This window comes from Zhengella sedimenti (assembly GCF_046506625.1).
Classification (GTDB): domain Bacteria; phylum Pseudomonadota; class Alphaproteobacteria; order Rhizobiales; family Rhizobiaceae; genus Zhengella; species Zhengella sedimenti.
In genome coordinates, this window is record NZ_JBKFFP010000001.1 from 385,459 (window position 1) to 1,149,093 (window position 763,635).

General features: G+C 65.3%; 726 protein-coding genes, 7 tRNA genes, 1 other RNA gene, 4 pseudogenes, 3 riboswitches and 1 other annotated feature (1 of these 742 only partly in view). Of the genes and pseudogenes, 360 read left to right on the forward strand and 378 right to left on the reverse strand.

From position 1 onward, the window contains the following. The 13 genes from ACLB6G_RS01980 to ACLB6G_RS02040 all read right to left on the reverse strand — a co-directional run. On the reverse strand, positions 1-427 hold the beginning of the coding sequence (locus tag ACLB6G_RS01980) for an ActS/PrrB/RegB family redox-sensitive histidine kinase (RefSeq protein WP_410354427.1). The gene continues 908 nt to the left of window position 1, outside the view; the window shows 427 of its 1,335 coding nt (coding positions 1-427); it begins with the start codon at positions 425-427; its stop codon lies beyond the left edge, outside the window. Positions 428-484: 57 nt separating this feature from the next. Further along, positions 485-2,953 carry an ATP-dependent helicase HrpB gene (gene hrpB / locus ACLB6G_RS01985; protein WP_410354428.1) on the reverse strand — a complete coding sequence of 823 codons (2,469 nt, stop codon included), beginning with the start codon at positions 2,951-2,953 and terminating at the stop codon, positions 485-487. Then, positions 2,946-3,599: an ATP-binding cassette domain-containing protein gene (locus tag ACLB6G_RS01990; RefSeq protein WP_410354429.1), complete on the reverse strand. Its 654-nt coding sequence runs from the start codon at positions 3,597-3,599 to the stop codon at positions 2,946-2,948. Before ACLB6G_RS01990 ends, hrpB begins: the two co-directional genes overlap by 8 nt. Before the next feature lie 16 nt (positions 3,600-3,615). After that, a complete protein-coding gene (locus ACLB6G_RS01995) occupies positions 3,616-5,286 on the reverse strand; it encodes an ABC transporter permease (RefSeq protein ID WP_410354430.1) in 1,671 nt (556 codons plus the stop codon). 43 nt (positions 5,287-5,329) lie between these two features. Further along, positions 5,330-6,550, reverse strand: a complete 1,221-nt coding sequence (locus ACLB6G_RS02000; RefSeq protein ID WP_410354431.1) for an ABC transporter substrate-binding protein — start codon at positions 6,548-6,550, stop codon at positions 5,330-5,332. 88 nt (positions 6,551-6,638) lie between these two features. Then, positions 6,639-7,580, reverse strand: coding sequence for a hypothetical protein (locus ACLB6G_RS02005; protein ID WP_410354432.1), 942 nt, complete (start codon positions 7,578-7,580; stop codon positions 6,639-6,641). 2 nt (positions 7,581-7,582) lie between these two features. Continuing rightward, on the reverse strand, positions 7,583-8,326 hold the full coding sequence (locus tag ACLB6G_RS02010; protein ID WP_410354433.1) for a TSUP family transporter: 744 nt from the start codon (positions 8,324-8,326) through the stop codon (positions 7,583-7,585). Positions 8,327-8,333: 7 nt separating this feature from the next. Beyond that, positions 8,334-9,644 (reverse strand): TRAP transporter large permease, encoded by a 1,311-nt coding sequence (locus tag ACLB6G_RS02015; RefSeq protein ID WP_410354434.1) that lies wholly within the window; start codon positions 9,642-9,644, stop codon positions 8,334-8,336. Between the two features lie 6 nt (positions 9,645-9,650). Then, positions 9,651-10,184: a TRAP transporter small permease gene (locus ACLB6G_RS02020; protein WP_410354435.1), complete on the reverse strand. Its 534-nt coding sequence runs from the start codon at positions 10,182-10,184 to the stop codon at positions 9,651-9,653. A gap of 85 nt (positions 10,185-10,269) precedes the next feature. Further along, entirely contained in the window at positions 10,270-11,244 is a 975-nt protein-coding gene (locus tag ACLB6G_RS02025) for a TRAP transporter substrate-binding protein (protein WP_410354436.1), read from the reverse strand. Between the two features lie 62 nt (positions 11,245-11,306). Beyond that, the gene (locus ACLB6G_RS02030) at positions 11,307-12,566 is read right to left on the reverse strand and encodes an NAD(P)/FAD-dependent oxidoreductase (RefSeq protein WP_410354437.1); all 1,260 of its coding nucleotides are present in this window, start codon (positions 12,564-12,566) and stop codon (positions 11,307-11,309) included. Between the two features lie 77 nt (positions 12,567-12,643). Beyond that, the gene (locus ACLB6G_RS02035; protein ID WP_410354438.1) at positions 12,644-13,768 is read right to left on the reverse strand and encodes an enolase C-terminal domain-like protein; all 1,125 of its coding nucleotides are present in this window, start codon (positions 13,766-13,768) and stop codon (positions 12,644-12,646) included. Beyond that, positions 13,768-15,474 (reverse strand): thiamine pyrophosphate-binding protein, encoded by a 1,707-nt coding sequence (locus ACLB6G_RS02040; RefSeq protein WP_410354439.1) that lies wholly within the window; start codon positions 15,472-15,474, stop codon positions 13,768-13,770. Before ACLB6G_RS02040 ends, ACLB6G_RS02035 begins: the two co-directional genes overlap by 1 nt. A 101-nt stretch (positions 15,475-15,575) precedes the next feature. Here ACLB6G_RS02040 and ACLB6G_RS02045 point away from each other — a divergent pair, with 101 nt between their 5' ends. The 5 genes from ACLB6G_RS02045 to ACLB6G_RS02065 all read left to right on the forward strand — a co-directional run bounded on the left by ACLB6G_RS02045 (position 15,576) and on the right by ACLB6G_RS02065 (position 21,660). Continuing rightward, complete coding sequence (locus tag ACLB6G_RS02045) at positions 15,576-16,280, forward strand: GntR family transcriptional regulator (protein ID WP_410354440.1); 705 nt, start codon at positions 15,576-15,578, stop codon at positions 16,278-16,280. Beyond that, positions 16,277-17,005 carry an aspartate/glutamate racemase family protein gene (locus ACLB6G_RS02050; RefSeq protein ID WP_410354441.1) on the forward strand — a complete coding sequence of 243 codons (729 nt, stop codon included), beginning with the start codon at positions 16,277-16,279 and terminating at the stop codon, positions 17,003-17,005. The genes ACLB6G_RS02045 and ACLB6G_RS02050 overlap by 4 nt, the downstream gene beginning before the upstream one ends. A 153-nt stretch (positions 17,006-17,158) precedes the next feature. Continuing rightward, complete coding sequence (locus ACLB6G_RS02055) at positions 17,159-17,359, forward strand: YgaP family membrane protein (RefSeq protein ID WP_410354442.1); 201 nt, start codon at positions 17,159-17,161, stop codon at positions 17,357-17,359. Between the two features lie 39 nt (positions 17,360-17,398). Further along, entirely contained in the window at positions 17,399-18,361 is a 963-nt protein-coding gene (locus tag ACLB6G_RS02060; protein WP_410354443.1) for an efflux RND transporter periplasmic adaptor subunit, read from the forward strand. After that, entirely contained in the window at positions 18,358-21,660 is a 3,303-nt protein-coding gene (locus tag ACLB6G_RS02065) for an efflux RND transporter permease subunit (protein WP_410354444.1), read from the forward strand. The genes ACLB6G_RS02060 and ACLB6G_RS02065 overlap by 4 nt, the downstream gene beginning before the upstream one ends. A gap of 77 nt (positions 21,661-21,737) precedes the next feature. On the opposite strand, the gene ACLB6G_RS02070 is transcribed toward ACLB6G_RS02065, so the two are convergent. The 6 genes from ACLB6G_RS02070 to gndA all read right to left on the reverse strand — a co-directional run bounded on the left by ACLB6G_RS02070 (position 21,738) and on the right by gndA (position 28,415). Then, entirely contained in the window at positions 21,738-22,790 is a 1,053-nt protein-coding gene (locus ACLB6G_RS02070; protein ID WP_410354445.1) for a sn-glycerol-3-phosphate import ATP-binding protein UgpC, read from the reverse strand. A gap of 2 nt (positions 22,791-22,792) precedes the next feature. Then, positions 22,793-23,629 (reverse strand): sn-glycerol-3-phosphate ABC transporter permease UgpE, encoded by an 837-nt coding sequence (gene ugpE / locus ACLB6G_RS02075; protein ID WP_410355150.1) that lies wholly within the window; start codon positions 23,627-23,629, stop codon positions 22,793-22,795. Between the two features lie 32 nt (positions 23,630-23,661). Next, a complete protein-coding gene (gene ugpA, locus ACLB6G_RS02080) occupies positions 23,662-24,543 on the reverse strand; it encodes a sn-glycerol-3-phosphate ABC transporter permease UgpA (protein WP_410354446.1) in 882 nt (293 codons plus the stop codon). A 72-nt stretch (positions 24,544-24,615) separates the two neighbouring features. After that, entirely contained in the window at positions 24,616-25,929 is a 1,314-nt protein-coding gene (gene ugpB / locus ACLB6G_RS02085; RefSeq protein WP_410354447.1) for a sn-glycerol-3-phosphate ABC transporter substrate-binding protein UgpB, read from the reverse strand. Between the two features lie 153 nt (positions 25,930-26,082). Beyond that, positions 26,083-26,961: a LysR family transcriptional regulator gene (locus tag ACLB6G_RS02090; RefSeq protein WP_410354448.1), complete on the reverse strand. Its 879-nt coding sequence runs from the start codon at positions 26,959-26,961 to the stop codon at positions 26,083-26,085. 38 nt (positions 26,962-26,999) lie between these two features. After that, a complete protein-coding gene (gndA, locus tag ACLB6G_RS02095; RefSeq protein ID WP_410354449.1) occupies positions 27,000-28,415 on the reverse strand; it encodes an NADP-dependent phosphogluconate dehydrogenase in 1,416 nt (471 codons plus the stop codon). 284 nt (positions 28,416-28,699) lie between these two features. On the opposite strand from gndA, the gene ACLB6G_RS02100 reads away from it, so the two are divergent. Next, positions 28,700-29,173, forward strand: a complete 474-nt coding sequence (locus ACLB6G_RS02100) for a gluconokinase (RefSeq protein ID WP_410355151.1) — start codon at positions 28,700-28,702, stop codon at positions 29,171-29,173. A 20-nt stretch (positions 29,174-29,193) separates the two neighbouring features. On the opposite strand, the gene ACLB6G_RS02105 is transcribed toward ACLB6G_RS02100, so the two are convergent. From ACLB6G_RS02105 to ACLB6G_RS02155, 11 genes are all read right to left on the reverse strand, one after another. Beyond that, positions 29,194-30,453, reverse strand: coding sequence for a glycerate kinase type-2 family protein (locus ACLB6G_RS02105; RefSeq protein WP_410354450.1), 1,260 nt, complete (start codon positions 30,451-30,453; stop codon positions 29,194-29,196). 99 nt (positions 30,454-30,552) lie between these two features. Continuing rightward, positions 30,553-31,227 (reverse strand): class II aldolase/adducin family protein, encoded by a 675-nt coding sequence (locus ACLB6G_RS02110; RefSeq protein ID WP_410354451.1) that lies wholly within the window; start codon positions 31,225-31,227, stop codon positions 30,553-30,555. 70 nt (positions 31,228-31,297) lie between these two features. After that, entirely contained in the window at positions 31,298-32,350 is a 1,053-nt protein-coding gene (locus tag ACLB6G_RS02115; protein WP_410354452.1) for a glycerol-3-phosphate dehydrogenase, read from the reverse strand. Next, positions 32,347-33,885 carry a xylulokinase gene (locus ACLB6G_RS02120; protein ID WP_410354453.1) on the reverse strand — a complete coding sequence of 513 codons (1,539 nt, stop codon included), beginning with the start codon at positions 33,883-33,885 and terminating at the stop codon, positions 32,347-32,349. The genes ACLB6G_RS02115 and ACLB6G_RS02120 overlap by 4 nt, the downstream gene beginning before the upstream one ends. A 15-nt stretch (positions 33,886-33,900) precedes the next feature. After that, positions 33,901-34,707: an HAD-IIB family hydrolase gene (locus ACLB6G_RS02125; RefSeq protein WP_410354454.1), complete on the reverse strand. Its 807-nt coding sequence runs from the start codon at positions 34,705-34,707 to the stop codon at positions 33,901-33,903. Between the two features lie 3 nt (positions 34,708-34,710). Next, on the reverse strand, positions 34,711-36,048 hold the full coding sequence (locus ACLB6G_RS02130; protein WP_410354455.1) for an iron-containing alcohol dehydrogenase: 1,338 nt from the start codon (positions 36,046-36,048) through the stop codon (positions 34,711-34,713). 12 nt (positions 36,049-36,060) lie between these two features. Continuing rightward, positions 36,061-37,131: an ABC transporter ATP-binding protein gene (locus ACLB6G_RS02135; protein ID WP_410354456.1), complete on the reverse strand. Its 1,071-nt coding sequence runs from the start codon at positions 37,129-37,131 to the stop codon at positions 36,061-36,063. Positions 37,132-37,141: 10 nt separating this feature from the next. Next, positions 37,142-37,867 (reverse strand): SDR family oxidoreductase, encoded by a 726-nt coding sequence (locus ACLB6G_RS02140; protein ID WP_410354457.1) that lies wholly within the window; start codon positions 37,865-37,867, stop codon positions 37,142-37,144. Between the two features lie 87 nt (positions 37,868-37,954). Then, the gene (locus ACLB6G_RS02145) at positions 37,955-39,445 is read right to left on the reverse strand and encodes an ABC transporter substrate-binding protein (RefSeq protein ID WP_410354458.1); all 1,491 of its coding nucleotides are present in this window, start codon (positions 39,443-39,445) and stop codon (positions 37,955-37,957) included. 29 nt (positions 39,446-39,474) lie between these two features. Further along, the gene (locus tag ACLB6G_RS02150) at positions 39,475-40,359 is read right to left on the reverse strand and encodes a carbohydrate ABC transporter permease (protein ID WP_410354459.1); all 885 of its coding nucleotides are present in this window, start codon (positions 40,357-40,359) and stop codon (positions 39,475-39,477) included. Continuing rightward, the gene (locus tag ACLB6G_RS02155) at positions 40,359-41,234 is read right to left on the reverse strand and encodes a carbohydrate ABC transporter permease (protein WP_410354461.1); all 876 of its coding nucleotides are present in this window, start codon (positions 41,232-41,234) and stop codon (positions 40,359-40,361) included. Before ACLB6G_RS02155 ends, ACLB6G_RS02150 begins: the two co-directional genes overlap by 1 nt. Before the next feature lie 144 nt (positions 41,235-41,378). Between ACLB6G_RS02155 and ACLB6G_RS02160 the strand changes: the two genes are divergently transcribed. Further along, positions 41,379-42,392 carry a sugar-binding transcriptional regulator gene (locus ACLB6G_RS02160; RefSeq protein ID WP_410354462.1) on the forward strand — a complete coding sequence of 338 codons (1,014 nt, stop codon included), beginning with the start codon at positions 41,379-41,381 and terminating at the stop codon, positions 42,390-42,392. A 32-nt stretch (positions 42,393-42,424) separates the two neighbouring features. Here ACLB6G_RS02160 and ACLB6G_RS02165 read toward each other — a convergent pair whose 3' ends face one another. The 12 genes from ACLB6G_RS02165 to ACLB6G_RS02220 form a co-directional block, all read right to left on the reverse strand. Further along, positions 42,425-43,285 (reverse strand): MaoC/PaaZ C-terminal domain-containing protein, encoded by an 861-nt coding sequence (locus tag ACLB6G_RS02165; RefSeq protein ID WP_410354463.1) that lies wholly within the window; start codon positions 43,283-43,285, stop codon positions 42,425-42,427. Beyond that, positions 43,285-44,085: an SDR family NAD(P)-dependent oxidoreductase gene (locus ACLB6G_RS02170; RefSeq protein WP_410354464.1), complete on the reverse strand. Its 801-nt coding sequence runs from the start codon at positions 44,083-44,085 to the stop codon at positions 43,285-43,287. Before ACLB6G_RS02170 ends, ACLB6G_RS02165 begins: the two co-directional genes overlap by 1 nt. A 2-nt stretch (positions 44,086-44,087) precedes the next feature. Continuing rightward, entirely contained in the window at positions 44,088-44,804 is a 717-nt protein-coding gene (locus ACLB6G_RS02175) for an ABC transporter ATP-binding protein (RefSeq protein ID WP_410354465.1), read from the reverse strand. Next, positions 44,801-45,526, reverse strand: a complete 726-nt coding sequence (locus ACLB6G_RS02180; protein ID WP_410354466.1) for an ABC transporter ATP-binding protein — start codon at positions 45,524-45,526, stop codon at positions 44,801-44,803. The genes ACLB6G_RS02175 and ACLB6G_RS02180 overlap by 4 nt, the downstream gene beginning before the upstream one ends. After that, complete coding sequence (locus ACLB6G_RS02185) at positions 45,523-46,569, reverse strand: branched-chain amino acid ABC transporter permease (RefSeq protein ID WP_410354467.1); 1,047 nt, start codon at positions 46,567-46,569, stop codon at positions 45,523-45,525. The genes ACLB6G_RS02180 and ACLB6G_RS02185 overlap by 4 nt, the downstream gene beginning before the upstream one ends. Beyond that, a complete protein-coding gene (locus tag ACLB6G_RS02190) occupies positions 46,556-47,446 on the reverse strand; it encodes a branched-chain amino acid ABC transporter permease (RefSeq protein WP_410354468.1) in 891 nt (296 codons plus the stop codon). Before ACLB6G_RS02190 ends, ACLB6G_RS02185 begins: the two co-directional genes overlap by 14 nt. Before the next feature lie 71 nt (positions 47,447-47,517). Further along, positions 47,518-48,741 (reverse strand): ABC transporter substrate-binding protein, encoded by a 1,224-nt coding sequence (locus tag ACLB6G_RS02195; protein ID WP_410354469.1) that lies wholly within the window; start codon positions 48,739-48,741, stop codon positions 47,518-47,520. Positions 48,742-48,785: 44 nt separating this feature from the next. Then, positions 48,786-49,208 carry a Zn-ribbon domain-containing OB-fold protein gene (locus ACLB6G_RS02200; RefSeq protein ID WP_410354471.1) on the reverse strand — a complete coding sequence of 141 codons (423 nt, stop codon included), beginning with the start codon at positions 49,206-49,208 and terminating at the stop codon, positions 48,786-48,788. Further along, complete coding sequence (locus ACLB6G_RS02205) at positions 49,205-50,329, reverse strand: thiolase family protein (protein ID WP_410354472.1); 1,125 nt, start codon at positions 50,327-50,329, stop codon at positions 49,205-49,207. Before ACLB6G_RS02205 ends, ACLB6G_RS02200 begins: the two co-directional genes overlap by 4 nt. Further along, complete coding sequence (locus ACLB6G_RS02210) at positions 50,329-51,528, reverse strand: CaiB/BaiF CoA transferase family protein (RefSeq protein ID WP_410354474.1); 1,200 nt, start codon at positions 51,526-51,528, stop codon at positions 50,329-50,331. The genes ACLB6G_RS02205 and ACLB6G_RS02210 overlap by 1 nt, the downstream gene beginning before the upstream one ends. A 1-nt stretch (position 51,529) precedes the next feature. Beyond that, complete coding sequence (locus tag ACLB6G_RS02215; RefSeq protein ID WP_410354475.1) at positions 51,530-52,303, reverse strand: enoyl-CoA hydratase/isomerase family protein; 774 nt, start codon at positions 52,301-52,303, stop codon at positions 51,530-51,532. A 3-nt stretch (positions 52,304-52,306) separates the two neighbouring features. Next, positions 52,307-53,500, reverse strand: coding sequence for an acyl-CoA dehydrogenase family protein (locus tag ACLB6G_RS02220; protein WP_410354476.1), 1,194 nt, complete (start codon positions 53,498-53,500; stop codon positions 52,307-52,309). A gap of 283 nt (positions 53,501-53,783) precedes the next feature. Between ACLB6G_RS02220 and ACLB6G_RS02225 the strand changes: the two genes are divergently transcribed. Further along, positions 53,784-55,805: a hydantoinase/oxoprolinase family protein gene (locus ACLB6G_RS02225; RefSeq protein WP_410354477.1), complete on the forward strand. Its 2,022-nt coding sequence runs from the start codon at positions 53,784-53,786 to the stop codon at positions 55,803-55,805. Continuing rightward, on the forward strand, positions 55,805-57,556 hold the full coding sequence (locus tag ACLB6G_RS02230) for a hydantoinase B/oxoprolinase family protein (protein WP_410354478.1): 1,752 nt from the start codon (positions 55,805-55,807) through the stop codon (positions 57,554-57,556). The genes ACLB6G_RS02225 and ACLB6G_RS02230 overlap by 1 nt, the downstream gene beginning before the upstream one ends. Before the next feature lie 126 nt (positions 57,557-57,682). On the opposite strand, the gene ACLB6G_RS02235 is transcribed toward ACLB6G_RS02230, so the two are convergent. Beyond that, positions 57,683-58,099: a PaaI family thioesterase gene (locus ACLB6G_RS02235; protein ID WP_410354479.1), complete on the reverse strand. Its 417-nt coding sequence runs from the start codon at positions 58,097-58,099 to the stop codon at positions 57,683-57,685. Beyond that, complete coding sequence (locus ACLB6G_RS02240) at positions 58,096-59,391, reverse strand: CaiB/BaiF CoA transferase family protein (protein ID WP_410354480.1); 1,296 nt, start codon at positions 59,389-59,391, stop codon at positions 58,096-58,098. The genes ACLB6G_RS02235 and ACLB6G_RS02240 overlap by 4 nt, the downstream gene beginning before the upstream one ends. Before the next feature lie 197 nt (positions 59,392-59,588). Here ACLB6G_RS02240 and ACLB6G_RS02245 point away from each other — a divergent pair, with 197 nt between their 5' ends. Beyond that, entirely contained in the window at positions 59,589-60,341 is a 753-nt protein-coding gene (locus tag ACLB6G_RS02245) for a FadR/GntR family transcriptional regulator (protein WP_410354481.1), read from the forward strand. Positions 60,342-60,363: 22 nt separating this feature from the next. On the opposite strand, the gene ACLB6G_RS02250 is transcribed toward ACLB6G_RS02245, so the two are convergent. From ACLB6G_RS02250 to ACLB6G_RS02270, 5 genes are all read right to left on the reverse strand, one after another. Continuing rightward, a complete protein-coding gene (locus ACLB6G_RS02250; protein WP_410354482.1) occupies positions 60,364-61,092 on the reverse strand; it encodes a FadR/GntR family transcriptional regulator in 729 nt (242 codons plus the stop codon). 84 nt (positions 61,093-61,176) lie between these two features. After that, positions 61,177-62,757 carry a class I adenylate-forming enzyme family protein gene (locus tag ACLB6G_RS02255; RefSeq protein WP_410354483.1) on the reverse strand — a complete coding sequence of 527 codons (1,581 nt, stop codon included), beginning with the start codon at positions 62,755-62,757 and terminating at the stop codon, positions 61,177-61,179. A gap of 102 nt (positions 62,758-62,859) precedes the next feature. Next, positions 62,860-64,092 carry an acyl-CoA dehydrogenase family protein gene (locus tag ACLB6G_RS02260; protein ID WP_410354484.1) on the reverse strand — a complete coding sequence of 411 codons (1,233 nt, stop codon included), beginning with the start codon at positions 64,090-64,092 and terminating at the stop codon, positions 62,860-62,862. Between the two features lie 27 nt (positions 64,093-64,119). Continuing rightward, complete coding sequence (locus tag ACLB6G_RS02265) at positions 64,120-65,142, reverse strand: phosphotransferase family protein (RefSeq protein WP_410354485.1); 1,023 nt, start codon at positions 65,140-65,142, stop codon at positions 64,120-64,122. A gap of 130 nt (positions 65,143-65,272) precedes the next feature. Continuing rightward, complete coding sequence (locus ACLB6G_RS02270; protein WP_410354486.1) at positions 65,273-66,055, reverse strand: enoyl-CoA hydratase/isomerase family protein; 783 nt, start codon at positions 66,053-66,055, stop codon at positions 65,273-65,275. A gap of 229 nt (positions 66,056-66,284) precedes the next feature. Between ACLB6G_RS02270 and ACLB6G_RS02275 the strand changes: the two genes are divergently transcribed. From ACLB6G_RS02275 to ACLB6G_RS02335, 13 genes are all read left to right on the forward strand, one after another. Then, positions 66,285-67,121 carry an enoyl-CoA hydratase-related protein gene (locus ACLB6G_RS02275; RefSeq protein WP_410354487.1) on the forward strand — a complete coding sequence of 279 codons (837 nt, stop codon included), beginning with the start codon at positions 66,285-66,287 and terminating at the stop codon, positions 67,119-67,121. Between the two features lie 523 nt (positions 67,122-67,644). Further along, a complete protein-coding gene (locus ACLB6G_RS02280) occupies positions 67,645-68,889 on the forward strand; it encodes a tyrosine-type recombinase/integrase (RefSeq protein WP_410354488.1) in 1,245 nt (414 codons plus the stop codon). Between the two features lie 55 nt (positions 68,890-68,944). Further along, positions 68,945-69,868, forward strand: coding sequence for a hypothetical protein (locus ACLB6G_RS02285; protein ID WP_410354489.1), 924 nt, complete (start codon positions 68,945-68,947; stop codon positions 69,866-69,868). Positions 69,869-70,077: 209 nt separating this feature from the next. Further along, the gene (locus tag ACLB6G_RS02290) at positions 70,078-70,209 is read left to right on the forward strand and encodes a hypothetical protein (RefSeq protein WP_410355152.1); all 132 of its coding nucleotides are present in this window, start codon (positions 70,078-70,080) and stop codon (positions 70,207-70,209) included. After that, positions 70,155-70,640 carry a hypothetical protein gene (locus ACLB6G_RS02295; RefSeq protein ID WP_410355177.1) on the forward strand — a complete coding sequence of 162 codons (486 nt, stop codon included), beginning with the start codon at positions 70,155-70,157 and terminating at the stop codon, positions 70,638-70,640. The genes ACLB6G_RS02290 and ACLB6G_RS02295 overlap by 55 nt, the downstream gene beginning before the upstream one ends. A gap of 154 nt (positions 70,641-70,794) precedes the next feature. After that, positions 70,795-71,847 (forward strand): tyrosine-type recombinase/integrase, encoded by a 1,053-nt coding sequence (locus ACLB6G_RS02300; RefSeq protein WP_410354490.1) that lies wholly within the window; start codon positions 70,795-70,797, stop codon positions 71,845-71,847. A 73-nt stretch (positions 71,848-71,920) separates the two neighbouring features. Then, positions 71,921-73,522, forward strand: coding sequence for a class I SAM-dependent DNA methyltransferase (locus tag ACLB6G_RS02305; RefSeq protein ID WP_410354491.1), 1,602 nt, complete (start codon positions 71,921-71,923; stop codon positions 73,520-73,522). Continuing rightward, positions 73,515-74,840, forward strand: a complete 1,326-nt coding sequence (locus ACLB6G_RS02310) for a restriction endonuclease subunit S (protein WP_410354492.1) — start codon at positions 73,515-73,517, stop codon at positions 74,838-74,840. Before ACLB6G_RS02305 ends, ACLB6G_RS02310 begins: the two co-directional genes overlap by 8 nt. Continuing rightward, positions 74,837-75,646, forward strand: coding sequence for a coiled-coil domain-containing protein (locus tag ACLB6G_RS02315; protein WP_410354493.1), 810 nt, complete (start codon positions 74,837-74,839; stop codon positions 75,644-75,646). Before ACLB6G_RS02310 ends, ACLB6G_RS02315 begins: the two co-directional genes overlap by 4 nt. Positions 75,647-75,760: 114 nt before the next feature. Then, positions 75,761-76,168 (forward strand): hypothetical protein, encoded by a 408-nt coding sequence (locus ACLB6G_RS02320; protein ID WP_410354494.1) that lies wholly within the window; start codon positions 75,761-75,763, stop codon positions 76,166-76,168. Between the two features lie 2 nt (positions 76,169-76,170). Beyond that, a complete protein-coding gene (locus tag ACLB6G_RS02325; protein WP_410354495.1) occupies positions 76,171-77,196 on the forward strand; it encodes an SIR2 family protein in 1,026 nt (341 codons plus the stop codon). Further along, complete coding sequence (locus ACLB6G_RS02330) at positions 77,189-79,015, forward strand: DUF262 domain-containing protein (protein ID WP_410354496.1); 1,827 nt, start codon at positions 77,189-77,191, stop codon at positions 79,013-79,015. Before ACLB6G_RS02325 ends, ACLB6G_RS02330 begins: the two co-directional genes overlap by 8 nt. Next, complete coding sequence (locus ACLB6G_RS02335; protein ID WP_410354497.1) at positions 79,012-82,149, forward strand: type I restriction endonuclease subunit R; 3,138 nt, start codon at positions 79,012-79,014, stop codon at positions 82,147-82,149. Before ACLB6G_RS02330 ends, ACLB6G_RS02335 begins: the two co-directional genes overlap by 4 nt. A 72-nt stretch (positions 82,150-82,221) precedes the next feature. Here ACLB6G_RS02335 and ACLB6G_RS02340 read toward each other — a convergent pair. From ACLB6G_RS02340 to hisB, 8 genes are all read right to left on the reverse strand, one after another. Further along, positions 82,222-82,298: transfer RNA gene (locus tag ACLB6G_RS02340), tRNA-Arg, on the reverse strand. Between the two features lie 143 nt (positions 82,299-82,441). Beyond that, positions 82,442-83,401 (reverse strand): type I pantothenate kinase, encoded by a 960-nt coding sequence (gene coaA, locus ACLB6G_RS02345; RefSeq protein WP_410354498.1) that lies wholly within the window; start codon positions 83,399-83,401, stop codon positions 82,442-82,444. Between the two features lie 41 nt (positions 83,402-83,442). Next, positions 83,443-83,790 (reverse strand): phosphoribosyl-ATP diphosphatase, encoded by a 348-nt coding sequence (locus tag ACLB6G_RS02350; RefSeq protein ID WP_410354499.1) that lies wholly within the window; start codon positions 83,788-83,790, stop codon positions 83,443-83,445. Continuing rightward, the gene (gene hisF, locus ACLB6G_RS02355) at positions 83,783-84,565 is read right to left on the reverse strand and encodes an imidazole glycerol phosphate synthase subunit HisF (protein ID WP_410354500.1); all 783 of its coding nucleotides are present in this window, start codon (positions 84,563-84,565) and stop codon (positions 83,783-83,785) included. Before hisF ends, ACLB6G_RS02350 begins: the two co-directional genes overlap by 8 nt. A 153-nt stretch (positions 84,566-84,718) precedes the next feature. Further along, positions 84,719-85,498 (reverse strand): 1-(5-phosphoribosyl)-5-[(5-phosphoribosylamino)methylideneamino]imidazole-4-carboxamide isomerase, encoded by a 780-nt coding sequence (hisA, locus tag ACLB6G_RS02360; RefSeq protein ID WP_410354501.1) that lies wholly within the window; start codon positions 85,496-85,498, stop codon positions 84,719-84,721. 120 nt (positions 85,499-85,618) lie between these two features. Continuing rightward, the gene (gene hisH / locus ACLB6G_RS02365) at positions 85,619-86,266 is read right to left on the reverse strand and encodes an imidazole glycerol phosphate synthase subunit HisH (protein ID WP_410354502.1); all 648 of its coding nucleotides are present in this window, start codon (positions 86,264-86,266) and stop codon (positions 85,619-85,621) included. Continuing rightward, positions 86,266-86,739: a DUF2628 domain-containing protein gene (locus tag ACLB6G_RS02370; protein ID WP_410354503.1), complete on the reverse strand. Its 474-nt coding sequence runs from the start codon at positions 86,737-86,739 to the stop codon at positions 86,266-86,268. The genes hisH and ACLB6G_RS02370 overlap by 1 nt, the downstream gene beginning before the upstream one ends. Positions 86,740-86,743: 4 nt before the next feature. Beyond that, a complete protein-coding gene (gene hisB / locus ACLB6G_RS02375; protein WP_410354504.1) occupies positions 86,744-87,343 on the reverse strand; it encodes an imidazoleglycerol-phosphate dehydratase HisB in 600 nt (199 codons plus the stop codon). Between the two features lie 187 nt (positions 87,344-87,530). Here hisB and hslV point away from each other — a divergent pair, with 187 nt between their 5' ends. From hslV to ACLB6G_RS02395, 4 genes are all read left to right on the forward strand, one after another. After that, positions 87,531-88,088 (forward strand): ATP-dependent protease subunit HslV, encoded by a 558-nt coding sequence (hslV, locus tag ACLB6G_RS02380; RefSeq protein ID WP_410354505.1) that lies wholly within the window; start codon positions 87,531-87,533, stop codon positions 88,086-88,088. Between the two features lie 21 nt (positions 88,089-88,109). Next, complete coding sequence (locus ACLB6G_RS02385) at positions 88,110-89,285, forward strand: hypothetical protein (protein ID WP_410354506.1); 1,176 nt, start codon at positions 88,110-88,112, stop codon at positions 89,283-89,285. A gap of 3 nt (positions 89,286-89,288) precedes the next feature. Further along, positions 89,289-90,593, forward strand: coding sequence for an ATP-dependent protease ATPase subunit HslU (gene hslU, locus ACLB6G_RS02390; RefSeq protein WP_410354507.1), 1,305 nt, complete (start codon positions 89,289-89,291; stop codon positions 90,591-90,593). Between the two features lie 114 nt (positions 90,594-90,707). Continuing rightward, positions 90,708-91,673 carry a DUF1402 family protein gene (locus ACLB6G_RS02395; RefSeq protein ID WP_410354508.1) on the forward strand — a complete coding sequence of 322 codons (966 nt, stop codon included), beginning with the start codon at positions 90,708-90,710 and terminating at the stop codon, positions 91,671-91,673. Positions 91,674-91,724: 51 nt separating this feature from the next. Here ACLB6G_RS02395 and ACLB6G_RS02400 read toward each other — a convergent pair whose 3' ends face one another. From ACLB6G_RS02400 to ACLB6G_RS02415, 4 genes are read right to left on the reverse strand one after another with little or no spacing between them, the layout of a single operon-like run. Continuing rightward, positions 91,725-92,105, reverse strand: a complete 381-nt coding sequence (locus tag ACLB6G_RS02400) for a helix-turn-helix domain-containing protein (protein WP_410354509.1) — start codon at positions 92,103-92,105, stop codon at positions 91,725-91,727. Then, the gene (locus tag ACLB6G_RS02405; RefSeq protein WP_410354510.1) at positions 92,102-92,650 is read right to left on the reverse strand and encodes a Smr/MutS family protein; all 549 of its coding nucleotides are present in this window, start codon (positions 92,648-92,650) and stop codon (positions 92,102-92,104) included. Before ACLB6G_RS02405 ends, ACLB6G_RS02400 begins: the two co-directional genes overlap by 4 nt. Further along, complete coding sequence (gene mltA / locus ACLB6G_RS02410) at positions 92,647-93,750, reverse strand: murein transglycosylase A (protein ID WP_410354511.1); 1,104 nt, start codon at positions 93,748-93,750, stop codon at positions 92,647-92,649. The genes ACLB6G_RS02405 and mltA overlap by 4 nt, the downstream gene beginning before the upstream one ends. A gap of 24 nt (positions 93,751-93,774) precedes the next feature. Further along, on the reverse strand, positions 93,775-94,479 hold the full coding sequence (locus ACLB6G_RS02415; RefSeq protein WP_410355153.1) for a Tim44/TimA family putative adaptor protein: 705 nt from the start codon (positions 94,477-94,479) through the stop codon (positions 93,775-93,777). A 177-nt stretch (positions 94,480-94,656) separates the two neighbouring features. On the opposite strand from ACLB6G_RS02415, the gene ACLB6G_RS02420 reads away from it, so the two are divergent. Together ACLB6G_RS02420 and secB are read left to right on the forward strand one after the other, a co-directional pair. Further along, a complete protein-coding gene (locus ACLB6G_RS02420) occupies positions 94,657-95,133 on the forward strand; it encodes an FxsA family protein (RefSeq protein WP_410354512.1) in 477 nt (158 codons plus the stop codon). Between the two features lie 121 nt (positions 95,134-95,254). Next, positions 95,255-95,752 carry a protein-export chaperone SecB gene (secB, locus tag ACLB6G_RS02425; protein ID WP_410354513.1) on the forward strand — a complete coding sequence of 166 codons (498 nt, stop codon included), beginning with the start codon at positions 95,255-95,257 and terminating at the stop codon, positions 95,750-95,752. 67 nt (positions 95,753-95,819) lie between these two features. Here secB and dnaQ read toward each other — a convergent pair whose 3' ends face one another. From dnaQ to ACLB6G_RS02450, 5 genes are all read right to left on the reverse strand, one after another. Continuing rightward, positions 95,820-96,539, reverse strand: a complete 720-nt coding sequence (gene dnaQ, locus ACLB6G_RS02430; protein ID WP_410354514.1) for a DNA polymerase III subunit epsilon — start codon at positions 96,537-96,539, stop codon at positions 95,820-95,822. 88 nt (positions 96,540-96,627) lie between these two features. Beyond that, positions 96,628-97,221, reverse strand: coding sequence for a dephospho-CoA kinase (gene coaE / locus ACLB6G_RS02435; RefSeq protein WP_410354515.1), 594 nt, complete (start codon positions 97,219-97,221; stop codon positions 96,628-96,630). Next, positions 97,218-98,066: a shikimate dehydrogenase gene (locus ACLB6G_RS02440; protein ID WP_410354516.1), complete on the reverse strand. Its 849-nt coding sequence runs from the start codon at positions 98,064-98,066 to the stop codon at positions 97,218-97,220. The genes coaE and ACLB6G_RS02440 overlap by 4 nt, the downstream gene beginning before the upstream one ends. Beyond that, positions 98,059-98,658 (reverse strand): Maf-like protein, encoded by a 600-nt coding sequence (locus ACLB6G_RS02445; protein WP_410354517.1) that lies wholly within the window; start codon positions 98,656-98,658, stop codon positions 98,059-98,061. Before ACLB6G_RS02445 ends, ACLB6G_RS02440 begins: the two co-directional genes overlap by 8 nt. A 33-nt stretch (positions 98,659-98,691) precedes the next feature. Further along, positions 98,692-99,522 carry a pyruvate, water dikinase regulatory protein gene (locus ACLB6G_RS02450; protein ID WP_410354518.1) on the reverse strand — a complete coding sequence of 277 codons (831 nt, stop codon included), beginning with the start codon at positions 99,520-99,522 and terminating at the stop codon, positions 98,692-98,694. A 413-nt stretch (positions 99,523-99,935) separates the two neighbouring features. On the opposite strand from ACLB6G_RS02450, the gene hemE reads away from it, so the two are divergent. The 8 genes from hemE (at position 99,936) to ACLB6G_RS02490 (ending at position 108,704) form a co-directional block, all read left to right on the forward strand. After that, positions 99,936-100,964, forward strand: a complete 1,029-nt coding sequence (gene hemE / locus ACLB6G_RS02455) for a uroporphyrinogen decarboxylase (protein ID WP_410354519.1) — start codon at positions 99,936-99,938, stop codon at positions 100,962-100,964. Beyond that, a complete protein-coding gene (gene hemJ, locus ACLB6G_RS02460) occupies positions 100,964-101,515 on the forward strand; it encodes a protoporphyrinogen oxidase HemJ (RefSeq protein ID WP_410354520.1) in 552 nt (183 codons plus the stop codon). The genes hemE and hemJ overlap by 1 nt, the downstream gene beginning before the upstream one ends. 154 nt (positions 101,516-101,669) lie before the next feature. After that, positions 101,670-102,935 carry a transcription termination factor Rho gene (rho, locus tag ACLB6G_RS02465; RefSeq protein ID WP_410355154.1) on the forward strand — a complete coding sequence of 422 codons (1,266 nt, stop codon included), beginning with the start codon at positions 101,670-101,672 and terminating at the stop codon, positions 102,933-102,935. Positions 102,936-102,993: 58 nt separating this feature from the next. Beyond that, complete coding sequence (gene mnmE, locus ACLB6G_RS02470) at positions 102,994-104,316, forward strand: tRNA uridine-5-carboxymethylaminomethyl(34) synthesis GTPase MnmE (protein WP_410354521.1); 1,323 nt, start codon at positions 102,994-102,996, stop codon at positions 104,314-104,316. Positions 104,317-104,455: 139 nt separating this feature from the next. Continuing rightward, positions 104,456-106,327 carry a tRNA uridine-5-carboxymethylaminomethyl(34) synthesis enzyme MnmG gene (gene mnmG / locus ACLB6G_RS02475; protein WP_410354522.1) on the forward strand — a complete coding sequence of 624 codons (1,872 nt, stop codon included), beginning with the start codon at positions 104,456-104,458 and terminating at the stop codon, positions 106,325-106,327. Then, positions 106,324-106,959 carry a 16S rRNA (guanine(527)-N(7))-methyltransferase RsmG gene (rsmG, locus tag ACLB6G_RS02480; protein ID WP_410354523.1) on the forward strand — a complete coding sequence of 212 codons (636 nt, stop codon included), beginning with the start codon at positions 106,324-106,326 and terminating at the stop codon, positions 106,957-106,959. The genes mnmG and rsmG overlap by 4 nt, the downstream gene beginning before the upstream one ends. A 45-nt stretch (positions 106,960-107,004) precedes the next feature. Beyond that, the gene (locus ACLB6G_RS02485) at positions 107,005-107,793 is read left to right on the forward strand and encodes a ParA family protein (protein WP_410354524.1); all 789 of its coding nucleotides are present in this window, start codon (positions 107,005-107,007) and stop codon (positions 107,791-107,793) included. A gap of 32 nt (positions 107,794-107,825) precedes the next feature. Next, a complete protein-coding gene (locus ACLB6G_RS02490) occupies positions 107,826-108,704 on the forward strand; it encodes a ParB/RepB/Spo0J family partition protein (protein WP_410354525.1) in 879 nt (292 codons plus the stop codon). 69 nt (positions 108,705-108,773) lie between these two features. Here ACLB6G_RS02490 and holA read toward each other — a convergent pair whose 3' ends face one another. Both holA and ACLB6G_RS02500 read right to left on the reverse strand, forming a co-directional pair. Then, positions 108,774-109,823: a DNA polymerase III subunit delta gene (holA, locus tag ACLB6G_RS02495; RefSeq protein ID WP_410354526.1), complete on the reverse strand. Its 1,050-nt coding sequence runs from the start codon at positions 109,821-109,823 to the stop codon at positions 108,774-108,776. 163 nt (positions 109,824-109,986) lie between these two features. After that, positions 109,987-110,061, reverse strand: a tRNA-Gly gene (locus tag ACLB6G_RS02500). Positions 110,062-110,273: 212 nt separating this feature from the next. Here ACLB6G_RS02500 and ACLB6G_RS02505 point away from each other — a divergent pair. The 5 genes from ACLB6G_RS02505 (at position 110,274) to ACLB6G_RS02525 (ending at position 113,423) form a co-directional block, all read left to right on the forward strand. Further along, positions 110,274-110,783: a prolyl-tRNA synthetase associated domain-containing protein gene (locus tag ACLB6G_RS02505; RefSeq protein ID WP_410354527.1), complete on the forward strand. Its 510-nt coding sequence runs from the start codon at positions 110,274-110,276 to the stop codon at positions 110,781-110,783. A 42-nt stretch (positions 110,784-110,825) separates the two neighbouring features. Next, complete coding sequence (gene trxA, locus ACLB6G_RS02510) at positions 110,826-111,785, forward strand: thioredoxin (RefSeq protein WP_410354528.1); 960 nt, start codon at positions 110,826-110,828, stop codon at positions 111,783-111,785. A gap of 86 nt (positions 111,786-111,871) precedes the next feature. Next, positions 111,872-112,540, forward strand: coding sequence for an LON peptidase substrate-binding domain-containing protein (locus ACLB6G_RS02515; RefSeq protein WP_410354529.1), 669 nt, complete (start codon positions 111,872-111,874; stop codon positions 112,538-112,540). A gap of 9 nt (positions 112,541-112,549) precedes the next feature. After that, the gene (locus ACLB6G_RS02520) at positions 112,550-112,747 is read left to right on the forward strand and encodes a Trm112 family protein (protein WP_410354530.1); all 198 of its coding nucleotides are present in this window, start codon (positions 112,550-112,552) and stop codon (positions 112,745-112,747) included. Positions 112,748-112,844: 97 nt separating this feature from the next. Beyond that, a complete protein-coding gene (locus tag ACLB6G_RS02525; protein WP_410354531.1) occupies positions 112,845-113,423 on the forward strand; it encodes a TetR/AcrR family transcriptional regulator in 579 nt (192 codons plus the stop codon). A 163-nt stretch (positions 113,424-113,586) separates the two neighbouring features. On the opposite strand, the gene ACLB6G_RS02530 is transcribed toward ACLB6G_RS02525, so the two are convergent. Genes ACLB6G_RS02530 through ACLB6G_RS02540 form a run of 3 tightly spaced genes read right to left on the reverse strand, consistent with a single transcriptional unit; the run spans position 113,587 to position 119,418 of the window. After that, positions 113,587-116,919, reverse strand: coding sequence for an error-prone DNA polymerase (locus ACLB6G_RS02530; protein WP_410354532.1), 3,333 nt, complete (start codon positions 116,917-116,919; stop codon positions 113,587-113,589). Positions 116,920-116,933: 14 nt separating this feature from the next. Further along, positions 116,934-118,457, reverse strand: a complete 1,524-nt coding sequence (locus tag ACLB6G_RS02535; RefSeq protein ID WP_410354533.1) for a Y-family DNA polymerase — start codon at positions 118,455-118,457, stop codon at positions 116,934-116,936. After that, the gene (locus ACLB6G_RS02540) at positions 118,408-119,418 is read right to left on the reverse strand and encodes a hypothetical protein (protein WP_410354534.1); all 1,011 of its coding nucleotides are present in this window, start codon (positions 119,416-119,418) and stop codon (positions 118,408-118,410) included. The genes ACLB6G_RS02535 and ACLB6G_RS02540 overlap by 50 nt, the downstream gene beginning before the upstream one ends. Positions 119,419-119,677: 259 nt before the next feature. Between ACLB6G_RS02540 and ACLB6G_RS02545 the strand changes: the two genes are divergently transcribed. Beyond that, positions 119,678-120,100, forward strand: coding sequence for a metallopeptidase family protein (locus ACLB6G_RS02545; RefSeq protein ID WP_410354535.1), 423 nt, complete (start codon positions 119,678-119,680; stop codon positions 120,098-120,100). Between the two features lie 146 nt (positions 120,101-120,246). Continuing rightward, entirely contained in the window at positions 120,247-120,627 is a 381-nt protein-coding gene (locus ACLB6G_RS02550; RefSeq protein ID WP_410354536.1) for a response regulator, read from the forward strand. A 12-nt stretch (positions 120,628-120,639) separates the two neighbouring features. Here ACLB6G_RS02550 and ACLB6G_RS02555 read toward each other — a convergent pair whose 3' ends face one another. The 10 genes from ACLB6G_RS02555 to ACLB6G_RS02600 all read right to left on the reverse strand — a co-directional run bounded on the left by ACLB6G_RS02555 (position 120,640) and on the right by ACLB6G_RS02600 (position 127,985). Beyond that, the gene (locus ACLB6G_RS02555) at positions 120,640-120,990 is read right to left on the reverse strand and encodes an SH3 domain-containing protein (RefSeq protein ID WP_410354537.1); all 351 of its coding nucleotides are present in this window, start codon (positions 120,988-120,990) and stop codon (positions 120,640-120,642) included. 76 nt (positions 120,991-121,066) lie between these two features. Further along, positions 121,067-122,218 carry an amidohydrolase gene (locus tag ACLB6G_RS02560; protein ID WP_410354538.1) on the reverse strand — a complete coding sequence of 384 codons (1,152 nt, stop codon included), beginning with the start codon at positions 122,216-122,218 and terminating at the stop codon, positions 121,067-121,069. Next, a complete protein-coding gene (locus ACLB6G_RS02565) occupies positions 122,212-122,418 on the reverse strand; it encodes a DUF1737 domain-containing protein (RefSeq protein WP_410354539.1) in 207 nt (68 codons plus the stop codon). The genes ACLB6G_RS02560 and ACLB6G_RS02565 overlap by 7 nt, the downstream gene beginning before the upstream one ends. Before the next feature lie 12 nt (positions 122,419-122,430). Then, positions 122,431-123,303 carry an HpcH/HpaI aldolase/citrate lyase family protein gene (locus ACLB6G_RS02570; protein WP_410354540.1) on the reverse strand — a complete coding sequence of 291 codons (873 nt, stop codon included), beginning with the start codon at positions 123,301-123,303 and terminating at the stop codon, positions 122,431-122,433. A 180-nt stretch (positions 123,304-123,483) separates the two neighbouring features. Continuing rightward, positions 123,484-124,263, reverse strand: coding sequence for a succinate dehydrogenase iron-sulfur subunit (locus tag ACLB6G_RS02575; protein ID WP_410354541.1), 780 nt, complete (start codon positions 124,261-124,263; stop codon positions 123,484-123,486). Between the two features lie 11 nt (positions 124,264-124,274). Further along, positions 124,275-126,104, reverse strand: coding sequence for a succinate dehydrogenase flavoprotein subunit (gene sdhA, locus ACLB6G_RS02580; RefSeq protein ID WP_410354542.1), 1,830 nt, complete (start codon positions 126,102-126,104; stop codon positions 124,275-124,277). Between the two features lie 13 nt (positions 126,105-126,117). Beyond that, the gene (sdhD, locus tag ACLB6G_RS02585) at positions 126,118-126,501 is read right to left on the reverse strand and encodes a succinate dehydrogenase, hydrophobic membrane anchor protein (protein WP_410354543.1); all 384 of its coding nucleotides are present in this window, start codon (positions 126,499-126,501) and stop codon (positions 126,118-126,120) included. A gap of 12 nt (positions 126,502-126,513) precedes the next feature. Beyond that, positions 126,514-126,924, reverse strand: coding sequence for a succinate dehydrogenase, cytochrome b556 subunit (gene sdhC / locus ACLB6G_RS02590; RefSeq protein ID WP_410354544.1), 411 nt, complete (start codon positions 126,922-126,924; stop codon positions 126,514-126,516). 227 nt (positions 126,925-127,151) lie between these two features. Beyond that, positions 127,152-127,478 (reverse strand): hypothetical protein, encoded by a 327-nt coding sequence (locus ACLB6G_RS02595; protein WP_410354545.1) that lies wholly within the window; start codon positions 127,476-127,478, stop codon positions 127,152-127,154. Positions 127,479-127,523: 45 nt separating this feature from the next. Continuing rightward, positions 127,524-127,985 (reverse strand): GNAT family N-acetyltransferase, encoded by a 462-nt coding sequence (locus ACLB6G_RS02600; protein WP_410354546.1) that lies wholly within the window; start codon positions 127,983-127,985, stop codon positions 127,524-127,526. 173 nt (positions 127,986-128,158) lie between these two features. On the opposite strand from ACLB6G_RS02600, the gene ACLB6G_RS02605 reads away from it, so the two are divergent. Next, entirely contained in the window at positions 128,159-128,536 is a 378-nt protein-coding gene (locus ACLB6G_RS02605) for a hypothetical protein (RefSeq protein ID WP_410354547.1), read from the forward strand. Between the two features lie 3 nt (positions 128,537-128,539). On the opposite strand, the gene ACLB6G_RS02610 is transcribed toward ACLB6G_RS02605, so the two are convergent. Both ACLB6G_RS02610 and leuC read right to left on the reverse strand, forming a co-directional pair. Beyond that, the gene (locus ACLB6G_RS02610; RefSeq protein ID WP_410354548.1) at positions 128,540-129,691 is read right to left on the reverse strand and encodes a hypothetical protein; all 1,152 of its coding nucleotides are present in this window, start codon (positions 129,689-129,691) and stop codon (positions 128,540-128,542) included. A gap of 229 nt (positions 129,692-129,920) precedes the next feature. Continuing rightward, complete coding sequence (gene leuC, locus ACLB6G_RS02615) at positions 129,921-131,330, reverse strand: 3-isopropylmalate dehydratase large subunit (protein WP_410354549.1); 1,410 nt, start codon at positions 131,328-131,330, stop codon at positions 129,921-129,923. Positions 131,331-131,537: 207 nt separating this feature from the next. Between leuC and ACLB6G_RS02620 the strand changes: the two genes are divergently transcribed. Then, on the forward strand, positions 131,538-132,935 hold the full coding sequence (locus tag ACLB6G_RS02620; protein ID WP_410354550.1) for a DUF418 domain-containing protein: 1,398 nt from the start codon (positions 131,538-131,540) through the stop codon (positions 132,933-132,935). Positions 132,936-132,999: 64 nt separating this feature from the next. Here ACLB6G_RS02620 and rplS read toward each other — a convergent pair whose 3' ends face one another. After that, the gene (gene rplS / locus ACLB6G_RS02625; protein ID WP_410354551.1) at positions 133,000-133,527 is read right to left on the reverse strand and encodes a 50S ribosomal protein L19; all 528 of its coding nucleotides are present in this window, start codon (positions 133,525-133,527) and stop codon (positions 133,000-133,002) included. Positions 133,528-133,778: 251 nt separating this feature from the next. Here rplS and ACLB6G_RS02630 point away from each other — a divergent pair, with 251 nt between their 5' ends. After that, entirely contained in the window at positions 133,779-134,525 is a 747-nt protein-coding gene (locus tag ACLB6G_RS02630; RefSeq protein WP_410354552.1) for a sulfite exporter TauE/SafE family protein, read from the forward strand. Here ACLB6G_RS02630 and trmD read toward each other — a convergent pair. Further along, on the reverse strand, positions 134,507-135,199 hold the full coding sequence (trmD, locus tag ACLB6G_RS02635; RefSeq protein ID WP_410354553.1) for a tRNA (guanosine(37)-N1)-methyltransferase TrmD: 693 nt from the start codon (positions 135,197-135,199) through the stop codon (positions 134,507-134,509). The two genes, ACLB6G_RS02630 and trmD, sit on opposite strands and share 19 nt — an antisense overlap. Further along, positions 135,196-135,750, reverse strand: a complete 555-nt coding sequence (gene rimM / locus ACLB6G_RS02640) for a ribosome maturation factor RimM (protein WP_410354554.1) — start codon at positions 135,748-135,750, stop codon at positions 135,196-135,198. The genes trmD and rimM overlap by 4 nt, the downstream gene beginning before the upstream one ends. 68 nt (positions 135,751-135,818) lie before the next feature. On the opposite strand from rimM, the gene ACLB6G_RS02645 reads away from it, so the two are divergent. The 3 genes from ACLB6G_RS02645 (at position 135,819) to ACLB6G_RS02655 (ending at position 138,232) form a co-directional block, all read left to right on the forward strand. Further along, on the forward strand, positions 135,819-136,763 hold the full coding sequence (locus tag ACLB6G_RS02645) for a tyrosine recombinase XerC (RefSeq protein ID WP_410354555.1): 945 nt from the start codon (positions 135,819-135,821) through the stop codon (positions 136,761-136,763). 63 nt (positions 136,764-136,826) lie between these two features. Next, the gene (locus ACLB6G_RS02650) at positions 136,827-137,897 is read left to right on the forward strand and encodes a TraB/GumN family protein (RefSeq protein ID WP_410354556.1); all 1,071 of its coding nucleotides are present in this window, start codon (positions 136,827-136,829) and stop codon (positions 137,895-137,897) included. Between the two features lie 104 nt (positions 137,898-138,001). Then, positions 138,002-138,232 (forward strand): hypothetical protein, encoded by a 231-nt coding sequence (locus tag ACLB6G_RS02655; protein ID WP_410354557.1) that lies wholly within the window; start codon positions 138,002-138,004, stop codon positions 138,230-138,232. A gap of 74 nt (positions 138,233-138,306) precedes the next feature. Here ACLB6G_RS02655 and lpdA read toward each other — a convergent pair whose 3' ends face one another. The 11 genes from lpdA to ACLB6G_RS02710 form a co-directional block, all read right to left on the reverse strand. Then, on the reverse strand, positions 138,307-139,713 hold the full coding sequence (gene lpdA / locus ACLB6G_RS02660; protein WP_410354558.1) for a dihydrolipoyl dehydrogenase: 1,407 nt from the start codon (positions 139,711-139,713) through the stop codon (positions 138,307-138,309). A gap of 34 nt (positions 139,714-139,747) precedes the next feature. Further along, the gene (locus tag ACLB6G_RS02665) at positions 139,748-140,500 is read right to left on the reverse strand and encodes an SDR family oxidoreductase (protein WP_410354559.1); all 753 of its coding nucleotides are present in this window, start codon (positions 140,498-140,500) and stop codon (positions 139,748-139,750) included. Next, complete coding sequence (locus tag ACLB6G_RS02670; protein WP_410354560.1) at positions 140,497-140,985, reverse strand: hypothetical protein; 489 nt, start codon at positions 140,983-140,985, stop codon at positions 140,497-140,499. Before ACLB6G_RS02670 ends, ACLB6G_RS02665 begins: the two co-directional genes overlap by 4 nt. A 23-nt stretch (positions 140,986-141,008) precedes the next feature. Then, on the reverse strand, positions 141,009-142,259 hold the full coding sequence (gene odhB / locus ACLB6G_RS02675; protein WP_410354561.1) for a 2-oxoglutarate dehydrogenase complex dihydrolipoyllysine-residue succinyltransferase: 1,251 nt from the start codon (positions 142,257-142,259) through the stop codon (positions 141,009-141,011). A gap of 30 nt (positions 142,260-142,289) precedes the next feature. Continuing rightward, positions 142,290-145,283, reverse strand: a complete 2,994-nt coding sequence (locus ACLB6G_RS02680; protein WP_410354562.1) for a 2-oxoglutarate dehydrogenase E1 component — start codon at positions 145,281-145,283, stop codon at positions 142,290-142,292. 139 nt (positions 145,284-145,422) lie between these two features. Beyond that, positions 145,423-146,328, reverse strand: coding sequence for a succinate--CoA ligase subunit alpha (sucD, locus tag ACLB6G_RS02685; RefSeq protein ID WP_410354563.1), 906 nt, complete (start codon positions 146,326-146,328; stop codon positions 145,423-145,425). A gap of 5 nt (positions 146,329-146,333) precedes the next feature. After that, a complete protein-coding gene (sucC, locus tag ACLB6G_RS02690) occupies positions 146,334-147,530 on the reverse strand; it encodes an ADP-forming succinate--CoA ligase subunit beta (protein ID WP_410354564.1) in 1,197 nt (398 codons plus the stop codon). A gap of 13 nt (positions 147,531-147,543) precedes the next feature. Further along, positions 147,544-148,509, reverse strand: a complete 966-nt coding sequence (gene mdh, locus ACLB6G_RS02695) for a malate dehydrogenase (RefSeq protein ID WP_410354565.1) — start codon at positions 148,507-148,509, stop codon at positions 147,544-147,546. Positions 148,510-148,578: 69 nt separating this feature from the next. Continuing rightward, positions 148,579-148,794 carry a hypothetical protein gene (locus ACLB6G_RS02700; RefSeq protein ID WP_410354566.1) on the reverse strand — a complete coding sequence of 72 codons (216 nt, stop codon included), beginning with the start codon at positions 148,792-148,794 and terminating at the stop codon, positions 148,579-148,581. 77 nt (positions 148,795-148,871) lie between these two features. After that, on the reverse strand, positions 148,872-150,038 hold the full coding sequence (zapE, locus tag ACLB6G_RS02705; RefSeq protein ID WP_410354567.1) for a cell division protein ZapE: 1,167 nt from the start codon (positions 150,036-150,038) through the stop codon (positions 148,872-148,874). Between the two features lie 46 nt (positions 150,039-150,084). Then, positions 150,085-150,633 carry a protease inhibitor Inh/omp19 family protein gene (locus ACLB6G_RS02710; RefSeq protein WP_410355155.1) on the reverse strand — a complete coding sequence of 183 codons (549 nt, stop codon included), beginning with the start codon at positions 150,631-150,633 and terminating at the stop codon, positions 150,085-150,087. Positions 150,634-150,874: 241 nt separating this feature from the next. Here ACLB6G_RS02710 and ACLB6G_RS02715 point away from each other — a divergent pair, with 241 nt between their 5' ends. The 5 genes from ACLB6G_RS02715 to ftsY all read left to right on the forward strand — a co-directional run bounded on the left by ACLB6G_RS02715 (position 150,875) and on the right by ftsY (position 155,837). Beyond that, entirely contained in the window at positions 150,875-151,036 is a 162-nt protein-coding gene (locus ACLB6G_RS02715) for a DUF1328 family protein (protein WP_410354568.1), read from the forward strand. Positions 151,037-151,123: 87 nt separating this feature from the next. After that, on the forward strand, positions 151,124-152,206 hold the full coding sequence (locus tag ACLB6G_RS02720) for an MBL fold metallo-hydrolase (RefSeq protein WP_410354569.1): 1,083 nt from the start codon (positions 151,124-151,126) through the stop codon (positions 152,204-152,206). An 80-nt stretch (positions 152,207-152,286) separates the two neighbouring features. After that, the gene (gene dapF / locus ACLB6G_RS02725) at positions 152,287-153,168 is read left to right on the forward strand and encodes a diaminopimelate epimerase (RefSeq protein WP_410354570.1); all 882 of its coding nucleotides are present in this window, start codon (positions 152,287-152,289) and stop codon (positions 153,166-153,168) included. After that, positions 153,168-154,448, forward strand: a complete 1,281-nt coding sequence (mtaB, locus tag ACLB6G_RS02730) for a tRNA (N(6)-L-threonylcarbamoyladenosine(37)-C(2))-methylthiotransferase MtaB (protein ID WP_410354571.1) — start codon at positions 153,168-153,170, stop codon at positions 154,446-154,448. Before dapF ends, mtaB begins: the two co-directional genes overlap by 1 nt. Positions 154,449-154,478: 30 nt before the next feature. Further along, positions 154,479-155,837 (forward strand): signal recognition particle-docking protein FtsY, encoded by a 1,359-nt coding sequence (ftsY, locus tag ACLB6G_RS02735; RefSeq protein ID WP_410354572.1) that lies wholly within the window; start codon positions 154,479-154,481, stop codon positions 155,835-155,837. A gap of 16 nt (positions 155,838-155,853) precedes the next feature. Here ftsY and ACLB6G_RS02740 read toward each other — a convergent pair whose 3' ends face one another. Next, positions 155,854-156,525 carry a hypothetical protein gene (locus ACLB6G_RS02740; protein ID WP_410354573.1) on the reverse strand — a complete coding sequence of 224 codons (672 nt, stop codon included), beginning with the start codon at positions 156,523-156,525 and terminating at the stop codon, positions 155,854-155,856. 291 nt (positions 156,526-156,816) lie between these two features. Between ACLB6G_RS02740 and ACLB6G_RS02745 the strand changes: the two genes are divergently transcribed. After that, a complete protein-coding gene (locus ACLB6G_RS02745) occupies positions 156,817-157,470 on the forward strand; it encodes a septation protein A (protein WP_410354574.1) in 654 nt (217 codons plus the stop codon). Positions 157,471-157,483: 13 nt separating this feature from the next. Here the strand turns inward: ACLB6G_RS02745 and ACLB6G_RS02750 are convergent, their stop codons facing one another. From ACLB6G_RS02750 to ccmA, 7 genes are all read right to left on the reverse strand, one after another. Continuing rightward, positions 157,484-157,927, reverse strand: a complete 444-nt coding sequence (locus tag ACLB6G_RS02750; protein WP_410354575.1) for a hypothetical protein — start codon at positions 157,925-157,927, stop codon at positions 157,484-157,486. A gap of 175 nt (positions 157,928-158,102) precedes the next feature. After that, entirely contained in the window at positions 158,103-158,645 is a 543-nt protein-coding gene (locus ACLB6G_RS02755; RefSeq protein ID WP_410354576.1) for an NUDIX hydrolase, read from the reverse strand. A 50-nt stretch (positions 158,646-158,695) separates the two neighbouring features. Further along, positions 158,696-159,283 carry a DsbE family thiol:disulfide interchange protein gene (locus tag ACLB6G_RS02760; protein WP_410354577.1) on the reverse strand — a complete coding sequence of 196 codons (588 nt, stop codon included), beginning with the start codon at positions 159,281-159,283 and terminating at the stop codon, positions 158,696-158,698. A gap of 7 nt (positions 159,284-159,290) precedes the next feature. Further along, positions 159,291-159,446, reverse strand: a complete 156-nt coding sequence (gene ccmD, locus ACLB6G_RS02765) for a heme exporter protein CcmD (protein WP_410354578.1) — start codon at positions 159,444-159,446, stop codon at positions 159,291-159,293. Between the two features lie 13 nt (positions 159,447-159,459). After that, positions 159,460-160,227 carry a heme ABC transporter permease gene (locus tag ACLB6G_RS02770; RefSeq protein ID WP_410354579.1) on the reverse strand — a complete coding sequence of 256 codons (768 nt, stop codon included), beginning with the start codon at positions 160,225-160,227 and terminating at the stop codon, positions 159,460-159,462. Between the two features lie 71 nt (positions 160,228-160,298). Continuing rightward, positions 160,299-160,964, reverse strand: coding sequence for a heme exporter protein CcmB (gene ccmB / locus ACLB6G_RS02775; protein ID WP_410354580.1), 666 nt, complete (start codon positions 160,962-160,964; stop codon positions 160,299-160,301). After that, on the reverse strand, positions 160,958-161,575 hold the full coding sequence (gene ccmA / locus ACLB6G_RS02780) for a heme ABC exporter ATP-binding protein CcmA (protein WP_410354581.1): 618 nt from the start codon (positions 161,573-161,575) through the stop codon (positions 160,958-160,960). The genes ccmB and ccmA overlap by 7 nt, the downstream gene beginning before the upstream one ends. Positions 161,576-161,872: 297 nt before the next feature. Between ccmA and acnA the strand changes: the two genes are divergently transcribed. The 3 genes from acnA to ACLB6G_RS02795 all read left to right on the forward strand — a co-directional run bounded on the left by acnA (position 161,873) and on the right by ACLB6G_RS02795 (position 166,224). Further along, entirely contained in the window at positions 161,873-164,566 is a 2,694-nt protein-coding gene (gene acnA / locus ACLB6G_RS02785) for an aconitate hydratase AcnA (RefSeq protein WP_410355156.1), read from the forward strand. 194 nt (positions 164,567-164,760) lie between these two features. Then, the gene (locus ACLB6G_RS02790; protein WP_410354582.1) at positions 164,761-165,510 is read left to right on the forward strand and encodes a DUF1223 domain-containing protein; all 750 of its coding nucleotides are present in this window, start codon (positions 164,761-164,763) and stop codon (positions 165,508-165,510) included. Between the two features lie 330 nt (positions 165,511-165,840). Continuing rightward, on the forward strand, positions 165,841-166,224 hold the full coding sequence (locus ACLB6G_RS02795) for a DUF2794 domain-containing protein (RefSeq protein WP_410354583.1): 384 nt from the start codon (positions 165,841-165,843) through the stop codon (positions 166,222-166,224). A 23-nt stretch (positions 166,225-166,247) separates the two neighbouring features. Here ACLB6G_RS02795 and ACLB6G_RS02800 read toward each other — a convergent pair whose 3' ends face one another. The 4 genes from ACLB6G_RS02800 to ACLB6G_RS02815 form a co-directional block, all read right to left on the reverse strand. Further along, positions 166,248-166,775 (reverse strand): GNAT family N-acetyltransferase, encoded by a 528-nt coding sequence (locus ACLB6G_RS02800; protein ID WP_410354584.1) that lies wholly within the window; start codon positions 166,773-166,775, stop codon positions 166,248-166,250. Between the two features lie 109 nt (positions 166,776-166,884). Further along, complete coding sequence (locus ACLB6G_RS02805; RefSeq protein ID WP_410354585.1) at positions 166,885-167,625, reverse strand: Bax inhibitor-1/YccA family protein; 741 nt, start codon at positions 167,623-167,625, stop codon at positions 166,885-166,887. A 214-nt stretch (positions 167,626-167,839) separates the two neighbouring features. Then, entirely contained in the window at positions 167,840-170,386 is a 2,547-nt protein-coding gene (locus ACLB6G_RS02810) for an ABC transporter permease (RefSeq protein WP_410354586.1), read from the reverse strand. Between the two features lie 10 nt (positions 170,387-170,396). Further along, positions 170,397-171,101: an ABC transporter ATP-binding protein gene (locus ACLB6G_RS02815; RefSeq protein ID WP_410354587.1), complete on the reverse strand. Its 705-nt coding sequence runs from the start codon at positions 171,099-171,101 to the stop codon at positions 170,397-170,399. Between the two features lie 63 nt (positions 171,102-171,164). Here ACLB6G_RS02815 and ACLB6G_RS02820 point away from each other — a divergent pair, with 63 nt between their 5' ends. The 8 genes from ACLB6G_RS02820 to ACLB6G_RS02855 all read left to right on the forward strand — a co-directional run bounded on the left by ACLB6G_RS02820 (position 171,165) and on the right by ACLB6G_RS02855 (position 176,856). After that, positions 171,165-171,824: an arylesterase gene (locus ACLB6G_RS02820; protein WP_410354588.1), complete on the forward strand. Its 660-nt coding sequence runs from the start codon at positions 171,165-171,167 to the stop codon at positions 171,822-171,824. A 108-nt stretch (positions 171,825-171,932) separates the two neighbouring features. After that, complete coding sequence (locus ACLB6G_RS02825; RefSeq protein WP_410354589.1) at positions 171,933-172,289, forward strand: hypothetical protein; 357 nt, start codon at positions 171,933-171,935, stop codon at positions 172,287-172,289. 78 nt (positions 172,290-172,367) lie between these two features. After that, positions 172,368-172,943, forward strand: coding sequence for a sigma-70 family RNA polymerase sigma factor (locus ACLB6G_RS02830; protein WP_410354590.1), 576 nt, complete (start codon positions 172,368-172,370; stop codon positions 172,941-172,943). Continuing rightward, positions 172,940-173,623 (forward strand): hypothetical protein, encoded by a 684-nt coding sequence (locus ACLB6G_RS02835; protein ID WP_410354591.1) that lies wholly within the window; start codon positions 172,940-172,942, stop codon positions 173,621-173,623. Before ACLB6G_RS02830 ends, ACLB6G_RS02835 begins: the two co-directional genes overlap by 4 nt. Before the next feature lie 73 nt (positions 173,624-173,696). Then, the gene (locus ACLB6G_RS02840) at positions 173,697-175,112 is read left to right on the forward strand and encodes a S8 family serine peptidase (protein ID WP_410354592.1); all 1,416 of its coding nucleotides are present in this window, start codon (positions 173,697-173,699) and stop codon (positions 175,110-175,112) included. A 239-nt stretch (positions 175,113-175,351) separates the two neighbouring features. Next, positions 175,352-175,951: an RNA 2',3'-cyclic phosphodiesterase gene (gene thpR, locus ACLB6G_RS02845; protein ID WP_410354593.1), complete on the forward strand. Its 600-nt coding sequence runs from the start codon at positions 175,352-175,354 to the stop codon at positions 175,949-175,951. Positions 175,952-176,057: 106 nt separating this feature from the next. Beyond that, positions 176,058-176,345 (forward strand): 4a-hydroxytetrahydrobiopterin dehydratase, encoded by a 288-nt coding sequence (locus ACLB6G_RS02850; protein WP_410354594.1) that lies wholly within the window; start codon positions 176,058-176,060, stop codon positions 176,343-176,345. Positions 176,346-176,427: 82 nt separating this feature from the next. Then, the gene (locus tag ACLB6G_RS02855; RefSeq protein ID WP_410354595.1) at positions 176,428-176,856 is read left to right on the forward strand and encodes a YkvA family protein; all 429 of its coding nucleotides are present in this window, start codon (positions 176,428-176,430) and stop codon (positions 176,854-176,856) included. A gap of 15 nt (positions 176,857-176,871) precedes the next feature. Here ACLB6G_RS02855 and ACLB6G_RS02860 read toward each other — a convergent pair whose 3' ends face one another. After that, positions 176,872-177,432 (reverse strand): sigma-70 family RNA polymerase sigma factor, encoded by a 561-nt coding sequence (locus ACLB6G_RS02860; protein ID WP_410354596.1) that lies wholly within the window; start codon positions 177,430-177,432, stop codon positions 176,872-176,874. Between the two features lie 367 nt (positions 177,433-177,799). Between ACLB6G_RS02860 and ACLB6G_RS02865 the strand changes: the two genes are divergently transcribed. The 3 genes from ACLB6G_RS02865 to ACLB6G_RS02875 all read left to right on the forward strand — a co-directional run bounded on the left by ACLB6G_RS02865 (position 177,800) and on the right by ACLB6G_RS02875 (position 180,183). Continuing rightward, entirely contained in the window at positions 177,800-178,303 is a 504-nt protein-coding gene (locus ACLB6G_RS02865) for an invasion associated locus B family protein (RefSeq protein WP_410355157.1), read from the forward strand. A 178-nt stretch (positions 178,304-178,481) separates the two neighbouring features. After that, positions 178,482-179,711 (forward strand): 23S rRNA (adenine(2503)-C(2))-methyltransferase RlmN, encoded by a 1,230-nt coding sequence (rlmN, locus tag ACLB6G_RS02870; protein ID WP_410354597.1) that lies wholly within the window; start codon positions 178,482-178,484, stop codon positions 179,709-179,711. A 7-nt stretch (positions 179,712-179,718) separates the two neighbouring features. Next, the gene (locus ACLB6G_RS02875; RefSeq protein ID WP_410354598.1) at positions 179,719-180,183 is read left to right on the forward strand and encodes a hypothetical protein; all 465 of its coding nucleotides are present in this window, start codon (positions 179,719-179,721) and stop codon (positions 180,181-180,183) included. On the opposite strand, the gene ACLB6G_RS02880 is transcribed toward ACLB6G_RS02875, so the two are convergent. Together ACLB6G_RS02880 and ACLB6G_RS02885 are read right to left on the reverse strand one after the other, a co-directional pair. Beyond that, positions 180,155-180,796 (reverse strand): LysE family translocator, encoded by a 642-nt coding sequence (locus ACLB6G_RS02880; protein ID WP_410354599.1) that lies wholly within the window; start codon positions 180,794-180,796, stop codon positions 180,155-180,157. The genes ACLB6G_RS02875 and ACLB6G_RS02880 overlap by 29 nt on opposite strands. A 118-nt stretch (positions 180,797-180,914) precedes the next feature. After that, complete coding sequence (locus ACLB6G_RS02885) at positions 180,915-181,124, reverse strand: hypothetical protein (RefSeq protein ID WP_410354600.1); 210 nt, start codon at positions 181,122-181,124, stop codon at positions 180,915-180,917. A 289-nt stretch (positions 181,125-181,413) separates the two neighbouring features. Here ACLB6G_RS02885 and ACLB6G_RS02890 point away from each other — a divergent pair, with 289 nt between their 5' ends. The 4 genes from ACLB6G_RS02890 to ACLB6G_RS02905 all read left to right on the forward strand — a co-directional run bounded on the left by ACLB6G_RS02890 (position 181,414) and on the right by ACLB6G_RS02905 (position 185,929). Next, positions 181,414-182,637 carry an argininosuccinate synthase gene (locus ACLB6G_RS02890; protein WP_410354601.1) on the forward strand — a complete coding sequence of 408 codons (1,224 nt, stop codon included), beginning with the start codon at positions 181,414-181,416 and terminating at the stop codon, positions 182,635-182,637. Positions 182,638-182,672: 35 nt separating this feature from the next. Further along, positions 182,673-183,845, forward strand: coding sequence for a hypothetical protein (locus ACLB6G_RS02895; RefSeq protein ID WP_410354602.1), 1,173 nt, complete (start codon positions 182,673-182,675; stop codon positions 183,843-183,845). Next, the gene (locus ACLB6G_RS02900) at positions 183,842-184,429 is read left to right on the forward strand and encodes a protein-S-isoprenylcysteine O-methyltransferase (protein ID WP_410354603.1); all 588 of its coding nucleotides are present in this window, start codon (positions 183,842-183,844) and stop codon (positions 184,427-184,429) included. Before ACLB6G_RS02895 ends, ACLB6G_RS02900 begins: the two co-directional genes overlap by 4 nt. 186 nt (positions 184,430-184,615) lie before the next feature. Further along, complete coding sequence (locus ACLB6G_RS02905; RefSeq protein ID WP_410354604.1) at positions 184,616-185,929, forward strand: TAXI family TRAP transporter solute-binding subunit; 1,314 nt, start codon at positions 184,616-184,618, stop codon at positions 185,927-185,929. Here the strand turns inward: ACLB6G_RS02905 and ACLB6G_RS02910 are convergent. Together ACLB6G_RS02910 and ACLB6G_RS02915 are read right to left on the reverse strand one after the other, a co-directional pair. Then, on the reverse strand, positions 185,895-187,076 hold the full coding sequence (locus ACLB6G_RS02910; protein WP_410354605.1) for a multidrug effflux MFS transporter: 1,182 nt from the start codon (positions 187,074-187,076) through the stop codon (positions 185,895-185,897). The two genes, ACLB6G_RS02905 and ACLB6G_RS02910, sit on opposite strands and share 35 nt — an antisense overlap. Positions 187,077-187,110: 34 nt before the next feature. Further along, the gene (locus tag ACLB6G_RS02915; RefSeq protein WP_410354606.1) at positions 187,111-187,572 is read right to left on the reverse strand and encodes a MarR family winged helix-turn-helix transcriptional regulator; all 462 of its coding nucleotides are present in this window, start codon (positions 187,570-187,572) and stop codon (positions 187,111-187,113) included. Positions 187,573-187,592: 20 nt separating this feature from the next. Between ACLB6G_RS02915 and ACLB6G_RS02920 the strand changes: the two genes are divergently transcribed. Beyond that, complete coding sequence (locus ACLB6G_RS02920) at positions 187,593-189,764, forward strand: M3 family metallopeptidase (protein WP_410354607.1); 2,172 nt, start codon at positions 187,593-187,595, stop codon at positions 189,762-189,764. Positions 189,765-189,848: 84 nt separating this feature from the next. Here the strand turns inward: ACLB6G_RS02920 and ACLB6G_RS02925 are convergent, their stop codons facing one another. Together ACLB6G_RS02925 and leuB are read right to left on the reverse strand one after the other, a co-directional pair. Continuing rightward, on the reverse strand, positions 189,849-190,883 hold the full coding sequence (locus tag ACLB6G_RS02925; RefSeq protein WP_410354608.1) for an aspartate-semialdehyde dehydrogenase: 1,035 nt from the start codon (positions 190,881-190,883) through the stop codon (positions 189,849-189,851). 376 nt (positions 190,884-191,259) lie between these two features. Then, complete coding sequence (gene leuB / locus ACLB6G_RS02930; RefSeq protein WP_410354609.1) at positions 191,260-192,372, reverse strand: 3-isopropylmalate dehydrogenase; 1,113 nt, start codon at positions 192,370-192,372, stop codon at positions 191,260-191,262. A gap of 134 nt (positions 192,373-192,506) precedes the next feature. Between leuB and ACLB6G_RS02935 the strand changes: the two genes are divergently transcribed. After that, positions 192,507-193,505 carry a M23 family metallopeptidase gene (locus ACLB6G_RS02935; RefSeq protein ID WP_410354610.1) on the forward strand — a complete coding sequence of 333 codons (999 nt, stop codon included), beginning with the start codon at positions 192,507-192,509 and terminating at the stop codon, positions 193,503-193,505. On the opposite strand, the gene ACLB6G_RS02940 is transcribed toward ACLB6G_RS02935, so the two are convergent. The 5 genes and pseudogenes from ACLB6G_RS02940 to ACLB6G_RS02960 form a co-directional block, all read right to left on the reverse strand. Next, positions 193,489-193,884: a hypothetical protein gene (locus ACLB6G_RS02940; RefSeq protein ID WP_410354611.1), complete on the reverse strand. Its 396-nt coding sequence runs from the start codon at positions 193,882-193,884 to the stop codon at positions 193,489-193,491. The two genes, ACLB6G_RS02935 and ACLB6G_RS02940, sit on opposite strands and share 17 nt — an antisense overlap. Positions 193,885-193,894: 10 nt before the next feature. After that, positions 193,895-194,261 (reverse strand): annotated as a pseudogene (locus ACLB6G_RS02945) (RidA family protein). A gap of 25 nt (positions 194,262-194,286) precedes the next feature. Then, a complete protein-coding gene (locus tag ACLB6G_RS02950) occupies positions 194,287-194,523 on the reverse strand; it encodes a DUF2798 domain-containing protein (RefSeq protein ID WP_410354612.1) in 237 nt (78 codons plus the stop codon). A 20-nt stretch (positions 194,524-194,543) separates the two neighbouring features. Then, complete coding sequence (gene leuD / locus ACLB6G_RS02955) at positions 194,544-195,149, reverse strand: 3-isopropylmalate dehydratase small subunit (protein ID WP_410354613.1); 606 nt, start codon at positions 195,147-195,149, stop codon at positions 194,544-194,546. A 114-nt stretch (positions 195,150-195,263) separates the two neighbouring features. Beyond that, positions 195,264-196,433 carry an NAD(P)/FAD-dependent oxidoreductase gene (locus ACLB6G_RS02960; protein ID WP_410354614.1) on the reverse strand — a complete coding sequence of 390 codons (1,170 nt, stop codon included), beginning with the start codon at positions 196,431-196,433 and terminating at the stop codon, positions 195,264-195,266. A gap of 198 nt (positions 196,434-196,631) precedes the next feature. On the opposite strand from ACLB6G_RS02960, the gene ACLB6G_RS02965 reads away from it, so the two are divergent. Then, the gene (locus ACLB6G_RS02965) at positions 196,632-197,273 is read left to right on the forward strand and encodes a YceH family protein (RefSeq protein WP_410354615.1); all 642 of its coding nucleotides are present in this window, start codon (positions 196,632-196,634) and stop codon (positions 197,271-197,273) included. Between the two features lie 93 nt (positions 197,274-197,366). Next, positions 197,367-197,711, forward strand: a complete 345-nt coding sequence (locus tag ACLB6G_RS02970) for a carboxymuconolactone decarboxylase family protein (RefSeq protein ID WP_410354616.1) — start codon at positions 197,367-197,369, stop codon at positions 197,709-197,711. 2 nt (positions 197,712-197,713) lie between these two features. On the opposite strand, the gene ACLB6G_RS02975 is transcribed toward ACLB6G_RS02970, so the two are convergent. Next, positions 197,714-198,148, reverse strand: coding sequence for an OsmC family protein (locus ACLB6G_RS02975; protein WP_410354617.1), 435 nt, complete (start codon positions 198,146-198,148; stop codon positions 197,714-197,716). A gap of 186 nt (positions 198,149-198,334) precedes the next feature. Here ACLB6G_RS02975 and msrA point away from each other — a divergent pair, with 186 nt between their 5' ends. Both msrA and ACLB6G_RS02985 read left to right on the forward strand, forming a co-directional pair. Beyond that, on the forward strand, positions 198,335-198,973 hold the full coding sequence (msrA, locus tag ACLB6G_RS02980) for a peptide-methionine (S)-S-oxide reductase MsrA (protein ID WP_410354618.1): 639 nt from the start codon (positions 198,335-198,337) through the stop codon (positions 198,971-198,973). A gap of 106 nt (positions 198,974-199,079) precedes the next feature. Next, on the forward strand, positions 199,080-199,523 hold the full coding sequence (locus tag ACLB6G_RS02985) for a DUF302 domain-containing protein (RefSeq protein WP_410354619.1): 444 nt from the start codon (positions 199,080-199,082) through the stop codon (positions 199,521-199,523). Between the two features lie 42 nt (positions 199,524-199,565). Here ACLB6G_RS02985 and ACLB6G_RS02990 read toward each other — a convergent pair whose 3' ends face one another. The 3 genes from ACLB6G_RS02990 to ACLB6G_RS03000 form a co-directional block, all read right to left on the reverse strand. Continuing rightward, on the reverse strand, positions 199,566-200,624 hold the full coding sequence (locus tag ACLB6G_RS02990; RefSeq protein ID WP_410354620.1) for a Leu/Phe/Val dehydrogenase: 1,059 nt from the start codon (positions 200,622-200,624) through the stop codon (positions 199,566-199,568). Between the two features lie 240 nt (positions 200,625-200,864). After that, positions 200,865-201,467, reverse strand: coding sequence for a DUF3726 domain-containing protein (locus ACLB6G_RS02995; protein WP_410354621.1), 603 nt, complete (start codon positions 201,465-201,467; stop codon positions 200,865-200,867). 22 nt (positions 201,468-201,489) lie between these two features. Next, the gene (locus tag ACLB6G_RS03000; RefSeq protein ID WP_410354622.1) at positions 201,490-202,719 is read right to left on the reverse strand and encodes a ubiquinone biosynthesis hydroxylase; all 1,230 of its coding nucleotides are present in this window, start codon (positions 202,717-202,719) and stop codon (positions 201,490-201,492) included. A gap of 64 nt (positions 202,720-202,783) precedes the next feature. On the opposite strand from ACLB6G_RS03000, the gene ACLB6G_RS03005 reads away from it, so the two are divergent. The 9 genes from ACLB6G_RS03005 (at position 202,784) to xth (ending at position 213,954) form a co-directional block, all read left to right on the forward strand. Then, a complete protein-coding gene (locus ACLB6G_RS03005) occupies positions 202,784-203,356 on the forward strand; it encodes a glutathione peroxidase (RefSeq protein WP_410354623.1) in 573 nt (190 codons plus the stop codon). An 84-nt stretch (positions 203,357-203,440) separates the two neighbouring features. Further along, positions 203,441-204,316, forward strand: a complete 876-nt coding sequence (tesB, locus tag ACLB6G_RS03010; RefSeq protein ID WP_410354624.1) for an acyl-CoA thioesterase II — start codon at positions 203,441-203,443, stop codon at positions 204,314-204,316. Positions 204,317-204,530: 214 nt separating this feature from the next. Continuing rightward, entirely contained in the window at positions 204,531-204,869 is a 339-nt protein-coding gene (locus tag ACLB6G_RS03015) for a P-II family nitrogen regulator (protein WP_410354625.1), read from the forward strand. An 18-nt stretch (positions 204,870-204,887) separates the two neighbouring features. Continuing rightward, complete coding sequence (locus tag ACLB6G_RS03020; RefSeq protein WP_410354626.1) at positions 204,888-206,210, forward strand: ammonium transporter; 1,323 nt, start codon at positions 204,888-204,890, stop codon at positions 206,208-206,210. Positions 206,211-206,494: 284 nt separating this feature from the next. Next, positions 206,495-207,814: an ammonium transporter gene (locus tag ACLB6G_RS03025; RefSeq protein ID WP_410355158.1), complete on the forward strand. Its 1,320-nt coding sequence runs from the start codon at positions 206,495-206,497 to the stop codon at positions 207,812-207,814. Between the two features lie 212 nt (positions 207,815-208,026). Then, the gene (locus ACLB6G_RS03030; RefSeq protein WP_410354627.1) at positions 208,027-209,256 is read left to right on the forward strand and encodes an ammonium transporter; all 1,230 of its coding nucleotides are present in this window, start codon (positions 208,027-208,029) and stop codon (positions 209,254-209,256) included. 219 nt (positions 209,257-209,475) lie between these two features. Further along, the gene (locus ACLB6G_RS03035) at positions 209,476-212,229 is read left to right on the forward strand and encodes a DNA translocase FtsK (protein WP_410354628.1); all 2,754 of its coding nucleotides are present in this window, start codon (positions 209,476-209,478) and stop codon (positions 212,227-212,229) included. 134 nt (positions 212,230-212,363) lie between these two features. Next, positions 212,364-213,029 carry an outer-membrane lipoprotein carrier protein LolA gene (locus tag ACLB6G_RS03040; RefSeq protein ID WP_410354629.1) on the forward strand — a complete coding sequence of 222 codons (666 nt, stop codon included), beginning with the start codon at positions 212,364-212,366 and terminating at the stop codon, positions 213,027-213,029. A 118-nt stretch (positions 213,030-213,147) separates the two neighbouring features. Then, entirely contained in the window at positions 213,148-213,954 is an 807-nt protein-coding gene (xth, locus tag ACLB6G_RS03045) for an exodeoxyribonuclease III (RefSeq protein WP_410354630.1), read from the forward strand. A 23-nt stretch (positions 213,955-213,977) separates the two neighbouring features. On the opposite strand, the gene ACLB6G_RS03050 is transcribed toward xth, so the two are convergent. Beyond that, the gene (locus ACLB6G_RS03050; protein WP_410354631.1) at positions 213,978-214,433 is read right to left on the reverse strand and encodes a cyclic nucleotide-binding domain-containing protein; all 456 of its coding nucleotides are present in this window, start codon (positions 214,431-214,433) and stop codon (positions 213,978-213,980) included. Positions 214,434-214,487: 54 nt separating this feature from the next. Then, positions 214,488-215,171, reverse strand: a complete 684-nt coding sequence (locus tag ACLB6G_RS03055) for a response regulator transcription factor (RefSeq protein WP_410354632.1) — start codon at positions 215,169-215,171, stop codon at positions 214,488-214,490. Between the two features lie 116 nt (positions 215,172-215,287). On the opposite strand from ACLB6G_RS03055, the gene ACLB6G_RS03060 reads away from it, so the two are divergent. Next, positions 215,288-215,875 carry a L,D-transpeptidase family protein gene (locus ACLB6G_RS03060; protein WP_410354633.1) on the forward strand — a complete coding sequence of 196 codons (588 nt, stop codon included), beginning with the start codon at positions 215,288-215,290 and terminating at the stop codon, positions 215,873-215,875. On the opposite strand, the gene ACLB6G_RS03065 is transcribed toward ACLB6G_RS03060, so the two are convergent. Genes ACLB6G_RS03065 through tsaD form a run of 5 tightly spaced genes read right to left on the reverse strand, consistent with a single transcriptional unit; the run spans position 215,844 to position 219,401 of the window. Continuing rightward, a complete protein-coding gene (locus ACLB6G_RS03065) occupies positions 215,844-216,572 on the reverse strand; it encodes a class I SAM-dependent methyltransferase (RefSeq protein WP_410354634.1) in 729 nt (242 codons plus the stop codon). The genes ACLB6G_RS03060 and ACLB6G_RS03065 overlap by 32 nt on opposite strands. After that, positions 216,515-216,952 (reverse strand): EVE domain-containing protein, encoded by a 438-nt coding sequence (locus ACLB6G_RS03070; RefSeq protein WP_410354635.1) that lies wholly within the window; start codon positions 216,950-216,952, stop codon positions 216,515-216,517. The genes ACLB6G_RS03065 and ACLB6G_RS03070 overlap by 58 nt, the downstream gene beginning before the upstream one ends. A gap of 11 nt (positions 216,953-216,963) precedes the next feature. Beyond that, complete coding sequence (locus tag ACLB6G_RS03075) at positions 216,964-217,257, reverse strand: YciI-like protein (RefSeq protein WP_410354636.1); 294 nt, start codon at positions 217,255-217,257, stop codon at positions 216,964-216,966. A gap of 45 nt (positions 217,258-217,302) precedes the next feature. Beyond that, entirely contained in the window at positions 217,303-218,295 is a 993-nt protein-coding gene (locus ACLB6G_RS03080; protein ID WP_410354637.1) for an NAD(P)H-dependent glycerol-3-phosphate dehydrogenase, read from the reverse strand. Beyond that, positions 218,292-219,401 (reverse strand): tRNA (adenosine(37)-N6)-threonylcarbamoyltransferase complex transferase subunit TsaD, encoded by a 1,110-nt coding sequence (tsaD, locus tag ACLB6G_RS03085; RefSeq protein WP_410354638.1) that lies wholly within the window; start codon positions 219,399-219,401, stop codon positions 218,292-218,294. Before tsaD ends, ACLB6G_RS03080 begins: the two co-directional genes overlap by 4 nt. A gap of 70 nt (positions 219,402-219,471) precedes the next feature. Here tsaD and hemC point away from each other — a divergent pair, with 70 nt between their 5' ends. The 6 genes from hemC to ACLB6G_RS03115 all read left to right on the forward strand — a co-directional run bounded on the left by hemC (position 219,472) and on the right by ACLB6G_RS03115 (position 225,927). Continuing rightward, entirely contained in the window at positions 219,472-220,401 is a 930-nt protein-coding gene (gene hemC, locus ACLB6G_RS03090) for a hydroxymethylbilane synthase (protein WP_410354639.1), read from the forward strand. Positions 220,402-220,403: 2 nt separating this feature from the next. Beyond that, entirely contained in the window at positions 220,404-221,120 is a 717-nt protein-coding gene (locus ACLB6G_RS03095; RefSeq protein ID WP_410354640.1) for a uroporphyrinogen-III synthase, read from the forward strand. 109 nt (positions 221,121-221,229) lie between these two features. Then, positions 221,230-222,765 carry a COG4223 family protein gene (locus ACLB6G_RS03100; protein ID WP_410354641.1) on the forward strand — a complete coding sequence of 512 codons (1,536 nt, stop codon included), beginning with the start codon at positions 221,230-221,232 and terminating at the stop codon, positions 222,763-222,765. A 14-nt stretch (positions 222,766-222,779) separates the two neighbouring features. Continuing rightward, positions 222,780-224,663, forward strand: coding sequence for a heme biosynthesis protein HemY (locus tag ACLB6G_RS03105; protein ID WP_410354642.1), 1,884 nt, complete (start codon positions 222,780-222,782; stop codon positions 224,661-224,663). Positions 224,664-224,738: 75 nt separating this feature from the next. Further along, the gene (locus ACLB6G_RS03110; protein ID WP_410354643.1) at positions 224,739-225,203 is read left to right on the forward strand and encodes a tellurite resistance TerB family protein; all 465 of its coding nucleotides are present in this window, start codon (positions 224,739-224,741) and stop codon (positions 225,201-225,203) included. Positions 225,204-225,213: 10 nt separating this feature from the next. Continuing rightward, on the forward strand, positions 225,214-225,927 hold the full coding sequence (locus tag ACLB6G_RS03115; RefSeq protein WP_410354644.1) for a glutamine amidotransferase: 714 nt from the start codon (positions 225,214-225,216) through the stop codon (positions 225,925-225,927). A 24-nt stretch (positions 225,928-225,951) separates the two neighbouring features. On the opposite strand, the gene ACLB6G_RS03120 is transcribed toward ACLB6G_RS03115, so the two are convergent. Beyond that, the gene (locus ACLB6G_RS03120; RefSeq protein ID WP_410354645.1) at positions 225,952-227,190 is read right to left on the reverse strand and encodes an MFS transporter; all 1,239 of its coding nucleotides are present in this window, start codon (positions 227,188-227,190) and stop codon (positions 225,952-225,954) included. A gap of 224 nt (positions 227,191-227,414) precedes the next feature. Here ACLB6G_RS03120 and ACLB6G_RS03125 point away from each other — a divergent pair, with 224 nt between their 5' ends. From ACLB6G_RS03125 to ACLB6G_RS03135, 3 genes are all read left to right on the forward strand, one after another. Further along, positions 227,415-227,738 carry a 2Fe-2S iron-sulfur cluster-binding protein gene (locus tag ACLB6G_RS03125; protein WP_410354646.1) on the forward strand — a complete coding sequence of 108 codons (324 nt, stop codon included), beginning with the start codon at positions 227,415-227,417 and terminating at the stop codon, positions 227,736-227,738. 57 nt (positions 227,739-227,795) lie between these two features. Then, on the forward strand, positions 227,796-228,986 hold the full coding sequence (locus tag ACLB6G_RS03130; protein WP_410354647.1) for a cytochrome P450: 1,191 nt from the start codon (positions 227,796-227,798) through the stop codon (positions 228,984-228,986). 70 nt (positions 228,987-229,056) lie between these two features. Then, positions 229,057-229,503, forward strand: coding sequence for a thermonuclease family protein (locus ACLB6G_RS03135; RefSeq protein ID WP_410354648.1), 447 nt, complete (start codon positions 229,057-229,059; stop codon positions 229,501-229,503). Between the two features lie 41 nt (positions 229,504-229,544). On the opposite strand, the gene ACLB6G_RS03140 is transcribed toward ACLB6G_RS03135, so the two are convergent. Further along, positions 229,545-229,620, reverse strand: a tRNA-Ala gene (locus ACLB6G_RS03140). A gap of 152 nt (positions 229,621-229,772) precedes the next feature. On the opposite strand from ACLB6G_RS03140, the gene ACLB6G_RS03145 reads away from it, so the two are divergent. The 3 genes from ACLB6G_RS03145 to ACLB6G_RS03155 all read left to right on the forward strand — a co-directional run bounded on the left by ACLB6G_RS03145 (position 229,773) and on the right by ACLB6G_RS03155 (position 231,039). Continuing rightward, positions 229,773-230,063 carry a YggT family protein gene (locus ACLB6G_RS03145; protein WP_410354649.1) on the forward strand — a complete coding sequence of 97 codons (291 nt, stop codon included), beginning with the start codon at positions 229,773-229,775 and terminating at the stop codon, positions 230,061-230,063. Further along, on the forward strand, positions 230,060-230,377 hold the full coding sequence (locus ACLB6G_RS03150; RefSeq protein ID WP_410354650.1) for a DUF167 family protein: 318 nt from the start codon (positions 230,060-230,062) through the stop codon (positions 230,375-230,377). Before ACLB6G_RS03145 ends, ACLB6G_RS03150 begins: the two co-directional genes overlap by 4 nt. Positions 230,378-230,439: 62 nt before the next feature. Then, a complete protein-coding gene (locus tag ACLB6G_RS03155) occupies positions 230,440-231,039 on the forward strand; it encodes a hypothetical protein (RefSeq protein ID WP_410354651.1) in 600 nt (199 codons plus the stop codon). Positions 231,040-231,112: 73 nt separating this feature from the next. Here ACLB6G_RS03155 and ppa read toward each other — a convergent pair whose 3' ends face one another. Both ppa and ACLB6G_RS03165 read right to left on the reverse strand, forming a co-directional pair. Beyond that, complete coding sequence (gene ppa, locus ACLB6G_RS03160) at positions 231,113-231,640, reverse strand: inorganic diphosphatase (protein WP_410354652.1); 528 nt, start codon at positions 231,638-231,640, stop codon at positions 231,113-231,115. Positions 231,641-231,751: 111 nt separating this feature from the next. After that, positions 231,752-232,258 (reverse strand): GNAT family N-acetyltransferase, encoded by a 507-nt coding sequence (locus tag ACLB6G_RS03165; protein ID WP_410354653.1) that lies wholly within the window; start codon positions 232,256-232,258, stop codon positions 231,752-231,754. Between the two features lie 138 nt (positions 232,259-232,396). On the opposite strand from ACLB6G_RS03165, the gene pdxY reads away from it, so the two are divergent. Genes pdxY through ACLB6G_RS03185 form a run of 4 tightly spaced genes read left to right on the forward strand, consistent with a single transcriptional unit; the run spans position 232,397 to position 235,210 of the window. Then, positions 232,397-233,269, forward strand: coding sequence for a pyridoxal kinase PdxY (gene pdxY / locus ACLB6G_RS03170; RefSeq protein WP_410354654.1), 873 nt, complete (start codon positions 232,397-232,399; stop codon positions 233,267-233,269). Further along, positions 233,266-234,027, forward strand: a complete 762-nt coding sequence (locus ACLB6G_RS03175) for a DUF429 domain-containing protein (RefSeq protein ID WP_410354655.1) — start codon at positions 233,266-233,268, stop codon at positions 234,025-234,027. The genes pdxY and ACLB6G_RS03175 overlap by 4 nt, the downstream gene beginning before the upstream one ends. Positions 234,028-234,083: 56 nt before the next feature. After that, the gene (locus ACLB6G_RS03180; RefSeq protein WP_410354656.1) at positions 234,084-234,770 is read left to right on the forward strand and encodes a carbonic anhydrase; all 687 of its coding nucleotides are present in this window, start codon (positions 234,084-234,086) and stop codon (positions 234,768-234,770) included. Between the two features lie 29 nt (positions 234,771-234,799). After that, positions 234,800-235,210 (forward strand): nuclear transport factor 2-like protein, encoded by a 411-nt coding sequence (locus ACLB6G_RS03185; protein ID WP_410354657.1) that lies wholly within the window; start codon positions 234,800-234,802, stop codon positions 235,208-235,210. Between the two features lie 84 nt (positions 235,211-235,294). Here ACLB6G_RS03185 and ACLB6G_RS03190 read toward each other — a convergent pair whose 3' ends face one another. Further along, positions 235,295-236,104: a lytic murein transglycosylase gene (locus tag ACLB6G_RS03190; RefSeq protein WP_410354658.1), complete on the reverse strand. Its 810-nt coding sequence runs from the start codon at positions 236,102-236,104 to the stop codon at positions 235,295-235,297. A 380-nt stretch (positions 236,105-236,484) separates the two neighbouring features. On the opposite strand from ACLB6G_RS03190, the gene ffh reads away from it, so the two are divergent. The 3 genes from ffh (at position 236,485) to rpsP (ending at position 238,840) form a co-directional block, all read left to right on the forward strand. Beyond that, complete coding sequence (ffh, locus tag ACLB6G_RS03195) at positions 236,485-238,041, forward strand: signal recognition particle protein (RefSeq protein WP_410354659.1); 1,557 nt, start codon at positions 236,485-236,487, stop codon at positions 238,039-238,041. 7 nt (positions 238,042-238,048) lie between these two features. Further along, positions 238,049-238,378: a chorismate mutase gene (locus tag ACLB6G_RS03200; protein WP_410354660.1), complete on the forward strand. Its 330-nt coding sequence runs from the start codon at positions 238,049-238,051 to the stop codon at positions 238,376-238,378. 66 nt (positions 238,379-238,444) lie between these two features. Further along, positions 238,445-238,840 (forward strand): 30S ribosomal protein S16, encoded by a 396-nt coding sequence (rpsP, locus tag ACLB6G_RS03205; RefSeq protein WP_410354661.1) that lies wholly within the window; start codon positions 238,445-238,447, stop codon positions 238,838-238,840. A gap of 65 nt (positions 238,841-238,905) precedes the next feature. Here the strand turns inward: rpsP and ACLB6G_RS03210 are convergent, their stop codons facing one another. Both ACLB6G_RS03210 and ACLB6G_RS03215 read right to left on the reverse strand, forming a co-directional pair. Further along, a complete protein-coding gene (locus ACLB6G_RS03210) occupies positions 238,906-240,291 on the reverse strand; it encodes an MFS transporter (protein WP_410354662.1) in 1,386 nt (461 codons plus the stop codon). Between the two features lie 36 nt (positions 240,292-240,327). Continuing rightward, a complete protein-coding gene (locus ACLB6G_RS03215) occupies positions 240,328-245,103 on the reverse strand; it encodes an NAD-glutamate dehydrogenase (RefSeq protein WP_410354663.1) in 4,776 nt (1,591 codons plus the stop codon). A 212-nt stretch (positions 245,104-245,315) separates the two neighbouring features. On the opposite strand from ACLB6G_RS03215, the gene ACLB6G_RS03220 reads away from it, so the two are divergent. Then, complete coding sequence (locus tag ACLB6G_RS03220) at positions 245,316-245,885, forward strand: peroxidase-related enzyme (RefSeq protein ID WP_410354664.1); 570 nt, start codon at positions 245,316-245,318, stop codon at positions 245,883-245,885. A 17-nt stretch (positions 245,886-245,902) separates the two neighbouring features. On the opposite strand, the gene ACLB6G_RS03225 is transcribed toward ACLB6G_RS03220, so the two are convergent. From ACLB6G_RS03225 to htpX, 9 genes are all read right to left on the reverse strand, one after another. Continuing rightward, positions 245,903-246,556 (reverse strand): CatA-like O-acetyltransferase, encoded by a 654-nt coding sequence (locus ACLB6G_RS03225; protein WP_410354665.1) that lies wholly within the window; start codon positions 246,554-246,556, stop codon positions 245,903-245,905. Continuing rightward, positions 246,553-248,379 carry a translational GTPase TypA gene (gene typA, locus ACLB6G_RS03230; RefSeq protein WP_410354666.1) on the reverse strand — a complete coding sequence of 609 codons (1,827 nt, stop codon included), beginning with the start codon at positions 248,377-248,379 and terminating at the stop codon, positions 246,553-246,555. Before typA ends, ACLB6G_RS03225 begins: the two co-directional genes overlap by 4 nt. A 104-nt stretch (positions 248,380-248,483) precedes the next feature. After that, on the reverse strand, positions 248,484-249,662 hold the full coding sequence (gene dxr, locus ACLB6G_RS03235) for a 1-deoxy-D-xylulose-5-phosphate reductoisomerase (RefSeq protein WP_410354667.1): 1,179 nt from the start codon (positions 249,660-249,662) through the stop codon (positions 248,484-248,486). A gap of 79 nt (positions 249,663-249,741) precedes the next feature. Continuing rightward, entirely contained in the window at positions 249,742-250,725 is a 984-nt protein-coding gene (locus tag ACLB6G_RS03240) for an aldo/keto reductase (protein ID WP_410354668.1), read from the reverse strand. 121 nt (positions 250,726-250,846) lie between these two features. Next, positions 250,847-252,415, reverse strand: coding sequence for an alkaline phosphatase D family protein (locus tag ACLB6G_RS03245; RefSeq protein WP_410355159.1), 1,569 nt, complete (start codon positions 252,413-252,415; stop codon positions 250,847-250,849). A 288-nt stretch (positions 252,416-252,703) separates the two neighbouring features. Next, positions 252,704-254,320: a bifunctional phosphoribosylaminoimidazolecarboxamide formyltransferase/IMP cyclohydrolase gene (purH, locus tag ACLB6G_RS03250; RefSeq protein ID WP_410354669.1), complete on the reverse strand. Its 1,617-nt coding sequence runs from the start codon at positions 254,318-254,320 to the stop codon at positions 252,704-252,706. Positions 254,321-254,433: 113 nt separating this feature from the next. Continuing rightward, positions 254,434-256,152, reverse strand: coding sequence for a heparinase II/III family protein (locus tag ACLB6G_RS03255; RefSeq protein WP_410354670.1), 1,719 nt, complete (start codon positions 256,150-256,152; stop codon positions 254,434-254,436). A gap of 96 nt (positions 256,153-256,248) precedes the next feature. After that, a complete protein-coding gene (locus ACLB6G_RS03260) occupies positions 256,249-257,640 on the reverse strand; it encodes an RsmB/NOP family class I SAM-dependent RNA methyltransferase (protein ID WP_410355160.1) in 1,392 nt (463 codons plus the stop codon). After that, complete coding sequence (htpX, locus tag ACLB6G_RS03265) at positions 257,631-258,653, reverse strand: zinc metalloprotease HtpX (protein WP_410354671.1); 1,023 nt, start codon at positions 258,651-258,653, stop codon at positions 257,631-257,633. Before htpX ends, ACLB6G_RS03260 begins: the two co-directional genes overlap by 10 nt. 121 nt (positions 258,654-258,774) lie before the next feature. Here htpX and ACLB6G_RS03270 point away from each other — a divergent pair, with 121 nt between their 5' ends. Continuing rightward, the gene (locus ACLB6G_RS03270; RefSeq protein ID WP_410354672.1) at positions 258,775-259,026 is read left to right on the forward strand and encodes a DUF1674 domain-containing protein; all 252 of its coding nucleotides are present in this window, start codon (positions 258,775-258,777) and stop codon (positions 259,024-259,026) included. A gap of 102 nt (positions 259,027-259,128) precedes the next feature. Next, a complete protein-coding gene (locus ACLB6G_RS03275) occupies positions 259,129-259,566 on the forward strand; it encodes a thermonuclease family protein (protein ID WP_410354673.1) in 438 nt (145 codons plus the stop codon). A gap of 404 nt (positions 259,567-259,970) precedes the next feature. On the opposite strand, the gene ACLB6G_RS03280 is transcribed toward ACLB6G_RS03275, so the two are convergent. The 4 genes from ACLB6G_RS03280 to ACLB6G_RS03295 form a co-directional block, all read right to left on the reverse strand. After that, on the reverse strand, positions 259,971-261,746 hold the full coding sequence (locus ACLB6G_RS03280) for a sodium:solute symporter family protein (RefSeq protein ID WP_410354674.1): 1,776 nt from the start codon (positions 261,744-261,746) through the stop codon (positions 259,971-259,973). A gap of 11 nt (positions 261,747-261,757) precedes the next feature. Then, the gene (locus ACLB6G_RS03285) at positions 261,758-262,021 is read right to left on the reverse strand and encodes a DUF4212 domain-containing protein (RefSeq protein ID WP_458543554.1); all 264 of its coding nucleotides are present in this window, start codon (positions 262,019-262,021) and stop codon (positions 261,758-261,760) included. A 242-nt stretch (positions 262,022-262,263) separates the two neighbouring features. After that, positions 262,264-264,219 (reverse strand): acetate--CoA ligase, encoded by a 1,956-nt coding sequence (acs, locus tag ACLB6G_RS03290; protein WP_410354675.1) that lies wholly within the window; start codon positions 264,217-264,219, stop codon positions 262,264-262,266. 178 nt (positions 264,220-264,397) lie between these two features. Then, positions 264,398-265,072: a YggS family pyridoxal phosphate-dependent enzyme gene (locus tag ACLB6G_RS03295; protein ID WP_410354676.1), complete on the reverse strand. Its 675-nt coding sequence runs from the start codon at positions 265,070-265,072 to the stop codon at positions 264,398-264,400. A gap of 134 nt (positions 265,073-265,206) precedes the next feature. Here ACLB6G_RS03295 and leuS point away from each other — a divergent pair, with 134 nt between their 5' ends. Next, positions 265,207-267,813, forward strand: coding sequence for a leucine--tRNA ligase (leuS, locus tag ACLB6G_RS03300; RefSeq protein ID WP_410354677.1), 2,607 nt, complete (start codon positions 265,207-265,209; stop codon positions 267,811-267,813). Beyond that, positions 267,800-268,366, forward strand: a complete 567-nt coding sequence (locus ACLB6G_RS03305; protein WP_410354678.1) for a hypothetical protein — start codon at positions 267,800-267,802, stop codon at positions 268,364-268,366. Before leuS ends, ACLB6G_RS03305 begins: the two co-directional genes overlap by 14 nt. Before the next feature lie 12 nt (positions 268,367-268,378). Here the strand turns inward: ACLB6G_RS03305 and ACLB6G_RS03310 are convergent, their stop codons facing one another. Both ACLB6G_RS03310 and fsa read right to left on the reverse strand, forming a co-directional pair. Next, positions 268,379-270,652, reverse strand: coding sequence for a response regulator (locus tag ACLB6G_RS03310; protein ID WP_410354679.1), 2,274 nt, complete (start codon positions 270,650-270,652; stop codon positions 268,379-268,381). Between the two features lie 102 nt (positions 270,653-270,754). Then, positions 270,755-271,411: a fructose-6-phosphate aldolase gene (fsa, locus tag ACLB6G_RS03315; RefSeq protein ID WP_410354680.1), complete on the reverse strand. Its 657-nt coding sequence runs from the start codon at positions 271,409-271,411 to the stop codon at positions 270,755-270,757. 90 nt (positions 271,412-271,501) lie between these two features. Here fsa and ACLB6G_RS03320 point away from each other — a divergent pair, with 90 nt between their 5' ends. Further along, complete coding sequence (locus ACLB6G_RS03320) at positions 271,502-273,685, forward strand: primosomal protein N' (protein ID WP_410354681.1); 2,184 nt, start codon at positions 271,502-271,504, stop codon at positions 273,683-273,685. A 93-nt stretch (positions 273,686-273,778) separates the two neighbouring features. Then, entirely contained in the window at positions 273,779-274,540 is a 762-nt protein-coding gene (locus tag ACLB6G_RS03325; RefSeq protein WP_410354682.1) for an ion channel, read from the forward strand. A 48-nt stretch (positions 274,541-274,588) separates the two neighbouring features. Here the strand turns inward: ACLB6G_RS03325 and ACLB6G_RS03330 are convergent, their stop codons facing one another. Next, the gene (locus ACLB6G_RS03330) at positions 274,589-275,005 is read right to left on the reverse strand and encodes a DUF6746 family protein (RefSeq protein ID WP_410354683.1); all 417 of its coding nucleotides are present in this window, start codon (positions 275,003-275,005) and stop codon (positions 274,589-274,591) included. Between the two features lie 141 nt (positions 275,006-275,146). Beyond that, positions 275,147-275,371 (reverse strand): DUF2061 domain-containing protein, encoded by a 225-nt coding sequence (locus ACLB6G_RS03335; protein WP_410354684.1) that lies wholly within the window; start codon positions 275,369-275,371, stop codon positions 275,147-275,149. A gap of 123 nt (positions 275,372-275,494) precedes the next feature. On the opposite strand from ACLB6G_RS03335, the gene ACLB6G_RS03340 reads away from it, so the two are divergent. The 8 genes from ACLB6G_RS03340 (at position 275,495) to ACLB6G_RS03375 (ending at position 282,871) form a co-directional block, all read left to right on the forward strand. Beyond that, the gene (locus ACLB6G_RS03340; protein ID WP_410354685.1) at positions 275,495-276,337 is read left to right on the forward strand and encodes a helix-turn-helix domain-containing protein; all 843 of its coding nucleotides are present in this window, start codon (positions 275,495-275,497) and stop codon (positions 276,335-276,337) included. A gap of 70 nt (positions 276,338-276,407) precedes the next feature. Beyond that, on the forward strand, positions 276,408-277,142 hold the full coding sequence (locus tag ACLB6G_RS03345) for a hypothetical protein (RefSeq protein WP_410354686.1): 735 nt from the start codon (positions 276,408-276,410) through the stop codon (positions 277,140-277,142). Between the two features lie 114 nt (positions 277,143-277,256). Continuing rightward, complete coding sequence (locus tag ACLB6G_RS03350) at positions 277,257-277,652, forward strand: DUF4345 domain-containing protein (RefSeq protein ID WP_410354687.1); 396 nt, start codon at positions 277,257-277,259, stop codon at positions 277,650-277,652. A gap of 239 nt (positions 277,653-277,891) precedes the next feature. Continuing rightward, entirely contained in the window at positions 277,892-278,452 is a 561-nt protein-coding gene (locus tag ACLB6G_RS03355; RefSeq protein ID WP_410354688.1) for a F0F1 ATP synthase subunit delta, read from the forward strand. Next, positions 278,452-279,981 carry a F0F1 ATP synthase subunit alpha gene (atpA, locus tag ACLB6G_RS03360; protein WP_410354689.1) on the forward strand — a complete coding sequence of 510 codons (1,530 nt, stop codon included), beginning with the start codon at positions 278,452-278,454 and terminating at the stop codon, positions 279,979-279,981. The genes ACLB6G_RS03355 and atpA overlap by 1 nt, the downstream gene beginning before the upstream one ends. 19 nt (positions 279,982-280,000) lie before the next feature. Continuing rightward, positions 280,001-280,882 (forward strand): F0F1 ATP synthase subunit gamma, encoded by an 882-nt coding sequence (locus ACLB6G_RS03365; RefSeq protein WP_410354690.1) that lies wholly within the window; start codon positions 280,001-280,003, stop codon positions 280,880-280,882. A gap of 21 nt (positions 280,883-280,903) precedes the next feature. Continuing rightward, positions 280,904-282,382 (forward strand): F0F1 ATP synthase subunit beta, encoded by a 1,479-nt coding sequence (gene atpD, locus ACLB6G_RS03370; protein WP_410354691.1) that lies wholly within the window; start codon positions 280,904-280,906, stop codon positions 282,380-282,382. 81 nt (positions 282,383-282,463) lie between these two features. Continuing rightward, positions 282,464-282,871: a F0F1 ATP synthase subunit epsilon gene (locus ACLB6G_RS03375; RefSeq protein WP_410354692.1), complete on the forward strand. Its 408-nt coding sequence runs from the start codon at positions 282,464-282,466 to the stop codon at positions 282,869-282,871. Between the two features lie 80 nt (positions 282,872-282,951). On the opposite strand, the gene ACLB6G_RS03380 is transcribed toward ACLB6G_RS03375, so the two are convergent. The 13 genes from ACLB6G_RS03380 to ACLB6G_RS03440 form a co-directional block, all read right to left on the reverse strand. Continuing rightward, positions 282,952-283,479, reverse strand: coding sequence for an RNA pyrophosphohydrolase (locus tag ACLB6G_RS03380; protein WP_410354693.1), 528 nt, complete (start codon positions 283,477-283,479; stop codon positions 282,952-282,954). 31 nt (positions 283,480-283,510) lie between these two features. Beyond that, entirely contained in the window at positions 283,511-284,710 is a 1,200-nt protein-coding gene (locus tag ACLB6G_RS03385) for a divergent polysaccharide deacetylase family protein (RefSeq protein ID WP_410354694.1), read from the reverse strand. A gap of 94 nt (positions 284,711-284,804) precedes the next feature. Next, positions 284,805-286,139, reverse strand: coding sequence for a S41 family peptidase (locus tag ACLB6G_RS03390; RefSeq protein WP_410354695.1), 1,335 nt, complete (start codon positions 286,137-286,139; stop codon positions 284,805-284,807). Then, complete coding sequence (locus ACLB6G_RS03395) at positions 286,129-287,493, reverse strand: murein hydrolase activator EnvC family protein (protein ID WP_410354696.1); 1,365 nt, start codon at positions 287,491-287,493, stop codon at positions 286,129-286,131. Before ACLB6G_RS03395 ends, ACLB6G_RS03390 begins: the two co-directional genes overlap by 11 nt. 59 nt (positions 287,494-287,552) lie before the next feature. Further along, on the reverse strand, positions 287,553-288,035 hold the full coding sequence (gene rlmH, locus ACLB6G_RS03400; protein ID WP_410354697.1) for a 23S rRNA (pseudouridine(1915)-N(3))-methyltransferase RlmH: 483 nt from the start codon (positions 288,033-288,035) through the stop codon (positions 287,553-287,555). A gap of 31 nt (positions 288,036-288,066) precedes the next feature. Continuing rightward, complete coding sequence (rsfS, locus tag ACLB6G_RS03405) at positions 288,067-288,495, reverse strand: ribosome silencing factor (RefSeq protein ID WP_410354698.1); 429 nt, start codon at positions 288,493-288,495, stop codon at positions 288,067-288,069. Positions 288,496-288,594: 99 nt separating this feature from the next. Beyond that, positions 288,595-289,233: a nicotinate-nucleotide adenylyltransferase gene (locus ACLB6G_RS03410; RefSeq protein WP_410354699.1), complete on the reverse strand. Its 639-nt coding sequence runs from the start codon at positions 289,231-289,233 to the stop codon at positions 288,595-288,597. Beyond that, on the reverse strand, positions 289,233-290,570 hold the full coding sequence (locus ACLB6G_RS03415; protein ID WP_410354700.1) for a glutamate-5-semialdehyde dehydrogenase: 1,338 nt from the start codon (positions 290,568-290,570) through the stop codon (positions 289,233-289,235). Before ACLB6G_RS03415 ends, ACLB6G_RS03410 begins: the two co-directional genes overlap by 1 nt. An 11-nt stretch (positions 290,571-290,581) precedes the next feature. Further along, positions 290,582-291,703, reverse strand: a complete 1,122-nt coding sequence (gene proB / locus ACLB6G_RS03420) for a glutamate 5-kinase (RefSeq protein WP_410354701.1) — start codon at positions 291,701-291,703, stop codon at positions 290,582-290,584. Between the two features lie 10 nt (positions 291,704-291,713). Next, positions 291,714-292,748 (reverse strand): GTPase ObgE, encoded by a 1,035-nt coding sequence (gene obgE, locus ACLB6G_RS03425; protein ID WP_410354702.1) that lies wholly within the window; start codon positions 292,746-292,748, stop codon positions 291,714-291,716. A gap of 141 nt (positions 292,749-292,889) precedes the next feature. After that, positions 292,890-293,486: a GNAT family N-acetyltransferase gene (locus tag ACLB6G_RS03430; RefSeq protein ID WP_410354703.1), complete on the reverse strand. Its 597-nt coding sequence runs from the start codon at positions 293,484-293,486 to the stop codon at positions 292,890-292,892. A gap of 122 nt (positions 293,487-293,608) precedes the next feature. Next, on the reverse strand, positions 293,609-293,878 hold the full coding sequence (rpmA, locus tag ACLB6G_RS03435; RefSeq protein ID WP_099307432.1) for a 50S ribosomal protein L27: 270 nt from the start codon (positions 293,876-293,878) through the stop codon (positions 293,609-293,611). Positions 293,879-293,963: 85 nt separating this feature from the next. After that, complete coding sequence (locus ACLB6G_RS03440) at positions 293,964-294,569, reverse strand: 50S ribosomal protein L21 (RefSeq protein WP_410354704.1); 606 nt, start codon at positions 294,567-294,569, stop codon at positions 293,964-293,966. A gap of 348 nt (positions 294,570-294,917) precedes the next feature. On the opposite strand from ACLB6G_RS03440, the gene ACLB6G_RS03445 reads away from it, so the two are divergent. Further along, positions 294,918-295,007, forward strand: a tRNA-Ser gene (locus ACLB6G_RS03445). A gap of 239 nt (positions 295,008-295,246) precedes the next feature. On the opposite strand, the gene ACLB6G_RS03450 is transcribed toward ACLB6G_RS03445, so the two are convergent. The 8 genes from ACLB6G_RS03450 to ACLB6G_RS03485 form a co-directional block, all read right to left on the reverse strand. Continuing rightward, positions 295,247-295,771 carry a peroxiredoxin gene (locus ACLB6G_RS03450; protein ID WP_410354705.1) on the reverse strand — a complete coding sequence of 175 codons (525 nt, stop codon included), beginning with the start codon at positions 295,769-295,771 and terminating at the stop codon, positions 295,247-295,249. Between the two features lie 10 nt (positions 295,772-295,781). Beyond that, positions 295,782-297,518, reverse strand: coding sequence for a thiamine pyrophosphate-binding protein (locus tag ACLB6G_RS03455; RefSeq protein WP_410354706.1), 1,737 nt, complete (start codon positions 297,516-297,518; stop codon positions 295,782-295,784). Between the two features lie 35 nt (positions 297,519-297,553). Continuing rightward, the gene (locus tag ACLB6G_RS03460; protein WP_410354707.1) at positions 297,554-299,110 is read right to left on the reverse strand and encodes a class I adenylate-forming enzyme family protein; all 1,557 of its coding nucleotides are present in this window, start codon (positions 299,108-299,110) and stop codon (positions 297,554-297,556) included. Positions 299,111-299,124: 14 nt separating this feature from the next. Further along, a complete protein-coding gene (locus ACLB6G_RS03465) occupies positions 299,125-299,814 on the reverse strand; it encodes a GntR family transcriptional regulator (protein ID WP_410354708.1) in 690 nt (229 codons plus the stop codon). Positions 299,815-299,923: 109 nt separating this feature from the next. Then, a complete protein-coding gene (locus tag ACLB6G_RS03470; RefSeq protein ID WP_410354709.1) occupies positions 299,924-300,685 on the reverse strand; it encodes an SDR family NAD(P)-dependent oxidoreductase in 762 nt (253 codons plus the stop codon). Further along, positions 300,682-301,611, reverse strand: a complete 930-nt coding sequence (locus ACLB6G_RS03475; RefSeq protein ID WP_410354710.1) for an SDR family oxidoreductase — start codon at positions 301,609-301,611, stop codon at positions 300,682-300,684. The genes ACLB6G_RS03470 and ACLB6G_RS03475 overlap by 4 nt, the downstream gene beginning before the upstream one ends. Continuing rightward, positions 301,608-302,504, reverse strand: a complete 897-nt coding sequence (locus tag ACLB6G_RS03480; protein WP_410354711.1) for a bile acid:sodium symporter family protein — start codon at positions 302,502-302,504, stop codon at positions 301,608-301,610. The genes ACLB6G_RS03475 and ACLB6G_RS03480 overlap by 4 nt, the downstream gene beginning before the upstream one ends. Continuing rightward, the gene (locus ACLB6G_RS03485; RefSeq protein WP_410354712.1) at positions 302,501-303,820 is read right to left on the reverse strand and encodes a flavin-containing monooxygenase; all 1,320 of its coding nucleotides are present in this window, start codon (positions 303,818-303,820) and stop codon (positions 302,501-302,503) included. The genes ACLB6G_RS03480 and ACLB6G_RS03485 overlap by 4 nt, the downstream gene beginning before the upstream one ends. A gap of 59 nt (positions 303,821-303,879) precedes the next feature. Between ACLB6G_RS03485 and ACLB6G_RS03490 the strand changes: the two genes are divergently transcribed. Beyond that, a complete protein-coding gene (locus ACLB6G_RS03490) occupies positions 303,880-304,599 on the forward strand; it encodes a TetR/AcrR family transcriptional regulator (RefSeq protein ID WP_410354713.1) in 720 nt (239 codons plus the stop codon). Here the strand turns inward: ACLB6G_RS03490 and ACLB6G_RS03495 are convergent. Then, positions 304,545-306,476 (reverse strand): FAD-binding monooxygenase, encoded by a 1,932-nt coding sequence (locus tag ACLB6G_RS03495; RefSeq protein ID WP_410354714.1) that lies wholly within the window; start codon positions 306,474-306,476, stop codon positions 304,545-304,547. The two genes, ACLB6G_RS03490 and ACLB6G_RS03495, sit on opposite strands and share 55 nt — an antisense overlap. 143 nt (positions 306,477-306,619) lie before the next feature. Between ACLB6G_RS03495 and ACLB6G_RS03500 the strand changes: the two genes are divergently transcribed. Next, positions 306,620-307,066, forward strand: coding sequence for a MarR family winged helix-turn-helix transcriptional regulator (locus ACLB6G_RS03500; RefSeq protein WP_410354715.1), 447 nt, complete (start codon positions 306,620-306,622; stop codon positions 307,064-307,066). 14 nt (positions 307,067-307,080) lie between these two features. Here ACLB6G_RS03500 and ACLB6G_RS03505 read toward each other — a convergent pair whose 3' ends face one another. The 3 genes from ACLB6G_RS03505 to ACLB6G_RS03515 form a co-directional block, all read right to left on the reverse strand. Continuing rightward, positions 307,081-309,858 (reverse strand): cation-translocating P-type ATPase, encoded by a 2,778-nt coding sequence (locus ACLB6G_RS03505; RefSeq protein WP_410354716.1) that lies wholly within the window; start codon positions 309,856-309,858, stop codon positions 307,081-307,083. 117 nt (positions 309,859-309,975) lie between these two features. Next, positions 309,976-310,461: a bacterioferritin gene (gene bfr / locus ACLB6G_RS03510; protein WP_410354717.1), complete on the reverse strand. Its 486-nt coding sequence runs from the start codon at positions 310,459-310,461 to the stop codon at positions 309,976-309,978. A gap of 103 nt (positions 310,462-310,564) precedes the next feature. Continuing rightward, entirely contained in the window at positions 310,565-310,873 is a 309-nt protein-coding gene (locus ACLB6G_RS03515; RefSeq protein WP_410354718.1) for a (2Fe-2S)-binding protein, read from the reverse strand. 363 nt (positions 310,874-311,236) lie between these two features. Here ACLB6G_RS03515 and ACLB6G_RS03520 point away from each other — a divergent pair, with 363 nt between their 5' ends. Continuing rightward, a complete protein-coding gene (locus tag ACLB6G_RS03520) occupies positions 311,237-312,568 on the forward strand; it encodes an MmgE/PrpD family protein (protein WP_410354719.1) in 1,332 nt (443 codons plus the stop codon). A gap of 38 nt (positions 312,569-312,606) precedes the next feature. On the opposite strand, the gene ACLB6G_RS03525 is transcribed toward ACLB6G_RS03520, so the two are convergent. The 5 genes from ACLB6G_RS03525 to ACLB6G_RS03545 form a co-directional block, all read right to left on the reverse strand. Beyond that, on the reverse strand, positions 312,607-314,577 hold the full coding sequence (locus ACLB6G_RS03525) for a putative bifunctional diguanylate cyclase/phosphodiesterase (RefSeq protein ID WP_410354720.1): 1,971 nt from the start codon (positions 314,575-314,577) through the stop codon (positions 312,607-312,609). Between the two features lie 196 nt (positions 314,578-314,773). Next, positions 314,774-316,600, reverse strand: coding sequence for a putative bifunctional diguanylate cyclase/phosphodiesterase (locus tag ACLB6G_RS03530; RefSeq protein WP_410354721.1), 1,827 nt, complete (start codon positions 316,598-316,600; stop codon positions 314,774-314,776). A 107-nt stretch (positions 316,601-316,707) separates the two neighbouring features. Continuing rightward, positions 316,708-318,123, reverse strand: a complete 1,416-nt coding sequence (locus ACLB6G_RS03535; protein ID WP_410354722.1) for an ATP-binding protein — start codon at positions 318,121-318,123, stop codon at positions 316,708-316,710. Between the two features lie 74 nt (positions 318,124-318,197). Further along, positions 318,198-319,538, reverse strand: a complete 1,341-nt coding sequence (locus tag ACLB6G_RS03540) for an aminotransferase class I/II-fold pyridoxal phosphate-dependent enzyme (RefSeq protein WP_410354723.1) — start codon at positions 319,536-319,538, stop codon at positions 318,198-318,200. Between the two features lie 267 nt (positions 319,539-319,805). Next, complete coding sequence (locus ACLB6G_RS03545; RefSeq protein ID WP_410354724.1) at positions 319,806-321,257, reverse strand: sensor histidine kinase; 1,452 nt, start codon at positions 321,255-321,257, stop codon at positions 319,806-319,808. 320 nt (positions 321,258-321,577) lie between these two features. On the opposite strand from ACLB6G_RS03545, the gene ACLB6G_RS03550 reads away from it, so the two are divergent. The 4 genes from ACLB6G_RS03550 (at position 321,578) to ACLB6G_RS03565 (ending at position 325,252) form a co-directional block, all read left to right on the forward strand. Further along, on the forward strand, positions 321,578-322,378 hold the full coding sequence (locus ACLB6G_RS03550) for an outer membrane protein (protein ID WP_410354725.1): 801 nt from the start codon (positions 321,578-321,580) through the stop codon (positions 322,376-322,378). Between the two features lie 617 nt (positions 322,379-322,995). Then, complete coding sequence (locus tag ACLB6G_RS03555; protein ID WP_410354726.1) at positions 322,996-323,736, forward strand: LuxR family transcriptional regulator; 741 nt, start codon at positions 322,996-322,998, stop codon at positions 323,734-323,736. A 14-nt stretch (positions 323,737-323,750) separates the two neighbouring features. Next, a complete protein-coding gene (locus tag ACLB6G_RS03560) occupies positions 323,751-324,230 on the forward strand; it encodes a PAS domain-containing protein (RefSeq protein WP_410354727.1) in 480 nt (159 codons plus the stop codon). 527 nt (positions 324,231-324,757) lie between these two features. Then, the gene (locus ACLB6G_RS03565) at positions 324,758-325,252 is read left to right on the forward strand and encodes a DUF421 domain-containing protein (RefSeq protein ID WP_410354728.1); all 495 of its coding nucleotides are present in this window, start codon (positions 324,758-324,760) and stop codon (positions 325,250-325,252) included. A 66-nt stretch (positions 325,253-325,318) separates the two neighbouring features. On the opposite strand, the gene ACLB6G_RS03570 is transcribed toward ACLB6G_RS03565, so the two are convergent. The 3 genes from ACLB6G_RS03570 to ACLB6G_RS03580 all read right to left on the reverse strand — a co-directional run bounded on the left by ACLB6G_RS03570 (position 325,319) and on the right by ACLB6G_RS03580 (position 328,199). Continuing rightward, on the reverse strand, positions 325,319-326,455 hold the full coding sequence (locus ACLB6G_RS03570) for a mandelate racemase/muconate lactonizing enzyme family protein (RefSeq protein WP_410354729.1): 1,137 nt from the start codon (positions 326,453-326,455) through the stop codon (positions 325,319-325,321). Positions 326,456-326,466: 11 nt separating this feature from the next. Continuing rightward, positions 326,467-327,375 carry a 5-dehydro-4-deoxyglucarate dehydratase gene (kdgD, locus tag ACLB6G_RS03575; RefSeq protein ID WP_410354730.1) on the reverse strand — a complete coding sequence of 303 codons (909 nt, stop codon included), beginning with the start codon at positions 327,373-327,375 and terminating at the stop codon, positions 326,467-326,469. A gap of 83 nt (positions 327,376-327,458) precedes the next feature. Beyond that, a complete protein-coding gene (locus ACLB6G_RS03580) occupies positions 327,459-328,199 on the reverse strand; it encodes a FadR/GntR family transcriptional regulator (protein ID WP_410354731.1) in 741 nt (246 codons plus the stop codon). Positions 328,200-328,387: 188 nt separating this feature from the next. Between ACLB6G_RS03580 and ACLB6G_RS03585 the strand changes: the two genes are divergently transcribed. After that, complete coding sequence (locus tag ACLB6G_RS03585; RefSeq protein ID WP_410354732.1) at positions 328,388-329,185, forward strand: NAD-dependent epimerase/dehydratase family protein; 798 nt, start codon at positions 328,388-328,390, stop codon at positions 329,183-329,185. A 24-nt stretch (positions 329,186-329,209) separates the two neighbouring features. Here the strand turns inward: ACLB6G_RS03585 and ACLB6G_RS03590 are convergent, their stop codons facing one another. Genes ACLB6G_RS03590 through ACLB6G_RS03640 form a run of 11 tightly spaced genes read right to left on the reverse strand, consistent with a single transcriptional unit; the run spans position 329,210 to position 340,213 of the window. Next, on the reverse strand, positions 329,210-330,151 hold the full coding sequence (locus ACLB6G_RS03590) for a sugar kinase (RefSeq protein WP_410354733.1): 942 nt from the start codon (positions 330,149-330,151) through the stop codon (positions 329,210-329,212). A 9-nt stretch (positions 330,152-330,160) separates the two neighbouring features. Beyond that, positions 330,161-331,549 (reverse strand): FAD-binding oxidoreductase, encoded by a 1,389-nt coding sequence (locus ACLB6G_RS03595; protein WP_410354734.1) that lies wholly within the window; start codon positions 331,547-331,549, stop codon positions 330,161-330,163. Positions 331,550-331,552: 3 nt separating this feature from the next. Further along, positions 331,553-332,521 (reverse strand): 2-hydroxyacid dehydrogenase, encoded by a 969-nt coding sequence (locus tag ACLB6G_RS03600; RefSeq protein WP_410354735.1) that lies wholly within the window; start codon positions 332,519-332,521, stop codon positions 331,553-331,555. Positions 332,522-332,555: 34 nt separating this feature from the next. Further along, entirely contained in the window at positions 332,556-333,308 is a 753-nt protein-coding gene (locus tag ACLB6G_RS03605; protein ID WP_410354736.1) for an SDR family NAD(P)-dependent oxidoreductase, read from the reverse strand. Continuing rightward, a complete protein-coding gene (locus tag ACLB6G_RS03610) occupies positions 333,305-334,153 on the reverse strand; it encodes a fumarylacetoacetate hydrolase family protein (RefSeq protein ID WP_410354737.1) in 849 nt (282 codons plus the stop codon). The genes ACLB6G_RS03605 and ACLB6G_RS03610 overlap by 4 nt, the downstream gene beginning before the upstream one ends. Before the next feature lie 24 nt (positions 334,154-334,177). Next, on the reverse strand, positions 334,178-335,977 hold the full coding sequence (locus ACLB6G_RS03615) for an IlvD/Edd family dehydratase (RefSeq protein WP_410354738.1): 1,800 nt from the start codon (positions 335,975-335,977) through the stop codon (positions 334,178-334,180). A 48-nt stretch (positions 335,978-336,025) separates the two neighbouring features. Then, complete coding sequence (locus tag ACLB6G_RS03620) at positions 336,026-336,775, reverse strand: SDR family oxidoreductase (RefSeq protein WP_410354739.1); 750 nt, start codon at positions 336,773-336,775, stop codon at positions 336,026-336,028. A gap of 51 nt (positions 336,776-336,826) precedes the next feature. Next, on the reverse strand, positions 336,827-337,813 hold the full coding sequence (denD, locus tag ACLB6G_RS03625; protein ID WP_410354740.1) for a D-erythronate dehydrogenase: 987 nt from the start codon (positions 337,811-337,813) through the stop codon (positions 336,827-336,829). 18 nt (positions 337,814-337,831) lie between these two features. Beyond that, the gene (locus ACLB6G_RS03630) at positions 337,832-338,746 is read right to left on the reverse strand and encodes an NAD(P)-dependent oxidoreductase (RefSeq protein WP_410355162.1); all 915 of its coding nucleotides are present in this window, start codon (positions 338,744-338,746) and stop codon (positions 337,832-337,834) included. Then, complete coding sequence (locus ACLB6G_RS03635; protein WP_410354741.1) at positions 338,743-339,507, reverse strand: SDR family oxidoreductase; 765 nt, start codon at positions 339,505-339,507, stop codon at positions 338,743-338,745. Before ACLB6G_RS03635 ends, ACLB6G_RS03630 begins: the two co-directional genes overlap by 4 nt. A 34-nt stretch (positions 339,508-339,541) precedes the next feature. Next, positions 339,542-340,213 (reverse strand): GntR family transcriptional regulator, encoded by a 672-nt coding sequence (locus ACLB6G_RS03640; RefSeq protein WP_410354742.1) that lies wholly within the window; start codon positions 340,211-340,213, stop codon positions 339,542-339,544. Between the two features lie 275 nt (positions 340,214-340,488). On the opposite strand from ACLB6G_RS03640, the gene ACLB6G_RS03645 reads away from it, so the two are divergent. The 4 genes from ACLB6G_RS03645 (at position 340,489) to ACLB6G_RS03660 (ending at position 345,701) form a co-directional block, all read left to right on the forward strand. After that, positions 340,489-341,517, forward strand: coding sequence for a TRAP transporter substrate-binding protein (locus ACLB6G_RS03645; protein ID WP_410354743.1), 1,029 nt, complete (start codon positions 340,489-340,491; stop codon positions 341,515-341,517). A 105-nt stretch (positions 341,518-341,622) separates the two neighbouring features. Continuing rightward, the gene (locus ACLB6G_RS03650) at positions 341,623-342,429 is read left to right on the forward strand and encodes a TRAP transporter small permease subunit (RefSeq protein ID WP_410354744.1); all 807 of its coding nucleotides are present in this window, start codon (positions 341,623-341,625) and stop codon (positions 342,427-342,429) included. A 6-nt stretch (positions 342,430-342,435) separates the two neighbouring features. Further along, positions 342,436-344,067 carry a TRAP transporter large permease gene (locus tag ACLB6G_RS03655; protein ID WP_410354745.1) on the forward strand — a complete coding sequence of 544 codons (1,632 nt, stop codon included), beginning with the start codon at positions 342,436-342,438 and terminating at the stop codon, positions 344,065-344,067. Between the two features lie 122 nt (positions 344,068-344,189). After that, entirely contained in the window at positions 344,190-345,701 is a 1,512-nt protein-coding gene (locus ACLB6G_RS03660; RefSeq protein ID WP_410354746.1) for a UxaA family hydrolase, read from the forward strand. A gap of 62 nt (positions 345,702-345,763) precedes the next feature. On the opposite strand, the gene ACLB6G_RS03665 is transcribed toward ACLB6G_RS03660, so the two are convergent. Continuing rightward, a complete protein-coding gene (locus tag ACLB6G_RS03665) occupies positions 345,764-346,960 on the reverse strand; it encodes a mandelate racemase/muconate lactonizing enzyme family protein (protein WP_410354747.1) in 1,197 nt (398 codons plus the stop codon). Between the two features lie 101 nt (positions 346,961-347,061). Between ACLB6G_RS03665 and ACLB6G_RS03670 the strand changes: the two genes are divergently transcribed. Continuing rightward, positions 347,062-347,955 (forward strand): phytanoyl-CoA dioxygenase family protein, encoded by an 894-nt coding sequence (locus tag ACLB6G_RS03670; RefSeq protein WP_410354748.1) that lies wholly within the window; start codon positions 347,062-347,064, stop codon positions 347,953-347,955. Positions 347,956-347,969: 14 nt separating this feature from the next. Then, a complete protein-coding gene (locus ACLB6G_RS03675) occupies positions 347,970-348,863 on the forward strand; it encodes an NAD(P)-dependent oxidoreductase (protein ID WP_410354749.1) in 894 nt (297 codons plus the stop codon). Positions 348,864-348,876: 13 nt separating this feature from the next. On the opposite strand, the gene ACLB6G_RS03680 is transcribed toward ACLB6G_RS03675, so the two are convergent. From ACLB6G_RS03680 to ykgO, 3 genes are all read right to left on the reverse strand, one after another. Continuing rightward, positions 348,877-349,971 carry an alpha/beta fold hydrolase gene (locus ACLB6G_RS03680; RefSeq protein ID WP_410354750.1) on the reverse strand — a complete coding sequence of 365 codons (1,095 nt, stop codon included), beginning with the start codon at positions 349,969-349,971 and terminating at the stop codon, positions 348,877-348,879. Between the two features lie 46 nt (positions 349,972-350,017). Then, a complete protein-coding gene (locus ACLB6G_RS03685; protein ID WP_410354751.1) occupies positions 350,018-350,575 on the reverse strand; it encodes a tetratricopeptide repeat protein in 558 nt (185 codons plus the stop codon). Between the two features lie 97 nt (positions 350,576-350,672). After that, positions 350,673-350,798 (reverse strand): type B 50S ribosomal protein L36, encoded by a 126-nt coding sequence (gene ykgO, locus ACLB6G_RS03690; RefSeq protein WP_099307297.1) that lies wholly within the window; start codon positions 350,796-350,798, stop codon positions 350,673-350,675. A gap of 257 nt (positions 350,799-351,055) precedes the next feature. On the opposite strand from ykgO, the gene ACLB6G_RS03695 reads away from it, so the two are divergent. After that, a complete protein-coding gene (locus ACLB6G_RS03695; protein ID WP_410354752.1) occupies positions 351,056-351,781 on the forward strand; it encodes a DUF1013 domain-containing protein in 726 nt (241 codons plus the stop codon). A gap of 61 nt (positions 351,782-351,842) precedes the next feature. On the opposite strand, the gene ACLB6G_RS03700 is transcribed toward ACLB6G_RS03695, so the two are convergent. The 4 genes from ACLB6G_RS03700 to ACLB6G_RS03715 form a co-directional block, all read right to left on the reverse strand. After that, the gene (locus ACLB6G_RS03700) at positions 351,843-352,562 is read right to left on the reverse strand and encodes a helix-turn-helix transcriptional regulator (protein ID WP_410354753.1); all 720 of its coding nucleotides are present in this window, start codon (positions 352,560-352,562) and stop codon (positions 351,843-351,845) included. 4 nt (positions 352,563-352,566) lie between these two features. Continuing rightward, positions 352,567-352,962: a VOC family protein gene (locus tag ACLB6G_RS03705; RefSeq protein ID WP_410354754.1), complete on the reverse strand. Its 396-nt coding sequence runs from the start codon at positions 352,960-352,962 to the stop codon at positions 352,567-352,569. Between the two features lie 114 nt (positions 352,963-353,076). Continuing rightward, positions 353,077-353,673 carry a rhodanese-like domain-containing protein gene (locus ACLB6G_RS03710; RefSeq protein WP_410354755.1) on the reverse strand — a complete coding sequence of 199 codons (597 nt, stop codon included), beginning with the start codon at positions 353,671-353,673 and terminating at the stop codon, positions 353,077-353,079. Positions 353,674-353,729: 56 nt separating this feature from the next. After that, positions 353,730-354,524 carry an SDR family NAD(P)-dependent oxidoreductase gene (locus ACLB6G_RS03715; protein ID WP_410354756.1) on the reverse strand — a complete coding sequence of 265 codons (795 nt, stop codon included), beginning with the start codon at positions 354,522-354,524 and terminating at the stop codon, positions 353,730-353,732. A gap of 135 nt (positions 354,525-354,659) precedes the next feature. Here ACLB6G_RS03715 and ACLB6G_RS03720 point away from each other — a divergent pair, with 135 nt between their 5' ends. After that, on the forward strand, positions 354,660-354,821 hold the full coding sequence (locus ACLB6G_RS03720) for a hypothetical protein (protein WP_410354757.1): 162 nt from the start codon (positions 354,660-354,662) through the stop codon (positions 354,819-354,821). A 10-nt stretch (positions 354,822-354,831) separates the two neighbouring features. On the opposite strand, the gene ACLB6G_RS03725 is transcribed toward ACLB6G_RS03720, so the two are convergent. From ACLB6G_RS03725 to ACLB6G_RS03745, 5 genes are all read right to left on the reverse strand, one after another. After that, a complete protein-coding gene (locus ACLB6G_RS03725) occupies positions 354,832-355,767 on the reverse strand; it encodes a vacuolar protein sorting family 37 protein (RefSeq protein ID WP_410354758.1) in 936 nt (311 codons plus the stop codon). Positions 355,768-355,771: 4 nt separating this feature from the next. Next, positions 355,772-356,911 (reverse strand): hypothetical protein, encoded by a 1,140-nt coding sequence (locus ACLB6G_RS03730; protein WP_410354759.1) that lies wholly within the window; start codon positions 356,909-356,911, stop codon positions 355,772-355,774. Positions 356,912-356,995: 84 nt separating this feature from the next. Then, complete coding sequence (locus tag ACLB6G_RS03735; RefSeq protein WP_410354760.1) at positions 356,996-358,537, reverse strand: cryptochrome/photolyase family protein; 1,542 nt, start codon at positions 358,535-358,537, stop codon at positions 356,996-356,998. 109 nt (positions 358,538-358,646) lie between these two features. Beyond that, the gene (locus ACLB6G_RS03740; protein WP_410354761.1) at positions 358,647-360,836 is read right to left on the reverse strand and encodes an HNH endonuclease domain-containing protein; all 2,190 of its coding nucleotides are present in this window, start codon (positions 360,834-360,836) and stop codon (positions 358,647-358,649) included. A gap of 226 nt (positions 360,837-361,062) precedes the next feature. Beyond that, on the reverse strand, positions 361,063-361,944 hold the full coding sequence (locus tag ACLB6G_RS03745) for a LysR family transcriptional regulator (RefSeq protein ID WP_410354762.1): 882 nt from the start codon (positions 361,942-361,944) through the stop codon (positions 361,063-361,065). Positions 361,945-362,112: 168 nt separating this feature from the next. On the opposite strand from ACLB6G_RS03745, the gene ACLB6G_RS03750 reads away from it, so the two are divergent. Continuing rightward, positions 362,113-363,612, forward strand: coding sequence for a CoA-acylating methylmalonate-semialdehyde dehydrogenase (locus tag ACLB6G_RS03750; protein ID WP_410354763.1), 1,500 nt, complete (start codon positions 362,113-362,115; stop codon positions 363,610-363,612). Between the two features lie 200 nt (positions 363,613-363,812). Then, on the forward strand, positions 363,813-365,399 hold the full coding sequence (locus ACLB6G_RS03755) for a serine hydrolase (RefSeq protein ID WP_410354764.1): 1,587 nt from the start codon (positions 363,813-363,815) through the stop codon (positions 365,397-365,399). 94 nt (positions 365,400-365,493) lie between these two features. On the opposite strand, the gene ACLB6G_RS03760 is transcribed toward ACLB6G_RS03755, so the two are convergent. Beyond that, positions 365,494-366,159: a GntR family transcriptional regulator gene (locus ACLB6G_RS03760; RefSeq protein WP_410354765.1), complete on the reverse strand. Its 666-nt coding sequence runs from the start codon at positions 366,157-366,159 to the stop codon at positions 365,494-365,496. Positions 366,160-366,243: 84 nt separating this feature from the next. Between ACLB6G_RS03760 and ACLB6G_RS03765 the strand changes: the two genes are divergently transcribed. The 10 genes from ACLB6G_RS03765 to pyc all read left to right on the forward strand — a co-directional run bounded on the left by ACLB6G_RS03765 (position 366,244) and on the right by pyc (position 379,582). Continuing rightward, positions 366,244-367,137: a dihydrodipicolinate synthase family protein gene (locus ACLB6G_RS03765; RefSeq protein WP_410354766.1), complete on the forward strand. Its 894-nt coding sequence runs from the start codon at positions 366,244-366,246 to the stop codon at positions 367,135-367,137. A gap of 10 nt (positions 367,138-367,147) precedes the next feature. After that, on the forward strand, positions 367,148-368,395 hold the full coding sequence (locus ACLB6G_RS03770) for an NAD(P)/FAD-dependent oxidoreductase (protein ID WP_410354767.1): 1,248 nt from the start codon (positions 367,148-367,150) through the stop codon (positions 368,393-368,395). Positions 368,396-368,404: 9 nt separating this feature from the next. Further along, complete coding sequence (locus ACLB6G_RS03775; RefSeq protein WP_410354768.1) at positions 368,405-369,406, forward strand: 4-hydroxyproline epimerase; 1,002 nt, start codon at positions 368,405-368,407, stop codon at positions 369,404-369,406. A gap of 314 nt (positions 369,407-369,720) precedes the next feature. After that, the gene (locus ACLB6G_RS03780; protein ID WP_410354769.1) at positions 369,721-370,656 is read left to right on the forward strand and encodes an ABC transporter permease subunit; all 936 of its coding nucleotides are present in this window, start codon (positions 369,721-369,723) and stop codon (positions 370,654-370,656) included. Next, the gene (gene livM, locus ACLB6G_RS03785) at positions 370,656-372,095 is read left to right on the forward strand and encodes a high-affinity branched-chain amino acid ABC transporter permease LivM (RefSeq protein WP_410354770.1); all 1,440 of its coding nucleotides are present in this window, start codon (positions 370,656-370,658) and stop codon (positions 372,093-372,095) included. The genes ACLB6G_RS03780 and livM overlap by 1 nt, the downstream gene beginning before the upstream one ends. 2 nt (positions 372,096-372,097) lie before the next feature. Further along, complete coding sequence (locus tag ACLB6G_RS03790) at positions 372,098-373,513, forward strand: ATP-binding cassette domain-containing protein (RefSeq protein ID WP_410354771.1); 1,416 nt, start codon at positions 372,098-372,100, stop codon at positions 373,511-373,513. After that, positions 373,510-374,244 carry an ABC transporter ATP-binding protein gene (locus ACLB6G_RS03795; protein WP_410354772.1) on the forward strand — a complete coding sequence of 245 codons (735 nt, stop codon included), beginning with the start codon at positions 373,510-373,512 and terminating at the stop codon, positions 374,242-374,244. The genes ACLB6G_RS03790 and ACLB6G_RS03795 overlap by 4 nt, the downstream gene beginning before the upstream one ends. A gap of 47 nt (positions 374,245-374,291) precedes the next feature. Continuing rightward, on the forward strand, positions 374,292-374,642 hold the full coding sequence (locus ACLB6G_RS03800; RefSeq protein ID WP_410354773.1) for a DUF6867 family protein: 351 nt from the start codon (positions 374,292-374,294) through the stop codon (positions 374,640-374,642). 188 nt (positions 374,643-374,830) lie between these two features. Further along, positions 374,831-375,928, forward strand: coding sequence for a branched-chain amino acid ABC transporter substrate-binding protein (locus tag ACLB6G_RS03805; RefSeq protein WP_410354774.1), 1,098 nt, complete (start codon positions 374,831-374,833; stop codon positions 375,926-375,928). Positions 375,929-376,120: 192 nt separating this feature from the next. Continuing rightward, positions 376,121-379,582 carry a pyruvate carboxylase gene (gene pyc / locus ACLB6G_RS03810; RefSeq protein WP_410354775.1) on the forward strand — a complete coding sequence of 1,154 codons (3,462 nt, stop codon included), beginning with the start codon at positions 376,121-376,123 and terminating at the stop codon, positions 379,580-379,582. Between the two features lie 10 nt (positions 379,583-379,592). On the opposite strand, the gene ACLB6G_RS03815 is transcribed toward pyc, so the two are convergent. Beyond that, a complete protein-coding gene (locus tag ACLB6G_RS03815; protein WP_410354776.1) occupies positions 379,593-380,489 on the reverse strand; it encodes a LysR family transcriptional regulator in 897 nt (298 codons plus the stop codon). Positions 380,490-380,587: 98 nt separating this feature from the next. Here ACLB6G_RS03815 and ACLB6G_RS03820 point away from each other — a divergent pair, with 98 nt between their 5' ends. Beyond that, the gene (locus tag ACLB6G_RS03820; protein WP_410354777.1) at positions 380,588-381,544 is read left to right on the forward strand and encodes an NmrA family NAD(P)-binding protein; all 957 of its coding nucleotides are present in this window, start codon (positions 380,588-380,590) and stop codon (positions 381,542-381,544) included. Between the two features lie 6 nt (positions 381,545-381,550). Here ACLB6G_RS03820 and ACLB6G_RS03825 read toward each other — a convergent pair whose 3' ends face one another. The 6 genes and pseudogenes from ACLB6G_RS03825 to ACLB6G_RS03850 form a co-directional block, all read right to left on the reverse strand. Beyond that, positions 381,551-381,943, reverse strand: coding sequence for a GFA family protein (locus tag ACLB6G_RS03825; protein ID WP_410354778.1), 393 nt, complete (start codon positions 381,941-381,943; stop codon positions 381,551-381,553). A 23-nt stretch (positions 381,944-381,966) separates the two neighbouring features. After that, entirely contained in the window at positions 381,967-382,116 is a 150-nt protein-coding gene (locus tag ACLB6G_RS03830) for a DUF3309 family protein (protein WP_410354779.1), read from the reverse strand. Positions 382,117-382,478: 362 nt separating this feature from the next. Next, positions 382,479-385,568 (reverse strand): annotated as a pseudogene (locus tag ACLB6G_RS03835) (efflux RND transporter permease subunit); the annotation flags it as partial. A gap of 12 nt (positions 385,569-385,580) precedes the next feature. Next, a complete protein-coding gene (locus tag ACLB6G_RS03840; protein ID WP_410354780.1) occupies positions 385,581-386,732 on the reverse strand; it encodes an efflux RND transporter periplasmic adaptor subunit in 1,152 nt (383 codons plus the stop codon). A 247-nt stretch (positions 386,733-386,979) separates the two neighbouring features. Further along, positions 386,980-389,223 (reverse strand): xanthine dehydrogenase family protein molybdopterin-binding subunit, encoded by a 2,244-nt coding sequence (locus ACLB6G_RS03845; protein WP_410354781.1) that lies wholly within the window; start codon positions 389,221-389,223, stop codon positions 386,980-386,982. A gap of 2 nt (positions 389,224-389,225) precedes the next feature. After that, positions 389,226-389,684 (reverse strand): (2Fe-2S)-binding protein, encoded by a 459-nt coding sequence (locus ACLB6G_RS03850; RefSeq protein ID WP_410354782.1) that lies wholly within the window; start codon positions 389,682-389,684, stop codon positions 389,226-389,228. An 86-nt stretch (positions 389,685-389,770) separates the two neighbouring features. Between ACLB6G_RS03850 and ACLB6G_RS03855 the strand changes: the two genes are divergently transcribed. Further along, positions 389,771-390,343 carry a TetR/AcrR family transcriptional regulator gene (locus ACLB6G_RS03855; protein ID WP_410354783.1) on the forward strand — a complete coding sequence of 191 codons (573 nt, stop codon included), beginning with the start codon at positions 389,771-389,773 and terminating at the stop codon, positions 390,341-390,343. 25 nt (positions 390,344-390,368) lie between these two features. On the opposite strand, the gene ACLB6G_RS03860 is transcribed toward ACLB6G_RS03855, so the two are convergent. After that, a complete protein-coding gene (locus tag ACLB6G_RS03860) occupies positions 390,369-391,157 on the reverse strand; it encodes a 3-hydroxybutyrate dehydrogenase (protein ID WP_410354784.1) in 789 nt (262 codons plus the stop codon). A 193-nt stretch (positions 391,158-391,350) separates the two neighbouring features. Here ACLB6G_RS03860 and ispG point away from each other — a divergent pair, with 193 nt between their 5' ends. After that, positions 391,351-392,604, forward strand: a complete 1,254-nt coding sequence (ispG, locus tag ACLB6G_RS03865; RefSeq protein ID WP_410354785.1) for a flavodoxin-dependent (E)-4-hydroxy-3-methylbut-2-enyl-diphosphate synthase — start codon at positions 391,351-391,353, stop codon at positions 392,602-392,604. After that, a complete protein-coding gene (locus ACLB6G_RS03870) occupies positions 392,588-393,457 on the forward strand; it encodes a lytic transglycosylase domain-containing protein (protein WP_410354786.1) in 870 nt (289 codons plus the stop codon). The genes ispG and ACLB6G_RS03870 overlap by 17 nt, the downstream gene beginning before the upstream one ends. A 9-nt stretch (positions 393,458-393,466) precedes the next feature. On the opposite strand, the gene ACLB6G_RS03875 is transcribed toward ACLB6G_RS03870, so the two are convergent. Together ACLB6G_RS03875 and ACLB6G_RS03880 are read right to left on the reverse strand one after the other, a co-directional pair. Then, complete coding sequence (locus ACLB6G_RS03875; protein WP_410354787.1) at positions 393,467-395,974, reverse strand: hybrid sensor histidine kinase/response regulator; 2,508 nt, start codon at positions 395,972-395,974, stop codon at positions 393,467-393,469. A gap of 107 nt (positions 395,975-396,081) precedes the next feature. Next, positions 396,082-396,993: a polyprenyl synthetase family protein gene (locus tag ACLB6G_RS03880; protein ID WP_410354788.1), complete on the reverse strand. Its 912-nt coding sequence runs from the start codon at positions 396,991-396,993 to the stop codon at positions 396,082-396,084. Positions 396,994-397,110: 117 nt separating this feature from the next. Here ACLB6G_RS03880 and mtgA point away from each other — a divergent pair, with 117 nt between their 5' ends. The 4 genes from mtgA to ACLB6G_RS03900 all read left to right on the forward strand — a co-directional run bounded on the left by mtgA (position 397,111) and on the right by ACLB6G_RS03900 (position 400,324). Beyond that, entirely contained in the window at positions 397,111-397,857 is a 747-nt protein-coding gene (gene mtgA / locus ACLB6G_RS03885) for a monofunctional biosynthetic peptidoglycan transglycosylase (RefSeq protein ID WP_410354789.1), read from the forward strand. Positions 397,858-398,002: 145 nt separating this feature from the next. Further along, a complete protein-coding gene (gene rpmF / locus ACLB6G_RS03890; RefSeq protein ID WP_410354790.1) occupies positions 398,003-398,182 on the forward strand; it encodes a 50S ribosomal protein L32 in 180 nt (59 codons plus the stop codon). Between the two features lie 144 nt (positions 398,183-398,326). Next, positions 398,327-398,728, forward strand: coding sequence for a hypothetical protein (locus ACLB6G_RS03895; RefSeq protein ID WP_410354791.1), 402 nt, complete (start codon positions 398,327-398,329; stop codon positions 398,726-398,728). A gap of 9 nt (positions 398,729-398,737) precedes the next feature. After that, positions 398,738-400,324, forward strand: a complete 1,587-nt coding sequence (locus ACLB6G_RS03900; RefSeq protein ID WP_410354792.1) for a gamma-glutamyltransferase family protein — start codon at positions 398,738-398,740, stop codon at positions 400,322-400,324. 104 nt (positions 400,325-400,428) lie between these two features. Here ACLB6G_RS03900 and phaR read toward each other — a convergent pair whose 3' ends face one another. Beyond that, positions 400,429-401,049, reverse strand: a complete 621-nt coding sequence (gene phaR / locus ACLB6G_RS03905) for a polyhydroxyalkanoate synthesis repressor PhaR (protein WP_410354793.1) — start codon at positions 401,047-401,049, stop codon at positions 400,429-400,431. 282 nt (positions 401,050-401,331) lie between these two features. Here phaR and ACLB6G_RS03910 point away from each other — a divergent pair, with 282 nt between their 5' ends. The 8 genes from ACLB6G_RS03910 (at position 401,332) to ACLB6G_RS03945 (ending at position 410,154) form a co-directional block, all read left to right on the forward strand. After that, the gene (locus ACLB6G_RS03910; RefSeq protein ID WP_410354794.1) at positions 401,332-402,510 is read left to right on the forward strand and encodes an acetyl-CoA C-acetyltransferase; all 1,179 of its coding nucleotides are present in this window, start codon (positions 401,332-401,334) and stop codon (positions 402,508-402,510) included. Between the two features lie 121 nt (positions 402,511-402,631). Then, entirely contained in the window at positions 402,632-403,354 is a 723-nt protein-coding gene (gene phbB, locus ACLB6G_RS03915) for an acetoacetyl-CoA reductase (protein ID WP_410354795.1), read from the forward strand. Between the two features lie 132 nt (positions 403,355-403,486). Continuing rightward, positions 403,487-403,852: a hypothetical protein gene (locus ACLB6G_RS03920; RefSeq protein WP_410354796.1), complete on the forward strand. Its 366-nt coding sequence runs from the start codon at positions 403,487-403,489 to the stop codon at positions 403,850-403,852. 191 nt (positions 403,853-404,043) lie between these two features. Further along, entirely contained in the window at positions 404,044-407,061 is a 3,018-nt protein-coding gene (locus ACLB6G_RS03925; protein ID WP_410354797.1) for a helicase-related protein, read from the forward strand. Positions 407,062-407,094: 33 nt separating this feature from the next. Continuing rightward, on the forward strand, positions 407,095-407,502 hold the full coding sequence (locus ACLB6G_RS03930) for an RNA-binding S4 domain-containing protein (RefSeq protein ID WP_410354798.1): 408 nt from the start codon (positions 407,095-407,097) through the stop codon (positions 407,500-407,502). Between the two features lie 171 nt (positions 407,503-407,673). After that, positions 407,674-408,015 (forward strand): ferredoxin FdxA, encoded by a 342-nt coding sequence (fdxA, locus tag ACLB6G_RS03935; protein ID WP_410355163.1) that lies wholly within the window; start codon positions 407,674-407,676, stop codon positions 408,013-408,015. Between the two features lie 369 nt (positions 408,016-408,384). Then, positions 408,385-408,957, forward strand: a complete 573-nt coding sequence (locus ACLB6G_RS03940; RefSeq protein WP_410354799.1) for a CarD family transcriptional regulator — start codon at positions 408,385-408,387, stop codon at positions 408,955-408,957. A 336-nt stretch (positions 408,958-409,293) separates the two neighbouring features. Beyond that, positions 409,294-410,154, forward strand: coding sequence for an RNA polymerase factor sigma-32 (locus ACLB6G_RS03945; protein WP_410354800.1), 861 nt, complete (start codon positions 409,294-409,296; stop codon positions 410,152-410,154). 38 nt (positions 410,155-410,192) lie between these two features. Here the strand turns inward: ACLB6G_RS03945 and ACLB6G_RS03950 are convergent, their stop codons facing one another. From ACLB6G_RS03950 to thiB, 4 genes are all read right to left on the reverse strand, one after another. Further along, on the reverse strand, positions 410,193-411,704 hold the full coding sequence (locus ACLB6G_RS03950; protein WP_410354801.1) for a M48 family metalloprotease: 1,512 nt from the start codon (positions 411,702-411,704) through the stop codon (positions 410,193-410,195). A 134-nt stretch (positions 411,705-411,838) separates the two neighbouring features. Then, positions 411,839-412,555 (reverse strand): thiamine ABC transporter ATP-binding protein, encoded by a 717-nt coding sequence (locus ACLB6G_RS03955; RefSeq protein WP_410354802.1) that lies wholly within the window; start codon positions 412,553-412,555, stop codon positions 411,839-411,841. Then, positions 412,552-414,177: a thiamine/thiamine pyrophosphate ABC transporter permease gene (gene thiP, locus ACLB6G_RS03960; RefSeq protein ID WP_410354803.1), complete on the reverse strand. Its 1,626-nt coding sequence runs from the start codon at positions 414,175-414,177 to the stop codon at positions 412,552-412,554. Before thiP ends, ACLB6G_RS03955 begins: the two co-directional genes overlap by 4 nt. A 22-nt stretch (positions 414,178-414,199) precedes the next feature. Beyond that, complete coding sequence (thiB, locus tag ACLB6G_RS03965) at positions 414,200-415,192, reverse strand: thiamine ABC transporter substrate binding subunit (RefSeq protein WP_410354804.1); 993 nt, start codon at positions 415,190-415,192, stop codon at positions 414,200-414,202. Positions 415,193-415,240: 48 nt separating this feature from the next. Further along, a riboswitch (TPP riboswitch) is annotated at positions 415,241-415,354 on the reverse strand. A 104-nt stretch (positions 415,355-415,458) separates the two neighbouring features. Between thiB and ACLB6G_RS03970 the strand changes: the two genes are divergently transcribed. From ACLB6G_RS03970 to ACLB6G_RS03985, 4 genes are all read left to right on the forward strand, one after another. Continuing rightward, positions 415,459-416,103: a thiamine diphosphokinase gene (locus tag ACLB6G_RS03970; protein ID WP_410354805.1), complete on the forward strand. Its 645-nt coding sequence runs from the start codon at positions 415,459-415,461 to the stop codon at positions 416,101-416,103. Positions 416,104-416,116: 13 nt separating this feature from the next. After that, on the forward strand, positions 416,117-417,937 hold the full coding sequence (locus tag ACLB6G_RS03975; RefSeq protein ID WP_410354806.1) for an ABC-F family ATP-binding cassette domain-containing protein: 1,821 nt from the start codon (positions 416,117-416,119) through the stop codon (positions 417,935-417,937). 4 nt (positions 417,938-417,941) lie between these two features. Further along, positions 417,942-418,997, forward strand: a complete 1,056-nt coding sequence (locus ACLB6G_RS03980) for an NAD(P)H-dependent flavin oxidoreductase (protein ID WP_410354807.1) — start codon at positions 417,942-417,944, stop codon at positions 418,995-418,997. A 149-nt stretch (positions 418,998-419,146) separates the two neighbouring features. Then, positions 419,147-419,371, forward strand: a complete 225-nt coding sequence (locus ACLB6G_RS03985; protein ID WP_410354808.1) for a hypothetical protein — start codon at positions 419,147-419,149, stop codon at positions 419,369-419,371. Positions 419,372-419,414: 43 nt separating this feature from the next. Here the strand turns inward: ACLB6G_RS03985 and ACLB6G_RS03990 are convergent, their stop codons facing one another. Both ACLB6G_RS03990 and ACLB6G_RS03995 read right to left on the reverse strand, forming a co-directional pair. After that, entirely contained in the window at positions 419,415-419,774 is a 360-nt protein-coding gene (locus ACLB6G_RS03990; RefSeq protein ID WP_410354809.1) for a cell division protein ZapA, read from the reverse strand. Positions 419,775-419,805: 31 nt separating this feature from the next. Continuing rightward, positions 419,806-420,078 carry a DUF4164 domain-containing protein gene (locus ACLB6G_RS03995; RefSeq protein ID WP_410354810.1) on the reverse strand — a complete coding sequence of 91 codons (273 nt, stop codon included), beginning with the start codon at positions 420,076-420,078 and terminating at the stop codon, positions 419,806-419,808. A gap of 325 nt (positions 420,079-420,403) precedes the next feature. On the opposite strand from ACLB6G_RS03995, the gene tkt reads away from it, so the two are divergent. The 5 genes from tkt to ACLB6G_RS04020 all read left to right on the forward strand — a co-directional run bounded on the left by tkt (position 420,404) and on the right by ACLB6G_RS04020 (position 426,038). Next, complete coding sequence (gene tkt / locus ACLB6G_RS04000) at positions 420,404-422,398, forward strand: transketolase (protein ID WP_410354811.1); 1,995 nt, start codon at positions 420,404-420,406, stop codon at positions 422,396-422,398. Positions 422,399-422,685: 287 nt separating this feature from the next. Next, entirely contained in the window at positions 422,686-423,696 is a 1,011-nt protein-coding gene (gene gap / locus ACLB6G_RS04005; RefSeq protein WP_410354812.1) for a type I glyceraldehyde-3-phosphate dehydrogenase, read from the forward strand. Between the two features lie 97 nt (positions 423,697-423,793). Further along, positions 423,794-423,937 (forward strand): hypothetical protein, encoded by a 144-nt coding sequence (locus tag ACLB6G_RS04010; protein WP_410354813.1) that lies wholly within the window; start codon positions 423,794-423,796, stop codon positions 423,935-423,937. Between the two features lie 96 nt (positions 423,938-424,033). Then, positions 424,034-425,230 (forward strand): phosphoglycerate kinase, encoded by a 1,197-nt coding sequence (locus ACLB6G_RS04015; RefSeq protein WP_410354814.1) that lies wholly within the window; start codon positions 424,034-424,036, stop codon positions 425,228-425,230. A gap of 10 nt (positions 425,231-425,240) precedes the next feature. Continuing rightward, entirely contained in the window at positions 425,241-426,038 is a 798-nt protein-coding gene (locus ACLB6G_RS04020; RefSeq protein WP_410354815.1) for an SGNH/GDSL hydrolase family protein, read from the forward strand. Here ACLB6G_RS04020 and pyk read toward each other — a convergent pair. Both pyk and ACLB6G_RS04030 read right to left on the reverse strand, forming a co-directional pair. Then, positions 425,982-427,418: a pyruvate kinase gene (gene pyk / locus ACLB6G_RS04025; protein WP_410355164.1), complete on the reverse strand. Its 1,437-nt coding sequence runs from the start codon at positions 427,416-427,418 to the stop codon at positions 425,982-425,984. The two genes, ACLB6G_RS04020 and pyk, sit on opposite strands and share 57 nt — an antisense overlap. 109 nt (positions 427,419-427,527) lie before the next feature. Next, complete coding sequence (locus ACLB6G_RS04030) at positions 427,528-428,001, reverse strand: DUF1036 domain-containing protein (protein ID WP_410354816.1); 474 nt, start codon at positions 427,999-428,001, stop codon at positions 427,528-427,530. A 198-nt stretch (positions 428,002-428,199) separates the two neighbouring features. Between ACLB6G_RS04030 and ACLB6G_RS04035 the strand changes: the two genes are divergently transcribed. The 3 genes from ACLB6G_RS04035 to ACLB6G_RS04045 all read left to right on the forward strand — a co-directional run bounded on the left by ACLB6G_RS04035 (position 428,200) and on the right by ACLB6G_RS04045 (position 429,718). Continuing rightward, the gene (locus ACLB6G_RS04035; protein ID WP_410354817.1) at positions 428,200-429,018 is read left to right on the forward strand and encodes an N-formylglutamate amidohydrolase; all 819 of its coding nucleotides are present in this window, start codon (positions 428,200-428,202) and stop codon (positions 429,016-429,018) included. Further along, on the forward strand, positions 429,015-429,323 hold the full coding sequence (locus tag ACLB6G_RS04040; RefSeq protein WP_410354818.1) for a DUF1244 domain-containing protein: 309 nt from the start codon (positions 429,015-429,017) through the stop codon (positions 429,321-429,323). Before ACLB6G_RS04035 ends, ACLB6G_RS04040 begins: the two co-directional genes overlap by 4 nt. Before the next feature lie 137 nt (positions 429,324-429,460). Further along, complete coding sequence (locus ACLB6G_RS04045; RefSeq protein WP_410354819.1) at positions 429,461-429,718, forward strand: DUF2312 domain-containing protein; 258 nt, start codon at positions 429,461-429,463, stop codon at positions 429,716-429,718. A gap of 48 nt (positions 429,719-429,766) precedes the next feature. On the opposite strand, the gene ACLB6G_RS04050 is transcribed toward ACLB6G_RS04045, so the two are convergent. Both ACLB6G_RS04050 and ACLB6G_RS04055 read right to left on the reverse strand, forming a co-directional pair. After that, the gene (locus ACLB6G_RS04050) at positions 429,767-431,809 is read right to left on the reverse strand and encodes an acyltransferase family protein (protein ID WP_410354820.1); all 2,043 of its coding nucleotides are present in this window, start codon (positions 431,807-431,809) and stop codon (positions 429,767-429,769) included. A 56-nt stretch (positions 431,810-431,865) separates the two neighbouring features. Beyond that, complete coding sequence (locus tag ACLB6G_RS04055; RefSeq protein ID WP_410354821.1) at positions 431,866-433,056, reverse strand: vWA domain-containing protein; 1,191 nt, start codon at positions 433,054-433,056, stop codon at positions 431,866-431,868. Between the two features lie 176 nt (positions 433,057-433,232). Here ACLB6G_RS04055 and ACLB6G_RS04060 point away from each other — a divergent pair, with 176 nt between their 5' ends. Together ACLB6G_RS04060 and ACLB6G_RS04065 are read left to right on the forward strand one after the other, a co-directional pair. Continuing rightward, positions 433,233-433,553 (forward strand): hypothetical protein, encoded by a 321-nt coding sequence (locus ACLB6G_RS04060; RefSeq protein ID WP_410354822.1) that lies wholly within the window; start codon positions 433,233-433,235, stop codon positions 433,551-433,553. A 3-nt stretch (positions 433,554-433,556) separates the two neighbouring features. After that, on the forward strand, positions 433,557-433,880 hold the full coding sequence (locus tag ACLB6G_RS04065) for a helix-turn-helix domain-containing protein (protein WP_410354823.1): 324 nt from the start codon (positions 433,557-433,559) through the stop codon (positions 433,878-433,880). Between the two features lie 113 nt (positions 433,881-433,993). Here ACLB6G_RS04065 and minE read toward each other — a convergent pair whose 3' ends face one another. The 5 genes from minE to metA form a co-directional block, all read right to left on the reverse strand. After that, entirely contained in the window at positions 433,994-434,257 is a 264-nt protein-coding gene (minE, locus tag ACLB6G_RS04070; protein WP_410354824.1) for a cell division topological specificity factor MinE, read from the reverse strand. Then, positions 434,254-435,069, reverse strand: coding sequence for a septum site-determining protein MinD (minD, locus tag ACLB6G_RS04075; RefSeq protein ID WP_410354825.1), 816 nt, complete (start codon positions 435,067-435,069; stop codon positions 434,254-434,256). Before minD ends, minE begins: the two co-directional genes overlap by 4 nt. A gap of 30 nt (positions 435,070-435,099) precedes the next feature. Further along, positions 435,100-435,816 (reverse strand): septum site-determining protein MinC, encoded by a 717-nt coding sequence (gene minC, locus ACLB6G_RS04080; protein WP_410354826.1) that lies wholly within the window; start codon positions 435,814-435,816, stop codon positions 435,100-435,102. 103 nt (positions 435,817-435,919) lie between these two features. Continuing rightward, positions 435,920-436,381: a GNAT family N-acetyltransferase gene (locus ACLB6G_RS04085; RefSeq protein WP_410354827.1), complete on the reverse strand. Its 462-nt coding sequence runs from the start codon at positions 436,379-436,381 to the stop codon at positions 435,920-435,922. A gap of 13 nt (positions 436,382-436,394) precedes the next feature. Continuing rightward, positions 436,395-437,327, reverse strand: a complete 933-nt coding sequence (gene metA / locus ACLB6G_RS04090) for a homoserine O-acetyltransferase MetA (protein WP_410354828.1) — start codon at positions 437,325-437,327, stop codon at positions 436,395-436,397. A gap of 59 nt (positions 437,328-437,386) precedes the next feature. Beyond that, a riboswitch (SAM riboswitch) is annotated at positions 437,387-437,465 on the reverse strand. 147 nt (positions 437,466-437,612) lie between these two features. On the opposite strand from metA, the gene ACLB6G_RS04095 reads away from it, so the two are divergent. Next, entirely contained in the window at positions 437,613-438,614 is a 1,002-nt protein-coding gene (locus ACLB6G_RS04095; protein WP_410354829.1) for a fatty acid desaturase, read from the forward strand. Here ACLB6G_RS04095 and ACLB6G_RS04100 read toward each other — a convergent pair. The 4 genes from ACLB6G_RS04100 to ACLB6G_RS04115 form a co-directional block, all read right to left on the reverse strand. Beyond that, positions 438,592-439,305, reverse strand: coding sequence for a DUF2161 domain-containing phosphodiesterase (locus ACLB6G_RS04100; RefSeq protein ID WP_410354830.1), 714 nt, complete (start codon positions 439,303-439,305; stop codon positions 438,592-438,594). The two genes, ACLB6G_RS04095 and ACLB6G_RS04100, sit on opposite strands and share 23 nt — an antisense overlap. A 4-nt stretch (positions 439,306-439,309) precedes the next feature. Further along, positions 439,310-440,152: an AAA family ATPase gene (locus ACLB6G_RS04105; RefSeq protein WP_410354831.1), complete on the reverse strand. Its 843-nt coding sequence runs from the start codon at positions 440,150-440,152 to the stop codon at positions 439,310-439,312. Positions 440,153-440,283: 131 nt separating this feature from the next. Further along, on the reverse strand, positions 440,284-440,547 hold the full coding sequence (locus tag ACLB6G_RS04110; RefSeq protein ID WP_410354832.1) for a hypothetical protein: 264 nt from the start codon (positions 440,545-440,547) through the stop codon (positions 440,284-440,286). A 47-nt stretch (positions 440,548-440,594) separates the two neighbouring features. Continuing rightward, complete coding sequence (locus tag ACLB6G_RS04115) at positions 440,595-440,858, reverse strand: hypothetical protein (RefSeq protein WP_410354833.1); 264 nt, start codon at positions 440,856-440,858, stop codon at positions 440,595-440,597. 305 nt (positions 440,859-441,163) lie between these two features. Between ACLB6G_RS04115 and ssrS the strand changes: the two genes are divergently transcribed. The 3 genes from ssrS to ACLB6G_RS04130 all read left to right on the forward strand — a co-directional run bounded on the left by ssrS (position 441,164) and on the right by ACLB6G_RS04130 (position 442,900). Continuing rightward, a non-coding RNA gene (gene ssrS / locus ACLB6G_RS04120) (6S RNA) lies at positions 441,164-441,321 on the forward strand. A gap of 61 nt (positions 441,322-441,382) precedes the next feature. Then, entirely contained in the window at positions 441,383-441,988 is a 606-nt protein-coding gene (locus tag ACLB6G_RS04125) for a 5-formyltetrahydrofolate cyclo-ligase (RefSeq protein ID WP_410354834.1), read from the forward strand. A gap of 90 nt (positions 441,989-442,078) precedes the next feature. Further along, complete coding sequence (locus ACLB6G_RS04130; RefSeq protein WP_410354835.1) at positions 442,079-442,900, forward strand: TIGR00282 family metallophosphoesterase; 822 nt, start codon at positions 442,079-442,081, stop codon at positions 442,898-442,900. A 6-nt stretch (positions 442,901-442,906) separates the two neighbouring features. Here ACLB6G_RS04130 and ACLB6G_RS04135 read toward each other — a convergent pair whose 3' ends face one another. Both ACLB6G_RS04135 and ACLB6G_RS04140 read right to left on the reverse strand, forming a co-directional pair. Then, positions 442,907-443,773: an MBL fold metallo-hydrolase gene (locus tag ACLB6G_RS04135; protein WP_410354836.1), complete on the reverse strand. Its 867-nt coding sequence runs from the start codon at positions 443,771-443,773 to the stop codon at positions 442,907-442,909. A 121-nt stretch (positions 443,774-443,894) separates the two neighbouring features. Beyond that, positions 443,895-444,365, reverse strand: coding sequence for a GFA family protein (locus ACLB6G_RS04140; protein WP_410354837.1), 471 nt, complete (start codon positions 444,363-444,365; stop codon positions 443,895-443,897). 120 nt (positions 444,366-444,485) lie between these two features. Between ACLB6G_RS04140 and ACLB6G_RS04145 the strand changes: the two genes are divergently transcribed. Beyond that, the gene (locus ACLB6G_RS04145) at positions 444,486-445,235 is read left to right on the forward strand and encodes a YebC/PmpR family DNA-binding transcriptional regulator (protein WP_410354838.1); all 750 of its coding nucleotides are present in this window, start codon (positions 444,486-444,488) and stop codon (positions 445,233-445,235) included. Between the two features lie 15 nt (positions 445,236-445,250). Here the strand turns inward: ACLB6G_RS04145 and ACLB6G_RS04150 are convergent, their stop codons facing one another. After that, positions 445,251-445,817: an acyltransferase gene (locus tag ACLB6G_RS04150; RefSeq protein WP_410354839.1), complete on the reverse strand. Its 567-nt coding sequence runs from the start codon at positions 445,815-445,817 to the stop codon at positions 445,251-445,253. Positions 445,818-446,010: 193 nt separating this feature from the next. Next, positions 446,011-446,232, reverse strand: coding sequence for a 50S ribosomal protein L31 (gene rpmE, locus ACLB6G_RS04155; RefSeq protein WP_410354840.1), 222 nt, complete (start codon positions 446,230-446,232; stop codon positions 446,011-446,013). Between the two features lie 230 nt (positions 446,233-446,462). Here rpmE and ACLB6G_RS04160 point away from each other — a divergent pair, with 230 nt between their 5' ends. Continuing rightward, positions 446,463-448,268, forward strand: coding sequence for an ABC transporter transmembrane domain-containing protein (locus tag ACLB6G_RS04160; RefSeq protein WP_410354841.1), 1,806 nt, complete (start codon positions 446,463-446,465; stop codon positions 448,266-448,268). Positions 448,269-448,270: 2 nt separating this feature from the next. Here the strand turns inward: ACLB6G_RS04160 and ACLB6G_RS04165 are convergent, their stop codons facing one another. Next, complete coding sequence (locus tag ACLB6G_RS04165; protein WP_410354842.1) at positions 448,271-449,917, reverse strand: FAD-binding dehydrogenase; 1,647 nt, start codon at positions 449,915-449,917, stop codon at positions 448,271-448,273. A 225-nt stretch (positions 449,918-450,142) separates the two neighbouring features. Here ACLB6G_RS04165 and ACLB6G_RS04170 point away from each other — a divergent pair, with 225 nt between their 5' ends. Both ACLB6G_RS04170 and ACLB6G_RS04175 read left to right on the forward strand, forming a co-directional pair. Beyond that, on the forward strand, positions 450,143-451,345 hold the full coding sequence (locus ACLB6G_RS04170) for a TMEM43 family protein (RefSeq protein ID WP_410354843.1): 1,203 nt from the start codon (positions 450,143-450,145) through the stop codon (positions 451,343-451,345). A gap of 62 nt (positions 451,346-451,407) precedes the next feature. Next, positions 451,408-452,709 (forward strand): leucine-rich repeat domain-containing protein, encoded by a 1,302-nt coding sequence (locus ACLB6G_RS04175; RefSeq protein ID WP_410354844.1) that lies wholly within the window; start codon positions 451,408-451,410, stop codon positions 452,707-452,709. A gap of 52 nt (positions 452,710-452,761) precedes the next feature. Here ACLB6G_RS04175 and ACLB6G_RS04180 read toward each other — a convergent pair whose 3' ends face one another. The 7 genes from ACLB6G_RS04180 to ACLB6G_RS04210 all read right to left on the reverse strand — a co-directional run bounded on the left by ACLB6G_RS04180 (position 452,762) and on the right by ACLB6G_RS04210 (position 459,512). Then, a complete protein-coding gene (locus ACLB6G_RS04180) occupies positions 452,762-454,093 on the reverse strand; it encodes a mechanosensitive ion channel domain-containing protein (RefSeq protein ID WP_410354845.1) in 1,332 nt (443 codons plus the stop codon). A gap of 95 nt (positions 454,094-454,188) precedes the next feature. Further along, entirely contained in the window at positions 454,189-455,220 is a 1,032-nt protein-coding gene (locus ACLB6G_RS04185) for a peptidoglycan -binding protein (protein ID WP_410354846.1), read from the reverse strand. Between the two features lies 1 nt (position 455,221). Then, positions 455,222-456,229: a MotA/TolQ/ExbB proton channel family protein gene (locus ACLB6G_RS04190; RefSeq protein WP_410354847.1), complete on the reverse strand. Its 1,008-nt coding sequence runs from the start codon at positions 456,227-456,229 to the stop codon at positions 455,222-455,224. A gap of 93 nt (positions 456,230-456,322) precedes the next feature. Continuing rightward, the gene (locus ACLB6G_RS04195) at positions 456,323-457,114 is read right to left on the reverse strand and encodes an inositol monophosphatase family protein (RefSeq protein ID WP_410354848.1); all 792 of its coding nucleotides are present in this window, start codon (positions 457,112-457,114) and stop codon (positions 456,323-456,325) included. Between the two features lie 40 nt (positions 457,115-457,154). After that, the gene (efp, locus tag ACLB6G_RS04200; RefSeq protein ID WP_410354849.1) at positions 457,155-457,718 is read right to left on the reverse strand and encodes an elongation factor P; all 564 of its coding nucleotides are present in this window, start codon (positions 457,716-457,718) and stop codon (positions 457,155-457,157) included. A 151-nt stretch (positions 457,719-457,869) separates the two neighbouring features. Then, positions 457,870-458,853: a tetratricopeptide repeat protein gene (locus ACLB6G_RS04205; protein WP_410354850.1), complete on the reverse strand. Its 984-nt coding sequence runs from the start codon at positions 458,851-458,853 to the stop codon at positions 457,870-457,872. Then, complete coding sequence (locus tag ACLB6G_RS04210; RefSeq protein WP_410354851.1) at positions 458,850-459,512, reverse strand: thiamine phosphate synthase; 663 nt, start codon at positions 459,510-459,512, stop codon at positions 458,850-458,852. Before ACLB6G_RS04210 ends, ACLB6G_RS04205 begins: the two co-directional genes overlap by 4 nt. Positions 459,513-459,703: 191 nt before the next feature. On the opposite strand from ACLB6G_RS04210, the gene ACLB6G_RS04215 reads away from it, so the two are divergent. The 3 genes from ACLB6G_RS04215 to rcdA all read left to right on the forward strand — a co-directional run bounded on the left by ACLB6G_RS04215 (position 459,704) and on the right by rcdA (position 463,109). Beyond that, a complete protein-coding gene (locus ACLB6G_RS04215; protein ID WP_410354852.1) occupies positions 459,704-460,474 on the forward strand; it encodes a sulfite exporter TauE/SafE family protein in 771 nt (256 codons plus the stop codon). 104 nt (positions 460,475-460,578) lie between these two features. After that, complete coding sequence (locus ACLB6G_RS04220) at positions 460,579-462,219, forward strand: acyl-CoA synthetase (RefSeq protein WP_410354853.1); 1,641 nt, start codon at positions 460,579-460,581, stop codon at positions 462,217-462,219. A gap of 368 nt (positions 462,220-462,587) precedes the next feature. Further along, positions 462,588-463,109 carry a protease adaptor protein RcdA gene (rcdA, locus tag ACLB6G_RS04225; protein WP_410354855.1) on the forward strand — a complete coding sequence of 174 codons (522 nt, stop codon included), beginning with the start codon at positions 462,588-462,590 and terminating at the stop codon, positions 463,107-463,109. Between the two features lie 6 nt (positions 463,110-463,115). Here the strand turns inward: rcdA and ACLB6G_RS04230 are convergent, their stop codons facing one another. Next, positions 463,116-463,859 carry a TSUP family transporter gene (locus tag ACLB6G_RS04230; protein WP_410354856.1) on the reverse strand — a complete coding sequence of 248 codons (744 nt, stop codon included), beginning with the start codon at positions 463,857-463,859 and terminating at the stop codon, positions 463,116-463,118. Positions 463,860-464,031: 172 nt separating this feature from the next. Here ACLB6G_RS04230 and ruvC point away from each other — a divergent pair, with 172 nt between their 5' ends. From ruvC to ruvB, 3 genes are read left to right on the forward strand one after another with little or no spacing between them, the layout of a single operon-like run. After that, positions 464,032-464,547, forward strand: a complete 516-nt coding sequence (ruvC, locus tag ACLB6G_RS04235; protein ID WP_410354857.1) for a crossover junction endodeoxyribonuclease RuvC — start codon at positions 464,032-464,034, stop codon at positions 464,545-464,547. Position 464,548: 1 nt separating this feature from the next. After that, complete coding sequence (ruvA, locus tag ACLB6G_RS04240) at positions 464,549-465,163, forward strand: Holliday junction branch migration protein RuvA (RefSeq protein WP_410354858.1); 615 nt, start codon at positions 464,549-464,551, stop codon at positions 465,161-465,163. A 44-nt stretch (positions 465,164-465,207) separates the two neighbouring features. Then, complete coding sequence (gene ruvB, locus ACLB6G_RS04245; RefSeq protein WP_410354859.1) at positions 465,208-466,245, forward strand: Holliday junction branch migration DNA helicase RuvB; 1,038 nt, start codon at positions 465,208-465,210, stop codon at positions 466,243-466,245. Between the two features lie 22 nt (positions 466,246-466,267). On the opposite strand, the gene ACLB6G_RS04250 is transcribed toward ruvB, so the two are convergent. After that, a complete protein-coding gene (locus ACLB6G_RS04250) occupies positions 466,268-467,524 on the reverse strand; it encodes a glycoside hydrolase family 5 protein (RefSeq protein WP_410354860.1) in 1,257 nt (418 codons plus the stop codon). A 66-nt stretch (positions 467,525-467,590) separates the two neighbouring features. On the opposite strand from ACLB6G_RS04250, the gene ybgC reads away from it, so the two are divergent. The 15 genes from ybgC (at position 467,591) to ACLB6G_RS04325 (ending at position 484,161) form a co-directional block, all read left to right on the forward strand. Continuing rightward, complete coding sequence (gene ybgC, locus ACLB6G_RS04255; RefSeq protein ID WP_410355165.1) at positions 467,591-468,061, forward strand: tol-pal system-associated acyl-CoA thioesterase; 471 nt, start codon at positions 467,591-467,593, stop codon at positions 468,059-468,061. 245 nt (positions 468,062-468,306) lie between these two features. Further along, on the forward strand, positions 468,307-469,029 hold the full coding sequence (gene tolQ, locus ACLB6G_RS04260; RefSeq protein ID WP_410354861.1) for a protein TolQ: 723 nt from the start codon (positions 468,307-468,309) through the stop codon (positions 469,027-469,029). 23 nt (positions 469,030-469,052) lie between these two features. Further along, on the forward strand, positions 469,053-469,505 hold the full coding sequence (tolR, locus tag ACLB6G_RS04265; RefSeq protein ID WP_410354862.1) for a protein TolR: 453 nt from the start codon (positions 469,053-469,055) through the stop codon (positions 469,503-469,505). A gap of 3 nt (positions 469,506-469,508) precedes the next feature. Further along, positions 469,509-470,555, forward strand: a complete 1,047-nt coding sequence (locus ACLB6G_RS04270; protein ID WP_410354863.1) for a TonB family protein — start codon at positions 469,509-469,511, stop codon at positions 470,553-470,555. A gap of 97 nt (positions 470,556-470,652) precedes the next feature. Next, complete coding sequence (gene tolB, locus ACLB6G_RS04275; RefSeq protein WP_410355166.1) at positions 470,653-471,936, forward strand: Tol-Pal system beta propeller repeat protein TolB; 1,284 nt, start codon at positions 470,653-470,655, stop codon at positions 471,934-471,936. Positions 471,937-472,116: 180 nt separating this feature from the next. Next, positions 472,117-472,623 carry a peptidoglycan-associated lipoprotein Pal gene (pal, locus tag ACLB6G_RS04280; RefSeq protein WP_410354864.1) on the forward strand — a complete coding sequence of 169 codons (507 nt, stop codon included), beginning with the start codon at positions 472,117-472,119 and terminating at the stop codon, positions 472,621-472,623. Between the two features lie 164 nt (positions 472,624-472,787). Continuing rightward, positions 472,788-473,654, forward strand: coding sequence for a tol-pal system protein YbgF (gene ybgF / locus ACLB6G_RS04285; RefSeq protein ID WP_410354865.1), 867 nt, complete (start codon positions 472,788-472,790; stop codon positions 473,652-473,654). Next, a complete protein-coding gene (gene tilS / locus ACLB6G_RS04290) occupies positions 473,641-474,771 on the forward strand; it encodes a tRNA lysidine(34) synthetase TilS (RefSeq protein ID WP_410354866.1) in 1,131 nt (376 codons plus the stop codon). The genes ybgF and tilS overlap by 14 nt, the downstream gene beginning before the upstream one ends. 135 nt (positions 474,772-474,906) lie before the next feature. Further along, positions 474,907-476,841, forward strand: a complete 1,935-nt coding sequence (gene ftsH / locus ACLB6G_RS04295) for an ATP-dependent zinc metalloprotease FtsH (protein ID WP_410354867.1) — start codon at positions 474,907-474,909, stop codon at positions 476,839-476,841. Positions 476,842-477,066: 225 nt separating this feature from the next. Further along, positions 477,067-478,419, forward strand: a complete 1,353-nt coding sequence (gene glmM, locus ACLB6G_RS04300) for a phosphoglucosamine mutase (protein WP_410354869.1) — start codon at positions 477,067-477,069, stop codon at positions 478,417-478,419. A gap of 228 nt (positions 478,420-478,647) precedes the next feature. Continuing rightward, complete coding sequence (locus ACLB6G_RS04305) at positions 478,648-479,535, forward strand: outer membrane protein (protein WP_410354870.1); 888 nt, start codon at positions 478,648-478,650, stop codon at positions 479,533-479,535. Between the two features lie 205 nt (positions 479,536-479,740). Further along, positions 479,741-480,592 carry an outer membrane protein gene (locus tag ACLB6G_RS04310; protein WP_410354871.1) on the forward strand — a complete coding sequence of 284 codons (852 nt, stop codon included), beginning with the start codon at positions 479,741-479,743 and terminating at the stop codon, positions 480,590-480,592. Positions 480,593-480,795: 203 nt separating this feature from the next. After that, on the forward strand, positions 480,796-481,971 hold the full coding sequence (locus tag ACLB6G_RS04315) for a phosphoserine transaminase (protein ID WP_410354872.1): 1,176 nt from the start codon (positions 480,796-480,798) through the stop codon (positions 481,969-481,971). A gap of 83 nt (positions 481,972-482,054) precedes the next feature. Further along, on the forward strand, positions 482,055-483,647 hold the full coding sequence (gene serA / locus ACLB6G_RS04320; protein ID WP_410354874.1) for a phosphoglycerate dehydrogenase: 1,593 nt from the start codon (positions 482,055-482,057) through the stop codon (positions 483,645-483,647). Positions 483,648-483,822: 175 nt separating this feature from the next. Beyond that, a complete protein-coding gene (locus ACLB6G_RS04325) occupies positions 483,823-484,161 on the forward strand; it encodes a hypothetical protein (protein WP_410354875.1) in 339 nt (112 codons plus the stop codon). Positions 484,162-484,262: 101 nt separating this feature from the next. On the opposite strand, the gene ACLB6G_RS04330 is transcribed toward ACLB6G_RS04325, so the two are convergent. After that, positions 484,263-485,159 (reverse strand): DMT family transporter, encoded by an 897-nt coding sequence (locus ACLB6G_RS04330; RefSeq protein ID WP_410354876.1) that lies wholly within the window; start codon positions 485,157-485,159, stop codon positions 484,263-484,265. A gap of 214 nt (positions 485,160-485,373) precedes the next feature. Here ACLB6G_RS04330 and ACLB6G_RS04335 point away from each other — a divergent pair, with 214 nt between their 5' ends. Both ACLB6G_RS04335 and ACLB6G_RS04340 read left to right on the forward strand, forming a co-directional pair. After that, positions 485,374-486,666, forward strand: a complete 1,293-nt coding sequence (locus tag ACLB6G_RS04335; RefSeq protein ID WP_410354878.1) for an adenylosuccinate synthase — start codon at positions 485,374-485,376, stop codon at positions 486,664-486,666. Positions 486,667-486,849: 183 nt separating this feature from the next. Next, positions 486,850-488,691 (forward strand): hypothetical protein, encoded by a 1,842-nt coding sequence (locus ACLB6G_RS04340; RefSeq protein ID WP_410354879.1) that lies wholly within the window; start codon positions 486,850-486,852, stop codon positions 488,689-488,691. A gap of 79 nt (positions 488,692-488,770) precedes the next feature. Here ACLB6G_RS04340 and rpoH read toward each other — a convergent pair whose 3' ends face one another. Both rpoH and ACLB6G_RS04350 read right to left on the reverse strand, forming a co-directional pair. After that, on the reverse strand, positions 488,771-489,664 hold the full coding sequence (rpoH, locus tag ACLB6G_RS04345; RefSeq protein ID WP_410354880.1) for an RNA polymerase sigma factor RpoH: 894 nt from the start codon (positions 489,662-489,664) through the stop codon (positions 488,771-488,773). 189 nt (positions 489,665-489,853) lie between these two features. Beyond that, positions 489,854-490,861, reverse strand: coding sequence for an RluA family pseudouridine synthase (locus ACLB6G_RS04350; protein ID WP_410354881.1), 1,008 nt, complete (start codon positions 490,859-490,861; stop codon positions 489,854-489,856). A 70-nt stretch (positions 490,862-490,931) separates the two neighbouring features. On the opposite strand from ACLB6G_RS04350, the gene ACLB6G_RS04355 reads away from it, so the two are divergent. Together ACLB6G_RS04355 and ACLB6G_RS04360 are read left to right on the forward strand one after the other, a co-directional pair. Continuing rightward, positions 490,932-491,327, forward strand: a complete 396-nt coding sequence (locus ACLB6G_RS04355) for a fimbrial protein (protein WP_410354882.1) — start codon at positions 490,932-490,934, stop codon at positions 491,325-491,327. Positions 491,328-491,419: 92 nt separating this feature from the next. Next, a tRNA-Glu gene (locus tag ACLB6G_RS04360) sits at positions 491,420-491,494 on the forward strand. 80 nt (positions 491,495-491,574) lie between these two features. On the opposite strand, the gene ACLB6G_RS04365 is transcribed toward ACLB6G_RS04360, so the two are convergent. The 3 genes from ACLB6G_RS04365 to ACLB6G_RS04375 all read right to left on the reverse strand — a co-directional run bounded on the left by ACLB6G_RS04365 (position 491,575) and on the right by ACLB6G_RS04375 (position 494,091). Beyond that, entirely contained in the window at positions 491,575-492,663 is a 1,089-nt protein-coding gene (locus ACLB6G_RS04365) for a tyrosine-type recombinase/integrase (protein WP_410354883.1), read from the reverse strand. Then, positions 492,660-492,923, reverse strand: a complete 264-nt coding sequence (locus ACLB6G_RS04370; RefSeq protein ID WP_410354884.1) for a helix-turn-helix transcriptional regulator — start codon at positions 492,921-492,923, stop codon at positions 492,660-492,662. Before ACLB6G_RS04370 ends, ACLB6G_RS04365 begins: the two co-directional genes overlap by 4 nt. A 283-nt stretch (positions 492,924-493,206) precedes the next feature. Beyond that, positions 493,207-494,091 (reverse strand): LysR family transcriptional regulator, encoded by an 885-nt coding sequence (locus ACLB6G_RS04375; RefSeq protein ID WP_410354885.1) that lies wholly within the window; start codon positions 494,089-494,091, stop codon positions 493,207-493,209. A gap of 92 nt (positions 494,092-494,183) precedes the next feature. Between ACLB6G_RS04375 and ACLB6G_RS04380 the strand changes: the two genes are divergently transcribed. Beyond that, positions 494,184-494,882 (forward strand): hypothetical protein, encoded by a 699-nt coding sequence (locus tag ACLB6G_RS04380; protein ID WP_410354886.1) that lies wholly within the window; start codon positions 494,184-494,186, stop codon positions 494,880-494,882. A gap of 132 nt (positions 494,883-495,014) precedes the next feature. Here ACLB6G_RS04380 and ACLB6G_RS04385 read toward each other — a convergent pair whose 3' ends face one another. Next, complete coding sequence (locus ACLB6G_RS04385) at positions 495,015-495,944, reverse strand: LysR substrate-binding domain-containing protein (RefSeq protein WP_410354887.1); 930 nt, start codon at positions 495,942-495,944, stop codon at positions 495,015-495,017. Between the two features lie 116 nt (positions 495,945-496,060). Here ACLB6G_RS04385 and ACLB6G_RS04390 point away from each other — a divergent pair, with 116 nt between their 5' ends. Beyond that, positions 496,061-496,990, forward strand: a complete 930-nt coding sequence (locus tag ACLB6G_RS04390; protein WP_410355167.1) for a DMT family transporter — start codon at positions 496,061-496,063, stop codon at positions 496,988-496,990. A gap of 69 nt (positions 496,991-497,059) precedes the next feature. Here the strand turns inward: ACLB6G_RS04390 and ACLB6G_RS04395 are convergent, their stop codons facing one another. From ACLB6G_RS04395 to ACLB6G_RS04410, 4 genes are read right to left on the reverse strand one after another with little or no spacing between them, the layout of a single operon-like run. Then, on the reverse strand, positions 497,060-497,773 hold the full coding sequence (locus ACLB6G_RS04395) for an ATP-binding cassette domain-containing protein (RefSeq protein WP_410354888.1): 714 nt from the start codon (positions 497,771-497,773) through the stop codon (positions 497,060-497,062). Positions 497,774-497,782: 9 nt separating this feature from the next. After that, positions 497,783-498,955: an FtsX-like permease family protein gene (locus ACLB6G_RS04400; protein ID WP_410354889.1), complete on the reverse strand. Its 1,173-nt coding sequence runs from the start codon at positions 498,953-498,955 to the stop codon at positions 497,783-497,785. Continuing rightward, on the reverse strand, positions 498,952-500,178 hold the full coding sequence (locus tag ACLB6G_RS04405; protein WP_410354890.1) for an HlyD family efflux transporter periplasmic adaptor subunit: 1,227 nt from the start codon (positions 500,176-500,178) through the stop codon (positions 498,952-498,954). The genes ACLB6G_RS04400 and ACLB6G_RS04405 overlap by 4 nt, the downstream gene beginning before the upstream one ends. A 58-nt stretch (positions 500,179-500,236) precedes the next feature. After that, the gene (locus ACLB6G_RS04410) at positions 500,237-500,488 is read right to left on the reverse strand and encodes a hypothetical protein (RefSeq protein WP_410354891.1); all 252 of its coding nucleotides are present in this window, start codon (positions 500,486-500,488) and stop codon (positions 500,237-500,239) included. A gap of 225 nt (positions 500,489-500,713) precedes the next feature. Here ACLB6G_RS04410 and ACLB6G_RS04415 point away from each other — a divergent pair, with 225 nt between their 5' ends. The 6 genes from ACLB6G_RS04415 (at position 500,714) to ACLB6G_RS04440 (ending at position 509,772) form a co-directional block, all read left to right on the forward strand. Next, entirely contained in the window at positions 500,714-501,733 is a 1,020-nt protein-coding gene (locus ACLB6G_RS04415) for a hypothetical protein (RefSeq protein WP_410354892.1), read from the forward strand. A gap of 128 nt (positions 501,734-501,861) precedes the next feature. Next, a complete protein-coding gene (locus tag ACLB6G_RS04420; RefSeq protein ID WP_410354893.1) occupies positions 501,862-503,385 on the forward strand; it encodes a type I restriction-modification system subunit M in 1,524 nt (507 codons plus the stop codon). Further along, positions 503,382-504,689 carry a restriction endonuclease subunit S gene (locus ACLB6G_RS04425; protein ID WP_410354894.1) on the forward strand — a complete coding sequence of 436 codons (1,308 nt, stop codon included), beginning with the start codon at positions 503,382-503,384 and terminating at the stop codon, positions 504,687-504,689. The genes ACLB6G_RS04420 and ACLB6G_RS04425 overlap by 4 nt, the downstream gene beginning before the upstream one ends. Next, positions 504,689-505,528 (forward strand): DUF3800 domain-containing protein, encoded by an 840-nt coding sequence (locus ACLB6G_RS04430; protein WP_410354895.1) that lies wholly within the window; start codon positions 504,689-504,691, stop codon positions 505,526-505,528. Before ACLB6G_RS04425 ends, ACLB6G_RS04430 begins: the two co-directional genes overlap by 1 nt. A 30-nt stretch (positions 505,529-505,558) precedes the next feature. Further along, positions 505,559-506,707, forward strand: coding sequence for a DUF4268 domain-containing protein (locus tag ACLB6G_RS04435; RefSeq protein ID WP_410354896.1), 1,149 nt, complete (start codon positions 505,559-505,561; stop codon positions 506,705-506,707). Further along, positions 506,695-509,772, forward strand: a complete 3,078-nt coding sequence (locus tag ACLB6G_RS04440; protein ID WP_410354897.1) for a type I restriction endonuclease subunit R — start codon at positions 506,695-506,697, stop codon at positions 509,770-509,772. Before ACLB6G_RS04435 ends, ACLB6G_RS04440 begins: the two co-directional genes overlap by 13 nt. 59 nt (positions 509,773-509,831) lie before the next feature. Here ACLB6G_RS04440 and ACLB6G_RS04445 read toward each other — a convergent pair whose 3' ends face one another. Both ACLB6G_RS04445 and ACLB6G_RS04450 read right to left on the reverse strand, forming a co-directional pair. Then, a complete protein-coding gene (locus tag ACLB6G_RS04445; RefSeq protein WP_410354898.1) occupies positions 509,832-510,875 on the reverse strand; it encodes a hypothetical protein in 1,044 nt (347 codons plus the stop codon). 558 nt (positions 510,876-511,433) lie between these two features. After that, entirely contained in the window at positions 511,434-512,261 is an 828-nt protein-coding gene (locus ACLB6G_RS04450) for a DUF3102 domain-containing protein (RefSeq protein WP_410354899.1), read from the reverse strand. A 683-nt stretch (positions 512,262-512,944) separates the two neighbouring features. Between ACLB6G_RS04450 and ACLB6G_RS04455 the strand changes: the two genes are divergently transcribed. The 6 genes from ACLB6G_RS04455 (at position 512,945) to ACLB6G_RS04480 (ending at position 517,640) form a co-directional block, all read left to right on the forward strand. Next, the gene (locus ACLB6G_RS04455; RefSeq protein WP_410354900.1) at positions 512,945-513,418 is read left to right on the forward strand and encodes a DUF411 domain-containing protein; all 474 of its coding nucleotides are present in this window, start codon (positions 512,945-512,947) and stop codon (positions 513,416-513,418) included. Continuing rightward, positions 513,415-513,879, forward strand: a complete 465-nt coding sequence (locus ACLB6G_RS04460) for a c-type cytochrome (protein WP_410354901.1) — start codon at positions 513,415-513,417, stop codon at positions 513,877-513,879. Before ACLB6G_RS04455 ends, ACLB6G_RS04460 begins: the two co-directional genes overlap by 4 nt. Positions 513,880-513,986: 107 nt before the next feature. Next, positions 513,987-516,335, forward strand: coding sequence for a heavy metal translocating P-type ATPase (locus ACLB6G_RS04465; RefSeq protein ID WP_410354902.1), 2,349 nt, complete (start codon positions 513,987-513,989; stop codon positions 516,333-516,335). A gap of 27 nt (positions 516,336-516,362) precedes the next feature. Continuing rightward, positions 516,363-516,731, forward strand: coding sequence for a hypothetical protein (locus ACLB6G_RS04470; RefSeq protein ID WP_410354903.1), 369 nt, complete (start codon positions 516,363-516,365; stop codon positions 516,729-516,731). 94 nt (positions 516,732-516,825) lie between these two features. After that, a complete protein-coding gene (gene cueR, locus ACLB6G_RS04475; RefSeq protein ID WP_410354904.1) occupies positions 516,826-517,221 on the forward strand; it encodes a Cu(I)-responsive transcriptional regulator in 396 nt (131 codons plus the stop codon). Next, on the forward strand, positions 517,218-517,640 hold the full coding sequence (locus ACLB6G_RS04480) for a c-type cytochrome (RefSeq protein WP_410354905.1): 423 nt from the start codon (positions 517,218-517,220) through the stop codon (positions 517,638-517,640). Before cueR ends, ACLB6G_RS04480 begins: the two co-directional genes overlap by 4 nt. A 168-nt stretch (positions 517,641-517,808) precedes the next feature. Here the strand turns inward: ACLB6G_RS04480 and ACLB6G_RS04485 are convergent, their stop codons facing one another. Next, positions 517,809-518,264, reverse strand: coding sequence for a hypothetical protein (locus ACLB6G_RS04485; RefSeq protein WP_410354906.1), 456 nt, complete (start codon positions 518,262-518,264; stop codon positions 517,809-517,811). A 191-nt stretch (positions 518,265-518,455) separates the two neighbouring features. Here ACLB6G_RS04485 and ACLB6G_RS04490 point away from each other — a divergent pair, with 191 nt between their 5' ends. Continuing rightward, positions 518,456-519,319, forward strand: a complete 864-nt coding sequence (locus ACLB6G_RS04490) for a DUF305 domain-containing protein (protein WP_410354907.1) — start codon at positions 518,456-518,458, stop codon at positions 519,317-519,319. Between the two features lie 887 nt (positions 519,320-520,206). On the opposite strand, the gene ACLB6G_RS04495 is transcribed toward ACLB6G_RS04490, so the two are convergent. Both ACLB6G_RS04495 and ACLB6G_RS04500 read right to left on the reverse strand, forming a co-directional pair. After that, positions 520,207-520,353 (reverse strand): ubiquitin family protein, encoded by a 147-nt coding sequence (locus ACLB6G_RS04495; RefSeq protein WP_410354908.1) that lies wholly within the window; start codon positions 520,351-520,353, stop codon positions 520,207-520,209. Further along, positions 520,350-520,793: an XRE family transcriptional regulator gene (locus ACLB6G_RS04500; protein ID WP_410354909.1), complete on the reverse strand. Its 444-nt coding sequence runs from the start codon at positions 520,791-520,793 to the stop codon at positions 520,350-520,352. Before ACLB6G_RS04500 ends, ACLB6G_RS04495 begins: the two co-directional genes overlap by 4 nt. Positions 520,794-521,062: 269 nt before the next feature. On the opposite strand from ACLB6G_RS04500, the gene ACLB6G_RS04505 reads away from it, so the two are divergent. Then, positions 521,063-521,395: a hypothetical protein gene (locus ACLB6G_RS04505; RefSeq protein ID WP_410354910.1), complete on the forward strand. Its 333-nt coding sequence runs from the start codon at positions 521,063-521,065 to the stop codon at positions 521,393-521,395. 142 nt (positions 521,396-521,537) lie between these two features. On the opposite strand, the gene ACLB6G_RS04510 is transcribed toward ACLB6G_RS04505, so the two are convergent. Next, on the reverse strand, positions 521,538-523,118 hold the full coding sequence (locus tag ACLB6G_RS04510) for an oleate hydratase (protein WP_410354911.1): 1,581 nt from the start codon (positions 523,116-523,118) through the stop codon (positions 521,538-521,540). 329 nt (positions 523,119-523,447) lie between these two features. Here ACLB6G_RS04510 and ACLB6G_RS04515 point away from each other — a divergent pair. The 3 genes and pseudogenes from ACLB6G_RS04515 to ACLB6G_RS04525 form a co-directional block, all read left to right on the forward strand. After that, positions 523,448-523,735, forward strand: a pseudogene (locus ACLB6G_RS04515) (arsenate reductase ArsC); the annotation flags it as partial. A gap of 114 nt (positions 523,736-523,849) precedes the next feature. Then, positions 523,850-523,972, forward strand: a complete 123-nt coding sequence (locus tag ACLB6G_RS04520; protein WP_410354912.1) for a hypothetical protein — start codon at positions 523,850-523,852, stop codon at positions 523,970-523,972. Further along, positions 523,969-524,319, forward strand: a complete 351-nt coding sequence (locus ACLB6G_RS04525) for a RidA family protein (protein ID WP_410354913.1) — start codon at positions 523,969-523,971, stop codon at positions 524,317-524,319. Before ACLB6G_RS04520 ends, ACLB6G_RS04525 begins: the two co-directional genes overlap by 4 nt. A 205-nt stretch (positions 524,320-524,524) precedes the next feature. On the opposite strand, the gene ACLB6G_RS04530 is transcribed toward ACLB6G_RS04525, so the two are convergent. After that, positions 524,525-525,388: a universal stress protein gene (locus ACLB6G_RS04530; RefSeq protein ID WP_410354914.1), complete on the reverse strand. Its 864-nt coding sequence runs from the start codon at positions 525,386-525,388 to the stop codon at positions 524,525-524,527. Positions 525,389-525,544: 156 nt separating this feature from the next. Here ACLB6G_RS04530 and ACLB6G_RS04535 point away from each other — a divergent pair, with 156 nt between their 5' ends. Further along, the gene (locus tag ACLB6G_RS04535; protein WP_410354915.1) at positions 525,545-527,266 is read left to right on the forward strand and encodes a cation:proton antiporter; all 1,722 of its coding nucleotides are present in this window, start codon (positions 525,545-525,547) and stop codon (positions 527,264-527,266) included. A 145-nt stretch (positions 527,267-527,411) separates the two neighbouring features. Here the strand turns inward: ACLB6G_RS04535 and ACLB6G_RS04540 are convergent, their stop codons facing one another. Continuing rightward, complete coding sequence (locus ACLB6G_RS04540) at positions 527,412-529,910, reverse strand: cation:proton antiporter (protein WP_410354916.1); 2,499 nt, start codon at positions 529,908-529,910, stop codon at positions 527,412-527,414. Positions 529,911-530,149: 239 nt separating this feature from the next. On the opposite strand from ACLB6G_RS04540, the gene ACLB6G_RS04545 reads away from it, so the two are divergent. The 5 genes from ACLB6G_RS04545 to ACLB6G_RS04565 all read left to right on the forward strand — a co-directional run bounded on the left by ACLB6G_RS04545 (position 530,150) and on the right by ACLB6G_RS04565 (position 534,765). Next, complete coding sequence (locus tag ACLB6G_RS04545; protein WP_410354917.1) at positions 530,150-530,683, forward strand: hypothetical protein; 534 nt, start codon at positions 530,150-530,152, stop codon at positions 530,681-530,683. Beyond that, positions 530,680-532,038 carry a GAF domain-containing protein gene (locus tag ACLB6G_RS04550; protein WP_410354918.1) on the forward strand — a complete coding sequence of 453 codons (1,359 nt, stop codon included), beginning with the start codon at positions 530,680-530,682 and terminating at the stop codon, positions 532,036-532,038. The genes ACLB6G_RS04545 and ACLB6G_RS04550 overlap by 4 nt, the downstream gene beginning before the upstream one ends. Before the next feature lie 216 nt (positions 532,039-532,254). Next, positions 532,255-533,637 (forward strand): FAD-binding oxidoreductase, encoded by a 1,383-nt coding sequence (locus ACLB6G_RS04555; RefSeq protein WP_410354919.1) that lies wholly within the window; start codon positions 532,255-532,257, stop codon positions 533,635-533,637. A 143-nt stretch (positions 533,638-533,780) separates the two neighbouring features. Beyond that, positions 533,781-534,137, forward strand: coding sequence for a hypothetical protein (locus ACLB6G_RS04560; protein WP_410354920.1), 357 nt, complete (start codon positions 533,781-533,783; stop codon positions 534,135-534,137). 64 nt (positions 534,138-534,201) lie between these two features. Continuing rightward, complete coding sequence (locus ACLB6G_RS04565) at positions 534,202-534,765, forward strand: L,D-transpeptidase (protein ID WP_410354921.1); 564 nt, start codon at positions 534,202-534,204, stop codon at positions 534,763-534,765. Positions 534,766-534,950: 185 nt separating this feature from the next. Here the strand turns inward: ACLB6G_RS04565 and ACLB6G_RS04570 are convergent, their stop codons facing one another. Both ACLB6G_RS04570 and ACLB6G_RS04575 read right to left on the reverse strand, forming a co-directional pair. Beyond that, the gene (locus ACLB6G_RS04570) at positions 534,951-535,124 is read right to left on the reverse strand and encodes a hypothetical protein (protein ID WP_410354922.1); all 174 of its coding nucleotides are present in this window, start codon (positions 535,122-535,124) and stop codon (positions 534,951-534,953) included. Then, complete coding sequence (locus ACLB6G_RS04575; RefSeq protein WP_410354923.1) at positions 535,121-536,725, reverse strand: FAD-dependent monooxygenase; 1,605 nt, start codon at positions 536,723-536,725, stop codon at positions 535,121-535,123. The genes ACLB6G_RS04570 and ACLB6G_RS04575 overlap by 4 nt, the downstream gene beginning before the upstream one ends. A 91-nt stretch (positions 536,726-536,816) precedes the next feature. Between ACLB6G_RS04575 and ACLB6G_RS04580 the strand changes: the two genes are divergently transcribed. Then, positions 536,817-537,512: a helix-turn-helix transcriptional regulator gene (locus ACLB6G_RS04580; protein WP_410354924.1), complete on the forward strand. Its 696-nt coding sequence runs from the start codon at positions 536,817-536,819 to the stop codon at positions 537,510-537,512. A gap of 73 nt (positions 537,513-537,585) precedes the next feature. Here the strand turns inward: ACLB6G_RS04580 and ACLB6G_RS04585 are convergent, their stop codons facing one another. From ACLB6G_RS04585 to ACLB6G_RS04595, 3 genes are all read right to left on the reverse strand, one after another. Next, entirely contained in the window at positions 537,586-538,023 is a 438-nt protein-coding gene (locus ACLB6G_RS04585) for a hypothetical protein (RefSeq protein ID WP_410354925.1), read from the reverse strand. 102 nt (positions 538,024-538,125) lie between these two features. After that, positions 538,126-538,980 (reverse strand): universal stress protein, encoded by an 855-nt coding sequence (locus ACLB6G_RS04590; protein ID WP_410354926.1) that lies wholly within the window; start codon positions 538,978-538,980, stop codon positions 538,126-538,128. 13 nt (positions 538,981-538,993) lie between these two features. Then, the gene (locus tag ACLB6G_RS04595) at positions 538,994-540,484 is read right to left on the reverse strand and encodes a SulP family inorganic anion transporter (protein ID WP_410354927.1); all 1,491 of its coding nucleotides are present in this window, start codon (positions 540,482-540,484) and stop codon (positions 538,994-538,996) included. A 64-nt stretch (positions 540,485-540,548) separates the two neighbouring features. Then, positions 540,549-540,605: a sequence feature (sul1 is cis-regulatory element that is thought to sense ions involved in sulfur or methionine metabolism; They are found in Alphaproteobacteria), on the reverse strand. A 154-nt stretch (positions 540,606-540,759) separates the two neighbouring features. Here ACLB6G_RS04595 and ACLB6G_RS04600 point away from each other — a divergent pair. The 4 genes from ACLB6G_RS04600 to ACLB6G_RS04615 all read left to right on the forward strand — a co-directional run bounded on the left by ACLB6G_RS04600 (position 540,760) and on the right by ACLB6G_RS04615 (position 546,987). Further along, positions 540,760-542,055 carry an efflux RND transporter periplasmic adaptor subunit gene (locus ACLB6G_RS04600; protein ID WP_410354928.1) on the forward strand — a complete coding sequence of 432 codons (1,296 nt, stop codon included), beginning with the start codon at positions 540,760-540,762 and terminating at the stop codon, positions 542,053-542,055. Further along, on the forward strand, positions 542,052-545,180 hold the full coding sequence (locus tag ACLB6G_RS04605; RefSeq protein ID WP_410354929.1) for an efflux RND transporter permease subunit: 3,129 nt from the start codon (positions 542,052-542,054) through the stop codon (positions 545,178-545,180). The genes ACLB6G_RS04600 and ACLB6G_RS04605 overlap by 4 nt, the downstream gene beginning before the upstream one ends. A 73-nt stretch (positions 545,181-545,253) precedes the next feature. After that, positions 545,254-546,240 (forward strand): isopenicillin N synthase family dioxygenase, encoded by a 987-nt coding sequence (locus tag ACLB6G_RS04610; protein ID WP_410354930.1) that lies wholly within the window; start codon positions 545,254-545,256, stop codon positions 546,238-546,240. A 3-nt stretch (positions 546,241-546,243) separates the two neighbouring features. Then, positions 546,244-546,987 (forward strand): alpha/beta fold hydrolase, encoded by a 744-nt coding sequence (locus tag ACLB6G_RS04615; protein ID WP_410354931.1) that lies wholly within the window; start codon positions 546,244-546,246, stop codon positions 546,985-546,987. A 20-nt stretch (positions 546,988-547,007) separates the two neighbouring features. Here the strand turns inward: ACLB6G_RS04615 and ACLB6G_RS04620 are convergent, their stop codons facing one another. From ACLB6G_RS04620 to ACLB6G_RS04640, 5 genes are all read right to left on the reverse strand, one after another. Continuing rightward, positions 547,008-548,006 (reverse strand): isopenicillin N synthase family dioxygenase, encoded by a 999-nt coding sequence (locus ACLB6G_RS04620; protein ID WP_410354932.1) that lies wholly within the window; start codon positions 548,004-548,006, stop codon positions 547,008-547,010. 152 nt (positions 548,007-548,158) lie between these two features. Then, positions 548,159-549,523 carry an amidohydrolase family protein gene (locus tag ACLB6G_RS04625; protein WP_410354933.1) on the reverse strand — a complete coding sequence of 455 codons (1,365 nt, stop codon included), beginning with the start codon at positions 549,521-549,523 and terminating at the stop codon, positions 548,159-548,161. Next, entirely contained in the window at positions 549,523-550,311 is a 789-nt protein-coding gene (locus tag ACLB6G_RS04630) for an ABC transporter permease (RefSeq protein ID WP_410354934.1), read from the reverse strand. The genes ACLB6G_RS04625 and ACLB6G_RS04630 overlap by 1 nt, the downstream gene beginning before the upstream one ends. Before the next feature lie 7 nt (positions 550,312-550,318). Further along, on the reverse strand, positions 550,319-551,092 hold the full coding sequence (locus ACLB6G_RS04635; RefSeq protein ID WP_410354935.1) for an ABC transporter ATP-binding protein: 774 nt from the start codon (positions 551,090-551,092) through the stop codon (positions 550,319-550,321). Positions 551,093-551,100: 8 nt separating this feature from the next. Further along, positions 551,101-552,099: an ABC transporter substrate-binding protein gene (locus ACLB6G_RS04640; protein WP_410354936.1), complete on the reverse strand. Its 999-nt coding sequence runs from the start codon at positions 552,097-552,099 to the stop codon at positions 551,101-551,103. Positions 552,100-552,547: 448 nt separating this feature from the next. On the opposite strand from ACLB6G_RS04640, the gene ACLB6G_RS04645 reads away from it, so the two are divergent. The 14 genes from ACLB6G_RS04645 (at position 552,548) to ACLB6G_RS04710 (ending at position 565,417) form a co-directional block, all read left to right on the forward strand. Beyond that, positions 552,548-553,039, forward strand: a complete 492-nt coding sequence (locus ACLB6G_RS04645) for a nucleoside deaminase (RefSeq protein ID WP_410354937.1) — start codon at positions 552,548-552,550, stop codon at positions 553,037-553,039. Positions 553,040-553,082: 43 nt separating this feature from the next. After that, positions 553,083-553,682 carry an NAD(P)H-dependent oxidoreductase gene (locus tag ACLB6G_RS04650; protein WP_410354938.1) on the forward strand — a complete coding sequence of 200 codons (600 nt, stop codon included), beginning with the start codon at positions 553,083-553,085 and terminating at the stop codon, positions 553,680-553,682. An 18-nt stretch (positions 553,683-553,700) separates the two neighbouring features. Beyond that, positions 553,701-555,035: an 8-oxoguanine deaminase gene (locus ACLB6G_RS04655; protein WP_410354939.1), complete on the forward strand. Its 1,335-nt coding sequence runs from the start codon at positions 553,701-553,703 to the stop codon at positions 555,033-555,035. Between the two features lie 12 nt (positions 555,036-555,047). Next, positions 555,048-556,010: an isopenicillin N synthase family dioxygenase gene (locus ACLB6G_RS04660; protein ID WP_410354940.1), complete on the forward strand. Its 963-nt coding sequence runs from the start codon at positions 555,048-555,050 to the stop codon at positions 556,008-556,010. A 329-nt stretch (positions 556,011-556,339) separates the two neighbouring features. Next, positions 556,340-557,455, forward strand: coding sequence for a BMP family ABC transporter substrate-binding protein (locus tag ACLB6G_RS04665; RefSeq protein ID WP_410354941.1), 1,116 nt, complete (start codon positions 556,340-556,342; stop codon positions 557,453-557,455). A gap of 81 nt (positions 557,456-557,536) precedes the next feature. Further along, the gene (locus tag ACLB6G_RS04670) at positions 557,537-558,643 is read left to right on the forward strand and encodes an ABC transporter permease (protein ID WP_410354942.1); all 1,107 of its coding nucleotides are present in this window, start codon (positions 557,537-557,539) and stop codon (positions 558,641-558,643) included. Next, positions 558,640-559,560, forward strand: a complete 921-nt coding sequence (locus ACLB6G_RS04675; protein WP_410354943.1) for an ABC transporter permease — start codon at positions 558,640-558,642, stop codon at positions 559,558-559,560. Before ACLB6G_RS04670 ends, ACLB6G_RS04675 begins: the two co-directional genes overlap by 4 nt. An 11-nt stretch (positions 559,561-559,571) precedes the next feature. Further along, a complete protein-coding gene (locus ACLB6G_RS04680; protein ID WP_410354944.1) occupies positions 559,572-560,588 on the forward strand; it encodes a formamidase in 1,017 nt (338 codons plus the stop codon). A gap of 5 nt (positions 560,589-560,593) precedes the next feature. Then, positions 560,594-561,307, forward strand: coding sequence for a biuret amidohydrolase (gene biuH, locus ACLB6G_RS04685; protein WP_410354945.1), 714 nt, complete (start codon positions 560,594-560,596; stop codon positions 561,305-561,307). Beyond that, positions 561,307-562,872, forward strand: coding sequence for an ABC transporter ATP-binding protein (locus ACLB6G_RS04690; RefSeq protein WP_410354946.1), 1,566 nt, complete (start codon positions 561,307-561,309; stop codon positions 562,870-562,872). Before biuH ends, ACLB6G_RS04690 begins: the two co-directional genes overlap by 1 nt. Position 562,873: 1 nt before the next feature. Further along, positions 562,874-563,551: a cysteine hydrolase family protein gene (locus ACLB6G_RS04695; protein WP_410354947.1), complete on the forward strand. Its 678-nt coding sequence runs from the start codon at positions 562,874-562,876 to the stop codon at positions 563,549-563,551. After that, on the forward strand, positions 563,548-564,318 hold the full coding sequence (locus ACLB6G_RS04700) for a 5-formyltetrahydrofolate cyclo-ligase (protein ID WP_410354948.1): 771 nt from the start codon (positions 563,548-563,550) through the stop codon (positions 564,316-564,318). Before ACLB6G_RS04695 ends, ACLB6G_RS04700 begins: the two co-directional genes overlap by 4 nt. Continuing rightward, positions 564,315-564,698 (forward strand): oxalurate catabolism protein HpxZ, encoded by a 384-nt coding sequence (hpxZ, locus tag ACLB6G_RS04705; RefSeq protein ID WP_410354949.1) that lies wholly within the window; start codon positions 564,315-564,317, stop codon positions 564,696-564,698. The genes ACLB6G_RS04700 and hpxZ overlap by 4 nt, the downstream gene beginning before the upstream one ends. Before the next feature lie 29 nt (positions 564,699-564,727). Further along, a complete protein-coding gene (locus ACLB6G_RS04710; protein ID WP_410354950.1) occupies positions 564,728-565,417 on the forward strand; it encodes a GntR family transcriptional regulator in 690 nt (229 codons plus the stop codon). On the opposite strand, the gene atzF is transcribed toward ACLB6G_RS04710, so the two are convergent. Beyond that, on the reverse strand, positions 565,378-567,123 hold the full coding sequence (gene atzF / locus ACLB6G_RS04715) for an allophanate hydrolase (protein WP_410354951.1): 1,746 nt from the start codon (positions 567,121-567,123) through the stop codon (positions 565,378-565,380). The genes ACLB6G_RS04710 and atzF overlap by 40 nt on opposite strands. Before the next feature lie 259 nt (positions 567,124-567,382). Then, positions 567,383-568,036: an alpha/beta family hydrolase gene (locus ACLB6G_RS04720; RefSeq protein ID WP_410354952.1), complete on the reverse strand. Its 654-nt coding sequence runs from the start codon at positions 568,034-568,036 to the stop codon at positions 567,383-567,385. 133 nt (positions 568,037-568,169) lie between these two features. Here ACLB6G_RS04720 and ACLB6G_RS04725 point away from each other — a divergent pair, with 133 nt between their 5' ends. The 7 genes from ACLB6G_RS04725 (at position 568,170) to phoB (ending at position 578,645) form a co-directional block, all read left to right on the forward strand. Further along, a complete protein-coding gene (locus tag ACLB6G_RS04725) occupies positions 568,170-571,877 on the forward strand; it encodes a response regulator (RefSeq protein WP_410354953.1) in 3,708 nt (1,235 codons plus the stop codon). A gap of 553 nt (positions 571,878-572,430) precedes the next feature. Further along, positions 572,431-573,468, forward strand: coding sequence for a substrate-binding domain-containing protein (locus tag ACLB6G_RS04730; protein ID WP_410354954.1), 1,038 nt, complete (start codon positions 572,431-572,433; stop codon positions 573,466-573,468). 106 nt (positions 573,469-573,574) lie between these two features. Next, on the forward strand, positions 573,575-575,038 hold the full coding sequence (gene pstC / locus ACLB6G_RS04735) for a phosphate ABC transporter permease subunit PstC (RefSeq protein WP_410354955.1): 1,464 nt from the start codon (positions 573,575-573,577) through the stop codon (positions 575,036-575,038). After that, positions 575,035-576,366: a phosphate ABC transporter permease PstA gene (pstA, locus tag ACLB6G_RS04740; RefSeq protein ID WP_410354956.1), complete on the forward strand. Its 1,332-nt coding sequence runs from the start codon at positions 575,035-575,037 to the stop codon at positions 576,364-576,366. Before pstC ends, pstA begins: the two co-directional genes overlap by 4 nt. Positions 576,367-576,434: 68 nt before the next feature. Further along, positions 576,435-577,211, forward strand: a complete 777-nt coding sequence (gene pstB, locus ACLB6G_RS04745) for a phosphate ABC transporter ATP-binding protein PstB (RefSeq protein WP_410355168.1) — start codon at positions 576,435-576,437, stop codon at positions 577,209-577,211. Between the two features lie 26 nt (positions 577,212-577,237). Further along, the gene (phoU, locus tag ACLB6G_RS04750; RefSeq protein WP_410354957.1) at positions 577,238-577,939 is read left to right on the forward strand and encodes a phosphate signaling complex protein PhoU; all 702 of its coding nucleotides are present in this window, start codon (positions 577,238-577,240) and stop codon (positions 577,937-577,939) included. A 16-nt stretch (positions 577,940-577,955) separates the two neighbouring features. Next, positions 577,956-578,645 (forward strand): phosphate regulon transcriptional regulator PhoB, encoded by a 690-nt coding sequence (gene phoB, locus ACLB6G_RS04755; RefSeq protein ID WP_410354958.1) that lies wholly within the window; start codon positions 577,956-577,958, stop codon positions 578,643-578,645. Between the two features lie 43 nt (positions 578,646-578,688). Here the strand turns inward: phoB and ACLB6G_RS04760 are convergent, their stop codons facing one another. The 8 genes from ACLB6G_RS04760 to ACLB6G_RS04795 are packed head-to-tail and all read right to left on the reverse strand — an operon-like array spanning position 578,689 to position 585,608. Further along, entirely contained in the window at positions 578,689-579,585 is an 897-nt protein-coding gene (locus ACLB6G_RS04760) for an energy transducer TonB family protein (RefSeq protein ID WP_410354959.1), read from the reverse strand. Beyond that, on the reverse strand, positions 579,582-579,986 hold the full coding sequence (locus ACLB6G_RS04765) for an ExbD/TolR family protein (RefSeq protein WP_410354960.1): 405 nt from the start codon (positions 579,984-579,986) through the stop codon (positions 579,582-579,584). Before ACLB6G_RS04765 ends, ACLB6G_RS04760 begins: the two co-directional genes overlap by 4 nt. Beyond that, positions 579,983-580,405 (reverse strand): ExbD/TolR family protein, encoded by a 423-nt coding sequence (locus ACLB6G_RS04770; protein ID WP_410354961.1) that lies wholly within the window; start codon positions 580,403-580,405, stop codon positions 579,983-579,985. Before ACLB6G_RS04770 ends, ACLB6G_RS04765 begins: the two co-directional genes overlap by 4 nt. Further along, on the reverse strand, positions 580,402-581,019 hold the full coding sequence (locus ACLB6G_RS04775; RefSeq protein WP_410354962.1) for a MotA/TolQ/ExbB proton channel family protein: 618 nt from the start codon (positions 581,017-581,019) through the stop codon (positions 580,402-580,404). Before ACLB6G_RS04775 ends, ACLB6G_RS04770 begins: the two co-directional genes overlap by 4 nt. Next, positions 581,016-581,807: an ABC transporter ATP-binding protein gene (locus ACLB6G_RS04780; RefSeq protein ID WP_410354963.1), complete on the reverse strand. Its 792-nt coding sequence runs from the start codon at positions 581,805-581,807 to the stop codon at positions 581,016-581,018. Before ACLB6G_RS04780 ends, ACLB6G_RS04775 begins: the two co-directional genes overlap by 4 nt. Beyond that, positions 581,804-582,766, reverse strand: coding sequence for a FecCD family ABC transporter permease (locus ACLB6G_RS04785; protein WP_410355169.1), 963 nt, complete (start codon positions 582,764-582,766; stop codon positions 581,804-581,806). The genes ACLB6G_RS04780 and ACLB6G_RS04785 overlap by 4 nt, the downstream gene beginning before the upstream one ends. 17 nt (positions 582,767-582,783) lie before the next feature. Continuing rightward, positions 582,784-583,659, reverse strand: a complete 876-nt coding sequence (locus ACLB6G_RS04790; RefSeq protein ID WP_410354964.1) for an ABC transporter substrate-binding protein — start codon at positions 583,657-583,659, stop codon at positions 582,784-582,786. A 5-nt stretch (positions 583,660-583,664) separates the two neighbouring features. Continuing rightward, on the reverse strand, positions 583,665-585,608 hold the full coding sequence (locus ACLB6G_RS04795) for a TonB-dependent receptor plug domain-containing protein (protein ID WP_410354965.1): 1,944 nt from the start codon (positions 585,606-585,608) through the stop codon (positions 583,665-583,667). A gap of 123 nt (positions 585,609-585,731) precedes the next feature. After that, a riboswitch (cobalamin riboswitch) is annotated at positions 585,732-585,948 on the reverse strand. A gap of 199 nt (positions 585,949-586,147) precedes the next feature. On the opposite strand from ACLB6G_RS04795, the gene ACLB6G_RS04800 reads away from it, so the two are divergent. Continuing rightward, positions 586,148-587,209, forward strand: a complete 1,062-nt coding sequence (locus ACLB6G_RS04800; protein ID WP_410354966.1) for an AbrB family transcriptional regulator — start codon at positions 586,148-586,150, stop codon at positions 587,207-587,209. Here ACLB6G_RS04800 and ACLB6G_RS04805 read toward each other — a convergent pair. Further along, positions 587,203-587,466, reverse strand: coding sequence for a hypothetical protein (locus ACLB6G_RS04805; protein WP_410354967.1), 264 nt, complete (start codon positions 587,464-587,466; stop codon positions 587,203-587,205). The two genes, ACLB6G_RS04800 and ACLB6G_RS04805, sit on opposite strands and share 7 nt — an antisense overlap. A gap of 224 nt (positions 587,467-587,690) precedes the next feature. Here ACLB6G_RS04805 and ACLB6G_RS04810 point away from each other — a divergent pair, with 224 nt between their 5' ends. From ACLB6G_RS04810 to ribB, 6 genes are all read left to right on the forward strand, one after another. Next, entirely contained in the window at positions 587,691-588,731 is a 1,041-nt protein-coding gene (locus ACLB6G_RS04810) for a BMP family protein (RefSeq protein WP_410354968.1), read from the forward strand. A 54-nt stretch (positions 588,732-588,785) separates the two neighbouring features. Then, entirely contained in the window at positions 588,786-590,339 is a 1,554-nt protein-coding gene (locus ACLB6G_RS04815) for an ABC transporter ATP-binding protein (RefSeq protein ID WP_410354969.1), read from the forward strand. Next, positions 590,329-591,378: an ABC transporter permease gene (locus ACLB6G_RS04820; RefSeq protein WP_410354970.1), complete on the forward strand. Its 1,050-nt coding sequence runs from the start codon at positions 590,329-590,331 to the stop codon at positions 591,376-591,378. The genes ACLB6G_RS04815 and ACLB6G_RS04820 overlap by 11 nt, the downstream gene beginning before the upstream one ends. A 4-nt stretch (positions 591,379-591,382) precedes the next feature. Next, positions 591,383-592,327: an ABC transporter permease gene (locus tag ACLB6G_RS04825; RefSeq protein ID WP_410354971.1), complete on the forward strand. Its 945-nt coding sequence runs from the start codon at positions 591,383-591,385 to the stop codon at positions 592,325-592,327. Positions 592,328-592,331: 4 nt separating this feature from the next. After that, positions 592,332-593,615 (forward strand): amidohydrolase family protein, encoded by a 1,284-nt coding sequence (locus ACLB6G_RS04830; protein ID WP_410354972.1) that lies wholly within the window; start codon positions 592,332-592,334, stop codon positions 593,613-593,615. A gap of 105 nt (positions 593,616-593,720) precedes the next feature. Continuing rightward, entirely contained in the window at positions 593,721-594,836 is a 1,116-nt protein-coding gene (gene ribB / locus ACLB6G_RS04835) for a 3,4-dihydroxy-2-butanone-4-phosphate synthase (protein WP_410354973.1), read from the forward strand. Positions 594,837-594,865: 29 nt separating this feature from the next. Here ribB and ACLB6G_RS04840 read toward each other — a convergent pair whose 3' ends face one another. From ACLB6G_RS04840 to ACLB6G_RS04855, 4 genes are read right to left on the reverse strand one after another with little or no spacing between them, the layout of a single operon-like run. Continuing rightward, complete coding sequence (locus ACLB6G_RS04840; RefSeq protein WP_410354974.1) at positions 594,866-595,711, reverse strand: metal ABC transporter permease; 846 nt, start codon at positions 595,709-595,711, stop codon at positions 594,866-594,868. Next, the gene (locus tag ACLB6G_RS04845; RefSeq protein ID WP_410354975.1) at positions 595,708-596,565 is read right to left on the reverse strand and encodes a metal ABC transporter permease; all 858 of its coding nucleotides are present in this window, start codon (positions 596,563-596,565) and stop codon (positions 595,708-595,710) included. Before ACLB6G_RS04845 ends, ACLB6G_RS04840 begins: the two co-directional genes overlap by 4 nt. Beyond that, positions 596,562-597,455, reverse strand: a complete 894-nt coding sequence (locus tag ACLB6G_RS04850; protein WP_410354976.1) for a manganese/iron ABC transporter ATP-binding protein — start codon at positions 597,453-597,455, stop codon at positions 596,562-596,564. The genes ACLB6G_RS04845 and ACLB6G_RS04850 overlap by 4 nt, the downstream gene beginning before the upstream one ends. Beyond that, positions 597,448-598,350, reverse strand: a complete 903-nt coding sequence (locus ACLB6G_RS04855; RefSeq protein ID WP_410354977.1) for a metal ABC transporter substrate-binding protein — start codon at positions 598,348-598,350, stop codon at positions 597,448-597,450. The genes ACLB6G_RS04850 and ACLB6G_RS04855 overlap by 8 nt, the downstream gene beginning before the upstream one ends. Before the next feature lie 128 nt (positions 598,351-598,478). On the opposite strand from ACLB6G_RS04855, the gene ACLB6G_RS04860 reads away from it, so the two are divergent. Together ACLB6G_RS04860 and trxC are read left to right on the forward strand one after the other, a co-directional pair. After that, complete coding sequence (locus tag ACLB6G_RS04860) at positions 598,479-598,919, forward strand: Fur family transcriptional regulator (protein ID WP_410354978.1); 441 nt, start codon at positions 598,479-598,481, stop codon at positions 598,917-598,919. Positions 598,920-598,985: 66 nt separating this feature from the next. Further along, positions 598,986-599,420, forward strand: a complete 435-nt coding sequence (trxC, locus tag ACLB6G_RS04865; RefSeq protein ID WP_410354979.1) for a thioredoxin TrxC — start codon at positions 598,986-598,988, stop codon at positions 599,418-599,420. A 19-nt stretch (positions 599,421-599,439) separates the two neighbouring features. Here the strand turns inward: trxC and ACLB6G_RS04870 are convergent, their stop codons facing one another. The 3 genes from ACLB6G_RS04870 to ACLB6G_RS04880 form a co-directional block, all read right to left on the reverse strand. Further along, positions 599,440-600,396, reverse strand: a complete 957-nt coding sequence (locus ACLB6G_RS04870; RefSeq protein WP_410354980.1) for a cation diffusion facilitator family transporter — start codon at positions 600,394-600,396, stop codon at positions 599,440-599,442. 103 nt (positions 600,397-600,499) lie between these two features. After that, positions 600,500-601,225 carry a class II aldolase/adducin family protein gene (locus tag ACLB6G_RS04875; protein ID WP_410354981.1) on the reverse strand — a complete coding sequence of 242 codons (726 nt, stop codon included), beginning with the start codon at positions 601,223-601,225 and terminating at the stop codon, positions 600,500-600,502. A gap of 35 nt (positions 601,226-601,260) precedes the next feature. Continuing rightward, positions 601,261-602,178, reverse strand: a complete 918-nt coding sequence (locus ACLB6G_RS04880) for an EamA family transporter (RefSeq protein ID WP_410354982.1) — start codon at positions 602,176-602,178, stop codon at positions 601,261-601,263. Between the two features lie 219 nt (positions 602,179-602,397). Here ACLB6G_RS04880 and ACLB6G_RS04885 point away from each other — a divergent pair, with 219 nt between their 5' ends. The 3 genes from ACLB6G_RS04885 (at position 602,398) to ACLB6G_RS04895 (ending at position 605,971) form a co-directional block, all read left to right on the forward strand. Next, on the forward strand, positions 602,398-603,387 hold the full coding sequence (locus tag ACLB6G_RS04885) for a TAXI family TRAP transporter solute-binding subunit (protein WP_410354983.1): 990 nt from the start codon (positions 602,398-602,400) through the stop codon (positions 603,385-603,387). A gap of 95 nt (positions 603,388-603,482) precedes the next feature. Further along, positions 603,483-605,402 (forward strand): TRAP transporter permease, encoded by a 1,920-nt coding sequence (locus tag ACLB6G_RS04890; protein WP_410354984.1) that lies wholly within the window; start codon positions 603,483-603,485, stop codon positions 605,400-605,402. A 62-nt stretch (positions 605,403-605,464) separates the two neighbouring features. Beyond that, the gene (locus ACLB6G_RS04895; protein ID WP_410354985.1) at positions 605,465-605,971 is read left to right on the forward strand and encodes a MarR family winged helix-turn-helix transcriptional regulator; all 507 of its coding nucleotides are present in this window, start codon (positions 605,465-605,467) and stop codon (positions 605,969-605,971) included. A gap of 14 nt (positions 605,972-605,985) precedes the next feature. Here ACLB6G_RS04895 and ACLB6G_RS04900 read toward each other — a convergent pair whose 3' ends face one another. From ACLB6G_RS04900 to ACLB6G_RS04915, 4 genes are read right to left on the reverse strand one after another with little or no spacing between them, the layout of a single operon-like run. Further along, positions 605,986-606,417, reverse strand: coding sequence for a hypothetical protein (locus tag ACLB6G_RS04900; protein ID WP_410354986.1), 432 nt, complete (start codon positions 606,415-606,417; stop codon positions 605,986-605,988). Between the two features lie 25 nt (positions 606,418-606,442). Then, positions 606,443-607,435, reverse strand: coding sequence for an ABC transporter substrate-binding protein (locus ACLB6G_RS04905; RefSeq protein WP_410354987.1), 993 nt, complete (start codon positions 607,433-607,435; stop codon positions 606,443-606,445). Further along, positions 607,432-608,631 (reverse strand): Gfo/Idh/MocA family protein, encoded by a 1,200-nt coding sequence (locus ACLB6G_RS04910; RefSeq protein WP_410354988.1) that lies wholly within the window; start codon positions 608,629-608,631, stop codon positions 607,432-607,434. The genes ACLB6G_RS04905 and ACLB6G_RS04910 overlap by 4 nt, the downstream gene beginning before the upstream one ends. Beyond that, the gene (locus ACLB6G_RS04915) at positions 608,615-609,565 is read right to left on the reverse strand and encodes a PDR/VanB family oxidoreductase (RefSeq protein WP_410354989.1); all 951 of its coding nucleotides are present in this window, start codon (positions 609,563-609,565) and stop codon (positions 608,615-608,617) included. Before ACLB6G_RS04915 ends, ACLB6G_RS04910 begins: the two co-directional genes overlap by 17 nt. A 127-nt stretch (positions 609,566-609,692) precedes the next feature. Here ACLB6G_RS04915 and ACLB6G_RS04920 point away from each other — a divergent pair, with 127 nt between their 5' ends. Next, positions 609,693-610,973: a Rieske 2Fe-2S domain-containing protein gene (locus tag ACLB6G_RS04920; protein WP_410354990.1), complete on the forward strand. Its 1,281-nt coding sequence runs from the start codon at positions 609,693-609,695 to the stop codon at positions 610,971-610,973. 121 nt (positions 610,974-611,094) lie between these two features. Here the strand turns inward: ACLB6G_RS04920 and ACLB6G_RS04925 are convergent, their stop codons facing one another. After that, positions 611,095-612,189, reverse strand: coding sequence for a CaiB/BaiF CoA transferase family protein (locus tag ACLB6G_RS04925; RefSeq protein WP_410354991.1), 1,095 nt, complete (start codon positions 612,187-612,189; stop codon positions 611,095-611,097). Then, positions 612,189-613,349 (reverse strand): acyl-CoA dehydrogenase family protein, encoded by a 1,161-nt coding sequence (locus ACLB6G_RS04930; RefSeq protein WP_410354992.1) that lies wholly within the window; start codon positions 613,347-613,349, stop codon positions 612,189-612,191. The genes ACLB6G_RS04925 and ACLB6G_RS04930 overlap by 1 nt, the downstream gene beginning before the upstream one ends. Positions 613,350-613,477: 128 nt before the next feature. Between ACLB6G_RS04930 and ACLB6G_RS04935 the strand changes: the two genes are divergently transcribed. After that, positions 613,478-614,413 (forward strand): LysR family transcriptional regulator, encoded by a 936-nt coding sequence (locus tag ACLB6G_RS04935; RefSeq protein WP_410354993.1) that lies wholly within the window; start codon positions 613,478-613,480, stop codon positions 614,411-614,413. Between the two features lie 30 nt (positions 614,414-614,443). Here the strand turns inward: ACLB6G_RS04935 and ACLB6G_RS04940 are convergent, their stop codons facing one another. The 5 genes from ACLB6G_RS04940 to ACLB6G_RS04960 are packed head-to-tail and all read right to left on the reverse strand — an operon-like array spanning position 614,444 to position 619,496. Further along, positions 614,444-615,250, reverse strand: coding sequence for a sugar phosphate isomerase/epimerase family protein (locus tag ACLB6G_RS04940; RefSeq protein WP_410354994.1), 807 nt, complete (start codon positions 615,248-615,250; stop codon positions 614,444-614,446). An 8-nt stretch (positions 615,251-615,258) separates the two neighbouring features. After that, the gene (locus ACLB6G_RS04945; protein WP_410354995.1) at positions 615,259-615,876 is read right to left on the reverse strand and encodes an NIPSNAP family protein; all 618 of its coding nucleotides are present in this window, start codon (positions 615,874-615,876) and stop codon (positions 615,259-615,261) included. Further along, the gene (locus ACLB6G_RS04950; RefSeq protein ID WP_410354996.1) at positions 615,848-617,608 is read right to left on the reverse strand and encodes an FAD-dependent oxidoreductase; all 1,761 of its coding nucleotides are present in this window, start codon (positions 617,606-617,608) and stop codon (positions 615,848-615,850) included. Before ACLB6G_RS04950 ends, ACLB6G_RS04945 begins: the two co-directional genes overlap by 29 nt. Then, positions 617,605-618,423 (reverse strand): IclR family transcriptional regulator, encoded by an 819-nt coding sequence (locus ACLB6G_RS04955; protein WP_410354997.1) that lies wholly within the window; start codon positions 618,421-618,423, stop codon positions 617,605-617,607. Before ACLB6G_RS04955 ends, ACLB6G_RS04950 begins: the two co-directional genes overlap by 4 nt. Further along, positions 618,420-619,496, reverse strand: a complete 1,077-nt coding sequence (locus tag ACLB6G_RS04960; protein WP_410354998.1) for a Gfo/Idh/MocA family protein — start codon at positions 619,494-619,496, stop codon at positions 618,420-618,422. The genes ACLB6G_RS04955 and ACLB6G_RS04960 overlap by 4 nt, the downstream gene beginning before the upstream one ends. A 224-nt stretch (positions 619,497-619,720) precedes the next feature. On the opposite strand from ACLB6G_RS04960, the gene ACLB6G_RS04965 reads away from it, so the two are divergent. From ACLB6G_RS04965 to ACLB6G_RS05020, 12 genes are all read left to right on the forward strand, one after another. Next, positions 619,721-621,463, forward strand: coding sequence for an FAD-dependent oxidoreductase (locus tag ACLB6G_RS04965; RefSeq protein ID WP_410354999.1), 1,743 nt, complete (start codon positions 619,721-619,723; stop codon positions 621,461-621,463). After that, entirely contained in the window at positions 621,460-622,368 is a 909-nt protein-coding gene (locus ACLB6G_RS04970; protein WP_410355000.1) for an NAD-dependent epimerase/dehydratase family protein, read from the forward strand. The genes ACLB6G_RS04965 and ACLB6G_RS04970 overlap by 4 nt, the downstream gene beginning before the upstream one ends. A 205-nt stretch (positions 622,369-622,573) precedes the next feature. After that, complete coding sequence (locus ACLB6G_RS04975) at positions 622,574-623,380, forward strand: shikimate dehydrogenase family protein (protein WP_410355001.1); 807 nt, start codon at positions 622,574-622,576, stop codon at positions 623,378-623,380. A gap of 20 nt (positions 623,381-623,400) precedes the next feature. Continuing rightward, entirely contained in the window at positions 623,401-624,528 is a 1,128-nt protein-coding gene (locus tag ACLB6G_RS04980) for an ABC transporter substrate-binding protein (protein WP_410355002.1), read from the forward strand. Positions 624,529-624,607: 79 nt separating this feature from the next. After that, positions 624,608-625,486 carry a branched-chain amino acid ABC transporter permease gene (locus tag ACLB6G_RS04985; RefSeq protein ID WP_410355003.1) on the forward strand — a complete coding sequence of 293 codons (879 nt, stop codon included), beginning with the start codon at positions 624,608-624,610 and terminating at the stop codon, positions 625,484-625,486. Next, positions 625,483-626,457, forward strand: a complete 975-nt coding sequence (locus tag ACLB6G_RS04990; protein WP_410355004.1) for a branched-chain amino acid ABC transporter permease — start codon at positions 625,483-625,485, stop codon at positions 626,455-626,457. The genes ACLB6G_RS04985 and ACLB6G_RS04990 overlap by 4 nt, the downstream gene beginning before the upstream one ends. Beyond that, on the forward strand, positions 626,454-627,200 hold the full coding sequence (locus ACLB6G_RS04995; RefSeq protein WP_410355005.1) for an ABC transporter ATP-binding protein: 747 nt from the start codon (positions 626,454-626,456) through the stop codon (positions 627,198-627,200). Before ACLB6G_RS04990 ends, ACLB6G_RS04995 begins: the two co-directional genes overlap by 4 nt. A gap of 3 nt (positions 627,201-627,203) precedes the next feature. Further along, positions 627,204-627,926, forward strand: a complete 723-nt coding sequence (locus tag ACLB6G_RS05000) for an ABC transporter ATP-binding protein (protein ID WP_410355006.1) — start codon at positions 627,204-627,206, stop codon at positions 627,924-627,926. Between the two features lie 23 nt (positions 627,927-627,949). Beyond that, positions 627,950-629,125, forward strand: a complete 1,176-nt coding sequence (locus tag ACLB6G_RS05005; RefSeq protein ID WP_410355007.1) for an acyl-CoA dehydrogenase family protein — start codon at positions 627,950-627,952, stop codon at positions 629,123-629,125. 26 nt (positions 629,126-629,151) lie between these two features. Continuing rightward, the gene (locus tag ACLB6G_RS05010) at positions 629,152-630,663 is read left to right on the forward strand and encodes an acyl CoA:acetate/3-ketoacid CoA transferase (RefSeq protein WP_410355008.1); all 1,512 of its coding nucleotides are present in this window, start codon (positions 629,152-629,154) and stop codon (positions 630,661-630,663) included. Positions 630,664-630,692: 29 nt separating this feature from the next. After that, positions 630,693-631,133 carry a type II 3-dehydroquinate dehydratase gene (locus ACLB6G_RS05015; RefSeq protein WP_410355009.1) on the forward strand — a complete coding sequence of 147 codons (441 nt, stop codon included), beginning with the start codon at positions 630,693-630,695 and terminating at the stop codon, positions 631,131-631,133. A 17-nt stretch (positions 631,134-631,150) separates the two neighbouring features. Further along, on the forward strand, positions 631,151-633,046 hold the full coding sequence (locus ACLB6G_RS05020) for a bifunctional sugar phosphate isomerase/epimerase/4-hydroxyphenylpyruvate dioxygenase family protein (RefSeq protein ID WP_410355010.1): 1,896 nt from the start codon (positions 631,151-631,153) through the stop codon (positions 633,044-633,046). A 19-nt stretch (positions 633,047-633,065) separates the two neighbouring features. Here ACLB6G_RS05020 and ACLB6G_RS05025 read toward each other — a convergent pair whose 3' ends face one another. Then, the gene (locus ACLB6G_RS05025) at positions 633,066-633,926 is read right to left on the reverse strand and encodes a MurR/RpiR family transcriptional regulator (RefSeq protein ID WP_410355011.1); all 861 of its coding nucleotides are present in this window, start codon (positions 633,924-633,926) and stop codon (positions 633,066-633,068) included. A gap of 162 nt (positions 633,927-634,088) precedes the next feature. Here ACLB6G_RS05025 and ACLB6G_RS05030 point away from each other — a divergent pair, with 162 nt between their 5' ends. The 7 genes from ACLB6G_RS05030 (at position 634,089) to ACLB6G_RS05060 (ending at position 641,793) form a co-directional block, all read left to right on the forward strand. After that, a complete protein-coding gene (locus tag ACLB6G_RS05030; protein WP_410355012.1) occupies positions 634,089-634,853 on the forward strand; it encodes an N-formylglutamate amidohydrolase in 765 nt (254 codons plus the stop codon). Continuing rightward, positions 634,850-635,416: a TRAP transporter small permease subunit gene (locus tag ACLB6G_RS05035; protein ID WP_410355013.1), complete on the forward strand. Its 567-nt coding sequence runs from the start codon at positions 634,850-634,852 to the stop codon at positions 635,414-635,416. Before ACLB6G_RS05030 ends, ACLB6G_RS05035 begins: the two co-directional genes overlap by 4 nt. 2 nt (positions 635,417-635,418) lie before the next feature. Then, positions 635,419-636,744 carry a TRAP transporter large permease gene (locus ACLB6G_RS05040; protein WP_410355014.1) on the forward strand — a complete coding sequence of 442 codons (1,326 nt, stop codon included), beginning with the start codon at positions 635,419-635,421 and terminating at the stop codon, positions 636,742-636,744. A 55-nt stretch (positions 636,745-636,799) separates the two neighbouring features. After that, complete coding sequence (locus tag ACLB6G_RS05045) at positions 636,800-637,834, forward strand: TRAP transporter substrate-binding protein (RefSeq protein ID WP_410355015.1); 1,035 nt, start codon at positions 636,800-636,802, stop codon at positions 637,832-637,834. Positions 637,835-637,900: 66 nt separating this feature from the next. Continuing rightward, positions 637,901-639,265, forward strand: a complete 1,365-nt coding sequence (locus ACLB6G_RS05050; protein WP_410355016.1) for a glutamine synthetase family protein — start codon at positions 637,901-637,903, stop codon at positions 639,263-639,265. Positions 639,266-639,269: 4 nt separating this feature from the next. After that, the gene (locus ACLB6G_RS05055) at positions 639,270-640,646 is read left to right on the forward strand and encodes an aldehyde dehydrogenase family protein (RefSeq protein ID WP_410355017.1); all 1,377 of its coding nucleotides are present in this window, start codon (positions 639,270-639,272) and stop codon (positions 640,644-640,646) included. 1 nt (position 640,647) lies between these two features. Further along, positions 640,648-641,793: an iron-containing alcohol dehydrogenase gene (locus ACLB6G_RS05060; RefSeq protein WP_410355018.1), complete on the forward strand. Its 1,146-nt coding sequence runs from the start codon at positions 640,648-640,650 to the stop codon at positions 641,791-641,793. Positions 641,794-641,855: 62 nt separating this feature from the next. On the opposite strand, the gene ACLB6G_RS05065 is transcribed toward ACLB6G_RS05060, so the two are convergent. From ACLB6G_RS05065 to ACLB6G_RS05085, 5 genes are all read right to left on the reverse strand, one after another. Continuing rightward, positions 641,856-641,932, reverse strand: a tRNA-Arg gene (locus tag ACLB6G_RS05065). Between the two features lie 96 nt (positions 641,933-642,028). Then, positions 642,029-643,174 carry an osmoprotectant NAGGN system M42 family peptidase gene (locus ACLB6G_RS05070; RefSeq protein WP_410355019.1) on the reverse strand — a complete coding sequence of 382 codons (1,146 nt, stop codon included), beginning with the start codon at positions 643,172-643,174 and terminating at the stop codon, positions 642,029-642,031. A gap of 112 nt (positions 643,175-643,286) precedes the next feature. Beyond that, positions 643,287-645,083 carry an N-acetylglutaminylglutamine synthetase gene (gene ngg / locus ACLB6G_RS05075; RefSeq protein WP_410355020.1) on the reverse strand — a complete coding sequence of 599 codons (1,797 nt, stop codon included), beginning with the start codon at positions 645,081-645,083 and terminating at the stop codon, positions 643,287-643,289. After that, positions 645,080-646,855 (reverse strand): N-acetylglutaminylglutamine amidotransferase, encoded by a 1,776-nt coding sequence (locus tag ACLB6G_RS05080; protein WP_410355021.1) that lies wholly within the window; start codon positions 646,853-646,855, stop codon positions 645,080-645,082. The genes ngg and ACLB6G_RS05080 overlap by 4 nt, the downstream gene beginning before the upstream one ends. Positions 646,856-647,045: 190 nt before the next feature. After that, on the reverse strand, positions 647,046-648,215 hold the full coding sequence (locus tag ACLB6G_RS05085) for a M20 aminoacylase family protein (protein ID WP_410355022.1): 1,170 nt from the start codon (positions 648,213-648,215) through the stop codon (positions 647,046-647,048). Between the two features lie 153 nt (positions 648,216-648,368). Here ACLB6G_RS05085 and ACLB6G_RS05090 point away from each other — a divergent pair, with 153 nt between their 5' ends. Next, positions 648,369-649,559 (forward strand): D-alanyl-D-alanine carboxypeptidase family protein, encoded by a 1,191-nt coding sequence (locus tag ACLB6G_RS05090; protein ID WP_410355023.1) that lies wholly within the window; start codon positions 648,369-648,371, stop codon positions 649,557-649,559. A gap of 11 nt (positions 649,560-649,570) precedes the next feature. After that, positions 649,571-650,719, forward strand: a complete 1,149-nt coding sequence (locus ACLB6G_RS05095) for a CobW family GTP-binding protein (RefSeq protein ID WP_410355024.1) — start codon at positions 649,571-649,573, stop codon at positions 650,717-650,719. Positions 650,720-650,743: 24 nt separating this feature from the next. Here ACLB6G_RS05095 and ACLB6G_RS05100 read toward each other — a convergent pair whose 3' ends face one another. The 5 genes from ACLB6G_RS05100 to ACLB6G_RS05120 all read right to left on the reverse strand — a co-directional run bounded on the left by ACLB6G_RS05100 (position 650,744) and on the right by ACLB6G_RS05120 (position 654,463). Next, entirely contained in the window at positions 650,744-650,977 is a 234-nt protein-coding gene (locus ACLB6G_RS05100; protein ID WP_410355025.1) for a sulfurtransferase TusA family protein, read from the reverse strand. Continuing rightward, positions 650,967-652,154 carry a L,D-transpeptidase family protein gene (locus ACLB6G_RS05105; protein WP_410355026.1) on the reverse strand — a complete coding sequence of 396 codons (1,188 nt, stop codon included), beginning with the start codon at positions 652,152-652,154 and terminating at the stop codon, positions 650,967-650,969. Before ACLB6G_RS05105 ends, ACLB6G_RS05100 begins: the two co-directional genes overlap by 11 nt. Positions 652,155-652,353: 199 nt before the next feature. Continuing rightward, a complete protein-coding gene (locus ACLB6G_RS05110; RefSeq protein WP_410355027.1) occupies positions 652,354-653,304 on the reverse strand; it encodes an acetyl-CoA carboxylase carboxyltransferase subunit alpha in 951 nt (316 codons plus the stop codon). 107 nt (positions 653,305-653,411) lie between these two features. Next, complete coding sequence (locus ACLB6G_RS05115; RefSeq protein WP_410355028.1) at positions 653,412-654,317, reverse strand: site-specific tyrosine recombinase XerD; 906 nt, start codon at positions 654,315-654,317, stop codon at positions 653,412-653,414. Next, positions 654,314-654,463, reverse strand: coding sequence for a histidine kinase (locus ACLB6G_RS05120; protein WP_410355029.1), 150 nt, complete (start codon positions 654,461-654,463; stop codon positions 654,314-654,316). Before ACLB6G_RS05120 ends, ACLB6G_RS05115 begins: the two co-directional genes overlap by 4 nt. A gap of 166 nt (positions 654,464-654,629) precedes the next feature. Between ACLB6G_RS05120 and ACLB6G_RS05125 the strand changes: the two genes are divergently transcribed. From ACLB6G_RS05125 to ACLB6G_RS05135, 3 genes are read left to right on the forward strand one after another with little or no spacing between them, the layout of a single operon-like run. Then, entirely contained in the window at positions 654,630-655,217 is a 588-nt protein-coding gene (locus ACLB6G_RS05125; RefSeq protein WP_410355030.1) for a shikimate kinase, read from the forward strand. Positions 655,218-655,222: 5 nt separating this feature from the next. Continuing rightward, the gene (gene aroB / locus ACLB6G_RS05130) at positions 655,223-656,353 is read left to right on the forward strand and encodes a 3-dehydroquinate synthase (protein ID WP_410355031.1); all 1,131 of its coding nucleotides are present in this window, start codon (positions 655,223-655,225) and stop codon (positions 656,351-656,353) included. After that, positions 656,350-657,627, forward strand: a complete 1,278-nt coding sequence (locus ACLB6G_RS05135; protein WP_410355032.1) for an HlyC/CorC family transporter — start codon at positions 656,350-656,352, stop codon at positions 657,625-657,627. Before aroB ends, ACLB6G_RS05135 begins: the two co-directional genes overlap by 4 nt. 21 nt (positions 657,628-657,648) lie before the next feature. Here ACLB6G_RS05135 and ACLB6G_RS05140 read toward each other — a convergent pair whose 3' ends face one another. Next, on the reverse strand, positions 657,649-657,951 hold the full coding sequence (locus tag ACLB6G_RS05140; protein ID WP_410355033.1) for a BolA family protein: 303 nt from the start codon (positions 657,949-657,951) through the stop codon (positions 657,649-657,651). Positions 657,952-658,110: 159 nt separating this feature from the next. Here ACLB6G_RS05140 and ACLB6G_RS05145 point away from each other — a divergent pair, with 159 nt between their 5' ends. The 4 genes from ACLB6G_RS05145 (at position 658,111) to ACLB6G_RS05160 (ending at position 662,705) form a co-directional block, all read left to right on the forward strand. Then, positions 658,111-658,722 (forward strand): J domain-containing protein, encoded by a 612-nt coding sequence (locus tag ACLB6G_RS05145; RefSeq protein ID WP_410355034.1) that lies wholly within the window; start codon positions 658,111-658,113, stop codon positions 658,720-658,722. 71 nt (positions 658,723-658,793) lie between these two features. Then, entirely contained in the window at positions 658,794-659,780 is a 987-nt protein-coding gene (gene cobS / locus ACLB6G_RS05150) for a cobaltochelatase subunit CobS (RefSeq protein ID WP_410355035.1), read from the forward strand. Between the two features lie 13 nt (positions 659,781-659,793). Continuing rightward, a complete protein-coding gene (cobT, locus tag ACLB6G_RS05155) occupies positions 659,794-661,710 on the forward strand; it encodes a cobaltochelatase subunit CobT (RefSeq protein WP_410355036.1) in 1,917 nt (638 codons plus the stop codon). Further along, positions 661,707-662,705: an esterase-like activity of phytase family protein gene (locus ACLB6G_RS05160; RefSeq protein WP_410355037.1), complete on the forward strand. Its 999-nt coding sequence runs from the start codon at positions 661,707-661,709 to the stop codon at positions 662,703-662,705. The genes cobT and ACLB6G_RS05160 overlap by 4 nt, the downstream gene beginning before the upstream one ends. Positions 662,706-662,739: 34 nt before the next feature. Here the strand turns inward: ACLB6G_RS05160 and ACLB6G_RS05165 are convergent, their stop codons facing one another. Continuing rightward, positions 662,740-663,366 carry a queuosine precursor transporter gene (locus ACLB6G_RS05165; RefSeq protein WP_410355038.1) on the reverse strand — a complete coding sequence of 209 codons (627 nt, stop codon included), beginning with the start codon at positions 663,364-663,366 and terminating at the stop codon, positions 662,740-662,742. A gap of 100 nt (positions 663,367-663,466) precedes the next feature. After that, entirely contained in the window at positions 663,467-663,760 is a 294-nt protein-coding gene (gene rpmB / locus ACLB6G_RS05170; RefSeq protein ID WP_410355039.1) for a 50S ribosomal protein L28, read from the reverse strand. A gap of 250 nt (positions 663,761-664,010) precedes the next feature. On the opposite strand from rpmB, the gene ACLB6G_RS05175 reads away from it, so the two are divergent. From ACLB6G_RS05175 to ACLB6G_RS05185, 3 genes are read left to right on the forward strand one after another with little or no spacing between them, the layout of a single operon-like run. Further along, positions 664,011-664,796 carry a DUF3108 domain-containing protein gene (locus tag ACLB6G_RS05175; RefSeq protein ID WP_410355040.1) on the forward strand — a complete coding sequence of 262 codons (786 nt, stop codon included), beginning with the start codon at positions 664,011-664,013 and terminating at the stop codon, positions 664,794-664,796. Positions 664,797-664,841: 45 nt separating this feature from the next. After that, positions 664,842-665,732: an aromatic amino acid exporter YddG gene (gene yddG, locus ACLB6G_RS05180; RefSeq protein ID WP_410355041.1), complete on the forward strand. Its 891-nt coding sequence runs from the start codon at positions 664,842-664,844 to the stop codon at positions 665,730-665,732. Further along, positions 665,729-666,415 (forward strand): lysoplasmalogenase family protein, encoded by a 687-nt coding sequence (locus ACLB6G_RS05185; protein WP_410355042.1) that lies wholly within the window; start codon positions 665,729-665,731, stop codon positions 666,413-666,415. The genes yddG and ACLB6G_RS05185 overlap by 4 nt, the downstream gene beginning before the upstream one ends. Before the next feature lie 26 nt (positions 666,416-666,441). On the opposite strand, the gene gloB is transcribed toward ACLB6G_RS05185, so the two are convergent. After that, positions 666,442-667,209 carry a hydroxyacylglutathione hydrolase gene (gene gloB / locus ACLB6G_RS05190; protein WP_410355043.1) on the reverse strand — a complete coding sequence of 256 codons (768 nt, stop codon included), beginning with the start codon at positions 667,207-667,209 and terminating at the stop codon, positions 666,442-666,444. 103 nt (positions 667,210-667,312) lie between these two features. Here gloB and ACLB6G_RS05195 point away from each other — a divergent pair, with 103 nt between their 5' ends. The 3 genes from ACLB6G_RS05195 (at position 667,313) to ACLB6G_RS05205 (ending at position 670,260) form a co-directional block, all read left to right on the forward strand. After that, positions 667,313-668,089: a class I SAM-dependent methyltransferase gene (locus tag ACLB6G_RS05195; protein ID WP_410355170.1), complete on the forward strand. Its 777-nt coding sequence runs from the start codon at positions 667,313-667,315 to the stop codon at positions 668,087-668,089. Between the two features lie 94 nt (positions 668,090-668,183). Beyond that, the gene (gene hisC, locus ACLB6G_RS05200) at positions 668,184-669,296 is read left to right on the forward strand and encodes a histidinol-phosphate transaminase (RefSeq protein ID WP_410355044.1); all 1,113 of its coding nucleotides are present in this window, start codon (positions 668,184-668,186) and stop codon (positions 669,294-669,296) included. A gap of 13 nt (positions 669,297-669,309) precedes the next feature. Then, a complete protein-coding gene (locus ACLB6G_RS05205) occupies positions 669,310-670,260 on the forward strand; it encodes a prephenate/arogenate dehydrogenase family protein (RefSeq protein ID WP_410355171.1) in 951 nt (316 codons plus the stop codon). A 9-nt stretch (positions 670,261-670,269) separates the two neighbouring features. Here the strand turns inward: ACLB6G_RS05205 and ACLB6G_RS05210 are convergent, their stop codons facing one another. Beyond that, positions 670,270-671,271, reverse strand: coding sequence for a DUF2125 domain-containing protein (locus ACLB6G_RS05210; RefSeq protein ID WP_410355045.1), 1,002 nt, complete (start codon positions 671,269-671,271; stop codon positions 670,270-670,272). 44 nt (positions 671,272-671,315) lie between these two features. Here ACLB6G_RS05210 and ACLB6G_RS05215 point away from each other — a divergent pair, with 44 nt between their 5' ends. Next, positions 671,316-671,855: a gamma-glutamylcyclotransferase gene (locus tag ACLB6G_RS05215; RefSeq protein WP_410355046.1), complete on the forward strand. Its 540-nt coding sequence runs from the start codon at positions 671,316-671,318 to the stop codon at positions 671,853-671,855. An 11-nt stretch (positions 671,856-671,866) separates the two neighbouring features. Here ACLB6G_RS05215 and ACLB6G_RS05220 read toward each other — a convergent pair whose 3' ends face one another. From ACLB6G_RS05220 to ftsE, 4 genes are all read right to left on the reverse strand, one after another. Then, positions 671,867-672,670, reverse strand: coding sequence for a lysophospholipid acyltransferase family protein (locus tag ACLB6G_RS05220; RefSeq protein ID WP_410355047.1), 804 nt, complete (start codon positions 672,668-672,670; stop codon positions 671,867-671,869). Between the two features lie 79 nt (positions 672,671-672,749). Further along, on the reverse strand, positions 672,750-673,457 hold the full coding sequence (locus ACLB6G_RS05225) for a YdcF family protein (RefSeq protein WP_410355048.1): 708 nt from the start codon (positions 673,455-673,457) through the stop codon (positions 672,750-672,752). A gap of 88 nt (positions 673,458-673,545) precedes the next feature. Continuing rightward, positions 673,546-674,583, reverse strand: coding sequence for a cell division protein FtsX (locus tag ACLB6G_RS05230; RefSeq protein WP_410355049.1), 1,038 nt, complete (start codon positions 674,581-674,583; stop codon positions 673,546-673,548). Beyond that, positions 674,576-675,235, reverse strand: a complete 660-nt coding sequence (ftsE, locus tag ACLB6G_RS05235) for a cell division ATP-binding protein FtsE (RefSeq protein WP_410355050.1) — start codon at positions 675,233-675,235, stop codon at positions 674,576-674,578. Before ftsE ends, ACLB6G_RS05230 begins: the two co-directional genes overlap by 8 nt. A gap of 197 nt (positions 675,236-675,432) precedes the next feature. Here ftsE and ACLB6G_RS05240 point away from each other — a divergent pair, with 197 nt between their 5' ends. From ACLB6G_RS05240 to ACLB6G_RS05250, 3 genes are read left to right on the forward strand one after another with little or no spacing between them, the layout of a single operon-like run. Further along, the gene (locus ACLB6G_RS05240) at positions 675,433-676,086 is read left to right on the forward strand and encodes a hypothetical protein (RefSeq protein WP_410355051.1); all 654 of its coding nucleotides are present in this window, start codon (positions 675,433-675,435) and stop codon (positions 676,084-676,086) included. Beyond that, the gene (gene hpt / locus ACLB6G_RS05245) at positions 676,086-676,628 is read left to right on the forward strand and encodes a hypoxanthine phosphoribosyltransferase (RefSeq protein ID WP_410355172.1); all 543 of its coding nucleotides are present in this window, start codon (positions 676,086-676,088) and stop codon (positions 676,626-676,628) included. The genes ACLB6G_RS05240 and hpt overlap by 1 nt, the downstream gene beginning before the upstream one ends. A gap of 10 nt (positions 676,629-676,638) precedes the next feature. After that, on the forward strand, positions 676,639-677,004 hold the full coding sequence (locus ACLB6G_RS05250; RefSeq protein ID WP_410355052.1) for a response regulator: 366 nt from the start codon (positions 676,639-676,641) through the stop codon (positions 677,002-677,004). 95 nt (positions 677,005-677,099) lie between these two features. On the opposite strand, the gene ACLB6G_RS05255 is transcribed toward ACLB6G_RS05250, so the two are convergent. From ACLB6G_RS05255 to argH, 4 genes are all read right to left on the reverse strand, one after another. Beyond that, positions 677,100-679,706, reverse strand: coding sequence for a TIGR02302 family protein (locus tag ACLB6G_RS05255; RefSeq protein ID WP_410355053.1), 2,607 nt, complete (start codon positions 679,704-679,706; stop codon positions 677,100-677,102). 124 nt (positions 679,707-679,830) lie between these two features. Continuing rightward, entirely contained in the window at positions 679,831-681,096 is a 1,266-nt protein-coding gene (lysA, locus tag ACLB6G_RS05260; RefSeq protein WP_410355054.1) for a diaminopimelate decarboxylase, read from the reverse strand. Between the two features lie 31 nt (positions 681,097-681,127). Continuing rightward, positions 681,128-681,340, reverse strand: a complete 213-nt coding sequence (locus ACLB6G_RS05265) for a hypothetical protein (RefSeq protein ID WP_410355055.1) — start codon at positions 681,338-681,340, stop codon at positions 681,128-681,130. Positions 681,341-681,414: 74 nt separating this feature from the next. Next, complete coding sequence (argH, locus tag ACLB6G_RS05270) at positions 681,415-682,815, reverse strand: argininosuccinate lyase (protein ID WP_410355056.1); 1,401 nt, start codon at positions 682,813-682,815, stop codon at positions 681,415-681,417. A gap of 32 nt (positions 682,816-682,847) precedes the next feature. Here argH and tlpA point away from each other — a divergent pair, with 32 nt between their 5' ends. Then, the gene (gene tlpA / locus ACLB6G_RS05275) at positions 682,848-683,516 is read left to right on the forward strand and encodes a thiol:disulfide interchange protein TlpA (RefSeq protein WP_410355057.1); all 669 of its coding nucleotides are present in this window, start codon (positions 682,848-682,850) and stop codon (positions 683,514-683,516) included. Between the two features lie 19 nt (positions 683,517-683,535). Here the strand turns inward: tlpA and ACLB6G_RS05280 are convergent, their stop codons facing one another. The 9 genes from ACLB6G_RS05280 to ACLB6G_RS05320 form a co-directional block, all read right to left on the reverse strand. Further along, a complete protein-coding gene (locus ACLB6G_RS05280) occupies positions 683,536-684,693 on the reverse strand; it encodes a carboxynorspermidine decarboxylase (RefSeq protein WP_410355058.1) in 1,158 nt (385 codons plus the stop codon). 25 nt (positions 684,694-684,718) lie between these two features. Further along, positions 684,719-685,969 carry a saccharopine dehydrogenase family protein gene (locus tag ACLB6G_RS05285; RefSeq protein ID WP_410355059.1) on the reverse strand — a complete coding sequence of 417 codons (1,251 nt, stop codon included), beginning with the start codon at positions 685,967-685,969 and terminating at the stop codon, positions 684,719-684,721. Between the two features lie 187 nt (positions 685,970-686,156). After that, positions 686,157-687,035 (reverse strand): 3-hydroxybutyryl-CoA dehydrogenase, encoded by an 879-nt coding sequence (locus ACLB6G_RS05290; protein ID WP_410355060.1) that lies wholly within the window; start codon positions 687,033-687,035, stop codon positions 686,157-686,159. A 177-nt stretch (positions 687,036-687,212) separates the two neighbouring features. Then, positions 687,213-688,142, reverse strand: a complete 930-nt coding sequence (locus ACLB6G_RS05295) for an electron transfer flavoprotein subunit alpha/FixB family protein (RefSeq protein WP_410355061.1) — start codon at positions 688,140-688,142, stop codon at positions 687,213-687,215. A 25-nt stretch (positions 688,143-688,167) separates the two neighbouring features. Beyond that, entirely contained in the window at positions 688,168-688,917 is a 750-nt protein-coding gene (locus ACLB6G_RS05300; RefSeq protein ID WP_410355062.1) for an electron transfer flavoprotein subunit beta/FixA family protein, read from the reverse strand. Positions 688,918-689,124: 207 nt separating this feature from the next. Then, positions 689,125-689,901 carry a rhomboid family intramembrane serine protease gene (locus ACLB6G_RS05305; RefSeq protein WP_410355063.1) on the reverse strand — a complete coding sequence of 259 codons (777 nt, stop codon included), beginning with the start codon at positions 689,899-689,901 and terminating at the stop codon, positions 689,125-689,127. A gap of 28 nt (positions 689,902-689,929) precedes the next feature. Continuing rightward, positions 689,930-690,511, reverse strand: a complete 582-nt coding sequence (locus ACLB6G_RS05310) for a cob(I)yrinic acid a,c-diamide adenosyltransferase (protein ID WP_410355064.1) — start codon at positions 690,509-690,511, stop codon at positions 689,930-689,932. A gap of 28 nt (positions 690,512-690,539) precedes the next feature. After that, the gene (locus ACLB6G_RS05315; protein WP_410355065.1) at positions 690,540-690,734 is read right to left on the reverse strand and encodes a twin transmembrane helix small protein; all 195 of its coding nucleotides are present in this window, start codon (positions 690,732-690,734) and stop codon (positions 690,540-690,542) included. A gap of 54 nt (positions 690,735-690,788) precedes the next feature. Continuing rightward, positions 690,789-691,622, reverse strand: coding sequence for an SDR family oxidoreductase (locus ACLB6G_RS05320; protein ID WP_410355066.1), 834 nt, complete (start codon positions 691,620-691,622; stop codon positions 690,789-690,791). Positions 691,623-691,694: 72 nt separating this feature from the next. Here ACLB6G_RS05320 and ACLB6G_RS05325 point away from each other — a divergent pair, with 72 nt between their 5' ends. Beyond that, positions 691,695-692,552 carry a YihY/virulence factor BrkB family protein gene (locus ACLB6G_RS05325; RefSeq protein WP_410355067.1) on the forward strand — a complete coding sequence of 286 codons (858 nt, stop codon included), beginning with the start codon at positions 691,695-691,697 and terminating at the stop codon, positions 692,550-692,552. Here the strand turns inward: ACLB6G_RS05325 and ACLB6G_RS05330 are convergent. Further along, entirely contained in the window at positions 692,506-693,402 is an 897-nt protein-coding gene (locus tag ACLB6G_RS05330) for a DMT family transporter (protein ID WP_410355068.1), read from the reverse strand. The genes ACLB6G_RS05325 and ACLB6G_RS05330 overlap by 47 nt on opposite strands. Before the next feature lie 146 nt (positions 693,403-693,548). Between ACLB6G_RS05330 and ACLB6G_RS05335 the strand changes: the two genes are divergently transcribed. Next, a complete protein-coding gene (locus tag ACLB6G_RS05335) occupies positions 693,549-693,839 on the forward strand; it encodes a hypothetical protein (protein ID WP_410355069.1) in 291 nt (96 codons plus the stop codon). A gap of 5 nt (positions 693,840-693,844) precedes the next feature. Here the strand turns inward: ACLB6G_RS05335 and gluQRS are convergent, their stop codons facing one another. After that, a complete protein-coding gene (gene gluQRS / locus ACLB6G_RS05340) occupies positions 693,845-694,720 on the reverse strand; it encodes a tRNA glutamyl-Q(34) synthetase GluQRS (protein ID WP_410355070.1) in 876 nt (291 codons plus the stop codon). A 74-nt stretch (positions 694,721-694,794) separates the two neighbouring features. On the opposite strand from gluQRS, the gene ACLB6G_RS05345 reads away from it, so the two are divergent. Continuing rightward, a complete protein-coding gene (locus ACLB6G_RS05345) occupies positions 694,795-695,439 on the forward strand; it encodes a DNA-3-methyladenine glycosylase family protein (protein ID WP_410355071.1) in 645 nt (214 codons plus the stop codon). Positions 695,440-695,563: 124 nt separating this feature from the next. Further along, the gene (locus tag ACLB6G_RS05350) at positions 695,564-696,121 is read left to right on the forward strand and encodes an HNH endonuclease (RefSeq protein ID WP_410355072.1); all 558 of its coding nucleotides are present in this window, start codon (positions 695,564-695,566) and stop codon (positions 696,119-696,121) included. Between the two features lie 15 nt (positions 696,122-696,136). Here ACLB6G_RS05350 and ACLB6G_RS05355 read toward each other — a convergent pair whose 3' ends face one another. Both ACLB6G_RS05355 and ACLB6G_RS05360 read right to left on the reverse strand, forming a co-directional pair. Beyond that, a complete protein-coding gene (locus ACLB6G_RS05355; protein ID WP_410355073.1) occupies positions 696,137-696,643 on the reverse strand; it encodes a disulfide bond formation protein B in 507 nt (168 codons plus the stop codon). Positions 696,644-696,659: 16 nt separating this feature from the next. Continuing rightward, the gene (locus ACLB6G_RS05360; protein ID WP_410355074.1) at positions 696,660-697,241 is read right to left on the reverse strand and encodes a YqaA family protein; all 582 of its coding nucleotides are present in this window, start codon (positions 697,239-697,241) and stop codon (positions 696,660-696,662) included. 178 nt (positions 697,242-697,419) lie between these two features. On the opposite strand from ACLB6G_RS05360, the gene ACLB6G_RS05365 reads away from it, so the two are divergent. Next, positions 697,420-697,504: transfer RNA gene (locus ACLB6G_RS05365), tRNA-Leu, on the forward strand. 23 nt (positions 697,505-697,527) lie between these two features. On the opposite strand, the gene ACLB6G_RS05370 is transcribed toward ACLB6G_RS05365, so the two are convergent. The 12 genes from ACLB6G_RS05370 to ACLB6G_RS05425 form a co-directional block, all read right to left on the reverse strand. After that, positions 697,528-698,454 carry a hydroxyacid dehydrogenase gene (locus ACLB6G_RS05370; RefSeq protein ID WP_410355075.1) on the reverse strand — a complete coding sequence of 309 codons (927 nt, stop codon included), beginning with the start codon at positions 698,452-698,454 and terminating at the stop codon, positions 697,528-697,530. Beyond that, complete coding sequence (locus ACLB6G_RS05375) at positions 698,451-699,467, reverse strand: aldose epimerase family protein (RefSeq protein ID WP_410355076.1); 1,017 nt, start codon at positions 699,465-699,467, stop codon at positions 698,451-698,453. Before ACLB6G_RS05375 ends, ACLB6G_RS05370 begins: the two co-directional genes overlap by 4 nt. Then, the gene (locus tag ACLB6G_RS05380; RefSeq protein WP_410355077.1) at positions 699,464-700,561 is read right to left on the reverse strand and encodes a Gfo/Idh/MocA family protein; all 1,098 of its coding nucleotides are present in this window, start codon (positions 700,559-700,561) and stop codon (positions 699,464-699,466) included. The genes ACLB6G_RS05375 and ACLB6G_RS05380 overlap by 4 nt, the downstream gene beginning before the upstream one ends. Positions 700,562-700,563: 2 nt before the next feature. Next, positions 700,564-701,946 (reverse strand): L-fucose/L-arabinose isomerase family protein, encoded by a 1,383-nt coding sequence (locus ACLB6G_RS05385; RefSeq protein ID WP_410355078.1) that lies wholly within the window; start codon positions 701,944-701,946, stop codon positions 700,564-700,566. Between the two features lie 3 nt (positions 701,947-701,949). Beyond that, positions 701,950-702,981: a tagatose 1,6-diphosphate aldolase gene (locus tag ACLB6G_RS05390; protein ID WP_410355079.1), complete on the reverse strand. Its 1,032-nt coding sequence runs from the start codon at positions 702,979-702,981 to the stop codon at positions 701,950-701,952. Then, positions 702,972-703,865: a PfkB family carbohydrate kinase gene (locus ACLB6G_RS05395; RefSeq protein WP_410355080.1), complete on the reverse strand. Its 894-nt coding sequence runs from the start codon at positions 703,863-703,865 to the stop codon at positions 702,972-702,974. The genes ACLB6G_RS05390 and ACLB6G_RS05395 overlap by 10 nt, the downstream gene beginning before the upstream one ends. A 209-nt stretch (positions 703,866-704,074) precedes the next feature. After that, positions 704,075-705,133: a TRAP transporter substrate-binding protein gene (locus ACLB6G_RS05400; RefSeq protein ID WP_410355081.1), complete on the reverse strand. Its 1,059-nt coding sequence runs from the start codon at positions 705,131-705,133 to the stop codon at positions 704,075-704,077. A gap of 33 nt (positions 705,134-705,166) precedes the next feature. Beyond that, positions 705,167-706,660, reverse strand: coding sequence for a TRAP transporter large permease (locus tag ACLB6G_RS05405; protein WP_410355173.1), 1,494 nt, complete (start codon positions 706,658-706,660; stop codon positions 705,167-705,169). Next, entirely contained in the window at positions 706,660-707,259 is a 600-nt protein-coding gene (locus ACLB6G_RS05410) for a TRAP transporter small permease (protein ID WP_410355082.1), read from the reverse strand. The genes ACLB6G_RS05405 and ACLB6G_RS05410 overlap by 1 nt, the downstream gene beginning before the upstream one ends. A 97-nt stretch (positions 707,260-707,356) precedes the next feature. Next, positions 707,357-708,130, reverse strand: coding sequence for a DeoR/GlpR family DNA-binding transcription regulator (locus ACLB6G_RS05415; RefSeq protein WP_410355083.1), 774 nt, complete (start codon positions 708,128-708,130; stop codon positions 707,357-707,359). Between the two features lie 118 nt (positions 708,131-708,248). Continuing rightward, the gene (locus tag ACLB6G_RS05420) at positions 708,249-708,653 is read right to left on the reverse strand and encodes a universal stress protein (RefSeq protein WP_410355084.1); all 405 of its coding nucleotides are present in this window, start codon (positions 708,651-708,653) and stop codon (positions 708,249-708,251) included. Between the two features lie 11 nt (positions 708,654-708,664). Beyond that, positions 708,665-709,693 carry a LacI family DNA-binding transcriptional regulator gene (locus tag ACLB6G_RS05425; RefSeq protein WP_410355085.1) on the reverse strand — a complete coding sequence of 343 codons (1,029 nt, stop codon included), beginning with the start codon at positions 709,691-709,693 and terminating at the stop codon, positions 708,665-708,667. A gap of 119 nt (positions 709,694-709,812) precedes the next feature. On the opposite strand from ACLB6G_RS05425, the gene ACLB6G_RS05430 reads away from it, so the two are divergent. The 15 genes and pseudogenes from ACLB6G_RS05430 to ligD all read left to right on the forward strand — a co-directional run bounded on the left by ACLB6G_RS05430 (position 709,813) and on the right by ligD (position 727,939). Continuing rightward, positions 709,813-710,040: a hypothetical protein gene (locus ACLB6G_RS05430; RefSeq protein ID WP_410355086.1), complete on the forward strand. Its 228-nt coding sequence runs from the start codon at positions 709,813-709,815 to the stop codon at positions 710,038-710,040. Further along, complete coding sequence (locus tag ACLB6G_RS05435; protein WP_410355087.1) at positions 710,040-711,188, forward strand: TRAP transporter substrate-binding protein; 1,149 nt, start codon at positions 710,040-710,042, stop codon at positions 711,186-711,188. The genes ACLB6G_RS05430 and ACLB6G_RS05435 overlap by 1 nt, the downstream gene beginning before the upstream one ends. A 112-nt stretch (positions 711,189-711,300) precedes the next feature. Further along, on the forward strand, positions 711,301-711,816 hold the full coding sequence (locus tag ACLB6G_RS05440; protein ID WP_410355088.1) for a TRAP transporter small permease: 516 nt from the start codon (positions 711,301-711,303) through the stop codon (positions 711,814-711,816). Positions 711,817-711,829: 13 nt separating this feature from the next. After that, positions 711,830-713,161, forward strand: coding sequence for a TRAP transporter large permease (locus ACLB6G_RS05445; protein WP_410355089.1), 1,332 nt, complete (start codon positions 711,830-711,832; stop codon positions 713,159-713,161). Between the two features lie 11 nt (positions 713,162-713,172). Continuing rightward, a complete protein-coding gene (gene hisD / locus ACLB6G_RS05450; protein WP_410355090.1) occupies positions 713,173-714,480 on the forward strand; it encodes a histidinol dehydrogenase in 1,308 nt (435 codons plus the stop codon). Between the two features lie 3 nt (positions 714,481-714,483). Beyond that, positions 714,484-715,251: an SDR family NAD(P)-dependent oxidoreductase gene (locus ACLB6G_RS05455; protein WP_410355091.1), complete on the forward strand. Its 768-nt coding sequence runs from the start codon at positions 714,484-714,486 to the stop codon at positions 715,249-715,251. Next, the gene (locus tag ACLB6G_RS05460; protein ID WP_410355092.1) at positions 715,248-716,243 is read left to right on the forward strand and encodes a zinc-dependent alcohol dehydrogenase; all 996 of its coding nucleotides are present in this window, start codon (positions 715,248-715,250) and stop codon (positions 716,241-716,243) included. The genes ACLB6G_RS05455 and ACLB6G_RS05460 overlap by 4 nt, the downstream gene beginning before the upstream one ends. Positions 716,244-716,255: 12 nt before the next feature. Further along, the gene (locus ACLB6G_RS05465; protein ID WP_371275847.1) at positions 716,256-716,546 is read left to right on the forward strand and encodes a UxaA family hydrolase; all 291 of its coding nucleotides are present in this window, start codon (positions 716,256-716,258) and stop codon (positions 716,544-716,546) included. 11 nt (positions 716,547-716,557) lie between these two features. Further along, positions 716,558-717,739 (forward strand): UxaA family hydrolase, encoded by a 1,182-nt coding sequence (locus tag ACLB6G_RS05470; RefSeq protein ID WP_410355093.1) that lies wholly within the window; start codon positions 716,558-716,560, stop codon positions 717,737-717,739. 62 nt (positions 717,740-717,801) lie between these two features. Then, complete coding sequence (locus ACLB6G_RS05475) at positions 717,802-718,812, forward strand: YeiH family protein (RefSeq protein WP_410355094.1); 1,011 nt, start codon at positions 717,802-717,804, stop codon at positions 718,810-718,812. A 29-nt stretch (positions 718,813-718,841) separates the two neighbouring features. Then, positions 718,842-719,864 carry an Ldh family oxidoreductase gene (locus ACLB6G_RS05480; RefSeq protein WP_410355095.1) on the forward strand — a complete coding sequence of 341 codons (1,023 nt, stop codon included), beginning with the start codon at positions 718,842-718,844 and terminating at the stop codon, positions 719,862-719,864. A 474-nt stretch (positions 719,865-720,338) separates the two neighbouring features. Then, positions 720,339-720,539, forward strand: coding sequence for a dodecin family protein (locus tag ACLB6G_RS05485; RefSeq protein ID WP_410355096.1), 201 nt, complete (start codon positions 720,339-720,341; stop codon positions 720,537-720,539). Between the two features lie 80 nt (positions 720,540-720,619). Further along, positions 720,620-723,103, forward strand: coding sequence for a vitamin K epoxide reductase family protein (locus tag ACLB6G_RS05490; protein WP_410355097.1), 2,484 nt, complete (start codon positions 720,620-720,622; stop codon positions 723,101-723,103). A gap of 77 nt (positions 723,104-723,180) precedes the next feature. Beyond that, positions 723,181-725,418 carry an acyl-CoA dehydrogenase gene (locus ACLB6G_RS05495; protein WP_410355098.1) on the forward strand — a complete coding sequence of 746 codons (2,238 nt, stop codon included), beginning with the start codon at positions 723,181-723,183 and terminating at the stop codon, positions 725,416-725,418. Positions 725,419-725,457: 39 nt separating this feature from the next. Next, positions 725,458-727,939: pseudogene (gene ligD / locus ACLB6G_RS20830) on the forward strand (DNA ligase D). Positions 727,940-727,956: 17 nt separating this feature from the next. On the opposite strand, the gene ACLB6G_RS05510 reads toward ligD, so the two are convergent. The 6 genes from ACLB6G_RS05510 to ectA form a co-directional block, all read right to left on the reverse strand. Further along, positions 727,957-728,961 carry a CHAD domain-containing protein gene (locus ACLB6G_RS05510; RefSeq protein ID WP_410355101.1) on the reverse strand — a complete coding sequence of 335 codons (1,005 nt, stop codon included), beginning with the start codon at positions 728,959-728,961 and terminating at the stop codon, positions 727,957-727,959. Positions 728,962-729,078: 117 nt separating this feature from the next. Beyond that, complete coding sequence (locus tag ACLB6G_RS05515) at positions 729,079-730,563, reverse strand: aspartate kinase (RefSeq protein WP_410355102.1); 1,485 nt, start codon at positions 730,561-730,563, stop codon at positions 729,079-729,081. A 16-nt stretch (positions 730,564-730,579) separates the two neighbouring features. Then, positions 730,580-731,512 (reverse strand): ectoine hydroxylase, encoded by a 933-nt coding sequence (gene thpD / locus ACLB6G_RS05520; RefSeq protein ID WP_410355103.1) that lies wholly within the window; start codon positions 731,510-731,512, stop codon positions 730,580-730,582. Positions 731,513-731,565: 53 nt separating this feature from the next. Beyond that, positions 731,566-731,958: an ectoine synthase gene (locus ACLB6G_RS05525; protein ID WP_410355104.1), complete on the reverse strand. Its 393-nt coding sequence runs from the start codon at positions 731,956-731,958 to the stop codon at positions 731,566-731,568. Between the two features lie 6 nt (positions 731,959-731,964). Then, a complete protein-coding gene (gene ectB / locus ACLB6G_RS05530; protein ID WP_410355105.1) occupies positions 731,965-733,254 on the reverse strand; it encodes a diaminobutyrate--2-oxoglutarate transaminase in 1,290 nt (429 codons plus the stop codon). A gap of 50 nt (positions 733,255-733,304) precedes the next feature. Beyond that, complete coding sequence (gene ectA / locus ACLB6G_RS05535) at positions 733,305-733,838, reverse strand: diaminobutyrate acetyltransferase (RefSeq protein ID WP_410355106.1); 534 nt, start codon at positions 733,836-733,838, stop codon at positions 733,305-733,307. A gap of 185 nt (positions 733,839-734,023) precedes the next feature. Here ectA and ACLB6G_RS05540 point away from each other — a divergent pair, with 185 nt between their 5' ends. After that, positions 734,024-734,503, forward strand: a complete 480-nt coding sequence (locus ACLB6G_RS05540) for a MarR family winged helix-turn-helix transcriptional regulator (protein WP_410355107.1) — start codon at positions 734,024-734,026, stop codon at positions 734,501-734,503. 30 nt (positions 734,504-734,533) lie between these two features. Here ACLB6G_RS05540 and ACLB6G_RS05545 read toward each other — a convergent pair whose 3' ends face one another. Then, positions 734,534-735,826, reverse strand: a complete 1,293-nt coding sequence (locus ACLB6G_RS05545) for a GNAT family N-acetyltransferase (protein ID WP_410355108.1) — start codon at positions 735,824-735,826, stop codon at positions 734,534-734,536. A gap of 1 nt (position 735,827) precedes the next feature. After that, a complete protein-coding gene (locus ACLB6G_RS05550; protein WP_410355109.1) occupies positions 735,828-737,240 on the reverse strand; it encodes a lipopolysaccharide biosynthesis protein in 1,413 nt (470 codons plus the stop codon). Positions 737,241-737,471: 231 nt separating this feature from the next. Between ACLB6G_RS05550 and ACLB6G_RS05555 the strand changes: the two genes are divergently transcribed. Continuing rightward, complete coding sequence (locus ACLB6G_RS05555) at positions 737,472-737,918, forward strand: hypothetical protein (protein ID WP_410355110.1); 447 nt, start codon at positions 737,472-737,474, stop codon at positions 737,916-737,918. A 79-nt stretch (positions 737,919-737,997) separates the two neighbouring features. On the opposite strand, the gene secA is transcribed toward ACLB6G_RS05555, so the two are convergent. Beyond that, positions 737,998-740,727, reverse strand: coding sequence for a preprotein translocase subunit SecA (gene secA, locus ACLB6G_RS05560; RefSeq protein ID WP_410355174.1), 2,730 nt, complete (start codon positions 740,725-740,727; stop codon positions 737,998-738,000). 257 nt (positions 740,728-740,984) lie between these two features. Here secA and ACLB6G_RS05565 point away from each other — a divergent pair, with 257 nt between their 5' ends. The 6 genes from ACLB6G_RS05565 to ACLB6G_RS05590 all read left to right on the forward strand — a co-directional run bounded on the left by ACLB6G_RS05565 (position 740,985) and on the right by ACLB6G_RS05590 (position 745,152). Beyond that, a complete protein-coding gene (locus tag ACLB6G_RS05565; RefSeq protein ID WP_410355111.1) occupies positions 740,985-741,842 on the forward strand; it encodes a peptidylprolyl isomerase in 858 nt (285 codons plus the stop codon). A 41-nt stretch (positions 741,843-741,883) separates the two neighbouring features. Continuing rightward, entirely contained in the window at positions 741,884-743,125 is a 1,242-nt protein-coding gene (gene argJ, locus ACLB6G_RS05570) for a bifunctional glutamate N-acetyltransferase/amino-acid acetyltransferase ArgJ (protein WP_410355112.1), read from the forward strand. A 28-nt stretch (positions 743,126-743,153) separates the two neighbouring features. Continuing rightward, positions 743,154-743,921, forward strand: a complete 768-nt coding sequence (locus ACLB6G_RS05575; RefSeq protein WP_410355113.1) for a GNAT family N-acetyltransferase — start codon at positions 743,154-743,156, stop codon at positions 743,919-743,921. Next, positions 743,918-744,334: an 8-oxo-dGTP diphosphatase MutT gene (gene mutT, locus ACLB6G_RS05580; RefSeq protein WP_410355114.1), complete on the forward strand. Its 417-nt coding sequence runs from the start codon at positions 743,918-743,920 to the stop codon at positions 744,332-744,334. Before ACLB6G_RS05575 ends, mutT begins: the two co-directional genes overlap by 4 nt. A gap of 44 nt (positions 744,335-744,378) precedes the next feature. Further along, positions 744,379-744,864, forward strand: a complete 486-nt coding sequence (locus ACLB6G_RS05585) for a hypothetical protein (RefSeq protein ID WP_410355115.1) — start codon at positions 744,379-744,381, stop codon at positions 744,862-744,864. Positions 744,865-744,987: 123 nt separating this feature from the next. Then, a complete protein-coding gene (locus ACLB6G_RS05590; protein ID WP_410355116.1) occupies positions 744,988-745,152 on the forward strand; it encodes a Flp family type IVb pilin in 165 nt (54 codons plus the stop codon). A gap of 7 nt (positions 745,153-745,159) precedes the next feature. Here ACLB6G_RS05590 and ACLB6G_RS05595 read toward each other — a convergent pair whose 3' ends face one another. Further along, complete coding sequence (locus ACLB6G_RS05595; protein ID WP_410355175.1) at positions 745,160-746,032, reverse strand: methyltransferase domain-containing protein; 873 nt, start codon at positions 746,030-746,032, stop codon at positions 745,160-745,162. Positions 746,033-746,124: 92 nt separating this feature from the next. On the opposite strand from ACLB6G_RS05595, the gene ACLB6G_RS05600 reads away from it, so the two are divergent. The 4 genes from ACLB6G_RS05600 to ACLB6G_RS05615 are packed head-to-tail and all read left to right on the forward strand — an operon-like array spanning position 746,125 to position 748,479. After that, complete coding sequence (locus ACLB6G_RS05600) at positions 746,125-746,892, forward strand: ComF family protein (protein WP_410355176.1); 768 nt, start codon at positions 746,125-746,127, stop codon at positions 746,890-746,892. A 24-nt stretch (positions 746,893-746,916) separates the two neighbouring features. Next, the gene (gene grxC, locus ACLB6G_RS05605; RefSeq protein WP_410355117.1) at positions 746,917-747,186 is read left to right on the forward strand and encodes a glutaredoxin 3; all 270 of its coding nucleotides are present in this window, start codon (positions 746,917-746,919) and stop codon (positions 747,184-747,186) included. Between the two features lie 13 nt (positions 747,187-747,199). Beyond that, the gene (locus ACLB6G_RS05610) at positions 747,200-748,057 is read left to right on the forward strand and encodes a carbon-nitrogen hydrolase family protein (RefSeq protein ID WP_410355118.1); all 858 of its coding nucleotides are present in this window, start codon (positions 747,200-747,202) and stop codon (positions 748,055-748,057) included. Further along, entirely contained in the window at positions 748,054-748,479 is a 426-nt protein-coding gene (locus ACLB6G_RS05615) for a DUF1178 family protein (RefSeq protein ID WP_410355119.1), read from the forward strand. The genes ACLB6G_RS05610 and ACLB6G_RS05615 overlap by 4 nt, the downstream gene beginning before the upstream one ends. A gap of 41 nt (positions 748,480-748,520) precedes the next feature. Here the strand turns inward: ACLB6G_RS05615 and ubiG are convergent, their stop codons facing one another. Then, positions 748,521-749,267, reverse strand: coding sequence for a bifunctional 2-polyprenyl-6-hydroxyphenol methylase/3-demethylubiquinol 3-O-methyltransferase UbiG (gene ubiG, locus ACLB6G_RS05620; RefSeq protein WP_410355120.1), 747 nt, complete (start codon positions 749,265-749,267; stop codon positions 748,521-748,523). 225 nt (positions 749,268-749,492) lie between these two features. Here ubiG and ACLB6G_RS05625 point away from each other — a divergent pair, with 225 nt between their 5' ends. The 5 genes from ACLB6G_RS05625 (at position 749,493) to ACLB6G_RS05645 (ending at position 756,180) form a co-directional block, all read left to right on the forward strand. Beyond that, complete coding sequence (locus ACLB6G_RS05625) at positions 749,493-750,767, forward strand: aspartate kinase (RefSeq protein ID WP_410355121.1); 1,275 nt, start codon at positions 749,493-749,495, stop codon at positions 750,765-750,767. 150 nt (positions 750,768-750,917) lie between these two features. Beyond that, complete coding sequence (ptsP, locus tag ACLB6G_RS05630; protein WP_410355122.1) at positions 750,918-753,185, forward strand: phosphoenolpyruvate--protein phosphotransferase; 2,268 nt, start codon at positions 750,918-750,920, stop codon at positions 753,183-753,185. 13 nt (positions 753,186-753,198) lie between these two features. Beyond that, positions 753,199-754,275: a peptide chain release factor 1 gene (prfA, locus tag ACLB6G_RS05635; protein WP_410355123.1), complete on the forward strand. Its 1,077-nt coding sequence runs from the start codon at positions 753,199-753,201 to the stop codon at positions 754,273-754,275. 2 nt (positions 754,276-754,277) lie between these two features. Continuing rightward, a complete protein-coding gene (gene prmC, locus ACLB6G_RS05640; RefSeq protein ID WP_410355124.1) occupies positions 754,278-755,132 on the forward strand; it encodes a peptide chain release factor N(5)-glutamine methyltransferase in 855 nt (284 codons plus the stop codon). Between the two features lie 352 nt (positions 755,133-755,484). Beyond that, positions 755,485-756,180 (forward strand): DUF4167 domain-containing protein, encoded by a 696-nt coding sequence (locus ACLB6G_RS05645; RefSeq protein WP_410355125.1) that lies wholly within the window; start codon positions 755,485-755,487, stop codon positions 756,178-756,180. Between the two features lie 82 nt (positions 756,181-756,262). Here the strand turns inward: ACLB6G_RS05645 and ACLB6G_RS05650 are convergent, their stop codons facing one another. Next, positions 756,263-756,589, reverse strand: a complete 327-nt coding sequence (locus ACLB6G_RS05650; protein WP_410355126.1) for a YnfA family protein — start codon at positions 756,587-756,589, stop codon at positions 756,263-756,265. Between the two features lie 208 nt (positions 756,590-756,797). On the opposite strand from ACLB6G_RS05650, the gene clpB reads away from it, so the two are divergent. From clpB to ACLB6G_RS05665, 3 genes are all read left to right on the forward strand, one after another. Then, on the forward strand, positions 756,798-759,407 hold the full coding sequence (gene clpB / locus ACLB6G_RS05655; RefSeq protein WP_410355127.1) for an ATP-dependent chaperone ClpB: 2,610 nt from the start codon (positions 756,798-756,800) through the stop codon (positions 759,405-759,407). A gap of 70 nt (positions 759,408-759,477) precedes the next feature. Then, on the forward strand, positions 759,478-759,843 hold the full coding sequence (locus ACLB6G_RS05660; RefSeq protein WP_410355128.1) for an MmcQ/YjbR family DNA-binding protein: 366 nt from the start codon (positions 759,478-759,480) through the stop codon (positions 759,841-759,843). Positions 759,844-759,921: 78 nt separating this feature from the next. After that, positions 759,922-761,229 carry a L,D-transpeptidase gene (locus ACLB6G_RS05665; protein WP_410355129.1) on the forward strand — a complete coding sequence of 436 codons (1,308 nt, stop codon included), beginning with the start codon at positions 759,922-759,924 and terminating at the stop codon, positions 761,227-761,229. 21 nt (positions 761,230-761,250) lie between these two features. Here the strand turns inward: ACLB6G_RS05665 and ACLB6G_RS05670 are convergent, their stop codons facing one another. Beyond that, complete coding sequence (locus ACLB6G_RS05670; protein ID WP_410355130.1) at positions 761,251-763,194, reverse strand: peptidoglycan DD-metalloendopeptidase family protein; 1,944 nt, start codon at positions 763,192-763,194, stop codon at positions 761,251-761,253. Positions 763,195-763,635 lie beyond the last annotated feature (441 nt).

The window sequence follows — 763,635 nt, forward strand, 5'->3', positions numbered from 1 at the left end:
GCTCGAAGACGAGCAATGTCGCGGCGAGCAGCACGATCAGGCCGAGCAGCAGCGTGTGGCGCACGGGCAGCGAAGCAGCCGAGATGATGACCGGCACCATCAGCAGCATGGAAAAGGGGTTCGTCATGCCGCCGGTCATGTAAAGCAGGCCGGCCAGTTGCAGCGCGTCGAAGGCAAGGACGCCGAGAGAGGCTGCCTCGGACAGGCGGAACGTCGGCGGGAAGCGGACCGCGAGGAAGATGTTCAGCCAGGCCGAACAGGCGATCAGGGCGAAGCACAGCAGGATGGGAAAGGGGAAACCCAGCCAGAAATGGACCACGATGACGGCGATGGTCTGACCGCCGACGGCTAGCCAGCGCAGGCGAATCAGCGTGTTGAGGCGCAGGCGGCGGGCAGTGACGGGATCATGGGCGGCGACATCTTCCATTTTTCCTATATGCCCCGCGGACCTTGCATAGCCAAGACCCTTGAGCGTCGGCTCCGGTCATGTTCCGCGCGGCTTGGCGCGGCTGGTCGCCTGCGCCTGCGCGGGATTTTCCGGCCAGAGGTGGCGGGGATAGCGCCCGCGCATCTCGGCGCGCACATCCTTCCACGATCCGGCCCAGAATCCGGGAAGATCGCGCGTCGTCTGTATCGGCCGATGGGCCGGGGACAGCAATTCAAGGGTCAGCGGCACCGTGCCGCCGGCAATCGCGGGATGGGCAGTCAGGCCGTAAAGCTCCTGCACCCGGACGGCAAGGACCGGTCCGCCGGGCTCGTAGCGGACCGGCACCCGGCTGCCCGATGGCGCATCGAAATTGGTTGGCGCGAGACGGTCGAGCTGGCGATGGAGATCGTGGGGCACCCGCGCCAGGAGCGCCTGGTGGAGGTGGGGCCTGAGCGCCGGCAGCGAAACCGGTCCGGTGACGAAGGGGGCGAGCCAGCCTTCGAGGTCCGAAAGCAGCGCCGCGTCATCCATCGCGGGCCACGGTTCGCCCAGGCCGCGATGCAGCCAGTCAAGGCGGGCGCGCAGCGTCAGCGCCTCCTTGCTCCACGGCAGGATGTCGAGCCCGTTGTCGCGGATGGCGGCGAGCAACGCCTCCACGGCCTGCCCGCCCGTTGGCGAGGCCAGCGGCTTCTGCGACAGGACGATGGCACCGAGTGCCTCCACTGTCCGGGCGCGCACCGTTCCGGTCGCGGTGTCGAATTCGGCACCGGTACGGCTTTCGATCCGGCCGGCCAGCACCGAGCGAATTTCCGCCTCGCTCACCGGCGCGGCCGCCAGGATGCGGGCATTCTGCGCCGTGCCGGTGATGTCGGCGACCACGAGAAAGGGCTCGCCGGCCAGCGGGTCGGTTTCATCCAGGCGCGCGCCGCGGCCATTGGCAAGCACGAAGCGGCCACGCGCGCCGCGGGCCCTGGCCACCCTGTCCGGCCATGCATGCAGGAGAAGCGCGCCGGCGCCCGGAGATTGCGCGTCCACGCCATCGGCATGCGCGGCGCGGACCGCCTGCCGCGCGATCGAGGATGCCAGCCTGCGCGCCGCGACAGCGCGGGCCGAGCGGTCCCGCCCCAATCCTTCCAGCCGCCGGTCGAGGTCGGCGGCGTTGCCGCCCAGCCCGCGCTCGGTCAGCAGCACGGCGAGCGCCGCCGCCTGACCGGCCGCGCCTTCGGCTGCGGCCATGACCACCATGTGCGCCAGCCGGGCCGGCAGGGCGAGCGAGCGCATGGCCTTGCCCGTCGGAGTCAGTTGACCGGCTGAATCCAGTGCCTCCAGCGACATCAACAGGCTGCGCGCCTCGGCGAGTGCCGGCGCCGGCGGCTTGTCGAGGAAGGCGAGGCGCGCCGGATCGGTAACGCCGAAGGCAGCGCAATCGAGCAGCAACCCGGTGAGGTCGGCGGCGAGGATCTCCGGCGGATCGAAGGCGGCGAGCGCGCCCGTCTGGCCCTCGTGCCACAGCCGGACGGCAACGCCCGGGCCGGTGCGCCCGGCGCGCCCGGCGCGCTGGTCGGCGCTGGCACGCGACACCTTCACCGTCTCAAGCCGCGTGATGCCGGTGGCCGGTTCGAAGACCGGCTGGCGGGAGAGGCCGGAATCGATGACGATGCGAACGCCGTCGATGGTGATCGACGTCTCGGCGATGGACGTGGCGAGCACCACCTTGCGGCGGCCAGGAGGCGCGGGGCGGATAGCCATGTCCTGCGCCTTTCCGTCCATGGCACCGAAAAGCGGCACGATGTCGACGTTGGCAGGAACAGCGCCCTCCAGCCGCTCGGCGGTGCGCATGATCTCGCGCTGGCCGGGCAGGAAAGCCAGCACGCTGCCGGTCTCGGCGGCGATCGCCCGGCGGATCGCTGCCGCCATGGCATCCTCGACCGGCTGGCCGGGATCGCGCGCCTCATGACGGATGTCGACAGGATAGGCACGGCCCAGGCTCTCGATCACCGGCGCACCATCCATCAGGGCAGCGACGCGCGCGCCGTCCAGCGTCGCGGACATGACGAGGAGACGCAGGTCCTCGCGCAGGCCGCCGGCGATGTCGAGCGCCAGCGCCAGGCCGAAATCGCCGTCGAGCGAGCGTTCGTGGAACTCGTCGAACAGCACGGCGGATATGCCGGCAAGTTCCGGATCGTCCAGCGCCATGCGGGCAAACACGCCTTCCGTCACCACGAGGATTCGTGTCCGGGCCGACTGGCTGCTGTCCATGCGCATTGCATAGCCGACCGTGCCGCCCACCTCCTCGCCAAGCAGGGCGGCCATGCGCCGCGCTGCTGCGCGCGCCGCCAGCCGGCGCGGTTCCAGCAGGATGATGCGGCCATCGCCCGCCCAGCCGGCATCGAGCAGATGCAGGGGCACCAGCGTGGTCTTGCCCGCGCCGGGCGGGGCGACGAGCACGGCAGTGCGGCCGTCTCTCAGGGCGTCGTCGAGGGCGGGAAAAGCCTCGCAGACCGGAAGCACAGGCAGGTCAGGCATCGGTGCCCACCCGGATCACGGCGCCGCCGGCGGCCTCGGCATCGGCCGCATCGTGGGTGACGAGGATGACCGGCAGGCCCGAGGCCCGCGCGGTGGCAAAGACGAGATCGCGCATCTGCCCGCGAAGGCTGGCGTCAAGCTTGGAAAAGGGTTCGTCGAGCAGCAGCATGCGCGGCGCCGACAACAGCACGCGAGCGAGCGCAACGCGGGCCTTCTGGCCACCCGACAGGGTGTCGGGATGGCGGGGGCCGAATTCTTCCAGTCCGGTCCGGGCCAATGCGGCCCGGGCCATTTCCCGGCGGGCAGCGCGCCCCGCGACGGAAGCCGGGATGGCGAAGAGCAGGTTCTGCTCGACGTTCATGTGCGGGAACAGCAGCGGGTCCTGGAACAGGATGCCGGCATGGCGCGCCTCGGGGGGCAGCGCCGTGATGTCGATGTCGCCGGACAGCACCCGCCCGGAGGCCGAGAAGGCGGGATCGAGAAAGCCGGAGACATAGGCGAGCAGGGTTGACTTGCCGGAGCCGGAGGGACCCATGACGGTCAGGACCTCGCCGGGTTCCACCCGTGCGGAAATCGCCAGCAGGCATGTCCCGGCAAGCACGATGCGCACGTTTTCCAGTGTCAGCGGTCGGGCGGTCGTGGTCATCGCGTTTCCCGTTGCGTCAGGCCGAACGCCTGCGCCATAGCAGCGCCGGAACGAGGCTGGCAATGGCGAAGCCCGCGGCGGGCAGCATCATCTGGAGAAAGGCGTAGACACCGATGACGCGGCGATTGCCCCCCGAGGCCAGTGCAACGGCTTCCGTCGTGATGGTGGTCAACCGCCCGGCGCCGATGAGCAAAGTGGGCAGATACTGGCCGACGGAAACGGCGAAACCGACAGCGGCGGCGGCCAGCACGGCGCGGGCCATCATGGGCATGCGCACACGCCAGAAAGCCTTCAGGCGCGAGGCGCCGAGACCTGCAGCGACGGTTTCGTAGCGGCGGTCGAAGGCACGCCAGGGATCCGACAGGGAAAGGAAGACGTAGGGCATGACGAAGACGAGGTGCGCGAAGACGAGGGCCGGCAGGGACGGCTCGGCGTGGACGCCGATGAGCAGCATCTGCAAGCCGAACAGGAAGGCGGCCTGCGGCACGATCAGCGGCAGGTAAACCAGCCAGAGCAGGCGGCCGGGCGGGGCGCGGGTTTCGTCCTCGCGGCGCAGGCAAAGGATCGCCAGCACGGTCGCCAGGGCTGCCGCGAGGATGCCGGTCGCCAGCGTGGTCCAAAGCGGTCCGTCCAGCCGCGGCAAGGCGCGCTCCCAGCTTCGCAGGGAGAAGCTGCGCGGCAGCGCGTCGGGAAACTGCCAGAGACCTGCCACGGACCACAGGGCCAGAAGCAGCAGACCCAGGAAGACGGTACCCGCGGACAGGCCGGGCAGGACGCCGCTGATGGCGCGCAGGCCACGGTCATGGGCGAAGCGGCGGCCACGGTCACGCAGCCGGGCCAATACCACATGGCCGAGCCGCTCCAGTGCGAGCCAGACGACACAGGCCAGAGCCGTGATGCCCAGTTGCAACAGGGCGCCGGCGGAGGCGAAGAAGCGCATTTTGAGGTCCGGATCATTCATCCAGCCGACGAGGCGCACGGCCAGCGGCGGCGGCGTGACCGGGCCGAGGATGACGGCGACATCCACCACGGAGGTGGAAAAGGCCAGAACGGCGAGCACGGCAAGGCGGATCTGGCGATAGACGGGCGGCCAGGCGAAGAACAGGAAACCGGCGACGCGGCCATGACCCATCGATGCCGCAAGGCGGCGGGTCTCGGCCAGCCGGACCTGAGGCATCGCCGCCAGGGCGACCAGCAGCAGGAAGGGAATTTCCTTGACGACAAGGCCGGCCGTCATGGCAAGGCCGAAGGGATCATGCACGACCAGCGCGTCGGGCGGCGCGGTCCAGCCGGTCAGTTCGGGCGAGACGAGCCGGACGAGCCAGCCCGAAGGCGCAACCAGAAAGGCCAGACCGAAGGCCGCGGCGGCATGGGGCACCGAGAGCAGCGGCGACAAAAGGTGCTGAACCCGGTCGAAGAAGCGGCTGCCGGCATGGGCCGCCATGAACAGGGCGACACCGGCCAGCGCGACCAGCGTCGCCGCCAGACCGGACAGCAGGCTGATGAGACAGGACCGGAGCAGGCCGGGCTGCGCCAGCAGTTCGCGAAAAGGGTCAAGCGAGACGCGGTCGCCACCCAGCGCTGGCAGCCAGCCGAAGGCCGGCAAGAGCGTTCCCGCCAGACCGGCCAGGACAGGACCGGCCAGCAGACCGACGGCCAGCGGCGGGCCGAAGCGGGCGAAGCTCATCCCGCGCCTGGCCCTTCGCCGCGGCCACGGGTGGAGACCCGTTTCAATTGGCGACGCCGTAGCGGCGCTTCCACTCTTCCTCCAGCCGCGTCATCCAGCTTGCATGGGGTTCGGCGATGGCCGGGCCAAGCTTCTCGGGCGGCAGCGTGGCCACGCCGAGGTCCAGCGCCTCGAAGCGGGCCCTGTCTTCCGCCGGAAGCTTCGCCATGGCCAGCACGGTGGGATCACCCCAGACATCCGGGTCCTGCTTGCGCGCCTGTGCCTCCGGGGAAAGAAGGAAGTTGGCGGTCACGAGGGCGCCGGCCTTCGCATTCGCGTTGAACGGGATGGCCACGAAATGCGTGTTGGACAGCGTGCCCTCGGAGAAGACGAAGGAGCGCACCGTGTCGGGCAATTCACCGTCGGCAATGGCGGCGGAGGCCTCGGCCGGGTTGAAGGCGAAGATGATCTCGGCCTCGCCGTCGGCCAGCATCTGCTTCATGGCCGGATAGTTCTTCGGAAAGGCGCGTGCCTGGCGCCACATCAGCGGGTGGAGCTCGTCGAGATAATCGAAAAGCGGGCGCGCGACCGTATCGAAGTCGCCTTCCACCACCGGCTTCTGCAGCACGGCGGGATCCGCGACCAGTTCGCTCAAAACCTGCTTGAGGAAGCTGGAACCGATGAAATCCGGCGGCTGTGGATAGGAAAAGCGGCCGGGATTGGCCTTGGCCCATTCCAGCAGTTCGCGCGTATTGTCCGGCATGGAATCGGGCGCGGTGCGGGCGCTGTCGTGGAAGAAGACGAGCTTGGCCATGCCCCAGGGGCTTTCCAGGCCATCGGTGGGGATGGTGAAATCGACCGTGATGGTGGGCTTTGTCTCGTGATCGACAAAGGACCAGTTGGGCAGGCTGTCTGCCCAGCCGGGCGCGAAAAGCAGGTCCTGGCTTTTCATGGAGGCGAAATTCTCGCCGTTGATCCAGATGAGGTCCACCGTCCCGCCTTCCGTCTTTCCGGCCGCCTTCTCGGCGACGACGGTGGCGACCGCGGTCGCGGTGTCCTCAAGCTTCACATGCACGAGTTCGACGCCATGGCGGCTTCGCAACTCCTCGCCGGCCCACTCGATATAGGCGTTGATGTTTTCCGATCCGCCCCATGCGTTCCAGTAGACCGTCTGGCCGCGCGCCGCTTCCAGCACGCTTTCCCAGTTCTTCGGATCGGGATCGGAGGCGATGGCCGGGGCAGCGCCCAGAAGGGCGGCCAGGAGCGGGAGGACAAGGCGTTTCAAGGGACGGCTCCGTTTCTGTCGCGCCGGGGCGCGTTTCAATCTCCGGCTGTTGTCGCGCCGGACGGCGCCAAGGTCAATCACACCCGGGTCACTTGCGCGTGACGCTGCGGGCGTAGAAGCGGCCAAGGAGCAGCGGCGTCAGATACATCGGGATCTGGTAGCAGCCGATGAAGAGCAGCAGCGGATCGGTGACGGCGGCGGGCAGGGCGACGAGAAAAAGCGCGATGTTGCGGTTGCCGGCGATGATGGCCAGCGGCACGCGTTCGGGCGCCAGGGCGGTGCGCCCCAACAGGGCGTGGGCGGCGACCTGGGAGCCGAGATTGGCCGCGCAGGCGACCATGAGCCAAAGGGCAAAGCCGCCCGGATCGGTGCGCAATGCCGGACCGACAGCCGACATCAGGCCGACGACGACCACGGCCATGGCGATGGCGGAGAGCCCGTCTATGGCGGCGATGGTGCCCGGTGCCGGGTTCCGGATGATCCATGCGCGGATGGCGAAGGCGATGGCCGAGGCAATGGCGATGACGGCAAGCAGGCGCGCCGATGCGGCGGACACTTCCGCCGCGCCGCCCAGTTCCGGCAGGAGCGCGAAGACGGGAATGGCCGTCAGCGGCAGGATCGCGGTGCCGAGCACCAGCAGGCGCAGGGCTGGCGCGGGATCGTGCCCGGTCAGCACCGCCAGGTTGGGGCTGCCGGAAATCGACGAGGCCGACAGCATGAGCAGCAGAGACATGGCCAGGGCGGACGCCTGCAGCCCGAGGGCGGCAAACAGGGCGAAGGCGGCGAGCGGCAGGGCTAGCTGATAGGCCAGCGCCAGGGCCAGCGTGCGCGGAAAGGCGCCGAGCGTGCCAAAGGCCTGACGCGGGCCGATGCGCAGGGCGGCGAAGAACAGCAGGCCGGCGACCATTTCCTGAAGCCATGGCCGCATGGCCAGCGCGAGATCCGGCAAGGCGATCCCGGCGACAAGCCCGGCCACGAGGATCATGCGGCCATGGCGGGCGGCCATGGCGAGCACTGTCAGCAGGCTCACCCTCACGACAGGCCCCGGATGACGAGGATGACGGCGGCAATGCCGGCAACGGCGAGCAGCGCGGGCCGGTAGCGCCTGTCGAAACGGCCGGCCAGCAGGCGGGCGATGATCCAACCGGCCAGCATTCCGGGAACCATGATGAGTGCCAGTGCCAGGTCGCGCAGGCCGGCCCAGCCGGACAGGTAGAGAGCGGCAAGCGACAACACGCAGCCGATGGCGAAGAAGGCGGCCAGTGTCGGCCGCGCCTGGGCGGCCGGCCTGTCCTGGTAGACGATGGCCAGCGGCGGAGCACCCACCGAGGTGATCGTGCCCATGAGGCCCGAAACGGCAGCCATGGAGAGAAGGCTGGCGCGCCCGAAGCGCAGCCGCCAGCCTGCCACGGAGAGGATGACGGCCAGTCCGACCATCAGGCCGAAGACCAGCGAGAAGGCCTTTCGGTCGGAAATCCAGACCAGCACGGCCGTGGCCACGAGAACGCCGGCAAGGCGGCCGATCGCCGCCGTCCAGACTTCCGGCCAGACGATGGCCCGGCGTTCGTCGAAGGCGGTCCAGGCCGAAGCGGCGAAGCCAAGATAGAGTGTCGAAACCGGCACGAGTTCGGGATCGATGAGGGCGAGCAGCGGCGCCGCCGTCAGCCCGAAGCCCATGCCGAGGCCGAACTGCACCACGGCCGCCACCGTTGCAATGAGGACCACCGCGGCGGCGACCCAGGGCGCGGCCGCGACATGGGCAAAGGCATCGTGCATCGGCGCCTCAGGCCGGCCGCTGGCGGATGTTGTCGGGCAGCCATGTCGCCAGTTCCGGGAAGGCGATGAGAACGAAGACCATCAGCACCATAATGAGGAACATCGGCAGCGCGGCGCGTGCGATGAAGTTCATCTCGTGATGGGTCATGCCCTGGAGGACGAACAGGTTGAAGCCGATGGGCGGCGTGATCTGCGCCATTTCCACCACGACGACGATGAAGATGCCGAACCAGATGAAATCAATGCCGGCCTGGCGGATCATCGGCTCGACCACTGCCATGGTCAGAACGACAGAAGAGATGCCGTCCAGGAAGCAGCCGAGGATGATGTAGAAGACGAGCAGCGCCATGAGCAGTTCGAATCGCGTCAGTTCCAGCGAGGCGATGAAGTCCGCCAGCCCGCGCGGCAGGCCGGTGAAGCCCATGGAGAGCGACAGGAAGGCCGCGCCGGCCAGGATCAGCGCGATCATGGCGGAGGTGCGCACCGCGCCCATCAGGCTTTCGGCGAAGGTCGACACGCTCAGCGAACCCTGGGCAGCGGCCAGCACGAGCGCGCCGATGACGCCGAAAGCGGCAGCTTCCGTCGCCGTGGCATAGCCGAGATACATCGATCCGATCACCACGAGGATGAGGCTGATCACCGGAATGAGGAAACGCGAGTTCCGGATCTTCTCGCCGAGGCTCATGCGGTCTTCAGGGTCGGGCGCGAAATCCTTCGAGACACGCGACATGATGGCGACATAGGTCATGAACATGCCGGCCAGCACCAGGCCCGGAATGACGCCGGCCATGAAGAGCTTGGTGATGGATTCGTTGATGGTCACGCCATAGACGATGAGGGTGAGCGATGGCGGGATCATCAGGCCCAGGGTCGCGGCGCCGGCCAGCGTGCCGATGATCATGTGTTCGGGATAGTTGCGCTTGCGCAGTTCGGGAATGGACATCTTGCCGACCGTGGTCAGCGTGGCGGCCGACGAGCCGGAAACGGCGGCAAAGACCGTGCAGCCGACGATGTTGGTGTGGACAAGGCCGCCTGGCAGCGGGGCCATCCAGGGCGAGAGGCCGCGGAACATGTCCTCCGACAGGCGGGTCCGGTAGAGGATCTCGCCCATCCAGATGAAGAGCGGCAGGGCTGTCAGTGTCCAGGAGGAGGACGCGGTCCAGATCGTGGTGATCATGGCGTCGCCGGCCGGACGGCTGGTGAAGAGTTCCATGCCGACATAGGCCACGCCGAGCAGCGACAGGCCGACCCAGACGCCCGAGCCCAGCAGCAGGAAAAGGACGAAGAGGAAGATGGCGATCGGAGCGAGCTGTTCCATGGCGCGTCACTCCGCGTGGCTCTGGCTGACGGCATCGGTGGTGATGCCATGCTTGCCGGTGAAGACGAGGCGGACCAGATGGTCCCAGAAGGCAATGGCGAGAAGCACGGTTCCGGCCACCATGGAGATTTGCGGGATCCAGACCGGCGTGGCGTCGAGTCCCTGGCTGATGTCCTTCAGCTTCCAGGACCACCAGGCGCCGCGCACGGCATACCAGGCAAAATAGGTGGCTGCCGCGGTGCCGATGGCGAAACACCACAATTCGCCCCAGAACCGCTTTTCCCCGAGCGCGTGGAGAAACAGCGAGACGCGGATGTGCGAGCCGTGGTTGAGCGCATAGGCAAAGGCGAAGAAGGACGCGCCCGCCATGCAGTAACCGGCATAGTCGGTCGCGCCGGGAAAGACATTGCCGGTCCAGCGCGCCAGCATCTGGAGGACGATCAGCACGAGGATGGCCACGGTGAAGAAGGCGGCGATGATCCCCCCGGCCAGGTAGAGTGCATCGAGAATGCGGCGAAGCGCGCGGCCTGCGGCGAGCATGGCTGTCCCCCCTAGCGCAGTCGGCTTGTCTGGAGCGTGAAACGGAAAGAAAGGGCCGGCGGGCTTGTCCGCCGGCCCTTGCCGGTTACTGGTTCTTGTAGGCCTCGACGATGGCCTTGCCGTCGTCACCGGCCTTTTCCAGCCATTCCTGCGTCATCGTCTCGCCAATGGCCTTGAGACCGTTCATCAGGTCGTCGCTGGCGCGCTCCACGGTCATCCCGTTTTCCTTCAGGCCGTCGAGCGTGAACTGCGTGTAGTCCTTGGAGCGGGCGAGACCCTGCTCAGCCGCCTTGGCGGCGCAGTCGTTCATCGCCGCCTTGGTGGCGTCGTCAAGGCCGTTCCAGGCGTCCATGTTGACGAAAACGGCGTTGCGCGGCAGCCAGGCATCCACTTCGTAGAAATTGGAGAGTTGCTCCCAGACCTTGCGGTCATAGCCGGTGGCGCCCGACGAGATGAAGCTCTCGGCCACGCCGGTGGCCAGCGCCTGGCTCAGTTCCGCGGCCTCGACCTGTACCGGCAGCATGCCGGTCAGTTCGGCCATGCGCGCGGTGGCGGTGGAATAGGAACGGAACTTGACGCCCTTGAGGTCTTCCACCGTGCTGACCGGCTTGTTGATGTAGAGGCCCTGGGGCGGCCACGGCACCGAATAGAGATAGTGCAGGTTGTCGTCGGCAAGCACCTTGCTCACATAGGGCTCGGCAATGGACCACAGCTTCTCGTGCTGGTCGAAGGAGGAGACGAGGAAGGGAATGGAATCCACCTCGTAGAGCGGGTTCTCGTTGCCATGGGCGGAAAGCAGGCGCTCGCCGATATTGGCCTGTCCGGTCTGGACCGCGCGCTTGATCTCGTTGCCCTTGAACAGCGAGCCGGAGGGATGGGTGACGATCTCGAGATTGCCGCCCGTGGCTTCGGTCACGCATTTGGCAAAGTCGGCGCCGACCTCGGAGTGGAAATTGGTGGCCGCATAGGCCATCGGCATGTCCCACTTTTCCGCTTGTGCCGCCGTGGCGGCGAAGGTCGAAAGGGCCGTGGCGGCCATCAGTCTGGCAAGTGTCTTCATGTCATTCTCCCATTCTGGTTGATGTTGATCGTTTTCTTGTTCTTGTTGTTTCCGTCCGGCGCCTATTCAAACCGCGATGGCGAATAAGGCGCAAGGTCCATGTTGGGCGTTTTGCCGGCAACGAGCTGTGCGAGCACCCGTCCGGTCTTCGGTCCTCCGGTCAGGCCGACATGGTCATGCCCGAAGCCGAGGAAGGCGCCCCTGACCGCGGGCGCCTCGCCGATGACGGGGATGGAGTCGGCGATTGCGGGGCGGTGGCCCATCCATTCGCGCGTTTCCTTCCATTTCAGGCCCGGGATCGCGGCCCGGACATTGCTTTCCAGGAGCCGGAAGGGCGCGCGCGATGCCGGCGCTTCCAGTCCGCCGAATTCCACGATGCCGGCCAGCCGGATACGCCCTTCCATGGGCGTGACGACGAACTTGCCGGAGGCGACCGCGACAGGCGAGCGCGGCGTGATGTTCGGCTCCCACAATTCCAGATGATAGCCGCGTTCGGTCTCGATGGGCACCTTGACGCCCAGTTTCGCGGCCAGAGGGCCGGACCAGACACCGGTCGCAATGACGGCGGCATCGCAGGCGATGGTCTCACCGCCGGCGCGGATGCCGGTCACCTGGCCGTTTTCGCTCACGATATCGGTGACATCGGCCTTGAGGATGCGCGCGCCGTTGCGTTCGGCATGGGCGGCCAGGTCCCTCACATATTGCCCGGGATCGCGGATGACCCCGTGATCCTTCAGCCGGATGGCGCAATCGAGTTCCGGGCCGTAGGCGGGATCGTAATCGGTGAAGTCCTTGCCTTCCAGGACATCCCAGTTGAAACCGTGGTCCTTGCGGATCGACCAACCGAAGGCGTCGCTCTCGAAATGGGCGCGGTCATTGTAGAGGAACAGGTAATCGGAAGGCTGGATCCATTTCTCCGCGCCCGTTCCCCGTGCCAGGGCCTGATGGTCGGCAAGGCTGTCGCCGATGATCGGATGAAGCGCGGCAGCGCGCCGTTTCACCGCTTCGGCATTGGCATGGCCCAGATAACGGATCAGCCATGGCAGCAACCTCGGCAGGTAGCCCCATTTGAGAAAAAGCGGCTGGCGCGGATCGAACAGCATGCGCGGCGCCTTGGCGATGAGACCCGGTACCGTGACCGGCACGACCGAGCAGGATGCCAGGACGCCGCCATTGCCGAAGCTCGTTCCCTCGCCCGGTCCAAGCCGGTCGACCAGGATGACATCATGGCCGTCACGCTGGAGCCAGATGGCCGTCGAGACGCCGACAATGCCGGCGCCAATCACCGCAACGGTCCTGCCTTTCCGGTCGCTGGCATCCATTCCTGTCCCGTCCCCTGCATTTGCCTCGACGCGATGGTGACACACGTCTAGAATTTGTCAATAAATTATCGATGTTCTTAAGCCGTCACGCTGAACCGCCGGATTTTCTCCATGTCCGGATCGATCCCCAGCCCCGACCCCGGCGGCAGGATCACATGCCCGTCCCGGACGGGAAACGGCGTTGCCAGAAGGTCCTCGGCCAGGAAATACCGTGCCTGGTAGAATTCGCAGCCCAGCGTGATTTCCGGCGTGGCGGCGATCATCTGCGCGCCGGCGAGATGGGCAAGCCCGGTTTCGAACATGTCGCCGCCATAGGCCAGGAGTCCGGCCCCGACCGCCATGCGGGCAACGTCCTGCGCGCGCCTGAGACCGCCGGTCTTCATGATCTTTACCGAGACGCCATCGCATATGCCCTCGCGCAGGGCGCGCGCCATGTCCTCCGGGCCGAAGACGCTTTCGTCGGCCAGCAGGGGCAGGTCGAGCATGCCGCGCAGGTCGGCCATCGTGGCCCAATCCCCGGCGGCGACCGGCTGTTCGATGAAATCGGGCTCGAAGCCTGCAATTTCCGGCACCTGCGCAAGCGCCTCTTCCCGGGTCAGGCCCTGGTTATAGTCGACGCGGATGCGCATTTCCGGATGGCGCGTGCGGATCCATTCCAGACGCATCAGGTCGAAGGCATGGCCGGTGAAACCGGTCTTCAGCTTGACGATGCCGACACCATCGGCGGCGAGGCGCTCCAGCAAAGCCTTGTCGTCCTCGAAATCCGGGTTGGCGATGGAACAGGACAATGGAATCGGCGCGGGATCGCCGCCGCCCAGCAGGGCGCAGACGCTCCGGCCGGTCAGCTTTCCGGCCAGATCGTGCAGGGCGGTGTCCAGGGCGGCCTTGGCCTCGGTGCAATGCACGACGGCACGGGCGGCATCGGCAAGGATGGTCTCCATTTGCGCGACGGGGCGGCCGACGACATGCGGGCGCATGTAGCGGTCGAGCGCGGCGAAGCTGGCTTCCGGTGATCCTGTGAACACCACCCATGGCGAAGCCTCTCCGAAGCCCTGCGTCCCGTCTTCGACGGTCAGGCGCAATATGATCACCTCGATCTTGCCGGCCACGGCGCCGATGCCATGGTCACGCCTGCCGGTAACCGGCAATGCGCAATGCCAGACATCGAAACCGGTGATCGGCTGATCGAGGCCGCCGGCCATCAGGCGACCCATTCGGAGACGGGCGCGGCGGCATCCTGCAGCGGTTGCGCGATCACGTCGACCAGCGCCGGGCCGTCATGGGCGAGCGCCTGTTTCAGCACGGCTTCCAGTTGGCCGGGGTCTTCCACCCGCCAGGACTTCACGCCGAAGGCGCTTGCGACGGCCGCATGATCGGTGCGGGAGAAATCGACATTGTGATAGCGCCCGCCAAAGCCGGATTTCTGGCCGGCCTTGATCCAGCCGAAGACCGAGTTGGAGAAGACGACAGAGGTGATGGGCATGTTGTAGCGGCAGATGGTCTCGAACTCGCCGCAGCAGAAACCGAAGGAGCCATCGCCCATGACCGCGACGGTCTTGGAGGCCGGGCGGCCGACATGGGCGCCCATGGCAGCAGCGAGCGCGTAACCCAGCGCGCCATGGGCGCGGTTGGTGATGAAGTGGCGGCCGGCCTTCGGCCAGCGGTAATGGGCGGAGAAATAGGGGCAGGGCGTGCCGGGATCGGCGACGATGATGGCGTCGTCATCCAGCAGGCGCTGCAGCGTGGCGACCACGCGTTCGGGCCGGATGGGCCTCTCGCCGCTTTCGGCCAGCGGCCGGAAATCCGACAGCTTTGCCTGCCAGGCGCGCGCGGCGCGCGCCGTGCCATCCTGGCCGTTGCGATCCGCCCGCGCCGCGACGGCCTCGACGAGGGCCTCAAGCGCAAGCCGGGCATCGGCGGCAATGGCCACGTCCGGCCTGTAATTCGCGCCAATCACCTCGGGGTCGCTGTCGATATGGATGATGGTGGTGCCGGTTCTTGGCGAACGCCAGCGCTCGGTTGTCACCGAACCGGCGCGGCAGCCGATGAAGAGCACGAGGTCGGCCTCGTCGATCACGGCGCGGGTGGCGGGCACGCCGCCATTGGAACCGGTGACGCCGACGGCATGGCTATCGGTCTCGGCGATGATGCCCTGGCCGGAAACGGAGGTCGCCACGGGCAGGTCGAGCAGGCCGGCCAGACGCTTCACCGCATCGAAGGCGCCGGCGATGACCGGGCCCCCGCCGCATATGGCGACAGCCCTGCGGGCGGCGCAAAGCCGGTCGGCCGCCTCCTCGACGGCACTCGCATCCGGGGCGGCCGGCAAGGCGGGAAAGCGGTGGTGATTGGGATCGGCCCAGATTTCGGCCGGATCGACGGCGCCCTTCTGCGTATCGAAGGGCAGCGCGAGGTGGGCGGCGCCCGGACGGCCGGTGGTCATGGCGCGGAACGCCGCGCGCACCTGCGCCGGCAGGCGCGCGGCATCGTCCAGCGAGGCATTCCACTTCGTCAGCGGGCGGAACAGGGCCACCTGGTCCAGCTCGGTCAGGGGATAGCGTCCGCGCGAGGCTGTCGAGACATCCGTGGTGATGGCAAGGACCGGAACCGAACTTTCATTGGCTTCAACGACGCCCGGCAGGATGTAGGTCGCACCACCGCCGGACGGGCCTTCGCAGACACCCGGCCTGCCGGTGACGCGCGCATAACCGTCGGCCATGTAGGCGGCATGGCGCTCGTCACGCGTCAGGATATGGGTCATGCCGTGGTCGAGCGTCGCCATGGCGTCGTAGAAAGGCAGCGAGGTGTCACCGCACAGGCCGAAGACATGGCGCACGCCGTGAACCTGCAGCATGCGCACCATGGCCTCGGCGCCCGTCAGTTCGTTCGATCCGTGTTCCCTCGGTGTCATGCTCCCGCCTTGTCTGCGCACATATCTGCATACAGTTCTGTATCTTGCGAAGGCGCACACGCTGTGTCAAGAAGGCGGAACGCGTGGAGGACAGGCGCAGCATGAGCGAAGGCCGGGTCGAGGCGCTCTACCAGCGGCTCAAGGAAATGGCGGTCAATTTCGGCATCCGGCCCGGTGAGCGGATCAACGAGGTGCAGCTTGCCCGCGACCTGGACGCCAGCCGGACGCCACTGCGCGAGGCGCTGAACCGGCTGGTTGCCGAACAACTCATCGATTTCCAGCCGGGCAAGGGCTTCTTTTGCCGCGAACTGGACGCCCGGCAGATCTATGAGCTGTACGAGATGCGCACGGTGCTGGAAACCGCCGCCGTGCGCATGGCCTGCGAGCGCGCCAGCGATGCCGGGATCGCCGCCTTGAAGGAAGCGCTCCATGCGCGCGGTCTCGACCACGAGGGAAAGACAATCCGCGAGGTCGTCGAACACGACGAGGCCTTCCATACGGGGATCGCCCGGCTGACCGGGAACGCCGAGATCTTGCGCCAGCTTGTCTCCGTCAACGAGCGCATCCGCTTCATCCGCTGGATCGACATGAGCGCGCGCGTGCTGCACACCAAGGGCGAGCACAGGCAGATCATGCAGGCGCTGGAAGCGCGCGACGCCGGCACGGCGGAAGCGCTGATGCGCCAGCACATCGTCAAGCGCATGGACCAGATCGTCGCGGCGGTGAAGGAAGGCTTTTCGAGCATCTATGTGAGCGGGCCGGAGGAACTCTTCGAGCGCCGCATCGACACGGGAGAAGGAACATGACACGGGTCAGCGGCGGCAAGGCGATCTATGGCGCCTCGGTCGGCATCCTCATGCTCGATGCGCGCTTTCCACGCATTCCCGGCGACGTGGGCAATGCCCTGACCTGGTCCTTCCCGGTGCATTACCGCATCGTGCGCGACGCGACACCCGACCGCGTCGTACGCCGCGGCGCGGCCGGAACGCTGGACGCCTTCATCGGCGCGGCACGCGATCTCGTCGCCGACGGCGTGGACGGCATCACCACCAATTGCGGCTTCCTGGCACTCTTCCAGGACGAACTGGCCGAGGCCACGGGCGTGCCCGTCGCCACCTCGTCGCTGATGCAGGTGGAGGCGGTCAACCGGTTGCTGCCCCCCGGCAAGCGCGCCGGCATCCTGACCATTTCGGCCTCCACGCTGACGACGCTTCACCTTGAGAAGGCGCGTGTGCCGGAAGGCACGCCGATCGGCACGACGGAGGGCGGGCGCGAATTCACCCGCGCCATTCTCGACAACGAGATGACGCTGGACGTGGAGGCAGCGCGGGACGACAATGTGGAGGCTGCGCGGGCGCTCGCGGCGGCGCATCCCGATCTCGGCGCCATCGTGCTGGAATGCACCAACATGGTGCCCTATGCGCCCGACATCCGCGCGGCGACCGGGCTGCCGGTCTTTTCCATCCACAACCTCGTCACCTGGTTCCAGGCAGGGCTGACACCGGCGCGCTTTCCGCCACCGGCGGGATAGGCCTGTCCGCTACGCCTGCCATTCACGGCGTTCCGGCCAACGGGCCGGTATCCTGCTCGAAAACTTTCGGCGGGGCTTGAAAGGTGCATTGCAATATCGAATTCACTTCTATATATGAACATGTGTAGATATTAACAACCCGGAGTTCCTCCCATGTCCCTCGACCGTACCGTCCTTGCCTTTGCCGGTTTCATGGTGCTTCTGTCCGTCCTCCTGACGGTCTATGTGTCGCCGCTGTTTGTCTGGTTCACCGTCTTCATCGGCGTCAACATGCTGCAGTCCGCCTTTACCGGCTTCTGCCCCGCTGCCATGATTTTCAAGAAGCTCGGCGTCAAGCCGGGAAGCGCCTTCTGAGCAAGGCGACCCCAAGCTGAAACGACAAGGAACGACCCCATGCGCGCACTTCTCCTGATCACCGGGTTCCTGGCCGCGACTTCGGCCGGTGCGGCCGAGTACAAGGCCGAACCGGTCCCGGTTCCCGAATGGAAAGCCGTCTATGGCCGGGTGGAAGCCCGCGACACCATTCCGGCACGGGCGCGCATCGGGGGCGTTGTCGTCGACCTCATGGTCACCGAAGGCGACAACGTGACCGCCGGGCAGACCATCGCGACCGTGCGCGACGACAAGCTGGATTTCCAGATCGCCGCGCAGGATGCCCGGCTCAGGGCGCTCGCCTCGCAGCTTGAAACCGCCGAATCCGAACTCAAGCGCGCGCAGACACTGGTCGAACGCGGCGTGATGACGCGCCAGCGGCTGGACCAGCTTCAGACCGCCGCCGACGTGGCGCGCAACGAGATTGCGGCCACGCAGGCGCAACGTCAGGTGCTGGAACAGCAGGGCGCGGAGGGTGACGTGCTGGCGCCCGCCGCCGGCCGCGTCCTGACCGTGCCCGTCACCAAGGGTGCGGTGATCATGCCGGGTGAACCGGTGGCGACCATCGGCGGTGGCGGCTTCTTCCTGCGCCTCGCCATCCCCGAGCGCCATGCCCGCTCGCTCATAGCCGGCGCCCAGATCCAGATCGCGGCGGGTGGCCAGGAAACCGCCGGAAAACTCGCCAAGATCTATCCGCAGATCGAAAACGGCCGCGTCATCGCCGATGTCGAGGTGGAGAAACTGCCGACCGACTTCGTCGATGCGCGCATTCTCGTGCAGGTTCCGGTGGGCACGCGCGAGGCGCTGCTCGTTCCTGCAACGGCATTGACCATCCGCTCCGGACTGGAATTCCTTTCCGTCGTGGAAAACGGCGAAGCGGTGGAACGTGCCGTCGTCACCGGCGAGACCGTCCGGCATGACGGCGCACCGCATGTTGAAATCCTGACCGGCCTGGAAGCCGGCGACACGGTAATCGTGCCATGAGCGTTCACAAGACACCGCTGGGGATTGCCGGCGGGCTGACGAAGGCATTCATCGTCTCCCCGCTCACGCCCCTTTTCCTCATCGCCGCCTTCGCCTTCGGCCTGATCGCGCTGATCACGCTGCCGCGCGAGGAAGAGCCGCAGATCTCGGTGCCCATGGTCGACATCATGGTGCCGGCGCACGGGCTCAAGGCGGCCGACGCGGTCAAGCTGATCTCGGAGCCGCTGGAGACGATCGTCAAGGGCATCGACGGCGTCGAGCACGTCTATTCGCAGACGGCCGACGACCGGGTCATGGTCACCGCCCGCTTCCTGACCGGCACCTCGTCGGACACGGCGATCCTGCGCGTGCATGACAAGGTGAAGGCCAATTCGGACCGCATTCCCGTCGGCATCCCCGAGCCGATGATCGTCGGGCGCGGCATCGACGATGTCGCCATCGTGTCGCTGACGCTGTCGCCCGTGCCGCAAGCCGCCGACCGCATCACCGCCAACGACCTGACCCGCGTGGCGCGCGAATTGCGCACCGAACTGGCCAAGATCCAGGATGTCGGCCTGACCTATCTGGTCGGCGAGACCGGCGAGATGATCCGCATCGCGCCCGATCCGGCACGGCTGGCGCTCTATGGCGTCACGCTTCAGCAGCTTGCCGGCAAGGTCCAGGGCGCCAATACATCCTTTCCCATCGGCAATGTGCGCGACACCGGCGAACAGATCACCATCATCGCCGGCGAGACGCTGAACTCGCCCGCCGAGATCGGCAACCTGCTGCTGACCACGCGCGACGACCGTCCGGTCTATGTGCGCGATGTCGCCGACGTGTCCTTCGCCACCGACACGGCCGACCTGATGGTCTCCACCGTCTCGAAGGGCGAGGACGGCATCACGCGGGTGCCTTCGGTAACGCTGGCCATCGCCAAGCGCGCCGGTTCCAACGCAGTGACGGTGGCCGAGCAGATCCTGCACAAGGTTGAAACGCTGGAAGGCACGCTCATTCCGCACGACATGGCGGTGGAGGTGACCCGCGACTATGGCGAGACGGCCAACGAGAAGGCCAACGAACTGCTGTATCACCTGGGTCTTGCGACGGTGTCGATCATCCTGCTGGTGTGGCTGTCCATCGGCCGGCGCGAGGCGCTGGTGGTCGCCATCGTCATTCCGGTGACCATCCTGCTGACGCTGTTCGCCTCGCGGCTGATGGGCTACACGCTGAACCGCGTGTCGCTGTTCGCGCTGATCTTCTCCATCGGCATTCTCGTCGACGACGCCATCGTCGTCATCGAGAATATCGCGCGGCACTGGGGCATGAAGGACGCGCGCGACCGCAAGCAGGCGGCCATCGAGGCGGTGGCAGAGGTGGGCAATCCCACGATCATCGCCACGCTGACCGTCGTGGCCGCGCTGCTGCCCATGCTGTTCGTCTCCGGCATGATGGGCCCCTACATGTCGCCCATTCCGGCCAATGCCTCGGCGGCGATGATCTTCTCCTTCTTCGTTGCCGTGATGGTGACGCCCTGGCTGATGCTGAAATTCGCCGGCAAGGCGCCAGTGCACAGCCATGGCGACCATCATGCCCATGGCGGCGTGCTGGGCTCGATGTACACGGCGGCGGCAAGGCCGATCCTGTGGAGCAAGGCGACGAGCTGGCTGTTCCTGATCGTTGTCGGCATGCTGACGCTCGGCTCGCTGGCGCTGTTCTACACCAAGGACGTGACGGTCAAGCTTCTGCCTTTCGACAACAAGTCGGAACTGTCCGTGGTGATCGACCTGCCGGAAGGCTCGTCGGTGGAAAAGACCGACGCGGTGGCCCAGGCGGTCGCCCGCAGCGTGCTGGAACTGGACGAGGTGAAGTCCGTCCAGACCCATGCCGGCACGGCTTCTCCGTTCAACTTCAACGGGCTGGTACGCCATTACTACCTGCGCTCGGAGCCGCAGATGGGTGACGTGGCGATCAACCTGAAGGGCAAGGACGAGCGGACACGCTCCAGCCACGAGATCGCGCTCGACATCCGCGCGCGCATCGCCGCCATCGACGTGCCGGAAGGCTCCAGCCTGAAGGTGGTGGAACCGCCGCCCGGACCGCCTGTCATGGCGACGCTCCTGGCCGAGATCTACGGACCGGACGCTGAAACGCGGCGCGCCGTGGCGGCCAAGGTCGAGGAAGCCTTCAAGTCGGTCCCGTACGTGGTCGACGTGGACAATTCCTACGGCCAGCAGGCGCGCCGACTGCGCACCACGATCTCCACCGACGACCTCGATTTCTTCAAGGTCCAGGAAGGCGACGTGCTGCAGACACTGTCGATCCTCAATTCCGGCACGACGGTGGGCTATTCCCACAAGGGCGAGGGCCGCCATCCCGTGCCGATCCGCGTGGAACGGCCGAAGGGCGAGCGTGTGCTGGACGAGGCCTTCCTGACCACGCCCATCCCTGCCAACGTGCTGCCCGGCGCGCGCGGCGTCGTGGAACTGGGCGATGTCATCCAGGTGGAAGAAGAAAAAGCATCCTACCCGATCTTCCGCCACAACGGACGGTTCGCGGAAATGGTGACGGCGGAACTGGCCGGCGATTTCGAGGCGCCGCTCTACGGCATGCTTGCCGTGCAGGAGGCCATCGACGCGCAGGACTGGACCGGGCTGGAGAAACCCGTGATCTCGCTTCACGGCCAGCCAGAGGACGAGACGAAGCCCGTGCTGCTGTGGGATGGCGAATGGGAGGTCACATGGGTGACCTTCCGCGACATGGGCGCGGCCTTCATCGTCGCCTTGCTGGGCATCTACATCCTCGTCGTCGGGCAGTTCGGCTCGTTCAAGGTGCCGCTGGTCATCCTGACGCCGATCCCGCTGACCTTCATCGGCATCCTGGGCGGCCACTGGCTGTTCGGCGCGCCGTTCTCGGCAACCTCTATGATCGGCTTCATCGCGCTGGCGGGCATCATCGTGCGCAACTCGATCCTGCTGGTGGATTTCATCCGGCATGCGCCGCGCGAGGTACCGGTCGGCGGCGAGGAGCATGTCGCGGAGACCGAAATGGCCATCGTCGCGGCAGACGAAGACCAGCCTGACGTCGCGCCCGGCACGCCGATGCGCAAGCGCGACCTGACCGAGATCCTGATCGAGGCCGGCGCCATCCGCTTCAAGCCGATCCTGCTGACGGCACTGGCGGCCATGATCGGCGCGGCGGTGATCCTGACCGACCCGATCTTCCAGGGCCTGGCGATCTCGCTGCTGTTCGGCCTGGCGTCGTCAACCCTGCTGACGGTTCTCGTCATCCCGGCGATCTACCGGGTGCTGCGCACCTGACAGGCGCCAGCCTCACAAGCGCAGAGGCCGCGGTTTCCCGACGGAGACCGCGGCCTTTCACTTCTCCAGTGCCGCCATCAATCGATGCGCCGGCCGGTCTTGCTGTCGAAGAGGTGAACGGCGTCCGGTGGCACAGACAGGCGCAGGCGTGTCCCTGCCTCCAGCCGGTGGACCCCGGGAAGGCTGGCCGTAAAGTCCTCATCCGTTCCGGTCAGCTTGCCATGGAGCAGGGTGGTGGCGCCAAGCGGTTCGGCAATGTCCACCGTCATGTCCAGCGGCCCGTCATCGCCCGCATGGAGATTCTCGGGCCGGATGCCCACCGAAGCCGGGCCTTCATGGTGCGTGGCGCAGGCGATCTCCGCCCCGCCCGGCAAGACCGCCCTGCCCGCGCGCAGCGTGCCGGAAACGATGTTCATCGCCGGGCTGCCGATGAACTGGGCGGCGAACAGCGTGGCGGGACGCTCATAGACCTCCAGCGGCGTGCCGATCTGTTCGGCGCGGCCGGCATTCATCACGATCATGCGGTCGGCCATGGTCATGGCTTCCACTTGGTCGTGGGTGACATAGAGGGCCGTGACGCCGAGCTTGGCCTGCAACTGGCGGATTTCCAGGCGCATCTGCACGCGCAGCTTGGCATCGAGGTTGGACAGCGGCTCGTCGAACAGGAACACCGACGGTTCACGCACGATGGCACGGCCCATGGCCACGCGCTGGCGCTGCCCGCCGGACAGTTGCTTCGGCTTGCGGTCCAGATAGGGTTCAAGCTGCAGCAGGCGGGCGGCATCGGCCACCTTGCGCTCGATTTCGGCCTTGTCCATGCCGGCGATCTTCAGGCTGTAGGCCATGTTCTGGCGCACCGACATGTGCGGATAGAGCGCGTAGTTCTGGAACACCATGGCGATGTCCCGGTCCATCGGTTCCTTCTCGTTGACCCGCTCGCCATCGATCTCGACGACGCCCTCCGACACGGTTTCAAGGCCCGCGACCATGCGCAGCAGCGTGGACTTGCCGCAGCCGGACGGGCCGACGATGACGATGAATTCGCCGTCCGCGATATCGGCGCTGACGCCGTGGATGACCTCGGTCGGGCCGAAACGCTTCTTCACATTCTTCAGGCTGACGGTCGCCATCGTCACTTCTCGCTTTCGACAAGGCCGCGGATGAACAGTTTCTGCATCGACACCACGACGAAGACCGGCGGAATCATCGCCAGGATGGAGGTTGCCATGATGACCGGCCAGTCGGCGGTGTCGTCGCCGGAGGGGAACATCTGCTTGATGCCCATGACGATGGTGTTCATCGACGGATCGGTGGTGATGAGCAGCGGCCAGAGATACTGGTTCCAGCCGTAGATGAAGAGGATGACAAACAATGCCGCGATGTTGGTGCGGCTCATGGGCACGACGATGTCGATGAAGAAGCGCATGGGCCGGGCGCCATCCACACGCGCCGCCTCGGCCAGTTCGTCAGGGATGGTCAGGAAGAATTGCCGGAACAGGAAGGTCGCCGTGGCCGAGGCGATGAGCGGAAAGATCAGGCCGGAATAGGAATTGAGCATGCCGAAGCCCGCGATCACCTCGTAGGTCGGCACGATGCGCACCTCGACGGGCAGCATCAGCGTCAGGAAGATCATCCAGAAGAAGGCGTTGCGGAAGGGGAAGCGGAAATAGACGATGGCAAAGGCCGAAAGCAGCGAGATGACGATCTTGCCGACAGCAATGCCCACCGCCATGACGAGCGAGTTGAGCATCATGGTCGCGACCGGCACGTTGACGCCGGAAAAGAGCGCGCGGCTGTAGTTTTCCCAGAAATGCGGCCCGGGCAGCACCGGCATGGGCGGACTGACGATTTCCGGCTGGGTCACGGTGGAGGCCACGAAGGCGAGCCAGATGGGAAAGAAGACGACAAGGATGCCGAGGACCATCAGCACATGGCTCAGCCAGAGCGCGTGACCGCGTTTCTCGACCATGCCGCCTGTATCGCTTGAGGGTGTGCGCGCCATCAGTAATGCACCCTTCGCTCGATGAAACGGAACTGGATCACGGTCAGCGCGCCGACGACGACCAGGAGGATGACGGACTGGGCGGCGGAGGAGCCGAGATCCTGGCCGACAAAACCGTCGGCATAGACCTTGTAGACCAGGATGGTGGTCGCCTGCTGCGGGCCGCCGGAGGTGATGGTGTGAATGACGCCGAAGGTCTCGAAGAAGGCATAGACGATGTTGACGACCAGCAGGAAGAAGGTGGTCGGCGACAGCATGGGGAGCACGATGGTGAAGAAGCGGCGCCAGAAGCGCGCGCCGTCGATGGCCGCCGCCTCGATAAGCGAGCGCGGAACGGCCTGCAGCGCGGCATAGAAGAACAGGAAATTGTAGCTGATCCGCCCCCAGGCGGAGGCGACGACGACAAGGCCCATGGCCTCATTGGGATTGAGCACATGGTTCCAGTCGTAGCCGAGCTGGCCCAGATACCAGGAGACGACGCCGACCCGGGTGTTGAACATGAACAGCCAGAGCACGCCGGCAACCGCCGGGGCAACGGCATAGGGCCAGATCAGGAGCGTGCGATAGGTGCCCGACCCCTTGACCAGCCGGTCTGCGAGCACGGCGAGGAACAGCGCCGGAACCATGGAGACCAGCGTGACGAGCGTGGAGAAGATCGCGGTGGTGACGAAGGAGGACCGGTAGTAAGGGTCCGACAAGAGGAATTCGAAATTGCCCAGGCCGACGAATTGCGACGACAGGCCGAAGGGATCGGGGATGAACATCGACTGCCAGATGGCCTGGCCGGCGGGATAGAAGAAGAAGACCGCCGAGATCAGCGCCTGCGGAAAGACAAGGGCGAGCGGCAGCAACCAGCCCTTGAACGTCACCCGTTTTTCCATGCCATGCCCCTCGCCTGCCAATGACGGAACCGGCGGCGGTTGATCCGCCGCCGGTGCCTTTCGGAAAGCCGCCTAGCGGTTTGCCTGCTCGAAGCGGCGCAGAAGCTGGTTGCCGCGCTCGACGGCGGTGTTCAGCGCTTCCTCGGCCGACTTGTTGCCGGACCACACCGCTTCCAGTTCCTCGTCGATGATGGTGCGGATCTGGTCGAAGGAACCGAGGCGCAGACCCTTGGAATTGGCGGTCGGCTCCTTTGCGGTCATCTGGATGACGGCGATGTCGGTGCCCGGATTGGCCTCGTAGAAGCCGTCCGCACGCGTCTTGTCGCCGGCTGCCTTCGTGATCGGCAGGTAGCCGGTGTCCTGGTGCCACTTGGCCTGGACGTCGGTGGAGGAGAGGAAGTTCAGGAACTCCGCCACGCCCTTGTATTCATCGGCTTCATGACCGGTCATGACCCAGAGCGACGCGCCGCCGATGATGGTGTTCTGCGGCGCGCCTTCCACGCCTTCCCAATAGGGAAGCGGGCGCACGCCGAAATCGAACTTGGCTTCCGACTTGATGCCGGCATATCCGGCCGAACTCTCGGTGAAGAGCGCGCATTCGCCGGCGCGGAAATTCGCGCCACCCTCGTTGCGGCGGCCGGCATAGATGAACTTGCCGTCCTTCGCCCAGTCGCCCATCGTCTGGATGTGCTTGACCTGCAGGGGCCCGTTGAAAGCCAGTTCGGTGTCAAAACCGGCAAAGCCGTTTTCCTTCGTGGCGAAGGGAACATCATGATAGGCGGACAGGTTTTCCAGGTGAATCCAGCTCTGCCAGGCGGTGGTCATGGGGCAGGTGGAGCCCGATGCCTTGACCTTGTCGAGCACCTCGCCGACCTTTTCCCAGGTCGAAAGGTCGACGTCCGGATCCACGCCCGCGGCCTTCAGCGCATCCCTGTTGACCCAGAGGACCGGCGTCGAGGAATTGAAGGGCAGCGACAGCATCCTGCCATCGGAGGTGGTGTAGTAGCCCTTGACCGAGCCGATATAGGCATCGGGATCGAAGGTGGCGCCGGCTTCCTCCATGACCTCGTAGACCGGCTTGACGGCGCCCTTGGCGCCCATCATCGTGGCGGTACCCACCTCGAACACCATCAGGATGTGCGGCTGCTCGCCTGCGCGGAAGGCCGCGATGCCGGCGTTCAGGGTTTCGGAATAATTGCCCTTGTGGGAGGCGACCACCTTGTAGGCGTCCTGGCTGGTATTGAACTGCTCGACCTGCGCGGCGACGAGATCGCCGAGGCGGCCGGTGAAGGCGTGCCAGAACTGGATTTCCGTTTCGGCCAGCGCGGCGGCCGGCGACAACAGGACGGTAGCGGCGGACAAGGCGCCAAGGACAGTTCGTTTCATGAAGCGTCTCCCTTTGGATGTGCATTCGCCACGCTTTGCGCGGTCGCTCTTCCCATGCGCGAGAAATGCTACAGGCATATGATAGCCATCGCTCAAAAACAGAGCAGGCGGCAATTTCTCGCCGGCTAAGCTACTCCGCGATGCATGGATGGATCAATGCCTGCGCGCCAGATGTTGCAGGAAAGCGGCGATGGCGGGCGGGCGCAATTCCTGTTGCGATGCGACGGCGCCAACGATCTGGGCGCCTTCAGGGCTGGTCAGCGGGATGGCGCGGATGCCGCCGCCCCCGGTGAACATGGCGGCGATCCTTTCGGGCAGGATGCCCGACCACGGGCCGGCGGCGACATGGGCAACCAGGGCGATGATCGAATCGGTCTCCAGCACGGCACGGATCTCGGCACCGGCCATGTCGAGATGGCGGTTGACGATGCGCCGGTTCTGCATGTCCGGCGTCAGCAGGCAGAGCGGCTGCCCGTCCAGTTCGGCCCAGGCAATGCGGTCTCGATCCGGGAAAGCCTGCGCATCAGCCGTGACGAAACAATAACGCTCTTCATAGAGCGGGACCGACACCACGTCGCCCAGCGGCTCGTTGTCCAGGTAGGTGATTCCGATATCGGCCTCCAGATGGCTGACCATGTGCAGGATCTCGGCCGAGGTGCGGGACAGGACGGTGAAGCTGACCGCCGGATGGGCGCGGCTGAATTCCGTCGTCAGGCCGGCCATGGTCGCCAGTGCGGTGGGGATGACCGCAAGCCGGATCTTGCCGGCAATGCCCGTGCGGGCCGCGCGCATCTCCTCGCTCATGGCGCGGCAGTCGGCGACGATCCGGCGCGCCCATTCCAGCACGCGCTCACCTTCCGGCGTCAGGCTCTGGTAGCGCGCACCGCGCTTGACGAGCGGCACGCCAAGCTGGCTCTCCAGTTGCTTGATCGCGGAGGAGAGCGTCGGCTGGGAAATGTTGGCCGCCTCGGCGGCGCGGCCGAAATGACGTTCACGGGCAAGGAGCATGAACAGTTCGAGCTTGTCGATCATGGGCGCCGGGTTCCCTCGTTCATGCCATCGGGGCGGCCTCAGCCTTCCCCGTCCGCCCAAGGGCCATGGCGCACACCCTCGCGGCCTTCGACATGGAAACCGTGACGGCCGAAATAGTCCCGCTGGCCCTGGATCAGGTTGGCCGTCGAACGCGCCTGGCGCAACTGGTCGAACCAGGCAAGACCGGCACCCAGGCTCGGAACCGGATGGCCGTTGGACACCGCCGCGCCAACGACCGCACGCAGGCTGTCCGCCGTGCCGGTCAGAAGGTCCGCGAAGCGCGGGGCGAAGACGAGGTTTTCCGGCCGTTCCTCCAGCGCGGTCGCCATGTCGTCCAGCATGGCGGAGCGGATGATGCAGCCGGCACGCCAGACGCGGGCAATGTCGGCCATGGGCAGCGCCCAGCCGTAATCGGCCGCGGCGCGGTCGAGCATGGCGAAGCCCTGCGCATAGCACAGGATCTTGCCGGCGATCAGCGCCCTTTCCAGTTCTTCCGTCCGGGCCTCGCCCGGGAAGGGACGGGCGGCGCGGCCGAACCGGTCCTCGCCGGACCGGCGAAGCGCGGCCGCGGCGGACATGTTGCGCGCGGCCACGGCGCCCTCGATCACCGGCACCGGCGTGCCCAGGTGCTGGGCTTCGATCACCGTCCAGCGGCCGGTGCCTTTCTGGCCGGCCTGGTCGACGATCACGTCGAGCAGTGGCGCGCCGGACTCCGGATCGGACGCCCGGGCGACATGGGCGGTGATTTCGACGAGATAGGATCGCAACGGTCCTTCATTCCACCGGGCGAACAGACCGGCCACCTGCCCGGCATTCCAGCCGTGACCGTCGCGCAGCAATCCGTAAATCTCGGCGATCATCTGCATGTCGGCATATTCGATGCCGTTGTGGACCATCTTGACGAAATGTCCCGCACCCCCCTCGCCCATGAAGCCTGCGCAGGGCGTGCCGTCGGTATGCCTGGCGGCGATAGCCATGAAGATTGCGGCGGCCTCGTCCCACACGGCCCTGTCGCCGCCGGCCATCATCGAGGGGCCATGGCGCGCGCCCTCCTCGCCGCCCGAAACGCCGACGCCCAGGAAGCGCCATGGCTTCGTTTCCGCCATGGCGGCCCGGCGGTTGGTATCGGCGAAGTTGGCGTTGCCGCAATCGATGATGATGTCGCCCTCGCCGAGCATCGGTTCGAGGATGGCGATCTGCTCGTCCACCGGCGCACCGGCCGGGACCATGAGGATGATCTTGCGCGGGCGGGCGATGGACGCGACGAAGGCCTCCAGATCGGTCGAGGGCACGATCCGGGAGGCCAAGGCGCCGGCGCCGGCCACGAATTCGCCGGTGCGCGCGGCGGTCCGGTTGAACACCGCGATGCGATGTCCCTTTTCGGCGATGTTCAGCGCGAGCGCCGCGCCCATGGTTCCCAGGCCGATCAGGCCGATTTCTGCGGTGTCGTTCATCGGGCGCGTCTCTTGTCTTTTTGATCGTGACGGAATGTCTCCGTCGCGGCGTTCGTGCCGCCATTGAAGGTCTGATACCATCATCGGCGCGCCGACGGTAGGCGCGTGACCACGGCGCCATGGGATGACAAAGCCGGCCGAATTGACGTCGTGGCGCGGAGCCGGTAGATCGCCAAGGCAGCGTGAGGGCGCGCCCGCGCGCCCCCGGCGGCCGCATTCACGGGCTTCGGCCCTGCCTCTCGCTACAAGGAAAGCCGATACCCGTGGACAGGAAAATCGTCATCATGGGCGTGGCCGGCAGCGGCAAGACCACAGTGGGCGAGATGCTCGCCGCGGCGACCGGTTTTCCGTTCATCGACGGGGACAGCCTTCATCCCCCGGCCAATATCGGCAAGATGTCGCGTGGCATCCCGCTTTCCGACGACGACCGCTGGCCCTGGCTCGATGCCGTCGGAGGAACGCTGCGCGATACTGCCGGGCCGGTCATCATCGGCTGTTCGGCGCTGAAGAAAGCCTATCGCGACCGAATCCGGGCCGCTTCCGGCAAGGACACGCTGTTCGTTCATCTCGCGGGAAGCCGCGCGCTGATCGGCGAGCGGATGCGCGCCCGCCAAGGCCACTTCATGCCGGAATCGCTGCTCGACAGCCAGTTCGCCGCGCTGGAGCCGCCGCAACCGGACGAAAACGCCATCACGGTGGACATTGCCGCGCCGCTCGAGGCCACGATTGCAGGCCTTGCCCGGCAACTGGCCGGCTGAAGCGCTCCGGCCTCTCCGCGTCAGACCACGAGGATGGCACGGAAGTCGTTGACATTGGTGCCGGTCGGACCGGGAACGAAGAGGTCGTCCAGCGCATGGAAGGCCGACCAGGCATCGTTGGCGTCCAGCATGGCCCGGGGATCGAGGCCGAGATCACGCAGCCGCGCCATCGAATTGCCGGAACAGAAGGCGCCCGCATTGTCCTGCGAACCGTCGATGCCGTCGGTATCGGCCGCAAGGGCGAAAATGCCGTCCACGCCTTCGATCGCCTGGGCAAAGGACAGCAGGAATTCGCTGTTGCGGCCGCCCTTGCCCTTGCCGCGAAGGGTGACGGTCGTCTCGCCGCCGGACAGGATGAAGACCGGCTTCTCGAAGGGGCGGTTGCGCAAGGCCACCTCGCGGGCCAGCGCCGCATGGAAAAGGCCGGCCTCGCGGGCCTCGCCCTCGATGGCATCGGAGAGGATGACGGCTTCGAAGCCGTGCGACCGCGCCCTTTCGGCGGCTGCTTCGAGGGATACGCCGGCCGAGGCTATCACCCTGACCTCGTCGTCACGGAAATCCGGATCACCCGGATCGGGGCAGGCCGACGCGTCGCTTGCAATGAAATCCACCACGCCGGCGGGAAGCGCGAGACGGTAACGTTCGATGATCCGCAGGGCCTCTTCCCGTCCGCTCCTGTCCGGGACGGTGGGGCCGGAAGCCACCTGAGCGGGATCGTCGCCCGGAATGTCGGAGACGACAAGCGAAACGCATCTGGCCGGCGCGGCGGCCTTGGCCAGCCGTCCGCCCTTGATGCGCGAGAAATGCTTGCGCACCGCGTTCATGGCGGTGATCGGCGCACCGCATTCGAGCAGGGCCCGGTTCAGCGCGATCTCGTCGTCCAGCGAGAAACCCTCGGGCGGGGCGGGCAGGAGGGCGGAACCGCCGCCGCACACCAGCGCGATGACCAGGTCGTCGGGCGTCAGCCCTTGCACTTCGCGCATAAGGCGGGCCGATGCTTCCAGCCCGGCTTCGTCGGGCACCGGATGGGCGGCTTCGAGCACATCGATGCGCTCGCAGGGCACGGCATAGCCGTAGCGCGTCACAACCGCGCCTGACAGCGGTCCGTCCCAGGCCCTTTCAAGCGCGGCGGCAAGCTGCGCGGCGCCCTTGCCGGCGCCGACGACCACGGTCCGGGCGCGCGGCGCGGCGGGCAGGTTGCCCGGCACGACGAGGGCCGGATCGGCGGCGGCCACGGCTGCGTCAAAGAGCGAGGTCAGGAAGGCTTTCGGATTTTCCAAGGCGCCGGCACCGTTTTCGCATTGTTCGGGACCGGCAGGTTAGACCATTTCGCCGCCCCGGTGGAGCGGCGAAGCAAAATCCGCTGGCGCGTGTTCCTCTCAGTGCCTTGCGGGCTTGTCCTGCAGGCCGTAGCTGGAAAAGCCGGCCATGGTCTCGGCGATCTGCTCGTCTGTGAGGACCACCGGGCCGCCGATCTGCAATGCCTGCCAGTAGAGCCGCGCCAGCATTTCCAGTTCGACGGCCAGCCACATTGCCTTTTCCAGCGACGGGCCGACAGCGATCATGCCGTGATTGGCCAGCAGGCAGCCATTGCGCCCTTCCAGCGCCTTCACCGCCTCATCCGACAATTCCTTGGTGCCATAGCGGGCATAGCCGGAGCAGCGGATGGTGGACCCGCCGAAAGCGGCGATCATGTAATGGCCGGCCGGGATTTCCCTGCGCGCCAGCGCCAGCGTCGTGCAATAGGGCGCATGGGTGTGCACGATGGCGTTGACGTCGGGCCTGGCACGCATGATGTCGAGGTGGAATCGCCATTCGGTCGAAGGCTTGAGCGGACCGTCCCAGCTTCCGTAATCGCGCTCCAGCGGCATGGCCGCGATCATGTCGGGCGTCATGTCCTCATAGGGCGTGGCGCTTGGCGTGATCAGCATGTGATCGTCGCGTCGCACGGAAATATTGCCGGCGGTGCCGTGGTTCAGGCCGCTGGCATTCATGCCCAGGCAATGGTCGATGATCGACTGGCGGATGGCAGTGTCTTCGTCGGAATGCGTCATGTTTTCCTGTTTCCGTATTTCCTGCGTCCCGGCCGGTCCGGCCGGGACAAGGCGTGCAGACGAACCTTCGTCAGGTCCGGTGATAGGTATCGAGCGCCACATGCAACGGCTCGCCCCGCGTGACCGCGGCGACGATGGCATTGGCAAGCGGCACCTGTGCGGCAGGCAAGATGCCGGCGCGGTCGAGCGCGGCGAGCGGTGCCTTGAGCGAGGCAGCGACCAGCGTGCCCTCCACCGTCTCGCCCTTCAGCGGGCCATCCATGGCCTCCGCATAGGTCAGTCCCTCGCCGAGCAGCCGGCCAAGCCGGCTGTTGCGGCCGGCCTGCGTCGTGACATGCAGGTCGCCAAGGCCGGCAAGGCCAAAGGCCGTGGCCGGATCGCCGCCGGACACGGCGACGATGCGGGCCAGTTCCGTGACCGCCTGGTTGAACAGGCTTGCCGTCTCGTTGTTCAGCCCGGCGCCATTGGCCGCCGGTTGCGACGCCAGGCGGCCGGACGGGACCGACACGCCGATGGCGTAGAAATTCTTCAGCGCCGCGCAGATTTCCAGCCCCGCCAGATCGCCGCCATGGGCGAGGTGATAGTAGTCCGTCGACATGGCGCCCGCCCACATGGCGGCGAGCGCCGCATCCGTGAAGCCGACAATGGCAGAGGTTTGCCGGCGAACGGCCAGTTCGCCCGCGATACACGGACCGCCAACCGCACCGACCGGGCCATGCGCGACACCCATGCGTTCCAGTTCCCGGCAGACCAGTTCGGGCAGGGTTTCCACCCGGTCCGCGGTCCCGGCGATGCCCTTGGTGAGCAGCAGGACGGGCGGCGTGCCGGTCATGGCCCCGGCCAGGCGGTCGATGGCCCAGCCGATACCGGGCGTGGACACGCCCACGACGACAAGATCGGGCGGCCGTGCCAGGGTGGCAGCCAGTTCGCTGACCGGCAGAGGCGTGACGTTCTCACCGATCTCCGCCTTGAGCCGGGGGTGGACGCGGGTCGCCTGCATGGCGGCGACGAGATCCCCGTCGAGATGGGTGCCGACGAGGTCGACCGTCATGCCATTGTCGGAGAGCGGCGTCGCGAAGGCCGTCCCCATGACACCGGCGCCGAGGATGACGACCCGTGTCACGCGCCGGCTCCCACGAAGCGGTCAAGGCCCGCATAAACCGGCTTCAGCCGTTCGTAGAGACCTTCGTAGACGCCATAGAGTTCGTCATAACGCGCCCGGGCGACAGGGTCCGGATCGGACACGGCAACGATCTTCCCGGTCATCGCGGCGGCGGCTTCCCGGAAATCCGGATACCAGCCCGCAGCCACCGCCGCGCAGATGGCCGCGCCGAGCGACGAGGCCTCGACGGTCTCGGACCGCTGGACGCTCTTGCCGGTGACATCGGCGAAAATCTGCCTCCACAGGGTGGAAGCCGCGCCGCCGCCAATGGCGACGTAGCGCTCCACCTTCTGCCCGAGGGCGTCTTCGGCGGCCGAGGCGGACAGGCGCAGTTCCAGTGCGAGGCCCTCCATCAGCGCGCGGAACATGTGGGCGCGGGAATGGGCGCCGGACAGGCCCACATAGACGCCCCGCGCCGCGGAGTCCCAGTAAGGCGACATCACCCCCTGCCAGTAGGGCACCATGAGCAGGCCCTGGGAGCCGATGGGGATGTCGGCGCATTCGCGCTCCAGGCGTGCCAGGATTTCGCCCGGCGTTCCGGATTCGCCGGCGCACAGCGTGTCGAGAAACCAGTTCACGGTGAAGGTGCCGGCGCGCACGCAGGCCTCGTAATAGTAGCCCTCGCCGGTCGGGCCGCCCATGGTGCGCCAGGCCGGCCGGTTGAGGAAGGCCTTGCCGTATATGCCGGATACCAGTGCCGTGCCGATGTTCAGGTAGGCGGTGTCCGGCGTCAGCGCGGCGCATCCGAGCCCGGCAAGCTGGCCGTCGCCGCCACCGGCGACGACGGGCGTGCCTTCCGGCAGGCCGGTTTCGGCCGCGACCGCCTTGCCGATGAAGCCGAGCACCGTGCCGGGACGTTCGGGTTGCGGCAGGCGGTCAGCGTCGACGCCGGCGGCCGCCATGATCTGCGGCGACCATCGTTTTGCCTCCAGGTCGAACAGGCCGAGCGGATCGGCGCTTGCCCAGCTCGTCGCCCAGCGGCCGGTCAGGCGGAAGGTGAGGTAACCGTGGACATCGGAAAAGACATCGGTTGCGGCATGCAGGTCCGGTTCGTTGCGCAGCATCCAGTAGATGCGGTTGACCGCCGGGATCACGTCCACGGGCTTGCCGGAGATGCGGTGGATGGCGGGCGTTCCGTCCGGGTCGGCGCCAAGCGCGGAAGCCAGTTCGTCGACCAGCGGGCGGGCGCGGTCGTCCAGCCAGACCATGGCCGGGCGCACGGGCGATCCGTCGCGGCGGAAGATGCCGAGCGTCTCGCGCTGGTTGCTGACGGCCACGGCCTTGATGCGCGCGGGATCGACCGCGGCCGTGACCTGTGCCAGCGCGGTCCTGGTCGAGGACCACCAATCACCCGGATCCTGCTCGTAATGATTGGGCCGCGGACTGAACAGCCGGATTTCCGCCCGGCCCTCGGCCACCGCCTTGCCATCCGGCGTCCAGGCGATGGCCTTCGTGGCCGTTGTCGAGGAATCGATACCGACGACAAGATCGCTCATGACATTTGCCCTTCCCTATCCGCGCCCCTTGCGTGCCGCCAGCAAGCGGTCCGCGATCTCGCGGAAGCCGGCGCCGCCCTTGCCGGACGCCACCCATTTGGGCGGCATGGTGATCTGTCCCTCGAAATCGCGCATATTGGCCACGCCGCAGGCATTGGCGAAAAAGCCGAACATGGGCTGGTCGTTGGGGCTGTCGCCGACAAAGACGATCTCGTCATTGCGCGCGGCCACATCGAGACCGAGGATATCGGCGGCGAAGGTGCGCGCCATGGTCAGCTTGTCGTAGTCGCCGAACCAGCCGTTCACATGGATGGATGACACCTTGGCGACGGCGCCCTCTTCCTCGAAGATCGCCTTGATGCGCGCCACGACCCTTTCGGGCAGCGGATCGACATCCTCGCGGAAATCGATGGCGAGATCGGCGAGGCGGAAGGGCTGGTCGGCGGAGATCGCGGCGCCCGGCACCTCGCTTGCGACCCGCTCGCGGATGCGATCGAACCGGGCCGGGTTGGCCAGATGGGCCTCGACGGCGGGGTGGGCCTTGCGGATCATCTTCCGGGCGGCGTGGTCATAGGCATAGTAGAAGGCGCCGTTCTCGCCGACGACACCAGCCACCGGCCAGAAGCGGGCGATCATGTCGCACCACCCGGCCGGACGCCCGGTGATGGGTGCGACCGCGATGCCGGCCTCGTACAGGTCTTCCAGCGCCTGGTATGCGCTGGCATGCAGGCGGCCTTCCGTGGTCACGGTGTCGTCGATGTCGGTGAAGACAGTCGTGATGCCAGCCGCGGTTTCGTCCGGCATGTCGGCAATCGGCCGCATGGATCAGCCCTCCCTTGCGGCCATGCCGCCGAGCACGCCGCTGTCGCAGGCAATGTCGGCGAAGGAGAAGCGGTCGCGCATCTCATGGGCGTGGGTCACGGCCTCGCGGTAGAAATCCACCGGCACGCCAAGCGACTGGGCGGAGGTCGGTCCGCCGGCATCGGCCAGATGCTGGCGCAGCACGTCTGGCGCGACAGCTATGTCGAGGCATTCGGCGCGCAGTTCGGGCCAGATGCGTTCCATGCGGCGGTTGAACGCTTCCGCACCGGCCTCGTCAAAGGCCTTTTTCCGGTAGAGCACCTCGCACTGGGCGGCCACTTCCGCGCCCATGCGCCGGGCCATGTCCTCGGGATCGACATGGGTCGGCCCCACCTGCGGCGGCGTTTCGTCCTGCAGGAAATGGTGCTGGATGCGGGCCATTGTCAGCGTGGCGACGCCCACCTGCTGGCCATGGACGGAACCCGGATGCCGTTCGCCGGCAAAGCAGTCGATGTAATGGGAGATCTGGTGCTCACCCATCGAGCCGTGGTTGGAGACGCCCGTGAAGCTCACGCCCAGCCCGCAAAGGGTAAGGACCCGGAACAGGGTTCCCACCGCCTCGATGTCACCCCTGGCGATGCCGGCCGCCTGCTCCATCAGGACGATCTCGTCGGGTATTTCCAGCAGATAGGGCAAATGGTGATAGGCCGTGCCCAGCATGCGGTGCGACATCCACCAGTCGATCTGGGCCACGGAGCGGCACAGGCAATCGCCGAAACCGGCGGCATTGAGCCAGGCGGGTGCTTCGGCACAGGTCTCAAGATCGACGAAGAAGCCGGCCGGGGCCTGGGCAGGCAGGGAAACCTTCAGCCCGCTGTCCAGCGTGATGGAGGCGGTGGTGGAGGTGTAGCCGTTCATCGAGCCGGCGGTCGCGAAGACGCAATAGCGTGTCCCGTTCTGCAAGGTGGCGTATTTCGTCAGGTCGTTGATCGTGCCCGAGCCAACCGCGACGGTGGAGGCGAAAGGCTTCAGCCGCGCCGTCAGGTCGCGCACCGTCGCCATGTCGGCATGGGCATCATCGAGCACGATCTCCGTGACCTCGCCCAGCGGCCGAAGCGCGCGGGCGATCCGTTCGCCCATGGCCTTGTGCGTGTTGGTGTCCGAGACAACGGCGAAGGGCGGCCGGAATCCGAGCGCCGAAACGAGGTCCGCCTCGCGGCCCTTCAGGCTCTCGGCGAAGACGATGCTGTCATAGGGTGGCGCGGGATAGCGCTTGCCGTTGAGCGGATTGATCCAACGCCCCTCGCAGATGTCGTCGATGAGGGCAGTCCAGTTTCTCGGGGTGCCGGCGGACAGGGTCATGGGATCGTTCACTCAGGCTGTGAGGCGGGCGCCGGTGGTGCGGTCAAAGACATGCAGCTTTTCCGGATCGATGGCGAAGGCCATGCGTTCGCCGGCCTGGCGATAGGCCGATCGCGGCGCCACGGCGACGAACTCCGTGCCGTCGACATCGAGATGGAACTGCACGTCGGCGCCGGTCTTTTCGGCGATCTGAAGGGTGCCGACGATGGCGCCTTCGGGATCGAGCTTCACATCGTTGGGGCGGATGCCGCAAGTGACCTGCCTTCCGGCATGGGCGGTGAAGCCCTGCGGCAGGTCGAAGGCAAGATGCTGGGTGCGCAACCGGGCGCCGCCGTCGCCGGCCTCGATCACGCCATCGATGCAGTTGATCTGCGGCGAACCGATGAATTCGGCGACGAAGCGGCTGTTGGGCCTGTCGTAGAGATCATCCGGAGACCCTTCCTGCACAATGTTGCCGTCCTTCATGAGCACGATCTTGTCGGCCATGGTCATGGCCTCGATCTGGTCATGGGTGACATAGATCGTCGTCGCCTTGAGCCGGTCGTGCAGTTGCCGGATCTCCACGCGCATGTGGGCGCGCAGCTTGGCGTCGAGATTGGACAGCGGTTCGTCGAACAGGAAGACCTTGGCGTCGCGCACCATGGCGCGGCCCATGGCGACGCGCTGCCGCTGGCCGCCCGAAAGCTCCGAGGGCTTGCGGTCGAGCAGTTCGGTGAGGTTGAGAACGCGCGCCGCCTCCTCGACCTTGCGCCTGATCTCATCTGCCGGCTTCTTCGCGACCTCCAGGCTGAAGCCGATGTTCTCGCGCACCTTCATCGTCGGATAGAGGGCGTAGTTCTGGAAGACCATGGCGATATCGCGGTCGCGCGGATGCATGTCGTTGACGACCCGCCCGTCGATGGCGATCTCGCCCGCCGTTACCGTCTCAAGGCCGGCCGTCATGCGCAGCAGCGTGGTCTTGCCGCAGCCCGAGGCGCCGAGGAGCACCACGAAGCTGCCATCCTCGATCTCGAGCGAGAGATCCTTCAGCACCTGCACGGAACCGAAGGATTTTCCGACATTCCGGTATTCGACGTTGGCCATTCAACGCGCCTCAGAACTTCTGACGCGTGGGCGTCAGGCAGATTTCCTGGACCAAGGCCTCCTGGGGAAGCCGGTAGGCGTTGAGGATCAGGTCCGCGACGATTTCCGGACCGATGCCACCGCCCATGCGGACCTTGTTTTCCTTGTATTCGCGCAGGGTCTTCTCGTCGAGGACGCCTGACAGCACCTCGGTCTCGATGACGCCGGGCGATACCACGAGGACGCGGACATTGTAGTCCGACAGGTATTCGCGCAGCGATTCCGATACCGCGTGGACGAAGAACTTGGTGCCGCAATAGACGGTGTGGTCGGGATAGACCTTGCGCCCGGCAATGGAACTCATCATCACCAGCGTGCCGTGCCGGCGCTCCATCATGGACTTCATGACGGCATGGACCGTGTTCATCACACCCTTGGTGTTGATGTCGATCATCTCGTCCCATTCTTCCGGCGGCTGGCGGCCGATATCAGCCAGGCGGGCAAGCCCGGCATTGGCGAACATCATGTCGACGGGGCCATATTGCGCCTCCGCCTTCGCCACGGCAGCGGCGATCTGGGCACGGTCGCGCACGTCCACCTGGGCAATGACGGCGTCCGGCAGGTTCATCGCCTCCATGCGGTCGACGCGACGCGCCATCATCAGCACCGGATGGCCGGCGGCGGAAAAGGCGCGCGCCGTTGCCTCGCCGATGCCGGAACTGGCGCCCGTGATTGCTATGAGCGGTTTGTCGGCCATGATCCCGTATTCCCTCGCTTGCGTTTTTCCCGGTCGGGGGAGCGGCGGCAAGGCGCCGCCGCTCCGGTTCGTGTTTCGGCCTGTTCCTCAGCCCTGGACGATCTTGTCGACGGCCTGGGCGATGTCGTCCATGGCCTCCTTGGCGGAGCCGTATTCGCCGGCGAAATACTTGCCGAGACGCACCGGGATGGTGTCGTTCGACAGTTCCGCCCATTGCGGCAGATCCGGCTCGGAGCCCATGTCCTTGGCAATCGTCTCGCGCACCACGTCGAGGTGACGGGTCGTGCCCGCGCCGACACGGCGGTTGGCGATGATGCGCGGGTCGTCATAGACGCTTTCGCGCGTCGGGCCGGTACCGCCGCCCAGCGCCGTGATGAGAACCTGGGTGTCGTAGCAGGTGGCCCACTGCATGAAGATCCAGGCCGCATCGGGGTTCTTGGAATTGCGCGAAACGGCGAGCGAGGAACCGCCCTGGTGGCCGACGCCGGGGATTTCGCCGAAGCCGGTCTCGTTGACCGTGCGCAGGGCATGCTTGGGCTTCGGGCAGCGCGCCGCTTCCATGAGGCCCGAGACCTTTGTGGCGCTCGGATCGTCGAAATAGGGGAAGAATTCGCCCCAGCTCATCATCGAGGCCGCAACGCCCTGTGCGACTGACTGGCCCTGGCCGTCCCAGGTCCAGCCGGTCACGCCGGGCGGCATGGTCTTGTAGAGACGGGTCCAGTAGTCCATCGCCTCCAGGCCGCGCTCGTCATTGCCGGAGAACTTGCCGTCAGCGTTGAAGATGGAGCCGCCATGGCCCCAGAGCCAGGCCGTCCAGTCGCATTCCAGCGAATAATGGCCGGACTTCATCTGGCCGGTCGCGCCATACATGTCCGGACCCATCTCGTCGGTGATGGCCTTGGCCTGCTCGTAATATTCCTCCAGCGTCTCGGGCGCCTTGAAGCCCATCTTGTCGTAGATGTCCTTGCGGTACTGCATGATGAAGATCGGGATGTCGTAGGGCACGCCCACCCAGCGATCCTCGTATTTTGAGATGCCGTCGACGAGGGCCGGCAGGAAGTCGTCGATGTTGTAGTCGGGCATGGCCAGGTCCGGCTTGTCGGCGATCTGCTCGCGCGGATCGAAGACGTCGCGGCTGACCGAGGCCGCCCAGGACTGGTCGATGTAGTAGAGGTCATACGTGCCGAGCTGCGAGGCGATGTCGAGGGTGAGCTTCTGGAGCACCTGTTCCAGCGGCAGGACCTCGATCTCCACCTTCATGCCCGAGGCTTCCTCGAAATACTGCTTCAACTGGCTGTTGATGGCGTTGGAGGGCGGCGTCGATTCGGTCGCCAGGCGCAGCGTCGTCCCGGCGAAGGGCTTGGACACCTCGCGCACCCAGTCGAGGACGTCCTTGGAGGGCGTCAGGTCGCCGCCGGCCGCCATGACGCGGCTGGGCCGGACGAGGCCGGAACCGAGGGCGGCCGCGCCGAGGCCGAACATGCCGGCATTGCGCAGGAACGCGCGCCGGCTGATTCGCCCGTTGACGAAGTCGTCCACGAGCTTGGCGCGATAGATTTTGCGATCACTGTCGTTCATGGTTTCCTCCCTTTGAACAGTCAGATGGATCATTGCTTCACCGACCCGAGCGTCAGCCCCCGGACGAGGTGCTTCTGCACGAGCAGGATGAACAGGAATGCCGGGATCATGGCCGCGGCTCCCAGCGCCGCCATGTTGCCCCAGGCGGTGCCGGTCGAGGTGACGAAGGTGGACGAGACGACCGGAACGGTCTTCAGCCCGGTCTGGGTCAGCGTCAGGACGAACAGGAATTCGGTCCAGGAGAAGATGAAGCACAGCACGGCGGTGGCCGCGATGCCGCCCTTGACCATGGGCAGGACGATGCGCCGGAAGATGAGCCAGCGCGAAGCGCCGTCCACCATGGCGCTTTCGTCGATCTCGCGCGGGATGTCGTCGAAGAAGCTCTTCATCAGCAGAACCGCCAGCGGCAGGTTCATCAGCGCATGGATGAGGATGACACCGGTATAGGTGTCGAGCAGCGACAGGTCCTTGTAGATGAAGAAGACGGGAATCGCGACGGCGACCGGCGGCATCATGCGCGTCGACAGGACCCAGGAGACGAAATGGTGGCGGCCGCGGAAATGCATGCGGCTGAGCGCGTAGGACGCCAGCGTTGCGATCGAGACGGCGAGCGCGGTGGAAAACACGGCGATGACGATGGAATCCCACAGGCGCGGGCCCATGCGCCAGTTGCCGCCGCCAGGCAGGACCTCGCGCTGTTCGCCGAAGCCGAAGCCCAGCGAAATGCCGAAGACCTCCTCGAAATTCTTCACCGTCGGCGTGAAGGAGAAGATCTTGGGCGGCCAGTTGAAGATCTCGTTGCCATCCTTGAAGGCCACGGTCAGCCAGTAATAGAGCGGAAACGCGAAAAGCGCGACGACCGCCCAACCGGCCACGGTGCGAAGGACGCGCGAGGTTTTCGACCGGACCACCATTACCAGCGCACCCTTGCCGCCCAGATGAAGAGATTGGCGATTACGAGAATGATGACGAGGGCGAAAAGCGACAGCGTGGCACCGTAGCCCCACTTGATGAAGCTGAAGGTCTGCTGCCAGGAATAAAGCGAGAGCGTGTAGGTGGACGTGCCGGGCCCGCCGCTGGTCATGACGAAGACGTAGTCGAACATGCGGAAGATATCGATGCCGCGGATCAGCACGGCCACGGCGATGACCTTGCTCATCAGCGGCAGGGTGATGCGGCGGAAGGTCATCCACGCCGAGGCGCCATCCAGCATGGCCGCTTCGTAGGGTTCGGGCGGAAGCGAGCGCAGGCCCGCCAGGAAGATCAGCACCATGAAGGGCGTCCACTGCCAGATGTCGGCCAGCATCACGCCCCAGAGCGCCGTCGATGCGGTGGCGAGGATCGGCGTCGACTTGTCCATGATGCCGAGCGACGACAGGACCCAGGTCAGAACCCCGAATTCCGGATCCTCGATGAGCAGATACATCATGCCGACAATGGCCGGCGGGACCACGAGGGTGAGCGTCAGGATGGTGCGCAGCAGCCCGAAACCGAATTCCTCCTCGTCAAGGAGAAGGGCGATGGCCATGCCGAGAACAACTTCGGCGGCCAGCACCACGACGAAATAGAACATCGTCGTCCCAAGGGCTTCCCACATGCGCGGGTCGGCGAACAGTTGCTGCCAGTTCTGCATCCCGACATAGACGAGCTGGCGCTTGAACGGCGCGTATTCATGGAAGCTGAGCCAGATGTTGTAGAACAGCGGCACGATGGTGAAGGCCACCAGCATGAAAATGAGCGGCAGCATCCAGACCAACGGGCGATCGGCCGACAGAACGCCGAGCTTCACTGGCTCCTCCCTTGCTCCAGCCCCTGCAACATTTCAATTTGTTGCACCGAACATACATTTGTGCAACATTTTTTTGCTGATTGTACAAATGTGCAATATCGCCTATCGCTGAAACAGACACGACGGAGACAGGACAGCCCGTTCATGGCACAAGGAGGCCACCAGAAAGGGGTCGGGGACATGAACACGCCTTGGAACAGAGCCGCCATTCGCACGGCCGCCGCCAGCGAGACCATCGCACGGGTGGCGCATCTCTATTACATCCTCGGGCTGACGCAGAACGAGATCGCCAAGCGCCTCAACATCACGCGCTTCAAGGTGCACAGGATGCTGGCGCAGGCGCGCGAGCAGGGCATGGTGCGCATCGCCATCGACGTTCCCTTCGCCGAGCGGCTCGACCTGGAAAGCCAGATCATCCGCCGCTTCGGCTTGGAGGCGGCCTTCGTCTGCCCGTCCGACACCAGCGAGGACGTGTCCCTTTCCGACGTCATCGGGCACTACGCGGGCAGCATGATTTCCGGCCTGCTGGAAAACGGCATGACCGTGGCGACCTCCTGGGGTTCCACGCTCCGGGCGCTTGCCATGGCGATCGAGCCCAGCGCGGCCGAACACCTGTCCGTCGTGTCGATGATCGGAACGCTCGCCACGCGCTCGACACAGGACAAGTACGAAGCCGCGGCCGTGCTTGCCGAACGGCTCGGCGCGGAGTGTTTCTTCATTCCCGCGCCGATCCTGTGCGACACCGAGGAAGCGACCAACGCGATCAACGCCCAGCCGGCGGCGCAGGACGCCATGTCGCGGGCCAGGGAGGCGGACCTGGCACTGCTTAGCATCGGCGGTCTGGGCATGAGCAGCCTTCGCGAGGCCTCCATGCTCTCGGACGCGGACTATCTCAAGGCGCGCGAGGCCGGGGCCATCGGCAACTTCATCGGCCGTTTCATCGGCGCGGACGGCATGCCGCTCGATCATCCGCTGAACGCGCGCTGCGTCGGTATCGGCCCGGAGAACATACTCGGCATCCCGCGCCGGGTGCTGGCGGCGGGGGGCAAGCAGAAGGTGGAGGCGATCCGCGCCGTGCTCGACCGCGGTTTCGCGACGATCCTCGTGACCGACGAGCAGACGGCCCGCACGCTGCTCGCGCCGCCGGTATCGCGCTGAAGAACGCCTGAGGCAGGCGCCGGCGCCCGGATTCAGTGCGAAAGTGTCTCGCGGAACAGGCAGATGCCGTTGTCGATGACCTTCCTGTCGCCGGCATGGGCGCGAAACGACACCTGATTGCCGTCCCGCCAGATCTCCAGCGTGAAGGATTCGCCCGGAAAGACCGGGCCGGTGAAGCGGCAATCCATCGACGTGACCGGATTGAGAACGGGATCGCCGAGCCGCATCAGCGCGCGGCAGATGTGCCCATAGGTCGACAGGCCGTGCAGGATGGGCCTTTCGAAACCCGCCGCACGGGCAAAATCCGGATCGACATGCAGCGGATTGTAATCGCCGGACAGCCGGTAGATCAGGGCCGCCTGGGGCAGGGTCGCCACCCGGACGACCTGATCGGGCGAACGCTCGGGCAGGATCCAGGGGACCGGCGCGGGAAGGCTGGGGCCGCCAAGCCCGCCATCTCCGCGGCAGAATGCCGTCTGGGTGACGGTGGCCAGCCGGCGGCCTGTCGGCTTCTCCACGATTTCCCGTTCGCTGACCACAAGGCTGCCGCGCCCCGGCCCCTTGTCATGGATCGCCACGATCTTCGGCTTCGCGGTCACGGTCGCGGCGACCGGCAGGGTGTCATGAATGACGAACCGCTCCGAACCATGCACCGTTCGCAGGAAGTCGAGGCCCGGTTCGAGATCGCGATACCAGAAGCCCGGATAGGCCAGCGTCACGGCCATGGACGGGATCGCGACGAGATCCTTCTCGTAGCTGAGGCGCAGTTCCTGCGCATCGAGGGGATCGCAACCGGCTCCGACGCCCAGCGCATAGAGGATCGTATCGCGCTCCGTATAGGTGTGCTCGAACTCCGGGAACTCGAAGGCGAGCAGATCGTCATAAGCGGTCATCAACGCGAGACCCGGACAGCCCGCCCCAGCGAATAGCCGGCGTCCACGGTCATGAACTGCCCGGTCATCCTGCGTGCGTCGAGAGCCAGAAAGGCCGCCGCATCGGCGATATCCTCCGGCGAGCAGACCGTTTCCAGCGCCGAGGCCGCGGCGAAGTTCTCGCGGATCGCCTTGAACTGCGCATCGTCCATGCCGTTCAGGAACCAGCCGCTGTCGATGAGGCCGGGCAGCACGGCATTGACCCGGACGCGCGGCGCCAGCAGCCGGGCGAGCGCCAGGGTGAGGGCATTGAGCGCGCCCTTCGAGGCCACATAGGCGAGCGAACTTCCGTTTCCGTTGACGCCGGCGATGGAGGAGATCGTCACGATGGCGCCCTGGCCGGACCGTTCCAGGTGCGGCGCGGCGGCACGGGCAAGCTGATGCACGCCAAGCACATTGGTGGCATAGACCCGCTGGAAGTCTTCCGCGTTCTGGCCTTCGAGATCCGTCAGGGACGTGAACTGCGTGGTTCCCGCGCTGCAGACGAGAATGTCGAGCCGGCCCCACGTGTCCACGATTTCCGCTACCATGCTGCGGCAGTCGGCGTCGCTGGCAACATCACCCTGCAGGGCCAGGGCTTCGCCACCCGCGTCGCGGCAGGCCGCCACCACCGATCCGGCCGCCTCACCGCTCCTGCGGTAGTTGACCGCCACGCGGCATCCACGCTGCGCGAGCCTGAGCGCCGTCGCGGCGCCGACCCCGGTTCCGCCGCCCGAGACGAGGGCGACAGCGCCGCCCGCCGTGTTTTCCTCCCCTGCCATGATCACAGCCCCATGTAAGCCGACTGGATCGCCGGGTCGCCGGACAGTTCGGCGGATGGCGCGGTGCGGACGATCGCGCCATGGTCGAGAACATAGGCGCGGTCCGAGACGCCCAGTGCCTCCTGGACATTCTGTTCCACAAGGACGATGGTCAGCCCCTTCTTGCGGGCCAGTTCACGGACGAGTTCGAAGACCTGATGGACCAGTTTCGGCGAAAGGCCGACCGAGGGTTCATCGAGCATGATGAGCTGCGGCTGGCTCATGACCGCGCGCGCAATGGCGCACATCTGGCGCTCGCCGCCGGACAGCGACCCGGCCCACTGGCCCTGGCGCTGCCGGAGGATCGGGAACAGTTCCATGACCTCGTCGAGCATCTGGCCGAAGCGCGGCGAGCCGCGCTGGTTGAAACCACCCATTTCGAGGTTTTCGCGAACCGTCATGAAGGGGAACAGGCGGCCGCCCTCGGGCACGAGCGCAAGGCCCCTGGCGGGAAGCTCATGGGCGGCCATGCGGGTGATGTCGAGATCGCCGAGCATGATCGTGCCCTCGCGCGCCGGATTGACGCCCGCGATCGTGTTGAGGAGCGTTGTCTTGCCGGCGCCGTTGGCGCCGACAATGGCGACAACCTCGCCGGCCGCTGCATCAATGTCGATTCCCTCGATCACGGTCGCCTGACCGTATCCGGCGTGCAGGTTGCGGACTGTCAGGGATATGCTCATGCGTCCTGCCTCCCAAGATAGGCTTCGACCACGTGGGGGTCCGACAGCACTTCGTCGGGCGATCCGTCGGCGATCAGCCGGCCGAAGTCGAGGACGATGACGCGGCTCTGGAACGCCCGCACAACCTTCAGGTTATGCTCGATCACCATGATGGTCAGCCCCTCGCCATTGAGTTTGCGGACGAGGTCGATGACGCTCTCCACCTCCTTCTGGTTCAGTCCCGCCATGACCTCGTCAAGGAGGAGGACCGAACAGTCCAGCGCCAGGGCTCGGGCGATTTCCAGCCGGCGGCGCTCGCTCAGCGTCAGCGTGCCGGCCTTGATGCCGGCGCGTGCGCCAAGGCCGACCATGTCGAGCACATGCATGGCATAGTCGGCCGCCTCGGAAAGGTTCTGCCGCTTCAGGAAGGCGCCGACCATGGCGTTCTCAAGCGTCGTCAGCGTCGTCAGCGTCTTGGATATCTGGAAGGTCCTGCCGAGACCCAGCTTGGCCCGGGCATGGGGCCTGAGCCCGGAAATGTCCGTCCCGTTGAAGATCACGCGCCCGGCGCTTGGCGGATACTGGCCGGTGACAAGGTTGAACATTGTCGTCTTGCCAGCTCCGTTCGGGCCGATGATCGAGAGCAGATCGCCCTTGCGCAGCTCGAACGAAACATCGTTGACCGCCACCAGGCCGCCAAAACGGCGGGTGAGGTTTTCGACCGAAAGCACGAATTCGCTCATTGACGCGCCCCCCTTCGGCGTTCCCAGAGGCCCTGCATCGCACCGAAGATGCCGCGGCGCATGAAGAGCGAGAAGATGACGAGCAATCCGCCGAGGATGAGCAGGTTGATACCGGGGATCGTGCCGCCGAGCGTTGCCCGCAGGTAGGATTCCAGCGGAATGATCAGCAATGCGCCGAGCAGGGGCCCATACAGCGTGCCGACACCGCCAATCAGCGCGATCAGCAGGAACTTCACGCCGATGTCCTGGATGCTGAGAACCGTCGGCGGATCGACGAAGCGCAGATACATGGCGAAGAGCGAGCCGCCGACGCCGGTCAGCGCGGCACTGATGGCCATGCCGGTGAGCTTGACCTTCAGCACGTCGATGCCGGCGGCACGTGCCGCGTCCTCGTCCAGGTGCACCGCCTGCAGATAGTATCCCAGTCGCCCGCGCAGCACGAAGGCGGCCACGAGAAGGCTGACAAGAAGGAAACCGAACATGATGACGGCATAGGGCAGCCGGCTGGTGAAGACCATGTTCTCCAGTCCCGCCTTGAACGGCAGAAGCATGCCGCGCGGCCCGCCGGTGATCCCGTCGAAATAGGTTGCCAGCACGAACGCCACCTCGTTGAGGGCCAGCGTCGCGATGGCGAAGAACGGTCCCTTGAGGCGGAAGGTCGGCCAGGAAACGGCGACGGCGACCATGGCCGCGAGAATCATGCCGGGAATCAGCGAAAGCCAGGGAGAGATCTGCCAATGGAAATACAGATTCGCCGTCGTGTATGCGCCGATGGCGAAAAACACGCCGTGACCCAGCGAGAACTGGCCGCCGAATCCGCCGATGATGTTCCAGCTCGTCGACAGCGCGGCGAACAGGAAGGTGTAGGCCATCATGTTCAGGATGAACGGATCGCCGCGGAAGATGACGAGGAACACGGCGAAGAACAGCCCGATGGCCGCAATCCGTCCGGCTTCCGTGCCGAAGGTGGTGACCTTCGGACCGCCGGTTGCACCTTTTCCGGCAAGGCCGGCCGGCAATGCCTGAATATCAGTCTTGCTCACGGAGACCGACCTCCTCTGCGCCAGCAATTCCGAACAGGCCGCCCGGCCGGACGATCAGAACCGCAATGAAAACCAGGAACCAGATGGCATGCTTGAGTTCGGGGTTGAGATAATAGCCCGCGAAGGCCTCGATGAGCCCGATGATGAAGCCGCCGAAGAAGGCGCCCCAGACGCTGCCGAGACCGCCGAGGACCACCACGGCGAAGGCCGCAAGGATGAAGTTTCCGCCGATCTGCGGCGACAGCGTGTAGATCGGGGCCAGGAGCACGCCGGCAAGGCCGGCCAGGGCGGACCCCACGCCGAACGTCAGCATGAAGGCCAGTTCCACGTTGATGCCCATCAGCCGCGCCGAGCGGCGGTCCTGCGTGACCGCGCGCACGGCCTTGCCGTACATGGTGCTGTGCAGGAACCAGTTTGCACCGACGGCGACCAGGATCACCATGATCAGCACGATCAGCCGGGACAGGCTGATATTGATGTCGTCGAAGGAAAGGACGACCCGGGACACCTCGCTGTGGACCGAGTAACCGGTGCCGCGCGTAATGGCCAGGACGATGTTCTGGAACAGGATCAGCAGGCCGAACGTGGCGAAGATCTGCATCGAGGGTTCGTTCTGCAACGGCTGCAGCACGAAGCGCTGGATGATGACGCCCAGAACGAAGAGGCACGGTACCACGACCAGCGCCGAGAGATAGGGATCGAGCCCGAGCAGATACCAGCTCAGATAGGCGCCATACATGCCGAGCATGACAAGTTCGCCCTGGGCGAAATTGACGATCCGGACGACGCCGAAGATCAGGTTCAGCCCCATGCTGACGAGGCCGTAGATCCCGCCAAGAAGCAGGCCCACGATAACGATGTTCAGGAATGCCTCCATGGCAGAGCCTCTCCTTGCAGAATGCCGCGGCGGTCCCCGGCCGGGGGCCGCCGCGCTTTCCGTCAGCCTGTTCAGTTGCCGATGTTCACCATCTTGTTGTCCCCTGCCGCATCGTCAGGGAACACGGTGACCTGTTTTCCGCCCTGCCACTGGATGACGGTCGGATAGGCGCGCTGGTTCTGCTTGTTTTCATCGAACTTGGCGCCGAAGCCGGTCTCGTAGGTCCGCAGCGGCTCATCGAAGCTGCCAAGGACACCGCCCACGGCTTCCGGCTCGGCGCTGCCGGCCTTGTTGATGGCCTGCGCCATGATCTTGAAGCCGACAAAGGCCGCCATGCTCTGCGGCGCGATCGGATCCTCTCCATACTTGGCGCGGTAGGCTTCCAGATAGGCTTTCGATCCCGGACCGTAGTCTTCGGAAATGTCCGGCCGCGGGTAGGAAACGACGAGAAGGCCCTCGACACCGTCGGCGCCCATGGCCTCGAGCGTTTCCTTGGTGTCGCCGGTGCCGACGAAGACGGTCGCCTTCGGCTTGAAGCCCTGGTCACGGGCGGTGCGCAGCAGCAGGTTGCCGTCCGGCACGTAGCCCGTCTGCACCCAGATGTCCGGGTTCGCATCGCGGGCGCGCAGCACCGAATCGGTCAGGTCGATCGACTTGTAGCTGTGGGCGCCGATGCCGAGCACCTTCACGCCGGCCGCCTCGAGCCTTTCCTTCTGATGCTCCGCGATGGACGTACCGTAGACCGATTCCTCGTGTTCCAGCCAGACAGTCAGGTCGCCCGGCTGCTTGCCAAGCTTCGGTGCCAGGGAATTGAGGATGAGGTCGATCGACACGTCGGCGAAGGAAACCGAATAGGGACCGGACCGGACGAAATTCGGCAGGCCGCGTTCGGTCAGGTTGGTCGCCAGCGCGTTGGTGTCCCAATAGAGCTTGTTGTAGTTGAGCGCTGTCTCGCTGGCCGCGCCGGCCACGGCGCTCAGATAGGTGCCGATGAAGGCGTCGGCATTCTCGCGCGTCGCCAGGCGTTCCACCGCCGCAATGCCTTCCTGCGGATTGGTGGCGTCGCCTTTCAGGATCTCGACCTGCCTGCCGAGGATGCCGCCGGCCTTGTTGACCGCGTCGGCGGCCAGTTCGTAACCCCTGTTCACCTCGCCGCCATAGAGGGCAAGCGGACCGGAATAGGGATTGATCGTCCCGACCTTGAAGGTCTCCTGTGCCATGGCGGTGCCACCGGCGGCGAGGCAAAGCGCCATGGCGGCGCCGGCCAGTGCTGCACGTCTCGTCAGTTTCATCATCGTATTTCCTCCCTTGATGCGCCCCTTCGGGGCAGGTGTCATGATTACCCGCTGCCGGTCGCGTCCCCGGTCAGTCGAAATCTCGGCAGTTGCCGGTCCATGTCCTCCTGGAAGACCAGCGTGACGCGTCTGCCCACGACATCCGTGCCGTCAGGCAAGTCGACAATGTTGGTGATAAGCCGCGGCCCTTCGTCGAGATCGACAAGGGCCACGTTGTAGGGAACCCGGTCCCTGTACCGGGGATCGAAGGCCACGTGGAAAACCACCCAGCTGTGAACCGTAGCCTCGCCGGACGCAGGCCTCCATTCGTGGTCATCCGACCAGCAGCGCGGACATTCCGTGCGCGCCGGCAACCAGTTGTTGCCGCATTGGCGGCAATGCTGGAATGTCAGCCGCCGTTCCTCGAGCGCTGCGCGATAGACCTCCTGGGGCGTTTCGCCCGGCGCTTGCGCGCCCGCGCGGCTCATTGGCCCAGGATCAGCGTCGAATGCGTATGCATGATCCCTCCCTGGTTGCTGACAATGCACTTGGCGGCGCCCTTGACCTGGCTCGTGGACTGGCCGCGCATCTGGCGCACGCCTTCCAGGACGAGTTGCAGGCCGGGCATGCCGGTTTCCGAAAGCAGGCCGCCGGCAGTGTTCAGCGGCAATGCGCCACCGGCACCGAAACCGCCGCCCAGCGCCATCTCCGTCAGGGCTTCCCGGCTGCCGAACCCGTAGGATTCCAGCGTCATGGCCACCGTGACGGTGAAACAGTCGTAGATCTGCGCGCAGTCGATGTCGGCGGGCTTGATCCCGGCCATGCGGAAGGCGGTCTGCGCCGAAACATCGGCGCGGGTCCGCGTCAGGTCGCCCCGCAGCGTCACGTCGGAGGAGCTGTTGCCCTGTCCGAAGCCGAGAACCGGCACCGGCGCGGGGACCCCCAGTTCGCGGGCCTTCCTTTCCGACATCACGACCACGGCCGCGGCACCGTCGGAAATGAGGCAGCAATCGTCTCGGCGCAGCGGCTCCACCACCCAGGGTGCGGCGGCATAGGTTTCGGCATCCAGAGGCACGCGCAACTGGGCATTCGGGTTTGCAGCGCCATGGGCGCGGCAGGCAATCGCGATTTCCCGGAACAGGTCTTCTGCGCCGGAGAATTCGTGGAAGTAGCGCCGCGCGATCATGGCATAGCCGGCGACCACGCTGGACCAGCCGAAATCCGCGGCATCGCCCCAGGGCTTCTCATAGGCCTGGCGGGTGCCGGTCTTGGGATTGTCGGCCAGCGAAACCAGCACGACCTCGCACTGGCCTGCCTCGATGGCCATGGCGGCAATGGCGATCATGGAGATGTTGGACGCGCCGCCCTGGTCGAACACGCCGCCGAAGCGCGGCTCCAGCCCCATGGCCTCGGCCAGGGTCTGGCCATACATCATTTCCACGCGGGATGTCGGCACCTTGACCAGCAATCCGTCGACGGCATCCTTCCCGATCCCGGCATCGGCAACGGCCTTGCGGCACGCCTCCATGTTGAGCGAGACGGTGGAGCGTCCCGGCAACTTGCCGAAGGCCGTCTGGCCGATCCCCGCAATGACAGCCCTGGCGCCCATCAGATCGCCCCCTCCCCTTCGAGGTCTGCGATCTCCTGCGCGCTCAGGCCGAGCCAGTCGCCATAGACCAACCGGTTGTCCGCGCCCAGTTCCTTGCTGGGTTCAAGCGCCTCGATCGCCTGTCCGTCGTAACGCATGGGACTTGCGGGCAGGACGAGCCGGCCCAGCGACGGATGATCCACCTCGCGCAACATGCCGCGCGCATGCAGATGCGGATCGTGAACCACTTCACCGAGATCGCGGACTTGCGCGCAGGGCACCCGGAAGCGCTTGAGCCTTTCGTCGAGTTGCGCGCGGGTGAACTGGCGGGTCCATGCGCCGATCGTCTCATCGACGAACTCGATGTTCTCGACGCGGGCCTTGAGGCTGCCCAGTCGCGGATCGTCATCGAGGTCCTCGCGGTCCATCGCCTTGAGCAGCGACTTCCAGTGCGTCTCGCTCACGCAGATAAGGGCAAGGTAGCCGTCGGCGGCCGGGTAGACGTTGTAGGGCGCCTCGGCCATGCCGCTATGCCGGTTGCCGGTGCGCTGCGCCGCCGCGCCGCCGCTGCCGAAATAGAGGCCGAGCGCCGAGGACAGCGACGCATAGACCGAATCGAACATGGAGACCTCGACGAAGCGGCCCTTGCCTGTCCGCTCGCGGTCAAAGAGCGCCGTCGCCACCGCCCCGTAGAGATGGACCCCGCCGAAGAAATCGGCGACCGCCGGGCCGGCCTTGACCGGAGGACGGTCCGGAAAGCCGGTGATCGACATGATGCCGGACATCGCCTGGACCGTCAGGTCCATGGCCGGGAAATCCCTGTAGGGACCGGACCAGCCGAAGCCGGAACCCGCCGCGTAGACGAGGCGCGGATTGAGTTTCATGAGATGGTCGGGGCCAAGCCCGAGCCGGTCCATCACGCCCGGCGCGAAATTCTCCAGCACGACGTCGGCGCGGGCGATCATCGTCTCGGCCAGACGGCGCCCGGCCTCGCTCTTCAGGTTGAGCGTGACGAACTCCTTGTTGGAATTGAGCATGGCGAAAGGCACCATCGCGCCGCCGACAGCGCCGCGCCGGCGCATGTTCTCGCCGCCCTTCGGCTCGATCTTGATGACACGCGCGCCCGCCATGGCCATGAGGAAGGTGGCGTAGGGGCCATTGTAGATCTGGCCGAAGTCGATGACGGTGACGCCGTCCAGGGGAAGATGCGGCCGGCTCATGTCAGCGCCCCCTGAACTGCGGCTGGCGCTTTTCGGCAAAGGCCTTCGGGCCTTCGGCGGCATCCTCGGAGAACATCAGCAGGCGGTTGACCACCTGTTCGAAACGCAAGCCGGTCGCCAGCGGCAGGTCGCGGGCGCGCACGGCAAGCTCCTTGGCCGCCTGGGTGGCGAGCGGGGCGTTGGCGGCAATGGTGCGCGCCACCGCCATGGCTTCATCAATGAGGCTTTCGGCCGGCACGACGCGGTTGATGAGTCCCCAGCGGGCGGCGGTCTCCGCATCCATGGAACTGCCGGTCAGCACCATCTCCATGCCGATGGCATAGGGCAATTGCGACAGGACGCGCTGCGTTCCGCCATTGCCGGCGATGACACCGCGCTTGACCTCGGCTAGCGAGAAGGTGGCATGCGGGGCGGCGATGCGGATGTCCGTTCCCAGCAGGAGGGTCATGCCGCCGCCGAGGCAATAGCCGTTGACGGCGGCGATCACAGGCTTCCAGACCTCCAGCCCGCGATTGAGCAACTGGTCCTTCTGGGTCAGCCACATTTCTTCCAGTCCGGGCGGCGCGGCGACGAAGCTCTTGATGTCGGCACCGGTGGAAAACGACTTCTGCCCGGCGCCGGTGACAATGGCGACCCGGATGTCGCCGTCGTCGCGGACACGCTGCCAGGCCTGGGACAGGCCCTTGTAATGCTCGTCGTCCATCGCGTTCAGCCGTTCCGGACGGTTGATCGTGATCAGGGCAATGCCGTCATTGAGCTCGAAGTCGATGGACATTCCTCACGCCCCCGTCGAGCGTTTCGCATTGCCGCTCAGGAGATCGCGCGCAACGACCATGCGATGAACCTCCGACGGCCCCTCGCCGATGCGCTTGATGCGCATTTCCCTGTACCAGCGTTCCAGCGGCATCTCGCAGGCCACGCCGAGCCCGCCAAAGATCTGGATGCAGCGGTCGACGATGCGCCCGGCGGTTTCGGTGGCGAAGACCTTGCAGGCCGAGGCATCGATCTTGATGTCGTAGCCAAGGTCGGCGCGCCAGGCGGCCTGGTAGACGAGCAGCTTGGCGGCGCGCAGCTCGATCTCGGAATCGGCGATCATCCACTGGATCGCCTGCTTGTCGGCCAGCGGGGTCTTGAACGTGTAGCGCTCCCTTGCCCAGTCGATGGCAAGGCGCAGCGCAGCGTCGGCGATGCCGAGCGTCGCCGCGGCATAGGGCACGCGGCCATGCACCAGCCATGTCTCGGCAAGCTGGAAGCCCTGTCCTTCCTCTCCGATCCTGTTTTCGACCGGAACACGGACATTCTCGAAGGACAGCTCATAGGGCGAATAGGACCGGATCACCGGAATGCGGGTCAGCGTCAGGCCTGGCGAATCCTTTTCGACGATGAACGCCGAGATGTTGCCCCGCTGCTTCTCGGAACCCGTGCGGGCAAAGACCACGCCCCAGTTCGCCTGGCTGGCGCCGGAAATCCAGACCTTCGTGCCGTTGAGCACGTAGTCGTCCCCGTCACGCACCGCCCGGGTCTGGATCGCCCTTGCCGGGTCCGATCCGCCCGAAGGCTCGGAAATCGCCACGAATGTCTTGTCGCCATTGGCAACGACCGGATCGGCATATTTGGCGATCTGCTCCGGCGATCCCTTGTAGATGATGTTGGGCGGATCGAAACCGAAAGCTCCGCAGGCAGGAATGTAGGCGCCCATCCGGCACTGCGCCGCCTCTTCGGCAATGATGCACTGGGCGAGCAGGTTCAGCCCCGCGCCGCCATGTTCGGCCGGCGTCTGCACATACCACAGGCCGAGCTCACGGGCCTCCTTCTGGAGGCGCTTGAGAACCGGTTCGGGCAGGGTATAGGCATCATGCTCGACCTTGTCCTCTTCGGGGATCACCTTTTCCTTCATGAAGCGCCGCGCCGTGCTGCGAAGCATTTCAAGTTCCTCGGGCATCTCCCAGGCACCCAGACTGCCAGATCCCATTGCCTCCAACATACGATCCCTTCCCACCTTGCGCTTGTACCCCGTCACACCGGATGCGACGGTCCATTTGACCAACAGACTTGCCGAATGGCCGGTGCGTGTCAAGATATTATCAGACCAAAACTATATTAAATTATCGGACCAAACTGATTGACGCCGTCCGGCATCGTGATTATGGTGCAGGCCATGAGGCCAGACCGGCCGGCGCTTGCCGCCGGCGTGACGGCCCGAAGACATCTCGGCGACCGGCGTGAGGCCGGTCTTTCCATGGGAGGAGCAGGCCTTGTCAGACGTTGTCGGGATCGATGTCGGGGGGACTTTCACCGATCTGTTCTATTCGCGGGACGGAATTCATGCCGACAGGATCTGCAAGGTGCCATCGACACCGCACGACCCGTCGATCGGCCTTATCGATGCCCTGCGCAGTGCGGACGTCCCGCGCGATGACCTGTCCCTCATCCTGCATGGCACGACCATCGCCACGAACGCCCTGATCGAACGGGTCGGCGCGAAGTGCGCGCTCGTGACCACCAAGGGCTTCCGCGACGTCCTCGAACTCGGCCGCCGGGACCGCCCGGACTTCTACGGCCTGACCGGCAAGCAGAACCCGCTCATCCCCCGCAACCTGCGCTTCGAGATCGATGAGCGCATGGATTTCCGGGGCAACGTGATCCGGCCCGTCGACAGGGCTGCCGTGGAGAAACTGGCGGCGCGCCTGAAGGAAGAAAACGTCGAGGCCATCGTCGTCTCCTTCCTTCATTCCTATGTGAATCCCGCCCACGAGCAGGAGGCCGCGGCGATCCTCTCGGACGTCAATCCCGACTGGGAAATCGTCACCTCGGCGGACATCAACCGGGAATATTACGAGTTCGAACGAACCAGCACGGCGGCGATCCAGGCCTTCCTGCAACCCCTCATCAAGACCTATTCCCGCAAGCTGCTGGAGCGCCTGGGAGAATGGGGCTTCTCGCGCCAGACGCTCGTCATGCAGTCCAATGGCGGCCTTGTCCCCGCAGCCCAGCTCGGCGCCCACGCCGCGCACATCGTGCGTTCCGGACCGGCGGCCGGCGTGACGGCCGCGGCCCGAATCGCATCCGAAGCGGGATTCGACCGCGTCATCACGGGCGACATGGGCGGAACCAGCTACGACGTCGCGGTGGTGATCGACGGTGAGCCCGAGATCGCGCCGAAGACCAATCTCGATTTCCGGCTGCCGCTGCGCGTCTCGATGATCAATGTCCACACCATCGGCGCGGGCGGCGGTTCCATCGCTCATGTCGACAGGGCGGGCATCCTCAAGGTCGGTCCGCGCAGCGCCCGCGCGCGCCCGGGCCCCGTCTGCTTCGGCCACGGCGGCACCGAGCCCACGGTGACCGACGCCAATGTCGTCCTTGCCAGGATCAACGCCGACGATCCGATCGGGCTGACCAACCTGACCCGGCTCGATGTGGAGGGCGCGCGGGCCGCCATCGGCAAGCTCGGCGAACAGCTCGGCCTCGGCATCGAGGAGACGGCGGAAGCCATCCTGGCCATCGTCAACCAGAACATGGCCGGGCGAACCCGGCTTCTGTCGATCGAACGGGGTTACGATCCGCGCGACTTCGCGCTCGTCATCTTCGGCGGCGCCGGCCCGTTGCACGGCTCGGCCATCATTCGCGAGGTCGGTATCAAGACCATGATCGTGCCCCCGGCGCCCGGCGTGCTGTGCGCCATGGGCTGCGTCGTCGCCGATGTACGCTACGATGTCTCGCGGACGCTTGCGCGCGCCACGGCGAGCCTGCAGGCGGGCGAACTCGATGCCGCCATGCGGGAACAGGAAGCCGAGGGCCGGGCGAAGCTGGAGACGAGCGGCGTGGCGGTGAAGTCCGTGCTCGTGCGCCACTTCGCCGAGATGGCCTATTCCGGGCAGATCCACACGCTGCGCGTCGGGGTCGAGGAAGGCTGGGACACCGCGCGCATCGACGAGGCCTTTGCCGAAGCCTACCGCGCCGAATATGGCAACACGCTGGGCGATATCGCGACCACCATCGTCAGCCTGAGGACGGTCGTCGAGGGGCAGCGCGAGCATGAGCGGCGTGAACGGACGACGCCGGAACCGCTGCCGGCGCCCGAGCCGGCGGCGCGCCGCCAGGTTCATTTCTCGAAATGGTGGGATACGCCGGTCTACAAGCGCGAGACGCTGCACCCCGGCGCTGTCATCGAAGGGCCCTGCATCGTCGAGCAGGCCGATACCACGATCATCATCGAGCCCGGCATGACCGGCCGCATCGACGCCTTTGAAAACATCCTGGTGGAGGTCGCCTGATGGATCCCGTCACCCTTGCCGTCGTCCGTGGCGCGCTCGAACAGATCGCCGACGAGATGGACCTGCATCTCATCCATGCGGCGATGTCGCCGATCATCTCCGAAACGAATGACTGTGCCCACGGCATCTTCCTGCCCGACACCGGCGAAACCGTCGCCCAGGGCCGGTTCGGACTGCCGGTCTTTCTCGCCAACATGCAGTTCACGGTGCAGAACCTCATCACGCACGTGGCCGGCGAGGGCGGGTTCAAGCCCGGCGACGTCTGGGTCCTGAACGACCCCTATCTCAGCGGCACGCATCTCCAGGACGTCGTGCTCGTGGCGCCGCATTTCGTCGACGGACAGCTGTTCGCGCTGCTGGCCAGTACCGGCCACTGGATGGATATCGGCGGCAGCGTTCCGGGCGGATGGGCGCCAGCGGCGCAGGACATCCATACCGAGGGGCTCGTCATTCCTCCGGTGAAACTCTACGAAGGCGGCACGCTGAACCGGGCGCTGGTTTCGATGTTCACGGGCAATGTGCGGCTGCCCACCGAGATCGAGGGCGACATGTTCGCCATGGCGAACGTCTTCCATGTCGGGCGGCGCGGGCTGGACGCCCTGGTGCAGCGCTACGGGCGCGAGACGCTTGCGGCCTGCATCACGGAAATGAACGACCGCTCCGAGCAGCAGATGCGATCCTATATCGCGGAAATCCCGGACGGGACCTATTTCCACGAGGATTTCATGGACAATGACGGCATTGTCGATGAACCGGTGCGCATCGCGCTCTCGCTGACCGTCAAGGGCAGTTCGATGCATTTCGATTTCTCGCAGTCCGATCCGGCGGCGCGCGGACCGCTCAATCTCGCACGCTCGACGACGCAGTCGACCTGCTTCATCGCGCTCAAGCACATCTTCTCGGAAGTGCCGGTCAATGGCGGCGCCTTCCGCCCGACCAGCTTCGACATTCGCGAGGGTTCAGTGGTCGCCGCGGCCTATCCCTCGCCGGTCAGCGGCTACCTGGAACCCATCGGGCGCGTCTTCGACGTGGTTCTCGGCGCGCTTTCGCAGGCCATTCCGGACCGCACGCCCGCACCCGCCTTCGGGACGGTCGGCGTCGTGACGGCTGGCGGAAAACATCCCGACACCGGCAACTACTTCGTTGCCGTCTTCCCCTATCCCGGCGGCTATGGCGGCCATTCAAGGGGCGACGGCCTCGTCAACGGGACGCCGCCGGTGTCCATGGCCAATTTCATGTCCATCGAGGCGTCCGAACACCGTTACCCGCTCCAGTTCGACGAATACGCGCTTCGCCCCGATTCCGGCGGCGCCGGCCGGTTCAGGGGCGGTTGCGGCACCCAGTACAAGTTCCGTGCGCTGTCGGAATTCGTGGTCTCGGTCCTTGGAGACCGGCAGGACCACCTGCCCTTCGGCATCGCCGGCGGGCAGGCGGCCGCGCCAAGCATCGTGCGCTTTGGCATCGACGGGAAGGAAGTCCGCCCGCCCATGCGCTCCAAGGCCGAGAAGCAGAAACTGCGGCCAGGCGACTGGCTGTTCGCCGCTTCGCCCGGCGGCGGCGGGTTCGGCAATCCGCTCGAGCGCAGCCTCGACCTGGTGCAGGAGGATCTCGACCTGGGCTATATCTCGCGCCAGACCGCGGAGGAGGTGTATCGCGCGGTCGTTCGCAGCGAGACATCGCCGGACGGCGCGGAACGCTTCATCGTCGATATCGCAGCCAGCCAGGAGCGACGGCGCGGAAAGGTGGCCTGACCGGCCGCTCCCCATCAGATCCTCCCCGGCGCGGGCCGCGTCCCGCACCGCGTTGCGCTCCGGTCCGCCAGGCGGGCCGGAGCGTTGCCTTTCGCGCACGCAACCGGCAGGCGCGCGCGCCTTTCGTCAGATGATCAACTGCGTCTGTGTCACGATGGCCGCAAGCTTGCCGTCTTCGCGCAGGATCCGGATTTGCCAGACCATCGTCTTGCGCCCCTTGTGAAGCGGCTCGCATATCGCGGTGATCGTGCTGCCGACCTCGATCGCGCGAAAGAAGTTGGTCTTGCTCTCGACCGTCGTGGTGCCCTGTCCCTCGGTGAGATTGATGAAGGTCGCCGTGCCGCCCATGTTGTCGGCCAGGCCGATGATCGCGCCGCCATGCATGACGCCATTGCGATTGCCGAGTTCCGGCGCGACGGTCAATCGGGCTTCCACCCGGTCGGGTTCGGCCGAAACGATCCTGATGCCGAGCAGGCGCCCGAAGGGCGGTTGTTCGCCGGCGATCCGAAGCCACCTTTCCTGATCCGTTTCCCGGGCTGTCATTTCTTTCCTCCGTTCTGGCGGTCACGGGTTCCGCGCGGCGAAAACGCGCCATCGTCTGCAACCCGGGCAATGCGTTCATCGTCATAGCCGAGCAGGTCGCGAAGCACGGCGTCTCGGTCGGCGTCGAGGCGCGGGGCGGGAACCGGATCGGCGACCGGCGTCTGCGCAAGGCGCAGGGGCGAGGCGATGTTCGGGACTTCCCCGCCGTCTTCGCGGGCCACGCGCGTGACCACATTCGTCTCCAACGCCAGCGGCGACTGCAAGGCTTCGCCGACCGAGCGCACGGCGCCGACGGGCACCCTCCCCGCCCGCGCCTTGTCGATCCAGTGATCGCGTGGCCGGCTGCGGAAAATGGTGTCCATGACGGCGAACAACCGGTCCCTGTTGGCATTGCGCTCGCGGTTGGTCGCATAGTCCGGGTCTGTCACCAGATCCGGCCTGTCGAGCACGTGGACAGCAAGCGCTTCCCAGGATTTCTGGGAGCCGCAACTGACATAGACAGGCCCGCCCCCGGCGGTTTCGAACATGCCGATCGGGGTGGCGACGGGCGCCGTATTGCCCTGGCGCACCGGATCGGGGCCGCCGGCCAGATAATTCATCGGGAAATAGGCGAGCATGTTGAGGGCCGTCGAGAACATCGAGACCTCGACATACTGGCCGGCGCCGGTCTTCTCGCGTGCGAACAGCGCCGCGAGCACCGCTATGGTTCCGTTCATGGCGGCGCCGATGTCGATGACAGGGCTGCCGGTCCGCATGGGCAGCCGGTCGGGATCGCCGGTCAGCGAAGCGAAACCGCTTTCGGCCTGGAAAACGGAATCGAATCCGGGCTGTCCCGAGTGGCTGTTGCCCGAACCGTAAGCGGTGATCGCGCAGTAGATCAGGCGCGGGTTGATCTTCCGCAGGGCCTCGTAATCCAGCCCAAGGCGAGCCATGACGCCGGGGGCGAAGTTCTCCACCACGATGTCGGCGCGACGGACCAGATCGGTGGCCACGGAGACACCGCCCGGCGAGGCCAGATTGAGGCAAAGGCTTTTCTTGCCGCGGTTCAGGCCGATGAAATAGGGACTTTCGCCGTCCACATCCGGCGGCTGGTAGGTTCGGGTCTCGTCGCCGGTTCCGATGGCCTCGACCTTGATCACCTCGGCGCCGAGATCGGCCAGCGTCTGGGTGGATGCCGGACCGGCGAGATAGCGCGTGAAATCCACGACCCGTATGCCCTGAAGGGCCAATGGCGCACCGGCCGGCCTTGGCTTATAGAGAGGAGATTGGCGAAATGGTTGTTTGCCCGACATTTTCCTTCAAAGCCCTCCTGATCGCACTGGACATGGAGATTTGGTCTTATAATATTATATTCAACAAACATAGACGTGTTTCCGCAAATCTGCAGGCGGAGGGTGTCAGCAAATCCGGGCCGTGCACCTTTAGGCCGAGATCCGGCAAGGCTGCCGGCCAGCGGAAAACCGGTCGAACCCGCGGCAAGGAGGCTCGTGTGACGGCAAACAGGAAAATCGGTTTCGGTGACAGGGGAAACGGGCAGATCGCACCGATCTCCGTACCGAAGGCTTCTGACATTCTTGCCGACCAGTTGCGGCAGATCATCCTGTCGGGTGAGATCGAACCCGGCGAATCGCTCCCGCCCGAGCGGGAACTGGTCAAGAGTTCAGGCCTGAGCCGCTCTTCGGTCCGCGATGCCTTGCGCGTCCTGGAGGTGGAGGGCCTCATCATCACCAAGCCGGGTCGCTCCGGCGGCTCCGTGGTCCAGCTTCCCGGGCGCGACTCCATCGCCCGGTCGATGCAGCTCTTCGTGATGAGCAACGCGATCCAGCTCAACTCGCTTCTGGACTGCCGCATCGCCATCGAGCCCTTTCTCGCAGGCAAGGCCGCCGAGAACCACACCGAGGAGGACCTGGCGGAGATCCGCCGCATCAACGACGAGTTCGTCGCCACCACCGACAACATCGCCAAGTACAAGCGGCTGAACCTCGAATGGCACCTTGCCATTGCCAGGGCCAGCGGCAACGAGATCCTCACCGCCCTTATGGAAGCCATTTCGCAACCGATCCTCGATACCGACGGCTACCAGCAGGTGACGACCGACAAGGTGCGGCAGGAAGCCAAGAAGGCCCACACCGCCATCATCAAGGCCATTGCGGCCCGGGACCCCGAACTGGCGAGCCGCCGCATGGCAGCGCATGTGGGCGCCTACGCCAAGGTGGTCAGCAAGATCGGCGCTGGCGGCTGAACGGACCATCCGGCCGCCCAGCTTACTGGTGCTGTCCGATGGAATCGTCGATCGCCCGGCCGGCCATCAGCCAGCCCCGGCGCAGGTCGTCGAGATGGCGCTCCATCCATTCGACCGCCTTTGCCCCCTCACCGCCGCGCAGGGCAGCAACAATGGCGCGGTGCGCCTTCAGATTGCGCAGCGGCGCCTGCTTGAGCTGCCGGCCGATTTCGACATAGGGGCGGAACAGAAGCTGGCCGATGGGTTCGCGCGCCATTACAAGCGCCCGGTTGTCGGCAAAGCTTGCCAGAAGGGCGTGAAATTCGGTGTCGAGGACGTCCGCCGGCTCTTCAGCCGCGACGGCTTCGGCTGTCGCGGCGATATTCTCGTCAAGCGCGTCCAGCTGATCACCGGTGATCCTGCCGGCCAGCAGCGACACGCTGAGCGGTTCCAGGACCCTGGCAACCTCCCACAAGTCGCTGAACCGGACATCGTTGAGCAGAAGGGCGCGTTCGAGACGCGGAGAAATGTCCTGCTGGCTGGGTACCGTGATCAGCAGGCGCTTGCGCCCTTCGCGGCGCAACAGCCCTTCCGATTCAAGCTGCCTGATGCCCTCGCGCACCGTCGACCGGTTCACGCCGAACTGCGATGCCAGTTCCGTCTCGCTCGGCAACTGCTCGCCCGGCTTCAACAGGCCGCCCACGATCAGTTTCTGCAATTCCTCGGAAACGACCTGATAGGCCGGCGTGATCTTCAGTTTGGCTATTTCCACCAAGTCGTCACCTCATCCTCTCCCTTGTCCATAGCCGACTTTGCGTGATCCCGGAACGGGCAAACCGGACCGGCGGCAGCCGGGTCACCGCGCGGCGCCGGCCTCGGGCAGCAGCGCGCGCAGGGCCTTCTTGTCGACCTTGCCATTTGCATTCCGGGGTAACGGATCGGTCGATATGTCGAGCGTTTCCGGAACCTTGTAGTCGGACAGGCGCTCCCGGCACCAGTCCTGGAGTTCGCCAACCGTGACATCCGCGCGCGCCACGACAGCGGCATGGACGCGCTCGCCCAGCACCGGGCAGGGCCGGGCGAGGGCGGCGGCCTCGACCACCGCGGGATGATCGGTCAGCACGTTCTCGAGTTCGGCCGAGTAGATCTTGTGGCCACCGCGATTGATCATGTCCTTGGCGCGGTCGAGAACCCGGATGAAACCGTCATGATCGGCCATGCCGATGTCGCCGGATCGCCAGAAACCGCCGACAAAGGACTGCGCCGTGGCTTCCGGGTTGTTCCAGTAGCCGCGCACCACGTTCGGCCCCTTCAGCCAGATCTCGCCCTCGACGCCAGGGGGCAGTTCGACGCCGTTCTCGTCCATGACCAGTGCCTCGGTCCCCGGAAGGGGGCATCCGACATATTCACGCTTTTCATAGGCGAATTCCGGCGGCGTGATAAGTTGTGCAACGATGCTCTCCGTCGAGCCGTAGCAGTTGGCAAAGCCGAGACCCGGAACGGTGGCGGCCAGGCGGCGGATGGTCGGTTCCGGCATGGGCGCGCCGCCATAGGCCGCAAGGCGCCAGCTTTTCAGGTTGCGCTGGCCGAAATCGGGCTGAAGGAGGCAAAGATTGTACATGGCCGGCACCATCAGCGTGTAGGTCATGCGTTCGGCTTCGGCGAGGTCGAGGAATACCCTTGCCTTGAAACCCTCCATGATGATCAGCGTGGCGCCGGCCCGCATGGGCGCGGCGATCAGCGCCGCGATCCCCGTCACGTGGTTCAACGGAACGGAGGCCACCACGCGGTCGGCCGGCGAAAGCCGCATGGCCGCTTCATAGAACATCGCCGCGTGGATCAGTGCCAGATGGGTCAGCATCGCGCCTTTGGGCTTGCCCGTCGTTCCCGACGTATGCAGCACCAGCGCGACCTCGTCCTCGCCCGGCAGATCGCCGGGATCAGGCAAGGCGCCCTCGCCTGAAAGGGCATTGAAGGCGATGGCTTCACAGCCGGGCCGGTCATCGGGATCGGGGACCAGGCCGGCGAGCGGCCCGTCGTGCAGAAGCAGTTTCGCGGTGCAATTGGCGATGGCGTAGGCCACTTCCGGACGGCTTGAACGGACCGAGACCGGAACGGCGACGCCGCCGATCCGGAACAGGGCGAAGAGCGCGACGACGAAATCCGCGCTGTTGCCCATGACCATGGTCACCCGGTCGCCGGCCTGGATGCCGCGCGACGACAGCGCCCGCGCCGCGGCATCCACAGCTTCGGACAGTTCCCGCCAGGTGAGGCGCCGGCCGCCGTCGACGATGGCCTCGGAATCCGGGTGGCGCTCCAGCGAATCCGTCAGCAGCCGGTAAAGGTTGCCCGGCCGGCCGGCAAAACACTGCATCACGCGATTGCCATAATGCGCCTCGGCGCGCATGGCAGGGAACAAGCTCCTGTCCCAGGTCATTGTCCGGCACCTCCCGTCAGATCGCGGATCCGCCGCCGCAGGGTATTGAAACTCAAACTTCGCAATCCGTCATCATGCAATGGCCCGGCAGGCGCCGTTCCCCTACCCTGCTGCCGGACCAAGGCGGCTTCGCGCCTGTTTCAGTTCATGGCGTGCGATGCCGCGAAGATGCACCTCGTCCGGTCCGTCGATGAAACGCAGCGCGCGGCCCCATGTCCAGAGGAACGCCAGTGGCGTATCCGGCGTGATGCCGCAGGCACCGTAGACCTGGATCGCACGGTCGAGAACGCGCGTTTGCAGACGGGCGGCGGCCACCTTGATCTGCGAAACGAGGACATGGGCGGCCTTGTTGCCCTGGGTGTCCATCAGCCAGCTCGTGTAAAGATTGAGCAGGCGCGCCTGGTCGATCTCGATGCGCGATTCGGCAATCCAGTCCTGGATGTTGGCATATTCCGCCAGGTCCTTGCCGAAGGTCCGCCGTGTCAGGGCACGCTCGCACATCATCTCCAGCGCCAGTTCGCACTGGCCGATGGTGCGCATACAATGGTGGATGCGGCCCGGCCCGAGGCGCGCCTGGGCAATCGCGAAACCCGCTCCTTCCTCGCCGAGCAGGTTGCTCACCGGCACCCGGACATCCTTGAACTCCACTTCACAATGGCCCTCGGGCGCATGGTGATGCATGATCGGCACATCGCGGACGACGCGGAAGCCCGGCGTCCCGACCGGAACGATGACGAAGCTGTGACGCGCGTGTCGCGGTGCATCGGCCGCGGAATTGGAGATGCCCATCACCAGCGTGAAGGCGAATTTCGGGTGCATGGCGCCGGTTGTGAACCACTTGCGCCCGTTGATGACATAATGATCGCCATCGCGCTCGATGCGCGTCTCAAGGTTCGTCGGATCGGCGGAGGCAACATCGGGCTCGGTGATCGACACGCCCGACCGGATCCGGCCTTCAAGCAGCGGGTTCAGCCAGCGCTCCCGCTGTTCGGGCGTGGCAAAGAGGTGCAGGATTTCCATGTTGCCGGTGTCGGGCGCACTGCAGTTGAACACTTCCGACGCCCAGGGCAGACGGCCGATGATCTCGGCGAGCGGGGCGTATTCCAGGTTCGTCAGCGCGGTTCCGGGTTCATCGGGCTTCAGTGCAGGGAGGAAGAGGTTCCAGAGGCCTTGTGCCCTGGCCTTCTCCTTCAGCCCGTCGATCAGTTCCTCCGGATAGGCATGCGTGGCCGCAATGCGGTGATAGTCCGCATCCGCCGGCCAGACATGGTCGTCCATGAAGGCACGAACCTTTGCCTGCAGTTCCTTCATGCGCGGGGTGTAGCCAAAATCCATTGCCCAATCCTTCCTGTCATTCTTCGCTCAGGCGCCGACGAGGGCCGCGCCCCTGGCCGCAAGCACCGGCGCAAGGCGGCCGACATCGGCCGCATCGCGGGAGGCGGCATTCCCCTGTCGTGCCCGGCTGGCAATCCCCTCGAAGATGACGGCGTTGCGGAACAGGGCGAGCGCCAGGTAGAACCGCGTCAGGCGGTTGTCCCGGCCCGCGGCCTCGAAATAAAGCGCTGTAAATTCATCCATTTCGGGAAGCGCTCCCGCTGCCCTGTCGACATCGAGGAGTCCCCGTCCATAGTCATTGCGGCCCATGAACCATGTGTAGACACAGGTATGGGCCAGATCGACCAGCGGATGACCAAGGGTGGAAAGCTCCCAGTCCAGAACGGCCACGATGCGCGGTTCCACCGGGTGAAACATGACATTGCCCAGCCGGAAATCGCCATGGACGAGCGTGGTACGATCCTCATCGGGCAGGTTGCGCGGCAGCCACTGCGCCAGCGTCTCGACATCGGCATTGGCGCCGGAGCGCGAAAGCTCCCACTGGCGTGTCCAGCGTCTGATCTGGCGCGCGGCGAAACCGCCGGCCCTGCCGAAGTCGGACAGGCCTGCCGCGGCGATGTCGACCTTGTGGATTTCCGCCAGCATGCGCGCGAGGGCATCGAAATAGGCGCGGCGTTCCGGCTTCGGGATATCCGGCAGGCCATTGTCGTGCAGCACCCGTCCCTGCACATGTTCCATCACGTAGAACGGGGTCCCGATAATGGCCGGATCGTCGCAGAAATGCACCATCTCCGGCACGGCCACACCTGTGTTCCTCAGCGCAGCCTGAACCCGGTACTCACGGTCGACCATGTGGGCGGAGGGCAGCAGATCGCCGCCAGGCCTCTTGCGCAGGACCAGCCGGCGCGAGCCGCTTTCCAGGAAATAGGTCGGATTTGACTGACCGCCGGCGATGCGCCGCAAGACGAGATCCCCGCCCAGCCCGCCGACGTGGCGTGCAAGGTATGTCAGCAGGACCCGGGTATCGAATTCAAACCTGTTTTCCGCCACGGCGATGCTTTTTGTATAATTGTCCGACAAACGGACATTTCAACAAAACGCCTGTGTTGTCAACCGGCCCGTCGCGGCCGTTGCAAGGTCCGGTGACGTCCTGATGCGGTGGCGGCGGTGCTTGGAACCGTCAGTCCGCGAACACCGGGTTCCGGCGTCCCAGAAAGGCGCCAACGCCCTCGGCGAAATCGGGATGGGCGGCGCAGGCCATGAAGGCGGCCTTCTCCGCGTCCAGTTGCGCGGCAAGGGGCGTCTCGAAGGCATTGCGCATGAGCGCCTTGGTCCGGCCCTGCGACTGGCGCGATCCGGCAGCGATCCGTTTGGCCATTGCCAGGCCCTCGGCATCGAGGTCTGCGGCGGGCACTAGCCGGTTGACCAGCCCCATGCGCAGCGCTTCTTCCGCGCCCACCGGCTCGTTGAGAAGGGCCATGGCAAGGGCCTGCTTCAGTCCGATGGCGCGAGGCAACGCCCAGCTTCCTCCGCAATCGGGAACGCCGGCGATGCGGCAATAGGCAAGGGTGAAGCTCGCATCGCCGGCAGCCAGCGCCAGGTCCGCCCAGGCGACGAGCGAAACGCCGGCGCCTGCCACGCGGCCATGGGCGGCAACGATGGTGATGACATCGGACGCGGCGAGCGCCTTGAGCGCGGCATGCAGCGGATCGATCGTCGCCGCGATGAAGGCCGGCTTGTCGGCCTCGCCATGAAAGCCCTTGACATCGCCGCCGGCCATGAGGCTGCGTCCGGCGCCCGACACGAGCAGGACACGGGCCGCGCTGTCGCCAAGCACCGTTTCTGCCGCGGCCTGGAAGGCGTTGGCTGTCTCGATGTCGAGAACGTTCATGCGCTCCGGACGATTGAAACGCAGATGCGCCACGCCGTCGGCAATTGCAAGATCGATGGGTCCGGTCATCATGGTGCCTCCACTTTCATGAAACAGCGACGCTGCCGGAGGGCCATCGGCGTGCCCTTCTTTACCCGGGCGCCGTCCGAAATGGCGGCGAACCCCGGCTTTAGCAGGCCGTCGCCAGCGCACGGACCGGCCGCGTTGCAATGGACACAGGCTAAGGGCCGCGATATAAAGCTGTCAATCGGATTGTCGGACATAAAGGCCGTTCCAGGGAGGTTCGGCGGAAGGAGTCCCGGTGCATTTCAATGACATTGCCTATTCGGCGGACAACGGGGTCGCGACGATTGCGTTCAACCGGCCAGACGTGATGAACGCGGCGCGCATGCAGACCCATGACGAACTGGTCGCGGCGCTGGATGCCGCCGACGCCGACGACGGCATACGCTGTGTCATCGTGACCGGTGAGGGACGGGCGTTCTGTGCCGGCACGGACATATCGGACGGATTCCGGCTGCCGGCCGGCGGCGACGCCGCAACCGGCGAGGGGATACCGCCGGACATTGGCGGCGTCACGGTCCTGCGCCTCTTCGCGATGCGCAAGCCCGTCATCGGGGCGATCAATGGCGCGGCGGTGGGGTTCGGCGCCACCTTTACCCTGGCAATGGATATCCGCCTCGTTTCGGATCGGGCGAAATTCGCTTTCCCCTTCACCCGGCGCGGGATTTGCGCGGAATCCTGCTCAAGCTGGTTCCTGCCGCGCCTCGTCGGCCTGCAGACCGCCATGGACTGGATGCTGACCGGCCGCACCTTTCTGGCGGATGAAGCGCTGCAACGCGGACTGGCCCATGAGGGCCTGCCGGGGGAAAACCTGATGGAGCGGGCCCGGGCCATGGCGCGGGACATCGCCGACAATTGTGCGCCCGCATCCCTGGCCATCAACCGGCAGATGCTGCTGCGCATGATGGGGGCCGACCACCCGCGTACCGCGCATGAACTGGAAAGCCGCGCCCTGGCGGCATGCCTCTCAGCGCCGGATGCGGCGGAGGGCGTCGCGAGTTTCCGTGAAAAGCGTCCGCCACGCTTCACGGGCACGGTCTCCGATGCGGGATACATGCGCCACTGGTGGTCCTGACGGGCGATCCGGGCTGGCGCGCTCCGGCATTGCCGGACCTTCGCCGGCAACTGCCGGCCTTTTCCACCGGCCCGGCCGAATGCGTTCGGGAGGAAGGAAACTGGCGCACCCGACAGGATTCGAACCTGTGACCTCTGCCTTCGGAGGGCGGGGGATTTTTGTTTTAACAGTTTCTTTTCCATTCCTTCACATTCACTAAATTATTGTTCTTATTCGTTTTAGCCGCAAGTTCGTTGATTGCCATTCCTTGACGTTCCGGGTCTGGTGGTTACTATGTGGTCACTTTCTCAAAAAGTATCCACCGTTCCGGAGGGCGTATGTCAAAGGGCACGACTGAAACCGGATTCATCAACCGCAATCGGCAGAAGGTCGTAGGGAAGACTGGCCTAGACGGCACGGATCACAATCAAAAAGTCTACGAGCTGGAATGTCTCGAATGCGGGCACCGATACGGCGCAAATGGTTCCGACATATTTCAACGGCGTTGCCCTAAGCACTATTCCGGCAAGCCGGGGCTGGAAATATGAGCCATCGCCTTACTAAGTCGAGAATCGATACCGCAGCACTGCAAGATAAAGACTACTTCCTTTGGGACAGTGAGTTGAAGGGTTTTGGGATCAAGATCGCCAAGGGTGGTCGGAAGTCCTATGTCTGCAAATATCGCGTTGGGAACGGCAGGACGGCACCTACGCGGCGAATGACTATCGGCGCGCACGGATCGCCCTGGACCGTCGATCAGGCTCGGGCAGAAGCGCGAAAGCTCCTAGGCAGGGCTGCCAATGGCGAAGACCCGGCAAAGGAAAAGCAGGACGCGAAAAAGCAAATCACCGTTGCGCAGCTATGTGACCTCTATATTGAGAATGGCATCGGTACCAAGAAGGCCAGTACCATAGCTACAGACCGTGGGCGCATCGAACGCCATATCAAGCCGCTGCTCGGCAAGAAGAAGGTTCCGGAAGTGACACGCGCTGATATAAAGCGCTTCCTTCAAGACGTTGCCAACGGCAAGACATCACTCGACCAGAAAACCGGTTTGCGTGGCCGCGCCATTGTGAAGGGTGGCAAGGGCACGGCTACCCGGACTGTTGGGCTACTTGGCGGTATATTCAGCTACGCCTTCGATTGCGGACTGGTCGAGACAAACCCCGTCCACGGAGTGAAGCGCTTTGCTGACCGGAAGGGCCAGCGATATCTCAGCCAGCAGGAACTTGTGGCACTTGGCCAAGCGCTGGCTATCGGTGAAGAACGTGGGCTGAATCCGCAAGCGCTAGCAATTCTCAAACTGCTTGTTTTTACCGGTGCGCGGAAAGGCGAGATCGAGACCTTGCGCTGGGACGCGGTCGATTTCGATGGTGGCTATCTCCGGCTTGCAGATTCCAAGACAGGTCAGAAGGCGATTCCGCTCAACGCTGGCGCACTGGAAATTCTGAGCAACCTTGCAAGATTTGAAGGGTCGCCCTTCGTCTTTCCTGCCCATCGCAGCGAAGGACACTATGAAGGCACGCCAAAGGTTTGGCGCATCGTTAGAAGCATGGCAGGTCTGGACGACGTCCGCCTGCACGACCTCCGCCACAGCTTCGCCAGTATCGCGGTTTCCGGCGGTGCAAGCCTGCCAATCATCGGAGCGCTTTTAGGTCATACGGACAGCGCCACGACGCAACGCTATGCGCATCTGCATGACGACCCATTGAAGGCGGCAAGCGAAGCGGTCGGCGGAAAGATTGCGGCGGCGATGGGAAAAGACCTAGTCTATAAAGTGGATCACTAACGACTTTGCCATTTTTCTGTATAATCTGTCTCGAATCAAATTTCCGGCCGCTAAAGTGGCTAGGTTTGACGAAATTGAAGAAAAATCAAGGATAATTTTTGAAGAAATCCTTGAATTTTATAACGGCAATGATCCCAAAGCGGGCGAGACCGCAGAACTCCATAAAACCGAGAATGCATATCGAGCTATCGATGCTTTCTGGAGATTATTTGATCTCCTAGGGCTCTGGGCGCAATGCCATCTAGCTGCTCATGCGCGCGCAGCTTATGACGCTGAGTTCGTGGAAACCCTTAAGGAACAGCATCCGGATATCCATCTAGATTCACACAGATTTGAGATCATTGGAGCAGAATTTCTAAACGGCGTCGCCACAAGTTTCAAAGACGAGAAATTTCAAGTATTCTTAGATGACGATGAATACCTTGTAGATAGTGGTCGTATTAATCAAATATTGCGTCATTTTGCAGTCGATATGTTGTCTAGTCGCTCCCAAGATGGCAACATTTGGAGGTACCCTTTACTCCGTGCGCTACGCGCGCTTAACGAAGGACAGTACGATCCGCTGTTGAAGCCTTGGACAAGGCGACGTGTTGGCCAAGCATTTGATCTCGACCAGTGGCGATTGGAAGCGTTGGCTCAGGTACACTTCCGGATCGGTATCGGTTGGAAGAAATACAGAGCGCTGGAATTCGTTGCAGAAGGAATAGGTCAAAGCGTCGAAACACTGCGAAGTTGGGAAAAGGATTTGAAGCTTGATTCAGACTATGCCACCGAACTCAAAATCGCAGAGATAGCGGGACGGCACGCAGAAGACTTCGATGCAAATATTGAGATTGGATTTCCGGATTATGGTTCGCACCGAGGCGTTAGTTTGGTTGAACGGGCAAAAGAATATCGCGATCTGACACGTGAAATCGATCTCAATCTAATTGCCAACCGAATTAGAGAATTACGGATCAAGGACCAAAGTGGTGGGTGAAGCCTGCTTTGTCTCACCATTTTTTCGGTGATAGCAGCTATCAAACATACCCCGCGAATTTTCGATAGAATCAACTCAGCATTTCATCACCTGCCGGGGTTGTCCGGCGATTCGATGGTGATGGATCAATGTCTACCCCAATTCCTATTGTCCTGAACGCGGGCCAGGTTGCCGAACGGCTCGGGCTGTCCGAAAGCACACTGGCCAAAATGCGACTCTCTGGTGACGGGCCGCCTTACTCAAAGCTTGGCCGTCGCGTCGTGTACAGGCCTGAAGATATCGATGCTTGGATCACTTCGAAGCGCTTCCGCTCAACATCCGAATACGGACTGCCGAAATGAAGGCGCGGATGAAACGCAAGCCCGATTTCCGGCGCATCCGACCGACGCAGACCTATTCGATATTGGAGCTTGCCAAGGCGGTACGGCGAAACCCGGCCACTGTGCGCAAATGGCTGCGGTCAGGCATGCCGACCTTGGACGGCTTGAAGCCAAAGGTCATCGATGGCGCACAGGCAAAGGAATGGCTTCGCCATAAATGGAAGAGCCGCAAAACGCCGACCAGACCTGGAGAGGCGTATTGCCCACGTTGCCGTAGAGCCAGGCCTTTCGCCGGAGGCTCCAAGTTGCTGAAACAGCTCAATACAAAAGTGCTGACTATCACCGGGAAGTGCGCGAGTTGCGGTTGCCGAATGAACAAGTTTGCCAGCGCCAAATCTGTCGCACTCTTCGATAACCGGGATGAAACCAAGCGGGCCAACAGCGCAGCCTAACCGGGTACGGCATCGCACCCGTCAGGCGAACAGTTTTTCGGCTCCTCTCAGACAGGGGGGAGGGGGGCGCAAAAGTTGTCCGGGATCGACCTGCAGACCGGTGGCGCAGTGCAAAGACCATAAACCGTCACATTTTCGAAAGCGAGGATCACAAATGATCGCGAAGAACCCGACAAACGAACGCACCAAGCGCGACTACTTTCATCATTTGAAGCAGGCGCTTGGGAGATCGGATCAAACCGTTCGGCAAGTCGCCAGGTCGTTGACCCGGTTCGAGGACTTCAATGGTAGGCGCGATTTCAAGACCTTCGATCAGCGGCAAGCGGTCGGCTTCAAGGAGAAGCTGGTCGCGACTGGCTTGGCATCAGCGACCACCCTTTCCACACTCAACGACCTGAAGCTCTTTTTCGGATGGCTTGCGCTGCAGCCCGGTTTCAAGCGCGCGATCAAGCTATCCGATATCGACTATTTCAACTTGTCGGAAAAGGCGGTGCGGGCCGCCACCGCGCCCGCTGACAAGGAGTTTCCTTCTTTGCCGATGGTCGAAAAGGTGGTCGCCGCCATGCCCATGGAAACTGCAATCGAAAAGCGTGACCGGGCATTGATCGCCTTCACCGCAGTCACCGGCATTCGGGACGGCGCGCTGATCACGCTCAAACTCAAGCATTTCGATGAGGCCAGGCGGTTGGTGCTGCAGAATCCAATTGAGGTTTCCACCAAGTTCTCCAAACGAATCGATACCTTCCTGTTTCCGCTCAACGACACATTCGAGGTGATCTTCCTCGAATGGGTCGCCTATCTCCGCACCGTGGAATTGTTCGGCGACCATGATCCGCTTTTTCCGAAAACTGCGATGGGCCAAGACAAAGACCGATGCCTCAAAGCCAACGGCCTAAGCCGCGAGCATTGGGCGAACGCATCACCAGTGCGTGCTATCTTCAAAGCGGCTTTCCGCAATGCTGGCTTGCCAGAGTTCACGCCTCACCGGTTCCGCAACATGATCGTTTCGGAAATGTATCGTCGCCAGCTTGCGGTTCCGGTCTTCAAGGCATGGTCCCAGAATCTTGGCCACGAAGGCGCGATGACAACGCTCACGAGCTATGGAAAAATCGGACTTGAGGAGCAGGGGCGGTTGGTGCGAAATCCGGGCAGCCAGGAACCGAACGCTCTGCTGGATGAGATCAAGCGGTTGATAGGAAAACCCTGAACGATTTGAAAAGCAAAGGCCTTGCCACATCCACTGATTGTGTGGTCGATAGTGCCGTTCGGGGAGAAAATTTATGGCAAACGGCACAAGTGGTAGTGATCTTCAGTTCGAGGCAGACCTGTTCAAGGCTGCTGACAAGCTCAGGGGCAATCTTGAACCCTCCGAATACAAGCACGTCGCGCTTGGCCTCATCTTTCTGAAATACATCTCCGAAGCCTTCGAGGCTCAGCGCGCCAAGCTGGAGCAGGAGGAATACGCCGACCCCAACGACCCCGAGGAATACACCGCCGCCCGCGTCTTCTGGGTGCCTGAAATCGCCCGCTGGTCCTACCTCAAGGACAACGCCCGCGCCCGCGATCTCGAAATCACCGACCCCGTCACCGGCAACAAGAAGAAGGTGGACATCGGCGGGCTGATCGATGCCGCAATGGAGGCCATCGAAAAGGCCAACGCGACCACGCTCAAGGGCGTGCTTCCCAAGGACTATGGCCGCCCGGCACTTGACAAGACCATGATCGGCGACCTTGTCTTGCTCTTCTCCGACGTCACGATGAACGTTGAGGGGGAGAAATCCCGGGACCTGCTGGGCCGGGCCTATGAATATTTCCTGTCAGGCTTTGCCGGGGCCGAGGGGCGTCGCGGCGGTGAGTTCTTTACCCCCCGTTCTGTCGTGCGCGTCATGGTCGAGATGCTGGAACCCTATCGGGGCCGCGTCTATGACCCCTGCTGCGGATCGGGCGGCATGTTCGTGCAATCGGAAAAGTTCATCGAAGACCATTCCGACCAGCGTCACGTCGAGGAAGCCAAGCGCCAAATCTCGATCTACGGGCAGGAACGCAACCACACCACGTGGAAGCTGTGCAAGATGAACCTCGCCGTGCGCGGAATCGATGCCGATATCCGCTGGAACAACGAAGGCTCGTTCATCCGTGACGAGTTCTCGAATACCTATTTCGACTTCATTCTCGCCAACCCGCCCTTCAACGTGTCGGACTGGTGGCGCGAGAATCTGGCCGAGGACATAAGGTGGGAGGCCTTCGGCATACCGCCGCAAGGCAACGCCAACTATGCTTGGTTGTCCCACATCTACCACCACCTTGCCCCGCGCGGCACGGCGGGGGTGGTGTTGGCCAATGGGTCGATGTCGTCGCAGCAATCGGGCGAGGGCGAGATGCGCCGCCGCATGGTGGAACAGGACGCGGTGGATTGCATGGTCGCCCTGCCGGGGCAGCTGTTCTATTCCACGCAAATCCCTGCCTGCCTGTGGTTTCTGGCCAAGGACAAAAGCGCCAATGGGCATAGGGACAGGCGCGGCGAGTTCCTGTTCATCGACGCGCGCAAACTGGGCGTGATGGTCGACCGCACGCGGCGCGAGTTCACGGCGCAGGATATCGAGCGGATCGCAGGCACCTATCACAGCTGGCGAAACCGCGACGGCGGTTATGAGGACGTGCCGGGCTTCTGCAAATCGGCGCGCACCGAAGAAGTGGCCAAGCACGGCTATGTGCTGACACCGGGGCGCTATGTCGGGGCCGAGGACGCCGAGGATGAGGGCGTCCCGTTTGAGGAGCGGATTGCGGGGCTGCGACAGCGATTGGAAGAGCAGTTTGCAGAAGGCAACGCCATAGCAGCACGTATTGCCGATGCTCTGCGAGAGGTCCGTTCGAATGGATGAATGGCCCAAGAAACAGCTAGGTGAACTCGTGACTATTCGACATGGTTACGCATTCAAAGGAGAGTTTTTTTCCGATCAAGAAACCGGTGACATTCTCGTCACGCCTGGAAATTTCGCTATTGGCGGAGGCTTCCAGCTTGAAAAATTGAAATACTATCGAGGGCCTACGCCCGAAGAGTACCTGCTTCAGCCAGGCGACATTATTGTCACGATGACTGATTTGAGTAAGCAGGCCGACACTCTTGGATATTCAGCAGTTGTTCCACATTCTAAATTTCGTTTTCTTCATAATCAGCGCATTGGAAGATTGGCTCAAAAGAGCGAATCAGTCTTTTTGCCATTTATCGGATGGCTTTTGCGGACGGAGAGATATCGGAATCACGTTATCGGCAGTGCCACCGGCTCGACGGTGAAACATACTTCCCCAAGCCGCATTCTCGACTATCGTTTTTCGCTGCCGTCTGTTTCTGAGCAAGAGGCAATTTCAGGCACTCTGTCCGCCCTCGACGAAAAGATCGAGTTGAACCGGCAGATGAATGAGACGCTGGAGGCTTTGGCGCAGGCGATTTTCAAGGATTGGTTCGTCACCTTCGGCCCCACCCGCCGCAAGGCGGAGGGCGCGACCGACCCCGTCGCCATCCTCGGCGGCCTCATCCCCGACCCCACCAAAGCCGCCCCCCTTGCCACCTTCTTCCCCGACAGCTTCGGCGATGATGGCCTACCGGAGGGGTGGGAGAAACGCGAGATTGGGCAAGACTTTGACGTCACAATGGGGCAATCGCCGCCCGGTGATACCTACAACGAAGCGGGCAACGGTCTGCCTTTTTATCAGGGGCGAAGAGACTTCGGTTGGCGTTTTCCAACAAGGCGCGTCTATTGCTCGGCACCTTCAAGAGTTTCGCCAGCTGATTGGACTTTGGTCAGCGTTCGAGCGCCAGTAGGGGACATTAACAGGGCATGGGAAGAATGCTGTATCGGTCGCGGTGTCGGGGCATTCATGCACCGAAAGAGGCTCGGATCATTTACCTACTACTCTGCGCTTCATCTTCGAGAGGAACTTGCTTCCTTTGATAAGGACGGAACGGTGTTCGGTTCGATCAACCAGAACCAGTTCAAGGCTCTGAGGATATGCGGCGCGGATCAACCCGCCGCCGCCGCATTCGATGACTTCGTTTCACCGATTGATGCCCTTGTCAGGATGCGAACCGAGGAAAACCGCACCCTCGCCGAAACCCGCGATTACCTGTTGCCCAAGCTAATATCCGGCGCGGTGCGGGTGCGGGATGCAGCCGCCATGGTCGAGGAAGCTGACAAATGAGTGCTGTTAAGGCGCGATGGCGCACCTACAACCGGCTTCAAACGCTTACGGCGAAGGTTCCGGAAGACTATCGCCAGTTCAACATTGAAAATTTCCGTAGCGAGCTCGTTTCCATTGCCGATGAATGGAAACTGGATCAGGAAAAGTTAGCGAAGATCAGCGGGTTGCCACCAACGGTCGTAGCCTCGATCATGGGCTATCCGGGCAACCGCTACGGTCAATTACCCTCACGCAATCCGAATGGCGACCTATCTCTCGCTCCGGACACCCGGAAACTCATAAACGGCCTGCTCGCGTGGATCGGGCCAAGCGAATCCGATCTGACCCAACTGCGCCCCGAAAAGACCGATACTCTGCAGGCGATTGTCGCCCTTGGTCCTCATGGACGCGACTTCCTAGACATTTCCTCCTTAGGCATCTCTCAGCTTGAGGCAGAGCTATGCAATCTGACAAAGACCAACCAGATTGAAGCTTTGGCCGAGATCGCCTTCGCCATGGCCCGTTTGCGCGATCAGATCCCAGCCAATGGACTGCCAGCAAACCAAGACACTGAAAGTCTGCGGCGCGAGATCGCGGTTTTGCAGGCCAAGGTGGAAATGTTGACGGTAGAGAGAGACAGGCTTGCTACTCAGCTTGGCAAAGTCCTGGATGGAAGCGGACTGAAGTCGGGGTTTTGGCAGGCAGTTGGCGCCGCCCCCGTAGGCGCTCTCGTTGGTGCAATCGGAACGGTTCTTGGCCCTGAACAGGCGCAGGCTGCACTGAGCTACGTACAGACGCTGGTAGCCGTCTCGGGAAGTGGTGGATGAAATGATCAAGCACCATCCGAACGAAAGCCGCACCCTCGCCGAAACCCGCGATTACCTGTTGCCCAAGCTAATGTCCGGCGCGGTGCGGGTGCGGGATACGGGAAAGGCGGTGTCGTGATGCCTATTGATCGTAGCCACCTGAAAACCGCTATCGCGGCGATACTCGATGCCCTCGCGGTCGAACACCCGCTTGGCCATCAGGACGCTTATGCGCAGCGCTATATCCTGACCACCCGCAGCGGCAAGCGCGTCGAACTGATGTTCGAGCAAAGCCCGAAGACACCCGCCAACCTGTGGACCGAGAACCGTATCGCCGGGCCGCTGGCGACAAGCGGGATCAAGCAACGCCCGTCCCCTGGTTCGGCCCTTTATGCCACGCCCGGGAAGTCCGGTGCCCCGCAATATGGCCGCCACAGCGCGCTGGAAAAGATGCCCGATCTCGGCATGGCCGACCTTGTCTGCCTGCAGCCCGAGACGCTGGCAGAGGCGGGTGAAATCATAGACCGGCTATTGGCGGCGTAGCGATGGAGTATTTCCGTCAACGGTATCACGAGTTCCTCAACGAAAACGGCCCAGTCGAGATCGCGGGCTTCACATGGGAAAGCACCGAAGTCTTCCGCAACATGGCCCCGCATGACTACGAGGCCACATTCACCGCCTTTGTGCAGAACCAGATACAGGCAGCGAAAGACCGTGCGCGGGACTTTCTGGAAGAAACCCAGTGCCTTGACCGTTTCCGATCCCTGACCGCCCGCAAACAGAACGGCAACGTACTGCCCTTTGTCGGCGCGGGCATGTCCATTGCCAGCGGCTATCGGCCTTGGGGTGCGTTCCTGCTGTCCCTCCTCGCCGACGCCCAGCAGATCAGGGCCGATGTCGAGGCGATGCTTGGCCGCGGTGAATATGAAGAGGCCGCACAGCTTGTTCATGACACACTAGGGCCGGGTGTGCTTGCCGAAGAAATCAACATAAAGCTTGGTCAGCACCTCCCCAACGCCGCTGGCCCTGTCTGCCTTTTGCCCCGGCTCTTTCAGAACGAAGTACTGACAACCAACTTCGACTATGTGCTGACCCACATTTACGCAGCAGCGCAGCGGCCTTTCGTAAACGAGTTTTGCGGTTCGCGCCTTAGGGACGCGCGCCAAAGGCTTGGCAACAATCCCCACTGCCTTTTGCGCCTACACGGCGAGGCCGACACCCATGACGGACGAGTCTTGACCCGCGCCGAGTATGAGGCCGCATATAACGGCGACGTGACCTTGACCAACATCCTTGGCGCGCTGATCGGCACCCGCAGCCTTTTGTTCATGGGATCAAGCCTGCAATCGGACCGCACCTATTCTGCACTCTGCGACATCCGCGCCCAGAATGGCGAGGGTGCAGTTCGCCACTATGCGTTCCTTCCCCTGCCAGAAGGGAACGAACGCGCTGCTCGTCGGATCTTTCTTGCCGAAGCTGAAATCCATCCGATTTACTATCCGTCGGATGACCACGACCAATGTATCGAAGACTTGTTGATTACGCTGATGGAGGGCGGGCTTGATGAATGAGCAGAGCATCATTTCCGACGACATGACCCTGAAACGGCTCTTTCAGGATTTCTACCGCGTTCCGGACTACCAGCGCGAATATGTCTGGGGGGAAACGAACCCGAAAGGCGAAGGCGGAGAAGAGGTCGACCAGTTCCTGACCGACATCTTCGCCGAATACGAAAACGCAACCAAAGAATCCGCTCCCGAATATTTCATCGGCACCATCGTTGTCTGTGTCGGAAAAGACGACGTTTTCGAGCTGATTGACGGCCAGCAGCGGACAACAACGGCTTATCTGACCCTGTGCGCGCTGCGGGATGCGCTTGTTGAACTGGGTCAATCACTCCCGGAAGAGCTGAAGGGGCAGATCGCGTCAAGCACCGTCGACTGGCAAGGCGAGAGCATCGCGCGCTATCGGCTAGAGCTTCAGTATGAGGACTCAGGCGGCGTGCTCGTCCAATACGCCGAAGGCAACGGCACCACAGCCAACAAGCAACTGACGCGATCAATCCGTAATATCGGCAACGCCTATTTGACGATCCGGGAGTTCATCGCCGCCACCTTGGAGAATGACCCCGCCACCATCCGCCGCTTCCATGGCTACCTGACGAACAAGGTCAAGATCATCCGTATCCAAACGCCCACCATTGCGAAGGCCCTGAAGATTTTCGAGACGATCAACGACCGGGGTGTCGGCCTGGACGCGATGGACCTGCTGAAGAACCTGCTCTTCATGAACGCGAAAGAGGCCGAGTATTCGAAGCTCAAGGATGTCTGGAAACAGCTAACGGATGAAATCTACGCTGCGAACGAGAAGCCGTTGCGGTTCCTGCGCTACTACCTGCTGGCCACCTTCGATGTCGACAGCAAGTTGCGCGAAGAACTGATCTATGACTGGTTCCAGAAGAACGAGAAGCTGACCAAGCACGCAACGGAGCCATTGAAGTTCGCGCAGCGCCTGCTTGAAGCGGCCAAAGCCTATCGGCGTTTCGCCAATGGAATGAATGCGTCTGGCGGTGCTGAGCGAGGTTTGGCGAACACAAGGACACTCGGCGGCAAATCGATCAAGCAGCACTTCATCATCCTAATGGCCGGGCGACACCTCAACCCGACCAATTTCACAACGCTCTGCAACGAGATCGAAAAAACGATGTTCGTTTGGCTCATAAGTGGGACGCCAGGCAAAGAGTACGAGCGTCGAATTGTCGATGCCGCGCATGAGCTTCGGACGGTAACGGATGCCAATTTTGGCGATTTTATTCAGCATCACTTCAAGAAGGAACGAACCGCCCTGGCCAACGCATTCCGGCAAAAGTTGCTGTCGTTGCGGGTTGGAGACACGAGGCAATTCCGGTTGCGTTACTTTTTGGCGAAGCTAACTCAACACATTGACCTACTCGCCTATGGTCCAAGCCAAGGTCGGGACAATCTGGACGACTATGTTTCTGGTGGGAATGACATCGAACACATCCTGCCCGACAAAGGTGATGCAGAAGCAGTTGCCGAATTTGGGGAAGGCGGAGATGATCAAGAGGTCATTCAGCAGCTTGGAAATCTCTTGCTGATTGAGAAGTCCATCAACAGGGCGATCCGGAACGCAAGATACTCGGTGAAAATCCGGACCTACCCCCAATCGAAGTATCTGATGACAAGGTGTCAAGCTGACAAGGCAAGCGGGCAAGTGGGGGTTGCCGACAAGATCACCAAAGCTGTTGAGGAACTTGAGGTTTTCCCCATCTGGAACAAGACCGCAGTCGAGCAGCGTCAGGTGTTCTTTGCACGTTTAGCGTCAAAAGTGTGGGATACGTCCGACGAAAAGACGGTTTCGCAGGCATGATGGGTTTCTCCGAAGACACCGTCGAACTGGCAGGCATCGAGACGCTGAAATCCCTTGGCTGGCTCTATCTGCATGGCAGCGTGATCGCGCCGGACGGCGCGTCGCCGCAGCGCCCCTCCTACTCCGACCCGGTTCTGGTGAAACGGCTGGAAACATGGGTGGCACGAATCAACCAGCACATCCCTGACGAGGTACGGGCCGAAGCGATCCGGCAGGTACTGGTGAGCCAGACGAATGACGCAGTCGAGGAAAACCGGCGCATTCATTCTCTGATAACCGAGGGGGTGACAGTCGAATACAGGGCAGGCGACAGAATCGTCGGTGAAAAGGTCTGGCTTATCGACTTTGAGAACGTGGACGCCAACGATTGGCTGGTCGTCAACCAGTTCACCCTGATTGAAGGGCACAAGAACCGCCGCCCGGACCTCGTCCTGTTTGTCAACGGTCTGCCTCTGGCTGTCTTGGAACTGAAGAACCCCGGAGCCGAAAACGCGACGCTGTCCGCCGCTTTCAACCAGATCGAAACCTACAAACGCGACATCCCTTCGCTGTTTCGCACCAATGCCGTGCTCGCAACGTCGGACGGGATCAAGGCGCGTATCGGTTCGCTGACCGCACAGGAAGAACGCTACATGCCGTGGCGCACCGTGGAAGGCGACGACTATGCACCACCCGGCACCCCGGAACTCGACACACTGCTGCAAGGCGTCTTCGAGCGCCGTCGATTCCTGAAACTCATACGGGATTTCACCGTCTTCGGGGATCGTGGAGACGGCCCTTTCAAGATCATCGCGGGTTATCACCAGTTCCACGGTGCGCAGAAGGCCATACGGGAAGCGGTTGACGCCTCCAGGCCGGACGGCGACCGCAAGATTGGCGTGATCTGGCACACGCAAGGCTCGGGAAAAAGCTTCCTCATGGCGTTTTTCGCCGGCCTTGCTGTGCGTTCTGTCGAGTTGCAGAACCCGACACTGGTCATCCTGACGGACCGGAACGATCTCGACGACCAGCTCTTCGGAACCTTCAATCTGTGCCGCGACCTTATCCGCCAGAAACCTGAGCAGGCCGAAAACCGTGACGACCTGAAGCGTCTTTTGGAACGGTCAGCCGGTGGCGTGATCTTCACGACCGTTCAGAAGTTTCTTCCCGCAGGCTCGGAAGAGAACTTCCCGCTTCTGACTGACCGGCGGAACGTGATCGTCATCGCTGACGAAGCACATCGCACCCAGTACGGATTGGACGCAAAGCTCGACACGAAGACCGGCATCCGGCGCTATGGCTACGCGCACTACATCCGCCAAGCCTTGCCGAACGCGTCCTTCATCGGGTTCACGGGCACCCCTGTTGAAGGTGCGGATCGCAATACGCCCGCAATTTTCGGGGATTATATAGATATTTATGACATCTCCCGCGCGGTTGAAGATGGAGCGACCGTTCCGATCTACTATGAAAGCCGCTTGGCGCGCATCGAACTGGACGAAGACGAAAAGCCCAAGATCGACGCCGAAGTCGAAGCGCTGGTTGAAGATGACACGCTGACGGAAGCCGAGAAATTCAAGGCCAGGTGGGCGACCGTCGAGGCCCTTGTCGGCGCAGAGAAGCGCCTTAGCCTTGTCGCTGCTGATCTGGTTGAACACCTCGAAGCGCGCCTGAAGGCTTTGGACGGGAAGGCCATGGCGGTTTGCATGAGCCGTCGCATTTGCGTTGAGCTGTATGATGAAATCATCAAGCTGCGCCCGGAATGGCATTCCGAAGATGATGCCACAGGTGCCGTGAAAATCGTCATGACGGGAGCCGCATCTGACCCCCTGGACTGGCAGCAGCATATTGGTAACAAACGTAGGCGCGACCTTATTGCGAAGCGCGCCCGCGACCCGAACGATCCGCTTAAGCTAGTGATCGTCCGCGACATGTGGCTGACGGGCTTTGACGCCCCATCCATGAACACGATGTACGTGGATAAGCCGATGCGAGGTCATGGTCTGATGCAAGCGATTGCACGCGTCAACCGTGTATTTCGAGACAAGCCCGGCGGCCTGATCGTAGACTACATCGGAATCCTTCAGAACCTAAAGAACGCCCTCAAGGACTACAGTCCGAACGATCAAGAAAAAACTGGTATCCCAGAAGACGAAGCTGTCGCAGTCATGCTTGAGGCGTTCCAGCGGGTGAAGGCGGTTTTTCATGGACATGATTATGTCGGTGGCTTGGTGGGCACGCCTCAAGCGCGGCTTCAGGCGCTTGCCGCTGCAATTGACTGGGTGCTCAAATGGCAAGAGACAGAGGCGGGAAAGGCATCGAACGATAACGCCCGTAGACAGGCGCATCGTGCCTATCAGGATTTGGTGCTTTCCCTGACCAAAGCCTACGCTTTGGCTTCCGCCAGCGATGAAGCCGCAGAAATCCGCGATGAAGTCGGTTTCTTTCAGACCATACGCGCCGCCATCGCAAAATCGACGGCCAAAGGGCCTATCTTGGGAAAAGATCGCACTTTCGCAGTTCAGCAACTGATCGACCGGGCGGTTGGTTCGACGGAAATTATCGATGTTTTGCAGGCTGCCGGTATTGAAAGCCCGGACATCTCGATCCTGTCGGATGATTTCTTGGCGGAAATCCAAGGGATGGAACGCAAGAATCTAGCCTTGGAGGCTTTGAGAAAGCTCCTGAACGGCGAAATCAAGAGCCGCCTTCAAACCAACGTTGTTGAAAGCCGCGCATTCTCGAAACGATTGGAAGAGGCTGTCGCCCGTTACCACTCAAACGCCATATCTGCGGTAGAGATGATCAATGAATTGATCGCGCTGGCAAAAGACTTGCAAGCAGCACGTAAGCGCGGTGAAGAGACGGGGCTTTCTGGCGAGGAAGTCGCGTTCTACGATGCCTTGGCCCAAAATGAGAGCGCAATCGAGGTTCTGGGCGATGACAAGCTGCGGCTGATCGCGCATGAGCTATTAGAGCAACTGAGGCAGAACGCGACGGTAGACTGGCACAAGCGCGAGAGCGCCCGAGCTAGGATGCGTGTGCTGGTTAAGCGTGTCCTGAAGAAGTACGGCTACCCCCCCGACCTTTCGGAAGAGGCGGTGAAGTTGGTTCTGGAACAGGCTGAGGCCCTTTTGAGGAACGCAATAGGGTAGCGTTGGTGGTTACTATGTGGTTCCTTTTCGGAATAAGCCACCTTCGAATTATTCGTAAATCTATGATTTTATTGGCGCACCCGACAGGATTCGAACCTGTGACCTCTGCCTTCGGAGGGCAGCACTCTATCCAGCTGAGCTACGGGTGCCCGGCAGGCGAACCGCCTGCGGCGAAGGTTCTTCTAACCCAAGCATCCGCCCGCATCAATCATGAAAACACACAAGCAGCCTTCTCGCGCAGGATCGGCGACAAGGCAGGGCGGCCCTGTCCGGGTGGCCCGCCGCGCCAGCGTCAGAGCCGGCGCAGTGCCACTTCCTGGATCAGGTGGTCGGCGCCCTTGCGCAGGATGAGGTCGGCGCGCGGTCTTGTCGGCAGGATGTTCTCGCGCAGGTTCTTCGCATTGATGTTGGCCCACAGCCCTTCGGCGATCGCACGCGCCGCGTCGGCGGGCAATTGCGAATAGCGGTGAAAGAAGGACTGCGGATTGGTGAAGGCTGTCTGCCGCAGGCGCATGAAGCGGTCGACATACCAGGCGTGGATCAGGTCCTCGTCGGCATCGATATAGATCGAGAAATCGAAGAAATCGGAGACGAAGGGCACGGCCTTGCCGTCCTGGGGCAGGTCGCGCACCTGCAACACGTTGATGCCCTCGAAGATGAGAATGTCCGGCCGGTGGACGATCTGCTCCTCGCCCTCCAGGACGTCATAGGTCAGGTGCGAATAAAGCGGCGCCTTGACGTTGGACCGGCCCGACTTGATGTCGGACAGGAAGCGCAACAGCGCGCCGACATCATAGCTTTCGGGAAAGCCCTTGCGGTCCATCAGGTTCTGGCGGCGCAATTCCGCATTGGGCAGCAGGAAGCCGTCCGTCGTGACCAGATCGACCTTCGGGCTCGACGGCCAGCGGCGCAACAACTCCTTCAGGATACGCGCGGTGGTCGACTTTCCGACCGCCACCGAGCCGGCAATGCCGATGATGAACGGCGTCTTGACCGCGTCATCGACATTCAGGAACTGCTTGCGCTGGCGGAACAGGAGCTGGCTGGCCTCGACATGGGAGGAAAGCAGCCGCGACAGGGCAAGATAGATGCGGCGTACCTCGTTGAGGTCCACCGGATCGTTCATCGAGCGCAGCCGCTCGACCTCGTCGGCCGTCAGCGTCAGCGGCGTGTCCGCGCGAAATTCCGCCCAGCTTTCAGCGGAAAAAAAGCGGTAGGGCGAGTAGATCTCGGAAGCGTTGAGCTGGTCCATCGATCGGTTCCGTCACTTGCCCGCCAGACAGCGTCCGGCCGTTACTGCCCCTTGCGGGACGCCTTTTCGTCAATTCCCGACCGGCCTGTCCGGCTTTCCAGCTCGGCCATGACCTCGTCCAGGGAAATGCCGGCCAGTGCCAGCACGACGAGCCAATGATAGAGAAGATCGGCGCTTTCGGAAATCAGACCTTCGCGATCCCCGCCCACCGCGGCGATCACCGACTCGACAGCTTCCTCCCCCAGCTTCTGGGCTGCCTTCGGCATCCCCCTGGCGAACAGCTTCGCCGTCCAGGAATTCGAATCGCCGGACCGGGCGCGTTCGGCGACGATCCGCTCCAGGTCGGCAAGCGTGAAAGTGGTCAACGGGGTTTCCTCGCGCTCAGTCATGGGGATCGAGCCGCATCGGCAAGCCGGCATCGGCCATGTAGGCCTTGGCCTCACCGATGGTGTAGGTGCCGAAATGAAAGATGGAGGCGGCAAGCACCGCCGTGGCATGGCCGTCGCGGATGCCCTCGACCATGTGATCGAGATTGCCCACGCCACCCGAGGCGATGACAGGGACATGGACGGCGTCGGCCACGGTGCGCGTCAGCGCGATGTCATAGCCGGCCTTCGTGCCGTCGCGGTCCATGGACGTCAGCAGGATCTCGCCCGCGCCCTTTTCGACGACAAGCCGTGCGAACTCGACGGCATCGATGCCGGTCGGCGTGCGCCCGCCATGGGTGAAGATTTCCCAGCGGTCCGTCTCACCCTCGCCTGACACCTTCTTGGCGTCGATGGCGACGACAATGCACTGGTCGCCGAACTTGCCGGCGGCTTCCGCCACGAAGTCCGGGTTGTTCACGGCAGCGGTATTGATCGAGACCTTGTCTGCGCCTGCCAGCAAGAGCTTGCGGATATCGGCCACGGCCCGCACGCCGCCGCCCACGGTCAGCGGCATGAAGCACTGTTCGGCCGTTCGCGCCACCACGTCGAAGATCGTGTCACGGTTCTCGTGGCTGGCGGTAATATCCAGGAAGGTCAGTTCGTCGGCGCCGGCCGCGTCATAGGCCTTGGCCGCCTCCACCGGATCGCCCGCATCGATCAGGTCGACGAAGTTGACGCCCTTGACGACGCGGCCATCTTTCACGTCCAGGCAGGGAATGACACGGGCCTTCAGCATGGGATGGCCGCCTTTCCTGTTCCGCGCGTCCTCGCGGCCCTGCCGCTGCGGGCGCGCGGGCGATCTTTCACATCCAGACAGGGTATGACACGGGCCTTCAGCATGGCACACCTGTTTCCCTACGGCAGCGGGGGGACATGACCAAAACGGGATTCACCGCCGTTCCTCCGGATCCTCGAAGGATGCCGCTTCCACCGTGACCGTTCCCCGGAGCACGCCAAGCGCTTCCGCCGGATCGATGCGGCCGTCATAAAGCGCCCGGCCGGAGATCGCCCCTTCAAGGCGCGCCGCATCGGGCATGGTCATGCGCACGATATCGGCAATGGAGGCAAGGCCGCCCGACGCGATCACCGGAATGGAAACCGCATTGGCCAGATCGATGGTCGATTCCCAGTTGATGCCGGCCAGAACGCCGTCACGGTCGATGTCGGTGTAGATGATGGCGGCGACGCCCGCGCCCTCGAACTTCCTTGCCAGTTCCACGACGCCAAGCGACGAGGCTTCCGACCAGCCCTCGACCGCCACCTTGCCGCCCTTGGCGTCGATGCCGACGGCAACCCTGCCCGGAAACAGCCGGCAGGCCTCCCGCACCAGGTCCGGATCGCGCACCGCCACCGTGCCCAGGATGACGCGCGCCAGACCCTTTTCCAGCCAGGCCTCGATCTGGGCGAGCGTGCGGATGCCGCCGCCAAGCTGGACCGGGTTCTTCGTCGCGGCGAGGATCTTCTCCACCGCCGCGCCGTTCACGCTCTGCCCGGCAAAGGCGCCGTTCAGGTCGACGACGTGCAGCCATTCGAAACCGGCGTCCTCGAAGGCCTTCGCCTGTGCGCCGGGATCGTCGTTGTAGACCGTCGCGGTATCCATCTCGCCCAGCTTGAGGCGCACGCATTGGCCATCCTTCAGGTCGATGGCGGGGAAGAGTATCCTAGACACGGCAAATGCCCTTTCCGGTTTGCGCGTCCTCGCGGCCCTGCCGCTGCGGGCGGCGCGGGGTGCCATCCTTCAGGTCGATGGCAGTGGAGAGCGTATCTGGCATCGTTTTCACCTGGCCCCTCAGGGCTTCCACTTGAGGAAATTGGCGATCAGCGCAAGACCCAGTTTCTGGCTCTTTTCCGGGTGGAACTGGGTCCCGGCCCGGTTTTCACGGGCGACGGCGGCGGTCACCTCGCCGCCATAGTCGGTGACGGCAACCACATCGTCCGGGTTTTCCGCATCGAGGAAATAGGAATGGACGAAATACGCATGCAGCCCGTCCTCTCCCGTGTGAATGCCGTCGAACAGCGGGTGGGAATGTTTCACGTGAATCGTGTTCCATCCGATCTGCGGGATCTTCAGCGCCGGATCGGCAGGCGTCATCAGGCGCACATCGCCGCTGATCCAGTCGAAGCCGTCCGTGACCGTCTTTTCGAGCCCGCGCGTCGACATGAGCTGCATGCCGACACAAATGCCGAGAAACGGCCGTCCGGCGCCGACACCCTCGTCTATGGCCGCATGCATGCCGGGAACCGCATCCAGTCCGGCCTTGCAATCGGCATAGGCGCCGACGCCCGGCAGGACGATGCGGTCGGCCTTGCGCACCCGGTCCGCATCCGCCGTCAGGTCGATCTGCGCGGCGATCCCGGCCTCTCGCGCCGCGCGTTCGAAGGCCTTGGTGGCCGAGCGCAGATTGCCCGAGCCGTAATCGATGATGGCGACGCGCATCAGCGTGCTCCCGGATAGTCGATCAGGCCCAGCCCTTCGGCGGACGCCGAAGGCCTGCCATGGGCCGCCCGCAACGGGAGGGGCGGCGGAGCGGCCGGCGACATGCGATCAGGGGTTTCGCCCCTGAACCAGCGCTGTTCGGCATCGCGCCAACCGGCGGCCTCCACCACACCGGCAGCACGCCAGCCACGCCGTTCCAGACTGGCGACCAGCAGGCCGCTGGCCTCGAGGCCGGCGTAGAGCGAGACAAGGAAGGACAGGACCACGGCGGCGGCGGCATAGCCCGCCACCTCGCCCAGCGCGCCCGCGCCCATGAGAAGGGCAAGCGAGACAAGGGCCTCGACCCAGAGGCGGTACCAGGCGAACCAGAGCGGCGGCACGATGAAGGCGGGGAAGGAAAAGCCGTCGCGCACGAGGCGGGCCTGTTCGTCGCGCCCGGCCGCCGGAGGTGTCATCACAACATAGGTGGCCATCGGCTCAGCCCTTCAGCGATCCCTTGGTCGACGGGACGGCATCGCCCTGGCGCGGGTCGATCTCCAGCGCCGTTCGCAAAACCCGGGCGACCGCCTTGAAACAGGTCTCGGCGATGTGGTGATTGTTGGCGCCGTATTCGTTGCGCACATGCAGGGTGATGCCGGCATGCTGGGAAAAGGCCTGGAAGAATTCGCGCACCAGTTCGGTGTCGAAGGTGCCGATCTTCGGCGCGGAAAATTCCACGTCCCAGACCAGGAAGGGACGGCCCGAGACGTCAATGCCGGCCGTCGTCATGGTCTCGTCCATGACGAGGTTCAACGATGCGTAGCGGGTGATGCCGCGCCGTTCGCCAAGCGCTTTCGCCAGCGCCTGCCCGAGCGCGATGCCGGTATCCTCCACCGTGTGGTGGTCATCGATATGCAGGTCGCCATCGGCGCGCACGGTCATGTCGACCAGGGAGTGACGCGACAATTGCTCCAGCATGTGGTCGAAGAAGCCGACACCGGTCCTGATGTCGTGCCTGCCGGTACCGTCGATGGCGACGGAAACCTCGATCGCGGTCTCGTTGGTCTTGCGCGAAACGCTGGCGCTGCGGGCGGTCATGGCAGGTGTTCCCGTTGAACTGGTGCCCGCCTTCTAGCAGCAGGCGGACGGATTGGAAAGTTGCTTGCCGGTGCCGGACCACGGGCTTCGCCGGATGGCCGGTTTGCAATCACGCAGCCGTTGCATACATAGACGTTTCAGACAATCCGCGCCGGACAGGCGCGGCAGCCAAACGGAGTTCCAGCCCATGGGCGAGAAGAGCATGCACGCCACGACGATCGTCACCGTGCGCAAGGGCGGCAAGGTGGTCATTGCCGGCGACGGGCAGGTGTCGCTCGGCCAGACCGTGATGAAGGGCAATGCGCGCAAGGTGCGCCGGATCGGCAAGGACCAGGACGTGATCTGCGGTTTTGCCGGGGCAACGGCCGATGCCTTCACCCTGCTGGAACGGCTCGAGGCAAAGCTCGAACAGTATCCCGGCCAGCTCATGAGGGCCTGCGTGGAACTGGCCAAGGACTGGCGAACCGACAAGTATCTGCGGCAACTGGAAGCGATGATGCTGGTGGCCAACCGCGATGTCAGCCTCGCGGTGACCGGCAATGGCGACGTGCTGGAACCGGAACTGGGCGTGATGGCCATCGGTTCGGGCGGCAACTATGCCCTGGCCGCGGCGCGCGCCCTTTACGACGTGGAAGAGGACGCCGAGGAAATCGCCCGCAAGGCAATGCAGATCGCCGCCGATATCTGCGTCTATACCAATCACAACGTGATCGTGGAGACGCTCGGAACGGGCGAGGCCCGGTAGTTCGCCCTCGCTGCCGGCCCCATGGTGGCCGGAAGAAAAAGGAAAACGGACCTGATTTCCCTGGAGACCCTCGATCGCGCGGTGGAGCGCGGCATTCTCTCGCCTTCGCAGCGCGATGCCGTCGTTGCGCTTGAGACCATGCCGCCGCTTCCTGCAGAAACAACGGCCGATGAGAACCTGCGCCTGATCGGCGGTGGCAACGACCTGTTCGTGACGGTCGGGATCGGCATGCTCTTCGCCGGGCTCGTTTTCTCTCTGCAGGCGGTGCCGGGTGTCGACCGCCTTGCCGGCGCGCTGATCCTTGCAGCCGCGATCTGGGGCGTGGCGGAGTTCGTGACACGGCAGAAACGGATGCGGTTGGCCAGCACGGTGCTGGGTCTCGGGTTTGCGGCTTGCGTTGCCATGGTTCTTGGCGATTTCGCGGCGTCCCGGACAGGGCTGGATCAGACTGACGGCAGCCTGCTGGCCCTGTTTGCGCTTCGCAGCCAGGCAGGATGGCTCGGCAGCCTGGCAGCGGGCGGCATCGCGGCCGCGGCGGCCGTCTATTTCTGGCGCTTCCGCGTCCCTGTCATGGCCGCCGTCATCGCGCTTGCCATGACGGCCATGGCCTTTCTCTGGACCGCGCTCTTTTTCTATGACGGTGTGACGAGCGGACAGGTTGCCCTGCCGGCGGCCGAGCAGCTTCCCCTTGTCATGGAGCGGGCCCTGCTGATGCCGCTTGCCTGCGGCGTGATCGTCTTCCTCGTGGCTGTCGCGCTCGACCTGCATGACCGCGAACGGCGTACCGTCTGGTCCGATTGCGCCTTCTGGCTGCATGTCGTCTCGGCGCCCATGCTGGTGCACCCGCTGTTCATCCTCGCCACCGGCCAGGCAACGTCCGTCGGCGACATCGAGCCCGGCGCGGGCGCCGCCGTCTCGCTCGCCCTGCTCATCGCCGGTTTCGTCTACGTGGCGCTCGCCATCGACCGGCGTTCGCTGCTGGTGCCGACCTTCGCCTATTTCGGTTCGCTCGGCGTCTATTACCTGTTCGACCGGACCGCGAATGCGACCGGCATCCCGCCCTTCGCGCTGATCCTGCTGATGATCGGCGCCCTGGTGATCATGTTCGGCGCCGGATGGCAGCGCATTCGCGGCTTGACCGTGGGATCGACGCTTCCCACATCGGTGCTGGCGAAACTTCCTCCCATCAAAGTGTAGGCCATGACCAATTATTCCCCCCGCGAGATCGTCTCGGAACTCGACCGCTACATCATCGGCCAAAAGGAGGCCAAGCGGGCGGTCGCCATCGCGCTGCGCAACCGCTGGCGGCGCCAGCAGCTGGAAAGCCCGATGCGCGAGGAGGTCAGCCCGAAGAACATCCTGATGATCGGGCCGACCGGCGTCGGCAAGACGGAAATCTCCCGGCGGCTGGCAAAGCTGGCCGGCGCGCCCTTCATCAAGGTGGAGGCGACCAAGTTCACCGAGGTCGGCTATGTGGGCCGCGACGTGGAACAGATCGTGCGCGACCTGGTGGAAGCGGCCATCGCGCTGGTGCGCGACCGCAAGCGCGCGGAAGTGAAGGCCAAGGCCGAACTCAACGCCGAGGAACGCGTGCTCGATGCCCTTGTCGGCAAGACAGCGAGCCCGGCGACGCGCGATTCCTTCCGGCGAAAGCTGCGCAACAACGAACTCAACGACAAGGAGATCGAGGTCGAGGTCGCCGACACGGGCATGCCCGGCGGTTTTGAAATCCCCGGCATGCCGGGGGGCAATATCGGCGTTCTCAACATCAACGACTTGCTCGGCAAGGCCATGGGGGGACGCACCAAGACGCGCCGCACCACGGTGGCCGAAAGCTACGGTTTCCTCGTCAACGACGAATCCGACAAGCTGCTCGACATGGACCAGGTGACACAGGAAGCGCTCGTCTCGGCGGAAAACGACGGCATCGTGTTCCTCGACGAGATCGACAAGATCGCCGCGCGCGAAGGCGGTCATGGCGCCGGCGTCTCCCGCGAGGGCGTGCAGCGCGACCTGCTTCCCCTTATCGAGGGCACGACCGTGGCCACCAAATACGGACCCGTGAAGACCGACCACATCCTGTTCATCGCGTCGGGCGCCTTCCATGTCTCCAAACCGTCCGACCTGCTGCCCGAACTTCAGGGGCGCCTGCCGATCCGGGTTGAACTCAGGGCCCTGGAGAAGGAGGACTTCCGCCGCATCCTGACGGAGACCGAGGCCAGCCTCATCAAGCAGTACACCGCGCTGATGGGCACCGAGGGCGTCAACCTGACCTTCACCGAAGACGCCATCGATGCGCTGGCCGGTATCGCCGTGGATCTCAACGCCACGGTGGAGAACATCGGCGCGCGGCGCCTGCAGACGGTCATGGAGCGGGTGCTGGACGAGATCTCCTATACCGCGCCGGACCGCGACGGTGACGACATGGTCATCGACGCGCCCTATGTTCATGCCAATGTCGGCGATCTGGCCAAGAACACCGACCTGTCGCGCTATATCCTGTAACCGGAGACACACAGTAGCGCCGGTTTGCTCCTGACGCGCCTTATTGCGTATCGACTTGCCCGGCGGTAGCGACTATTTGAACCCCTGTTTTTCCCAGGACGCCGACCAGCAACCATGCACCGCCTGACCGTTCCCGCCATCAGCCTGATCTGCGCCCTTCTGGCGGCGGCTCCGGCCATGGCGGTGACGACCGTGCCGGCCGGAAACCGGCATACGGAGCAGCCCGCGATCCCGGGCGCGTCCGCAAAGCGCACCCTCGCGCTCAAGACGACATTCGAGGGGAAATACCGCAAGGTCTACGACCTGCTGGCGTCCGACGCGTCCCTGCGCGACAAGATCCGCGAGGAAGCCGAGGCCTACGCCATCGACCCGATGCATATCGTCGGCGCCATCGTCGGCGAGCATACCTACAACGTCGATGCCTATGACCGGCTCCAGAGCTACTATATAAAGGCTCTGGCCTATGTGAACACGCGCTTCGGCTTCGAGCACAATGGCGAAAGTGTCGGGGACTTCATCCAGCGTCCGGAATTCGAGCGTTGCACCGGCATGACCGGCAGCTATGACCAGTGGACCTGCCGGGAAACGGTCTGGAACACCATGTTCCGGGGACGGACCGTTGATGGCGAGGCCTGGCCGGACGACCGGTTTTCCGCTGTCTTCTTCCAGCCTTTCTATGCCGGCCAGACATTCGGCCTGGGCCAACTGAACCCGCTGACAGCGCTGGAAATGAGCGACATGGTGCACGAGGTCTCGGGCTATCCCCGTCTCGACCACCGCAATCCGCAGGCGGTATACCGCACGATCATGGATCCCGACATGACGCTTGCCTATGTGGCGGCGGTCATCGCGAAGTCGATCGATGCCTACCGGACAATCGCCGGTTTCGACATCTCCGGCAATCCGGGCATTACCGCCACGCTTTACAATCTGGGGAACCCGGAAGAACGGGCCGAAATGCTGAAGGCCGAAAACGGCAAGCGACTCGCGGAAGGCAAGGCGCCGCGCATGCCGGAGGAGAACTATTACGGCTGGCTGGTCAACGACAAGCTTGCCGAACTGAAAGCCCTGTTCGAGTAAGGCGTTTCGCTGCAGTTCGCAGCCCGAAACGGGAACCGGTTCCAGCCGGAATCACTTCGCGCGATCCTGCTCCGCGCGCACAAGCGCATCGAGCATGCGGTCCAGGGCCTCCAGACCATCATCGTCGAGTCGGCCGATATCGCGCGCCAGGCGATTGGCGAAGCCGGTGGCGGCCGGTGTCAGGCCGGCCGTGTCGATGGTCACCCTTGGATCGGAGATGCCCGCCAGTTCGGCGAATTCGTCGGCCTCGTCCCAGATCACGTTGAAATAGCCGATGATCCGTTGCAACAGGGCCCAGGTCGGCTGGCCCCGACGGCCATGCTCGAGCGCGGACAGATAAGCCGGGGAAACGCCGATCGCCTCGGCCATCTGCCGCTGCGTCACGCCCCGTTCGGCCCGCATGTCCCTGAGTTTCCTGCCGAAAGGTGTCATCCTCCCCTCCCAGGTTTGCGCCGAATGCGGATGTAAAGCGCGCCCTCGCCCCCGTGCCGGCGCGACGCGACATCATGGCCGCTGACAAGCGCCCGGAACGGGGGCGTCGCAAGCCATGCCGGCACGGAACGGGCAAGGACACCCTCCGAGCCGTAGGACGCGCCCTTTCCGGTGATCACGAGCACATGGCGAAGGCCGCGCGCGTGGGCATGGGCGAGGAATGAAAGCAGCATGGCGTGGGCCTCCGCCTGGAAAAGGCCATGCAGGTCGATACGTGCGTCGATGGGGATGCGCCCCTTCTCCAGCTTGCGGCGCTGCGGCCGGTCGAAAGCGGGCGGCTGCGGCGGATTGTGGGTGGCTGGGGGCGGATGCTGCCGGAAGGTTTCGGCCTGCCGGACGATCCGCGGCGTTCTGTCATCCTCCCGTGGCGGTTCAGGGAGCCAGTCGTCCTGCACCGCCTTGTCCTTCAGCGGCGTGGTCGAACGCGCGACCTTTCCCCAGAGGATGCGCTCCTCCGCATCGAGCTTGCGTTCACGGCCGGTCATGACGGCATGGCTCCGGGTTCCAGCCCGCGCGGCAGGAGAAACCAGAAGGCCGCAGGCGCCTTGACCGCGCCTGCAGTCTCGCCTGCCCTCGCGCCGGTTCCGGCAAAGAGGTCCGCCCGCGCCGGGCCGACGATGGCGGAGCCGGTATCCTGCCCGATCATCAGCCGGGAGAAAGGGGCGCCGAAATCCGTCATGGACGGCGCATGGATCCAGACGGGCGTTCCGAAACAGTGCAGCTTGCGGTCCAGCGCCACAGAGCGGCCAGGCGTGAGTTGCACGTGGCCCGCGGCCACGGGGCCGAGATCCGGTTCGCCGGAAGGGTTTTCGCGGAAGAAGATGAAGGAACGGTTGGACCAGACGAGCGCATCGCGCCGGTCGGGGTTGCGCTTCAGCCAGTCGCGGATCGCCTGCATCGAGACCGTCGCGGCATCCAGTTCCCCGTCCTCGACCAGCTTGCGGCCGATCGAGGAAAAGGGATGGCCGGATTTGGCGGCAAAGCCGACGCGCATCGCCGTGCCATCGGTCATCGACAGGCGCGCGGAACCCTGGACTTGGATGAAGAACACATCGTCCGGATCGTCCAGGCAGGCGATCTCAAGGCCGCGCCCGGCAAGTGCTCCGGTCTCCACGGCCTGGCGGTCTGGATGCTCGACCAGCCCCGTCGGGGTCTGCCTTGCCCATTCGAATGCGGGATCGAGGCCCGGCGGACGGTCGCCCGGCGGGATCTTCACCAGATCGGCGGGCTGACGGTACAAGGGAAAGCGGAAACGACCGGTGGGTTGGCGTGAAGCTTCCGCTTCCGGCTCGTAATAGGCCGTGACGAAACCCTTGCTGCCGTCAGCGGGACAGAGCCAGGCATCAAAACGGGTTTCAAAAAACGCCCGTGCCGTTGCCCGGTCGGGATGGTCCATCGACCGGGCGGCCTCGAATGCGGGCCGGAGGGATTCGAACGTCACCCCGAGCGCGCCGTCTTTCCACGAGCGCCGCGCCGCCTCGACGGCGGACCGGCGAAAGGCGGCAAAGGCAGCGGCATGGTCGTCGCCTGTCCATCCCGGAATGGCCTGGAAACCGGCCGGCAGGAAAACAGGCGCGTCGGTCATGCCGTCATCCCCACAGGGCGGGTGTCATTCCTCTTCGGTCGCGACGAGCTTCCAGTTGGGATCGCGCGACCGCAGGTCCCGGGCGAAGGTCCAGATATCGGTGCCCTCGGTGACCGATTCCGGATCGCCGTCGACGACCTCGCCATTGGCGCCAATGGTCGCCGAAATCATCTCGGAGACAATGCGCAGCGTGACAAGCGCGTCGTTGCCGCGCATCTCGGCATTGGTGATTTCGGCCTTCGAAATGCCCACGAACGAGGAGCGCATGCTCTCGCCAGCCTTCTCTCGCGCCTTGATCGCCTGGTCGAAGCCTTCGAACACATCGCGCGACAGCAGATTGCGCAAGGTCTTGCGATCACCTTCGGCATAGGCCGTGACGATCATTTCATAGGCCATCTTGGCGCCTTCGACGAAGCCCTTGGGGTCGAAGTTGGGATCGGCATCGCGAATCTGCCGCAGCGTCCTGTTGAGCGGCGTACCCTTCTCGGCGACCACATCGACGGGTGCGTAGAACTCGTCGGCCGCGTCGCCGTCGCCCTTCTTCCTGCGGGGCGGCAACGCGACGACATTGTCGTCGGCCTGAGGCTTGTTTTCCAGCCGCCCTTCCGTGTAGGGGTCGAAGGGCGGACGTTCGTTGCCCGTGCGCCGGCCAAGCACGGAACGAAGCTGGTAGATGATGACCACTGCCGTGACCAGGAAGAATATCGTTCCGAAATCGAGATACTGCATCGTGCCTGCCATCATGGCCGGCCTTCCGGCCGGGAACGTTTCAAAAGCGACTAGGCCTCATATAGAACGCCGGTGCCACGCATTCAAATGCGTTGTCGGCCTTCCTATATTCAAGCCTACAGTATTGCACATCCGAACCGATCCGGTCATCTCCGAGAGAAAGGCGCCACGCGGCCCATGCCCTTCAGTCTCATCCCGTTCCTTCTCCTGGTCATTCCGCTCGCCGAAATCGCCGCCTTCGTGGTGATCGGCGGCCAGATCGGTGTCGTCGCCACGCTGGCAATGATCGTCGTCACGGCTGTGATCGGCTCCATCCTGCTGCGCATCCAGGGGTTCTCGCTGATCACCCGCATCCAGGCGGAAACCGATGCGGGCCGCGTTCCGGGCCGCGAACTCGTCCATGGCGTCATGATCCTCGTCGCCGGCGTGCTGCTGCTCACGCCCGGCTTCATTACCGACACGATGGGATTCCTGCTCTTCATCCCGGCCTTGCGCGATCTCGGCTGGCGATTCTTGCGCAACCGCATCACCGTTGTCAGCGCCGGCGGGTTCACGGCGCGCGAAACATGGCGCCGCGAGGATGGCCGCACGATCGACCTAGGCGAAGACGAGTACCGGAAGGACGACGAAAACAGGCGCCGCCACCCGGACTGACCTGGCCGCCACGGCGGTTTCACTTGTCATGCACGAACGGCCATGATAGCCAGCCAGCGATTTTTCCCTGCAGGACACCCGCCTGCCGCACGCCGGTGCAATCTTGAAAAGGAACCGTAGGATGAGCGACACCCAATCCGCAGCGCCAGGCAATGGACAGAACCAGCAGCAGCCGGTCCTCAACGTCCTGGCCCAGTACATCAAGGATCTCTCCTTCGAGAACCCGAACGCGCCGCGTTCCCTGCAGAACCAGGGCAGCAAGAGCCCGGGCATCAACATCAATGTCAACGTCAACGCCAATCCGCTCTCGGAACAGGAATTCGACGTGGTGCTGACGCTCAACACCAAGGCCGAACTTGAAGGCAAGACGCTTTTCAATGTGGAACTCGTCTATGGCGGCATCTTCCGCGTCGCAGGGTTCCCCCAGGAGCACATGCTGCCGATCCTTTTCATCGAATGCCCGCGCCTGCTGTTCCCCTTCGCGCGGCAGATCATTTCGGACGCCACGCGCAATGGCGGTTTCCCGCCGCTGATGCTCGAGCCGATCGATTTCGCGGCGATGTTCCAGCAGCGCATGGCGGAGGAGCGCAACCGGACCGAAAGCGCCAATCCGAGCTGACAGCCCGACGTTTCACGTGAATCATCGAAGACCCGGCGTTCGCGCGCCGGGTTTTTTCATGGCCGTCTCACTGGCCGGTTGCGGCTGAGCCGAAACCGAGTTTCGCCCAGAGCGACTTCTCGCCAAGCCTTTCGACCAGACGAAGATGCGCGGCGGCTTCCGCTTCCGACAACCGTTGCGGCAGCGGTTCGGGCCGCTGCGGCAGAACGACGGTGACGCCTTGCGCGCTGTCCTCGTCCCCGCCACCGTGATCCTCGTTCAACCGGAGCGCCGCCTGCTTTCCGCCTGCCAGTTCGATATAGACCTCGGCCAGCAGTTCGGAATCCAGCAGGGCTCCATGCTTGGTGCGGTGGGAGTTGTCGATGCCGTAGCGGCGGCAGAGCGCGTCCAGCGAGTTCGGCCCCATGGGATGCTTGCGCCGGGCGATGGCGAGCGTATCGATCACGAGGCCCGGATCGAAGGGCGGCAGGGAGAGCCGCGCCAGTTCCGCGTTGATGAAACCCATGTCGAAACCGGCGTTGTGGGCAACCAGCTTCGCGCCGGAGAAGAAGGCGAGGAACTCTTCGGCTATCTCGGAAAAGACCGGCTTGCCGGCCAGATCCTGGTTCGCGATGCCGTGCACGGCATAGGCTTCGGGATGAACGTCCCTGCCCTCCGGGTTGATATAGACGTGAAAGGTACGGCCTGTCGGAAAACGGTCCACCAGTTCCACGCCGCCGATCTCGATGACGCGATCGGCCTGGTTGTCGAGCCCCGTGGTTTCGGTGTCGAAGATGATCTCGCGCATGGGTCCGCCTCCCGGCCGGTGATTCGCTTCACCGACCATCTTCGGAGCGGCTGGCCCGAACGCAAGGCTCGCGTGACCGCTGGAAGGGTCAATCCACCGCAGGTTCGCTGAGCGCGGCGATGACATCCGCGACCTGGGCGCGTGCGGCGTCCAGCCCGTGGCCGGTGTCAATGACAAAATCGGCACGCGCACGCTTTTCGTCATCGGGCACCTGGCGGGCCAGGATGGCCTCGAACTTCGCCTCGCTCATGCCCGGGCGCTCCAGCACGCGCTCGCGCTGGACCGCGGCATCGGCCGAAACGACGACCACGGCATCGACCCGGTCCTGTCCGCCGGTTTCGAACAACAGGGGGATATCGAGGACGGCGAAGGGCGCACCGGCTTCCCTTGCCTTGTCCAGAAAGGCGCGTTCCTCTTCCCTGACGAGGGGATGAACGATGGTCTCAAGTTTCTTCATGGCCTCGCCATTGCCAATCACGGCCTTGCCTAGCCGGTCCCGGTCGACGACCCCGTCGACAACGGTGCCGGGAAAGGCGGCTTCGACCAGAGGCGCGGCGCGGCCGGCATAAAGCCGGTGCACGGCCGCATCCGCATCATGCACCGGGATGCCCGCTTCGGCGAACATGGCCGCTGTCGTGCTCTTCCCCATCCCTATGGAACCTGTCAATCCGACGATTCTCATGCGTCCTCCGTCACGCCCATGGTCTCAAGGACAGTCCGCCGCAATTCGCCGGTCACTTCCGGGCGCTGCCCGAACCACAGTTCGAAACCGGGCACGGCCTGGTGCAGCAACATGCCAAGCCCGTCCACGGTGGCCAGTCCGCGTTCCCTTGCCGCGGCAAGGAATGGTGTCAGCAAGGGCGTGTAGACGATATCCGTGGCGACGGCGTGTTCCGGCACCATGGAGAAATCGAAGACGTGCCCGGTGGTTCCCTCCATGCCGAGGGTGGTGGTGTTGACGACAAGCGCGGCGCCTTCGAGTTCGCGCGCCATGTCCCCGAAACCGGCCGCGGAGACCCGTGGTCCGAAATGCCCGGCCAGTTCCTCTGCCCGGTTCAGGGTCCGGTTGACGAGGGCGATCCGGTCGAACCCACGCTGGAGCAGCGTGTCGACAATGGCGCGCGCCGCGCCGCCAGCGCCGATGACTGTCGCCTTTCCGCCCCGGTCCCAACCGGGCGAACGCTGGTCGAGACTAGCCGAGAAGCCGTAGCCGTCGGTATTGTCTCCCCATGTCTCTCCGTCACGGATCCAGACCGTGTTGACGGCTCCGATCCTGCGCGCGGTCTCCGTCAGATTTGCCACCGCGCGGAAGACATCCTCCTTGTGCGGCACCGTCACATTGCACCCGGCGAGACCGGATTCCGGCAATCGGGCGATGAAGCCTGCGGCCTGCCCCGCCGGCACATGGATGGCGTCATATCGGCCGTCGATCCCCATCTGCCGCAGCCAGTAGCCATGAATGACCGGTGAGCGCGAGTGCTTGATCGGGTCACCAATGACGCCGGCCCTGACAGTCCGATCACCCATCGATCGCCCCCATGACGCGCAATTGCTGAAGCAGCGGAAGGAGAGGCAATCCCATGATGGTGAAGGTGTCTCCTTCGATACGCTCGAAAAGCTGGATCCCGACCCCTTCGATCTGGTAGGCGCCCACGCTCGACAGCACGGAATCGCCGGCAGCTGAAAGATGGCGGCCGACAAAGCCGGGATCAAGGTCCCGCATGGTGAGGCTCGCCACCGATACATGCCGCCAGACCGTCTCGCCGCCGCTGGCCAGAACGACGGCCGCATTGAGATGATGCGTCTTGCCGGCGAGCAGCAAAAGACGCTTGCGCGCCTCTTCCATCGTTTCGACCTTGTGCAGCACGTCATCCCCCAGCGACAGGGTCTGGTCAGATCCGATGACGATGCAATCGGGATGCCGGCCGGACACTTCAAGTGCCTTCGCCTCGGCAAGGACAAGGGCGATGTCCTCCGGCGAGGCGCCTGTCTCGGCAAGCGGCGCCTCCACTGCCCTTTCATCGATTCCGGCTGGGATGGCCTTGAATGAAATGCCGGCGTTTTCCAGCAGTTGCCGGCGAAAGGGGCTTGCGGAAGCCAGGATCAGGTCAGGTGGCATGGGGTCTTGGTAATCCTCTGCGGTGGGTGCGGCTCAGCCCGGATGGCGCGCCTTGTTGTACAATGCGAGAATGGCGGCGGCGGTTTCCTCGATGGAACGCCGCGTGACATCGATCATCGGCCATCCATGGCGGCTGAGCAAATGCCGGGCGTAGGTCAGTTCCGCGGCAATGGTCGCCCGGTCGGCATAAGAACCCTGGTTGTAGGCCATTGAAGAACCGAGCACCCTGTTTTCGCGCACCTGCGATATGCGTTCGGCCGAGGCGACAAGGCCGACAATGAGGGGCCGCGTCGCGTGGACCAGCGTTTCGGGAAGGGGAACGTTCTGGACGATCGGGATATTGGCGGTCTTGATTCCCCTGTTGGCCAGATAGATCGAGGTTGGTGTCTTGGAGGTGCGCGAGATGCCCAGCAGAACCACATCCGCCTCGTCGAGATCGTGGGTCAACTGGCCGTCGTCATGCTCCATGGTGAAATTCAACGCGTCGATGCGGCGGAAATATTCCGCGTCGAGCACGTGCTGGGCGCCGACCCGCCGCGCCGTCGGGGCTCCAAGATAGGACTGGAAGACGGAAAGGACCGGTTCGAGCACCGAGACGCAGGGCAGGCCCATCGCCGCGCATCCCTTGTCGATCTGGGCTGCAAGCTCCTGGTCGACAACCGTGTAGAGGACGATTCCAGGTTCCGCGTCGATCTCCTCGAGAACCCGCTCGATCTGCCTTGGCGTGCGTATCAGGGGATAGATGTGCTCTATGGCGCGCGCATTCTTGTATTGCGCGGACGCGGCCCTTCCCGCTGCCAGCAGCGTTTCGCCCGTCGCATCGGAAATCAGATGAAGGTGGAAATAGCTCTGCGGTTTGTTCACCGGTTATCCGCCTGCCTGTCAATTCGTGTGGACAAGTGTGACCACCGCCAGACTGCCTCTTCGCGGTGTTGAAAACCAGCCGGTTTTTCCACAGCGGCGATGGCTCTGGACAGGAAATCCACGATCTGGAAAAAACTGTGAGAGGAAGCGGCATGCTCCGGTTTCCTCACAGGGAGGGTTTCAATTGCTTTTCAATGAGAGCCTTGAATTTGCGCGTGATTTCGTGCTTTTCCAAGAAATTGTCCCCATGTGGGTAAATGCACAGCGGTGTTCGCCGAGGCCCGGAATCCGCCATCGCTTTGTGGACAATGAACAATTCACGATTCTGACAGAGTCATAGAAACAAAAGACTCTAAGATAGAATCTCTTTTATAGGATTCCGCCATCAAGGGATCCGGCGAGGAACGGGACGAATGACGCGAAACGTGATTGAAGTACTCAAGGGAGCACGGCGTTTTCCGCCTCCCGTCTGGATGATGCGGCAAGCCGGCCGGTATCTGCCGGAATACCGCGAGACCCGGAAACGGGCCGGTAGCTTCCTGGACCTGTGCTACTCCCCGGACCTTGCCGTCGAGGTCACGCTGCAACCGATCCGGCGATTCGGTTTTGACGCGTCGATCCTGTTTTCCGACATCCTGGTCGTACCTCACGCGCTTGGCCGTGATCTCGATTTCGTGGAAGGCCGCGGACCCGTGATGACGCCGATTACAGCAGCGGAGGTGGCACGCCTGGACGACAAGGGATTTCATGAACACCTCGCGCCGGTCTACGAGACCGTGACGAGGCTTCGCAAGGAATTGCCGAACGAAACAACCCTGCTCGGGTTCTGTGGCGCGCCCTGGACCGTCGCCACCTACATGATCGCTGGCCACGGGACACCCGACCAGGCGCCAGGACGGCTGTTCGCGTTTCAGGAAGAAAAGGCCATGGCGGGGCTGCTCGCGATACTCGCGGACCTGTCGGCCGATTACCTGATCCGGCAGATCGAAAGCGGTGCCGACGCCGTTCAGATTTTCGACTCATGGTCCGGCGTGCTGGATGAGGCGGCATTCAAGGCGCTGTGTGTCGAGCCCGTTGCGCGGATGGTTTCGAGGGTCAAGGCGCGTTTTCCCGATGTGCCCGTGATCGGGTTCCCGAAAGGCGCTGGAGCTCTCTATGACAGCTATCGCGCGCAAACCGGCGTGAATGCCCTGGGACTGGACTGGACGGTTCCGTTGAGCCAGGCCAGGCGCCTGCAGGCCGGTGGTGCTGTCCAGGGCAATCTCGATCCGATGCGCCTCGTTGCCGGAGGACGTGCGCTGGACGAAGGCGTCGACCGGATTCTCCAGGCACTCGGCGACGGACCGCTGGTGTTCAATCTCGGTCACGGCATCACGCCGCAAACGCCGATCGAGAATGTCGAGCGGATGGTTGCACGCGTCCGTCAGGCCGGGTGGGCCTGATGGCGGCGGAGACGCGGCAGGACATGGAATCCAGCGGCCGCAAGGCCGCCAGGAGAGCCCTCGTGGCCATCGCGGTTTTCCTGGCGCTGACCGGATTGATCTTCCTGGTCGATCCGGGCGGGTTCTACCTGTGGGCCAAGGCGATCCATGTGATGGCGATCATCGCCTGGATGGCCGGAATGTTCTATCTGCCGCGGCTGTTCATCTATCACTGCGAGGCCGAACCGGGGTCCGAACAGTCGGAGACGTTCAAGGTGATGGAACGGCGTCTGCTGCGCGTCATCATGAATCCGGCGATGACGATTTCATGGGTCTTCGGCCTCTGGCTGGCCTGGGAAGGCGGCTGGCTGACGGACGGCTGGTTCCACGTCAAATTCGCCGCTGTCCTTGCCATGTCGGCGGCCCATGGCGACCTGGCCAAGGGCGTTCGCCTGTTCGCCGAGGATCGCAACATGCGCACGCAGCGCCAGTGGCGCATGATCAACGAGATCCCCACCGTCCTGATGATCGTGATCGTGGCTGTCGTGATCGTGAAGCCGGCGCTCTGGTAGGCGCCGGGCGCCGAGGGTCAGGCTTGCCAATCGACGGGTTCCGGTTTATGGAAAGGCTCCTTCCTTTCGACCGGTCGGTGGCAGTTCCCTGCCTTTTCCCATGTCACGCATGATTGATCCCGGTCAACATCCCCTCTTTCTGACGAGTCTCACCATGCAGGAAATGAAACTTCAGGAGCTTAAAAGCAAAAACCCGACCGACCTCATCGCATTTGCCGAATCTCTGGAAGTCGAGAACGCGAGCGTCCTGCGCAAACAGGAACTGATGTTTGCCATTCTCAAGAAACTGGCGTCGCAAGATGTCGAGATCATTGGCGAAGGCGTGGTCGAAGTCCTTCAGGACGGGTTTGGTTTTCTTCGTTCCGCAAATGCGAACTACCTCCCCGGGCCGGATGACATCTATATCTCGCCTTCGCAGATCCGGCGTTTCTCGCTGAAGACGGGCGACACGGTCGAGGGTCCGATTCGCAGCCCGAAGGAAGGCGAACGATATTTCGCGCTCCTGAAGGTCAACACCATCAATTTCGAGGATCCGGAGAAGATCCGTCACAAGATCCATTTCGACAATCTGACGCCGCTCTATCCGAACGAACGGCTCCGGATGGAAATAGACGTGCCGACGGGCAAGGATCTATCGGCCCGCGTGATCGACCTGGTTTCCCCGCTGGGCAAGGGACAGCGCGGGCTGATCGTCGCACCGCCGCGGACCGGCAAGACGGTGCTTCTCCAGAACATCGCCCACTCGATCACCGCCAACCATCCGGAATGCTACCTGATCGTGCTGCTGATCGACGAGCGTCCCGAAGAAGTGACCGACATGCAGCGTTCGGTGAAGGGCGAAGTGGTGTCGTCCACCTTCGACGAGCCGGCGGTGCGCCATGTACAGGTCGCGGAAATGGTGATCGAGAAGGCAAAGCGCCTCGTCGAACACGGCCGCGACGTTGTCATCCTGCTTGATTCGATCACCCGTCTTGGCCGCGCCTACAACACCGTCGTACCGTCTTCGGGCAAGGTCCTGACCGGCGGTGTGGACGCCAACGCCCTCCAGAGGCCAAAGCGTTTCTTCGGTGCGGCCCGCAATATCGAGGAGGGTGGATCCCTGACGATCATCGCAACCGCCCTGATCGATACCGGCAGCCGTATGGACGAAGTGATTTTCGAGGAATTCAAGGGCACGGGCAACTCAGAGATCGTTCTGGACCGAAAGGTTGCGGACAAGCGGATCTTCCCGGCGATGGATATTCTCAAGTCGGGGACACGCAAGGAAGATCTCCTCGTGCAACGCCAGGATCTTCAGAAGATCTTCGTGCTGCGTCGCATTCTGGCCCCGATGGGTACGACCGATGCGATCGAGTTCCTGATCGACAAGCTGAAGCAGACGAAGAGCAACTCAGATTTCTTCGATTCGATGAATACGTGACCGATTCGGTTCCGTAACATCCAGACCGATTCGGATCCGTTTCATCCTGCGGTGCCGCATGACGACAGGAGACACCATCTTTGCCCTGAGCAGCGGCGCTTTGCCGGCAGGGATTGCTGTCGTGCGAATTTCCGGGCCGGATGCCGCAAGGGTCGGATTTATCGTCGAGGGAGAACTGCCGAAGGGCCGGAGACCGGTGCTGCGTCTTCTCTCGAATGATCGCCACGGGATCATCGACAGGGCCATGATCCTGCGGATGCGGGCACCGAATTCGTTCACGGGTGAAGACACGGTTGAACTCCACCTTCATGGCGGCAAAGCGGTTGTCTCTGCCTGCCTGCAAGCGCTGGCTTCGATCAACGGGTTTCGGATGGCGGAACCCGGCGAGTTCACGCACCGGGCGTTCCTGAACGGAAAGATCGATCTTCATGAGGCCGAGGCGTTGAGCGACCTCATTGCCGCCGAGACCGAAGTTCAAAGGCGTCTGTCGATCGAGAACAGCAGCGGGTCGAATGCCGCCATCTGGTCGCAATGGATGGCAGCGTTGACCGAAGCCCGGGCGTTGCTCGAAGCGGAACTCGACTTTTCCGATGAAGAGGATGTACCGGGCTCGATGCGGGACGTCATCGGTTCCAGGCTTGAGGCCATCTCGGAGAGGATGGAACGAGAACTGAAGCAGGTTCACAGTGCAGAAATCATGCGCGACGGTTTTCGCGTCGTGCTGACAGGGAAGCCGAATGTCGGCAAGTCGAGCTTGCTGAATGCCTTGGCGAAACGTGATGTCGCCATTGTCTCTGAAGAAGCAGGCACGACCCGCGATCTCGTCGAAGTCGCCCTTGATCTCAACGGTTACAAGGTGATCCTGACAGATACCGCAGGCATGCGCGAGACGACCGGCGTGGTGGAGAAAATCGGAATCGAACGCGCGGTGGCCGCAATCGAGGCGGCGGATCTCGTGCTTCACGTCACCAGCGCCGATCAGTCCGGCGTCGACGTCGTCCCGGAATTCCCATCCGCGAGGGTATGGCGGATCGCAAACAAGCAGGATCTTGCCGAAACAGCTTCGTTTCATGCGGATTTCCGTGTTTCCGCACTGTCCGGGGAAGGGCTGGATACACTCTTGGAAGCAATCGGCCGCCTGGTAAAAGACCTCACAATTGCCGGTGACAATGCGCCCCTCCTTTTCAAGGAGCGGCATGCGATCCTCTGTTCCCAGGCTAAGGCCGCGATAGCGAACGCCTTGCCGTTGCTCGAGGAACAGCCCGAACTGGCTGCAGAAGAATTGCGGCGCGCCATGATGTTCATCGGCAGGGTAACCGGTGCGGTCGATGTCGAGGACTTGTTGGGTGTGATATTTTCCCGATTCTGCATCGGCAAATGATTCACGTGAAACACATCCATGTAGCGTTTCACGTGAAACCATCGGTGGGTTCCGTTTGATCCTGTGTCCGCTGTGCGCTATCGGATGGGTCAAATCATGGAAAGTTGGACCGGAAAGACCGGCAGAGAAGGCAAGCAGGATGAACAAGTACGATGTCATCGTGATTGGTGGCGGTCATGCTGGATGCGAAGCAGCATCGGCGGCGGCACGAGCCGGTGCGAGCACTGCCCTCGTCACCATGAAGCTGGATCAGATCGGCGTCATGTCGTGCAACCCGGCGATTGGCGGACTGGGCAAGGGACATCTCGTCCGCGAAATCGATGCGCTGGACGGACTCATGGGCGTGGCGGCAGACAAGGCCGGTATCCAGTTCAGGCTTCTCAACCGGAAAAAAGGTGCTGCAGTCCGAGGGCCGCGTACCCAGGCGGACCGTCTCTTGTACCGGAAAGCCATCCAGTCGGCATTGAAGAACCAGAACGGCCTTGATCTGGTGGAAGGCGAAGTCGTTCGGTTGAAAATGAATGGTCACCGGGTCATTGGCGTGGTTCTCTCCGACAAGACCGTGATTGACTGTTCTTCCGTCGTGATTACGACAGGAACGTTTCTCGGTGGCCTTATCCATATCGGCGAGCGCCAGATCAGGGCAGGTCGCATGGGAGAAGATCCATCGATGGGTCTGTCCGCGGACCTGCAGGCGTTGGGTTTGCCGATGGGCCGGTTGAAAACGGGGACGCCGCCGCGCATCGATGGCCGGACGATCGACTGGTCGGTTCTGGAGATGCAGGAAGCCGACGAAGATCCGGTTCCGTTCTCCCTGTTGACGGAAAAGATCACCAACCCCCAGGTGAAATGCGGCATATCGAGAACGACCGCCCGCACACACGCCGTCATTCGCGAAAACCTGACGCGCTCGGCGATGTATTCCGGCCGGATCGAGAGCAAGGGGCCACGTTACTGTCCTTCCATCGAGGACAAGATCGTCCGTTTTGGCGACCGCGACGGCCATCAGGTCTTTCTCGAACCGGAAGGTCTCGATGACGACACGGTTTATCCGAACGGGATTTCGACATCTTTGCCGGAAGATGTCCAGGCAGAATTCATCAGGACGCTGCCGGGACTTGAAGAGGCCGTGATCCTTCAACCGGGCTATGCCATTGAGTATGATCATGTCGATCCGCGTTGCCTGACATCGGCGCTGTCACTCAAGAACGCCGACGGCTTGTTCATGGCCGGTCAGATCAATGGAACGACGGGTTACGAAGAAGCGGGCGCGCAGGGAATTGTTGCCGGACTCAACGCTGCGCGGCACGCCTTGGGACAGCACCTTGTCCGGTTCCATCGGAGTGACAGTTATATCGGGGTCATGATTGATGACCTGGTAAACCGCGGTATTACAGAGCCTTACCGGATGTTCACATCAAGGGCTGAGTATCGTCTTTCATTGCGCGCGGACAATGCGGACCTTCGTCTCACCCCGCTCGGGCTTCAATACGGTGTGGTCGGTGAATACCGGCGGCGCGCGTTTGAAGGCTTGAAGCAAAGGTACGATCTTGGCGCGTCATTGCTCCGCGGTATTTCCCTGACGCCGGAAAAGGCGGATGAATTCGGATTCCGGCTCAACAGGGATGGCAAGCGGCGTAATGGTATGGAATTGCTGTCCATGAGCGATGCAAGTATCGCGCAGTTCGAGCTGATAGACGAGCGGATCGGTGCCTTGCCGGACAAGGTAAAGGCATTGCTTGAAACAGAAGCAAAGTATGCGGTTTATCTTGAGCGGCAGAAGGCGGATATCGCGCTCGCCGAAAAGGAAGAACATCTGGCTGTTCCGGCGTCGTTTGAATATGATCAGATTTCCGGTCTGTCGAATGAGCTGAAATCGCGGCTGGCCCTGCTGAAGCCGGCTTCCATCGGTGAGGCAAGGCGAATTGAAGGCATGACTCCAGCAGCGTTGGCATTGTTGATTGCGCATGTCCGGCGGGAGTCTTCCGGCTACAGGGCGAAGGCGGGATGAGTGATTATGACGACCTGTGCCGCATCGCGCCCGGCGTTTCACGTGAAACATACGATCATCTGAAACGCTTTCAGTCGGAATTCGAGGCCTGGAACTCCCGTATCAACCTGTCTTCGTCCGGGACCATGAAGGAGTTCTGGTCCCGGCATGTTCTCGATTCCGCCCAGATCTGGTCGATAGCGATGAAGATCGGGGAGTCCGGAGGCTCCTGGGTCGATCTCGGTTCCGGAGGCGGTTTGCCCGGTATGGTCATTGCCATCCTGAACAAGGAGAAGGGTTTTCCGGTCACGCTGATCGAGAGCAATCGCAAGAAGACCGGTTTTCTTCATAGCGTGAATGCAAGGACCGGAGCGGGGGCGGTAATCCGTTCCGGCCGCATCGAGGACGAAGTGATTCACGTGAAACAGCCGGATTTTGTGACGGCGCGGGCCTTGGCGCCGCTGGACAAGCTGTTGTCTCTTTCGCATCCCTTGTTTTCCGAGAGGACGCGAGCCTTTTTTCCAAAAGGCCGTGGATACCGGCAGGAGATCGAAGAAAGCAGGCGAAACTGGTCTTTCGATCTGGTAGAACATGACAGCGCCATAGACGTTGAAAGTTCCATTCTCGAAATCAGACGGCCTGTTCGGCGCTGAAACTCGACGATACAGCCGAATCCCTGGCGTCACGGATGCAAGACAATGAGCAAACGAACCCGGATCATTACCCTTGCCAACCAGAAGGGCGGGGTCGGAAAGACCACAACCGCGATCAATCTCGGTACCGCCTTGGCCGCTATCGGCGAGAAGGTGCTCATCATTGACCTTGATCCGCAGGGCAATGCGAGTACCGGTCTTGGGATCGAGCGCTCCGATCGCGTCGTCTCTGCGTATGATGTCCTGGTCGGCGAACGTTCATTGACCGAATCAACGATAAGAAGCGCCGTTCCCGAGCTGGATATCGTCCCTTCGACCATGGATCTGCTCGGCGTGGAGATGGAGATCGCCAATTCGGCCGATCGTGTCCTGCGTTTGCGCAACGCGATCCGCAATGATGCACATGGCTACAGCTATATCCTGATCGACTGCCCGCCTTCGTTGAATCTCCTGACCTTGAACGCAATGGCTGCCGCCGATTCGGTGCTCGTCCCACTGCAGTGCGAGTTCTTTGCGCTCGAAGGTCTCAGCCAGTTGCTTCAGACAGTCGAGCAGGTCCGCGCAAACATCAATCCGGCGCTGGAAATCCAAGGCATTGTTCTCACCATGTATGACGGCCGCAACAATCTCGCCAACCAGGTGGTCGACGATGTCCGGGCGCATATGGGGGACAAGGTCTACAATACCGTCATTCCGCGCAATGTCCGTATTTCGGAGGCGCCGTCACATGGAAAGCCGGCGATTCTCTACGATCTCAAGTGCAGTGGAAGCCAGGCATATTTGCAGCTTGCCTCCGAGGTGATCCGGCGTGAACGCCGCCTCCAGGCTGCCTGATCATATTTGCCGCCATCTGAAAGTGGACTCTCATGAACGAAGATCCTTCAAAAAGAAGACTTGGGCGCGGCCTGGCAGCGTTGATTGGCGAGATGGACAAGCCTGAAGCCGATACGGAAAAGCCGCGGACAAAAGCCGACGGAAAGGCACCCATCGAGTTGATCGGCCGCAATCCGCGCAACCCGAGGCGACATTTTTCCGAAGACGACCTGAAGGATCTCGCGCAATCGATCCGCGAGCATGGCGTCGTGCAGCCGGTCGTCGTCCGCCCCCGCCCGGGCCATCCCGGCCAGTATGAGATCATTGCCGGTGAGCGGCGTTGGCGCGCGGCCCAGATGGCGGGTCTGGTGGAGGTGCCTGTCCTGGTGCGGGAGGTCGATGACCGGGTAGCACTGGAACTGGCGATTGTGGAAAATGTCCAGCGGTCCGATCTCAATCCCGTCGAAGAGGCGATGGGCTATCAGCAATTGATCGAGGATCACAATTATACCCAGGCCGATCTCGCCCAGGTCATCGGCAAGAGCCGAAGCCATGTTGCAAACACGCTTCGGCTGCTGAAACTGCCGGACGACGTCCGCACGATGCTGGTGAACGGAGATCTCTCGGCCGGACACGCGCGCACGCTGATCACGGCCGACGATCCGACCGGACTCGCGCGGCGTATCGTGCGCGACGGATTGTCCGTGCGTCAGGCAGAGGCGTTGCAACAGACGCCGGACAAGCGGGGCGGCTCGAAAGCCCAGGGAACGAAATCGCAAAAGGATGCCGATACGATTGCGCTGGAGCGGCTGGTCGGCGATGCCTTGGGCATGAAGGTGAATATCGACCACGGATCGAATGGCGGTGTGGTGCGGATCGCCTATGCGAATCTCGAGCAACTGGACGAGGTCTGCCGCCGGCTCCAGCGTTGACTGCCTAGGCTCCAACCCGCGAATACGCGAGACATGAGCCGGCAAATCATGTGCCGGCCCGTGCAATTATCAGCTAGCGCGGCGCGAGCGGACGCTTTCAATCGCCAGGGCGAGAAGCGTCTGGCGGGTTGTCTCCACTTCCAGCGCAGGATTGCGCCTTGCGTCCAGGATCGTCGTTTGCAGGCGATCCAGCGCCCTCGCAATCCGCTCTGCCGTCCAGGCTGAGAGCGCGGCCTCCATGGCGGGGCGCCGCGCGAAAAATACCGGCGGTCGCGCAGCGGCGACCGCCGCCTGGGCCGATTTTCCACCCGAATCCATGGACAGGCGGAGTTCCTGCAATTGCGCGAACCGGCGCATGGCAGCAGACAGGATGAGGAATGGCGGGTTCCCGGCCGCGATCAAGCGCCGGACGGCGAGATCGAGTTGATCGAGATGCCCGGTGATGGCTGCATCGACAGCATCGTCCGCCGATGTCGCGGCGACATCGCCTATGGATTCGGCCACATCCTCGACCGTGATCTGGGGCTTGCCCATCGCATAAAGCGCCAGCTTGCCGATTTCAGCACGGCTTGCGAGCCTGTCTCCGCCGAGCCCCGCCTTCAACAATTCGCGTGCTTCCAGCGTGATCGTCTGGCCGGCAGCCGCCAGTTCCTCGTTGATGAGATGATCGAGCTTGCGCGCGTCATCGGCATAACAGGGCAGTGCCATGCCGGTTCGGGCCGCCTCGACGATCCCGCGCAAGCCGGTGGCGCCCTTTTTCAGGTCGCCGGCTTCGATGAGGATGACGCAATCCGCCGGTGGCGATTCGCACAGGATGCGCACCGCGGAGACGAGCCCCTTCTGTGCGCCGCCGCCGCCGATCCAGATCAGGCGAAGCCCACCGAACATCGACACCATGCGTGCCTCGTCGATCAGCCTGCCGGCATCATTGCCGATGTCATCGGCATCCATTCTTATCGTCGAGAACGGATCATCAAGCGGAATCCCGGTGGCATTGGCAAACTTGCGCGCCCGCTCGCTGACCACGCCCCGGTCCGTCCCGTAGATCAGCACGATCCGGACGGAGGGGTCGGGCCGGGCCAGCCAGGCATCGGCTTCATGTGCTTTTTTCTGGGCCATGTGATTCCAATGTTTGGCACATCCTTTATCGTGGGCGCCAGACGCTGCCCGCGCAAGGCAGGCAATGGGGCAGGCCATGGAGAAAATTCCCGGGGACCGCTCGATCACGCCGCTGACCATACGGAAAACAAAAGGCCCGGCTTGCGCCAGGCCTTTTGTTTAATGGAGCGGGCGAAGGGATTCGAACCCTCGACCCCAACCTTGGCAAGGTTGTGCTCTACCCCTGAGCTACACCCGCTCGATCACGGAACAATGCCCGCGAGCGGCGCCTATATCGCCGAAGCCGCTCCGGATTGCAAGAGGCAAAAACAGTAAAACGGCGCGCCGCGGCATTTTTTCGGACCCGTCCCCCACACGGCCTTCGCGGGCGCGCAAGAACAGGACATGGCTTGTTTCGGGATGCCCGTTCAGGCAAAACCACGCCATGAAGACAGGAGAAGGGGGACAGACATGGCAAAAGGGGAAGCCGAACTCCTGGCCTTTCTGGCGGAACTTGGAATTCCGGTCAGAACGGTGACACACGAGCCGCTCTTCACCGTGGCGCAGTCGCAAGCCCTGCGTGGCCAGATCCCGGGCGGACACACCAAGAACCTGTTTCTCAAGGACAAGAAGGACAACTACTTCCTTCTCACGGTGGAAGAGGAGGCAGAGGTCGACCTCAAGCAGATCCACAAGGTGATCGGGGCTGCCAGCCGTGTTTCCTTCGGCAAGGCGGAAGCCATGGAAGCGCTGCTCGGCGTATCGCCCGGTGCCGTGACGGCATTCGGCGTCATCAATGACGACAAGGGGGCGGTCCGGATCTACATCGATGAATCGCTGCTCGGTCACCCGGTCGTCAACTGCCATCCGCTCGTGAACACGGCCACGACTTCCATCGCGCCGGGCGACCTCCTGCGCTTCATAGAGGCGACCGGACACAGGCCGCACATCTTGAATCTCGCCGAACAAATCGCAAAGTAAACGGCAACGCGCCGGATGACCGGCCTCTTGCGGAGCATTTCCATGACGAACGGCAACAATCCCTACCAGACAGGCCAGACCGGCTACGACACAACCATGACCTTCGGCGATGCCGGAACCGGCAAGGCCGGTTCCGGCGACCTGATCAAGGACACGACGACGGCCGGCTTCCGCGCCGATGTGATCGAGGAATCGAGGAAGCAGCCGGTTCTGGTGGATTTCTGGGCGCCCTGGTGCGGACCCTGCCGCCAGCTCGGGCCGGCCATCGAAAAAGTGGTCCGGGAAGCGCGCGGGAAGGTCAAGCTCGTCAAGATGAACATCGACGAACATCCGCAGATCGCCGGCCAGCTCGGTGTCCAGTCCATTCCGGCCGTGTTCGCCTTCGTCAACGGCCAGCCAGTCGACGGCTTCATGGGCGCGCTGCCCGAAACGCAGATCAGGCAGTTCATCGAAAAGCTCGCCGGTCCAGCCGATGACGGCCTCACGGAAGCGCTGGAAGCGGCGCAGAAGGCGCGCGACGAGGGCGACAACCCGTCAGCGCTGCAGATTTACGGCGCCATTCTTCAGCAGGACCCGGAGAATGCGGACGTGCTGGGTCATGCGGCGACCGTGCTGTACGAAATGGGGGACAAGGATCAGGCCAACCAGATCCTGGACCGTGTGCCAGCCGGCAAGCAGGAGGCTGAAACGGTCAAGGCGCTGAAGGCCCGCATGGCGCTTGATGCGGAAGTCGGGTCGCTTGGCGATCCGATGGAACTGGCGCGGCGCCTCGCGGACAATCCGGATGACCATGAGGCGCGAATGGACCTGGCGAAGATCGAAAACGCACGCGGCGACCGCCAGAAGGCCGCCGAGCACCTCCTCGCGATCATCAAGGCGGACAGGAACTGGAACGAAGACGCTGCGCGCAACCAGCTGCTTACCTTCTTCGAGGCCTGGGGCATGAGCGATCCTGCGACGCTGTCGGCACGCCGCCGGCTCTCGTCGCTGCTGTTCTCCTGAACGCCGGCCGAGTTTTCCTCCAAGCCTTGAGATTCGGCGCGCCCGGCCCATCTTTCGGAGAAGGTGCAGAGAGGAGAGGTATATCCATGCAGGTTGGCAATGCCCGCTACCGGGACGAGAGCGACCTGGCGGCCGTGATCCCGGTGTTTCCGCTCTCCGGCGCGCTTCTGTTGCCGGGTGGGCGGATGCCGCTCAACATCTTCGAACCGCGTTATCTGCAAATGGTGGATGATGCCCTGGCCGGAAACCGCCATATCGGGATGATCCAGCCGGCGCTGGACGGATGCCGGCGCGATGACGGTGAACCCGCCTTGTGCCGCATGGGCTGCATGGGTCGGATCACGTCCTTCGCCGAGACCGGTGACGGCCGTTACATCATTTCGCTCGACGGCGTCACGCGGTTTCGCGTGATCGAGGAACTCAATGTGCGCACGCCTTACCGGCAGGCGCGCGTCTCCCATTTCATCGCCGATCTCAAGCAGGACGAACAGGAAAGCTCGATCAACCGGGAAGCGCTTCTTGCAGCATTCCGGGCCTATCTCGATGCCAATGACATGGAAGCCGACTGGGAAAGCGTGATGCGTGCGGGCAATGTGACGCTCGTCAATGCACTGTCCATGATGGCGCCCTACGGTTCGGCGGAAAAACAGGCCTTGCTGGAAGCCGCGGACCTGAAGGCACGCGCCGATACGCTGGTGGCGATGACGGAGATGGCCTTGCGCGACCAGGACGAGTCACCGGTCAACCTGCAATAGGGGCATGCAATGGCAGCGGATACCGAACGGCGCATGCAGATCGACCCGCGCATGCTGGAGCTTCTCGTCTGCCCGCTGACCAAGTCCACGCTGGTTTACGACCGGGATCGCAACGAACTGGTTTCCAAGGCCGCCCGGCTGGCCTATCCGGTCCATGGCGGCATTCCGATCCTGCTTCCTTCCGAAGCCCGGCAGATCGAGGACTGAGCGGTAAAGACCGCTTTTGACAGGGACCGGCGGCGGCATTGCCGGCCATTGCAAGTCCTCAGTCAGTCAGGCAACTTGGGTGCATGCGGAGGCACCCTTGAGCAAGAGCGGCAACAGCAAGAGGCAGGCGCTCGCGGCTTCGGCCGCGGAACTGTTCTGGACGCGGGGCTATGCCGCCACGTCCATTGCCGACATCGCGACGCAGGCGCGTGTGCCGCTTGGGAATGTCTATTACTACTACAAGACAAAGGGCGATCTGGCGCAGGCCGTCGCCGACATTTTTGTCGGCGAGACCCAGGGAATGATCGACACGATCAGCGCGGAGAATCTCGAGCCGCGCGCCCGTCTTGCCGGTCTTGTCGACCGCCTGTCCCGGTCCTTGCGTTCACGTGTCGATCATGGCTGCCCCATTTCCCTGTGCGTGCGCGATTTCAGGCGCGACCATCCGCCGGCATCGGCCCGCGCGGCGGAAAGTTTCGCGCTGCTGATCGGTTTCGCGGCCAGGGAACTGGGGCGGCTGGGAATCCGGCCGTCCATCGCGCTCAACATTGCGCGGTCCGCCATTGCCGAATGGCAGGGCGGCATCGCGCTAGCCCATGCGCTTGGCGATGCCGCCATCCTGTCGGAGAGTTTCCGCCGCATGGAACATCTGTTGCTCTCCCCGGCGCGGGGCTGAGGGCATCAAGGCAGTTTTCCGGGCGGCCGGACAGCGCCGGTCTTCGCCCGGCTGGAAAACGGGCTTTCCTTCCGCATTTGTCCCGCGCCGGTCTTCGTCCGGCTGGAAAATGCTTTGCCAGTGCGCATTTGTCCCGCGCCAGACTTCGTCCGGCTGGAAAATGCTAGTGAAAATTCCGGCCCTTCGGCATGACCGCGCCGGCCTTTCGGGACAGCAGATCGGAAGCCAGGTCAGGTTCCTCCTTCAACAGTCTGCCCAGCCTCGAAGCCGGTTTTACCCTTTCGCGCATGTCCTCGATGGGGCGGCGCACCTCGTCGGCATTGGCGAGGCTGTCGATCAGAAGCGATTCCTCCGACAGTCCCGTCAGCAGCGGGGTTGCGTCCTCGAGGCGGCTGGCCACCACGTGAATGACGCCCGATTCGCTTTGCAACCGTCCGGCCACGCGAACCAGCCGTGCGCCCAGGACGATGGCGCGGAATCGCTCCAGCACCTTGGGCCAGACAATGATGTTGGCGACACCGGTCTCGTCTTCCAGCGTCATGAACACCACGCCCTTGGCGGATCCCGGACGCTGGCGCACCAGCACAAGGCCGCAGACCTCGACGAAGCGGCCCGAGGGTGTCCGCTCAAGAGTTTCGCTGGAAAGAACGCCCGCCCGGCCGAGACGCGCGCGCAGGAAGGAGAGCGGATGAGCCTTCAGCGACAGCGACAGGCTGCGGTAGTCGTGGATCACCTGTTCGCCGGGCGGCATGGGTGGCAGGTGTGCATCAGGCTCCTGGTCGCGCAACACCATTCCCGGCCGGTCGAACAGGGGCAGGTGTTCGGCCGCCTGCCCGCCATCCAGCGCCTGTGCCGCCCAGAGCGCGGTCCGCCGGTCCAGGCCGAGCGAGCCAAAGGCATCCGCCTCGGCCAGCTTCGCAATGACGGCAGGGCCAAGGCCCGAGCGCAGCCAAAGGTCGCGCACCGAATCGTAACCGCGCCCGCGCGCGGCAACGAGGCGTGCCATGTCGGCCTCGGCCAGTCCCTTGATCTGGCGCAAGCCCAGCCGCACCGCCTTGCGTGTCCGGATGACGCCGTTCATTTCGCGATGGCGCGGGGCAATGCGGGCAGGATCGAAACCGCCCTCTTCCAGCGTCGAATCCCAGCCGGAATGGTTGATGTCGGGCGGGCGCACCTCCACGCCATGCTCGCGGGCATCGCGCACAAGCTGGGCCGGCGCGTAGAAGCCCATGGGCTGGGCATTGAGAATGGCCGCGCAGAAGACATCGGGATAGCGCGCCTTCAGCCAGCAGGAGGCATAGACCAGCAGGGCGAACGAGGCGGCGTGGCTTTCGGGAAAGCCGTATTCGCCGAAGCCCTCGATCTGGCGGAAGCAGCGCTCGGCGAATTCGCGGTCATAGCCATTGGCCGCCATGCCTTCGATCATCTTCTTCTGGAAGGTGTGGATCGTGCCGACACGACGGAATGTGGCCATGGCGCGGCGCAGCCTGTCGGCCTCGGCGGGCGAGAAACCGGCGGCGACGATGGCGATCTTCATGGCCTGTTCCTGGAACAGCGGCACGCCGAGCGTCTTGCCAAGCACCTGTTCGAGTTCCCGGCTGGGATAGGTGACCGCCTCCTTGCCCTGCCGGCGGCGCAGATAGGGATGCACCATGTCGCCCTGGATGGGGCCGGGGCGCACGATGGCGACCTCGATTACGAGATCGTAGAATTCCTTCGGCTTCAGCCGCGGCAGCATGGTCATCTGCGCCCGGCTTTCGATCTGGAAGACGCCCACGGTGTCGGCGCGGCAGATCATGGCATAGACTTCCCCTTCCTCCTTCGGAATGGTGGCCAGTGTCAGGGCCTCGCCGTAATGGGCCTGCAACAGGGCGAAGGCGCGCGACAGGCAGGTGAGCATGCCCAGCGCCAGCACGTCGATCTTGAGGATGCCGAGCGCGTCGAGATCGTCCTTGTCCCATTCCACCATGGTGCGCCCGTCCATGGCCGAACGCGTGACCGGCACCACCTCGTCGAGCCGGTCCTTCGTGATGACGAAGCCGCCGACATGCTGCGACAGGTGGCGGGGAAAGCCGATGATGTCGGAGGCCAGCCGCAGGACATGGGCTGTTCCGGCGCTTTTCGTGTCGAGGCCACCGGCCCTCGCCTCGCGCTCGCCGGGTCCCGACGACGACCAGCCCCAGACCGAACCGGACATGGCGGCAATTGCATCGGCCGAGAGTCCCATGACCTTGCCCACCTCGCGCAGGGCGGAGCGGGCGCGATAGGTGATGACGGTCGCGGCCAGGCCGGCGCGGTCGCGGCCATATTTGGCGTAGATATACTGGATCACCTCCTCGCGCCGCTCATGCTCGAAATCGACGTCGATGTCGGGCGGTTCGCGCCGTTCCGGCGAAATGAAGCGCTCGAACAGGAGGTCGGTGAGCGCCGGATCCACCTCCGTGATGCCGATGCAGTAGCAGACGGTGGAATTGGCGGCCGAGCCCCGGCCCTGGCACAGAATGCCCTTCGAGCGCGCAAAACGGACGATGTCGTGAACGGTGAGGAAATAGCGCGCATAGTCCAGTTCGCCGATGAGCCGGAGTTCGTGGCGGATCTGTGCCTTCACCCTGTCCGGCACGCCCGCGGGATAGCGTTGCGCCGCGCCCTGCCAGGAAAGGCGCTCCAGTTCCTCTTGCGGCGTGGCGCTCCGGCCGCAGGGTTCATCGGGATATTCATGGCGCAGTTCGTCCAGTGAAAACGACAATTCGCCGGCAAAGTTCACGGTTTCCCCGATGGCTTCCGGACAGAAGCGGAACAGGCGGGCCATGGCATCCGGGGAGCGCAAACAGGCCTCGCCATTGGCCGACAGCCCGTAGCCGGCCCTTTCCACCGGCTTTCCGAGACGGATGGCGGCAAGCACGTCGGCGAGATCGCGCCGGGCGGGAGCATGAAAGCGCGCCTCGGCGATTGCCATTGGCGGCACCCCGGTCTTTCGGGCAAGGATCATGGCAGCGGCGAGACGGCGCTCGTTCATGCCATCGAATGTCGGCGGAATACCCAGCCGCAGGCTGGCGCCGAAACGGCTTTTCAAGGCTGTCAGCCGGGCGAGGCGATCGGCTTCCGGCCTGTGCGGCTCGTCAAGGCAGACAAGCCCCATGCCATCGCCCCATTCCACCAGGTCCCGTGTGAGCAGGACCGGAGCGCCCTTTTCGCCGCGCATGTTGGCTGCCGTCAGCATGCGGCAGAGATTGGCCCAGCCACGGCGGTGCTTCGGATAGGCAAGAACCGGCCCTGCATTATCTGCAAAGACCAGCCGCGCGCCGGGATGGAAGGCAAGACCGGCCTCGCGCGCGGCCTGGTGCAGGCGCACCACCCCGGCCACGGAATTGCGGTCGGCAAGGCCGAGGGCCGAGAGGCCGAGGCGCTTGCCCGTCACCGCCAGTTCTTCCGGATGGGATGCGCCTTCCAGGAAAGAGAAGTTCGACCGGCAACCGAATTCGGCATAGGCGGGCATGGCGGCTGCGTCCCTCAGGCAAAGAAGCCGTGCAGGAACCAGCGCACCGGCGCGGCGCCGTCATAGAAACCGGCCCGGTAGAGCCAGAAGCGGCGACCCGTTTCGTCCTCGACGCGCCAGTAATCGCGCACCGGCGTGCCTTCCGGTTGCCGCCACCATTCCGGGCCGATCCGTTCCGGCCCCTCGGCGCGGGCGACGCGGTAATGCACGCGGCGCCAGCGGAAGGAGGCCGGCGGGCCGTCGGGAATGCCGGCAATGGCGTCGACGGGTTCGGGACTGGCAAGCAGGCGGACGGGCCGTGGCGCACATGGTACATGGGCGTGGGGCGCATGGGCGGCGATATCGGGCTTGAGCGCGAGGCTGCCTGCCATGTCCGGAACGGGGGTGAGCAGGACGGCGCGTTCGGGGCAATGGCTTTCCCTGAGGCCTGGCGTCATCAGCACCTGCGGGCCGAAGCGGGCGGCGGCGCGTTCGGCAAAGGCGGCGACAGCCTCCCCGCTGTCCACGGGATCGCCAGCCAGATCGCGCTGGCTTTTCCCGAAGGGCGCGGATGCGAGGACCGACAGGCGCAGGATCTCGAAGCCGCAGCCGGCATCGAGCGTTCCGTCGAGAGCGGCAAGGCGCTCGCGAAACAGGTCGCGAATGGCACGCGGCTCGCGCAATGGCCGCGCCGTGCCGACGGCCAGACGCTTCACCGCGCCGTCGGTGCGCCAGAGCGCCAGTTCCAGCCGCCGGGCGCCCTGGCCGCGTTCCTCCAGCGCCGGTTTCAGCGCACGGGCAAGGCCCTGCGCGATTTCCTCGACATGCTCGGCCAGCATGACCGGTTCGGCCAGCCGGCGTTCGGCGGAAAGGTCGGCCAGGGGCATGAGGGGCGAGACGGTTTCGCCGGTCCTGCCCAATGCCGCATCGAGACGGGCAATGACAGCCGGGCCGAAACGGCGGGCAATGGCGGCGCGCGGCTGGGCGGCCAGGCGGCCGACGGTGGAAAGGCCGACGGCGCGCAGGCCGGTCTCGGCCTTCGGTTCAAGGCGCAAGGCCGAAAGGGGCAGGGGCGACAGGAAAGCTTCTTCCGCGCCGGGGGCGATCATGGCGCCGGGCCGCAGCCGGGCAGCGGCAAAGGCACAGCCGGGCGTCGCAGCCAGGCCGGCCTGAACCGCAAGCCCGAGCGCGCGGGCGCGGGCAACCGCATCCAGCATGAGGGCTTCCTCTCCGCCGAACAGATGGGCGCAGCCGGCAATGTCCAGGAACAGGCCATCGCTGCCGTCCAGCCCGGCCAGTGGCGTATAGCGTGTCGCCCACTGTGCCAGATGCTTCAGGAAACGGGTGTCGGCTGCCGGATCGGCCGGCAGGACCTCGATTTCCGGATGCATGGCCCGTGCGGCCGCGAGGCCAATACCGGGCGCAAGGCCCAGACCGGAGGCCTTTTCGCAGCAGGCTGAAAGGCGCTGCGTATTGGCCACGGTTTCGGCCAGCACCAGCGGCGGGCGTTCAGCCGCGCCGGCGGGCGGACGGGTCCGCCAGGTCCGGCCGAGGCGCATGGCCAGTATCCGGTCGGTGGGCAGACAGGGAAACCACAGCGCCAGGATGCGCCGGGCGGCGGACGGGCTGCCGTTCCGCCGATCCGTCGGGCCGCAGGACAAATCGCTGTTCATCACGGTTCCACTCCAGTGTCAGGTCACGGGTTTCGCTGGCACCCTTGTCGACGGTCAGGCGAAAGGCGGGATTGCCGATCGTGCCATCGAGCGTGACGCCAAAGGCGCTTGCCGGGGCAGAGGGCGCGGCGCGCACCAGAAGCCGCAGCAGGGCCGCCCCCGCTTCCGGACGGGCCGCCTGACGCAGCAGGATGACCGGCCGGCCCGCATGGCGGGCGCGCATGTGCAGGCGGCGTGTGGCGCTCAGGTCGCAGGCGGCAGGGTTGCCGCGCATTTCAAGGATCACGGCGCAAAGTCCGGGCAGCGGCGCCGCCTCGCCGGCGATCCACAGGAGGTCGGCAAGGCGGGGGACTTCGGCCAGAAGAAGACGATGCGGCTCCAGCCCGACCAGACCGGCCAGCCCCGGCGCCCAGGGCATGCCGGCCTCGGCCATGGCCTGGCGTGTCGTCGCCCAGAGCAGCGGCGCCTGCGCCGCGGCGGTCTTGCGCTCACGATGGGCCCGCAGGGCGAGGCCCAGCGCCAGCGCGCCCGCCGCGCCCGCGTCACGCGTTTCCGGCGCGATCACCTCGCTGAGGGCCGCCAGCGGCAGGCCTCCGCCGAGCAACCGGTCGACGCGCCCGTCGCCCGTCGAAACCCGCAGGGCGCGGGTGTGGCGCAAGCCTTCCACCGGGCGGCCATGGGCGCGCAGGAATGTGGCGGCCGCTTCATCCCGTCCGCCATGGTCCGGCGAAACGCGGCTTTCGGCTGCCGCCGGCCCCGGCTGGAGACGGGGCGTGGCGTCCTCGATGGCCGCGATCCGCTGGCGCAGATCACGCAAAAGCTCCTCCGTCACGGCACGGGTGGCCATGGCGCTTGTCCTTTCATGAGGCCCTGCTGCGGACCCAGGCAATGAGCGAGCGCTCTTCCGGCCCGCATATGCAGTGCCAGGTAAACCGCCGCTGTTCATGTTCCTGTTATGTTCTTATGGATTCCAGAGCCGGCGGGATGAGTCAAGCGGGCAGGAAAAGATTCTTGTTTCCGTTCCGGCAGGCCCGCCAGGCGGAATGGGCGCAATGTCCTTCAAACCCGCGGGAAAAACGCCTATATGGGCCCGACAGGAAAAAGTGATGGCCCGTATTTACGCAACCCGCAACTGGCAGACAGCCGCCGCGCCGACGCTCGCCGAGATCGAGCTGATGGCAATGGAGGCCTATGCGCATCTTCCCGGCCAATTCCGGGCGCTGACCGGCGAGATCGTCATCCAGGTGGCCGATTTTCCCGAGGAGGAAATCCTCGACGCGCTGGCGCTGGAAACACCGTTCGACCTGCTCGGCCTGTTCGAGGGCCGCGGCATAGCCGACCGCTGGAATCCGCAGACCGGCGAGGGCCCGAACCGCATCACGCTCTACCGGCGCGCCATTCTCGACTATTGGGCGGAAAGCGACGAGATGCTGGGTGACATCGTCACCCACGTGCTGATCCACGAGATCGGCCATCATTTCGGCCTGTCGGACGACGACATGGCGCGAATCGAGGAACAGGCCGGCTGACCGCCCTTCCCGGCGTCCGTCCTTCGCGTGGGTGAACCCTTCATTAACCATGTTGCCGGAGCATCGGCAGGCAGGGGAAACCTCTTTTCCCTTCCCGGCGTTGAGCGGCCGGGACATGAAGGGATCAAGGGACGAAAGGGAGTGCCATGCACAAGCCGACCCTGCTTATCGTGGAAGACGACGCGTGGCTTGCCATGGATGCCGCCACACAGGCCGAGGCGGCCGGCTATGCCGTCATCCTGGCACAAAGCGTCGCCGAGGCGCAGCGCATCCTGCTGCTCGAGGACGTGGACGGGGCGATTCTCGATTTCAACCTGCCCGACGGCGTGGTGACACCGGTAGCCCATGCGCTGCGCACAGCCGGCCTGCCTTTCTTCGTCGTGTCGGGCGCCAGCCTCGACGCCATCGAAGAGAGCGGGCTGGACAATCCGCCGCTGCTGGCCAAGCCGGTCGACTACCTCAAGGCCATGGCCCTGCTGATGCGCTCCGACGAGGCGCCCGTCCGCAAGCCGCGGCTGGCCGGCTGAGCCGGATCCGCCTTACGGGCAGACCCCGCGCGCGTCGATATAGCGTGCCGACACCCAGCCGCGCGGGCTTGGCCGGCCCCAATAGGGATTGGTGCAGTCACCTGACATGCAGGCCACCTGATACCAGTTGCCGCTGCGGTCCCACACGGACACTTCATCGCCGGCATAGAGTTCGCCGATCTGACGGTAGCGCGATCCCGGACCGGTGCGCACCGCGAGAAAGCCGGTGCCTCGGTCGTGGTCATATTGCGAGATCGGACGCACACCCACCACATAGCCGGTACAATCGCCCGCCGACGCCGGAACGGCCGGCAGGGCCGTTCCCATCGCCACGGCAACCACTGCGAGGAACTTGCGCACCATGTCTCGTCTCCTTTTCTGCATCCTGCGGTCCTTGATTGAAGATGCCAGTGGACGCGGCGGTGCGCGTTGACCGGCATCAAGCGGCGCCGCACAGATCGCGAATCACCTGCTCGAACACGGACATGCCCGTTTCGATGATGTCGTCGGGAAAATCATAGTCGGGTGCATGCAGCGGCGGATGGCCTTCACCCGCGCCCAGGACGAACATGGCGGTGGGGCAGGCCTGGCCGAAGCGGCCGAAATCCTCCGACCAGCGGAACGGGCCCTCCAGCGGCATGACGGGCAGGCCGAGCGATGCAAAGGCGCTCTCGACACGTGCAACGGCGGCGGCATCATTGACATTGGCCGCGAAGCCGTCCGCCGTTTCCATCGCGATCTCCAGCCCATGGCGGGCGGCGGCGGCGCGCGCCAGGTCGTGTGCCATGCGCATCAGCGCATCCTGCGTGACGTCGTCAATGGCGCGCAGGGTGGCCATGACATGGGCCTCGCCCGGCGCGATGCCGAAGGCCTCCTCGCCGAGGCGGGCGTGGACGAGCGTGACGACCGAATGGCCTTCCGGATGCCCAAGCGTCGCGGGCAGGCGCGGCAGGGCCTCGACCAGTTCGCACATGGCGGCGGCCGGGCTCAGCCCGGCTTCCGGCTGGCTGGCATGGGATGTGCGACCGGTCAGGCGGATCGACAGGCCCTCGGAAGCGTAGCACATGGGGCCGGGCCGGATCGCCACGGTCCCTTTTGCCATGCCCGGCAGATTGTGCAGGGCAAAGGCCATGTCCGGCCGGATTTCAGCGAAACGCGGATCGGCCAGCATGGCGGCGGCGCCGGCGCCATTTTCCTCGGCGGGCTGGAACAGGAGGATGGCGCGGCCCTTTCCGACCGGGCGCTCGTGCAGACGCCGGGCAAGGCCGGCGAGAATCGCCATGTGACCGTCGTGACCGCACAGATGCCCGCGTCCCTCGATGGCGGAGCGCCATTCGACCGGTGCCTTGTCGATGATCGGCAGGCCGTCCAGTTCGCTGCGGATCAACACCGAGGGACCGGGATTGCCGGACTCCCAGACCGCCACCACACCATGGCCACCGATGCCCGTGATCAGGTGATCGGGGTGACAATGAACGAGTTCGTCCGCAATGCGTGCGGCCGTCCAGGCTTCATCGCCGGAAACTTCCGGATGGCGGTGCAATGTGCGGCGCAAAGCCGTGAGGTCTTCGAGAAGCGCGCTGTTTACCATTCGCCGAGCTTCATGTCCGGTTCATAGTCCACGCCGTCGACTTCCTTGATGACTGCCTGGCCGCAATGCATCGTGCCGGTCTGGGCGTTGAAGGCATAGCTGGGTGAACCATGCAGCATCCAGCCCTTGTTGAGCGCCGCCGTCACCTTGTGACAGAAGGCGGCGTCATCGGGGCCGGTCAGGAAGCGGTAGAGTTTCATGCCGTTCTCCGTTCAGCGGCCGGCCCGCGCCAGCAGGCGCTCGGCCTGTTCAAGATGCAGCCGCTCGACCATGCGCCCATCCATCGAGATCACGCCCTTGCCTGCATTGGCCGGTTCGGCAAATGCGGCACGGATGGCGAGCGCTTCTTCCACCGCCGCGGCGGAGGGTGAGAAAGCGGCTTTCGCCGGTTCGATCTGTGCCGGGTGAATGAGCGTCTTGCCGTCGAAGCCCTGCGCCGCGCCCTGCGCGCATTCGGCGGCAAAGGCATCGAGATCGCGGAACTGGTTGGAGACGCCATCCAGGACGGCGATGCCGCCCGCGCGCGCGGCCAGCACCATCTGCTGCAGCCAGGGGCGGAGATATTCCCGGTCCGGGGTCATCGCCACGCCGGTATCCTTCACCAGGTCGTTCGTTCCGGCAATGAAACAGCCGAGGCGGGCGCCGGGCTGCAGGGCAAGATCTGCCAGGGCCGGAAGGTTCAGCACGGCGCGCGGCGTCTCGATCATGGCCCAGAGAGCCATGCTTGCGGGCGCATCCGTCTCCGCAAGCGCATCGGCTGCGTCGAGCAGGTCGCCGGGGCCGTCGACCTTGGGCAGGAGGATTGCGTCGGGACGGCAGCCGCGCGCGGCCAGCAGATCCTCCGCGCCCCATTCGCCGGACAGCGCATTGATCCGGATGATCCGCTCGAAAGGCGCGCTGCGATGCTCGCGGAAATGCCGGCGCAAGGCTTCGCGCGCGGCTTCCTTTCCCTCCGGCGTGACCGCATCCTCCAGGTCGAAGATCACGGCATCGGCAGCAAGGCCGGTCACCTTGGCCAGCGCTTTCTCGTTGGAGGCCGGCACGTAAAGCACGGCGCGGCGGGGACGGTGGGAGATTGTCGTCATGAGCCGATCCAGACCAGTTCCACGCAAACGGTTCGCCAGAGCTTGATGGGACGGATTTTCCCGTTTGGCAAGGTCAGGACCGCGCGGGCAGCGTTCCGCCAAAATTTCCTGGTGTTTGCCCGCGGCACCGCGGCGGCCAAACGGAATTCAAGGGCCGCCAGGCAAAAGGCCGGACGCCGGTCAGACCCGGCGCTCCACCATCATCTTCTTGATCTCGGCGATCGCCTTGGCCGGGTTCAGCCCCTTGGGGCAGGCCTGGGCGCAATTCATGATCGTGTGGCAGCGATAGAGCCGAAACGGGTCTTCCAGGTCGTCGAGTCGCTCGCCGGTAGCCTCGTCGCGGCTGTCGATCAGCCAGCGATAGGCCTGCAACAGGGCGGCGGGACCGAGATAGCGGTCGCCGTTCCACCAGTAGCTCGGGCAGGAGGTGGAGCAGCAGGCGCACAGGATGCATTCGTAGAGCCCGTCCAGCTTCTGCCGGTCCTCGTGGCTCTGCAGCCACTCGGTCTCGGGCGCCGGCGTCGTGGTCTGCAGCCATGGCTCGATGGAGCGGTGCTGGGCGTAGAACTGGGTGAGGTCGGGGACAAGGTCCTTGACCACCGGCATGTGCGGCAGCGGGTAGATCTTCACCGCACCGTCGATCTCGTCCATGCCCTTGGTGCAGGCCAGCGTGTTGGTTCCGTCGATGTTCATCGCGCAGGAACCGCAAATGCCCTCGCGGCAGGACCGGCGGAAGGTCAGCGTCGGGTCGATCTTGTTCTTGATGTAGATGATCGCGTCGAGCACCATCGGGCCGCAATCGTCCATGTCGACGTAATAGGTGTCGACCCGGGGATTGGCGTCGTCGTCCGGGCTCCAGCGGTAGACGCGGAATTCACGCAGGTTCTTCGCCCCGGCCGGCTTCGGCCAGGTCTTGCCCTCGGTGATCTGCGAATTCTTCGGAAGTGCGAGTTCAACCATGTCCCGGCTCCTCAGTACACACGCGCCTTGGGCGCGATCTTGGCGAGATCGATACCGTCGGCGATGAGATCGACGTGAACCGGCCGATAGGAGAGATCGACCTTGCCCTTCTCGTCCACCGTCGCCAGGGTGTGCACCCGCCAGTTGGCGTCGTCGCGCTCGGAGAAGTCCTCACGCGCATGGGCGCCCCGGCTCTCCTTGCGGGCTTCGGCCGAATAGACCGTGGTGATGGCGTTGGCCATCAGGTTTTCCAGTTCCAGCGTTTCCACCAGGTCGGAATTCCAGATCAGCGAGCGGTCCGTGACCTTCACGTCGGGCAGTTCGTCCCAGATGGCGGAAATGCGCTTGCAGCCCTGCTCCAGCGTTTCCTGCGTGCGGAACACGGCGGCTTCTTCCTGCATCGCGCGCTGCATCTTCTCGCGCAGGTTGGCCGTCGGCGTGGAGCCGCTGGCATGGCGCAGGCGGTCGAAGCGGGTGAGGATCTTCTCGCTCTGCGCCTCGTCGATGGCGGGAATGGCGCTGTCGCGGTCGATGACCTCGCCGGCGCGGATGGCTGCGGCGCGGCCGAAGACAACCAGGTCGATCAGCGAGTTCGAGCCCAGGCGGTTGGCCCCGTGCACGGAAGCGCAACCGGCCTCGCCCACGGCCATGAGGCCCGGCACCACCGCATCGGGGCTGTCCTTTGTCGGGTTCAGCACCTCGCCCCAGTAATTCGTGGGAATCCCGCCCATGTTGTAGTGGACCGTCGGCAGGACCGGGATCGGTTCCTTCGTCACGTCCACGCCCGCAAAGATCTTGGCCGATTCGGAAATGCCCGGCAGGCGCTCCGCCAGCACGGCGGGATCGAGGTGATCCAGGTGCAGGAAGATGTGATCCTTGTTCTTGCCGACGCCGCGGCCTTCGCGGATTTCCATCGTCATGCAGCGCGAGACCACGTCGCGGGAGGCAAGGTCCTTGGCCGACGGCGCGTAGCGCTCCATGAAACGCTCGCCCTCGGAATTGACCAGGTATCCGCCCTCGCCGCGCGCGCCCTCGGTGATCAGGCAGCCCGCGCCATAGATCCCGGTGGGATGGAACTGCACGAACTCCATGTCCTGCAGGGGCAGGCCGGCGCGTGCCACCATGCCGCCGCCGTCACCGGTGCAGGTATGCGCCGAGGTGGCGGAGAAATAGGCGCGGCCATAGCCGCCGGTGGCCAGCACCACCATCTTGGCGGCGAAGCGGTGAATCGTGCCGTCATCGAGGTTCCAGGCGATCACGCCCGTGCACCGGCCATCCTCGCTCATAAGCAGGTCGAGGGCGAAATACTCGATGTAGAATTCGGCATTGTTGCGCAGGGACTGGCCGTAGAGCGTGTGCAGGATGGCGTGTCCGGTGCGGTCGGCCGCCGCGCAGGTGCGCTGCACGGGCGGGCCGTCGCCATAGTTCTGCATGTGCCCGCCAAAGGGCCGCTGGTAGATCTTGCCATCCTCGGTGCGGCTGAAGGGAACGCCGTAATGCTCCAGCTCGTAGACCGCCTTGGGCGCTTCCATGGCCAGGTATTGCATGGCGTCGACGTCGCCCAGCCAGTCGGATCCCTTGACGGTGTCGTAGAGGTGCCACTGCCAGCAGTCCGGCGTCATGTTGGTCAGCGACGCGGCAATGCCGCCCTGAGCGGCGACCGTGTGCGAGCGCGTGGGGAAGACCTTTGAAATGCAGGCCGTCTTGAGACCCTGCTCGGCCATGCCGAGCGTTGCCCGCAGGCCGGCGCCGCCGGCGCCGACCACGACGACGTCGAAACGGTGGTCGACGATCTCGTAGGCGCGTCCGTTGACGGAAAAGCTCTTGTCTGTATTGGCCATCGTGACTGCGTCCTTAACCGGCGAATGCTAGCTTGAGCAGCGCGAACACCGAAATCAGGCCCACGCTCGCGATGAAGAAGGTGTTGAGCATGACAAGCAGGAACTTCCAGCCATCGGCGTGAACGTAATCCTCGATCACGACCTGCATGCCGAGCTTCATGTGATAGAGCGCGCTGAGCAGGGCGCCCATGGTCAGAAGCGCCACGAAGGGATTGGAAAGCGCGGCCCTCACGTCCTCGTAGCCGGCGCCGTTGAGCGCGATGATCAGCCCGATGAAGAAGATCGTCAGCGGGATGTTGGCCACGGCGGTGACGCGCTGGCGCCAGAAGTGTTCGGTTCCGTCCTTGGCGGATCCCAGTCCGCGGACCTTGCCAAGCGGTGTGCGCATGTCGCTCATGTCGTCTCCTCCTCAGCGCGCCAGATAGCCGACGATCCAGACAAGGACCGTCAGGACGGCAGCGGCGACCGGCTGCATCTTCGCGACGCGGGTGGCGAATGTCTTCTCGAAGCCGAGACCCATGTCCCAGAACAGGTGCTTGATGCCGCCGAGCATGTGGTGGATCAGCGCGAAGGTGAAGCCGAACAGGACCAGCCGGCCGAGGAAGGATCCGTAGATTCCGTTCACCCAGTCGAAATAGACCGGGCCCGAAGCGGCCGCGATCAGCCACCATGCGACCAGGATCGTGCCGCCATAGAGCGCGACGCCCGTGATGCGATGGCTGATCGACATCACCATGGTCGGGATCGGCTTGTAGATTTGCAGATGCGGCGACAACGGCCGCGCGCGCTTCAAGGCGTCCTTGCTCACTTTTTCCCCCATCGGGCTGGGCCGGTCGGACGCGGCGGGTTCAGGTACCCGTCGGCGGCCGGCAAGGTTCTGCGATCCCGGGCTTTCTAGTCCTGTTTTTGCACCGCGTCAAAGGCCGCAACCCAATCGATCGATGATTCATTGGTCTGATATGCGATATCCCGCCGCCACGCCAAGGGGTTCAATCGTTTGAAGTTTTTACCGGGGCGAAAAGGCGGGGAACGACCATTCACGCGGGTTCAGCGCCGGCAGTTCAAGGGCGGCTTTCCCGTCACGAACCACAGGGCCTCGCGTCCGTTGAAGACGACGGCATAGAGGCCCTCGCCATAGCGTTCGCGCGAGCCGGGCGGAGAGGCGGGAAGCGTCACGTCCACGCCGCGCGGCGACCGGACCTCGATGGCGTCACCGGTCCGGCGCACCGTCATCGTGCCGCCGCCATCGCAACGCCACGTCGTCAGGGCGGGCTGCACATTGGAGGCGGCCGATCCGAGGCCCGCCCCGCCGGCCATGCAGGCGGACAGGACCGGGGCGAAAAAGACAAGCGGAATCAGGCGAATCGGTTTCATCGTTTCGTTATCAGCCATCTGCGCGGCGAGGAAAAGCCGGGGGGATCACTTGTCGTCGAACCGGATGATGAAGCTGGACCAATCCGCCGGCGCGGCAATGCGTTCATAGAGCTTGCGCCCGTCCTCGGGCTGCCGCGGGGCATGAAGATGCAGCTTCGACCAGCCACGCTCCTCCGCCTGGTCGGCCAGGACGTCGACGAGCGCCTTGGCGATGCCCTTGTTGCGATGGTCGTGGTGCACATAGATGTGATCGCACACGCCCATGCGCAGGCCCGACACCGGCTCAGGCACATCATAAAAGATCAGGAACCCGACCAGCTCGCCGTCGATCCTGGCACCGAGCACCTCGGCCGTGCGGTCCTGCAGGATCTGCTCGGCGTAGAATTCGTCCGGCCGGCGGGGCGCTCCACGCTTCAGCGCCTGCGAATAGGCTGCCAGAAGCGGTGCGAACGCGTGGGCGTCCTTCAGGCGAAGGATCTGGATGTCGATGGTGTGCTGCTCGCTCATGGCCGTTCGGTCGCCTCTGCTGGAAAACGTCGCCTTGCGGGATGCCGCAGTTAACCATGACTGTCAATTGCGCGAAATGCACTGAACTTTCGCGCGTGACAAAGGTTAACGAAGCGTTAATGTTCCACGCATGGGGAAGCTGCGGCAAACCGAGTGAAAAAGGAGGACGCGCCATGCGTTCCATCAAGCGTATCATGAGTTCCGGCCTTGCAGGGGCCGCTGCCCTGTCCGGCCTTCTTCTGCTCTCGTCCGGCGCACAAGCCGGGCGGATCGGCGAGGTGTCCTATTCCGATTCCTTCGGCAACCTCGTCATCATCAGTCCCTCGGGCTACAAGCGAATCGTCGTGGGCCAGGGCGATCTCGCCGATGCCGGCGCCGGCAGCCTGCCCGACGTTGTCTATTTCGACGAGCCCGTCCATGCGAGCAGCCAGCACCGCTTCCCGGAAGCCGCCTACCGGTGCTCCGGCGGAGCGGCGGTCTATCGCGGCCGCAGCTACATGTACGGCCTGTCGCGCGACGAGGTCGCGGTCCTGAGAAACGGCTGCCGCTGACGCCTAGGCAAAGACCCCGGTCTCGGGCGGCGGCGGGACGTAGCGGTTCATGGCACGAAGGCAGACCGGCGGCGCGCCGGGCTTGCGCGCGTGGTAGAGTGCCTCGGCAGCGCGATCCTGCAGCGCGCTGAACGGTTCGTCGCCCGCGCGGATTGCCACGCCGGCGATGATCATGATTCCGTTTGTCCTGGCGATGGCGTCGGCCAGCCCGCCGCACCAGCCACGGACCGCCGCGGCGTCGCCGTTCTGGATGAGCACGCCGATGCGGGCATCCGAGGCACGGAAGGCGGTCATGGTGTCCGACAGCCGGTCCGGCAGCAGACGAACCAGGCCTTCCAGTTCGGCCCGGAGCCGCTGTTCGCTTTCGAACCCGGGATAGGCGTTCTTCACGACCGGTTCGATCAGCGCCAGGGCGATGGCCCCGCCTTCGGTGGCGATGCTCGTGAACCGGTCCTCGGCCCCTGCCCGGGTCATGAAGCCCGTTTGCGGGTCAAGGGCATAACGCTGCCGGACATCCTGCAGCAGCCGCGCGCCGATGAGCCAGATCATCGTTCCCGCGAGCGTCAGGCCGGTCGTGGCCTGGATGAAGAGGATGAGCGCTCCGTATGTCGTGGCGAGGAAATGCGACGGGGATTCGCCGACACCGCCGGTGAACATCGCCAGGGCGGGCCGGATGCCGAACTGCAGGGCGAACAGTGTCAACGCCATCGCGAAGGCGCGGTCCATTGAGGTCCGGCCCCTGAGCCAGGCGATCACGGCACCAATGCCCGCCATCAGCAGGTAGGGCGCCTGGTAGACGGTCTGGCGGAACAGGGAGTCGCGGTCCATGTCGATGATGAGCAGGTTCACGATCAGCGCCGCGGCATAGAAGACGATAACCACACGCCAGTTGAAAGGGCTTGCGTAATAGGCCGCGACACCGGCCGAAAGGAACATCAACCCGCCCAGATGCGCGGCGAACAGCAGGAAACGGGGCAGGTGTGCATTGTCGAACCAGACCAGCGATGCCTCGAAGCCGCCCGAGATGACGGCCAGCGCGCTGGCAATGATCAGCAACAGGGCCTCCGGCCGCCGTCCCTGCCACCAGGAGGCCGCGAGAACCGCGAAGACCATGAAGGCAATGGCGCTGTTGAGGAACAGCAGATAACCGGCCATCAACCTACCTCCGCCAGTCTTGAGGCCTGGCGTGGTCCGACAGCCTCCCTGACCGGCTTCGCAGCCTGCTTGTCACCACTCGCCACGTGTTTCTCCCCGGAATTTTCCGCGACCCTAGCCGGGGACAGGTTAGGGATTGGTTAGAGGCGGCAGCGACAGGACAAGAAAAAAGGCCTGCGCACGACGCGCAGGCCTTTCTGAAAAGCCGGCAAACGACCGTGGCTGACGGTCATTCCCAGTCGCGGATGTCCACGAAGTGGCCGGCAATCGCCGCCGCCGCGGCCATGGCCGGGGAGACCAGGTGGGTGCGGCCCTTGAATCCCTGCCGGCCCTCGAAATTGCGGTTCGAGGTGGAGGCGCAACGCTCGCCCGGCTTCAGGCGGTCGTCGTTCATCGCCAGGCACATGGAGCAGCCCGGCTCGCGCCATTCGAAGCCTGCATCCAGGAATATCCGGTCCAGTCCCTCGGCCTCGGCCTGTTCCTTCACAAGGCCGGAACCCGGCACGACCATGGCGTTGACGCCCTCGGCCACCTTGCGGCCCTCGACGACCTTGGCGGCGGCGCGCAGATCCTCGATGCGGCCGTTCGTGCAGGATCCGATGAAAACCCGGTCGATGGCAATGTCGGTGATCTTCGTGCCAGGCGTCAGGCCCATGTATTCCAGAGCGCGCTTCTTGGAGGCGCGCTTGGTTTCGTCGGCGATGTCGTCCGGGTTCGGCACGACGCCGGTCACCGACACCACGTCCTCGGGCGAGGATCCCCAGGAAACGATCGGCGGGAGGTTGGCGGCGTCGAGGACGACGACCTTGTCGAAATGCGCCCCCTCGTCGGTATGCAGCGTCTTCCAGTATTCGAGCGCCATGTCCCAGGCCTTGCCCTTCGGCGCCCGCGGCTTGTCCTTGATATAGGCAAAGGTGGTCTCGTCGGGTGCGATCAGGCCGGCGCGCGCGCCGCCCTCGATGGTCATGTTGCAGACCGTCATGCGCCCTTCCATGGACAGCGAGCGGATCGCCTCGCCGGCAAACTCGATGACGTGACCCGTGCCGCCGGCGGTGCCGATCTCGCCGATGATGGCGAGGATGATGTCCTTGGCGGTGACGCCTTCCGGCAATTGCCCGTCGACGCGCACCAGCATGTTCTTCGCCTTGGACTGGATCAGCGTCTGCGTGGCCAGCACATGCTCCACTTCCGAGGTGCCGATGCCATGCGCCAGCGCGCCGAAGGCACCATGCGTGGAGGTGTGGCTGTCGCCGCACACGATGGTCATGCCAGGCAGGGTGAAGCCCTGTTCCGGACCGACGATGTGGACGATGCCCTGCCGCTTGTCGGCCTCGTTGTAGTATTCGATGTCGAAGTCGCCGGCATTCTTCGCCAGGGCTTCCACCTGGATGCGGCTTTCCTCGTTCTTGATGCCGGTCTTGCGGTCCGGCGTGGTCGGGACGTTGTGATCCACGACGGCGAGCGTCTTTTCCGGATGGCGCACCTTGCGGCCGGCCATGCGCAGGCCCTCGAAGGCCTGCGGGCTCGTCACCTCGTGAACAAGATGCCTGTCGATGTAGAGCAGGCAGGTGCCATCGGCCTGGCGGTCGACGACGTGATCGTCGAAGATCTTGTCATAGAGGGTGCGCGGTGCGGTCATGGCGAAAGTCCTCATTGGTCATGGATCGGGGGCGGCCCCGTCTTTTTCTCGCGTCATATGGACTCGCAGCATGTGCAGCGTCAAGGATCAAGCAGGCTTGCGGGCGTGGGCAAGAAATACCGATTGCATTGCCGGCAGGCCGGGAGTAACGGCGCGGCTGATGCGACCGGCCGCGCAGCGCCCTTTCCGGCCTTCGGACGAAACCCCATGATTCCCATGCCCGTCGCCCAAGGCCGCCATGCCCTCATGGATGCGGCCCGTGGCTTTGCCATTCTCGGCATCCTCTGGCTCAACATCTTCATCTTCGCACTGCCGCTCGATGCCATGGGTGCGCCCGGCATGTGGGGCGAGACCATGTGGGGACCGGTCGATCCCAATGTCGAGGTCTGGCGGTTCGTCGGGATCGCCGTGGACGGCGTCATGCGCGGCATGATCTCGGTGCTCTTCGGCGCGACCGCGCTGATCCTGCTCGCCCGCGCCGACAGCGCAGGGGGCGGCCTCGCGGCACTCGATCCATGGTACCGGCGCCAGGTCGCGCTCATCGGTTTCGGCGTGATCCATGCCTATCTGCTGCTCTGGCCCTACGACATCCTCTACCTTTACGGCCTGTTCGGGCTGTTCCTGTTCCCGGTGCGCAACTGGCCGGTGCGAAGGCTCTGGATCGTGGCTTCGGTCATGATGGCCATGTCGGCCATCCAGGGCGGAGCGGAAATCTCGCCGCTGATGGAACAGCGCCTGGAAATGCGCAACACGTTCAGCAAGGACGAGGTCATGGAAAACCGGGCCGGCGAACCGCTGCGCCAGCAGGTGGATCCGTCGTCCGTCGACGAGGGAACCACCCGCGGCATCGCCGGTTCCGGCACGCAGGGCGATGGGCAGGCGTTGCCCGCCGATGAAGGCGACGCCGAACTCGCCCAGATGCTGGAAAACATCGAAAGCGAGATCATCGAGCGCCAGCAAGGCTATGTCGACAATGTCATCTCGCTGGCGCCGCTTTCCTTCCAGGAGCAGACGAGCGAGGTGATCGTCCATCACATCCTCGATGTCTATACCTTCATGCTGATCGGCCTGGCGCTGCTGAAGAGCGGCTTCCTGACTGGGGGCTGGAGCCTGAAGGCCTACCGGCGTCTCGCGGCGGGCGGGATTGCCGCCGGCACCGCGATCGGATGGTTCACGGGCAGCCGTTTCGCCGACGGATCGACGGCGGCCATGCTGTCGGACAGCCTGTTGCCCTATGTCTACGACATCCGGCGGCTGTGCTTCGTTTTCGGCTTCTTTTCGGTCCTGGCGCTGCTGCTCGCCTCCGGGCGCGCGCGCTGGTTCACCAGCCGCCTGGAGGCCTGCGGGCGGCTCGCCCTGACGCTCTATATCGGCCAGACCGTGGTCAACATGGTCCTGTTCCTCGGCTTCGGCTTCGGCCTGTTCGGCCGCCTGGAGCATATCGACATCGCGGCCATCGCGCTGGTCATGACGCTGGTGCAGTTTTTGGCAGCGCCGGTCTGGATCAGGCTGTTCGGGCAGGGGCCGCTGGAACGCCTTTTGCGGCGAATCGCCCATGGCCGGGCCGAGGCGGCGCCCGGATCGGCGGCAGGCAGCCGGACATGAAAAAGGCGCGGCCCGCATGAACGGGCCGCGCCTTTCAAAAGACGCGTGGGAAAGGGCGGGGTGATTACTCGCCCTTGGCCTCGGCGTTCTGCTCGGCGGCAGCGGCCTCGGCAGCCTCGGCGGCGGCCTTCTCGGCGGCCAGCGCCTCGGCGGCGGCGACCTTCTCGGCCTCAAGGCGGGCGCGCTCGTCGGCCTGGGCCTTGCGCTCGGCATCGTTCAGCTTGCGCGAACGGGCATTGGTGTTCTCGGTGATGCGGGCAGACTTGCCGCGGCGGTCACGCATGTAATAGAGCTTGGCACGGCGCACCTTGCCGCGGCGGACCACTTCCACGGCCTCGACCATCGGCGAGAAGACCGGGAACACGCGCTCCACGCCTTCGCCGTAGGAAATCTTGCGAACCGTGAAGTTCTCGTTCAGGCCGGAACCGGAACGGGCGATGCAGACGCCTTCATAGGCCTGCAGGCGGGTGCGCTTGCCTTCGGTCACGCGGACCTGAACGCGAAGGGTGTCGCCGGGCGAAAACTCCGGCAGCTTGCGCTGGGCTTCGATCTTGGCGGCCTGTTCGGCCTCGAGCTGACGAATGATATCCATCGTCCTGTCCTCTTGTTCTTGGGCACGTCAGAGCGCCGCCTTCCGAAGTCCCGATGACCGCGATGAAGGGCCGGGCACATGCCGGCATGGCGAATTCACATGGTCTGTTGCTTGCGAGGAAGCCCGATCATGCCCGGACTTCGGGCGCGTCCATACACGCTTGCGGGCGTCTTGTCACGGCCTGCGCCGAAAAAACTGCCTCAACGCCGATTTTCCGTGTCAACGGGAAGGCTTCCGGCTAGGGAAGCGCCATGACGATCACGACAGCCATCCTCCTTTTCCTCGCCGGCCTGTTTTCAGGCATCATCAACGCCATTGCGGGCGGCGGCACGTTCCTGACCTTCGGCGCGATGACGCTGGCCGGCGTTCCGCCGATCGCGGCGAACGCCACGTCTTCCATCATACAGTTCCCCGGCTACATCACCTCGGCGCTGGCCTACCGGAGCGAGATCCGGCGCGAGTGGAAGGCTGTCGCCATTCTTTCCGCCATCTCGCTCGTCGGCTCCCTTGGCGGGGCGCTGTGGCTGCTGTCGCTGTCCAACCCGGCCTTTTCCAGCCTCGTGCCCTGGCTGCTGATCGCCGCCACGGCGCTGTTCGCCGCCGGGCCCTACCTGAAGCCGAAGGCATCGGGCGAACATCCGCCCCATTCGCTGAGGGGCAATGCGCTGCAATTCGTCACCTCGATCTATGGCGGTTTCTTCGGCGCGGGCATGGGCGTGATGATGCTCGCCTCGCTCAGCCTGGCGACCGGCGGCGCCTATCATCGGCTGAACGCCATCAAGAACGCGCTGTCCATCGTCATCGCCGCCGTCGCCATCATCGTGTTCACGGCCGGTGGCGCGATTTCCTGGGTGCACGGGCTGATCATGCTGCCCGGCGCCGGGCTTGGCGGGTGGATGGGTGTCTGGTTCGCCCGGCGCGTGCCGCAGGGCGTGCTGCGCTGGCTGGTGATCGCCATCGGCCTGTTCCTGGCCGGCTATTACTTCGTACGCGGCTGAAGCAGGTTCGGGCGCCGGGCGGCGGTGAGTTTCTCCGCCTGTTCGCGCCGCCACGCCTCGATCCTGGCATGGTTGCCGGACGTCAGCACCTCGGGGATGGCGCGGCCCTCGAAGACGGCCGGCCGCGTGTAATGGGGATGCTCCAGCAGCCCGGTCTCGAAGCTTTCCGTCTCGCCCGACTGCGCATTGCCCATGACACCGGGAAGCAGGCGGATCACCGCGTCGAGCAGCACCTGCGCGGCCACTTCGCCGCCGGAGAGGATGTAGTCGCCGATGGAGACTTCCTCCAGGCCGCGCGCCTCGATCACGCGCTCGTCCACGCCCTCGAACCGTCCGCAGACGATCACCGCGCCCTCGCCCTGCGCCAGGTCGCGCACGCGCGCCTGCGTCAGCGGGCGACCACGCGGGCTCATCAGCAGGCGCGGCCGGGCGTCGCCGTCCGGCGAGGCCGCGTCGATGGCGCGCGCCAGCACGTCGGGTTTCAGCACCATTCCGGCGCCGCCACCGGCCGGCGTGTCGTCAACCGAGCGGTGGCGGTCGAGCGCGAAATCGCGGATCTGCACCGTCTCCAGCGACCAGGCGCCTGTCTCCAGCGCCTTGCCGGCCAGCGCCAGGCCCAGCGTTCCGGGGAACATGTCGGGATAAAGGGTGAGGACGGTCGCCCGGAAGGTCATGCCTCGGGCTCCGCACCGTCATCCTCGTCGCCGGTGTCCACCAGTCCGGCGGCAACGGGCTCGATGGTGACGAAACCGCCCGCCACATCGACCACCGGCACGGCGGCCATGGTGAAGGGGATGAGCACGCCCTTGCGCCCGCCCAGCGTGATTTCCAGCAGGTCGCCGCCGCCGAAGTCCTGCAGCGCGGTGACCTTGCCGAGCGTCTTGCCGTCGCCGTCGCGCACCTCCAGCCCCACGAGGTCGGCATGGAAGAACTCGTCCTCCTCCAGGTCCTCGTCGGGCAGGGCGTCGCGGGCGACAAGCAGTTCCACGCCGTTCAGCGCCTCGGCCTGCTCGCGCGTGGTCACGCCCCTGAACCGCACGACGACGACCGTCTTGGCAGGGCGCACGTCCAGCACCTCGTAGAGGCGGCCTTCGGCGTCATGCAGCGGGCCGTAATCGCCGATCGCCAGCGGATCGGCGGTGAAGCTTTTCACGCGCAATTCGCCACGCACGCCGTGGGGCGCGCCGATCACGGCCATGCGCACGTCTTTTCCGTTTTTCTTCATGCCGCCTGATTACGCGCTTCGGCGGCCGAATCAAGCATTCGCTAACCGTCGCCGTGCAAACTCCGCTCATGACCCAGCCCGGATTGCCTCTCTTCGCGACGCAGGACCTTCTTGACCATCGCCGGCAATGGCTGGCGGAACTGGTGGGAACGCGCCGCCTTTCCCGCCTGACCGTCGAGGCCTATGAGCGCGACACCCGCCAGTTCCTTGCCTTCCTGACCGGCCATCTCGGCAATCGCGCCGGCGTGACGGACATCGCGGCGTTGAAGCCGGCGGACCTGCGCGCCTTCTTGGCATCCCGCCGCGCGAGCGGCACCGGCGCGCGATCCACCGGGCGCAACCTCGCCGGCCTGCGGTCCTTTTTGCGTTTCCTCGAAAAGCGCGGGCTGGCCAATGCCGCCGGCGCCCGCGCGGTGCGGGCGCCGCGCCAGCCCAAATCGCTGCCGCGCCCGATCGGCGCCAGCGATGCGCTGCGCGTCGTCGATGCGGGTGAGCAACTGAACGCGGAGCCGTGGATTGCCGCGCGCAACGCCGCCGTCCTGTCGCTGCTCTATGGCTGCGGCCTGCGCATCTCGGAAGCGCTCGCGCTTGACGGCGGGGATCTGTGCGACCCGGCGCAGACCAGCTTTCGCGTCACCGGCAAGGGCGGCAAGACGCGCATCGTGCCGCTGCTGCCTGCCGTTCTCGAAGCGGTCGCCGCCTATCGCCGGCTCTGCCCATGGGATCTGGCGCCCGGAACGCCGCTGTTTCGCGGGGCGCGCGGCGGCCCGCTCAACCCGGCGGTCCTGCAGCGCGACATGGCGCGGCTCCGTGCCGCCCTCGACCTGCCCGACAGCGCGACACCGCACGCGCTGCGCCATTCCTTCGCCACGCATCTGCTCGGCCGGGGCGGGGACCTGCGCGCGATCCAGGAACTGCTCGGCCATGCGAGCCTTTCCACGACACAGGTCTATACGGGCGTGGACGCGGCGCGCCTGCTCGATATCTACGACACCTATCATCCGCGCGCCTGATCGCGCGGATTCGCCGGCCCGGATTAACCGCATCTTTGCGCTTGACCGGCCAGAATGGCCACCATGAGACACGCTGAACACATCGCCGACATGGTCTGCCTGGGCGGCCTGCGCCTGCTGGGCGCCCTGAACATGCTCCTGCTTGCCGCCTTCCTCGCGACGCTGGTGCTGCTGGCGCCGAAGGCGCGGGCGGGGGACCTTCCCGAATGCAGGGGCCGCAACCTCGTTGCGGAAATGAGTGAACAGGATCCGGCGCGCCTTGCCGCCATCCGTCAGGAGGCTGCCGGAACGGTGAACGGGACGGGCCTTCTGTGGCGCGTGGAAAAGGCTGGAACCGATCCATCCTGGCTGTTCGGGACGATGCATCTGACCGATCCGCGGGTCATCGAGCTTACGCCCCGTGCGCGCGATGCCTTCGAACGGGCGGGAACGGTCGTGGTCGAGGCCGTCGATGCGCTCGACCCCAAGGCGGCGGCCGCGGTCCTGATGCAGCATCCCGGCCTGATGATGTTCACCGACGGCTCGAAGCTGAGCGATCTGCTGGCGCCAGAGGATCGCGCCCGCGTGGCCGATCAACTGGAAAAGCGCGGCATGCCGCTTATGGCCGTCGAGCGCATGAAGCCCTGGGTGGTCTCGTCCGCCCTGGCGCTGCCGGCCTGCGAAATGGCGCGCAAGCAGGCTGGCGCCCCCTTCCTCGACGCCTTGCTGGCACAGGACGCAAAGGCCGCGGGCAAGGAATTGCTCGGGCTGGAAACCATCGTCTCGCAACTGGAGGCGATGAACTCCCTTCCGCTTCAGGCCCATGTCGACGGGCTTGTCTCGACGCTCGCGCTTGGCGACCGGCTGGACGATGCGATCGAAACGATGATCGTTCTCTACGAGACGGAGGACCTGGGCATGATCTGGCCGGTGCTCGAGGCGATCACGCCCGACCAGCCGGGCGCGGAGGAAAGCTACGCGGCGTTCGAAAAGATCATGGTCACCACCCGCAATCACGGAATGGTTGCCAATGCCGGGCCGATCCTCGACAGGGGCAATGCCTTCATCGCTGTCGGCGCGCTGCACCTTCCGGGCGAGGAAGGCGTGGTCGAACTGCTGCGCAAGGCGGGCTACACCGTCACGCGCGCGGAATAAGTGGCGGCGGGCTTTATGCGTACGGCCCGCCAACCGGCGGATTGCCGTTGCCCATGAACCGGGCTAGGCTGACCCTGCGTAATGACCATGCAAGGGAGTATGCCATGAAGACCCTTCTTGCCTCGATTGCCATCCTGGGCTTCGGCCTGTCGGCGGCCCATGCCTGCCCGATGCACAGTGCCGAAGCGCATGACACGATGACGACAGCCAGCATTTCCAGCGATACCGCGCCGATGTCGACCCGTTCCGACAGCCTTCAGGGCACTGGCGACGAAGCCACCGTCGTCGGCGACAAGGCCGGCGATCCGGTGGTCAAGGAAGACAAGGCCGACTAAGGCGTGTAGTCCGGATCCCCGCTGCAACGGATAACGGCCGCATCCGCGATGCGGCCGCCGTCTGCGTCTGACCGTCAGGAATGGATCGGCTTGGCGAAGGTTGCCATCGCCGCTTCCTTGACGGCTTCGGACATGGTCGGATGGGCATGGCAGGTGCGGCCGAGATCCTCCGACGATCCGCCGAATTCCATCAGCACCGCCGCCTCGTGGATCATCTCGCCGGCGCCGAAACCCATGATGTGGACGCCGAGCACGCGATCCGTCTTCGCATCGGCCAGCACCTTCACGAAACCGTCCGTCTGCTGCATGGCGCGCGCGCGGCCATTGGCGGAAAAGTTGAACTTGCCGGCCTTGTAGTCGACGCCGGCCTTCTTCAATTCGTCTTCGGTGCGGCCGACCGATGCCACTTCCGGCTGGGTGTAGACCACCGAAGGGATGACGTCGTAATTCACATGGCCATGCTGGCCCGCGATGATTTCGGCGACGGCCACGCCCTCGTCCTCGGCCTTGTGCGCCAGCATCGGCCCGCGAATGACGTCGCCGATGGCGTAGATACCGTGAACAGAGGTCTGGAAGCGGGAATTGACATCCACCCGGCCGCGCTCGTCCAGCACGACGCCGGTCTCTTCGAGGCCGAGGCCTTCGGTATAGGGTTTGCGGCCGGTCGAGACCAGCACGACATCGGAGGCAATCGTCTCGGCGTCGCCGCCCTTGACCGGCTCGAAGGTAATTTCTGCGCCTTTTCCGGATTTCTCCACCTTCGTGACCTTCGCCCCAAGCTTGAAGCTCATGCCCTGCTTGGCGAGCACGCGCTGGAACTGTTTCGAAATCTCGCTGTCCATGCCGCCAAGGATGGAATCGAGATATTCGACGACCGTGACCTTCGCACCGAGGCGCGCCCAGACCGAACCCAGTTCGAGGCCGATCACGCCGCCGCCGACAACGGTGAGGCTCTCGGGAACCTTCGCCAGGGCGATGGCGCCAGTTGACGAGATGATCGTCTCCTCGTCGATCTCGACATTGACGCCGGGAATGCCGGCCACGCCGGAACCGGTCGCGATGACGATGTTCTTTGTCTCGATCTCCTGCACCTTGCCATCGTCGCCGGTGACGGAGAGCCTGCCTTCGCCCAGCACCTTGCCGGTGCCGCGGAAGGCGTCGATCTTGTTCTTCTTCAGGAGGAAGGCGACGCCGTCGACATTGGCCTTCACCACGGCGTCCTTGTGGCCCATCATCTTGTCAAGGTTCAGCTTCGGCGCCGGCACCTCGATGCCGAGCGTATCGAAGGCGTGGCCCGCCTCGGCGAACATTTCCGAGGCGTACAGGAGCGCCTTGGAAGGAATGCAGCCCACATTCAGGCAGGTGCCGCCATGGGTGGCGCGCTTTTCCACCACGGCCACCTTGAGTCCCAGTTGCGCGGCCTTGATCGCGCAGACATAGCCTCCGGGGCCGGTTCCGATAATGACGACATCATAAGCCATGGGTCATGTCCTTCCTGTTTGGTGGCGCGCTGTCTCAGCGACCGCCCGCAATGTCGAGAATGGCGCCCGTCACGTAGGACGCCCTGTCTGAGAGAAGATAGAGAACGCCGTCGGCGATCTCGTGCGCCTGGCCCTCGCGCTTCATGGGCAGTCCGGCACGGACCTGCGCGACACGGTCGGGTTCGCCGCCGGAGGCATGAATGCCGGTGGCGATGATGCCGGGGCGCACCGCATTGACGCGGATGCCCTCGGCGGCCACTTCCAGCGCGAGCCCCTTGGTAAAGGTGTCGATGGCCCCCTTGGAGGCGGCATAATCGACATACCAGCCGGGACTGCCGAGCCTTGCGGCGGCAGACGAAAGGTTGACGATGACGCCGCCATGGCCGCCATGGGCGGTCGACATGCGCTTCACGGCCTCGCGGGCGCAGAGCATGGAGCCGATCACGTTGATGCGGAACATGCGCTCCAGCCGCGCCGCACTCATCGCCTCGACGCGCGCCATGCGATCCACGACGCCGGCATTGTTGACCAGTCCGTCGAGACGGCCCCAGCGGCGGTCGACGGCCTCGAAGATGGCAAGGATATCGGCTTCCCGCCCGACATCGCCGGGAACGGCGATGGCCTCGCCGCCGGCTTGCGCGATCTGTTCGGCCACGAGATCGGCCGCGCGCGCGTTGGACACGTAGTTGACTGCCACGCGCCAGCCCTCGCGCGCCGCGCCGAGCGCCACCGCGGCGCCGATGCCGCGGGACCCGCCTGTCACCAGAAGCACCTTGCCGTCAGTCATTCCTGGCACCCCGCGAGCCTGAAGATTTCCGCCGGCGGCTGTTCCGGCCCGTCATCGCCAAAGGCGGGATGCCGCCAGACCGAGGCCGCGAAATTGGGCAGCAGGACCGCCAGCGCCGCAGTTTCGCCCGCCGCAGGCAGTTCGCGCAAGCCGCCTTGCGCATCCGCCGCATAGACCACCGAGCGGTAGACGATGCAGGCGGCCAGTTCCTCGCCGGTCACGTCGCCTTCCGGGCAATTGACCGGGAGCACCATTTCCGGCTGGCCAAGCGCCGCGCCCGGCTGGACATAGGCCGTCACTGGCGCTCCATCGCGCATCAGGATACGGATTTCGTGGCTCATCGCCATGGCCTGGCCGCCGGCCACGAATTCCAGCGCGGTCCGGCCGCCGGCGCTTTCATAGACCGCCAGTTCCTGCGGGCAGGCGGCGAGGGCAGGCACCGCGAGCGATGCCATGCCAAGCGCCCATGCAACCCGCAGGACCATTGTCCGTCTCCCGCCGTCCGGGATCAAAGATCGAGGACCAGGCGTTCCGGATCCTCCAGGCTTTCCTTCACGCGCACCAGGAAGGTCACGGCTTCCTTGCCGTCGACGATGCGGTGATCGTAGCTCAACGCCAGGTACATCATCGGGCGGATGACGATCTGTCCGTTCACGACCATGGGACGCTCCTGGATCTTATGCATGCCGAGGATGCCGGACTGCGGCGCATTGAGGATGGGCGTCGACATCAGCGAGCCGTAGACGCCGCCATTGGAGATGGTGAAGGTGCCGCCCTGCATGTCGGCCATGGTCAGCGTGCCGTCGCGTCCGGCCTTGCCCAGCCGTCCGATTTCCTTCTCGATCTCTGCGATCGACATCTGGTCGGCATCGCGCACCACCGGAACGACAAGGCCCTTGTCGGTGCCGACGGCCACGCCGATATGGCAGTAGTTCTTGTAGATGATGTCGGTGCCGTCGATCTCGGCATTGACGGCCGGGATTTCCTTCAGCGCATGGGTCACCGCCTTGGCGAAGAAGCCCATGAAGCCCAGCTTCACGCCGTGCTTCTTCTCGAAGATATCCTTGTACTTCTTGCGCAGCTCCATCGTCGCCGTCATGTCCACCTCGTTGAAGGTGGTCAGCATGGCGGCCGTGTTCTGTGCGTCCTTGAGGCGGCGCGCGATGGTCTGGCGCAGGCGGGTCATCTTGACCCGCTCCTCGCGTGCCTCATCGTCGCCGGACGACGGGGCGCGGGCCGCGGCCGGAGCGGCAGCGGGCGCCGAGCCGGTGCCCTTGTTGATGGCGTCGAGCACGTCGCCCTTGAGCACCTGGCCGCGCTTTCCGGATCCGGAGACCTGGGAGGCGTCGAGACCCTTTTCCGCCATCAGCTTGGCAGCGGACGGGGCGGCGGGCATGTCGCCGCTGCGGGCGTCTTCCATGCCTTTCGACACCGTCTCGGAACCCGACGGCGCCGGCTTCGGCATGTCTTCGGCCTTGGGCTCCGGCTTCTTCTCCGCAGCAGGCGCCGCGGCGGCGCCCTCACCCTCGCCGATCATGCCGAGCAGGGCGTTGAGCTCCACGGTCTCGCCTTCCTTGGCGGTGATCTCGGTCAGCTTGCCGGCGGCGGGCGCGGGCACTTCCACGGTCACCTTGTCGGTTTCCAGTTCCACCAGCGGCTCGTCGGCGGCGACGGCATCGCCAACCTTCTTGAACCACTGGCCGATGGTGGCCTCGGTCACGGATTCGCCCAGTGTCGGGACGCGGATTTCTGTAGCCATGGGTTTTGTCCTGTTCCTGAACGGTTTTTCTTATTCGCCGAGCGCGTCTTCGAGGAAGGCGGCGAGCTGTTCGAGATGTTTCGACATCAGGCCGGTGGCCGGCGAGGCCGCGGCCGGGCGGCCCGTGTAGCGCACACGCTGATGCTTGGCGTCGATATGCGCCAGCACCCATTCCAGGTAGGGGTCGATGAACGACCAGGCGCCCATGTTCTTGGGCTCTTCCTGGCACCACACCATCTCGGCATTGCGGAAACGGGTGAGTTCGTTGATCAGCGCCTTGGCCGGGAAGGGGTAGAGCTGTTCGACGCGCAGCAGGTAGATGTCGTCGATGCCGCGCTTCTCGCGCTCTTCCAGCAGGTCGAAATAGACCTTGCCGGTGCACAGCACGACGCGGCGGATCTTGGAATCCTTGACCAGCTTGACCGGGCCGTCCTTGTGAAGCTGGGCATCGTCCCAGAGCAGACGGTGGAAGGCGCTCTCGCCGCTCATTTCCGACAGGGTCGAAACCGCCCGCTTGTGGCGCAGCAGCGATTTCGGCGTCATCAGGATCAGCGGCTTGCGGAAATCGCGCTTCAACTGCCGGCGCAGGATATGGAAGTAGTTGGCAGGCGTCGTGCAGTTGGCGACCTGCATGTTGTCTTCCGCGCAAAGCTGCAGCCAGCGTTCAAGGCGGGCGGAGGAGTGCTCCGGCCCCTGACCCTCGTAGCCGTGCGGCAGCAGGCAGACGAGGCCGGACATGCGCAGCCACTTGCGTTCGCCCGACGAGATGAACTGGTCGAACACCACCTGCGCGCCGTTGGCAAAGTCGCCGAACTGGGCTTCCCAAAGCGTCAGCGCGTTCGGCTCGGCCAGCGAATAGCCGTATTCGAAGCCGAGCACGGCCTCCTCGGAGAGCATCGAGTTGATGACCTCGTAATTGGCCTGACTGGAGCCCAGATTGTTGAGCGGGATGTAGCGGGTCTCGTCGCGCTGGTCATAGAGTACCGAATGGCGCTGGCTGAACGTGCCGCGCTCGCAATCCTGGCCCGACAGGCGCACCGGGTTGCCTTCCAGCAGGATGGAGCCGAAGGCGAGCGCCTCGGCCGTGGCCCAGTCGATGCCCTCGCCGGACTCGATCATCGCGGCGCGGTTGTCCAGAAAGCGCTTGATGGTGCGGTGCACCTCGAAACCTTCGGGAACCTCGGCCAGCTTGCGGCCGATTTCCTTGAGCGTCTTGGCCGGCACGGCGGTCTTGCCGCGGCGCTGTTCGTCGGCCGAATCGGCGGTGCGCATTCCGGACCACACGCCGTCGAGCCAGTCGGCCTTGTTCGGCTTGAAGGAATTGCCCGCGTCGAACTCGGCTTCGAGATGGGCGCGCCAGTCGGCCTTCATCTTCTCCACTTCGCCCTCGGTGATCAGCCCCTCGGCGATCAGCTTCTCCGAATAGAGCTGGACCGTGGTCTTGTGGGCGCGGATCTTCTTGTACATCAAGGGCTGCGTGAACGCCGGCTCGTCACCCTCGTTGTGGCCGAAGCGGCGGTAGCAGAACATGTCGATGACGACCGGCTTGTGGAAGATCATCCGGAATTCGGTCGCCACCTTGGCGGCATAGGTCACCGCCTCCGGGTCGTCGCCGTTCACGTGGAAGATCGGCGCCTCGATCATCTTCGCCACATCGGAGGGATAGGGCGAGGAGCGCGAGAAACGCGGATTGGTGGTGAAGCCGATCTGGTTGTTGATGATGACATGGATCGTGCCGGCGACGCGGTGGCCGCGCAGCGCCGACAGGCCAAGGCATTCCGGGACCACGCCCTGTCCGGCAAAGGCCGCATCGCCATGCAGGAGAAGCGGCAGCACGGCCGCGCGGGCTTCCAGCGGCAGCACCTCCTCGCGCTTGCGGCCGAAATGCTGGTCCTGCTTTGCGCGGGCCTTGCCCATGACGACCGGATTGACGATCTCCAGGTGCGACGGGTTGGCCGTCAGCGACAGGTGCACCTTGTTGCCGTCGAACTCGCGGTCGGAGGAAGCGCCGAGGTGGTATTTCACGTCACCGGAGCCCTCGACATCGTCTGGCGCGAAGGAACCGCCCTTGAATTCGTGGAACACGGCGCGGTGCGGCTTGCCCATCACCTGGGTGAGAACGTTGAGACGGCCGCGATGGGCCATGCCGAGAACGATCTCCTTCATGCCCATGTTGCCGCCGCGCTTGATGATCTGTTCGAGCGCGGGGATCAGTGCCTCGCCGCCATCGAGACCGAAGCGCTTGGTGCCCTTGTATTTCACGTCGATGAACTGCTCGAAGCCCTCCGCCTCGATCAGCTTCTGAAGGATCGCCTTCTTGCCCATCTCGGTGAAGGCGACACCCTTGTCGGGACCCTCGATGCGTTCCTGGATCCAGGCCTTCTCCTCCGGGTTGGAGATGTGCATGAACTCCACGCCCATCGTCGAGCAATAGGTGCGCTTGAGGATGTCGAGCATCTGGTTGATGGTGGCGAACTCGAGACCCAGAACGTGGTCGATGAAGATCGGCCGGTCGTAGTCGTCCGGGGAGAAGCCATAGGCCTCCGGAGACAATTCGTTGTAGTCCTCCTTCAGGCCGGCGATGCCGAGGGGATCGAGATTGGCGTGCAGGTGGCCGCGCATGCGGTAGGCGCGGATCATCATGATGGCGCGCACGGAATCGCGCGCCGCCTTGGCCACTTCCTCCGCGCTCATGCCCTTGGCACCGGTCGCCGCGGCGGCCTTTTCCTTGAGCTTCGCGGTCATGTGGCCCTCGACCTGGCCCCAGTCGCCATCGAGCGCCGAAACCAGTTCGCCATTGGCGGCGATCGGCCAGTTGTCGCGCTTCCAGGAAGCGCCGCGGGCATTCTTGCGAACGTCTTCCGCGTCGTCCTGGAGCTGCGAGAAGAATTCGCGCCATTGCGCGTCGACCGAGGACGGGTCGTCCTGGTAGCGGGCGTAAAGCTCGTCGATATAGGCGGCATTTCCGCCATAGAGGAACGAGGTCTGCTCGAAGATGTCGTTGGCCTGGTCGTTTCGTGCCATGAGCGTTTCCGGACGTTGTGTCCGGCTCCTTGATGATCGCGGGCGGCGCCTGACCGGCGCATGTCTGCTCCGCTCGTTTCCCTCCGGGGATGGCCCCGGGCCCGATCGCCCGGCCCGGGGCCTTGTTCGGGTCAGGGCGTCATTCGCCCTTGAGAACCTTCACCAGCGTGCTGCCGAGCTGGGCCGGTGACGGCGAGACGCGGATGCCGGCGGCTTCCATGGCCGCGATCTTGTCTTCCGCGCCGCCCTTGCCGCCGGAAATGACCGCGCCAGCATGGCCCATGGTGCGTCCGGGAGGCGCCGTGCGGCCCGCGATGAAACCGGCCATCGGCTTCTTGCGGCCCTTCTTCGCCTGCTCGGTGAGCCATTCGGAGGCTTCCTCCTCGGCCGAACCGCCAATCTCGCCGATCATGATGATCGATTCGGTTTCCGGATCGTCGAGGAAGAGGTCGAGCACGTCGATGAACTCGGTGCCCTTGACCGGGTCGCCGCCGATGCCGACAGCCGTCGACTGGCCGAGACCGGCATTCGTGGTCTGGAACACGGCCTCGTAGGTCAGCGTGCCGGAGCGCGACAGGATGCCCACCGAGCCCTTCTTGAAGATGTTGCCCGGCATGATGCCGATCTTGCACTCATCGGGTGTCAGGACGCCGGGGCAGTTCGGGCCGATCAGGCGCGAGGACGACTTGTCGAGCACGGCCTTCACCTTGACCATGTCCTGCACCGGGATGCCCTCGGTGATGCAGACGATGAGGGGGATTTCCGCCTCGATGGCCTCGATGATGGCGGCCGCGGCACCTGCGGGCGGCACGTAGACGACCGACGCGTCGGCGCCGGTGGCCGCCTTGCCCTCGGCGACGGAAGCGAAGATCGGCAGTTTCTCGCCGCCCTTGCCTTCCCAGGTCTCGCCACCCTTCTTGGGATGGATGCCGCCGACCATCTGCGTGCCGTGATAGGCCAGCGCCTGTTCGGTGTGGAAGGTGCCGGTCTTGCCGGTCAGGCCCTGGACCAGGACCTTGGTGTCCTTGTTGATGAGGATGGACATGGGTGTCAGGCTCCCTTCACGGCGGCGACGATCTTCTGCGCCGCGTCGTCGAGATCGTCGGCCGCGATGACGTTGAGACCGGATTCGTTGATGATCTTCTTGCCCAGGTCGACATTGGTGCCTTCCAGGCGCACGACCAGCGGCACCTGCAGGCCGACTTCCTTCACGGCCGCGACAACGCCCTCGGCGATGACGTCGCACTTCATGATGCCGCCGAAGATGTTGACGAGGATGCCCTTCACGTTCGGGTCGGCGGTGATGATCTTGAATGCCGCGGTGACCTTTTCCTTGGACGCGCCGCCGCCGACATCGAGAAAGTTCGCCGGCTCGGCGCCGTAGAGCTTGATGATGTCCATGGTGGCCATGGCAAGGCCGGCGCCGTTGACCATGCAGCCGATATTGCCGTCCAGCGCGACATAGGCGAGGTCGTACTTGGAGGCCTCGATTTCCTTCTCGTCCTCTTCCGTCTTGTCGCGCAGGGCGACGATGTCGTCGTGGCGGAAGAGCGCGTTGTTGTCGAAGGAGACCTTGGCGTCGAGCACGCGCAGGTGGCCGTCGGTCATGACGATCAGCGGATTGACCTCCAGCAGGCTCATGTCCTTTTCGGTATAGGCCTTGTAGAGGATCGGAAACAGCTTCATGCCGTCCTCGCGGGCCGCGCCTTCCAGCTTCAGCGCGTCGCACAGCGCGGCCGCGTCGGCTTCCGTCACACCGGTGTCCGGATCGATCGCCACGGTGACGATCTTTTCCGGCGTTTCCTCGGCCACGGCCTCGATGTCCATGCCGCCCTCGGTGGAGACCACGAAGGCATTGCGGCCGACGGTGCGGTCGACGAGGATGGACAGGTAAAGCTCGCGGTCGATATCGGCGCCGTCCTCGATGTAGAGGCGGTTGACCTGCTTGCCGGCCGGACCGGTCTGCTTGGTCACCAGCGTGTTGCCCAGCATCTCGTTGGCGTTGGCGACAACCTCTTCCACGGACCTTGCCAGGCGCACGCCGCCCTTGGCATCGGAAGGCAGTTCACGGAACTTGCCCTTGCCGCGGCCGCCGGCATGGATCTGCGACTTGACCACGTAGAGCGGGCCGGGCAGCGACTTCGCCGCGGCTTCGGCCTCGGAGGCCTCGAAAATGGCGACGCCGTCAGCGACGGGCGCGCCATAGCCTTTCAGGACCTGCTTGGCCTGATACTCATGGATATTCATGGAATCCCTCTCCTCAGTCCTTCAGCTGCGGCGCGATGTTCTGGCAGGCCTCGCAGAGGCCGGCGACCGCGCTGACAGACGTCTCGAACATCTTCTCTTCGCTCTTGGTGAATTCGAGTTCGACGACGCGCTCGACACCATCGGCGCCGATGACCACCGGAACGCCGACATACATGTCCTTCACGCCGTATTCGCCGTTGAGATAGGCGGCGCAGGGCAGGACGCGCTTCTTGTCCTTCAGGTAGGATTCGGCCATGGCGACGGCGGAGGCGGCCGGCGCATAATAGGCCGAGCCCGTCTTGAGCAGCCCGACGATCTCGCCGCCGCCCTTCCGGGTGCGCTCGACGATGGCGTCCAGCTTGTCCTTTGAGGTCCAGCCCATCTTGACCAGGTCCGGCAGCGGGATGCCCGCGACGGTGGAGTAACGCGTCATCGGCACCATGTCGTCGCCGTGGCCGCCCAGCGTCATGGCGGAGACATCCTCCACCGACACGCCGAATTCCTCGGCAAGGAAGTAGCGGAAGCGGGCGGAGTCGAGGACGCCTGCCATGCCGACGACCTTGTTCTTCGGCAGGCCGGAAAACTTCTGCAGGGCCCAGACCATGGCGTCGAGCGGATTGGTGATGCAGATGACGAAGGCGTCGGGAGCATATTTCCTGATGCCGGCGCCGACCTGTTCCATGACCTTCAGGTTGATGCCCAGCAGGTCGTCGCGGCTCATGCCCGGCTTGCGCGGCACGCCGGCGGTGACGATGCACACGTTTGCACCCTCGATGGCGGCATAGTCGTTCGCGCCGGTGAAGCGCGCGTCGAACCCGTCGACAGGAGAGGATTCCGCGATGTCGAGCCCCTTGCCCTGCGGAATGCCTTCGGCGATGTCGAACAGGACGACGTCGCCCAGTTCCTTCAGGCCGATCAGATGGGCGAGCGTGCCGCCGATCATGCCCGAGCCGATCAGCGCGATCTTGTTGCGTGCCATGTGCTAGTTTTCCCTTTGCTGCGCCCGCGGGAAAGGCCCGCCTTGAGCCTGAGAACGGGCAGGAATGGTTCAGCCGCCGGACTTGCCAAGGGCATCCGGAATGCCGGGCTTCGCATAGACTCGAGCCACCTTTTTTTCAACCGATTCTTTGGTTGCCAGCAATATCAATCGTTTGAATCGATCTGTTCTTACGTAAAAGTAAGAATTATTGAAGGAATACGCGCTATTTCCACCGCCGCCGGCCAAGCGGCGCCCCGTTTCCCGCCAGTGCGGCAACCATGCCATGGCCAGCCTTTCGCGTCCATCCGTGCTTCGATCAGTCCCTGCCGGCCACCTTCCCTTTGCCGCTCCACACGATGCGGTCAGCCGCGGTCGTGATCGCGTGTATGGGCGATCCAGTCGGCGCTCTGCATCTCGATCAGGCGCGAGGCGGTTCGATGGAACTCGAACAGTTCGGTGCCGTGCGTGCCCGTGAACAGCTTTTCCGGCGGCGCTTGCGCGGACAGGATCAGGCGGACCCGGCGGTCATAGAGCGTGTCGACCAGCAGGATGAAGCGCTTGGCCTCGTTGCGCGTCTCGTTGCCCATGACGGGCACACGGTCGATCACGATGGCGTCGAACCGGTCCGCGATGGCCAGGAAGTCGCGCGCGCCCATCGGCCTGACGCAAAGATCGTCAAAGGAGAAACGCGCGGCCCGGCCCGCGGCGCGCTCCACGGAAACGGTCCGCCCCTTGATTTCCAGCGTCACCGGTTGTTCCGGCAGGCCGCCCGTCAGCCTGTCCCAGGCGCGGTCCATGGCAGCGTCGGCCTCCGGTCCCGACGGCGTGACATAGACGGGTAGCCGGTCCAGTTCGCGCAGCCGGTAATCGGTCTCGATGTCGACATTGGTGACGTCGGTATGGCGCTCCAGGATGGCAATGAACGGTGTGAAGAGCGACCGGTTGAGGCCGTCCCGGTAGAGGTCCTGCGGGGCGACGTTCGAGGTTGCGACAAGTACCACCCCTTCGGCGAACAGCGCGGAGAATAGGCGGCTGAGGATCATCGCGTCGGCAATGTCGGTGACGGTGAACTCGTCGAAGCAGATCAGCCAGCTTTCCTCGGCGATGGAGGCGGCGACGGGCGGGATCGGGTCGTCGCCCCTGGCCGTCCCGGCCTTCACCGCGGCGCGGTGCCGACCGATGCGGTCATGCACGTCGGCCATGAAATCGTTGAAATGGGCGCGCCGCTTGCGCCGTGCAGGCGCCAGTTCGAAGAACATGTCCATGAGCATGGTCTTGCCGCGGCCGACGCCGCCATGCAGGTAGAGCCCGCGCACGGGTTCCGGCTTCGGCTTGCGCCTGGCGAAGATCCAGCCGAGCGCCGAGGATTTGCGCTGGAGGCGCTTTTCCGCGATCTCTTCGATCAGCCGGTCGAAGCGCATGGCAATGCGCCGCTGCTCCGGATCGCCCTGGAGCTTTCCGGTCCGCGCCAGATGGTCGTAGCGCTCCAGAACGGAAGGCCGGTCAGACGGCGGTTGCGATGAAGCCATACGAAGGCGTGCCCGTGGCGGCTGTCGTTGCGATTGCGTCCGGCCGTCAGCGGAAAACGGATACCGCCTGGCCGGAACTCGTCGTTCCGTCGAATCTCTGGTCGCCGGACTTGTAGAGCCTTGCCACGGTGTCGCCGCTCTCGTTGTAGAGCACGACCTGCGCGCCCTGCACATCCCAGCCGCGCACGTTCGCCATGTCGCCGGAGCAGCCGCGCGTGCCGCCGCGCGAGCCGCTGCCATACTTGGTCAGCGTGAGGAACATCTGGCAGCTTGCGCCGGCGCTGTTCGCCGACCAGCTTCCGACCATCGCGTTCTTTGTCAGCGGCTGGGCGTTCGCAGGCGGCGTTGCAGGCTGGGCGGGATCGGCCGCCGCAACCTCGGTCCCGTCCGTTTCCGTGCCGGGCGCGTCCGGGAAGCCCGACGGATTCAGCGTCTCGGGCTGGGAAGGCGGTGGCAACTGTTCCTGGGTCACCGGCGATATGGGCGCAGGCGTCAGGGGCGCGGGTTGCGTGTTCAGGCGTCCCAGCCGCTCACTCTGGCAGGCTGTCAGTCCAAGCGCCGAAACGCATGCGGCCGCCAATGCCAAGTGCTTCATCCCCATCATTCAAACCCTCTCTGAATGTCGCGTGATCCGGATCACGCCCTGAATGCGCTTGGAAAACGGCGCTTTGGGGGCATTTTCAACCGGACAGGGTTAATATTGCGTTCCGAGAACGGTTTCAATACCGGGTTGTTCCCGGTCTGCGCCGCGTCCCTGCCGGGAACTTCATTGCCTTTTCTGCATTGAAGGATGCGATGGCCGGCCTCACCGGCACCAGTCAACCGGAGTTCTTTCCATGATCAAATGGATCATCATCCTTCTCATCGTGGCAGCGGTCGCTTCGCTGCTCGGCTTCAACACGCTTTCGGGCGCGGCGCTCACCGGCGCGAAGCTGCTCATCGGGGTCCTGCTCGTCCTCTTCCTGCTGGTCATCCTCGGCATCGTGGCCATCGCCTGACGCAAGGCGCGCCATCCGTGACGCGGCCCGGCGGTATCGTCGCCCGGGAGACTGGACGCCCGGAGGTCAAAGGCCTATCTGCAGTCCATGAACCGCAGACATTTCCTGACCCTGCTTGCAACCGGAGGAATCGCCACCTTGGCCGGCACGTTCACCTGGATGCGCGGCGCGCGGGCCAATCCCTATTACGAGGGTCCGGTCAGCGACCATTTCGACGGGCGGACCTTCTTCAATCCGGGCGGCATTGAACCGCGCGGTTTGAAGGACCTCCTGCGCTGGCGGTTCGGCGGCAGCCGCGCCGAATGGCCGGTCCGGTTCGACCCGCCGCATCCGCCTGCCCGGCCTGACCGGCGCGTTTCGGGTGACGCCATCCGCGTGACGATGGTCGGCCATGCCACGCTGCTGATCCAGGTGGCCGGTCTCAACATCCTTACCGATCCGGTGTGGTCCGACCGGGCGTCGCCGCTCTCCTTCGCCGGGCCGAAGCGGGTCAATGCGCCGGGCATTGCCTTCGATGACCTCCCGCCGGTCGATCTCGTGCTGCTGACCCACAATCACTACGACCATCTCGATGTCGACACGCTGGCCCGCCTGCACCGGGCGCATGCGCCAAAGGTCATCACGCCGCTTGGCAACGATGCCATTGTTGCCGGGGCCGTGCCGGAAATGGCGGTCACCACCGGCGACTGGGGAGACAGCCTGGAGGCCGGTCCGGTCCGCATCCATTTCGAACCCTGCCACCACTGGTCGGCGCGCGGCATGACGGACCGGCGCATGGCGCTGTGGGCCGCCTTCGTGATCGAGACGCCGGCCGGACGCATCTACCATGTCGGCGACACCGGTTTCCATGAAGGCCGGAACTATCGCGCGGCAGCCGAAAAGCACGGGGGCTTCCGCCTTGCGATCCTGCCCTTCGGTGCCTATGAGCCGCGCTGGTTCATGAAGGGGCAGCACCAGAATCCGGAGGAAGCGGTCGAGGGATTCCGGCTGGCAGGCGCCGAATGGGCCGCCGGCCACCACTGGGGCACGTTCCAGTTGACCGACGAGAGCATCGAGGAACCGAAGGCGCGGTTGCATGCGGCGCTCGACGCCGGCGGAATTGCGCGGGAGCGCTTCCGGCCCATGCTGCCCGGCGAGGTGTTCGACGTGCCGCCGGCCGGCGGGGCTTGAACCGCGCCGGCTTCGGTCCATGACTGGAATTGTGCCTCTTCTTCGGCCATATAGGGCGCGAAGAACGGAGCCAGAGAGCCATGGCGGCGCCAGCGCCCTTTGCAAAGATGAACGGACTGGGCAACCAGATCATCGTGGCCGACATGCGCGGCCGCGCCGACCGGATCACGCCTGCTGCCGCGCGCACGCTGGCCGGCGATCCGGCGACCGCGTTCGACCAGATCATGGCCATCCACGATCCCCGCCTTGAGGGCACGGACAATTACATCGAGATCATCAACAGCGATGGCAGCCAGGCACAGGCCTGCGGAAATGGCACTCGCTGCGTCGTCCAGGCGCTGGCAGCCGAAACCGGCCGCAGCGCTTTCACCTTCCAGACGCTGGCCGGCATCCTGACAGCGCAGGAACACGCCGACGGAACGGTCTCGGTGGACATGGGGGAACCGCGTTTCGGCTGGAAGGACATTCCGCTGGCCGAGGAGTTTCATGACACCCGCATGATCGAATTGCAGATCGGCCCCATCGACGCGCCGGTGCTGCATTCGCCATCGGTGGTGTCGATGGGCAATCCGCACGCCATCTTCTGGGTCGATGACGATGTCTGGTCCTATGACATGGAGCGCTTCGGGCCGATGCTGGAAAATCATCCGATCTTTCCGGAACGTGCCAACATCACGATCGCGCGGATCCTTTCGCGCAGCGAGGTGGTGATCCGCACATGGGAACGCGGGGCCGGACTGACGCGCGCCTGCGGGTCTGCGGCCTGCGCGGCGGCCGTTGCCGCCATCCGCTTGCGCCGCATGGACCGGACCGTCACCGTTCACGTGCCGGGCGGGCCGCTGGGCATCGAATGGAACGAGGACAACCACGTGATCATGACCGGGCCGGCGGAATGGGAGTTTTCCGGCATGCTGGACCCGGAGACCGGTGCCTGGACGCGCGACAGGGAAGGCGCGGCCTGATGGGCGTGGAGATCGTCACCTTCGGTTGCCGGCTCAATGCCTACGAGTCGGAAGTGATGAAACGGGAGGCGGAGGCCGCGGGCCTCGGCGCGCTGGAGGGCGGCGCGATCGTCATCAACACCTGCGCCGTGACGGCGGAGGCCGTCCGCCAGGCGCGGCAATCGATCCGCAAGGCGCGGCGCGACAATCCGGAGGCGCGCATCATCGTCACCGGCTGCGCCGCCCAGACCGAGGCGGAGACCTTCGGCGGGATGGACGAAGTGGATCTCGTCATCGGCAATGACGACAAGCTGAAGGCGCAGAGCTATCGCGCCCTGCCGGAATTCGGCGTCAACGCCTTCGAGAAGGTGCGCGTCAACGACATCTTCGAGGTGCGCGAGACAGCCTCCCACATGGTCGACGCCATCGAGGGGCGCGCCCGCGCGTTCGTGCAGGTCCAGAACGGCTGCGACCATCGCTGCACCTTCTGCATCATTCCCTATGGACGGGGGCATTCGCGCTCGGTTCCGGCCGGCGGCGTGGTGGACCAGGTGGCGCGCCTTGTCGGCAACGGCTATCGCGAGGTCGTGCTGACCGGCGTCGATCTGACCTCCTGGGGCGCGGACCTGCCGGGCAGTCCGAAACTCGGCCGCCTGGTCAAGGCGATCCTCTCGAAGGTTCCCGGTCTCGACCGGCTGCGCCTTTCCTCCATCGATTCCATCGAGGCGGACGACGCCCTGCTCGACGCCATCGCCACCGAACCACGCCTGATGCCGCACCTGCATCTCTCGCTGCAGGCGGGCGACGACATGATCCTGAAGCGCATGAAGCGGCGCCACCTGCGCGACGATTCCATCCGCTTCTGCGAGGAGGTGCGCCGCCTGCGCCCGGACATCGTCTTCGGCGCCGACCTGATCGCCGGTTTTCCCACCGAAACAGACGCCATGTTCGAGAACACGCTGAAACTCGTCGCCGATTGCGGGCTGACGCATCTCCACGTGTTTCCGTTCTCGGCCCGCAAGGGCACGCCCGCCGCGCGCATGCCACAGGTGGACAAGGCGGTTCGCAAGGCGCGCGCCGCGCGCTTGCGCGAAGCCGGCGACGCGGCTTATGCCACCCATCTTGCGGCGCGCACCGGCAGCACCGCGCGCGTGCTGATCGAAAAGCCTGGCATCGGCCGCACGGAGGATTTCACGCTCGCCAGCGCGGAAGGCGTGCCCGGTGACATCGTGAGCGTTGCGATCGCCGGCCATGACGGGGAAAAGCTGCTCACCCGCCCGGCGCTGGCCGGGGCGGCGTGAACCGGCAGAGGCAAGGAACGGAACGGCGCAATGGCTCTGGGTTTCATCAAGAAGGTCTTCTCCTTCGGCCGCAAAGAGGTCGAGGACCGCCCCTCCGGGGATGAAGCTCCGGCAACGGTTCCTGCCGCGGAACCGCCGGCTGAAACGGCTCCGGACGCCGGTCCGGACATGGCCGCGCCATTCGAGGCACCCGCTCCGGATGCCGCGCCTGAAGAGACGGTGCCGGATGACGCCGGGACGATGAACGAGACCGAAGGCGTGCCCCCGCCGGCCGAAACGCCTCCGGATGCCGTGGCCGAACCCGTTTCAGCGTCCGTGCCCGCGCCGGAGCCCGAAGGCGAACCGAAAGAACCGGTTTCGCCGCGCGTATCCCCTGTTCCGGCTGTCACGCCGCCGGGGGGCAAGGTCACGGTTTCGAAGTCCGTCGAGCGCAAGGCCGATGCCGCGCCGCCACCGGAGCCGGAAGCGGGACGGCCCGGCTGGTTCCAGCGGCTCCGTTCCGGCCTGGCGCGCTCCTCGCAGAACCTGACATCGGGCATTGCCGGTGTCTTCACCAAGCGCAAGCTGGACGAGGACGCGCTGCAGGATCTCGAGGACGTGCTGATCCAGGCCGATCTCGGCATCGAGACGGCCATGCGCATCACCGACACGCTCGCGTCGGGACGCTATGGCCGCGAGGTCAGCGGCGAGGAAGTGCGCGCGGTCATGGCGGGCGAGGTGGAAAAGGTGCTGGAACCGGTGGCGGTTCCGCTGGAACTGGACCTGTCGCACAAGCCGCATGTCATCCTCGTGGTCGGCGTCAACGGCACCGGCAAGACCACCACCATCGGCAAGCTGGCCGCAAAGCTGACGCGTGGCGGGCTGAATGTCATGCTGGCCGCCGGCGACACGTTCCGGGCGGCCGCGATCGAACAGCTTCACATCTGGGGCGAGCGCACCGGCGCGCCGGTCGTGTCCTCCAGACTGGGCGCCGACGCTGCCGGTCTCGCCTATGACGCCTTCGTCAAGGCCAGGGACGCCGGCTCGGACGTGCTGATCATCGATACGGCCGGGCGGCTCCAGAACAAGGCGGAACTGATGGACGAACTGGCCAAGGTGGTGCGCGTCCTTCAGAAGCACGATCCGGAGGCGCCGCACACCGTGCTGCAGACGCTGGACGCGACCACCGGACAGAACGCGATGAACCAGGTGGAGATCTTCCGCAATGTCGCCGGGGTCAACGGTCTCGTCATGACGAAGCTGGACGGCACGGCGCGCGGCGGCATCCTCGTCGCCATTGCCGCGAAGTACAAGCTGCCGGTCTATTTCATCGGCGTCGGCGAGGGGATCGATGACCTCGAACCCTTCGCGGCTGCCGATTTTGCCCGGGCCATCGCCGGAACGGGCTGACCAGGCGGACCGGTTGTCAGTCGATCGAACCGGTCGTTTCATCCGGAGCCAGGGCGCCGGACAATGCATTCAGCATGCCGATCCATCGGCCGATATCGGCTTCCGGACGCTCGGCGTAAGGGGCATCGAAAATCAGGACGCTGAGGCGCGCCGCGCCATCGTAGTGGCTGATCTCGTGCCGGGCGAGATCGGGGACCCCGTCACGGTCGCGGTGAACCGGGGTGACACGGGCCTTGAGACGCGCACCGGCCAGCGAACAGTCAAGCGGATCGCCTTCATGGCCTGCGTCGCAGAACGTGACGAAACGGCGGTTTGCCCGGCCTGGGGGAGCGGTGCGGGCAGCACCGGACACGGTCTGTCTTTCCATGACATGGATGCGCGCATGGCTCTCGATCCGCGCCGAGACGAGTGGGCGCATCGGCCCGTCCACCGCTTCGTCGAAAAGCCGGTTGTCGCGCACCCCGACATGCGGCTGGCGATGATCGATCGCAAGGGTCCAGATCAGCACCGGCAGGTCCTTCTGGCCATTGCAATCGAACCGTGCCGCGGTGATGCCCTCGGCAAGGGCGGCGAATGTCACCGGCGCGGCGTTTGCTTCGCCTGCCAGGGCAATGCGGCATGCCTGTGCCGCGCCGGAACACGCCAGCAGGGCCAGACACGACACGATCACATGCAAATAGGGTTTCATGGCGCGCTCCCTTCCATGGCTGGCCGGCGCGCGGATGGAGGCGCGCGGTCCCGGCGGCCGCTCACCCTCCCGGTCAGGCCGGTTTGCCTGACCCTCCACCCGAGAGCCTGCGCCCACATGGTAAAGGAAAGGTTAGCGCCCGGCCGGCGAAGGGAAAGCCCCGTCGCCATGCGGGGGCTGGTCTTTCTGGCGCGGTCCCACTGGCAAAGGCGGCAGCGATCCACTAGGTGATGGAGACGGACGGGCGAACGGCTCGCCGGATGCTTTTTTCTCACGAACCGGAAGGCGACCATGTCCGAGCCAGTTTTCGAGCGCGATCCCTCCGATCCGAAGCGAAAGGAAATGAACCCGCTCTTGAAGCTGGCACTGGAACTGGGACCGCTGGTGGTGTTCTTCTTCGCCAATTCGCGCGGCGAATGGCTTGCGGCGCGCTATCCGGTTCTCGCAGAACTGGGCGGGCCGCTCTTCATCGCGACCGGCCTTTTCATGGCCGCCACGGCCATCGCGCTCGCCGTCTCATGGGCGCTGGTGAGAACCCTGCCGATCATGCCGCTGATCTCCGGCGTGATCGTCTTCGTCTTCGGCGGCCTGACGCTGTGGCTGCATGACGAGACCTTCATCAAGATGAAACCGACCATCGTCAACACGCTGTTCGGTGCGGTGCTCCTGGGCGGTCTCGTCTTCGGCAAGGCTCTGCTGGGCTATGTCTTCGACAGCGCGTTCCGGCTGGATGCAGAAGGCTGGCGCAAGCTGACCCTTCGCTGGGGCCTGTTCTTCCTGTTTCTGGCTGCGGCGAACGAAGTGGTCTGGCGCCTCTTCTCAACCGATACCTGGGTCGCTTTCAAGGTCTGGGGCATCATGCCGATCACGCTCGTCTTCACCATGAGCCAGATGCCGCTCATCATGAAACATTCGCTGGAAGAGGCCGACGGCAAGAGCCGCTGACCGGGCAAGCCTGCTACCGGACGCGCCGCGCGGCATGGGACTGGCAGACCCGGCCAAGCGGCGCGCCGGAAAGCGCGTAGCTCTCCACGCAGACACGATAGCGATGTGCCGTGGCCTTTCCGAAGGGGACGAACACGCTGACCCGGCGCATCGCGCCCGGCCGCATCACGGCTTCGGAAGGCAAGATTTCGGCCGGCATGGCCTGCCCGTCAACGGAGAGGACGGAAAAGACGCGGCGCACGGGCTGACTGCCCGTATTGCGGCTGAGGAATTGAAGACCGGATTCAGCCGATAGGCTGACAGGGCTGGCAGCGACGACGGCCAGCGCCTCGCGGCCCCGTTCCGGGACCGTGCCGTGAAAGCCGATATTGCCGGATGCAGCCAGCGACGGCGTGGCGACAAGCCCGCATGCCAGGATTGCCGCAAACCACGTCACTGCCTGTCGTGCCAATACCATGCCCGTGTCCCGGAATTATGGTTAACGTCCCGTCAACCTGACCTCTCGGGAGATGCGATGCAAGCGCCATGCCGCGATGAAAACCCGCATACGGGCCGGAAAATGTGCGAAATGCAAACGCTGTTCGCAAAACGGGAATCGCAGCAAGCCGGATTGTCCCGTGATCGGACGCCGGTCAGCGTTTCAGATTGGCGGCTTCGCCCGGCGGATTCGTGAAGGGCGCGCCGCCCTTGCCTTCCTGCACGGCCTTCTCCGCTGCCAGCATCCAGTGCACGGTCGGAAAGGCGATCTCGTCATGGGGAATGTCGTTCCAGCCGTAAAGGGCGACGTCAAGGCTTTCCGGCCCCGGCGCGATGGCGGCTTCGGCGAGCGTCGCACGGTAGATCAGTTGCACCTGGCTGATCCGCGGCACGGAATAGATGGCCAGCAGGCCCTCGATGCGGATTTTCGCGCAGGCCTCCTCCATCGCCTCGCGCGCCGCGCCGGCCTCCGGCGTCTCGTTGAGTTCGAGGTATCCGGCCGGAACGGTCCAGAAGCCGGAACGCGGCTCGATGGCGCGGCGGCACATCAGGATCTTGCCCTCGTGGCGCACGACGGCGCCCACCACGATCTTCGGATTCTGGTAATCGACGAAGCCGCAATGGCCGCAAATGCTGCGCTCCATGCTGTCGCCGTCGGGTACCTGCCTGCGGAAGGAAATGGGTAAATCGCCTGTCATTGGGCCAATCTAGGCAAGTGCGGGTGATTTGGAAGCTGCGCCGGCGAAAATCAGTTGGCCGCGAGCGCCTTTTCGATCTCCGGGAGCAGGCCGTTGCGCACGCTTTCGGGCGTGAACGGTCCGGTCTGCTTCCACAGGATCGTGCCGTCCTTGCCGATCAGATAGCTTTCCGGCACGCCGTAGACGCCCCAGTTGATGGCCGCGCGGCCGGTCTGGTCGACGCCCAGCATGGTGAAGGGGTTGCCGAGATCGGCCAGAAAGGCGCGCGCCTGACCCGGCTTGTCCTTGTAGTTGAGGCCGACGATCCCGAAGCGGCCATCCTTCGCCAGGTCCATCAGCAGCGGATGTTCCTGCCGGCAGGGCACGCACCAGGACGCCCAGACATTGACGAGCGAGACCTTGCCTTTCAGCGATTCGGTGGAAAAGCCGGGCAGATCGACGCCTTCCAGAGGCGGCAGGTCGGTGGCAGGCGCCTGGGTGCCGATCAGCACGGAGGGGACGATGGAGGCGTCCTTGCCGGAAAGAAGCTGCATCAGGAACACGCCTGACAAGGCGACGAACAGGACCAGTGGCAGGATCACCAGCCAGCGGCGCGGCCGCGCGCCCGTCTCGCCGCGAACGTCTGTTTCCTCGCTCATGTTCCGGTCAACCATTCTCGGAGCGCCGGCGGATGCCGCGCGCTTCCAGTTCGGCCAGTTCGCGCCGGCGTGCGCGCATGTCGGTCAGGATCCAGAGGCCCAGTCCACCGAGCACAAGGGCCGACATGGCGTAGGCCGCGAAGACATAGGCAGCATGGCTCATGACGGACCGCTCCTCAACCGTCCGCCCGGCGCGCGGCCATGCGGCGCATGGCGATGACCCGGCGGCGCCAGATCTCGGTGCGCATCGCCATCAGGTGCAGGCCGAAGAACAGCACCGTGAAGGCCAGGGCCATGACCATCAGCGGCCACAGCATGGAAGGATGGATGGTCGGGCCATCCATGCGGAAGACCGCCGCGGGCTGGTGCAGGGTGTTCCACCAGTCGACGGAAAACTTGATGATCGGGATGTTGATGAAGCCGACCAGCGTGACAATGGCGGCCGCGCGCGCCGACTTGACCGGGTCGTCCATGGCGCGGGTCAGCGCGATGATGCCGAGATACATGAGGAACAGCACGAAGACCGATGTCAGCCGCGCATCCCAGACCCACCACGTGCCCCACATGGGCTTGCCCCAGACCGAACCGGTAAACAGGGCCAGGAAGGTGAAGGCCGCGCCGATGGGCGCCGCCGCCTTGGCCGAGACATCGGCCAGCGGATGACGCCAGACCAGCGTGCCCACCGAGGAGATGGCCATGACCGTGTAGCACATCATGGCCAGCCAGGCGAAAGGCACGTGCACATACATGATCTGAACGGTGATGCCCTGCTGGTAATCCTCCGGCGCCGTGAAGGACATCCAGAGGCCCACGGCCAGCAGGAGGCCGGCCAGGCCCAGCAGCCAGGGTATCAGCGTATCAGCCAGCCCGATGAAACGGGTCGGATTGGCAAGCCTTGAAAACCATCCGGCCTTGGCGTCCGGCAATGTCTGTGTTTCGCTCATGCCGTTTACATATAGTCTTTGATGCATGCCGGCAATTGATTGCCGTCATGCGCGCCGTTCAAATTTCCGCGTCAATCGGTCCCGCCCTTCAGCGCCGCGCCGGCGGCGACGGGCCCCAGCACCGCAAAGAACAGCGTCAGCGCCGACAGGATGAGGAAGGGCGGCCAGAAGGGGTCGGGATCGTTCACCGCGCCATAGGCCGCCGAAACGCCGAAGATGAGCACGGGGATCACGAAGGGCAGGATGAGGACCGAGACCAGCAGGCCGCCGCGCGGCAGGGCCACGGCCACCGCCGCGCCGACCGCGCCGATGAAGGTGATGGCCGGCGTTCCGGCGGCAAGCGTCAGCGTCGCGGCACCGATGCCGACCGGCGTCATGTTCATGAACAGGCCGAGCAGGGGCGCGGCCACGACAAGCGGCAGGACGCTCGCGGTCCAGTGGGCCAGGCATTTGACGAAGACGGTCAACGCCAGCATGTGCCTGTCGCGGGCGATGATCACGAGGTCCAGCGCCCCATCCTCGCGATCGGCCTGAAACAGCCGGTCGAGGCCGAGCAGCGCGGCCAGCAGGGCCCCGATCCACAGGATGGCCGGGCCGATCCGCGCCAGCAGGTTGAGATCCGGGCCGACCCCGAAGGGGATGACGGCGACGACGGCGAGGTAGAACAGCAGGCCGACCAGCGCGCCGCCGCCGGCGCGTACCCCCAGCCTGAGATCGCGGACGAAAAGGGCTAGCATCGGGTCGTATGCTCCCCCATGTCGAGGGAGCGGACGTTTTCCAGTCCCAGCGGGATATGGGTCGCCGCGATGATCATGCCCCCGTCCTCCATGTGCGCTTCCATCAGCGCGGCGAATTGCCGTTCGGACGCCTTGTCGAGCCCCGCGGTCGGTTCGTCAAGAAGCCAGACCGGACGGTAGGAGACGAGCAGCTTGGCAATGGCGATGCGGCGGCGCTGGCCCGTCGACAGGTAACCGAAGGGCAGGTGGCCGATCGTCTCCAGCCCGACCATTTCCAGCGCTTCGGCGACCGGCAAGTGGGCGTGGCCATGGAAGGATTGCCAGAAGTCGAGGTTCTCACGCACCGTCAGCGCCGGTTTCATCGCGTTCTGGTGACCGAGGTAGTGCAGCGCCGATTCCAGTGTCGGGAATTCCTCGCCCGGGCTTTCAAGCCGCATCGTGCCCTGCGCCGGTTCCAGCAGGCCGGCGATGACGCGCAGCATGGTGGACTTGCCCGATCCGTTTGGCCCGGTGACGACGATCCCCTCGCCCGCGCCCAGCGAGAAGTCGACGCCGGAGAAGATGATCTCGCCGCCGCGTTCGCCGGCAAGGCCGCTTGCAACAAGCCGCATGACAGTCCCTTTTCCCGTTCAAGGCAGCGCGGATGTCCGGTGGCGGATGCTGCAGCGCCAAAATATGCCTTTCGTTGATCTGGAATCCTTCTACAAAATTCCCTATAAGCCCGGCAACCATGCCAGCGGCCGGCGTGGCAACCCTTTTTTGCGCCGTACCCGGAAGCCTTGCAAAGCAAGAGGTTTTCGCGGGGCCGGACAGCGGAAATGGCCGCACCCGCACCTTCCCGATCCGCGTCCGCGCGGCTAAAGAGGCGTCCGCCCCGTTCGGCAGAATGAATGAGAACGAGGTCGCACGTGTCCAAGTCACTCGACAGCTTCAATTGCCGCCGCACCCTGACGGCCGCCGGCAAGGAATACGTCTACTACGATCTGAAAGAGGCCGAGAAGAACGGCCTCGACGGCGTTTCCCGCCTCCCCTTCTCCATGAAGGTGCTGCTGGAAAACCTGCTGCGCAACGAGGACGGACGCTCCGTCACCAAGGCTGACATCGAGGCCGTGGCCGCCTGGCTGGACGACAAGGGAACGGCCGGGCACGAGATCGCCTACCGGCCGGCCCGTGTGCTGATGCAGGACTTCACCGGCGTTCCGGCCGTCGTCGATCTCGCAGCCATGCGCGACGGCATCAAGGCGCTCGGCGGCGATCCGCAGAAGATCAACCCGCTCGTTCCCGTCGATCTCGTCATCGACCACTCGGTCATCGTCGACGAATTCGGCAACCCGAATGCCTTCGCCCGCAATGTCGAACTTGAATACCAGCGCAACGGCGAGCGCTACCGCTTCCTCAAGTGGGGCCAGCAGGCCTTCAAGAACTTCCGCGTCGTGCCCCCCGGCACCGGCATCTGCCACCAGGTGAACCTCGAATATCTCGGCCAGACGGTCTGGACGAAGGACGAGGACGGCGCCACCGTCGCCTATCCCGATACCTGCGTGGGCACCGATTCGCACACCACCATGATCAACGGCCTCGGCGTTCTGGGGTGGGGCGTGGGCGGCATCGAGGCGGAAGCGGCCATGCTCGGCCAGCCGGTCTCCATGCTCCTGCCCGAGGTCATCGGCTTCAAGCTGACCGGCAGGCTGAAGGAAGGCGTCACCGCCACCGACCTGGTTCTCACCGTCGTGCAGATGCTGCGCAAGAAGGGCGTGGTCGGCAAGTTTGTCGAGTTCTTCGGCGACGGCCTCGATCACCTGACGCTGGCGGATGCCGCGACCATCGCCAACATGGGCCCGGAATACGGCGCCACCTGCGGCTTCTTCCCGGTCGATTCGGAAACGCTGAACTACCTGACCATGACCGGCCGCACGCAGGACCGCATCGCGCTGGTCGAGGCCTATTCGAAGGCCCAGGGCATGTTCCGCGAGACAGGTTCCTCCGACCCCGTCTTCACCGACACGCTGGAACTGGATCTCGGCGACGTCGTGCCGTCCATGGCCGGTCCGAAGCGCCCGGAAGGCCGCATCGCGCTGGAAAAGATCGGCGAGGGCTTCCGTCAGGCCTTCACCGCCGAGTACAAGAAGGATGCCGGCGAGATCGACCGCCGCTACGATGTCGAGGGCGAGGACTATGACCTCGGCCATGGCGACGTGGCCATCGCCGCCATCACGTCCTGCACCAACACGTCAAACCCCTCGGTGCTGATCGGCGCCGGCCTTCTGGCGCGCAATGCCAACCGGCTCGGCCTCAAGCAGAAGCCCTGGGTCAAGACCTCGCTGGCGCCGGGCTCGCAGGTCGTCGGCGAGTACCTGGAAAAGTCCGGCCTGCAGGCCGAACTCGACAAGATCGGCTTCAACCTGGTCGGCTTCGGCTGCACCACCTGCATCGGCAATTCAGGTCCGCTGCCGGCGCCGATCTCCAAGACGATCAACGACAAGGGCCTGATCGCCGCCGGCGTGCTGTCGGGCAACCGCAACTTCGAGGGCCGCATTTCGCCCGACGTGCAGGCCAACTACCTGGCCTCGCCGCCGCTGGTCGTGGCCTATGCGCTGGCCGGGACGGTGAACATCGACCTGACGAGCGAGCCGATCGGCCAGGACAAGGACGGCAAGGACGTGTTCCTCAAGGACATCTGGCCGACCAACCAGGAGATCCAGGAGTTCATCCACAAGCACGTCACGCGCGAACTGTTCGAATCCAAGTATGCCGACGTGTTCAAGGGCGACGACAACTGGCAGGCCGTACAGGCGCCTTCCGGCGAAACCTATGCCTGGGACGACGCCTCCACCTATGTGCAGAACCCGCCCTATTTCGCCGGCATGGCGAAGGCGGCCGGGCAGGTGTCCGACATCAAGGGCGCGCGCATCCTCGGGCTGTTCGGCGACAAGATCACCACCGACCACATCTCCCCGGCCGGTTCGATCAAGGCGCAGTCGCCGGCCGGACAGTACCTGCTGGACAATGGCGTCAATGTCGCCGACTTCAACCAGTACGGCACGCGGCGCGGCAACCATGAAGTGATGATGCGCGGCACCTTCGCCAATATCCGCATCCGCAACTTCATGCTGGGCGAGAACGGCCGCGAGGGCGGCTACACGATCCACTATCCGTCCAAGGAAGAACTGTCGATCTATGACGCCGCGATGCGCTACCGCACGGAGGGCGTGCCGCTGGTCGTCTTCGCCGGCGGCGAATACGGCAACGGTTCGTCGCGCGACTGGGCTGCCAAGGGCACCAACCTGCTGGGCGTGCGCGCCGTCATTGCCGAGAGCTACGAGCGCATCCACCGCTCCAACCTCGTCGGCATGGGCGTCATTCCCTTCGTCTTCACCGGTGGCGACACCTGGAAGTCGCTGGGCCTGAAGGGCGATGAAACCGTGTCCATCGAGGGCCTCGAGGGGATCAAGCCGCGCCAGACCGTGCCGGCCACCATCACCTTCGCCGACGGTTCGACGAAGACGATCGAACTGCTTTGCCGGATCGATACGCTCGACGAACTCGACTACTACAAGAATGGCGGCATCCTGCAGTATGTGCTGCGGGACCTGGCGGCCTGAGGGCCGGAAGCGCCATCCACAGCCTGTGAAATGCAAGCCGCCGGGGAGCCAACCCCGGCGGCTTTTTCATGCCGGTGGTGTGGTCCGGCACGAAAACTCGCGCGAAAGTGAGTTTTCATTGATCAATGCGGGGACTATGTCCGTCACAGGTCATGTTTTCGCAACCACGTTTCACAGGGGAGGCCCGGGGCACCGTGAGAAGGTTCTTTCTGTCACTGCTGTTCGCTGCCGCCTCGGCCGTGCCTGCCTGGGCAGGGGAAAAGCCCGTGGCCGTGGTCGAACTCTTCACCAGCCAGGGATGCTCGTCCTGCCCGGCGGCCGACGCGTTCCTGGGTGAACTGGCCCGGCGCGAGGGCGTCATCGCGCTCGCCTGGCACGTGGACTACTGGGACTATCTCGGCTGGAAGGACACGCTGGGCGATCCTGGCAACACGGCACGACAGGAAGCCTATCGCCGTGCGCTTGGAAACATGTCGAAATACACGCCGCAGATGGTGATCAACGGTCATCATGACGTAGTCGGGTCGCATCGCGGCGAGGTGGAGGAAAAGATCGCGCAGTCGACCGGCGGCCTGCCGGTTCCGGTGTCGCTGTCGCGGACCGACGGATCGATCCTCATCCGCGTCGGCGAAAGCAGCGCCGGCGGCAAGGCGAATGTGCTGCTGGTCTGCTACGGGCCGCCGCGCACCGTTTCCGTGCGCAAGGGCGAGAACAGCGGACGCGACATCACCTACTGGAACGCGGTGAGCGGATGGCAGACCGCGGGCATGTGGCATGGCGATGCTATGCGCGTCGAATTGCCCATGTCCTCGCTGTCCATCGAGGCCGGCGGCGGATGTGCCGCGCTGGTGCAGGAAATGGCGGGCGGGACCGGTCCGGGTCCCATTCTCGGCGCGGCATCGATCGGCTTCGGCTCGACGGCAGCATTGCGCGCGGAAAAATAGGCTCCGGCAAAGGGCAGAATGAACTGCCCGGAGGCGGGGTGTTGCCGAGGTTGGTCCGGCCAAACCGCGACCGTGGGCGGGGGGCTTGGGGGTTACAGCCGCGATCGGACCGGACCGTCTCAGGCAACGGATACAGCGTCGGTTTCGTTTGCGGCCGCAGCTTGGCGGGAACGCGGCGAAAACATGGCTGGCCTTTCACGTTTGTCGACCGGATTGTTTCAGTAGTTCATAATATAACCTGATCAGACACGCTGCAGCCGTGATCGCTGCGGCTTGCAATTGCGCATGCGAAACGGCAGGCTGTCATGAAAGTGACAAGAAGGAGCCGTCATGGACAATCAGGGCGCGGGCGGAGGTTCCTCCGAAGCATCCAATCTGGTGGCGCTGCATGACATCCGGCGGCAGCGCCACCCGCAAACGGTGACCTTTCATCGCACCGAACTGTCCCGGATCCTGAATATCTACAGTTTCATGGTGGCGGCCAACGAATGGCGGGATTACGCCATCGATCACCTGCCCGACCGCGCCGTCTTCTCCGTCTTCAAGCGCTCCAGCGAAGCACCGCTTTTCCAGATCATCAAGGAGCCGAAACGCGCGGCCCGACAGGGCGCGTGGTCCGTGGTCAATGCCGCCGGTGTCACGCTCAAGCGCGGCCACGAACTCGAAAGGGTGCTGGCGGTGTTCGACAAGCCGCTGAAACTGGTCAAGGGCTGAGTATCCGGGGCTTGCGCCCCCGGTCAGCCGGGCGGGGTGGAACGACCGCCATTGAGGGCAAGCTGCATGAGCGCGGTATCCAGCCACCGCCCGTGCTTGAAGCCCGAGCCGGAAATCAGGCCGCATGGCGAAAAGCCGAGCGCCTGATGCAGCGCGATGGATGCGCGGTTGCGTTCGGCATCGCCAATGACGGCGAGGATCTGGCGGTAGCCGTCTCTGCGGCACGCTTCGATGAGCGCGGCAAGGAGCGCCCGGCCGACGCCCTGTCCCTTGGATTCCGGCGCGACATAGATCGAATCCTCGACCATGAACCGGTAGGCGGGACGCGGGCGGAACGCGCCGGCATAGGCATAGCCCAGCACGGTGCCGTCTCCGTCCTCGGCTGTCAGCCAGGGATAGCCGTCATCCCGGACCGTTTCGTAGCGCCTCGTCATTTCCGCCAGATCGGGCGGGTCGATCTCGTAGGATGCCGTGCCATGCAGGACGGCGTCGGCATAGATCGCCTGGAAAGCGGGAAGGTCGGCGGCAACGGCTGGTCTGAGGGTCGGCATGTTTCAGGTCCGCTTGGATGACAAACGGAAGCTCTGCCAGCACCGGACCGAAAAGAAAAGGGCGGCCTGAAAGCCGCCCTCCGGTTTCCGGATCACATCCAGCGCGGGTTCACTCGCGGTTGCCGAGGAACTGGAGCAGGAACATGAACAGGTTGAGGAAGTCGAGATAGAGGCGCAGCGCACCCATGATCGCCTTGCGTCCGGCCACCAGGGCACCGTCGCCCTCGTAGTACATCTCCTTGATCTGTTGCGTGTCATAGGCGGTCAGGCCGGAAAACACGAGTACGCCGATCACCGAAATGGCGAACTGCAGCGCTGACGAGCCAAGGAAAATGTTCACCACCGAGGCGATGATGATGCCGAACAGGCCCATGATCAGGAAGGAGCCCATGCCCGACAGGTCACGCTTCGTGGTGTAACCGTAGAGCGACAGGGCGCCGAAGGCCGAGGCGGTGATGAAGAAGGTGCGAACGATCGAGGTCTGCGTATAGACGAGGAAGATCGTCGACAGCGACAGCCCGACAAGCGCCGCATAGACCCAGAAGGTGGTCTGTGCCGCCGCCACGCTCATCTTGTGAATGCGGAACGACAGGAAGAACACCATGCCGAGCGGCGCCAGGATGAGCACCCACTTCAGCGGGCTGGCGAACATGAGCTGTCCGAACTGGGTCAGCTGTCCGTCCTGCACCGCGAAATTGAAGCCGCCCCACGCCGCCAGGCCGGTGATCGCCAGGCCGAGCGCCATGAGGTTGTAGACCTTGAGCATGTAGGAGCGGAGCCCCTCATCAATGGAGGCGTCGGCATGGGTCTGCACGCCGGATCGCATCTGGTAATTGCGAAGATCAGCCATGAAAGTCCTCTTTGCTACTGTTCCGTCGGGTGTCGGGAGGAGCGTACCATGCCCAAGCCCCCAGGCGCCGCTGGCGGAACTCCAGCATGCCTGCGTTCAATATGTGACGTCCCGTGCGCCCAAACAAGACCTGCCAGGGCGCGGGCGGGAACAAACATGCGTGAATTGCTTCCCGACGGTTGCAAACGGGGCATTAACCTTGATTTTCCGTAACCTACAGGGTCCGGAGCACAGGAGCGGCCTTGTGTCCCAGGACCCGCCAGGTTCCGATCAGGCCGAAGCCCACGGTGAGGACCAGCGCCACGGCGAGGGTGGTCACCGCGACGTCGGGCAGGAAGGACGATTGCAGGTTCATGATCTGCGAGACGACCGCCCAGGCCGCAAAACCGCCCGCGGCAAGTGCAAAGGTCGCCGTGGCAAGCCCGATCAAGGCGTATTCGAGGCTGAAGGCGCCGATCAGGTCGCGCCGCGTGGCGCCGAGCATCTTCAGCACGACGGCGTCATGCACGCGCGCCCGGTTGGACGCGGCCAGCGCACCGGAAAGGACGAGCACCGAGGCTATGAGGGCAACCGATGCCGCGGCGCGGATGGCGAGCGCCAGCTGGCCAACGACCCGGTCGACCACGTCCAGCGCATCCTTCACCCGAACCGTCGTGACGGACGGGAAGGCGCGCGTCACCGCGTTGAGGAGGCGCGCCTCTTCGGCCGGGCCGGCCTGCGCATCGGTCAGGGTGGCCAGCCAGGCATGGGGAGCGCCGGCCAGCGTGTTGGGCGAGAAGACCATGACGAAATTGATGCCGAGCGATTCCCAGGCCACTTCACGGAGGTTGGCGATGCGGGCGGTCACGTTGCGGCCCAGCACGTTGACGGTGACCGTGTCGCCCGTCTTCAGCCCGATCTCGCCTGCCTCCTCGGCGGAAAACGATACCAGCGGTTCGCCGGAATAGTCCTCCGGCCACCATTCGCCTTCAACGAGCCGCGAGTTCTCGGGCACGCGCTGCGAATAGGTCAGGCCCCGGTCGCCACGCAGCACCCAGGCACCCTCCGGCGGCACGTCGATCTTCGTGACGTCCTCGCCATTGAGGGCGATGATGCGGCCGCGCAGCATGGGAACACGCACCAGCTTGCCCTCCGATTCGCTCTCGATGAGATCGGCGAAACGGTCGACCTCGCCGCTCTGGATGTCGACGAAGAAGAAGTTCGGCGCGCGTTCGGGCAGCGAACCGGTGATCTGGTTGCGCAGGTTGCCGTCGATCAGGGCAAGCGACACGAGAAGCGTGAGGCCGAGCCCGAGCGACAGCACGACCGAAGGCGTCAGCGCGCCCGGCCGGTGAATATTGCCGATGGCGAGCCGGAGCGGGGTGGAGCGGACAACCGGCGCCTTGCGCGCCAGAGCCTGGACGCCCACCGCCACGGCGCGCAGCACGACGAAGGCGGCGGCGACGGAGGCCAGGAACGATGCGGCCAGCATCCGGCTTTCGGCCGCCCACACGGCAAGCCCGGCAAGCAGTGCGAGCGCCAGGGCTGCCGCGCCGAGATAGGCCGGGCGCGGCCAGCCATGGGCATCGAAACCCATTTCACGAAAGAGCGCGGTGGCGGGCACGTCGCGGGCACGTCCGAGCGGGATGAGCGCGAAGGCCACCGTCACCAGGAACCCGAACAGCGCCGCCATGGCGAGCGCGCCGGGATAGAGCCCGCCCGTGACCGGAACCGGGATGATCGCGCCCAGCGCATGGCCGGCCGCAAGCGGCATGGCAGCGGCAATCACCAGGCCGATGGCGATGCCCGCCGCCGCGATCAGCAGGATCTGTACAAGATAGACGGTGAAGACGAACGCGCCGGATGCGCCGAGGCACTTGAAGGTGGCGATGACGGCGCGCTTGGAGTCGAGGTAGGACCGCACCGCGTTGCCTACGCCCACGCCGCCGACGACCAGCGCTGTCAGGCCGACAAGCGTCAGGAACTGCGAGAAACGCTCGATGTTGGATGCAAGCGCCGGGGCGGCATTGGCGCTGTCGCGGATCGACCAGCCGGCCTGCGGGAAGCGGCTGGCGGCCTCGTCGCGGATGGCGGCGATGCCGCCCGGCGTGCCGCGCGCACCCAGGTCGATCTTGTAGTCGTGCTCGACGAGGCTGCCCGGCTGGATCAGGCCGGATGCGCGCAAGGCATCGAGCGAGACCATGAACCGCGGCGCGAAGCCGAACCCGCCGGAGATCATGTCCGGCTCGGTCACGATGCGCGTGCGCAATTCGAAGGTTGCATTGCCGAGTTCGACCCTGTCGCCAAGCGAAAGGCCGAGCCGTTCCATCAGCAGATCGGCAACAGCGGCACCATAGGCGCCGTCCGAAAGGGCGAACAAGGCATCGCCTGCCAGCGGCGGTTCGGTGACGAGGGTTCCGGCCAGCGGGTATGCGCCGTCCACCGCCTTCACTTCCGCCAGTGTCTGGTCGCTGCCGTCGGGCAGGCGGACCATGGATCGCATTTCGGCGCTGTGCGAAAGCCGGCCGAGGCTCTCCAGGTAGGCACGTTCCTCCGCCGATGTCTCGCGCTGGTTCAGCTGGAAGCGCATGTCGCCGCCAAGCAGGGTCCGGCCTTCCGCGGTGACGCCCGATGTGATGGACCGGGCGACCGAGTTGACGCCGCCGATTGCGCCCGCGCCGAGTGCGATACAGGCAAGGAAGATGGCGAAACCGGACAGCCCGCCACGCATTTCGCGCAGCGAGAAACGCCATGCCAGCGAGAGGGTGCGCAGGAAGGTCATGGTGCGCGCCTCACGCCGTACGCCGCGGAAGGGCTTCGCCCGTCGACGTTTCGATGCGCCCGGAATGCATGGCGACCTGACGTGAACAGCGCGCGGCCAGGGAGGGATCGTGCGTCACCAGCGCCAGCGTCATGCCGCGCTTGCGCGCGGTTTCGAACAGGAGATCGGCCACCGCGCCGCCGGTGCGCTCATCGAGATTCCCGGTCGGTTCGTCGGCGATCACGATGGCAGGTTCGGGCGCGAGAGCGCGGGCAATGGCCACGCGCTGCTGTTCGCCGCCGGACAATTCGCCCGGATAATGGGTCAGGCGCTCGCCGAGACCGACCGCGGCCAGTTCCTGGCGCGCCACCTCGAAGGCGTCGCGCCGGCCGGCCAGTTCCAGCGGAACGGCCACGTTTTCAAGGGCCGTCATGTTCGGGATGAGATGGAAGGACTGGAAAACGATGCCGATGTTGCGGCCCCTGAATTCCGCGACCGCGTCCTCGCTCTTGTCGTGGATGGACGTTCCGGCGATATGGACCGCGCCCGCGTCGATACGCTCCAGCCCGCCGATCACCATCAGCAACGTCGATTTTCCCGAACCGGAAGGGCCGACGATGCCGACGGTCTCGCCGGATCCGATGGTCAGGTCGATGCCCTTGAGGACATGCACGCGGGATGCACCGTTTCCGAGCGTCAGTGAAACACCGGAAAGCGCGATGGCGGGTTGGGTCACGGCGAAACGGTCCTATATTGCTTGGGCGACATCGAATGTTCTTCGTCATATGGGATTGAACGCATGCTGTTCAAAGGCTGGTTACGCATTGTTGCGCTTCTCGGTTCTGTCTTGCTGTCAGGCATCGGGCATGCCCGGGCCGAACCGTTCAGGATCATCGGCTTCGGCGACAGCCTGATGGCCGGCTACCAGCTTGGCCCCGGCGAAGGGTTCACAGGCCAGCTCGAGGCGGCGCTGAGGAAGGCCGGCCACGACGTCACCGTGGCCAATGCCGGGGTTTCCGGCGACACCACGAGTGGCGGGCTGTCGCGCCTCGACTGGTCGGTTCCCGACGATGCCGATCTCGTGATCCTCGAGCTGGGCGCCAATGACGCGCTGCGCGGCATCGATCCGGCGCTGACGCGAAGCAATCTCGACGCGATGATCTCGCGCCTGAAGGAGCGCGGCATCGCGGTCCTGCTGGCCGGCATGCTGGCGCCGCCCAACATGGGTGACTCCTACGCGGCGCAGTTCAACGCCATCTACCCGGACCTGGCGAAGGAACATGGCGTCGCGCTCCATCCCTTCTTCCTTGACGGCGTGGCTGCCCGGCAGGACCTCCTGCTGGAAGACGGGATGCATCCCAATCCGCAAGGCGTGGCGGTAATGGTCGGGAACATCATGCCGGCCGTGGAAGCTGCCATGGCCAACCATCCAAAGAATAAAGATAGCAATTCCAATTAGTTGTATTCTTTTTTGCGGTTTTTCCGTTTGCACGTGAACCTTTTGCGGGTCCCGCGACACCCAAGGACAGTGGCAATCAGGCCACCCAAGGGAAGAAAGGGACACATCATGTTCAGGAAAACCGCATTGACCGCCTTCGCCGCCATCATTTCAGCCACGGCCGCCGTTTCCGGCGCGTCCGCCATGGGTGGCGGTGGTGGCGGAACCCCGCGCGACGCGTTCGTAAAGGTCCACGAGCGCGACGGTTCCACCCGCACCATCCGCAGATGCGCCGAATGCGGCTACACCCGGATCATCCACCGCGACCGCGATGGCAAGATCACCAAGGTCCGTCCGGTCGACAAGGCCAAGCCCGTGCGCAAGGTGCGGCGCGGCCGTTCGGTTCCCTACGCCATCAATCACACGGACGGCATCATGTCGATCGGCATCCTGCCCGGCCTCCACGTCGTCATCGGCGGCCGTTGAACCGGCGATGGACCTTGCCACGGACGGCGGCTACACTTTCAGCCGCCGTCCCGTTTGCGGCAAGGAGGGGAGAGGGCCATGGGCGTCGCGTCCGTCAAGGAAGCAAGCGACGAAGACCTGGTCCGGCAGATCGCCAAAGGCGAACGCCGGGCGCTGGAAGCCCTCTATGCCCGCCATCACCGGCGTGTCTTCCATTTCATCCGCCGCTTCGAGGACAATACCGCCATGGCCGAAGACCTCGCCAACGATGTCTTCCTGGACGTCTGGACGCTGGCGGACCGCTTCGAGTTCCGGTCCCGGGTGACAAGCTGGCTGCTCGGCATAGCGCGCTACAAGGCGCTCAACGCGCGGCGCGCCCGCAAGAAGACGGTGGATCCGGACGAGGCGCTGGGTGGCCTCGCCGACGGGGCGGACACGCCCGAGATCACCGCGCAGAAGGTCTCCAAGGCCGAAGCGCTGAGAAACTGCATCGCCGCGCTGCCGGAGGAGCATCGCATCGTCATCGACCTGGTCTACTATCATGAGACCTCCGTCAGGGACGTTGCGGAAATCCTCCAGGTGCCGGAAAACACGGTCAAGACGCGCATGTTCAATGCCCGCAGGAAACTGTCGGCACTGATGCAGGCGGCCGGACTGGATCGGGGATGGCCATGACAAGGATCACGGACGAGGAACGGGCGGAACTGTCGCTGCTCCTGCCCTGGCATGCAGCCGGCACGCTCGAACCGGCAGAGGCCAGCAGGGTCGAAGCCGCGCTGAAGGCGGATTCCGGACTGGCGGCCGAATATGCCCTGGTCCTCGAGGATCGCGAGGCAACCCGCGAACTGGCCTCCGCCGAAGCGGTGCCGTCCTCCATGCAGGCGCGGTTCGATGCGGCGCTTTCCGCCAGGATCGCCGGCGATTCTCGCCGTGCGGCCCGGCAGGCCGCGATGGACGCCAAGGGTCCAGGCTTCTTCGCACGGTTGTTCGGCGGCCTGTTCGACAGTCCGCGCATGGCTTTCGCCGCGACCGCTGCCGTCCTGGTGATCCTCGTGCAGGGCGGAGCGATCCTTGCGCTGCTGGGCGACCGGGCGGGGCCGGAATACCGGACGGCGTCCGGCGAGACGGTTCCGGCGGACGGGCTCCAGGTCCTGTTGCGCTTTGCGCCCGGCCTTGCCATGGACGACGCCGCCGCCTGGCTGGAGGAGCGCGGCGCGCGGATTGTCGAAGGGCCACTGCCGGGTGGGTTGTTCCGCGTGGCATTTCCCGGCAGCGCCGCCGGGGATGCTTCGGAACTGGCCGAGCGCCTGACAACCGATGGTGCCGCGGTGGTCCTGGCCCTGCCGGCGGGATGATCCCTGCCAGCGCGGGACGACTTCCTGCTCCGGATGGTCTAGACTGACCGCAAACAGGGAAAGGGGGTGTGCCATGCTGCGTGGTCACCGTTCGATGGCGCTGTTCCTGGCCGCGTTTCTCGCCGCCTTGGCCGCGCCGCTTCCTTCAATGGCCAATGAGGGCGGGCGCCCGCGCTTCGTCGAACCGGCACCGACCCGGGCTGAAAGGCAGGGCGGACCGGGATTCCTCGACCGGCTGCTGTCGCGGGGAAGCCGCGAGGAAGCGGCCCGCCCGGCGCGCAACAGGCCTGCCGTCCGGCCCGCGCGCAAGAGCCCTGCCCCGCAGCCGGCGCGCCGCGTGCCGCGGCCGGTCTTCGTTCCCCGTGAAAGCGCACCAGGCGGGGCGCCACCCGACGGTGAAGCCCGTTTCGCGCCTGACCAGGTGATCGTGCGCTACCAGCTGAACGCGCCGCAGGCCCGGATGAATGCGCTGGTGGCGCGGCTGAACCTGCGCCACGAGGCTGCACGTACATTCCGCCTCGCCGGCATCACCGCGCATCGCTACACCATCGTTTCCGGGCAACCGGTCCGCGCGGTGATCGCCGCGCTGGAGGCCGACCCCGTCGTCGTCTATGCCCAGCCGAACTACCTTTATCGCCTGCAGCAGGCCCAGGCCCGGGCCGCCGCGCCGCAATATGCGCTGGCGCGCCTGGCGCTCGAACCGGTGCGCCGCGACCACGACGGCCGCGGCATCCGCATCGCCGTTCTCGACTCCCTGGTCGACCGCGACCATCCGGAACTGGCCGGCGCCGCACTGACCGTCGTGGACCTGACCGGCACGGGCGAGGCCGACGCTCATGGTACGTCGGTCGCCGGCATCCTGGCGGCGCGGGGGACGCTGGAGGGTGTGGCGCCGGCTTCCGACATCCTTGCCGTCGGCGTGTTCTGGAAGGATCGCGAAGGGCGCCCTGTCTCCGACAGCTGGACGATCGGCCGGGGGCTCGACGAGGCCGGGGCGCGCGACGCCTCGATCCTCAACCTTTCCTTTGCAGGCCCGCGCGATCCGTTGCTCGAAAATGGTCTCAAGGGGGCGGAACGACGTGGCATGGTGACCCTGGCGGCCGCGGGGAACGACGGGCCGGAAGCCGGGCCGCTCTTCCCCGCTGCCTATGAATCCGCCATCGCCGTGACCGCCATCGACGAGGCCGACCGCGTCTATGAACGCGCCAATCGCGGTGCCTATCTCGAACTTGCCGCACCGGGCGTCGATATCCTGGCGCTGGCACCGGGAAAACGCTTCGGGGTCGTTTCCGGCACATCGCTCGCCACCGCGCATGTGACGGGCCTTGCTGCTCTCCTGTTGCAGGCGCGGCCGGGTCTTTCCGCCGCGCATCTGCGCTCTATCCTCAGGGAAACGGCCAGCGATCTGGGCGCGCCCGGGCCGGATGCGGTTTTCGGGGCAGGCCGCCCCGATGCGGGCAGGGCGCTTGCGGCATTGTCACCGCATTAGGCGGTGGATGGTGGTGATTGGCCGTCACTGCCGTCTCCGTGCGCCGGGTTTTCCGTCATGCCGCACCGGCCATGCACGCATGGGCGCTGGAATCAGCCGGGCAGGCCGAGCATAGATGCATATTGCGGTGCAGCATACCTGTTTTTGCACTGCAAAATCAGCGACAGGAAACAAACGCCTTGCCCTCGGCACCTTTCGATGATTCGCTGGACCCAGACGACCGATTCGGGGAGGGAGCCATGCCGCGACTTTTCACCGCCCTCGAAATACCGCGCGATGCGGCCATGTCCGTGTCGCTCCTGCGCGGCGGATTGCCGGGCGCCCGCTGGATCGACGTGGAAAACTACCACATCACGCTGCGGTTCTTCGGCGATGTCGAGCACCATGTCGCCGACATGATCGTCAACGAGCTCGACCGCATCCACCGGCCGGCCTTCCAGCTTCAACTGGCCGGTGTGGGCGCCTTCGGTTCGAAGAAACCCCATTCCATCCATGTGAACGTCGCCGCGTCACCCGATCTGGCGGCCCTGCAGGCGGAGATCGAGCGGCGTTGCCAGCGCCTCGGCCTTCCGCCGGATGCGCGCAAGTTCGTGCCCCATGTCACGGTCGCCCGGCTGAAGAACGCCAAGCCCGGCGACGTCGCCGCATGGCTGTCGGCGCGTGGCAATTTCGCCGCCACGCCCTTCAAGGCGGGCCGTTTCGTCCTGATGTCGTCACGCGATTCGGTTGGCGGGGGTCCCTATGTCGTCGAGGAGGCCTGGCCGCTGACCGGCTCGGCATCGCACCCGCTGCGCCATTCCAACCTGTCGATGAGCATGGCCGCCTGGACAGGCCGCTGACGCCGGTCGTTGCGGCCCGCAAGCATGACGGGTCAGGCAATCGCAAACGGGACCGCGCCGGCATCGCGGGAAAGAAATACACGTGACGAATGAGGAGGTGAGCGCCATGGCAAGACCGCTTCTCGCGGACAGCGAGATCGACCTCGCCCTGATCGATCTGGAAGGGTGGCACCGGGAGGATGAAGGCAATGCGATCGTCAAGACGTTCCGTTTCGACGATTTCTCCGCCGCCTTCGGGTTCATGGCGCGTGCGGCGATGGCAGCCGAGAAACTCGATCACCATCCGGAATGGTCGAATGTCTACAACCGCGTGACGGTTCGCCTGACCACGCATGATTCAGGCGGAATCACCGAACTCGACATCATGCTCGCAACCCGGATGAACGCGTTCTGACGCCCCTGTCCGGCCGCCCGCGGCTTGCGCCGCATGGCCATGGTCCCCACATGAAGGACCTGGAGTCACGGGAGTGAGACCGATGGACGAAGCAAAGATCGGCGAGATCCTGGAGCCCGGCAGCGAACACCAGCAGAATCGCCGGGCCGAGCGCGTGCGCGCCCGTTTCTGGTCGACGGCGCGGCGCGCGGCACGCCAGATCCCCTTCATGGACGAGGTCGTTGCCGCCTATTTCTGCGCCATGGATCCGAAGACGCCGATGAAGGTGCGCGGCATCCTGCTCGGTGCGCTGGCCTATTTCGTCTTTCCCCTCGACACCGTGCCGGACCTGCTCGCCCTGATCGGTTTTTCCGATGATGTCGCGGTACTGACCGCGGCCTTCGCCATGGTTCGCTCGCATATCACGCCTGCCCATCGCGAAGCGGCGAAGCGGGCGTTGCGGGAACATCCCGACATCGAAGACGAGGCAAGGCAAGGCCGCGGCGAAAAGGGTATCGAGATCGACGCCTGAGCGTCCGCAGGCCGCTCAGCTGGCCGCCTCTTCCTCATCCAGCGCCTTGCGCAGCCGGTTGAAGGCCAGCCTGATCCGCGATTTCACCGTTCCCATCGGCAAGCCTTCGGCATCGGCGATCTGCGTATGCGTCATGCCCAGGAAGAAAGCCATCTGGATCAGCTTGCGCTGTTCGGGCGGAAGGACGGTCAGCACCGCGCGCACGCGGCCATCGCGTTCGGCGGCATCGAGCTGTTCGTCGGCCTGTTCAGGAGCTTCTGGGTGCAGGAGCGGGTCGTCGGGATCGATAAGGTGCGACCGGTCACGGCGAATCGCGTCGATGCGGCGGTTGCGCGCGATCCGGAAGAGCCAGGTCGAAAGCGAGGATTTGGTCGGGTCGAACAGGCCGGCCTTGTGCCAGAGCACAGCCATGACATCCTGGGCCATCTCTTCCGCCTGGGCGGCATCAAGTCCCAGTTTCTGAAGGTAAGCGTTGATACGCGGCGCGAAATGCCGGAAAAGGCGCGCGAACGCGTCCTTGTCCCGGTTTTCCGCAACCAGTCCGGCAAGCCGGGCAAATTCTTCTGCATCATTCACGGTTGCGCGACCGGTTCTTCCGTCTCTCTTGCAGACGGTTTCGACACGCGTCCGCCCTGCGACCAAACTAACCGCTTGGCCCGTCACGGCAAGACGCTATTTTGGTGAACAGGCCTTTCAAGGGCCGAAGCCTGCCGCGGAAGGACCCGGGCGTGCAAGCCAAACTCTTGCCTTTTTCTCGGGTTTCTTATGCTCCTGGCTGGACGCGGGAAGCGTGGGGGCCGGGCAGGGCAGTGGGTGTCGCCGCTTTTCGGTGACGATCGCACCGTTCTTTACATTTTGGTAACCCCGTTTCCTTCAAATTGCAGGCAAACAGAGCAGACATGCGTCCGCAGGTCAGCAACTGGGAAGAATGGAAATGGCGGCAATGCACGGATTGAAGACAACCCTGGCGACACTGACCCTCCTTGCAGCGGTGCTGCCGGCACAAGCGCAAAGCCCGGTCAAGCTGTCGCAGCATACCGCGTGGGGCACCTACGCCTATGACAGCAACCAGGGCAAGGTTTGCTACGTCCTGTCGGTACCGGAATCGAAGGAACCGTCCAGCCTCGATCATGGCGACATCTATTTCTTCGTTTCCATGAAACCGGGCGAGAACGTGGCCTACGAGCCGCAGTTCATCACCTCCTACGCGATGAAGGAGGGATCGAAGGTGCAGGTGACGATCGACGGCAAGGCCTTCACCATGTTCGTGCGCGGCAAATCCGGCTGGCTGGAGAATGCCGCGGAGGAACCGCAGCTCGTCGCCGCCATGAAGGCCGGCGCGAAGATGAAGGTGGATGCGGTGTCCGGGCGAGGCAACGACACCCATTACATGTTCTCGCTGTCCGGCATCACGGCGGCGCTGGAATCGATTTCGAGCTGCAAGTAACGAGACAATGCACGGCAATGGCGCAAGGCCGGGCATCCGCCCGGCCTTCGTGCGTGAGCATCCGGCAATTCTGGCCATGCGCCGCGCCCTGTGCTATGGCGCTCGCCAGACAAGACGGGCGCGGCCGACCTGACGCGACCCGCCTGCGCAGCAGGCCTTACAACGGATCCGGACCAAAATGACGCTGTCCATTGACCTGACCAGCCATGAATCGCGCGCCGCCCTGTCCGGGCGCGTGCGGGACAACGCCAAGCCGTCGCTTGTCGGCATGAGCCGCGACGCCATGGCCGAGGCGCTCAAGTCCATCGGCATTCCCGAGCGGCAGGTGCGCATGCGTGTCAGCCAGCTCTGGCACTGGCTCTATGTGCGCGGCGTGTCGGATTTCGCGCACATGTTCAACATTTCCAAGGACCTGCGCGCGAAGCTGGCGGACCATTTCGAAATCGGCCGGCCGGAGATCGTCGAGGAACAGATTTCCGCCGACGGAACGCGCAAATGGCTGCTGCGCTTCCCGCCGCGCGGCGCCGGCAGGCCAGTCGAGGTGGAAACCGTCTACATTCCGGAGGAAGGGCGCGGCACGCTGTGCATTTCCAGCCAGGTCGGCTGCACGCTGACCTGCTCCTTCTGCCATACCGGAACGCAAAAGCTGGTGCGCAACCTGACAGCCGGCGAGATCCTGTCGCAATTGCTGGTCGCGCGCGACCGGCTCGGCGACTTCCCCGGCCATGACACGCCGGAAGGCGCCATCGTGCCGGTCACCGAACGCAAGGTGACCAATATCGTCATGATGGGCATGGGCGAACCGCTGTACAATTTCGAGGAAGTGAAGACCGCGCTGCTGATCGCCTCCGACGGTGACGGCCTGTCGCTGTCGAAGCGGCGGATCACCCTGTCAACCTCGGGCGTGGTGCCGGAAATCTACCGCACCGGCGAGGAGATCGGCGTCATGCTCGCCATCTCGCTGCATGCCACGACCGACGAGTTGCGCGACGTGCTGGTGCCGATCAACAAGAAGTACCCGCTGGAAAAGCTCATGCAGGCCTGCCGCGACTATCCGGGCCTGTCGAATGCGCGCCGCATCACCTTCGAATATGTCATGCTCAAGGGCGTCAATGACAGTTTCGAGGATGCCAAGCGCCTCGTGCAGTTGCTCAAGGGCATCCCCGCGAAGATCAACCTGATCCCGTTCAATCCCTGGCCCGGTTCCAGCTATGCGTGCTCCGACTGGGAGCAGATCGAGAAGTTCGCCGACTTCATCAATGCCAACGGATATGCCTCGCCGATCCGCACGCCGCGCGGGCGCGATATCCTGGCGGCCTGCGGACAGCTGAAAAGCGAATCGGAGCGGTTGCGCAAGTCCGAACGCCTGGCGCTGGAAGCCATGATGATCGCCGGTCACGGCGAATAGGGACGGAATGTCCGACGTCGCCGCCTTCCTGTTGCGCCTTGCGGGCATGACGCTGTCCTTCATCATGGCGCTGGCGGCGGCCGGCTTCTTCTTCACGCTGGCGCTTTCGGGAATCCTCGATCCGGGCAGCAACGAGAGTTTTTCCGAGCACTGGCTCACCATCCTGCCGCTGGCGGTGATCGTCACGGCGACCGCGGGGTCGCTGGCCCTCGTTCCATTCTTCGCCATCGCGCTGGTCAGCGAATACTTCTCGCTGCGCGGCCTGGTCTTTCACCTGGTTGCGGGAACCGTCACCGGCGGTCTCGCCGTATGGATGTACACATTGCAGGCAGCCGATCCGACGACCAAGGCCTTCGCCGTCGGCGCGGCCTCCGGCACGGTCGGCGGCTTCGTCTACTGGCTGCTGGCGGGCCGCAGCGCGGGTCGCACGCTCCGGCGCATCGTCAACGGCCCGGCGTCATCAGGATCCTGAAGGCGAAGGCGGAAAAGACGCCGGCGAAAATCCAGTCGATCACCCGCGTGACCAGCGGCTTTCGCTTCAGGAAGTCGGCCATGGAATGGGCCGCGAGGATCATCGGCACGATGATCGGCAGCGAGATCACGTTGAACATCAGGCCAAGGAAGAAGAACTTGCCGATGGCGTGCGGATCGCTGGCGGAGACGAATTGCGGCAGGAAGGTCATGAAGAACAGGATGATCTTCGGGTTCAGCAGGTTGACCCCGAGTCCGGTCAGGAAATTGGCCTTCAGGGACCTGATGCGCGTGGGGCCGGCCTTCAGGTTGAGCGATGAACCGTTGCGGATCGCATCGAAGGCCAGCCAGGCGAGATAGCCCGCGCCGACGAGTTTCAGCGCGTTGAAGGCAACCGGCGCGGCGACGATGAGTGCCGACAGGCCGAGCGCCACCATCGCCGTGTGGACCACGATGCCGGTCAGGGCGCCGGACATGCAGGCAAGGCCCGCCGCCCGGCCTTGCGAAATCGCCCGCGACAGAAACAGCGACATGTCGGGGCCCGGCGTGATGGCGAGGACGATGCAGGCCACGGAGAATGTGGCGAGGACGGGGAGGGCGGGAATGAAATCCATGCTTGCACCTGGCAACGGATGAAATGGCGGCCGGACCGCTCTCCGGCCGCGTGGCGTCGCCAAGTCATGATCCAGGCGGGGCTTGCTTGGCAAGCCCCCGGAAATGGCGGAAGCGAAATCAGGCGGCCCTGGCTTCAGTCTCTCCCAGGGCCTTTGCCATGTCGAGGCGGCGCAGGACAGCGGCCAGCAGGTCGAGGTCCACGGGTCCCAGCGCCATGAGGCGAGCTTCCAGGTCGTCCCGGTGAACCCCTTCCTGCCGCAGTGCGGCTATCGCCTTCGTGATCGACGCTTCGCAATCATACCGCAACGCTACCGGTTTCGTGCCCATGCCGCCCCCTTGATGTCACTGTCCGGACCGGTTTTCAGACGACCGCCCCGCACGAGCGGCCTCTGCCCCGATTCGGGCGGAAGCATGACACGAAAGGCGCGCAGCGGCCATTCTCCCCAGGTTCCATGCCGGCCCGTACCTTCCTGCGCGCGCCATTTTCTCCGGCGCCGGACCGGCATTGCCCGCGGGGTCTTACGCGCCGCTGTTTTCTCGTCTAAAAGGCGCGCGAACGGTCCGGCAGGTCCGGGCAGGAAGCCAGGCAACACAACAGATCGAAGAAACCGGCGACATGGAAAAGTGGAAAGACGTCAAGAAAGTGGTTCTGGCCTATTCCGGCGGGCTTGATACCTCCATCATCCTGAAATGGCTGCAAACCGAAATCGGCGCGGAGGTGGTCACCTTCACCGCGGATCTCGGCCAGGGCGAGGAACTGGAGCCGGCACGCCGCAAGGCCGAGATGCTGGGCATCAAGGACATCTACATCGAGGACCTGCGCGAGGAATTCGTGCGCGACTTCGTCTTCCCGATGTTCCGCGCCAATGCGCAATATGAGGGCATCTACCTGCTGGGCACTTCGATTGCCCGGCCGCTGATCTCCAAGCGCCTCGTCGAGATCGCCGAGGAGACCGGCGCCGACGCCATCGCCCATGGCGCAACGGGCAAGGGCAACGACCAGGTCCGCTTCGAACTGTCCGCCTATGCGCTCAATCCCGATATCAAGGTGATCGCGCCGTGGCGCGACTGGTCGTTCAAGTCGCGCACCGATCTCATCAATTTCGCGCAGATGCACCAGATCCCGGTGCCCAAGGACAAGCATGGCGAGGCCCCGTTCTCGGTGGATGCCAACCTGCTGCACTCGTCTTCCGAGGGCAAGGTGCTGGAAGACCCTTGGGTCGAGGCACCGGAATATGTGCACATGCGCACCATCTCGCCGATGGACGCGCCCGACACGCCGACCGAGATCACCATCGACTTCAAGCGCGGCGACGCCGTTGCCCTGAACGGCGAGGCGATGAGCCCGGCCACGCTTCTGGCCGCGCTCAACGACCTTGCCCGCGACAACGGCATCGGCCGTATCGACCTGGTCGAGAACCGCTTCGTCGGCATGAAGTCGCGCGGTGTCTACGAGACGCCCGGCGGCACCATCCTGCTGGCCGCGCACCGGGCCATCGAATCGATCACGCTCGACCGCGGCGCCGCCCATCTCAAGGATGAGCTCATGCCGCGCTATGCCGAGTTGATCTACAACGGGTTCTGGTTCGCGCCGGAGCGCGAGATGCTGCAGGCGCTGATCGACAAGAGCCAGGAGGATGTGGAAGGCCAGGTCCGGCTCAAGCTCTACAAGGGCAATGTCATGGTCACCGGCCGCCGGTCGCCGAAGTCGCTCTACTCCGATGAACTGGTGACGTTCGAGGACGATCACGGCGCCTATGACCAGAAGGACGCCGCAGGCTTCATCCGCCTCAACGCGCTGCGCCTGCGCACGCTGGCCAAGCGCCGCCGCCAGGGCTGAAACCGCGAAAGAGGAACCGGGTCAGGAGATCTGTCATGTCGGAGCCGGTGAAAACCCGCCTCGTGCTGAGCTTTCCCGGCTTCGAGCCCGTCCCGGTCGAGGCGCATCGCCGCCGGTTCGAGCGCGAGGGGCAGAAGGCCGCCCCGCTGTATGGCGCGAAATTGCATGTCGGCGAGGCGCGGGTCGATCGGGGCCCGGTCGATACCGGCGTCTTCGACGTGGTGGCCGAGGGCGAGGGCTGGCGCACCGAAACGACGATGGTCGTCTACGGGCTGGCGGCGCTCAATTCCATGTATGACGAGCGGCCGTTTGTCGCGCGCATCCTCACCGGACTCCAGGGCTATGGCGACTTCATCCTGTCGGGCGCGTTCCTCCGCTATGGCCGGGTCGCCTGGCGCTACCTCGTCTTCGTGCTCTATCCGGTCATCCTTCTGGCCGTGGCCCTGCTGGCGGGAGCGGCCGTGGCCGGCCTTGCCGGTCTGGTCTGGCCCGGCATTCCATCCATTGCCGGCTGGCTCATCGTGCTGGCGCTGGTTGCCGCGGTGTTCTGGCGCGCGGGCAAGCGCCTGCACCTGATGCTGTTCATCGACGACTGGACCTTCTCGCGCGATTTCGTGCGCCAGCGGAACAGCGACGTGGAAGCCAAGCTCGCCCATGTCATGGCCGATGCGCGCAAGCGTGCCGCCGAGAGCCAGGCCGACGAGATCCTGGTCGCTGCGCACAGCTTCGGCGCGCCGAGCGCGGTCCTGACGCTGGCGGACCTGCTGCAGACCGTGCCGGAGGCGAAACGGGCCGGGCTGCTCACCTGCGGCTCCAGTCTCCTGAAGTTCGCCCTGCATCCGGCCGGCAAGCGCTTCCGCGACGCGGTCAGCGTCATTGTCGGCAACGATACGCGCTGGCTCGACGTCCAGTCGCTGACCGATCCGCTGCATTGTTACGGATCCGATCCGGCCCGCATGTTCTCGGACAAGGCGACCGAACGCCAGCGCACGTCCAGGGTCCGATTCCGCAGCCAGTTATCGCCGGAAACCTACAAGGCGATCCGCCGCGACATCTACCGGGTGCATCGCCAGTTCGTCTATGGCGTCGAGCGGCGCTCACCCTATTCGTTTCACATGATCACGGCAGGGCCCGTTCCCTTCGCCGATGTCGTTGCGCGCGGCGGGCTGCCGGAAAGCCTGGCCGGCGCCGGGGAGGGCAGCGCATGAGCTACTACATCCTGGGCCGCATCGTCTGGGGGATCCTGGGCGTTGGCTGGTATATCCTGCGCTATCCCCATGAGCGCCGGGTCAAGAAAATGAAGCTCTCGGTCGACCGGAAGCCCGGCGCCGAGCGGATGCGGCTCGCACTCTCGATCACGGGGATCGGCGTCATTCCCGCCATCTACGCGCTGACCGGCTTTCCAGCCTTTGCCGACCGGCCCGCATGGACCCTTGCCTTCTGGTCCGGCGTGATCGTCGCGGCGGCGGCGCTGGTGATGTTCCGGCTGACCCACAAGGCACTCGGCCGCATGTGGAGCGTGTCCCTGCAACTGAAGGAGGGCCACAAGCTGGTGACCAGTGGCGTCTATGCCCGGGTTCGCCATCCCATGTACACGGCCTTCTGGCTGATGGCGATAGCCCAGGCGTTGTTGCTGGCCAACTGGATAGCCGGCCTTTCCGGCATCGTCTGCTTCGGCTTTCTGTTCTTCACCCGCATCGGACCGGAAGAGCGCATGATGGAGGAAGCCTTCGGCGAGGAATGGCGCGCCTATGCGGCGCGGACGAAAAGGCTCGTTCCCGGCGTGTGGTAGACCGCGCCCGCTTTTTTGACGGGATCGCGCCACGACGCGGCTTTGCGGTCCTGACTCCCCCATATATCATGCTGTTCTAAATTGAATGGCCGGGGAGAGCGGTTACTGAACGCGCCGACACGCAATCGCGAAAAGGCCGGCTACCGGCCGCTTGAGGCCAACCGGACCTCGGCGCGGACCCGCGCCGTGTCCCTCGGGCTGCTCCTGCTGGCCCTTGCCATCGCGGCGGCCGGCGTTGCCGGCTGGTGGTGGATCAGCCGCGACAGGCAACCCGTTGTCCTGACAGTGGGTTCCGGCCCTTTCGGCTCGGATTCCGATGTCCTGATGCGCCATGTTGCCGATGTCGTCGCGCGGCACAGCCAGACCCTCCGGCTGGCCGTGCGGGCTACGCGCGATCCGTCGGAAAACATTGCGCGGCTCAACAACCGCCAGATCGACCTCGCGGTGATCCGTGCCGATACGCCGGTCGTCTCCGATGTGCGCATGATTGCCGGCCTGTTTCCCGACTATTTCCAGGTGGTGGTGCGCGCCGATGCGCCGGCGCGTTCGGTCGCCGATCTGCCGCGGCTGCGGATTGCCATCCCGCAGTTCGGCACCGACGCGTTCCGGTCCTTCTGGGTGCTGGCCGATCACTATGACCTGCCGGTCACCAACTACAACTGGCGCGCCGTCCCGTTCGAGGAAGCAAGCGCCGGCCTGCTGTCAGGGCGCTTCGACGCGCTTTTCACCGTCCGGTCGCTGCGTGACGAGACGCTGCTGCGCATGTTCGAGGATGCGCAGCTGAAGTCGCTGAAACTGCGCTACATTCCCATCGAGCAGGCTGCGGCCATCGCCTTGAAACGGCCATTCCTGAGGCCGGAGACGATGCCGGTGGGCGCCTTTACCGGTGCCCTGCCCGTGCCCGGCGGCCAGACGCCGACGGCGGCCGTCGAGCGCATCCTGGTCAGCCGCGCCGACATTCCGGCTCCCTCGATACGGGAATTGACATCGATCCTGTTCGAGCACCGCCTCGACCTGACGATCCGTTTCTCGCTGGCCTCCGCGATCAGCGAGCCGGATCTGTCACGCGGTCTCAACGTTCCGCTGCACGACGGCGCGGCGGCATTCTTCGACCGGGACAAGCCGAGTTTCATCCAGGAAAACGCCGAACCCATCGCGCTTGGCGTGACCTTGCTGGCCATGACGTTTTCGGGTCTGCTTGCGCTGCGCAGGCGGCTGGTCAGCCGCCAGAAGAACCGCGCCGACGTCTACAATTACCGATTGCTCGACCTGCACAACCGGGCCCGCCAGGCGCAAACCGCGGCCGAGATCGACCTTCTGCGCGGCGAACTCGACGTAATCCTGGAAACGGTGGTCGTGGCGCTGGACACCGACGAGGTGACCGACGAGGGCTTCCAGTCGTTCTTCCTGCTGTGGGAAGGCGTGCGGGCCACGCTGCGCGAACGCCGTTCGGAAACCGCGCCGCTCACGGGTTCGGCTGAACCGCGATCTTCAGCCTGAACACCGCATAGAGTGCGCAGGCCGACAGTCCCATCAGCGGAATGAGTGTCGCCATGGCTATGACAGGGTCGCCCATCAGCGCGCCGATGGAGCCCATCGCAAGGCCCATGCCCATCTGGAGGAAGCCCATCATGGCCGAGGCCGCGCCGGCCATGTGGTGGAACGGCTGCAGGCAAATCGTGGTCACGGCCGGCATGACGAACGCAATGCCGACGGCATAGAGGGAGACCGGGGCCATGACCTGCCAGAGGCCGGGCTCCACGACATGCATGGCAAGCTGGCCCAGTCCGCCCAGCGCGACAAGAACCAGACCCGGAACGACGAGGCGCTCGGCTGAAATCCTTTCCAACAGGGCACGCACGACCAGTGCGCCGGCAAAGAAACTCCCAGATTGGAGGATCATGGAAAGGCCGAATTCGGCCGGGGTCAGGCCGACGCGTTCCATCAGGATGAAGGGCAGGAACGTGGCCTGCGCATAGAGCGCGCCGGTGGTGAAGGCCAGGACCAGCGCCGTGGTCATGAAATGGGCGTTTGTCACCAGGTGAAGATAGGCGGTAGCCAGCGCGCGGGGGCGGAGCCGGCTCATGTCCGGGACCACGGTCTCGCGCATGGAAAAGACGGCCGCGCAGAACACGCCCACGCCCAGAAGGGCCATGAGCAGGAAGATCGCGTGCCAACCTGCGACCTGCATGGTGATACCGCCGATGGTCGGCGCAATGGCAGGGCCAAGCGCCAGCATGATCCCGATCAGGTTCATGATCCGCGACGACTGCTCATGGTCGAACAGGTCGCGCACCATGGCGCGGGCGATGGCGACGCCCGCCGATGCGCCCACACCCTGCAGGAAGCGCGCGGCCAGCAGCGTCTCGATCCCGGGCGCCGACAGTGCCAGAAGGCTGGCGGCAACATAGATGCCCATGAAGATCATCATCACGGGCCGCCGCCCGAGCGCATCCGACAGGGGGCCTCCGGCAAGCTGGGCGAAGGCGAAGCCCGCGAAATAGAGCGCCAGCGTCATCTTCACGGCCGATTCCGTGGTGCCGAAGGCCTGCACGATCTCGGTCATGGCCGGCGTGTAAAGGGCCATGGACACAGGCCCGACGACGACGAACAGGGCGCCGAGAAGCGAGACCCTGCGTTCGCTCATGATCGGGCGGAAGCCCGCGCCAGCTGGTGAAGCGTCATGCCGCATCGCTGGCCTCCGTGACCTTTTCACTGAGATTGGAACGGATCCGCTTCAGCGCGGCCTTGAGCTGCTCCCATTCCTCATCGTCGAAACCGGCGCTGGCCTGGGCCCGGATCGCCCGCCCCGTGGCGCCGATCGCTTCCAGAACGGCATCGGCGGCCGGCTGCAGCGTGACGATCTTGGCGCGCCTGTCCGACGGGTCGGCCTGCCGCGCGATCAGGCCCTTGCCTTCGAGGCCGTCGAGATGACCGGACAGGGTCATGGCCTCCACGCCGATCTGTTCGGCAAGCCGTGTCTGGCGCACCGGCCCCGTGCGCGCCGCGAAGGCCAGCACACGCGCTTCGCCCGGCGTCACGCCGATGCCCGATTGGGCATGGGCCCGGTCCATGGAGGCGCGGATCAGCCGCGAAATGTCATTGAGCAGGAAGCCCAGGGCGTCTGGATCGATCGCCGCCATCAAACACTCCGATAGTAAGGATGCCTTATAATAAGAATGTTTTAGTTTGCCCGGATCGAAAGTCAAGCATTGCCACCGGCGCCCATGCCGCCTACATCCGCAGCGATTTCCCGAATGGAGAAAAGCCCGTGACGATCGATCTTGCTTCCCATCCGCTGACCGCCTGGACCGGCCCGCTCGGCTTGCCGGACTATGGCGCCATCCGCACGGAGGATTTCGCGCCGGTTTTCGACGCGGCGCTTGCTGCCCATGCCGGGGAGATCGCCACCATTGCCGCCAATCCGGCAATGCCGACCATCGCCAACACGCTCGCCGCGCTGGAACTGGCCGGCGAAGCGCTCAGCCGCGCCGCTGCCATCTTCTGGGGCCTGGCCGGCGCCCATACCAATCCGCAAATCCAGAAGCTGGAACGTGAACTGGCGCCGAAGATGTCGCGCCATTTCTCTGCCATTTCAATGAACCCGGACCTCTTTGCGCGCATCGACGACCTGTGGAATCGCCGCGACGGGCTCGAACTGGACGGAGAAACCGCGCGCGTCCTGGAACTGACGTGGAAGGGCTTCGTCCGTTCCGGCGCGAAGCTCGACGAGGCCGGGAAGGCGCGCCTGGCCGTGATCAACGAGAGGCTCGCCGGTCTCGGCGCGGCCTTCGGCCAGAACGTGCTGGCCGACGAGGCCGGCTGGGCGCTGTTCCTGGATGACGCCGATGTCGACGGCCTGCCGGATTTCCTGACCGCCGCCATGGCCGAGGCGGCCGAAAGCCGGGGCGAAAAGGGCCGCCATGCCATCACCCTGTCGCGCTCGATCTACGAGCCCTTCATGACGCTGTCACCGCGCCGCGACCTGCGCGAGAAGGCGTTCCATGCCTTCACCATGCGCGGCCAGAACGGCGGCGAGCACGACAATTCGGCCATCGTCGCGGAGACGCTGGCCCTGCGCGCCGAAAAGGCGCGGCTTCTGGGCTACGAGACCTATGCGGCGCTGAAACTCGACAACACCATGGCCAAGACGCCCGGCGCGGTCATGGATCTGCTGGAACCGGTCTGGGACATGGCGAAGGAAAAGGCCGCCGCGGACGAGGCGGACCTGCGCCGCATCGCCGCCGCCTCCGGGCACAATCACGAGATCGCCGGCTGGGACTGGCGCTTCTTTGCCGACCGGCTGCGCTCGGAGAAATATGCCTTCGATGAAACTGAACTGAAGCCCTATCTCCAGCTGGACAACATCATCGCTGCCTGTTTCGACGTGGCGAACCGCCTGTTCGGCCTCACCTTCGAGGAAAAGCCGGAGCTGAAGGTCTGGCACGAGGATGCCCGCGTCTTCGAGATCCTCAATGGCGACGGCTCATCGCGCGGTGTCTTCATCGCCGATTATTTCAACCGGCCGACCAAGCGCTCGGGCGCCTGGATGAGCGCCCTGCAATCGGCCCACAAGCTGGAAGGCGGGCAGCGGCCGATCATCTACAACGTGATGAATTTCGCCAAGCCGGCACCGGGCAAGCCGGCGCTGCTCTCCATGGACGAGGCGCGCACCCTGTTCCACGAGTTCGGCCACGCCCTGCACGGCATGCTGACCGAGGTGACGTGGCCGTCGGTCTCGGGAACATCCGTGCCGCGCGATTTCGTGGAACTGCCCTCGCAGCTTTACGAGCACTGGCTGACGGTGCCGGAAGTGCTGGAAAGGCATGCCCGCCATGTGAAGACCGGCGAACCCATGCCGCGCGCGCTGATCGACAAGCTCACCGCCGCGCAGGCCTTCGACCAGGGTTTCGCCACCGTGGAGTTCACGGCTTCGGCGCTGATGGACATGGCCTTCCACCAGCAGACGGAGATGCCCGCCGATGCCATCGCCTTCGAGGCCGATACCATGGCGAAACTGGGCAAGCCGGAAGCCATCGCCATGCGACACCGGACACCGCATTTCGCCCATGTCTTTGCCGGCGACGGTTATTCAGCCGGCTATTATTCCTACCTCTGGTCGGAAGTTCTCGACGCCGATGCCTTCGATGCCTTCGAGGAGACGGGCGACCCTTTCAACCCGGAACTGGCGGAAAAGCTGAAGACGCATATCTACGCCGCGGGCGGATCGGCCGATCCGGAGACGCTCTACAAGGCTTTCCGTGGCAAGATGCCCTCGGTCGACGCGATGCTGAAGGGCCGCGGGCTGGCCGTGCATCCGGAACGCGAGATGTGATTGCATCCACCTCGGGGACGAAAACGCAAAAGGCCCGGACGTCACCGTCCGGGCCTTTGGTCAAAGAGACGGAAGTGTCGCGTCTCAGGCCGCCTGCTTCTTCGGCTGGATGAGGCCGCGGGCGACGAGCAGTTCGGCGATCTGCACCGTGTTGAGCGCCGCACCCTTTCGCAGGTTGTCGGAAACCACCCACATGGCCAGGCCGTTCTCCACCGTCGCGTCCTCGCGGATGCGCGAGATATAGGTGGCGTCCTCGCCGGCCGATTCATGCGGGGTGATGTAGCCGCCGTCCTCGTGCTTGTCGATCACCTGGCAGCCCGGCGCCTCGCGCAGGATGTCGCGCGCCTCTTCCGCCGTGATCGGCTTTTCGAATTCCAGGTTGACGCTTTCGGAATGGCCGATGAAGACCGGCACGCGCACCGCCGTGCAAGTGACCTTGATCTTCGGGTCCAGCATTTTCTTGGTCTCGGCCAGCACCTTCCATTCCTCCTTGGTGTAGCCGTCTTCCATGAAGACATCGATATGGGGAATGACGTTGAAGGCGATGCGCTTGGTGAACTTCCTGGCTTCCACCGGATCGGAGACGAAGACCGCGCGCGTCTGGTTGAAGAGTTCGTCCATGCCTTCCTTGCCGGCGCCGGAAACCGACTGGTAGGTGGAAACGACCACGCGCTTGATGGTGGCCGCGTCATGCAGCGGCTTCAGCGCCACGACAAGCTGGGCGGTCGAGCAATTGGGATTGGCGATGATGTTCTTCTTGCGGAAGCCCTCAACCGCGTCCGGGTTCACTTCCGGCACGATCAGCGGCACATCGGCGTCGTAGCGCCAGGCCGAGGAATTGTCGATGACGACGCAGCCCTGCGCTCCGATCTTCGGCGACCATTCCTTGGAGATCGAGCCGCCGGCCGACATGAGGCAGATGTCGGTATCGGAGAAGTCGTAGGAGTCGAGCGCCTTCACCTTCAGCGTCCTGTCGCCGTAGGAGACTTCCTGGCCGACCGAACGGCGCGATGCCAGCGGCACCACCTCGTCGGCGGGAAAGCCGCGTTCTTCCAGGATGTTGAGCATTTCACGGCCCACATTGCCCGTGGCGCCGACGACTGCAATCTTGAAACCCATGTTCGTGTCCGTCCTTGGATCGGTGTCGCTTCCCTTTTCGCGTCCGGCCCGGCACTTGTCGCTCGGGCCTTTCGCCTTCCCGGTCTGTCCCGGGAAGCATCAGGGGATCAGGCCAAGAAGGATCAGACCGTGGTAACGGTCGTTTTTTTGGCCGTGGTCTTGGTGAATCGGGTGGCACGCATGAACCCGGCCGGTGCCGCCACCGTCCCGCTGGTCATGAATGCAATGAGGAATCCGCGCATCGGTTCCGTTCCCGTTTCCTGCTGGAGCGCTTTTACGATGTTTGGCTGAAGAGTCAATTGCGGCTTTGGAAGCAGCGCGCAAGAGGACCCGGCGGTCGATTCCCGCCGGGCCGGTGTCCAACGGAAGGGCAGTATCAGGCAGCCAGCGCGCGGAACTGCGCCAGGATGGCGTCACCCATTTCAGCCGTGGAGATCTGCGTGCAGCCCTCCGACATGATGTCGCCGGTGCGCAGGCCCTGGTCGAGCACGTCTGCAATGGCCTTCTCCAGCCGGTCGGCGTGGTCGATCATGTTGAACGAATAGCGCAGGCACATGGCAAAGGACGCGATCATGGCGATCGGGTTGGCAATGCCCTTGCCGGCGATGTCGGGCGCGGAACCGTGGACCGGCTCATAGAGCGCCTTGCGGCTGCCGGTCTTCGGGTCGGGCGCGCCGAGCGAGGCGGAGGGGAGCATGCCCAGCGAACCGGTGAGCATGGCCGCCACGTCCGACAGCATGTCGCCGAACAGGTTGTCGGTGACAATGACGTCGAACTGCTTGGGCCAGCGGACGAGCTGCATGCCGCCGGCATCGGCCAGCATGTGGGTCAGCTCGACGTCGGAATATTTCGCCTTGTGCGTCTGGGCGACCACTTCCTTCCACAGCACGCCGGATTTCATCACGTTGTGCTTTTCCATCGAGCAGACCTTGTTGGAGCGCGTGCGCGCCAGCTCGAAGGCCACGCCGGAAATGCGCTCGATCTCGTAGGTATCGTAGACCTGCGTGTCGATACCGCGCTTCTGGCCGTTGCCAAGGTCGATGATCTCCTTGGGCTCGCCGAAATAGACGCCGCCGGTCAGTTCGCGCACGATCAGGATGTCGAGACCCTCGACCACCTCGCGCTTGAGCGAGGAGGACGCCGCCAGCGCCGGATAGCAGATGGCCGGCCGCAGGTTGGCGAAGAGTTCCATGTCCTTGCGCAGGCGTAGCAACCCGGCCTCCGGGCGCACTTCATAGGGAACGCCGTCCCACTTCGGTCCGCCCACCGCGCCGAACAGCACCGCATCGGCGGCCATGGCCCTGGCCATGTCGTCTTCGGAGATCGCCTGGCCGCAGGCGTCATAGGCCGAGCCGCCGACAAGGCCTTCCTCGGTCTCGAAGCCCGCGCCGAGCTCGTCGTTCATGCAGGTGATGAGCTTGCGCACCTCGGCCATGGCCTCGGGGCCGATGCCGTCGCCGGGAAGAAGAAGGAGCTTGCGCGATGCCATGGGCGTGAAAACCTCCGAAAATGGTCAAATTCCGGGTCTTGCTATCCCTCTGGCCCGCACAAGGCAAGTCGCATTAACGCCGTCATTCATGCAATACTGTCCGGGCGACGCATCCAGAACCAGGGAGTCCAGGCATGTTCGCAGCCAAACTGCGTATCCTCGGCCTTGCACTGGCCGCCGGCCTGCCGGTTACCGCCGCGCTGGCCGGCGATTACGGCCCGCCCGTCGATTGCGACCTCGGCAGGAGCTGTTTTCTGCAGCAGATGCCGGACATGGAGCCCGGTCCCGGTGCTGCGGACCCCTACTGCGGGCCGGCGACCTATGACGGGCATACCGGAATCGACATCCGGGTGCGCTCGATGGCCGACATGGCGCGGGGCGTGTCCGTCCTTGCCATGCGCGAGGGTGTCGTGCGCGGCACCCGCGACGGGGAAGACGACCGTCTCGTGCGCACCGAGGCCGACCGCAAGGCCATCGCGGACCGGGAGTGCGGCAACGGCGTGCTCATCGATCACGGTGACGGCTCGGTCACGCAGTATTGCCACATGCGGCAAGGATCCGTGCGTGTGCGCAACGGTGACAAGGTGGCCCGCGGACAGCCGATCGGCCAGATCGGCGCATCGGGACTGGCGCAGTTTCCCCATGTGCATGCGGAGTTGCGTATCGACGGCAAGCCGGTCGATCTTCTGACCGGTCGACCGCTGGATGCGGGTTGCGATAACGGGCTGGGCGAGGTCCGGTCCCTGTTCGACGGCGATTTCGCCGGACGGCTCGGCGATGGCGACGGCACCCTGCTGGATGCCGGGTTTGCATCCGGCGCGGTGGATCACGATGCCTTGGGCGAAACCGGGGCGCCAAGGCCGCCGGACGTCCGCGCCGGCGCCCTGACCGGATGGGCATGGTTCGCCAATCTGCGCAAGGGCGACCGCATCCGCCTGCGCCTGAACGGGCCCGCCGGAGGCGTCATCGCCGACGTCACGTCCAAGCCCATGGACCGCTCCAAGGCCACCTATTCGGTCTTCGCCGGCAAGCGGGGCGCGCCCGCAGCGGGCGAGCATGGCCTGCTGATCGAATTGCTGCGCGGGGGCGAGGTCATCCGCAGCGCCCGCAGGACGCTCACAATCGGCGGTTGACCAGGCGGGCGCGTGCCGCCTCCAGCCGGTGGCGGCGGCTCAGATCGACCGCGTCTTCGAGCCGGGCACCTGCCGGGCCGTCCGTCAACGGTTCCGCGACAACGCCGCCGAACCTTGCCTCGCGAACGAGAACCGGGCGGCCGGCAATGAGGCAGACCACCTCCAGTGAGGCGCTGTCAGTCCTGTCCGGATCGTCCCGATAGGCCCAGGCAAGCCCACCGGAGAGGCTGGCATTGCCGAAGATGAGGGCGCGGTTTTCCGCATCGGTGGCCCGGTCGAGGCAGGCCTGGCAGAAATGCCAGGGATAGCGTGGAAAGAAACGCTGGCGCGCGCCGCAGCCGGGACAGAAATGCGGCTTGCCGTCCGGGTCCCGGGTCATGGGCGATTCCTCAGTTCCGCTTGCGGGCCGTCACCTCGATCTCGACCTTCATCTCCGGCCGGATCAGGCCGGCAACGACCATGGTCGCCGCGGGGCGGATATCGCCGAAGTGTTCGCCCGTCACCTTGAAGACGGCATCCGCATGCGCGGCATCGGTGACATAATAGACGGCCCGAACCACGTCGGCGAGCCCAAATCCTGCTTCCGCCAGCGCGGCCGCGATGGTGGCGAAGGTGTTGCGCGCCTGTGCTTCCACGCTGTCCGGCATAGTCGTAACCGGTCGTTCCGGATACGAAACAGAAATCGCCATCGACAACCGCCCGGCTGTAGCCGGCCTGCTTCTCGAAGGGCGATCCGGTGGAAATCAGCTTGCGCATGGCCAGGGTGTCTTTCGTTCGGGAGTCACTGTGGCTTCACGATGGTTCCCACGATCCGGCGGACCAGGGGATTGACGAAGAGGACAACCGGAAAGGCCAGCGCCCATGATGGCAGCCATGCGGCCAGCCAGAGCCCGGCAAAGCCCGGCGCGGCACCGCGCGCCAGGAAAACGGACAGGCCGGAGACGAGGCAGGACATCATCCCGGTCAGGAGCAGACCGAAGACGAGTCCCTCGAAGCGCCGGGGGAGAAAGGGCTTCATTCGCGCGGTTCCGGACCCTTTCAGGCCCAGGGACGTGTCTCGGCCGCCTTCTTCTCGAAGGTTTCGATGGCCGACGCCTTTTCGAGCGTCAGGCCGATATCGTCAAGGCCGTTGAGCAGGCAGTGGCGCTTGAATTCGTCCAGCTCGAAGGTGATGACACCGCCGTCGGGACCGCGGATTTCCCTGGCTTCCAGATCGACGGTCAGCGTGGCGTTGGCGCCGCGTTCGGCATCGTCCATCAGCTTGTCGAGCTCTTCCTGGCTGACCCGGATCGGCAGGATGCCGTTCTTGAAGCAGTTGTTGTAGAAGATGTCGGCGAACGAGGTGGAGATCACGCAGCGGATGCCGAAATCGAGCAGCGCCCAGGGCGCATGTTCGCGCGAGGAACCGCAGCCGAAATTGTCGCCGGCGACGAGGATCTGCGCATTGCGATAGGCCGGCTTGTTGAGCACGAAGTCGGGGTTTTCGGTGCCGTCCTCGTTGTAGCGCATCTCGGAGAAAAGCCCGGTTCCCAGCCCGGTCCGCTTGATCGTCTTCAGGTAGTCCTTCGGAATGATCATGTCCGTGTCGATGTTGACGATCGGCATCGGTGCGGCAACGCCTGTGAGCTTGGTGAACTTGTCCATGGCCATTTCCCTGTGAACTGTCTGGCACGGGCTTTAGCAAAGGCGCGGCGAATTTCAAAGGGGCTGCGTTTCATGACCGTGCGCGGACCTTGATGCGAATCACGGACGTGCCGGTCAGATCACGTTGAGTTCCCGCATGGGCCGGCCCGCGGCAATCCGCTCATGGGCAAAGCGCGACAGGTCGATGGTGCGGTAGCCGCCATGGACGATCCGTTCCGCGATGGCGTTTCCGGCGGCCGGGGCCTGCTGCAATCCATGACCCGAGAAACCGTTGCAGAACCAGAAGTTGGACAGGTCCGCATGCGGGCCGATCACCGCGTTCTGGTCGAGCGTGTTGTAGTCGTAATGCCCGGCCCAGGCCCGGCCCGGCTTGATGGCCTCGAAGGCGGGCACGCGGGTGGCAAGCACCGGCCAGATGACGGATTCGAACAGGTCCCAGTCCGGCTCGAAATCGTCTTCACCGGCGCGCCGGTCGTCTGCGGCGTCCTCCGCGCCGCCGGTGATGTACACAGACCCTTCCGGGCGCACATAGACGCCGGACGGGTCCACCATCAACGGCATATCGTCGAACCGTTCGCGGCATTCGAAGACGAAGACGGACCGCTTGCGTGGCTCCACGGGCAGGTCGATGCCGGCCATTGCGGCGATGGCGCCGGCCTGCGGGCCGGCCGCATTGATGAATGTGCCGCAGCCCAGCCGCCGGCCATCGTCCAGCGAGACGGCGCGCACCAGGCCCGAGGAGACCTCCAGTCCCGTCACGGTGCCGGTGACGAGATCAATTTCGCGGGTCTTCAGCGCCCGGCGGAACAGGGCCAGCAGGTGATGGGCATCGAACCAGCCTTCCCCGGAGACGCCATAGGTTCCGGCTGCGATCCCCTCCGGGTTCAACCAGGAAAATCGCCTGGCGAGTGTGGCGCCGTCCTCCAGGACGATATCGGCGCCGGCCTGTTTCTGCACCGCATGATTGGCTTCGAGCACGGGCAGGCCCTGCTCGCTGGCCAGGATGAGATATCCCTTTTCGCGGAAGGCAATGTCGGCATCGTCGCCGAAATGGTCCGCGAGATCACGGAAGAAATCCAGCGTGAAACGCGACAGGGCGATATTCTCGGCGATCGAGAATTGCTGCCGGATGGAGGCGCAGGAGAGCGTCGTTGCCGCGCGGGCGAAACCCGGGTCGCGCTCGACAAGCGCGATGGAACCGCTGAACCCGTGTTCGCGCAGGAACCAGGCGATGGAAGAGCCCATGATGGCTCCTCCCGCGATCACGATGTCACAGGTCTTCATTCTTGCCGCTCCGTGCCTTCGAGGCGCCGGCCTGAGGGCCGGGCGCACAGGGCCAGTGTCAGCAGAAAACCGGCGCCAAGGAAAGGGGTGAGATATCGGCCCGCAAGGCCTGGCCGGGTGCAGCGAAAGGCCGGTGCCGGATTTTTCCCGCCTCCGGGCTTGCCGCGCGGCCGGCAACCCGGATAACTGGTTCCTGTCATGAGTGATTCCGATCTCCCCCATCTCAATCCGTTCGAGGTCCGCGTGCTGGGCTGCCTCATGGAGAAGCAGTTGCTGACGCCGGATGTCTATCCGCTCACGCTGAACGCCCTCCAGTCGGCCGCCAACCAGAAGAGTTCGCGCGAGCCGGTGATGGCGATGGAGCCTGTGGAGATCAACCGGGCGCTCAAGTCGCTTGAGGACAAGGGGCTGGCGCGGCGGGTCTTCGGATCCCGGGCCGAGCGTTTCGAACATCTCGCGGCCAGGACGTTCCGGCTCACGGCACCGCAATCGGCCCTCCTGGCGCTGCTCCTGCTGCGCGGGCCGCAGACACTCAACGAATTGATGACTCGCACCGAGCGCATGGCGCATTTCGGTTCGGCTGAAGCCGTGCGTGAAGAACTCGACATGCTGATCGGCCAGCGCCCGCCGCTGGTCAAGGAAATCGGCCGGGCACCGGGGCAGCGCGAAGACCGCTTCGCGCATCTGCTGGCCGGCGATGTCGACATATCGGACATGCCTGCAAGGCCCGCGCCGCGCCCTGCGGCGTCGACCGCCATATCGGAACTGGAAGAGCGCGTCCGTCAGCTTGAGGAAGAGGTTGCGGCATTGAAGGCCCGGCTGGAGGCGGCCGGGGCGTAAACGCCCGCAAGATTGATTCCCGTCAAGGCCGCGGCTTGCGTGTCATGGCAAGACCCGCGGCAACAGCAACTCTTCCTCAGGGGATCACCATCCATGGCCACAACCGATTGGGGCGCTTTCATCGACCAGACCAATGCGCGCATGGCGGCGCTGCGCAAGGAAATGCCGGATGCGGCCAAGGGTTTCGGTGATCTTGCCAAGGCGGCGATCACGCCGGGAGCGCTCGACTCCAAGACCAAGGAACTGATCGCGCTCGGCATCGGAATCACCGCACGATGCGACGGTTGCCTGGCCTTCCATGCCAAGGCGGCAAAGAAATACGGCGCCACCCGCGAGGAAATCGTCGAAACCATCGCCGTCGCGGTCTACATGGGCGGCGGACCCTCGATGATCTATGGCGCCGAAGCCCTTTCCGTCTTCGATTCGCTGGGCGACTGACTTCAGACGAGCCTGGCGTCCAGCGTCACGGTGATGGCGCCGAGCGCGCGGGAAACCGGGCAGCCGCTCTTTGCCTTTTCAGCGAGTTCCTGGAAGTCCGCCTGCGCAATGCCGGACACGCTGGCTTGCAGTTCGAGCGCGCTTGAGCGGATGGAAAAGCCGCCATCCTCGCGTGCGAGACTGACGACCGCCTTGGCTTCCAGCCGCTCCGGCGGTGTCCCGTTCTCCGCCAGGAGATGGGAAAGCTGCATGGCGAAACAGGCCGAGTGGGCGGCGGCGATGAGTTCTTCCGGATTGGTTCCGCTGTGTCCCTCCTCATCCTCGAAGCGGGTGCGGAACGAGTAGGGCACCGAGGAAAAGGCGCCGGACTGGGTGTCGATCGTGCCTTTTCCGTCGGCAAGTGCGCCTTTCCAGACTGCAGTGGCATGGCGATTCATGGTCTTCTCCCCGTTTGATGCCGCGCGCCCCTGCGCGGGCGCACACCTGTCAACGACCGTAGCGGCGAAAGGTTGCAGACGAACGGTTCGCCGCCCGGCGCGGCCGTTCACGCCGATTTGTCAAGCTGTGACTTGAATGCGTCCGGGGCCTGTTCCAGTTTCCGCCCGAACATGGAGGACAAGCTCATGACCCGCTTCAAGACCCTGGTCTGCGCCGCCGGTGCGGCGCTTGTCATGATGACCGGCATGGCGCGTGCCGAAACTGCGCTTTTTGCCGGCGGTTGCTTCTGGTGCGTCGAAGCCGACATGGACAAGGTGCCCGGCGTCACCGAAACCGTTTCGGGCTATGCCGGTGGCAAGACGAAGAATCCGACCTATGAAAACCACGAGCGCGGCGGGCACCGCGAAGTGGTCCGCATCGAATTCGATCCGGATGTCATTTCCTACAAGGAACTGGTGGCGACCTTCCTGCGCACGATCGACGTCACCGATGCCGGCGGGCAGTTCTATGACCGGGGTCATTCATACACCACCGCCATCCATGCGCTGAACGAGGCGCAGGCGAAAGCCGCGCGCGAGGCCGTGGCGGAGGCGGAAAAAAGCCTTGGCAGGAAGATCGTGACGCCTGTCGAGGGTCCGGTCCGCTTCTGGCCCGCGGAAGAGTATCACCAGGATTACTACAAGAGCGAGGAACGCACCTTGAGCCGGTTCGGCTACGTCACGCGGGCCAGCGCCTACAAGCGCTATCGCGATGGCAGCCGGCGCACCGATTCGGTGCGCGCTCTCTGGGGCGACGAGGCCTATCGCGGCGTGCGCATGAAATGATCCGCCTCGCGGCGGGCCAGCGCCCTTCAATCTCATTCCAACCGGCCATGCCTGTGCGGGGCATGGCCTCATCCCCGGATGGGGCAAGGATCCAAGGAGAACAGACATGCGCATTGTACTGATCGCGGCCATTTCCATGCTGGCCGCAACCGCGGCACAGGCCGCTGACGGTTGGATCGTCAAGGACAGCTCATCCGACGTGGCGACGACCGCCGACAGGCTTGTCTCGGCCGTGGAGAAGGCGGGCGCAAAGGTGTTTGCCCGCGTCGATCACGCCAAGGGCGCGGAAGAGACCGGCCAGCCGATCCCTCCGGCCACGCTGGTCATGTTCGGCAATCCGTGGATCGGGACACCGGTCATGGCTGCCGACCCCAAGGCGGGTCTCGACCTGCCGATACGGGTTCTCATCTGGGACGACGGCGGTCAGACAAGGATCGGCTACCTCTCCGCGGACGAACTTGCAGACCGCTACGCACTCGATGACGCGGGTCCGGCGCTGGAGGCCATGGCCGGGGCGGTGGGCAAACTCACCGATGCTGCCGCCAGATAGGAATCCGGCGGCATGCGTGGTGCGGGTCTGGCGGCAAGGGGCTCACCGGGCGGCGGAAAGACGCTCCGCCGCCATTCGTTCGGCGATCGTGTTTGTGGGTTCGCCGGTCTCGTCGCTGCGGCGGAAAATCCGCGTCAGAACATCCGGAATATGGTCCACGCGGGTCAGGGCATCCGCGCGATCATAACCGCCGGGCGCCAGTTCGGCGGCAACATTGATGAGGCCGCCCGCATTGATGACGTAATCCGGCGCATAGAGGATGCCCCGCGCCTTCAGCCGCGCGGCATCGGCCTCGTCGGCGAGCTGGTTGTTGGCCGAACCCGCCACGATGCCGGCCTTCAGGCTGTCAATGGTCGCGGGCGTGAGCACGCCACCCAGCGCACACGGCGCGAAAACGTCGGCGTCGGCTTCCAGGATGGCGCCGGCAGGCGTCACGGTGGCGCCAAACGCCTTCGCCGCCTCACGGCAACGCGCTTCGTCAATGTCGGTAACGACCAGCCGGGCACCGGTTTGGTGCAGCATTTCGCAGAGCGACCAGCCCACGGAGCCGAGGCCCTGGACCGCGACGCGCAGTTCGCCCGTCACATCCGAGCCGTAGCGGTGGCGCACCGCGGCCTTGAGACCGAGAAAGACGCCAAGTGCCGTCACGGGTGACGGATTGCCGGAACCGCCGGTGGTGGTGCCGGTCACGTTGGGCGTGCGTTCGCGCAGGTAGTCGGCATCCGCCACGGTCAGGCCGACATCCTCGCCGGTAAAGAAGCGGTCCTGCAAGGCGGCGAGCATCCCGGCATATGCGTCCAGCAATTGCGGCGTCTTCTGCGTGCGCGCATCGGCCTTGATGACGGCCTTGCCGCCGCCGAAGGGCACATTGGCGATTGCCGACTTGCAGGTCATGCCGCGCGACAGGCGCAAGGCATCGGTGATCGCGGCATCGAGCGATTCATGGGCCCAGACGCGTGTTCCTCCCAGAGCCGGCCCGAGCGTCGTGTCGTGAATCGCAACGATGGCGGTGAGACCGCGGTCGCGGTCACGGCCGAGCCAGACCTGTTCATGGCCGTCGAAGCCCGGCAGCCGGGCGGCATCGGCGGTGATATCTGTCAATTGCAGGGTTCCGGCGCCGGCCGGGGCCCTGCGGGCGGGTTGTTCCACATGCAGCATTGCCTTTCCTCCCTCAAGGATTTCATTGCCTCAAGGATAACGCCTATGCGCGTATTTTGGTTGCCATTTCAGGGGTTTCCGCGCAGCGAAGCGAATGCCGGCAGCGTGTTCCGGGCATGATCGTTTCATCGCGCCGGTGATCTCGGCGACGCAGCATTTCCTGTTGCGTTGCAGCGGAAACGGTCAGCTTGAGCGGCGCGGCGTGAGGCGTGCGAGGATGGCCTCGTCGACCGTGACGACCGCTTCGAGCGGGGCCTGCGGCTGGCGGGCAAGGAAATCCGGCTTCGACATGCCGATGCGGCGTGCGCCGGCCAGAAGGGCGGTCTTGCCCTCGAAAACCGACTTGCCGTCCCGGTAGGTGAGGCGGCCCGCCTCGCCTTGTGTCGATTCGTCGCCAAAGAAGACGATTTCCAGCGGCATCGAGCGCTTGTGCGCCCCCATGGCAAGAAAGGGCGTCATCAGGGCCGCGCCATGTTCGGGCCCTTCCATCAGGCCGGGCAGGGTCCATTCATCGAACCGGTCGACGATGAACATGCCGCCGATGAAGGGATCGGGAAAGCCGACCATGCCGTCGGCGTCGATCTTCGGCCCTGCGGCGTCGGCATTGAAGACGGGCGCGTTTTCCAGCCAGCCGGCCAGAAGGGCGAGGCCGGGAAGGCGGTGCCGCTCCAGCCAGAGCACCATTTCGCCGATCATCCCGGCAAGGTCGGCCGGGTATCCGGCCAGCGCCTCCGCGGAACTGGCGGCGAGCTTCGCCACCTCGTCGAAATCGAGTTCGCGATCCATGTCCGGTCCTTTCGCGGTGATGTCAGAGCGCCTCGCCCTTCAGCAGGCGCGGCGTGGCTCCGGTGAGGCCGGCGGCCTGGCGGATGAAATGTGTTTTCAGCGCGGGCATGCGGTCGACCATGCCGAGGCCGAAGTCGCGGATCGCGCGCAGCGGGCCGAAGTCGTTGGAAAACATGCGGTTCAGCACGTCGGTGGTGATTCCCATCTGGACGGTCTCGAAACGGCGCCATTGCTGGTAGCGTTCAAGGACATCGAGGGCGCCGATGTCCTGACCGAGCCGCGAGGCCTCGACAACGACTTCCGCCAGCGCGGCGACATCGCGATAACCGAGATTGAGACCCTGCCCGGCAATGGGATGAATGCCGTGGGCGGCATCGCCAGCCAAGGCGAAACGCGGAGCGACGAAGTCGCGCGCCAGGGTCAGGCCGAGCGGCCAGGCGCGGGGCGTGTCCTCCAGGCGGATATGGCCGAGTTTGTGACCGAAGCGGGTTTCCAGCTCGACCTCGAAGACGAAGGAATCCTCGTTGACGAGACGCTCCGCATCGGCGGTGCGCTCGGTCCAGACGATGGAGGAGCGGTTGCCCTTGAGCGGCAGCGTGGCGAAGGGTCCGGCGGGCAGGAAATGCTCCTCGGCACGGCCTTCATGCGGGCGCTCATGCGCCACGGTGCAGACGATTCCGGATTGGCCGTAATCCCAGGAGACGGTGCGGATGCCCGCCTGTTCGCGCAGGCGCGAGCGGACGCCGTCGGCGGCGGCCAGCAGGCGGGCGCTGAAGATCCGGCCGTCCGCAGCGCGGATTTCGACATGGCCGGGCAGCGTGTCGAAGCCCTCGACCGGGGTGGATTGCAGGATGGTGACGCCCAGTTCCGCGGCCTTGTCACGCAAGGCGCCGTTCATCACCCGGTTGGGCACCATCCAGGCGAAGGGTTCGCCGGGCGCGACATCGCCGTCGAATGTCAGGAAGACCGGGCGAACCGGATCGGCCGTGCGCGAATCGGTCACCACCATTTCGTTGATCGGCTGTGCCTCGCCGATCATCGCCTGCCAGACGCCGAGGCGGTCCAGCATGCGAACGGCGGCGGCGGCGATGGCCGAGCAACGGGTATCCTTTTTCCAGACGCCTTCCGGTGCAGCGTCGACGACCCCGATCCTCAGGTCCGGTGCCGATCCGGCGATGGACACGGCCGCGGCCACGCCCACATAGCCCGCACCCGCGATGAGAATGTCGAATTCGTTTTCAGTCCCGGCCATCGCTCAAGCCTGTCATCCGTCCTGGTTCCGTTTCCGTAGATAAGGCATCGAAGGAGAAAATGCCATGATGCACCGCCGCGCATTCATTTCGCTTGCCGCCGCCGCGCTCCTTGCCCCTGCCGGCGCGTCGGCGCAGACCGGACCGGTGGTAACCGGTTTCACCCTCGACGGGCTCGACGGCAATGCGCTGGCCTTGTCACGGTTTTCCGGCAAGGTGCTGCTTGTCGTCAATACCGCGTCGAAATGCGCCTTCACGCCGCAGTATGAGGGGCTGGAGGCGCTCTGGCGGCGCTATGCGGCGCGCGGGCTTGTCGTGATCGGCGTGCCGTCGAACGATTTCGGCCGGCAGGAACCGGGCAGTGCCAGCGACATCAAGGAATTCTGCACGCAGACCTATGATGTCACCTTTCCCATGGCGGGCAAGACGGTGGTGCGCGGCGCCAACGCCCATCCGCTCTACAAGGCTTTCGAGAGGGCGCTGGGCCGCAATGGCGTGCCCGGCTGGAACTTCCACAAGGTGCTGATCGGCCGCGACGGCATACCGTCCGCCGGCTTTGCGAGCCGTGTCCGGCCCGGCGACCCGCGCATCACCCTGGCCATCGAGGCTGAACTGGCGCGCACCCCGCCACGTTCCTGAAACTTCCGCACGCGTCAACGGGCTTGACGCGTCGTGCGCTTGCTGGTCGAACCGTCATGTCGAATTCGTCGTGACGGAGTACCGATGGTCAGCGCCATGGACATGCTGTTCGAGATCCTCGATCTCGAATACCTGGAACACAACCTGTTTCGCGGCCGCAGTCCGCAGGTCGGCTGGCAGCGCGTTTTCGGCGGCCAGGTGATCGGCCAGTCGCTGGTCGCCGCGCAGCGAACGGTGACGGACCGCTTCCACGTCCATTCCCTGCATTGCTATTTCATGCTGCCCGGCGATCCGTCGGTTCCCATCATCTACCAGGTTGACCGCATCCGCGACGGCTCCTCATTCCTGACGCGCCGTGTCAACGCCATCCAGCACGGCCATGCCATCTTCACGCTCATTGCCTCGTTCCAGCGCGCGGAGGACGGGCTCGAACACCAGTTCGACATTCCGCTGGACGTCCCCGCGCCCGAGAACCTGCTGTCGGAAAAGCAGCTCATCGAACGCTTCATCGACCAGTTGCCGGAAAGCATCCGGAACTATTTCGAGCGGCCGAGACCGATCGAGATGAAACCGGTTGAGGTGGCGCACTATACCAGCCGCGAAAAGCTGCCGCCGCGGCAGAATACATGGATTCGCACCACCGGCCCGGTTCCGGACGAACCGGCACTGCAGGCCGCCGTGCTGGCCTATCTGTCGGACATGACGCTGCTCGACACCTCGCTCTTCGTGCACGGGCGGGCGGTTTTCGACCGCGACCTGCAGGTGGCGAGCCTCGACCATTCAATGTGGTTCCACCGCCCGGCCCGGTTCGACGACTGGATGCTCTACACACAGGACAGCCCCTCCGCACAGGGTTCGCGCGGCTTTACGCGGGGGTTCCTGTATGGGCGCGACGGCACGCTGATAGCCTCCATGGCGCAGGAAGGGCTGATCCGCCAAAGAACAAAGTCCAAAAAATAGGCATTTTCCTGTAAATGCACATAAATTAATCATATTGCATATGCGAAAGCTCGCATTGCATTGCATGATGCCTTTTTTTATTCATTGATATCAATCCCTTGTGCCGGACTGAGTCAAACTGGCACGGCGCTTGAATCGGAGCCTGTAATCGCAGGCATCCCATGCCGCGGTTTTCGAAACGCGGGCGACCGCATTCAAGCGAGGGTGAAACCTTATGAAAATCGTGATGGCAATCATCAAGCCGTTCAAGCTCGACGAGGTGCGCGAAGCGCTGACCTCGGTCGGGATCCAGGGCCTGACCGTCACCGAAGTCAAAGGCTACGGACGTCAGAAAGGGCATACGGAAATCTACCGCGGCGCGGAATACGCCGTCAGCTTCCTGCCCAAGCTCAAGATCGAGGTCGCCGTTGCCACCGACATGGTCGACAAGGCCATCGAGGCGATCTCGGGCGCGGCCAAGACCGGCCAGATCGGCGACGGCAAGATCTTCGTCTACGCGATCGAACAGGCCGTGCGGATCCGCACGGGCGAGTCCGACGCGGAAGCATTGTAAGGGACAGGAGTAGTTTTGATGACCTTTAAGACCCTTTCCACCGCGGCCCTGTCGGGCGTGATGCTTGCCGGCATGGCGGGCGTGGCCCTGGCCCAGGATGCCGCGCCGGCCGTCAGTCCGGAAACAGCCTACATCTTCAACACGCTGCTGTTCCTGGTCGGCGGTTTCCTGGTCATGTGGATGGCGGCCGGCTTCGCCATGCTCGAGGCCGGGCTGGTGCGTTCCAAGAACGTTTCCATGCAATGCCTGAAGAATATCGGCCTCTATTCGGTGGCCGGCATCATGTACTGGATCGTCGGCTACAACCTGATGTACACGGGCGTCGACGGCGGCTATTTCGGCTCCTTCGGTCCCTACTCCTTCGATCCGGTCGGCGGCAATGCGCTCGACACCGGCTATTCGACGGCGTCGGACTGGTTCTTCCAGATGGTGTTCGTGGCCACCGCGGCGTCGATCGTCTCGGGCACGCTGGCCGAGCGCATCAAGCTGCTGCCCTTCATGCTCTTCACCGTCATCCTGACCGGCTTCATCTATCCGATCGCCGGGTCGTGGAAGTGGGGTGCGGGCTGGCTCGACGCCATGGGCTTCCAGGACTTCGCGGGTTCGACGCTGGTCCACTCGGTCGGCGGCTGGTGCGCGCTGACCGGCGCCCTGATCCTCGGCGCGCGCAAGGGCAAGTATGTCGACGGCAAGGTCCAGCCGATGCCGGGTTCCTCGATCCCGCTGGCCACGCTCGGAACCTTCATCCTGTGGCTCGGCTGGTTCGGCTTCAACGGTGCCTCGCAGCTCGCCATGGGCACGATCGGTGACGTTTCCGACGTGTCGCGCATCTTCGCCAACACCAACCTCGCGGCAGCGGGCGGCGTGGTCGCCGTCATGATCCTGATGCCGCTGATCTACGGCAAGGTGGACGTGACCATGGTGCTCAACGGCGCCCTGGCAGGCCTGGTGTCGATCACCGCCGAACCGCTCAACCCCTCGCCCTTCCTGTCCATCGTCATCGGCGCCGTCGGCGGCATCATCGTGGTCTTCGCGGTGCCGGCCATTGACAAGCTGAAGATCGACGACGTGGTCGGCGCCATTCCGGTCCACCTGCTGGCCGGCATCTGGGGCACGTTCATCGTGCCGCTGTCGAATGCCGATGCCTCCTTCGGCGTGCAGATCGTCGGCATCCTGGCCTATGGCGTCTTCACAGTCGTCGTCAGCGCCGTCATCTGGCTGATCCTCAAGGCCATCATCGGCATCCGGGTTTCGGCCGAGGAAGAGGCCATCGGCCTGGACAAGGCGGAAGTGGGCGTCGAGGCCTATCCGGAATTCACGGCCGCGGGCACGCGCTTCTGACGGTCGTCTCCATCCCGTCGCGGCGTTGCTCAGGTGACGCCGCCACCTTCAACCCGGCTTCGGCCGGGTTCTTTTTTGCCCATATAGAAGTCAGTATTGCCAAATCTGCCCAAATCCTAGGCATCACGTGCTGGCGCATATTCCGGACACGCTCTGCCTCGTTCAAATTATCAAGTCAAATCAGAGCTTTGGTCGTGATTCAAAAACTGGCACGATCCTTGAGAGGTGGACATCGATCCGGTTCGCCGGTTGCGACATCTCTTCTCGGAGTTCACATGATGGCTATGCGATTTCTGCGGGCGGCGCCTTTCGCCGCCCTTCTGCTTGCAGCCGGCCTGCTGCCCGCGGCGGCCCAGGACGCGGCCCAGCCGGTCATGGACAAGGGCGACACGGCGTGGATGATGGTCTCCACCCTGCTCGTCCTGTTCATGATCCTGCCGGGCCTTGCGCTGTTCTACGGCGGCCTGGTGCGGGCCAAGAACATGCTTTCGGTTCTCATGCAGTGCACGCTGATCACCGCGCTGGTGATGGTTGTCTGGGTGGTCTACGGCTATTCCTTCGCCTTCGGCGGCGGCACCAGCCCGTTCTGGGGCGGCTTCGGCAAGCTTTTCCTGGCCGGCGTCACCCCCGAATCGACCGCGCCCACCTTCACCGACGGTGTCGTCATTCCCGAATATGTCTTCATCGCCTTCCAGATGACCTTCGCCGCCATCACGCCGGCACTGATCGTCGGCGCCTTCGCCGAGCGCATCAAGTTCTCGGCGGTCCTGCTTTTCACGCTGCTCTGGGTCACCTTCGTCTATTTCCCCGTCGCCCACATGGTCTGGGATGCATCCGGCCTGATCTTCAACATGGGCGCTCTCGATTTCGCCGGAGGCACGGTCGTGCATATCAATGCCGGCATCGCCGCGCTGATCGGTTCGATCCTCGTCGGCAAGCGCATCGGGCTTGGCAAGGACATGATGGCGCCCCATTCCATGACCCTGACCATGGTCGGCGCCTCGATCCTGTGGGTCGGCTGGTTCGGCTTCAATGCCGGTTCCAACCTCGAAGCCAATGGCGGTGCCGCACTGGCCATGATCAACACATTCACCGCCACGGCAGGCGCCATCCTGGCATGGGCGGGGCTGGAAGCCGTGCTGCGCGGCAAGGCGTCCATGCTGGGCGCGGCGTCCGGCCTGGTTGCCGGCCTTGTCGCGGTCACGCCGGCGGCGGGCAGCGTCGGTCCGGTCGGCGCGATCGTGCTCGGCGCCATCGCGTCGGCGGGCTGCTATTTCTTCGTCGCGGTGGTCAAGAACAGGTTCGGCTATGACGACAGCCTCGACGTGTTCGGCGTGCACGGCATTGGCGGCATCATCGGCGCGGTCGGCACGGGCATCTTCACCGCTCCCGGACTCGGCGGCACGGGCGGCGACGACTATTCCATCGCCGGCCAGACGCTGATCCAGATCCAGGCGGTGGCCATCACCATCGTGTGGTGCGGTGTCATCTCCTTCATCCTCTACAAGATAGTCGACATGGTGGTCGGCCTGAGGGTGGAGGCGGACAAGGAACGCCAGGGCCTCGACCTCACCTCGCATGGCGAGGCGGCCTATCACGCCTGAGCGTTCCGCCTGCGGCAAATGCCCCCGGCGCAGGCGAGAAGCCCATTTCCTGAGCATTTGCTTTTTGCGCTGCCCGGGAAATGGGCACTTTTCCCCTGGTGTCCCGCCGCCAACGGATCTCCTGCGATCGATTCGGGCATGTGCCTTTGTGGCATGCATCTTGATTAGTGCGGTCCCATCAATCCGGAAAACGGAACGGACGGGACAAAAAGATGCAAAACGACCAGATCGGCGGAGACGTGTTCTTCGTCCTCATCGGCGCCATCCTCGTGTTCGCCATGCATGGGGGCTTCGCCTTCCTCGAAGTAGGAACGGTGCGCCACAAGAACCAGGTGAACGCCCTGGTGAAGATCCTCGTGGACTTCGCCATTTCCACCATCGCCTATTTCTTCGTCGGCTTCACTGTCGCCTATGGCCTGACATTCTTCGTCAATGCTGCGGTCCTTTCGGGCAGCCAGGGGGGCGAGATCTTCCTGCCGCAGGGCTTCACCCTGGTGAAATTCTTCTTCCTGACGACCTTTGCCGCCGCCATTCCCGCCATCATTTCCGGCGGCATCGCGGAGCGGATGCGGTTCCTGCCGCAATGCTTCGCAACCGCGGCGCTGGTCGGGCTCGTCTATCCGCTCTACGAGGGCATCGTGTGGAATGGCAATTTCGGCATCCAGGCCGCGATTGAATCCGCCTTCGGCCATCCCTTCCACGATTTCGCCGGATCCATCGTCGTCCACGCCGTCGGCGGATGGATCGCGCTCGGTGCGGTGGTCCTGCTGGGCGCGCGCCTTGGCCGCTACACCCGTTCCGGGCGTTCGGTCGGCATCCCGCCATCGTCCATCCCGTGGCTGGCGCTCGGCTCCTGGCTGCTGTGCACGGGCTGGTTCGGATTCAACGTGATGAGTGCGCAGTCGGTCGGATCGGCATCCGGCCTGGTGGCCATCAACTCGCTGATGGCCATGGTCGGCGGTATTGTCGCGGCCCTCCTGGCCGGGCGCAATGACCCCGGCTTCGTTCACAATGGCGCATTGGCGGGCCTCGTCGCGGTGTGCGCCGGGTCCGACATCTTCCATCCCGCCGGCGCGCTGGCGGTTGGCGCGGCGGCCGGGATCATCTTCGTAAAGGGGTTCACCTTCTGCCAGGAGAAACTGAAGATCGATGACGTTCTGGGCGTCTGGCCGTTGCACGGGCTTTGCGGGCTCTGGGGCGGCCTTGCGGCGGGCATTTTCGGGCTGGAGGCACTGGGCGGCCTCGGCGGCGTTTCCTTCATGAGCCAGCTTGCCGGTTCGGCGCTCGGCGTTGCCTATGCGGCGGCAGCCGGTTTCATTGTCTACGGTGTGCTCAAGGCAGTCACGGGCCTGCGCCTGTCGGAAACCGAGGAACTGCGTGGAGCCGACTTGTCGATCCACCGGATCGGGGCCAATCCGGAGCAGGAAATCCGGGGCGCCTGATCCCGTCGCCATGCATCAGGCCCGATGCCCGCCGGCCTTTTTCCGGCGGGCATCCCGTTTTCAGCGGCCGTTCACGCATGGTTAATGCCGCCTTAACCATCTGGCCGCTAGGTTCGGTCCGAAAACCCGGATTGCGTGCGCCTTGCGCCGTCAACCGGGAGCTTGCGAGAGGAACGGCCGGCCTCAGGGACCGGCCCGCAGGAACGAGGATCGGAACGGATGCGTGCAAGCGGTTCGGGAACCATGACGGCAGGCATGGCGCGCCAGGGCTTGAGAGGTTTTGCGCGTCGCCAGCTGCAGCGGCTGGTCGGCGCCGGCGTGCTGGCCTTCTCCGGGTTTGCCGTGGCATCGCTTGCCAGCTGGAACGTGGCCGACCCGTCCTGGAGCCATGCGACGGGCAATCTGGTCACCAATGCCATGGGCTATCCCGGCGCGGTATTCTCCGACCTTGCCATGCAGTTCTTCGGGCTGGCTAGCGTGGCGGCGCTCGTGCCGGCGGTACTCTGGGCCATCTTCATGCTGCAGGCGCGCGCGCCTGGCCACCGGCTGCGCCGCGCGGGTGCCTGGGCGGGGTTCACCGTCTGCACCGCCGGCTTCATTGCGTTACTCGAAGCGCCCGCCACCTGGCCGCTTCCGATGGGGCTGGGCGGCGTGGCAGGCGATCTGCTGCTCAAGATTCCCGGCGTGCTTTCGGGCGGTTATCCGGCGGGTTTCATGGCTTTCCTCTCCGGCGCGCTGCTGGTGCCAGCCATGGCATGGTTCTTCTGGGATGCCTCCGGCATGAAGGGCCGCGCGGCGGAATTCGCTTCCGCGGATCACGATAGCGGCGCGACCGGGCAGGAATTCGACGAGGACGACGAGGATGATGACGGATTCCAGGCGCTCGGCCTCGTCACGCACTGGTGGCTTTCCGCCCAGGCGCATGTCAGGCGCCTGACGCGGCGCCGCACTGCCGCAACGGCTGGAAACGGCCGCCGCAAGCTCGTGCTTCCCGATCTCGAGGATGACGAAGACGACGACGCCGTCCTTGCCCTGCCGGGCGGAGCGGTGACTGCTGCTGGCGGGGAGCGGATCGAACCGGACTTCGACACGCTGACGCCGCGCCGCATGACAAGCGCCGCACCGCCGATCGATCCCGGTCTCGATGACGACGACGATGATTTCGACCCGCCCTGGGACGATGACGTCATCGCGCCGGTGGACGATTCGCGCGGGGCACCGGGCCGGGTCGTCCAGCCCGGCGTGCGCGCTGGCGCGGGGTCTGCCGGTCGGGATGGCACCCCCGGACAGGCGCGGCCGCGCGGCGTATCACCGGACAACCGGCTGATGGAACCGATCGATCCGGCTTCCGGCGCCCGCGTGGCGCAGCCCGCCGGTGCGCCGAAGCCCGGCGCGCGCGTCATGCGGGAGGCGCAGGGTTCGCTCATTTCCGACGGTAGTTTCGAACTGCCCTCGCTGCATTTCCTTTCGGAAGCCCGGACTACCGGGCGCGATCCGACATTGTCGGACGAGGCGCTGGAACAGAATGCGCGCCTGCTGGAAGGCGTGCTGGACGATTTCGGCGTGAAGGGCGAGATCATCCATGTGCGTCCGGGCCCGGTCGTCACTCTCTACGAACTGGAACCGGCGCCGGGCATCAAGTCATCGCGTGTCATCGGCCTGGCCGACGACATCGCGCGCTCGATGAGCGCCATCGCCGCACGCGTGGCCGTCGTTCCGGGGCGCAACGCCATCGGCATCGAACTGCCGAACGCCAAGCGCGAGACGGTCTATCTGCGCGAATTGCTGGCAAGCCGCGATTTCGAGGGCTCGAAAGCCAAGCTGGCGCTCACGCTCGGCAAGACCATCAACGGCGAGGCGGTGATCGCGGATCTCGCCAAGATGCCGCATCTGCTGGTCGCCGGCACGACGGGTTCGGGCAAGTCGGTGGCGATCAACACGATGATCCTGTCGCTCCTCTACCGGATGACGCCGGAACAATGCCGGCTGATCATGATCGACCCGAAGATGCTGGAACTGTCGATCTATGACGGCATTCCGCACCTTCTGACCCCGGTCGTCACCGATCCCAAGAAGGCTGTGGTGGCGCTCAAGTGGACCGTGCGGGAAATGGAGGACCGCTACCGCAAGATGTCCAAGGTGGGCGTGCGCAATATCGACGGCTTCAACCAGCGCGTCGCGCAGGCGGAACGCAAGGGCGAGAAGATCACGCGCACGGTGCAGACCGGCTTCGACCGCGAGACCGGCGAGGCGATCTACGAGACCGAGGAACTCGACCTTTCCGCGATGCCCTACATCGTCGTCATCATCGACGAGATGGCCGACCTGATGATGGTGGCCGGCAAGGAAATCGAGGGCGCTGTGCAGCGGCTGGCGCAGATGGCGCGCGCGGCGGGCATCCATGTCGTGATGGCCACGCAGCGGCCGTCGGTGGATGTGATCACCGGCACGATCAAGGCGAACTTCCCGACCCGGATTTCCTTCCAGGTGACATCCAAGATCGACAGCCGCACCATCCTGGGCGAGCAGGGCGCCGAACAGCTCCTGGGCATGGGCGACATGCTCTACATGGCCGGTGGAGGACGCATCCAGCGCGTGCACGGGCCGTTCGTCTCCGACGAGGAGGTGGAACACGTGGTTTCGCACCTCAAGACGCAGGGCGTGCCGGAATATCTCGATTCGATCACCGAAGAGGATGACGAAGAGGGCGGTGCGACCGGCGATGCGGGTGGCGGGGCAGGAAATGGCGGCGGCATGGCCGGATCCGACGACCCCTATGACCAGGCCGTGGCCGTGGTGCTGCGCGACGGCAAGGCATCGACATCCTATATCCAGCGGCGGCTGGGAATCGGTTACAATCGCGCCGCCTCGATCATCGAACGGATGGAGGATGAAGGCATCGTCGGGCCGGCGAATCACGCCGGCAAGCGCGAGATCCTCGTTCCGCGCGGCCCCGATGCAGAGGAATTCTGAGGCAGAGTGGTGGCGGAACAGCCGGTATGCGTCCCGCGTTTTTTCGAGTTCCGAGGGTTCCCTGCCGCAATGCAGCCGTTGTTGCGGGCGATCAGGGGACAACGAATGACGACGGAAAGAGACGGAGCGTCGACATGAACCATTCCATCTTCTCCCGGCGTTTGCGCGCCGCAGCATTGGCAACGGCGTTGGCGCTTGGCGCGGCAACGGCCATGCCGGCCGTCCAGGGCATCGCCGCCCCGCCCGCCATCGCGCAGAAGATCGCCGACCATTTCTCCTCGGTGAAAAGCATGACCGGCGAGTTCGTGCAGTTCGGGCCGCGTGGCGAGCAGACGGGCGGCACCTTCGCGCTCATGCGGCCGGGCAAGATCCGCTTCGACTACGAGGATGCCGCGGCCTACCGCGTGGTGTCCGATGGCAGCCACGTGCTGCTCAACAACCGGAAACTGCGCACCTACGAGACCTATCCGCTGTCCAAGACACCGCTGAAGCTGCTGCTCGACGAGCGTATCGACCTGTCCAAGGCATCCATCGAAGATGTCAAGGCGGACGAGGACATCGTCACGGTCAAGATGAGCGACAAGTCGGTCTTCGGAAACGCCCGGATCACGATGGTGTTCGACACGGTGACATCGGAACTGCGCCAGTGGACGATCACCGACCAGCAGGGCAAGGACACCACCGTGATGATCTTCAACGTGAAGCAGGATGTGCCGCTGCAGGAGGCCTCCTTCGCGATCGATTACGACAAGGTGGCCGAAACCAATGCGCGTCGCGGCGCAGGCGGGCGCGGCCGTTGACAGCCGGAAACCTGTGGAACATCTGACGGTCTGCCGCCTGTCGTTCCGCAATGCTTGAAAGCGCAAGGCCGGATGGGCAAAGTCCGGCCTTGTCATTTCCTGCTCACGGATCCCCTTCATGCCGTTCTCGATTGCCACTTGGAATATCAATTCGGTGCGCCTGCGCATGCCGCTGGTGGAGCAATTCCTGGCCGCCCACCGCCCGGACGTGCTCTGCCTGCAGGAAATCAAGTGCGAAAACGGGCAGTTCCCCGAAAAGGCGTTCCGGGCGCTGGGCTACGAACACATCGAGGTCAATGGCCAGAAGGGCTATCATGGTGTCGCCACGGTGGCGCGGCGCGAAATCGCCGCCGTTGAGCGGCGCGGCTTCTGCGACATGGGCGATTGCCGGCATCTCTCGGTGAATGTGGCGGCCGGTGGACGCAATGTCCTGGTCCACAATTTCTATGTCCCGGCCGGGGGCGACGAACCGGATCCCGAGATCAATCCGAAATTCCGCCACAAGCTGGACTTCCTGGAGGAAATGCGGGCCATCACCGCCGAACACGGCGAGCGCCGGTCCTCCGTGCTGGTCGGCGATCTCAACATCGCGCCGCTGGAGAACGATGTCTGGTCGCACAAGCAGCTTCTCAAGATCGTCAGCCACACGCCGGTGGAGACGGAGACGCTGGAAGACCTGCGGGTGAAGGGCGGGTGGAGCGACCTGATGCGCAAGCACATTCCCGCGGAGGAAAAGCTCTACACCTGGTGGAGTTACCGGGCAAAGGACTGGGCCGCGGCCGACAGGGGCCGCCGTCTCGACCATGTCTGGTCATCGCCGGACCTGGAAGACCGGCTGGCCGGAATCTCGGTGCTGCGCGATGCGCGCGGCTGGGAAAAACCCTCAGACCACGTGCCGGTGATCGCGACCTTCGATTTCGATTGAGGCCGGTGCGGCGCTTGGCCGTCTCAGTCGCGGAAACGGTCTTCCAGCTTCGCGACCTGGCCTGCGAGGTCCTGCAATTCGCGGGTGAAACGCTCCTGCAGGAGAACGGCGGTTTCCGGATATTCGGTCAGGATCCGGCGAAAAAGGGTCCTGCCGATGCGCAGCAATTCGCAATCGGTGCGCGCCATGGCGCCGGTCGCGCGCCGTGCCGGGGCAATCAGCGCGACATCGCCGAGGATCGTGGACGGTCCGACGGTCTTGAGCGTGACGAGCCGGTTTCCCTTCAGCGTGGTGAGGTCGATCTCGCCGGACGCGACGATGAAGGCGCCGTCGGCAGCCGCGCCCTCGCGGTAGAGTTCGCGGCCGGCGGAAAGGCGCATGCTCTCGGCGCCGAAGGCGAGCAGGCGCAACTGTTCCGTCGTCAGACCTTCAAGGAAGCCGACGGAACCGAGCAGCCGGATATCGTCTTCGAGCGCCATGGATGGCGGCGTCCCCTCCAGGGTTCCCCGCGAATCACCTCATGGCGGCATCGTTCAGGGAACCAGCTTGTATCCGCCGCTTTCTGTCACAAGAATCTGCGCATTGGAAGGATCACGTTCGATCTTCTGGCGCAGCCGGTAGACGTGGGTCTCCAGCGTGTGGGTCGTCACGCCCGAATTGTAGCCCCAGACTTCTTCCAGAAGGACGTCACGCGTGACGACTTTCTGGTCGGCCCGGTAGAGATACTTGATGATGGCAGATTCCTTCTCCGTCAGGCGCACCTTGCCGCCGCGCTGGTCGATCAGCAGCTTCTGGCTCGGCTTGAACGTATAGGGCCCGACGACGAAGGTGGCGTCCTCGCTCTGTTCGTGCTGGCGCAACTGCGCGCGGATGCGGGCAAGAAGGACGGCGAAACGGAACGGCTTGGTGACATAGTCGTTGGCGCCGGCTTCCAGGCCCAGAATGGTGTCGGAATCGGTGTCCTGCCCCGTCAGCATGATGACCGGGGCCTTGAAGCCGCCCTTGCGCAGCAGCTTCACCGCCTCACGGCCATCCATGTCGGGCAGGTTCACGTCCATGATGAGCAGGTCGATGATGCCGCCCCGCGCTGCCTGCACGCCCTTGGTGGCGGTCTCGGCCTCGATGACCTGGAATTCCTCGTAGAGGGAAAGCTGCTCGACCAGGGTCTGTCGCAGGTCCTCGTCATCGTCGACAATCAGGATCGTGCGTGCCGTCATGCTTTCCCTTCCCCTTGTCCTTCAATTGCGCGGCATCTTTACGCCTTCGCCTTCGCGGCGCAAAGATCATCACGCTGATTTGTCCGTGACGCCAGTCTTTCTCGAAAAAAGGTGAAATGAAGGTCAACACAACCAAAAAGCACAGCGGACTTCGTTTCCTGACCGTGCGCGCAGCACCGGGAAACCCGTGCCGCGGGCTCATCCGGGCCGGGAACCGGACGTTTCCCTGCGCGCTCGGGCGATCCGGCATCTCGGCCTTCAAGCGTGAGGGCGACGGCGCGACGCCGCTGGCCGCGATGAAGCTGCTGTCCGGTTACGTCCGTGCGGACCGCAGCATGCAGCGCCATGCCGGCGTGGCGCTCCGGGCCATCCGGGCCGATGACGGCTGGTGCGATGCGCCGGCCCATGGCGCATACAACCGGCCGGTCCGGCTGCCGTTTCCTGCCAGCCACGAGGCGATGATGCGCGCCGACCGGCTCTATGACCATTGCCTCGTGCTCGACTGGAACATCGCCTCGCGGCGCCGCTTTCGCGGCTCGGCCATCTTCCTTCATGTCGCGAAGCCGGGCTTTCCGCCGACCGAGGGCTGCATCGCGGTCGCGCCCGGGGTCATGCGCCTGCTGCTGCCGCATCTGCGGCGCGGCACGGTGGTCCGGGTCACGCGCCAGGGTTTCAGGCGAGGCGCCAGACGGTGGTCTTCTTGATCTCGGCATCCTCGAGGATGCGCGTCACCGGCACCTCGTGCACCGAACAGGCGGCCAGGCGTTCGCGCGGCAGGTAGGAGCGGCCGGGGTCGCCGATGAGGACCGTGCAGCCACGCGCGGCCAGGGTCTCGAACCAGGGCGTGAGCCGGGCAGCGAAATCGCGGTCGTAGAAGACGTCACCGGCGAGCACCACGTCCCAACCGCCGTCGGTTCCGGTCACATCCGCTGATGTGGGGACGACCGAGACGCCGTTCAGGTCCGCGTTGAGTGCAATGGCCGGGGCACAGAAGGGGTCGATGTCGGCGCAGACAACCGCGCTGGCCCCGGCGAGCGCGGCGGCAATGCCGACAAGACCGGAGCCTGCGGCAAAATCGAGCACGGACCGGCCGCGCACGATGCCCGGATTGTCTAGGACGTGGCGGGCGAGACCCTGGCCGCCGGCCCAGGCAAAGGCCCAGAAGGGCGGCGGCAGGCCGATTTCCGACAATTCCTCCTCCGTGCGGCGCCACAGGTCATAGGCCTCGTCGGCCAGATGCAGGGCGACCTCGGGCACATGAGGTGGACGGTGCACCGCGGTGTTGGCAAGGATGAAGGTCCGCGCCGTTTCCGGGGTCAGGCGGGCGGGCGATGGCGCAGCGGTCAAAGCGGCTCCAGCGTCCGGCCGTCCAGTCCGCCCATGCGGCAGACCTCCATCCATTCCTCCGGCGTGACCGGCTGTACCGAAAGGCGCATGGAGGTGACGAGCGACATTCCGGCGAGCGAAGGATTTGCCTTCACGTCCTTGAGGGTCACCGGCTTCGGCATGTCCCTGACGGCGCGGATGTCGACGCATTCCCAGCGCGGATCGTCGGTCGTGGTGTCGGGGTGGATTTCAGCGCAGACCTCGACGATGCCGACCACTTCCAGCCCCTCGTTGGAATGGTAGAAGAAGCCGCGGTCGCCGATCTTCATGGCGCGCATGTTGTTGCGCGCCTGGTAGTTGCGGATGCCGTCCCATTGTTCGCCGGCGTCGCCCTTCGCCTTCTGGTTTTCCCAGGACCACTTGAAGGGTTCGGACTTGAACAGCCAGTATTGCATGCGTGCGATCCTCAAGCTTCCGGATTGTTGATGACCCAGGTCCACGGGCGGACCTCGACGGCGGCGAACAGGCCCGCCCTGGCGTAGGGGTCCTGGCCTGCCAGCGCCTCGGCGGCAGACTGGTTTTCGGCCTCGATGACGACCATGCTGCCATCGGGCTTGCCTTCGGCGTCCATGAAGGGGCCGCCGAGTTTCACGATCCCCTTGTCCTTCAGGCCGTTCAGCCATTCCAGGTGCGCCGGGCGGGTGTCGAGGCGCAGTTGCAGCGCGTTCGGCTTGTCATTGCAGATCAGGGCAAAAAGCATGATGTCCAGTCCTCCGCAGGCCAGTGGCCCGTTTGTTGATGTCTGTCAGATATCCTCGGTTTTCAGCGGCCGGGCGAGCAGGGCCTCCATGGCCGCGCGAACGGTCAGGCGCCCGTCCAGCACGGCGGCGACGGCATCGCAGATCGGCGCCTCGATGGCCTTGTCCATGGCGATGCGCGCGGCAATGCCTGCGGTGGCGGCACCTTCGGCCAGCGGGCGGTTGTCCAGGCTTTCCCCGCGTCCCAGGGCCACGCCATAGGCGAAATTGCGCGATTGCTCCGATCCGCAGGTGAGGATCAGGTCGCCAAGGCCGGACAGGCCCATCATGGTTTCGGGCCGGCCACCGAGCGCCGCGCCGATGCGCCGCAACTCGACGAAGCCGCGCGTGATGGCGGCGGCCTGCGCGCTGGCGCCGAGGCCCGCGCCATGGATCGAGCCTGCAGCGATGGCGAGCACGTTCTTCAGCGCGCCGCCCACTTCCACGCCCTTCAGGTCATCGGTCGCATAGCAGCGGAAGGCAGGGCCGGAAAGCCGCGCGGCAAGGTCGCGCGCCAGTGTCTCGTTTCCGGCCGCGACCGTGACGGCGGTCGGCAGGCCGCGCGCAACATCGCTGGCAAAGCTCGGACCCGACAAGGCCGCGACGGGGTTTGCGGGCAGGATTTGCGTGGCAATATCGGACATCAGCAGTCCCGTGCTGCGTTCGATGCCCTTGGCGCAGAGGACGAGCGGGATGCCGGAGGGGATGGTTTCCTTCAGGCCGGAAAGCGCATCGCGCAGGGTCTGGGCCGGCACGACCGCCAGGACGATGTGCGCGTCCCGGAGCGCTTCGGCGGCATCGGCGGTGGCAAAGATGCCCGGCTCCAGCGTGATTCCCGGTAGGTAGCGGGCATTGGTTTTCCGGCTGTTGATCTCCGCCACCGTGGCCGCGTCGCGGGCCCACAGCGCGGGCTCCAGTCCGGCCCGGGCCATGGTCACGGCCAGCGCCGTGCCCCAGGCGCCCCCACCCAGGACCGCGATTTTCGGCGCAGCGCCGCTCATGCCTTGGCCCCCCGCTTGCCGGCGCCGAACACGGGCGCGGACCCTTCGTCCAGCGGCCAGCGCGCACGCGGCGCGATCTGAAGCGCGTCATCAGGAACAAGACCGGCGCGCAGGCGCTCAAGTCCGGCCCAGGCGATCATGGCGGCATTGTCGGTGCACAGGTCCAAAGGCGGGGCGGCAAGGCGGAAGCCGTGATCCGCGCAAAGGGTTTCCAGCGCCGCCCGCACCGCCTTGTTGGCCGCGACGCCGCCGGCGACCACCAGGACCGGATCGGCGATGGCCGGATGTTCAATGCGGAATCGCTCCAGGCTGCGGGCAACGCGTTCAGCCAGCGTTTCGCAGATGGCCTGCTGGAAGGAGGCGCAGATATCGGCGACGTCCGCACTTGTCAGCGGCGCGACCGCCGTCGCGGCCTGGCGCACCGCCGTCTTCAGTCCGGAGAACGAAAAATCCGGCCGTTGTTCGCCCCGGAGCGGCCGGGGCAGGGCAAAGCGCCGGGCGTCGCCCTTCAAGGCTTCCCTCTCCACCGCCGGTCCGCCGGGATAGGGCAGGCCGAGAAGCTTGGCGGTCTTGTCGAAGGCTTCGCCGAGCGCATCGTCGATCGTCGTGCCCCAGCGCCGGTAGTCGCCGACGCCGCCGACGCGCAGGATCTGGGTATGCCCGCCGGAGACAAGCAGGAGCAGGAAGGGGAAGTCCGCCTGGCCCGTCAGCCGCGCGGTCAGCGCATGGCCCTCCAGGTGGTTGACCGGTATGAGCGGCTTGCCCCATGCGGCAGCCATGGCCTTGGCGGTCATCAGCCCGGCGATCAGGCCGCCGATCAGGCCCGGACCGGCGGTCACCGCGATGGCGTCGATGGTGTCGCGCGAGACGCCGGCTTCGGCCATTGCGGCGGCAATCACGCCGTCGAGCGCCTCGACATGGGCGCGGGCGGCGATTTCCGGCACGACACCGCCAAAAGCGGCATGTTCGTCGATCTGGCTGAGCACCACGTTCGACCGGATGAGGGGCACGCCGGCCCGGTCCAGCGAGACGACGGATGCGGCGGTTTCGTCGCAGCTGGCCTCGATGCCGAGAACGGTCTGTGTCAGGGGCGCGTGTTCGATCATTGCGAGGGCAGGCTTATCCCGGTAGACAGGGCGGCGAAAATCTGGCGACGGTTACCACGGACGGGCGGACATGCAAACACGGCGGATCAGAATCGGGACACGCGGCAGCGAACTGGCGCTCGCGCAGGCGCGGGAGACGCGTGCACGGCTGATGACAGCGCATGGCATGGAGGAGGAGGCCTTCGAGATCGTGGTCATCTCCACCTCCGGCGACCGCATCCAGGACCGGCCATTGTCGGAAGCCGGCGGCAAGGGCCTGTTCACCAAGGAAATCGAGGAAGCCCTGTATGACGGGCGAATCGACCTTGCCGTCCATTCCTCAAAGGACATGCCGACCATGCTTCCCGACGGGCTGGAGCTTTCGGCTTTCCTGGAGCGTGAAGACCCGCGCGATGCCTTCATCGGCAAGGCGGCCGCCAGGATCGCCGACCTGCCGGAAGGCGCAACCGTCGGTTCCTCCTCCTTGCGCCGTCAGGCGCTGATCCGGCGCATGCGGCCCGACCTTTCGGTGGTCATGTATCGCGGCAATGTTCAGACCCGGCTTCGGAAACTGGAAGAGGGCGTGGTGGCTGGAACGATGCTGGCCAATGCCGGCCTGCGCCGGCTGGGACTGGCCGGTGTCATCACCGACCTGATGGATGTGGACAGCTTCCCCCCGGCGCCAGGCCAGGGTGCCATCTGCATCGAATCGCGCACCGGCGACACGGAAACAAGGCGATTGCTCGATGCCATCAATCACGACGAGACACGGATAGCGCTGACCTGCGAACGGGCCTTCCTGGCCGCGCTCGACGGATCCTGCCGTACACCATTGGCCGGACACGCCCGTATCGACGGCACACAGGTCTTTTTTTCCGGCATGATCCTCACGCCGGACGGGACACAGGCGCACGAGATCGCCGGCGACGGGCTCATCACCGATGCCGAGATCGTCGGCCGAAAGGCAGGCGAAAAAGTGCGCGCCAAGGCCGGCCCCGGCTTCTTCGACAGCTGGACCTGACATTGGACAGGCGGCGGCGCGTTCTCGTCACCCGGCCGCGGGAGGCGGCGGAGAAAACCGCGCGCCGCATCGCCGCCCTTGGCCATGAGCCGGTGATCCTGCCGCTCAGCCGCATCGTTGCCATTGCCTGTGACTTGCCCGGCCCGCTTGTCCGTTTCGACGCCGTCGCCGTGACGAGCGCCAATGCGATCCGTCACGCCGGCCGCGGCCTGATCGACCGCCTGGCCGGACTGCCCTGTATCGCGGTGGGTGAAGCGACCGCGCGCGCGGTCGAAAAGGCGGGGTTCTCGGCAGTCACGAGCGTCAAGGGCGATGTATCGGATATCGTCGCCCGCATGGCCGGCACGCTGCCGGGCGGTGCCCGGATCGCCTATCCCTGCGGACGCGTCCGGCGGCCGGATCTTGAAGCCGCCGCGCGCCGGCACGGTTTCCGGATCGTGGCGATGGAAACCTACGATACGGAAAAAGTCAGTTACTCAACTCAGGAAATGGCAGGCGTTCTCGGCAGCAAGCCGATTGACGATGCGCTTGTCTTTTCAGCCAATGGCGCAGCCGCGATGCAGACCCTGCCTGCCGGTGAGTACATGAATCAAATATTTGAAAATACGCGATTTCTCTGCATTTCCGAACGCGTTGCCGATACGATTGCGACACGCGGCGGACAGAGCGTGGCCGTGGCAGACCGGCCGAACGAGGATGCCATGCTGGCTCTCCTGTAGGGAGGCGCGGGCCTTTGCCGCGCCTGCAACCCTTTCTCTTGCCGGTCATTGTGCTAATCGGAAGCGGAAAGCCACTGAAGGCGCATGACATTCGATGCGGAGACGAGCCATGGCGAAGAAACCCGACCAACGCCATTCGAAGGACAAGCGGGATCCCGTGACGATCGACCTTGATTCCAGCGAGGTCACGCGAATCGAGGACGAGAAGACGCAGGCTGCCGAAACCAGCGAGGCGGAGGCCGTGGCCGAGGCGAATGCCGCGCTGGATGACGAACAGGGCCGGCAGGACAACGGCGAAACCACGGGTGAATCCGACGGCCAGTCCGCGGAAGCCGGAACGCCGGCCGACGAAGACAAGGCAGTGGCCGATGACGCGGCGCAATCGGCGGTAGAGGACGGATCGGCCGGGACAATTGCCTCCGGCGAGGATGCTTCGGGAACCCCTACGGAGGAAGCGGACGAGAGGGGCGAACAGGAACCGGCCGCGTCTGCCGCGCGGCCGGAACCGCAGCGTAGGTCCGGAGGTGCAGGTGCGATTGCCGGCGGCGTCATCGGCGCGGCGCTGACGCTCGCGGTTGCCGGCGGCGCCTGGTATGCGGGCTTCGTTCCGGCGACGGACCGCGACGGTTCAGCGGTGGAAAAGCAATCGGGTGCCATCGAGGCGTTGCGCTCCGAAATCGAAACGCTGAAGGCGCAGATCAGCGATGCATCGGCGGCCAGTACGGCCCCGCCCGATGTTTCCGGCGACCTGGAAGCCCTGCGTGGTGAACTGGCCACGTTGTCGCAGTCGCTGCAAAGCGTGCGCGACGATGTGGCCGTGCTCGGCTCGGCGTCCGGCGGTGACGGCAATGGCGAGGCAGCGGCAGCACTTGGCGAACGGTTGAGCGGCATCGAGCAGCGCCTGCAGGCTCTCTCGGAGTCCACGCCTGCGGACAGCGGCGGTCTTGACGCGGAGGCCGTGCGCCCGTTGATCGACGAGGCGACGGCGCCGCTGGCTGAACGGATCGGCCAGGCAAGCGATGCCGCATCGGCTGCGCAGGCCGCCGTCGAAGGGCTTCAGTCAACCATGGCGGAACTCCAGCAAAGCGTTGCCGCCATCGAGGAAAAACTATCGCAGGACGGCGGGCAGGCGGACGTGGCACGCGCCATTGCGGCAACCGCGCTGAAATCGGCCATCGACCGCGGCCAGCCCTTCATGACTGAGTTGGAAACCTTCGCCTCGGTGACGGGCGGCGGTGAAGCGGTGGACGCCCTTCGCTCGATGGCCGCCACGGGCGTTCCGACGCGCGCAGACATCGCCGAGGACGCCAATGACGCAGCCTATGCCATGATCGACGCCACGCAGACCCTGCCCGAGGATGCCGGTTTCATGGACCGGCTCACGGCGAGCGCCCGCTCTCTGGTCAAGTCGCGGCCGGTCGGAACGCCGGAGGGCGACAAGCCCGCCGACATCGCCGCGCGCATGGTCAGCGCCGTGGAACGCGGCGACTACGCGGCGGCGCTGGCGGAATACGAAACCATGCCCGAAGCGGCGAAAACCGCCGGCGCGGAGTTTGCCGGACGGCTCAAAGCGCGTCTTGAAGCGGACCGGCTGGTCGACGACGTCCTATCCTCGGCGCTGAAAGCCGCCGGGCAGAACGGCTGAGGAGAACGGACATCATGATCAGGCTTCTTGTCTTTCTCGCCACCGTCTTCGTGCTCGGCGCCGGCTTTGCCTGGCTGGCCGACCGGCCCGGAACCATGGTCGTCACCTTCGACGCCATGCAATACGAGGTCTCGCTGCTGGTCGCGGCTGTGGCCGTGGTCGCTGCCGTCGCCGCCATCCTGCTGGCCTGGTGGGTGCTCAAGGCCATCTGGACAAGTCCACACCGTGTGAGCCGTTTCTTCCGGGCGCGCAAGCGCGATCGCGGCTACCAGTCGCTGTCGACCGGCCTGATCGCCGCCGGGGCCGGGGACGCGGTGTCGGCGCGCCGGATGAGCAAGCAGGCGCAAAGCAACCTCTCGGCCGACCAGGAGCCGCTGATCCACCTCCTTGATGCGCAGACGCTGCTTCTGGAAGGCGATACGGAGGGTGCGCGCAAGAAGTTCGAGGCAATGGTCGAGGATCCGGAAACGCGGCTGCTGGGGCTGCGCGGGCTCTATCTGGAAGCGCAGCGCATGCGTGAACCGGAAGCCGCCCGCCATTATGCCGAAAAGGCCGCGGAACTGGCGCCCCAGCTTGGCTGGGCGTCCGGCGCCACGCTGGAAGCGCGTTCGCGCGAGGGCGACTGGAGCGCCGCGCTGGCGCTGCTGGAGCAACAGGCCTCGACCCGGCAGATCGGAAAGGAGGTGGCCGCCCGCCGCCGCGCCGTGCTGCTGACGGCCAAGGCCATAGCCGAGGCGGAAGCCGATCCCGCCAGCGCGCGCAATGACGGGCAGGCCGCACTTCGGCTTGCGCCCGACCTCGTTCCCGCGGCCATCGTGACGGCCCGCTCGCTGGTGCGCCTCAACGATTTGAAGAAGGCGGCCAAGGTGCTGGAGGCGATGTGGAAGAAGGAGGCCCATCCGGAAGTGGCGCAGGCCTATGTCCACCTGCGTCCAGGCGATTCGGTGGCCGACCGGCTCAAGCGGGCGGAACGGCTGCAGGCGCTGCGAACCTATCACCGCGAATCGGCCTACGCGGTTGCCCGTGCCGCCTATGATGCCGGGGAGTACCGCCTGGCACGCGAAAAGCTGGAGGCGGTCCTCAAGCAGGATCCGCGCGAAGGCGCCTACCTGTTGCTCGCCGACATCGAGGAAGCCGAAACCGGCGACCAGGGCCGCGTGCGGCACTGGCTCTCCATGGCCGTGCGCGCGCCGCGCGATCCGGCCTGGACGGCGGATGGCTATGTGTCGGAGCACTGGGCGCCGTTTTCGCCCGTCACGGGCCGCATCGACGCCTTCGAATGGCGGGTGCCGGTGGAACGGCTCGGTCCCGTGCTGGAGGATCGTCCGGCCGACGGCGGCATGCCGGTGATGCCTCCGGCGATTGCCTCCAAGGGTGCTTCGGGGCGCGATGAAGCGATTGCGGGAAGCGTGGCCGCGACAGCAGCGGCCGGGGCGTCCGTGACGCACCATGAGGCGGAGGTGGCTGACGAGGACCGCGGGACCCCGTCCGATCCGGGCGCCGGCATGGAGATCATCCCGCCGGCACCCTCCGGCGTGGAAAAGGATGCTGCCCGCAGTGATGCGGAGGACAGCGATGCCGGAGACGGCGAACAGCCTGCCGCGGCCAAGACCGACGCGGCAGGCGAACCTGAAAACGGGAAGAACGCAGAAGCTGCGAAGGCCGGGACAGGCGAACCGCAAAAGGACAAGGAACCCGATGCGCTGTCCTCCAACACGGCTGCGGCGGCACGCGCGGCCGAACAGCCCGCACCGCTGGCCGAAGGCGTCAGCGTGCCGGACTCCGTCGATCCGCAACGCAAGCCGCTGACGCGTGAACGTCCGCCGGTTCCCGACGATCCCGGCGTCGATCCCGATGCGCCGAAGGAAGAGAGCGTGCCGCGCTTCCGGTTGTTCTGATGAACGAGCTTTCTATAAATGAAGGGCAGAAGGCCTGAAAACGGCCGCAAACGCGAACCGCAGCAGGACCGCAACATGCTCGAACGGCTCTTCAGCCTGTTTACCGACTCCGCCGGCAAGCGGGGTGTCCATGAGGAGGACGATCCGAAGGTGGCCGCTGCCGCCCTGTTGTTTCACGTGATGGATGCCGACGGCGAGCGGCGCGAGGAGGAACGGACCCGTCTGACCCAGTCGCTGGCCGCGACCTATGGCCTTTCGGAAGCCGAGCTTCACCGGGTGATGAAGGCTGGCGAGGCGGCTGATCGCGAAGCGGTCGACCTCTATGCCTTCACATCGGTGATCAAGCGGGAGCTTGACGAAACGGGCCGTCTCGATTTCATCCGTCTCATGTGGGAAGTGGTGTTCGCCGACGGGGTGATGCATGAACTGGAAGACAACACGGTCTGGCGGGTGGCCGAACTGATCGGCATTTCCAACAGGGACCGTATCCTCCTGCGGCAGGAAGTGGCCTCGGCACGCGGCGTGGACATCAAGGGGTAGGCTTTCAGGCATGGGCGCGGGCAGCAGGGGACGTATCCTCACGGTTCTCCACCAGGAGCATTCCAGCGCGGGCCGGGTCGGGCAGATCCTCCAGGCCCGGGGATTCGAACTCGACATACGGCGGCCGCCGCTCGGCGACCCGCTTCCGGAGACGCTTTCCGGCCATGCCGGCGCGGTCATTTTCGGCGGGCCGATGAGCGCCAACGATCCGGAAGACTACGTCAAGCGCGAGACCGAATGGATCGGGGTGGCGCTCAAGGAGAACAAGCCGTTCCTCGGCATCTGCCTCGGCGCGCAGATGCTGGTCAATCATCTGGGCGGACGGGTCGAGGGCCGGGCCGACGGGCAGGTCGAGATCGGCTGGTATCCGTTGCAGGCCACGCAAGAGGGCAGGGCGCTGATGGAATGGCCCGACATGGTGTACCAGTTCCATCGGGAGGGTTTCTCCCTGCCGCATGGCGCCACGCTTCTGGCCAGTGCCGAAGCCTATCCCAACCAGGCGTTCCGCTATGGCGCCAATGCCTGGGGCATCCAGTTCCATGGCGAGTTGACCCGGGCGATGATGCAGCGCTGGATCGTGCGCGGGGCGCACCGTTTCGTGCTTCCGGGTGCCCAGCAGGGGCGCGAGCATATCGAGGGCCGCTATGTCTGGGACCCGAAGCTGCGCCGCTGGCTGGACGAGTTCCTGCATCTCATCTTCGAAAGCGGGAAGTCCGGGGACTGATCGGGCAAAGGCCTGCGGGCGCGGTCAGGTTCGTCCGTCCAGGTGGCGGGCCCGGCGCATGGCCGGAAACAGGAAACCCCACAGCGCTGCCACGCCGATGGCGCCCGCGCCACCGATCACCACCGCCGGCACGGCGCCAAACCCCGCCGCCATGGTCCCGGCGCGGAATTCGCCGAGTTCGTTGGAGGCGCCCACGAAGACCATGTTGACCGCCGATACGCGGCCGCGCAGGCGGTCCGGTGTCCACAACTGGATCAGGGTCTCGCGGATATAGACGCTGATCATGTCGGCCGCACCCATCAGCGCGAGCGCGGCGATGGACAGCCAGGGCATGGTGGAGATGCCGAACAGCGCGGTGAACAGGCCGAACAGGGCGACTGCGGCGAGCATGATGATGCCGGCATGGTCGCGCACAGGGTTCATGGCCAGATAGAGGCCCATGGCAACCGCGCCGACCCCGGGAGCGGCACGCAACAGGCCGAGGCCCCAGGGTCCGAGATCGAGGATGTCGCGGGCATAGACAGGCATCAGCGCCACCGCGCCGCCGAGGAGGACCGCGAACAGGTCGAGCGAAATGGCGCCGAAGACCACCTTCTCCTCGCGGATGTAGCGGAAGCCGCCGAATATGGCCGCCAGCGTGACCTGCTCACGCTCGGTGTGTTGTGCCGGCTTGGGGATGGAAAGGACGAGCGCGGCCGCGCCCACCATGAACGCACATGCCAGGCCATAGGCCACGCCGGCGCCGGCGCCATAGAGCAGACCGCCGGCGACCGGGCCGACGATGGTGGCTGTCTGCCAGGCGGACGAGTTCCACGCCACGGCATTGGCGAAGTCGCGCGCCGGCACGAGATTGGCCACCAGCGCGGCGGAGGCGGGACCGAAGAAGGCGCGGGCGATGCCAAAGACGGCGAGAACCGCGAAGACCGGGAGCGGCGAGGTCAGGCCACGGAGCGTCAGGAGGAGGATCGCAGCGGCGCAGGCGGCCTCGAGGGCCACGGCCAGTCCCATGACCAGCCGGCGCCCATAGCGGTCGGCCGCCGCGCCGGTGACGAGGACGAGCAGCAGCGCGGGGGCGAACTGGATCAGCCCGACGAGACCGAGATCGAAGGGATCGCGTGTCAGGTCGTAGATCTGCCAGCCGACGGCCACGGAGACGACCTGGGTGGCGAAGGTGACCATGAAGCGGGCCGCCCAGAAGCGGACATAGGCCGGATGGGAAAAGGCGGCGAACCGGCGGTCGGCTCCGGCGGCGGTGTCTGTCACGGCGTTATGTCCGGCAAGGTGGCGAAGGCACTCTCCTGCCACGGGACGCGTAACATGAAAAGATAAAACAGCTTTTCGGCTTCATGCCGCACCAGGCATGATGCGGATGGACCGGCGGCCCGGCCTGCCCCCTTTTCAGAGACGAAATTCCGCTATAGTTATACTTCATAAGAACCCCGGCCGGATGCCGGGTGCCGGACTGCAAACGGGAGGAGCAGGCAGCCATGGTGAAGGTCACCTATGTGTCGACCACGGGAGAGCGCACGACGGTCGAGGGCCGGACCGGCGACAGCGTCATGCAGACGGCGGTGGATCACGGGATCGAGGGCATTGTCGGCGAGTGCGGCGGATCCATGGCCTGCGCCACCTGCCATGTCTTTGTCGACGAGGCATTCTTGGCGGCGACGGGCGAGCGTTCCGCCGGCGAGGAAGCAATGCTGGACGGCGCGGCCTCAGAGGTGAGGCCCAACAGCCGCCTGTCCTGCCAGATCCGGCTGACGGACGACCTCGACGGGCTTGTGGTGCAGGTCGCCGACGAGCAAATGTAACTTGGCGAGGGCCGGACGCCGCACGGCGCGCCGGTCCGCCGACGGGAGGAAAAGGCCATGACCACGACGATTGCAGGTCCGGCGCCGCTGGATGAGACGATCACCATCGACCAGCTGACCCGCGACCCCTATCCGCTCTACCGGCAGATGCGCGCCGAGCGCCCCGTCCTGCGGGTGAAATCGGTCGGAAGGACGCTGCTGACCAAGGCGGCGGACTGCAAGATGGTCAAGGACAATCCCGGCCTGTTCTCCTCCGATGACCCGAACACGCCGATGAAGCGGGCCTTCCTCGCTCATACGCTGATGCGCAAGGACGGCGAGGAGCACATGCGCGAACGCATGGCGATGATGCCGGCCTTCCTGCCCAAGACCATCCAGAACCACTGGGCGCCGATGTATACCAAATATGCCGAGGACTATGTCGGGCGGTTGCCGCGCGGCGAGGTCGTCGACCTGTTCCCGGCCCTGGCCGGACCGCTGGCGGCGCGCATCCTGGCCGAGATCATGGGCGTGCCGGACGCCAGGGACGATGAAATGCAGCGCTGGAGCCAGGCGCTGATCGACGGGGCGGGCAATTTCGGCTGGCGCGACGAGCCCTTCGCCGTTTCCGACCAGGCGAACCGTGAGATGGATGCCTGCCTGGAGCGCAATGCTGAACGCCTGCGGGCGGAACCGGATGCTTCGGCCCTGTCGATCATGGTCAACGCCGAGAACCCGATCCCGTGGAGCCAGATCGTGGCAAACGTGAAGATAGCCATCGGCGGCGGCATCAACGAGCCGCGCGATTCCGCGCTCACCGAAATTTTCGGCCTGCTGACAAATCCCGACCAGCTTGAAGAGGTGAAGCGGCAGGAGGCCTGGAGCAAGGCCTTCGAGGAAGCGGTGCGCTGGTGCGCGCCCATCCAGGCCAGTTCGCGACTCGTGCTCGAAGACACCGAGATCCGTGGCTGCCATATCCCGAAGGGCGATACGGTAATGACCATCCAGGCGTCGGCCTGTCACGACGAGGACATTTACGAGGCGCCCGAGCGCTACATCGTGTTCCGCGACAAGAACCCGCACCAGGCCTTCGGCTCCGGTCCGCACCATTGCGCGGGCGCGCATGTGGCGCGGCGCACGGTGGGCGCCATCCTCATGCCGGTGCTGTTCGACCGCTTCCCGAACATCGAACTGGTCGATCCGGCGATCGTCACCTGGCATGGATTCGGCTTTCGCGGTCCGATCAACCTGCCTGTACGCCTGAACTGAGCTTGACCGGACCGGCCGGGCTAAACAGTAGTAATTGAAACATTAGTGATATTCGTGATTTCATGCCGGCATGGCATGGATTTCACGAATCAGGCATTCGCGTGCGGCAAGTGCCGCCGTCGGTATCGCCGCTCTCCTCGGGCTGGTGGCTTCCGATACAGGCCCGGCATGGGCGGATCGCGCATCCTTCGACATCTGTGGCAGCGGCAAGCGCCATACCTGCGTGGTCGATGGCGATACGGTCTGGCTGCGGGGGGAGAAGATCCGCCTCGAAGGGATCGATGCGCCGGAACTGGCCGATCCGGGCTGCCGTCACGAGGCCGCGCTGGCGCAGGAGTCGCGGCAGCGCCTGGCCGCGATCCTGAATACCCATGACTGGGTGCTGACAAGGCACGGGCAGGACCGCTATGGCCGGACGCTCGGGCGCTTCAACATCGCAGGCCAGACAGCCGGCGCCATGCTCGTCGATGCGGGGCTGGCGCGGGTGTGGACCGGGCGGCGCGAGTCCTGGTGCTGAAGGCCGGAGCCCGCAGCGGTCATTCGTTTCTGGCGGAAAACTGGTGGAGCCGAGGGGGATCGAACCCCTGACCTCGTCATTGCGAACGACGCGCTCTCCCAGCTGAGCTACGGCCCCGTTCCAGTGAGGCGCATTTATGTGAGCGCCATGCGTGCTGTCAAGCAAAAGCGTCGGGGCGGAATGCGCTTCGCGGGCCCCATCCATGGCCGTGGGCTTGCCGCCTGCCCGTGCAGTGGCTACATGCAGGAAACGACCAACGGACCGTGACCATGCTAGCCCTCTTACGCACCATCGACCTGGCGCTGGACATCTATTCCTGGATCCTGATCGCCATGGTGATCTATTCTTGGCTGTTCGCCTTCAACGTCATCAATTCGCGCAACCAGTTCGTCGCGCTGATCGGCGATTTCCTCTACAAGGCGACCGAGCCGCTGCTGCGACCGATCCGCCGGATCCTGCCCGATCTTGGCGGCATCGACCTGTCGCCCATCGTCCTGTTCCTGGCCATCTTCTTCCTGCAGCAATTCATCTGGACGACCATCGCGCCTGCGGTGCTGTGAGCCGCTGCCACCGTCAGACCGGCGCGGGCGTCGATATCTTCGTGCGCCTGACGCCGAAGGCGGCGCACGACGCCGTCGACGGGCCTGGCGCGGCATCGGACGGATCTGTGCACCTGAAGGCGCGGGTACGCGCGGTGCCGGAAAAGGGCAAGGCCAATGCGGCACTGGAAAAGCTCGTCGCGAAGTGGCTGGGCGTGCCCGTTTCCCGCGTTTCGGTGACGGGTGGCGCGACGGCACGGCTGAAAACTGTTTCGGTTGCCGGTGACAGCGCTGATCTGGCGCACAGGATCATTCGCCTCATCGGGGAAAACTGACTGTCCCTTGGCCGCTGGGTCTGGCAATCTGGGTCCGGTCCAGTCTTCCGGAGATGCCGCCGATGCGCCAAGTCCTGTTTTCCGCCGTTTGCCTGCTGACCGCGATGACCCTGCCCTCGGCAGCCGCACCGGATAGCGCCTACAGCACGCTCGATACGCAGAACGGCTGCACGGTGACCGCCGAATCCGCTGAGGACGAAGGCGGCGACTGGGCGGAACTGCTTTGTCCCGGGCTAGGCGATTACCCGGTTCATCTGTCCTACGGCGACGCCCGGGAGAGCCTTTTCTACGGTTTTCCGCCAGACGGAAAGCCGGACAGCTGGGAGTGTTTCGGCGGTTTCAATTCCGTGTCGGACACGATCGAGTGGCGCATGGAGGGCGGCATTCCCTTCGCCACGATCCACCGCTGGACGGTTTCCCTGGGCGAACCGGAGAAGACGATCCAGGTCCTCGTCGTGGAGAAGGTCGGCCAGCCCGGAATCCATGAGGGCTGTGTCGTCGGATACGTGGTTGCCACGGGCAATCCGGACCACAACCAGAAGGCCCGTGACCTTGCCGATGCCCATGTGCGCGGCTTTGCCTGCTGGCGTGACGAACCCATCGTGCGTGCGGGCAGCGTGGCCCTTCCAGGCGTCTCGCGGCACCGGCGGGAACCGGAGTAAGGCTTCTCAAGACGAAAAAGGCCGGACCCGCCGGGCCCTGCCTCGCCGATGTCCGGTTCAGCGCTGCCCGGCGTCAGGCCTTGGCGCGCTCGATGGCCTCGATGATCATGCGCCTGGCCGCCTCGGCATCCTGCCAGCCGCCGATCTTGACCCACTTGCCGGGTTCGAGATCCTTGTAGTGCTCGAAAAAATGCTCGATCTGCTTGAGCGTTATGTCCGGCAGGTCGTCGTAATTGGCAACGCCGTCATAGCGCTTTGTCAGCTTGTGGGTCGGCACGGCGAGGATCTTCTCGTCCTTGCCGCCGTCGTCCTCCATCACCAGAACGCCGATGGGCCGCACATTGATGACGCAACCGGGGACGAGCGGGCGCGTGTTGCAGACGAGCACGTCGATCGGGTCGCCGTCCTCCGACAGGGTATGCGGCACGAAGCCGTAATTGCCGGGATAGGTCATCGGCGTGTAGAGGAAGCGGTCGACGACGAGGGTGCCGGCTTCCTTGTCCATCTCATACTTGATCGGATGGCCGCCGACCTGAACCTCGATGATGACGTTGATGTCTTCCGGCGGGTTCTTGCCGATGGAAATGGCGTCTATGCGCATGGATCTCTCCGGGGTTTGTCGTTGCGTCCCCGATAGACGAGCACAGACGATTGTGCAATGCCGCATAAGTCCAAGACGGATTGCCGCGCTGCCGCGAAAAACCGCGGGTAGTCAGTTCCAGACGAAGGCGACCTTGCGCAGGGCCTTGGAATCGAAAACCTCGACGCCTTCGGCGATATCCTCGCCGCCATGGGCGAAGTAGAAACGCTGCGCGATCTCGTTGTCTTCCAGAGCCCAGACAACCAGCCCCTTGAGACCGTGATCGGCCAGTGTCGACCGCGCGGCGTCGAACAGGCGTGAGCCAAGCCCGATGCCCTGGTATTCCGGCAGGACATACAGTTCGTAGATCTCGCCCTGCTGGGCCAGTTCCCTCGCCCGGTTGCGCCCGAGCGTTGCATAGCCGGCGACCACGCCGCCGATTTCCACGACCAGCACCGAGGCGGCCCGGCGGATGGCATGGTCCCACCACCGGACGCCACGCCGGGCAATCATGCGCGACAGCGCGCCGTGCGGAATGATCCCGGCATAGGCGCCGGTCCAAGCGTGATGATGCACATCGGAGATGGCGCTTGCGTCTTCGGGTTCCGCCCGGCGGATGTCGATGCTCAGCGTGTTCATGGTTTCTTAACCTTAACGGAGAGTTCATGCCTCGCCAAGATGCACCTTCGCAGTCCCCACAGTCTTGTCCTGTTCGCCCGCGCCCTTGCGTGTCATAACGGGGCCATGGACCTGACGAAGGCGAAGGGAAGGCATGCAATGGCTGAACGCAGGGCGGTTCTGGTGATTTCCAGCCACGTCGCGCGCGGCTCGGTGGGCAACCGCGCCGCCGTCTTCGCGCTGGAGACGCTGGGCTTTCCGGTCTGGGCGGCACCGACCGTGATCCTGCCCTGGCATCCGGGTCACGGGCCGGCGACGCGCATCGTGCCGCCGCCCGAACAGTTCAGCGGCTTCATGCAGGACCTGGCGCATGCACCATGGAGGGGTGAACTGGGCGCCGTCCTGACCGGGTACATGGGCGATGCGTCGCAGGCCGGAGCCGTCGCGGAGCTCGTCGCGGCGCTGCGGGGGGACAATCCGGGGCTCATCCATGTCTGCGATCCGGTGATCGGCGACCGGGCGGGTCTTTATGTGCCGGAGGCGACGGCGGCGGCGATCCGCGACCGGCTCCTGCCACTGGCGGACATCGCCACGCCGAACCGTTTCGAACTGGAGTGGCTGGCGGGACGGCGGCTTGAAACGAATGCCGACATCCTGCGCGCCGCAGCGCAAGCCGGACCGGCGCGCATGCTTGTCACATCGGCCCATGCGATGATGGCGGATGCGACGGCCAACCTGCTGGTGACGCGCAAGCGCGCCCTTCTGGCCGAACACCGGCTGGTGGAGAATGCGCCCAACGGACCCGGCGACCTGACGGCGGCGCTGTTCCTGGCCAGGCTGCTCATCGGCGAGGACGAGAGCAGGGCGCTGGAAAAGGCGACCGCGGCCGTCTTCGAGGTTCTCAGCCGGTCGGTCAGGGCCGGATCGGACGAATTGCTGCTCGAGCAGGAGGCCGACAGCCTGAAACATCCGATGGCCATGGTCACGATGCGCCAGCTTGCCCGTCCGGCGCCCGGGCGTGTGAAGACGTGACGTGCGTTCTGGCGGGCGCCGACGGGTGCAGGGCCGGCTGGGTGGCGGCCATCGAACGGCCGGGCATGGCGCCAGTGCTGACCGTTTTCGCCGCGTTTGCGGACCTGGTCCGCGCCGCCGGGGCGAACGCCATCATCGCCGTGGACATGCCGATCGGCCTTCCCGACCGCATCGGGCGCGGCGGCCGCGGTCCGGAACAGGCCATCCGCCCGCTGCTGGGGGCACGCCAGTCGAGCGTCTTTTCCATTCCCTCGCGCGCGGCGGTTCATGCCGAGCCGGGACCCTTCGCCGACTGGGAGGCGATGCGGGCAGCGCGCGGCCGCGCCGACAGGGTGGCGCGCGAGACCTCCGACCCTCCGCGCGGGCTGGCCTTCCAGGCCTTCACTCTGTTTCCCAAGATCCGCGAAATCGACGCGCTGCTTCTCGGCGACACGGACCTGCGGCAACGCGTGATCGAATGTCATCCGGAACTGGCCTTCTGGCGGCTCAATGGCGAAAGCGCCATGACAGAGCCGAAAAAGGTGAAGGGACGCCTGCATCCGCCGGGCATGGCCGAGCGCCGCGCCCTGCTGGCGTCGTGTGGACTGGACGATGCGCTGGTGGAGGCGCCCCCGCCGCCCGGTGCAGGCGCGGACGATTGCCTTGATGCGCTGGCCTGCCTGATGATCGCGCGCCGCCACCAGAAGGGTCTGACAACGCCGTTTCCCGACCCCCCGCTTGCGGACGCGCACGGCATCCCCGTCTGCATTCGCGCTTGACATGCGCGCCCCGGACGGATTGATCGGGCCACTGCAAAGGACCAGAGGCGCAGACCATGCACGCTTTCCCAACCTCCCTTGCCCAGGGCTACCGCGATTTCATGCAGGGACGGTTCGCGATCGAGTCCGAGCGCTACCAGATGCTTGCGCGGGAAGGCCAGAAGCCGGAAACCTTGGTGATCGCCTGTTGCGATTCGCGCGCGGCGCCGGAGATGATCTTCAACGCACTGCCGGGCGAACTCTTCGTGGTCCGCAACGTCGCCAACCTCGTGCCGCCCTACAAGCCGGATGGTGAATATCATTCGACGTCCGCGTCGCTTGAATTTGCCGTGCAGAGCCTGAAGGTGAGGAACATCCTCGTGCTCGGCCACGGACGCTGCGGCGGCGTCTCGGCGGCGCTGAAGACCGGCGCAGAGCCCCTGTCGCCGGGCGATTTCATCGGCAAGTGGATGGGCCTGCTCGGTCCGGCCTCCGAGGCGGTCGGGTCCTATGCCTTCATGACCGGCGCGGAAAAACAGACCGCGCTTGAGCGCATCTCGATCCGCTATTCGCTCCAGAACCTGCGCACGTTTCCCTGCGTCGACATCCTTGAAAAGAAGGGCCGGTTGTCGCTGCACGGGGCCTGGTTTGACATTTCCACCGGTGAATTGTGGGTGATGAACGCCCAAAGCGGCGATTTCGAACGGCTTGCGCCCGAGGCGCTGGCCGAAGGCATGGCCACCACCAGGCAGGACAAGGCCTGAGCGGCGCCAAATCACGAGGAAAGACCGGAATGATGCGACTGCTTCGCCTGACAGGCCTGATGCTCTTCATCCTGCTGGCCGCGTGGCCGGCGAGCGCGGACCCGCGCGCGATCCTGGAGAACTGGTACGCCGCGCTGAAAGCCGGCGACGAGGCTGCCATCTCCGTGCTCCTTGCCGAGGATGCGATCTTCGCGCTGGAGGATATCGGCATCGAGCAGACCCGGGAGGAATTCCTGGAGAGCCTGCCGGAATGGCGCGAGGCCATCGGCGGCGGCTCCCTCCAGTGGAAGCTCCTTGAACCGGGAAACCCGGCTACCGCGCTGGTCTGTTACCGCTTTGCCGACAGCGAGGTGGAAGTGCGCGAGGTGTTCACCTTCTCCGGGGCGCAAATCGCGCGCAGCCTGCAGACGGAAACCGGCGAGCGCTGCGAAGATTTCTGAGCCGGCTTGCCGGAATGGCATGCCAGTAAGGCCGGGTTGGCCAACCCGGCCTCCTGTTCATCCGCCGGCGGCGGGCGGCCTGGTCTAGCCGTCGATATCGGCGGCCATGATCGCGATGGCCTGCTGGTAGACACTGGCGGCGTTCCAGCCCTGGATGGCCCTGAAATTCGCCTGTCCCGGCTGGTATCCGGCCCCCGGACGCCAGCCATGGGCGCGCAGGAAATTGGCCGTGGAGGCCAGCGCATCGGCCGACGAACGCGAAAGGTCGATGCCGCCACCGTCAAAGTCGACACCGTAGCGGGCGACCGAGCCGGGCAGGAACTGGGTCTGGCCCCATTCGCCGTGCTTGGCGCCGACCGTCGAACTGGACAGCACGCCGCGATCGACCAGCTTGAGGGCGGACATCAGGTGGCCGGTGAAGAATTCCGAACGGCGGCAATCATAGGCGAGCGTTGCCGTGGCCGAAATCAGGTTGGAATTGCCCTGGAAGCCGCCGAATGCGGTTTCCATGCCCCAGATGGCGATCAAAGGACCGGGCGGCACGCCGTATTGGGCCTCAAGCTGCCTGAAAAGCGAAGCCTTCGATTTCTTCAGGCGCTTGCCCTTGGCGACAATGGTCGGTGCACCGCGCACCTGCATGAACTTCTTGAGCGTATACTTGAAGCTCTTCTGGCCCCGGTCGGCGCGGATGGTGTCGCTGGCATAGCGGGTCGCCATCAGGGCAGCGATTCCACGCTGGCCGACGCCACCAGCCTGCGCCTCGGCCGCCATCTGCTGCTTCCATGCATCGAAACCGGCCGATGAATTTCCGCACCGGGCTGCAAACGCGGCGCCGGGTGCCAGAATTACGGCACATGCTACGGCCGTGGCCATGGCTTGGCGTCGGATGTTCATCAAGTCGTCCTCCGGGAAAGAGTGATTCGTCAGCCCCTGCATGAATTTGCCAGCGATTGCCGGTTTTGTCATCCGGCCGGCGTGTGAAACGCCGGACAAGGCCAGAAGGGATTTCTGCAACCGATCGTGTCAATCCGAAGGCAGACGGTCGGCAAATGCCCGGTTGACTCAGCAGTCACGCGCGTTTATGGACCCTTCTCGACTTTCCGCGACGAGTGAGAACTCCGACGCGCCGACCAGGAGGCGGATGCCCCGCAAACCTGGAGGTCCACATCCGGCAGCGCGATGCGCCCCCGGGTGTCGTTCCGCTTTGGCGATTGGATTCTTGCTCCGCGATGGTTATCTCCGGGGCGAAAACCCCGGAACCCAAGGACTGGACGATGTTTGAAAGCTTATCCGACCGGCTCGGATCAATCCTCAACGGCCTGACAGGCCGCGGCGCACTGTCGGAGGCCGATGTCTCCGCGGCGCTGCGCGAGGTGCGCCGTGCGCTGATCGAGGCGGACGTGGCGCTCGATGTCGTGCGATCGTTCACCGACCGGGTGCGTTCCAAGGCCGTCGGCCAGGACGTTCTCAAGTCGATCAAGCCCGGCCAGCAGGTCGTCAAGATCGTGCATGACGAACTGGTCGAGATGCTGGGCTCGGAAGGCGAGGCCATCGACCTGAACGCGCCGGCGCCCGTCGTCGTCATGATGGTCGGCCTGCAGGGCTCGGGCAAGACGACGACGACCGGCAAGATCGCCAAGCGGCTGACCGAGCGCCAGGGCAAGAAGGTGCTCATGGCCTCGCTCGACACGCGCCGCCCGGCCGCGCAGGAGCAGCTCAAGCAGCTTGGCGAGCAGACGGGCGTGGCAACGCTGCCCATCGTGGCGGGGCAGGATCCGGTCGCCATCGCGAAGCGCGCGGTGCAGGCGGCAAAGCTGGGCGGTCATGACGTCGTCATCCTCGACACGGCCGGGCGCACCCATATCGACGAGCCGCTGATGGTGGAAATGGCCGACATCCGCACGGTGTCGGCGCCGCACGAGATCCTGCTGGTCGCGGATTCGCTGACAGGCCAGGACGCGGTCAACCTGGCGCGCAGTTTCGACGAGCGCGTCGGGATCACCGGCATCGTGCTGACCCGCATGGACGGCGACGGGCGCGGCGGCGCGGCGCTTTCCATGCGCGCGGTGACCGGCAAGCCGATCAAGCTGATCGGCACGGGCGAGAAGATGGACGGGCTGGAGGAATTCCATCCCAAGCGCATCGCCGACCGGATTCTCGGCATGGGCGACATCGTCAGCCTGGTGGAGAAGGCCGCCGAGACGATCGACCAGGAAAAAGCCGCCGCCATGGCGAAGAAGATGCAGGAGGGGAAGTTCGACCTGAACGACCTCGCCGACCAGCTTCGCCAGATGCAGAAGATGGGCGGCCTTGGCGGCATCATGGGGATGATGCCCGGTATGGGCAAGATGAAGGACCAGATGGCCGCCGCGGGTCTCGACGATCGCATGTTCGGCCGCCAGATCGCCATCATCCAGTCGATGACGCCGGCCGAGCGGGCCAATCCGGACCTGCTCAAGCACAGCCGCAAGAAGCGCATTGCCGCGGGCTCGGGAACCGATGCCGCGCAGATCAACAAGCTCCTGAAGATGCATCGCCAGATGGCCGACATGATGAAGGCCATGGGCGGCAAGGGCCGCAAGGGCGGCATGATGCGCGGGCTGATGGGCGGCATGGCCGGCAAGATGGGGCTCGGCGGCATGGGTGGCATGCCCGACCTGTCGAAGATGAGCCCGAAGGAACTTGAGGCGCTGCAGAAGCAGGCCGAGGCCATGGGCATGGGCGGCGGCGCGCCGAAGCTGCCCGGACTTGGCGGACAGGCGGGCCTGCCGGGCGGGCTGCCCGGGCTGGGCGGGCCGAAATTGCCCGGCCTGCCGGGCAGGAAGAAGTGAGGCCGGCATGAGCGAAGACCAGGACGTGCTGCGCGCCCGCGAGGTGCTCAAGGACATGCGCCGGTCCATCGACAATTTCGATGCCGTGCTGATCCATACGCTGGCCGAGCGCTTCCGCTGCACGCAGAAGGTCGGCGAACTGAAGGCGCAGCACGACCTGCCGCCGTCCGACCCCGACCGCGAGGCGAAGCAGATCGAGCGGCTGCGCCGGCTGGCCGACGAGGCGGGCATGGACCCCGATTTCGCCGAGAAATTCCTCGCCTTCATCATCAAGGAGGTGATCCGCCATCACGAGGCCATCGCGGCCAGGGCGGCGGAGGACGAACACACCGCCTGAGGGTTTGACCGACGGCATGACACGAACAGACGACACCAACAGACAAGACCTTACAGGAGTTGAACCATGGCACTGAAAATCCGTCTGGCCCGCGCTGGCTCCAAGAAGCGCCCCTACTACCACATCGTGATTGCCGACGTGCGCGCACCGCGCGACGGCCGTTTCATCGAGCGCGTCGGCGCCTGGAACCCGATGCTGCCCAAGGACGGCGAGCGCGTGACGCTCGACGAGGAGCGCATCCGCCACTGGCTGGCCAATGGCGCGCTGCCGACCGACCGCGTGCTGCGTTTCCTGGACCAGGCCGGCATCTCCAAGCGCCCCGAGCGCAGCAACCCGAAGAAGGGTGAGCCGGGCAAGAAGGCGCAGGAGCGCATCGCCGAGCAGAAGCAGCGCGAGGAAGAAGCGGCTGCCGCAGCCGCCGAGGCCGCTGCCGCCCCGGCCGAGGAAGCCGCTTCCGAATAACCGGATACGGATCGCGATGCAGGCAAGGCCGTCCTTCGGGGCGGCCTTTTCCTTTTCCCAAAGGCTCAGACGGTGGCGGCGATGCGGTTCTCCGACGGCTTCGGCGCGCCATAGAGAATGATGAAGCCGATGATGAAGAACACGGTGATGACCGCCATGCCGGCGCGCGGCGAGGCGGCGGCGGCGGTGACGGTGGCCACGAGAAACGGCGCCAGGAAACTCGTCGCCCGCCCGGCCAGCGCGTAGATGCCGAAATAGCGGCCGGTTTCCTCGGGTGTCACCGATCGGGCCATGTAGGAGCGCGAGGACGCCTGCACCGGTCCGAAGGCCGCGCCGATGAGCAGGCCAAAGCCGATATAGGCGAGTTCGGCGGGCGTGCCGAACAGGCCGCCGGTATCGGCATCGCCGAAGCGGATCAGGCCGAAGGCGGTGAAGCCGGGTCCGGTGGAGACGATGCCGATGGTGGCGACGAGCAGCATGGCAACGCAGATCAGCACGATGCGCCTGGAGCCGAACGCCTCGTCGAAACGGCCGGCGATCAGGCATCCGGGAATGGCCACGAGATTGAGGATGATGCCGAACAGGCCGATCTCGGTGATCGACCAGGCGAACATGCTGGCCGCGAAGCCGCCGCCGAGCGCGAGCAAAGCGTTGACCCCGTCCTGGTAGATCATGCGGGCGATGAGGAAGCGGGCGATGCCGGAGCGCCGCCGCAACTCGCGGAAGGTCAGCTTCAGGTCCTCTAGGCCGGCGGCCACGGCATTGGTGGCGCTGGTGGTGTAGCGGGCATCCGGCGTGAACAGGAACATCGGCAGGATGAATACCAGGTACCAGAGCGCGGCGATCGGGCCGGTCGCGCGGGCATCCTCGCCCTGGACAGGATCGAGCCCGAAGAGGGCCGGCAGGCCGATCAGCGTCCGGCCGGTCTCCGGAGACGCGGCGAGGAAGAGGATGACGAAAATGAGCACGATCATGCCGCCGAGATAGCCCAGACCCCAAGCCGTGTTGGAGATGCGTCCGATCTCCTTTTCCGGCACCAGCCGGTTCATCATGGAATCGTTGAAGACGATGGAGAACTCCGCGGCGACGGTGGCCAGCGTGAAGGCGGCCGCCACCCAGAACAGGCTGGCGCCGGGTTCGGCCCACCACAGTGTCACGAGCGCGGCGATCTTGACCACCGCGAAGACGCCGATCCAGGGCTTGCGCGGCCCCGTATGGTCGGCGATCGATCCAAGAACAGGTGACAGGATGGCGATGAACAGCCCGCCGGCGGCCACGGCATAGCCCCAGGCTGCCTGCCCGGCCACGGGATCGGACGCCATGCGGGATATGAAATAGGGGCCGAAGACGAAGGTGGTGACCACCGTGAAGAACGGTTGCGCCGCCCAGTCGAACAGCATCCAGCCCCAGACGCCCTTGCGGCTGGCGCGCGGCAGCGCGAAATCGCTCATCGTTCCTCGTCCCCCCGTTGCCCCTCGCGGCGCGGATCAGGCGCCCGCCAGGTCCCCCATGAGCCCGGCGGCCACCGTCATGCGCGAGACGGTCAGATCGCCGGATTCCAGAAGTGCCTGGATCCGCTCGCGGGTGCGCCGGATCCGCCCCTCATTGGCGGCCTGCCAGGCACCCACCGGATCGTCAGCGCCGCCATGGTCGGTCAGGACCGAGACGGAGATGCCGCGCCGCGCCGCGTCGATCATGGCACCGGCGCGCGAAAGCGCAAGCCCGTCATAGTAGTCGCCCGTCGAAATGGCGCGGGCTGCATCCTCGATGCGGCCCAGGCGGAACAGGTCCGTCACACCGAAGAAGGCGCGGGCGGCCTTCTTCAGTTCCGTTCCGGAAGAACGGGAAACCAGCATGATGTCGGGAATGAGTTCCTCGGCACCCAGCAGCGCGATCGCCTTGGCAAGGTCGGCTGGCGCGCCGTTGTGCTTCATGCGGGCGGACCGGTCCGCGAGGCGTTCCTTCATGTATGCGGGCAGCAGGCCGGGGAGGTCTGATTCCAGCGACTTGCGCCCGGCGCGCAGGCCCTCGACCACCGCGCCCACCGGCTCCGAAGCGTCGCCATTGCGCAATTGCCAGGCCGTCGCATTCATCGCCGTGCGCGCGATCCGGCCATAGAGGGCAAGCTGGGCGCGGCCGGGCATCTCGTTGTCGAGCGCATCCACCCGCGCGTAGAGCGCGTCCAGTTCATAGCCGTCGCGGGCCACGGCGAAGGCGCGCGCTGCCTCCACCGCGGAACGGCCTGTCATGTCCTGCTGGCGCACCACGAAGGCGGGGCCGCCGCGATTGATGACGTCATTGGCGAGTTCCGTGGCGATGATCTCGGCGCGCAGGCGGTGATCGCAGATCTCGGACCGGTATTTCTTCTGCATCTCGGCCGGGAAATAGTCGATCAGCGTCTGCTCGAAATGCGGGTCGGCGGGAAGGTCGGAGGCCATGATGTCGCCGAAAAGGACCAGCTTGGCATAGGAGACGAGAACGCCGATCTCGGGACGGGTCAGCGGTTCCCCGCGCGCCTGGCGCTCCGACAGCGCCTTGGTGTCGGGGAGCAGTTCGACCTTGCGGTCGAGAAGGCCGCGGTTTTCCAGGTGCTCCATCAGCCGGGCCTGGTAGGCGAGATCCGCCATGCCCCGGGCTTCGGTCTGCGAGATGCACAGCGTCTGGTCGTAGTTGGTCTCCAGGACCAGTTCGGCCACCTCGCCGGTCATCTTTTCCAGCAGGGTATTGCGCGCCTTGCGGGTCAGCTTGCCGTCGCGCATGGCAGCGGCGAGCGCGATCTTGATGTTGACCTCGACGTCGGAGGAATTGACGCCGGCGGAATTGTCGATGGCGTCGGAATTGCAGCGCCCGCCATGCAGGCCGAACTCGATCCGGGCACGCTGGGTGAGGCCGAGATTGGCACCCTCGCCGATCACCTTGCAATGCAGGTCGGCGGCGGTCACGCGGATGGCGTCGTTGGCGCGGTCGCCGGCATCAGCATTGGATTCGGTCGAGGCGCGGACATAGGTGCCGATGCCGCCGAACCAGAGCAGGTCGACACGCATGGTCAGGATGGCCGACAGGATCTCGTTGGGCGAGGCCTCCGTCTTGTCCAGGCCGATGGCTTCGGCGGCCTCGGGTGGCAGCTTGATGCGCTTCTGGTTGCGCGAGAACACGCCGCCGCCCTTGGACAGGTAGGACAGGTTGTAGTCCTGCCAGCTCGACCGGCCCATGTCGAAGAGGCGCTTGCGCTCCTCGAAGCTGGTCGCCGGATTGGGGTCCGGGTCGATGAAGATGTCGCGATGATCGAAGGCGGCGACCAGCCGGATGCAGGGCGACAGCAGCATGCCGTTGCCGAAGACGTCACCGGACATGTCGCCGACGCCGGCCACGGAGAAGGGCTGGGTCTGGATGTCGCGGTCCATTTCCCGGAAATGGCGCTTCACCGCCTCCCAGGCGCCACGCGCGGTGATGCCCATCTTCTTGTGGTCGTAGCCGGCCGAACCGCCCGACGCGAAGGCGTCGTCAAGCCAGAAGTCATAGGCCTGGCTGATCTCGTTTGCCGTGTCGGAGAAGGTCGCCGTGCCCTTGTCGGCAGCGACGACGAAATAGGGATCGTCGCCGTCGAGCCGCTCCACGCCCTTCGGCGGGACGACGTCGTTGCCGTGCAGGTTGTCGGTCACGGACAGGAGCGAGGAGATGAACGACTTGTAGGCGGCGCGGCCGGCCTGGAAGATCTCGTCGCGGCTGCCGCCGGCCGGCAGCATCTTGGGCACGAAGCCGCCTTTTGCCCCGACCGGAACGATGACGGCGTTCTTGACCTGTTGCGCCTTGACGAGGCCGAGCACCTCGGTGCGGTAATCCTGCAGCCGGTCGGACCAGCGAAGGCCGCCGCGCGCGACCGGCCCGAAGCGCAGATGCACGCCCTCGACCTCCAGCCCGTAGACGAAGATCTCGTGGGCGGGCCGCGGTGCCGGAAGGAAGGGGATGGCGCGCGGGTCCAGCTTGACGGCAAGCTGGCGCGGCGGCACGCCTTCAACGGGCGCGGCGTAGCGGTTGGTGCGCATGGTGGCGTCGATCAGCGTCAGGTAGCGGCGCAGGATCGTGTCCTCGTCGATGCCGGGCACGTTGTCGAGCTTGGCCATGATCGATTTGCGCAGCCGGTCGCATTCCTCGGTGCGCCCCTGGGAGCGGGCCGGGTGAAAGCGTGCGTCGAACAGGTCGTAAAGGTCGCGGGCGATCAGCGGATAGCGGTTCAGCGCGCTGGCGATGACGGGCTGGCCGAAGGTGCTGCCGGCCTGCTGCTGGTAGCGGCCATAGGTGCGCAGGACGGTGATCTCTTCATGGGTCAGGCCGGCCGAATGGGACAGGCCGTTGTAGGGATCGTCATCCACCGCGCCGCGCGAGGCCGCGGCAAACGTATCCTGCAGCAATCGGCCGTCGTCGGAAAGATCGATCGGGCGGCCGGCAGCGCTCTCAACCTCCATGTCGTGGATGAAGACCGGTACGCCGTCCGGCGCGCCGGTCTGGAAGGTGCGTTCGGCAATGACCTTCAGCCCCATGTTTTCCAGTGCCGGAACACGGCCGGAAAGCGAGACCGGCTCTCCCCTGTGGAAGATCTTCAGGGCCGCGTGCGATTCATCGTGTTCCCCGTCGCGGTAGAAATCGACGATGAAGGGATTGCCGGCGGAAATGCCGCCGAGAAGCGTGGCATCGTGCAGGGCGCGTGCGGCCGGCGTGATGGCGCGGTAGTCGGCGGGAAAGCCGGATGCCAGGGCGCGGATGCGCGAATCGTAGCCGTTTTCACGCGCGGCGTCGGCAAGATCGTCTTCCCAGGTGCGCACGAGTGCGCGGATGTCGGACTCCAGCTTGTCGACGTCCACCCTTGGCGCCTCGGTTCCGTCGCGGCCGATGATGAAGTGGACGCGGGCCAGCGGACCTTCGGGAAAGTCCGGATAATAGGCGGACAGGCGCCCGTCATAGGCCCTGGCCAGATAGTCGCCGAGCTTCTGGCGGACCTGGCTGTCATAGCGGTCGCGCGGGACATAGACGATGACCGACACGTAGCGGCCGAATTTCTCCGGCCGCGGCAGCACGCGCAGGCGCGGCCGTTCGCCAAGGGCGAGGATGGCGCTGGCGTGGCTTTTCAGTGTCGGCAGGTCGATCTGGAACAGTTCGTCGCGCGGAAAGGTCTCCAGGATGTTGATAAGGGCCTTGCCGGAATGACCGGAGCGGTCGAATCCCAGGTCGGCCATCACCTGCTCCGCCTTGGAACGGATGAACGGGATGCGCATGACCGAATGGGTGTAGGCGGAACCGGTGAACAGGCCGACGATGCGCAATTCGCCGGTCAGCGCGCCCTTGCGGTCAAATGTCTTGACGCCGACATAATCGAGATAGACGCGCCGGTGGACCACGGACTTGATATTGGCCTTGGTGACGATCAGCGGATCGGGACCGGCCATGAATTCGCGGATTTGCGGCGTCGTGGTCACGGCCTCGCCGCCCCGTCGCAACACGCGCAGATCGGGATCATGGAGGATGCCTAGACCGCGCTCGCTCTTGCGCTTCAGCGTCCCGTTGCGGCCGTCGCCGCTCCAGGCATATTCGCGCATGCCGAGAAAGGTGAAGTTCTCGTCCCGCAGCCATTCGAGGAACTCGGCCGCCTCTTCCGTCGCCTGGCGGTCGAGCGTGTCCTGGGCGTGACGGTAGACGCTGATGGCATGATCGAGGCGGATCAGCATGTCGCGCCAGTCATGAACCGAATGACGCACCTGCTTCAGGATGCCCTCGAGCCGCGACTTGAGGGCCTGCGCATCCTCCCTGTCCAGCGCGGCGACGTGGATCTGGATCATGGAGACGAGATCGCGGCCGCCCTCGGGGTTGCGGCGCTTGGCGATGCCGTGGATCTCGCAGATATCCTTTGCCTTGAAGCTGACCTCGAGCACCGGATGCACCACGAACAGCAGTTCGCCGCAGGTCTCGTTGATCTCGCCCATCACCGAATCGAACAGGAAGGGCATGTTGTCGTTGATCACCGTGATCGCGGTGACCGGCCGGCCCGCCTGGACGAGGCCGTCGCGCCTGTCGAGGGAGACGACCGCATGGCCCTTGCGATGCCGGCACAGTGCGTCGTGGGCCAGTGCCGCGCTTGCCGCGATGGCCTCCGGTTCATAAGGCGGCTGCCCGTCCGCTGCGGCGAGCCGCTGAAACAGGTCGTGGACGATCCGTTCCGATTCCTGGCCGGCCTTCTTGCTGCGGCCTGCCGACTTGCTTCCCGCCATGGCGCTTCCCCTCCCGCGTCTTTCCGCGTTCTCCACGGACCGGGGCATTCCTGCCGGCACATGCGGATGAGCCACCCCGGATATCCATTTCTTGCATTCCGGAACACGAAACCGGTATCCAGTTCCGCCGGAATTGCCTTATCGTAACAGATGAAGCCCGTTTGGCGACCCGCGGGCAGGATGAAACGAAAAAATCTCAAGGAGATGACGCCATGGGCGAGGCCAGGATCATCGCGCTCGACATTCCCGGGTTCGGGACAGTCAGCGATGCGACGCAGGGATATTTCGACAAGTGCCAGGAGAAACTCGGTCTCGTGCCGAACGTGCTCCGGGCCTATTCCTTCGATGACAAGAAACTGCGCGCCTTCACCGACATGTACAACGACCTGATGCTCGGCGCGTCGGGTCTCACGAAGCTGGAGCGCGAAATGATCGCGGTCGCGGTTTCGTCGGTGAACCATTGCTATTACTGCCTGACCGCGCACGGCGCGGCGGTGCGCGAACTGTCGGGCGATCCGAAGCTCGGCGAACAGATGGTGATGAACTATCGCGTGGCCGACCTGACGGACAAGCAGAAGGCGATGCTCGATTTCGCCGTCAAGCTGACGGAAGCGCCGGCGAAGATCGAGGAAAGCGACCGGCAGGGCCTGCGCGATGCCGGCTGGAGCGACCGCGATATCTGGGACATCGCCTCCACGGCGGCCTTCTTCAACATGTCGAACCGGGTGGCGGCGGCCACCGACATGCGGCCAAACGACGACTATCACGGGATGGCGCGCTAAGGGCGCGTCATCACGGATCAGGCAATGACGTCGGTTCGGATCGCGTCGAGCGCGGCCTGGGCGGCGGCGAAGAAGGCGGCGACATGCTCGCCGTCGACAAGTGCGTGGTGCACCTGCACCGATACGGGCACGGCGAGCCGTCCGGCCAGATCCTCCTGGTAGCGGCCCCAGGCGATACGGGGGACGCAGTCCTGCGGGCCGCGGATCGCATGGGTCATGGCCGAGAAGGATAGCCAGGGCAGGCATGACATGAACAGCCAGCCGTCCTGGTTCTTCGTGGTGTCGGTGAGGCCGGCTTGCGTGCGCGCGGCCGCGATCGCCTGCGAACAGGCGCGGTGGAAACGGTCAAAGTCGCCATCGCGCGCAACCTCGCAGAAGGCGAAACCGCCCTTTTCGAGGGGAACGGTGAAGGAAGCGCCGACCGTCGCGTGCTCAAAAGCACGGTCTCCATCGAAGCGGGTGCGGAATTCAGGCACTGCATTGCCGCCTTCGGTCAGGGCGAAGACGCAGGCATTGAAGACGGAAACGCCTTCCGGCTTCAGGCGCCGGACGAGACGTGTCACGTCAAGCGGAGCGGTGATGGAGAAATGGGGCTGGGCATAGGCCCGGAAGTGGGCGAACTGGCCGGCGCGCGGCCAGGTCGCGATGTCGATGTCGCGGATGCGGCTCATGCCGCGCCGAGATTGCGGCTCTTCTCGAAGCGCTTGCGCTCATGGGTGTCGAGATAGAGCTTGCGCAGGCGGATGGACTTCGGCGTCACCTCGACCAGTTCGTCGTCCTGGATCCATGACAGGGCGCGTTCCAGCGTCATGCGAATCGGCGGGGTCAGCTTGACGGCCTCGTCCTTGCCGGCGGCGCGGATGTTGGTCAGCTTCTTGCCCTTGAGCACGTTGACCTCGAGATCGTTGTCACGCGAGTGGATGCCGATGATCATGCCGGCATAGACCTTGGCGCCCGGATCGATGACCATGGGACCGCGATCCTCCAGGTTGAACAGGGCATAGGCCACGGCCTCGCCAGCCTCGTTGGCGATCAGCACGCCGTTGATGCGGCCGCCGATCTCGCCCTTGTAGGGCTGGTAGTCGTGGAACAGGCGGTTCATGATCGCCGTGCCGCGCGTGTCGGTCAGCAGTTCCGACTGGTAGCCGATCAGGCCGCGCGTCGGGCAGAAGAAGACGAGGCGCTGACGGTTGCCGCCCGACGGACGCAGTTCAACCATCTCGGCCTTTCGCTCGCTCATCTTCTGCACGACGATGCCGGCATGCTCCTCGTCGACATCGATGACGACTTCCTCGACGGGTTCGAGAAGCTGGCCGTGCTCGTCCTTCTTCATCACCACGCGCGGGCGCGAGACAGCCAGTTCGAAGCCCTCGCGGCGCATGGTCTCGATGAGAACGGCAAGCTGCAATTCGCCGCGGCCGGAGACATAGAAGGAATCCTTGTCCTCGGCCTCCTCGATCTTCAGCGCGACATTGCCCTCGGCTTCCTTGAGCAGACGGTCACGGATGACGCGGCTCGTCACCTTGTCGCCCTCGGTGCCGGCCAGTGGGCTGTCATTGACGATGAAGCTCATGGTGACGGTCGGCGGGTCGATCGGCTGGGCTTCCAGCGGCTCCGTCACGGACGGGTCGCAGAACGTGTCGGCGACGGTGCCCTTCTGAAGGCCGGCAATGGCGACGATGTCGCCGGCGCGGCCTTCCTCGATGGGCTGGCGCTCGAGGCCGCGGAAGGCAAGGATCTTGGAGATGCGGCCGGTTTCAAGCAGCTTGCCCTCGCGGTCCAGCACCTTGACCGCCTGGTTCGGCTTGACCGAACCGGATGCGATGCGGCCGGTAATGATGCGGCCGAGGAAGGGATTGGCTTCCAGGATGGTGCCGATCATGCGGAAGGGGCCTTCCGCCACTGCGGGCTGCGGCACGTGGCGCACGATCAGGTCGAAGAGGGGGCCAAGGCCCTCGTCCTTCGGCCCTTCCGGCGCGGCATTCATCCAGCCGTCACGGCCGGAACCGTAGAGGACGGGGAAATCGAGCTGCTCGTCGGTGGCGTCGAGATTGGCGAAAAGGTCGAAGACCTCGTTGAGCACCTCGTCGGGACGGGCATCCGGCCGGTCGATCTTGTTGACGGCGACAATGGGCCTGAGGCCCACCTTCAGCGCCTTGCCGACGACGAACTTGGTCTGCGGCATCGGGCCTTCCGCGGCATCGACGAGCAGGACCGCGCCATCCACCATGGAGAGGATGCGCTCCACCTCGCCGCCGAAATCGGCGTGGCCGGGCGTGTCGACGATGTTGATGCGCGTGCCCTTCCATTCCACCGAGGTGGCCTTGGCCAGGATGGTGATGCCGCGCTCCTTTTCCAGGTCGTTGGAGTCCATCGCGCGCTCGGCAACGCGCTGGTTTTCGCGAAACGCGCCGGACTGCTTGAGAAGTTCGTCAACCAGTGTCGTCTTGCCATGGTCAACGTGCGCGATGATCGCGATGTTGCGGAGGGTCATGCTGTATCCCGGAAACTGGGGCGGGGCCTGTTGTCAACGGCCGCCCGCCAATGGTCTTGGCGCGCCTCATACAGGATTTTGTGCATTTGCGAAAGGGGGCAGGCTCAGAGCATCGCGCGGGCCCGTTCACGCGCCTCGGTGTCGGCGGCCAGCACATCGGCAAGGGTCGCCGCATCCGGCCGTCCGGCCATGGCGTCCATCACCTGCTCCACGGTCTCGGCCATCTGCAGGAAGCCGGTGCGGCCCTCGATGAAGGCGTCCAGCACAACCTCCTTGGCGCCGTTCAGCACCGCGCCGGCCACGCCGCCGGCCTGCAGCGCCTGCCGGGCCAGGCGCAGGGCGGGAAAACGGGTCTCGTCGGGCGCCTCGAAGTCGAGACGCGCCAGTTTCGCGAAGTCGAGCCGTTCGACCGGCATGTGGGCGCGGAAGGGCCAGGCGAGGCAATAGCCGATGGCGGTGCGCATGTCGGAGGGCCCAAGCTGGGCCAGCACCGAGCCGTCGGCATAGGCGACCATGGAATGGACGATGGATTGGGGATGGACCACCACCTCGACCTGGCCGGGCGACAGATCGAAAAGATGGCGCGCCTCGACCATTTCCAGCGCCTTGTTGAACATGGACGCGCTGTCGATGGAAATCTTCAGCCCCATGGACCAGTTGGGGTGCCGGCGTGCCGTCTCGGCGGTCACGCCTTGCATCTGCTCGCGGGTGAAGGTGCGGAAGGGCCCGCCCGAGGCGGTGAGGATGATGCGCTCGATGGCGCGTTTCTGGGCCGGGTCGAGGACCTGGAAGATGGCGTTGTGCTCGCTGTCGACCGGCAACAGCGTGCCGCCTGCTTCACGCACGGCGGAAATGAAGAGGTTTCCCGCCGAAACGAGGCATTCCTTGTTGGCCAGCGCCATGACGCCGCCATTGGCTGCCGCGGCCAGCGTCGGCTCGAGGCCGGCCATGCCGACAATCGCGGCCATGGTGATGTCGGCCGGCCGGCCGGCGGCCTCGATCAGGGCGTTCCGGCCGGCCGCCGCCTCGATGCCGGTTCCGGCAAGGGCGGCCTTGAGGTCGTGATAGCGGGTTTCGTCGGCGGTGACGGCGATCTCCGCATTCACCGCCCGTGCCTGCTGCGCCAGCAGAGCGACGTTGGAGGCGCCGGTGAGCGCCACCACCTCGAAGGCATCCGCGCCGCCCATGTGGGCGATGACGTCCAGCGTGTTGACGCCGATGGAGCCGGTGCTGCCCAGCACGGAGATGCGCCGGTGCGAAATCGCGCTTGGTTCAGGCGTCATTCCGGTTCCTTGCGGCTCCCCGTTTGCCCGGCGGGCTTAGCCTGCCGCAAGGGACAGGACAAGCCCGTTCCCGGCCCGTTCAGCAGTAAAGCTCGGTGCCGATGAGCTGTGCGGGCGTATAGCGTTCGCCATGGGCAAAGCCGACCGGCAGGATGTCCTCGATCTCGGCCAGTTCCCGTTCACCGAGCCTGATCTCCACTCCCTGGGCCAGCTGGTCGAGATGGGCCGGGGACCGGGTGCCTGGAATGGGGATGATGTGGTCGCCCTGGGCCAGCGTCCAGGCGATGGCAAGCGCTGCCGTGTTCCAGCCGTGGTCACGGGCATAGCTGCGCAACGCTTCGACGCGGGCATTGTTGGCCGACCAGTTCGGCGCGACAAATCGTGGGTTGGTGCGGCGGAAATCGTTCTCGCCAAAGGCCGCCGGGTCCGGTGCGGTGTCGGCGAAGATGCCGCGCCCGACCGGCGAGAAGGCGACAAGGGCGACGCCAAGGCGCTTGCAGGCCTGGACGAGGCCCAGTTCCGGCAGGCGCGTCCACAGCGAATACTCGTTCTGCACGGCCATGACCGGGTGCACGGCGCAGGCGCGCTCCAGCGTGGACGGCGCGACTTCGGACAGGCCGATGCCGCCGATCTTGCCCTCGCGCACGAGCGCCGCCATGGTCTCGATCGCCTCCTCGACGGGGATCTCGTGTTCGCGGCGGTGGAGGTAGTAGAGCGGGATGTGATCGACGCCGAGGCGCTTCAGCGAGCCTTCGACCGCCTCGCGCACGTAATCCGGCCTGTTGTTGAAGTGGCGCTGGGGCTTCGGCACGATGCCGCACTTGGACGCGATGACGAATTCGTTCGGATTGTCGCGGATGAATTCGCCGATCACCGTTTCCGACAAGCCCATGCCGTAGAGAATGGCGGTGTCGAGATGGGTGACGCCGAGATCGAGCGCCCTTTTGAGCGTGGCGAAGCTCTCGGCCTTGTCGGTCGGGCCATAGAAGCCGGCAAAGCTCATGCAGCCGAGGCCGAGCGCCCCCACTTGCGGTCCGTTGGCTCCAAGCCTGCGCTGTTCCATGGTGATGTCCCTCCTTGCTACCGGCCAGAAGGAATAGCCACCGCAGCGCCAAGGGCAAGCCCCCGGCGGCAACAAAAACGGCGGGCATTCAGCCCGCCGTCCCTTGTTTGTGCAATCCGGATCAGGCGCTGCGCACCGGATCGAGCGTGATCTTCCACAATTCGGCATCGTCACGGTCCATCAGGCGAACCGTCATCTGTTCGGTCGCGCCGTCGATGTCGACCAGCCCGAAGAACTGAAGCCCCATGGACGGCGGCAGGTTGGCGCCCTGCTCCGGCGCCGGGGCCTTCACGAACTTCACGTCCGGGCCGAAGGTCATGTCGAGGTCGTTCGGTCCGAAGGTGCCGGCATGGAGCGGGCCGGAGACGAATTCCCAGAACGGGTTGAAGTCCTGGAACTGTGCCTTGGAGGGGTCATAGTAATGGGCGGCGGTGTAGTGCACGTCGGCCGTCAGCCAGACCGTGTTTTCGATGCCGGCGGTCTTGATGAAGCGCAGCAGGTCGGCGATTTCCAGTTCGCGGCCTTTCGCCGGTCCGTGGTCGCCATTGGCAACGGCTTCCGCGCCCGCCTTTTCCTTCCAGTTGTCCCAAACGATCAAACCGATCGGCATGTCGGAGGCGATCACTTTCCAGGTCGCCCGGGAACCGGCCAGTTCGCGCTTGAGCCACCGGACCTGCTCCTCGCCCAGGATGCGGCTTTCCGGCGTCATTTCCGTTTCCATCGACGCGCCATTGGCGCCGCGATAGGAGCGCAGGTCGAGGAAGAAGATGTCGAGCAGCGGACCGTAGGCCACCTTGCGGTAAACGCGGCCGGGCTCGGCGGGCGTGTAGCGGATCGGCGTCATCTCGTGGAAGGCGCGGCCGGCGCGCGCGGCCAGCACATGGACCGACTTTTCCGAATAGCGGTCGTCGCCCATCAGGTCCTTGGAATCCGACCAGTTGTTGACGACTTCATGGTCGTCCCACTGGAAAAAGGTCGGGCAGATGGCGTTGAGCGCGCGCACATGCTCGTCCATCATGTTGTATTTCCACTGGCCGCGATATTCGTCCAGCGTTTCGGCAACCTTGCGCTTCTCGTCGATCAGCACCCTGTTGACCCATTTCGTGCCGTCCTTCAGTTCCACCTCGTCCTTCATCAGTCCGTCGGCATAGATGGTGTCGCCGGAATGGATGAAGAAGTCGGGCGTGTGGCGGGCCATGGTCGCATAGGTCTTCATGCCGTCGCCATCGATGCCCCAGCCCTGGCCGGCGGTGTCGCCCGACCAGGCGAAGCGGATGTCACGGCGGCCGGCAGGCGCGGTGCGAAAGCGGCCGGTGACAGGCTCGGACACGGCGTTGAGATCGGACAGGTCGGCGGCGGTCATGCGGAAGAAGACGTCCTGACCGGAAGCCAGGTCAGACACCAGGCGCTTGACCGCGAAATCGCTTTCGGGCAGCGCATTGAGCGGCGCCAGACGCGTGGCATTGGTGAAATCCTCCCGGGTGGCCACTTCCATCATCACGCGGGCAGGGCGGTCGGTGCGGCTCCAGATCATGCCCGATGTCATGTCCACGTCGCCGGACTGGACGCCATGGGTGAACACGGGGCGCTGGCTGGCGCGCGAATAGAACGGCATGGCAAGGCCGGAAGCAGCCACGAGGCCGGCGGCGCCGGCCGAGGCCATGAAGCCGCGGCGGCTCATCTTCATCATTTTCGACATGACGGGTTCCCTCACGATTGGATCAGGCGCCTTCTGGCGGCGCGGGGGAAACCTCAGGTCTTTCAGTGACAGCTTGTTGTCCGATTTGTAATCGTTCCACAAAGCATTTGTGACTGCGCGCGTATCAACGAAAAAGCCCGGGCACTGCGCCCGGGCCTTTTCGCGGTGTTTCGTCGCACTGTCGGCACGAAAAAGTCTGCAACTTTTTCTGGAAGTGCCGGGTTTCCCCCTGGCGCACTGTCCGGACGAAAAAGTCTGCAACTTTTTCTGGAAGTGCTTTTAGTGCCTGAAATGCCTCATGCCCGTCGTCACCATCGCGATGCCGTGTTCGTCGGCCGCGGCGATCACCTCGTCGTCACGCATTGAACCGCCTGGCTGGATGACCGCGGTGGCGCCGGCCTCGACGGCAGACAAGAGCCCGTCGGCAAAGGGGAAGAAGGCATCGGAAGCGACCACGCACCCCATGGTCAACGGCTCGGACAAGCCCGCAGCCCCGGTTGCGTCGAGCGCCTTGCGGGCGGCGATGCGGGCGGAATCGACGCGGCTCATCTGGCCCGCGCCAATGCCGACGGTCGACAGGTCACGGGCATAGACGATGGCGTTGGATTTCACATGCTTGGCGACCCGGAAGGCGAATTTCAGATCGGCCATTTCCCTGTCGCTTGGCGCGCGCTTCGTGACCACTTTCAAGTCGAGATCGTCGATGACGCCGTTGTCGCGGTCCTGCACGAGCAGGCCGCCGGCCACGGATTTCGCCATGATGCCGGCTGCGCGCGGGTCGGGCAGGCCGCCGGCGACCAGCAGGCGCAGGTTCTTCTTTGCCGCGACGATGGCGCGCGCCTCTTCGGTGGCGTCGGGCGCGATGATGACCTCGGTGAAGATACGAACGATTTCCTCGGCGGCGGCGGCGTCCAGCGTGCGGTTCAGCGCCACGATGCCGCCGAAGGCCGAGACCGGATCGCAGCGCAGTGCGTTCAGATAAGCTTCGCGAAGATCGGCGCCCTCGGCCACGCCGCAAGGGTTGGCGTGCTTGATGATGGCGACGGCGGCGGTGCGCGCCGGGTCGAACTCGCCGACCAGTTCATAGGCCGCGTCGGTGTCGTTGATGTTGTTGTAGGAAAGCTGCTTGCCCTGGAGCTGGATGGCCGTGGCCACGCCCGGGCGGCGGTCCCCCGTGAGGTAGAAGCCGGCTTTCTGGTGCGGGTTCTCGCCGTAGCGCATGACCGAATGCAGCCGTCCGGCCACGGCGCGGTGGCGCGGCGCCTCCTGCTTGAGGGTCTCGGCGAACCAGCCCGCTATGGCCGCGTCATAGGCGGCGGTGCGGGCGAAGGCCGTGGCGGCGAGTTGTTGGCGAAACGCGTAGGTCAGTTGGCCGGCATGGGCCTTGAGTTCGGCCAGAACGGCGGCGTAGTCCTCCGGGTCGGTGACGATGCCGACATAGGCATGGTTCTTGGCGGAGGCGCGCACCATGGCCGGGCCGCCAATGTCGATGTTCTCGACGGTCGAGGGATAGTCGCCGCCCGAAAAGCGAACCTCCTCGAAGGGATAGAGATTGACGACGGCAAGGTCGATCGGCCGGATGTCATGGGCCTGCATGGCCTCGGCATGACCGGCATCGTCCCGGATGGCAAGCAGGCCGCCATGGACGGAAGGGTGAAGCGTCTTGACGCGGCCGTCCATGATCTCGGGAAAGCCGGTGATGTCGGAGACATCGTGGACCGGGATGCCGGCATCCTTGATGGCCTTTGCCGTTCCCCCCGTCGACACCAGTTCGATGGAAAGGTCGTGCAGGGCGCGGGCAAAATCGACGAGGCCGGTCTTGTCGGAGACCGAGAGCAGGGCGCGGCGGACGCGGACGAGATCGGGAGCGGGAATTTTCCTGGATTGAACGGCCATGGGGGCGCGAGCCTTTCGCTTCTGACGCGTGCGGGGCGGGGTTGGCGCGCAGTTAGCACACGATCGCACAGGTTCCAACGCGCCGCCGATCGGAAATAGGGATGATGCGCCAGTCAGGCGGCGTCATTGTCGAGCGCGGAGATGCGCGTGAACCGCCAGCGGACCTCGGGCAATTCCGAGGCGTTGAAGAACAGCACGATCTGGCGGGTTCTTTCCGGTCCGGCAATCCCTGCAAAGAAAATGGAATCCTCGACCGAGGGCTGGGCGCCGCCGGTTGTGAATATCCAGTTGTCGCCAGCGGGCGCGGAGAGGATCACCTGGCCGTGTTCGTCCTGCCAGACGCCGATATCGGGGTGGATGTGAAAGCGCAGCGCCACGGCATCGTTCTTCGGCCTGGGCGGTTCGCCATTAGGGCGGTGGAAGCGGTCGGCGCCGTCCAGGATATGGCCGTTCTCGCGCAGCATGAGGCTTCGTTCGTGGATGATGCCGAAGCGCGCCGCATACCCGTCATGGCTGGCGGTGAAGCCCCGGTGGCCCTCGCCGTCGCGGCGTTCGCAGGGTGTCCTGCGCGGACCCTGGACGAGCGGCGCACCGATGATGCCGCTGGTCCAGCCGCTGGTCGCGAAGCGCGCCGAAGATGTGTCGTTGAGCGTGGCGGTCGAGTGGGCGGCAGTGGCGCGCGACAGCGCCAGGTATTCCGGCGGCCCGTAGTTGTCCACGCCGCAATTGACGATGAAATGGTGGCGGCCCGACGACATCTCGAAGGAAAGGCAGCCGGCATGGGCGCGGCCCGCCACGTCCGCCGGCGGGGCGGCGCCGGTATCGGCGATCACGGTGGTATTGCCGAGCTGGAGCCGGTTGAAGCCGGAATGGGTGGCGTTTGTCAGCGGTGCTCCCTGCGATTCATCGTGCTGCAGGATGGCCATGATGCGGTCCGGGCTGGTGGCGCCGGCACCGTTGAAACGGGCGAGGTTGCCATCCTGGTGGCGGAAGAACCGCAGCATGGGGAGCATGCGCTCGACCGCCGGGATGAGCTCCGGCGGCGGCGTTTCGCCCTGGCTGGCATAGGTCTGGCGCAGTGGCAGCAGGTCGGCAAGAAGCTCCAGAAGGGCCAGCGGACTGCGCGAGACATGGCCGCCGTCGGGCAGGATCTGGTCCTTCAGTTCGGCGTCGAGGCGCCGGGCGGCCTGACGGACGGAGGCCGGGCTCTGGGGCAGGGACAGGCTGGCCAGCGCGATGGCGATGCGCGCGCGCAACCTGTCCTCGCCGGCCGGCATGTCCGGCACCATGGCGCGCAGATAGCGGATCTGGGCGCTCAGCGAGCGCAGATAGGTGCGATAGAAGGGCAGTTCGCAGCCCTGCAGGACCACGGTGGAATGCTGCAGCCAGGCGATGACCCGGATCGCGGTGGTCGACGCACTCCATGCCGGTTCGGAAATGCGCCCGCCATGGATGGCGATCCAGTCGGAGACCAGGGCGCGGGCGTTGGCATTGGCGAGATCGGTTCCGGCCTCGCGCATGTGCCGCAACCAGCGGAATCCGTGCAGCGCATCGGTCCAGGCCTTGTTGGCGACGTCGAGACGGAAGGGCGATTCGCCGCCGGTCTCCACCACATGGCCGGCGAGCGCGAAACGGCCGGCATAGATGTCCGCGGCGATATGCCCGTCGGCCAGCCGGAGATCGGGCGGTGCGACGAGAACACGTTCCGGCGAACGCCCCGAAAATCGCCAGCGGAACAGCGGCCCGACGCGCATGCGCAACCGCGCGCGGCGCCACAATTCGCGCAGCACGAGCGGCCAGAGCCTGGGCCTGTCAGCCGCGGTCGTCGCCAAACATGCACTCCTCCAGATTGAGACCCGCGCGGAAGAGTAGACGATTCAAGGCGTTATGCGAAGCGGAAAACGGAAACGCGCTGTGGATGACCAGTTTTACGCAAGGCGTGTCAGGCGGACGGCAAAAAAGCCGTCGAGACCTGCAAGGCCGGGCTCGGCGTCGGGCCAGTCGGCCGGCGTGGTGCGCAGCCAGCCTTGCGGGGCGATGAAGCCTTCGGCGCCGGGTATCTCGCCGGGCCGGACCGGGTCGATGGCAAGGTCGCCGCGTCCCTCAAGGAAGGCGGCGATCATGCGTTCGCCCTCCGCATGGTCGAGCGAGCAGTTGGAGAAGACCACCGTGCCGCCGGGCCTGACAAGGCGGACGGCATGGGCCAGCAGGCCGGCCTGAAGCGCGGCGAGCTTTTCGATATCGGCTGGCGTCTTGGTCCAGGGCACATCCGGGTGGCGGCGTACCGTGCCGGTCGAGGAACAGGGTGCGTCGAGCAGCACGGCATCGTAAGGCTCGCCCGGATCGTGCGCGCGCAGGTCCGTAGCGACGGTCTCGGCTTCCAGCCCGAGCCGGGCAAGGTTTGCCGTGAGGCGGCGCAAACGGTTTTCCGACAGGTCGAGCGCGGTGACGCGCGCACCGGCGAGGGCAAGCTGGGCGGTCTTGCCTCCGGGCGCGGCACACAGGTCTGCCACGCGCTTGCCAGAGATGGGGCCCATGAGGCGCGCGGGCAGGGCGGCGGCGGCATCCTGCACCCACCATTCACCCTCCGCATAGCCCGGCAGGTCCGGCACAGGCTTTTCGAGGCGGGCAAGACGCACGGACCCGGTCGGCATGACGATGCCGCCGAGTTTTTCCGCCCAGCCTTGCGGGTCGGACTTCACCGAAAAATCGACGGGCGCCTCTTGGCGGTGCATGGCGGCGATGGCGGCGGCTTTCTCCGCGCCATAGTCATCGGTCAGCCTTTCCATGAACCAGCCGGGGGCGTCCACGGTCTGGTGCAAGGCCGCGGCGCGGGCGCGTTCGCCGCCGCGCTGGATGGAGCGCAGGATGGCGTTGACCAGATTGGCGAAGCGGCGGCTGCGGGGATCGGCCTGGGCATGGCTGACGGCCAGGTCCACCGCCGCGCTGTCGGGCACGGACAGGAACAGCATCTGCGCCGCGCCGACGTGGAGGATGTGTGAAAGCAGGGATGCGTTGGCGGGAAGCGGCCGGTCCAGGCGCTTGTCGATCATGGCCTGGATGGTGCGGCGGTGGCGCAGCGCCGTCATCAGGATGGCGCGCACCAATGCGCGGTCCCGCGGCTCCAGCTTCAGGTAATCGGGATGGCCATTCTCGTTGTCGGTCAGGCCGTCCATGGAGGAGCGGGCGTCGATGATGGCGCCAAGCAGGCGCGCCGCGGTGCGCCGGGCGGCAAGGCCAGGCCGGTCTGCGGCCTCGGGCGCCGGCTTCCGGCTTGCCTTCGGCGCGGCTTTGGGCCGGGGTTTCGCCGTCAAGACCAGGGTCCCCTGCCATCGCTGTCACCCTTGTCATCGTCCCGCCTGATCGTGGGAACGCGGCCAGGGGCACGGCGCGGGGCTGCCGGAGGATTGTCAGAGGAGGCGGGTCGTCCCCAGGGGGCCGGTGGCGAACCGGCCGCTTGTCCAGCCGGGCTGGCGGCGGGCGCGAAACCGGGATCGCCGGCCAGATCCATCAATGCGGCGATGCGGTTTCCGGTGTCCGGGTGCGTGGAGAACAGGTTGTCCATGTTCTGGCCGGAGAGGGGATTGATGATGAACAGGTGCGCCGTGGCGGGGTTGCGCTCGGCATCCTCGTTGGGGATGGCATGGGCACCCTTGGCGATCTTTTCCAGTGCGGAAGCAAGCCATTCGGGCCGGCCGCAGATTTCCGCCCCGCGCCGGTCTGCGGCATATTCGCGGGTCCGGCTGATGGCCATCTGCACCAGCATGGCGGCGAAGGGGGCGACGATCATTGCCGCAAGCACGCCGACAAAGCCGAGCGGGTTGTTGTTGTCGCGGTTGCCGCCGAAGAAGAAGGCGAAATTGCCGAGCATGGATATGGCGCCGGCAATGGTCGCGGTCACGGTCATGATCAGCGTGTCGCGATGCTCCACGTGGGCGAGTTCATGGGCCATGACGGCGGCGACCTCGTCGCGCGACAAGGCGTTCAGCAAGCCGGTTGTGGCGGCCACGGCGGCGTTTTCAGGGTTGCGGCCGGTGGCGAAGGCGTTGGGCTGCGGATTGTCGATGATATAGACCTTCGGCATCGGCAGGCCGGCATTGTCCGCCAGGTCGCGCACCAGCGCATGGAATTCCGGCGCGCTCGCCTCGTCCACCTCGCGGGCGTGATGCATGGACAGCACCATCCGGTCGGCATTCCAGTAGGAAAACAGGTTCATGCCGGCGGCGATGACAAAGGCGATGACCATGCCGGTGGAGCCGCCGATCAGGAAGCCCATGCCCATGAAGAGCGCGGTCATGGCGGCCAGCAGCATGGCAGTCTTCATCATGTTCATCGTGGCACTCCGAAGAAGGCGCGGGGGTCGATCCGCAGGGTGTTGTGGCTTATATGATGGGGAGCCAAAAGCACAACTTCAATCGCGCATCAGCCCGGGTGGCGCGAAGACGGTGAAGATCATGACCGACCACAGGACAGACGCGGCGCAAGCTGGCGGAACCAACGATGAGGCGGACGACGGTGGCCCGAAGCGCCGCCGCTTCGAGGATCTGCCGCCGGCCGCGCAACGGGCGCTCCGGGAAGCCGAGGAACGCCGCGAGGCCTACGAGGCGGCGGAGAGGGCCCGGCCGAAGGAACTTGGCGGGCGCGGCGGCAAGGAGCCGGTGCGCTATGGCGACTGGGAGATCAAGGGCCTCGCCATCGATTTCTGAGGCAGGCAATCCTGATCGGCCTGTGGTACGGTCCGAAGCGGATTAGGAATAAATGCATATCACGGCTTGCGCCGCGACAGGTATAGGAATAATATCCTTTGCATGTCGCGCCTTACCTGCCCGCTTGCCATTTTCGCGGTCCTTGCCGCCGTTCAGCCATCGCTGGCTGGAGAAACGATTGCCGGACCGGTGGAAGCGCGGATGCTGAAGGTGATCGACGGTGATTCCGTTCTGGCGGAAGCGCGGATATGGCCGGGCCATGCCGTGACTGTTTCCGTTCGCGTGCGGGGTGTCGATGCGCCGGAACTGCGCGGGCGCTGCGGGCGGGAGAAGGCTGCGGCGCGGCGCGCGCGCGATTCCCTTGCCGGTTTCCTGGAAGGCGGCCGGCTCACGCTCACCAATATCAGCGGCGGGAAATATTATGGCCGTGTGCTCGCCGACCTGGCACGGCCCGACGGGAAGGCGGTCTCCGCCTTCCTGCTGGAGAACGGTCTTGCCCGTCCCTATGGCGGCGGGCGCCGGCAGGACTGGTGCCGGTGACACGGAAGACCGTTTGCCTGAGATGGCGCAAATGCGAAGCGCCGCCCCCGTTCATCCGGTCCTCGTGACCGGCGGGGGCGGCGCCGCAATTCCGTGAACAGGCGCGAGGCATCCGGAAGCGGGCCGGTCAGGTCCGGCGCGGCCCCAGGGCGTCACGCAGGCTTCTTCAGAGGCTGCTCCGAAGGAGCTTCGATCCGCTTGCACTCACGACCTTCAGGAAATCACTCGACATCGGATCACCTCCTTTCATAGCGTTGAACATGACCGGAAGGTGTGGTCGGCGTGGCGGCATGTCAAGAGCACACCCGTCCGGCAGATCAAATGCAAACGCCCCGCGGGAGGGCCCGCGGGGCGTTCGCTTGTCATGATCTGGACGGGGCGGCCAGACCGCCCCGTCTGTCCGCTCAGTGATGAGCGATGTGGGGAGCAGCGCTCGCACCGCGCGGGGTGCGGATGCTCTCGATCAGTTCCTGGATCTCCGCCGGGGGCTCCTCGGTGGCCGAGGCGACCGCGTAGGCGACCACGAAGTTGACCAGCGCGCCGACGGCGCCGATGGACAGCGGCGAGATGCCGAAGACCCAGTTGGCGGCATTGTCCGGCAGCTGGTTGGTGCCCGGGATGAAGAACCAGCCCTTGTAGACGAAGATGTAGATGACGGTGAACAGGAGGCCCGCCAGCATGCCGGCAATGGCGCCCTTGTTGTTGATCCTCTTGGAGAAGATACCCATCATCAGGGCCGGGAAGATCGAGGCGGCGGCAAGGCCGAATGCCAGGGCCACCGTCTGTGCGGCGAACCCGGGCGGGTTCAGGCCGAGCCAGGTCGCCACGACGATCGCGACCGCCATCGAGATGCGGGCTGCAAGCAGTTCGCCCTTTTCCGAGATGTTCGGATTGATGGCGCCCTTGATCAGGTCGTGGCTGATGGCCGACGAGATGGCCAGCAGCAGGCCGGCCGCCGTCGACAGCGCGGCGGCGAGACCACCGGCGGCGACAAGCGCGATCACCCAGCCCGGAAGCTGTGCGATCTCCGGATTGGCCAGAACGAGGATGTCGTTGTTGACCGACAGTTCGTTGCCCTGCGGGTTGGACGCGACGAGGGCTTCCGGCGTGGCGGCGGCCTTGTCGTTGTAGAACTGGATGCGGCCGTCGTTGTTCTTGTCCTCGAACTTCAGCAGGCCGGTGATTTCCCAGTTCTTCATCCACTGCGGACGAGCCTCGTACTCGAGAGCCTGCTCGCTGACGCCGTTCGGATAGACCGTCTGAAGGATGTTCAGGCGGGCCATGGCGCCGACGGCCGGAGCCACCAGGTAGAGGAGGGCGATGAAGACCAGCGCCCAGCCGGCGGACCAGCGGGCATCCGACACCTTCGGCACCGTGAAGAAGCGGATGATGACGTGCGGAAGGCCCGCCGTGCCGATCATCAGCGACAGGGTGAAGAGGAACATGTTGAAGGTGTTGGTGTGGTGGCCGGTATAGCTGTTGAAGCCGAGATCGGTGACGATCTGGTCGAGCTTGACCAGCAGCGGCGTCCCGTCGGACACGTCGCCGAACAGGCCGAGCGGCGGCAGCGGATTACCGGTCAGCTGCAACGAGATGAAGATCGCCGGAACCGTGTAGGCGAAGATCAGCACGACATACTGGGCGACCTGGGTGTAGGTGATGCCCTTCATGCCGCCGAACACCGCGTAGAAGAAGACGACCGCGGCGCCGATCAGCAGACCGGTGGTGTTGTCGACCTCCAGGAAGCGCGAGAAGGCAACGCCGACGCCGGTCATCTGGCCGATGACGTAGGTCACGGAGGCCACGATGAGCGCCAGCACCGCCACCATGCGCGCGGTGTTGGAGTAGAACCGGTCGCCGATGAACTCCGGCACCGTGAACTTGCCGAACTTGCGCAGGTAGGGTGCAAGCAGCATGGCGAGCAGCACGTAGCCGCCGGTCCAGCCCATCAGGAAGGTGGAGTTGTCATAGCCGACGAAGGCGATCAGGCCGGCCATGGAGATGAAGGAGGCGGCCGACATCCAGTCGGCGCCCGTCGCCATGCCGTTGAGGACGGGATGGACGCCGCGGTTGGCGGCATAGAATTCGGAGGTCGATCCGGCACGCGCCCAGAAGGCGATGCCGATATAGACCAGGAACGATCCGCCGATGAAAACGAGGTTAAGTGCATACTGACTCATGATCGATTCCCTTATTCCTCGTCGAAGTCATACTGGCGATCGAGCGCGTTCATGCGGAACGCGTAGAAGAAGATCAGCACGATGAAGACGAGAATCGATCCCTGCTGGGCGAACCAGAAGCCGAGATCCGTTCCACCGACCGCAATGCCGGCGAGCATCGGGCGCAGCAGGATGCCGAACCCGAACGAGACGAGCGCCCAGATGATGAGTGAAATCACCATCAACCGGACGTTTGCGCGCCAGTAATCGGCTGCGCGCTGTTCCTTGTTGTCCATCAAACCCTCCCAGGTCCCTGGAACAGCCAGTCCCCCCATGAGACATGGCTCCGGCCATTTCATTAACCGCTTCCGTGCGCGGGAAAAGCCCGACATTGGGTTTATAGCCTAAGGACTCATGCCGATCCGGCTTCGGGAGGCATGGCCGGGCGCAATGAGCACGCTATTTCAAACAATTAACAAAAAACGACCGGGATCGTGTCCCGGCCGTTGATAATGCGTATCCGTGACGCGAAGGAGCGTCAGCCCTTCTTGTTCTGGCGATTGTCGATCAGATCGTCGACAACGGTCGGATCGGCCAGGGTCGAGGTGTCGCCGAGCGCGCCGAAATCGTCCTCGGCGATCTTGCGCAGGATGCGGCGCATGATCTTGCCGGAACGCGTCTTCGGCAGGCCGGGCGCGAACTGGATCTTGTCCGGCGACGCGATCGGCCCGATCTCGGAACGGACGTGGGCGACGAGTTCCTTGCGCAATTCGTCCGAACCGGTCTCGCCCTCCATCAGGGTGACATAGCAGTAGATGCCCTGGCCCTTCAGGTCATGCGGATAGCCGACGACGGCGGCTTCCGAGACCTTGGCGTGGGCGACGAGCGCGCTCTCCACTTCCGCCGTTCCCATGCGGTGGCCGGAGACGTTGATCACGTCGTCGACACGGCCGGTGATCCAGTAATAGCCGTCCTCGTCGCGGCGGCAGCCGTCACCGGTGAAATACTTGCCGTGATAGGTGGAGAAATATGTCTGCTCGAAGCGCTCGTGGTCGCCGTAGACCGTGCGCATCTGGCCGGGCCAGCTGTCGGTGATGCACAGGTTGCCCTCGGCGGCGCCGTCGAGCACGTTGCCGTCATTGTCGACAAGCTGCGGCTGGACGCCGAAGAACGGCCGCGTCGCCGAACCGGGCTTGAGATCGGTCGCGCCGGGCAGCGGGGTGATCAGGATGCCGCCGGTCTCGGTCTGCCACCAGGTGTCGACGATCGGGCAGCGCTGCTCGCCAACGACGTTGTAGTACCATTCCCAGGCTTCCGGATTGATCGGCTCGCCGACCGAACCCAGCACGCGCAGGCTCTTGCGCGAGGCCTTCGTCACATGCTCGTCGCCGGCGCCCATGAGGGCGCGGATGGCGGTCGGCGCGGTGTAGAAGATCGACACGTTGTGCTTGTCGACCACGTCCCAGAAGCGCGACGGCGAGGGATAGTTCGGCACGCCCTCGAACATCAGCGTCGTGGCGCCGTTGGCCAGCGGGCCGTAGACGATGTAGGAGTGGCCGGTGACCCAGCCGACGTCGGCGGTGCACCAGTAGACCTCACCCTCGTGATAATCGAAGACGTACTGATGCGTCATCGCGGCGTAGACGAGGTAGCCGCCGGTGGTGTGCATCACGCCCTTCGGCTTTCCGGTGGAGCCGGAGGTGTAGAGGATGAAAAGCGGATCCTCGGCGTTCATCTCCTCGGGCGGACAGTCGGCGGAGGCGCCCGCCATGGCATCGTGATACCAGATGTCGCGGCCGTCCTTCATGGCGACATTGCCGCCGGTGCGCTTGACGACGAGAACGTTGCGCACCCGGGCGCCGGCCTTTTCGGCAATCTCGATCGCCTTGTCCGTGTTGGCCTTCAGCGGCACCTTCTTGCCGCCGCGCAGGCCTTCGTCGGACGTGATGACGAAATCGGAGCCGCAATCCTCGATGCGCCCGGCCAGGGCATCGGGCGAGAAGCCGCCGAAAACGATGGAATGGATGGCGCCGATGCGGGTACAGGCCAGCATGGCATAGGCGGCTTCCGGGATCATCGGCATGTAGATGGTGACGCGGTCACCCTTCTTCACGCCGTTCGCCTTCATCACGTTGGCAAGCCTGTTCACCTCGCCGGACAGTTCGCGATAGGTGATCTTGCGGTCCTCGGACGGATCGTCGCCTTCCCACAGGATGGCCACCTGGTCGCCGCGCTTTTCCAGATGGCGGTCGATGCAATTGGCAGAGACGTTGAGCGAGCCGTCCTCGAACCACTTGATGGACACGCCGGGCGTGTTGAAATTGGTGTTCTTGACCGTGGAGAAGGGCTTTATCCAGTCGATGCGCTTGCCATGCTCGGCCCAGAAACCTTCCGGGTCCTCCACGGAGCGCTTGTACCAGGCCAGATAGGTGTCGTTGTCGATCAGCCCGTTGGCTTTCCAGTCCGGCTTGACCGGATGCACGTTCACACTCATGAGGTTTCCTCCATGTTCTGAGCCCGGACACCGCTGCCGGTTCCCCCGGAAGACAGGGCCAGCGGTGAAGTCGGGCCTCTCTTAGCACCAGCCTTGTTCGCCTGAAATTAGACGTTCGATCCGCCCTTGCCACCTGTGGCATACGTCTTTCGCATGAAAAGGCGGACCTCGGGGCGGTTCAGGCGGCGTGATCCCGGGCGCCGAAAATGGCCGAACCGACACGCACATGGGTGGCGCCGAAGGCAATGGCGGTTTGATAGTCGCCGGACATGCCCATGGAGAGTTTGCCGACGCCGGCCTCGCGGGCGAGCTTTTCCAGAAGGGCGAAATGCGGACCGGGGTTCTCGTCCACAGGCGGGATGCACATCAGCCCCTCGATTTCAAGGCCGTGGACGTCGCGGCAACGGGCGACGAAGGCGGCCGTCCCGCGCGGGTCGATGCCGGCCTTCTGCGGCTCCAGCCCCGTATTGACCTGGACGAAGAGCGCCGGATGACGGTCCTGGCGGCGCATTTCCTTAGCCAGTTCGGCGGCGATCTTCTCGCGGTCGACGGACTCGATGACATCGAAGAGGGCGACGGCTTCCTTCGCCTTGTTGGATTGCAGCGGTCCGATCAGGTGGAGTTCGACATCCGGAAAACCGGCACGCAGATCCGGCCATTTGGTTTGCGCCTCCTGCACGCGGTTCTCGCCGAAGATGCGCTGGCCTGCTTCCAGTACCGGGCGGATGTCGTCCGCGCCGAAGGTCTTGGAGACGGCGACGAGGGCGACGCCGGACGGGTCCCGACCGGCTTGCCGGGCTGCCTTCGCGATGTTGCCGCGCACGGTCTGCAACTGTGCCGCACTTGTGTTCATTGCGCCTCTCCTGCCCTCCATTCATCCGCCGCGGCGCGGCGTTGCGGGCCATCACAGGTTGACGGTTGCGCCAAAGCATGGTGAAGGTCCGCCCGCAATCCCTTCGAGCCACGTTATCAAGCGAAAACCCGGACATGGCAACCGAACGCTACAACCCGCGCGTCGCAGAACCCAAATGGCAGCAGGCCTGGGCGGAGAAGAAGCTCTTCGAGACGAAGAACGACGATCCCCGGCCGAAATATTACGTGCTGGAGATGTTCCCCTATCCCTCGGGGCGCATCCACATGGGCCATGTGCGCAACTACACGATGGGCGACGTGGTGGCCCGCTACAAGCGGGCCAGGGGCTTCAACGTGCTGCATCCGATGGGATGGGACGCTTTCGGCATGCCGGCGGAAAACGCGGCCATGGCCAACAAGACGCATCCGGCCAAGTGGACCTACGCCAACATCGACACGATGCGCGGGCAGCTCAAATCCATGGGCCTTTCGCTGGACTGGGCGCGCGAGTTCGCCACCTGCGACGTGGACTACTACCATCGCCAGCAGATGCTGTTCCTCGACTTCCTGGAAAAGGGGCTGGTCGGGCGGCGCGTCTCCAAGGTCAACTGGGACCCGGTCGACATGACGGTGCTGGCCAACGAACAGGTGATCGACGGGCGTGGCTGGCGCTCCGGCGCGCCCGTGGAACAGCGCGAACTGGCGCAATGGGTGTTCAGGATCACCGACTATTCGCAGGACCTTCTCGACGCGCTGGACGACCTGGACCAGTGGCCGGAAAAGGTCCGGGTGATGCAGAAGAACTGGATCGGCCGGTCGGAAGGCCTGCAATTGCGCTGGGCCTTCGTGCCCGAGACCGCGCCGGACGGTTTCGACGACCTGGAGGTTTACACGACACGGCCGGACACGCTGTTCGGCGCGTCCTTCATGGCGATTTCCGCGGACCATCCGCTGGCCCGCAAGGCAGCCGAGGGCAATCCGGCACTGGCTGCCTTCTGTGAGGAATGCCGGCGCATGGGCACGTCTCTGGCGGCGCTCGAAACGGCAGAAAAGAAGGGCTTCGACACGGGCATCCGCGTGGTGCATCCCTTTGACGGGACATGGACGCTGCCGGTCTATGTCGCCAATTTCGTGCTCATGGACTATGGCACCGGCGCCATCTTCGGCTGTCCGTCCGGCGACCAGCGCGACCTGGATTTCGCCAACAAGTACGGCCTGCCGGTCATTCCCGTGGTGATGCCCCGGGACGCTGACGCCGGCTCGTTCCAGATCACCGAGGAAGCCTATGTGGGCGACGGCGTGATGATCAACTCGCAGTTCCTCGACGGCATGACGCCGGAGGCGGCCTTCGAGGCGGTGGCGTCGCGGCTGGAGAAGACGATGCTCGGCGGGCGGCCGCAAGCAACGCGCAAGGTGCAGTTCCGGCTGCGCGACTGGGGCATTTCGCGGCAGCGCTACTGGGGCTGCCCCATTCCGGTGATCCATTGCGAGACCTGCGGCATCGTGCCGGTGCCGAAGAAGGACCTGCCGGTCAGGCTGCCCGACGACGTGGAATTCGACCGGCCGGGCAATCCGCTGGACCGCCACGCGACCTGGCGGCACGTGGACTGCCCGAAATGCGGCGCGGACGCGCGGCGCGAAACCGACACGATGGACACCTTCGTCGATTCCTCCTGGTATTTCGCCCGCTTCACCGCCCCGTGGGAAGACGCGCCGACGGATCCCGCGGCCGCGAACGGCTGGCTGCCGGTGGACCAGTATATCGGCGGCATCGAACACGCCATCCTGCACCTGCTCTATTCGCGGTTCTTCACCCGCGCCATGCGCGCCACCGGCCACCTGGACATCGACGAGCCGTTCAAGGGCCTGTTCACCCAGGGCATGGTGGTGCACGAGACCTACAAGGGACCGGAAGGCTGGGTGGAACCGGCGCGCGTGCGCATCGAGGAGAATGACGGCCAGCGCAAGGCCTATCTGGCGGAGAGCGGCGCTGAGATCGCCATCGGTCCCATCGAGAAGATGTCGAAGTCGAAGAAGAACGTGGTCGATCCCGATGACATCATCGCTTCCTACGGCGCGGACACGGCACGCTTCTTCATGCTGTCGGATTCGCCGCCGGATCGCGACGTGATCTGGACGGAAGCCGGCGTGGAAGGCGCGCACCGCTTCGTGCAACGCGTCTGGCGGCTGGTCTGCGAAGCCGCCCCGGCGCTTGACGGGGTGGCGGCCGCTTCCGGGGACGGCGCGGTGTCGAAGGCGGCGCACAAGACCGTCAAGGCCGTCAGCGAGGACATCGAGAAGCTCAATTTCAACAAGGCCGTGGCGCGGCTCTACGAGATGGTCAACGCCATTTCGCAGCCCCTGTCGGACATCGCCGCCGGCAAGGGCGACCCGTCCGCGAAGGCGGCCGCGCGCGATGCGGTGGAAAAGCTGATCGTGATGCTGGCGCCGATGATGCCGCACCTGGCGGAGGAATGCTGGGCGGTCATCGGCGGGCAAGGCCTGGTGGCCGAGCAGGCATGGCCGGATCACGATCCGGCGCTCGTGATCGAGAACGAGATCGCCTATCCGGTCCAGATCAACGGCAAGAAGCGCGGCGATTTGACAATCGCCCGCGACGCGGACAAAGCTGCCGTCGAGGCGGCGGCGCTGGCGCTGGACTTCGTCCGGAAGGCGCTGGACGGCAATCCGCCGCGCAAGGTGATCGTGGTGCCGCAAAGGATCGTCAATGTCGTCGTCTGATCGCAAGGGCCCGAAGGCCGCTATCCTTCTTCTTGCCGTCACCGCGCTTGCCGGACTTGCCGGCTGCACGGTGGAGCCGCTCTACGGATCCGGCAACCGGCTTGAGACAGGCTCGGTGCAACCGGGCGCGGCGCGGCTGGCATCGATCGCGGTCGCTCCCGTTGACACGCGGGAAGCCCAGCAGGTGCGCAATCACCTGATCTTCATGTTCAATGGTGGCGCCGGCGAACCCGCTGAACCGCGTTACCGGCTTGGACTCGACCTCAGGAAGCGTGACCTCAAGGTGCTCGACTACCAGATCTCGGCGACGAGCAACGATCTGGACCCGACGGCAGGCACCGTGGAACTCCGGGCCACCTACATCCTGGCCGATTCCGAAACCGGCGAGACGGTGGCGACGGGCACGCGCGTGGCGACAGCTTCCTACGACCGCTCGCGCCAGTATTTCAGCGCCTGGCGGGCGGAACGCGACGCCGAGGACCGGGCGGCGCGCGAACTCGCGGAGTTCCTGCGCGTGGCCATCGCCCAGGATCTGCGCAGCGCTGGCCAATAGCGCGCGATCCGTTCAGCCGATTTTCCTGGCCGGATCCTTGCCGCGGCCCAGCCAGTTGCCCGTCAGGCTCGACAGCTTGGCCGGGGAGAGCGGTTTCTCGACCCGGCCGTCAAGTTGGGCAGGCAGTCCGCCATGCAGCGCGCCGGGCCCGTCCCGCGTCACGAGAGCGAAGACAAGCGGCGGGGTGCCGTCCGGCAGCAGGCCTTCGCGGCGGATGGCGTCCGCCACGTCGCGCCAATCGATATCGGGCAGCACGGTGTCGACGAGCGTCATCCTGGGATGGCATTCGCGCACGATGGCGATGGCCTGCTCGCCGGTCGAGACGATGCGGAAATCCAGGTTGAGCGTTTCGAGCGCCTGACGGCAGGCGGCCTGCTGGAATTCATTGTCCTGGACGACAAGCACGTCGATGGTTTCGCGTGTCTGCGCGACAGGGGGAATGGCGCCGCCGGCCTGCTGGCGCGGCCGCGCCGTCGCGGCTCCTTCCATGCCCCGTGGCCGGGCATTTTCGCGGCCGCGGGTTATCACGGACACGATCGCCTCGCGCAGGGCGGCGGATCGCGCCGGTTTTGCCAGGCGCTTCGTGATCGCCGGGTCGAAATTTCCCGCTTCCATTTCCGCATCGTCAACGGATGACAGGAAGACAATGGGCAGGCTGGCGGTTGCGGGATCGGAGCGCAGCCTTTGGGCCACGTCCAGACCGTTTCCGCCGGGCATCCGGTGATCCAGGATAACGCAGTCGACCGGCGCACCCAGCACCGTGGCCCGTTCGACGAAGGCCAGGCACAGGGCGCCGCTCTCGACAGCGGCCGCCTCGAATTCCCATTGCAGCATCAGTTCCGACAGGATGGAACGGTTGACGGCATTGTCGTCAACGATCAGGACGCGCGCGCCCTGTACGTCCGGCGGCAGATGGACAGGGGCTTCGAGGACCTCGTGGACATCGAGCGGAAGGTGGACCCAGAAGCTCGACCCCTCGCCGGGCTGGCTTTCCACGCCGATCTCGCCGCCCATGCGGTGGACAAGACGCAGGGCGATGGCGAGACCGAGGCCCGGTCCCTCGTGGCGTCCGCGCGCGGGGCTGTCGCTGCGGGCGAAGCGGTCGAATATCCCGGGCAGGCGCCCCGCCTCGATACCGCAGCCGGTGTCTTCCACCCGGATGCTGATTCGCGCCGTGCCACGTTCGACCTTGCCGGAAACATCGATCAGGACGTGTCCACGGTCGGTGAATTTCACGGCATTGGAGACGAGGCCTGACAGGATCTGCCGGATACGCGCGACATCCCCGTTGAAATAGCGCGGCAGGGACGGATCGACCCTGTCGATGATCTCGATGCCTTTCGACGCGGCATCGGGCGCGTGGAACAGGGCGACGTCCTCGACCGCTTCGGAGAGGCAGAACGGTTGCGGGTCGAGGACAAGCTGTCCGGCCTCGATCCGCGCGAAATCGAGAATGTCGTTCACCGTGGACAGCAACGTGTTCCCGGACTTGATGATCACGTTGGTATAGGTGGCTTGGCGCGCGTCCTGGCCGGTGCGGGCCAGAAGCTCGGCCATGCCGAGCACACCATTGAGCGGCGTGCGGATCTCATGGCTCATGTTGGCGATGAATTCGCCCTTGGTCTTTTCGGCGCGCAGCGCCGCCTGGCGCCAGGCCTCCATGCGCGCGCGGCCCTCTATGCCTTCGACAAGGACGGAGAACGTCTTGAACAATGCTTCCAGTGCCAGGCCGGCGAAGGCGAGGCAGCCGACGGCAAGCGCGATGTTGGCCGGGCTCGGAAAGAAGGCGGGAAACAGCAGGAGACCCGGCAGGGCACCCGCAAAGGCCGCCAGTGCAGCGGCGGGGAGTGCCTGGAGGCAATAGCCGCACAGGGCAATGGTGAGCAGGATGCACAAGGCGGCCTGCATCGCCTCCGTTTCGCCTCCGGCCACGATGGCCGGGATCATCACGGCAAGGGGAAGGGCAAGGCCGCCGGCAAAGGCGTTCACGACCACCAGCATCAGCTGCCGGCGGCACGCGTCAGGCTCCATCCTGCGGCCGAGCGACTGCCACCAGACGAAACCGCGCAGGCCGGTGAAAAGAAGAAGCGAAGCAAGAGGAGCAAGCGCGACCCAGGCGGGCGCATAGGCATGGGCGAGCAGGCCGTGTATGCCTGACATGACCAGCATGCCGCTGAAAAGCGGAACGACAGCACCTCGCAGGAGCCGGAACTGTGCGTCCGTCAGCAGGTCGCTCCGGGGATGTCCGACCGTCAGGATACGGTCGCGCAACGCCAGTTTCTCCAAGGTCTGCCCTCACCTGTGAAGGACGACCATGGCAGGGGAGGGTAAACAAATTTCTTAAAGGAGGGTTGCGAGATCCTGTCAGCAGGATCTCGCAGTTGCCTGTCAGCCGCCGATCTTCTGGCCCGTCTTGGCCCAGTCGGCGAGGAACGCTTCCAGGCCCTTGTCGGTGAGCGGATGGCGGACGAGGGCCTTGAGCGTTGCCGGCGGAATGGTCGCCACGTCGGCGCCGATCAGCGCGGCTTCCCTGACATGGTTCACGGTGCGGATCGACGCCGCGAGGATTTCCGTCTGGAAACCGTAATTGTCATAGATGGTGCGGATCTCGCCGATCAGGTCCATGCCATTGATGTGGATGTCGTCGAGCCGCCCGATGAACGGGGAAATGAAGGTCGCGCCGGCCTTGGCCGCCAGCAGCGCCTGGTTGGCGGAGAAGCACAGCGTCACATTGGTCTTCACGCCGTCGGAGGACAAGGCCTTGCAGGCCTTCAGGCCGTCCAGCGTCAGCGGCACCTTCACGCAGATATTGTCGGCGATCTTCGTGAGGACGGCCGCTTCCCTCATCATGTCGTGATAATCCACCGCCGTGACCTCGGCGGAAACCGGACCGTCGACGATGGAGCAGATTTCCTTCGTCACTTCCATGATGTCCCGGCCGGATTTCATCACGAGCGAGGGGTTGGTGGTCACGCCGTCCAGAAGACCCAGATCGGCGAGTTCGCGGATCTCGGCAACGTCGGCTGTATCGACAAAAAACTTCATGGGTCGCTCCGTCAATGGCTGCACACGGCCGCCAGGGCCGTTTGAAAGTCGGCTTCCCCTTATCGCACAATCGGGGCAAGGTCACCCATCATGACGGAAGATTCGGCCGAAAACGGGACGGTCGCGGTGCTTGTGCCGACGCCCGCCGAGACACCCTACACCTACGCGCTGCCCGCCGGCATGGAGGCGCCGGCGGGTGCGATCGTCCAGGTGCCGCTGGGGCCGCGCATGGTGGCCGGCGTGGTATGGGACCGGGGCGCCGGACCGGTGGATCCGCGCAAGCTGAGACCGGTGGCGCGGGTGTTCGATTGTCCGCCGCTTTCGGCGGAGATGCGGCGGTTCATCGACTGGGTCGCCGGATGGACCCTGTCGCCGCCGGGGCTGGTGGCGCGCATGGCGCTCAGGGCGCCGGCAGCCTTCGAGCCCGAGCCGCCGCTGGAGGCATTGCGGCTGACGGACATCCGCCCCGACCGGCTGACGGCGGCACGCGAGCGGGTGCTGGAACTGGCCGGCGACGGAATGGCATGGACGCGCTCCGGGCTTGCCCACGCCGCCGGCGTCTCGTCCGGTGTGATTGACGGACTGACGGCCCATGGCGTGCTTGAGACGGTGCATCTGCCAGCTCCGCCCATCGTGCCGGCGCCCGATCCGGCGTATGGGGGCCAGGTCCTGACCGGGGAACAGGACGCGGCGGCAGCGGGGCTGCGCGACGCGGTGCGCGGCGGCGGCTACTCGGTCACGCTGCTGGACGGCGTGACAGGATCGGGAAAGACGGAGGTCTATTTCGAAGCGGTCGCGGCGGCGCTGGAACAGGGACGGCAGGTGCTGATCCTGCTGCCGGAGATCGCGCTGACCCAGGCCTTCCTCGAACGCTTCCAGGACAGGTTCGGCGCCCGGCCTGCCGAATGGCATTCCGACATGGCGCCCAGGGCGCGCGAAAAGGTCTGGCGGCAGGTGGCGGAAGGCCGCGTGCGCGTGGTCGCCGGCGCCCGCTCGGCGCTGTTCCTGCCCTTCGCCGAACTGGGACTGGTCGTCGTCGACGAAGAGCACGATCCGGCCTACAAGCAGGAGGACCGCGTCTTCTACAATGCCCGTGACATGGCGGTGGTGCGCGGCCATATCGGCGGCTTCCCGGTGGTGCTCGCCTCGGCCACGCCGTCGGTGGAAAGCCGGGTGAATGCCGAACAGGGCCGCTACCGGCACATCGCGCTGCCGGTGCGCTACGCCGACGCGGCGCTGCCGGACCTGAAGGCCATCGACATGCGCAGGCATCCGTCGGCGCGCGGCGGGTTTCTCTCGCCGGTCCTCCTGCAGGCCATGGAGCGCACGCTGAAGGCCGGCGAACAGTCGCTGCTGTTCCTCAACCGGCGCGGCTATGCACCGCTGACCCTCTGCCGCGTGTGCGGCCACCGGTTCCAGTGTCCGGACTGCTCAAGCTGGCTGGTGGAACACCGGTTCCGGGGCCAGATCATGTGCCATCATTGCGGCTATAACGAGCCGAAGCCCGAAGCCTGCCCGGAATGCGGCACGCTGGACCATCTCGTCGCCTGCGGGCCGGGCATCGAACGCATCGCCGAGGAAGCGGCCGCGCATTTTCCCGATGCCCGCATCATCGTCCTGTCCTCGGACCTGCTGGGCGGGGTCAAGCGGCTGCGGCTGGAACTGGAAGCGATCGCGCAGGGCGAGGCCGACATCGTCGTGGGCACACAGCTTGTCGCCAAGGGGCACAATTTCCCCGGCATGACGCTGGTCGGGGTGGTGGATGCCGATATCGGCCTGACCAATGGCGACCCGCGCGCCGCCGAGCGCACATTCCAGCTTCTTTCGCAGGTGACCGGGCGGGCGGGCCGGACGGGCAAGAAGAGCCATGGCCTGATCCAGACCTACCAGCCGGACCACCCGGTCATGCGGGCCATCGTTTCAGGCGACCGCGAAGCCTTTTACGAACGCGAGATCGCCGAGCGCGAGAAATCGGGGCTGCCGCCCTTCGGCCGGCTGGCCGGCATCATCGTTTCCGCGCCGACAGCGGGGGAAGCCATGGGGCATGCGCGGGCGCTGCGCGGCGCTGCGCCACAGGCGCCGGGGATATTGCTGCTCGGCCCGGCCGAGGCGCCGCTGGCGCTCATCCGCGGGCGGCACCGGGTGCGCCTGCTCGTCCATGGCGAGCGCAAGGCCGACCTGCAGGGATTCATCCGGGCGATGCTGAAAGCCGGCCCCAGGGAGCGCGGGCAGATCCGGGTGCAGGTCGATATCGACCCGCAGAGCTTCCTGTGAGCGGCCGGCGGAAGGGCGGGGGCTGGCAAAAGCCGTCCGTTCCTGCATTGTGGGCCTGTGCCGGACGAACGAGGGCAACGAAAAACGGGAACGATGCTGGACGCGATCCGAAATCTCTATGAAGGCAGTTCCCCGGCGGCCTACCGGTTCCGCTACGCCTTGCTGGCGTTCGACAGCGTCACCATCCTGTTTGTCATCGTCACCTCCTTCATCGCCCGCAACCGGACGATAGAGATCATCGACTTTGCCCTGGGCCTGGTGATCCTGACCGATTTCTGCCTGCGGGCCTGGATCCAGGCCGAGCGCGGACGGTTCCTGTTGCGGGTGTCCACCTGGGCCGATGCCGCGGCGATCGCCTCCTTCCTGGCGCCCATAGCGGGCGAGGGATTCGGCTTCCTGCGCATCCTGCGCACGCTGCGCCTGCTGCATACCTACCAGTTGCTGAGCCGGCTCAGGCAGGATCTGCGCTTCTTCCGCAAGCATGAGGACGTGGTGCTGGCGGTCACCAATCTCGCCGTCTTCCTGTTCGTCATGACCGGGCTGATCTACGTGCTGCAGCACAATGTCAACCCGCAGATCCGCAACTATGCGGATGCACTCTATTTCACGGTCACGACGCTAACGACGACCGGGTTCGGCGACATCACGCTTACCGGAACACCGGGCCGGATGCTCTCGGTGGCGGTCATGATCTTCGGCGTCACGCTCTTCCTGCGCCTGCTGCAGGTGCTGTTCCGGCCTTCGAAAGTGACCCATGAGTGCAAGACATGCGGGCTGTTCCTGCACGATGCCGACGCGGTGCATTGCAAGCATTGCGGCGCCACCCTGCATATCCGGACGGAAGGGCGTTTCTGAAGCTTGCCGGCCGGCGGACCTGACCACCGGCCGTTCGCCGGAGGCCGGTCAGCTTCCGGCTGGCCGGATCAGCACATGGTCGATGCGCGACAGGAGATCCGGCATGTGCTGCCTGACGGCGGCAAGGTCCTCGTCCTCGGAGGCCAGATGAACTGCCTCGATGACATTGGCCAAGGCGAGGCCTTCCGTTGCGCCCAGAATGCCCGCTTCGCGCAGGAATGCGGTGGCATCTTCGAGGTAGTAGCTTTCCTCATGAATACCGTAGGGATCGCCCTTCGTCAGCGCGATCACCATTTCGGAGGAATGGTCGCGCAGCGCTTCCCGGGCTTCGGCTTCGGTCTTCGGCTTGGCGAAGTCGAAGTGTTCTCCGGGTTTGGATTTCGTGCCGGGCCCCGATGCGAGGGCGGGACATGCGATGAGGGTCGCGACAAGGGTGAGTGCCAAGGATCGCCTGGACGTGGTCATCTTTCTCTCCAATCGATGGGGGTCAAGGCCCCAACATTGAACCTGCCCGCGACAGGAACGCCGCGGCGGCACAACGCATGGCACCGGGTCTGCTGTGTTGCAAGCGGATGCACGCAAGATTGGAATGTTTCCAGACTGGGATCAGGCTTGCGCGTCCGCCCTGCTCGCCTGGCGGCCCCAGCGCACGAAGCCCCAGAGGCGCTCGTGAACGAAGAACATCACGAAGCCGACCAGCGCCGCCGATGCTGCAAAGGAAAATGCCCCGGCCAGGCTGCCGGTCTGGAACCAGGCCAGCAGGCTCATGGTCACCAGGCCCAGCACCTGCCACGTGGCGGCTTTGACGACGGTTCTCAGTCTCGATTCCATATCAACCCCGTTTGGTTCCGAACGCCTTCGGGAATAGGCTTTTCTTGCCCACCACGGGAATTCTGATAATCTGCTGCAAAAAACCGGATTTGATGATTTTTCTCATATCTGACGAGAAAATGCATGGACAAGGAAGAAAGAGCCCGCCTGTTCCGCCACCGGCTTTCCGCCCGCATGGCCGCGACCGGAATGAGCCGCTCGGCGCTGGCGCGGGCCTGCGGGGTGGACCGTTCGACCATAGCCCAGGTGCTCGGCGGTGCCGACGACCTCCGGCTGCCGAATGCCCATCTGGCAGCGCAATGCGCCTCGGCGCTCGGCGTTTCGGCCGACTGGCTGCTTGGCCTGTCTGAACGCAGCGAAACGGCGGCGGATCTGCTCAAGGCCAGTTTCCGTGTCGCCGACGCCAAGCATACGCCGTCCGACGACCAGATCCGCGAATGGCACCGCGAGGCGGCGGGCCACAAGATCCGCTACGTGCCGGCGACGCTGCCCGACATCCTGAAGACCGATGCCGTTCTCGACTTCGAATATTCGGCCTTCCTCGACAAGACGCCGGCCCAGGCGACGGCGGCGGTGGAGGACCAGGCGCAGTTCCTGCAGTCGCCGGGATCGGACTACGAGATCTGCGTGTCGCTGGAGATGATCCGCTCGCTGGCGCGCGGCGAAGGTTACTGGTCCGGCCTCCCGGAACGGGCGCGGCGCAGGCAGATCGAGGTGATGGCGGAAAGCTGCGCGCGGCTCTATCCCTCGCTCCGGCTCTATCTCTACGACAACCGCAAGGTCTATTCCGCTCCGGTCACCGTGTTCGGGCCGCTGATCGGCGTCGTCTATATCGGCAGCCAGTATCTGGTGTTCCGCGAAAGCCGGCAGGTGCAGGCGCTGACGGCGCATTTCGACCAGCTCGTGCGCGACTCGGAAGTGGATGCGCGGTCTTCTGCCGCCATGATCGCGTCGATGCTGGACTGAGCGGTCCGGGCCTTGCTCCGGCGTCGCGATCGGCTAGACTCACCGCTACAGCCAAGCAGGAAGCCTTCTCATGACCGGACAGAGTCGGGCGAAATCCAATGCGATCGCGGCGCTCGTCGTCATGGCGCTGACCTGCGGCCCGGTCCTTGCCCAGGAAGCCGGCGATCCGGAGACCGGAACCGGCCTGCCGGCCGCCGCCCAGGTCGAACCCGTTCCCGGCGGCGAAGCGGCCCCCGGCGGGCCGCCGGACGCGCCTTCGGAAGACGACGAGGCAATGGAACCCGTGGCCGTGCAGGATGGCGAACCGATCGCCAACGGAGCACCCGACCTGCCCGATCCGGCGGCTGAACCGCCTTCGCTCACCGCCATCGGGTTCGATCATCCGGGTGCGCATTGCCGTTTCCTGGGTGCCGGGGGCCCGGCGGAGGGCATGAGCGAGGGCGCGGCTGAAAAGGAACTGACAAGCCAGAAAACGGTGCATGCCGATCCGGCGACGCTGTTCTTCACCGAGCGCCGTTTCGACGGGTTCGGCACGTTCGAGCGCGGTTACGCACGCGTGAACGGGTTGTTGCGCGAACTGGCGCTGGTCAGCCGGGACAAGAGGCCCGATGGCGAACGGCGGCGCTACCGGACGCTCGAACCGGTGCCGGTGGCGGTCGATCTCGATTTCACCGTCAGCGGCCGCACGAAGTTGCTGACGCTGCTCGACGGATCGATCACGGTGGCGCGTGGGGACAACAGCGCGCCGGCTGTGACGGTCACCGGGCTGTGCGGCCCGGATGCCGCCAACCGCTCGGTGAAGTGAGCGTGAACGCCGCTTGACAGGGGCCACAGGCCGGGATTCTTCTCGCGGCGCTGGCGGCCAATCCCGGCCCCTGGCGATTCGGCCCGATCATCCCCCTCTTCAAGGAGCCAGCCGATGGATTTCGCGTTTCCGTGGCCGATCACCCAGGGCGAATGGCTGGCCTTCTGGGCGGCGGCAGCCACAAGCCTGGCCGGCCTGATGCTTCTCACGGTTCCCCGCATCGCGCTGGCGGTGCTGGCGCCCGACGCGCGGCGCAATGGCGACGCGGTGGCACTGGTGCGGGCGCTGCCCGGCGGATTCCTGCTTGGGCAGGGTGGCTTCTGCATCCTGCTCGGCTCGCAGCAGATGCTTGTCATGTCGCTTTCGCTTGGCTGGGGACTGGCCGCGCTCGGTTCCCTGCTGGCGCTGTTCTCGCGCAGCGCATCGCGTCTTGCGACCGTCTTCGTGCTGTTGTCGAGCGCCGGGCTCTGCGTGCTCAGCGGCGCCTATGCCTTCGGATATGTCGCCTGAACATCGCAAGGCGGCCCGCCGGATGCTGCTGCGCTGCGGCAAGTTGATCCAAAAGCATGACCGCGGCCATGTTGCGAGTCTCATGAGCTTGTGTTAGACGGCAAGCGCATTTTGGCGGAAACAAGGCGGCAACGCCGCGAACAACGCCAAAAAACGTCAATATGATCAAGGGCTTGGGCGGGCCGGCAGGCCAGCACGCAGCCGGAACTTGATCCCGCCAGAAAGAGAAACGGTCACCCGTGGCACAGTCTTCCTCTCTCATTTCCGGTGTCGCAAGGCGCTATGCGGGCTCGCTCTACGAGCTTGCGGCCGAATCCGGTTCGGTCGAAGCGGTGGAAAGCGGCCTTGGCCAGGTCGAGACGATGATCGGCGAATCGGCCGATTTCAAGCGCCTGATCGAAAGCCCCGTCTTCTCGGCCGACGAACAGTACAGGGCGATCGCGGCCATCAGCGAGAAGGCGGGTGTCGACGGTCTGCTGGCCAATTTCCTGAAGGTCGTTGCCCGCAACCGGCGCCTGTTCGCGCTGCCGGGCATCATCACCGCCTTCCGCGCCATCGCGGCCGAAGCGCGCGGCGAGATCGCCGCCGATGTTGTCAGCGCCCACGCGCTGAACGCGACGCAGCAGAAGGAACTTGCCACGGCGCTCAAGGACGTCGCCGGCAAGGATGTCGCCATCAATCTGACGGTTGATCCCTCCATACTTGGCGGCCTGATCGTGAAGATCGGCTCCAGGCAGATCGATACGTCACTCAAAACGAAACTCACTTCGATGAAGCTTGCACTGAAAGAGGTCGGCTGATGGATATCCGCGCCGCGGAAATTTCCGCAATCCTGAAAGATCAGATCAAGAATTTCGGCAAGGAGGCTGAGGTCTCCGAGGTCGGCCAGGTCCTGTCCGTCGGTGACGGCATTGCCCGTGTCTACGGTCTCGACAACGTCCAGGCGGGCGAAATGGTCGAGTTCCCGGGCGGCATCCAGGGCATGGCCCTGAACCTGGAAAGCGACAATGTCGGCGTCGTCATCTTCGGCTCCGACCGCGACATCAAGGAAGGCGACACGGTCAAGCGGACCGGCGCCATCGTGGACGTCCCGGTCGGTCCGGAATTGCTCGGCCGCGTGGTCGACGCGCTTGGCAACCCGATCGACGGCAAGGGCCCGATCAAGGCCAAGGAACGCCGCCAGGTCGACGTCAAGGCGCCGGGCATCATCCCGCGCAAGTCGGTGCACGAGCCGATGTCGACGGGCCTCAAGGCCATTGACGCCCTGATCCCGGTCGGCCGCGGCCAGCGCGAGCTGGTCATCGGCGACCGCCAGACCGGCAAGACCGCCATCCTGCTGGACACGTTCCTGAACCAGAAGCCGATCCACGACAACGGCCCGGAGAAGGACAAGCTCTTCTGCGTCTACGTCGCCGTCGGCCAGAAGCGTTCGACCGTTGCCCAGTTCGTGAAGGTTCTGGAAGACCGTGGCGCGCTGGAATATTCCGTCGTGATCGCCGCCACGGCCTCCGATCCGGCGCCGATGCAGTTCCTGGCGCCGTTCGCCGGCTGCGCCATCGGCGAATACTTCCGTGACAACGGCATGCACGCCCTGATCGGTTATGACGACCTGTCCAAGCAGGCCGTCGCCTATCGCCAGATGTCGCTGCTGCTGCGCCGCCCGCCCGGCCGCGAAGCCTATCCGGGCGACGTCTTCTACCTGCATTCGCGCCTGCTGGAGCGCGCGGCCAAGCTGAACGAGGACAACGGGTCCGGTTCGCTGACGGCGCTTCCGGTCATCGAGACGCAGGGCAACGACGTGTCGGCCTTCATCCCGACCAACGTGATCTCGATCACCGACGGCCAGATCTTCCTCGAGACCGACCTGTTCTTCCAGGGCATCCGCCCGGCGGTGAACGTCGGCCTGTCGGTGTCGCGCGTCGGTTCGTCAGCCCAGATCAAGGCGATGAAGCAGGTTGCCGGCTCGATCAAGGGCGAACTGGCCCAGTACCGCGAAATGGCGGCCTTCGCCCAGTTCGGCTCCGACCTCGACGCCGCGACGCAGCGCCTGCTGAACCGTGGCGCCCGCCTGACCGAACTGCTCAAGCAGCCGCAGTTCTCGCCGCTCAAGACCGAGGAACAGGTCGCGGTGATCTATGCGGGCGTGAAGGGCTATCTCGACAAGCTGGCCGTCAACCAGGTCGGCAAGTTCGAGCAGGGCCTGCTTGCGCACATGCGCGGCGAAGGCAAGGACGTGCTCGAGGCCATCCGCACCGAGAAGGCCCTGACGCCCGAAATCGAGGAAAAGCTCAAGGCACAGATCGACGCCTACGCCAAGAGCTTTGCCTGACAGCTGAACGGGAACCGACATGGCCTCTTTGAAAGACCTCCGCGTCCGCATTGCATCGGTCAAGGCGACGCAGAAGATCACCAAGGCGATGCAGATGGTCGCCGCCGCGAAACTGCGCCGCGCGCAGGAATCGGCGGAGGCTGCCCGTCCCTACTCGCAGCGGATGGGTGCCGTTCTGGCCAATATCGCGTCGGTCGTGGGCGACGGGGCCGATGCCCCGCGCCTGATGACCGGTACGGGCAAGGACGAAACGCATCTGCTCGTCGTCTGCACGGGCGAACGCGGGCTGTGCGGCGGCTTCAACACCCAGATCGTCCGCCTGGCGCGGGAGCGTGTCCGCAAGCTTCTTTCCGACGGCAAGCAGGTCAAGATCCTTTGCGTCGGCAAGAAGGGTTACGACCAGTTGCGGCGCGATCACGCCAACCTGATCATCGACCGCGTCGATCTTCGTGAAGTGCGCAATATCGGCTTTGCCAACGCGGATGCGATCGGCAAGAAGATCATTGCGCTGTTCGACGACAACCAGTTCGACGTCTGCACGCTGTTCTACTCGGAATTCAAGTCCGTGATCAGCCAGGTGCCGACGGCCCAGCAGCTCATTCCGGCCAGCGCCGGCGATGGCGAGGCAGTGGCCGATACGTCAGGCGCCACCTACGAGTACGAGCCGGATGCCGGAACGATCCTCGAGGCGTTGATCCCGCGCAACATTTCCGTGCAGATCTTCCGTGCGCTGCTGGAAAACCAGGCTTCCTTCTACGGCGCGCAGATGTCCGCGATGGACAATGCGACGCGCAATGCCGGTGAGATGATCGACAAGCTGACGCTTTCCTACAACCGTCAGCGCCAGGCGCAGATCACCAAGGAACTCATTGAAATCATTTCGGGCGCCGAAGCGCTCTGAGGTTAGAAAAGGTAAGGATCGATGGCTAAAGCAGCGACTCCCAAAACCGCAGCGGCCAAGAAGCCCGCAGCTACCAAGGCGGCCGGCGAAGCCGGCAAGATCACCCAGGTCATCGGCGCCGTCGTCGACGTGTCCTTTGCCGAACACCTCCCGCCGATCCTGAACGCGCTGGAGACCGACAACAACGGCAACCGGCTCGTTCTGGAAGTGGCACAGCATCTGGGCGAAAACACCGTGCGCTGCATTGCCATGGACGCCACCGAGGGCCTCGTGCGCGGCCAGCCGGTGACCGACACCGGCGCGCCGATCTCCGTTCCCGTGGGTCCGGAAACGCTCGGGCGCATCATGAACGTCATCGGCGAGCCGGTGGATGAAGCCGGTCCGCTCAAGACCAAGACCATGCGCGCGATCCACCAGGAAGCGCCGGCCTATGTCGACCAGTCGACCGAGGCCGAGATCCTGGTGACGGGCATCAAGGTCGTGGATCTGCTCGCACCCTATGCCAAGGGCGGCAAGATCGGCCTGTTCGGCGGTGCCGGCGTGGGCAAGACGGTGCTGATCATGGAACTGATCAACAACGTCGCGAAGGCGCATGGCGGCTACTCGGTGTTCGCCGGTGTCGGCGAGCGCACCCGCGAGGGCAACGACCTTTATCATGAAATGATCGAATCGGGTGTGAACAAGCTCGGTGGCGGCGAGGGCTCCAAGGCTGCGCTCGTCTATGGCCAGATGAACGAGCCGCCCGGCGCCCGCGCCCGCGTCGCGCTCTCCGGCCTGACGGTCGCCGAGCATTTCCGCGACGAAGGCCAGGACGTGCTGTTCTTCGTGGACAACATCTTCCGCTTCACGCAGGCCGGTTCGGAAGTGTCCGCCCTGCTCGGCCGCATTCCTTCGGCCGTGGGATACCAGCCGACGCTGGCGACCGACATGGGCGCCATGCAGGAGCGCATCACCACCACGACCAAGGGCTCGATCACCTCGGTGCAGGCCATTTACGTGCCCGCCGACGACCTGACCGACCCGGCGCCGGCGACCTCGTTCGCCCACCTCGACGCCACGACCGTGCTGTCGCGTTCCATCGCGGAAAAGGGCATCTACCCGGCCGTGGACCCGCTGGACTCCACCTCGCGCATGCTCGACCCGATGATCGTCGGCGAGGAGCATTACGAAGTGGCCCGCCAGGTGCAGTCGATCCTGCAGCGCTACAAGTCGCTCCAGGACATCATCGCCATCCTCGGCATGGACGAACTGTCGGAAGAGGACAAGCTGACGGTCGCGCGCGCCCGCAAGATCGAGCGCTTCCTGTCGCAGCCGTTCTTCGTGGCCGAGGTGTTCACCGGTTCGCCGGGCAAGCTGGTCGACCTCGAAGACACCATCAAGGGCTTCAAGGGTCTGTGCGCCGGTGAGTACGATCACCTGCCGGAGCCGGCATTCTACATGGTCGGTTCCATCGAGGAAGCGATCGAGAAGGCCCAGAAGATGGCCGCGGAAGCGGCCTGATAGAAGCGAATCGGGAACAGGGAGTAGCGAACAGGGATGGTTCCGGCGGTGCTTGTGGCGTCCGCTGTTCGCTAGATTGAAATGGCCCAATCCTTCAAGTTCGAACTGGTCTCGCCGGAACGGCTGCTGGTCTCCGAAGATGTCGAATCGGTCGTGGTGCCAGGTGTCGACGGTGACATGACGGTCATGGCCAGCCATGCCCCGCTGATGACCTCCATACGTCCGGGTGTCGTCACCGTGAACACGGCGGCCGGCAAGACGGACCGGTATGTGATTTTCGGCGGGTTCGCCGATGTCATGCCGGAAAGCTGCACGGTGCTTGCCGAGGCCTCCATGCATGTGGACAATATCGACAAGGCCGATATCGAACGCCGCATCGCGGAAGCCCGTGAAGACCTGGCAGACGCGCAGGACGATGACGGCAAGCAGCGCGCACAGGAATTCCTCGACCAGCTCACGACGCTGCAGGGGGCTATCCTGCCGGCCTGATCCGGATCGAAGAACCGATCGTTCGCGGACGGGCCCGAAAGGGCCCGTTTTCTTTCGTGGCCTGGACCGGCATATTCGTTTCAGGAGGGCTTGCCGGCCAGGTGTGCAAAGGCCGCCACGACCTGCTCATAGACCTTGCGCTTGAAGGGCACGATCAGGTCAGGCAACTGTGCCATCGGCTTCCAGTCCCAGGCATCGAATTCCGGGTGATGACCGCCAGGCGGGGGATTGATGCGGATCTCGCTTTCGTCGCCTTCGAAACGGAAGGCAAACCAGCGCTGCTTCTGGCCGCGGTATTTTCCCTTGAGCGCCTTGCCGAGGAGTTCCGGCGGCAGGTCGTAATAAACCCAGTCCGGGGCTTCCTCGATGAGCGACGCGGTCCGGATGCCTGTTTCCTCGTAAAGTTCGCGCCATGCAGCCTCGACCGGTGTCTCGCCAGCATCGATGCCGCCCTGCGGCATCTGCCACAACTGGGCCGATCCGGCCATCTCGCTGTCATTTCCGGCGATCCTGCGACCGGTCCAGACGTAACCGTCGCGGTTGAGAATCATGACACCCGCGCAGGCCCTGTAAGGCAGGTCCGTACCTTTTCCTTGCTTCTTGCCCATATCCCCCGTCCCCCTTCGAATGGCCGCGTTCCTATCGCCGGGGATCGGCGGCGAGAGCGGAAACCGGGACGATTTCGACGCCACGCCTGCGCGCCTCCGCGACCCAATTGGCGACCGTGTCGACAGTAACATCAAATGCCGAACCGATGCCGATGGCGCTGCCGCCCGCGCGGGCCGCAGCCTCGAGTTCATCGAGCTTCCTCAGCACTTCGGCCCTGTCCTGGACCTGGTCGATGATCATGTCCCCGCCGGCAAAGGGCATCCTTTCGCGCGCCGCCATCTGCGGCGCAAGCGAACGCGCATAGCTGCCATCGTCGAGAAACATCAGCCCACGGGCGGCGAGATCGGCCATGACCGGTTGCATGGCCTTTTCGTCACCCATGAAGCGGGCACCCATGTAGTTCATCACGCCAACGTAATTGGTCGTGCGGCCAAGGGTCCAGTAAAGGCCGGCCAGGTTCTCCCCGGCTTCGGCGTTCACGGTCAGCGTGTTGCGGCCCGGATTGACGCGCGGGAAATCGAAGGGCTCAAGCGGGATCTGCATCAGGATTTCGTGGCCCGCGCGGCGGGCTTCCTGCATCCAGCGGTTCAGGCTGTTGCCATGGGGCGAGAAGGCAAGCGTCACGCCGGAGGGCAGTTTGCGGATCGCCTCCTGGGTCCCCGTCTGCGATAGGCCGAGCCCGCCGATGACGATCGCCACCTTCGCGCCGCGTGACCCGGACCACGCGCCTGCATAGACATCGAACGGCCGCCGGCCGTCGGGCCCGGTCACGGGCAGGGAACCATATTGGGACTGTTCGATCAGCGCACGGTCGGGAAGATGGGCGGTGCGGGTATTCTGCTTCAGTTCCGAGGGGTCGCGGATCACGATCACGCTGCGGGAATCGCCCGAATCCGTGTCGCCAGCATTCCCTGCGGCGCCATCCGGCTGGACCTTGATGACCGCCGGGCCATCCTGGCGTGGGGCGGGCGTTTCCCGCGCGGGTTCCGGCGGGGAAGTCCCGATCTCCGTCGCAGACGGCAGCGGGCGGGCTGTCATTTCAGGCCCGACCTCACGGAAGGGGTCGCTGGACAGCGCGATCCATGCAGCCGGAAGCGCGACAACGGCAACCGCGAGGGCAGCGCCGAACAAGCCGCGCGGAAGCCCGTAACCACGGCCACGGCGACCGGCGTCCTGGCCAAGCGGCTTGTCGATTTCCCGCTCGCGCCTGTCGTCCCCGCTATCCGTCATCTGGTCCGGCCCGCATTGCCTGCCGGAAGCTCCGGCCCCGTATCGCCTGTCTGGACAAGGACCGCGGCCCGGAACCGGGCCGCGGGATCACCGGTCATTGAGCCTGCTGAAGGACGACCGCCTTGTCGGGGCTCGGCGGGAAAGCAGGATTCGTCGTCTCGCCGCGCAGGAGCTGAAGGGCGGCCTGAAGCTGCAGGTCATCCTTGGCCTCGGGCGGGACATAGGCGATGGAACCCGAACCTTCCTCGTTTTCCTCGTCACCCTTGATGTGGCCGCGCAGTTCCGATTCGCCACGCGTCAGGTCACGGCCCTTGAGTTCGTCGGGCAGGGGCTGGGCAACCTCGATGTCTGGGTTGATGCCCGCACCCTGGATCGACTTGCCCGACGGGGTGTAATAGAGCGCCGTCGTCAGGCGCAGGGCACCGTTTTCCTGCAGCGGAATGATGGTCTGGACCGATCCCTTGCCGAAGGAACGCGTTCCCAGAACGGTGGCGCGGCGATGATCCTGCAACGCGCCCGCGACGATCTCCGAGGCGCTGGCCGAACCGCCATTGATCAGGACGATCACCGGCTTGCCGTCGGTCAGGTCACCGGCACGGGCCGAATAGAGATCGATGTTGCGGTCCTCGCGGCCCTTGGTGCGAACGATCTCGCCCTTGTCGAGGAAGGCGTCGGACACGGCGACCGCCTGGTCGAGCAGGCCGCCGGGATTGAGGCGCAGGTCGAGCACGTAGCCCTTGAGCGTGTCGGCGGGCACTTCCTTCTTGATCCGGGTTACCGCGTCCTGCAGGTCGCCGAACGTCTTTTCGGTGAACGAGGTGATCTTGATGTAGCCGACATCCTCCTCGACGCGGTCCTTGACCGCCTTCACCTTGATGATGTCGCGCACGATCTTGATCTTGAGCGGCTTGTCGGCACCCTGGCGCAGGACGGTCAGCTCGATCGGCGTGTTCACCTCGCCGCGCATCCGGTCCACGGCCTCGGCCAGCGACAGGCCGCGCACTTCCTCGCCGTCGATCTCGGCAATCAGGTCTCCCGCCAGGACACCCGCACGCATGGCGGGGGTGTCGTCGATGGGCGTGATCACCTTGACCAGTTCGTTCTCCATGGTGACCTCGATGCCGAGACCGCCGAATTCGCCCTTGGTCTGGACGCGCATGTCCTTGGCATCGTCGGGATTGAGATAGGAGGAATGCGGATCGAGCGACGTCAACATGCCGTTGATCGCCGATTCGATCAGCTTCTTCTCGTCCGGCGGCGTGACGTACTGGCCACGGACGCGCTCGAAAATATCGCCGAAGATGGCGAGCTGGCGATAGGTCTCGGAACCGGCCGCATTGGCCGGCGCCCAAGGCCCGCCCTGAACCGCTGTCACCGCCACCGCTCCCATGAGAGCGCCCGCGCCAAGAAGTGCAACCTTACGAATCATTCCTCGTCCTTCCGGCTACCTTGTCCGACCACCATTGTGCCGGATCAACGGGTTTCCTGTCCTTCCGAATCTCAACATAGAGCTCCGGTTGTCCCATTTCATCACCCGCGGCGGCAACAGCCGCCACCCGTCTTTCCCCCATCGCGCCAACCGGCTCGCCTGCGGCCACCTTCTGGCCCTGGACCACGTTGAGCCTCTCCATGCCGGCCATCACGACATGATATCCATCGCCGGCATCCAGGATCAAGAGTTGGCCATAAGAACGGAAGGCGCCGGCGAAGAGTACCGCGCCATCCGCAAGCGATGTGACGATAGAGCCCGATTGTGTTTGAATGGTGTCGCCGGTGTAGTGCAGCCCGTCGGGCGAAAGCTGGCCGAACCGGTGCTGCAGGCGCCCTGACACCGGCAGGAGCAGACGCCTCTTCATGGCATCGAAGGGCAGGCCGCCGACCAGCCGGTTCTGCTCCGGGACCGGCCGTTCCTGGGTGCGCAACCGGTCCAGCTTCTCTGCCCTGTCGCGTTCCTCGGCTTCTGCCTTTGCCGCGGCCTCGCGGGCTTCCCGGGCGGAGGCGATCTCCGCGTCGAGCGATGCAATCAGGTCCTGCAGCGACGTTGCGCGCTCCGCAAGTTCCTCGGCGCGGGCCTGTTCGGCGGCCATGCGCGCCTCGGTCTCGTCGCGCAGGCGGGCCTTCTCGGCCAGCAGTGCATCAAGGCGCTGGCGTTCGGCGACCTGGCTGCGCACGGCCTCCTCAAGGCGCTGTCGCTCGCTCAGGATAGCCGCCGTGACCCGCTGCAGTTCCTCCAGGTCGGCGACCAGGATCGCGGTCTGCGCCCGCAATTCCGGCACGACCGCACCGAGCAGGATGGCGCTGCGCACCGAGCCGAGCGCATCCTCCGGCTTGACCAGGATGGCCGGCGGCGGATGCAGGCCCATGCGCTGCAGCGCGGCGAGCACCTCGGCGAGGATGCCGCGCCGGCCCTTGAGCGACCGGCGAACGGACTCCTTCTGGATATCCAGGTCGCCGATCCGCCCGGCGATGGACGCGATATCGTCGGACAGCGCCTTCTCGGTCCTGGCGGATTCGATCAGGGCGGCGGTAATCGCCGTCGCGTCCCTGTTCAGCGCTTCGACCTCGGCTGCGAGACCGGCCGTCCGGTCCTGCGATGCCGCCATCTCGGCCGCGATGCGCTCATAGGCGGCGCGCGTCTCGTCCTGGCGTGCCTCGATCTGCGCCGGGTCGGGAAGCCCGTCTTGCTGCGCGCCGGCCGGCATGACCGGCGCAATGCCAACGGCAAGCGCACCGGCGAGCAACGCCGCAGCAAATACCGCAGATGGGGACGACCGGCTTTTCATGCTTCCACCCTAGCGGAGCCGGGCAAAGGAATCATTAACCAAAAGAGATGCGGCGGCGATCACGCCCGGTGATAGGGATGCCCGGAGAGGATGGTGCAGGCGCGGTAAAGCTGTTCGGCCAGCAGGATGCGCGCGACCTGGTGCGGCCAGGTCATGCGGCCGAAGGACAGAAGCAGGCCGGCATCGCGCCGCAGCGCGGGATCGTGGCCGTCGGGGCCACCGATGGCGAGAACGAGGTCGCGCCGGCCCTCGTCGCGGAAGCCGGCAAGCCTGCCGGCGAAGTCCTCCGATGAAAGGGATTTCCCGGTCTCGTCGAGGAGGACGAGCAAGGCGCCCTCAGCGGCCATGCGCAACAGCGGTTCGGCTTCCTCGGCCTTGCGCCTTTCGGCGCCGGGTGCCCGGCTTTCGGCGATCTCCCTGACGCCGGCGAAGTCGAAGCCGAGCGGCGGACCGGACCTGGAGAAGCGCTCGAAATAGCGCGCCGACAATTCCCGTTCGGGGCCGGCTTTCATCCGGCCCACGGCATGGACGACGATCCGCATGCGCACTCCCTTCGCGAAAACCCGGAAAGGGTCAGTGCAGGGTGCTGTCCTCCAGGTCCGGAGCCTGCCACATCTTCTCGATGTTGTAGAACTCGCGAACCTCGGGGCGGAAGACATGGACGATGATATCGCCCGAATCAATCAGCACCCAGTCAGCGCCGGACAGACCCTCGACCCGGGCATTGCCATGGCCGGCCTCCTTGAGGGCCTTGATCAGGTGGTCAGCCACGGCGGCGACATGGCGATGCGAACGCCCGGAGGCTACGACCATGTAGTCGGCAAGGCTGGACTTGCCCTGGATGTCAATGGAAACAATGTCTTCGGCCTTGGAGTTTTCTAGCGATTCAAGGGCCGTCTGAAGGGCTGCCTCGGCGCCGGATCTCCGGCCTGCCTCAGCCCGTGAAGACAATTCGCGTGCCTTCGTTTCAGTAGCTGTCCTCAGTGTCTTTCCTTTCATCATGAGAACGCGACGCGCACCTTTTCCGGTGCACCTTCAAAAGGTGGCAGCAAAGCACTGCATTTTCAAGACAGCGCCCGCAAACAGTGTTCACGACCTGTTTCAACGGGTGGAATTGCCGTCCGCCTGCGCGCGCAGCTGCGTGGAGGACATGGAAGAGCGCGGGCCATGGATGAAGGTCCAGGCGGGCGGATCGAGAAAGGCGAGGCGGGGGGCGTCGGCCTCGTCGATGCGGGCGCCGGCAAAGGTCTTGGCCATGCGCGATGAGAGAAAGGACAGCGTGTCGCCGGGACGGTCGATGACCGCGATGGGAAATGTGCGCGCGATCTCGCGCCAGCGCTGCCAGCGGTGGAAGCTGCGCAGATTGTCGGCGCCCATGATCCAGACAAAGCGCACGCCGGGCTTGCGCGCCTTGACCAGTGCCAGCGTGTCGGCTGTGTAGCGCACGCTGTGGGCGGCCTCGAAGGCGGTGACCTTGACCTTCGGCCCCGGCTTGACCGCCTCGGAAGCGGCCACGCGCTGTGCCAGCGGTGCCAGGTTCGCATTGTCCTTGAGCGGATTGCCCGGCGTGACGATCCACCACAGCTGGTCGAGCGCCAGGCGGCGCAGCGCGATCTCGGCGACCAGCGCATGGCCGGCATGAGGCGGGTTGAAGGAACCGCCGAACAGGCCGACACGCAAACCGGGCGCGGTCGCCGGCATGCGCAGGTAGTGCGCGTCCAGGCCCTCCGTGGCGTCCATCAGGGGCGGATCTGGCCGGTGCCGCGCACCCGGTACTTGAACGATGTGAGCTGTTCCACGCCGACCGGTCCCCGGGCATGCATCTTGCCCGTGGCGATGCCGATCTCGGCACCCATCCCGAACTCGCCGCCATCGGCAAACTGGGTGGAGGCATTATGCAGCAGGATGGCGCTGTCGATCTCGTTGAAGAAGCGCTCGACGGCGGCGCCGTCCTCGGCGACGATGGCCTCGGTATGATGTGACGAGTAGCGGTTGACATGATCGATCGCGCCCGACACGCCGTCGACCACGGCCACGGAAATGATGGCGTCGAGATACTCGGTCGACCAGTCCTCGGCCGCCGCTTCCTTCGCATTCTCCCAGAGCGCCATGACCGCGTCGTCACCCCTGATCTCGCAACCCTTTGCGGCCAGCGCCTCGAGAATCGGCGGCAGGTGGCTGGCGGCACAGGCACGGTCGACCAGCAGCGTCTCGGCGGCGCCGCAAATGCCGGTGCGGCGCAACTTGGCGTTCAGCACGATGGCGACCGCCATGGAAAGGTCGGCGGACGCGTCCACGTAGACATGGCAGATGCCTTCCAGGTGGGCGAAGACCGGTACGCGGGCATCGGCCTGCACGCGGGCGACCAGGCTCTTGCCGCCGCGTGGCACGATGACGTCGACATTGCCGTCGAGGCCCGTCAGCAATTCGCCGACAGCGGCCCGGTCGGTCACCGGAACACGCTGGATGGCGTCGGCGGGCAGTCCGGCTGCCTCAAGGCCGCGCACCAGGCAGGCGTGGATGGCTGCCGAGGAGTTCACCGAATCCGAGCCGCCGCGCAGGATGACTGCGTTTCCCGCTTTCAGGCAGAGCGCACCGGCATCGGCGGTGACATTGGGCCGGCTCTCGTAGATGACGCCGATGACGCCGAGCGGGGTGCGCACGCGCTCGATATGAAGGCCGTTCGGGCGGTCCCATTCGGCCATGATCTCGCCAACGGGATCCTTCAGGCCGGCGATGGCGCGGATGCCGCCGGCCATGGCGCCGATGCGGCCCTCGTCCAGCTTCAGGCGGTCCAGCATGGCGGGCGTCAGGCCGGCCTCCACGCCGTTTTCCATGTCGATGGCGTTGGCGGCCAGGATTGCGTCCATGTCGGCCTCGATGGCATCGGCCATGGCCATCAGCGCGGCATGCTTGGCCTGCGGGCTGGCGATGGCCAGGGGGGCGGCGGCTGCACGGGCGCGCCTGCCCATTTCGGCCATGAGGGCGTGAATGTCTGTCTTGCTGGCGCTGTCGGTTGTCAGCATGTCCGGTCTCCCTGTCGCAGGGTCAATACATGGTCGTCGGGCGGCGGGCAATCGCGGCGCCGTCACGGGACCGGCGCGGTGACCACGAGATCGTCGCGATGGATCATGGCGGAACGGGCCTGGTAACCGAGAACGGCCTCGATCTCGGCGCTCTTGCGCCCGGCGATCCGCACGGCGTCGGCGGCATCGTAGGCAACCAGGCCGCGGGCCACTTCCCGCCCGTCGGCGGTCATCACCGCCACGGTGTCGCCACGGGCGAAATTGCCCGAAACCGCGCGCACACCCGCCGCCAGCAGCGATCGGCCTTCGTGCAGTGCCTTCAGCGCGCCGTCATCGATCACCAGCCGGCCGGCCGGCTCCAGTTGCCCGGCAATCCAGCCCTTGTAGCCCGAGACGGGGGTTGCAGCGGGTTCGAAACGGGTGAAGCGCGCGCCTTGCTCGATGGCACGCAGCGGATGATCGACCTCGCCGGAGGCGATGATCATGGCCGTGCCGGCCGTCGTGGCGATCTTGCCGGCATCGAGCTTCGTGCGCATGCCGCCGCGCGACAGTTCGGACGCCGCCGCGCCGGCCATGGCCTCGATATCGGGCGTGATGCGCGCGACCAGCGGGATGTGGCGGGCGGCAGGATCCAGCGCGGGCGGCGCGGTGTAGAGGCCGTCGATGTCGGAGAGCAGGACCAGCAGGTCGCTCGACATCATGGTGGCGACGCGGGCGGCAAGGCGGTCATTGTCGCCATAGCGGATCTCGGTGGTGGCCACGGTGTCGTTCTCGTTGACGACCGGCACGGCGCCCATTTTCAGGAGCGTGCCGATGGTGGCGCGGGCATTGAGGTAGCGCCGCCGTTCCTCGGTGTCGCCGAGCGTGACGAGCACCTGCCCGGCAATGATGCCGTGGCGGGCCAGTTCCTCCGACCAGGCCTGCGCCAGCGCGATCTGGCCGGCCGCCGCGGCTGCCTGGCTTTCCTCCAGCTTCAACTGCCGGCGGCCGAGGCCCAGAATCGTGCGGCCCAGCGCGATGGCGCCGGAGGAGACGACGACCACGTCCGCGCCGCCGGCCTTCAGCCGGGCGATGTCGGCCACCAGTGCGGCCAGCCAGCCGCGTTTCAGGCCCGTCCTGCGGTCGACCAGGAGGGCGGAGCCGATCTTGACCGTGATGCGTCTGTAGCGGGAGAGCATGGCCATGGTTTCCGCGTCACTTCTGCCAGCGCTCGTCGGGCTCTTGGGGGGTGTCGGCGCCGCGTTCCTGTTCGATGATGTCCATGAGGGCACGCTGTGCCGCCTCCATGCCCTCGCCGGTGGCCGCCGAGATGAGCAGCGGCACGCGCCCGCTGGCACCGGCGAGTGCCGCCGTCTTTTCCGTCCGGGCCTCCGCATCGAGCAGGTCCGCCTGCGAAAGCGCGACGATTTCCGGCTTGCCGGCAAGCCCGTGGCCATAGGCGTCCAGTTCCTTGCGCACGGTGCGATAGGCGGCCGCGACGTCCTCCTCGCGCGCTGAAACAAGATGCAGCAGGACGCGGGTCCGCTCCACATGGCCCAGGAAACGGTCGCCGATGCCAACGCCTTCATGGGCGCCCTCGATGAGGCCCGGAATGTCGGCAATCACGAATTCGCGCGCATCGATGCGGGCCACGCCCAGATTGGGATGCAGCGTGGTGAAGGGATAATCGGCGATCTTCGGCTTCGCGCGGGTCACCGTGGCGAGGAATGTCGACTTGCCGGCATTGGGCAGGCCGACAAGGCCGGCATCGGCGATCAGTTTCAGGCGCAGCCATACGGTGCGCTCCTCGCCCGGCAGGCCCGGATTGGCGCGGCGCGGTGCCTGGTTGGTGGAGGACTTGAAATGCATGTTGCCGAAGCCGCCATTGCCGCCCTTGGCGAGGCGGAAGCGCTGGCCGGTCTCCGTCAGGTCGCAGACCAGGGTCTCGTTGTCCTCCTCGAAGACCTGCGTTCCGGCAGGCACCTTGAGCACCACGTCCGCGCCCTTGGCGCCGGTCTTGTGGCGGCCCATGCCATGCATGCCGGTCTTTGCCTTGAAATGCTGCTGGTAGCGGTAGTCGATGAGCGTGTTCAGCCCGTCGACGGCCTCGATCCACACATCGCCGCCGCGCCCGCCGTCGCCGCCGTCGGGTCCGCCGAACTCGATAAACTTCTCGCGCCGGAAGGAGACGGAGCCCGCGCCGCCGTCTCCGGAGCGGATGTAGACCTTTGCCTGGTCAAGAAATTTCATCGTTTTCGCCAATCTTCCCGGAGTGCGCCGCCCCGCCCCTGGAGGCGGACGCGTTTCATTAGAGCATTTCAATGCCGGTTTGAAGCTTCGCGCGGCACAAGCGGGCGCGAAGATTTCATCCCTCGGAAGGCCGGCCCGGCGTCATTGCCGGGCCGTCCAGCTTTTCAGGCCGATCCAGGTGGCGCGGTCGAGGCGGTAACGCTCGACATTGATGCGCCCGGCGGCAAGCGACGACTTCATGCCATGGCCGGTGAACTGGAAGCCGCACTTGTGCAGGACCCGGCGCGAGGCGCTGTTGGTCACGCGGCAGGCCGCTTCCAGCCGGTCGACGGCGGTGCCCCGGAAGGCGGCGTCAACAAGGGCATGGGCTGTCTCGGTGGCATAGCCCTTGCCCCAGTAGGGCTGCCCGAACCAGTAGCCGATCTCCAGTGCGCCGCCTTCGGCCGGTTCCAGTCCGGCGCAGCCGATGAAACGGCCATTGGCGGCCAGCGTCACGGCATAGATGCAGCCGTCGCTCCGGCGGGCGGCGTGATCGAGGAACCGCTGCGCATCGGCTTCGCCATAGGGATGCGGCATGCGGGTCAGCATCAGGGCGACGCGCGGATTTCCGGCCAGGCGGGCCAGGTCCGGGGCGTCCGTCTCATGCGGCTTGCGCAGCACGAGGCGGTCGGTCACCAGCACGGGGCAATCGATCCGGAACGGACTTTCGTCTTCAGTCTCCTTGACATCCTCGACCATGGGTTCCTCCGTCAGGCCAAAAGAAAAAGGGGAGATGGCGGCCCATCTCCCCTGATCCTTCTGCTGGCTTTTCCAGACACCGGAACCCGAGGCGGGCCGCCGGTGTTTGGTGCGGAACCGGCTTACTCCGCTGCGTCGGCCATCGGCACGACGGACACATAGGTTCGGCCATTGGCTTTCTTGGCGAAAGACACGGCGCCCTCGGTCACGGCAAAAATCGTGTGATCCTTGCCCATGCCGACATTGTTGCCCGGATGCCACTTGGTGCCGCGCTGGCGGATGATGATGTTGCCCGGTACGACCTTCTCGCCGCCGAACTTCTTGACGCCAAGACGGCGGCCGATGGAATCGCGACCGTTACGGGACGAACCGCCTGCTTTCTTGTGTGCCATTGTCAGTCTCCTTTGCGCCGTTCCGGCGCCTTTCGTTCCTTATGGGCGTTTGCGCGCCCGAATTCAAGCGTCAGCCGGTTGCGGCTTACTTCACCATTTCCCTGGCCTGCTCGCGCCAGTCGCTGATCTGGTCGGCGGAGAAGGGCATGGCCTCGTCGATCCTGGCGATGTCCTCGTCGGACAGGGCGGCGACCTGGGCGAACTGGGTAATGCCCTGCTCGGCAAGCTGGCGCCTGGCGACCGGGCCGATGCCCTTGATCTTCGTCAGGTCGTCGGCCTCGCCTTCCGGCGCGGTGAACAGCGGGGCGGCGGCTGCGGCTTCGGGCTTGGCCGGGGCCTTTTCCTTCTTGGGGGCAGCAGCCTTGGAGGGCTTGGCGCCGCCGGTCAGGATCTCGGAAATGCGAACCGTGGTGAGCAGCTGGCGATGGCCGCGCTTGCGGCGCGAATTCTGGCGGCGGCGCTTCTTGAAGGAAATCACCTTCGGGCCACGGTTCTGGTCGACGATCTCGGCGGCGACCGAGGCGCCGTCCACGAAGGGCGCGCCAATGGTGGCGTCGGCGCCTTCGCCGACCATGAGAACATCGCCGAGCGTGACGATATCGCCGGCTTCACCGGCAACGCGCTCGATCTCGATCACGTCTTCGGCGGCAACGCGATATTGCTTTCCACCGGTCTTGATGACTGCGAACATCTTTCTTCCTTTCAGTGTCCGTCCGGATCTGAACCGTCCGAATGGCCGGTCCGTCCGTCTTTTTGTCAGTCTTGGAACGGGCTTGCGCCCGGTCTGGGGTTTCCGCCCGCCTCAGCCCCTGCGCCTGTCATTGACAGGCCCCGTTGCCTGGCGCCGGAAAAACAATCAAGCGGCGTGGTTGGGCCACACCGCCAGACGGGCGTGCGGATAGCCTTTTGCGGGCTGCAAGTCAATGCCTGCAGCCGCCAAGGCGGACGAAAAGCAGGCCTGCCATCAATTTAGCCCTTGTGTCAGCCCCTGCCTCCCGCTATTGAAGCGCCCGCGCCGGTAACGGCGTCAACCACAAGCGGAGAGGTGGCTGAGTGGTTGAAAGCACCGCACTCGAAATGCGGCATAGGGGCAACTCTATCGGGGGTTCGAATCCCCCCCTCTCCGCCACGTGATCGATCTCACGCCAGTTCGCTTCGCTTGCGCCTCCGATGGGGCGCGCTGACTGCGCGGCGCGCGGCCGGGATTGCGAAACCTGCCGGTTCGAAATGTCGCCGCTACTGTCCGCCGATATCCCAAAATGAGAAAGACAGGGCGATTCCGTCCTGGTGACCGGTCACGGCTGCGAGGCCGGGCCGGGGCGGTAAGCGCGGTGACCCGCGCGCCGGTTGCGGGCAGCGGCCCTTCGTTCAGCGCCTCATGTCGTCGAGCATGACGCCGGCAGCCGAGACGCCGACCGGAACGCCGTCCGGTTCGTCGCGAAAGCCGGGTTCAGCGAAGAAGCGCCTGATTTCCCCGTCCACCACATGCATGGAGTAGCGCCAGCTCCGGAAACCCATGCCGGTGTTACGCCGGCTTACAAGCATGCCCATCAGCCGGGTGAAGTCGCCATTGCCGTCCGGCAGCATGAAAACGCGCGAAATGCCGTGAGCGCGTGCCCAATGGAACATGGTGAAGGCGTCGTTGACCGCCAGGCAGGCGACCTCGTCGACGCCCAGGGCACGGAAGGCATCGTAACTTGCCTCGTAGCCGGGCAGGTGGGAATCAGAGCAGGCCGGCGTGAACGCGCCGGGCAGCGCGAAGAGAACAATATTGCGTCCCCTGAACACGTCCCCGCTCGTCAGTTGCCGCCACTCATAAGGGTTCGGGCCTCCAAGCGCATCGTTGCGGACACGGGTGTGGAAAACCGCTTCGGGTACCTGCCGTCCGATCATGGATACCTCCTCAACCTGCCGATTCGCGCCGCTTGCGTTCGGCCTCGTCCCAGGCGGTCAGCGGCTGGTAGTCGGGCACGAAGCCGAGGCCCTTCATGGCGTCGGACGACACCGCGTCCTGCGACGTGACAATGTCGATCACCGCCGGCGCATGGGCAAGGGCCCGTTCGATGGCGCCTTTCAGGTCGGCCGGTTCTTCCACCCGTTCGCCATGGGCGCCAAGCGCCCGGGCCATGGCCGCGTAGTCGGAATGGCGTAGCGTCGTGCCGACCACGCGGCCGCCATAGTTGGCCTCCTGGTCGTAGCGCTCGATGTTCCAGGCGGCATTGTTGGACACGATGAAGACGGCCCTGGCGCCGTGGCGCACGGCCGTGTCGATCTCCATGGCGTTGATGCCGAAAGCGCCGTCGCCATTAACCGAAATGACCTGCCGGTCCGGAAAGGCAAGGGCCGCGGCCACGGCGAAGGGCACGCCGACGCCGAGGCAGCCGAAGGCGCCGGCGTCCATGTAGGTGCGCGCTTCCAGCCCGACGCGGGCGAAGCTCAGCAGGTCGCCGCCATCGGCAATGGCGATATGGTCAGGCGTTGCGACATCACGAAGCGCCTCGAAGACCGCCATCGGGTGGATCTTTCCGTCCGCGCCGCGCTGCGGGGCAGCGCTGGACCGGCCCTTCGCAATGCGTTCGGCGTGCCTGGCGCACAGTCCGTCAACCCATGCGCCGTCACGCGATCCGGCATCATTGCCCAGCGCGTCGCTCAGCGCGTCGAGCGCGATGGGGACGCTGGCCAGGATTTCCGGCTGGCCGCGGCGGTTGTCGACCAGTTCGCCAGGCGTATCGGCGATGCGCAGGAAGCGGGCTTCGGGAAAGACGGCGGGAGAGCCATAGCCAAGCTGGTAGTCCAGCTTGCGGCCCAGGGTGATGACGAGATCGGCCTGCGCCATGGCGGCCGCGCGCACCGCGCCGACCACGGCCGGATGACCGGCCGGCACCAGGCCGCGGCTTTCCTGCGTGTCGAGGTAGAGCGCCCCGGTGGCGTCCAGGAAGCGCACGATCTGGTCCGATGCGCCGCGCGCGCCACGGCCGCTGACGACAAGGGGCCGTCTTGCGGCCCGGATGGCCGCCACGGCCTCGGCGATCCGGTCCGGCTCCGGGACGGCCCGGCGCACCGGCTTGGGTGCCAGCCAGTCCGACGGGATCAGGTGCGCGGGAACCCGTGTGCGTAACACGTCGGTCGGCACCTCGATATAGGACGGGCCGGGTTCGCCCATGTCGCCGAACGCCCGCGCGATGGCCTCGTCGAGTTCGCGGATCACCTGTTCGGCAACACGCGCGGTGCGGCAATAGCGGGTGACGGGCCTCAGGATGTCGACATGGGGAATGTCCTGCAGGGGCGCCATGTTGGCCTGCGGACGCGAGGTGCAGCCGCCGATCAGCAGCAGGGGGACCCTGGCGAGCGAGGCATTGGCGATGCCGGTCACGCAATTGGTGACGCCGGGACCGGCCGTCACCATGGCGACGCCGAGGCTGCCGGTCAGTTCGCCGTGGGCATGGGCCATGTGCACGGCCGCGCCCTCGTCGCGCACGTCGATGATTCGGATGCCGCGCCGGGCCAGATGATCCCATATCGGCTGGATATGCCCGCCCTGTAGGCCGAAGACACGGTCGATGCCACGCCTTTCCAGCGCGTGGGCGATCCAGGCGGCGACATTGTCTTCGTCGCGATTGAGATCCTGCATTCCGGTCATGGTCATTCCTTCCTGAAATCTTTTTCCGCCGCCGGTCAGGCCGGGCGTCCGGCCAGCATGTCGCGCAGCACGCGGTGAAGGATCTTGCCGGTCGTGTTGCGCGGCATTTCCTCCGGTGAAAGGAACACGACCGCACGCGGCCGCTTGTAGCCCGCCAACCGGTCGCGCGACCACGCGATGAGGTCCTCGGCGGTCAACGTGGACCCTGCGCGAAGCACCACGGCGGCGGCGACACGCTCCCCCCACTTGTCGTCCGGCTGGCCGACCACGGCGACATCCTTGACGTCCGGGTGCTGGCCGAGCACGGCCTCGACCTCGGTCGGGTAAACGTTCTCGCCACCGGTGATGATCAGGTTCTTCTTGCGGTCGATCAGGCGGATGTAGCCGTCGGCATCGCGGATCGCCATGTCGCCAACGGACAGATAGTCGCCGCGCATCGCTTCGGCCGTGTTTTCCGGCAGGTTCCAGTAGCCGTCGAAGGCATAGGGGCCGCAGGAGAAGAGTTCGCCGGGCTGGCCGTCGGCCACTTCGTTGCCGTCGTCGTCCAGCAGGCGGATGGGCATGGACCCCACCACCTCGCGGCCGACCGTGCCGAGATGGTCGAACTGCTCGTCCGGGTGCAGCATGGTGACCCATCCGGCCTCGGTCGAGCCATAGAGTTCGAACAAGCCGGAATTGGGGAACATCTCCATCACCGCGCGCTTGGTCTCCGCCCGTGCCGGAGCCGACGAAATCATCAGCTTTTCGACGCGGCCGAAACCGGCGTCGCCGCGTTCGGCCTCGGGCACGTCGAGCAACATCATGAAATGCGTCGGCGTGAGCGAGGTGAAGGTCACGCCCAGTTCGCCGATGGTCCGCAGGCACAGTGCGGGGTCGAAATTGGCGCGGTTGAACACCGTTACCGTCCCGCCGATGGACAGGAAGGACGTGAAGAAGTTCAGCGAATTGGCATGGCACATGGGCATGACAAGCAGCGCGTCGTCCTTGCGCTTCAGGCTCAACTCGACCTGCGTCATCAGCGCGACCATGGCCATGCCGCGGTGGCTGCGGATCGCGCCCTTCGGGTTGCCGGTGGTGCCGGAGGTATACATCAGGCACCAGGGGTCGTCCGGCGAAACCGCGATGCCGGGCTCCGAGGGACAAGCGCTGGCGATCAGTTCCTCGTAGCCGCGCCAGCCTTCCGCCTCCCCGCCGATGCGCACGAAACGGCCGCCGGGAATGTCGAGGCCGGCGCGAATGCCGTCAACCAGGTCGCAGAGCGCAGCCTCGGCAATGATCGCCGACACGCCGCAATCGCGGGCGATGTAGGCGGCCTCCGGACCCGTCAGCCGGAAGTTCACCGGCACGGCGATCAGCCCTGCCTTGGCGACAGCGCCATAGATCTCGGCCCACTCCACCCGGTTGTAGGCGAAGACGGCGACCCGGTCGCCCTTTGCCAGCCCGAGCGACAGCAGGCCGTTCGCCAACCGGCAGGCGCGGGTGTTCCATTCCCGCCAGGTCATCTGGCGATCAAGATCGCGCGCGCCGAGCTTTTCGGGCTGCGTGCGGGCATGCGCGGCCAGCATCTGGCCGATGGTCTGCACTGTTGCCATGTGTCCGCCTCCTCTCAAGCGGATTGCGCCTGCCTGCGGACGAGAGCGGCGTATAGTGTTTCGGATGCGTTCAGGTCGTGTTCCACGGCCAGTTGCTCCGCCTTCGCGGCATCTCCGGACAGCACCGCATGGAGGATCTCGCCGTGCTGGCGCCAGATGTCGGCCGGCAGTTTCGCGCTGCGCAAGACCTCGCCCATGGCCCGGCGCAGGAACCGCCAATGCGGCTCGGCGGTGCGGGCCACGAGCGCATTGCCCGAATGGTCGTAGATCAGGTTGTGAAACGCCTCGTCTTGGCGGACCTGTTCGGCGACATCGCCACTGGCGACGGCTGCCTGGCCTTTCACGAGAATGGCTTGCCCGCGGTCCGCCATGGTCCGGGCCGCGTCGAGGGACCGGCGGACCTGTTCAGCCGCCATGCGCGTTGCCAGGCCGTCAAGCACGGCGCGGATCTCGTAGTGCTGGCGCATCAGGTCGATGTCGAGCGGCGTGACGTAAAGCCCGCGCCTCCCCACTTCCTCGACCAGTCCGTCGGCCTTGAGCAGGGCCATCGCCTGCTGCACCGGCTGGCGTGACACGCCAAGGCGGGCGGCAAGCTGTTCCTGGACGAGGTGGGCGCCCTCGGGCAGGGCGCCGCTGCAGATCTCGTCGACGATGACGGTATAGACCTGTTCGGTGAGGCTCGGCTGGGCGGGAAGGATCTTCATCGCTTTTCCTGAATTCTGCATTCTGAATTCAGTATTCAACAAATCGGATCGCGCGTCAATCCCGCCTGCCTGGGCGGGCCATCATGCCGGAAACCGCCGCCGGCTGCCTTCAGTGATTTCCGCTGATCTTGCGCCGCATGGCCCACTGGTAGAGCCGTGGCGAAAGGCGCGTCAGCCAAGACGCCATGACCGCGACGCGGCCGACAGGGATGAAATCGCGGCCCTTCGCGAGTCCGCGCAGGATCGTCCGGGCGGCATCGTCCGGCGTCATGTAGTCGACACCGTCGGAAGCCGCGCCGGGCCGCATGATCCCGTCGCCGGTGCGCTGCGCATTGCCGATATTGGTGGCCACGAAGCTTGGCGCGGCGATCAGCGTGCGAACGCCGAAGGTCCTTTCCTCCGAGCGCAGCGAAGTGAAGAAGCCCTGCATGGCATGTTTCGAGGCGGCATAGGCGGTGCGGTTGACGAGCGGGGCGAAGCCGGCGACCGAGGAGATGGCGAGATGGGTGCCCCGGCTTTCCCGGACCGGCTGGAGAAAGGCGCGCGCCATGGCGACGGCGGCGAAATAGTTGATCTCGAAGACCCGCCGGTGCGCCGCCTCGCCGGCTTCGGCAAAGGGCCCGACCTGCGTGATGCCGGCATTGTAGATCACGAGATCGATGGACGGGCGGGCGGCGATCACGGCGTCTGCCGCTTTGCGCAGCGCCGTGCCGTCTGTCAGATCCACCTGCACCGGCGTGCGGCTGGCGGTCGCTTGCAGGCCTGCGACATCGATGTCCATCAGCACGCAATGCCAGCCGTCGGCCTCCAGCCGCGCCGCCAGGGCGCGGCCCAGTCCGCCGTTGCCGCCCGAGATGACTGCCGTTCTCACAGGCCCGCCTCCCGTTTCCAGAGATCGAAGACTTCGGCCGAAGCGAGTTCCGGGCGATAGCCGAACACGTCCTTGAGCCGTTCGTTGGAGAGCACGGGCCGGTATTGCAGGAAGCGGACCTGTTCGGGCCCGTAGCGGGTCAGGCCGAGCGGATGGGCGATCGCAAGCGCGGCCTTGAGGAGCCCTGCCGGCAGGCGCAGCAGGGGCTTGCCGAGGGCGCTTGCCAGATCGTCCACGGTGAGCCAGCCGTCACCGGCCACGTTGAAGATGCCGGGCGGGCCGTTGGTCGCGGCGCGCCTTAGGATGCGGGCAAGGTCCCGCGTCCAGATGAAGACGAAGGGACTGTCGCTGCCGCGGATGGCAAGGATTCGCCTGCGCCGGAAAAGGGCCGTGATCTGGTTTTCCACCCCGGCGCCGAGCACGGTGCCCACGCGCAGAACCACCTGCTCCAGACGGGGATGGGCCATGCGTGCGGCGGCCAGCATTTCCTCGACCTGCCGCTTGTGATCGGCATAGGCGAATTCGGGATTGCCGCGGCAGGGATCGGTCTCGACGAGGGGCAGCGGATTGTCGGCGTGATAGCCGTAGGCGGCGCCCGAACTCGTCACCACCAGCCGCTTCACCCCATGGCGGATGCAGGCATCCAGGACGTTGCGGGTGCCGGTGACGTCGACCGCGTGGGCGGTGGCGCGCGCCATGCCGGGCGGTGGCGTCACGATGGAGGCGAGATGCACCACGACTTCCGGTGCTTCCTCACCGATCACGCGGTCCGGGTCGATGCCGGTGACATCCATGCTGCGGAACCGGACACCGGCCGGCAGGCCGCCGTCGCCCAGGTCGGTGGCGAGGAGATCGCCGTCCGGCCACTCGGCGAGAAGCGCGCGCCCGACCGTCCCGGCCGCGCCCGTCACCACCACCCGGCTCATCGTGCCGCCTCATTCCGGCCCATCACGGCGGCCAGTGCCAGCCCCGATACGGCATGCCATATGCCCCAGAAGGCGGCGACCACCGCCATGCCGCCCAATCCGCCGAAGAAGGCGAAGATGAGAACGAGGCCGAGGCCGGAATTCTGGATGCCGGTCTCGATGGTCACCGCGCGCCGGTCGAAGGGCGAAAGCCCCGCAAGCGTCGCCGTGGCGTAGCCGCCGCCAAGCGCCAGGGCGTTGTGCAGGATGACGATTCCGGCAATGCCGCCCGCATAGGCCAGGAACTGGGCCCAGTTGGCGGCCAGCGCGATGACGATGAAAGCGATGAAGATGCCCATCGACAGCCATTGCAGCGGCCGCCTGATCCGGGCGGTGAGATCGGGGCGCCTTGTGTTGAGGACGATTCCCAGAACGAGCGGAAGGATGAGCATCAGGCCGACGGTGATGGCGATCTGGACCGGGTCGATGCGGGTTGCGCGCAGGATCCCCGCCGAGGGTTCGTAGAGGCTGCCCCAGAAGGCGATGTTGAACGGTGTCAGCAGTATGGCCGCCACCGTGGCCAGGGCTGTCATGGAGACCGAGAGGGCGGCGTTGCCTCCGGCGCGATGGGTGATGAAGTTGGAGATGTTGCCGCCCGGACAGGCGGCGACAAGGATCAGGCCGAGCGCGACGGAAGCCTGCGGCCGGATTGCCAGGACCATCAGGAAGGTCAGCAGCGGGAGTACGAGGAACTGCGATACAAGGCCGGTCACAAGCGGCTTGGGTGCCCTTAAAAGCACCCTGAAATCCTTCGGCCGCAGGTCGATGGCGACGGAAAACATGACCACGGCGAGGATGGCGTTGAGCAGCATCAGCGACCCGGGCGCGAAGTCGAGGACGGCCTCGTCGATCATGTCCTGCCTCCCGCAAGCCGGGCGATCCAGCGCCCGACCGCCTTCCGGTAGGTCGCCTTGTCGACATAATAGGCCATGCGCGGCAGGTCGATGTAGTTCATGCCGCCGGTCGCGCGGTTGAAACCCCCGGCCTTCTTCGCCTGCAAGGCCCGCGCCGCGGCCGATCCCTCGCCGAGGCCCTTGATGTAGCGCACGACCATTTCGGCCTGCTCGTGGCGGCCCTGCCAGCCGAGGCCCGAGGCTTCCACCATGCCGAGGACGAACAGGTCGTCGCGTTCGGGATGCATGCAGTTGAGGTAGAGATGCGGGGCATCGCCCTGCCAGTTCAACAGGGCGTTGTCGATGAATGGATAGTCCAGGCGGTAGCCGGTCGCTGCAAGCACCATGTCGTAATCCGCGCTGGTGCCGTCCTTGAAAAACACGGTATGGCCGTCGAAACGGTCGATGTCGGGCCGGATGCGGATGTCGCCATGGCCGGCATGATAGATCACCAGCGAGTTCACCACCGGATGGCTTTCGTAGAGCCGGTAGTCCGGCCTGGGGAAGCCGTATTTCTGCGGATCGCCGACAAACCATTTCAGGATGGTCTGGTCGACGATCCGTTTGAGAGCCATGGGCAGGCGGATCGCGCCGCCCAGCGTGTCGGCCGGCTTGCCGAAGATGTATTTCGGGACGAAATAGTAGCCGCGCCGCATGGAAAGGTCGCAGCTTTCAGCGTGATGGATCGCGTCCACCGCGATATCGCAGCCGGAATTGCCGGCCCCGATGATCAGTACGCGCTTGCCGTCGAACTTGGCGGGATGCCTGTAGGCGCTGGAGTGTATCAGTTCGCCGGCAAACTCTCCCTCGAAGCGCGGCATGTTGGGCGTTGAAAGCGTCCCGTTGGCGATCAGCAGGCCCGCGAAGGTCTCCTCGTGCTGCGCACCGTCGCCGTCGCGCCATGTGATCCTCCAGCCGTCGCCGGAACCGCCGAGCGGTTCGCAGCGCAGGACCTCGGCGTTGAAGCGGTAGTGCCGGTAGAGATCGAAATGCCGTGCGAAGTCGCGGAAGTAGCCCTTCAGTTCGCGATGCGAGGGATATTCCGCCACGTTCCCGGCCATGGGGAAGTCAGCAAACTCCGTCATCCGCTTCGATGATATCAGGTGCGCGGATTCGTACATGGTCGAGCGCGGGCCGTCGATGTCCCACAATCCGCCGACATCGCCATGCAGTTCGAAGCCCTGAAAGGCAAGACCGTGCTCGCTGAGCAGCTTGGCGGCAGCAAGGCCCATCGGCCCGGCCCCGATCAGGGCAAGCCGGTCATTCTTCGTGGTCAAGGATCCCTCCCGTTTTCGCCAATGTTGAACATTTGTTCGAAACAAGACAAGATCATTTCATGCAGACGACGCAAGACCCTGAAAAAACGCGCAAAAGAGCGCCATCGCGGCGTTCGCTCGCGACACGGAAGCGCATCCTGGACGCGGCGGAAGCGGTTTTCGCGGCGCGCGGCTATGACGGAGCAACCATTCGCGACATCGCTGCGGCGGCCGGCGAACCGGTCGGGTCCGTCCATCATCATGGCGGTGGCAAGGAGGCGCTGTTCCACCAGACAGTCGCACGGCGGGCCGAAACGCTGGCGCGCGCGCGCCTGGACGCGCTTGAACAGGCGCGCCGCCAGGGTCCGCTGACGCTGGTCTCGCTGCTGGGGGCTTTCCTGCGTCCGTTCTTCGCGCTGTCGCGGGAGGAGCCGCGCTGGCGCGACTATGCCCGTCTCGTCGCCCATGTTTCCGCGGACGACCGCTGGCGGACGATTTCGCAGGCGCATTTCGATCCGGTGGCAGGACACTTCCTGGCCGAGATCGCTGCCCTTTGCCCGGGCCTTTCAAGGCACCAGGCGGCCGAGGGTTTCGTCTTCAGCGTGTCGGCCATGCTCGCCCTGCTGACATCGCAGAACAGGATCGGCGCGCTTGGCGGCGGGGCGGCGCGGGAAGAAGACCAGATCGCGCATCTGATCGCATTCTGCGCCGCCGGACTTGCCGCTGGTGGCGGGCAGGCAGAGGGTCAGGCGCCGTCGGCCGGCAGAAGAAAGCCGGCGAAGAAGGATGCCAGTTCCTGACGGGCGTTGAGCGGAAGGACATGGGCGACATACTGGTCCGGCCGGACGACGATCATGCAGCCGTTGTCCCGGTCGATCCCGCGCATGGCGTAGATATCCTGGCCGGTCTTCCTGTCGACGCAGAACACCTTCTCGAAGTCGCGCAGGCCAAGCCTGCCCTTGGCGGGCTTCAGCAGGGCGGGCATGTCCTCATAGGCCAGTTCGTCGAAACCCTGCTGGAAGACGGCGCGCAGGTCGATGACAGCATCGATGTCCTCGTCGGGCCGGGTATGCCGGCGCACCGGGGAGGCGGGATCGTTCTCCAGCCAGTCGCACAGGCGGTGAATGGCCGATCCGGGCGCCGAGGAATCGGCCTTGCCGGCGAAGGCATAGATGCGCCAGCGTGCGTCCGCCTCGGCCACGTGGCCCAATTGCATGGACATGGCATCGGCCAGGCGGACGACCGGGGCGGAGTGGAACCGCCTGCCCACTTCCTGGCCGGTGGCAAGTTCCTGGCGGGCATTCGCGGCGACGATGGCCGAGGGCTCATAGCGGACTTCCAGGCCGGCGGTGAACACGCCGTTGCGGATGAAATGCTCCTGGAAACGGGGTATGCCGGTGCCGTCGAGTTCGGACTGGCCGGGCGGGGCGCTCATGATGCGCGCCCAGGCATGGTCGGTTTCCACCAGGCGCTTGGCTTCCGCGCGGCGCTCGGCGGTATAGCTGTGCAGCAGGCCCGGGTCCGAGCGGCCTTTCAAGACCTGGACCAGTTTCCAGCCAAGATTGAAGGTATCGCCCATGGACACGTTCATGCCCTGGCCGGCCTTCGGGCTGTGGGTGTGGCAGGCATCGCCGGCGGTGAAGACGCGCGGATTGCGGGTCGCCGTCTCGCCTTCGGGCACGTCGTCGAACTTGTCTGTCAGGCGATGGCCGATCTCGTAGATCGACCACCAGACGACTTCCTTCACGTCGATGGAATAGGGGGCCATGATGCGGTTGGCGGCCGCGATCATGTGGTCGATAGTCAGGTTGCGGTTGGCGACGCGCTCGTCGGGATTGAGCTTGTCGAGTTCCACATACATGCGGAAAAGGTAGCCGCCCTCACGCGGCAGGATGAGGACATTGCCTTCCTTCTGCGAGGCGATCAGGCATTTCATGCGCACATCCGGGAAATCGGTGTTGGCCAGGATGTCCATGACGCCCCAAGCCTGGTGGGCGGCGTCGCCGTGCAGTTCGCCGCCAATGGCCTTGCGCACGTTTGAGCGCGCGCCGTCGCAACCGACCACGTAGTTGGCCCGCACGGTGACGGTCTCGCCCGCCTTGTCTCCGCCGGTGCGCTCCAGGGTCACAGTCACCGGATGGTCGTCCGTGGCGGTGTCGACGGCGAGGTCGCGCACGGCCAGCGAATAGTCCGGTTCCAGCCGCGACGGCGAATTGCGCATCACGTCGAGGAACATCTCGTGCACGCGCGCCTGGTTCATCAGGGTGTGCGGCATTTCCGAGAGGTCGTCGGCCACGTCCTGCACCCGGCCGATGCGCTTGATGGCGGACGGGTTGGCCGGATCGGGCGCCCAGAAATTGGTCTGGTTGACCCAATAGGCTTCACGCTTGACCTTCTCGGCAAAGCCGAAGGCCTGGAACATCTCCATCGAGCGGACATTCAGGCCGTCCGCCTGGCCCTTCTCGATGGGTCCCGGCTTCGGTTCCACAATCATGGTCTCGATTTCCGGGAACTGGGCGAGTTGGGCGGCAAGGCACAGGCCGGCCGGTCCGCATCCCGCGATGAGAACGTCGACCTTTTGCGGCAATTGCCTGCGCCCACCCGTCAGCACGCGGCCGGGCGCGGCCTCGCGGATGTCGGGATCGCCGCCCCTGAAGCCGTTGACGTAATATTGCATCGCCGTTCCTCCGCGGTGAAAAAGATAAGTGAACTTAGCATATCCGGCCTTGCGCGGCCTGCGTCAATCAAAAAACTATGTTGACATATCATTTCTTGCTATAGGAAGCGCCGGTTCGGCGCTCGACGGGAAAGGACGGTGGCATGATTGCAAGCTCGCGGATGCCGGGGCATCTCATCAGGCGGCTGCATCAGAAGTCGACGCAGGTCTTCACCCGTCACGTCCGCGCGGCCGGCTACGACCTCACGCCGGTGCAGTTCGCGGCGCTGGATGCCCTTCGCCATGTTCCGGGCATCGACCAGGCCGGACTTGCCGATGCCGTCGGCAAGGACCCGGCGACCATCGGCGCCGTGGTCGACAGGCTGGCGCAGAAAGGCTTGCTCACCCGCGTCAGGAGCCGGGCCGACCGGCGCGCCCGCGTGCTCGAACTGACCGGGGAGGGCGAGGCGGTCCTAGCTGCATTGCTGCCGGTCGTCTCCGGTTTGCAGCCAGAAATCCTCGACGGTCTCACCGAGGAGGAGTACGCGCAGTTCATCCGGCTCGCCGCCAAGGCGGCCGCCACTCCGGACAGGACCGGTGACGGCGGTTGAGGCACGGCACCGGGTCATTGCCGGCGGGGGGAAAGGACGAGGAAGAGCATCCCGGCAATCCTGCCCGCGAGGACGGGAATGAAGGCGAGGGCGGCGATCATAGCCCAGGCCTCGCCGGGGAGCGCAACCAGGTTGAGCATCGCGGCAAGCTGCGGCTGGACCTGAGCGCCGGCAAGGATGGCGAGACACAGGGCCACGGCGCCCCAGATCCAGCCATTGCGTGTGAGGCGGCTTCCCAGGAAGCCGTCGCGCATGCTGCGCATGCTGAAGACATGGAGAAGCTGGGCAAGCGCCAGGGTATGGAATGTCATGGTCGTTACCGCGTCGCCGGTCAGGCCAAGCGGTCCCATGGCGATGAACAGCGCGGCCAGCGTGGTTGCCGCAATCAACGCGCCGTAGAAGACGATCCGCGCCCAGTGACGGCGTGCCAGGATGGGCTCGGCGGGTGGGCGCGGCGGGCGGTCGAGAACGCCATCGTCGGCCTCGATCGTGCCGAGCGCGAAGGCGGGGAAGACATCGGTGACCAGGTTCAGGAACAGGATCTGCAACGGCAGGATGGGCAGGGGCAGGCCAAACGGCACAGCCAGGCCGACGACGAGGATTTCGCTCAGGTTGCAGGAGAGCAGGTAGACCACGAAGCGGCGGATGTTCATGAAGATGACGCGCCCTTCGCGGATCGCGTCGATGATCGTGGAGAAGCGGTCGTCGCGCAGAATCAGGTCGGCGGCGTCGCGGGCCACCTGTGTGCCGCGCCGGCCCATGGCGATGCCGATATCGGCCTTGCGCAGCGCCGGGGCGTCATTCACGCCGTCGCCGGTCATGGCGACAACCTCGCCGGCATCCTGGTGAAGGCGGATGAGGTCCAGCTTCTGTGAAGGATCGACACGGGCGAAAATGCGCGTCTCGCGCAGATCGCGCTTGCGCGCCGGCGCGGCATCGTCCAACGCCTCCAGATCCCTGCCGACGATACCGTGATCGCCGTCGCCTGAGAGGCCCACCTCGCGCGAGACATGGCGCGCCGTGGCCGGATGATCGCCGGTGACCATGACGATCTTGATGCCGGCGCGCCGGGCTTCGGAGATGGCGCTGGCAATGTCGCCGCGGGGGGGATCGCGAAACGCCGCGACACCCAGAAGCGTCAGTCCTTCATAGACCGGCTCGTCTTGCGTCTGCATGGGCTTGCCGGCAATGGCGAGTAGCCTGAGTCCCTCGCCGGCCATGGCTTCGCAGGCGGCGCGCCAGTTTTTTTCCTCATCGCGGTCGAAGGGCCTTGCGCCATCCCCGGCCGCCACGGATGACAGCGCGGTGAAGACGGCTTCGGGTGCGCCCTTGACCGCGGCAAACAGGCTGTCGCCGTCGCGATGCACGGTCGCCATCATGCGCGTCGATGTCTGGAAGGCGTATTCCTTGACTTCCGGGCAAGCCGCCAGCACGGCAGGCTTTGTCTGGCCGCCGGCGGCGGCGGCACGCAAAAGGGCCACCTCCATCGGGTCCCCGGTCGCCGTTTCGCCGTCACCGGCCAGTTCGGCATTGTTGCACAGGGCGGCATTGCGCAGCAGGAGCGTCAATGCGGTGCCGGGCCGGTCCAGGGGCTTGCCCCCGCCGTCCACAAGCAGGCCCTGCTCCCGGTCAAGGCCGCAGGTGCCGTCATGGGTGACGATGCGTTCGACATGCATGGCATTTTCGGTCAGCGTGCCGGTCTTGTCGGTGAGGATCACGGTGGTGGCACCGAGTGTCTCGACGGCCGACAGGCGCTCCAGCAAAGCGTTGCGCCGCGCCATGCGCAGCATCCCGCGGGCGAGCGCCAGCGTGGCGACGATCGGCAGGCCTTCCGGAATCGCCGCGACAGCCAGCGCCACCGCCGATTCGATCATGGTCAGCAGGTCGCGTCCGGACCATATCCCGGTCAGTGCCACAGCCGCCGTCACCACGAGCGTCAGCCAGATCAGGTTGCGGCTGAGCAGTTCCAGTTGCCGTTCCAGCGGCGAGCGGTCGGGTTCGGCCTCCTCGACCAGTTTCGTGATATGCCCCAGTTCGGTGGCCATGCCGGTGGCCGTGACCACCGCCTCGCCGGTGCCGCGCGAGATCGCGCAGCCCTTGAACAGCATGGACACGCGTTCGTGGATGGTGGCGCCAGCCGGGACGGATTCCGCCGATTTCTCCACCGGCAGGGATTCACCTGTCAGCATGGATTCATCGACCGACAGGTCGGAGGCCTCAAGGATGCGCATGTCCGCGGCCACGACATCGCCGGCGTCGAGGATGACGATGTCGCCCGGGACCAGATCCTCGGCATTGACGGTCACCTGGCGGCCGCCGCGGCGGACGATCGCGCTGCGCGAGGCCAGCTGGCGCAGGGCTTCCATGGAGCGCAGGGCCTGCAGTTCCGTGACGAAGCCGATCAGCGTGTTGATCGCCAGAACGATGGCGATTGCCCCGAATTCCACCAGTTCGCCCAGTGCAAGGGCCAGAAGGGCAGCGCCGATCAGGAGATAGACGACAGGGCTGGCAAGCTGGCCGAGGAAAAGAAGAACGATACTGGCCGGCGGCCGGCGGCGCAGCAGGTTTGGCCCATGGGTGACGAGACGCTGGCGTGCCTCGTCGTCCGGCAGTCCCGTTTCCCGTTCGACGGCCAGACGCGACAGGACCGCTTCGGCGCTTTCGGCGTGGGGCGCCAGGGTCGCCGCAGCGTCCTCGAGGCCAGGCGGTGAAGGATGGCCCGCGGTGTTCCGGGACAGCCGGGGCTTCGCCCGGCCGCTTTCGCCTTTCTGATCCGATGTCCTGTCCTGCACCGCCGCCGCCTTGCCGTGACTCGTCCGACTTCACCTGCCTGAACGATCACTCCAGCAGATCACCCGGCAATGACAGATGTCAAACGCGGCGCGAACGGCAAAGCCATGCCGGCCCGGTCAATCGGCCTCGCTGGCGGGCGCGGCGTTGAGCTGGCCGTATTTCTGTTCGCCTATGGTCGACAGGAGTTCGAGCTGCGTTTCCAGGAAGTCGATATGGCCTTCCTCATCGGCCAGAAGCTCCTCGAACAGCTTCATCGTGACGTAGTCGCCGGCCTGCTGGCAGATTTCGCGGGACTTGCGGTAGGAATCGCGTGCCTCGTATTCGCCGGCCAGGTCGGCCTCCAGCACTTCCTTGACCGTCTCGCCAATGCGCAGCGGCGCCACCGATTGCAGGTTGGGGTGGCCTTCCAGGAAGATGATGCGCTCAACTAGCTTGTCGGCGTGGTGCATCTCCTCGATGGACTCCTCGCGCTCCTTCTTCGCCAGCAGCGCATAGCCCCAGTCTTCGAGCAGGCGGTAGTGCAACCAGTATTGATTGACCGCGCCAAGCTCCAGAAAAAGCGCTTCATTGAGCCGTTCGATGACCTGCTTGTCGCCCTTCATGGCTGTTCTCCCGGATTCGGTCGTTGCGGATCAAAAAGATGTATTGGTCATCTTCGAATTTTCGGGAGTCGGGTGCAAGCCGTCCGGACAGAAACAATCCGGATCAGGCGGCGCGGCGCGGGGCGCGGGCCGCCTTGCGCATCGCCTCCACCTTCTCATGCTCGCTCCGCAGCCGGTCGAGAAGGGAGACGACCTCGGCTTCCGGCGTCGCCAGTTCGCGGTGCCAGGCTTCGACCGTGCGCACGATGACGGCTATGGCGTTGGGAAAGCAGCCGCAGCAGCGGCCCTTCTTTTCGAGCGCATGGTAGACCTTGAGGGGGGTAATCACCTGCCACGAATCCTGTTCGAGAAAGCCGCGCACCACGGCCTCGATGTCGGAACCGGTTATGATGTTGCAGTGACAGATCACCATTGGCTTCACCCTTGTCGGACCATGATGACATGAGGAAGATCAGCGCCGATGTCAACATGAAAAGCCACATGAAAACAATAGTTTGGAATTATTCTAAACTATCAGGCGCCTATGTCTGTTCTGAAGACGAGAACAACTGTCAAGCGTTGCAAGGTGCGTTGGCGGCAAGTGCATCGCCGCTCCAGGGCCCGCCCGGAGAGCCTGCCAGGGCGAGCAGATCCCCCGACAAGAACGATTCCGCATAGGTGGTATCAAGGTCCGGCCCCTTGCCTGACCGGGTCGGCCGGTCCCATAAGATGCGCCTGTGTCACAGCGGGTGCCGCCGTGGCAAGATCGCGGGAAAACGGCCGGACAGGAAGCAGCATGGAACTCATCGATCTCGTTCTCGACATCGCCGCCTTGCCGGAGGCGAAGATCCCCGACAACGTGCGGCAGGTCGCTCAGGCATCACTCATGGACTGGATCACCTGCGGCAGGGCGGGGGCCGGCGAGCCGCTGGCGGGCAAGCTGCGCGGATTTGCGGCATCGGAGGGCGGAGCCGGCACGGCGACGCTGTTCGGCGGGGGGCGCGCACCGGCGCGCATGGCCGCGCTCGTCAATGGCGCGATCAGTCACGCGCTGGATTTCGACGATACCCATTTCGACCATGTCGGCCACCTTTCGGTCGGGATCTACCCGGCGGCGCTCGCGGTGGGCGAGGAGACGGGTGCGGCGGGGCAGGCGATTGCCGATGCCTTCGCCCTGGGCGCGGAGGCCGCCATCCGCATCGGCCGCGTCCTGGGCGCAGGACACTACAATCGCGGTTTTCACCAGACAGCCACGGCGGGCGCGTTCGGGGCGACGATCGCCGCTGGCCGTTTGCGCGGCCTCGACCGGGAGCGCATGCGCGCGGCCATCGGTCTTTGCGCAACGCGCGCCTCGGGCCTGAAATCCCAGTTCGGCACCATGGGCAAGCCCTACAATGCAGGAATCGCTGCATCCAACGGCGTGGAATGCAGCGCGCTGGCTGCAGCCGGGTTCACCTCGGCCGATGACGGGCTGATGGGAGACCAGGGCTTCATCCCCACGCATGGCGAGGGGCTTTCAACCGATGCCGCCTTCGAGGGCGGTATTCCGCCCGAAAGCTTCCGCTTGCCGGACAACCAGTACAAGTTCCACGCCTGCTGCCATGGCACCCATGCCATGATCGAGGCGTTGCTGCCGCTCGCGGCGGAAGGCCTTGAGGCCGGCCGCGTCCGGTCGCTGACGCTCCAAACCAATCCGCGGTGGCTGCGGGTCTGCGACATCAAGCGGCCGCGTACCGGGCTGGAGGTGAAGTTCAGCTATGCGTGGCTGGCCGGGATGGTGCTCAACGGCATCCCGACCGGCAATGACCGCACCTACACGGACGATCTCGCCGGGGAATCGCGCCTTTCCGATTTCGCCGGCAAGGTGACCGTGGCAGGGGACGATGGGCTCACTGACCTGCAGGCACGCTGCGAAATCGTGCTCGACAATGGCGAAACGCTGGAAGCCGTCCACGACCTTGCCGACCGTCTTCCGGCGGATGTGCTGCTGTCAAGGCTCCGCGACAAGGCCCGTGCGCTTGTCCCGGGCGGGGCGGAAGCCATCATTTCAAGGGTCGGCGCGCTTGCCGATTGCGATGCCGGCCATCTCGCACGGTTGCTGGAGCAAGCCCCCGGTTCGACGGCCTGAACGTCCCGACGGCGCGGGCGCAGGCAAGAGGGATCCCTTCAGGATGAAAGCCGGACGGCATTGCGGATGGGCAGGGACCCCGCCGCCTGATCCCGCGAGCAGGACAGCCAGGCCGTGGCCCAGGACCGGCCGGCGAGCCCGGCGGTCAGATCGGCCGGGACAGGCTTGCTGAACAGGTAGCCCTGTCCGATAAGCGGTCCCTTGGCGGCCAGAAGGGCCGCTATGCCGGCGGTTTCGATGCCCTCCGCCGTCACGCCGAGGCCCAACTTGTCTGCAATGCCGATCATCGTGTCGACGATGACGGTGCTTTCGCGGGTCCGGCCGAAATCACGGATGAAGGACTGGTCGACCTTGAGGCGGGTGAAGGGGACCCGGGTGAGAAGCGAAAGCGACGAATAACCGGTCCCGAAATCGTCGATGGCGATGGAAATGCCCATGTCGCGCAGGCATTCCAGCCGCCAGATGACGGCCTCGATATCCTTGATGAGCGCATTCTCGGTGATTTCCAGTTCCAGCCGCCCGGGCGGCAGGCCGGTTCTTGCCAGGATGCCGGCGACCATGGTGGGAAAGGCCGGATCGTGAAGCTGGACCGGCGAGACGTTCACCGCCACGAACGGGCCGTCCCTGCCCCAGGACAGCGCCGTTTCGCAAGCCTGGCGCAGGACCTCCTCGCCGATGGCGCCGATCTGGCCGAACTCCTCGGCAAGGCCGATGAATTCGTCGGGCCGGACCAGACCCTCGGAAGGCCTGCGCCAGCGTGCCAGTGCCTCGAAACCGGCCGTAAGCCCCGTGCGCAGATCGACAAGCGGCTGGAAATGGCATTCGATCTCGCCACGCGCGACGGCGCGGTCGAGGTCGCGGATCCGCTCGTTGCGCTGCCGGAATTCGTCGCTGATCTCGTCATTGAACCAGCCGACGGCAATGTCCGTGCCCTTTTCGGCGGTTTCCAGGCCATGACCGCTGTTCCGCAGCAGCGCAACGGCGTTGGCGCCTTGCCGTGCAATCGCCGCGCCGGCCTGGATGCGCAGCCGGATCTCGTTGCCGGAGAGCACATAGGGCTTGAGCAGGGCGGAGAGTACGTCGCGCACATCATGCTGGGTGGCCGCCAGGCTGCCGGAACATCTCGTCCGGAAGGCAAAGGTATCGGCGCTCATGCGCGAGACCTCGACCTCGTCCATGTCATGAAAACGGTCGGCGATCATGCGCACCAGCGCGGCATCGGAACTGGTCTCGTCGTCAGCCAGATGGCGATCGAGGTCGACCAAGCGAACCTGGCCCAGCGCGAAGGTTGCGGCTGAATCCATCGCGGCAAGGGCCTCATCGACGTCTGCGAGGAACTTGCCCGGGCGCGCCAGGCCGGTCACCGGATCGAAGCGCAGGAGGCGTTCGATGCGGGCTTCGTTCTCCATCTGCTCGGTGATGTCCAGCGCCACGCCGACGAGGCGGGCATTGCGCTTGCCCGAGCCGGGAACGAGGTTGCCCATGGAATGCACCCAGCGGACGGATCCGTCGCAGGTGATGACGCGATGGCGAAGGTTGTAGGGCTTGCGCCCTCCCGACTGGATCGTTTCGAGGATGGCCCGTTCGCTCTCCCGGATATCGTCGGGATGGCGACTGGACCGGAACTCTTCCATCGTCAGCTGGTGGCCGCGTGGCAGGCCAAGCCGGCTGACAAGTTCCGAAGACGTGTAGGCGAGCGTCTGCTGGCCATTGGCCAGATCGATTTCCCAGACGCCGCCGCGCGCAGTGGTGAGCGCGAGTTCAAGACGCCGCTCGCTCTCCAGGGAAGCGTCGTAGGCGGCGGTCATGCGGTTCCAGGCATGTCTCAGCGTCGCGTAGATGAGAAGGGCGGAGACGGTGACGAACAGCCATCCCTTGTAGGTCTGGAAGCGCGAATAGTCTTCAAAGGCGGGTGCAACGGTGACCAGAAGCCGGTCGCTCAGCAATATCCAGAGTACACTTCCGATGGCATAACTGAACGTGAAGAGGAAGGGCAGATGATGAAACATCTGTCCGGTCCGTCCGAGCAGGCTTGATTTCTTCCATTTCAAGAAAGGCATTCTCTCAGGCCCTGGTTTTTTGTCACGTCCTGGAAGCCTAGAGTTTCAAAGACTGAAAAAAGCCTAACGCCCGATGCCGAGTATTTGCAGGCGGGCGGCCCGTCTCGGCTGCAGGCCTTGCCATGCAGCCACGACGGGTCCGGCATCATTGGCCGCCGTAGACGAACCGGCTGATGAAATCCCGGGCGTCCCGCGCGGTCAGGGGGCGGCTGAACAGGTAGCCCTGTCCTTCGCGGCATCCCTGTCCGATCACCGCACGGAGCTGGCTTTCCGTCTCGATCCCCTCGGCCGTGGTGCCAACGCCGATGTTCCGGCTCAGATTGATGATGGCCTCGACGATGGCCGCGTCGGAGACGTTGTTCTCAAGGCCCTGGACGAAACGGCGGTCGATCTTGATCTTGTCGAACTGGAAGTTCTTCAGATAGGCAAGCGATGAATACCCGGTTCCAAAGTCGTCCATCGACACCCGCACACCCAGTTCACGAATGGCCTGAAGGGTCTGGACGTTCTTGCCCTCGTTGCCGAGCAAGGCGGATTCGGTGATTTCCAGTTCCAAGCGCTTGGGGTCGAGCCCGGAAGCGGCGAGCGCGTTGATCAGGGTGGACAGGAGCGACGGGCTTTCGAACTGGTGCGGCGACAGGTTGACGGCCACCTTGATGTCGTCCGGCCAGGTCCTGGCCTCCTTGCAGGCTTCACGCAGCACCCATGCGCCGAGCTGGTTGATCAGTCCGGTTTCCTCGGCCAGCGGAATGAAGATTTCCGGCGACATGAGGCCGCGGGTCGGGTGGGGCCAGCGGATCAATGCCTCGAAGCCGGTGATCTCCCTGCTGCCGATGTCGATCAGCGGCTGGTAGAAGAGCTCGAACTGCGAGTGCTGGACCGCGAGGCGCAGATCGCTCTCCAGCTGGCGCTTTTCTTCCTGTTCCTCCAGCATTCGCGCCTCGAAGAGGACCGCCCCGCCCCGGCCATTGCTCTTGGCATGATACATCGCCAGATCGGCGCCCTTGATCAGGCCGTCGAGATCGGAGGAAAAATGCGAGGCGCGGGCAACGCCGCAACTGGCGCCGATATTGATCGTCGTCCCTTCGACCTGGAACGGCTTTCCCAGTTCGCGTACCAGCATTTCCGCCAGTTCCATCGAGGCTTCGGGCTGCGAAGCGAAACGGGTGATGACAGCGAACTCGTCGCCGCCCAGGCGGGCAATGTCGAAATGTTCGGGAACGAGGCCGCGGATGCGCTCGCCCACGGTTCGCAAGAGCTTGTCGCCGGTAGCGTGGCCGAACAGGTCGTTGACAGCCTTGAAACCGTCGAGGTCGATGAAAAGAAGCGCGGGCTCGAGATCGTTGACCGGCATTTCGTCAATGGCATGGTGCAGGGCATCGCGAAAACCCTGACGGTTGAGCAGTTCGGTCAGCGAGTCGTGATAGGCGAGGAAGTGCAGTTTCTCCTCGGACACCTTGCGGCGGCTGGTCTCCGAACGGAGCGCACTCTCGCGATCAGTCAGGGTGCGGTTCAGTTCCTCCGTGCGCGCTTCCAGCGACCGCGTGGAAAGGGTCTTCCTGTCATGCGCCTTCTTGGCCTCGACCTGGCTGTTGATGCGTGCGATGGCGACGGCGAAATCGACAGGCTTGGTGACATAGTCGTTGGCACCGAGGTTCAGGCTCTCGACAACGTCCTCGCTCTGGCTCTTCGCGGTCACCATGATGACCGGAAGCTCGGTGCTGGTGAAGCGCTCGCGGACGCGCCGCAGCACCTCGTTACCGCTGAGATCCGGCATCATGATGTCGAGCAGGATGACATCGAATACCTGGTTTTCGACCTGCGTGAGCGCTTCCTGTCCGCAGGCCGCCTCGACCACCTCGAAGCCCCGGCGAACCAGGCGGCGGGTGAGGATGTCGCGGTTGTCGGCAACATCGTCGACGACGAGGATGCGCGGCGCCGGTTCGGCTTGTGAACCCGGCATCTCATGCATGTCAGCGGTTATCTGGTGTGCTGCTGCGGTATTCATCTGTGTCCGCCCTCTGATCCAACCTGTCTACTTAGACTAATTAGTATTTGTTGATTTAGCGTTATCGTAATTTAGGCTGCCTTGGACGTTTCATGACTTTCCCCGGATTCCACCGGCTGCGGTTGCTGCATCGTTTCGATATGCGCCGGGATGTCGATGGTGAACTGGGTTCCCTCGCCCGGACGGCTCGCGACCGTGATTTCGCCGCCGAGCAGGATGGCGAACTTCCGCGTGATCGCCAGTCCGATCCCGGTCCCGCCGAAACGCTTGGAAATCGACGCATCGGCCTGGATATAGCTCTGGAAGAGTTTCGGCAGGACATCCGGCGCGATGCCGATGCCGGTATCGGTGACCACCGCATGGAAGCGGTCATCGGCGAGGCTGCGCTCGATGTTCAGTTTCATGGTCACGGTGCCTGATTTGGTGAACTTGCCGGCGTTGCTGAGCAGGTTGATGAGCATCTGCCGCAACTTGGTCCTGTCGGTGCGCAGACGCGCCTCGCGATGCGGGCAGTCGATGTCGAAACGGTTTCCGTTCTTGACCACCAGGGGAAACGCGCTGGCGACGACCTCGTCGATCAGTTCGCCGAGGGTGAATTCCGAGACATCCACGGCGTTGACGTCGTTGACGATCTTGTCGGAGTCGAGCACTTCGGAGACAAGCGACAGAAGATGTTTGCCGGCCTTGTTGATGCGGACCAGGTCCTTGATGGCCTGATCGTTGCCATCCTTCGCGTCGCTCGCGTCATCGAGAAGAATTTCGGAATAGCCGATGATGACATTGAGCGGCGTGCGCAGTTCATGGCTCATCTTCGAGAAGAAAAGCGAACGGTGATGACTGACTTCCTCGGAAACGGCGCGCGCCTTTTCCAGTTCCTCCATGGTGGACCTGAACCGTTCGGCCTCGTGCTGGAGTTCGCTGCGCAGGGCGATGATGCGGGCATAATAGAGCGCCATCCACGACATGTAGACCGTGGCCGCCACGATCGACAGCCAGCTCAGTATTTGCAGGTCCTCGACCGGAACCGTGTTGGGAAGCCCGTTACGGATCAGGAAGGTCAGGAAGACGCCGACAATGGCCGTGAACAGGCCGATGACCAGCCAGGTGTTCTTTGAAAGATAGAAGAAGCCGAGCAGCAGGCTGACGATCAGCCATGGCAGGAACGGCGAGCTGAACCCGCCATAATGATAGGTTCCGAAAAGGGAGACCGCGGCCAGGCCGACGAAGGAAAGCAGCGAGGAGATCATCATGCTGCCGGTGTACTTGAGCACGAAGGTGAGCAGCAGGAAGCTGTAGATGCCCGCCACCATGACCTCGAGCTGATAGTTCACCTCGGGCGACACGATGTAGAGGTAGATCGCCATGGGCTGGGCAATCATGGGTCCGAAAAGATGGGTGAACACGAAGATCCGCGCCATCTCGATATTGGTGCGGCCGCGAATGTTCTTCGGCACGAACCAGTTGACCAGCCTGTTGTCCATCATCATCGTTCTGCTCCGATCCCCCGCCGGATCCCCCCGGCACAAAGAAAGGGCGCCGGCCCGGCCGGCGCCCTTTTCCGTCACACGGCCGCGCGCAGCGGCATTTCGTCGTAACCGGCATCGAGCCGGGCCTGGGCAATGCGCATGGCGGCGCCCATCTTGTCGGCCGCAGCCGTCACCTCGTCGTCCGAATGGGTCGCCATGACCTGCATGCGGAACCGGGCCAGGCCCTTGCCCACGGCGGGGAACTCCACGAGGTTGGCGATCAGGCCGACATCGGGGAGCGCGCGCGCGGTCATGCGCGCCAGCGCCTCGTCGCCGGTCTTCACAGCCACGATGGCCGAGGGGTCGCCGTAGAAATCCATGCCGCGGTCCTTGAGCTGCGTGCGCAGGGACAGGATGTTCTCCATCAGGTCGCGGCGCAGTTGCGCGCCTTCCGCCGAGCGGACGATTTCCAGCGCCTTGCTGACAATGGCCACCTGGACCGGCGACAGGGCGTTGGTGAAGGTGCAGCTCGGGCTGTAGAACCGCAGGTATTCCTTGACCGCGCGGCTGTTGGTGGCGACGAAGCCGCCGTTCGAGCCGAAGGTCTTGGAGAAGCTGCCCATCACCAGGTCGACCTTGCCGAGCATGTTCTGGATGCCGATGTGACCCGTCCCGTCGCTGCCCAGGCAGCCGAGGTCATGCGCCACGTCGACCATGAGAACGGCGTCATATTCGTGCGCGAGTTCCTGGAGCGCGGCGATGTCCGGCGTGTCGCTGTCCATGGAGAACAGGCTCTCGGTCACCAGCATGATGGCGCCCTCGCGGTCGCGCTGGCGGATGGCCCGCAGGCGGTCGCGGCAATGCTCGACATCGTTGTGGCGGAAGAGGGAAACGTTTCGTGTCGCCGCCTGGGCGCCGGTCTGGAGGCAGGCATGGGCCAGGGCATCCATCACGATGTGGTCATGGGAGCGGACAAGGCCCTTGATGACGCCGAAGCCGGCAGACCATCCGGTGGCGAACAGGATGGCATGATCCATGTGCAGGAAATCGGCGATTTCCCTTTCCAGCCGTACCGAGCTGGAGATGTTGCCGACAAGCGCCGACGATCCCGCCGAGTGGACGCCGTAGACGCCGATGGCATCGTGGGCGGCCTGGTGGATGGCCGGATGCGCCGACAGGCCGAGATAGTCCTGCGAGGCGAAGTTGACGCCCGTCGACAGGCGCCCGGCGTCGTCGCGCACCGAACAGGTGGACGCCGGTCCGGTCTCGGTTGCGCGGCCGAAGGGCCAGGTCCCCGACTGGCGGCGCGTGTCCTGCCAGTCGAAGAACCTCTCGCAACGACCCAGCAGGTCGCTGCCCTCCATGACCCTGAAATCACGCATGCTTCCCTGGAGGGCCGCTTCCGGTACGCCGTCAATCGTATGCTGGTTGGTCATTGTCGCCATCCCCGTTTTCTTTGTTGATACGCTTACTTAAGCCGGGGAAAGGAAAATCTCGGTAAATTCAAACGTTACTAAATTAGATAGTTGGACTATTGGTGAATCTCTTGTAAACGGCAATTGGTGATGGAAAACTGGGGTCAAAGATACTTCTTCTGCCGCACCGGAGTGTCCAGTGCGGCAGGGCATGATCAAAAGCCATCTCTGTCCGGTTCGTGATTGCGCGCGGGGCAAGACCTGCCATTCAGTCCTGCCGGGCCGGCCTCAGGCAGCGGTGGCCACCATGGCGCCATTGTCCGCCGCCGCGGCTTCATCCGTTCCGGCGGTGTGCCCGCCAACCTGCCAGCGGGCCGGGATCGTGACCGTGAACGCGCTTCCCCGGCCCAGCTCGCTTTCCGCCGAAAGCGAACAGCCCATGGCCTCGGCAAGCCGGTAGGTGATGGTCAGGTTGAGCCCCGTTCCGCCATATTTGCTCTGCGAGGCGTCGCGCGTGTCGAGCAGGTTGTGGAAGAGGGTCTTGAGGCGTTCGGGCGCCATGCCCTTGCCGGAGTCGCGGATTTCCACCGCATAGATCTTGCCGGCATCCGTTTCGCGGGAAGAGCACGTCACCGTGATCAGGCCGCGCTCGGTGTTCTCGCCGGCGTTGCGGAGGATCGCGTCGAACACCTGGACAAGGCGTTCCTTGTCCGTCTCGACGTCATCGACGCCGGGTTCGATGTAGAATTCGAGGGTGTTGCCGTTTGCGGTGATCACCTGACGGGCGTCTTCCATGGCGACGGAAACCAGATCGGCGAGACGGCATGTCTCCTGGCGGAACTGCATTCGGCCGGCCTCGATCTTGGAAAGGTCGAGGATCATGTTGATGAGGCGCAGCAGGTATTGGCCGGCATCGTGGATCTTCTCGACGTCCCTGGTCATCTGCTTGTCGCCCAGGTCGATCGCATCCTCCTTGAGGATCTGGCTGTATCCGATGACGGCATTGAGCGGCGTGCGCAGTTCATGGCTCATGCGCGCCAGGAATTCCGCCTTCATCCGGCCCACGCGGTCAGCCTTGGCCACGGCCTGGCGCAATTCGTCGGACGCATGGCGCCTGCGGCGGACTTCGTTTTCAAGTTCCACGCCGGCATCGAAGATGCGCGAATAGTAGATCGCCATGGTCGCGACATAGGCGAAGCAGGCCACTGTGGAGACGAGCCCCAGGCTCGTCATCGCATAGGCCGGAACATCGTTGGCCGGCGGCGCCATGAAGATGTATGCCACGAGGAAGGTGGAAAAGCAGAGCGAGAAGATCAGCAGCAGCGTGGACTGCAGGCGCTGTTCCCCGCCGATGTAGAAAAATGACAGCAGCGGGATGATGAGCACCCAGGGCAGAGTGGGCGATGCAACGCCGCCATTGTGATAGCAACTCCAGAAGATGCAGAAGTTCAGGTTCAGCACCGACGTGATCACAAGCCGGTCATAGTCGAACCCTGCCCTGAGCAGGAAGGGAAAGACCCAGAAACCCGTGATCGAGACCGACAGCCAGAAAGTGTCCATGCCGGGCGTCGGGTCCACAAGGAAAAGCGCAAGCGGAACCGTGTTGCCAAGGATCGGACCCATCGTGTGGCTGATCAGGAACATGCGCGCCTGGTTATAGGCTTCACGATCCATTTTCAGATCCTGGGGGATGAAGTAATCCACCAGTGCCATGTAGCTTTTCGCAATCTTTTCGAACATGCCCTGAACCCGCCTGTCATGCCCCTGTGGGGATCCCCGCCAGCCGAGAAACCCCTCCGGCCGGCCTTCCAACTGCGGAAAACTTTAGCGAAGACTGATTTTATTTGGGTTAAACCTGCGCCGGGAACGGGCCTGTCGCGGGCAGCGCCCTTGCGTTGGCCCGGCCGGCGCCGCGAGGTAGGCCCGGGCCTTTCCGCTTGAAATTTACGGCTTTGCTGATCCAGTTAACCTAAAATTAGGTATGACTGAAGGAATCTTCCCGAAAGGGCTGTTGGCGACCGGTTGAAAGCGCCTGCCCATGGGTGACGTTGGGGAAGATCATGATCCGCTATATCCTGACTGCTGCGTTTCTTGCCGCATCTCCGGCAATGGCAGGCGATATCGACCAGACGACCGGCGACGGGCCGGGCGTCTCGGCCGAATTGCGGCCCGCCGTCTCCTGGAACGGCTTCTATGGTGGTGCCATCGCAGGACTGGCGACATCCACCGGGCGGGCCGATCTGGGGGCCCATGGCGGCGTCCTGATCCCGCTCGATGTCGCGAACGGCCTGTTTCCGCGTTCCATCAGCCACATGAACGAGAGCCTGACGGGGGGCATCACCGCCGGCTACAATTTCCAGCGGGGCGCCTTCGTCGGCGGCGTGGAGGCGGACATCTCCTTCGCCGACTTCAAGATCCGGCATACCATGTCCCGCATCGATCCCAATCCGTTTCCGCCCTTCACGGGCCAGGTCACCAACTCCGCATTCCATACGGATTACGGGGTCCTGGCGACGGCACGGGTGAGGGCAGGCGTCGCCATCGACCGGACCTTGCTCTATGCCACGGGCGGTATTGCTGCCGGCAAGGTGACGAACCGCTTCTCCATCGGCCTTCCCGGCCTTGGCTACACCTCCCCTGACTGGAGCGCGAGCAAGGTTCGCTACGGCTACGCCATCGGCGCCGGCATCGAACACAAGGTGACGGAGAACGTCAGCATGAAGCTCGAGGGGCTTTACGTGGACCTCCAGGATGCCGTCGTGTCGGGCGTCGACCCGGTTGCCTTTCCGGGCGAAAGCATCAGCTACCGTTTCCGCAACGACATGATCGTCGGCCGTCTCGGATTGAACGTGGCCTTCTGATCCGCGTCAGCAGTACAGACGCCGCATGCTCCGCCGCGATCATGAGGATCCCGGCGGTTTTTTGTTTGTCTGACCGGTTTGCGGCAGGCCTGCTTTTGTTGCATCCGCGATATGTCAATTGCGAGATCTGGCCCGCGTGACCACGCAATGGCCAGACGCACGGCGTTCGTGTTCAATGGTCGCACAATGAATATCGTCATTGGCAGGAATGGCAATTCAGTGCCGCGCGCAGCGCAGCGTCCGGCACCGATCGCCTGCGGGTTTCAATGTCAGGGGCAGGCAGGTGCCGCGCGGCACTGCCTGACCGGCGCACGCCGGCCAGCGGCCGGGTGATGACATGGTTTCCGCCGGGCATGCAATCGTCCCTGTCATGACAGTATTTGCCCCGCCGCCCCCCACCCTGCCAATTCGGTGGCGGAAGCAAAGGCCCCTCGACCGCGCCCTCCGGGCCGGCCGGGGGGTTTTGATTGCGTTTCGGCAACAAGGGCGCGGTTTCCCGTTCCGTCTCCGTCTTTCAGCATATTCTGTTGTCGAAATAGATTGACTGGAGGACGGCATGGGACTATCCGCGCGTCTTTCTTCAATTCCTGTCAGGGAAAAATGCCTTGGGCTACGTCGTGCAAACTGAAGGTTCCGAGCCGGTCGAGGATTTCGCGATCGCATACAGCGAGGCTGCCATGCAGTGCCGGACGGCCTATGACATCCTGCGTCTTCTCAAGAAGCTGACCCTCGACTTGGGATACCGTTACTTCGCCGTGTACCGCCTTCCCGGCGATCTCGGCGACGACTTCGCGGATATCACGCTTGTCTCGAACTGGCCGCCGGAACTCGTCCGCGCCTATGACCGGCACAAGCTGCTGCCGGCCAGCCCGATGATCAAGGCTTTGCGCGCAACGACCAGGCCTATCACATGGGACGTGGCGGGCTTGAACAGCAATCGCGGCGACGGGGCGGACGACCTGGTGACGTCGCTGTTCCGCGAGTTCGGTCTGTTGTCCGGCACCTGTTTTCCCGTTCACGATTCGCGTGGGCGCCGCGGCGCGGTATCCTTCACCGGCGATCGCGAACCCTGTTCGCTGAACGAGCAGGTCCAGCTTGCCTGGCTTTGCAACCTCATCTTCCAGCAGGCGGACGCGACCCGGTCGGAGGCCGAGCGGTCGTTGCCGAAGCTGACGGAGCGCGAGACGCAGTGCCTGGTCTGGACCGCAGCCGGCAAGACGAGCCCGGAAATCGCGGTCATCCTCGAGTTGTCGGAACATACCGTCAATCACTATCTCGCCTCGTCCTGCCAGAAACTGTCGGCGGTCAACCGTGCTCATGCCGTCGCCAAGGCGCTTCGGCTCGGCTATATCGACTAGGCCTTCGCGCAGCGATGTCGACCGAGCCGCCCAGCGAGGAAACCGGAGCCTTCAAGGTCGAGATCAGATCCGCGAGACGGGCGGCGCAATCCCCTGAAGCGATCGGGCTTGCGGCGGCAAACCTGCTGGATGTCCTGGCCCTGTTCGAACCGTTCGGCGTGTGGCGGCTCGATATCGAGAACGGCCTGACCTACTGGAGCGAGGACATGTATCGCCTGCATGGGCTGGAACCGAAACCGGGTCCTGTCGACATGATCCAGGTGATCCGCTGCTATCATCCCGACGACCGCGAGCATGTGATCGGCTGTATCGAGGACGCCATCACGCGCCAGTCCGGTTTCCGCTTCGTGCTGCGCATCGGGACGGCCGACGAGGTGACCGGCATCGTGGAGGCGCTGGGCCGCTACCGGGTCAACCCGGAGGGCCGTGCCGAGCTGTTCGGCACGTGCCGGGCCGTCGGCCAGCGCGTCCGGTCCGTCGCGATCAATCCCTGACAGGGCAGGCAGTGGCCGGCCCTGCCGTCACTGCCCTTCGTCCTCAAGTCTGCCGCCCTTCGCAGTCGGATTGCTGCGTATCCGATGAGTGGGCGGATGCGGCGCTTTCCATATCATGCCGCCGGTTCGGTCCGGAACATATCCTGCGCACCTCTCGTTGGCGGGAATATTCAGGAGATACGATGAGAAGGGTTCCCCCATGCATTCCGTTATCTACGTGATCGGCCTCGTGGTTGTCGTCCTTGCCGTACTCAGTTTCCTCGCCTGACTGGAGAGAATTTCCCATGACAACCAAGAACCGCAATCCGAACAATCCGCAGGGTGCGCGGACATCAACGCCAAGGCCGAACTTAAGACCCGGTATGACACGACGGTTGGCCCCGGCATGCCAATGGGTAAGCGCGGCGCGGTAAAGGCCGATACGCCACCACCCGAATGATCTGACAATCGCCGAGGTGGCGGCGCGCGCGCCCCCGCGAAACCGGGCCTTGGTCATCTGTCCGTATATGTGTCGAAGAGGAGCGATCATGGCCTGGGCGGACATGTTCTTCCAAAGCTGGAGCGGCATCGTCCGCACCATCGTCGTCGGAACCCTGGCCTACCTATTCCTGGTCGTTTCATTGCGCGTGTCGGGCAAGCGGACGCTTGCCAAGCTGAATGCATTCGACCTGGTGGTCACCGTCGCGATCGGTTCAACCCTGGCCACTGTCCTGCTCAGCGAGAAGGTGGCACTCGCCGAGGGTGTGACGGCCCTTCTCCTTCTCATAGCGCTCCAGTACCTGGTGACAGCCCTGTCGGTGCGATCCCGTGCCTTTGCGCGTGCTGTCCGTTCCGAACCGTCGCTTCTGCTTCGTCATGGCGAGCCGGTTCCGGGGGCCTTGCGCAAGGCCCGGGTGACGAAAGAGGAACTGGAAACGGTGGTGCGCAGGGCAGGACAACAGGACCTTGCCGGTGTCGCAGCCGTCATCCTGGAAACCGACGGTTCCTTTTCCGTCATCCCCGAGGACAGGTCCGAGACGTGACCGGGCGGCGGTCCGCATGCCGCCATTTTCCGTAACGCAGACAGCGGCATGGGGCGTCAGGGCGTGTCAGTCCGCCGTCAATGCGAATTCCGCCAGCACATCGCGGTCGATCTCGATGCCGAGACCGGGACCGTCGGGAATGCGCACGATGCCGTTGTCATGTTCGATGGGCGTCTTCGCGATGGCCTGGCGGAAGGGGTTCGGCGTGCGGTCGAATTCGAGTATCGGTTCGATGGGCTCGCGGCGCGGGGGATCGGGCAGGAGGGCTGCCATGAACTGCAGGCTGGCGGCGATCTGCACGACCGTGCCCCAGACATGGGGCACCAGGCGCACGCCGTACAGGGCGGCCATGTCGGCGATGCGGCGCATCTCGGTGAATCCGCCGGTGCCGCAGAGATCCGGCTGGGCGATGTCGATGCAGCGGGTCTCCAGTGGCTCGCGGAAGCCGAAGCGGCCATGCCAGGTCTCGCCACCGGCGATGGCAATGGGCTGGCCGGCGCGCACGGCGCGATAGGCGCCGAGTTGTTCGGGAATGACGGGTTCCTCGAACCAGTCGATGCCGAATTGCGCGGCTGCCTGGCCGACGCGGATCGCTTCCAGAACGTCATAGCCGTGATTGGCGTCGATCATCAGGCGCGTCTCGGGGCCGATCGCCTCGCGCACCGCGGCAATGACCTCCAGGTCCTGCGCCGGGTCAAAGCCGATCTTGATCTTCACCGCGTGGAAGCCCGCCTTCACATGGGCGGCGCATTCGGCGGCGTTGTCGGCGACACGGTCAACGCCGTCGCGGCGGAAGGAACCGGTGGCATAGGCGCGCACGCTTTCGCGCAGCCGCCCGCCGAGCAGCACCGAGACAGGCACGCCGAAGTGTTTTCCCTTGATGTCCCACAGCGCCACGTCGATGCCCGAAAGGGCCGTGACCGCAAGGCCGCGCTGGCCCTGGTCGCGGAACAGGTTGTAGAGTTCCTGCCAGAGGATCTCGGTGTCGAGCGGATTGCGGCCGATCAGCCGGGCGGCATAGGCTTTCACCACCGCCGCATTGGGCAGGGCCGGGCCCAGGCATTCGCCCCAACCCACGGTGCCGTCGTCGCAGACGATCTCGACCAGGATGTGCTGACGGCGGTCGAATCGCATGGAAGCGCTTTCGAAGGCTGTCTCCAGCCTGTGATCGAGAATGTGGGTGTGAACCTCGGCGATCTTCATGGGTCCGGCCTTCAGATGGTGGCTGCTTTCTCGATGAGTGCGGCAAGCATGGCTTCTTCCTCGCGGGTCAGGTCGGTCAGCGGCGGGCGCACGGGCCCGGCATCGAAACCGGCAAGGCGGACGCCGGCCTTGATGGCGGAAACCGCATAACCGGTCTGGCGGTCGCGAATGGCCATGAAGGGATAGAAGAATTCCTTGAGGATCTGTTCGGTGCGCTCCCGTTCGCCGGCCCGCAGCGCCCGGTAGAACTCTATGGCGAGGGCCGGAACGAAATTGAAGACGGCGGAGGAATAGGTGGTGAAGCCGGCACCCAGATAGGCCTCGGCGAACAGTTCGGCCGTCGGCATGCCGCCCAGATAGGTCAGGCGGCCGCCCATGGTCGCGGTGATCTGGCGCACCAGTCCGATGTCGCCCGACCCGTCCTTGAAGCCGACCAGATTGGGGCACTCCTCGCACAGGCGTGCCAGCGTATCGGCCTTGAGGATGGAATTGTCGCGGTTGTAGACCATGACGCCGATGCCGGTGGACTGGCAGACGCGCTTCACGTGCCGGTAGAGGCCTTCCTGCGGCGCGCCGACGAGATAGTGCGGCAGCAGCAGGATGCCGTCGGCGCCGGCCTTCTCGGCCGCGCGCGCGATGGAGACGGCGATCTCGGTGCCATAGCCGCAGCCCGCGACAATCGGCGTCCTGCCCGCGGACGCCTTGGCGGCGGAAATGACGGCCGGGATCTCGTCCGGCGCCAGCGAGAAGAATTCCCCGGTTCCGCCGGCAGCGAACAGGACAGCGGCGCCGAAGCCCGACAACCATTCGACATGGGCGCGGTAGGCGGCCTCGTTGAAGGCGCCGTCCGCGTCAAAGGCGGTGACGGGAAAGGAAAGCAGGCCGGCGCCCAGCGCCACCTTCAGTTCTTGTGGTGTCATGTCGTTGCGTGTCCCGTGGGTTCTGGCGTGACGGCCATCATAGGAACGGGGTCGCGTCTGTCAATCAACTTGTATGACAAGTTTCACGCCTCACGAAGCATGCGGCGGTAGCGCTTCTGGCTGCCTTGCAGGTGGATGCGCATGGCATGGCGCGCGGCTTCGGCGTCGCCGGCGGCAATGGCGTCGGCGACCTGCCGGTGTTCGGATTGCAGCATGGCGAGATAGGCCGCATCGGCCGGCTCGCTCCGGCCGGGCTCCAGCCGGCGGCGCGGGATGGCCTCGCTGCCGAGCATTTCCAGGAACTGGCGGAAGCGCGGGTTGCTGGTGGCCTCGGCGATGGAGAGATGAAAGGCGAAATCCGCCTCGCTGGCCGGTTCACCGGCGGCCATGCGTGCGTCGATGTCGTCCAGCTTCCGGTAGAGGTCCTCTTCCTGGGCCGGCGAATGGCGCAGCGCGGCCAGACCGGCGGCCTCGATCTCCACGGCCGCACGAAGTTCGAGGATTTCCAGGATGCTGGAGAGCTTGTCCGGATCGACATCGCGGAAGGGCGCGGCGGCGCCGGCCGGGTTGGCGATCACGAAGACGCCCGCGCCCTGGCGCGCTTCCACCACGCCTTCCAGCCGCAGCGCCGCGATTGCCTCGCGCACCACGGTGCGGGATACGCCATGCAGCGCGGTCAATTCGGCTTCGCTCGGCATTCTCTCGCCGATGGCGAAGTCGCCACGCCTGATGGCATCGCGCAGCGTCCGGGCAAGGATCAGCACGAGGTTGCCGCGCCGCCCCGCGCTTTCCGTTCCGGTCGATCCGGCTGTCTTCGGTTCCATGTCTGCAGGAACCGGCAAGCCGGAGGATTTGTCAATCGCCTGTCTGAAAATATCCTACGTATTGACAATATATACGACAAGTTTAGGGTCCCCACGGATCGTGCCTGCGGGGCCTTGCCCTTCCTGCGAGGTTTTGCCCTGCCTGAACGCACCCGCCGGAACCAGTTCCTGCCCAGAAGGAGACCGACATGCTCAACCGGATTCTCATCACGGGCGCGGCGGGCGGCGTCGGCCGCCAGTTGCGTCCGCTGATCAGGCCATTGGCGCATCAACTCCGTTTGTCCGACATCGTCCCGGTCACGGATGCCGGGGATGGCGAGGAGGCGGTGACCTGCGATCTCGCGAACGCGGCGGCGGTCTCGGCCATGGTGAAGGGCTGCGACGCCATCGTCCATCTGGGCGGCATTTCGACCGAGCAATCGTGGGCGAGGATCCGCCCGGCCAATATCGACGGCGTGTTCCATCTTTATGAAGCGGCACGGGTGCATGGTGGCCCGCGCATTATCTTTGCCAGTTCCAATCATGTGGTCGGCTTCCACAGCCAGGACGAATTCCTGGACAATTGCGCCCCGCTTCGTCCCGACAGCCTCTATGGCGTGTCGAAATGCTTCGGCGAGGCGCTTGCGTCGATGTATCACGACAAGTTCGGCATCGAGACCGCCATCGTGCGCATCGGGTCCTGCTTTCCGGACGTGAAAGACCGGCGGATGCTGTCCACATGGTTCAGTGCTGGTGATTTTGCACGCCTGATCGAGCGCTGCCTGACGGTGCCGCGCCTGGGCTGCCCGGTCATCTACGGGGTTTCGGACAACGACACGGTCTGGTGGGACAATGCCCGCGTCAGCCATCTCGGCTGGAAACCGCGCGATTCCTCGGAAAAGTTCCGCGCGGCAGTGGAGGCCGCCGGGCCGGCGCCTGATCGGGACGATCCGCTCGCCCGCTACCAAGGCGGTGCCTTCACCGCCGAGCCGATCCACGAGGACTGAACCGGCCGGAGGTGCGCCGCGAGTTCAGGCCGTGAAGGCGATGTCCGCGAGCGCTGCCTGCGGCATGAGCGCGCCGGGGTGGCGAATGACGCGGGCCGAGACCGAATGGGCGAAACGGGCCGCTTCCGCCGGGCCTTGTCCGGCAGCGCGGGCGGCCAGCCAGGCGCCATTGAAGGAATCGCCCGCGCCGGTGGTATCGACGGGGACGACGCGCTCCAGCCGGTCAATGTCCTGCGCGCCATCCGGCCCGGCAAGGAGCATGTCGCCGCCGCCGTTCTTCACCAGGACGGTTTCGGCGCCGGCCTTCCGGTAGCGCGCCGCGCAGGCGGCAAGCGAGTCATCGCCGAACACCGTCTTCTCGTCGTCGAAGCTCGGCAGGACGATGGCACAAGCGCCAGCTGCCGCCATGATCGCCTCGCGCATCGCTTCGGATGTTTCCCAGAGGCGGGGCCGGATGTTCGGATCGAACACGGTCAGCTTTCCGGCTGCACGGGCGGCCTGCGCCATGGCGATCAGCGCCGCCCGGCGGTCCGGCGCGAGGATTGCCAGCGTGATGCCGGAGAAATAGACGATGGCGGCCTCGCCGATGGCCGTCTCCAGCGCGATCTCGTCATCGGCCAGAAGCCGGGCCGCCGACTGGGACCGCCAATAGGTGAAGGCGCGCTCGCCGTCCTTCGTATCGATCAGGTAGAGACCGGGCTGGCGCTCGGGATCGCGGGCGATGTGCTCGGTGCCGATCCCGTTTTCCTGAAGGAAAGCGAGAATTCCGCCGGAATGGGCGTCATGTCCCAGCCGCGTGAAATAGCGGGTCTCCCAGCTTGCCCGTGGCGCCAGGGCGCGGAAATACCAGGCCGTGTTCAGCGTGTCGCCGGCATAGCCGAGGGCCCATGCGCCGTCCGGTCGCCTTGAGAACTCCAGCATGCATTCGCCGATCGACAGGAAGGCGTTCATTGTGTCCGTCCCCATGGCGTTCATTCACAATACCTTGCCCGGATTGAGCAGGCCGCGCGGGTCGAGCGCGGCCTTGATGCGGGCCATGGTTTCAAGCTCGGCGCGCGCGCGGGTCTGGCCCAGCCAGGGTTTCTTTGAAAGGCCGATCCCGTGTTCGGCTGAAATGGTGCCGCCAAACTTGCCGACAAGCGCGTAGACCGTCTCCGCGATCACCTGCTTGGGCTGTTCGTGCGCGGACCTGTCGCGGACGACGATGTGCAGGTTGCCGTCGCCGACATGGCCGTAGAAGAGCGCGTGGGCGTCAGTGAGCGTTCCGGACAGGGCGGTGCGGCAGGCGATGGCGAATTCGTCCATGCGGGCGAGCGGCAGGCCGATGTCGAAGGCGACATGCGGCCCGAAGGTCCGGGCGAATTCGGAGACGGCGTCACGCACCGCCCAGAAATCGGCCACGTCCGCCTGCGACCGGGCGACGGCGGCATCGGCCAGCAGGCCGGATTCGGCGCGTGCTTCGAGGAAGGTGTCGAACCTGGCGCGGTCGAGGCTTTCATCGGTGCCCTGCACCTCGATCAGGACATGGAAGGCGTGGCCGGGCGCTATCGGCATGCGCAGGCCGGGTGTGGTTGACACGAGGTCCCAGTAATCGGCCCACATGACCTCGAAGGCCGACAGCATGGGGCCGAGCGCGCGCCGTGCATCGCGAAGCAGCGCCAGAACGCCATCATAGCTGTCGAGCGCGCAGACGGCGGCGGTTGAAAAGGCAGGCATCGGCGAAAGGCGAAGGACGGCACGCGTCACGATCCCCAGCGTGCCTTCCGAGCCGACGAAAAGCTGTTTCAGGTCATAGCCCGCATTGTTCTTGATCATGCGATTGAGGCTGGTGACGACCGTCCCGTCGGCCAGTACCGCCTCGATTCCCAGGACAAGGTCGCGCATCATGCCGTAACGGATGACGCGGTTTCCGCCGGCATTGGTGGCGATGTTGCCGCCGATGGTGCAGGAACCGCGCGCACCGAGATCGAGCGGCATGTACAGGTCCTGCGCGGCGGCGGCCTCCTGGACGCGCTCCAGCGGAACGCCGGCCTGCACGGTCATGGTGCCGCCGTCCGGGTCGATGTCCTCGATGGCCGCCATGCGTTCCAGCGACAGGGCGACGGCGCCCTCGACCGGCCGCGCGCCGCCGCACAGGCCGGTCAGACCGCCCTGCGGAACCACGGCCATGCCATGTTCGTGGCAGATTCGCATGGCCCGCGACACATCGGCGGTGCTCGCGGGGCGGATCAGTGCGAGTGGCGTGACATGCGAAAGGCCGCTCCAGTCATGCCTGTTGCGGTCCGGAACATCCGGGCCGATGGCCAGTGTCCGGTCGTCAAAGGCCGCGCGCAATGCGTCCGGAAAGGCGCCATGGGCGGCCACGCGTCACCCCTTTTTCACCAGGTGGGCGCATTCGGGCACAGGGGTCGTCACGGTGCCTTCATCGAAGTAGCGGACAAGGTTTTCCACCGTCAGGTCGCCCATGGCCCGGCGCGTCTCCACCGTGGCACTGCCGACATGGGGCAGGAGGACCACGTTTTCGAGCGGGAACAGGGCCTCGGGCACGTTGGGCTCGTTCTCGAAGACGTCGAGACCGGCGGCGCCAAGCCGGCCATCGAGCAGGGCATCGACCATTTCCTTCTCGTCGACGACGCTGCCGCGGGCGACATTGATGAGCGTGCCTTCCGGTCCGAGCGCCTCGATGACGTCGCGATTGACCAGCTTGTTCGTGGCTGCACCGCCCGGTGTGATGACGACGAGGTAATCCACGTCGCGGGCCATTTCGACGAGGTCGGCGCAATAGCGCCAGGATACATCCTTCGGGTTGCGGCTGTGATAGCTGATCTGGCAGCCGAAACCGGCCTCCAGCTTGCGCGCGATGGTCTCGCCGATACGGCCGAGACCGAGGATGCCGACCTTTTTGCCTTCGATGGAGGTTGTGAGCGGCGCGGCGCCGAAGCCGCTCCACTTGCCGGCGCGCACATAGGCATCGTCGCGCACGAGGCGGCGGGAGACCGCCAGCATGAGCAGGATGGCCGTGTTGGCGACGTCGTTGTTGAGCACGTTCGGCGTGTGCGTGACCAGGATGCCGCGTTCGGCCGCGGCCTTCGCGTCGATGGCGTCATAGCCGACGCCGAAACAGGAAACGACTTTCAGGTTCGGCAGTTTCGCCATGATTTCCGGCTTCAGCCCGTCATGGCCGTTGGTGGCCACGGCGGCGATGCTTTTGCCCTTGTCCGCCAGAAAGGCGTCCCAGTCGGCCACGTCATTGGCCTTGTGGACCGTGAAACGGTCTTCGAGTGCGGCCATGGTGCGCGGCGTCGTGCCGCCGACGAGCAGGAGATCGGGTTTCATGTCTGTATGCCTTTCTTTGCACAGGGTCCGGCGTTCAGTAGGTTGCCCTGCCTCCGGAAATGTCGAACACGCCGGCGGTGGTGAATGCATTGTCGCGGCTGGCCATGAAGCAGATCATGGCCGCGATCTCGTCCACCTCGACGAAGCGGCCGCGCGGTATCTTCGAGAGCATCATGTCGATGAACTCGGGCTTCATCTGGTCGAAGATGCGGGTGCGCGCCGCCGCCGGGGTGATGCAGTTGACCGCTATGTCGTGGCCGGCCAGTTCCTTGCCGAGCGACTTGGTGAAGCCGATCACCCCGGCCTTCGAGGCCGAATAGGCCGCGCCGTTGGGATTGCCTTCCTTGCCGGCGATCGATGCCACGTTGACGATGCGGCCGTAACCGTTGGCCTTCAGGTGCGGAACCACCGCCTTGTTGGTGAAGAAGGTGCCGTTCAGGTTCAGGTTGATGATCCGGAGCCACTCTTCCTCCGGATAGGTTTCAACCGGGTCGTTGAGACCGGCGATGCCCGCCGAGTTGACCAGGATGGACAGCTTGCCGAGGTCGCCCGCCGTGGCGGCCGCCGCGGCCTTGCAGGCTGCGGCATCGGTGATGTCGACCACGGCGGTGGAGCAGGCTGCACCCAGGGCCGCCTCCGCCTTTTCCAGCATGGCCGCGTCGATGTCCCACAGGCGCACGCGGGCGCCACCCTCGATCATGCGCCGGGCGGTCGCAAGGCCGATGCCCTGCGCCCCGCCGGTGATGACGGCCACCTCGCCGGAAAAGTCGTAGCGGTTTGCGGTCACGCGTCCGCCCTGACGGTCTGGCGCTGGCTGCCGAGTTTCTCGATGCCGAGCTCCATCACGTCGCCTTCCTTGAGGTAGACGGGTTCCGGCTTGATGCCCATGCCGACGCCGGGCGGCGTGCCGGTGGAAATGACGTCGCCCGGATGCAGCGTGAACAGGGTGGACAGATGCGCGATGACCTGCGCCACGCTGAAGATCTGCGTCGCGGTATTGCCGTTCTGCATCCGCTTGCCGTTGACGTCCAGCCACATCTCCAGGTTCTGCGGATCGCACACCTCGTCGCGGGTGACCAGCCACGGGCCGGTGGGGCCGAAGGTGTCGCAGGACTTGCCCTTGGTCCACTGGCCGGTGAGCTGGGTCTGGTAGCGGCGTTCGGAGACGTCATTGATCACGCAATAGCCGGCGACGTGGTCCAGCGCCTCGGCTTCGGTTACGTATTTCGCGGTCTTGCCGATGATGACACCCAGTTCAACCTCCCAGTCGGTATGGGTGGAGCCGCGCGGCATCACCACGTCGTCATTGGGGCCGACAATGGCGGAATTGGCCTTCATGAACAGGATCGGATGTTCGGGGATGGCGGCGCCAGTTTCGGCGGCGTGGTCGGAGAAGTTCAGGCCGATGCACATGAACTTGCCGATCTGGCCGACGCAGGGGCCGATGCGCGGATTGCCTTCCACCTTCGGCAGCGAAGCGGTGTCGAGCGCGGCGAGACGCGCAAGGCTCTCGTCGGAAATGGTGGCGCCGGTGATGTCGGCCACATGGGCCGACAGGTCGCGCAACGCGCCTTCGGCGTCGATCAGGCCGGGCTTTTCCGCGCCGGGATTGCCGTAACGAACGAGTTTCATGAACTATCCTTGTGGTCTTTCGGGTCAATGGTTGTTGCGTGGGACATGGCGGTTGCCGATGTCACGATAAGTGTCGGCGTCCTTCAGCGTCATGCCCTCGGCGAAGGGTTGCACCTTTTCGCGGAAGATCTGCTGCCAGGGGGACTGGCTCTCGGGGACCGGGAAGCCGCCCCGGTCGTCGAGGGCCTTGCGCCGGGCCGACAACTCCTCGTCGGATACCAGCATGTCGGCTGTGCATTTCCTCAGGTCGATGCGCACGCGGTCGCCGGTTTTCAGCAGCGCAAGCCCGCCGCCGGCGGCTGCCTCCGGCGAGGCGTTCAGGATGGAAGGCGAACCGGATGTGCCCGACTGGCGTCCGTCGCCGACGCAGGCCAGCGACGAGACACCCTTCTTGATGAGGTAGGCGGGCGGGCGCATGTTCACCACTTCCGCCCCGCCCGGATAGCCGATCGGCCCGGCACCGCGCATGAACAGGATGCAGTGCTCGTCGATGTCGAGGGATGGATCGTCGATGCGCTTGTGGAAATCCTCCGGCCCGTCGAAGACGACGGCGCGGCCCTCGAAGGCCTCCGGGTCGTCCGGGTTGGAGAGATAACGCTTGCGGAATTCCTCCGAGATGACCGAGGTCTTCATGATGGCGCTGTCGAAGAGGTTGCCCTTCAGGTTGATGAAGCCGGCGCTCTTCTTCATCGGCTCGCCGATGGGCTTGATGACATCAGTGTTGACGATCTCGCGGCCGGAGCAGTTCTCGGCCATGGTCTTGCCGTTCGCGGTGATGGCGTCGGGGTGCGGCAGGAGGCCGGCCTTCAGCAGTTCGTTGACGACAGCCGGAACGCCGCCGGCGCGGTGGTAATCCTCGCCGAGATATTCGCCGGCCGGCTGGAGGTTGACGATGAGCGGAATGTCGTGGCCGAGCTTCTGCCAGTCGTCATTGGCGAGCGGCACGCCGAGATGGCGGGCGATGGCGTTGAGGTGGATGGGCGCATTGGTCGAGCCGCCGATGGCGGAGTTGACGACGATGGCGTTCTCGAAGGCCTCGCGCGTCATGATCTGCGAGGGCTTGAGGTCCTCGTGCACCATGTCGACGATGCGCCGGCCCGTCTCGTAGGCCATCTGGCCGCGCTCGCGGTAGGGCGCGGGGATGGCCGCCGAACCCGGCATCTGCATGCCGAGCGCCTCGGCCAGCGAATTCATCGTCGTGGCCGTGCCCATCGTGTTGCAATAGCCGGTGGACGGCGCGGAGGAGGCGACCAGTTCGGCAAAGCCGGCATCGTCGATCAAGCCGGCGGCGTGGAGTTCGCGTGCCTTCCAGACGATGGTGCCGGAACCCGTGCGCTCGCCGCGATACCAGCCGTTGAGCATGGGACCGACGGAAAAGGCGATGGCCGGGATATTGACCGTGGCCGCGGCCATCAGCAGGGCGGGCGTGGTCTTGTCGCAGCCGATGTTCAGAACCACGCCGTCGATCGGGTAGCCGAACAGCGATTCCACCAGCGACAGGTAGGCCAGGTTGCGGTCGAGCATGGCGGTTGGCCGCTTGCCGGTCTCCTGGATCGGATGGACCGGGATTTCCATCGGCGTGCCGCCAGCGGCGATGATGCCGTCGCGCAGGCGCTTTGTCAGTTCGATATGATGGCGGTTGCAGGGCGACAGATCGGAACCGGTCTGGGCAATGCCGATGATCGGCTTGCTGCCCTTGAGTTCCTCAAGCGTCAGGCCGTAGTTGAGATAGCGCTCGAGGTAGAGCGCGGTCATTTCCGCGTCGTCGGGATTGTTGAACCATTGCCGGGAACGCAGGCTGGCGGGGTCTTTTTTCTTCGTCATGATCGGGTCTCTTCGGTCAGGGGCAGTCGGCAGTTGGATGGCAGGCGGTCAGATGGACCAGCCGCCGTCGATCACGCAGGCCTGCCCCGTGGTGAACGCACTTTCGTCTGAAGCAAGGTAGACGGCAAGGGCCGCGATCTCCTCGGGCCTGCCGATCCGCCCCATGGGCTGGCGGGCGATGAAGGCCGCCATGGCTGCCTCGTAGTCTCCGGTGGCGCGCAGCCGGTCATGCAGCGAGGGGCTTTCGACGGTCCCAGGACAGATGGCGTTGCAGCGCACGCCCTTCGTCACGAAATCCTGGGCGACCGACTTGGTCAGGCCGATCACGGCCGCCTTGGTGGTGCCGTAGATGAAGCGGTTGGGCGCAGCCGTCACCGAGGAGGCCACGGAGGCGATGTTGACGATGGAACCCGATCCGCGTTCCAGCATGGCCGGAAGCGCTGCGCGGATGGTGCGGTACATGGAGCGCACGTTCAGGTCGAAGGCGAAATCCCATTCCTCGTCGGTGGAATCGAGGATCGTGCCGTGATGGACGAAGCCCGCGCAGTTGAACAGGATGTCGGGGTCGGCCCGTTTCACGCCTTGCGCGACGGAATCATCCGAGCGCGCGTCGAGCACGAAAGTCTCGATGTTCGGGTGGCCCAGCGCGGCCAGATCCGCCAGCGCCGTCTCGTTGATGTCGGTGGCGAAAACCCTGGCGCCCTCGTCGGCCATGGCGACGGCGGTGGCCCGCCCGATCCCCTGGCCGGCAGCGGTCGCCAGCGCCCTCTTGCCTTCAAGTCTCAGTCTGTTGCCCATCGTTTCACGCGTCCCTTGCAATTCGGCTTGCGCCATCCATTCCCGGCAGTGTCAGGCTTCCGGCCTTTCCAGGTCGTCCTCGACATAGATCCGGATGATCTCCTCGAAGCTGCCTTCGGCCCTGAAGCCAAGCGCCAGCGCGCGGGCCGGATCGAAGTCGCGCGGCCAGCCGGCCACGATCCTGCGGATCGTCTCGTCCGGCTGGCGGCGGATCAGTGCCACAGGGGTATCGCCGGCAACGGTGCGCAGCGCCTCGATCTGTTCGGCGACCGTACAGGACACGCCGGGCATGTTCAGGCTTCGCCGGCCTTCCAGCCTGCCGGTGTCCAGGGTGGCGGCGTGGACAAGGAAGCCGGCGGCGGCGCGGGGCGAGGCATGCCAATGACGCACGTCGTCATCGACCGGCAGGATCGCTTCCTTGCCGTTGAGCGGCTCGCGGATGATGCCCGAGAAGAAGGACGAGGCGGCGAGGTTCGGCTTGCCGGGACGCACGCAGATGGTCGGCAGCCGGATCGACAGGCCATCGATGAAGCCCTTGCGGGCATAGTCGGCCACCAGCAGTTCGGTCATGGCCTTCTGCGCGCCATAGGAGGTTTGCGGCGCGCAGAGGAAATCGTCGCCGATCCTTTCGGGGAAGGGCGGGCCGAAGACGGCGATGGATGAGGTGAAGACGACCCGCGGCCGGTAGCTGCCGCCGCTGGCCTCGTGCTCGGCGCGCAGGGCTTCCAGCAGGTGCCAGGAGCCGCGCGCGTTGATGTCCCACCCCTTCCGGAAATTCTGTTCCGCGTCGCCGGAGACGATGGCGGCGAGGTGGAAGACGATGTCGGGCCGGGCCCTGGCGAGGCGCACGCATTCGGCCGCATCGGCGAAATTGCCGGTTTCGACGGCGACGGGAAAGTCCGCCTCGACGGGCCGGGCGGGGGCGATGTCGTGCAAGGTCATGGCGGTGACGGCGGTTTCGCCCATTCCGCCCGCCGCGATCGCGCGGGCGAGTTTCTGGCCCACCATTCCGGCGCCGCCGATGATCAGGATCTTCATTGCGGTTTCTCCGGATTGTCAGTTCAGGCCGTTGGTGTCGAGCAGTTCCAGGTAGATGCCGGAATGGTCCTTGTCAGCACCGTCGAGGTCTTCGACGAAGCGTTTGAACCGCTCCTGCATCTGGGTGGTCAAGGGCAATGTCAGGCCGCAGCGGGCAGCCTCCTCCTGCGCGTTGTCAATGTCCTTCAACTGGAATTTCGACGGACCGCCGGGCGTGAAATTACCCGTCGTCATGCGTTCGCCGTGCTGCTGCAGGATGACCGAATCGGCAAAACCGCCCTTCAATGCCTGGCGGATGGCGGCGGGATCGGCGCCGCCCTTCTCTGCCAGGAGCATGGCTTCGGCGACCACGCCGATGGTCACCGCGACGATCGCCTGGTTTGCCAGCTTGGACAATTGCCCGGCGCCGTGCGGACCGACACGGACCGGCCGTCCCATGGCCTGAAAGACCGGGCGCGCGGCTTCAATGACATCTTCCGCGCCGCCGGCCATGATGGCAAGCGTGGCCCCCTCCGCGCCCCTAGTCCCGCCGGAGACCGGCGCATCGACATGGTTAAGTCCCATGGCTTCCAGCCGCGCGGCATGGTCGCGGGCCTCGGAGGGCTTGATGGAGCTCATGTCGAGGACCACGGCGCCCGGCTTCATGGCGGCCGCGACGCCATTGTCGAACAGCATTTCGCCAACGGCCTTGCCGTCTGAGAGCATGAAGATGACGTAATCGGCATTGCGCACGGCCTCCCGCGGGGAGGCGGCGACATGCGCGCCGGCAGCCACCAGCGCCTCGGCCTTGGCCGGCGTGCGGTTCCAGGCGGTCACCGGAAAACCGGCCTTCAGCAGGTTGGCGGCCATCGGCCCGCCCATCAGGCCCGTTCCCAGGAATGCAATCTGCGGCTTCGTCATGTACTTCTTCCCTGTGTCCTTTTCCGGGGTCAGATGGAGGCGGTGATGCCGCCATCGACGTAGAGCGTATGGCCGTTGACGAAGGAAGAGCCCTTTCCGGCGAGAAAGACCGCGGCGGCGACGAGTTCGCCGACTTCGCCCCAGCGTCCTGCGGGGGTGCGCTTCTCCAGCCAGGCGGAGAAGTCGGCATCCTCGTAGAGTGCCTTGTTGAGCGGTGTCTTGAAATAGCCCGGCGCGATGGCGTTGACCTGGATGTTGTGGCGCGCCCAGTCGGTCGCCATGCCGCGCGTCAGGTTGCGGATGGCGCCCTTGGTGGCGGTATAGGGGGCGATGCCGGGCCGGGCCAGTTCGCTTTGCACCGAGGCAATGTTGATGATCTTGCCGGCGCGCCGGGCGATCATGCCGCGCGCCACCGCCTTGCCGACCAGATAGGCGCTGGTGACATTGGTGCGGAAGAGTTCGTCCCACTTCTCGTCGGGAAAATCCTCAAGCGGCGTGCGGAACTGCATGCCGGCATTGTTGACGAGGATCGACACAGGCCCCCCTGCCTCGATTTCGGCGACGGCGGCGTTGACCGCGCCGGCATCGGTCACATCGAAGCAGGATACGGTGGCCTGCCCGCCTGCCGCGCGGATCTCGTCGGCCGCGGCTTGCGCGCGGTCGCGGTTGCGGCCGTTGACCACGACCGCCGCGCCATGCGCAGAAAGGCCCCTGGCCAATGCAAGGCCTATGCCCATGCTGGAGCCTGTGACGAGCGCCTTGAGGCCTGACAGGTCAAAGAGATCGGATGTCATCGATACCGGCCTCCTGCCCGGTGTCCCGCGGCTTTCAGGCGGACTTCTTGTCGAAAAGGTCTTCGCGATAGGTTTGCAGATGCGCGTGGATGGCGGCCTTGCAGGCGTCGACGTCGCGGCGGATGGCCGCCACGAGGATTGCCTCGTGCTCGGGCACGGTTGCCTCGCGGAAGCCGGCCGATTCCAGTTCGGCGACGACCTGCTGGCGGAACTGTTCGTAAATGTTGCGGTGCACGGAACGCAATGTGTCGGACGGACAGGCGGACAGGAGCGTGTCGTGGAATTCCCAGTCGATGCGCGTCCAGATCGGCACGAACTCGATGATGTCGGCGGCAGCGCGCATCTTTGCCTCGATGTGGGCAAGCTTGTGATGCGCGGCGTTGAGGCGCGCCTCCCATTCCAGGTCGCCGTGCTTGATCGACAGGCGGGCGCCCTCGCATTCGAGCAGGATGCGCAGGTTCATCAGTTCCGTCAGGCGCTTCTCGGAGGCGACGGGAACATGAAATCCGCGCTGCTCCTCCTGGGTGATCAGGTGTTCGTGGGCCAGGCGAAGCAGGATCTCGCGCATGGCGCTGGCGCTGATGCCGTAGGATTCCTTCAGCACGTCGGGACGAAGCCTGTCGCCGGCCCGGAACTCGCCGGCCATCACGCGCGTCTTCAATGAGCGGTAGACGGCCTGGGCCGTCATGCCTTCTTCATTCGCCATGCCATTTCCTCCCGCAACGTCCGCGCGGTTCCGGCGGTGCACGCCGTGCCGGACAAGGCCGGCCCGTTGCGTCCCGCCGGTATTCGCGGCCGCGGATCGAAAGCTATCCAATATTTTTGTGAACTGCAATGAATTTCAAAATTTTTCCGAACTTGGAGAAAAAGGGTTGTTCACGCAAGGTGACGAATGTAATGTCGCTGACGCCGCGGGAGGTCGTGGCAGTGAGTTTGACGCGGGGCGGCGGAGGGCTGCTCCGGCCAACGGGAGGAACATCCATGACATTGAAGAAATCGCTTCTGGCGATGACCGCCGCAGCCACGCTCGCCGCTGCCGGCTCCGCTTTTGCCCAGGACGAGCCGGTCACGCTGCGCATCCAGACGCATTATGCGTCCGAGCATCCCTCGGGCAAGCTGGCGGCGCAGTTCGCCGATGACGTCCAGACCATGTCGAACGGCTCGATCCAGATCGAGATGTTCTATTCCTCGTCCGTCGTGGCGACCACCGAAACCTTCGACGCCGCGATCAACGGCATCCTCGATTGCGACATGACGGGCGGCGCCTACCAGACCGGCAAGAACGCCGCGTTCCAGTTCGTCGGCGACATCATGGGCGGCTATGACACGCCCTACCAGCAGCTTTCCTGGCTCTATTACGGCGGTGGCTATGACGCCGCGCAGGAACTCTACCATGCCAACGGCATGCACCTGGTCGGCTGGTGGATTTATGGCCAGGAGTCCCTGTCCTCGTCCAAGCCGCTTGCCGGCCCGGAGGACCTGAAGGGCTGGAAGTTCCGTTCGCCTCCGGGACTGGAGACCGAAATCTTCGCCGAACTCGGCTCAACGCCGATCGTGATGGATTTCACCGAAATCTTCACCGCGCTTGAATCCGGCATCATCGACGGCACCGACGCCTCGGGCCTGGCCAACAATGTCGGTCTGGGCATCTACGACATCGTGAAGCACGCCACCTATCCGGGCTTCCATTCCATGCCGTCGGATCACCTGGCCTGCAACAAGGATGTCTGGGACGGCATGTCCGAAGCACAGCGCCGGATCATGGATACCGCGATGCAGAAGCTTTCGCTGCACACGGCGCTCTCCAACGAGAAGAAGAATGCCGAGGCCGCGGCCGCGCTCAAGGAGCAGGGCGTGACGCTCTATGCCTGGTCGGAAGAGGATCGCGCCGCGTTCCGCGCCGCGGCCCAGAAGGCCTGGGATGGCTGGGCGCAAAAGAGCCCGGAAGCGGCGGCGCTGGTCAAGAGCCACCGCGAATATCTCGCCCAGCTCGGCCTGATCGCGAAGTGATGCCAGCCGCCTGAGCGGACCTGACACTGGTGGCGAGCCCGGAACCGGGCTCGCCATTTTTTCCAGAACGGCCCGTTGGCCGGGTGTTGCCAGGGGAGGGTAACCTTGGAAAAGCAAAGTCTTTGGCTGGGCGGCATGCGGGGGGCGATGCGCTGGCTTGCGTTCGGCTTCGGCGCGGCAACCCTGCTGCTGTTCATCTATTTCCTGCTCGGGCATTTCGTTTCCGAAACGCCGGTCGCGATGCATGACATGATCCGTCCGCAGGGCAAGCCGGCGGTGCAGGCCATGCTGTTCTGCCTGTTTGCGACGATCCTGTTCGGCTCGATCTATCTTTCCGATTTCCGGGGCGCCATCGAGCGCGAGCCCGAAGGCTTTTTCGACATTGTTTCCCTCGTCTGCTCGCGCCTTGCGATGGTCGGCACGCTGTGCATCGTCATCGCCATGTTCTACGAAGTGGTTGCGCGATACGTGTTCACGGCGCCGACGCTCTGGGCCAACGAGCTCTCGCTGTGGATCGCCAGCTTCGTTTTCCTGCTGGCCGGCCTCTATGCCATGCAGCAGCGCAGCCACATCCGCATCTACGTCATCTACGACCTGATGCCGCGCTGGATGCGGAAGACGGCCGATGTCATCTCCGTCCTGCTGATCGCCGGTTTCACCTTCACGCTCATCTGGGGCGGCTACAACGACGCGTCGGTGCGCCTGATGCGCGGCGAGACCTTCGGCACCGCCTGGGATCCGCCGATCCCGGCCACGGTCAAGCCGGCCATCCTCTTCATCATCCTCCTTGTCACCATCCAGGCCGTGTCGAACCTCATTGCCGACTGGAACAAGGCGCCGGAGCACCATTCACCGATGGACGAGATCGACGAGGTCGAGATCGAGAACATCCGCAAGACGCTCAAGGACTGACACGCCATGGAACTCGTCGACCTGCTTGCGTGGATGAAGGTGTCCGATATCGGAACGCTTTCGCTCATCCTACTCCTTTCGATGTTCGTCCTGCTGGCGCTCGGCATGCCGCTGGGCTTTGCCTCCGCCTTCCTGGCGGCCATGACGCTGATCATGAAATTCGGTCCCGATATCCTGTTCCGCGATTTCGGGCGGGGTCCCTTCTCGGTCCTTGCCCAGGCGGTCTATCGCCAGATGACGAATTACGTGCTCATATCGGTGCCGCTGTTCATCCTCATGGCAGCACTTCTGGAGCGGTCGGGCATCGCGCGCGACATGTATGCCTCGCTCAACCAGTGGCTCAGCCGCACGCGCGGCGGCATTGCCATCGTCACCTCCATCATGGCGGTGATCATGGCGGCGATGTCGGGCATCATTGGCGGCGAAGTGGTCCTGCTCGGCCTGATCGCGCTGCCGCAGATGCTGCGCCTGGGCTACAACCAGAATCTCGCCATCGGCACGATCTGCGCGTCCGGGAGCCTCGGCACCATGATCCCGCCATCCATCGTGCTGATCTTCTATGGCCTGGTCACGGAGACATCGATCAAGGCGCTGTTCACCGCCTCGTTCATTCCGGGGTTCATGCTGGCCAGCTTCTTCATCATCTACATCATCATCCGCACGAACCTGAACCCGTCTTTGGCTCCGCTGCCGCCGGACAACCCCGACGATCCGAAAGGCAAGGAAAAATCGCTCATGTTCCTTGGCTTCGTCAGCCTGCTGACGGCAGGCGCGGCGGCCATCCTTTCGCTGCGCGCGCTGTTCTTCACCCTGACCGGGGAGAATGCCATTCGCGAGGGCGTCGATCCGATCCCGCTCGGCATGGTGTCGGATTTCCCGTGGCTGATCGGCGCCCTCGTCATCGCGCTGGGAATCGTCTTCCTTGTCGCCGGCCGCGAACGATCCATGCGGGGATGGGAAATGGGCAAGGGCCTCGTCGCGCCGATCGTGGTCGTGGGCGTCGTGCTCGGTTCCATCTATGGCGGCATCACCGGCATCACCGAGGCCGCAGGGATGGGCGTGATCGCGGTCTTCGTGATCGGCCTCATCCGCCGCGAGATGACCTTCGAAATCGTGTGGGACAGCGTGATGCGCACGCTGAAGTCCACCGGCACGATCATCTGGGTGACCATCGGTGCGGCGGCCCTGGCGGCGGCCTACACGCTGGTCGGCGGCCCGACCTACGTGGCCAACCTGATCACCTCGGCGGAACTGCCCACCATGGGCATCATCCTCGTCATGATGCTGATCTTCCTGATCATGGGCATGTTCATGGACTGGGTGGGCATCGTGCTGCTGATCATGCCGGTCTTCCTGCCGATCGTGCTGAAGCTGCCTCCGGCGGAACTGGGCGTCCTGGGAACGCTCGATCCCAAGCATGTGGCCATCTGGTTCGGCGTCGTGTTCTGCATGAACATGCAGGTCAGCTTCCTGTCGCCGCCCTTCGGTCCGGCCGCCTTCTACCTCAAGTCGGTCGCCCCCGACCATATCTCGCTGACGGACATCTTCCGGGGCTTCCTGCCGTTCATCATGATCCAGCTCGTGGCGCTCTCCGTGCTGCTGATCTGGCCGCCCATCATCAGCCTGCTGCTCGACTAGGGCAGGCAAACACGAAAAGGGAACCGCCGCCGCTTCCATGGGCCGGCGGTTCCCGTCACCCGATGCCATTCACCGGCGCAACGGCACAAGCGGCGCCGGTCAGACCAACCGGAACCGACCCCATGACCGTCACCGTCCGTCTCGATGCCTCAGACAATGTCGTCACAGCCATCCGCGCACTGGAAGCAGGCGCCGCGGTGGAAGGCGTGACCACGGTCTCGATGATCCCGCGCGGCCACAAGATCGCCACCGCGGCCATCCCTGAAGGCGGCGTGATCCGCAAATATGCGCAGGTGATCGGCTACGCCTCGCAGGACATCGCGCCGGGCGAGCATGTCCACACGCACAACACCGAATTCCGCAACACGCAGGCCGACTATGAATTCTCGACGGATCTCAGGCCGGTGGCCCTGGTGCCGGAAGGTGCGCGCGACACCTTCATGGGCTTCCGGCGCGCCAATGGCCGAGTCGGCACGCGCAACTACATCGCCGTGCTGACCTCGGTGAACTGTTCGGCCACGGCGGCGCGCATGATCGCCTCGGCCTTCGGTCCGGAAGAGATGGCGAACTATCCCAATGTCGACGGTGTGGTCGCCTTCGTGCACGGGACGGGCTGCGGCATGGCCGGGTCCGGCGACGGTTTCGATGCCCTGCAAAGGGTCATGTGGGGTTATGCCCGCCATCCCAACCATGCCGGCGTGCTGATGGTGGGCCTTGGCTGCGAGATGAACCAGATCGATTGGCTGCTGGAAGCCTATGGCATCGAGAAGGGGCCGCTGTTCCAGACGATGAACATCCAGGACGTGGCCGGCCTGCGCAAGACCGTCGAACTGGGCATCGAGAAGGTCCGGGCCATGCTGCCGCTGGCCAATGAGGCGCGGCGCGAACCGTGCCCTGCCTCGGAACTGATGGTGGCGCTGCAATGCGGCGGCTCGGACGCCTGGTCGGGCATCACGGCCAATCCGGCGCTCGGCCATGCCTGCGACCTGCTGGTCGCGCAGGGCGGCACGGGCGTGCTGGCGGAGACGCCGGAGATCTATGGCGCGGAGCACCTGCTGACACGGCGCGCGGCGGACCGCAAGACGGGCGAGAAACTGGTCGGCCTGATCCGGTGGTGGGAAGATTACACGGCGCGCAACAGGGGTTCGATGGACAACAACCCTTCCCCCGGCAACAAGAAGGGCGGACTGACGACGATCCTTGAGAAATCGCTCGGCGCGGCGGCCAAGGGCGGCACGACGCCGCTCAACGGCGTGTACAAATATGGAGAGCCGGTCACGGCGCGCGGCTTCACCTTCATGGATTCGCCTGGCTACGATCCGGCCTCGGTGACCGGGCAGATCGCGTCCGGGTGCAATGTGGTCGTCTTCACCACCGGGCGCGGTTCGGCCTTCGGCTCGAAGCCGTCGCCCTGCATCAAGGTGGCGACGAACACCGACATGTACAACCGCATGACCGAGGACATGGACGTCAATGCCGGCGCCATGCTGACCGACGGCGTTTCCCTGGAGGAAAAGGGCCGCGAGATCTACGATCTCATCCTGCGGGTGGCATCCGGCGAGCAGTCAAAGTCGGAGGCTCAGGGGTTGGGCGATTTCGAATTCGTGCCATGGCAGATCGGGGCGACCATGTGATGCGGCGCCCGGCGCCTGCCCGTGAAAGTCCCCGTCACGGCCGGGCGCGGGCCGGCGCCGTGTCAGCGGCTTTCCAGCACGGTGGCGTCCGGACGGGAGAAGATACCGTCCTTGAGATTCAGGCCGAGGCCAGGGCCGTCGGCGGGCCGCACCATGCCGTTCTCGACCACAGGCAGCCCATCGGCGACATCCGTATACCATCCCGTATAGAGGGCGCGCACGCTTTCCTGGATGACGGCATTGGAGGCGTGCAGCGAAAGATGGCAGGACGCGGCATAGACCACAGGCCCGGTGCAATCATGCGGGGCGACGGGCCGGTGCCACGCATCGGCGAGCGCGGCGATGGCCTTGCCCTCGCTCAGGCCGCCGCACCAGCCGAGATCGAGCATGACATAGTCCGTGGCGCCGGCCTCCAGCAGTTCGCGGAACTGGTGCCGTCCTGCAATGGTTTCCGACGCGGTGACGCGGATGGGGCAGCGGGCGCGGAAATCGGCCAACGCGGACACACCCTGCATGCGCACCGCATCCTCGATCCAGTAGATGCCGAAAGGCGCGACGGCCTCGGCGATCTGCAGGGCCGTCGGCTGGTTCCACAAGGAGTGCATTTCCAGCATGATGTCCATGCGGCCACCGACCGCCTCTCGGATCTGCCGGAACGGCATCAAACCTTCTTCCAGTTCCTCCGGCAGGATGGACTGGCCGCCGGACCGCTCGGCATAGCGGTCGAAGGGCCAGATCTTCATGCCGGTGATGCCCTGCGCCAGAAGGCTCTCGGCCAGCGCGCCGGCATCGGAAAGAAAGGCCTGGAGGTCCTCGTAGGGGCCGCTGGCCGGGGCGCCGAGGCCCCAGTTGGCCGAGGTCTGGCCTTCGGCGGAGCGGACATACTGGTAGCCCGCGCAGGTGTTGTAGGTGCGGATCGCCTGCCGGCAGCGCCCGCCGAGCGTGCGCCAGAGCGGTTCGCCGTTGCGCCGGGCCTTCAGGTCCCAGAGGGCGATGTCGATGGCCGAATTGGCGCGCAGTTCCGCACCGGCGGCCTGGTGCCCGGCATAGGGAACGAGGGCCATGCGCACCGGTTCGGGATCGGCGTCCATGCCGATCAGCTTCGGGGCGACGGTCTCGTGGATGCAGGCCTCCACCGCGCGGGCGCCAAAGAAGGTTTCGCCCAGCCCCGTGGCGCCCTGGTCATCCTCGACCACGACCCAGAGCACGTTTGGATAGGCGCCAAGGCGCAGGGTTCTGACGGAGCGGATGACGGACATGAAAAATGCCTCCCGGGCAGCGACTTTAGCCGGGCGGACAGGACAGGCAAGCCCCGGACATCCGGCGAGGCATCCGGCGGCAAGGACAAGGGGAGGCATGCATGGGCGAACGGGACGTGCTGACGGCGGATCAGACCGCCTTCTATGAAGAGAACGGTTACCTGCTGCTGGAAAACCGGGTGCCGATGGCGATCATCGAGGCAATCCGCGCCGAGGTGGCGCGCTTCCACGAGGAGGCGCGCGGCATGACGGAATCCAACGACCGGCTTGACCTCGAAGACAGCCACAGCCCCGACGATCCGCGCATCCGGCGCATCAAGCTGCCCCACCGCATTTCCCCGGTGATGAACGACCTGCTGCGCTCCGACCACATCCTGGCACCGGTGCGCGACCTGATCGGCCCCGATGTGCGCTTGCACACGACGAAGCTGAACCTGAAATCCGCCGGCTATGGCGCGGCCATCGAATGGCATCAGGATTTCGCCTTCTATCCCCACACCAATGACGACGTGCTGGCCGTCGGCGTCCTCATCGACGACATGGTGGAGGAAAACGGGCCGCTGATGGTGTTCCCGGGCACGCACAAGGGCGAAATCTTCGACCATCATGCCGGCGGGGTGTTCGCCGGAGCGATGGATCTCGAAGCCAACGGGCTGGACATGGCGAGGGCCGTGCAACTGACCGGACCGGCCGGGTCCATCTCGATCCATCATGGCCATATCGTGCACGGTTCGGCGCTCAACACGTCGGCGCGCGACCGGCGCATGCTTTTCTACGAGATGATGGCGGCGGATGCCTTTCCGATCATGGGGTCGATGACGAAGTTCGACACGATCGAGGAATATGACACCCGCATGCTGTGCGGGCGGCCGACATTGACGCCGCGCCTCAAGGATGTGTCCGTGCGCATTCCGCAGCCGCAACCTGCGCTCAACCGCTCGATCTACGAAATCCAGAAGAATGCCTCGAAACCGGCATTCGCCCGGGCCAACTGAAAAGGGAGAAAGACATGTCCAAACCGGCTATCGGCTTCATCGGCCTGGGACTCATGGGGTCTGCCATGGTCCAGCGGCTCCTGGACAAGGGTTATCACCTCACCGTTCTCGGCCATCGCGACCGCACCGGCGTGGACGCGGCGCTGGCGCGGGGTGCCAAGGAAGCCGGCACGGCGCGCGAACTGGCGGCGGCCAGCGACATCGTCATGCTCTGCGTCGGCACATCGGCGCAGGTGGAAAGCCGGATGCTCAGCGAGGACGGCGTGATCGCCGGGCTGAAGCCGGGAACGACGGTCATCGATTTCGGAACGTCGCTGCCGGCATCCACCCGGATGCTCGGACAAGCGGTGGCCGAGGCCGGGGGCACCTACATGGACGCGCCGCTCGGCCGCACGCCCAGCCATGGCCGCGAGGGCAAGCTCAACATCATGTGCGCCGGCGACCAGGCGGCGTTCAATGCCATCCGCCCGGTGCTCGACGACCTTGGCGAAAACGTGTTTCACCTCGGCGAACTGGGTGCCGGCCACACGATCAAGCTCATCAACAATTTCTATGCCATGACCAGTGCCGCGGCGATGTCGGAAGCCTTCGCCATGGCCGACAAGGCGGGGGTTTCGCGCCAGGCCCTCTACGATGTCCTGTCGGCCGGGCCAAATCACTCGGGCATGATGGATTTCATCAAGGCCTATGCGATCGACGGTGATCCGCAGAAGCTCGCCTTCGCCATGCGCAACGCGCTTAAGGATGTCAGCTATTATGCGCAGATGGCGCAGGAGGCCGGCGGCGTGTCCGTCATGTCGGGCGGTACGAAGCTGCTGCTGCAACTGGCCGAGGGGGCCGGCCATGGCGACCGTCTGGTGCCGGAAATGGTGGATGTCTTCACAGGACTGACCGCCAGGCGGGGCTGAGCGAAGTCCCCGGCTATTGCGCCGGCGCGCCTTCAGGATCGAGATCCGGCGGCGCGCCATCCTTGCAGGCAGCGAAGGGTCCGAAATCCTGGCCGGCAAGCCGGGTTTCCGCGGCGCGGGCCATTTCGCCGATATTGCCGAGCAGGCTTTCCGGCGCGCCGGCCACCGCGCCGATAGCGGCGGCGACCAGTTCCGGCGTGATGTAGTCGGGCTTGTGGCCGAGATTCTTGACCCAGACCAGCCGCGCGCCCGGAATGTCGCGGGCAAGGCCGACCGAATGGATTTCCTCGTAGACGACGGTGTCACTGTCGCCCGAGATGACGATGGTCGGCGCCGTTATGGTCTTGTACCGCGGCGCTGCCTCCAGAACGTGGGGATAGAGCGATTCCACGTCGATGGCGTTCATGCGGAAGTTCGCCGGTCGCAGGACCAGCGGGATGGCCGCATCGCGCAAATAGGTGTCCGGCGCGGGATTGGGCGAGAAGACGCAGGCGGTGCCCATCTTCATGCGCAGCCAGCCGGCCGGAAGGGCGATGAGGTGCGAGAACAGGCGTCCCAGAACCGGGCGGGCGGCTATCGGATAGTACCAGGACGTCTTGCCCCCCGGCCATGGGTGGCTTGCGGCCGACACGAAGACGAGGCCGGCGACCTTGTCGGGACGCTCCAGCGCGAGCGCCGCCGCCACACCGCCGCCGAAGGAATGGCCGACGATGACCGCCGGACCGATGCCCAGTTCATCCATCAGCGCGCCGATGGTGCGGGCCTGGCCCGCGGGCGTGGCGTTTTCAGCCGGGCCGCGCCCGGACCAGCCGTGGCCTGGCCGGTCGAGGAAGAGAAGTTCGGCCTTGCCTTCAAGGCGCGGACGGAGCGGTCCCATGGGGTCCTTGAGGTTGCCGCTTGCGCCATGGATGAAGACCACCGGCGGCAGCGACACGTCGCCGGGTCCCGGCACGTGGACATGATGCATGCGCGTGGCATTGGCCATGACGAAGGCGCCGGCAGGGGGATGGCGGCGCTCGATCACGAACACGCCGATGCGCGTCAGGCCGAACAGGATCGCCGCGAGGGCAAGCAGGAAGGCGAGGGCTGCGGCCGCAAGATTGAGCATGATCCGGTGATGTTCCCTGCGTGCCTGCGCGGCTGCCTGTGCGCGGTCAGATGGGTTCGCCGGCGAGCTGGTCGGCGATCCGTCCGACCGCTTCCTGGGCCTCGCGCATCATGGGATAGATCTCCAGCGTCCTTTCGTAGACGCGCAGGGCGGTCTCGTCACGATCTTCCGCACGAAGGATCGCCGCCATGCCCGTCAGCGCACCGAAATGGCGCGGTTCGAGTTCCAGGACGCGTTCGATATCCGACATCGCCTTGGCATGGTTCTTCATCATGAAGTGGACGGTCGCCCTGCGGTTCCAGCCCTCGGCATAGTCCGGTTCGAGCATGATGACCTGGTCGAGAAGATCGAGCGCGAGGCCGTGATCCTTGCCATCCATCGCGGTTTTCGCCCTTTGCATCAGCAGGTCCACGGTGGCGCTGCCCGATTCGGTGAAGATCGCGGAAATGCGTCCGGCAACCCTGCGGGCGGCAGCGGCATTGGCGGTTCGCTTCAGTTCGGAAAAGAGTGTGTCGAGCCGTTCGCCGCGTGCCGGTTCTTCAGCCGCGATGGCCGGTCCGGCGAGGCAGAACATGATCGGCAGGCAGGCAAAAACGTTTCGCATGGACGAAAGGTTAGTCCCGTCCGGCGAAACGTCAAACCAAAAAAGCGTGAAGTCCCAATCCTCGTGCCGGACGAAGTCCGGGCCGGGGAACGGCGCGTCAGCCCTGGCGGGCCTTGAAGCGCGGATTCTGCTTGTTGATGATGTAGATGCGGCCCTTGCGGCGAACCATGCGGTTGTCGCGGTGACGGCTCTTGAGCGCCTTGAGCGAATTCTTGATCTTCATCGTACTGACCCGTTCTTCCCGGCCCTTGCCAATGAAGGTGGGCCTTACATGACAAGCGCGCCTGCACGGGCGCGCCTCCTCGAAAAAGATGCTGGCTCATAGACGACGCCGCGCGCGGCTGTCAAGCAGGTGCGGGCGGGTTTCCGTTGCACTCGCGCCCAAATGCGACTATACGGATGGCCACTTCCCTTAATAACCGGTGGCTGCGACCACCGCCCGCGACGGGAGACGCGGGCGAAGAAAGAGGATTCCTCATCATGGCCCAGCAATTGCTCATGCCCAAGGCGACCGCTGTCTGGCTGGTCGACAACACGGCCCTTTCCTTCGACCAGATCGCCCATTTCTGCAAGTTGCACCCGCTCGAGGTGAAGGCCATCGCCGATGGCGAGGCGGCGCAGGGGATCAAGGGCCTCGACCCCGTCTCCACCGGCCAGTTGACGCGCGACGAGATCGCCAAGGCCGAAGCGGATGCCGACTACAGGCTGCATCTCCAGGAATCGCGTGTGCGCATTCCCGAAAAGAAGCGCAAGGGCCCGCGCTACACGCCGCTTTCCAAGCGCCAGGACCGGCCGAATGCAATCCTGTGGCTGGTGCGCAATCATCCGGAACTCAAGGATGCGCAGATTTCGCGCCTTGTCGGGACGACCAAGTCGACCATCGAGCAGATCCGCGAGCGCACCCACTGGAATTCGCCCAACCTGCAGCCGATGGACCCGGTCACGCTGGGGCTCTGCTCGCAGATCGATCTCGACATGGAAGTGCAGAAGGCGGCCAAGAACGCCCCGCCGCGTCCAGAGACCGGCGACACGCTGCTGCCCGCCAGCGCCACGGAAAACCTCGACGAGAGCACTTCGGTGTTCGGCGCGCCCTCCTCTTCCGCCCCGGCGGAGGAAGACCAGGAACTGGATGCCGACAAGGTGTTCGCCAAGCTTTCCTCGCTCAAGGGCAGGAAGGACGATGAGGACGAGGACGATTCGTTCTGATCCGGCCAGACGCCGGCTACACGTTCAAGGGCCCGGCGCCAACGCGCCGGGCCTTTTTCATTCAGGGCATCGAGGATGGCAATCCGTCGCGCGGGATGTCGCCGCAGGCTTCCAACTGGCGATAGAAATCGGCCAGTTGCTTGCCCCGTTCCGGCCGGAAACATTCTCCTGTCGGCGTGAGCGCCAGCATCCGGTCAATGCGGAACATCCGGAAATCGCCGCGCAATTCGCACCAGGCGACGAGCGTCCAGACCTTGCCCCAGAACCAGAGGCCAAGCGGGCGCACGGTCCGTTCGCTTTCGTTGCCGGCCTCGTCGCGATAGGCCAGCTTCAACATGGCGCAGGTATCGCAGGCCAGTTCAATCCGATCGATCAGGCCGCGCTCGGCCTCGCCCAGTGTCATGGGCGGGGCATAGATGCGCGGCGCGTTCACCCTGGATGCGCCATCCTCGGGCAGGACGGCGGCGATCTTGACCAGCGCCTCTTCCGCCGCGCGCGCCATGGCGGCGCCGCCCCAGGCCCGCACCATGCGGGCGCCGGCCACCAAGGCGACGATTTCCTCGCGGGTGAACATCAATGGCGGCAGGTCGAAACCGGCGCGCAGGATGTAGCCAACGCCTGCCTCGCCATCCACCGGCACGCCGGAGGCCTGGAGGTCGGCGATATCGCGGTAGATCGTGCGCTCGGAAACCTCAAGCCGCTCGGCCAGCATGCGCGCCGTGACAAGGCGTCCGCCGCGCAGATGCTGGACGATGGCGAACAGGCGATCCGCGCGGCGCATGGCGTCAGGTCTTGAAATTGAAGAAACCGACGGAATTGCCGTCCGGGTCGGTGGCGTAGAAGAACCGGCCGACCGGAATGTCGATCACCGGCGAGACAACCTGGCCGCCAGCGGCCGGAATACGCTCGATGACCGTTTCCAGCGGATCCTGCGCGACCAGATGGATGGTATTGCCGGTCCCCGGCGCGGCGGGCCTGCCGGGATAGAGATGGCCGGAGGCGACCGGATCGTCCATCCGCGTAAAGGCGATCATCGGGTTCGGCCCGGTGTCGTCGCGGCGCATGCTGCAACCAAGCACGCTTTCGTAGAACCGCTGCGCGCGATCGAGATCGGTGACGGGAATTTCGAACCAGCAAACCTGTCCGTTGACCGGGGCGGGCATGGTATCTGTGCCTGACATGGGAAGCTCCTTGAAGACGGTCATGACAAGGGCATATTGCCATACGCCTCCTGACAGCATCCTGTCAGGAGGCAATGGGTATCCGCGCGGCCAGGGCCTCTTTGCCTGCTTCGCCTATTGCCCCGGCATCGCCACGGTCAGTCCGAGCATGCGCCAGCCCTGCATGCCGGCGCGGTAGTAGTAGATCTTTTCGGCCGGAAAGCCGGCCTCGATCATGCGCCGCGCGGCCGTGGGCGATTGCCCGCACCAGGGGCCGTTGCAATAGAGCGCGGCGGACTTGATGTTGTCGCCCTCGCAGATCCAGCCGTCGAAATCCGGTTCGCAGCCCAGTTCGCCAAGCCGGTCCGCGGCTTCCGTGTAGGGGACGTTGACGGCGCCGGGGATGGCGCCGGTGAGGAAATCCGGCCTGACGCGGCCGTCGATCACGACGACATCGGGATCGTTGAGGAACTCGAGCATTTCAAGCTCGCCAATCGGGGTCACGCCTTCGGCGGGAATCATCGGCTGGATGCAGAAATTCGGGCAGGGCCTGGCGATGCGCGCGAATTCGCCCTCGATGACAGCGTCATTGTCCTGGACGCGTGAAATCTCCACCGGCCCATCGGGCGTCGGGACCGTGACGCTCATCAGGTCCGGCGTGATCCCGACCTGTTCGGCGTGGGCGGCTGTCGTGGCGAGCAGCAAGGCTGCCAACAGGAAACGCATCTTCATTCTCACTCCCTTTCCGTTCTGCTGCATCGATGAATCAGGTCGGCCTCCGCCGCGCGTCAGTCCTTCTTCTCCTTCACCGGAACAGTGTAGTTCAGCGGCAGGCGCCCGCCATCGGCATAGATCGTCTGTCCGGTGATGTAGCTGGCCTCGTCGGAGGCAAGGAAGGCAGCGATGGCTGCGATCTCGGAGGGATCGCCCATGCGGCCCAGCGGCGTGCGCGACAGCACCTTGCGGCGCGCCGTCTCGTCGGCGGCCACGGATGCCATCATCTCCGTGGCGATGGAGCCCGGGCCGATCGCGTTGACACGGATGCCATGGGGGGCGAGCGACAGCGCCATGACCTTGGTCAGCTGGTTCATGCCGCCCTTGGAAATGGAATAGGGCACCTGATTCTCGATGGCGAAGACGGCATTGACGGACGACATGTTGACGATGGCGCCCGGCTTGCCGCCATTGCGAACCCGCTCGACCATGTGGCGGGCGACCGCCTGGCCGGTGAGAAAGGCCCCTTTCAGGTTGATCGACAGGACGCGGTCGAAATCCTCTTCCGCCAGATCGAGAAAGGCAGCGGCGTGGATGACGCCGGCATTGTTGACGAGCACGTCGATCTCGCCGAACTGGTCGAGGGCATGGGCGACGAGATTGTGAACGTCGAGGCGCTTGGCCACATCGGTCTTGACGAAACGGGCCTCGCCGCGCGCTGCCAGGTCTTCCAATGCCGCGCGGCCCCGTTCCTGGTCGATGTCGGCAATGACGACGGACATTCCCTCGTCGATGAAGCGTTCGGCAATGGCGCGTCCGATCCCCGTGGCGGCACCGGTGACGATGGCTGTCTTGCCCTGAAGGTTCATGGTCTATCCTCTTTCCTAGAAGCCGCGGACCGTGCGCCAGCCCCTTTCAAAGGTCAAGGCCCGGCCGGCCTTCAGGGTTGACGGTCCGGGTCGAAGGGTGTTCGGTGCGCCGGCCCGTGCGCGAGGAGCCCGTCATTGTCGAAAATCCTGTCCCTCATCATCATCATCATGATGGCCGTGCACCTGATCAAGCCGTTGGGACTGCCGGGGCTGAAGCGGCGCAAGGATTTCTGGAAACTGGCCCTGATCGCCATCGCGGCCATCGTGATCACCGTGGCGATCCGGCCCGGCGGCTGATCCGGCCGGATCAGCGCCGCGTTGCCGACCAGTCGCCGGACGGCATGTCCCAGCTGTTGCCCGCCTTCCAGTTTCCCGTCGCGCCGAGCGGGGTGATGCGCCCGGAAAGGTTGCCGGCATAGGCCATGGGCTTGTCCCATTTGCCGGCGCCGACAAGCCCCTTCAGCGAAGCCGACAGCGCGCCGTCGGGCGTGACCCGGCCGGTGAAGGAACCGTTGACCGGATCGCCCTGGTAGGCACCCGAGACGGTGCCGGTGACCTGGAAGCCGAAGATGCGGAACTCGATGCTGCCCGAGGCGCCGCCGCCAAGACTGCCGGAATAGGTGCCCTCGAATCCTGCCGGTTCCGAGACAGCCTTGTAGGCCGTCAGAAGCGGCTCGAGTCCGTGCAGGCGGTCGCGCATGTCGTGGATGGCCGGGAGGATGGAGCGCTTGTAGTCATCGATGAGGCGTATGCCCTGGTCGGCGGTGCGCAGCTTGTAGAAATCGTCCTTGATGACCTCCATGTTCTTCGACATGGCAATGGAGAAGGGATCGAGTGCGCCGGCGCGCGGGCGCATCCGGTTGATCATCTCGCCGACGATGTCGCGGATGGCCTGCTGGGAATAGCGCGTCCGGTCCTTCTGGAACTTCTGTTGGAGATCATCGAGTTCCTTCCAGATGCGCTTGCGCTCCTCCATCATGGCGGCAAGCTTGTCGCGATAGGCCTGAACCGGGTTCGACGAGACCTGTCCGCCCTGGCGCAGCGTGTTCTTCAGGTCCTCGATGTTCCGTTCGGCAAGCTGGTAGCTGTTGCGCCAGCTTTTTCGCTCCAGCGAGTCCTCCAGCACATTGCCGATGCGGTTGATGACATAGTCCACATTGTCCTGTTGGGCGGCGTTCGCCGCCGGCGCGAAAATCCCTGACGACAGGACGAGGAGGATGAGCGCGCGGGCAAGTCTCAGCATGGCATCAGTCCTTCAGGTAATTGTTCAGGTCGCGCATGACGGCTTCCATGCCGTTGCGCGGCGTGGCCGATGGCGCGCCGGAACCGGACACGGGAGGCAGGTCTTCCGGGTCAGCGCCGGCCAGCGGGCTTGCGCCGGAATCCATGCCGGCCGGCGGCTGTGTGTCCCGTGCGGTCGCAGCCGGCGGTTCGTCGGTGAAGGAAATGCCGGGCGCAGCCTCCGGCTCGGCCGCGTCGCCATCAGGCTGCATGGTTTCGCCTGCCGGTGCGGTGAAATCGAGTTCCTCTTCATCCAGCATGACGCCGCTGCCGTCGCGGGAGACATTCACCATGACATTGTCGCGGGGAATGGCGACCGAGAAGGCCCAGCGGCCATTGGCCTCGAGCATGTCCATCCAGAGGGGAACGAAATAGTCGCGGGTGGCGCCGCGCGGATCGTAGTCGAACTCCATGCCGAAGACCGGATAGGTCCGGTCCTGGCAAAGCGCCAGCCAGAGCAGGCGGTTGGCGCCGGCCTGTTCCAGGACAGCGCGCACGGGATGACGCCACGTGCCCAGTTCGACCATGGTGCAATCCTGGCCGAACCGGTCAGCCAGCCATTGCCGATCGACATCCGGACCCGTGGCCAGACCTGCCTGTTGCGGGGGCATGGCAGGCGCGCCCTCGTCTTGATCCGCTGCCGTCGCCGATGGTGCATCCGCATCGCCATCGAACCGGATGCTGTCCAGTACATCGCGCAGCAGGGCATCGTGCGCGCCGGTCTCTCCCTTGGGGAAGTCCACGGCCAGCACGAGCTGACGGCCATCGTCGCGCGGCTCCAGGAGAACCGCCTTCAACGATTCCTCGGAATAGAAGTCGTAGTGGACGAGCAGGGCGGGGCGGCCTGCCACCGAGATCGTCTCGTGTGACAGGATGTCGGGCGCACCGAGCAGGGGTTCATCGGGCAGCCACCAGTAGACCGAGAGACGGCCGAGACTGTCCGGGCGCACGAAGCCCAGTTCCTGATCCTCGATGCGGGTGAATTCCGCCCACCGGTCCGGCGCCTCGAAACTGACACCGGCAAGCGAATGGACTTCGCCGGCTGCCGCCGGACCGTACAGGGCAAAGGCCAGAAGACCCGCCACCAGCATGCCCCTTAACCTCATGGGTGTCCCTCCTGCCCGTGTTTGCGTCATGGCGAGGCTAGCGTGGCGAGGCCTGTCCGCCTTGATCCTGATCAGTCCGGGGAGTCAAAGGGCCTCCAGGAACATCCGCGCATCCGTTCGGTGGTTCCTTCGCTTTTCATCCGCCATGCGGTCGAGCGTGCGATACATCATGGCCATGCGGGCATTGCCCGCCAGATACCGCCGGTTGCGGTCCAGGAAATCCCAGTAAAGGTAATTGAACGGGCAGGCGTCCGCGCCGGTTTTCTTCTTCACGTCGAAACGGCAGCCGGCGCAATAGTCCGACATGCGGTCGATATAGCTGCCCGAGGCAGCGTAGGGTTTTGACGCGAAGAGGCCGCCATCGGCCCAGAGGATCATGCCGACGACATTGGGCATCTCCACCCACTCATAGGCATCCCAGTAGACGAGGAGATACCATTCCTGCACCGCGCGCGGGTCGAGACCGGCGAGCAGGCAGAAGTTTCCGATCACCATCAGGCGCTGGATGTGATGGGCGTAGGCGTTGGCACGGGTTTCGCCAATCGACTGCGCAAGGCAGTTCATCTCGGTCTCGCCTGTCCAGAAGAAGCCGGGCAGGGGCCGGCGGGCGTCCAGCTTGTTGGAAGACGCATAGGCCGGCATGTTCAGCCAGTAGATGCCGCGCACGAACTCCCGCCAGCCGATGATCTGGCGGATGAAGCCCTCGACGGCGTTGAGCGGCGCATCGCCGGCGTGAAACGCGTCCTCCGCCCTCCGGCAACATTCGCGCGGGTCCAGCAGGCCGCAATTGATCAGCGCCGACAGGTGGGAATGGAAAAGCAGCGGCTCGCCCTGCTTCATGGCGTCCTGGAACGTGCCGAACCGGGGCAGGGCCTCCTTCACGAACCAGTCGAGATAGTGCAGGGCCTGGCGGCGGGTGACCGGATAACTGAAGGGTTCGAGATCGCCGAAATGGTCGCGGAATTCCCTCGCCACGAGATCGAGCACCTCGCGCGTGGTGTCGTCGACCTTGTAGTCCGGACGGACGGGGATGCACACGTCGTCGGGCAGGGGTTCCTGGTTCTGGCTGTCGAAGTTCCATTCCCCGCCTTCCGGCCGGTCGCCGCGCATCAGGAAGCCGCTGGCCTTGCGCATCTCGCGGTAGAAGAATTCCATGCGCAGCGACTTGCGCCCTTCAGCCCAATCACGGAACCGCTCATGGCTGCACAGGAAGCGCGTATCGGGGCGGATTTCCACCTCCGGTCCGAGGGTTTTGGTCCAGTCACGCATCATTTCCAGAAGGCGCCACTCGCCGGGTTCGGTCATGACGACGCGGGCCGCGCCGTGCCGTTCGATCGCGGCCCTGACAGCCGTTTCCAGCGAAGCGCCGTGCGGATCGCCGTAGCGCAGATAGTCGACGGCGATGCCTTTCGCTTCCAGGTCTCCGGCAAAGTGGCGCATGGCTGAGAAAAGAAACGCGATCTTCTTCTTGTGATGCCTCACATAGGTGGCTTCGGCGGCGACTTCCGCCATGATCACGATGTCGCCGTCGCCGATATCCTCCAGGGCCGTCAGCCGGGTGGAAAGCTGGTCGCCGAGCACGAGACGCAGGACGGGTGCGGTTGTCGTTTGCGCGCCACTAACCATGAAACCCCTTTCGCGCTGCAATGGCAGTCGCGGCGATATAGGGTCCGCAAGCCAATCGGCAAAATATCTGTTCCGGTTGGATGCTCTTTCCGGGCGGCGCCGGATCCCGTCAGGGGCGGGGTCCGGCAACCGGAGGCGCGAAGGGCGTGACGTTGCTGCGGCGCTGACGGACGAGACCCGCCGGCGTCACGTCGAGCGCCCTTGCATTGAGACGGCGCAGTCCCTCGGCGGTGACCAGTTCCCAGCGAAACGGATCGTCCGGGTCCGCATGCCGGCCGGCCAGCGAACCGCCTTCCTCCGGCGCGGCGAGGTAGAGACGGCCCTTCGCATTGGCCAGCCGGCGCACGGTGCGCAGGCTGCGCCCGGATTCGCCATCGATCTCCAGCAGGTCGCCGGCGCGCAGGCGCATGACGAGCTTGCCGCCGATCCGCGCCGCTTCCCAGGCCGGCCGCCAGTCCTTGCGCGCCACGTCCGCATGGCTGGCGCCGCAGGCGATCCACTCGCCCGTCTGCAGGGACACGATGTCGAGATGGGCATTGCCGGCAGGGACGATCCATGCAGCACCCCGACGGTTCGGCCGTGCGGTGTCGGAGGGCCGCGCGACCCTGACATGGCGAATGCGGGTCTCGCGCGAGAAGCGCGCCAGGATGTCGACGGGCCTTGTTCCGGGCGGGGCGGCTTCCAGACGAGCGATGACGCTGTGCCGCAACGTCGCGTCCCGGATGCGGCGTGTTTCCGCCAGGGTCAGGGCGGTGACGGGGCGGCGGGTCACGATCAGGGTCGTGCCGTCCACGCTTCCCGCGGCGCCATAGCGCATTTCACGGGTGGCGGGGCCGGCGGTTTCAGCCGCATGGGTGACCGTGGCATTCTCCAGCAGCGGCAGGATTTCAGGCCCGCAAACAGCCCGGGCGCTTGCGACATGCAGCGCCACGAGCGCGTCGAGCGCGTGATTGCGATTGTCAGCCAGGGACTTGGCGAAGAGGGGATGGGGATGCTCGCGTTCCAGCGCGCGCCGCAGCGCGGAGACGGCAAAGGGCGCGGCCCATTCCATGCGCGCTCCGGGCCAACGCGCGGCGATCTCGCCTGTTGCGGACGCGACGAGCCGGGCCATGGCCTTGCGCCGGCAATGTGCGGCTTCGTCCGGTGGTGCGGCCATGCCGGCAAGGCCGGGGTCACGGATGTCCGCGCGTCTGGAATGCGACCGGCCTGCGGGAAATTCACCGGGAAGCCGGTTGCCTTTCTGGCGGTTTGCCTCGGCATGGCAGAGAACGAGGTTTTGTGCAGCCGAATTGCCGCCGCGCGACACCGGTATCACATGGTCGATCTCGTAGGCGCCCGAGAACAGCCGGTTCCGGCTCAGCGCCTTGCCGGACCAGGGGCACAGGGCCTTGCCGCCGGCAGCGCGCTCCTGCCGGTCCATCAGTGCAAGGGCGAGGCGGCGCCTGCGCGTCGGCCGCAGCCCGGCCTTGCGCAGAAGGCTCTTGCCCCAACCCGGCAGCGCCGCCCCTGCAAGCACGCCGTGCTGCGCGGGCGGCGCAAGGGCCTGCTCGATGACGACGGCATCTGGCTTGCCGAAACGGTGTTCAAGCGCGGCCATGCAATGGCGCAAGGCGGCAAGCGCCGGCGCGATCCTGCGCTCGGTCCGTGCGGCTTTCCGGCCCTCTTCGCCCTCATCGAGAAAGGCTGCGCGCAGCTTTTCAAGCAGGTCTTCCGTCAGGATGGCGGGATGAAAACGCTGCTGCATCAACCAGAGCGTCTCCAGTTCCCGAATAACGTGAAACCGGCTGACCTCGGGCACGGCTTCCGAATGCATGCCCAGCCGATTGCGCACCGGCTTGCGGCTGCGCACAGGCCCGGCATGCCGCCGCGCGAGCATTTCCCCGGGGGTCCGTGCGGGCAAGGGTTGCGGGTCCAGGTTTCCGGGGAGCAGGCGGCCACGCCTCTTGTGAAGATGCATCAGCACCCGGCCGAAGGCGTGCAGCGCGATCGCGCGGTCCAGGGCGGCCGCCCGCAAGACATAGGGATCGAGGCCGAACAGACGGTCGCTTTCCCTGCCGGGCGCCGGGAGCAGCCCGGCTTGGCGCAACAGGGCCGCGAAAGCCCTTCGCCGCCGTTTCCGGCGCTTGCGGCAGCGGGCCTGCTTCCGGCGCTTGCCCATGCGCGCCTCCTGCCAGTCCGGCCGGGCGGGCAAGATGCGGGCTCCGGCGAAAAGCGGAACCAGGGTTCCATGTCCGTCCGTGCGCGAGACGGCCATGCCGATGGATCCGGTGCCCAGATCGAACGCGAAACGCAAGACCATGTCCGTATCCTCGCGCATGTGCCACCGTGGACAGCGTCGCGGGTTCGCGAGCCCTGCTCAATGGGGCCAAGACCTACCGGTGCGATCACGCCATTTCGGCTTTTTCCAGCCGGCTCTACTGTTCACGTCCCGGAAAGCGCGTTCCCTCCGGCAACCAGGCGAACGCCGTCACTCGGGGGACAGGCTCCGGTCTGTCCCCTTCGTCGGCCCGGACGGGGACCGGTGTTCAAATGAACGTGGCGCGGGCGTCCTCCACCTGATCCTGGATGAACCTGACCACCGCCTGGATATGGCGGAGCGGCTTGAGCGTCTCGTGATAGACGATCCAGTAGGCGCGGCGGATGAGCGGGAACCCGGCGACAGGGACAAGGTCTTCGTGGCGGCGGGCGAGGAAGGTGTGGAGAATGCCGAGGCCGGCACCGGCGCGTACCGCCTCCATCTGGCCGAGCGCCGAGGAAATCTCGAATGTCGATTGCCAGAATGGCGCGATCTCGGAGGCATAATCGAGCGCCGGGCTTATGACGAGGTCGGGCACATAGCCGACGAGGCGGTGGCCGGCGATGCCGTCGGGACCGGAGGGCAGGCCGTTGGCCGCGGCATATCCGCGCGAGGCGTATAGGCCCAGCGTGTAATCGACAAGCTTGCCGGCGACGAGGCGGCCTTCTTCCGGCCGTTCCATGGTGATGGCGATGTCGGCCTCGCGGCGCCACAGCGAAAAGCTGCGCGGCACGGGCACAAGCTGGATCGTGAGGCCCGGATGAATGGCTGTCAGCCGGCCGAGGCGCGGCGCCAGCCATGCCACGCCGAAACCGTCCGGAGCGCCGATGCGCACTGTGCCCGAGATGCCGCCCGCATCTGGCGCCAGTTCGGCACGCGCGGCGATCATGCCGGCCTCCATCGCCTCGGCGGTGGCGAGGAAACGTACCCCCTCGGGCGTCAGTTCCGTGCCGGTCGTCTGGCGGTCGACCAGCTTCACGCCGAGCGCCTCCTCCAGCGCAGACATGCGGCGCGACACCGTGGCGTGGTTCAGTGCGAGGCGCCGGGCAGCGCCCAGGATCTGGCCGGCGCGGGCCACCGCAAGGAAAATCCGAACGTCATCCCAGTTCAAGACCATCTCCACGATCTGCAATAATGTAATGATGAATCGTATATCCTCTTCAATTTCCGCACAACGGATTTGGAAAGCCGCGCGTTGCGTGCTGCGCGCGCCTTGGCCATGATGCATTCATGGACAGGTCCGGCCGCCGGCCGGAGACAATCGACGGGAGGAAAACCCATGTATTCCATCGGACATTATATCGACGGCGCGAAGGTCGAGGGCGGGAACGGCCGCAAGGCCGACGTCTACAACCCGGCGACGGGCGAAGTGCAGGGCACGGTGGCGCTGGCGTCCAAGGCCGAACTCGATGACGCGGTGGCCCGCGCGGCTGAAGCGCAGAAGGGCTGGGGTGCGACCAATCCGCAGCGCCGCGCCCGGGTGATGATGAAATTCGCCGCGCTGATCAACGAGAACATGGACAAGCTTGCCGAGGCGCTGTCGCGCGAGCATGGCAAGACCCTGCCCGACGCGCGCGGCGACGTGCAGCGAGGGCTTGAGGTGATCGAGGTGTGCATGGGCGCGCCGCACCTGCTCAAGGGCGAATACATCAATGACGGCGGGCCCGGCATCGACCTCTATTCCATGCGCCAGCCGCTCGGCGTCGTGGCCGGCATCACGCCGTTCAACTTCCCGGCCATGATCCCGCTGTGGAAGATGGGACCGGCGCTGGCGGCGGGCAACGCCATGATCCTCAAGCCGTCGGAGCGCTGCCCGACCGTGCCGATGATGCTTGCGGAACTCATCAAGGAAGCCGGCCTTCCGGACGGCGTGCTGCAGGTCGTCAATGGCGACAAGGAAGTGGTCGACGCCATCCTGGACAACGAGACGATCCAGGCCGTCGGCTTCGTCGGTTCCACGCCGATCGCGCAATACATCTATGGCCGCGCCGCCGCCAACGGCAAGCGCGCCCAGTGCTTCGGCGGCGCCAAGAACCACATGATCATCATGCCCGACGCTGACCTGGACAAGGCGGCGGACGCGCTGGTGGGTGCGGGCTACGGCGCGGCCGGCGAACGCTGCATGGCCATTTCCGTGGCGGTGCCGGTGGGCGACAAGACCGCCGACGCGCTGATGGAACGCCTGCTGCCGCGCGTCGAGAAGCTCAAGGTCGGCCCCTATACCGCGGGCGAGGACGTGGACTACGGCCCGCTGGTGACCGGTGCGGCCAAGGAGCGCGTGACCGGACTGATCGCATCCGGCGTGGAGCAGGGCGCCAAGGCGCTGGCCGACGGGCGGAACTTCTCGCTGCAGGGCTACGAGAAGGGTTTCTTCGTCGGACCGACGCTGTTCGACCATGTCACGCCCGACATGGAGATCTACAAGGAAGAGATCTTCGGCCCCGTGCTTTCGACGGTGCGCGCCAAGACCTATGAGGATGCGCTCAAGCTGACCATGGACAACCCCTATGGCAACGGCACGTCGATCTTCACCGCCGATGGCGACACGGCGCGCGATTTCGCCAGCCGCGTCAATGTGGGCATGGTGGGCATCAACTTCCCGATCCCCGTGCCGCTCAGCTATTTCACCTTCGGCGGCTGGAAGAAGTCGGCCTTCGGCGACCTGAACCAGTACGGCCCGGACGCCTTCCGTTTCTACACCAAGACCAAGACGGTGACGGCGCGCTGGTTCTCGGGCATCAAGGAAGGCGGCGAGTTTCACTTCAAGGCGATGGACTGATCGCCGGCGTCTTCAAAAAGGACGGACATTTTCAAAGGGCGGCCCGGCGGGCCGCCTTTTTTCTTGGCGAATACATGACCATGCCAGCAAGGCGGCGTCCGCACGGCGAGTCCGCCTGCCTGCCGGGGCAACAGTTGTTGGATCGCGGCCGGCGGGCTATACTTTCAAACAAGGCCGTCCGCTCCAAGGAGGGACACGCATTGTCGAGGATATTCATCGCTGCCTTTGCGGCCATCTGTTTGCTGACCGTTCCACTTGCCAGTGCCGCCAACCAGCCCCCCGCCATTTCATTGCCGGCAGCGGCGCTGACGGGCGACGTTGCGGCGATCGAGCAACATATCCTTGCAGGATCCGACCTCAACCAGCGCGACGATTTCGGTTCGACGGCGCTGATCATCGCGACGGTGTTCGACAAGCCCGCGGTTGCGGCGGCCCTGCTTGCTGCCGGAGCCGATCCGGCCCTGACCGATGCGCAGGGCTCCAACCCCTTGCATATCGCCGCCTTTCTCGGACGCGAGGAAATCGTTCGGGCCTTGCTTGACGCAGGCGCCGCCCGGTACTTGCGAAGTGCAAGCGGCGCGACCGCCTATGACTATGCAGCGGCACCGCTTCCGGAAGACGAAGAGATCTTCAGCCAGCTTCGCGCTGGCCTTGCGCCGCTCGGATTTCGCCTCGATTCCGGCAAGGTTGCGGCCGCGAAGCCGGAAATCGCACGCATGTTGCGCCCGTCCTCAGATGATCTTTCCGGAATCGACTTCGCGCCGGTCAGTGGCGACGACTTCGCGATCTCCACGCCCGAAGCCGAAGGGCTCGACCCGGTGCTGCTGGCAGAACTGTATCGCGAAGCGGATGCCCTGCCGCGACTCTACAGTGTCCTGGTTCTCAAGAACGGCAAGCTCGTGGCCGAGAAATACTTCAATGAAGGCAGGATCGACGGCGCCACGCTCATCCAGTCAGCCGCAAAGTCGATCTTTTCGGCACTTGTCGGACTGGCGCAGCGCGAAGGCTGCCTGTCCGATCTGGATGCCCCGATCCTGGGATTCCTTCCCGAACTCGCTGGCCAGATCACCGATCCGCGCAAATCGGACATCACCATCCGGCAGGTTCTGCAGATGCGCAGCGGCCTGCCTTGGGAGGAAACCGATCCGGCGCTGTGGAAGCAGTTGATGGCGGGTGACCATCTGGCGCCGTTGCGGGATTTTCCGCTGGTGGCCGATCCGGGCACCCAATTCAATTATTCCAACTTTTCAACCGATCTGCTTGGCGTGATCGTCACCAGGGCCTGTGGCAGCGCGCTGGACGAGTTTGCAGCCGCGCACCTGCTGCAACCGCTGGACGTCCGCTTCGGCAAGTGGGAGCACGGGCAGGATTTTCACTACCCGCTCGTTCACCTGACCCCGCGCACGGCCGCCCGGTTTGCCCAGCTCTATCTCGATGGTGGGCGCTTCATGGGCCGGCAGGTGATCCCTGCGGACTGGGTTTCCGAATCCCTGGCCGATTACTCGAGCGATGCCTGGGTCACGACGCAGCATCTGAGCCATGCCGGCCGGTACCTGCGGGATCTCGGTTATGGCTATCAGTGGTGGCAAGCCTCCGCAGGAAACCATCGGATCAATTTCGCCTGGGGTCACGGGGGGCAATTTTATGGCCTGGTGCATGACCAGAACCTCGTGGTCGTTGTCACCGCCTATCCTGCTTGGCTTGAACATGACAGCGAGAACTGGACGCATGAGCGGGCGCATCTGAACCTCGCGGCGAAGTTCATCTCGTTGCTGGACGGGGAATAGGCTGTCGGCAACATCCAATCGGACGGAACCACGAAATTGCATCGGCAGATCATTTTGGCGGCCCGACATGCCGGATTGCCCGGGCAATGGATCGTTACCGTCCCCTTGCCATCGCCTCCAGCAGCGCCATCAGGCGCAGGGCCTCGTCATGGGCGAGGTCCCCGTCGCGCTCCAGGATGGCGTTGATCAGGTCGAGGTGATGGGCGGCAGCCTCCGCGAGGCTGTCTGGACGCGCGGCGGCAAACCAGAAGCGGCGCGAATGGCTCTGCAGCGGTGCGGCCAGGCGGGCCGCATAGACATTGTCCGCGGCTTGCGCGAGGGCCAGGTCGAAGGCCTTGTCGGCTTCGAGGAAGGCGCGGGTATCACGGTCTGCCACTGCCTTCTGCATGGCCCTTGCTGCGCCGGCGAACCCTTGTGCGGCGGCAGGCGTCAGGTTGTGCGCGGCGGCGCGGGCAAGCACGGCCTCGACGCCGCGGCGCGCTTCCAGCACCTTGTTCCAGTCGCTTTCGACCAGCGGGGCGACGCGGATGCCCGCCCGAGGGCGGATCTCCAGCAGGCCTTCCCAGGCAAGGCGCTGGATGGCCTCGCGCACGGGTGTGCGGCCAAGCGCGACACGGGCGATCAACGCGCCTTCCGTCACATCGCTGCCAGGTTCGAGATCCAGCGTCACCAGCGCTTCTTCCAGAAGGCGATAGGCTGCATCCGCCTGGCTTTCCGGCGCTGGAGGGGGCGTTTCAAGGATGTCATCCGCCTGCGGCATCGCGTTTCCATCAACTGATATATCAGGCTTGACCGCCTGCTTCCGGCTCTGATATATCACATGCAACGATCAGGGAGACAAGATATGTGGCAAGGTGTTTTTCCGGCGGTGACGACCAAGTTCACCGAAACCGATGAACTCGATCACGCAGAAATGGAGCGCTGTTTCGGCCTGCAGATGGAAGCAGGCTGCGACGGCATCATCGTCGGCGGTTCGCTGGGCGAGGGGCCGATGCTCTCGCCGGAGGAAAAGCTGGCGGTCTTCAAGACGGCGAGGGCGGTGGCCGGGGGCAGGCCGGTGCTCATGACGATCAACGAGGCGGGCACGCGCGAGGCCTGCGAAAGGGCCCGCGAGGCGAAGGCCGCCGGGGCGGACGGGCTGATGGTCGTGCCGTCCATGGTCTATCATGCCGACCGCGACGAGGCGGTGGCCGGCCTGCGGGCGGTGGCGGACGCCGGCGACCTGCCGGTGATGATCTATTCCAACCGCATCGCTTACCGTGTCGACGTCTCGGTCGACATGATGGAGGAACTGGCCGATGACTGGCGCTTCGTCGCGGTCAAGGAAAGCTCCGACGACATCCGCCGCTCCACCGACATCATCAACCGTCTGGGCGACCGCTACGATCTCTTCACCGGTGTCGACAACCTGGCCTTCGAGGCGCTGGCCGTGGGCGCCGTCGGCTGGGTGGCCGGACTCGTCACCGCCTTCCCGCGCGAGACCGTTGCCATCTACCAACTCATGAAGCAGGGCCGGCAGGCCGAGGCGCTGGCCATCTACCGCTGGTTCCGGCCGCTGCTCGATCTCGACGTTTCCACCTATCTGGTGCAGAACATCAAGCTGGCGGAGGTCCATGCCATCGGCACGAATGACCGGGTACGCGCGCCGCGCCGGCCGTTGTCGGGCGACCGCCGGGCACAGGTCGAGGCGGTGATCCGCTCGGCGCTGGACAGCCGGCCCGTTCTGCCGGATTTTTGACAGGTTCACCATGACGCAAGGCAAACCCTCCGTCCTCATCGTCGGCGGCGGCATCATCGGCGCCGCGGCCGCCGCGCGTCTGGCGGGCGAGGGCCATGCGGTGACGGTGGTGGACCGCTCCGGCATCTGCGAGGAGACGAGTGCCGGCAACGCGGCGGCCTTCGCCTTTTCCGACCTGCTGCCGCTGGCGCAGAAGGGAATGCTCAGGCAGGTGCCACGCTGGCTGATGGATCCGCTGGGGCCGCTTTCCATCCCGCCGCGCCATTTCCTGCCGGTCCTGCCCTGGCTCCTGCGCTTCCTGGCGGCGGGCCGTCCGGGCCGGTTCGAGGCGGCGCTGTCCGCCCAGGCGCAGTTGATGGAACTGGCGCGCAGCGAATGGGCCGTGCTGACCGCGTTGACCGGAACGGAAGGGCATGTGCGGCGCGACGGCTGCCTTGAACTTTACGACAGCGAAGCCAGCTTCAACGGAGCAAGGGCCGGCTATGCGGCGCGCGAGCGCCAAGGCGTTGCCTTCGAGGTGGTGGACAAGGCGCAACTGGCCGATTTCCAGCCCGGCCTGTCGGATCATTTCGCCAGGGGCGTCTTCGTTCCCGGCTGGATGACCGTGTCCGACCCGCAGTTGTTCGGCAAGGCGCTCTTCTCCTTCGCGCAATCGCGCGGTGCGCATTTCGTCCAGGCCGGCGTCGAGAGCGTGGAGATGGCCCCGGACGGACCGTCCGTCCGCCTTGGCGATGGCAGAAGGCTCACAGCCGATCGCGTCGTCATCGCCGCCGGCGCATGGTCGCACCGGCTTGCCGCGCCGCTTGGCGACCGCATACCGCTGGAGACCGAACGCGGCTACAACACGACGCTTCCGCCCGGTGCCTTCGACCTCAGGCGCCAGCTTGTCTTCTGCGACCACGGCTTTGTCGCCACGCCGCTGGAGACAGGCATCCGCATCGGCGGAGCGGTGGAGCTGGGCGGGCTGAGCCTGCCGCCGGACTATCGCCGCAGCCGCGCCATGCTGGACAAGGCGAAACGCTTCCTGCCCGCGCTGAAGACAGAAGGCGGGCGGGAATGGATGGGCTACCGCCCGTCGCTGCCCGACTCGCTGCCGGTCATCGGCGCGTCGCGCGCCGGTCCCGCCATCGTCCATGCCTTCGGCCATGGACACCTTGGCCTGACGCAGGCGGCGGCGACCGCGCGCCTTGTGCGCGACCTCGTTTGCGGGCAGGCTCCGGCCATCGACCTGTCGCCCTATTCCGCGCAACGGTTCTGAGGACAATCCATGGCGCGCCATTCCTTCTTCTGTATCGACGGACACACCTGCGGAAACCCTGTGCGCCTCGTGGCCGGCGGCGGACCGTTGCTGAAAGGCGCGACCATGATGGAGCGGCGCGCCGATTTCCTGGCCCATCACGACTGGATCCGCACGGGGCTGATGTTCGAACCGCGCGGCCATGACATGATGTCGGGCGCGATCCTCTATCCGCCGACGCGCGACGACTGCGATGTGGGCGTCCTCTATATCGAGACATCGGGCTGCCTGCCGATGTGCGGGCACGGCACGATCGGCACGGTGACCATGGCCGTGGAGCACGGACTGGTGCGGCCAAGGACCCCCGGCGTGCTGATGCTGGACACGCCGGCGGGACCGGTGAAGGCCGAATACAGCATGGACGGCGAATACGTGCGCGAGGTCCGGCTGACCAACGTGCCGGCCTGGCTCCACGCCACCGGCTGGGAGGTGGATTGTCCCGTGCTCGGGCCGCTGACGGTCGATGTCGCCTATGGCGGCAATTTCTACGCCATCGTGGAGCCGCAGGCCAATTTTCGCGACATGGCGGATCATTCGGCGGCGGATTTCATCGCCTGGAGCCCGGTCATCCGGCAGCGGCTCAACGAGGCCTACACGCTGGCCCACCCGGAGAAGCCGGAGATCAACCGTGTGACCCACGTGTTGTGGACAGGCAAGCCGACCGTGACGGGCGCGCATGCGCGCAACGCCGTTTTCTACGGCGACAAGGCGATCGACCGCAGTCCCTGCGGAACCGGAACCTCGGCGCGCATGGCGCAACTGGCGGCGCGCGGTGAACTGAAGCCCGGCGACGATTTCGTGCACGAATCGATCATCGGATCGCTTTTCCATGGCCGGGTGGAGGCGGCGACGGCGGTCGCCGGCCGGCCGGCCATCGTGCCGTCCATCGCGGGCTGGGCGGTGATGACCGGGCTGAACACGATCTTCATCGATGACCGCGACCCGTTCTGCCGGGGCTTTTCGGTTGTCTGACGGTCCGCAGCCGCGACAGTCCGAATCATGCCTTTCTGCAACAAAACGGCATCCAAGGGCCATGTTTTGCAAGAATCAGCAACCGGGCGTGAAAAATAACGGGAAGGATGCAAGGACTTTTCGGAAATCCGGTGCTAGGAATTCGCAAAATGCCGCGGGAAGCGGCGGGGATGAGGGGGTAGCCGCGCAATTCGACGGCTTTGCCAAAGCCGGTTGTGTTGTGGGAGCGAGCCGCTAAGAATAACAAACTGGTCCAGCGCCAGACGGCGCTTCCGGACTGTCCGTCAGAGGCGGCCGGGCAACAGGGGAACGGCATGGAATATTTCGTCCAGCAGCTCATCAACGGGCTGACGCTCGGCTCGATCTACGGGCTGATCGCGATCGGCTACACGATGGTGTACGGCATCATCGGCATGATCAACTTCGCGCATGGCGACATCTTCATGGTGGGCTCGTTCATCGCACTGGCGCTGATCGTTGCCATCGGTCTCACCGCCGCGTCGAGCATCGGCTTCATCATCCTGGCCCTGCTCATCGTGCTGGTCATCTCGATGATCTTCACGGCGGCCTGGGGCTGGACGGTGGAGCGCCTGGCCTACCGGCCGTTGCGCGGCTCGTTCCGGCTGGCGCCGCTGATCACGGCGATCGGCATGTCGATCGTCCTGCAGAACTTCGTGCAGGTGACGCAGGGCGCGCGCGTGAAGCCGCTGCAGCCGATCGTCTCCGGCGGCGTCACCATCATGGAGGGCGTGACGGAAAACGGGCCCATCGTGGTGCAGCTTTCCTACATGCAGATCCTCATCATCGTGCTGACGACGGCGCTGATGATCGGCTTCACCCTGCTGATCACCAAGACGCCGCTGGGCCGTGCGCAACGCGCCTGCGAGCAGGATCAGAAGATGGCCGCGCTGCTCGGGGTCAATGTCGACCGGACGATCTCGCTGACCTTCGTCATGGGCGCCGCGCTGGCCGCGGTGGCCGGTCTCATGTTCCTGCTCCTCTACGGGGTCATCGACTTCTACATCGGCTTCCTGGCCGGCGTAAAAGCCTTCACCGCCGCGGTGCTCGGCGGCATCGGATCGCTGCCCGGGGCCATGCTCGGCGGCCTGCTGATCGGCCTGATCGAGGTGTTCTGGTCAGGCTACTTCACCGTGGAATACAAGGACGTGGCGGCCTTCTCGATCCTGGCGATCGTGCTGATCTTCCTGCCCTCGGGCCTGCTTGGCAAACCGGAAGTGGAGAAGGTCTGATGGTGCACCAGCCAACCGAAACCACCACGCCCGAAGGCGCCCAGCGGCTTGAAGAGGAGCGGCGCGCGGCGCCGGAAATCGTGCCGGCCAAGGATCCCAACTCCATGGCGGAATCCCTGCGCGACGCTTTCCTCGCCGCGCTGCTGACCGGTGTGCTCGGCTTCTTCTTTCTCGGCTTGCGGACCGACATCGCGCCGGGAGGCCTGGTGCTCACCACGCGCTGGGGACTGTTCATCGCGGCCATCGTGATCGTATTCGCGGGCCGCCTCGCGCTCAACATCTTCGTCTTCAAGACGCACAAGCCGGTGACGCGGCGCGTCGCGGCCGCGGCACCGGGCGGCGACACCGCCGAGCGGGTGGCCTGGTGGCTCAAGCGCATCCTGTTCGCCTTCGCGCTCGTGCTGCCTTTCTTCTTCACGACGTTCTTTCCGCAGCAGGACCGCCAGTTCATCGACCTGGCCATCCTGATCATGACCTACATCATGCTCGGCTGGGGCCTGAACATCGTGGTGGGCCTCGCCGGCCTGCTGGATCTCGGCTACGTCGCCTTCTACGCCGTGGGGGCCTATTCGTTCGCGCTGCTGGCGCAGTATTTCGAGTTCGGCTTCTGGATGGCCTTGCCGCTGGCGGGCGTCCTGGCGGCCTTCTGGGGCCTCATCCTCGGCTTCCCGGTGCTCAGGCTGCGCGGCGACTACCTGGCCATCGTGACGCTGGCCTTCGGCGAGATCATCCGTGTCGTGCTGCTCAACTGGTACGAGTTCACCGGCGGCCCGGACGGCATTTCGGGCATTCCCAAGCCGACGCTGTTCGGCCTGGAGTTCAAGCGCGGGGAGGGCGGTTTCGCCGACTTCTTCGGCATCGCCTACGATCCGATCCAGCGCTTCATCTTCCTCTATTACATCATCTTCATCCTGGCGATCATCACCAACCTGGTGACGATGCGGATGCGCAAGATGCCGATCGGGCGTGCCTGGGAAGCGCTGCGCGAGGACGAAATCGCCTGCCGGTCGCTGGGCATCAACACGACCAACACGAAGCTGACGGCGTTCGCGCTCGGCGCCATGTTCGGCGGCTTCGCCGGCTCGTTCTTCGCCACGCGGCAAGGCTTCATCTCGCCGGAAAGCTTCACCTTCCTGGAGTCGGCCATCATCCTGGCCATCGTGGTGCTGGGCGGTCTGGGCTCGCAGATCGGCGTCGTCATCGCCTCGGTGGTCATGATCGGCGGCATCGAACTGCTGCGCAACCTGGGCTTCCTGCAGAACATCTTCGGCGACGGATTCGAGCCGACGCAATACCGCATGCTCATCTTCGGGCTGGCGATGGTGGGCATCATGGTCTGGAAACCGCGCGGACTGATCTCGTCGCGTGAACCATCGGCCGTTCTGAAGGAAAAGAAGAAAATCGGCGCCGACATGGTGGCGCAGGGCGAGGGGCATTGATCATGGCCGAGGCGATGGACATCAAGGCCGCCGGCGCGGCCGCGAACTGGGACGCCGATCCCGTGCTGACGGTCGAACACCTGACGATGCGGTTCGGCGGCCTGGTGGCGATCAACGACCTGTCGTTCAATGTCGGGCGCGGCGACATCACCGCGCTGATCGGCCCGAACGGCGCGGGCAAGACGACCGTCTTCAACTGTGTGACCGGTTTCTACAAGCCCACGGAAGGGCGCATCGTGATGCGTCACGGGCCGGGCCGGCAACCGGAAGCCGTAGAGGCGCTTACCGGCACCAACCGGCAATGGGACAAGACAGAAAACGGCGCGGTGTTCCTTTTGGAGCGGATGCCCGATTTCGAGATCTCGGCGCGGGCCAAGGTCGCGCGCACCTTCCAGAACATCCGGCTTTTCGGCGGCATGACGGTTCTGGAGAACCTGCTGGTCGCCCAGCACAACATGCTGATGGACGCGTCCAGTTTCACGATCGGCGGCCTGCTCGGCCTCGCCGGCTACCGCAAGGCGGAGAAGAGCGCCATCGACAAGGCGGTCTACTGGCTGGAGCGTACGCGCCTGATCGACCGTGCCGACGATCCGGCAGGCGATCTGCCCTATGGAGCCCAGCGGCGCCTGGAAATCGCGCGCGCCATGTGCTCCCAGCCGCATCTCTTGTGCCTCGACGAACCCGCGGCCGGCCTGAATCCGCGTGAATCGGCGGAACTGAACGAACTGCTCCAGTATATCCGCGGCGAGCACAAGACGTCGGTCCTGCTGATCGAGCACGACATGGGCGTCGTGATGGAAATCTCGGACCATGTCGTCGTTCTCGACTACGGCCAGAAGATCTCCGACGGCAGCGCCGAAGCGGTGCGCAACGATCCGAAAGTCATCGCAGCCTATCTGGGCGTCGACGACGAGGAGGAAATCGACGATCCGGAAATCCTGGAGGATCTCAAGGAGGTCAAGCACGCCGACGCTTCGAAGGCCGACGACCGGAAACGGCCCCAATCGCCGATGGCGGCGATGAGCGCCCATGCGGCAACCGGCGAGATGCCGGCAGGGACCGGCGGAGCGGCCGGCAAGGCGGAAGCCGGGCTTCCCGGAAGCAAGCCGGCCGTGCTCGCGTCGGCCCAGGGCGATGCCGACAACCTGACGCGCATCAAGGGCGTGGGCCCGGCCAACGAGAAGAAGCTGAATGCGCTCGGCATCTTCCACTTCTCCCAGATCGCGGCCTGGTCGGCGGCGGAAGCCGAATGGGTGGGCGCCTACCTGGCCTTCCCCGGGCGCATCGAGCGCGAGGACTGGATCGGCCAGGCCAAACAGCTTGCCGAAGGAGGCGATACCGAATTTTCGCGGCGCGTCGACGCCGGCAAGGTGTCCACCAGCCGCGCTGGCAAGGGCAAGACAGGGGGCAAGGCATGAGCGACCAGACCGACCTGATGCTCCAGGTGCGCGGCGTGGAGACCTATTACGGCAAGATCATCGCGCTCAAGGGCGTGGATGTCGATGTCCATCGCGGCGAGATCGTCACCCTGATCGGCGCCAATGGCGCGGGCAAGTCGACCCTGATGATGACGATCTGCGGCAAGCCGCAGGCGCGCACGGGCCAGATCCTCTACGACGGACAGGACATCACGACCATGCCGACGCACGAGATCATGCGGCTCGGCATCGCGCAATCGCCGGAGGGCCGGCGCATCTTTCCGCGCATGACCGTGATGGAAAACCTGCAGATGGGCGCCTCGCTCGTCGATGACAGGCATTTCGACGACGACCTCCGGAAGGTGTTCGAGTTGTTTCCGCGCCTCAAGGAGCGCATCTCGCAGCGCGGCGGCACGCTTTCGGGCGGCGAGCAGCAGATGCTGGCCATCGCGCGGGCGCTGATGAGCCGGCCGAAACTGCTTCTCCTCGACGAACCGTCGCTTGGCCTGGCTCCGTTGATCGTCAAGCAGATCTTCGATGCCATCCGCGACCTGAACCGGAACGAGCGGCTGACGGTCTTCCTCGTCGAGCAGAATGCATTCCACGCGCTGAAGCTGGCGCATCGCGGCTATGTCATGGTCAATGGCGTGGTCACCATGTCCGGCACCGGCCAGGAATTGCTCAAGCGCGAGGAAGTGCGCGCCGCGTATCTGGAGGGCGGCCGCCACTGAGCGGCGCCCGCATCGAACGAAAAGGCCTCGGGCCGAAGGGGAACGGGATGGAACATACGCCGTCGCTGCTCTGGGAAGTCAGCTTCTTCGAGTTTTTCGTCGTGACCTGCGTGCTGGGCGGCGGAGCCGCCTTCATGACAGGGCGCGCGGTGGCGCAAACATGGCGGCCCATGGCAAGCTTCGCCATCTACCTCGTGTTGCTGGCAGCCGCGGTGCGCTTCATCCATTTTTCGCTCTTCGAGGGCAACCTGATCGCGCCCTGGTACTATCTGGTCGACCTGGCCGTGCTGGTGATCATCGGCTATGCCGGATACCGCTATACGCGGGCCGGCCAGATGGCCGAACAATACCGTTTCGCCTTCTCGCGCAGCGGCCCGCTCGCCTGGAAGAGGCGTTGAGCGCATCCCGGCATCCCGGTTAAGCCTGTTGGAAAAAGAAACAAAAACAGGGATGCAGGGCGCTTTATTTCCGTTTCGTTTTGGGCTTTGATATCGCTCAAGCGGATCGGAAATCCGCATAGCCGGCAGCTGGATACCCACCCGCCGCGCCGGCCTGAAAACCGTTAAGGGTGCAAATGGGAGTCATCATGAAAAAGGCACTTCTTGCTGGCGTTGCGCTGAGCTTCGCTTTCTCCACCCCGGCGCTCGCCGAGATCGTCATCGCCACGGCGGGTCCGATGACCGGCCAGTACGCCTCCTTCGGCGAGCAGATGAAGACCGGCGCCGAACAGGCCGTCGCCGACATCAACGCCGCCGGCGGCATCAATGGCGAAATGCTGAAGCTGGAAGTCGGTGACGACGCCTGCGATCCGAAGCAGGCCGTTGCGGTGGCCAACCAGTTCGCCGGCCAGGGCGTGGTCTTCGTGGCCGGCCATTTCTGCTCCGGTTCGTCGATCCCGGCCTCCGCCGTCTATGCCGACGAAGGCATCGTGCAGATCTCGCCGGCCTCCACCAACCCGAAGTTCACCGACGAACGTCCGGGACCGGGCGTCTTCCGCGTCTGCGGCCGTGACGACCAGCAGGGCGACGTTGCGGGCAAGTACCTCAAGGACAATTTCGGCGACCAGAAGATCGCCTTCGTCCATGACAAGACCGCTTACGGCAAGGGCCTTGCCGACGCCACGATGGCGGCCTTCGAGGCTGCCGGCGGCACGCCGGCCCTCTATGAAGCCTACACCGCCGGTGAAAAGGACTATTCGGCGCTCATTTCCAAGCTGAAGGCCGAAGGCGTCAGCGTCCTGTATGTGGGCGGCTACCACACCGAAGCCGGCCTGATGGCCCGCCAGGCCAAGGAGCAGGGCATGGATCTGCAGCTCGTCTCCGGTGACGCCCTCGTCACCGACGAGTACTGGGCGATCACCGGCGATGCCGGCGAAGGCACGCTGATGACCTTCTCGCCGGATCCGCGCGGCTATCCGGAAGCCAAGGCTGTCGTGGACAAGCTGGAAGCTGCCGGCAAGACCACCGAAGGCTACGTGCTCTACACCTACGCCGCGATCCAGGCCTGGGCCGACGCCGTCAAGGCGGCCGGTTCGACCGATTTCGATCCGGTGGTCAAGGCGCTCAACGAAGGTGACTTCAACACGGTTCTCGGGTCGCTGTCCTTCGACGACAAGGGCGACGTCTCGCTGCCGGGCTACGTCTTCTACGAGTGGTCTGACGGCAAGTACACCCAGATGAACTGATCCGGCCTTTCCGAGGCCAGACAGGACCCGGTCCCTTTCGAGGGGCCGGGTTTTCTGTTTCAGGGGGCGTCCGGGGCCGATTGCCGCTGGAAATGTCCGGCAAACAATCATACGAATGCTTTACCGTTTTGCATTGCAACACGGACTGCGCTATGAATACGAATTCAAACGATTTAAACGGAGATTTCCGCCTTGGCCATCCGCAAGATCCTTGTCGCGAACCGATCCGAAATCGCCATCCGCGTCTTTCGCGCCGCCAATGAACTCGGCCTCAGAACGGTCGCGATCTGGGCCGAGGAGGACAAGTATTCGCTGCACCGTTTCAAGGCGGACGAGAGTTACCAGATCGGGCGCGGGCCGCATCTGGACCGCGATCTCGGTCCCATCGAGGCCTATCTGTCGATCGACGAGGTGATCCGCGTCGCGCGCCTTTCCGGCGCCGATGCCATCCATCCCGGTTACGGCCTGTTGTCGGAGAGCCCCGAATTCGCCGAGGCCTGCGCGGCCAACGGCATCGTCTTCATCGGCCCGAAGCCGGAGACGATGCGGCGTCTTGGCAACAAGGTCGCTGCGCGCGATCTCGCCGTCGAGATCGGCGTGCCGGTTGTTCCGGCCACGCCGCCGCTGCCCGACGACATGGACCGTGTGCGCGCCATGGCCGAGGAGGTCGGCTTCCCGGTCATGCTGAAAGCCTCCTGGGGTGGTGGCGGACGCGGCATGCGCGTCATCCGTTCGGCGGCAGACCTGGAGCGCGAGGTGCGCGAGGCGAAGCGCGAGGCGAAGGCGGCCTTCGGTAAGGACGAGGTCTATCTGGAAAAGCTGGTCGAGCGGGCGCGTCATGTCGAGGTGCAGGTGCTTGGGGACACGCATGGCAATGCCGTGCACCTGTTCGAGCGCGACTGTTCCATACAGCGGCGCAACCAGAAGGTCGTGGAGCGGGCGCCGGCGCCCTATCTCGACGACGCCCGGCGCCAGGAACTGGCCGGACATGCGCTGAAGATCGCCAGGGCCACCGATTATGTCGGCGCCGGCACGGTGGAATTCCTCATGGATGCCGACACCGGTGCCTTCTATTTCATCGAGGTCAATCCGCGCATCCAGGTGGAGCATACGGTGACGGAGGAAGTCACCGGCATCGACATCGTCAAGGCGCAGATCCACCTTCTCGAAGGTGCGGCCATCGGTACGCCGGAATCGGGCGTTCCCGCGCAGGAGCACATCTGGCTCAACGGCCACGCCCTGCAATGCCGGATCACGACGGAAGATCCCGAACAGAACTTCATTCCCGACTATGGCCGCATCACCGCCTATCGCGGCGCGACCGGCTTCGGCATCCGGCTGGATGGCGGCACGGCCTATTCCGGAGCGGTCATCACACGGTTCTACGATCCGCTGCTGGAAAAGGTCACGGCCTGGGCGCCGACGGCCGACGAGGCGATCCTGCGCATGGACCGGGCGCTGCGCGAATTCCGCATCCGCGGCGTGGCGACAAATCTCACCTTTCTGGAAGCCATCATCGGCCATCCGCATTTCCGCGACAATTCCTACACGACGCGGTTCATCGATTCGACGCCGGAACTCTTCAGCCAGGTAAAACGGCGCGACCGGGCCACCAAGCTGCTCAACTACATCGCGGACGTGTCGGTGAACGGCCACCCGGAAGCACGCGGGCGGCCGATGCCGAAAGCCGATGCCGCGCCGCCGGTCCTGCCCTTCGTGGGCGGCAACGTGCCGGAAGGCACGAAGCAGCGCCTCGACCGGGACGGGCCGGAAAAGTTTGCCGCGTGGATGCGCGCCGAAACGCGGGTGCTGATGACGGACACGACCATGCGCGACGGGCACCAGTCGCTTCTGGCAACGCGGATGCGCACGCATGACATCGCCCGCATCGCCGGCACCTATGCCCGCGCGCTGCCGCAACTGCTGTCGCTGGAATGCTGGGGCGGGGCGACCTTCGACGTCTCGATGCGCTTCCTGACCGAGGATCCGTGGGAACGCCTCGCGCTGATCCGGGAAGGAGCGCCGAACCTGCTGCTCCAGATGCTGCTGCGCGGGGCCAACGGCGTCGGCTACACCAATTATCCCGACAATGTGGTCAAGCATTTCGTGCGCCAGGCGGCGGCCGGCGGTGTGGACCTGTTCCGCGTGTTCGACTGCCTGAACTGGGTGGAGAACATGCGCGTCTCGATGGACGCGGTGCGCGAGGAGGGCAAGCTGTGCGAAGCGACGATCTGCTATACTGGCGATCTGCTGGATGCCGGCCGTCCGCAATATGACCTGAAGTACTACCTGTCGCTCGCCCGCGACCTCGAGAAGGCCGGGGCGCACATCATCGCGGTCAAGGACATGGCGGGCCTGCTGAAGCCCGCCGCGGCGCGTGTCCTTTTCAAGGCGTTGCGCGAGGAAACCGGCCTGCCGATCCATTTCCACACGCATGACACATCCGGCATCTCGGCGGCGACGGTGCTGGCGGCGGTCGATTCCGGGGTCGATGCCGTGGACGCGGCCATGGATGCGCTGTCGGGCAACACGTCGCAGCCCTGCCTCGGCTCCATCGTGGAGGCGCTCAAGGGTTCCGGGCGCGATCCGGGACTCGATCCGGAATGGATCCGGCGCATCTCCTTCTACTGGGAAGCAGTGCGCAACCAGTATGCCGCCTTCGAGAGCGACCTCAAGGGGCCGGCTTCCGAGGTCTACCTGCACGAGATGCCCGGCGGGCAGTTCACCAACCTGAAGGAACAGGCGCGGTCGCTGGGCCTGGAAACGCGCTGGCACGACGTCGCGCGCGCCTATCACGACGCCAACCTGATGTTCGGCGACATCGTCAAGGTGACGCCGTCCTCCAAGGTGGTGGGCGACATGGCGCTGATGATGGTGAGCCAGGATCTATCCGTCGCCGACGTGGAGAACCCGCAGAAGGACATCGCCTTCCCGGATTCGGTGGTGTCCATGCTCAAGGGCGACCTCGGCCAGCCGCCGGCCGGATGGCCGGAAGGGCTGCAGAAGAAGGCGCTGAAAGGCGAGAAGCCCTATACCGAGCGGCCCGGCGCCCTGCTCGCCGACGCCGACCTCGATGCCATGCGCGCGGAACTGGAGGAAAAGCTCGGCCGCGAGGTCACCGAGTTCGAGTTCGCCTCCTGGCTGATGTATCCGAAGGTCTTTACCGATTTCGCCAATGCGCAGGAGGAATACGGTCCGGTCAGCGTGCTGCCGACCCCGGTCTATTTCTACGGTATCGAGCAGGAACAGGAGATCTTCGTCGACCTGGAAAAGGGCAAGACGCTGGTCATACGTTGCCTGGCCATCGGCGATACGGACGAGAAAGGCATGCGCACGGTCTTCTTCGAGCTCAATGGCCAGCCGCGCCGGGTGAAGGTGCCGGACCGCATCCATGGCGCATCGGCCGCCAAGACGCGGCCCAAGGCCGATGCGGGCAACGAGACCCATGTCGGCGCGCCGATGCCGGGCGTCATCTCCACCGTGGCGGTCTCGGCAGGCCAAGCGGTGAAGGCGGGCGACGTGCTGGTGTCCATCGAGGCCATGAAGATGGAAACGGCGCTTCACGCCGAGCGCGACGGCACGGTCGCGGACGTGCTGGTGCAGTCCGGCGACCAGATCGACGCCAAGGACCTGCTTGTCCGTTTCGAGGGGTGAGCGGGGCTGATCACCGGCCCGTCGACAGCGGCAGTGCGGTCAGGGCATCGGCCACGAAGTCGTAGGCGCGGCGGATGCGCAGGCTCGTTCGCAGTTCCCGGTGGACGGCGAGATACATGGGCAGGGGCTCAAGCGGCAGGTCGGGCAGGACGCGCACGACATGGGGCGATTTCAGGCCGGCATACAACTGGTTGAAGCCGATCCCGGCACCGGCTTCGGCCAGCCGCCAGTGCAGCACCTGGTCGTCGGTGCGCACGGGAAAGAAGTCTCGTGTGACTGCGTGGCCGAGTTGTGCGAACCCCCGGATCATCAGGTCGTCGCGGTCGTAGCCGAGAACGGTGTGGTTCAGCAGGTCGGTTGCGCTTTCAAGCGGCGGCGCAGTTTCCAGATAGGACGGCGCGGCGAAGGCGCCCATGGCGACATCGGCGACCTTGCGGGCAATCAGTTCGCCCTGTGCCGGTTGTGTCATGCGGATGGCGATATCGGCGTCACGGGTCAGCAGGTTCTGGATCGCATTGGAGGCGACGATTTCCACCTCTAGCCGGGGCTCCGCCCGGCGCAGGGCGGTCACGATATCGGGCAAGAGGAAATGCGCCACGATCTGGCTGGCGGCGATGCGCACCGCCCCGGCCACCTCCTGCGCAGCGCCGGTCGCCGTCATCGACAGGGCAGCGGTATCGGCGGCAATGCGGCGGGCGTGGTCAAGCAATGCCGTCCCGGCATTCGTCAGCGCCATGCCACGCGGCAGGCGTTCGAACAGGGTGACGCCGAGGCGGCCTTCCAGTTCCGCCATGTGGCGGCCAAGGGTCGGCTGGCTGGCCTTCAGGCGGCGTGCTGCGGCCGAGAGCGAACCGGTTTCGGCAACGGCGAGGAAACTCTTGACCAGATTCCAGTCAAAATCGTCCATCCATTCATTCCTGAATAGCTAATCTGCATATAATTCCAATTTCCATGCATCAATAGCAGGTTTATCTCCTCTGCATCAACGAACAAAGGAGACAGACCATGGCGACCATCGCAATCATCGGAGCAGCAGGGCATATCGGGTTCACGGCCGGAGAGGCATTTGTGCAGGCCGGTTGGACGGTGAAGGGTATCGGGCGCGGCACGCGGGTCTCGGAAATGCCGGCAGGCGTCGTGCCGGTGGCCGGCGATGCCCATGACGCGGCCAGCCTGACAGCGGCAACACGGGGCGCGGATGTCATCCTGCATGCCGCGAACCCGGCCTATGACAAGTGGGAGACCACCGTATTGCCCATGGTGGAAAACGCGATCGCGGCGGCCAAGGCCCATGGTGCAACGCTGATGATTCCCGGCAATGTCTACAATTTCGGCCTGGAGATCGGCATGGGCATGGATGAGGACGCGCCGCAAAATGCCTCGACGGACAAGGCGCGCATCCGCATCGCCATGGAGGAACGGCTGGAACGTGCCACGCGGGAGGAGGGCGTCCAGGTCATCATCCTGCGGGCCGGCGATTTCTACGGCGGACCGAAGGGCGGGACCTGGCTCGACCTCATGATCCTGAAGGATCTCAAGAAGGACAGGTTCACCTGGCCCGGACCGTGGACCCTGCCGCATGCCTTTGCCTATCTGCCGGACCTGGCGCGGGCGTTCGTGGCCTTGGCGGAGCGGCGCGCCGAACTCGGGCGGTTCGAACGCTTCCACTTCGCGGGCCACACGCTGACGGGCGAGCAGATGCTCGCAGCCGCGGAACAGGCGGCCGGACGCCGCCTGAAGCGGGCCGATGTCAACTGGACCATGCTGAAACTGGTTGGCCTGTTCATGCCGGTGGTGCGGGAAGTGGTGAAGATGAACTATCTGTGGCGCACCGCCCATTCGCTGGACGGTGCGCGGCTGGAAGCGCTCGCCGGCCCGCAGCAAGTCACACCGCCGGCAGCGGCGCTGCGTCAGGCGATTGCCGACCAGCATCTCGACGGACCGGCACGGCGTGCCGCCTGACAGGCCTCAATCCTCGGAGCGGCCTTGGCCTGTGCGGTCGCGCTCATAGCGGTTGGCGAGCGGGAATGGTGGCAGCCACGATTCGCGGCGTATGGTCCATAACTCATAGGTCGGACGAAACTGGTCCGGCGCATCGAGGCTGCCCAGATTGATCTCGATTTCATCACCGGACATTCCGAACAGCGTGGAGCCGCAACGCGGACAGAAGAACCTGCCGCCATAGTCACGTGTCTCGCCCTGGATGGTGACCGCGTATAGCGGGAATACGGCGGAGGCATGAAACAGGGCGCCGTGATGCTTGCGGCAATCCAGACAGTGGCACAGACCCACCCGATAGGGGGACCCTTCTGCTTCAATGCGTACGCTGCCGCAAAGACAACTGCCGGTCACACGGTCCATGGCTGGTCTCCAGCGGCCGCTCCTCAGATGCGACCGAGCAGCATGAGGATGAGCACGATCAGCAGGATCGTGCCGATGATGCCAAGCGGCGCGTTGCCGAAACGGCCACGCGCGGGAATCGCGCCGATGAGCAGCAGGATGAGGATGACGAGAAGGATGGTGCCGAGTGACATGGACGTTTCCTGTTCCGGTTGGTCGGGCGGAACGGGAACGGTCGTGAGGGGCAGTTGGTTCCCTTCTATTCGGCCGCGCCCGGTGCGCCCAGCGCGTCAGCGTCCGTTTCCGCAGCCTGCCTTGCGGAGGCCGCTTCCGGAGTGGCGGGCCCCGGCGCCGGTTCGTCGAGGCCGAGCCAGCGGCGCAGGCGGGCGCTCTTCCAGATCATGCGGGAGAGCATCAACGCGGCGACGAATGCAATGACGGGCGCCACAAGCCGGCCATTGCCCTGCAGCGCCGACAGGGCGGCAAGCCCGCCGGCGGCGGCCGCGCCCCAGATGGCGAGCGTGGCAAGCATCGCCAGCCCGAAACGCCACGGCCTGCCCCGCATGCGGCGGAAGAAGCGGTAGACGCTGGAATCGTGCGAGCGCGTGACGATCATCAGCATGGACGGCGTCACGATCAGCGTCAGCACGGTGGAGAAGGCGAGGCCGAAGACGATGGCCGAAGACAGCGCGATCCACCATTGCGTCGAGGGCGCGCCGACCGTGGTCTCGTGGTTCAGCAGTTCGAGGTTCCAGCCGAAGGCGATCGGCAGCACGCCGAGAATGGCGGTCACCGCCGTGAGCATGACCGGCCGGACGCGTTCGCGGCAGGTCTGGATGATGGCGTCCACCTTGTCCATGCCCTGTTCGTGGCGCAGGTGATCATAGGTGTCGATGAGCACGATGTTGTTGTTCACCACGACGCCGGCGAGCGCGATGATCCCGATTCCGGTCATGACCACGCCGAAGGGCTGGCCCATGATCAGCAGGCCGAGCAAAACGCCGATGGTCGACATGACGACGGCGGTGAGCACGAGGGCGACCGACAGGAACCGGTTGAACTGGGCGAGCAGGACGGTGAAGATGAGCGCCATGGCGGCGGCGAAGGCCTTGGTCAGGAATTCCCCGGCCGCCCTCTGCTCCTCGTCCTCGCCGGCGAGTTTCCAGCGGATGCCGCGTTCGGCAAGGTCCAGGCCTTCCATCTTGGCGATGACGGCCTGGCGCACCTTGTCGGCCTGCACGCCCTCGGTGATCCCGGCCTGGACCGTGATCGTGCGGGTGCCGTCGATACGGTTGAGCGTGCCGGTGCGCTGGGCGGGCTTGCGGGTGACGAAGTTGGAAATCGGCACCGAACCCTGGGCCGTCTCGACGCGCAACTGGTCGAGCGTGGCGAGCGTGCGGCGGTCTTCGGGCAGCCGCAGCCGGATGTCCACGGCATCGTCGGCGCCGGCAGGCCGGTAGTCCGACAGTTTCAGGCCGGTGGTGACGAGCTGGACGACCGTGCCGACCGAGGCCGGACCGATGCCGTATTGCGCGGCCAGCGTGCGGTCGACCTGAAGCTCCCAGTCGATGCCGGGCGACGGCATTCCGTCGGAAATGTCGATGACATCGGGCACCGTTTCCAGCATCGCGGCCACGTCGCGGGCAGCATCGTTGAGGCCGGCCGGATTGTCGCTCGACAGGCGAAGCTGGATCGCCTTGCCGGTTGGCGGACCGGCCTGGGGCACGGAGACCTCTATTTCCACACCGGGAATGCCGCGCATGGCGACGCGCAGGTCTGCCAGGATCTCGGAGGCCGGCTTGCGCTCACGCCAGTCGACGAATTCGTACTGGATCACGCCGACGACGTCCTCGTCGACCTGCGCGCCGCCCGCGCCCTGAACCGAGCCGACGCGGGTGTAGACGGTTTCGATGCCCGGCCAGCCGAGAATGCGCTCTTCCGCGCGCCGCGTCGCCGCATCCTGTTCCTCAAGCGAGAGATTGCCTCGGGCATGGACATAGAGAAGCCCGTATTCCGGCTCGACATCGGGGAAGAACTCGACGCCGGAACCGTATTTGCCGTAAGCCATCGGCACCGCGACAAGCAGGCCGAGCGATGCCGTCATGACGATGAACGGGTGGCGGATGGCGCGCTTGGCCACCCACATGTAGAGCCCGTCGCGGCCTGACGGCTCGGCGACCTGACGGCTGGCGAACAGCGCGCCGAGCGTGGGCGTGAAGATCAACGCATAGACCAGCGAGGCCGAAAGCGTGGCGATCAGCGTGATCGGCATGTATTTCATGAACTCGCCGACCACGCCTGGCCAGAACAGCAGGGGCGAGAAGGCCGCGATGCGGGTCATGGTGGAGGCGATGACGGGACCCGCCATGCGCTGGGCGGCGAGCGCGAAGGCCTGCCGCTTGTCCATGCCCTCGCTCATGCGCCGTTCGGCGAATTCGGTGACGATGATGGCGTCATCGACCAGCATGCCGACCGCCAGGATGAGGCTGAACAGCACGACGATGTTGACGGTGAGGCCGGCCAGGGATAGGCCCAGTATGCCCATCAGGAAGGAGGCGGGGATGGCCAGGCCGATCAGCAGGGAGGCGCGCCCCGACAGGGCGTAGAGGATGACGATGAAGACCAGGATGACGGCGGTCAGGACCGAGTTCTGCAGGTCGCCCAGCAACTGGCGGATGGTCGTCGACTTGTCCTGGCTGAACGCCACCTCGGCGCCGGGGGGGAGCAGGGCCTTGAAGTCGTTGGCGACGGCCTTCACGGCGTCCACGGTCTCGACAAGGTTTGCGCCGGTGCGCTTGGACACCTCGATGGCGATGGCCGGCTTGCCGTTGAGGCGCGTGATCGTCTCGGCGTCCTTGAATGTGGAGCGGATGGTGGCGAGATCGCGGGCGCGCACCACGGCATTCGGTCCGGCGACGATTGGCAGGTTGGCCACATCCTCCACCGTTTCGATGAGCGAGGGCACCTTGACGGCATACTTGCCCTGGTCGCCCTGCAATTGCCCCGCGGCGACGAGCGAGTTGTTGGCATTGACGCCGGCGATCATCTGGTCGAGGCGCAGGCCGTAGGAGGACAGCTTGACGGGATCGATGATCACCTCGACGAGGTCGTCGCGGGCGCCGCGCAAGGCGGCTTCCAGCACGCCGTTGACCTCCTCGATCCGGTCGCGCAGTTCGCGCGCGGCGGCGGTCAGGGCGCGTTCGGGCACGTCACCGGACAGGGTGACGACCAGAACGGGAAACTCGGAAATGTTGACCTCGTTGACGCTGGGCTCGTCGGCGCCATCGGGCAGGTCCGGCTTGGCATCGTCAACCTTGTTGCGCACATCGTCCAGCGCCTTGCCGAGATCCGCGCCGGCCTGGAACTCGACGATCACGTTGCCGCCGCCCTGGTAGGCGGTCGACCGCATTTCCTTGACGCCGGTGATGCTTTTCAGCCGCGTCTCGACGGGGCGCAGCAGCAGGCGCTCGGCATCCTCCGGCGATATGCCCTGGTAGTGCAGCGAGACATAGATGATCGGGATCTGGACATCCGGCTCGGCTTCCTTGGGAATCGAGACATAGGCCATCGCGCCCGCGACGAGCAGGAACAGAAGGACGGAAATGGTCAGCCGCGCATTGCGGATGGCGACGCCGACAAGGCCCATGGCGCGCTCCCGTCAGTTGATGGCCTGGCGGCCGGCCAGGCGTTGCAGCATCTCCATGTCGGCAGGGACGGCATTGATCGGCTCGCCGTCGCTGACGAGGTCCTGGCCTGCCACGATGATGCGGGCATCGTCCGGCACCCCGGCCAGAACAAGGCCTTCTGGCGTGTCGTCGACGAGATCGATGGGCACGAAACCGGCCTTGCCGTCACCGGTCGCCACACGGACGCCCAGATCGCCGCTGTCCGAAAGCGTCACCACCGAGCGCGGCAACCTGACGGCCTTGACCGGGTCCGTCTTCAGCGTGATCTCCGCGGTCATGCCCGCCGGAATCGCGCCGTCGGGATTGGGTATCGCGATCTCGACGGGAAATGTCCGTGTCGCGGTGCTTGCCTGACGGGAGATGTAGCGGATGGTGCCTTCGACCGTGTCACCGGAAATGAGACGGACCTCCGCGGTATCGCCGATTCCGATATGGCCGAGATCGCGCTCGGACACTTCGCCGGCGGCGATCACCGGATCGAGCGACAGGAGCGTTGCGACCGCCGCGCCCTGCTGGACGGAACTGCCGAGTTCCACGGACACCTTGTCGATGATGCCGGAAAAGGGCGCGCGCAGTTCGAAGCGCGACAGTTCGGCCTGCGCCTGTTCAAGCTGGGACCGTGCGTTGGCAAGCGCCGAGCGGGCGGTTTCCAGTTGCAGTTTCGGCAGGCTGCCCTGGCGGGCGAGACGCTCGGACGCCTCGAATTCCTTCTCGCGCTGGGCCAGAACGGCACGGGCGGATTCCACCGCCGCGGCCTTGCCCTCGTTGTCGAGTGACAGGATGAGATCGCCTTCCTGCACGCGCTCGCCCTGCGAGACCGGCAATTCGGCGATGATGCCGGCCGCGCGCGTGGCGATTTCTGCCCTCTTGTCGGGTTCGGTCTGGCCGGAAATGCGGATGGCGCGGTTGTGCCGGATGAAGGGTGGATTTATGACGGCCACGGTCTTGAGTTCGCGCGGCGGTTCGGCGCGTTCCACCGGCGCGCCGCCGTCCGGCTTCACGGACGCTGTCGCCTCATCGTGGGCGGCGGAGCCGACCGAAGAGAATTCGCCCGTCGCCACCCATGCCGCCGACGCGGCCAGCACGACGAAGGCGGCAATCCGGTGAAAGGGAAATCGAGCCATGGGTTCCGTCCGTTCCGGCCTTTCCGTGCGCCCCGTTCTCCGGGGCACGGCCGTTTCCGGGCCCCTGAGTTGTCCGATGTGGCTATTGGCGGGGCCCGCTGCAAGTCCGCGTTGATATCATGCTTGTGCGACGCACAAAAGATGCAGGCGGTAACTCTCCTGACCGCTTCCGGCGCCGATCCCACCCATGGTTACGCAATTGCAACGCAACGGGATCAACGGTGCATGGCGCTTTCCTGCAGAAACCTCACGCGAAATCGACGAACTTGCTGAACGGCATTTCACGCAGCCGCGTTCCGGTGGCGGCGAAGATCGCGCCGGCGAGCGCCGGAGCGGCGGGCGGCACGGGTGGTTCGCCAATGCCCAGCACCTTCTGGCCGTTCTCCAGTCCGCGCACCTCGATCACCGGGCACTGGTAAAAACGCATGCCCTCGAAATCGTGGAAATTGGTCTGGTCGGCAACGCCATCGGTGTAGGTGATTTCGCAATTCATCGCATGGCCAAGGCCGAAGATGACGCCGCCCTTGACGAGATTGTCGAAATTGACCGGATCGAGCACGGTGCCGACCTCCGCCGCGACCCAGACCCGGTCGATGCGGATGCCGTCTGCGGTGTCGCTCACCTCGATGACCTGCGCGCAATGGACGCCGAAGGATTTCGTCAGCGCCACGCCGCGGCCACGCCCGGCACCGGGCTGCGGGCCGGACCAGTCCGACATTTCCGCCACGGCTTCCAGCACCCGGCGGGCCAGCGGATCGCTGCACAGGCGCAGCCGCTCGGCCATGGGATCGGCGCCCGCCGCCGTTATCAGTTCGTCCAGCGCGGCGTTGTAGAAGAAGCCGTTGGAGGACGCGCCGACCGAGCGCCAGGAACTGATGGGCGCCAGTTCGGGAGCGCGATAGCCGGTCACCCGCTGATTGGGAATGGCGAAGGGCTGGTCCCAGGCGCCCGCGACGATCTGGCTGTCGGGACCTGCGACCGACAGGCCCTGGCGCGACATCTGGCTGGCCATGACAGACGGCATGGCGATGCCCAGATCGAGCGTTTCCACCTTGCCGTCGCGCACCGTGCCGCGCAGCCTAGCCATCGCGATCTGGCGCACGAAGTCATGGGTCATGTCCTCTTCGCGCGAATAGGTGAGCTTGACCGGCGTGCCCTTCATCTGCATCGCGATCTCGGCAGCCTGCTTGACAACTTCGTCTTCGAGGCGGTGGCCGAAGCTGCCGCCCATCATGTAGACGTGGACGCGCACCTTTTCCGCATCGATGCCGGTGATTCGGGCGACATTGGCCTGGGTGAAGCGCGGGATCTGTGTCCCGGTCCACACATCCACCGCGTCATCGGTGACACGGACGATGGCGCTGATGGGCTCAAGGGGCGCGTGTGCGAGATAGGGCGAACGGTATTCGGCCTCGACGGGCGCGCTTTCCGCGATGGCAATCTCAACGTCGCCATCATCGCGATTGCGGCTGTCCTGCCGGTCGGCGATGAAGGAATCGGCGAGGGCCTGCCAATGGCCCTCCATGGCCGCAGGAAAGGCTGCCTTGCCCCAGTTCGCCTTCACCGCGCTTGCGGCCTGGAAGGCGCGCCAGGTATTGTCGGCGACAATGGCGACGCCGCCCGTGACCGGGACAACGGCCTTCACGCCGCTCATTTTTTCCGCCTCCGAGGCATCGAAACCGTTGACCGGCCCGCCCTGCGCGGGATTGAGCAGCACGGTGGCGTGGACCATGCCGTCGATTTTCCCGTCGATGCCGTAGACCTGCGTGCCGGTGCACTTGGCGACCATGTCGATGCGCCGCATCGGCTTGCCGAGCAGCCGCCATTGGGACGGATCGCGCAGTGAAACCTCTTCCACGGGATCGATCGCTGCGGCGGCGGGGGCAAGTTCGACATAGGTCAGGCGGGATCCGTCCGGCAGGATCACCGTGCCCTGTTCCGTCCTGAGGCGCGATGCGGAGACGCCTGCCTGTTTCGCGGCGGCGGCCTTCAGCGTCTCGCGCGCGACCGCGCCGGCGATACGCAGTTTCTCGAACTGGTCCGGCACCGTGGTGGAGCCGCCTGTGATCTGCATGCCAATGAACTTCATGACCGCGGAGAGGCCGACCGTGGCGGCATTCTGCATCATGCCTGCGGAGGGAACCATGAAGTCGGCCGCCTCGGCGGCGAGTGCCGTGTTCCAGTAGGCCTTGTCGGGCGGACCGGGATCGACGCGCACCTGGTCGAGGTCGATATCCAGTTCCTCGGCCAGAAGCGCGGCCTGGACATGATAGGCACCCTGGCCCTTGTCGGCGCGCGGGGTGATGAGTGTCACGCCGTCGGCATCGATCTTCACATAAGGCGTGATGGCGGCCTCGCCGGCTTCCAGGTCATCCAGGAGCGGGTTTGCATAGGGCGCGCGGTAGCGCCAGACGCCGAAGGCCACGCCGCCTGCGATGGCGGCCGCGCCGACGAGAAGCGTGCGGCGGGTGATTGTCGCGATGCGTCCCATGATCAGACCCCCCGAAGCTTGCCGGCGGCCGACTTGACCGCCTCGCGGATGCGCGGATAGGTGCCGCAACGGCACAGGTTGCCTGACATCGCGTCGTCAATGTCGGCGTCGGACGGGTCCGGGTTGGATTCCAGGAAGGCGGCGGCGGCCATGATCTGGCCCGACTGGCAGTAGCCGCACTGGGCGACCTGGTGTTCGATCCATGCCGCCTGGACCGCATGGAGCGCATCCGGCGTGCCGAGGCCCTCGATCGTCGTGATCGCGCCTTCCACATCGCCCGCGTAAAGCTGGCAGGAACGCATCGCCACACCATCGACATGCACCGTGCAGGCGCCGCACTGGGCGATGCCGCAGCCGTATTTCGTGCCCGTCATGCCCAGTTCGTCGCGCAGGACCCAGAGCAGGGGCATATCCGGTTCGACATCGACCTCGACCGTTTTCCCATTGACCGTCAATTGCATGGCGGACCTCATTGTTTTCACGTTTTGACATTATTCGTCAAAATGTCAGATTGTCAACGGCCTTCCGGGGGTTTATGATTCAGTTCATGACATTGCCGATCCAGTCCGACAAACGCGCAGCCATCCTGCAAGCCGCCATCGCCCAGTTCATGGCGTACGGTTTTTCGCGCGTCACGATGGACGACATAGCGCAGGCGGCGGGCATGTCCCGGCCGGCGCTATACCAGTTCTTCCGCAACAAGCAGGATATCTACGAAGCCGGCGCGACCGCCATGCTGGACCAGTCGCTCGACGTCATGCGCGACGCGCTGGCGCGGCCCGGCAGCCTATCTGAGCGGATCGGGATGGCCATACGCGAAGGCATCCTCGACATGATGGCGCAGATGGAGGCCACGCCACACGGCGCGGAACTCATCGACATGAAGAGCGGCCTTTCGGCCGGCTGGCTCGACGGGTGGAAGGCGCGCAAGGTCGCGCTGCTGGCGCCGGTCTATGCCGAGGCCGGGGCGCAGGCGCCGCTCGACGGTGACGTGCTGGCAACCCAGCTTTCCGACTGGCTGGAGGGGATGAAAATGCGCGTGAAGGCGAAAAAGGATCGCGAGGACGCTCTGGAGCGCTTTCTCGCCATGCAGATGGCGGCGCTCAGCCCGGCCAGGTGAGGCCGCACCGGATCCGGTAATAGCCTCACAGTGCGGTCCAACCGCCGTCGATGGAGATCGTGGTTCCGGTGATCTGGGCGGCGGCATCGGAGCAAAGGAAGACGGCGGTGCCGCCGATTTCCTCCACTGTGGCGAATTCTCGCGTTGGCTGGCGCTGCAGTATCACCTTCTCGATCACCTCTTCGCGGCCCATTCCATGGGCCTTCATCTGGTCCTCGATCTGGCCTTCCACCAGCGGTGTCTTCACATAGCCCGGGCAGATGGCGTTGCAGGTGACGGCAACCCGGGCGTCGGCCATCTCCAGTGCCACGGTCTTTGTCAGGCCGACAATGCCGTGCTTGGCGGCGACATAGGCCGACTTGTAGGGCGAGGCGGTCAGGCCATGGGCCGATGCGATGTTGATGATGCGGCCCCAGCCGGCCGCCTTCATCATCGGCGCCACGGCAGCGATCGCGTGAAAGGCGGAGGAGAGGTTGATGGCGATGATGCCGTCCCATTTCGCGGGCGGGAAATCCTCGATCCTGGCCACATGCTGGATGCCGGCATTGTTGACGAGAATGTCGACGGTGCCGAACGTGCTGGCCGCCTTTTCGACCAGGCCGCGGCACTGGTCCGGCTTGGCCATGTCGGCCTGGACATAGATCGCCTTGACCCCGTGGGCACCGGCGATGGCGGCGGCGATGGCGTGGTCCTCGTCATTGTCGGAGAAGGAATTGACGACGACGTTGCATCCGCTGGCCGCCAGCGCGTGGGCCACGCCCAGGCCGATGCCCGAGGTGGACCCGGTGATGACGGCGGTTCGGCTGATCGGCATGACGTATTCCTCGCTGTTTGCATTGCAGCGCGGAGAATATTGCAGCGCAGCGAGAGGTCAACTCGGCAACCGGCATTTCGTTTGCCGCGATAGCGTTGTGTTCCGTTCCCCTTTCGCGGCCACCGTTGACAAGCGGCACGCGCGCGGCCACATCCATGGTCACAAGTGATGCCCGAAGTCCGGCAGGATCGCCATGACGCAGTATTTTTCCCATCCCTTTCCGCGCAAGCAGACAGTCGGCGTGCCTGTCGGCGGCGTCATGGTGGGTGGCGGCGCGCCGGTCGTCGTCCAGTCCATGACCAACACGGACACGGCGGATGCCGACGCAACCGTGGCGCAGGTCGCGGCGCTGGCGCGGGCGGGCTCGGAGGTCGTCCGCATCACCGTGGACCGGGACGAGGCGGCGGCCCAGGTGCCGCGCATCCGCGAACGGCTGGACCGGCTGGGGATCGACGTGCCGCTGGTGGGCGATTTCCACTATATCGGCCACAAGCTGCTCGCGGACCATCCGGCCTGTGCCGAGGCGCTGGCGAAGTATCGCATCAACCCGGGCAATGTCGGCTTCAAGGACAAGAAGGACAAGCAGTTCGCCGCCATCGTCGAGACCGCCATCCGGCATGACAAGCCGGTGCGCATCGGCGTCAACTGGGGTTCGCTGGACCAGGAGTTGCTCACCCGGCTGATGGACGAGAACCATGCGAAGGGCGCGCCGCTGACGGCCAACGAGGTGATGCGCGAGGCCATCGTGCAATCGGCGCTGCTGTCGGCGCAACTGGCCGAGGAGATCGGCCTGCCGCGCGACCGGATCATCCTTTCGGCCAAGGTGTCCCAGGTGCAGGATCTCATTGCGGTCTACACCATGCTTGCCTCGCGCTCTGATCACGCGCTGCATCTGGGCCTGACGGAAGCGGGCATGGGGTCGAAGGGGATTGTCGCGTCGTCGGCGGCCATTGGCATCCTTCTGCAGCAGGGGATCGGCGACACGATCCGCATCTCGCTGACGCCAGAGCCGGGCGGCGACCGGACCCGGGAAGTCCAGGTGGCGCAGGAACTGCTCCAGACCATGGGTTTCCGCCAGTTCGTGCCCATCGTCGCGGCCTGTCCGGGGTGCGGGCGGACAACGTCCACCGTGTTCCAGGAACTCGCCCAGGCGATCCAGGAGGACCTGCGCGCCAACATGCCGGTCTGGCGGGAGAAGTATCCGGGCGTCGAGGCGCTGTCGGTCGCCGTCATGGGCTGCATCGTCAACGGGCCGGGCGAGAGCAAGCATGCCGATATCGGCATATCCCTGCCGGGCACGGGCGAAACGCCGGCCGCGCCGGTTTTCATCGAGGGCAAGAAGGCTGCGACATTGCGCGGCGCGAACATCGCGGCCGAATTCCAGGTGATGGTGGCCGATTACATCGAGCGGCGGTTCGGGCGCGGGAGCCATGCGGCGGCCGAATAGGGCCATCGCCGGCCTTGCGGCCGCGCTTCTGGCCGGGCCTGCACTGGCCTCGCAACAGGAGGCCGGCGCGCCGGGCGATACCGGCAAGGCAGCGCATCTCGACACGGTCTGCACCCTCATCCGCGACAGTGCCGACCGGCACGGCCTGCCGCGCGACTTCCTGGCGCGCCTGATCTGGAAGGAAAGCCGCTTCGACGCGGACGCGGTCAGCCCGGCCGGCGCGGAGGGCATCGCCCAGTTCATGCCCGGAACGGCAAAGCTGCGCGGCCTTGCCGACAGTTTCGACATGGCACAGGCCATTCCAGCCTCGGCGGCCTATCTGGCCGAGATGAAGGCGTCCTACGGCAATCTCGGACGTGCGGCCATCGGCTACAATGCCGGCGAGGGGCGGCTCAACCGCTGGATCGCCAGCGGCGGTTTCCTGCCTTTGGAAACAGAGGATTACGTGCTCTCCATCCTCGGGGAACCGGCTGACAGCTTTTCCGATGCGGCCTACCAGCCAGCGGTCCGGCCGCTGGACGAGAAACTCGGCTTCGACGCGGCCTGCCGGGCGCTTCCGGTGATCGCCGCCGCGACCATACCCATGGCACGTGTGCATACGCTGCCCTGGGGTGTGCAGGTGGCCGGCAATTTCCGCCGCGCCGCCGCGATCCGGCAATGGCAGCGGCTCAAGCGGCGGTTTCCGTCCCTGCTGGCAGACCACGAACCGGTGGTCAGCCGCGTGCGTTCCGCGATCGGGCGGCGCGGCATTTATGCCGTGCGGATCGGCGCGGACAAGCGCGTCAACGCCGAGATCATCTGCCAGCAATTGCGGGCGGCGGGCGGGTCCTGCATCGTGATGCGGAACCGCTGATCGCGCCGGTCAGGCCACTTCCGCGCGCCGTCCCGCCAGCCATTTGCCGATCTTCTCGGCCAGCTTGTCGGGCGAGACCGGCTTGGAGAGGTAATCGTCCATTCCGGCTTCGAGGCATTTCTCGCGGTCGCCCTTGAGCGCATGGGCGGTGACGCCGATGATGGGCGTGTGACGGCCGCTGGTCTGGTCGGCCTCGCGGATGAGGGCGGTCGCTTCCAGCCCGTTCATTTCCGGCATGGAAACATCCATGATGACGAGGGCCGGCTTGTGCTTGCGGTGCGCTTCCACCGCGAGACGGCCGTTGCCGGCGATCCTGAAGGACACGCCGAGACCGTTGAGGATCTGCGTGAAGACGATCTGGTTGACCTCGTTGTCCTCGGCGACGAGAACGTCGAGCGGCGTGTCTTCGCGCCCGGCAAAGCGGCGCTCGTGGGGAGCGGCGGCAGCCGGGGCCCTCGGCGCCACGGGGGCGGTTGCAACGGCTTCCGGCCCGTCTCCCTGGTGGCCTGCCATGGTCGCGGCCAGCGCGGCGAGGGTCGACGGGACGCCAGACCCGGCGCGGCCGGCCTGCAGCACCTCGACCAGCGTTTCGAGCAGGAGGGAGGAACGGGCGGGCTTCGTGAGATGCGCGGCGATGCCGTGGCGGACGATCATGCGGCCGACATCGGCATGATCCACGGAGGTCAGCATGACCACCGGGATGGTGGCGCCCGCAGGCCGCCCGCGCAGGGCGCGCAGCACGTCTTCCCCGTTCATGCCCGGCATCTGGTAGTCGAGGATGATGCAATCGATATCCATGCCGATCTCGGCGGCACGGTCGATGAAGGCAAGCCCCACAGTGCCGCTTTCGGCAGCGGCGGATTCAAAACCCCAGGAGGTGAGCTGTTCCGTCAGGATCGACCGGTTGACCGGGTTGTCGTCGATGACGAGGACGCGCGCGCCGCTCACGTCGACCGGCAGCGTGCGTGGCGTTTCGCCGGTCTGCGCCACCGGCAGCGGCACCGTGAACCAGAAGGTGGAGCCCTTGCCGAATTCCGATTCGACGCCGATTTCCCCGCCCATCATGTCGATCAGCCGGGAGGCGATGGCAAGTCCGAGGCCCGTTCCCTCGTGACGGCGGGTGGAAGAGCCGTCGACCTGGGCGAACTTGTCGAAAACAGCCTGCAGCTTGTCCTGCGGAATGCCGACGCCGGTATCCTGCACCGCAACCCGCAAATGGGCGACATCGTCCCGCACATCCCCCGTCACGTCCACGAGGACATGGCCGGATTCGGTGAACTTGACGGCATTGCCCAGCAGGTTGGTGACGATCTGGCGGAAGCGGCCGACATCGCCGGACACCAGCGGCGGCAGTGCCGGGTCGATGCGCACGATCAGTTCGAGGTCCTTTTCGGCGACGCGTGCCGAGACCAGCGTGGCGACGTCCTCGACGGCTTCACCGATGCGGAAGGGCGCCGGGTCGAGTTCAAGCTGGCCGGCATCGATCTTGGAGAAATCGAGGATGTCGTTGATGATCGTCAGCAGTGCATTGCCCGATTTCACGATGATGTCCGTGAAGGTCTTCTGCCGGTTGTCGAGACTGGTCCTGGCCAGGAGTTCGGCCATGCCGAGAACGCCGTTCATGGGCGTCCGGATCTCGTGGCTCATGTTGGCGAGGAATTCCGACTTTGCGCGGTCGGCAGCCTGGGCGGCCTCGCGCGCCCGTTCGGCCTCGTTGCGCGATGCAGCCAGCTTGTCCTGGGCTTCCAGCACGGCGGCCTCGAGGGGAAGCAGGATGGCAAGGCCGATGATGAGGCTGGCGATGCATATCAGCGCGGCCGTGGCGAGCATGGCATAGCGCAACCCGTCCTGGGCGGCGATGACCTCCTCGCCAAGCTGCTGGTTCAGGCGGGCCAGGCCGGGACGCAACTGGTCCGCCGCCAATGTCCGGACCTGCTGGAAGGTCCGCGCCGCCGCGGGCGAGGAAAGATCGCGGTAAATTCCGATGCGGTTGGCCTGGGAAATGATCTCCCTGAGCGAATCGCGCAGCCGGTATCCCGAATCCCCGCCATACCAGATGGCGCGCAGCGCATCGGGCATGTGGGCGCCCTCCATGGCGCCGGCTTCCCCTTCGCCTGGCTGGCCGTCGCCGCTTTCCTCCATGGTGAGGCGGCGGCTTTCCAGCAGGGTGATGTCGCCTTCCTCGCTCAGGGATATGGTATGGAAGGCGTCCTGAAGCCGCGCCAGGGTCCCGTCGAGTTGATCGCGGATCGCGGACAGGGCCTGTTCCTGCGCGGCGCGGGGCTTGAAATGGAACGCCGGATCCTTGCGCACGGCATCGATCTGGCTGATCTGGTAGAGCAGCAGTTCCGTGGCATTCGACGCCTCGGAGATGACCACGTTGAATTGTGCCGAACGTTTCGTGGCCTCGGTGTTCAGATAGACGTAACTCGTGCCGGCGATGACGCATGCGAGCATGAGCGCCATCGCCAGAACGATCCTGGTGCGCAGGTAGGCACGGGTCAGGACTTTCGACATCAGGGAAGCCTTGGAGCTTGGGGATCGTCTTCGGCCACAGACTCCGCAATTAACCTTAAGGCGGGCTTAACGCGCCGCCAAGGCTGGCAATCCCCCGGACGGCGGTCCTAACGGTCGCGGCTTGCGACATAGCGGGCGGCATCGGAGAGAAGCGCCGCCTTGCCGCCGTAGGGCGCAAGCAGCCCGCAGGCCTCTTCGATCAGCGCGTCAAGCTGGCGGCGGGTCCAGTCGGCCCCGTGCAATCCGGCCAATGTCGCCTTGCCGGCGCCGGCGTCCTTGCGCGTGGCCTTGCCCAGCGTGCCGGCATCGGCGGTCAGGTCGAGCAGGTCGTCGGCAAGCTGGAAGGCGAGGCCTATGGCGGAGCCGAATGCGGCAAGCCGTTCCCTATCGGCCATCGGCGCGTTGGCGGCGATGGCGCCGGCTTCGCAGGCAAAGCGGATGAGCGCGCCGGTCTTCATGGCCTGCAGGCGGATGATGCCGTCCTCGCCGGGGCGTTCGCGCGCCGCGTCGAGGTCCAGGGCCTGACCGCCGGCCATGCCGCCGGGCCCGGCGGCGCGGGCCAGCTTGAGGACAAGGCTGGTCTTGACCGCGTCGGACAGGTCCGTCGCCGGATCGGCGATGATGTCGAAGGCGAAGGTCAGCAGGCTGTCGCCGGCAAGGATGGCCGTGGCCTCGTCGAAGGCCTTGTGGACCGTGGGGCGGCCACGGCGCATGTCGTCATCGTCCATGGCCGGGAGGTCGTCATGGATCAGCGAGTAGCAATGGACGCATTCCAGGGCCGCCGCGACACGCATCACCGCGTCCCCGGTCTTGTCGAACAGGCGGGCGCTTTCGGCCAGCAGGAAGGGGCGCAGCCGCTTGCCGCCATTGAGCGCACCATGTCGCATGGCCGCCATCAGGCGCTCCGGGCGGACGATCTCCCCGTCCAGCGGGCGCGTGTCGAGGAGGCGGGCCAGCAGACCGGCAACGGTTTCGGCATGCCGGGCAAGGGCCGGCTGGAAGTCTTGTGTCTCGCTCATGGGAAAAGCGCATGCGATGAAACATCGCCGGGGTCAAGCGGGGCATTCCGCGCGGGCCGCATTGCGGCCCGGCCGGGTGCGGGTTATGTCGGACGACGTTTGCAGGAAAGGCGCCGCGTGGCTGGCAAAGCAAAGAAGACGAAGCGGGAGGCGACGACGGGCGCGGCTGCCCGGCCAGCCCGCCGCTGGCGCCGTTGGGGCCTGCGCGCCGCTGCTCTGGCTGCGCTGCTGGCATTCATGCCGGTGCTGCTCACGCTGCTTTATGCCCTTCCGTTCGTGCATCCTGTCTCGACGCTGATGCTGCGCGATCTCGTCACGCTGAAGGGGTACGAGCGTCAATGGGTCACCCTGGAGGACGTCGCGCCCGTTCTGGTGCATTCGGTGATCATGTCGGAGGACGGGCAGTTCTGCACCCATCATGGGGTCGACCTGGCCGAACTGAACAAGGTCATCGACGATGCACTGGAGGGCGAGGCCGTGCGCGGTGCCTCCACCATTACCATGCAACTGGTCAAGAACCTCTATTTGTGGCCCGGCCGCTCCTATATCCGCAAGGCGGTGGAAATACCCTATGCAGTCATGGTTGATGCCATCCTGCCCAAGCACCGGATCATGGAGATCTATCTGAACATCGTGGAACTGGGCGACGGCGTCTATGGCGTCGAGGCCGGGGCGCAGGCGCAATTCCGGCGCAGCGCGGCGAAGGTCTCGGCACGCCAGGCGGCCTTGCTGACGGCGTCCCTGCCCAACCCCCATACCCGCGTTCCCTCGAAACCCTCGCAGGGCATGCAGCGGGTGGCGCGGGTCATCGAACGGCGCGCGGCGCAGGCCGGGGGATACGTCGACTGCGTGCGCATCGACTGACGGACCGGCACTTTTTTTGGCCGGGATGCTGGTCAAACCGCTTGCAGCCGTGTATAGGCACCCCGGATTTCAGGACTTGAGGCCGGACCGCCGCTCCGACGGAGCGTGACGCGGCTGGCTTGTCTGGCTTTACCGGAGTGGAAACATGGCTGTACCGAAAAGAAAAGTGTCGCCGTCGAAGCGTGGCATGCGCCGCTCGGCCGACGCGCTCAAGACCCCGACCTATGTCGAGGACAAGAATTCCGGCGAACTGCGCCGTCCGCATCATGTCGACCTGAAGACCGGCATGTATCGCGGCCGCCAGATCCTGGAAGCCAAGGAATAAAGCCGGCGCCATTGCGGCGACGGAACTGCATTGTGGCCGGCTGCCCTCGGGGCGGCCGGTTTTCGTTTGCGCTCTTGCGGCTTGACGGCGGGGTACGGGCGCACCACCATCCGCGCACCGCGAATCCTCCGGAGGTTTCCTGACGTGCTCGGTCTCATTCCCCTGCTCATCATCCCGTTCCTGATCTACAATCTCGGCCTTGCCGGCGCCTTCGGCGCAGCAGGCGCGCCGTTTTCCGGCGGTGTGTTCTCGATGGGCATGATGTCGGGCGGGGTCTTCACGCTGACGGTCGCGGACCTGATCCTGGTCATTGCGCTGGTGCTGCTTTTCCTTGAGATCCTCAAGGCGACACGCACGCACAATGCATCGGTGATCGACCACCTGCTCTCCACCTTCGTCTTCGTGGCCTATCTGGTGGAGTTCCTGCTGGTCGAGGGGGCGGCGACGTCGCTCTTCTTCATCCTGATGGTCATCTCGCTCGTGGACGTGCTGGCCGGCTTCACGGTCTCGCTGCGGGCCGCGGGCCGCGACGTCACCTTCGGATAAGACCTGTCCATGCGCTGTTTCGACCTGCCGGGGCGTTCGCGCGTCATCGCCGAAAACGGCATGGCCGCCACATCCCATCCGCTGGCCACCATCGTGGCGCTCGACATCCTGAAGGACGGCGGCAACGCGGTGGATGCCGCGGTCGCGGCTTCAGCCGTCCTTGCCGTCGTCGAACCGCAGATGACCGGCATTGGCGGCGACTGTTTCGCAATCGTCGCGGAACCTGACGGCAGCGTTCACGGCCTGAACGGATCCGGCCGCGTGGCCGCGGCGGCCGACGCGGCGGCCCTGCGCGCCATGGGCCATGACAGGGTGCCGGCCACCGGCGGGCTTTCGGTGACGGTGCCTGGCGCGCCGGATGCGTGGGAGTGTCTTGCATCACGGTTCGGCACGCGCGGCCTCGATACGCTGCTGCAGCCGGCCATCCACTATGCCGAGGCCGGGTTCGCGGTCCACGAACGGGTGGCTTGGGACTGGGCCATCGTGGCCGACGGACTGGCGCGGGACGAAGGCGCGGCGCGGCACTGCCTGCGCGACGGCCGCGCGCCGGTGACGGGCGAGCGCTTCGCCTTCCCGGCGCTGGGCAAGACGCTGCGCGCCATTGCCGCCGGGGGGACGCGGGCCTTCTACGAGGGGCCCATCGCGCGGGAGATCGCCGCGACCGTCCGCAGGACGGGCGGCTTCATGGAGGAAGCCGACCTCGCGGCCATGCGGTCCGACTGGGTGACGCCCATCTCCACACGCTATGGCGGGCATGACGTGCTGGAAATTCCGCCCAACGGACAGGGGATCGTCGCGCTGGTCATCCTCAACATCCTCGACGCGCTCGGAGCGGGCAAGCTGCCGGCCGACAGCGCCGAGCGCCATCACATCGAAATCGAGGCGGCGCGGCTGGCCTACAGCGTGCGCGACCATCTGCTCGCCGACCCTGCCAGCATGACATCAAGCGTCGCGCAGATCCTTTCGCCCGCCCACACGCAGGCACTGGCCGCGCGCATCGACCCTGAACGGCGCGCCGGTACCATCGTCCTGCCGAACCTGCCCGATGCCGATACGGTCTACCTGACCGTCGTCGACCGCGACCGGCGGGCGGTCTCCTTCATCAATTCCATCTATTCGAGCTTCGGCGCGCAGGTGGTGACGCCGGAATCGGGCATCGTGCTGCAGAACCGCGGTTCCTGCTTCAGTCTCGTGGAGGGGCACCCGAACGAGATGAAGGGTGGCAAGCGGCCCATGCACACCATCATCCCCGCCATGGCCATGAAAGATGGCAAGGCCGCTTTCAGCTTCGGCGTGATGGGCGGCGCCTACCAGCCGCTGGGCCATGCGCATGTGTTCTCGAACCTGGTCGACCACGGCATGGATGTGCAGGCGGCAATCGACCATGCCCGGGTCTTCTGGGGCGAAAGCGGCGCGCTTCTGCATGAACGGCACCTGTCCGCCGAGGTGATCCGGGGGCTCGAGCGGCGCGGTCACGTGATGAAACCGGCGCCGAAGGCATGGGGCGGCAGCCAGATCATCCGGATCAATCACGAGACGGGTTTCCTTGAAGGCGGCTCCGACGCCCGCAAGGATGGCATGGCGGCGGGCTGGTAGCGCTGTTCCGCCGCACGCACGCGGCGGGAATGCCCATGGAAAAAGAAAAGGGGACCGCTTGATATATCAGCCGGTCCCCGCTTTGGCCTTGCTGTCGCGCAAGGTCAGGACATGGCGTCCAGCTTGCGCTGCATGGCGGCGATCTGTTCCTTGAGTTCGGCGAGGTTGCCGTCATCGTCCTTGCCCCGCGCTTCCGGCCTTGCCTCCTTGCCGCCGGACTGTTCGCCATGAGCGGCCCCCTGCATGGCCGAGAAGGGCGAGAACATGCGCATGGCGTTCTGGAAGACCTCCATGTTGCGGCGGGTCTGTTCCTCCAGCGCCTTCATGGTCGGGTTGTCCATCATGGTTCCCATCGGCGTGTTGCCGAGCGCTTCCTTCATCTGCGCGCGCAGGCGTTCCTGCTCCTTGGTGAAGGCATTCATCGACTGTTCGAGGAAACTGGGAACGATCATCTGCATCTGGTCGCCGTAAAAGGCGATCAACTGACGCAGGAAGGGGATCGGCAGCATGGACTGACCGGTCTTGTTCTCCAGTTCGAAGATGATCTGGGTGAGCACGGTATGCGTGATGTCCTCGCCGGTCTTGGCATCCAGAACGGTGAATTCCTCACCCTTCTTCACCATCTCCGACAGGTCTTCCAACGTCACGTAGGTGCTGGTGCCGGTGTTGTAGAGCCGCCGGTTGGCGTATTTCTTGATCACCACCGTGTCGTTCTTGCCTGCCATCTCCACCTCCCTGGTTCAAACAGGATCAGTCATTGCCGCCGACAAGGGCGGACCCGGGCGCAGCATAGGCGCAACATGCGCGTGGTTCCAAGCGATTTGTGCAGTGCATTGAACGATGTGCGAACTTGATTGGAGGCCCCATCCAATGCCATATTGCACTGCAGCAGGCAATCGGACCGCAGCCGAGCATGGTCTTTGCGCCCAATGTCTCGTTTGACATCGGCGCGCGCCCGGTCAAACGTTGCGGCACCATCCAGCTCCATTTTCAAGGGAGAAAGCAGCATGTCGAAATCGGTTGTCGTGGCGAGCGCGGCGCGTACGCCTGTGGGAGCCTTCAACGGTTCATTCGCCAATACCCCCGCCCATGTGCTGGGCACGGTCGCGATCAAGGGCGCGCTGGAACGCGCCGGCGTCGATCCCAGGGAAGTCGATGAAGTGATCATGGGCCAGATCCTGTCGGCCGGCGAGGGCCAGAACCCGGCCCGCCAGGCGGCCATGGGCGCAGGCATCCCGCAGGAAGCGACGTCATGGGGCCTGAACCAGTTGTGCGGCTCCGGCCTGCGCGCCATCGCGGTGGGCATGCAGCAGATCGCGCTGGGCGATGCCAATGTCATCGTGGCGGGCGGCCAGGAAAGCATGTCCATGGCGCCGCACTGCGCGCATCTGCGCTCCGGCGTGAAGATGGGCGACATGAAGATGATCGACACGATGATCAAGGACGGCCTGACCGACGCGTTCTACGGCTATCACATGGGCAACACGGCGGAAAACGTGGCGCGCCAGTGGCAGCTGACCCGCGACGACCAGGACGCCTTTGCCGTCGCTTCGCAGAACAAGGCGGAAGCGGCGCAGAAGGCCGGCCGCTTCAAGGACGAGATCGTTCCGGTGACGCTGAAGACCCGCAAGGGCGACCTGATCGTCTCCGACGACGAGTACATCAAGCATGGCGTGACCATGGACAGCGTGGCCAAGCTGCGCCCGGCCTTCGACAAGGAAGGCTCGGTGACGGCGGCCAATGCGTCGGGCATCAATGACGGCGCGGCGGCGGCCGTGCTGATGACCGAGGAAGAGGCGGCGCGGCGCGGCATCGCCCCGATGCTGCGCATCGTGTCCTGGGCCACGGCCGGAGTCGATCCGCAGATCATGGGCACGGGCCCGATCCCGGCCTCGCGCAGGGCGCTGGAGAAGGCCGGTTGGACCGTCGACGACCTCGATCTGGTGGAAGCCAACGAGGCCTTCGCCGCACAGGCCTGCGCGGTCAACAAGGACATGGGCTGGAACCCGGACATCGTGAACGTGAACGGCGGCGCGATCGCCATCGGCCATCCGATCGGCGCGTCCGGCGCGCGCATCTTCAACACGCTCGCCTTCGAGATGAAGCGGCGCGGCGCGAAGAAGGGCCTTGCCACGCTGTGCATCGGCGGCGGCATGGGTGTCGCCATGTGTTTCGAGGCCATGTGAGAACAGCCATCAGCGGGCAGGAGGGTGTGAAGCGGCGGAGAAGCAACCGGGCCATTGGCCTGAAGTTTCTTCATCCGTCCTCGCGTCTTCCGGTCCGCTCCTTGAAGGGGAGGAGAAGTGCATGTCAAAGGTAGCAATCGTCACGGGCGGATCGCGCGGCATCGGCGCGGCCATTTCCATGGCTCTGAAAGAAGCCGGCTACACCGTCGCCGCCAACTATGCCGGCAATGACGAGGCGGCGGCGAAGTTCAGCTCGGAAACCGGCATCAAGACCTACAAGTGGTCGGTTGCCGACTACGAGGCCTGCCAGGCGGGCATCGCGAAGGTCGAGGAGGAACTCGGTCCGGTGGCCGTGCTGGTCAACAATGCCGGCATCACCCGCGATTCCATGTTCCACCGCATGACGCCGCAAATGTGGAAAGAGGTGATCGACACCAACCTGACCGGCGTCTTCAACATGACGCACAATGTCTGGCCCGGCATGCGCGACCGCAAATTCGGCCGCGTCATCACCATTTCCTCGATCAACGGCCAGAAGGGCCAGGCCGGGCAGGCCAACTATTCCGCCGCCAAGGCCGGCGACATCGGGTTCACCCGCGCCCTGGCGCAGGAAGGCGCGCGGGCCGGCATCACGGTCAATGTGGTGGCGCCGGGCTACATCGCCACCGACATGGTGATGGCGGTGCCGGAAAAGGTGCGCGAGAGCATCATCGGGCAGATTCCGGTCGGCCGGCTGGGCGAACCGGAGGAGATCGCGCGCTGCGTGGCCTTCCTGGCCTCCGACGATGCCGGTTTCATCACCGGGGCGACGATCTCGGCCAATGGCGGGCAGTATTTCTCGTAAGGCCGGGAAACCGTGGAATGCAAAACGGCGGGCGCCCTTTCCGGGCGCCCGTTCGCGTTTCCGGAAGGCGGGCTTCGCACCGGCTGCGAAAACGGGTATCATCGGCGCAGTGCGACAAGCGGAGAGAATGCGATGCGCAGGATCCTGCATGCCCTGCCGGTCCTGATCGCCGGCCTGCTGTTTTCACAACCCGTTCTCGCCGACAGGATCGACGGCGACTGGTGCTCGCCGGACGGCAAGCGGCTGCACATCGACGGGCCCGCGATCACCATCCCGTCGGGTGCGGAGATCATCGGCGACTATGGCCGCCACAGTTTCCGTTACGAAGGCCCCGAGGGCGACCCGGAAGCCGGACAGGTGATCGAGATGCGGCAATTGTCCGAGGAGGCCATGCTGCTTGTGCGCGTGATCGACGGCGTTTCCGGCGAGCCGGTCCGCTGGAGCCGTTGCCAGGCGATCAGCCGGTTCCCATATGGGAGTGGCGGGAACAAAGCCTGAATCAACCGGAGTCAGCGATTCGTCGCCGATTCGTTCCAGACTCGTTCCGCCTGAATCCGCGCACCGGTTGCAACCGGCGCATGAATGAGAAAAGGACCGGTCGTGCTTGCAGCCTGCTTCCAGCTGTGCTTTGGAAACGGGCGCAGCCCTTGCGCTGTCCCTGATCCGTCCGAAGGACCGCTCCGCCCACGATGAACGCGCCCGCAAGACAGAACGAACCGCTCGTCCTTTCCGGGCGGGATGTCACGGCGGTGCTGGGTCCCACCAATACCGGCAAGACACACCTGGCAATCGAGCGCATGGTCGCGCACGACAGCGGCGTGATCGGCCTGCCACTGCGCCTGCTGGCGCGGGAGGTCTATGGCCGGGTCTGCGAAAAGGTGGGCGCGGGCAACGTGGCGCTTGTCACCGGCGAGGAGAAGATCAACCCGCCCGGCGCGCGTTATTCGGTGTGCACGGTGGAAGCCATGCCGCGCCAGACCGATGCCGCCTTCGTGGCCATCGACGAGGTGCAACTGGCCGGTGATCTGGAGCGCGGGCATATCTTCACCGACCGCATCCTGCATCTGCGCGGGCGGCAGGAAACCCTGCTGCTCGGCGCCGGCACCATGCGCGGCATCCTGGAAAAGCTGCTGCGCGGCCTTTCCGTGGTGACGCGGCCGCGCATGTCGCATCTTGCCTGGTCGGGATCGAAGAAGATCACCCGCCTGCCGCGCCGGTCCGCCATCGTCGCCTTCTCCGCCGACGAGGTCTATGCGATCGGCGAACTCATCCGCCGCCAGCGCGGCGGCGTGGCGGTCGTGCTCGGCGCGCTCAGCCCGCGCACACGCAACGCGCAGGTCGGCCTCTACCAGTCGGGCGACGTGGATTTCCTGGTGGCGACAGATGCCATCGGCATGGGGCTGAACCTCGACGTGGACCATGTCGCCTTTGCCCAGACCTACAAGTTCGACGGGTTCCAGTACCGGCAACTGACGCCGGCGGAACTCGGCCAGATCGCGGGACGTGCCGGGCGGCACACGCGCGACGGCACGTTCGGGGTCACCGGACAGGCGGACATGTTCGAGGAGGAACTTATCGAGCGGCTGGAGGCGCACGACTTCGCGCCGGTGCGCACGCTGCAATGGCGGACCGCGCAGTTCGATTTCTCCAGCCTTGCGGCGCTTGCCCGGTCGCTGGAAACCATCCCGCCGGTGGAAGGGCTGACGCGGGCGCTGCCGGCCGTCGACCAGCAGGCGCTGGGCTTCCTCTCGCGCGATCCGGACGTGCAGGCATTGGCGACGAACCGCGAACGGGTGGAACTGCTCTGGGACGTCTGTGCGCTGCCGGACTACCGGCGTATTGCCCCGGCACAGCATTCGGAGATCATCGGCCAGCTTTACGGCGACCTGGTGCGGCACGGCCATGTCGATGAGGATTACATGGCCGAACAGGTGCGACGGGCCGACCGGACCGAGGGCGATATCGACACGCTGTCGGCCCGCGTGGCACAGATCCGGACATGGACATTCGTCTCGCACCGGCCGGGATGGCTGGCCGATCCGGCACACTGGCAGGAAAAAACACGCGAGATCGAGGACAGGCTGTCGGATGCCCTGCATGAAAGGTTGACGAAACGCTTCGTAGACCGCAGGACTTCCGTGCTCATGAGGCGCTTGAGAGAAAACACGATGCTGGAAGCGGAAATCAGCCCGGCCGGGGACGTCACTGTCGAAGGCCATCACGTCGGTCAGTTGCAGGGGTTCCGGTTCACAGCCGACACGTCTGCGGAAGGCGAGGACGCCAAGGCTGTGAAGGGCGCGGCGCAGAAGGCGCTGGGGCAGGAATTCGATGCGCGTGCCGAGCGTTTCGCCGCCACGGCCAATGGCGACCTTGCCCTGTCGTCCGACGGCATCCTGCGCTGGCTTGGCTCGCCCATCGCCATGCTGGCCGCCGGTGACAATGTCCTGCGGCCGCGCGTGATCCTGCTGGCCGATGAACAGCTGACCGGCCCGGCGCGCGACAAGGTCGCGGCGCGGGCCGAGCGTTTCGTCGGCTACCAGGTCGAAAGCCTCCTGAAGCCCCTGCAGGACCTGGCGGCGGGAGAAGGGCTGGAAGGCATCGCCAAGGGTATCGCCTTCCGCATGGCCGAACAGATGGGCGTGATCAACCGGCGCGAGATCGCCGACGAGGTCAAGGCGCTCGACCAGGACACGCGAGCGGGCCTGCGCAAGCTGGGTGTGCGTTTCGGCGCCTATCACCTTTTTGTCCCTGCGCTCCTCAAGCCGGCGCCGGCGGGGCTGATCACCACGCTCTGGGCCTTGTTCCACGATGCCAGGGACGAGCCGGGCTTTGGCGACGTGGTGGCGGCGCTTGCCGCCGGGCGTACCTCGGTCGTCACCGACCCGGCGTTCAAGACCGAATTCTACCGTCTGGCGGGGTTCCGCGTGCTCGGTCGGCGGGCCGTGCGCGTCGACATCCTGGAGCGGCTGGCCGATCTCATCCGCCCCGCCGTTTCCTGGCAGCCCGGTCAGGGCAACCGGCCGGAGGGCGGCTATGACGGGCGCGCCTTCGTCGTCACGCCGGCGATGATGTCCATCCTCGGCGCGACGCCCGACGACATGGACGAGATCCTCGGGGCGCTGGGCTACCGCGGCGAGACAAAACCCGCCGAAGAGGTTGAAGCGCACCTGGCCGCGCTGGATGCGGCCGGCAAGCCGGAGGCCGTCGCGGCGCCGGCGGATGACGCTGCAAACACCGGTCCCGCGGCGAGCCTGGATGCGATACCGGCGCAGACGCCCGGAACGGACGATGCGGCGGAGACTGCCGCGGCAGAAGCCAGCCCGCAGCCCGCCGGCGAGGCAGCGGAACCGGCTCCGGAAACCAGTGAAGGCGGCGCCGACATTGCCGCCGAACAGACGCCGGACCAGGCCGACAGCGCGGACAGGGAACCGGAAGCGCCGCGCACGATCACCGTCTGGCGGCAGGGCCGGGCCGAGGGGCGGGGCCGTCCGCAGGCGCCGCGCGGGCGCGAAAACGAGCCAAAGCGCGAAGGTTTCAAGGGCCGGGGCCGTGACCAGAAGCGCGGGCCGAAGCCTCCGAACAAGGGGCATGGCAAGCCGGAGCGGCCGCAAGCCGGCAAGCCGCAGCGCGAGGCCAAGCCGCAGCGGATCGATCCGGATTCTCCCTTTGCCAAGCTGGCTGCGCTAAAGGACAAGATGGGCAAATGACGCCATGACGGCGCGGACAGGTCTTCCAGCGGCATGACGGCCGAGGCCGGCGCGGATGGCGGCGGACGCCAGCGGCTGGACAAGTGGCTGTTCTTCGCGCGTATCGTGAAATCGCGGTCGCTGGCCGCCAAGCTGGTCCAGTCTGGCCGCGTCCGGGTCAATCGCGACAAGACCGAGAGCGCCGCCAAGGCGGTGCGTCCGGGCGACGTGCTGACCGTGACGCTGGAAGGGCGTGTCCTGGTTCTGAAGATCGTGGCGCCGGGTGCCCGGCGCGGACCATACGAGGAAGCCCGGTTGCTCTACGAGGATCTTTCGCCACCGCCGCCGTCGCGCGACGAGCGGCTGCCAGACCAGTTGCTGCCGGTGCGCGAGGCCGGGAAGGGCCGGCCGACCAAGAAGGAGCGGCGCCAGACGGACCGGCTGAAAGGCAGCGATGGCTGAATTCGCCGGTCCTGCGGCCGCCGGCCATGGAAGGCGCGCCATTCTGCCGCACCGCAAAAACTTGACCCGAAATGCCCGCCGGGCAGCAAAGCTTTCTCTTGTCAGGGGCATCCAAAGCCGTTACCTGACACGCAAAAGAACGGAGCGATGCTTGAAGCGCCGGAGCCTGAGATGACCTATATCGTCACCGACAATTGCATCAAGTGCAAATACACAGATTGCGTCGAGGTCTGTCCGGTCGACTGTTTCTATGAAGGCGAGAACATGCTCGTCATTCATCCCGACGAATGCATCGACTGCGGCGTTTGCGAGCCGGAATGCCCCGCTGAGGCCATAAAACCCGATACTGAACCGGGCCTTGAAGACTGGCTGAAGCTGAATACAGAATATGCTTCGATCTGGCCAAACATCACCGTCAAGAAAGACCAGATGCCGGATGCCGAAAAATTCGACGGCGAGCCGGGCAAGTTCGAGAAATACTTTTCGGCCGAGCCCGGAACCGGCGACGAGTGAATGAACGCCTGCTTCAGGCGGCACGTGTATGAAAGTTAACGTTAGGTCACTCCCCTTTTCCGGGCCCGGAAAAGGGAGTCCCCGTTCGCGTATGCGGCAAATTCTTGATTCTTTCGCTTTTTTGTGATATTTACCTCACATCATGCCGGTTCATGCAATCAGCCACATGCGCGCTGCGCGTTAATCTTTGAAAGGTTCAAGCCTCACCAGTCAGGCCAAGATCATCCAGGGCAGGGCGTGACAGTCGTGTCCAAGGGGCGGTTTGGTGCCGGGGGGTGCGGTTTTGGCCCGCGTGTCTGCTTGTCCGCGATCCGGCCCGTTTCCGATGCTGGCGAAACCGCCCGCGTCCAACAGGGAGTAAAGAAGCGTATGGCCACCCAGCAGAAGAAATCGGCACAGCGTCAGGGTTTCAAGACCGGCGAGAGCATCGTGTATCCGGCGCATGGCGTCGGCCAGATCGTCGCCATCGAGGAACAGGAAGTCGCCGGGCACAAGCTGGAGCTTTTTGTGATCGATTTCCAGAAGGACAAGATGCGCCTCAAGGTGCCGGTCGCCAAGGCCGTTTCCATCGGCATGCGCAAGCTTTCCGAAACCGATTATGTCGATCGTGCTCTCAAGGTCGTCCAGGGCCGGGCCCGTGTGAAGCGCACCATGTGGTCGCGCCGCGCACAGGAATATGACGCGAAGATCAATTCGGGCGACCTGATCTCGATCTCGGAAGTCGTGCGCGACCTCTACCGGGCCGAGAACCAGCCGGAACAGTCCTATTCGGAACGCCAGCTCTACGAAGCCGCCCTTGACCGCATGGCCCGCGAAATCGCCGCGGTCAACAAGATGAGCGAGACCGAGGCCGTCAACCTGATCGAGCAGAACCTTAACAAGGGCCCGCGCCGCGGCGCCAAGGCCGACAACGAGGAAGCCGACCAGGAAGAAGCGGCCTGATCGCGGCAACACAGCGTTCAGTCTTTCTTGACAAGCCCCGGCCCCGTGCCGGGGCTTTTTCAGTTCGCGCGCCCGGTTCCCGGTTCCACAACGCCTCATGGCCTCGGGAACGCCTTGGAATTCCATCCAAAACCGGATCGGCAGGTTCGACCGCCATCCGTCTATCCCGCCGCATGCGCGACCGTTCGCTTCATATTTCCTGAACCGGTGGGAACGAAATCCGCGCTCGACCCGTTTCCAAGGGACGGCGTTGTATCGTGCAACGGTCCCGGCCTGATCCGAAAGCGGGCGGAAGCGTATGAACGAGCGAGGTCAGAACCTTTTCCGGAGGCAATCATGTCCGACGACGCATTACGCAACCGCATGGTCCGCGCCGCCATGAAAGCGCCATATCTCGAACGGGACGAGGAACATGCGCTGGCCGTTCGCTGGAAAGAGGAAAGGGATCAGCAGGCGCTGCACCGCATCACGACCGCGCACATGCGGCTGGTGATCTCGATGGCCGCGCGGTTCCGCAATTTCGGACTTCCGCTCAACGACCTGATCCAGGAAGGACATGTCGGTCTCCTTGAAGCGGCGGCGCGTTTCGATCCGGAGCGCGAGGTGCGGTTCTCGACCTATGCAACGTGGTGGATCAGGGCTTCGATCCAGGATTACATCCTGCGCAACTGGTCCATCGTGCGCGGCGGCACGTCCTCGACGCAGAAGGCACTGTTCTTCAACCTCCGCCGTCTCAGGGCAAAGCTGGCGCGCGGCCCGGAACCGATGAACATCGACGAAATCCATGACCAGATCTCGCAGAAACTGGGCGTCTCCAAGGACGATGTCGCGCTGATGGATTCGCGCCTTTCCGGACCCGACACCTCGCTCAACATGACCGTCAGCCAGAGCGAGGACAATGGCGCTGAAAAGATGGACTTCCTCGTTTCGGATGCGCCCCAGCCAGACGAGGTCGTCGGCGGGACAATCGACGAGGAACGCCGGTCGAAGTGGCTGCACGGCGCCCTCAACATTCTCAACGAGCGCGAGCTTTTCATCATCCGGCAGCGCCGCCTGACCGAGGACGGCGCGACACTGGAATCGCTGGGTGCAAAGCTGGGCATCTCCAAGGAACGCGTGCGCCAGATCGAGAACAGGGCCATCGAAAAGCTGCATGGTGCCCTGGTGGCCGCAGACCCCCGAATGGCGCAGCACTGACTGCCCGCGGGGCCGGACCTTGACCGGAATGCGGGTCGTTACTGGTCGGTCACGATCTTGACGCGGTCCCCGGTGGAAACCGTCGAACCCGGTCCCATGGCATTGAGCAGACGGAACAGGTCCAGCTTGCGGTCGGTTCCGGTCATGCGGGCGGCAAGCGTGGCCATGGACTGGCCGGCTGCGACCCGGACAACCCGGATCCTCAGCGGCTTCAGGGACTGGCGTTCCGCTTGCGTCATGGTCGCGAAACTGTCACGCACGAAGGATGCGGTCGAATCGAGGGCGGAGCTGTTGGCCGGTGCCGCGGTGAGGATGCGGAAGATCTGCGGACCGGCGCGGACGACGGCGATGTCGAACCGCCAGCCATCGGCGGCGGCGCGCGCCGTGGCGGCCTGAAATCCGCCGATCCTTGCAGAGCGGATGGACGTTTCATCCAGCCCCGAAACCCATCCGCTGGCGATATAGGCTTCCGGACCGGTGGACCGGTCCACGGCAACACCATCGAAGCGGACCGCCACGTCGCCGGGGCCGGCCGCCGTCACGGCCGCCGCGGAATTGTCGAGAACGAAACCGGGCGGCACCGAGAAGCGGATGCCGAGACCCGGATGCAGGAAGTCGCGGCCGCGCACGTAGCCTTCCTCGGGCGTATCGCCATAGATGATCCCGTCGATTCCATCGAGGTAGGCCTCGCGGTCGGTGACGCCGCTGCCTGGCGGCCCGAAGGTGCGGGCATGGCGCAGCGCAAGGTCTATCCGCCGCTGGCTGGACGGGTGCGACGCAAGGAAGTCGAGTGAAGGATCGTCGGCCCCGCTGACGGAGCGGAACTGCGAATAGGCGCTCATCGAACGCAGGAAGCGGGCGGCGGCGAACGGATCGAAACCCGCCTCGCCGATCTGCTTGATCGAAATCGCGTCGGCTTCGAGTTCCTGGTTGCGGGAGAATTCCGCCAGGCGCAGCTTGCCCCGGATCACCGCCGCGCGAGCGTTGGGATCGCCGGCGAGCACGTCCTGCGCCACCTTTTCGGCGATGCCGGCTTCCTGCTCGGCCTGGCGGCGCTGGATGCCGTGATTGGCGGTCACATGGGCCATTTCGTGGGACAGGACGGCTGCGAGTTCCGCGCTGTCATTGGCGAGTGCCAGAAGGCCGCGCGTGACATAAAGATATCCGCCGGGCAGGGCAAAGGCATTGACCGAGGGCGAATCCAGGATGGTGATCTTGTAGGACTGGCCGGGATCCTGTGTCGCCGCGATCAGGCGGCCGACCACGCGCGCCACCATGCGCTCAAGGCGCGGGTCGGAATATTCGCCACCATAGGTTTCAAGAATGCGCGGATGTTGCGATTCGGCCAGCTTTCGCATGCGTTCGTCGCGCGCCGAGGATTCAAACGTGACGGGATTGTCTGATGGCTTCAGCACCTCGCCCGCACCGTCCTGTCCGGTCAGCGAACAGGCCGACAGGAACGACGCGACCGCAACCAGCGCGGCACCGCGCGCTGCGTGGCGCAACAAGGCGGAAAAGGGGAGGGTCAGGCGTTCCAGTTCAACCACCATCGGCAAATCGGGCGTGGAGGGCGCGCCGGTTACCGGTCCACGTAGACACAGGCGGGGTCCGATGGCAAGTCCGTCCACCGCCCTGTCTCGTTGTCAAAAGCGGCGAAAAGCAGGCGGAAGGGCGGCTTGCCGCTTCATGTCTGGCCGGTATAGCGGCGTACCGCCTCCGGGCCTTGCGGTCCGAACAGATCGCTGGCCCGGCCGTGGGCGGCGATGCGCCCGTCTTCCAGGAAGAGTGCCTGGCCCCCGAGCGCCACGGCGTCTTCCGGGTGATGTGTGACCATGACCATCGTCATCCCGGTTTCGCGCTGAAGGGCGGCCAGCAGGTCCAGCATGCCAGCCCGCAGGGCGGGGCCGAGGGATGCGAAGGGTTCGTCGAGCAGCAGGACCGGGCGGTCGCGGACCAGCACGCGCGCGAGTGCGGCGCGCTGGCGCTCGCCGCCCGAGAGTTCGGCCGGCTTTCGCCGTTCCTTGCCGGCAAGGCCGGTCCGTTCGAGTGCTTGCGCGATGTCGGCGCGGTCGCTCGCCGAAAGGCGCAGCGAGGGCGAACGCCCGAGGCCGACATTGGCGGCGATGTCGAGATGGCCGAAGAGGTTGTTCTCCTGGAAAACCATCGAGACCGGGCGGCGGGCGGGGTCGTGTTCCGTCATGTCCTGGCCACCGATCAGGATCTGGCCGCTGCCGGGACGGTCGAAACCGGCGATCAGGTTCAGGAAGGTCGACTTGCCCGAACCCGACGCGCCGACCAGCGCGGTGATGCTCCCGGCCTCCAGACGCACGTCGAAGGAAGCCTCGAACCCGTCCAGGGCGAGCCGGACTCCCCTCAATTCCACCTCGAGACCGCCGCTCATGCCCTGACCCTTCCTGCCCGCGCTGCAACCATCATCAATGCCAGGCAGGAAAGAGCAAGGATCAGCGCCAGGCCGGCGGCGTCATCGGTGCGATAGCTGCCCATGCGCGCATGGAGCAGCCATGGCAGCGTACGAAAATCCTCCGAGCCGAACAGGGCGATGACACCAAGGTCGCCGAGAGAGAGAGCCATGGCGAAGGCAAAGCCGGCGGCCAGCGGCCCTTTCAATGCCGGCAGGTCGATCAGGCGCAGGCGCGTCCAGCCGGTCAGGCCGAGATTGGCCGCGAGACGGTCATGGCGTGCGGCGGCCATGTCGTGGGCGGGGCCCAAAAGACGCATGACGAAGGGCATGGCCATGGCGGCGTTGACCGTGGCGACAAGGGCAGGGCCGATGATGCCCGTCAGGCGCAATTGACCGGCCTCCACCGCGAGGATGAACCAGCCCGCGCCAATGACGATGGGCGGGACGAGAAGGATCAGGCTGGCGCCGTTGCCCGCCGCCCATTCGCTCCAGCCCCGAGCGCCGCCGCGGCGCCGGGCCTTCTCCCGATCCAGGCGCAGGCGCAGCAGGGCAAGGGTGAGCGCCACGGCGAGAAGGGCGGAGGCCAGAGCCAGGGCAAGGCTCGTCGCCAGGGCCTGACGCACGGCTGCCTCGCCAAGGAGGCGCGGCAGGTCGGCCTGCAGGCCGGACAACAGCATGGCAGCCAGCGGACCGCCCACGAAGGCCGCTGCCATCGCGATGACGAGAATGCCGGCAACGGCCTGGCTCCGGGATACGGGCGGCGCGTAGCCACGGCGGGCCAGCATGAGATTGGCTTCTCCCGTGAGTGGCGCGCCCATGGATTGCAGCCCGGCAACGAGCAGGCCGGTCAGGGCCAGTTGCGTGAGGGTCAGCGCTGCGGCGCGGGCAGGATCGAAATCGAAGCGCAGCGCCTGGTAGATGGCCACTTCCAGCGTCGACGCCGAGGGACCGCCGCCGAGCGTCAGCACGACGGCAAAGGAGGTGGCGCAGAGCATGAAGACCAGCCCGGCAATGCCGGGCAGGGCGGAGGCCAGCGCCGGCCATTCGATCAGGCGGAACCGGGCTGCCGGCCCCATGCCCAGTTGCGCGGCAAGGCGCCAGCGGTCGGCCGGAACCGCTTCCAGCGCTTCCAGCACCATCCGGGCGGCAAGGGGCAGGTTGAAGAAGACATGGGCGAGCAGGATGCCCGACAGGCCGAAGACGCCGGGCCATTGCCCGTCCGCCAGCGGTGCGAGGACCGGCGCCAGGAGACCGGCGCGGCCATAGAGCATCAGCGTGGCGAGCGCCGCGACGATGCCGGGGATGGCGAGCGGGAGCGCGAAAAGGCCGAGGATCAGCCCGCGGCCGGGGAAGGAGCGGTGGCGGAAGAGCGCGCGGGCGACAAGGACCGCCGGCAGGACGGAGAGCAGCGTGGAAAGCGCGGCCTGCCAAAGCGTGAACCGGGCGGCGGACCAGAGCCAGGAATCGAAGGCGCCGGCCACATCGCCGCCCTGCCGCGTGGCAGAAAGGACCAGGCCGGCGAGTGCGCCGCCGGCCAGCAGGCCAAGCAGGGCCAGCGCGGCCAGTCCTGCCTTTTCTCCTGCCGTCGCGCGGGCGCTCATGCCGGTCCTGTCCGCAGGGCCGTCAGCGGCTCATGGCGGAAAGCCACTCGTCCACCCAGGCCTTGCGGTTGGCGGCCACTTCCTCCGGCGTGAAGGTCAGGCTCCGTGACGGCTCGACCAGCCTGGAAAAGGCGTCGGCCAGCGGCTTTCCGGTCTTGCCGGCCGGCATCATCCAGTTGGTTTCGGGAATCACATCCTGGAAGCCGGGGCCGGTCATGAAGGAGAGGAAACGGGCGGCCAGCGGGTTGTCCCTGCCCTTCACGGTCTGGCCGGCGATCTCGATCTGCATGTAATGGCCTTCCTCGAAGGCCGCCGCCTGATAGCGGTCGGTGTCCTCGGCGATCATGTGATAGGCCGGAGACGTGACATAGGAGAGCACCATCGGTGCCTCACCCTTGACGAAGAGATTGTAGGCTTCCGACCAGCCCGGCGTCACCGTCAGCACGCGGTCGCTGAAGGCCTTCCAGGCTTGCGGCGCGTCATCGCCATAGACCTTCTTCACCCAGAGCACCAGACCGAGGCCGGGCGTGGAGGTGCGCGGGTCCTGGATGACGATTTTCGGCATGTCGCCGCCTTCCATCAGTTCCTTCAGGCTTTTCGGCGGGTTGGCCACGGCTTCGGTGTCGTAGACCACGGCGAAATGGCCGTAGTCGAAGGGAATGAAGGTGTCGTCGGTCCAGCCGCCGGGCACGTCGACGTTTTCGAGGCCGACGCCGTGAGGGGCGAACAGGCCGGTCTTCCTGGCATCCGCCATCAGGTTGGTGTCAAGGCCGAGGATGATGTCGGCGCCTGTGTTCTCACCCTCCAGCTTCAGCCGGTTGAGCAGGGCGACGCCGTCGGTCACGCCGACAAATTCGATGTCACAGCCGCATTCGGCCTCGAAGGCTTTCTCCACCACGGGACCGGGGCCCCAGTCGGCGGTGAAGGCCTCATAGGTGTAGACGGTCAGGTCGGCCGCGGCGGCCGGGCCGGCCATGACGATTGCGGAACAAGCGGCAAGCAGGATCTTTCGCATTGTCTGCGCTCCCTTTCGTTTCGTGTTTCGGAGAAAAAGGCGCTGCGGACATGCAGAACGTCTAATCCCTCCGCCGGTGCTAACCGGATCAGGTTTTGCGGGTTGGCGAGAGGCCTCTCAGCGCGCCAGACAACAAGCCGGCGGGCACCCCGTTAGAACACCCACGCATTTAGAGGAGCGTCGCCGGGCTGGCAAGGGGGGCGGACCGGCCTGGTTTGCGGCCGTGACGCTTTGCCTTGCCGCAATGGCGTGCTAAGCGCGCGGGCATGAGCACATTCGTCATTCTTCTCGGCGGCGAGTTGCACGCCACGCCGCGCCTGATGAGCCAGGTGGCCGGACACAGCGTGATCGCAGCCGATTCGGGCATGGAACATGCCGCGCTGCTCGGCGTGACCCCGGAGGTCTGGCTGGGCGACTTCGACAGCGCCGGCGTGGCCCTGTTCGAGCGCTACCCGGACGTGCCGCGCATGGCGTTTCCGCAAGACAAGGACATGACCGACGGGGAACTGGCAATCGCCGAGGCGCTGAAGCGCGGCGCCAGCGCCTTCATCCTGGCCGGTGCCTTCGGGGGACCGCGCATCGACCATGCCTTCCTGCACCTGGCCGCCGCCGTTTCGGTGGCCGAGACAGGATTGCCGGTGCTCATCACCTCCGGCAAGCAGGAGGGCTACCCGGTCCTGCACGGGGAGAACCGCTTCGACCTGCCGAAGGGAACGCTGTTCTCCGTGCTGGCCTTCAGCGACCTCGAAGGGTTGAGCGTGACCGGGGCCAAATGGCCGCTGTTCGACACGGATGTCGCCTTCGGATCGTCGCTCACCATGTCCAATGTCGCGCTCGGCCCGCTCACGGTCGAACTGGCGGCGGGCCGGGCGCTGCTGGTGGCCCATCCCGATCCGGCTGCGCAACTCTGAAGGTCCTCGCGCCATGGCACCGCCTCTCCTGCATCTCGACGGCATCCGCCTGACCTTCGGCGGCAAGCCGCTCCTCGACGGCGCCACGCTTTCGGCCGGGGCCGGCGACAAGATCGCGCTTGTCGGGCGCAACGGATCGGGCAAGTCGACGTTGCTGAAGATCGCCGCTGGCCTCGTCGAGGCGCAGGAGGGCGAGGTGTTCCGCCAGCCCACCGCGACCATACGCTACCTGCCGCAGGCGCCGGATTTCGGCGACCATCGCAGCGTCGAGGCCTATGTCGCGGCCGGGCTCGGACCTGCCGACGAGGAATGGCGGGTAGCCTACCTGCTCGACCATCTCGGCCTTGACGGCGCGACCGATCCGGCACTGCTGTCGGGTGGCGAGGCGCGGCGCGCGGCGCTGGCGCGCGTCCTGGCGCCGCAGCCGGACATCCTCCTGCTCGACGAACCGACCAACCACCTCGATCTCGCGACCATCGAATGGCTGGAAGAGGAGTTGCAGCAGTCCACCTCGGCCATCATCCTGATCAGCCACGACCGGCGCTTCCTGGAGCGGGTGACCAAGGCGACGGTGTGGCTGGACAGGGGCACGACGCGGCGGCTGGAAAAGGGCTTTGCCCATTTCGAGGACTGGCGCGACCAGGTTTACGAGGAAGAGGAACGCGAGCAGCACAAGCTCGGCCGCCAGATCGCGCGCGAGGAGCACTGGGTGGTTCACGGCGTTTCCGGGCGGCGCAAGCGCAACATGCGCCGGCTGGGCGAATTGCAGGTCATGCGCCAGGCGTTCCGCGCGCATCAGGGACCGGAGGGCAAGGCGCGGCTGGAGGCTTCCGAAGCCGAGGCTTCCGGCAAGCTCGTCATCGAGGCCAAGGGCATTTCCAAGTCTTATGGCGAGCGGGTGATCGTTCGCGATTTCTCCATGCGCATCCTGCGCGGCGACCGCATCGGCCTTGTCGGGCCGAACGGGGCAGGCAAGACGACGCTTCTGAAGATGCTGACCGGGGAACTGGCGCCCGACAGCGGCACGGTGCGGCTCGGCGTCAATCTGGAAATCGCGACGCTCGACCAGGGCCGCGCACGCCTCGATCCGGACGACACGCCGGCTTCCTTTCTCACGGGCGGGCGCGGAGAGCAGGTCGTCATCAATGGCGAGGCCCGCCATGTCATGTCCTACATGAAGGACTTCCTGTTCAAGCCCGAACAGGCGCGCACGCCGATCCGCGAATTGTCCGGCGGCGAGAAGGCGAGGCTGCTGCTGGCCAAGGTGCTTGCGCAACCGGCCAACCTGCTGGTGCTCGACGAGCCGACCAACGATCTCGACATGGAAACGCTGGACCTGCTGCAGGAACTCGTCGCCAGTTTTCCCGGCACGGTCATTCTCGTCAGCCACGACCGCGATTTCCTCGACCGCACCGTCTCCGCGACCCTGGCCCCGGAGGCGGGCGGCAAGTGGCTTGCCTATGCCGGCGGTTATGCCGACATGCTGGCCCAGCGCGGCACGAGCCGTTTCGAACTGGCCGAGCCGAAACCCGCCCCGCGCGCCGAGACAAAACCGGCTGCGTCCGCGCCTGCGCCTGCCAAGCCAGCGGCGGCAAGGGCAAAGCTGTCCTACAAGCAGAAGTTTGCGCTGGAAAACCTGCCGAAAGAGATCGAGCGGCTTTCTACCGAAATGGAGAAGCTGGAGGCGCGGCTTGCCGACCCGGCGCTTTATGCCAAAGATCCCGATGGCTTCAACAGGCTGGCCGCCGAACTCGATGCCAAGCGCGCGGCGCGCGACCGGGCGGAGGAGGAGTGGCTGGAACTCGAAATGCTGCGCGAGGAAATGGAAGGGTAGGACCGTGACCGATTTGATCGCCTGCCTGCAACTCACCCATCCCATCGTCCAGGCACCGATGGCCGGCGTGGCAACACCCGCCATGGCGGCGGCCGTCGCCAATGCAGGCGGCCTCGGGTCGCTCGGCCTCGGCGCGTCCCGTCCGGACGAGGCCCGTGCCATGATCCGCGAGACGCGGGAGCGCACGGGCAGGGCGATCAATGCCAACCTGTTCTGCCATGCCGTGCGGCCACGCGATGCGTCCGGCGAAAAAGCCTGGCTGCGGCGCCTTGCGCCTGAATTCGAACGGTTCGGCGCCCGGCCGCCTGCCGACCTTCCTCCAGCCTATGCGAGTTTCCTGGAAGACGACGCCATGCTGGCCATGCTGCTGGAGGAGCGGCCGGCCGTCGTCTCCTTTCATTTCGGCCTGCCCGATGCCGCGCGCATCGCTGCGCTGAAAGAGGCCGGCATCGTGCTGCTGGCTTCCGCGACCTCGCTGGCGGAAGCGCGGATGGCGGAAGCCGCCGGCATGGACGCGGTGGTCGCGCAGGGTTTCGAGGCAGGCGGCCATCGCGGCGTCTTCGACGAGAACGGCGCTGACGAATGTCTTGGAACATTCGCCCTGACGCGGCTGCTCAGCCAGCGTCTGGCGATCCCGGTGATCGCGGCCGGCGGCATCATGGACGGGGCCGGCATCGCCGCTGCCCTGTCACTTGGGGCAGTCGCGGCGCAACTGGGCACGGCCTTCGCCTGCTGCGAGGAATCGGCGGCCGATGCCGCCTATCGCGCCCGCCTGACCGACGGCCACGGGGGCACGGCGATGACCCGGGTCATTTCCGGACGGCCCGCGCGCTGCCTGACCAACCGCTTCACGGCTTTCGGGGTGGGCATTGCCGCCGCGGAGGTCGCGGCCTATCCGAATGCCTATGGCGCGGGCAAGGCGCTGAACGCCGCGGCCAGGAACCGCGGCGAGACCGGCTTCGGCGCATGGTGGGCAGGCCAGGGTGCGGCATTGTCCCGGCCGATGGGCGCTGGCGCCCTGGTCGAGACGCTCGCCGGCGAACTCGCGGCACTGCGCTGACAAGGCAGCCCGGCCAGCGCCTGACAGATTGTCACATGCGCGCTCCTGTCGCCTTCCCAATCCGGCCTCGCCCATCCACATAGCGGCAAACACAAAACCGCAGTGGCCGGCCTTCGGGACCGGGCACGCACCAGCATGAGGGATATGCCATGAGCACTGCCGCTGCCGCGATGGATCGCGCCGATTTTTCCGCACCCGCACCCGCAGCCACGCCGGAGAAGGACGATTTCCGCCCGGTCCTGCCGGTCATCAATCTCGCCGCGGCCTGGCTGCTGGCGATTGTCTTCTTCGGCTATCCCGCGCTGATCCTGCCGGCTCTGGCTGCCGTGCCGACCGTCTTCTACATCCTTATCCGGCTCACGATGGGCCGCTAAGGGCCGGATCCGGTTCATGTCCCGCCGGGCTTGCGGCGGGACATCATCCCCTGGCGATCCTGCCGGCAATGGATTCCATGCGTTCGGCAAGGGTCGTCATGGTCGTTGACAGGCCCGCGTCGATGCGATCGGCCCTGGCGAGGGCCTCGTCTCGGGTCTTGCGCAGGGTGTCGGCCTCGGCCTGAAGCCCGCGCATGCGCTTCTGAAGCTCCACCAGTTCGTCCATGACCATGATGCCGGCCATGACCGTCAGGCGCTGGTCGCCGATCTCGCCGAAGGAACCCTTCAGGTGGGTGACATAGCGGTCGAAGCGCCGGGCAAGGTCGGCGAGGTGTTCCTCCTGGCCCTCGTCGCAGGCCATCCGGTAGGTCTTGCCGTCGATGATCACCGAAACCTGTGGCATTGGCCCTCCCTCGCCGGTCCGCGCATGGCTCTCACCGGTCGAGAACGGCCCGGATGGTCTCCATGGCCGTGACCAGGCGGCGCGAGACCTCCTTGTTTGTCTGTTCCAGGCGTTCGGCCCGGGCTTCGGAGCTGTCAAGCTCCTGGGCCAGGCGGGCGCGGTCGGCATTCATGCGCTGCACTTCCGCCTCGGCCTCGGCGAAATCGGCTTCCTTCTCAAGGCGCGCGTCGACCGCGTTCTCAAGGGTGTCGAGCGCCCTTGAAAGCCGGTCAATCGCTTCTTTGAGTGTCACGTCACCCGTCATGGCCTTGGGTCCGTTTTCGGCACGCTGCGAGGGCGGCGAATCGTGGCGGAAAGTGAACCGTTTATCTGTGAAAGATTACGGGCCGGATTAAGGCGAGGTCAACATGGCTTCGTCCGTCATCCCCTGTTTTGCAGCGCCGGCAAGCCGGGCGCGACGCTCGGCGAACGGTGGAGATCGGGGCCTCGCGGACCCCAGTCCGGTTGACTCGTCATGCGCACCTGATATGTAGCGCCTGCTTTTCTCCGAGGGGCGGCGCACCACGCGCCAGATGCGGACCAATGAAGGGACAGGCTCCCGTTTTCCGCCGGCAAGGACCAGCAATCACATGATCACACGCGAAAAACATGACCGGATGGCCAACGCGATCCGTTTCCTTTCCATGGATGCGGTCGAAAAGGCCAAGTCGGGCCATCCCGGCCTGCCCATGGGTGCGGCCGACATCGCAACGGTGCTCTATACGCGGTTCATGAACCATGACCCCAAGCATCCCGGCTGGCCGGACCGCGACCGGTTCATCCTGTCGGCCGGCCATGGCTCGATGCTCCTCTACTCGCTGCTCTACCTGACGGGCTACGAGGACATCACGATCGACGAGATCCGCAATTTCCGCCAGGTCGGCTCCAAGACCGCCGGTCACCCCGAATACGGCCATGCCGCGGGCATCGAGACGACGACCGGTCCGCTCGGCCAGGGCGTGGCCAACGGTGTGGGCATGGCGCTGGCCGAACGGCTGCTCAACGCGCGCTACGGCGACGATCTCGTCAACCACTACACGTATGTCCTGGCTGGTGACGGCTGCCTGATGGAAGGCATCAGCCAGGAAGCGATCACGCTGGCCGGACACCTGAAGCTCTCCAAGCTGATCCTGCTGTGGGACGACAACAGCATCTCCATCGACGGGCCGGTTTCCATCGCCGACAGCACCGACCAGCGCAAGCGCTTCGAGGCGTCGGGCTGGGAGACCATGGCCGTTGACGGACATGATCCGGACGCCATCGCCGCTGCCCTGGAGGCTGCGCGCAATTCCGACCGGCCGACCATGATCGCCTGCAAGACGACGATCGGTTTCGGCGCCCCCAACAAGGCCGGCACGGCCAAGGTGCATGGCTCGCCGCTCGGGGCGGAAGAGATCGCGGCGACGCGCCTGGCGTTGAACTGGACGTCAGAACCCTTCGACGTGCCTTCCGACGTGCTGGACGCCTGGCGGCTTGCCGGCCTGCGTTCCACCAAGGCACGCACGGGGTGGGAAAAGCGCCTCGCAGCGACGGAAGCCTCCATTCGCGGCGAGTTCGAGCGTGTCATGCGCGGCGACCTGCCTGGCGCCTTCGAGACGGCGCTCAGCGAATACAAGGCGAAACTTGCCCAGGACCGCCCGAAGGTGGCGACCCGCAAGGCCTCGGAAATGGCGCTCGAGGTCATCAACGGCGCGGTCGGCGAGACGATCGGCGGATCGGCCGACCTGACCGGCTCGAACAACACCAAGACGAGCCAGACGGCATCGGTGACGCCGGAGGACTTCTCCGGCCGTTTCATCCACTACGGCATCCGCGAACATGCCATGGCGGCGGCGATGAACGGGATCGCGCTGCATGGCGGCCTGATCCCCTATTCCGGCACGTTCCTGGTCTTCTCCGACTATGCCCGGCCGGCCATGCGGCTGTCGTCGCTGATGGGCCTGCGCGTGATCTACGTGATGACGCACGATTCCATCGGCCTGGGCGAAGACGGGCCGACGCACCAGCCGGTCGAGCATCTCGCTGCCCTGCGCGCCATCCCCAATCACCTCGTTTTCCGTCCGGCCGACGCGATGGAAACAGCGGAATGCTGGCAGATCGCGCTGGAAACGCGGAACGCGCCATCGACACTGGCGCTGACGCGACAGAACCTGCACGCGGTGCGCAGCGACTATGTGGACGAAAACCTGTGCGCCTTCGGTGCCTATGAACTGCAGACGGCCTCCGATGACGCCAAGGTCTCGCTGTTCGCCACGGGTTCGGAAGTGGAGATCGCGCTCAACGCACGCACGCTGCTGGAAGGCCGCGGCATTCCCACACGGGTCGTGTCGGTGCCCTGCATGGAACTGTTCGCGAAGCAGGATGCCGACTACCGGATGGCCATTCTCGGTTCCGCGCCTGTGCGCGTGGCGGTGGAAGCCGGCATCCGCATGGGCTGGGACCGCTTCATCGGCGAGGACGGCGGGTTCGTCGGCATGGATTCCTTCGGCGCCTCGGGACCCTACGAGGAACTCTACAAGCATTTCGGAATCACGCCGGAAGCCGTGGCCGAGAAGGCCGAGACGCTTCTCAAGCAGGCCGGCTGACCGGATTGTTCCGCGACATGAGGCCGCGCCGGCAGCGAATGCCGGCGCGGCCTTTTTGCGTGGCGGAGGGGTGCCGGACGCCACCTGCGGGGGTGCGATCGGTTTTTATCGATTGAAAGGGAAAGTCTTTTCGCCAAAGGCGGCGTGAAAGGACGCAAGCCATCTGGATTCTTGCACCTTGCGCCGCTAAGAAACGGCAGCTTCGGCGGTCAGCCCGCCGCTTGCCATCCAACCGGAACCGGCCGGCCCGTGCCCGGCCCTGAAGAAGCCTGCGGGAGATACCTGACATGACCGTGAGAATCGCCATCAACGGATTTGGCCGCATTGGCCGAAATGTCGTGCGCGCCATTTACGAATCCGGGCGCAAGGACATCGACATCGTCGCCATCAACGACCTGGGCCCGGTGGAAACCAACGCCCACCTGATGCGCTTCGACTCGGTGCATGGCAAGTTCCCCAAGAGCGTTACGGTGGATGGCGACACGATCCGCATCGAGGGTGGCGACAGCTTCAAGGTGCTGGCCGAGCGCGACCCGAAGAACCTGCCCTGGGGCGATCTCGGCGTCGACATCGTGATGGAATGCACGGGCATCTTCACCGCGCGCGACAAGGCCGCCATGCACCTGGAAGCCGGGGCCAAGCGCGTGCTGGTCTCAGCACCGGCCGATGGCGCGGACAAGACGATCGTCTACGGCGTCAACCATGACACCCTGACGGCTGACGATCACGTCGTTTCCAACGCGTCCTGCACGACCAACTGCCTCTCGCCGGTCGCCAAGGTGCTGCACGACGCCGTCGGCATCGAGAAGGGCATGATGACCACGATCCATTCCTATACCGGCGACCAGCCGACACTGGACACGATGCACAAGGATCTCTATCGCGGCCGCGCTGCCGCCATGAGCATGATCCCGACCTCGACCGGTGCGGCCAAGGCCGTGGGTCTCGTGCTGCCCGAACTCAACGGCAAGCTCGACGGTTTCGCCATGCGCGTGCCGACGCCGAACGTGTCTGTCGTGGACCTCAAGTTCATCGCCAAGAAGGCGACCTCGGTGGCCGAGATCAATGCCGCCATCAAGGCGGCCGCCGACGGTCCGCTCAAGGGCGTGCTGGGCTATACCGAGGCCAAGAACGTCTCCATCGACTTCAACCACGATCCGCATTCCTCCATCTTCCACATGGACCAGACCAAGGTGATGGACGGCACGCTGGTGTCGATCCTGTCATGGTACGACAACGAGTGGGGCTTCTCCAACCGGATGGGCGACACCGCCGTCGCCATGGCGAAGTTCCTCTGACCGGGGTGAGTCGACCGGCTGACTTGACAACCGCCGGGCCGGAAGGTCTGGCGGTTTTCGTTTGCGGGCGGGTTCCTGGCGGGACCCGGACGGCGGCATGAAGACGCTTGCCGCCATGCTCCTCGTCCTGGCTCTTGCCGGCGGCCTTGCCTGGCGGGTGCGCTGCATCTGGCGGGCCTGCCGGCTCGCGCCCGACGAGGGTGCGGCGGGAAACCGGGATGAAGGCGCGCGCCCGCGATAATTTGCCCTACAGCCTGCCGGGCGCCTTGCGCATGTGCGCCGATTGCGGTTTCTGCTAGGGACGGGAAATCAGTGACACGTGAGCGGAGGGAACTTCATGGCCGCCTTCAGGACCATCGACGACATGGGCGACATCGCCGGCAAGCGCGTACTGGTGCGCGTGGACATCAACGTTCCGGTGAAGGACGGCGTGGTGACCGACACGACCCGGATCGAACGCGTTGCGCCGACCATTTCGGAGCTGTCCGCCAAGGGCGCCAAGGTCATCCTGCTGGCCCATTTCGGCCGGCCGAAGGGCGAGGTCGTGCCCGACATGTCGCTCAAGCCGATTGCGCCGGCCATCGAGCAGGTGCTCGACCAGCGCGTCGTCTTCGAGCCGGAAACGGTGGGCGCGGAGGCGCAGGCCGCCATCGGGCGCATGAACAATGGCGACATCCTGCTGCTGGAGAACACCCGCTTTCACAAGGGCGAGGAGAAGAACCTGCCGGACTTCGTGGACGCGCTGGCGGCCAATGGCGACCTCTATGTGAACGACGCCTTCTCGGCGGCGCACCGCGCCCATGCCTCCACCGAGGGCCTGGCGCACAAGCTGCCGGCCTATGCCGGGCGCACCATGCAGGCCGAACTGGAAGCGCTGGAAAAGGGCCTCGGCAATCCGTCGCGCCCCGTCGTGGCCATTGTCGGCGGGGCCAAGGTGTCCACCAAGATCGACCTGTTGCAGAACCTCGTCACCCGCGTCGACGCCCTCGTGATCGGCGGCGGCATGGCCAATACCTTCCTGGCCGCGCAGGGCAAGGACGTGGGCAAGTCGCTGTGCGAGCATGACCTGGCCGACACGGCGCGCGCCATCATGGCGGCGGCGGACAAGGCCGGTTCGACCATCGTTCTGCCCACCGACGCGGTGGTGGCGAAGGAATTCGCGGCCAATGCCGAAAACAGCGTGGTCCCGGTCGATGCGGTGCCCTCCGACGCCATGATCCTGGACACCGGCCCGGCCTCGGTGGAGGTCATCAAGACCTGGATCGGCAAGGCTGCGACAGTGGTGTGGAACGGGCCGCTCGGCGCCTTCGAGATCACGCCGTTCGACGCGGCGACCGTGGCGGCGGCCCGTGCGGCGGCGGAACGCACCACTGCTGGCGAACTCGTCTCGGTGGCGGGCGGCGGCGATACGGTGGCCGCGCTCAACCATGCCGGCGTGGCCGACCAGTTCACCTACGTTTCCACTGCCGGCGGCGCCTTCCTGGAATGGATGGAAGGCAAGGCGCTGCCGGGCGTGGAAGCGCTCAAGGCCTGACGGGGCCGGCATGACGCGGCGCTATCCCGCCTGGGCACCGCTGCTGACCTGGCCGCTCTACCCGGTCTATGCCTGGCAGGGCATCGCCACGCGGTTGCGCACACAGCGGCTCAGCCCCCCGGCAGACGGGCCGGAGGGCTCCATAGCGGGGACCGGTGAACCGTTCCGGCTGCTGGTGGTCGGCGATTCCTCGGCAGCGGGCGTCGGCGTGGAGCGGTTCGCCGATTCGCTGGCCGGACAGCTGTCCGCGATGCTGGCCGAGCGGACCGGCCGGCCGGTGACCTGTCGCGCCGCCGGGGCCAATTCCGCCGTGGCTGCGCAGGTGCGCGACCATGTCGTGCCGCATGTGGAACCGCGCGACTGGACGCATGTCGTGCTGTCGCTCGGCACCAACGACATGAAGAATTTCCACACGCTGCCGCGCTTCAAGCGGGATTTCGGAACCCTGGTCTATGCGGTCAGGACGCGGTTTCCGCAGGCGCGCATCTACTGGCCGGAAATGATCGACATGCGCCGCGTGCCGGCCATGCCATGGGCGCTGGCGCGCATTCTCGACATACGCGCCGATGCGTTCAACGCCAAGGCCGGGCGGCTTTGCAAGGAGCGGGGGGCCTGTCTCGTCCCGGCCCTGCAGGACGTGCAGCCGGAGGGCTTCTCGCAGGACGGCTTCCATGCCAGCGCCGCAGGCTACCGCACCTGGGCGGAGAACCTTGCCCGGGTCATCCTCTCGGAAGAAGAAGGGAGGCTGGCCTCAGACGCCGCCGTGGCCGTCCGACCCGATATAGGCGATGCGCAGCATGTTGGTTGATCCCGGTGTTCCGAAGGGCACGCCGGCGGTGATGATGACGCGGCTGCCGGCCTTGCCGAAACCGTCACGATAGGCGATCGAGCAGGCGCGGTCGACCATGTCGTCCTCGTTGCGGGCATCCTCGGTGACGACGCAGTGCAAACCCCAGGCAAGTGTCAGGCGGCGCGCGGTCTCCGGGATCGGCGACAGGGCGATGACCGGGACCATGGGGCGCTCGCGCGAGGCACGCAGGCCGGTGGTGCCCGAGGAGGTGTAGCAGACGATGGCGGAGAGGTTCAGCGTTTCGGCGATCTGGCGAGCCGCGGCGGCAATGGCATCGGCGCCGGTGGATTCGGGTTCGGAACGCTGCGCCGCGATGATGCCGGGGTAGGTGGGGTCGCGCTCGACCTGCCGGGCGATGGAATCCATCATGGCAACGGCCTCTTCCGGGTAGTCGCCGGCCGCCGATTCGGCCGACAGCATGACCGCGTCGGCGCCCTCGAACAGCGCCGTGGCGACATCGGACACCTCGGCGCGCGTCGGCACGGGGGCAGAGATCATGCTTTCCAGCATCTGCGTGGCGACAACGACGGGCTTGCCCTCGCGCCGGCAGGTGCGGGTGATCTGCTTCTGCAGGCCGGGAACCGATTCGATGGGCATCTCGACGCCGAGATCGCCGCGGGCAACCATGATGGCGTCGGACAGTTCGATGATCTCTGCGAGGCGATGCACGGCCTGCGGCTTCTCGATCTTGGAAAGGATGCCGGCGCGGCCGCGGGCGATCTTGCGCACTTCGGCCAGGTCTTCCGGGCGCTGGATGAAGGACAGCGCGATCCAGTCGACCCCGGTCTCCAGCAGGGCCTGCAGATCGGAGCGGTCCTTGTCGGTCAGGGCGCCGACGGGCAGGTCGGTGTCCGGCAGGGAAACACCCTTCCGGTCGGAGATCTTCGTGCCCGTCACCACGGTGCAGTTGATCTTTCCAGGTGCCGTCGAAACGGCCTTGAGTTGCAGCTTGCCATCGTCGATCAGAAGCCGGTGGCCCGGCTCCACGGAAGCGAGGATCTCGGGATGCGGCAGATGAACGCGGCGGGCGTCGCCGGGTTCGGGATTGTCGTCGAGGACAAACGCCTGACCGGGCTCGAGGGTGGCCTTGCCGTCGGCGAACAGGCCGACGCGCAGCTTGGGTCCCTGCAGGTCGCCCAGGATGGCGATGGGCCGGCCGACGGAGGTCTCGACATCGCGGATTCGCGCGACGAGGTCGCGCATCAGGTCATGGCTCGCATGGCTCATGTTGATGCGGAAAACGTCGGCGCCCGCGCGGCTCAGCTTTTCGATCATTTCCTTCGACGAGGAGGCCGGGCCAAGCGTCGCCACAACCTTGGCCTTGCGATTTCGTCTCACGCTATCCATGGATCCCATCCGGACATTGATTTTTAAATCGTTTTAATTGATGCGGCATACAGGGTCAACCGGATTGGCGACGTTCTCGTGTCAGGGCAAAGCGCCGGGTTCAGTTGCTCGGCGCGGTGCCGGGCGTGGTCGGAATCGCAGGCTCGTCGGTCAATTGCACCATCCAGTTGGCCTGCTCGCCGGTGTCGTATTCCTGGAAGCCGGCGCGCTGGAAGCCACGGGCGAAGCAGTCGTTGATGCCGACGATCTTGAACTCCTTGTCGGCCACGCACATGGTGATCGGCCCGTCCCAGCGCCCGCCGCGCTCCGCATCCTCGGCATAGAGATAGTAGTAGCGCGAGGACAGGTCGCCCTCCACCAGCGTCTTGCAACTGGATGCCTCGATATGCCACCAGCCTTCGGTGATCCAGCCGGAGGCGGCGCGGTATCCGATGGCCACGCCGACGAGGTTCTGCGTGGCGTTGCACACGCGGAAGTCGGCGCGCGCCTGGCCGGTCATCGCCAGGGACGCCAGACAGGTGGCCGCGGCCCAGAACACCGCCGAAGCACCCCACCGAAAAGCCGCCGATCTCATTGCCTGACCTGTATCCGCCCGCGAAGGGTCACACCGTGTTGCATCGCGCCAACCGCCGTTCTTTTTTGGGAAATGTGGACGGGCATGTCAACGCAGCCTACTTCTTGGCCGCAAGTTTGTTTAGAAAGGGGCGCAAATGTCCCGCCTGTCCGTCAACCCCGCGAATGGATGCGGCTGCCCAGCCGCCCTGCCCCTGCCATGACCGTTCCCCAACGTTTTGAAACCTTTGTCACGATTGAAGGCGATGACAGCCTCGGCCTCGTGCTCGTCGCCGACCATGCGCGGCGCGACCTGCCGGGCGAATACGGCTCGCTCGGGCTGCCGGAATGGGAGTTCGAGCGGCACATCGCCTACGACATCGGCGTCGAGGCGGTGACGCGCAAGCTCGCCACGCGGCTCGGAGCACCGGCGGTGATGGCCGGCTTCTCGCGCCTGCTGATCGACCCCAATCGCGGCCCGGACGATCCCACGCTGATCCGCCAGCTCTATGACGGCACGATCATCCCGGGGAACTACCCGATGAGTGAAGCGGAGCGGGAACGGCGCCTGTCGCGTTTCTACCGGCCCTACCATGCCGCGGTGTGGGAACGCATTGCCGCGGTCCAGCGCAAGGGGCCGGGCAATGCGCCCTTCATCGTCTCCATCCATTCCTTCACGCCGGAAATGCAGGGCCGGGCGCGGCCCTGGCACGCGGGCATCCTGTGGGACAGGGACGACCGGGCCGTGCGCCCGCTCATGGAGATGCTTTCAGCCGAACCAGGCCTGATCGTGGGCGACAACGAACCCTATGACGGCGCGCTGAAGGGCGACACGATGTATACCCACGCCATCCGGCCGGGCTTTGCCCATCTACTGATCGAGATCCGGCAGGACCTGATCGCCGACGAGACGGGGCAGGAGGAATGGGCCAGCCGCCTGGCGCCGATGCTTGACGCGATCAACCGGCTGCCCGATATCCATGTCGCGCGCCATTACGGCTCGCGAACCGGACCGGTGGAAAAAGGAGTGCCCGCATGAGCAAGTTGAGCGAGAGCCAGCAGCGTGACCTGGAAGCCGCCGCCTTCCGCCGTCTCGTCAGCCATTTGCGCGAGCGCACGGATGTGCAGAACATCGACCTGATGAACCTGGCGGGGTTCTGCCGCAACTGCCTATCCAACTGGTATCTCGATGCCGCCCGCGATGCCGGAATCGATCTTGGCAAGGACGAAAGCCGGGAGATCATCTACGGCATGCCCTATGATGAGTGGAAGGCGAAGCACCAGGGGCAGGCCAGTGCCAAGCAACTGGCCGATTTCGAGGTCAACCGGCCGAAGGATCACTGACCGGCAAGTGTCCCCGGTTTCCACATGGCGTCACGCCGGCGCTTGACCAAGCCGTCCGGCTGCGGCATCGACAGGGCCATCTGAACTGCCCGCGATTCCCCTTGCACCCTGTCGGGCAAACCATCCGGAGATTTCCCGTGGACGACATCACAGCCGAATCCGAAACCGTTGCCGCCGGCCAGCTTCGCTCGATCATCGAGCGCATCGAGCGGCTGGAGGAAGAGAAGAAGACCATCGCCGACGACATCAAGGATGTCTATGCCGAGGCGAAGGGCAACGGCTTCGACACCAAGGCGCTGCGCACCATCGTGCGGCTGCGCAAGCAGGACGCCAACGAGCGCCAGGAGCAGGAAGCCATGCTGGAGCTCTACAAGGCCGCGCTCGGCATGGCGTGACGCGTTCTGCCCGAACCGTTCTCACTTGTGCAAAGGGGGCTGGTTCCCTCAGAGCCAGCCCTTTTCCTTGAGCCGGCGGACGATGTGGCGCGACAAGAGGTCCGCTCCTGACCCCGACAGGTGGTGTTCGTCGTGGTAGGCCGGCTTGCCGTCGAGGACGAGCCGGCAGCGTCCGCCCGGACGCATGTCGCAGAAGGTTTCCTCAGGCCTGATGCGCATCAAGCGGGGATCGTCCGGAATGGCGTCGAAAAGGGCATGGACCGGGCGCACCCGTTCCAGGAAGCGTTCGTAGCTTGTCGATAACGGCGGATCGTTCCGTATGCCGTTGAGCAGGTCCGCGCCCAGTTTGGCGGGCACATCCCAACCCGCTTCGGGCACGGGATAGATCAGCGCGATGCGCTTTCCCGCATCGAGGTGACGGCGGATGGTCCGGTCCAGCGCGGCTTGCAGGGCCGGCAGACGGCCCGGACTCCAGCGGAAGCTGTCGGGTTCCTCGACGGGAATGTAGTAGCCTTCCGGGCCCCGCGCCTTGCCGCCTTCGCCATTGTCGTACTGGATGCCGTTCACGTAGAGGGCCCAGTGGGCGAGGATGATCAGGGTTCCGGGCGTGCCGTCGCGCTCGAGATAGGCGGCGTAGGCCTGGTTGAACTCCACGCATCTGTTGTTGTCGGCCGCGCGCCGCAGGCCGAGAACCGGCATGCAGCCGGGATAGGTCAACTGGCGCATGGCAGCGCCCTGTTCACCGAGTTTCGCGCCGAGCGTCCGGGCTATTCCCATGGCGTGGCTGTCGCCGAGCAGCCCGAAGGCGGGCGGGTTTCCTTCCTGACCGAAGATGCAGGCACGGGCCTCGATATCGACAGCCGGATCGAGCAGGCGGCAGGGCGCGAGCGCTGCGCTTTCACGCGCATGCAGCGTTGCCAGTTCCCTCAGGTCCGGCGGCAGACGGCCAGGCAGGCCTTCGGTGGCGATCGCCGTCAGTCCGAAACCTGCAAACAGGGCGATCGCCACGGCCGCGCCCGCGAAGACCGTGCGGCGGTTGCCGTAGACCCGGCTTGCCGGGTTGCGGAAGGGCTTCTCGACGTAGCGCCAGCTTGCGAATGCAAGGATGAAGGTGGCAGCGCAGAGCGCGGCCATGATCCATGCCGGCGGATCGCCGGCGCTGCGAATGCGGGCGAAGGCGAACAGGGGCTGGTGCCACAGATAGGCGCTGTAACTGATGAGGCCGATCCAGACGAAGGGCGAAAAGGAAAGAATGCGCGCGGCCGGCGTGCCAGCGCGGGCGAACAGGATGACCAATGCCGTGCCGCCAACCGGCAGCAGGGTCCACAGCGACGGCCATGGCGTGGAGCGTCCCAGCATGACCATGGAAAGAGCCACGGCAAGAAGACCGGCGAGTCCGGCGAGCGGGATGTTCGGCAATCGCGTCTTGCGTTCGGCAATGGCGCACAGAACGCCCGCGCCCAGTTCCCAGATCCGGGTATGGGGTAGGTAGAAGGCAGCATCGGGCCATCGCCTGACCGTGGCCTCGGCAAGGATCAGGCTAACCACGCAAATCGCCAGAAGGATTGCACTGAAACGCCGCCACCCGAAGCGCCAGAAGGCCAGGAGGAGCAGCGGGAAGAGGAGGTAGAACTGTTCCTCGACGCCAAGGCTCCATGTGTGAAGCAGGGGCTTGAGTTCGGCGGCCGTGTCGAAATAGCCGGCGCGCTGCCAGAAGACGAAATTGCTCAGCGATATCGCCGCGGCCCCGGCGGCAAGGCCGAAATACTTGAAGTCGGAGGGAAACATCCACATCCAGGCGAAAGGGATGCAGGCAAGCACGACCACGGCCAGCGCCGGCGCGATGCGCCTGATGCGCCGCTCGTAGAACCGCCAGATCGAGAACCGGCCCGCGTCCATGTCGTCGATCAGGATGCCGGCGATGAGATAGCCGGAAATGACGAAGAAGACGTCGACGCCGGCATAACCTCCGGAAAAAACGGAAGCACCGGCGTGAAACAGGATGACGGGGACGACCGCAAATGCGCGCAGGCCATCGATTTCCGAGCGGTATTTCATGACGAGCGGCGTTCCCGGCTGAGGTCGGCTCACCGTCTAGCGTCATATTCGAATGTCATGCAATAGCGAGGGAAGGAGAAGGGCCGCGGTCAGTGCTTGCGGCTGAGCTGCCGTGTCGCCTCCTCCAGACCCTTGAGGGTGAGGGGATACATGCGGTCGGAAAAGATGTCGCGGATCATGCGGATGGAATGGGTGTAGTCCCAATGGGCCTTGCGCACCGGGTTGATCCATGCGGCATTCGGCCATTGGGCCAGCGCGCGTTGCAGCCAGACGGCGCCCGGCTCAGCGTTCCAGTGCTCCACCGACCCGCCGGCATAGGCGATCTCGTAGGGGCTCATGGACGCATCGCCGACAAAGATCACCTTGTAGTCGGGCCCGTATTTGTGGAGCACGTCGAAGGTGGGCATGACCTCGGCGTGGCGCCGGCGGTTGTCCTTCCACAGGCCCTCGTAGAGGCAGTTGTGGAAGTAGAAATAGTCCATGTGCTTGAACTCGGCGCGGGCGGCGGAGAACAATTCCTCCACGACGCGGATGTGGTCGTCCATCGAGCCACCCACATCGAAGAACATCAGGAGCTTGACCGCGTTGCGCCGTTCGGGCCGTGTCTGCGGGTCTAGATAGCCGTGCTCGGCGGTGGCGCGGATGGTCCCGGGCAGGTCGAATTCCTCCTCCGCACCCTCGCGGACCCAGCGGCGCAGGCGCTTCAGCGCGACCTTGATGTTGCGCGTGCCGATCTCGACGCCGTCGTCGAAGTTCCTGAATTCGCGCTTGTCCCAGACCTTCACGGCGCGGCGGTGCCGGCTTTCGTGCTGGCCGATGCGCACACCCTCGGGGTTGTAGCCATAGGCGCCGAAAGGCGAGGTTCCGGCCGTGCCGATCCACTTGGAGCCGCCCTGGTGGCGGCCCTTCTGTTCCTCCAGCCGCTGTTTCAGCGTCTCCATCAGCTTTTCGAAGCCGCCAAGGCTTTCGACCAGCTTCTTTTCCTCGTCGGTGAGGTGCTTTTCGGCCAGCCGGCGGAGCCATTCCTCCGGCAGGTTCATCACGTCCACCGCGCCCTCGCCGGAGACCGCTTCCACGCCCTTGAAGGCATGGGAGAACACCTGGTCGAAACGGTCGATGTAACGCTCGTCCTTCACCAGTGCCGTGCGGGCGAGATAGTAGAAGCCCTCGACGTCATAGGTGACGAGCCCGGCTTCCATGCCTTCCAGCAGCGAGAGAAACTCGCGCAGGGAAACGGGGATCTTGGCGGCCTTGAGTTCAAGGAAGAAGGGTATGAACATGGGCGGCAGGATAGACGGCCGGATTGGCCTTGTCAGCCCGTTTCATGCTGCATATTCTGGTTGATGCAATCTTTCAGGACAACCTTTTTCAAGCCTTGAGAGATCCATATCCTGCGCCAGTGGCGTAGAAAACCATTGAACTTGCTGCGCCGCTGGCGTATATGATGGGCCTGTGCATGATGCTGAGGATCGAGATCGCGGAGACCGAGCGCTTCAAGCTCGATTGTGCGATGTACGGGCTGGAAGAGACGGTCAAGGCGCGCAAGCTGGAACAGCTTCGTTCGGATCCTGTCATCGGTGTCCAGAAAAATGGTCAATCGCGGCTATGGGAGTGGCATTCGGCTGGGTTCGTGTTCACTTATGTGCTGACGGACGATCTTTCCCGTCTGATCCTCGTGGAACTACGCCCGGCATCGGCCCCGGAAACGGGGTTGTCAGACCGGTTCTGGCTCTGGGTCGACCGGATCGGAAAGCTGAAAAGGCTGTTTGGAGTATAGGCAATGGCGCGGATCAAGGCGAAGAAGACACCGGAACAGGCGGCAGCCGATCTCGCGGAGTCGCTCGAGCAGGCCTACATGTGGTTCAACGGCGATGATTCGAAAGTCACCGTCCACACCTTCGAGATCGAAGTGCCCGATGTGGCCAAGCTACGCAAGAAGCTGAAACTCACGCAGGAAGGCTTCGCGACCAAGCTCGGCATTCCGGTCACCACGCTGCGCAACTGGGAGCAGGGGCGGCGCTATCCGACCGGTCCGGCGCGCAAGCTGCTCTCGCTGATCGAGAAACGGCCGGAACTGGTGCTGGACCTGGAAGGGGTGGACTGAACCGGCATCCGGCATCGCCCGCCGCCCGGAAAATCAAGGCCCCGGACAGATGCTGTCCGGGGCCTTGCCATGCTTGCCTCCGCCCGGGGCGCATGAACCTTGATGCCAGGCGGTCAGGCCGCCCGTGCGCGCGCGTCGAAGGGAATCTCGACATCCACCTCGAGGGTCGAGACAGGCATGCCGCGTTCCATCTTGACGCGCACATGACGGCTGTCGACCTGCACATGCTTGGCGATCACGGCGAGGATCTCCTCGCGCAGGACCGCGACGAGATCGAAACCGCTGACGGATGCCCGTTCGTGGGCAAGGAGTATCTGAAGCCGTTCCCGCGCCGCCGAGGCGGACGCCCGCTTCCGGAAAAAGCCCAGGATTTTCATGCAGCCTTCCTTCCGAAGATCTTCTCGAAGAAACTGCGCCTCTCGCCGGGGACGGTCACCGGAACCGCCTCGCCGGCCAGCCGCCGCGCGGCGTTGAAATAGGCCTGGGCGGTGGTGCTCGACGCATCGCACAGGGTCACGGGCGAGCCGATGTTGGAGGCGCGCAGGATGTTCGGGCTCTCCGGGATGATGCCCAGCAGCGGGATCGACAGGATCTCGAGCACATCGTCGACATTCAGCATGTCGCCGCTGGCAGCCCGGTTGGGATCGTAACGGTTCAGGAGGAGGTGCTTCTCGACGCGCTCGCCGGCTTCCGCCTTGGCCGTCTTGGAATCGAGCAGGCCGATGATGCGGTCGGAATCGCGCACCGAAGACACTTCCGGATTGGTGACGACGATGGCGGCGTCGGCATGGCGCATGGCCAGCGTGGCGCCGCGCTCGATCCCGGCCGGGCTGTCACAGATGACCCAGTCGAAGGCGCTTTTCAGCGCCGTGATCACCTTCTCCACGCCTTCAGCCGTCAGCTTGTCCTTGTCGCGGGTCTGGGAAGCCGGCAGCAGGTAGAGCGACTGGAGGCGCTTGTCGCGAATCAGCGCCTGCGCCAGCTTCGCCTCGCCCTGGATCACGTTGATCAGGTCATAGACGACGCGCCGCTCGGCGCCCATGACCAGGTCGAGATTGCGCAGGCCCACGTCGAAATCCACCACGACGACCTTGTCGCCGTTCTGCGCCAGGGCCGCGCCGAGCGCCGCCGTCGACGTCGTCTTGCCCACCCCGCCCTTGCCGGACGTGACCACGATCACCTTGCCCATTCCGTTCTCCCTCTTCGAACCCAGCCGGGTTCAGTTGAATCGCTGCGCCAATATGCTTTCGCCTTCCAGCCAGAGTTGCACGGGCTGGCCATGCAGGCCGGGATCCAGATCCTCGGAGGTCTGGTAATATCCGGCGATCGCGACGAGTTCGGCCTCCAGCCGGCGGCAGAAGATGCGTGCCCGGCCATCGCCGCCCGATCCGGCCATCACGCGTCCGCGCAACGTGCCGTAGACGTGGACGGAACCGCCAGCGATGACCTCGGCACCCGAAGCGACGGAACCGATAATGGTGATGTCGCCATCGCTGACCAGGGCCTGTCCGGATCGCACCGGCTCGGTGACCATGAGCGCGGGGGCATTCGCCGGTTCCGTTGCCGGCGTCTGCCCCGGTGCCATGGCGCCACCCTCATCGTCGCCCTCCACGGCCGATGCGGGCAGGCCGCCGCTCATGGCGGGCGGCAGATCGGGCCCGAGTTCGGTCGCGCCGGCCCCCTCGATCCCCATGATGCGGACATTCCTGTCGGCCAACCGCATGACGAGATCGCGCAGCATGGCGCCGTCAATCTCCATTCCGGTCACGTCGAGCATGACGGGGCGCTTGAGGAAGTAACCCGCCGAACGGGAAGCGAGCGCGTCGAAACGCTCGAACCAGTCGTCGAGCGGCAGTTCCGGGCTCAGGACGATGGCCAGGAACGAGCGTCCCTTGAGGCGAATGGCTTGGGTCGTGCCGGTTAACACTCTGGTCATCCAGGTAAAGATTCTCTTACCTGATGGATAGGTTAACCATGGTTAACAAATGGTTAACGGGGCGCCCCGCGCCATGCCGCCAGATGGCAGTCCGGCGGGTGGCCTAACGGGCATACTTGATGAAGGGCGTCACCGTGGCGACACGGTCATAGAGCCTGCGGGCTTCATGGTTGAATTCCTGCGTCAGCCAGTAGACCGCGGGACATCCTTGCGCGTCGGCGGCGGCATAGACCGCCTCGATCAATGCGCGTCCGACACCGGTGCCGCGCACCTGCGGATCGGCATAGAGGTCCTGCAGATAGCAGACGTCCTCGATCTTCCAGCCGTGGCGATGGAACAGGAAATGGACAAGGCCGACCGGCCTGCCATCCTTCAGCGCCAGCAGGCCGCGAAATTCGCCCGGAGCCCCGGCATTGCCGCGCAGAATGCGTTCGAAGGACGAGCGGTATACCTCTTCGGACACCGCTGTCTCGTAGAAGTCCAGATAGGCCGTCCAGAGCCGGCGCCATTGCTCTTCATCTCCGGCTTCCAGCGGCCGGATCGTCAGTCCCGCGATTTGCGTCATCACATCCTCACAATCACAGCCATTGGCGGTCGCGTCCGATATCATCCATGTCGAAGGGAGTGGTCTGGTAGACCTGGTTGATCCAGTTGCCGAACAGGAGATGGGCGTGGGAGCGCCAGCGATTGAGCGGCTGGTTGGCCGGGTTGTCGTCCGGGTAGTAGTTGTGCGGCACTGAAATCGGCACATGGGCCGCGACATCGCGCTCGTACTCCTCCTTCAGCGAGGTGGAATCATACTCGATGTGATTGAAGATGTAGAGCCGGTTGCCGGCCTTCTCGGATATCAGGCAGGGACCGGTGTCGGGGCTGTCCATCAGCAGTTCCAGGCCGTTCTTGCCTTCCAGGTCGGCCTTGCGCACCTCTGTCCAGCGCGAGACCGGGATCTGGAAATCGTCCGAAAAGCCGGCGAGATAGGGCGAGACGGGGTTGAGGTTCTTGTGGCGGTAGACGCCGAACGCCTTCTTTTCCAGCGCGTATTTCGGCACCTTGTGGAAGTGCCAGATGGCGGCCATGGCGCCCCAGCAGATGTTGAAGGTGGAGTGGACGTTGGTTACCGTCCAGTCGAAGATGGCTTCCATTTCCTCCCAGTAGGCCACGTCCTCGAAGGGCAGCAGTTCAATAGGCGCGCCGGTGATGATGAATCCGTCGAACTTGCGGTGCCGGACTTCTTCCCAGGTCTGGTAGAAGGAAATCAGGTGATCGGCCGGCGTGTTCTTCGGCGTGTGGCCGCTCACGCGCACCAGCGAGAACTCGATCTGAAGCGGTGTGGCACCGATCAGCCGCGCGATCTGGGTCTCGGTGCGGATCTTGTTGGGCATCAGGTTCAGGAGCGCGATCTGCAACGGCCGGATGTCCTGGCGAATCGCGGATGATTCGTTCATCACGGACACGCCCTCGCGCACGAGGATGTCGCGGGCGGGGAGGGCATCGGGAATGCGGATCGGCATGTTCGGACTCCAGAACTCTAACGACCGGCCGCAATGACTTCGCTGCCGGTTCCGTGACGCTCCTGCTGTCCGCGGCCCTTTTAGCGAGTTGTTTTACGTGGCTGCAAGCCGGCCGGCCAAATCACCACGGCGGCGAAACTAGCGCTTGGCGCTCACAGGGTCAATCTGCCACGTCATTTGCCGCAAGTGCGACAACAGTTGGCCTCGCTTTTGACGGAAAAAACGTTTACCGGGCAGAAAACAAGATCACCAGACTTTGCCGCCTGGCGGCGGACGGGGAGGACCATGAAGGATACAAAGCGCTGGAGCGGCCGCTTGCGGTCGTTCGCACAAGCCGATGACAGGCGCGGATTTCGCGAACTGGCATTGACGCTCGGACTCCTGGCTGTGCTCTGGCTGGCGGCGGCGCTGCTTTTTGCCGCAGGCCATTGGCTGCTGTCGCTGCCGCTTCTGCCGCTTGCGGCGCTCATGCTGGTGCGGCTGTTCATCATCCAGCACGATTGCGGTCACGGTTCGCTGTTCACCACGGCGGCGCTGAACGACCGAGTCGGCAGGTTGCTCGGCGTGCTGACCTTCACACCCTATGGCTACTGGCGCCACAGCCACAACCTGCATCATGCCGGTTCCGGCAATCTCGACCGGCGCGGCATCGGCGACATCAGCACGCTGACGACGGAGGAATACCGCGCGCTGGGCTTGTGGGGCCGGCTTGCCTATCGCGCCTACCGCCATCCGCTGGTGATGTTCGTCATCGGGCCGGCCTATGTGTTCCTGGTCCAGCAACGCTGGCCTTCGGGTTTCACCGACCGCCGTGAAGCCTGGGTTTCCGCGCTCGGCACCAATGCCGGGATTCTCCTTTTCCACGGCGCGTTGTGGTACGTCTTCGGCTGGCAGGTGATGTTGGCGGTCCATCTTCCGGTGATCCTGATGGGCGCGGTGGCCGGCGTGTGGCTCTTCTACATCCAGCACCAGTTCGACCCGACCTTCTGGGCGCGGGCGCCGGAATGGGAGCGCGAGCAGGCCGCCCTCGAGGGATCCTCGTTCTATGACCTGCCGCGGCCGCTGATGTGGGCCACCGGCTATATCGGCATCCACCATGTGCATCACCTTGCGGCGCGCGTGCCCTTCTGGCGCCTGCCCGAAGTGCTGAAGGCCTATCCGGAATTCCGCGACAAGGGCCGCCTGACCTTCTGGCAGAGCCTGAAATGCGTCCGCCTGACGCTATGGGATGAGCCCACCCACAGGTTGGTCTCCTTTGCCGACTTCAGGCGGATGGAGGCGGCGTAGGCGCGGCCTGGCCGGCCGCCTCGCGCCCTTTCGGGCTCATGGCGTAGATCCCGGTCGCGACCCTCTCGAACCAGCCATAGTGATTGTCCGCCATGATGCGCCGGGCCGTTTCCACCCCGGTCGCACGGGCCACGAGCGCGGCCTTGCTTGGCCCGTTGCACGCCAGATGGGCGAGGCAGAGCATGGCGTCCTGGCGGTAGGCCGTCGTGATGGCGGTGCGCACGGACCCGCCGGTATTCGGATCGCCGACAAGCCGTTCGAACTCCCTGAGAAGGCGGCCCTTGCGCGGCTTCGACTTGCGCGGGCTGTAGGGGGCCGGATCGAGGCGGATCTCTGCGAAGCCGTCGGCCAGGCGGATGGTGATGAGGCCGAGGCCGAGCCGCCGGCACAGCGCGATGTTCGCCTTCAACGCCTTGTGAAATGCCGCACCGGTCCCGCGCGGCACGGCGACATAGACATGGTCGGTGATCTTCTGGCGCTCGATGGCCTGATGGAAAAGGGTCAATGAAAACCCGGCCTTCAATTCCACGATCACCGGATCCTCGCCGCCGCGCCTTGCGACGATGTCGGCCGCGCCGATCTCACCCTTGACCGTGTAGCCCTGGCGTTCCAGCAGGGCCTTGACGGGCTGGTAGAGATCGGTTTCGCGCGGGCGAACCCTGCCGCCACCGGCGCCGGCCCGCCCGGCCATGGCCTCAATTGCCGCGCTGGCGGGCGAGGAAGGCCATCCGTTCGAAAAGGTGGACGTCCTGCTCGTTCTTCAGAAGCGCGCCATGCAGCTTGGGCAGGGCGTTCTTCGGGTCGGAGCGCAGGGTTTCGGGATCCACTTCGTCGGCGACGAGCAGGCGGATCCAGTCGAGCGCCTCGGAGGTGGACGGCTTCTTCTTCAGGCCGGGCACGTCGCGGATCTCGTAGAACTGGCTGAGCGCCTGGGAGACGAGGCGCTGCTTGATCCCCGGATAATGTACGTCGACGATCCTTTTCAGCGTCTCGGCATCGGGGAAGCGGATGTAATGGAAGAAGCAGCGGCGCAGGAAGGCGTCCGGCAGTTCCTTCTCGTTGTTCGAGGTGATGATGACGATGGGCCGGACTTTCGCGCGCACGGTCTCGCCGGTCTCGTAGACATGGAATTCCATCTTGTCGAGTTCCTGCAACAGGTCGTTGGGGAACTCGATGTCGGCCTTGTCGATCTCGTCGATCAACAGGACGATCTTGCGTTCGGCCTGGAAGGCTTCCCACAGCTTGCCGCGCTTGATGTAGTTGCGGATGTCGTTGAAACGCTCGTCGCCGAGCTGGCTGTCGCGCAGGCGGCTGACGGCGTCATATTCGTAGAGCCCCTGCTGCGCCTTGGTGGTCGACTTGATGTGCCACTCGATGAGATCGAGGCCGAGCGCGGCGGCCACCTGCTTGGCGAGTTCCGTCTTGCCCGTGCCCGGCTCGCCCTTGACGAGAAGCGGGCGCTCCAGCGCGATGGCGCTGTTGACAGCGATCATCAGATCCTTGTCGGCGACGTAATGTTCGGTTCCCTCGAAACGCATGGGCTCCCTTGCCTTTTGCCTTTGTCCTGCCGGCGGCGACATTAGGCAGCGCGCCCGGCATCCGCAAGGGCCGGACAGCAAAAGGCCCGCGCCAGGCGCGGGCCTTTCACCGGTCAGGGCCGGATCGGCGATCAACGGCCGTAGAGGTCGAACGCCGTCACATTGCCGGAATAATTGCCATAAACCATCCGGTCGCCGGCGGACGGCGCGGTGATGGACGCCGTGGCGGTGCGGTCGAGATCGTAATCGACGGAGGCGATCGGGGTGACGCCGGCCGCGCCATGCCGCTCCAGGACGCTTGCGGAATAGTTGCCCGTGTAGAGAACGTTGCTTTCGGCGGCGGCCATGCCGGTGGCGGCGACGACGAGCGATGCGGCGATGATGAGCTTCTTCATGGTTCTGATCCTTGTTGCGATGTGTTGATGAGACTGCTGGAAGGTGATCAGCGGCCGTAGCGGTCGAACGCGGTCACATTGGCGGAGTAGTTGCCATGGACCATGCGGTCGCCGGCGGACGGCGCGGTGATGGACGCCGTGGCGGTGCGGTCGATGTCGTAGTTCACGGTGCCGGAAGCCATGACGCCGGGCGCGCCATACTGTTCGATGACGCTGGCGGAGTAGTTGCCGGTGTAGAGAACGTTGCTTTCGGCGGCGGCCATGCCGGTGGCGGCGACGACGAGCGATGCGGCGATGACGAACTTCTTCATGGTGTTCTTCCTTCTTCATGGTGCGGCCGGGGTCTTGGGAGGAGGGCCCGGCTGTTCGACTGTCCCTTCCCGGGATCAGGTCCGGCGCGGGTTGTCCGCGTTCCGATAAGTGGAAGATGGTGCAGGGCCGGCACACTTGCAAAACAACGAAGAGCGACCTTTTCGTGATCGTTCAGTCGCGTTTTCGTGAATGCGGATTTATAGAAAAATCTTTGAAGAACAGTGTGTTCGCTCTTCTGTGAACAATCGTCACGCCGCTGTCTGGCGGGACTGGCGAAGAGGCCTGCACAGGCCTATATTGCATGTGCGGTCTGCGCTTCCCGACAGGAATAACACTTCCCCGGGGCCTTATTGATCTCCTAGGGAGCTGTCCCTGGTCTTGCCCGTGGGCTTGGTCATACGGCGCCCACCTACGCTGTAGGTTCCCGGGATCAATCTTTCCATCGGTCGCCGTGGATCGCACCTTGGCCTTCAGTGTCGCATCCCGGCTAGCCAAACGGGCATCGCCCCGGCATAAGCGGGCCATGAGCGAAACGAAATCCATCAAGAAGCAATTGCGCATGGAGGCGCTGGCACGCCGCGACCGGCTGGATGCCGGTTACCGCATCGAGGTGGCCATGAAGCTCTCAGACGAGGCCGGATTGGTCGCGCTCGATCCGGGAGAGGTGGTCTCCGGCTTCCTTCCCATCCGGACCGAACTGGACATCCGGCCGCTGATGATGGCGCTGGCGGCGCGGGGCGCGCGGCTCTGCGTGCCTGCGATGATCGACCGGCAGACCATCGAGTTTCGCGCCCTGGTGCGCGGTTCTCCCCTCATCGACAACGGGTTCGGCACGCTCGCCCCGCCGCCGGAGGCCGAACGCCTGCAACCGGGCCTGATGCTCATGCCGCTGGCGGCCTTCGATGCGGCCGGCAACCGGATCGGCTATGGCGCGGGCTATTACGACCGGGCCATTGCCGGGTTGCGCGCGGCCGGCAACCGGCCGCGACTCATCGGCATGGCCTTTGATTGCCAGCAGGTCGACGCCGTGCCGGCCGAGGCCCACGACGTTCCGCTCGATGCGATCTGGACCGAAAGCGGCTTACGCCCGTTCGATGGCGCCCTGCAGGCCGAAACGGATATGCGGTGAAAGGCGGGCACGGTGGCCCGTGTGACAAAGTTCACAAGGGGCGGACCAAGGCGCTTGCGCCTGCTTGTCCTGCCCTGATAATGGCCAGCCATGAGATTGCTGTTTCTAGGTGACATGGTGGGCCGGACCGGCCGCACGGCGGTCTGGGACCGCTTGCCCGGCCTCATTTCCGATTTCCGTCTCGATTTCGTGATCGTCAATGGCGAGAATGCCGCCGGCGGTTTCGGGATCACCGAGGATATCTTCCGCCAGACGATCGAGGCAGGCGCCGATGTGGTGACCACGGGCAACCATGTCTGGGACCAGCGCGAGGCGCTCGCATTCGCTTCGCGCGAGGACCGTTTCCTGCGACCCGTCAACTATCCGCTCGGCACGCCGGGGCGCGGAACCGGGCTCTACGAGGCGCGCAACGGCGCGCGCGTGCTCGTCGCCAACGTGATGGGCCGGGTCTTCATGCATCCCGAACTCGACGACCCGTTCAATGCCGGCGCGCAGGTGCTCGAACATTGCCCGCTCGGCGAGCAGGCCGATGCGGTCGTGTTCGACTTCCATGCCGAGGCCACCAGCGAAAAGATGTGTTTCGGCCATTTCGTCGACGGGCGGGCCAGCCTCGTCGTCGGCACGCATACCCATTGCCCGACCGCCGATCACCAGATCCTTGCCAATGGCACCGGCTACATGTCGGATGCGGGCATGTGCGGTGATTACGATTCCTCCCTCGGCATGGACAAGGAGGAGCCGCTCAACCGGTTTCTCTCCAAGGTGCCGAAGGGCCGCTTCGAGGCCGCCAACGGACCGGCGACGATCTGCGGCGTCGGGCTCGACATTTCCGACAGCACCGGGCTTTGCGAACGGATCGCGCCGCTCAGGATCGGGCCGCGGCTGGCCGAGACCGTGCCGGACTTCTGGTAGGCCGTTTCACACGCCCTTGAGCACGATGATGGTCGCCTGGCGCGGCAAGTCGCGGATGGAGACCGTTATCGATTCGGTATCGCGGAATTCCACCGCGAAATCGCCGCGCACACGCGACAGGAAGCGCTCGATGGTCGTGTAGCGGCGGTGCATGGGCAGGACGATGGAGCTTTGCAGGCGCCGCACGATCTCGGCCATGGCGTCATGGGAGAGGGTGAGACCGCCATCCACGGGCACCATGAGAATGTCGAGCCTGCCGATCGCGGCATAGTGGGCGTCGGTCAGGTCGTGGTGAAGATGGCCCAGATGGCCGATGCACAGATCCGCGACCTCGAAGATGAAGATCGAATTGCCGTCCTTCATCATGTAGTCGCCCATGCGGATGTCGGTCGGCACGTTGCGGACATACAGATCGTCGACCACGACGCGGTGCTCGGCCGGCCCGTCGCCATCGGTGTTCCAGCCCGGCAGGACATATTCGATGCCGGGATCGGGGTTCATCGTGTAGTGGGTCGAGTGCGCCCGGTTCATGGTGACGACGCGCGGCAGCGGATCGTAGCCGTGATAGCCGGAAAAGTCGGTCGCTGCCCGCACGCCGCCCGGTGTCTCGATGACATAGGTGGAATGACCCGCATAGGTGATTTTCACCTTGCCGGGTTCGTATTGCACGGGCCAGGAAGGCGTGAGCGAGGCGTAGCGCACGAGCCCGTCCTGCTGGCGCAGGTCGTTGGCGATGACCATGCACTTGGACGGTGCCGGCGAGGACTGGGCACGCGCCAGGCCGGGCATGGCGATGGCGGCGAGCGCGGCAAGGGCGGCGGCCATGAAGGTCCGGCGCGGGCTGTCGAAGGAAAGGCAGGTCAAGGCACGCATGTCTTGTTCCCCGGCTGGTTGATTTCCCCGGCTTCAAAAAGGCTAGGCCGGGGAGGGCCGGCCGGCAAGGCCGGAGCGATCACGCCCGCGTGATCGGTTGCAAGACAGGGCCGTGCGACGTTCAGGCAGTCATTTCCTCCCATCGTTTGCGGATGGCCTCGTAGCCGTCGCCGGGCTGCTGCGGCCAGGACAGTTCATCGTCCGCGATCACGATGAAGGGCTGTTTCGACCGGGTCCAGATGTGGCCGGCGGGAACGAGCCAGGAGGTGTCGTCCAGGGTGCCGGCCTTGATGTTGCCGATGTCCACGCCCCTGGAGCCGTGCCAGACGCGCACGCCGCAGTCCGGGCAGAAGACACCCTCGCGGATGCGGCCGGATTCGGCGATGCGCGTGACCGTCCGGCGAGGGCCGGAAAATTCGACGTCGGCACTGCGGCAGCGCAGGCTTTCGCCGAAGGCCGAGGACGTGTGGCGCTGGCATTCGGTACAATGGCACAGGTAGAACATGAGCGGCCTGGCTGTCAGGCGGTAACGCAGTTGGCCGCACTGGCAGCCGCCCTCGACGGGAAAACTGGGCAGTTTCACAGTTCTCATGCCGGCCGGCCTTTCGTTTCCGGGCCGAAAATCCCGGTCCGGGTGTTTCCTAGAGCGCCCTGTTTGGATTATAAGGCACGCCATTCAGGCGTCATTCGAGCAGATTCCGACGGGAGTGTCATGGCCGGTCATAGCCAGTTCAAGAACATCATGCACCGCAAGGGCCGCCAGGATGCGGCGCGGTCGAAGATCTTTTCCAAGCTCGCGCGCGAGATCACCGTGGCGGCCAAGATGGGCATGCCCGATCCCGCCATGAATCCGCGCCTGCGCCTTGCGATCCAGAACGCCAAGGCGGAATCGATGCCCAAGGACAATATCCAGCGGGCGATCAACAAGGCTTCGGGCGGCGACAGCGAGAATTACGAGGAAGTGCGCTACGAGGGTTATGGACCGGGCGGCATCGCCGTCATCGTGGAAGCGCTGACCGACAACCGGAACCGCACCGCCTCCAATGTGCGCGCCGCCTTCACCAAGGCCGGCGGGGCGATGGGCGAGACCGGCTCGGTGGCCTTCATGTTCGACCGGGTGGGCGAGATTTTCTACAAGCCGGAAGCCGGCGATGCCGACGCCGTGATGGAAGCGGCCATCGAGGCGGGTGCGGAGGATGTGGTGTCCGACGAGAGCGGCCACACGATCACCTGCGCCTTCGAGGATATCGGCGACGTGTCGGCCGCGCTGGAAACGGCGCTGGGCGAGGCGGAGTCGGTCAAGCCGGTCTGGAAGCCGCAGACCTCGACGCCGGTGGACGCGGAACGCGCCGAATCCATCATGAAGCTGATCGACCGCCTCGAGGATGACGACGACGTGCAGAACGTCTACGCCAATTTCGAGATGGACGAGGAAACCATGGCCAAGCTCAGCGCGGCGTAGGCCGACGAACGAACGTCAGACAGCCTTCTTCCAGACCGCAGGCATGCCGGCATACAGGCCAGGCTTGTACTCGCCGGCGCGGACGACCGCATTGGCAGCAATGATTGTCCGTGGTGCCAGTTTCGCGCCGGCGAAAACGCGCACCCCCGAGAAGATCAGGCAGTCGTCGCCGATCTCGATGGGTTGCTTGCGCATCGGCGCATATTTCATGGGGACGTCCGGATCGCTGACATCGAAGTCAAAGCTGATGAGCGAGCTCTGGTGCGCAATGGAGACATTGTCGCCGATCCTTATGCCGCCCTTTGCGTCGAGATAGCAGGTTTCGAATATGGAGACGTTGGAGCCGAGCTCGATCTCCTCCCAGTAGGTCACGCGCACGCCGGTTTCGAAGACCACGTTTTCCCCGCAAGTCTTCGCGAGCCGTTTTGCCCAGAGATATCGCAGCGCGATACCGAGCTTCCACGGGACGAGTTCGAGAAGAGGCCAGGTTGCCGAGAACATGAAGCGCGGCAGAACGGCATTCACCGCAACGATGATCTTGATCACCGGCTTGGCCAGATTGAACAGATGACGTCCATTCATTTGTCAAACCTGCCTGATCAAGCGCAGTGTCCACGGCTTTGTGCCTGCTGTAGTGTTCCCACAAGCGAGTTAACGAGTCTCAAATACTGCGTTTCCCATTACCGACATGGACAATGGTTCGCGTTGCCGCCGCACGAAAAAACCCCGGCTCGCGGGAGCCGGGGTTTTCCATTTCCGCCGTCAGGTGGAAAAATCAGATGCCCAGGTTGGCATACTTGTTCTTGAAGCGCGACACGCGGCCGCCGCGGTCGACCAGGTTCTGGTGGCCGCCGGTCCACGCCGGATGGGTGGTCGGGTCGATATCGAGGTTCATCGTATCGCCTTCCTTGCCCCAGGTGGACTTGGTCATGTACTCGGTGCCGTCGGTCATGACGACCTTGATCATGTGGTAGTCGGGATGGATGTCGGCTTTCATCGCATTCGTCCTGATCTTGCGGGGGCGCAGGCGTTCGTGCGGAAACCCGCAAGGTAAGCGAACGCGCCGGCCCGATTGAAACTTGTGAAGCCGCAGCTTTGTCCGGCCACGGCTTCCAAAATGGTCGGCGAGCGTATACATCAGCCCCGCAACGAGTACAAGGGCAGCGTGGCGGATTCCTTCTTTCGGGGTTTCAGGGCGCAGGCGGCAAAGGAAGGGACAGAGCGGGCATGGCGGATGAGAATGCGCAAGCGCAGGAAAAGAAACGCCGTTCTCTCAGGCCGCTGGCGCGGCTGGCGCCCTATCTGATCCACTACAGGGGGCTTGTCGCGGGCGCGCTGTTCTCGCTGACGCTGGCCGCCGTGACCACGCTGACGCTGCCGCTTGCCGTCCGCCGCATGATCGACCACGGTTTTTCCGATGGCGACAGCGACTTCATCTCGCAATATTTCTCGATGCTCATCGTCATCGCCGGCGTGATGGCGCTGGCTTCGGCGGCGAGGTACTATTTCGTCATCACGCTGGGCGAGCGTGTCGTCTCGGACGTGCGCCGCGACGTCTTCGCGCATGTGACAAGACTGTCGCCGGCCTTCTTCGACACCGCGCAATCGGGCGAAATCGTTTCGCGGCTCACCGCGGACACGACGCAGATCAAGTCGGCGGTCGGCGCCACGGCCTCGATGGCGCTGCGCAACACGCTGCTCGGCATCGGCGCGCTGGCCATGATGGTCTATACCTCGCCCAAGCTCTCGGGCCTCGTCATCGCCGCCATTCCGCTGATCGTCGTGCCCCTGGTCGCCTTCGGGCGTTCGGTGCGCCGCAAGTCGCGGCTGGCGCAGGATACGCTGGCCGAAGCCACGGCCTATGCCTCCGAGCAGATCGGCGCGGTGCGCACGCTGCAGGCCTTCACCAATGAAGCCATGGTGCGCGGCCGCTTCGCCGGCGCCGTGGAGGCGGCCTTCGTCGCCGCGCGGTCCTCGACGCGGGCACGCGCCGTGCTCACCTTCGTCGCCATCTTCACGATCTTTTCCTCGGTCGTGGGCGTGCTGTGGTTCGGATCGCGCGACGTGCTGACCGGCGCGATCAGCGCGGGCACGCTCGGCCAGTTCCTGCTCTATTCGGTGTTCGCGGCCGGGGCGCTGGGCGCGCTGTCGGAAGTCTGGGGCGAGTTGTCGCAGGCCGCCGGCGCGGCAGAACGGCTGACCGAGCTTCTGGCCGAAGAGCCCGGGATCGCCGCGCCGCCCGTGCCGAAGGCGCTGCCGGAGCCCGCGGAAGGGTCTGTCGCCTTCGAGCAGGTCTCGTTCGCCTATCCGGCGCGGCGCGACGTATCCACGCTCACCGGCCTGTCCCTGTCTGTGCGGCCGGGCGAGACCGTGGCCATCGTTGGCCCGTCGGGGGCCGGCAAGAGCACGGTCTTCTCGCTTCTTCTGCGCTATTACGATCCCGACGAGGGACGGATCCTGGTCGACGGCATGGACCTGCGCGAGGTCGATCCGCAGGCCTTCCGTTCGCGCATCGCCATCGTACCGCAGGACGTGACGATCTTCGCCAGTTCGGTGGCAGACAACATCGCCTTCGGCAAGCCGGGCGCGGACCGCGAGGCCATCGTCGCGGCGGCGCGCGCCGCCCATGCCGACGAGTTCATCGCGAAGATGGACAAGGGCTATGACACGCCCGTGGGCGAACGTGGCGTGACGCTGTCAGGCGGGCAGCGCCAGCGCATCGCCATTGCCCGCGCCATTCTGCGCGACGCGCCGGTCCTGCTGCTCGACGAGGCAACCTCCGCGCTGGACGCCGAAAGCGAGACGCTGGTGCAGGAGGCGCTCGAAAAGCTCATGCAGGGGCGCACGACGCTGGTCATCGCGCACCGGCTCGCCACCGTTCTGAAGGCCGACCGCATCCTCGTCATGGATGGCGGCCAGATCGTTGAAGAGGGCACGCATGAAAGCCTGGTGAAGCAGGGCGGCGTCTATGCCCGCCTCGCCAAGCTGCAGTTCGAGGGCGGGGCGGAAGCCTTCGGGCGCGCGGCCGAATAGGCTCAGCCCGCGGCCCGTCCCGCGATGCGGCCGGAAAAGATGCAACCGCCCAGGAAGGTGCCTTCCAGCGCGTTGTAGCCGTGATAGCCGCCGCCGCCGAAGCCGGCCACCTCGCCGGCAGCAAAGAGGCCCGGCACGGGATTGCCGGCCGCGTCGAGCACCCGCGCATCGAGATCGGTGTGCAGGCCGCCCAGTGACTTTCGCGTCAGGATGTGCAGCTTCACCGCGATCAGCGGGCCCTTGGCCGGATCGAGTATGCGATGCGGCCTGGCGGTGCGGATCAGCTTGTCGCCGAGATAGGCCCGGGCCCCGTGGATGGCGGTGACCTGCGCATCCTTGGAAAACGGGTTGTCCAGTTGCCGGTCGCGGGCCTCGATCTGGGCTTTCAGCCGGTCATGGTCGATCAGCGGTTCGTCCGTCAGCGCATTCATGCCTGTGACAAGATCGGCCAGCGTGTCGCGCACCACGAAATCGGCACCGTGCCGCTTGAAGGCTTCCACCGGGGCCGGCGCGCCCTTTTTCAGGACGCGGCCGCGGATCACTTCCATCCATTTGCCCGAGGTGAAGTCCGGGTTCTGCTCGGAGCCCGACAGGGCAAATTCCTTCTCGATGATGGCCTGGGTGAGCACGAACCAGGACCAGTCGTGCCCGGTGGACAGGATGTGCTTCAGCGTGGCGAGCGTGTCGAAGCCCGGCAGGCAGGGCGCGGGCAGGCGGTTGCCCTTGGCATCGAACCACATGGAGGAGGGGCCCGGCAGGATGCGGATGCCGTGGTCAGGCCAGATCGGATCCCAGTTGCGGACGCCTTCGGTGTAGTGCCACATGCGGTCGTCATTGATCGTTGTCGCGCCCGCCGTGCGCGCGATGTCCAGCATGCGGCCATCGACGTGGTGCGGCACGCCGGAGACCATGGATCGGGGCGGCGGACCGAGCCGTTCAACCGGCCAGACCTTGCGGACCAGGTCGTGATTGCCGCCTATCCCGCCCGAGGTGACGATGACGGCGCCGGCCGAAAGCTCGAATTCCCCCGTAGCGGTCCGGGATGAGCGCGCGCCGCGCGCAACCGCGCCCGGTTCGAGGATTTCGCCGGCGACGCCGGTCACCGCGCCATTGGTGGTGACGAGGCGGCTGACGCGGTGGCGGAAGCGCATGGTGACGACACCAGCGTCAACATGGGCACGAACCCGGTCCTCGAAGGGTTTGACGACGCCCGGACCCGTTCCCCAGGTGATGTGGAAGCGCGGCACGGAATTGCCATGGCCGGTGGCGAGCGATCCGCCGCGTTCGGCCCATCCGACGACCGGAAACCAGCGCATGCCGAGCGAGGCGAGCCAGGGGCGCATCTCGCCGGCGGCGAAATCGAGATAGGCCTCGGCCCATTGCCGCGGCCAGTGGTCTTCCGGCCGGTCGAAGGCGGCCGACCCCATCCAGTCCTGCGCCGCCAGCGCCAGGCTGTCGCGGATCTTCATGCGGCGCTGTTCGGGCGTATCGACCATGAACAGGCCGCCCAGCGACCAGAAGGCCTGCCCGCCGAGATTCTGCTCACCCTCCTGGTCGAGAAGGATGACCCGCTTGCCGCGCCCGGCCAGTTCATTGGCAGCGACGAGGCCGGCCAGGCCTGCTCCCACGATGATCACGTCAGCGTCCACGGCGTGTCCTCCCCCGCATCCGCGCAAAAGAGTAACGGGCGGCGCGCGCGTTGCAAGGCGGACGCGTTGTGCCGCAGCGTCAACGGCATGCCCCATCTGGCGTATGCGGTTTCGCCGGGAAGACGCCATCCTGTGACGGTTGTCATCGAAACGGCGCGCGAAACGCGGCATGATGACAATGAAGGGCCGGTGTGCCATCGGCCCGCGACCAGGAAAGGTCTCGCCATGTCCGATCACTTCACGGAAGTCACCAACCGTTCATGGTTCTCGCGGATCGGTGGTGCATTCTCCGGCATCCTCTTCGGCTTCCTGCTCCTGCTCGCGGCGATTGCGGGACTTTTCTGGAACGAGGGCCGCGCGGTCAACACGGCACGGGCGCTGAGCGAGGGCGCGGGCAGCGTGGTGTCGATAGACCCCGCCCGACCGTCGGCGGTATCCGGCCAGCTCGTCCATTTCTCCGGCCCTCTCGCCATCCGGGGCGCGCCGGTCGATCCGCTCTTCCCGGGTCTTGGCGCTCCGGCCAACGCCAACGCGCTCAAGCGCACGGTGGAGATGTACCAATGGCAGGAGACCAGCCGTTCGGAAACGCGCAAGAAGCTGGGTGGCGGCGAGGAGACGGTCACGACCTATTCCTACGCGCCCGGCTGGGTGTCGCGGCCGGTCGATTCAGCGGCCTTCAAGCAGCCCGCCGGCCATGCCAATCCGCCGATGCCCGTGGAAAGCAACAGTTTCGCGGCGCGGGCCGGCACCGTCGGCCAGATCACGATCCCCGGCAACCGGCTGGCGGGGCTTGGCAACGACACCGCGCTGGCGCTTGACGAAGGCGACCTCGGCATCATCGCCTCGGCGCTGAACGACGGGCGGGCGGTGCGCCTTTCCGGCGGCATGGCCTATGTCGGCGCCAGTCCCGCGAATCCGCGCATCGGCGACCTGAGGATCAGTTTCGAGACGTCCGCGGCCGACACCGTGAGCGCAGTCGGCACGATCGATGGCGGCACGCTGGGGACCTTTACCGCGTCGAACGGCGTGGCCATCGGCATGATCGAGGCGGGTGAGAAGCCGGCATCGGCCATGTTCGAGGCGGCCCAGGCATCCAACACAGCGCTGACATGGGGCCTGCGCATCGCCGGGCTGATCGCGATGCTGATCGGCTTCCGGATGATCTTCTCGATTGTCGGGGTTCTCGGCGATGTGGTGCCGTTCATCGGCGACGTCTTCCGTTTCGCCACGGGACTGGCGGCCATGGCCCTGACGGCTGTCATCGGGACGCTGACCATCGGCCTTGCCTGGGTCTGGTACCGCCCGCTTCTTGGCTGGTCGATCATCGCCATCGGTGCCGCGCTGGCGATTGCCTTCATCATGCTTGGCAAGCGGCGGGCAAGGGCCGCCGGGGCGGATGGGGCGGCCGGCGCCGACGCGGTCTCCTGACGCGCGGACTGCCGGGCGCCGATGGCCTGATTCATGAACCACAGGATCGAAGAGGACTTGCCATGCGACGCGACAGAACGCTCTCCCGTCTATCCGTTTCAATCGTGCTTGCCGCGATCATCGCCGCAGCGGGCGCCCTTCCGGCGCGCGCGCTCGACATCGATGCGCTGGTGGCCAGGCTCAACGCGCTGGGCGTGAAGATATCCAACCAGGAGGCCACGCCGCAGAACGTGGTGAAGATGACCTATTTCTCGCTGCCCTGGGAGATCCGCGTCGAGGACAACGACATCGCGCTCATGGCCGGACTGCCGAAGCTGAAATCGCTCGACCTCGGCGGCCGCCACGAACTGACGCCCGCCATCATCGCGCATCTCGGCACGATGCCATCGCTGGAAAGGCTGAGCCTGAACTCGCTGCATGTCGGAGACGACGGCGCGGCCATGCTCGGCCGGATGGAGGCGTTGCAGGATCTCAGCCTGTCCTCGGCGCGCGGCATTTCGCCGGATGGGATCGCCGCGCTGGCGAAGTCGCGCTCGATCCGGATATTGAAACTCTACGACGTTTCGGTGGGGGACAAGGGGCTGGCGGCACTGGCCACGATGGCGCAGCTGGAGGAATTGCAGATCACGCGGGCGCGCGGCGTGACCCCCGCGGGATTGAAGGAACTGGCGAAGCTGAAACGGCTGCGAAAGCTCGATATCGGCGAGACCTATGCCGACGACAGCGTGCTGGAGGCCTTCGCCGGCCATGCGGCGCTTGAAGAATTGCGGCTCAACCGTGTCGACACCATCACCGACGCCGGTCTCGCCGCGCTTGGCTCGCTGCCCGGCCTGACCGACCTCTCTCTGGATGAGACCCTGGTCAACGGCTCCGGCCTCGCGGCGCTTGCCAAGGCCGGTTCGCTGGAACGGCTTTCGCTGCAAAAGACCTTGCTCAGTGACGCGACCGTCGCCGGGCTGGACGCTTTTCCGGTTCTCACCCGGCTCAACATTGCCGACACCCGTTCCGGCGACGGGGTGGCGAAGCAGGTCGCCGCGCTGAAGACACTCGATTCCCTGACGATGAACGCCACGCAGGTCACCGACGAGGGCTTCAAGGCGATTGCCGGCCTGCCGGATGTGAAATTCCTTCAGGTCTCCGATACGGCGATCACCGATGCCGGTCTGGCCGCGCTCGGGATGCCACAACTGCGCACGCTCGACATTTCCGGCACGAAAGCCAGCCTCGCCGCCCTGGAGGCGCTGGTCGGCCGGGATGAATTGCGATCGCTTTCAATGCGCAAGCTGGACCTCAAGAAACCGGATGTGGATGCCGTCCTTGCGAAGCGGGATGCGTCCAAGGACAAGCTTTCCGTTTTCAACTGACGGCGGGCCGGGCAGGCCGGCAGGATGCGAAAGGCGGCGCCAGCGAACGGCTTCAGCCGATTTCCTGACTGGCGCTTTCGTCCAGCAGGTCCTGGCGTCCCGACTGCGCCCGTTCCTCGGCGATCTTGCGGGAAATCGTGTCGTCGACGCGCACGGTTTCCGCTTCTGGCCGCCCGGCTGCCGTTTCCGCCGGCGCTCGGGCGGGTCTTTCCGGCGGGGAGTCCGCTTCCCGTTCGATCTGTACCCGGTATCCCGGAGCGGGCAGGTCGATGCCGGCGCTTTCGAGCGCATGCTTGACGAGGCGGATCGCCTCGCTGCGCGCTTGCAGGAACCCGGTTTCGGTCTGGTTCACCCAGGCTGCGTACTGGATGGTGATGGCGAAATCGCCGACATCCTCGATCCAGGCATCGGCGCCGGGATCGTCGAGCGTGAAGGGCAGGGCGGCAAGCGTGCGGATGCCGGTTTCGCGCGCCAGCGTCAGGTCCGCGGCCGGATCGATGCCCAGCCGGAAGGAAAAGCGGCGTTCGGGATTGCGCGTGTAGTTGTGCACGATGCCCTTGAAGACATCGGAATTGGGAATGCGGATGTGATTGCCGTCGGCGTCGATGAGGATCGTGGCGCGCGATGTCAGCATCAGGACCGACCCTTCCTTGCCGCCGATCTCCACCCAGTCATTGGGCCGGAAGGGCTGGCGCACCGACAGGAGAATGGAGGCGATGTAGTTTTCCACCGTGTCGCGCACGGCGAAACCGACCGCCAGGCCGACAATTCCGGCGGCGCCGAGGATGGTGCCCAGCACGGCGGTTGCCCCCAGGACATCGAGGGCGACGACCAGGCCGAGGCCGATGAAGGCGAGGCGCACGATCTGGCGCAGGAGGTCGGCGATGAAGGAATTGGGCGCAAGGTGCGAGAAAGGCCAGCGGCGGCCTGCAATCCAGAGCCCGGCGGAGGCAATGACCGCGAAAACGATGACCGACAGGCCGAGCATCGGCAACTGGTTGACGATCTGCAGCGTGCGGTTGCGGATGCGCTCCCAGGCGGGAACGATGCGCTTGCTGACCGACGAGACCTCGCGGATCTGGTTGCGGATCGCGACAACGCCTTCCACGCGTCCGGCGAGCCTTTCGGCCTCGACGGCCAGTTGCGGCTCGGCGACCTGGCCGCGCAGCGTCACGACGCCGGACCGGACCTGGGCGAAGACGTCGCCAAGCCCTTCAAGCTGCGACAGGATTTCCTCGATGCGGCGGTCGATGGCGCGGTCGGAATCCGCGTCCGTCCGGGTGGCGATGGGGCCGGCCGGTTCGGCGGTGCCGTCCTGGGCCTTGGCGGGGGCTGCGAGCGCGAGCACGAGCAGGCAAATGGCGATGAGCGGTCGCACGGTCATGGATGGAAATGTCCCCCGGTCCCTCGGTCTGGCCCCCGTTCATTGAAGCGGGCGCGGCAGCGAATGTCCAGCCGGGATCGCCGGAGATGGTCGTGTCAGCGCTCGGTGAGCTTGAGCTCGATGCGGCGGTTTCGCGCGCGCGCTTCCGGCGTGTCGGCGGTGTCGAGCGGCTGGTACTCGCCGAACCCGGCGGCGACCAGGCGGTCGGCCGGAACGCCCTGGTCGACGAGGAACTTCACCACCGAGATGGCGCGCTGGGCCGACAGTTCCCAGTTGTCGCGGAAACGGCCCGCGCCTGACAGCGGCACATTGTCGGTATGGCCGTCGACGCGCAGCACCCAGTTGATCTCGGGCGGTATCTCGCGGGCAAGGTCGAGAAGGGCATCGGCCAGCTTGGCCATCTCGTCCTGGCCGGCTTCGTTGATCTGGTCGCCGCCGGAGGCAAACAGGACTTCCGACTGGAACACGAAGCGGTCGCCGACAATGCGGATGTTCTCTCGGTCGGACAGGATCTCCCGCAGGCGGCCGAAGAAATCCGAGCGGTAGCGGTTGAGCTCCTGGACGCGCTGGGCCAGGGCGACGTTGAGGCGGCGGCCAAGGTCGGCGATCTTGGCATTGCTTTCGCGGTCGCGCTGCTCGGAAACTTCCAGCGCGTCCTCCAGCGCGGCGATCTGGCGGCGCAGGGCGGAAATCTGCTGGTTGAGGATTTCCACCTGGCTGAGCGCCCGTTGGCTGATCTCGCGCTGCTCGTCAAGCTGGCCGGACAGCTCCCCTACCCGCTGGCGGGCTTCACCGGCGGCACCGGCGCCGCTGGCCAGAAGCTCCTCAAGGCGCGACTTTTCCGATTCCGCGACCTGGAGGGACGCCTGCAGGCTGGCGAGCTGGTCGTTGAGGTCCTGGCTGTTGCTCTGCTCCAGCGACAGCAGGCGCGTCAACTCGTTGATCTGCGAATTGAGCCGGTTGAGGACCTCATCCTTGCCGGAGATCTCTTGGCTCAGCAGGAATTGCGCGAGCACGAAGACCGAGAGCAGGAACATGATGGCAAGGAGGAGCGTCGACAGGGCGTCGACGAAGCCGGGCCAGTAATCCACGCCGCGTTCGCGGCGCCGGTTGCGCGCAAGCGCCATGTCAGCCTTCCCCGTCTTTTTCCAGCGCCCTTGCCACGCGCTGGAGGGTCTGGTGCATGGCCTTCTGCTCGCTCGCCTGGGCTTCCACCCAGTCGCGCATCATCTGCTGCTCGGAACGCATCGACTTGACGAGTCCGGCCACGCCCTCGGCGAGGTTGGCCATGGCGGCGGTGACGCGCTGGGAGGAGCCGCCGGCCTCCTGCAGGCGGCGCAGGCTTTCCGCCATTTCGCGGATCTCGTCGGAGGAACCGGGCGAACGCATGGCAGCCGAAAGGTCGGAGCCGACATCGGTGACCGAGGACAGCCAGTTTTCCAGTTCGGTGTAGAAACGGTTTTGCGCGCGGCCGGCCTGCAGGTCGAGGAAGCCGAGCACCAGCGAACCGGCGAGGCCGAACAGCGAAGAGGAAAAGGCCGTGCCCATGCCGTCGAGCGGCCGCGCGAGGCCGGATTTCAGCGCGTTGAGCGTGTCGTTGGCGTCACCCGTGCCGGGATCCAGCGACTGGATGGTGTCGCCGATGGAACCGATGGTCTGGAGCAGGCCCCAGAAGGTGCCGAGCAGGCCGAGAAAGACCAGCAGGCCGATCAGGTAGCGCGAGATGTCGCGGCTCTCGTCGAGGCGCGTGGCGATGGAATCGAGGATCGAACGCATCGAGCTGGTCGACAGCGACGTGGCGGTATTGCGCGAGAGCAGGGCCTGCATGGGAGCCAGCAGGACCGGGTCCTTCGCGCTCTCGCCCTGGCGGAATGAATTGACCCAGCGGACCTCCCGGAACAGGCGGATGACCTGCATGAAGGCGAGCAGGATGCCGACCGCCAGCACGCCGAGGATCAGCCCGTTCAGACCGGGATTGGTGGCAAAGGCCGAGGATATCTGGCGGAAGAGGATGGCTGCGACAAATCCGGCCAGCGCCAGGAAGACGATCATGGAGAGCAGGAAGACCTGCGGCGAGGACAAGCGCTCCGGATCGTAGACGCTTTGCTGCGCGCCGCTCGCTTCTTCCATGGCCATGCCTGATCCCACCTTTCCCGATTCGCGTCGTGCCCCGGTTAAAGGCGACTTTAATCGGAATTATGACGCAATGAAAAGAAGGCGAACGGCAACTCAGACGGGTTTTGCCAGCGTTGCCAGCAAGCGGCGGTGGATGTCCTCGTTGCCGGCAACGACGGAAGCGCTGTCGAGCATGTCCTGCCCGCCCTTGCCGTCGGAGACGAAGCCGCCGGCCTCGCGCACGAGCAGCATGCCGGCCGCCACGTCCCACGGGTCGAGGCCGTCTTCCCAGAAGCCGTCGAACCGGCCGGAGGCGACCCAGGCCAGGTCGATCGAGGCGCAGCCGGTGCGGCGGATGCCGGCGCATTCGCCCATGACGTTGCGCAATTGCAGCAGCGCATTGCCGTGGTGGCCGCGGCCAAGATGCGGAATGCCGGTGCAGATCACCGCGTCGGCCAGACTGGAGCGCGCGGCGACGCGGATGCGGCGGTCGTTGAAGAAGGCGCCGCCGCCGCGTTCGGCAGTATAGAGTTCGTCCATGACCGGGTTGTAGACCACGGCCGCGACGATCTGGCCCTGGCGCTCCAGGGCGATGGATATGGCGAAAACCGGGATGGCATGGAGGAAATTGGTCGTTCCGTCGAGCGGATCGACGATCCAGCGATGCTGGCCGTCATGGCCTTCCACCTCGCCGCGCTCTTCCATCAGGAAGGAATAACCGGGCCGTGCGCGCGACAATTCCTGGTAGACGATCTCTTCCGCCTTCCGGTCGGCCTGGCTGACGTAATTGCCCGGTCCCTTGCGCGAGACCTGGAGGTTTTCCACCTCGCCGAAATCGCGCACGAGCGAGCGCCCGGCCTTCAGCGCCGTCTGCACCATGACATTGAGGATCGCTGAGCGCGCCATTCGGTTCGTTCCTGTCTTCCGGTCCGGTCAGCCGCGCGCGTCAGTCGGCGCGGCGGACATAGGTGATCTCGTCGGTATCGACGATGATGCGCTCGCCCGATTCGATGAAGGGCGGAACCATGACGCGGACGCCGTTCTCCAGCACCGCCGGCTTGTAGGAGGACGCCGCCGTCTGGCCCTTGACCACCGGATCGGCCTGCGAGATCGTCAGCGTCACCTGGCTCGGCAGGGAGATGCCGATGGGCTTTTCCTCGTAGAGTTCGACCGTGACGATCATGCCTTCCTGCAGGAAGGCGGCGCGGTCGCCGACGAAATCCTTCTGCAGTTCAAGCTGCTCGTAGTTTTCCTGATCCATGAAGACCAGCATTTCGCCTTCCTCGTAGAGATAGGAGAAATCCTTCTGCTCAAGGCGCACCTTCTCCACCGTCTCGGAGGCGCGGAAACGCTCGTTGAGCTTGGTGCCGTCGATGAGGTTCTTCAGTTCGACCTGGTTGAAGGCGCCGCCCTTGCCGGGCTTGACCGCGTTGGTCTTCACCGCGACCCAGAGGCCTCCATTGTGCTCGATCACGTTGCCGGGGCGGATTTCGTTGCCGTTGATCTTCATGATGTCCGTTTCCGTTGCTTGCCGGTTTCCGCCAGCGCCGCCGCCGCGGGGACACGGCGCTGATGCGCGCGGCCCGGCCTGTTCCGGCGCTCCAAGACCACAAAATGCGGCGCGAGGCAAGAGCACGGCCCGGCGTGGCGCCCGGCGGCGCCTAGCGCAGGCGGTTGGCGCGCTCGATCGCGGTCTTCATCTGCTCGCGGGTCAGCCCGTCGAGAAAGATGTTCATCTCCGGATCGTCCAGGCCGGCGCGCCGCGCAAGTATGTACCACGCCGCCGCCTCGATGGAATCCCCCTCGGTCCCGAGCCCCATGCGGTAGAGCTTGGCGAGGCCGTTCTGGGCGGCGACATTGCCGGACTTGGCGGCATTGCGCATCCACAGGAAGCCGGCCTCGAAATCGCGCTCGCCGCCGCGGCCTTCGACCATCCAGACCGCAAGGTCCAGCATGGCGGTGTCGAAACCGCCCTTGGCGGCCAGTTCCAGCCATTTGCGCGCGGTGGCCTCGTCCCGGTCGCGCCCCGCATTGCCCTGCGCCAGGATCATGGCCATGGCGTATTGCGCGTCGGGCAAGCCCTGGCGCGCGGCGCGCTCATACCATTCGGCGGCTTCGGCGAGGCCGGACGGGCCGGGTTTGCGGTCGACGATCATCTGGGCGTAGTTGAACCGCGCCAGGGCGTTGCCAGCCGCCGCCGCCTCGCCCATCAGGCGGTAGGCCTCTTCCGGATCCTTCGCCACATGCGTTCCGTCGAGCAGGAGAAGCGCATACTGGAACTTGGCCTCGGGATTGCCGCCCCTGGCCGCCTCCACATACCACTTGGCCGCTTCCTTCTGGTCGCGGGGCACACCAAGGCCGCGCGACAGGATCTCGCCCAGAAGCGTCTGCGCCGCCGGATCGCCCTTTTCCGCCAGCGGCCGGGCAAGATTGACCGCGGTCTTGTAGAGACCGCGCTGGAAGGCGCCAAAGGCCTTGTCGGCGGGGTGCTGGCCGAAACGCTGCGGGTCGACGGGCGACGGCGCCGCGCTCTCGGAGGCGACGCGATCGGCCAGCGAGGGCAGGACGGCCTGCGCCTTTTCACCGGCGGCGAGCGCGGGACCGGCTGCAAGCAGGACGAGGGCGGTGGCGATGCGCCTGATCATGCCGCACCCAGTTCCGGGGCTGTTTCGTCGAGCAGGGCGTTGACCTTCGCCACCGCCACGCCGGGGCTGTCGGGTCCGGCAAAGACGGCCGCCGACAGGGCGACGAAATCGGCGCGGGTCGCGGCGACCGCGGCCACGCTCTCGATGGCGGCGCCACCCATGACGACGCAGGGCAGGGTGACCATTTCGGCCCACCATTCGCCCAGCGCCAGGTTGCGGTGGTGCGCCTCGGGTTGCGTGTCGTAGCCGATGCGGCCGAAGAAGATGTAGTCGGGGCGGGCCTCGCCCAGCTCCAGCGCGTCGTGGCGGGTCTTGGCGCCGCCGACGCCCAGCATCAGCTTGCCGTCGAAACGCTCGGCCGTCTCCGCCATGGCCGCCCTCGCGTTCTCCAGGTGGACCCCGTCGGCATGGACGCGGCCGGCCGTGCGGGTGTCATCGACGATCATCACCGCCACGCCTTTCTCCTGGGCCAACGGTACGATATGCGCGCAGCGGGCCTGGAAGGCGGCCTCGGCGAGACCGTAGGCCGGCAGGATCAGCGAGGCCACGTCGCCGCCCGACAGTGCGTCGGCGATGGCCGCGGCAAGCGCGCCGTCATCGGCCATGTCCGGCGCGATGAGGACGAGGCGGCAGCGGGTGTCCGGCGTTGAATGCGGCATGGTTGATGGCGTCCTGTTCGTGACCGTTTCCGATTGGCGGCAGAAAATGGTCGCAATTGGGCGGCGGCGCAAGGGCGCGACGCAGGTTCGGGGAAAACGCGCCGCCCTGTCGCCAATCGCGCCGCAACCGGCTATGCAGGGACAGGCCGGCAGTTTCGCGCCGGCCCGCCCCCGACCGACGACGGACGTCCATGGAAGGCCTTCTCAGCGATCCCTGGTTCTATGCCGTCTGTGTGCCGGCCGTGCTCCTCGTCGGCCTGTCGAAGGGCGGGCTTGGCGGCGCAACGGCGCTGATCGGCGTGCCCATGATGACGCTCGTCCTGCCACCGGTGCAGGCGGCGGCGATCATGCTGCCGATCCTCATCCTGATGGACGTCGTCTCCCTGTGGACGTGGCGGGGCTACCGGCATACCCAGACGCTGTTCTACATGCTGCCGGGCGCACTGGCCGGCATCGCCATCGGCTGGTGGCTGGCCTCGTCGGTCTCCACCGACATGGTCAAGCTGATCATCGGCTTGATCGCGGCGCTGTTTGCCGGCCGCTGGTTCTGGCTGAAGCTGCGCAAATCGGCCGTCGAACGGCCACCGAGCCGGATTCGCGGCGCGTTCTGGGGCGTGATCTCCGGCTATACGAGCTTCGTCGCCCATGCCGGCGGTCCGCCCTTCCAGATGTATGCGCTGCCGCTGGGCCTGCATCCGCGAACCTATACCGGCACGTCGGTGATCTATTTCGCCATCGTGAACGCGGTAAAGGTGCTGCCCTATTTCCTGCTGGGGGAGTTCAGCACCGGAAACCTCATGGCTTCTGCCGTTCTGATGCCCTTCGCGCCGCTGGCCACGCTGGCCGGCGCCTGGCTGGTCAAGCGCATGAAGCCGGAGGTCTTCTATCCCTTCACCTACACCATGGTGGCCATTGTCGCGGTCAAGCTGATCCATGACGGCCTGGCCGCGCTTTCGGGCTGACGGGCATCGGACGAAGGTTTGCGGCCTGATCGCTTGGCAGGCGGCATCGCGGCTGGTTAATTGCAGCAAGCGAATAGCGTCTTCTGCCGGGAGGAAACGAGACGATGGCCAGTGCCTATGACCGCGACCTGGACAAGAACCAGGCCAACTACCAGCCGCTTACACCGCTGACCTATCTGGAACGCGCGGCGAAGACCTTTCCGGACCACACCGCCATCGTGCATGGCAGCCAGCGCATTTCCTACGGGCAGTTCTGGACGCGCGCGCTGAAGCTCGCCTCGTCGCTGCGCAACACGGGCATCGGCAAGGGCGACACGGTGTCGGTGATGCTGTCGAACACGCCGCCGATGCTGGAGGCGCATTTCGGCGTGCCGATGGTCAAGGCTGTGCTGCATTCGCTGAACACGCGGCTCGATCCGGCCATCATCGCCTTCCAGCTCGACCATGCCGAATCGAAGGTGCTGATCGTTGACCGCGAGTTCTCCGGCGTGGTGGCCGAGGCGCTCAAGATCGCGACCGTGAAGCCGCTGGTCATCGACTATGACGATCCGGACTATCCGGATGACGCGCCCTATCCCAAGGGCGAGCGCATCGGTTCGCAGGATTACGAGGATTTCGTGTCGGCCGGCGATCCCGGCTTTGCCTGGGAGATGCCCGATGACGAGTGGGACGCGATCTCGCTCAACTACACGTCCGGCACGACCGGCAATCCGAAGGGCGTGGTCTATCACCATCGCGGCGCGGCGCTGATGGCCTATGCCAACACGATCCACTCCGGCATGGGCCAGCATTCGGTCTATCTGTGGACGCTGCCGATGTTCCACTGCAACGGCTGGTGCTTTCCCTGGACGCTGGCCGTGACGGCCTCCACCCATGTCTGCCTGCGCTGGGTGCGCGCGAAGGCGATGTATAACGCCATCGCCGACGAGGGCGTGACGACGCTGTGCGGCGCGCCGATCGTCATGTCGACGCTGATCAACGCACCGGAAGATGAGAAGCGCGATTTCCCGCAGACCGTGACCTTCAACACGGCCGCCGCGCCGCCTCCGGAAGCGGTGCTGTCGGGCATGGCGGATGCGGGCTTTGCCGTCACCCATCTTTACGGGCTGACCGAGACCTACGGGCCGGCCGTCGTCAACGAGTGGAAGGGCGAATGGAACGACCTCGAGAAGGGCGCGCGCACCGCGAAGAAGGCGCGGCAGGGCGTGCGCTATGCCGCGCTGGAGGGCCTGACGGTGCGCGATCCGGAGACCATGGACGAGGTGCCGCATGACGGCGAGACCATCGGCGAGGTCATGTTCCGGGGCAACATTGTCATGAAAGGCTATCTGAAGAACCCGGATGCGAGCGCGGAAGCCTTTGGCGGCGGCTGGTTCCATTCCGGGGATCTCGGCGTGATGCATCCAGACGGCTACATTCAGCTCAAGGACCGGTCCAAGGACATCATCATCTCCGGCGGCGAGAACATCTCCTCCATCGAGGTGGAGGACGCGCTCTACAAGCATCCGGCGGTGGCGGCCTGCGCGGTGGTGGCCAAGCCGGACGAGAAATGGGGCGAGACACCCGTTGCCTATGTGGAACTGAAGGCGGGCAAGACGGCCAGCGAAGCGGAGATCATCGAGCATTGCCGCGCGCTGCTGGCGCGGTTCAAATGCCCCAAGCAGGTGATTTTCGCGGAAATCCCCAAGACATCGACCGGCAAGATCCAGAAATTCCGGCTGCGCGACGAGGCCAGGGGGCTGTAGACGGAATGACCGCGAGCATTCGCCCGCAAGAAATTGCAGGCGGTTGCAGAAAACGGATCCGCCGTTAACCGGTGCTTAACCCTGACGAGTCATTACTGTGGGTATCCAGTTATCTGGATTCGAACCTGAGTGGCCTGAGCCATTCTGTTTGACGCCTCCCTGTAAAACTTCCATGGGCCGCTTCCCTTGAAGCGGCTCTTTTTTTGCCGCCGCGGCGGCCGGCCGGGGGGAATTAACCTTTCGTTAAACATGGTCTTGCCAGCGCGGGCCACGACCTGCAATTCTGACCGGGCCGCGTTAAGACAGTGTCCGGGCGGCCGCGGGCGACGTTTCTGCCCGAAGGACTGATGTGCAGGGTTCCAGGGCGTATGGCTGAGAAGAAGACGACAGGCGAAGGGCCGATCCGGCTGGCGGAGCGGCGGGTGTTCTCCGACCGCTTCAAGCCGCTCTATGCGGAAGGCATGGGGCTGGTTGAGGAGGCGGCGACCTATCTCGATGGGGACGGCCGCAAGGCTGCAAAGGGCCTGTCGCGGGTGGCGGCGACGCTTTACGCCGCCGAATCCATGCGCCTGACGACGCGGTTGATGCAGATCGCTTCATGGCTGCTGCTGCAGCGGGCGGCCAATTCGGGCGAGATGTCGCGCGACCAGGTGGCGGCGGAAAAGACCAAGGTCAAGCTGGATACCGGTTCGGCGGACGAGAGCGCGCCGGGCTGGAACGAACTGCCGGACACGTTCCGCGACCTCGTGCGCCGGTCGTTGCGCCTGCAGGGCCATGTGCGGCTCATGGACACCGAGATCTACGGTGGCGGCCAGGTGCCGCGCGGACCCGACGGCAACCCTGTCTCGGCGCAGATCGACCTTCTGAAGACGGCTTTTGGCGGACGCTGACGGCGTTCAGCCGTTCCAGAGCGGCAGTGCCGTGATGACAGCGAACAGGATGACCGCAAAGGCAAGGCGGCGATAGGTTGCCGCGGAGGCGAGCGGAAACAGGGCGCGGCCGGCGATAATGCCCGCCAGATAGACCGGCGCGCCGGCCAGTCCCAGAAGGAACCGTTCGCCGGTGACCATGCCGCCCAGGACGACATTGGCCAGCGTTGCGATCTCCAGCAGGAGGAGCAAGGCCATGAGGTTCGCGCGGATCACGCCCTGCGGTTCCGGCGATGCCATCCAGTAGAGCACGGGCGGCGGTCCGGGTATGCCGGCGATGCCGCCCAGAAAACCGGACACGGCCCCCACGCCAGCCGACAGAAGCGGCGGGCGCGGGCCAAGATAGCGCCAGCCGGAGGCCAGCGCGGCGAGGCCGGCCAGCACGGACAGGCAGATGACCCAGCGCAGGACCAGCGGATCGCCCATGCGAAGGACGGCAAGGCCGGCGGGAAGAAGCAGGATCGCCCCGGCGGCCAGCGGCAGGACTTCACGCCAGCGGGCATATTTGAGAACCGGCAGGGCGGCGGGAAGCTGCGGAAGACTGTCGACGATGGCGACCACCACGACCGCCGTCACGGGATCATGGGTGGCAGCCAGCACCGGGATGGCGACCATGCCGGTGCCGAAACCGGAAAAGCCGCGCACGAGGCCGGCCAGCAGAAGCGTCACGAGTACGGCGGCAAGGGTGACATCAAGGGCTGGTAGGGGCATGGGCGTTCGGGTCCTCGGCACGGCTGCCTGCCATAATGCAAACCGGCCGGGCGTGCACGGGTTTTGCACACCTGCCGGCCATTGAGCGCGGCGCCATGCGTGCTGTGCATATGTTTCTGATTTGTTCACTTTTCACTGGCAAGCCTTGGTGGAATGGAACAAGGTGGCGTGCATGGGACAGGCGATTCGTATCATCGGCATCGATCCGGGCTTGCGCAACATGGGCTGGGGCGTGATCGAGACCCTCGGCAATTCGCTGAAATTCGTGGCCTCCGGGACCGTGCGCTCGGACGGCAAGGCGGACCTTGCCAGCCGGCTTTGCCAGTTGCATGACGGTTTGGCCGACGTGCTGCATTGCCATCGGCCCGACGAGGCCGCTGTGGAAGTGACCTTCGTCAACAAGGACGCGACAGCCACGCTGAAACTCGGCCAGGCGCGCGGCATCGCCATGCTGGTTCCGGCCCGCGCCGGGCTGGCGGTGGCCGAATATGCGCCGAACGCGGTCAAGAAATCGGTGATCGGCGTCGGCCACGGCGACAAGAAGCAGATCCAGATGATGCTCAAGGTGCTGATGCCGCGCGCCGCCTTTGAAAGCGACGACGCGGCGGATGCGCTGGCGATTGCCATATGCCACGCGCACAACCGGGTGGGCGAGGCGCAGCGGCGCGCGCTGCTGAGGGCGGTGTGAGATGATCGGCAAGTTGAAGGGCACGGTGGACGAGATCGGCGAGGATCATGCCGTGATCGACGTGCATGGCGTCGGCTATGTGGCCTTCTGCCCGGCGCGCACGCTGGCAAACCTGAATGCCGGCGAGGCGGCCGTCCTGTTCATCGAGACCTATGTGCGCGAGGACATGATCCGGCTCTACGGTTTTGCCTCCGCGCTGGAACGCGAATGGTTCCGCCTTCTGCAAAGCGTGCAGGGCGTGGGCGCCAAGGTGGCGCTGGCGGTGCTCTCCACACTGACGCCATCGGAACTGGCCAATGCCATCGCCCTCAAGGATATCGCCATGGTGTCGCGGGCGCCGGGCGTGGGCAAGAAGGTGGCCGAGCGCATCGTCATCGAACTGAAGGCCAAGGCGCCGGCATTTGCCGGCGAGGCGGCGGCCTCCATCGGCATGAAGCAGGCGATCGGCGAGGGCGTGGCCTCCGCGCCGGTCGCCGATGCCGTGTCGGCGCTCACCAATCTGGGCTATTCGCGCGACCAGGCGGCCAATGCGGTGGCGGCGGCGCTCAAGAGCGCGGGCGATGACGCGGATTCGGCCAAGCTCATCCGGCTCGGGCTGAAGGAACTGGCGCGGTGAGGCAGCAGCTTGCGCTGATGGCGCGTCAATGCGAATGAAACGTCATGACCGAAGCTGACCGCCTCATCTCCGCCGGCAAGCGCGGGGAGGACATCGACGCCACGCTGCGCCCGCAAACGCTGGACGATTTCACCGGCCAGGCGGCGGCGCGCGCCAACCTGAAGATCTTTATCGAGGCAGCCAAGGCGCGCGGCGAGGCGCTGGACCATGTGCTCTTCGTCGGCCCGCCGGGGCTGGGCAAGACGACGCTGGCGCAGATCATGGCCAAGGAACTGGGCGTGAATTTCCGCTCGACCTCCGGCCCGGTCATTGCCAAGGCGGGCGACCTGGCGGCGCTGCTCACCAACCTGGAAGAGGGCGACGTCCTCTTCATCGACGAGATCCACCGGCTCAATCCCGCCGTTGAGGAGATCCTCTATCCGGCGATGGAGGATTTCCAGCTCGACCTCATCATCGGCGAGGGGCCGGCGGCGCGCTCGGTGAAAATCGACCTGGCGAAATTCACGCTGGTCGCCGCCACGACGCGGCTGGGCCTGCTCACCAACCCGCTGCGCGACCGCTTCGGCATCCCGGTGCGGCTGAATTTCTACACGGTGGAGGAACTGGAGCAGATCGTACGGCGCGGGGCGCGGATCATGGGCCTGCCAATGGGGCCGGACGGAGCGACGGAAATCGCCCGGCGCTCGCGCGGCACGCCGCGCATCGCGGGGCGGCTCTTGCGCCGGGTGCGCGACTTCGCCGAAGTGGCGCGGGCCGAAAGCGTGACCCGGACGATCGCCGACGAGGCGCTGACCCGGCTGGAAGTGGACGCCATGGGGCTGGACCAGCTCGACCGGCGCTATCTCAATCTCATCGCGCGCAATTTCGGTGGCGGGCCGGTGGGGATCGAGACCATCGCGGCCGCGCTTTCGGAACCCCGCGACGCCATCGAGGACATTATCGAGCCCTATCTCATCCAGCAGGGCTTCATCCAGCGCACGCCGCGCGGGCGTGTCCTGACCGGCAATGCCTGGGCCCATCTCGGCCTGGCCGTGCCGAAGGACCTGGCGGCCACCCAGGCAAACCTGTTTCAGGACGAGTAGGGCCCGCACTTCGCGCCACGTCTCATGAAGGGGGCAAGCGGCGCACCACGTCGCGCACATCCGGTTCGGCGGCGCGGCCCTCGAATTCCTCGAAGACGCCAAAAGCGCCGCCATGGCCCCACATGGACCAGGCGAAGCCGTGGTCTTCGGCAAGGCCGATCATGTCGCGGTAATAGGCCGCGCGCCATTGCGGATCGGTGCGGAAGTCATGGCCGTATTCCTGGCGGATCATGCCGAATTCGCCAAGCAGGATATCGCCGGGATCAATGCCGTGGGTTCTGGCCCAGACGGCCACGGTTTCGAAGGGTTCTGCCATGACGGCACGCAGCTTTTCGGGCGTGCCGATCTTCTCCAGTTCCTCCTCGACGAAGGCGATGATGCCGGAGCGGCGCAGCAAGGGCGCCTCGGCGCGCACCCTGGCGCGGATGGCGGTGAGCGCCTCCTGCGTCCCGGCTTCGTTCTCACCATACGGCGGATAAGGCAGGCCGGTGGCGTATGGGCTGACATCGCCGGTCCAGCCCGCGCCCTGGTGGGTCAGGATGAAGGGCGCGTAGGAGTGGAAGGACCAGATCAGGTTGCCGCCCCGGAACTCGGCGGGATCGAGCGCGGCAAGGCCTTCTGCGCTGCCCCAGCAGGCGCCCGACAGGATGAGTGTCGTATCCAGGGCGGAGGCGCGCGCGGCGGCGAAAAGGCGTTTCAGCTTGTCTGTCCATGCCGCCGCCTCGGCGCCCTCGCAGCCTGTCACCGGTTCGTTCATCAGTTCCAGCGCCACGCGATGCGGGTCGAATTCCCCGGCGAGGCGGGCCATGCGGCGCACGAGATCGACATAGGCATCGAACAGCACGGCGTCCTCCAGCACTTCCACGGTGCCGATGGCGCGGTTCGGACCGGCCGGAATGGCGTGAAGGTCGAGGATCGCCTTGAGGCCGGATGCGACGGCCAGTTCGACCGACTCCCGCACCGATTCCAACAAGTCGTCCCGCAGGGCCGATGTTTCCGGCGAAAGGAAGACGGAGGGATCGACGGGAATGCGCACCATGTCGAAGCCGGAGGCGCGGATGTCCGCCAACTCTTCCGGTCCGATGAAGCTGCGCCATTCGGGAAAGGGCAGGATGGTTTCGCGTTCGCTCCAGCGGCTTTCGTCCGGCCAGGTGATCCAGAGGTCCAGCGAAATGCCGCGTCCGGCCTTGAAGGTTGCCGCGCCGGCCATGCCCGTCAGGGCAAGAGTGAAGGCAAGGGCTGCGGCAAGGGTCTTGATCGCGGCTGTCATCAATGCCATCCGGGTTCCGTGTGCCGCGCACAATGCGGCATGGCAGTGGTGACGGGCAAGCGATGCGAGGCGGCAATGACGGGACATGGTAAACCGGCGGATGGCCTTGCCGCGCCCCTGGCCGGCATTGTCGAAGATGGCGTCCACAGGCTGCTGGCACGGGTCTATTATGCCGACACCGATTTCTCGGGTGTCGTCTATCATGCCCGCTACCTGGAATTCCTGGAGCGCGGGCGCTCCGATTTCCTGCGTCTGGCCGGCGTGCACCACACGGACCTGGCGGAGGGGAGCCTGGGGGAAAAGATCGTCTGGGTGGTCAGGCGCATGGAGATCGACTTCCGCCAGCCTGCGCGCATCGACGACGTGCTGGAGATCGAAACCCGTACGGAATCGATATCGGGCGCGCGCATCTTCATGGCGCAGCGCATCCTGCGCGGGCCGGATGTGCTGATCACGGCGCGGGTGGAGGCGGCGATCATGTCGCAAGCGGGCCGGCCGCGCCGCTTCCCGCAGGAATGGAAATCCATCTTCCTGCCGGGTGCCTGAGCGACCCCTGGCGTCTTCGCGCCCGCAAGTCCTAACCGATCGTTAACCATAACCGGCCATGGTGCATGGCAGGCGCGGTGCGATCCGCCCGCGCCATCGTTTGACCACGATTTGCCCGGAAAAGGCCCGCAATGGCATGCTTTTGATTAAAAGCGCCCCGAATTCCGGATAGCCTCGAAACATCAGGCCGGGACACCCCGATAGCGGCGATGGGTGCGCCCGGCGGCCAAGGGAACGATACCGAAATGGAACAAATGGCTCTCGCGGCACCCCATGCGGACGTCTCCATCTGGGGCCTGTTCATGCAGGCGGGCTGGGTGGTGAAACTGGTCATGATCGGGCTGCTCGTCGCCTCGGTCTGGACCTGGGCGATCATCGTGGACAAGATGATCGCGTTCTCGCGCATGCGCCTGGCGCTGAACCGCTTCGAAGAGATCTTCTGGTCCGGCCAGTCGCTGGAAGAGCTTTACAAGACCCTGTCGGAACGCAAGACCACGGGCATGGGCGCCATTTTCGTGGCCGCGATGCGCGAATGGAAGAAGAGCTTCGAGAAGGGCGCGCGCTCGCCCATGGCGCTGCAGACGCGGATCGACAAGGCCATGGACCTGGCGCTGGGCCGCGAGATGGAACGGCTGGAAAGCCGGCTCGGCTTCCTGGCAACCGTCGGCTCGGCCGGTCCGTTCATCGGCCTGTTCGGCACTGTCGTCGGCATCATGACCTCGTTCCAGGCCATTGCGGGTTCCAAATCCACCAACCTCGCGGTTGTCGCGCCGGGCATCGCGGAAGCATTGCTGGCGACCGCCATGGGCCTGCTGGCGGCCATTCCAGCCGTCGTCGCCTACAACAAGCTGACATCGGACGCCGGCAAGCTGGGCACCCGGATGGAAGGCTTTGCCGACGAGTTTTCCGCGATCCTGTCGCGGCAGATCGACGAGCGCAGCCATGTGCGCGCGCAGGCCGCCGAATAGCGGCCGGACAGGGAGACGCCTTCATGGGCATTAGCATGGGAAGCATGGGCGCTTCATCGCGTGGCCACAGGCGGCGGGGCCGCAGGCACGGCATGATGTCGGAAATCAACGTCACGCCCTTCGTGGACGTGATGCTGGTGCTGCTCATCATCTTCATGGTGGCCGCGCCGCTGCTGACGACCGGCGTGCCGGTGGACCTGCCGGAAACCGATGCGGCACCGATGAACTCGGAAAACCAGCCGCTCGTCGTCTCCGTCGACGGCCAGGGCCGCATCTTCATCCAGGAAGAGGAAATCGGCTTCGAGAACCTGGTCGCCAAGCTGCAGGCGATCCGCTCCACCGGGTCGGACGCGCGCATCTTCGTGCGCGGCGACAAGGCCATCGACTACGGGACCGTGATGCGCGTGATGGCGCGCATCCAGGCCGGCGGCTTTTCCAATGTCGGCCTCGTCACACTCCAGGAGGACAATGGCTGAGCGATGAAGGCCGGGCTTTCCACCTCGCTGATCCTGCACGCCGGACTGCTCGCCTTCGGGCTGGTCAGCCTTGGCGCGCCCGAACCCTTCGAGGTTCTGGAGGACAGCATCCCGGTCTCCACGATCACCGAGACGGAACTGGCGCAACTGGTGCAGGGCGACAAGAAGGCGCCGGTTGCCGAAACGCCCGCACCCAAGCCGACAACCCGGCCGGACACGGTGCCCGATGCCGTGAACACGGGCGACAACAGCGCCGATCTCGACAACGCACCCACGCCGGACCCGCGTCCGCGCGAGATCGAGGCGTCGGCGGCGCCGAAGGCCGAACCCGATCCGGCGCCCGTGCCCGCGCCGACGCCCGATCCCCAGCCGCAGCCGCAGGCGCGCCCGGAACCCGTGCCGGCGACCGAACTGGCATCGCAACCGGCGCCGCGCCAGGAGGTCCGGCCCGACCCGGTGAAGGAAGCGGTCGAGGAAGCGCCGAAGGAAAGCGAGACGGCGTTGAAACTGCCCGAGACCGCGCCGAGGCCGACACCGCGCCCGACGCCGCCGGCACAGACCGCCAAGGCGCCGGACCGCAAGGATTCCGACAAGCCGGCTGAAAAGCCCAAGCCGGCCACGCAAACGAGCGAACTGGCCTCGCTGGATGACGAGGTGAAGGCGCTGATCAACCAGGAAAAGGCATCCGGCGGCGGCCAGAAGAAGCAGACCGAACCGGCGGCGGCGGGCAATGACCGCACCAATGCGCCGAAGCTGACGCGCGCGGAGATGGACGTGCTGCGCGAGCAACTCGGCGGCTGCTGGTCCATCGACGCCGGCATTTCCGACCCCGACAAGCTGAAGGTTTCGGTCCGGTTCAACCTCGACGAAAACGGCAGGCTGGACGGGATGCCCGAAATCCTGCGCTCGTCCGGCAATGCGCAGTTCGACCGCACCGCGGTGCGCGCCATCCAGAAATGCGACATGCGCGGCCTGGCCGTTCCGCCCGGAAAATACGAGACATGGCGCGAGGTCATCGTCAATTTCGATCCGGCCGACATGTTCTATTGACGGCCGCAGCCCATTCCCAGCCGGCAGGTGCGGTCCGGCGCAATCAGAAAGACGAGAGGACTCCATGAACTCCTTTGTCAAAGCCGCGTTCATCGCCATGGCGTCGCTGGCGGCCAGCATCGGCCTCGGCGCGCTTCCGGCACGCGCGCTCGTGGAGATCGACGTGAACCGCGGCGTCGTCGAGCCGTTGCCGATCGCCGTGACGGACTTCCTGTCGGGCGGCGATCTCGGCGTCCAGATCACCGAAGTGATCACGGCGAACCTGAAGCGGTCCGGACTGTTCAAGCCGGTGGACAAGGCGGCCTTCATCGAGAAGGTGAGCAATCCGGATGTCGCGCCGCGTTTCGAGGACTGGAAGGTGGTCAACGCGCAGGCGCTGGTGACGGGCCGCGTCACGCGTGAACCCGACGGTCGGCTGCGGGCGGAATTCCGCCTGTGGGACACCTTTGCCGGCCAGCAGATCACCGGTGAGCAGTTCTTCACGACCGAGAGCAACTGGCGCCGTGTCGCCCACATCATCTCCGACGCGATCTACAAGGCGCTGACCGGGGAATCCGGCTATTTCGACACGCGCGTCGTCTTCGTGGACGAATCGGGGCCGAAGAACGCGCGCCAGAAGCGGCTTGCCATCATGGACCAGGACGGCGCGAACCTGCGCTACCTGACGCGTGGCGAGGATCTGGTGCTGACGCCGCGTTTCTCGCCCAACCGGCAGGAAATCACCTACATGTCCTATGCCGGCGGGCAGCCTCGCGTCTATCTCCTGCAGATCGAGACCGGGCAGCGCGAACTGGTGGGCGACTTCCCCGGCATGACCTTCGCGCCGCGCTTCTCACCCGACGGACAGAAGGTGATCATGACGCTGGGCCGCGACGACGGCAACGCCAACATCTATGCCATGGACCTGCGGTCGCGGACGACACAGCGCCTCACCGCCTCCAATGCCATCGATACGTCGCCGTCCTATTCCCCGGCCGGCGACCGCATCGTCTTCACCTCCGACCGGGCCGGCCGCGCGCAGATTTACGTCATGGGCGCCGACGGTTCGTCGCCGCAGCGCATCTCTTTCGGGGATGGCGCCTATTCGACGCCGGTCTGGTCGCCGCGCGGCGACCTGATCGCCTTCACGAAGCAGTCCGGCGGGAATTTCTCCATCGGCGTGATGCGTCCGGACGGGTCCGGCGAACGCATTCTGACCACCGGCTTCCTCAACGAGGGACCGACCTGGGCGCCCAATGGCCGCTACCTCATGTTCTTCCGCGAACAGCCGGGCGGCGGCGGTCCGAAGCTGTTCACCATCGACCTGACCGGGCGAAACGAACAGCCGGTGCCGACACCGAACTTCGCGTCCGACCCGGCCTGGTCGCCGCTGCTCGACTGATGCGGGCCGTTGAAAAAGGCGGAAAGGCGCCGCGTTTCCGCCGCAATCGCCACTAGGGTTCGCCGGAGTTTTCCGGGAGTGGAAGCAAGAAAGCATTAACCCAATCCCTTGACGGGGCCTTAACCCACACGTGGTTATTGAAACGTCAACACACCGGATCCAATCTGAAGGACATCCGCCATGCGTCGTCTCGCCACGCTCTCCCGCAATCCGGCCATGATCGCGCTCGTCGCAGGTCTGGCGCTGGCCGGCTGCGCCTCCAAGAAGACCATCCCCAACACCGCCGCGGACATCGGGCTGGGCGCGAATGCCGCCACGCCGGGTTCGACGCAGGACTTCACGGTGAATGTCGGCGACCGGATCTTCTTCGATACCGATTCGTCGGCCATCCGTGCGGACGCGCAGCAGACCCTGGCCCGCCAGGCGCAGTGGCTCAACCAGTACGGTTCCTACCAGATCACCATCGAGGGCCATGCCGACGAGCGCGGCACCCGCGAATACAACCTTGCACTGGGCGCGCGCCGCGCGGCGGCGACACGCGACTTCCTGGTCGCCCGCGGCGTGGCCGGCAACCGCATCAAGACCATTTCCTACGGCAAGGAGCGTCCGGTCGCCGTTTGCGACGACATTTCCTGCTGGTCGCAGAACCGGCGCGCGGTCACCGTGCTCAACGGCGCGGGCAGCTGACCCCTCGCTTCACCGGGTCCATGTGAAGGCAGACGGCTCCGCAGGCAGCGGAGCCGTTTTCCGTTTGCCCGGACGAAACAAAATTTGGCCGAAGTCGGCGGCCTTGATATGAAGAAACAGCCTGCCGGGAGTGGCAGGCGCAGGCAACAGAAACGGGGATGGACATGCGTTTGAAGACCGCACTCCTCGCCTTGATGCTGGCCGTCTTCCCGCTTTCGGGAACGATGGCGCAAACCTACGATCCGCGGGTCACCCAACTCGAGGAACAGGTGCGGCAGCTCAATGGCAGGATCGAGGAGCTGAATTTCCAGCTTCTCCAGATGCAGGAAGCGCTGCGCAAGGCGCAGGAAGACAACGAGTTCCGGCTGCAGCAGCTGGAGGAAAAGCGTTCCGAAGCCGGGACGGAACAGGATGCGGGCACGCGAACGGCCGAAACGCCGGAGCAGCCCATGGACATGACGGACGGGTCAGACCCGTCCGTCGCCGAGGCTCCGGGTTCGGGCGATGCGGTCGACTGGTCGAATGCCGGGTCGAGTGCGACGCTCGGGGCTCCGCCGCGCACGCTCGGCACGCTGAGCGTGGACGAAAAGGGCGAAACGGCGGACGGCGGGACGGATGACGCATCCGTGGCGGCGGTGCCGCAAGCCGACAGCCCGGAAGGGCTCTACAGCGACTCCTACCAGTTCGTGCTGGCCGGCGATTACAAGGCGGCGGAAACGGGATTTGCCACCTATGTCGAACGCTATCCGGACGGCGACCGCATTGCCGACGCGAAGTTCTGGCTTGGCGAGTCGCTGATCGGGCAGGAGCGCTACGCGGAAGCCGCCGAGGTCTTCCTGGACGCGACCAAGGCGCATCCCGCCTCGGGCAAGGCGCCCGACATGATGCTCAAGCTCGGCGTATCGCTCGCCGCCATGAAAAAGACCGATATCGCCTGCGCCACCTATGGCGCGATCGCGAAGAAATATCCGGGCATCTCCTCGGCCATGAAGGAACGCATCGCCCAGGAACAGGCTCTTGCCGGCTGCTGACGCCCCAGACCGGTGCGCCGGTCCGCATGACATCCTTCACTCCATCGATTTCAGGCTGCCGGACGGTCACGGGCCGGTGGCGCTCGCGGTGTCCGGCGGCGGCGATTCCATGGCGCTGCTCACGCTGGCAGCCAAGGCCGCGGCCGGCGATCGCTGCCGGATTGTCGTACTGACCGTCGATCACGGCTTGCGTCCGGACGCGCGCGGCGAGGCCGAGGCGGTCGCCGGCCACTGCGCAGCGCTGGGGATCGCCCATCGCGTGCTGCGCTGGACTGGCGACAAGCCTGTGCGCGGCCTGATGGCGGCGGCAAGGCAGGCGCGCTACAATCTGCTGGCCGAGGCCGCGGAGCAGGACGGCTGCGGCATGGTGCTGACCGGCCACACGCTGGACGACCAGGTCGAAACGCTGGCCATGCGCGCCGCCCGCGGAAACGGGCCGGGCCTGGCTGGCATCGCGCCGGCGACCCTGCATGAAGGGCGAACCTGGTTTGCCCGGCCGCTGCTCGGCCTGCGCCGCGCGGATCTTCGTGGCCTGTTGCGCGAACAGGGTGTGGCCTGGGCCGAGGATCCATCCAACGGCGACGACCGGTTCGAGCGGCCGCGCTGGCGGTCCATGCTTGCCGGGGAAACACAGGACAGGGTCACACGGCTGCTCGCGCGGGCCGGCACGGAGGCGCAACTCAGGCACAGTCGGGCGGCGGCGGCGGCGGCGGTCATCGCCGATATCCGGGCCTTCGATCCGGGCGGCTGGCCGCGCGGCCTCGCCTTCCTGGCTGGCGGCAACGCCGCGCCCGAGATCGTCGCTGAGGCCGCCCTGCAGGCATCGCGGCTGCTCGGCCGGCAGGCTTACGGACCGGGGCCGGGCGCCCGCGCGGCCGTCGCGGCGCTGCTGGCCGGGCCGGGCGGCAAGGCCTTCACGGCAGGCGGCGCGGTCTTCCGGCGCATGGCCGGCCGGCTCGCCGTTTGCCCCGATCCGCGCGGGCCGGAACGGCGGCCGGGCCTGCCGCCGCTCATCCCCGGTTTCGACTATCCGGCGTTCGCTGCACTGGCCCGCCGGCTGGAGCTCGATATCGCCCCGGAACCCGGATTCGCCGTGGCGGGCCTGCGGACCGTGTAACCATATGCGTCATTTGGTCTCCGGAACGGCCATCTTATCCGCAAGCGTGCTTGGCAATGCCCCGGCGCGAACCTATGTTAGGTCCAGCCAATCCGTTTTGAATCCGCGCGGGCGCCCGCGCCGTCAGGAAGCACCATGAATCCGAATTATCGAAACCTAGTGCTTTGGGGAATCATCGCGGTTCTCCTCATCGCCCTGTTCAATCTCTTCCAGACGCCACAGCAGCGCAGCGCGGCGCGCGAGATTCCCTATTCGCAATTCATCCAGGAAGTGGATTCCGGGCGGGTGAAATCGGTGACGATTTCCGGCGAGCGGATCACCGGCACCTATGGCGACAACGGTTCGGGTTTCCAGACCTATGCGCCGAAGGACAACAATCTCGTTCCGCGGCTTGAAGAGCGGAACATCACCATCAATGCGCGGCCCGAGAGCGAGTCGTCGGGATCGCTGACAAGCGCGATCCTGTCCTGGCTGCCGATGATCATCATACTCGGCGTGTGGATCTTCTTCATGCGGCAGATGCAGTCCGGTTCCGGACGCGCGATGGGCTTCGGCAAGTCGAAGGCGAAGCTGCTCACCGAGGCGCATGGCCGGGTGACCTTCGCTGACGTGGCAGGCGTGGACGAGGCCAAGGCGGACCTGGAGGAGATCGTGGAATTCCTGCGCGATCCGCAGAAGTTCCAGCGGCTCGGCGGGCGCATCCCCAAGGGTGTGCTGCTGGTCGGACCGCCCGGAACGGGCAAGACGCTGCTCGCCCGCTCCGTGGCAGGCGAGGCCAACGTTCCCTTCTTCACCATTTCGGGTTCGGACTTCGTGGAAATGTTCGTCGGCGTCGGCGCCAGCCGCGTGCGCGACATGTTCGAGCAGGCCAAGAAGAACTCGCCCTGCATCATCTTCATCGACGAAATCGACGCGGTCGGCCGGCATCGCGGCGCGGGGCTGGGCGGCGGCAATGACGAGCGCGAGCAGACGCTGAACCAGTTGCTGGTCGAGATGGACGGCTTCGAGGCAAACGAATCGATCATCCTGATCGCGGCGACCAACCGTCCCGACGTGCTCGACCCGGCGCTCCTGCGGCCGGGCCGTTTCGACCGCCAGGTCGTGGTGCCCAATCCCGATCTCGTCGGGCGCGAGAAGATTCTCAAGGTGCATGTGCGCAACGTGCCGCTGGCACCCAATGTCGACCTGAAGACGATTGCGCGGGGCACGCCGGGCTTCTCCGGCGCGGACCTGATGAACCTTGTCAACGAGGCGGCCCTGATGGCGGCGCGGCGCAACAAGCGCCTTGTCACCATGCAGGAATTCGAGGACGCCAAGGACAAGGTAATGATGGGCGCGGAGCGCCGGTCCACCGCCATGACGCAGGCCGAGAAGGAACTGACGGCCTATCACGAGGCCGGTCATGCCATCGTGGCCATGAACGTTCCGTCGTCGGACCCGGTGCACAAGGCGACGATCATCCCGCGCGGGCGCGCGCTCGGCATGGTCATGCAGCTGCCCGAGGGCGACCGTTATTCCATGAGCTACAAGTACATGATCTCGCGGCTGGCCATCATGATGGGCGGACGCGTGGCGGAAGAGCTCAAGTTCGGCAAGGAGAACATCACCTCCGGCGCGTCCTCCGACATCGAGCAGGCCACGAAGCTGGCGCGCGCGATGGTCACGCAGTGGGGCTTTTCCGACAAGCTCGGCCAGGTGGCCTATGGCGAGAACCAGCAGGAAGTCTTTCTCGGCCATTCGGTGGCGCAGCAGAAGAACATTTCCGAGGCCACGGCCCAGATCATCGACAACGAAGTGCGCCGCCTCGTCGACGAGGCCTATGCCTCGGCAACCGACATCCTGACGACGCGGAAGCAAGACTGGATCACGCTCGCCGAGGGGCTGCTCGAATACGAGACGCTGTCGGGTGAGGAAATCAAGCAGCTTCTTGCGGGCGGCAAGCCCTCACGGGACATGGGCGACGACACGCCGCCCTCGCGCGGCTCTGCCGTGCCCAAGGCAGGCGGTTCGCGCAAGAAGAAGGGCGGGGACGAGCCCGAGGCCGGGCTGGAGCCGCAGCCCCAGGGCTGATCCCGCCGGCAGCGCGAAAACAGGACGGACCGCCGCGTGCATTGCGCGGCGGTTTTTTCATGCCCGGTCGCGAAGGGCCCGGCGCATGCGTTTGCATTTGCTTAACCACAGGGAAAGGCATGGATTTCAGGAAAGCATTTCGTAACAGGGAAAAACATAATTTGATGACGGAGTGTGTGTGATCTATGGCAAAACAGCCGGGTTCAGGGGGTTACGGGACCAATCATGACTCGAAACTATTTCGGTACCGACGGCATTCGCGGCCGCGCCAACAGCAATCCCATGACACCGGATATCGCCATGAAGGTGGGCATGGCAGCAGGCCTGTCCTTCCATCGCGGCAATCACCGTCACCGGGTCGTCATCGGCAAGGATACCCGCATTTCCGGCTACATGCTTGAAAACGCCCTTGTGGCGGGCTTCTGTGCCGCCGGCATGGACGTCTTCCTGCTCGGGCCGATCCCGACGCCGGCGGTGGCCATGCTCGTGCGTTCGCTGCGCGCCGATCTCGGCGTCATGCTCTCGGCCTCGCACAATCCCTATTACGACAATGGCATCAAGCTGTTCGGTCCGGACGGCTACAAGCTCTCCGACGAGATCGAGATGCGCATCGAGGCCATGCTGGATGTCGACCTGTCGATGCGGCTGGCCGACGGCGACAGCCTGGGCAAGGCCAAGCGTATCGACGGCGTTCACGACCGCTATATCGAATTCGCCAAGCGGACCCTGCCGCGCTCGCTTTCGCTTTCGGGCATGCGGGTGGTGGTCGATTGCGCCAATGGCGCGGCCTACAAGGTAGCGCCGGCCGCCCTGTGGGAACTGGGCGCGGAGGTCGTGACGATCAACAACGAGCCCAACGGCACCAATATCAACCATGAATGCGGCTCGACGCATCCCGAAGCGCTGATGCGCAAGGTTCACGAGGTGCGCGCCGATATCGGCATCGCGCTGGATGGCGACGCGGACCGCGTGCTCATGGTCAACGAGCGCGGCGAGGTGATCGACGGCGACCAGATCATGGCGCTGATCGCGGAAAGCTGGCTGGAAAGCGGCCGCCTGCGCGGCGGCGGCGTTGTGGCGACGGTCATGTCCAATCTCGGCATGGAACGGTTCCTGGCCGACAAGGGGCTGGAACTGCACCGCACCAAGGTGGGCGACCGCTATGTCGTGGAGCACATGCGCGCGCACGGGTTCAATGTCGGCGGCGAGCAGTCCGGCCACGTCGTCCTGTCGGATTTCACCACCACCGGCGACGGCCTGGTCTGCGCGCTGCAGGTCCTGGCCTGCATCAAGCGCGCAGAGAGGCCGGCCAGCGAGGTCTGCTCCAAGTTCGAGCCGGTGCCGCAGGTGCTCAAGAACGTACGCTATGGCAGTGCCAAGCCGCTGGAGAACGCGCTTGTCCAGAAGGCGATCGATGCCGGGCGGGAGAAGCTGGGCAAGAGCGGCCGTCTGGTGATCCGGCCGTCCGGCACCGAGCCGCTGATCCGGGTGATGGCGGAAGGCGACAACCGCACCCTGGTCGAGAGCGTGGTCGACGAAATCGCCGGCGTCATCGCGCAATTGCGCAGCGCCGCCTGACGCAGCGGCGCGGCGCGCCGGCGCCGGAATATCCTTCCTGACAAAAGGCCCGTCATGCATGGCGCATGGCGGGCCTTTTTCGTGCGTTTCGTGCGGATGCCGTGCGGAACATGGTTAAGTTTCACGCTTAAGCGGCCCTTAACCTTTCCACCTCATTATCCTTAACCGGAATCCATGCCCGACCGGAACGCGTCTCGAGGCGGTCGGCAAGACAAGAGGTCATATCCAATGTTGAAGCTTCGCTCTGGCGCCTTCCTTGCCGCTGTTGCGGGCCTGACGGCCGGTTCCGCCCAGGCAGCGGACCTGTACCAGCCCGAGGTGGTCCTGCCGCCCGCCGAACCCGCCTATGTCGAACCGGCGCCGGAAGTCGGCGTGAGCTGGTATATCCGCGGCGATGTCGGTTACAGCATCAACGACCTGCGCGGCGTCCACTTCATGCAGGGCACCGGAACGCCGGGCGTCACCGGCGCCCGCTTCACGACAGCCGTGCTCGACAATTCCTGGCTCGTAGGCGGCGGCGTCGGCGTCAACATTTCCCGGCACCTGCGCGCCGACCTGACATTCGACTACCTGACGGAGAGCAAGTTCCGCGGTTCGACCACGGGCGACTGCTCCATCGGCGGCACGTATGGCAATCCCTGCAACTCGGTGGATTCGGCCAGCATGAGCGCCTTCGTCGTCCTTGCCAACGCCTATGTGGACATCGGCACATGGCACGGGATCACCGCCTATGCCGGCGCCGGCATCGGTGGCGCGCATGTGAAATGGAGCCGCCTGGCCAACGTGATCGGCCCCGGCTACGACCAGTCGGGCACGACCTTCCACCGCGGCTCGACAACGACACGTTTCGCGTATGCGCTGACCGCGGGCGCATCCTACTGCCTGACCGACAGCCTCGAACTGGACGCAAGCTACCGCTATACCCGCGTCTCGGGCGGCTACATGTTCAACTACGCCAACAATGGCGGTCCGGGCTGGGATCGCGGCCTGAACTCGCATGCGGTGCGCGCAGGCCTGCGCTATTCCTTCGGCGGAGCGGGCGGTTCGCCGCGCTGCGCTCCGGCACCGCAGGTCGTCGAGTATCAGCCCGAGCCGCTGCCGCCGGTCTACAAGTAACCGGCCAGACGGTTTCAAGCATTGCAGCGCCCGGACCGCACGGTCCGGGCGCTTTGCTTTTGCGCGACGGGAAAACCGGCGGCGCGGTCCGGATGACAATTCCGATCATGCTTAACCGCAACTTAACCATCATGGTTAATGCTGTCAGACAAGAAAACCGAAGCCGCCGTTTGGGGAGCGGCACGGAAAAGCCGGAGTATCCGTCATGAACATACGTTTCCTGCTTCAGCACACAGCGGCATTGGCGCTTGCCACGGGCGTTTCCGCCGCCCAGGCGGCGGATTACGAGCCGACGATCATTCCGGCCGAAACGGTCGCCGTGGAGGAATACCAGCCGGTGGAAATCGGATCGGGCTGGTATATCCGCGGCGATGTCGGCTATTCGGTCTCTTCGTCGGGAAGCGTCTCGCCCTACCGCACCTTTGCGGGCGGCGTCTATGGAACCCATGCCTGGGACAGCGCGCGCATCGAGAGCGACTGGACCTTTTCGGCCGGCTTCGGCTACCACTTCAACGACTGGCTGCGGGCCGACCTGACCGGCGAGCGGTTCAAGGGCCGGTTCGACGGCACGACCAGCGATCCTTTCGCCTGCGGCAATCCGCTCGACCCGACGACCACCTGCGCCTCGCGCGACACGGCGGATTTCACCGCCTATTCGGTCATGGCCAATGCCTATGTCGATCTGGGCACCGTGGTCGGCATCACGCCCTATGTCGGGGCGGGCGCCGGCGTGACATGGATGCGCTGGGGCAACCTGACAAATACCAGCTTCTGCGTCGACGGAACGGCGCTCTGCGGCGGCGCGGGCGCGACCACGACAACGCATACCGGCATGGACTCCACCCGCTTCACCTGGGCACTGATGGCGGGCGCAAGCTACGATATCTCGCCGAACCTCAAGCTCGACCTCGGCTACCGCTATCGCAAGGTGGAGGGCGGCGCGATGTTCGAATTCGACGCCGCCTCGCAGGGCGCCGGCGCGACCGGAGCCCAGGGCAGCGACCGGGGGCTTTCCAGCCACGCCATCAATGTCGGCCTGCGCTACGAACTCTGGTAAGCGAAACCTGCCGGAAAACGGTCCTCGCAACGGCGGTCCCCACGGGCCGCCGTTTTCGCTTTGCGACACAATGGCGCATTCGCGACAGCAAATGGCGCGCTGCAACAATTCCGCTTGACTTGACGGGGCCTGCGGGCGTAACGCCGTCAGCGGGCCACTCCTCCCCACCGAGGAGCGTGCTATCTGGAAGGATAGGATACAACATGACACAGTTCCCGAAGCCGGACGTGCGTCCGGCCAATCCCAATTTCTCATCCGGTCCCTGCGCAAAACGTCCCGGCTGGTCCCTTGAGGCCCTGTCCGATGCGGCGCTTGGCCGTTCGCACCGCGCCAAAATCGGCAAGGCGAAACTCGCCGAGGCCATCGATCTGACGCGCGCGGTTCTCAATGTTCCGGCCGATTACCGCATCGGCATCGTTCCGGCCTCCGATACCGGCGCGGTCGAGATGGCGATGTGGTCGCTGCTCGGCGAACGCGGCGTGGACATGGTGGCCTGGGAAAGCTTCGGCGCCGGCTGGGTGACGGATGCCGTCAAGCAGCTCAAGCTGGAGGACGTGCGCAAGTTCGAGGCCGGCTATGGCGACCTGCCCGATCTTTCGGCCATCGACTTCGACCGCGACGTCGTCTTCACCTGGAACGGCACCACGTCGGGCGTGCGCGTGCCGAATGGCGATTTCATCCCCGCCGGCCGCAAGGGCCTGACCATCTGCGATGCCACCTCGGCGGCGTTTGCGCAGGATCTCGCCTTCGACAAGCTCGATGTGGTGACCTTTTCCTGGCAGAAGGTGCTGGGCGGGGAGGCCGCGCACGGCATGCTGATCCTCAGCCCGCGCGCCGTTGCCCGGCTGGAAAGCTACCAGCCGAAATGGCCGCTGCCGAAGATCTTCCGCATGACCAAGGGAGGCAAGCTGATCGAGGGCATCTTCAAGGGCGAGACGATCAACACGCCGTCGATGCTGGCGGTGGAGGACTATCTAGACGCGTTGAAATGGGCGCAGTCCATCGGCGGGCTGCCGGCGCTGATCGCGCGCGCCGACGCCAATGCGAAGGTCATCAACGATTTTGCCGAGACATCCGGCTGGCTCGCCAACCTGGCGAAGGATCCGGCAACGCGCTCCAACACCTCGGTCTGCCTGACGATCACCGATCCGGAGATCACCGCGCTCGACGCCGACGCGCAGGCGGCCTTCGCCAAGGCGATGGTCTCGGCGCTGGACAAGGAAGGCGTGGCCTATGACATCGGCGCCTATCGCGACGCGCCGTCGGGTCTGCGCATCTGGGCCGGGGCAACGGTGGAGGCCTCCGACCTGGAAGCGCTGATGCCGTGGCTCGAATGGGCCTTCCAGACCCAGAAGGCCGCCCTGAAGGCTGCTGCCTGACAGTCTGATCCTGGCGGGCGGCCCGGCCGCCGCCCGTCACTCCCCTCATTTCCCAAGATCATTGCCCGATGGAGGACAAGTCCATGGCACCCCGCGTTCTCGTTTCCGACGCCCTTTCCGAAACCGCTGTCCAGATCTTCCGCGACCGCGGGATCGAGGTGGACTTCATGCCGAAGCTCGGCAAGGACAAGGAAAAGCTGCTCGAAATCATCGGCCAGTATGACGGCCTGGCGATCCGCTCTGCCACCAAGGTGACGGAAAAGCTGATCGAGGCGGCAACCCGGTTGAAGGTTGTCGGCCGCGCCGGCATCGGCGTCGACAATGTCGACATTCCGGCGGCCAGCCGCAAGGGCATCATCGTGATGAACACGCCCTTCGGCAATTCCATCACCACCGCCGAGCATGCCATCGCGCTGATGTTCGCGGTGGCCCGGCAGATCCCGGAGGCGAATGCCTCCACCCATGCCGGCAAGTGGGAGAAGAACCGCTTCATGGGCGTCGAACTGACCGGCAAGGTGCTCGGCGTGATCGGCTGCGGCAACATCGGTTCCATCGTCGCGTCGCGCGGCATCGGGCTGAAGATGCATGTCATCGCCTTCGATCCGTTCCTGTCACCCGAGCGGGCAGTGGAAATGGGCGTGGAAAAGGTGGAACTGGACGAGCTTTTCGCCCGCGCCGACTTCATCACGCTGCACACGCCGCTGACCGACAAGACCCGCGCCATCATCAACAGGGACTCGTTTGCGAAGATGAAGGACGGCGTGCGCATCATCAATTGCGCGCGCGGCGGCCTGATCGTGGAGGCGGATCTCGTCGAGGCGCTGAAGAGCGGCAAGGTCGCCGGTGCGGGCATCGACGTGTTCGAGGAAGAGCCTGCGACCGAGAACCCGCTGTTCAACATGGAAAACGTGGTCTGCACGCCGCATCTGGGCGCCTCGACCACGGAAGCGCAGGAGAACGTGGCGCTGCAGGTGGCCGAGCAGATGTCGGACTACCTGATCAACGGCGCTGTCTCCAACGCCATCAACATGCCGTCGATCTCTGCGGACGAGGCGCCGAAGCTGAAGCCCTTCGTCAAGCTGGCCGATGTTCTGGGCGCCTTTGTCGGCCAGGTGACGGACGAGCCGATCAAGTCGGTGGAAATCCTTTATGATGGCTCCACGGCCGCCATGAACACCAAGGCGCTGACCTCGGCCGCGCTGGCCGGCCTGATCCGCTCGCAGGTCTCCGACGTCAACATGGTCTCGGCGCCGATCATGGTGAAGGAGCGCGGCATCACGCTTTCCGAGACCAAGCGCGACAAGTCCGGCGTGTTCGACGGCTATATCAAGCTCACGGTTAAGATGGCCGACAAGACGCGCGAAGTGGCCGGCACGGTGTTCTCCGACGGCAAGCCGCGCTTCATCCAGATCAAGGGCATCAACCTGGATGCCGAGATCGGCCGCTACATGATCTACACCACCAACAACGACGTGCCGGGCATCATCGGCCTGCTGGGCACGACCATGGGCAAGGCGGGCGTCAACATCGCCAACTTCTCGCTGGGCCGCAACCGGCCGGGCGGCGACGCCATCGCCCTGCTCTACGTGGACGAACCGGTCAAGGAGGAGGTGCTGGAGGAACTGCGCGCCTCCAAGCTGATCCTGCAGGCCAAGCCGCTGGAGTTCGACGTGTAACCGGCAAGGCCAGCGCTGAATGAAAGCAAGGCGGTTCCGCGAGGAGCCGCCTTTTTCGCATTTCATGATGCCGCCTGTCCGGGCCGGCCGGATTGACCGCGTCTGCCGGCAAAATGGAACTATCGGCGCGCCGCGCTGTTCTTCACGTGGAGACCACGGAAAATTGGAGAACGAGATGAAACTTCAGATTCTTGCCGCCCTTTGCATGACGTCCGCGCTTGTCGCCGCACCGGCACTGGCGCAGACGGGAGACCGGGGGCCGAACAGGGCAGAGCTGAGCTTCACGAGCCCTGACGAACAGGCCATGTATGAGGACAATCCCGGAATCGCCGCGTTCTTTACCGATGACACGATGCAGGAAATGAAATCGGAAGAGGACATGAAGACAGTCTATGACGCCATGGGCGACAGGGACCGTGACCAGATCAAGGCCGCCTGCGATCGCGTCAACGAGAAGCGCGGCTCCTATGGCACGATCACCCAGGGCATGTGTGCCCGCATCGGCGCGATGTGACGCATTCACGTAGCGTGGAGTGACGAGGGCGGATCGCCACCGGCGATCCGCCCTTTTCACGAGCATCCGGGACCTATCCGGTTCCCCGCTTCCGCCCGGCCCTATCCCGCAGCCGCCTTCTTGCGGCCCGCCACCTCCGCCATGGCGATGCCGCCCATGACGAGCGTAAAGGCCAGGGCCTGGTAGCCATGGAAGGCTTCGCCCAGCAGCAGGATGGAGAGCAGGGTTCCGAAGACCGGGACCATGTTGATGAACAGGCCGGCGCGGTTGGCGCCGATCAGTTCGTTGCCCTTGAGGTAGAGCGTCTGGCTGAGCAGCGAGGGGAAGATGCCGGTATAGAGCACCACGGCCATGCCCTGCAGGTCCGGCAGCAGGATACGGCCCGACGCCCATTCCCATGCCACATAGGGCAGGCTGGCCAGGAAGGCGGCGAAGCCCAGCGTCATCATCCAGCTTTTCCAGTGCAGCTGCGGGCGGAAGCGGAGCATCACCGTATAGACGGCATAGGCCAGGCAGGCGGTCAGGTTCAGCGCATCGCCGACATTCAGGTCGAGCGTGGACAGGCGCGTCAGGTCGCCATTGGTGGCGACGATGGCGATGCCGGCCAGCGAGGCCAGCACGCCGGCGACCTGCAGCCAGGCGATGCCGACGCGGAACAGCGCGAAATTGATCAGGAAGATCAGGATCGGCATGGCCGCCTGCTCGATCGACATGTTGACGATGGAGGTGAAGGCGGCGGCGGTGTAGATGGCCATGTTGAAGCCGGCGAAACCGACCGCGCCATAGGCAAACAGCGCCAGCCAGTGCCTGCGGATCACCGGCCAGTCGCGCACCAGTTCGCGCCGCGCGAACCAGCCCAGCAAGGCCAGCGCCACCACCCAGCGCAGCATGGTGAGCATGCCCGGCGACACATGGCCCACGCCGAAGCGCGCGGCGACATTGTTGCCGCCCCAGAACAGGGCCGCGCCGAGAAGGAGGATATAGGCCTGACGGGTCATGTGGCTGCCGGATGATGCTTCGAGGACCCCGGCTTATCGCGCGCGATGGCCGGCGGCAAGGGCAGGCGCAAGAACGGGGACGGGTGCCTGGTTTGCATGCACTGCCGATGGAAAACGCGGAATTGGGGGTCGCAATCGGCCGTGTGCATCGGTATAGAAGCGCGGGTTTTCTCTTGAGATGTCGCCGGCGTGCCCGGCGCGGAAGGACAGGCACATGGCCAATGTGGTGGTCGTCGGCTCCCAGTGGGGCGATGAGGGCAAGGGCAAGATCGTCGACTGGCTGTCGGAGCGCGCCGATGTGGTGGTGCGTTTCCAGGGCGGGCACAATGCCGGGCATACGCTGGTCATCGACGGCGTCAGCTACAAGCTCTCGCTGCTGCCGTCTGGCGTGGTGCGCGGCAAGCTGTCGGTGGTCGGCAATGGCGTCGTGTTCGATCCGCATGCCTTCGTTAAGGAAGTGGCGCGGCTGAAGGAACAGGGCGTCCACGTGACGCCGGAGATCCTCAGGATCGCCGAGAACACGCCGCTCATCCTGTCCGTTCACGGTGAACTGGACCGGCTTCGCGAGGAAAAGGCGGCCAAGGGCACAAAGATCGGCACGACCGGGCGCGGCATCGGCCCTGCCTACGAGGACAAGGTGGGCCGGCGCGCCATCAGGGTGATGGACCTCGCCAACCCGGACACGCTTCCGGCCAAGATCGACCGGCTGCTCGCCCATCACAACCCGCTGCGCCGGGGGCTGGGCGTCGAGGAAGTCGATCCGGCGCGTCTGCTCGGCGAACTGATGGACATTGCCGACGATGTGCTGCCCTACATGGATTCGGTCTGGCGGGTGCTGGACGAGAAGCGGCGCGCGGGTGAACGCATCCTGTTCGAGGGCGCGCAGGGCACGCTGCTCGATGTCGATCATGGGACCTATCCTTTCGTCACCTCGTCCAACGTGGTGGCGGGGCAGGCGGCGGCGGGCTCGGGCATGGGCCCGGGCGCCATCGACTATGTGCTCGGCATCACCAAGGCCTATACGACGCGGGTCGGCGAGGGCCCGTTCCCGACCGAGCAGGACAACGAGGTGGGCCAGTTCCTGGGTGAGCGCGGCCATGAGTTCGGCACGGTGACGGGGCGCAAGCGTCGCTGCGGCTGGTTCGATGCCGTCCTGGTGCGCCAGGCCATCGCCATCAACGGCATCAACGGCATTGCGCTGACCAAGCTGGACGTCCTCGACGGGCTTGACGAGATCAAGATCTGCACCGGCTACATGCTGGATGGCGAACTGATCGATTACCTGCCCGCCAGCCAGGGCGCCCAGGCCCGGGTCGAGCCGGTCTACGAGACGCTGGAAGGCTGGAAGGACACGACGGCGGGCGCGCGGACATGGGCCGACCTGCCGGCGCAGGCGGTGAAATATGTCCGCCATGTCGAGGAACTGATCGGCGCTCCGGTGGCGCTGCTCTCCACAAGCCCGGAGCGCGAGGACACGATCCTGGTCACCGATCCCTTCCAGGATTGACGGGCCGACAGCATGAGCCGCCAGTGCATGACCGGCGTGGCCGACTTTGAGCCTGAATCAACAGGTTAAGGGGCGGGCGGGGTGGTCCGTGCTTCAATTTGGCCTTAAAAGCCATTAACGTGACGCGCGAGTGCGGCTGCGGCCGTGCGTGTGCCTGTGCTCTCAAGGACGGATGCGGCCTGCATGGCGGATATAGCGACGGTATTGAAGAAGACGATCGACGGTCTGCCGGCCAACACACCGGCCATCCGCCAGAAGGTCTATGACAAGGCACGCGGAACCATCCGCGCCAGGCTCGAGGCGCGTGAGCCGAAGCCTTCGCAGGCGGCCATCGACAAGCAGATGGAGCAGGTGGACAAGGTCATTGCCGCGGTGGAGAGCGACTATGCCTTCCGCGAACAGATCGATTCCGTCTTTTCCGAGGCTCCCGATGAAGGCGCCGCCGCATCCGCGCCGGCGGTGCAGCAGGAGACCGCTCCGGCGCCGCTTCCGCCCGCCGTTGACGAGTCCGCTCCGGGCGATGCAATGGCAGTGCAACAGGAAACGGCGCCGGCCCCGCCGCCAGCCGTTGCCCATGAAGCGCCGGATGAGCCAGCCGCCGGGACGTGGCAAGCAGAACCCCCGGCCGCCGGGGAAGCCCCGGGGCCGGGCGCCACTTCCGCAGTGGAAACCGAAGCTCCGGCCGCCCCGCCCTCGTGGTTGCAAAGCTGGAGTGGCGCGGATGCGGCCCCGTCAACCGATGGCCGCCCGGCGCCCGAGGGCCCCATCGCGCAGCCGGACTCCGCGCAGCCTGAGCCCGTTCAGGCCGCGCCTGCACAGCCGCCACAGGAGCAGGCAGAACCCGCGCAGCCGGAGCGCATGGACTATTCCGATCCCGCGCACGAAACGCTTCCCGCCGGAGCGCCCGCGCCCGGGACGGGCAGCTTCGCTCCGCAAGCCGATGCGTCCGTGCGCAAAGACGATGCATTCGACGCGCCGCTGCCGGACATGGCGCGGGGCAAGGCGAAGAAGGGCGGGTTCAAGGGACTGGCCATCGCCCTCGTCGTGCTGCTTCTGCTCGGTGCAGGCGGCTATGCCGCCTGGCTGAACAAGGATCAGATCATGGCCGCGCTGGATCAGGGCGGTGATCCGCAAATGGCAGCCACGCAACCTCCGCCAGCCGGAACGCTCGAACCGGAGTCCGGTACCGGGCAGGATAGCGGACCAGTGGAGGAAACACCCGCGCCAGCCGCGCCGGCACGGACAACGGAATCGCCGGCAAAGTTCACGCAACGCTTGCAGCCCGACGGCACCGAGACCGATCCGGGCCCCGCGGGCGGCGGCACGTCGCTGGGCGAGGGAACCAGCGTGGCCCAGGTCACCGAACGCCCGGCGGAACCGGAAACCACGCCGCCGGCGGAAACCGCGGCGAACGGGGAAGCGGCGCCGGAGCAGGCGGCGGGTGACAACCAGCCTGCCGTCGCGGTCGGCCAGAGGGCGATCTTCTACGAGGAGCGCACCGCCGTCGAACAGGGCACGGCCGACCAGGGCAATGTGGTCTGGAGCCAGGTGGAGGAATCGCCGGGTGGCGACAGGCCGGCAGAGCCCGCGATCCGCGCCGACGTGGCCTTCCCCGATCGGGACCTGAACCTGCGCATCACGATCCGCCGCAATGGCGACGAAACGCTGCCGGCCAGCCATATCATCGAACTGGTTTTCGTGACGCCCGACAACTTCCCCGGCGGCGTGATCGACGATGTGCTGCGCATTACCTTCAAGGACAACGAGCAGTCGCCCGGAACGCCGCTGCTCGGCATTCCTGCCAAGATCGCCGACAACTTCTTCCTTATCGCACTGACGGACGGGGACCAGGAAGTCACGGCAAACCTCGCGCTCATGCAAAGCCGGCCGTGGATCGACATTCCCGTCATCTACCGCACCGGCCGGCGCGCGCTCATCACGATGGAAAAGGGCCTGTCAGGCGAGACCGTTTTCAAGGACGTGATCGAGACCTGGTCGGCTGCCAGCGGAACGAACGGCGGCTGACGGATCCAACGCACATGAAAAAACCCCGGTTCTGGCGAACCGGGGCATTCAGTGCCAGCTCTGATACCGGAATGCGCGCTCAGGCGCCGGCCAGCGCCCGGTCCTGTTCCCGCGCGGCGGCCTTGACGGCATCCTGCACCTTTTCGAAGGCGCGCACCTCGATCTGGCGGACCCGCTCGCGCGAAATTCCGAATTCGCTCGACAGGTCCTCCAGCGTGATCGGGTCTTCGGACAGCCGGCGGGCCTGGAAGATGCGGCGTTCGCGCTCGTTGAGCACGTCGAGGGCCTTGCCCAGCATGGCGCGGCGGTTCTCCAGTTCGTCCTGTTCGACGAGCATGGTCTCCTGGTCATCCTGTTCGTCGACCAGCCAGTCCTGCCATTCGCCGCTTTCGCCTTCCGTCGCGCGGATCGGCGCGTTGAGCGAGGCATCGCCGGACAGGCGGCGGTTCATGGAGACCACTTCCTCTTCCGAGACATTGAGACGGGTGGCGATCTCCCGGATCTGCTCGGGCTTGAGGTCGCCTTCCTCCAGCGCCTGGATCTTTCCCTTCACCTTGCGCAGGTTGAAGAACAGGCGCTTCTGGTTGGCGGTCGTGCCCATCTTGACCAGCGACCAGGACCGCAGGATGTATTCCTGGATCGCTGCCTTGATCCACCACATGGCGTAGGTGGCGAGCCGGAAGCCCCGCTCGGGCTCGAACTTCTTGACGGCCTGCATCAGGCCGACATTGCCTTCCGAGATCACCTCGCCGATCGGCAGGCCATAGCCGCGATAGCCCATGGCGATCTTGGCGACCAGGCGCAGATGGCTGGTGACGAGCTTGTGGGCCGCATCGGTATCGCCATACTCATGATACCGCTTGGCGAGCATGTACTCTTCCTGCGGCTGGAGCATGGGGAAGCGGCGGATTTCCTCGAGATAGCGTGTCAGGCCACCCTCGCCCGAAACCACGCTCGGCAATGTCTGGGCCATTGAAGCACCCTCCGTAAAGCGTTCCCTGTTCAGACCCCCCATTTCCGGGCAGGCCGAAGGGCGGCCCCCGCAGTCCTGCGCGAGGCCGCCTTTCCCTTTCTTGAACATATAGGAAGAAATGCGGCGATTTCACGGAATTTTTCCGAAGGCAAAACGGCGTTCACCGCTTCGTGAAGGCCTGCGGGCAGGTCAGGCGTGCAAGCCTGGCAACCGCAGCAAGGCTTCCCTGAGCGCCTGCATGTCGGCCGGCGGATCGGCCTCGAAGCGCATCAGCGCACCGGATTCGGGATGGCGAAAAGCCAGCAGTCGCGCATGCAGCGCCTGGCGCGGAAAGGCCCTGACAACAGCGGCAATGTCTTGTGGCAGCCGGTTGGCCTTGGTGGAATAGGCAAGCCCGTATTCGCGGTCGCCGATCAGGGGATGCCCGATATGGGCCATATGGACGCGAATCTGATGCGTCCGGCCGGTTTCGAGCCGGCATTCCACCAGCGCCGCATCGGCCGTTGCGTCCGGCTTTTCGCCATAGCGCTCCAGCGTGGTGAAATGCGTGACCGCATGACGGGCGTCGGGATGGGACTGGCGAACGACCGCGCGGCGGGTGCGATCCCTGACGGAGCGTCCAAGCGCTGCGTCGATGGTGCCGGCCATGCGCGCCGGCAATCCCCAGACGATCGCCCAGTAGGCGCGTTCGAGATCGCCGGAGCGGCCATGGTCCGCGAAGGCTTCCGAAAGGGCACGGTGGGCCATGTCGGTCTTCGCGACGACCATGACGCCCGATGTATCCTTGTCGAGACGGTGGACGATGCCCGGACGCCGGACGCCGCCGACACCGGACAGGCTGTCGCCGCAATGGTGGATGAGGGCGTTGACCAGCGTGCCGTCGGGATTGCCCGCGCCGGGATGCACCACGAGACCGGCAGGCTTGTTGATGACGACAAGCTGGTCGTCTTCGTGAAGAATGTCCAGCGTGATGGCCTGTGGCGCAGGCGCGGCCGGTTCCGGTTCCGGGATGAGAATCCGGATGGTCTCGCCGCCGGCAAGTTTCATCTTCGGTTCCGTGGCGGCCTTTCCGTCGGCTGTCACGGCGCCGGACTTCACAAGCGCCTGGATGCGCGCGCGCGACAGATCCGGCGCCAGTTGCGACGCGAGCCACTGGTCGATCCGGCTGCCCGCGGCATCCGGTCCGGCGGTCAGCACTTTCCTTGCGCCGCTGTTTTCGCTAACAGGACCGGAACCGTGATCCGAACTTGGCGGAGACTTGACGGACATGAATGCACCCAACCCGCGTGACGCCTTCGATGAGGAGCAGCCGCTCGATCCGGCGGTGGAAAAGGTCCGCCGCAAGATGGTGCGCTTCTTCGCCATCAATATCGGCATCCTGATGCTCGCCCTTATGGCCGTGCTGGCGGCGATTGTCTACAAGTCGACGCGCGAGACCGGCGAGGATGGCGCGGCGGTGAACGCCGCCGTGCCGGGCGAGGGCGCGGGCTTTTCCTCCGCGCCCATCGTGATCGGTGCGGGCGAGCGGGTCGTGTCGCAATCGCTGGACGGCGGACGCGTCTCGCTGCTGATCGAGGCTGCGGACGGGCGGCAGACGCTGCTGATCGCCGATCTCGCCAGCGGCCGTGTGGTGGCGCGGATCCCTGTGGAGAAGACGCGCTGAACGGGTGCGGTGCGGGCCGCGCGGAAATTCGCCGGCCCGGATGATTCCGCTTGCGCGAGGGCTCCGGTGGACCTATATCCGGGCTCTGCCGCGCTCCCATCGTCTAGCGGTCAGGACGCCGCCCTCTCACGGCGGAAACAGGGGTTCGATTCCCCTTGGGAGTGCCACTTCTTCCTGAACATTCAATCTTATCAAGGCTTTGGCGAGCTCATCTTCTAACCTTCCCGCTCAGGTTAGAAAGTTCTGTTCACTGTTTCCCCTGACTGGGACGCCGTTCGAGCGCCGCGAAAGCGCTCTGGCTGAGCTTGCTGCGATCGGCCGCTTGGGTATACCGCATGACCTCCGCGATGTGCTTGTGACCGGTGATCGCGATGATCTCATGGGCACTGCATCCTGCCTCGGCCAGCCTGCGACAGATCGCCTTGCGCAGCCCGTGCGCCGACAACCCGCGTTGGCCGGCTTCCAGGCCATCCCTTAGACCAGCCTCGGCAACACGGTCCCGCAACCAGTTCCCAAATCCCGCCGCGGTGAACGGCTTGCCCAGTTCCGTGACGAGAAATGTCAACTGATCGGCCGGCAAGTCATCAAGGATCGATTTCAGGTCTGGGTGAACCGGAATGTGCACCATCTCTCCCGTCTTTGACTGCCTGACGACAAACATCCCGTCGCGAATGTGCTGACGTCCAAGCGTCACGACGTCGCCGCGACGCAGCCCCGTATAGATCAACAGGTCGAAAGCCAACCGAGCGCGGGAGTCGGCCGGGTGGGCGGCATAGAACTGATTGATATGGTGCTCTTCCCATGTCTCGAAGCCGGTTGATCGGGTCTTCATTCGCTTGATGCCATTGGTAGGGTCGACGTCGATCCATTCGAGACGCAGGGCAAGGCCCATCAGGATCTTGAACATCTTGCGCAAGCCATTGGCCGCTTCCGGTTTGGAAGCCTTCTTCGCCATGATGGATTCGACGTGCTTGCGCTTGAGTTCTGCGACGCGGAAGGCGCCATAGTCCGTGCGCATGCGCTCAAGAATGCCGCGATAGGTTCTTTGCGTGATCGGCCGCAACTGGCGGAACTCGGCCGAAGCGTAGTAGCGGTGAATCAATGCTTCCATTGTCCCGTCGTTGAGCCTGTCGGCACCGATCTTGGTCTCGACGCTGTCACGACGAGCGCGCCATTCCTCGAAAGCGGCACTGTAGGCATTCATGAACTCGGTCGAGTTTGGCAGTCCGGGAAGTGCAACCTGTTTCGCGCCCCTTCCCGGGGCGAAATAGTGCCGGGGCCGTCCATGACGATCCATGTAGCTCTTGATGTATTTGAGCCGCTGGCCTTTCTTCATGAAAGAACCGAGTCCCAACCACCTGGAACGGCTGAATAGCCGGATGTGTTGACCTTCGCGCGGTCGATTGCCTGGTCGAGATCGCGCCTGTCCCACACTTTGCGACGGCCAAGCAGCACCGGGGCGGGCATCTGGTTCTTCGAGACAAGGCTGTCAAAGTAGGTGACCGAGACACCGACATAGCTTGCCGCTTCCTTGCGATCGAGCATGCGCCGATCACTTACGGGCAGTGCATGGATGAGTGATGCGGTGATAAGCACGAGACTACTCCAGAGAGTTTTGCTTGCCTTGTTATAGCAAGTTGGCCGAGGGGATGCGGCCGGTCACGCAAAATTATCGACGCAGCGTCAACGCTACCGCTTTGTCACGATCCCCCATTCCTGCTGCTCTGCAGGCGAATACCAGAAGATGTCGTCGACACGGCAGCTCATGGCTCTTATCACGGCCAAGGGGCTCACCTGCATCAAGTCGTGATACCTGGACAGGAAGCCGATCAGGTTTTGCCCAGGCTGGATCCCGGTTCCGACGGGTCGCGTCGAGCCGTCACGCCGGTCCCAAAGCCAACTGAATCCGCTCGACAAAGGCACGTGCATTCGTAAGGGCGGTGCGGCGTTCCGTGTAGAGGGCGTGAACAGCGACGTCAGGTATGGTCCAGTCCGGACAGCCGATGCCAAGGGCGCCGCGGGATATCGCCTCGCGCACTGTGAACTCCGGCAGGAGCGCAAAGGCTCTGCCTTCGGCAAGCATGGCATGGATCAGGCTGGCGTTGTTGACCACGACCTGTGCTGCAGGTTCAAGGATGACAGCCTGCCCGCGGGGACCGAACAGCCTGAGAGTGGCGGGAGTCGAGGGCGAGCGCAGCCATGTCAGGGCAGACAGGCCATCTGGATGTATCAGACCCTCGGTAATCCGCGGCGCGCAGCAGACAAGGCCACGTGTCGTGAACAGTTTGCGCGCGAGACGCGGGTCATCGCCGGGGTCCCCGATCCGCAATGCCAGATCGACCTGCGCCGCGACGGGGTCGACGGCGCGGTCATCAAGGTCAATTTCGAGCCGCATCGCCGGGTGGTCATTGGCAAAGCCGGCCACGACACGGGCGAATGCGAGGCTGGCCAGCACCGTGGGCGCCGAGACCCGCAACCGCCCTGACAGGCTCCGCCGGGCTTCGCGAACCGTATGCAGACCATGGATGAACGCATCCGCCATGTCGCGGGCGTGCGGCAGGAACGCCTCGCCATCAGCGGTCAAGGCGATCCTGCGGGTGGAGCGGTAGAGAAGCTGGCGTCCAAGCCTTGCCTCAAGCTCGGACACCATCTGGCTGACATAGGGTGCCGACAGGCCCAGCCGGTCAGCCGCAGCACGAAAGCTGCCCGCCTCGACCACAGTCGCAAAGGTCAGCATGGGACGCAGAAGGTCAAGATCACTCATAGATATATGCTAGCAATAAATTTGGAAAATCGTAAATGGTTAATACTCGTTTCGATCAGCATCCTTGGCGCTCCGAACAATTGGAGGAGCCAATGTTGAAATCCCTTACCCTTTTGGCCGCGCTTGCCGTGTCGGCCACTATGAGCCACGCACAGGAAGCCAAGATGACCGATCCGATCTACGAACTTGCCATCCAAGAGGTGAAATCGGGCATGGAGGCCCAGTGGGCCGAACGCCGCGCGGCCTTCCTCGATCTCCTGGGCGCACACAACGGCAATGAGAAGGATTGGACCTTCAAGGCCTTCTTCACTTTCCCCGAACCAGGACCGAACCCGGTCTACATCGGAATCACCCGCTGGTCGCGCTTGACCGATTTTGGCGCCGCGGCGGAAGCGCTCATGCCTACGCCGGAGGCCAAGAGTTACTTCCAGACGGTCAACATGCAGGCCTTCGTGCAGATGTCGCCTGCTGACGGACAACCCTTCGTGCTGGAGGATCACATCAACACGCCTGGCCAGGTCATCGAGGCCGCTGTGCGTCGCACACAGACCGGGCAGGATGCCGCCTATACCGCCGCGCGCGATGCCTTCTTCGCCCGTGTTGCGGGACAGCCGGGTTACATCTTCCACCGCGAATTCGTGACCACCGACGGCTGGCAGGCGGTGCTGATCGGCTGGAACGACCAGGCAGCGTTCATGGAGGCGCTTGAGGCACTGTCGCAGATGCCTGAAATGGGCGCCTTCTTCAGCGTGGCCGATGTGATGGCCTATCAGGCGGCGCTGGTCGAGTGAACCGAACAGCCGGGCGGAACGGCCTCGCCCGGCAAGCCCCCTTGCCAAGGGAAGATGACAAGGATGGAGGCCGGTGTGCGCGCTCCGGCGGGACTTGCCATTCATGGCTTCGGCGCCAGGCACGCCGGTTCATCAGCCGCAAGACACCGTCGCGTCATGGAATGCGACCACGTTTTTCAGCCAGTCGCGGAGCGCTGTGATTCGCGGTTCAGCTTCCTCGCCCGGTCGATGCACAAGATCGTAACCTCGGCCAGCAGGTAACCTGATCTGCGGGAACGGCTCGACGAGCCGCCCGGCGGCGATGTCTTCGGCTACCAGCACGCTGCGGCCGAGCGCGACACCCTCGCCACGCAGCGCCGCCTCGATGGTGAGGCTGCCATGGCTGAGCGTCGGGCCCCTTGGTCGCGCAAACGTGACGCCTGCGGCGGCGAACCAGCGCTCCCAGTTCGGCAGCGCGCTGTCGTCGTGCAGGACACGGCTCTCGTTGAGCAGCGTGCAGCGCAAGAGGCCGGCAGGTTCGGCAAGACCACCCATGCGCTCGCGGTAGTCCGGGCTGCAGACCGGGCTCATGGTCTCATCGAGAATGCGCTCGGCCACGGTGCCGGGATAGGTCCCGGTGCCGTAGCGAAGGGCGGCGTCCACGCGCCCATCTGACAGGTCGACATTGATGTCGCTCACTTCGAGACGGATATCGGCGTCGGGCAACCGCGCCATCAGCCGGTGCAGGCGCGGCGCGAACCACTTGCTGGCAAAGGAGACACTGGTGCTGATCGTGAGCCGGGGCGTGGCATCCCGCGCACGCAGGCGTTCGGCCTCGCGCGTCAGTTCCGCCAGCGCGCGGCTGACGACCTGATGCAGCGCGATACCTTCCTCGGTCAGCGCGATGCGCCGCGTCATGCGCCGGAACAGGGCAACGCCCAGGTCGTCCTCCAGGGTCTGGATCTGCCGGCTGATCGCGCCGGGCGTCAAGTTCAACTCCTGTGCCGCCAGCGCCATGCTCAGCAAGCGGCCCGCGGCCTCGAAGGCGCGCAGGGTCTGAAGGGGCGGCGGGCGGACGGCCATGGCGATCTCATGATTGCATTTCAGTCAATCATAGCCGCCAAACAAATCGTTTGTCAGCATGCCAGTTCACGTTCAGGGAAATGAGCCAGGATCAATCGGATATTGGCGTGTCAGACATGACGGTTTCCATCGGGAATGCCCCCGGTCTCCCATCCCTCGTTGAACGCCTCTCGCCGGTCAGCATTGGCGGGATGCTGCTGCTCGCGGTGCTCTGGGGCCTGTCGATCCCGATCACCAAGCTCGGGCTTGAGGCCATGCCGCCGATCGCCTTCACCGCGCTGCGCTTCTCCTTCGCGGTGCCCTTCCTGTTTCTCTTCGCCATCGGGCGGCACCGGATCGCGCTTTCCGCCCTTCCGCCGGTGGCCGCGCTCGGAGTGATGGGGATCGGCATCGGCAATCTCGCGCAGTCCTTCGGTGTTGCCGGTGCTTCCGCGTCTGTCAGCACCATCGTTTCCGCCACGATCCCGGTGTTCATCGTGATCCTGGCCGCACTCCGGCTCGGCCAGCCGGTCAGCCGGGTGCAACAGGCCGGCCTTGCCGCGGCCTTCGCGGGTGTCGCACTGGTGGCTCTCGGCCAGGGCAACGGGGCGGGTGACCTGGCGCAGTCGACGCTGACCGGCGTTGCCCTCATCCTGGTCTCGGCCGTGGCCATCGCCTTCTACTATGTCTGGAGCGTCGAACTGGCGGCGCGCTATGGCACCGTGACGATCGTGATCTGGAGCACGCTGGCCGGCTTTCTCGCCTTGCTGCCGTTCACGGCATGGGAGGTGATGACCACCACCTTCACGATCACGCCGGCGGCCATCGCGTCGGCCCTTTATCTCGGGCTGCTCGTTTCCGCAGTGGGCCTCTTTCTCTGGCTCTGGCTCCTGCGCACCGTGCCTGCCCGCGTGGCGGCAAGCGTCCAGTTCCTGCAGCCAGTGTTCGGCATTGGCGCCTCGGCGGCCATGTTCGGCGATCCGATGGGCCCGCTCTTCCTGGCAGGCGTCGCGCTGGTGCTGATGGGGGTCGGCCTCTCCATGATAAACCGGCGCAAGCGTCTTTAGGGTTGCCCTTTTGGCTGATCCGGATTCGGTGGTTTAGAAGTGGCCGACACCGAATGCGAGGACCTATCTTCACCGTCCGGGGTTGTCGTTCCTTCCAGGTTCGCTCGAAACAATCCGGCCGTCCTCCAGTGTCAGGATGCGATCGGCGCGGTCCAGGATGCGGCTGTCATGGGTTACGAGCAAAGTCGTGGTGCCACGGGCGGTGCCGAGGCGGCTGAGCAGGTCGACCACCTCCCCAGCGCTGTCCTTGTCGAGGGCAGCCGTGGGCTCGTCGGCCAGCACTAGCGCCGGATTGCCCACTAGTGCGCGTGCCACGGCTACGCGTTGTTTCTGCCCGCCAGAGAGGTTCGCCGGGAGGTAATCCATGCGGTCGGATAAGCCGACAAGGTCCAACGCGCGGGCCGCAGCCTGCCGAGCAACGACGTCCGGCACACCGGCGCGCACCTGCACTCCCATGATGACGTTTTGCTGAGCCGTCAGGCTTTGGTGCAGGTTGTGCGACTGGAAGATGAAGCCCAGCCGCCGGCGTAACAGGGTTAGCGCCGCCTCGGTCGCGCCATGCAGTTCGTGGCCCATCAGCTGAACCGACCCCTCCTGCACGGACCGAAGGCAGCCGATTAGCGTCAGGAGCGTTGTCTTGCCAGATCCCGAGGGTCCCATCAGCACCGTGAGGCTGCCCCGCGGCAACGTTAGTCCGATGTCGAACAGCGCTTGCTTGCGCGCTTCACCAGTGCCGAACCAATGGTTTAGTCCCCTTGCGACGACGATCGGGTCCTGTGCCATCCCCGCCCCTCAGAACAGATCGGCGGGATCGGCCGCCACCAGCCGCCGCGTGGCAATTGCGCCGGAGAGCACGGAAAAGACCACGGTGCCAAAAAACACAATCACGGCCATGTCGGGCGTCATTGCCAACGGCAGGGTCGTGACCGCACCCATCAGCGCAAGGATGCCCGTGCCGATCAGCACTCCTGGCACAAAGCCGAAGATGCCCAGAACCAGCGCCTCCTCGATCACGATGCCGAGGAAGAACCGCGGGCCGTATCCCATTGCCTTGAATGTCGCATATTCGCGTAGATGATCGGCCACGTCGGCCGACAGCACTTGGTAGACGATGACCAACCCAACCAGCACGCCGATCAGCACGCCGAAGCCGAAGATCACGCCGGTGGGGCGCTGCGTCTGCTGATAGCGCAGATCCTCGGCGGCGGCGTCGGCATAGCTGCGAATGCGCAAGGACTTGTCCGAGATCAGGGCGCGAAGGCGCGTGACGGTGGCGGCGACATCCGAGGCGGGGCGCAAGCGGAGCAGGATGTGATCAGGCGCGGCGGATGTGCGCGACGGGAAGAGAGACAGGAAGGTCTGGTCAGAGACCAGCATGAACCCGTCCCCGCCAAAGCCTCCTCCGCCCGCGAATGTGCCCATGGCGCTCAGCGTCCGCTCCTGCGTCTCGAAACGCAGCGGTGTCTGGGGGCGAATGCCTGCTGCCTCGTCTTTCGGCAGGCCGCGCGCCAACCGATCGAGGATCGCGGTATCCTGCACCTGCAACAGGTGCAGGTCATCGCTGACATCGTGCGCGATGAAGCCGGTCTGCCCGGGGTCGATCCCGAAAGTGGTGAAGGAAATGTCGCTGCCGCCCCGGTCCCAAGGCACGTTGCCGACGAAAAGCCCCATGCCCACTGTCACGTCCGGGTCGGCCAGCGCCTGCAGCATCCATTGCCGAGCGACATTGCCCCCCTCGGCCAGTGCGTTGGCGTCGCCCGCCGAAATCATGATGTCGGCCTGAAAGAACGCGTAGGGCTTTAGCGTGGCGGCAGCCATGGAATTCATCAGGCCAAGCTGAACGAAGACCAGCACATTGGCAAAGGCAACCCCCGCCAGCGCGGCGGCGAAACGGCCACGCTTGTGGGTCAGTTGAAGCCAGCCTATGGGCAGCCGCCCGAAAAGGTGTTGCAGAAGGCGCGTCATTGCGCAGCCCTTCCGCTTGCACCCGTGTCGATCCGCGCCACCGCCTCCAAACTGGTGTAGCGCGCCGCGATGGCCGACGAGGCGGCATCAAGCGCGATGAGGACCCTGATCACTCGGGCATCCGAATTGGCCGCCGCATCGTCGGAAATCAGCCCCTGCCGCCCGACCGTCAATCCGATGCTCTCGACCTTGCCCGACAGCGACCGGCCAAGCGCATCGGCCACGATCTCTACCGGCTGGCCGGGAGCGACGGAGGCAATGCGGTCCTGCCATATCTCGACCTCGGCCATCATCTGGTCAGTTGCCCCCATCTCCATGATCCCCTCTGCGGGCGGGCGTTGTCCCGGCGTGGCGTTGATCTCGAGGATCGTGCCGGCGATCGGCGCACGGACCTCGGCTCGGGTCCGGTCGGCGCGGGCACGCGCGAGTTCCGCTTCCGCGGCGGCGACGTTGCGCGTTGCGACGACGATGTCGGGCTGGTCGTCGAGGTCGGTGCCCGTGAAACGCGCCAGCGTCGCTTCGGCGCGCGCGACGGCCTGCGCGGCCTCGGTCGCGCGGGACTGTGCGGTGTCGAGCGCAGCGGTCGTGGCAACGCCGCGGTCGACCAGCGCTTGCGTGCGCTCAAGGGCGCTCGCTGCCTCGGAAGCACTCCCGCGCGCCTGGTCAAGTGTTGCCTGCGCCTCGGCCCGGCTGGCGACGATGGCGCTTCGGGTCTGCGCCAGCGTCGCCTGCCGCACCGCGAGCGTCGACTCTGCTGCAAGGACCGCGCCTTCCAGCGACTGCGCGTTGTCCAGCAGGGCGAGCGTGTCGCCGCGTGCGACGCGGTCGCCGACCGAAACGAGGATTTCCGCCACGCGTGCATCGCCCGCGCCGTAGGGGGCCGCGACGATCGCGACATCGCCGCGCGGCATGAGTCTCGCGAGCCCCACCACGTCGGAAGGCAGAAGCGTTTCCGCCATGGCCTCGGGCAGGTCGATATCGGGCGGGAGCGCGATCGGGTTCTCGGCCCCACCACCCGGTTGCAGGCCGGTGAGGGCGTAGAACTTCTGCAATCCGGTCGGCTGGTAATACATGCCGATCACCGCGCCCGAGAACATGGAGATCGGGATCAGCAGGACCAGCAGATAACGCTTGCGGAACAGCTTGCGCCGCGAGGGCAATGCGACCTTGTCGGCGTCGCGACCCAGATCGAGAGGCAGATCGGATGTGTCGGCAGCGCTCATTTTCATTGTCCTATCGGGATGGTCGAGTGCGGTTTGCAGAACTACGCCCTTTTTTTGATTATATCGCGAAGTCTCCGGGGCTGTGAAAGGTGACGCTGTGCGGCGTGTAGCCGCTAGCCCTGACCCTCGCCAGAAACGCGGTGAACTCGTTCGGTGTCGATGCCGTGATCTCACCCACGGCGGCAACATAGATGTCGTTGCGCATGCAGAACCGCATCGGCGCGGTGTAAGAGAGGCCGGACGTGTCGGCGCATCGTGTGGCCGCCTCGGCGCGGGTGCCGGGCCACAGGACAAAGAGTGCAAGAGCCATGGCTGCCAGCCCAAGACTTTGGCGGTGTGATCCGAGCATGGTGAAGATAACCCGAGGCCCCAAGTATCCATGATGCCGGGTCGCATGCCGTTTGCTCTGAACAACCAGCCTGCTACCCTTCCAGGCTGGAAACGTATCTGGCTGACAAGCCGGCCTCAACCCTCGAAGCCCGGTTTGCCAACAATGTTAGCCAACGTTTAGGATTGAGTATCAGAGGATGCAGTAGTGAAAGAGAGATTGACACCCGCAGCCGATTTTCTCCTGCACTTCAACAAGCTGCGAGAGGAAGTCAACGGCAGCCCGCAAACACTGCTCACCTTCCTGAAGGAAAAGCCCGAGTGGCGCGGTCTTGCCTCGAATGTGAGAGCGTCGGCTGATTTCATAAAGTCAATCACTGCGCTAAAGAAAGTGCACCCTCATGTCAGTCCTTCATTTATCAATGCATGGAAAGAGTATGAGCGCATTTGGAAAATACCAGTTGAATATGTCTATTGGGAAAAACTATTTTCGTTGTCTCTTGACGTCGGAGATGGGACGATCATTGGTCCGATTTCTTACGAAGAATTTGCTGCTCGAGACAGGGCTGGCTCCACCCTTGAAGCGCCGAACCCCGAAACAGATGAAAGGTTCAAGCCTCTTGAGCATGACGGAGGCGCGGCAATCCGGTCATTGAAGAGCGTCGTTTCAGGCGTGGCGGATGGCAAGAGAGAGATAGGCGAGTATTTTATAGCGAACGCACTCGATGTTGGTCTGGGGGCGCTGGACCACCTCGAAGACAGGATAGGAATTGACCTTGCTTTGGCCTTCGACCGGTGGAGCCGCCTGCCGCCGGTGTTCGTCCCCAAGCATGTCTCTGATCGACACGGTCAGACGGAGAAGGGGTCGCTCTACGAACTTCTGAACGATGCCATCCGCGCCTATGTCGCCGGTGCTCCTGCGGCGGCGATTGCCATGTGCCGGGCCTGCCTGGAGATTGTTCTGAAAGACCACTACCTGCGCGGTGAATGGGACGAGAAGGATAGCCTCTATTCTGTCATCGAACTTGCAGTTGTCCGCTATGACTTCCTGAGCAAGAAGAAGCTCCACTCTCTCCGGTTGGATGCCAACCGCATCCTGCACAATATCGCCGGAGAGCCGAAGCTGGGCCTCGAGGATGAGAAAGTGCTTCTGCAGTTTTTCAAGGACCTGAAGTTTTACATCGAGCGCGCGCCGCAAAAGCCAGCTTCCCGCCAGGGCGGACCGTGACAGCGGCCATTGGCCGCCGTCGTTTGGTAATGCGAGGATGCCCGCCATGGTTGCTGTCCGCTCTTGCCATATCGCCGTGCCCGGTTAAGTCTTGTCGCCCTGCACGGGGAATCGCCTGAGGGAACGGGATGAGCATAGAGAAGACGCTGTTTGCCGCCGCCGACAAGATGCGCGGGTCGATGGATGCGGGCGAATACAAGCACATCGCGCTCGGCCTGCTCTTCCTGCGCTATGTCTCGGTCTCCTTCCAGCGCCTGCATGACCGGCTGAGCACGGAGGACTATTCGGATCCGGAGGACCGCGACGAATACCTGGCGGAGAACGTCTTCTGGGTGCCGGAGAAGGCGCGCTGGTCGTTCATCGCGAAGAATGCCCGCGACCCCGGCATCGGCGTGATGATCGACGACGCAATGCGCGAGATCGAGGCGGAGAACCCGTCGCTGAGGGGCGCGCTGCCCAAGGTGTTCGGCAAGGAGAGCCTGGACAAGACCATGCTGACGGGCCTCATCGGCCTGTTCACCAACGACATCAGGCTCGAAGGCACACCGGCTGATTTCGACCTGATCGGCCGCATCTATGAATACTGCATCGGCGAGTTCGCCTCGTCGGAAGGCAAGCGCGGCGGCGAGTTCTACACGCCGAAGTCGGTGGTCAACACGCTGATCGAGATGATCGAGCCGACGAGGGGCCGCGTCTATGACCCCTGCTGCGGCACGGGCGGCTTCTTCGTGCAGTCTGAGAAGTTCATCGAGGCGCACAAGGGGCAGAAGAACGACATCGCCATCTATGGCCAGGAGCGCAACCACACCACCTTCGGCCTGGCGCGCATGAACCTCGCCATCCGCGGCATCTTCGCCGATATCCGCTGGAACTCGGAGGGCACGCTGGTCAAGGACGCCTTCCCGGACGAGCGCTTCGACTATGTGCTTGCCAACCCGCCCTTCAACATCTCCGACTGGTCGGGCGAGATGCTGCGCGAGGACGCCCGCTGGCGGTTCGGCGCGCCGCCCGCGGGCAACGCCAACTTCGCCTGGATCCAGCATATCCATGCGCGCCTCGCCGCGTCCGGCATTGGCGGCGTGGTCATGGCCAACGGCTCCATGTCGTCCATGTCGGGCGGGGAGGGCGACATCCGCCGCGCGATGGTGGAGGGCGACGCGGTGGATGCCATGGTGGCGCTGCCCGGGCAGTTGTTCTACGGCACGCAGATCCCCGCCTGCCTGTGGATCCTGGCGAAGGACAAGTCCAACGGCGTGGCGAAGGACGCGGCGCTGCGCGACCGGCGCGGCGAGGTGCTGTTCATCGACGCGCGCAAGATGGGCGCGCTGGTGCCCGGCAGCCGCAAGCAGAAGGAACTGTCGGACGAAGAGATCGGAAAGATCGCCCGGGCCTACCACGCCTGGCGGGGCGAGCCCGACGCCGGGGCCTATGAGGACGAGCCGGGGTTCTGCAAGGCGGCGGGCAGGGAAGAGATCGCCAGGCACAATTACGTGCTGACGCCTGGACGCTATGTGGGCGCGGGCGCGGCGGCGGATGACGGCGAACCCTTCGAGGAAAAGTTCGAACGGCTGATGGGCGAACTCCGGCAGCAATTCGCCGAAGGCCGCCGGCTGGAAGCCGAGATCGAGGCGCGGCTGGGGGGGCTGGGATGATGTGGTCGTCTCGAACTTTGGGTGACCTTGCTGAGTTCACCAATGGTCTGAATTTCTCAGAGAAAAATGATGGAGACGGTCTAAAGATCGTCCGAGTTCGGGACTTTGGTGATCGCCATTTCGTTGACTGGAATAGCTTGTCAGAGATCGATCCAGAGGGCTTGAAAATTTCGGACAAGGTTTTTCTTGATCCCGATGACATAGTCATCGTTCGGTCCAACGGGAACAAGGACCTAGTGGGTCGTTCAATGATCTATTCTGGGCCACCGAAGACAGCTGCATTCGCAGGTTTCTGTATTCGCGCGCGAGTTGATAAGCGCAAAGCATCGCCTCAGTTCGTGCACTATTGGTTGAGGTCGCCGTCTACCCGTGAGAAGCTTAGCCGCGAAGGAGGGGGAACTGGTATTCAGAATGTTTCCCAGTCGCTTCTCAGGATGCAGACGATTATCTTGCCACCTCTCGCCGAACAACGTGGGATTGCGGCCATCCTCGGGGCGCTGGATGACAAGATCGAGTTGAACCGCAAGACGGCGGCGACGCTGGAGGCCATGGCCCGCGCGCTCTACCGGTCGTGGTTCGTGGATTTCGACCCGGTCCATGCGAAGGCGGAAGGCCGCGCGCCCGCCCACATGGACGCCGCCACCGCGGCCCTCTTCCCCGACCGCTTCGGCGACAACGGCCTGCCGGAGGGGTGGGAGACTTTGCCTTTATCGAGCGTGTGCGATCAGGCGAAGAAGACGATCAAGCCGATGGAGGCTCCAAGTGATGTTTTTCAGCATTTCAGTCTTCCAGCCTTTGACGCTTTCCGGATGCCCTTGGAGGAGGTTGGCGCGTCGATCAAGAGCAACAAGCTCTTCGTGCCTAACAATTCAATCCTATTTTCGCGTCTGAATCCAATAATTCCGAGGGTTTGGTGGGCTAGAACAACAAATTTAAACGCGGTGCCGATAGCGTCGACCGAGTTTTTCATAGCTAAAGCCCGCCGTGAAACAGAGACAACTTGGTTGTATTGCCTGTTGTCATCCGAAGAGTTCCGGGATGATGCGCTGGCTCGAGTAACTGGCACATCGAATAGCCATCAACGAGTGCCGCCCAAAGGTTTAGGCGATATTGAGATCACCAACCCTTCTATGGAGATTGTCGATGTTTTTTCTAGCCTATCGAGAACATGGTTCGAAAGAATACACGCTATGGCGAATGAAAACGTCACGCTCGCCGCCCTCCGTGACACGCTGCTGCCCCGCCTGATGTCGGGCGAACTGCGGGTGGGCGAGGCGTGCGAGCAGGTGGAGGCAATTGCCTGATGAAGTTCATCTACTTCGATGAGAGCGGGTCCAAGGACGAAGGTGATGTCTTCGTATTGTGCGGTCTGATGGTTGACGCCTACAAGCTTCGGAAAAAGAACGCTGATTTCGACATCATGTTTGCTGAATTGCTTGAGCGTCACCCGGGATCGGGGACAGAGCTCAAGACAAAAAGGTTTATCAATGGCAGAGGTGGTTGGAGTGAGGTGCCTGCCCAAGAGCGAAAAGAATTTCTGAGAGATGTATGTCGACTTGCCGTGTCGAACGGCGGCAAGCTCTTCGGTATAGGGTTATCATTTGAAGCGTTCGATGCGGCCAGAGAAGCTGGCTATGGGCACCCATTTGGGAGTAACTATTGGGTCGCCAGCAGCATGTTCGCCAGCGCTCTCGTTCAGAAGAAGATGCAAGGTGTAAAAAACGGCAAGGGCCTTACAGTCGTAATCATGGACGACAACAAGGCCGATATGCCGAAGCTTTCGGATGGACTTTACAAAGCTGAAGAATGGTATGATGCACTTTACCAAATACGCCAGAAGCGCAGAGGAAAATCAGTTTGGGTCGCCAGAAAGGCAAATAACAGGTTCGATCACATCATAAACACGGCTTTCGCGATCAAGTCAGATCATTCCTCTCTTGTCCAGGTTGCTGATGCGATCTGCTATGTCTACCGCCGCAATCTTGAACTTATGACGGCTGCCGAGGAATGGGAGGGAGAGCAAGCCTTCTATGAAAGTTTGGTCGCAATATTGGAGCCTCACAGGGTGAAACTAGGCCATGCTCCGGCTGAACCTTCTGTTCGATTCTACAGGGCAGCCAAACATCCTGAATGGATCATTTGAGTTAGTGGTGCGAGGGGGAGCGGGAAAGCCATGTTCCGCGTTGACCGTGACCAGAACCGGATCTTCCGCCTCGACAGGAGCCGCTTTGCCGACCTGAACCTGCGCGAGCGCGAGCACCTGCAGGAATGGCTCGCCAACCAGCCCGACGCGCTGGGCGAGGACCTGCTCATCATCCAGAAGGAGTTTGACGGCTTCGCCGACACGCGAGAGCGCCTCGACCTTCTGGCGCTCGACACGGACGGCCAGCTTGTCGTCATCGAGAACAAGCTGGACGACTCCGGCCGCGACGTGGCCTGGCAGGCGCTCAAATATGCCGCCTATGTCTCCACGCTCAACCGGGCCCAGATCATCGACATCTACCAGCAATACCTCGACCGCCATTGCGGCGGCGGCAATGCCGTGCAGGCAATCTGCGACTTCCTGGCGGTGGAGTCGCTCGATGAGGTGGTGCTCAATCCGGGCCACGAGCAGCGGCTGATCTTCATTGCCGCGAACTTCCGCAAGGAGGTAACGGCCACCGTGCTCTGGCTGCGCGAGCACCGCATCGACGCGCGCTGCTACAAGGTGGTGCCCTATCTGTTCGGTGAGGAGTTGTTCGTCGACATCCAGCCGGTCATCCCGACGCCGGAGGCCGCCGACTTCATGATCGGCATGGCCGAGAAGGAGACCGAGGCCCGAACCGCTAAAGGTGCGAGCCATGAAACTGACCAGTTGCGTCTCGACTACTGGGCCCGTTTGCTGGATAAATTGAAAGAAAACAACGTCGGTCTTTATCGCAATGTCAGCCCGGCGAAATACCATTGGTTGAATAATGGATCTGGACTCCCGTCTTGCATATATAATCTTTTCTTCCTGAAAACAGCCATTCTGGTCGGTTTCACGATCCAGCGAAAAGACGCCGAGGAGAACAAGCGGCTGTTCGACCTGTTGTATGATCGCAAGGACGAGATCGAGGCAGCCTTCGGCCATGCGATCGAGTGGCTGCGGCTCGACGGCCAAAAGGCGTCGCGCATCCAGTATGCCTTTGCCTGCGACGGCTATGACCGGGACCGCTGGGACGAGTATGTCGCCTGGCACGTCGAACATATCCAGCGCTGGGAGCGGGCGCTCAAGGGGCCGCTGGCGGACCTGGCCGCGGCCTTGCGCCAGCGGGGCGGGGGTGAGGAATGGCATTCCTGAGCGAGGGAGATCTGGAGGACGCCTTCCTGGCCGCGCTGGCCGAGCTCGGCCATGCCCGTATGTATGGCGTCCAGCACCTGCCGGAGGGCAGCGGGCGGCTGCGCGAGAGCTACCGCCAGGCCATCCTGGAGCCGGTCCTCGTCGACAGCCTCAGGCGCATCAATCGGGGCCTGCCGGACAGCGCCTTGCGCGCCGCCGCCTCGAAGATCACCGATTCCGTTTTCGCCACCGATCTTGTGCAGGAGAACCGCCGCATCCACCGCCTGCTCGTCGACGGCGTCAAGGTGACCTTCCTTGCCGATGGCGAGGAGGTCAACGCCGTTGTCCGGCTGGTGGACTGGGACGACCGGGCCAATGACTGGCGCGCGGTCAGCCAGTTCGACGTGGTCGGCATGTCGCCGCGCATTCCCGATGTCGTCGTCTTCGTCAACGGCATGCCGCTTGTCGTGGTGGAACTGAAGGGCACCGAGGGAAAGGATGTCGAGGCGGCCTTCAACCAGATCGAGACCTACAAGGCGCAGGTGCCGGACCTGTTCCGCACCACGCTGCTGAACGTCATCAGCGACGGGCACAATGCGCGCTATGGCTCCCTTTCGGCCGGGCTGGACCGCTTCATGGCCTGGCGCACGGTGGATGGCGAGGACCTGGTGCCGCCGGGCACCTTCGCGCTTGATACCCTGACGCGCGGGCTCCTGAACCGGCAGACCCTGCTCGCCATGCTGCGCTGGTTCGTCGTCTTCGAGGATGACGGGCGCGGGCCGGTCAAGAAGATCGCCGGCTATCACCAGTTCCACGCCGTGCGCAAGGCCATGGGCGCCATCCGCGATGCCCGCGGCAATGACGGCAAGGGCGGCGTCATCTGGCACACGCAGGGCTCGGGCAAGTCGCTGCTGATGACCTTCCTTGCCGGCCGCGTGATGCATCATCCGGACCTGGAAAACCCCACCCTGCTGGTGCTCACCGACCGCAACGACCTCGACAACCAGCTCTTCGCCACATTCGCGCGCTGCAAGGACGTGCTGGGCGAGGAGCCCGTGCAGGCCGAGAGCATCGGCGACCTCAAGGCCCTGCTGGACCGGCAGGTGGGCGGCGTCGTCTTTTCCACCATCCAGAAGTTCCGGCCCGATGCCGGCGGCGTCTTCCCGGAGATCACGGCGCGCTCCAACGTCATCGTCATGGTGGACGAGGCGCACCGCACCCAATACGGCTTCGACGCCAAGGTGAGCAAGGAGGGCGACGTGCGCTTCGGTCTCGCCTACCAGCTTCGCCGGGCGCTGCCCAATGCCGTCTACGTGGCCTTCACCGGCACGCCGGTGGAACTGGTCGGGGCCAATACGCGCGGCGTCTTCGGCGACTACATCGACGTCTACGACATCGCCCAGGCGGTGCAGGATGGCGCCACGGTGCCGATCTACTACGAGGCGCGCGTCGCCAGGATCAACCTCGACGAGGACCTCGCCGAACAGCTCGACGAGGAGTTCGACGAGGCGACCGAGGGCATGGCCGACGACGAGGCCAACGCCATTGCCCGGAAGTGGTCGCAGGTGGAGGCGCTGGTCGGCGCGGACAAGCGCCTGGACACGGTCGTCGCCGACATCCTCGCGCATTTCGACGCCCGGCTGGAGGCCATCGACGGCAAGGCGATGATTGTCTGCATGAGCCGCCGGATCTGCGTTGAAGTCTATGAGCGGATCGTTACCGCCCGGCCGGACTGGCATGGAGACACGGACGACGAGGGCATGGTCAAGGTGGTCATGACGGGCAACGCGGCCGATCCCGCCGCCATGCAGCCGCACATCCGCTCCAAGGCGCGCCAGGAGGTCATCCGGCAGCGCTACAAGAACCCGGACGATCCGTTGAAGCTGGTGATCGTGCGCGACATGTGGCTGACGGGCTTCGATGCGCCCTGCATGCATACGCTCTATGTCGACAAGCCGATGAAGGGCCACGGCCTGATGCAGGCCATCGCGCGGGTGAACCGGGTGTTCCGCGCCAAGCCGGCCGGCCTCGTTGTCGACTATATCGGCATTGCCGCGGACCTGAAGAACGCGCTGGCGCACTACTCGAAGTCCGACCAGGCCCAGACCGGCGTCGACGAGGCACAGGCCGTGGGGGCCTTCCTCGATGCGCTCGACGTGACCCGGCAGCATTTCCATGGCTTCGACTACCAGGACGCCCTTGCCGGCGATGCCCGCGACCGGCTGCGCGTGCTGCCGGCGGCCATCGAGCATATCCTCGCGAAAGGCAGGGCCGACGACGGCGCCACGGTGAAGCGCTACCAGGACGCCGTGGCTGCGCTGGTCAAGGCATTCAAGCTCGCCTCCGGCAGTCAGCAGGCGACCGATCATGCCGTCGAGGTCGCCTTCTTCACGGCGGTGCGCACCGGCATCGACAAGCTGGACGCCAATCCGCGGGGCAGGGCGGCCGGAGGGTCGGACTTTGCCATCCAGCAACTCGTCAACAACGCCGTTGCCTCGACCGAGGTCGTGGACATCCTCGAGGCCTGCGGCTTCGACAGGCCGGATATCAGCGTCCTGTCCGAGGAGTTCATGATCGAGCTCCAGAGCATGAAACACAAGAACCTGGCCGTGGAGGCGCTCAAGAAGCTGCTGAACGGCGAGATCACCGCCCGCACCAGGACCAACGTCGTCAAGAAAGAGGAATTTTCCGCCCGCCTGGAACAGGCCATCGCCCGCTATCACAACCGCAGCGTGGACGCGCTCCAGATCATCCAGGAGCTGATCGAGATCGCCAAGGACCTGCGCCGGCAGCCGGAAGACGGGCTCAGCGAGGCCGAGCGCGCCTTCTATGACGCGCTGGCTCAGAACAACAGCGCCGTCGAGGTGATGACCAACGAGGCGCTGCAGGTCATCGCCACCGAGCTTGTGCAGACCGTGCGCAACAATGCCGGCACCGACTGGTGGCGCCGGGAGAACGTGCGCGCGAAGATGCGCATCGCGGTGAAGAAGATCCTGCAGCGGCACGGCTACCCGCCCGACATGACCGCAGACGCCGTGAAGACGGTGCTCAAGCAGGCGGAGGCGCTGGCGGCGGCGATGAGCTGACACTTGCCGCGCGCTCTGCCGGAAACGCCTTTCGCCAACCCGGGAAGCGGCAAGAGCGTTCAGCCTGCGCCGCAGGCCTCACGGGTCATGCGCAACAGCTCCTCGGAGATGAAAACAAGTTTCCCGGTCCCGAGATCCTTGCGTGTCCGGACGATGTCTTCCAGCATGTAACTGGCCCACCCTTCGGGGTCCGAGAACTTGCGAAGAGCAAGCTGCCTCGACGAACCCTTGCCCCTTATCCTGCCACCGGCGCACATAAGGGCGTCCTTGATCCCCTTTCTCAATGCCGCGTCGTCACCGGGAATGACAACAACGCCGTGCAGGTGAAGGCGCCCTTCCGGGGAAACCTCGAGGACGAAAGAGTAGGGGAGAACGCGGCCGAGGTGTTGTTTCATCTCCCTGTTCACGTAGTGGGAGAGGAAGCGGGTTGGGTCGTTGTTCGCCCGGGCAGCCGCTTCGCGCTTGGGTGACAGGTTCAGGCTGAAGGTCATGCCGTTGTTCCTGGCCGCGACCCGGACGGACTCGGCGAGCTTGTCCTCTGCCGACGCGTGACGCCACTGGTTCTTGCCGCTGATCGCCCTCGGAGCGTTCGAGCTTCTGTTCTTCTTGGTGCGGCTGCAGGGACCTGCTGAGGTAGGCGCATGAGACCTGTTCGGTGCATCAGGAGAAATGACAACTGGACAAGCCTCGATGAAGACACGGTCAACATTCGGAAAAGAATGATTTTTTCGGTGGTCAAGCGCGATGTCCGCTGTCGCAGTATTGCCATTCTGGTTTGTCGCAATTTTTCCGACTTCGCCAAGAGGCTGACAGCCCGCCTGGGAAACCGCGACAAGACTGTTCGGGGCCACGGTCGCTGGCGCGGACACAGCGTTGACCCCGTCTTCGTCCAGCGCGTCAAGCGCCCATAGGAACCCGCTCAACTCTTCGCGACACGAGTCCGGCGAAACCGCCATTCCCTCGAAGACATCCACGAGGGCTAAAGGGACACGCTGGCCGCAGCCTTTCCATATCAGGAACGCCAGTTCCGACCGCCGACGGATCTCAGCGTGGTTCCAGATTTCACGCAGAGGACTGTGTTCCAACTCATCATCTAGGGTCATTTGTTGGCACCGTTCAACTCGAGCGCCGAGCCGGGATCCTGTCGTTTGGCATGGAAATGGGGTCACCGGCTTGGCTGGAAACGCCGACAGCCCCAGTCATAGGACAGTTGGCGTGGTTCGGGATTCGCATTCCCATTTCGGGGAAGTGGCACGTCGCCCTTTGTCGACGTTCAGTCCGTTCGCTCGTTAGCCGATAAGTCAGTAAGCTCGTTCGTCAGTAAGCCGGTTCGCTCGTTCGTTGCCCGCAGGCGATGTCGTGGAGCCGCTTGGCGTGGCGGGGATGCCCTTGCACGACATATTATTATGATAAGCGATCACTGACTCTCCTTCAAGTAGTAGCAGAGCATTCTTCACGTCGCCAACCGATTCAGGCGATGGAATATGCGCAACCATTTCGGATTTGCGACTGGCGTCTATCTGCTGCCCCGCCAGGCCGCCACTTTCGGGTGTGGTGGTGCTCTGGTTGACTCGTAGAAGCTCCGTGGCGCGCTCCGTCATTTTTTGAGCTATGGATACTGCCCGCGAGACGGAGCGCGCTGGTGAGGCGCTATGAGCGTTTTACACCGCCAGAGGCTGTGCCCGCGGGTCACCATCCGGATGCCCCGATGAGGCAGGCCCGGGGTCGATGTCTTCGACCACATCATTGGACAGCGCATGCTTGAGAGCGGCAAGCTCGTCGCCTGAGATGTTGCTCAACCAGTGGGCGACGATCGGAAACTCTGATCCTAAGGCCCGCCTGAGAATGCCCGCCACATCCGCGGCACGAGTTCCGTGATCCGGTAGCAGAATGCTGCTATCCGGACTTGCTTCCATCGCGGTAAGGTCAGATGGCGCCGGGGTGGTGCCCTTGTTAGTGCCGTTCCTTGCAGCCCGTGCCAACTTGGCGGCCTTGATGCGCTCATCGATGTCCTTGGCCGTGGGCGTGTTTCCCTTGTCGATGTCGTTGATGACGCTCTCGCGAACAGCCTCGGGCGTATTCCTGGCGGACAGCTTGTAGATGGAGGCCGGGGCCAGGGCTTCTACAGCATGCGCCATGCCGCCGAACACCCGCGCGGCCTGCATGTAGTTTTGGGCTGTGCGTTCGCTCCACCCGAAATCGGCCTCGAGCCACTGCCGGAAAGCGCCATGCTTGAGCTTGTTCTTGACCATGAGCAGGTCCTTGCCGGTCGCAAGGATGTTCTTGACGATGTTTGTGTGCCGCTCCCTGATGCGAGCCGCGGCATCACGGATTTCATCAGCGTCGGGCTCGTCTACGCCCTCGTAGTGGAACCGATCAGGCGCGCTCTCGGGCAGGCTGGCAGTAGCACATGGCACATCAAATGTCAGTTCGGTGATCAGGTCATCTTCCTCGTTCTGTGTCGTTATTACGTTGTCGATGGACATCATTGCCTCATGGCTCGTTGACGATGACGCTGATATAGCAACCACGCTGTCGGGAAGTGCACGATCTCCAAGTTTCTTTTCTGATGACCTCGCGCGACTGGCGCGAGGTTTACATCGCGGCGGAAAAACGCGGGCGGGCGTTTTGCGTCAACCTGGCGTCAACATTCGTCAACCCTCATGTGACAGCGTAGATCTTTCGCAGGTCCACGCCACCATAGCGGTGGATCCGACCCGGGATGCTCGCGGCGCCAGAACGCATCCCCATGGCACGTGCGGGGTTCCCTAGGACTTCGACTTGTCACCATGGCGGGATCCGGCGCTGGACGGGAGTGTCTTGGTTCCTCGGGAGCGTCAGCTTGTGCGCCATTCGCCGGCGAAAACGGTAGCGATGACAGCCTGGGTCAACGGTCTGGATGACATAACCAGCTTTGTGATCGAACCGCAGCATGGCGGGAAGCATTCACCTTGATTGGCAACATGGAATCGGTTGACCTTCCAGCTACCTGAACGTCTAGATGATAGTCATGGCACTGTCCTGCTTCTGCTCGCATCCCTGTTCCTGGTGTCCGTCCATCCGGGCACCATGGTTGGCATGGGCGCCAATCATTCGGACCAGCATGAAGCTCTTGCAGGTCAGTCAAAAGGCAAAACCGTGTGGTCGTGATGCAAGACAGGAAATTGAACTGATGAACACGTTCAGGAAAAAATTCCTTGCCCTTTCCCTGCTGGGTGCCATGACGGCGCCGGCCCTGGCTGCCGGAACCGGGGCCCCCATGACCGTCTACAAGTCGCCCTGGTGCGGCTGCTGTGAGGTTTGGGCCGATGCGGTGAAGGCGGCCGGCTTCGCGGTCGAGATCCGTGACACGGAAGACCTCGAACCGGTGAAGGCCCATGCGGGCGTGCCCGACGACATGGTGGCCTGCCACACGGCCATGCTGGATGTGGACGGCCGCAAATACGTCGTCGAGGGGCATGTGCCGCTGGAGGCAATCGACAAGCTGATGAGCGAACGGCCGGATATCCGCGGCATAGCCGTGCCGGGCATGCCGCAGGGGTCGCTCGGCATGGGGCATGACGAGAACGCGCGTTACACCGTCCATTCCTTCACGGGCGGCGCCGCGGGCACGACCGCGGTGTTCTTTGAGGCGGGCGTCCGATGATGCTATCGAAGAACGGCCTCGCCGTATCAGCGTTCCTGGCCGGGTCGGCATTTTCAGGCCCGGCGGGTGCGGCAGGGCTTCTCAAGCCCGATGACCGGGAAATCGTGGCGCGCGGCGAGACGATCTATGCGGATCACTGTGCCGCCTGCCACGGCACCGACCTGCAAGGCGAACCCGATTGGCGGACGCGCAAGGACAATGGGCGCATGCCGGCACCCCCGCATGACGAAACGGGCCATACCTGGCATCATCCCGACCAGATCCTTTTCGACATCACCAAATTGGGAATCGTCAAAGCCGCGGGGCTGAGGAACTACACGTCCGACATGCCCATCTATGGCGAGATCCTGAGCGACGACGAGATCATCGCCGTCCTGTCGTGGATCAAGGCGCAGTGGCCGGTCGAGGTGCGTGCGCTGCATGACCAGATGAATGCGCGCTTCGCGCGGGAGCGTGAATGAATGGCAGGCGCCGCCGGGTGGCCCGGTGGCTCCTGCCTTCGTCCGGCAGCCGGTTTCGTCAAGGCATTGCTTGACCTTCCAGTGGATGGAAAGCCTAGCTTCCACTGATGGAACACGAGCATCATCAGCATCACGCCCGCGACGTTCACGACAGCTCGGCTCATACCGTCACCGATCCCGTCTGCGGGATGCAGGTGAAACCCGGCAAGGACACGCCGTCAGCATCCTACAAGGGCGAGACCTATCATTTCTGTTCGCGCAAATGCCATGACCGCTTCGAGGCGGACCCCTGGCACTTCGCCAGCGGCCGGGCCACGGGCAGGACCGGCATGGACGGCAAGGCGCGGCAATATACCTGTCCGATGCATCCGGAGATCGTCCGGGACGAGCCGGGAAGCTGCCCGATCTGCGGCATGGCGCTGGAGCCCGTTACTGCCGCGCCTGATGAGAAGAACGAGGAACTGATCGACTTCACGCGGCGCATGTGGATCGCCGTCGCAGCCGCCGTGCCGCTGATGATCCTGACCATGGGGCCGATGGTGGGCCTCCCCTTGCGCGACTGGATCGGCCACACAATGGCCGGCATCGCCGAATTCGTTCTGGCAACGCCAGTGGTCCTGTGGGTGGCGCTGCCATTCTTCAGGCGCGGCTGGTCGTCCATTGTCAATGTCTCGCCGAACATGTGGACGCTGATCTCGATCGGCGTCGCATCGGCCTATGTCTACTCCGTCTTCGCCGTCTTCCTGCCGGACCTGTTCCCTGCCGATTATCGCGGCGACGGCGGTGTCGGCACCTATTTCGAGGCGGCGGTCGTCATTGTCGCGCTGATCTTTGTCGGGCAGGTGCTGGAGTTGCGCGCGCGGGAGAAGACCGGCGATGCGATCCGGGCGCTGATGGACCTGGCGCCGAAGACCGCGCGGCGGATCACGCCGGACGGTGACGAGTATGACGCGCCGCTGGAGAACATCCTGGCCGGCGACAGGCTGCGAGTGCGTCCGGGCGACAGCATCCCGGTGGATGGCATCCTGCTCGAAGGGCATTCCTCCATTGACGAAAGCATGATCACCGGTGAACCGGTTCCCGTCGAAAAGGCCGCGGGCGACAGCGTGACCGGCGGCACGCTCAACGGCAGCGGCTCCTTCGTCATGGAAGCGACAAAGGTCGGCGCCGACACCATGCTTTCGCAGATCGTCGACATGGTCGCCAATGCGCGGCGGTCACGGGCGCCCATCCAGGGCATGGCAGACCGTGTCTCGTCCGTTTTCGTGCCTGCGGTGGTGCTGGCGGCCATCGTCTCCTTCATCGCCTGGTCCATCTTCGGCCCGGACCCGGCCCTTGCCTTCGCCTTTGTCTCCACCGTCTCGGTGCTCATCATTGCCTGCCCTTGCGCGCTCGGTCTTGCCACGCCCATCTCGATCACGACGGCGGCGGGGCGGGGTGCGCAAGCAGGTGTGCTGATCAAGGATGCCGAAGCGCTGGAGCGCATGGCCAGGGTGGATACGCTGGTCGTGGACAAGACCGGCACGTTGACGGAAGGCAGGCCGAGGCTCACCGATGCCATCGCGGTGAACGGGTTCGAAGAAGCGCAGGTGGTGGCGCTGGCGGCCAGCCTGGAGCGCGGCTCGGAACATCCGCTGGCCGAGGCCATCGTCGAGGGCGCTCAGGATCGCGGGCTTGAGCTTGCAGACGCCACCGCCTTCGAAGCGGTTACCGGCAAGGGTGTCAAGGGCGAAGTGGCCGGCAAGGCGCTGATGCTGGGCAATGACGCGCTGATGGAAGAGGCCGGCATCGAGGTGGGGGAGGCAGCAGACAAGGTCGCGGAATTGCGCGCGGACGGCAAGACGGCGATGTTCCTGGCCGCGGACGGGCGGATCGCGGGCATTGTCGCGGTTTTCGATCCGGTGAAGGAGGGAACGCCGGCTGCCATCGAGGCACTGCACAAGGCGGGCCTGACGATCATCATGGCGACCGGCGACAACGAGCGGACGGCGCTCGCCGTGGCCGGAAGGCTCGGCATCGACGACGTGCGCGCCGGTGTGCTTCCGGAGGACAAGAAGAAGCTGGTCGACGAACTGCACCGCAAGGGCCGCAAGGTTGCCATGGCGGGCGACGGGGTGAACGACGCGCCGGCGCTGGCTGCGGCGGAAGTTGGCATCGCGATGGGCACGGGTGCCGACGTGGCGGTGGAAAGCGCCGGCATCACGCTGCTGCGCGGCGACCTGAGCGGCATCGTGCGGGCGCGCAACCTGGCGCGGGCGACGCTGCGGAACATCCGGCAGAACCTGTTTTTCGCCTTCGTCTACAACGGCGCGGGAATCCCCGTCGCCGCCGGTGTTCTTTATCCGCTGACCGGAACCCTGTTGTCACCCATGATCGCGGCCGCTGCCATGAGTCTTTCCTCGGTCTCGGTGATTTCCAATTCGCTGCGACTGCGCCGTATCGACCTCGATACTTGACCTTCCAGCAAGTGGAAGGTCTATCTGTTGACCATGCGTATGTTTCTCGCGATCTGCCTGGCCTTTGTGTTCGTGCTCGCCCATCCAGGTGTGCCGGGCGGACCGGCGCTCGCGCGGCAGGCCGAGGCGGCGGTTGCCGCCACCATCGCCAAGGTCCATGCTCATGACGAAGGGGATGTTGTCCTGAGAGGCGACGGTCACCCTTGCTGTCCTGGCATGGCGGGCGGAACCGTCAGCCAGGGCAAGGCCAGCCATTGCAGCCTCGATGGCGGGTTCATCGCCGCGCAGCCGACAGGCCTTCCCGCCCGTTGCGCCAGCATCCACGTGCCGCCCGTCGCCCATGGATTTCAGTCGGCCGATCCCGGCGCCATCCTTCATCCTCCCATGCCGGCCTGATCCGCCCGGCCTTACACCATTTCCATGGCAGGCCGCGATCACCAGAATTGAACGACGGACGAACGTCCGTTCGGCATGACAAGAGGATACCATCATGAACATCGGCCAGGCGGCGCAACGCGCCAACCTTCCGCCCAAGACTATCCGCTATTACGAGGAAATCGCGCTCATAAAGCCGGATCGCGCCGAGAACGGCTATCGGGATTATTCCGAGGCCGACGTTCACCGGCTGCGCTTTCTCCAGCGTTCCCGCAGCCTCGGCTTCACCATCGAGGAATGCCGCACGCTGCTCTCGCTCTACGAGGACAAGCACCGCGCCAGCGCCGATGTGAAGGCCCTGGCGAGGCAAAAGATCAGTGAGGTCGAGCGCAAGATGGCGGAGCTGAAATCGCTGCGCGAAACGCTTTCCGTGCTGGTGAAGCATTGCCATGGCGACGACCGGCCGGACTGCCCGATCATCGAAAGCCTTGCCGGGGAACGTGTCGAATGAGCAGGCGGATTATCCTTGCGGCAATCGCCGCGGTTGCCCTGGCGGTCATCGGGCTTCGTTTGCTGACCCCTGACGGGAACCGCGACACGTCAGTCACCGGCGCGGCACTGGCCGATGTCACGGTGCCGCCGCTCACGGGCACCGCGCTTGAGGGCAAGGCGGTCTTTGACGCCCATTGCGCGGCATGCCACGGCGAAAACGCAGCCGGGCGCGACGGCGCCGGCCCGCCGCTGGTCCACACTATCTACCGTCCGGGCCATCATGCCGATGCGTCCTTCATCCTGGCCGCGCGCAACGGTGTCATCGCTCATCACTGGAGCTTCGGCAACATGCCGCCGGTTCCCGAGGTGAGCGATCAGGACGTGGCAAAGGTCATCGCCTATGTGCGGACGTTGCAAGAGGCAAACGGGATCCACTGAGAGCAGGACAAGGCGAAATTGCCTGGCGGGTTCTGGCCGTGCGAAATCGTCTGCCCGATCGTCAACTGCGCAGGTATTTGATCAGGGCGGCAATCGCCAGCACGACAAGGATGAGGATCAGCAGCATGCCGATGCCGCCAAACCCCATGCCCATTCCGTAGCCATCCATCATGTGATCGTCTCCTTCATGGTCGTGGCAAGGTGCCGCCGTGTCAGCCACAGGGCGAACGGCGGGATCAGGAGCCACTGCATCAGCGGGCTGAGGCCCGTGCCAAGGGGTGGCACGCGCGGCATGAGGTCCGAATAGGTCCAGCGCAGGCTCACCTCGGTGTAGTAATATTCGAAGCCAATGGTGAGAAGCAGGCCCGTTGCGATGTAGATTGCGACGGGCAACGGTTGCCAGGTGCGGAACCAGAAGCGTGAGCGCGCGATGAGGCTGGCAAGCAGGAATGCTGTCAACGCAAAGCCGACATCGCCGACGGTTGCCTCCAGGCAAAGGATCACCCCATCCCAGTGTGCCATGGTGGCCATGCCGGCATAGGTGGGTGCCTGCAGCATCTCCCATACGAAATGCAGCAGGAAGGAAAAGAAGGCCAGCCAGATTTCCGGAACGTTTCGTGTCATGGCGGGCTAGATCCTCGTTACGCGTCACTGGTCGTCCACGCGTAGGCCTTTCACCTGCTGGAAGGTCAAGGCGACGCATTGCGGGGGGTGGGGTGCGAACCGGCTGCCTCGCCACGGAACCTTCCAGCGCTGGAAGGACGTTTCCTCCCACACATGCCTGAACAACCGATCAGTTCCGAGAGGAGAGTTCCATGTCCTATGTCCGCTTCGGCCTGATGATCCTGACCTCGACGGTCGTGATGTTCATCCTGATGTATCTCAACACCTATGCCTGGGAGCACGTCTTCTTTTCCGAGACGCGCGTCTACATGGCGCTGGTCATGGGCGCCACGATGGCGGTCATCATGCTTGCCTACATGCTGGGCATGTATTCGAACCGCTCGCTCAACATCGCGATTTTCGCCGGGTCGGTGATCGTGTTCGCACTCTCGCTCTGGCTCGTGCGCAGCCAGGTGACCGTTTCGGGCCCGAGCTACATGCGGGCGATGATCCCGCACCATTCAATCGCGGTCATGACGTCGGAGCGGGCGCGGATACGCGATCCACGCGTGCGCAAGCTTGCAGACGGCATCATCGCGGCACAACGCCGCGAGATCGCGGAAATGCGTTACCTGATCGCCGATGTGGCGTCCGGCAATATCGTGGCCGATATCTACAGGGACCCGCCGGCCGAACCCGGCACCATACAGGATGCCCTCGACAATACCCTGATTTCCACCCTTGATCCGGCGCCCATGCCCGAGGCCGAGGCGGAACAGATTCTTTCGGCAAGCCAGCGTTGCCGGTTCAATCGCAGTCCCGAGACCGATCCCATCCTCTGGGCGCCGGCTGACGGAAACATGGCCGCCATGAAGCTCAACGGCGTGCTTGTCAGCCTCAATGGCAGCAGCAGTGCGGAAGATGGTGCGCGCCGGTTCGAGACGGAAGGCGCTGTCGTCCGCGTCGTCCCGCTGACGGAAGACGAGGCTGACTGGCGCCAGAATGCCGAACTCGTATTCTCCCTCGAACAGGGCCTTTCGGTCGGCTATCGCGGCTTCTGGAGATGCTCCGGATAACCGGGCGTGATCGCGGACAATGAAGGTGTTGTGCCTCGGAAGGCCGACACCCCGCCCATCCCGGACAAACAGGTGGTTCCAAACCGTCATGTCGGCGGCGCCAGAACGCATCCCCATGGCACGTGCGGGGAGCCCTAGGACTTCCACTTGCCGACATTGCGGGATCCGGCGTTGAAAAGGAGTGCCTTGGTTCCTCCGCGCCGCTGCCTACGCAGCCATTCCTTGCCATGGATCCCCGTTCTGGGAAACCTGTCGCCCTCGATCATGCATGCCGGGTCAATGGCAGGTCCCACTGTCTCCAGCGCCGTTGGCGAGGTATCGCATCGGGGCAGGCGAATGTGTAACCGCTCTTCGAACATCTGACAGCCAAAGTCCGGTGAAGCGCTGCCCTGGGTCGGGTCGCTGCGAGCCTTGGGCCATGTCGACGTGACATCCGACTGACGCCATCGATTTCTTGTGCACCCTTGCCAGGGCGCGCGATGGTGACGTATGTGAAAGCCGGCTGGCACCCGTTGGTCGCGAAGGCTGTTCGTAGCCAGCCCCGGAACGAGGTCGACCATTCAGGCCATGTATCTGACCGATTCTCAGTCATCTCTCTCGTGACGCTATACGTGACCATACGACCTGATCGGAGACAAACCCTATCAACTGACCCGCTTGCGATCACGGGTGGTGCGATCGTGCCGGAATGATGATGGGATGTCATATGTTGCTCTTGCCAGGTTGATTGACGGGCGAACGCCATGTGCGGTTCACCAGAGGATCAGAGCAAGTGTGCTAATGTTCAAGGGTGCAAGGGCGCATATGCCGGGGTAACTCACCATGACGTGCTTGAGGCGCGACGACCGGAGACGCATCCGCAGTTTCATATCCAACTGGGTTCGGTCTTACCGCCACATTGACTTCTTCCGGCTCAGCACGCGCCGTAGCAGCTGCACCCGCCTGAGCGTCGGTGCGGGATCGCGGCCGTCCGAGATCATCCGCAGGAAGGTGATCCATGCCTTCTCGTTTTCGCTCAATCCCGAAATCGTCATTTCCCGAAAATCCCCCTGATCGCCGCACGCGCCCGGGTCGTCAGCGCGGGGTCGCTGTTGTCGCTGGCGTCGCGCAACTCGTCCAGCCAGGCGGCCTCGTTCTCGGTCACGACCGCGCGGAAGATCTGCCGGATCGCCGTCTCCGTCGTCGGGCTATCATGCTGGTCGAGGGCCATGCGGAACAGCAGGGCCGCGTCGCATTCGAGCGCCTTCGCCAGCGCCGGCACGCGGTCGAGCGCCAGCTTCGACGATCCGTTCTTGATCATCGACATGATATTCGCGTTGGTGAAACCAGCGTCGGCGGCGATCCGCGCCTGCGTCTTGCGGTATTTCAGTTCCAGCACCCTCCTGGTAACGAACTTCGCCAGGAGGGTGTCTGCGTAAGGGCGGCCGGGCTTGCGGGTGGTCATGATCAGCGTCTCCATCTGCGCACGCGACATGCATGCTTCTGATGAAAGCTATAGCGAGGGGTCAGCGGGGAGTTGTCGGGGGAAGCTGGTTGTTGATCAAACCCGTGGCGTTTCATATGCACCCGAAGAGGAGGAGACGGCCCCGCGCTCAGGTCAGGCGACGTCAACAGCCATTGAGGCGATACCGAAGACGAACCGCGGGTGCAAGGCCGTCGTGAAGCTTATTCGGGGTTAGAAGAAATCGAAAAAAACGCAGTGAAATCAGTGCCCGGATTTGGGCGGTTAGAAAGCCCAAGTAGTTGATTGTATTGACAATGATCACTCCCCTTGGGAGTGCCAATATTTTCAACAGCTTGGCTCCATATCCATCTGGCCCGTCCAATATGGGAAAAAATGGCTTTTGTGATCCAACCGCCTCTTCAGCCATGAAATGCGTATTTTGCGCGCATTTGACCATGGCAATTAGGTTCAATTGGCAGGTGGGCACCGATATCGTTCGACCGCCTTCACGCCAGGCGGGTCTCCAAATTCTTTCTACCGGTCAGAAGCAGGGCAAGCCACTTTCAGACATGGCAATGCTGACCCTGTTGGGACGTGCCCTGCCAGGGAACTTTCATCCAATGGCGGTTTGAGCCTCGGCAGACTTCGGCTCGGTCGAATTTTTCCGAGCCTTTCCAATAGCCTGAGTTTCAATCCCGCCAAGATTTCGGACATAGAGTGAGCCTGTGGCCACTTGCCCTTTCCGATGCGGTGGTCGCTCTTCCTGCGATGGGTCTAGCCCGACAACATGACCTTGGCGGCCCGAAGCAATGCGCGCGGATCGCGGTCGCTGCGCACGACCGGCGGCGGGGGCGGCACCTTTCCGGTGAGCCCATGCACCGCGGTCCAGGCGGATCGGATCGAATATTCGACCGTGAACACGCAGTCGCGCGGGATCTCGCAGAACTGGCCGATCACGGCGAAGTTCAGGGCCTCGCGGGGAATCACCGGCGGCCTGTCGCCTGTCTTTCGCGGCATGAACTGGCTGGTGATGAAGGGCATCCGGCAGGGGATCACCTGCGCGCCGTCGAAGAACGCTGCGCGCTGGTGCGGGGTCAGCCGTAGCTGGTGGGCCAGCTCCTCCAGCACCTCCGCTCCGGTGGCCTCCGCCATCGGTTTCCGGACGGCATCGCCCGGCCGGTCGCCGCGCAGTCCGTAGCCCCAGAACACCGGCCGGTCGGCCGGCTGGTCCCGGAAATGCGGCTGGTGGAACATCACGATCGACATCAGCCAGCCCGAGTCCGCAAAGGTGACAAGGCCTCCGGTGCCGGTCCGGTTGCTGCTGAAGTCCTCCATGAAGGTCACGAAGGCGGACGAGGCCAGCGTGACGGTGAAGGACGTCCACGATGTCTGCTGCGGCTGCCCGGCGAAGACCTCTGGCCGGCCCAGCCCCTCGTGATGCGCCGCCAGGCGCCGCCATAGATCAAACCCGGGGGCCGGCCCGTCCGCGGGCGGAGGGGCTACAGTCCTCTCGCCGGTCACGGTGGCGTCTGTCATCGAGCCAAGCGTCAGGTAGACGCAATCCTCGGGGGCGATGTCGATGACCTCTCCGGACGCGAGATGAAGCGCCGTTACCTGGCGGCCGCCCGTCCCGCCCGAAATGGTCACGTCGATGACGCGGCTTTCCGTGCGCACGGTCACGCCGCGGGCCGACAGCCAGGCCAGGATCGGCGCGATGATCGAGTCATGCTGGTTGTAGCGGGTGCGCAGGATGCCTTCGATCCGCGTCAGGCCGGGGAAGAGGTGCAGGAAGCGGCGCATGTAGCGCCGCATCTCCAACACTGAATGCCAAGGCTGGAACGAGAACATCGTCGACCACATGATCCAGAAGTTCGTCTCGAAGAAGGCCGGTGCGAACCAGTTCTCGATGCTGCGCCCCTCGATCTGCCCCTCGGGCACCAGCAGCAGGCGGTTGAGCGCCACGATCTCTTCCGCGCCAAGGCCGAGGCTGTAGCGGTCTTCCGCCTTGTGGCCATCGCGGACGATACGGCACTCGGCCCGCCCCGGCACCATCCGGTTGAAGGCCAGGATGTCATCCTTCACCGAAACCGCGGGATCATCGGGCGCGGGTATCGCGGACAGGAGATCGAGCGTGCAGACGAAATTCGGTTCGAACATGCGCCCGCCACGGGTAAGGTAGCCCATCCCTGCATTCCCGGACCCATCGAGACTGCCCCCGGCTGTGGCATGATTTTCGAGGATCGTGATCCGGTCACCCGGCACGTTGCCGTCACGGACCAGCAGAACAGCGGCCGACAGGGCCGCGATCCCGCCCCCGACCATGTAGTGTCGCCCATTTCCTTCGGTGGGTTGCATCGGCAGCGCTCCTGTTCAAATTTGTCCAACACGCGGGGCTGTTTTCCGGAACCCGGCAAGATGCAGCATGAACCCGCTTGCCGCTTGCCCGCCTTGTTCGAGATCAACGCGGTTTCGTGACGGGTCTGCGATATTTCTCTTGCTGAATTCGTCGCGGGAAATCCGAAGGCATCGGACGAGACATGAATGATGGGTCTGTTGTGGCCCCCTTTCCGGTACGTCCGCTGGCGGCCATAGGCGTCACGCCCGGGCTGGTGGTGATCCGCCGTTTCTAGGCATGCCTGCGCGGCGGACTCCATGCCTGGCATGCACAAGCCACCTGGCACACCGGCGCGCCGGTGATGGATTTCGTGTTCACCGTCTGCGACAACGCCGCTAAGGAGGCCTGCCCGGTCTGGCCCGGCCAGCCCATGTCGGCCCATTGGGGCGTGCCCGATCCCGCCGCCGTGGAGGGCACCGAAACCGAAGTCGCGCTGGCCTTCGCCGAGACCTACCGGATGCTGACCCAGCGCATCTCGATCTTCTGCTCGCTGCCGCTTTCCAGCATCGACAGGCTGTCGCTGCAAAGAAGGCTCGGCCAGATCGGCACGGCATCGGCTGCGGAAGAAACCGCATGACGGTCGTCATCCACCACAAATCCTGTTTTCACCACCCCCCTTGGAAGATGGCAAAATCATCAAGACGAAAGGCGCCCGGGCGCACCGCCGACGCATCTTGAAGGCCAGGTTCCGTTGGGCGTCCAGCTTGTCGGGGCCATGCACGACGATGTTTTCGTGCTTGACGTGGCCGAACGGCTGGAGAAGGAACTGGGAACCATCTGGCAGAAACGCGAAACCCCGGAGATGATCCCGTGAGCACAATCGAACGCCATCACACCAACGCCCGCATGTCGCAGATCGTCATTCATGGCGACACGATCTATCTCGCTGGTCAGGTCGGCACGTCTGGCGCCAGCGTGGCGCAGCAGACGCAGGACTGCCTCGACGCCATCGACCGGCTGCTGGCCGAGGCCGGATCGGACAAGTCGCGCATCCTGCAGGCGATCATCTGGCTGGCCGACATGGCAGACTTCCAGGAAATGAACGCTGTGTGGGACGCCTGGGTGCCTGAAGGCGATGCACCGGCGCGCGCCTGTGGCGAGGCCCGGCTTGCCGCGCCCGGATACACGGTCGAGATCATCGTGACGGCTGCCCGATCCTGACCGCGCACATTGCGCCAGCCGGGGCGGCTGCGTCCACGGCTGGTCGGGGCGGCATGTCGCGGGCTTGTCTCCGTTTGCGCCCGACCACCGCCGCAGCAGTTGCCCTTGAGCGTCGGGGCGGGGTCGCTTCCAGCGTGGCCGTTGTCTGACCATCCCGTGATCGCGTCTGCGCAAGCAAAGCCTTTCGAGTGCCAGTCTGCCTGGCTCAGCGCTCACGCTGCGCAGGAATCGTCAGGACATCGATCGGCGACGACCTCAAGACCTGCTCGGTTACGCTCCCTAGAAGCAGTTTTGCCAGGCCGCCCTGGCCATGCGTTGATATCACGATGAGGTCTGCTTGTTGCTCGGCAGCCGCATTCAATATCTCATTTTGCGTCGTTGTTGCCTCGTGCCGCAGTATTTGCCTGACCGTTCCGCGGTTCAGAGAAGCAACGAATGTTGCAAGGGCAGCCGTTGCACCCCGCTTTTCGTCTTCCATGTAGTTGTTCTTGTCATCCTTCGAAATCGAATGGCTGAACGACAGACGAAGCGCCGGGACATCGAATATGTAAATTATGGAATTCAGTGAATTATCATGAATCCCAAGATCGTAGAAATGTTCGAGCGCATGCTTGGATCTGTCCGACAGGTCTGTCGTTGCCAAAATATGTTTGTACAGACTGGCCGGTGGTGCATTCACCATCAGAACAGGACGCTCGACGGAACGAATGATACGTTCCGCAGTGGTGCCAATGAAGACATCCCGGAGCACTTGGCGTCGATGTGATCCGATGACCAGCAGGTCGGGCGATGTGTCCAACGCGGCTTGGACAATTCCGAGGAATGGCGAGGCCACCGGGACAAGTGCCTCGCAGGGCACACCGTCTACATCGCGAAGGGTAGCTGCCATTTGGGTCAGGAGCGTCGAAGCTTCTGCCCGTTCAGCCTCAACTATCCGTCTTGGCTGATCGTCATCGACGACATGAACGAGCAGGATTTCAGCTCCGAATTGGCGAGCAAGGAGGGTGGCGCGCCGCAACGCCCGATCCGATCTTTCCGAGAAGTCCGTTGCCACCAGTATTTTCTTCATCGCACCCCGTCCCGTCTTTCGCCGTTCAATCAAATACGTAGTGCTTTCCGTCATGCAAACCTATTTGAGAGTCACGGAGAAGACAAAGCAGGAAACGACAACACCTTCGGCATCGGACAGAGCCTGAGCAACAAGGGCGGAAGGGAAGAACAGTTGATGGATGTGTTTGTTCATTCGCCCTTTGCGGAGATCGCGGCACTTCTGGTGCTTGCTGCCGTGGTCGGGTTCCTCGGGATCATCCTGCGCCAGCCGCTGATCGTCAGTTTCATCGCGGTCGGCCTGATCGCGGGACCGTCCGCGCTGGACCTCGTCCGATCGGACGAGCAGATCAGCCTGCTGTCCGAACTCGGTATCGCGGTCTTGCTGTTCCTCGTCGGCATCAAGCTTGACGTGAAGCTCATCCGCTCGCTCGGGGCGGTGTCGCTCCTGACCGGGCTTGGCCAGGTGGCGTTCACTTCGATCTTCGGATACCTGATCGGACTCGCGGTCGGGCTTGGTCATGTCACCAGCCTGTACGTCGCCGTGGCGCTGACATTTTCCTCGACCATCATCATCGTGAAGCTGTTGTCGGACAAACGCGAGATCGACAGCCTGCACGGCCAGATCGCGCTCGGCTTCCTGATCGTGCAGGACCTCGTCGTCGTGCTTGCGATGATCGTGCTTTCGGCCATCGGCATCGGTGCGGCGAGTGACGGCGGCCATGGTGGCGGGTCGGTTCCGCTGGTCCTGGCCGCGGGCGTGGCGATGATTGCGCTGGTGGTCCTTTTCGTCCGCTACATCGCCAATCCGCTGACCGAGCGGCTCGCCTGCGCGCCTGAGCTTCTGGTGATCTTCGCCATCGCCATGGCCGCGATGTTCGCTGCGGCCGGTGACATCGTGGGTCTCGGCAAGGAGGTGGGCGGCCTGCTGGCAGGCGTCGCGCTCGCCTCGACCCCCTACCGCGAGACCATCGCCGCGCGCCTCGCGCCGCTGCGCGACTTCCTGCTCCTGTTCTTCTTCATCGCGCTCGGTTCCGCGCTCGATCTATCCCTGCTTGGCGCGCATGTCAGCGGGGCGATTGTCTTCTCGCTCTTCGTGCTGATCGGCAACCCGCTCATCGTGCTGGCGATCATGGGCGCGATTGGCTACCGCAAGCGCACGGGCTTCCTGGCGGGTCTGACAGTTGCGCAGATCAGCGAATTTTCGCTCATCTTTGTCGCCATGGGCGTATCGCTCGGCCATGTACAGGAGGACGCGCTCGGCCTCGTCACCATGGTCGGCCTCGTGACCATCGCTGCCTCGACCTACATGATCACCTATTCGCACCGGCTCTACGCGGTGTTCGAGCCGCTCCTCGGCATGTTCGAGCGCCAGGGCACGCCGCGCGAGCCGTCCGAGGCCGGGGCCCATCGCGAGGACGGCTACAAGGTCATCGTCTTCGGGTTGGGACGGTTCGGCACCGCCATCGGGATGCGCCTCAAGAAGCGGGGCATACGGGTGCTCGGGGTGGACTTCAACCCGTTCGCGGTGCGGCGTTGGCGGGAACTGGGGCTCGAGACCGAGTTCGGGGATGCGACCGACCCTGAATTCGTGGCCGAGCTTCCACTGTCGCCGGCCGAATGGATCGTCTCGACCGTGCCGGTCCATCCGACCGGCCTCAGCCACGAGGACACGCGCAGGACGCTGATCCAGCTCACCCGCACCTCGGGTTTCCGTGGACGCGTGGCCGTTGCTTCGCACCATCACAAGGATACCGAAGAACTCTTCGCTTCCGGAGCCGACATGGTGCTGGAGCCGTTCCAGGACGCGGCCGACCGTGCAGTCGAACTGCTCTGCGGCGCTCCCGAAGAGGAACGCACCGAGATCCCTGCCATCGAAACGGAAGGCAAACAGGCGTAGTGGACGCCGTCAGGAAAACCGTTCCCGATACCCCCGGTCCCATCGTTCGCCCATTCGGTCACGATGGAAAGCATAACTCCGCTCGGTCGTGCCATTGCCTCGTCCATCCATTGTCCCGGAACCTGTGCGCCGGCGGCAATGCGTCTCAGCCGGCCAAGAGTTCCGCCGGATCGACCCCGCGTTTTTCGGCGCTCTGGCGCACCGCGGCCTGAAGGGCAGCGCTGCGGCCCAGCAGCCGGCGGAACCGCGCCTCGTCCAGGACGAGCAGCGTGGAAGGGGCGATGGCGCGAACCTCGGCCCGGCGGGCCTTCTTCATCAATACCGCCATCTGGCCGAACATTTCGCCGCGGCCAAGCCGCCAGGTCTGGCCGGCGCTCTCCACTTCGATGGCCCCGGAGGCAATGAAGAAGACGCTTCTTGCGGGACTGTCCTTGCGGATGATGACATCGCCGGCATTCACATAGCGTGTCCTCAGCGCGCGTCCGAGACGCTTGAGAGACGTCTCGTCGAGACCGGCGAAGAGCGGGAACTGCCGCACGAGTTCGGCACGCTGAAGCGCGATGTCGAGGCGCGGGCGCTCCTCGGCGGCGGCCCGGCGGGCATCGAGTTCGTGCATCAGCGCGGTATGGACCTCCGCGCCGATCAGTCCGTCCTCGCGCATGGCGACGTATTCCCGTTCTTCCAGCCGCAGCGCCGTGCGCCGGATGAAGCGGCGTTCCAGTTCCTCCGCGTAGCCCGGATATTGCAGGCGCAAGCCTTCCAGCGCCGTTTCCACGGCCTCGATCCGCCGGGCGAGCAGTTCCTGCAGCAACTCGGCCACCCGCCGGCCATGAATGCGCCGGATGCGCCCTTCGATGAAGGCGCCGAGATCGCGCAGGATGAGCCGCTGCGAGAGCAGGAGTTCGAAACGGTCGGCAGTCATTCTCGCCAGAGGTCCCGACAAGCCCAGGCGGCCGTTGAGCAGCACGGCGAGGCGGAAGGCTCGGCCATAGGCGACGCTGCGGCGGGCGGCGCGCTGGTAGCCGCTCCGGCCCTGGGACCGCGCCCCCTCGATCAGCCGGTCGGCGTTCGAGACGACCTGCTCGGCCATGCGCGCCGAGATCCTCCGCTCGCGCACGCGGGCGAGGATGGTATCGCGCTCGTGGCCCGCCAGCGCGATGAGCCCGAGCGTGATCCGGTCGCGGTCGAGGATGTCGCCGCTCTCTTCGGCCGACTTAACCGCGGCGTCGAGCCGCTCGGCGAACCGCTTGGCCTCCGAACGGACGGTGTCATGGCTGAGATCATAATTCCCGGTCGTGCGGGCCACGTCCTCGCGCACCGTCTGGAGCGCGACAGCGACCACCTGGCGCGACAAGGCCTCGTCGATGGGCGACAGCCGGTCGAGCCCGAGCCGGCTGATCACGAGCCGCAGCGTGGTGCCCTGGACGATCAGGGTGAAGAGCGTGAAGCCGGTCGCCAAAATACCGACGACCCGTTGAATGTCATCGGGAACCCGGAAGCTCTCTGTCACCGCGAGCGCCAGCGCCAGTGTCACCGCGCCGCGCAAGCCGCCCCAGAGGATGGCGACCCGGTAGGGCGGCTCCACCGCCGGCGAGAGCCTGAGGACCGTCAGAAGCGGCAGGAGCCCGAACAGGATCACCGCGCGGGCGGCGATCGCGGCCAGCACCACGACACCGACCAGAACGAAGTCCCCGAGCCGCACCTCCTCCAGCAGCCGCGGGATCAGGAGTGCGGCCAGGATGAAGATCAGCGCCCCGGCCCAATGGGCCAGCACGTTCCAGAGTTCGCGCAGGTTCGCCCATGCCTGCGGCGGCACGCGTCCCGGTCCGGTGAGGTTCATCGTCAGCCCGGCAGCAACCACGGCGATGACGCCGGAGGCCCCAATGCTCTGCTCGGCCACGATATAGGCCAGATAGGGTAGCGCGACCGAGATCGATATCTGCGCCAGCTCGAACCTGTTGAACAGTGCCATGACCCGGACGGCGATCATCGCCGCCAGCCAGCCGGTGACCGCGCCGCCGGCGATCAGCACGGGAAAGCGTGCAAGCGCCTCACCGAGATCGGGATCCGGCACGCCCATCATGACGAAGCCCATGAAAAGCCCGAACAGCGCGATGGCCGCGGCATCGTTCAGCAGACTCTCCCCCTCGATGATGCGTGCAAGCCGGCGTGGCGCCGAAATCGAGCGGAAAATGGTGACGACGGCAGAAGGATCGGTCGTCGAGACGATCGCCCCGATCAGCAGGCAGGCGGCCAGCGGCAGCGCGCTTGCCCAGGACAGGGCGTATCCCACACCGAGGGTCGCCACCACCACCGCCACCACCGCCAGAACCAGGATCGGCACCCAGTCGTCGAGCATGCGGCGCAGGTTCATGCCGAGCGTCGCCTGGAAGAGCAGCGTCGGCAGGAAGACATAGAGGAAGACGTTGGACCGGATCGGCAGGCCGAGGATCGCCTCCGCGACGGGATTGAGCGCGTCGGTCAGTTCCGTGCGCAGGAAGAAGATCGCTCCGGCACCGATCAGCACACCGAGCGCCGCGAGTATCACGCTGTAGGGCACGCGCAGGCGCGCGGCGAGCGGCTCGGCCGTGCCGATGACCAGGAAGAGCGAGGCTATGACCGTGGTGACGAGAACGATATCCATTCCCTTGAACTAGCTTGAATTCCGGGCCGGTGGAATCGCCAAGGCCGGATGCAGCAGCAGAAGTGCGCAATTCCCTCGTCAAGGCCTTGCCCGTGGTGCCCTCCTTGGCCCTCCCCGGCGGCCCGGGAAACGGCGTCACAGGCGCACGCCGCGTCACGCCGTTGCGACAAAGCGATGGACAAGACGGCAAAAGCGACGCACAGATTCATCATCCAGACAACGGCCAACGGTCGGCATGCATGACAGACGCTGCGATCCCTGCCCATGATCCGGGCGCCGTCCCCGGCATGTCCGCCCATGATCTTCTGCCGCCGGACCTGATCGCCCTGGCGCAGGGCGGCGTCAGCGTCGTCATCGGGTGCTGCGACCTCGCCGGCAACCCGCTGTCCGGAGTGGGGCTCGGCGCGCGGGTCGACCATGCCGGCTGCATGAGGGTCTTTGCAAAAAGGGCAACGAATGCGCCGCTTCTGGCGGCCATCGCCGCCGGGGCGAAACTGGCGGTGACGTTCAGCCGCGCCATCGACCATGCGTCGTTCCAGGTGAAGGCGCATGGCGGCGTGGTGGGCGACGCCGATCCCGGCGATCACCCCGAAATCCTGCGCCAATGCATGGTCTTCCGTGACGAACTCATCGAAATCGGCCTGCCGCCGCAGGTGGCCGGAAGCTGGGCCAATGCCGACCTGGGCGACGTGGTGTCGATCGCATTCCGGCCCTGCCAGGCTTTCATGCAAACGCCAGGCCCCGGCGCCGGCGGCCCGGTGACAACGCCATGACAACGGTCGACATCAAGCCGCTGCGCCGGTCGATGGAGGGAATCGTCGCTGCCGTTCTGACGACCTGCGACGCCGAGGGCATGCCCAATGTTTCCATGATCTCGCAGGTGCACTTCGTCGACAGCGACCATGTCGCGCTCAGCTACCAGTTCTTCAACAAGACGCGGCGCAACGTGCTGGCAACGCGCAAGGCTTCGGTCATGATCACCGATCCGGTCACGCTGGTCACGCACCGTCTGGCACTTCACTTCGTCGAGACGCAGAGCAAGGGGCCGGTTTTCGAAACCATGCGGGCGAAACTCGCCGGCATCGCGTCCCACCATGGCATGGACGGGATCTTCCGGCTGCTAGGCGCCGACATCTACCGCGTCACGGCGGTCGAGGAGGTGGAATGCTGGCAATTGCTGCCCGAGCCGCCGGCCCATCAGTTGCTGGCGAACCTGCGCGCCTGCCAGGACGGTCTGGAGGGCTGCGATGATCTGGAGGACCTGCTGGAAACAGCGCTGGCCGGCCTCGAACGGCATTTCGGCATCCGCTATGCGATGGTCCTGATGGCGGAAGCGGAGGCGGAGCGTCTCTACACGGTGGCGTCGCGCGGCTACGCACATTCCGGCATCGGCTCGGAAGTGGCGTTCGGCGAGGGCGTGATCGGTGTCGCGGCGCGCGAGAAGGCGCCGATCCGCATCGGCCACATGACGATGGAATACCGCTACGGGGCGGCCATGGTGCATACCGCGAGGCGCGCGGGCATCCTCAGTGGCGTGCCGACGGAAATCCCGTTTCCCGGCCTGAAAAACCCGCGCAGCCAGATCGCCCTGCCCATCCTGCTCAAGAAAGAACTGCTCGGCATCCTTTTCGCCGAAGCCGAGGAGACCATGCGCTTCGGCTATGACGAGGAGGATGCGCTGATGTTGCTGGCCGGCCACCTGGGCCTTCTGGCCGGCATGCTGAAGGACGACAGCATCGCGGCCGAGACGTCGGACGGGCCGCATCCCGTCGCGCCGGATGGCGTGGTGACGGTGCGATACCACGCGCCGGACCAGAGCGTCTTCATCGGTCATGACTACCTCATCAAGGGGGTTGCCGGCGCGATCCTCTGGCGCGTGCTCGGCGAGTTCAGGGATACCGGCCGGACGGATTTCACCACGCGCGAACTTCGCATCGACCCGGCACTGCGCCTGCCCGAACATGCCGAGAACCTCGATGCCCGCCTCATCCTTCTGCGCAAGCGGCTGGAGGAAAGGCAGGCCTGCCTGCGCATCGAGAAAAGCGGGCGCGGGCGCTTCCGGCTCGTCGCCCATTGCAGGCTGAAGCTGGAAAACCTGGCTGCTGCGCAGGCCCTGTCGGCCGAATAGTATTCTTTTAGCATTTCGCGATGAAAGTCTTAGCAGGCGCACCCGGCCGCCTGCCTGTATCTCATCCGCCATGCACCGGGCCGGCCCTGACGGGCGGTCCCGATGCCGGTGCCGCGCGCAAGGCGGCATTTTCAGTCGAAAAGAGTGACCACGGAACGCCGCGCTGCAAAGCCATCGCGCTAGCGTGCGGAGCCGTCAAGACACGGATGAGAGAACATGGACTTTCAGGAACTCAAGCGCGGCCTGCATGGCGCCGCCATCGAAATCTTCGATCCGGCCTCCCGCCAGGCCTGCGCCGACCTGGTCTGGAACGGCCGCAAGCCGGACCTCGTGCCCCGCTATGTGGTTCGGGCCGAAACGCCCGGCGATGTGCAGAAGGCAGTTGCCTTTGCCCGCGCCAACGGCCTTTCGGTTTCGCCACGCGGCGGCGGCCACAACTTCACCGGCATCGCGCTGAAAGGCGATGTCATCGTCGATGTCAGTGCGCTCGACCATCTGCAGATCGACGTGAAGACAGGGACGGCCCTTGCCGGCCCCGGCGTGACCAACGAGCGGCTTGCCGCGGCATTGTCGCGCCACGGGCTGGCCTTTCCCGTCGGCCATTGCGCCACGGTACCTGTCAGCGGCTATCTGCTCGGCGGCGGGGTGGGCTGGAATTCCGGCGCCTGGGGCATCGCCTGCTTCTCGGTCACCGGCGTCGACGTCGTTCTCGCCGACGGCCGGCTCGTCCATGCCGACGAAGACAATCACTCCGACATCCTTTGGGCGGCGCGTGGGGCCGGACCGGAGTTCTTCGGCGTCGTGACCGGCTACCGGCTGCGTCTCTACGAGGCCCCGAAAGCCATCCTCTCCAGCGTCCACGTTCATGCGCCCGCGGACGCCCGTGCCGTCGGCGAATGGGCGGAAGCCGCGATCAGCCGGATGCCCGCGAATCTGGAATTCACGGTGAAGGTGTCGTCGCCGCCGCCGGAAGCCAATGCCCCGCAGGGCGCGTTCGTGCTCGCTGTCATCGCCACGGCTTTCGGTACAAGTGAAACGGATGCAGGGTCGATTCTGGACGAGCTGTTCGCCGATGCCCCGGCCACCGCGCTGCAACGCATGGACGCCATGCCAACGCCCTTCGACGCGCTCTACCAACTGACCTCGGTCTCGACGCCGAAAGGCAAACGTTACGCCGTCGATACGCTGTGGTCGGATGCGTCCTTCGCCATGGTGCTGGAGAGCATCGTGAGCGATTTCGCCCGGCGGCCATCGGCGGATTCCTTCGCCCTTGTCGCGCTGCGCTCGCCGCAGTCGCAGGCACCCGGCGACGCGGCGTTCTCGCGTATCGGGCGCGTCTTCGCCAGCATCTACACGATCTGGGACAGGGAGGACGCCGACGCGGCCAACATGGCCTGGCTGCGCCAGACCATGGGCGCCGTCGAGCCTGCCGCGACGGGCACCTATGTCGGTGAATCCGACCTGGAGCGCGAAGGCAGGCCCGTCTCGATCCATTCCCCGGCAGCGGCGGCGCGCCTGGCCGCCCTGCGCCTTCGCCACGATCCGGAAGGCCGGTTCCGTTCGCTGGCCGGCTTTGCCCGCGGCCGCGCGGCGGCCTGAGCGATGCCTGGGGCAGGGCCATGGGAAGCGGGCAGGTGGCAGGCCAACTCGATTGCGGAGCCGGCCTCCGGGATCGAAACCGGTCCGGCGGACGGTTTCCATCGAACCCGATCGCTTGACCTTCCAGCAACCTGAACGTCTAAATGGCGTCCATGCGCACTGCCCTGCTTCTGCTTTCCGTCCTGCTGCTGGCCACTTTTCATCCGGCCGGCAAGGCCGCCTTGGGCGGACAAGCGATGGACCATGGCGCGGCCGTCTCCGGCCAGGCCGGCCATCACACAGCCGGGCTCCGCGAGCAGGCGGAGTCCGGTGGTGCGTGCTGTCCGGGCATGGCCGCAGGCCAGGCGGGTGATGCCCAATGCCCCGCCGATTGCGCCGGCCTTGTGCCGATCATGGCCGTCATGCCTCCTGCGACCGGGCCTGCCGCCAATCGCGAATCCGCCCCGGCGGCCTCTTCCCTGGTGCAGCAGGCGCCCTTGAGACCGCCGATCCCTGCCTGACCCTGCCATTGCGTCCGGACGTCCGGATGCCTTGCCAATCACGGGACAGAAAGGGTTTTGATTAATGAACAGACGCTCCCTCCTTGCCGGGCTCACCGCAATGCTCGCAATGCCGGCCGCCGCACAGGCTCATCAGGCCAAACAGCGCAAAAGCTTCACGCTCGATCCGCGGTTCGAGCCGCGCATGGTGGAATTCTCCGGTCATGAACCGGGAACGATCGTGATCGATACCGCCAACCACTTCCTTTACCTGGTGACCGGTGACGGAGAGGCGCGCCGCTATGGCGTCGGTGTCGGAAGGGCGGGTCTGGCCTTCAAGGGATCGGCCGTCGTCGGCCGCAAGGCGAAATGGCCCGCATGGCGTCCGACCGACAACATGATCCGGCGCAACCCGCGCCGCTATGCGCGCTATGCCAGGGGCGTGCCGGGCGGCCCCGGAAACCCGCTCGGTGCCCGCGCGCTCTATCTCTATCGCGGCGAGCGCGACACGATGTTCCGCATCCATGGAACGACCGAGCCGTCCTCCATTGGCCGTTCGGTGTCAAACGGCTGCATCCGCATGATCAACGAACACGTCGAGGACCTTTACGAGCGCGTGCCGGTCGGCACCCGCGTGGTCGTGATGTGAGGCGGGAAGACCTATGAACGCGTTCAGGCAGTAACTCCTTGCCCTTTCCGTGCCCGGCGCCATGGCGGCGCCGGGCATCGCTGCCGGAGCCGGGCCCGGAAGACCGTCCACAAGCCGCTCCGGTTCGGCTGCTGCGCGGTCTGGGCCGATGCGGTGAAGGCGGCCGGCTTTCCGGGCGCGTGAATTCAAAGCCCTTCGCGGCATTCGGCGATCACCTTGAGCGCCAGGGCCGGATCGTCCAGCGTCTCGGCAAGCGCCAGCGCCACCTTGGCCAGATAGACCTCGCCAAGCTCCGGCCCGGCCGCGTCGATGGCATTGGCGAGTGCGTCATAGATCGTCTCGAACTGTTCGGTCGTCATGCGTGTTCCTCCTCACGGGCGAGGATGCGGGACAGGGCTTCACGCACCGCGTCCGGACGGGCGTGGCGCCAGCGCGCGGCGATGTGGAGGTCCGGCCGGACGAGATAGGCGGTGCCCTCGATGGCGGAGAAACGGGCGGCCGCCGGGGCTGTCGCGGGCAATGCCACCTGCCGCACGCCCTCCATGGCAGGCAGGTCGATCGCGCCGAAGGTGATCAGGGTCCATTCGTCGCCGAGACGATCGCTGAGGAATCCATCGTCCAGGGCCGCGTCCGGCAGCATGGTGCCGGGAACCGGCCCGCCGGCGAATCGCGGATCGTCGGGCGCCGTCGCAGGGCTTCCGGCATAGGTATAGGGTGTCATCTGGCGCGGATTGGCCAGTTGGCCCGCACTTTCGCGGGTCAGCGCCAGCGACAGGGCCGCATCGCGCATTACCCGCCATCCGTGGCTGGGCGGCGTCATGAAACGGGTGCTCTTGGTCGCATTGGCGAAGACGTCGAGCGTCGCGCCGCGCCGCTCCGGCGTGTAGCTGTCCAGAAGCGCCTCGCCGGCCTTGCCGTTGATGACTGCGGCGAGTTTCCAGCCGATGTTGTGGCCGTCGGCAATGCCGTTGTTGAGGCCGCGCACGCCGAAGATGGGCACGATATGGGCGCTGTCGCCGGCAAAGAAGATCCGGCCCTTGCGGTAGTCGTCGAGAAGCAGCGTGTTGGCGGAATAGATGCTCCACCATTCCAGGTCCCAGGCGCCTTCATGGCCGATTTCCCTGAGAACGCTGGCAACGGCGGTGCGCACATTCACCTCGCGGGTGGCCTCCTCGGCGTCCTCGTCGTCGCGCAACTGGTAGTCGATGCGCCAGATGTTGTCGGGCTGGCGATGGATGAGAACGGTGCCGCCCGGCCGCGACACCGGATCGAACAGGGCGCGGCGGATCGTGGGATAGGCATGGTCCATCTGCACGTCGGCGATGACGTAGCGGCCTTCGTAGTTCGTGCCCTTCAGGCGCAGGCCGCACATGCGCCGGATCGCGCTCCTGGCACCATCGGCGGCGATGACCCACCGGGCCGGCAGATCGTAGCTGCCGTTCGGGTCGGTGACGGCAAGGCGCACCCCGGCGCCGTCCTGCACCAGGCCCGTCACCTCGCTCTGCCAGCGCGTCTCGACCAGGTCGCAGGCTGCGACCGCTTCCCACAGGAAGGCCTCGATATACTGCTGCTGGAGATTGTACATCGGGCGGAACTTCTCGTCCGCGCTGTCCGGCATGGCGAATTCAAGGATCTGGCGGCCGCGATAGAAGCTGCGGCCCAGCGTCCAGCCGAGTGACTTTTCAAGGAACGGGCCGACGACGCCAAGCTGGTCGAGAATGTGGAAGCTCGACCGGGAAATGCAGATGGCGCGGCTGCCGTCATTGAAGGTGGCCTTGTTGTCGAGAAGGACGCTGCGAACGCCGAAACGGGCCAGGGTGAGGGCGGCGACCATCCCCACGGGGCCCGCGCCGACAATCGCGACCTGCTGCTGCGGCTCGACCGCCGGGCGCTCAGGGGGCGCGAAACGGGGATAATCGAAATAGAGCGAGTCAAGCTCGCCACGACCTGCTGGGCGCATGTATCACTTCCTCCTTGCTCCGGTTGACGTATAACGGCCCGGCAGCATCATTTCTGTCCTGTTTTTGGGAGGACACCGCCTGGACACGGCAATGGAAGACCTTCTGGAGTCCATCGACCTCTGTCTCGACCGCTCGGGGAACGAGGGGTGGACGGACGCCTTCATCGACCTGGTCGGCAAGACCGGGGCCGACCAGGTGATGGTGTTCAGTTATACGGCGGATGCGGCGGCGTGCCTGCTGTCGCGAAATTTCCGGATGCAGGCGCTGGGCCGGACGCTGGGCGCGCAATACCTGCGCGGCTGGTTCCGGCAGGACCCCTTGCATGCGATGGCGCTCGGCATGGAGCCTGGAACGCTCCTGCGCGTCGACAGCCGCGATGTCGCCGACGCCATGTCCCCGGCCTACAGGGCGCGCTTCTATGACGAGCCGGGCCTTGCGGGAAAGACGGCGCTGGTTGCCGCCGGTTCGTCCCTCAGGCTTGCCGTCAATCTCTATCACGCCGACGAAGCGGGACGGCAGGTGCCCGAGTCCCTGGAAAAGATCATCGGGCGACTCGCGCTCGCGCATTTCGAGGCCCTTTCGGAACCGGACTATCCGATGCCGCTTGCCGTCCTGTCGGAGCGCGAGCGCGCTGTGTGTGTCGGCATCCTGTCGGGACGCAAGGCGGAAGCGATCGCCGGCGAACTCGGGGTGGCCGTGACCAGCGTCGTCACCTATCGCAAGCGCGCCTACCAGAAGCTCGGCATTTCGTCGCGCGGTTCGCTGTTCGCCTTGTGCGGACGATAGCCGGCCATGCCGGGAGCACGCCCGAAAGCGGGCTTGCACCCGCGACCGCGCATCGCCCCGGACCCTGCCGCCGTCACTCCAGGAGGGGCAGGTTGGCGCAGACGAGTTCACCGTCCCGCGCATTCACCGCCATGTACCCGTCGATCACGCCGTTGTTGAAATTGTCGGGGTTGCCGGTATCCACGACGACATGAAATTCCCAGACCGGCACCGCGATCCCGGAACAGGCGCGCAAAGGCCCATCCGTCCGCAAGGCGGTATCGGTGATGATGCGCGCCACCTCCGCCGCCGTTTGTCCGTAAGGATCGCCCATGAGGATGGAGATCGCCCTCGCGAAGGCCTGGTTCTCGCTCAGATAGGCACCGCCCGGTCCACCGTGGCCCGGCCTGGACGACGCTGCTTCCGCAGGCCGGACCGCCGCGCCGGGCAAGGCCCACGAGACCGCCAGAATGACGAGGGCCAGGCGCATGAAAAACCCGCCGCGGCCATGGGACTGATCGTTGTTCATCATCGTCACATCCTGGTTTGCCCGTTATCCGCAACACCATTGTTTGCCAGCGGCCGGCCGGCATTGATCGTTGTCAAGTGTGCGGCTTGCCGCCAGAACGCGCCGTCACCGCACGAGCAGGACAGGCACCTTGCAGGTGCGCACCATTTCGGTGGTGGTGGAGCCGACGATGAGGCTGCGGATGCGGCTGTGGCCATAGGCGCCCATGACGAGCATCCCGAATCCGTCCCGTTCGACCAGCTTGCCGAGTTCCGTGGCGGGTTGCCCCGGCACGATCAGGGTGGCGGCTTCCCTGCCGGCTCCCTGCAGGCGCGCCCTGGCTTGCGCAAGGGCGTTGCGGCTTTCCGGTGTGTCGGACCCCACCGTGACCAGCGTCACGGCCAGGCCGGTGAACAGCGGGTCGCGGGCGACATGGTCGACCGCCTTCATCGAAGACGGACCGCCGTCAAGGGCGACCAGGACCGTTTCGACAAGCCTGAAGGCGCGGGATGCCACGAAGACCGGGCGATGGGCCGCGCGCACGATCCGTTCGAGGTTCGACCCGAGATGTCCCTTGGCGAAATCGGCCGCCTCGCCGCGCTTGCCGATGACGATCACACGGGCGGTGCCCTCTATTTCGCTGATCGCCTCCACGATGTCACCATGGCGCAGGCGGGTGGTGATGCCGGTGACGCCGTGTCGGGCGACGGCGTCACGGGCGTCGTCGAGGATGGCGCGGCCATGATGGGCGGCCAGTTTTGCCCGTTGCGCATCCAGTTCCGCCAGTTCCTCCAGCAGCCTGGTGCGCGCGCCGAGGCGGATCGATCCGGACAGGTCCTGCTTCGCCGGCTCCGCGCGCCGTCCGAGCACATGGACCACCTCGACCGGCGCACCGGTCTGCCGTGCCACCCAGGCGGCGTGGTCGCAAACGCTGGTCGCGTAGATCGAAGCATCCACCAGCGCGACTATGTTTCCCGTCATGTCCTCTCTCCCCTCAATGCGCCGCGAGCTTGTCAATGGCGCCGGGCTTGTCATGGACGCCGAGCCTGTCGACGAGTGTTTCGGTCGCCTCGTTCATGCCGACGACCTCCACCTCGGCGCCATCGCGGCGGAACTTGAGAACCGCCATGTCGAGTGCCTGGACAGAACTGATGTCCCAGATATGCGCCCGGCTGACATCGATCACGACGCGTTCGGGCGCCTCGTGGAAGTCGAAGGCATTCATGAAATCCTCCACCGAGCCATAGAAGAGCTGACCCTCGACGGCATAGGTGCGCACACGTCCGTCGTCGGAGGCCGTGGAGGTGACGGCGAAAAGCTGGGCGATCTTCGCGGCGAAGAACACGCCGGAGAGAAGAACGCCTGCAAGCACGCCGATGGCGAGGTTGTGGGTGTAGACCACGCTGGCCACGGTTGCCAGCATCACGATGGACGAGGAGCGCGGGTGAACCCGCAACGCCTTGATCGAGGACCATGAAAACGTGCCGATGGACACCATGATCATGATCGCCACCAGGGCGGGCATGGGAATGACCCGCACGAGGTCGCCGAGGCCCACGACGAGGACGAGCAGGACGGTGCCTGCGGTGAAGGAGGCCAGCCTGCCGCGCCCACCGGATTTCACGTTGATGATCGACTGGCCGATCATGGCGCAGCCGGCCATGCCGCCGATGAAGCCGGTCGCCGTGTTGGCCAGCCCCTGTCCGATGCATTCCTGGTTGCGGTCGGACCGGGTGTCGGTCAGGTCGTCCACGATGTTCTGGGTCATCAGGCTTTCCAGGAGGCCGACCGCGGCGACGGCAACCGAATAGGGCAGGATGATCGTCAGCGTTTCCAGCGTCAACGGAATGTCGGGCAGGAGAAAGACCGGCAGGGTGTCGGGCAGTTCGCCCATGTCGCCCACGGTGCGCACTTCCCAGCCGAAGAAGAAGGTCAGGGCCGTCAGCACGACGATGGTGACGAGCGGCGACGGCACGGCCCTGGTCACGAGCGGGAAAAGATAGATGATGGCGAGGCCGGCGGCGACCAGCACATAGGTGAGCCCGGAAACCGCACGGGGATCGAGTTCGGGTAATTGCGCCATGAAGATCAGGATGGCCAGCGCGTTGACAAAGCCCGTCATCACCGATTTCGAGACGTAGCGCATGACGAAGCCGAGGCGCAGAAGGCCGGCGCCGATCTGCACCAGGCCGGCCAGCACGGTGGCGGCGAGCAGGTATTGCAGGCCATGGTCGCGTACCAGCGTGACCATCAGCACGGCCGTGGCGGCCGTCGCGGCGGAGATCATGCCGGGCCGCCCGCCGGTGATGGCGGTGATCACGGCTATCGAGAAACTGGCATAGAGCCCGACCTTCGGGTCCACGCCGGCGATGATCGAGAAGGCGATCGCCTCCGGGATCAGGGCGAGGGCGACGACAAGACCCGCCAGCAGGTCGCCGCGAATATTGCCGAACCATTGGGCGCGGTAGGCATCGATGGAAATCATGAAAAAGGTCCGTGTGCGGACCTCGCGGGACGCGAGGCCGGTGTGCAAGGGCGTCATGTGCCTTGGTTGTCCGGCGGATCGGCGGCCGGAAGAGCCACCCGGAACAGGGTCCGGGTCCGGGTTTGTTGCATTGCGGCATAAACGGTCCCGGCCGCGAGGGCAAGCCGGGGCCGGACAGATACGGGAATTCCGGGTCCTGCGGGGTTGCTTTTCATATCTCGCATTGTGCATATGTTCGTAACGCCAAGTCTTTCCTCCTGACGACTGGAATCCCCATGAAGCGGATCGCGACGGTACTCATGCGCAGCCTCGCGGTTATCCTGCCCGCCGCGGCGGGGGTCTTCGCCATCCTGTTCGCCGGTACGTTGTTCGAGGCGCCGGAAGCGAGCGAGCGCGCCGGCCGGGCGGTGCCGGTTCGCGTTCTCACGCTTGAGCCGGTGGACGTGCTGCCGCGGGTCAAGGGCTATGGCAAGGTAACGCCGGCCCGGGAGTGGCGGGCGGTCGCGCGCATTGACGGCGAAGTGGTCGAGACGGCGCCGGACCTCGCCAATGGCAAGGTTGCGAGAAAGGGCCAGATGCTGTTGCGTATCGACGATACCGACCTGAAGCTCGCCATTGCCCAGATCGACGCGCAACTCGCCGCGCTGGACGCCAGGGACCGGACGCTCAACGCAAGTCTCGCCATCAGCCGCACGGATCTCGATCTTTCCACCGCCGAACTGGACCGGCAGAAGGCGTTGCAGGGCAGGGGCGTGGCCACGCAGGCACGGCTTGAGCAGGCCGAACGGGCCGTTATCGCGGCGCGGGGCAAGGTTACCGATATCGAGAACCAGCTTGTCCTGAACGATGCGGAACGCGACGTGCTGGGCGCGCAGCGGGCGGTCTCGGAGCGCAGCCTCGATTTCACGACGATCACCGCACCCTATGACCTCGTCATCGGCGCGGTCAGCGCGGAACTGGGCCAGGTGGTGACGCGGGGGACGACGCTGTTCACGGCCGACGGCAGCGAGGCAGCCGAGGTGAGTGCGCAGTTCGCGCTGGGACAGGCCGGGCCGGTAGTGCGGGCGCTGAAGGACGGCCAGCGGATCACCGACCTGGGCGCGACCGTGCGCCTGCCGGTTCCGGGGCGGGTCGTGACATGGCCGGCCAGCGTGGCGCGGATCGGCGAGACAGTGGATGCGCGCACCCAGAGCGCCAATATCGTGGTGCGGGTCGACAATCCGCTCGACCAGGCAGAACCCGGCGTGCGCCCGCCATTGCGCCGCAACATGTTCGTCGAGGTGGAGCTTTCAGCCCCGGTCCGCAAGGCGATGGCCGTGCCGGCGGAAGCCGTCGAGGGGGGCCGGGCGCTGCTGGCTGGCGAGGGCGACCGGCTTGAAGTGCGCAATGTGAGACCGGACTACGTCATCGACGGTATCGCCATCGTCACGGAAGGCTTGGCAGAGGGCGACCGGCTGGTCGTCAGCGATCCGTCCATCGCCGTTCCGGGCATGGCGGTGCTTCCCGTGGAGGACGAGGCGCTCAAGGCCGCGGTCGCTGCTATTGCCATCGGCCGGGAAACGGACCGATGATCGGCCTTTTCGCGCGCCATCCGACCGCGGCCAACATCCTCATGATCGCCCTGATCGGGCTTGGCGCCGTCGCCGCGCCGGGCCTGCGGCGCGACACCTTCCCGGTCATTCCGCCATCCGATGTGGAGGTGCGCATCGCCTATCCGGGCGCCGCGCCGGCGGAGGTGGAACGCGGCATCTGCATGGTGGCCGAGGACCCCGTGCGTGCCGTGGAGAACCTCTCGGAACTGCAATGCCAGGCGCGCGACAACATCGCGGTGCTGACGGCGGAGATGAGCGAAGGCGCGGACATGGACCGGTTCGCCGCCGATATCAAGGCGGCAGTGGAGGGCGTCACCGGATTTCCGGACAAGGCCGAGGACCCGGTGACGCGCATCGTCGAGCGTGTCGCCAGCGTCGCCTCGGTCGCCGTGTCGGGCCCGGACGATCCGGCCGTGCTGCATGCCTATGCCGACCGGCTGGCCGAGAGGCTCAAGCGCAATGCGCGCATCACCCAGGCCAGCGTGACGGGTTTTTCCGACCGGGAGATCGCCGTTGAACTGGCAGCCGACGCCCTGGAGCGCCACGGCCTGACCATTGCCGATGTCGCCGCCGCGCTGGCACGCCACAGCCTCGACCTGCCGGCCGGAACGGTCGAGGGGCCGCGCGGCGATGCGCTTGTGCGGTTTTCCGGCGAGCGGCGCAGCCCCGCCGAGATCGCGGCCATCCCCGTGACCGGCTCGGCGCTGGGCCGTGAGGTGCTGCTCGGCGAGGTCGCGACGGTCACGCCGGGCTTTGCTGACCCGGATACGGCGACCTGGTTCAACGGCCGGCGCGCGGCCGTCATCAATGTCACCAAGACGGAGAGCCAGGACGCGCTGACCGTAATGGACGCTCTCAGGGAGGAACTGGAGCGAGCGCGGGCCGAGGCGCCGCCCGGCCTGTCGCTGGATATTTCGCAGGACAGCACGTCCAACATCGTCGAACGGCTGCGCATCATCGGCACCAACGGCGTCCAGGGCCTCGTGCTCGTGCTCGCGGTCATGTGGCTCTTCTTCGGTTTCCGCTTCTCCTTCTGGGTGGCGCTCGGCCTGCCGGTCTCCTTCCTTGGCACCGTCTTCGTGATGCAGCTGACCGGCCTGACCATCAACATGATCACCATGGTGGCGCTCTTGGTGGCCATCGGCCTGCTGATGGACGATTCCATCGTCATCTCGGAAAACATCGTGCGCCGGCGCCAGAAGGGCGAAAGCGCGATGGAGGCGGCGGTGAATGGCGCCAAACAGGTCATGCCCGGCGTGCTGGCATCGTTCCTGACCACGGTCATGATCGTCGGTCCGCTCGGCCTGCTGACCGGGCAGATCGGCGCCATCCTCAAGTTCATGCCGATCGTCCTGGTCATCACGCTGGTGGTCAGCCTGCTGGAAGCCTTCCTGATCCTGCCGCACCACCTCAAGCATTCACTGGAAGGCGGGCTGGCGGAAGGCCGCGTGAGCCGGGCCGTCAACGGCGCCTTCTTCGGCCTGCGCGACCGCGCCGTCGTGCCTCTTGCCCGGCTTGCGCTGCGGTTCCGTTATCTCACCGTTGGGCTGGCCCTGTTCGCGCTGCTGTTCTCCGTGGCGCCGATCACCGGCGGGTTCCTGAAGTTCCAGAGCTTCCCGACGCTGGAAAGCGACACGGTGGAGGCGCGGCTGTTGCTGCCACAGGGCACGCCGCCGGAACTGACCGCCGAGCGCGTCCGGCGGGTCGGGGACATGCTGGAGCAGATCAACCGGGAGGAAACACCAAAGCAACCGGGCGGCCAGCCGCTGATCGGTGATGTCACGATCTCCTTCGGCTCCAATGCCGATGTTGCGGAAAGCGGTCCGCACATGGCGACCGTCAGCGCGGCGCTGCTGCCGGCGGGCACGCGCACGACTTCCGTCACGCAGATCCTCGACCGCTGGAAGGAACTGACCGGACCGCTGCCGGACATGGTGTCGCTGCGGTTCACCGACCGGGAGCGCGGCCCTGGCGGCAAGCCGATCGACATCCGGCTGCAGGGCGGCGAACTCGACCAGCTCCTGGCGACGGCGCAGGAATTGCGCGCCTTCTTCCGCGGCTTCGACGGCGTGCGGGACGTCACTTTCGACCTCCGGCCGGGGAAACGCGAATTCGTGGTGACGCTGCGCCCGGCCAACGCCTCGGCGTTGGGCATCAGCGCGCAAAGCGTGGCCACCCAGTTGCGCGCCGCGTTTCGCGGCGACACGGGCCTTTCATTTCCCGACACGCTGGGGCAGGTGGACATCGTCGCGCGGCTGGCACCGGACGACCGCGCCGATCACGACGACATCGGCCGCATCCTGATCGCCGGGCCGGAGGGCGCGCTGGTGCCGCTGGCCGCCGTCGCCGACATCACGGCCGCGCGGGGCTTTGCCGGGATCACGCGGATCGACGGCGAGCGGACGGTTTCGGTAACCGGGTCCATCAATCCCGCGGTCGCCAATGCGCGCGAACTGATCGCGGCGATGAAGGCGGACTACCTGCCGGAACTTGCAGAGACGAGGCCCGACGTGCGCGTGGTCGTTTCGGGCGAGGAGAGGGATACCGCCACCACGGGGTTCTCGCTGATCCGCAACATGGTGGTGGGCCTGGTGGGCGTCTACCTGATCCTTGCCTTCCAGTTCCGCAGCTTCATCCAGCCGCTCTCCGTCGTGATGGCCATTCCGCTGGGCTTCGTCGGCGTGGTCTGGGGACACATGGCGCTCGGCATCCAGCTTTCCATGCCGAGCATGATCGGGATGGCGACGCTGGCCGGGGTCGTGGTGAACAATTCCATCCTCCTGGTCGAGTTCATCAAGAGCCATGTCGAGGCGGGCGACGACATGGCGAGCGCGGGCGCAAACGCGGTGCGCGACCGGTTCCGCGCCATCTTCCTGACGTCGCTGACAACGGTCGTCGGTCTCGGCCCGCTGCTCATGGAACAATCGACCCAGGCGCAGTTCCTGCGGCCGATCGTGACGAGCCTCGCCTTCGGCCTGACAGGGGCGACGCTGATGGCGCTGTTCGTGACACCGGCCGTCTTCGCCATCCTGCATGATCTTGGCGCCGTCCGGACGGGCCGGCAAGACGAAGCGCGGTCCCGGACGGCCGCCGCCACGGCATGAGGCCGGCCTGACCGGCAATGTGGCTCGAAGTTTGCTTGTCGCTCATGACAGGATCAAACCGGAGTCGCTGCTCATGAAACAGGCAAATCAGCCGGCGCAAGACGGGCAAGGTGCCAGCTTGCCGGTCATCGACGTCGCGGACCTTTCAGCGTCCAATCCGGCGAGGCGCAGGGCGGTGGCGGAGCGCATCCGTGAAGCCTGCGTGACGCACGGTTTCTTCTATTGCGCCGGACACGGCATTCCGCAGGGGCTGCGCGAGGCGGTTTTCGCCGAGAGCCGCCGCTTCTTCGACCAGCCGCTCGCCGTCAAGATGGCGGTGGACAAGGCGAAATCGGCCTGCAATCGCGGCTACGAGGTGATGGGCGGACAGACGCTCCAGACCGGCGCGAAACCCGACCTGAAGGAAGGCTACTATATCGGGCTGGAACTGGCGCAAGACGATCCGCGCGTCAAGGCGGGGCGCTTCAACCGCGGACCCAACCAGTGGCCGGACGACCTTCCGGCCTTCAAACCGGTGATGAATGCCTGGTTCGCCGCGCTCATCGACCTGTCGGAGCGCCTGATGCGCGGCATCGCGCTGTCGCTCGATCTGCCGGAAAACCATTTCGACGGATTCTGCCGCGATCCGCTGGCGATCCTGCGCCTGCTGCATTATCCGCCGCATCCGCCCCGGGCAGGCGACGACGTGCTTGGGGCGGGCGCGCATACCGATTTCGGCGGACTGACGCTCCTGGCACAGGACGACAATGGCGGGCTCCAGGTCTGGGACAAGGACAACGGGCGCTGGATCGACGCGCCACCCGTGCCGGATACCTTCGTCGTCAATCTCGGCGACATGATCTCGCGCTGGACGAATGACCGCTACCGTTCGACGCTGCACCGGGTGATCAACACGTCCGGGCGGGAGCGCTATTCCGTGCCCTTCTTCTTTTCCGGCAATCCCGATTTCGAGGTCGCCTGCATCCGGACCTGCCTGGAACCGGGCGAGATGCCGAAATATCCGCCGATCCGCGTGGAGGACCATCTCCTCGCGATGTATCGCAAGACCTACGCGGCGTGAGCCATGGCTGATCCGGTCCTTCTCATTCACGGAGCCTGGCAGGGACGCTGGGTGTGGGACAGGCTGGTCCCGATGCTGGAGGCGGCGGGGCTGAAGCCGCATGCGGTCGACCTGCCGGGCAATGGCGCGGACGGATCGGCGCCGGAAACGGCCAGCCTTGCTGCGTATCTGGATCACCTGGACGCCGTTCTGGAGACCATGCCGGGGCCGGTCTCCGTTGTCGGTCATTCGGGCGGCGGGATCGTGGCGACGGCGCTGGCGGAACGGCGGTCCGACCGGGTCGCGCGGCTTGCCTACATTGCGGGCATGATGCTGCCGCCGGCCACGACCTTCGCCGACCTGTTGCGCCGCGAACGCGCCTTCGACCGGGGGCTGGTCGGTATCGGGGCGCACCTGACATGGCCGAAGCCGGGGCTGGTCAGCGCCGTGCCGCCGGACGCCGGCGCGCGCGTTTTCCTCAATGACCTGCCCTTTGCCTCGGCGATCAAGCTCGCGCGCAAGCTCACACCGCAAGGCGAGAACGGCCGCTCGATCGCGGCAAACTGGACGGCCGGGCGGTTCGGACGGGTTCCGCGGCTTTACGTGGAATGCCTGCGCGACCTGTCCGTGGCGCATGAATTGCAGCGCCGGATGCAGGAGATGGTGCCGGGCGCCTGGCGGGTCTCGCTCAATGCCGGCCATGTGCCGCAGGCCAGCATGCCCGGAAAGCTCGCCGCCGCGCTCATCCCCTGGCTGAAGGGCGCCTGAGCGCGGCGGCCGCGTTTGCCTCAGAGGGCATTGGCGCGGATTCGCTCCTGCAAATAGTCATGCGCCGTGATCGGCGGGTAAGCCTTCTTCGGCCCCTGGATGACGGCATCCTTGTTGGCCTGGCAGAAGAAGGGCAGGGAATAGCGCGGCCCGAGATATTCGTCGGCGCGCGGCATGCGAACGCGGTGCAGGGTGGATTGAAGCTGGTCGTCGCTCCAGCGCATCAGCATGTCGCCGATATTGCAGGTGATGACCCCTTCGGCCGGCTCCACATCGGTCCAGGCATGGGTCTCGTGATCCTTGCCGGGACAGACCTGGAGGCCGCCCTGGCCCACCTTCTGGTGAAGGATGGTCAGGCAGTCGAAGTCGGAATGGGCGCCGGCGCGCCATCCGGTGAAGTCCTCCGGCTTTGCATTTTCCATGGGAAGGTAATGCAGCAGCCGCAGCGTGGACTGGTATTGCGGGCTCATCGGATCATGGGCCTCGGTAAAGAAATCCTCGTGGAAGCCGAGCTTAAGGGCGAAGCAGGACAGGACCTTCATGCCGAGCGCCCAGTTGGTCCGTTCGAAAGCCAGCATGACGGCCTTGAAGCCGGGCAGGTCATGCGCGTCCGGCCAGAGGTTTTCCATGCGCGGCAGTGTGATCTGATAACTTTCCTTGTTGTCGGCTGTGCCGGTCGAGGGGCGCACCTGCGCCTTGTATTCCCAGCCGGCATTGGTGCCCTTGAGGAGCGGCATCTTCGCCTTGGCTTCCATGGGCAGGTCGAAGAACTTCGCCGTCATGTCGAAGGCCTCGTCGATCTGCGCCTGCGGGATGCCATGATTGACAAGCTGGAAGAAGCCGATGTCCACCGAGGCGGCCCAGAGTTGGTCGGCGATCTCGTGCTTGCGGTTGGCGAAATCGGACAGGTCGACCTTCGGCACTTCGCGCGCGACGGTCGTTCCCATCGCGCCGATGGTGGCTTCCCTGTTCAGTTCGGCAAGGCTGTAGTCCTGTTTGGGTGCGGTCTGCATGTTCATGTCTCCAGATGTCCGTTGCGGCGCATGGCTGCCGCGTGAAGAAAAAGGAGCAATGACCGGCGTCCCGGCATTTGCGGGCCGGGGGCGTTGACTGCTTCTACTCCCTTGGTTTTCCGGCGGGCGGGACGGGCCCTTTTGTGATCCCCTGTCTCCTAGGCGTTTCTTGCGATGGTGCGGACGGCGGCCAGCGCCTCGGCGCCGAGCGCGTCCACGTCGAGCCATGGAATGCGGCCGTTCTCGACCAGTGGCTTGCCTGCAACGAAACTGTGGCGCACGCGCATGTCGCCGCCGGATATCACCGGCGCGATGGCGCGGTCATGCTGGCCGAAGTAGCGCGGCGAATTCAGATCGAGGATCACGAGGTCGGCGGCCTTGCCCGGCTCCAGCGTGCCGATGTCGTCAAGACCGAGCACCCTGGCGCCGCCGGCGGTCGCCCAGTGCAGGACGGTCTCGGCGGTGGTCGCTGTCACGCCCCTGGCCGCGCGGTGGATCGAAAAGGCGGCATAAAGCGCCGAAGCCATGTCGGCGGCCTCGTTGGCGCCGGCGCCATCGACGGCGAGCGACACTGTCCCGCCCAGTTCGTGCAGCAGGCTCGCGGGCGCGATGCCGGAACCGAGGCGGGCATTGGCCTGCGGGCAATGGGCCATGCCGGTTCCCGTTTCGACAAGCAGTTTTACCTCGTCGGGCGTGCATTCCACCAGATGGGCAAACCAGACATCGGGGCCGAGCCAGTCGTGACCGGCCAGCCATTCCACGGGCCGTTTGCCGTAGAGCCCTGTCGTGTGGTTCACGTAGTCCATGTTCTCCGACAGGTGGCTGTGCAGCCTCAGGCCCATGGCGCGCGCAGCCGCGGCGATCTCCTTCAACTCGTGCTCCTGCAACGAGAAGGTGGGCGTCGTCGGCGCCATCACGACGCGGCGCATGGCGCCGGGTGCCGGGTCGTGCCAGCGTTTCGCATCGCGCTCCACCGCGGCAATCATCGCGTCCAGCGGTTCGGTGGGCAGCGGTGTGATTTCCGCGCTGTCGAAGGCGCGGGCCTTCGTCGCGCCGCCGCGGCACAGCACGAAGCGGATGCCGAAGCGGTCTGCCATGCCGAAAAGGATCTCGCCGGGATCGAAGTCGTAGCGGTCCGAATAGAAGTAGTGGTGGTCGGCGATGGTGGTGCAGCCGGACAGCACCAGTTCGGCCATGCCCACCTTTGCGGCGGTTTCCATCAGCGGGCCGGTGAGCCGGTCCCAATAGGTGTAGGGGACAAGGCGCAGCCAGGCGGCGAGCGCCTCGTTCATGCCGGCTGGAACGGCCTTGAGGATCGACTGGAACAGGTGGTGATGGGTGTTGACGAGGCCCGGCGCGACCACGCAGCCGGATGCATCGACGATGCGCTCGCCGGCATCGGGCGAGAGCGCGCCGATTTCCGCGATGCGGCCGTTCCTGACCCGGAGGCTGCCCGAGGCACGGGCCGATGCGCCGGCCCTGCCGGTCAGGATGGCGTCTGCGCCTGTGACAAGGAAGTCCATCAGCGGCTGCCCTTCGGCAGGCTCCAGGGGAAGAGCAGGCGCTGCGCCGCCGAGACTGCCTGGAACAGGACCAGCGACATGACGACAAGGATCGCCAGGCCTGCCCAGGCCTGCGGCACCTGGAACATGGATGTGGAGAACTGGATGAAGAAGCCGATGCCCTTTTCGGCGGCGACGAATTCGGCCACCACGGCGCCGATGACCGCCAGCGTGACGGAGATCTTCAGGCCGGAGAAGATATAGGGAATGGCATAGGGAATACGGATCTGGGTGTATTCGCGCCAGGCCGGCGCCCGCAGCGAGCGCGAAAGCTCGATCAGTTCGGACGGCGTGGCGAGCAGGCCGGTTGTCATGGAAACCACCAGCGGGAAGAAGGTGATGAGGAAGGTGATGACGATGCGCGGCGCATCGCCGGAGCCGAGCGCGACGATGATGATGGGTGCTATGGCGACGACCGGGGTGGACTGGATGACGACGAGCAGGGGATAGAAGCTGTCTGACATGAATTTCGATCGGGTCAGCGCCATGGCGATGGGCAGGGCGACCACGATTGAAACCGCATAACCGATCAGGGCGACGCGCAATGTCGCCCAGACATGCTCGAACCAGCGGCCGGGCGGAATGGAGGAAAAGCCTTCGGCGATGCGCGTTGGCGCGGGCAGGACGAAGGAGGGGATGGCAAACAGCCGCGTTGCGCCTTCCCAGAGGATCAGGATGATGAGGAAGGTTGCCGCCGGCCGGAACACCGGCGAGGCTGCAAGACGCTGCCAGAACGCCGCCTGCCCCATGGTCCGTTCAGGCCGCGCGCTTGAGGAGGAGGTTGCGGAGATGGCCGGAGAAGTCATGCATCACCTTTGAAGACGTGGTTTCGACCGTGCGCGGCCGGGGCAGGGGGACAGGGAGATCCTCGATGATGCGGCCCGGACGCTCGCTCATGACGAGGACGCGGTCGGCCAGCAGCACGGCCTCCGAAATGGAATGGGTGATGAACAGCACCGTCTTGGGCCGTTCCTGCCATATGCGCAGAAGTTCGAAGCCCATCTCCTCGCGCGTCAGGGCATCGAGGGCGGAGAAGGGTTCGTCCATCAGCAAGATGTCGGGATCCAGAAGCAGGGCGCGGGCAATGCCGACACGCTGCTGCATGCCGCCGGAAAGTTCGGAGGGCAGGCGGCGCTCGAAGCCTTTCAGGCCGACCATGGCGATGAGATCGCGGGCGCGTGCCCTGTCCTCCACGCCGACGCGTCCGTGCTTGTGACGGATCGGGAAGACGACATTGTCCTCGATGGTCGCCCAGGGCAGCAGGGTCGGCTTCTGGAAGACGATGCCGATATCGTCGCGCGGGCCGCTGACCGGCAGGCCGAAGACCTCGACCTTGCCGGATGTGGGTGTGATCAGGCCCGCTGTCAGCCGCAGCAGCGTGGACTTGCCGCAGCCTGACGGCCCGAGCACCGCCACGAATTCGTGGCGGTTGACGGTCATGTCGACCCCGCGCAATGCCTCCAGGGCGCCCGATGCGGTTTCGAAGATCTGGCCGGTGCCGGTGAAGCGAAGCGCGGGGGTCTGTTGCATGACGAACCTCAGCTTCCGGGCACGAAGGCGCGGTTGACGACCGTCTCCGGGTCGAGCTTGGCGGTATCGAGCCCCTGCGCCTTCGAGACGCGCTCCCAGGTGGCCTTGAGCCGTTCGGGCTTGAACACGCCGAGCCCGTCGGCTTCGGTGACATCGTTGAAGATGAGGACCAGCGTGTCGTTGACCGAACCCTCCACGGCTTCGGCTTTCAGTTCCGGCACGATGGCGGTGACCGCGGCAGCAGCTTCGGTCGGGTTTTCCTTCACGAACTCGACCGACTTCCGGAAGGCCGCGATAAAGCGCTTTGCTACGTCCGGGCGCTCCGCAAGGAATTTGTCGGAGGCGATCAGCGAGGCCGAGTAGAGTTCGAGGCCGGCCGCCGACCAGGGCATGACGACGATTTCCTTGCCGGCTTCCTTCGCCTGGCCGGAGTAGCGCGACACGTCGGTGACCCAGGCGATGATGGCGTCGGTGCCGCCGGTCATCAGCAGCGGGCCGAGCGCGCCGGGATCCGACTTGGTCAGCGTGATGTCGCCTTCCGAAAGGCCGATATCGGCGAGGACGAGCGGCAGGAAGACATTCGACGAGGTGAAGGGAGAGGTGGCGACGGTCTTGCCCTTGATGTCGCCGATGGCCTCGATGCCATTACCCTTCAGCGTGTAGAAGGCGTGCGGACCCTTGTTGAAGAGCGACATGACGGCGGTGACGGGAACGCCCTCGTTGACGCGCGCGGCCATCAGGGCGCCGATGTCGGCGGAACCGATGTCGGAGGTGCCGGTGGCGATCTTGGTGATGGCTTCCGACGAACCGCGTCCCTGTTCGATGGACACGTCGAGGCCGGCCTCGGCGCAGAAACCCTTCTGGATGCAGACATAGATCGGCGCCTTGTCGCCGCCGGGCAGCCAGTCAAGCTGGTAGGTGACCTTGTCGGCGGCCGCAGCCGGCAGGGTCAGCGCGGCCAGTGCAACGGCGCCGGCGGCAAGTTTGGCTGTAAGCGTCTTCAGCATGTCATTCGCCTTCCTGGTTTTTGATGGTCCGGTCGTGCCGGGCCGTGGAAACAGGCAGAGCCGGCCCGTGACCCGAGAAGGCACGCACCGGCTCTGCCGCGTGGGAGGATGAGAGAGGAAGGATTCGGGTTTCAGCACGGTTCGCCTCCGGACAGATACTGGCCTTGGCGAGCAATGTCCCGGGCCGGGCCCTGACCGCTTCTACTCGTGCAAGAAACCAAGCATGGGGCGTGCCAAGTGCTGGGCCATCCTGCAACTGCCTGGAATCCGGCAATTATTCGATGAGGTCCGCCATCCGCTCCGGCGCATGGGCCATGTGTTTGAATGCAAATGCGTCAGTATATGATTAAATTATATGCATATGACTTGAATGAACAAAACATGCGCAGAACATCTTGCGCGGCCCGCCGGAATGGTTCTACGTTCCTGTCCGAAAGGCAGGTGTGCAATGACCATTTCAACCATTCGCAAGGAAGAACTGCTGCGCCGGACCATCGAACTGGCGCGGGAATCGCGGGCGCGCGGAGACCATCCGTTCGGGGCGCTGCTGGCCGGGCCGGACGGCGAAATCCTCCTGGAGGCCATGAACACCTGCGGGACGCAGGGCGACCGGACAGGTCATGCCGAGCGCAACCTCATGACACAGGCCTCGCTGCGCTACAGCGCGGAGGAACTGGCGGATTGCACGATGTTCACCAGCGCCGAGCCCTGCGCCATGTGCGCCGGGTCGGTCTACTGGGCAGGCGTGGGCCACGTCGTCCACGGGATGAGCGAGAAGGCGCTGAAGGATCTGATCGGGCCGGACCCGGAAAACCTGACCATGGACCTGCCCTGCAGCACGGTGTTTGCCGCCGGCCAGCGAAGGGTCACGGTCGAAGGGCCGTTGCTGGCCGAGGAATCGGCGCGGGTGCATGAGGGGTTCTGGACCGGAGACGCGTGATGAAAGGCGAGGAGGCGTGGGGCCGGACCCGGAGTGGCCTGCCGTGAAGGTGCTCATGGTCGTCTGCCACCCGGTGCCCGAAAGTTACGTCATGGCCGTGGCCGGCGCAGCCCGCGAGGCCGCCGAGAGGGCAGGCCATGCGGTGGATTGGCTCGACCTTCATGCCGAGAGCTTCGAACCGGTAATGGGGGCGGACGAACGGCGGCGCTACAATGCCATGACGCGCGAGGACCATCCGTTGCCGGCCCATGCGGAGCGGCTGGAGGCGGCGGCTGCGCTCGTCGTCATCTATCCCACCTGGTGGTATGGCCTGCCGGCCATGCTCAAGGGCTGGTTGGACCGGGTGCTGACCCCCGGTCTGGCCTTCTCCGTTTCCCGCGACAATGCGCCGATCCGCCCGCTGCTCACGAACATCACGCATTGCGCGGTCATCACGACCTGCGGCGCGCCGCGCTGGTGGTCCGTGCTTGTCGGGCACCCCGGCAAGAAGACGATCCTGCGCGGCCTTCGTGCCTTGTTCGCGCGCCGCTGCCGTACGCTTTTCCTGGCGCACTACCTGATGGACGTGTCCACGCCCGCCAGCCGTGCCGCCTTCATGAACCGTGTCGTCACGCGCCTGCCGGCCTTTCTGGGGCCGGCATGACCTTTGTGGAGAACCCCCGTGAGAACCTGGATAAAGACCCCTCTTGCCATTCTCGCCGACGATGCCGCAGGCGGGCTGGTCGTGGAGGGCAGCCGCATCGTCGAACTGGTGGCGCGCGGCAAGGCGCCCGCGCAGCCGGTGGACGAGACGTTCGACGCGTCGCGCCATGTCGTGCTGCCGGGATTGATCAACACGCATCACCATTTCTTCCAGACCCTTTGCCGGGCGCATCCGGCGGCGCGTGACAAGGAGCTGTTTCCCTGGCTGGTGGCGCTCTACCCGATCTGGAGCCGGCTGAACCGCGACATGTTCCGTGCCGGCGCGCGGCTGGCTTATGCCGAACTGCTGCTTTCGGGTTGCACGACGGCCATGGACCACAATTACATGCACTACGAGGGCCTTGAGGACGCTACCGACATCGAGGTGGAGGAGGCGCGGGCCCTGGGCATCCGCACCACCGTGGCGCGCGGCTCGCTGTCCCTTTCGCAAAAGGACGGGGCGATTCCGCCCGACACCATTGTCCAGGACGAGGACACGATCCTGGCCGACAGCGAACGGGTGCTGCGCAAGTACCATGACACGTCCGACGGGGCGATGACGCAGATCGCGCTGGCCCCGTGCGCGCCGTTCAACGTGAGCATCGCAGCCATGCGGGGAAGCGCGGAACTGGCGGAAAAATACGATTGCCGGCTGCATACGCATCTGGCCGAAACGAAGGACGAGGAAGACTTCTGCAAGGCCGCGTTCGGCTACCGGCCCATCGACTGGCTGGAGGAATGCAACTGGCTGCAGCCCCGGGTCTGGCTGGCGCACGGCATCCACTTCACTTGCGAGGATTGCGAGAAACTGGGCCGGCATGGCGTGGGCGTGTGCCATTGCCCGACCTCCAATGCCGTGCTCGCCTCCGGCTTTTGCAAGACGCTGGATCTGGAAGCGGCCGGCAGCCCGGTAGGGCTGGGCGTCGACGGCTCGGCCTCCAACGATTCCTCCAACCTGATGGAGGAGGTGCGCCACGCGCTCATGGTCAACCGGCTTGGCTACCGGTCGGCAGAGCGGATCACGCATCGCGATGCGTTGCGCTGGGCGACAACCGGCTCTGCGCGCTGTCTCGGGCGCACCGACATCGGCGAGATCGCAGTGGGCAAGCAGGCCGACCTCGCCTTCTTCACGCTGGACGAAATGCGCTTCTCCGGTGCCCATGACCCGATTGCCGCGCTGGTCCATTGCGGCGCCAGCAGGGCCGACCGCGTCATGGTGGCCGGCCAGTGGCGGGTGATCGACGGGGCCATTCCCGGTCTCGACGTTGCCCGGCTGATTGCCGATCACAGTGCGGCGGCGATGGCCTTTGCCTGACAGGAGAGCATGATGGCAAATGCAGATATCCCGATTGTCGATCTGGCGCCCTTGCGCGAGGGTGGCGCCGACGGGCTGGCACAGGTGGCCGGAGCGATTGGCCGCGCCTGCCGCGGCACCGGATTCTTCTACATCACGGGTCACGGGGTGCCGCAGGGACTGACCGACAACGTCTTTTCGGAAGCCGGGCGGTTCTTCTCCGCGCCGGAAGCATGGAAGCGCAGGACGCTCTATTCCGCGGCGACGGGCAATCGCGGTTACATCCCGATGGGCGGGGAATCGCTTGATCCGGACAAGCCGGCGGACATCAAGGAAGCCTTCAACGTCGGACTTGAGCTGGCACCAGACGATCCGGACATCATCAACGGCGCCCGTTTCAGGGCACTGAACCTGTGGCCCGAACAAGACGGTTTTCGCGAAACCATGCTGGCCTATTTCGATGCGGCCTGGGGATTGGGCCGGCTGTTGCACCGCGCCTTTGCCCATGACCTGGCCATGCCGGAAGACTTCTTCGAGGACAAGCTCGACCGGCCGCTGGCGACCTTGCGCCTGCTGCACTACCCGGAGCGGCCTGCGACAACGGAGGCCGGCCAGCTCGGGGCAGGCGAACATACCGACTACGGCTGCGTCACGCTGCTGATGACCGACGACGCCGGCGGGCTGGAGGTGCGCACGCGCGAGGGCACATGGTTGCCCGCGCCGCATGTGCCGGGCGCCTATGTCTGCAATATCGGCGATTGCCTGATGCGGTGGACCAACGACACCTATGTTTCGACGCCGCACCGTGTGGTCAATCCGGCAGGGCGGGAGCGCTTCTCGGTCGCCTTCTTCCTCGACCCGAACCCGGATGCCGTGGTGGAGTGCCTGCCCACCTGCGCCGGCCCCGGCCGTCCGGCGAAATATCCGCCCATCAGCGGTGCGGACTATCTCGAAAGCCGGCTCAATCCGACCTATGCGCACAGCGGACTGGCCTGAACGACGGGCCGCCTCCAGAGCATGCCCCGGGCCGGCAACGCCGGTCCGGTTCGCCATTGTATGCAACCGATCTTGTATTGATTAAAAATAAATCAGTGACACGTTTTTGCATAATAAATAGCCTTTGCTGCGGCCTTGCTGACAGCCGGTGATCCGGGACCATTCGCGCCAATGGCATTCAAGCAATTGAAACATATGCTCATTCATTGATCCCGGTCCGGATTTCAGGGTCTGGCACGACGTTTGCTTTTTGCTTGTCAGCGATGGCGCCATGCCGGTCCATCACGCCGAAAAGCCACTGACAAGCGAACGAACCAGGAGCTGGATCAATGTCTCATCAAGGAATATCCCGCCGCTCATTGCTCAAGACCGGGCTGGCGGGTCTGGCCACGACCGCCCTGCCGCTGGGCGCCATCGCACCGGCCCGGGCGGCGAACGATGTCGTGCTCGGTGCGGTCTATGTCGGCCCGCGCGACGATTTCGGCTGGAACCAGGCCCATGCGGTGGCCATGGAGATCCTCAAGTCGGTGCCGAACGTCACGGTGATCGAGGAGGAGAACGTGCCCGAAACCGATGCCGTGGCCAAGTCCATGGAATCGATGATCAACCTCGATGGCGCAAACCTGATCCTCGCCACCTCGTTCGGCTACTACAAGCCCTTCGTGACTGACCTTGCCGCCAAGTATCCGGACGTCCAGTTCCGCCACGCCGCGCCCCTGTGGAACAAGGACACGGACCCGGCCAATGCGGGCAGCTATTTCTGCTATCTCAACCAGGCCCACTACGTGAACGGCGTTGCCGCAGGGCTGTCGTCCGCCACCGGCAAGATCGGTTTCGTCGCCGCCAAGCCGATCCCGACGGTTCTGTCCAACATCAATTCGGTTCTTCTGGGTGCGCGCTCGGTCAATCCGAATGCGACGGTGCAGGTCATCTTCACCGGCGACTGGTCGCTGCCGGTGCGCGAGGCAGAAGCCTCCAATGCGCTGGTGGATGCCGGTTGCGACGTGCTGACCTGCCACGTGGACGGGCCGAAGGTGGTGATCGAGACCGCCGAGAGCCGCGGCGTGAAATCCTGCGGCCACAATGCCTCGCAGGCGCCGTTGGCGCCCAAGGGCTTCATCACCGGCGCGGAATACAAGTGGGAAACCATCTACAGGATGTATGCGGACATGCTGGCCAAGGGCGAGGCGCTGCCCAATGTCGTGGTCGGCGGCTACGACAATGACATGGTGCAGAACACGCCCTTCGGTGCGGGCGCGACGCCGGAAGCCATCAAGGCGGCGGAAGCCGCGATTGCCGGGCTGAAGGAGAAGAAGCCGATCTATGCCGGTACGCTGAAAGACAACAAGGGCAATGTCGTGATCGACAAGGACTACGACAATTACGACCCGTATCTCGACGGCATGGACTACCTGCTGGAGGGGGTGATCGGCTCGATCACCTGATCCTCCCGCGCCGGCAGTCTGTGACCAACGCCCCCGGTGTGGCTGCCGGCTCCCCTTTCTCCAGTTGACAGAAGCGTGGACATGGCAGCCACAGACATTTCCCCGGTCCGTCCCTTCCGCCCCTCGGCGCGCCTGCTGGGCATCGCCGAGAAGGTGCTCATCCCGTTGGCCGCCCTGATTGCCTCGGCACTCCTGTTCTCTCTGTTTTTGCTGGCGCTGGGCAAGAGCCCGGCGGAGTTCTTCCAGTTGGTCTGGCGTGGCGGGTTCGGCACGTCCTTCTCCTTCCAGAACACGCTGCAGCGCTCGGCCCCGCTGATCCTGACCGGTCTCGCCTTTGCGATCCCCGCGCAGATCGGCCTGACCATGATCGGGGCGGAAGGCGCGCTGGTCCTGGGCGGCTTCGCTGCGGCGGCCATCGCCATCCCGCTGGTTTCCTACGGGGTTCCGGTTGCCTTCACGCTGCTCCTGATGGTCCTGCTGGCCATGGCGGCAGGGGCCGGCTGGAATGCGATTGCCGGCTGGCTGCGCCATGCGCGCGGCGTCAACGAGACCATTTCGACGCTGCTGCTGACCTATATCGCCATCGCCATCATGAATTTCTTCGTGGAAGGCGCGCTGCGCGATCCGGCCTCGCAGAACAAGCCGTCCACCATGCCCATCGGCAAGGACTACATGGTCGGCGCCATTCCCGGCACGGATGTGCATTGGGGCCTGGTCGGCGGCATCGTGCTGGCGGTCCTGCTCTATCTGCTGATGGCGCGCACGACGTTCGGCTTCGCCGCGCGGGTGACCGGCGGCAATCCGCGTGCCGCGCTCGCCCAGGGCCTGCCGGTGGGCCGGCTGATCGTGGCCTGCTCGGCCATTGCGGGCGCGGCGGCAGGGCTGGCCGGGTTCTACGAGGTCGCCGCCATTCACGGCCAGGCGAATGCCTCGCTCGTGGCAGGCTACGGCTTCACCGGCATCCTCGTCTCCTTCGTGGCGCGGCACAATCCGCTGGTCATCGTGCCGGTTGCCATCATGTTCGGCGCCATCGAGGCGTCGGGCGGGCTGATCCAGCGGCGCATGGACATGCCGGACGCCACGGCGCTGGTGCTGCAGGGCATCATTTTCGTCGTGCTGCTGGCCAGCGAGACCCTGCATGGCCGGTTCGCGATCTTCAAGCCATCCATTGCGAGTGACCGGACATGAGCGACGACGCGCTTGCCACCATCCTGATCGCCATGCTGGGCGGCGCCATCCGGGTTTCCACGCCGTTCATGTTCGTGGCGCTGGGCGAGACGCTGACGGAGAAATCCGGGCGGATCAACCTTGGCCTGGAGGGTACGCTGGTTCTGGGCGCCATGGTCGCCTATGCCATCTCCTACCAGACCGGTTCGCCCTGGCTGGGGGTGCTGGCGGCCGGGCTGTCCGGCATCTTCCTGGGCATCATGCACGGGGCGATCTGCAGCCTGCCGCGGGTCAACGACATTGCCGTGGGCATCGCCATGATGAGCTTTGGCACCGGCATCGCCTTCTTCTTCGGCAAGCCCTACATCCAGCCCTCCGCGCCGCGGCTGGAGGCGCTGCCGCTGGGTGGCTGGTCGTCCAGTCCCGCGCTGGAAAAGGCGCTTGAGATCAATCCGCTGTTCTTCATCGGCATTGGCGTGGCGGTTGCCATGTGGTGGGCGCTGGCCAACACACGGTGGGGGCTGATCCTGCGCATGACCGGCGACAGCGAGCCGGCGGCGCGCGCCATGGGCGTCAACCCGGTCGCGGTGCGCGTGATGGCCACGGGGCTTGGCGGCTTCCTTGCCGGCACGGGCGGGGCCTTCCTGTCGCTGTCCTATCCCGGCTCGTGGAACGAGGGCCTGTCGTCGGGCCAGGGCCTGATGGCGGTGGCGCTGGTCATCTTCGCCCGCTGGAACCCGATCCGCTGCATCCTCGCCGCGTTGCTGTTCGGGGCGGCGGGTGCCATCGGTCCGGCCTTGCAGTCGGTCGGCATCAGCCAAGGCTATTACTTCTTCAATGCCGCCCCCTACATCCTCACCCTTTTCATCATGATCGCCACGGCGCGTTCCAACGCGGCGGCGCGGGCCGCGCCCGGCGAACTGTCCATCGTCAAGTAGGAGACCAAACCATGAGTGCGCTCGGCGGACTGAACAAGACCCCCAACGGCGTGGTGATCGGGCTGGTGCAATTGCAGCTTCCTGTCGTCGAGACGCCGGCGGACCTGAAGGCCCAGACGGACAAGATCGTCGCCATGGTCGCCAAGGCGCGGCGCAACATGGGCACGATGGACCTCGTGGTCTTCCCCGAATACGCGCTGCACGGCCTGTCCATGGACACCAATCCCGACATCATGTGCACGCTGGACGGGCCGGAGGTCGCGGCCTTCAGGCAGGCCTGCAGGGACAATGCGATCTGGGGCTGCTTCTCCATCATGGAGTACAACCCGCATGGCAATCCCTACAATTCCGGCATCATCATCGACGACCAGGGCGAGTTGAAGCTCTATTACCGCAAACTGCACCCCTGGGTGCCGGTGGAGCCGTGGGAGCCGGGCGATCTCGGCATCCCGGTCATCGACGGGCCGAAGGGCGCGAAGCTGGCGCTCATCATCTGCCATGATGGCATGTTCCCGGAAATGGCGCGCGAATGCGCCTACAAGGGCGCGGAGATCATGCTGCGCACGGCCGGCTATACCGCGCCGATCCGCGAGTCCTGGCGGTTCACCAACCAGGCGAACGCCTTCCAGAACCTGATGGTCACCGCCAATGTCTGCATGTGCGGCTCCGATGGCACGTTCGATTCCATGGGCGAGGGCATGATCGTCAATTTCGACGGCACGGTGATCGCCCACGGCACGACGGGACGGGCCGACGAGATCATCACGGCGGAGGTGCGCCCTGACCTCGTGCGCGAGGCCCGCAAGCATTGGGGCGTGGAAAACAACATCTACCAGCTTGGCCATCGCGGCTACACGGCCGTGCTCGGCGGCGCGCAGGACTGCCCCTACACGTTCATGCAGGACATGGTGGCGGGACGCTACCGCCTGCCCTGGGAAGACGAGGTCGTGGTCACCGACGGGACGCCGAGCGGATTTGCGCGCCCGTCGCGCAAATATGGCGAAAGCGCCAAACAGGCGGCGGAGTAGGTCCCATGGATGCCATCGTCGAGACCGAGATGAAACCCGGCCCGGTCAGGGCCGACCCTTACGCCTGGCCCTATGACGGCGATCTCAGGCCGGAAAACACCGCACTCGTCATCATCGACATGCAGACCGATTTCTGCGGAAAGGGCGGTTATGTCGATGCCATGGGCTACGATCTCTCTCTGACCCGCGCGCCCATCGAACCGATCCGGCGGGTGCTGGCGGCCATGCGGGCCAGGGGCTTCACCATCATCCATACCCGTGAAGGGCACCGGCCGGACCTCTCCGACCTGCCGGCCAACAAGCGCTGGCGTTCGCAGCGCATCGGCGCCGGGATCGGCGATCCGGGGCCGTGCGGCAAGATCCTGGTCCGCGGCGAGCCGGGCTGGGAGATCATTCCGGAACTGGCGCCGGAACCGGGCGAACCGGTGATCGACAAGCCGGGCAAGGGTTCGTTCTGCGCCACGGACCTGGAAATGCTGCTGCGCACACGCGGCATCCGCAATATCGTGCTGACCGGCATCACCACCGATGTCTGCGTCCACACGACGATGCGCGAGGCCAATGACCGGGGCTTCGAATGCCTGCTCTTGGAGGATTGCTGCGGCGCGACCAAGCTGGAGAACCATCTGGCCGCCATCGACATGGTGAAGATGCAGGGCGGCGTGTTCGGCGCCGTGGCCACGAGCGCGGCCTTTCTCGAAGCGCTGGAGGGCCTGTGATGGATGCCCAAGTTGCCGCCGTACCTTCCGGCGCGTTGCCGGGCGCGGCGCCTGTCAAGCGCGGCTTCGGGCTGGAAACCGTCGGCATGACCAAGGTGTTCGGCTCGCTGACCGCCCTTGACGATGTGTCGATCAGGGTGGAACCGGGCGAATTTCACGCGCTTCTGGGCGAGAACGGTGCGGGCAAGTCCACGCTCGTCAAGTGCATCATGGGCTTCTACCAGCCCACACGCGGGCAATTGCTGGTCAACGGGCAGGAGACGGTGATCCGCTCGCCGCATGATGCGCGCGCCAATGGCATCGGCATGGTCTACCAGCATTTCACGCTCGTGCCCTGCCTGACCGCCGCGGAGAACATGGTGATCTCGCGGGCTGACGTGCCGGCGGTGATCGACTGGGCCAGCGAGCGCCGGGCACTGGACGATTTCATGGAGCGCATGCCGTTCCGCGTGCCGCTGGACGAACCGGTGTCCGGACTGTCGGCGGGGGAGAAGCAGAAGCTCGAAATCCTCAAGCAGCTCTATCTCGACCAGCATTTCCTGATCCTTGACGAGCCGACCTCGGTGCTGACACCCGGCGAGGCGGACGAGGTGCTGGGCCTCCTGCACGACATGGCACGCGCCGGCGACATCACGGTGCTGATGATCACGCACAAGTTTCGCGAGGTGAATGCCTTTGCCGACCGTTTCTCGGTCTTGCGGCGCGGTGCCTATGTGGGCGGCGGCACGGTGGGCGAGGTTTCCACCGAAGAGATGTCGCGGATGATGATCGGCGAGACACAGATCCGCATGAGCGCGGCGCGCGCAGCCGATGTGAAGAGCGACACGCAGCTGGACCTGGCGGGCCTTTTCGTGGATGACAGCGAGGGGCTGCCCGCGGTGGAGGCGGTCAGCCTCAAGATCAGGGGCGGGGAAATCCTCGGCATCGCCGGGGTCTCGGGCAATGGCCAGTCGGAACTGGTGGAGGCGATTTCCGGGCAGCGGCCGCTGAAGGACGGGCGTATCTTCATCAATGGCAAGCCGTTCGAATCGCGCCGTGCCGACTTCGACCGGTTCAAGGTCTTCGGCCTGCCCGAGGAACCCTTGCGCAATGCCGCGGTGCGGCGCATGAGCGTGGCTGAAAACATCGCCTTCCGCTCCTTCGACAAGCCGCCGGTCGCCAGCCTCGGCTGGTGGCTGAAACCCCATGCGATGCGCGAAAAGGCCGCCGGCCTCATCGAGCGCTACCGGGTGAAGACGCCTTCGCCGGAGACGCCGATCGAGAACCTTTCGGGCGGCAATGTGCAACGTGCCGTTCTGGCGCGGGAATTGTCCGGCGACGTCGAGGTGCTGATCGTCGCGAACCCGTGTTTCGGGCTCGATTTCGCCTCGGTGGCCGAAATCCGCGCGCAGATCATCGACCAGCGCAACAAGGGCGCGGCGGTGCTGCTGGTCTCCGAGGATCTCGACGAGATCCTGGAATTGTCCGACCGCGTGGCGGTGATGTCGGAAGGCCGGATCACCCATGTCGCGCCCATCGGCGAGACCGACCGCAACACGATCGGCGCGCACATGGCGGGGCATTGAGATGATCGCGGTCAGAGCGGAGCCCTACGACTATGCTTTCGATCCCGCGCATGTGGCGCTGGTGGTCATCGACATGCAGCGCGATTTCATCGAGCCGGGCGGCTTTGGCGCGGCGCTGGGCAATGACGTGTCGCGCCTGTCGGCCATCATTCCGGCCACGGCGCGGCTTATCGCCCTGTTCCGGGCTGAAGGCTGGCCGGTGATCCATACCCGCGAAGCGCACCGGCCCGACCTTTCCGACTGCCCGCCCTCCAAGATCGCGCGGGGCAATGCGCCCTTGAGGATCGGCGAAGAGGGCCCGATGGGCCGGCTGCTTATCGCCGGCGAGCCCGGCAATGCCATCGTACCTGCGCTCGCCCCGGCCGATGGCGAACTGGTGATCGACAAGCCGGGAAAGGGCATGTTCTGGGCCACGGGCCTGCACGAGACATTGCAGGGCAAGGGCATCACTCACCTCGTGTTCGCAGGCGTGACGACCGAGGTCTGCGTGCAGACCTCCATGCGCGAAGCCAATGACCGCGGCTATGAATGCCTGCTCGTCAGCGATGCGACGGAAAGCTATTTCCCGGAATTCAAGGCCGCGACCATCGCCATGATGACCGCGCAGGGCGGCATTGTCGGATGGGTGAGCGAACTCGGCGACCTGGAGACGGCGATCGCAGGAAGGAACCATGAATGAGTGAGAAGACAGGCCGCTGGGCCGGGCGAAACAGCGACAAGGATGCCGTGCGAGAGGCGGTATGGGATGCGCTGGATGCCGGCGGCATGGCGATGGGGCCCACCTGGAGCCATATCCCCAACTTCATCGGTGCCGACATGGCGGCCTGGCGGCTGGCCCAGACGGATGCATGGAAACGGGCGAAGGTGGTGAAATGCAACCCGGACCCGCCGCAGATCCCGGTCCGCCTGCGCGCGCTCTACGAGGGCAAGATGCTCTATGCGCCGGTGCCCTACCTGACCAAGGAGTTTCCCTATCTGAGGATCGATCCGGCGAAGCTGAAGGAAAAGGGCGTCTCGTTCGAACTGGCGGCGACGTCGGAAGGCTACATGATGCATGGTGAGCGCATCGGGTTCGAGGATGTCGAGTCCATCGGTTTCGCGGTCGTCGGTTCCGTGGCGGTGAGCCGGCAGGGCGGGCGCACGGGCAAGGGCGCCGGTTTTGCCGATCTGGAAACCGGGATCTTTCGCGAGCTTGGCATCATGGGGCCGGATACGCCCATGGCGACCACCGTTCATTCCTCGCAACTGGTGCCCGATGACAAGGTGTTCATGATGGCCCATGACAGCCCGCTGGATTTCGTGGCCACGGAAGCCGAACTGATCGTGACGGGCAACAAGGCACCCCGGCCCTCGGGTGTGGCGTGGGATTTCGTCCAGGAAGACCAGTTCGAGCAGATTCCCTTCCTGCGCGCCTTGCGCGCGCGCATGGAGGCCCGGCAGGCATGATCGTCAACGATCCCGATACGGTGGCGGAAGTGACCGAGGTCTTCAGGCGGTACGAGGAAGCCTTCATCGCCAATGACATGGCGGGCATGGATGCATTGTTCTGGCAGGACGAGCGGGTGGTGCGCTACGGCATCGCGGAGCAACAGCATGGTGCGGCGGAAGTTGCGGCCTTCCGCCGGACACAGCCTTCCGATAACCTGGCGCGCGACCTCGACAGGACGGTGATCACGACATTCGGCACCGATTTCGCCACGGCCTCGACACTGTTTCGCCGGGCCAGCGCGCCGGGTCTTGTCGGGCGGCAGATGCAGACATGGGTGCGCATGCCCGACGGGTGGCGGGTCGCCGCCGCCCATGTCAGTATCATCGCCGAACCCTGACCGATTCCACCAGCAGCGACGACAGTGCCTTGAACCTCTCCGAGAGCCGCACCTGCGCCGACGCGATCCGGCTGGAACTCGCCCGGCGGATCGTCGCCGGCCTCATCACGCCCGGCACGGCGCTGGACGAGGGCCGGCTGGCTGCGGAATTCGGCGTGTCCCGCACGCCGGTGCGCGAGGCGCTGCGCCAGCTCGCGTCCTCCGGCCTCCTGCGGCAGCGCCCGCATCGCAAGGCGTTGGTGACCAAGCCGGACGAGGCCGAACTGCACGGCATGTTCGCGGTAATGGGCCATCTGGAGGCCCTGTGCGCGAAATTGTGCGCCGTCACGATGTCGCCGGCGGAAAGGCGGGCGCTGGAATCCCTTCACCTGCACATGGAAGCATTGGTGCAGGCTGGCGACACGGCGGGCTACACATTGGCCAACGAGGATTTCCACGGCGCCATCTACGAGGGTACGCGGAACGCCTATCTTGCCGAAATCACGTTTGCGACGCGCCTGCGCGTGCAACCGTTCCGGCGGGCGCAATTTTCGACCCTCGGCCGGCTGGCAGCCTCGCATGGCGAGCATACGGCGATCGTCCGGGCCATCCTGCGCGGCGAGTCGGATGCCGCAGAAACGGCTATGGCCGCGCATATCGGCTTCGTGGAGGATGCCTGGCACCGCTTCGAGCACCGGGCTCAGGCCGTCGCCGCACAGAAAGCCCTCCAGGAGCCGTAGGAGGATATGTCGCGCGCATCGCGCACGGCCTCGGCCTCGACCAGGAATCCCTTGGCGGTGCCGCCGTCTTCCAGCCGGAGTGTGCCAATGCCCAGCGGCGCCGGAATCCCCGCGACGAACGCGCCGAAAGCAGCTTCGTCCAGCGACCAGAGTTCGATGCCGATCCGCGATCCCGTGCCCGGCGCCACGCGCAAGAGCCCCGGCTTGGGCGGGACCGTGCCGGGGAGCGCGTAGAGCCGGTATTCCGGCGCTGTCCGCGTGGCGGCGAGGAAGGTGGCATCGCGCGAAGTCAGTTCGTGATTGAGCGGCATCCCCGAGAGATGTGCGCCGACAACAGCCACGGTCACGCGGCCAGGCGCCGGTGCCGTGGCGGACTCACGCCGCCCGCCGTTTTCCAGCATGTCGGCGATGCCGGCGAGCCGGGCATCGCTTCCCGCCGGCGCGATGAGTGTCAGGGAGGATGGCAGGCCGTCCGCGCGCCTGCCGGCGGGAACCGAAAAGGCGGCGAGGTCGAGCAGGTTCACGAAATTGGTATAGGTGCCGAGGTTGGAATTGAGTGTGACCGGATCGGCCAGAACCGCATCCACCGTGTAGATCGTGGGGATGGACGGGACGGCGAGACAATCGAGGCCGGCCAGAACCGGTTCCAGCGCGCGCTTCATGTCCGCCAGCCGGTAGAAGGCATCGAAGGCGGCGACGGCATCGAATTTCGTGGCATTCGAGATGATGCCGCGCGTGACCGGATGCAGGGCGTCCGGATCCGTTTCGATCAGTGTCTTCACGGCGTGATAGCGCTCGGCCACCCAGGGGCCCTCGTAGAGCAGGCGGGCGACAGCGAAAAACGGCTCGAAGTCGATTTCGGCGATCGTGGCGCCGAAGCCGGACAGGGTTTCGAGATCGCGCTCATAGGCCTCCTCGGCCTGGCGGTCGCCGAAGAATTGCCGCCGCGCCTTTTGAGGAACCCCGACGGAAAAAAGCGGCGGCACCGGCGCCAGTCCGGCCGGTGGCAGCTTGCGCGACAGGAAGTCCAAAGGGTCGTAGCCTTGCGCAGCTGCTGTTGCCTCGGCGGCATCGGCAGCGGTGGCGGCAAAGACAGAAATGGTATCGAGCGTTCGGCAGGCCGGCACCATGCCCGTGGCGGACAGCAGGCCAAGACTGGGTTTCAGGCCGGCAATGCCGTTCAGCGCTGCCGGGACGCGGCCCGAACCGGCGGTGTCGGTGCCCAGCGAAAAGGCCACGATGCCGGCACCCACGGCGACGGCGGAGCCGGAGGAGGAGCCGCCGGGAACGAGCGCGGGATCGAGCGCGTTGCGCGGAATGCCATAAGGCGAGCGAACACCGACGAGGCCCGTGGCGAACTGGTCGAGATTGGTCTTGCCGATGCAGATGGCGCCGGCCGCCTCCAGCCTCGCCACGGCAAAGGCGGACTTCTGTGCGCGATAGGCAAAGGCCGGACAGGCGGCGGTTGTCTCCATGCCGGCCACGTCGATATTGTCCTTGACCGCGAAAGGCAGGCCATAAAGCGGCTTGCCCGCGGGGCCTGCCTCCATCAGCGCCTGTGCTTCAGCCAGCGCATCGTCGAGCGGCTTCATGGAAATGAACATGGCCGGATCGCCATGGCTCTGGTGCGCCGCATAGGCCGTGCGGATGGCGTCGGCTGGCGACAAGGCGCGCCAGAAGGAAAAGGCCTTGGCGGTCGGGTTCATTTCGTGCTCCGTGCATGAATTTTAGGCAGAAAAGGCAAAATTGTATGCAATCTTGCCGGGCGAGTTCCCTGGCGCGGCATGCCCAACAAGCCTTTCGGCAGATAATTCCTCAGCAAGAAAAGCAGCTTGGCGCGCCCTGGCAGATGTCTTGTGGCCTGCATTCCGCTTTCCCTGTTGGCTCATGCACAGATGTTCAGCAAGCGCCGTGCCAGTTGATGCCGTGCGACCGGAAGGGATTGGCAGCGCGGCCGGGAGCAGTCTAGCCGAGCGTTTGGGCGAAGCCGGCGACCGCATCGGCAACGCTTTCGATGTGACTGGCCAGCGTGTGGCCGGAAGCCTTGCGCGGCTTGAAGTCGTGATCGCCATCCTCCAGCCAGTGGAACCGGATCGCGTCCGGCAACGGGTAGGCGGCCACCTCTTCGACCGTACCGAAGGGGTCGCGCGTGCCCTGGCAGATCAGCGCAGGCGTTTGCAGGCCTTCCAGATGGGCGGTGCGCAGGCTGGCAGGCTTGCCCGGCGGATGAAACGGATATCCCAGGCACACAAGCCCGCTAACCTGCCCGGCCTCGCGGCATCGGTCGGCGATCATGCTGGCGACCCGGCCGCCCATCGACTTGCCGCCGATGATGAGCGGCATGCGCCCTTCCAGTGCGGCGATGGCGCCGGTGAATTCCGCCATGAGGGTTTCGGCCCTTGGCGGCGGCTTGCGCGTGCCGCCGGAGCGCCGCGCCGCCATGTAGTCGAATTCGAAGCGGATCACCGAAAGGCCGCGGCCGGCAAGGGCGGTGGCGACGGCGTTCATCCAGGGCGTGTCCATCGGCGCGCCTGCGCCATGGGCCAGCAGGATCGCGGCGGCGCCATCGCCGGGGCCATCGGCGAGAAAATGCGCCGGGCCTGCCTTTGCTGCGGTCATCGGTCCGTCCTGGTGCGCCGTGAGTGGGTCAATATCCATCCGTTAACGTTAAGGCTCCGTCAATCATTCGAACATACCGTTCAGCCGGTCACATTCATACGAAGGAAAGATCTCGGGGTCTGATGGGCTGGGCATGAGCGGCACAAGCAAGACGTCGGCGCAGGCTGAGGCGGACGCTTCCACGGACTACGGGAAGCATCTGTCGCGTGACGACCTGTGCAGCCTGCTCGGGGTCGCTGTCGACTGGGTCTACGAGATCGACGCCGAAGGCCGGTTCACCTGGGTGTCCGAAACGATCCGCCAGTCCGGCGTCTCGCCGTCCATGCTGGTCGGCTACACCCGCGAGGCGGTGTTCAGCCGCATCGCGCTCAGCGCGGAGGAGATGGAAGACCATCTCGCGCTGGTCGCGGCGCGCAAGCCCTTCAGGGATTTCCGCGGCGCCTTCACATCGCGGGACGGAACCTTCCGCTATTTCACCACATCCGGTTTTCCGCGTTTCGGCGAGGACGGGGAATTCCTCGGCTATTGCGGCATGTCGCGGGACATTTCCAGCTTTGTTGGCGACAGTGCCGGCTTCGGCGAGTTGCAACGGCAGCTCAACCAGTCCCGCGCGCTGCTGGAAAGCGTCTTTTCGTCGCTGGAAGGCGGCGTGATCGTCTATGACGCCGATGACCGCCTGTACATGACCAATGCGGCCATGCGGGCGCTTTATCCCGATCTCGACCGGACGATGTTCGCCCCCGGAACGCCGCTGGAAACCTTCCTGGGCGCCATACACGATTCCGGCCACATCGTGCGCGATCCGGCCACCGACAGGGAAAGCTGGATCAGCGAGCGGATACGCCGCTATCATCTTCCCTTCGAGGAATACGATGTCCGGCTTGCCAACGGGCGCTGGATCCGCTTCTCCAACAAGCGGATGGAGGACGGCACCTTCATCGGCCTGAGGACCGACATCACCGCATTGAAGGAACGCGAGGCCGCGCTGGAAGATGCGCTGGCGCAATCCTCGCTGGCCAGGGAAGTGCTCAACGGGCTCGACCAGGCGATCTTCGTCAAGGACGAGGGCCTTTGCTTCGTCAGCGCCAACAGGGCCATGAACCGGGCGCTCGGGCTGGACAGCGAATCGATTGCCGGAAAGCACGCCCGCGAGCTTGTCGGCGACGAACTGGCAGACCTGTTCGAGCCGAGCGAGCGCCAGGTGCTGGCCACGGGCGAGGCCTACGAGGCGCTGGAAAGCTGGGAGCAAGACGGCGAAACCCGCTGGCGCACGATCCGCAAGAACCGGATCGTGACGGCGGACGGCAGGCGCTACGTGGCCGGGTTCCTCAACGACGTCACCGATCTGAAGCGGGGCGAATCGGAAGCCGCGGCGGCCCGGATGGAAGCGGAATCGGCCCGGCGGCGGCTGCAGGGGGCCATCGACGCGATGACCGACGGCTTCGTGCTGTGGGACGCCGAGGACCGTCTCGTCGCCTGCAACGACGCCTTCCGCAAGCAGTTCGCCTTCCTGCCCAACCTCAAGGAGGGCCGGACCTTCCAGGAGATGTTCGTCGAATTCGCCCATACCGGCGTGGTCGCCGAAGCGGTCGGCCGCGAGGATGAGTGGGTCGCGGAAAACAGCGCGAAGCGGGCCGAGGAGATCGGCGCGGAAATCGTCTTCAAGACCCATGACGGGCGATGGATGATGCGCCGCGACGAGTTGACGCCGCTGGGCGACAGGGTCGGCATCCGCACCGACATCACGGCTGTCAAGCAGCGTGAGGAGGAGGCGCGAAAGGCCAACCAGCTTCTCCAGGACGCGGTGGACGCGATGGACCAGTCGTTCACGATCTTCGGAGAGGACGACCGGCTGCTGATGGCCAACAGGGCCTTTATCGATTCGCAGCGGGGCGCGCCGGTCGAGATCGGCATGACGTTTGCCGAGATGATCGGATCGCTCGGCCGCCACCACATCCCGGACGAGAAAACGCGCCAGCGCTGGATCGAGCGGCAACTGGCGCTGCGCGAACAGGCGCTGGCCCATGACGGGCCGATGGAGGTCAACCGGACGGACGGGCGCTGGCACCTGCTGGACCTGCGCCGCACATCGACCGGGGCCATGCTCGACATCCGCGTCGAGATCACCGAGGCCAAGGAGCGCGAAAACGCGCTCCGGGAGGCGCGGCGGACCGCGGAACTGGCCGACCGGGCAAAATCGGAGTTCCTGGCCAACATGAGCCATGAAATCCGCACGCCGATGAACGGTGTCCTGGGCATGGCCGAACTGCTCGGCCGGACCCGGCTGGACGACAAGCAGCGTACCTTCACCGACATCATCATGAAGTCGGGAAACGCGCTGCTGACCATCATCAACGACATCCTCGACTTCTCGAAGATCGATGCGGGACAACTGGTTCTCGACCCCGCGCCGTTCACGCTTGCCGAGGCGGTGGAGGATGTCGCGACGCTCATGTCGGTCAGGGCCCAGGAAAAGGACCTGGAACTGATCGTGCGCATCGACCCGGCGCTGCGCTCCGACTTTGTCGGCGATGCGGGGCGCATCCGGCAGGTGATCACGAATCTGGTGGGCAATGCGGTCAAGTTCACCGAGACCGGGCATGTGCTCGTCAATGTGACAGGCACGGATCACGGCGAACGCAGCCTGTTGCGCATCTCGGTGACGGATACCGGGATCGGCATCCCGCAGGACAAGCTGCAAAGCGTGTTCGACAAGTTCAGCCAGGTCGACAGTTCCTCGACCCGCCGTCACGAGGGAACCGGGCTGGGGCTGGCCATCAGTTCGCGGCTGGCCGAGATGATGGGCGGGCGCATCGGCGCCGAGAGCGAACTGGGCAAGGGCTCCACATTCTGGGTGGAGATCGAACTGCAGAACCACGGAAAGAGGGCAAGAACCGTGAAAACACCCGTTGATGTCACCGGTGCCCGCATCGTCATCATCGATGACAATGAAGTAAACCGTTCCATCCTCATGGAGCAGATGCAATCCTGGGGCTTCGATGCCTGCGCCGCGCGGGACGGACGGGAGGGCATCGCGATCCTGAAGGCGGCCGAAGGTTACGGCATCAGCGTCGATTGCATTGTCCTCGACTACCAGATGCCGGGCATGAATGGCGAGCAGGTGGCGCAGGCCGTCCGGGAGGACAGCCGCATCGGTGGCGTTCCGATCATCCTGCTGTCATCCGTCGACCAGGTGCTGGACGGCGACATCAACCGGCGGCTCGGCATTTCCGCCGCGCTGGTGAAGCCGGCCCGGTCCTCAGCCCTTCTCGACGCCATCGTTAATGCCGTGCAGGACAGCCGCTCGGCTCCGCGCGGGGACGGCGAGGTGTTCGTCGCAGCCCCGGCGGCAAATACGGCGGCGGCGCCCAATCCTGCCGAGGCAACAGCGCGGACCGGCGCCGTGTCCGGCAGCCACCAGGAAACCGGCCAGCCGCACCGCGTGGACATCCTCGTGGCGGAGGACAACGAGGTCAACCAGCTCGTGCTGACGCAGATCCTCGCCGATACCGACTACACGTTCAAGATGGTGAACAATGGCGAACTCGCCGTGGAGGCCTGGAACGACATGGCGCCGCGCCTTGTCCTGATGGATGTCTCCATGCCGCAGATGAACGGGCTGGAGGCCACCGCACATATCCGGCGGGCCGAAAAGCGTGACGGCCGGACACGCACGCCGGTCATCGGCGTCACGGCCCATGCGCTCAAGGGCGACCGGGAGCGCTGCCTGGAAAGCGGGATGGACGATTATCTTTCCAAGCCGATCTCGCCCGATGCCCTGCTCCGCAAGGTCGGCGAGTGGCTGGGCGCCGACGGGCGAGCCATGCGGGCGGCCCGCTGACATGCCGCAGCCGGCGCGGTAAATCCAGGTCACCAAGGAAGGCGGCGCGAACCAGGTTCGCGCCGCAGGTGCTTCCCGCTGCCCCCGCATGCCGCACGCATGCGTTCGGGAAAGACGAGCTAACCTAACGTCAATCGGTTAGCGGCGGCCATGGTGTTTTCGCACCATGCCGGAGGACCCGGCCAGCGGGTAGACATGACAGACCGGTTTTTCTGTCAGGCCGGTTCGCCGGCGGGGTTGCCGGACATGCCGCGGTTGAGCGATTGCCCCACAATTCTGCTCAAGGGAAACCCGGCACGGGAAATCAGCACGCCCGGTTTCGCACCCCGCCGGTTTTTCTTCCCCCAGCAAAGGCAATCGTTGCCGCCCAATGCCTTCGGACGTCCATGGATCCAGGGACGTGGCGACAATGCACGCCCGGCGAGCGGTCCCCTTCGGTCGAGGCGTAACGCGACCGACATGAAACTGTCATTGAACTGTTACATAGCTGCTTTAGGGCCTGACCCGCGCACAGAGAAACGCGCAGACATCGCCCAAAAAGGGAGCATCCAAGATGAAGAAATTCCTCCTGTCGACGGCCGCCGCCGCTGTCGTGATGGCCGGTTCCGCCGGCGCCGCCGCCGCCCGCGACCAGGTCCAGGTCGCCGGTTCCTCCACCGTCCTGCCCTACGCCTCCATCGTTGCCGAGGCCTTCGGCGAGAACACCGATTTCCCGACCCCGGTCGTGGAATCCGGCGGCTCTTCCGCCGGCCTGAAGCGCTTCTGCGAGGGCGTTGGCGAGAACACCATCGACATCGCCAACGCTTCACGCCGCATCCGCGAGAAGGAAGTCGCGGCCTGCGCCGAAAACGGCGTCAAGGACATCATCGAAGTCCGCATCGGCTATGACGGCATCGTGTTCGCCTCCCAGAAGGATGGCCCGGCCTTCACCGCCTTCACCCCGTCCGACTGGTACAACGCCCTCGGCGCCAAGGTGCTCAAGGACGGCCAGATCGTCGACAACCCGAACATGACCTGGGCCGATGCCAATGGCGACCTGCCGGCCGTCGAGATTGCCGCCTTCATTCCGGGCACCAAGCACGGCACGCGCGAAGTGTTCGAGGAAAAGGTCCTGCTGCAGGGCTGCGAAGACACCGGCGCCATGAAGGCCATGGTTGACGGCGGCATGTCCGAGAAGGACGCCGAGAAGGCCTGCATGGCCGTGCGCACGGACGGCAAGTCGGTCGACATCGACGGTGACTACACCGAGACGCTGGCCCGCATCGACGCCAACAAGGACGGCATCGGCGTGTTCGGACTGGCGTTCTACGAAAACAACACCGACAAGCTGAAGGTCGCCACGATGTCGGGCGTCGCCCCGTCCACCGAGACGATCGCTTCGGGCGAATACCCGGTTTCCCGCCCGCTGTTCTTCTACATCAAGAAGGCGCATATCGGCGTGATCCCGGGCCTGAAGGAATTCGCCGAGTTCTTCGTCTCCGAGGAAATCGCCGGCCCGAAGGGTCCGCTGGCCAATTACGGCCTGGTCGCCGATCCGGAACTGGGCGCGACGCAGAAGGCCGTTGCCGACGAGGCGACGCTCAGCATGTAATGCGGTCCGGCGGCTCCCTTCCGGGAGCCGGGACAAAAGGAGGGCGGCGCCGCCGCCCTCCCATTCCATATCCGGCAGAGCCGGAGACAGACGGGGCGGCGTGGCCATGACGATACTCTGGGTCCTTGCATTCGTGATCGCGCTTGCGGTCGCCGGCTATTTCGCCGGCCGGACGCGCGCGCTCGCATCGGCGGGCGGCGACATCCGGCAGATGCATTCCGTGCCGGGATATCATGGCATCAACGTCTTCCTTTTCGCGACAGTGCCCGCTCTCCTTGTCATGGTGGTCTGGCTGCTGGTCCAGCCGCTGGTCATCCAGAATGCCGTTTCGTCGCTAATTCCGGCGGAAGCCATTCCGCAGGGTGCCTCTCTCGGAATCGTCATGAGCGACGTCCAGCGCGTGGCGGACGGCCTCGACACAGCCGTGGCGGCCGGCGCTATGACCGAGGAGCAGGCCGCTTCCCTTCGCACCGAATTCACCGATGTCCGCGAGCGCCTCGCCGAAGTCGGCGTGGCCCTGGCTTCGAACGTGGAGCCGGCCATCCTGAAGGCTGCGCAGCATTACCGTGCGCTGAGCGCGACGGGCACGACCGCACTTGCCATCGTCACGGTCCTGCTGGCGATGGGCGGGTTCGCGCTCGCATGGACCCGCATCGCGCCGCGTTTCCGGGCCCGCAACTCGGTCGAGAGCTTCGTGAAGGTCCTGCTCGTTTCGGCGGCCTCCATTGCCATCCTGACGACCATCGGCATCGTGCTGTCGCTGATCTTCAACACGATGGAATTCTTCCGGCTCCATCCGGCGTCGGACTTCTTCTTCGGCACCGTCTGGAGCCCGAGTTTCGGCGGCGGCTCGGAACTGGGTATCCTGCCGCTGCTGTGGGGCACGTTCTACATCTCGCTGATCGCGCTGGTGGTCGCCGTGCCGATCGGCCTGATGGCGGCGATCTACCTGGCCGAATATGCCGGCCCGACGGTCCGCAATTACGCCAAGCCGCTGCTCGAGGTGCTGGCCGGCATTCCCACCATCGTCTACGGCCTGTTCGCTCTGCTGACGGTCGGCCCGCTGCTGGTGGACATGTTCGGCGACAGCACCGTCGGCTGGATGCAGTCGGGCACCGCCGTGATGACGGCCGGCCTCGTCATGGGCATCATGCTGATCCCGTTCGTCTCCTCGCTGTCGGACGACATCATCAACGCGGTGCCGCAGGCCATGCGCGACGGCTCGCTGGCGCTGGGCGCGACCCATTCGGAGACGGTCAAGCAGGTCATCCTGCCGGCCGCGCTGCCGGGCATTGTCGGCGCCATCCTGCTGGCCGCCTCGCGTGCCATCGGCGAGACGATGATCGTCGTCCTGGGTGCGGGCGCCGCGGCCAAGCTGTCGCTCAACCCGTTCGAGGCGATGACCACCGTCACGGCGAAGATCGTCAGCCAGTTGACCGGCGACGCCGACTTCGCCTCGCCCGAGGCGCTCGTCGCCTTCGCGCTGGGCATGACGCTCTTCGTCATCACGCTCGGGCTCAACATCCTCGCGCTCTACATCGTGCGCAAGTACCGGGAACAGTACGAATGACCGACGTCACGACCAGCCTTCTGCCCGCCGGGCGTCCGAGCGCCGAAGAGACGGCGAGACGGACACGGTCCCGCAATGCCGCGGAAACCCGGTTCAAGGCCTATGGCATGGCCGCCATCGCCATCGGCCTGTTCTTCCTGGTCGCGCTGCTCTACGCGATCCTGACCAATGGCGTGGGCGCCTTCCAGCAGACCTTCGTCAAGATTTCGATCCCGCTCAATGCCGAGCAGGTGGCGGCGGCCGAGGCATCGGTGGTCAAGACCTCCAAGTATCGCGCCATGATCGAAGATGCGCTCGCCGCCAAGGTCGCCGAGCGCGGCTACAAGACCGAATTCACCGATCCGGGCAAGATCGGCGATATCCTGTCCTCGGGCGCGCCGGCGACGCTGCGCGAACATGTACTGGCCAACGAGGCAGACATCGGCAAGACGCTGGATTTCGAGTTTCTCGCCTCCTCGCGCGTCGACGGCTATCTGAAAGGCCGCGTCACCCGTGAAGCGCTGGCGCAGGACAAGAACCTCGATGCCGAACATCTGGATCTGGTCGACCAGATGCGCGAAGACGGCATGGTGGTGAAGCATTTCAACTGGGACTTCATTACCGGCGCCGATGCCTCCGATTCGCGGCCCGAACAGGCCGGCATCGGCGTCTCCATGCTCGGTTCGCTGTTCATGATGCTGGTGGTGCTGTTCCTCGCTTTGCCGATCGGGGTCGCGGCCTCCATCTACCTGGAGGAATTCGCGCCGCAAAACCGTTTCACGGACCTGATCGAGGTGAACATCGCCAATCTGGCGGCGGTTCCCTCCATCGTGTTCGGTATCCTGGGGCTGGCGGCATTCATCCAGTTCGCGCATCTGCCGCAGTCCGCGCCGCTGGTCGGCGGGCTGGTGCTGACCCTGATGACGCTGCCGACGATCATCATCTCGACACGGGCATCGCTGAAGGCCGTACCGCCATCCATACGCGAGGCGGCACTGGGCATCGGGGCGTCGAAGATGCAGTCGGTCTTCCACCATGTGCTGCCGCTGGCCATGCCGGGTATCCTGACGGGCACGATCATCGGCCTGGCGCAGGCGCTTGGCGAAACCGCGCCGCTGCTGCTCATCGGGATGGTCGGTTTCATCGCCTCGAACTACCCCGACGGCGTGGTGTCAGGCTTCCTCGACCCGAACTCCGCCATGCCCGCCCAGATCTTCGAATGGGCCAAGCGCGCGGATCCGGCCTTCTATGAACGCGCCTGGGGCGGGATCATCATCCTGCTGGTTTTCCTTGCGATCATGAACATTACCGCCATCATACTTCGCCGACGCTTCGAGCGGCGCTGGTGACCGGTCGAAAACGGAGCGCCGAGATGAACATGCGTACCGAAACAAAGATTGAAGAAGCACTCAAGACCATGCCGCAGAACGAAACCCACCCGCTCAAGATGCGCGGCGAGAAAGTCAGCGTCTTCTATGGCGAGAAACAGGCGCTCTATGATGTCGATCTCGACATCCGGGCAAACCAGGTGACGGCGTTGATCGGTCCTTCGGGTTGCGGCAAGTCCACCTTCCTGCGCTGCCTCAACCGCATGAACGACACGATCGACATCTGCCGCGTCACGGGCAGGATCACGCTGGACGGCAAGGACATCTACGACAAGTCCATCGACGTGGTGGAGCTGCGCGCCCGGGTGGGCATGGTGTTCCAGAAGCCCAATCCGTTCCCGAAGTCGATCCGCGAGAACATCGCCTATGGCCCGCGCATCCACGGCCTGGCGCGGTCCAAGGCCGACCTGGAGGAGATCGTCGTGACCAGCCTGCAGAAGGCGGGTCTCTTCGAGGAGGTCAAGGACCGTCTCGACGAGCCGGGCACGGGCCTTTCAGGCGGCCAGCAGCAGCGCCTGTGCATCGCGCGCGCCATCGCGGTCTCGCCGGAAGTCATCCTGATGGACGAACCCTGCTCGGCGCTCGACCCGATCGCCACCGCAAAGGTCGAGGAACTGATCGACGAGCTGAAGGAAAACTACACGATCGTCATCGTGACCCATTCCATGCAGCAGGCCGCGCGCGTCTCGCAACGCACGGCGATGTTCCACCTGGGAATCCTCGTCGAGGAAGGGGCGACGGACAAGATGTTCACCAGCCCCGACGACAAGCGCACCCAAGACTACATTACCGGCCGCTTCGGCTGAGCCTTACCAATCCGGGAGACTGCGCCATGGGCGAGCATACCGTCACCTCGTTCGACGAGGAACTGGACGCGATGGACACGATGATCCGCACGATGGGCGAGCGGGCCGCCGAGATGGTGGACATGGCCACGCGCGCGCTGCTGACCGGCGACGTGGCCCTGGCGCAGCGGGTGATCTCCGAAGACCGGTTGATGGACCAGATGCAGCGCGATCTCGACGACCGCGCCGTCATGCTCATCGGCAAGCGCCAGCCCATGGGGCAGGACCTGCGCTTCGCCGTTGGCGCCATGCGCATGGCCGGCGACCTGGAGCGCATCGGCGACCTGGCCAAGAGCACCTGCAAGCGCGTGGGCTCCATCGGCGAAATGGTGGTGATGCGCGAACCCAATTTCGGCATCGAGAAGATGGCCGGACTGGCCCGCGACCAGGTCAAGGCAATCGTCGAGGTCTATGTCGGGCGCCGCGCGGACGAAATCGAGGAGATCCGCAATCGCGACGAACAGATCGACATGGCCTATACGTCGGTGTTCCGCGAATTGCTGACCTACATGATGGAGGACCCGCGCAAGATCTCGTCCTGCACGCACCTGCTGTTTTGCGCCAAGAACATCGAGCGCATCGGCGATCATGTCACCAATATCGCCGAGAACGCCTACTACATGATCACCGGCGACCAGTTGCCGATGGCGCGGCCGAAGGTGGACAATGTCGCCGAAGGCATCGGCTGAAACCGGATACTGGCAGATGGCAACACCGCGCATTCTTGTTGTCGAGGACGAGGAACCGCTGGGCGTCCTGCTCCAGTACAATCTCGAGGCCGAGGGCTACGCGGTCGAGGTGGTCAACCGCGGCGACGAGGCGGAACTGCGCCTGCGCGAGAACGTGCCCGATCTTCTCGTGCTAGACTGGATGCTGCCCGGCGTCTCCGGCATCGAGTTGTGCCGGCGCCTGCGCCTGCGGCCCGAGACCGAACGCCTTCCCGTGATCATGCTCACCGCGCGCGGCGAGGAAAGCGACCGGGTTCGCGGGCTTTCCACAGGCGCCGACGACTATCTCGTCAAGCCGTTCTCGACGCCCGAATTCCTGGCGCGGGTGCGTGCGCTGATGCGACGGGCCAAGCCGGAAATGCTGTCCGGCACGCTGACGGTCGGCGATATCGTGCTGGACCGGGAAACCCACCGCGTCTTCCGGTCCCGCCGTGAGGTCAAGCTGGGCCCGACGGAGTTCCGTTTGCTGGAATACCTGATGCAGCATCCCGGCCGGGTGTTCTCGCGCGGGCAGCTTCTGGACAATGTCTGGGGCGAGACGATCTATATCGACGAGCGCACGGTGGACGTGCATATCGGCCGGCTGCGCAAGGCCGTCAATATCGGCAACATGCCCGATGTGATCCGCACGATCCGGGGCGCAGGCTACGCCATCCAAGAAAAGTGAGTGACAGGGGCGGGGCCATCGCGACTGCCCCTTCCTCCGGCCGTCACCTGAAGCTCAGCCTTATGCGCAAGGCCAGGCTTTGCCCCGGCACTTCGTCTGGCGGGCGCGGATAGGGGGCGGCGCCACGCGCGGCCTGGAGCGCCCTTTTGTCGAGCGACGGGTCGCCGGAACTGGAACTGACGCTGGCACCGAGAAGCGCACCAGAACGGGCGATGCGAAGGCTGAGGCCGACGGTGCCGCGCCCGCCCGCACCCCGCGGCTTGCGCCGGGCGACATGGCTGTTCACGCGCTGGCCATAGCTCGCCATGGCCTTGCGCAATTGCGCGCGTGACGGGGCTGCGCCCTGGCCCCGTGCCCCTTGCCGGGTGGTGGTGTCCCTGCCGGTTGCCTTGCCCGCGCCCGCCTTCCGCTCCTGCCGTCTTTCGATGGCGCCCTGTGCTTTCTTCTCCGGCCGTGCGGGTCTGGCCGCCTTCGGGGGCGGCGGCGCGGGGGCCGGCCTGATGTCCGGGCGCGGCGCCGGCAGAACGGCGACGGTCTCAGGCAGGTCGGCCCAGCTTTCGCTTTGCGGCGGTTCGGGAATTGCCGGGGCGATGGCGGGCATGCCGATGCGGGGCAGGGCGACGGCGATGTCGCTTGCCTCAAGCGCCACGAGAGGCGGTGCGTCCGGAAATACAGGCACGGGCAGCGCAATGGCGGAAGGCGTCATCGCGGCCGCATGCGAGATCTTTTCCGGGATGGCATCGGTCTGCGGCACGGTTTGCTCCGGCGCGGTATCGTCACCATCCTCGCCCGGCGCTTCGATGAGCGTGACGGTCACCGCCACATCGCCGGCCTCGCCGGCATCGCCACCGCCGGCGATCCCGTTGGCGACAACGGCGGCGAGGGCTGCATGGAGGCCGAGCGACAGCAGGATGGCCAGAGCGGTGCGCAGGGTCTTCATGGCCTGGCCTCCACGATCATCGTCAGGGTGGTCACGCCGCCGGCGCGCAGTCTTTCCGTCACCTGCACGACGGACGCGGCGCCGGCATTGCGGTCTGCCTTCAACCAGGCGCGCTCCCAGTCTTCGGCCACGAAGGCGGCGGCCAGTCCGTCGAGCGCGGCATCGCCCTCAAGGCCGTTCCAGGCCATGCGCCCGTCGGCGGCGACATAGAGCGTGCGTGCCGGTGCCGGTGTTCCGGAGGGGATGGCGGGCGCGGATGCCGGCTCAATCGGCAGCGGGTCGGTTGCGCGGATCACGCCGGACAGCATGACGAAGATCAGCAGCAGGAAGACGATGTTGATCAGCGGCAGGGTGGGGTCGGCCTGCGGCGCTGGCGGCAGGTCAAGGCGCAGGCGCTTCATCGGGCCGTCTCCCCGTCCGTGCCGGTCCCGGCGCGGGTGGCAACCTTCGTCCGACCCGCCCTTGCCGCGGCATCGAGCGCGGTGACCAGCGCCTGGTAGGGCGCGTCCGGGCCGGCGGAGACGATGAGGGGGCGGTCCGGATCGGCGGCCAGTGCAGCCGCCAGTTCTCCTTCGGCGACAGGTTCGCCATCCAGCGTGAAGCCGGGTCCGGACAGCGCCAGTATCTGTGGCGCCGCCGCCTGCGATGCCGCTGCCGCGTCCCCGGCCGGGGCCAGCGCCAGCGGCTGTTCGGCCTGGCGGACGAATTGCGCGGCCAGCATGAAGAAGATGACGAGGATGAAGACCACATCCATGATCGGCGTGAGGTTCACGCCCGGCCGCGGCGCGGCGCTGTCGAGCGAGATGCGCCGCCGGCTCATGGCTCGTGCCCCGCGCGCTCGCGCGGCCTTGTCAGCGCGCGGTTGACGGCAGCTTCCATGCGCCGCGCGATGTTGCCGGCCATGGCCTCAAGGATGGCGGCGAAGACGAGGGCGGCGAGCGCCACCACCATGCCCGCGGCGGTGGTCAGCAGGGCTTCCCAGATGCCGCCGGCCAGCAGGGCCGGATTGACCTGATCGCCCGCGCCTTCGAGTTCACGGAACGCCTCGATCATGCCGAGCACCGTGCCGAGCAGGCCGGTCAGCGGCGCGGCGGCGGTCGACAGATGCAGGAAGCCGATGCCGCGCCGGAGCCTTGCGAGGGCGGCGCGCGCGCCGATATCGGCCTCGGTTTCCAGTTGGTCGGGGGTGGCGCCGGGGCGCATGGCATCCAGCCGCGCCAGCAGCTTGCCCAGCGCGCCGGAGGAATGGCGGCCCTTTTCGGCGCGGCCGGTCGCCAGGCTTTCGGCGGCAAGACCCAACACCTTCTGCAGGAAGACAGCGACGACGAGGACCGACAGGATGGCCAGCGCCACCATGGCCGGCCCGCCCTTCCCGAACAGGTCGCCCAGGGCGGGTGTCAGGGCTTCGAGGGAGGAGTCCAGCCAGGCGTTCATGGTGCGTCTCCGTTGGCCGTCAGCGCGAGCGGCGTGAAGGTCAGGCCGCATTCATCCCGGCCAATGCGCGCGGTGATGCCATAGGCGCCGGCCATGGTCTCTGCGGAAATGGCATTGTCGGGTTTTCCGTCGGCAAGGATGGTCCCGCTGCGCATGATGATGACGCGGTCGGACCAGCGTGCGGCCAGTTCGATGTCGTGCAGCGAGACAAGCACGGCCTTGCCAAGGCCGGCCTGCCGGCGCAGCGAGGCCATCAGCCGGATCTGGTGGGCCGGATCGAGGCTGGCGGCGGGTTCGTCTGCCAGAAGGAGCGGCGTGTCCTGGGCGATCAGCCGTGCCGCGAGGACGCGGGCCAGTTCGCCGCCGGACATGGCAGCGGCGGGCCGGTCCGCCAGATGGCCCACATCCATCGCCTCCATGGCGTCCGCGACGATGGTTTCGTCGGCCGGTGAGAGACGCGTGCCATACCCCCCATGCGGCAGGCGGCCGAGCGCGACGATGGCGCGGGCGGCGAGGTTCCAGTGCACGACCCTGTCCTGGGGCAGATAGGCAAGGATGCGGGCGCGCTCGCCGGGTGCCATGGCGGCAAGCGCGCTGCCATTCCAGCTCGCGGTGCCGGCCGTGGCTGGAACCAGGCCCGCAAGGCAGCGCAAGAGGGTGGACTTGCCGGCACCGTTCGGCCCCAGCAGGGCAACGGTCTCGCCGGGTTGCACGGCGAGCGACACGCCTTTCAGCACGGGCCTGCCGCTGAGGGCTGCCGACAGGTTTTCCACGCCAAGCCCGCTCATGTCATCACCCTGCGGTTGGACATGACGAGCCAGAGAAAGAAGGGCGCGCCGATGAGCGCGGTGAGCACGCCGACATTGAGTTCGCGGCCCGTTGTCATCAGCCGAACGGTGATGTCGGCCGCGAGCAGCAGGGCCGCGCCGCCGAAGCCGGAAGCAAGCAGGAGCGAGGAGGGCCGCTCGTCGGTGAAGGGGCGCAGCAGGTGCGGCACGACAAGGCCGACAAAGCCGATCGTTCCGGCCACGGCCACGCCAGCGCCTGCCGAGAGCGCGACGCCGGTGACCAGCATGGCGGCGGTGCGCGGCAGGTGGATGCCGAGCGAGCGCGCCGTGTCCTCGCCCAGCGACAGGGCATCGAGCGCGCGGGCGGCTGCCAGCAGCAGCGCCCAGCCGGCCCCCATCAGGGGCAGGGCGAGCGCCACGTCGGACAGCGCGCGGTCCTTCAGCGAGCCCAGCAGCCAGAAGATGATCTCATAGGAGGCGAAGGGATTGGGCGAGAGGTTCAGCGCCAGAGCGGTCAGCGCGCCGGTCAGGCTGGTCAGCGCCACGCCGGCCAGCACCAGCGTCATGGGCGATGCCTTGCGCCCGGCCAGCCCCATGAGAAAAAGCACCGCGCCAGCGGCGCCGGCGAGCGCACCCAGTTGCACGGTGAAGCCGCCGAAGGCTGACAGGCCGGTATAGAAGACCGCGACGGCGCCCAGCGCCGCGGCGCCCGAGACGCCGACGAGGCCGGGTTCGGCCAGCGGATTGCGCAGGAAGCCCTGCAGCGCCGCGCCGCCGATGCCGAGGGAGAAGCCGATCGTCAGACCCAGCAGGGCGCGCGGCAGGCGGATGTCGCGCATGATGGTCGCAGCCAGCGGATCGCCGCCGGTCACCAGCGCCACCAGTCCCTGCCAGACCGGCAGGCCGGAGGCGCCCACGCCCAGCGAGGCGAAGAAGAACGCAAAGGCCAGCAGGGCCATGAGGAGGGCGGGCCGGGTCACGAGCCGGGCCTTTCGCAGCCGGGCAGGCCGGCGCGCAATCGTTTCAATGCGGTCACGGCCCTTGCGGTGAACGGTCCGCCGCAGGTCCACAGCGCCGGATCGACCACCCCGCGCAGGATGCGCGCGCCGCTGGCCTTGAGGGCCGGATGATCGAAGAGCTTCTGCGCCAGCGCGGGCGCGGCCGGGTCGTTGGCTGGCAGCAGGATGACATCGGGACGCATGGCGATGACGTTTTCCAGCGAGACGAAGGCCATGCCGCCTGCCCCCGGTTCGGCGCCGAGGTTCCTGAAACCGGCCGCCTCGATGACCGTGTCGGGCAGCGTTCCCGCGCCTTCCGTGACGCCGTTCGGGCCATAGACCAGCAGCGACGGGCGGAAGGCCGGGGCGCAGGCGGCATCCGGCGCCCTCGCCAGTTCGGCATCGAATGCGGCCAGCAGGTCCCGTGCCCTTTCTTCCCGCCGCATGAGCCTGCCCATGCGGGCGATGTCGGCGCGAATGCCGTCCAGCGTCAGGTCGGGGGCGAAGGTCTCCACCCGGTAACCGAGACCCTTGAGCAGGTCCGTCGCGTTGCGCGCCGACCAGGCGCCGGTGACGACGAGATCGGGCGATGCCGCGACCACTTCCTCGGCAAGCCCGCGATTGGCGGGAAAGGCGCGGGCCTCATCATGCAGGGCGGAAAGGGACGGGTCGGTGGCCAGTTCCGAGACCGATTGCAACTGGCCCGGCGCGGCCAGCAGCATGGCAAGCTGGTCGGTGCACAGGTTGAGCGAATGGACCGTCGGCAGGGCCGGATCCGCCCGCGCGCCCGTTCCGGCCAGCGCGGCCAGAAGGGCGGCGGCGAAGCGGAAGGCATGTCCGTTTCGCCGCGCCATGGTGCTTACTCCCCGCCAAGCTTCGCGCGGAAACCGGCGAAGACCGAGATGCCCGGGGTCGAATAGCCCGCCACCGTCTCGTAGCGCTGGTCGAGCAGGTTTTCGCCGCGCAGATAGACCTCGTAGTTTTCTGCGGGCTTCCAGGCGATTTTCGCATCGACCTTGAGGAAGTCGTCGAGTTTCACGTCGTTGAACGTGCCGAAGCCCGCCGAGACCCGGTCGGTCAGGTTGACCACGCCGCGCGCGGTGGCGCTGACCGTCCATTTTTCCGCCGGCCGCCAGATGGCGGTCAGCGCGATGTCATGCTCGGGCACGCGCGGGCGGCGCAGGCCGTCCGGCTGTCTCGTGCGGGTGTAGGTATAGGCGCCCTTCAGGTCGAAGTCCGGGGTCACGGCCCATGCCGCCGCCACCTCGACGCCGGAGCGCTTCGTCACGCCTGGCACCTGCACATAGGAGAAGGTGGCGTAGGAATAATCGATCAGGTTGTCGGTGTTCAGGACAAAGCCGGTGACATCGACCACGAGGCGCCCGCCCAGGAAGGTCTGCTCGATGCCGGCATCGAAACTGATGCTTTCCTCGGGAACCAGCGCCGCATTGCCGGTGCCGAAGGGGGCATAAAGCTCAAAGAGCGAAGGGGCGCGGAAGCCGGTTCCGGCCGAAGCATGAAGGCGGGTCGTCTCCGTGACATTCCATGAGGCAGCCGCACGCCAGGTCGTGTGGCCGCCGAAGACATTGTGGATGTCGTGGCGCAGGCCCGCGGTCAGCGTGAAGTTCTCCGCCGGATTCCAGCCAAGCTGGCTCCACAGGCCGGTCAGGTTATGGGTGTCGTCGGTCAGGCCGCCGAAATTGTTGGTCGACCGTGCGGTCTGGCGCTCGTGATCGACGCCATATTGCAACGTCAGCGCTTCGCTCAGGTCCCAGCCGCCCTGGTAGTCGAACTTCAGGCGCTGGCCGCGCCAGTTGCCGATGAAGGGGCCGAAGGCGGAAACGGAGGACAGGTCGCGGTCGACATCGAAGGCCTGCACCGAGACCGTGTTGCGCCAGCGGCCGTCGAACAGGTCCACATGGGCGCCGATGCGTCCGGCGATCTGGCGCGAACGGGCTGTGTTGAAGGAATTGTCGGTGGGCGGGTTGCCGGAATCGTCATAGTCGGCATTGGTGCGGCGGTAGAGCACGCTGCCGAAAACCGTGACGATGTCGGAAAGCTGCTGCTCGCCGGCGAAGTCGGCGGAGATGTTGTCGAACGCGTCGGCTTCGAGGCGGGCAGGGTCGAGATCGACGACGGTACCGCCGTTGACCCTGGCCGCCGAGATGCCGTCCGACCGGGTGCCGGAGATGCCGGCGGCGAACTTGCCGGTTTCCGACGCGCCGGAGAAGACATAGCCGCCGCGCCAGGTGCCGAAGGACCCGTACTCGCCGAAAATGTCGTGATGCAGGCCCTGTTCGATGCCGTTCAGCGTGGAGATGGCCAGGACGCCGGCCACGGCATCGGACCCGTAAAGCGTGGATTGCGAGCCCTTGAGCAGTTCGATGCCGGTTACGCCGCCGGTCATCAGGCTTTCAAGCGCCGGCTGAACCTGCGTGGCGCTGGGGTCGGAAATGTCGATGCCGTTGACGAGCGTCTTGACGTATTTCTTGTCGGCGCCGCGCACGAAGAGGCCGGTCTCCTGGCCGCCCGTGCCGCCATTGGCCGCGACGGAAACGCCGGGCAGGGTGGCGAGATAATCGGTGACGGCGGGTTGCGCGCGCTCCTCGATCTCTTCCTTCGTGACCACTTCGACCTTTGAGCCGACGCGGTCCTTCTTCTCGGTGGTGCGGTTGGGCGTGGAGACCACCACTTCACCGGCATCGATGACGATGTCCTGGGCGAGCGCGGGCAGGGCGGCGGTTGCGGATAGCATGGCGGAAAACGCGGCAAGCCGCGCCGATGTGCAGGCAGATGCAGGCATGGAAACCCCTCCGGTTCCTCTGCGATTCGAGTGCCGGCAGGGAATGCCTCAAGGGGCAGCCAGCCAGCGGCGACGCGTTCGTCACCGCTTGCGCTGGGCAGCCCTGACACACCCCGTGTCCGGCCGGGTGACGCGCTGATGGCAGGTCTCCTGACTCACGGTTTCGCGGCCTGTCCGCCTTCCCGGTCCGTTGCGGACCAGTGGCGTGTGGACGGGCCAAACCGCTCACAGTTGCGGGGGCAGTTCCGGCTTAACCTTTTCCGTCCTGAAACGGTCGGCCTTCCGGATTCCCTCTTAGCTCCGGGCACAATGCCCGCAGACCATCAACGCCTTCCCTTAAACGCCTGACGGGATGGCGTGTCAACAATTCGTCAGGGATTCGCCATGTTCGTTGCCGCCCTGTTGTGATTCTGTCACGTCACCCCGGCGCGGGTGGGGCAACGACCCGGCCATGTCCGGGAGGCGATTGCGGCTTGCATGATTGCCGCGCCTTTCGTACGAGCCTGTGATCCCGGCCAGACCCACCGATTGTGCGGCCCATGCCCCGACCCGAGCTTCTTCGTTCCGCCATGCCCTTTGCCGCCGCCATCGCCGCCGGTGGTTGCGGCGCGGCGCTTGCCTTCCTTGCAGGCGTGCCGGCGCCCTTCCTGACCGGACCGGCGGTCGCGGTCACGCTGTGCGGCCTGGCCGGTGTGCGCATGGGCATTCCCGCGCGCATCCGGGATTTCGCCTTCATCATGATCGGCCTTTCCATGGGATCGGGCGTGACGCCGGACGTGACGAATGCGCTGACACGCTGGCCGGTCAGCCTGGCCGCGCTCATCGCGGCGCTGGTCACGATCATGCTCGTCTCGCGCGCCGCCCTGGTCCGGTTCACGGGCGCGCATGGCCCTTCGGCCGTGCTCTCGTCGGCGCCGGGACACCTGAGCTATGTGCTGGCCATGGCCGAGCAGTCCGGGCTCGATGTGCGCCTTATCGGGATCGTCCAGTCGATGCGGGTGCTGTTCCTGACGCTGGCCGTCCCGCCCGTCGTCGAGATTGCCGGGCTCTCCCGGCCGGGCAGCGGCTTTTCCGCGGAAACCATGCCGGCGGAGCAGATCCTGGCCGCACTGGCGCTGGCGGGCGTTGCGGGCTGGGGTTTCAAGCGGGTTAACCTGCCGGCGGCCTACCTGCTCGGCGGCATGCTGGTCTCGACGGGCGGCCATATCGGTGGCGTGCTTTCCGGCGGCCTGCCCCTGTGGCTGTCCACGCCCGCCTTCGTTCTGCTGGGAACGCTGATCGGCACGCGCTTCTCGGGCGTGACACCCGGCGAGTTGCGCCGGGCGCTTGGCGCGGGGCTGCTGATCACCGTCATCTCGGTTGTCATCGCAGCGGCCGCAGCGGCCATGGCGTCGGCACTGACCGGGATCGATTTCGGCGCGATGCTGATCGCCCTGTCACCCGGCGGTGTCGAGACCATGACCGCCATGGCAACGCTGATGGGCGCCGATCCGGCTTTCGTCGCCGCCCATCATGTCTCGCGCCTGCTGTTCCTCGCCGCCTTCGTGCCGTTCCTGCTGGTGAGGCAGAAGCGGCGGCAGGGCGGCAGCACGGATCAGTAGCCGGCCGGGCAGCGGGCGATGTAGCGGCGGCCGTAGCGGTCGCGATAGACGCATTCGCCGCGCCGCGTGGCCCGGCCGATCAACACGCCCGACACGGCGCCGATGGCGGCTCCCGCCAGCACGCCGCCGGCCTTGCCGCCGGTGGCGATCGCGCCCGCCGCCGCGCCAATGGCGCCGCCGGTGGCAGCATCCCGCTCGGCGGTCGTACAGGCCGCGAGCGCCATCGTTGCGGCCAAGATCACAAGAACATTCTTCATGGCAATCCTCTCCATCCGGTTGCCCGCCTCCCACCGGTCACAACATGCAAGACTCAAGGCGAATTTGGGGCAAAATCACCATAGCCTGTCCGGAGGCCCTTGGCGCGGCCCGTTCGTGGCGGCATTTTAGCGCAACACGATTGCCAACGGCACATTCTTGTGTTTACCATTTGGTCAAAAAGACGGGATGCCAATTTTTTCATCAGGGGAACAGGAGCCAGACCATGCCAGTCAGGACGAAAGCGGCGGCCGCCTTGCCGATCAGCCGGCGTCAACTCATCGCAGCCGGTGGCGCGGGCGCTGCCATGCTCGCCATGCCGGGCCTCATCGGAAGGGCGCGCGCGGCGGACAAGATCAGGGCCGCGGCCATCTACACCGTGCCCGTCGAACAGCAATGGGTGAGCCGCATCCACAAGGCCGCCGAGGCGGCGGTGGAGCGGGGCGACATCGAGTATGTGTTTTCCGAAAGCGTGTCGAACAGCGATTACGAGCGCGTCATGCGTGAATATTGCGAGGCGGGCTACGACCTCATCCTCGGCGAGGCCTTCGCGGTGGAGGATGCGGCGCGCTCCGTGGCCGACGACTACCCGGACAAGGCCTTCCTCATCGGTTCGTCCTTCAAGCCGCAGGAGGAGCATCCGAACTTCGCGGTGTTCGACAACTACATCCAGGACGCCTCCTATCTGACCGGCATCATCGCCGGGGCCATGACCAAGTCGAACAATATCGGCATGGTGGGCGGATACCCGATCCCGGAGGTGAACCGGCTCATGCATGCCTTCATGGCCGGGGCGAAGGAGATCAATCCGGAGGTGAAGTTCCAGGTGGCCTTCATCGGGTCGTGGTTCGATCCGCCCAAGGCCAAGGAAACCGCCTTCGCCCAGATCGACGCCGGCGCGGACCTGCTCTATGCCGAGCGCTTCGGCGTTTCGGACGCGGCCAAGGAGAAGGGCCTGCTGGCCATCGGGAATGTCATCGACACGCAATCCGATTATCCCGAGACCGTCGTGGCCTCCGCGCTGTGGCATTTCGAGCCGACGCTGGATGCGGCAATCGCGAAGATCAAGGACGGTGCCTTCAAGGCGGAAGACTACGGCGTCTATTCCTTCATGAAGGAGGGTGGTTGCTCGCTGGCGCCGCTCGGAACCTTCGAGGGCAAGGTCCCCGAAGCCGCCATGGCCATGGTCGCGGAGAAGGAAGCGGCCATCAAGGACGGGTCCTTCGTGGTCGAGATCAACGACGAAGAGCCGAAGTCGACGATGTAGCGGGGAAAGTCCGGGCGGTGGCCAGCCCGCCGCCCGGCGCCTTTCGAAGAGGGGATGGCCGTGCCGGGGGACAGGCAAACGGACGATCCGGTGCTGCGCCTGGCCGGGATCACCAAGCAGTTCGGCGCGCTCAAGGCCAATGACGGCATTTCGCTTTCGCTGGCGCGCGGCGAAGTCGTGGCGCTGCTGGGCGAGAACGGAGCAGGCAAGACCACGCTGATGAACATCCTGTTCGGCCATTACGTGGCCGATACGGGCAGCGTGGAGGCGTTCGGGAAGCCGCTGCCGCCCGGCGACCCGCGCGCGGCGCTTTCGGCCGGGATCGGGATGGTGCACCAGCATTTCACGCTGGCCGGACAGATGAGCGTGCTGGACAATATCGCGCTGGGCACGCAACCCCTTTTCTCACCGCGTTTCGACCGGACGGGTGCGAAGGCGAAGATCCTCAAGCTTGCGGCCGATTTCGGCCTTCAGGTCAATCCCGATGCGCTGGTGCAGTCGCTTTCGGTGGGCGAACGGCAGCGCGTTGAAATCCTCAAGGCGCTCTATCGCGACGCGCGCATCCTCATTCTCGACGAGCCGACGGCGGTTCTCACCCCGCAGGAGACGGATGCGCTGTTTTCCACGCTGAAGAAACTGGTGGCCGACGGACTGTCGATCATCTTCATTTCCCACAAGCTGCATGAAGTGATGGCGGTGGCAGACCGCGTGGTGGTGTTGCGCGCCGGCCGTGTGGCCGGTGAAGTTGCGGTGGCGGATACCGACCGGCACCAGCTTGCCACGATGATGGTGGGCCAGGAGATCGCGCCGCCCGACATCGCGCCGCCGGTGCCGGGACCGTCACTGCTCTCGCTTCGCAACGTACACGCGGCGGGGCAGGGTGGCGGGCCGGCACTGCATGGCGTCGACCTCGACCTGCGCGGCGGCGAGATCACCGGGCTTGCGGGCGTTTCGGGCAACGGTCAGGCCGCGCTCGCGGCGCTGATCGCGGGCACGGCGCGGCCGATTGCGGGCGACATCATCGTCAAGGGCGAGGCGGTCAGCGGCTGGTCGCCGCGCGCCGCGCTGTCTCATGGCATCGGACGCATCCCCGAGGACCGCCACGCCACCGGCATGATCGACGACATGAGCGTGTCGGAGAATGTCATCTCGGAAGCCTATCGCAGCCGCCGCTTCTCGCGTTTCGGCTTTCTCGACTGGGCCGCGGCGCGTGCCTTCGCCGAACGGATCATCGCCGATTACGACGTGAAATGCCCGTCGCCGGAGGCGCGCGTGCGCCTGCTGTCGGGCGGAAACATGCAGAAGCTCATCCTGGGGCGCGCGCTGGACGGCGAACCGGCGGTGATCCTGGCCAACCAGCCGACGCGCGGACTGGACGTGGGCGCGGTCTCCTACGTCCATGAACGCCTGCTGGAGGCGCGGGCGCGCGGTGCGGCCGTGCTGCTGATCTCGGAGGATCTCGACGAGGTATTGGCGCTTTCCGACCGGGTGATCGTGATGTCGAAGGGGCGGCTTTCCGCGCCCTCGGCACGCGGCGAGCGCAGTCTTGCCGAGATCGGCCAGTTGATGGCGGGTCACGGGTTCGCGGAGGCCTCCCATGCGGCTTGAACCGAGGCCGCGGCCGACCATGCTGCACACGCTCGGCTATCCGGCCGGGGCCATCGCGGCCACCGTGGTCTTCGCATCGCTCCTGGTGCTGGTCGCAGGGGCCAATCCCTTCAACGTCTTCTGGCTCGTCATCAAGGGTGCGGCGGGCTCGCAATTCGCCTTCATGGAAACGCTGACGCGGGCAACGCCCCTGATCTTCACCGGGCTGGCCGTGGCCGTCGCCTTCCGGGCGCGTCTATGGAACATCGGCGCGGAGGCGCAGCTCTATATCGGCGGGGTGATGACCGTGGTGCTGGGAACGGGCGCGGTGGCGCTGCCTTCGCTTGCGCTGATCCCGCTCATCATGGTGGCGGCCATGCTGGCGGGCGCGCTGCTGCTGCTGGGACCGGCCTTTCTGAAGATCCGCTTCGGCGTGGACGAGGTGGTCACGACGCTGCTGTTGAATTTCATTGTGCTGCTGTTCGTTTCCATGCTGCTCGAAGGCGTGCTGAAAGACCCGATGGGGCTTGGCTGGCCGCAGTCGAGGAAGGTGATCGACGCGGCCGAACTGCCGCGCCTCGTCAAGGGACGGCGGCTTCACTGGGGGTTCGTCCTGGCGCTGGCGAGTGCGGTCGTCATCTGGGTGATCATGAAGAAGACGGCGCTCGGCTACGAGATGCGCGCGGTCGGCCACAATGCGGAAGCGTCGCGCTTTGCCGGGATCCCGGTCAACCGGGTGCTGATGAAGACCGCGTTGCTTTCGGGCGGACTTGCCGCGCTGGCCGGATTTTCGGAAGTGGCCGGGCTCAAGGGCAACCTGACGCTCGACCTGTCGCCGGGTTATGGCTACACGGGCATCGTCGTCGCCATGCTTGCCATGCTCAACCCGCTCGGCGTTGTGCTGTCGGCGATTTTCGTGGCCGGCATCTTCGTGGGCGCGGACGCCATGAGCCGGGCGGCGGGCGTGCCCTCCTACATCGCGCAGGTGATGGTGGCCGCCGCACTCCTGACCATGGTGGCGGCGATCATGCTGTCGCGCTACCGCATCCGGTGGAGGTGAGGCCATGGGTGACGCGCTGGACATCCTTTTCACTGCCACGTTCTGGGCCGCGGCGATCCGGATCGCCTCGCCGCTGATCTTCGCCACGCTGGGCGAACTGATCTGCGAACGCGCCGGCGTGCTGAACCTCGGCATCGAGGGCATCATGACGGCGGGCGCCTTCGCCGGCTGGTTCGCGGTGTGGAACGGAGCGGACCTGTGGACCGGCGTGCTCGTGGCGGCGCTGACGGGCGCGGCCTTCGGCCTCGTGCACGGCTTTCTCACGGTGCCGCTCGGCCTGTCGCAGCATGTCACCGGCATCGGCATCACGCTGCTGGCTTCCAGCCTGACCTATTTCACCTATCGCGTGGCGCTGCCCAAGGTGACCTCGCCGCCCAAGATCGAGGCTTTCCAGGCCTGGCCGGTGCCGTTGCTGTCGGACATTCCGGTGCTCGGACCGGCGCTGTTCAACCAGACGCCGCTCACCTACCTGGCCTTCATCATGGCGGGCCTTGTCGGCTGGCTGCTCTATCGCACGCCGGCGGGGCTGGCGTTGCGCGCGGTGGGCGAGAACCCGGCGGCGGTGGAGGCACAGGGGATTTCGGTGACGGCGGTGCGCATGGGCGCGGTGATGGCGGGTTCGGCGCTGATGGCCATCGGCGGGGCCTTCCTGACCATGAGCGCCTTCAACTCCTTCTTCTTCGAAATGGTCAACGGGCGCGGATGGATCGCCATCGCTCTGGTGGTGTTCGGCTCCTGGCGGCCGGGCAAGGCGCTCATCGGCGCCATCCTGTTTGCCGCCTTCGACGCCTACCAGTTGCGGCTGCAGCAGGTGGCCGGGGGTCTGGTGCCCTACCAGGTGTTCCTGATGATGCCCTATGTGCTGTCCATCCTGGCGCTGATCCTCGTGGCACGGCGCGCCACATACCCGAAGGCGCTGATGATCCCCTACCAGAAAGGCGAGCGATAACCCCATGTTCGACATTCTCCTCAAGGGCGGCGTGCTGCCGGACGGCCGGACGGCCGATATCGGCGTCAGGGACGGGCTGATCGCGGCGGTGGAGCCGGCGATCGAGGCCGCGGCCGGCGAGGTGATCGACGTGTCGGGCGACCTGGTGTCGCCGCCCTTCGTCGATCCGCATTTCCACATGGACGCCACGCTTTCCTACGGCCGGCCGCGCATCAACGCGTCGGGCACCCTGCTGGAGGGGATCGGGCTGTGGGGCGAGTTGAAGCCGCTGCAGACGGAGGAGGAGATCGCCGAACGCGCGCTGACCTATTGCGACTGGGCGGTGTCCATGGGCCTGCTGGCCATCCGCAGCCATGTCGACACCTCCGACGAGGACGGGCTGAAAGGCGTGCGTGCGCTGCTGGTCGTGCGCGAGCAGGTGAAGGATTACATCGACCTGCAACTGGTCGCCTTTCCGCAGGACGGTTTCTACCGTTCGCCGGCTGCGCGCGAATGCACGATCCGGGCGCTGGACATGGGCGTGGAGATCGTCGGCGGCATTCCCCACTTCGAGCGCACCATGGCGGACGGGCGGCGCTCGGTGACCGAGCTATGCGAAATCGCGGCGGATCGCGGCCTCATGGTGGACATGCATTGCGACGAGACCGACGATCCGCTGTCGCGCCACATCGAGCAGCTTGCCTATGAGACGCAGCGGCTCGGGCTTCAGGGCCGGGTGGCCGGTTCGCACCTGACGTCCATGCATTCCATGGACAATTACTACGTCTCCAAGCTGCTGCCGCTGATGGCCGAGGCGGGCGTGGCGGCCATTCCGAACCCGCTCATCAACATCACGCTGCAGGGCCGGCACGACACCTATCCCAAGCGGCGCGGCATGACGCGGGTCCCGGAAATGCTGGCGCACGGCATCACGGTCGCGTTCGGCCAGGATTGCGTGCTCGACCCGTGGTATTCGCTGGGCACCGCCGACATGCTGGACGTCGCCTTCATGGGCCTGCACGTGGCGCAAATGACCAGCCCGGCGCAGATGCGCGCCTGCTTCGACATGGTGACGGTGAACAGCGCGAAGGTGATGGGGCTGGAAGGCTACGGCATCGCGCCGGGCTGCAAGGCGAGCCTCGTGGTGCTCGATGCATCCTCGCCGGTGGAGGCGATCCGGCTGAGGGCAAGCCGGCTCATGGTGATGGCCGGCGGGCGGATCGTTGCGCGCCGCGGCCGGCATGAAACCGCGCTCGCGCTGCCGGGCCGGCCGGCAACCGTCAGCCGGCGGCACCGATCAGCCATGTGAAACGGACCGTCGCGGCCCGCATGTCCTTGACCGGCCAGGCGCCGCTCATTAAGCGAGGCGTCAACAGACAGGGCGGCGGCCAGCCGCGGGACAGGACCGGACACGATGCAACTCGACACGATCGAATCGGCCATCACGGCCATAGCCAATGGTGAACTCGTCGTGGTGGTGGATGACACCGACCGCGAGAACGAGGGCGACCTGATCATGGCTGCCTCCAAGGCAACGCCGGAAAAGATCGCCTTCATGATCCGCCATACCTCGGGCATCCTGTGCGTGCCGATGACCGCGGAGCGGGCCGACGCGCTGCACCTCAACCCGATGGTGGCCAACAATATCGATCCGCTGCGCACGGCCTTCACCGTGTCGGTGGACTACAAGATCGGCATGACGACGGGCATTTCGGCGACCGAACGCACGGCCACCATCACCGCGCTGGCCAATGGCAATGTCGCGCCGTCCGATTTCATCCGGCCTGGCCACATTTTCCCGCTGATCGCGCGTTCGGGCGGCGTGCTGACCCGCTCCGGCCACACGGAAGCGGGCGTCGACCTTGCTTCGCTGGCCGGCCTTGAGCCGGCAGGCGTGCTGGCCGAAGTGGTCAATGACGACGGCACGGTCAAGCGCCTGCCCGAACTCATCGAATTCGCCCGCGAGCACGACCTGCGCATCATTTCCATCGAGGACCTGATCGCCTATCGCATCCGCACGGAGCGTTTCGTTCAGCGGGTGGAGGAAAAGGCCGTGACGGTCCATGGCGGGCCGGCCCGCATCTATGCCTATTCCTCCGATTTCGATCCGCTGCAGCACGTCATCCTGACCTTCGGCGACGTGCGCTCCGGCGAGGACATTCCCTGCCGCATCTATCGCGAACAGCCGATGGACGACATGGTCGCGCGGCTCAACGGCGACAAGGTGTGGATGGATGCGGCAGTGAAGGCCATCGACGCCCATGGCGGGCGCGGCGTCATCATGATCCTGCGCAATCCGCTGGGCCATGATTCATCGGTGGACGAACACGGGACGGAAGGCGACGGCAAGGACGGCGAGCAGCACGGCAGCGCGCTGGTCCGCCAGCAGCGCTGGCGGGAGGTCGGCGTCGGCGCGCAGATCCTGCGCGATCTGGGCATCCGCTCGATCGCGCTCATCACCACGTCGGAGCGGCAGTATGTCGGCCTCGGCGGCTTCGGCATCGAGATCACCCGCACCATCCGCATCTGACCGGGATTGATTGCAGGGGCGATGCCGCGTCAGGCTTCGCCGGACTGCGTCCGTGCGTAGTGAAGCTGTTCGCGGATGAAGGCTGCGATGAAGGCCGCCGTCATGATGAGGACGATGGTCGGCGCGGGGGCGCTGTCGATGAAGAAGCTCGCCCATATGCCGAGCACGGACGCGCCGGCCGCGATGGCCGCGGCGGTGGCCATCATGGCTGCGAACGTGCGTGTGAGCAGGAAGGCGATGGCCCCCGGCGCGACGAGAAATGCAACGGCGAGGATGATTCCCACCGCCTTGAGCGCCGCCACGACGGCCAGCGAGACCACCGCCAGAAGCCCGTAATGCAGGAATCGCACCGGCAGGCCGATGGCGCGGGCGTGCTGCTCGTCAAAGGCCGCCATCGCCAGATCCTTGCGGAAGACGAGCATGAAGGCGGTGGCGATGGCGCTGATCACGGCGCTTTCGGCCAGGTCGCCCCATGTCACGCCGAGCATGTCGCCGAACAGGATGTGGTCAAGATGAACGTCTGACGTTATCGACAGGTAGAGCACGATGCCCAGCCCGAACATGCCGGAAAAGACCACCCCCATGACCGTGTCTTCCTTGATGCGGCTGTTTTCCTTCAGGTAGCCCGTGGCGAGCGCGCAGCCCATGCCGGCCACGAATGCGCCCGCGCCAAGCGGCAGGCCGATCACGTAGGCGATCACGACGCCCGGCAGGACGGCGTGGGAGATGGCGTCGCCCATCAGCGACCAGCCCTTGAGCACGAGCAGGGCGGAAATCAGGCCCATGGGTACGGCCACGGCGAGCGTGATGAGAAAGGCCTGTTGCATGAACGGAAAGGCGAAGGGCAGCAGCGGATCGGACAGGATCTCGTTCACCGGTTGTCCTCCAGGGCGGCGCGCGCCCTTGCCCGCGCGGCCAGCAGGCCGTGTTTGGGCGCGAACACGAAGGCAGCGAGGAACACCAGCGTCTGCAGCACGACGATGATGCCGCCGGTGGCGCCGTTCAGGAAAAAGCTGGCATAGGCGCCGATGAAAGACGAACCGGCGCCGATGGACACCGCGATGGCGATCAGGCGGGGAAAGCGGTCGGTCAGGAGATAGGCCGTGGCGCCCGGTGTCACCACCATGGCGATGACGAGGAAGGCGCCGACAGTCTGCAGGGCCGCCACGGTGGAAGCGGCCAGCAGCGCGAAGAACAGGATTTTCAGCCGGTCCGGGTTCAGTCCGGCGGAGCGGGCATGCTCCTCGTCGAAGAAGACGGCCATGAGATCCTTCCATTTGGCCAGCAGCACGGCCAGCGTGACACCGCCGATGATCGCCAGTTGCAGCGTGTCGGCCGGTGTGATGGCCAGGATATTGCCCATGACGATGGTCTGCACGTCGACGGAGGTGGGCGAAAGCGAGACCATGAAGAGGCCGAGGCCGAAAAAGGAGGTGAAGATAAGGCCGATGATGGCGTCTTCCTTCAGGCGTGTGCGCCGGTTGAGAAACAGCATGGCAACCGCAGCCAGAGCGCCGGCGATGAACGCGCCCAACGAAAAAGGCAGGCCCAGCATGTAGGCCCCGGCGACGCCCGGAACGATGGAATGGGAGAGCGCATCACCGATCAGCGACCAGCCCTTGAGCATCAGATAGGCCGAGAGGAAGGCGCAGACGCCGCCGGTGAGCGCGGACACCCACATGGCATTGACCATGTAGCCATAGCCGAAGGGTTCGAGCAGGGCGTTCATCGCCTGGTGTCCTGCCGCTTTTCCGGATTGGCCGCCGGTGCGGGCTCCGCGCCGGTGCGGCCCTTGCCGTCATAAAGCACGAAGGGCCGCTCGTCGTCGGTCAGGACGGTGATGCCGCGGGCATCGTCGTCGTCGTGCAGGTCGGAGCCTGCCAGCGTGAAATGGCGCAGCACGCCGCCGAAGGTTTCCTGCAGGTTGCGCGCGGTGAACACCTTCTCGGTACGACCCGCCGCCAGCACCGTGCCGCGCACGAGCACCGCCCGGTCGCAGAATTCGGGGACGGAGCCCAGGTCGTGGGTCGAGACGAGGATGACGCGGCCCTCGTCGCGCAGGTCGCGCAGCAGGGCGATGATCTGTTGTTCCGTGCGGACGTCGACGCCGGTGAACGGCTCATCGAGCAGGATGACCCGGCCGTCCTGGGCCAGGGCGCGGGCAAGGAAGACGCGTTTCTTCTGGCCGCCGGAGAGTTCGCCGATCTGGCGCTTGCGGTGCTGGGTGAGCGCCACGCGCTGCAGCGCGGCGTCGACGGCGGCATGGTCAGCCGCGGAGGGGCGGCGCAACCAGCCCATGTGGCCGTAGCGGCCCATCATCACGACGTCCTCGACGAGGACGGGAAAGTTCCAGTCCACCTGTTCGGACTGGGGCACGTAGGCGACGCGGTTGTCGCGCAGGGCGCGGGCCGCAGGCTGGCCCAGGATGGTGACGCTGCCGCGCGCCAGCGGCACGAAGCCCATGATGGCCTTGAAGAGGGTGGACTTGCCCGCGCCATTGCCGCCGACGAGCGCGGTGATCGTGCCTGCGGGCACTGAGAAGGAGGCGTCCTTCAGGGCCGTCACGCCGTTGCGGTAGGTCACCGTGGCGTGTTCGACGGCTAGGCCGGGCTCAGCCATTCTTCAGGCCCTCGGCAATGGTCCCGATGGTCACGCGCATCATGTCGAGATAGGTGGGAACGGGGCCGTCGGGTTCCGACAGGCTGTCGACGTAGAGCACGCCGCCATAGGCCGCGCCGGTCTCGCGCGCGACCTGCTGGGCCGGCTTTGGCGAGACCGTGCTCTCGGAGAAGATGACGGGAATGGAATGTTCGCGCATGGCGTCGATGACGGCGCGCACCTGCTGCGGCGTTCCCTGCCCATCGGCGTTGATCGGCCAGAGGTAGAGTTCCCTGAGCCCGAAGTCGCGGGCGAGGTAGGAGAACGCACCCTCCGATGTCGCCAGCCAGCGGCGGTTTTCCGGAATGGCGTCCAGCGCCTCGTGCAACGGTAATGCGAGGGCGGCGATCTTCGCCTTGTAGATTTCCGCGTTCTCGGCATAGGCGCCGGCGTTCGCCGGATCGCGCTGCATCAGGGCGTCGCGGATGTTGTCGACATAGACCTGGGCCGCCGTGATCGACATCCATGCATGGGGATTGGGCTTGCCGTCATAGGCGTCGCCATCGATCATGATCTGGTCGACGCCTTCGGAAACGGTCACTTCCGGCACGCCATGCAGGTTGTTGAAGAACCGTTCGAACCAGCGCTCCAGATTGAGACCGTTCCAGAGGATCAGGTCGGCGTCCTGGGCCTTGACCAGGTCGCGCGGGGTGGGCTGGTAGTTGTGGACCTCCGCGCCGGGGCGGGTGATCGACACGACCTCTGCATGGTCGCCGGCGACGTTGGCTGCCATGTCGGCAATGACGGTGAAGGTGGTGACGACCTTCAGCTTCTCGGCCGCCTGTGCGGGGGCGGCAAGCGCAAGGATGGCAGCCATGCCCGCGAGGGAGAGGAACTGGCGAAGGAACCGCTTCATTTTCCTACCTGCAAATTGTTTGCATTAAAGCTAGAGGCGAACTGGCGTCGCGTCAAGGCACCTGCAAACGATTCGCAACTGGCGCTTCCTTATTTGCAACTGGGTCGCAACTGGCTATGGTCCGGCGCATGAACGCGACAATGACGGCAAAGGACATGGAGACGGCCTTGCGGCGGGCGGGCGTGCGGATCACGCGGCCGCGCAGGATCATCCTTGCGATCCTGGCCGACCATGACGATCATCCGGACGCGCAGGCGATCTTCCGCCGCGCGGTGCGCAAGGACGCAACCATCTCGCTGTCCACCGTCTACCGGACGATGAAGCTGCTGGAGGATCATGGTGCGATCCAGCGCCACACCTTCCAGGGCGGCCCTTCGCGCTATGAAAACGCGCCGCAGGCGCATCACGATCACCTGATCGACGTCGATACGGGCGAGGTGGTGGAGTTCATCTCCGAGCGCATCGAGGCGCTTCAGGAGGAAGTGGCGCGGCGGCTCGGCTACGAGATCGTCGATCACCGGCTGGAGATCTACGGGCGCAAGATCGGGCGCGGCAAACGGCGGGCCTGAGGGCTTGCGGCAAGCCTCACGCATCAATATATGAATATTGATAAATGTTTTGACGAGGAGATCGCCATGAGCGGCCCGACCCATTTCACCTGCGCCTCGTGCGGCAAGAAGAACCGCGCACCGGAAGGCAAGCCGCTGGAAGCGGCGCGCTGCGGCGTCTGCAAGACCCCCCTGTTTGCCGACCATCCGGCGGATGTGGACGAGGCCACGTTCAGGCGCATCGCCGGCGGCGACGACCTGCCGGTGGTCGTCGATGTCTGGGCGCCCTGGTGCGGACCGTGCCGGACCATGGCGCCGGCCTTCGCGCAGGCGGCGGAAACGATGAAGGGGCGCATGCGCTTCATCAAGGTCAATGCCGACACGGCGCCCGGCCTGATGCAGGCCTACGGCATCCAGGGCATTCCCACCATGCTGATGTTCAAGGACGGAACGCTGGTCAATCGCGTGTCCGGTGCCATGCCGGCGGGCCAGATCGTCTCCTGGGCAAGCCAGGGCGCCTGAGCGCCGGCAGGCATCGCCGTCACCGCGCGGTCCTTTCCGGGCAGCCATAGAGCGCTGCGTCCTTGTGGGCGCGGTCGACATGCTCGAATTCCAGCGTGGAGTGGTGCACGCCGAACCGTTCCGCCAGAAGCCGCTTGATCGCGGCCTTCACGTCTTCCTGCCTGTCCCATGCCTGTGCGGTCAGCACGACATGCGCGTCGAAGGAGGCCGCATGTTCCTGCATCTGCCAGAAATGGACATGGTGAATACCGGCGACGCCGTCCAGTTCGCTTGCCGCAGCGATGATGTCCTTGCCTTCGAGGCCATCGGGGCTGCCGAGCATCAGGGTGCGGACCGGACCGCCGATCTCGCGGAAGGCCAGCCAGAGGATGTAGGCGGCGATGGCGATGGTGATGAGCGGGTCCACGATGCGCCAGTCGTAGAGCAGGATCAGCGTGCCGCCCACGATCACCGCGACGGAAGCGAGCGCGTCTGACAGGTTGTGCAGGAAAAGCGCGCGGATGTTCACGCTGCCTCTCTGCATGGACCAGGTCAGCAAGGCGGTCAGGGCATCCACGGCCAGCGCCACGCCGGCGACGATGACGACGGTCCAGCCGGCCACCGCCGGCGGGTCGATCAGGCGCATGGCACCTTCATAGATCAGGTAGAGGCCGACAAGGATCAGGGTCGTGTAATTGATGAGCGCGGCAACGATCTCGATGCGGCCGTAGCCATAGGTCATGGCCTCATCCGCCGGTCTGCGGGCGATGCGGCGCGCTGCATAGGCGATGGCCAGCGACGCCATGTCGGACAGGTTGTGCAGGGCATCGGCGATCAGCGCGAGGCTGCCTGACAGGATGCCTCCGGCGATCTGGGCCAGCGTCAGCAGGCCGTTGGCCCAGATGGCGACGAGCACACGCCGGTCACCGCTTGCCGGGTCGAGATGGGCATGGCCGTGATGGCCATGCCCGTGTTCATGGTGATGTCCATGTTCCATGCCATGCCTTCCTTTTCCGGCACAAGGGATTCGCCGCCGCCTTCCCAGCCAACCCCTCAAACCGCTCAAGGTTCAAGCGGAAATCGCGGCAAGCTTCCCCTGCCTACAGCCCGCCGAAACCGGCACGGGCGGACCAGTAGTCCCAGGCGCGGGCCTGCGGCATGTCGCCTGCCAGCATGGCGCCGGCCCGTTCGATCTCGCCGTCGGAGAGATATTGCGGCTGGCCGAGCGGCAGCGTCTTCAGGATCAGTTCGGCATTGTCGCGCATGTAGATGGAGACCATGCAGATGCCCTTCAGGTTCGCCGCAGCGCAGACGGCGCCATGGCCGCGCAACAGGGCGGTGGCGTTGCCGCCCAGCGTCCGGGCCAGCGAATGGCCCATCTCCAGCGTGTCGACCAGCATGTTGGTATCGCCGAATTCGGCCTGGCTGTCCCAGACGGGAACCGTCGCGCCGGTGACCGATGCCATGTGGAAGACGGGTTTGAGCGCAATGCCGGTCAATGAAAACGGAATGACGGCGGGCGCATGGTGATGGGACACGGCGTTGACGTCCGGGCGTGCCCGGTAGATGGCGCCATGGATGAAGCGCTCGGCATAGGGCCGCCGGGGGTCGTCGGAGAACAGCGTGCCGTCGAGGTCGAATTCCATGATGTCGTCACGGGTCACGATTTCGGGGCTGCGCGAGCGCGACAGGAAAAACCGGTCCGGATCGACCGGATTGCGCACGCTGACATGGCCGAAGCCGTCGATGATGTTCTCGCGTGCCAGGATGCGGTTTGCGATGACCAGGTCGCGGATCGCGTTTTCGGTCAGGTCCCTCTCGTTCATGATGTTTCTCCCTCTGTTTGTCGTTTCGTGTTGCTTCAGCCGGGCAGGGACATCAGGACGACGCCTGCCGTGGCGAGAAGGGTGGCCATGATGATGGCGCGGCCGGGCATGGGTTCGGTCTTGAAGACGGCAACGGCCAGGAATGCGGCAATGTAGACCTCGACCGAATTGATGAAGGCCACGCGGCCGACGCCGGTCAGTTTCAGCGCCGCGAACTGGGACAGCTGTCCGGCGGCGATGAGTACCGCCGCCATCACCTGCCAGGGATTGGGCGCCTTCAGCACGCCGGCTAGGACCGTTCGGTAGCGGGTGCTGACGAGGGCCGCCCCGGCATAGAAGACGATGGCGGTGACCGATCCGACGAAAGCGCCGAAAAAGGCGTCCGGTACGGCTTCGAGGCCGAACTTGCGCGCCACGAAGCTCAGCGCGTAGAGCAGGGCCGAGACGACGCCGAAGACAAGGCCGCGCGAGATCATGGCGCGGCGGGCCGGATCATCGCCGGAAATGCGGATTCGGGCGCTGTTCTCGCGGTAAAGCAGGTAGAAGCTGGCGGCGATGAGCGCCATGCCGGCCGCGGCCATGCCCGACACCGTCTCGCCCAGCGCCAGCCAGGCCAGGATGACGGACATGAAGGGCATCAGGCGGCGTGTCGTCGAGGCGCGAATCACGCCGGCCAGCTCGATCGACCAGTACATGGTGATGCGGCCCCAGACGGTGGCAAGGAGGCCGGAGGCCACGAACCAGACGGTCGCGATTCCCGCCAAGTGCCAGGCGGATGCGCGCACCGGCCCGCCGCCCGTGGCGAACCATGCAAGGCCGGCGAAAAGGCCCGTGGCGATGGCGGACAGCAGGACGCCGCTTTCGCCGCTGCTGGTCTGCGCGCCCTTGGCGATGGCGACGCTGGACAGGGCGAATGCGAAGGCCGCGCCAAGCGCGAGGAGTTCACCGGTCACGCCGGCCTGCCCGGGGTGTTGTCGTCATCGTGATCCCGGAAGGCAGGACGGCCGCACTTCCCTCTCCCCTTAGAATGCTAAGGAAAACGCCTATACCGGGAATCCGCGGGGCTGTCGAGCGACCGGCAGGCATGGCTTATCCAATTGACAAGCGCGTTTTCCGCCCTTTATCCTGAAACAGTTAGCAATCTAATGATTGCCGATGTGGGAGGATACACAATGAAAAAGACAATTGCGGGCGTCCTGGCCGGCGCCGCGATGACAGTGCTTGCCGCCACCGCCGGCGCACAGGCCCAGACCTACAACCTGACCCTTTGCGGCGCGAGCCCCGGCGGCCTCTGGAGCCTGCTTGGCGCCGGGGTGGATGCGGCCGTCAAGAAGGCCTTTCCCGGTTCGACCGTGACCTACCAGACGTCCGGCGGCGGCCTCGCCAATGTCGCGCTGCTGGACCAGGGGAAATGCGATCTGGCCATCATCCACGATGCCGAGGCCAAGCTCGCGCTCGGCGGCAAGCCGCCGTTCCAGTCGGCCATCGACAGCATGGCGACCGTGGCGCAGCTCTACACCTGGGCGCCGATGCAGGCCATCGTGAACGCCGACTATGCCAAGGAACACAACCTGACGACGCTTGAGGATATCGCGGCGCAGAAGCTGCCGATCCGCATCGCGCTCAACAAGCGCGGCAACATCGTCAGTTCGGTCGGCGAATCCATGCTCAACGCCATCGGCGCCAGCCCCGACACCATCAAGTCCTGGGGCGGTGACGTGCAGTTTGCCGCATCGGGCGAGCAGGGCGACCTGATGCGCGACCGGCGCATCGACATGATCCTCAACTCGCTGTTCGTGAACCACTCCTCGATCCGCGAACTGGCCTCTTCCATCGACGTCAAGCTGCTGCCGGTAACGCAGGAAACAGCGGACAAGGTGATCGAGGAATGGGACATCAAGCCCTTCACGATCAAGAACGAGTCCTATGACTGGACCGACAGCGACGTGCTGACGGTGACCGTTTCCGCCCAGCTTTTCGTTCGCGCCGATGCCGACGAAACCATGGTGCACGACATCACCAAGGCGCTCGTCGACAATGCCGACCAGCTCAACGGCGTGCACAAGGCGATGGCGCCGCTGGACGTGGCGCTGATGGCCGGCGCCAAGACCGTGCCGTATCATCCGGCCGCCAAGAAGGTGTTCGAGGCAGCGGGCCACTGACCGCCTGACCCTGCATGCCGGCGCGGAGCAGCCAAGCAGGCGCTCCGCGCCGGCGCGTTTCCTTTCACTTCAGCCAGGGAACGGCCTGAAAGCCCATGTTCAAACTGTTCTTCGACACCGGGGCGCGGCGTTCGCCGGCCGGCCTGACGGGCCATGCGGTCAAGGCCTTTGCCGCAGCGACAGCCGTATGGACCATCTATGCGGCCGCCTTCTCGCGCGGCGATGCGCTTTCGCTCATCATGACGTTCCTGTCCCTGATGCTGGTGCTGACCTTCGTGCTCGTCGGCGCGACGGCGAATTCCGATCGCAAGCATATCCCGCTCATCGACTGGGCGCTGGCGGTGCTGGCGGCTGCCTGCGGCGTCTACTTCGTGTCGCAGGCCGACATGATCGCCCAGCGCATCACGCTGCTCGATCCGCTTTCCGCCTATGACATCGGCTTCGCCTCGCTGATCCTGGTGCTGACGATCGAGGCGATGCGGCGTACCGTGGGCGTGGGTCTCACCGTGATCGTGCTGATCTTCCTCGCCTACAACCTTTTCGGCGACCGGCTTGGCGGCACGCTCGGCCATGGCGAGATATCCTACACCCACTTCCTCGACATCATCATCTTCACCACGGACGGCCTGTTCGGTGTTCCGCTGCGCGTGGCGGCGACCTATGCCTTCCTTTTCGTCCTGTTCGGGACCACGCTTTCATATGCCGGCGGGTCGGCATTCTTCTTCAACCTAGCGGCATACCTGACGGGCAAGTCACCCGGAGGCCCGGCCAAGATCGCGGTGATCTCTTCCGGCCTTTATGGCACGATCTCGGGCAGCCCCACCTCCGACGTGGTGACGACCGGCTCCATCACGATCCCCATGATGAAGAAGATGGGCTACCGCGCCTCCTTCGCCGGCGCGGTGGAAGTCGCCGCCTCGACGGGCGGCAGCCTGCTGCCGCCGGTGATGGGGGCGGCCGCATTCATCATGTCGGAATATATCGGCGTCGACTATGTCGACATCGCCTTCGCGGCGCTCATCCCGGCGCTGCTCTACTATGTGCCGATCTACCTTCAGGTCCATCTGAGGGCCCGGCGCAACGGACTGGCCGGCGTCGACCGCTCCGAAATCCCGACGCTGGCCATCACCATGCGCGAGGGCGGCCTGTTCATCGTGCCGCTGGCTGTCATCACCTGGGCGCTGGTGGACGGATATACACCGACCTATGCGGCCGTGTATGGCGTGACGGCGGTGCTGTTCGTCTCCATGTTCCGGCAGAAGACGCGGCTGACGCCGAAAAAGATCTACGACATTCTCGCAGAAACGAGCCTGCGCACCGTGCCGGTGGCCGGTGCCTGCGCCGCCGCGGGCCTGGTCATCGGCGGCATCACGATGACGGGGCTGGCGTCGAAGTTCAGCGCGCTGGTCTTCCTGCTGTCGGGCGCCGACCTGTTTTCCTCGCTGCTGATCGCGGCGCTTCTGACAACGCTGCTCGGCATGGGCATGCCGACGCCGAGCGCCTATATCCTGGCCGCCGTGCTGATCTCGCCGGTGATGCGCTCGCTCGGCATCGAGGACCTGCAGGGCCACCTGTTCCTGCTCTATTTCGCCGTGATGTCGGCACTGACGCCGCCGGTCGCGGTCGCGGCCTACGCGGCCAGCGCCATAGCCGACGAGAACCCGCTCAAGATCGCGGCGCAGTCGGTGAAGATCGCCATCGGCGCGTTCCTCATCCCGTTCTGCTTCGTCTACAACCCTGCGCTCCTGCTGCAGGGAACAGTCTGGGAAATCGTCTTCACGACGGCAAGCGCGGTGGCCGGACTGGTCATGGTGGCCATCGCGGTGGAAGGCTACTGGACGCGCGTGCTGCCGGGCCTGGCGCGCCTCTTCTTCCTGGCCTCCGGCCTCATGTTCCTGGCCGCCGGCTACATGAGCGTGGCCATTGCGCTCGGGCTGGCCGTTGCGGGCTTCGTGCTGGTGCGGGTCACCGCGCCGGCCGCGGCCGCGCCGGTCCGGCCGAAGGCGGGCGAGTGAGCGGCGGGATTGCGGCCATGCGCCCTGGCCGGTAAAGGCGGGCAACGAAGGGATCTCGGACCATGGACGATTCGGACGCCAGACAGGACCTGCCGCTTGCCGGGGATGCCGAATTGCCGTTCGACGAGAGCGTCGGCTACCAGATCCGCCAGACGCAAAGGCTGGTGCAGCGTTACCTGCAGCAGAAGATCGAGCCCTACGGGGTGACGCCGGGCATGTGGTATTTCCTGCGCGCGCTGTGGCACCAGGACGGCATGACGCAGCGCGAGCTTTCGCTGGTGGTGGGCACGATGGAGCCGACCACGCTGACGGCGATCAAGTCCATGGAGCGGCGCGGCCTGGTGCGCCGTGTCAAGAACGCCGACGACAGGCGCAAGATCAACATCTACCTGACCCGGCGGGGTCATGCGCTGCGGCGCGAATTGCTGCCGCTGGCCCGCGAGGTCGTGGAGCATTCCGTCGAAGGCTTCAGCGACGCGGAACGGGCGGCGTTCCTCGGCCACCTGAGAGCCGTCCAGGACAATCTCCTGGCCCGGATGGAAAGCGAGGCCGACCGGGCAGAGGAATAGGCGCGGGGGCCATGTCAGCCAAGGCGCGCCAGGAACGCTTGCGCCGTCATCACTTCGCGCATGGGCAGGCCGGATTGCGCTTCCTCCAGTTCGCCGACGTGGCGCAATCCTTCGCCGTCCCACAGCCACCAGTAGGCGACATTGCCCTGGCGGTCGCGCACCGGCATCCGGAAGGTGGGGAACGGCCGGAACGGGGCCGGGACCGGCGCCGCGCCGATGCGCCTGCCGGCAATGCGGCCCTGTTCCAGTGCCGCGCCAAGCGGCAGCATGGCGGTGAAACCGCCCGGCGCTGCGGCCAGCGCGGCCAGATCGGCAGGCCGCTTGCGGTGCAGGCCCGGCAGCGCGCGCACCACTTCCGGATAGGACGGGTGGTCGTGGGTCACCTGGACGTAGGCATGGCCCGCATCGGTATCGATCTCGACGATGTCGCCCGGTTGCAGTTTCATGTCGGCTTCCCTGTCTGCGGCACCCTCAAAGGCTGTAGGATTCCAGCGTGGCGGGATGGAAAAGCTCTTCCACCGCCACCTTGCGCGGCGACAGGCCCTGGGCGTGGTGATAGTCGAGGAACGTCTCCAGCACATGGCGGTTACCCTCCAGCCCGTAGGACCAGATGTCCGGGCCCATCAGGGACCGGGCGCGGGCAAGGTTGTCTTCCACGAAGGGCATGGTGACCTTGGTGGCGGAGGTGTCGGCCAGGGCCTCCTCGGCCATCCGTTTGGCCTGTGTGAAGGCTTTCAGCAAGGCGCCGGGCAGCCAGGGATGCGCATCAGCCAGCGAGCGGCGCAGGCCCAACACATGCATGATGGGGAAGATGCGGGTCTTGCGGTAATAGGCCTCGGCCTCGCCGACCGTGTCGGCGAACAGCCGGCCGATCATGGGATGGCCCTCGTCGAAGCAGCGCGGCGCGCGCGGGCCGACAAAGCCGTCGATCTCGCCTTCGGCCAGCATGGCGTTCAGCGTGGCGCCAGCCGGCGCTTCCGTCATGGTGATGCCGTCAGGCACCGCGACCTTGATCTTCTCGGGCCGGCCGGGCGTATTCATGCCGCCGCGCACCCAGTGGATCGCCGACGGCTTCACGCCGTATTCGTCCTCGAGGATGCCGCGGAACCAGACATTGGCCGACAACTGGTACTCGGCGATGCCGATGCGCCGGCCGCGCAGGTCCGCCGGGGTCTCGATGCCGCGATCCTTGCGCACATAGATGGAGGTGTGGCGGAAGGCGCGCGACAGGAAGACCGGAATGGCCACGTAGTGTGGGTCGCCGCGCGCCACCGAGATGGAATAGGACGACACCGAGAGTTCCGAAACGTCGAAGGCCTGGTGGCGGAAGGCGCGGAAGAACATCTCCTCCGGCGACAGCGCCATGCAGACGGGGTCGACGCCGTCGATCTTCACCCGGCCATCGAAAATGGCCCGGGTACGGTCGTAGTCGCCCATGGCGACGGACAGTCTGAGGTCACTCATCGTGGTGACGCCTCCGCTTCGATCTGGTGTTTGAGGCTGACAGGCTGGCCGCTTCGCGCGGACTCCAGGATGGCATGGCAGATTTCGAGGCTGGCCAGCCCCCAGGCGCCTGTCTGGACCGGGGGCGTGCCGGTGCGAACGGCCGCAACCATGGCATCCGTTACCTCGCGGCGCGGATGGGTGAGCGCCGGGGCGGGGATGAAGCTTCGTCCGGTATCGCCGTGGACTTCCACGCCATCGGGCGTCAGGCGCAGGTCGGCGCGGTCGCAGGAGACGATGACGGGGCCGAAATGCTCGTGATGCTCCGCACGAGGGGGCATGTCGCCGGAGCCATAGGTGCGGGTGGATTTCAGCCGCGCTTCCTCATCGGGCGAGGCGACGGTTGCGAGCTTGCGCCGCGCGGCGCCGTAGGCGTCCGGGTCCTTCGCATTGCCGAGTTCGCCGGTCCAGCCCATCCATTCGTCGCTGTCGAAATGGGCGTATCCGGAGTAGGTGAGCGAGGCGAAGGCGCCGCCGGCAAAGGCGACGAGCGCGCTGTAGGCACCTTCGGTCGGTCTTTGCGGGTCCCACTTGCCGGCATGGGCGAACACGGTCTCGCCCATGCCGCCGGCCAGGAGGCGGACGATGTCGATCTGGTGGATCGCCTGGGAAAAGATGACGCCGCCGCCCTTCGCCGTGTCCAGTTCCTCCGGACGGCGGGGGCGGTAGAGAAAGTCGGTGTAATTGAGCGCGTGGATCATGCGCACGCGGCCGAACCGGCCACTGCGGACGAGGCCGAGGGCGGTGGCGACGGGCGCGTCGAAGCTGTGGCTCGGTCCGACGATCAGATGGACACCGGCATCCCGGCAGGCCTCCACCATGGCGCGGGCGTCGTCCATGGTGATGGCCATGGGCTTGTCGACGATGACATGCTTGCCGGCGCGTGCAGCCGCGATGACGTGTTCGCAGTGCATTCCATGTGGCGTGGCGACGTAGACGATCCCGACGGCAGGATCGGCGCAAAGCGCGTCCACGTCGGCATAAGTCCGACCACCGAATTCCGCCTTGAAGGCAGCGCGGGACTCAGGGCGCGGCGCGCAGGCCGCGACAAGGCGCAGACGCGGGTCGTTGCGAAAGGCCGGCAGCATCAGCACGAAGCCGCGGCCCAGCCCGATGACGCCGACGCCGACGGGCACGGTCTCAGAGGTCGAGGACAAGCCTGCCACCCTTCGAGCGGGAGACGCAGATCATGATGGTGTCGTCCTTCTCCTCGTCCATCAGCACCATGTCGCGATGGTCGGCCTCGCCCGCTATCAACCGTGTCTTGCAGGTGCCGCACGTGCCGCTCTCGCAGGAACTGACGGTGGGAAAGCCCGCGTCACGCAGGGCTTCGAGGATGGAGCGGTCGGCCGGAACGGTGACGGTGCGCCCCGATTTCGCCAGTTCCACCTCGAAGGCGGTGTCGTCGGCGCGCACCACCTCGACGGGCTTGAAATCCTCGAAGTTGACGCGGCCTTCCGGCCAATGGCCGGAGATCGCCTTGATCTCCTCCATCAGCGGCTTGGGTCCGCAGCAATAGACATGCATGGCTTGCGGCTCGGCGAAATGGTCCCAGAAATCATAGACCCTTGCCGGGTCGCCGCCGTCGTGGTGGACGAGAAGGCGGCTGCCATAGGCCGCGCGCATCTCGTCGAGATAGGCTGTCTCCTCCGCCGAGCGCGTGCAATAGATGATGCTGAAGGGCTTGCCCTGCTGGTCCAGGTGCCGCGCCATCGCATGGATGGGCGTGACGCCGATGCCGCCCGCGATCAGGAGATATTTGGGGGCATCCTTGAGGGCGAACTCGTTTTCGGGCGGTTCCACCGCCAATTCGGTGCCTTCGACCGCTTCATCATGCATGGACTGCGATCCGCCGCGCGATTCCGGCTCGCGCTTGACCGCGATGACATAGGCCTGCGGATCCTCGCCGGAGCCGACAAGCGAGTAGCGGCGCATGGCGCCCGACGGCGTGCGGACCGTGACATGGGCGCCCGGCTCATAGGCCGGCAACGCCGCGCCCTCGACGGGAACAAGGGTGAATTCCATGATGGACGGGGTGAGCACACGGCGGCTTTCCACCGTCATGCGGATGGCTTCGGCGTTTTCGCTCATTGGTCCTTTCAAGTCCTCCCACGAGCTACTTAGAAAGCTAACTATTGGCTGTCAATGGCTGGACGATCCGGTGGCGGCGATGTAAAATCCTTAGAAAGCTAACCAGAATCCGCATGCGGGAGGCACCATGCTGACACAGGAAGAAAACGACATCCTCACGCGCGTCGGGCCCGACAAGCCGATGGGCAAGCTGATGCGCCAGCACTGGACGCCGGTCTGCCTGATCGAGGAAGTGGCGGAGCGCGACGGCACACCGCTGCTCGTGGAGGTGCTCGGCGAACGCTATGTCGCTTTCCGGGACAGCAATGGCGACCTCGGCCTGCTTGACGAACTGTGTCCGCACCGCCGCGCCTCGCTGGTGCTTGGCCGCAACGAGGAATGCGGCCTGCGCTGCCTCTATCACGGCTGGAAGTTCGACGTGAAAGGCAATGTCATGGCCATGTCGTCGGAGCCGGAAGGCAGTCCGCTGATGAACAAGGTCAGGCATCGCGCCTATCCGGTGAAGGAATGGGGCGGTTTCGTCTGGGCCTGGTTCGGCGACCAGGACGCCGTGCCGGAATTTGATCCGCCGGCCTTCGCGCCGAGGGAAGACACGCCGGTATCGATCCTCAAGATCCGCATTCCCTGCAACTGGGCACAGATCCACGAGGGCCAGATCGACAGCGCCCATTCCTCCAGCCTGCATTCCTCCGACATGGTGCCGGCGCGGGTGGAGCGGGCCTCGGCGGATGACAAGTCCTGGTACCGCCCGTCGACCGACAAGTCGCCGCGGATGCAGACACAGACGACAAGCTACGGCTTCCACTACGCGGCAATCCGCAAGCCGATCAGGAACGCCGCCACGCACAACTACCTGCGCGTGACGGAATATGTGGCGCCCTATTATTCGCTGATCCCGCCCAACAACATGTACAACGTTGCCTCGGTCATCGTGCCCATCGACGACGTGACGACGGCCTTCCACTTCATCGCCTGGGGCACCGACGAGGTGCCGTCGACAGAGGAGTGGCGCAAGTTCGCCCATGCGCGCAAGGGCATCGACCTGAACGACCGTTGGGAGCCGGTGCGTACGAAGGAAAACAACTTCCTGCAGGATCGCCAGGCCATGAAGCTCGGCAATTTCACCGGCATCAAGGGCATTCCGAACCAGGATATCGCCATGTGGGTGACGCAAGGGCCGATCGCCGACCGCTCTTCGGATATTCTCGGCGCCTCGGATCTCGCCATCGTCGAGTTCCGCCGCCTGATGGTGGACGCGGCGCGCAAGGTGGCAGAAGGCGGCGCGGCCATCGGCACGCAGGAACCGCGCGTGCGGCAGGCGACCATCGCGTCACGCGAAGGCGTCTATCCGAAAGAGGTGGACTGGCGCAGGCTTGGCGAGGCCGGCGACACCATGGCCGCCGAATAGGCCCTGCCGGGCCAAACGAGACAGGCAGCGTTGGGGCTTTTCCGCTTTTCGCTGGAATTGCTCCCGCAGGCCCGCCGGATGGGCGACATCCGGCGGGCCTGTTCTTTCACGCGGCCGCCGTTCAGGGCTTGAGGGGCTTGAGATCGGGAACCGGGCCGTAGCTGCGCTCTTCACCGGCAAAACTTGCGCCGGGGGCGGGGAAGCTGACCGGCCCGTTCGGGCTGTCGACGGTGATGCGGCGCAGGTGCGGATGGGCGGAAAGCCCGCCCATGTCGTTGACCGAGGCCAGCGCGATATTCGCCCTCGCCAGCCGCTCGATGGCCTCTTCGGCATCGTAGCGGGCAAAGGCATCGGCCACGACGCCGTCGGTCAGCGACCGGTTGGCCACGCGGGCGACATTGGTGGCGAAGCGCGGATCGCTGGCGAGGCTCTCGTCGCCGATGAAGTCGCGGCACAGGATTGCCCATTCCCGGTCGCTCTGGATGGAAATGAGGATCGGCGCGCCGGATTTCGGCTGGAAGACGCCATAGGGCGAGATGGAGGGATGGGCCAGACCTATGCGCTGCGGCGGCTTGCCGCCTTCATGGTTGAGCAGGGGCACGGTCAGCCAGTCGGCCATGACGTCGAACATGGAGACGTTGATGCCGGCGCCCTCGCCGGTGACGGAGCGGCGGATGAGTGCTTCCAGGATCGCCGCATGGGCGGCAGCGCCGGTGGCGATGTCGACGATGGAAACGCCGACGCGCGCCGGCTCGGACGGTCCGCCGGTAATCGAGCAGAGACCCGATTCCGCCTGGATCAACAGGTCATAGGCCTTGCGGTCGGCCATCGGGCCGTCCTCGCCATAGCCGCTGATCGAACAGGTGACGAGGCGAGGGTAATTCCTGCGCAGGCGCGCCAGGTCAAAACCCAGCTTTGCCAGCGCACCGGGCTTGAGGTTCTGGATCACCACGTCGGCCCTGGCGATGAGGGCCTCCAGCGCCGCCTTGCCCTTTTGCGAGGACAGGTCGAGCGTCACGCTTTCCTTGCCACGGTTCAGCCAGACGAAATAGCTCGACTGGCCCTTTGCCACGTCATCGTAGCCGCGGGCGAAATCGCCCTCCGGACGTTCGATCTTGACGACATGGGCGCCGGCATCGGCGAGCCGCGATGAGGCGAAGGGCGCTGCCACCGCCTGCTCGATGGCAACGACTTCCAGGCCTTCCAGCGGCAGCATCAGAACGACCTCGGCATTCCGAGAACGTGCTCGGCGACGTAGGACAGGATCAGGTTGGTGGAGATCGGCGCGACCTGGTAGAGGCGGGTCTCGCGGAACTTGCGCTCCACGTCATATTCGGTGGCGAAACCGAATCCGCCATGGAACTGCAGGCAGGCATTGGCGGCCTCCCAGCTTGCCTTGGCGGCCAGGTACTTGGCCATGTTGGCCTCTGCGCCGCACTGGCGCCCGGCATCGAACAGCGCGCAGGCCTTCCAGCGCATCAGGTTGGCGGCCTCGACCTCGATGAAGGCCTCGGCGATGGGGAACTGGACGCCCTGGTTGCGGCCGATGGGGCGGCCGAAGACCTCGCGCTCGGACACATAGGCGGTCACCTTGTCGGTGAACCAGTAGCCGTCGCCGATGCATTCGGCGGCGATCAGCACGCGCTCGGCGTTGAGCCCGGTCAGGATGTACTTGAAGCCCTTGCCCTCCTCGCCGATCAGGTTCTCCTCCGGGATCTCCAGGTTGTCGAAGAAAAGCTCGTTGGTCTCGTGATTGACCATGTTGGCGATGGGCTTGACCTCCATACCGTTCTTCATCGCTTCCTTGATGTCGACCAGGAAGATGGACAGGCCTTCGGATTTCTTCGCCACTTCCGAAAGCGGCGTCGTGCGGGCCAGCAGGATCATGTAGTCGGAATGCTGAACCCGGCTGATCCAGACCTTCTGGCCGTTGACGACATAGCGGTCGCCCTTCTTCACGGCAGTGGTCTTGAGCTGGGTCGTGTCGGTGCCGGTCGTCGGCTCGGTGACGCCCATCGACTGAAGGCGCAGTTCACCGGTCGCCAGCTTCGGCAGGATGCGCCTGCGCTGTTCCTCGGACCCGTGGCGCACCAGCGTGTTCATGTTGTACATCTGGCCGTGGCAGGCACCGGAATTGCCACCCGCCCGGTTGATCTCCTCCATGATGACGGATGCTTGCGCCAGGCCGAGGCCCGAGCCGCCATATTCTTCCGGTATCAGCGCCGCCATCCAGCCTTCGCGCGTCAGCGCATCGACGAAGGCTTCCGGATAGCCGCGTTCGGCATCCACCTTGCGGTGGTATTCCGGGGGGAATTGGGCACAGACGGCCCGCACGCCTTCGCGGATATCCTGGTAGTCGTCTTCGAGGAAGTTCATTGTCGGGTCTCCGGCTTTCGTCAGGCCTGACTAGCCAAAGCCCATGCATTGCGCAAATATATGTTTTGGATAGAAACAAGAACAATTCCCTATGACGAGGGGCGGGCCTTTCCATGGATGTCAGGCACATGCGCTATTTTCTCGAAATCGTGGAGCGCGGCTCCATCACCGGGGCCGCGCAGAGCCTCAACGTGGCGCAGCCGGCGCTCTCGCTGCATGTGAAGAACATGGAGGAGCAACTGGGTACGCGGCTGCTGGTGCGCAGCCGTTCCGGGACGGTGCCGACGCAGGCAGGCGCCCTGCTGGCGCGCCGCGCGCGGACCATCCTCGACGACCTGGCGCGAACGGAGGACGACATCCGCACGCTGGACAGGGACCCTTCAGGTCTCGTGCGCATCGGCCTGCCGGGCACGATCGGCGGTATCGTCGCATTGCCGCTGCTGGAAGCAGTCCGCGATGCCTATCCCGGCATCCGGCTCAACATCGTGGAGGGGATGAGCGGTTTCATTTCCGGCTGGCTGGCGGAAGGGCGCGTCGATCTTGCCGTGCTCTACAACAAGGCGCCCACGCGGGAACTCGCTTCCGAACTGCTGCTGGAGGAGGAACTCGTGGTGCTGTGGCGCGGCGGGCTGGAGTGCCTGCCCGAGATGAGCCTTTCGGGCCTGCGCGGCGTGCCGCTGGTCCTGCCGAGCGCGGAACACGGGTTGCGCATCCAGATCGAGGCGGTGCTGCGCGAGACCGGTTTTGCGCCCAATGTCGCCGTCGAGATCGATTCCTATGCCAACATCAAGCGGCTCGTCGCTTCCGGTTTCGGCGCCTCCATCCTGCCGCTGAACACCGTGCGTGACGAGGTGCGCGCGGGAGGGCTTGCGGTCAGCCGCATCACCGGACCGGGGCTGTGGCGCAGCGTGCATCTCGTGCAACCCGCCACCGGGCCCGGCTCGCGCGCGCAGGAAGCTGTCCGCTCCCTCTTGCAAGACACGGTTCCCGGCCTGGTTGCCCGCGGCGAGTGGACCGGCGCGCGCCTGCCGGACACGGGCCAGGGCATGTCCGGTTTTCGTTGAACCGCTCCGGTTTTCGCTTTCGCGGCCCGGTCAGGCGTCGCCCATCACCGCTTTTGTCCTCTCCAGCGCGGTGCGGACGAAGCGCTCCAGGCCCATGGCCTCGGCCTGCGGCCGGTTCGGGACCTCGACGCTGACCGTGATGCCTTCAGGCAGGCGGGCGACGATGGGAGTGAAATCGATGCCGCCATCGCCCGGGATCAGCCGGGCCTGGCGCGCGACATGGATCAGGCCCGCGTCGGAGGGGTCATAGGGCACGGGTCCGTCGCAGATCTGGACATAGTTCATCATGCCGGGCGGCAGGGCGGCCAGGTCGTCGAGCGACGAGCCGGACCGGTCGAAATGCAGCGTGTCGAAGAGGACGGCGGCGGCCGGGCTGGCGGCGGCCTCGACCATGCGCCTTGCGCCGGCGAGCGTCTTCACCCCTGTCCAGGGCATGAATTCCAGGTCGGCGCTGAAGCCGTAGGGTTCGACGCGCCCGCAAAGCCGGCCATAGGCATCGGTGGCGCGGGCCTCGTCCGTGTCGTCCACGGCCACGAGGATGTGTTTCGCGCCGAGTTCGGCGATCCTGTCGAGGAAGGGATCGAAAGTGGCGAGATCGGTATCGGGCTTCAGGCGGATCATCTCGGCATCCGCCATCGTCACGCCATTGGCGTCCATGGCGGCCTTGACGTCGCGCAGGAGCCGGTCGTCGCCCATCAGGTCGGCCAGCGGCTCGCCGCCGGCCGGGAGCAGACGGAAACTGACCATGTCGAAGCCGCAGGCGGCGGCAAGCTCGACCGATTCGACCGGGCCGGCGCCATTGGCCGTCAGATAGGCCATGGAATAAAGGCGTTTCATGCCCGGCCTCAGGTCAGCGGCGAGATGGAAAGCGGCATGGCGACGGTGGATGTCATGTCCGGTGTCATCCAGTCCGGCCCGCCCTTCGGCGGCCACTTGCCGTCGGCGACCGATTGCGCGCGCGCCTTGGTCCGGGCTTCCAAGCTCTCATAGGGCCAGATCTGGGTCAGGCGCGGCGCGCCGTCGATCGAATACATCGCAATGGTCATCTTCGAATAGGCGAGTCGCTCCGGGACCGCCGCTTCCCATTTCTCCATGGTGGGCGTCAGGCCGTTGACCTTCATGCGGTAGGTGCGGATCTCGTAGACCGGGCCGAAGCTGCCGGTCTCCACGGGCGGCAGGAAATCCAGCGGCCTGTAGCTGTCGAGGCTCATGCCCGTCAGCAGGTCGGCGCAGCCGAAGGGATTGGATGAGCGCAGGACGCGCTCGCGCTCGGCCAGCAGGTCTTCATGGCTGTCGAAGCCGCGCAGCAGGTGCACCTTGTTGAGGGCGCCGATATCGTTGCCCCAGGCGCCCAGCAGGCGGCCTTTCGCGTCCGGTGCGTTGACGAAGGCCTCGATGGAGGGCGCGGCCTTCGGGCCGCCGAAGATCACCGTGTCAAGTGTTGCCAGTTCGTAGAATTTCATCCGTTCTCTCCCTGTTGTCCGTGGTTTGCGCGCCGGCACCGGCAAGGCCGGCCATGTGGCGCGCGGCGATGTAGCCGAAGGTCATGGCGGGTCCCAGCGTGATGCCGCCGGAGGGGTAATGACCGCCGAAGATGGAGGCCATGTCGTTGCCCGCCGCGTAGAGGCCGGGGATCGGCGCGCCGGTGGCGTCGAGCACGCGGGCCTCGGCGTCGGTCGCCAGTCCGGCAAAGGTGCCGAGACTGCCGGGCACCAAGCGCACGGCATGGAACGGGCCTGTTTCGAGGGCGCCCAGCGACGGGTTCGGGCCATGGGCGGCATCGCCCTGGATGCGGTTGTAGGGCGAGCGTCCGCGTCCGAAATCCGGGTCGTCGCCGGCCTTCGCATGGCCGTTGAAACGTGCGACCGTCGAGGCAAGCGTATCGGCGGGCAGGCCGCAGGCTGCCGCCAGCGCTTCCAGCGTGCGCCCGCTCTTCAGGTAGCCGCAGGCCTGATAGGGGCGAAGCGGAAAGGGAAAGGGTTTCGCCCAGCCGATGCCGAAGCGGCGCTGCGCGCGATGATCGCAGATCAGCCAACATTCGGGTGCCGCTGCCCCGGGCGTGACGGCGAACAGCGCCTTCATGAAATCATGGTAGCTGCCGGCCTCGTTGACGAAACGCCGGCCGTCCGGCGTCACCGCGATGAAGCCGGGCTTGGCGCGGTCGACCAGATGCGGGAAATGGGCAAATCGGCCATCGCTGCGCGGCACGAGCGAAACCGGACACCAGGCGCCCGCGGCGGCCTGATCCGAGGTGATCCGGGCGCCCGCGGTTTCGCCCAGGGTGATGCCGTCACCGGTGTTGGAGCGCGGCGCGGCGGAAAAGTGGCCGGTGCCGCCGGGGGCATGGTCGAACAGGCGGGCGATGCGGCCGCGATCATGGGGGAATCCGCCCGTGGCGAGCACGACACCGCGCCGGGCCACGATCTCCACGCCTGATCCGAGCGTTGCACCGCTGACACGGGCGCCGTGATGCCGCAGCGCGGCGACGGGCGCATTTTCCATGAGCGTGACGCCGAGATCGAGCGCGCTCTTCATCAGGCGGGCGACGAGGGCATTGCCGTTGACCAGTTGCATGGCGCGGCCATGCAGGGCGCGGTCGCGGGCATGGCGGGCGAGGCGGCCGGTAACATGCAGGGTGGAGCGCGCCGAGCGGGTGGCGTTGAAGAAATGGTTCATGTCGGCGCCGGCCGCGATGCCCATTCCGGCAAGGCTGACAAGGTCGAGCGGTGGCTTCAGCCTTGCGATGTGGCGGCCGAGCGCGCGCCCGTCGAAGGGTCTTGCGCAGACCGAACGCCCGCCCTGACGGCTGCCGGGCGTGTCGTGAAAATCCGGCACGCGGTTGCCGTCGATCCACTGGACAGCGGTATTCTGCTCGAAGAAGGCGACCATGTCCGGGCCGTTGGCCAGGAAGGCGGGTATGCGCGGATCGGCGATGCGGTTGCCCAGTTCGCCCTTCAGGTAGGCGAGCGGGTCGTCGGGGTCTTCCTCGATCCCGGCGCGCCGGGCCAGCGGATTGCGCGGAATCCAGAGCCAGCCGCCGGACCAGGCCGTCGTTCCGCCAAAGACGGGTTCCTTTTCGGCCACGACGACGGAGAGGCGGTGATGCGCGGCCACGACCGCGGCTGCGAGACCACCGGCGCCGGAACCGGCGACCAGCACGTCGCATTCGATCGGCGCGGCGGGAGCGGCCATCATCGGTTCGCCGCTGTCTTTCGCGCCGGTTCGGCACTGTCGAAGAAGTGCGAGGCGCGGGTGGCCGTGGCGATCTCGACGGCGGCTTCCTTCAGGGCGGGCGCCATGCGCTCCATGTAATCGGGCGTCACGCGGACAGCGGGACCCGCGATCGACAGGCAGCCGATGACGTGCCCGCCATCGGGGTGGCGGATCGGAACCGCCATGGCGGCCATGCCCACCGTGTAGGAATCGACGGCCACGGCATAGCCGCGCTTGCGGTCACCGGCCAGCAGTTCCAGCAATTGCGACATGCTTTCCGGCGCTTTCGGTCCGGGCTCGAACGGCGGGCGCAAGCCCTGCCCGGCCACCAGTTGCAGGGCTTCCTCGTCGCTGACGGCCGATAGCCAGGCGCGGCCGCCCGCCGAGCAGGCCAGATGCACGACCTGGCCCTGTTCCGCGTTGGGATCGTAGCGAAGCCCGCCGGTGGCGCCCTGTGACACGCCGACCCAGATCAGGTTGTTTCCGTCCACGACGGAAAGGCGGATGAGTTCGCCGGAGAGACGCGCAAGGCGGTCCAGGATCGGCTGGGCGATGTCCGTCACGCCCATCTGGCCCAGGAAGGCCAGACCGAGCGCGGCCAGCTTGATGGTCAGCGTGTACTCGCCCTGGGCGCGAAGCTGGCGCACATAGCCGAATTTCGCCAATTCGTTGAGGAGCCTGTGCGCGGCGCTGACCGGCAGGTCGAGATCGGCGGAAATGGCGCTGACCGTCAGGCCGGCCGGATTGCGCGCGAGCAGTTCGATGATGGCAAGCGACCGTTCGAGGACTCCGCTCATGGCACGACCTCCGGCGTAGCGGCGCCAAGTCCCGATGCGTCCAGCCGCAGGCGCATGCCCGATTCCGCGGACGCCTTGATGGCGTCGACGATGGCGAGGTTGCGTGCCCCGTCCAGAGCCGAGCAGCGCGGCGCGGCCCTGCCATCGATGACATCGCCGAAATGCCGGACCTGGCCGATGTAGGAATCCGCGTCCTCCACCGTCTCGCGGGTGGGGCGCATCTCGTCATACCAGGTCTTTTCGCCGGGATGCGTCCAGACCGTGAGGTCCGGCAGGGAGAAGCCGCATGCCGAACCGGCGAAGAAATGGGACTGGACCTTGTGGGCGGGGAAGCGGCCGGGATTTTCACCCGCCGCGATGTCCCAGGCCCAGGGGCCGCAGGCGGCGTCCGAAACGCTCAGCGTCACGGTGCCGCCGTCCCTGAAGGTCAGGATCGCACCGGCCGTGTCCTCCACCGGCAGGCCGCGTTCGGCATTGGAGACGACGCCCGTGACTGTTGCGATCTCGCCGAAGAGAAAGCGCAGAAGGTCGATCTCGTGGATCATGTTGATCAGCAACGGCCCGCCGATACCGGGCGTGCGGCGCCATTCGACGTCGAAATAGGCATCCTCCTTTCGCAGCGAACACAGCACCGACCCCTGGACGAGATGGCCGAAGCGACCGCCTGCCACGAGGTCGCGGGCCTTCAGGATGATCGGGTTGAAGCGGCGGTGGTGCCCGGTCATGACCGGCACACCGTGCCGGTCGATGGCATCGAGCAGCGTGCGGGCTTCGTTCACGCCGGTCGCCACCGGCTTTTCCACCAGGACGGGGATACCTGCCCGTACGGCGCGCACGGCAAGTTCGACATGGCTTTCATTGGGCGTGGCGATGACGATGCCGTCCGGCCTGTCATCGAGCATGGATTGGAAATCGCCGTAGAGCGTGATGCCATAGCGCGCGGCGATGTCCGCGCCGGCCGGTCCGGGTTCGACAATGCCCGACACGCGAAATCCATCCGCCGCGCTGATGGCGTCGAGATGGGTCCTGCCAATGATGCCGGCGCCAACAACGGCCAGTCGCTTGTCAGTCACGTTCATGTCCTCCCCCGCCTCCGCCTCCCGCCGAGCCCGCGGATCGCCTTGCCGGGATAGCAGGATTTTCGCGATTTGTGAAAACTTTTTTATTCTTGAAAGAGTTTCCAATTTCCGATATTGCCAGAATCCGACGAGCCAGTGGCCGGCTCCATGCCTTGGGAGGGGCGCGTGACCGCATCTGACCGCCACGGAAACGGAATGGCCGCACGCAGGCGTTCGCAATGAGTGCCGCGCGCCGGGCCATAGCCGATCTGCCGGAGCCGTCGAGCTTCGATGTGGCCGTGGTCGGCGCGGGCGCCGCGGGCATGGCCGCGGCGGTGTTCGCGGCGCTCGAAGGCGCGCGCGTCCTGCTTGTCGAGCGGACCGAATATGTGGGCGGGACATCGGCCTATTCGGCGGCCACGACGTGGATACCCAACACGCGCCATGCCCGCGCCATCGGCGCGGACGACAGTCCTGAAAAGGTGCGCGGCTACCTGGACCGGGCGGTCGGCAACCGCTCTTCGGCAGACATGCGGGATGCTTTCCTGAACGCAGGCCCACTGGCGATCGATGCGCTGGAAGACAAGGCGGGCGTGCATTTCCGGGCGCGGCCGTTCCATCCCGACTACCTGTACGAGATCGAGGGCTCGACTTCCTGCAGCAGGGCGCTGGAGCCGCTGCCCTTTGACGCCAGCGGACTCGGTCAGGACCTGAAGCTGATCCGGCCGACGATACCCGAATTCACCATCCTGGGCGGGCTGCTGGTCGACCGCGACGACATTGCCCATCTGCTGAAGATGAAAAGTTCGCTGAAGTCGCTGGCCTATTCCATGCGGTTGATCGGTTCCTACTATGCGCAGAAGATGAGGCACGGGCGCGGCACGCGCCTCGTCATGGGCAATGCGCTGATCGGGCAGTTGCTGGCGGCTGCGCGCCGCCTCGGGGTCGTCATCGCGACGGAAGCCGAGGTTACCGGTCTTGCCGGTCCGGATGGTGCGGTCACCGGGCTGTCGGTGCGCCAGGGCGGGAGCGAGCGCACCATCGCGGTTGCGGGCGGAATCATCATGGCCAGCGGCGGTTTCACGCGCCACCCGACGCGGCGCGGCGAGATGCTTCCCGAACCGCTGGCCGCCAACAGCCCGTCGGCGCCCGGCCATACCGGGGCGCTGCACGACCTGGCGCTGGCCAGGGGCGCGGTCTATGGCACAGGCGCGGCTTCCAATGTCTACTGGGCGCCCTGTTCGGTGCGCAGGCGGCCGGATGGCACCACGGCCGTGTTCCCGCATTTCGTGCTCGACCGGTCCAAGCCCGGCACCTTCGCCGTCGGGCGGGACGGGCGGCGTTTCACCAATGAAAGCCGTTCCTACCACGAATTCACGCTGGCCATGTACGCCGCCAACAGGGACGGCAGCCACATGCCGGTCTTCCTGATCGCCGATGCCGCCACGCTCACGAAATACGGCCTCGGCATGGTGCGTCCGGGCGGCAAGGGGCTGAAACCCTATCTGGACGACGGCTACCTGGTGCAGGGGGCGACACTGGAAGAGCTTGCCGGGAAGCTGGGCGTGGACGCCGGAGGGCTGCGTGCCACGGCGGAGCGCATGAACCGCTTCGCCGAAACGGGGCGCGACGAGGACTTTCACCGGGGTGAAACCGTCTACGAGCGCGCCAATGGCGATGCGTCGCACGGGCCGAACCCGACGCTTGGGCCGGTCAGGACCGCCCCTTTCCATGCGGTGCGTCTGGAGCCGGGCGACATCGGCGCGGCGACGGGCCTCGTCTGCGACACGCAAGCCCGTGTGCTGGACGGGCAGGGCCGCCCCATCGACGGGCTCTATGCCTGCGGCAATGACATGCAGTCCATCATGGGCGGGGTCTATCCGGGGCCCGGCATCACCATCGGGCCGGGCATGACCTTCGGCTACATCGCCGGACGCCATGCGGCCGCACGGGCCGGTATTGCGCGGGAGGATGCCGCATGAGCCGGGTTCTGGTCACTGGCGGCACGGGCTTTGTCGGCCGATGGGTCGTCGCCGAGCTTCTTGCACGCGGCGACGACGTGGTCATCTTCGATGCGCGCCCCAACCCGGCCGCCCTGGACGAGATCCGGCAAGGAATGTCGGACAGCGTAGCCTTCGTGACCGGCGACATCGCCGACGGTTCGGTGGCCGATGCCATGGACGGCTGCACCGGCATTGTCCACCTGGCCGGCGTCATGACCGTGGAGGCGGCTGCCGATCCGCTGCGCGCCGCAGCGATCAACCTGATGGGCAGCCTGCATGTCTTCGAGGCTGCGCTGCGGCACGGGATCGACAGGCTGGTCTATGTCTCGACCGCCGGGGTCTTCGGCCCGGACGACAGGGTGAACCCGCGTCCGATGACCCATTACGGTGCGCAGAAACTGGCCATCGAGGGATCGGCGCGGGCCTATCATGCCGATCACGGCCTGCCGTCGGTCGGCTTCCGTCCCTATATTGTCTACGGTCCGGGGCAGAGTTCCGGAATTGCCGCCGGGCCGTCCATCGCGCTCGGCGCGGCGATGCGAGGGGAACCGGCCACCATCCGCTTTTCCGGGCGCGTCGGCTTCGTTCACGTGTCCGATGTGGCCCGCCTGATGGCCATTGCGGTCTCGTCGCCCATGCGGGGCGCCGAGGCCTACACCCTGTGTGGCGAAACGGCGGAGATGGCCGATTTCGTTTCCGCCCTGAAGGTGCAGGTGCCGCAGGCGTCCGTCTCCGTCGAGGGGCCGCCGCTCCGCATCCCCGCCGATCTGGCCACCAGCGAAATGCCGCCGGAACTGGCGGCGGCCGGAATTACGGGCCTCAACGAGGGAATTGCCCTGACGCTGGAGTTCTATCGCGCGCGCCAGCAGGGGAGGACAGCCTGATGGCAGGGCCGGCCCTTTCGAATTGTCCAATGAATGCGTGTGTTCATCCATTTTCTCCTGATGCTATTTCAGGCTCCATGCTGGCTGGAAAAAGGGCTGTCAGGCAAAGGCCGCAGTCCAGGGCGGCACCAGTCCGCCCGGTCGGCGACAAGCCCGGCGAGACAGTGAAAATGTGCAATCCGGCCTGGGGCGGAGTGCGGAGGGGATGGCGGTGACGATCACGTTGAATGGCGAGACACGGGTGTTTCCCATCGTGGGCGATCCGATTGCCCAGGTGAAATCACCCGGCCTGCTTTCCGGCAGGCTGGCTGCCATGGGCGAGAATGCCGTCGTCGTGCCGGCTCATGTCACACCTGCGGATTTCGACAGGTTCATGGCCGGACTGGACGTGATGCGGAACGTGACGGGTCTCGTCATCACCGTTCCGCACAAGCAGGCGGCGAGGAATTACTGCGCGAAGGTCACCAGGCGTGTCCATTTTGCCGGTTCAGTGAACGTGATGCGCCGCACCAGCGCCGGCTGGATCGGGGACAACACCGACGGCATGGGCTATGTGGACGGCATTCTGGCCGCCGGTGGCGCGGTGGACGGAAAGCGTGTCCTGCTCGTCGGCGCCGGTGGCGCGGGATCTGCGATCGCCTACGAGTTCCTGGCCCGGGGTGCTGACCATCTTGCGATCCACGATATCGACCAGCCACGCCGCGATGCGCTGATCGCGCGACTGGATGAGGCCTTTGCAGGCAAGGTTTCGGCCGGTTCGCCCGATCCGTCCGGCTTCGATATCATCGCCAATGCAACCCCGCTCGGCATGCGGCCGGAAGATCCGCTGCCGGTGGATGTCGACAAAATGCAGGCCCGCCAGTTCGCGGCCTGCCCGATCACCAAGCCGGAGCGGTCGCCTTTCATCGAGGCGGCGGCGGCGAAGGGATGCCGGACCATGCCGGGACTCGGCATGTTCACGGCGCAGGAAGGGCTTCTTGTCGATGCCCTTCTGTCACTGGAAACGGATTGATCCATTCAAGGGAGGAACAGATGATCCGGAAGCTCTTTCTGAATACCGCAGCTATCCTGGCGCTCTCGGCAGGCGCTGCCATGGCTGAAGTGAAGATCGCCGATGTGGCCGAACTTTCGGGCGCGGGTGCGGCAGCCGGCGCTGTCTGGCATGATGGCGTCAAGATGGCCGTCGAGGAAATCAATGCCGCCGGCGGCATCCTCGGCGAGCAGATCAACCTGGCCGAGTATGACAGCCAGACCGATCCGCAGGTCAGCCGCGCACTCGTGCAGAAGGCCATCGACGAGGGCGCCTTCGTCCTCCTCGGCACGGTCTATTCGTCCTCGACGGTGGTCAACATGCTGGTCGCCCAGCAGAACGGCGTGCCGCAGATCACCGGTTCGGAATCCCCGACCATCACCGCCAAGGGCAACCCCTACATCTTCCGCACGGCCTTCGGTGCGCAGAAGGGCCTTCCCAAGCTGGCCACCTATCTCAAGGACGGTCTCGGCGCGCAGAAGATCGCGGTCGTCTGGGCCAATACCGAGTTCGGCAAGGGCGGCTATGACGCCTTCATGAAGATCGCCGCGGACATGGGCCTCGAGATCGTCGCCGACGTGCCGACCGAACAGGCGCAGGTGGACTTTGCCTCCGACGTGGCCAAGGTCAAGTCGTCGGGCGCGGATGCCGTCTTCGTCTACCTGACGGAAGAGGAAAGCGCCCGTTTCCTGATCGAGGCCTCCAAGCAGAGCCTCGGCCTGCCGATGGCCGGTGACACCGTGCTCATTTCCCAGAAGGTCATCGACCTGGCCGGGGATGCCGCCAACGGCGCATTCGGCCATGTCGGCCTGACGGCTGAAGCCCCGGTTCCCGGAATCCAGGAAATGGCCGGCAAGTTCCAGCAGAAATACGGCTACGGCGCCGACCACAATGCCATCAAGGGCTATATCGGTGCCTACATGGTCAAGTATGTGACTGAGAAGATCGGCGAATTCGACCGGGAGAAGTTCGCCGAAACGCTGCGCGGCTTGTGCCTCGATGCGGCAAACCATCCGGGCATCCTGATGGATACCTGCTGGGACGAGACCGGTGAAATGAGCCGGGCAAGCTTCCTGGTTGAAGTGGTGGACGGCGCCCAGAAGATCACCAAGACGCTTCCGGCCAACTGATCCGTCTGACGCAGGGCGGTGCTTTTCCGGCACCGCCCGATCCTGCACCTGAATTTCCTTCCTGCGGAGGCGCGGGCGCATGTCCGAATTCATCCAGATCTTCGTTTCGGGGCTGTCGGCGGGGTCGATCTACGCGCTGGCGGCGGTCGGCTTCACGCTCCTCTGGCAGGCCTCGCAGACCATCAACTTCGCCCAGGGCGAATTCGTGATGCTGCCCGCCTTCTTCGTGCTCGCGCTGTCGGTCAAGCTCGGCTTTCCCCTGTGGCTGGCCATGCCGCTCGCCATCGTCCTGTCAGTGCTCATCCTGGGCGCGCTGTTCAAGCGGCTGATCGTGGAACCCATGATCAAGCACGGGACATTGCCGCTGGTCATCGCCACCATCGCGCTCGGCCTGCTTTTGAAGGAACTGGTCAAGGAATTCTATTCGCCGCTCGGACAGCCTTTCCCGAGCCTGTTTCCGCAGGACGTGATGCGGATTTTCGGCGCTGCGGTCTCCATTCCCGACATCGCCAACTTCATCATCGCGATGGGCGCCATCATCGGGCTGCAACTCTTCCTGGGACGCACGCGCACCGGCCGCGCCATGCAGGCGACGGCGCAGAACCCGGATGTCGCGCAGATCCTCGGCGTCGATATCAAGCGGATGGTGCTCTACACCTTCCTCATCAACGGGGCCCTGGCGGCGATCGCCTCCATCCTCATCACGCCGATCTACCTGGCGAAGTTCTCCAATGGCGAGACGCTGGGGCTGGTGGCCTTCATCGCGGCCATTGTCGGCGGTTTCAACCAGATCCGCGGCGCGCTTGTCGGCGGTCTGCTCATCGGTGTCATCGACAACCTGTCAGCCACCTATTTCTCGTCCGAGTATCGGCAGGCGCTGCCGATGATCCTGCTCATCCTCATCATCCTGGTCCGCCCACAGGGCCTGCTCGGAACCTCGGAGGGCCGCACGGTATGAAGCCTGCAACCGTCATCTTCGTCCTCCTGGCACTGGTGGCGCTCGTTCTGGCGCCGCTGGGGCAGGGCAATTACATCCTTTACGTGCTCGCCTCCTGGCTCATGTTTTCCATCGCCGCCATGGGCCTGAACCTGACGCTGGGCTATGCCGGACAGATCAGCCTGGCCCAGGCCAGTTTCATGGGCATCGGCGCCTATATCACCGCGCTCGTCACGCTGGCCGGCTATCACTGGGTGCTGGGCTGGCTGGCGGCCATGGGCGCGACATTCCTGATCGGACTTGTGCTGGGCTATCCGGCGCTCCGGGTGCAGCACCACTTCCTTGCCTTCGTGACTCTTGCCTTCAACACGCTGGTCTTCCTGGTTCTTCGCAACGAGGAATGGCTGACGGGCGGCTCGCACGGGCTTGTCGGCATGCCGCGGCCTTCCTTCTTCGGCATCTCGACCATGAAGAACCTGGAGTTCTATTATTTCGTCCTGGTGCTGTTCGTCATCTCGGCCGGCATCTTCTTCTGGATCGTCCATTCACCCTGGGGCCGCGCCTTCAAGGCCCTGCGCGAGAACCCGGTGCGCGCCGAAAGCCTCGGCGTCAACACGCGGCGGATAACGCTGCTCGCCTTTGCCATCGGCTCGGCCTTTGGCGGTGGCGCGGGCGCGATCATGACCCCGCTGGTGCAGTTCATCGAGCCGGGTTCCTTCGGCCTCATCCACTCGCTCAAGATCCTGCTCATGGTGGTAGTCGGCGGCGCGGGTTATTTCTTCGGGCCGATGCTGGGCGCGGCGGTGGTCATCCTCCTGCCGGAATTCCTGCGCTTCACCGAGGGCTATTACCTGATCCTCTATTCCACGGCGGTCATCGTGCTCATGGTCTATTCGCCCTCCGGGCTGATCGGGCTGGGCGACCGCCTGCTTTCCAGGTTGCGCCCGCAGCGCAAGGTGCGCGGTGACATGAAGGAAGGATCGAAGCTGTGAGCGAGACCGTTCTTTCCGTTCGCAACATCTCCAAGTCGTTCGGCGGCATCCATGCCGTGCGCGATGTCAGCTTCGAGGTTTCCAGGGGCGAAGTGCTCGGCCTGATCGGGCCGAACGGATCGGGCAAGTCGACGCTGTTCAACTGCGTGCTCGGCCAGCTCCGGCCGGATTCCGGTTCCGTGAGGGTCAAGGATACACCGGTGTCCGGCATGCGGGCCTGCGACCTGAACCGGCTGGGCGTCGGACGCACGTTCCAGCAATTGTCGGTCTTTCCCGAAATGACCGTGCTCGACAACATCATCCTGGCCGGACAGGAGCATCACGGCACCATGCTGTCGCGGCTGTTCGGTCCATCCGATGCCGGGCTGACCGGGGAAGCCGAGCAGATGATCGCGTTCTTCCGGCTGACCCATCTGCGCGACGAGAAGGCGGGATCGCTGTCCTATGGCCAGCAGAAGCTGCTCGACGCCGCCATGGCCTTCATGGCCGGGCCGGACCTGGTGCTGCTCGACGAACCGGCGGGCGGCGTGAACCTGACCATGCTGGAGAGCCTGAAGGAGCGGCTGCGCACATACAACCGGGAGCACGGCACGACCTTCGTGGTCATCGAGCACAACATGGAATTCGTCATGAGCCTTTGCACGCGCATCATCGTGCTGGCCGAGGGCGCGGTGATCGCGGAGGGGACGCCGGAGGAAATCCGGTCGAACAGCCAGGTCATCGACGCATATCTGGGGGGCTGAGCCGTGCTGGAAGTGAAAGACCTCTATGGCGGCTACGGCAAGATCACGATCCTCAACGGCGTGTCGTTCACGATCCCCAAAGCCTCCATCACAACGGTGATCGGGCCGAACGGGGCGGGGAAATCGACCGTGTTCAAGGCCGTCTTCGGCCTGCTCAACATCCATTCCGGCCAGGTCCTGTTGGAAGGCCGCGACGTGACGGGGAGCAAGCCGCGCGACATGATCGCCCACGGTGTGACCTATGTGCCGCAGGGCCGCAACGTGGTGCCGCAGCTTTCGGTCTATCACAACCTGGAACTCGGCGGCATCACGGCGCAGGACCAGGACCGGGTGAAGGCGCGCATCGAGGTGGTCATGGACCAGTTCCCGATGCTGCGCGAGTTCCGCGACCGCAAGGCCGTCGAATTGTCCGGCGGCCAGCAGAAGCAGCTGGAAGTCGCCCGCGCCCTGCTGCTCGATCCCAAGCTCATCCTGATCGACGAACCGTCCATCGGCCTTTCGCCGAACCTGGTGCAGGAGGTGTTCCGCACGCTGCAGCGCCTGCGCGACAGCGGCGTCACCATCCTCATGGTGGAGCAGAACGCCAAGGCGGCGCTGGCCATGTCCGATTACGGACTGGTTCTGGAACTGGGCCAGACACGCATGCACGACCGCGCCGAAAAGCTGCTCAACGATCCCAAGGTGGGCCAGCTTTTCCTCGGCGGCCACATGGACGAAACCGACTGACAGACTGACTGGAGAACGAAACGATGGATTTCCGGTTTTCCGACGAGCAGCGCATGCTGGTCGAAACCGTTCGCGGCTTCATCGCCGCCGAACTGGCGCCGCTGGAGGATGAGATCGAGCGGACCGGCGTGCTGCGTCCGGAACTGGCGCAGTCGATCTTCGAGAAGTCGAAGGCGCTTGGCCTCTACGGCATGAACATCCCGCAAGAGCATGGCGGCGGCGGGCTTTCGGCGCTCGACACGATGTTGTGCGAGGAGCAGTTCGGGCACACGACCGACATCCTGATCCGGCGCGCTTTCGGCAATGTCTACGAGGTGCTGCTGTCGGCGCAAGGCCCTCAGGTGGAGCGCTGGCTGAAGCCGGCGGTTACCGGCGAGCGGGTCTGTTCCATCGCCTTTACCGAGCCCGGCGCCGGTTCCGACGCGGCGGGCATCAGGACACGGGCACGGCGCGAGAACGGCAAATGGATCCTGTCGGGCATGAAGCATTACATCTCCGACGGCGCGTTTTCGGATTTCTTCGTGGTGACGGCGGTCACCGACCCGGACAAGGGCCACCGCGGCATTTCCATGTTCCTGGTCGACAAGGGCATGAAGGGCTTCACCGTGGGTCGCGACCAGCCGATGATGGGCGTTCGCGGCACCAGTCACATGGAACTGCATTTCGATGACGTCGAACTCACCGATGATCACCTGCTGGGCCGGGAAGGCGAGGGGCTGAAGCTGGCGCTTTCGGTGCTTGGCCGCGTGCGCCTTGCCCAGGTGGCAGCGCGGGCCGTCGGCAAGGCGACCAAGATCCTCAACATGACCGTCGATCATGCCAATGACCGGCGCCAGTTCGGCCAGTCGCTGGGCGAGTTCCAGATGGTGCAGCAGATGCTGGCCGACAGTGCCATCGAGATCAACGCGGCGCGCACCGCGCTTTGGGAATGTGCCGCACAGATCGACGCGGGGCTCGATCCGCGCGCCAAGATCTCCATGCTCAAGGTACAGGCTTCCGAGACGCTCGGGCGGGTGGTCGACCGTTCCATGCAGATCTTCGGCGGCATGGGCTTCTCCAAGGACCTGCCGATCGAGCGCTACTACCGCGACGCGCGCATCTACCGCATCTTCGACGGCGCCTCGGAAATCCATCGCGGGGTCATCGCCAAGACCATGCTGAAGGGCGGCAAGTCCGTCTACGATCCCTGGGCGGCATGATGACCGGGGGCAGGCGGCAGAAGTTCATGAGCGCAGCCGAGGCTGTGGGCCTCGTTCCGGACGGCGCGACAATCGGCCTGGTCGGCGGCGGCGGCGGGCTTTGCGAAGCCATGGCCCTGCACGAGGCCATCGAGACGCGCTTCCTGGAGACCGGCCATCCGAACGGCATGACACTCGTTCATGCGCTCGGGGTCGGCAACCGCAAGGACACCGGCATCAACCGCTTCGCCCACCACGGCATGGTGCGCAAGGTGATCGGCGGCCACTGGCCGTGGTCGCCGCGCATGCAGCAGATGGCGGCCAATGACGAGATCGAGGCCCATGTACTGCCCGGCGGCGTGGCGATGCAGCTGATGCGCGAGATCGCGGCGAAGCGGCCCGGCCTGTTCACCCATGTCGGGCTCGGCACCTTCATCGACCCGCGCATCGACGGCGGGCGCATGAACCGGGCGGCGAAGGATCCGCTGTGCGAGGTCGTGGAGATCGGCGGGCGGGAGTATCTGCGCTACCTGCCGTTCAGCATGGATGCCTGCCTGCTGAAAGGTTCCGTCGCCGACGATGATGGCAATATCAGCCTCGACGAGGAACCGGCCAATGTGGACAGCTATGCCATGGCGGCGGCCGTGCGCAACAGCGGCGGCGTGGTGATCGTCCAGGTGCGCGAACGCGTTGCCGCCGGCGCGCTGGGCGCAAGGCAGGTGCGGATCCCGGGGGCGATCGTCGACGCCATCGTGGTCGATCCCGGCCAGCGGCAGGGCTACGAGATCGTCTACGATCCGGCGATTTCAGGACAGCGCCGCGTGGCGGAAGAACGGCCGCGGATGCCGGAATTCTCCATCCGCCGAATCGTGGCGGAGCGGGCAAGGCATGAACTCGCCGATGGCGCGGTGATCAACTACGGTTTCGGCATACCCGACCAGGTGGCCAGCATCGTGGCCGCGCGCGGCGACCACGACCGCTATTACCAGACCATCGAGCATGGCACCTATGGCGGCACGCTGCTGACGGGCACGCTGTTCGGCTATGCCCGCAATGCCTCCTGCATGCTGGACGGGCCGTCGCAGTTCGATTTCTATTCCGGCGGAGGGCTGGATATCGCCTTCCTGGGATTCGGCCAGGTGGACCGGCACGGCAATGTGAACGCGTCCAGGCTGGGCGGTGTTCCGGTGGGGCCGGGCGGCTTCATCGACATCGCCCAGAACGCGCGCAAGGTCGTTTTCTGCGGCACGTTCGACGCCAAGGGGACCGACATGACGTCCGGGGACGGCAGGCTCGCCATCACCCGGCAGGGCGAGGTCCGGAAGTTCGTGCGCAATGTCGACCAGATCACCTTTTCAGGCGCCCAATCGGTCCGTGACGGGCAGGAGGCCATTTATGTCACCGAGCGGTGTGTGTTCCGGCTGACCGCCGACGGGCTGATGCTCACGGAAGTCGCGCCGGGTATCGACGTGGAGCGCGATGTCCTTCAGCAGATGGATTTCCGCCCGCTTGTCGCCGACACGCTTGCGACGATGGACGCGGCCTGCTTCACGGCCTGAACGGGCAGCGCAAGGGAAGGGAGGCCACCATGTCCGGCGCCATTCACATCCTCAACGGTCCGAACCTCAACCGGCTTGGCACGCGCGAACCGGAGATCTACGGCGCGGTCACGCTCGCCGAAATCGAGGGCTGGTGCCGCACGGCCACCGAACGCGACGTGGTCTTCCGGCAGTCGAATTACGAGGGCGACATCGTCACCTGGGTCCACGAGGCCATCGACGCGGGCGCCGCCGGCCTCATCATCAATCCGGCGGGTCTGAGTTTCACATCCGTGCCGGTCTATGATGCACTGAAGATGTTTCCCGGCCCGGTCATCGAGTTGCACATTTCCAACATCCACCGCCGCGAAGAGGTCTATCACCGCTCGCTGGTCTCGAAGGTGGCGACGGCGGTGATTGCCGGGCTGGGGCCGAAGGGCTATGTCCATGCGGTGAAGGCCATGGCCGACCTGATCGACGGCGGCCGCTGACAGAAAGGCCGCATCCGATGAAGACAGCGATTGCGACCGTTTCGATCTCGGGCGATTTCCGCGAAAAGCTGGCCGCCATCGCGGCAGCGGGGTTCGACGGCATCGAGATCTTCGAGAACGATTTCCTTGCGTTTGACGGCAGCCCGGCGGATGTCGGGCGCATGGTGCGCGAGCACGGGCTGGACCTTTGCCTGTTCCAGCCGTTCCGCGATTTCGAGGGCATGCCGGAGCCGCAGCGGGGGCGGGCCTTCGAGCGGGCGGAGCGCAAGTTCGACCTGATGAACGAACTGGGCGTGGACCTGGTCCTTGTCTGCTCCAACTGCTCGCCGCTGGCGCTTGGGGGCATCGACCGCGCGGCGGACGATTTCGCCGAACTGGGCGAGCGCGCGGCGAAGAAGGGCATCCGCATCGGCTACGAGGCGCTGGCCTGGGGCCGCCACGTGTCGGACCATCGCGACGCATGGGAAGTGGTGCGCCGCGCCGGTCATCCCGATGTCGGCCTCATCCTCGACAGTTTCCACACGCTGGCGCGCAAGATCGACGTCAATTCCATCCGGTCCATTCCGGGCGACCGCATCTTCTTCGTGCAGCTTGCCGACGCGCCGATGATCGACATGGACCTGCTCTACTGGTCACGCCATTTCCGCAACATGCCGGGCGAGGGCGATCTCGACGTGACGGGCTTCATGCGCGCCGTGGCGGCGACCGGCTATGACGGCATGCTGAGCCTGGAAATCTTCAACGACCAGTTCCGGGGCGGGTCGCCGAAATCCATCTCGGTGGATGGGCACAGGTCGCTCGTCTACCTGATGGACCAGGTGCGCCGGCTGGAACCCGGCATCGCCATCGACGTTCCCGCCATGCCGGACCGCATCGCGGTCAAGGGCGTCGAATTCGCCGAGTTCGCCGCCGATCACGGCGAGGCCGAGCAACTGGGATCGATGTTGCGCACGCTGGGCTTCGAGCGCTGCGGACGGCATGTGACCAAGGAAGTGGACCTGTGGAAGCAGGGCGGGATCAACATCGTCATCAATACCGGGCAGGAGGGCTTTGCCCATTCCTCCTATCTGGTGCATGGCACGTCGGTCTGCGATATCGGCCTGAAGGTGGAGGATGCGGCCGCCACGGTGCAGCGCGCCCGGGCGCTGGGCGCCGAACCCTTCGAACAGGCCGCGGGCCCCGGCGAACTCAGGATTCCGGCCATTCGCGGGGTCGGCGGCGGCGTCATGCATTTCATCGACGACAAGAGCGAACTGGCGCGCGTCTGGGAGATCGAGTTCGAGAAGGTGAGCGGCGAAGCGCCGCCCGCCAGCGCCGGACTGACGCGCATCGACCATATCGCGCAGACGATGAACTACGAGGAAATGCTGACCTGGCTGCTGTTCTACACCTCCATCTTCGCCACGGCGAAAACGCCGATGGTGGACGTGGTGGACCCGGCGGGCCTCGTGCGCAGCCAGGCCATCGGCAATGACGACGGCAGCCTGCGCATCACGCTGAACGGGGCGGAGAACCGGCGCACGCTGGCCGGCCATTTCATCGCCGAGAGCTACGGCTCTGCCGTGCAGCACATCGCCTTCGAGAGCGGAGACATATTCGCCACGCGCGACGCGCTGCGGCAGAACGGATTCAGGGCCCTGGAGATATCGCCGAACTACTATGACGATCTCGATGCCCGCTTCGGGCTCGACGACAGCCTGCTGGAGCAGCTCAAGGCGGGCAACATCCTGTACGACCGCGACGAGACGGGCGGCGAGTATTTCCAGATCTACAGTCCGGTCTATGGCGAGGGCTTCTTCTTCGAGATCGTGCAGCGGCGCGGCGGCTACAACGGCTATGGCGCTGCCAATGCGCAGTTCCGCATCGCCGCGCAGAAACGGCACCTTCGGCCCAAGGGAATGCCGAGGCGATAGGCAGGGCCGGCGGCCGCGGTCACTTCCTGAAGAAACGCGTCCTGTCGAACATTTCCTCAAGCGCCTCCATGCGCGGCCTTGCATCCGCCCATCCCCGGTCCTGGACTTCGGCCAGGATGATCTCGCACAGCAGCATGGTCGCCACGCCCGAATCCCAGGACGAGGGAACCGCGATGTGATTGCGGAAGGTGATATCGGCGATCTGGGCAATGGGCGAGGCCCATTGATCGGTAAACAGGATCATCTTCGCGCCGCGTTCGGCCACCACTTCGGCAAGGCGCAGGGTCGAATTCTCGTAGCGGCGGATATCGAAGATCACGACCACGTCGCCTTCGCCGAGATCCAGCAGGTAATGCGGCCAGGCATTGGAATTCGAGGTGATCAGCGTCACCCTTTCGCGCAGCACCTGCATGTGCAGGAAGAAATAATCCGCGACCGTGCGGGTGATGCGCCCGCCGACGATGAAGACCTTGCGGTCCCGGTCCGACAGCAAGCCGCAGGCCGCGTCGAAATCCTTCATGTCGATGCCGGCGAGCGACTTGCCGATATTGTCGATCACGGCCTTGGTGAAGCGGTTGAGGATATGCGCATCGGGCGCATCGTCCACCCAGTTCTGCCGCTTGGTCAGCGGGCTCGAAATCTTCTGGTCAAGTTCCTCGCGCAGGGCATGCTGAAACTGGGGATAGCCCTGGAAGCCCAGTTTCTGCACCAGCCTGGCAACCGTCGGGGTGGATACGCCTGCGGTCTGGGCGAGCGCGGTGATCGATCCCAGGCCGGAGACGGGATAGTTTTTCAGGATGACATGGCTCAGTTGCAACTCGGACCGCGTCAGCGCCTGAGCCTGTTCCTTCAGCAATTCCTGGATGGTCCTGGCCCCCAAACCGGATCTCCCGTCTTGTCCCGGACCGCCAAGCTGCGGCCTTTTTCGCCATGGTGCTCAAATATCATACACACGGCCCGGACTTGAAGAAAAATTTTCAAAACGCGATTGACAGTGAAGCAGGGCTTGTTGAACATTCGACCATGGATGGGGGGTCGGAGGGTGATCAGGGAAAATCCGGACGCAGTCGCGGAAGTCGTGAACCCGGGCGGTTCCAGCGCCGTCGTTCTCGTCTGCGAGCATGCCAGCAACTTCATTCCGCCGCGCCTTGACGGCCTCGGCATATCGGCCGACGTCGCCCGCAGCCACGTGGCCTGGGATCCGGGCGCCGACACGGTTGCCCGCGCCATGGCCGGACTCCTTGACGCCGCCCTCGTGCGCAGCACGGTTTCGCGCCTTGTCTATGACTGCAACCGGCCGCCGGAAGCTCCCGATGCCATTCCGGCGAAGAGCGAGATCTTCGACATTCCGGGAAACAGGGGGCTGGCGGAAATCGAGCGGGCGTCTCGGGCGCGCGAATTCTATTTCCCGTTCCGGACCCTGCTGAAGACGACGCTAGAGGCGCGCAGGCCGGCCCCGGTCCTCGTCACGATCCACAGCTTCACGCCGGTTTATTTCGGCAAGCGGCGCGCGGTGGAGATCGGCATCCTCCATGACAAGGATGCGCGGCTTGCCGACGTCATTCTCGGCATCGCGTCAGGCTACGACATCCGGCGAAACGAGCCCTACGGACCCGCCGACGGTGTCACGCACACCCTGCGCGAGCACGCTTTGCCGAAGGGATATCCCAATGTGATGATCGAGGTGCGCAACGATCTCGTCGGCACGCCGGAGCAATGCGCCGCGATGGCCCGCATGCTTGCCGGCTGGATCGAACGGGCCCGCGCCGTGCTGGACGGCGGCAAGCTTGGAGACCTGCGCGCATGACTTTCCTGCGATCCTACATTTCCTTCGCGGACGCCATCAATCACCGGGTCGGGCGGATCGTGATGTACGGCATCTTCGTGATGATGGCCGTGCTGATGTGGTCGACGATCTCGAAGTTCGGCGACCAGCCCTCGCTGTGGACGCTGGAAGTCGCGCAATTCGCCATGATCACGTATTTCTTCCTCGGCGGCCCCTATGCCATGCAGATGGGCTCGCATGTGCGCATGGACCTGTTCTACGAGAACTGGACGGTCAGGCGCAAAGCCGCCGTCGACATGTTCACGGTGCTGTGCCTCGTCACCTATCTCGCCGTCATGCTGTGGGGCGGGATCAGTTCCACGGCCTATTCGCTGGGCTATTTCGGCAGCGATCCGTTCGGTTTCTTCGCCGGACTGATCACCGGCAGCGAGGAGATCGGCACGCTGGAACGCAGCCGGACGATCTGGCGCCCGTATCTGTGGCCCATCAAGGCCATCATGTGCGCGGGCCTGCTGCTCATGCTGCTGCAGGCGCTGTCCGAACTGGCCAAGGACATTCTCGTCCTGCGCGGCGAAGAGGTCTGATCATGTCCTACGAGATGATCGCGCTCCTCATGTTCGCCTCGATGATGGTGCTGCTGTTCACGGGCCAGCGCGTGTTCGGGGCCATCGGCTTCGTGGCCGTGATCGCCGCCCTCGCGCTCTGGGGCGACAGGGGCGGTTTCGACATCGCATTCTCGCAGTCGATCAAGCTGATGCGCTGGTATCCGCTCCTCACCGTGCCGATGTTCGTCTTCATGGGCTACGTCCTGTCGGAAAGCCGCATCGCCGACGATCTCTACCGCATGTTCCATGTCTGGATGGGGGGCTTGCGCGGCGGCCTTGCCATCGGCACGATCGGGCTGATGGTGCTGATCTCGGCGATGAACGGCCTTTCCGTCGCCGGCATGGCCATCGGCGCCACCATCGCCCTGCCGGAGCTTCTGCGCCGGGGGTATGACAAGCGCATGGTGACCGGCGTGATCCAGGCAGGCTCGTCGCTCGGCATTCTCGTGCCACCCTCCGTCGTGCTGGTTCTCTACGCGATGATCGCGCGCCAGCCGGTCGGCCAGCTCTGGCTCGCCGGCATGGTCCCGGGCCTGATGATGGCCGGCATGTTCATTCTCTACATCGCGATCCGCTGCCGGCTGAACCCGAAGCTGGGTCCGGTGCTCTCACCGGAGGAACGCAACATCCCGAAACGGGAGAAATACCGGCTGCTGCTGGCCGGCCTGCTGCCGCTTGCCATCTTCTTCGCGATGATGGTCCCCTTCGTGTCCGGCTGGACGTCTCTGGTGGAAAGCTCGGCGATCGGCGCCATCGTCGCCTTCGCCGCCGCCGTGCTCAAGGGGCGCATGACCTGGCGGGTCTTCGAGACGTCGGTCAGGAACACGCTCGGCATCACCTGCATGTTCATGTGGATCATCCTGGCGGCGCTCGCCTTCGGCGCGGTGTTCGACGGGCTGGGCGCGGTCAAGGCCATCGAGAGCCTTTTCACCGAGAAGCTCGGCCTTTCACCCTGGATGATCCTCATCCTGATGCAGCTTAGCTTCATCCTGATGGGCACGTTCCTCGACGATACGGCCATGCTGGTGATCGTTGCGCCGCTTTACATCCCGCTGGTCGGCGTGCTGGGCTTCGATCTCGTCTGGTATGGCGTGCTCTACACGATCACGACGCAGATCGCCTACATGACACCGCCCTTCGGCTACAACCTGTTCCTGATGCGCGCCATGGCGCCGCCGGAGATCACCCTGCGCGACATCTACCGTTCCATCGTTCCGTTCGTCGCCGTGATGGCGGCAGCGCTGGCCCTGATCATGATCTTCCCGCAGATCGCCCTGTGGCTGCCGCATCTCGTCTATGCAAGCTAAACGCCGCCAAGAAGCGCAACTGTGACTGTCGAGTGAATGAAAAGGAGAAACCATCATGACCACGAGACGTACATTCATCAAAGGCGCGGCGATTGCAGCACCGGCCGCGGCCCTGGCAACGCCGGCGATTGCGCAATCGACCATCAGATGGCGCATGCAGACCTATGCCGGTCCGGCACTCGCCGAGCATGTCGTGAAACCGGCGATCGACACCTTCAACAAGATCGCCGGCGATCGCATGCAGATCGAACTGTTCACCGCCGACCAGCTCGTGCCGACGGGTGAACTGTTCCAGGCGATGCAGCGCGGCACCATCGATGCCGTGCAGTCGGACGACGATTCCATGGCCTCGCCGACGGAAGTCACCGTGTTCGGCGGCTATTTCCCGTTCGGTTCGCGCTACTCGCTCGACGTGCCGGTCCTCTTCAACCAGTACGGCCTGAAGGAGATCTGGGAAGCCGAATATGCCAAGGTCGGCGTCAAGCACATCTCGGCGGGCTCCTGGGATCCGTGCCATTTCGCCACCAAGGACCCGATCAATTCGCTTGAGGACCTCAAGGGCAAGCGGGTCTTCACCTTCCCCACCGCCGGCCGTTTCCTGGCGCAGTTCGGCGTCGTGCCCGTCACCCTGCCGTGGGAGGACATCGAGGTGGCCGTGCAGACCGGCGAGCTTGACGGCATCGCCTGGTCGGGCATCACCGAGGACTACACCGTCGGCTGGGCGGACGTGACCAACTACTTCCTGACCAACAACATCTCGGGGGCCTGGATCGGCCACTTCTTCGCCAACATGGAGCGCTGGAACGAGCTGCCGGAAGACCTGAAGGCACTGCTGATGGTCTGCATGGAGCAGAGCCATTACTATCGCCAGTGGTGGTACTGGGGTGGCGAGGCCAACCTTCGCGTCAACGGGACCAAGATGCAGCTGACGACCATTCCGGATGCCGAGTGGGCCACCGTGGAAGAGGCTGCCGTCAAGTTCTGGGACGAGATCGCGGCGGAATCCGAAACCAAGGCGAAAATCGTCGAGATCTTCCGCAAGTACAATTCCGACATGCAGAAGGCCGGCCGTCCCTATCGATACACCTGAGAACGGACATGAACAACGGCCGGGCGCGGAGCGCGCCCGGCCCATCTCTATCGGGGAGACATCCGCATGGCGGGAATGTTGGGTTTCGAGGAACTGAGGAAGCGGGCGTCGGACGGTTCGATCGACACCGTGCTGGTCTGTCTGGTCGACATGCAGGGCCGCCTGATGGGCAAGCGCTTCCATGTGTCGAATTTCATCGAAAGCGGCCATGAGGAGACCCATTGCTGCAACTACCTGCTGGCAACCGACATCGAGATGGCGACGCCTGACGGCTATGCCTCCACATCCTGGGAAAAGGGCTATGGCGACTATGTCATGAAGCCTGACCTGTCGACGCTTCGCCTCGTTCCCTGGCTGGAAGGCACGGCGATGGTGATCTGCGACCTGATTGACCACCATACCCATGAGCCGGTTCCCCATTCCCCGCGCCAGATCCTCAAGGCGCAGGTCGAGCGGGCGGCCGGAATGGGCTTCACGCCGATGATGGCGACGGAACTGGAATTCTTCCTGTTCGAGAAGAGCTTCGACGAGTATCGCAAGTCCGGGTTTCGCGACCTGGAACCGCTGGCCGGCTACAATGCCGACTATGCCATCCAGCTTTCCACCAAGGACGAGCACGTGATGCGCCCGGTGCGCAACATGCTGGTGGCGGCGGGCGTGCCGGTGGAGAATTCCAAGGGCGAGGCCGAGGCGGGCCAGGAAGAACTCAACATCCGTTATGCCGATGCCCTGCTCGCCGCCGATCACCACACGATCGCCAAGCAGGCCGTGAAGGAAATCGCCATGCAGAAGGGCCGTTCGGCGACCTTCGTTTCCAAGTGGCACCACAACCGGGTCGGCAGCGCGGCCCATATCCACCAGTCGCTGACGGGCCCGGACGGGCCGGCCTTCCACGATCCGGGTGCGGAACTGGGCATGTCGGCGGTGATGAAGTCCTATGTGGCCGGACTGCTGAAATATTCCGCCGACATGACGTATTTCCTGGCCCCCTACATCAACAGCTACAAGCGGTTCCTGCCGGGTACATTCGCGCCGACGAAGATCGCCTGGAGCATCGACAACCGCACGGCAGGCTACAGGCTTGTCGGGGAGGGAACCCGGAGCGTGCGCATCGAGTGCCGGATTCCGGGCTCCGACATCAACCCCTATCTGGCCTGCGCCGCCCAACTGGCCGCGGGCCTGTCGGGCATCGAGGAAGGGCTGTCCCTTGACGGACCGGTGACCGGCGATGTCTACGCCATGGAGAACGTGCCCGCGATTCCGCACACGCTGCGCGATGCGGCGCAAGCCCTGCGCGGTTCGGAAATGCTGCGCCGCACGATGGGCGAGTGGGTCGTGGATCATTATTGCCGCGCCGCCGAGGTCGAGCAGGAAGCCTTCGACGCCGTGGTGACGGACTGGGAAATCGCCAGGGGATTTGAAAGGGCGTGAACGGATGAGCCGCGTTGACCTGATTTCACCGATCGACGGATCGGTCTACCTGACACGCGACGTCATGGCGCGCGACGAGGCGCTGGCGGCGGCGGCGCGCTCGCGCGCGGCGCAACCCGGCTGGGCGGCGCGACCGCTGGAAGAGCGCATAGCGCTTGTCCGCCGGGCCGGTGCGATCGTCGGCGAAACGACGGCGCGCATGGCGGTGGAACTCGCCCACCAGATGGGCCGGCCCGTGCGCTATGGCGGCGAGTATCGCGGTTTCGACGAGCGCCTGACCTACATGGCCGGCATTGCCGGCGAGCATCTTTCGCCCACGGTGATCGAGGACAGCGGCGCGTTCCGGCGCCAGATCAAGCGCGTCCCGTGGGGCGTGGTGCTTGTCGTCGCGCCGTGGAACTACCCCTACATGACGGCGGTCAACACCATCGCCCCGGCGCTGATCGCGGGCAACACGATCATCCTCAAACATGCCGCGCAAACGCTTCAGGTGGGCGAACGGCTGGCCGAGGCCTTCCATGAGGCCGGCGTGCCGGCGGACGTCTTCCAGAATGTCGTCATCGATCACGACACGACCGCGGCGCTGATTTCCGGGCGTTGCGTCGACTTCGTCAACTTCACCGGCTCTGTGGCCGGCGGACAGGCCATGGAGCGGGCCGCGGCGGGCACCTTCATTCCGGTTTCCACGGAACTTGGCGGCAAGGATCCCGGCTATGTCCGCGCCGACGCCGATGTGGACGCCGCGGTCGACACGCTCATGGACGGGGCCATCTTCAACTCCGGTCAATGCTGCTGCGGCATCGAACGCATCTATGTGCATGAAAGCCTGTATGACGGCTTCGTGGCGAAGGCCGCGGCGTGGGCGCGCGCCCAGAAGCTTGGCAACCCGCTTGACCCCGACACGACGCTCGGACCGATGGCCAATCTGCGCTTTGCGCGCGAGGTCCGCGCGCAGGTGGCCGAGGCGATCGCCCTGGGCGCGGTTGCGCATGTGGACCGCATGACTGCCGACAATGGCGAGAACACCTATGTCACGCCGCAGGTCCTGACCAATGTCACCCATGACATGCGGGTGATGCGCGACGAGACCTTCGGGCCGGTGGTCGGCATCATGCCCGTCTCCGGCGACGAGGAGGCCATCGCCCTGATGAATGACAGCCGTTTCGGGCTCACAGCCTCGATCTGGACCCGCGACGCCGGCGCGGCGGAGGCCATCGGCGACCGGATCGAGACGGGCACCGTCTTCATGAACCGCTGCGACTACCTCGATCCGGCCCTGTGCTGGACCGGATGCAAGGACACCGGCCGCGGCGCCGGCCTTTCCATGCTCGCCTACCAGGCCCTGACGCGGCCGAAATCCTATCACCTGAGGAAATCCTGACATGAGCCCGACTGCCAACTGGTCCTATCCCACCGCGATCCGTTTCGGGGCAGGGCGCATCAGCGAGATCGCGGACGCGTGCCGCGCGGCGGGCATCACCCGTCCGCTGCTGGTCACCGACCGGGGTCTTGCCGCCATGGAGATCACGAAACGCACGCTCGATCTCGTCGAGGCCGGCGGCATGACGCGGGCAATGTTCGCCGATGTCGACCCCAATCCCCACGACGGCAATGTGGAAGCCGGCCTCAAGGCCTATCGCGAGGGCGGCCATGACGGCGTCATCGCCTTTGGCGGCGGGTCCGGTCTTGATCTCGCCAAGACGCTTGCCTTCATGGCCGGCCAGACGCGGCCGCTGTGGGATTTCGAGGATATCGGCGACTGGTGGACGCGCGCCGATCCGGCCGGCATCCATCCCATCGTCGCCGTGCCGACCACCGCCGGGACCGGTTCGGAAGTGGGCCGCGCCTCGGTCATCACCAATTCGTCCACCCATGAAAAGAAGATCATCTTCCACCCGAAGATGCTGCCCTCGGTGGTGATCTGCGACCCCGAACTGACGGTCGGCATGCCGAAATCCATCACGGCCGGCACCGGGCTAGATGCCTTCGCCCATTGCGTGGAGGCCTATTCCAGCCCGCACTACCATCCGATGAGCCAGGGCATCGCGCTGGAAGGCATGCGCCTCGTCAAGGAATACCTGCCGCGCGCCTATGCCGACGGCACGGACATCGAGGCCCGCGCCCACATGATGAGTGCGGCGGCCATGGGCGCGACGGCGTTCCAGAAGGGGCTCGGGGCGATCCACGCGCTTTCGCATCCCATCGGCGCCCACCATCACACCCATCACGGCACCACCAACGCGGTCTGCATGCCTGCCGTGCTTCGGTTCAATGCCGAGGCGATCAGCGACCGTTTCGACGCCGCAGCGGCCTATCTGGGGATCGAGGGCGGGTTCGACGGCTTTCTGGCCTTCGTCGATGCGTTCAACGACAGCTTCGCCATTCCGAAAACGCTGACGGAACTGGGTGTCAAAGACCCCGATATCGACAGGCTTGTCGCCGATGCATTGAAGGATCCGTCAACCGGCGGAAACCCGGTGAAGATGACGGCCGGGAACACGCGCGCCCTTTTCGAGGCGCTGCTGTGAGAGATCAGGTGTCCGGCGGAGCAGACGGCACGACGCGGTTTTTCACCAACATCTGGATTTCATGGTGATCCCGGCAGGATTCGAACCTGCGACCCTCAGATTAGGAATCTGATGCTCTATCCTGCTGAGCTACGGGACCACGCCGCTTCCTGATAGCAGAAGGCGCGGGCATTTCAAACGCCCGATTTTGCCTTTCGCCAGGCCGGCGCTGCGCCATTCGGGCAGGCCGTTCCGCTCACTTGCCCGCCGGGGTCAGGTCCTGCTCGGCCTCCTCCGTCGGCTGGCGCGTGAAGCCCGACATGCCTGCGGTTTCCTCGAAATCGCGCTTGATTTGCACTGGGCTGGCCGCATAGGCGGTGAGCAGTTCGGCGAGCGAGCGCAGGGCGTGCATGTGGATGCGCTCATAGCCATGCGAGGCGTCGACGCCGAAGGTGAGCAGGGCGGTGCGCACGTCGTGTCCGGCCTCGATGGCCGAGGCGGAATCGGAGCGGTAATAGCGGAAGATGTCCTTCTGGTAGCGGATGTCGTTGTCCTGGCAAAGCTCCGCCAGCTTCTTGGTCAGGTGATAGTCGAACGGCCCGGTCTGATCCGCCATGCAGATGGTCACGCCGAACTCGCTGGAATTCTGGCCGGGCGCCGTCGTTCCGTTGTCGACCGCGATCATGGAGGCGACGTCGTGGCTGACGACGGAGGTGGCCCCGACGCCGACTTCCTCGGCGATGGTGAAGAGGAAGTGGATGTCGACGGGCGTCGTCACGCCTTCGTCCTGCATGGCCTTCAGCGCCGCAAGCTTCAGCGCCACGCCGGCCTTGTTGTCGAGGTGGCGCGAGACGATGTAGCCGTTGTCGAGAAATTCAGGCTGAGGATCGACGGCGACGATGTCGCCGATCTCGATGCCGAGGCGATCCAGTTCGGCCGGGTTGCGGGCCAGCGCGTCGATGCGCAATTCCACATATTGCCAGCCGACAGGCATCGTATCGACCTCATCGTTGAACGTGTGCCCGGACGCCTTGAGCGGCAGGATCGAGCCGCGATAGCCGCCCTTGCGCGAATAGACGGTGACGCGCGCGCCCTCCGCGAAACGGGCAGACCAGTGGCCGATGGGCACCAGTTCCAGCCGGCCGTTCGGCTTCAGCGCCTTCACCTGTGCGCCCAGCGTATCGACATGGGTGACGATGGCGCGCGCGCCTTCCCGGCGCTTGCCGGGCCGGATCGCGCGGATCGCGCCACGGCGCGTCAGTTCCACCTCGAGCCCCAGCGACTTCAGTTCGCGCGAGACATGGCGGACAATGGTGTCGGTGTATCCCGTGGGGCTGGGGATCGCGAGCAGGTCGGTCAGCGTGCTGGCCAGATAGCCCGTGTCGATGGCAAGTCGTGTCATGCGGTTCCACAATCGCCTCCGGGTCCCCCTGGACCACGCAGGCGCCCTGTTCTTGTCTGTTTCCCCGCTGCCCCGGACGCGAAACCGGGCAGCCGCTTCCGCCGGGACAGCGTCAGGTCGTCAGAACGGTCTGGCGCACCGATGCCGGCACCGAAAGCGGAAACAAGAGGTCGATGAAGCGTTCCGCCGTCGGTTGGGGCTCGTGGTTGGCGAGTCCCGGCCGTTCATTGGCCTCGATGAAAGCATAATCCGGCCCGGTTGGCGACCGTACCATCAGGTCGACGCCGGTGACGGGAATGGCAATGGCGCGTGCCGCCTTGATTGCCGCGTCGACAAGCACCGGGTGAACGATGCCGGTCACATCGTGAATGGTTCCGCCGGTGTGCAGGTTGGCGGTCTTGCGGACCTGGATTTCCTTTCCGTCCGGCGGCACGTCGTCCAGGGCGAAACCGGCGTGGGCGAGCGCCCGGTCCGTTTCACCGTCCAGCGGAATGCGGGATTCGCCGCCGGTGGCGGCAGCGCGGCGGCGGCTCTGCTTGTCGATGAGTTCCCTTACCGTGGCGCGCCCGTCGCCGGTGATCATGGCCGGACGGCGCACGGCTGCCGCCACCACGCGGTAATTAATGACCACGAGGCGCAGGTCCTCGCCCTCGATGCAGGCCTCGATGATGACGTCGTCGGAGACTGTGCGGGCCTGGTCCACGGCGCTGTCCACCTCCTCCATCGACGTCAGGCCGACCGAAACCCCGCGCCCCTGCTCGCCGCGCGCGGGCTTGACCACCACCTCGCCATGGCGGGCGAGGAATTCCTCGATCTCGGCGCGGCTGGCGCCGGCGGACAACTGGTCGGGCACCACCACGCCGGCCTTTTCCACGAAGCGCCGGGTGACGGTCTTGTCGTCGCAGATGGACATGGCCACGGCGCTGGTCAGTTCCGACAGGCTTTCACGGCAGTCTATGGTGCGTCCGCCCTGTGTCAGGCGGAAGAAACCGCCTTCCGCATCGAGCACCTGCACATGGATGCCGCGGCGGCGCGCTTCCTTGACGATGATGGCGGCATAGGGATTGAGATCGGCGTCTGCGTCGGCACCGGTGAAGAGCGTCTCGTTGATCGGGTTCTTGCGCTTGACGGCAAAGAAGTGGACGCGGTGGAAACCGAGTTTCTCGTAGAGCCGGATCGCCTGCTCGTTGGAATGGATGACCGACAGGTCCATGAAGGCCGCACCGCGCGCCGCATAATGCTCGGCCAGGCGGCGCACCAGCGTCTCGCCGACACCCGGATGGCGGGCCTGCGGGTCCACGGCCAGGCACCACAGCGAGGCGCCGCGCTCGGGATCGTTGAAGGCGCGGTAATGATCCACGCCGGTCACCGTGCCCAGAATCTCGCCGGTGGCTTCGTCCTCGGCCACGAAATAGGTGATGGCGCGCGCATCGCGGCGCGACCAGAAGAAATCCGGCGGCACGGGCACCATGCCGCGGGCGGCGTAGATGCGGTTGATCGCGTCGGCGTCCGACTGGGATGTCAGGCGGCGCACGAAGAAGGTGCGGGAGACCTCATGCGAGGGCCGGTAGGTCGAGAGATCGAGACGGTAGGTATGCGAGGGGTCGAGAAACAGTTCCTGCGGGGCCTCGGCCAGGATCACGTGCGGGTCGCGGACATAGATGGCGATGTCGCGCCGGTCGGGCAGTTCCTCGCCCAGCGATGCGACAAGCGTCGCGGCATCGCTGAAGGTCTGGCCGAAAACCAGGCGGCCCCAACCGCAGTTCAGCGCGAAGTTCTCCTTCATCGGGTTCGCGCCGCCGTCATGGGTGTCGATGGGCGGCTTGAGCCCCTGTTCGCGCAAGCGTTTCAGGCGGTGCTGGCCGGCCTGTCCGCGTGCCTTGCCCTTCTGTCCGGCGCCCTTGCTCACAGCGCATGCTCCTGAAGCCACATTTCCAGAAGCGCGGCCTGCCAGAGTTCGGAGCCGCGCAGCGGCGTGATGTGCGCCGCCGGATCGGCAAACAGCCGGTCGAGCCATTCCTGGCGGAACAGGCCGCGCTCGCGGGCCGGACGCGCCGACAGCGTGTCGCGCACCATGTCCAGATAGGGGCCGGCGATGTATTTGAGCTGGGGAACCGGGAAATAGCCCTTCTTGCGGTCGATCACCTCATGCGGAACGACGAGGCGGGCGGCGTCCTTCAGCACGCCCTTGCCGCCATCGTTGAGCTTGAATTCGGGCGGGATGGTGGCCGCCAGCTCGGCCAGTTCGTGGTCGAGGAAGGGAACGCGCGCTTCCAGCCCCCAGGCCATGGTCATGTTGTCGACGCGCTTGACCGGATCGTCCACCAGCATGACCTGGCTGTCGAGCCTGAGCGCCCGGTCGACCGGGTCTTCTGCACCGTCGGCCATCAGATGGGCGGCGACGAGATCGCGGCTGACATCGCTATCGGCGATCCAGCCGTCGGCCAGTTGCGTCTTCAGCGTCTCGTGGTCGCGGTCGAAGAACACCCGGGCATAATCCGACACGACATCGTTGGAGGATTGCAGCGGCGGATACCAATGGTAGCCGGCAAAGATCTCGTCGGCCCCCTGGCCCGACTGCACGACCTTGATGTGTTTCGAGACCTCGCGGCTGAGCAGGTAGAAGCCGATATTGTCGTAGGAGACCATGGGCTCCGACATGGCCGCGATGGCGCCGGGCAGATGGGTCATCAGGTCGGAGGAGGGCACGAAGATCTTGTGGTGATCGGTGCCGAAGCGTTCGGCGATCAGGTCGGAATAGATGAACTCGTCGCCCTTCTCGCCATTGGCCTCCTCGAAGCCGATGGAGAAGGTCATCAGGTCGCGCTGGCCTTCCTCGGCCAGCAGGCCGGTGATGATGGAGGAATCGACCCCGCCCGACAGAAGCACGCCGACCGGAACGTCGGCGACCATGCGGCGGCGCACGGCCACGCGCAGGGCGTCGAGCACCCGGTCGCGCCAGTCCTCGCGCGTCAGGCCCTTGTCTTCGATGCGGCGGGCATGGGGCGGGTTCCAGTAGCGTTCCTCGGTGAAATTGCCTGTGGCGTCATAGATGCGCATGGTGGCCGGCGGCAGCTTGCGCACGCCCTTGAGGATCGTGCGTGGCGGCGGCACGACGGCATGGAAGCTCATGTAGGTGTGCAGCGCCTCGCGGTCGATGCTTGTGTCGATCTCCCCGCCCTTGACCAGCGCCGGCAGGGTGGAGGCGAAACGGATCGCTCCGGGCAGTTCGGCATAATAGAGCGGCTTGATGCCGAAGCGGTCGCGCGCCATGACGGTGCGGCCGGTATCCCGCTCTGCGATGACAAAGGCGAACATGCCGTGAAAGCGCTGCACGCAACCGGCTCCCCAGGCATGCCAGGCCTTGAGGATGACCTCGGTGTCGCCGTGGGAAAAGAAACGGTATCCCTTGGCTTCCAGTTCGGCGCGCAGTTCCGGATAGTTGTAGATGCAACCGTTGAAGGCGATGGTCAGACCGAGATCGGAATCGACCATGGGCTGGGCGGCGCGTTCCGACAGGTCGATGATCTTGAGCCGGCGATGGCCAAAACAGAATCGCCCCTGCTGGACGATTCCACACCCGTCCGGCCCGCGCGGCGCCAGCGATGCAGTTATTCGTGAGACGGCTTCCGAATTGGCAAACTTTTCGTCGAAGCGGATTTCCCCGGCTATTCCACACATGTCGGGTTGAATTCTCCTGTCTTGTTCTTCTTGCCGGAGATAGATTTCCCCGTATTCATGATGTTCTTGCCGCAATATCGTTATTGCGGTGCGGCATTGTTAGGTCAGGGGCGTGCGAAAGGCAAACCCCGACGGTGGAAAACGCGCCAGGCCGCCTCCGGTTCCAAACGGGCCGGGATAAAGCCGTCTGTCAGTCTTTCGCCGCCAGCACCGTCTCGGCGAGCTTCACCCAGTAGGTGATGCCGTGGGCGATCGTCTCGTCGTTGAAGTCATATTCCGGGTGATGCAGGCCGGCGGTTTCGCCATTGCCGACATACATGAAGCAGCCGGGACGCGCCTGCAGCATGAAGGCGAAATCCTCGCCGCCCAGCGTCGGCGGAATGTCGTCGCGCACCTGCTCCTCTCCGGCGAAGGCACGGGCGACGGAGGCGGCGAGCGCGGTCTCCGCGTCATGGTTCACGGTCACCGGATAGCTGGTCACATAGGCGATATCGGCCGTTGCGCCGTGGGCCTGGGCCAGGCCGGTCACCAGTGCCTTGAGACGCTGCTCCGCCAGCACGGCGAGTTCCGGTTTCAGCGCGCGCACGGTGCCGGCTATCGTCGCGGTCTGCGGAATGACGTTGTAGGCGTCGCCGGCGTGGAATTGCGTCACGGAAACGACGAGGGATTCCACCGGATCGGCGTTTCGCGCGGCGATGGATTGCAGGGCGGAGACGATCTGCGCGCCGGCGACGATGGGGTCGACCGTTTCGTCCGGATGGGCGGCGTGGCCGCCGCGCCCGGTGACGGTGATATCGAACTCGGACGTGGACGCCATGATCGCGCCCGGGCGCGTGGCGAAGTGGCCGACGGGGACGCCCGGCACGTTGTGCAGGCCGTAGACGCTGGCGATGGCGAAACGGTCCATGATGCCTTCGTTGACCATCACCTCGCCGCCGCCGCCATTTTCCTCTGCCGGCTGGAAGATCAGCGCCACGGTGCCGGCGAAATTGCGCGTCTCGGCCAGGTGCTTGGCCGCGCCCAGCAGCATGGCGGAGTGGCCATCATGACCGCAGGCATGCATGCGGCCGACATTGCGCGAGGCATGGGGCAGGCCGGTCGCCTCGCGAATGGGCAGGGCGTCCATGTCGGCGCGCAGGCCGACCGTCGGGCCGGGGCCGAGATTGCCGCGGATCAGCGCGACCATCCCTGTCTTCGCGATGCCGGTGTGCAGTTCGTCCACGCCGATCTCGCGCAGGCGCGCGGCAATGAAGCCGGCCGTCTCCGGCAGGTCGAATTCCAGTTCCGGGATGGTGTGCAGGTGGCGGCGCCATTCGGCGGCCTCGCGGGCGATCTCGGCGGCGCGGTTGAGAACAGGCATGGGTCGTTTCCTCGTTTGGCCGCATGATTGATCACGCCGGTCACGGGATCGTCAATCTTTGCCGCTTTGATTTCGCCGGGCGGATCGGATACCACGGGAGGCGCGGGTCCGATGCCGCCGGTCCCGACCGCTGAACACTGAACCAGAGCCATCATGCCCCCTCGTCTGATCCGCTTCGTGCTTGCCGTTCTGGCCATTTTCCTCGCCGCGCCGGCGCTGGCCCAGAACCCCTATGTGGTCGCCGACGTGGCGACCGGCGCCGTGCTGGCGCACAACAAGGCTTTCAAGCGCTGGTATCCCGCCTCAGTCACCAAGATCATGACCGCCCGGCTGGCCTTCAAGGCGGTGCAGGCGGGCGACCTGTCGATGAAGAGCCCGGTGCGGATGACGAGCCGGGCGGTCAAGGAACCGCCGAGCAAGATGGGCTACCCCGTCGGCACCGTGCTGACGCTGGAAAACGCGCTCAAGATCATCCTGGTGAAGTCGGCCAATGACGTGTCGGTCGCCATCGGCGAGGCGATCGCGGGCTCGGAAATGGAATTCGTCGCCATGATGAACGAGGAGGCGCGGGCGCTCGGCATGAGCGATACGCGCTTCGCCAATCCGAACGGACTGCCGGACGGCAAGCAGTATACCACGGCGCGCGACCTCGCCTTGCTCGCCGTGGCGACGCGGCGCGATTTCCCCGCCTATGCCGGTTTCTTCGCCCTGGAGGGCATCAATGCCGCCGGCGAACTCATCCCGAACTACAATATCCTGCTTGGCCGCTTTGCCGGGGCAGACGGCATGAAGACGGGCTATGTCTGTGCCTCCGGCTTCAACCTTGCGGCGTCAGCCACGCGGGGCGGGCGCACGGTCGTCGCCATCGTGCTGGGCGCGCTGACGCAGGAGGATCGCGCCGACCTGGCCGCGGACCTGCTGGCGCAAGGCTTCGAGACGGACCCGGCCGGCAAGCCGACGCTGGCCAGCCTGCAGCCCTATGGCGAGGCACGCGACAAGGTGGCCGACATCCGCGGCTCCATCTGCACGCAGAAGGCCCAGCAGGCGCGCTATGACGGCCGCGATTTCGATGGCAAGCTGGTCTACCGGTCGTCGCATCTCCACCCGCTCAACCGCGAACCCGTGGCCGTGGCCGTTTCGCCCGGCGGCGCGACAGGTCCGGCGGCGGCCAACACCATCTTCGCCGACGTGCCGGTGCCAAGCCCGCGTCCGGCCGATGCGCCGGTCATGGCCTTCAGCGCCCCGGATACGGCGGGTGAAGGCGCGCCGAAGGCGGCAACGACGCAATTGCGCGGGACACCGGCGCCGGGCATCCCGGTGCCGACGCCGCGCCCCTCCATCTGACGAGACGCCTCATGCCCGACCAGATTCCCGTCACCGTCGTCACCGGCTTTCTCGGTTCGGGCAAGACGACGCTGCTCAACCGCCTGCTGAAGGATCCGGCGCTGAAGGACACCGCCGTGATCGTCAACGAGTTCGGCGAGGTGGGCATCGACCACCTGCTGGTCGAACAGTCCGCCGACGGCGTTATCGAGCTTTCCGACGGCTGCCTGTGTTGCACGGTGCGCTCCGACCTGGTGCTGACACTGGCCGATCTCATCGACCGGGTGCAGTCGGGCAAGATCGCCGCGCTGAAGCGGATCGTGATCGAAACGACGGGGCTGGCCGATCCGGCGCCCGTGTTGCAGGCGGTGATCGGCCATCCGGCGCTGCAATGGGTGCTGCGGCTGGACGGCGTGGTGACCACGGTGGATGCCGTCAACGGGATGCGCACGCTCGACAACCACGTGGAAGCGGTAAAGCAGGCGGCCGTGGCCGAACGCATCGTGCTGACCAAGACCGACCTTGCCGACGCCGGGGATGTCGCCGCGCTCAAAGGCCGGCTGGCGGCGCTCAATCCGCATGCGCTCATCCTCGACGGGCAGGCCGAACCGTCGGTCGCGGCGCTCATGGATTGCGGGGCGTGGAACCCGGATACCAAGAGCGCGGACGTGCGCAAGTGGCTTGCCGCCGAGGAGGCCGCGGGTCATGGCCATGACGGGCACCATCATGGCAGCCATGGGCACGCCCATGGGCATGGGGGGCATCACCATCATCACGGCGGGCACGATCACGACGTCAACCGGCATGATGCGCGCATCCGCTCCTTCTCGATCGTGCATGACCGGCCGGTCGACAAGCTGGCGGTTGCCATGTTCATGGACCTGCTGGCCTCGGCGCATGGCGAGAAGCTCTTGCGCATGAAGGGCATCGTCGAACTCAAGGACGATCCGGAGCGCCCGCTCGTCATCCATGGCGTGCAGTCGATCATGCATCCGCCCGTGCGGCTCGACGCCTGGCCGGACGGACCGCGCGGCACACGCATCGTGCTGATCACGCAGGATCTCGGCGAGGATTTCGTGCGGCGCATGTTCGCCGCCTTCACCGATACGCCGGCCGTCGACACGCCCGACCGCCAAGCCGTGACCGACAATCCGCTTGCCGTGCCGGGGTTCAAGGGGTAGCGGGCGAGAGGCGCTCCGGCAGGCCTACCCGCCGCGTTCGACCAGGAAGCGGTGACCACCTTCGGCAGACGCCGTTTCGACCAGGATGTGCCCGTTTTCCAGGCAGAAGGCGGGAATGTCGATCACGGCCAGCGGATCGGTCGTTTCCAGCCACAGGCGGCTGCCCGGCGCCATGGCCTGAAGCCGCTTGCGGGCTTTCAGGACGGGGAGGGGGCAGTTCAGGCCGCGAAGATCGTAGCTTTCCGGCTCAGAACACATTCCACCAGCGCTTCTTCTGCGGCGCGGACGCTTCGGCCGACTGGTCGGGCCGCGTTTCCGGAACGGGCGCGGCACCGGCCTGCGCTTGCGGTGCGGGCGCAACGGGAGCCGGCGCAGCGGTTGACGGCGCAGCGGGTGCCGGCGCGGCGGCCGCTTCCTCGACCTGTTCCGGCTCGGGCGCGGGAGCGGGGGCGGGCGCACGGCGCGGATCTTCCAGCGATGGCGGTGTGCGCGGGACCTTCTCGCCACGGGCGCGGCGCTTGGTCCAGTCGGCGACAAGGCGGGCTTCCTTGATGCCGTCGATGGAGGGACTCAGCGGGCGGGACGCGGCCTCGCCACTGGACAGGAGCGCCGAGAAGGCCTCGTCGTGGTCGCGCTTCAGGGCGTCATAGGCCATGCGAAGGCTGTCGGGCTGCGACATCTGCGGGCAGGGGGCGTTGCCGCCACGGAAGGACTGGCCTTCGGCGGGCGTCTGGTTGAAGACATAGCGGCCGCCGCAAACATCCACCTTGGGCGGTACCTTGGTCAGCTCGAAATGGTCGTAGCCTTCCTTGAGCATGCGCCAGAACTCGATGTTCGGATCGTTCTTGTAGCGGGCCATGTTGGCCGGCGTCATGCGGAAGGGAAAGGCCTGGACCTGGAATTCGCGCTGTCCGCCCCGGAACGCGTCGCGTCCGAAGGCGAAGATCTCGGCGACCTGTTCGTCGGTCATCGAGTAGCAGCCGGCCGACGAGCAGGCGCCATGGACCATCAGGTGGGAGCCGCTGCGCCCGTGGGCGCGGTCGAACTCGTTGGGGTAACCCAGATTGAAGGCCAGGTAGTAGCTGGACTTCGGGTTCATCTGGTGCGGGCGGATGGTGTAGAAGCCTTCCGGCGCCTGACGGTCGCCCTCGATGTATTTCGGACCGAGCTGACCGGACCACTTGCAGATTTCATAGGACGTGACGAGGTCGTAGCGGCCGGTGTCCTTCTGCTTCCAGACCTCGAGCTGGCCCTCTTCCTTGAAGATGCGGACGACGATCGGCGAGGACTTGCTCATGCCCTTCGCCTTCATGACGCGGACAAGGTGGTCGGGCAGCGGGCGCTCGGCCTTCGCGGCGCTGTCGAGCGCATCGTTGCAGCCTGCGAGAGCCAGCGCGGCGCACAATGCCAATCCCGTGAGAAGCCTGGATTTCATGGCTGGACCAACCGGTTTTCCCATTCATCGAAAGAGCGGCGCCACGACGCCGCCACAACAGGATGCTTAAGCGTTAACCATTGAAAAACCATTACCGCAAGCGCCTGTGACATGCGATCACGCAAGTGTCACTGGACAAACGGATTGGCGAATTTATGGCAGGCGCGGTCTTCAGAGTTGGCCGGCGTCCTCGCGCAAATCAGAGATTGCGGCCGATGGCGAGGAACTTCTGGCGGCGCTCGGCGCGCAGGTCGAGCCCGTCAGCCGACAGTTCGTCCAGCGCCTTGCCGATCTGCTGCCCGGCGGCGGCGATCACCTTGGAGGCGTTACGATGGGCGCCGCCGACATGCTCGGGGATGATGCCGTCGATGATCCTGAGTTCAAGCAGGTCCTGTGCCGTGATCTTCATGCCGGTCGCGGCGTCGCGGGCACGCGTGGAATCATGCCACAGGATGGAGGCCGCGCCTTCCGGCGAGATCACCGAATAGATGGAGTGCTCCAGCATGTAGACGCGGTTGGCCGTGGCAATGGCAATGGCGCCGCCCGATCCGCCCTCGCCGATGACGAGCGAAACGACAGGCACGGTGAGATTGAGGCATTTCTCCGTGGAACGCGCGATGGCTTCGGCCTGACCGCGTTCCTCTGCACCGATGCCCGGATAGGCACCGGCTGTGTCGACGAGCGTGATGACCGGCAGGCCGAAGCGTTCTGCCATGTCCATCAAGCGAACCGCCTTGCGATAGCCCTCGGGACGGGCCATGCCGAAATTGTGCTTCAGGCGGCTTTGCGTGTCGGCGCCCTTTTCCTGGCCGATGATGCAGACGGCGCGGCCGTTGAAGCGGGCAAGCCCGCCGATCACGGCATGGTCCTCGGCGAAATTGCGGTCGCCGGCCAGCGGGGTGAATTCGGTGAACAGCGCCTCGACATAATCCTTGCAATGCGGACGGTCGGGATGGCGGGCCACCTGGGCCTTCTGCCAGGGCGTCAGCGCCTTGTAGACGTCGCGCAAGGCTTCCTGCGAGCGGGTTTCCAGCCGCGCGATCTCGTCACCGACATCCACGGATTCGCCGCTCTCCATCAGGGCCTTGAGTTCAAGGATCTTGCCTTCGAGGTCGGCAACGGGTTTTTCGAAATCGAGATAATTGTACATGCGCCCCTGATCCCGCGTCTTGCGGCCTGGTCGTGGCAATGGGGTGCGGCATGCCGTCGGAGCGGCCGCGTCCCGCCTTTCTGGTCCCTCACATAGCGATCAAGGCGTCAATCGGCAAGCGGGTGGTGCGTGCGCACCAGTTCCGCCAGGCGTTCCTCGAGCACATGGGTATAGATCTGGGTCGTCGAGATGTCGGCGTGGCCGAGCAATTGCTGGACGGCGCGCAGGTCGGCGCCGTTCTGCAGGAGATGGCTGGCGAAGGCGTGGCGCAGCACATGCGGCGAGACGGCCGCCGCTTTCAGACCGGCGCGTGCGGCCAGCGCCTTCAGGTCGCGGGCGAAGACCTGGCGGGGCAGGTGGCCGCTTTCCGAACCCGGCGAGGGGAAGAGAAAGCGCGAGCCGGAAATTTCCCCGTTTGCATCGCGGATGGCGAGCCAGGCGGCCATGGCGGTGCGCGCCTTGGGCGACAACGGCACCATGCGGTCCTTGCCGCCCTTGCCGCGCACGATGAAGAAGCGCTCGTCACGCCTTGCGACGCTGACGGGAAGCGCCACCAGTTCGGAGACGCGCAAGCCGGTGGCGTAGAGCACTTCGAGAAGGGCATGGAGACGCAGCGCGGCGGGATCGCCGTCCGCGGCTTCGGCGGCGGCGAGATCCAGCAGGCGTGTCACCCCGGCTTCCGACAGGACCTTGGGCAAGGGTCGCTGCTTGCGCGGCGAATCGATCACGCCTGTCGGGTCGTCGCCGCGCATGCCCTCGCCGTAGAGGAATGCGAAGAACTGGCGCAGCGAGGAGAGCCGCCGGGCTTGCGTCGTCACGGCGAAGCCGCTTTCGGCGAGCGATGCCAGGTAGGCGGTCAGGTCGGCGGAAGTGGCGTTCAAGAGCCCCGACGGCACGGCGGCATCAGCCTCTTCCAGATCGCGGCGATAGGCAGCAAGGGTGTTGGCGGAGGCGCCGCGTTCGGCGGCCATCATCTCCAGGAATGCCTCGATCCGCGCGCCGGAATTGCTCATTCGTCCAGTTTCAGCCGTTCGGCCGGAATGCGCACCTGCATCTCGCCCTTGTTCGGTTTGACGAAGGTGGCGAGCGCGAACATGCCGCCATAGGCAAGTCCCGCCAGGATGCCGATCGTCACCAGAAACCGGAACAGTGTTGGCATCGCGCCGAACCTCGCCCTTTCTCGCCCTTGCCCCGCCGGCCCGTTATGGGACGGTGCGAACCGCATTGCAAGCGAGCGGGGAAGCCTCAGCCTCGTGCGGCGCTTGACCTTGAGGCGCTTTTCATGTCGTAACGCGCCAGACACTGCGAAGGCGGGTATTTGCCGGATGAGCATGCAAGAGGCCAGACCCGAAACGGACATCAAGGCGCTGCTCGGCGACCGGTCGATCGTGTTTGTCGGCCTGATGGGCGCGGGCAAGACGGCGGTCGGACGCCGGGTCGCGCAACTCACCGGGCTGCCGTTCACCGACAGTGACCACGAGATCGAGCATGTCTCGCGCATGACCATCCCGGAACTGTTCGAGGCCTATGGCGAGCCGGAATTCCGCTCGCTGGAAAGCCGGGTGATCCAGCGCATCATCGAGACCGGACCGCAGGTGATTTCCACCGGCGGTGGCGCCTTCATGAACGAACAGACGCGCGAGGCCATCGCCGCGCGCGGCGTCTCGGTCTGGCTCAAGGCCGACCTCGACCTGCTGATGGAGCGCGTCAGCCGCAAGCAGAACCGTCCGCTGCTCAAGGACCCGGATCCGCGCGGCGTTTTGCGGCGGCTGATGGATGTGCGCTATCCGGTTTACGGGCTGGCCGACCTCGTGGTGCAATCGCGCGACGTCAGCAAGGAAGAAATGGCGGCTATCGTGGTCGATGCGCTGCATGACCACCTGGTGGCCGAAGCAGCCGAAAACGGAGCCTGAACGGCATGAATATCGATATCGGGGAAACCGCCGCGAAGGTGGCCGTGGGGCTCGGCGAGCGGGGCTATGACATCCTGATCGGCTCCGGGCTGGTCGCCACGGCGGGTCTGGAAATCGCTTCACGGCTGCCCGGCAGCCGCATCGCCATCATCACCGACGAGAACGTCGCCGCGCTCCACCTCGACACGCTCAAGACGAGCCTTCGGGAAGCCGGGATCGCCCATGAAAGCCTGGTGCTGCCGGCGGGCGAGAAGACCAAGAGCTTTCCCTGGTTCGAGAAGGCGGTGGATTTCGTGCTGGCCGGCCGGTTCGAACGGGGTGATGCGGTGCTGGCGCTCGGCGGCGGGGTGACCGGCGACCTGGCCGGCTTCGTGGCGGGGGTGATCCGGCGCGGCATGCAGTTCGTGCAGGTGCCGACCACGCTGCTGGCGCAGGTGGACAGTTCGGTCGGCGGCAAGACCGGCATCAATTCCGGTCACGGCAAGAACCTGGTCGGCGTCTTTCACCAACCGCGCCTCGTGCTGGCCGACACGGATGTCCTGGACACGCTGCCGCCGCGCGAATTCCGGGCGGGTTATGCTGAAGTCGCCAAGTACGGGCTGATCGACCGGCCCGACTTCTTCACCTGGCTGGAGGCGAACTGGCGTGACGTCTTTGCCGGCGGTCCGGCGCGGACCCATGCCATCGCGGTGTCCTGCCAGTCGAAGGCCGACGTGGTGGCGCGCGACGAGCGCGAGAGCGGCGACCGGGCGCTGCTCAACCTGGGCCATACCTTCGGCCACGCGCTGGAGGCCGCCACCCGTTATGACAGCGCGCGCCTGGTCCATGGCGAGGGCGTGGCCATCGGCATGGCGCTGGCGCACCGCTTCTCTGCCCGGCTCAACCAGGCCAGTCCCGACGATGCGCGGCGCGTGGAAGCCCATCTCAGGGCTGTCGGCCTGCCGACGCGGTTGCAGGACGTTCCGGGCGGCCTGCCTTCCGCCGAGCAACTTCTTGCCTATATAGCGCAGGACAAGAAGGTCAGCCGGGGAAGCCTGACCTTCATCCTGACGCGCGGCATCGGGCAGTCCTACATCGCCAGGGACGTGCCGGCGTCGGAGGTGCTGGCCTTCCTTCAGGAGCAACTGGAATCATGACACCGGACCTCTGGATCATTCTTGGCGTCGTCTTCTGCCTCATCCTGCTGTCGGCAACGTTTTCCGGCTCGGAAACGGCGCTGACGGCGGTTTCGCGGGCGCGCATGCATTCGATGGAAAATGCCGGCAATGCGCGGGCCGGAACCGTGAGCGCGCTGATCGAACGGCGCGACAGGATGATCGGCGCGCTGCTGATCGGCAACAACCTGGTCAACATCCTCGCCTCCTCGCTGGCGACATCGGCCTTCCTGTCGCTGTTCGGCGATGCGGGCGTGGCCTATGCGACGCTGGCCATGACGGTGCTGCTGGTGATCTTTGCCGAGGTGCTGCCCAAGAGCTGGGCGATTTCCAGCCCGGACCGTTTCTCGCTGGCGATCGCGCCGGTCATGCGCGTCTATGTCGCGGTCGTGGGGCCCCTGTCGAGCGCGGTCAACTGGATCGTGCGCCACGTGCTGGCGGTCTTCGGCGTGCGGCTGGATGCCGGCCAGTCCATGCTGAGCGCGCATGAGGAACTGCGCGGCACGATGGAGGTGCTGCATCGCGAGGGCGCCTTCGTGAAGCAGGACCGCGACCGGCTTGGCGGGCTGCTCGACCTGATCGACCTGGAAGTCTCCGACGTGATGATCCACCGCACCGGCATGCGCATGGTCAATGCGGGCGATCCGCCGGAGAAGGTGGTGCGCGAGGTCCTGGAATCACCCCATACACGCATGCCGGTGTGGCACGGCAGCACCGACAACATCGTCGGCGTGGTGCATGCCAAGGATCTCTTGCGCGCGCTGCACGACGTTGACAACGAGCCGTCGCGCATCGACATCGCCAAGGTTGCCGCCAAGCCGTGGTTCGTGCCCGACACGACCACACTGCACGACCAGCTCAATGCCTTCCTTCGGCGCAAGGCGCATATTGCCATCGTCGTGGACGAATATGGCGAGGTGGAAGGCCTGGTGACGCTGGAGGACATCCTCGAGGAAATCGTCGGCGAGATCGCCGACGAGCACGATGTCGACATGCAGGGCGTCAAGACAGAGGCGGACGGTTCCGTGGTGGTGGACGGCGCCGTGCCGATCCGTGACCTGAACAGGGCGCTGGACTGGGACCTGCCGGATGACGAGGCGACCACGATCGCCGGGCTGGTCATCCACGAGACAAAGCTCATCCCGGACGAGAAGCAGGCCTTCACCTTTCACGGCATGCGCTTCGTGGTGCTCAAGCGGGAGAAGAACCGGATCACGAAACTGCGTATCCGGCCGCTGGAGCCGGCCAAGACCTGATTGCGCCGGCGGCTGCGGTAGTCAGCGGCGCGCAGGTTCGCCGGGCGCGCGCGCCTCGACGGCCAGCGCGTGAACGGTTCCCGCCAGTTCGGCGGCCAGCGCCGCGTTGACGGCGCGGTGGCGCTCCAGCCGGCTCATGCCGGCAAAGGCGGCGGCCGTGATGCGGACGCGGTAATGCGTCTCGCCGTCGCGGGGGAAGCGTTCGTTGTGCGGCCGGCCGGTGTGATGGTGGCCGGCATGCAGGCTGCTTTCATTGATGACGTCCAGGTGCTCCGGCGAGAACGCCTCGGTCAGCTTCGTCCTGATCGTCTCGTCCATGGACATGGTGGCTTGCCTTTCCCATATTCGGCGCAGGGCGCGGTGAATCGGCCCTTTGACCGCGATAAAACCCGTCTTGTCAATTCTTGTATCCGCGGCGGAAGCGCCCATAATCACCCGTTCGACAACGAAGCGCCGCAACAGAGCAACCGCAACAGCCGCACGATGAAGCCCTATTCGAAATATTTCGAGCGCATCCGCGTCCGGCCCGACCCGCAGGCGGCGGCCAAGGCGGAGGCGCCTTCCTGCCAGTGGGACGGCTGCGAGGAACCGGGCACGCACCGCGCGCCGGTGGGACGCATGGCGGAAGGGGAGTATTTCCATTTCTGCGTCGACCACGTGCGGCAATACAACAAGGGCTACAACTACTTTTCCGGCCTGTCGGATACAGACGTGGCGCGCTACCAGAAGGAGGCGCTGACCGGGCACAGGCCGACCTGGAAGCTGGGTACCAACAGCCAGACCTGGACGTCGAGCGACATGCGCTCCGGTTCGGCGGCGTCGCGGTCCCGGCTGCGCGACCCGCACGGGCTGTTCGGACAGAACGCCAACCGGCCGGATCCGGTCCGCCAGCGCAGGCTCAAGCCGCTCGAAGCCAAGGCGTTCGAGACGCTCGGACTGGATGCCAAGGCCAGCGCAAAGGACATCAAGACACGCTACAAGGAACTGGTGAAGCAGCACCACCCGGACGCCAATGGCGGCGACCGGGGCTCCGAGGAGCGCTTCCGCAACGTCATCCAGGCTTACCGATTGCTCAAGCAAGCCGGTTTCTGCTAAGCCGGGCCGAACCGTATATTTGACCGGCGGGCAAACCGGAACGGACCGGCTTGCGCGCCGTTGGAGGCATGATGAACAAGGTCGATCGCGACATCGCCAATCTCCCCGACACGACCGTGCCGGTGAAGGAAACCTTCGGATTCGATTCGGAAATGGTCGTTCCGGCCTTTTCCGCGCCGGATGCCAACGTGCCGGACCTCGACCCGGACTACATTTTCGACAAGCAGACCACGCTGGCCATCCTGGCGGGCTTTGCCTACAACCGCCGCGTCATGGTGTCGGGCTATCACGGCACTGGCAAGTCCACCCATATCGAGCAGGTGGCCGCGCGGCTCAACTGGCCCTGCGTGCGCGTCAACCTCGACAGCCATGTCAGCCGCATCGACCTCGTCGGCAAGGACGCCATCGTCATCAAGGAAGGAAAGCAGGTCACGGAATTCCGCGACGGCATCCTGCCCTGGGCCTACCAGCACAACGTGGCGCTGGTCTTCGACGAATACGATGCCGGCCGTCCGGACGTGATGTTCGTCATCCAGCGCGTTCTGGAATCCTCCGGCCGGCTGACGCTTCTCGACCAGAGCCGCGTGATCCGGCCGCATCCGGCCTTCCGCCTGTTCGCGACCGCCAACACGATCGGGCTTGGCGACACGACCGGGCTCTATCACGGCACCCAGCAGATCAACCAGGCGCAGATGGACCGCTGGTCCATCGTCACCACGCTCAACTACCTGCCGCATGACAAGGAAGTCGAGATCGTGCTGGCCAAGTCGCACCATTACCGCAACGAGCAGGGCCGCGACATCGTGGACCGCATGGTGCGCATGGCCGGAATGACCCGCGCCGCCTTCGTCAATGGCGACCTGTCGACGGTGATGAGCCCGCGCACGGTCATCACCTGGGCCGAGAACGCCGACATCTTCAAGGATGTGGGCATGGCGCTGCGCCTGACCTTCCTCAACAAGTGCGACGAACTGGAGCGTCCGATCGTGGCCGAGTTCTACCAGCGCTGCTTCAACGCGGAACTGCCGGAGAGCGCGGCCAACATCACGCTGAGCTGAGCGCAGGAACACCATGGCCGGACCCGGAGACAACCAGCGCGCGCGCAAGCAGCAGCAGGCCGAGAGCGAGGCGTTCCGCCGCTCGATCACGGCGACGGTGCGGGCGATTGCCGGCGACGGCGAACTGGAAGTGTCCTTTTCCAAGGACAAGCCGGCGCTGACGGGCAAGGCGGCGCGCCTGCCGGACCTGCCCAAGCGGCCGAGCGCGACGGACGTGGCCGTGACGCGCGGCACCGGCGACTCCATGGCGCTTCGCAAGGCCTGCCATGACGGGCGCGTGCACATGCGCATGGCGCCCGAGGGCCGGCAGGCCCGCGCCATCTACGACGCCGTGGAGCAGGCGCGCTGCGAGGCCATCGGCTCCAACCGCATGTCCGGCGTGGCCGCCAACATCGCCACCATGCTGGAAGACAAGTACCAGCGCTCCAATCTCGCCGCCGTGACCGCGCGCGAGGAAGCGCCGCTCGAAGAAGCCGTCGCCATGATGGTGCGCGAACGGCTGACCGGCCAGCCCGTGCCGCCATCGGCGGAAAACGTCGTGGAGTTGTGGCGCGACTGGATCGAAAGCAAGGCCGGCGGCGATCTCGATGACCTGCTTGCCAAGCTCGACGACCAGCCGGCCTTCGCCCGGGCCGTCCGCAACATGCTGGTCAGCATGAACATGTCGGACGAATACCAGGACGAGGACCAGCAGGAGGAAAGCGAGGAGAGCGAGGAGCAGGAGCAGGAACCGCAGGACCAGGGCGAGGACGGCCAGGAGGAAAGCGACGGCAGCGAGCCCTCGCAATCGGAGGAGGAACAGGCCTCCGACGAGGAGCAGCAGGCCGGCGAGATGGAAAGCGCCGACGCCACGGCCGACGAATTCGCCGAGGACGACGACGAGGCGGAAACGCCGGGCGAGGCGCAACGCAAGGACGACCCCTTCTCGCAGATGACCGCGGAGCTCGACTACAAGATCTTCACGGCCGATTTCGACGAGACGGTGGGCGCCGACGAATTGTGCGACGCGGAGGAACTGGAGCGTCTGCGCGCCTATCTCGACAAGCAGTTGTCCAACCTTCAGGGCGTGGTCGGACGGCTGGCCAACCGGCTGCAGCGCCGCCTCATGGCGCAGCAGAACCGGTCGTGGGATTTCGACCTGGAAGAAGGCTATCTCGACCCGGCGCGCCTGCCGCGTGTCGTCATCGACGAGATGAAGGGATCGTTCGCCTCGCTGTCCTTCAAGCGCGAGCGCGACACCAATTTCCGGGACACGGTGGTGACGCTGGTCCTCGACAATTCCGGCTCCATGCGCGGGCGCCCGATCACGGTAGCGGCGACCTGCGCCGACATCCTGGCGCGCACGCTCGAGCGTTGCGGCGTCTCCGTGGAAATCCTCGGCTTCACCACACGGGCCTGGAAGGGCGGGCAATCGCGCGAGAAATGGCTGAAGGACGGCAAGCCGGCCAATCCTGGCCGCCTGAACGACCTGCGCCACATCATCTACAAGTCCGCCGATTCGCCCTGGCGGCGGGCCCGAAACAATCTCGGCCTGATGATGCGCGAGGGCCTCTTGAAGGAGAACATCGACGGCGAGGCGCTGCTGTGGGCGCACAAGCGCCTGCTCGGCCGGCCCGAACAGCGCAAGATCCTGATGATGATCTCGGACGGCGCCCCGGTCGACGATTCCACGCTGTCGGTCAATCCCGGCAACTACCTCGAAAAGCACCTGCGTGCGGTGATCGACCTGATCGAGACCAAGTCGCCGGTCGAACTGCTGGCCATCGGCATCGGCCACGACGTGACGCGCTACTACCGCCGCGCGGTGACGATCGTGGATGCCGAGGAACTGGCGGGTGCGATGACGGAACAGCTTGCCGCGCTGTTCGAGGAGCAGGGTGCGCGCGAGCGCGGCCGGACCGGCTCCCGGGGCCTGCGCCGGGCCGGATGAGGCGCGCCCGGGCCATCGCGGCGCTCGCTGCCCTTGCCATGCTGTCAGGGACTGACGAACCGGCGGCCCGCGACTTCGACGCCGCGGTGACCGCAAGGCCCATCCACGCGTTCCGCATCGGCTCCGACGAAAACCGTTTCGGCCCGTTCACCTTTGTGGGCGGGATGTCCCTGTCCTCAGGCCTGTCGCATTTCGGTTCCCTTTCGTCATTCCGGTTCCTCGATCCGGGATCGCGTTTCCTGGCCGTGACCGACAACGGCTTCTGGTTCGGCGGCCGTATCGAACGCGACGGCGACGGGCGCCCGGCCGGTGTTTCCGGCGGCTGGATGAGCGAGATCATGGGGCCGGACGGACGGCCGCTCGGCAGCAAGTATCAAGCCGATGCCGAAAGCCTCTCGATCTTCGGCCAGACCGCGACGGTCGGCTTCGAGCGCTATCACAGGATCACCAGCTACCGGCTGGACAATGGCCGGCCGGGACCGGCAGGAACCAGCACCGACTTCATCGTGCCAGCGCGCGAACTGCGAACCAATCGCGGTTTCGAATGCGTGGCCCATTCGCCCGCGGAAGGGATGCTTGGCGGCGGGCGCGTGGCGGTGACCGAGAAGAGCCTCGACCGGAACGGCAACATCTTCGGCGCCGTTCTTGAGGGACCGCGGCGCGGCATGTTCACGGTCGCCAAATCCGGCGTCTACGACATCACCGATTGCGCCTTCCTGCCGGATGGCGATCTCCTGCTGCTGGAACGGCGCTATTCGCTGGCCACCGGTGTCGGCATGCAGATCCGGCGCATCGCGGGCGCCTCGATCGCAAAGGGCGCGGTGCTCGACGGCGAGATCCTGTTCTCGGGCGGGATGGAATACCAGATCGACAACATGGAAGGCATGGATGTCTGGCGCGCGGGCGACGGCACGCTGCGCCTTTCGCTGGTTTCGGACGACAACAAGTCGCTGCTGCAGCGGACGCTGTACCTGGAATTCGTCATCGCGGAATAGGCAAGGCGGCGTGCCGGACGGCCGCGCCCCGCCCTCAGGCGGCTTCCGGAGCCACCGGCTTCAGCCGGGTCAGAAGCGCGCCATAGGGTGCGAGCATGACGAGGCCGATGGCGATCTTGACGCAGAAATCGCCGATGGCCAGCGACACCCAGAGCGGGACTTCCGCACCCATGAAACCGACCGGAAACGCCAGCGAGCCGTCTTCCATGCCGAAGGCGGCATCGATGAAGGCGAAGCGCGCGGCGAAGGCGATGCCGAAGAAGATGACCGTGTCGATCATCGAGCCGAGCAGGGTGGAAATGAGCGGCGCGCGCCACCACGCCATGCGGCGCAGGCGGTCGAACACCGCCGTATCGAGCAGTTGCGCCACCAGGAAGGCCGAGCCGGAGGCGATCGCGATGCGCGGCGTTGCCAGCCAGACGGACAGCACGACAGCCAGCACGAAACCCGCCAGCACCACCTTGCGGGCGGCGGCCACGCCGAAGCGGCGGTTCGTCAGGTCGTTGACGAGGAAGGCGACGGGATAGGTGAAGGCACCCCAGGTGAGGATCTCGCCCAGCCCGAAATGGGCGAACGGATACTGCACGAGGATGTTGGAAACGGCGACGACAGCCGCCATGGCGGCCACGAAGGGCAGAAGGGAACGTATCGACATACGCATTTTTTTATCCTGGGTGATGCCACCAGCTAGCCGGCCGAAACCGGCGGGAAACGATGAACCCGGCAAGCCGCATGGCCTGCCGGGCCGATGCAAGGGAAAATCAGGCGGCCTGTTCGGCCAGCTTCTTGGCGATCTGCTTCTTCAGCACGCGGGCGCGCTGGGACAGGTCGTTGGACGCCGCCTTCATCAGGAAGGCGTCAAGGCCGCCGCGATGCTCGACGCTGCGCAGGGCGGCAGCGGAAATGCGCAGGCGGTAGCTCTGGCCCATGGCTTCCGAGATCAGCGTCACCTGCACCAGGTTGGGCAGGAAGCGGCGGCGGGTCTTGTTGTTGGCGTGGCTGACATTGTTACCGGACATGACAGCCTTGCCGGTCAGTTCGCAAGCACGGGACATCTGATCACCTTTTGGTTCGTGTCTTTCGATGCAAGCCGGATGGGAGCGTGAACGCCGCTCGCGTGAACCGCGTCCAGTTCCCGGGCCTGCCTCGTGGGAAAAATCCCGCGTTCCATAGTGACATTGGCGCCGTGCGTCAACCCGCATTTGCCGGGCGGCAGCCGTGACGGGCAGGGTGCGAGACCACAACTTTGCCGGAATCGCCGCCTAGGCACAGGAACGAGGGACGTCACAGATGGGACCGAACGCGATGATCCGACTGCCAACCCTATTGTGCGCGGCCGCGCTGGCAACCCTGCCCGCCACCGGCCATGCCGTGGAGGCCGGCGAGGCCTTCGTGACCGAATACACGTTTTCCCTGCTCGGGCTGCCGCTCGGCCAGTCCCATTTCAGGAGCTCGGTCGACGGCAACCGGTTCACGGTCGAAGGATCGGTGCGCAGTGCGGGGCTCGCCCTGGTCTTCGACAAGACGGTTGCGCATTCGCGTGTCGAAGGCCGCCTGACGGACAACGGTGTCGTGCCCGACAGCTATGCGATGAACTATGTCTCGGGCAAGAAGAAGCGCGCCACGGCGCTCGTCTTCCGGGACGGCAACGTGATCGAGACCCGCCTGTCGCCGAAGCCGCGGCAGAACGAGAAGCTTGTTCCGCTCACCGCCGAGCATCTCAAGGCGGTCAGCGATCCGATGACGGCAAGCATCGTGCGCGCGGCGAGCCCGGAAGCGGTCTGCGGGCGGACGCTGCATGTCTTCGACGGCCGGATGCGCATGGATATCGCGCTGTCCAATCCGCAGACAGGGAACGTGACCATCGGCAGCTACAAGGGCCCGTCGGTCACCTGCAAGGCGAAGTTCATCCCCGTGGCCGGCTACCGCACGGACAGGAAATCCATCGAATACCTGCGCGGCAATGACGATATCAGCGTGACCTTTGCGCGCAGAGGCTCGACAGACGTCTATGCGCCGGTTAAGGCGTCGGTGCCGACCTATATCGGGCGGCTGACGATCGCCGCGACCCGCTTCGGGCCGGCGGACTGACACGACGGCACCGGAGCCGATCCGGCTGATGGCCGGGAGGGCGAAGTGGTACGCGCGACATTCATCGGGTTTCTCGCCGTCGTGCTGTGGGCGCTGCTGGCGCTGTTTACCGATGCGTCCGGAGCCGTGCCGCCTTTCCAGCTTGCCGCGATGAGCTTCGCCATCGGCGCCCTTGTCGGGCTCGCGGCCATTCTCCTGCGCGGTAAGTCCTTGTCGGCGCTAAAGGCCGACGGCCGCGCCTGGGCTGTCGGGGTGATCGGGCTGTTCGGCTACCACTTCTTCTATTTCACCGCGCTACGGAACGCGCCGGCCGTCGATGCCAGCCTGATCGCCTATCTCTGGCCGCTGTTCATCGTGGCAGGGTCCGCGCTGATGCCGGGCGAGCGGCTGCGCGTCCATCATGTCGCCGGCACGCTGATGGGGCTTGCCGGCACCGCGCTGATCGTCACCAAGGGCAAGGGCCTCTCCTTTGATCCGGCCTATGGATTCGGCTATGCCATGGCTTTCGTCTGCGCCTTCCTGTGGTCGGGCTATTCGCTGCTGTCGCGGCGCCTGGCCGATGTGCCGAGCGATGCGGTGACCGGTTTCTGCGCGGCGACGGCGGTGCTGGCGCTCGGATGTCATCTGGCGCTGGAGGAAACGGTGTGGCCGGCGACCACGCTGGAATGGCTCGCCGTGCTGGGGCTCGGCCTCGGACCAGTGGGCGCGGCCTTCTACTTCTGGGATCACGGGGTCAAGCAGGGCAATATCCAGGTTCTCGGCGCGTCCAGCTATGGCGCGCCGCTCTTCTCCACGCTGGTGCTGATCGCCGCCGGCTTCGCCGAGGCGACGGGCATCGTGCTCGCGGCCTGCCTGCTGATCACCGGGGGCGCCATACTGGCTGCCTGGCCGATGCTGACGAGCGGCAACACGGCTGCAGATGGGGCATCGCCGTGAGCCTGCTGTCATGGCCCGGCGGGCTTGCGGAAACCGCCAACGGCCTGCTGTTGCTGTCGGCCGTCGCGGCGGCGCTCTATGCCCTGCTGCTGCCGCAGCCGGTGTCCTGGCGGCGCACGGCGGTCAAGACGCTTTCGACCGGCCTGCTGGCGCTGATCGCGTGGCATGTGGGCGGGCCCTGGCTGCTGGTCGCGGGGCTGGCACTATCCGCACTCGGCGATTTCTTTCTCGCCCATCACGACGACCGGTCCTTCATGGCCGGTCTCGGCGCCTTCCTCGCCGCGCATCTTGTCTTCGTGGCGCTGTTTGCACTGCATGATCCCGCAGCCGGATCGGCGCTGCCGGTCACAGTCCTGCCGCTCTCCGTGGCGCTTGTCCTTATCCTTGCAACGGCGGGATGGGCGCTGTTCCTGGCCTTGCGGCTGATGCCGGCGCTCAAGAAGCCGATGCGCGGGCCGGTGGCCGTCTATGTCGCGGCCATCGTCGCCATGGCAGGGGCGGCCTTCCTGTTCCAGGCGCCGGGCGTCGTGGCGGGGGCGCTGCTCTTCGTGGCCTCCGATTCGGTGCTGGCCATCGAGCGGTTCCTGATGCGCGAGGACGATCCGCGCCAGTGCGCGGCGCACCTCTTCGTGTGGATCACCTACTACCTCGCGCAGGCGGCCTTTCTGATTGCGCTGACCTGATCGGGTGGGGCTCCGCCGGACAAGGTTCAGGCCTTGTCCTTGCGGGCACGGATTTCGCCCAGCACTTCCCAGTCTTCGGCGTCCTGCATGCCCAGATGCGCGCGGATGGCGGGATCACCCCAGCGCAGGAACGGATTGGTCTGCAATTCCAGGCCGATGGTCGTCGGCAATGTGGGCTTGTCCTCGGCGCGCAGGGCCTCGATTTCCTTCAGGCGGCTCGCCAGGGCGGCATTGTCCGGGTCCACCGTCACGGCGAAACGGGCATTGGCGAGCGTGTATTCATGGCCGCAATAGACGGCGGTTTCCGGCGGCAGGGCCGCCAGTTTCGACAGGGACGCGAACATCTCGCGCGGGCCGCGCTCGAACAGGCGGCCGCAGCCGAGGGCAAACAGCGTGTCGGCGGTGAAGACGACCCGGTCATCGGGGAAATGGTAGCAGACATGGCCGGCGGTATGGCCGGGCGTGGAAATCACCTCGACGGCATGGCCTGCCCAGTCGAAGCGGTCGCCGTCGCCGACAAGACGGTCGAGCCCGTCGATCCGGTCTGCCTCCGCGGCCGGGCCGATCACCTCGCAGCCATAGGCCGCCTTCAGCGGCGCGATGGCCTCGACGTGGTCGCCGTGATGATGGGTGACGAGGATATGCGTCAGGGTCCAGCCCTTGCGGGCAAGCTGCTCGCGGATCGGCGTGTTTTCCGGCGCGTCGATGGCGGCGGTGGCCCCGGTGTCCGGATCGTGGACCAGGACACAGAAGTTGTCGCTGCGGCACATGAACTGTTCGATCTGCAATGGCATCTTCAATCTCCCTTGCTTTGGGACCGAGCCTATTGGAGGCGTGGCGGATTGTCACTTGCCAAGCCCGGTTGCGCTCGACGTCCGGCATGCTACCGTCCCGTCCATGTATGGCGACATCGTCGATTTGCGAACCTTTTATGCCTCGACGCTCGGCCGGCTGGCGGAACGGTCCATCGCCCGCGCGCTGACGGCGGTCTGGCAGCCGCTGGCCAATGAGCGTCTTGTCGGGCTGGGCTATGCGCTGCCGTGGCTGGACCGGTTCTCGCCCGACACCGAGCGCACCTTCGCCTTCATGCCGGCCGGACAGGGCGCGGTGAACTGGCCGGCGGAAGGACCGGGCGCGGCGGCGCTGGTCTTCGACGAGGAACTGCCGCTGCCCGACAGTTCGGTCGACCGGCTGCTGATGGTCCACCTGCTGGAGCATTCGGAAAATCCCCGCGAAACGCTGACGGAGGCCTGGCGGGTGCTGGCGCCAGGCGGCCGGCTGGTGGTGGTGGTGCCGAACCGGCGCGGCATCTGGGCGCGGTTCGAGCATACGCCCTTCGGTTCCGGGCGGCCGTTCTCGCGCGGTCAGGTGACCATGCTGCTGCGCGATGCCAATTTCACGCCCGGCGCCTTTGCCGACGCGCTGTTCTTTCCACCGTTGCGCAAGCGGTGGCTGATCCGCGCCGCGCCATCGCTGGAACAGGCGGGCCGGCGCATCTGGCCGGTCTTCGCCGGGGTCGTGGTGGTGGAAGCGCAGAAACGGCTCTACCAGGGCCGGCCGGTCGCGCAGCGGGCCTCGCGCCGCGTCTTCGTGCCGGTGTTGGCGCCGCAAGCGGCATCGCGGGTGCGCCGCGACGGAAACGAAAACCGGGCGGGGCGCCGCGGCCCCGTGTGACCCGACCGCCTCGACATTTTGCCTTGCGGGCTGTATGTCGGCTCGCGGTCGCCTGTGCGCGGCCAAGCCAATCTTCACCCAAGGGTTTCCCGTCATGGACAAGAGCGCCAATTCCACCCGTCCCGTGCCCAATCCAGGCGTGATGGACATCGCCGCCTACGTGCCGGGCCGCGAGTCCGTGCACGGGGTCGAGAAGGTCTACAAGCTTTCCTCCAACGAGACGCCGCTCGGCTGCTCCCCGAAAGTGCGCGAGGCCATCGAGGGTTCGCTGTCCCGGCTGGAAATCTATCCCGACGGCCAGTCGGAAGACCTGCGCCAGGCAATCGCCGAGGTGCATGGCCTGAATCCGGCCAACATCGTCTGCTCGAACGGATCGGACGAGTTGCTGGGCCTGCTGGCCCATGTCTATCTCGGCGAGGGCGACGAGGCGATCTATACCGAGCACGGTTTCCTGGTTTACCGCATCCAGATCCTGGCCAATGGCGCGACGCCGGTCGTGGCGGCGGAAAAGGAGGAGACGGCGGACGTGGACGCCATCCTCGCCTGCGTGACCGGGCGCACCAGGATGGTGTTCCTGGCCAATCCGAACAATCCGACCGGCACCTACATTCCCTATGAAGAGGTCAAGCGCCTGCGCGCTTCGCTGCCGTCGCACGTGCTGCTCGTGCTCGACGCGGCCTATGCCGAATATGTGCGCCGCAACGACTACGAGGCGGGGATGGAACTGGTCGCCAACAATGACAACACGGTCATGACGCGGACCTTTTCCAAGATCTACGGGCTGGCAGGCCTCAGGATCGGCTGGATGTATGCGCCCGCCCATGTCTGCGACGCCATCAACCGCGTGCGCGGGCCGTTCAATGTCAACGCATTGGCGATCAAGGCCGGCGCGGCGGCCATCCGCGACCGTGGCTTCATCGAGGCGGCGGTGTCGCACAATGACGAATGGCTGGCGCGGCTGACGGAGGCCTTCACCGGGCTTGGCCTGCGCGTCACGCCATCGGTCGGCAATTTCGTGCTGGTGCATTTCCCCGAGGACGATCCGGTGCATACGGCGGAAGCCGCCGACGCCTTCCTGTGCGCGCGCGGTTACGTGCTGCGCCGGGTGACCGGCTATGGCTTTCCCAATGCGCTGCGCATGAGCATCGGCACGGCCGAGGCGAATGAAGGCGTGATCGCGGCGCTGACCGAATTCCTGAAAGGATAGGATCGTGTCCGGCATGAACGGCAAGACCGGGGCGGGCGCGCCGATGTTCGCGCGCATCGCGCTGATCGGCATCGGGCTCATCGGTTCCTCGCTGGCCCACGTGATCCGGCGCGAGGGACTGGCCGGCGAGATCGTCGTGTCGAGCCGAAGCGCGGATACGCTTGCAAGGGCGCAAGAGCTTGCGCTTGGCGACCGCCATGTGGCCGATGCGGGGGATGCGGTGCGCGGCGCGGATCTCGTCATCGTCTCGGTGCCCGTCGGGGCGTCGGGAGCGGTGGCGAAAGCCATCGCGGGTGCACTCGAACCGGGCGCCATCCTCACCGATGTGGGCTCGACGAAGCGCTCCGTCATCGAACAGATGGCGCCGCATGTGCCGGAGGGCGTGCATTTCATTCCCGGCCATCCGATCGCCGGCACGGAACGCTCGGGCCCGGATGCCGGTTTCGCGGAGCTCTTCGAGGGCCGCTGGTGCATCCTGACCCCGGTCGAGGATACGGAGGCGGGCGCACTGGACCGTCTGCGCCTGTTCTGGGAAGCCTGCGGCTCGCGCGTCGACATCATGGATGCCGACCACCACGACCGGGTGCTGGCCATCGTCTCGCATCTGCCGCACATCATCGCCTACAACATCGTTGGCACCGCCGACGACCTGGAGACGGTGACCAAGTCCGAGGTGATCAAGTATTCCGCCTCCGGCTTCCGGGATTTCACGCGCCTTGCTGCGTCCGATCCGACCATGTGGCGCGATGTCTGCCTGCACAACAAGGACGCGATCCTCGAAATGCTGGCGCGGTTTTCCGAAGACCTGTCGGCGCTGCAACGGGCGATCCGCTGGGGCGATGGCGACAAGCTGTTCGACCTGTTCACGCGCACCCGCGCCATCCGCCGTTCGATCATCGAGGCCGGGCAGGATACGGCGGAGCCGGATTTCGGCCGCCACGCCGACCACGCCCACAAGGCCTGAGCCATCCTCTCAGGGCAGGCGCGGCAGCGGCTGCAGCCGGAAGAAGCCGAGCGATGGGACGCCATCGCTCACGCGGACGGGTATCGCCGGGCCGCCATTCCCGCCGCCAAGGGCCGTCAGCGCGGCGAGCGCGCTGCCGATCGTCTTTTCCTCCCGCGGATAGAGCCGTTTGGCCAGGGCGGCCAGTTCGGCCGGATTGCGCAGCGTCAGCGTGAAGTCGCCGTTCAGCCGGCCCTCGCCATCCACGCTGAAAGGGCCGGTGAGGCGCGCGCCCGAGGAGCCGCCGATATCGAGGGAGAGGTCGCGCAGCGTGCCCTCGATGCCGCGCAGGGACCGCTTGCCCGCGGCCATGTGCAGCGCGCCGTCGCGGATCGTCATGTCAGATGTCAGGCCGAGCGGCGGCAGGTCGACGCCATTGGTCATGCCCTCGGGCAGGTTGACGCCCGACAGGGCGGCGGCCAGGTCGAGCGATCCCTCGACGGTGCGCATGTGGGCCTGGACGGCGTCGGCGGTGGCGATGACCGGCGCGTGGGACGAGCGCACCGACAGGCGGGCACCGCTGGCCTGAAGGGAGGCGCGTGACGGCACGGGTTCGGAGGCACGGATGCTCGCCTGAAGGCTTTGCCAGTCGGCACTGAGGGGCACGAGGCCGGGCAGGTCAAGTTCGGCCGGGCCGTCTATTTCGCCGACGACATGGCGCGGCGCGTAGACCTGGGCAGCGCTGCGCAAGGCACCGGCACTGATGGCGATGTCCCCGGCAGGCTCGCGCCAGGCCGTGCGTTCGCAGAACAGGCCGATGCGGAAGGGATAGCCGTGGGCCTGCGGACTGGCGCACTCGGCCTCGATGCCGCGCGCGGCCTGCCGTTCCATGGCGAGGCGGGTTTGCGCTTCCAGCCGCCCGGCGATATAGAACCAGCCGGCCGTATAGAGGCCGATGGCCGCCATGACGGCCAGGGCGAGAAAGACAAAGCGACGGGCGCTGCGCGGAGCGGGACTGACCGGGCGGGACATGGTTGAGAACAGCCTTTCACAAGCAGGGGCGGACAAGGGGCGCCATGAGCACTGACGCCGATATGGGCGATTTTTGGGTCTTCGGCTATGGCTCGCTGATGTGGCGGCCGGGATTCGACCACCTGGAAAGCCACCGGGCCCATCTTTACGGCTTTCGCCGCGCGCTTTGCGTGCGCTCCTTTGTGCATCGCGGCACGGAACAGCGGCCGGGTCTCGTGCTCGGGCTCGACAAGGGCGGCTCCTGCGTGGGCGTGGCCTTCCGTGTGTGTGCGACGCAGCGCGCGCCGACCATCGACTACCTGCGCGGCCGTGAACTGGTCACCCATGTCTATCGTGAACGCTGGCTCAACATTGCCCTCGATGACGGGCGCCGGGTGAAGGCGCTCGGCTATGTCGTCGACCAGCATCACCATCAGTATGCCGGGCGTCTCGGCATCGAGGAAGCGGCGCGGCATGTACGCGGCGCGCACGGACAGTCCGGTCCCAATGACGAATATGTCGCCAACACGGTGGAGCATCTGCGCCACATCGGCATTCGCGACCGCTGGCTGGAAGCCGTCGCCCATCACATGCGCCAGGGCTGAAGGCCTGCGCCTCAGCGGCGCGGCAGCCCGGACGTATCCACGCCCAGTTCCTGAAGGCGGCGGATGGCCGTCTCGGGCATGGGCGGCGGATTCGCGCCGGTCGCGGCCTCCACGAGATAGGCGTCGCAGGCGGCTTCCGTCTCGGCCTGGAGCCGGGCCTGGAACTCCTCGCGCGGCAGGCCCGCCGGAATGGGCGGCAGGAAGCGGGCGCGGATGGTTCCGGGATAGCGCAGCATCCTGCGGCGCGGCCAGTAGAGCCCGGCGCAATGGGCCACGGGAACGACGGGCACGTTCAACTGCACATAAAGCTCCACGATTCCGTACTTGTAGGCAGGCTCCGCGCCAGGCGGGCGGCGCGTTCCTTCCGGATAGATGAGGAGCTGGCGCCCTTCGGCCATCTTCGCGCGGGCTTCCTTCACGGCCTTCTTGAGCGCGACGGAGCGCTTGCCGCGGTCGATGGGGATCATGCGCATCTTGGCAACATACCAGCCGAAGAGCGGGATCCACATCAGCTCGCGCTTGAGGATGTAGAGCGCGTCGGGGATCCACGGGAGGAAGGCGAAGGTGTCCCAGGCGGACTGGTGCTTGGGGGCGATGATGTAGCCGCCGTCGGGCAGGTTTTCCTGGCCGGCGACCTCGGACCTGACGCCACCGATCCGGTCGAGCAGCCAGAGGTTCACCTTTGCCCAAGTCTTGGGAACCCACCATGCGGCATCGCGCGGTGCCAGGAAATAGAACGGCGTGTAGACGATCATCTGGACGAGCGTCGTTACATAGAAGGCCGCGTTGAACAGGAGCGAGCGCAGAAGGATCATGTAGCGTCAGAACCGGTCTTGAGGACTGGGGATCGGTTCCGATTACACGATGACGCGGGAAAGGCAAAGCCGGACGGCGTCAGCGCGCCGACGCGCTCATCATGGGCGCGGAATCGTGCACGGGCAGGAGGCCGCGCGCCAGTGCGGCGACATACTTGGCGTATTCGGTCACGAGCACCCGCATGGCGGCGGGCTTGGTCATCCAGCGGCCGTCGTCCATCGGCGTGTTGACCACCGGCCAGGGCACGATCTCGACGTCGCGGGCGGTCCGCTTCAGCTCCACCATCGATCGTGGCATGTGGTAATTGTTGGTCACGAGGATGACGCTCCTGTAGCCGTTCTGCTCCAGCCATTTCGCGCTTTCAGTGGCATTGCCGATGGTGTCGAGGGCCTCGATGTCGATGTCGATGCAGCAGTTGAAGATGGCGCTGCGGGCGCCGGTGGCCTGTCGCAGGCTGCCGCGCGTGGTGACCGGATTGACGCCGGAAATGAGGAGGCGCTTGCCCTGGCCGTTCTCCAGCAGGGAAACGGCGGTGTCGATGCGGTGATAGCCGCCGGTCAGCACGATGATCCCGTCCGCGCGGCTCATGCCGTCGGGCGGCGCCATGCGGCCGACGGCGTCCACGAAGAAGGCGAAACCGGCGACGAAGACGGCAGCCACGACGAGGGTGGCAAGGAAGGTGTAGCGCCAGATGCGGCGCAGGCGGCGGATCGTTCCGCTCCCTTCCATCCTTTCCGGCGCCGCCGCGGTCAAGGCCGGGCTGGCGGGCTCCTCGTTCGCGCTCATGATCTTTCGATACAGGCCAATTGCGGCATTGAATAGCCGGAAAAGCGGCAATTCAGGCATATCAGACGGCACTGAAAATCCCGGCGCATCACTCGCCGGCCGTGGTGTCGAGGTCGCTGAGGCTCGTCAGCACGGTGTAATGGGTGGTCAAGGCGGTCAGCAACGCGATGAGAATGACGATGGCGATGACGCCGAGATAGCCGGCCAGACCGATGCCGAACGAGCCGAACAGCGCGGTGGCCTGGGCTGCTTCCGGGGTTGCCAGGTTGCTGGCCGACCACCAGGACCCCAGAAGGAAGACGGCGACCGCCAGAATGCCGCCGATCGCCGCGCCCTTGAGACCCACCGCGAGGAAGTGGCGACGGAACTCGACGGCGATGAACTTGCCTTCCGCGCCGACGAAATGCAGGACCTCGATGATGTGGTCATTGCCGGCCATCGCGCCGCGCGTGGCGAAGACCACGGTGAGGACGGTGGCCGACAGCATGAGGACGAGGACAGCGACGCCGATGGACACGGTGGTGCGCGCCATCGAAACCAGCCGGTCCACCCAGTTGCGATGGTCGTCCAGCGAGAGGTTGGGGATGGCGCCGGACAATGCTTCGCGCATGGCCGCGAAATCCGGCGGATCGGTCTCGTCAATGGTGACGACGACAAGGCGCGGCACGGGCAATTCATCGATGTCGAGTCCGCTGCCGAGCCAGGGTTCCAGAAGCCGCGCGGTCGCCTCCCGGTCGACGATCGCCGCGGAACGGACGCCGTCGAAGGTCTGGGCCATGGCCGCGGCGCGCGCCAGGGCGTCCTCCATGTCGAGGCCCTCGCCGGGACGGATCTGGATGGTCGCCTCGCGGGCAATCTGGCTTTGCCAGCCCGATGCCGTGTCTCGAACGAGCGTGACGGCGCCAAGCGTGAGGCATGACAGAAAGGTCATGATGGCGATGACGAAGACGAGCGCGCGGCCGGCGACATTGCCCGAGGGGACGATCGGCGTCGGGCGGCGGGCGCGCGTGTTGAGCACGCGCGGCACGGCGTGCACCGGAAGATCGGGCAGTTTCGGCAGACGCGGCGCCTCGCGCTTTCCGGCCGGTGCGGACGGGCGGCTTCCGGGCTTCGACCCTTCAGTCATAGATGTCCAGCCTCCCGTCGGCGAGGATCATGCGCCGGGCATCCACCTGGTTCATGAGAGAGAGATCGTGCGTGGCGATCACCACCGCCGTCCCGGACCGGTTCAGCTCGATGAAAAGGCGCAGCAGGCGGCGTGCCATGGGTGGATCGACATTGCCGGTCGGTTCGTCGGCGAGCAGGATTTCCGGCTGCTCGATGAGGGCGCGGGCGATGGCGGCGCGCTGCTTCTCGCCGCCGGAAAGAACCGGGGGGAGGACATGCATGCGGTCGCCGAGGCCGACCCATTTCAGCAATTCGGTGACGTCGTTGCGGTAGCTTGCCTCCTCGCGCCCGCGAATACGCAGCGGCAACGCCACGTTTTCCCAGGTCGTCATGTGATCGAGGAGCCGGAAATCCTGGAAGACAACGCCGATGCGGCGGCGCAGATGCGGCAGTTCCGCCCGGGTGATGAGGGTACGATCCTTGCCGAAGACCGTGATGAGACCGCGCGTGGGTTTCAGCGACAGGAAGAGCAGGCGCAAGAGCGTGGTCTTGCCGGCGCCCGACGGGCCGGTGAGAAACTGGAACGACCTCTCCGGCAGATTGAACGAGACATCGCGCAGGATCTCGGGACCCATGCCGTATCTCAGTCCCACGTTCTCGAAACGGATCACGCCGCCTGTTCCCTTCGCCGGATGGACCGCGGCCGCGACCGCGCGCCGCCGGGCAAATCAGTTCCCTGTCTTGGTTAACGGTCCCGAACGGGAAGGGTCAAGAATGCTCTGCCAGCATGGCGTATTCGAGGCCGTGTTAACCATTTGTTCACCATGGCGGCGTGACACATTGGAAAAGGGAGAATCGGTCGCAGACGATGCCGCAAGGGACCATGCATCCGCCGCTGGAAGGCGAAATCCTGGACCTGCACGGCGGGGCCGGCAGACTTTCGGATCGCGGCCTGCGCGACGATGCCGAACTCGTGCGGTACGAAACGCCGGACGATTCCGTTCCGGCCAGTGCCGCAGGGGTGGACAAGGCAACCGTCCGGCGCGCCGGGCTTGCCGGTACACAGGCCGGATCCGACGGTCTGACCGTGCTGCGCAGCGCGCCATTGCCGGTGGACGAGATCGGTTCGCGCGAGCCGCTGGCAGGACGCATCCTCAAGGTCACCGGTTTCATCGTGGCGGGCGCGGCCTTCTGGATCAATGGCGGGCATGCGCTTTTCACGGGCGGGGCGGACGGGCCGCTTGTCATCGCATCGTTGGATTCGCGCATGGAAGCGCAGGACGGCCAGACAGTGCTCCGCGTCGATACGCGAATCGAAAATCGTGGCGCAAGCCCGGCAAACCTCCCGGCGCTGCTCGTTTCGGTGCATGCGCTGGACGGCTCGTCGAAGCAATACAAGCTGGGGACAAGCCGCCAGGGATTGGCGCCCGGCGGCAGCCACCTCTTTTCCGGCCGCGTGGCCGCGCCTAGGATGGGCGTGGAGCGGGTGTCGGTGCGCCTGGCAAGATCAGGGGACGGATGATGCATACTGTCAGGGGCAAGCAGATCGAGGTGCTCTACAGCGCATCGACCATCGCGCGGCGCAATCTGGAACTCGCCAAGGAGATCGCCGAACGCGACTTCAAGGACCTGCTCGTCATTTCGGTGCTGAAAGGCTCGTTCATCTTTGCCGCGGACCTGATCCGCGCCATGCACGACGTGGGCGTGGCGCCGGAAGTGGAGTTCATCATGATCTCCTCCTATGGAGCAGGCCGCACATCCGGCGAGATCAAGGTGCTGCGCGACATCGACAACGATGTCACCGGTCGCGACATCCTGCTGATCGACGACATCCTGGAATCGGGCAAGACCCTGAAATATACCCGCGACCTCATGCTGTCGCGCGGCGCCCGGTCGGTGTCCATCGCCGTGCTGCTGGACAAGCGGATGCGGCGCACGAACGACATCGACGCCGACTTCACCGGGTTCGATTGCCCGGACTATTTCGTGGTCGGCTATGGCATGGATGCCGGGCACGCCTTTCGTGAACTGCCCTATGTAGGGTTCATCAAGGACGAGGCTTGAGAGGCGAAAAATGGCCAGGATCCTGCTTGTCGAAGACGACGATTCGGTCCGCACCTTCACCGCGCGGGCGCTCGGCGTCGACGGTCACGAGGTGGAAACCGCCGAGGATGGCGAGATCGGCCTTTCGATCCTGACGGACGAGTCGGGAGGCTTCGACCTGGTGCTGTCGGATATCCGCATGCCGGTGCTGGACGGGATCGAGATGGCCAAGACGGCGGCGCGGGACTTTCCCGGCCTGAAGATCCTGCTGATGACCGGCTATGCGGAACAGCGGGAAAGGGCGTCGGACCTGAGCGAGGTGATCATCGACGTGGTGCCGAAGCCGTTCACGCTGTCGGAAATCCGCTCGGCTGTCGCGGGTGCGCTGGCCGCGTGACCGCCTGCCGCTGCAACACCTGTCAAATCCGGTCGCGGACCGGGAACGAGCCTTGTGCTCCAAGGCGTCCGTGGCCGTTCAACGCGCGAACGGTCTCATTGCAGGTCGAGCAGCCTTTCCAGGTATTCCTTCTCAAGCTGGGGTGACAGGGCGTTGCCCAGCCGCTTGCGGATGGCTTCGAGAATTTCGCGGGCACGCTGCGCGTCGATCTCGTCCGGCACCTTCACGGTATTGCCGAAGTCCGGGCCGGTGGTGGCGCGCGGGCGGCCGAGCGGATCGCGGTCGTCGGCGCGGTTGTTGCCACCGGGTTCGCTGCCGCCCTGGCCATTCTGCTGGGCCTGTTGCTGCATCTGGTTCATCATGTCCTGCGCGCCGCGGCGCATGGCTTCCAGTGCCTCGCCCTGACGGCCGACGGCCTGTTCACCGTCGGCCTCGCCCAGTGCGCGGCCGGCCTGGCCCATCCGGTCCTGCGCCTCGCCGAAGCCCTCGCCGGGTTCGATGCCCATGCCGCGCAGGTCTTCCATGAGCTGGCCCAGTTCACCGCGCAGCCGGCCCTGGCCTTCCTGCAGGCCGCGCAAGGCTTCGGCCAGTTCGTCCGGCGTCATGCCGCCCTGGCCCTGACCGGGCTGCTGGCCGCCCTGGCCCTGTTGCCCCTGCTCGCGGCCCTGTTCGCCGCGCTGGCCCTGCTGGCCCCGCTGGCCTTGCTGGCCCTGGCGCTGCTGCCCTTGCTGGCCCTGTTCGCCGCGCTGCATCTGGTCGAGCCGGAAGGTCTCGTTCATCATTTCCTGCTGGCGGCGCATGAGTTCGCCGAGGCGGTTCATCTGCTCGCGCATCTGGCCCTGCTGGCCCTGCTGGCCTTCCTGCTGACGGCCCGCCTGCAGGTTGCGCATCATGTTCTCAAGCTGGGAGAGAAGCTGTTCGGCCTGTTCGCGCTGCCCGGATTTTGCCAGGTCTTCCATCTGCTGGAGCATCTGGTCGAGATCGGACTGGTTGAGCTGCTGCATGTCCTGCGGCATCTGCTGCGCCATGTTTGGGTCCTGCTGCGCGCGCTCGGCGAACTCGCGAAGGAATTCGTTGAGCGCCTCGCGCAGTTCGGCAATGCGGCGTTCGATCTCCTCGTCGCTGGCGCCGTTTTCCAGCGCGTCGCGCAGTGCCTGCTGGGCATCACGCAGGCGCCGTTCCGCGTCGGTCAGGTCGCCATCCTCGATCTGGACGGCCAGTTCCCACATGTAGTCGACGGTTTCGCGCAGGGCATCGTCGCTTTCGGCGAGGTCGAGGCGGGTGCGCAGCGCCATCAGCCCGAGGTAATGCGACATGTTGGAGAAGGCGTCCTCGGGCCGGAGCGTGACCGAATCGAGAAGCAGGAGGACCCGCTGCTTGCGGTTGGCATCGAGCGCCAGGATCCGGCGCTGCTCGATCACGGCCCTGGCAAGCGGATTGGTGAAGACGCGTTCCGGCATGGTCAGGGCAAGCGGTTCCGACATCCCCACCTGGCCCGCGGCATCGGTGACCTTGAGGCGCATCCGGGCCGGCGCGCCCGCCCAGGGATGCTCCGCCATCACCGTCGTCGTCTCGCCCTCGCCCTCGCGTCCGCGCGGCAGGGTGAGCGGCATTTCCGGGGCCTCGTAGAGCGGCCGGGCATTCGGAGCCTGTTCGCCTGCCAGTTCAAACAGGGTTTCGCCGGACTGGACGCCGTAATCGTCGCTGACCGTGTAGGCGAGCGTGAAGGCGCCGTTCGGCTCGCGCTTGGGGTCGCCGGAAAGCTCGACCTGCGGCGGCTGGTCGGGAATGACGGTGAAAGCCCAGTCATTGACCGCGCTTTCTCCGGTGGACAGGCGCAGGGCGCCATCGTCTTCCAGTGTCAGCGTGAACTGGCGCGCGCCGGTGTTCGAGGTGGCGGAAGGCGTGTCCTGGGCCGTGGCCGGGCCCTCGGGCTCGATGATCCGCTCAGCCTCCCCGCCCTGACGCCTGAAGGTCAGTTCCTCGCCCCCCGACCCGCCGGTGACGCGAACGACGGCTTTCGAGCCTTCCGGAACGGTGAACCGGGTTTCTCCCCGGTTGGCCTCTGCGGTCAGGAAGACCGGGGCGCGGCCGGTATAGGCCGGCGGCGTGACCCAGGCGTCGACGCGCGGCGGAATCGCGGGCGCGCCGCCGCGGGCCGAAAAGGCGTCGACCAGCGTGCCGCCACCGGGACCGAAGGAAAAGGCGAAGGCGCCGGCCAGCAGCAGGGCCGGAATGGCGCGCAGGGCCCATGGATCGCGGGCGGGAATCCCGGTGCGCGGCGCTCCCGACGACAGCCGGTCAAGCCCCGCGGCGATGCGCTTCTGGTGCTCGCGCCACAGCGCCTCGGCGAAGGGATCGCGGCTCACGGCTGCGATCCGGTCGGTCTGCGTGGTGACGGGGCGGTGAAGCAGGGCGTTGGCCCGCTCGATCCTGTGGTCGATCTCGCCGGCGCGCGGCCAGCGCATGCGCGACAGCGGATAGAGAGCCGCCAGTCCGCCAAGGGCGAAGACGCCGGCGACCGCGAGGCGGGCCCAATCCGGCACGATCCGGAACAGGCCGAACCAGGAGACAGCGGCAAACAGCGTGGCGAGGATGACCAGCGGCAGGACCAGCGGCCACAGGCGCTCGACGATCATCACGAGGCGCACGATGCTGCGTGTGCGCTTCAGGCGTTCCAAGAGGCCTGCAGTGGTCTCCATGCCGTCCTTCCGCATTGCCGGCGGGCCATCCGCCGGTCCTCACATGATGAGGATAGCGGAAATTGTGCCAAAGGCGAGGCCGCTGCACGCAAACGTGAAGTTCCGTCTTTTCCCGTTCCGGCGGTCAGAGCCAGTCCGGCACGGAATCGAGTCCGATCAGGGCGTCGTAGGACGGGCGCGGGCGGATGACATGGAAGCGGTCCCCCTTGACGAGGACTTCGGGAACCAGCGGGCGGGAATTGTAGGTGGACGCCTGAACCGCGCCGTAGGCGCCGGCGGAGCCGATGGACAACAGGTCGCCGGATGCGACACGCGGCATCTCGCGGTCATGCGCCATGTAGTCGCCTGTTTCGCAAACGGGGCCGACGATGTCGGCGATGATGCGCGAGGCGGTGGCCGCCTTCTGTTCGACCGGATAGATCTCGTGATGGGCGTCGTAGAGCGTGGGGCGGATGAGGTCATTCATGCCGGCATCGACGATGACGAAATTCTTGGCGTCGCCTTCCTTCACGTAGATGACCTGCGTGACGAGGATGCCGGCATTGCCCGCTATGAGCCGGCCGGGTTCGAAGATGGCCTTCAGGCCAAGCTGCGTGACATGCTTGCGCACCACTTCGGCGTAATGCTCGGGCAGGGGCGGCGGATTGTTGTCATCCTTGTAGGGGATGCCGAGGCCGCCGCCGAGATCGACATGCTCGATTTCATGGCCGTCCTGGCGCAGCGTCTGGACCAGTTCGGTCAGAAGGGCGAAGGCGTCGTCAAAGGGCTGCAACTCGGTGATCTGGCTGCCGATATGCATGTCGATACCGGAGACGCGGATGCCGGGCAGGGTGGCCGCCTCGGCATAGACCGCGCGGGCGCGCTGCCAGGGAATGCCAAACTTGTTCTCGGCCTTGCCGGTGGAAATCTTGCGGTGTGTCTTCGCGTCGACGTCCGGGTTGATGCGCAGCGAGACGCGGGCCTCACGGCCGAGCGCCGTGGCGCGCGCCGACAACAGCTCCAGTTCCGGCTCGGATTCGACATTGAAGCAGCAGATGTCTGTCGAAAGCGCGAAATCGATCTCTTGCGCGGTCTTGCCGACGCCTGAAAAGACGATGCGGCCGGCGGGGATTCCGGCGGCGAGCGCGCGGCGCAGTTCGCCTTCGGAAACCACGTCGGCGCCGGCGCCCAGATCTGCCAGGGTCTTCAGCACGGCCTGGTTGGAATTGGCCTTCATGGCGTAGCACACCATGGCATCGAGACCCTCGAACGCCTTGGCAAAAACCTCGTAATGGCGGGTCAGCGTGGCCGTGGAATAGACGTAGAAAGGCGTGCCGACGGCGCGCGCGATGTCCGGCACCGGCACGTCCTCGGCGTGCAGCACGCCGTCGCGATATTGGAAGTGATTCACGGGTTCAAGATTCCTGGGCCCTGGAGAAGGATCACTCGATGAGCGAATCGAGAATGAACGGCTTGTCGGCAACCGGTTTTTCCGGAGCGGCTGCCGGCTCGCCGGTCCTGCGGGCTTCCTTCGCTTCGCGAACAGACGCCTGGTAGGGTGTTTCCAGCGTCGAGCGGCGTCCGCAGGCCGATGCCATGGTGGCGATCAGCAGGAGGCAAAGCGCGGCGGTCAGCGGTTTCCTGAATGCGTTCATCGGTGTTCCGTTCGTGTGATCGATGCGTTCTATAGCCGATCGCGCGGGCTTTTGCACCCGGGTTCGCAACAGCCTCACCCCTTGGCGAGACGCTTTTTCCAGTCGCGCACCTGCTTCTTCACCTGGGCGGGCGCGGTGCCGCCATAGGAGGCGCGGCTTTTCACCGACTGGGCAACCTGGAGAACGGGGAAGACGGCTTCCGTGATCGCGGGGTTGATCGCCTGCAGGTCCTTGAGCGGCAGTCTTTCCAGCGGACAGCCGCGCTCCACCGCCAAGGCGACGGCACGGCCGGTGACATGGTGGGCTTCGCGGAAGGGCAGGCCGACCTCACGCACCAGCCAGTCGGCCAGGTCCGTGGCGGTGGACATGCCGGCGCCGGCGGCCTTCTTCATCGCCGCGACATTCACGTCCATCTCGTCGAACATGCCGGTCATGGCGGCCAGCATCAGGTCCAGCGTCTCGGCGGCGTCGAAGACGGCTTCCTTGTCTTCCTGCATGTCCTTGGAATAGGCCAGCGGAAGGCCTTTCATCACGGTCAGCAGGGCAATCAGGTCGCCATTGATGCGGCCGGTCTTGGCGCGAATCAGTTCGGCGGCGTCCGGATTCTTCTTCTGCGGCATGATGGAGGAACCGGTGGAGAAGCTGTCGGACAGCTTCACGAAGCCGAATTGCGGCGTCGACCAGATGACGATCTCCTCGGCCATGCGCGACAGGTGCGAGGCGCAGATGGCGGCCACCGCGAGGAATTCCAGCGCGAAATCGCGGTCGGAGACCGTATCCATGGAATTGCGGGTGGGCTCGCGGAAACCGAGCGCCTTCGCGGTCATGTGGCGGTCGATCGGATAGCCGGTGCCGGCCAGCGCGGCTGCACCCAGCGGACATTCGTCGAGACGCTCGATGGCGTCGGCCACGCGTGAGCGGTCGCGGGCGAACATTTCCACATAGGCCATGCAATGATGGCCGAATGTCACGGGCTGTGCGGTCTGCAGATGGGTGAAGCCCGGCATGACTGTCGCCGCGTGAGCCTCGGCCTTGGCGATGAGCACATCCATCAGGCCCTTCAGCGCGCCATGGATGCGCTGCAATTCCTCCTTGACCCAGAGGCGGAAGTCCGTGGCAACCTGGTCGTTGCGCGAACGGGCGGTGTGCAGCCGGCCGGCGGCCGGGCCGATCAGGTCGGCCAGCCTTGCCTCCACATTCATGTGGATGTCTTCCAGCCGCGTGGAAAACTCGAACGTGCCGGCCTCGATCTCTGACAGGATCGTGTTCAATCCGTGAACGATCTTGTCATGGTCGTCCGCCGAAATTATGCCAGTTTCGGCGAGCATGGCGGCATGGGCCAGCGAACCGCGAATGTCCTGGGCGTAAAGCTTCCGGTCGAAGCCGATCGAGGCATTGATGGCCTCCATGATGGCGGCCGGGCCGGAGGCGAAACGTCCGCCCCACATCTGGTTGCTGGTCTTGGTGTCGCTCATGGCCCTGTTCACACTTGCGGAGTGGTTGTCGAATGGCTGACGGAAAGACGTCCCTGTCCTTCAAATGGATTGCCGGCGCGGCGGTTGCCGCCGTGATTGCCGGCGCGGGCGCGGTATACGTGACAAACGCGCCGTCTGGCAATGGCGGGACGGATGTCGCCTCGGCGCAATGCCCCGCCGATCCGTCGCGCAAGGCGGCCATCGATGCCGCGGCGACGGGCGAGGTGGCGGCATTCCTCGCCACCGACCCGGAGAACCTGAGCGCCGTGGGCTTCCAGGGGCCGGATGGCAAGGCCATGACCCTCGGCGACTTCAGGGGCAAGACCGTGCTCGTGAACCTGTGGGCGACGTGGTGCGCGCCCTGCCGCAAGGAGATGCCGGCGCTCGACGGGCTGGAGCAGCAGCTTGGCGGCGACGAATTCCAGGTGGTCGCGGTCAACATCGACACGGGCGACAATGCCAAGGCTGAGCAGTTCCTGGACGAGGTGGGCGTGACCACGCTCGCCAATTACCGCGACCCCTCCATGGGAATCTTCAACGAGTTCAAGCGGCGCAGCCTGGCGCTCGGCCTTCCGGCCACGGTTCTCGTCGATCCGCAGGGCTGCCTTCTCGGCAAGCTGAACGGGCCTGCGGAATGGGACAGCGAGGATGCGGTGCGCCTGATCGATGCGGCCATGGCGCGCGAAACGCCTGCGAGTTGACGCCAAAGCGCCGCACGGGTCAGCCAAGCCGGCTTTCGAAGTCCTCGTAGCCGAACTGCCTGACCATTTCGGATTCCCCGGTGCGGCTGTCCCAGATGACGAGGGCGGGCAGGGGCGTGCCGTTGAAGGTGCTCGCCTTGACATTGGTGTAGTAGCCCAGATCGAGGAAGACGAGCCTGTCGCCGACGTCCGGCAGCCGGTCGAAGCGGTAGGTGCCGATCGTGTCGCCCGCCAGGCAGGTCGGACCGCCGACACGCGCCACGTTCGGATCGTTGACGTCGCGCGGCTCCAGATCGCGCGGCAGGACCTTTGCGCCGAGGCATTCGGGCGTGAAGGGGGCTTCGAGAACATCGGGCATGTGACAGGTGGCCGAGGCGTCGGTGACGATGACGGGTGCGCCAGTGACGCCGACATCCAGAACCTCCGCCACCACGGCGCCGGCATGAAGCGCGACCGCCGTTCCCGGTTCCAGGTAGACGGCAAGGCCGGTGCGTTCGCGAAAGCCGCGAATGAGGGCGATGGCGTCATCGACGGGAAAGCCGTCATCGGTGAAGAGCACGCCGCCGCCCAGATTGATCCACTCGATTGCCGGGAAAAGGTGGGCGAAGCGCGTTTCGACGGCTTCGAGATAGCGGGCGAATGCGTCGAAGCCGTGATCGCACAGCGCGTGCACATGGATGCCGGCGAAGGGTGCCATGTCATCCGGCGTGAGGGAAGCGGCGTCGATGCCCAGCCGCGACCATGGCCCTGCGGGGTCGTAGAGCGGGTTGGCGACCTCGCGGTGATGCGGGTTGAGCCTCAGTCCCGGTTCCGGTCCTGACCGGCCTTCGAGCAGCGGGGCGAAGCGGCGGTATTGCGTCAGCGAATTGAAGACCAAGTGATCGGAGAAGCGGCAGATATCGTCCAGATCAGCGGATTTGAGGCCGGGCGCGAAGGTGTGCGTCTCGCCGCCGAACCGGGTCTTGCCGAGGCGGGCCTCGTGGAGCCCGCTGGCGGCCGTGCCGTCGAGATAGCTGGCGATGATGTCGGCCACGGCAAAGGTGGAAAAGGCCTTCAGCGCCAGAAGAACCTTCACGCCCGCCTCATCCGCGATGCGGCGCAGGATGCGGCAATTGTGCTCGATGCGGGCGCGGTCGATCACATAGGCCGGGCTTGGCAGGCCGGCGGTTTCCAGCATGTGGAAATATCCCGGCTGCATGGCGTCAGCCCGCCCAGGGCCAGGAGCCATCCAGCGGCAGTTCGGCCACCTGCCAGCCGATGCCTGTCTCCGGCATCAGGGCCAGGAAGGGGTCCGGGTCGAGTTCCTCCATGTTGACCATGGTGCCCGGATTCCAGGCGCCGTTGGCGAGCAGCCGCGCCGCCGTGATGACGGGAACGCCGGTGGAATAGGAAATCGATTGGGCGCCGACCTCTCGGTAATTCTCGGCATGGTCGCATGTGGACCAGATGAAGAAGCGCTTGTCCTCGCCATCCTTCCTTCCGCGGATGTCCACACCGATGCAGATCTGGCCGGTATAGTCCTTCGCCAGGCTGGCCGGATCCGGCAGCAGGGCCTTGACGACCCGGTTCGGCGCCACCATCGCGCCGTCCACCTCGACAGGAATCGAGGAGGTCAGGCCAAGCCGGTCGAGCACCTCGAAGACCTTGAGATAATGTTCGCCGAAGCCCATCCAGAAGGTGATGCGGGGCGTGTCGGGGAAATTGACCGCCAGCGACTGCAATTCGTCATGGCCCATGGAATAGACGCGGTGGGCGCCGACCTCGGGCAGGGACACATCCATCCATTCGGAATGGTGCGGCATGGTGCGCCATGCGCCCTGGTCCCAGGTGATGACGTCCTCCTTGATCTCGCGCAGGTTCACGTCGGGATCGAAATTGGTGGCGAAATAGCGTCCGTGGCTGCCGCCGTTCACGTCGATGATGTCGATGGAATCGATCGTGTCGAGCAGGTGCTTGCGGGCATGGGCGCAGAAGATGTTCACCACGCCCGGATCGAAACCCATGCCGAGCAGGGCGTTGATACCCTTTTCGGCAAAGGCCGGGCGGCGCGGCCATTCATGGTAGGCATACCAGTTGGGCTGGATGTTCTCGACATGCTCCTCCTCGGCGAGAGCGGTGTCGATGTAGTGGGTACCGGTTTCCAGGCAGGCATCCATGAGGGCGGGATTGCAATAGGGCGAGGCCACGTTGACGACGATGTCGGCGGCTGTCTCGCGCAGCATGGCGGCGGTCTCGCGCACATCCCGGGCATTGACGCGCACCGGCTCGATCAGGCGGTTCTCGTTGGCCGCCGCCCAGCGGGCGTGAACGGCATTGGCCTTGGCCGTCAGCTTTTCAAGCGAGCGGCTGGCCCAGTAGATATCGCCGAAGTCCCTGCGGAACTGCACGGCCTTGTTGGCCGCGACGTCGCCGACGCCACCCGCGCCGATGATGACCAGGTTCGGTTTGCCCATCAGGCCGTCTCCCGTTCCGTTCACATCGTGACCCGTCGAGGGGCGGACCCTGTGACGGGTCCCTGTCGCCACGATCAATGGCGTGATGCGATCCTGTCTGCTCCAATCCGTTGACGGGCCTACCTAGCGGCGAAGGCGCCGCCGGGAAAGTGCCAAAGTCCTTGCGACGGGGATTTTTTGCCTCGTCCTAGCGGGTCGGGACCGGGGTTTCGCCGCGATAGTCGTAGAAGCCGCGCCCGGTCTTGCGGCCGAGCCAGCCGGCCTCGACATATTTCACCAGCAGCGGGCAGGGCCGGTACTTGCTGTCGGCCAGGCCGTCATAGAGAACCTGCATGATGGACAGGCAGGTGTCGAGACCGATGAAATCGGCCAGTTGCAGCGGACCCATCGGATGGTTGGCGCCCAGCCGCATGGCCGTGTCGATCGCCTCCACGGAGCCGACGCCCTCGTAGAGCGTGTAGATCGCCTCGTTGATCATCGGCAGCAGGATGCGGTTGACGATGAAGGCCGGGAAATCCTCGGCCACAGTGATCGTCTTGCCGAGCCTGTCCACGAAATCGCGGGTCGCGACGAATGTCGTCTCGTCGGTGGCGATGCCGCGCACCACTTCCACCAGCTTCATCACCGGCACGGGATTCATGAAGTGGATGCCGATGAACCGCTCGGGCCGGTCGGTCTGCGCCGCAAGGCGGGTGATGGAAATGGAGGAGGTATTCGTCGCCAGCAGGGCCTCCGGATTGAGGACCGGGCAAAGCTGGGCGAAGATCTTGCGCTTGATGGTCTCGTCCTCGGTGGCGGCCTCGATGACGAGGTCGCAGGCGGCGAGATCCTCCAGCCTGGGGGCGGGCTTGATGCGCGAAAGCGTGGTGGTGCGCTCCTCTTCGGTGATCTTTCCGGACGCGACCTGGCGGGCCATGTTGCCATTGATCGTGGCGAGGCCGTTCTCGATGCGGTCTTCCGAAATGTCATTCAGCAGGACATCGTAGCCCGCCTGGGCGCTGACATGCGCGATGCCTGCTCCCATCTGTCCCGCCCCGATGATACCGATGGTCCTGATACCGGTCATGATTTCGTGCCCGTCCCGTTTGTCGCTCTTGCCATTGTCCGACCTTTCGAAGGTCCGATTTTGCAGCGCACATTAAGGCAGGAACGGGGTTGTTGGAACAGGCATTGTCGCCACACCGGCAACAAAAAAGCCGGGGCAGCGTCGCCGCCCCGGCCCGATGCGTTCAAGGCATCCCGCTTACAGCGCCTTTTCAAGCTCCGGCAGGGCCTCGAAGAGATCGGCCACGAGGCCGTAGTCGGCGACCTGGAAGATCGGCGCCTCCTCATCCTTGTTGATGGCGACGATGACCTTGGAATCCTTCATGCCTGCCAGGTGCTGGATGGCACCGGAAATGCCGCAGGCGATGTAGAGTTCCGGCGCGACGACCTTGCCGGTCTGGCCGACCTGCCAGTCGTTCGGCGCATAGCCGGCATCGACGGCGGCGCGCGAGGCACCCACGGCTGCGCCGAGCTTGTCGGCCACCGGCAGGATCACTTCCTGGAACTTCTCTTCCGAGCCGAGCGCGCGGCCACCGGAGATGATGATCTTGGCCGAGGTCAGTTCCGGGCGGTCGCTCTCCGACAGCTTGTTTTCCACGAAGCTGGACAGTGCCGGATCAGCGACGGCCTCGATGGACTCAACGGACGCAGAACCATCCTGGCCGGCGGCCTGGAAGGAGGCGGTGCGCACCGTGATCACCTTCTTGGCGTCGGTGGACTGCACGGTCTGGATGGCATTGCCGGCATAGATGGGACGCTGGAAGGTGTCGGCGCTTTCCACCGCGACGATCTCGGAGATCTGCATCACGTCGAGCAGGGCCGCGACGCGCGGCATGACGTTCTTGCCCATCGTGGTGGCCGGGGCGACGAGCGCGTCGTAACCGTCGGCGAGCGCGACGACCTGTGCGGCGGCCGGCTCGGCGAGGCGCTCGGCGAGCGCATCGGATTCGGCGAGCAGCACCTTGCGCACGCCCGACAGCTTCGCGGCTGCGTCGGCGGCGGCCTTGGCGTCCTTGCCGGCGATGAGGATGTCCACGTCGCCGCCCATCTTCAGGGCAGCGGAGAGCGCCTTGGCGTTCTGGTCGGACAGGGAAACGTTGTCGTGATCGGCAACGAGAAGAATGGCCATGTGTCTGTTCCTTTCCTACCGGTCCTTACAGGACGCCCGCTTCGTTCTTCAGCTTGTCGACGAGTTCGGCGACAGAGCCCACCTTGACGCCCGCCTTGCGGCCTTCCGGCTCGGCGGTCTTGAGCACCTTGAGGCGCGGCGCGGTGTCGACGCCATAATCGGACGGCGCCTTCTCGTCGAGCGGCTTCTTCTTGGCCTTCATGATGTTGGGCAGCGAGGCATAGCGCGGCTCGTTGAGGCGAAGATCCGTGGTGACGATGGCCGGCATCTTGAGCTCGACCGTCTGCAGGCCGCCGTCGACCTCGCGGGTGACGGTCGCCTTGCCGCCCTCGATCTTCACTTCCGAAGCGAAGGTGCCCTGCGACCAGCCGAGCAGCGCGGCCAGCATCTGGCCGGTCTGGTTGGCGTCGTCGTCGATGGCCTGCTTGCCGAGGATCACCAGTTCCGGCTTTTCCTCGTCCACGACGCCCTTGAGGATCTTGGCGACGGCGAGCGGCTCCACGAGGTCGTCGGTCTTGACGAGGATGCCGCGGTCGGCACCCATGGCGAGCGCCGTGCGGATGGTTTCCTGGCACTTCTGCTCACCGATGGAGACCGCAACGATCTCGCTCGCGACGCCGGCTTCCTTCAGGCGGATGGCTTCTTCCACGGCGATTTCGTCGAAGGGGTTCATCGACATCTTCACATTGGCCAGCTCGACGCCCGAGCCGTCAGCCTTGACGCGGATCTTCACGTTGTAGTCGACAACCCGCTTGACCGGTACCAGGACTTTCATGCACGTGTCCTCTCTAGTGTTGGATTTTGTCGGCGGAAACTAAGCGCCTGAACTGGCGCAGGCTAGCCCCGCAGCGCAATTTTTGCGTCCCGTTTCGACGCTTTCCTTCCGGCGGCATCGGCCGCCGGCCAGGACATACCGCGCGGTATGTAACTTGTGTCGAATGTTGGCGTCAATTGTGTGCGGCGCAAAACTGCTGTGCGGGGATCAGTTGCGCCCCCAGCGGCGGCTTGCTGTCCGCGGTTCGGCCTTCCTGACGGGAAGGGGCGGCGGTTCCGTCACGGCGGCGCGCGGCGTGACGATCGCCCGGTCGAACAAGGGAACGCCGCGCCGGCGCAGGACCAGCACAAGCAGCCCGCCCGCGACGATCCCGCCGAGATGGGCGGCCCATGAAACCTCGTCCTCGCCGGATGTCAGGAACATGACCAGTTGCAGGCCGATCCAAAGCAGGAGCGGGATGAAGGCCGGAATGCGCAAGGGGATGCGGCCCAGTGCCAGGACCCAGACCTTCACGCGCGGGTGCAGCAGCAGATAGGCCGCGACAATTCCCGCGACAGCGCCCGACGCGCCGATGAGCGGGGTTTCGGATGCCGGGTCGATGAAGCCGTGCAGCCATGCCCCGGCGGCGGCGCACAGAAGGTAGAAGAGCAGGTATTTGACGTGACCGAGCGCATCCTCGACATTGTCGCCGAAGACCCAGAGGAAGAGCATGTTGCCGCCAAGGTGCATCAGGTCGCCATGCATGAAGGCGTAGGTGATGTAGGTCAGTTCCTCGGGAACCCGCACCAGTTCCGGCGTCAGTTCGTTGATGTCGTGGACCACGGACGGGACGTAGCCATAGCCGAGCGCATCGGCGATGAGCGCCTGCTGCCCGTTGAAGCCGGTCAGCAGGAACACCACGACGTTGATTGCGATGATCGCGATGGTGACGAACTGCGCCCTGATGTGGCGCAGGCTGTTGGCGTCATGCAACGGAATGAACATGAATATCCGCCGTCCCCTGTCCGCTCGTTCAGCGGTTCGCCCCCGGAACCCATAGCACGTCGCCCGCCCCGTTTCCATTGACCACGCGCGCCGCCACGAACAGGAAATCGGAGACGCGGTTCATGTAGCGGATCGTTTCCGGATTGACGTGTTCACCCGGCTTCTCCGCCAGTTCGACGATCAGGCGCTCGGCGCGCCGGGCGGTCGTGCGGGCCAGGTGGAGTGCCGCGGCGGCTGGTGTTCCGCCCGGAAGGACGAAGGACTTGAGTGGCTGGAGACCGGCATTCAGCGTGTCGATATCCTTCTCCACGCGTTCCACCTGGGAATGGACGATGCGCAGGGGCTCGTAGCCCAGATCCTCGCCCGTGTCGGGCGTGGCAAGGTCGGCGCCCAGGTCGAACATGTCGTTCTGGATGCGCGACAGCATGGCATCGAGCCCGGCATGGGTTTCGCCCGTGTGAAGCCGCGCCATGCCGATGCAGGCATTGGCCTCGTCCACCGTGCCGTAGGCATCGACGCGCAGGTCGAATTTCATGCGGCGGCCCCCGGCGGCGAGCGCCGTGGTGCCGTCGTCGCCGGTGCGCGTGTAGATCCTGTTCAGCCTGACCATGATATCCCCCTCGCTTGCTTGCCGCTTGTCAGCCCGGCCGGGCGAAATAGAGTGCGCCCACGATGAACAGGATGGCGATGAACTGCAGGAAGACGCGCGCCTGCATGAGCTTGTTGGAGGTGTTCGCGTCGCCCGCCCGCATCATGTTGAACAGTCCCCTGACGAGGACGAAGGCCACCGCGGCCATGGCGATCATCGCCAGAAACTTGAAAACGGTATCCATTTCCTGCTTTCCCGATGGACCGGAAGCCGGTCCGCTTGTCCTTCAAAAATCGCGTCATCCTTGCCCGGCAGTGATCCGGTAGGCAAGCGCCGGTGGAAGAAAACGCTTGATGAGCACGCCGGCCCGGGCCGGCAGGGTCATCACATAGTGCGGTTTTGGCCGGGGGCTATCGAGGGCGTGGCGAAGAACGCGGTGAACCGCTTCCGGCCCCGGCTTCCAGCGCGACACCGATCCACCGGCCTCCATGCGGGCCAGTTGTGCCTGATAGGCCTCGCGGTGCGGCGAATTCGCGATGTCGATGTATCGCAGGAACCAGGGCAGGCCGTTCGCCGCGATCTTCGAGACGACCGGTCCCGGTTCGATCAGCGAGACCTTGATGCCCGATCCGGCCAGTTCGGCGCGCAGGCACAGCGTCAGGCCTTCGAGCGCGTGTTTCGAGGCCGCGTAGGCACCACGGTATTTCACCGGAACGAGGCCGAGGATGGAGGAGCAATTGACGATGCGGCCATGACCCTGGGCCCGCATGACAGGCACGATGCGCCGGGTCAGGTCGTGCCAGCCGAAGACATTGGCCTCGAACTGGGCGCGCAGGGCTTCCACCGGCAGGTCCTCCACCGCGCCGGCCTGGGCATAGGCGCCGTTGTTGAACAGGGCATCGAGCCCTCCGCCGGAGCGTGCGAGGACATCCTCCACCAGGGATGCGATGGACCGGGCATCGCAATAGTCGAGGTAAAGGGCCTCGATACCGTCCGCCTCGAGGCCGGCCAGATCGTCCGGCTTGCGCGCGGTGGCGAAGACGCGCCAGCCTTCCGCCTTGAGCGCGCGGGCGCAATATGCGCCAATGCCCGACGAGGCGCCGGTGACGATGATGGTGCGGGGAGGGGTCATGCGGCAACGCCCTTTCTGTATCGACCGCATTTCCCATATAGAAAAACGGGACGCAACCGGAAGGACGGGCGAATGCGCAGTTACATCGCGGCCAGGCGGATCGTCGCAGACGCGCTCGGGCATTTTTCCCGGGACGACGGCTGGGCGATGGCCAGCCATGTTGCGCTGTCCACGCTGATGGCGCTGTTTCCATTCCTGATCTTCGCCACGACGCTGGCGGTCTTCCTGGGCGCCGACGCCTTCGCGGACTCGGCGGTCCACCTCATCTTCGACACTTGGCCCGACACCATCGCCGAACCGCTGGCGCGCGAGGTCAACAACGTGCTGACGACCCAGCGCGGCGACCTGCTGACCATCGGCGCCGTGCTCGCCCTGTTCTTCGCATCCAACGGCGTGGAGGCGCTGCGGACCTCGCTCAACCGCGCCTACCGGCAGGTCGAAGGGCGGTCGGTCATCATGCTCAGGGCGCAGAGCCTCGGCTTCGTCGTGCTGGCCACAGTGGTGCTCGTGATCGTCAGCCTCCTCCTCCTGGCGCTTCCGGTGATCGTGCGGCAGATCACCTTGCGCTTTCCGGCATTTTCCGAATGGTATGGCAGCTTCGACGCGCTGCGCCTTGGCGTTGCCGCCATCGTGCTGACGGTCGGGCTGGTTTCGGCCCACAAATGGCTGCCTTGCGGGCGGCGGACGATCCGCGACATCCTGCCGGGCGTGGTGCTGACGCTCCTGTTCTGGATCGTCGGATCGTCGGGCTTCGCGGCCTATCTCAACAGTTTCGCCAACTATGCCTCGACCTATGCCGGCCTGGCGTCGATCATCATCGCGCTGGTCTTCCTTTACATGATCGCGGCGATCTTCATCATCGGCGCCGAACTCAATGCCGCCATCATGCGCTACCGGTCCCTGCGGCAGCAGGTTTCGGACCCGCCTTAGTCGCAAGGGCCACGCCGAAACTCGTCACGGCCATGCCGAAGATCTGGATGGGCAGCAGTTCCTCGCCGAACAGGATCCAGGCGAAGACCGCCGTGCAGGCCGGGACAAGGTAGAAGAGCGAGGCGACCTTCGAGATCGCGCCTTCGCGGATCAGATACATCAGCAGCATGATCGCGCCGATCGACAGGACGAAAACCAGCCAGGTCATGGCGAAAATGGTGCTGCCGTTGATTTCCAGTTGTCCCTGTTCGAAGAAGAGGATCATCGGGACGGCCGCGACAACGCCGCCGAGATATTGCCAGAAGGTGCCGCGCATGAGGTTGGCCCCCTGCACGAAACGCTTCTGCCAGATCGTGCCGGCGCTCATGCCGAGCACGGAGATGATGGACGCGGTGAGTGTGGCGACCGTCACCCCGGCGCCGACGACGCCGATCTTCGGCCACAGGACGATGACGACGCCGGCGAAGCCGACGATCAGTCCAGTCCAGTGACGGGCAGTCACCCGTTCGCCGAGCGCAGGCACAGCCATGAAGGCCGTGATGAGCGGTTGAAGCCCGATGATGAGCGCCGAAAGGCCGGCGGGCATTCCATGACGGATGGCCCAGAACACGCCGCCGAGATAGACCCCGTGCATGAGCACGCCAGCGATCATCGAATGGACCATGTGGGCGGGCTTGATGCGCGGTCCGGCGAACCAGGCGACGAGGGCCGCGATGAGGGCGGCCGAGATGACGAAGCGCACGCCGAGGAATGTGAACGGCTCGGCATAGGGCATGGCGTAGCGCGCGCCGATGAAGCCGGTGGCCCAGAGGCCGACAAACAGTGGAGGAGCGATGCGGGCCGGGTTCATGGGCGGTGTCTGGACGGCTGATGGCTTTTGCTGGACATGGGCACCCCGCATATACCGGCGGCCGATTTAAGCAAAGCGAAAGAAATCGAGGTTACGCTACGATTGCGCTTGCGTGATGCGCGGGCGAGACCTCGAGGATGCGTGTCATGATCTGGAGAATCGATCCTTTCTGGCTGGTGATGGGCTTCATCGTCGTGACGATGCTGAGCTACCTGTTCGGCTATGCGCTGGACAGGATCATGCGCAGCGACGGGTTCGGCCCTGCCGGCAACATGGTCGTGCTGGTGGCCGGGTTCTTCGGCACCATCTACCTGTGCAACTGGTACGGCATCCCTTTCCGCAACATCCAGCTTGCCGTCGCGGCGGGACTGGGCGGCGGTTTCGCGCTGATCAGCCTGGCGGCCATCGCCAAGGGTATCTTCTACCGCGCCGATTGAGCGAATCAAAGCCCGACCATCCTGCGGATGTCGGCAGGCGTGGCGCCCGCGTGCCTGAGCGCCGCGAGCGCCGTATCGCCGCGGCTCTTTGACAGTTTCCTGCCGTCGGCGTCGAGGACGAGGCGGTGGTGGTGATAGACGGGCGCGGGCAGGCCGAGCAGGTCCTGCAACAGCCGGTGAAGAGACGTGGCATGGAAAAGGTCGCGGCCGCGCACAACGTGCGTGACGCCCTGGATCGCATCGTCGACCGTGACGGACAGGTGGTAGCTGGCCGGCGTTTCCTTCCGGGCCAGGATCACGTCGCCCCAGCGCTCCGGTTCGGCCGCGACATGGCCGGTCTCGCCGCCGGGGCCCGCGCCGGTTTCCTCCCAGCCCGCGACATGGCCTGCAAAGTCCAGCGCCGCTTCCATGTCGAGACGCCAGGCGAAGGGTTCGCCCGACGCCATGCGCGCCTTGCGCTGGCTGTCCGGCAGGGTTCGCTCGGTTCCCGGATAGAGCGGCGCGCCGTCGGGATCGCGCGGCCAGTGGATGCCGGCGGCTTCGGCCTCGGCGATCGCCGCGCGGATTTCGCCGCGGCTCATGAAGGCCGGGTAGACGAGGCCCTGGCCGGCCAGGGCATCGAGCGCGGCGGCGTAATCGTCGAAATGGGCCGACTGGCGGCGCACCGGCTCCTCCCAGTCGAGGCCGAGCCAGGCGAGATCCTCCAGCATGGCGGCTTCGAGCGCCGGCGGGCACCGGGCGGTATCGATATCCTCCATGCGGATCAGGAACCGCCCTCCGGCAGCGCGCGCCATGTCCTGGTTGAGGCAGGCCGAATAGGCGTGGCCCAGGTGCAGGGCCCCGTTGGGACTTGGTGCGAATCGGAACACGGGTCTGGTCATCTGGGGGATCGGCGCGGACCTTGATCTGGCGGCGGACACTAGCCGTGGGCGGCCCGCGGTGGCAAGATCGTCCCATGCGCCCGATCGAAAGCCTGGACGACATAGCCGAGGGACTGGACGCCCTTGCCCGGCAGGACAGGCGGCTCAAGCCCGTGATCGCGCGCGCCGGTGCCGTGCCGTTGCGGCGTTCCCCTCCCGGCTTCGCCTCGCTTGCCTCCATCATCGTGGCGCAGCAGGTCTCCAAGGCGAGTGCCGACGCCATCTTTGGCCGGCTTGCCGGACTGCTCGATCCGTTGACGCCGGATGCGGTGCTGCGGGCGGACGAGCAGGTGTTCAGGGCCGCGGGCCTGTCGCGGCCCAAGCAGGCGACGCTCGTGGCCATCGCCGAGGCCGAGAAGGCAGGTCTCGGCCTTGGCCGGCTTTGCGCCCTGCCGGCCGGCGAGGCCATCGGCCGGCTGACCGCAATTCGCGGCGTCGGTCCTTGGACGGCGGAGGTCTATCTCCTGTTTTCCGGCGGTCATCCGGACATCTTTCCCGCCCGCGACGTGGCGCTGCAGGCCTCCGTTCACGAGGGGCTCGGGCTCGACGCGCGGCCGGGTGAGAAGGCGCTGGCCGCGCTTGCCGAATCATGGGCGCCCTGGCGCGGCGTGGCCGCCCGCCTGTTCTGGGCGCATTATGCCGCGATCCGGGGGCGCGACGGTGCCCCGCCGGCCGTGTGAAGCCAAAAAGGCAATGAAATCAGTCCGGCCTTAACCGGGGAGAGACGAAATAGCCGCTTCACAACGCTGTCATGTCCAGCTTACAGTATCCCCGCGACAGACCTGAAACATAGGGGGTCATGGCGTGACGGTGCACGTCAATCCGGACGGCTTGCCCGCACTCGTACTGAATGCGGACTACCGTCCATTGAGCTATTATCCGCTGTCCCTTTGGTCGTGGCAGGACGCGATCAAGGCCGTTTTCCTCGACCGGGTGAACATCGTCGCGGAATACGAGCACGAGGTCACGTCGCCCAGTTTCCGCATGCGCGTGCCCAGCGTCGTTTCGCTCAAGACCTATGTCCGGCCGGCGCGCCATCCGGCGTTCACGCGGTTCAATGTCTTCCTTCGCGACAAGTTCCGGTGCCAGTATTGCGGGTCGGAGGAGGACCTGACCTTCGATCACTTGGTGCCGAGGCGTTGCGGCGGAACCACCAACTGGGAAAACATCGTCGCTGCCTGTTCGCCGTGCAACCTGAAAAAGGGCGGGATGATGCCTGAGCAGGCGAAGATGTGGCCGCGCCAGAAGCCGTTCCGGCCAACGGTGCACGACCTGCACAACAATGGCCGCGCGTTTCCGCCCAACTTCCTGCACGAAAGCTGGATGGACTATCTCTACTGGGATGTCGAACTGGAGCCCTGACGCTCCGGCTCACATTCAGGTTCTGGCAAAGGCGCCGCGAAAGGCGACCGCCGCGAGGAAGGCGCTCGCAACCACGTTCCATCCGGCAAAGGACAGGCCGAAGAGCCGCCACGTGGCTTCGTCGCAGGAAGGCGGACGCTGCGTGGTCGCGCCCTTCAGGAGGTCCTCGACCGAACCGGAGAGAACCGGCGCGGCGGACGTGCAATCGGCAGGCCCCTGCCACCAGTGCCATTCCACGCCCGCATGGTAGACGCCCAGGACAAGGCCGTAGACCATGAGCGCGCCGCCTGTCGCCAGAAGCAGGCGCACAAGCTTCTGGCTGGCGCCGAACCAGGCTAGCAGGAAGGTGGCCAGCATGAGCGGCGCGCCAAGGTAATAAGGGGTGCGCTGTTCAAGGCACAGCGCGCAGGGAATGTAGCCGCCGATATGCTCGAAACCGAGGGCGATGAGGACGGTTCCGGCCATGGCGACGGCGAGCAGAAGCGCGGTCCAGGTGGCTGTGCGGGTGGCAGCGGCGTTCATGCGTGTTTCGTTCCTGTCAGAAAACGTAGCGGATGGCGACGAAGCCGCCGATCAGCAACACCATGAAAACGGTGAAAAGAAGATTGAGATACTTCTCGATGAAGATGCGGATCGGTTCGCCCCAGCGGTAGAGCAGCCAGGCGACGAGGAAGAAGCGCGCGGCGCGCCCGATGATCGAAACCACGGTGAAAACGAGGAAGTTGAGCCCGGTGGCGCCCGAGAAGATGGTCAGCACCTTGTACGGGAAGGGGGTCACGGCGGCAAAGAGCACGCCCCAGCCACCCCAGGTGTTGTACCAGGCGCTGATCTGCTCGAAGGCATCCGCCTTGCCGTAGAAGGCGAGGATCGGCTCCCCGACGGTCTCGTAGAGAAACATGCCGATGGCATAGCCGAGGAATGCGCCGGCGACCGATGACAGCGTGCACAGCGTGGCGATCCGGATCCAGTTGGCCCGGTTGGCCAGCACCATGGGGATGAGCAGCACATCCGGCGGGATGGGGAAGAAGGAGCTTTCGGCGAAAGAGATGCCGGCAAGTGCCTTTTCGGCATGGCGGGTTCCGGCCAGCGACAGGGTCCAGTCATAGAGTCGGCGCAGCATGCGGGATCAACCTTGGCAGTTCGGGACCGGACCCATGCCGGCGACTTTTGACGGTGTAAGCGTGCGGCGCCATGCTGGCAAGGCTGCATGGCGCGTCATGGTTTGAATGTGATTGACGTGACCCGCCCGGACCGTATAGTCCGGCATCGTCGCGGCAAGGCGAAGGCCCGCGCCGCTGGCCCCTGTGGCGGAATTGGTAGACGCGCTCGACTCAAAATCGAGTTCCGCAAGGAGTGCTGGTTCGATCCCGGCCAGGGGCACCATTTCCACCGGTTCTGATCCGGCCCTATCGTCGGCCCTCCAGATGCGCCAGTATCCGGTCCGCGATCATCGAGGACACCCGGACGTTCGATTCTTCCGTCACGCCCGCGATGTGCGGGGTCAACACCAGGTTCGCAAGGCCGGCGAATTTTTCCGCCGCCTCGCGGGTCAGTGGCTCGGTCTCGAAGACGTCAAGGGCGGCCCCGCCGATCCGGCCGTCCCCAAGGGCCTGGGTCAGCGCCGTCTCGTCCACCACGCCGCCGCGCGCGGCATTGACCAGGATTGCGTCGTTGCGCATCCGCTCCAGTGCTGCGGCGTCGATCAGGTGGCGTGTCTCGCCGGTGAGCGGAACATGCAGGCTGACGACATCGCTCAGCGCCAGCAGCTCGTCCAGCGGCAGAAGCCGGGTGCTGTCGAGACCGGGATCGTTGGCTGGAACGAAGGGGTCATGGGCGACAATCGCCATGCCGAGGGACCGGGCAAGGCGGGCGGTGTCGCGGGCAATGGCGCCATAGCCGACGAGACCGAGCGTCTTGCCGGCCAGTTCGCGGCCCGCGCAGGCCTGGCGCGGCCATTGTCCCGCCAGCATCGCGGCATTGGAGAACCAGGCACGGCGTAGCAATGCCAGGGCGGCGGTGATCACATACTCGGCCACGCTCAGGTTGTTGGCGCCGGTTGCCGGATAGACCGCGACGTTACGGCGCTCGCAGGCCGGCACGTCGATGTTGTCGAGCCCGACGCCCAGCCGCCCGACGCAGGCAAGGTCCGGCGCGGCCGCCAGCAGCGCATCGCTCACCTGTGTCCGGTTGCGCACGATGAGGGCCCCCACGCCGGCCATCTTCCCGGGAATTTCGTCCTGCCGGTCGGCAAGGCCCGGGTCGTAGACCGTCTCGTGACGCGCCCGCAATGCTGCCACCGCCGCCTCGTCCATGAATTCGGTGATCAGGATCATGCCCCGTGCCCCATGCGGAAAACGAATTGCGTATGCTGGCGATAGCTTTCCCCCGGACGCAGCACGGCCTGCGGGAAGGCAGGATGGTTGATTGCATCGGGCCAGACCTGCGGCTCCAGCGCCATGCCGGCATGGGCGCCCATGCGGCGCCCGTCGAGCCCGGGCACCGGCACGTCGAGTGGGCCGCCGTCATAGACCTGCAGACCGGGTTCGGTCGTGCGAATGTCCATGGAGACGCCGGAGAGCGGAGCGCTGAGCGTTGCCACATGCGTGATTTCCCGGCGCCGGTTTGCCAGGCAGAAATTGTGATCGATGGCCGCGGCGTCGCAGACCCCGCGCAGGCGCCGCGGGCGGCGAAGGTCGAAGACAAGACCGTCCACCGGGGCGATCTCGCCGGTCGGGATCAGTTCGCCATCGACGGGCAGATAATGATCCGCCAATACCTGCAGGTCGTGGTCCAGCACCTTGTCAGTGCCATCAAGGTTGAAATAGCTGTGATGGGCCAGGTTGCACAGCGTGGGCGCGTCGCTATGCGCTTCCAGTTCGATGTCGAGCACGCCGCCGGCCTGCAGGGAAATGGCCTGCCGGATGACCATGGCGCCGGGATAGCCCATCTCGCCATCGGCCAGGGTGATCGACAATGTGACGCTGTCCGCCGCGGCATCCTCCAGCGTCCAGATCCGCTTGCCGATACTGGCGCTGCCGCCATGCAGATGATGCTTGCCGAGGAAATTCCGGTCGAGCTGGTAATCCCGACCGTCGAGCGTGAAGCGCCCGTCCCGGATACGGTTGGCACAGCGCCCGGCGGTGGCGCCGAAGAAGCGCGAATGGGCCAGGTAGGAGTCCAGCGTGTCAAAGCCGAGCACCAGCGGCGGCTTGTGGCCGGCAAGCCGGAGATCCTGCAACACGGCACCATAGGTAAGGACGGCGGCCGCCAGTCCGCCTCCTTCGATGCGGACCACGTCCACCGCGCTGCCGTCAGGCAGCGTGCCGAATGCGGAAATGTCCGTCATGGATGAAAACTCCGCAGGTCGATGGCTTGTCCTGTGCGCGCCGACTGTTCGGCCGCCACGCCGACGAGAACGGACCAAAGTCCGTCCTGCGCCGTCACCTCGGGCTCTCCGCGTCCCGTCCTGACAAGGTCCAGAAAGCGCTGGTGCTGGTAGAAGGTCGAGCCGTGGTGGTCGCCGGCGCCAAGGATGGTTTCGTCGACCTCGATGTCCTCAACCGTTTCCACCTTGCTGGCGCGGTCCGACACAACGATGCGCGACCGGCGCTCCCGGCCATCCGGCGCGAAACGGGCAGGGCCGGGCACGCAGGCGTCGATGCGCGCCCTCGGCCCGGTCACCGAGACGACCTCCTGCCACCAGGACCCTTCCGCGAACATGCACAGATCGAGCATTCCACGTGTCCCGTTCTCGAAATCGACCACGACGAACGCGTTGTCGATGATGTCCGGGACCTCACCGGCGTAGCGTTCGTCGCGGTGGTTCACGTCCATGGCACCGGAGGCATAGACCCGCACGGGATCGCTCTTCAGCACGAGCCGCATCAGGTCCCAGAAATGGCAGCACTTCTCCACCAGTGTTCCGCCCGTCCGGCTGGAGAAGCGGTTCCAGTCGCCCACCTTGACGAGGAAGGGGAAGCGGTGTTCGCGGATGGCCATCATCACCGGCTGGCCTGCCGTCCCCGCCTCGACTTCGGCCAGCAGCCGCTGCATGGGTGGCATGTAGCGGTATTCCATCGCGACCCAGAGTGGCGCGCTTCGCCCGGACTGGCGGCTGACGATGTCCCGGCAATGTTCGACCGTCGTGCACATCGGCTTTTCGCAGAGCACCGGCTTGTTGGCCGGCAGCACGTCCAGCAGTGCGGCATGATGGGCGTCATTGGGCGAGCAAATCACATAGGCGTCGCAGATGTCGGCGGCGATGAGGTCGCGATAGTCCTGGAAGACGCGGGCCGTGCCGCCCTGGGTGGCGAGCGAGACCGCCCGCATTCCGGCATCCGGGTCGGCGATGCCCGTGACCGTGACACCGTCGAGAAGCGCCAGGTTGCGCAAGTGCTCCTGGCCCATCATGCCCGCGCCGATGAAACCGTAACGAACCATGGTCAGATCTCCAGGACCGGGATGGACAAGGCCGCCGCCACACTTCGCAGTGCCGCGCGATGGTCGCCATAGGCCAGCGCCATGTGGTGTTCCAGGCCCGACGCGATGATCGCGTCGAGCGCGGCCTGCGCGCCGCTGTCGAAACGCAGCGTGCCCGACGTGCCGGTGAATGCCATCGGGCGGTCGAGCATTTGCGCGCCCGCCAGGATCATCTGCGTGCGTCCGAAGGCCTGCGAGACCCGCGCCAGCGTCACCCGGCCCGGCTTGAGCGCGAACTGGAAGAGCAGCGGCATCTTCCTGTTGGTGTGGTTCGTTGCCTCGGCGCGCGCGCCCGCGGCCAGCATGGAGATGGGCGCCTGTCCGCAATGCCAGACGACGGCGCTGTCGTCGGCGGTGTCGACATCGACGAGATCGGTGAGGAAGACCGGCGCTCCGGCGGTCTCCTGAAGGATCATCTGGGTCAGTGCGCCGTAGACGTCCGCCTCGCATGCACAGGGCAGGCGGCTCTCGCCCATCATGGAGACCGGCCCGCAGACCGCTCCGCCATATTCGGTGAAGGTCTCCGGCCAGCAACGGATGGCGAAAGCCTCGTAGCCGCCGGTCTCGCCCATCTGCGACAAGGCGGCCTTCAGCCTGAGTGACCGGTCCAGTTCCGCCTGGTCCACCGCGTCGAGACCGTCGAGCTGGCCTTCAGCGACTGCCCGGATGGCGCTGACCCCGGCGGCAGGCACCGCGCGTGCGGTATCGAAGAGATGCTCCAGGGCGATCTCGTCCACGGTCACTCCGGCCAGCGCGGCGAGCTTGCCCGGGGCATAGGCGCAGGTGTCGAACCCGTCCGGGTGCTGCCCGATGCGCCCGATCCTGCGGCCACGCATGGCCGCGGCGATGGTCCGGCCCGGTTCTGCCGGCGCCTCGGCCACGACGCCGGTGAGGTGGCCGGACTGGCGTCCGCCATCGAGCAGGGCGGCGATATCCTCCTCAGCCACGGTATCCGGGTCGGCGTAGAGCCAGCCGAAGGCGCGCCCGTTCAGGCCCAGCGCATGGCTGGCAAGGTTCAGCCCGCAGAAGGCGTTCAGGCGAAGCCGCCCGCCCAGCCGTGGTTCAGGCACGGCCCAGATGGCGAGCGGCATGTCCAGGTCGCGCGCGGCTTCTGCGGTCATCGCGGCATCGGTGAATGTCACCTGCAGGACCAGCAGGCTGGAGATCCCGGCCGCGCGAAGCTCCGCGATGGCAGCCCGGGCCTGCCCGGCGTCGAACAGCAGTTCGCGCGGTCCGGCAAAGGCGCGCCCCGTCGCGTCGAGGCGCGCCAGCATGGCCGCCAGCTTCCGGTTGGCGAATTCGACGTCGAAGGTCGCACGGCCGAGCGGCAGGATACCAATGGTCACGGTTCAGGCTCCCATGGGTTCATATTTGTGCCGGAACGAGGCGTCGTCCGGTGCGAATCGCGCGCCTGCCGGCCCGTAGCAGGGGTGACGGCGCCAATCCCTGGCCGAAGCGTCGGCAAGGGCGGAAATCTCCTTCATGTAGTCGACCGATCCGGTCTCCAGGTCGGTGGCGATCGCTGCCCAGTCGGGGTAGTGGTTGAAGGCATCCAGCCAGATCGCGCGCCCGGCCAGGAAACCCGATGCACCAGCCTTGAAGGCGTGGGCCAGGACGTTGCGGAACTCGGCCTTGCCGGCGCCCGCCGACAGCATCACCCAGGGGCGCCCGGCAATGCGGCCCATTTCGTCGAAAAGCGCCTGGACACCGGCCGATCCGTCAGCTTCCTGCGCATTCACCGGGCTCTCCAGCTTGAAGACATCGATGCCGAAGTCAGGATGCGCGAATGTATCGACGGATGCCAGCACGTGATCGGCCTTCTTCGACGCCATTTCGACATAGTCGGTCGTCTGGTGGGCGTCGGATGCCAGAGGATAGACGAGCAGCTCGAACAGGAAGGGAATGTCGAGGCGGGTGCATTCTTCCCCGATCCTTTTCACATAGTCCTTCTGCGCCTGGCAGACGTCCGGCGCGGCATCGGGGCGGTACCAGGCCAGGACCTTGACCGCATCCGCGCCCATGCGCTTGATCTTGTCGACCGACCAATCATCGATGCTGGAGGACAGGCGGCCGCCGGGCGTCTCTCGAAACAGCGAATCCTCCAGCGTCACGATCAGCCCCTTTTCAGGCGACAGGCAATCGATGCCCCGCGGGATCGCGTAGTGCGGATCGAGGAGCATGGCCGTGCTGTCGGCCTGCAGCTTTTCGACCAGCAGGCGCTTGAACCGCGCGACCTCGCCCCAGGGGGCTTCCTCCACGCCAAGGCGCGCGGCGATGGGCTGCTTGATGGGCGGACGCTGGTCGACGGCGGTCATCTTGAAGATGCCGTTGGCATCGGCCATGCGGCGCATGCCCCACAGCTTGCCCGGGGTCAGGTACATTGCTCATTCTCCTTCAGGAAGATGCCGGTTGCCGCCCGATCCGGGCAACCCTTCCGGCCGCCGAAGGCAAGGCATTTCAGCGTTGCCGTGGCGCTTGCATGGATGATCGCATCGCGCTCGGATGCGCCTTCGGCCAGAAGCAGCGCAAAGGCGCCATGCCAGATGTCGCCAGCTGCCAGGGTGTCGACGGGCCGGATGGGGATGGCCGGGACATGCGCGGCCGTGTCGCCATCGAGGAACAGAACGCCATTGGCGCCATCGGTGACGCAGACCCAGGCATCCGTTTGGCCACGCGCGAAACGCAGCGCGTCGGCCGCGGCGGCGCCTGGCGCCAGATCGGACAGGCCCTGCATGGAAAAGGCGATGTGGCTCGCGCCGGACAGGTTGCCTGCCGTCACCGGCGCTTCTGCATCGACGACGCCCGGTATCCCCTGCGCCCTTGCGAGGGCGAGCACCGTCCGTGTCAGCGCCGGCCAGCGGTTGTCGGCAAGAACCGCCCCGGCGCCATGGAGGCCCGACAGCCACTCCACCGATTCCGTCAGGCCGCGGCCGCGAAAGTTCATGACCTGGCGTTCGCCTTGCCGGTCGACGTAGATGGAGGAGAAGGACGACATGCCGCCCGGCGCACGGTGGACAAGCCGGGTGTCCACGCCCTCCGCTTCCAGATCGGCCAGGATCAGGTCGCCGACGGGATCATCGCCGAGCCGGGCCGCCAGCAGCGCTTCGCCGCCCTGCCGCGAAATGGCGACAGCGGCATTGGCCGCGCAGCCGCCGCCGGCGAATTCGGCGTTCAGGGCGCGGTATTTCTGTGCCAGGGACGGCATTTCGTCCACCTGGAAGATGAAATCGGCAACGGCCATGCCGGCGACGAGAACGCGGGCCATCAATCCGCCTCCGGTCCGCCAGGAGCGTGCGCCAACGCTTCCGCCGAACTGCGGCAACGGTCTGCGGGACCGGGCAAGGCGACCTGCCTGGCCATGATGGAATCCGGTTCTCTTTGCATGACCGTTGACAATCCCCCGGCAACCGGTGTTGCCGGTCCATCGTTCAATGGGCTGGCCGGGCAGGGCGAGGGCCGCGCCCGGCCGCCGGGTTACCTGATGTCCGCGTCGCGTGCGGCGTTGATTTCTGCTTCAGCGGAAGCCACGGCGTCGTTCAGCGCGGTGAACACCTCTTCGCCGCCCTTCACGTTCGCCTTGAACCATTCGTAGACCGGCTCCGCGGCCTCCTTGAACGCCGCCTTCTCTTCCGGGGTCGGCACGTAGAGATCGCCTCCGGCGGCCACGAAGTCCTCATAGGCCTTGATCGACTTGCGCTTCGGCGAGGCGAATGTCGCCTGCTGGAGTTCGGCGAAGCCGTCGACGACCACGCGGCGCAACTCTTCCGGCATGGCCATGAACTTGTCATTCGACATCCACCACAGCGCACCCATGTAGGCATGACCGTCGAGGGTGAGGTATTTCAGGCCGGCGTCGGGAAACTTCATGCCCATGATGTCGGTGATGCCGTTCTTGGAACCTTCGACCACCCCCGTCTGAAGCGAGGTGAACAGCTCCGGCCACGGGATCGGGGTCGGTGAGCCGCCGAGCGCCTTGACCAGTTCCTGGGGCAGGTCGGCGACAACGGTGCGGATCTTCAGGCCGGCCAGGTCCTCCGGCTTGGCGACCCGCCGCTTGGTGTTGGCGAAATTGCGCCAGCCACCGGTGTTGCCGATGGTCATCAGGCGGATCTTGTCCCCGGAGTCGGCGAGAGCCATCTCGCGCACCTTGCGCGTGAAATCGCCGGCCAGCACGGCTTCGGCGATCCGGTCGTCCGACATGAGGTAGGGAAGGTCGAGGACCTGGACATAGGGGAAGATTCCGGCAGCCCCGCCCGACGTGGAGATATAGACGTCGATGGATCCGTCCGCGACGCCCTGCAGGCATTCCGCGCCCTTCGAGCAGAGCTGCGTGCCGATGAACAGTTCGACCGCGATCCTTCCGTTGGACGCCGATTCGACATAGTTCTTGAAGACCACCAGGCCGTCATAGTCCTCGTCGTTCTCGTTGGAGTTCGCGGTCGCGCGGATGGTGTAGTCGGCCGCGGCAGCCGCCAGCGGCGCACTCGCCAGGATGGCTGCGGCCAGCAGCGATTTGATGGCAGTCCTGAGCATGGTTTCCTCCTTCATGGTTTCCTCTGGATTGTTCTACTTGATGAAGCCGGCCAGCGTCGGCACGGTCATGGAAATGGCCGGGAAATAGGTGATCAGGAAGATCACCAGCACTTCCACGGCGAGGAAGGGCAGGATGGCGCGCGAGATCGTCTCGACCTTTTCCCCGGACACCGAGGAGGCGACGAACAGCACGAGGCCCATGGGTGGTGTTGCCAGCCCGACGGTCAGGTTCACCGACATGATGATGGCGAAATGCACCGGATGAACGCCGATCTCGATGAAGATCGGGGCGAGGATGGGCCCGAGGATGATGATCGCAGGCCCTGCATCCAGGAACATGCCGACAATGAAGAGCAGGATGTTGATCAGGAACAGCAGGATCAGCGGATCGTCGCTGAGTGCAAGGATCGACGAGGCCAGGCTCTCGGGCGCATGGCTGAGGCTGACCACGGTCTTGAAGGCGACTGCCGCGCCGACCAGGAGCAGGACCGTCGAGGCGCCGAGGGCGGACTTCGTCAGGATGCCCGGCAGGTCCGACAGCTTCATCGACCGCAGCACGAAGAAGGAGACGATCAGCGCGTAGGCCACGGCAGCCGCGGAGGCTTCCGTCGGCGTGAACACGCCGACGAGGATGCCGCCGAGAATGATGATCGGCGCCTGCAGCGGCGCGACCGCCTTCTTGCAGACGATGCGGAAATCGTGCGACGCGCGCCGCCGCGCCCACAGCAGGATGCCGTGGGCGATGAGCAGGAAGACCGCGAACAGCACCCAGCCGGCCGCGCCGCCCGTCGCGTTCGTGGCTTGGGCCGGCGCGAGCAGCAGGTAGAGACCGTAAAGAAGCCCGGCGATGTTGATGCGCAGCAGGATGAAGGACACCCAGTGCTCCAGCGCGGAAATCTCCTGGTTGCGCTTCACGATGCGTTCCGCCTTGGGCAGGTCGTAGCGGTCGGCCATCAGCCGCACCACGATCATCAGCCCCACGCCGACCAGCAGGCCGGGGACGATGCCGGCGAGGAACAGCGCGGCAACGCTCTCGCCCATCACATAGGCGTAGATGATCATGATGCCCGACGGGGGAATGATGGGGCCGATCACCGAACTGGCGGCGGTAATGGCGGCCGCGAATTTCCGGCTGTAGCCATTGCGCTCCATGGCCGGGATCAGCGTCGAGCCGAGCGCCGAGGTGTCGGCGACGGCAGAGCCGGACAAACCGGCAAACAGGATCGACGACAGGATGTTCACATGCGCAAGGCCGCCGCGCAGATGCCCCATGAGGGCCTGGGAAAAATCGACCAGACGACCCGTGATGCCGCCCCGGTTCATCAGTTCGCCGGCCAGCATGAAGAAGGGCAGGGCCATCAGCGGAAAGCTGTCCATGCCGTTGTAGAGGTTGCGGTAGAGAAGCGCCATGTCGCGTTCCTGGCCGTTGAGCCAGAGCAGCAGGCCCGGCGCAAACATCAGCGCGAAGAAGACCGGAAGCCCGATCATCAGCAGGACAAGGAAGAGGGGCAGGAACCAGACAAGCATCATTCGGACCCCGCGACCGCGAAATCGATCGGCTCCGGCTCCGGCAGAGCCCTGTCCGGCTGTACAACGCCGATCAGGTGACGCAACAGCAATTCGAGGTTCACCGGGACCAGCAGCACCATGCAGACGAGCAGCGAGCCGTACATGTAGCGCAGCTTCACGCGAACGGAATCGAGGCCGAGGAGATCCAGTGGCAGCTTGAGCGAGGAGGAATCGAAGTTGCCGCCAAAGCCCATCGTGTGATCCCAGCCAAACCGGATCGCCACGGCGATGACGCAGAGCGACATGAGCAGCAACGCCGTCACCAGCAGGTGCGCTGCCGCGCCCTTCAGCGCATGGGGCACCATCTCGATCGCGACGAAGCCGCCATGGCGATAGGCCAGCGGCGCGATCAATCCTGTCATCCAGAGCATGAGGAAGCGCGCGGCCTCGTCCGGCCATGGCAGTGCGTTGTTGAGGACGTATCGGAAAAAGATCTGCGCCAGGATCACGGCGACCATCAGCGCAAGGCTGATCCAGGCCATTGTCCTGCCGATGCGCAGCACCCGGTCGTTGAACGCGACGAGCACCCGCAGCGCGATGATCAATGCGTTGACCATGATCCTCCCCGAACATGGCTTGCGCGTTTTCGTGCGCGTTATTTTCGTTATGCTCTCGCAAACGAAAATAACTGTCAAGGGAGTGAATGACGAATCGTCAGGCCGGGCCGGCTTCGACCAGTTCCACCTCATGGGCCTGGCAGAGGGCGCGCAGCGCGGATGGCGCCGGGCGGTCGGTCACAAGCGTGTGCACCGCGCCGAGCCGGTCGATGCAGACGGGCGCGGACCGGCCGAACTTCGAACTGTCCACGGCGAGGATGACGTGCTTGGCGCTCTGGATCATGGCGCGGGTGAGATGAACTTCCGCCAGGTCGAAATCGAGCAACGCACCATTCTCGTCGATCGCGGCGGCGCCGATGACGGCGATGTCGGCACGGAACTGGCGAATGAATTCGACCGACGATTCACCCAGGATCGTTCCGTCCGAGCGGCGCAGCACGCCGCCTGGCACAAGCACTTCGACGCCGGGAAACCCCCTCAGGTCATTGGCGATGTTCACGTTGTCTATCAGGACCTTGACCCCGGCATGGTGCTTCATGGCGCTTGCGACGGCGGCGGTCGTGGTGCCGCTGTTGATCATCACCATGGTGCGGTCGGGAATGCGTGCGGCAACGGCCGCGCCTATGGCTTCCTTCTGTTCGGCCGCCACGGTTCGCCGGATATCGAAACCGGTATATTCCACGCCCGCGGGCAGCGAGGCGCCGCCGTGAAAGCGCATCACCTCGCCGCTTTCGGCCAGGATCTGCAGGTCGCGGCGGATTGTCTGTGGCGTTGTGGCAAACGCTTCGGACAGGTCTTCCACGAACACGCGTCCGGCCTGGCGAATCTGGTTTAGGATGGCGATCTGTCGAGGATTGAGGGCCTGCGTCATGGCGATCAAAAAGGGTCCGGATGCGTTTTCGTTTTCATTTTAGCAAGCGAAACGAAAATGAAAAGCACCCGGCTTGCCGCTGGGCCAAGCCGCCGGATGTTGCCGACCGAAGTAACGTTCAGCGCAGGACGTGCACCGAGCAGGGTGCGTGCCGGACGATGCGTGCAGCGGTCGAACCGAGCAGGAAATCGCGCAGGCCGGGCTTGTGCGAAGCCACGACGATGCAGTCTGCGCCTGTCGTTGCGGCATAGTCGGCCAGTGATTGTCCTGCATGACCTTCGATCACCACCGGTGTGACGCCGGGATGGTCTGCAAGACGTTCCCGCAGGCTGGCCTCCATCTGTTCCCGGGCCTTCTGCATGTCCTCCTCGGCGATGTAGAAGCGGACCGAGCCCTGCAACGGCTCGGCGACATGCACCGCCACGATCTCGGCTTCGGGACCGCCAAGTGCCCTGGCTGTCCGCAGGGCCCGGTCTGCGATTCCGTGTTCCAAAGACAGTCCGACAATGATTTTCCTGTACATGGTCCTGTTCCTCATCCTGTCGCCGTTGCCGGGGCAGGGCCCAGCGAGCCGCGCATGCGCATCTCGACATCGATTTCCACCCGCCGCTTCGCGCTTTCCCCGGCGATCAGCTGCAACAGCAGGTGCGCGGCCGCCGTCCCCATGCGCCGGTGCGGCACATGGACGGTGGTCAGGGCGGGCGTCACGAAACTGGCTATGTCAATGTCGTCGAAACCGGTGATCGACACGTCGCCGGGAACGGACATCCCCATCGACCGGGCGCGCTTGATCGCGCCCACGGCGAGCACATCGTTGCCGCAGATGACGGCCGTCGGTCTGGGGTGGCGCTGCATCAACGCCTCGAAGGCGCGGCTGCCATCCTCGAAGGAGTAGGGCGCCTCGATCACCGGCAGGGCATCAGCGTCGATGCCTGCCTCGCGGAGCGCTCGCCTGACGCCGCTCACGCGGTCGGCGGCGCGGTCGTTCATGGCCGTCACGCCGGCGATCATCGCGATGTCGCGATGGCCCATTTCGAGAACCTTGCGGGTCATCTGCGCTGCCGCATCGGCATTGTCGAATCCGACGAAGGGGTCGTCGCTCGCCCCCAGGTTCCATGCGAGCACGAAGGGCATGTCCCGGCGCTTCAGAAGTTCATAGGTCGACGCAGGGCGCGCCGCGCCGATCAGCAGCAGCCCGTCGGCACCCCGGCCGATAAGGGTCCGGACCTGGAGGGCTTCCTGCTCCGGGTCGTAACCCGAACTGGCGACCAGAAGCGTGACCCCGGCGGCAGACAAGGCTTCCTGGAAAGCCTGGATGCCGCGGGCGAAAATGGCGTTCTCCATGGTCGGGATGACGGCGCCGACCGTGTTGGTGCGCCGCGAGGCGAGAGCCCGGCCGCTGAAATCCGGTGTGTAACCCAGTTCCTCGACGGCCCGCAGCACCCGTTCGCGGGTCGCCTGAACCACGAGGCCCGGTTCGTTCAGGCAGCGCGAGACCGTGGCCGTCGAAACGCCGGCAGCGCGGGCAACATCGCTCAGGGTCGGTCTGGGGCTGTCTTTCATCTCGTCGCGCCGGTCTCTCCTCAGGCAAACCTAATGGACAGTTTCCTTGATGTAAACGCTTGCATTCATCGATGTAAGCGCTTACAGAAGTGTTATCACGAATGGTTTGGGAGGAAATCATGCGCGGATACGCCCATTATGCCCTGGCTGGCGCTGCCGGCCTTTTCGGCATCTTCCTCCTCAACGTCATGCTCGGAGCCGCCCATGCCGGCGGGTTTCTCAGTGATGTTGGCGAGATGCTCGTGCTCTTCGGGTTCTGCATCCTGTTCGTGATTGCAATCATCGGTCTCGAGCGCCGGGCGCGCGAGGCGGGCAGGAAAGTTTCCAAACAGGGAGGAGAAACCTGATGAGCGACAAATCGCGAGACACGCTGGAATCGGCCGAGCGCCGCAATTTCCTGAAGCTGAGCAGCATGGGCGCCTTTACCGCGGCCATGGTTGCGGGCGCAGCCGGGACCTTGTGGTCGGATGAGGCGGTTGCGCAGACGGCCAGGGAGGAGCGTGAGCGGGAGGATGCCGCAAGCCACACGATGACCATCGCCACGGCCTATGTGCTCGGGGCAACGCGCAGCTACCCGATCATGCAGCTTGACCTGAAGGAAAACATCCAGAACGCCACCAATGGCAAGGTCTATGTCAAGCTCGCGCCGGGTGGGCAGCTTGGCGCCGGCGGCGCGCTCGTGCAGAAGGTCCAGGGCGGCACCATTCAGGGCGCGCAGCACTCGCTGGCCAATTTCGCGCCCTTCGCCAGCGCCGTCGACCTTATCAACCTGCCCTATCTGTGCGGCTCGAACCAGCGCTTCGTCAATCTGGTCAATTCCGACGCGTGGAAAGCCGAGGTCCATCCGAAGGTCGAGGCGGCAGGCTTCAAGGCGCTGTTCTACGTGGTGATCGATCCGCGCGTGGTTGCCATCCGGAAGGGCGGCAATGCCGTCATGTCGCCGGCGGACCTTTCCGGCGTCAAGTTCCGCGTGCCCGGTTCCCAGATGCTCCAGCAATATTACCGCATGGTCGGCGCCAACCCGACGCCGGTTGCCTGGGGCGAGACGCCCTCGGCGATAAAGCAGGGCGTCGCCGATGCGCTCGATCCGTCGGTCGGTGCGCTTTATGTCTTCGGTTTCAAGGACATTCTCAGCCATGTGACCTTCACGCAGGCCGTTCCCGACAGCCAGGTCTATTCGATCAATCTCGAGTGGTTCAACGGCCTGCCGGCGGATGTCAGGGAGGGCATCGAGTTCGCCGGAGAGATCACCGCGCAGCAAAATCTCGCGAAGGTCCCGGCCGCCCGCGCCTATGCCATGGCCGAGCTGACCAAGGCGGGGGTCGAATTCCACTCGCTCAGCGACGACCAGCTGGCCGAATGGAAGGAGGCCGGAGGCTACCAGCGCTCCGAGTGGGACCAGTTCAAGACGGATCTGGCCGGCTCCATGGAAACCTTCGCCAAGCTCGAGGAAGCCGCCGGCACCATGGGCCGGCATTACGTTCACGACGCCTGAGGCGCCGGTATCGTTGCGGGGCGGTCCCTGACCGGCCCGCGTCCGGATGGCAGATCGAACAGACGGTCGTAGCGGACCCGCCTCGTGGCGGTTCGCACGGGGAGGAATTGCCGTGCCAGGAATATTGGAAGCATTGAACCGGAATGCCGAGCGATGGGCGCTCCTCGTCTTCTACGTCATGCTGGTCGTGACCATGTTCATCGAGGTCATCCGGCGAGAGGTCTTCGCCTTCTCCTCGATCTGGGGCGAGGAGATCGTGCGCTATTCCTTCATCTATCTTGCTTGGATCGGTGCAGCGGCAGCCGTGAAGGAGCGCGGGCACATCCGCATCGATGTGATGATGCACTACCTCGGTCCGCGGGCCAAGGCAGCGCTCTACATCTTCGGCGATCTGGTCATGCTCGCCGTTGCCCTGGTCGCTCTCTACTGGTCCTTCGAAACCGTGATGGTGTCGGCGAAATTCGGCTCGGTCAGCCACGGCTTGCGTGTCTCGATGGTCTGGTTCCTGGCTGCCGTGCCGATCGGTTTCACGCTGGTGACAATCCGCCTCCTGCAATCCCTTTCGCGCGATCTGCGCGACCTTCGTGACGGGCGGCCCGTCTACGAAGGCGACAAGCTTTTCGACTGAGGAGGCACACCGCATGCTCTGGAACCAGTTGCAGAATCAGGCCGTGGAGCTTGGCTGGGACTTCTACGGCCCGGTCCTCATCTTCGTCGCTCTCGTTGCATTGGCCGTGCCGGTCTGGGCCGCCATCGGCGCCGCGGCCATCGCCATGCTGATTTTCTCGAACGCGTTGCCGCTCAGTCTCGTCGGCGAAAGCCTGTTCGACGGCATCGATGCCTTCGCGCTGACAGCCGTGCCGCTGTTCATCCTCACCGGCGACGTGTTGGTGCGCACCGGGTTGTCACGCAAGTTCCTCGACGTTGCCGAGGCGCTGACCTGCTGGACCAAGGGCGGGTTCGGGTCGGCCACGGTGCTCGTCTGCGGCATGTTCTCGGCGATTTCCGGTTCCGATGCGGCCGGTGCGGCCGCCGTGGGGCGCATGACCATCAACCGGCTCGTGGAATCGGGCTATCCGCGCCCTTATGCCTGTGCGCTGGTTGCTGCCGGCGCGTGCACGGGCATCCTCATTCCGCCGTCGATCGCCTACATCATCATCGGCCTCGTCCTCGGCATCTCGGCGTCCACGCTGTTCATGGCCGCGCTGATCCCTGGCATCGCCATCCTCTTGTCGATCCTGGTGACCAACATCGTCATGAACCGGCTGTATTCCTGGGAGGGCGGCGAACCCATGACGCTGGGCGAATGGCTTGGCCATCTGGGCCGCGCCCTCAAGTCAGGCTGGTATGCCTTCATCGTGCCGGGCATCATCTTCTACGGCATCTTTTCCGGGCGTCTCACGCCCACGGAGGCCGGCGCCACCGCCGTGATCGTGACCATGATCATGGGCTTCATCCTGGGAACGCTGAAGCTGTCGGACTTTCCGTCCATGCTGGTCAGCTCGGCCAAGGTCAACGGCGTCATCCTGCCGATCATCGCCTTCTCGCTGCCGTTGGCCCAGGCGCTTGCCATCCTGGGCGTCCCGCAGGGTTTCGTCTACTCGGTCACAACGCTGACCGACGACCCGATGATCCTGATCCTGCTGATGATCCTGATCCTGATCGCAGCCGGCTGCGTGATGGAGACGACGCCCAACATCGTCATCCTGGCGCCGATCCTGAAGCCGCTTGCCGACAATATCGGCATGAACGAGATACAGTTCTGCGTGATGATGATCACCGCCCTCGGTGTCGGCTTCATCACTCCGCCGCTCGGCCTCAACCTCTTCGTCGTTTCCGGCCTCACCGGCGAATCGATCCTCAAGATCGCCGCCCGGGCCGTACCCTTCGTCTTCTTCATGCTGATCGTCGTTCTCGTGATCGCCTATGTGCCGGCACTGTCGACGGTCATGCTGCCGGATGCCTACAAGTAGGAGTTGCTCCCATGTCTCGCAGATATCTCAAGAAAGCCGACCTGACGCCGGCCAGCGGTGCCGGTGACGTGCGCGAAACCGTCCAGTCGATGCTCGACGACATCGAGGCGCGCGGCGACGAGGCGGCGCTGGAATATGCCGCCAAGCTCGACCGCTATGACGGCCCGGTGAAGCTCACGCGCGCCGATATCGACGCGGCGATCGCAAAGGTGCCCGAAAAGCTCAAGCGTGACATCCAGTTCGCCCACGACAATGTCCGGCGTTTCGCGGAGGCGCAGAAGGAAACGCTGAAGGACATCGAGATCGAGGTCGTGCCCGGCCTGATCGCCGGCCAGAAGAGCATCCCCGTGCGCGGCGCCGGCTGTTATGTCCCGGGCGGACGTTACAGCCACATCGCTTCCGCCATCATGACCGTCACCACGGCCAAGGTGGCCGGCTGCGGCTCCATCGTTGCCTGCTCGCCGCCGCGTCCTGATGTGGGCATTGCCCCGGCCATCATCTATGCCGCGGACCTGTGCGGCGCCGACACCATCCTCGCCATGGGCGGCGTTCAGGGTGTTGCCGCCATGGCATTCGGCCTGTTCGGGCTGCCGAAGGCCGACATTCTCGTCGGTCCTGGCAACCAGTTCGTCGCCGAGGCCAAGCGCATCCTGTTCGGCCGCGTCGGAATCGACATGTTTGCCGGTCCCACCGACAGCCTGATCCTGGCCGACGGGACGGCCGACCCGGAGGTCGTCGCCGCCGATCTCGTCGGCCAGGCCGAGCATGGCTACAATTCGCCGGTCTGGCTGGTTACAGACGACGAACCGCTGGCGCGCAAGGTGATGGAGATCGTGCCGCAGATGATCGCCGACCTGCCGGAGGTCAACAGCAAGAACGCCGAGGCGGCCTGGCGCGACTATGCCGAGGTCATCGTCTGCGACGATCGCGAGGAAATGGCGGCGACGGCGGACGATTACGCGCCGGAACACCTCACCGTGCAGGCCGCGGACCTCGACTGGTGGCTCGGCCGGCTGCAATGTTACGGCTCGCTCTTCCTGGGCGAGGAGACCACCGTGGCCTTCGGTGACAAGGCGTCGGGACCCAACCATGTGCTCCCGACGTCGAAGGCGGCGAACTATACGGGCGGCCTTTCCGTGCACAAATACATGAAGATCGTCACCTGGCAGCGGGCGACTCGCGAAGGGGCTCGTCCCGTCGCGGAGGCCACGGCGCGCATATCGCGGCTGGAAGGCATGGAAGCCCATGCGCGCACGGCCGATATCCGGCTGCGCAAGTACTTCCCCGGCGAAACGTTCGACCTGACGCCCGGAGAGTGAACGATGGCGGCGTCGCATCCCGCACGGTTGTTTGACCTGAAAGGCCGGGTCGCCTGCGTCACCGGCGCGAGTTCCGGCCTTGGCCGCAGGGCAGCCGACGTGCTGCTTGCCGCAGGGGCAAGGGTGGTTGGCGTGGCGCGGCGCGAAGCCGTGCTTGCCGACTGGGTCGCCGGTGCGGGCGATGAGGCCGCATTCGTCGCAGGAGACCTGGCAGGCGCGGACAGCGCGTCACGGATTGCGGCCGAGGTCGCCGAACGCTTCGGTCCACCGGACATCCTGGTCAACGCGGCGGGTATCAACACGCGACAGGCTGCCGACGATGTCACGCCCGAGGGCTGGGAGACGACGCTGGGCATCAACCTGACGGCGCCGTTCTTCCTCGCCCAGGCCTTTGCTCCGGCCATGCGGGAGAAACGCTGGGGCCGCATCGTCAACTTCGCTTCGCTGCAAAGCTACCGCGCCTTTCCTGGCGGCATCGCCTATGGCGCCAGCAAGGGCGGCGTCGTGCAGATGACGCGCGCCATGGCCGAGGCCTGGTCCGGCAGCGGCATCACCGCCAACGCCATCGGACCCGGCTTCTTCCGTACGGAACTGACGGCGCCCGTCTTCGCCGATCCGGCCCGCGCGGCACGCAATGCGGCGCAGACCTGTATCGGCCGCAACGGCGAACCCGAGGATATCGACGGACCGGTGCTTTTCCTTTGCTCCGATGCCGGTGCCTATGTCACGGGCCAGACCCTCATGGTGGACGGAGGATTTACCGCCAAATGAAAGCGCTCGTCTATCTTGGCCCCAACGAACTTGCCATCCGCGACGTGCCGGAGCCGCAGCCGGCGGAGGGCGAACGGCTCGTGCGGGTCGACAGCGTCGGCATATGCGGCTCCGACATGCATGCCTATCTCGGCCATGACGAACGCCGCCCGGCGCCACTGATCCTCGGACACGAGGCCGCCGGCACTGTCGTTTCCGGCCCGCAGGCCGGGCGCCGCGTCACCATCAACCCGCTCGTCACCTGCATGGCCTGTCCAGCCTGCCTGTCGGGCCGGGAAAACCTGTGCGCCGGACGGCAGATCATCTCCATGCCGCCGCGTGAGGGCGCCTTCGCGCAATTCGTTGCCATGCCGGAGCGTAACCTCGTGACCGTGCCCGATGGGATCCCCTTCGAAAAGGCGGCCCTGGCCGAACCTGTCGCCTGCGGCTGGCATGCGGTGAAGCTGGCTGGACGCGCGCTTGCACGACCGCTGGCGGATGTCTCGATGCTGATCCTTGGCGGCGGTGCCATCGGCGTCGGGGCGGCGCTGTCCTTCCGGGCCATGGGCGGCACGGATATCGTCCTCGTCGAGCCCAATGCCGCCCGGCGGGCTTACCTGTGCGAGACCGTCCGGCTGGATGCCCGCGACCCCGCCGAGGCCGGAGAGGGGCGTCTGTTCGACCTCGTCATCGATGCCGCCGGTTTTGCCGCCACCCGCGAGGTTGCGTCGCAACGCGCCGTGCCGGGCGGCGTCATCGTCCACATCGGCCTTGGCGAGGCGACCGGAGGCCTCGACGTGCGCCGCATGACCTTGCAGGAAATCACCTTCATCGGCACCTACACCTACACGATGGCTGATTTCCGCGAAACGGCGCATGCCATTTTCGACGGCCGCCTCGGCGCGCTGGACTGGGCGGTGCCGCATCCCCTGGACGCGGGCCCCCAGGCTTTCGCCGATCTCCATTCCGGCGCAGTCACCGCGCCGAAGATCATTCTCAAACCCCAACTCTGAAAGGAAACCAGGATGGCTGAGATTCCCCATCTTCTCGTCCACGAGCAGGCCGACAATGTCGGCGTGGTCGTCGTCGAAGGCCTCAAGGCCGGCACCGACATGCTGTGCTGCATCACCCATGACAATTCGACCTTCCGCCTGACCGCCAAGGCTGATGTGCCGATCGGCCACAAGATTGCGCTCAAGGACCTCAAGGCCGGTGACACGGCGATCAAGTACGGCGAGGATATCGGCAAGATCATCGCCGACATCGAGCAGGGCGGCCACGTCCACACCCACAATTGCAAGACCAAGCGCTGGTAAGGATCGCGATCATGGCTTCGAAATATTCCAATATCACAATCCAGGGCTACCGCCGCGAGAACGGCCGGGTCGGCGTGCGCAACCACGTGGTCATCCTGCCGCTGGACGACATTTCCAACGCCGCCTGCGAGGCGGTGGCCAACAACATCAAGGGCACGATGGCCATTCCCCATGCCTATGGCCGGCTCCAGTTCGGGGAAGACCTGGAACTGCATTTCCGCACGATCATCGGCACGGGCGCCAATCCGAACGTGGCGGCCTGCGTCGTGATCGGCATCGAGCCCGGCTGGACGCAGCGCGTCGTTGACGGCATCGCCGCGACGGGCAAGCCCGTGGCCGGCTTCTCCATCGAGCAGAACGGCGACCTCAAGACGATCATGGACGCCTCGCGCAAGGCCAAGGAATTCGTCCATTTCGCGACCGAACTTCAGCGCGAGGAATGCTCCATTTCCGAGCTCTGGGTATCGACCAAGTGCGGCGAGAGCGACACCACCACCGGCCTGGGCTCCTGCCCGACCGTCGGCAACATGTATGACAAGCTGCTGCCCGAGGGCATCTACGGCTGCTTCGGCGAAACCTCCGAGATCACCGGCGCCGAGCACATCTGCAAGGCCCGCGCGATCAACGAAGAGGTGGGCGAGCGCTGGTACAAGATGTGGAAGGCCTACCAGGACGAGGTGATCTTCGCCCACCAGACCGACGACCTGTCCGACAGCCAGCCGACCAAGGGCAACATCGAGGGCGGCCTGACGACCATCGAGGAAAAGGCGCTCGGCAATCTCGAGAAAATAGGGCGCACCTCGAAATACATCGACATCCTGGGACCAGCCGAAGCGCCGCAGTCGGGCAAGGGACTGTATTTCATGGATTCCTCGTCGGCCGCGGCCGAATGCGTCACCCTGATGGCCGCCGGCGGCTATGTGATCCACACCTTCCCCACCGGGCAGGGCAACGTGATCGGCAATCCCATCGTGCCGGTCATCAAGATCACCGCCAACCCGCGCACGGTGCGCACCATGAGCGAGCATGTCGACGTCGATGTCTCGGGCATCCTGCGCCGCGAGATGACCATCGACGAGGCCGGTGACGAACTGATCGACATGATCCGCCGGACCGCCAATGGCCGCAACACCGCTGCCGAGGCGCTGGGGCACCGGGAATTCTCGATGACCAAGCTTTACCGCAGCGCCTGACGCTGCCGGTACGACATTTCCGCCCGGCCTTTCGCCGGGCGGCCCACCCGAGCGGAACACCCATGGCTAGTTTCTCCCTGTCGTCGGCGCGCGCACGCGCCTCGGACCTCTTCCCCGGCGTTCTGCTTGCACTGACCGTTGCCGTCGCGGCGAAGTTCCTTTCCGAGCATTACGGCGCGCCGGTCATGCTGTTTGCCCTGCTGATCGGCATGGCCTTTCACTTCCTGGCGCAAGAGGCGCGCTGCAAGCCGGGGATCGAATTCGCCTCCCGCACGCTCTTGCGCGCCGGCATCGTCCTGCTCGGCGCCCGCATCACCTTCGGCGACATTGCCTCCATCGGGGTTTCCGGTCTCCTCACCGTCATCTGCCTGCTCGCGCTGACCATTGCGAGCGGGTTCGTCTGCGCCCGCCTGTTCAGCCGCGGCTGGCGCTTCGCGCTGCTGACCGGCGGATCGGTGGCGATCTGCGGCGCTTCCGCCGCGCTGGCCATTGCCTCGGTCATCCCCCACAACGACAAGACGGAGCGCAACCTCCTCTTCACGGTGGTTGCCGTCACCACGCTTTCGACGATCGCCATGATCGTCTATCCTGTCTTCTTCTCCCTCATGGGGCTGACAGACATCCAGAGCGGCTTCCTGATCGGCGCGACCGTGCATGACGTGGCTCAGGTCGTCGGCGCGGGCTATTCCATTTCCACCGAAGCTGGCGACATGGCGACCATCGTCAAGCTGCTCCGTGTGACAATGCTGCCGGTCGTCCTGCTCGCCATCGCCATAACGCTTTCCTCGCGGGCTGGCGCCGGCGGCAAGATCCGCCTGCCGGCCTTCGTCATCGGCTTCGTTGCGGTCGCGGCGGCCAACAGCTTCCACGTCATCCCGCAGGCGGTCTCCGGTGGCGCAGCCGCGCTGTCGTCCTGGCTGCTTGTGACCGCGATCGCCGCCCTCGGCGTGAAGACGAACATGAAAGCAATGCTGAACCTTGGATGGCGCCATTCCGCCGTTGTGGTGGTTGAAACGCTTTTCCTGCTCGCCATGGCGCTTGTTGCGCTGGAAAGCGGACTTGTACCGGGATAACGGATAGTGCAGCGCAGGAGTGGGCCAGCATGAGTGACATCGACATCCGGATGGAAACCGGGGAGGCGGAGGCCCTGATCGCGCGGGTCCTGCAGCAAAGCGGCACGGCGCCAGACAATGCGGCCAGTGTGGCCAGGGCGCTTGTCGCGGCGGAAGTGGACGGACAGGCGGGACACGGGTTTTCGCGCGTCGCCGCCTATGCCGCCCAGGCGAAATCCGGGAAGGTGGCCGGGCATGCGGTCCCGCGCATCGAAACGGGCGCGGCGGCGCTGCTCAATGTCGATGCGGGAAACGGCTTTGCCTTCCCGGCCATCGATGCCGCCATCGACGCGCTGACCGCTCTTGTGCCTGCCACCGGCGTGGCGGCCGCATTCATCCGCCGTTCGCACCATTGCGGGCAGCTTGGAGCCCATGTCGAGCGCCTTGCAAATCACGGCTTCGTTGCCCTGATGATGGCCAACAGCCCGCCGGCGATGGCGCCCTGGGGCGGTGCGGCCGCGTTGTTCGGCACCAACCCGATCGCCTTTGCCGCGCCGCGCCGCGAGGGGTTGCCTCTCGTCATCGATCTTTCGCTCTCCAAGGTGGCGCGCGGCAAGGTGATGGCGGCGTCCAAGCTGGGCAAGCCGATCCCGGAAGGCTGGGCGCTTGACAGCGAAGGCCGGCCGACAACCGACCCTGACGCCGCGCTGAAGGGCACCATGCTGCCGGCGGGCGACGCCAAGGGCGCGATGCTGGCGCTTATCGTCGAAATCCTGGCGGGTACGCTGACTGGCGCCAACCACTCCTTCGAGGCAACGTCGTTCTTCGATGCGGAGGGGGCGCCACCCGGTGTCGGGCAGATCCTGATTGCCTTCGATCCGGGGCGGACAGCGGGTCCCGGTTTCCCCGGGCGGCTGGAAATGCTGCTTGCGGCGATGACGGATCAGGAGGGGGTGCGCCTGCCCGGTTCAAACCGGGCCCTGCGGCGCGAGGCGGCAGCGCGCGATGGCGTGAGGATCCCGGCGAAACTCCATGCCGAGATCATGGCCCTGGCCGGATCATTGCCTGACTAGGCGGCCCTTCAAGCGGGTGCGGAACGGCCGCCGGGATCGCTCATCTTCTTCGTTGCCGTGACGGGACTTGAACCATCGTTCAGCAGTTCAAGACATTGCGAACAACGGATTTCCTCGACAAGTGAAATGTCACCTTCGACCACGATATGATTGACGGTTCCGCAAGTGGAACAGGTCAATGCGTGCGAACGCATTCGCAAGCTCCTTTCTGCCCTTGAGGCGGGAGCTCAGACCCGGTTGGAAAGGGAAATGTCTCTCAGGCATCGGCTGCCGTATCGAATGCCGATGATGAGCGATCTGTAGCATTTTCCGGCCTTCGAGGCGAATCCCGTCCAAAGCCGATCGCCTTACCGAACGGAAAGCCGTCCTATGCGTGAACGCACGCCACGGGCAGGTTCGGCAAAGAAATGCGACCTCCCAGGGAACATCGAAGCCCAGCGGCCATTGGACCGGGAAGAACCAGAGGAGGTTATCATGTCTGTTGCCCGTACAACGGAAATCAGTGCGTCGGGTTCAAGTTTTGACAATGCGATCCAGAATGGCGTCGAGCGCGCCACCAGGACGTTGAAGAATGTCGAACAGGTCTGGGTAAAAGACATCAAGGCCCGGATCTCGAACGGAAACGTCGACGAATACAGGGTCGACATGAAGGTGAGCTTCGTTCTCGACGACTGATTGCTTGGCCCCACGGACGCGCGAGGCAAGCGCCTCGCGGGTCCGCCGTCATCCAGCCCGGATACACGACATCGGAGCGCATGGCTGAAACGAAGAAAGCCCGTCAGAAGCCGCTGGTCCTGATCACAGGCGCCGCAGGAAACATGGGCGCGGCCGTCGTCAAGGCGCTGCGTTCGCGTTACCGCCTTGCCGGCCTCGACCTGAAGAGCGAGGGCGCGGCCTGTCCGGTCGTGGAGGTTGACCTTTCGTCCGCCGATTCCGTTCGCCTGGCGCTGGACCAGATTGCCAGGCAGCATGGGCGCACAATCGCCTCGGTCATTCATCTTGCCGCCTATTTCGATTTTTCCGGCGAAGACCATCCGCTCTATGACAAGGTCAATGTGGAGGGCACGCGCAACCTGCTCGAGGCGCTTCAGGATTTCGAGGTCGGCCAGTTCGTCTACTCGGGGACCATGCTGGTGCACCGGCCAGGCGAACCCGGCCTGCCCATCACGGAAAAGGCGGCGCTGGAGCCGAAATGGGCCTATCCGCAATCGAAGGCGCGCGCCGAACAGGCGATCCGCGACCATCACGGCAAGATTCCTTACGTCCTCCTGCATCTGGCCGGTCTCTATGACGAGACGGGCGCCGTTCCCACGCTTTCGCACCAGATCGCGCGCATCTATGAGCGCGATGCGAAGGCGCATGCGTATTCCGGTTCGCTGGAGACCGGGCAGGCCTTCATTCACAAGGAGGACATGGTTGATGCCTTCGTGCGCACCGTGGATCGCCGCGATGCGCTTCCCGAGGATGTCACCATTCTCGTCGGCGAGAGCGATGCGGTCTCCTATGGCGAATTGCAGCGGCTGATTGCCGCCGAAATCCACGGAGAAGAACAATGGGACACGGTCTCCGTGCCCAAGCCGGTCGCCAGCGCCGGTGCCCGGCTGGAGGTGAAGAGCGAACCCGTCGTCCCCGACGATTTCGACCAGGGCGAAAAGCCGTTCATCCGTCCCTTCATGATCGGCATGGCCGACGACCATTACGAACTCGACACGACTTTGGCGCGCGAACTGCTTGGCTGGACGGCAAAGCACTCGATCCGGGAAACCCTCCCGCAGATGATCGAAAACCTCAAAAAGGACCCGGCGGGGTGGTACCGGCAAAACGGGATCACCTTGCCGCCCTGGATGGAAGAGGCGGAGAAGCGGAAGGCCGACCCGGAAGCGCTTCGGGCAGACGCCGAGAGACGCTTCCGTGCCGCGCACCGGCGCTCCCTGTGGGCGCCCTTCATCAACATGGGTCTCGGCGCATGGCTGATGACCAGTCCGCCGGTCCTGGGATACGAATCGGCGGCCATGGGCTGGAGCGACGGGCTCGCCGGGCTTGCCATCGTCCTTCTTTCCTTCCTCACCCTGTCCTGGCGCCTGAGCATCGTGCGCTGGGCGGTAGCCGCGGCGGGCCTGTGGGTCATGTTCGCGCCGCTCGTCTTCTGGGCGCCGACGGCGGCGGCCTATCTCAATGGCACGTTGACTGGCGCGCTTGTCTTTGCCCTTGCCGTGGTGGTGCGGCCGCCGCCCGGCGTCAGCGTCGTGGCCGCGACCACGGGGCCGACCGTGCCGCCCGGCTGGGAATTCTCCCCGTCGAGCTGGTTCCAGCGCATGCCGATCATCTTTCTCGCGGTCGTCGGACTGCTCGTCTCGCGTTACCTGACGGCCTATCAGCTTGGCCACGTGGATGGTGTCTGGGACCCGTTCTTCGCCGGCGCGGCCGGGAATGCGAAGAATGGAACGGAAGAGATCATCACCTCGCCGGTTTCCGAGGCCTGGCCCGTGCCCGATGCCGGCCTTGGCGCGCTCACCTACATGCTGGAAATCCTCACCGGCCTGATCGGCTCGTCGCGGCGCTGGCGCACCATGCCCTGGCTGGTCATGCTGTTCGGCATCATGATCGTGCCGCTCGGCATCGTCTCCATCACCTTCATCGTCATCCAGCCGATCCTGCTCGGCACATGGTGCACGCTGTGCCTGATGGCGGCCGCCGCCATGGTGATCCAGATTCCCTATTCGGTTGATGAACTGGTCGCGACGGGGCAGTTCCTTGCAAGGCGGCACAAGGCCGGCCGACCCGTGCTGCGCATCTTCTTCACCGGCGACACGGACGAGGGCGCCGACAGCCGGGAGGACGATGACGACTTCAATCTCTATCCCTTGCAGGCCCTGCGCGAAATGGTGATCGGCGGCGTGTCGTTTCCGTGGACGCTCGTCGCCTCTGCGGGTGTGGGGGTCTGGCTCTTGTTCACACGCCTGACGCTCGGCTCGCAGGGCGTGATGGCCAATGCCGATCACCTGGTCGGCTCGCTCGTCATCACGGTCAGCGTGACCGCGATGGCCGAGACCATGCGGCCCGTCCGCTTTCTGAACATGCTGCTGGGATCCGGGCTCATCATCGTCGCACTGGTGTCCGGCGCGACCTTGCTGCAGTTGGCCGCCAGCGTGCTGGCCGGTATGCTGCTGATCGGCCTTGCAGTGCCGCGCGGGACGATCCGCAACAGTTACGGCTCCTGGGACCGGCTGGTCGTCTGAGGCGGGGCTGCTCCCCGGAAGGCTCCGCCCATGGAACCGCGAGGCTGCATGGGCGTTGCCGCGTCAGGAGGAATCCCATGTCCCTGCGCACATTTCGTCGAGACCATGTCACGCGGCCCATCTTCGACTGGGCAAAAAAGCAACTGCCCTCGCTGTCCGAAACGGAGCGGCAGGCGATAGAAGCCGGTGAGGTCTGGTGGGATGCCGAGCTTTTCACCGGCGATCCCGACTGGCGCAAGCTCCTCGCCACCGCACCGGCACGCCTGAACGAGAAGGAACAGGCGTTTCTGGACGGGCAGTGCGAGGAACTGTGTTCCATGCTGCACGACTGGGAGATCACGCGTGCGGGCGACCTTCCGCCCGAGGTCTGGGCCTTTCTCAAGGAGAAGCGCTTCTTCGGCATGATCATTCCGGAAAAGTATGGCGGGCTCGGCTTTTCCAACTTCGCGCATTCGCAAGTCGTGCGGCGCATTTCCACCGCGTCGATCACGGCCGGGGTCACGGTCATGGTTCCCAATTCGCTGGGGCCGGGCGAACTGCTGCTGCAATTCGGCACGCAGGAGCAGCGCGACCACTGGCTGCCGCGCCTGGCGCGCGGAACGGACGTGCCCGCCTTCGCGCTGACCAGCGAGCATGCCGGCTCCGACGCCTCTGCCATGCGCGACACGGGTGTTGTCTGCCGGGGCATGTGGAACGGCGAAGAAGTCACCGGACTGCGGCTGAACTGGTCGAAGCGCTACATCACGCTGGGGCCCGTCGCCACCGTGCTCGGGCTGGCCTTCAAGCTTCGCGATCCCGACGGCCTGCTGGGGCGCAGCGATGCAGAGGGCATTACCTGTGCCCTCATTCCCACCCACCTGCCCGGCGTTGTCACCGGACGCCGGCACATTCCCTGCGGCCAGGCCTTCCAGAACGGCCCGACAACCGGCGAGGACGTATTCGTTCCGCTCGATCACATCATCGGCGGTCCGGAGCGGGCAGGCCAGGGCTGGATGATGCTGATGAGCGCGCTTGCGGCCGGGCGGGGCATCTCGCTGCCTTCGCTGTCGTCGGCGGCGGCCTCCAGGTCGGCCCATGCGACGGGCGCCTATGCGCGGGTACGCGAGCAGCTCGGCATTCCCGTCGGCCGTTTCGAGGGCGTGCAACGGCGCCTGGGGCGCCTTGCCGCCAATGCCTATACGCTGGATGCCGCGCGCCACCTGACCTGCGTGGGGCTCGACGAGGGCCGCAAGCTGGCGGTCATTTCCGGGATCATGAAGGCGAATGCCACGGAGCGGATGCGCGATGCCGTGGACGACGCCATGGACGTTCATGCCGGCAAGACGGTGATCGACGGGCCAAGCAACTGGCTCGGCAATTTCCACAAGGCGGTGCCGGTCGGAATCACCGTGGAAGGCGCCAACATCCTCACCCGCAACCTGATCATCTTCGGACAGGGCGCGATCCGGTGCCATCCTTATCTTCTCGACGAAATCCTTGCGCTCGACATGGCGGATCGCGACGCGGCGCTCGATGCCTTCGACAAGGCGTTCTGGGCCCATGCCGGTCATTCGGTGAAGACGCTGTTCCGGGCGCTTGGCCGTGCCTGGACGGGCGGAATGTTCGCGCCGGCGCCGGACGCGGGCGGGGCACGGCGCTTCTACCGTCAGATGGGGCGCCATGCGGCAGCCTTTGCGCTGGTCTCCGATTTCGCGCTGCTGACGCTCAGCGGTTCGCTGAAACGCAAGGAAATGCTGTCGGCGCGTCTCGGTGACGTTCTGTCCGACCTCTACCTCCTGTCGGCCGTTCTGAAACGGTGGGAGGACGAAGGGCGCCAGGCGGCCGACCTGCCGCTGGTGGAATGGGCAGCGACCGACGCCTGCGCCCGCATGCGCGCAAGCCTCGATGAAGTGCTGGCCAACCTTCCCAACCGCCCGGCCGCGCTCTTCCTGCGGGCCGTGACGCTGCCAGGCGGGTCGCGCCGGGGCCCTTCCGACGCCCTGACCCGCGAATGCGCCGAATTGCTGCTGTCCCCGTCGCCCACGCGCGACCGGCTGACGGCCGGTGTGCGCGCCGTGGCCGGCAGGGGCGCGCTTGCAACGCTGGAGGAAGCCTTCGAGGCCGTGACAGCAACCGACCGGTTTCGCAGGAAGCTGCGCGAAGCCGGCCTGAGCGCCGATGAGGCGGCGGAAAAGGGTGTGCTGACGCCCGGCGAAGAGGACGCCCTCCGGCGGGCCGAGGATCTCGTCGCGCGCGCCATTGCCGTCGACGACTTCGATCCCGCCGACATCGGACCCGCGCGCGAAAGGGAGGTCCATCGCGATGCGGCGGAATGAGCGGGTACATCCGCGGCACGGCCGGGGCAGTGGAACGCCATGAGCACGACCGCCAAACGTCTCGCCGATTACGTGGCCAGGCGCGACTTCAGCCGTACGGCCGAACCATCGGGAGCCGGGAGAGGGGCGGCGCAAGGCGAACCGCGCTTCGTGGTGCAGAAACACGATGCGTCACGGCTGCACTACGACTTCCGGCTGGAATGGGACGGCGTGCTGCTGAGCTGGGCCGTGACGCGCGGACCGAGCGCCGACCCATCGGCCAAGCGGCTGGCGGTGCGCACGGAGGATCATCCGCTCGACTATGGCGATTTCGAAGGTACGATCCCGGAAGGCGAGTATGGCGGCGGCACGGTCATGCTCTGGGATCAGGGGACATGGGAAGCGCAGGAGGATTTCGCCAAGGGGCTGGACGAGGGCAAGCTGAAGTTTACGCTGCATGGCGCCCGCATGAAGGGCGGCTGGGCGCTTGTCCGCATGCGCGGCAAGGAGAAACGCGAGAACTGGCTCCTGATCAAGGAGCACGACGCTTTCGAGGAAGATGACGCGGAGGCGCTGACCCGGCGCTACAAGACCAGCGTTTCCAGCGGTCGGACCATGGCGGCGATCGCGAAGGGCGCCCGCGCCAAGCGGAAGGATGCGAAAGGGGCGCTCATGAAGGACCAATCCCGCCGGTTCGACCTCGCACGGCCGGATTTTCGCGAGCCGGAACTGGCGAGGCTGGTCGACGATGTGCCGGAAGGCGAGGACTGGCTGCATGAGGTCAAGTTCGACGGCTACCGGTGCCTGGCGGCGCTCGGCAGGCAAGGTGTGACACTGTTCAGCCGCTCCGGCCTCGACTGGACCGGACGCTACGAGGGCCTGCCCGAGGCCTTCGAATTGCTCGACTGCCGGAACGCACTGATCGATGGCGAGGTGGTGTCGGGTGCGAAGGGGGAGGGTTCTTCCTTCTCGTCCCTGCAACGGGACCTTGAGCAGGGAAACCCGGTGCTGTTCATGGCCTTCGACCTGCTCGAACTCAATGGGAAAGACCTGACGGGCAAGGCGTTGCAGGAGCGCAAGGACATGCTCCGGGACCTGCTGTCCGGCCTGCCCGGGGATTCGCCGGTGCGTTATTCGGAACACGTTCGCGGCGGTGGACAGGCGGTGTTCGACAATGTGCGCAAGGCCGGCGGCGAGGGCATCGTCTCCAAGAAGGCCGACAGCCGCTACAAGGGAAAGCGCAGCGGCGCGTGGCTGAAGATCAAGGCCGGCCACCGCCAGGAGTTCGTGGTCGCCGGCTGGTCGCCATCCGACAAGAAGGGCCGGCCGTTCTCCTCGCTCATCCTCGCAACCTTCGACAAGGGTGGCCTGACCTATCGCGGCCGCGTCGGCAGCGGCTTCAGCGATGGCGACTTCGACCGGCTGACACCCATGCTTGAAAGGCGCAGCCGCAAGACCGCGCCCGTCGACGAGGTTCCACGGGATGTCGAACGGGATGCCCGCTGGGTGACGCCGAACATCGTCGTGGAGGTGGAAATGGCCGAACTGACCGATCAGGGCATCATCCGTCACGGCGTCTTTCTCGGCGTGCGCGAGGACAAGGATGCGAAAGCGGTAAAGCTGGAGAAACCGCAATAGGAAGGGCGCCATGCCGGACTATCTGGGCATCACCATCTCGCATGCGGACCGGGTCGTTTTTCCCGATGCTGGCTGCACGAAGGGCGATGTCGCCGCCTGGTACGCCAAGGCCGCCGAACGGATGCTCGCGCTTGCCGGGCGCCGGCCTGTCGCGCTGTTGCGCTGTCCGCAGGGGCGGGAAGGGGACTGCTTCTTCCAGAAACATGCGGGCAAGGGATTCCCGGCCCAGATCGATACGGTCCGTATCAAGGAGAAATCCGGCGGTTCGCAAGCCTATATGGAGATCCGGCAAAAGGCTGGTTTCGTGGCCGCCGCGCAAATGGGGGCCATCGAATTCCATATCTGGGGATCACGCAGCGACAGGCTTGAGAGGCCGGACAGGCTGGTCTTCGACATCGACCCCGACGAGGGACTGGCGTTTGGCGACGTCAAGCGGGCCGCCTGCGAGTTGAAGGGTTTTCTCGGCGAAACCGGCCTGGAGAGCCATCCGCTCGTCACGGGAGGCAAGGGGGTGCATGTCATCGTGCCCTTGCGCCGCACGGTCGAATGGGAAACAGCGGCCGGCTTCTGCCGCACGGTCGCAGCCCATTTCGCCAGCGCCTACCCGCACCGCTACGTCGACACCATGTCGAAGGAAAAACGCAAGGGCCGGATCTTCATCGACTGGCTCCGCAACCAGCGCGGCAATACCGCCATCGCTCCCTGGTCGGTGCGGGCGCGGGCCGGCGCGCCGGTCGCGGTTCCGCTCACATGGGACGAGTTGCAGGCCTGCGAGGCGGCCAACCGCTTCTCCATGGGCGATGCCATGGCGCGCCTTTCAAAGCCCTGCCCGCTTCTCGAAGCGAAAAGACAGACGCTGTCGGCGGCTACCATTGATGCGCTGGAAGCCGCGGTGACGGGCTGAGGCCACAGGGCTCCCCGCTATGTGCGCTTTTTCCAGAAAACGGGCGTGCGCTTCAGGTCCTTCCAGAGGGCGCGGGCATGGCTCCAGGCGGTTTCCGCTTCCATGGCCTTGGCGCCGAGAAGGCGTCCGATCGCGCGCTGGACGGCCGGATCGGCATCGGCGCCGGCCGGGTCTCCGGCGAACCATGTCTCCGCCATGCGGGTGTCGTTCAGGGCGCCGAAGACATCCTGAAGCGATTTGAGGTGCGCGAGAAAGGGCGCGACCTTCTTTTGCGCATGGATGGGGGCGAGAAACTCCACCGCATAGCGCAGCTTCTTCAACTCCTTGCGCAGTTCATGGCGTTGTTCCAGCGTCAGCCGGCCGATCTTGCGGGCATGGGCGCGGGTCTTCTTCCAGCGTTTGTCCAGCACCATGCCGGCCAGGTCGCGAGCCGGCACGCCGCGCCACTTCGCCTGTCCGGTATCGTCCGCGGTCATCCACGGCGCGGTTTCGACCCAGACCTGCAGGTCGCGCAGGAATGCGCTTGCGCGCGGACCCGAAATTGTCGTGCGAAAAGACGTGCGCAGACCGGATGCGCTAGCTTGGACGGATTGCGCCAAGGCCGCCGCGCCCTCGTCATCGGGCCGTGCCCTTGCCAGCGGCTCCACCATTTCCGACAGGATCACATCGACGTCGCGCACCTTGCCGGCCTCGCGGCCCAGCCATTTGGCTTCGCTGGCGAGCACCTCGCGCGCCTCGCCGTCGACCACCTTGCCGAAGATGGACAGGGCGCTGCGCAGGCGGCGCAGGCCGATGCGCAACTGGTGCGGGCCCTCCGGATCGTCGGATGACAGGATCGCGGCGGCATTGGCCGATATCTGCGCGGCGCATTCGCGCAGGACCGACCGGGCTGCCTCGCCCGCCGGCATGGCGCGTACAAGGTGAACGGCGACTGCCTTGCGGACCGCCACCGACCCGGCGTCATTGGCATCCGGGCCGGCGCCCCCCTCGCCGAGGTGACGGTTCGAGTCCTGTTCGTTCATGGCCCGCTCCGGTCTACGCTGTTGCGGGCAGTTTCATCCGGTTCCTGGAAAAAGGCAATTTGCGTGACCGCCAGCATGGATGGAGGTGCCGGCGGGATCGCGCCGGCACGCGCCTTGTCAGGCCGCGTGTTTGAGCGGATTGCCGGCAGCGGTTTCAACGAGCGCGCGGTGAAGCGCCCGGGCACCGGCTTCCTTGTCCTCCTCGGAAAGGAGAAACTGCACATCGACGCCCCGTCCAGTTTCCTGGGCGGCGATGGGCGTGATGCCGGCTTCGCGAAGGGCCTGCAGCCCGTTGAGCATCACGTCCTGGCCGGTCAGGTCCCGGCCGATGGCGGAGACGATGGCCGCGCGGCGCGCGGTGATGCGGGCATTGGGGTAACGCTCGCGCAGGTCCCGCTCGACCCGGCGCACGCCCTTCAACGTCGCCTCGACATGATGGACGATGGAATTGGCGTTCGACGCCTTGGAGACGATGCGCAGGCGATGGCGCGTCAGGGCATCGAGGATGGCCGCGTCGTAGCCCTTCACGCCCACCATGTCCTGCTCGAACAGTTCGATGGAGGTGATGGTCAGTCCGGTGATCATCTGCACGCCCGGCTCGCCGGCCAGATCGGCGTCGATCAGTGTGCCCGGATCATCCGGTTCGAACGCGTTGGCGACGCGCAGCGGCACGCCGGCCTGTCGCAGGGTCTTTGCCGCCTTGGGATGGATGGCTTCCATGCCCATGTTGGAAAGCTGGTCGGCCACGTCGTAGTTCGTGCGGCCGATCTTGCGCACCTTGTCCTCGCCGACAAGCTTCGGATCCGCGCTGGAAAGGTGGAACTCCTTGTGGATGATCGCCTCTCGCGCGCCGGTCAGCGCGGCGATGGTCGCGAAAGTCACTTCCGAATAACCCCGGTCGAATTCCTTCATCAGGCCTTCGCGGCATTGCGCATAGCCGGTGACGATGGGCAGTTCGCTGGCCAGGTCGATGTCGGCGAAGGCGGTTTCGATGCGCTCGTGAAGGTCCGGCTGGGTTTCGTCGCGCCAGCCGGTCAGATCGACCAGGCGCGCATTGACGCCATGGCGGCGCAACAGGATCGCGAGGTTGTTGGCGGAATGGGCTTCGCCGAGGGCGGCAAGCAGTTCGCGCGTCGTCTGCATGTGCTCGGTCAGCTGGAAGTGGCCGTAGGAGCACAGGCGCTGCAGGTCGATCAGGCAGCCGCGCGCGCCCTCGATGCGTTCGCGCACGAATTCGTCAGCCGCCTGGCGGTCGGCCGCATGGTCGAACAGGCCGGCATTGATCTCCAGCATGGCGCGCGCCGTCTGCGACAGCGCATCCATCCAGCCGTGGTGGTTGTCGGCGCTGGCAAACAGCGCGTAGACACCCAGTTCGCCGGATTTCTTGTGTTCCAGCAGGCGGTCGGTGATGCCGCCGAAGGCGGAAACGACGAAGACACGCTGGTAGAGGTCCGCGCCGGTGCGCTCACCCACAAGGATCGTGCCGAGCAGTTCGCGCAGGCGACTCATGGAGGTGCCGCCGATCTTCTCGACGGTGTGCGCGCATCGCAGCGGCGTGTTGTCCTGCGATGCGTTCCGGCTGGTTTTCTCAGCCTTTGTCATTGTTCATTCTCTCCTTTCAGGCCAGCGGGCCCGATGCGATTTCAAGCGGGAGGGCGTCGCCCCGCGCCGCCAGGAAGTCCGGCCGCGGTTTCGAGGCCGCGAAGGGATCAAGCAGCGCGTTGGACACCGCATTGAACACGAAGAAGGCGTTGGACCGGGCAAACGGCGTGATGTTGGAATTCGACCCGTGCATGGTGTTGCAGTCGAAGAGCACCAGCGTGCCGGCCGGGCCGGTCGCGCTCTCGATGCCGTTTTCGCGGGCCAGCCGGCTCAAAGCCTCATGCGAGGGCGTGCCGACCTCCTGCACCTTCAGCGAGGTCTTGTGGTTGTCATCCGGCGTCTCGCCCGCGCAGCCGATGAAGGTCTTGTGCGAGCCCGGCATCAGCATCAGCGCGCCATTGTTGGCGTCGTTGTCGGTCAGCAGCAGCGAGGCCGAGACCGCGCGCATGCGCGGCATGCCATCCTCGGCGTGCCAGGTCTCGAAATCGGAATGCCAGTAGAATTCCTTGCCCGTGAAGCCCGGCTTGTAGTTCAGCCGCGACTGGTGGATGTAGACCTCGTCACCCAGCAGGAAGCGCGCGATGCCTGCCAGACGCCGGTCGCGGGCCAGCCGGTCGAAGATCACGCTCTGCTCGGGCAGCTTGAAGATGGTGCGCACCGCATCGCTGTCGGGTTCGGTGATGACCGTGTCCTGCATCAGCGTGCGCCCGCCCTCGCGCAGGCCCTTGGCTTCGGCCTGCAAGGCCTTCACTTCCTCGGGCGTGAACAGGTTTTCGAGCACGAGAAAGCCGTTGCGCTCGAAGCTGTCTGCCTGCTGGGCAGTCAGCGGCGCGTCGGGGCGCCACTGGCTCCAGACCGTGCGGTCGTGCCGCTCGCTCCAGGTCTCCTGCGGCAGGCGGGTGGGGTAGGCGTCGGTTGTGTTTCGTTCGGGGTTCTGCATGAGATTCATTGCTCTCTCCCGTCCTTGTTGGTTTTGGTTGGCGTTTGGTCCGGCGCCCCGTTTCAGGCCTCCTCGGCTACGAGGGCATAGGATCCGTCCGCCTGGTGGACTTCCTGGCCGGTGACCGGCGGATTGAACACGCAGGCCATGATCATTTCCTCGCCGGCGCGCAGGATGTGCCTGTCATGCTTGTCGAGCGCATACATGATGCCCGGCCGGATCTGGTGGACCTCACCGGTGGCGATGTCCTCGATGGAACCGGAACCGGAGATGCAATAGACGGATTCAAGGTGGTTCTTGTAATGGAAGTTCAGTTCGCCACCGGCATGGATGGTGGTGATGTGAAAGCTGAACCCCATCTTGTCGCCGGCGAGCAGCAGGCGGACGCTCTCCCACCCGTCCGACACGACGTGCCGCTCGGTGTTCCTGGCTTCGTTCAGGTCACGTACGATCATTGCTCTTTACTCCGCTGCGATGGTCTTGGGCTGGATGACAGTTGCGACGGCCGCCTCGAGGATGTCGAGGCCGCGTTCGAGCCGTTCGCGTTCGATGGTCAGGGGCGCGAGGATCTTGACGACTTCGTCGAAGGCGCCCGAGGTCTCGATGATCAGGCCGTTGCGGAAGCATTCCGCACAGATGTCGGAAGCGCGCTCGCCGCTGCCCACGTCGACGCCCTGCATCATGCCGCGGCCCTTGACGCGAGCGCCCGGCACGCGGCTTGCAATGCGGTTCAGCCGTTTGCCGAGAAGGTCGGCCTTGCCTGCGATCTCTTCCTGGAAGGCGTCGCCGGACCAGAATTTTTCCAGCGCAACGCGCGCGGTCACGAAGGCATGGTTGTTGCCGCGGAAGGTCCCGTTGTGCTCGGCCGGGCCGAAAATGTCATGCTCCGGACGGATCAGCACGGCAGCCAGCGGCAAGCCGTAGCCAGACAGCGATTTGGCCATGGTGACGATATCCGGCATGATACCGAAATCCTCGAAACTGAAGAAGGTTCCCGTGCGTCCGCATCCTGCCTGGATGTCGTCGACGATGAAGAGCGCGCCGTTGTCGCGGGCGATTCTCTCGATGCGGCGCACCCATTCCGGCGAGGCGGCATTCAACCCGCCTTCGCCCTGGACCGTTTCCAGGATGATGGCCGCCGGTGCATCGATGCCGCCGGAGGGATCGGACAGCATCTGTTCCAGAAGGGCCGCGGAATCGGTGTCCTGGTCGAGAAAGCCGTCAAAGGGCATGCGGGTGACATCGGGCAGGCCGACGCCGGCGCCACCGCGATGGTAGCCATTGCCGGTGGCCGCCAGTGCGCCGTTGGTGACGCCATGGAAGCCGTTGGTGAAGGCGATCACGTTGGTGCGGCCGGTCACCTTGCGGGCCAGCTTCAAGGCTGCCTCGACGGCATTGGCCCCGGTCGGGCCGCAGAACATCACCTTGTGATCCATGTCTCGCGGCTTGAGGACGATGCGCTCGAAAGCCTTGAGGAAATCGGCCTTTGCGCCGGTATGCATGTCCAGGCCATGGGTGACGCCGTCGCCGGCGATGTATTCGACCAGCGCGGCCTTCATGTCCGGATCGTTATGGCCGTAGTTGAGCGACGAGCAACCGGCCAGGAAATCGATGTATTCGCGGCCGTCGGCATCGGTCAGTGTGGCGTTGCGGCCGGTCTCGAAGACGACCGGAAAGCTGCGGCAATAGCTGCGCACAGCCGATTCGCGCCGGGAGAAAATGGTGGTGTCGTCCGTCGTGGCGGAAGTCATGGGAACCTCTTTTCAGGTTTGTTGTCTTTGTCTTCGCGCAGGTGGCGAAATCAGGCGGCGGCGCGCCTTGCATCCGGGAAGCGGATGGTGACCATGTGCTCGGTCTCGTGGCGGCCGTCGAAATGGTCATCCCGGCGATAGTGCGGGCGGTCGCTGAGCCTGCCGCCGCGACTGCGGGCCAGGGATGAAAACAGCGCCCAGCTTGCCTCGTTGTCCGGCGTGATGGTGGTCTGCAGACGGGCGACATCCTTGCAGGCGTCGCGGTCGAGCAGATGGTTCAGCATGCGCTTGCCCACGCCCTGGCCCTGGGCCAGCGGCGAGACGGCGACCTGCCAGACGAAAAGCGTTTCGGGGTCGTCGGGCAGGCGATAGGCGGAGATCCATCCGACCAGCTTGCCGTCGGCCCGGGTGGCCGCAACGCATGTTTCGGCAAAATGGTCGCACTGGATCAGGTTGCAATAGCGGGAGTTGACGTCCAGCGGCTCGCAGGCCCGGACAAGCTCCCAGACGTCGCTGCCGTCTTCGCGCGTGGGCTCGCGAAAGGTGATGGTGTCTTTTCGTTTCAGTGGTTCAACGGGTTTCATGGGTCTCCGAAATGCCTGTTCAATGTGCTGCGGATATTATGATTATCGAACTACATGACAACAGATGATGCCGAAAAAAGTTCTGAAAAATATATAAATTGTTGAAATCAATGTGAAAAAATGCGATATGATATAATTTGCAAATCAAAATGGTTTTCCGCATCGGATCAACCGGAAGAGGTGGCATGGAAGACAGGGTACAGGCATCGCTGATCGCGTTGAGACGCATTCTCAGGGCTACCGAATTCAATGCCCGCGCGCTGGCCAAGGCCACCGGGCTGACAGTCCCGCAGCTCATCGTGCTGGAAATCGTCGCGCGCAATGACCGCGTGGCCCCGAAGACGATCGCCGCCCAGGCCGGCGTCGGTCAGGCGACGGCGACGACGCTGATCGACAAGCTGGAGCGGCGCGGCCTGGTTTCGCGCACGCGCGGCCAGCGCGACAAGCGCATCGTCTGGGTGAGCGTGACGGAGGAGGGGCGGGCCGTCCTGGCGGCGGCGCCGGACCCCTTGCAGCGCATCTTCGCGCGCCAGTTTTCCGACCTTCCCGACTGGGAACAGGCCATGGTCCTCTCGGTGCTGGAACGGGTGGGCGACATGCTCAACGCCGGCGACATCGACGCCTCGCCGCTGCTTGACGTGGGCGCGATCGTGGCAAAGGAGTGAGGCAGCGCGCAGGCGCTGCCGGCTGCCTCCTCAGCGCCGCCGGATGAAACCGCGCATGCGCTTGCGCACAAGGCGCGCGAGGTTGCGGGTCTCGGTGTAGAGGTGCAGTTGCGCGGCCGTCTGGCGGGCAAGCCGGTCGGCGCCGGGTGTCAGGCCGACGATGAGCGTGCCGATGGTCCGGCGCTCGCTCCACAGCCGGTCCATCTGCGGATGATCGGGCGCGGCGCAGGAGTCGGTTATCGCGATGTTGGGATCGTCGAGATGCGTCTTTGTCGCCTCGATCATCAGAAGCGCGCCGGGCGAATAGGCCGACAGCGTCTCGTCATAGGCCGTCTTCCACGTATAGGCGACGCCGCGTTCGATGTAGACGATGAGGGCCGCGATCGTTTCCCCGTCCAGGGTCAGCGTGTGGACGCGCACCATGTCCTGTTCGGATAGTCGGTGGACCGCTTCGCGCACGAAGGCGGCCTGGTAGCGGTCAGATGCCAGGGCGGTGCGTTCGCGCCCCTTCCAGCCCATCAGTTCCAGCGTGAGGAAGGATTCGCAGCCGCGGCGGATGTCGTCGGGATGGCGGGCCACCTGGTATTCCAGGGTTCCCTTCTCGGCGAGCCTGCGCCACAGCCGGCGGTATTCCCGGAAGTGGTGGGAATTGAGGGAGTTGCGAAGGTAGGTTTCGCCGTCCAGGTCGCTCTTCAGGAAGGCGCGCTCGCGCGTGGCCGCGGTCAGGACCGGGAGGTTGCGGCCCATCGCTGCTGTCCGCACGATACTGGCGGCCTCGCCGTCCAGAAGCATGTCGGGCAGGACCAGCACGTTCGGCAGTCCGAGCGAGGGGCGCGTCAGCATGGCCATGAAATCGTCAACGATGCCGACCGGATCGTCGCGGTCGATCAGCGGCGTGCCGAGCGGGCCGTAGGGGCTCGACCAGGCGCGCAGGATGGCCGGGCCAATGCCGAGGCCGGGGCGTTCGACCGAGTAGGGCAGAAGGAACCGCAGGCGCGAGCGGTGATCGTTCTCGTCGCGCATGACGGCGAGGAACACTTCCCGGTCTTCCAGCCGCGGCATGGCGGGGGCGAGGAAGCGCGGATTGAAGAAGACGTTCGGTTCGATGCTGCGGGCGGCCAGGTGGTCGAGTTCCTCCACGAGGTCGAAACCGGCCGATGCCGCGTAGACCGACAGCCGGCGAGGGCTTCCGGGCAGGGTCGCGCCATGCAGCACGTCGAGCGGCAGGTCCCCGAAGCCGGATCCGCCGACGCCCGCGAGATCGGCGATCAACTGGCCCGACGCGGTGCCGCTGAATTCTTCGAAGAGAGGAATGGCTGCCATGTCAGGCTTTCCCCCGTGACCAGTTGGCGGGCAGGGCGACGAACATGAAAATGCCGTGGCGGCGCCAGACGGTGTGAATGAGCAACAACGCCTCCACGCTCATGGCGATGGCGGTTGCGATGGCCGCGCCCCAAAGCCCCCAGACCGGCAGGAAAAGGACGTTGAGCACGATATTGGTCGTCAGTGCAACACCGTAGACCGCGGCGCAAGCGGTCTGGTTGCCGGTCATGGTGAGCAGGCTCTCGGCCGGCCCGACCGAGGCGCGGGCCACGACACCGAGCACCAGGACGAACAGCATCGGGTATCCGGCGGTGAATTCCTCGCCGAAAAGCCCGAGCAGGAAATGCCCCGACAGGAGGATCGCGCCGGCCATGGCGACGGATGGCCAGAAGGTCCAGTGGACGGTTTCACGGGCGAAGGTCCCCAGCCTGGTGGCGTCCGGATCGTTTGCCAGCGTGGCGAAACGCTGCGCGGCCCCCGCCTTGACGGCGAAATAGACGAAATGGACCAGCGCGAGGATCTTGACCGCGGCATAGTAGATGGCGACATCGTGAGGTTCGAGATAGCGTCCGACCATCAGCACGTCGGCATTGGTCATCAGGAAGAAGAAACCCTCGACGAGGAAGATGGGCAGGGAAATCCTGATCCAGCTCCCCATGTGATAGGCGCGCGGACCATCGGGCACCTCGCGGCCCGCCCAGGCGGTGACAAGGACGAGCTGGCCGACCGTGGTGGCGTAGGTCGCCGCTATGGCCGAAACGATGGCCGTGTTGGTATCGGCGGGAAAGCCGGCCAGAAGGGCGGCACCCATGAAGGCGAGGATCAGTACCGGGCGGATCAGATATATCGGCGCAAGGGCGGACAGCGCCCAGGCATGCGCGCGCGAAATGCCCTGCAACACGTCGGACAGCGCGATCATCGGCAGGCAGACAAGGCCGAGCCAGAACGGAACGATGTAGTAGCTCTCGATGCGGTCGGCGAAAAACCATACGCCGGCGATCCCCAGGGCGGCGAGCGCCGATGCGGCGAGAATGGCGACGAGCCGGCTTGCCAGCGTGATGCCGCGCAGGCTGTCCAGGTCGCCGCTGGCCCGGTATTCGGGCAGGAAACGGATGATCGAGGTGTGAAAGCCGAAGCAGGATATGTTTCCGGCGATGATCATCGTGACCCAGACCAGAACAAAGATGCCGTAGTCGAAGCTGCCCATCCAGCGGGCCAGCAGCACCTGGGAGACGAAGGCCAGTGCGGCCGATACGATGCGGATGGCAAAGGCGATCAGCGACATGCGGCTGGCCTTGCCGCGTTCGTCGGCGGCGAAGACCAGTTCGTCGAAGCGGTCCGCGAGCGGACGCGCCCGGATGGCGAGCGGCCCCGGCAAGATGCGTTCGGTTGTGGCGGCGGCGGAGAAGCGCACCCCTGTTCCCTTTGATCCCGATGTCCCGTCTCCATTTAGCAATGAGACTTTAAGAAACAGTTGGCCCGGCGGCCTCAAGCGATGCCGGCAGCCCGCAAGACCGCCTTGCCGACCGGCGCTGTCGATCGACCCGAGAACATGAACTGCGAATGAATGGCCCGGTCCGGCTGTGTTCAGCGTGGCCCGTCCATCATGCGGTCATTGGAAGCCGATCAACCAGGGAGAACCACCATGACCCAGCAGACCACGAACCTGAACCGCCGCTCCTTCTTCGCCCGTTTCGCCGCACCGGCGCTGATTGCGGCGGCTGCCGTGACCGTTGCGCCCGCCGTCATCCCGTCCGGTGCCGAGGCCGCGTCGCAGGCCTACCGGGACGGTTACCGGGAAGGCAAGCGGATCGGCCGCGAACACGGTTACACCGATGGCTACAAGGGCGCCTACAAGGCTTCCTATGTCGATGAACTGATCAACGGGCGTTCCGCCTTCACCACAAAGAGCACCCGCAGCGCCGACTATGCCCGCGGCTACCGGGTCGGCTACCGGAAGGGCTACATGCTCGGCTACCGGTCCGGCGAGCGCGACGGTTCGCGTCACGGCCGCGAGGATGCGCGCGAATGGAAAGCCGATCTGCGCGACAAGATGCGCACGTGCATGCGGACCGGCCGCTGCGACTTCTGAGCCGCACCTGCATTCCACAAAGGAAGACCGGCGCCACAACCGCGGCGCCGGTCTTTTTTCATTCCGTTACAGGATCATGTCAGGCCAGCACGCCGTGGCAGTGCTTGAACTTCTTGCCCGAACCGCAGGGGCAGGGCTCGTTGCGGCCGACCTTGCCCCAGCTTGCCGGATCGGCGGGATCGCGATCCTCGGGGGCGACCTGGCGCGGGGGCGTGTCGTCGAAGACGGCTTCCACCGGTTCGTCGAACTCGTCCAGCCCCGTGGTCAGGTCGAGATGGCTGCCTTCGCCCTCCGGCGCGTCCGGCATGGGGTTTTCGGCCGCCTGCTGGACGATTTCGACGCGCATCAACTGCGCGGTGACGACCTGGCGCAGGTTGGCGAGCATGGCCTGGAAGAGTTCGAAGGCCTCGCCCTTGTATTCCTGCAGCGGATCGCGCTGCGCATAGCCGCGGAAACCGATCACCGAGCGCAGGTGGTCGAGGTTGACCAGATGCTCGCGCCAGAGATGGTCCAGCGTCTGCAGCATGATCGACTTCTCGACATAGGTCTGCAATTCCGGGCCGTAGCGCTCGAGGCGCTCGTCGGCGGCCTTCCGGGCGGCTTCCGTCAGGCGTTCGGTGATGTCGTCCTCGGCAATGCCGTCTTCCTTCACCCATTCCTCGATGGGCAGCTCGAGATTGAGATAGGCCTGGACATCCTGCTTGAGGCCGGCGACGTCCCACTGGTCGGCATAGGCCTTCTCAGGAATGCGCTTGGCCACCATTTCGTCGATGACGTCTTGGCGCATCTCGGCGACCGTTTCGGACAGGTTCACGCCGTCCATCAGTTCCAGGCGCTGTTCGAAGACGACCTTGCGCTGGTCGTTCATCACGTCGTCGTACTTGAGGAGATTCTTGCGGATATCGAAGTTGCGCGCCTCGACCTTCTTCTGGGCCTTCTCCAGTGCCTTGTTGATCCAGGGATGGATGATGGCCTCGTCTTCCTTCAGGCCGAGCTTCTGGAGCATGCCATCCATCCGCTCGGAGCCGAAGATGCGCATCAGGTCGTCCTGAAGCGAAAGGTAGAACTTCGACTTGCCGGGATCGCCCTGGCGGCCGGAGCGGCCGCGCAACTGGTTGTCGATCCGGCGGCTTTCGTGGCGCTCGGTGGCAAGAACGTAAAGGCCGCCGGCGGCCAGTGCCTGGTCCTTCAGGCGCTTGATGTCGGCGCGGATCGCCTCTTCCTTCGCCTGGCGTTCCGGGCCCTCCGGCATGTCGCCGAGTTCCTCGGCAATGCGCATGTCGGGATTGCCGCCGAGCTGGATGTCGGTGCCGCGGCCGGCCATGTTGGTGGCGATGGTGATCGCGCCGGGCACGCCTGCCTGGGCGACGATGGAGGCCTCGCGCTCATGGTGGCGGGCATTGAGGATCTCGAAGTCCTTCACCCCGTCGCGGCGCAGCAGTTCGGCCAGGAATTCCGACTTCTCGATGGATGTCGTGCCGACAAGGATGGGCTGTCCCTTGGCGTGTGCGTCCTTGATCTCGCGGACGATCGCCCGGTACTTCTCCTCGAAGGTGCGGTAGACCTCGTCGTCCTCGTCAAGCCGCTGGATTGGCAGGTTGGTGGGAATCTCGGCGACATCAAGGCCGTAGATGCTGCCGAACTCCTCGGCTTCCGTGGACGCCGTGCCGGTCATGCCGGCCAGCTTGCCATACATGCGGAAGTAGTTCTGGAAGGTGATGGAGGCCAGCGTCTGGTTTTCCGGCTGGATCTGGACGCCTTCCTTGGCTTCCAGCGCCTGGTGCAGGCCTTCGGAAAAACGGCGGCCGGGCATCTGGCGGCCGGTGAATTCGTCAATGATGACGATCTCGCCATTGGAGACGATATAGTCCTTGTCGCGCTGGAAGAGCTTGTGGGCGCGCAGCGCATTGTTGGCATGGTGGACAAGGGCCACGTTCTCGACGTCATAGAGCGATTCGCCCTTGAGCAGGCCGGCTCCGGTCAGCAGGCGTTCGATCTTCTCGGTGCCCACCTCGGTGAAGGTCGCCGTCTTCTGCTTCTCGTCGATCTCGAAGTCCTCGTCGAGGAGTTCCGGGATGTAGCCGTTGACCTGGACATAGAGTTCGGAGCGGTCGTCGAGCGGGCCGGAAATGATCAGCGGCGTGCGCGCCTCGTCGATCAGGATGGAGTCCACCTCGTCGACGATGGCATAGTTGTGACCGCGCTGAACCATGTCCTCGCGCTGATACTTCATGTTGTCGCGCAGGTAATCGAAACCAAGCTCGTTGTTGGTGCCGTAGGTCACGTCGCAGGCATAGGCCCGGCGGCGCTGCTCGTCGGACATGCCGTGCACGATGATGCCGGTCGAAAGACCCAGGAAGCCGTAGAGGCGGCCCATCCATTCGGCGTCGCGGCGGGCGAGGTAGTCGTTCACGGTGACGACATGGACGCCCTTGCCCTCCAGCGCATTCAGGTAGACGGCGAGCGTGGCGACGAGCGTCTTGCCCTCGCCGGTGCGCATCTCGGCGATGGAGCCTTCATGCAGGACCATGCCGCCGATGAGCTGGACATCGAAATGGCGCATGCCCAGCACGCGCTTCGACGCTTCGCGGACAGTGGCGAAGGCCGGCACCAGCAGGTCGGCGATCTTCGCCCCGTTGGCGATATCCTCGCGGAACTGGTTTGTGCGGGCGGCGAGTTCGGCATCGCTGAGCGCCGCCAATTCGTTTTCCATGGCGTTGATCGCCTCGACGCGCGGCCGCATTCCCTTGATGCGCCGGTCGTTGGCAGAGCCGAAAATCTTGCGGGCGAGTCCGCCGAAACTGACCATGTCGGTCCTCTCAATCTCGATCATCCGGCCCTGGCCGGAGCCGGTTAGGGGCGGCAGGCCGGACAGCCTTCCAGGACAAGGCGGGACGGCATTGCGCCGGGCCATGCGCGAAACTGGTTCTGGACGCACGGTCGCAGGACAGATAAGAGGGGGCAGATGCGATGTCAACGCCGCCGGCGCGCGGCGCTGCATGCCAAATTCGGCCACAATTGCCGGTTCTTCCGGGCCGGCAAAGATCCCATTCGGAGTTATCTGACATGCCTGTTTCGTTCAGCCGCCTCACCGCCGGCCTCTCGGCCGCCATCCTTGCCGCCGGTCTGCTCGCAGCGCCGGTCCTGGCAGCGGAAGATACCGTGGTGGCCACTGTCGACGGCATGGAAATCACCGAATCCGACCTGTCGCTCGCCATTGCCAATCTCGACCAGCAATTCGCCCGGCTGCCGGAAGACCAGCGCCGCGGCGCTGCCCTGTCCGCCCTCATCGAGATCCGGCTTCTGGCGCAGAAGGCGCGCGAGAAGGGATACGACAAGGATGCCGGTTTCCAGAACCGGATGGCTTTCCTGGCCAACCGCGCCCTTCATTCGGAATATGTCGAGAAGGAAGTCGCCGCGGCCGTCACCGACGAGATGGTGCGGGCGCGCTATGACAAGGAACTGGCCGACACGCCGCCCTCCAACGAGATCCGCGCACGTCACATCCTCGTGAAGACGAAGGAAGAGGCCGAGTCGATCATCAAGGAGCTGGACGGCGGCGCCGATTTCGCGGAGCTCGCCAAGGCGAAGTCGACCGGCCCGTCGGGGCCGAACGGCGGCGACCTGGGTTATTTCCAGCAGGGCCAGATGGTGCCGGAATTCGAGACGGCGGCCTACGGGCTGGATGTCGGTGCCCATTCGGCGGAGCCCGTGCAGACGCAGTTCGGCTGGCATGTCATCAAGGTCGAAGACAAGCGCGCGGTGCAGCCGCCGGCCTTCGACGACGTGAAGGAGCAGGTGCGCTCGGCGCTGCTGCGCGAAACCTATTTCGAAATGGTGGCGAAGCTGCGCGAGGGTGCCAAGGTGGACGTCGCCGACGAAACGCTCAAGAGCGTCGTCGAGCAGATGGACAAGGCCGAATAACCGGGCCGAGCAACCAGCAAGACGTTCGGAGCGCTGCATCCATGTCCACTTCCGTTTCCCCGCTCGCGCCGAAGGTCCGGCCCGACATGCCGGTCATCGACGGCGTCGCCGTGGCGACAGCGGCCGCAGGCATCAAGTACAAGGGCCGCACCGACCTCATGGTCATGACATTCGCGCCGGGCACGGAGGTGGCTGGCGTGTTCACGCGGTCGAAATGCCCGTCGGCGCCGGTGGATTTCTGCCGGGCAAACCTGCCGCACGGACAGGCGCGCATCCTCGTCGTCAATTCCGGAAACGCGAATGCGTTTACCGGGCGCAAGGGCCGGGAAGCGACCGCCATGACGGCGTCCGCCGCCGCTGCCGCCGCCGGTTGCGGCGAGAACGAGGTCTTCCTCGCGTCGACCGGCGTCATCGGCGAACCGCTGGCCGCGGAGAAGTTCACGGGCCTGCTTTCGGACCTGGCGGCGAAGGCCGTGGCGGATGGCTGGCACGGCGCCGGCGAGGCCATCATGACCACCGACACCTTCCCCAAATACGCCACCGCGACGGTGGATCTCGGCGGGGTGCCGGTGACCATCAACGGCATTGCAAAGGGCGCGGGCATGATCGCGCCGGACATGGCGACGATGCTCAGCTTCATTGCCACGGACGCGCCCATCGAGTCGGCGGCGCTGCAGGCCATGCTGTCGTCCGCGACGGGGCCGACGTTCAATTCGGTGACGGTTGATTCCGACACCTCGACCAGCGACACGCTGCTGCTGTTTGCCACCGGCAAGGCGGAAGGTCGTGGCGCGCCGCGCATCGCCGATCCCGCCGACGGCCGCCTGGAGGCGTTCCGCGAGGGGCTCTTCACGGTCATGCAGGACCTGGCGATGCAGGTCGTGCGCGACGGTGAGGGCGCGCGCAAGTTCATCGAGGTGCAGGTCACGGGGGCCGAAAGCGATGCCTCCGCCCGGCGCATCGCCCTTTCGATCGCCAATTCGCCGCTGGTCAAGACCGCTGCGGCGGGCGAGGACGCCAACTGGGGCCGCGTCGTCATGGCCGTGGGCAAGGCCGGCGAACCGGCCGACCGCGACCGGCTGGACATCTGGTTCGGCGGCATGAGGCTTGCCCATCACGGCGAACGCGATCCGGATTATTCGGAAGAAAAGGCCTCCGCCTACATGAAGAACGACGAGATCGTGATCCGGGCGGACATCGGTCTTGGCAACGGCAATGCAACGGTCTGGACGTGTGACCTGACCAAGGAATATGTCGCCATCAACGGCGACTACAGGAGCTGAGCGCGGGGTGGACGGACCGGTGAGACGCATGGCGCCGGAAGACCTTGGAATCGTCAGGCGGTTCGAGGCGGCGGGCTTCCGGGCCTGGCCGGCCACATCCATCCAGTATGACGGAACCTGGGCCATCCGCCTGACCGCGAGCCATCCGGCCAAGCGGCTGAACTCGATCAACCCGCTCGATCCGGCCGATGTGCGCGACATTACCGGGCGCATCGCCCGTGCTGCGCCGCGGTTCGAGGCCTATGGCCGCGATCTCGTGCTGCGGTTGTCGCCACTGGCTGGCGAGGAACTGACCCAGTGGTGCAACGAGCAGGGCTGGGAACGGTTCGGCGAATCCATCGTGATGATCGCCGACATCGCGGCGATAGCCTTGGACGGCACGCTGGACCAGTTGCCGGTACGCGATGTCGCCCGCTTCTCTGCCGCCCACCTGGCCGTGCGCGGTCTCGGAACCTCGATGCGGGCCGGCATCTCGGAAGTCGTGAATGCCATCGAACCGGAAACCGGGCTTTTCCTCGCGGAGAAGGACGCAAAGCCGGTGACAACGGCGATCTGCGTGCATGACGGGGACCTGGCAGGGCTGTTCGAGGTGGCGACGGCAGCGGCGTTTCGCGGCCAGGGCCATGCCCGCAACACGGTTCTCTCGGCGCTCAAATGGGCGCGCCTGCGTGGTGCCAGAACAGCCTGGCTGCAGGTCGAGACCGGCAATTACCCGGCCGTCGCGCTTTACACCAGCCTCGGGTTCCGGACGCTCTATTTCTATCACTACCGCAAGCCGGCGGGGGAACTGCGATGAACGCGCCCCGGTCCCGGCGTATCCTGCTGGTCGCTGCCTGCGCGCTGGTCGATGCCGATGGACGCGTGCTGCTGACGCAGCGCCCGGAAGGCAAGGCGCTTGCCGGCCTCTGGGAGTTTCCCGGCGGCAAGGTGGAACCGGGCGAGACGCCGGAGGAAACCCTGATCCGGGAACTGGAGGAGGAAATCGGCGTGCGCACGAAGGCCGCATGCCTGGCGCCGCTGACCTTTGCCAGCCACAGTTACGAGGATTTCCACCTGTTGATGCCGCTCTATGTCTGCCGGCGGTACGAAGGGCACCCGTCCGGGCTGGAAGGCCAGGCGATCAAATGGGTGCGCCCGCGCGACATGCGCAACTATCCCATGCCGCCCGCGGACGAACCGCTGATCCCCTATCTGGTCGATCTGCTCTAGGGCATCCCCGCTTTTCCCTGAAACACCCCACCGGGTTGTTTCCGGTGGCTGCCGGCGTGAAGCCGGCATCCGTGCAGGCCGGAACCGGACAAGACGGGGAGCGCAAGGAAACGTCCGATTTATCGTTAATCGATCGTTTAGCCATCGATGTCATGGTCGAGACGGGACGCGCATGGCGCGAGGTGGTTCTGTTAGTGGCTGGGGGTTTCGACATGGCCGAGAGTTCAGACTGGTATTCGATGAGGGGCACCGTGCGCAACAGCGCCAGCGCGGCGGGGATGGGCGTCCTGCGCATCGTTCTCCTGTTCGGGTCTGCGGCGGCGGCACTCGCGGTGATCCTCACGCCGGTCGCGGAAAACCATGTGCGCACGCTTGCCCAGCGCAGCGGCCCGGCGGGCCTCGACCGCATGGCGACCGGCTCCATCGCGCCATACAGCAATACCTATGTGGTAAGGCGTTCCGTGCTGCAGGATGCACCTGATTCCGTTTGCATCATCCGGAACAACGGCGTGCGATCGGGCGACTGCTGACGGCGATTGCGGAACGGCAGAGCGAAAGACAACCACAAATTGCTTTTTTGTTAACCTTGTGCGTTAGCGGTAATTAAAGTCCGTGCTGCTAATATTTCTGGGATCGAGGATCGCAAGAACTGGATGGCGCGCATGTTCAAGAGATTTCTGAAAGATGAAAAAGGGACGACAGCCATCGAGTATGCGCTGATTGCGTCAATCATCTCGATCGCGATCTTTTCTGCCGCCGCGTCCGTCGGGACGAGCGTCAATTCCAGCATGCAGCCGGTCTCGGACAAGCTGCAGTAGCGCGGCTTCATTTTCCCTGACGTCCAAGGACCTCGGCCAGCGAGTGGCTTGCGGTGCCTGGCCTGAGCGGTTTCTGCTGCGAGGGGTCCGGCGCCCATCCCGACAGCCAGACGATCGAGAACGTCGCCCGGATGCGTCCGTCCGGGTCGCTGAAGCGTTCGGCGTAGATCTGCATTGCGCGGGCCAGCACGTCCCTGCGCAAGGGCTTGCGGCTCCGGCTTGACAGCGCATTTGTCGCGCCCATGGCGCGCAGGTCGCGCAACAGGGCCAGAGGGTTCGCGTAGCGCACGGTCAGGCTTTCGAAATCGGTGACAGGCAGGGCGAAACCCGCCCTTTGCAGCAGGGCGCCGGCGGCGCGCACGTCCGCGAACGGATGGACGCGGGGCGCGGCGCCGCCGGTGAGTTCGGTCTCGGCGGCCAGAACGCTCTCGCGCAGTTCCGCCAGCGTGCCGGTTCCGGCCATCGCGCCGAGAAACAGGCCGTCGGGCCTTAGCGCATGGCGGATCTGGGCCAGCAAGCCTGGTGTGTCGTTGACATCGTGGAGGCTCAGCAGGCTCACCGCCAGGTCGAGGCTTGCCGGTTCGAGGCCCAGCGTTTCCGGGCCAGCCGTCACGGTGTCCGCCCGGTGGGCAGGGAAAAGAGCGTCGGCTTCCACCGAAACAATGTCCCCGGCCTTTCCGGACGCTACGAGTGCCTCGCGGGCATGGCCGGTCAGGCAGTGCAGGACGCCCGCCCGGGTGAAGGTCCGGCCCGTGGTGGACAGGCGCAGGGCAAGATCCTGCGCCGCATGGCGCATCAGGAAATCGGCGCCTTCAACCGGATCGCGGAAAGCGCGGCGGCGCCGGGCAAGGACCTGTTCGGTGTCGAAGACGGTTTGCATCGGGCTGCCTTTGGAGTTGAAGGACGCAATCTTCACGTGCATCATGAACTGCCGCCATGGCTCTGGCGCAAGAGGTGGCGGATCGGGGCGGGATGATCAAGGGCCGAATTTCCGTTTGGGGCGAAGAAGTGGCGCGGATCCTGTTTCCGCCGGTCTGTCCGGGTTGCCGGCGGATCGTCAGCGCACCGGGCACGCTGTGCGGACGGTGCTGGCCGCATCTGCGCATGATCGAACATCCGGTCTGCCCGGTCTATGGGACGCCATTCGCGCACGAGATGGGCGAGGGGTTCCTGTCCGCCGAAGCGATCGCGAACCCGCCGCCCTTCGCCCGCTGCCGCTCGGCGGCCGCCTATGACGGCACGGCGCGCAGGCTGGTCCAGGCGCTGAAATACAATGACCGGACCGATCTGGCCCGCTGGATGGCGGGCTGGATGCACCGTGCAGGCCACGACCTGATTTGCGACGCGGATGTGATCGTGCCGGTGCCCCTGCATCCCTGGCGTTTCTTCCGGCGCCGCTTCAACCAGTCGGCCGAACTGGGGCGGGCGCTGGCCAGCCGCACCGGCCTGCCCTTCCGGCCGGAAGCGCTGGAGCGCAGGCGCAGGACCGCGCAGCAGGTCGGGCTGGCGCGCAACGAGCGCGAAGCCAATGTGCGCGGCGCGTTCCGGGTGCCGGACACGATGCTGGCCGAGGTGCACGGGCGCCGCATCCTGCTGGTCGACGACGTCTACACGACCGGTGCGACCGTGAACGCCGCGACGCGGGCCTTGAAACGGGCCAAGGCCGGAGAGGTCGACGTCCTGACCTTCGCGCGGGTCCTGCCGGGGGACTTCCAGAGCTTCGCCGGGGCGCCTATATAGCGGGAACAACAGGGAAACCGTTTCATGGTTGAAGTCACGATCTACACCCGGATGTTCTGCGGATTCTGCACGGCCGCAAAGCGCCTGCTCGATTCCAAGGGCGTTTCCTACACCGAGCACGACGCCACCTATTCGCCAGATCTTCGCCGCGAGATGGTCGAGCGGTCGCAGGGCGGCTCCACCTTCCCGCAGATCTTCGTCGGCGACGTTCACGTCGGCGGTTGCGACGACCTGCATGCGCTCGATGCCGCCGGCCGCCTCGACGGCCTGCTGGCCACCGGCACGCTCTCCTGAGGACAAACGCGTCATGACCCGGTTCATCGCAGCCTGCATCCAGATGCGTTCCGGCACCGATCCGGAGGAAAATGCCGCAGCGATGGAAGCCATGGTGCGCGAGGCTGCCGCGCAAGGGGCGCGCTATATCCAGACCCCGGAAATGACCGGCGCGGTGCAGCGCGACCGGCAGGCGCTGTTCGCTGTGCTCAAGCCGGAAGACGAGGATGTCATAGCGGCAACCGCCGCGCGGCTGGCAGGGGAACTGGACATCGTCCTCCATGTCGGCTCGACCGCCATCGCGGCCGCTGGCGGCAAGATCGCCAACCGCGCCTTCCTGTTCGGTCCCGGCGGCGAAAGGATTGCCACCTACGACAAGATCCACATGTTCGACGTCGATCTCGACAATGGCGAGAGCTGGCGCGAATCCTCCACCTACACGCCGGGCGGGGAAACCGTCATCGCGGACACCGGCCTTGCGAAAGTGGGCCTGTCGATCTGCTACGACCTGCGCTTCCCGCAGCTTTTCCGCGCGCAGGCCCTGGCCGGCGCCGAGGTGCTGACGACACCCGCGGCTTTCACGCGGCAGACCGGCGAGGCGCATTGGCACGCGCTGATTCGCGCCCGAGCCATCGAGAACGGTGCCTGGGTCATTTCGGCCGCCCAGGGCGGCACGCATGCCGACGGGCGCGAGACCTATGGCCATTCGCTCGTCGTCGATCCGTGGGGCAGGGTCGTGGCGGACAAGGGCGACGCGGAGCCCGGTGTGCTGGTGGCCGAGATCGACACGGCCGCCGTCGCCGCTGCGCGGGCGAAAATTCCGAACCTGAAGAACGCGCGCGACTTTTCCGTCCGCACGGTCGCGGCCCGGGAGGCGGAGCAGGACGCATGATCCGCTTCTCGCTCACCTGCGATCATGGCCACGCCTTCGATGGATGGTTCCGCAGCAACGACGATTTCGACAGCCAGAACGGGCGCGGGCTGGTGTCCTGCCCGGTGTGCGGTTCCGGCGCTGTTTCCAAGGCGTTGATGGCACCGGCCGTCTCGACCGCGCGGCGCAAGGAAAGGATGGCGCTGGCCGTATCCGCCGAACAGAAGGCGGCGCTGACGAAACTTCGCGAACTGGCAAAGGCCGCCATCGCCAATTCCGAGGATGTGGGCGACCGCTTCGTGGATGAAGCGCGCAAGATCCATTATGGCGAGGTCGAGTCGCGGGCCATCCGCGGCGAGGCAAATCCGGCCGATGTGGCCGAACTCCTCGACGAGGGGGTGCCGGTGATGCCCTTGCCCGTCCTGCCCGACGACAAGAACTGAGCCTGGCCCGGAAACCGGTCCCCGCCCTGTCAGAGCTTCCGCTATCTCGGCCGCGTGGCGAGCACCATGTAATTGACGTCCAGATCGCGCGAGCGGGCCCAACGGTCTGCGAGCGGATTGTACGACACGCCGCTGCGCTCCAGCACGGTCATGCCGGTGGGAGCCAGCGCGGCGTCGATCTCTGCCGGGGTCACCAGCTTCTCGTATTGGTGGGTGCCCTTGGGCAGCCAGCGAAGCACGTATTCCGCGCCGATGATGGCAAGGCCCCAGGCCTTCATGGTGCGGTTGATGGTGGCGATGAACATGAGTCCGCCGGGCTTCACCATCTCGGCGCATTTGCGCATGTAGAGGTTCACGTCGGCCACGTGCTCGACAACTTCCATGTTGAGCACGACGTCGAAACGTTCCCCGGCATCGGCCAGCGCCTCGGCCGTGGTCGCGCGGTAGTCGATCTCGAGGCCGCTTTCGGCGGCGTGGATGCGGGCGACCTCGATGTTCACCTCCGAGGCGTCGGCGCCGGTGACCGAGGCGCCCAGACGCGTCATCGGCTCGCTCAGCAGGCCGCCGCCGCAGCCGATATCGAGGAAGCGCAGGCCCTCGAAAGGCCGCGAGGCCCGGGGATCGAGCCCGAAATGGGCGATCACCGTTTCCCGGATATAGTCGAGCCGGACGGGATTGAACTTGTGCAGCGGGCGGAACTTGCCGCGCGGATCCCACCATTCGGCGGCCATGCGGGAAAAGCGCTCGACCTCGGCTGCGTCGATGGTTGTCTGGCCCTGGCTGTTCATCCCGTGCTCCGTTTTCGCGCCTGTCTTGCTGCCGCCAAGGGAAGTCGGCCTCCCGGGTGCGAAAGTCAAGGCTCCATGGCGCCGCGCAACCTTGCGCAAGACCATCCGATTGGATATGGAAGCCGCGCACGGCGCTCCGGCTGAACGGCACAGGCGGGGCGCTTTCTCATGCAGGCGGCGCATCATGGCGCCCCTGGAAGCGATCGGGGACACTGGCGGCTTTCCATGGCGCGTATCGTAATGAAATTCGGCGGCACGTCCGTTGCCGACCTGGAACGCATCCACAACGTCGCCCGCCACGTGAAGCGTGAAGTCGATGCCGGGCATGAAGTGGCCGTGGTCGTTTCCGCCATGGCCGGCAAGACCAATGAACTGGTCGGCTGGGTACAGGCCATGCCGAAGGTGACCGGCGCGGCCTCGCCTTTCTTCGACGCCCGCGAATACGATACCATCGTCGCTTCCGGTGAACAGGTGACATCCGGCCTGCTGGCCATCGCGCTGCAGTCCATGGGCGTCAATGCGCGTTCCTGGCAGGGCTGGCAGATCCCGGTGAAGACCGACAACGCCCATGGCGCGGCACGCATCGCCGATATCGACGGTTCCGACCTCGTGCGCCGGTTCGGCGAGGGTCAGGTCGCCGTCGTCGCCGGCTTCCAGGGCATCGGGCCGGACAACCGCATCGCGACGCTGGGGCGGGGCGGGTCCGACACGTCGGCGGTGGCCATCGCCGCGGCGGTGAAGGCGGACCGCTGCGACATCTACACCGACGTGGACGGGGTCTACACGACCGATCCGCGCATCGAACCGAAGGCACGGCGCCTGCCGAAAGTCTCCTTCGAGGAAATGCTGGAGATGGCGTCGCTCGGCGCCAAGGTGCTGCAGGTCCGCTCGGTGGAACTGGCCATGGTACACAAGGTGCGCACCTTCGTGCGATCCTCCTTCGAGGATCCCGACGCGCCCGGCATGGGCGATTTCGACAATCCGCCCGGGACACTCATTTGCGACGAGGATGAAATCGTGGAACAGCAGGTCGTTACCGGTATTGCCTATGCCAAGGACGAGGCGCAGATCTCGCTGCGCCGCCTGGCCGACCGTCCCGGCGTCTCGGCCGGCATTTTCGGACCGCTGGCCGAGGCCAACATCAATGTCGACATGATCGTCCAGAACATTTCCGAGGATGGCTCGAAGACCGACATGACGTTCACCGTTCCGACCGGCGACCTGGACAAGGCGCTGGCGGTGCTGGACAAGAACCGTGACAAGGTCGGTTTCGATGCCGTGCAGTCCGAAGGCGGGCTGGTCAAGGTCTCGGTCATCGGCATCGGCATGCGCAGCCACGCCGGCGTCGCGGCTACCGCCTTCAAGGCGCTCGCCGAAAAGGGCATCAACATCCGGGCCATCACGACGTCCGAAATCAAGATATCGATCCTGATCGATGGCCCATATGCGGAACTTGCCGTACGCACGCTTCATTCCGTATACGGTCTGGACAAGGCCTGAGCGCACTGCCGTCCGGGACATGACCGGTTCGCAACCCGGCGGCGGACAAGCCGGGTGCAAGACCAGAGGCGGGACAAACGAAATCGCGGGGGCGGGGCGGCGCGGACACATGGTTCGCGCGGCCCGTACCTTTTGGAGGTGGAACGATTCATGGCGGAGTTCGCAGTCGGCCCCCGGGTGCTTCTCAAGCGCCTGCGTGAAATCATGGCGGAGGCGCTGGAGCCGCAGCCGCGTCTCGACCGCATCGTGGCCGAGATCGCCCGGAACATGGTGGCCGAGGTCTGCTCGCTCTACGTGCTGCGCGCCGACGGCGTGCTGGAGCTTTACGCCACCGAGGGTCTCAATCCTCAGGCCGTCCATCTGGCGCAATTGCGCCTCGGCCAGGGTCTTGTCGGCACCATCGCGGCCTCGGCGCGGCCGCTGAACCTCGCCGACGCCCAAAGCCATCCCGCCTTCACCTACCTGCCGGAAACGGGCGAGGAAATCTATTCCTCCTTCCTCGGCGTTCCGGTGCTGCGCGCGGGCCGCACGCTCGGTGTCCTCGTCGTGCAGAACAAGACGCAGCGCGTCTATCGCGAGGACGAGATCGAGGCGCTGGAAACCACCGCCATGGTCATCGCCGAGATGATCGCCACCGGCGACCTCGCCAACCTGTCGCGTCCGGGCATCGAACTGGACCTGCGGCGTCCGGCGGTGTTCAACGGCGTGGCCTTTTCCGATGGCGTGGGACTCGGCCATGTCGTGCTGCATGAACCGCGCATCGTCGTCACGAACCTCTTTGCCGAGGACACGGATGCCGAGCTTGAGCGGCTGGAAAAGGCGCTCAGTTCGCTGCGCCTGTCCATCGACGACATGCTGACGCGCACGGAGATCGCCTTTGACGGCGAGCATCGGGCGGTGCTCGAAGCCTATCGCATGTTCGCCCATGACCGCGGCTGGGTGCGCCGGCTGGAGGAGGCCATCAACAACGGGCTGACGGCCGAAGCCGGGGTCGAAAAGGTGCAGAGCGACATGCGCGCGCGCATGATGCATGTCACCGATCCCTATATCCGGGAACGGATGAACGATTTCGACGACCTGGCCAACCGCCTTCTGCGCCAGCTCATGGGGCGCAGCCCGGAGGACCTGGCGGCAAGCCAGCCGCGCGATTCCATCATCGTCGCCCGGTCCATGGGCGCGGCCGAACTGCTGGACTATCCGCGCGAGCGGCTGCGCGGGCTGGTGCTGGAGGAAGGCGCGGTGACGAGCCATGTGGTCATCGTCGCGCGCGCCATGGGCATACCCGTCGCCGGGCAGGTCAAGGGCGTGGTCTCCATGTCCGAGAACGGCGACCCGATCATCATCGACGGCGATGACGGCTCGGTTCATCTTCGTCCCCAGTCTGACATCGAGCAGGCGTTTGCGGAAAAGGTGAAGTTCCGCGCCCGCCGGCAGGAACTTTACCGGTCGCTTCGCAACCGTCCGGCCGTGACAAAGGACAGCCAGACGATCGGCCTGTTCATGAATGCGGGGCTGGCGGTCGACCTGCCGCAACTTGCCGAATCGGGCGCCGAGGGCATCGGCCTGTTCCGCACCGAACTGCAGTTCATGGTCGCGGCTACGTTCCCGCGTGCCGAGGAGCAGGAGAGGCTCTACCGGCAGGTCATCGAGATCGCCGAGGACAAGCCTGTCACCTTCCGCACGCTGGACATCGGCGGCGACAAGGTGCTGCCCTATTTCGCCGCCTCGCAGGCGGAGGAAAACCCTGCGCTCGGCTGGCGCGCGATCCGGCTGACACTGGACAAGCCCGGCCTGTTCCGCACCCAGATGCGCGCCTTGCTCAAGGCCGCGGGCGGGCGGGAATTGCGTGTCATGCTGCCGATGGTCACCGACGTTTCGGAAATCCGCGCGGCCCGCGCCATGATCGACCGCGAAGTGCGGCACCTGTCACGCTTTGCCCATCTGCTGCCGACGCGGCTGAAGCTGGGCGCAATGGTGGAGGTGCCGGCCCTTTTGTGGCAGATGCCGGAGTTGATGAAGCAGGTGGACTTCCTGTCGGTCGGCTCCAACGACCTGTTCCAGTTCATCATGGCGGCAGACCGGTCGAACCCGCTCGTGGCGGACCGGTTCGACCCGCTGGCGGCGCCCTTCCTGCGCGTGTTGCGGCAGATCGTGGACGCGGCGGCGGCGGCGAACACCAGCCTGACGCTGTGCGGAGAACTGGCCGGGCGCCCGCTTTCGGCGATGGCGCTGGTCGGGCTCGGTTTCCGCTCCATCTCCATGGCGCCGGCGGCCATCGGCCCGGTCAAGGCGATGCTGCTGGAACTGGATGCCGCTGCCTTGAACGCGAAGCTCACCGCCGCGCTGGACGCGCCGGGCCGCACCGACATTCACGCCTTGCTGCGCGAATTCGCGCGCGACCATTCGATCCCCTTGTGAGGCGGCTGGCAGGATGACGACGATTCCCGCCGACAGGCTGGCGCAGGTCCTCAAGCGCTTCGAGATGCTCGAGGCGCAGATGGCGGCGGGCGTGGAGCCGGACGCCTATGTGAAGATGGCCGGCGAATATGCCGACCTGGAGCCGCTGGCCAGGAAGGTCCGCGACCTGACGGCAGCGCGCGAGGAACTGCAAGGGCTGGACGCCCTGCTGGCGGACCGGTCCACCGACCAGGAGATGCGCGATCTCGCCGAGATGGATTATCCGGAGGTCGAGGCGCGCATCGAGGCGCTGGAAAGCGAGATCCGCATCCTCATGCTGCCGCGCGACGCGGCCGACGAGAAAAGCGCGATCCTGGAAATCCGGGCCGGCACGGGCGGTTCGGAAGCGGCGCTGTTCGCAGGCGACCTGTTCCGCATGTATGAGCGCTATGCCGCCGATCACGGCTGGAAGGTGGAGGTGGCTTCGGCCAGCGAGGGCGAGGCGGGCGGCTACAAGGAAATCATCGCAACGGTTTCGGGCAAGGGCGTGTTCTCGCGGCTGAAGTTCGAATCGGGCGTCCACCGTGTGCAGCGCGTCCCGGTGACGGAGGCGGGCGGGCGCATCCATACGTCAGCGGCCACGGTCGCGGTATTGCCGGAAGCTGAGGACGTGGACATCGACATTCGTGCGGAGGACATCCGCATCGACACGATGCGTGCCTCCGGCGCGGGCGGGCAGCATGTCAACACGACCGATTCCGCCGTGCGGATCACGCATCTGCCGACCGGGATCGTCGTCACCTCGTCGGAAAAGTCGCAGCACCAGAACAGGGCACGTGCCATGCAGGTGCTGCGCGCCAGGCTCTACGACATGGAACGGGAACGGGCGGCGGACGAGCGATCGGAGGCGCGCCGCCTGCAAGTGGGCTCGGGCGACCGGTCCGAGCGCATCCGCACCTACAATTTTCCGCAAGGCCGGGTGACGGACCACCGCATCAACCTGACGCTCTACAAGCTGGACCGGGTGATGGAAGGCGATCTCGACGAGATCATCGATGCCCTCGTCGCCGACCACCAGTCCGGCCTGCTGGCCGCCGAGGGTGGAGCTTGACGATGCGGCTGGACGCCCTGATGGAGCATTGCCGCCGCACACTGGCAGATGCCGGCGTGAAGCAACCCGGAACGGACAGCCGGCTGCTTGCCACCGGTGTGCTCGGCCTCGATGCCACGCGGCTGATCGCCGATGGCGACCGCTCGGTTTGTGACGAAGAGGCGCAGCGCCTCCTGCAGGCCGTGGCGCGCCGGGCTGCAGGCGAACCGGTTCACCGGATTCTCGGGTATCGGCCATTCCGCAACCTCGTCCTGTCGCTGTCGCCGGAGACGCTGGAACCGCGTCCCGACACGGAAATCCTGATCGACATGGTTATACCCGTACTGGAAGAGACGGTGCGGCGTGGCATCAAGCCGCGCATTCTCGACCTTGGCACCGGAACCGGCGCCATCCTGCTGGCGCTGCTCGACGAGGTGCCGCAGGCAACCGGACTGGGCGTCGACATTTCAGCGGACGCGGTGGAAACCGCGCGCGCCAATGCCCGGATGGCCGGTCTGGATACAAGGGCCACTTTCCGCGTATCCGACTGGTTCTCCGCCGTTGACGGAATTTTCAATGTCATCGTGTCGAATCCGCCCTACATACCGAGTGACGGCTTGAGACGTCTGGATCGCGAGGTCCGCGACCATGATCCCCGTGCAGCGCTCGATGGCGGGCCGGACGGCCTTGACCCCTACCGGGTGCTTGCCGTGGAAGCGGGCCGCCACCTTGCCCGGGACGGGCTGATCGCCGTCGAACATGGTTTCGACCAGCGGGAAACGGTTTGCCGCCTGTTCGGCGAATCAGGTTACATTGTGGCGAAAGCCGCACGGGATCTTTCCGGTCACGACAGGGTTATCCTGTTTGAAAGGCTATGAAAAACGGGGGACAGGACGATCCTGGAAAAAAAGCTTGGCATTCCATGCGAATGACTATAGTTTCCGGTCACCGGACATGAACAGGCAGTGGACCTGAAGCAGTACCGGTTCCCGCTGACGAACAAGGAAGCACAGGAAGGCCGATGCATATTGCATCGCCGGGCGCGCGCAAAAGACGCAACCTGCCATCCGCGACGCCCTGTCCACGTCAGTCAGGCAGAATTCGCCAATGGCAGAGCCGGGGGGGCATTGCCGGGCTGCAGCCCAAGGAAGCAGGGCGTAGTGCGATCCTGAACGAACATCGATTCCGATTGAAGAGAGAGACATGAGGCCAAACCAGCAGAATCGGCGCATGCGCGGGCGGAACAACAACAACCGCAAGGGTCCCAATCCGCTGACCCGCACCTATGAAAGCAACGGGCCGGATGTGAAGATTCGCGGCTCCGCGCAGCAGGTGGCCGACAAGTACGGCGCGCTGGCCCGGGACGCCATGAGCGCCGGCGACCGCGTCATGGCCGAGAACTACCTGCAGCATGCCGAACACTACAATCGCATCATTGCCGCCGCCATGGCGCAGGTGCAGCCGCAACGCGATGCCCGCGACGATGACGACGATGATGGCGACGAGCGCAACGAAGGCGCCAGCGCTTCCGACAACCGGCGCGACAACCGCGACAATCGCGGCGACGACAACCGGGGCGACGATGAGCGTGGCGACGACGGATCCGGTCCGCAGCCGGTGATCGAGGGAACGCCGGCCGAAGTGGCGCTTGGCGACGAACAGGGCGAAAGCCAGGGTGGCCGCCGCAACCGCAGGCCGCGCCGCCGCGACCGCGACCAGGACGGTGAAGCGGCCGCGAAGGCCGGCAGCGAGGCGCCCTCTGCCGAGCAGGACAAGACCGAACCGCAAGCCGGTGATGGCGACGGCGAGACCGCGAAGCCGAAGCGCACCCGTCGCCCGCGCAAGCCCAAGGCCGAAGGCGATTCCGCCGAGGGCGGCGAAGACGGACAGTCTGGCGGCGAAAGCGCCGTGGAAGCTGCCGAATAAGACGGTTCGCTTTCCGCGACACGATTTGAAGGCGGTGCTCCGGCGCCGCCTTTTTTCGTTTCCGGGCCGTCGGATGACTATGTCAGGCGCCGCGCGGGGCCCACAGGATGACGGCTGCGCCCGCCAGGCAGATCACGGCGCCGGCCATGTCCCAGTGATCCGGGCGATGGCCTTCCACCATCCAGAGCCAGGCGAGCGAGGCGGCGATATAGACACCGCCATAGGCGGCGAAGGCGCGGCCGGCAAAGGCGGAGGGACTGAGCGCCAGCAGCCATGCGAAAAGCGCCAGGCTCGCCATGCCGGGCAGGAGCCAGAGCGCGCTCCTGTCCAGCCGGAACCACGCCCAGAAGGCAAAGCATCCGGCGATTTCGGCCATCGCGGCCAGGGCATAGACCAGTAGCGTGTTCATCGTCCTCGCTTAGCCGATCAGAAGCCGCCGGTCCATCGGACCGCGCCATGCGGCGGCATGCCGCACCCGTTCTTCATGCAGCTTGCGGAATGAGCGGCCACTTCCCATATCCGGAACGAACAAAGAGGGGACGCCTCCAAGAGGGTTCCCGTCACTTGGCCCGAACCGGTGCCGCGCCAAGCGGGCCGGCGAGGAGAGGAGACAGGACATGAATGTCGAGAAATATTCCGAGCGTGTGCGCGGGTTCATCCAGGCGGCCCAGACCGCGGCGCTGACCCGCAATCACCAGCAGTTTTCGCCCGAACACCTGCTCAAGGTGCTGATCGACGACGAGGAGGGCTTCGCCGCCTCGCTGATCGACCGTGCCGGCGGGCGTTCGAAGGATGTCCGCATCGGCGTCGAGGCCGCGCTCAACGCGATGCCGAAGGTCGAAGGCGGCAACGGGCAGCTTTATCTCGCCCAGCCTCTGGCCAAGGTCTTCGCCACGGCGGAAGACCTGGCGAAGAAGGCCGGCGACAGCTTCGTGACGGTGGAGCGGCTGCTGACGGCGCTGGCCATGGAGAAGTCGGCCAAGACCGCTGATATCCTCGCCAAGGCGGGCGTGACGCCGACTGCCCTCAACCAGGTCATCAACGATATCCGCGCCGGCCGCACGGCCGATTCGGCATCCGCCGAACAGGGCTACGACGCGCTGAAGAAATATGCCCGCGACCTGACGGCGGATGCGCGCGCCGGAAAGCTCGATCCGGTGATCGGCCGTGACGACGAGATCCGCCGGACCATCCAGGTCCTGTCTCGGCGCACCAAGAACAATCCCGTGCTGATTGGCGAACCGGGTGTCGGCAAGACCGCCATCGCGGAGGGCCTGGCGCTTCGCATCGTCAATGGCGACGTGCCCGAAAGCCTGAAGGACAAGCGCCTGCTGGCCCTCGACATGGGATCGCTGATTGCCGGCGCGAAGTATCGCGGCGAGTTCGAGGAGCGGCTGAAGGCGGTGCTGTCGGAAGTCCAGGCGGCGGCGGGCGGCATCGTGCTGTTCATCGACGAGATGCACACGCTGGTGGGCGCGGGCAAGTCGGAAGGGGCGATGGACGCCTCCAACCTGCTGAAGCCGGCCTTGGCGCGCGGCGAATTGCACTGCGTGGGCGCCACGACGCTGGACGAATACCGCAAGCACGTGGAAAAGGACGCCGCGCTGGCGCGCCGGTTCCAGCCGGTCTTCGTCAACGAACCGACGGTGGAGGACACCATCTCCATCCTGCGCGGGCTGAAGGAAAAATACGAGCAGCACCACAAGGTCCGCGTTTCCGACTCGGCGCTCGTGGCCGCGGCCTCGCTTTCCAACCGCTACATCACCGACCGATTCCTGCCGGACAAGGCCATCGACCTTGTGGACGAAGCGGCATCGCGCCTGCGCATGCAGGTGGACAGCAAACCCGAGGCGCTGGACGAAATCGACCGCCGCATCATGCAGCTCAAGATCGAGCGCGAGGCGCTGAAGGTCGAAAAGGACGAGGCCTCCAGGGACCGTCTGGCAAAGCTGGAGCAGGAACTGGCGGGGCTCGAGGAGGAATCGGCCGCGCTGACGGCCACCTGGCAGTCGGAAAAGGCCAAGCTTGGCGAGGCCGCCGACCTGAAGCGGCAGCTTGACGAGGCGCGCAACGACCTGGCCATCGCGCAGCGTTCGGGCGAGTTCCAGAAGGCCGGCGAACTGGCCTATGGCAAGATCCCGGAACTGGAGCGCAAGCTGAAGACGGCTGAAGAGCGCGACGGCGATGCCGGTTCGATGGTCGAGGAGACCGTGACGCCGGACCATGTGGCCCATGTCGTCTCCCGCTGGACCGGCGTGCCCGTGGACAAGATGCTGGAAGGCGAGCGCGACAAGCTCTTGCGCATGGAAGACGAACTGGCACGCCGCGTTGTCGGCCAGGGAGAGGCCGTGCAGGCTGTTTCCAAGGCGGTGCGCCGGGCACGAGCCGGATTGCAGGACCCGAACCGGCCGATCGGCTCGTTCATGTTCCTCGGCCCGACGGGCGTGGGCAAGACCGAACTGACCAAGGCGCTGGCCAATTTCCTGTTTGACGACGAGAGCGCGATGGTGCGCATCGACATGTCGGAATACATGGAAAAGCATGCCGTCTCGCGGCTCATCGGGGCGCCTCCCGGCTATGTCGGCTATGACGAGGGCGGGGCGCTGACGGAAGCCGTGCGCCGGCGGCCCTACCAGGTGGTCCTCTTCGACGAGGTCGAGAAGGCACATCCGGACGTGTTCAACGTGCTGCTCCAGGTTCTGGACGACGGCCGCCTGACCGACGGACAGGGCCGCACGGTCGATTTCCGCAACACGCTCATCATCATGACGTCGAACCTCGGTTCGGAATATCTGGTCAACCTGGGCGAGGAGCAGGACGTGGACGCCGCGCGTGACGATGTCATGGCCGTGGTCAAGGCCTCGTTCCGGCCCGAGTTCCTCAACCGCGTGGACGAGATCATCCTGTTCCACCGCCTGCGGCGCAAGGACATGGGCGCGATCGTGGAGATTCAGCTCAAGCGGCTGGAAAAGCTGCTGGCCGACCGCAAGATCGTGCTCGATCTCGACCAGGAAGCCATCGAATGGCTGGCCAGCAAGGGCTACGATCCGGCCTATGGCGCGCGTCCGCTCAAGCGGGTGATCCAGAAGGAACTTCAGGACCCGCTGGCCGAGAAGATCCTCATGGGCGAGGTATTCGACAACTCCACCGTCAGGATCACCGCCGGTTCCGACCGGCTGGTCTTCCGGCCGAAGGGCGGTGGCGAGGCCACCGAACAGGCCGCCTGACCGAACGTTTCAGCGCGAAAACGAAGGCCGGGCGCTTGACGCGTCCGGCCTTTTCATCTGCTCATGGGTCATGACGCTCGACGATTACAACGCCTTCTGCGCTTGCCTGCCGCATGCCAATCATGTCGTGCAATGGCGCGGCGCGCATGTCTGGAAAGTGGACACGAAGGTCTTCGCCATAGCCCGTTTCGATGCGGGCGAGCCGGGGCGGGTGACCTTCAAGTGCTCTGCCTTTTCCTATGACATCTTGAAGGAGCAGCCTGGCCTGCGCCCGGCGCCGCATCTGGCCAGCCGCGGCATGACCTGGATCCAGCGCGTCTCGGATGAAAGCATGGATGACGACGCGCTGAGGGACTATCTCGCGGAAAGCCACCGGCTCGCCGCCGAAGGGCTGACAAAGAAACGCCGGCGGGAGCTGGGCTTTTCCGGCGTCTGACGGTCATCTTCATGCCCGGTTCATGATCGATGTGATCTGATTGCCGTGCCGAATGCAAATCAGAGCGGGAGCCGCGCCTTGAAAGTCCACAGCCTTGTCCTTTCCCTGCTTCCCCTGTTTGCGCTCTCGCTGCAGGCGGCGGCCGCCGAAGAAGCGCTGACCGTGGCCCAGGTGGAGGCCGAGATCCATATCGGGCGCAATGGCGAGCGCATCTATGTGAATCCGTTCACGGGCGAGGTGGTTGCGGTGGAACCGGCGCGGCGTATCCATCGCGAACCGGTGCGCCGCCTTCCGCGCGACCATTATGACCCGTCCAGCCGCCAGTTCCGCGAGGTGCCGGCCGAACGCCGGGCACGTCAATATCCGGGGCTGGAGGCGCCGCGACCGTCGCGCACGCTGGCGCCGGCGGTTCGTGACCGCGCCGTGGAGCGCGCGCCCCTGTCGGAGGCCAGGGCCGAGCCGCCCGCGCTCGACCGGCGGGCAACCGGAACTGTGCGCCGGGACGCCGGTCCGGAAGAGCCGCGGGTCCAGCCACTGGCCGCCTCCCGGCTGGCGATCGCCAAGGCGCAGGTGCTGCTTGACCGCGCCGGGGCTTCGCCGGGCGTGATCGACGGCGTCAACGGCTCCAACATGGCCAATGCGCTCAGGGCTTGGCGGATGATGACCGGCAATGATCTTGCCGTCACCGACGAGGCGCTGATCGATTCGCAGCTTGCCGCGCGTGGCGGACCGGCCTTCGCCGATTACCGCGTCACCAATGCCGATGCGGCCGGCCCCTATGTCGCGTCGGTTCCGGCCGATTATGGCGACAAGGCCAAGCTTGAGCGGCTGTCCTATACCTCCCCCGCCGAGGCGATCGCGGAGAAGTTCCACATGGACGAAGCCTTCCTGCGCTGGCTCAACCCGGAGGCCGATTTCTCGCGTCCGGGAACCGTGATCAAGGTCGCGGTGCCGGGCATGCGGGTCCATTCGGATGTTGTCCGGATCGTCGCCGACAAGGGACGCGAGCAGGTTCGGGCCTATGATGCGGCCGGCAGGCTGGTCGCGGCCTATCCGGCCACCATCGGGTCCACCGACAGGCCTTCGCCGAGCGGCACGGTCACGGTCGAGCGCATCGCCTTCGATCCGGAATACACCTACAATCCCAGGATCAATTTCAAGCAGGGCGCCAATGACAAGGTTCTGCGAATCCCGCCGGGCCCCAACGGCCCCGTCGGCAGCATCTGGATTGCGCTTTCGAAGCCGACCTACGGCATTCACGGGACGCCGGAACCGTCCCGCATCGGCAAGACCAACAGCCATGGATGCGTGCGGCTGACCAATTGGGATGCAGACGAACTGGCGCGCATGGTCAAGCCGGGCGTGACGGTGGAGTTCACGGAGTAGCGGCGCGTCGGCGGGACGCCGTCAGCGGCTGGCGACTTCCAGTTCGCCGTTGTCGCCGGTTTCCAGAAGCGCCTCGATGCGTTCGCGTTCCTGCTGGAAAGCCGCCAGTTCCTCGCCCTTGAGCACCTTGCCGGTGGGCAGGCGGACGCGCATCGGGTCGACCTTGCGGCCATTGACCATGAGTTCATAGTGCAAGTGGGGCCCGGTCGACAGACCTGACGAGCCGATATAGCCGATGATCTGGCCCTGACGGACACGGGCGCCGGCCTTGATGCCCTTGGCGAAGGCGCTCTGGTGATTGTAGCTCGTCTTGTAGCCGTTGGCGTGACGGATGATGGTCTGGCGGCCGTAACCGCCCGCCCATCCAGCCTTTTCCACCTCGCCATTGCCGGATGCGATGATCGGCGTGCCGGTGGGGGCGGACCAGTCGGCACCGGTATGCATGCGCGAATAGCCCAGGATCGGGTGGCGCCGCATGCCGAATCCGGAGCGGAACTTGCCGTTGGGAACGGGATTGCGCAGCAGGAACTGGCGTGCCGAGCGCCCGTTCTCGTCGAAATAGTCCGTCTTGCCCGCTTCGTCCTGCCAGCGGAAAAAGGTGCGCGTGTGTCCGCCGAAACTCGCCTTGACGTAAAGCATGCGCGACTTGTCCGTGGCGCGCGAATTCTCGTCCGGGTTGGAAAAGAAGACGTCGATCCTGTCTGACGGGTTGAGGCGCGCCTGATAATCGACGTCGGCTGCCAGCAGGCGGATCAGTTCCTTGGTCATCTCCTCGGTCAGGCCGTAGGAGAAGGCGGCGCGGTAGATGCCGTCATAGACCGTGGGCAGGTCGGTCTTGGACCGGACCGGCGGCGGCGAATTCTCCAGGTAGCCTGCGACGTCGAAGGAGCCGAGCGGTTCTTCGGCCGGAACATACTGGCCGCGGTCGTCCCGGGCTATGGTCAGGACATGGTCGTCGCCGGCATAGACGCTGGCGCGCATGATGGTTGCCTGGTCACCGAGCGTCTCCAGTCCGAACCTTACGACCGACCCGGCCTTCAGCCGCGAGCCCTGCAGCAGGGTGGCGATGGCCTCGCTCATGCCGGCGGCGTCGGCGCCCTCATAGCCGTGGCGGGCGAAGGTGTCAGCCAGTTCTCCGCTTTCGCGAAAGACGATTACGTCCTCGGCATAGCCGACCGACGGCTCGTCACCGATGGAGAGCGGCGCCAGCGAGACGTTCTCCTGGACGATCCTGACATTGTGGGGGAGCGCCAGTGTCAGGCCCGGATAGGTTTCGCCGAAACGGGTCGGATCGACGTAATGCAGGGCGGCGACCTGGACCGCGCCGTCGGTCAGGATCGCACCGGTGCGGCGCACGACCTCCTCGACCTCGTTGGCCGAAAGGCCGCTGCGCTCGTCATACTCCGCCGAGGCCAGCGGGAAATCGAGGGTCCGCAGCGTGACCTCGCTTTCCACCTTGGCGCCATAGATGGTGCCGGTCGTTCCCTCTACCGACGCGATGGCCTTCTCGGAGAAAACGGACAGGGGATCGAAGCGGGGATAGGAACGGTCCGTCGTGTGCCCGGCGGCAAGCGCCATCGACACCTCGACGAAGGGAACCATCCGGACAACGTTGGAATCGCCGCTGCGCACCATGGTGGAGACTTCCATGCGCTTGCGGTCATTGGCCTTCGGGGCGGGGCGCGCGAGGGCGAGCCGCCCGGTCTTGGCTACGCCGGTTCCCTCTCCATCGGGTGCAAGCTCGTCGGCGAGCAGGATTTCCGGCGGTGTCGCGAGTTGCTGGCGGCCTTCGAGGGCGGCGGAAAGCGCAACGCCCATCAGCAGCGTGGAGGTCAGGCCTGTCAGGAAGGTGCCGGAAAGCCAGCGCACCGAGATTTCACGCCGGTCCGGAGGCTGCCGGCGATCGCCCGCGAGAATCGGATCCGTGTTTCCAAGCGCCTCAACGATTCCAGGCGATTCCTGCATGCTGCCCCTATCCAGTCCCTGTCGCTTGTCCCCCGACCTGCATGACGGCAAGGCCCTCGGTCTTGTCCGGCCAGCGGACAGTTGCCCGGCTCCCGGTTCAAGTCAACACGGAAACGCGCGCGCACGGCGCCCGTTGCCGTCCCTTGCCGCTAGGCGCGAAATCCGGCCTCAATAAGGCGCGGTCGGGCGGATGCATGGCAAGCGGCGGCAGGCTCTCCGGCGATGTCAAAAAAACTTCAAAAAAGCGATTTGGCCTTGTTGACAGGTTTGGTTGGTGGGGCCTATATACCGCTCACAACGAGGGCGGCGGCGCTGCTGGCGACAGCGGGCTGCGCCCTTGAGTTTCCGAGAAGGGCTCGATTGAGCGTTTGATTGGACTGTCTGGCGGGATGGCTTTTTGGTTGTCTTGCTGGTTTTGAAAGCTGCTTTTGTGGCTTTGTT

Coding starts and splice junctions, on each gene's coding strand:
- hrpB (WP_410354428.1), bottom strand. CDS start 2,953: ATGCCTGACCTGCCTGTGCTTCCGGTCTGCGAGGCTTTTCCCGCCCTC.
- ACLB6G_RS01990 (WP_410354429.1), bottom strand. CDS start 3,599: ATGACCACGACCGCCCGACCGCTGACACTGGAAAACGTGCGCATCGTG.
- ACLB6G_RS01995 (WP_410354430.1), bottom strand. CDS start 5,286: ATGAGCTTCGCCCGCTTCGGCCCGCCGCTGGCCGTCGGTCTGCTGGCC.
- ACLB6G_RS02010 (WP_410354433.1), bottom strand. CDS start 8,326: ATGCACGATGCCTTTGCCCATGTCGCGGCCGCGCCCTGGGTCGCCGCC.
- ACLB6G_RS02015 (WP_410354434.1), bottom strand. CDS start 9,644: ATGGAACAGCTCGCTCCGATCGCCATCTTCCTCTTCGTCCTTTTCCTG.
- ACLB6G_RS02020 (WP_410354435.1), bottom strand. CDS start 10,184: ATGCTCGCCGCAGGCCGCGCGCTTCGCCGCATTCTCGATGCACTCTAC.
- ACLB6G_RS02025 (WP_410354436.1), bottom strand. CDS start 11,244: ATGAAGACACTTGCCAGACTGATGGCCGCCACGGCCCTTTCGACCTTC.
- ACLB6G_RS02030 (WP_410354437.1), bottom strand. CDS start 12,566: ATGGATGCCAGCGACCGGAAAGGCAGGACCGTTGCGGTGATTGGCGCC.
- ACLB6G_RS02035 (WP_410354438.1), bottom strand. CDS start 13,768: ATGGCCGGCGGCCTCGATCAGCCGATCACCGGTTTCGATGTCTGGCAT.
- ACLB6G_RS02040 (WP_410354439.1), bottom strand. CDS start 15,474: ATGACACCGAGGGAACACGGATCGAACGAACTGACGGGCGCCGAGGCC.
- ACLB6G_RS02045 (WP_410354440.1), top strand. CDS start 15,576: ATGAGCGAAGGCCGGGTCGAGGCGCTCTACCAGCGGCTCAAGGAAATG.
- ACLB6G_RS02050 (WP_410354441.1), top strand. CDS start 16,277: ATGACACGGGTCAGCGGCGGCAAGGCGATCTATGGCGCCTCGGTCGGC.
- ACLB6G_RS02055 (WP_410354442.1), top strand. CDS start 17,159: ATGTCCCTCGACCGTACCGTCCTTGCCTTTGCCGGTTTCATGGTGCTT.
- ACLB6G_RS02060 (WP_410354443.1), top strand. CDS start 17,399: ATGCGCGCACTTCTCCTGATCACCGGGTTCCTGGCCGCGACTTCGGCC.
- ACLB6G_RS02065 (WP_410354444.1), top strand. CDS start 18,358: ATGAGCGTTCACAAGACACCGCTGGGGATTGCCGGCGGGCTGACGAAG.
- ACLB6G_RS02070 (WP_410354445.1), bottom strand. CDS start 22,790: ATGGCGACCGTCAGCCTGAAGAATGTGAAGAAGCGTTTCGGCCCGACC.
- ugpE (WP_410355150.1), bottom strand. CDS start 23,629: ATGGTCGAGAAACGCGGTCACGCGCTCTGGCTGAGCCATGTGCTGATG.
- ugpA (WP_410354446.1), bottom strand. CDS start 24,543: ATGGAAAAACGGGTGACGTTCAAGGGCTGGTTGCTGCCGCTCGCCCTT.
- ugpB (WP_410354447.1), bottom strand. CDS start 25,929: ATGAAACGAACTGTCCTTGGCGCCTTGTCCGCCGCTACCGTCCTGTTG.
- ACLB6G_RS02090 (WP_410354448.1), bottom strand. CDS start 26,961: ATGATCGACAAGCTCGAACTGTTCATGCTCCTTGCCCGTGAACGTCAT.
- gndA (WP_410354449.1), bottom strand. CDS start 28,415: ATGAACGACACCGCAGAAATCGGCCTGATCGGCCTGGGAACCATGGGC.
- ACLB6G_RS02100 (WP_410355151.1), top strand. CDS start 28,700: ATGGGCGTGGCCGGCAGCGGCAAGACCACAGTGGGCGAGATGCTCGCC.
- ACLB6G_RS02110 (WP_410354451.1), bottom strand. CDS start 31,227: ATGACGCATTCCGACGAAGACACTGCCATCCGCCAGTCGATCATCGAC.
- ACLB6G_RS02120 (WP_410354453.1), bottom strand. CDS start 33,885: ATGAGCGATCTTGTCGTCGGTATCGATTCCTCGACAACGGCCACGAAG.
- ACLB6G_RS02125 (WP_410354454.1), bottom strand. CDS start 34,707: ATGCGGCCGATTGCCGACATGCCGGACGAAACCGCGGCTGGCATCACG.
- ACLB6G_RS02130 (WP_410354455.1), bottom strand. CDS start 36,048: ATGACCCTGTCCGCCGGCACCCCGAGAAACTGGACTGCCCTCATCGAC.
- ACLB6G_RS02135 (WP_410354456.1), bottom strand. CDS start 37,131: ATGGCCAACGTCGAATACCGGAATGTCGGAAAATCCTTCGGTTCCGTG.
- ACLB6G_RS02140 (WP_410354457.1), bottom strand. CDS start 37,867: ATGGCCGACAAACCGCTCATAGCAATCACGGGCGCCAGTTCCGGCATC.
- ACLB6G_RS02145 (WP_410354458.1), bottom strand. CDS start 39,445: ATGAACGACAGTGATCGCAAAATCTATCGCGCCAAGCTCGTGGACGAC.
- ACLB6G_RS02150 (WP_410354459.1), bottom strand. CDS start 40,359: ATGGTGGTCCGGTCGAAAACCTCGCGCGTCCTTCGCACCGTGGCCGGT.
- ACLB6G_RS02160 (WP_410354462.1), top strand. CDS start 41,379: ATGGCACAAGGAGGCCACCAGAAAGGGGTCGGGGACATGAACACGCCT.
- ACLB6G_RS02165 (WP_410354463.1), bottom strand. CDS start 43,285: ATGACCGCTTATGACGATCTGCTCGCCTTCGAGTTCCCGGAGTTCGAG.
- ACLB6G_RS02170 (WP_410354464.1), bottom strand. CDS start 44,085: ATGGCAGGGGAGGAAAACACGGCGGGCGGCGCTGTCGCCCTCGTCTCG.
- ACLB6G_RS02175 (WP_410354465.1), bottom strand. CDS start 44,804: ATGAGCATATCCCTGACAGTCCGCAACCTGCACGCCGGATACGGTCAG.
- ACLB6G_RS02180 (WP_410354466.1), bottom strand. CDS start 45,526: ATGAGCGAATTCGTGCTTTCGGTCGAAAACCTCACCCGCCGTTTTGGC.
- ACLB6G_RS02190 (WP_410354468.1), bottom strand. CDS start 47,446: ATGGAGGCATTCCTGAACATCGTTATCGTGGGCCTGCTTCTTGGCGGG.
- ACLB6G_RS02195 (WP_410354469.1), bottom strand. CDS start 48,741: ATGATGAAACTGACGAGACGTGCAGCACTGGCCGGCGCCGCCATGGCG.
- ACLB6G_RS02200 (WP_410354471.1), bottom strand. CDS start 49,208: ATGAGCCGCGCGGGCGCGCAAGCGCCGGGCGAAACGCCCCAGGAGGTC.
- ACLB6G_RS02205 (WP_410354472.1), bottom strand. CDS start 50,329: ATGGGCGCCAGGGCTGTCATTGCGGGGATCGGCCAGACGGCCTTCGGC.
- ACLB6G_RS02210 (WP_410354474.1), bottom strand. CDS start 51,528: ATGAGCCGGCCGCATCTTCCCCTGGACGGCGTCACCGTCATCGACTTC.
- ACLB6G_RS02215 (WP_410354475.1), bottom strand. CDS start 52,303: ATGTCCATCGACTTCGAGCTCAATGACGGCATTGCCCTGATCACGATC.
- ACLB6G_RS02220 (WP_410354476.1), bottom strand. CDS start 53,500: ATGGGATCTGGCAGTCTGGGTGCCTGGGAGATGCCCGAGGAACTTGAA.
- ACLB6G_RS02230 (WP_410354478.1), top strand. CDS start 55,805: ATGGATCCCGTCACCCTTGCCGTCGTCCGTGGCGCGCTCGAACAGATC.
- ACLB6G_RS02235 (WP_410354479.1), bottom strand. CDS start 58,099: ATGACAGCCCGGGAAACGGATCAGGAAAGGTGGCTTCGGATCGCCGGC.
- ACLB6G_RS02240 (WP_410354480.1), bottom strand. CDS start 59,391: ATGTCGGGCAAACAACCATTTCGCCAATCTCCTCTCTATAAGCCAAGG.
- ACLB6G_RS02255 (WP_410354483.1), bottom strand. CDS start 62,757: ATGACCTGGGACAGGAGCTTGTTCCCTGCCATGCGCGCCGAGGCGCAT.
- ACLB6G_RS02260 (WP_410354484.1), bottom strand. CDS start 64,092: ATGGATTTTGGCTACACCCCGCGCATGAAGGAACTGCAGGCAAAGGTT.
- ACLB6G_RS02270 (WP_410354486.1), bottom strand. CDS start 66,055: ATGATGACCGGACCCATCGATCTTGCAATTGCCGACGGCGTGGCGCAT.
- ACLB6G_RS02280 (WP_410354488.1), top strand. CDS start 67,645: ATGAGCCATCGCCTTACTAAGTCGAGAATCGATACCGCAGCACTGCAA.
- ACLB6G_RS02290 (WP_410355152.1), top strand. CDS start 70,078: ATGCGACTCTCTGGTGACGGGCCGCCTTACTCAAAGCTTGGCCGTCGC.
- ACLB6G_RS02300 (WP_410354490.1), top strand. CDS start 70,795: ATGATCGCGAAGAACCCGACAAACGAACGCACCAAGCGCGACTACTTT.
- ACLB6G_RS02305 (WP_410354491.1), top strand. CDS start 71,921: ATGGCAAACGGCACAAGTGGTAGTGATCTTCAGTTCGAGGCAGACCTG.
- ACLB6G_RS02310 (WP_410354492.1), top strand. CDS start 73,515: ATGGATGAATGGCCCAAGAAACAGCTAGGTGAACTCGTGACTATTCGA.
- ACLB6G_RS02315 (WP_410354493.1), top strand. CDS start 74,837: ATGAGTGCTGTTAAGGCGCGATGGCGCACCTACAACCGGCTTCAAACG.
- ACLB6G_RS02325 (WP_410354495.1), top strand. CDS start 76,171: ATGGAGTATTTCCGTCAACGGTATCACGAGTTCCTCAACGAAAACGGC.
- ACLB6G_RS02330 (WP_410354496.1), top strand. CDS start 77,189: ATGAATGAGCAGAGCATCATTTCCGACGACATGACCCTGAAACGGCTC.
- ACLB6G_RS02335 (WP_410354497.1), top strand. CDS start 79,012: ATGATGGGTTTCTCCGAAGACACCGTCGAACTGGCAGGCATCGAGACG.
- coaA (WP_410354498.1), bottom strand. CDS start 83,401: ATGGACCAGCTCAACGCTTCCGAGATCTACTCGCCCTACCGCTTTTTT.
- ACLB6G_RS02350 (WP_410354499.1), bottom strand. CDS start 83,790: ATGACTGAGCGCGAGGAAACCCCGTTGACCACTTTCACGCTTGCCGAC.
- hisF (WP_410354500.1), bottom strand. CDS start 84,565: ATGCTGAAGGCCCGTGTCATTCCCTGCCTGGACGTGAAAGATGGCCGC.
- hisH (WP_410354502.1), bottom strand. CDS start 86,266: ATGCGCGTCGCCATCATCGATTACGGCTCGGGCAATCTGCGCTCGGCC.
- ACLB6G_RS02370 (WP_410354503.1), bottom strand. CDS start 86,739: ATGGCCACCTATGTTGTGATGACACCTCCGGCGGCCGGGCGCGACGAA.
- hisB (WP_410354504.1), bottom strand. CDS start 87,343: ATGACCGCCCGCAGCGCCAGCGTTTCGCGCAAGACCAACGAGACCGCG.
- hslV (WP_410354505.1), top strand. CDS start 87,531: ATGGGCGAGAAGAGCATGCACGCCACGACGATCGTCACCGTGCGCAAG.
- ACLB6G_RS02385 (WP_410354506.1), top strand. CDS start 88,110: ATGGTGGCCGGAAGAAAAAGGAAAACGGACCTGATTTCCCTGGAGACC.
- hslU (WP_410354507.1), top strand. CDS start 89,289: ATGACCAATTATTCCCCCCGCGAGATCGTCTCGGAACTCGACCGCTAC.
- ACLB6G_RS02395 (WP_410354508.1), top strand. CDS start 90,708: ATGCACCGCCTGACCGTTCCCGCCATCAGCCTGATCTGCGCCCTTCTG.
- ACLB6G_RS02400 (WP_410354509.1), bottom strand. CDS start 92,105: ATGACACCTTTCGGCAGGAAACTCAGGGACATGCGGGCCGAACGGGGC.
- ACLB6G_RS02405 (WP_410354510.1), bottom strand. CDS start 92,650: ATGACCGGCCGTGAACGCAAGCTCGATGCGGAGGAGCGCATCCTCTGG.
- mltA (WP_410354511.1), bottom strand. CDS start 93,750: ATGACCGACGCGCCTGTTTTCCTGCCGGCCGGTTTCCAGGCCATTCCG.
- ACLB6G_RS02415 (WP_410355153.1), bottom strand. CDS start 94,479: ATGCAGTATCTCGATTTCGGAACGATATTCTTCCTGGTCACGGCAGTG.
- ACLB6G_RS02420 (WP_410354512.1), top strand. CDS start 94,657: ATGCCCTTCAGTCTCATCCCGTTCCTTCTCCTGGTCATTCCGCTCGCC.
- secB (WP_410354513.1), top strand. CDS start 95,255: ATGAGCGACACCCAATCCGCAGCGCCAGGCAATGGACAGAACCAGCAG.
- dnaQ (WP_410354514.1), bottom strand. CDS start 96,539: ATGCGCGAGATCATCTTCGACACCGAAACCACGGGGCTCGACAACCAG.
- coaE (WP_410354515.1), bottom strand. CDS start 97,221: ATGAGAATCGTCGGATTGACAGGTTCCATAGGGATGGGGAAGAGCACG.
- ACLB6G_RS02440 (WP_410354516.1), bottom strand. CDS start 98,066: ATGGGTGATCGGACTGTCAGGGCCGGCGTCATTGGTGACCCGATCAAG.
- ACLB6G_RS02445 (WP_410354517.1), bottom strand. CDS start 98,658: ATGCCACCTGACCTGATCCTGGCTTCCGCAAGCCCCTTTCGCCGGCAA.
- hemE (WP_410354519.1), top strand. CDS start 99,936: ATGACGCGAAACGTGATTGAAGTACTCAAGGGAGCACGGCGTTTTCCG.
- hemJ (WP_410354520.1), top strand. CDS start 100,964: ATGGCGGCGGAGACGCGGCAGGACATGGAATCCAGCGGCCGCAAGGCC.
- rho (WP_410355154.1), top strand. CDS start 101,670: ATGCAGGAAATGAAACTTCAGGAGCTTAAAAGCAAAAACCCGACCGAC.
- mnmE (WP_410354521.1), top strand. CDS start 102,994: ATGACGACAGGAGACACCATCTTTGCCCTGAGCAGCGGCGCTTTGCCG.
- mnmG (WP_410354522.1), top strand. CDS start 104,456: ATGAACAAGTACGATGTCATCGTGATTGGTGGCGGTCATGCTGGATGC.
- rsmG (WP_410354523.1), top strand. CDS start 106,324: ATGAGTGATTATGACGACCTGTGCCGCATCGCGCCCGGCGTTTCACGT.
- ACLB6G_RS02485 (WP_410354524.1), top strand. CDS start 107,005: ATGAGCAAACGAACCCGGATCATTACCCTTGCCAACCAGAAGGGCGGG.
- ACLB6G_RS02490 (WP_410354525.1), top strand. CDS start 107,826: ATGAACGAAGATCCTTCAAAAAGAAGACTTGGGCGCGGCCTGGCAGCG.
- holA (WP_410354526.1), bottom strand. CDS start 109,823: ATGGCCCAGAAAAAAGCACATGAAGCCGATGCCTGGCTGGCCCGGCCC.
- ACLB6G_RS02505 (WP_410354527.1), top strand. CDS start 110,274: ATGGCAAAAGGGGAAGCCGAACTCCTGGCCTTTCTGGCGGAACTTGGA.
- trxA (WP_410354528.1), top strand. CDS start 110,826: ATGACGAACGGCAACAATCCCTACCAGACAGGCCAGACCGGCTACGAC.
- ACLB6G_RS02515 (WP_410354529.1), top strand. CDS start 111,872: ATGCAGGTTGGCAATGCCCGCTACCGGGACGAGAGCGACCTGGCGGCC.
- ACLB6G_RS02520 (WP_410354530.1), top strand. CDS start 112,550: ATGGCAGCGGATACCGAACGGCGCATGCAGATCGACCCGCGCATGCTG.
- ACLB6G_RS02530 (WP_410354532.1), bottom strand. CDS start 116,919: ATGCCCGCCTATGCCGAATTCGGTTGCCGGTCGAACTTCTCTTTCCTG.
- ACLB6G_RS02535 (WP_410354533.1), bottom strand. CDS start 118,457: ATGCGCCTCGGCCGGACCTGGCGGACCCGTCCGCCCGCCGGCGCGGCT.
- ACLB6G_RS02540 (WP_410354534.1), bottom strand. CDS start 119,418: ATGGCCACCCGTGCCGTGACGGAGGAGCTTTTGCGTGATCTGCGCCAG.
- ACLB6G_RS02545 (WP_410354535.1), top strand. CDS start 119,678: ATGGCCCGTATTTACGCAACCCGCAACTGGCAGACAGCCGCCGCGCCG.
- ACLB6G_RS02550 (WP_410354536.1), top strand. CDS start 120,247: ATGCACAAGCCGACCCTGCTTATCGTGGAAGACGACGCGTGGCTTGCC.
- ACLB6G_RS02555 (WP_410354537.1), bottom strand. CDS start 120,990: ATGGTGCGCAAGTTCCTCGCAGTGGTTGCCGTGGCGATGGGAACGGCC.
- ACLB6G_RS02560 (WP_410354538.1), bottom strand. CDS start 122,218: ATGGTAAACAGCGCGCTTCTCGAAGACCTCACGGCTTTGCGCCGCACA.
- ACLB6G_RS02565 (WP_410354539.1), bottom strand. CDS start 122,418: ATGAAACTCTACCGCTTCCTGACCGGCCCCGATGACGCCGCCTTCTGT.
- ACLB6G_RS02570 (WP_410354540.1), bottom strand. CDS start 123,303: ATGACGACAATCTCCCACCGTCCCCGCCGCGCCGTGCTTTACGTGCCG.
- ACLB6G_RS02575 (WP_410354541.1), bottom strand. CDS start 124,263: ATGGTTGAACTCGCACTTCCGAAGAATTCGCAGATCACCGAGGGCAAG.
- sdhA (WP_410354542.1), bottom strand. CDS start 126,104: ATGGCCAATACAGACAAGAGCTTTTCCGTCAACGGACGCGCCTACGAG.
- sdhD (WP_410354543.1), bottom strand. CDS start 126,501: ATGAGCGACATGCGCACACCGCTTGGCAAGGTCCGCGGACTGGGATCC.
- sdhC (WP_410354544.1), bottom strand. CDS start 126,924: ATGGGGGAAAAAGTGAGCAAGGACGCCTTGAAGCGCGCGCGGCCGTTG.
- ACLB6G_RS02595 (WP_410354545.1), bottom strand. CDS start 127,478: ATGAAACCGATTCGCCTGATTCCGCTTGTCTTTTTCGCCCCGGTCCTG.
- ACLB6G_RS02600 (WP_410354546.1), bottom strand. CDS start 127,985: ATGAGCGAGCAGCACACCATCGACATCCAGATCCTTCGCCTGAAGGAC.
- ACLB6G_RS02605 (WP_410354547.1), top strand. CDS start 128,159: ATGCGTTCCATCAAGCGTATCATGAGTTCCGGCCTTGCAGGGGCCGCT.
- ACLB6G_RS02610 (WP_410354548.1), bottom strand. CDS start 129,691: ATGGCCGGTTATCTGCTGTTCCTCAACAGCGCCATTGCCTTCATGGTC.
- leuC (WP_410354549.1), bottom strand. CDS start 131,330: ATGACCGCACCGCGCACCCTCTATGACAAGATCTTCGACGATCACGTC.
- ACLB6G_RS02620 (WP_410354550.1), top strand. CDS start 131,538: ATGATTCCCATGCCCGTCGCCCAAGGCCGCCATGCCCTCATGGATGCG.
- rplS (WP_410354551.1), bottom strand. CDS start 133,527: ATGGATATCATTCGTCAGCTCGAGGCCGAACAGGCCGCCAAGATCGAA.
- ACLB6G_RS02630 (WP_410354552.1), top strand. CDS start 133,779: ATGACGATCACGACAGCCATCCTCCTTTTCCTCGCCGGCCTGTTTTCA.
- trmD (WP_410354553.1), bottom strand. CDS start 135,199: ATGACCTTCCGGGCGACCGTCCTCACCCTTTATCCCGACATGTTCCCC.
- rimM (WP_410354554.1), bottom strand. CDS start 135,750: ATGAAGAAAAACGGAAAAGACGTGCGCATGGCCGTGATCGGCGCGCCC.
- ACLB6G_RS02645 (WP_410354555.1), top strand. CDS start 135,819: ATGACCCAGCCCGGATTGCCTCTCTTCGCGACGCAGGACCTTCTTGAC.
- ACLB6G_RS02650 (WP_410354556.1), top strand. CDS start 136,827: ATGAGACACGCTGAACACATCGCCGACATGGTCTGCCTGGGCGGCCTG.
- ACLB6G_RS02655 (WP_410354557.1), top strand. CDS start 138,002: ATGAAGACCCTTCTTGCCTCGATTGCCATCCTGGGCTTCGGCCTGTCG.
- lpdA (WP_410354558.1), bottom strand. CDS start 139,713: ATGGCTTATGATGTCGTCATTATCGGAACCGGCCCCGGAGGCTATGTC.
- ACLB6G_RS02665 (WP_410354559.1), bottom strand. CDS start 140,500: ATGACTGACGGCAAGGTGCTTCTGGTGACAGGCGGGTCCCGCGGCATC.
- ACLB6G_RS02670 (WP_410354560.1), bottom strand. CDS start 140,985: ATGGTCCTGCGGGTTGCATGGGCGCTTGGCATGGCATCGCTCGCGGTG.
- odhB (WP_410354561.1), bottom strand. CDS start 142,259: ATGGCTACAGAAATCCGCGTCCCGACACTGGGCGAATCCGTGACCGAG.
- ACLB6G_RS02680 (WP_410354562.1), bottom strand. CDS start 145,283: ATGGCACGAAACGACCAGGCCAACGACATCTTCGAGCAGACCTCGTTC.
- sucD (WP_410354563.1), bottom strand. CDS start 146,328: ATGTCCATCCTCATCAACAAGGACACCAAGGTCCTGGTCCAGGGCCTG.
- sucC (WP_410354564.1), bottom strand. CDS start 147,530: ATGAATATCCATGAGTATCAGGCCAAGCAGGTCCTGAAAGGCTATGGC.
- mdh (WP_410354565.1), bottom strand. CDS start 148,509: ATGGCACGCAACAAGATCGCGCTGATCGGCTCGGGCATGATCGGCGGC.
- ACLB6G_RS02700 (WP_410354566.1), bottom strand. CDS start 148,794: ATGGCATGGTTGCCGCACTGGCGGGAAACGGGGCGCCGCTTGGCCGGC.
- zapE (WP_410354567.1), bottom strand. CDS start 150,038: ATGGCTTCATCGCAACCGCCGTCTGACCGGCCTTCCGTTCTGGAGCGC.
- ACLB6G_RS02710 (WP_410355155.1), bottom strand. CDS start 150,633: ATGAAGCACTTGGCATTGGCGGCCGCATGCGTTTCGGCGCTTGGACTG.
- ACLB6G_RS02715 (WP_410354568.1), top strand. CDS start 150,875: ATGATCAAATGGATCATCATCCTTCTCATCGTGGCAGCGGTCGCTTCG.
- ACLB6G_RS02720 (WP_410354569.1), top strand. CDS start 151,124: ATGAACCGCAGACATTTCCTGACCCTGCTTGCAACCGGAGGAATCGCC.
- dapF (WP_410354570.1), top strand. CDS start 152,287: ATGGCGGCGCCAGCGCCCTTTGCAAAGATGAACGGACTGGGCAACCAG.
- mtaB (WP_410354571.1), top strand. CDS start 153,168: ATGGGCGTGGAGATCGTCACCTTCGGTTGCCGGCTCAATGCCTACGAG.
- ftsY (WP_410354572.1), top strand. CDS start 154,479: ATGGCTCTGGGTTTCATCAAGAAGGTCTTCTCCTTCGGCCGCAAAGAG.
- ACLB6G_RS02740 (WP_410354573.1), bottom strand. CDS start 156,525: ATGAAACCCTATTTGCATGTGATCGTGTCGTGTCTGGCCCTGCTGGCG.
- ACLB6G_RS02745 (WP_410354574.1), top strand. CDS start 156,817: ATGTCCGAGCCAGTTTTCGAGCGCGATCCCTCCGATCCGAAGCGAAAG.
- ACLB6G_RS02750 (WP_410354575.1), bottom strand. CDS start 157,927: ATGGTATTGGCACGACAGGCAGTGACGTGGTTTGCGGCAATCCTGGCA.
- ACLB6G_RS02755 (WP_410354576.1), bottom strand. CDS start 158,645: ATGACAGGCGATTTACCCATTTCCTTCCGCAGGCAGGTACCCGACGGC.
- ACLB6G_RS02760 (WP_410354577.1), bottom strand. CDS start 159,283: ATGAGCGAGGAAACAGACGTTCGCGGCGAGACGGGCGCGCGGCCGCGC.
- ccmD (WP_410354578.1), bottom strand. CDS start 159,446: ATGAGCCATGCTGCCTATGTCTTCGCGGCCTACGCCATGTCGGCCCTT.
- ACLB6G_RS02770 (WP_410354579.1), bottom strand. CDS start 160,227: ATGAGCGAAACACAGACATTGCCGGACGCCAAGGCCGGATGGTTTTCA.
- ccmB (WP_410354580.1), bottom strand. CDS start 160,964: ATGCTAGCCCTTTTCGTCCGCGATCTCAGGCTGGGGGTACGCGCCGGC.
- ccmA (WP_410354581.1), bottom strand. CDS start 161,575: ATGCGGCTTGTTGCAAGCGGCCTTGCCGGCGAACGCGGCGGCGAGATC.
- ACLB6G_RS02795 (WP_410354583.1), top strand. CDS start 165,841: ATGGACAATCAGGGCGCGGGCGGAGGTTCCTCCGAAGCATCCAATCTG.
- ACLB6G_RS02800 (WP_410354584.1), bottom strand. CDS start 166,775: ATGCCGACCCTCAGACCAGCCGTTGCCGCCGACCTTCCCGCTTTCCAG.
- ACLB6G_RS02805 (WP_410354585.1), bottom strand. CDS start 167,625: ATGGCTGATCTTCGCAATTACCAGATGCGATCCGGCGTGCAGACCCAT.
- ACLB6G_RS02810 (WP_410354586.1), bottom strand. CDS start 170,386: ATGACCTTCCTGCGCACCCTCTCGCTGGCATGGCGTTTCTCGCTGCGC.
- ACLB6G_RS02820 (WP_410354588.1), top strand. CDS start 171,165: ATGCTGTTCAAAGGCTGGTTACGCATTGTTGCGCTTCTCGGTTCTGTC.
- ACLB6G_RS02825 (WP_410354589.1), top strand. CDS start 171,933: ATGTTCAGGAAAACCGCATTGACCGCCTTCGCCGCCATCATTTCAGCC.
- ACLB6G_RS02830 (WP_410354590.1), top strand. CDS start 172,368: ATGGGCGTCGCGTCCGTCAAGGAAGCAAGCGACGAAGACCTGGTCCGG.
- ACLB6G_RS02835 (WP_410354591.1), top strand. CDS start 172,940: ATGACAAGGATCACGGACGAGGAACGGGCGGAACTGTCGCTGCTCCTG.
- ACLB6G_RS02840 (WP_410354592.1), top strand. CDS start 173,697: ATGCTGCGTGGTCACCGTTCGATGGCGCTGTTCCTGGCCGCGTTTCTC.
- thpR (WP_410354593.1), top strand. CDS start 175,352: ATGCCGCGACTTTTCACCGCCCTCGAAATACCGCGCGATGCGGCCATG.
- ACLB6G_RS02850 (WP_410354594.1), top strand. CDS start 176,058: ATGGCAAGACCGCTTCTCGCGGACAGCGAGATCGACCTCGCCCTGATC.
- ACLB6G_RS02855 (WP_410354595.1), top strand. CDS start 176,428: ATGGACGAAGCAAAGATCGGCGAGATCCTGGAGCCCGGCAGCGAACAC.
- ACLB6G_RS02865 (WP_410355157.1), top strand. CDS start 177,800: ATGCACGGATTGAAGACAACCCTGGCGACACTGACCCTCCTTGCAGCG.
- rlmN (WP_410354597.1), top strand. CDS start 178,482: ATGACGCTGTCCATTGACCTGACCAGCCATGAATCGCGCGCCGCCCTG.
- ACLB6G_RS02875 (WP_410354598.1), top strand. CDS start 179,719: ATGTCCGACGTCGCCGCCTTCCTGTTGCGCCTTGCGGGCATGACGCTG.
- ACLB6G_RS02880 (WP_410354599.1), bottom strand. CDS start 180,796: ATGGATTTCATTCCCGCCCTCCCCGTCCTCGCCACATTCTCCGTGGCC.
- ACLB6G_RS02885 (WP_410354600.1), bottom strand. CDS start 181,124: ATGGGCACGAAACCGGTAGCGTTGCGGTATGATTGCGAAGCGTCGATC.
- ACLB6G_RS02890 (WP_410354601.1), top strand. CDS start 181,414: ATGGAAAAGTGGAAAGACGTCAAGAAAGTGGTTCTGGCCTATTCCGGC.
- ACLB6G_RS02895 (WP_410354602.1), top strand. CDS start 182,673: ATGTCGGAGCCGGTGAAAACCCGCCTCGTGCTGAGCTTTCCCGGCTTC.
- ACLB6G_RS02900 (WP_410354603.1), top strand. CDS start 183,842: ATGAGCTACTACATCCTGGGCCGCATCGTCTGGGGGATCCTGGGCGTT.
- ACLB6G_RS02910 (WP_410354605.1), bottom strand. CDS start 187,076: ATGAGCGAACGCAGGGTCTCGCTTCTCGGCGCCCTGTTCGTCGTCGTC.
- ACLB6G_RS02915 (WP_410354606.1), bottom strand. CDS start 187,572: ATGGCGGCGATCGATCCAGACGCCCTGGGCTTCCTGCTCAATGACATT.
- ACLB6G_RS02920 (WP_410354607.1), top strand. CDS start 187,593: ATGCCTTATAATAAGAATGTTTTAGTTTGCCCGGATCGAAAGTCAAGC.
- ACLB6G_RS02925 (WP_410354608.1), bottom strand. CDS start 190,883: ATGGGTTTCAAGATTGCAGTCGTCGGCGCCACGGGCAATGTGGGCCGT.
- leuB (WP_410354609.1), bottom strand. CDS start 192,372: ATGGCATCGCGCAAGCTCCTTCTTCTTCCCGGCGACGGCATCGGCCCC.
- ACLB6G_RS02935 (WP_410354610.1), top strand. CDS start 192,507: ATGTTCGCAGCCAAACTGCGTATCCTCGGCCTTGCACTGGCCGCCGGC.
- ACLB6G_RS02940 (WP_410354611.1), bottom strand. CDS start 193,884: ATGACCCGGGACCCGGACGGCAAGCCGCATTTCTGTCCCGGCTGCGGC.
- ACLB6G_RS02950 (WP_410354612.1), bottom strand. CDS start 194,523: ATGAAGCCCTTTCTCCCCCGGCGCTTCGAGGGACTCGTCTTCGGTCTG.
- leuD (WP_410354613.1), bottom strand. CDS start 195,149: ATGGACAAGTTCACCAAGCTCACAGGCGTTGCCGCACCGATGCCGATC.
- ACLB6G_RS02960 (WP_410354614.1), bottom strand. CDS start 196,433: ATGAAGACCTGTGACATCGTGATCGCGGGAGGAGCCATCATGGGCTCT.
- ACLB6G_RS02965 (WP_410354615.1), top strand. CDS start 196,632: ATGAGTGATTCCGATCTCCCCCATCTCAATCCGTTCGAGGTCCGCGTG.
- ACLB6G_RS02970 (WP_410354616.1), top strand. CDS start 197,367: ATGGCCACAACCGATTGGGGCGCTTTCATCGACCAGACCAATGCGCGC.
- ACLB6G_RS02975 (WP_410354617.1), bottom strand. CDS start 198,148: ATGAATCGCCATGCCACTGCAGTCTGGAAAGGCGCACTTGCCGACGGA.
- msrA (WP_410354618.1), top strand. CDS start 198,335: ATGACCCGCTTCAAGACCCTGGTCTGCGCCGCCGGTGCGGCGCTTGTC.
- ACLB6G_RS02985 (WP_410354619.1), top strand. CDS start 199,080: ATGCGCATTGTACTGATCGCGGCCATTTCCATGCTGGCCGCAACCGCG.
- ACLB6G_RS02995 (WP_410354621.1), bottom strand. CDS start 201,467: ATGGATCGCGAACTCGATTTCGACGAGGTGGCGAAGCTCGCCGCCAGT.
- ACLB6G_RS03000 (WP_410354622.1), bottom strand. CDS start 202,719: ATGGCCGGGACTGAAAACGAATTCGACATTCTCATCGCGGGTGCGGGC.
- ACLB6G_RS03005 (WP_410354623.1), top strand. CDS start 202,784: ATGATGCACCGCCGCGCATTCATTTCGCTTGCCGCCGCCGCGCTCCTT.
- tesB (WP_410354624.1), top strand. CDS start 203,441: ATGGTCAGCGCCATGGACATGCTGTTCGAGATCCTCGATCTCGAATAC.
- ACLB6G_RS03015 (WP_410354625.1), top strand. CDS start 204,531: ATGAAAATCGTGATGGCAATCATCAAGCCGTTCAAGCTCGACGAGGTG.
- ACLB6G_RS03020 (WP_410354626.1), top strand. CDS start 204,888: ATGACCTTTAAGACCCTTTCCACCGCGGCCCTGTCGGGCGTGATGCTT.
- ACLB6G_RS03025 (WP_410355158.1), top strand. CDS start 206,495: ATGCGATTTCTGCGGGCGGCGCCTTTCGCCGCCCTTCTGCTTGCAGCC.
- ACLB6G_RS03030 (WP_410354627.1), top strand. CDS start 208,027: ATGCAAAACGACCAGATCGGCGGAGACGTGTTCTTCGTCCTCATCGGC.
- ACLB6G_RS03035 (WP_410354628.1), top strand. CDS start 209,476: ATGCGTGCAAGCGGTTCGGGAACCATGACGGCAGGCATGGCGCGCCAG.
- ACLB6G_RS03040 (WP_410354629.1), top strand. CDS start 212,364: ATGAACCATTCCATCTTCTCCCGGCGTTTGCGCGCCGCAGCATTGGCA.
- xth (WP_410354630.1), top strand. CDS start 213,148: ATGCCGTTCTCGATTGCCACTTGGAATATCAATTCGGTGCGCCTGCGC.
- ACLB6G_RS03050 (WP_410354631.1), bottom strand. CDS start 214,433: ATGGCGCTCGAAGACGATATCCGGCTGCTCGGTTCCGTCGGCTTCCTT.
- ACLB6G_RS03055 (WP_410354632.1), bottom strand. CDS start 215,171: ATGACGGCACGCACGATCCTGATTGTCGACGATGACGAGGACCTGCGA.
- ACLB6G_RS03060 (WP_410354633.1), top strand. CDS start 215,288: ATGAAGGTCAACACAACCAAAAAGCACAGCGGACTTCGTTTCCTGACC.
- ACLB6G_RS03065 (WP_410354634.1), bottom strand. CDS start 216,572: ATGGATGGAGGTCTGCCGCATGGGCGGACTGGACGGCCGGACGCTGGA.
- ACLB6G_RS03070 (WP_410354635.1), bottom strand. CDS start 216,952: ATGCAATACTGGCTGTTCAAGTCCGAACCCTTCAAGTGGTCCTGGGAA.
- ACLB6G_RS03075 (WP_410354636.1), bottom strand. CDS start 217,257: ATGCTTTTTGCCCTGATCTGCAATGACAAGCCGAACGCGCTGCAACTG.
- ACLB6G_RS03080 (WP_410354637.1), bottom strand. CDS start 218,295: ATGAGCGGCGCTGCGCCGAAAATCGCGGTCCTGGGTGGGGGCGCCTGG.
- tsaD (WP_410354638.1), bottom strand. CDS start 219,401: ATGATCGAACACGCGCCCCTGACACAGACCGTTCTCGGCATCGAGGCC.
- hemC (WP_410354639.1), top strand. CDS start 219,472: ATGCAAACACGGCGGATCAGAATCGGGACACGCGGCAGCGAACTGGCG.
- ACLB6G_RS03100 (WP_410354641.1), top strand. CDS start 221,230: ATGGCGAAGAAACCCGACCAACGCCATTCGAAGGACAAGCGGGATCCC.
- ACLB6G_RS03105 (WP_410354642.1), top strand. CDS start 222,780: ATGATCAGGCTTCTTGTCTTTCTCGCCACCGTCTTCGTGCTCGGCGCC.
- ACLB6G_RS03110 (WP_410354643.1), top strand. CDS start 224,739: ATGCTCGAACGGCTCTTCAGCCTGTTTACCGACTCCGCCGGCAAGCGG.
- ACLB6G_RS03115 (WP_410354644.1), top strand. CDS start 225,214: ATGGGCGCGGGCAGCAGGGGACGTATCCTCACGGTTCTCCACCAGGAG.
- ACLB6G_RS03125 (WP_410354646.1), top strand. CDS start 227,415: ATGGTGAAGGTCACCTATGTGTCGACCACGGGAGAGCGCACGACGGTC.
- ACLB6G_RS03130 (WP_410354647.1), top strand. CDS start 227,796: ATGACCACGACGATTGCAGGTCCGGCGCCGCTGGATGAGACGATCACC.
- ACLB6G_RS03135 (WP_410354648.1), top strand. CDS start 229,057: ATGGCATGGATTTCACGAATCAGGCATTCGCGTGCGGCAAGTGCCGCC.
- ACLB6G_RS03145 (WP_410354649.1), top strand. CDS start 229,773: ATGCTAGCCCTCTTACGCACCATCGACCTGGCGCTGGACATCTATTCC.
- ACLB6G_RS03155 (WP_410354651.1), top strand. CDS start 230,440: ATGCGCCAAGTCCTGTTTTCCGCCGTTTGCCTGCTGACCGCGATGACC.
- ppa (WP_410354652.1), bottom strand. CDS start 231,640: ATGCGCATAGACGCCATTTCCATCGGCAAGAACCCGCCGGAAGACATC.
- ACLB6G_RS03165 (WP_410354653.1), bottom strand. CDS start 232,258: ATGAACACGCTGAGCATCGACATCCGCCGGGCGGAACCCGAAGACGCA.
- pdxY (WP_410354654.1), top strand. CDS start 232,397: ATGGCTGAACGCAGGGCGGTTCTGGTGATTTCCAGCCACGTCGCGCGC.
- ACLB6G_RS03180 (WP_410354656.1), top strand. CDS start 234,084: ATGCACGCTTTCCCAACCTCCCTTGCCCAGGGCTACCGCGATTTCATG.
- ACLB6G_RS03185 (WP_410354657.1), top strand. CDS start 234,800: ATGATGCGACTGCTTCGCCTGACAGGCCTGATGCTCTTCATCCTGCTG.
- ACLB6G_RS03190 (WP_410354658.1), bottom strand. CDS start 236,104: ATGAACATCCGACGCCAAGCCATGGCCACGGCCGTAGCATGTGCCGTA.
- ffh (WP_410354659.1), top strand. CDS start 236,485: ATGTTTGAAAGCTTATCCGACCGGCTCGGATCAATCCTCAACGGCCTG.
- ACLB6G_RS03200 (WP_410354660.1), top strand. CDS start 238,049: ATGAGCGAAGACCAGGACGTGCTGCGCGCCCGCGAGGTGCTCAAGGAC.
- rpsP (WP_410354661.1), top strand. CDS start 238,445: ATGGCACTGAAAATCCGTCTGGCCCGCGCTGGCTCCAAGAAGCGCCCC.
- ACLB6G_RS03210 (WP_410354662.1), bottom strand. CDS start 240,291: ATGAGCGATTTCGCGCTGCCGCGCGCCAGCCGCAAGGGCGTCTGGGGC.
- ACLB6G_RS03215 (WP_410354663.1), bottom strand. CDS start 245,103: ATGGCGGGAAGCAAGTCGGCAGGCCGCAGCAAGAAGGCCGGCCAGGAA.
- ACLB6G_RS03220 (WP_410354664.1), top strand. CDS start 245,316: ATGGGCGAGGCCAGGATCATCGCGCTCGACATTCCCGGGTTCGGGACA.
- ACLB6G_RS03225 (WP_410354665.1), bottom strand. CDS start 246,556: ATGAGCCGCATCCGCGACATCGACATCGCGACCTGGCCGCGCGCCGGC.
- typA (WP_410354666.1), bottom strand. CDS start 248,379: ATGACCCTCCGCAACATCGCGATCATCGCGCACGTTGACCATGGCAAG.
- dxr (WP_410354667.1), bottom strand. CDS start 249,662: ATGACGCCTGAACCAAGCGCGATTTCGCACCGGCGCATCTCCGTGCTG.
- ACLB6G_RS03240 (WP_410354668.1), bottom strand. CDS start 250,725: ATGGAACAGCGCAGGCTTGGAGCCAACGGACCGCAAGTGGGGGCGCTC.
- ACLB6G_RS03245 (WP_410355159.1), bottom strand. CDS start 252,415: ATGATGAAGATGAGCCGCCGCGGCTTCATGGCCTCGGCCGGCGCCGCC.
- purH (WP_410354669.1), bottom strand. CDS start 254,320: ATGGCCGTTCAATCCAGGAAAATTCCCGCTCCCGATCTCGTCCGCGTC.
- htpX (WP_410354671.1), bottom strand. CDS start 258,653: ATGAACATGATGAAGACTGCCATGCTGCTGGCCGCCATGACCGCGCTC.
- ACLB6G_RS03270 (WP_410354672.1), top strand. CDS start 258,775: ATGACCGACCACAGGACAGACGCGGCGCAAGCTGGCGGAACCAACGAT.
- ACLB6G_RS03275 (WP_410354673.1), top strand. CDS start 259,129: ATGTCGCGCCTTACCTGCCCGCTTGCCATTTTCGCGGTCCTTGCCGCC.
- ACLB6G_RS03280 (WP_410354674.1), bottom strand. CDS start 261,746: ATGAGTCAGTATGCACTTAACCTCGTTTTCATCGGCGGATCGTTCCTG.
- ACLB6G_RS03285 (WP_458543554.1), bottom strand. CDS start 262,021: ATGGACAACAAGGAACAGCGCGCAGCCGATTACTGGCGCGCAAACGTC.
- acs (WP_410354675.1), bottom strand. CDS start 264,219: ATGAGTGTGAACGTGCATCCGGTCAAGCCGGACTGGAAAGCCAACGGG.
- ACLB6G_RS03295 (WP_410354676.1), bottom strand. CDS start 265,072: ATGAACACAAGTGCGGCACAGTTGCAGACCGTGCGCGGCAACATCGCG.
- leuS (WP_410354677.1), top strand. CDS start 265,207: ATGGCAACCGAACGCTACAACCCGCGCGTCGCAGAACCCAAATGGCAG.
- ACLB6G_RS03305 (WP_410354678.1), top strand. CDS start 267,800: ATGTCGTCGTCTGATCGCAAGGGCCCGAAGGCCGCTATCCTTCTTCTT.
- fsa (WP_410354680.1), bottom strand. CDS start 271,411: ATGAAGTTTTTTGTCGATACAGCCGACGTTGCCGAGATCCGCGAACTC.
- ACLB6G_RS03320 (WP_410354681.1), top strand. CDS start 271,502: ATGACGGAAGATTCGGCCGAAAACGGGACGGTCGCGGTGCTTGTGCCG.
- ACLB6G_RS03325 (WP_410354682.1), top strand. CDS start 273,779: ATGCTGGACGCGATCCGAAATCTCTATGAAGGCAGTTCCCCGGCGGCC.
- ACLB6G_RS03330 (WP_410354683.1), bottom strand. CDS start 275,005: ATGACCACGTCCAGGCGATCCTTGGCACTCACCCTTGTCGCGACCCTC.
- ACLB6G_RS03335 (WP_410354684.1), bottom strand. CDS start 275,371: ATGGAATCGAGACTGAGAACCGTCGTCAAAGCCGCCACGTGGCAGGTG.
- ACLB6G_RS03340 (WP_410354685.1), top strand. CDS start 275,495: ATGGACAAGGAAGAAAGAGCCCGCCTGTTCCGCCACCGGCTTTCCGCC.
- ACLB6G_RS03345 (WP_410354686.1), top strand. CDS start 276,408: ATGACCGGACAGAGTCGGGCGAAATCCAATGCGATCGCGGCGCTCGTC.
- ACLB6G_RS03350 (WP_410354687.1), top strand. CDS start 277,257: ATGGATTTCGCGTTTCCGTGGCCGATCACCCAGGGCGAATGGCTGGCC.
- atpA (WP_410354689.1), top strand. CDS start 278,452: ATGGATATCCGCGCCGCGGAAATTTCCGCAATCCTGAAAGATCAGATC.
- ACLB6G_RS03365 (WP_410354690.1), top strand. CDS start 280,001: ATGGCCTCTTTGAAAGACCTCCGCGTCCGCATTGCATCGGTCAAGGCG.
- atpD (WP_410354691.1), top strand. CDS start 280,904: ATGGCTAAAGCAGCGACTCCCAAAACCGCAGCGGCCAAGAAGCCCGCA.
- ACLB6G_RS03375 (WP_410354692.1), top strand. CDS start 282,464: ATGGCCCAATCCTTCAAGTTCGAACTGGTCTCGCCGGAACGGCTGCTG.
- ACLB6G_RS03380 (WP_410354693.1), bottom strand. CDS start 283,479: ATGGGCAAGAAGCAAGGAAAAGGTACGGACCTGCCTTACAGGGCCTGC.
- ACLB6G_RS03385 (WP_410354694.1), bottom strand. CDS start 284,710: ATGACGGATAGCGGGGACGACAGGCGCGAGCGGGAAATCGACAAGCCG.
- ACLB6G_RS03390 (WP_410354695.1), bottom strand. CDS start 286,139: ATGATTCGTAAGGTTGCACTTCTTGGCGCGGGCGCTCTCATGGGAGCG.
- ACLB6G_RS03395 (WP_410354696.1), bottom strand. CDS start 287,493: ATGAAAAGCCGGTCGTCCCCATCTGCGGTATTTGCTGCGGCGTTGCTC.
- rlmH (WP_410354697.1), bottom strand. CDS start 288,035: ATGCGGATCGTCGTCCATGCCGTGGGCCGGATGAAAGCCGGCCCCGAA.
- rsfS (WP_410354698.1), bottom strand. CDS start 288,495: ATGATGAAAGGAAAGACACTGAGGACAGCTACTGAAACGAAGGCACGC.
- ACLB6G_RS03410 (WP_410354699.1), bottom strand. CDS start 289,233: ATGGACGCCACGGAGGGCCTGGACGCGCACTACCTGCGCATGCCGGCG.
- proB (WP_410354701.1), bottom strand. CDS start 291,703: ATGGCCATGCTCTCCCGCTACAGACGCATCACGGTCAAGATCGGCTCC.
- obgE (WP_410354702.1), bottom strand. CDS start 292,748: ATGAAATTTCTTGACCAGGCAAAGGTCTACATCCGCTCCGGAGACGGC.
- ACLB6G_RS03430 (WP_410354703.1), bottom strand. CDS start 293,486: ATGGTCGAGGATGTCAAGGAGACTGAAGACGAAAGTCCGTTCCGGATC.
- rpmA (WP_099307432.1), bottom strand. CDS start 293,878: ATGGCACACAAGAAAGCAGGCGGTTCGTCCCGTAACGGTCGCGATTCC.
- ACLB6G_RS03440 (WP_410354704.1), bottom strand. CDS start 294,569: ATGTTCGCAGTCATCAAGACCGGTGGAAAGCAATATCGCGTTGCCGCC.
- ACLB6G_RS03450 (WP_410354705.1), bottom strand. CDS start 295,771: ATGATCGGACGGCAGGTACCCGAAGCGGTTTTCCACACCCGTGTCCGC.
- ACLB6G_RS03455 (WP_410354706.1), bottom strand. CDS start 297,518: ATGACCGGAATGCAGGATCTCAATCGCGACGAAGACAATGTCGCCGCC.
- ACLB6G_RS03460 (WP_410354707.1), bottom strand. CDS start 299,110: ATGGCAACAGTGCAGACCATCGGCCAGATGCTGGCCGCGCATGCCCGC.
- ACLB6G_RS03465 (WP_410354708.1), bottom strand. CDS start 299,814: ATGAAGATCCTTCCCGCCCAGCCGAGCCTCACCGAACAGGTCTATACC.
- ACLB6G_RS03475 (WP_410354710.1), bottom strand. CDS start 301,611: ATGAGCCGGGTGGTGGTGACGGGCGCGGCCGGGACGGTCGGGCGCGCG.
- ACLB6G_RS03480 (WP_410354711.1), bottom strand. CDS start 302,504: ATGATCGACGAGGCCGTCCTCGACTTCGCGCCCGGGTCGCTGATGCTG.
- ACLB6G_RS03490 (WP_410354713.1), top strand. CDS start 303,880: ATGCAGACGACGCAAGACCCTGAAAAAACGCGCAAAAGAGCGCCATCG.
- ACLB6G_RS03495 (WP_410354714.1), bottom strand. CDS start 306,476: ATGCAATATTACGTCAACGGCTTCAGGGGCGGCGATCCCGACATCCGC.
- ACLB6G_RS03500 (WP_410354715.1), top strand. CDS start 306,620: ATGATTGCAAGCTCGCGGATGCCGGGGCATCTCATCAGGCGGCTGCAT.
- bfr (WP_410354717.1), bottom strand. CDS start 310,461: ATGAAGGGCGACAAGCAGGTCATCGAACGGCTCAATGAAGCGCTTTTT.
- ACLB6G_RS03515 (WP_410354718.1), bottom strand. CDS start 310,873: ATGGTGATCTGTCACTGCAACATCATAACCGGTTCCGACATCGAGGCC.
- ACLB6G_RS03520 (WP_410354719.1), top strand. CDS start 311,237: ATGGAACTCATCGATCTCGTTCTCGACATCGCCGCCTTGCCGGAGGCG.
- ACLB6G_RS03525 (WP_410354720.1), bottom strand. CDS start 314,577: ATGTTTCATCATCTGCCCTTCCTCTTCACGTTCAGTTATGCCATCGGA.
- ACLB6G_RS03530 (WP_410354721.1), bottom strand. CDS start 316,600: ATGCATGAGATGCCGGGTTCACAAGCCGAACCGGCGCCGCGCATCCTC.
- ACLB6G_RS03535 (WP_410354722.1), bottom strand. CDS start 318,123: ATGATGATGGACAACAGGCTGGTCAACTGGTTCGTGCCGAAGAACATT.
- ACLB6G_RS03540 (WP_410354723.1), bottom strand. CDS start 319,538: ATGACCAACCAGCATACGATTGACGGCGTACCGGAAGCGGCCCTCCAG.
- ACLB6G_RS03545 (WP_410354724.1), bottom strand. CDS start 321,257: ATGTTCGAAAAGATTGCGAAAAGCTACATGGCACTGGTGGATTACTTC.
- ACLB6G_RS03550 (WP_410354725.1), top strand. CDS start 321,578: ATGATCCGCTATATCCTGACTGCTGCGTTTCTTGCCGCATCTCCGGCA.
- ACLB6G_RS03560 (WP_410354727.1), top strand. CDS start 323,751: ATGTCGACCGAGCCGCCCAGCGAGGAAACCGGAGCCTTCAAGGTCGAG.
- ACLB6G_RS03565 (WP_410354728.1), top strand. CDS start 324,758: ATGGCCTGGGCGGACATGTTCTTCCAAAGCTGGAGCGGCATCGTCCGC.
- ACLB6G_RS03570 (WP_410354729.1), bottom strand. CDS start 326,455: ATGAAGATCGCCGAGGTTCACACCCACATTCTCGATCACAGGCTGGAG.
- kdgD (WP_410354730.1), bottom strand. CDS start 327,375: ATGACACCACAAGAACTGAAGGTGGCGCTGGGCGCCGGCCTGCTTTCC.
- ACLB6G_RS03580 (WP_410354731.1), bottom strand. CDS start 328,199: ATGGAACCGAAGACAGCCGGATCGACCGGAACGGAAAGCGCGGGGCGG.
- ACLB6G_RS03585 (WP_410354732.1), top strand. CDS start 328,388: ATGCTCAACCGGATTCTCATCACGGGCGCGGCGGGCGGCGTCGGCCGC.
- ACLB6G_RS03590 (WP_410354733.1), bottom strand. CDS start 330,151: ATGGGGACGGACACAATGAACGCCTTCCTGTCGATCGGCGAATGCATG.
- ACLB6G_RS03600 (WP_410354735.1), bottom strand. CDS start 332,521: ATGAAACCCGATCTCCTGCTCGTCGGCGGCACGACGCCGCGCACCATG.
- ACLB6G_RS03610 (WP_410354737.1), bottom strand. CDS start 334,153: ATGAAACTCGTTCGTTACGGCAATCCCGGCGCGGAAAAGCCCGGCCTG.
- ACLB6G_RS03615 (WP_410354738.1), bottom strand. CDS start 335,977: ATGACGAAGAAAAAAGACCCCGCCAGCCTGCGTTCCCGGCAATGGTTC.
- ACLB6G_RS03620 (WP_410354739.1), bottom strand. CDS start 336,775: ATGGGCAACAGACTGAGACTTGAAGGCAAGAGGGCGCTGGCGACCGCT.
- denD (WP_410354740.1), bottom strand. CDS start 337,813: ATGAAGATCCTGATCATCGGCGGCGCCGGAATGGTGGGCCAGAAACTC.
- ACLB6G_RS03635 (WP_410354741.1), bottom strand. CDS start 339,507: ATGACATCCGATCTCTTTGACCTGTCAGGCCTCAAGGCGCTCGTCACA.
- ACLB6G_RS03640 (WP_410354742.1), bottom strand. CDS start 340,213: ATGGCGAATGAAGAAGGCATGACGGCCCAGGCCGTCTACCGCTCATTG.
- ACLB6G_RS03645 (WP_410354743.1), top strand. CDS start 340,489: ATGACATTGAAGAAATCGCTTCTGGCGATGACCGCCGCAGCCACGCTC.
- ACLB6G_RS03655 (WP_410354745.1), top strand. CDS start 342,436: ATGGAACTCGTCGACCTGCTTGCGTGGATGAAGGTGTCCGATATCGGA.
- ACLB6G_RS03660 (WP_410354746.1), top strand. CDS start 344,190: ATGACCGTCACCGTCCGTCTCGATGCCTCAGACAATGTCGTCACAGCC.
- ACLB6G_RS03665 (WP_410354747.1), bottom strand. CDS start 346,960: ATGTCCGTCATCCGCTCCGTCAGAACCCTGCGCCTTGGCGCCTATCCA.
- ACLB6G_RS03670 (WP_410354748.1), top strand. CDS start 347,062: ATGGGCGAACGGGACGTGCTGACGGCGGATCAGACCGCCTTCTATGAA.
- ACLB6G_RS03675 (WP_410354749.1), top strand. CDS start 347,970: ATGTCCAAACCGGCTATCGGCTTCATCGGCCTGGGACTCATGGGGTCT.
- ACLB6G_RS03680 (WP_410354750.1), bottom strand. CDS start 349,971: ATGCTCAATCTTGCGGCCGCAGCCCTCGCCTTCCTGCTTGCCCTCGCG.
- ACLB6G_RS03685 (WP_410354751.1), bottom strand. CDS start 350,575: ATGCGAAACGTTTTTGCCTGCCTGCCGATCATGTTCTGCCTCGCCGGA.
- ykgO (WP_099307297.1), bottom strand. CDS start 350,798: ATGAAGATCAAGAATTCGCTCAAGGCGCTCAAGAGCCGTCACCGCGAC.
- ACLB6G_RS03695 (WP_410354752.1), top strand. CDS start 351,056: ATGGCCCAGCAATTGCTCATGCCCAAGGCGACCGCTGTCTGGCTGGTC.
- ACLB6G_RS03700 (WP_410354753.1), bottom strand. CDS start 352,562: ATGCGCCGCGCGGATCGCCTGTTCGCCATCGTCCAGCATCTGCGCGGC.
- ACLB6G_RS03705 (WP_410354754.1), bottom strand. CDS start 352,962: ATGTCAGGCACAGATACCATGCCCGCCCCGGTCAACGGACAGGTTTGC.
- ACLB6G_RS03710 (WP_410354755.1), bottom strand. CDS start 353,673: ATGAAGATGCGTTTCCTGTTGGCAGCCTTGCTGCTCGCCACGACAGCC.
- ACLB6G_RS03715 (WP_410354756.1), bottom strand. CDS start 354,524: ATGAACCTTCAGGGCAAGACAGCCATCGTCACCGGTGCCGCCACGGGG.
- ACLB6G_RS03725 (WP_410354758.1), bottom strand. CDS start 355,767: ATGCTGAGACTTGCCCGCGCGCTCATCCTCCTCGTCCTGTCGTCAGGG.
- ACLB6G_RS03730 (WP_410354759.1), bottom strand. CDS start 356,911: ATGAGGTTAAGGGGCATGCTGGTGGCGGGTCTTCTGGCCTTTGCCCTG.
- ACLB6G_RS03735 (WP_410354760.1), bottom strand. CDS start 358,537: ATGGTTAGTGGCGCGCAAACGACAACCGCACCCGTCCTGCGTCTCGTG.
- ACLB6G_RS03740 (WP_410354761.1), bottom strand. CDS start 360,836: ATGGTCTTGCGTTTCGCGTTCGATCTGGGCACCGGATCCATCGGCATG.
- ACLB6G_RS03750 (WP_410354763.1), top strand. CDS start 362,113: ATGTATTCCATCGGACATTATATCGACGGCGCGAAGGTCGAGGGCGGG.
- ACLB6G_RS03760 (WP_410354765.1), bottom strand. CDS start 366,159: ATGCCGCAGGCGGATGACATCCTTGAAACGCCCCCTCCAGCGCCGGAA.
- ACLB6G_RS03765 (WP_410354766.1), top strand. CDS start 366,244: ATGTGGCAAGGTGTTTTTCCGGCGGTGACGACCAAGTTCACCGAAACC.
- ACLB6G_RS03770 (WP_410354767.1), top strand. CDS start 367,148: ATGACGCAAGGCAAACCCTCCGTCCTCATCGTCGGCGGCGGCATCATC.
- ACLB6G_RS03775 (WP_410354768.1), top strand. CDS start 368,405: ATGGCGCGCCATTCCTTCTTCTGTATCGACGGACACACCTGCGGAAAC.
- ACLB6G_RS03780 (WP_410354769.1), top strand. CDS start 369,721: ATGGAATATTTCGTCCAGCAGCTCATCAACGGGCTGACGCTCGGCTCG.
- livM (WP_410354770.1), top strand. CDS start 370,656: ATGGTGCACCAGCCAACCGAAACCACCACGCCCGAAGGCGCCCAGCGG.
- ACLB6G_RS03790 (WP_410354771.1), top strand. CDS start 372,098: ATGGCCGAGGCGATGGACATCAAGGCCGCCGGCGCGGCCGCGAACTGG.
- ACLB6G_RS03795 (WP_410354772.1), top strand. CDS start 373,510: ATGAGCGACCAGACCGACCTGATGCTCCAGGTGCGCGGCGTGGAGACC.
- ACLB6G_RS03800 (WP_410354773.1), top strand. CDS start 374,292: ATGGAACATACGCCGTCGCTGCTCTGGGAAGTCAGCTTCTTCGAGTTT.
- ACLB6G_RS03805 (WP_410354774.1), top strand. CDS start 374,831: ATGAAAAAGGCACTTCTTGCTGGCGTTGCGCTGAGCTTCGCTTTCTCC.
- ACLB6G_RS03815 (WP_410354776.1), bottom strand. CDS start 380,489: ATGGACGATTTTGACTGGAATCTGGTCAAGAGTTTCCTCGCCGTTGCC.
- ACLB6G_RS03820 (WP_410354777.1), top strand. CDS start 380,588: ATGGCGACCATCGCAATCATCGGAGCAGCAGGGCATATCGGGTTCACG.
- ACLB6G_RS03825 (WP_410354778.1), bottom strand. CDS start 381,943: ATGGACCGTGTGACCGGCAGTTGTCTTTGCGGCAGCGTACGCATTGAA.
- ACLB6G_RS03830 (WP_410354779.1), bottom strand. CDS start 382,116: ATGTCACTCGGCACCATCCTTCTCGTCATCCTCATCCTGCTGCTCATC.
- ACLB6G_RS03840 (WP_410354780.1), bottom strand. CDS start 386,732: ATGGCTCGATTTCCCTTTCACCGGATTGCCGCCTTCGTCGTGCTGGCC.
- ACLB6G_RS03845 (WP_410354781.1), bottom strand. CDS start 389,223: ATGGGACGCATCGCGACAATCACCCGCCGCACGCTTCTCGTCGGCGCG.
- ACLB6G_RS03850 (WP_410354782.1), bottom strand. CDS start 389,684: ATGCAATTGACGGTCAATGGGAAAACGGTCGAGGTCGATGTCGAACCG.
- ACLB6G_RS03855 (WP_410354783.1), top strand. CDS start 389,771: ATGACATTGCCGATCCAGTCCGACAAACGCGCAGCCATCCTGCAAGCC.
- ACLB6G_RS03860 (WP_410354784.1), bottom strand. CDS start 391,157: ATGCCGATCAGCCGAACCGCCGTCATCACCGGGTCCACCTCGGGCATC.
- ispG (WP_410354785.1), top strand. CDS start 391,351: ATGACGCAGTATTTTTCCCATCCCTTTCCGCGCAAGCAGACAGTCGGC.
- ACLB6G_RS03870 (WP_410354786.1), top strand. CDS start 392,588: ATGCGGCGGCCGAATAGGGCCATCGCCGGCCTTGCGGCCGCGCTTCTG.
- ACLB6G_RS03875 (WP_410354787.1), bottom strand. CDS start 395,974: ATGTCGAAAGTCCTGACCCGTGCCTACCTGCGCACCAGGATCGTTCTG.
- ACLB6G_RS03880 (WP_410354788.1), bottom strand. CDS start 396,993: ATGAGCGAGACACAAGACTTCCAGCCGGCCCTTGCCCGGCATGCCGAA.
- rpmF (WP_410354790.1), top strand. CDS start 398,003: ATGGCTGTACCGAAAAGAAAAGTGTCGCCGTCGAAGCGTGGCATGCGC.
- ACLB6G_RS03900 (WP_410354792.1), top strand. CDS start 398,738: ATGCGCTGTTTCGACCTGCCGGGGCGTTCGCGCGTCATCGCCGAAAAC.
- phaR (WP_410354793.1), bottom strand. CDS start 401,049: ATGGCAGGCAAGAACGACACGGTGGTGATCAAGAAATACGCCAACCGG.
- ACLB6G_RS03910 (WP_410354794.1), top strand. CDS start 401,332: ATGTCGAAATCGGTTGTCGTGGCGAGCGCGGCGCGTACGCCTGTGGGA.
- phbB (WP_410354795.1), top strand. CDS start 402,632: ATGTCAAAGGTAGCAATCGTCACGGGCGGATCGCGCGGCATCGGCGCG.
- ACLB6G_RS03920 (WP_410354796.1), top strand. CDS start 403,487: ATGCGCAGGATCCTGCATGCCCTGCCGGTCCTGATCGCCGGCCTGCTG.
- ACLB6G_RS03925 (WP_410354797.1), top strand. CDS start 404,044: ATGAACGCGCCCGCAAGACAGAACGAACCGCTCGTCCTTTCCGGGCGG.
- ACLB6G_RS03930 (WP_410354798.1), top strand. CDS start 407,095: ATGACGGCCGAGGCCGGCGCGGATGGCGGCGGACGCCAGCGGCTGGAC.
- fdxA (WP_410355163.1), top strand. CDS start 407,674: ATGACCTATATCGTCACCGACAATTGCATCAAGTGCAAATACACAGAT.
- ACLB6G_RS03940 (WP_410354799.1), top strand. CDS start 408,385: ATGGCCACCCAGCAGAAGAAATCGGCACAGCGTCAGGGTTTCAAGACC.
- ACLB6G_RS03945 (WP_410354800.1), top strand. CDS start 409,294: ATGTCCGACGACGCATTACGCAACCGCATGGTCCGCGCCGCCATGAAA.
- ACLB6G_RS03950 (WP_410354801.1), bottom strand. CDS start 411,704: ATGGTGGTTGAACTGGAACGCCTGACCCTCCCCTTTTCCGCCTTGTTG.
- ACLB6G_RS03955 (WP_410354802.1), bottom strand. CDS start 412,555: ATGAGCGGCGGTCTCGAGGTGGAATTGAGGGGAGTCCGGCTCGCCCTG.
- thiP (WP_410354803.1), bottom strand. CDS start 414,177: ATGAGCGCCCGCGCGACGGCAGGAGAAAAGGCAGGACTGGCCGCGCTG.
- thiB (WP_410354804.1), bottom strand. CDS start 415,192: ATGCGAAAGATCCTGCTTGCCGCTTGTTCCGCAATCGTCATGGCCGGC.
- ACLB6G_RS03970 (WP_410354805.1), top strand. CDS start 415,459: ATGAGCACATTCGTCATTCTTCTCGGCGGCGAGTTGCACGCCACGCCG.
- ACLB6G_RS03975 (WP_410354806.1), top strand. CDS start 416,117: ATGGCACCGCCTCTCCTGCATCTCGACGGCATCCGCCTGACCTTCGGC.
- ACLB6G_RS03985 (WP_410354808.1), top strand. CDS start 419,147: ATGAGCACTGCCGCTGCCGCGATGGATCGCGCCGATTTTTCCGCACCC.
- ACLB6G_RS03990 (WP_410354809.1), bottom strand. CDS start 419,774: ATGCCACAGGTTTCGGTGATCATCGACGGCAAGACCTACCGGATGGCC.
- ACLB6G_RS03995 (WP_410354810.1), bottom strand. CDS start 420,078: ATGACGGGTGACGTGACACTCAAAGAAGCGATTGACCGGCTTTCAAGG.
- tkt (WP_410354811.1), top strand. CDS start 420,404: ATGATCACACGCGAAAAACATGACCGGATGGCCAACGCGATCCGTTTC.
- gap (WP_410354812.1), top strand. CDS start 422,686: ATGACCGTGAGAATCGCCATCAACGGATTTGGCCGCATTGGCCGAAAT.
- ACLB6G_RS04010 (WP_410354813.1), top strand. CDS start 423,794: ATGAAGACGCTTGCCGCCATGCTCCTCGTCCTGGCTCTTGCCGGCGGC.
- ACLB6G_RS04015 (WP_410354814.1), top strand. CDS start 424,034: ATGGCCGCCTTCAGGACCATCGACGACATGGGCGACATCGCCGGCAAG.
- ACLB6G_RS04020 (WP_410354815.1), top strand. CDS start 425,241: ATGACGCGGCGCTATCCCGCCTGGGCACCGCTGCTGACCTGGCCGCTC.
- ACLB6G_RS04030 (WP_410354816.1), bottom strand. CDS start 428,001: ATGAGATCGGCGGCTTTTCGGTGGGGTGCTTCGGCGGTGTTCTGGGCC.
- ACLB6G_RS04035 (WP_410354817.1), top strand. CDS start 428,200: ATGACCGTTCCCCAACGTTTTGAAACCTTTGTCACGATTGAAGGCGAT.
- ACLB6G_RS04040 (WP_410354818.1), top strand. CDS start 429,015: ATGAGCAAGTTGAGCGAGAGCCAGCAGCGTGACCTGGAAGCCGCCGCC.
- ACLB6G_RS04055 (WP_410354821.1), bottom strand. CDS start 433,056: ATGTTCATACCCTTCTTCCTTGAACTCAAGGCCGCCAAGATCCCCGTT.
- ACLB6G_RS04060 (WP_410354822.1), top strand. CDS start 433,233: ATGATGCTGAGGATCGAGATCGCGGAGACCGAGCGCTTCAAGCTCGAT.
- ACLB6G_RS04065 (WP_410354823.1), top strand. CDS start 433,557: ATGGCGCGGATCAAGGCGAAGAAGACACCGGAACAGGCGGCAGCCGAT.
- minE (WP_410354824.1), bottom strand. CDS start 434,257: ATGAAAATCCTGGGCTTTTTCCGGAAGCGGGCGTCCGCCTCGGCGGCG.
- minD (WP_410354825.1), bottom strand. CDS start 435,069: ATGGGCAAGGTGATCGTGGTCACGTCCGGCAAGGGCGGGGTGGGCAAG.
- minC (WP_410354826.1), bottom strand. CDS start 435,816: ATGACCAGAGTGTTAACCGGCACGACCCAAGCCATTCGCCTCAAGGGA.
- ACLB6G_RS04085 (WP_410354827.1), bottom strand. CDS start 436,381: ATGACGCAAATCGCGGGACTGACGATCCGGCCGCTGGAAGCCGGAGAT.
- metA (WP_410354828.1), bottom strand. CDS start 437,327: ATGCCGATCCGCATTCCCGATGCCCTCCCCGCCCGCGACATCCTCGTG.
- ACLB6G_RS04095 (WP_410354829.1), top strand. CDS start 437,613: ATGAAGGATACAAAGCGCTGGAGCGGCCGCTTGCGGTCGTTCGCACAA.
- ACLB6G_RS04100 (WP_410354830.1), bottom strand. CDS start 439,305: ATGGCCGGGCGGGCCGGCGCCGGTGGCGGCAGGGTTCGCCCGCGCGAA.
- ACLB6G_RS04105 (WP_410354831.1), bottom strand. CDS start 440,152: ATGCGTTTCGAGGGAACCGAACATTACGTCGCCGACAAGGATCTGATG.
- ACLB6G_RS04110 (WP_410354832.1), bottom strand. CDS start 440,547: ATGAAGAAGCTCATCATCGCCGCATCGCTCGTCGTCGCCGCCACCGGC.
- ACLB6G_RS04115 (WP_410354833.1), bottom strand. CDS start 440,858: ATGAAGAAGTTCGTCATCGCCGCATCGCTCGTCGTCGCCGCCACCGGC.
- ACLB6G_RS04125 (WP_410354834.1), top strand. CDS start 441,383: ATGAGCGAAACGAAATCCATCAAGAAGCAATTGCGCATGGAGGCGCTG.
- ACLB6G_RS04130 (WP_410354835.1), top strand. CDS start 442,079: ATGAGATTGCTGTTTCTAGGTGACATGGTGGGCCGGACCGGCCGCACG.
- ACLB6G_RS04135 (WP_410354836.1), bottom strand. CDS start 443,773: ATGCGTGCCTTGACCTGCCTTTCCTTCGACAGCCCGCGCCGGACCTTC.
- ACLB6G_RS04140 (WP_410354837.1), bottom strand. CDS start 444,365: ATGAGAACTGTGAAACTGCCCAGTTTTCCCGTCGAGGGCGGCTGCCAG.
- ACLB6G_RS04145 (WP_410354838.1), top strand. CDS start 444,486: ATGGCCGGTCATAGCCAGTTCAAGAACATCATGCACCGCAAGGGCCGC.
- ACLB6G_RS04150 (WP_410354839.1), bottom strand. CDS start 445,817: ATGAATGGACGTCATCTGTTCAATCTGGCCAAGCCGGTGATCAAGATC.
- rpmE (WP_410354840.1), bottom strand. CDS start 446,232: ATGAAAGCCGACATCCATCCCGACTACCACATGATCAAGGTCGTCATG.
- ACLB6G_RS04160 (WP_410354841.1), top strand. CDS start 446,463: ATGGCGGATGAGAATGCGCAAGCGCAGGAAAAGAAACGCCGTTCTCTC.
- ACLB6G_RS04170 (WP_410354843.1), top strand. CDS start 450,143: ATGTCCGATCACTTCACGGAAGTCACCAACCGTTCATGGTTCTCGCGG.
- ACLB6G_RS04175 (WP_410354844.1), top strand. CDS start 451,408: ATGCGACGCGACAGAACGCTCTCCCGTCTATCCGTTTCAATCGTGCTT.
- ACLB6G_RS04180 (WP_410354845.1), bottom strand. CDS start 454,093: ATGACCGTGCGACCGCTCATCGCCATTTGCCTGCTCGTGCTCGCGCTC.
- ACLB6G_RS04185 (WP_410354846.1), bottom strand. CDS start 455,220: ATGGCGCTTGCGCGCAACCGGCGCCGCGAACGCGGCGTGGATTACTGG.
- ACLB6G_RS04190 (WP_410354847.1), bottom strand. CDS start 456,229: ATGGCCATGGAAGAAGCGAGCGGCGCGCAGCAAAGCGTCTACGATCCG.
- ACLB6G_RS04195 (WP_410354848.1), bottom strand. CDS start 457,114: ATGGCGCGCTCAGCGATCCTCAATGTCATGGTGCAGACGGCGCTGAAG.
- efp (WP_410354849.1), bottom strand. CDS start 457,718: ATGAAGATCAACGGCAACGAAATCCGCCCCGGCAACGTGATCGAGCAC.
- ACLB6G_RS04205 (WP_410354850.1), bottom strand. CDS start 458,853: ATGATCAGGCGCATCGCCACCGCCCTCGTCCTGCTTGCAGCCGGTCCC.
- ACLB6G_RS04210 (WP_410354851.1), bottom strand. CDS start 459,512: ATGCCGCATTCAACGCCGGACACCCGCTGCCGCCTCGTCCTCATCGCG.
- ACLB6G_RS04215 (WP_410354852.1), top strand. CDS start 459,704: ATGGAAGGCCTTCTCAGCGATCCCTGGTTCTATGCCGTCTGTGTGCCG.
- ACLB6G_RS04220 (WP_410354853.1), top strand. CDS start 460,579: ATGGCCAGTGCCTATGACCGCGACCTGGACAAGAACCAGGCCAACTAC.
- rcdA (WP_410354855.1), top strand. CDS start 462,588: ATGGCTGAGAAGAAGACGACAGGCGAAGGGCCGATCCGGCTGGCGGAG.
- ACLB6G_RS04230 (WP_410354856.1), bottom strand. CDS start 463,859: ATGCCCCTACCAGCCCTTGATGTCACCCTTGCCGCCGTACTCGTGACG.
- ruvC (WP_410354857.1), top strand. CDS start 464,032: ATGGGACAGGCGATTCGTATCATCGGCATCGATCCGGGCTTGCGCAAC.
- ruvA (WP_410354858.1), top strand. CDS start 464,549: ATGATCGGCAAGTTGAAGGGCACGGTGGACGAGATCGGCGAGGATCAT.
- ruvB (WP_410354859.1), top strand. CDS start 465,208: ATGACCGAAGCTGACCGCCTCATCTCCGCCGGCAAGCGCGGGGAGGAC.
- ACLB6G_RS04250 (WP_410354860.1), bottom strand. CDS start 467,524: ATGGCATTGATGACAGCCGCGATCAAGACCCTTGCCGCAGCCCTTGCC.
- ybgC (WP_410355165.1), top strand. CDS start 467,591: ATGACGGGACATGGTAAACCGGCGGATGGCCTTGCCGCGCCCCTGGCC.
- tolQ (WP_410354861.1), top strand. CDS start 468,307: ATGGAACAAATGGCTCTCGCGGCACCCCATGCGGACGTCTCCATCTGG.
- tolR (WP_410354862.1), top strand. CDS start 469,053: ATGGGCATTAGCATGGGAAGCATGGGCGCTTCATCGCGTGGCCACAGG.
- ACLB6G_RS04270 (WP_410354863.1), top strand. CDS start 469,509: ATGAAGGCCGGGCTTTCCACCTCGCTGATCCTGCACGCCGGACTGCTC.
- tolB (WP_410355166.1), top strand. CDS start 470,653: ATGGCGTCGCTGGCGGCCAGCATCGGCCTCGGCGCGCTTCCGGCACGC.
- pal (WP_410354864.1), top strand. CDS start 472,117: ATGCGTCGTCTCGCCACGCTCTCCCGCAATCCGGCCATGATCGCGCTC.
- ybgF (WP_410354865.1), top strand. CDS start 472,788: ATGCGTTTGAAGACCGCACTCCTCGCCTTGATGCTGGCCGTCTTCCCG.
- ftsH (WP_410354867.1), top strand. CDS start 474,907: ATGAATCCGAATTATCGAAACCTAGTGCTTTGGGGAATCATCGCGGTT.
- glmM (WP_410354869.1), top strand. CDS start 477,067: ATGACTCGAAACTATTTCGGTACCGACGGCATTCGCGGCCGCGCCAAC.
- ACLB6G_RS04305 (WP_410354870.1), top strand. CDS start 478,648: ATGTTGAAGCTTCGCTCTGGCGCCTTCCTTGCCGCTGTTGCGGGCCTG.
- ACLB6G_RS04310 (WP_410354871.1), top strand. CDS start 479,741: ATGAACATACGTTTCCTGCTTCAGCACACAGCGGCATTGGCGCTTGCC.
- ACLB6G_RS04315 (WP_410354872.1), top strand. CDS start 480,796: ATGACACAGTTCCCGAAGCCGGACGTGCGTCCGGCCAATCCCAATTTC.
- serA (WP_410354874.1), top strand. CDS start 482,055: ATGGCACCCCGCGTTCTCGTTTCCGACGCCCTTTCCGAAACCGCTGTC.
- ACLB6G_RS04325 (WP_410354875.1), top strand. CDS start 483,823: ATGAAACTTCAGATTCTTGCCGCCCTTTGCATGACGTCCGCGCTTGTC.
- ACLB6G_RS04330 (WP_410354876.1), bottom strand. CDS start 485,159: ATGACCCGTCAGGCCTATATCCTCCTTCTCGGCGCGGCCCTGTTCTGG.
- ACLB6G_RS04335 (WP_410354878.1), top strand. CDS start 485,374: ATGGCCAATGTGGTGGTCGTCGGCTCCCAGTGGGGCGATGAGGGCAAG.
- ACLB6G_RS04340 (WP_410354879.1), top strand. CDS start 486,850: ATGGCGGATATAGCGACGGTATTGAAGAAGACGATCGACGGTCTGCCG.
- rpoH (WP_410354880.1), bottom strand. CDS start 489,664: ATGGCCCAGACATTGCCGAGCGTGGTTTCGGGCGAGGGTGGCCTGACA.
- ACLB6G_RS04355 (WP_410354882.1), top strand. CDS start 490,932: ATGAATGCACCCAACCCGCGTGACGCCTTCGATGAGGAGCAGCCGCTC.
- ACLB6G_RS04365 (WP_410354883.1), bottom strand. CDS start 492,663: ATGAAGAAAGGCCAGCGGCTCAAATACATCAAGAGCTACATGGATCGT.
- ACLB6G_RS04375 (WP_410354885.1), bottom strand. CDS start 494,091: ATGAGTGATCTTGACCTTCTGCGTCCCATGCTGACCTTTGCGACTGTG.
- ACLB6G_RS04380 (WP_410354886.1), top strand. CDS start 494,184: ATGTTGAAATCCCTTACCCTTTTGGCCGCGCTTGCCGTGTCGGCCACT.
- ACLB6G_RS04385 (WP_410354887.1), bottom strand. CDS start 495,944: ATGGCCGTCCGCCCGCCGCCCCTTCAGACCCTGCGCGCCTTCGAGGCC.
- ACLB6G_RS04390 (WP_410355167.1), top strand. CDS start 496,061: ATGACGGTTTCCATCGGGAATGCCCCCGGTCTCCCATCCCTCGTTGAA.
- ACLB6G_RS04395 (WP_410354888.1), bottom strand. CDS start 497,773: ATGGCACAGGACCCGATCGTCGTCGCAAGGGGACTAAACCATTGGTTC.
- ACLB6G_RS04400 (WP_410354889.1), bottom strand. CDS start 498,955: ATGACGCGCCTTCTGCAACACCTTTTCGGGCGGCTGCCCATAGGCTGG.
- ACLB6G_RS04405 (WP_410354890.1), bottom strand. CDS start 500,178: ATGAGCGCTGCCGACACATCCGATCTGCCTCTCGATCTGGGTCGCGAC.
- ACLB6G_RS04410 (WP_410354891.1), bottom strand. CDS start 500,488: ATGGCTCTTGCACTCTTTGTCCTGTGGCCCGGCACCCGCGCCGAGGCG.
- ACLB6G_RS04420 (WP_410354893.1), top strand. CDS start 501,862: ATGAGCATAGAGAAGACGCTGTTTGCCGCCGCCGACAAGATGCGCGGG.
- ACLB6G_RS04425 (WP_410354894.1), top strand. CDS start 503,382: ATGATGTGGTCGTCTCGAACTTTGGGTGACCTTGCTGAGTTCACCAAT.
- ACLB6G_RS04430 (WP_410354895.1), top strand. CDS start 504,689: ATGAAGTTCATCTACTTCGATGAGAGCGGGTCCAAGGACGAAGGTGAT.
- ACLB6G_RS04435 (WP_410354896.1), top strand. CDS start 505,559: ATGTTCCGCGTTGACCGTGACCAGAACCGGATCTTCCGCCTCGACAGG.
- ACLB6G_RS04440 (WP_410354897.1), top strand. CDS start 506,695: ATGGCATTCCTGAGCGAGGGAGATCTGGAGGACGCCTTCCTGGCCGCG.
- ACLB6G_RS04445 (WP_410354898.1), bottom strand. CDS start 510,875: ATGACCCTAGATGATGAGTTGGAACACAGTCCTCTGCGTGAAATCTGG.
- ACLB6G_RS04450 (WP_410354899.1), bottom strand. CDS start 512,261: ATGATGTCCATCGACAACGTAATAACGACACAGAACGAGGAAGATGAC.
- ACLB6G_RS04455 (WP_410354900.1), top strand. CDS start 512,945: ATGAACACGTTCAGGAAAAAATTCCTTGCCCTTTCCCTGCTGGGTGCC.
- ACLB6G_RS04460 (WP_410354901.1), top strand. CDS start 513,415: ATGATGCTATCGAAGAACGGCCTCGCCGTATCAGCGTTCCTGGCCGGG.
- ACLB6G_RS04465 (WP_410354902.1), top strand. CDS start 513,987: ATGGAACACGAGCATCATCAGCATCACGCCCGCGACGTTCACGACAGC.
- cueR (WP_410354904.1), top strand. CDS start 516,826: ATGAACATCGGCCAGGCGGCGCAACGCGCCAACCTTCCGCCCAAGACT.
- ACLB6G_RS04480 (WP_410354905.1), top strand. CDS start 517,218: ATGAGCAGGCGGATTATCCTTGCGGCAATCGCCGCGGTTGCCCTGGCG.
- ACLB6G_RS04485 (WP_410354906.1), bottom strand. CDS start 518,264: ATGACACGAAACGTTCCGGAAATCTGGCTGGCCTTCTTTTCCTTCCTG.
- ACLB6G_RS04490 (WP_410354907.1), top strand. CDS start 518,456: ATGTCCTATGTCCGCTTCGGCCTGATGATCCTGACCTCGACGGTCGTG.
- ACLB6G_RS04495 (WP_410354908.1), bottom strand. CDS start 520,353: ATGACGATTTCGGGATTGAGCGAAAACGAGAAGGCATGGATCACCTTC.
- ACLB6G_RS04500 (WP_410354909.1), bottom strand. CDS start 520,793: ATGTCGCGTGCGCAGATGGAGACGCTGATCATGACCACCCGCAAGCCC.
- ACLB6G_RS04510 (WP_410354911.1), bottom strand. CDS start 523,118: ATGCAACCCACCGAAGGAAATGGGCGACACTACATGGTCGGGGGCGGG.
- ACLB6G_RS04530 (WP_410354914.1), bottom strand. CDS start 525,388: ATGAAGAAAATACTGGTGGCAACGGACTTCTCGGAAAGATCGGATCGG.
- ACLB6G_RS04535 (WP_410354915.1), top strand. CDS start 525,545: ATGGATGTGTTTGTTCATTCGCCCTTTGCGGAGATCGCGGCACTTCTG.
- ACLB6G_RS04540 (WP_410354916.1), bottom strand. CDS start 529,910: ATGGATATCGTTCTCGTCACCACGGTCATAGCCTCGCTCTTCCTGGTC.
- ACLB6G_RS04545 (WP_410354917.1), top strand. CDS start 530,150: ATGACAGACGCTGCGATCCCTGCCCATGATCCGGGCGCCGTCCCCGGC.
- ACLB6G_RS04550 (WP_410354918.1), top strand. CDS start 530,680: ATGACAACGGTCGACATCAAGCCGCTGCGCCGGTCGATGGAGGGAATC.
- ACLB6G_RS04555 (WP_410354919.1), top strand. CDS start 532,255: ATGGACTTTCAGGAACTCAAGCGCGGCCTGCATGGCGCCGCCATCGAA.
- ACLB6G_RS04560 (WP_410354920.1), top strand. CDS start 533,781: ATGGCGTCCATGCGCACTGCCCTGCTTCTGCTTTCCGTCCTGCTGCTG.
- ACLB6G_RS04565 (WP_410354921.1), top strand. CDS start 534,202: ATGAACAGACGCTCCCTCCTTGCCGGGCTCACCGCAATGCTCGCAATG.
- ACLB6G_RS04570 (WP_410354922.1), bottom strand. CDS start 535,124: ATGACGACCGAACAGTTCGAGACGATCTATGACGCACTCGCCAATGCC.
- ACLB6G_RS04575 (WP_410354923.1), bottom strand. CDS start 536,725: ATGCGCCCAGCAGGTCGTGGCGAGCTTGACTCGCTCTATTTCGATTAT.
- ACLB6G_RS04580 (WP_410354924.1), top strand. CDS start 536,817: ATGGAAGACCTTCTGGAGTCCATCGACCTCTGTCTCGACCGCTCGGGG.
- ACLB6G_RS04585 (WP_410354925.1), bottom strand. CDS start 538,023: ATGATGAACAACGATCAGTCCCATGGCCGCGGCGGGTTTTTCATGCGC.
- ACLB6G_RS04590 (WP_410354926.1), bottom strand. CDS start 538,980: ATGACGGGAAACATAGTCGCGCTGGTGGATGCTTCGATCTACGCGACC.
- ACLB6G_RS04595 (WP_410354927.1), bottom strand. CDS start 540,484: ATGATTTCCATCGATGCCTACCGCGCCCAATGGTTCGGCAATATTCGC.
- ACLB6G_RS04600 (WP_410354928.1), top strand. CDS start 540,760: ATGAAGCGGATCGCGACGGTACTCATGCGCAGCCTCGCGGTTATCCTG.
- ACLB6G_RS04605 (WP_410354929.1), top strand. CDS start 542,052: ATGATCGGCCTTTTCGCGCGCCATCCGACCGCGGCCAACATCCTCATG.
- ACLB6G_RS04610 (WP_410354930.1), top strand. CDS start 545,254: ATGAAACAGGCAAATCAGCCGGCGCAAGACGGGCAAGGTGCCAGCTTG.
- ACLB6G_RS04615 (WP_410354931.1), top strand. CDS start 546,244: ATGGCTGATCCGGTCCTTCTCATTCACGGAGCCTGGCAGGGACGCTGG.
- ACLB6G_RS04620 (WP_410354932.1), bottom strand. CDS start 548,006: ATGAACATGCAGACCGCACCCAAACAGGACTACAGCCTTGCCGAACTG.
- ACLB6G_RS04625 (WP_410354933.1), bottom strand. CDS start 549,523: ATGGACTTCCTTGTCACAGGCGCAGACGCCATCCTGACCGGCAGGGCC.
- ACLB6G_RS04630 (WP_410354934.1), bottom strand. CDS start 550,311: ATGGGGCAGGCGGCGTTCTGGCAGCGTCTTGCAGCCTCGCCGGTGTTC.
- ACLB6G_RS04635 (WP_410354935.1), bottom strand. CDS start 551,092: ATGCAACAGACCCCCGCGCTTCGCTTCACCGGCACCGGCCAGATCTTC.
- ACLB6G_RS04640 (WP_410354936.1), bottom strand. CDS start 552,099: ATGCTGAAGACGCTTACAGCCAAACTTGCCGCCGGCGCCGTTGCACTG.
- ACLB6G_RS04645 (WP_410354937.1), top strand. CDS start 552,548: ATGACCATTTCAACCATTCGCAAGGAAGAACTGCTGCGCCGGACCATC.
- ACLB6G_RS04660 (WP_410354940.1), top strand. CDS start 555,048: ATGGCAAATGCAGATATCCCGATTGTCGATCTGGCGCCCTTGCGCGAG.
- ACLB6G_RS04665 (WP_410354941.1), top strand. CDS start 556,340: ATGTCTCATCAAGGAATATCCCGCCGCTCATTGCTCAAGACCGGGCTG.
- ACLB6G_RS04670 (WP_410354942.1), top strand. CDS start 557,537: ATGGCAGCCACAGACATTTCCCCGGTCCGTCCCTTCCGCCCCTCGGCG.
- ACLB6G_RS04675 (WP_410354943.1), top strand. CDS start 558,640: ATGAGCGACGACGCGCTTGCCACCATCCTGATCGCCATGCTGGGCGGC.
- ACLB6G_RS04680 (WP_410354944.1), top strand. CDS start 559,572: ATGAGTGCGCTCGGCGGACTGAACAAGACCCCCAACGGCGTGGTGATC.
- biuH (WP_410354945.1), top strand. CDS start 560,594: ATGGATGCCATCGTCGAGACCGAGATGAAACCCGGCCCGGTCAGGGCC.
- ACLB6G_RS04690 (WP_410354946.1), top strand. CDS start 561,307: ATGGATGCCCAAGTTGCCGCCGTACCTTCCGGCGCGTTGCCGGGCGCG.
- ACLB6G_RS04695 (WP_410354947.1), top strand. CDS start 562,874: ATGATCGCGGTCAGAGCGGAGCCCTACGACTATGCTTTCGATCCCGCG.
- ACLB6G_RS04700 (WP_410354948.1), top strand. CDS start 563,548: ATGAGTGAGAAGACAGGCCGCTGGGCCGGGCGAAACAGCGACAAGGAT.
- hpxZ (WP_410354949.1), top strand. CDS start 564,315: ATGATCGTCAACGATCCCGATACGGTGGCGGAAGTGACCGAGGTCTTC.
- atzF (WP_410354951.1), bottom strand. CDS start 567,123: ATGAACCCGACCGCCAAGGCCTTTTCCTTCTGGCGCGCCTTGTCGCCA.
- ACLB6G_RS04720 (WP_410354952.1), bottom strand. CDS start 568,036: ATGACCGCAGCAAAGGCAGGCCCGGCGCATTTTCTCGCCGATGGCCCC.
- ACLB6G_RS04725 (WP_410354953.1), top strand. CDS start 568,170: ATGAGCGGCACAAGCAAGACGTCGGCGCAGGCTGAGGCGGACGCTTCC.
- ACLB6G_RS04730 (WP_410354954.1), top strand. CDS start 572,431: ATGAAGAAATTCCTCCTGTCGACGGCCGCCGCCGCTGTCGTGATGGCC.
- pstC (WP_410354955.1), top strand. CDS start 573,575: ATGACGATACTCTGGGTCCTTGCATTCGTGATCGCGCTTGCGGTCGCC.
- pstA (WP_410354956.1), top strand. CDS start 575,035: ATGACCGACGTCACGACCAGCCTTCTGCCCGCCGGGCGTCCGAGCGCC.
- pstB (WP_410355168.1), top strand. CDS start 576,435: ATGCCGCAGAACGAAACCCACCCGCTCAAGATGCGCGGCGAGAAAGTC.
- phoU (WP_410354957.1), top strand. CDS start 577,238: ATGGGCGAGCATACCGTCACCTCGTTCGACGAGGAACTGGACGCGATG.
- phoB (WP_410354958.1), top strand. CDS start 577,956: ATGGCAACACCGCGCATTCTTGTTGTCGAGGACGAGGAACCGCTGGGC.
- ACLB6G_RS04760 (WP_410354959.1), bottom strand. CDS start 579,585: ATGAAGACCCTGCGCACCGCTCTGGCCATCCTGCTGTCGCTCGGCCTC.
- ACLB6G_RS04765 (WP_410354960.1), bottom strand. CDS start 579,986: ATGAAGCGCCTGCGCCTTGACCTGCCGCCAGCGCCGCAGGCCGACCCC.
- ACLB6G_RS04770 (WP_410354961.1), bottom strand. CDS start 580,405: ATGAGCCGGCGGCGCATCTCGCTCGACAGCGCCGCGCCGCGGCCGGGC.
- ACLB6G_RS04775 (WP_410354962.1), bottom strand. CDS start 581,019: ATGAACGCCTGGCTGGACTCCTCCCTCGAAGCCCTGACACCCGCCCTG.
- ACLB6G_RS04780 (WP_410354963.1), bottom strand. CDS start 581,807: ATGAGCGGGCTTGGCGTGGAAAACCTGTCGGCAGCCCTCAGCGGCAGG.
- ACLB6G_RS04785 (WP_410355169.1), bottom strand. CDS start 582,766: ATGGCCCTGCTGGCCTTTGCGTTCTTCTTCGCCTCGCTGGGCGTGGGC.
- ACLB6G_RS04790 (WP_410354964.1), bottom strand. CDS start 583,659: ATGGCGCGGCGAAACGGACATGCCTTCCGCTTCGCCGCCGCCCTTCTG.
- ACLB6G_RS04795 (WP_410354965.1), bottom strand. CDS start 585,608: ATGCCTGCATCTGCCTGCACATCGGCGCGGCTTGCCGCGTTTTCCGCC.
- ACLB6G_RS04800 (WP_410354966.1), top strand. CDS start 586,148: ATGCCCCGACCCGAGCTTCTTCGTTCCGCCATGCCCTTTGCCGCCGCC.
- ACLB6G_RS04805 (WP_410354967.1), bottom strand. CDS start 587,466: ATGAAGAATGTTCTTGTGATCTTGGCCGCAACGATGGCGCTCGCGGCC.
- ACLB6G_RS04810 (WP_410354968.1), top strand. CDS start 587,691: ATGCCAGTCAGGACGAAAGCGGCGGCCGCCTTGCCGATCAGCCGGCGT.
- ACLB6G_RS04815 (WP_410354969.1), top strand. CDS start 588,786: ATGGCCGTGCCGGGGGACAGGCAAACGGACGATCCGGTGCTGCGCCTG.
- ACLB6G_RS04820 (WP_410354970.1), top strand. CDS start 590,329: ATGCGGCTTGAACCGAGGCCGCGGCCGACCATGCTGCACACGCTCGGC.
- ACLB6G_RS04825 (WP_410354971.1), top strand. CDS start 591,383: ATGGGTGACGCGCTGGACATCCTTTTCACTGCCACGTTCTGGGCCGCG.
- ACLB6G_RS04830 (WP_410354972.1), top strand. CDS start 592,332: ATGTTCGACATTCTCCTCAAGGGCGGCGTGCTGCCGGACGGCCGGACG.
- ribB (WP_410354973.1), top strand. CDS start 593,721: ATGCAACTCGACACGATCGAATCGGCCATCACGGCCATAGCCAATGGT.
- ACLB6G_RS04845 (WP_410354975.1), bottom strand. CDS start 596,565: ATGAACGCCCTGCTCGAACCCTTCGGCTATGGCTACATGGTCAATGCC.
- ACLB6G_RS04850 (WP_410354976.1), bottom strand. CDS start 597,455: ATGGCTGAGCCCGGCCTAGCCGTCGAACACGCCACGGTGACCTACCGC.
- ACLB6G_RS04855 (WP_410354977.1), bottom strand. CDS start 598,350: ATGAAGCGGTTCCTTCGCCAGTTCCTCTCCCTCGCGGGCATGGCTGCC.
- ACLB6G_RS04860 (WP_410354978.1), top strand. CDS start 598,479: ATGAACGCGACAATGACGGCAAAGGACATGGAGACGGCCTTGCGGCGG.
- trxC (WP_410354979.1), top strand. CDS start 598,986: ATGAGCGGCCCGACCCATTTCACCTGCGCCTCGTGCGGCAAGAAGAAC.
- ACLB6G_RS04870 (WP_410354980.1), bottom strand. CDS start 600,396: ATGGAACATGGACATCACCATGAACACGGGCATGGCCATCACGGCCAT.
- ACLB6G_RS04875 (WP_410354981.1), bottom strand. CDS start 601,225: ATGAACGAGAGGGACCTGACCGAAAACGCGATCCGCGACCTGGTCATC.
- ACLB6G_RS04885 (WP_410354983.1), top strand. CDS start 602,398: ATGAAAAAGACAATTGCGGGCGTCCTGGCCGGCGCCGCGATGACAGTG.
- ACLB6G_RS04890 (WP_410354984.1), top strand. CDS start 603,483: ATGTTCAAACTGTTCTTCGACACCGGGGCGCGGCGTTCGCCGGCCGGC.
- ACLB6G_RS04895 (WP_410354985.1), top strand. CDS start 605,465: ATGGACGATTCGGACGCCAGACAGGACCTGCCGCTTGCCGGGGATGCC.
- ACLB6G_RS04900 (WP_410354986.1), bottom strand. CDS start 606,417: ATGAAACTGCAACCGGGCGACATCGTCGAGATCGATACCGATGCGGGC.
- ACLB6G_RS04905 (WP_410354987.1), bottom strand. CDS start 607,435: ATGAGTGACCTCAGACTGTCCGTCGCCATGGGCGACTACGACCGTACC.
- ACLB6G_RS04915 (WP_410354989.1), bottom strand. CDS start 609,565: ATGAGCGAAAACGCCGAAGCCATCCGCATGACGGTGGAAAGCCGCCGT.
- ACLB6G_RS04920 (WP_410354990.1), top strand. CDS start 609,693: ATGCTGACACAGGAAGAAAACGACATCCTCACGCGCGTCGGGCCCGAC.
- ACLB6G_RS04925 (WP_410354991.1), bottom strand. CDS start 612,189: ATGCTGCCGCTGGAAGGCCTGGAAGTCGTTGCCATCGAGCAGGCGGTG.
- ACLB6G_RS04930 (WP_410354992.1), bottom strand. CDS start 613,349: ATGAACTTCCTCGAAGACGACTACCAGGATATCCGCGAAGGCGTGCGG.
- ACLB6G_RS04935 (WP_410354993.1), top strand. CDS start 613,478: ATGCGCTATTTTCTCGAAATCGTGGAGCGCGGCTCCATCACCGGGGCC.
- ACLB6G_RS04940 (WP_410354994.1), bottom strand. CDS start 615,250: ATGAAACGCCTTTATTCCATGGCCTATCTGACGGCCAATGGCGCCGGC.
- ACLB6G_RS04945 (WP_410354995.1), bottom strand. CDS start 615,876: ATGAAATTCTACGAACTGGCAACACTTGACACGGTGATCTTCGGCGGC.
- ACLB6G_RS04950 (WP_410354996.1), bottom strand. CDS start 617,608: ATGATGGCCGCTCCCGCCGCGCCGATCGAATGCGACGTGCTGGTCGCC.
- ACLB6G_RS04955 (WP_410354997.1), bottom strand. CDS start 618,423: ATGAGCGGAGTCCTCGAACGGTCGCTTGCCATCATCGAACTGCTCGCG.
- ACLB6G_RS04965 (WP_410354999.1), top strand. CDS start 619,721: ATGAGTGCCGCGCGCCGGGCCATAGCCGATCTGCCGGAGCCGTCGAGC.
- ACLB6G_RS04970 (WP_410355000.1), top strand. CDS start 621,460: ATGAGCCGGGTTCTGGTCACTGGCGGCACGGGCTTTGTCGGCCGATGG.
- ACLB6G_RS04975 (WP_410355001.1), top strand. CDS start 622,574: ATGGCGGTGACGATCACGTTGAATGGCGAGACACGGGTGTTTCCCATC.
- ACLB6G_RS04980 (WP_410355002.1), top strand. CDS start 623,401: ATGATCCGGAAGCTCTTTCTGAATACCGCAGCTATCCTGGCGCTCTCG.
- ACLB6G_RS04985 (WP_410355003.1), top strand. CDS start 624,608: ATGTCCGAATTCATCCAGATCTTCGTTTCGGGGCTGTCGGCGGGGTCG.
- ACLB6G_RS04990 (WP_410355004.1), top strand. CDS start 625,483: ATGAAGCCTGCAACCGTCATCTTCGTCCTCCTGGCACTGGTGGCGCTC.
- ACLB6G_RS05005 (WP_410355007.1), top strand. CDS start 627,950: ATGGATTTCCGGTTTTCCGACGAGCAGCGCATGCTGGTCGAAACCGTT.
- ACLB6G_RS05010 (WP_410355008.1), top strand. CDS start 629,152: ATGAGCGCAGCCGAGGCTGTGGGCCTCGTTCCGGACGGCGCGACAATC.
- ACLB6G_RS05015 (WP_410355009.1), top strand. CDS start 630,693: ATGTCCGGCGCCATTCACATCCTCAACGGTCCGAACCTCAACCGGCTT.
- ACLB6G_RS05020 (WP_410355010.1), top strand. CDS start 631,151: ATGAAGACAGCGATTGCGACCGTTTCGATCTCGGGCGATTTCCGCGAA.
- ACLB6G_RS05035 (WP_410355013.1), top strand. CDS start 634,850: ATGACTTTCCTGCGATCCTACATTTCCTTCGCGGACGCCATCAATCAC.
- ACLB6G_RS05040 (WP_410355014.1), top strand. CDS start 635,419: ATGTCCTACGAGATGATCGCGCTCCTCATGTTCGCCTCGATGATGGTG.
- ACLB6G_RS05045 (WP_410355015.1), top strand. CDS start 636,800: ATGACCACGAGACGTACATTCATCAAAGGCGCGGCGATTGCAGCACCG.
- ACLB6G_RS05050 (WP_410355016.1), top strand. CDS start 637,901: ATGGCGGGAATGTTGGGTTTCGAGGAACTGAGGAAGCGGGCGTCGGAC.
- ACLB6G_RS05055 (WP_410355017.1), top strand. CDS start 639,270: ATGAGCCGCGTTGACCTGATTTCACCGATCGACGGATCGGTCTACCTG.
- ACLB6G_RS05060 (WP_410355018.1), top strand. CDS start 640,648: ATGAGCCCGACTGCCAACTGGTCCTATCCCACCGCGATCCGTTTCGGG.
- ACLB6G_RS05070 (WP_410355019.1), bottom strand. CDS start 643,174: ATGACACGACTTGCCATCGACACGGGCTATCTGGCCAGCACGCTGACC.
- ACLB6G_RS05080 (WP_410355021.1), bottom strand. CDS start 646,855: ATGTGTGGAATAGCCGGGGAAATCCGCTTCGACGAAAAGTTTGCCAAT.
- ACLB6G_RS05085 (WP_410355022.1), bottom strand. CDS start 648,215: ATGCCTGTTCTCAACCGCGCCGCCGAGATCGCCCGCGAGGCCGCCGAA.
- ACLB6G_RS05090 (WP_410355023.1), top strand. CDS start 648,369: ATGCCCCCTCGTCTGATCCGCTTCGTGCTTGCCGTTCTGGCCATTTTC.
- ACLB6G_RS05095 (WP_410355024.1), top strand. CDS start 649,571: ATGCCCGACCAGATTCCCGTCACCGTCGTCACCGGCTTTCTCGGTTCG.
- ACLB6G_RS05100 (WP_410355025.1), bottom strand. CDS start 650,977: ATGTGTTCTGAGCCGGAAAGCTACGATCTTCGCGGCCTGAACTGCCCC.
- ACLB6G_RS05105 (WP_410355026.1), bottom strand. CDS start 652,154: ATGAAATCCAGGCTTCTCACGGGATTGGCATTGTGCGCCGCGCTGGCT.
- ACLB6G_RS05110 (WP_410355027.1), bottom strand. CDS start 653,304: ATGTACAATTATCTCGATTTCGAAAAACCCGTTGCCGACCTCGAAGGC.
- ACLB6G_RS05115 (WP_410355028.1), bottom strand. CDS start 654,317: ATGAGCAATTCCGGCGCGCGGATCGAGGCATTCCTGGAGATGATGGCC.
- ACLB6G_RS05120 (WP_410355029.1), bottom strand. CDS start 654,463: ATGCCAACACTGTTCCGGTTTCTGGTGACGATCGGCATCCTGGCGGGA.
- ACLB6G_RS05125 (WP_410355030.1), top strand. CDS start 654,630: ATGAGCATGCAAGAGGCCAGACCCGAAACGGACATCAAGGCGCTGCTC.
- aroB (WP_410355031.1), top strand. CDS start 655,223: ATGAATATCGATATCGGGGAAACCGCCGCGAAGGTGGCCGTGGGGCTC.
- ACLB6G_RS05135 (WP_410355032.1), top strand. CDS start 656,350: ATGACACCGGACCTCTGGATCATTCTTGGCGTCGTCTTCTGCCTCATC.
- ACLB6G_RS05140 (WP_410355033.1), bottom strand. CDS start 657,951: ATGTCCATGGACGAGACGATCAGGACGAAGCTGACCGAGGCGTTCTCG.
- ACLB6G_RS05145 (WP_410355034.1), top strand. CDS start 658,111: ATGAAGCCCTATTCGAAATATTTCGAGCGCATCCGCGTCCGGCCCGAC.
- cobS (WP_410355035.1), top strand. CDS start 658,794: ATGAACAAGGTCGATCGCGACATCGCCAATCTCCCCGACACGACCGTG.
- cobT (WP_410355036.1), top strand. CDS start 659,794: ATGGCCGGACCCGGAGACAACCAGCGCGCGCGCAAGCAGCAGCAGGCC.
- ACLB6G_RS05160 (WP_410355037.1), top strand. CDS start 661,707: ATGAGGCGCGCCCGGGCCATCGCGGCGCTCGCTGCCCTTGCCATGCTG.
- ACLB6G_RS05165 (WP_410355038.1), bottom strand. CDS start 663,366: ATGCGTATGTCGATACGTTCCCTTCTGCCCTTCGTGGCCGCCATGGCG.
- rpmB (WP_410355039.1), bottom strand. CDS start 663,760: ATGTCCCGTGCTTGCGAACTGACCGGCAAGGCTGTCATGTCCGGTAAC.
- ACLB6G_RS05175 (WP_410355040.1), top strand. CDS start 664,011: ATGATCCGACTGCCAACCCTATTGTGCGCGGCCGCGCTGGCAACCCTG.
- gloB (WP_410355043.1), bottom strand. CDS start 667,209: ATGCCATTGCAGATCGAACAGTTCATGTGCCGCAGCGACAACTTCTGT.
- ACLB6G_RS05195 (WP_410355170.1), top strand. CDS start 667,313: ATGTATGGCGACATCGTCGATTTGCGAACCTTTTATGCCTCGACGCTC.
- hisC (WP_410355044.1), top strand. CDS start 668,184: ATGGACAAGAGCGCCAATTCCACCCGTCCCGTGCCCAATCCAGGCGTG.
- ACLB6G_RS05205 (WP_410355171.1), top strand. CDS start 669,310: ATGAACGGCAAGACCGGGGCGGGCGCGCCGATGTTCGCGCGCATCGCG.
- ACLB6G_RS05210 (WP_410355045.1), bottom strand. CDS start 671,271: ATGTCCCGCCCGGTCAGTCCCGCTCCGCGCAGCGCCCGTCGCTTTGTC.
- ACLB6G_RS05215 (WP_410355046.1), top strand. CDS start 671,316: ATGAGCACTGACGCCGATATGGGCGATTTTTGGGTCTTCGGCTATGGC.
- ACLB6G_RS05220 (WP_410355047.1), bottom strand. CDS start 672,670: ATGATCCTTCTGCGCTCGCTCCTGTTCAACGCGGCCTTCTATGTAACG.
- ACLB6G_RS05225 (WP_410355048.1), bottom strand. CDS start 673,457: ATGAGCGCGAACGAGGAGCCCGCCAGCCCGGCCTTGACCGCGGCGGCG.
- ACLB6G_RS05230 (WP_410355049.1), bottom strand. CDS start 674,583: ATGACTGAAGGGTCGAAGCCCGGAAGCCGCCCGTCCGCACCGGCCGGA.
- ACLB6G_RS05240 (WP_410355051.1), top strand. CDS start 675,433: ATGCCGCAAGGGACCATGCATCCGCCGCTGGAAGGCGAAATCCTGGAC.
- hpt (WP_410355172.1), top strand. CDS start 676,086: ATGCATACTGTCAGGGGCAAGCAGATCGAGGTGCTCTACAGCGCATCG.
- ACLB6G_RS05250 (WP_410355052.1), top strand. CDS start 676,639: ATGGCCAGGATCCTGCTTGTCGAAGACGACGATTCGGTCCGCACCTTC.
- ACLB6G_RS05255 (WP_410355053.1), bottom strand. CDS start 679,706: ATGGAGACCACTGCAGGCCTCTTGGAACGCCTGAAGCGCACACGCAGC.
- ACLB6G_RS05265 (WP_410355055.1), bottom strand. CDS start 681,340: ATGAACGCATTCAGGAAACCGCTGACCGCCGCGCTTTGCCTCCTGCTG.
- argH (WP_410355056.1), bottom strand. CDS start 682,815: ATGAGCGACACCAAGACCAGCAACCAGATGTGGGGCGGACGTTTCGCC.
- tlpA (WP_410355057.1), top strand. CDS start 682,848: ATGGCTGACGGAAAGACGTCCCTGTCCTTCAAATGGATTGCCGGCGCG.
- ACLB6G_RS05280 (WP_410355058.1), bottom strand. CDS start 684,693: ATGCTGGAAACCGCCGGCCTGCCAAGCCCGGCCTATGTGATCGACCGC.
- ACLB6G_RS05285 (WP_410355059.1), bottom strand. CDS start 685,969: ATGGGCAAACCGAACCTGGTCATCATCGGCGCGGGTGGCGTCGGCGAC.
- ACLB6G_RS05290 (WP_410355060.1), bottom strand. CDS start 687,035: ATGACCGGTATCAGGACCATCGGTATCATCGGGGCGGGACAGATGGGA.
- ACLB6G_RS05295 (WP_410355061.1), bottom strand. CDS start 688,142: ATGGCCATTCTTCTCGTTGCCGATCACGACAACGTTTCCCTGTCCGAC.
- ACLB6G_RS05300 (WP_410355062.1), bottom strand. CDS start 688,917: ATGAAAGTCCTGGTACCGGTCAAGCGGGTTGTCGACTACAACGTGAAG.
- ACLB6G_RS05305 (WP_410355063.1), bottom strand. CDS start 689,901: ATGTTCATTCCGTTGCATGACGCCAACAGCCTGCGCCACATCAGGGCG.
- ACLB6G_RS05310 (WP_410355064.1), bottom strand. CDS start 690,511: ATGGTCAGGCTGAACAGGATCTACACGCGCACCGGCGACGACGGCACC.
- ACLB6G_RS05315 (WP_410355065.1), bottom strand. CDS start 690,734: ATGGATACCGTTTTCAAGTTTCTGGCGATGATCGCCATGGCCGCGGTG.
- ACLB6G_RS05320 (WP_410355066.1), bottom strand. CDS start 691,622: ATGACCCCTCCCCGCACCATCATCGTCACCGGCGCCTCGTCGGGCATT.
- ACLB6G_RS05325 (WP_410355067.1), top strand. CDS start 691,695: ATGCGCAGTTACATCGCGGCCAGGCGGATCGTCGCAGACGCGCTCGGG.
- ACLB6G_RS05330 (WP_410355068.1), bottom strand. CDS start 693,402: ATGAACCCGGCCCGCATCGCTCCTCCACTGTTTGTCGGCCTCTGGGCC.
- ACLB6G_RS05335 (WP_410355069.1), top strand. CDS start 693,549: ATGATCTGGAGAATCGATCCTTTCTGGCTGGTGATGGGCTTCATCGTC.
- gluQRS (WP_410355070.1), bottom strand. CDS start 694,720: ATGACCAGACCCGTGTTCCGATTCGCACCAAGTCCCAACGGGGCCCTG.
- ACLB6G_RS05345 (WP_410355071.1), top strand. CDS start 694,795: ATGCGCCCGATCGAAAGCCTGGACGACATAGCCGAGGGACTGGACGCC.
- ACLB6G_RS05355 (WP_410355073.1), bottom strand. CDS start 696,643: ATGAACGCCGCTGCCACCCGCACAGCCACCTGGACCGCGCTTCTGCTC.
- ACLB6G_RS05360 (WP_410355074.1), bottom strand. CDS start 697,241: ATGCTGCGCCGACTCTATGACTGGACCCTGTCGCTGGCCGGAACCCGC.
- ACLB6G_RS05370 (WP_410355075.1), bottom strand. CDS start 698,454: ATGATCCTGATCACCGAATTCATGGACGAGGCGGCGGTGGCAGCATTG.
- ACLB6G_RS05375 (WP_410355076.1), bottom strand. CDS start 699,467: ATGACGGACATTTCCGCATTCGGCACGCTGCCTGACGGCAGCGCGGTG.
- ACLB6G_RS05380 (WP_410355077.1), bottom strand. CDS start 700,561: ATGGTTCGTTACGGTTTCATCGGCGCGGGCATGATGGGCCAGGAGCAC.
- ACLB6G_RS05390 (WP_410355079.1), bottom strand. CDS start 702,981: ATGTACCTGACCCCGGGCAAGCTGTGGGGCATGCGCCGCATGGCCGAT.
- ACLB6G_RS05395 (WP_410355080.1), bottom strand. CDS start 703,865: ATGGCCCGCGTTCTCGTCGCCGGCATGGCCGTTGCCGATTTCATCTTC.
- ACLB6G_RS05400 (WP_410355081.1), bottom strand. CDS start 705,133: ATGCTCAGGACTGCCATCAAATCGCTGCTGGCCGCAGCCATCCTGGCG.
- ACLB6G_RS05405 (WP_410355173.1), bottom strand. CDS start 706,660: ATGCTTGTCTGGTTCCTGCCCCTCTTCCTTGTCCTGCTGATGATCGGG.
- ACLB6G_RS05410 (WP_410355082.1), bottom strand. CDS start 707,259: ATGGTCAACGCATTGATCATCGCGCTGCGGGTGCTCGTCGCGTTCAAC.
- ACLB6G_RS05415 (WP_410355083.1), bottom strand. CDS start 708,130: ATGACGCAGGCCCTCAATCCTCGACAGATCGCCATCCTAAACCAGATT.
- ACLB6G_RS05420 (WP_410355084.1), bottom strand. CDS start 708,653: ATGTACAGGAAAATCATTGTCGGACTGTCTTTGGAACACGGAATCGCA.
- ACLB6G_RS05425 (WP_410355085.1), bottom strand. CDS start 709,693: ATGAAAGACAGCCCCAGACCGACCCTGAGCGATGTTGCCCGCGCTGCC.
- ACLB6G_RS05430 (WP_410355086.1), top strand. CDS start 709,813: ATGCGCGGATACGCCCATTATGCCCTGGCTGGCGCTGCCGGCCTTTTC.
- ACLB6G_RS05435 (WP_410355087.1), top strand. CDS start 710,040: ATGAGCGACAAATCGCGAGACACGCTGGAATCGGCCGAGCGCCGCAAT.
- ACLB6G_RS05445 (WP_410355089.1), top strand. CDS start 711,830: ATGCTCTGGAACCAGTTGCAGAATCAGGCCGTGGAGCTTGGCTGGGAC.
- hisD (WP_410355090.1), top strand. CDS start 713,173: ATGTCTCGCAGATATCTCAAGAAAGCCGACCTGACGCCGGCCAGCGGT.
- ACLB6G_RS05455 (WP_410355091.1), top strand. CDS start 714,484: ATGGCGGCGTCGCATCCCGCACGGTTGTTTGACCTGAAAGGCCGGGTC.
- ACLB6G_RS05460 (WP_410355092.1), top strand. CDS start 715,248: ATGAAAGCGCTCGTCTATCTTGGCCCCAACGAACTTGCCATCCGCGAC.
- ACLB6G_RS05465 (WP_371275847.1), top strand. CDS start 716,256: ATGGCTGAGATTCCCCATCTTCTCGTCCACGAGCAGGCCGACAATGTC.
- ACLB6G_RS05470 (WP_410355093.1), top strand. CDS start 716,558: ATGGCTTCGAAATATTCCAATATCACAATCCAGGGCTACCGCCGCGAG.
- ACLB6G_RS05475 (WP_410355094.1), top strand. CDS start 717,802: ATGGCTAGTTTCTCCCTGTCGTCGGCGCGCGCACGCGCCTCGGACCTC.
- ACLB6G_RS05480 (WP_410355095.1), top strand. CDS start 718,842: ATGAGTGACATCGACATCCGGATGGAAACCGGGGAGGCGGAGGCCCTG.
- ACLB6G_RS05485 (WP_410355096.1), top strand. CDS start 720,339: ATGTCTGTTGCCCGTACAACGGAAATCAGTGCGTCGGGTTCAAGTTTT.
- ACLB6G_RS05490 (WP_410355097.1), top strand. CDS start 720,620: ATGGCTGAAACGAAGAAAGCCCGTCAGAAGCCGCTGGTCCTGATCACA.
- ACLB6G_RS05495 (WP_410355098.1), top strand. CDS start 723,181: ATGTCCCTGCGCACATTTCGTCGAGACCATGTCACGCGGCCCATCTTC.
- ACLB6G_RS05510 (WP_410355101.1), bottom strand. CDS start 728,961: ATGAACGAACAGGACTCGAACCGTCACCTCGGCGAGGGGGGCGCCGGC.
- ACLB6G_RS05515 (WP_410355102.1), bottom strand. CDS start 730,563: ATGACAAAGGCTGAGAAAACCAGCCGGAACGCATCGCAGGACAACACG.
- thpD (WP_410355103.1), bottom strand. CDS start 731,512: ATGAATCTCATGCAGAACCCCGAACGAAACACAACCGACGCCTACCCC.
- ACLB6G_RS05525 (WP_410355104.1), bottom strand. CDS start 731,958: ATGATCGTACGTGACCTGAACGAAGCCAGGAACACCGAGCGGCACGTC.
- ectB (WP_410355105.1), bottom strand. CDS start 733,254: ATGACTTCCGCCACGACGGACGACACCACCATTTTCTCCCGGCGCGAA.
- ectA (WP_410355106.1), bottom strand. CDS start 733,838: ATGAAACCCGTTGAACCACTGAAACGAAAAGACACCATCACCTTTCGC.
- ACLB6G_RS05540 (WP_410355107.1), top strand. CDS start 734,024: ATGGAAGACAGGGTACAGGCATCGCTGATCGCGTTGAGACGCATTCTC.
- ACLB6G_RS05545 (WP_410355108.1), bottom strand. CDS start 735,826: ATGGCAGCCATTCCTCTCTTCGAAGAATTCAGCGGCACCGCGTCGGGC.
- ACLB6G_RS05555 (WP_410355110.1), top strand. CDS start 737,472: ATGACCCAGCAGACCACGAACCTGAACCGCCGCTCCTTCTTCGCCCGT.
- secA (WP_410355174.1), bottom strand. CDS start 740,727: ATGGTCAGTTTCGGCGGACTCGCCCGCAAGATTTTCGGCTCTGCCAAC.
- ACLB6G_RS05565 (WP_410355111.1), top strand. CDS start 740,985: ATGCCTGTTTCGTTCAGCCGCCTCACCGCCGGCCTCTCGGCCGCCATC.
- argJ (WP_410355112.1), top strand. CDS start 741,884: ATGTCCACTTCCGTTTCCCCGCTCGCGCCGAAGGTCCGGCCCGACATG.
- ACLB6G_RS05575 (WP_410355113.1), top strand. CDS start 743,154: ATGGCGCCGGAAGACCTTGGAATCGTCAGGCGGTTCGAGGCGGCGGGC.
- mutT (WP_410355114.1), top strand. CDS start 743,918: ATGAACGCGCCCCGGTCCCGGCGTATCCTGCTGGTCGCTGCCTGCGCG.
- ACLB6G_RS05590 (WP_410355116.1), top strand. CDS start 744,988: ATGGCGCGCATGTTCAAGAGATTTCTGAAAGATGAAAAAGGGACGACA.
- ACLB6G_RS05595 (WP_410355175.1), bottom strand. CDS start 746,032: ATGCAAACCGTCTTCGACACCGAACAGGTCCTTGCCCGGCGCCGCCGC.
- ACLB6G_RS05600 (WP_410355176.1), top strand. CDS start 746,125: ATGATCAAGGGCCGAATTTCCGTTTGGGGCGAAGAAGTGGCGCGGATC.
- grxC (WP_410355117.1), top strand. CDS start 746,917: ATGGTTGAAGTCACGATCTACACCCGGATGTTCTGCGGATTCTGCACG.
- ACLB6G_RS05610 (WP_410355118.1), top strand. CDS start 747,200: ATGACCCGGTTCATCGCAGCCTGCATCCAGATGCGTTCCGGCACCGAT.
- ACLB6G_RS05615 (WP_410355119.1), top strand. CDS start 748,054: ATGATCCGCTTCTCGCTCACCTGCGATCATGGCCACGCCTTCGATGGA.
- ubiG (WP_410355120.1), bottom strand. CDS start 749,267: ATGAACAGCCAGGGCCAGACAACCATCGACGCAGCCGAGGTCGAGCGC.
- ACLB6G_RS05625 (WP_410355121.1), top strand. CDS start 749,493: ATGGCGCGTATCGTAATGAAATTCGGCGGCACGTCCGTTGCCGACCTG.
- ptsP (WP_410355122.1), top strand. CDS start 750,918: ATGGCGGAGTTCGCAGTCGGCCCCCGGGTGCTTCTCAAGCGCCTGCGT.
- prfA (WP_410355123.1), top strand. CDS start 753,199: ATGACGACGATTCCCGCCGACAGGCTGGCGCAGGTCCTCAAGCGCTTC.
- prmC (WP_410355124.1), top strand. CDS start 754,278: ATGCGGCTGGACGCCCTGATGGAGCATTGCCGCCGCACACTGGCAGAT.
- ACLB6G_RS05645 (WP_410355125.1), top strand. CDS start 755,485: ATGCGCGGGCGGAACAACAACAACCGCAAGGGTCCCAATCCGCTGACC.
- ACLB6G_RS05650 (WP_410355126.1), bottom strand. CDS start 756,589: ATGAACACGCTACTGGTCTATGCCCTGGCCGCGATGGCCGAAATCGCC.
- clpB (WP_410355127.1), top strand. CDS start 756,798: ATGAATGTCGAGAAATATTCCGAGCGTGTGCGCGGGTTCATCCAGGCG.
- ACLB6G_RS05660 (WP_410355128.1), top strand. CDS start 759,478: ATGACGCTCGACGATTACAACGCCTTCTGCGCTTGCCTGCCGCATGCC.
- ACLB6G_RS05670 (WP_410355130.1), bottom strand. CDS start 763,194: ATGCAGGAATCGCCTGGAATCGTTGAGGCGCTTGGAAACACGGATCCG.